The sequence below is a fragment of the Streptomyces sp. SirexAA-E genome, assembly GCF_000177195.2.
Taxonomy (GTDB): domain Bacteria; phylum Actinomycetota; class Actinomycetes; order Streptomycetales; family Streptomycetaceae; genus Streptomyces; species Streptomyces flavovirens.
The window spans coordinates 5,767,097-6,689,842 of record NC_015953.1 but is presented as its reverse complement, the minus strand read 5'-3'; the positions used below and the strand labels follow the sequence as shown (position 1 = coordinate 6,689,842).

Sequence of the window (922,746 nt, the reverse complement as noted above, 5' to 3'; positions counted from 1 at the left end):
GGTGAAGGTCCACTCGGGCACGATCGGGACGAAGACGTGGAGGCCGCGGCCGCCGGAGGTCTTGGGCCAGCCGCGCAGCCCGTGGTCGTCCAGGACGGAGCGCAGTTCATGGGCGGCCCGCACCGCGTCGGCGTAGTCGGTGCCGGGCTGCGGGTCGAGGTCGATGCGCAGCTCGTCGGGGTGGTCGGTGTCGGCGCGGCGGACCGGCCAGGGGTGGAAGGTCAGGGTACCGAGGTTGGCGGCCCACAGGACGGCGCCCAGTTCGGTGGGGCACATCTCGTCGGCGTGCCGCCCGCTGGGGAACTCGATGCGGGCTGTGGGCGTCCAGTCGGGGAGGTTCTTCGGCGCCCGCTTCTGGTAGAAGAACTCGCCCTCCACCCCGTCGACGAACCGCTGGAGGGTGGTCGGCCGGTCGCGCAGGGCGCGCAGGATGCCGGGCCCCACGGCCAGGAAGTAGTCGGCCACGTCCTTCTTGGTGTAGCCCTTGTCCGGGAAATACACCTTGTCCGGGTTGGACAGCCGTACGGCCCGTCCGTCCGCGTCCAGTTCCATCGCTGCTCCTGCTCCCATGTCGGACACCGTAGGCGGGGCCCACATATGCCGCATATCGGGAGACACGCCGGGTGCGGCGGTTCAGAATCGGGCCATGGACCTGCCGGTGATGCCTCCCGTGAAACCGATGCTCGCCACGTCCGTATCCGCGATTCCGCCCGGTATGCAGTACGAGGCGAAGTGGGACGGCTTCCGGGCGATCGTGCACCGGGACGGCGAGGAGGTGGTGCTCGGCAGCCGGACCGGGAAGCCGCTCACCCGCTACTTCCCCGAGGTGGTCGAGGCGGTGCGGGAGAATCTGCCGCCGCGCTGTGTGGTCGACGGGGAGATCGTGGTGGCGCACGACGGCCGGCTGGACTTCGACCGGCTGAGCGAGCGCATCCACCCGGCGGACTCCCGGGTGCGGACCCTCGCAGAGCGCACGCCGGCCTCCCTGGTCGTCTTCGACATCCTGGCGCTGGACGACGCGTCGCTGACCGGCCGTCCGCTGACGGAGCGGCGGGCGGCGCTGGAGCGGGCCATGGGCGGCGCGTCGCCGCCGGTGCATCTGGCGCCCGCCACCACCGACGAGGCCCTGGCCCGGCGGTGGTTCGAGCAGTACGAGGGCGCCGGGCTGGACGGGGTGGTGGCCAAGCCGCTGGACCTGACCTACCGACCCGACGTACGGGCGATGTACAAGGTCAAGCACGAGCGGACGGCGGACTGCGTCGTGGCGGGCTACCGCTTCCACAAGAGCGGCCCGGTGGTCGGCTCGCTGCTGCTGGGGCTGTACGACGCCCAGGGCGCCCTTCAGCACGTCGGGGTGAGCGCGGCGTTCCCGATGAAGCGGCGTGCCGAGCTCGTCCAGGAGCTGGAACCGCTGCGGATCGATCCCGCCGAGCACCCGTGGGCGGCCTGGGCGGACGCGGCGGCCCACGAAGGGGCGCGGCTGCCGGGCGCGCCGAGCCGCTGGTCCGGCAAGAAGGACATGTCGTGGGTGGCGATCGCCCCGGAGCGGGTCTGCGAGGTGGCGTACGACCACATGGAGGGCGACCGCTTCCGCCACACCGCCCGGTTCCGGCGCTGGCGCCCGGACCGTGCCCCCACCAGCTGCACCTACGCACAGCTGGAGGAGGTCGTGCGGTACGACCTGTCCGACGTGCTCGACGGCGGCTGAGCCGTCAGCCGGTGGTGGCCGGGGTGGCGCAGGGGCCGTCGGCCGGGTCGTCCGGGCCGGGGGTGGGCGTGGGGCAGCCGGGGTCCGGGGTGCCGGGGTCCGGATCGGGTGTCGTGGTGGGGTCCGGGGTACCGGGGTCGGTGGTGGTGGGGTCCGGGCCGGGGGTTGTGGTGGGGTCGGGGGTGGTGGTCGGGTCCGGGGTGCCGCTGTCCGTGGGGTCGGGGCTCGGGCCGGGGTCCGTGGGGGTCGCCGAGCCGCCCGGGTGCGGGGTGCCGGACGGGGACGGGGCGGGGGTGGCGGTGGGCGAGGTGGACGGGCGCGGAGTGCCACCGGGCGGGGGCCCGATGACGATGCCGCCGCCGCCCTTGCCGGGGCCGCTCGGGCTGCCGGGGCCGCCGACCGGGGCCTTGGGGGCGTGCGGGCCGCCCGCGCCGGGGCTGCCGGGGGTCACACCCGTGCCGTCGGCGACCGGGTGGGTGCCCTTGCGGTAGAACTCCAGCCAGGAACGGACCGTGGCCAGATACGTGTCCGAGTGGTTGTAGCTGAGGATCGCCCGGTCGAGGTCGCCGCGTGACGACAGGTCGCGCGGCCCGGCGCAGAGGTAGTGGCCGGCGGCGAGGGCGGCGTCGTGGATGTTGTTCGGGTCCTCGCGTCCGTCACCGTTGCCGTCGGCGCCCCAGTGCGCCCAGGTGGAGGGGATGAACTGCATGGGGCCGACGGCCCGGTCGTACACGGCGTCGCCGTCGTAGCGGCCGCCGTCGGTGTCGGCGATGTGGGCGAAACCGGCGCCGTTGAGCACCGGGCCGAGGATGGGGGTGCGGGTGGTGCCCCGGGCGTCCACCCGTCCGCCGGCCGCGTGGCCGGACTCCACCTTGCCGATCGCCGCGAGCAGTTGCCAGGGCAGGCGGCAGCCTGGGTCGGTGCGCGCGAGGGATGCCTCGGCCGAGCGGTAGGCGGCCAGGACGGTGCCGGGGATGCCGGCCTCGGCCCAGGCCCGGCCGGTGGCCGGCAGGGCCGCGCCCGGCTTGCCGCCCTCGCCGGCCTTCCCGGTGGCGGGCTTCGGCGGTTCGGGCGTGACGAGGGGCGGCAGTTCGGTGTGGTAGCTGTCGTCGTTCGGCGCCTCGGTCCACACGACGTCGTCCGCGGCCGCGTTCTTCATGTCGCCGCCCGCCTGGCCGCCGGTGAGCCCCGGGGCCTGGGACGCGGTGAGAGCCGCCATCGCGGCGACCGCGGTGGCCGTGCCGCCGAGTCCGCGGCGCACGGTTCCGTTGAACCTCATGTGTCCTGCCTCTCCCGGGTCATCGGGTGAACGTGTCGATGGCCGCGATCCGCCAGGTGCCTTCGCTGCGGACCGCGTCCACGGCGAACATCGCCGCCGCGTACGTGGTCTCCTCCTCCTTGCCGGTACGGGTGTTGCTCTGGTCGGCGAAGACGAGCAGCCGGGCCCGGTCGCCGTCGAGCAGTTCGACGCCGCTCTCGGTGACGGTCGTGGTGAGCACGAGCTTCTGCTTCGGGGCCTGGGCACGGACCTCGGCGAGCATGTCCTGGTGCTGCTGGACCGCCTTGCCCGTCAGGTATTTCCGCGCGGCCTGGTCGGACTTGCCGGGTGAGGCGTAGGTGTACGAGAAGACCGCGCCCACGGCCTCGGTGATCTGCCCCTTGACCTCGCTGGTCCGGCTGATGTCGGTGAGGGCCGTGTTCTGCCGGGTGGGGTCCTCGCGCAGCGACGCGGCCGAGGTGAACGCCCAGGCGGCGAAGGCGCCGAGGAGGACGGTGGCCGCGCAGAGGGCGGCGGGCAGCCGGAAGCGGAGGCGCGGGAGCCGGGTCGGGAGGCGGGTCGGGGCCGGGGGTTCGCCGGCTTCGCCGGCCTCCGCGGTTCCGGGCTCGGTTCCGGGCTCGGCCGGTGCTTCCGTCACGGCCGCCCGGTCCTCGGCGGGTGCGGGTGCGCCGGTGGCCGGCGTGCGCTCGGACGGCGCCGTCGCGGCGACGGTGGCCAGTCGGCGGCGGCGGTTCACGAGGTGTCGGGTCGTCGACATGTCAGGGGTCCTCTCGGCGGGATGGCGGGGGGTCAGCCGGCGGTGTTGCCGACGGGCGCCTGACCGAGGGCGCTGAGCTTCCACCCCTCGGACGTGCGCGTGAGCTGCCCCAGCATCCGGTTCTCCTTCACCGCGGGCTCGCCCTCGGGAGCCGACACGGTGACCCGGAGCGCCACCATCACCCCCGCCTTGCCGGCCCGGTCGTCCAGCTCGGTCACCGCGCCGGACAGGACCTTGGCGGTGCTGACCGTCTTCGCCGTCTCGATCTGCTTGACGAACGCCTCCCGGCCGTCGACGAGTTGGCGGTGCAGGTCGCCGGTGGTCGATGCCTCCCAGCTGTCGAGGCCCTTCTCCAGGTGCGCGTGGTCGAGGGTGTTCATGTTCTGCACCGCCTGCTCCCCCGCGGCCAGCGCGTCGTCCCGAGCCTCGGCGTAGGCCGCCGCGTCGTCGTGCGCCGCGTCGTAGCGCGACCAGCCGCCCCAGCCGGCCGCGCCGGCCGCCGCGACCGTCAGCACGACCGCCGCCACCACCAGTGGATTCCTCGTCGTCCGTACCCGTGCCATCGGTGCCTCTCCCTACCTGGACGTGATCTCGACGACGACCCAGCGTCCGCCGCTCGGTCGGGCGGTCACGGAGAGCTGGGCAGCCGCCGTGGTGGCCGCCTTCCCCTCGCGCTCGTACACCTGGTCCAGGAAGACCAGGAGGTGGGCGCTGCCGGTGCCGAGCCGGGTGACTCCGGCGCGTACGACCTGCGTGGTGAGCGTCAGTTTCTGGTCGGCCGCCTGCTTCTCGACCTGGCCGTACAGCGCCGCGTACTGCTGGAGCGCCTTGCCGGCCAGTACCTGCTTCGCCGTCTCCTTCGTGGCGGCGGTGGTTCCCGGGCCGTACGAGAAGACCTTGCTGAGCGCGCTGCTGACATCGCCCGTGACCTGGGCGGTCGCCGCGGTGTCGGTCAGCGCGTGGTTGGAGGTGGCCGGGGTGTCGCGGAGCCGCTGCCCCTGGACGAAGAGGGTGATGCCGCCCGCCAGCAGGGCGACGGCCAGGACCGCGGCGAGGATACGGGGCCTGGGGCCGCGCCGGGCCGCGCCCGCCTCCTCGGTGTCCGCGTCGGGTTCGCGCGTCTCCGGGTCGTCGGGGACGTCGGCGAGTGTGGTCGCTCCGGTCCGCCTCATGCGCCGCCCCCGACCGGTAGTGCGTCCAGTGCCGTGACCTTCCAGCCGTCCCCGGTGCGGGCCAGGGACGCCTCGAAGCGTTTGCGTTCCGTGCCGCCCTTGCCGGTGCGCGGGGTGACCTCCACGTCGACCGTGGCGATCAGGGACGCCGTCCCGGCCCGTTCGTCGAGTGCGGTGAGCGCCGCGTCGGTGACCTTGCCGCGTGCCGTGGCGCCCGACTCGGTGAGCGCCTCGGTGTCCTTGGCCCGGGTGCCCTCCAGCCGGTCGTGCAGCGGGCCCGTGGAGGCGTCGAGCCAGGCCGTGAGCCCGGACTTCACGCGCGCGGCGCCGGTGCCGTCCATGCTGGTGAGCCGGGCGAGGTGCCGGGTGCCGTCGGCGAGGGCGGCGTCACGGCTCCTGGCGTACGCCAGGGTCTCGTCACCGCGTGCCTGGGCGTACGACCAGCCGCCGAAGGCGCAGATCAGCACGGCCGCGAGCAGTACGGCCCAGGTGCCGGGGCTCTTGGTCGGGGCGTTCACGCGCCACCTCCCAGGCCCAGCAGTCCGGCCATGCCGTCGGCCGCCGGTGCGGTGCCCCCGGTGGTGCCGGTCCCGGTGAGCAGAGAGCCCGGCTGGGCCGGTTCGGGCACCGGGCCGCCCTTGGGGGCGTTGGCGCTGCCGCGGACGTTGATCCCGCTGCCGGGCGGGGAGGCGCAGCGGGCCTTGGTGTTGACCGCGGGGGCGGTGGAGAGGTCGGTGCCGGGCCGGTAGGTGGTGGAGCCGTATCCGGCGGTGCAGGGCAGTGGTTCGAAGAAGGTGACGGACATCCCGAACCGGGCGGCCCCGTCCTCGTCGATGATGCTCGCGCCGGCGGCGGCGACCGCGGGCACCTTGACCAGGAGTTCCTCCAGGCCGCGCTGCCGGGTGACGGCGACCTCGGAGGTGGTGAGGAGGTTGGCGACGACGACGCCGAAGCCGGGTTCCACGTCCCGCAGCAGCCCGCTGATCTGGGCGGTGGCGTCGGGGGCGGCGGCGATCAGCCGGCGCAGATCGGTGTCGGAGTCCTTAAGTTCGGCGGCGAGCCGCTCGGCGCCGGATGCGAACCCCTTGAGGGCTTCGCCCTGTTCGGCCTGGGTGCGCAGGACGCGTTCGCCGTCCGACATGAGCTTGGTGGTGGTGGGCAGCGCCTCGTCGGCGGCCTCGACGAAGGCGCTGCCGGTGTCGAGCAGCACCTGGAGGTCGTCCCCGCGCCCTTCGAAGGCAGCGCCGAACTCGTCGACGACGGTGCGCAGCGCTTCCGCGTCGACGGAGGCCGTCAGGTCGTTGACGCTGGTCAGGACGTCGGTGACGGGGGCGGGGATGGTGGTGTCGGCCTGGTCGATGACCGAGCCGTTCCCCAGGAAGGGGCCGTCCGCGCGGGTGGGCCGCAGGTCGATGTACTGCTCGCCGACGGCTGAGAGGCCGGCGACGACGGCCCGCAGGCTGTCCGGGATGGGCGGCGCGTCGTTCTCGATGCGCAGCTCGGCCTCGACGCCGTCGTCGGTGAGCTCGATGGGCCCGACCCGGCCGACGGAGACACCCCGGTAGGTGACGTCGGAGTGGGTGAACAGGCCGCCGGTCTGCGGGAGCTGGACCTTGACGGTGTAGTAGTCGCGCAGGCCGACGTAGCGGCCGAGGTCGGCGTACCGGACGCCGAGGTAGCCGAGGACCAGCACCGCGATGACGAGGAAGGCGATGTTCTTGAGCCGGGTGGCGAGGGTGATCATCAGTGGGTGCCCTCCGTGCCGGATGCGGGGACCGCGGGGAGCGGCAGGGGCAGTGCCGTCCCGGACTGCTGCTGGGCCTTGGGGAAGGTGGGGGTGGGGTCGCCCGGGGTGAGCGCGGGGATGATCCGGGTGCCCGGTGCGGCCGTGACGTCCAGGTAGACGTTGAGGTAGTCGCCCTTCACCCCGCGCAGCACCTCGTCCGTGAACGGGTAGGTGAGCAGCACCTGGAGGGAGTCGGGGAGGTCGTTGCCGGAGTCGGCGAGCGCGGTGAGGGTGGGGGCGAGTGCCTTGAGGTCGGCGATCATGTCGGCCTTGCTGCGGTTGACCGTGTCGACGGCGACGGTGGAGAGCGTGTCGAGCGAGCGCAGCATCGTCAGGAGCTGGCCGCGCTGCTTCTCCAGGACCTTCAGACCGGGGCTGAGATCGGTGAGCACGGTGCCGACGGCCTGTTTGCGGGTGGCCAGGGTGGCGGCGAGCCGGTTGACGCCGTCGAGCGCGTCGGTGATGTCCTCCTTGTGGTCGTCCAGGTCGGTGACGAGGGTGTCGACGCGGCTCAGCATGGAGCGGATCTGGGGTTCCTGTCCGGACAGTGCCTTGTTGAGCTCGGTGGTGATGGTCTTCAGCTGGTCGACGCCGCCTCCGTTGAGGAGCATCGACAGGGCGCCGAAGACCTCTTCGACCTCCGGGTTGCGGTTGGTGCGGACGAGCGGGATCCGGTCGCCGTCGGTGAGCGACCCCCGGGCGGTGCCGTCGGCGGGCGGTGAGAGCTGGACGTACTTCTCGCCGAGGAGGCTGGACTGTTCCAGGTGGGCGTAGGCGTTGGCGGGCATCTCGATCTTCCCGTTGACGCGCATGGTGACCTGGGCGGTCCAGCTGCCGGGACTGAGGGAGATCTTGGTGACCCGCCCGACGGCCACGTCGTTGACCTTGACGGAGGACTGCGGGGAGAGGCTGAGGACGTCGGCGAACTCGGCGGTGATCTCGTACGGGTGGTCACCGAGGTCGGCGCCGCCGGGCAGCGGCACCTGGTCGATGCCCGTGAAGGAGGGCAGGTCGACGGTGGTGGCGACGAGCACGAGGGCGGCGCAGGCCGCGACCAGGGCGGCGATTCCCGCGGTGGCGCGGGCTCCGGGTCTGCGCGGGGCGCGGCTCATCGGTGCGCCTCCTTCTTCTTCTCGTCCGTCCCGGCCTTCTCGCTCCCGGTCTTCGCCGGGGTGCCGTAGACGGTGCCGACGGCCGGCAGCGGCAGGGTGGGCAGCGATTTCTGCCGGGTGGCGTCCACGGGGGCCAGTCCGTCCAGGCCGGTGACGCCCTGCTCCGGGTCGAGGAGCGGGCCGCCCATGGAGAGTTCGTTGAGATTCGTGCGTCCGTTCAGGGTGCGGTTCGCCGGGTCGTAGGCGTTGAGCACGTTGCCCGCCGTCAGGGGCAGGGTGTCGAGGGATTCGGCGAGCGAGGCGCGCTGGTCGACCAGGGTCTGGGTGAGCGGCACCAGGAGGTCGACGTTCTTCTTGAGGGCGCCGCGGTTCTTCTGGATGAAGCCCTTGACCTGGCCGAGTGCCGTGCCCAGCTCCTTCAGTGCCGCGCCGAGGTTCTCCTTGTCGTCGGCGAGGAAGCCGGTGACGGAGTTGAGCTGCTGCTCGGCGGCCCGTACGTCGCCGTCGTTCTCCTTCAGCATGGTGGTGAAGGTCTGCAGGTAGGACAGCGTGTCGAAGAGGTTGTCGCTGGACTTGTCGAGGGTCTTCGTCGCCTTGCCGAACTGCTCGATGGAGTCGCCGATGGCCTTGCCGTTGCCCTTGAGGTTCTTCGAGCCGGTCTCCAGGAGTCCCGAGAGGGCCCCGTCGGCGTTGGCGCCCTCGGGGCCCAGTGCCGTGGAGAGTTCGGTGATCGACTCGTACAGCTGGTCGATCTCGACCGGGGTGGCGTTGTGCGCGGCGGGCAGGACGGCGCCGGGCTCCAGCCGCGCTCCCCCGGTGTAGGCGGGGGCGAGCTGGACGTACCGGTCGGCGACGAGGCTGGGGGCGACGACGACGGCGTGCGCGTCCTCGGGGACCTCGACGCCCTCGTCGAGCCGCAGGGTGACGCGGACCTCCTGGCCGCGTGGTTCCACCGAGGCGACGGTGCCGACCTTGACCCCGAGGATCCTCAGGTCGGACCCCGGGTAGACGCCGGTGGCCCGGTCGAAGTAGGCGGTGACGGTCGTCGTGCCCTTCTCCTCCAGGGCGCTCACACCGGAGGCCGCGGCCACGGCCACGACGGCGAGTCCGGCGGCGATGCCGATGACACGGGTGCGTCTCATGTCAGCGGCCCCCTTGCTCGGGCGGCATGCAGTCGTTCGCCGGGGGCGTGCCGGCGGGCAGGTAGTCCTTCGGGACGACGCCGCATACGTAGTTGTCGAACCAGCGCCCGTTGCCGAGGGTGTTGCCGACGAGCCGGTTGTAGGAGCCGGCCAGCGAGAGCACCTTGTCCAGGCTCTTGCGGTTCTTCACCAGGACGCCGGTGACCCGGCTCAGCGAGTCGAGAGTGGGCCGCAGCTGCTTGTTGTTGTCCGTGACCAGGCCGGTGAGCTGGGTGCCGAGGTCGCGGGTGCCGGTGAGCAGCAGGTGGATGGAGTCCCGGCGGGCCTGGATCTCGCCGAGGAGCAGGTTGCCGTCCTCCAGCAGGGTCTCGAAGCTGCTCTTCCTGGTGGCGAGTGTCTTGGTGAGCCGCTTGCTGCCCGCCAGCAGCGTGGCGAGCTGCGCGTCGCGTTCGGAGACGGTCTTCGACAGCGCGGAGAGTCCTTCGGCGGCGCTGCGCACGTCGGGCGGGGAGTCCTTGAAGGTCTCGGAGATGGTCTCGAAGCTCTGGGCGAGCTGCGCGGTGTCGATCTCCTCGATGGTCTCGCCGAGGCCGTCGAACGCCTGGGTGACGTCGTACGGGGAGGTGGTGCGGCCGACCGTGATACGGCTGCCGGGGTCCTGCGGGGCGTCGCCCAGGGGGTCGACGGCGAGGTACTTCTCGCCCAGGAGGGTCTTGATGGCGATGCCGACGGTGGAGGAGTCGCCGATCCAGGCGTCCTTCACCCTGAAGTCGACCTTCACCGTGCCGCCGTCGAGCGAGACCCCGGTGACCTCGCCGACCTTGACGCCGGCGATCCGTACCTCGTCGCCGGTGTCGAGGCCGGCGGACTCGGTGAAGTCCGCGCTGTAGGTGGTGCCGCCGCCGACGAAGGGCAGGGCGTCGGCGCGGTACGCGGCGAGGCCGACGAGGACCAGGACGACCAGTCCCACGATGCCGACGACGACGGGGTTGCGTTCCCGTACGGGCCTGATGCTCATGCCTGGCACCTCGGCTGGGTGATCGTGATGCCGGTGGGCGGGGTGCTGCCGTCCTCGGTGCTCACGCCGCTGACCCGGGCCTCGCAGAGGTAGAGGTTGAGCCACGACCCGTAGGAGGTGAGCCGGGTGATCGCCTCCATCTTGGCCGGGGTGTTGCGCAGGAAGGTCTCGATCGTGGGGGCCTTCTCGTCGAGCTGCCGGGACAGCCGCCCCAGCTGCGCGATGTCCTTCTTGAGGGGCGCGCGGCCGTCCTGGAGGAGGTCGGCGGTGACGGTGGTGAGGGCCCCCATCGCGGTGACGGCCTCTCCGAGCGGCTGCCGGTCGCCGGCGAAGCCGGTGACGAGTTCCTGGAGGGTGACGACGAGGTCGTCGAATCCCTTCTCGCGGTCGTTGACGGTCTTCAGGACCGTGTTGAGGTTCTTGATCACCTCACCGATCACCTTGTCCTTGGCCGCGACGGTGCCGGTCAGCGAGCCGACGTGGGAGAGGATGCTGTCGACGGTGCCGCCCTCGCCCTGGAGGACCTGCACGATGGAGCCGGCGAGCTGGTTGACGTCCGGCGGGGAGAGTCCTTCGAAGAGTGGCTTGAAGCCGTTGAAGAGCTGGGTGAGGTCGAGCGCGGGGGTGGTGCGCGAGTCCGGGATGGTCGCCCCCGGCCGGAAGCTCTCGCCGACGGGCCCGGCGCCCTGGCCGAGGTCGACGTAGCGCTGGCCGACCATGTTGAGGTACTTGATCGACGCGGTCACCGACGCGGGCAGCTCGCGGCCCTTGCGTACGGCGAATCCGACCTCGGCCAGCCGTCTGTCGGCGACCTCGATGGACTCGACCTGGCCGACCTTGACGCCCGCGATGCGGACGCTGTCGCCGACGACGAGCCCGGTGACGTCGGTGAACCGTGCCTTGTACGAGGTGGTGTCGCCGACGCCGGTGTCGGCGATGGACAGCGCCAGGACGGTGGTGGCGAGGGCGGTGACCACGACGAAGACGAGGGACTTCACGACGGGTCCCGCGAGGGAGCGGCGCTTCACTTGAGCTTCACCTCCGCACCGCGGAAGGCCGGACCGATGAGCACGCTGCTCCAGTCGGGCAGGGACTGCGGCTGGACGTTCAGTGAGGGGGCGACGAGTTCGTTGACCAGGACGCTCTCCTGGGGGGAGTTGGGCAGGCCGAGCGCGGTGTCGGTACCGGCGGGTGACTCCGAGGGGGCCGTGCTCCGCGGGGCTGGGGCGGTACGGGCGTCCGCGGTCGGGACCGCCGCGCCGGTGTACGGCACCCCGTAGCAGTGCGGGCCGCCGGCCGCCTGGTAGACCGGGGTGTCCTTTCCGGCCACGTACGCGCCCATGGACTCGACGGTCTTGACGGTGACGTGGAGTCCGGGCCGGTCGGTGCCCTTGCCGAGCGCCTTGTCCATGGCGGGCACGAATCCCGCCATGGTGCGCAGGGTGCAGGGGAAGGCGTCGGAGTACTCGGCGAGGAGTTCGAGCGTCGGCCGGCCGGCGGCGGAGAGGCGGATGAGGTTGTCCTTGTTCTTCCGCAGGAAGGCCGTGACGTCGCGTGCGGAGGCGGTGGTGGAGCCGTAGAGGTCCGCGAGTTCCGCCTGCTGTTCGGCGATCGTGCCGCTGGTGGTGGTGAAGTCGGTGAGCGCGTCCAGCACGTCGGGGGCGGCGTCGGCGTAGAGGTGGCTCACCTTGACGAGTTCCTTGATGTCCTCGTTGAGGGTGGGGAGTTGCGGGTTGAACTCCTTCAGGTGCGCGTCGAGGGTGACCAGCGTGTCGCCGAGCTTGTCGCCGCGTCCTTCGAGGGCCTGGGAGACGGCGCCCAGGGTGGCGGCGAGCTTCTGCGGTTCGACGGCGGTCAGCATCGGCAGCACGTTGTCGAGGACCTCCTCCAGCTCGATGGCGTTGCTGGAACGGTCCTGCGGGATCTCCGCGCCCGCCCGCAGGGTCTGCGCGGAGGGCACGGGCGGCGGGACGAGCGCGACGAACCGCTCCCCGAAGAGGGTGGTGGGCAGCATCTGGGCACTGACGTCCGCCGGGATCTGTCCGAGCCGGTCCGGCTCGATGGCGAGGGTGAGGCGCGCTCCCTCGCCGTCGGTCCGGATGTCGCGGACCTGTCCGACCACGACGCCGCGCAGTTTCACGTCGGCGTTGTCGTGCATCTCGTTGCCGACGCTGCCGGTCCGTACGGTCACGGTGGCGTCGTCGGTGAACTTCTTCTCGTAGACGGAGACCGACAGCCATACGAGCACGGCGGGCACGAGCACGAAGGCCACGCCGGCGAGTCTGCGGCGCACCGTCTGCGCCTGGGAGGTAGGCATCAGCCGGCCACCTTCACCGTTGTCGTCGCGCCCCAGATGGCGAGCGAGAGGAAGAAGTCGGTGACGCTGATGAGCACGATGGCGTTGCGCACCGACCTGCCCACGGCCACCCCCACGCCGGCGGGTCCGCCGGTGGCGTGGAAGCCGTAGTAGCAGTGGGCGAGGATCACCAGCACGCTGAAGATCAGCACCTTGAGCACCGACAGCAGGACGTCGTCCGGGGAGAGGAAGAGATTGAAGTAGTGGTCGTAGGTGCCCGCGGACTGGCCGTTGAACAGGACCGTGATGTACCGGGAGGCGAGGTAGGAGGAGAGCAGCCCGATGGCGTACAGCGGGATGATCGCGACGACGCCGGCGATGATGCGGGTGGTGACGAGGTAGGGCATCGACCGCACGCCCATCGCTTCGAGGGCGTCGACCTCCTCGTTGATCCGCATCGCGCCGAGCTGGGCGGTGAAGCCGGCGCCGACGGTGGCGGAGAGGGCGAGCCCGGCGACGAGCGGGGCGATCTCACGGGTGTTGAAGTAGGCGGAGATGAAGCCGGTGAAGGCGGAGGTGCCGATCTGGTCGAGGGCGGCGTACCCCTGGAGGCCGACGACCGAGCCGGTGGCCAGGGTCATGGCGATCATCACGCCGATGGTCCCGCCGATGACGCCGAGGCCGCCGCTGCCGAACGCCACCTCGGCCAGCAGGCGTTGGACCTCCCTGAGGTAGCGGTGGAGGGTCCTCGGGATCCAGACGAGGGCGCGTACGTAGAAGGTGAGCTGTTCGCCGGAGCGGTCCAGCCAGCCGAGCATCGACATCGCTCAGCCCCCCTTCGGGGGGACGATCTGGAGGTAGATCGCCGTGAGGGCCATGTTGACCGCGAACAGCAGCATGAAGGTGATGACGACGGACTGGTTGACCGCGTCGCCGACGCCCTTCGGCCCGCCGCGCGGGTTCAGGCCCCGGTAGGCGGCGACGATGCCTGCGATGAACCCGAAGATGAGCGCCTTGAGTTCACCGATGTACAGGTCGGGCAGCTGGGCGAGGGCGGAGAAGCTGGCGAGGTAGGCGCCGGGGGTCCCGCCCTGCATGATCACGTTGAAGAAGTAGCCGCCGAGGGTGCCGACGACGGAGACCAGCCCGTTGAGCAGGACGGCGACGCCCATGGTGGCCAGGACCCGCGGGACGACGAGGCGCTGGACGGGCGAGACGCCCATGACCTCCATCGCGTCCAGCTCCTCGCGGATCTTGCGTGAGCCGAGGTCGGCGCAGATGGCGGAGCCCGCCGCCCCGGCGATGAGCAGGGCCACGATGAGCGGGCTGGCCTGCTGGATGACGGCCAGGACGCTGGCGCCGCCGGTGAAGGACTGGGCACCGAGCTGTTCGGTGAGCGAGCCGACCTGGAGGGCGATGACCGCGCCGAACGGGATGGAGACGAGCGCGGCGGGCAGGATGGTGACGCTGGCGACGAACCAGAACTGTTCGACGAATTCCCGGAATTGGAACGGCCGCTTGAAGACGGCGCGGGCGACGGCGAGGGCCAGCGCGAAGAGCTGACCGGTCTGGCGCAGTGGGGCCAGGAGCCGCGACGGGGGTCTTGGCCCCGGGGCCTTGTGGAGGGGGGCGGTCGTGGCGGGCGGCTCCGGCGGCCGCACCGGGAGGGGTGCGGTCACAGACGCCCACCGCCCAGGGTCGGTGTGTAGCTGTTCCTGATGGCCGCGCGGGCGGCCTCGGGCAGCTGGGACATCATGGACTGGACCCGCTCGCGGCGGCGCAGGGCGCCCTGCCGTACGGGCAGTCCGGGCGAGGGCTCCAGCTGCGGTACGACGGTGCGGGGTCCGGGGGGCGCGTAGCCGTTGCCGAGGGTCTGTTCCGCGGCGAGGGTGGCGGCGTCCTTCTCCTCGGACATCCCGATGGGCCCTTCCCGGCGCCCCGAGAGGAACTGGGAGACCACCGGGGTGTCGCTGGTGAGCAGCACCTCACGGGGGCCGAAGGTGACGAGGTTGCGGCAGAACAGCATGCCCATGTTGTCGGGGACGGTGGCCGCGATGTCGAGGTTGTGGGTGACGATGAGCATCGTCGCGTCGATCTGCGCGTTGAGGTCGATGAGCAGCTGCGAGAGGTAGGCGGTCCTGACCGGGTCGAGGCCGGAGTCCGGCTCGTCGCAGAGGATGATCTGCGGGTCCAGGACGAGGGCGCGGGCCAGGCCGGCCCGCTTGCGCATACCGCCGGATATCTCGCCCGGCAGCTTTTCCTCGGCTCCGAGGAGGCCGACGATGTCGATCCGTTCCATGACGATGCGGCGGATCTCGGATTCTTTCTTGCGGGTGTGTTCACGCAAGGGGAAGGCGATGTTGTCGAAGAGCGACATCGAGCCGAAGAGCGCGCCGTCCTGGAACATGAGGCCGAAGAGTTTCCGGGCCTCCATGATGTCCTTCTCGGGGCTGTTGACCATGTCGACGCCATCGACGAGGACGCGTCCCTTTTCCGGCTTCAGCAGTCCGATGATGGATTTCAGGAACACGGTCTTCCCGGTGCCGGAAGGGCCGAGCATGACGCTGACCTCACCGGCCGGCAGCGTAAGGCTGACATCCTGCCAGATGTTCTGCTTGCCGAAGGATTTCGTCAGGCCTTCGACGACTACTTCGATTCCCATCGGCCCTCCTTCGAAGAGGTGGTGAAAGGCGTCATCTGTCGGCGCTCCGGCTCCGGTGAATCCAACGGCGGCTCGTCGTGCATGCACCGGGAGGCGCACGCTATGTCCGCCGAATCAGCCAGGGCAAGCCGTTGAACAGCGATTTCGTCGGACTTCGATCTCGGGGTGGATCACTTGTCACCGGATGACAAACCTGAGGAGCAGGCTTGTCAACGAGTGCGCAAGCGGTCGTGGTGCGGTGCGGCGACCCAAGGCCGGCGGAGGCCGGAACACGAGGTGTCACCGGTTTTCCCGGGATGCCGAACGCGCAGGCGCGGACGCCTTTCCCGCTGTGCTCAACGGGACGCTACGGGCCGGTAACCTGATTGCGCAATAGTCGATGCCCACTTTCCTCGCCGAGGCGTCACGACCGATGCTCTTTTGTGCGCGGATGAGTAATCACGACGCCAAACCTGTAAAAAGGCGAGGAGTGCGGGACGTCCCGTGCGCCGTCCGTGACAAACCAACGGCCGGTACACGAAAGGGCCGAGCCCCCGCGGAAGGACCCGCGAGGGCTCGGAAGTGTCCGGAGAGGGCGGGACAGCCCCTGAGGGCGCGGTCAGCGCTCCGGCCGGGGCTTCTCCGGCGGGCAGGGGGAATCCGGGTTCGACGGGAGGCACAAGGGGGCCTGCGTCATCTTGATGTAATTGCCGCCGCCGGAGATGGAGGCCGTGAGGAGCGGATCGAGGTCCTCACCGACGCCGCATCCCTCGAACGGCGGGATGTAGGTCGTGCCGTCCATGGTGCCGCCCCGTTGGACGGTGTAGCCCTCGGCCGGGTAGGTCGTGCCGTACGCGTGCAGGACCTGCTTGATCGGCTGCGCCGTATGGCAGTCGGGGCCCACGTCGAGGGCCACACCGTTCACCTGGACGTCTTTGACCCGCAGGGCGAACGTGGCGCTGATGGTGGTGTACTCCGGGTAGCTCGGGTACTTCTCCAGGTCGTTGAGGGCGACGGAGTCGATGGCGGCGGTGGGGCCCACCTGCTCCAGGACGATCGTCGCCGTGGTCGGCATGAATCCGAAGGTGAGGAACGTGCCTTGGGCGGGCGGCAGCTGGCGCTTGCCCTCGTGTTCGAACTCCGCCGTGCTGCCGACCTGCACCGTGTTGAGGCAGTTGTCGTTGACGTAGCTCGTCATCATGGTCACGTTGGTGTGCGCGGGGCCCAGGAGGGCCGCGCCGCCGAGCTTCTTCACGTTCGTGTACCCGGTGGCGTAGGTGTCGGCCGGGATGTTGAGCCCGAACGGCGGAGAGGGGCACGGCTCGGCCCCTTCGTCCGCCCGTGTCCGAGCGGGCTCCCGGGGGGCCTCTTCGGCCGGCTCGCTCCGCGGTTCCTCGGGGAAGAGGTCGTCCGGGTCGGGCTCGGCGGAGGGCGGCGGACCGGTCTCGTCCGTGGCGGGGCCGCTGACGGTCAGCGAGGCGAGCACGGCGTCGCGACTCCCCTGCAAGGCGCAGGGGACGTCGATGCCGTCCGGCACGGCCGGGGTCCCGTCCTGCTTCGACGGGTCGAGCCGGAGGGAGAGGTCCGACGCCGTCACGGTGGCCGTGCCGGGCGAGCCGAAGGTCGCCGTCGGGACCGGGCCGCCCGCCACCAGCGAGACGCCCTCCTCGCCGGTGATGTCCTGGGCGGGGGCGGTGAGCCCGGACCAGTCGGCCTCGGCCGAGTCGGTCCCGGCCGCGTACACGACGGAGAGGTCGGCGCGGGCGGAGACCGCGGTGGCACCCGCGTCTTCCAGGGCCTGTGTCACCTCGGGCGGCAGGTCGAGGGCCACCGTCACGTCACCGGTCTCGACCGGCACACCCGGCGTCGCCTCGTCGGCGAAGGTAGCGCCGACCACCACCGTGACGGCTCGGCTCCCGGAGGGGAACTGGCAGAGGTAGTCCAGGACCGCCTCCGACGGCCGAGCCTGGGCGGCGGATTCGGCGCTCGGAAGGATCGAGGCGGCGACCACCAGGAGACCGCCCGCGGTCAGCCGGGCGGACCGGTGTGCGGTCCAGTGCGTGGAGAATGCCATATGACTCCGCCTTCCGGCCGTGGTGGTGAGGGCCCGTCACGCGCCGACGCTCGCGCGGACGCGCTCGGTGTACCGCGGTCTCCTGACGCCGCCGGTGCGCGGCGGGCGGCGGGAGGGGACGCGGGGCGCCTGCGGGCGCGGGTCCACCGCCGCTCACCGGTCGGTACCGTACGCGGCGGCCGACCCCTTGGGAAGCGGTCGGCTCCGTCCTCCACCGGTGCCGGCCGTCCTTTGGCACTGGATGACAAAGGATGCCGTCGCACTGTCGGCCGGTGAGCAGAGGCGGGTGCGCCCGGCCCGGCCGGAGCCGGACCGGGCGCCCGGGAGGACGACGGTCGTACAGCCGGATCAGCTGTACGTGATGACCGGCGAGACCCCGGAGGTGTGCTTGACCGTGTAGGTGCCCTTGAAGGTGGCGGTCGCACCGACGATGCTGCAGCCGGCGCCGGTCTTGCTGCCGATGGTCAGCAGTCTGGGGCTGGTGGCCGCCGGCGCGACGGCCAGGGTGCCGTTGGCCCCGCCCGTGCTCGGGTTGTTGTAGACGGCGTCCACCGTGCCGGTCACCTTGAAGGTGCAGGGGCCGAGGACGCTGGTGCCGGTGACCGTGGCCTGGATGCCGCCGATCCAGCCCGTGGTCTTCCCGGTGCCGTTGGTGCCGGCGCCGGCCGCGTACCCGCCCGGGGTGTTGCCGTTGATCGTCCACGGCGTCACGGCCGAGACGGTCCAGGTGCTGCCGAAGGGGCCCGTGCACGGCGAGTTGAACGAGGCCGCGGTGATGTTGGCCAGCAGCGGCCCGGCGGTGGGCGAGGCGGGTGCGTTGCCGTTGGCCGATGCGGTGGCGCACTGGATCGCGTTGCCGATGTTGTCCGTCAGGGTCGTCACACCGGCCGTACCGGTGAAGTTGCCCGTCGGCGTGACGTTCCACGCGGCGGTCGGCCCCGCGGTGGCGGACGGTGCGGCCAGGGCGACCACGGCGGCGGCTGCGCCGACGGCGGTGAGGAAGCGGGCCTTGTTCGACATGAATTTCTCCTGTTTCCGTTGGGGAATTGACCGGACCGGCGCTGCGCACGCGGCACAACGCCGGTGGTACGGATTCGTGGAGTGCGCACACCGCCTTTTCGGGACGGTGTGCCGGTACGCTCCGAGGCCGCGCCGATCCTCTGCCGTCTGTGCGGTCTGTTCGGCCGCCGTTTCTTTCTGCCGGCCCGTGCCGGTGGAAAGGCGGGTGGAATCAGCGAGCCGCCGAGTGCCAGAACCGGGACAGTTCCCTGCCCTCTTCGGGTGCGTGGGCCGCCGGCGCGTAGGGGCTGGCGAAGTAGGTCGACGTGTCGTCGAGCGCGACGTTGTTGTTGCCCGAGGCCGAGGGCAGACCGGTCTTGAGGTTGACGGCCCAGTCCAGCAGGCCGGCACCGCAGCCACTGGCCCCCGGAACGGCGAACGACGGGTCGGCCTGGTCGGCACCGGCGAAGCTGTAGCGCCCCATGACGCCGTTCTCGTCGTCCGGGTCGCCGTTGCCCGCGAACCGCTGGAGCGAGAGCGAGGGCGCGGTCACGTTCTTCGGCTGGAGCAGAACAGGCTTGGACGTGGTGCCGATGTAGCACTTGTCGCCGAGGAGCGGGTTCTTGAGGTGGATGCGGACCGGGAGGGTGAGGATCGGTACGTCGGTGGTGAAAGCCGCCCCCATGTTGAAGTCGCGCGGTGCGCCCGCCGGTTCGATGGTCGCCGTGATCCGGTTGAGGTCCGCGTCGGTGATCTGCTTGCACACGGCGGAGACGACCGGGATGTTGCTCGGGCACATCAGGCCGATCAGGCCGCCGGGCACGGTGGCCGAGTCTGCGACCAGCGCGCCTTCGGAGGGGGCCACCAGGCTGGTCGTGCCGTCGCTGCGCTGGAGCACCCCGAGCTGGAGATCGGTGCGGCCGGTCGTCACCACGGTGTTGCCCAGCTTGATGGAGCCGCCGGCCGAACCCGAGGAGATGCACGTCGCGACGGTGTCGACGCCGTCCGCCGCCAGCATGGCCGGCGCGTCCACCGGGCAGCGGCCGAAGGGCCCCCAGTGTCCGTTCAGTTGCGTCGCCGCGGTCGCCGTACCGGTGGAGAAGAGCGCGCCGAACGCGGTGACGGCCGCCAGCGTTCCCACACGCGTCCTGGTCGAAACGGATCTCATGTCGTCCCCTCTTGACTTCCGCCGAAAAGGCGGCGCCGGTGCGCGAATGTATGGGTTCATCGACACGTCTCGGCGCGAGGGATCGCGTGCGCTGACGGCCCGATGGGTGCGGTGCATCGTGATGGTGCAGAACGCGAAAACTTCGAGCAACTAATTCGGGGGGATTTCCTGTCCGAATTGGATGAGCCGTGATGTTACTCGCGGGAAACACGGCGACACAATCCCGTCGTTCGAAGATCTTTTCACCTGCCGCATTTTGATCCGCGAATGAGCAGCGGGACCCGCCGCTTTGTCAATCGGTGCGCAGGACGGGGCAAGAAGGCCGCCCGGCATCCCCTCTCGGTGATCGCCCCGCACACACGGACCGCCTCTCGGCCGCACCGGAGACCAGGCCGACTTGTCACGGCACCCATGGTTACCAAGGGTTACCTATGTATCGGCGGGCGAGCAATCGGCCGAAAACATTGTCCGGAAGTGAGCATCCGCGCCCTACCTGCACCAAAGCCCCACAACGAGGCCGAAGTGTGTGCCCCCTGCATTCCGATCTTGTCCAAGTGGTGGGCAGCCGGACCGACTTCGTCTATCTTCGGCGCCGTTGTCGGTATACACCTGTCGGTCCGTGGGAGCGCTTTCCCCCCACTGCCTCACCCACGCCGGGCACCGCAGAGCAAGGGGACGGTCATGCCGAGAGTCGTTCAGCCGCTGGACACCGGGGATCCACTGGGGCCACTGCCCCAGGAATTCGCCGCGATCATGCGGCCGGAACTGCCGAGCCTGATCAAAGAGATAGGCATGGAAGTGACACGCGCCTACCCCGAATACGCGCGCCTCCTGAACGGCCCCAACGGAAAATCCATCCGCATGGGCGTCGAGCAGAGCCTGTCGTCGTTCGTCGATCTGGTCGCCGAACCCACGGCGCCCACGGTCCTACGCGACGACATGTGCCGGAGATTCGGCCGGTTCGAGGCCTACGAGGGCCGGTCCATGGACGCGCTCCAGGGCGCCTACCGGCTGGGCGCGCGGATCGCGCTGCGGCGGGCGAAGAAGGTGGGCCGCAGCCACCACTTCTCGCCGACCCTCATGCTCACCTTTGCCGACGCCCTGTTCGCGTACGTCGACGAGCTCGAAGCCCTGTCCCGCGAGGGCTATCTGGAGGTGCAGGCCCAGTCCGACCAGCAGGGCGAGGCCATGCGCCGACGGCTCCTCCACCTCGTCCTCGCCGGCCGGCCCGTGCCCCGCACCGCCATAGCGGAACTGTGCGAGCAGACCGGCTGGGCCCTGCCCGAGCAGGTCACCCTGGTCGCCGTGCGCACCCCCGTGGGGGTGGACCCGGCCGACCTGCCCCGCGACGCACTGGTGGACCTGGGTGACCCGCAGCCGCACATCCTCCTCCCCGGACCGCTGGACGCGACACGGCGGGAGGCGCTCGACCGGGCACTGACCGGCACGCGGGCGGTGATCGGGCTGACCGTGCCCACCGCGGACGCGGCGGACTCGATCCGCTGGGCGCGGCGCGTGGTCGAGCTCATCGACTCGGGGGTCGTGGAGGACCTGCCCGTCGTCCGGTGCGAGGACCACCTCACGACCCTCTGGCTGCTCACCGACCCGGCCCTCCTCGACCAGCTCGCCGAACGGGAACTCGCTCCCGTCGCCGGCATCAGCGCCACCCGCCGCGAAAGGCTGCTGGAGACCCTGCGGATCTGGCTGGAGACCCGGGGCACCGCCGCGCAGATGGGCGAGCTGCTGGACGTCCACCCGCAGACGGTGCGCTACCGGATGCGCGGCCTGGAGGGAATCTTCGGCGACCAGTTGACCGATCCGGAGGCCCGGTTCGCCACCGAGGCGGTGTTACGCGCCCTGCGACTTCGCACCCGTACCGCCCAGCCTCTGAGCTGACGCCTCATCACAGTTTGCGTAAAGAATCAACTTACCCACCGGTAAGGCGAAATAGACGGTCAGTCCCAAACGGTTGCGACACGGAGACGTATCCGAGGAGAAACCCGGAACTGCGTCCCGTACACAAGGAGGAGGGGTGGCCCACCGGCCACCTCACCGCACCACCTCCTGGCCGACCATCCGAGAGGGAACCATCGATGACCACCGCCCACCTCCTCGTCCCCGTCCCCATCCCGGACCGGGTCGCCGCACTGATCGGCGCCTGCATCCCGCCGCACATCCTGGAGGCGGAGTTCGACGCCGACTGCGCCGCGCGTGAGGTCCTCCGCTTCCGCGGCCCACGGCTCTGCGTGGAGGACCAGGCCGACCGCGAGCAGGCGCTCTCCGAGCTGGCACGGGCCAACAAGGTGCTGGCCGCCCACCACCCCGCACTTCCGGTGCGTCCGGGCGGCGTGCGGTGACGCTTGCGCCGGGAGGGCGCCACCTTTACCTTACTCAAAAGTAAGTTTACTCTTGAGTAAGGAGTTGGCGTGCCCGACGACAGCAACGGCAGCCTCACCGACGAACTGGCCGGGCTCGACTTCGCCGCGGTGTCCCCCGAGGAGTTCGCCCGAATCGTCAAGGGCCTGTCGGGCAGGCAGCTCGGCGAGGTCATGCGGGGCGAGCTGCGCACCCGGGTGCTGGGCGAGGTGTTCGGCCGGATGCGGCAGCAGTTCCGCCCCGAGGCGGCGGGACGGCTGAAGGCCCTGATCCGCTGGAGGATCACGGGCGAGAGCGACGTGTTCTACGAGACCTCCATAGCCGACGGCACCTGCGCGGTGACCCAGGGCCGCTCGGAGGCGGAGCCCCGGACGACGCTGGTGATGGGTGACGCGGACTTCCTCAAGCTGGTCTCCGGCAACGGCAACCCCGTGACGATGTTCATGATGCGCAAGCTCAAGGTGGCCGGCGACGTCGGTCTGGCCTCGGGACTCACCCGCTACTTCGACATCCCGAAGGCCTGAGCCCGTGAGCTACTTCTCCCTCGCCCTGACCGAGGAACAGCAGGACCTGCGCAACTGGGTGCACGGCTTCGCCGCCCAGGTGGTGCGCCCGGCGGCGGCCGAATGGGACGCGCGTGAGGAGACCCCCTGGCCCGTCATCCAGGAGGCGGCCCGGATCGGCCTCTACGGTTTCGAGTCGCTGGCCGACATGTACGGCGACCCCAGCGGCCTCTCCCTGCAGATCGCCAACGAGGAACTGTTCTGGGGCGACGCCGGGATCGGTATGGCCCTCTTCGGCACCTCGCTCGCGGTCGCCGGGATCTTCGCCTCCGGCACCCCCGACCAGCTCGCCGAGTGGGTCCCGCAGTGCTTCGGCGACGAGGACGCCCCGAAGGTCGCCGCGTTCTGCGTCTCCGAACCGCAGGCAGGCTCGGACGTCTCGGCGATGCGCACGAAGGCCCGCTACGACGAGGCCAAGGACGAATGGGTGCTCTCCGGCCAGAAGGCGTGGATCACCAACGGCGGGATCGCCGAGATCCACGTGGTCGTCGCCTCCGTCGACCCCGCCCTCGGCTCCCGCGGCCAGGCCGCGTTCGTCGTGCCGCCCGGCACCCCCGGTCTGGCGGCGAGCCGCACCGTCAAGAAGCTCGGCCTGCGCGCCTCGCACACGGCCGACGTCTTCCTCGACGACGTACGGGTGCCCGGTCACTGCCTGTTGGGCGGCAAGGAGAGGCTGGACGCCCGGCTCGCCCGCGCCCGCGAGGGCACCACGGCCAAGGGCCAGGCCGCGATGGCGACCTTCGAGGTGAGCCGCCCCACGGTGGCCGCCCAGGCCCTCGGCATCGCGCGGGCCGCGTACGAGTACGCGCTGGAGTACGCGGGTGAGCGCGAGGCCTTCGGCCGCCGGATCATCGAGAACCAGTCGATCGCGTTCGCCCTGGCCGACATCCGCACCGAGATCGAGGCCGTGCGCCTGCTGATCTGGCAGGCCGCCTGGATGGCCCGCAACGACCGGACGTTCGACGCCGGACAGGGCTCCATGTCCAAGCTCCGCGCGGGCGAACTCGCCGTGACGGCGACCGAGAAGGCCGTCCAGATCCTCGGCGGCGCCGGATACAGCCGGGAGCACCCGGTGGAACGGATGTACCGCGACGCCAAGATCTACACGATCTTCGAGGGCACCAGCGAGATCCAGCGCCTGGTCATCGCCCGCGCGATCTCGGGCCGCCACATCCGCTGACGGTGCGCGGGCGCAGGCGGGGGTGCACGGCGTCCGGGAATGCCCCCGACGCGGTCGGAACGATGCCCGGCGCGCGCCCGTAGACTCTGAGCATGCCCATATCCCCCACCGAGCCGACGCCTGCTCGCTCGCTCACCGAGCTGAACGCGGCGATCCGCGCGCTCGTGCACGGCGGCCTCGGCACACCGGAGGCCCGCCGGGAGTACGAGCTGCTCCTCGTGGAATGGGCGGCCTCGGTGCGGACGGACGTGAGCGAGGCCGCCTGAGGTCCGTCCCGTCCCACCCGGTCGACACGGTTCGCCCGATCCGGGCCCCGCGGCACCGAGTTGACAGCGCGCCGCCCTGATGGCGCTCGTCCGTGCGCACCGTCCACCGAGGACGACGGGCCGGGTCGGCCGCCTCGTCACGCAAGTGAGGCCGGCGGGCCGGCGGCGCGGTCGACGTCCCGGGGCCGCCGATCCACCACCCCCAGGGAGTACGCCGTGCACGTCCCGGCCCGCACGACCCGCCTGTCCCTCCTGTTCGTCACCGACCTCGCCTACGAGGCACGCGGCCGCCGCTACGGCGACGAGGACGTCTTCCTGACGGCACGACTGCGCGAGGAACACGACGTCGCCCTCTGCCACCCACGGGACGCCGCCGCACTGCTGGACCGCTTCGACCTCGTCGTCCTCCGCAACAGCGGGCCGGTGGTGTATCACCGCGAGGCCTACGACGCGTTCCGCGCCCGTGCCCGGGAACGGGGGACCCGGGTCTACAACAGCCTGGACGGGCGCGGCGACATGACCGGCAAGCAGTACCTGGTCGATCTCAGCCGTGCCGGCCACCCGGTGATCCCGACCGTGGACCGCACGGCCGACCTCGCGCTGCTTCCCGGGGCGGCCGAGTACGTGGTGAAGCCGAAGCTCGGCGCGGACTCGGTCGGGCTGAGGTTCACCGGGGAGCCGTCGCTGCTCGGCGGCGCGGACGGCACGGTGCTCGTCCAGCCGCGCGTCGACTTCCGGTACGAGGTGTCCTTCTTCTTCGTGGACCAGGACTTCCGTTACGCGCTGTACGCACCCCACCCGGAGCGCCGCTGGGTGCTGGAGCCGTACGCGGCCACCGGCGAGGACCTGGAATTCGCCCGGCGCTTCGTGGAGTGGAACACCCTCACGCACGGCATCCAGCGCGTGGACGCGTGCCGCACCCGCGAGGGCGAGCTGCTCCTCGTCGAGCTGGAGGACCTCAATCCGTACCTGTCGCTGGACCGTGTCCCCGAAGAGGTCCGTGAGGCGTTCGTGGACCGCCTGAAGGCCGCGCTGCGGGCCCTTTCGGGCTGACTCGTCCGGACCCTCGCGGCATGCGGGGCCCGGGGTGCGGTGTGAGGGTGCAAGGGTGACCACTGCCAGCGAGACCGCCCCCGCCCCGCAGAGTGCCACCGCGCCCCCCGTGCTCGACCCCCGCCGCCGCAACATCGTCTTCGCGACCATCGTGCTGGGGATCCTGCTGGCCGCCCTCGACCAGACGATCGTGGGGACGGCCCTGCCGACCATCGTGTCGGACCTCGGCGGCGCGGAGCACATGTCCTGGGTGGTCACGGCGTATCTGCTGGCGGAGACCGTGGCGACGGTGCTGGTCGGCAAGTTCGGTGACCTGTTCGGGCGGAAGTTGATCTTCCAGATCTCCGCGGTCATCTTCATCACCGGTTCGTTCCTGTGCGGTCTCGCGTCCGACATGCTGCTGCTGATCATCTGGCGCGGTGTGCAGGGCGTCGGCGCGGGCGGGCTCATGGTGACGGCGATGGCGCTGATCGCCGATGTGATCCCGCTGCGCGACCGGGGCAAGTACCAGGGCGCGATCGGCGCGGTCTTCGGCGTGGCCACCGTGGTCGGCCCGCTGCTGGGCGGGCTGTTCACCGACCATCTGACCTGGCGGTGGGCGTTCTACGTCAACGTGCCGATCGCGATCGTCGTGGTCGTCGCGGCGGCCCGCACCATCCCGTCCGTCCGGGCGGCGGGGCGCCCCGTCATCGACTACCTGGGCATCGCGCTGGTCGCGGTGGGGGCCAGCGCACTGATCCTGGGGACCAGCTGGGGCGGCAACGAGTACGCGTGGGGCTCGCCGATGATCATCGGCCTGTTCATCGGCGGGGTCGTCGCGCTGGCGCTGTTCTGCGTGGTGGAGACGCGGGCGAAGGAACCGATGCTGCCGATGCGGCTCTTCCGCAACCCGGTGTTCGCGGTCTGCTCCATCCTGAGCTTCATCGTGGGCTTCGCGATGCTCGGCGCGATGATCTACCTGCCGACCTATCTGCAGTACGTGGACGGCGACTCGGCGACGCTGTCGGGAGTGCGGACGCTGCCGCTGGTCATCGGTCTGCTGGCCGCGTCGATCTTCAGCGGCAACGTGGTCAGCAAGACCGGTCACTACCGGCTCTTCCCGGTCGTCGGTTCCCTGGTGATGGCGGGCGGACTCTTCCTGCTGTCCCGGATGGGCCCGGACAGCGGAATCTGGCGGGAGTCCCTGTTCATGCTGGTCCTGGGAATCGGGATCGGCCTGTCGATGCAGGTGCTGACGATCGCCGTGCAGAACACGGTCGACTACGCGGACCTGGGGACGGCCACGTCGGGCGTCACGTTCTTCCGCACCCTGGGCAGCTCGTTCGGTACGGCAGTGTTCGGGACGATCTACGCCAACGCGCTGCGGCCGAATCTCGCCCAGGGCATCGAGCAGGCGGCTCGGGCGGGAGGAGACCCCGCGAGGCTCGCGGCGGCGGCGGAGAGCCCGCAGGCGGTGCACGCGCTGCCCGCCGAACAGACCGCTCCACTGGCCCAGGCCTACGCGGACACCCTGCACACCGTCTTCCTGTGGACGGTGCCCGTGGCGCTGATCGGGTTCGTCGTGTCGCTCTTCCTGAAGCAGGTGAAGCTCCGCGACTCCGCGCGGGCGAGCTCGACCGACATGGGTGACGGCTTCGCCCGGCCGACCGCCGGTGACCCGGCGCGGGTGCTCGAATCCTCGGTGGCCCGGATCCTGCACGACGCGGGCCCCGGCACGGCGCGGCGGGTCGTCGCGGATTCCGACACCCGCCTCGACATGGCGGGCGCCTGGGCCGTGATGCAGGTCGACCTGTTCACACGGATGGTCGGCCACGCGGGGCTCGGACTGATCGCCACCCGGCACCGGATCCCGCCCGAGGTGCTGGTGCCCGTCTTCGACCGGATGATCGACGAGGGCTACCTGACCGGGGACGGCCGGCTGTTCACCCTCACGTCGGCGGGCCGGCGTGAGGTGGCGACGATCTCCGCCGCCTGGGGGCGCTGGCTCAACGAACGGCTGGCCGAGGACGGGGCGCAGCCCGACGACCGGCAGCTGCGGGCGGCGGTCGACGTGATCGCGAAGCGGCTGCTCGCCGAGGACCTGGCGCAGGAACTGTCCCCCTCGACCGAGCGGGAGGCGGCCCCGGCCTGACGGGCCCGCTCAGAGCTCCCAGGACCGCGGGCGCTGGAGCGCCTCCCACTCCGGGCGGAGCAGGGAGTGGACCGCGTTGTCGTAGCGGCGTCCCCGGTGCATGCAGGACGAGCGGCGCACACCCTCCCGGACGAAGCCCGCGCCGGTGAGTGTGGAGAGCGCAGCCGTGTTGTCGGTGTGGGTGAACGCCTCGACGCGCTGCATCGGCAGCTCGCCGAAGGCCAGGTCGGTGAGCGCGTCGAGCGCGGCCGGCCCGTGGCCCTTGCCGCGGTGCTCGGGGCCCAGCATCAGTGAGACCTCGGCCACGCCCTCCACCAGGTGCTGGTCGTGCAGGGCGACGAGGCCGATCGGTGTGCCGTCCGGAAGCAGGACCAGGAAGTCGTCGCGTTCGTTGTCGTCGAGATGGCGCTCGACGCGCTCGCGCAGCTCGTACAGCGAACCGGGCCAGACACCGGTCTCATGGGCGGCCACTGGGTCGGAGCGCCAGAGCTGGACCAGCTCGGCGTCACCGGTCTCCAGCGGGGCGAAGGTGATGCCCCGGCCGCACCAGCAGGGTATGCGTTCGATGTCCGGCTCGGCCGTGTCCTCGCTCATGCGCGCAGCGTACGGGCTGGTGGCGGGGGGCGTACACGGCGTTTCAGTCGACGAAGACGGCGGTCGCGTAGACCCAGGCTCCCTGGTGGCGGACGAAGCGGCTCTGCTCGTGGAGCGAGTCGGCGCGGCCGTCGTCGGTGAAGTGGGCGCGGAAGGTGACCGTGCCGGTGGCGTGGAACGCGCTGCCCTCCGTCGTGTCCAGGATGTCCAGGCCCTTCCAGCGCAGGGCGGGGTCGAAGTCGACGGACGGTGGACGGGTCTCCGGGTGCCAGGTGCGCAGCAGGTAGCCGGCGTCCCGGACGACGAAGGCCGTGTACCGCGAGCGCATCAGCGCCTCGCAGGTGGGGGCGGCCGCGGCGCCCGAGTGCAGTCGGCCGCAGCAGGCTCCGTAGGTGGCCGGGAGACCGCACGGGCAGGGCGATTCCTGGGTGCCCCGGCCGGGTGTGCCGGCGGCGGGGGCGGATCCGCGCGGGCGGGAGGTACGTCGTGACATGGATCCATTGTCGCCCGTGGGAAGGGGTGCTCGGCGTGGGACCGGTGGCCTCGTCACGCCTCCGGCCGTCCCGGACCGCGTCCCGTCCGCGCGGCGCACGGCGCGCGCGGCGCGGCCGGAGGGCCTCGGGCCTCGGGCCTCGGGCCTCGGGCCTCGGGCCTCGGACGGAGCATGTGGGCCGCGAGACGCCCGTGTTGCCGGGTGTGACGCCCGGGTTGCTTCACGTCAGTCGTGTGGCGCGAGCATGACAGTGTCCCGCAGACGCTTGCTCCGTCCGAGCGCGCGGCGCCATCGTCGTCGAGCGGCGCACGAAACCTCGTACGCCCACCCCACCCGGCGCGTGGAACCCCGGCGCGCCACCTCTCGAGGAGGACCTCCCGATGGCAGCAACGCGCACCACCCGGCGGAAGATCGCCCTGGCGATCGCCTCCGCCACGACCTTGGCCCTGGCAGTCGGAGCGGGTGCGGCCTTACCCGCACAGGCGGCCCAGCCCGAGGGCAGAGTCCTGCACGCCCAGGCCGCCGAGGCCGTCCCGGGAAGCTACATCGTCACCCTGAAGCCGACGTCCGGGTTCAAGGCGTCCGCCACCGAGGGCAAGCAGCTCATAGCCGGCTACGGCGGCCGGATCACCCGCACCTACACCTCGGCGCTGAACGGCTACGCCGCCGCGCTCAGCAGCGCCGAGGCCAGGCGCCTCGCCGCCGACCCGGCGGTCGAGTCCGTCGAGCAGGACCAGAAGGTCCACGCGACGGCCACCCAGACCAACGCGCCCTGGGGCCTCGACCGGATCGACCAGGCGAACCTGCCGCTGAACGGCACGTACACCTACCCGGACTCGGCGGGCGGCGGCACGACCGTCTACGTCCTGGACACCGGGGTGCGCATCACCCACCAGCAGATCAGTGGCCGCGCCTCCTACGGCTACGACTTCGTCGACAACGACGCCGTCGCCCAGGACGGCGCCGGTCACGGCACCCATGTGGCCACGACCGTCGCCGGGTCCACCTACGGCGTGGCGAAGAAGGCGAAGATCGTCGCGGTGCGCGTCCTCGACAACAACGGCTCCGGCACCACCGCCGGTGTGATCGCGGGCGTCGACTGGATCACGGCCAACCACGTGGCGTCCTCCGTCGCGAACGTGTCCCTGGGCGGCGGCCCCAGCACCGCACTGGACGACGCGGTGCGCCGGTCGATCGCCTCGGGGGTGACCTACTCCATCGCGGCCGGTAACTCGGGTGCGCCCGCGTCCGGGTACTCGCCCGCCCGGGTGGACACCGCGATCACGGTCGGGGCGACGACGAGGACCGACGCCAGGGCCAGTTACTCCAACTACGGTCCGGTGGTGGACATCTTCGCCCCGGGCTCCGACATCACGGCCGGCTGGAACACCTCGGACACCGCGACCTACACCGGGAGCGGCACCTCCTTCGCCGCCCCGCACGTCGCCGGCGCGGCCGCGGTCTACCTGACGAACCACCCGGGCTCCTCTCCCGCGGCGGTGGCCTCGGCCCTCGTGAACGGCGCGACCTCCAACGTCCTCACGGGCATCGGAACCGGTTCCCCGAACAAGCTGCTGAAGCTCGTCCCGTGACCCGTTGACGTGCATGCCTGACGGCCGGGGGCACGTACGGAGGGGGCTACGCGCCCCTTCCTGCGGGCCCCCGGCCCAGGTGTGTTCCGGCCGGGGCGGGGATCAGCGCTTGCGGGCCACGCCCGCGTAGCCCGGGATCGGGTCGTGGCCGGGTACGTCGATGACCTCGCCCAGCTCGGGGTGCCACTCGGCCGAGAGGGCGACGCCCGGCTCGACGAGTTCGAGGCCGTGGAAGAACCGGGTGAACTCGACGCGCGTGCGGGGCCGCAGGGTCATCCCGCGGGCCCGGTAGAGGGCGCGCGCCTGGGCGGCGCCCTCGGGGTCGAAGTCACCGGTGGTGTGCGAGAGCACCAGGTAGCTGCCGGAGCACAGCCGTCCCAGCAGCCGGTCGACGAGTTCGGCCGCGCCGTCCTCGTCGTCCACGAAGTGCAGCAGGGCCAGCAGCGACAGCGCGACGGGCCGGCCGAAGTCGAGGATCTCGCCGGCCGCGTCCAGGATGCTCTCCGAGTCGCGCGCGTCGGCCTGGATGTACTCGGTGGCGCCTTCGGGCGTGGAGCGCAGCAGGGCGGCGGCGTGGGCGAGCACGATCGGGTCGTTGTCGCAGTAGACGACGCGTGCGTCCGGGGCGGCCTGCTGGGCGATCTGGTGGAGATTGGGTTCGGTGGGTATGCCGGTGCCGATGTCGAGGAACTGGCGGACGCCGTTGCCGACGAGCCAGCGGGTGGCACGGTGCATGAAGGCCCGGTTGACCCGGGCCATGTCGCGGCCGCGGGTGTCCAGCGCCAGCAGCTCCTCGGCCATCAGCTCGTCGACCGGGTAGTTGTCCTTACCGCCGAGGAACCAGTCGTACATCCTTGCGGGGTGCGGCTTGCTCGTGTCGATCTCGACTGCGTCGGGGTTCTGCCCGGTCATGGCGCGCTCCGTTGGTCGTCGGTCGTCGGTGTACGGCGAACAGCGTCTGGGGCGTCAGCAGGCGGCGGGGCGTCAGGTGAGCAGGAAGTCGGCCTGTCCTGCCTTGGCACCCTGGATGAAGGCGGCGATCTCGCCGTTGGAGTAGATGAGCGCGGGTCCGTCGGGATCGGCGGACTGACGGACCGCCACCCTGCCGTCGGCCAGCTTCATGGCCTCGATGCAGTTGCCGCCGTTCCCACCGCTCCAGGGCTTGTACCAGCCCTCGGTGCCGAGGTCGGCGGCCGGCATGCCGTTGTATATGTGGTTCATCACAGCTCCTTGCGGAAATCCCGGAGGATCTCCTTCGTGCGTTGTGCAGTGGCGGCCTGAGCCGCCATGCGGTCCATGACCTCGAGGTAGGAAGCCACCTCGGGACGCGCGTCGAAGTAGACGGCGCCGGTCAGGTACTCGCTGTAGACCATGTCCGGCAGTTCGGGGACGGCGAAGCGGAAGAGCACGAACGGGCCGTAGGTCCCGGGGTGGTGCCCCGTGGCGAACTCGGCTATCTGGAGCGTCACATGGGGCATGTCCGTGGCTTCCAGGAGCCGGTCGACCTGAGCGCGCATGGCGTCGGGACTGCCGACGGGGCGACGCAGGACCGTCTCGTCCATGACCACCCACAGCTTCGGCGCCTCGTCCTTGGTGAGCAGCGACTGCCGCTCCATCCGCAGCGCCACGTGGCGCTCGATGTCCTCGGGACGGGTCTGGCCGACCGCGCCTGTACGCAGGACGGAGCGTGCGTAGTCCTCGGTCTGCAGGAGACCGGGGACGAAATGCGGTTCGTACATGCGCAGGAGGGAGGCCGCGCCCTCCAGGCTGACGTACATGCTGAACCAGTCGGGCAGTACGTCGTGGAAGCGCTGCCACCAGCCGGGCTTGTTGGCCTCCTCGGTGAGCTCGACGAACGCCTCCGCCTCGTCGTCGGCGATGCCGTAGGCCTTCAGGAGGAGCTGCACGTAGGGGATCTTCAGGCCGACCTCGGCGGTCTCCATCCTGCGTATCGTCCCGGGGGCGACACGGAGCACCTTCGCGGCCTGGTCGCGACTCAGGCCGACGCGCTCCCGCAGGTCCTGCAGGCGCTTGCCCAGGACGACCTGGCCCACGGTCGGGGCGGACCGCGGTTCGCTCACTTCAGACCTCCCGATGCGCTGTGTTCGAGCAGTGTGCCATGCGCGACCGCCACAAGGACACAGCCACTCTGCATTTTTCAGAGTGCCCCTTGCCAAGTGTTCCGTTCAGGGGGAGAGTTGGCGAGTGAACCAGTTCACGTAGTCGCGCCCGCTCGTGTTCCATGGCGGTGCGCAGCGTGACACAGCCCCCACTGTGAGGAATCGGTCGTGGCACCTGGCAGTGCGCTCATCCCCCGGCTCATGGATCGCGGCCCCGGGACGGAAGCGCTCCGTGACTGCTTCGCGCTGCCGGCGCACCCGGAGTCCGTGGCGGGCGCGCGACGGCTGACCCGGTCCCGGCTGGAGGCGTGGGGGGTGGGCCAGGACACCCACGACGCGGCGGTCCTGATCGTGTCCGAGCTGGTCACCAACGCGGTGGTGCACACCGACAGCGCACTCGTCCTCTGCGAACTCGAGTGCTCCGGAGCCGGTTTGCGTCTGTCCGTGACGGACCAGGGCCGCCAGCCCGGCGGGCCCCGGCTGTCACCCGCGTCCGACGACGAACACGGCCGGGGTCTGCTGCTCGTCGACACGCTGAGCGCGGCCTGGGGCGCGCACGACGCGCCGGACGCCTCCGGGCGCGTGGTGTGGGCACTGGTGCCGAGCGGGCCGGAGCGGACATGCTGAGGCACGCGCTGAACCAGCTGATGGGCTCGCGCCGTTCCCGCCCGGCTCAGGAACCGGGTGCACCGGGCCGTGTCCGGCTGCCGCTGCCGCCCGCGCTCTCGGCGAGCCTGGGCTGCGACGCCGTGGGGGTGCCCGCGCGCTACGGATTCCGGCTGATGTCCCATCTGCCGCGTGCCGGGTGCGTGTTCGCCGACGCGGACCGGTGGTGGTGGATCGTCCCCTCGGGCTCGGACCTCGACCTGGACTGGCCGGAGCAGGCCTCCTACGTCACGGGGGCCTGCGTCCCGGGCGGGCGCCCGCGGCTGATCCACGCGCCGGACAGCCGGACGCCCTACACCCCGCCCATCCCGCTCTACCTGATGGTGTGCCAGGTCACCGGGGTGGCGCCGTCCTGGGCACCCTCCGGGCCGCCGAGGGCCGTGCCGACGCCATGAGGCCCGGCCCTCGGCGGCCCGGAGGGCCCGTGCCGTTCACGGCCGGTCGAGGTAGGCCAGCCCCGGGTGGACCTCCCGGTAGCCCTCGACCAGCCGGCGCGCCACGGTGACGGAGTCGACCAGCGGGTGCAGGGCGAAGGCCCGTACGGCCGCCGACCGGGATCCGCTGCCGGCCGCCTCCAGCACGGCGCGCTCCACCGCCTTCACCGCCGTGACCAACCCCACCGCGTGGTACGGCAGGGGGTCGGCGGCCACCGGGTGGGCGCCGTTGGCGTCGACGAGGCAGGGCACCTCGATGACGGCGTCCGCGTCCAGCACGGAGAGGGTGGCCCGATTGCGGACGTCCAGGATCAGACGGGTGCGCTCGTCCCGGGCGATGGCCCGCATCAGGGCGAGGGCGACCTGTTCGTAACCCCCGGACTCCAGGTCGCTCTCCTCGCGCTCGCCCGCGCCGGCCGCGTCCCTGTTCTCCGCCATGTACGTGGCCTCGCGTTCGGCGCGGGTGCGGTCCCAGGTGGCGAGCGCGGGGGCCGACGGGTCCTTCATCCGTGCGTAGAACCCCTCCTGCTGGTCGCGGAGGAAGGCGCCCCGGGTCTGCTCGGCGTCCTGGTAGGCGCGCACGGCCTCCCGGTTGAAGTAGTAGTAGTGCAGGTACTCGTTGGGGACCGCGCCGAGGGAGCGCAGCCAGTCGGCGCCGAACAGCCGGCCTTCCTCGAAGGAGCCGAGGAGCGCGGGATCGGCCAGCAGCCGGGGGAGTTCGTCGCGTCCGTCGATGTGCAGGGCGCGGACCCAGCCGAGGTGGTTGAGGCCGACGTAGTCGATCCAGGCGCGGTCGGGGTCGGCGCCCAGCGCCCGTGCGATGCGCCGTCCGAGCCCGACCGGGGAGTCGCAGATCCCGATGACCCGGTCCCCGAGGTGCCGGGACATGGCCTCCGTGACGAGGCCTGCCGGGTTGGTGAAGTTGATGACCCAGGCGTGCGGGGCGAGCCGGGCGATGCGCCGGGCGAGGTCCAGGGCGACCGGCACGGTGCGCAGCCCGTACGCGATGCCGCCGGCGCCGACCGTCTCCTGGCCGAGGACGCCTTCGTCGAGGGCGACGCGTTCGTCCGCCGCCCGGCCTTCGAGTCCGCCGACCCGGATCGCGGAGAAGACGAAGTCGGCGCCGCGCAGGGCCTCGTCGAGGTCGGCGGTGGCGACGACCTCGGGGGCGTCGGGGACGCCCCGGGCCTGTTCGGTGAGGACCCGGGCGACGGCGGTGAGCCGGCCCGCGTCCGTGTCGTACAGGGTGACCCGGGAGACGCGGCCCTCGGCGTGATCGCCGAGCAGTGCCCCGTACACGAGAGGCACCCGGAATCCGCCACCGCCAAGAATTGTCAGCTTCACGCTGCTCGATGGTACGGGCCGGGCGTGGTGCCCCGGGTCAGGTCCGGGGCACCACGCGTACGTCAGCGGCGCGCGCCCGCCGTCACTGGCCGCTCCACCAGCGCGCCACGGCCTGCCAGACCTTGGCCGGTCCACCGCGCTGGGCGGGGATCTCGGGCGGGGCGTCCGGCGCGGCGGGAGACGCCGGGGAGGCGATCCGGACCCCCGCCGGGGCGTGACCGGGCTGCGGGCCGGCCGCGGAGGGGCCCCCGCTCCGCGGGACGGCGGGCGACGAGACCTCCCAGTCGGTCCTGGCGCGGGGGCGGGCCGCGATGGAGGTCAGCGGATCGGCGTCGATCTCCTGCTGCGGGCTCGGCGCGAACTTCACCGGCAGGGCGACGAGATGGCGGGACATGATGTTGCCGACCCAGCTCAGCTCGCTCTCGTCGACCGCGAGTTCCAGGTCGGGCAGGCGCATCAGCAGGGCGTCGACGCCCACGTCCGCGATGGCCCGGCCGATGTCCTGGCCGGGGCATTCGTGCGGGCCGCCGCTGAAGGCGAGGTGGGCGCGGTTGCCCTCCATGTTCGCCGTCAGGTCCGGGCGGACGGCCGGGTCGGTGTTGGCCGCCGCGATGCCGACGAGCAGCGCGTCGCCCGCCTTGATCTGCTGGCCGCCGAGCTCGGTGTCGCCGACCGCCCAGCGGCCGAAGACCGCGGTGAACGGCGGCTCGTCCCAGAGGGTCTGCTCCACCGCCTCGGGCACGGTCATGTGGCCGCCGCTGAGCCGGGCGCGGAAGCGGGGGTCGGTCAGCACCATCCGCAGGACGTTGGCGATGAGGTTGGCGGTCGACTCGTAGGCGGCGACGAGGATGAGGCGCAGGTGCTCCGCGACCTCCACGTCGGTCAGCCCGGCGGGGTGGGAGACGAGCCAGCCGGCCAGGTCCTCCTCGGGGTTGGCGCGCCGGCGTTCGACCAGGCGGGTCAGGGCGGCCACGACGTAGGCGTTGCTCTCGACGGCGGTCTCCGTGCCGCGGATCATGTCGCGGGCGGCCTGGACCATCCGGTCGTTGTACTCCTCGGGCATCCCGAAGATCGCGCAGACCACCATCATGGGCAGGTGATCGGCGAACTGGGTGACCAGTTCCGCGTCGCCCTTCTCGCAGAAGTCGTTGACGAGCCGGTTGCTGAAGCGGTTGACGTGCCGGCGTACGCCGCGGGTGTCGATGCGCTCCATGCTGTCGGTGACGGCGCCGCGGAGCCGCTCGTGCGCATCGCCGTCGGCGAAGGCGCAGACCGGCTGCCAGGTGAAGATCGGTGCGAGCGGGTGGTCCGGGGCGACGCTGCCGTCCTGGAGGGCACGCCAGCGCCGGGAGTCGCGGGAGAACTGCGAGGGGGTCCTGGTGAGGTGGAGGTTCTCGCTGTGGCCGAGGACGAGCCAGGCGGGGACGTCGCCGTGCAGCAGGACCGGCGCCACCGCGCCGTGTTCGGCGCGCAGTTTCGCGTACAGGCCGGCGGGGTCCTTCTCGGCCTCGGGGCCGTAGTACCGGCGCAGTCCTCCCGGCCCGAAGCCCATGGAGTGGGCCGGGCACTCGGGGGGCGGCACCGGCTGGGGGACCGATCCGGGTTCGTGGTGGAAGGGGGTCGTCACAGGGGCTCCAGGGATCGGGCTTTCCGGGGAACAGGGGTGGGGTGCGCGCCGCCGGTCGCGGCGGGATCGCGGGCGTACGCGCACCCCGTCAGCCGAGCGGTACGGCCAGGCTGTGCAGGTAGCGCATCAGCGTCAGCAGCACGTCGCGGCTGGAGGCGCGCAGTCGCGCGTCGCAGTCGATGATGGGGACCTCGTCCGGCAGGTCGAGGGCGTTGCGGAGCGCCTCGACCGGGTGGTGGGGGGCGTCGGGGAAGGTGTTGACGGCGACGACGAACGGCACCCCGCGCTCCTCGAGGCGGCCGATCACGTCGAAGCTGACCTGGAGCCGCCGGGTGTCGATGAGGACGACGGCTCCGAGCGCTCCTTCGAACAGCCCGTTCCACAGGAACCAGAAGCGTTCCTGGCCGGGGGTGCCGAAGAGGTAGAGGATCAGCTCGTCGCTGAGGCTGATCCGTCCGAAGTCCATGGCGACGGTGGTGGCGGTCTTGCTCTCCACCCCCACGTTGTCGTCCACGCCGACACCGGCCTGGGTCATGGTCTCTTCGGTCGTCAGGGGCCGGATCTCGCTCACCGAGCCGACCATGGTCGTCTTGCCGACCCCGAACCCGCCGACGATGACGACCTTCACCGCGGCCGTGGCCGTGGTGGGCAGGACGTCCTCGCTGCGGGGGCCCGTGATCGTGTCAGAGCTTCTGAAGTCCATGCATCACCGCTTCGAGGAGGGACCGGTCCGGAAGCGCGGCACGCACGATCGGCGCGCGCGATTCGATGAGTTCGGTCGCCAGGAGTTCTGTCAGGAGTGAGGTGACCACGCTGAAGGGCAGGCTCAGGTAGGCCGAGATCTCGGCCACCGACAGCGGTGCCCTGCACAGCCGCAGGATCGCGGCCTGTTCGGGCTGGACGGTGGGCGACGGGTCGGCCTGGGACACGACCATCGTGACGAGGTCGAGCGCCGCCCTCTCCCCGTCGTTGTCACCGGTGATCACGTAGAGCCGTTCCGGGTCGCTCAGCTCCGGGTCGGCCTTTCGGCGTTCTCGTCGGGGAGCACTCATCCGGCCTGCCCGTCATGTCGCGGGGGGCTCGTCAGGTGCGCGCCGATACGGACGACCATGTCGCGCATACGGGCACCGACCAGGCCGGCGTCCACCGTCTCGCCGGCCAGGACCGCGAGGTAGGCGCCGGTGCCGGCGGCCATCAGGTAGAAGAATCCGCCGGTGACCTCGATGACGACGAGCTTCATCAGGCCGTCGCTGTACGGGATCTCGGTGGCGACGGCCGCGGCCAGGCTCTGCAGCCCGGCGCAGGCGGCGGCGAGGCGGTCGGCGACATCGGGGTCGCCGCCGTGCCGGGCGATGCGCAGGCCGTCGGCGGAGAGCACCACGATCTGGTGGATGCTCGGTACGTCGTCGGCCAGTTCCTTCAGCATCCAGTCCATGTTTCCCCGCTGCTGGATCACTTCTGGTCTCCCTTGTCCCACGCGTCGTCAGAGTCTTCGCCGCTTCGCGGCTCCTTGGGCACACCGTTGACGGCCTGCGTGAACGCCTCCAGCCAGAGGCCGGGTGGTGTGTCCTCACCGCCGGGGCGCGAGCCGCCGTGCCCGTTGTGCCCGCTGCGCGGGGCCGGGGGCTCGGCGGCGGGGGCGGCCTGCTGCGGCAGGTTGTGCGAACCGAGCGGGGCGCGGCCGCGGCTGCGGCGCTGCGGTAGCCCTCCGGCGGTCCATTCCGTCACCACGATCTCGTCGTCGTCCAACGGAGACGCCGCTGCCGCGGGCCGTGCGACGGCGGCGGTCGGCGCGGGCACGGCCGCGGGCGCGGTCACCGACGGCACGGGGCCGGTCGCGGCGGGGCGCGCCTTGCGCTTGCCCCGGGGCGGGACGACGTGCTGCATCTGCGACATGTCGAGCGAGCTCTGCGGCCGCGAGGTGGCGCCGATGCCGTGGGCGATGCCGGGGGCGGGCCCCGTGGTGATCATGTCGCGGGGCACGATGAGGACGGCGCGGACGCCGCCGTACGCGGACTGCCGCAGGGAGACCTGGAGTTGGTACATGCGGGAGAGCCGGCCGACCACGGCCATGCCGAGGCGCGGGGACTCCCCCAGGTCGTTCATGTTGATGCCGGCCTGGGCCTGGGCGAGCATGTTCTCGGCCCGGGCGCGGGCCTCCTCGCTGAGGCTGACGCCGCCGTCCTCGATCTCGATGGCGATGCCGGTCTGCACCTCGACCGCGGTGACGTGCACCCGGGTCTGCGGCGGGGAGTAGCGGGTGGCGTTGTCGAGGAGTTCGGCGCAGGCGTGGATGAGCGGCTCGACCGCGGTGCCGACGATGGCGACCTTGGCGATCGAGTGCAGGTCGACGCGCTGGTATTCGAGGATCCGGGACATGGCGCCGCGCAGCACGCTGAACAGCGGGACCGGCTTGGGCCATTGACGGCTGGGGCGGGCTCCGCCGAGTACGGCGATGGAGTCGGCGAGCCGGCCGATCAGGGCGGTGCCGTGGTCGATGCGCAGGAGGTCGTCGAAGACCTCGGGGTTGCGCCCGTGGTGGTCCTCCATCTCCCGCAGCTCACTGGCCTGTCGGCTGACGATGGCCTGGACGCGGCGGGCGACGCTGACGAAGGCGCGCTGCGCGGAGTCGCGCATGGCCTCCTCGTTGTCGACGATGTCGAGGACCTGGAGCACCAGGGCGCGTTGGGCCTTGGGCAGGTTCCGGTACGACTCGTCGGCGTCGACGATGTCGCGCATCACCTCCTGGGGCGAGTTGCTCGCGCGCAGCCGCCGGATGGCGGTGGGCAGGAGTTCCTTGGTGAGCCGTACGGTCTCCTGGTCGTGCGCGGCGATGCGGTGTTCCAGGAAGGCGATGCGCTGTTCGTACTCGGCGCGCTGGAGGCGCATCGCGCGGCGTCGGCGGTGGAGTGCGACGGCGAGCGTGGCGACCAGGACGGTGGCGACCGCACCGCACCAGACGACCGCCGCCCGGGTGGCCCCGCTGACCGGCACCGCGCCGGCCGCGGTGGCGCCGGCCATCAGTACGACGGGCAGCAGGGCGGCGCGGACGACGGGGATGTCTCTTTTTGTCGGCGGTGATTCTGCACGAACCATCTAAACCCTCTGGCGGTTGATTCGGGAGGTATACGCACTTGTGCGGACAGTCATGAACAAGTGCTCGAATTCATCTCAACTCGACTTCACTGCGCGTGAGCCTAGCCAGATGAGAACAGTGCCTCGGCACATTCGCCCAACCCCCTGCGCGAGCACCGCACCGGTAGTACGCTCGCCAGTTTTCACACTCACCGCCGTCACACGCGTGCGGAGAGTGATGAGCGGGGGAATCGGCAGAAAGCCGACCCTGGAGTCCCGCTGTGCGGGACAATGCGCCGGTGCGCCGACTTTGCCTCCGAGGAGAGGTTTCCAGGCCACGGCAGAAATAAATCCACCATGCATCCGGAATCCGCGCGCGCGTACGGTTTCAGACGCACCGCAGAGCGAGACAAACGCACATGCGAGCGAATCGGATCGAAAGGAGCAGAACCTTGATCGACGGACACATGTACGAGTCGTACGGTCCGCCGTCGGTGGAACCCCGCCCGACGACTCGGAACTACACGATCGAATCGCTGGACACCGGGCTGCGGCTGATGCAGCTGTTCCTCGTCCAGCACACCGTCACCGTCAGCGAGGCCGCCGGACGGCTGGGCGTCGGCCGGTCGACCGCGCACCGCGTCCTCAGCACGCTGGAGGGACGGGACTTCGCCGTGCGGGACCCTTCGGGCCGGGGGTACGAGGCGGGGCCCGAACTGCTGCGCCTGGGCCGCCCGGCGGGCCTCGGCCCGACGGTGCGGGAGCGGGTCGGCGCCGTCCTGGACGACGCCGTGCGGCGGACCGGGGAGACGGTGGAGAGCGCGGCGCTGGTGGAGGACCGGGTTTTGGTCACCGACGGCCGGGCGTCCACGCAGCCGGTGCGGGTGGGCCTGGAGACGGACCGGGTGCGCCCCGCGCACGCGACGGCGGCCGGCAAGGTGCTGCTGTCCCGGCTGACCACCGAGCAGGTGTGCGCGCTGTATCCGCAGGAGCGGCTCCCCGCGGTGACCTCCCGCACCCTGGTGTCCCGGTCCGCGCTGCTGGCCGAGCTGGCGGAGGTCCGTGAGCTGGGCAGGGCCTTCAGCCGGGGGGAGTGGGTCCCGGGCCTCTACGCGGTGGCGGTGCCGCTGACGGGGACCGGCCGCCGCGACCGGCTGGCACTGAGCGCCTCTTCGCCCGCCGACCGGGGCTCCGACGCGTCACTGGCCGAGCGCGCCGGGCAGTTGCGGCAGGCGGCGCTGGTGGCGGGGGCCGCCGGGTGAGCGGCCCGTTCCGACCGTACCGGGGCGGTCGCCGCGCCGGGGTCAGCGGCGGCCTCCGCCGAGGCGGCCCTCCAGCTGGATCAGCAGTTCGCCGAGCTGTCCGCTGAGTCCTTCGCGGCTTCGCTCGTCGAGACCGGAGAGCACCGAGCGCTCGTACGCGAGCTGTTCGGGCAGCAGGCGGTCCACCAGGGCGCGTCCTTCGTCGGTGAGGCCAAGGTAGGCGACGCGGCGGTCCCTGGCGTCGCTGCGGCGGGCGATCAGTCCGCCGTCCTGCAGGGTGCGGAGCCGCTTGGTGACGGCGGCGCCGGAGGAGAAGGTCTCCCGGGCCAGCTCGCCGGGGGTGAGCTCCCGGTCGTTGCGCCGCATCGCCCCGAGGAGGTCGAATTCCCCCCGGGTCAGCCCGGCGGCGCGCAGCGGCGCGTCCTCGGCCTGCTGGAGGAGTGCCGCGCAGCGGTTGATGCGGCCGATGAGCCGCATCGGTTCGGTGTCCAGGTCCGGGTTGACGGCCTGCCACTGCCGTACCACCGCTGCCACGATGTCGTCGGTCACACCGCTCCGTTCGCCGGGGGCAGGGTGATCAGCCCCTGCCGTTGTGCTGTCGCCGCGAGCGTACGGTGTCCGGCCTGCTCGGCGGCGAGCATGTCCTCCTCGGGCAGGGCACGCTGCCACCACTCCCCCGCCGCGACGTCGCTCGCGTCGCGCAGTTCGACCAGGGACGAGGTCAGCCGCCTGCGGGCCGCTTCGAGCGTCAGCGGGTCGACGTCGGGCTCGGCCAGCAGGCGTTCGGCGCGCTCCCGCGCCTCACCCGTCGCGGCGAGGGCCTGCTCGACGCGCCCGCCGGCCCGCCGGTTGGGCACGGCGAACACGGCGAGCAGTCCGGCGGCGGCACCGACCAGGGTGTCCAGGGCGCGGTCGCTGATGAGCTCCCGGGCGGGGTGGCTGCCCGCGAACTCCACGACGAGCAGGGCCATCGGGGTGACCGCGACGGAACCGAGCCAGTAGTTGCGGGTGATGAGTGCCTCGGCGGCGAAGTTGAAGCAGAGCACGCTCAGCACCAGGGCCAGCGGGCCGAGCCGGGCCACCGGGATGACGGCGGCGAAGACGAGCACGCCCACGAGGTTGCCGAAGACGCGCTGGAGCGCCCGGCTCCAGGACTGGGTGGCGTTGGGCTGGTACACGGCGGCCGCGGTGACGATCGCCCAGTACGGGCGGCCCACACCGAGGGCGTACGACAGATAACCGGCCGTCGCGCACCCGACGAGGGTGCGCAGGGCGATCGGCAGCACCGGGGAGCCGGGGGCCAGGGCACGCAGGAATCTCGTCCGGGCCTCGCGCCGTCCGCGCCGGTTGCGCTGCCTGGCCCGTTCCGCGTCGATGCCGAAGAGCTGCTCGACCGTGCCGGGGGCGGGCGGCGGACCGGGCATGGGGCCGCGGCCCCGGGTCTGCGCGGCCCACCGGGCCAGTCGCTCCGCGTCGGCGCCCCGGGACCCCTCGCCGGTGGCCGTGGCGAGGGCCCGCTCGGCGTGGACGACGAGGCGTTCGAGCTCCTGGCGTACGGCGGTGGGGCGGCCGGCGGCGAGGAGGGACTGCCAGGCGGCCTGGACGGCGGCCGCCGCGGCGTGCCGGGTGCGGTGGCCGGGGTCGGCAACGTAGGCCGCCGCGGCGTCGAGGGCACGGGCGGTGGCACGGCGTTCGGGTCCCTCACGGCGGCGCAGCGCGGGCCCGACCGTGATCAGCCAGGCGAAGGCGCCCGTGGCGAGGGCGAGGGCGAGATGGCCGGGGACCTGCCCGAGCTCCTGCGGGGCGAAGAGGGCCGCCGAGGTCACGAAGCTGAAGATCACGTTGCCGGGCGGCCCGATGCGGGTGGCGTCGCAGAAGGTCTTCTGCACGGCCGCCAGGACCGCCCCGACGGCGATCAGGACGGCGGTCGAGTCGGTGGCCGCCGCGGTCAGCAGGGCGACGGCGAGACCCGCGACCATGCCGAGCACGACGCGGGCCACGGTGTGGGCGCGGCGGGCGTACGGCAGGTTGTGCCCGTACAGGGCGCAGAGCGAGCCGGCCATCGTGTACATCACGAGGTCGAGCCGGTCGAGGGAGTACAGCAGCAGATTCGGCACCCCGGAGGCGACGACCACGCTCAGCGCGGGCTTGTACCAGGTCTCCGCCGGACTCCTCAGCCGGAGGGTGCCGGTCACCGGCAGTCTGGGGGTGGACGGTCTCCGGGATCGCATAGATGTATCACTCACCTATTTACGTTAACAGGTATTACACCTATAAAACATCAGTGAAGCAGCTGGGTGCGCTTCCGCCACCCCGGCCGCACGCCCTTCCGGTCGCCGCCGCCTGCGGCCGGTCATAGCGTGCTGCACAACAGCGTAGGAATGTGTCCTGTCGCGCGCTTCGGGAGGAAACAGCATGAAGCTCACCGAACCGGTGATCGGCGGCCCCTGCTGGGTCGAGTTGAGCACCCCGGACGTGGCCGCCGCCAAGACCTTCTACGCAGCACTGTTCGGCTGGCGGTCGGCGACCGACCCGCGTCCCGAGGCGGGCGGTTACACGGTGGCGCACCTCGGCGAGGACCCCGTGGCCGCCCTCAGCCCCGTCCACCGCCCGGACCAGCCGCCGACCTGGACGGTCTCCTTCGCCACCGAGGACGTCGACGGTGCGGTCGAGGACGTGCGGTCGGCGGGCGGCACCCCGCTGACGGAGCCGTTGGACGTGTTCGACCAGGGCAGGTTCGCGGTGGCGGCCGATCCCTCCGGTGCGGCGTTCTCCCTCTGGCAGGCCCGCGCCTTCACGGGTGTGAGGCGGTTCAACGATCCGGGCACCCTGAGCTGGGTGGAGCTGCGCACCGACGGCCCCGGGAGCGCCCTGGCCTTCTATCCGGCGGTGTTCGACTGGACGGTCCACTCCGCGGGGCGGTCCACGCGCTGGGGTGTGGACGGTGCGGAATTCGGCGGTCTCAAGGAGATCCAGGACGACGAGACGTCCGAGGAGCCGGCGACCCCGCCCGGCTGGCTGCCCTACTTCTCGGTCGCCGACGTCGAGGCGGCCGCCGCCACCGCGCTGGGCGCGGGCGGGGAACAGCTCGTGCCGCCCACGCCGGTGCCGGGCGGACCGTGGGTCGCGGTACTCCGTGATCCCCAGGGCGCCCCGTTCGGGATCCACACGCCGTGACGGCCACGCCCGTGGCGGCGAGCGGGGCGCCGGGACTCAGACGGTCCGGCCCCCGTCCCGGACGCGGGCGTGCGGGTGCGTGTCGCACCATCCGTCGGCGTGCCGGAGCTCCCGGCGCCGGGTGCCTTCGAGGGGTATCCGGACGCGGCCCGGGCCGCCGGGGGTTCCGCGGAGGCCGCCCCCTCGGAGTATCAGCCGAGGCCGCGGGCGTCCTGCTTGAGGGCGGTGTCCACGGTCAGGGCCGTCGCCAGGACGAGGCTCAGCAGCGGTTCGGGCAGCTGGTAGTGGATCTGCAGCACGTAGTTGTCCGCCGTGGTGAACATGGTCTTCGCCAGCCCCTCCCAGGTCTTGGTGATCCGGGCGACCTCGGCCTCGTTGTGGTCGACGACGGCGAAGTTCCAGGCACGCCAGTTCTCCGCCCTGATCGCGCCGACCTGCCGGCCGTCGACCAGCATGGCGAAATTGATCTTGCCGATGGCGTTCTGCTGGACGATCTCACCGACGGGCCGACCGTCCGGGCGCTCCACGACGACCCGGGACTTGATGAACTTCGCGGGCCGGGTCAGGAGCAGCTGCGGCTGACCGTGGGCATCGCGGATCTCCAGCCGGTGCGTCAGGTACTGGTCGATGCTGGAGACGAAACGGAGGACCTTGCGCAGGGCGCTCTGGCCGACCTGGACGACCGAACCGACGGTGGCGCCGTGCTGGTCGAAGACGCGGTACTCGTTCGTGACCTCGATCAGCTTGGCCTTCTGGTTCACGACCAGGACCGGCTGGTCGAACAGCGATCCGGAGCTGACCGGACCCTGCTGCGGGGCGTGCTGGGCCGCTGCCCGCTGGGGCGCCGTCGGGTGCTGGTGGGCCGCCTGGTGCTGAGGGACCGCCTGCGGGAAGGATCCCGGCTGCTGGGCGGCGGCCACCTGCGGCTGGGCGGGGGCCGCCGCCTGGACGGGCACGGACTGGCCCTGGGCCGGATGCGTGTGCTCGGTCCACTGCGAGCCGTCCCAGTAGCGCAGCAGCTGGGGTGCGCCGTGGGGGTCCGGATGCCAGCCCGCAGGTACGTTCGATTGCGTCGTCACCGGGGCACACTATCCTGCCCCTCTGTAGGCCACACTCTTTGAAATTTCACATACTACGATGGTGCCGATGACCAGGCCGAGTGAGCGCGCGGACGGGCAGCGGGGCGGGGTGACCGCCCCGCTGCCCGCAGTGCTGGGCTGGATCCTGGCGCTGATCGCCGTGTTCTTCTGCTGCTCCCCGGCCGCCGCCTCGGCGTCGCACCACCGGTCGGCCGCCGCCCCCGCCGTGCACACCCACGTCCCGGCACCCGCCGTCGCGCTCGTCGTGGCCGACGCCCCAGGTGAGCGCGGGAGCGGAAGCTCCTGCCACGGTGCGGCGGACCACTCGGCGCCGGTCGTTCTGCCCGGCCCGACGGCCCCGCTCGCCCTTCCGTGCGCCCGTGCGTCGGCCGCCGTCCCGACCCCGCCGCTCACCGGCTCGGCGGCCATCCGCGGCCCCTCCGACGACGGCGCGGGCTCCGTCGATCATCTCCGTCTCCAGGTTCAGAGGGTCTAGAAGCCGGACCTCCGCTCCGCGGCCCGCGCACAGGCGCGGCCGGGGAACGGCCTCCTCACGCCTTCTCCCCCTGCCCTCGCCGACGCAGCCCCGCTCGCCCCGTCCCGTGGACGGCGCACGGCGGCCCACCCGCGTCGTGCCGAACCCGAGGACCGACATGTCTTCCGCCAAGAACCAGAACAGCAATGCCGCCGCCCGCCGCGCCAAGCTCGAGGAGGCCCGCCGCAAGGAGCGGGCCCGTGAGCGGCGCGGTCGCCTCGTCACCATCACCGCGGCCGTCGTCGTGATCGCCGGCCTCGTCGTCGGCGGCGGCTATCTGATGTCCGCCGCCGACGAACAGGACAAGGCCGAGGAGCAGGCCAAGAGCTCCCCCGTCACCGGGGAGCGGTCCTGGGACGACCTGACCCAGAACCACGTGGAGAAGGCCGTCGACTACCCGATGAACCCTCCCGTCGGCGGTGACCACGACCCGGTCTGGATGAACTGCGACGCCGACGTCTACACGAAGGCGATACCGAACGAGAACGCGGTCCACTCCCTCGAACACGGCGCCGTCTGGGTCACGTACAACGACAAGGCCGACGAAGCCGACGTCAAGGCGCTCGCCGAGCGCGTGGGGAAGACTCCGTACTCCCTGATGAGCCCGGTGGCCGATCAGAAGGACCCGCTGATGCTCAGCGCCTGGGGCAAGCAGGTCACGGTGAAGAGCGCCACCGACGCCCGCGTTGCCCAGTTCTTCACCAAGTACGTACAGGGCCCGCAGACGCCCGAGCCCGGTGCCGCGTGCAGCGGCGGGGTCGCGGGATGACCCCGGCGTCGCGCGCCTCCCGGCCGCTGGTGACGGCGGGAGTCGTGGTGTTCCTGGTGGCCGTGGGACTGGTGCTGCTGATGGTCGTACGGCCCTCGGCGGCGTCCCCGTCCGGCTCCGGGGCCTCCGTCTCCGTCCCCGCGGAGGGCTCGGCCGACGTGGGGTTCGCCCGGGACATGTCGGTCCACCACCAGCAGGCGGTGGAGATGGCGTTCCTGGTGCGGGACCGCACCGACGACGAGGACGTGCGCCGGCTCGCGTACGACATCATCAACACCCAGGCCAACCAGCGGGGCATGATGCTGGGCTGGCTGGAGTCGTGGGACCGGCCGAAGAGTTCGGAGCGGCCGCCCATGGAGTGGATGGGCCACCCCGTCAGCGCGGCCGACGGCTCGCTGATGCCCGGGATGGCGACCGATTCCGAGCTCGACGGACTGCGCGCGGCCGAGGGCCGGGACGCCGAGGTGCGGTTCCTGCGCCTGATGACGGTCCATCACCGGGCGGGCGCGGACATGGCGCGGGCGGCGGCGGATTCGGCCGGGACGGACGAGATCAGGAACCTGGCGGCGGGCATGGCCCGGGCGCAGGAGTCGGAGATCGCTCTCATGGCCGACATGCTGAGGGCCCGGGGCGCCCGGCCGTAGGGCGTTTCCCGAAGGTCCCGCCCGGCCCGGCGACGCCTGGCGCGGGGCCGGGCGTGGTGGCCGTGTGCCGCCGCGCCCGGCCTGCCGTCGGGGCGGACGGCCGGGGCCCGGCGGATGCGGGTGGCAGGCCGCGGTGGTGACCGCATGCTTCGGGCGGCCGGGCATCCCATAGGCTCTTCGACGATATGAAGAGCTACCTCACACCGCTGGGGCCCAAGGCCGACAAGGACACCGTGCGGCGTCACAACCTCAGCCTCGTGCTCCGCGCGGTGCGTGACGAGGGCGAGGCGGCCGAGGCGACCCGCGCCGGGGTCTCGGCCCGGGTCGGCCTCACCCGGGCCGCGGTGTCCTCGCTCGTCGAGCAGCTGCTCGACAGCGGCTTCCTCACCGAGTCCGGCAAGACGTTCAGCGGGCAGGCCGGGCGGCCCGGCACCGCTCTGAAGGTGGCCCGCACCGGCCCCGCGGGGCTCGGCGTGGAGATCAACATCGACTACGTGTCGGTGTGCGTGGTGGACCTGGCGGGCACCGGCCGGGTCCGGCAGACCGAGCACCTGGACAACCGGGGCGCTCCGCCCGGCGAGGTGCTGGGCCGGGCCGCCAGGATCGCGGCCCGCACCCTGGACTCGGCCCGGGAGCAGGACCTGTATCCGGTCGGGGCGGTGCTGGCGCTGCCCGGTCTCGTCTCGGGCGGCGCGGTGCGCCAGGCACCCAACCTGGGCTGGAACCAGGTGCCGGCCGAGGAGCTGTTCGCCGGCGCGCTCGCCGGGCTGCGCCCCCGGGCCGTCCCGCTGCCGGTGCGTTCGGAGAACGAGGCGAACCTCGCGGCGCTGGCCGAGCTGTGGTTCGGCGGGCTCGACGCGGTCCGCAGCTTCCTGTATCTGACCGGCGAGATCGGTGTCGGCGGCGCCCTGGTACTCGACGGCGAACTGCTGCGCGGCGCGCACGGGTTCGCCGGGGAGATCGGGCACGTGGTGGTGGACCCGGACGGTCCTGAGTGCCGGTGCGGCTCGCGCGGGTGTCTGGAGCAGTACGCGGGGCAGACCGCGTTGCTGCGGGCGGCGGGGATCGAGGCGCCCGGTGGCGGAGCGGCCGGGGTGATGGAGCTGGAGCGGCGGGCGCAGGCCGGTGACCCCCGGTCCGTCGCGGCCGTGGCGGAAGCGGGCCGGATGCTGGGCCGGGTGCTGTCGGGTGCGGTCAACCTGTTCGACCCGGACGCGGTGGTGCTGGGCGGGATCTACCGGAACCTGATGCCGTGGCTGTCCGCGCCCGCCGACGCGGAGCTGACGGGCCGCGTGGTGTCGGGCCTCTGGTCCCGGGGCAGCGGCAGGCTGCGCGCCTCGTCCGTGGCGGGTGACGCGGCCCGGGGCGCGGCGGCACTGGTGGTGCAGGACGTGCTGGCGGACCCGGCGGCGTACGCCCGGCCGGAGCCGGTGGGTGCCTGACGGCGCCCCCGGACCGCACGGTGTGCGGCCCGGGGGCGTGGTCCTTCGGTGCCGTCGCTCACGGCAGCCTGTTCAGCGGACGTTGAGGAGGTGGTCCATGGCGAGCTGGTCGAGGGCTTCGAAGGCCATGGAGCGTTCGGCGGCGGCGGTGGCGTCGAAGTCCTCGTAGGCGGTGCGGTCGGCGAGGAGTGCCTTGAGGCCGTCGTCGGCGGTGGGGCGGGCGAGTTCGTCGAGGCGGGAGGCGGTGAGGGCCTCCTGGACGGCGGGGTCGGCGCGGAAGGCGGCGGCGCGCTCCTTGAGGATGAGGTAGTTGCGCATGCAGTTCTTCGCGGACTCCCACACCCCGTCGATGCCGTCGGTGCGTACCGGCTTGAAGTCGAAGTGGCGTGAGCCGTCCCAGCCGGCCGTCTCCAGGAGGTCCACGAGCCAGAACGCCTGGCGCAGGTCACCGGCGCCGAAGCGGAAGTCCTGGTCGTACTTGATCCCGGACTGGCCGTTGAGGTCGATGTGGAAGAGCTTGCCCGCCCACAGGGCCTGCGCGATGCCGTGGGGGAAGTTCAGCCCGGCCATCTGCTCGTGCCCGGTCTCCGGGTTCACCCCGACCAGCTCGGGGCGCTCCAGGCGCTCGATGAAGGCCAGCGCGTGCCCGATCGTGGGCAGCAGGATGTCACCGCGGGGCTCGTTGGGCTTGGGCTCGATCGCGAACCGCAGGTCGTAGCCCTGCTCGGTGACGTAGTCGCCCAGCAGGTCGAAGGCCTCCTTCATCCGGTCCAGGGCCGACCGCACGTCCTTGGCCGCACCGGACTCGGCGCCCTCACGCCCGCCCCAGGCCACATACGTCTGCGCGCCGAGCTCCACCGCGAGATCGATGTTGCGGATCACCTTGCGCAGCGCGAACCGCCGCACGTCACGGTCGTTGGAGGTGAACCCGCCGTCCTTGAACACCGGGTGCGTGAACAGGTTCGTCGTCGCCATCGGCACCTTGAGCCCGGTACGCTCCAGCGCCTCCCTGAACCGCCCGACCAGCCGCGCCCGCTCACGGTCGTCCGACCCGAACGGAATCAGGTCGTCGTCATGGAACGTCACCCCGTGCGCACCGAGCTCCGCCAGCCGCTCGACCGACTCCACCGGGTCCAGCACCGGACGCGTCGGCTCACCGAACGGGTCGTTGCCCCGCCAGCCCACGGTCCACAGACCGAACGTGAACTTGTCCTCAGGAGTGGGAGTGAAACGCTCCGGCATCGTCTGTCCGCCTTCGTGTACGTCGGGTGGGGCGTCGGCCCACCGGGGACCGACTGATTTGTTCAGTGACATTATTAATGTGTCACGAGGCAGCCTGTCGACGTAACCCCCTGATACGACAAAACCCGGCCCGCCTCTGTTGGCGTGGGCGACGATCACGTAATTTGTTCGTCGCACGATCAAAACAAGCGAGCGAGGAAGAGGTGGCCCATGCCGCCGCGTACCGTCGTCATCGGCGTGGACAGCTCCACCCAGTCCACCAAGGCGGCCGTCATCGACACCGTCACCGGCGAGCTGCTGGCCGTCGGCCGCGCCCCGCACGTCGTCACGGGCGAGGGCGGGGCCCGCGAGAGCGACCCCGAGGTCTGGTGGCGGGCGCTGTGCGACGCGGTGGCCGGGGGACTCAAGGAGTCCGGTCTGTCCGCGTCCTCGGTCACCGGGATCGCCGTCGCCGGACAGCAGCACGGCCTCGTGGTGCTCGACCGGTCCGGCCGCCCACTGCGCCCGGCGCTGCTGTGGAACGACACCCGCTCCGCGCCGCAGGCCGCGGCGCTCACCGCCGAGCTGGGCGGGCCCGACGCCTGGACCGCGCGCACCGGCACGGTGCCGGTGGCCTCCATGACGGCCTCGAAGTGGCAGTGGCTGCGGGAGAACGATCCGTCGAACGCGGAGGCCGCCGCAGCCGTACGGCTGCCGCACGACTTCCTGACCGAGCGGCTCGCGGGCACCGCGGCGACCGACCCGGGTGACGCCTCGGGCACCTGCTGGTACTCGACCGGGACCCACGCCTACGACCCCGAGCTGCTGGGACTGCTCGGACTCGACGAGGCGCTGCTGCCTCCGGTAGCCGCGACCGGGGCGGTGCGGATCGGCTCGCTGACCGCCTCGGCGGCCGGGGCGCTGGGGCTGCCCGAGGGCATCGCCGTCGCGGCCGGCACGGGGGACAACATGAGCGCCGCGGTCGGCCTCGGGCTGGGCGGCGCCGGGCTGCTGGACCATCCCGTCCTCAGTCTCGGCACCTCCGGGACGGTCTTCGCCGCCTCCCTCGCCCGGCCTGCCTCCACGGCCCTCTCCGGCTTCGCGGCGGCCGACGGCACGTACCTCCCGCTGGCCTGCACGCTCAACTGCACGCTGGCCGTGGACAAGGTCGCCACTCTGCTCGGACTGCACCGCGACGACGCGGTGCCCGGCGGCGAGGCCGTGCTCCTCCCCTTCCTGGACGGGGAGCGCACCCCGGACCTGCCGACCTCCGCCGGTCTGCTGACCGGCCTGCGACACGACACCACACCGCAGCAGCTGCTGGGCGCGGCCTACGAGGGCGCGGCCTTCACCGTGCTGCGCGCGCTGGACGAACTGTCGAGCGCCTGCGGTCTCGACCCGGCCGACCCCGAGGTGGCCGCCCGGCCGCTGAGGCTGATCGGCGGCGGCGCCCAGGGGCGCACCTGGGTGGAGACGGTGCGCCGGCTCTCCGGACGCCCCCTGATCGTGCCCGGCAGCGGCGAACTCGTCGCCCGGGGCGCGGCGGCCCTCGCCGCGTCCGCGGCCGGCGGCGGCGACCCGGTCGCGGTGGCCACCCGCTGGAACGCGGCGGCCGAGGACGCCGAACTCCCGGCGGTGGAACGGGACACGGAGGCCTGGGACCGGATCGGCTCGGTGCTCGACCGGGCCTCGGTGCCGCTGCTCGGGGGCTGACCCGGGCTGTGCCCCGCGCCCCGAAGTGGCCGGGACCGGACCGGTTTTGGGGATGACCGCGGATCTTCAATAGGATCCGTCGATGATCATAAGAAAACGGCTGACGGCCGGGGTGTGCGTTCTGCTCGCCACCCTGGCCGCCGGGCTCGGCACCGCGCTCCCGGCCGCCGCAGACGAACCCCCCTCCGCCCTGTCGCCCAAGGTCGAACTCGTCCTGGACGTCAGCGGTTCCATGCGCACCCGGGACATCGACGGTCAGTCCCGGATGAGCGCGGCCAAGCAGGCGTTCAACGACGTCCTGGACGCGGTGCCCGAGGAGGTGCAGCTCGGCATCCGGACGCTCGGCGCCAACTACCCGGGCGACGACCGCAAGGTGGGCTGCAAGGACACCAAGCAGCTCTACCCGGTCGGGCCGCTCGACCGCACCGAGGCCAAGACCGCCGTCGCCACGCTCGCGCCGACCGGCTGGACCCCCATCGGCCCGGCCCTGCTCGGCGCGGCCGACGACCTCGACGGCGGCGACGCCACCCGGCGGATCGTGCTGATCACCGACGGCGAGGACACCTGCGGGCCGCTCGACCCGTGCGAGGTCGCGCGTGACATCGCCGCCCGCGGCATCCACCTCGTCATCGACACCCTCGGTCTGGTGCCGAACGCCAAGATCCGGCAGCAGCTGACCTGCATCGCCGAGGCCACCGGCGGCACCTACACCGCCGTCCAGCACGCCGACGAACTCTCCGGCCGTGTCAAGCAGTTGGTCGACCGGGCGGCCGAGCCCACCATCACCCCCGTGGCCACCGAGGGCGCGGGCAGCTGCTCGTCGGCCCCCGAGCTGAAGGCCGGTCTGTACACCGACCGCCAGGAGATCGGCAAGCACCGCTGGTACCGGGTGGACGTCCGGCCCGGCCAGGAGCTGCGCGCCTCGGTGAGCGTCTCGGCGGACCGCGCCGTCGACAACGACTACGGTGTGCTGCTGCGCGCGGTGACCACCCACGGCCGTGAGATCGTCCGGGGCTCGGAGTCCGGCACCGGGCGCACGGACGCGATCTCGGCGGGGCTGCGGTACCCGAAGCCCGAACTGGACGACGTGGACGGCGAGGAGCCCCCGGCCGAGACCGTCTGCCTCGACCTCGGCAACTCCTTCTCGGCTCCCGCGTCCGTGAAGACCACTCCCGGCATGCCCGTCGAGCTGACCATCGATCTCGTGGACGGCCCGGACGACGCGTCCGACGTCGCCGCGTTCGGTCTCGGGCGGGGCTGGTGGCTGCTGGGCGCCCTGGTGCTGACCGGGCTGGTCGCGGGCCTGCTGACCGGCTGGATCTCGCGCTGGCGTATCGCCGTCTGGAGGACCAACTGATGCGTACCACCCGCAGAAACCGTCTCGGGCGCGTGTGCGCCGGGGTCCTGCTCGCCGGGACCGCCCTGCTCACCTCGGCGGGGGCGGCCCTGGCCGACGACCCGTCGGCGAGCGCGAGCCCGGCCGACGACGAGGGCGCCGGGCCGACGGAGGCGGGCACCACCTTCCGTACCGCCACGCCGGTCCAGCAGGAGCAGACGGCCACGGCCGAGGCGTCCACGGGTGACTACCTGTACTGGGTCTTCCCCGCCGACGCCGGCGAACGGGCCACCGTCCGCGCGAAGGTGACGCTCCCCGAGAGCGCCACCCGGCACGGCGCGTCGACCTGGCAGGTCGACGTGTACGACGGGCTGCGCCGCCGTCAGGCGTGCATGTACGGCCACCAGACCCGGAAGGCAGCGCCGGACGCGAACACCGTCGAGCTGTCGTGCGTGCTGCGTACCGTGCGCGCCTGGTCCGAGCCGTGGGCGAACGACCCGCTGCCCGGCAGCTACTACGTACGGCTGACCGTCGTGGACCTGGCGGAGGAGGACCTGGGTCTGCCGGTCCGTGCCGAGGCCCGGGTCACCTCCGTCGACAAGGGCGGCTCCCACGACGTGGACGGCACGCTCTCCGAGCCGCTGGTGCCGGGGGCGTCCTCCGTCGCACAGGCGGTGTCCGGGGACAGCGGTGACGACGAGCGGCCGAAGGCGGCGCCGGGCAGCGAGCCCGAGGACGGCTGGACGTCCGGCTGGTGGACCGACCGCTGGCTGTGGACCGTGGGCGGCGGCGTACTCGCCGCGCTCGCCGCGGTGTTCGGCTACAACCTGACCCGCGGGCGCGGGCGTCCGTCCCACGTCCCGCCGGGCTTCTGACGCGGAGCCACGACGCCGAGGGCCGCCGGCCGGGTTCGGACCCGCTCGGCGGCCCTCGGCGTGTACGGGGCACTCGCCGGAGGCCGGGGTGAGCGCCGCCGGAGGCCTCGGGGAGGATGGGCCCGAGATCCTTTTCCCACCAGGAGGCGATCATGCCGGTCACCATCACCGTAGGGCTGGACGGAACGGGCCATTCCGTCGCCGCCGCCGACTGGGCGGCGCACGAGGCCGTCCGGCGGGGGGCGGCGCTGCGGCTGGTGTACGCCTGGGCGTGGCGCGCCGGCGACACCTCCTACGTCGGGGACCGGGAGGCCGAGGAGCGCATGGTGCGCGCCGTGCTGGGCGACGCCGAGTCCCGGGTCACCGCCGCGCATCCCTCGCTGGACGTCTCTGCCGAGCTGGTCGTCGGCGATCCGGTGCCCACCCTGGTCGACGAGGCCGCCCGGGCGCGGATGCTCGTGCTCGGCTCGCGGGGTTACGGGACGCTCGCCGGCTATCTGATCGGTTCGGTCTCCCTGCACGTGCTGCGCCGTACCACCAGGCCGGTCGTCATGGTGCGCGAGACGCATCCGGACGCTCCCGCGCCGCGGCCCTCCGGGGACGTCGTCGTCGGCGTGCAGGACGCGGAGACGGCCGGAGGCCCGGTGCTCGACTTCGCGTTCGGCGCCGCCGCCGAACGCGGTGTGCCGCTGCGCGCCGTGTACGCGTGGGAGGTCCCCCCGGTCCTCATGTGGAGCCCTGGATCGATGTGGGTGGCCGAGCAGCAGGGCGGGCTGGAGCCGGTGCACCGGCGGATCCTGGCCGACGCCCTGAAGCCGTGGCGTGAGAAGTACCCGCAGGTCGAGGTCGTCGAACAGGTCGGGGCGGGCCCGGCGTCGGAGGTCCTGCTCTCCCGCACCGAGGGCGCCCAGCTCCTGGTCGTCGGCCGCCGCACCCATGAACCGGGTGTACGCCGACTGGGTTCCGTCACCCACGCCGCGCTCCACCACGCGCCGTGCGCGGTCGCCGTGGTGCCGCACGCCTGAGGCCGGACGGGCGGCACCTGGCACCGGCCGGGGGCACGCGTGTTGACCTCAAGGAAACTTGAGGTCCTAGCGTTCCCCGCGTACGGACCCGAGCTTCGGAGGTATCGCCCGCATGGACATGGAAGTCACCGCCTGGACGTCACTGCACAGTGCGATGAACGCGCAGGAGGGCCGCAGACCCTTCTCCCGGGCCACCTTGCGCCGCATCGGGACGTTCGCCCGGCCGCACCGGGCGCGGATCCTCCGCTTCCTGCTGCTGAGTGTGGTCACCGCGCTGCTCGCGGTGGCCACACCGGTGCTGGCGGGGCGGGTCGTCGACGCGATCGTGCGGGGTGACGACAGCGGGACGGTCACCCGTCTCGCCCTGCTGATCGCCCTGATCGCCGTCGCGGAGGCGGCGCTGGCCCTCCTCACCCGGTGGCTGTCGGCGACGCTCGGCGAGGGGCTGATCCTGGACCTGCGCACGGCGGTCTTCGACCACGTCCAGCGGATGCCCGTCGCCTTCTTCACCCGCACCCGGACGGGCGCGCTGGTCAGCCGGCTCAACAACGACGTGATCGGCGCGCAACGGGCCTTCAGCAACACGCTCTCCGGCGTCGTCTCCAACCTCGTCACCCTGGTGCTGACACTGGCCGTGATGCTGACCATCTCCTGGCAGATCACCCTGCTCGCCCTGGTGCTGCTGCCGGTGTTCGTCGTGCCGGCGCGGCGGATGGGCTCCCGGATGGCCGCGCTCCAGCGGGAGGCAGCGGGGCACAACGCGAGCATGGGCACCCGGATGACGGAGCGCTTCTCGGCACCGGGCGCGACCCTGGTCAAGCTGTTCGGGCGCCCCGCCGACGAATCCGCGGCGTTCGCCGCCCGGGCGGGCCGGGTGCGGGACATCGGCGTCCGTACGGCGATGCTCCAGTCCACGTTCATCACGGCGCTCACCCTGGTCTCCGCACTGGCCCTCGCGCTGGTCTACGGGCTCGGCGGCCTCTACGCGCTGCGCGGCAGCCTGGAACCGGGCGCGGTCGTCTCCCTGGCCCTGCTCCTCACCCGGCTCTACGCGCCGCTCACCGCACTGGCGGGCGCCAGGGTCGAGGTGATGAGCGCCCTGGTCAGCTTCGAGCGGGTCTTCGAGGTCCTCGACCTGAAGCCGCTGATCGAGGAGAGGCCCGACGCCCGGCGGGTCCCGGACGGGCCGGTGGCCGTGGAGTTCGACGGCGTCTCCTTCGGCTACCCGTCCGCCGACAAGGTCTCCCTCGCCTCCCTGGAGGAGGTCGCCACGCTCGACCGGCGGGGCGGCGCCCAGGTGCTCCACGACGTCTCCTTCACCGCCGCGCCCGGCCGCATGGTCGCCCTCGTCGGCTCCTCGGGGGCGGGCAAGTCGACCGTCGCCCAACTGCTCCCCCGGCTGTACGACGCCGACGCCGGCAGCGTGCGCCTGAACGGCGTCGACGTACGGGACCTCAGCGCGGAGTCGATCCGCGAGACGCTCGGCATGGTCACCCAGGACGGACACCTCTTCCACGAGTCCGTGCGGGCGAATCTGCTGATCGCCCGGCCCGACGCCACCGAGGACGAGGTCTGGGACGCGCTGCGCCGCTCCCGGCTGGACGGTCTCGTGGCCTCGCTGCCGGACGGCCTGGACACGGTCGTGGGTGAGCGCGGCTACCGGCTGTCCGGCGGCGAACGCCAACGCCTGACCATCGCCCGGCTGCTGCTGGCCCGTCAGCGGGTGGTCATCCTGGACGAGGCGACCGCGCACCTGGACTCCACCTCGGAGGCGGCGGTCCAGGAGGCCCTGGCCGAGGCGCTGGAGGGCCGCACCGCCGTGGTGATCGCCCACCGGCTGTCCACCGTGCGGGCCGCCGACCTGATCCTGGTGGTCGAGGCGGGGCGGATCGTGGAACGGGGCACCCACGACGAGCTGCTGGCCATCGGGGGACGGTACGCGGAGCTGTACCGCACCCAGTTCGACCGGCCGGAGGCCGAGGAGGCCGTCCGGCCCGCCGACCGCCGCGCGCCCGCGTAGGTCACGCGGACAGGGCCCCGGGCCGCGCGGAGGCCCGGGGCCCCGGCTCACCGTTTCAGCTCGGCCATCAGGCCGCGCATTCGGTCTTCTCGTGCAGTTCCACGGTGAACGAGACGGTGTGCTCGACGGACCACCTGCCGGTGGCCCGCTCCTCCGCCGGCCGGGACTCCGGAGGAACGCTGCACCGGACCCGGTCCAAGGCCTCGTGCCTCGACGTCCACGACTCGGCCTCGGCCGTGGCCGGCCGCGGTGCGATCACCGCGCCGATCGACTTCAGGGGGAGGCCGCCGCACAGGCCGTCGGCGGGAAGCGGGCGTCGTGCTGCCGCTTCGGGTCGTAGCCGTGGCGTGGACCGGCGGCGAGCAGGCCCGGAAGGACATGACGGGTGCTCATGCGAGTGACTCCATACGCAGTACATGTACTGAGTGAATAGTCGACAGCCGGAATCCTCGGTCCGGGGCGTCCGTGCCCCCGGAGGTCGGCCTCCGGCGGCGCGGACGCCTGCCACTCTCCCTACCGGTCCTGAGCCGGGGTCAGTCCAGCCACTTCTTCCAGATGTCCGGGTTCCGCGCGATCCAGCGTTCCGCGGCCTCGTCCGGGGTGAGCCGGTCGGAGGCGATCATCCTGGACACCTCGTTCTGGTCGCGCTCCGACCAGGAGAACTTCCTCAGGAAGGCCGCCGCGTCCTTGCCCCGCCGTGAGAAGTCCGCGTTGAGGTACTTCTGCAGCGGGGTCGTCGGGTAGGCGCAGTCGATGTCCGCGGGGGCCTTGGCGCCGCACGCGTCGGTGTACTCGGGAAGCTTCACCTCGACCATCGGGACCTCGTTGAAGAGCCACTGCGGCTGGTACCAGTAGCTCAGGAAGGGCTTCTTCGCCTTGGCGAACTGCTGGATCTGGGTGATCTGGGCGGCCTCGGAGCCGGCGAAGACGACCTTGTAGTCCAGGCCGAGGTTCTTCACCAGCGCCTTGTCGTTGGTGACGTAGGACGGCGAACCGTCCATCAGCTGGCCCTTGTCGCCGCTCTCCGGGGTGCGGAGTTCGTCGGCGTACCTGTCGAGGTTCTTCCAGTCCGTGACGTCGGGGTGCTCGTCGGCCCAGTACTTGGGGACGTACCAGCCGATGTGGCCGGTGACGCCGAGGTCGCCGCCGGGGACGATGGTCTTCTTGTCCTGGACGTACAGCTTCTCCTGGTCGGGGTGGCCCCAGTCCTCCAGGATGGCGTCCACCCGGCCCTGGCTGAGGGCGTCCCAGGCGGGGACCTCGTCCGTCTGGACCAGGTCGACGCGGTAGCCCAGTTCGTCCTGGAGGAGCTTGCTCGCGACGGCGACGTTGGCCTGGGCGCCGACCCAGGACTGCACGGAGAGCGTGACGGTCTTGATGTCGGCCGGGGCGGCGAACGGGGAGGCCTGCTTGGTCATGTCCGCCGCGCCACAGCCGGTGACGGCCAGCAGGGCCGCGGCCGACGCGACGGTCGCGGACGTGCGCGTCCGGGCGCGGGCGGCCGTACGGGGGGTGGTGCGAGCCATGGTCAGCTCTCCTTCCGCGAGCGGCGGGCGGTCGGCTGGGTGACCCGGTCCAGCATCAGTCCCAGGCAGACGATGGCGGCGCCCGCGACGAGGCCGGTGGCCAGGTCGCCCTGGGCGAGGCCGAACACGACGTCGTAGCCGAGCGCGCCGGAGCCCACGAGACCGCCGATGATGACGACCGCGAGGACCAGGACGACGCCCTGGTTGACCGCGAGCAGCAAGGCGGGCCTGGCCAACGGCAGTTGCACCTGGCGCAGTTGCTGCCCGGGGGTGGCGCCGAGCGAGCGGGCGCACTCCATCGCGGCGGGGTCCACGCCCCGCAGCCCCTGGGTGGTGATGCGGACGACGGCGGGCAGCGCGTAGACGACGGCGGCCGCGGCGGCCGGGGCGCGGCCGACGCCGAAGAGGGCGACGACGGGGATCAGGTAGACGAACTGCGGCATGGTCTGGAAGACGTCCAGGACCGGGCGCAGGCCCCGCTCCAGCCGTTCGCTGCGGGCGGCGCCGACGGCGACGGCGAAGCCCAGGACGAGGGTGACCGCGACGGCGGCGACGACCTGGCTGAGGGTGTCCATCGACGGTTCCCAGACGCCGAGGACCCCGATGGCGGCCATGGCGAGCACGGCGGTGAGCGCGGTGCGCCACGTGCCGATGGTCCAGGCGAGGGCGGCGACGATCAGCAGCACGGACCACCAGGGCAGGCCCTGGAGTCCGCCGCGGAGGGGGTTGAGGATCCAGCTGGTGAAGTGGGCGGCCCAGTCGGCGGTTCCGCCGATGACGGGGATGCCGGTGTAGAGGTGGTCGACCATCCAGTCCTTGGCCGTGTTGACCGGGCCCGCGACGGGCACGACACCGCCCTCGGGCCAGACGCGTCCACCGCCCAGCCGTCCGACGACCGCGACGGCGGCGGCGAGGACCGCGGCGAGCGCCCAGCCGCGTGCTCCGCGCAGGGCGGCCCGTCCGGTGGGTTCGGTGCCGGCCTTCCGCCCGGCGGCCTCGGTGGTGCGGTCCAGGACGACGGCCAGCAGCACGATCGGGATCCCGGCGGCCAGCGCGGCACCGACATCGACGGAGGACAGTGCCTGGTAGACGCGGTCGCCGAGACCGCCCGCGCCGATGACGGACGCGATGACCGCCATGGACAGCGCCATCATGATGGTCTGGTTGAGGCCGAGCAGGAGCTCCTTGCGGGCCAGCGGCAGCCGGGCGGTCAGCAGCCGCTGGCGGCCGGTCGCGCCGAGCGAGGTCACGGCCTCCATGACCCCGGCGTCGGCCCCGCGCAGCCCGAGCGCGGTGAGCCGGGCCATCGGCGGGGCCGCGTAGACGACGGTCGCCAGGACCGCGCCGGGCACGCCGATCCCGAAGACCAGCACGACGGGCAGCAGATAGGCGAAGGCGGGCAGCACCTGCATGGTGTCCAGGACGGGCCGCAGGAAGCGGAACGTACGGTCCGAGAGCCCGGCCGCGAGTCCCAGCAGGATCCCGAGGACGACGGAGGCGAGGACCGCGACGACCATCAGGGCGAGGGTCTGCATGGTCGGCACCCACATGCCGAGCAGCCCGCAGACCACGAAACAGGCACCGGCCGTCACGGCGAGCCGTACACCCGCCGTACGCCAGGCGACGAGGGCGGCGACGGCGGTGACACCGGCCCAGCCGAGCGCCAGGAGGGCCAGGTAGACGCCGCGGACGGACAGGACGACGGCGTTGCTGACGTGCCCGAGGAAGTAGACGAACAGCGGGTGGCTGTCGCGGTTGGAGACGATCCAGTCGTTGACCTCGCCGAGTGGTGCGCTCAGGTCGGCGGTCAGCGCACCGGGCCACGCTCCGCCGCCCCAGCGGGCGTGGACGAGGGGCACGGCGACGGCGGCGACGGCCAGCAGCAGGAGCAGCTTGCCGAGCGCGGGACGGCCGCGCAGCGCGGCGAGCGGGCCACCGGTGCCGGGTCCGGCGGCGGAGGCCGGGGCGTGTGCGGTGGCCATCAGACGCTCACCCCGTGGGCCCCCGTACCGGCGACGACGTCGAGCAGGCAGGCGTGGTCGACGACCCCGAGGAGCCGGCCGTCGTCCATGACGCGGGCGGTGGGCTGCTGGGAGCGGACGACCGCCTCGATCGCTTCGGAGACGGTGGCGTCGGGGCGCAGGGCCGGGCCGGTTTCGCCGTCGCCGGCGGTCGGCGGGCGCATGGCGGTGGCGACGGTGAGGACCTGCTCGCGCGGTACGTCGCGGACGAACTCGCGTACGTAGTCGTCGGCGGGTGAGCCGACGATCTCCTCGGGGGTGCCGAGCTGCACGATCCCGCCGTCGCGCATGAGAGCGATGCGGGTGCCCAGGCGCAGCGCCTCGCTCAGGTCGTGGGTGATGAAGACCATCGTCCGGCCCTCCTCCCGGTGCAGCCGGACGACCTCGTCCTGCATCTCACGGCGGATCAGCGGGTCCAGGGCGCTGAACGGTTCGTCGAAGAGGAGGACGGAGGGGTCGACGGCGAGTGCGCGGGCCAGCCCGACGCGCTGCTGCTGTCCGCCGGAGAGCTGGGCGGGGCGGCGGTTCTCGAGACCGGCGAGGCCGACCTTCTCCACCAGTTCGGCGGCCTTGGCGCGGCGTGCGGCCTTGCCCAGGCCCTGGATCTCCAGCCCGTAGGCGACGTTGTCGAGGACGGTGCGGTGCGGCAGCAGTCCGAAGTGCTGGAAGACCATCGCGGCCCGGTGGCGGCGCAGTTCCCGCAGCCGGCCGCGGTCCATGGCCAGGACGTCCTCGCCGTCGATGGTCAGGGTGCCGCTGGTGGGCTCGACGAGCCGGGTCAGACAGCGTACGAGGGTGGACTTGCCGGAGCCGGAGAGGCCCATGACGACGAAGACCTCGCCCTTGGCGACGTCGAAGGAGACGTCCCGCACGGCGGCGGTGCAGCCGGTGGCCTCGCGCAGTTCGGCGGGCGGGAGGCCGGCGTACTCGCTGCCGGGGACGCGTTCGGCGCGGGGGCCGAAGACCTTCCAGAGGCCGCGCACGGAGAAGACGGGTGCCGCGGATCCGGACGTGGTGCGCGCCGGTGCGGGTGCGGTGGATTCGCTCATCGGACGTCGCCTCCGTGGGTCGCGGTCGTGCGGAGCAGTTCGGCGCACTTCTCGCCCACCATCAGGACGCCGATCATCGGGTTCACTGCGGGCATGGCCGGGAAGACGGAGGCGTCGGCGATGCGGATGCCGTCCAGGCCCTGGATCCGCAGCTGCGGATCCACGACGGCGGCCGGGTCGCCGGGGGCGCCGATCCGGCAGGTTCCGGCCGGGTGGTAGACGGTGTGGGCGACCTCGCGGGCGTACGCGCTGATGTCCTCGTCGGAGGTGACCTCGGGGCCGGGGCAGACCTCGCGCCCCAGCCAGTGCGCCAGCGGCTCGGTCTTGGCTATCTCGCGGGCGAGCTTGATGCCGTCGACCAGGGTGCGGCCGTCGTAGTCGTCCTCGTCGGTGAAGTAGCGGAAGTCCAGGGCGGGTTTGGCCTCGGGGTCGGCGCTGGTGAGGTAGAGGCGGCCGCGGCTGCGCGGCTTGGGGATGTTCGGGGTCATCGACACGCCGTGCTCGGGCCGCTCGTAGCCGATGCGCTCCGGGTTGTCGGTGAAGGGGATCTGGTAGAAGTGGAACATCAGGTCGGGGCCCCGGGATCCGGGGTCGCGGCGCACGAAGAGGCCCGCGTCGGAGTCCATCGCGGAGTTCTCGGGGATGGGTCCGTCGGTCTCCCAGACGATGACCGACTCGGGGTGGTCGAGCAGGTTCTCGCCGACGGCGGGGGCGTCGTGGACGACGGGGATGCCGAGCGCGTCGAGGTCCTTGGCCGGTCCGACGCCGGAGTGCAGCAGCAGCCGGGGGGTGTCCACCGCGCCGGCGCAGACGATGACCTCACGGGTGGCGCGCAGCAGGATCTCCTCGCCGTCCTTGGTGCGGACGTGGACCCCGGTGGCGCGGTTGCCGTCGAACTCCAGCTTGTACGCCCAGGTCTCCAGCAGGATCGAGAGGTTGGGGCGGTCCCCCGCCTCGATGTGCGGGTGGAGGTAGGCGACGGACGCCGAGGAGCGCTTGTTGTTCTCCGGGTGGTAGGCCAGGTCGAAGAAGCCGGCGCCCTCGTGGAAGGGCCGGCGGTTGAACCCCTCGACGCGCGGGACCCCGGCGGCGGCCGTGGCGGCTTCGACGAAGTCGCGGGCGATGGCGTTCCGGTCCTTCTCGTCGACGGGCACGATGTGGTTGCGCAGCCGGGCGAAGTACGGGTCCATGGAGGCCGCGTCCCAGCCGTCGGCGCCCGCCTCGGCCCATTCGTCCCAGTCGCCGGGCAGCGGTTTGAAGCTGATCAGCGTGTTGTGCGAGGAGCAGCCGCCGAGGACCCGGGCCCGGCTGTGCCGGATGTGCGAGTTCCCGCGTGGCTGTTCGGTCGTGGGGTAGTCGTAGTCGAGGTCGCCGCCGAGGAGGCCGAGCCAGCGGCGCAGGGTGAGGACGTCCTCGCGGTCGATGTCGGTGGGGCCGCCCTCGATGACCGTGACGGTGACGTCGGGGTCCTCGGTGAGGCGGGAGGCGATGACGGAGCCTGCGGTACCGCCGCCGACGACGACGTAGTCGGCGGGTTCGGGACGTGCGGGGCGGGAGGACGGCGGCATGGTGCTCTACTCCTTCTGCGAGATCCTGTCGAGGTGCTGGCGTGTACGCGTGGTGTGGAACGGCGGGGCGGGAGGCCGGGGTTGACGGGGCGTCAGCGCATGGACCGCCCCGTGCGACGCGCGCGTCGGCGACCGTGCGCGGGCAACGCCGGGATGGCGTCGGGGCGCCCGGGGGCGGGCCTGCGCACGTGCTTCGCGGCGGCGGACACCGGTGGTGGAACCGCCGCCGGGGCGGCGGTTGTCGTCCGTCATGCCCGTGGGCGGGCATCGGAACACCGGGCGTCGCCGGGCGGGAGGTGGCCGGCCGGGGCCCGCCCGGCGGGAGGTGGCCGTACGGCGGGCGGGCCCGGGCCCTGCGGTCAGCCGGCGAACCAGCGCTGGGGGCGCGGGTTGAGGTTCTGGTAGATGTGCTTGGTCTCGCGGTACTCCGCCAGTCCGGAGGGGCCGAGCTCGCGTCCCGTACCGGACTTGCCGAAGCCGCCCCACTCCGCCTGCGGGAGGTACGGGTGGTAGTCGTTGATCCAGACGGTGCCGTGCCGCAGCCGTCCCGCGACGCGCCGGGCGCGGCCCGCGTCGGTGGTCCAGACGGCGCCGGCCAGGCCGTAGTCCGTGTCGTTGGCGAGCCGGACGGCCTCCTCCTCGGTCCGGAAGGTCTCCACGGTGAGGATCGGTCCGAAGGTCTCCTCGCGGACGACGGTCATCTCGCGGTGACAGCCGTCGAGCACGGTCGGCCGGTAGAAGTAGCCGCTCGCGGGCCGTACGTCCGAGGGCTCGGGGCGGGCGCCACCGGAGCGGACGACGGCCCCCTCCGCGCGGGCGGAGGCCACGTACGCCTCGACCTTGGCGAGCTGCTGCGCGGAGACGAGCGGGCCGCACTCGACGCCGTCCACGGTGCCCCGGCCGAGCCGGATGGCGTCGGCGCGGCGGGCGAGTTCGGTGACGAAGCGCTCGCGGACCGACTCCTCGACGATGAGGCGCGCGCCGGCGGAGCAGACCTGGCCGCTGTGGAAGAACGCGGCGTTCAGGGCCTGGTCGACCGCCGTGTCGAAGTCCGCGTCGGTGGCGCAGGCGTCGGCGAAGACGACGTTGGGGTTCTTGCCGCCGAGCTCCAGGGCGACCTTCTTGACCGTGGGCGCGGCCGCCTGCGCCACCTTCGTACCGCTGGCGAGGCCGCCGGTGAAGGAGACCAGGTCCACGTCGGGGTGTGCGGAGAGCCGGGCACCGACGGGGTCGCCCGCCCCGGTGACCAGGTTGGCGGCACCGTCGGGGAGCCCGGCCTCGGCGAGCAGCCGGATCAGGTGGACGGTGGACAGCGGGGTGACCTCGCTGGGCTTGAGCACGAAGGTGTTGCCTGCGGCGAGGGCCGGGGCGATCTTCCAACTCGCTTGCAGCAGGGGGTAGTTCCACGGAGCGATGAGGGCGCAGACACCGACCGGCTCGTGGACGACGATGCTGTGCACATCGGGGTCCCCCGCGTCGACGACCCGGCCGCCGCTCTCGTTCATCACGAGGTCGGCGAAGTAGCGGAAGGCGGCGGTGACGTCGTCGACGTCGACGCGCCCTTCCTCCAGGGTCTTCCCGGTGTCCCGGCTCTCGGTGATCGCGATCTCCTCGCGGTCCCGCTGGAGCAGCTCGGCGACCCGGCGCAGCAGTCCGGCGCGTTCGGCGACCGGCCGGTGCGGCCAGGGGCCGTCGTCGAAGGCCCGGCGGGCGGCGGCCACGGCGGCGTCGGTATCCTCGGTGCCGCCTTCGGCGACGAGCGCCAGGACGGTGGCGTCGGCGGGGTCGAGGACCTCACGCGTCGCCCCGGAGGCGGCGGGCTGCCAGGTGCCGTCGATGTGGATGGTCTCGAGCGCCGCCGTGGCGGGATCCTGCGCTTGAGGGGCCGAGGAGCGGGAAGCCGACGGGTGGGGAGCCGACATGTAGGGGTCTGCCTTCCGTGCCTGAGTTGCTCCGCACCGGTCCGGCCGAGCACTGTCCGGGCCGGTGGGCCACGGGTCGGCGCACACCGGCAGCTGGGAATCCTCTCCGGTCGGACGAGATATATGCCGAAAGTCTCACGCTGAGTGACGCGGCTCACGTCGCTCCCTTCCGTGAGCGGCCTCCGGCATGGCGGAGGCCCGGCGCGTACGGACGCGCCGGGCCTCCCTCGCGCGGGACGAAGCGGTTCAGGCGACGGTCACGGTCCCCGTCCCCTCCCCCGCCGCCCCGCTGTCCTCGGCAGTGACGCGGTACGGGCGGTCGGTGCCCTCGGCCGTGACCCGTACGCCGGCCGCGTCCCGTACGACGTGGAACGACGCGGCCGTGGCCCCGGTGAGGTCCGGCACCGTGACGGTGCGCTCACCCGTGGACGGGCCGAAGACCCGCAAGGTGAGGCCGTCCAGCCAGTCGCCGTCCGGGCGCTGGTCGTCGGCGCCCCAGGGCAGTACGGCCCCGTCCCGCACCAGCAGCGGCAGGCTGCCGAAGCCGTGGGTCTCGTGGCGCCAGGCGGGTCCGGTGACGCTCTCGCCGGTGAGCAGCGAGGTCCAAGTGCCCTCGGGGAGGTAGTACTCGACCTCGCCTTCCTCGGTGAACACCGGGGCGACCAGGAGGTCGGGGCCGAGCATGTACTGCCGGTCCAGGGTGCGGGTGGCGGGGTCGTCGGGGAACTCGGCCAGCATGGGGCGCATCATCGGGACGCCCGTGCGGTGGGCCTCGGCGGCCACCCCGTAGAGGTACGGCATGAGCCGGTGCTTGAGCAGGGTGAACCGCCGGGCCACGTCCACGGCCTCCTCGCCGAACTCCCACGGCACCCGGTAGGAGACGTTGCCGTGCAGCCGGCTGTGCGAGGAGAGCAGGCCGAAGGCGAGCCAGCGCTTGAAGACCGCCGGGTCCGGTGTGCCCTCGAAGCCGCCGATGTCGTGGCTCCAGAAGCCGAAGCCGGACAGCGACAGGGAGAGCCCGCCGCGCAGCGACTCGGCCATCGCGGTGAAGGAGGCGAAGCAGTCGCCGCCCCAGTGCACCGGGTACTGCTGGCCGCCGGCGGTCGCGGAGCGGGCGAAGAGGACGGCCTCCCCGGCGCCGCGCTCCTTCTCCAGGAGTTCGAAGACGGTGCGGTTGTAGATCTGCGCGTAGTAGTTGTGCATGCGCTCCGGGTCGGAGCCGTCGTGCCAGACGACGTCGGTGGGGACGCGCTCGCCGAAGTCGGTCTTGAAGCAGTCGACGCCCTGGTCGAGCAGGAGGCGCAGCTTGTCGTTGTACCAGGCGGCCGCCGCGGGGTTGGTGAAGTCGACCAGGGCCATCCCCGGCTGCCACAGGTCCCACTGCCAGATGTCGCCGTCGGGGCGCCGCACCAGGTAGCCGCGTTCGGCGCCTTCCGCGAACAGGGCCGACTTCTGGGCGATGTACGGGTTGATCCACATACTGACGCGCAGTCCTCGGGCCTTGAGCCGGGCCAGCATGCCCTCCGGGTCCGGGAAGACCTCGGGGTCCCACAGGAAGTCGGACCACTGGTACTCGCGCATCCAGAAGCAGTCGAAGTGGAAGACGCTGAGCGGGATGCCGCGCTCGGCCATGCCGTCGACGAACGAGGTGACGGTGGCCTCGTCGTACGAGGTGCAGAACGAGGTGGTCAGCCAGAGGCCGAACGACCAGGCGGGCGGCAGCGCGGGCCTGCCGGTCAGGGCCGTGTAGCGGGCGAGGACGTCCTTGGGGGTGGGGCCGGCGACGACGTAGTACTCCAGCGACTGGTCCTCGACGCTGAACTGCACCTGCCCGACGGATTCCGATCCGACCTCGAAGGAGACCTTGCCGGGGTGGTTGACGAAGACGCCGTAGCCGCGCGAGGAGAGGTAGAACGGGACGTTCTTGTAGGCCTGTTCGCTGCTGGTGCCGCCGTCGGCCTGCCAGATGTCGACGGTCTGGCCGTTCTTCACGTACGGAGTGAAGCGCTCGCCGAGTCCGTAGATGTTCTCCCCGACGTCCAGGACGAGTTGGGCGATCATGTGGTGGCAGCCGTCGGGGGTGGTGGCGAACGCGGTGCCCTTGGGGCCGACGCCGGTCAGGCGCCGCCCGTCGGGGCCGAGGAAGGTGAGGCCCCAGGGTCCGTCGCCGTCCGTGCGCAGGGTGAGCGGGCCGCTGGTGAGTTCGGTGACGGTGCCGTCCCGGCGGGTGCGGGGCGCGGGTGCGGTGCCGTCCCCGGGGAACAGCGCGAAGTCGGGGCCGCGCCACGCCTTCCCGGCGTGGTGGGTGGCGCGCACGCCGATGACGCCCTCGGCCGGCGAGAAGCACTCGACGGTGAGGAGCGGGGTGTTGAGGGTGTCGCCGCGTGCCGCCACCCGCTTGACGGCGGCGAACGCGGTGAACCGGCTCTCCTCGACGCGCAGATCGCGGATCTCGGTCGCGTAGGACGCGCGGACGCCCTCACGCATGAGCCAGAAGCCGTCGGTGAACTTCATGAGGACTCCTTGCCGGGGGCACGGGGGTTTCGTCGGGGGCCGGGCGGCGGGGGCGTCACTCGGCGCCTCCGGCCGGGGTGAAGCCGATGCGGGCCAGCCGCACGGTGCCCCGCAGGGTGACGCGCAGGTCGTGCACGCCGCGCGGGCCGAAGGCGGCCTCGACGGTGCGGAACGCGTACGGTCCGCCGGTGTCGGGGACGAGCGTCTCCGCCCTCTCGCCGCCCGCCTCGACGACGACCGAGCCCCCGCCCGAGGCGGTCAGCGTCAGGCCACCCACTCCGGCACCGAAGTCGCAGGCACGGTACAGCAGTTCACCGGGACGCCCGTCGTGGGCGGGGGCGACGGCGTCGCCGTCCTCCTTCGTACGGTCGAGGATCTCCGTGTCCTGCTGCGTGTCGTAGCCGGCCGCCTCCAGGCCGTGCCGTACGACGGGGCGTGCCCCGGAGGGCGCACCCGCGATCTCGACCGTCGTGGTGAGGCGGACGTCGGCGCTGGAGGCACCGGCGAGGATCTCGTACGTGCCCGGCTCCACGGTCCAGCGGTCGTGCGCCACGCTCCAGTGGCCCAGCTCCTCGACGGGGACGTCGAAGGTGAGGCGCTCGGCCGCTCCGGGGGCGAGGTGCACCCTGCGGTGGCCGGCCAGCTTGCGGCGCGGCAGGTCGCGGTCCTCGGCCCGCGCCGCCCGCACATAGACCTGGGCCACCTCGTCGGCTGCGACGGCCCCCTCGTTGGTGACGGTCAGTGCCACCCGCACGCGGTCACCGGCCGGTTCGGCGGCCAGGTCCGTGTAGCCGAACCGGGTGTAGGCGAGTCCGTGTCCGAACGGGAAGAGCGGGGTGCCGTCGAAGTACAGGTAGGTCTGACCGGAACCGATGATGTCGTAGTCGAGCAGGCCGGGCAGATCCTCGTCACGGGCGTACCAGGTCTGCGGGAGCCGCCCGGCCGGGGACACGTCACCGGCGAGCACCCGGGCCAGCGCGGTACCGGCCGCCTGACCGCCGTGCGCGGTCCACACCAGCGCGGGCAGGATCGCCGCGGCGTCCGCGACCGCGTAGGGGTAGGACGAGGTGAGGACGAGGGCCGTACGGGGATTGGCGGCGTGGGCGGCGCGCCACAGGCTCTCCTGCTGGGCGGGGAGCGCGAGCGTGGTGCGGTCCTCGGTCTCCCGGCCGTTGATGTGGGGGTCGTTGCCGGCGACGACGATCACGGTGTCGGCGGCCGCGGCGGCGCGCGCCACGGCGTCCACCCCGCGCTCCACCGTCTCGGTCGTGAAGACGGTGGCACCGGCAGCGGGAATCCCCTCCCCCGCGACGGCAACCTTCACGCCGTCGGCGGCGACAGAGACGTATCCACCCGTTCCGATGTGTACAAGGCGGTGTCCGTCCTCGTGCCCCTCCACCGCTTCCCTGCGGAAGGTCTCCTGGACGACCCAGCCGCCCGGCTCGTCCGCCGACGCCCTGACGTACCCGTCGTCGGCGACCGAGAGGTAGCGGCCCTCGCCGGTGCGGAAGGTGAGGACGCCGTCGCCCCAGTCGACCACCGCGAGTTCGGTGGCCGTGTCGTCGCACACCAGCGGCGGCAGGTCGGTGCGGCCGGCCAGCAGTGCGGGGTCCAGGGCGCCTTCCGCGCCGCGGGCCTCACCGTCCGTCGGGGCGGTGCCCTCGGGCACCCGCAGCCAGCCGTCCGCGCATCTGAGCCGGACCCGGTCGGCCCCTTCGGCGAACAGCACGTTCTCGGCGCCGTAGCGCGCGCGGATGCCGTCGAGCGGGGTCGAGCGGTGCAGGAGCGTGCCGCTGTACCAGTCGAGCTTGCAGGCGTCGGCGAGCAGTCCGACGACGGCGACGGTCCGGCCGTCGGCGGGCACGAGGGGCAGCAGCCCGTCGTTCTCGAGCAGCACCACGGCCTGCTCGGCGGCCTCCTGCGCGAGCGCCCGGTGCCCGGGGGTGTCGAAGGCGTCCGTCGACGCGTACGGGTCGAGTCCGGGGTCGAACTCGCCGAGCGCGAAGCGCAGGGCGAGCAGCCGGCGGACGGCGGTGTCGATGTCCTTCTCGGCGAGGAGTCCCTTCTCCAGCGCGCCGCGGATCCGGCCGGTCATCACGGAGGAGTCCTGGCCGTGGTCGGTGAAGCTGTCGACACCCGCCTTCAGGGAGGCGGCGGTGGCCTCCTCGTGGGTGTCGAAGTAGTGCTCGGAGTCGACCAGGTTGGACGGCGCGCCCGCGTCCGAGCAGACGACGAGCGACTGGTCGGTCCAGCTCCGCAGGTGCTGTCCCAGGAGCGGGGAGACGTGGTTGGGGCGGCCGTTGACCAGGTTGTAGGCGGGCATGACACCGGCCACCGCGCCCGCGCGCACCGCGTCGCGGAAGGCCCGCAGGTCGTACTCGTGCAGGACGCGCGGGCGTACGGAGGAGGACGCGGTGTCGCGGTCGGTCTCGTTGTTGTGGGCCAGCCAGTGCTTGAGGACCGGGGCGGTGCGCCAGTAGTGCGGGTGGTCGCCGCGCAGCCCCCGGGTGTAGGCGACGGCGATCGCGGAGGTGAGCGCCGGGTCCTCGGCGTACCCCTCCTCGCCGCGTCCCCACAGCGGGTGGCGCAGCAGGTTCACCGTCGGGGCCCAGACGTTGAGGCCGACGCGGTCGTCCGTGGCGCGCTTGGCGCGGACCTCGTCGCCGACGGCCTCGCCGACCCGGCGGACCAGTTCCTCGTTCCAGGTGGCGCCGAGTCCGACGGCCTGCGGGAAGACGGTGGCGCCTCCCATCCAGGCGACCCCGTGGAGCGCCTCCTGTCCGGTGCGGAAGGGGCCGAGCCCCAGCCGTTCCACCGCGGGTGCGAACTGGTGCAGCATCGCGATCCGTTCGTCGAGCGTGAGCCGCCCGAGCAGGTCGTCGACGCGTGCGGCGAAGGGCAGCCGCGGATCGCGGAAGGGAAGCGGATGGTCCGTCACGTGCGGGTCCCCTTGGAGAGGTGGGAGGTTTTCCGATCGTCGGGCGTCGAAAGAGCCCTCGACACGAGGGGAAGATCTTTCGAAGCGCTTCGATGCTCGGCGGACAACCCCGCAGGTGTCAAGGGTGCGGACCCTCCTGACGGGCACAGGAGGCCCACAGTGCGCCGGGAAACGGTTCGGAAACAGGTCGGAGGAATCTGGAAACGGACTCTTGTGCGACCGGGGTCCGTCACTTAACCTCGCTGCAACATCGAAGCGCTTCGACAGTGTGGGACCCGCTGCCGGACCGCTGTGGAACCTCAGTTGGACCGCTTCATACCGGCCGGTGCCGTGCAGCCGGCCCGGCCAGTAACGCCCCACCTCAGACACAGGAACCGAACGGCGGTCACCCGCCGCGTGTCGTCCTGGTGCGCCTCGAAGGGTTGACGCAATGACGCCGAATTCCGCCCCCTCCTCCTCTGCCCCGAGCCGGAGAAGGTTCCTCGCATCGGGTGCCTTCGCAGCGGTCGTCGTGGCCGGCGGAGCTCCGCTGCTCGCCGCCTGCGGCGGCAGCGGCTCCGGCTCGGCGGCCAAGGAGGGCACGACGACGGGCAAGGCGCTGAAGAAGGTCCTGCCGTCCTACGCGCCGTCGAATCTGGTCCAGCCCGACGTGGCGAGCGTCAACGGTTCGAGCCCCGGGTTCACCGAGCTGCCGGACCCGCTGGTCGCCTCGGTGAAGTCGGCGCCCGGCAAGGGATCGGCGTTCCGCGTGATGACACCGCTGTGGGGCACCGTCCCCAAGAAGAACAACCCGTACTACACGGCGGTGAACAAGGCCGTCGGCGCGACCCTCGACTTCGACCCGCAGGACGGCAACACCTACCAGGACAAGATCGGCGCGGTCCTGGCCGGCTCCGACGTCCCCGACGTCATGACCATCCCCGGCTGGAACATGCAGGGGCAGATCCGCAACGCGATCACCGCCAAGTTCGCCGATCTCAGCCCCTATCTCGCGGGCGACGCCGTCAAGAAGTACCCGAACCTGGCCAACATCCCGACCGGCGCCTGGCAGTACTCCGTCTTCGGCGGCAAGCTGCGCGGCCTGCCCATGCCCAATCCGGTCATCGGCAACGCGATCTTCTACCGCAAGGACCTGATCGGCTCCGGGGCCCTCCCGGCGAGCGCCGACGACCTGCTCGCCTTCGGCAAGGAGTACACCGCGCCGAAGAGCAAGGTCTGGGCCTTCGACGACCTGTGGACCTGCGTCCAGAAGATCTACGGCCTGCTGCCCGACGCACCGCACTACTGGCAGCTCGAAGGCGGCAAGCTGGTCCACAAGATCGAGACCCAGGAGTACCGCGAGGCCCTCGCCTTCGCCCGCAAGCTCCACGACGGCGGATACGTCCACCCGGACGCCGAGGCGAACAAGGACGCCGACTCCAAGATCCGCTTCACCAGCGGCCACATCCTCATGTACAACGACGGCACCGGCGGCTGGAAGGGCATGGTCACCGAACAGGCCGCCGCCAACCCGCAGTTCGACATGCAGGCCCTGGACTTCTTCGCCGCGGAGGGCGGCGAGCCGGTCCTGTGGCAGGACGACCCGGCGGGCATCTTCACCTTCCTCAACAAGAACCTCTCGAAGGAGAGGATCGAGGAGTTCCTCGCGATCGCCGACTTCGCCGCGGCGCCGTACGGCACCGAGGAGTTCATGCTCACCAACTACGGCGTCGAGGGCACCCACTACAAGGTCGAGGGCGGAGTGCCCACCTTCACCCCGCAGGGCATCGAGGAGGCGCAGCCCGCGACGCTCCTGTACGTCGCCTCCCCGCCGCACACCATCGCCTTCCCCGACGAACCGCAGCTGGTCAAGGACTACGCGGGCTGGATGGCCCGGCAGGCCCCGCACCTGAGGAAGCCGCTCTTCTTCGGCATGCAGGTCGTCGAGCCCCAGCGCTACGCCTCCCTTTACACGCCCTTCGACGACCTTCAGAAGGACATCCGGCGCGGCCGCAAGAAGGTCGGCGACGTCGACGCGGCCGTGACGACCTGGAAGAACAGCGGCGGCGACAAGCTCCGCGACTGGTACCAGGAACTGCTCGACAAGAACGGCTCCGGCGTCTGACGCGTACGAGCCACCCGAGCCGTACGGACGACGAAGGAACAGCAGGCCGCCGGGGACAGGACGCCCGGCGGCCGGGGCGGAGAGCACGACATGGGGAGCACAGGGTGAAGCCTCGGGCCACGGTGGCGAGTGACGCGGGCCGGACGGACGGGCCGGATCCGGCCGGGGACGCCGGCGCGGACGTCGACGTCAGGCGGAGCGGAGCGCGGGCGGCCGGACCGCCCGTCCCCCGGCCGAAGGAGAAGAAGGCCGAGGAGCCACCGGCCAGGGGCGGCATCACGCGCCGGCTGCGGCTGCGCCGCGACCGCACGCTCATCCTGATGACCCTGCCGGCGATGGCCCTGCTGCTGGTCTTCAACTACGTCCCGCTGCTCGGGAACGTCGTGGCCTTCCAGGACTACGACGTCTACGACCTCGGCATCACGGGCAGTCCCTTCGTCGGGTTCGACAACTTCACCCGGATCTTCCAGGACTACCGCTTCTGGGAAGTCCTGCTGAACACGCTGGTCATCTTCCTGACCCAGCTGATCCTCTTCTTCCCCATCCCGATCGCCATCGCCCTGCTGCTCAACACGATCATGAGCGCGCGGGTCCGGGCCTGGGTCCAGGCGATCGTCTATCTCCCGCACTTCTTCTCCTGGGTCCTCGTCGTCACCGTCTTCCAGCAGATGTTCGGCGGTGCCGGTCTGGTCGCCCAGTGGCTGCGGGAGCACGGTCACGAGGGCTTCGACCTGATGACCAACCCGGGCTTCTTCAAGTTCCTGGTGACCTCCCAGGCGATCTGGAAGGACGCCGGCTGGGGCGTGATCGTCTTCCTGGCCGCGCTCGCCGCCGTCAACACCGACCTGTACGAGGCCGCGGCCGTCGACGGGGCGGGGCGCTGGCGCCGGATGTGGCACGTCACCCTGCCCGCCCTGCGCCCGGTCATCGCCCTGCTGCTGGTGCTGCGGGTCGGCAGTGCGCTCAACCTCGACTTCGAGCAGATCCTGCTCCAGCGGGACCAGGTGGGGGCGGGAGCCTCCGAGATCCTCGACACCTACATCTGGTGGACGGGCATCAAGACCGGCGGCTTCGGCTACGCGGCCGCCGCCGGCATCTTCAAGGGACTGTTCAGCGTCGCCATGGTGCTGGGAGCCAACAAGGTCGCCCACATGATGGGCGAGCAGGGGGTGTACTCCAAGAAATGACGACGATCCTGGACTCGAGCAGGGATGACACACCCCCGGCTCCGCCCGCGGCCGCGCGGGTGGAGACACGGCTCCAGCGCGTGCTGCGCGCCGAGCCCCGGCCGGTGTGGGAGGAGGAGCCCACCAAGGCGGGGGCGGCCTTCAAGGGCTTCGGGCTCTTCGCCATCTGCGCGGTGATCCTCGTACCCATCTGGGTCGTGGTGGTGACCAGCCTCTCCGACACGAAGGCGATCAACGACGCCGGCGGCCTGGTCGTCTGGCCGAAGAGCGTCACCTTCGTCGCGTACAAGGAGCTGCTCAGCGGCGGCGCCGTCACCCGGGCGGCGCTCGTGAGCATCGGGCTGACCGTCGTCGGCACGGTGTTCAGCATGGTGGTCTCCGTGCTGTGCGCCTACGGGCTGAGCCGCAAGGACTCCTTCGGGCACCGGCCGCTGCTGATGACGATGATGGCGACGATGTTCTTCGGGGCCGGTCTCATACCGACCTATCTGCTGGTCACCGGCATCGGGCTGAGCGACAGCTACTGGTCGATGATCCTGCCGAGTGCCATCAGCGTCTTCAACATCCTGGTCCTGCGCGGCTTCTTCATGGACACGGCGCCCGAGCTCATCGACGCGGCCCGTATCGACGGTGCCGGTGAGTGGCGGATCCTGCTCCAGATCGTCATGCCGCTGTCCCGGGCGGTGATCGCGGTGATCTCGCTGTTCTACGCGGTGGGTTACTGGAGCCAGTGGTTCAACGCGATGCTGTACATCCAGGACAGCGACAAGTACCCGCTGCAGATGATCCTGCGCCAGCTGGTCCTCCAGCACCAGGTGCCCCCGGGTGCGATGGGCGCGGCGGTGAGCAGCGGGCAGATCAACAGCCTGGCCGTGCAGATGGCGGTCATGGTGCTCGCGCTGATCCCGGTGGCCGTGCTGTCGCCGTTCGTCCAGAAGCACTTCCAGAAGGGCATGCTCACCGGCGCGGTCAAGGGCTGAGCCCGCCGCCTCCCGCTCCCCCGGCAGCCCGTACGACATCAGGAACGAGACGTCCATGCCCTCCCTGCACGACGCCACCCGTGGCCGCCTCCTCTTCGGAGGCGACTACAACCCCGAGCAGTGGCCCGAGGAGGTGTGGGCCGACGACGTCCGGCTGATGGAGGAAGCCGGGGTCAACTCAGTCACCGTGGGGGTGTTCTCCTGGGCGACGATCGAACCGCGCCCGGGCGCACGGGAGTTCGGATGGCTGGACCGGCTGATGGACCTGCTGCACGCGCACGGCATCGGGGTGGTCCTCGCCACGCCCACCTCGTCCCCGCCGCCGTGGATGGGCGCGCTGCACCCGGAGACCCTGCCGCGTGCGGAGGACGGCACGGTGGTCTCCTACGGTTCGCGCCAGCACTTCTGTCCGAGCTCTCCGGTCTACCGCCGTTACGCCACCGCGCTCACCGAGGACCTGGCGGCGCGGTACGCGGACCATCCGGCACTCACCGTGTGGCACATCAACAACGAGTACTGCACGCACTGCTGGTGCGACGAGACGGCCGCCCACTTCCGCCGCTGGCTGACCGCGCGGTACGCCACGCCCGACGCGCTCAACGAGGCGTGGGGCACCGCCTTCTGGAGCCAGCGGTACGACACCTGGTCCGAGATCCTGCCGCCCCGCACGGCCCAGTACATGCGCAATCCGGCGCAGGTGCTGGACTTCAAGCGGTTCACCTCCGACGCGCTGATGGAGTGCTTCACCGCCGAACGCGACGTCGTGGCCCGGCACACCCCGCACATCCCGGTGACCACCAACTTCATGCCGCTCTGGGCCGGTCAGGACGGCTGGGCGTGGGCGGAGCAGGAGGACGTGGTCTCCGTGGACGTCTATCCGGACGCGACGGATCCGCTGGGCGGGCAGTACAACGCGATGCTCGCCGACATGACGCGCTCGCAGGCCGGCGGGCCGTGGATGCTGATGGAGCAGGCGGCGGGCGGCGTCAACTGGCGCCCCGTCAACCACCCGAAGCCGGCGGGTCTGAACCGGCTCTGGTCGCTCCAGTCGGTGGCGCGTGGCGCCGACGCGGTCTGCTACTTCCAGTGGCGGCAGTCCCGGCAGGGCGCGGAGAAGTTCCACTCCGCGATGCTGCCGCACGCCGGTGAGCACGGGCGCACCTTCCGGGAGGTCAAGCGGATCGGTGCCGAACTCGCCCTGATCGGCGCCGAGGTGGCCGGTACGGCGGTGCGGGCGGAGGTCGCGGTGCTGCACGACTGGGACGCGTGGTGGGCGAGCGCCCAGGAGGGCCGGCTGTCCTCGCTGGTCGACTACACCTCCCTCGTGCAGGCCTGGCACCGGGGGCTGTGGGAGAACGGCACGGCGGTGGAGTTCGCCCGCCCGGACGCCGCCCTCGGCGCGTACCGCGTGGTCGTCGTGCCGCAGCTCTATCTCCTGCGCGACGCGGCGATCGACAACCTGGTCGCCTTCGTACGGGGCGGCGGCACGCTGGTCTGCGGGTTCTTCACGGGCATCGCGGACGAGGACGACCGGGTCAGGCCCGGTGGCATGGACGCCCGGCTGCGCGGGCTGTTCGGCATCCGCACGGTGCACGAGTGGTGGCCGGTGGACGAGGACCAGGTGGTGGGGTGCGACGGCTTCGAGGGCACCCTGTGGTCGGAGGAGCTGGAGCCGGACGGCAGCGCGGAGACGGTGGCCGCCTACCGGGGCGGCGAGCTGGACGGGCTTCCCGCGGTGCTGCGCAAGGGCTCCGCGTGGTACGTCTCGACGCTGCCGCAGCCCCCGGCGCTGCGTGCGCTGCTCGGCCGGGTGACGGCGAGCGCGGGTGTGCGCCCGGTGCTGGAGGGGCTGCCCGAGGAAGTGGAGGCGGTGCGCCGGGGTGCGCTGCTGTTTCTGCTACACCACGGGCGCTCCCCGGTGACGGTGGAGCTGCCCGGACGGTACACGGACCTGCTCACGGGCGCGGACGCCGACGGCCGGGTGGCGCTGGGCCGGTACGGGGTCGCGGTGCTGAGAGAGCTCCCGGCATGATCGACGGTACGTGGGAGCCGGCCCCCGCCGCCCGCTGGGAGGACGCGTTCCTCAGCGGCAACGGCAGCCACGGGGCGATGGTGTACGGCGATCCGGCGGACGACCGGGTGATCGTCAACCACCACGGCCTGGTGCGGCCCAACGGCAGCGGGTCCGTGCGCCCGCCGGAGCTCGCGGACCGGCTGGGCCGCCTCCAGGACGCGTTGCTGGACGGTGACGTGACGGCCGCCGAGGAGTTCGGGGCGGGCAGGCCGCTGGTCTGGGTGCAGCCCTTCCACCCGGCGTTCCAGACCCGGATCCGCCGCGGCCGGGGTCTGCACGAGGCGGTCGCCGGATACCGGCGCGAGGTCGACTTCACCACGGGTGAGGTCAGCGCGTCGTACGAGGCGTGGCACAGCCGGGTGTTCGTGTCGCGGTCCGACGACGTGGTCGTGCAGCACGTCACGGATCTCGCCCTGAGCGCGGAGGTCTGGCTCGACCCCCGGCTGCCGGGAGCACCGGCCGGACTGGCGGTGGGGCGCTCGACGGTGCTGACCCCGGACGGCGCGCGCCTCGCCCTGCGGGTGGGTTACCCGGACGGCGGGTCGGCGTACACAGGCGTGACGGTGGCCTGGGTGGACGGCGGCACCGTGTCCGTGGCGGGTGACGGCATCCGGGTCGAGGGGGCGCGGAGCCTGACGCTGACGACCCGGGTACGCCGGGGGGCCGGCGGCCTCGACGCCGGCCCCCTGTGGGCGGACCTGCCGGACGGGGGGTACGCGGCGCTGCTCGACCGGCACCGTACGCCGCACCGCGCCGCGTACGGGAGGGCGTCCCTCGCACTGCGGGACGCGGCCGGTGAGCGGGAGCTGCCGGGCAGCGAGCTGCTGCGCCGCCCGAAGAGCCCGGCGCTGCTGGAACGCCTCTTCGCGGCGGGCCGCTACCACCTGCTGTCCGCCTCCGGGACGCTGCCGCCGCGGCTGACCGGGCTGTGGACGGGTGACTGGGACACCGCCTGGTCAGGGGCGTTCACCACGAACGCCAATCTCAACCTCCAGATCTCCTCGGCGGCGGTGGCCGCCCTGCCCGAGGTCGGCGAGGCGCACGCGTCCCTCGTGTACCGGCAGCTGCCGGACTGGCGGGACAACGCTCGGGCGATCTTCGGCGCGCGGGGCATCGTCGCGCCCTCCCACACGGACGGCGAGTCGGGGCACACCAAGCACTTCCAGCGCGCCTATCCGCTGCACCTGTGGACGGCGGGGGCCGACTGGCTGCTCCAGCCGCTCGTGGAGCACGCGGAGGTGGCGACGGGGACGCCGGACGCGCGGTTGACCGGCGCCCTGGTCGAGGCGGCGCTGTTCTACGAGGACTTCCTGACCCGCGAGGACCCGGACGGGCAGCTGGCCGTCGTCCCGTCGTACTCCCCGGAGAACCGGCCGGCCAACGCGAGCTGGGGCACGGTCAACGCCACCATGGACATCGCGGCGGCCCGGCACGCCCTGACCACGGCGGCCGCGCACGCGCCGGACCATCCGTCCGCCGGCCACTGGCGCGCGCTCGCCGGCCGGCTGCCCGGCTACCTGGTGAACGCGGACGGCGCGCTCGCCGAGTGGGCGTGGCCGGGCCTGGAGGAGACGTACGACCACCGCCATCTCAGCCATCTGTACCCGGTGTGGCCGCTGGGCGAGATCAATCCGTACGACACCCCCGAGGAGGCGGCCGCCGCACACCTCGCCCTGGAGCTGCGCGGGTCGGAGAACGACTCCGCGCACGGGCACCTGCACCAGGCGCTGATCGCGGCGCGGCTGCGGGACCCGGCGCGGGTGGCGGGAGCGCTGGACGCGGTGCTGGGCGGCGACTTCTTCCACGACTCACTGATGAGCGCCCATTACCCGGGCCGCGACGTCTACAACGCGGACGCGGCGCACACCCTGCCGTCCGCCGTCGTCGAGTCGCTCGTCCAGTCCACGCCGGGCCGTCTGGTGCTGCTGCCGGCCCCGCTCGCCGCCTACCCGTCCGGCGAACTGCGGGGTCTGCGCACGCGGTTCGGCGCCGGTCTGGACCTGAGCTGGTCCGAGGCGGGTGCCACGGCGGTGCTGCGTCCCAGCCGTGACGTCCGCGTCGATCTGCGCACGGGTGACGCGTTCGCCCTCACCGAGACCCGCACCGGTGGACCTTCGGCCCCTCTGGAGCTGACCGCCGGTGTGGACCGCGTCCTCACCCTGGGGCCGCGGTAGTACATCCTCCATCCCCACATGGAAGGGACACCCCATGGCACGACCGACCCTCACCCGGCTACTGCTCGCCCCCGCGGCGGCGGTGGCCGCCCTGATCGGCTTCGCCGCCGCGCCCGCCCAGGCCGCCGCCTGGTCCTCCTCGGACCAGTGGGGCAACTGGACGACGTCCGACGGCTACGTCCTCTACAACAACATCTGGGGTTCCGGCGCGGGGACACAGACGATCTGGGCGAACTCCGCGAGCGACTGGGGCGTTTCGGCGAACCACCCGGGCACCGGCGGCATCAAGTCCTACCCGAACGCCAAGAAGACCGTGAACAAGCCGATCAGCTCTCTCTCGTCGCTGTCCAGCACGTACGACGTGAGCGTGCCGTCCTCGGGCGCCTACAACACGTCGTACGACATCTGGGACAGCGACTACGACTACGAGGTGATGCTCTGGGTCAACTACAACGGCGCGGTGGGCCCGCTCGGCACCTCACAGGGGACGGTGTCCCTGGGCGGGCACACCTGGGACGTCTACAAGGGTGACAACGGGGCCAACGAGGTCTTCTCGTTCCTGCGGACCTCCGACTCGGCGTCCGGCACCGTGGACATCCTGCCCGTCCTGAAGTGGATCAAGGACACGAAGGGCTGGTGGGGCGACGAGACCATCGGCGACGTGCAGTTCGGTTACGAGATCACCTCGTCGCCGGGCGGCCTGGACTTCGTGACCAAGGGCTTCGGCGTCTCGGCGAGCTGATCCGGGGCCGGCCGGGGGCGCTCACCGGCACCCCGGCCGGCCCTGCCGTGGTGTCATGCGGCCAGCCAGCGGGCCGCCCGCGTCCAGCGGGCCGGTTCCACCGCTTCCAGCAGCGCCGCGAGCCGCTCGGGGCGGGCGAGGAGGCGCCGGTCCGCCGGGTGCAGCGCCGTGTGGGCGAGGAGCCAGCCGGCCATCACGTGCGGATCGGGCGCTCCCGGGCCGCGCAGGCGGGCCGCGTAGGCCGAGCGGGCCGCCTCCGGGTTCCCGGCGACCAGCAGTGCGTCGGCGGTGGACGCGGCCCCGGCGTCCGGCTCCGGGACGCTGAACAGCGCGCCCCGGTCGTCCTGCCAGTAACCGCGGCTCCCCGGGACGACCAGCGGCTCGCCGCCCCGGACCGGGGCGGTCCCCGAACGCCACGCCTCGGCCAGGCGGTCCCGCTCGTCCTCACCGCACCGCAGGTTGCGCAGCCGCCACTCCACCCGGTGGCTGACGGCACAGGCCCGGGCCCTGGCCAGGGCACCGGGCTCGACCGGCTCGCGCAGCCAGCCGTCGACGGTCCCGGTCAGCCGGGTGACGAGCCGCTGCCCGGCGACGGTGAGACGGGCCCGGGTGGCCAGGGTGCGCAGGACCATGCGGGTCTGGAGCCGGCGCAGCGCGAAGAGGAACGCCGCCCGGTCCCGCCGCCCCGTGTCCGCGTCGTGGGTGCGGGCCCGCCAGAATCCGGTGACGCCCACGAAGGCGTAGGCACCGTGCAGGAGTCCGGGCAGGTGGCGGGGGTCGGCACGCCAGGGCGCGTAGTGGAGTTCGGCCCGTTCCTCGTCCTCGACGAGCGGGAAGAGGTGGAGCAGGGCGCCCAGTTTGCTGTGCTGGAACTCGTGGACGAGGGTCTCGGCGAGCGCGACGGGGTCCTGTGGACGGGCGATCACCATGGAGGCGAACGCGTCCCCGGTGGAGGCGCTGAGTCCCGAGGACGGCACCGGCAGTCCGGCGTCCCCGTCCTTCGCCTGCCAGGGGACGATCCGGCTGATCTCCTCGGGCCGCAGCCCGCCGGGGCCCGCACCGCCGTCCTGCCGCAGCAGCTCCACGGCCTCCCGGAACAGGCCGTGCCAGGCACGGAGCTCGTCCGGTCCGAGGCGATGGGGCGCGATGGGCTCGTCCAGGTCGCGGTACGGGTCCAGGTCGTCCAGCTGGACGGCGGGGAGCCCGGGCCCGGTTCCCAGCCGGTGCACCGGCATCCAGTGGGCCGACTCCGGCGCGTCGAGCGGTCGTACGGTGACGCCGGGCCCGTGCGGTCCGTGGACGGTGATCCGGCCGCCGCGGGCCTGGGCCGGCACGGCGTGGAAGTCGTCGCCGTCGGGTCCGGGGAGCCGCACCATGCCGAGCGCGGGCAGGCTGACGGCCGCTCCCCGGGCGGGCAGCAGCAGTTCGGCCTCCGTGCCCGCGTGGACGGCGGCCGCCGCGGCCACTGCGGCGAGCTGGCCGGCGTCCGCCCACAGCGGGGGTCCGGAAGCCGTGCCGTGCAGCCGTCGCAGGGTGTGGGCGAGCCAGCTGCCGACCTGGGGGCTCAGCAGCAGGTCGTCGACCGGCCCGGGGGCGCGGGCGGCGGCCGCCTCCAGCGCGGACCAGACGGCGGTCGCGTCGAGGGGGCCGAGGAGCGCGGGGTCCGCGTCGAGCCGGTCCAGGAGTTCACGCAGCAGCAGGAGGCGCCGGGTGCGCTCGCCCCGCACCAGGAACGCGACGGCCTCGGGCGAGCCACCCCCGGCGGCGATCTCGTCGAACAGCGGGCCGGGCATACGGATCGGGGCGTACATCTCGCTCCCTGTCGTGGACGGATCGTGCTCGGCCGGGGGGCTATTCGGCACGTCCGGGTTCGCTGCCGCCCATCGCGTTGTGCCGGGCGCGCCGGAGTTCCGCGAGCAGGCGTGGCCCCGCGGGGGCGGTCCGGAGGTGCCGCAGGTCGGCGACGCGTACGGAGGCCAGGTCGATGAGGTCGGACTCGAGGTGGTCGGGTGTGCCCTCGGCGGGTACCGGCTGGTGCAAGGCGCGCTCCCCCTTCGCGAGCGGTGGCACGGGATGCCACCGTTTACTCCATCATGACGACTCGGACCCCTTCCCGAAACCCGTGTGATCACGCCGTCCGATCACGCCCCCGGGGCGGCCCCTTCCGCGAAGTCCTGTACGGCTGACTTGAGTTCGGCGGCGCGCACCGGGTCGTCGTCGAGCAGGGTCACGGCGTCGTACAGCTCCCACAACCGCTCCGGCCGTGGGCGGAGGGTGCGCAGGATCCCCACCAGGTCGGTGCGCGGCATGGTGTGCCGTGGCATCCGGGACACGACGGACGCGGGGAGTTCGTTGACCAGTGCCTGCCGTTCGTCACGGTCTCTCATCAGGGGATACGCCAGCAGCGCCTCGACGAGCCGGAGCATCGGGTGGCCCGGCGGGGTGGGCGTCGGCGCGGCCTCGGCGGGCGGGGCGGAGGGGGCCGGCGGCCCGGTCAGGGTCCATCCCGGTCTCTCCAGGACGTAGGCGGGCAGCTGATCGGTGAGGCCGGCCGCCCGCAGCGCGCCCATCCTCGCCTCCACGTCCTGGAGGAGCGGCACGGGGTCGGGCACCGGGTCGGCCGGAAGCGCCTCCAGAACAATGTCCGAGAACAAACCGAGCCGGCGCTCCGGGTCGTTGGCCGCGCGCTGTCCGCGTCCCGCCGCGAGCATCACGGTCTGTTCGTGCGCCTGGACGCGCCGGCCCATGGGCAGGTGCTCACGGGGCAGCGTCTGGGGGAAGTGGTGCTGTTCGTCGAAGGTCCGGCAGGCGTCGGCCATCCACATCTGCCGTGCCAGTCCCGCCACCACGTCGGTCCGGTACAGGGCGCGGGCCGACTCGATGTCGATGTTGCGCCGGTCGGCCACGGTGGCGTCGGCGGTGTAGAGCCGCAGATGTTCGTCCGTGTCGAGGACGCCGTGGCCGCCCCACCAGACCCACAGGGCGTCCTTGCCGAGGGCCGGGATGTCCGTGACCAGGGCCCGGCGCAGGCTGTCGTGGCCGGCCGGCCGGTATGGGGCGGGAGGCGCGGAGTCCGGCAGCGGGGCGAGGTGGAGCAGGACGGCCGAATCCGGCACCCCCAGGCCCAGGAGCCAGTCGCGGAAGCGCAGGGCGTCCCGGCAGGGCCCCGGCAGATCCCAGGCCGCACCGGCCTCGTACCGCTCGATGCCGACGACGAGGGCGACGATCCGGTCGGGCCGGACCGCGGGACGGGTCACGGGAGCCGCTCCCCGAGCGCGCGGTAGACGGCCGGGTCGGTCCAGTAGGCGCTGTGCGCGACGGGGAAGGGCTGGCGGCTGTCGGTGGCGACGTCCTCGGCCCGGCCGGGGAAGAGGGGGCCGGCCGCGTAACCGAGGAGGTCGCGGCGGTCGTAGAGGTTCAGCCACGGCGGGACGTGGCCGGGGAGTGGTTCGGGGTGGACCAGCGAGGGGAGGGCGCCCGTCTCGTACAGGAAGGGGCCCTGCGAGCCGACGGTGACCAGCAGCTCGACTCCGGGCAGCGGGCCGGATATCAGGGTGTCGAGGCAGATGACACCGCCGAGGCTGTGCCCGAGCAGGACCACGGGAGGCCGGAGGCCGGCCACGAGGTCGCGCAGGTCCCGGCGCACGGCGTCGCCGCGCGCGAGGTATTTGAGGATGTCCCCGGCGGCCGGGTGCGCCGCGTCCGTGAGGGCGCGTCGCCGTCGTACGGCGTAGCGCGAGCCGAGGCGCACCAGGGGGCGCGACGCCGCCCGGAGCAGCGGGCCCCGGCCGGTGCCTGCGGGGGGCGCGCCGAGACGGACGGCGAGCGCGGCGGCGGCCGCGTCGCGGGTGTCGCCGTCGGCCTGGACGGGGCGGTCGGCGTCGAGGGCGGCGCGGACGACGGCGGCGGCCAGCGCCCTGCCCAGCACGTGGGCCAGGGCCTCCGGGTCCAGGGCCCGGGCCGCCGGGGTGAGCAGCGGCTCACGGGCCAGCCGTGCCGCCTGCTCGGGGAGCCCGGGGCCGAGCGGGCCGGTGAGCGGCTCCCCGTGTGCGGCGAGGTCGAGCAGGAGTGCCCTGGGGCGTTCGTCGGGGAAGGCGGCACCGGGCGGTACGGCGCCGGGGGCGGTTCCGGCGGCCGCGGCGGCCAGCTCCGCCAGGGGGTCGTCGTAGAGCCGGGCCCACTGTTCCGCCTCGTCGGTCCCGTCGTCGGGGGACGCGGCGCCCCGTCCTGTTCCGGCGCCGGGCGGTCGGGGGATGCTGGCGCCCCCGGCGGCGAGGGCCGCCCCGTGCGTGTCGCCCCACGGGTAGGCGACCAGCCGCGCCTGGGGTGCCACCTCGGCCAGCCCCGAGGCGACGTGGGCGAACAGGGTGGTCAGGTGGGGTTCCCGCACCCCGGTGCCATGGGTGAAGACCACTGTGGTCATGTGTACGCCCCGTCCCCTCGTGGCCGTCGGCCCGGTCCGCTGCGGGCCGGGCCGACGGCTCCTCGTCGACCGCTCCCCCGCCTCACATCGGCAGGGGGGCGATGTCGCATTCGATGCGCTGGTGCAGGCGGGCCGCGGTGTGCCACGGGTGGCTCCGGCCGAGGAGGCGAGCGAGGCCCGCCACGGCGGCCGCGTTGAGCCGGTCGGCCTCCTCGGACTCGCCGAGGCCGCGCCGGTCGAGCGAGAGGTTCGCCGTGCAGGCGAGCGTCAGGGGGTGGTCGGGTCCGGCCGTCTCGGTGAGCCTGGGCAGGACGTCCTCGTCGACGGCCCTGGCGCGGGCGAAGTCCAGCCGCGCGTAGTGGTCGTTGGCCCGGCACATCGACGCGGTCAGCGTGTTGACGTGGGTGTCGCCCAGCGACCTCAGCAGGCTCTCCACCGCCTCGGTGTCCAGCGTGTCGGCCCGGTCGACGTCGCCCTGCGCCCGGAGGGTCGCGGCCAGGTTCACCTTGGCGAACTGGGTGTACGGGTGGTGGTCGCCCAGGACCTTGCGGTAGGCGGTCAGCGTCTGCTCGCCCAGCTCCCGGGAGCCGGCGAGGTCTCCGTTGAGGCGGCGCTCGACCATGGTGTGGATCGCGGCGCCGAGCGCGTCCGTGTTGTTCAGGCCGTAGCGGGTGGTGAACCGCTCCAGCGTCTGCTCGGCGAGCGCGGCCCCGCCCTCGGTCACACCGGCCCTGCGGCGGCACACGGCGAGGTTCAGCGCGGCCCGGATGGTGGCGGCGTTGGTCTCGCCGAAGTGCGTGACGTACGGCTCGTAGGTGGACTCCTGGAGGGCGCGTGCGCCGAGGTAGTCGCCCGCCTCGCGCATGTCGATCGCGAGCCCGTTCAGGGTGTTGAGCGTGAGCCCGTTGACCGGCCCGTACAGGAGTTCCCGCTGCCGCGTCGTCTCCTCGTCGATCTCCCGGGCCCCGGTGAAGTCGCCGTTGAGCCGCAGGGAGACGCAGTAGTCGTGGGCCGCGCTCAGCGTGGTGGGGTCCTCGGGCCCGAAGAGGTCGCTGGCCCGGGTGAACGCCTCCTGGGCCAGTTCGCGTGCCTGGCGGAACTCGCCCCGGTGACGCAGGGCCCCGGCCATCTGCCACATGGAGTCGATGAGTTCCTCGTCCGGGATGTCCGCGCCCCGCGAGATCGTCAGCGCCCGTTCGTTGTGGACGACGGCCTCGTCGGGGCGCCCGAGGAGGCGCAGGTAGAAGCCGAGGAGCTTGGTGATCCTGATGACGTGCAGGTCCTCGTCGCCGGACTGCTCACGCCATGCGGACCAGGCCAGCCGGGCCTGGGCGGCGCCCGATTCGTGCGCCCCCCAGTAGTAGAGGAAGAACACCATGTCGTAGACGAGGTCGCGGACCCAGGCGTCGGAGCTCCCGACCGCCCCGGAGGCGATCACGTGCGGCAGGATCGCCTGGTAGGCGGGCCACTGGTCCGGGGAGGCGGGGGCGCCGGGCTTGGCCGTCGTGAGCAGCAGATGGGCCGCCCTCGTCATGATCTCCCGCTCCTGCGGGTCCATCCTGGCCACGATGACGTTCTGCATGAGGCGGTGCATCTGCAGGGTGCCGGTCTTGTGGTCCAGTCTGACCAGGGACAGCTTGCTGAGGTCCCGGGTGGCGCGGGCGAGCAGCAGGGGGTCGCGCAGGACCGGGTCGAGCTCGGCTGTGATCCGGACGTTGCGCCCGCCCCTGAACAGGTTGAGCGGGATGGGTTCCGGGGCCATGCACGCGCAGATCTCCAGGAGTTGGCGTGCGGCCGGGTTGTCCTGCGAGAGGCGGCCCAGCGAGATGTCCCAGACCGCGGCGACCGGCAGCGGGTAGTCGGGCGACGGGTCGAGTTCGAGGATCTCCGGACGGCGCTCCTCCAGCAGGCCGAGGTACTCGTCCACGGGCATCCCGGTGGCGGCGTGCCAGGCTCCGGCCTGCTCGACGGCGAGCGGCAGGTCGCCCAGGGCGGCGGCCAGCCGGTCCGCGTCGCCGGTGCTCAGGCCGCGGGCGCGGCGCTGGAGGAGGACGATGCTCTCGTCACGGTCGAAGACGTCGACGCTGAGGGGGGTCGCGACGCGTTCCCACTCCCGGTTGCGCGAGGTGACGATGATCTTCCCGGGGCCGCCGTTGGGGAAGTAGGACCGTACGGACTCGATGTCCTCGGCGTTGTCGAAGACCAGCAGCCAGTTGTCGAACGGCTTCCCGGTGCGCAGGGCCTCGCGCACGGCGGGCACCGCGGCGTTGGCCTGCGGCCCCACCTCCAGGCCGAGGCTGCGGGCCAGGTCGGCGAGGGCGCCGAGGATCAGGTTCTCCTGCTCCGCGGGGATCCACCAGATGACGTTGAACTCGCCGCTGTGCCGGTAGACGTACTCCACGGCGATCTGTGACTTGCCGACCCCGCCCATGCCGTGCAGGGCGTGCGGCAGGACGGCGGTCGTCTCGTCCTCGCGCAACTGCCGTTCGACGGCGGCCAGGAGACTCTCCCGCCCGGTGAAGTTGGGGTTCTTGGGCGGCACGTTGCCCATGATCTTCGGCTGGCCGCTGCGGACGAAACGCAGCCCCGATGCGGTGACTTCCATGCGCTCGTCGGACCTCCGGGCATCCTGGTCAACGTCTGCGGGTGTCGTGGGCGACACGGATCCTCCTGGTGGGACGGTCGGATGCGACCGGAGAGAGGGGGCATGGTCATTCACATCAAATGCCTCTTTATCATCTCTGGTCTCCTCCTGTGCCGTGCCCGCGCCGTGCCGGACCACTCCGCTGAGCCGGGCCGCGCGCCGCCGGTAGGGCAGCCCTCCCAGGGCCCGCAGCACGGCCAGCTCGATGCGCAGCCAGGCCGGGCCGCTCTCGGTGTCCGGGAGCGCGGCCCGCGCGGGGTCGCGCAGGGCCGCGCGCAGCCGGACGCCCTGGGCCCGGCCGGCCCGGGACTCCGCCAGCAGCCCCACGGCCCGGGCCAGTTGGGAACGACTGCTGGTGGCCAGCAGCGCCTCGCGTACGCCGTCGGCGAAGTCGGGTCCGCTCTCGCCGTCCCGCTCCCAGTCGATGAGGCCGCCCATCATGATCTCGGCCAGATGGTCGGGGCGCGACTCGGGGAAGGCCCGGTCGCGCAGCTCCTCGACGAGGTCGAAGCGCATGGGCGCCACCGCCAGCAGGACGGCCAACTGCCGTGCCAGGGGGCTCGCGAGGGAGACGAACCGGCGTACGGCGTCCGCCGCCGCGCGCGGCCCGTCCGTCCGGGGGGCCCGCAGCCCCGGGGTGGAGACACCCTTGGCCATGGCCCCGGCGAGCACCACCGGCAACGCCCGGCGTACGCCGCGTTCGCCGGTCACCAGGTCGACCCATGCCCGGAACGACCCCGGGCGCAGACTGAGCACCGGAACGGCCACCGCACCGTCACCCGTATCGGGTAACGCGCGTGCGTCGTCGGGTACCCCGTGCGGGGGATGGCAGTGGAGGTGGCGGTTGAGCGCGCCGAAACCGCCGGCGTCGAGCCGGGCCCGGAAGGGGTAGACCGAGGACCGGTGGCGCAGGTACGGGGGCAGCAGGTGGACCAGCGCGGTGGGCCCGGCGGCGGAGAGCCGGCCCAGCAGTTCGTCGGCCCCGCGCTCCGCCCAGCCGGGGGCGAGCCCGTCGGTGACGACCAGGAACAGCCGTGACCCGCGGCCGTCGAGCAGCTCCGCCGGGTCGGCGTCGCGGTTGCCGGGCCAGCGCAGTACGGGTGACGCCCCGTCGGGCAGTGCGACGTCGACGGTGCGTACGTTGCGGAAGGCGCCGCTGTGTACCGCCTCGTCCGCCAGCCTGCCGACCGTACTGCTCCACACCGGCATGGTGGGCGCGTCGTCGACGAGCAGCATCAGGTCGAAGGCGCGTTCCTGGGCGGGTTCCACGTACGGGATCCACAGCCCGTCGGCCAACCCCCGCTCCGCGGTGCGGGGCTCGTCGAGCCGGTGTTCGTGGCGGGAGGGCACCCGCCGGCCCAGCCCGCGCAGGGCCCTGGCCAGACTCAGCGGCACCATGCGGGGCGCGGGGCGCGGGGTGTGCGGGACGAGGGTCTCGGGACGGCCGGTGGTGGCCGTCTCCACGGTGTGCAGGGCCAAGTCGCGTACGTCTACGTCGGGTTGTGTACTCGCGGCGGGTACGGTCTCGGGCGCGCCCTGCTCCGTGGGGGCCGCCGGGACGTCGGCGGGCAGGTCGGGGCGCCGGCCGGGGGTCCGGTCCGGGCCGGTCTCCGCCTCACCGGTCGAGGTGTGACCCGCCCGGCTCCACGCGGCCGCCAGCCACAGTCCGTCGCCCAGGTCCTGCCAGCTCGCGTCGCCGTCCGCGTCGTGCGTGGCGGTGCCGCCGGAGGCGGCCGTCGGGTCGTCCGGGGCGCGTTCCCGTGGCGAGCCGTTCATCAGCGGCCTTTCGAGAGGTCGCGGAGAAGCATCTCGATGAGCTTACGCCCGTCCGAGTCGGCCCGGAATCCGTGCGCCGTGGTGAGTTGCACCGCGTTCAGCAGCTGGTCGACCGACTGGGTGCCCCCGCCGTCCAGCCGCCGGACGAAGTCGTCCACCAGGTCCTCGGCGCCCTCGGGGTGTTCCCGCAGGTGGCTGACGACGATGGAGACGAGCTGTTCGCGGCTGGGCGGGCGCATCTCCAGGGGCAGGCAGCGGCGCCGGAAGGCGGCCGGGAACTCACGTTCGCCGTTGCTGGTGATCACCACGACGGGGAATTCGGCGCACTCGACGCGGCCTCCCTCGACGACCGCCCGTCCGTGCGGGTCGTCGGTGAGGACCGAGACCTCGCCCGCTCCCGCGCGCACCAGTTCGGGGATCTCGTAGCTGCCGTTCTCCAGGACGTGGAGCAGGTCGTTGGGCAGGTCGATGTCGCTCTTGTCCAGCTCGTCGACGAGCAGGACCCGGGGCCGCCCGTAGGCGAGCAGGGCCGTCCCGAGCGGTCCGAGGGTCAGGAAGTCACCCAGGGCGGGAGGACCGGCAGTGGAGCCCTCCTCCCCCTCGGCACCGGCGCGCCAGGCGGCGATGGCCTGGGCCCGGCCGATGGCGTCGTAGTCGTACAGACCGCCGCCGAGGGTGGTGCGGCTGACGATGCTCCAGGGCAGGACGCGTCCCAGGCCCAGCTCCTGGGCGATCAAATAGGCGAGGGTGGATTTGCCGACCCCGGGCGGCCCCGTGATCAGCAGGGGGCGGCGCAGCAGGAGGGCGGCGTTGACCGCGTCGATCTCCTCGGCGCGTAACTGGGGTCCGTCCTGCACCACGCCGAGCCGGCGGCGCGCCGACGGTGTGTCCTCGGGCGGGGGTTGCTGGAGCGGGCTGCCGGAGAAGACGCGCCAGGGCGGCGGCGGGGGCAGTCGGGGCGGTTCGCCTTCGGGGGGCCGCCCCGTCGCGTGGAAGACCCGCCAGGAAGGCGGCGCGACGGGCTGCGCTGCCGTGTCCTGCTCGGTCATGCCGTCAACTCCTCACAGTCGACCAGGCGGTTGGGATCGTCCCAGAAAAACGCCAAATGTCTACCCACGAACAGTCCGCCGCGATCCCTCCCTTCGGCTTCTTTACGTAACTGACTTACTTTGGCCGGTAGTTGGGAAGGCGGGTGCCCCAGCAGCAACGTCAGCACCTCGCCTGCCAGCTCGGGGCTCTCCGGTCTGCGGTCCCAGGCCGCGAGGCCCACCCCCTCGTCGATGGCGGCCTCGAGCGCTTCCAGACCGCGGCCCGGCAGTGCGGGGACGTCGAGGATGACCGCGGTCAGCTGGGGCTCGGACGCAAGGGTGGCACGCCAGTGGTCCAGTTGTCCGTCCGTTTCGCCGTACCAGCGAAAGGTCTCAGCCGCGCCGGTCTGCCTGAGCCGCCGCCAGCGGGCGCGCCACCGCCTCAGCTGCCCGGGGTCGCGGCTTCTCATCCGATCCAGGCTCCGCAGGTGGATGTGGTAGCGCAGCCCGATCGGTACCGGTTCACGTGAGCGCGTACCCAGCTCGACGCGGGCCATGTCGTGGTTGAGGTACTGGAACGGAAGGACGAACTCGACCTGCACGGGCAGCTCGTCGTCCGTCTCCTCGACGTCGGCCCAGCGTGCCTCGCCGCGGCCGACCGCCCGCTCGATCGCGGCCGCCAGGGTCTCCCGGGTGGTCCGTTCCACGTCGCCGGCCACCGGCTCCCAGTAGCCCGGCGCGGCGTTGACCCAATGCCGTACGTAGATGTCGGCCGAACCGTCGTCGGCGGGCTCCGCCATCACGACGAGGCAACGCGGTACCTCGGGGTCGGCCCTCGGTAAGGCGGCGATGGCATGCCGGCGGAAGTCCAGGGCCGCCACGGCGTCCGGGCCGGCCTCGCGGGCCCAGCGGTCGGACCACTCACGGAGCCTCTCGCGGAGCGCCGGCGGCTGGTCGGGGGCCAGGATCTCCAGGAACACCAGGGCCGGGGGCAGGCCGTCGGCCTGGGTGCTGACCTCGCACAGGAAGTCGAAGCGCTGCGAGGGCGACTGGCCGTGCGGGAGGTCCACGCCGAGTTCGTGGTGGAGGACGGCGTACAGTCTGCCGTCGTCGCGGGCGGGGATCTCGGCGAGCATCCGCCGGGCCTCCTGGACCGCGTCGTCGTCGAATTCCGGCTCCAGCTCCGCCACGGCCTCGCTGGGCCAGCCTCCGCCGGTCAGCCGGGCCAGCCGGGCCGAGTCCTCGGGGCCGGCCACGACCTCCACCGCGAACACCAGGGCGTCGAGCCCTCCGGGGCGCTTCATCACGTCCATGACGAGGGCCGCCATGTCCACCCGCGGATTCCTCCGCATGTAGGTGAGTTCCGCCCCGAGGTGCATGCCGACGAGGGCCACGAGCTGGACACACTGGTCGGGGTCGCGCACACAGGGCAGGGCGCAGAGCTCGTTGACCAGTTTCCCGATCAGATAGGCGTCGCCCTCGCCGGGCCCTTGCGCCACACGTGTCACCACCGACCATCCCCCACCGAGCCGGTTCGCCCCTCGGACAGATCGCGAAGCTATCACGTCGGATCTTCAGCAACCAGGTTCATTCCCGGGCCTGTTGGGCTCTACTCCGCCGCCTTGCCCATGCGCACCACCCGGCGTGACAAGCCGCTCGCTCCCCATGGGCGACCGTCGGCCGCGGCGGGCCGGCCGGGGCGGAGCCGGTGGTCAGGCCGGGGCCGGTCCGGTGCTCTCACGGACCGTCAGCTCCGGCGCGAGGAGTTCGACCTCCTCCGAGGCGCGGCCCGCGAGCTTGGCCACCACCTGCTCCACCGAGCGGCGTCCCATCTCCTGCGCCGGAATGGCGACGGAGGTGAGCCGCACCGAGGCGCCGGTGGCCACCTGTTCGGGGCAGATGGCCACGACGGACACGTCCTCCGGCACCGCGCGGCCCTGCTGCCGGAGCAGGTTGAGCAGGGGTTCGACGGCGGCCTCGTTCTGCACGATGAAGCCGGTGGTGCCCGGGCGTTCGTCGAAGATCCGGGACAGGGTGGTGCCCATCGCGGCGAACCCGCCCTCGCAGGGCCGGTGCAGGATGCGGGTCCCGGTCTCCCGCCCCTTGGCGCGAATGCCGTCCACGGTCCGTTCGGCGAAGCCGGTGTGGCGCTCGTAGACGGCGGGCGCCTCACCGATCACCGCGATCTCGCGGTGCCCGAGCCCGGCGAGGTGCTCCACGCAGAGCGCGCCGGTGGCCTCGAAGTCCAGGTCCACGCAGGTCAGACCCGTCGTGTCGGCGGGCAGTCCGATCAGGACGGCGGTACGGCCCGATTCGCGGAGCAGCGGCAGCCGTTCGTCGTGCAGCTCGACGTCCATCAGGATCATCGCGTCGGCCAACGAGCTCCCGGCGATCCGCCGGACGGCCGCGGGGCCCTCCTCCCCGGTCAGCAGGAGCACGTCGTAGCCGTGTGTACGGGCGGTGGTGGCGACGGCGATGGCGATCTCCATCATCACCGGCACGTACATGTCCGTGCGGAGCGGCACCATCAGCGCGATGATGTTGGTGCGGCTGCTGGCGAGGGCCCTTGCCCCGGCGTTGGGGTGGTAACCGAGCTGCTGGATGCTGTGTTCGACCCTCTTCCGGGTGGAGGCGGAGATCGACCGCTTCCCGCTGAGGACATAGCTCACCGTGCTCGCCGAGACTCCGGCGTGCTGGGCGACCTCGGCAAGCGTGACCATTCGGCTCTCCCTGACGTGGGGGCGGGGAGAGAGCCGGTGAAGCGCTTCGACAGCGCCTGCCTCCGCTCCGTTCTCCACTCTGACATGCACAGACACCGGGGAGCCTAAACTCGCTCACCGGCACTGTCCAGGGTGGAGTCGAAGCGCTTCGACCCGGTGTGCCGGACCGGCCCCGCCGCCCACGGTGGCTCAGGACGCCGTCGGTGTCCAGCCGGCCAGCCAGTCCGCGGTCTCCTGTGCCGCGGCCTGGGAGTCGGTGAGCTGCGGCCGCTCGCTGCTCGCCGGGCCCGAGCCGGGTCCGGTGTTCCTGTACTCGGCGAAGCGGTCGTCCTTCCACGAGAAGCCGCTCATGTCGGTCCACGGGGCGGACTTGACGCCCGCGCCGAGCGTGGTGTCCCGGAAGGTGGCCATGGGGTCCAGGGACGCGTCCCCGCCGGCGTGCCAGGGCCGGCCGAGGTGGAAGGCGGCCGCCGCGACGTCTCCGTTCACGGTCGAGGCGGTGATCAGGAAGCCCTTGCGGCCGGCGGCCGTGCTGGGCGCGGTGACGTACCCGGCCGAGCTGCCGTCCCAGCGCTTCTTCAGGGTGATGACCGACCGGTCGATGACCGCGCTGGCCCTCCCGAAGATGAAGTCGACGTTGCCGACGACATAGGAGTTCACCATGTAGACGCGGCCGAGCGCCGCCTTGGACGCGGTGTCGAGCAGCAGCGTGTCCTGGTCGCCGGTGACGATGACGGAGTCGAGGAACACCTTGTCCGCGGCGGTGCGCAGGGCGACCGCCTGGCGGTCGGCCATGTCCTGGTGCGCGGCCTCGTCGAAGTCGTTGGAGATGGTGAGGTTGCGGGCCTGGAAGCCGTCGGCCTCGGCCGCGACGGTGGCGCTGCCGCTCGTGCCGTAGGTGCCGGAGCCGTCGGGCTTGGGCGTGCCGGAGGCGTTGGCGTGGACGATGACGGTGTCCTTGCGGCTGGAGCCGCTGCCCTGGAGGGTGACGTTCTGCTTGTTCGACGGGATCTTCACCGTCTCCCGGTAGGTGCCGGGCCTGATGGAGACGACGACGCGCGCGGTGTTGCCCGCGGGGATCGCGTTCACCGCCGCCTGCACGGTGGTGTACTGCCCGGTGCCGTCCTTGGCGACCGTCAGGGTGGTCGCCGCCGCCGCGTCGGGTGCCGGTCCGAACGCCTGGAGGGAGGCGACGGCCAGGAAGGCGGTCGCGCCCGCCACCAGGGCCCGGTTCCGGGCGGGGCCGTGCGGGGTGCGTCGTCGTCGGGTCACTGCCATGGCCTGGTCCGTCCGCTCGGGGGAGGTGGGGTTCGGGCGGTAGTCGCCGCGACGGCCGGAAAGGTTGCCGTGCGGGATGCCGCTGCCGGGGCCACGCCTCTCGCGGACGCGTGACGCGTCACCTCCGGCGGAAACGGGCGTCCGGGGCACGGAGGTCGGCCGCCGGGCCCGCCGAGCGGAGGACGAGGTCGAGGGCACGGACGGGGTCGGCGGCGTACACGTTGCTGAACCAGGCCATGTTGGCCTCGACCACCGCCCACACCGCTCGGGCCCGTCACCGTCCGCCACCGCATCAGCCCGACGTCGACGACGACCCCGCTCGGCAGGGTGGCGCCGCACTCCCCCATCAGCCGTCGGGCGAACGCGCGGACGACGCCCTCGTCCGGATGGCCGGCCAGGGGCGCCGCGTCGAGCCGGCCGAAGGTCGCGCACCGGCTGCCGGTGCGGATCTCGCCGTCCAGCAGGAAGAGCCGGAACTCCCGCACCCAGATCACGACTTCACTGATCTGCACCAGAACGTCGTGCGGGTGGCCGGCCGGTGTGGGCAGGGTCTCGCCGGTCTCGTGCACGGCTGCCGGGAAGCTCTTGTCGGTGGGCGGCTTCACGAACTGCGGCCCGCGGGCCCGGCGGGCCTCGTCGAGCGGTACGCGCCGGACCCGGCGGCCGGTGAAGGCACGCGGCAGACCGTCCAGCCAGCCGTCGTCCGGTTCGAGCAGCGCCGCCCCGAGCCGGCCGGCCAGCCGCTGCTCCGGTTCGGCAGGTTGACGCCGGGCTTCGGGGCGCCGTTGTCCTGGCCGTCGTTGGAGTGGTGGACGAGCAGGTCGCCGTCCGCGCCTCATGAGGAGGGCTCTCCTTCGGTCGGGGGCGGTATCGGGCAGTCGCCACCGGCCGGTCAGAAGTTGCCGCACTCCGGCCCGGAAGAGCGCTCCCGGGCACGGAACGGCCGATCTGGCCCCTCTCCCTCACCGGACCCGCCCCTCCCCCACGGGCGAGGAGGGCGTTCCACAGGCGGTCGGTACCGGCCGCGCCCAAGTGTTGCGAACAGTCCGGACACAGTCGGCACGGTACGGATCGGCCGCCCCGCAGTGTGGCGCGGGTCACCGGAACCCCTCGGCTCGGCCGGAGAGGTAGGTGGTGTGAGCTGTGATGAACAGGGAGATCGGGAGCGCATGCGGGCACGGATCAGGGCGGGCGACCGCGAGGCGTTCGCCGCGCTCTACGAGGAGTACGCGCGGGCGGTCTACAACCACGCCTACCGGCTGACCGGCGACTGGTCGACGGCCGAGGAAGTGCTGTCCGACACCTTCCTGGCGGCCTGGCGTACCCGCCGCTCCGTGGAACCGGAGGGCGACTCGCTGCGGCCGTGGTTGCTGGGGATCGCCACGAACAAGGCGCGCAACGCCAACCGCGGCATCGGGCGGCGCCTGGCCTTCCTGGCCCGCCGCCCCGCCCCGGAACCGGTGGCGGACATCGCGGACGCCACGGCGGGGCGTGTCGACGACGTACGGCGGCTCGCCGCGGTCCAGCGTGCGCTGGGCGGGCTCCGCCGCCAGGAACGCGAGGTGCTGGTCCTCTGCGTCTGGTCCGGGCTGGACTACGCCGAGGCCGCCGAGGCGCTGGGCGTCCCGGTCGGCACCGTACGGTCACGGCTGTCCCGTGCCCGTACCCGGCTGCGCCGGCTCACCGACGAGGAGCTCGGCCAGGAGCCGGACGGGGCCGTGCGGGGAGCGCGACCGGGAGAGGTGGTCCGATCCGGCCGGGAACCCCGCTCCGGCCGCGGAGAGGTAGAGAGCAGGGCCGCGTTCGTGGCCCTGCCCATCCAGGAGGAAGCCCGATGAACGACCGTACCTCCGGCCCCGAGCGGGCCGAACACGAGGAACTGGCCCGGCTGCTGCCGGCCCCGGCCGAACGGGACCTGCCCCCGGGCCGTCATCTTCACCACAAGGACACCCTGATGCGTCTGATCGACCAGGACGGCGACCGCGCCACCGCACGCCCCCGCCTCCCGCGCCCCGCCGTCCTGCTGCCCGCCGCGGGGCTGGCCCTGGGCGGAGTGCTGCTCACCACGATCGCCGTGACCGGCCAGGACAGCACTCCGGCACCGTCCCCCGCGGGCACGTCCTCCCAGGCCACGGCCCCGCGCGCGGCCGTACTGCTCGACCGGATCGCCTCGGTCGCCGAGAAGAGCGACGAACAGGCGGTCACAGGCGACCAGTTCGTGTACGTCAAGACACTGCAGGCCGGGAACGAGGGCGAATACGGCGGCCCGGTGAAGCTGTCCGAGCCCGGCGAGCGCGAGGTCTGGATGTCGCAGGAGCCGGGGCCGGTGATCGACGAGGGCCTGATCCATCAGGACGGCTCGTACTTCCCGATCACCGTCGGGGTCCCGGACGGTGAGACCCCTGTCGGCTACCCGGCGGGCCTCAACCGCCCGACGTACGCCTGGCTGGCCTCGCTGCCCACCGACGCCGACGTCCTGCTCCGGCGGCTCGACACCGAGATCACCCGGGACCAGGACGCGCGCGACACCCCGGCCGAGGACCGTGACCGGGCCCAGGACACCTTCGACGCCATCGGTCAGCTGCTGATGGAGACGGTGATGCCGCCGAAGACCGCGGCGGCCCTCTACAAGGCGGCGGCGAAGATCCCCGGCGTGACCGTGGACTCCGACGCGGTGGACGCGGCCGGCCGGCACGGGATCGGTGTGGCCCGCGACAACACCCGGTCCGGCTGGCGCACCGTCTGGATCTTCGACTCGACCACCCTGGAGTACCTGGGCGACCGGAGCTACCTCATCAGGGACAGCACCATGGGCAGGAAGGGCACCCCGCTCAGCGAGTCGGCGGTCCTGGAGCGCGCGGTCGTCGACGCCCTGCGCGAGAGGCCGTCGGACCACAAGTCGTCGGCCCAGAAGTCGTCGGCCGGGAAGCCGTCGACGACCTGACCCCCGACGGAAGCTGCCGGGGCGTGGACACGCGCCCCGGCAGCCGTCCGCTCCCGTCCGTGACCGGCTCCGTTCGGCACGCCGAGCACCACGCACCGAACGCACCGGGATCAGCGGGATCGCCGGGGTCAGCGGGCCAGGAACCCCCGGGCCGCCGCCGCACCCACCGCCACGTCCGTGTCGGACGGGGGTACGACCGCGGCCAGAAGCGCTTCGTCGACCTCTCCGTCCGCGGCGATCAGCGTGTCGAGGGCGGCCCGGGGCGGCTCGTCGCCGTCGGGGGCGTGCCCGGTGGCGGCCCTGATCGCCGCGCGGGTGCGGTCGTCGTCGAGGGCGGGCAGTCCCACGCTGCCGAACCCGTCCTCGGCGTCGTACGGGGCCCGCCACCAGGCCGTGCCGTCGAAGCCGTAGACGAAGGCGAGGAAGAGGTCGGCGTCCGCGTCCCGGACCCGTCGCACGGGCGGCTCCCACCACGCGGGGGCTCCGGCCAGCAGGTCGGTCTCCTTCTCCTCGAAGAAGTCGGCGGCCTCGGCGTAGTACGTCTCCGAGTCGTTCCGGTCCTGCCCGAGCAGCACCGCGCGCCCCTCGTCGAGATGGTGCAGGTCGGCCCAGCTGCCGTGCCCGTCGTCGTAGTGCCAGAGCGGCCAGTGCGCCTGGCACCGCTCGCCGCGCCCCGAGGCTGCCTGGACCGCGGCGAGCGCCGCCCAGCGCCCGCGCATCGCCGTCGGGTGGGGAAGGTCGAGCTGCACCAGGGCCACGGTCGGCTCCTCACGGGGTCGGGGGACGGTCAGCCCTTCTGGTGCCCGGGATCACACGTTCGTCACCCGTCCACACCCCCGTACGGGCGACGGAACCCACACGTCCGTACCCCGGCCGGCGCCTGCGGGAACCGCGCGGAGCGGGTGCGCATCCCCTTCCAGGGGGTCCGGCCTGCGACTCCTCCCCGGTGAACGGCCCCGCTGGTCGACCTTGTTGACCCGCGTGTCGGGACTGACTTCCTGTCAAAGGTGTTGCCCACTCATGCTCGAAGCCGTCTTCAAGGATCAGGGCGCGTTCGTCCTGGTCGCCGCGGGGGCCGTGTCGGCCGCGGCTCTCCTGGCATATCTCGGGGCGCGGAAGCACACCAGGCGCCCCTGGTCCTACGCCGGGCTGGCGGCCGCGCTCACGGCCGAGGTGGGCGTCACGCTGCTTCTGCCCTCGGCAGGCGGCGAATCCCGCCGGTGCGTCGTCGTCCGGGACCTGGGTGAGCCCTTCGCGACGGAGCAAGGGCTGCTCAATCTGGCGATGTTCCTGGTCGTGGGGTTCCTCGGCGTCCTGGCCGTCCGGCGCGTCGTCCCCGTGTTCCTGGGGGCGTCGTCGCTGTCCGTGGTCACCGAACTGTGCCAGGGGCTGCTTCCCTGGATCGGGCGGTCCTGCGACTCCAGCGATGTACAGATGAACGTGCTGGGCGCGGCGCTGGGGGCCCTCGCCGGTGCGGCGTCGGTCCGGGCCTTCCGCGGTGGGCTCCGGCCCCTGACGTCCGCTCTCAGGCCCACGCTGCTCGCCTTCGGCTCGGGGATCCTGGTCTGCGGCGTCGTGGGGAGTTGCTGGATCACTCCGGTGGCCGTCGACCCGACCAGCCTGCGGCTCGCGGGAGGAGCGGAGCGGGAGGCGGCACGGCAGGCGGTCACGGCCGCCTTCGGTGACCACGAGCGCATCGTGAACGTCCAGGTCATGCCCGGCTGGGACGGAGGAGCCGACACACTCCTCATCGCCCTGGAGACAGGATCCGCGGAGCTGAGCGGGCCGGACGGGGAGGTGTTCTCGGCCGACTTCTCGACGCCGCCGGAGCAGCCCGGTCCGGCCGGCTTCCCGGTGGCGGGGGCGGCGGGACCCAGGAACGCCGACGACGCCCTGCGCACGGCCACCTCGTACGCGGAGGAACGATTCCCCTGGGCCCTGTCCGGGACCATCGCCACGTCCACACCCGTCGGGGCTCGGGCGGAGTCCGGCTGGGTGGTCGCGTGGCGGGGGAACACCGACGGTGTGGTGGCGCCGACCCGGCTGGACGTCCGGATCGACCGGGAGGGCCGCGTCGCGGCACTGCTGGCGCGGCACGTGAAGGACGCGCCCACCACGTTCCCGCCGCGCAGAGTGAGCGAGAAGCGGGCTCTGGCCGCCGCGGCCGCGTACTACCCCGGGGCGGTGTCGGGGGCCGTGGAGCTGCTGGCGGTCCGGCGCGACGGGGCGTGGCGTGCGCAGTGGTTCGTTCCCGTGGCGAGCGCCCCGGTGACGGCTGCCGGGGCTCCGGTGACCGTGGACGTGGTGCCGGTGTACGTGGACGCGGAGACGGGACAGGTCGACGACCGGCCCACCCCGCCCCACGGGCTGCCCACCGTTCTCCCGCCGACGGCGGAGGAATCGGTCGAGACGGTCGAGTTGCCGGACTCCTGACGGGCCGTCCGTCGAGCCGCCCGCGACGCCGGGGCAGCGGCCCGCCTCCTCTCACCGGACTCGTACGTCGTGAGTGGTGCCCTCCGCGACCGCCCGGAGCTTGTCGGGGTTGGCCACGTTGTGGACGGCGGTGATGCTGCCCTCCGCGTCGAAGTCGAAGGTGACCGTGGCGACCGGCCGCCCCGGGGCACTGAAGAGCAGCCCCGGGCCACCGTTGATCTCGACGAGCTCCGCGTGCATGTCGGTGGGCTCGACGCCCTGGTAGCTGACGGTGCCGATGGCCGCGAACCAGGCCGCCACCGTCTGTGCGCCCACGACCGGACGCAGGGCCTGGCGGACCTTGCCGCCGCCGTCGGTCCACAGGGTGACGTCCGGGGACAGCAGTTCCATCAGAGCGTTGACGTCGCCTCCGGTGGCGGCGGCGAGGAAGCGCTCGGTGACCTCGCGCTGCCGCGACCGGTCGGCCGGGAAGCGCGGCCGTCCGGCCCGTACGTGCTCACGGGCCCGGTGGGCGGCCTGGCGCACCGCGGCCTCGGAGCGCTCCACGGTCTCCGCGATCTCGGCGTGACTGAACCCGAAGACCTCCTTCAGCACGAACACCGCGCGTTCCAGCGGGCTCAGCGTCTCCAGCACCACCAGCATCGCCATCGACACGGATTCGGCGTTCACGACGGTATCGGCGGCGTCGGCGGTGGCCGTACTCCAGGCGTTCCCCGTGTTCCCCGTGCTCCCGATGCCACCGGCGTTCTCCGCGCCGGTGAGGATGGGTTCGGGGAGCCAGGGGCCCACATAGGTCTCCCGCTTGTTCCGGGTGGACCGCAGGCGTTCCAGGGCGAGGTTCGACACGATCCGCGCCAGATACGCCCTGGGGTCCGCCACCTGCGAGCGGTCGGCGGCCGACCACTTGATCCAGGCGTCCTGGACCGCGTCCTCCGCGTCGGCCGCCGAGCCGAGGATGCGGTAGGCCACCGAGAAGAGCAGGGACCGGTGCCGCTGGAACACCAACGGGTCTGCCTGCTCAGGCTGTTGTGTCATCGCACGCCGCCCCTCACCCGGGTGGAGCGGCCACCGCGCGGCCAGAACGCGCCCGACGCGGGCATCTTCTTCATTCGGCCGTACGTCGGCCAGGGTGAGGCGGTCACCACCTCTTTGTACCGGGCGGCGGCGCGGCCGGTCAGATAGATCCGCCGGGGACTGTCGTCCGGATGCGTGAACTGGACGACGCCGTCGTGCCGTCCGAGGCTCACCGGCGTGTGGTAATAGCCGAAACGGAACGGCTTCGGCTGCTTGCCCCGCAGCGCGCGCACGATCGACACGGCGGCGTGGACCCCCGAGGGCATGCCGCCCTGGCAGGTGCCGTGCATGACGCCGTAACCCTGGCGGATCGCCGCCGCGTCGCCCACCGCGTACACCTGCGGGTGGGACACCGACCGCAGGGTTTCGTCGGTGACGACGCGGCCGCGTGCGTCGACGGCCAGTCCTGCGGCGGCGGCGATCGGTGACACGCGCGTGCCCCCGGCCCACAGGACAACGTCGGCGGCGATGCTCCCGCCGTCCGCCGTCTCCACCGCGCCGGGCCGTATCCCGACCACGGTCGTGCCGCCGCGCACCTGGACGCCCAGCCGGTCCAGCGCGCCGCGCAGGTACGCCCCGGCCCGCGGGTGCAAGGCCGTGCCGGGTTCCCGGCGGCCCAGCAGGACGACGCCCAGCTCCGGGTGCCGTTCGGCGATCTCGGCCGCCGCCTCGATGCCGGTGGGGCCGTTGCCGCAGACCACCACGGTGCCGCCGCCGAGCCGGTCCAGCCGCTCGGCCAGCACCTGGGCGTCCTGGGTGCCGTTCAGGGTGTACGCGTGTTCCCCGGCCCCGGGCACAGCCGCCGTGTCGGCGACGCCGCCCAGCGCGTACACGAGCGTGTCGTAGCACAGGCAGCGTTCGTCGTCGAGGCGGACCGTCCTCGCGTCCGCGTCGACCGAGGTGACCCAGCCGCGTACGAACCGCGCACCCGTGCCCTCCAGCAGCGCGGGGACGCTCAGCTCCGCGAGCTGCTGTCCGGTCGCCGTCATGTGCAGCCGCAGCCGCTCGGTGAACCGCTCCTGCGCGTCGACCACGGTCACCGCCACGTCCGTGCGCCGCGCGGTCCGCGCCGCGAGCTGGACGGCCGCCGCGATCCCGGCGTATCCGGCCCCCAGGACCAGGACGCGGTGGGCGGTTCCCGCCCCCGTACCCGTCTCGTGCTGTGTGTTCATCGCTCGGCCCTCTTCCACTTCCACTCGCGGGGTCTCGACGCGCATGGGATGGGAGCAGCGGCCCGATCCGTGACATGGGACCGGTGTGACTCACGTCACGGCCGGAGCGAGCCTGGGTGGGCACGCACTCACCGGGAAAGTCGACGTCTCATCCGCCGTGGAGGGGGTAAGGAGGTGAGCATGGCTCTCGTGAAGCGTGTTGCTCTTGCTCCTCGTGCGGTGCGGCAGCTGCGGCGCGTCCGCTCGGTGTACGTGGCGGGGATGCTGCTGTCCGCCCTCGGCCTGCTCTCCTACGACGACACGGCGGCGGGCGCCCGGCAGACGGTGATCACGGCCGTCTTCCTCGTCGTGTTCGCCGCGCTGCTCGCCCTGACCACGGTGCAGTTGTGGCGTCACGCGCGGACGAAGCACTGCAGTACGGCGAAGAAGCTGTCCCCGGTCGCCTGACTCCCCGGGGGCCTGCGACGCCCCCCGCGCACGCTCACCAGGTGCCGGAGAGCCAGGCAACGACTGCGGGGAGGGCGAAGAGGGCGGCGTTGAGGCCGGTCTCCTCGGCCTCGCCCCGGGACAGGTGCAGTGGGTCGCCAGGACCGGGAGCGGGCTGGGACCGGCGGGCGGTCCTCACCGAGCCGTTCTGGGCACCGGGCAAACGCGGGATGGAGTGAGGACGGCCGGCACCTGCGGCGAATCTCCCTCCACGCGCCGGACTAGCGCTCGGAGGACACCGGGGCGGCCGGCCGTCGGCTGATCTCCCGGCGCAGCCGCTCCAGGTCCGGCCCCACGGCCAGGGTGTTCGGCCGGTACCGTTCGGACCCGCGCTGCCGCACATCGACGAACAGCTTCAACCGGTCGTAGATCGCCGCGTACCCGTCACTGTCGCCGGAGAGGCCGGGCAGCGTGCGGAAGAGCACGGGCACGTAGGTGAGGATCGCGTTGTACTGGGCTCGTTTCTCGGCCACTTGGCGCTCCACCCGCTCGACGGCCTCCGCGCGGCCGCATCCGGTCTCGTGGCGGATCACCCTGACCAGGTTGTAGGGGATCCCGTCAGCCTCGTCCTGGTCCAGTCCCGCCAGGTCGTTCTCGGCGAAGATGACGAAGAAGGCCAGTTCTTCGAGCCGTCGGACCATCCGGTGGCCGCGCAGCGTCGGGGGGATCTCCCGGTTCTGGAGGACCTCCGAGCACCCCATGCCGATCTCGAACCCGCTGGTCGACCTCCGCAGCGGGAGGTAGTCCCCCGTCGAGGGGATGTGACCGCTGATGCGGTGGTGCGCCTCACGCTCGCAGGCGTGGAAGGTCTGCTCGATGCTGTCGAGGAACGCCTCCTGCCACCGCGCCGTCCTGCCTGCGCGCAGACGCGGCCACAACCGCGCCCACGCCGTCGGGATCGCCCCGTGCGTCCACGGTGCGGCAGGGTCCTGGCGCAAGGTCGCCACCAGGTCCTCCCGCAGCTCGGTGACGGCACGTGGACTCGTCAGCAGCGGGTCCTCGAAGATGTCGTCCCAGACACAGATCAGCGTGCCCATGGCAGCGGTGGCCCGCTTCCTCGCGGAGGAGTCGTCGTCACCGCCCTCCCCGTCGGCAGGCGCACCCGCCGCCTGGGGGAGGATCCGCTCGATCATCCACATGGCCCCGGACAGTCGGTGGTGGTCGGCCTCCGCCGGGGTGGCCGCCAGGCCGGTCTCCACGAGCCAGTTCTTCACCCACCGGGTGACCTGCTCCCCGTGTGCGCCTGCTCGGGCCTGTGACTCCTGCCGGGCCTGGCGGGGGACCACGGCGGCGCGGGCGCCGCGCCCGCGAAGCAGAGTGCGGGCGTACGACTTCAGCTCGTCCAGGGCACGGGGGTGGTCCGTCAGGGTGGAGAGCCGGTCCGCCGCTCTCACCACGTAGGCGTCGGCGACCGCCTGCGTCTCCTCCACCGCGCCCGAGGCGAGTACGAGGCCCCGGGCACGTGCGGCTTCCTCCTGCGTCAGCTCCTTGCCCAGCAGCCGGGCGAGGCCCTGGTCACGGGAGACCGCGCGGATCACGGGGAGGGTGTAGACGCCCTCGGCGAGATCCGTGTTGACCGGCTTGCCCAACTCCTCGGCCGTGGACGTCAGGTCGAGGATGTCATCGCGTAACTGGTAGGCGTGCCCGAGCTGCCACCCGAACCCGGCGAGGGCCTCTTCCCGGCCGTCCTCCTGACGGCCGCCGTTGCCGTTCGCCTGCATCGCCCCCAGTCGGCAGGCCAGGGCGAACAGCTCCGCCGTCTTGCCGCCGACCGCCTGGAGGTAGGACTCCTCACTGCGCGACGCCGCGTGCAGGTCGGCCGATTCCCGCACCATCCCGGCGCACATCCGTTCACTCGCCGCGACCCCCTCGGCGACTTCGCGCCGGCCCAGCTCCGCCAGCATGCCCAGGCCCGAGAGCATCACGCAGTCCCCCGCGAGGATGGCGAGGTGCTGGCCCCACAGTGCGTTGGCGCTGGGGCGGCCCCGGCGCTCGTAGGCGTGGTCCATGACGTCGTCGTGGTAGAGCGCGCCCAGGTGCAGCAGCTCCGCGGCTGCGGCGGCGAGCACGGCGCGGTCGTCGGCCGGCTCCGAAGGATCGGTGAGGACGTAGTACGAGAGGAGAGCGAGGGTGGGACGGACCAGGCCTCGGGAGGCGCCGGTCTCTTCGTGCGTGAGCGCGTCGAGCTCGGGCCGGCCGTGGACGCGCACCGGCCCGAAGGCGTCACGGACCCTGTCCAAGTCGGCCTGGAGACGGGGGAATACAGCGAGATCGATCCCAGAAGATGGCATGGTGCAACTCCTGACGCTGGTCGAGGCTCAGCGAGCGGGAGGGCAGCCGGAACCAGGCACACGGTGCGGCGGCACCGCCCCCGTCATGGCCTCCCCCACGCCTCCTCGTCAGGAAACAGGAGCACGGCCGATGTCCGCATGCGGGCAGCGCCAAACCCCCTGATCGTATGAACGGCCACCGCTTCGGCCCGCGAACGACCCAGTCGGATACGGCCCTCAGGTCTGGTCCCCGCCGGTTCGGCGGCCCACAGCTTCCTGGCAACATCCGGTCACCCGGCCCGGACGGCCTGAATTTCCGGCCTGGTGGCCGCCTTCTGTCTGGAGTACGTGGTCGGTGCGTTCGCACGGCCACCGGCAACAGAAGCGCGTGAGCTCTCCGAGGACACCGCGCCGCCGCGCAGCAGGTTCGACGACCTCTGAACGAACACACCAGGAGGAACCTCGCGTGTCCGACGACCACATAGGCGTCACTTTCTCCGCCCTGCGGGATCTGGCCGACGATCTTGAGGACATAATCAAACAGCTCAACGAGAAGCTCGAAACGCTTTACGCCAGGACCGAGAAGGTCGTCCTCACCTGGGAGGGGGAGGCCCGGGACACGTTCGTGGACGAGCTCGACAAGTGGGACCGGCAGATGCGCCGTCCACTCCACCGCCTCGATCTATCTCTAGAGGCACCCGTGTCCCTCAAGCCGCTCGAACATGACCATGCAGAGGGCGAGTTGGACCAGGTCGACCGCGCCTACCTGGGGCGGACCGCCGATGACGAGGAGGCGATCACCGACTGTCTGCGTCGCACCTGCCGCACACGCCCCTGGTCCATCGCCAACGCCGAGTTCCAGCTCCGTGAATGCGCCCGCAACCCTCCGGGGCGGCTGCGGCCTCGCCTGGGCGAGTTCTGCCCCCTGCCTGATGTGGGGCTGCCGGACGCGCAGATCCAAGCCTGGCTGCTGATGCTCGCGGACCGCCTCAAGGAGAGCGTCGAGACCGGTCAGGCCCCGCCGCCCGCACCGCCGCGGACCGACTGGGAGTGGCGCGCCCGCTTCCCGGAGCTCGCGCAGTTGCTGGGGGGCTGGTACTCGTAGGACCTGCCCGACGAGTACCAGGACCACGAGGCCGCGTTCCAGGGCCATCTGCGCAGCACCGACCCGGGACTGGTGGCTCAGCTCACCGGTGAGCTCCGTGACCTGTTCGCGCCCCCCGGCGATGTCGGAGGAGACGGCGGAGCAGGTCCGCGCACTGGTCGCCAAGGGCGCGATGGGCGGCTCGCTCATCTTCACCACGGCCGACTGCCAAAAGACGTACGAAACGCTGCTGGGCAAGGGCGTCGAGTTCACCGACGAGCCCACCGACCGCCCGTACGGAATCGACTGCGGTCTCCGCGACCCCTTCGGGAACCGCATCCGCTTCACCCAGCCGAAGGGCTGACCCCCCAGGTGGACGGGAGGCGGCGAGGACCGGCCGGGCGACGGGCCGGTCCTCGCCGCCCGCCGATGGGCAGCATCGGAAGGTCCCGGGGGTACCGTGATCGAACCCGAGTCCCACCTGGCCGTCCTCGCGCACGAGGTGATGAACGATGAACGACGACGCGCAGTCCACACCGCATCCGGCGAACGCGCACCCCGCCCGCGTCTACGACGTCTGGCTGGGCGGCAAGGACCACTACCAGGTGGACCAGGAGGCGGCCCAGCTCGCCGCCCGGGCGAACCCGACGATCGTGCCGTCGGTCCGGGCCAACCGGGCCTTCCTCGGCCGCGCCGTACGTCACCTCGCGGCGGCCGGAATCCGCCAGTTCCTCGACGTCGGTACGGGCATTCCCGCCGCGGACAACACCCACGAGGTGGCCCAGCGGGCCGTTCCCGAGGCTCGTGTCGTCTACGTCGACAACGACCCGATCGTGCTCTCCCACGCCCGGGCGCTCCTGGTCAGCGGTCCCGACGGACAGACCGCCTACGTACAGGCCGACGCCCGGGACGTGGACACGATCCTCGAAGCGGCCTCGCGCACCCTGGACCTGGACGAGCCGGTCGGCCTCATGCTGGTGGCGATCCTCCAGTACATCAAGGACTCCGAGGACCCGTGGGACATCACCCGCCGCCTTCTGGACCGCCTCGCACCGGGCAGTTACCTCGTTCTCTCCCACCCGGCCGTCGACGTCACCGCCCCCGAGGTGGCCGCATCCATGCGCATCTACAACGAGCGCGCCGCCGACCACGCCTCCGCCACGCCTCGCACCCGCGAGGAGGTGGAGCGCTTCTGCGAGGGACTGGAGATCCTGGAACCCGGCGTGGTCACCCTGACCCGCTGGCGCCCCGAGCCGACGGACGTCCCGGACGACACCCTGCCGATGTGGTGCGTGGTCGCCCGCAAGGCCTGACGGGCACTCACCGGCTGTTCAGAGCCTTGTCCGAACCAGGTGCGCCCGCCGGGTATTCGGCTACCGGCTCCGGATCACCGGCCGGCGGCGCTCGTGTCCAGTACGTCGGCGTCGGCCGGTGGCCGGACGCCCAGCGGTGCGTCGAAGGCGCTGAAGAAGGTCGTGCTGCGGTAGTCGGCACCCTGGTAGGCGACCTTGAGGAGATACGGCTTGCCCTCGGTGGCGACGTGGAAGGTGTAGACGCCTTCGGCGTCCTCCTTGTCGGTCACCTTCAAGGGGAGCGCGCTGTCGGCGTGGTCGAAGCGTCGATGGTCACTGTCTTCAGCGCGTTCATCGTCTCGTGCGACTCCTCCAGCACCTGGTCGGCGGGGCGTTCCTTCTCCGCGCCCCCGTCGGTGCAGCCGGTCACGGCTGCTCCCGCCACCAGGCAGATCACTGCCGTCACCACACCGCTCGGTATCCTCCGCACACGGACCCCAGGAGATGAGCAGGTCGGACTACGTGACGGCACGCGGTGTGCGTACGGGGACACAGGCAACCACGTGACGCGCTACCCGCGCCGCCGCTGCCCTCCGTAGAAGGTGGCGGCCGCGGTGAGCAGGGCGAGTCCCGTGGTGACCGCGACGGTGATCTCGGTGGTGTTCCGCTGGTCCGGGCTGTCGGGCAGGCGCGGGTCGAACAGCCCGAGCGGGTCCTTGCGGATCTCGACCCGGTCGCCCACCGCTGCCTGGCCGAAGCAGTTCTCCTGTTGCGAGACCTCGTGCCTGGTGCGGTCGCCGCCGGTCTCCTCGACGGTGCAGAACATGTCGGGGCCACGCCGCTGCTGACGATCGGTCACCTCGGTGACCACGGCGGCCACCGGATCGCCCACGGTCTTCATGTAGACCTCGTAGACGGCGGGCCCCGCGAACAGCATCAGGCCGAAACCCGCGACCGAGGCGAGCGTGGCCGCGCCGGCGCGGTGCCAGACACCGCCGATCAGGCAGGCGGCGACCGCGACGGCACCCAGCATGACGACGACGCCGAGCCAGGTCATCCACTGGCCGAGACCGGCGCCCAGGATGATGACCGCAGGCAGCGCCACCGCCCAGACCAGGGAACCGACGGCCTTCCGCGCCGTGGACAGCGGCGGCCGGGGCGGGCCTTCCGGTGCCGTGTCCGGGACGCCGTACGTCGCCGCCGCCCTGTTCCCGCTCATGTCCTGTGCCACCTTCGTTCCGCCACCCCTCCACGCCCCGCTCCACCCCGGGTGTGCGGGCTATTCCTTCATCCCGACCCCGCCGTAGGCGTCCACGTCGGCGGGCACCTGCGCGGAGTCGGCGTCCGGCCACCACTCGCTGAGCCGTACGAAGCCGGGGTCGAGCATACGCAGCCCGTCGAACAGCGTGACGATCTCATCGGGCTCACGGACGTAGTACGGCACGGCCCCGCTCTCGATGTACGCCTCCTCCGCGGCGATCATGCCCGCGCTGGTCCGTGTGCCGTCGTACACGGCCAGGTAGCTGCCGGACGGCAGACCGGCCATCAACTCCCGTACGACGTCGCGGGCACGGCCGAAGTCGTCGGCGTGGCCGAGGATCCCGAGGAGCATGAGCGCCACCGGCCGGTCGAAGTCCAGGGTGTCCCCGGCTGCGGCGAGGATCGCCGCCGGGTCGTAGAGGTCGGCGTCGATGTAGTCGGTTGCCCCTTCGCGCGTACTGCTGAGCAGGGCCCTGGCATGGGTGAGGACCAGCGGATCGTTGTCGACGTAGACGATGCGCGACTCGGGGGCGAGGGACTGGGCGACCTGGTGCGTGTTGTCGGCGCTGGGCAGCCCGGTGCCGATGTCGAGGAACTGCCGCACCCCCCGCTCCTGGACCAGGTGCGTCACCGACCTGCGCAGGAACTGCCGCCCGGCCACGGCGACATCGACGAGTCCGGGGAAGAACGCCTTGATCTGGTCCCCGATCGCACGGTCGACCTCGTAATTGTCCCTGCCACCCACGAAGTAGTTCCAGAACCTGGCGGAGTGGGGCCGCGTGATGTCGACACGGTACGCCGCGGGGACGGTGTCCCGGGTGTCGGCGGATGGGGGCTGCTGGTTGTTCACGCGGGGCCTCCGGATTGCGCGGGAGCGACGAGACGGGCCCCCAACCTACCCAAGGAACGCGCCTGCACGGCGTCCGCGTTCGAAGCGGATCACGGTCCGGCCGGTCAGTCGTCGGCCGCCGGATGTGGAGGGTGAATCACGTGGCGGGCCGCCACGCCGCGGCGCCATGGGTTAGAGTGAAAACACAACGAGACGGACCGTCTCGTATCGCCTGCAACGGCCTTTCGGAGGGCACCATGGAGCGCTTCATCGACGTGACACCCGAAGTCCGCCTGTGGGCGGAGGAGCGTGGCGCCGTCGACGCCCCTCCCCTGCTGCTGATCATGGGCGCGCAGGCGTCCGGTCTCGGCTGGCCGGACGAACTGGTCGACGCACTCGCCGTCCGGCACCGGGTGATCCGCTACGACCACCGGGACACCGGCCGCTCCACGTGGGCGTTCGACGAGGCGCCGTACGCCCTCACCGAGCTGGCCCACGACGCCATCGCCGTGCTGGACGCCTTCGGTGTCGCACGCGCCCACGTCGTGGGGATGTCCATGGGAGGAATGCTCACCCAGCTGCTCATCGCCGACCACCCGGAGCGCATGCTCAGCGCCACCCTGCTCGGAACGAGCGCCCTCAGCACCGCGCCCTACGTCCGTCCGGACGGGACCCGCGTACCGCCCGAGGAACTGCCCGGCATCGCCCCGCACATCCTGGAGCTGTGGGCCCGGCCCGTCGAGGACCACGGCCTGGAAGCCGAGTTGGACCGTCGGGTCGAGCACTGGCGCGCGCTGGGGGGCGACGGGCTCCCCTTCGACGCCGAGGCCACCCGTGACTCGGAACGGAGGGTCATCGAGCACACCGGCCACCACACCGCAGGCACCGCTCACGCCCGCGCCGACGCTGCGGACATGCTGCGCACCGAGCAGCTCGCCGCGACGGACGTACCCACGCTCGTCGTCGCCGCCCCGGCCGATCCTCTCTTTCCGCCTCCGCACCCGCAGCACCTCGCACAGGTGATCCGCGGGGCGCGTCTGACGGAGATCCCCGGGATGGGGCACGCACTGCCTCACGAGGTCCTTGCCCCGCTGACGGCGGCGATCCTCGGCCACACCGCCCGCCACTGACGCCCGGCCCGCCACCACCGGGCCCCGTCAGGTCGGGCCGCACCCGGCGGGCCTGCGGGACGCCAGGGACGGCGTCGCGGTGCGCTTCAAGGGAACCGGTACGGCCCTCGGACCACGGCGCTGCTCATCGCGGTGCAGGTGCTGGTGGACGCCGGGCCGAAAGCGCGGGGCGTCGCGGACGCGGGCAGGGCCCTCGCCGCACGGCTGGAGCCGCTGCTCGACGACGCCGAGGCGGCGTCCGGGTACGCACACATGCTGGGCGCCGATCCGCGCGCCCCGCGGAGTACTACCGCGTGCCCGCGGACGTCACCGGCCGCAGCCTTTCGTCGGCCACCCGAGGTGACCTGGAAGGCTGAACTCGGCTGACGGCTGATCACCCGGCCGGGATCACCTGGGGCCTGAGCCGGCCCGCGCGAAGGACGTGTCTGGGCCACTGCCCGCCCACCAGGGGAAGGGCATCATGCCACTCACTCCGGCCCGCCGGGCCCGCGTTGACCGAGTTCACGACGACTGCCAAGGTTTCCCTGCCGCCGGGACCCATCGCCTCACATCGGCGGTACCCGGCCGGAAAGGAAGCGCATGCGCGCCCAGGAGATCACCTTCCTCAAGCTCGTCCAGGGGGAGAAGCAGTTCCAAGTCCCGCTGTATCAGCGGACGTACAGCTGGGGGGAGGAACAGCTGCGGCGTCTCTGGGAGGACGTCGGCGAGCTGGTGGACCGGCACCTGTCCGGGCAGGACTCGACGCCGCACTTCCTCGGGTCCGTCGTGCTCGATCCCGGCCGGCTCCAGGCGGGCGGTGTGCAGAGGTGGCTCGTCGTGGACGGCCAACAGCGGTTGACCACGCTGATGCTGGCGTTCACCGCGTTACGCGATCACTACAAGGAGTGCGGCGACCCGCGTGCCGCCGACCGTGTGCATCGGCAGATCCTCGTCAACGAGTTCCACGAGGGCCTCGACCACTACCGCCTGCTGCCCACGCAGGCCGACCGGGAGGCGTACACCTCGTGCGTGGGGTCCCGCCCGCAGGCCGGAGGCGGCGACAGCATCGGCGGGGCGTACCGGTACTTCCGCGGTGTGCTCGCCGAGGGCAGGGAGGGCGCCGACGGCCACCAGTGGGTGGCCACGGTCGAAACGGTGCTGAAGGACCTGCTGTCGATCGTCGAGATCACCGCCGAGCACGGCGACAACGTGTACCGCATCTTCGAGTCGATCAACAACACGGGTGTCGGGCTCAGCCAGAGCGACCTGCTCCGCAACTACGTGTTCTCACTCCTGCGGAACCGTGGCGAGCGGGTCTACCAGGAGCTGTGGCTGCCCATGCAGCAGAGCCTCGGCCCCAAGAACCTGGAGCTGCTCGTCTGGCTGGACCTGATCGTGCGGGGTCACCACACCGCGAAGCAGAGCGAGATCTACCGGGAGCAGCAGAAGCGGCTCCAGCCGCTCGCGAGCGACGAGGAGGCGCTGCACCACGAGATCGCCGAACTGGCCGAGCGGGGCACGCGGTTCCTCCGCGTCATCGAGCCGCACCGGGAGCCGTCTCCCGCACTGCGCGGGATGCTGGAACGGCTCACCGCGTGGGGCGGCCAGACCCACTACCCGCTGGCCCTGCATCTCCTCGGCCTGGTGGACACGGGCGACACGACTCCCGAGGACGCCGCCGAGGCGCTGCTCTACGTCGAGTCGTACCTGGTGAGGCGCCTCATCTGCCAGACGCCGACCACGAACCTCAACCGGATCTTCATGGAGGCGCCCAAGGAGCTGGAGACGGACCGCTCCGCGGCCGAGGCCGTGCGCCGGTTCCTGTCCGGCAGGCGCCGCAGGTGGCCGAGCGACGACGAGTTGCGGGACGCGATGCGCGGCAAACCGTTCTACTGGAGTGGCCGCCCGCCCCAGCGGGGCTACATCCTGCGTCGCCTGGAGGAGAGCTACCGGCCGACCGAGCCCGTGGACTTCGCCAAGGCGTCCCTCAGTGTGGAGCACGTCCTACCGCAGCGGCCCACCCAGGCGTGGTTCGACCAGCTCGCCGACGAGACCGAGGACGGCCAGACCCCCCAGGAGCTGCATGATCTCCTGGTGCACACGCTCGGCAACCTCACCCTCACGGGAGACAACTCGAAGCTCTCCAACAGTCCTTTCGAGCGCAAGCAGCAGATCCTCGACTCCAGCGCTCTGCGGATGAATCTGGAGATCGCCGCGTCCGGGCGCTGGGGCAAGGCGGAGATCCTGGCCCGCGCGGACCGGTTGTCGGAACGGGCGGTCGGACTGTGGCCCGGCCCGGTCGGTGGCGCCTCGGTCCGCCCGGCCGGTGAGGAGTGGGCGGGCTGGGCGGAGCTGCGGGCCGCTCTCGTCGCGTTGCCCAGCGGTTCCTGGACGACGTACGGAGACGTGGCGGAACTGATCGGCAGTCATCCGGTGGCCGTCGGCGGCCATCTGGCGGCGAACCCTGCGGTGATCGGCGCCCACCGGGTCCTCACGGCCGACGGCAGGGTCTCGGCGGGCTTCCGTCGGGTCGACGGCAGCGACAGGCGGCCTCCGCAGGAACTGCTGGCGGCGGAGGGGGTACGGTTCGACTCCTTGGGCCGGGCTCACCGCTCGCAGCGCCTGACCGCGGCCGAACTGGCCACGCTCCTCGGCAAGGACGTAGCGAGGCCTGCGCCGGGCGATCCGCTGCCGGACGGCGAGAACACCGAGGCGGCCGAACGCTTCCGGGGGCAGCTGAGGCGGCACTGGCCGGAGGCCTCGGCCGGTCTTCTGTCCTCACTCGATTTCTGGCGCAGGCAGGGCGGTTACGTCACCTACGGCCGGTCCGAGGAGACGAGTTGCTTCCCGATGCTGGACGTGGGCACGTCCGTCGACTCGCGCGTGATGTGGCCGTTCGGTCTCTACCCCGTCTCCGGCACCGTCGAGGTCGTCTTCCAGTACCTCAAGGACCGCAGCCCGTTCGACGACGTGGAGCAGCGGCGCGCGTTGTTGCGGCGCCTCAACGAGATCGACGGGATCACCCTGTCGGAAGCCAAGCTGGAACTGCGCCCGTCCTTCCCGCTCAGCGTCTTCGCCGAGCACGCGGAGGAGATCGACGGCGTACTGGAATGGTTCGTCCACACGGCGGCCCTCGGCCTGCCCGGCGGTCTCTGACGGCTTGGGGCACGCGATTGCCGGTGTGCGCATTCCCGGTGTGCGCTGCCCGGTGTGCACGTTTCGGTGCGTCGTAGCCCAGCCCGTGTGGTCGGCACAGAGCCCTCTGATGTGGTGCGGCGCTGGGCGGTACCGGCGGGCCGGCCGGTGTTCTTCCCGGTGCTCAACATGCAGCACCCCCGCTCCTGTGCGAGGACCCCTCGGTCCCTGGCCGTGGCAGAGGCGACCGCGTCTCTCAACGGCCTGCCACTGCCCCTGCGGGAGCTCACCGCACCCTTCATGAGGGGCGGGACCCAGCGCTACGCGTGGGGCGTCTGGGGCGGCATCGGGCCGCTGATTCCCGGCGCTTACGCGTCGGAGATCAAGGGCAGGGCGACGAGCGGCTTCTGGGTCGACACGACGTACCACCTGGAGTCGAAGCCCTTCTGATCCGGACCGGTGTGGCCCTGCGGACCTGCGGACCTGCGGCGAGCCGGCTGTCCGAGGTCCGCCGCGCGGCTGGTGTCGGTGGCCAGGTCCCGCAGGGCGCCGGGGCGGACACGGTCCGGTGACCCGGTACGCGTCGGCCGCCCAGCCAGTCGTGCCGGTCCCGGGGCAGGAAGCGGTGGGCCATGCCCTTGAGTTCCCCTGACGGCGTCCGGCGGAACGCCCCTCCGGGCATGTGCCCCGCGCCCGTCGACCTGGTTGTCGGGACCTGGCGCATGACCGGAGGTCGGCGGCCGCGCCACCCACCGCCGACCGGCCGCCGACCGGGCCCCGTCCGCTCATACGGGCCCGGTCGGTCACGCGCCGGACCAGGGACACACGGCACCGCGCACCCCGTCCCGCTTCGATGCGATCCAACGTGTCGACTATTGACTGAGTTCACACGTATGCTTCACTGGACAGTGGCACCCTCTCGGACACTCGGCGTCTCCCGAACACCCGCCCGCGGCGGCGCCGTTCGGGGAGGCGGCCCGGACTTCACCGTCCGGCCACCTCCGAGTAAGCGGAGGTAGCTGCTCACACTTCCGTCACAGGCGTGCCATACGATGCGCACACCTGTTCGCCATTTCTCCCGTTGAGGATGCACAACTCATGTCTTTCGGTGCCCAGTCCCGTTCCCTGCGCTCCATAGCTGCCGTCGTCGTCCTCCTGGCAGTCGGAGCGACGGGATGCGCCGACATCGTCGAGGAAGCCAAGTCGGGCGCGAAGAAGGCGGTGCGCCAGCGGTCGGTCTTCTCGCTCGACACCGGCGACTGCTACAACCCGAACAGCGGGGTGACCGACACCGAGGAGTTCAGCGTCGAGATCGTGCCCTGCGACGAGGCCCACCAGGGGCAGGTCGTCGGCGAGTTCAAGATCGAAGGCGAGTCGAAGTACCCCGGTGAGGACGGCGCCACCCAGATCGCGGACGAGCGGTGCCCCGCCGTGGCACAGGCGTTCATCGCTGACACCTGGAGCGTCCCGGAGGGCGTCGACCTCTTCTACTACTTCCCCACCAGCGAGAGCTGGAAGACCGGCGACCGGGCGGTGAGCTGCACATACGCCAAGGACAAGGGCACGTTCTCCGGTTCCCTGAAGTCCGCCGATCTGAACGCCGACCAGCTCGCGTACCTCAAGGGCGCGGACGCCCTCTACGAGACGCTGTGGGCGAACCAGCCCGAGGCGGAGAGCGTCGAGGACGACTTCGACGGCTACAAGAAGCAGGCCAAGGCCGTGGGTACCGCCCTCGACACCCACCTCGCGTCGCTGAAGGGCATCCAGCAGCCGGAGACCGTCAAGCTGCGCACGCAGCTCGAGGAAGCCGCCGAGGCGTGGAAGAAGGCGGCCTCCGCCAAGGACACGGACGCCTTCTACGTCGCCTACGACCTGGCCTTCAACGGCATCGACCCGACGAAGACGGTTCCCGCCCGCAAGGAGTTGAAGCTCGCCACCACCGTCCCGGCCGACGACGCCGAGGTCTGGGCCGGCTGACCCTCAGGCGTACCGGTCACGAGGGTTGTCGACACTCGGCAGGCCCTGCGCATGACGAAGGCCTCCGGTGCGGTGGGAGCCTGTCCGGGAACTCACCGCGCGGAGGTCTTCGCGTCCCACGGCGCCACCCATACCCGGTCGGCCGTCTTCGGTAGGCGCCCGCCGTCGGAACCGTGCTGTGAACCAAGTCAATGGCGTAGTAGCCTCGGCGTCGGAGTGGTCCGAGTGGTCCTCGTTCTCACGTCTGCCAGCCCTTGGAGATCCCGATGACGTCCCCCGGAACCGTGCCGGTCAGCCTGGCCGAGATCGCGCGGATCGCCGGGGTGGGTCGGGCCGCGGTCAGCAATTGGCGCCGCCGGCACGACACCTTCCCGGCACGTATCGGCGGCACCGACGTCAAGCCGCAGTTCGCGCTGACCGAGGTGGAGCAGTGGCTACGCGACAACGACAAGCTGAACGAGGCCGGGGGCCTGGAGCTGCTGTGGCCCAGGTTCGAGACGCTGGCCGGCCGGGACGAGGCGGGTCTGGCCATCGCGTACGCGGGGCACCGTATGCGCGGCAAGCGCTCCCGCGCCCCTTCCCGGCCTCTCTCCGCGGAAGCACGGGCTCTCGTGGCGGAGACAGTCGAGCTCGGCAGGCGTGAGGGGACCACGCACACGTTCGAGTTCCTGCTGCAACGCTGGCTGGACGCGCACGTACGTCAGATCAGCGCGACCCCGGCCCGCCTGGCCACCTTGATGGCCCGCATAGCGCTGCGCACGCGCACCGCGTGGGGACAGAAGACCTCGACCGTGTTCGATCCCGCCTGCGGCTCGGGCCACCTCCTGTCCGCGGCGGCCGGACAGGCCTCGGGCGGTGTGGAGCTGTACGGGTGCGAGATCGACAGCGCGCTGGCCGAGCTGGCCGAGGCACGGCTCGCGTTCGCCGGTGACGAACGGGACGTACGGACCCGGATCACCGCCGTCGACTCTCTCCGCGACGATCCGTACCCGGATCTCAGGGCCGACATCGCCCTCTGCAATCCACCGTTCAACGAGCGGGACTGGGGTTACGAAGAGCTCGCCACCGACCCGCGGTGGGTCCACGGGCTTCCGCCCCGCACCGAACCGGAACTCGCCTGGGTGCAGCACCTGCTGGCCCGTCTGCGGTCGGGCGGAACCGCCGTGGTGGTCCTGCCCCCGGCTGTGGCCTCTCGACGGGCAGGCCGACGCATCCGGGGGTCGCTGCTCAGGCACGGGGTGCTGCGCGCCGTGGTGGCGCTGCCGCCGGGCTGCGCCCAGCCGCACAGCGTGTCGCTCCAGCTGTGGATCCTGCGCGCAGGAGACGAGCGTACGGGCGGCAGCGGCGACGACGCGCTGCTGGTCGACGCGTCCGCGCACACGGGGCCCGGTGGCCGGGGTCCGGACTGGGAGGCTATCGAGTCGCTGGCTCTCACCTCGCTCGACGGCCTGGACGGTGCGTCCGAACTGCCGCACGGGGCGGTCCGGGTTCCGCTGCTCGACCTCCTGGACGACGAGGTCGACGTGACACCCGGCCGGTACGTGGCGGCTCGGCCCGAGGTGCGCGGCAAGGAGTCGGCCGATCGCTGGAGCGAGCTGGGTGACGCCTTGGCCTCGCTGCGGGAGCTGAGTCGGTCCTTCGCCTCCCTGGACACCGCCCGATCGCCCGCAGGGGGCCGACAGTCCTCCACGACGGTAGGCGATCTGGTCAAGGCCGGCGCCCTCTCGCTACGGCCGGGGACGCAGCCCTCCGAGTCGGCGGAGGTCTTCCGCGACCCGCGAGAACGATCGATTCCTCTTCTCACCGTCCCGGACCTTCTGCTGGACGGCGTGCCCAGCGCCTGGCTCGCGGGTGGCGAGCACCAGACGATCGCGGAGGAGGGTGACGTCGTCGTGGCCGGTGTGGTCCGCGCGTTCGACGCGTGGGTGCACGAGGGGCCGCCGGTCGCCCTGGGGTCACAGCTCTTCGCGTTGCGCGTGGACCCGCACAAGCTGGACGCCCACTTCCTCGCCGGGTGCCTGAGGGCCCCGGCCAACGGCCGCCATGCGGGGACCCACGCGTCGGCCTCGTCCCGGGTGGACGTGAGACGTCTGGCGGTCCTCCAGCTCCCGCTGGAGGAGCAGACGCCGTACAGCGAAATCTTTCGCCGGATCACGTCGTTCCAGCGCCTCCTGGCCCGGTCCGGCTCGCTCGGCACGTCGCTCAGCCGTGACCTGAACGACCGGCTGGCGTCGGGCGGCCTCACGACGGCCGGCTGACCGAACCGGCTGCGGTCGGTGTCTCCCCCGTCCGACAGACAGCGCCGAGGGACACCGGCCCCTCGGTCACGGCCGGTGGACCGCCCAGGTCTTCGGCGTTTCCGATGCCTTCACCGCACCGAGTTCAGGGAACTGGCCCGCCCAGGTGTCGAAGATCCACCTGGCGAGGTTCTCGGCCGACGGAGGCAGACCCGCGATGGCCTCGTTGAGGTGCCGGTGGTCGAGGGCTGCGTCCACCCACGCCTTGAACACCGACAGCTCACAGAAGTCCCTCACGAAGCCGCTGTCCGTGCGGTCTTCGTCCTCGGCGGACAGCTCCAGCACCACGATGCAGTCGTGGCCGTGCATCCGGGCGCACGGATCGTGCCCGGAAGCCGGTCCAGCACATGGCCGGCGGAGAAATGGAAGTCCTTGCTGATGGTGAACACCGTGCTCCCGCCTTCCGGCCCCTCCCCCATGGCGTTGTCGTGCCATTGCCCGAGAGGCGGGGATCATGACCTTGGGGTGCGTGTGGCCGGTCCCTGTCAGGGCTTTCGGGCGACTCCCGCGTAGATCGGGACCGGGCCGGTGCCCGCAGGGCAGGCGGATCCTGCTGCTCGGTTCCGGAACGATCACCGTCCATGAGCAGATCGACGCCTACCGTGTGCCAGCCCGGCGGTCCATCTTCCCCGGCGGCCCAAGCGCTGCTGGACTACGCCACGTCGGTGCCCGCGCCCCGGAGACACATCTGACCGTCGTGACCGAAGTGCCCGATGCGGCCCGGCGGATGGACGTGTCCGAGCCGAGGCGGTTCGAACTGCCGCGGCCGCGCTGGAAGCCTGCCGACGGGAGGTGCCGGCCCTCGGCCGGGAGAAGGAGGCCGCGGTCCTGGGCGAGGAGACGATCCGCCCGGCCTGACGGCACGCTCGGGAGCGGTGGGGCGGCCTGCTCCCGGCGGGCCGCCCCGGCTCCCCTACGATCGTCCCCGTGTGCGCAAACGTGATAGTCGCGGAAGACGACGCGAAACAGGCCGAGCTCGTACGCCGCTACCTCGAACGTGAAGGGCACGCGGTCACGGTGGTGGCCGACGGTCTCGCCGCGCTGGAGCAGGCCCGGCAGGGTGAGCCGGACCTGCTCGTCCTCGACGTGATGATGCCGCGGGCCGACGGACTCGACGTGGTCCGGGTACTGCGGTCGGAGGGCCGGGAGTTGGCGGTCCTCATGCTGACCGCCCGGTCGACGGAGGACGATCTGCTGCTCGGGCTCGACCTGGGCGCCGACGACTACATGACCAAGCCGTACAGCCCCCGGGAGCTGATGGCCCGGGTGCGCACCCTTCTGCGGCGCACCCGACGGGACGCGGACCGTCAGGACGACCCGGTGGTGCGGGTGGGGGCGCTCGCCGTCGACCCGCGGCGGCACGAGGTGGCGGTGGACGGCGTACGCATCACCTGCACCCCGGGTGAGTTCCGACTCCTGGCGGCGATGGCGGCCGAGCCCGGACGCGTCTTCACCCGCGAGCAGCTGCTCGCCGAACTGCACGGGTTCGACCGGTACATCAGCAGCCGGACGGTCGACGTGCACATCATGAACCTCCGCAAGAAGATCGAGCAGGCGCCCCGGCGTCCGGACCGGCTGCTCACCGTCTTCGGCGTCGGCTACAAGCTCGTGGACCCGGCGAAGAAGGCTTCGCGTGCGTCGGCGCGCTGAGTACGGAGGCGGCCGGCGGCTGCCCTTGCGCAAGAGCCTGCTGGGGCGGCTGCTGGCCGTGTCGGCGCTGGTGGCATCCTGTTCGGTCGCCGCGACCGCCTGGCTGGCGGTGCAGACGACGTCCGGGGCGATCGAGCAGGAACAGGGCCGCAACCTGGCCGCCGACACCCGGGTCCTCGACACCCTGCTCGGTTACGCGGCGGAGCACGCCACCTGGGACGGTGTCGGGGAGACCGTACGGGAGCTGGCGGACACCTCCGACCGGCGGATCACCCTGACGACGCAGAACCGGCAGATCCTCGCCGACTCCTCCGTGTCCTCCCCGTCCCCGCCCGCCCTGCCTCCCGAGGCGTCGGCGGTCGTCGACCCGCTGTCCGTGACCGCCACCGGGTCCACGTCGGTCGGCGCCGCGCCGGTGACGGTGGGCACCCCCGGGACGGCCGGGGCACCGGTCGACGAAACGCAGCCCTCCTCCGACGCGGCACCGCCCGACGCCACCGCGTCACCTGACGTGCCCGAGGCCGACAGGGCGTCACCCGGCCCGCTCGGGACGTCGTCCGGCGGCCTCGTGGTGACGCGTTCCGAGAACGACCGGATCGACCCCCGGGCCGTCGGACCGTTCCGGCTGCCGGAGGCCGAGCGTACGTCGCTCAGGCGCACCGCCGAGGAGGCCGTCCAGTGTCTCGGCCGGTCCGGGATCGCCTCGGACGTCGTCGAGAGTCCGAGCGGGCGGCCCCGGATCCAGGTCGTGGGCAACGACCCCGAGCGGGTGCGGGAGAGCCTGTGCTCGACGGACGCGCTGAACACCCCCACCGGGACCGAGGCGAAGGCGCTGACCGCGCTCAACGAGCTCGTCAACGCGTGTCTGGACCGGCAGGGCCGCGACGCCGTGCAGCTCGATCTCGACCTCTCCTGGGACGCGGGCGACGGGGCGGTTCAGGCTCCTCGGTACGAGCGGGACCGCGAGTCCACCCCCGCCTCCAGTCACCCCCGGGAGCGCGTGTCCACCCCTGTTCCCACTCCCGTCCCCGCTCCCGCCGCCGTGGGCCGGGACAGCGAGAACGACCGGGACATCGCCTCGTGCGTCGGCATCGCCCGTCAGGAGCAGCTCAGCTCGTACGTCGCCTCGCCGGCGCTGCTGTTCATCAGTGACCCGGGCGGCGGTACCGTCCCCGGCTTCGATCTGTCCCCCGCCAACACGGCGAAGATCATCGGAGTCGCGGCGCTCGTCCTCGCGCTCACCGTCGGCGCCTCGGTCCTCGCGGGGGTCAGGCTCGTACGGCCGCTGCACGCGCTCACGGGTGCCGCCCAGCGCCTGCGGGACGGCCAGGACTCGGCGCCGGTGCTGGTCACCACGGACAACGAGGTCGGCCGACTGGCCACCGCTTTCAACGACATGGCCGAGCACCGGGCCCGCTCTGAGGAGCAGCGCAAGGTGATGGTCAGCGATGTCGCGCACGAGCTGCGCACCCCGCTGAGCAATATCCGGGGCTGGCTGGAAGGGGCGCAGGACGGTATCGCGGAGCCGGACGCGATGTTCATCTCCTCGCTGCTGGAAGAGGCGGTGCAGCTCCAGCACATCATCGACGACCTCCAGGACCTGGCGGCGGCCGACGCGGGTGCCCTGCGCCTGCACCCCGAGCCCGTGCGGATCGACGATCTGCTCGCCCACGTCGCCGCGGCCCACCAGGCGCAGGCCGAGGCGGCGGAGGTCATCCTCACGGTGGCGGCGACGGACACCCGCGAACCGGTCCCGGAGCTCACCGCCGACCCGGTGCGGCTGCGGCAGGCGATCGGGAACCTGGTCTCCAACGCCGTACGGCACACTCCGGCGGGCGGGCGGGTGACTCTGCGCGCGTATCCCGCCGGGCCCGAGGAAGAGAAGAAGTCCGGGGAAGAGAAGAAGTCCGGGGAGGAGAAGGAGCCCGGGGACACGAAGGAGCGGTCCGGCGTGGACGAGGTGGTGGTGGAGGTCGCCGACACCGGGAGCGGGATCGCCGCGGAGGACCTGCCCCAGGTGTTCGACCGGTTCTGGCGTGCCGAGAAGTCCCGTAGCCGGCGTACCGGGGGCAGTGGCCTGGGCCTGGCGATCGTCCGCAAGCTCGTCGAGGCGCACGGAGGGTCGGCGGGTGTCGTCAGCACGGTGGGTGAGGGCTCGGTCTTCACCCTGCGGCTCCCGTCGGCGGGGCCCGGCACGACGGACGACGGCGAGCAGTGACACGAACGGGACCGGTGCGACGGACGACACCGGGCAGTGACACGGCGGGCCGCGGCGGACCTTGATGCGATGAACATGGCTACCTGACAGGTTTCTCACAACTCCGGCCCAGTCTGGGGCCATGCCCGGCATCCGGCGCGCGTCCGCGCGTCGGCTCCACCCACGCCGGGCTGGAATCGGAGTTCTTCATGTCCCTTCGCCCGACCCTGCGCACCGCGGTCCTGGCCGCCACCGCCCTGGGCGCGGTTCTGCTTCCGTCCGCCGTGGCCGTCGCCGACAGCGCTCCCTCTCCGGTGCCCGCCGACAGCGTCAACGCCCCCACGCCCGTGCCCGACTCCCAGCGCGCCGAGTCCACCGAGCCCCCGGCCGCGGCCGAGCCCGTGCCGGCCGGCGCGGTGCCGCGCGGTGGCGTGGACGCCGGTGAGCGTCCGGCCGGGTCGACCGACGCGACCGCGCTGTACGGCTCGGCGGCCGGCGCGATCCTGCTGGCGGGCGCGGGCACCCTCGTGGTGCGCCGCAGGTCCGCCGCGCAGCGCAACGGCTGATCCCCTCCCGATGGCGCCGCCCCACGAGGGGCGGCGCCATCCGCATCCCTGCTCTGCCCACCCTCGCCTGCTCACCGCCCCGGAGTACCCATGTCCTTCACACCGCACGTGCCGTCGCGGATCGCCCTGTTCGCGGCAGCGGCCGGCCTGCTGCTCGTACCGCTCACCGGTTGCGGCGCGGCCGATGCCCCCGAGGCGTCCGCCGGGACTCCCTCCCCCACCCGCCCGGCGCAGACGGCGCACGCACCGGACTCTCCCAAGGCACCGGCCCCGACGCGGGTCACGGTCCCGTCGGTCGGGATCGACAGCACGCTGATGCGGCTGGGGCTCAACCAGGACGGCACGGTGGAGGTCCCGCCCGCCGAGAAGGGCATGACGGCCGGCTGGTACGCGGGCGGGGCCGTCCCGGGCGAGCCGGGGGCGGCGGTGCTCATCGGGCACAACGACACCCGGTTCGGCAGGGCCGTCTTCCACGATCTGCACAAGATCGCCAAGGGCGCGGACATCACGGTGTCCGACGGAGCGGGCGAGGAGTCCCACTTCACGGTCACCGCGAAGGAGACCGTCAAGAAGGACGGCTTCCCCACCGAGAAGGTCTACGGAGCGACCGGGGAGCGCGTGCTCCGTCTGATCACCTGTGACGGCGACTTCGACGCCGAGGGGCACCCCGTGGACAACCTGATCGTGTACGCGACGCTCCGCTGACCGGCAGAGCCGACGGCGGGGCGGGCGACCGGGCGGGCGACGGGGGCGGGCGACGGGCACGGCGGGGTGGAGAATCGGGCACGGCCCGGCCCGCCCCGCCGTGTCCTCCGACTCCGACACAGCCAAGGACCCAAGGACCCGCCGTTGAGCACCGACCCCCGCCCGTACGTACTCCTCCCCGGCGCACCCGCGTCCCCGGTCCTGCTGCACGTGCCCCACTCCTCCCGGGTCGTCCCCGACGCCGTGCGCGACGCCCTGGTGCTGGACGACGCGGCGCTGGCGGAGGAGCTCGACCACATCACGGACGCCCACACCGCCGAACTCGCCGCCCTGGCAGCCACCGCCCGCGCCGACCGTCCCTGGCGGTTCGTCAACCAGTTGTCGCGGCTGGTCGTCGACCCGGAACGCTTCCCGGACGACCGGGAGGAGATGGCGGCCGTGGGCATGGGCGCGGTGTACACGCACACCACGCACCGCGAACGCCTCCGTCCGCCCGGCCATGACGCGGCACCGCTGCTCGACCGCTATTTCCACCCGTACGCGCGGGCGATGACGGCGGCGGTCGACGCACGGCTCGCCGCGACGGGGCGCGCGGTCGTCATCGACGTCCACTCGTATCCGACCGCCGCGCTCCCGTACGAGCTGCACGGCGACGGCCCGCGGCCCGCCGTGTGCCTGGGCACCGACCGCTTCCACACCCCGCCCTGGCTCCTGGCCCGCGCGCGGGAGGCGTTCGCCGGTTTCGGGGACACGGGGCTCGACAGCCCTTTCCCCGGTACGTATGTACCGCTGAAGCACTACGGGACGGACCGCCGGGTCTGCGCCCTGATGATCGAGATCCGCCGCGACGGGTACATGAGCGAGCCGGGCGGCCCGGCGGGCCCCGGCCTGCCCGCTCTGGCGTCGGCCCTGGCCACGCTGGTTGAGAGCGCGACTCATGAGGCAGGGCCGTCACCACTCTGACGGCGGTCCGGCGGGCGTCCCGTGGCCGGCTCCACGAGGTTCGCACGCCGGTCGGGTGACACGGGCCCGCCGCTTGCCCCGCCGTTCAACGGCGGGTGCCGAGGCCCCCGTTCGACGTGGGGGAACCGACCGGCACGGACAGGTACCCGGTGTACGGCCCTGCGCCGCGCGTCCGGGCCAGGAACTCGCGGCGCCAGCCGCGCGCGTACGAAGGCGGCCGGGCGGCGTCGCCCGCCACGAGCACGGCCGTCGGCACCCGTCGCGCGGCAGCCCGGACGGCGGCGGGTGTGGTGCGGGCGTCGTGGCCGGTCGTCTGGCGCGAGGCGCAGCCGGCGTAGTACGCGATCGGCACGGCCTGTTCCCCGCTGATCACGCACGGCGGGCGCACCCCCAGCCGGTGGAGCGCGCCGGCGACGGCCGTGTAGTCGGCGCTGGTGGAGTGGCTGCTCGCGGCCACCCTGCTCAGGACCTGGAGCTGGACGGCGAGATGCCCCGCGAGGGCGAGGGCGAGGGCGACGAGCCCGACGGGCCGTCCGGCGCGCCGCACCCGGGTGGTCAGGTACACCGCGCACTCGGCCACCGGCACGGCCAGCACCGCGTAGGCGGGGAGCAGGAAGCGCGGTGCCGCGTAGGCGATCAGGAACAGGTACGGCACCGCCAGCGACACCGCGGTCGCGCCCGCCACCACCGCCGCGCCTCCCCGGCCCGCCCGGCGCGCGGCGAAGACCCCGCCGACGGTCAGGAACGGCAGCGCGGCCCACCACACCGCGGTGCCCGGCCGCTTCCACGGGATGTCGCAGGGCCGGCACAGGGTGCGACCTTCCAGGGCCTTCGCCTGGTCGTCGACGGCGATGTCCCAGCCCAGTCCGCCCTGGATCTCGCCGGCGCGGTGCAGCCGAGCCACCGGTCCGCCGTGGTGGGCGAACGCCTCGACGATCCAGGGCGCGCACCCGGCGAGCAGCCCGGCAGCCAGGGCCGCGAGCATCGTCGGCCGGCGCACCGCGACGAGGAGCAACGGGAGGGCCAGCCACACCCCGTCGGCGGGTCGCAACAGGGTGACGACCGCGACGGCCGCGCTCGCCCCGAGCAGTTCGGCGCGCCCTGCCCGGCCGACCACGGCGCGGGCGACCCATCCGGCGCCGGCCAGCGCACCGAGCGCGCACCAGAGGTTGGGCATCGCCATCGAGCCGTAGAACAGCGTGGGCCACAGCCCCGCGAAGAACACGCCCGCGCAGACGAGGACGGGGGTGGGGAGCAGGGTGCGCCAGACCCAGAGGGCGCCGACGAGGGCGGTGGCCGAGAGCACGGCGAGGTAGACCCGCAGGAAGGCGGTGGACGCGGTGAGGGCGGTGGCGGGGGCCACCAGGTAGGAGGTGCCGCGGGCCCGGGGGGCGCTGAAGAAGGCGGGCGGGGCGTGGCCGCCGACCTGGCTGACGTAGACCGTCTCGTCCCACGCCAGCCCCGATCCGGGCACGACCACGGCCAGTTGCACGGCGACGAAGACCACGGCGACCGTGATCAGCCACGGCAGCGGTCGGCGCGCCTGCCGGTCGGTTCGGGCGGGCGCGGCCGGTGGTGTCGGACGGGGGGCCGTGACGACGCGCATGACTGTTCCTCATCAGGACAGTTGGGGTGAATCGCAACAAGGACACCTTGCCGGACCTCACCGCACGGCGTGCGCCCAACGCGCCGTCGCGGGGACGGCTGCCGGGGCTCCCGCCCCGCCACCGGCCCGTACCGTTGCGGGCCCACGACCGGGTGAAAGGCCCGTCGGCACCGGTACTTGGGGCGTCGCGCGGGCGGTACGCGGGGGCACGTGAAGGGTCCGAGAGAGGCCGGGGGCGGGCGGACGCGGCGGCGCGCCACGCTGTCCGGCGCCGCCGGAACGGCTGTCCTGGCGGTGGTGGCCGTCGTCGGCCTGGGGATGAAGCCCGTTCCCTGAGGCTCCGGTTCATCTCGGGTGTGTCCTCCCGCCCGCCCCCCGCGCGGCCTCGGGTTGTCCCCACCCCGGATCCGCCTGCAACCGCCATGGTCCGCGACGGCCGTGATCCGTAGCTTCGGGCTATCGGCTCGACGAGATCGCGAGAGGGACGGACATGAGGCTGCGGGGCGGCACACGAGACAAGACGGACGACCGGCCGGAGACCCAGGGCTCATCCGGTCCCGCTGTCGAACTGCGCGGCGTGCGGCGGCAGTACGGCCGCGGCGCCGGTGCCGTGCACGCCCTGGCCGGTATCGATCTCGTCTTGGCGCGCGGCACGTTCACCGCCGTCATGGGCCCGTCCGGATCCGGCAAGTCCACGTTCCTTCAGTGCGCCGCCGGTCTCGACCGGCCGTCCGCGGGCTCCGTGCGGCTCGGCGGCACGGAGATCACCGGGATGGGCGAGAACCAGCTCACCGAGCTGCGCCGCAGCCGCCTCGGCTTCGTCTTCCAGGCCTTCAACCTGCTGCCCTCCCTCACCGTGGAGCAGAACGTGCTGCTCCCCGTGCGACTCGCCGGGCAGCGTCAGGACCGCCGCCGGGCGGAGACGCTGCTCGCGCAGGTCGGCCTGATCGGCAAGGGGAGGCGCCGGCCCGGCGAGCTCTCCGGCGGTCAGCAGCAGCGCGTGGCCATCGCCCGTGCCCTGGTCACGGCCCCGGACGTGGTCTTCGCCGACGAGCCCACCGGCGCCCTCGACACCGGTACCGCCGCCGAGGTGCTCGGGCTGCTCCGGCACGCGGTGAGCGGCCTCGGCGCCACGGTCGTCATGGTCACGCACGACCCGGCGGCGGCGGCCTGGGCCGACCGCGTGCTGTTCCTCGCGGACGGCGTCCTCGCCGGCTCCCTCGACCGTGCCTCGGCGGAGCGGATCACGGCGCGCATGGCCGCCCTCACCTCCCGTACGGGCGCGACGGCCGGGGTCGCGGCGTGAGGAGGCTGGTCCCCAACGGCCTCGCCCGTGCGGCCGTGCGCTTCAGACCCGCTTCGTTCGCGGGCACCTTCGTCGCGCTGATGATGGCGGCGGTCATCGTCTCGGCCTGCGGCATCCTCCTGGAGACGGGCGCCCGCGCGTCGGTGCCGGCGGTGCGTTACGCGAAGGCGCCGGTCGTCGCGGCGGCGGACCAGTACGCCCGTCTCGTCACGGGCAGCGGTGACAGCCGCTCCGAGTCGGCGTACCCGCTGCCGGACACGGCGCGCGTGGACGTCACGTCGGCCGGCAAGGCGGCCCGGGTGCCCGGCGTGAAGGCGGCGGTGCCGGACTTCACGTTCCCGGTGCGCCGGGGCGACGGTGCGCTGACGGGTCACGGCTGGGGGTCGCACGCCTTCACCGGCACCGCGCTGACCTCCGGGTCCGCGCCCGGTGCCGGCGAGGTCGTGCTCGACGCCGTCGCCGCGCGGGCCGCAAAGGCCGGTGTCGGTGACACCGTCACCCTCGAAACGGCCGCCGGGCGCGCCGGGTTCCGCGTCTCCGGGCTGGCGAAGGCCGGGCCCGGAGACGTGGCCGGAGACCTGGCCGGAGACGCGAGCGGGGACGGCACCGGCTGGTTCGCCGATGCCGGCTCTCCCGCACTCGCCGGGCATCCCGGCAAGGCCGACGCCATCGCCGTCCTGGCGGAGGACGGTACGGACACCGGTGCCCTCGCCTCCGGTCTGAGGGGGGCACTCGCCGGGTCCGGCGCCAGGGTGTACACCGGTGACGACCGCGGTGCCGTCGAGGACCGCGGGCTCGGATACGCCCGGGAGACGCTCACCGGGCTCGGAGGCTCCTTCGGCGGGATCGCCGCCTTGGTCGCCGTCTTCACCGTGTCCGGCACGGTCGCGCTGTCCGTCGCTCAGCGCGCCCAGGCGTTCGCGTTGCTGCGCGCCGTCGGCGCCACCCCGCGGCAGATCCGCCGTGCGGTCGCCTCAGAGGGGCTGCTCGTCGCGCCGCTCGCCGGGCTGTTCGGCTGTCTGCCCGGGATCGGGCTCGCGCACTGGTGGTTCGGACAGTTGAAGGACCGGGGGGCCGTCCCTGATCCGGTGGAGCTGCGCGTCTCCTGGATCCCGCTCGTCGTCGCCGTCGGCACGGGGCTGCTGACCGCGCTCACCGCCGGCTGGGCGGCCGGCCGCCGACCCGCCAGGATCAAGCCGGGGCAGGCGCTCACCGAGGCGTCGGTCGAGCGGCTGCGGCCGGGCGTGATCCGTACCCTGCTGGGGCTGAGCGCCCTCGTCGGCGGTGGGTTCTTCACCGTCTTCGCCGCCCGCTCGGCCGGGGAGGACGCGGCCGACGCAGCCCTCGGCGTCGTCATGCTGTTCATGCTCGCCGTCGCGCTGCTCGGGCCGCCGACGGCGTGGCTGTGCGTGACGCTGCTCGGGCTACCGCTGCGCGGGCGGGGTGCCGCGCCGGAGCTCGCCGCCGCCAACTCCCGTACGCACGCCCGCCGGACCGCCTCCGCGATCACTCCCCTCGTGCTCGCCATGGCCTTCGCCTCGACGCTCGCCTTCATGCACACGAGTGAGAGCTACGTCGCCGCCGAGCAGTTGCGCGACGGCGTCACCGCCGACCACGTCGTCACGCATCCCGCCGGGCTGAGCGCCGACGCCGTCGACCGGGCCGCCCGCGCACCCGGTGTCGAGGCGGCCGTGGGCCTGCTGGACACGCAGGTACTCGTGCCCGTCGGGTCGGGCGGGGACCGGTGGCTCCAGCACTCGGCGGCCCAGGGGATCACCGGCTCCGGGACGCGGCTCGCGAAGGTGCAGGACCTCGATGTGCGCAGCGGCAGCCTGGACCGTGTCGGTGAGGGCCGGATCGCCGTCGGCAGCACACTCGCCGCGTCGGCGAAGGTCACGGTCGGCGACAAGCTGCCGATGTACCTCCCGGACGGCACCCGGGCCGCCCCGGAGGTCGTGGCGGTGTACGGCCGCGGGCTCGGCCTCGCGGCCGTGACCATGGACCGCGCGTCCCTGGCCGCCCACGTCACCTCGGGCTTCGACAGCACGCTGCTGGTCCGGGGCGGGGACGCGCAGGCCCTCGCCCCGTTGGGCACGGTCGCCGACGCGTCCGGCTACGCGGTCGAGCGGACGACCGACCGCGAGCTCAACGCCTGGGCCAACTACACGATGGCCGCGGTCCTGGGCGGTTTCGCCGCCGTCGCCGCGGTCAACACCCTCGTGATGGCGGTCTTCGACCGGCGCCGTGAGCTCGGCATGCTCCGCCTCGTCGGCGCCACCAGGCGCCAGGTGATGGACATGCTGCGCTGGGAGGGCCTGCTGGTGGCGGTGGCCGGCGTCGTCCTGGGCACGGCCATCGCCGCGGCCACCCTGTTCCCGATGGTGCGCGGCCTGACCGACGGGACCCCGTACGTGCCGCCGCTCGTGTACGGGTCCTTCGTCGCGGGCGCGGTCGGCCTCGCCCTGCTCGCCGTCGCCTTCCCGGCGCGGGCGGTGCTGCGCGGGCGGGAGCGCTGACGGGAAGCCCGAGGCCGGAGCGCCAACAGGACGGGACGGCGTCGCGGCTCGTCTCCGGCCGACGGCATGGCGCGGGTCGGGACCCGGCAGCGCGGCGGCCCGCCGGTGCGGCCACCGGTCTCCTGGGCGCTTCAGGTGCGGGTGGTACGGCGGCGGTCGGGAGTGAGGAGGTAGGCGACCGCCATGTCGCCCAGTTCGTCCGCGTACCGTCGTCGGGCCGTCTCCCCGGTGGCGGGATCGGGCCGTACGGAGTTGTGGAAGCAGGCGCCGAGGAGGGCGCGGGCCACGGTGTCCAGCGCCGCCTCCGGGTCGGAGCGGCGGATCTGGTGGGCGTAGGGAGCCGCCGCTTCCAGCAGGAGGCGGTGGATTTCGGTGATCGTGCGGGCTCCGCGGTCCAAGGCGCTGCTTCCCCGTGCGCGCATCAGCTCCGGGAAGAGGTTGCCGCTGTCGGCGAAGGACTGCAGCAGCGCGTCGGCATAGGCGTCCACGACGCCGGGGAGTGACGGCTCGGCGGCGCGTAGTCGCTCGGCCACGTACTCCTCGCGCCGTTCCAGCATTCGCTCCGTCAGGGCGGTGACCAGCTGCTCCTTGCCCTCGAAGCGACGGTAGATCGAGCCGACGGCGACACCGGCGTGTTCGGCGACCCCGCTGACCGTCATCTCGTCCAGACCGGAAGAGGAGGCGATCTCCTCGGCCGCCTGAAGTATGCGAGCCAGTGTCGCGGCGCTGCGGGCCTGCCGGGGCTCCCGGTGGTGCGCTGGACGTTTCGGCTCGTCGGTCATGTCCCGCATGGTATCGACAGCCTCGACGGATGCCCTTGACAAGTGGCGCGCTCCCCTGGTTACCCTCGAAATGCGAACGCGAATTCACGTTCGCATTCTATGGAGGATGGACCATGACCGACAACCGGACTTCCCCGCCCGTGACCGTGACGCTCGAGTCAGGACCCACCGGCACCGGGAGCGTCGACGACTTCGAGCTGTTCTACGCCCGCCGCGCCCTGGACCGCTTCAGGACACGCCTGGGCCGCCAGGGGCTGCTCGACCTCCTGGCCGCGGACATCGAGGAGGGCAACGCCTTCCTGCGGGAGAGCGCCCGCGCCTCCGACGGCCGCTTCACCGCGGGCACGACGGTGCTCGCGACACGGGGCCTCACCTCCCAGGCGTTCCTGGCCTGGATGGAGAAGGCCTTCGCGGGCGACGAGCACGCGCTCCTCGCGGCGCACCCCGAGCACTACGTGATGGCCCCCGGAGCCGGCGGAGCGTTCAACGTGGTGGAGAACATCGGCCCTCACGTCTGCTCCTTCTTCATGGGCGGCTGGGGGACGGACGCGATGGCCTGGGCGGCGGACGCGGCCGAGCTCCTCCCGGAGTCCGAGTTTCCGCACAAGATGTCCTCGAACCTCTTCCTGGCCGACGGCACGGTCGTCGGGCGGGCGCTGACCCAGTTCGGCGACACCGCCGACGGCTTCACCGCGCATCTGACGGTCTACGTGCCCAGCTCGTGCCCGCACGAGGTCCTGGACCACCATCTCCGGCACTACGCCGTCGAGTTCAGGAATTGGATCGTGGCCGCGGCGGCTGCTCGCGACTGAGGCGGCGCGGACGCCGCCCGCCGCGCCGGACCGCGTCCTCGCCCGTACGCCGGGCCGTTCCGGCTTCCGTGAGGCCGGCCGGCCCGGCGTCCGCGCCCACCGGCAGCGGTGGCGGGCCGTCCGCGCGGTTCAGGACCCGGCGCGGCCGAAGCACCGCTCCAGCTCGTCGGCGTCGTAGAAGTAACTGCCCTTCGCCACTGGCTTGCAGCCCTGCTTGAAGGCGGTCTGCTTCTCGTTGTAGAGCATCCGCACCAGATAGCTGTTCCCCTTCCGGAACAGGTCCCACTGGATGTTCGTGGCCATGGACGCCACCGAGGCACCGCGCCACGGGTTGCCGCCGTAGGTGTACGGGCGGGACGGGGAGACCTGCTTCGTGCTGCCGGGCAGTTCCATGAGCGCCGCCAGCGGGATGATCTCCTCGGCGTGCGTGAAGCGCAGTTCCGCGCCCACCGTGCTGGTCCCGGCCCGCTTGGCCTCGATCTTCTCGAAGAAGTCGTCGAGGAGCACGTCCGCCATCCTGTACGTGATGTCGCTGCCGGTGAAGCCCGGGCCCTTCTCGTAGAAGTCCTCGGCGTCGCCGAGGTAGGCGAACCACTCCGCGTCACGCGGCGCGATGTACCGCTTCATGTTCCAGGTGCCCTCGTCGGCCATGGCGGGCGCGATGGCGTACAGCGCGTGGACGGCCTGCGCGGCGTCCACCTCGGTGCCGATGCCGTCGAGTTCACCGGCCGACATCCGCTCGACGAAGGCGGGCTCGAAGATCTTCCTCAGGACGTTGCGGGCGGCGGTGTGCGTGGCCGGCTGGTCCATGATCGTGTCGAGGGTGGTGGCGAGCCGCTCGTCGTTGTCGACGTAGTCCCGGTACTCCTCGCCGCCGGCCGACTTGTGGAAGTAGAGCAGGTCGGCATCGGTCCTGGCCGGGGTGATGAGCGGCTTCAGGGACGGGTCGCCTTCGGCCAGGGCCTCGGCGAAGAGGGTGCCGCTGTCGACCGCGCGGTCCTTGCCGGAGTTGACGACGTTGATCTGCTCGGAGTTCCTGACGATCCTCGGGAAGAGCTCCGGGAGCCGCTTCTCCAGCCGGGTGGCGGTCTCCTTGATCTCCCGCTCGCCCCGGCCGCTGAGCTGCCCGTACCCGATCTTGTCCATGGCCGCGAGCAGCGCCTCGGCGTCGCCGCCGAACCGCTCACCGGTGCGGGTGAGCTGCCCTTCGCTGCGGGCCTTCTCCCAGAGAGCGAGGATCAGGTCGCCGTCCTCGCGGTCGGACGCCGCGCGGGAGCCGTGCCGGGAGACGTTCTCGGTGAACACGGGGACGAACCCCTTGGGCGCCTGCTCGTACGCCCGGGCGTTCTGCCCCGGCGCGTACGGAGTCTTCGTGCCGTAGAAACCGGAGTCTCCCGTGTGCGCCCGGGCGGGCAGGGCTGCCGCCAGGGCCACGGACGCGGCGAGCGTCAGAGCGGTGGCGGCGGTTCGTTTCCGCATGGGTTCACCGGTTCGGGTCGAGACGTGCCGTCGGTCGGACGCCTCCGCATCCTGGAGCGCCCGGGTGAACGCGGGACGGCCACGACGTGGCGGGCGCACGCATTCCGGGCATCCGCGGTACGACGGGCCCGGGGCCGGCCCCGGGCGCATGCGTACCGCGGACCGCTTCCTCAGGGCGTGGCGGTCCCCCGCAGCGCCTCCACCAGCCACGGGTACACCGGGACCATGTCGGGAACCACCTGCCAGCCGTTGACGCGCCACACGAGCCGCCAGTAGCGCTCCACCCGCGGATCGGGGACGCCGGGTGCGAACCGCTCGGCCAGCCACGCACGGAATTCCGCGTCCGGGGTCCGGGCGAGCGCCCGGGCGTACCTCCGCACGAGGTCGTCGACGAGTGGAGCGGCCTCCTCGCCGTCCGGGGCGATGCCCGCCTCCCGCGCCCCGGTGACCGTGCGCCGGGTGTACTCCGTCAGTTCGGCCCCGGCCTCGGTCTCGATGCCGAGCGGGATCCCGTCGGCCCGGCGGGCCGCCGTGCGGCCCATGCGGGCGCGGAAGTCCTCGTCGCCGAGCAGCTCGGCGAGCTCCACCCAGGCGGCGATCTGCTCGGCGGTGGGGTCGTCGGGGAGTTCGGGGGCGGCGGCGCGGACCATGTCCCTCGCCACCGGGTCGGCGTCCGCGCCGCCGAACGCGTCGTCGGTGAAGTCGTCGGTGAGGCGGCGGCGTTCCTCGCCGGACAACTGGGTGAGCCTGTGCATGAGTGTGGTCTCCTCGGGGCTGGACCCGCGTGCGGCCACCGCTCGCAGAACGCTCCGGCGCAGCCTCAGTGTCCGGATCTGGACGTCCACGGCCTCCGCGTGCACGGCGGCCGCTTCGGCGACGGAGAGCGTGCTCTCCAGCACGCGCCGCACCGTGGCGAGGTCCATTCCCAGCTCGCGCAGGGTGCGGGCGAGCTCCAGACGGAGGAGGGCGTCGAGGTCGTAGAGCCGGTAGCCGGCGGGACTTCGGCCGGTCGGTGCGACCACCCCCGTGTCGGAGTAGAACCGGATGGTCCTCACCGGCACACCGGTGCGCCGGGCGAGTTCCCCGATCGAGTAGAGGGTCGTACCGTCCATGTCCCTCATCCTGGGGTCTCCAGCGACTGGAGACTCAAGGCCTGGGCGGTCCGGCCCGCGTCGGCCGGTGGGTTCGCGCGTCGGGCGAGGCTGCCGCTCGTCCACGGTCAGGCGCTGTCCGGCGCCGTCTGCGCCAGCCGGGGTGCCGGTGGCAGCGGCAGCGGTCGGGGCTCGGCCGCGAACGCCTGGATCGCCAGCCCCGCGAAGCGTCGGGAGGCCGCGACCTGGGTGGCGGTCGACCGGGTGCGGATCCCCTTGTTGGCCATGAAGACGAGAATGAGGTCGTCCAGGACGAAGTCGGACCGCAGCCGGCCCGCGTCCTTGGCCCGCCGGGCCAGTCCGGCGAGTGCTCCGACCGTGTACGCGCGGCCCGCGGCGTCCGGTTCCCCGGGGAGGGCCGCCAGGAAGGCTTCGGTGAAGCCCCGGTCACGTGCGTGCACCTCGCAGATCCTCTCGATCACCTGGCAGAGACCACGCCACGGGTCCGGGTCGGCGCACCCCTCGTCGACGATGGTCCGGCAGGCGCGCAGCTGGTCCGCGAACGCTTCGGCGACGAGCGCCTGCTTGGTGGGAAAGCGGCGGTACAGGGTGGCGGGTCCGACTCCGGCACGCCGCGCGATCTCCCGCATCGGCACGTCCAGGCCGCCGGTGGAGAACAGCGCCCGGGCCGCGTCGAGGATGCTTTCCCGGTTGTCCAGCGCGTCGGAGCGCAGGGTCTGAGGCAAACGGTCGCTCATGCTCTCACTTTAGCCAAACGGACGGGGGCGTCCGTTAGCGTCCGAGACGTATCAGCTCGGAGAACGGAGACGAGAAGTGAAAGCGTTCGCGATCCAGGCGTACGGCGGTCCCGAAGGTCTGGTCGCCGTGGATCTGCCGGCCCCACGGCCCGCGGCCGGGCAGGTGCTCGTCGCGACCGAGGCGATAGGTGTCGGCGGGGTCGACACCGTGATCCGGAGCGGGGCCCTGGCCGCATACGGCTTCGAGGAGGGTTTCGTTCCCGGCAGCGAAGTGGCGGGCGTCGTGACCGCGGTCGGTGACGGCGTCGACGCGTCCTGGACCGGCCGCCGGGTCTGGGCGTTCACCGGTACCGGCGGAGGCTACGTCGAACAGGCCGTCGCCTCGGTCGCAGATGTCGTTCCGCTGCCCGCGGACCTGTCCTCCGCCGCGGCGGTGACACTCGGCGGTTCCGGCGTCGTGGCGCACTTCGGGCTGCGGCACGCCCGTTTCGCCCCCGGCGAGACGGTCCTGGTGCGCGGTGCGGCCGGAAGCATCGGGATCATGGCCGTGCAGCTCGCCGCTCGCGGCGGTGCCGCCGCCGTGGCGGTCACCACCTCCTCGGCCGAACGCGGTGAGCGGCTGCGCCGTCTCGGCGCGACCCATGTGCTGGACCGCTCCGGCGGCGGAGGGGAGGACGCTCCGGCGGGTTACGACGTCGTCCTCGACGTGGTGGCCGGGAAGGACATGCCGTCGTTCTTCGACCGGCTCAACCCGAACGGCCGCATGGTGGCCGTGGGCGCCGTAGCGGGCCAACCGCCCGCGGACTTCGGGACGAAGATCATGACGGCCTTTCAGAAGTCCTTGTCCTTCGCCGCGTTCAGCTCCGCCACCGTCCCGGGGGCGGAGCGGTCCGTCGTGCGGGGCGAGCAGTTCGCCGCGGCGGCCCGCGGCGAGATCGAGACGGTGGTGCACGAGGTGCTGCCCCTGGACGCGGCCGTGTCGGCGCACCGGAAGATGGACGCGGGCGAGGTCTTCGGCAGGATCGTGCTGGCACCGTGACCGGGGCCCGGTCCACGCCCGGGCGGTGAGCGCAGCGCCGCCGGTCCCGGGCCCGCCCGGCCCGGGACCTCAGGAGTCGCTCGCGGCCCCGGTCAGCAGGCGCCGAGGTCCTGCCGGACGCCCCCGGTCAGCAGGCGCCCAGGTCCTGCCAGACGCCCCACTCACCGGTGGTGCCGGGCTCCTCGCCCGTCGTCCACCACTTGGCCTTCCAGGTGTGGCCCTTGTACGAGACCTGCTGGCCGCCGGTGTAGACCGTCCCGCCCGCCCACGGCCCCGCCGTGCACTGGCTGCCGGTGCCGCCGGTGACGGTCAGCGTGTAGGCCGTCGCGTGGCTGCCCGACGGGCTCGTACCGGTGACGCTGATCCGGTACGTGCCCGAGACGGCGGCCTGGGTCGTGGCGAGGGTGAGCGTTGACCGGCCGCCCGCGGTCACCGAGGAGGGGCTGAGGGAGGCGGTGACACCGGCCGGGACCCCGCTGACCGTGAGGCCGACCTGCTGTGCCGCGCCCTTGGTCACGGCGGTCTTCACCGTGGTGGTGGCCGAACCGCCCGCGGTCACCGTCCCGGAGGCGGGCGTGGCCGTCACCGAGAAGTCGTCGTCCGGCGCCGTGGTGCCGCTGGTGAAGGGCGCGAAGACGCGGGTGAAGTCCCAGGTGTTCTGCTGGATGCCGGAGCAGTCGTCGGCGGCCGGGCCGCCGGGGCAGCCGCCGTTGTCGCGCTGGAGCGCCCAGAAGGACAGGGTGTTGATGCCCTTGGCCACCGCCCAGTCGTACACCCGGGCGGCGTTGGCGAGCGTGAAGGTCTCGGCCGGGCCGAAGTCGTCGACGCCGGGCATCTCGGTGACGCCGACCATGGACCACAGCTGGGTGGCGGTCCTGCCCGGGTACAGCTTCGCGAGCTGGTCGTACAGGCCCTGGGCGGCGGTCTCGGTGTCGGCGGCCATGTCGTGGGACGCGTTGTCGTAGTAGTCGAACGTCATCAGGTTCACGACGTCGACCCGTGCCCCGTTGGTCACGGCGTTGCGCAGCACGGCGAGGCCGCTGGAGGCCAGTCCGCGGGTGGTCGTCGGAAGCGTGTAGGAGATCTCCAGGTCACGGCCGTTCGCGTCCGCCCAGTCCTGGAGCTTCTTGATGGCCTTGTTCCGCCGGTCGATCCCGGCGGTGTCGTCGAGGGAGTCGACCTCGATGTCCATGTCGAGCCGCGAGACGTCGTACGTCGTGACGACCTTCTGGTAGGCCGCGGCGATCTGGTCGACGTCGGTGCAGCTGTCGGCGATCTCCGTGCCGGTGGTGTCCGCGGTGTAGCCGCCGAACGACGGGATGACGTCGCCGCCTCCGGCCTGGATCGTGTCGATGTCGGCGCCGAAGGACGCCTGGGCGATCGGCAGGCCGGTGTCGCCGTTCCAGTACGGCGTGCAGGAGCCCTTGGCCGTCGTCTGGAGGAACGCCATGGTCAGGTGTTTCGCCCCGGACTCGGCCGCCATGGCCGCCGGGCTCTCTCCGGTCCACGACTCGAAGTAGGGGGCGAAGACGTGGTCGGGCAGCGGGGTCGCCGCCTGGGCGGTGCCGGAGCCCAGCACGGCCATGCCTGCCGCGGCCACCGTGGTGACGGCCGCCGTCACCAGCGCGCGGACGGATCGTGAGCGTCTCATGTCTGTCCCAGCTCTAGGGCGCAGGACCGCGAACGGCGGCGCTGCACAGGGGTGTCGGTTACGGAATATCGACCTCACCCAGAGCCGTGTCAATGGTCTGGACCAAGACAGGACTAGACCAATCGTCCGGTCCGTGGAGCGAATCCCTGTACAGCACACCCACCGCCGGGTGAACCACTCAGCGGGGTACCTCAGAAGAAGACCCCGCACCGCAGCAGCACGTTGGCGTACGGCCGCGCCTCCCCGGTCCGCACCACCAGGCGGGCCCGGGCCGTGCGCTCCTTCAGCTCCTCGTGCGACACGTACGCGAGGTCCGGGAGGCGGGCGGCGAGCAGGGCGGCGGTCTCCGGGTTGGCCGCGCGCACCTCCTCGGCCGCCGTCGCCCCCTCGACCACGAGCTCGTCCAGCAGTCCGTCGAGCACCTCGGCGAACGACGGGACGCCCGCCCGGAAGGCCAGGTCGACGAACCTGGGGCCGGGCGGGACGGGCATGCCCACATCGCAGACCAGGACGCCGTCGCCGTGCCCCAGGGCGGCCAGGGCTCCGGCGAGACGGCTGTTGAGGATGCCTGACCTCTTCACAGCGCGGCCACCTCCTGGGCGGTGGGGAAGGACGCCTGCGCGCCCTGCCGGGTGACCGCCGCCGCTCCTACCCGCACGGCGAACGCGGCGGCCTCCGCCAGCTCGTCGCCGAGCCCCAGACGCCAGGCGAGGGCGGCGGTGAAGGCGTCGCCCGCGCCCGTGGTGTCCACCGCGTCGACCTTCGGACTCGGTACGTGCACGGGGCCGCCGCCGCGGCTGTCGGCGATCAGGGCGCCCTCCGCACCCAGGGTGACCACCACCGAGCGCGGGCCGTGGGCGAGCAGGGTGTCCGCCCACTCCTCCGGGGCGCTTCCCGCCTCCTGTCCCAGGATGCCCAGGATGTAGCGGGCCTCGTGCTCGTTGACCACCAGCGGGTCGCAGGCCGCCAGGACGTCGGCGGGCAGTGGTGCGGGCGGGGACGGGTTGAGGACCAGCCGGGTCCCCGGGGCGAGCGCACGGGCCGTCTCGGCGACGGTCTCCAGGGGGATCTCCAGCTGTACGGAGACGACCCGGGCGGCGGCGAACAGGGGGCCCGCCGCCCGGATGTCTCCGGGGGTCAGCCGGGCGTTGGCGCCCGGGGAGACCACGATGCTGTTGTCGCCCGAGGGGTCGACGGTGATGAGGGCGACCCCGGTGGGCGCCCCGCCGACGAGGACCGGGCCGGTGTCGACGCCCGCCGCCCGCTGCGACTCGCGCAGCAGCCGCCCGTGGGCGTCGTCGCCGACCCGGGCCAGCAGCGCCGTACGGGCGCCGAGGCGGGCGGCGGCGACGGCCTGGTTGGCGCCCTTGCCGCCGGGGTGGACGACGAGGTCGGAGCCGAGCACCGTCTCCCCCGGCGCGGGCCGGCGCTCGACGCCGACGACCAGGTCGGCGTTGGCCGAGCCGACGACCAGGAGGTCGTACCGGGAGAACCGGGAGGGCGCGGGGTCCTCGTTGTCGTGCATGGGCTGTACTGCCTTCCGTGATCAGGACGGGGTGGGAAAGGATCAGGAGAAGTCGGCGACGTTCTCCCGGGTGACGACCTTGACCGGCACCTTCACCATGTCCTGGATCTTCTCGTCGTCCGCCGCCTTGACCGCGTTCTGCACGGCGATCCTGCCGAGTTCCTTGGGCTGCTGGGCGACGGAGGCGTACAGGGTGCCCGCCTCGACCGCCTTCAGGCCGTCCGGTGTGCCGTCGAAGCCGACGACCGAGACGGACTTCCCGGCCTTGCTGCCGAGCGCCTTGACCGCGCCGAGCGCCATCTCGTCGTTCTCGGCGAAGACGCCGGTGATGCCGGGGTGGCCCTGGAGCAGGTTGGTCATGACGTCCAGGCCCTTGGTCCGGTCGAAGTCGGCCGGCTGGGTGGCGACGACCTTGATGCCCGGGTAGGCCTTGATGCCCTCGGCGAAGCCGGCGCCGCGCTCACGGCTGGCGGAGGTGCCCGCCGTGCCCTGGAGGACGACGATGCTGCCCTTGCCGCCGAGCTTGTCGGCGAGCGCCTTCGCGGCGAGCTTGCCGCCCGCCACGTTGTCGGAGGCGACCAGTGTGGCGGTGTCCGCCTTGTTGACGCCGCGGTCGGCGGCGATCACCGGGATGTCCGCCTTGTTGGCGCTGCGGACGCCGGGGCCGACGGCGTCGGAGTCCACCGGGTTGACGATCACCGAGTCGACCCCCGAACTGGTGAAGTTCTGGAGCTGGTTGGCCTGCTGGGAGGCGTCGTTCTGGGCGTCGGTGACGGTCAGGTCGATGCCCGCCTTCTTCGCCTCGGCCTGGGCGCCCTCCTTCATCTGCACGAAGAAGGGGTTGTTCAGGGTGGAGAGCGACATGCCCACCTTGGTGGTGGTGCCGGAGGAGCCCGAGTCGAAGAACGACACGGCGGCCACGACGGCGGCCACGACGACCACGGCGAGCCCGGCCTTCACGGCCCCCTTGCGGCCCGATCCCGGCGCCCCCGGTGCCCCGGAGCCGGTCGAGGCGGCCCCTCCCGGACCGGCCTTGCGGCGGAGGGTGTCCAGCAGCACGGCCAGCGCGATGACGACACCGATGACGACCTGCTGCCAGAAGGCGGAGACCGACAGGAGGTTGAGGCCGTTGCGGAGCACGGCGAGGATCAGGGCGCCGATCAGGGTGCCGGACGCCTTGCCGACCCCGCCCGCGAGGCTGGCGCCGCCGATGACGACCGCGGCGATCGCGTCGAGTTCGTACCCCTGCGCGGCCTGCGGCTGCGCGGAGACCAGGCGGGAGGCCAGGACGATGCCCGCGACGGCGGCGAAGAGGCCGGACAGGGCGTAGATGGCCAGCTTCTGCTTGTTGACGCGCAGCCCGGAAAGGCGGGCCGCCTCCTCGTTGCCGCCGATGGCGTACATCGAGCGGCCGATGTAGGTGCGGGCCAGGATGAGCGCGGTCAGCAGCCCCATCGCGATCATGACGAGGACCGGGACGGGCAGCCAGCCGCCGAGCGTGTCGCCGAGCACGGAGACCGAGTCGGGGAAGGCGATCGGGGACCCCTGGGAAATGACCAGGGACAGGCCGCGGGCGACCGAGAGCATGGCCAGCGTCGCGATGAACGACGGCAACTTCCCGTACGCGACGAGCGCCCCGTTCACGAAGCCGCAGGCGATGCCGGTCGCGACGGCGAGGATCACCGCCAGCCAGACGGGCACGCCCGCCGATGTCGCGGACCAGGCGAGGACCGTCGCGGAGAGTGCCGCGACCGAGCCGACCGAGAGGTCGATGCCGGCGGAGACGATGACGAAGGTGACGCCGAACGCGAGGATCGCGGTGACCGCGGCCTGCACACCGACGTTCAGCAGGTTCTGGGTGGTGAGGAAGTCGCCGGAGAGCAGCGACATCGCCACCAGCAGGACGACCAGGGCGCTGAGGGCGCCGTTGTCGAGCAGGAGGCGGCGGATCGTGTGTCCGGCGCCCGCCGCGCCCGTCTTGCCCGTATGCGTGTCAGTGGCCACGGGGGCCCTCCTTGCCGGTCTCTGCGGTGGTGTCGGTGGTGGTGGCGCTGACGGCGAGAGCCATCACGGCGTCCTGGGTGGCCTCGTCGGCGGGGAGCTCCCCGGCGATGCGGCCCTGGGCCATGACGAGGACCCGGTCGCTCATGCCGAGGACTTCCGGCAGGTCACTGGAGATCATCAGGACCGCGTGGCCGGAGGCCGTCAGCTCGTTGACGAGCTGGTAGATCTCGACCTTGGCGCCGACGTCGATGCCCCGGGTGGGTTCGTCGAGGATGAGTACCCGGGTGTCGGCGAGCAGCCACTTGCCGATGACGACCTTCTGCTGGTTGCCGCCGGAGAGGGTACGGACGTGCTGGCCGAGGCCCGCCATCCGTACGCCGAGCTGCTCGGCGATCCGGGCGGCGGCGGCGCGCTGTCCCTTGAGGTCGACGAGCCCGGAACGGCTGGCCGAGCGCAGCGTGACCAGGCCGAGGTTCTCCTGCACGGAGGCGTCGAGCACCAGGCCCTGGCCCTTGCGGTCCTCGGGGACGAGCCCGAGGCCGGCGCCCATCGCGGCCGTCACGTCGTGCTTGCCGAGCCGTTCGCCGCGTACGTCGACGGTGCCCGCGTCGTAGGGGTCCGCGCCGAACACGGCACGGGCCACCTCGGTGCGGCCGGCGCCGACGAGTCCGGCGAGGCCGACGACCTCTCCGGCGTGGACGTCGAAGCTGATGTCGTGGAAGACGCCGTCACGGGTGAGGCCGCGCACGGAGAGCAACGGCTCGCCCGCCCCGGCGCGTTCACGGGGGTACTGCTGGTCGATGCTGCGGCCGACCATCAGCTGCACCAGCTCGGCCTCCGGGGTGGAGGCCGGTACCTGGTCGATGCTGCGGCCGTCGCGCAGGACGGTGACCCGGTCGCCGAGTGCGGCGATCTCGTCGAGGTGGTGGGTGATGAAGACGACCCCGACGCCGTCCTCGCGCAGCTGCCGCACGATGCGGAACAGCTTGTCGACCTCCTCGGAGGTCAGCACGGCGGTCGGCTCGTCCATGATCAGGACACGGGCCTCCAGGCTGAGCGCCTTGGCGATCTCGACCATCTGGAGCCGGGCGATGCCCAGGTCACGCACCCGGGTCCGGGGCGAGACGTGCAGGCCGACGCGGCCGAGCAGCACCTCGGCGTCGGCTTCCATGCGGCGCCGGTCGATCATGCCGAAGCGGCGGGGCTGGCGGCCGAGGAAGATGTTCTCGGCGACCGTCAGATCGGGTACCAGGTTGAACTCCTGGTAGATCGTGGCGATCCCGAGCCGTTCGGCGTCCTCGGCCCCGTCGATGCGGACCTCTTCGCCTCCGGCGAAGATCGTGCCGCTGTCGGGACGGTAGGCGCCGGAGAGCATCTTGATGAGGGTGCTCTTGCCCGCGCCGTTCTCGCCGAGCAGGACGTGCACCTCACCGCTGCGCAGGTCGAAGTCGACGCCGTCCAGGGCGACGACGCCGGGGAAGGTCTTGCGTACGCCTTCGATGCGCAGCAACTCCACTGACTGGCTCACGCGTTGCTCCTCGGGGTGACGGTGTCCTCGCCGCAGGAGCTGCGTACGACGAGGCGGGCGGGCAGGGTGACGGACTGCGGGGCGCGGCCCTCGACGATGTCGACCAGTGCGCGTACGGCGGCGCGGCCGAGCTCACCGGTCGGCTGGGCGACGGCGGTGATCGGCGGGGCGGTGTGCACGAACCACGGGATGTCGTCGAAGGCGGCGATCCCGATGTCCTCGGGGACCCGCAGGCCGCGCGCCCGGATGGCGTCGAGCGCGCCGAGCGCCATCAGGTTGTCGGCGGCGAAGACGATCTCGGGTGGTTCGGGCAGCGACAGGAAGTGCTCGGTGACGCGCCGCCCGCTGTCGGCCTGGAAGTCCCCCTGGCCGATGTAGGCGTCGGGGAGGGCGAGCCCGTGGGTCCGCATCGCGTCCCGGAAGGCCTCGACGCGCTCGTTGCCGGTGGTGGTGGCGGCGGGTCCGGCGATGATGGCGAGCCTGCGGTGGCCGAGGGCGTGGAGGTGGGCGACCAGGTCCTGGACGGCCCGGTGGCCGTCGGCGCGGACGACGGGGACGTCCACGCCGGGCATCCAGCGGTCCACGAAGACCATCGGCGTACCGGCGCGGGCCACCTCCGTCAGCAGCGGGGAGTCGCCGTCGGCGGGCGAGACGAGCAGCCCGTCGATCCTGCGGTCCAGCAGCGTACGTACGTGGTGGTCCTGCTGCTCGGGCCGCTCGTCGGCGTTGCCGATGATCACGCTGTAGCCGAGCCCGCGCGCCTCCTCCTCGACGGAACGGGCCAGCGCGGTGAAGTACGGGTTGAGCACGTCGCTGACGACCAGGCCGAGCGTGCGCGTCTGGTCCGTGCGCAGCGAGCGGGCCACCGCGTTGGGCCGGTAGCCGAGTACCTCGACGGCGGCGAGGACGCGTCTGCGCGCGTCCGGGCTGACGGAGGGATGGCTGTTCAGGACGCGGGAGACCGTGGCGACAGAGACTCCCGCCTGGGCCGCGACATCCTTGATGCCCGCCATTTCCGGACCACCTCCTTGTGGTTTCGGTGCGCCTCGAAACCAGCGGGCGGAGCCATGGAATCGATTACATGGATGATTGGAAACGATTACATGGCCGAAAACAAGACCCGGAGAGGCAGCCGAGACCGGATCGTGACGTTCCACGGACCGGCCCCGCCGGCCGGTCGGTCCGGCTCCGCGCGGCCCGACCGCGAGCCGGAGCCGCTCGCCCCGGCCCGTTCCCGGCGCAACGGCTCCCCCGGAGCCCGTTGGTGCCGTCCGCCCCCGGCCCGTTCCCGGCGCGACGGCTCTTACGGGTCCCGTCGGCCGCCTCTCCGGGACCCGGCAGTGTTGCCAACGGCCTCACCCGGGTTGGAGAGTGGATCAGCGAGCGGCGCCATGTGTGTCTTCGCATCCGAGGCTCGCGGTCGCGCACGAGGCCGTAAGGTCGGGCACGCGTGTGGCGGGACGGGGGGGACGGGGGATCAGTGACTCGTGTGCTGTGTGTCCACGGGATCGGCCAGCAGTTCAGCGGGGAGCACGACCAGCATCTGCGCTGGAGTGCCGCGCTCCGCGACGGTCTGCTGCGCGCCGGCGCCTCCCCGCTCGTACCGGAGGACATCCACTGCCTCTTCTACGGCGACCTGTTCCGGCCGCCCGGACGTGTACTGGCCGCGCAGGAACCGCCGTTGGACGCCTCGGACGTGGACACCCCGTACGAGGCGGAGTTGCTCGTCGCCCTGTGGGAGGAGGCGGCGCGCACCGATCCGGCCGTCGTGCCTCCGCGGGCCGACACCCTGGCCCGGACGCCGCGGTCCGTGCAGAAGGCCCTCGACGCCCTGAGCCGTTCGCGGTTCTTCGCCGGTGTCGCCATGCGCTCGCTGATCGCGGATCTCAAGCAGGTCCGCGCCTACCTCTGCGACCAGGACACCTACGCGCGGGTGCAGCGGCGGACCGCCGACGCCGTCACCGAGCACACCCGGCTCGTCGTCGGCCACTCGCTGGGCAGCGTCGTGGCGTACGAAGCGCTGTCGGCGCACCCCGAATGGCCCGTGCGGTCCCTGCTGACGCTCGGTTCACCGCTCGGGATCCGCAACCTCGTGTTCGACCGGCTCCGCCTCCCCCACGGCGGTACGCCGGGTGACTGGCCCGGGTCGGTCGAGCGCTGGACGAACCTCGCCGACTCCGGGGACGTGGTCGCCCTGGTGAAGGACCTCCGCCCGCTCTTCGGCGAGCGCGTCGAGGGCCACCTGGTGCACAACGGGGCGCGTGCCCATGACGCGGCCCGGTATCTGTCCACGGCCGAGGCGGGCCGGGCGGTGGCCCATGGCTGCGGACTCCTCTGAGCCGCGGCCGATCGGGGCACCGCGAGGGGGCGGTCCGGCGCGCCGCTATCTCCTGGCCACCGCCGTGCCGCACGTGACCGCCCACCCCGAGCTGGACACCCCTCAACTCGCCGAGGACGTGGGGCGGATCGAGGAGCTCTTCCTCGGTGAACTGGGATACGAACGCGCCGTCTCCCTGGGCCTCGACCCCGGCCGCGACCGGCTGACCAGGGCGCTGCGGGGGTTCGCCCGGTCCCCGGACAGGCGCCCCGAGGACTACCTCGTCTGCTACATCGCCGCCCACGGGGTCGTCTCACCTGACAGCGGCGGCCACCATCTCCTGCTCGCCGACAGCGACGCCGACGACCTGCCCGGCACGGCCCTGCGCACGGAGGAGCTGATCACCCAGCTCTGGGAGGGCACGCCCCTGGAGCGGGTCCTGATCCTGCTGGACTCCTGTCACGCGGAGGCCGGCGGCGACGACGCCCTGCACGCCGCCCTTCAGGTCCGCCGCTACCGCGCGCCCGCCACGAAGTCGACGGGGACGGGTCTGGTGCTGATCTCCTCGTCGCGCCGCAAGGAGTACACGAGCCCGGGTGCGCTCTCGTCCGCCTTCGTCCGCGCGGTGCGCAGCAGCGCGACCGCGGGGAACGCTCCCGAGTCGATCAGCGTGGACCACATCATGGCGGCCGTCGGCAACGATCCGCGGGTCCCCGACTGGCAGCAGCCCGTCCTGTCCGCCACCCAGGTCTCGGCGGGCATCCCCGCCTTCCTTCCGAACCCCCGCCACGTGCCCGACACGGCCGATCTCAAGCTCGACGAGATCGACCGGATCATCTCGCTCCGGAGGCGTGAGCTCGTGGCGAGGGAGGCGGAGCTCCTCAGCCACTTCATGCCCAGGGCTCGGGGCACGGACGTACAGACGGACGAGGTCTGGGACTTCACCGGACGCCACCACGTGTTGAGGGATCTCTCCGGATGGCTGGCCTCCGGGCACACCGCCGACCGGTTCTGCGTGGTCACCGGCGATCCCGGTTCCGGGAAGTCCTCGGTGCTCGGCCTCGCCGCCCTCCTGAGCGATCCGGACCGGCGGTCCGCCGTCCCCCTGACCGGTCTGCCCCAGGACGGCGTCCCGGGCCCCGGTGCCGTCGACGCGGCGGTGCACGCGGGACACAAGTCGACACGGCAGGTACTGGACGCCGTCGCCGCGGCGGCCGGGTGCGAGGCGGAGTCGGTCGGCACGCTCATCGCGGCGTTGCAGCGGCGTACCGCGCCTCTGGTGGTGCTCGTCGACTCCGTGGACGAGGCCCTCTCCCCACGCGAGTTGTCGGACGAACTCCTGCGCCCTCTCCTGGACCCGGGGCTCGGCCTGCCGCTGCGCCTGCTGATCGGCTCCCGCCGGCACATCGCCGACCGGTTACCTCCCGCCTCGCTGCGCATCGACCTGGACAGCCCGCGCTACGCGGACCCGGCCGCGGTCCGCGCGTACGTCCGCAAGCTGCTGACGGCCCCCGGCGCCGTGACGGCGGGGAGTGACGACGCCTACGTGGACGCGGTGGCGGGCGCCGTCGCGGCGGCGGCCGGACGCTCCTTCCTGGTGGCCCGCATCACGGCCCGGACGATCGCCGGGGAGAGCCGGCTGCCGGATCCGCACGACCGGAGCTGGCGCGACGCGCTGCCCCGCCTGCCCGGCGAGGCGATGGAACGGGACCTGCAACAACGCCTCGGCGCGGACGCGGAACGCGCACGCGACCTGCTCGTTCCGCTCGCCTACTCGCAGGGCGCCGGGCTGCCCTGGGCGGGGGTCTGGCCGCGGCTCGCGTCGGCGGTCGCAGGCCGCGCCTACGGCGACGAGGACATCGTCTGGCTGCGGGAGGCCGCCGGATCCTACGTGGTGGAGAGCGTGGAGGACGGCGGGTCCGTCTACCGCGTCTACCACCGGGCGCTCATCGAGTACCTGCGGGAGGGCAGGGACGCCACAGCGGTCCAGCGAACCGTCACCGAGGTGCTGCGGCGCGGCGTCGAGGACAGACCCGGGCAGGGCTGGGCGACGGCCCATCCCTATGTGCGCCACCACCTCGTCCTGCACGCGGCCGAGGGCGGGCTGCTGGATCCCCTCGTGCAGGACGCCGAGTTCGTGCTGGCCTGCGATCCGGGAGAACTGATCGCCGCGCTCCCCCGGTTGCGCACCTCCGAAGGCCGCCAGGCGGGCCTGGCGATCCGCGAGCTGGAACAGCTGCTACGGGACCACGACGGCTCCGGCGACTCCCCCGGGGCCCGCGCGAAGCTGCGGCTGGCGGCCCTGTGCCGCGGCGCCGGGGCACTGGCGGACTCCTGCGACCGTTCACCTGACGGTGCGCCACTTCCCTGGCGGGCACGCTGGGCGGTGTGGGATCCGAGCGGAGGCAAGCGCGCCTATCCGGGGCTGGCCGCGCTGTTCGGCGCGGTGGTACGGCTTCCTGGAGGCGGCGGCGGGTTCGTCGGGGAGCGTGCCCGCGGTATCGGCGCAGAGAGCTGGGACCTGGAGACGGGGGAGCCGGCCGCGATGCCGGGCGGGCTGCCCTCCGAGTACCTCCGCTGCTGGACAACGGTACCGCAGCGGGCCGGATGCGCCGCGGCGGTGACGACGGACTTCGCGTCCTTCTGGCGCTGGGTGGACATGGAGCGTCTGCTGTCCGTGTGTGTGCGGGGCGAGGGCGCCACCACCTGGCGGCTGCCGCCCGCGCCCGCCGACGGTGACGTCCTGGTGGGCTGGAGACCGGGCACGACGTCTCCGGAGTACGGCATGTTCTCGCCCACTCGCATCGCGGTCAGCGCGGCGGACGCGGGCGCCACGTCGGCCGCCCTGTGCTTCGCGGGGCCGAAGGTCCTCGTCTACGAGCTCGGCGGGACACCGGCGTTGCGCCGCCTCACCCGGCGCGAGCGCAGGGAGGCCTCCCCGACGGAACTCGAGGAGCACGCGGCACGCTCCCCGCAGCGCCGGGGCCGGCTGCGGGAAGTGTTCGACGCCGGTTCGCCGGTCACGGCGTGCGGGGCCCCCGCCGGACTGCCCGCCGACTCCTTCCTGTTCGGCTGCGCGAACGGCGACGTCGTCCACCGGCGGCCGTCCACGGACGGCACCGCGCGTCTGAGCGCCGTTCATCGCGGGGCGGTCCACGCACTGGACCTGGTCGGCGCGCACCCCCGCGGAAGGCTCCTGGTCAGCGCCGGCGAGGACGGCACGGTGTGCCTCACCTCGCTGGACAGCCAGGAGCGCGTACGCACCCTGCTCGCGGTGCGCGAGCCGGTCGTCTCGATCGCCGCGCACCATGTCGGGCAGCAGTGGCTGGTGGCCGCCGCGACCTCACGAGGGCTGCTGCACCGGATCGACCTGGACAGCGGCCGGCCGATCGGTCCGCCGACCCGGATCGGACCGCCCGACCGCACCGTGGCCGTGGCCGCCTTCCGGCTCGGTGCCCTCCACTGCGTCTCCGTGCAGGGGGGTGAACGCGGGCTCCAGCTGTACGACCTGCTGTCGGGCGACCGCGTCGGCGGCAAGGTGTACCTGCACGAGGCCTCCCAGGTGGCGGAGGTGGCCGCGGGGCTGTGTGTGGGCGGCTCCGACGGCATCGTGCGGATCTGGCCCACCGAGTTCGCCTCCGACACCTACGAGATCGACGCCCATGACGGACCCGTGATCGCTCTGGGCGAGGTCCGGGGGCCGGGCGGCGCACCGGCCGTCGTCACCGTGGGGGAAGACCGCGAGCTGCGGTGCTGGGACCTGGCGCGGCGCCGTGAGCTGTGGCGGCGCGTCCTGCCGTCCGCGCTCCTGTACCGCGACCGGCTGCCGATGTGCGCGGTCGTCGGACAGGGCCGGGACGGCCGCGACCTGGTGGTGACGGGCGACGGAGGCGGGCAGGTCCGCGTGCTGGTGTCACGGGGCGGGGTCGTACTGGCGGAACAGGAGTTCCGTGTCCTGGGCCCCGTGACCGCCCTCTGCACCGGACGTGTACGGGGACGCGACGTCGTGGTGGCCGGAACGGGATCGAGCGGGAGCCACTGCTGGGACGTCACGCACGGCCGCTGGTACGCACGGTGGCCGACCGGCGCGGACGCGCCCTGGACGACGGCGCTCGCCCTCGCACCGGACGGTTCGGGCCGGCTGGCCGTCGCGGGTGGCGACGGCACGTTCCGGATCTGGTCGCTGCCCGCGTACCGGCCGCTCACGGAGCCCGTACGGGCCCACCGGGCGGACATCGCCGCGGTCGCCTTCACCGGCACGCCCGAGACGCTCCGGCTGGTGACCGCCGGCGGCGACCAGCGGCTCGCGGTGTGGGCGGTCGACGGCCGGCCGCAGGGCCCGTGCTGGGAGCGGCACATGCCGGTACCCGTCTGCTCCCTCCGGGCCACGGCGGACGGCGCCGTCTGCGGCGACGATCACGGTGGTGTCTGGCGGCTGCGGACCGGTGACGGGGACTGGCGGGTCGCCGAGGCGGTCCAGGCGGTCCCGCCGGTCGGTGGAGTGGCCCTCGCCACGCATGAGGGCCGGCAGGTGGTGGTCTCGGGCCAGCCCTCACGGCTGGGATCACTGCGGGTGTACGACGCGGCGGACGGGAAGCTGCTGCGCAGGCTCCGGCCGGTGTGCGAGAGCGGGGTCGACTCCCTGACGTCCGTCCGGTGGCGGTCGCCCGGCCGGGAGCCGCGGCAGCTGCTCTTCTCCCTGAGCAGCTGGGGCGTCCTGGAGTACTGGGACCTCGACGACGACGCCTTCCGTCCGCGGGGGCGGCCGCTGGCCGTACCGGTGCCGCACGGGAGACAGGACGCCGGCCGGCTCCGCGTCGTCGCGGACGAAGCGGGGGACGGTGAGACGCTGCTGGTCTGCGGTCCTACGGAGGGGCCGTTCGCCGTGCACGACGTGGCACAGGGCCGGCTGCTGTACCACCGCATCGCCCGTCGGCGCCGGAACCGCGGCTTCCAGGATGTCGACATCGGCGGGGTGTGGGTGGTTCGCCACGGGAGGCGCAGGCTCGCCGTGCTGGAGACGGAACCGGGCCGGCTGTACGTCCTCGACGTCGACAGACGGGAGTGGGCGTCCCGGTGGTTCGCCGCCGACGACGTGGCGGAGGTTCTGGCCGTAGGGCAGGAGGCGGGGCCCGGCATCCTCGTCGCCTCCGCGCACGGCACAGCCGTGTTCGGTCTGCACGCGGCGAGGTACACGCCGGCCGGAGGCCCCGGGTGGCTCGCGCCGACTCCGGTCGTCAACCTGTCGACGGCGCCTTCCAGCCCACCGTCCGGAGCCAGGAAGGCCCGCCCCGTCCACCGTCACGCGGCCCCCGCCGGTATGTCCGTACGCCACGCGGCGCTGCTGCCCGGCGGCATCGAGTACGCCGTGGCGGGCGGCCACGACCTGGCCGTCCTGTCCGTACGGGGCGGCGAGGTGCTCCGCCGGATCGAACTGCCCTCCTCCTGCACGGGGTTGGCGGTGGATCCGGCCGGTGCGCTGGCGGTGGGGAGCCACAACGGCCTCGTCCTCTTCGACTGAGGGCACACGGACCGAAGACGCAACGGCCGAGAGGACGAGCCACCTCCTGGCAGCCCGCACCCGCGCACATATCCGAAAATTTTATTGCGCAACTTCTGCTGCACACCTACCGTGGGCGCATGCGACCGAAGCGTGAGCCCGAGCAGATCACCGACCTCTCCCGGCTGAAGGCGTTGACCAGCCCCCTGCGCATGCAGCTCTACCGCCTGCTGTACGCCGCGGGCTCGGCGACCGCCTCCCAGCTCGCCGAACAGGTCGACCAGGCGCCGTCGCTGGTCAGTTACCACCTGCGGAAGCTGGCCGAGCACGGCTTCGTGACCGAGGCGCGCGACCGGAGCACCGACGGCCGGGAGCGGTGGTGGCAGGTGGCGTACGAGGAGGGGTGGGGGTTCCGTGACTCGGACTTCGCGGGCACCCCCGAAGGAGCCGCCGCCGTCGGCGCGTTGGCCCGAGGCATCCTCGACACCCGCACCGCCCAGTACCGGGCGTACCTGGACCGGACCGCCGCCTGGGGCAAGGCCTGGTCGGACGCGGCGTTCAGCTCCGAGTGGGTGCTCGACCTGACTCCCGCCGAACTGGCCGAGATGAGCGACGAGTTCGCGGAGCTGACCCGGCGCTGGCGGGATCGCGGCAAGACCGCCCAGGCGGACGGCGACACGGAGGACCGCGAGCACGTGTCCGTGCACCTCTACGGCTTTCCCTTCCGGCCCTGACGCAGCCCTCTCCCCCGACCCCTTGGAGCCCGCCATGGCCGCCGCGGAGACAGCCCTGCCCGAGAGCGCCACCACACCGGCCCATCGTGACGGCAACGTGCTGCGCTGGCTCGCCGCGTACACCGCCTCGCTCGTCGGCGACAGCGTGTACTTCGTCGCCCTCGCCTGGTCCGCCCAGAGGACCGCCGGGCCCACCGAGATCGGCCTGATCATGGCCGCCGGGGCCCTGCCGCGGGCCCTGCTGATGCTCGGCGGGGGCGTGCTGGCCGACCGGTTCGATCCGCGCCGCGTCATCCTCGGCAGCGACGCGGTGCGGTGTCTCCTCGTCCTCTCGGTGGCCGCCGCCGTCGCGCTGACGGCACCGGCCCTGTGGTTGCTGGTCGCGGTGGCGGTCGTCTTCGGCGCCGTGGACGCGCTGTTCGTGCCCGCGATCGGGGCCCTGCCCCCGCGTATCACCGGCCCCGGCCAACTCGCGCGCGTCGCCGCTCTGCGGTCCCTGTCCATGCGCCTCAGCCAGATCGCGGGCCCGCCCGTCGGTGGTCTGGCCATGGGCATCGGCGGTGCGGCGGCGGCCTTCACCGTCGCGGGCCTCCTCTTCGCCCTGTCCTTGCCGCTGCTGCTGTCGATACGCCTACGGCCCCTCGGGACGTCCGGCGGGGCGCAACCGGAACCGGGCACGGCCTGGAAGGACCTCCTCGACGGGCTGCGCTACATCCGCCGCCACCGGCTCATCGGCCCGCTCGTGGCCGTCGGCGCCATCTGCGAGCTGGGCCTCGTGAGCACGCTCAACGTCGGCATGGTGCTCCTGAACGCCGAGCGTGGATGGGGGCCGTCCGGCTACGGCTGGATCGTCGGCGGCTTCGGCGCGGGCGCGGCGGCCGGCGCCGTGCTGCTCGCCGCCGTCGGCCGGGTACCACGGGCCGGTCTGACGATGACCGGCGCACTGTTCGTGGGGTGCTCGGGGGCGGCCGCCATCGCGTTGGTTCCGTCCCTCCGGGCCGCCGTGGTGCTGGCAGTGGTCGTCGGTCTGAGCGCGGGCCTCTTCGGCGCTCTGGACAACACCCTGATCCAGGCCGCGGCGGATCCCGCCTATCTCGGCCGGGTCACCTCTGTCGTCATGCTCACCATGGTCGGCCTGGCTCCCCTCGGCTACCCGGTGGTCGGGGCGGCCATCGGCGCCTGGGGTACTGCCCCGGTGTTCGTCGGCTGCGGCGTATTCGCCTGCCTGGGCGTGGCCGTCGCCCTGGCCTCCGGCGCGGTGCGGCGGGCCGAACTGCCCCGGCAACGGCGCGCCTCCGTCTGAGGGGCGCATCCGCCGGCGAGCGCGAACCGGTCGTCGACCGCTCCGTCTTCGGACGTGCCGCCGGTGACGGGGCCGGGGCGGGAGTGCTCCGGGCGGCCGGACGGTGCGGTGCTCACGTCGGCCCGGGCGAGCCGGACCGGGAGCGCGGCGCCCTCCTCCCGACGGGAGACGCTGCCCGGCGGTCTGCTCGCAGGGACGGTGAGGCGAGCTGCTCGTCGTCGAACAGCGGAGGCGTTCCGTACGGGTCCGGCTCCGCCGGCGCGGCCGGGCCGGCCCCTGTCTCCGGAACGGCCGGGGCCTCAGGGTCGAAGTCCTCCGGGGTCATGGCCGTCCAGTCACGGCCCTCGCGTTCACTCATGGGGCCCTCCTGCCCGGTACGGGATCGCACACGCGGATCCGGCCGGGCTCACCCGGGCGTGCGTCACGGCCCGGCGGTCACCGCCGCATGGCCGTGGGCTGGGCGCCCGTGCGCATGGCGGCGTCGGTGCCACCGTCGACGTAGAGGATCGAACCGGTGGTGAAGCGGGCCTCCGGGCGAAGGAACTGCTCCACCCAGAACGCGATGTCCTCGGGCTGCCCGAAGATCCCCAGCGGCATCGGCGTGGGGAAGGAGTCGGGGTCCGGGGTGGCCGTCACATCGGTGGATCCGGTCATCAGCGGGGTGATCACCGCGCCGGGCGCGATGGCGTTGAGGAGGACACCGCGCCGGCCCCACTGAGGGGTCACCGCGGTACGCCGGACCCAGCGGGCGAGGGCGAGCTTCGACGTCGCGTAGGCCGAGATGCTGGGTGCCGACCGCACGAGCGCGGCGGGCAGGGCGCTCTGCGCCTTCGCCGCCCGGTCGCGGGCGGCGTCCTCCTCGCCGTCCAGCAGCAGGTCCAGCAGGTCGTCGTCGATCAGCGGGACGGTCGAGGCCGAGTTGGAGCTGATCACCACGGCCCGTCCGGCGCCCGAACGTTCCAGCGCGGGACGCAGCCCCTCCAGCAGGGCGACGGGGCCGTAGTAATTGATCGACACGACCGCCGACGCGTCCCGCATGCTCGGGCCCACCCCGGCGACGGCGGCCACCCCGTCGAGGGTGCCGTCGGCGAGCCGGAGGACCTCCTCGACGGCGTGCCGACGACCGCCCTCCGTCCCGAGGTCCGCGATCACATCGGCGTCCCGGAGGTCCACCCCGATCACCCGGTGCCCTGCCGCCCGCAGGCGGTCGGCGCTCGCGGCGCCCATGCCCGAGGCGGAACCGGTGACGACGTACGTACTCATAACAGTCTCCTTCGGCGGGCATCGGCGACGACCCGCGTTCATCCGATCAGGTTCCATCGTAATTCAATCAGTGATTGGACAATGATGGCGGCCTCGTGGCCTGTGATGGAATGGACGCATGAGCCAGACCGAGGCCCCCAGCCGAGACCGCCTCCTCGACGCCGCCAAGCAGCTGTTCCTGGAGAAGGGGGCCGACCAGGTCTCCCTCCGCGCGGTCAACACGGCGGCCGGACTGAACCCGGGGGCGGTCCACTACCACTTCGGCTCCCGCGAGGGACTGGTGTCGGCCCTGCTGGAGCGGGAGCTGCGGCCCCTGTGGAGCGGGCGGCTGCACGCCCTGTCGGGCCCGCCCGGCGCCCGCGTCGAGGTGCGCGACCTGGTGACCGCCCTGGTCACGCCGTTCGCCGAGCTCGTCGGCAGCCGGGACGGCCGGGTGCTCTGCCACCTGCTGGCCCGCACGGCCCTGCCCACGGGACAGGTCCTCAACGTCTCACCGCTGTTCGCACCCGCCCCCTTCGAGGTGTTGCTCGGGCGCGCGTTGCCGGAGTTGTCGCCGCAGGAGGTCACGGAGCGCTGCCGGCTCGCCTTCAGCCTGGTGATGGAGTCCTACGGGCGCCCGCTGGTCAAGATGCCCGCGGAGCCCTCACCCTTCCCGCACACGGAGACGGTGATCGCGTTCCTCGTCGCCGGACTGACCGCCCCCTCGCACCACACCCCGGACACCGGCACGGCGTGACCCTTCGGCCGCGGGTCGACGGATGCCCGCACAACGCAGAAGACCCCAGATCGACTGGGGCCTTCGCTGGTGTCCGAGGGGGGACTTGAACCCCCACGCCCGATAAAGGGCACTAGCACCTCAAGCTAGCGCGTCTGCCATTCCGCCACCCGGACAAGGTGTCTGCCGTTCGCGGTGTTCCCGCGGCGACATGGAAAACAATACCAGGGGTTCGAGGTGCCTTTCACCCACGTTTCCCGTGGTCAGTGCGGTGCGGAGCGTACAGGGGGGCCCGCGCCGGGGCCGGGCACCGAACGTCACGCACCGGTCACTCCCGGTGCCCGGAGAGCGGTGGCGTGCCGGCCGCTGCCCGGGCACCGGGGCGTGAGGGGTCAGTGAGGGGTCAGTCGCCGCAGCGGCCCTCGCGGAGCGAGTGCAGGTGCTCGCTGGACTTGCGGGCGAAGGCGAGGGAGTCGACCGGGCTGTCGTGCTCGACCTGCCAGTGGTGGTAGGTGCGGCCCCGGTACGTGCGCTCGGTGACGCGGGTCAGGAAGGTCGTGTAGTCGAGGTCCCCGTCGCCGACGTCCGTCATGTCGTAGCCGTCGCGGGCGCTGTCGTTGCGGGTGCCGTCCTTGACGTGGAAGAGGGGGTAGCGGTCGGGCTGCTTGAGTACGTAGTCGATGGGGTTGAACGGGGCGGGTGTGCCGTCGGCGCGCCTGCCGAAGCGGAACTGGCCGGCGAAGGCCCAGTAGATGTCCATCTCCAGGTAGACCAGGTCCGGGTCGGTCTCGGCGAGCAGGACGTCGTAGAGGCGGACCTTGGGCTTGTCGGTGGCGAAGGAGAACTCCTCCGCGTGGTTGTGCTGGTAGAACTTCATGCCGCGCTTGCGGGCGGCGGCGCCGTAGGTGTTGAAGTCCTCGGCGGCGCGCTTCCAGCCGTCCACGGTGGAGCCGTAGCGGAAGGGCCCCGAGGCCGTGCCGATGTGCTTCAGGCCGAGGGCCTCGGCGTCGTCCAGGACCTGGGTGAGGTTCTGGGCGAAGGAGTAGGCGCCGGGGTTGTTGTCGTCGTAGTAGTTGACGTGGCTGCCGATGGGGTGGAGCCCGTGGTTCTTCGCCAGCCGCTTGAGCTGGGCGAGGGAGATGTCGCCGGCCGATCCCTGGGTGTAGCCGGCGAACTCGATCTCGTCGTAGCCGTACTTCTCCAGCTCGGCGAAGACGGGGGCGAAGCCCAGGGTGGAGACCTTGTCGCGGAGGCTGTAGAGCTGGATGCCGAGGCGGCCGGGCGGGAGGACGGGGCGGCCCTTGCCGTGTCCGTGTCCGTGGTCGTGTCCGTGGCCCTTGCCGGATGTGTGGCTCTGCGCCGTCGCGGCCTGGGCGTTCGCGGCGCCGACGAGGGTGGCCGCCGTGGCGCCGGCGGCGACGCCCAGGACGTTGCGGCGGCTCAGTCGGTGCGCGAGTTCCTCGTCCTTCGGGGTGCGGCTCATGGTCAGGTGTCTCCTGTGTCGGGGTGCGGGCGGAGGGTGGTCAGTGCAGTCCGGCGAGCCGGAGGAGCAGGGACTTCACTTCGGTGGCCCGGACTCGGCCGCCGTCGTACGCGTCGAACACTCGGGGGGTGGAGCAGAGGATGAGCGGGCCCTCGTCGTCGCTCTCGGGGAGGCGGCCGTGGCTGCCGCGGATGGGCGAGGGATCCAGGGGGACGACCGCCATCCGGTAGCGCATGCCGAGCTTCTTGCGGGCGACCGCGCCGGCGGCCTTGACCCGGACGTAGGGGTCCTGGGGGTCCATGAAGAGCTCGACGGGGTCGTAACCGGGCTTGCGGTGGATCTCGACGAGCTGCGCGAAGTCGGGGGCGCGGGCGTCGTCGAGCCAGTAGTAGTAGGTGAACCAGGCGTCCCGCTCGGCGACGGCGACGAGTTCGCCGGAGCGGGGATGGTCCAGGTGGTGGGCCTTCTTCCCCTCGTCGTCCAGGAGTTGCTCGATGCCGGGCAGATCCGCGAGGGCCTCCCGGGTCGCCTCGAGGTCCTCGGGACGGCGTACGTAGACGTGGGCGAGCTGGTGGTCGGCGACGGCGAAGGCGCGCGAGGCCATCGTGTCCAGGTATTCCATGCCGTCCTGGGTGTGCACCTCCAGCAGGCCGGCGCGGCGCAGGGCGCGGTTGATGTCGACGGGCCGGTCCACGCGGGTGATGCCGTACTCGGAGAGCGCCACGACGGTGCGGCCCTCGGCGCGTGCGTCGGCGATCAGGGGTGCCATCGCGCGGTCCAGTTCGGTGGCGGCCCGGTGGGAGCGGGGGTCGTCGGGGCCGTAGCGCTGGAGGTCGTAGTCCAGGTGCGGGAGGTAGCACAGGGCCAGGTCGGGGGCGCGCGTGGCGAGGAGGTGCCGGGTCGCGTCGATGATCCACTGCGAGGAGACGATGTCGGCACCGGGGCCCCAGAAGTGGAAGAGCGGGAACGTGCCGAGTTTCTCGGTCAGTTCGTCGTGCAGGGCGGGCGGCCGGGTGTAGCAGTCGGGTTCCTTGCGGCCGTCGGCGTAGTAGACGGGGCGGGGGGTGACGGTCCAGTCGGTGTCGGCGCCCATCGCGTACCACCAGCACACGTTGGCCACGGTGTAGCCGGGGTGGGCGCGGCGGGCGGCGTCCCAGAGTCGGTCGCCCTGGACCAGCCCGTTGTGCTGGCGCCACAGGAGGACGTCGCCGAGCTCGCGGAAGTACCAGCCGTTGGCGACGATGCCGTGTTCGTCGGGGGTGGTTCCGGTGAGGAAGGTGGACTGGGCGGCGCAGGTGACGGCGGGCAGGACGGTGGAGAGCGGGGCCTGGGCTCCGGTGCCGGCCAGGGACCGCAGGTTCGGCATGTGGGCGAGGAGCTGGGGGGTGAGGCCGACGACGTCCAGGACGAGGAGGGGGGTGGGCCGTGGGTCGTTCCCGGGGGCGGTCATGGCAGCTCCTTGAGTCCGAGGCCGGTCAGGAGGTCGCGGGCGAGGGTGAGTTCGGCGGCGATGCCGTCGGCGAGCTGGGCGCGGGTGCGGGGCCGCAGCGCGGCCGGGAGCGCCTGCCAGGTGTACGTCTCCACCTCGAGGTGCCGGGTGAGCGGCTCGGGCCCGCCGACCAGTCGGGTCAGGGTGCTTTCGAGTACGGACAGGGTGGAGGTGAGCGGGGGTGCGGGAGGGGCGTGCAGGGGGACGTGGAAGTGGGAGCGCCACGGGGTGCCGTCGGGCAGCGAGACACCGGCCAGGGCTTCGTCGAGGTCGTCGGTCCCGCGCAGTCCGGCGGCGGTGAGGGTGCGGGTCTGGTGCAGGAAGCGGGGTTCCGCGAAGGCGGCCAGGGCTTCGCGCACGGCGGGCAGGTGGGGGTGTTCGGCGTGCAGGGCGGCGGACAGCTGGGCCTTGGCCACGTGGACGCCCGCCGTGTGCAGGGCGTCCAGTGCGGTGTCCGGGTCCTCGAAGGAGGTGGCGAGGTGGCAGGTGTCCACGCAGACGCCGATGCGGTCGTGGCCCACGGCGGTGAGCGGGGCGATGGCGTCGGCGGTGGTCTCGACGGTGCAGCCCGGTTCGGGTTCGAGGCCGATGCTGATGGACTTGCCGGTCAGTTCGGCGAGGGCGTCCAGCCGCTGGGCGAGTGTGGTGAGGGCTTTGCGGGCGGTGGCCGCCGCCGTGGGATCGGTGGCGTACGGGGTGCGCCAGGCGATCGGCAGGGTGGAGACGCTGCCTTCGGTGACGTCGTCGGGGAGGAGGGCGGCGAGCAGCCGGGCCAGGTCGGTGGTGTGGGCGAGCCGCTCGGGGTCGGTCCAGTCCGGCTGGTAGACCCGGTACTTGACCTCCTCGGCGCCGAACCCCTCGTACGGGAAGCCGTTGAGGGTGACGACCTCCAGGCCGCGGTGGTCGAGTTCGGCCTTCAGGGCGCGGAGTGCGGAGGGGTCGTTGACCAGGGTCCGGGCGGCTTCCCTGGCGAGCCAGAGACCGATGCCGAGGCGGTCCCGGCCGAGCCGTCTGCGTACGGGCTCGCAGTGGTCGCGGAGCTGGGCGCGGACGCCGTCGAGGGTCTCGGCGGGGTGCACGTTGGTGCAGTAGGCCAGGTGGACGGTGGTGCCGTCGGGGTGGCGGAAGCGCATCGCTCACTCCCCGCCGCGGAGGATGGAGTTGCCCTCGTGGAGCGGGCCGGGGGCGGTGGGGTCGAGCTGGAGGCGGCCGCTCTGGCCGTAGAAGGCGACGGGGTTGCGCCAGAGGACCTGGTCGACGTCGTCCTCGTCGAAGCCCGCCTTCAGCATGGTGTCGGCGACCTTGCGGGTCTTCAGCGGGTCGCTTCTTCCCCAGTCCGCGGCGGAGTTGACGAGGATGCGGTCGGTGCCGTGGTTCCGCAGGACGGTGACCATGCGGTCCTCGTCCATCTTGGTGTCCGGGTAGATGGAGAAGCCGGCCCAGCAGCCGCTGTCGAGGGCGTCCCGCACGGTCGTCTCGTTGAGGTGGTCGAGCAGGACGCGTTCCGGGGCGAGGGACGACTCGCGGACGACGTCGATGGTGCGGCGCAGGCCGGCGAGCTTGTCGCGGTGCGGGGTGTGGACGAGGGCGGGCAGTCCGTGGTCGGCGGCGAGCTGGAGCTGAGTGGCGAGGGCGGTGTCCTCGGCGGGGGTCATGGAGTCGTAGCCGATCTCGCCGACGGCGACGACGGAGTCCTTGACGAGGTAGCGGGGCAGCGCGTCGAGGACGGGGGTGCAGCGGGGGTCGTTCGCCTCCTTGGGGTTGAGGGCGAGTGTGCAGTGGTGGGCGATGCCGTACTGGGAGGCGCGGAAGGGCTCCCAGCCGAGGAGGGCGTCGAAGTAGTCGAAGAAGCTGGCGGGCGAGGTGCGGGGCTGGCCGAGCCAGAAGGAGGGTTCGACCAGCGCGCGGACCCCGGCGTCGTACATCGCCTGGTAGTCGTCCGTGGTGCGGGAGGTCATGTGGATGTGGGGGTCGAAGATGCGCATCAGGACTCCTCCGTGGGGGCGGGGGCCGGGGCGGCCGTGAGGGCGAGGACGGTGCGCAGATCGGCCGGGACGGTGCGGCCGGCGGCGGTGCGTTCGGCGGCGAAGTCCTCCAGCATGCGGGCGAGTTCGGCGTCTCCCCGGGCGCGGTCGGCCAGTCGGTCGACGGCCTCGACGGGCACCTCGGTGAAGAGGCACTTCAGGACGGCGTGCCGCCAGCCGTGGGCGTCCAGGTGGGCGGCGGCGTACGGGCCGACGGCCGCCGCGACGAGCCGGGTGTCGTTGGTGCGCAGGGCGTCCTCGACGAGCCCGAGGGCGGCGGGCCCGAACTCGATCCGGTGCAGGGCGAGCAGGACGGCACGGCGTTCGGCGGCGGTGCCCTGTTCGTAGAGCCGGGTCACGGCGGGCAGCGCCGGCCGGGCCTCCACGAGGAGCAGGACGCGTACGGCGTCGGCGTGCTCCGGCCCGCAGTGGCGTCCGGCCGAGACGAACCGCAGTTCCCAGGGAGGGTTGCCGGTGTCGGCATCCGGTCGGCCGGCGGCGTGGGCGGCTTCGGCGAGCGCCTCGTCGAGCCAGGCCCGTGCCGCTCCGGGGAGCCGGTCGTCGAGTTTCTCGCGGCTGGTCAGCACGGGGCGGTCACCTCGCTCCCGGTGGTGCGGTCCGCCGCGCGCAGGAAGGCGATCGAGGCGCCGGCGAGTTCGGGGCCGGCGTGCGAGTGGCGGGGCAGTTCTACGACGGTGAGGCCGTCGTAGCCGGTGGCGGCCAGGGCTTCGAGGACGGGCGGGAAGTCGATCTCGCCGTCGCCGAAGGGCAGGTGCTCGTGGACGCCGCGCCGCATGTCCTCGATCTGGACGTGGCGCAGCCAGGGCGCGGCGTCCTTGACGCACGCCTCGGGTGAGGCGGGCTCCAGGCACTGGCAGTGGCCGATGTCGAGGGTGAGGCCGAGGGCGGCCGGGTCGTCGAGGAGGGCGCGCAGGTGGTGGAAGTCGGCGAGGGTGGCGAGGAGGTGGCCGGGTTCCGGTTCGACGGCGAGGGGGACGCCGGCACGGGTGGCGGCGTCCAGGACGGGGGTGAGTGCGTCGGTCAGCCGGTGCCAGGCGGTGGTGGCGTCGGCCGCTCGGTCTCCGGCTGGGGCGATGCCACTGAAGCAGTGCACGGCGTGTGCGCCCAGCTCGGCGGCGATGTCGACGGCCCGGACGAGGAGCGCGGTGCGGGCCGCGCGGGCGTCGGGGTCCGGGTCGAGGAGGGACGGGCCGTGCTTGCGGCGCGGGTCGAGGACGTAGCGGGCGCCGGTCTCCACGGTGACGCCGAGGCCGAGCGTGCCGAGCCTGCGGGCCACGTGCCGGGTGCGGGCGGCGAGGTCCGGGGCGAGCGGATCCAGGTGCATGTGGTCGAGCGTCAGCCCGACGCCGTCGTACCCGAGATCGGCGAGGAGCCCGAGGGCGTCGTCGAGGCGGAGGTCGGTCAGGCCGTTGGTGCCGTAGCCGAGGCGGAGGGTCATGTCGGGCTCACCTTCCGTGCGAGGGTGCGGGCGAGAGGGGCGAGTCCCATGACGGCGAGCCCGGTCAGAGGCGCCCCGGCCCTGGCCGCCAGGGCGGCCTGGAGCGGGATCATGGCGCGGATGCCGCCGCCGACGGCGCGCTGGGTGAGGGGTGGGGACGGGTTGAGGGCGGCGTGCAGGAGCGGGAGCCCGGCGGTACGGAGGTAGGCACCGGTGAAGGCCGTGAGCGCGAGGGTCCGCGCACCGGACGTGCTCGGGGCCGGTCGTCCGGGCTCCGGCCGCTCGCGCAGGGTGGCGGCCCCGAGTGCCGCGGTCGCGGCGAGGGCCAGGAGGGGAGCGGTGGTGGAGCCGCCCTGAGCCTCGTGGCGGGAGACGGCGGTGACGGCACAGGTGTGCGCGCCGAGCAGCAGCGCGGCGGGGACGGCGGAGCCGCGCCCCGGGGCACGTGTCCCCAGCCCGGAAGCGGAACCGGAAGCGGAACCTGAACCGGAAGCGGAACCGGAACCCGGGCCGTCGGAGGTGGCGGCGCCTCGTCCGGCACGGGCCGACGGGCCCCCTGGCGTCCGCTCCCCCGTCGCCACGGCCCCCAGCAGCAGGTCCAGCGAGCGGGCCGCGGCCATGGCGGCCGGCCCCGCCGGGGTGTGTTTCAGGCGCAGGTCGTACGCCCAGACCGTGGCCGCCAGCCCGGAGGCCACCGCCAGGGCGGGGCGTCCGGCACGGGACGCGAGGGCCAGACCCGCCACCGTCAGAGCTCCTGCGGCGGCCAGGGCCGCTCCGGGGCTGATACGGCCGGAGGGGATCGGTCGGTGCGGGCGGTCGACGGCGTCCTCGTCGCGGTCCGCCCAGTCGTTGAGCGCCATCCCGGCCTCGTACAGGCAGAGCGAGGCGCCGACGGCGAGCGCGGTGCCCCGGTCGGGGGCCCGGCCGACGGCGGCGGCTCCGGCCAGCGCGTCGCCCGGGACGGTGAACAGGGCGGAGACCCGGAGCAGTTCGGCCCAGGCCCGTGGACCGGCCTTCGGGCGGGGCCCGTCCGGTGCGGGCGCAGTCCCGCCCGTACCGGACGGGCGGACCGGGGGCGCCGCCGCGCGGGCGGCGCGGACGCCGACCAGGCCGGCGGTCGCCGCGCCCGTCAGCGCCGCGAGCAGCCGGGGCGGCCTCACCGGGCCGCCCGGAGCTGCCCGGCGAAGTCCAGCAGGGCGGCGTACTGCTCGCCCAGCGCGGCCGGACCGCCGTCGGGGTCCTTGAAGTAGAAGCCGAGCTCGGGGCGGGGTCCGCTCAGGCCCGCCTCGTGGGCGCGGGCCAGCAGCCGGGCCAGGTCCAGGACCAAGGGGGCCGCCAGTGCGGAGTCGCAGCCCTGCCAGATGGTCTGGAGGATCATGCGCGAGCCGAGGAAGCCGTCGAACGCGATGTGGTCCCAGGCCGTCTTCCAGTCCCCCATCGCCGGTACGTCGTCGATGTGGACCTCGCCCTCGGGGGCGGAGCCGAGGGTGTCGGCGAGCACGCGTTCCTTGCCTGCGTTCTTGGCGGCGGCCGCGGCCGGGTCGGCGAGGGCCGCTCCGTCGCCTCCGCCCAGCAGATTCGTCCCCGACCAGGCGCGGACCGGCAGGGCGCGCTGGACGAACATCGGGGCGAGCACGGAGCGCAGCAGGGTCTGGCCGGTCTTGCCGTCGCGCCCGGCGTGGGGCAGGCCGCAGGCCGCCGCGGCGTCGGCGAGACGCGGGCTGTGCAGGCCGGTGGAGGGGGTGAAGTTGACGTACGGGCAGCCGGCCCGGAGGGCTGCCGCCGCGTAGAGGGAGCTGGCGGGGAGCCGGGTGGCGTCCTCGCCGGGTGGGGGTTCGGTGGAGGCGACGTTGACGACGACGGTGCGGGCGAGGGCGTGGCGCCGGGTGAAGTCGGTGAGGTCGGCGGTGAACGCGGTGATCAGTTCGTCGTCGGTGCGGCTGTCGCCGGGCAGTGGTCCGCCGGGGCGTATCTCCGCGTCGGCGGCGGTGAGTTCGGCGGTGACGGCGGCGGGCAGTCCGTGCGGGAGGACCCCGCCGGCCGCCAGGGCCTCGGCCCGTTTGGGCAGGGGGCAGTCGAGGGTGTCGTGGCCGCCGAAGACGAGGGAGGTCAGGGGCGGCAGCCCGCTGTCGGTGAAGGGCGGGGTCTCGGTGACCATGCCGGTCGCCGGGTGGAGTCCCGCCGCGACGGCGGCGCATCCCGCGGTGGCGGTGGTGGCGACGGAGCCGCGTGCTCCGATGAACCAGATTCCGGTACGAACCGCCTGTGCGGTCACGGCTGCCTCCCAGGAGTGATGGGGGTGGGGGTGGGTGACGGTGGGCGGGGCACGGTGGCCGCCCCGCCCACCGTCGTCGCGGTTGCCCGCGCGGACGGCCGTCCTGGGTCCCTCGACCGGGCCGGCTCGGTCCGGACGTCGGGCCCTGGATGGATGCCTTACGCGGAGGGCAGTTCCTTCAGCTGGATGTCGCGGAAGGACACGTGGTCGTCGGCCCCGTGGTTCTGCAGGCCGATGTAGCCGTCCTTGAGGCTGCGGGCCGGGTCGGTGTTGGTGAAGTCGTTGATCTTCGCTCCGTTGAGGAAGACCTGGAGCCGCTCACCCTGGACCCGGATCTCGTAGCTGTTCCACTGGCCCGGCGGCCTCAGGACCCGGTCACGGGCCTTGATGTCGGCCGACTTGAAGGTGTAGACGGCGCCGGTGGTGCGGTCCGCCGCGTCGGTGGCGTCGATCTGGACCTCGTAGCCGTTGTCCACCGCGGACCACGGGTCGTCGGACTCCGGGAAGCCGACGAAGACGCCGGAGTTGTCGTCGCCCGCCAGCTTCCAGTCGAGCGTCAGCGAGTACGCCTTCAGCTCCTTGGCCTGGTAGGTCAGCAGCCCCATGCCGCCCTCGGAGCGCAGCTCCCCGTCGACGACGTCGAACTTCCCGGGACCGGCCTGCTTCCAGCCCTCCAGCGTCTTGCCGTTGAAGATCGACCGGTAGCCGGTGTCCGGCTTGCAGTTGGCCTTGACCTGTCCGGCGGCGTAGCGCAGCCCGCCCAGCAGGTGTGCGCGGAACTCCGGTTCGGCGTAGGACTCCTTGGTGTGGCCGAGACCGGTGTAGAAGGAGCGGCCGCCCTGGTAGGTCTGGCACCAGGCGATGGGGTGGTCGCCCTTCATGGTGCCGCCCGTGTAGGTGGTCTCGTCCAGGGTGGCGAGGACCTGGGCCTTGTCCCGGGGGTTGGTGCGGTAGTTGTACCACTCGTCGGTGCGGTCCCAGGCGTCGTCCAGGTGGGCGGTCGCCGGGTGGTCGTGGTTCTCCACCCGGACGGTCGCGGGCTGGATCTGCGGGTGGGAGGAGAAGTAGGCGCCGACGAGTCCGCCGTAGAACTCCCAGTCGTACTCGGTGTCGGCGGCCGCGTGGATGCCCATGTAGCCGCCACCGGTGGAGACGAAGTTCTCGAACGCCTTCTTCTGGTCGGCGTTCAGGATGTCACCGGTGGTGGACAGGAAGGCGACGGCGTCGTAGCGGGCCAGGTTGCTGGTGGTGAACTGGCCGGCCTCCTCGGTGGCGTCGACGGTGATGTTGCTGCCCTTGCCGAGTTCCTTGAGCGCGGCGATGCCCTCGGGGATCGAGTCGTGGCGGAAGCCGCCGGTCTTGGAGAAGACGAGGACGCGCTTGGCGGTCTTGTCCACGGGGCTGTTCGACAGTTCGAAGTCGTCCACGTCGTAGAGCGCCCCGTCACCGCCCTTGAAGACGAGGAAGAGCTCGGTGGCCTTCTTCGGCGCGCCGCGCAGCGGCACGTCGATGTCCTGGAAGGTGTCCCAGCTGCCGGTCACGGGGACGGGGGCGGAGCCGAGGATCTTGCCGGTGGGCGATCCGGTCCGTACCTCCAGGAAGCCTCCCGCGCCGGCCGAGGACGTGCGGGCGGTGAGCTTGGTGGCGCCGTCGAGGATGTAGGGGGTGAAGGAGATCCAGTCGTCGTTGTGGATGTCCCCGACGGTCCGGCCGCCGTGGGCGCTGGTCTTGTTCGGGGTGGTGACACCGGACGAGGCGTCGTAGTGCTCGGCCTGCCGGTGGCGCGGCTGGAGCTTGGCCTGGTCACGGCCGGTCAGCGCGGCCTGGCCGCCGCCCCCGCCGTCGGTGTAGGAGGCCGAGATGCCGCCGTAGATGTTGGCGTTGGGGTCGTGGCCGCCCTCCATCGCCGTCTTGATGGTGCCTTCGCAGCCGTGCGCGGTGGTGATGTCGTGCCCGTGGCTGTCGTGGCCCAGGGTGAATTTGACCTCGACCTTCGCGCAGTCGACGGTGCCGTCCTCCGGGTCGGTGACGGTCACCTCGAAGGGCACCTCGTCGCCGAACTCGAAGAGCTGGCCGTCGGACGGGAAGTGCATCTCGACGACGGGCGCGGTGTTGCCGACGGTCACGTGCACGCTGGCCGATCCGGTGCGCCCGGTGGGGTCCTCGGCGGTGACGGTGGCGGTGTACGTGCCGTTCTTCTTGTACGTGTAGGTGGGGTTGGCGGCCGTCGACGTGCCGCCGTCACCGAAGTCCCAGGCGTACGTGAGGGCGTCGCCGTCCCCGTCGGTGGTGCCCTCCGAGGAGAACTTCACCTTGAGGGGCGCGACGCCGGAGGTCTTGTTCGCGGAGGCCTCGGCGATGGGTGAGCGGCCGCCGGTGGCGTTCTCGATGCGGTAGAGCGCGGAGTTCTCGTCGCCGCCGAACCAGGACAGGCCGTAGTCCAGGACGTAGAGCGCCCCGTCGGGGCCGAAGGCCATGTCCATGATCTGGGTGCCGGTCCACGGGACGTCGTTGATCGACCGGACCGTGCCGTCGGCGTCCTGCTCGATGCGCTTGATCCACTGCCGGCCGAACTCCCCGGCGAAGAAGTCCCCGTCGTACTCCTCGGGGAACTTCACCGGCGAGTCCAGGTCCGCGTCGTAGCGGTAGACGGGTCCGCCCATCGGGGACTCGGAACCGCTGCCGAACTCGGGCAGCGAGCCACCGTCGTACGGGATCCAGGCGGCCTCGGCGGGCGGCAGGTCGACCAGGCCGGTGTTGTGGCGCGACTCGTTCTTCGGGGCGGCGCAGTCGAACTTCGCGCCGGAGGTGCCGGTGGCGAAGTCGTAGCGGTTGTACGCGTCGTTGTCGCCGGTGCAGTACGGCCAGCCGAAGTTGCCGGGCTTCGTCACCCGGGCGAACTCGACCTGTCCGGCCGGTCCGCGGTTCGGGTCGGCGGCGCCGGCGTCGGGGCCGTAGTCACCGACGTACAGGATGCCGGTGGCCTGGTCCACGCTGAAGCGGAACGGGTTGCGGAAGCCCATCGCGTAGATCTCGGGACGGGTCTTGTCGGTGCCCGGGGCGAAGAGGTTGCCGTCGGGGACGGTGTACGAGCCGTCGTCGGCGACCTTGATGCGCAGGATCTTGCCACGGAGGTCGTTGGTGTTGCCGGAGGTGCGGCGGGCGTCGAAGGCGGGGTTGCGGTCCGCCCGGTCGTCCAGCGGCGAGTAGCCGTCGGAGGAGAACGGGTTGGAGTCGTCGCCCGTCGAGAGGTACAGGTTGCCCTCGGCGTCGAAGTCGATGTCACCGCCCACGTGGCAGCACATGCCGCGGGTCGTGGGGATGTCGAGGACCTTCTTCTCGCTGCCGCTGTCGAGGGTGCCGTCCTCGTTCAGCGTGAAGCGGGAGAGCCGGTTGACCCCGTCGAACTTCGCGAAGTCCTCGGCGGTGCCGTTCTCCGGGGCGTCACCGTCGGGCGTGTCCAGCGGGGGCGCGTAGTACAGGTAGATCGCCCGGTTCTCGGCGAACCCGGGGTCGATGCCGACGCCCTGGAGCCCTTCCTCGTCGTGCGAGTAGACGGGGATGGTGCCGGATATGCGGGTGTTGCCGGCGCTGTCGGTGATCCGCAGCTCGCCGCTGCGCGAGGTGTGCAGCACGCTGCGGTCGGGGAGCACTGCCAGCGAGATGGGCTCACCGGTCTCGGCGGCGCCCTTGGCCAGGGTGACCTGCTGGAAGTCCTCGGCGGCGTCGGCCGCCCGGCTGGTGGCGCCTTCGGCGGGGGTATCGGCCGCGGCCGGGGAGCCGAGGCTGAGGGTGGCGGCGGCGAGCAGTCCGCCGGTCAGGAGTGCGAGTGTTTTTCGGGCGCGGAGCCGTCTGCTGCTTCTGTGCACGTGCGTCCTCCGGAGAGTGCCGGTTGTACGGGCGGGTGGAGCCGTATCCGTTGCGCGCGGGGACTGCCGCGCTCGTGGCCCGGGGCGCGGTGAGGCCCGGGTTACGCGAGTCATGTCGTGTACACGAAGGGGACGGTAGACCTGTTCGTCCGTGACGGAAAGGGCTTACGCACGAGTTGGGCCGAGCTTTTTCCCTTGCCAGGACAAAGCGGGATGTGGGCAGGGCGAGGCGGCCCGTCGGCTGGTGCCGATGCCCCGGGCCGTGGACACGCAAGCCACCACTCCCCCGCCGCCCGTCGGGGCGCGGCCCCGGGAACCGGACCCGCCGGTCCGGCCCCCGGGCCGCCTCCGGCTGGGTCAGCCGCCCCCGAAGGCCGCGTCGAACGACGCGCTCGGCGGGTCGAAGTCGAACCGCTTCAGGGAGGTCAGCGCCTCCGGCGCGCCCGCCAGCCGGTCCATGCCCGCGTCCTCCCACTCCACCGAGACCGGTCCCGCGTACCCGATGGACCGCAGCATCCGGAACACGTCCTCCCAGGGCACGTCCCCGTGTCCGGCGGAGACGAAGTCCCAGCCGCGCCGCGGGTCGCCCCACGGCAGGTGGGAGCCCAGGCGGCCGTTGCGGCCGTCGAGGCGTTTGCGGGCCTCCTTGCAGTCCACGTGGTAGATCCGCTCCCGGAAGTCGTACAGGAAGGCGACCGGGTCGAGGTCCTGCCACACGAAGTGGCTCGGGTCGAAGTTCAGCCCGAACGCGGGCCGGTGGCCGACCGCCTCCAGGGCGCGGTGCGTGGTCCAGTAGTCGTACGCGATCTCGCTCGGGTGGACCTCGTGGGCGAAGCGGACCCCTTCCTGGTCGAAGACGTCCAGGATCGGGTTCCAGCGATCCGCGAAGTCCTGGTAGCCGCGTTCGATCATGTGCGGCGGCACCGGCGGGAACATGGCGACCAGGTGCCAGATCGAGGACCCGGTGAAGCCGATCACGGTGTCGACGCCGAAGGCGGCGGCGGCCCGTGCGGTGTCCTTGATCTCCTCGGCGGCACGCCGGCGTACGCCTTCCGGCTCCCCGTCCCCCCAGATCCGTGCGGGCAGGATCTGCTGGTGGCGTTCGTCGATGGGGTTGTCGCAGACGGCCTGGCCCACCAGGTGGTTGGAGACGGCCCAGCACTTCAGGCCGTACTTGTCGAGCAGCTGCCGTCGGCCGTCGAGGTAGCCGGGGTCGGCGAGCGCCTTGTCGACCTCGAAGTGGTCTCCCCAGCAGGCGAGTTCGAGACCGTCGTAGCCGAAGTCCCGGGCGAGCCGGCAGACCTCTTCGAGCGGCAGGTCGGCCCACTGGCCGGTGAAGAGCGTGAAGGGGCGGGGCATGCGGGACCTCCTAGGGCGTGTTCCGGAAGTAGCGCCGTCCGCCCGGAGGGCGGGTCCGGCGGCGTCTGGTGTGTGCGGTCGCAAGGCGGAGGGTCGCCCGGGTACCGGATGTACCGGATGTACCGGGGTGGTCCCGACGACGCGGACGGGGCCCGCCGGCCCTCAAGGCCTTGGCGGAATGCGTGCCGGGCGTCGCCGGGCAGCGGGGCTCTCGAAACACGCCCTAGAAGGGGACCGGGGTGTGGACGGAGTTCTTGGCGGCGCTCTCCTCGACGGCGGCCAGCACCCTCTGCACCTGGAGCCCGTCGGCGAACGACGGCACGGGGGCGGTCTTCTCGGTGATCGTCCGCACCACGTCACGCGCCTGGTGCACGAACGTGTGCTCGTAGCCGAGCCCGTGGCCCGGCGGCCACCAGGCCTCCAGGTAAGGGTGCTCGGGTTCGGTGACGAGGATCCGCCGGAATCCCGCGGTCGTGGCGGGCTCGGTGTGGTCGTGGAAGGAGAGCTCGTTGAGCCGTTCCAGGTCGAAGGCGATCGATCCGAGCTGCCCGTTGATCTCCAGCCGGAGGGCGTTCTTCCGGCCGGCCGCCATCCGGGTCGCCTCGAAGGAGGCCAGCGCGCCGGACGCCAGCCGGCCCGTGAACAGTGCCGCGTCGTCGACAGTGACCGCCCCCCGCGCGGCACTGTCCGCGGTACCGGAGAGTCCGGCCCCGCCTCCGGCGAGCAGAGGGCGTTCGCGGACGAACGTCTCGCTCACGGCGGAGACCCCCACGAGCGGCTCCCCGGCCAGGTACTGGGCGAGGTCGACGATGTGCGCCCCGAGGTCTCCCAGCGCGCCCGAACCGGCGTGCTCGCGCTTCAGCCGCCAGGTCAACGGCGACAGGGGGTCCACGAGCCAGTCCTGGAGGTAGGTGGCCCGCACGTGCCGCAGGGTGCCCAGCCTGCCGTCGGCGATCAGCGAACGCGCGTAGGTGAGGGCGGGCACCTTACGGTAGTTGAATCCCGCGATCGCCACCTGGCCGCGGGCCGCCGCGCGTTCGGCGGCCTCGGCCATGGCCTCCGCCTCGGCGACGGTGTTGGCGAGCGGCTTCTCGCACAGCACGTGCTTGCCCGCCTCCAGGGCGGCGATGGCGATCTCCGCGTGGCTGTCGCCGGGGGTGCAGATGTCGACCAGGTCCACGTCGTCCCGGGCGATCAGGGCACGCCAGTCGGTCTCCGCCGCGGCCCACCCGTGGCGGGTGGCCGCGGCCTCGACCGCGGTGCGGTCGCGTCCGCAGATCGCGGCGAGAGCCGGTCTCACCGGCAGGTCGAAGACGTGTCCCGCGGTGCGCCAGCCCTGTGAGTGGGCGGCGCCCATGAACGCGTATCCGACCATGCCGACACCGAGCGTCGGCCGGTGTGCCGGCGGCGACGCCCCGGCCTCCTGCTCCGTCTCTTCCCTACGGGCCATGCGGACTTCCTCCTCGTCGGTGGTTCGGTGGCGGCGGCGGGGCCGGATCAGCTGAAGCCCGTCGGCAGGTACTGGTCGATGTTGTCCTTGCTGACCACGGCCGAGTACAACGTCACGGAGGTGGGGATCTCCATCTCGGCGAGGCCGGCGACGCCCTTGCTCTGGCCGAGCGCGCGGGCCAGGTCGATGGCGGAGGCGGCCATCGTCGGCGGGTAGAGGACCGTGGCCTTCAGGACGGTGTTACCGGCCTTGATGGCGTCCATGGCGGACTTGGCGCCCGCGCCGCCGACCATGATGAACTCGTCGCGGCCGGCCTGCTCGATGGCGCGCAGCGCGCCCACGCCCTGGTCGTCGTCGTGGTTCCACAGGGCGTCGAACTGCTTCTGTGCCTGGAGCAGTTGCGCCATCTTGGCCTGCCCGGACTCCACGGTGAAGTCGGCCGCCTGACGGGCCACCAGCTTGACGTTGGAGTAGTTCTTCAGGGCGTCGGCGAAGCCCTGGCTGCGCTGCTTGGTCAGCTCCAGGTTGTCGATCCCGGCGAGCTCGACGACCTTGGCGTTCGCCTTGTCCTTGAGCTGTTCGCCGATGTAGTGCCCGGCGTTGAGGCCCATGCCGTAGTTGTCGCCGCCGACCCAGCAGCGGTAGGCCTGCGGGGAGGCGAAGACCCGGTCGAGGTTGACGACGGGGATGCCGGCCCTCATGGCTTCCAGGCCGACCTGGGTGAGCGCCTTCCCGTCGGCGGGCAGGACGACCAGGACGTCGACCTTCTTGTTGATGAGGGTCTTGACCTGGCCGATCTGGGCGGCGGTGTCGTTGGAGCCCTCGGTGGTCTCCAAGGTCACCTCGGAGTACTTCTCCGCGCGCGACTTGGCCTGGACGTTGATCGCGTTGAGCCAGCCGTGGTCGGCCTGCGGTCCGGCGAAGCCGATGGTGACGGGCTTGCCCGCGGTGTCGTCGGCGGCCGGCCGGTTGTCCTGCGCGGGCGTCTTCTCCTTGGGCTCGTTGCTGGTGCATGCGGTGAGGAAGGCTCCCGCGGAGACGGCCGCGGTGCCGAAGAGCAGTCCTCTGCGGCTGGTTTCTGGCATGGCTGTCGAACCCTTCATCCGGTGCGTGGCATGCGGAACTGCGGGTGGTGATCAGTGGGGTGAGCGGTGCTCCGTGACGCGAGCGGGGCTCAGGTCTCTCCGCCGCGGAGCGTGCGGCGCTGGACCAGGACGGCCGCGACGATGATCGCGCCCTTGGCTATCTGCTGGACGTCGCTCTGCAGGTTGTTGAGAGCGAAGATGTTGGTGATCGTGGTGAAGACCAGGACGCCGAGGACGGACCCGATGATCGTGCCCCGCCCGCCGCTCAGCAGCGTTCCGCCGATGATCGCGGCGGCGATGGCGTCGAGTTCGTACAGGTTGCCGTTGGTGTTCTGGCCCGATCCGGACAGGATGATCAGCATGAAGGCGGCGATGCCGCAGCACAGCCCGGACAACAGGTAGAGGTAGAGCCGCTGCCGGCGTACGTCGATGCCGGCGAGCCTGGCCGCCTCGGCGTTCCCGCCGACCGCGACCGTACGGCGTCCGAAGGTCGTCCGGTTCAGGATCAGCCAGCCGGCCACGGTGACCGCGGCGAAGACGAGGACCAGCGGGGGGATGCCCAGGACGTAGCTGTCGGGCAGACCGAGGTCCAGGACCGAACGCACCGTCACGATCTGCGTCTTGCCGTCGGTGATCTGCAGCGCCAGGCCGCGTGCCGAGGCGAGCATGGCCAGCGTCGCGATGAAGGGGACCATCCCCCCGTAGGCGATGAGGAGCCCGTTGACCAGCCCGGCCGCGAGTCCGACGACCACGGCGGTGAACAGGATCCCCGCGAAGCCGTACTCCTGGGTGGCCAGTGTCGTCGCCCAGACGGAGGCCAGCGCGACCATCGCCCCGACGGACAGGTCGATGCCGCCGCTGATGATGACGAACGTCACGCCGACGGTGACGACCCCGATGACGGAGGCCTGCGTCAGGATCAACTGGAGGTTGCCGGTGTCCAGGAAGGCGTCCGGCTCGGTGATGCCGCCGACGGCCACCAGGACCGCGAGGACGCCGAGGAGCGACAGGTTGCGTACGTCGACGCGGAGGCCGAGGGCACGCGAGCCGGATCCCTGTTTCGAGGGCGGGGCGGCGGGGGCGCTCGGGTGCCCCTTCCCGGGCCCCTGGTGCTGCGCCGACGGTGCGGGCTGTGTCATGACGTCGGGCTCCCTTCCATGACGAGGTCGAGTACGCGGTGCTCGTCGAGCTCCTGGGCGTCGGCCTGGTGTACGACGCGGCCTTCGCGGAGCACCAGCACCCGGTCGGCGAGGCCCAGCACTTCGGGCACTTCGCTGGAGACGAGCAGGACGGCGAGGCCTTCGTCGGCCAGCCGCCGGATCACGGCGTAGAGCTCGGCGCGTGCGCCGACGTCCACGCCGCGGGTCGGTTCGTCGAGCAGCAGGACCCGGCAGCCGCGCAGCAGCCAGCGGGCCAGGACCGCCTTCTGCTGGTTGCCGCCGGACAGGGTGCGGACGGCGGCGTCCGGGTTGTCGGGGCGCAGGGACAGCTCGCGGGTGGCCCTCCGGGCGGCCGTACGCTCGGCGCCCCGGTCGAGCCAGCCGCCGCGGGCGAACCGGGAGAGTGCGGAGAGGGAGACGTTCCGGGTGACCGACTCGGTCAGCAGGAGTGCCTGCGCCTTGCGTTCCTCGGGGGCGAGGCCGATCCCGGCGGCGACGGCTGCCCGGACGCTGCCGGGGCGCAGCGGGGTGCCGGCGACCTGGACGCGGCCGGCGGTGGGCCGGCGGGCGCCGTAGATCGTCTCCAGGATCTCGGAGCGCCCGGAGCCGACGAGTCCGGCGAGGCCGACGATCTCGCCGGGGCGCAGCTCCAGGTCCACGGGTTCGAACTCGCCCCGCCGGTGCAGCCCTTCGACGGTGAGCACGGGTTGCGTCGTGGCCCGGGGGGCGCCGGGGGCGGGCCGCGGCGGGAAGACGTACTCGACGTCGCGGCCGGTCATCATGGCGACGATGTCGCGGGTGGGGGTGGACGAGGCGGGGAGCCCGACGGCGACGGCCCTGCCGTCCTTGAGCACGGTCACCCGGTCCCCGATGCGGCGGATCTCCTCCAGCCGGTGCGAGATGTAGACGACGGCCACGCCGTCCGAGGTGAGCCCCTCGACGATGCGGAAGAGGTTGTCGACCTCGTCGGGGTCGAGTGCGGCGGACGGTTCGTCCATCACGATGAGGCGTACGTCGTGGGAGAGCGCGCGGGCCATGGAGACGATCTGCTGGTGGGCGGCGGAGAGGTCGCCGACCTCCCGGGCGGGGTCGATCTCCGGGTGGCCAAGCCGCCGCAGGAGCGCGGCGGCCGCGGTCCTGGCCTCACGGGTGCGGACGACGAAGCCCGCGGTGGTGGGTTCATGGCCCAGGAAGACGTTCTCGGCGACCGACAGGCCCTCCACCAGGTCGAGTTCCTGGTAGATGGTCGCGATCCCGAGGCGCATCGCGGTGATCGGCGAGGAGAGCTGGACGGGTGCGCCCTGCCAGGTGATGGACCCGTCGTCGGGCTGGTGGGCTCCGGCGAGCACCTTGATGAGGGTGGACTTGCCGGCGCCGTTCTGCCCGAGGAGGCAGTGGACCTCGCCCGCCTGCACCTCGAGGTCCACGCCGTCGAGGGCGCGTACACCGGGGAACGACTTGGTGATGCCGGACATCGTGAGCAGGGGTGGTGGTTCTGGTGCCATGACGAAATCCCCTCGGCGAACGGGGTCTCCCCTGCTCGGGCGGAGCCGAGAGCCTGGGGACGGCCGGTGAGCGGGCAGGGCGCAGTGCCGGCGGTGCCGTACTGCTGACGGAACTGCTGGTGGAGGTGGCGCGGTGCGGTGACGCGGTGCGGTGACGCGGTGGCGGAGCGGTGCTACGGACGAAGAGCGGTGCTGCGGGTACGGAGCGGTGCTACGGACGAGAAACGGCGCTGCGGGTACGGAGCGGTGCTACGGACGCGGTGCTGTGACACGGGTCGGAACAGCGCCCCGGGGACGGGGCGGTACTGCGCGGGTGACGCGACACGCACCGGCCCCGACATCAGGCCGGCGAGAACAGGTGGTCGCTGATGAGCCGGGCCGCACCGGTCACTCCGGCGACCGGACCCAGCTCCCCCAGGACGATGGGGAGATTGCCCGTGGCCAGCGGCAGGGACTGCCGGTAGACCTGGGTACGGACACTGGCGAGCAGGTTGTGGCCCAGCCCGGTGACCCCGCCGCCGATCACGACGAGGCCCGGGTTGAAGAAGCTGACGAGCCCCGCGATGACCTGGCCGACCCGGTTGCCGCCCTCTCGGATCAGGTCCAGCGCGGTCGCGTCGCCCGCGGCCGCGGCGGCGGCCACGTCGACGGCGGTGAGCTTTCCGGCCGACTCCAGACGGGCGGCGAGCTCCGTCGACTGCCCGGCGCGGGCCGCGTCCTCGGCGTCGCGGGCCAGGGCCGCGCCGCTGAAGTGGGCCTCCAGGCAGCCCCGGTTGCCGCAGGCGCAGGCGCGCCCGTCGGGTTCCACCTGGATGTGGCCGATGTCGCCGGCGCTGCCCGTCGTACCGCGGTAGACCTCGCCGCCGGCGACGATGCCGCAGCCGATGCCCGTACCGATCTTGACGCAGAGGAAGTCGCCCACGGTGCGTGCGACGCCCGCGTGCTGCTCCCCCATGGCCATGAGGTTCACGTCGTTGTCGACCATGACGGGGCAGCCCAGTTCCTGGCTGAGCGCCTCGCGGACGGGGAAGCCGTCCCAGCCGGGCATGATCGGCGGGGCGACCGGCACGCCCTCGGGGAAGCGCACCGGCCCGGGGACCCCGATGCCCGCGCCGTCGAACCCTTCGGCGAGCCCGGAGGCGCGGAGCTTGGCCGCCATGACCAGGACCTGTTCGAAGACCGCGACGGGCCCCTCGCGTACGTCCATGGGGTGGTTGAGGTGACCGAGCACCTCCAGTTCGGCGTTGGTGACGGCGACGTCGACGGAGGTGGCCCCGATGTCGACGCCCAGGAACCGCAGTTGCGGGGCGAGCCGGATGTTGTGGGAACGGCGTCCGCCGCGGGATGCGGCGAGTCCGTCGGCCACCACGAGTCCGGTCTCCAGCAGCCGGTCGACCTCGACGGCGAGCTTCGACCGGGAGAGGTCGATCCGGTCCCCGAGCTGCGCCCGGGAGTTGGGCCCGCCGTCGCGCAGCAGCCTGAGCAGTCGCGCCTGGTGCGTGTTCGCGGGTCGTGCCGTCATACGTCTCACGCGTCCCTCCCCGCCACACGGCCAGTTCCGTCGGGCTTTCGATGGGGAACGTAGCAGCGCTTCACCGGAGTGGGAAGAAGTTGAGCAGGAATCCGCACCAACTTTCTCCACACTCAGGACAAAGATCGGGGCGCTCTGTCCGTTCAGGGGCAGCTGATCACTTGCCCCGCGTACGAAAGGTTGCCGCCGAAGCCGAAGAGCAGGACGGGGGCACCGCTGACGACCTCACCGCGTTCGACCAGCTTGGACAGGGCCATCGGGATCGACGCGGCCGAGGTGTTGCCGGAGTCCACCACGTCCCGCGCCACCACCGCATTGACGGCCCCGATCCTCTTGGCGACCGGTTCGATGATCCGCAGGTTGGCCTGGTGCAGCACCACGGCGGCGAGGTCCTCCGGGGTGATCCCTGCGCGCTCGCAGACCCTGCGGGCGATCGGCGGCAGCTGGGTGGTGGCCCAGCGGTAGACGGCCTGGCCCTCCTGGGCGAACCGCGGGGGCGTGCCCTCGATCCGTACGGCGTTGCCCATCTCCGGCACCGAGCCCCACAGGACGGGGCCGATGCCGGGCCGGTCACCGGCGTCCGGGTCGGCGGTCACGACGGCGGCGCCCGCACCGTCGCCCATCAGGACGCAGGTGGTGCGGTCGGTCCAGTCGACGATGTCGCCCATCTTGTCGGCACCGATGACCAGGGCACGGGTGGCCGACCCGGCCCGGATCGCGTGGTCCGCGGTGGCGAGGGCGTGGGTGAACCCGGAGCAGACCACGTTGATGTCCATGACGGCCGGCGAGCCCATGCCGAGCCGGGCCGCGACACGGGCCGACATGCTGGGCGAGCGGTCGATGGCGGTGGAGGTCGCGACGAGGACCAGGTCGATGTCGCCCGGCTGCATACCGGCGGCGGCCAGCGCCTTGGCCGCCGCGTGCGCCGCCATCTCGTCCACGGGCTCGTCCGGCCCGCCCACGTGCCGGGTCCTGATGCCGACCCGGCTGGTGATCCACTCGTCACTGGTGTCCACCATGCCCGCCAGGTCGTGGTTGGTGAGCACCTTGGCGGGCTGGTAGTGGCCGAGCGCCACGACACGTGAGCCGGTCATGTACGGGTTCCCCTCGCTACGAATGGCAGGAATTCACCAGTCTTGGTTGCTACTGATCGGTACAGAGGCACGTAACCCGACAGGAATATCGTCCGTGGGTTGGAGCGTCCCGAACAGCGACTCGAACATCTCCCCGAACACGCCCCCGAACACCGCCCTCGCCGATCCGGTCGTCCACCCGTGCCACCCCACCGGGCAACCGGAACGCGTGCCTGGGAACGGCACCCGACCGGTCCACCGGCTCCGACCTCGCGTACGGCTTCCGGGCGACCCGTGGCAGGCTCTGTACGAAGGGCTGTTCGGGCCTCCACCACGTACAGGAACGGGTTGATCGGCTATGGGACGGGTCACGGAGCGCCGGCGCACCATCCGCATCCGGGACGGGGTGGTCACCACCCGCCCCGACACGCTCGTCGCCGAGGAACCCCTGGAGATCCGGCTGAACGGCAAGCCGCTCGCCATCACGATGCGCACTCCGGGCGACGACTTCGCCCTGGCGGCGGGCTTCCTGGTGAGCGAGGGCGTGATCGGCGAGGGATCCGAGGTGCAGTCGATCGTGTACTGCGCCGGGGCGACCTCCGACGGCGTGAACACCTACAACGTGGTGGACGTGAAGCTCGCCCCGGGCGTCGTGGTCCCCGACATCACCCTGGAACGGAACGTCTACACCACCTCGTCCTGCGGGCTGTGCGGCAAGGCCAGTCTCGACGCCGTACGGACCACGACGCGGCATCCCGTCGCCGACACTCCCCCGGTCCGGGTCACGCCCGAGCTGCTGGCCGCCCTGCCCGACCGGCTCCGCGAGGCGCAGCGGGTGTTCGACCGGACCGGCGGACTGCACGCGGCGGCGCTGTTCTCGCCCGAGGGCGAGCTCGTGGACATCCGGGAGGACGTGGGCCGGCACAACGCGGTGGACAAGCTCGTGGGCCGGGCCCTGACGGACGGGCGGCTGCCGCTGACGCGGTCGATCCTGCTGGTCTCGGGGCGCGCCTCGTTCGAGCTGGCGCAGAAGGCGGTGATGGCCGGGATCCCCGTGCTCGCGGCGGTCTCGGCGCCGTCGTCGCTGGCCGTGGACCTGGCGGCCGAGAGCGGGCTGACGCTGGTGGGCTTCCTGCGGGGCGCGTCGATGAACGTGTACGCCGGGGACCACCGCGTCGCGCTGGACGCGCCGGTCGGCCGGAGCTGAGACAGACCGGGCCGGGACAGACCGGAGCTGAGACAGACCGGGGCCGGGGCCGAGTCAGGCCGGGGCCGAGTCAGGCCGGGGCCGAGTCCCGGTGGGACGGCGCCTCGGCACCGCCCCGCGCCGGGCCGGTGGCGTCCCGCGCCGCCCCGTTCTCCGGCAGCGGGTCGAGGGAGCGGCGCTTCGCGATGACCGCGCAGACCATCAGCTGCATCTGGTGGAAGAGCATCAGCGGCAGCACCGCGAGGCTCGCGTGCGCGCCGAACAGCACGCTGGCCATCGGCAGCCCGGCGGCCAGGCTCTTCTTCGACCCGGCGAACTGGATGGCGATCCGGTCCGGCCGTGCGAAGCCCAGCCGCTTCGCCCCGTACCAGCTCAGCGCGAGCATCGCGGCCAGCAGCACGGCCTCGGCGGCGAGGAGGCCGCCGAGGCGGAGCGGGGTGACCTGGTGCCAGATGCCGGCGACCATGCCCTCGCTGAACGCCGTGTAGACGACGAGCAGGATCGAGCCCCGGTCGACGTATCCCAGGAGCGTGCGGTGGCGGGTGAGGAAGCCGCCGACCCAGCGGCGCAGCAGCTGCCCGGCGAGGAAGGGCACCAGCAGCTGGAGGACGATCTGGACCAGCGATTCCGCCGAGAAACCGCCCGCGCTGTTGCCGAGCAGGACGGCGGCCAGGAGCGGGGTGAGCAGGATCCCGGCGAGGCTGGAGAAGGATCCCGCGCAGATCGCGGCCGGTACGTTGCCGCGCGCGATCGAGGTGAAGGCGATCGAGGACTGGATGGTCGAGGGGACCAGGCACAGGAAGAGGAAACCCTCCTGGAGCTGCGGGGTCAGTACGTACGGCACCAGCCCCCTGCTCGCCAGCCCCAGCAGCGGGAAGACCGCGAAGGTGCAGGCCAGGACGGTGAGGTGGAGACGCCAGTGCTTGAGCCCGTCCAGCGCCTCGGCGGTCGACAGGCGCGCCCCGTACAGGAAGAAGAGCAGGGCGACCGCACCGGTCGAGGCTCCGCCGGCCACCTCGGCACCGGTGCCCGAGACGGGCAGCAGGACCGCGAGCACCACCGTGCCGATGATCGCCAGGATGTACAGGTCGACCGGCAGCCAGGACGGCAGCCTCAGGGTGGGGCGGTTCATGTGCTCCGTGCTCTCGGGGGTCGGCGGTTCCGGGTGCGCGAGGCCGTGCCTTGGAGGGCGCGGGCGTGCCCGTCCATCCTGCTCCCGGTGATCGCCCTCGCGGAACCCGCCCCCCGCTGCGACGCTCGTCACGGTCCGCCGGGCCGGGCAGGGTCGGCCCGAGGCCGTGTGGGGCCGGGCAGGTGGGCCGGGTGCGGGCGGCGAACCGCGTAAGCACCGCGTACAGATTCGGTGGAGATTCCCGCGCGAGCTACTTACCCTGCGGTCAGAAGTGCGCCCGAGCCTTGCCCATCTGGCCTGATTTCGGTGGCTGACCAGTGCAGATGCCACCTTTTCCGGAGAGTTCGGACCCTCCCCTGGGCGCTTTCGGTGGGGTAGCGTCGCGGCGCCGTGCGGAGCGCCACAAGGAGCAGGTCATTGCGCGAGTTCACTGTCCCACCCATGGCCGCCGCCCCTCAAGTAGGCGGTCTCGCCGACACCGTCTTCGACTTCGCCGAGGAGGATCCGCACCGGATCGCCCTCGCCCGCAAGGACGAGGACGGCCGGTGGCAGGACGTCACCGCCGCCGCCTTCCGCGACGAGGTGCTGGCCCTGGCGAAGGGGCTCATCGCCCATGGGGTGCGGTTCGGCGACCGGGTCGCCCTGATGTCCCGTACGCGCTACGAGTGGACGCTCTTCGACCTGGCGCTCTGGACCGTCGGCGCCCAGTCCGTGCCGATCTACCCGACGTCCTCGGCCGAGCAGGTGCTCTGGATGCTGCACGACGCGGAGGTCGCGGCCGTGATGGTCGAGCACGAGGACCACGCGATGACGATCGGCTCGGTGATCGACCGGCTGCCGAATCTGAAGCGGCTGTGGCAACTGGACGCCGACGTGGTGCGGGAGCTGGTGGAGGCGGGGGCGCAGGTCGACGACGAGGTGGTGCACCGCCACCGGCGGGCGGTGACCCCCGAATCGGTGGCGACGGTGATCTACACCTCCGGCACCACGGGCCGGCCCAAGGGGTGCATGATCACCCACGCCAATTTCATGTTCGAGGCCGACACCATGGTGGCCCGCTGGCACCCGGTGTTCCGTTCGAAGCCGGGGGACGAGGCCGCGACCCTGCTCTTCCTGCCGCTCGCCCATGTCTTCGGCCGCATGGTGGAGATCGCGGCGCTGCGCGGCCGGGTGAAGCTCGGCCATCAGCCGGAGCTGTCGGCGAAGGCGCTGATGCCGGACCTGGTGTCGTTCCGGCCCACGTTCATCCTGGCGGTGCCGTACATCTTCGAGAAGGTCTTCAACGCGGCGCGGCGGAAGGCCGAGGCCGAGGGCCGGGTCGGCCCGTTCGACAAGTCGGTCGAGGTCGCGGTGAAGTACGCGGAGGCGATGGAGGAGCGGGCCTTCGGCAGGGGGCCGGGTCCCTCCGCGGGGCTGCGGATGCAGCACCAGTTCTTCGACAAGGTCGTCTACCGGAAGGTGCGCGAGGCGATGGGCGGCCGGGTGCGGCACGCCATGTCGGGCGGCTCGGGCATGGCCCGGCGCCTGGGCCTCTTCTTCGCCGGCGCCGGCGTCGCAGTCTACGAGGGGTACGGCCTGACCGAGACCACGGCGGCGGCGACGGCCAATCCGCCCGAGCGCACCCGCTACGGCACGGTCGGCCGGCCGATCCCCGGCTCCACCGTGCACATCGCGCAGGACGGCGAGGTGTGGGTGCACGGCGCCAACGTCTTCTCCCGGTACCTGGGCGACCCCAAGGCCACCGGAGCCGTGCTGCACGACGGCTGGCTGGCCACCGGCGATCTGGGCGCCCTGGACGAGGACGGCTACCTCACGATCACCGGGCGCAAGAAGGAGATCCTGGTGACGTCGGGCGGCAAGAGCGTGGCACCCGGCGGCCTGGAGGAGCGGGTGCGGGCCCATCCGCTGGTGGCGCAGTGCATCGTCGTCGGCAACGACCGGCCCTACATCGCGGCGCTGGTGACCGTCGACCAGGAGGCGGTGGAGCACTGGCTCGCCATGCAGGGCAGGGCGCCGATGCGCGCCGCCGAGCTGGTGCGCGATCCCGACCTGGAGATGGAGGTCCGACGGGCCGTGGTGGCCGCGAACACGGCGGTCTCGCAGGCGGAGTCCATCCGTACGTTCCGGATCCTGGCGCACCAGTTCAGCGAGGAACACGGCCTGCTGACCCCGTCGCTCAAGCTGAAGCGCAAGGCGATCGAGACGGCGTACGCGGCCGAGGTCGACGCCCTGTACCGCTGACAGGCACGCGATCTGACGGAGCGTCAGCATATTTGCCCCGGCTCTTCGCCGGATGTCTCCCCCGAGGGAATGCTCGGGCCCTGCCGTTCGTTGGACCTGCGAGAACCAACCGACGACGTAAGGATCGACTGCTCGTGAGCCAGGTCCCCTCCCTCACCCTGAACAACGGCCTCGAGATGCCCCAGCTCGGTTTCGGTGTCTGGCAGGTGCCGGACGACGAGGCCACCGAGGCCGTGACCGTCGCCCTGGAATCCGGGTACCGGAGCATCGACACCGCCGCGATCTACGGGAACGAGACGGGCACCGGCAAGGCCATCGCCGCCTCCGGTGTGCCGCGCGCGGAGCTGTTCGTCACCACCAAGCTGTGGAACACCGACCAGGGGTACGACTCCACGCTGCGCGCGTTCGACACCTCCCTGGACAAGCTGGGCCTCGACTACGTCGATCTGTATCTGATCCACTGGCCGGTCCCGGCCAAGGACGCCTACGTCGACACGTACAAGGCCTTCGAGCGGATCCTCGCCGACGGCCGCGCCAGGTCCATCGGCGTCTCGAACTTCTACCCGGCGCACCTGGAGCGTCTGATGGGTGAGACGTCCGTCGTGCCGGTGATCAACCAGATCGAGCTGCACCCGCAGTTGCAGCAGGCCGAGGCCCGCGCCTTCCACGTGGAGCACGGCATCGCCACCGAGGCCTGGTCGCCGCTCGGTTCGGGCAAGGGCCTGCTGGAGGTCCCGACCGTGGTGGCCGTCGCGCGCAAGCACGGCCGGTCCCCCGCGCAGGTGGTGCTCCGCTGGCACCTCCAGACGGGCAACGTCGTGATCCCCAAGTCCGTGACGCCCGCGCGCATCGCGGAGAACATCGACGTGTTCGACTTCGAGCTGGACTCCGACGACCTGGCGGCCTTCGCCGCACTCGACGAGGGCAGGCGCACCGGCTCCGACCCGGCCGAGTTCAACCTCGGCGCCTGACGCGCACCGGCGGCGCCCCCGCTGCGGCGGGGGCGCCGCCTCCTTCCGCATCGGTGCCCCGGGGCGAGTCCGGCAGCCGTTTCAGCGAGCCCCTTTGCGGCCGCGGTATTCCTGGGGGCTCTGTCCGCGTACCCGCTTGAAGGCGGTACTGAAGGCGAACGAGCCGCCGTAGCCGACCTTGCGGGCGACCGACTCGACCGTGGCGTCGGTCTCCCGGAGCAGGTCGGCGGCCAGGGCGAGCCGCCACCCGGTGAGGTACGCCATCGGCGGCTCCCCGACCAGCTCGGTGAACCGCCGCGCCAGCCCGGCCCGGGAGACCCCGGTCCGCGCGGCCAGGGCAGCGACGGTCCAGGGGTGGGCCGGCTCGTTCTGCAGGAGCCTGAGCGCCCGCCCCACCACCGGGTCGCCCATCGCCCGGTACCAGGCGGGTCCCTCGGCGCCGGGCCGGGCGAACCAGGTACGCAGCACGGCGATCAGCAGCAGGTCCAGAAGGCGGTCCAGGACGACACTCTGGGCGGGCTCGTCCCTGGCGATCTCGGTGTCCAGCAGTGCCAGCAGCGGGCCGCTCCGGTCGTCGGAGCCCAGGGCGAGCAGCGGGGGCAGGGCGTCCAGCAGACGGCGGCTGATCTCGCCGTCGAGGAGATACGTACCCACGAGGACGGCGGTCGCGCCGTCGGAGGCGTTGCCCCAGGTGCGCACGCCCAACCGCATGGATTCGGCCAGGGGTTCCCCGCGCAGGGTGGTGCAGAGGCCGCCCGGCCCGATGCGGGCGTGCGGGTCCGTGCCGGGGGTGCCGGTGACGGTGTACGGGGCGGGACCGCGGGCGACGGCGACGTCCCCGGGGCGCAGCCGGACGGGCTCGGCCCCGTCCGCCGGGAGGACCCACGCCTCTCCCCGAGTCACGGACATCAGGCAGAGCGGGGCGCGGTCCTCGATCCGTACCGACCAGGGCGGGTCCATCACCATCCGCAGCAGGAAGGCGCCTCTGGCGCGTGGTCCGTCGAGGAGGCCGGCGAGTGCGTCCATGCGGGCCAGCGTACGGACCGGGACAAGAGGTCGTGCGCACGGTGGCACCGAGCCAAGGAAGAGGAGCACGGAGTTGCGGCGACCACGGGATCGCGGCGCTCCGTGCTCATGGGTGTGGGCGCCTTCCCCGCATCACGCCGTCGACCGCCGCGCAGCCCTGCCCGCTCGCCGGGGGCCGCTCGGCCGGCGTCACGACGAGTGGGGCCGCCGCAGTCCGTCGAGGAGTACGCCGACCAGCCGGCGGGGGTCATAACGGGGGTCGTTGTCATCTCCGACGCAGAGGTTGCCGATCCCCCGCATCAGTTCGTAGGCCTCGACATCGGGCCTGATCTCGTCGGCGGCCGCCGCCGCGTCGAGGAGTTCGCCGCACACGGGCACCAGCCGGTCGAGGAAGTAGGCGTGCAGGGCGTCGAAGCCGCCGCTGTCCGATCGCAGCGCGTTGGCCAGGCCGTGCTTCGTGACCAGGAAGTCGACGAAGAGGGCGGCCCACCGGCCCAGCGCCTCGGACGCCGAGTCGGCCTCGGCCAGCAGGACCGGACCGGCCTCGGCGCAGGCCTCGACCTGGTGCCGGTAGACGGCGACGACGAGGTCCGCCCGTGTCGGGAAGTGGCGGTAGATCGTCCCCATGCCGACGCCCGCCCTGGCGGCGATCTCGCGGATCGGCGCATCGACACCGGAGGCGACGAACACCTCGGCGGCGGCGGAGAGCAGCGTCTGCCGGTTGCGCTGCGCGTCCGCCCGCTTGCCGCGGGCCGGCACCTCCCCCGAGGGGCTTGAAGCGGGCACCACGTCCTCCTTGCGACGTCCGACGGTCGTTGACAAAGCGGAACACTGCTCCGTATATTAATCGGAACGTCGTTCCGCTTGAAGAATACCCGACGGCGGACGCTCATGGCCGCCTCCCCCCGCCGCCGCTCGCACGGGACCGGCGGCGAGACGGCCCTCGGAAGGGAACACACCTCATGGCCTCATCCGCCGACGCCTTCGGCTCTCCCTCTCCGGTCCTCTCGGCCGGCCCGGTGGTACTGCCGGCTCCCGGCCGGGCCGTGGACCTGGAGGTACGGGTCTCGGCGCCCGTGACCGGCGACGAGCTGCCGGTCATCCTGCTCTCGCACGGGCAGGGCCGCTCGAACCACCTCTCCTCGATGAACGGTTACGCCCCCCTGGCCCACTTCTGGGCGGCGCACGGCTTCGTCGTCGTCCAGCCCACCCATCTCAGCTCGGCGACGCTGCGGCTGGATCCCGCGACCCCCGGGGCACCCCTGTTCTGGCGGTCACGGGCCGAGGACATGACGCGCGTCCTGGACGGACTGGACGCGATCGAGGCGGCCGTCCCGCAGCTGCACGGGCGGCTGGACCGCGACAGGGTCGCCGTGGCCGGGCACTCGATGGGCGGCCACACCGCGAGCCTGCTGCTCGGGGCCAGGCTCACCGATCCGCAGGACGGGACGGAGGTGGACCTGACCGAGCCCCGGATCAAGGCGGGCGTCCTGCTGGCCGCGCCCGGAAGGGGCGGCGACGCCCTGAGCCCGTACGCGGCGGAGCACCTCTCCTTCTTCCTGACCACGGACTTCTCCACGATGTCGACGCCCGCGCTGGTGGTCGCCGGCGACAGGGACGACTCCCCCCATCTGACGGTTCAGGGCCCTGACTGGCACGCCGACCCGTACGTCCTCTCCCCCGGTCCCAAGTCCCTGCTCACCCTGTTCGGCGCGGAGCACGGGCTCGGCGGGGTCTCCGGATACGACGTCGCCGAGACCACCGACGAGAATCCCGAGCGGGTGGCCACGGTCCAGCGGCTCACCTCGGCCTACCTCCGCTCGGAGCTCCATTCCGGGGACACCGCGTGGAAGACGGCGTGCGAGGCGCTGACGACCGCCCCCGTGCCGCTCGGACGCGTCGAGTCCAAGGAGGCCGGGCAGGTTCCCGCGTAGCCATGGACGTACGCGTATGGAGTCGAGCCGCTCGAAGATGTCGGAGGCCCGGCGTACCGGCGAGCCTTGAACCATGACGACGAACACAGGACGACACGAGCGGGACACCGTGCTGGTGACGAGCGGCACCGGCAAGACCGGCCGCCGCGTGGTGGAGCGGCTCACCGCCCTCGGGCTGGAGGTCCGGTCGGGTTCGCGGACCGGAGACGTCCCCTTCGACTGGCAGGACGAATCGGGCTGGGCCCCGGCGTTGCGGGGCGCGGGCGCGGCGTACGTCGCCTACCACCCGGATCTCGCGGCCCCGGGCGCCCCCGAGGCGATGGCGGCCTTCGGCCGGATCGCGGCCGCGAACGGGGTGCGGCGGATCGTGCTGCTCTCCGGACGCGGCGAACCGCGGGCCGTGGTCGCCGAGGAGGCGCTGCGGGACGCGGCGGGGGACGTGGAACTCACCGTCCTCCGCTCGGCCTTCTTCGCGCAGAACTTCAGTGAGGGGGCGCTCCTGGAGGACGTACGCGCCGGTGAGCTGGTCTTCCCCGCGGGCACCACCGCCGAGCCGTTCGTGGACGCGGACGACCTGGCGGACGTGGCGGTGGCCGCCCTCACCGGGGAGGCCGCCACCGGAGTGGTCCATGAGCTGACGGGCCCACGGCCGCTGACGTTCGACGAGGTGGCGGCGGAGCTGACCCGTGCGACGGGCCGCGAGGTGCGGTACACGCCGGTGACCGGTCCGCGGTACGCGGCGGCCCTGGAGGGCCACGGGGTCCCGGCGGGCGAGGCGGCCTTCCTCGCCGGGCTGTTCACGATGCTGCTCGACGGGCACAACGCGGCGCCGGCGGACGGGGTGAAGCGCGCGCTGGGCAGGGACGCCAAGGACTTCACGACGTTCGCGCGGGAGGCCGCCGGGCAGGGCCGCTGGCGGGGGTGAGCCGGGACCGTGCGCGCGCCGGCCCCGCAGCCGGCCGGCGTCCGGATCGTGCCCCCGGAACGGGTGCACGACGTATTGCCGGTGGGTGTCCGCCACCATAACGTGCGCTCATGGAGCTGGAGTTGCGACATCTGCGCACGGTAAGGGCCATTGCCGACACCGGCAGTCTCACCAAGGCCGCCGCAGCCCTCGGGCTCGCTCAGCCCGCGCTCAGCGCCCAGTTGCGCAGGATCGAGAAGTCGCTGGGCGGGCCGCTCTTCGACCGTGACCACACGGGGGCGCGACCCACTCCGCTCGGCGAACTGGTCCTGGAGCGGGCCCGGGTGGTGCTGCCGGCCGTGAGCGAGCTGCAGGAGGAGGCGGTGCGCTTCGCCAACGCCTCGGCGGCCGTGGAGCGGTTCCGGCTGGGGGGCACGCACGGCCCGCTGCTCGGCGGCCTGGTCGACCGGCTGGCCGCCGCGCACCCGACGGCACCGGTGACCACCCACACCTCGTGGTCGGTGGCGGAGATCGCCTCGCTGCTGATCGACGGCCGGCTGGACTTCGCGCTGATCGGCGCCTGCGGGGAGAGCGCCCCGCCCCTGGCCGACCGGCTCCACTGGCAGGTCATCGGCGTCGACCCGGTGTTCGTGATGCTGCCCGAGGACCACCCGCTGGCCGGGCTCCCCGAGCTGGAACTCTCCTCCCTCGCGGGTGAATGCTGGGCCGACGTGCCCGGTGACGGATGCTTCGCGGACTGCTTCACCACGGCGTGCGCCCGGGCCGGCTTCACCCCGGTGTCGGTGTACGAGACGGACACGGTGTCGGTCGTGCACCTGGTTCAGGTGGGGCGGGCGGTCGGACTGTGCCGGGCCACGTTCCCGCCGACGCCCGGCCTGGTGACCCGACCCCTGGTGGGCTCGCCGCTGACGTGGCGTCACCTCCTCGGGAGGCATCCCCGCTCACCCACGGCGCAGGCGACGGCCGGCGCGGTGAGCGGGCACACCCGCTCGGCGTACGCGGAGGCGGTGCGGCGCAGCGACAGCTACGCCGGCTGGCTGGCCGCCCATCCGCGCTTCGGCCCGGCGCCGTGAGGCACCGGTGGACGGATCACTCCGCGCCGTGCCCCGGGGCGGCCGCCTCGATCCGGCCCGCCAGGGTCAGGTCCCTGGCGGTGATCGCCCCGCCGGCGTCATGGGTGTGCACCGCGACGCGCACGGTGCGGTAGCCCAGGGTCAGTTCGGAGTGGTGGTCGAGCTCCTCCTGGATCTGTGCCACGTGGACGGTCAGCGCGGCAGCCGCGAAGTGGGAGGGGAGCCGGTAGGTCCGGGCGATCCGGTCCCCGTCCCGCTCCCAGCCGGGCAGGTCGCGCAGCCCGGTCTCGACGTCGTGCGCGGACAGCGGTTCGGCGGGCATCGTTCGGCGGCTCCTGCCGGGAATCGGTTGCGGACGTCTTCGGCCGTGACGTTACTGTCTGGTTATGACAACTGTCGCGCTCGACACGGGGGTAGGGCCGCTGCTGCGCGGCTGGCGGGAGCAACGGCGGATGAGCCAGCTGGAACTGGCGCTGCGCGCGGACTCCTCGGCCCGGCACATCTCGTTCGTGGAGACGGGCCGCTCGCGTCCCAGCGAGGAGATGGTGCTGCGGCTGGCCGAACACCTCGACGTACCCGTCCGGGAACGCAACGCGCTGCTGGTGATGGCCGGTTACGCGCCTCGGTTCGCGGAGACCCCGCTCCAGGACCCGGCGATGGGGGCCGTGCGGGAGGCGGTGGAGCGGCTGCTCCAGGGCTACGAGCCGTATCCGGCGCTGGTCGTGGACGCCACGTACACCGTTCTCGCCGCGAACCGGGGCATCGGGGTACTGCTCGACGGTGTCCCGGAGCACCTGCTCGTCCCGCCGCTGAACGCCATGCGCCTGACCCTGCACCCGGAGGGCCTGGCCCCGCGCATCCTCAACCTGCCGGAGTGGCGCGCCGATCTGCTGGCCCAGATGGAACGTCAGATCGCCCTGCTCCGCTCCTCGCGGCTGCGTGCCCTGTACGACGAGGTCGCGGCCTACCCCGCGCCCGAACCCCCGCCGGTCGGCCCCGGTGTGACGGAGACGGGCGTCCCGTCGCCGGCGCTGCCGCTCCGGATCATGCACGGCGGCCGGGTGCTGTCGTTCCTCTCCTCCATCGCCACCTTCAACACCCCGATGGACGTGACCGTCGCGGAGCTCGCCATCGAGACGTTCCTGCCGGCGGACCGTGAGACCGCCGCCCATCTGCGCGCGCTCATGCCGTGACGAGGGGCCTTGTCCAGGGGGCGTCGCTGCGGAGCAGGGCGGCCGCGCAGGCGGACGCCACGGCCAGCAGGACCACGGCGCCCAGCAGGGGAAGGGCCGGGTGGCCGTTCAGTACGGCCAGCGCGCCGCAGCAGGCACCGGTCAGCATGGCCGCCGCCGAGAGGAGCCGGCGCCCGGCTCGGCTGCCGGGCCCCCTGGCGAGCCGGCTGTCGGCGGCCAGGCCGGTGATGGTGAGCGTGAGCACGGTGGTCTTGAGGTCGGGCACGGCGAGGGTGCGGGCGGCGGCGTTCTGCACACCGAGGCCGATCCCGAGCAGGGCGACGAGGGTGAAGCGCACACCTCCGGTGTACGGCCCGCCCGATACCGCGGTGACGACCAGGGCCACCGCGACGAACACCGTCTCGGCGAGGAGGGCGTACAGGATCTGCCTGCCCCGGTGGGTGCGGGCCACATGGACGGCGAGCCCGCCGGAGACCGCTCCGACGACGAACGCCACGAGCGCCACCGCCGAGGCGAGCAGCGAGAAGCCGGGGGCGCCCGCGAGCGCGAAGCCGCCGAAGACCACGTTGCCGGTCATGTTGGCGACGAACACATGGCCCAGCAGCAGATAGCTGAACGCGTCGACGAGCCCGGTCACCACGGTCAGCGCGAGCATCATCGGCGGCAGTGGTCCGTGCCGCCCGGTCATGTCCGGTACGAGGGTGTCCCAGGCCTCACGCAGGACGACGGGCATGCGCGGCACACTCCGATCACTGGATGTGCTCCGGATTGTGCCGCAGCCCGGCTGCGGGGCCGGCCGTACGCGCCGGGCGGGGCCCGTTTGCCCCTGCCCGGCGCGTACGGCCGGTCCGACCGTCTCCCGGCCGGTGGGTCCGCTACACGCGCGCCCCGTTGTCCAGCGGGTCGCGCCGCTGCTGCCGGGACACCTTGCGCCCCGGCGCGCGCTTGCGGGCCGGCGGCGGCGCCTTGCTGCTCGTCTCCAGGAGCAGCGCGCCCGGCACGGCGGTCATCACCGAGGAATACGTGCCCACGCAGATGCCGATCAGCAGGGCGAGCGCGAAGTCCGCGAGCGAGTCACCGCCGAGCACGGCCAGGGCGGCCAGGATGAACAGCGCGCCCATGCCGGTGTTGACCGTGCGCGGGACGGTCTGCAGGACGGCGCGGTTGGCGATGTCGGGGAGCGGGGTGCGCCTGCTCTTCGCCCACAGCTCCCGCACCCGGTCGAAGACGACCACCGAGTCGTTGACGGAGTAGCCGATGACGGTGAGGAGAGCGGCCAGGAAGATGCCGTCGACGGTACGGCCCAGCCAGGCGAAGGCGCCGACGAGGATGATGACGTCGTGCACCAGCGCCCCGACCGAGGCGACGGCGAACGTCCAGCGGAACCGGGCGGCGAGGTAGGCGAGCTGGACGAACACGGCGACGCCGAGGGCGATGAGGGCGTTGCGCCGCAGTTCGTCGCCGAGGCTGGGCCCGATCAGCTCGTCCCGGATCTTGGTGGCCTCGCCCCCTTCCTCGGCCAGGGCGGCCCGTACCGCCCGCTCGCCGTCGTCGTCGAGCTTCCCGGTGCGTACGGACAGGTCCCCGTCACCCGCCGTGGTGACCTCCGCGTCGCCGAACCCGGCGGTGGAGAGGGCGTCCCTGGCCTTCTCCACGTCGACGGGGCGGCTGGTGGAGTACTCGACGAGCCGGCCGCCGGTGAATTCGACGCCGAGGTTGACGCCGCGTACGACGATTCCGGCCACGGCGACGGCGACCAGCACGGCGGAGAAGGCCAGCCAGCGGCGTGGAGAACGGAAGAGCTGCGGGTCGCGTGCGTTGAGCCGGGTGCGGACGGCGCCCGGCCGCGCGATGCCGTTGACCCCCCGGTAGCCGCTGACGAACCGGGAGCCGGCCGCGATCTCGGTGAGCGCCCGGGCGATGACGAGCGCGGAGAACATCGAGGCGATGACACCGATGGCGAGCGTGACGCCGAACCCCTTGACCGGTCCGGAGCCGAGGAAGAAGAGGAGGCCCGCCGCGATCAGGGTCGTCACGTTGGAGTCGGCGACCGCACTCCAGGCGCCGCGGAATCCGGCGGTGAGTGCGGAGAGCAGCGTACGGTTCGGCCGGTCCGCGCATTCTTCGCGGGCCCGTTCGAAGACAAGGACGTTGGCGTCCACCGCCATCCCGATCGCGAGGACGAATCCGGCCAGCCCGGGCAGGGTCAGGGTGACTCCGAGGACGACGAGCGCGGCGTAGGAGATGACACCGTAGGCGGCGAGGGCGAGGGCGGCGAGGGCTCCGAAGAGCCGGTACATGACGGTGATGAACAGGGCGGTGGCCGCGGCGCCGATGAGGGCGGCCCGTGCGCTGGCGTCGATGGCGGCGGCACCGAGCGTCGGGCCGACGATGCGCTGCTCGACGATCTCCACGGGGACGGGAAGCGATCCGCCCTTGATGAGGAGGGCGAGGTCCCGGGCCTCGTCCGCGCCGAAGGAGCCGGTGATCTGGGTGGACCCGGAGGGCAGGCCGACGTTGCAGCCGACCGACGGGGAGACCTGGGGGGAGGAGATGACCTTTCCGTCGAGGACGATGGCGACCCTGCGGCGTTCGTCCTGGACCGGGTTGCAGGCGGCCTCGCCGGTCAGGCCGGTCCACTTCTTCCCCGCGTCCTTGTGGAAGTCGAGGGACACGCTCCACCCGGTGCCCTGCTGGGCGTCGAAGCTCGCGGTGGCGTCCTTGACCCCGGCGCCGGAGAGCCGTACGGGGCCGAGGGCGAGCAGATCCCCCTGTTCGTCGGGGAGCGTCGGCCCGGCCTTGCTCCCCTCCCCCTCGTCCTTCTCCTTGTCGTCCGCCGCCGGTTCGGTCCCGGGGCCCTGGACGGGGTGGAAGCTCAGCTGGGCGGTCTTGCCCAGCACCTCGGCGGCCTGGCGCGGGTCCTGGACGTCCGGGAGTTCGACGATGATCCGGTCCTCGCCGGAACGCGTCAGGGTCGGTTCCGCGACGCCGAGCGAGTCGACGCGCTGGCGGAGCACCTCCAGGGTGCGGTCGGTGCTGTCGCGGTCCGCCGTCGCGGTGTCCGAGTCCTTCGCCTGCAGCACCATGCGGGTGCCGCCCTGAAGGTCGAGGCCGAGTCTGGGTGACATGGTCAGCGTGATGTACACGGAGACGAGCAGGACGGCCGCGGCCAGTACCGCTCGCACCGCGGTGGCGCGAGTCATGGGGGATCCTCCGAGGGGGCGCCGGGCCGCCCTCGCTCAGCGGAGGCGGTACGACGGGTCTGTGGAACAGGACCGGTGGTCGGCCGGGTGACCGGCCGTCCCCCCGGGAGGACCTCGCACGCCGGGCAGCGCCGCACGGCTCCGGCCGGACGCGAGGAGGGCGGGCCCGCCCGCCCCGCCCAGGAGGGCGCGCGGCACGGGCAGGGCGAACGGCCTCGGGGCGAGGACGCCCGCGCCGGGCGGCGGGACGGGCTGCGGGGCGTGCGACCGGTCGGCCCCGGCACGCGGCCCGGGCGCGGAGGTGCCGGTCCACCAGCCGGACGGCGCCGACACCGCCTCGGCCCACGCGCCCGCCGGGCCGCCGGGCAGCCGGGCGGTGTCGGCCGCGGAGCCCACGCCCAGGGGCACGGCGGAGGCGGAGGAAGTGGGGACGGGGGAAGCGGAGAGGTGCGGGCGGGGCGGGCACGGGGAGCCGCGTGTCTCCCGAGGGCCCGGCGGGGGCGCCGCGGACAGCCCGGCACAGGCCGGGGAGGCGGGGGAGATCCGGAGGTCCGCCTCCGCCGTCCGGGGCGTCGAGGGCAGAGACGCGGCGGCGGTCCCGGCCGCTTGGGCCTCACCGACCTGACCGGACCGCAGATCGCGCGCTGGGACCAGGACCGGGCCGTGCGGGGCGGGCACCTGCCCGGCCGAGGACGGCCACGTGCCGAAGGGCGACGGAGCGGCGGAGGGTGCCTGAGTGGTGGAGAGCGCCTGAGCGGTCAGGCCCCGCACGGTGGGCACGGCGCCCACGGCGGCGGGCGTGCCGCCGACCAGCGTGAGGACGGCGAGGAGCAGTGCGGCGAGCGCATGGCGTACTCGTTGCGCCGGTGCGGCCGGCCGGCCCCGTGGGGGCGCGTTCCCCCGGGGCGCCCCCGGGAGGGGGCTCACCTCGGTCGGCCCGGGAGGACGGCCACCGTGCCCGCACCGGTGTGCCGCAGCACGGAGTCCAGGATGAGACCGGCGCCCCGTACGACCGAGGTCGAGGGGTCGCCGGCGAGGCGTACGGGCGTGCCGAGGCGCGCGGCGATCCGGTGGGTGACGTCGGTGTGCAGCGCTCCGCCGCCGGTCAGCACGGGGCCCCGGCGCAGCGCACCGCGCACCGCTCCGTGCCTGTCCTGACGCCACATGGACATGATCATATCCAGTACGTTCCCGACGAGTTGGGCCGGCATCGCCCCGGCTTCCCCACCGTCGAGATCGCTGAGCTCACCACTGAGACCACTGAGACCACCGAGATCGCTGAGGCCGGTCTCGGCCTGGCGGGCGTCGGCGATCCGTCCGTCGACGAGCAGGGTGACCTCGGTCAGTTCGGCCCCCATGTCGACCACCAGCAAGGGCCCGCTGTCGGGCCCTTCGGCGCAGGCCGCGACGGCTCTGGCGCTGCTGAGGACGACCGCTCCGGACGAGCCGAGGGCGTCCAGCAGATCCCTCGCCTGGCTGCGGTGCTCCGCGCCGGCCAGCACCGGATGGCTCAGGACGATCACGCTTCCGTGCCGGTCGGTACCGAGCGCCGTGTCCGCGAGGCGGGCGAGCAGCCGTCCGCACGCCTCCGGATCGACGATACGGCCGCGGCGGACCGGTCGGCCGGGTCCGTCGTCCCAGACGGTGCAGGCGACCAGCCCTCGTCCGGGGACCCAGGCGCGGGCGCCGGAGCTGCCGAGGTCGACGGCGAGTCCACGGGCGGCACCGGGACGCCGGGCGGTACCGAGGCGGTGGACGCCGGCGTCGGGCCCGCCGCTCCCCCGGTGTACGGAACGGCCGCGCGGCCGTCCGTCGCGCACAGTACGCATCGTCCCTCACCCCTGGCCCGACACCGCAGCCGTTCACCACTCCGCGACCCGCTGATAGCGAGGCATGACCGAGCCCTCACTATGCAATATCGGGCATAAGAACGCCACTCCCTCCACAATTCCAAGGCACTGCGGCCCATCCTGTCCGGCTCGGCCCGGCTCAGCCCAGGAACGACCCGACCAGCTCCGCGAACTCGTCCGGTGTGGCGATCCTGACCCCCAGCCCCTCCGCCTTGGTCCGCTTGGACCCGGCCTTCTCACCGGCCACGAGCAGGCTCGTGCGCTTGGACACGCTCGACGACGCCTTCCCGCCGGCCCGCTCGATCAGTTCGTTCATCTCGTTGCGCGAGAGCTTCTCCAGGACGCCGGTCATGGCGCCGGTGACCACGACGGTCATCGCGTCGAGCGGCAGTCCTGTCCCACCGGCGCCCTCGCTCACGCCCTCGGCGCCCGCCCTCTCCTCGTCCGCCTCGGTCCCGGGGTCCGGCGGCGGCGTGGCGCCGGGCTCGGTCATGTTGACCCCGGCGGCCACCAGCTTGGCGATCAGCGGAGCCAGTTCCGCCAGCTCCGCGACGACCGCGGCGGCCTTCTCCTTGCCTATGCCGTCGACCCGCTGGAGGGCCTCGGTGTCGGCGGCGGCGATCCGGTCCATGGTCGCGAAATGACGGGCGATCCGGCGGGACATGGAACGCCCCGTGCCGCGGACGCCGAGGGCGCAGAAGACGCGTGACAGCGGGCGGCTGCGCGCGGTCTCCACAGCGGCCAGCAGATTGTCGGTGGACGTCTCACCCATCCGCTCCAGTCCGAGCAACTGCTCCCGCTCCAGGGTGAAGAGGTCGGCGAAGTCGGCGACGAGACCCGCGTCGACGAGCTGGACGACCCGGGTGGCGCCGAGACCCTCGATGTCGAGCTGGTCGCGGCCCGCCGCATACGAGACGGAGGCGACGAGACGGCAGTCACGGCCCCGGACGCAGCGCCAGCGCTGCTCACTGGTGTCGATCTCGGAGCCGCACTGCGGGCAGGACTGCGGGAACTCGATGGGCCGCTCCTCCCCCGTCCGCAGGTGGGCGACGGGCGCCTCGATACGGGGGATGATGTCGCCCGCCTTGTAGACCATCACCTGGTCGCCCAGGCGCAGGTCGCGGCGGGTGATGTCGGCCGGGTTGTGCAGCGTGGCGTAGCCGACGGTGGATCCGTCGATCTCCACGGGCTCCAGCACCGCGCGCGGCGCGATGATGCCGGTCCTGCCGACGTTCCACTCGACGCCGAGCAGCCGGGTGACCTTCTCGACCGCCGGAAGCTTGTAGGCGATGGCCCAGCGCGGTGCCCGCGTGCCGGTGCCGGCGTCGCGCTGGTCGGCGGCCAGGTCGGCCTTGATCACGATGCCGTCGATCCCGAAGGGCAGGGTGGCGCGCTGCCCGGCGATGTCCTCCACCCCCGCCTGCACCTCCTCCACCGTCCCCGCGGTGCGCGGCGCCACCGCCGTGTCCGCGGCGGTGCGCACGCCGAGCCCCGCGACGTGGCGGAGGACCTCACTGTGCGGGAGGCCGGTCAGGGTCTCCGCCGACGTGCCGGAGCCGGGCAGCGGGAGGGCCGCGTAGGCGAAGAAGGTCATCTCGACGCGGTAGGGCCGGTCCTTGGCCCGCAGGGTGCCCGCCGCGCCGTTGCGCGGGTTGGCGAACGGGGCGGCGCCGTGTGCCGTACGTGCGGCGTTGGCGGCGTCGAACTGCTCGTCGGTCATGAGGATCTCGCCGCGCACCTCGAGGGTGGCGGGCTCGTTCAGCCGCTCGGGCAGACCGAGCACCGTGCCGATGGCGTGCGAGACGTCCTCACCGGCCGTGCCGTCCCCCCGGGTGATCAGCCGGTCGAGACGCCCCTGCTGGTAACGGGCCGCGACGGCGAGGCCGTCGAGCTTGGGCTCCACGCTCCAGGCGGCGACGGGCCGGCCGATCCGCCGCTCCACGGACGCGGTCCAGGTGACGAACTGCTCGGCGGAGAACACGTTGTCCAGGGAGAGCATGGGCACCGTGTGCGGCACGTCGCCGACCGCCGCGCCGCCCGCGACCTTCCCCGTCGGCGAGGCGGCCAGCACCTCCTGCGGGTGCTCCGCCTCGTATGCGGCTATGCCCCGCGCCAGGCGGTCGTACGCGTCGTCGTCGAGCAGGCTCTCGCCCGTGGCGTAGTACGCGGCGGCGGCCTGTGTCGCCTCTTCGACCGCGGCGGCGTACGAGGCGGTATCGGCGAGCACAACAGCTGAGTTCGTCGTCATGGGCATCATCCTGCCGTCCATCACTGACAACGCCCTCCGTCCGACCTCCACCCCTCGGGCGAGAGAGCGCTCTCCCATATGACATGGCATCGGATCAACCGAACAGGCAGGTGGCGGAAACGTCTGCGCAACTTATTGACATGCCTTCGACACGCTTCTACGTTCACCCGAGAGAGCGCTCTCTCGCCCATCCCCCGGGCCCGATCAGGAACCCCACTTCCTCAGACAGGAGTGCCGTGCTCTTCCGAAACCGACGCACGACCGAGAACCGCGGCCGCAGGACCCTGCCGCCGTGGCGCTACAGAATCGCGGGGCTCGCCGCCGCGGCCCTCGCCCTCTCCTTCCTCCAGACGAACGTCGGCAGCGCCGCCCCCGATCCGACGGCGAACGCCCCCAAGGCCGCCGCGGACGTGGTGAGGGTCGCCGAGTTCCTCGCCGAATGCCCGTACAACCACCGGGGCCCGAACGACCCGATCGTCTTCCCCGGCCTGCCCGGCGCCTCGCACATGCACAGCTTCTTCGGCAACGACTCCACGGACGCCCACTCCGACCTGACGTCACTGGAGAGGGGCGGCACCACCTGTTCGCCGGTGACCGACCTCTCCTCGTACTGGGTCCCGACCCTGTACGACGGTGACAAGGAGGTGGAGCCCACGGGCACCACCTTCTACTACCTGGGTGAGGGCGTCCGGGACGACGTCATCCGGACGATCCAGCCGCTCCCCCGCGGTCTGCGGATCGTCGCGGGCAACGCCGTGGCGACCGGGCCGAACGACAACACGATCTCGCGCTGGTCGTGCCTGCACCACGGCGAGGTCAACCCGTCCCACGACTTCGTCAACTGCCCCGCCGGCTCGATGCTGGAGTCCTACCTGGACTTCCCCCAGTGCTGGAACGGCAAGGACCTGGACTCGGCCGATCACAAGAGCCACATGGCCTACCCGGTGGGCGGGGCCTGCCCCTCGACCCACCCGGTCGCGGTGCCCAAGCTGCGCCAGGTGCTGCGCTACCCCGTGAACGGCGACCCGGCCCGCTTCAGGCTGGCGTCGGGACCCGGCTACACCATGCACGGTGACTTCTTCAACGTGTGGCCGGAGGCGGAGATGGCGCAGCGGGTGCGCGACTGCATCAATGCCATCGTCAAGTGCGGTGCGGACGGCAAGCCCTGACGGCTCGTCCGCTCACACCGCAGTTCCGAACGGTGTCCGCCCGGGGCTCGCTGCCCCGGGCGGACGCCCCACCCGAGGACACCGATGAACGACGCTCGTCGCACAGGAACCTCGCTCCTGCTCGGCCTTGCCCTGCTGACCGGCACGGCCGCGTGCTCCGCCGAACCGGCTCCCGGCTCCGGAGCCGCCGCACCGCCCCGGCCGACGGCCACAACCGCCGCCCCCACCCCTTCCGGTCACCCGACCGACTCGGCCTGGCTCCAGCTGATGATCCCCATGGACGAAGGGGCCGTGGCCCTGCTGGACCTCGCGGCGGCGAAGTCCTCGGACCCGGCCCTGCGGTCCCTCTCGGCCCGCCTGCGTGCCGCGCACCGGACCGAACTGACGGCGCTGACCGGGCTGCGGGAGCGCATGGGGCTGCCGGACACCGATGTGCACAAGGGGCACGAGATGCCGGGCATGGTGACGGCCACCGATCTCGAACGGGCCGACGCCGCCGAGGGCGCCGCGTTCGACCGGCTGCTGGTGACGGAGATCCGCGACCACCTCCGCCAGTCCGCGCAGGTCTCGCGTTCCGAGACCACGGCGGGTGGTTCGGCCGAGGCGAAGGAGCGGGCGACGGCCCTCGTCGCCGCGCGTGAGGAGCAGCTGGCCGAACTGGAGGAATTCCCGGGAGTGCCCGGCTGACGTGCCGCAACCCTTCGCACGCCCGTCCGACCAGCCGGTATAAAGACTGCATGACTGCCGACGTTTCGCCGCCCGTGCGCCCCACGACCCTGGAGGACGTGGCCGCCGTCGCGGGCGTCTCCCGGGCCACGGTGTCACGGGTGATCAACGGTGCGACCACGGTGGACCCGGCCCTCAGGCGGGTGGTCGAGGAGGCGGTGGCCACCACGGGGTACGTACCGAACCGTGCGGCGCGTTCGCTGGTGACCCGGCGGACCGACTCGATCGCCGTGGTGGTGTCCGAACGCGAACGGCGCCCGGTCTCCGAGCCGTTCATCGGCCGGATGTTCTCCGACCCGTACTTCGGCCGGGTGGTCAGCGGCCTGCTGGAGGTGCTGCGCCCGGCCGGTATCCAGATGGTGCTGATGCTGGCCGACGACGAGGGCTCGCGCAACCAGCTGCTGTCGTACCTGCGCCAGGGCCATGTCGATGGGGTGGTCCTGATCTCCACCCACGCCGAGGACCCGCTGCCCGGGCTCGTCCAGGACACCAGGCTGCCCGCCGTCCTGGCCGGCCGTCCCCTGCGGCCGTCCCCGCTCACCTATGTCGAGGCCGACCAGCGCGCCGGCGCCCAGCTGGCCGCCGACCACCTGGCGTCCCTGGGCCGGCGGAGCATCGGCACGGTGGCCGGGCCGCAGGACATGCCGGCGGGACAGGCACGGCTGACCGGTTTCCTGGACGCGCTGGGCCGGCACGGCATCGAGGACGTGGCGGTCGCCGAGGGCGACTTCACCCACACCGGGGGGGCCGCCGCGATGCGCGGGCTGCTGGCCCGGCGCCCGGACCTGGACGCGGTGTTCATCGCCTCGGACCTGATGGCGCTGGGGTCCTTGCCCGTCCTGCTGAGGGCCGGCAAGGAGGTGCCCTCGGACGTGGCGGTGGTGGGTTTCGACGACAGCAGCGCGGCGGTGGCCTGCGATCCGCCGCTGACCACCGTGCGGGAGCCGGTGGAGGAGATGGCGGCGGAGATGGCCCGGCTCCTCCTCCAGCAGATCGGCAGGCCGGGCGGCCCCGTCCCCTCGGCGGTCTTCCATCCGACGCTGGTGAAACGCGCGTCGGCCTGACGTCCGGCCGGGTCAGCCGCGCGCGCCCGGTACGGCGTCGTCGGCGCCCGGCACCGCGTCGGCCCCGCCCGGTGCGGCACCGTCCGCCCCCGGAACCGGGCCCCGGGTGAAGCTCTGCTCCGCCAGCGGCACCTGGGGGCCGGAGAGCTCCCTGATCCAGTGCGCGAGGACCCGGTGGACCGCTTCGGCCCCCACCACGGCGGTGACCGGGCCCTCGCCCTCGGCGGCGAGGGCGTCCACGGGATCGGTGAGCGTACGCGGCCACAGGAGGAACGGCCTGGACTGCTCGCCGCCCAGCCCGCCGTGCGAGCCGATCTGCTCCTCGAAGGCGTGCACGGCTCCCGTCTCCGGCTCGTACATCGAGTTGACCATGACGTCGGCCACGTGCGGGAAGGAGTCGGTACGCCGCACCGCCTCCGCCGCCCCCGTGCCGTATCCGGCGAGCGGCCCCACCCCGTCCGTCAGCTCCGGCACCGGCACCTCCGCCCCACCGCGTCCGAGCACCACCGAGCCGTGTTCCTCGCTCCGCACGAGCAGGAAGCCGATGCCGGGGTGGTTGGCGAGCGTGCCCAGCAGGGCGGGGTGGCGCCGGTCGATCTCCTCGCGCGAGGCCCGGCCCTCGATGTCCGGGAAGGAGAGCAGGCCGAGGTTGCCAGAGGCGAGCACGACGGGGTCCGACAGGGCGGCCTGGTGCTCCGCCTCCTGCTCGTCGACCGGCCGGTGCAGAGCGATGCGCACGGCGTCCCGCGCCTCGGAGGCGCTGCGGGTGCGCTGCGCGCGCCGGGGCACGGGCAGCCCGCAGCCCGCCCGGACGAGGTCCTTGAGCGTGAGGCCGTACTTCCCGGCGAAGGTCTCCCCGGGGCTCTGGCCGTGGTCGGAGAGCAGCACGATCCGGTAGCTGCGCGGGGCGTGCTCGGCGGCCCTGGCGATGAGGCCGAGGGAGCGGTCGAGGCGGGTCAGGACCTTCTCGGCGTCCCTGCTGTGCGGCCCGGAGTGGTGGGCGACCTCGTCGTACGCGACCAGGTCGGCGTAGACGGTGGTGCGCCCGGCGAACATGTCCCCGATGACGGCGGCGACGACGACATCGCGTTCGACCACCGTCGCGAACGCCCGGATGAAGGGGTACAGCCCGCCCCGTTTGACGCGGGGCGTCTCCTTCCGGATCCGTGCCCGGGTGGACTGCCCGATCTCGCGGCCCACCTCGGCGGTGAAGGACAGGGCGGTGCGCACCGCGTTGGCCGGGTCCGAGAAGTACGCGAAGTAGCCGGCCCTGGAGCGGCGCCCCTTGCCGAGTCTGGCGGCCATGGACAGGACCAGCGCGAGCTGGGTGGCGCCCCCGCTGAAGAGGTTGCCCCGGCTCGCCCCGTCGACGGTGAGCAGCCCGCCGTCGTGGGTCCGGGCGATGGCGCGGCGCTGCATCTCCAGGGCGCTGGCCGGTCTGCTGGAGACCATGACGGTGCCGGTCTCCTTCTCGTACCAGCGGAACGCGGGCACGTCGAAGTTGCTGCCGTGCAGGATGGCGAGCTGGCTGGCGCCTGTCTGGCTGGACCAGTCGGTGAACCACGGGGTGAGCCGGTGACCGGCCTCGTCGGCGATGCGGCCGGCCACGGTCGGCATCAGCCCGTCGGCGGCCGCCTGCCGGAGCACGTCGTGGCCGACGCCGTCGAGCTGGACGAACACGATGCCCGGAGGGCCGCCGCGCCCGTCGGATGTGCTGCTGCGCCGCCGTCGGCGGTCGGCGAGCCGGGAGAGTCTTCGCCAGTGGGCGTCGTCGTCGCGCACGGCGAGAGCGGTGGAGGCGGCGGAGGCGACGGCAGACATCACGGCGGCGACGACGACCGCGGTCTCCGGGTTGGCGTCGCCCCGGCCGTCCGGGATGAGCCGCAGGGCTATCCACAGCAGCGATCCGTTGAGGAAGAAGACCAGGGCGCCCAGCACGAGGGCCGGCACGATGAGCAGTGCCCGCACGAGCACGGGCCACACCAGGGCGGAGAGCAGTCCGAAGGCACCCGCGCCCCAGGCCGCGGTGAACGCGGTCCTGGTGATGCTGTCACCGTCGTCGGACTGGAGCTGGAAGTCGGGGAGGATCCCGGCGAGCACCAGCATGGTCAGGGTGGAGACCGCCCAGACCGCGATCACGCGCATGAGGGCTTTCCCCGCCGTATGCCATCGCCCGTCGTCCACGCCGTCCACCTCACGTCCGGGCCCTGTGCCGTCAAGGGCCCGCTTCCAGCTTTTCACAGCCGCCCGGTGGCCCGGTCGCGGGTCAGCAGCCGTCGTACCCGGCGGTAGGCATGGAGAGCCTGCGATGGACGCGCGCCTTGGTGCCGGACGTGTACACGGGCTCCTCCAGCCCCGCGAACTCCAGACGCACGCCGCGCCGCTCGCACTCCGCGGCGAAGTCCCCCGCCGGGACGAAGGCCCGGGCGAGCACGCGGTCGTTGGGCGCTACGAACAGCTCGACGTCGCCGCCCTCCACGTCCGACCACAGCGCGTGGTGGTCCGGGCGCATTCCGTACAGCCGGAACTGCCGGGTGACGACGTAGCCGTGATCGGCGGCCCATCGGGCGCACATGGCGTGCTGGCCGCGGGTGTCGACGAGGAACGGATCACCGTCGAGCTCTTCGAGCGGAGTCAGACTGGCGATGGCCGCCACCCGCACCTCGCCGATGACGTCCCCCCTGGGCCGGAATCCACGCGTCTCCCCGCACGGAGACACTGCGCTCGATCTTACCCCGGGCATTGCACTGCGTAGCCGCTCGAACGCGTGCAGCAGTGGGCGCGTAGGAGCGCACCGGCGCACAGGGGCGCACCGGCATACGCGTCCCGCCGAACGCCTACGCTCGTACCGGTGCACCGGAGCCCGGTGCGCGCGGAACGGCGGAACGAGGAGGCAGCACGGTGGAGGTCACCTGGTGGGGTCATGCCACGTGCACGATCGAGGACTCCGGTGTCCGTCTGCTGACCGATCCGCTCTTCGCCCGGCGCTTCGCGCATCTGCGCCGCCGCCGCGGCGAGGTGCCGCCGCCCCTGGCCGCGGTGGCCGACGCCGTCCTGATCTCCCACCTGCACTCCGACCACCTGCACCTGCCCTCGCTGACCCGCCTCGCCCCGGGCAGCCTGCTGGTCGTCCCCCGCGGGGCGGTGGCGGCCGTACCGGGGCTGCGCGTGCTGCGGCGGGTACGGGGGCTGCGGATCACCGAGGTCGCCCCGGGTGACGAGGTGAGGATCGGCGAGGTGCTGGTCCGCGCCGTCCCGGCCCTGCACGACGGCCGCCGGCTGCCGGTCGGCCCGCACCGGGCACCCGCGCTGGGCTACGTCGTCGAGGGCGAGGCGCGGACGTACTTCGCCGGGGACACCGGCCTGTTCGACACCATGGCGGAGGCGGTGGGGCCGGTCGACGTGGCACTCCTGCCGGTCGGCGGCTGGGGGCCCTACCTGGGTCACAACCACCTGGACGCCGCCCGGGCCGCTCAGGCGCTGGCCCTGCTGGCGCCGCGTTCCGCGATCCCGGTGCACTACGGGACGTACTGGCCGATCGGGATGGACGGGGTCCGGCCGCACGAGTTCCACGCCCCGGGGGACGAGTTCGTCCGGCAGGCGGCGCGGCTGGCTCCGGAGGTGGCGGTGCACCGGCTGGGTCACGGCGAGCACGTGAGACCGGAGGCGCGCCGGTGATCCAGGAGGTGCTGCGGCAGCTGCCCACGGAGTCCACCCAGCAGGCGGTCGGTTATCCGACCCTGTTCACGCTGGTGGCGCTGGGATCGCTGGTCCCGGTGGTGCCGACGGGGGCCCTGGTGAGCTCGGCGGCCGTGGTGGCGTTCCACCAGACGTCCCCGTTCGCGCTGCTCTACGTCTTCGCCGCGGCGTCCGCCGCCGCGTTCCTCGGGGACATATGCCTGTACTGGCTGGGGCAGCGGGGGGTGCGGTCGAAGAACGGCTCGAAGTGGCTGGCCGCGATCACCCGGCGGGCCGCGCCGGAGCGCCTGGAGCAGGCCCGGCAGAAGCTGGACGAACACGGCGGGGCGGTGCTGGTGCTCTCCCGGCTGGTGCCGGCGGGCCGGATCCCCGTGATGCTGGCCTGCCTGCTCGGCCGGATGCCGCTGCGGCAGTTCGCCCGGGGCGACGTACCCGCGTGTCTGGCGTGGGCGGCGACGTACCAGCTGATCGGGATACTCGGCGGCTCGCTCTTCCGGGAGCCGTGGCAGGGGGTGCTCGCAGCGGTGGTGCTGACGGTGCTGGTCAGCGGGGCGCCCGCGGTGTGGCGCCGGCTGCGGACACGCTGGGCGCACTGAAGGCGCGAGCGGCCGAGGCGCTCAGTGCCCCAGGACCCGGGAGCCGCCGACCGGCAGGTCCCAGAGGTCGGCGCGCGGATGTCCGGACCGCTGCCAGGCGGTCCGGAGCCGGGCGAGCGGTTCGAGCACCGGTTCGGCGGACAGCACGAAGGTGGCCCAGTGCATCGGGGCCATGGCGCGGGCCCCGAGGTCCTCGTACGCCTGCACGGCCTCTTCCGGGTCGGTGTGCACGTCCGAGAGCCACCAGCGCGGTTCGTACGCCCCGATGGGCAGCAGGGCCAGGTCGATCCCCGGGTAGCGGCGGCCGATCTCCTCGAACCAGTGCCCGTAGCCGGTGTCCCCGGCGAAGTAGACGCGTCGGCCCTGCCCGTCGTCGAGCATCCAGCCGCCCCACAGGGACCGGCAGGTGTCGGTGAGGGTGCGCTTGGACCAGTGGTGGGAGGGGACGAAGTCGAAGCGGACCCCGTCCAGTTCGGCTCGTTCCCACCAGTCGAGTTCGGTGACGCAGGTGAACCGGCGCCGCCTGCACCAGCGGCCGAGCCCCGCCGGGACGAACAGCGGGGTGTCCCGGGGCAGCCGGCGGAGGGTGGGGGCGTCCAGGTGGTCGTAGTGGTTGTGGCTGATGACGACCGCGTCCACCTTCGGCAGTTCCTCCCAGCGGACGCCGACCGGGGTGACCCGGGCCGGGGTGCCGAGGATGCGGCGTGACCAGACCGGGTCGGTCAGGACGGTCAGGCCGCCGATGCGCACGACCCAGCTGGCGTGCCCGGCCCAGGTGACGGCGAGCGAACCGTCCGTCACCTCGGGCAGGGGTTCGGGGGCGTAGGGCAGCCGGTGGACGCCCCGGAGCCCTTCGGCATTGGGCCGCATACCGCGCTCCCGGGCCAGTCGAGTCATGCCCCTGACACCCGGGAGGGGGGCGGTGAGCCGGTCGGCGAAACCACGGGGCCAGCTCCGGACCTCGCCGAGGGGCCGCGACCCGAGGACCGGCCCGTCCGCGGACCGGTCCGGTCCGGGCCGGGAGCGCTCCGTCTGTTCCGTCATCGAGAGGCTCCCGTCATCCGAGTTCTTCGAGGGCTGCTGCGAACATGCTCAGCGCTTGTGCCACATGGGGCAATCGCAGGGGCTCCACCGCAGTGAGGGACTCGGTCTGCTCCTCGGGGGTTGAGCCGAGCAGTGCCCCGGTGCCCAGCCGCACCCGCAGGGCGCCCAGTTCGTCGCCGAACCGGTGGCCGCCCGGGGCGGGGGCGCCGAGCCGGTCCGTCAGGTACTCCTCCAGCTCCATGGAGTCCGTGACACCCCGGGCGGCGAGCCGGGGCCGGAGCGGGCCTAGGTCGGCGTAGAGGTGGCGGCCGGCCTGCGGGGGCCTGGCCAGCGCGCCGGAGGTGAGGACGGCGCGGTGCGCGGCGGAGGCCACCCGCGCCTGGATCGCCGCGGCTCGCCGGACGCGGTCGGTGACGGGCGACGGCTCCCGCAGCGCGTGGGCGGCGGCCCGGGCCACGGGCTCGGCCACCAGGGCGCCGAGGGCGGTCAGCACGTCGAGCACCCGGGCGCGGCGGGCGGCGGAGCGCCCGGTGCCGGGGAACCGCGCGACGGCGACCGGCCAGGCGGAGGGGGTCAGGGCGCCGGCCAGGTCGGTGAGGACGGTGACGTCGTCGGGGCACATCTCGGCGGGGCTCAGCAGCACCGTGTCGTGCGGCCGGTGCACGGTGTCGCGCCAGGTCTCGTCGCTGACGACGTGCAGCCCCTCCGCCACCGCCGCCTCGCAGACCTCCCGGACCAGCTCAGGCGGGGCGACGGTGGCGGTCGGGTCGTCCGCCACGGAGATCAGCAGCAGCCGGGGCCTGCCGCCCTCGGCCCGCACCCGGCGCACGGTCTCCAGCAGGGCGTACGGGTCGGGGATGCCGCCGCACTCGGCCGGGGTCGGCACCAGGTAGGCGGGCCTCCCCAGCAGCCGGGCCTGGGGCATCCAGGCGGCCGGGCAGGGACGCGGCATCAGCACGTCGCCCCCGTACGCGGCCATGAGCGCGAACAGCAGGGGCGAGGCGCCCGGGGCGGCCACGACGTCCTCGGACCCGCCGTGCAGTCCCCGGCGCTGCCAGTAGGCGCGGGCGGCCTCGCGGAGGGCGGTTCCGCCGCCGGGCGGTTCGGGCCGGGTCCGGCCTGCCGAGGCCGCCAGGACGCCGACCAGCTCGGGCAGGGCGGGAAGCCCGGGATCCAGGGCCGGGGGCCCGTACCGGACCGGGCCGCGGTCCTGCCGGACGGGGTCGGTCCGCTTCCGCCGGCTCCCGTTCATCCCGGACCTCCTCCGCGCGCGTCGCCCTGTGGCCTTTATACGGAGGTTCCCCGGCCCGCGCCCGCGCACCGGCCGGATCTCCGCGCCGACTGCTTCCTGGGGGGCGGGGCGGTCGACGGTCCGGCCGGGGTGCGTCATCCCGCGAACGGTGTCCCGGGCAGTCCCCGCCCCGCGTCCGGCAGCACCAGCAGCGAACCGGAGAGCGGATGCGGGGACGCGAGACCGGTCCGGGCCGTGGAGATGTACAGGTCACGGAGTCCGGGGCCGCCGAAGGCGCAGGCGGTGGGCCTGCGGACGGGCAGCTCCACGACCCGGTCCTGGCGGCCACCGGGGGTGTAGCGCCGTACCGCCGCGCCCTCCCAGAAGGCGACCCAGACACAGCCCTCGGCGTCCACCGTCAGCCCGTCGGGCCACCCCTGGCCGGGCGGGACGGTGACGAAGGGGCGGCGGCCGTGTATCCGGGCGCCCTCGACGTCGAACACGTCGATCCGCCGGGTCGGGGTGTCGACGTAGTACATGAGGCGGCCGTCCGGGCTCCACCCGGTGCCGTTGCTGACGGTCACCGCGGCGGGCATGCGCGCCACCGTTCCGTCCGGCGCCACACGGGACAGCGTGCCCCCTCCGGCCGCCTCGTCGTAGCGCATGGTGCCCGCCCAGAGCGCCCCGTCCGGCGCCACGGCCGCGTCGTTGCCCCGCCGCCCGGGCACGGGGTCGGTCACCAGCCAGGAGAAGGCTCCGTCGGCGGCGTAGAGGCCGACGCCGTCCCGCAGGTTGACCACCAGGCCGCCTCCCGCCCGGGGTTTCGCCGCGCCGACGTGCTGTCCGGTCGCCATGACCGTACGGCGGCCGGTCGAGGGGTCGTAGGTGTGGACGCGGGCCGAGAGGATGTCGACCCAGATCAGCCTGCCCGTCACCGGGTCCCAGGTGGGGCCCTCGCCGAGCTCCGCCCGCTCCCGGACGGCTATGTCCCAGGACGGGCTCACGCCTGCCCCCGGTGGTGTCCGAGCCGGCCGGACAGGGCGTCGGCGCCGCTCGCGGCGAGCCGGGCCAGCTCCTCCTCGCGCTCCTCGCTCCAGCGGATCATCGGCACCGAGATGGAGAGCGCGGCGACGACCCGCCCGGAGCGGTCGCGCACCGGCGCGGCGACGCAGCTCACGTCCGGGTTGGACTCCCGGTGCTCGACGGCGACGCCCCGCTTGCGTACGGCGGCGAGCGCGGCCCGCAGGTCCGCCGCGTCGGTGATGCTGTTGTCGGTCATCGCGACGAGTTCGCGCCCGTCGAGCCGGGCGTCGAGCTCCGCCTCGGGCAGCGCGGCCAGCAGCAGCTTGCCGACGGATGTGCAGTGGGCGGGCAGCTTGCGCCCGGCGGCGGAGACCATCCGGACGGCGTGGGTGGAGTCGACCTTCGCGATGTAGATGACCTCGGTGTCCTCCAGGATCGCCACATGGACCGTCTCGCCGCAGGTCTCGGCGACCTCACGGGCCACCTGCTGGCCCTCCGCGGCCAGGTCGAGCTGTTCCGCGTACCGGCTGCCGAGCTGGTAGGTGCGCACCCCGAGCCGGTAGCGGCCGGGCTGCCCGGGGACCGTGACCAGGTAGGAACGCGCGGCGAGTGTGGTGAGCAGCTCGTGGACCGTGGTCCGCGGCAGCTGGAGTCTGCGGGTGACCTCGGGGGCGGACAGGGTGCCGTCGCTCTGCAGGAAGAGCTCGAGTACGTCCAGCGCCCTGGTCACCGCGGGGACGAGTCGCCCCATGATCACCCACCCCATTCTGTTCGACCCTCCGGCCAATGACCGGAATCACGAACGCAGGCTAATGGCATGCCACTTGTCCGGGCAACGCTCCTGACCCGGCCCGCGATCAGACATAGGGGCAATCCACCGCATATGCCGTCACTCTTCGGGTTTCCGGCCGATCGGGGTGTGCGCGCCTCCTGGTTCGCGGCCCGTCGGCAGGGTATTCGCTGTGCCATGTCGACTTCGAACCCACTCCCTTCGGCCGGGTCCTGGCAGGCCCGGCTCCACCGGTACGACCTCGCCGCGTTCCAGACCGTGGCGGAACGGCACTGGCCGGGCGCCGAGCGCGTCCTGCCCCGGCTGAGCCGCAGCGCGAACCACGGCGTGCTGTGGTTCGGCGCGGCGGCGGGCATGGCGGCGCTGGGCACCAGCGCCCGGTCCCGGAGGGCCGCGCTGCGGGGAGTGGCCTCGCTGGCGCTGGCGTCGGCGGCGATCAACACCGTGGCCAAGAAGGCGGTGCGCAGGGAGCGCCCGATACTGGATCTGGTGCCGGTGATACGGCGGTTGAAGCGGCAGCCGTTCACCACGTCCTTCCCGTCCGGGCACTCCGCGTCGGCGGCGGCGTTCGCGACCGGGGTCGCCCTGGAGTCGAAGGGCTGGGGCGCGGTCGTCGCGCCGGTGGCGGCGGCCGTGGCCGCGTCACGGGTGTACACCGGGGTCCACTACCCCAGCGACGTCCTGGCCGGTGCGGCGCTCGGCATAGGGGCGGCGTTCGCTCTGCGGGGTGTCGTCCCGACCCGTGGGCAGCTGCCAGCACCGGGCAGACCCCCCGCCCAGGCACCCGCGCTGCCCGCCGGGGAGGGGCTCGTGGTGGTCGTCAACCGGGCGTCCGGGACCGCGACCGCCACCGCGGGACTCGTCCGTGACGCGCTGCCGCTCGCCACGGTCATGGAGTGCGCGCCCTCCGACCTCGCCGGCTGCCTGGCGGAAGCCGCCGAGCGCGGCACGGCACTGGGGATCTGCGGAGGGGACGGCACGGTCAACCTGGCGGCCTCGGTCGCGGCGACGCACGGGGTCCCGCTCGCGGTGTTCCCCGGGGGCACCCTCAACCACTTCGCGTACGACCTGGGCATCGAGGCGGTGCACGACACGGTCATGGCGCTCACCGCGGGCGACGCGGTCCGGGTCGACCTGGGGCGGTTCCGGCCCGGCCCGGACGGGCCGTCGGGGCCGGACGGCTACTTCCTCAACGCGTTCAGCCTGGGGGTGTATCCGGAGCTGGTGCGGACCCGGGAGCGCTGGGCGCCGCGGATCGGCGGCTGGCCGGCCGGCGTCCTGGCGGCGTACGAGGCGCTGCGCGGCGAGCGCCCGCTGACGGCCGAACTCCAGGGCAGGAGGCGGCCGTTGTGGCTGCTCTTCGTGGGCAACGGCATGTTCCAGCGGGTGGGGCCCGCGCCGGGCCGCCGCCACAACCTCGCGGACGGCCTGCTGGACGTACGCGTGGTGCACGGCGGCCGTACACCGGGGCTCCGACTGCTCGCGGCGGCGGTCGCCGGACCGCTGACCCGCTCCCCCGTCCACGCGGCGGTACGGCGGCGCCAGGTCCGCGTCTCCGGCCTCGCGGAAGGGACCCCTTACGCCTACGACGGCGAAGTCGCGCATTCCGGGACGGAGTTGCAGATCGACAAGGTGCCGGAGGCACTGAGCGTCTACTGCCCGAGGCCGGTCTGATGCCGCTCGTATGGTGAGACGCCTATCTCAGAATGCGGAGTGGGCGCGTACGGTGGCCGGACCACCAACCGCTCACACGCACGCGTTCCGAGAGAGGACGTACGGCCATGCCGGAGGAAACCGCCGTCTACACCCACGGTCACCACGAGTCGGTGCTGCGCTCGCACCGCTGGCGCACCGCCGCCAACTCCGCGGCCTACCTCCTGGCCGAACTCCGCCCCGGCCAGAGGGTGCTGGACGTCGGCTGCGGTCCGGGCACCATCACGGCCGACCTCGCCGCGCTGGTCGCACCGGGACGGGTGACCGGCGTCGACAGCAGCGGTGACGTCCTCGGCCAGGCGGCCGAGGTGGCAGAGGAACGGGGCCTGGACAACGTCGAGTTCGCCGTCGCCGATGTCCACGCCCTGGACTTCCCCGACGACACCTTCGACGTGGTCCACGCCCACCAGGTGCTCCAGCACGTGGGCGATCCGGTCCAGGCCCTGCGGGAGATGCGGCGGGTGTGCCGGCCGGGCGGTGTCGTCGCGGCGCGCGACAGCGACTACGCCGCGATGGCCTGGTACCCCGAGGTGCCGGGCATGACCGACTGGCTGGATCTGTACCACCGGGTCGCCCGCGCCAACGGCGGCGAGCCGGACGCCGGCCGCAGGCTGCTTTCCTGGGCGCGGCGGGCGGGCTTCACGGACATCACCCCCGGCGCGGGCTCCTGGTGCTACGCAGGGAAGGACCGGGCCTGGTGGAGCGGCCTGTGGGCGGACCGTACGACGGCTTCGGCGTACGCGGAGCGCGCGGTGGAGGGCGGGCACGCGACGGCCGGGCAGCTGGCGGAGATCGCGGACGCCTGGCGGGCGTGGGGCGGGGAGCCCGACGCGTGGTTCATGGTTCCGCACGGCGAGCTGCTCTGCCGGGCCTGACGGGCGGGGCCCGGCTCCTTCACGCCGGCGAGGACCCGGGGCGCCCGCCCTGTCACGGCTGCTCGGGCCCGGCGAACGCGGCGATCAGGCTGTGCGGCGTGTCGTCGTGGCCGTCCCCGTGTGCGTCGGGCTTCCCGAAGGCCGCGGCCTCGGCGCCGCGGGGGAACATGGTCTCCTCGTACGCGGTGAGCGCGGCCTCGATGTCGTCGGGGTGCGTGGCGATGAGCTCGCCGAGTTCTGCGCCGTCGAGCATGGCCAGGTTGGCGCCTTCGCCGTTCGGTGCCGAGAGGTGGGCGGCGTCGCCGAGCAGGGTCACCCCCGGCACCCGGTCCCACCGATGCCCGGCGGGCAGGGCGTGGAGGGGGCGCAGGACCGGCGCGACATCACTGTCGGTGATCAGCGCGGTGAGTTCGGGGGCCCAGCCGTCGAACTCCTGGGCGATCCGGGCGGTGGCCGCGGCGGCGTCGGCGAAGTCGACGGCGGTGAACCAGTCCTGCGGTTCGGACAGCCCCACGTAGGCGTGCAGGGTGTCGCCCTTCTCCCGGTGGGCGAAGATCTCCCGGCCCGGTGTGTGCACGATCATCGACCCGCCGCCGACCGCCTTCGCGGCGGCCGGGTGCCGGGTGCCGGAGTCGAACAGATAGGTCTCGACGACCGACTTGCCGGTGTATTCGGGTGCGACGGCGGACAGCAGCGGCCGGACCCGTGACCACGCGCCGTCCGCACCGACCAGCAGGCTCACGGCGACGGTGCCGCCGTCGGCGAACGTCACTTCGTGGCGGCCCTCTCCCAGGGCGCGGACGCCGCTGACCTTGTGGCCCCACCGGACGGTGCCCGCCGGGAGCGAGTCGAGCAGGACCTGTCGCAGCTCGCCGCGTTGCACCTCGGGACGCCCGCCCGTGCCGTCGTCCGCCTTGTCGAACAGGACGGTCCCGTCCGGGTCGAGGAGCCGCATCGCCTGGCGCCCTTCGAGCACGAGGCCACGGAACTCGTCCGTCAGTCCGGCCGTCGCGAGAGCGATTTCCCCGTTGTGGTCGTGGATGTCGAGCATGCCGCCCTGCGAGCGTGCGGCCGGTGAGGACTCCGCCTCGTAGACCGTGGCCGGTATGCCGTGGAGGTGCAGGACGCGGGCGAGCGTGAGGCCGCCGAGCCCGGCGCCGATGATCGTGACGTCGGTGGTCATGGGTGCTTCCTTTCCGAGGACGGGCCGCCGGCGCGGTCGAGGGCCGACGCCGGCAGATCCACTGTCCGGGCGGCCGTCGACAGACCACCGACAGATCACCCGCCACCACCGACAACCGCCCGACAGCGGTCGCGGTTCGGGGCGCGGGGCTCACGGGACCTCAGCGAGTTCCCCCGCCCACACCGGTCGAGGCCGGCCCCCTTGACCGGCGCCGGGTGCCGGGCGTTCGGCGCGTCGCGGGTCGCCGCGGAGCCGTCCGGCGGAATCGATCACGCTTCGCCGAAGGGACAACTAACCTCGTGGGCATGGAGATCCTGGGAACCACGCTGCGTATCTGCGTCGACGACCTGGAGGCCTCGGTGGCCTTCTACGAGGGCCTCACCGGCACTCCCGCCCTGCGCTTCGAGCGCGGCGGGGTCTCGGTGGCCGCCATCGGCTGCTTCCTGCTGATGAGCGGGCCGCAGGCGGAGATCGAGGTGCTGCGGAAGGTGTCGGCGACCATCGCGGTGAAGGACGTGGAGGAGGCCCACACGGCGCTGACCCGGGCGGGGGCGAAGGTCATCGCCGGGCCCGTCCCCACCCCGGCCGGCCGCAACCTGATCGCTCTGCATCCGGACGGTTCGGTCTTCGAGTACGTCGACCGCAGCACCTCTGCCTGACGGCCGCTCAGTCGAGGTACTCCAGCACCTCGTCGGCCAGTTCGCCGGTGGGCCGCTCGCCGTCGAGGCGCACGGTTCCCGGCCGCAGGGTCTCGGTGGCGGCCACGCAGCGGGCGATCTGCGCCTTGCACCACCTACGGGCGAGTTCGTCGCGCTCGGGGTCCCCGGGCACGACGACCCGAGCGTCGAGCCGGGCCTCCAGCGTGCGGGCGGGGACGTCCAGGAAGAAGTGGTGGGCCTCGACCCCGGCGGCCTCCAGTGCCCCGAAGACCTCCTCGGCGTAGCCGGGGTCGACCAGCGTCATCGGCGCCAGCACCGGACGCCCGTAGGCGCGCACCAGGTCGACGAGCATGCCGGCGACCTGGCTCCGCCACAGCGGCAGGTCCTGGAAGTCACCGGTGGGCACCTCCACGATGTCCCGCAGGACGAACCCGGTCTGCTCGGGGTCGTAGACCAGGGCGTCCGGCCTGCGCCGGTGGAGCTCGTCCACGAGCCTCGTCTTGCCGCTGCCGAAGGCGCCGTTCACCCAGATGATCACCGGAGCAACGTAGCGGACGCGTCAGTCCTCACGAAGGGCCGCCACCACGAGGTCGGCGAGCAGGGTGCCGGCGGTGCCGTCGGGGTCCAGGTCGGGGTCGTAGATGGTGACGTTGAGCCCGACGCAGCGGGGCGAGCGCAGCAGGGTGCGCAGGATCGGTGCGAGCTCCTCGGGGAACAGGCCGCCGTCGTCGGGGCTGTCCACGGCCGGCATGACGCTCGGATCGAGGACGTCGGCGTCGAAGTGCACCCAGAACCCGTCGAGGCCCGGCACCTCCAGGCTCTGCACCACCTCCCGGGCGAGGTCGGCCGGGCCCCGCTCGCGGATCTCCCCGACCGTGGCGTTGGGGATCTTCAGGGCGGCCATCTCGGCGCGGTCCTCGTCGCCGTCGCGCATCCCGAAGAGCCGGACGTCCTCGTCCCTCAGATAGGGGCCGAGCCCTTCCAGGTCGGTGAGGTCGGTCTGGCCGCGGCCGGTGGCCAGCGCCAGTTCCTCGCCGCCCGCGGCTCCGATCCGGTCGCTGTTGCCCGGGTGGCGGAAGTCGGCGGAACCGTCGACCGCCGCGAGCCCGTACCGCCCGATGCGCCGCAGGGCGAGGGTGCAGCCGAGCTGGATCGAGCAGTCCCCGCCGAGGACGAGCGGGAAGTCGTTGGCCCTGACATGGGTTTCGACGCGGTCGGCGAGCGTACGGGTGTAGCGGGCGATCGCCGCGGCGTTGAACACGCCGTCGCCCTCCCGCCAGTCCCCTAGGTCGTAGCGCGGAGGCACGACGACGCCGCCTTCGGTGGCGCCGAGCCGCTGAACGATCCGCCTCTCGCGCAGCGCCCCGGCGAGTTTGCAGCAGCCGGGGACGGTTCCGGGGGCGGGGGGCCGCAGGCCCAGGTTGGACGGGGCGTCGATGACCACGATATTGCGCATGCGTCCCATCCTCGCCGTCGTACCCTTCGTTCCCCAACGGTGTGAGGGTTTTCGGGAGCGGCCCCCGGGGGCGGCTCCGACGACAGCTCCCCGGCGGTTTCGAGAACGGCCTCCACAACGGCTTCTGAGCAGAAGGACGGACAGGACGATGAGCACGCAGCACACGTACCGGGTGATCGTGCGGGGCACCTGGCAAGGTCTGACCGCCCCGGACCGGGAGCGCCTGCTCGCCGAGGTGGACGCGCACGGGCTCACCGCCATGCAGTTCACCGAGGAGGGCTCCCTCGCGTACGACGCCACCCTGAAGCACTTCAGCTTCCGGTACGTGGTGCGGTCCGACCCCGAGGACGGCGACGAGATGGCCGGCGCACTCGCCGAGGACCGGGCCGAGACGGCGCTCCGGGACCGCGGGCTGCCCCACGGGGAGCTGCGTTCCACCGTGACCGACATGGACACGATGAAGGTCAACTACAAGGGGCGGCGGGGACCGGGGGCGGCGTGACGGCGGGCCGACGGCTGCCGCAGGAGCGTCGACCGGGTGTTTCCGTGCTCTCAGCTCTGTCACGGGCTCACCGTTCCCCGGCCCGCGCTCCCTGACCCGGGAGCGGGTGCCGTACGTCGAAGCACGGCTCGGCGGCACGACGTGATGCGCCCCGGGCACACCCGGCACAGCTGACCGCCTGTCACCACACGGCGGCCGCCTGGGAGTATGGAGAGCCACCGCCGGACCGTTCACCGAACCCCTGACGACCTCCCCTTCCCATGCCCCCGGAGACACCGCCATGCCCCGCGTCCTCCTCGTCGAAGACGACCTCTCCGCACGCGAGGGCGTCGAGCTCGGACTGCGCCGGCGCGGGCACCAGGTCCTCGCCACCGCGACCGGCGAGGCCGGGCTGGAGGCGCTGCCCGCCTTTCGCCCCGATCTCCTGCTGCTGGACCTGATGCTTCCCGCCATGAGCGGAGTCCAGGTGTGCCGCCGGGTACGCGAGAGCAGCCAGATGCCGATCATCATGCTGACCGCGCGCGGCGACGACGTGGACATCGTCGTCGGCCTGGAGGCGGGAGCGGACGACTACATCGTCAAGCCCGCCCGGACGGAGGTCATCGAGGCCCGCATACGCGCCGTGCTGCGCCGTGTCGAAGTGCCGGCCGGCGCGGCGGTGCCCGCCGTCGAGCAGCACGGTGAACTCGGCATCGACCGCGCCGGTTGGACCGTGCTCAGGTCGGGCGCCCCGGTCCCCCTCGCGCCCTCCGAACTGAAACTGCTGCTGTGCCTGTCCGCCGTACCGGAACAGGTCTTCAGCAGGCAGCGGCTCCTGGAGGAGGTCTGGGAGCACAGCTACCACAGTGACGTCCGCCTGGTGGACGCCTGTGTGCGCCGGCTGCGCGCCAAGATCGAGGACGACTGCGCCAGTCCTCGGTACGTCCAGACCCTCCGGGGCCTCGGCTACCGCTTCGGTCCGCTGTGAGGAAGCCGAGAGTGGCCGCCGCGTTCGGGCTGCGCACCCGGCTGGTGATCGCGTTCCTGCTGGTGGCCGCCGTCAGCGCCGTCACCACCGCCGCGTTGACCTATCGGGAGGCGCGCAGCGCGGTCCTCGTCCGGGCTCAGGACACGGCCGTCGCCTCCTTCCGCGAGGAGGTCGAGCAGTTCGTCCCCGAGCTGCCCCTGGACCCGGATGCGCTGCGGTGGTACCTCTACGACATCGCGGCGCGTGCCAAGCCGCATCCGTGGATCGTCTTCGCCGAGTACGGCTCCCTGCGCGCGTCCTCGGGCGACCGGCCCGTCTCCGGTGTCGTGACCGCCGAGCTGCGCCGGGCCGCGCTCACCTCGCCGCACGGCAGCTTCGAGCGGGTCGTCAAGGACGGGAGCGCCTATCTGACGATCGGCATGCCGGTGATGACGCGGATCATCGCCGGCGGCCGCGCCGTACCCAGCGGCCTGGTCCTCTTCGCCGTGATGCCCATGACGAACGAGGAGGTGGACATCGACGGTCTGGTGACCGCCGCCCGCGACGGCGCGCTGCCGGGGCTGGCCGTGGCCCTGGTGCCCGCGCTGCTCGCGGCGCGCAGCGTGCTCCGCCCCGTCCGGGCACTGCGACGTGCCGCGCACTCCATGGGCGGGGGCCGGTTCGACACGCGTATCCCCGTGCACGGCCGTGACGAGATGGCGGACCTCGCGCGGACGTTCAACGAGTCGGCGGCCCGACTCGAGGACTCCGTACAGGAGTTGCGTGACGCCGGGACGCGGGCCCGGCGCTTCGCCTCGGACGTCTCGCACGAGCTGCGCACCCCGCTCGCCGGGATGCTCGCCGTCACGGACGTGGTCGACGAGGACGCCGGGGCCCTCTCCCCCGACACCGCTCGGGCGGTGCGCCTGATCAGCGCCGAGACCGCCAAACTGGCCGTCCTGGTGGAGGATCTGATGGAGATCTCCCGCTTCGACGCCCGCGCGGCGGAGCTCAACACCGACGAGGTGGACGCGGCGGAGGCCGTGCGCGGCACCCTGTCCGGCAGGCAGTGGCTCGGCCGGGTCCACGCAGAGCTGCCCGACGGCCTCCGTATCCGCCTCGATCCTCGCCGCTTCGACGTCGTCGTGGCCAACCTGGTCGGCAACGCCCTGCGCCACGGCGCCGAACCGGTCACCGTGCGGCTGTCGGCGCGCGGAGGCGCGCTGATCACCGAGGTGCACGACAGCGGCCCCGGGATCGCGCCGGACGCGCTGCCGCACATCTTCGACCGGTTCTACAAGGCGGACACCGCACGCTCCCGCTCGTCGGGCAGCGGCCTCGGGCTGGCGATCACCGAGGAGAACGTACATCTGCACGGTGGCAGGGTGCGCGCGGAGAACCCGCCCGGCGGCGGAGCGCTGTTCACCGTGGAGCTGCCGTTCGAGGGGCCCGCGTCCCCAGGCGGGGAGACGGACGGCCGTCCCTCCGCGCAGAGCGGCTCGGGCCCGGCGGACAGCCGCGACCGGACAGGGGCCACGACGTGAGGAGACCCGCCTTCCCCGGGCGCCGGGCCGTCCCGGTCGCCGCGCTTCTGGCGCTCGCCTCCGGCCCGCTCGCGGGCTGCGGTATCCAGGAGACGGACGTGATCGAGGCCGGCGGCCCGGCGGTCGCCGATCTGCTCCCTCCGCGCGAGGGGCGTGTGCTGCTGTTCTTCTTCTCGCCCGACGACGCGCTGCTGCCCGTGCCACGGATCGTCGAGACCCCGTGGCCGAACGGCGGCTCGGGCACGGTCGGGCCGGACGGCTCGGTCCACACGGACGAGCCCTCCGGACAGGACGGCCTCGGCGGTTCGTCCCCGGCGGGTGGGGCCGCGGACGAGTCCCTCTCGCCGCTCGCGGCCGTCACCGCCCTGCTCGCCGGTCCGGACGCGGCCGAACGCCGGGCCGGGTTCCGCAACGCTCCCTCGCTGCCCCGAACGGCATCCGCCGTCGACCGGATCGAGACGGATGGCAGCACCGTCGTGGTCACGCTGCGCCTGCGGGTGGCGGGGCTGACCGGCCCCGCCCGGGACCAGATCGTCTGCACGGCCGCGTACGCGGCGCGTGCGCAGGGCGCCGTGTCCGTGAGCCTGGCCGGGCAGGAAGGGCGCCTCGCCCCGGCCGACTGCCCCGTGCGGGCGGTCCCGGTCCAGGCACGCTGAACCGGGGCGCAGGCGCGGGAGCGTGTGCTCATCCGCGCGGGAAGGCGGCGGCCCGCAGGAACACGCGTTCCGGCGGGCCGCTCTCCTCCACTCACCGGGCCGTGTCCCGGTCACGCGTCGTGCGTGGACCTCGGCCCCGTGTCACGTCACCGGCCGAAGAACGCCTGGTGGATCGTGACCGTCGACTTGTTGTCGGCCTTGTCGGTGACGTCGGCCTTCAGCGAGATCGCCCTGTCCTTCGCCGGGGCGCTCACCGTGATCGCACCGGACCTGACCGGGACGGGCACCCAGGTCGTGTCGTCGTACGACACCAGGACGCGCAGCGTCTTCAGGCCGGCGCCGGCCGCGGCGCCCTGCACCTCGACGGGGACGGTCTGCCTGCTGCCCGCCGGGACGGTGGAGTCCAGGGCGAGCCGCGGCAGGAAGCGGACCGTGGAGGCCGGGAGCGCGGTCGGGCTGTCGGTGCGGGCCGAGTCGAAGGTCCACGAGGCGTCGATCCGGGTCCCGGCGCGGTTGACCGTCGGGTTCCGGTGGATCGTCGTCGACACCGTGTACGTGGCCGGCTCCGACGGCAGCGTGAAGAGCTCCTGGTCGACGGCGGCGTCCTTCTGTACGTACAGCTCGCCGTCACGGTGGATGGTGGTGCTCGCACTCGCGTACTCGGCGAACCCGGAATGGCCCGAACCGTCACTGACCAGCGGGAACGAGCCGTACACGTCGTCCCCGTCGCGCAGGATGCCGTCGTCCGCGTTCATCCGCGGTCCCAGGACACCGGCGTTGTAGGTCTCGGTGTACGTCGCCCCGGCCTCGAATCGCCGCGGCTCGTCGAGCGCGTACGCGGAGTCGAAGCTCCGGTGGCCCGCCTCGTCCGCCTCGCCCAGGACACCCGCGACGACGTTCCAGGCGGCGCCGTCGGCCGTGGACAGGTACACTCGGCGTGTTCCCGGCGCCGGCTGCACGGTGAAGGGCGCGTCGACGCCTCCTCCGTAGTCGAGCATGCCGTGCGCCGCGAGGGCCCCCTCACGGCCGGGTGCGGACGACCCGATCCGCGCCTTCACCAGGGCCATGTCCCCGGCCGTGTACGTCTTGCTGTAACCGGTGGCCAGTTCGCGGACCGGGCCGCCGGTGAGGACGTTGTACTCGCTGGTGCCCCGCATCCAGTGCGCGGACCACTGCTGGGCGAGAACGCCCTCGCCCATCGTGGGGCCCTGGTAGGCGGTACGCAGGTTGTCGAAGCTGCCGAACTCGCCGCCTTCGATGATGAAGGCGTCGGGTGTGTCCAGGGTGTACATCATTCCGGCGCGCGTGGGGCGGGCGGCCGCGTCCGGCACCCGGAAGGTCACGGGCCGGGTGGTCCGGGCGTCGAGGGTGACCGTGGTGGGTCCGGTCACCGAGAACTGGGGGTTGTTGATCAGATCGACGCCCTTGTCCGGGTCCGCGGGGTCGACCAGCATGTCGGCGGAGAGGCTGTAGGTACCGCGCGGCAGCCGGACCGTGGCCGAGCCCGACGACAGGTCCGGGAAGAACCGCCGGCCCGTCGCGGAGTCTCGGTAACCCTTCAGGTCGGCCTGCCAGTTGGTACCGGTCGCGCCGTCCCGTCCGATGGTCCTGAAGGTGACGTCCCAGGACTCGCCCTCGCGCTCCACCGCTGCCGGGGTACGCACGGTCCGACCGTCCTGGGAGGCGACGACGGTGGCCGAGTAGGTTCCGTCGACCGTGCCGCCGAGCCGGGTGTCGGCCGTCAGGCCAACGGCGGCGGTGCCGCCCGCGGGGACGGTGAGCCGCTGCGCGCCGAGGGTGAAGAACCCGGCCGGGGCGGGCTGTCCGTCTCCGCCGGTGGGCGCCTCCAGCGACAGGTCCAGCGTCACGTCGGCGGTGCCGCTGTTGCGGTACGTCACCTGTTCGGTGACGGGCGTGTCGTCGGAGTGCGGCCACCGTTGGGTGTCCAGACCGACCGAGACCGGTTCGGAGACGACCGTCCCGTCGATCGCCCGGTCGACGGCGAGCCGGCCCGCGCCCTGCTGGAAGACCGAGTGGGGGCCGCCCTCGGCCGAGCCCGTCAGGGCGGCCTTGATCCGCGCGCCCGTCCAGGTGGGGTTCTTCTGCTTGAGGACGGCGGCGGCGCCCGCGACGTGCGGGGTCGCCATCGAGGTGCCGCTCTGGGTGAGGTACCCGGGAGGGCTCTGTCCTGAGGCGCCTGCCGCCGCGGCCGCCGTGATGTCCACGCCCGGCGCGGTGATGTCGGGCTTGACGGCGCCGTCCCCGATGCGGGGCCCGGTGCCGGAGAAGTCGGCGATCCGGTCGTCGTCGTCCACGGCGCCGACCGTCAGGGCCGCATCGGCGCTGCCCGGCGACGCGACCGTGCCCCGCCCCGGCCCGCTGTTGCCCGAGGCCACCGCGAACAGGACGCCCTTCTCCGCGGAGACCTGGTTGACCTGGGCCTCCAAGGGGTCGATCCCCTCGGTGTCGGGCCCGCCCAGGCTCATGTTGATGATGTCGGCGCCCTGGGCGACGGCCCAGTCCACCCCCGCGAGGATGCCGGAGTCGTCACCGACGCCCTCGTCGTTCAGCACCTTGGCGCTGATCAACCGGGCTCCGGGCGCCACGCCTTTGAACCGGGGGTCCTTCGTCCCGGAACCGGCCGCGATGGAGGCCACGTGCGTGCCGTGTCCGACGCGGTCCTTGACGTCGGGGGAACCGCTGAAGTTGCGCTCCGCCACCACACGGCCCGTCAGGTCCGGGTGGGTGGCGTCGATGCCGGTGTCCACGACGGCGATCTTCACACCGGTGCCGTCGTAGGAGCGGGCCCAGGCCGCCGGGGCACCGATCTGTCCGGTGCTGTGGTCGAGCGACGCCTTCCGTACACCGTCCAGCCAGATCCGCGCGATGCCGGAGGCCGTGGCCACCGACCCGTCGCCCTGCCGACGGGTCAGGGCGTCCCACAGCGAGTCCGTGCCGTCGGTGGTGGTGACGGCATCGGCGCCGAGGGCCGACAGCGACCGGCGGACGGTGGTGCCGTCGGAGGCCCGCACCTCGGCGCGGGCGGACGTGGCCGCCGATCCCCGGTAGCCGACGATCACCTTGAGTCCGGCCCGGTAGGCCTTGCGGCTCTCCGGTTCGACGAGTCCCGTGATGTCGAACAGCCGCCGGTCCAGCGTGCCGTCGGCGATCAACCGCCGGGCGTCACGTGGCACCACGTAGGTACGGCCGTCGTAGGTCTGGGTGAAGAAGGGTATGTTCTCCCGGCCCTCGGCCCGCTGGACACCGCCGACCCGGCCTCGGGAGTCCACGAGGACCCGGTCGCCGGTGATCAGGGTCACCGTGTGCACGGTGCGGCCGGCCGTCCCCCCGTCCCCGGTGGGGACCGGGAACACCGGGTCCGCGCCGCCGGTCTCCGCCGACGCCGGGCCCGACATTCCGGCGGTCAGGATGACGGCGGCCGCGGCGACGACGGCGTACGCCTTCTTTGATCGTTTTCGCAAGATTGCCCCTGCTCAGGAGTGAATCGGGCGGGCGAAGGCCCGGCCCGCACGGGGCGTTCGCCTGTGCGTTCGGCCCCGGGATCCTGAGTATGCCGGGGCTGTTCGAAGCCACTCAATGATCGTTGTGTAACAGCCGTTCGGCGTGATCCAGGCTTACCTGCCGACGGATCGCGCCCCGCCGAAACCGTGCGAGGCGCCGCTCGACACGCCCCCGAGCGCGTCCGGTTCAGCTCCGGAGAGTGGCGAGCCAGTCGGTCAGCAGGCGGTTGACCTCGGCGGGGCGTTCCTGCTGGATCCAGTGGCCGCAGCCTTCCAGCAGGTGGGAGGCGGACAGGGCGGGGAGCGTGGCGGGGTAGGCGTCCAGGGCGTCGGCCATCCAGGTGGTGGAGGCGTCCAGGGTGCCGCCGATGAACAGGGACGGCTGCTTGATCGGGGCCCCTCGGTGGGGAGCGAGGTCCTCCCAGTCACGGTCCATGGCGCGGTAGCGGTTGAGGGCGCCGGTCAGGCCGGTGCGCTCGAACTCCGCGGCGTAGAAGTCGAGATCGGCCTCGCTCAGCCAGGCGGGGGCCCTGTCTGCGGGGAAGCGGTCGCGGAGTCGGCCGCCGTGGGCGACGAAGTGCGGGTCGGGCTCGCCCTGGGCGGGCATGGTGTCGGCGGACAGCGCCGCGTAGAAGCCGGCCAGCCAGCCCCGGACATCGGGCTCGATCTCCGCCTCGGCGCGGCCGGGCTCCTGGAAGTAGGAGACGTAGAACTCCTGCTCGGGGCCGCCGATCCGGTCGAAGACGTCGGTGGGGCGGGGGCCGCCCGGCGGGGCGTAGGGGACGCTCAGCAGGCCGACGGCGCGAAAGACCTCCGGGTGCAGCAGGGCGGAGGAGGCGGCGATGTTGGAGCCCCAGTCGTGGCCGACGACCACCGCGCTCTCCTCACCGAGGGCGCGCACGACGGCCACGTTGTCCTCCACCAGGTCGAGCATCCGGTAGGCGTCCGTCGCGGCGGGCCTGGAGGAGCGGCCGTAGCCGCGCACGTCGATCGCCACCGCCCGGTGGCCGGCGGCGGCGACGGCCGGGAGCTGGCGGCGCCAGGAGTACCAGGACTCGGGAAAGCCGTGCACGAGCAGGACCAGCGGGCCGGTGCCCTGCTCGACCAGGTGCAGGCGACCGGCCGGGGTCTCGACGGTGCGGTGGCGGAGCTCGGCGGTCGGCTCGGGCTGCATGGGGCTCTCCTCGGTTCGCGGGGTGGACGCGGCTACCCGTCGATCATGCGGCGCGGCGGCGCCCCGACGCCATCGGCGTTGCCCGTCTGGCAAACTCGCAGGACAGAGGGGTTGAGCGGTACGGCGGAAAGGAGCCGGAACGGTGGCGGGCGACGACCTGGACGGCACACCGGCGGCGATGGGGCCCAGGCTGCGCGCGGCCCGCGAGCGGCACGGCGCCACGCTCGCCGGCGTCAGCTGTGCGACCGGTGTCCCGCCGAGCACGCTGTCGAGGATCGAGACCGGCCGACGCAGGCCCACCCTGGAGGTGCTGACGCGGCTGGCGAAGGAGTACGGCGCCTCCCTGGACGAGCTGGCCGGTACCGCTCCCGCCCCGGTGGCCGAGCCGCGCACCTCGGCGCCGCACAGCTTCGGGGACGACAAGGCGGTGCTGCCGCTGACCCGCTACGTCGGCGGCCTGCACGCCCACAAGCACGTCCTGCCCGCCGTCGAGGAGCCGCCCGCGCGGCCCCGGCAGGTGTCCCACGACGGGCACGAATGGCTGTGTGTCCTGTACGGGCGGCTGTGGCTCGCGCTCGGCGACCAGGATCTCGTCCTGGCCGCCGGGGAGGTCGCCGAGTTCGACACCCGCACCCCTCACGGGCTGGCGAACGCCGGCCCCGGTGGGCCGGTCGAGTACCTGGTCCTGTTCGGTCCGCAGGGTGAACGGCTCCGGCCGCGTACGCTGCCGCCCCCCGGGCGCGGGGCCCGGTAGCCCGCGTCCCGCGTGACCGGTCCGGCCCCGGTGGCCGTGCTCCGCGCGGCGGTCGCGGGACCGCTCAGCAGGCCCTCGGCACCGGTGCCGAGGGCTGCCCCCACCTCCGCCGGCACGGCGGCCCCGGAAGAAGGCCAGGTCCTCCCGCCCGTCCGAAGTCGCTCTCGTTGCGGCGGTATTGCAGGTTCGTGGCCGGACCGGCGAGGCGCTGCCCAGGCCGACGCCCTGCCTCTAGCGTCGTCGGGGAGCCGCCGGAAGCGTTCGGTGGCGGTGTTCTCCAGCGAACCGTGCGAGGTCAAGACATGAGCCAGCCCATCGACTCCGTGACCGCGGGACACACGCCCGCCGACGCCACCCCCGGGGACGACGTGGCCGCGTGGTCCTTCGAGACGCGGCAGATCCACGCCGGGGCCGCGCCCGATCCCACGACCGGGGCCAGGGCCACCCCGATCTACCAGACCACCTCGTTCGTCTTCGACGACACCCAGCACGCGGCCGACCTGTTCTCGCTGGCCAGGCCCGGCAACATCTACACCAGGATCCACAACCCGACGCAGGACGTGCTCGAACAGCGGATCGCGGCGCTGGAGGGCGGCGTGGCCGCCGTCGCGCTCGCCTCCGGTCAGGCGGCCGAGACCCTCGCCCTCCTGACCCTGGCCCGGGCCGGGGACCACGTGGTCTCCAGCACCTCGCTCTACGGCGGCACGTACAACCTCTTCCGGCACACCCTGCCGCGGCTGGGGATCGAGGTGTCGTTCGTCGACGACCCGGACGACCAGGAGGCCTGGCGCGCCGCCGTACGCCCGAACACCAAGGCCCTGTTCGCCGAGACGCTGGGCAATCCACGCGGGAACGTCCTGGACGTACGGGCGGTGGCCGACGTGGCGCACGCGGCCGGGGTGCCGCTGGTCGTCGACAACACCGTGCCGACGCCGTATCTGCTGCGGCCCGTCGAGCACGGTGCGGACGTCGTGGTGCACTCGGCGACGAAGTTCCTCGGCGGCCACGGCACGACCGTCGGCGGGGTCGTCGTCGACGCCGGCACCTTCGACTTCGGGGCGCACGCCGACCGCTTCCCCGACTTCAGCGAGCCGGACCCGAGCTACCACGGTCTGCGCTACTGGCCGGACCTGGGCGCCGGCGCCTTCGCGGTGAAGCTCCGGGTGCAGCTGCTGCGCGACCTCGGTCCGGCCCTCTCGCCGCACTCCGCCTTCCTGCTGCTCCAGGGCGTGGAGACGCTCAGTCTGCGCATCGAACGCCACACGTCCAACGCGCTGGCCCTGGCCCAGTGGCTGGAGGGCCGCGACGAGGTCTCGGCCGTCCACTACGCGGGCCTGGAGTCGAACCGCTGGAACGAGGCGGCCCGCCGCTACCTTCCGCGTGGCGCGGGCGCCGTGCTCTCCTTCGAGCTGCGCGACGGCGTCGAGGCGGGCCGGCGGTTCGTCGACGGGGTCACCCTGTTCAGCCATCTGGCCAACATCGGTGACGTGCGCAGCCTCATCATCCATCCCGCGTCGACCACCCACAGCCAGCTCGGCCCGGAGCAGCTCACCGCCACCGGGACCGCCCCCGGCCTCGTCCGCCTGTCGGTCGGCCTGGAGCACATCGACGACCTCAAGGCGGACCTGGAGGCAGGTTTCAGGGCGGCGAAGGGCGCGGCCGCCGCATGACCGTGACGGGCGTCTCCGCCCTCCCGCCGGCCACCGGAGGCTGGCGGGAGGGCGGTCCACCGGGCCGGCGCGCGTGGGTGGGGCAGGCCGAGCCCCTGCCCCTGGAGTCCGGCGAGTCGCTGTCCGGGGTACGGCTCGCGTACGAGACGTGGGGCCGGCTCGCCCCGGACGCCTCGAACGCGGTGCTGGTCCTGCATGCCCTGACCGGGGACAGCCATGTGGCCGGTCCGGCCGGTCCGGGTCATCCCACCGCCGGGTGGTGGGACGCGCTCGTGGGACCGGGCCGGGCGCTCGACACGCGGCGGTGGTTCGTCGTCGCTCCGAACGTACTGGGCGGATGCCAGGGCAGCACCGGCCCGTCCTCCCAGGGGCCCGACGGGCGGCCCTGGGGCCCGTCCTTCCCCCGCCTCACCCAGCGCGACCAGGTCGCCGCCGAGGTGCGGCTCGCCGACGCGCTGGGCATCGACCGGTGGGCCGCCGTCATCGGCGGCTCCATGGGCGGTATGCGCGCCCTGGAGTGGGCGGTCGGCCATCCCGAGCGGACCGGGTCGCTGCTGGCCCTCGCGTGCCCGGCGGCCTCCTCGGCCGAGCAGATCGCCTGGGGCTCCGTACAGATCGCCGCGATCCGGACCGACCCCGGGTGGCGGGCGGGCCGCTACCACGACGCCCCGCCCGGCGCGGGGCCCCACCGCGGGCTCGGGATCGCCCGCCGCATCGCCCACGTGACCTACCGGAGCGAGGCCGAACTGGCCGCGCGCTTCGGCCGCGAGGCCCAGCACGGGGAGAGCCCGGACCGGGGCGGCCGGTTCCAGATCGAGTCCTATCTGGACCACCACGCCGCCAAGCTGGCCCGGCGTTTCGACGCGGGCAGCTACGTCGCCCTCACCGAGACGATGAACGGCCACGACGTGGGGCGGGGGCGGGGCGGGGTGCGGACCGCCCTGCGCCGGGCGGGCATGCCCGCGCTGGTGGCCGGGGTCGACACGGACCGGCTCTTCCCGCTCTCCCAGCAGCGCGAACTGGCCACGGCGCTCCCCGGCGCGGACCACCTGCGGGTGATCGAGTCGCCGAGCGGGCACGACGGCTTCCTGCTGGAGACGGAACAGGTGGGCGAGCTGATCGTGGAGCTGCTGGAATCGGCCGGCTGACGGCCGTCGGTCACCGGAAGTCCGCCCACCGTCCCGGCCGGGCTCAGCGGTGGTCGTCCCAGGGCGAGCCGTACTTCCGGGCGAGCCCGTCCGCCTCCTCGGGGGTGAGCAGCCGGGCGGGCCGCCCGCCCAGGGCGAGGAGCAGGGCCGAGACCTCCTCCAGTTCCACCGCCGCGTCCAGGGCCTGCGCCATCGTGGTGCCGGCGAGGACCGGACCGTGGTTCTGGAGGAGGGCGGCACGGAGCGGGAAGGGGAGCCGGGCGAGCTCCTCGGCCTGTCCCGCGTCGCCGGGCGGGGCGTAGGGGAGCAGCGGGGTCTGGCCGACCCGCATCACGTAGTACGGGGTGAGCGGGGGCACGGCGCTGCGCGGGGACCACGGCGGCAGGCAGGAGACGGCGGTGGCGTGCCGGGCGTGCAGGTGGACGACGGCACGGGTGGCGGCGTCGCGCCGGTAGAAGGCGCTGTGCAGGGGGAATTCCTTGGACGGGCGCGGTCCGGCGAGGTGGACGCCGTCGAGGCCGAGTTCGCTGAGCCCGTCCGGGTCTATCGCGGAGAGGTCGGCCCCGGTGGGGGTGATCAGGACGCGGTCCTCGACCCGGACGCTGAGGTTGCCGGACGAGCCGGGGCTGAGTCCGAGCGCGGCGAGCCGGGCGCCGGCGGCGGCGAGGTCGGTACGGGGGTCGCTCATGCCAGGGCGCTCCAGGCTTCCGTGAAGATGGCGGTGTCGCCGAAGTTGCCGGACTTGAGGGCGAGGTCCACGGTGTGGTCCCGGCCGTGTGCCCGTCCCTCGGCGCGGGCCCAGGTGACGCCCGGGGCGATGGGCGCGCCGATGGACAGGGTGCGGACGCCGAGTGCGGTGACGACGGCTCCGGAGGTCTCGCCGCCGGCCACCAGGAGCCGGCGGGCGCCCGCCGCGACGAGGCCGGTGGCGCAGGCGGCGAGGGCCCGCTCGACCAGTTCGGAGGCGGCGGGGGCGCTGTCGGGTGGGGTCTGCTCCAGGTCGCCGAGGTCGCCGACGGCGTAGATCAGCGGTGGCTTCGCGGGGTCGTCGTCCCAGGCCCGGCGGGCGAAGGCGACGAGGCCGGCGACGGTGCCGGAGAAGTCGGTGCGCAGGGCGGCCACGTCCAGCTTGCGGTGCGGCAGCCGGGTGCGGCCGTGGGCGACCTGGGCGCGGGTGGCCGAGGAGGCGCTGCCGGAGAGGACGACGCCGGGGTCGCCGGGGCCGGAAACGGGGGTGGCGCGGGCGGCTTCGGTGTGCGGGCCGGTGAGGCCGAGGGCGAGGCCCGCCGCCCCGGTGACGAGGGTGAGGTGGGCGGTGGCCGCGCAGACGGTCTCCAGGTCCTGGTCGGTGACGGCGTCCACGACGACGAGCGCGTCGGCGAGGTCCGGGGCGTCCAGGGCGGCCCGCAGGGCATCGCTGCCCGCCCGTACGGTGTCGAGGCCGACGAGCCGGACCGGGTGGCCGGTCTGCGGGGCCAGGAGCCGTCGCAGGTCGGAGTCGCGCATCGGGGTGAGCGGGTGGTGCCGCATGGGGCTGTCCTGGAGGAGTTCCCCGTGGACGTACAGGAGTCCCTGGTCGACGGTGCGTCCGGTCGCGGGGAACGAGGGGACGACGACCGTGCGGTGCTCGTCCAGCTCCGCGAGGAGGGCGTCGGCGACCGGGCCGATGTTGCCGCGCGGGGTGGAGTCGAAGGTGGAGCAGTACTTGAAGTAGTAGCGCGCGCAGCCCGCCTCGCGCAGGGCGCGAAGGGCGGTGAGCGAGGCGCCGACGGCCTCCTCGACGGGGGCGGTGCGCGATTTGAGCGCGACCACGACCGCGTCCGCGTCGCGCAGCGTCCGGTTTCCCGTGCCGTCCGCGAAGGCGTCCGTGCCGACGGTCACCACGGTCCGGTACCCCCGGGCGACGAGCATGGTGGCGAGATCGGTGGCTCCGGTGAAGTCGTCGGCGATGGCCCCGAGGGTCGGCATCGGACCTCCTTGCGTAGGGGATGCGGTGCCGGGTGAGATTCCCCGACCGCTTACGTGTGAAAAAATGTTAACAGACTTTACGCAGGCGGGATCTGCTGATACATCTTGTTAACACGCTCCCCTGTGGTGCTCGTGCCGTTGCCGAGACCGCCTCGTCGGAGCCGTCGAACCGAGCAGTGCGCCCGTCTAGGAGAGCCCATGAACTTGCAACACCTGTTCGCCGGAACCGGCGAGCGGACCGTGCACTACGCACTGTCCGGCGCCGGCGGCGGCTTCGCCCGGACCCTGCTCGCCCAGACCCTGCGCATCGACCGCCTGGCCCCCGCCGTGCTGTGCGACCGGGACGTGGACCGGCTGCGCGGGATGCTCGTCGAGCTCGGCTACGAGGACGGGCGGCTGCGCGTGTGCGCGGACGCCGACGAGGTGGCCCACGCCGTCGAGGAGGGCTCCGTGGCCCTGGTCGCGGACGGCGCCCTGCTGACCGCGGCCCCCTGGGACATCCTGGTCGAGGCCACGGGAAGCCCCGCCGACGGGTACGCCATGGCCCGTGCCGCGCTGACCGGCGGCCGTCACGTGGCCATGGTCAGCAAGGAGGTCGACTCCGTGGCCGGACTGCACCTCGCCGACCTGGCCCGTGACAACGGCGTCGTCTACACCACGGCCGACGGCGACCAGCCGGCCAACCTCATCGCCCTGGTGACCTGGGCCGAGCTGCTCGGCCTGGACATCGTGGCGATCGGCAAGTCCAGCGAGTACGACCTCGTCTTCGACCCCGCGACCGGCGCGGTCACCCAGCTGGACACCACCGTCCCCGCCCCGGAACTGGCCGGGCTGCTCGCCCTCGGCTCCGACGTGCGGGCCACGCTCGCCGCCCGCGCCGCGGCCGTGACCGCCCTGCCCACCGGCGCCACCGCCGACTACTGCGAGATGGCGGTCGTGGCGACGAACACCGGCTTCCGCCCGGACACCGAGCGCCTGCACTACCCGGTCGCCCGGATCGCCGAGCTCGCCGACGTCTACGCCCTGCGCGAGGACGGCGGCCTGCTGCACCGCACCGGTGCCGTCGACGTGTTCAGCGCGCTGCGGCTGCCGGACGAGGCCTCCTTCGCGGGCGGCGTCTTCGTCGTCGTACGGACCGGCGACCCGGTCACCTGGGAGACGCTGCGCGGCAAGGGCCACGTCGTCAGCCGCGACGGCCGGTACGCGGCGATCTACCTCCCGTACCACCTGATGGGCGTCGAGACCCCCGTCTCGCTGCTCTCCGCGGTGCTGCACGGCAGGCCTTCCGGCGGGACGGACCCCCGCGCGCACGCCGTGCTCGCCGGCCGCGCCCGTCGTGACCTGCCCGCCGGCACCGTGCTGGAGATGGGCGGACACCACCACGACGTCACCGGTGTCCAGGCCGTCCTGCTCCGCGACGAGGACACTCCCTCGGACACGGCACCGCTGTACCTCGCCGCCCATGCCACCCTCGGGCGCGACGTCCGGGCCGGCGACCTGATCACGCTCGGCGACCTGGCCGACGCGGACACCGAGCTGCTGCACGCCTGGGCCTCCGGGCGCGCCTCGCGCACCACCCACTCCCCCGTCCCCCACGCGAGCCGATGATGAGCACCGACCTCCAGAACCTCCTGCTGGGCGCCGCCGCGGTCGTCGTCCTGATCCTGCTGATCACCAAGGCCAAGCTCCATCCCTTCCTGGCGCTGGCGCTCTCCGCCCTGGGCCTCGGGCTCGCGGCGGGGCTCGGCCCCGGTGACACGGTCGACCACTTCCAGGACGGCTTCGGCGACGCGCTGAAGAGCACCGGCCCGACCATCGGGCTCGGCACGATCCTCGGTGGCATCCTGCTGGGCTCCGGCGGCGCCGACCGGATCGCGACCGTCTTCATCGGCGCCCGCCCGGTCAAGTGGATCCCGACGGCCATCACGGCCGCCGCCCTGCTCATCGGGATGCCGCACCTCTTCGACGTCAGCTTCGTGATGCTGGTGCCGCTGGTGTACGCCGTCGCCAAGCGCACCGGCACGCACCTGCTGTACGTGGGCCTGCCGCTCGCCGCCGGCCTGTACATCTCGCACGGCCTGCTGCCCCCGCACCCCTCGCCCACGCTCGCCGTCTCGGCGTACGGGGCGAACACCGGCCTGACCATCATGTACGGCCTGATCATCGGCATCCCGATCGCGGTGATCAGCGGACCGCTGCTGACGAAGTTCGCCTCGCGGTGGTTCGGCCCGGCCCCGGACCTCGACAAAGGACCCATCCCGGAGACGAGCCCCGAGCCGGAGAACCGCAAGCGGCCGGCCTCGTTCGTGCTCGCTCTGATCACCGTGCTGCTGCCGCCCGTCCTGATGCTCATCGGGACCGTCGGCACCGCGAACACCGCCGAGGGCTCCCTGCCCTACGCGGTCTTCGAGGCGTGCGACTCCTCGGTCATCTCCCTGCTCGCCGCGGTGATCTTCGCCTTCTTCGCGCTGGGTCTGCGCTCCGGCTTCGGCCTGAACCAGCTCCAGAAGATGGCGGGCAAGGGCCTCGGCCCCGTCGGCGGCATCGTGCTGATCCTCGGCGCCGGCGGCGGCCTCAAGGCGATGCTCACCGCGACCGGCATCGACAAGCTGATCTCCGACTACGCGGTGGACTGGTCGATACCCCCGCTGCTGCTCGCCTGGCTGGTCGCCGCGCTGCTGCGCATCTGCCTCGGCTCGGCGACCGTCGCCACCGCGGCGGCCACCGGGATCGTCGCCCCGCTGATCGGCGCCTACCCGGGTCTCTCGCCCGAACTGCTGGTGCTGGCCACGGCGTCGGGCGCGGTGATGCTGTCCCACGTCAACGACTCCGGGTTCTGGCTGTTCAAGGAGTACTACCAGCTCTCGGTGGCCCAGACCTTCCGTACCTGGACGCTCATGCTCTCCCTCCAGTCGCTGCTCAGCCTCGGCGGCGTACTCCTGCTGAGCACGTTCGTCGGCTCCTGAGCCGTGCCCGGTTGGGAGGCCGCCGGGCAGAACGGCACAATCGAGCAGCGGCCGCGGTGGCCGCGTGAGGAAAGGTGAAGCACCGGTGGCCGAAGAAGAGCAGTTGCCCCTGATCCCCGATCAGCGACGCGAGCTCCTGCTGAAGCATCTGCGGCGCGACGGTGTGCTGAGCGTGCAGCAGATCACCCAGCTCTTCGGCGTGTCCCACATGACCGTCCGCCGCGACATCGCCGAACTGGAGCGTCAGGGGCTGGTGTTCTCCGTGCCCGGCGGGGCCCGGATCGCCAGCCATCTGCAGAGCGAGCCCAGCTTCCAGGCCAAGACCCTGATCGAGCAGCCGGAGAAGCAGGCCATGGCGACGGCCGCGGCGGAGCTGGTGCGGGAGGGGATGACCGTCTACCTGGACGCGGGCACGACACTGCTGGCCATGGTGCCGTTGCTCGCGCGCCACACGTCGCTGACGGTCGTCACCAACGACTTCACGACCGTGGACCGGCTGATGGCCTCGACCCACCTCGACGTCATACACATCGGCGGACAGGTGGACCCGTCCAACCGCTCCAGCGTCGGGCGGCTCGCCGCCACGACGCTGCGTCAGCTCGCCCTGGACATCGCCTTCATCAGCACCAGCTCCTGGGACCTGCTGCGCGGGGTGACCACCCCGTCGGCGGCGAAGGTGGAGGTCAAGCAGGCCGCCATGGAGTGCACGGGCTCCAGCGTGCTCGTCGCCGGATCGTCGAAGTACGGGACGTTCGGCAAGTTCCGGGTGGCTCCGCTCAGCGCCTTCGACACCGTCGTCACCGACCGCTCGCTGGCCGAGGCGGCGGCCGAGGGCATCCGCGCCGGCGGCGCCGACCTGCGGCTGGCCGGCGCCTGAGGCCGGCACCCGCACCCACTCCGTGTGCCCCCTTCCGTCCCGGCGGAAGGGGGCACACGTGTGTGAGGACGGGTGCGGGCAAACCTCTGACCGATCGGTCAGCTACGGTGGCCCCATGCCCCGTCCCCCGTCCACGATGCGGCGTCACATCCTCGACTCCGCCCTGCGTCTCTTCGCCGAGCACGGCTTCAAGGGCGCCTCGCTGCACGACATCGCGGCCGAGGCGCACTGCTCCAAGGCGTCCCTGCTGTACCACTTCGCCAGCAAGGACGCGATGCTCACCGAGCTGCTGACGCCGCCGGCCGAAAGCCTCCGCGCCCTCAGCGAGGAGCTGGCGGCCCTGGACGGCGACCAGGCCGTCGAACCGGCTGTGCGGGGCTACGTCGGCCTCGCGATGCGGTTCCACCTGGAGATAAAGATCATCTTCGCCGAGCTGCCGGACATGCTCGGCCATCCCGTGCTGGCCGTCATCCCCCGGGCGGTCGACCAGCTCGCGGACGCGCTGGCCGGCCGCTCGGACCGGCCTCGGGCCCGGGTCATGGCCCAGATGGTGATCGGCGGCGTCGCCGTCACGGTCGCCGCGGACGTGGACGTCGAACAGGACATGATGCGCGCCGAACTGACCCAGGGGGCGTTGAGGACCCTCGGGCGCTCGACCAGCTGACAGAAGTCTCCGGAACGAAGAGAAAGACTCCTCTCTCGCATGGCTATTCTGCTGTACCGGCTCGGCCGGCTGTCCTTCCGCCACCGAGGGCGGGTCCTGGCCCTGTGGCTGCTGCTGCTCGCCCTTCTCGGGGGCGCGGCGGCGGCCTTCAGCGGGCCCACCACCAGCAAGTTCTCGATCCCCGGCACCGAGTCGCAGAAGGCCATGGACTCGCTCGCCCGGGAGTTCCCGCAGGCGGGCGGTGCGACCGGGACCATAGTCGTGGCCGCGCCCGCGGGCGGGAAGCTCACGCCCGCGGCGGTGGCTCCGGTGACCGAGGACGCCTCGAAGGTGTCCGGGGTCGTCGGGGCGGTCGACCCGTTCGCCTCCGGGGCCGTCTCCCCCGACGGCCGTTACGCCCTGGTCCAGGTGCAGTTCACGTCGCCCGCCGACGACATCACCGACGCACAGCGCGAGGCGTTCACGAAGGCGGGCGCGTCCGCCGACGGTCTCCGTGTCGAACACGGCGGCGAGATCATGCGGGGCGCGCCGGAGATCGGCTCGACCGAGGGCATCGGGGTGGCGGTCGCCGCGCTCGTCCTGGTCCTGACCTTCGGTTCACTGGCGGCGGCGGGGATGACCTTGCTCAACGCCCTGGTCGGTGTGGCGGCCGGCATGGCGGGGCTGTTCGCGCTCAGCAGCACCGTGGAACTGACCAGTACCGCGCCCATCCTCGCGCTGATGCTGGGTCTGGCCGTCGGTATCGACTACGCGCTCTTCATCACCTCCCGCTACCGCCAGTACCTCTTCGAGGGCATGGACCGGGAGGAAGCGGCCGGGCGGGCCACCGGCACCGCCGGTTCGGCCGTCGTCTTCGCGGGCGCCACCGTCGTCATCGCCCTCGTGGGGCTCGCCGTCGCCGGCGTCCCCTTCCTCACCGTCATGGGTGTGGCGGCCGCGGCCACGGTCGCGCTCGCGGTGCTGGTCTCCCTGACGCTGCTGCCCGCGGTACTGAGCTTCGCGGGCCCCCGCGTCCTGCCCCGCAAGCGGCGGGCGCCGGACCGGGCCCCCTCGCCCGCCGAGGCCGACGCGGCCTTCGGCTTCCGCTGGGGCCGGATCGTGGCCCGGCTGCGCGTCCCCGTCCTGGTCCTCGGCGTCATCGGCCTGGGCGCGCTGGCCCTGCCGGTGCAGGACATGCGTCTGGCGCTGCCCGACGCGGGCACGGAGGCCGTCGGCTCCCCGAACCGCGAGGCCTACGACCTGACCACCGAGGGATTCGGGGAGGGCTTCAACGGCCGGCTGGTCGCCGTCGTCTCCGGTGACACCGCCCAGGCGACCGGTGCGGCCGCCAAGGAGGCCGCGGCGCTCATCACCGGCACCGAGGGTGTCCTGGCGGTCGCCCCGCCGCAGCTGAACAAGGAGGGGACGACCGCTCTGCTGGCGGTGATCCCGAAGACGGGTCCGACCGCGGCCGCCACCGAGGACACCGTCCACTCGATCCGTGACCGGGTGAAGGGTGTCGAGGGCGCCACGATCTCGCTGACCGGTGCCACCGCCGTCGGGATCGACGTCTCGGAGAAGCTCGGCGACGCCCTGCCGGTCTATCTCCTGCTGGTGGTCGGGCTGTCCGTCCTGCTGCTGATGCTCGTCTTCCGTTCGGTACTGGTGCCGCTCAAGGCGGCGCTCGGTTTCCTGCTCACCGTGGGCGCGACCTTCGGCATCACCGTCGCGATCTTCCAGGAGGGCCACCTCGCGGACCTGGTCGGACTCGACACACCCGGACCGCTGGTCAGCTTCCTGCCCATCCTGCTGATCGGCATCCTCTTCGGGCTCGCCATGGACTACGAGGTCTTCCTCGTCTCCCGGATGCGGGAGGACTTCGTCCACGGTTCCGACGCCCGGGAGGCCGTCGTCAGCGGGGTCGGCCACAACGCGCGGGTCGTCACCGCCGCCGCGGTGATCATGACGGCTGTCTTCGGCGGGTTCGTCCTCATGGAGGACCCGATCATCAAGTCCATCGGGTTCGCCCTGGCGATCGGCGTGCTCGTCGACGCGTTCGTCGTCCGCATGACCCTCGTGCCGGCGGTCATGCATCTGCTGGGACGGGCGGCCTGGTGGCTGCCCCGCCCGGTCGACCGCGCGCTGCCCGACCTCGACATCGAGGGCGAGCGGCTGCACCGCGAGATCCCGGTGGGTCACACCACGGAGGAAGAGGAACTCGTGAAGGCCTGACCGACCGGGCCCCGGCCGGACCTTCCGGGGCCCCGGCCCTGACCGGCCGGGGCCCGGAAGGTCCGGGGTCGCCGGGCGCTACCCCTGGAAGAAGGCGAGGAGGTCGGGGTCGATCACCTCGGGGTGGGTCCACGGCATGCCGTGCGGGTACCCCTCGTAGCTCTTGAGGGTCGCGTTGCTCAGCAGCTCGGCGGACAGCGGTCCCGAGTCGTCGTACGGCACGATCTGGTCGTCCGTGCCGTGCGCCACGAGGACCGGGACGTCGATCGTCCTGAGGTCCTCGGTGAAGTCGGTCTCGGAGAACGCCTTGATGCACTCGTACTGCGCGTTGGCGGCGCCCATCATGCCCTGCCGCCACCAGTTGTCGATCAGGCCCTGCGACACCTTCGCCCCCGGCCGGTTGAACCCGTAGAACGGGCCGCTCGGCACGTCGATGTAGAACTGGGCCCGGTTGTCCGCCAGTTGGGCACGGAATCCGTCGAAGACGGAGAGGGGAAGGCCGCCCGGGTTCGCGTCCGACCGCACCATGACCGGCGGCACCGCAGCGACGAGGGCCGCCTTCGCCACCCGGCCCGGCTCGGCCCGGGCGACGTAGCGCGCCACCTCGCCGCCTCCGGTGGAATGGCCGACGTGCCAGGCGTCCCGCAGATCGAGCGCCGCGGTCAGTTCCGCCACGTCGGCGGCGTAGGTGTCCATGTCGTGGCCGCCGGACGTCTGGCTCGACCGTCCGTGGCCCCGGCGGTCGTGCGCGATCACCCGGTGGCCCCGGGCGAGGAAGTACAGCATCTGGTGGTCCCAGTCGTCGGCGCTGAGCGGCCAGCCGTGGTGGAACATGACGGGCTGGGCGTCGCGCGGCCCCCAGTCCTTGTAGAAGAGGACGGTCCCGTCCTTCGTCGTCACAGTAGCCATGCTTGCGGTCCTCTCATGTCCTGCACATGCCAGGCGCCACGGGATACGGGCGCCGGTACGTGATTCCCCGGGTCCTCGGCCGCCCGTGGCGCACGGCCGCGCGCCGGCCTCGCCGGGCGCGGGACCCGCGGGCTCGGTCCGCCTCCGGAGTTCCGCCTCTTCGACGCTACGCGTTCCCCCGAAAGGGCGCATGTCGCGCGCCACCTCCACCGGAGGCACCGCCCCACTCGCTTGCGCAACCCTCTGTAAGAAATTGCAGAAATCCTTGACGTGTACACGGACGGGCGGCAGGCTCTGACGCGTTCCCCCCACGGCAGCCAGGCGCGTGGCTGCCTTCGAGGGCACCTCTGTGCCCAGCCGTCGAAGGAGCCGCACCATGCAGTACCGATTCCGCGTCATCGGCGGAACGCTGGCCGGAGTCATGACCGCCGCAGGCGTCATGACGTTCACACCCGGGCAGTCCCAGGCCGCACCTCCCGGTGAGAAGACCGTCACGGTCACCATGTTCGAGCGGCGGTACGCCGATGTGGCCAGGGCCTGCACCGACGAACTGGGCCCCGCCGGTTACGGGTTCGTCCAGGTCTCCCCGGCTTCCGAGCACATCCAGGGCGACCAGTGGTGGACGTCCTACCAGCCCGTGAGTTACCGCATCGCGGGCCGGCTCGGCGACCGCGAGGCGTTCGCCGGCATGGTCGACGCGTGCCACAGCGCCGGTGTCAAGGTCATGGCCGACGCCGTCGTCAACCACATGGCCGCCGGTTCGGGCACCGGCACGGGCGGCACCGCCTACACCAAGTACGACTACCCCGGGTACTTCCAGGACGGGGACTTCCACACCTGCCGGGCCGACATCACCGACTACACCGACCGTGACGACGTGCAGAACTGCGAACTGGTCGGCCTCTCCGACCTCGACACCGGGAAGGAGGAGGTCCGGGCCACCATCGCCGCCTACCTGGACGACCTGCGGTCACTGGGCGTGGACGGCTTCCGCATCGACGCGGCCAAGCACATGGCGGCGGACGACCTCGCCGCCGTCAAGGAGAAGATGAGCGATCCCGGCTTCTGGGTCTCGGAGGTCATCCACGGCGGCGGCGAGGCCGTGCGGCCCGAGGAGTACACGGGCGTCGGCGACGTGGACGAGTTCCGTTACGGCGGCCACCTCAGGAGCGCCTTCCAGGGCGGCGACATCGCCCAGCTGAAATCGGTCGCGGACGGCAAGCTCGGCAGCGACTCGGCCCGTACGTTCGTCGACAACTGGGACACCGAGCGGAACGGCTCGACGCTGACCTACAAGGACGGCGCGGCCTACACCCTCGCCAACGTCTTCATGCTGGCGTCGCCCTACGGGTCGCCGAACGTCTACTCGGGCTACGAGTGGTCCAGCGAGGACGCGGGCCCGCCGAGCGGCGCCGACGGCTGGACGAACGTGCACGCGCGGCGGGCGATCACGGGCATGGTGGGCTTCCGCAACACGGTCGGCTCGGCGGAGCTGACCGACTGGTGGGACAACGGCGGCAGCGCGATCGCCTTCGGACGCGGTGACAAGGGGTTCGTCGCCCTCAACAACGGCGACGGCGACCTCTCCGAGACCCTGACGACGTCACTGCCCGCCGGCACCTACTGTGATGTCGCCGTCGCGTCCCCGGACGACTGCGACGGTGCCACCGTGACCGTCGGGGACGACGGCACGGTCCAGGCGTCGCTTCCGGCGCACGGAGCGCTCGCCCTGCACACGGGGGCACGGACCGACTGACCGGGCCGGAGCACGACCGGGCTCGCCGGACAGGGCGACTCCTCGCCCCTGCCCCGCGAGCCCGGTGCCGTGCCGCGCGAGGACGTCATCCACCGAGAGCCTCGGCCATGCGTTCGAGGTCGGCGAGGAGAGCGGGCAGCCGGGCGGACGGCACGGCTGCGATCATGCGGGTCTCGACGGCGTAGACGGCGGACCGCGCCGCATCGAGGCGCCGCTGCCCCTCGGGAGTGAGGTGCGCGGGGCGCGCCCGGCCGTGGTCGGCGGTGGCGGGGCGGGCGATGAGTCCGTCGTCCTGCAGGCCGCGGAGGACGACGTTCATGGACTGCCGGGTGACGAAGGCACCGCGCGCGAGCTCGGCGTTGGACAGGCCGGGGCGCAGGGCGAGGAGTTCGAGGCACGAGTACTGCGGCACGGTGAGGCCGTGCTCGCGCAGGACCTGGTCCAAGGCCCCGCGCAGGGCCGCGTGGGCGCGCTTGAGGCGGTATCCCACGTGCTCGGTGACGTCCTGGGCGGCGTGCGGCAGATCCACGGGCTCCCGGTTCTCCATGTCAGCATTTTGACATACCTCAGACCCCGGCCTATCGTCGGCAATGTCAGAGTCCTGACATCGACCGACCGAGGAGCACTCATGTCGACCACCGTCCACGGCCCCGATTTCATCGCCCTCCAGGTACGCGACGTCGAGGCCGCGGCCCGCTTCTACGAGGAGCACCTCGGACTGCGCCGGGCACCGGCCGCACCGCCCGGCGCGGTGGTGTTCGACACCAGGCCGATCCCGTTCGCCGTCCGCGGACTCCTGCCGGGTGTGGACCTCGACGGTGTGGCGCAGCCCGGCCTCGGTGTCGCCCTGTGGTTCGCCGCCGACGACGCGCAGGGGCTGCACGACCGGCTCGCCGCCGCTGGGGTGCCCGTCGTCAGGGCGCCCGAGGACGGCCCGTTCGGCCGCACGTTCACCTTCACGGGTCCCGAGGGCTACGCCGTCACCGTGCACGGAGGCTGACCGCGCATGCCGTTACGCGCCGCCCGCCGGCCGGTCAGGTACCGGTCAGCGAGCCACCGGGAGCTCCAGGACACCCGTGTCCTGCGGGGCGCTGACGACGGTGACGGGCCGCAGCCCCCGGTTGCCGAAGTACGCCGTGTCGCTGCCGGCGATCACGAACCGCAGCCGGTGCCCGGTCTCGTACCGGTGTACGATGCCGGGCAGCTCGACCGTGAAGGGGCGGGTGACGTCGGGTACGCGTACGGGCGCCACCAGGCGGTTCACCAGCTGCTGGGTTCCGTCGGGCGCCACGTCGTACACCTTCGCGAAGAGGACCAGCTTGTCCGCCGCGTCCCCGCTGTCCTGGACGCGTTCGGTGGCCGGGGAGCGGACCTTCAGGGTCGCCTTCGGGGCGCCGACGACGTCCACCGGGGTGGTGAGCGGAGCGCTGGTCCAGCCGAGGTGGGTGCCCTTCGTGTCGTACGGGGCGGGGTCGGACAGCCCGATGAGTCCGGCCAGGGAGCTTTCGGAGTGACTGGTGGGCAGGGGCCCGTTGGTGTAGCGACGGCTGCCGGAGGCGACCTGGGAGCGCTCGTCCACCAGGGCGCCGTCGCCGGAGAGGTAGAGGGTCCGCGACGCGTCGGGCAGTGCGTCGGCCGTGCCGTAGCCGCTCGCCCAGTCGCGGTGGTAGGCGAAGGCGGGCCCGGTGTCGGCGCCCGTGTCGAGGTGGAGGTAGCGGTCGAACCAGGCGAGGATCCGCTGCCCGACGTAACTGGTGTCCAGATTGCCGGTGGCGAGGTCCAGCTCCCCGGGGGCGTGGCCGCCGCTGTGGCCCCAGGCCTGCCAGATCATCTTCGTCGTGGTGCCCCGCGCCTGGAGGGCGCGGTAGGTGGCGGTGGCCTCGTTGAGGTTGAACAGGCTGTCGGCCTGCCCCTGGACGAGCAGCGTGGGGGCCTCGACGTCCGCCAGGTAGGAGACCGGCGAGACACTGCGCGCGTACGCCAGCATCTGACGGGTGCTCCCGGCCGGGAAACGGCCGGAGTTCAGCAGGCGGACGGTGTCGCAGGCCGGGGTGGAGAAGTGCGGGCAGGTGAGGTGGTTGAACCGGGACGGGTCCAGGCCCGGCACCAGCAGCGGCTGGCCCTCCCCGATCAGGTAGAAGCCGTTGGTCCACTGCCACTTGAACACGCCGGGGGTGTCGGAGGAGACGCCGCGCCGCGCGCCGGTGGCGTTGGGCGCGAGGGCGTACGCGAGGTCGTTCCAGGTGACCAGCGGGACCAGGGCGTCGACCCGGCGGTCGGCCGATGCGGTGGCCAGCTGGACGGCTCCGCCGTACGAGCCGCCGATCATGCCGACGCGGGGGTCACCGGGGCCGTCGGACACGACGTAGTCGGCCTCGGTGCCGTCGTCGGCCGCCCGCGTCCCGGCGAGGAAGTCGATGAGCCCGGAGGCCGCCTTCCCGTCGACGGCCGGGTCGTCGAGGGTGATCAGGCATCCGGACTTCCCGAAGCCGAGCCCCGAGTAGACCAGGGAGACATAGCCGCGGGAGGCGAACGCCCTGCCGAGGGCGTCGGTCGTGCCGTCGGACTTGCTGCCGCCGAAGCCGTTGGTCGCCAGGACCGCGGGCGCGGGGTGCCGGGCGTCGACACCGGCCGGGCGGTAGAGGTCGGCGTCGAGTGTGCAGGAGCGGTCGCCCGCGGGCACCGTGAACTCCAGTGAGGTGACGCTGAATTCGGCGGCAGCCGCCGGGTCGGCACCGACCAGGGTGAGCGGCGCGACGAGGGCGGCGCCGGCGAGGAAGGCCAGGGAACTGCGCAACCTGGAGACAGCACGCGACATATGGACCTCCGCACCGAGGACACCCGACACCCTACCGACTGGTAGGCGGCAGCCGGACCCATCGTGTGACACGCCTCACGCGGATGTCAACGCACCGTATCGGTGGTTTCACTGACGGTTCGTCGGGTCACACGTCCGGGGGCGTCTCGGGCCAGCGCGGGCACCTCGGCGGTGAGCGTGCACCGCCCGCCGTCCCCGGGCGCGTCCAGCACCGCAGGCACCCCCAGGGGGACCGTCAGCGCCGTGGGGCCGTGCCCGAAGCCCAGCTCCTCGACGACCGGGATCCCGAGCCCGCCCAGCCGGTCGGCGAGCACCGCCCGCACCTCCTCGTACGGGCCGCAGTCCCGCCAGGAGCCGCACGCGATGCCGGTCGTACCGTCCAGCGTGCCGGCGCGCAGCAGCCGGGTGAGGATGCCGTCCAGCCGGTACGGGTCCTCGGCGATGTCCTCGATCACCAGCAGCCCGCCCCGCGCCGGGGCACGGGCGCCCGGGGTTCCGGCGTCGGCGGCGAGCAGGCTCACGCAGCCGCCGTAGGTGACGCCCCGGGCCCGGCCGGGGACCAGCGCCGCCGCCGTGTCCAGGCCGAGCGTCCGCACCGACTCCGGCTCGAAGAGGGTGGAGCGCAGGGCGTCCTGGGTGGCCGCGTCCTCGAGGAACACCTCGGTGGCGATCATCGGTCCGTGCAGGGTGGAGAACCCGGCCCGCAGCGCGAACGCCTCGTGCAGCACGGTGATGTCGCTGTACCCGACGAACGCCTTGGGCCCGGCCGCCCGGATCGCCGGCCAGTCCAGCAGGTCGACCATGCGGTGCGCCCCGTACCCGCCCCGGGCACACAGGACGGCGTCGACGGTCGGGTCGCACCAGGCCTCCTGGAGATCCCGGGCGCGGTCCTCGTCCGTCCCCGCGAGGTAGCCCAGCACGGGGTGCCTGTCCAGGGCGTGGGAGGCGACCACCGGCTCCAGGTCCCAGCCACGCAGCAGGTCGAGGCCCGCCTCCAGCCGGTCGGCGGGGACGGGACCGCTGGGGGCGACGACCGCGACGCGCGCGCCGGGCCGCGGGCGCGCGGGGCGGCGAAGGGGCGCGAGGACCGGGGCCGTGCCGGTCACCGGGTGAGTTCCAGGACCGGGACGTCGCTCCGCTCGATACCGAACGTCTGGATGTACAGGGAGAGTTCGGCCTCCAGGGCGCGGACCAGGGTGTCGGTGCGGCGGAAGCCGTGGCTCTCCCCGGCGAAGGTGAGGTAGGCGTGCGGGATGCCCCGCCCCTCGATCCGCTCCAGGAAGCGCTCGCACTGCACGGGCGGGCAGATCGGGTCGTCGAGTCCCTGGAGCAGCACGAAGGGCGCCGTGAGCCGGTCGGTGTGGTTGATCGGCGAGCGTTCGCGGTAGCGCTCGGGCACCTCGGCGTACGGGCCGACGAGCGATTCGAGGTAGCGGGACTCGAAGTCGTGCGTCTCCCCGGTCGTCCATCCTTCGAGGTCGAGGATGGGGTAACTGATCGCCCCGCAGGCGTACACGTCCGTCCCCGTCAGGGAGGCGGCGGTCGTCCAGCCCCCGGCGCTGCCGCCCCGGATCGCCAGCCGGGCGCGGTCGGCGGTGCCCTCCTCGGCCAGGGCGAGGGCCACGGCCGCGCAGTCCTCCACGTCGACGACGCCCCACTGTCCGGCCAGCCGTTCCCGGTAGGCCCGGCCGTAGCCGGTGGAGCCGCCGTAGTTCACCTCGGCGACGCCGATGCCCCGGGAGGTGAAGTAGGCGATCTCCAGGTCGAGGACGAGCGGCGCGCGTCCGGTGGGTCCGCCGTGGGCCCAGATCACATACGGCGGCAGCTCTCCGTCGGGTCCGGTGCGGTCCGGGTGGCGGGGCGGGTGGACGTGGGCGTGGACCTCGCGGCCGCCCGGTCCGGTGAAGGTACGGGTGCGCGGCTCGGGGTAGTAGGCGGGGTCGACGGCGTCCTCGTGGCGTGACCCCAGGATCCGGGTGTGCCCGGTCGCGGTGTCCAGCTCGACCACCTCGTACGTGCTGACGGGGCTCGCGGCGATGCCGACGACCCGGGTGTCCTGCACGGCGAGCGTCTCGGCCCACTCGGTCCACGGGCCTGCCGCGTCGACCAGTTCGCCGGTCTCCGGGTCGAGCACGCCGAGGCGGGTGGTGCCCCGGCCGTGGACGACGGCGATCAGGCCGTTGTCCAGCAGCCGGAACCAGCTCTGCCCGATCTTCCACAGCGGCCCGCCGAACTCCTCGCCGCGGCCGGAGCAGAGCCGGCTGCTGGGCACGACCGCCCCCGGGACGGCGTCGGGCCGGATCCGCTGGAGCTCCCACCAGCCGGAGACGTCCGAGACGAACAGCAGCGTGCCGTCCCGGTCCCACTCCACCTGGACGACCGATTCGCCGGTGTCGCCGACGAGCGGCCGCACCCCGGTGAAGGCACCCTCGTCGGTGACCTCTGCCGTCATCACGACCGTGCCGTCCCACGGCATCCGCGGGTGGTCCCAGGCGATCCAGGCGGCGCGCCGGCCGTCGTACGAGAGCTTGGGGCCGGTGACGAAGCGGTGCCGGTCGTCGCCGAGTTCGCGCACGGCCGCGCGGTCGTCGGCGGCCGAACCGTCCAGCGGCACGGCGGCGACGACCCTGCGCACGTCGGTGGGGGCCGGTCCGGTGAACTCCTCCAGCACGCACCAGACCTCGCCCCGCTCCCCGCGGTCCAGGTGGAGGTGCGGGTCGACCCAGCGCAGCCCGCCGCCGGTGGCGGACACGGGGGTCAGCGGCCGGGGCGGCTCGTTTCCGTCCGGGGCGTACGCGTACAGCCGCTGGTCGGCGTGGTGGACGAAGACGACGAGCGGACCGCCTGCCTCTCGTGCGGCGCCCGCCCAGGGCACACCGCCGTACTCGACGACCCGGCTGCGCGGGTTCCAGGGCTCGGGCAGCACGGACTCGGTGGTCCCGTCGGCCCGGCGGCGCACGAGGGCACGGCGGCCGCCCTCCGCCGGGCGCGGTTCCGTCCACCACACCTCCTCGCCGACGAATCCGACGAACTCGGGCCTGCCGTCGTGCGTGGCGGCCAGGGCCGCGTCGATCGGTGACGGCCATGTGCCGTACGCCGCTGTGGACACCAAGGTCGGTTCCCCCCTCGTGGTCAGGCGGTGCGCAGGAAGTGGTCCAGGACCCGGACACCGAAGTGCAGGGCGTCGACCGGGACCCGCTCGTCGACGCCGTGGAACAGCGCCTGGTAGTCGAAGCCGACGGGCAGCTTCAGCGGGGAGAAACCGTAGCCGGTGATGCCGAGCCGGGAGAACTGCTTGGCGTCCGTGCCGCCGGACATGCAGTAGGGGACGGCGTGGGAGCCCGGGTCGAACAGCTCGACGGCGGCCCGCATCTTGGCGTACGTCGGTGAGTCGACCGGGGCCTGGAGGGGGACCTCCCGGTGGTCGAACTCCCAGTCGATGCCGGGGCCGGTCAGCCGGTCGAGGGTCTCGCGGAACTCCTCCTCGCCGCCGGGCACCATCCGTCCGTCGATGTGGGCGGTGGCCCGTCCCGGGATGACGTTGACCTTGTAACCGGCTTCCAGCATCGTCGGGTTGCTGCTGTTGCGGACGGTGGGCGCGACGAGGTCGGCGGCCGGGCCGAGCTTGCCGAGCAGTTCGTCCACGTCGAACCCGGGCGCGTCCAGGTCGACCTGTATGTGGTGGAGCGCGGCGATCTCGGTGAGCGCCGCCCGGACCGTGGGGGTGAGCCGCACGGGCCACTCGTACGCCCCGAGGCGGGCGACGGCGGCGGCCAGGGCGCTGACCGCGTTGGCCTTGTTGACCTTGGAGCCGTGGCCCGCCTTGCCCTCGGCGGTCAGCCGCAGCCAGGCGGTGCCCCGCTCGCCGGCCGCGATGGGGTAGAGCGACATCCCGGGGCCCGCGTGGAAGGTGAAGGCCCCGGACTCGCTGATGCCTTCGGTGCAGCCCTCGAAGAGTTCGGGGTGCCGGTCGGCGAGGAAGCCGGAGCCGTCGGCGGCGCTGGCCTCCTCGTCGGCGGTGTAGGCGACGACGATGTCCCGCCGGGGGCGCACCCCGGCACGGGCCCAGGCCCGGACGACGGCGAGGACCATCGCGTCCATGTTCTTCATGTCGACGGCGCCGCGTCCCCACACCACACCGTCGCGGACCTCCCCGGAGAAGGGGTGGACGCTCCAGTCGGCGGGTTCGGCGGGCACCACGTCGAGGTGCCCGTGGACCAGCAGCGCGTCGGCGGACGGGTCGGTGCCCGGGATGCGGGCGACCACGTTGGTCCGGCCCGGGGTGCGCTCCAGCAGGAGCGGTTCGAGCCCGGTGTCGGCCAGCCGCCGGGCGACGTACTCGGCGGCCGGGCGCTCCCGGCAGGTGCCGTCGCCGTTGTTGGTCGTGTCGATCCGGATCAGTTCCGAGGTGAACGTGACCGACTCGTCGAGCGCCCGGTCGTCCACGGATCCGGACGGGGTCGTCGCCTCAGCCATACTGTTCCTCCACGGCGGCCGACACGATCGTCGTCACCGCCTTGAATGTGCGGATACCTTCGTACATCGTCGCGCTGGTGTAGGCGACGCGCCGTTCGCCGCTCGGCGCCACGCCGGGGACCACCGTCGCGGCGGCCGCCAGATGCTCGGCGTCGAACTCCAGTTCCACCGTAAAGGGACCGCCCTCCACCGGGGTCAGGCGCCCCGCCAGTGCGGTGGCCTCCTCGGCGGCGGCCCGGATGTCGGCGGCGGTGCGCGCCGGGGTCCGGCAGACGGCGGCGTACCGCGAGACGTGGTCCTTCACCGCGACCTTGCGGGCGTCCGGGGCGTACTGCCCGGCGTCCACACAGGTCAGGTCGTCGCCGGTGACGAGGACGACCGGGACGCCGTACTCGGCGGCGACATGGGCGTTCAGCAGGCCCTCACTGGCCCGTACGCCGTTCAGCCAGACGCCGGTGATGGAGTTGGCGAGGTAGGTGTGGGCGAGCACGCCCTCGGTGCCGGCGCCGGTGTGGTAGCCGACGAACGCGACGCCGTCGACGTCGCCGTGCTGGATGCCCTCGACCATGGAGAGGGACTTGTGCCTGCCGGTGAGCATCTGGACGCGGTCGTCGAGGCGCTCCAGGAGCAGGTTGCGCATCGTCCAGTGGGCCTCGTTGACGAGCACCTCGTCGGCGCCCCCGTCGAAGAAGCCGAGGACCGCGGCGTTCACGTCCGAGGTGAACAGGGAACGGCACCGCTCCCACTGCGGGGTCCCGGGCAGTACGTCGGCCGGCCAGGTCACTCCGGTCGCGCCCTCCATGTCGGCGCTGACGAGGATCTTCACGGTGAACGGTCCTGTCACTGGTCGGGGCCCTCCTCCCGTCGCGCGGAGGGAAGAGGATCTTCGTGCCGCCTCACCGTACGCGCCGGGACCGCACCGGGCCAGAGCCGTCGGCACCTGTCACTGGTCCAGTCCGGTGGAACCGCGCCCGCCGAACGCCGCGGGGCCTCCGGCCCGGTCCGGCCGGAGGCCCCGCGGCACCCCTCAGGAGCGGCCGGCGCCCTTGACCAGCTCGTCGATCCGGGCGAGCTCCGCGTCGTCGAACTCCAGGTTGCGGACCGCCTCGACGCTGTTCTCGAGCTGCGTGACGCTGCTCGCGCCCACGACCGCGGAGGTGACCCGGCCGCCGCGCAGCACCCAGGCCAGCGCCATCTGCGCCAGGGACTGCCCGCGTTCCCGCGCGATCGCGTCCAGCGACCGGAGGCGCTCCACCAGTTCGGGGGTGACGGCGTCGGCCGACAGGAAGGGGCTGGCGCCCGCCGCCCGCGAACCCTCCGGGATGCCCTGGAGGTAGCGGTCGGACAGGATGCCCTGCTCCAGCGGCGAGTAGGCGATGGAGCCGGTGCCCAGCTCGTCCAGGGCGTCCAGCAGCCCGTCCTCGACCCAGCGGTCCAGCATCGAGTAGCGCGGCTGGTGGATGAGGAGCGGGGTGCCCAGCTCGTTCAGGATCCGGGCGGCCTCGCGGGTCTGCTCGGCCGAGTAGTTGGAGATCCCGGCGTACAGCGCCTTGCCCTGGCGCACCGCGGTGTCCAGCGCGCCCATGGTCTCCTCGAGGGGGGTGTCGGGGTCGGGGCGGTGGGAGTAGAAGATGTCGACGTAGTCGAGGCCGAGCCGCCGCAGGCTCTGGTCCAGCGAGGAGCGCAGGTACTTGCGGGAGCCCCACTCCCCGTACGGGCCCTCCCACATGTGGTAGCCGGCCTTGGTGGAGACGACGATCTCGTCCCGCAGGTGGGCGAAGTCCGTCTTCAGGGCGCGGCCCATGGTGAGCTCGGCCGAGCCGGGCGGCGGGCCGTAGTTGTTGGCGAGGTCGAAGTGGGTGATGCCCAGGTCGAAGGCCCTGCGCAGGATCTGCCCCTGCGTCTCGGGGGTCCGGTCGCCTCCGAAGTTGTGCCACAGCCCGAGGGACAGCGCGGGCAGCAGCAGACCGCTGCGTCCGGTGCGCCGGTAGGGCATGGCGGTGTAGCGGTCGGCGGACGGAAGGTACATACGAGCACTCCACGGGAGGGATCGGGGCCAGGTCTGGCGGTGTTCCCAGCCTGACGGAGAACGATCCAGCGGTCCAACAGGAGATTCCGCTGGGATTCATCGCCTAGATTGCTCAATCATGGAACTGCGTCAGCTGGAACACTTCGTCGCCGTCGCCGAGGAGCGGCACTTCACCCGGGCGGCCGAGCGGCTCGCCGTCTCCCAGTCCGGGCTGTCGGCCTCGGTGCGGGCACTGGAACACGAGCTGCGGACGCCGCTCTTCAGCCGCACCACGCGCACGGTACGGCTGACGGAGGCGGGGCAGGCCCTGCTCGTTGAGGCCGAACGCACCCTGGCGGGGGCGCGGGCGGCACGGGACGCGGTCGACGCCGTCCGGGGCCTGCTGCGCGGCAGGCTGACGCTGGGGGTCGAGCAGTGCGTGGCCGGTGTCAGCCCGGCCCGGCTGCTGGCGGCCTTCCGCCGGGAGCACCCGCACATGGAGATCCGGCTGCGCCAGGAGGGCACGTCCAGCCTGCTGGCGGGCGTGGCCGGCGGGCGGCTGGACCTGGCGTTCGCGGCCGTCAGCCCGCCGGAGTGGCGGGGTGAGCTGGTGCCGCTCGCACGGGAGCGGATGGTGGTGCTGTGTGCGCCGGGGCACCACCTCGCGGGTGGGGCCTCGGTCGAGTGGACGGGGCTGCGCGGCGAGTCCTTCATCGACTTCCACCCGGACTGGGGGCCGCGGCGGGCGGCGGACGAGGCGTTCGCGGCCGCGGGGGTACGGCGCTCGGTGGCGCTCGAGGTCAACGACGTGCACAGCCTGCTGGAGCTGGTGCACGAGGGGCTGGGCGTCGCGGTGGTGCCGCACCACTTCTCCCGTAAACCGGAGGCGCGCGGGCTGGCCGTGGTCGAGTTCACCGGTGCGCACCGGCCGGGGTACGAGAGCGTGGTGGTGCTTCCGCCGGCCCGGAGCCTGAGCCCGGGGGCGAAGGCGCTGATGGGGCTGGTCCGCCAGGACGCGTCGCGCCGAGAGCCTGTCGGCTGACCTCCCGCCCGGCCCAAGGGCGCCCGACGGGCTCCGAGCCGTCCGGTGCTCAGTCCGTCCGCGCCGGGCCGGACAGGGTCTCGGCGAAGGCCCCGTCCTCCTGGTCCACCCCGCTGCACGTGTCGGCGGCCGTGGTGGTGTCCTCGCCGTCGTCGCACGCCCGGTCGCGGAAGGTCGCCCACAGGGAGAGCGCGCCGACCCCCTCGCGGGTGGCGAAGGTACGCAGGGACGCGGCGTCGGCGAGGGTGAACGTCTCCCCCGCGACGTCGTTGACACCGGCCATCACCGTGATGTGCAGCGAGCGCCATGCCGCCTCGTCGGTCAGCCCGAGGACGTCCGCGAGCTGGTCGTGGGCGGCCTCGGCGGCCGCTTCCGCGTAGTCGCCCATGTCACCGTCGTAGGTCGAGCCGTAGTTCATGGCCATGATGTTCACCGCGGACAGCTCGACGCCTTGGTCGTCCGCGTCCTGGAGGACGGCGAGGCCGGTGTCCTCCAGCCCGTCCGGCATGGCGGGCAGGGTGTACGTGACGTCGAGGTCACGCTCCTTCTGGAGGAGGGCGAGGGCTTCGTTGCGGCGGGTGAGGGAGGCGGAGTCGGTGAGCGCGTCCCCCTCGATGTCGAAGTCGGCCTTGGAGGCCCCGACGGCGTCGAGGGCGTCGGCGTAGGCCCCGGCCAGGTCCTCGGCACTGTCGCAGGCGAGGGCCGCCTCGGTGCCCGCGGCCCCGCCGAAGGACACCCTGAGGTCGGCGCCGGTGCCGGTGAGCGCCGCCGCCCGCGCCGCGACCGCCGCGTCGCCGACCGCCGCGGTACCGCCCCAGACGGGCGTGCAGCCGGACCCGCCGGCGGTGACGAAGGCCAGGTTGTACGTGTCGGGGGACGCCGTGCCGTCGGTGTCGGCGGCCGTCGTGGCGCTCACGTAGGGGGTGAACGCGGTCTCGACGGACGCCGGTCGGGCCGGTGGCGCCGAACCCTTGGCCTGGTCGGCCGCCGTTCCCGTCGCGCAGGCGGAAGCGGCCAGGCCGAGCGCGACCAGGCCGGCGACGGCGGAGAACGCCCGTGTGCGCGTTTGCATGGGGATGCACCTGCTCTCGGATCGTCCGCCCCGGGTCGGCGACCGGCGGTGGCGGGAGGTACCACGAACCTCTCATACCGGCCGTCGGCACGAAGACACAGCTCGCTCATGGGAAGGGACCGACAGGAGTGCGTTCGGTCGCCAACGCCCTTGCGGAGACAGGCGTTTGCGTGACGTCAGGGACCGTGGTGGCGGCCCGGGGCTCTCAGCGCCCCGACAGGTTCGCCGCTCTTCCACAGGGCGCTGCCAGCGGGGGTCCAGACTTCGCACATCGCGCTCCGCCAGCATGCGCACATGCAATCCGACCCCGACATCGAGAAAGACCCGGCGCCGCGCGGCCGACGCCGGGCACACCTGGCCCGCCGCCGCCCCGGCGGGCGCCGCCGGGCGGCCGAACGGCCCCAGGACGGGCCCGTGTTCGTGGACTCGTCCGGCCGCCGGGCCCGCCTGCTGCGCCGCGCCGGGGCGCTGGTGGGTCTGGCGTGTGCCGGATACGCCGCCGTCCTCGCGCTCGCCTTCATGGGGGGCATCTCCGTGGCGCCCTCGCAGTTGCTGCCCTTCGGCGCCGGTCCCGTCGCGGAGGCCGGTCCGGGCGGGGCACCCCCCGGTGGCGGCATGCCACCCGGCGGTACCGGCGCGCCGCCGAGCGGAGCGCCGTCTCCGGCGCCTTCCGCCTCCGCCTCCCTCTCCGCCGCCGGCTCCGGTGAGGTGGGTTGATGGCCTCCTCCCGCCGCAGGCACGCGGGCGTCGGCCGGATCGGCCGGATCCGGAACCAGGCCGTCCCCAGGCCCCGTGCGGTCATGGCCCTGCTGTTGCTGCTGGGCCTCGTGTCGATGATGCTGCTCGACGGCTATCTGCGCACCGAGATCGGTGCCGACCAGCGGGTGCGTTCCGGGGCGTCCGCGGACTCGGTGCCCGATGAGGTCCTGGACGGCGGCCCGTTCCTGAGCTTCCCCGGCGGCGAGGCCCGTACGCAGTCCGTCCCGGACAGGACGATCGTGCTCACCTTCGACGACGGCCCGGACCCTGAATGGACCGAGCAGGTGCTCGACGTCCTCGACGAGAACGACGTGCCGGGCACCTTCTTCCTCGTCGGCTCGATGATCTCGCGCCACCCGGACGTGGTCCGCAGGATGGTCGACGAAGGCAACGAAGTCGGGGCGCACACCTTCACCCACGTCGACCTCTCCTATCAGAGCGAGGCCCGCGTCAAGCGTGAGATCGCCCAGACCCAACTGGCCCTGGCGGGCGCGGCGGGCATCACCACGACCCTGTTCCGGGCGCCCTACTCGTCGACCAACGACGCGATCGACGACTACAGCTGGCCCGTCTACCAGCGGCTCGGCGCGATGGGGTACACGAGCGTCTTCATCGACACCGACAGCGAGGACTGGCAGCTGCCGGGCGTCTCGAAGATCATCCAGTGGGCGACGCCGAAGAACGGCAAGGGCGCCTCGGTGCTCTTCCACGACGCGGGCGGCGACCGGTCCGAGACGCTGGCCGCCCTGCCCGCGTACATCGAGAAGATGAAGGCGAAGGGCTACACCTTCACCACCGTCAGCGGCGCCCAGCGGCGGAGCGCCCCCGGCGACGGGGGCGCCGCCGCCCCGTCCGGCACCGTGGCGGGCGACGCCGAGCAGGCCGCGCACCGGCCGGCCGACACCGTCACGCGGTGGGAGGGCCGCGCCCTGCTCGGCGCGGTCGCGGTCGCGGAGTGGACAGTGCCGGGGCTGGCCGTCCTGCTGGCGGTGGTCGGGGTGGCCGTCATCGGCCGGTTCGGCCTGATGCTCCTGCTGGCCCGCCGCCACCACCGGCAGCGCAACCGCCGCAGGTTCAGCTGGGGCCCGGAGGTGACCGAGCCGGTGACGGTCGTCGTGCCGGCGTACAACGAGAAGGAGTGCATCGCGGCCACCCTGAACTCCCTCGCGGCGAGCACCCATCCGATCGAGATCCTGGTCGTCGACGACGGATCGACCGACGGCACCGCGGAGATCGCCGAGTCACTGGGACTGGCGAACGTACGGGTCGTGCGGCAGGAGAACGCCGGCAAGTCCGCGGCGCTCAACCACGGGGTGCGCGAGGCACGTCACGGCATCGTCGTGATGATGGACGGCGACACCGTCTTCGAGCCGGACACGGTCCACCACCTCGTGCAGCCGTTCGCCGACCCCGCCATCGGCGCGGTCGCGGGCAACGCGAAGGTGGGCAACCGCTCGACGGTGATCGGGGCATGGCAGCACATCGAGTACGTCATGGGATTCAACCTGGACCGCCGGATGTACGACCTGCTGCGCTGCATGCCCACCATCCCCGGGGCCATCGGGGCCTTCCGCCGCGAGGCGGTCCTGGAGGTGGGGGGCATGAGCGAGGACACGCTGGCCGAGGACACCGACATCACCATCGCCCTGCACCGGTCCGGATGGCGTGTCGTCTACGCCGAGCACGCGCGTGCCTGGACGGAGGCGCCCGCCTCGCTCGGCCAGCTGTGGCGGCAGCGCTACCGCTGGAGCTACGGCACGATGCAGGCACTGTGGAAACACCGCGGCTCGGTGACCGACCGGGGGCCGTCGGGCCGTTTCGGCCGGGTCGGCATGCCGCTGGTCGTGCTCTTCCAGATCGTCACCCCGGTGTTCGCTCCGCTCATCGACGTCTTCACCCTGTACGCGATGCTCTTCGTGGACTTCCGGGCGTCGCTGCTGGCCTGGCTGGCGGTACTGGGCGTCCAGCTCTTCTGCGCGGCCTACGCCTTCCGCCTCGACCGGGAGAAGTACCGCTACCTGCTGATGCTGCCGCTCCAGCAACTGGCCTACCGGCAGCTGATGTACCTGGTGCTGATCCACTCGTGCGTCACCGCCGCGACCGGTGGCCGGCTGCGCTGGCAGAAGCTGAAGCGCACCGGCGAGGTGGGCGCGCCCGACCCTGCCGCCGCGCGCTCCGAGGCGCGGTGATGGCGGGTGCGCACCGCAGGACGGCACCGGCGCCCGCCTCCCCGGTGGGCGCCGCCGTCCGCGACCGCTGGTTCGACGTGCTCCGGGCGTGCGCGCTGGTGCGGGTCGTGGCCTACCACACCTTCGCGTGGCCCTGGCTGGGCTACGTGTTCCCCGCCATGGGCGTGATGTTCGCCCTCGCCGGATCGCTGATGGCCCGTTCACTGGAGCGGCCCGCGCTCCGGGTCGTCCGGGGGCGGCTGCGCCGGCTGCTGGTCCCGGTGTGGGCGTTCGCCGTGGTCCTCGGGGCGGCGATGCTGGCGCACGGCTGGAGACCGGGGTGGGACGCCCTGTACTGGGTGCTGCCGGTCGGGGATCCGCCGGGGAACGCGTGGGGTGAGCAGGCGTGGGCGGTGCTCTGGTACCTGCGCACCTATCTGTGGTTCGTCCTGCTCTCACCGATGCTGCTGCGGGTCTTCCGCTTCGCCCCGCTGCCGGTGCTCGCCCTGTCCCTGGTGCCGGTCGTGGTGCTGGAGACGGTGACGGGCGTGCCGGAGGGGCGGCCGGGCGCCGCCCTGAGCGATCTGTCGGTGTTCCTGTTCTGCTGGCTGCTGGGCTTCGCGCACCGGGGCGGGATGCTGGACCGGTCGCGTACGGCGGTTGCGGTGGCCGTGGCGCTGCCGCTGATGGCGGCCGGGGCGTGGTGGGCGCTGCGCCACCCGGCGGACGGCTCCGTCGACCTGGACGACGTCCCGCTCGCCCAGGCGCTGTGGTCGGCCGGGTTCGTGCTGCTCCTGCTCCGTCCGCGGCCCCGCCTCGACGTGCTCGCCCGCCACCCGCAGGCCGTCCGCGCCGTCCGGGTGGTCAACGCGCGCGCCGTGACCGTGTACCTGTGGCACGAGGTGGCGTTGATGGCGTCGGTCCCGCTGATCGACCTGTTGTGGCGGGTGGAGGTCCTGGAGCGGTCCGGCGCGCTGGACAGCCTGTGGGCGCAGTTCGCTCTCGTCTGGGTGCTGATCGGTGCGGCGGTGCTGTGCTTCGGCTGGGTCGAGGACGTCGCGGCGAGGCGGAGGCCGCGTCTGCTGCCGTGAGCGGCGGGTGTGCGGGCCCCCGGGACCCGCACACCCGGGCGCCGGTGGCTCAGTCCTCGTGCCCGAGCTGGATGTCGCGCTCGGTGCGGCCGCCTCCGGGTACCTGGAGGACGGTGGCGACCGGCGGGTAGCCGGCGGCGATCACGGTGTACTCACCCGTCGACAGGTCGACGAAGCGGAACGACCCGTCGGGCCCCGTGGTGTGGGTGTCGACCACGTTGCCGGCCGCGTCCAGCAGGGTGACCCGGGCGTCCTCGACGACCCGGCCGCCGGGGGCCCGTACGACACCGCGCAGCACCGCGCCGCCGGCCAGCTCGATGTCCTGCCGGGTCTCCCGGGCTGCCTGCACGCTGACCGGCAGCGCGGCGGGGCGGAAGGCCGGCGCACTGGCCGCCAAGGTGTACTCGCCGGCCACCAACTCGCCGATCACATAGAGCCCTTCACGCCCGGTGCGGGTACTGGCGACGACCTCGCCGCGTACGTCGGTGAGGGTCACGGCGGCGTCGCGCACCGGTGCGCCGTCCGGGGTGACGACCGCCCCGGCGAGCCGTCCCGCGCCGCCGAGCACCACGTCGAGGTCGACCGGCCGTTCGCCGACGGTGACGCTGACGGCCTGCGGCTGATGCCCTCCGGCCGCGGCGATCAGCACGAAGGAACCGGGGCCGGGCACGCTCAGCGCGTACCGCCCGTCGTCACCGCTCGCGCCCCGGCCGACCTGCCGCCCCAGGACGTCGATGAGGGTGAGTGCAGCCCGGCCCACCTTCGTGCCGTCGGAGTGCTGGACGCGGCCGCGGACCGGGACGCCGGGCAGTTGTCCGGACGGGGCCGGCGGCGGGGCCGGGTCGAGGCGGGCGGTGGGGATCGCGGCGGGGGGCGCGGTGGGTTCCGCGGCCGGTGTGGGGGTGTGGTGGGACACCAGCGGTTTCTCCTTGAGGAAGAAGGCGAGGAACAGGCCGAGCAGGAGCACCGGCACGAGGTAGAGGAAGATCCGGGGCATCGCGTCGGCGTACGCCTGGATGTAGGCGTCCCGCAGCGCGGGTTCCATGGCGTGGACGGCCTGCGGGGTGATCGACGCGGGGTCGGGCAGGTCGGCCCCGGACGGCAGCCGTACCCCGAGCGCGTCCGCGAGCCGGCCGGCGAACAGGGTGCCGAAGATGGCGGCCCCGACGCTGCCGCCGATCTGCCGGAAGTAGTTGTGGGCGCTGGTGGCGGTGCCGAGGTCGGCGGGCGGTACGGAGTTCTGGACGGCCAGCACGAGTACGGACATGCCGAGCCCGATGCCGAGCCCGAGGATCGCCTGCCAGAGGCCGTACTCCAGCGGGCTGGTCTCGGTGTCCAGGAAGGAGAGCAGCCACATGCCGACGGCCGAGACGGCACCGCCGACCAGCGGGAAGATCCGGTAGCGGCCGGTGCGGGAGACCAGTTGTCCGGAGACGACGGAGGCGACGACGATGCCGCCCATCATCGGGAGCATGAGCAGTCCCGACTCGGTGGCCGAGACGCCCTCGACCATCTGGAGGTAGGTCGGCAGATAGCTGGCGGCCCCGAAGAGCGCCACGCCGACGACCGCTCCCACCAGCGAGGTCACGTTGAAGACGGAGTCGCGGAACAGCCGTAGCGGGATGACGGGTTCGACGGCCCGGTGCTCGACGACGAGGAAGAGGAGGGTCGTTCCGACGGCCCCGGCGGCCAGCCCCAGGATGGTCCGCGAGCCCCACGCGTACTCGGTGCCGCCCCAGCTGGTGAGCAGCACCAGGCAGGTCGACGCGGCGGCGAGCAGCAGCGCGCCCAGCACGTCGAGGCGGGGCCGGACGGCCGGCTTGGGGAGTTTCAGTACGACGGCGATGACGGCGAGCGTGACCAGCCCGAACGGCACGTTGACGTAGAAGCACCAGCGCCAGGAGACGTGGTCGGTGAAGAACCCGCCGAGCAGCGGTCCGGCGACGGAGGCGATGCCGAAGACGGCCCCGATGAGGCCCATGTAGCGGCCGCGTTCACGGGAGGGGACGATGTCGGCGATGATCGCCTGCACACCGATCATGAGTCCGCCGCCGCCGATGCCCTGGACGGCCCGGAAGGCGATGAGCTCGTCCATCGTGCGGGACCAGCCGGCGAGCGCGGAGCCGATGACGAAGACGACGATCGCGAACTGGAAGACGCCCTTGCGGCCGAAGAGGTCGCCGAGCTTGCCGTAGAGCGGCAGTCCGATGGTGGAGGCGAGCAGGTAGGCGGTGACCGCCCAGGACATCTTGTCCAGCCCGTGCAGCTCGCCGACGATCTTCGGCAGTGCGGTGGCGACGATCATCTGGTCGAGCGCCGCGAGCAGCAGGGTGAGCATCAGACCGAGGAAGACCAGCCGGACCCGTCGCGGGCTGATCTCCTCGGCGGGACCGTCCGCCACGGGGCCGGCCGGCGGCCCGGGCGGGACGGCGACCGGCACGGTCGGTGCGTCAGGGGCGGGGCCGAGGAGCTGGTCCGCCAGGCTGCCCCTGCCGCCGGGCCCGCCGCCTTCCCCGCCGCCCGGTCCCGGGCCTTCGCCCCCGGGCCCGTCCGCATCGTCCTTCAGCAGAGTGATCCCACCCACCACCTGACGCTCCCCTCGTCGCTCCTCGCCGCCCATTTCTCGCATCAGGCGGTAAGGCGGGGCAAACGCGACCAGGGGTGCAGGCGGCGCACGCTGAGGGCGTATGCGCCGGTGGGAGGTACTACGGCGCGCAACCGGCCGTCCCGGAAAACCACTCGTTCCGGTGAGGCCGGTAGCGAACCGGCAGTGTCAGTACAGGACTTACTTCTCGACCTCGGTGGCGAGGTTCTGGAGCAGCTCGTCGTGGATCCGGGCGAGACCCTTGGGCGCGAAGGTCCTCTCGAAGAACCCTCCGATGCCGCCCGCACCGTCCCAGACGGTGGAGACGGCCGCCCTGGCCCTCCCCTCACCGGCCGGGGTGACGGTCCAGGTGGTGACCATCGAGGAGTTCCGGTCCTTCTCGACCAGCTGGCCGTCAGTGGGTTCGGTGACCTCCAGCAGGCAGTCGCGGACCCGCTTGCTGGTGGCCTGGAGCTTCCAGTGGACGAGGGTGCCCTCGCCGTCACCGCCCTCGCGCACCTCGTATTCGCTGTACTGCCCGGGGAGGATCTTGCCCCGGACCTCCGTGTAGTCGGCCAGCGCGTCGAACACCGCCTCCGGGTCCGCCGCGATGATCCGCTCCGTCGTGGCCTCGACCTGCGCCATGCCTTCTCCTCCAGCACTCGGTTGTACGGGACGGTGCCGAGCCAACCACCTTCGGTGCGGCCCTCAAAATCGGGCCCCGGACATGGGTGCGCACGATCAAGGGAACAAGTGTTCTATTCTCTGCCCAGTACCACCTAGGAGGTGTCCATGCGCTGGGACAATCTGGCCGATAACACCACGAAATCAGGGAACGGCGCCCTGTTCGCCGCGGACGCGGTGACGACCCGTACGTTCGACACCCCGGAATTCCGCGGCATCACCTTCCACGAGATCCGTGCCCGTTCGATCGTGAACCGGGTGCCCGGGGCGTCCCGGATGCCGTTCGAATGGACGGTGAACCCGTACCGGGGCTGCACCCACGCCTGCGTGTACTGCTTCGCCCGCAAGACCCACAGCTACCTGGATCTGGACACCGGCCTCGGCTTCGACTCCCAGATCGTCGTGAAGATCAACGCGGGCGAGCTGCTCGCCCGCCATCTCGCCTCCCCGCAGTGGCACGGCGCGCACATCGCGATGGGCACGAACGTCGACTGCTACCAGCGGGCCGAGGGGCGCTACCGGCTGATGCCCGGGATCATCGCCGCCCTGCGCGACCACGCCAACCCCTTCTCGATCCTGACGAAAGGGACGCTGATCCTGCGCGACCTGGAGCTGCTGAAACAGGCCGCGGAGGTCACCGAGGTCGGGATCTCCGTCTCGGTCGGCTTCACCGACCGCGAGCTGTGGCGCACGGTCGAACCGGGCACCCCCTCCCCCGAGCGCCGCCTCGACGTCGTTCGCACCCTGGCCGGTCACGGCATCGGCTGCGGGGTGCTGATGGCACCGGTCATCCCGTTCCTCGGCGACCGTCCCGACCAGCTGCGCGACACGGTCCGCGCCATCGCCGAGGCCGGCGCGCACTCGGTGACCCCGCTCGTCCTGCATCTGCGGCCGGGCGCCCGGGAGTGGTTCATGGCGTGGCTCGGCGAGCACCACCCGCATCTGGTGCGGCGCTACGAACGGCTGTACGCGGACGGGGCGTACGCGCCGACCTGGTACCAGCGGCGCATCACCCGCCGGGTGCACGAGCTGGCGGCCGAGTACGGCATCGGTCCCGCCCGCCGGGGTGGTTCCCGCCGCCTCGCCGCACCCGAGACGCCCGACGCTCCCGTACCCGCACCGCTGCCGGAGGACTCCGGACCCACCCAGCTGACCCTGCTCTGACCGCACCACCGCTCGCTGACCAAACGGGTCAACTCTTGCCGGAATCTGTCCTTCCGCGCCCGGATTCGGGGAGCATGCGGCCGTGGCTGTGCCCCTCACAGCCTCGATTCCCCACCACGGGAGGCCGTATGACGAAACGTGCAGGCATTCTGGTCGCAGTCGGCGCCACGGTCGCCGGGCTGGTCACCGCGGTTCCGTCCGCCGCGTCCACCGCGCCCGGGGCCCCTGGGGCCGCCGCGCCGCTGAAGTGGACCGCTTGCGGGACGAAGGCGTATCCGACCCAGCAGTGCGCAACCGTTCGCGCCCCACTGGACCATGACAGGCCGTCAGGACGGCAGGTCACGCTCGCCCTCGCCCGGATCCCGCACACGGCGAAGACCTCGCAGGGTCCGCTGCTGGTCAACCCCGGCGGCCCCGGCGGCAGCGGGCTCTCGATGGCCGGCTTCGTGGCGTCCTCGCTGCCGGCGAAGCTCGCCGCCCAGTACGACGTGATCGGCTTCGACCCGCGCGGGGTCGGCAGGAGCAGCCCGGCGCTGGACTGCGTACCGAAGCACTTCGACCCGGTACGCCCCGACACCGTGCCCGGCTCCCCGCGGGACGAGCGGACCAACCGGGAACGCGCCGCGTCCTTCGCCGACGCGTGCGGCGAGAAGCACGGGGACCTGCTGCCGTTCATGGACACGGTCAGCACCGCGAAGGACCTGGACGTGATCCGCCGGGCCCTCGGCGCACGGCAGATCAACTACTTCGGCTACTCCTACGGCACCTACCTGGGCGCCGTCTACGCCAAGCTGTTCCCGGAGCGCGTGCGGCGCCTGGTGCTCGACTCGATCGTCGACCCGGACGGCGTCTGGTACGAGGACAACCTCGGCCAGGACTACGCCTTCGACGCCCGTCACAAGGCGTTCGCCGCCTGGGTGGCGAAGAACGACGCCACCTACCGGCTCGGCACCGACCCGGCGAAGGTCGAAGCCGCCTGGTACCGGATGCGGGCCGCGGTGAAGAAGCACCCCGCGGCGGGCAAGGTCGGCCCGAGCGAGCTGGAGGACACCTTCCTGCCCGGCGGCTACTACAACGGCTACTGGCCGCAACTGGCCGAGGCGTTCGCCGCGTACGTGAACGACAAGGACGAGGACGCGCTGGCCACGGCGTACGACGACTTCGCGGCGGTCGACGCGAGCGGGGACAACGGCTACTCCGTCTACACGGCCGTCCAGTGCCGCGACACGGGCTGGCCGAAGTCCTGGACCACCTGGCGCAACGACACCTGGCAGGCGCACCGCAAGGCGCCGTTCATGTCCTGGAACAACACCTGGTACAACGCGCCCTGCGCCACCTGGCCCGTCGCACCGCTGCGGCCGGTGCGGGTCACCAACCGCGAGATCCCGCCGGCGCTCCTCTTCCAGGCCACCGACGACGCGGCGACCCCGTACGAGGGCGGCCTGAGCATGCACCGCAAGCTCAAGGGCTCGCGCCTGGTCGTCGAGGAGGGCGGCGGCAACCACGGCATCAGCCTGAGCGGCAACGACTGCCTCGACGCGCACCTGATCGCCTACCTCACCGACGGCACCCTGCCCCGCTCCGGCGGCAGCGGCGCCGACGCGGTCTGCGACGCGCTCCCCGAGCCGGAGGCGGCGGCGACCGCGAAGGCGAAGGCCGCTACGGGCCAGAAGGGCAGCACCCTGCACAGCCTGCTCGGCTTCCGGGGCTGACGCCCGCATCCCCGTACGGGTTCACGCCAGGGGCGTGCGCGAGGACGGCCGCACGAGCACGCGGCCCACGCCCGCGTACGCCCCTGGCGTGTGACATCGACACTCCAGAACTGCGAGACCTCACGGCGGGCGCGAACGGCACACCGGTACCGAAGGCCCGGTACCCGCGCTCGTTGAGCGTCCCGGCAACCGCCTGAGCGCCTCCTCCGCCGCCGCTCCCAGCCGGGGGTGCGGCAGCGCCGCCTCCAGGACCGGGCGGGCGCGGTCGTCGCCGAGGGCGCCCAGCCCTTCCACGCAGGCCAGCGCGACGCGCCAGTGCGGCTCGGCGGGAGACAGCAGCCGGTCCAGGGTGGCGACCAGGGCGGGTACCGACTCCGGGGCGCGCAGCGCGGTCAGCAGGCGTACCGGGTGCAGGGCGTAGGCGGTGCGCAGGGTGTTGGTGGCGAGTGCGGCGGCGGCCCGGGGCGTCCGGGGGTCCGCTAGCAGCAGCAGGGCGTGGGCGGCCGAGACGCAGCGCTCCGGGTCGCGGTGGTTGAGCAGGAGGACCAGCGCCTCGAAGGCCCGGCGGTCGCCCCGGCAGCCGAGCCGGAACGCGGCGGTCTCGCGGGCCCACAGCGGGCGTTCGCCTTCGGTGAGGACGGCGGCCAGTTCCTCGTCGTCCTCGGTGGCGAGCAGCCGGGCGAAGAGAGGAGACTGCCCCGCCTCTCCCCGGAGCCGGTCCGTCAGCGAGCGCAACTCCTCGTCCATGACGCTCAGTTTAGCGTCGGACACGCACCGTGCGCCCCCGTGGTGTCACCGGGGCGTGACCCGGCAGTCCCCGGGCCGACAGCGCGCCCGCGACGGCGACGGCCGCCAGTACCGACAGGGTGGGCGGGACGGCGTGGATCAGCGCCTCCCGCGATCCGGAGGTGGCGGCGGAGGCGGTGGCGCCGGGCGTACTCACGGTCAGCAGCGCGGTGGCGGCGGCCACGCCCAGGGCCGGCCCGATGTTCATGGCGGTCTGCTGGAGCCCTCCCACGACCCCGGCGTGCCGCTCCGGCGCCTGGCGTACGACGACATCCGTGGCGACCACCATCACGGTTCCGAAACCCGCGCCCACCATGAGGAACGCGTTACAGATCGGCGTCGTCCCGGACTCCGCGCCGAGGCGGGACAGCAGGAGATCACCCAGGGCGAGCAGGAGCATCGCGCCCACGACGGTGCGGCGCGGCCCGTACCGGCGCGCCGGGAGGACGGAGAGGGGCGCGGCCAGCACCATGGCCACCGGCCCCGGCAGGGCCACCAGCGCGCAGTGCAGCGGGTCGAGGCCGAGGACGTCCTGGAGGTGGTAGACGCCGGTGAACAGACTGCCGTACAGCGCCGCCGAGGCGGCCACCAGGACGCCGAGTCCCGGGACGACGGCAGGCGAGGCGAGCACGCCCGGAGGCACGAGCGGGTCCCGCGCGCTCCGTTGGCGCCCGGCGAACAGGAGACCGGTCACCGCGGCAACCGCGAGCCCGGTGGCAGAGGACCCTGCCCCACCATCCCCGGAGACGCCCGCGAGGGAGTACACCAGGCCGCCCACGGTGCACGCGAGGAGTCCCGCTCCCGGCAGGTCGAGCGTGCGGGCGGCCGCTGCCCGGCCGGCGCCGCGACCTGCGGGGCCGGTTCGCGTACGGCGAGGACGAGCAGGCCGATCAGCAGCGCCGGCGGAACGTTGAGGAAGAAGGCCGCCCGCCATCCCTGGTGGACGGCCAGGGCTCCGCCGAGAAGCGGTCCCGTCGCGGCCGCCAGGCCGATGGCGCTGGTCCGCAGCGCGATGGGCATCCCCAGCCGGTCGGGGGGAAAGGCCGCTCGCAGCATGCCGAGGGTGGCCGGTTGCAGGAGCGCGCCGAACGCCCCCTGGGCGACGCGCAGGACGATCACCGTGCCGATCCCCGAGGCCAGTCCGATGCCCGCGGAGGTCGCGCCGAAGCCCAGCATCCCGACGGCGAACAGCCGCCGGTGTCCGTACCGGTCGCCGAGGCGTCCGGCGAGGACGAGCAGGCCGGCCACCGCGATCAGATAGCCGGTGCTGGTCCACCGGACCTGCGCGAAGGAGGCGTGGAGGTCCTTCTGCAGGGTGGGCTGGACCACGGTCAGCACCGTCCCGTCCAGGGCCACGACCGCCGCCCCGATGACACTGCCGGTCAGGGTGATCCGCCGGTGGGCCGCGCTCATCCGGCGTCCGGGCCGAGATGGGCGTCGAGCAGCGCACGCAGCAGCGGTTCGACGTCGTCGGCGCCGGTCGCGAGCGGGAGGCTTCCCCAGCACCACAGCTGGGCGATGCCGTGCAGTCCCGCCCAGAGCACACCCGCGGCGACCCGGGCATCGGCGGGGCGCGGGCGGACGCGGGCGACGGCGTCCACCAGCCGGCCGAAGAGGGGCAGGCTCGTCTCCCGGAGTCCCGGATGGCCGCTCTCCAGCAGGTCGTGGCGGAACATCAGCTCGAACATGCCGCCCTCCGTCCGCGCGAAGTCCAGATAGACGCGGCACAGCCGCTCGATCCGGTCGCGCGGCCCCGGCTCCCCCTCCCCCTCCCCCAGCGCGGCGGAGGCCCGGGCACCGAGGTCGGCGAAACCGGTGCGCGCGACGGCGGAGAGCAGGGAGAGATGAGTGGGGAAGTAACGGCGGGGTGCGCCGTGCGACACCCCCGCGGCGCGGGCGATCTCGCGGAGGGAGAGTGCCTGCGCCCCGCGCTCCGCGACGAGTTGGACCCCTGCCGCCACCAACCGCGCTTCCAGTCCCGCGTCTCCCTGTGCCATAGACACTGTCTACCGACCACCAGTCCTTGCGGACCGAAGTGTGGGCCAGCGCACAACCGTTCAGGGCTGGCGCGCTCGTTACCCGCCGGTTAATCTCATGTGAGCGGGAAACAACCCCCGTCGGCTCCGGTGGCCTGGTGACGCAGCCACCCGGAGCGCTTGTCGGTTCGGCAGTTCTGTGCAGACGGCTCCGGGACAGAGTCCGTCGCCCCTTCCCGGTCCGGGTGTGCCCCGCACGCCCGTGGCCCGTGCACCACGACACGCACCTCCCGCACGCCGCGCGCCGGTTCATCCGCGCCGTCTGCCGTCGTGCCCCTCACAGTCGTCACTCACCCTGGAGTCCCGTGATGGACACCCCGCTCAGCACCATCGCCGTCGTCGGCCTCGGCACCATGGGAACCGGCATCGCCGAGGTCCTGACCCGTGCGGGCCGCGAGGTCATCGGCATCGACATCAGCGAGGCCGCCGCCCGGCAGGCCGTCGCCTCCCTGGAGGCCTCCACCGCGCGCGCCGTGCGGCGCGAGCGGATCACCGAGCAGGAGCGACGGGACGTCCTCGCCCGCTTCCGCACGTTCGGCGATCCGCAGGCCGCCGCCGACGCCGAGCTGGTCATCGAGGTCGTGCCGGAGACGTACGAGATCAAGCAGCAGGTCTTCCGGGAGCTGGACGCGATCGTCTCCCCCACCACGATCCTGGCGACGGGCACCAACGCCCTGTCCGTGACCCGGCTCGCGGCCGAGTCGCAGCACCCCGAGCGGGTGCTGGGCCTGCACTTCTTCAACCCGGCCCCGGCGATGAAGCTGGTCGAGGTGGTCTCCTCGGTCCTCACCGCACCGCCGGCCGTCGCGAGCGTGACGCGGCTCGCCCGCGAGCTGGGCAAGGAGCCGGTCGCGGTCGGCGACCGGCCGGGCTTCGTCGCGGACGGGCTGCTCTTCGGCTATCTGAACCAGGCCGCCGCCATGTACGAGTCGAACTACGCCTCGCGCGAGGACATCGACGCCGCGATGCGGCTCGGCTGCGGGCTGCCGATGGGCCCGCTCGCCCTGCTGGACCTGATCGGCATCGACACCGCGAGGACGGTCCTGGAAGCCATGTACACCTCCTCGCACGACCGGCTGCACGCCCCCGCGCCGGTACTCAGGCAGCTCAGCGAGGCGGGCCTGACCGGCCGGAAGGCAGGCCGCGGCTTCTACACGTACGACGCCCCGGGCGGCCAGGACACGGTGCCGGACGCCCTGACGCCTACGGCGGGCGCGGACACGGTCGCCGGGCGGCCGGTGTCCTCGGTGGGCGTCGCCGGCTCCGGGACGATGGCCTCGGGCATCGCCGAGGTCTTCGCGAAGGCCGGGTACGCCGTGGTCCTCGCCGCCCGCGGCCAGGAGAAGGCGGACACCGCCAAGGCGCGGATCGCCACGTCGCTGGAGCGGTCGGTCGCCAAGGGGCGGCTGACGGCCGGGGCACGCGACGAGACGCTCGCCCGGATCACAGCGGCGCCCTCGACGGACGCCTTCGCCGCCGTGGACCTCGCGGTGGAGGCGGTCGCCGAGGACCTGGAGATCAAGCGGGAGCTCTTCCGGACGCTGGACAAGGTCTGCAAGCCGGGCGCGGTGCTGGCCACCACCACCTCCTCGCTGCCGGTGGTGGCCGTGGCCCGGGTGACCTCGCGCCCCGAGGACGTCATCGGGATGCACTTCTTCAACCCGGCGCCGGCGATGAAGCTGGTCGAGGTGGTCCGCACGGTGCTGACCTCGAACGAGGCGCACGCCACGGTCCGCGAGGTCTGCGCGAAGGTGCGCAAGCACCCGGTGGACTGCGGCGACCGGGCCGGTTTCATCGTGAACGCGCTGCTCTTCCCGTACCTGAACAACGCGGTCAAGATGGTCGAGGAGCACTACGCGAGCCTCGACGACATCGACGCGGCCATGAAGCTCGGCGGCGGCTACCCGATGGGGCCCTTCGAGCTTCTGGACGTCGTCGGGCTCGACGTCTCACTGGCGATCGAGAAGGTCCTGCACGGCGAGTTCCGCGATCCGGGCCTGGCGCCGGCCCCGCTGCTCGAACACCTGGTGGCCGCGGGCTGCCTCGGCCGCAAGACGGGGCGCGGCTTCCGCGAACATGCCCGCCGCTGAGCGGCCTGCGGCAGGCGGGGCGGGGGCCCCGGCGCCCGCCTCCGGCCCCGAGGGGCCGGGGGCCGGGTGGGGCGGGCTGCTGGGGCCCTCGGGCGGTCCGCCCCCATCGGCCCACACCCGTGCGCCGATGGGCTACGTTCACACCATGTCCCAACCCGCCAAGTCTCCCCGCTCCTCCGCCGCAGCCGACGCCCCGGAGAGCGCCGCAGGTACCCGCGCAGCCGCCCAACGGCTCAAGATGCGCCGCGAACTGGCCGCCGCCGCCATGGAACTGTTCGCCACCAAGGGGTACGAGGCGACGACGGTCGACGAGATCGCGGGAGCGGCCGGGGTCGCCCGGCGCACGTTCTTCCGCCACTTCCGGTCGAAGGAAGAGGCCATCTTCCCGGACCACGACGACACGCTCGTGCGGGCCGAGGCCGTCCTGAACGCCGCGCCGGCGCACGAGCACCCGCTCGACACGGTGTGCCGCGGCATCAAGGAAGTCATGAAGATGTACGCGGCGAAGCCGGCGGTCTCCGTGGCCCGCTACAAGCTGACCCGTGAGGTGCCCACCCTCCGGGAGGCCGAGATCGCCTCGGTGGCCCGCTACGAGCGACTGTTCACCCGCTACCTGCTGGGCCACTTCGACGAGCGGGACCACCAGGTGGGCAACGACGACCCGTTGCTGGCCGAGGTCGCCGCGTCCGCCGTCGTGACGGCGCACAACCATGTGCTGCGGCGGTGGCTGCGGGCGGACGGCCAGGGCGACGTGGAGGCCCAGCTCGACCACGCGTTCGCGATCGTGCGGGACACCTTCGGCTCGGGGATCGGCGCGGGCCGGACGGCGGGTGCCGAACCGGCGAGGCCCCCGGCGGCCTCGGTCGCCTCCGAGGGCGAGGTGCTGGTCGCCGTGGCCCGTACCGACGCGCCCCTCGACGAGGTCATGCGGACGATCCAGCAGGCGCTCAAGGAGCGCTGAGCGGACCGTTCAGCCCTCGACGGGCAGCGCGGCCGGCCGGGTGTGCCAGGGCAGCGGCGCACCGTCCTCGCCCCACGCGGTCAGCCCGGCCAGGTCGACGCAGACGATGCCGCACTGCGCGGCGTACTCCAGGGCCGGTTCGGTGAAGGTGCTGGTGGTGACGACGACGGCCGTGCTCGCCCCGTGGACGGCGTAGCAGGTGCCGCCGAAGCGCTGGAGGTCCTGCGAGCCGACCTTGTTCTCGGCCGTGTACCGCTTGCACTGGACGACCAGGCGGCGGCCGTCCGGCGTGGTGGCCACCACGTCCGCCCCCAGGTCGCCCGCGCCGCCGACGACCTCGGCGTCGGGGCAGCCGTCCCGGCGGCAGAGGGCGGCCACGGCCTCCTCGAAGTCGTACGGGTCCATGGCCTCCCAGTCCACCGGCTCCGAAGCTGCCGGTCCGGCGGTGGGCGGGGCCGGCTCATAGGCCGGCGGGGCCGGCTCGTAGGCGGGCGCGGGCTCGGCGGGGGCCGGTTCGGCGAGGGCGGCGTCCACCACCTCGTACGCGGTCTCGACGGCCGCCACCGCGCCCCGGGCCGCCGCCCTGCGGTTGCGGCGGCGGCGCAGGAGGGCCACCGCTCCGGTCACCAGCACCACGAGCACGGCCGCGGCGGGCACCGGGTGCCGCTCGGCGCTCGCCAGGGCGGTGCGGAGTGTCAGCCCGACACCGCAGACCAGTACGGCGAGGAGGACGAACCCCAGCGCCGTGCGACGGACGTCGAATGTGGATCTGCGGCTTCCCCGGACGCGGCCGCGCATCGGTATCGGCATCGGGTGCCCACCCCCTAGCTCCTCGTGACCTGCTCAAGATCACTTCCGTGTGCCCCGCGCGGCCGCGTTGACGCCCCGGGCCCGGAAACTCGATGGCACGGCCACGGGGTCCGTGCTCCGATGCGTGGATGGAACCCCTCGGAACACTGGCCCTCTTCGACCGCGAGATCCGCGAACACGCCCGCCCCGGCGGCCCCGGTGTGCGCGTCGAACGGGTGGGTGCGGTCGTACGGCAGACCGGCGGCGCCGACGACTGGAGCGGGGTCGTCTGGAGCGCCCCCGGCCTCTCCCCCGCCGACGCTCGGGCCGAGATCGCGGCGCAGATCGAGCACTACACGGCGCTGGGGATCGGCGAGTTCGAGTGGAAGCGGTACGCGCACGACGACCCCGCCTCGCTCGGTGAGCTGCTCACGGCGGCCGGTTTCGAGGCCGAACCCACGGAGGCCCTGCTCGTCGCCCCGGTCGCGGACCTCGCCACCGGCGTGCGGCTCCCCGAGGGGGTCCGGCTGGAGCCCGTGACCGACGCGGCCGGGGTGGAGCTGATGGTGCGCGCGCACGAGGAGGCCTTCGGCACCGACGGGTCGCGGCTGCGCCACCAGGCCCTGGCCGGACTCGACGGCCCGCCCGGCACGTTCGTCGCGGTGGTGGCACTGGCGGGCGACGAACCGGTCAGCTCGGCCCGGATGGAACTGCACCCCGGCACCGGTTTCGCCGGCCTCTGGGGCGGCGGGACGGCGAAGCCCTGGCGGGGCAGGGGCATCTACCGGGCCCTGGTCGCCCACCGGGCCCGTCTCGCGGCGGAGCTCGGCTACCGCCACCTCCAGGTCGACGCGACCGACCGGTCGGCGCCGATCCTGGGCAGGCTCGGGTTCAGCACCCTGAGCACCACCACGCCGTACGTGTACCGCACCACGTCGTAGGCCGCCTTCCACAACGGGATCGATCCGGCATTCCCCCCACGATGGCGCTCATGCGTGACGCGGGGATGACAAGTGAGAGAAATTGTTGGCACTCGGTGCCTTGTCAGCTGTCACGCAGTGCCATACGTTGAAGGTGTCCGGGCGGCCGGCGCGCAGAAACTCATTCGTGCGCCGGCTGTCCCCGCAGACCACGGTCCGCGCGCCCGGACGCCTGCGTCACAGGCATCCCTTCCGCTCCACCGAGCACGCCGCAGCACCACCGCCGAACCGACGGCACAACCTCCACACCGCACCGTTCCCTGCCCAAGGGGCCCCTGAGGCGTTCCCTCGACGCCGGGGACCCGATCTGCCGGAGGCACCACCGTGAAGGAAATCCTGGACGCGATCCAGTCGCCGGACAGCACCACCGCCGACTTCGCGGCTCTGTCCGTCCCCGAGTCGTACCGTGCCGTGACCGTGCACAAGGACGAGACCGAGATGTTCGCCGGGCTCGCCACGCGCGACAAGGACCCCCGCACGTCCCTGCACCTGGACGAGGTGCCGGTCCCCGAGCTCGGTCCCGGCGAGGCGCTCGTCGCCGTCATGGCCAGCTCGGTCAACTACAACTCCGTCTGGACCTCGATCTTCGAGCCGCTGTCGACCTTCGGCTTCCTGGAGCGGTACGGCAAGCTGAGCGACCTCACCAGGCGCCACGACCTGCCGTACCACGTCATCGGCTCCGACCTGGCGGGCGTCGTCCTGCGCACCGGCCCCGGCGTCAACGCCTGGAACCCGGGTGACGAGGTCGTCGCGCACTGCCTCTCGGTCGAGCTGGAGTCCTCCGACGGCCACAACGACACGATGCTCGACCCGGAGCAGCGCATCTGGGGCTTCGAGACCAACTTCGGCGGCCTGGCGGAGATCGCCCTGGTGAAGTCGAACCAGCTGATGCCGAAGCCGAAGCACCTCAGCTGGGAGGAGGCCGCCGCCCCGGGCCTGGTCAACTCCACCGCGTACCGCCAGCTCGTCTCGCGCAACGGCGCGGGCATGAAGCAGGGCGACAACGTGCTGATCTGGGGCGCGAGCGGCGGACTCGGCTCGTACGCCACGCAGTTCGCCCTGGCCGGCGGCGCCAACCCGATCTGTGTCGTCTCCAGCGAACAGAAGGCCGAGATCTGCCGGAAGATGGGCGCGAGCGCGATCATCGACCGCACCGCCGAGGACTTCCGGTTCTGGAAGGACGAGCACCACCAGGACCCGCGCGAATGGAAGCGGTTCGGCAAGCGCATCCGCGAACTGACCGGCGGCGAGGACGTGGACATCGTCTTCGAGCACCCGGGCCGCGAGACCTTCGGCGCGAGCGTCTACGTGACCCGCAAGGGCGGCACGATCGTCACCTGCGCCTCGACCTCGGGCTACAACCACGAGTACGACAACCGCTACCTGTGGATGTCGCTGAAGCGGATCATCGGCTCGCACTTCGCCAACTACCGCGAGGCGTGGGAGGCGAACCGGCTGGTCGCCAAGGGGAGGATCCACCCGACGCTCTCCAAGGTGTACTCGCTCGAAGACACCGGCCAGGCCGCGTACGACGTGCACCGCAACCTCCACCAGGGCAAGGTCGGCGTCCTCGCGCTGGCCCCCCGCGAGGGGCTGGGCGTGCGTGACACGGAGCTGCGCGAGCAGCACCTCGACGCCATCAACCGCTTCCGTGACATCTGAGGTCCCGCGATGACCGAACGTCAGAAGGACCGCCCGTGGCTCATGCGGACGTACGCGGGCCATTCGACCGCCGAGGCGTCCAACGAGCTCTACCGGCGCAACCTCGCCAAGGGCCAGACGGGCCTCTCGGTCGCCTTCGACCTGCCCACCCAGACCGGTTACGACCCCGACCACGTCCTCGCCCGCGGCGAGGTGGGCCGGGTCGGGGTCCCCGTCTCGCACCTCGGTGACATGCGCCGGCTGTTCCAGGACATCCCGCTGGAGCAGATGAACACCTCCATGACGATCAACGCCACCGCGATGTGGCTGCTGGCGCTCTACCAGGTCGTCGCCGAGGAGCAGGGCGCCGACGCGGACAAGCTCCAGGGCACCACGCAGAACGACATCGTCAAGGAGTACCTCTCGCGCGGGACGCACGTCTTCCCGCCGGGACCCTCGCTGCGGCTGACCACCGACATGATCACGTACACGGTCAACCGCATCCCCCGGTGGAACCCGATCAACATCTGCAGCTACCACCTCCAGGAGGCGGGGGCCACCCCGGTCCAGGAGATCGCGTACGCCATGTCGACGGCCATCGCGGTGCTGGACGCGGTGCGCGACTCGGGTCAGGTGCCCCAGGAGCGGTTCGGTGACGTCGTCGCCCGCATCTCCTTCTTCGTGAACGCGGGCGTCCGCTTCATCGAGGAGATGTGCAAGATGCGTGCCTTCGGGCGCATCTGGGACCGGGTGACCCGTGAGCGCTACGACGTCGTGAACCCGAAGCAGCGGCGCTTCCGTTACGGCGTGCAGGTCAACTCGCTCGGACTGACCGAGGCGCAGCCGGAGAACAACGTCCAGCGCATCGTCCTGGAGATGCTGGCCGTCACCCTCTCCAAGGACGCCCGCGCCCGCGCGGTGCAGCTGCCCGCCTGGAACGAGGCGCTGGGCCTGCCCCGCCCCTGGGACCAGCAGTGGTCGCTGCGCATCCAGCAGGTGCTGGCGCACGAGAGCGACCTGCTGGAGTACGAGGACATCTTCGCCGGTTCCCATGTGATCGAGGCCAAGGTGGAGGAGCTGGTCACCGAGTCGCTGGCCGAGATCGACCGGATCCAGCAGATGGGCGGCGCGATGGCGGCCGTCGAGTCCGGCTACCTCAAGTCGGAGCTGGTCTCCTCGCACGCGGCCCGGCGGGCCAGGATCGAGGGCGGCGAGGAGAAGATCGTCGGCGTCAACGTCTACGAGAGCACCGAGCCGAACCCGCTGACCGCGGACCTGGACGCCGCGATCATGACGGTGGACCCGGAGAACGAGGCGCGGGTCGTCGCCGCGCTGCACGAGTGGCGCGACAACCGTGACGAGGCGCGCGCCACGGAGGCGCTGGCGGCCCTGAAGAAGGCCGCGGCGGGCACCGAGAACATGATGGAGGCGACCGTCGAGTGTGCGCGGGCGGGCGTCACCACGGGTGAGTGGTCATGGGCCCTGCGCGACGTGTTCGGCGAGTTCCGTGCGCCCACGGGCGTCTCCTCCGCCCCGCTCGCGGTCACCGCGGAGCCGGGCACCCCGCTCGCCCTGGTCCGCGAGAAGGCCGCCCGCACCGCCGGTGACCTGGGCGTGGGGCGCCTGCGGCTCCTGGTGGGCAAGCCCGGCCTGGACGGGCACTCCAACGGCGCCGAGCAGATCGCGGTGCGCGCCAGGGACGCCGGCTTCGAGGTGGTCTACCAGGGGATCAGGCTGACCCCCGAGCAGATCACCGACGCCGCGCTGGCCGAGGACGTGCACTGCGTCGGCCTGTCCGTCCTGTCCGGCTCGCACGCCGAGCTGGTGCCCGACGTACTGACCCGGCTGCGCGAGGCCGGTGCCACCGACATCCCGGTGATCGCCGGCGGCATCATCCCGCCGGCCGACGCGAACGCCCTGATCGCGGCGGGCGTCGCCGCCGTCTTCACCCCGAAGGACTTCGGTATCACGGAGATCATCGGCCGTATCGTCGACGAGATCCGGAAAGCGAACAAGCTCGACCCTCTGGAGGTCCCCGCATGACTACCCCCGCGTCGCCCGTGAACCGGCTGCGTCCGCGCCGCTCCTGCCTGGCGGTACCCGGCTCCAACCCCCGCTTCCTGGAGAAGGCCCAGGGGCTGCCGGCCGACCAGGTCTTCCTGGACCTGGAGGACGCCTGCGCGCCGCTCGCCAAGGAGGGCGCCCGCCACACCATCGTGGACGCGCTCAACAAGGGCGACTGGAGCGGCAAGACCCGGGTGGTGCGGGTCAACGACTGGACGACGCACTGGACCTACCGCGACGTGGTCACGGTCGTCGAGGGCGCGGGCCCGAACCTGGACTGCGTCATGCTGCCCAAGGTCCAGGACGCCCAGCAGGTCGTGGCGCTGGACCTGCTGCTGACCCAGATCGAGAAGACGATGGGCTTCGAGGTGGGGCGTATCGGCATCGAGGCGCAGATCGAGAACGCCAAGGGCCTGGTGAACATCGACGACATCGCCGCCGCCTCGCCCCGGCTGGAGACCCTGATCTTCGGCCCGGCCGACTTCATGGCCTCCATCAACATGAAGACCCTGGTCGTGGGCCAGCAGCCGCCCGGCTACCCGGCGGACGCCTACCACTACATCCTGATGCGGATCCTGATGGCCGCCCGTGCGCACGACCTCCAGGCCATCGACGGCCCGTTCCTCCAGATCCGTGACGTGGACGCGTACCGCGAGGTCGCGGGCCGTGCGGCGGCGCTGGGCTTCGACGGCAAGTGGGTGCTGCACCCCGGTCAGGTCGACGCCGCCAACGAGGTGTTCTCGCCCTCGCAGGACGACTACGACCACGCCGAGCTGATCCTCGACGCGTACGACTGGTGCACCTCGGAGGAGGGCGGCAAGAAGGGGTCGGCGATGCTCGGCGACGAGATGATCGACGAGGCCAGCCGCAAGATGGCCCTGGTCGTGGCGGGCAAGGGCCGGGCAGCCGGCATGCGGCGCACCTCGAAGTTCGAAGCACCGGAGGCCTGACCATGCAATTCGGCCGCACATTCGAGGAATTCGAGATCGGTGCCGTCTACAAGCACTGGCCCGGGAAGACGGTCACGGAATACGACGACCACCTCTTCTGTCTGCTGACCATGAATCACCACCCGCTGCACATGGACAGCAACTACGCCGAGCGGACGACCGACTTCAAGAGGAACGTCGTGGTCGGCAACTACGTCTACTCGCTGCTGCTCGGCATGTCGGTACCGGACGTCTCCGGGAAGGCCATCGCCAATCTGGAGGTGGAGTCGCTGAAGCACGTGGCACCGACCTTCCACGGCGACACGATCTACGGCGAGACGACGGTCCTGGACAAGACCCCGTCGCGGTCCAGGAGCGACCGCGGCGTCGTCCACGTCGAGACGAAGGGCTACAAGCAGGACGGCACGCTCGTCTGCGTGTTCCGCCGCAAGGTGATGGTGCCCACCGAGACGTACATCCAGGAGCGGGGCGGAGAGCAGCCCGGACGCCCCGAACTCGTCGAGCCGCAGAAGAAGAACGGGGACAAGTAGCCATGAGCCGACTCGCGCAGACCGCCGGTCTGACCGATGTCCAGCGGGAAATCCTCTCCACGGTCCGTGATTTCGTCGACAAGGAGATCATTCCTGTCGCCACACAGCTGGAGCACCGCGACGAGTACCCGACGCAGATCGTCGAAGGGCTCAAGGAACTCGGCCTGTTCGGGCTGATGATTCCGGAGGAGTACGGCGGTCTGGGCGAGTCGCTGCTCACCTATGCGCTGTGCGTGGAGGAGATCGCCCGGGGCTGGATGAGTGTGTCGGGCATCATCAACACGCATTTCATCGTGGCGTACATGCTCAAGCAGCACGGGACGCGGGAGCAGAAGGACACGTTCCTGCCGCGGATGGCGCTGGGCGAGGTGCGGGGCGCGTTCTCGATGTCGGAGCCGGCGCTGGGCTCGGACGTGTCGGCGATCACGTCCAAGGGCGTGAAGGAGGGGGACGAGTACGTTCTGAACGGCCAGAAGATGTGGCTGACGAACGGCGGCACGTCCACCCTGGTCGCGGTTCTGTGCCGGAGTGACGAAGGACACCCCGAGGGCACGGCTCCGCACAAGTCGATGACGACCTTCCTGGTGGAGAAGGAGGCGGGCTTCGGCGAGGTCCGCCCCGGTCTGACCATCCCGGGGAAGATCGACAAGATGGGCTACAAGGGCGTCGACACGACCGAGCTCATCATGGACGGACTGCGCATTCCGGCCAATCGCGTCCTGGGCGGCACGACCGGCCGAGGTTTTTACCAAATGATGGACGGCGTCGAAGTGGGCCGCGTGAATGTCGCGGCGCGTGGTTGCGGCGTCGCACAGCGTGCGTTCGAACTGGGCGTCTCGTACGCCCAGCAGCGCCAAACCTTCGGAAAGCCGATCGCCCAGCACCAGGCGATCCAGTTCAAATTGGCCGAAATGGCCACCAAGGTCGAAGCCGCTCATGCGATGATGGTCAATGCAGCGCGCAAAAAGGACTCCGGGGAGCGGAACGACCTGGAGGCAGGGATGGCGAAGTACCTCGCCTCCGAGTACTGCAAGGAAGTCGTCGAGGACGCCTTCCGTATCCACGGCGGTTACGGCTTCTCCAAGGAGTACGAGATCGAGCGCCTCTACCGGGAGGCCCCGATGCTGCTGATCGGTGAAGGTACCGCCGAGATCCAGAAAATGATCATCGGCCGCCGGCTCCTGGAGGAGTACCGGTTCCAGGGCTGATTGTCCCCTTAGAGGTGATTTGGTGGCGAAGAACATCACACCCGGTCGCCCTCGCCGGGAGCCTTTCAGCTGTCCGACTCGGCTGCTGGCTTGCCCAGTTGCCGCTCGTACCCGATAGCATCGCCGGAAAGCCGCCGTCCCCCCGTTGCCAGCGCGGCATCATCCGCTACGAAGGTCATCCATGCCCGACAGCCAAACCCCTGCATCGCGCGGCGGGGTCCGCCTTGCGCGCGGAGCATCGCCGTGGCTCCTCCCGACCGTCGCCACCGCGGCCCTCAGCCTCGCCCGGGCCCGCAAGTCCGGGCGCTGGGCGGCCGTGGCCGTGCCCACCACCGCGCTCGCGGCGGGCATGCTGTGGTTCTTCCGCGACCCCGAGCGCGAGATCACCCAGGGTCGCGTCATCTCGCCGGCCGACGGCGTGGTGCAGAGCATCATGCCGTGGAAGGACGGGCGCACCCGCGTCGCGATCTTCATGAGCCCGCTGAACGTCCACGTCAACCGGGCCCCCCTGTCCGGCACCGTGACGTCGGTCGAGCACATCCCCGGTGGTTTCGTCCCGGCGTTCAACAAGGAGAGCGAGAACAACGAGCGCGTTGTCTGGCACTTCGACACCGAGCTCGGTGACATCGAGATGGTGCAGATCGCGGGTGCGGTCGCCCGCCGGATCGTCCCCTACGTCCCGCAGGGGACGAAGGTGGAGCAGGGCGAGCGCATAGGTCTGATCCGGTTCGGCTCACGCGTCGACATCTACCTTCCGGAGGGTGTCGAGGCCGCGGTCGAGGTCGGCCAGGCCACCACCGCGGGGGTGACTCGCATTGACCGTGATTGATCCTGACACTCAGGCGGGCTGGGTGCCGGAGGCCGAGGAGCAGGACGACGCCGAGGACATGCCGCTCTCGATGCGGCTCTCGATAGCGGACACGCTCACCCTCGGTAACGCCACGTGCGGATTCATGGCGGTGTACTTCACCACCACGGGGATCCTCATCCCGCACCTCACGGGCAGCGACGAGTCGGGCATGGCCCGGCACTCCGCGGCGACCGCGGTGATCCTCATGCTCATGGCCGCGGTGTTCGACCTCTTCGACGGGCTCGTGGCGCGCAAGCTGCGGTCCTCGCCGATGGGTGCGGAGCTGGACAACCTCTCCGACCTGATCAGCTTCGGTCTCGCACCGGCCTATTTCGTCCTGGTGTACGGGATGGTCGCGGACGACGCACACCAGCGGGTGTCGGCGCTCGCGGCGATCGTGGTGCTGCTGGCGGTGGTGCTCAGGCTGGCGAGATTCTCCTGCGTGACGCTGAAGGACGGCATGTTCCAGGGCATGCCGAGCCCCTTCGGGGCGCTCACGGTCGTCTCGATCGTGCTCCTGGAGCTGCCCTTCGTGCCGACGCTCCTCGCGATCATCGGAGTGGCGTGGCTGATGGTCAGCCGGGTCGAGTACCCGAAGCCGCGCGGTGTCCTCGCGGTGGCCATGCTCAGCTGGATCGTGGCCGCCATGGGCCTGCTGGCCGCGTGGGCGTTCGACGCCCCCGGCGGTCAGCTGCTGCTGCAGACCGGTTGCGCGCTCCAGGTGGTGCTGGGCGCGGTGATCCCGCTCTTCGCCACGGCGCGGCGGGTGAACACCTTCCGCGACAACCGCCGCGAGGCACGGGCGGCACAGCTCCCGTAGCCTCGGACGCGGACAGACACGAGGGCCCGGACGCTCCCCAGCGTCCGGGCCCTCCTGCGTGCCGTGGGTGACCTCCCGCGCCTGCCCCGTGCTCGTCAGGCGCGCGGCGCCGTGTCCGCCACGTGGTGGCCCGCCTCGGCGAGGCTTTCCGAGACCGCTGCGGTGAACGCGCCGATCGCCTCGTTGTGCCGGCTCGGCACCCAGACCACCGAGGTCAGCCATGCGAGGGGCGCCCCTTCCAGCGGCCGCCACACCAGGTGGTCGGTGAGCGGCGTCGCCGGTGCCTCGTTGAGGTGGATACCGCGGCCGGCGAGGACCAGCCCGTGCACGAAGTCCGGATTGCGTGCGTGCCTGATCGACCCCGGCAGGAAGCCCTCGTCACGGCAGACGGTGAGCATGTGGTCGTAGAGGCGCGGTGCCATCGCACGCGGGAAGATCACCAGCGGGGCCCCGTCGAGGTCCCGCAGGCGGACCGCGCCGCCGCGCGACGTGAGGGCGTGGTCCGATCGCAGCACCACGCCCAGCTCCCGCCGCGCCAGGGGACCTGACTCCAGGCCCACGGTGTCCGAGGGGTGGCGGACCACCCCGGCGTCGAGCTCGCCCTCCCGAAGCCGCGCCAGCTGCTCGTCCGTGGTGAGTTCGTGGAGGTCGATCAGGACGTCCGGGACCCGGCGCTCGAAACCGGCGGTCAGGGCGCGCAGCACCGGCGGGCCGGTGTCCGGGGGCAGGCCCACCCGCAGCACCCCGGCCTCGCCCGGCCGGATCCTGCGCATCGCCTCGCGTGCCGTGTCCACCCCGGCGAGCACCGGCCGCACGTGCTCCAGGAGCAGTGCCCCGGCCTCGGTCAGCTGGACCCGGTGCCGGGTCCGGTCGAAGAGCCGGACGCCCAGTTCGCGCTCCAGGTCGCGGATGCGCTGCGACAACGGCGGCTGGGCCATGTGCAGCCGTTGTGCCGCCCGGCCGAAGTGCAGCTCCTCGGCGAGGACCGCGAAGTAGCGCAGGTGACGGAGTTCCATGCGCGGACCATATCGCTCCGATATCACCGCCAGTCCCGATTGGTGTTGGCCGGATCACACCCCCGCCTGTTTGCATGACTGCTCACGGGAAGCCCGCTCGCGGACGTCCGCCCGTCACCCACCTCCCCCGCGGCCCCGCCGCCGGCTCCCCCTGCCCGTTCGAGAAAGGCACCGTCATGACCGAGAACAGCACCGTCGTCGTCACCCGCCATCCGGTGGAGGCCGTCTCCGCCGACGCCTACATCGCCGAGGTCACGCTGAACCGCCCCGACAAGCTCAACGCCTGGACCGGCGGGATGCGGAGCGTGCTGGTCGCGGCGCTCGACTCCGCCGGTGACGACGCGCACTGCCGCGGGGTCGTGCTCACCGGCGCCGGACGCGCGTTCTGCGCCGGACAGGACCTCGCCGAGACCGCGGCCATCGACCCGGGCGACCACGCGGCGGCCGAGGCGTGGATCGACGACTTCGGCCGTCTGTTCCGTGCCGTACGGGGGCTGGACAAGCCGGTCGTGGCCGCCGTGAACGGGGTCGCGGCGGGCTCGGGCTTCCAGTTCGCCCTCCTCGCCGACCTCCGCATCGGCCACGCCGGCGTCCGGATGGGACAGCCGGAGGTGCTGTCGGGCATCCCGAGCATCACCGGCATTTGGGCGATGCGGGGCATTCTCGGCCGGGCGAAGACCGCCGAGTTCGCGCTGAGCGGCCGCCTCGTCGACGGTGCCGAGGCCGAGCGGCTGGGGCTGCTCTCCCGCCTCGTCGCGCAGGACGAGGTCAAGGCCGAAGCCCTGGCCGAGGCGGCCCGTCTCGCCGCGCTCCCGCCCGGCGCGGTCGCCCTCACCAAGGGCCGGCTCCGCGAGCTGGACGACGCGGGGCTCGACGACGCGATCGAGGCGGCCAAGAAGGTCCACACCGCCGCCTACGCCACCGGGGAGCCGCAGCGCGAGATGGCCCGCTTCCTCGCCGGCCGCCGCCGCTGACCCCGGTCCCGCCCCTCCACGCAGTCCCCGCCCCTCCCGCAGAAGTGGAGCCCCGATGACCACCAGCCTCACGCCGCACACCGGCGCGGCCTTTGAGGGCGAACGCGCCTACCGCCGTCTCGTCGAAGAGCACCGGTGGACCGTGCCCGACCGGTACAACATGGCCGCCGACGTCGCGGACCGTCACCCGGGCGACCGGCTCGCCCTCGTCTTCGAGGATCACACCGGTCATCGCGAGGAGGTCCTCTGGCAGCAGATCCAGGACCGCTCCCGACAGGTCGCCGCCCACCTCCACGCGCTCGGCGTCCGCAAGGGCGACCGGGTCGCGGTGCTGCTCCCCCAGCGCCCCGACACCCCGGCCACCTACCTCGGCGTCCTGCGCACCGGTGCCGTCCTGGTGACGATGTCGCTGCTGTGGGCCGACGAGCCGATCCGCTACCGGTTGGCCGACTCCGGCGCCGAGGTCCTGGTGACCGAGACCTCCGCCCTCGACCGTGCGGCGGGTTTCGGCGGCACCGTCGTCGACGTCGACGATCCGGCGATCGGGGCGCTGCCCCCGGAGTACGCCACGGCCGACACCTCCCCGGACGACCCGGCGCTCATCTTCTACACCTCGGGCACCACGGGCACCGCCAAGGGCATCGTGCACGCCCACCGCACGCTGCTCGGGCACAACGAGTTCCGGTACTGCCACGACCTGCGTCCGGGCGACGTGTTCTACGGCGCCGGGGACTGGGCCTGGTCCATGGCCAAGCTGATGGGCCCGCTCCGCGCGGGTGCCGTGCATCTCGTGTACCGGCCGGCCGGCGGCTTCGACCCGGCCGGTCTGCTCGCCGCCATGTCCCGTAACAAGGTGACAACGGCCCTGGTCAACCCGACCTTCCTCCGTAAGATGATGCAGGATCTGCCGGACGCGGGCAGCCACCACCCCCAGGCGCTGCGGGTGGTGTGCTCGTCGAACGAGCCGCTCACCCCTGACGTCATCGAGTGGTTCCGTGCCCAGTTCGGCGTCACCCTGCTCGACTACTACGGGTCCACGGAGTCCTATCCTCTGCTCGGCAACTTCCCCGGCGTACCGGTCAAGCCCGGTTCCATGGGCCGGCCGCTCCCCGGGTGGGACGTCGCACTGCTGGACGCCGAGGACCGCGAGGTGCCCGTCGGGCAGCCGGGCGAGATCTGCCTGCGCGCCGGTTCCAATCCGCAGTTCCCGCTGGGCTACTGGAACCGGCCCGAGGCATCGGCGGAGACCTTCGGCACCACCTGGTACCGCACGAAGGACCAGGCGGTCATGGACGAGGAGGGGTACTTCTGGTTCCTCGGCCGCACCGACGACGTCATCAAGACGTCCGGCTACCGTGTGGGGCCGTACGAGGTGGAGGCCGTGCTGCGCGGTCACCCCGCCGTGGCCGACGCCGGGGTCGTGGGCGTCCCCGACGCGGTGCGCGGGCAGGCGGTCAAGGCCTGGATCGAGCTCAGCCCCGGCTACGAGGCGGACGGGTCCCTGGCCGAGGACATCACCCGCTTCGCCCGGGCCGCGCACTCCCGCTTCGCCTACCCCCGGCTGATCGAGTTCGTCGACGAGCTCCCCCGCTCCGCCACCGGAAAGATCCAGCGGGCCGCGCTGCGTGCCCGTGATCTCGGCCCGGCCGGGCCCGGCACCACCACACCACCCCGGAAGGACTGACGGACATGACGACGGACAGCGGTATCCCTCAGTCCCCTCCCCTCTCGCCGCGGCCACCCGCGCCGGACGGCGCCGACGCGCCGGGCGTACGCCGCAAGGTCACCACCGCCACGGCCATCGGCAACTTCGTGGAGTGGTTCGACTCGGGCGCGTACGCGATCATGTCCGCGACCATCGCCGGGCTCTTCTTCCCGCAGTACGACAAGACCGCTGCCCTGCTCGCCACCTGGGCCGTCTTCGCCGGCGGCTTCGTCGCCCGCCCGCTGGGCGCCGCGTTCTTCGGCCGCTACGGCGACCGCATCGGCCGCAACCGGATGCTCGCCCTGAGCGTGCTGTGCATGAGCGGTTCGACCCTGCTCATCGGTCTGCTGCCGAGTTACGCGACGCTCGGCCTGGCGGCACCCGTCCTGCTCTTCCTGCTCAGGGCGATGCAGGGCTTCTCGACGGGGGGCGAATACACCGGGGCGTCGGCGTTCATCACCGAGTACGCCCCCGAGGGGCGCCGGGCCCGGTACGCCAGCGTGGTGCCGCTCACCGTCGGACTGGCCTCCGTCGCCGGTGCGATGACGGGGCTGCTGATCACGTCGTCGCTCGACGAGGCCGCGCTGAACAGCTGGGGCTGGCGCGTGCCCTTCCTGCTGGCCGGTCCGCTCGGACTCATCGGCCTCTACCTGCGCAGCCGCATCCAGGACACCCCGGTCTTCCGGGCGCTGGAGACGCGGGACGCGGTGCAGAAGGCGCCGCTGCGCGAGGCGTGGCGGGTCTGCCGCCGTCAGGTGCTGACCCTGTTCGGCTACAGCATCACCAACGCCGTCGGGTACTACCTGATGAGCAGCTACATGATCGCCTACATGTCCGAGGAGGTCGGGTACACCAAGTCCGCGGCCATGATGACCAGCGTGATCTCGATGCTCGCCTACAGCGTGGCCTGCCCGCTGATGGCCTCCGCCAGTGACCGCTTCGGCCGCAAACCGATGCTCCTCGTGGCGTGCGGCGGCTTCGCGGTGGCCACGCTGCCCGCCTTCTGGCTGATCGGTACGGGGCTGGCGGGCGCGATCGTCGGTACGACGGTCCTGGCCGTGCTGGTCGCGGTGATCGGCACCTCGAACGTGCCGGCCATGGTCGAGATGTTCCCCGGCCAGCTGCGGGCCAGCGGATCGGCCATCGGTTACACCGCCGCGTACGTCCTGTTCGGCGGCACCGCGCCGTTCGTCGCGACCGGTCTGGTCTCCCTCGGCGGCACCCCCCTCGCCCCCGGCTTCTACCTGATGGGGCTGGCCTTCGTCTCCGCGCTGGTGGTCCTCTTCTCCTTCCGGGAGACCCGGCACCTCTCACTGACCCGCACCACCGTGCTGGAGAGGTGACACCGCCCCGGACGCGCGTGGCGGCAGGCCCGTTCCCGTCGGGCCGGCCGCCACGCGCGTCCGGGCGGCCCCGTGCGGCGCCGGTACACCCGGGCGTGCGGGCCGTGTGGCGGTGAACGGGACACCCGAAAGGAGTATTGTCCCTATATGCCGGGTTTATTACGGTCACCCCATCCGCGCGACGGAAAGGGTTGAGAGCGTGCAGGACCAAGCCGCCTCCGTCGCCGCCACGGGTTCGGGAACGGAGTTCCTGGACAGCGCGGTCGAGCACGTCCTTCGCGGGTCCGGGGCGTCGGTGGCCATGCTGTACCTGCTGCCCCGGGGCGAGAACACCCTGCGGCTGACCGTGCTGGCCGGGGCACCGGGGCAGCTGGCCACTCCGTGGAACCGTGTCAACCTGTCCGCCCCCATGCCGGTGGCCGACGCCGTGCGGCACCGCTGCCTGATCTGGCTCGGCAGCCAGGAGGAGCTGGCCCGCCGCTACCCCCGACCCGCTCTGGTGCTGCCCTACCGCTTCTGCCTGGCCGCCGCTCCCATCCGTACCGGCGACCGGGACCGGGGCGGCCTGGTGCTGCTGTGGCCCGGCGCCCATCCACCCGAGCTGTCGGCCCAGGAGCGCGACGCCGTCGTCTCGGGCTGCCGCGGCATGGGAATGCTCCTCCAGCAGGCCGAGAGCAGCGGCTACCCGGTCCTGCCCGGGGCCCTGCCGCGGGTTCTGCCTCCGCCCGCTCCCCCGGTGCCGGAGGCGGCGCGGGCCGCGGCCTCGATGGAATTCGTCCAGCGGCTCCCCGGCGGCAGCTGCGCGCTGGACCTGGACGGGACGATCTGCTTCATGAACGACGCCGCGGCCGAACTCCTGGGAGCCCCGGTGTCCGAGCTGCTGGGCACCCTGCCCTGGGAGTCGCTGCCATGGCTGGACGACCCGGGCGTGGAGGACCACTACCGGGACGCCGTCATCAGTCGCCGGCAGACGTCCTTCACCGCGCTACGGCCCCCTGACGACTGGCTGTCCTTCCACCTCTTCCCGAGCGCCACCGGCATCAGCGTCCGGATCCTGCCCGCCGACCGGCCGCACCCCACGGACGAACCGGCGCCCCGGCGGGCGGGCGGGGCGTCCGGGCCCAGCCGGGCGGCCGCCCTGTACCACCTCATGCACCTGGCGGCGACGCTCACCGAGGCCGTCAGCACCCGGGACGTCATCGAGCTGGCCGGCGACCAGATCATGCCCGCCTTCCGGATCCAGAGCCTCGTCGTGATGACCTCGGCCGAGGGGCGCCTGCGGATCGAAGGGCGCCGCGGCCTGCACCCCACGCTCATGGACCGTCTCGACGGCGCCCCGCTGTCCTCGCACACCCCCGCCGCGCATGTGCTGATGACGGGCGTGCCCGGCTTCTTCTCCGACTTCACGGAGCTGGAACGCGGCTATCCCACGGCGGGCCTCCGCGAGACGGTGGCGGCCTGCGCCTTCCTGCCGCTGATCGTCTCCGGGCACCCGGTCGGCGCCCTCGTCCTCGCCTACGACCGGCCCCGCGCCTTCGATCCGGAGGAGCGCGCCCTGCTCACCTCCATCGCCGGACTGCTGGCCCAGGCCCTGGACCGCGCCCGCCTCTACGACACCAAGGACCGGCTCGCGCACAGCCTCCAGGCCCACCTGCTCCCCCACACGCTGCCCCGGGTCGCCGGTCTGGACATCGCCGCCCGGTATCTCCCGGCGACCCGGGGCATGGGCATCGGCGGGGACTTCTACGACCTGATCCGGCTGGACGCCACCACGGCGGCGGCCGCCATCGGTGACGTGCAGGGCCACAACGTGAACGCCGCCGCGCTCATGGGGCAGGTGCGGACCGCGGTGCACGCCTCCGCGGGCGCGCCGCCCGACGAGGTGCTGGCGCGGACCAACCGGCTGCTCACCGACCTCGACCCGGACCTGTTCACCAGCTGCCTCTACGTCCACCTCGACCTCGCCGGACACCGGGCCCGGCTGGCGACCGCCGGGCACCCGGCGCCGCTGCTGCGACAGCCCGACGGGCGGACCGAGGCCCTCGACCTGCCGGCGGGCCTCCTGCTGGGGATCGACCCGGCGTCCCGCTACCCGACGGCCGAGATCCCGCTGCCCCCGGGTGCGGCCCTCGCCCTGTTCACCGACGGCCTCGTGGAGGCCCCGGGCGTGGACTTCGACCACGCCACCGCGGCGCTGGCCGAACACTTCGCACTGGCCCTGGACCAGCCGATGGAGTCCGTGGCCGACACGCTCGTGCGGTACGCGAAGCGGTGCACGCCCGGCACCGACGACATCGCTTTGCTGCTGATCAACGCCTTGGGGTCACCGGGCTGACGGCCGCCCGGAGCGGGACGCGTGGAGGTGGGCGGCCAGCGTGACGCTCACGGCCAGCCCCATCCCCAGCACGGCGCCCCCGGCACCCAGGCCCGGCGCGCAGAGGCCGAGCACCAGCACGACGAGGGCACCGGCGGTCAGGAGCAGGGCGTGCCCCGCCGCCCCGGTACGGGTGGCCCGGTGCAGGCCCCCCAGGACGAGCAGGACGAGTGCGACGGGAATCGCCACGGCCAGGCCCGCCGCGCGGATCGAGAGGTGGGCGTGGTGTTCGGAGGCGGCCAGGGCCGCCTCCGTGCCCGCGCCGATCGCCGCCAGCGCGGCGAAGACGACATAGTGCCCGTAACCCCAGGTCAGAGCGGTGCGCAGGGTGAGCAGCACGGCGTCGCTCCCGGTGAAGTAGATCCACCACAGACCGAAGACCAGAAGCAGGCCCCCGAGGGCCGTCAGCAGGACTGACGCGGACAGGCCCCGGCCGGTCACCGCGGACTGGATCGCCGTGAACGATGCCAGGATCACCTCGCCGAGGACGATGATGGTGAACAGTCCGTAGCGTTCCGCGATGTGGCCGGGGTGCCACGGGGTGCGTCGGCTCCCGGCCTCCGCCCACGCCGGTACCGCCAGCTCCGCCGCGACGAGCACCAGGAAGGTCGTCCAGGCCCACGCGCCGGGCGGTGCCCACAGCCGGGCGATCCATCCGAGCTGCACCACGGCGACACCCGAGGCGTACCGCAGCGCGCCGGCCCGCCCCTCCCGGTGTGCGGCGGCGGCCCGCAGCCACTGGGTGATCATGGCCAGCCGCATCACGACGTAGCCGACGACCACCACGGCGAAGTCGCCGTCCTCGAACACGGAGCGCACCCCGGCGGCCAGCACCAGGACTCCGGCCATCTGGACCAGCGTCAGCAGCCGGTAGGGCACGTCGTCGGTGTCGTAGGCGGAGGCGAACCAGGTGAAGTTCATCCACGCCCACCAGATCGCGAAGAACACGGCGGCGTACGAGGCGACACCCGAGCCGATGTACCCCTCGGCGAGCGCGTGATGCAGTTGGCGCGCGGCCTGGGAGACGGCCACCACGAACGTCAGGTCGAACAGGAGCTCCAGCGGGGTCGAGGCCCGGTGTTCCTCACCCGGGTCCCGCCCCCGCATGGCACCCCGGAGCACTCCGGTCCGCCCCGCGCCGGTGTCCGTGTCGCCCATCGCCGCCGCTCCCGCCGTCGCCCGTTCCGCCGTCGGTCGCATTCTCGCCGCTCGCGGACCCGGTGGCCGGGAGGGACGCGGCCATGGTGCGGCACGCACGGCCATGGAGCGCGCCGCCGGTTCCGGCGCGAGGGACGCACGTCGATGGACATGTCAATTTTCGCCGCCCGAAGCCGCACGGTAGCTCAAGCGCGCCACGTCGTCCATGGGTTCGGCACCACACGAAGAGAGCAATTCCCGCTCGTGAGTCATTAATTTGAGTTCTCAACGCGAAATCTTGCGCAGCGCCGTGGACTTCCTTGCGCAGATACTTCTAGCCTGTGGGCGTCCGCAGAGCCCCCACGAGCCGCTAGGACGTCCTACACATGACCCCACCGCACAGACACCGCCTGTTCAGGCGCTCGGTGTCCGCTTCCCTCTCGCTGGCCCTCACCGCCGTCGGCACCGCCGCCGCGGTCGTCCTGGCCGGTGCCCCGGCGGCCCAGGCCGCCGCGGTCCCCGCACCCTCCCCGGTCGGCATATCCGGCCGGGGCGCCGCCGTCCCGTTCACGGAGCAGGAGGCCGAGTACGCCGCGACCAACGGCACGCTCATCGGCCCGGACCGGCGCTACGGCTCACTGCCCTCGGAGGCGTCCGGCCGGCAGGCCGTCACGCTCGACGCGGCCGGTGAGTACGTGGAGTTCACCCTCACCGCCCCCGCCAACGCGATGACCTTCCGCTATTCGCTGCCGGACAACGCCGCCGGGACGGGCCGGGACGCCTCTCTCGACCTGCGGGTGAACGGCTCGGTCCTCAAGAGCGTGCCGGTGACCTCGAAGTACGGCTGGTACTACGGGGGTTACCCCTTCAACAACAACCCCGGGGACACCAACCCGCACCATTTCTACGACGAGACCCGGACCATGTTCGGCTCGACCCTGCCCGCCGGTACGAAGGTCCGGCTGCAGGTGGCGTCCACCGCCGGCTCGCCCTCGTTCACCGTCGACCTGGCCGACTTCGAGCAGGTGGCCGCGCCCGTCGGCAAGCCGTCCGGCGCACTGGACGTGGTGAGCGACTTCGGGGCCGACCCGACCGGGGCGGCCGACTCCACCGCGAAGATCCAGGCGGCGGTCGACGCGGGGCGCACCCAGGGCAAGGTCGTCTACATCCCGCAGGGGACCTTCCAGGTGCGTGACCACATCGTCGTGGACCAGGTGACGCTGCGCGGCGCCGGCCCCTGGTACAGCGTGCTGACGGGGCGTCACCCCACGGACCGGAGCAAGGCGGTCGGTGTCTACGGGAAGTACTCGGCGCAGGGCGGCAGCAGGAACGTCACCCTCAAGGACTTCGCCATCATCGGCGACATCCAGGAGCGTGTGGACAACGACCAGGTCAACGCCATCGGCGGGGCCATGTCCGACTCGGTCGTCGACAACGTCTGGATGCAGCACACCAAGTGCGGCGCCTGGATGGACGGCCCGATGGACAATTTCACCATCAAGAACAGTCGCATCCTGGACCAGACCGCGGACGGCGTGAACTTCCACTACGGGGTCACGAACTCGACCGTCACGAACACCTTCGTCCGCAACACCGGTGACGACGGCCTGGCCATGTGGGCGGAGAACGTCCCGAACGTGAAGAACAAGTTCACGTTCAACACGGTGATCCTGCCGATCCTGGCCAACAACATCGTGACGTACGGCGGCAAGGACATCACGATCTCCGACAACGTCATGGCGGACACCATCACCAACGGCGGCGGGCTGCACATCGCCAACCGCTACCCGGGCGTCAACTCGGGGCAGGGGACGGCCGTCGCGGGGACGCACACGGCCGCGCGCAACACCCTGATCCGTACCGGCAACAGCGACTTCAACTGGAACTTCGGCGTCGGGGCGATCTGGTTCAGCGGGCTCAACGAACCGATCAGCAACGCCACCATCAACATCACCGACAGCGAGGTCCTGGACAGCTCCTACGCCGCGATCCACCTGATCGAGGGTGCGAGCAACGGGCTGCACTTCAAGAACGTCAAGATCGACGGGGCGGGTACCTACGCCCTGCAGATCCAGGCACCGGGCACGGCCACCTTCGAGAACGTCGTGGCCACCCACATCGCCCAGTCCAACCCGATCCACAACTGTGTCGGCAGCGGCTTCCAGATCACCCGGGGCAGCGGCAACTCCGGCTGGTACGCCGACCCGCCCGCCTGCACCGGGGTCTGGCCCGACCCGGTGTGGACCAACGGCGGCGTGCCCGGAGGCGGCGGTCCCACCAACCCGACCGACCCCACCGACCCCACCGACCCGACGGACCCCACCGACCCGCCTGAGGAGACGGGCAACCTCGCCCGGGGACGCACCGTCACCGAGACCAGCCACACGGACGTGTACGGCGCGGCCAACACCGTCGACGGCAACGCGGACACGTACTGGGAGAGCCGCAACAACGCCTTCCCGCAGTCCGTCACCGTCGACCTCGGCGCTGCCAAGGCGGTGAAGCGGGTGGTGCTGAAGCTCCCGCCGGCCGCCGCGTGGGCGACCCGCACGCAGACGCTCTCCGTGTCCGGCAGCACCGACAACGGGACGTACAACTCGCTGAAGGCGTCGGCGGGTTACACCTTCAACCCGTCGAGCGGCAACACCGCGACGGTCTCCCTCCCGGGGACGCCGGTCCGGTACCTGCGGCTGACCTTCACCCAGAACACCGGGTGGCCCGCCGCCCAGCTGTCCGAACTGGAGGCCTACACCAGCTGATCCGGCCCACGACGGCGGGCCCGGCCGTGACGGCCGGGCCCGCTGTCGTGGGGGTGATGCCAGGTCAGTGCTTCGCCGTGAAGGACTCGGCGGCCGGGGCCACCTCGGCCCGGCGGACCACCTTCAGGCCGCCGGGGGCCTTGGCATCCGGCTTCATGACGACGGTCTGCCGGGTGGACGGTGCCGCCGGGTCGGTGAAGTCGTGTGCCACACCGAAGTCGGCGCCGAAGTCCTTGATGGTCAGCAGTGCCTTGCCGACGCCGTCACGGGTGAGGTCCCCGGACGCACAGGCCTTCTTCAGCGCCTCGCCGAAGACGGACGCCGCGTTGTATCCGGCGATGACCCCGTTGTCCAGGCCGTCCTTCGGGTACTGGGCCGTGTACGCCTCGGCGAGCGCGGCCGGGCCCTTCGCCGCGTCTCCGATGGGGAGCGTGGAGGCGCCGACGTAGTAGTCCTTCTGCAGGGCCGGGCCCGCCTGGGTGGCCAGCAGCTGCGGGGCGTACGCCGAGTTGTTGCCGACGACCGGGACGTCGAAGCCGGTGGCCGCCGCGACGCCGACCAGTGAGGCCGCCTGGCGGGGCCCGGCGCTGATGACGACCGCCTTGACGCCGGCCTGCTTCAGCGCCGATACCTGGGCGGTCATGTCGTTGTCGGTCGGCTTGATCTTCTGCTCGACGACGGTGAGGCCCGCCTCCTTCGCCGCGTGCCGGGAGCCGGCCAGGGCGTTCTCGCCGTAGTCCCCCTCGAAGTACACATGGCCGATCCGGTCACCCTCGGCGATGCGCTCCTCTTCGAGGAGGTAGTCGATCAGGTTGATCGTCTCGACGTCGTAGGTGGCCCCGATGACCCGGACGTACGGCGAGCTGAGGAGGTTCGCGGACCATGCCTGCGGCAGCACGACGCCCTTGTCCTGGTTGTCGATGCGCTGTTCGACGGCGGAGACGAACGGGGAGCCGATGAACTGGGGGAAGCCGAGGACGTCCGGTTCCAGCTCGGTGTAGGCAGCGACCGCCTTCTGCGGGTCGTAGCCGTGGTCGCGGACGGTCAGCTCGATCTGCCGGTCGCAGATGCCGCCCGCCGCGTTGGTCTGCTGCACCCAGAGCCGCTGGGCCTGGGTGACGCTCTTGCCCAGCGAGGCGTACACACCGGTCATGTCGGTGAGGGCGCCCAGGGTGATCTTCGTGTCGGTGACCCCTTCACCGGTCCTGACCCCGCTCCTGTCCGCGGCGGCGCCGTCCTTCGACGCCGCTTTCCCGCTGCACCCCGCCACGGCGAGGGCGAGGGCCGCGAGGGCCGCTCCGTAGACACGCAGTTTCATCGGTTCTCCCCTGGTTTCTTCGGACGCGTGAGGCCGCCGGGCAGGAACAGGACCACCGCGACCACCGCGGCGCCGTACAGATAGCGGGACGCCTCGCCCGGTGCGACGCCACCCGTGCCGGGGGCGGACACCAGGGGGAGGGAGTCGCTGTAGTGGGTCAGCACCTGCGGGAGCAGCGAGACGAACGCGGCGCCGACCACGGCCCCGGCGACGCTGCCGAGCCCGCCGATGACGATCATGGCGAGGTATTCGAGGGACAGGACCATGCCGAAGTACTCCGGGACGGTCCGCTGGAAGACGAGGGCGAGCAGGACGCCCGCGAGGCCGGCGTACATGGAGGACAGGACGAACACCCCGGCCCGGTACCGCGCCACCGGAACCCCCGTCACGCCGGCGGCGATCCGGTGGTCGCGGATGGCGTTGAGCGCCCGGCCGGGCCGGCCGCGCAGTACACCGCGGGCGAAGTACGCGCTGACGGCGAGGGCGGGCAGGGCCGCGTACCAGAGCTTCTCGAAGGAGTGGAAGGGCACCGCGGCGACGACCGTCTCGGTGTCGTCGAAGGTGAATCCGAACAGCGAGAACGGCGGGACCGGGCGCCCGTTGAAGCCGCCGGTGAGCGAGCCCGCGTTGAAGAGCACGTGCTGGCCGATGAAGATCAGCGCGAGCGTCGCGATGCCGAGGTACGCGCCGCGCAGCCGGCCCGCGATGGGGCTGAAGAGCCCCCCGGCCGCGCCCGCCAGCAGGACGGCGAGGACAGCGGCGAGCCAGGTCGGCAGGCCCAGCCCGCTGAGGGCGTGCCCGTTCTGCGTGCTGCTCTCCCCCGCCAGGACGCAGTAGCCGTACGCACCGACGGCGAGGAAGAAGGCGTGCCCCATGGAGAGCTGCCCGGTACTGCCGGTGAGCAGGTTGAGGCCGATCGCCCCGATCGCGGCGGCCATCGCGAAGAGCCCGGCCTGGAGCCAGAAGCGGTCCAGGTAGAAGGGGAGGGCCAGGAGCAGGAGGGCCCCGGCGAGTCGGAGGTGGGTACGGGGGCGGCGCAGGCCCGCGGTGAGCGGCCGGCCGGGACCGGGGGCCGCGGCGCCGTCGGTGGTGGCCTCAGACACGGGCGAGCTCCTTCGTGCCGAAGAGTCCCGCCGGCCTGACGAGCAGGACGACGAGCATCACGAGGTAGGGCGCCAGGTCGCCGATGCCGCGTCCCAGGAAGGACAGGTCGCCCTGGTAGCCGGTGGCGAGCGACTCGGTGACCCCGACGACGAGTCCGCCGACCAGCGCGCCCGTCGTCGAGTCCAGGCCGCCGAGGATCGCGGCGGGGAACGCCTTGAGCGCGGCGAAGGAGGTGGCCCGTTCCAGCCCCGGGGTGGGGAAGACGGTGAGGAAGAGCGCGGCGACCGCGGCGAGCGCACCGGCGACCGCCCAGGCGGACAGCGAGACGCGGCCGAGCCTGATCCCCATCAGGGCGGCGGTCTGCGGGTTCTCGGCGGCGGCCCGCATCGACACGCCCCAGGACGTGTAGCGGAACGCCAGCAGGAACAGGGTGATGAGCAGCCCGGCGACGACGAACGCGGCGATCCGGGTCTGCGCGAGGGTGATGCCGCCGACGGTGACGACGCCGTCGCCCCACGGGTCGCCGAGGGACAGTACCTCGGTGCCCATCCGTCGGGTGAGTTCGGTGGTGATGAGGATGTCGACGCCGATGGTGACGATGGCCAGGACACTGTGGTCACTGCCCCGGTAGCGGCGCATCACGAGGAATTCCACGGCGGCCCCGACGACGGCGGCCCCCGCGACACCGACGCCGAGGGCGGGCCAGAAGCCGATGTCGTCGTGGAGCACGGCGGTGACGTAGCCGCCCGCCAGCAGGAGCGAGGCGTGGGCGAAGTTGACGACCTCGGTGGCCTTGAAGATGACGACGAAACCGAGCGCGATCAGTGCGTAGACCGATCCGATGGCGAGTCCGCCGAGGAGGAGTTCGATGAAGGTGGTCATGCGTCCGTCCCCAAGTAGGCCTGGACGACGGCCGGATCGTTCTGCACCTCGGCGGGCGTCCCGCCGGCGATCCTGCGCCCGAAGTCGAGTACGGTCACCGCGTCCGCGAGCCGCATCACCACGCCCATGTCGTGTTCGACCAGTACGACGGAGATGCCGAGGCCGTCGCGTACGTCCGCGACGACGGCGGCGACACGGCGCCGTTCGTCGGACGTCATCCCGGCGACGGGTTCGTCCAGGAGCAGCACCTGCGGCTCCATGCAGAGGGCCCTGCCCAGCTCCACGAGCTTCTGCGTCCCGTACGGGAGGGTCCCGGCGGGTTTCTCCAACTCCTCTCCGAGGCCGATGAATCCGGCGATCTCCCGGACCCGGTCGCGGTGCAGGCGCGCCTCGCGGGCCGCCGAGGGCAGGCGGAGTCCCGCGGCCACGAATCCGGCGCGGGTGAGGCGGTGCCGGCCGAGCATCAGGCTCTCGGCGACGGTGGCGTGCGGGGGCAGCGCCAGGTTCTGGAAGGTCCGGGCGACTCCGAGGGCGGCGATCCGGTGCGGGGCGAGGCCGGTGAGTTCGGTGGTGCCGAGGCGCACGCTGCCCGAGGTGGCGCGGTAGACGCCGGAGAGCACGTTGAAGGTGGTGGACTTCCCCGCGCCGTTGGGCCCGATGACGGCGTGCACGCTGCCGGGTTCGACGGTGAAGGAGACCGCGTCCAGGGCGGTGAGCCCGGCGAAGCGCACGGTCACGTCGCGGACGGCGAGCGCCGCGGGGGCGCCGGTCACGCGGACCACCTGCTCAGTGGGCGCGAGGGCCCGTCGACGGCCCGTGTCGCGTCCGCGGCGGCCGTCTCGTCGACCACACCGAGGTAGCGGCGGCGTACCTCGTCGGAGGCGGCGAGTTCACCGGCGGGCCCCGAGAGGGCGACCTCGCCGACGTCCAGGACGTACGCGGTGGTGGCGAGCCGCAGGGCGATGGCCGCGTTCTGCTCGACGAGCATGACGGAGGTGCCGTCCGCGTTGATCTCCTGGACGGTCTCGGCGATCCGGGCCGCCATGAGCGGCGCCAGGCCGAGGGACGGCTCGTCGAGCAGCAGCAGCCGGGGGCCTGCCATCAGGGCCCGGCCCATGGCGAGCATCTGCTGTTCGCCGCCGGACAGCAGCCCGGCGCGCTGGTGTGCCCGCTGGGCGAGCACCGGGAAGAGCGCGTGCACGCGGTCGAGGGCGGCGGCCGTGGTCCGGCGTCCGCCGCGTGCGCCGAGCGCGCCCGCCCGGAGGTTGTCGGCCACGGTCATCCGGGCGAACACCTGTCGCCCTTCCGGGACCTGGATCACTCCCGCCGCCACCACCTGTGCGGGGCGCAGTCCGTCCAGACGGCGCCCGTCGAAGCGGATGGTGCCCGTGCCCGTGCCATGGTGGAAGCCGAGGGTCCGCGACACGGCCCGCAGCAGCGTGGTCTTGCCGGCGCCGTTGCCGCCGAGTACGGCGGTGATCGCGCCGGCCGGCACGTCGACGGAGACGTCGCGCAGTGCCCGTACCGGGCCGTAGCCCACGGACAGGTCGCGGATCGCGAGTGTTGCCATGCGTCCTCCTCCTTCCGGCTGGTCGTCGTGGTGCCACAGACCAGCAGGGGGCGCGGCGGAGGTCCACGGCCCGGGGCGCACTCGCTGCGGTCGACCAGTGGGGGGACGGCGCCGTTGTGCACGCGCACAGAGAGGGCGGGACCGGTCGCGCCCGGAGGCGGCCGGTGGCATCCTCACCGGTCATGACCGGCTCGGCCGCCAATCGGGGTGCGTCCGTGCGAGGGCAGGGCGCGAGGCGGGGAGCCGCGGGTGCGGAGGCCGACGGCGTGGTCGAAGTGCGGCGGGGCGGAGGGACACGCCCGGGGCGTGCGCCGGGCTCCCGGTGGCAGGGGCGGGCGGCGGTCCGCCCCTGCCGTACGTCCTTCGCCGGTGTCAGAGCAGGAGGTCGCCGATGTCAGAGCAGGAAGTCGCGGGCGATCGCCTCGGCCGCGCGTTCCAGGAGGGGGCCGGCCTGGGCCATGCAGAGTGCCGGGTCGCTTTCCAGCTCCGTCAGGGCGTAGGCCCGCCGGATGCCGGCCCTGCCCAGGGCCTCCGGCGGCAGGGCGAGACGTCCGCAGACCGCGACGGCCTCCACGCCCGCCTCCCGTGCGGCGGCGGCCACCCCCGCCGGTGCCTTGCCGTGCAGGGTCTGCTCGTCGAGCGAGCCCTCGCCGGTGATGACCAGGGTGGCCCGGGCGAGCGCCGGGGCGAAGCCCAGGACGTCGAGCATGACCTCGATGCCGGGCCGGAAGCGTGCGCCCAGGGCGACCAGGGCGCCGTATCCGATGCCTCCGGCGGCGCCCGCTCCGGGCAGTTCGGCGTGGTCGGGTCCCAGCAGGGACGCGTAGTGGGAGAGGGCCGCGTCGAGGACCGCGATGTCGTCCTCGGTGGCGCCCTTCTGACGCCCGTACACCTCGGGGGCGCCCTTCGGGCCGGTCAGCGGGTTGTCCACGTCGCTGGCCAGGACCAGGTCGACGTCCGCGAGCCTCTGGTCGAGCCCCGAGAGGTCGGCCTCGGCCAGGCCGGCGAGGGCGGCGCCGCCGGGACCCACGGGCTTGCCGTCCGCGTCCAGGAGGCGGGCTCCGAGCGCGGTGAGCATGCCCGCGCCGCCGTCCGTCGTGGCGCTGCCGCCGACCCCGAACACGATGGTCCGGGCCCCCGCGTCCAGTGCGGCCCGCAGCAGCTCCCCGGAGCCGTACGTGGTGGCCGTCAGCGGGGCGAACTCCCCCGCCGGGAGGTGCTGGAGGCCCGAGGCCTCCGCCATCTCGACCACGGCCGTGGTCGAGCGCACCGCGTAGGCGGCCGTCACCGGGGTCCCGAGCGGCCCGGTCACCCGCGCCTCCCGGCGTTCGAATCCGGCGGCCACCGCCGCCGCGACCGTGCCGTCGCCGCCGTCCGCGACGGGCAGGGTCTCCACCCGTACCCCGGGGACGACGCGCCGCAGCCCGGCCGTCACCCGCTCCGCGACCTGCACGGCCGTGAGCGAGCCCTTGAACTTGTCCGCCGCGACGAGCACGCGGGCGGTATCGATCACTGCTCCGTCCGTCACCTTGTATCCCTTGCTTTCGAACAGGCAGTCGCGCCGCCCCGACCCTATCGGGACCAACCCCGGTCTGCCCATGCCTGTCCGCGAGCGCGCATAGGCTTCCCCCGTGACCACCTCTGACTACGCCACGTACATCGCGGGGCTGCCCCGGATCCTGTCCGCCGCCGCCACCCTCTTCCGGGACGCGCGGGGACGGATCCTGCTCGTCGAACCCAACTACCGGGACGGCTGGGCGCTGCCCGGCGGCACGATCGAGTCCGACACGGGCGAGGGCCCCCGGCAGGGCGCCCGCCGGGAGACGGCGGAGGAGATCGGGCTGGACATCGAACCGGGGCGGCTGCTCGCGGTGGACTGGGCGCGCGGGCCGGGACGCCCGCCGATCGCCGCGTACCTGTACGACGGCGGGGTGCTCTCCGAGGAACAGCTCGGCGCGATCCGGCTCCAGGAGGAGGAGCTCCTGTCCTGGCGCCTGGTGGACCGCGCCGACCTGGCCGGCCATCTGCCCGGTCGGCTGGGGTCGCGGGTCGGGGCGGCGCTGGAGGTGCTGGACTCGGGTGCGGGGGCGGTGGAGTTGGAGGACGGCGTACCCGTCGGTCCGCGCTGACGGCCCTGCGGGCCGGGCCGGGCGGCTGCTCCGGAATGCGATCGCGCCCCGCCGGAACGGTTCGCGGCGAGGGCGTCGCCCTGACGGAGCGGTGCTCAGCCCTTGCCGCCGCCTTCGAGGCCCTCTCTGATCCGCCGCGAGGGGGTGAACACGTACAGCTCCAGGATCGCCGGCGGGTCCGCCAGTCCCGGCCCGCCGTCCCGCGCCCAGGCGGTGATGTCGGCGAGCGCGGCCGGGTCGTTGACCAGTCCCAGCCAGACCGGGCGGCCGCCTGCCCGGCGTCCCTCGGCGGACGGCTGGACGACGATCACGTTGCCGTGCTCGCAGGCGTCCAGGCACTCCACGGCGCGTACGGTGGCGCACTCGTCCAGCGACGCGTGCAGCTGCGCGAGCTGGCCGGCGTGGTCGACACCGGGGATCTTCGGCGTACCGCAGCAGCAGCCCCGGCAGACACTGACGGTGGGCCGGGACGGGCCCGGTGCGGCGGCGGCTGCCCTGCGGGTGCGGCGGCTCATGCGGGGCTGACTCCAAGGACGGCGTGGACGGACACCGTGGACTGTACCGAGCGGTCCCCGCAGGTCGGACGGGCCCTCGGTTGGGGTAATGTGGAGGGCTGCGAAGGGGAGTAGCCCCGCAAACCGGTCGTCGACACACTGGAGCCCCCGGGTTCCCGGTGGCCGGGCCCGCACCTCGTGTGCGGGCGGGCGAGACCTTCGGTCAGGTATGACAGACCCCGCGTCCCGCGGGTGCTGCCGTCATGCCGGGCCGAGTGGTCCTCCGAGGAAGCCTGACGGCACTTCGCGAACGGCCCGGGCCCGGCTCTCACAGAAAGCCACCCGGAATGCATCTCGACCTCCTGGCGATCCTCACCGCCTTCGGGCTGATCTTCCTCGCGGAGCTCCCCGACAAGACGATGTTCGCCTCGTTGGCCATGGGTACGCGCATGCGCCCGCTCTACGTGTGGTTCGGCACGTCCTCCGCGTTCCTCGTGCATGTGGCCATCGCGGTCGGAGCGGGCGGGCTGCTCGGCCTGCTGCCCGACTGGATCGTCAAGCTCGTCTCGGCCGCCCTCTTCGCCTTCGGCGCGTTCATGCTGCTGCGCGGGGACGGGGGCGACGAGGACGAGGACGGCGAGGTCAAGACCGTGACCGGCTTCCTGCCGGTCTACTCGACCGCCTTCATGGCGGTGTTCATCAGCGAGTGGGGCGACCTGACACAGATCACCACCGCGAACCTCGCCGCGAGCAACGGCGCCTGGTCCACCGCGATCGGGTCGGCCGCGGCCCTGATGTCGGTGTCCGCGCTGGCGCTGCTGGCGGGGCGTTTCATCGCCAAGCGGGTGCCGCTGAAGACCGTGCAGCGCATCGGCGGTCTGTGCATGCTCGGGCTGGCGATCTGGACGGTGGCCGAGATCTTCGTCGGCTGACCGCGCCCCGCGCCGTACCGGCCCTCAGAACAGGGCCGGTACGGCGTCGTCCGTTCCCCGCTCGAAGGCGAGCAGCCGCTGCTTGCGCTCCAGCCCGCCGCCGTAGCCGGTGAGGCCGCCGGAGGCTCCGATGACGCGGTGGCAGGGGACGATGATGCCGACCGGGTTCTTGCCGTTGGCGAGGCCGACCGCGCGGGAGGCCCCGGGCTTGCCGAGGCGTTCGGCGAGCTCGCCGTAGGAGCGGGTCTCTCCGTACGGGATGCGTCGGAGCTCGGCCCAGACGCTGCGCTGGAAGGGTGTGCCCTCCAGACGCAGCGGCAGGTCGAAGTCCGTGAGGTCGCCGGCGAAGTAGGCGTCCAGCTGGCGGACGGTTTCGGCGAAGGGCCCCGGGTCCGGGATGCCGAAGGTCTCCTCGGGCGGGCGGTGCCGCTGCTCGGTCATGTAGAGGCCGGCCAGGACGCCGTCGTCGGCGACCAGGGTGAGCGGCCCGTACGGGCTGTCGACGGCCGTGTGGTGCCGGGTGGGTGTGGTGGTGGTCATGGCGTGTCCTCGGGGCTCAGGCGGGCAGGTGGTTGATGGGATGGTCGTCGACGGTCCACAGGTACTGCACGGCGTACGCGCGCCAGGGGCGCCACCGCGTGGCGCGCGCGGTGAGGGCCGCCGGGGTCGACGGGAGGCCGAGGTGCCGGGCCGCCTTGCGGATCCCGAGGTCGGTGGGGAGGAAGGCGTCCGGGTCGCCGAGGGCGCGCATCGCGATGACCTCGACGGTCCAGGGTCCGAATCCGGGCAGGGCGCTCAGCCCGGCCCGGGCCTCGTCCCGGTCGGTGCCCTCGCCCAGCCTCAGGGACCCGTCCGCGAGGGCGGCCACCAGGGTGGTGAGTGTGGCGCGGCGGCTGCGGGGCAGGGCGAGCGCCTCGGGGTCGAGTCCGGCCAGCGCGTCGGGGGCCGGGAAGAGGTGGGTGAGTCCGCCCTCCGGGTCCTCGACCGGCACCCCGTGGGCGGCGACGAGCCGGGCCGCGTGGGTGCGGGCGGCGGCCGTGGACACCTGCTGGCCGAGCACCGCGCGTACGGCGAACTCCGCCGCGTCGACCGTCCTCGGCACCCTCCGTCCGGGGGCCGCCTCGACGAGCGGGGCGAGCAGCGGGTCGGCCCGCAGCTCCTCGTCGACGGCGACCGGATCGGCGTCGAGGTCGAGCAGTCTGCGGCACCGGCTGATGGCCTGGGTGAGGTCGCGGGGGTCGGTGAGGGAGAGCCGGCAGGCGATGTGGCCGGGCTGCGGGGAGAGCGCCACGATGCCGTGTCCGTGCGGCAGGGTGAGCGTCCGGCGGTAGGCGCCGTCACGCCACTCCTCGACGCCGGGGACGGCGGTCGCGGCGAGGTGCCCGAAGAGGTTGCCGGGCCGGAGCGGGGCCCGGTAGGGCAGCCGCAGGGCGATCACGCCCGGGGTGTGCGGCGTACCGGCACCCCGGGCGGCCCTGGTGCGCAGCTCCCCCGGTGTCAGGGCGAACACCTCGCGCACGGTGTCGTTGAACGTGCGGATGGAGGAGAATCCGGCGGCGAGCGCGACCTCGGCCATCGGGAGCGCCGTCGTCTCGATGAGGACGCGGGCCGTCTGGGCACGCTGGGCACGGGCCAGTGCGAGAGGGCCGGCGCCCAGCTCGGCCAGGAGCTGGCGCTCGATCTGCCGGGCCGAGTAGCCGAGCCGCGCGGCGAGGCCGGGCACGCCCTCCCGGTCGACGACGCCGTCCTGGATGAGGCGCATGGCCCGGGCGACGGAGTCGGCGCGGACGTTCCACTCCGGCGATCCGGGGCTCGTGTCGGGGCGGCACCGCTTGCAGGCCCGGAATCCGGCCTGCTGGCAGGCGGCCGCGCTGGGGTAGAAGGCCATGTTGCGGACCTTGGGCGGCACGACGGGGCAGCTGGGCCGGCAGTAGATCCGGGTGGTCAGGACGGCGGTGAAGAACCAGCCGTCGAACCGGGCGTCCTTGGACCGGACGGCCCGCACGCAGCGATCGGTGTCGGTGTGCATGGTTCAAGCATGGGTCACCGCCCGGGCCGGGGGCTGGCGGAAATCCGACATCAGCGTCGCCCTGCCGGGGCCGTTCCGAACTGCCGTACGCGTCCGCTGCCGGCCGGTACGGGCGAGCCGCGCTCACCAGGTGCAGTCGGCCGCCAAGTCGTGGATGGAGTCGGCGAGTTCCGCGGGGCGCTCCGGCCAGCCGGCCGTGTGCCAGTGGGCGATGCGCCAGGCCAGACGTCGCGGCCACAGAGGGGTGGCGGGCAGCCGGTCCACCGGGATCCAGACCGGGGTGCCGCCCTGGTTGTCGAGCTCTTCCGGGGCGCCCGTGTCGCCGTCGGCTGCCAGGAGGAAGTAGTGCTCACGCCGGCCGTCCTTCCAGACCCGGGCCACCTCCCGTACCACCTCTCCCCGGAGCCCGGTCTCCTCGCGCAGCTCCCGGACGGCGGCGGCGGGCGCGCTCTCGCCGTCCTCGACCCCGCCGCCCGGGATCTCGTAGTACGGCTGCCCGTCCTCCTCGAAGCCGATGAGCAGCATCCGGTCCTCGCGCAGGACCACCGCTCCGGCCCGTACCCGCACCGGTGCGACGGCCGCCGGGTCGTCCCAGGGGGCCGTCGCCCCTGTCGGTCCGCCGGTCACCCAGTCGCGCAGCACCTTCTCGGCTGTTCCGGTCGGCCGGAGGCGCGCGTGCAGTGCCTCGGCCGGCGGCAGGGAGCACCAGGAGCCGTCCGGGGCCTGGCCCCGGCGGGGCAGGTGGCAGGTCCCGTCCGGGTCACGGGCCACGACCAGGCCGGTCCGGTCGAACCGTACGTCCACCGCCACGGGTTCCTCACTCATCCGCGAAGGGTATCCGCCGCCGGGACGGGCCGGACCCGGTCCCCACCGGGCCGGTGACCGGGACGCGCCGCCGCCCTCGGTCTCCCGCGGTCGTCCCCCGCGATCGTGCTCATGGCCGGAACGGCACCGCGAACCGCGCGGGCGCCGCAAGCGGTTTCCGCCGCGGGTCAGGCGCCGGGGCCCGGTCACGTGGCGCGCAGCCGCCGCCAGACCGCCTTCGCCGCGTGGTGGCCCGACATGCCGTGGACGCCAGGTCCGGGCGGGGTGGCCGAGGAGCAGAGGAAGACCGCCGGGTGGGCGGTGGCGTACGGCACGCGGGCGAGCTTGGGGCGGATCACCGTCTGGAGTCCGGCGAAGGCGCCGGAGGCGATGTCCCCGCCGACGTAGTTGGCGTTGCGCGCGGCGAGTTGGGGCGGGCCGGCGGTCGCACGGGCCAGGACCAGGTCGCGGAACCCGGGGGCGAAGCGCTCCAGCTGCCGCTCGATGACCTCGGTGGCGTCCCCCTCCCAGCCCGCGGGGACGTGTCCGTACACCCAGAAGACGTGGCGGCCTTCGGGGGCGCGTGAGGGGTCGACGACGCTGGGCTGCGCCGTGATCAGGAAGGGGACGCTCGGGTCGCGCCCCTCCACGGCGGCGTGCAGGGCGCTGTCGATCTCCCCCGCGGTGGGTCCGATGTGGACCGTACCGGCTCTGCGGGCCTCCTCGGCTGTCCAGGGGACCGGCCCGGAGAGGGCGTAATCGATCTTGAAACAGGAGGCGCCGTACCGGTAGCCCCGGTAGGCGCTGCCCAGTCCGGCGATGCGGGCGAGTGCGGTGGGCGAGGTGTCGAAGATGTAGGCGCGGGCGGGCGGGAGCTCGTCCAGGCGTCTGACCTCCGTGCCCGTGCGGATGGTGCCGCCCTGCTCGCGGAGGTAGGAGGCCAGGGCGTCGGAGATGGCCTGGGAGCCGCCGCGCGGCACGGGCCAGCCCTTCTCGTGCGCGGCGAGCGCGAAGAGCAGGGCGATCCCGCTGGTGGCGATCCCGCTGGTGGGTGCGATGGCGTGCGCGGCGAGCCCGGCGATCAGCCCGCGCGCCTTGGCTCCCCGGAAGCGCCGGGCGAGCAGGGTCGCGGGCGGGAGCGCGTCCACCCCGAAGCGCATCCAGCGGTACGGGTCGCGGGGCAGCCCGTCCCACGGGGTGCGCAGGAAGTCCTCCGCCAGGGTGTCCCAGTGCCCGACGTAGGGCGCGACCGTCCGGCGGTAGGCCCCGGCGTCCTGGGCGCCGAGCGACATGGCGCTCTCCCCGACCGAGCGGGTGAGTACGGCCGCGGAGCCGTCCGGGAAGGGGTGGGCCAGCGCCAGCTCGGGCTGGAGCCATGCCAGACCGTGCCGGGCCAGCGGCATGGCGTCGAAGGCCGGTGAGCCGATTCCCAGCGGGTGGACGGCGGAACAGGGGTCGTGGCGGAAGCCGGGAAGGGTGAGCTCCTCCGTACGGGAGCCGCCCCCGACGGTCTCCTTGGCCTCGAACACCTCCACGGCGAAGCCCCGGCGGGCCAGTTCGACAGCGGCGGTCAGCCCGTTGGGACCCGCGCCCACGACGACGGCATCCAGCATCGATGGCACCTTCGGACTCCTTCGTCAGCCGGTGGCCTGAGGCTCCAGGATATTCGGGCGCGCCGGCAGCGGGCCCCCGGGTAGCCTCCACCCCGATGAACAGCCCGTGCGCCCCCTCCCCCGCCGTCGCCCGCATGGCCGCCCGGCTCACCCGGGTCTCCGGCGTCGAAGCCGTCGTCCTGGGCGGCAGCCGTGCCCGCGGTTCCCACCGGCCCGACTCCGACTGGGACGTGGGCCTCTACTACCGGGGTGCCCCCGACCTCGCGGGGCTCACCGCCCTGGCTGCCGAGTTCCACGGGGCTCCCGTGGAGGTGGCGGGTCCGGGCGGCTGGGGTCCGTGGGTGGACGGCGGGGCGTGGCTGACGGTGGACGGGGTCGCCGTCGACTGGATCCTGCGGGACCTGGACCGGGTGCGATCGGTCTGGGCCGACTGCCGTGAGGGCCGCTTCGAGGTGGGCGTACAACCGGGCCATCCGCTGGGCTTCTGGTCGCCCTGCTATGTCGGGGAGGTCGCCCTGGCTCACGTCCTCCAGGATCCGGCAGGGGAGTTGACGGCCCTTCAGAAAGCGACGCGTACCTACCCCGAACCGTTGCGCCGGGCGCTCACGGACGCCGTGTGGGAGGCCGATTTCTCCGTGGCGTCCGCCCGCAAGTCCGCTCCGTCCGGTGACACCCTCCATGTGGCCCTGTGCCTGTCGAGGGCCTTCGGTGTCCTCGTCCAGTCCCTCCACGCCCACCACCGCACCTGGTGCCTGAACGAGAAGGGCGCGCTCGCCGCCACGGCGGCCCTGCCCCGGACGCCCGCGGGTTTCGCGGACCGTGTCACCTCCGCGCTGCGCGGCCTGGACGCGGCCGCGGTGGAGACCGCCGCCGGTGTCGTACGGGACGTACGGGCGGTGCTGGAGGCCGGTCGGGCGGACCGATCCCGCTGAGCCGAAGCCCGGCCCGGCCGACGCCGGGGACCGTCAGCCGTCCGCCGGGCCCTTCTTCCCGGCTCCGGACCGCAGCGCGTCGAGGATCCGCTCGGCCGTCGCCGCGTCCCTGGCCGCGGTGAACGGCAGGTCGTTGGGCCCGGTGATGCGGTACGGGACGCCGGAGAGGGTCGACTGGGCACCGCCCGCCTCGGTGACCAGGAGCAGACCGGCCGCGTGGTCCCAGGCGAACTCCCAGTTGAAGGCCACCGCGTCCTGCGCCCCGGAGGCGACGGCGAGGTATTCCAGGCCCGCCGATCCGCAGGAGCGGGCGTCGATGCCCTCGGTGCGCAGGCCCAGCAGGGCCCGCTTCTGGGCGTCCGACGTGTAGTCGGGGTGCGACATCGCCACCTTGAGGACGGCACCCGCCGCGGGCGAGCCGCTGTGCACCGGGGTCCCGTTGAGCGTGGCGCCACGTCCGCGTACGGCGACGGCCAGTTCGCCGAGCACGGGGGCGTACGTCCAGGAGGCGTACACCTCGCCGTGGTGGGCGAGGGCCACCAGGGTGCAGAAGCCGGGTTCGCCGCGGACGAACTGGCGGGTGCCGTCGACGGGGTCGACGATCCAGACGGGGGCGTCGCCCCGAAGCGCGTCGTAGACCGCCGGGTCGGCGTGGACGGCCTCCTCGCCGACCACGACCGAACCGGGCAGCAGCCGGGTCAGCGACTTCGTCAGGTGCTCCTCGGCGAGCCGGTCCGCGGCGGTGACGAGGTCGTGGGGCCCGCTCTTCTCGACGATCTCGTGCGCGGCGAGCTGCCGGTAGCGGGGGAGGATCTCGGCCGCGGCCGCCGCCCGGACCGCCGCCTCGACCCGTTGCAGGTTCCCGGTGTCCGCGGCGAGGAAGTCATCGATCATGCCTCCAGCTAAGCACGACCGGCGCGGAGCGCCTCGGGCACGGGTCGCTCCGCGCCGCCGGGGCCCGCGTCCGTACCGGGCGGGACCGGTCAGTCGTCCGCGACCGGGCCGGTGGCGGCCGGGTCCGGCGTCAGGGCGTTCAGGGCGTTCAGGACGGAGGTGACCACCAGTTCGGTGGAGGCCGCCATGTCCACCGTGCCGGGGCCGAGGAGCCACTGCGCCTGGAGGCCGTCCATGACCGCGATGACGCTCAGGGCGTGTGCGGAACGTGGCGCCTTCCGCCCGGAGGGCGGGTCCGGAGGGCGGGTCCGGAGGGCGGGTCCGGAGGGCGGGTCCGGAGGGGCTTTCGGAACATGCCCGAGGTCCGCCGTCCGCCGTGCCGCGTGCCCGCCGCCGCTCCCCCTACGCGGGGAGCGGCGGCGGGCCGACGGGGAGGAGGCCGCCCCGGGACGCTCAGCGGCGCCGCAGTGCGGGGTCGAGCAGCGCGGGCGGGGTGTCGAACTTCTCGTGTGCGGCCAGGTCGGTGCCGGGGGCGACGATCGCGTCGATCGCGTCCAGCACGTCGGCGGAGAGCACGGTGTCGGCGGCGGCCAGCTGGGTGTGCAGGTGCTCCTGGGTCCGGGGCCCGATGAGCGCGCTGGTCACGGCGGGGTGCGCGGTGACGAAGCCCAGCGCGAGCTGGATCAGGGTCAGGCCGGCCTCGTCCGCGACCTTCGCCAGCTGCTCGACCGCGTCGAGCCTGGCCCGGTTGGCGGGGAGGGAGAGGTCGAAGCGCTCCGGAAGCATCTTCGAGCGGCTGGTGGTGATCTCCCGGCCCTCGCGGACGGCTCCCGAGAGCCAGCCCGAGGCCAGCGGGCTCCAGGCCAGGACGCCGAGCCCGTACTCCTCGGCCACCGGCAGGACGTCGCGCTCGATCCCGCGCTGGAGGGCGGAGTAGCTGGGCTGTTCGGTGACGTAGCGGCTCAGGTGGTGCTCCCGGGCGGCCCACTGCGCCTGCACCACGCGGTACGCGGGGAAGGTCGAGGAGCCGAAGTAGCGGATCTTTCCCGCGCGTTGCAGGTCGGTGAGGGCGGACAGCGTCTCCTCGTCGCTGGTGCTCGGGTCCCACCGGTGGATCTGGTAGAGGTCGACGTGGTCGACACCGAGGCGGCGCAGGCTGTTGTCCAGCTCGGTGACCAGCCAACGGCGCGAGCCGCCCCGGTGGTTGCGGTCGTCGTCCATGGGCATGGCGGCCTTCGTGGCGAGCACGATGTCGTCGCGGCGGCCGGCGACGGCCCTGCCGACCATCTCCTCCGACTCACCGGCGCCGTACATGTCGGCGGTGTCGATGACGTTGACCCCGCCTTCCAGCGCGGCGTCGACGATCGCGGTCGCCTCGTCCTGGGTGGTGCGTCCGATCGCGCCGAAGTTCATCGCGCCGAGCGCGAGCGTGCTGACCTGCACACCGGTGCGGCCCAAAGTGCGGTACTGCATGGCTGTGTCCCTTCGTGGGGCCGGGTCCCGCTCTGCCTCCCCGGCAAACGGAACCTTGTTCCGTTAAACATACGGAACAGCGTTCCGGTTTGCAAGACCGACCGGCCCGGGTCACCGACCGGCCCGGGTCGCGGCATCCCCGGGCGGGCCCCGTCGCCCTGCCCCGACCCCCGGAACGGGTGCGCCTTGCTGTCGCCGTCTCCCCTGGGAACGCCGCCACGCCCCGAAAGGTCACTCGGAGGCGCCGGCGGCGCCGCGTGCACCACCCCTTCAGGCAGGCGTCCGGGCCCCCCGCGCGCACGACGCGCCGAGGGCCCGGACGCGCCGCCCCACAGGTGCCGGCCGAAGGAGCCGCACCCGTTGCCGTACCGCAGTCCCCCGAAGCCTTCGGACCCGGGCCGCGTACGTCGTCGACACGGCCGCCGACGCCAAGCGCGTCCCGCTCACCGACGGCGGCAGGTACACCCCGCCCGCCGGCGCGGTCGCCACCTTCGTCCGGAACGGCGACGACGCGACGACCGGGGCGCCCACGCCGGGCCGCTGACGCGGCGGATCGCCTCCGGCCGGCCGCACGGGCCGGTCGCGCAGGGCCCGGTTCCGGCGGACCGGGCCCTGACGCACGCCCCCGGGAGGCGAGGGCGTAACAGGGGCCCGCACGCCTGTTTACATCGATGTACATGCGGCTCTACTGTGACGCCGTCAGCGGGTCACACACCCCCGTGAACCCCTGTCGTCCATGGCGCCTGCCCTCTCGCGCCTCCCGAAGAAGCGACAGCCACGAGGCCCGGGCCACGCCCTTCCACCGGAGCGGACGGCGACGGCACATCCTCGGTCGCTGTCGCCCGCCCGTGTCCCCAGGGAAGGAAACCCGTGCCGCACCTCCGCAGACCCCCTCGTCCCGGACGCCGCCTCTCCCCCTCCGCCGGCCGGCGGACGGACCCCGGCCCCACGCCCGCCGACCGCCGTCCCCGGTGGGTGGCGCGTGCCGTGATGCCGGTCCTCACCGCGCTGCTGGGCCTGTCGCTCGCGGCGACCGGCGCCGCACCGTCCATGGCGGCCACCCCTCCCCCGGCCACCACCGCCCCCGCGAACGCGGCGCCGGCCGGCGTCTCGGCCGCGGCCACCGGTACGCCCCTGGGCAGCGGGACCGGTCTCTACCCGCGCGCCGTCCGGCTGGAGCACAGCGGCGCCGCCAACGGCCGGGTGCTGGCGAGCGTCGTCTCCTTCGACGGCGACAACGGCATCGGCGCCATCCACGAGAGCACCGACGCCGGAGCCACCTTCCGGCAGGTCGGCAGGATCGCCGACCCGGAGTCGGCGGCCGGTCAGGGACTGTGCTGCTCCACCCTGTTCGAGCTCCCCCGGCAGGTCGGCGGTCTGCCCGCCGGAACCCTCCTGTGGGCCTCCTCGGCCGGACAGGACGAGCAGAACCGGCGTATGGCCCTGCGCGTCTGGCAGAGCGGCGACGTGGGCCGCACCTGGTCCTACCTGTCCTCCTGTGCCACGGCGGGCGGGACGGGCGGGCTGTGGGAGCCGGAGTTCTCGGTGGCCGCCGACGGCGCGCTCGTCTGCCACTACGCCGACGAGACGGACCCTGCCCACAACCAGAAGCTCGCCGCCGCGCGCAGCTACGACGGCGTCCACTGGCAGGACCGGAAGAACATCGTGGCCAGCACATGGGAGCCGGACCGGCCGGGGATGCCCGTGGTGCGCAAGCTGCCGGACGGCACCTACTTCATGAGCTACGAGATCTGCAACCCGGGCGGCCAGTACCAGTGCGTGGTCCACTACCGGACCTCGCCGGACGGCTGGGACTGGGGCGACCCCGCGGGCCTCGGGTTCCGCCCGGAGACCGTGGACGGGAAGTACTTCCGCGCCGCGCCCACCATCGCCTGGGCCCCCGCGCCGGGCGGCGGACCGAACGGCCGCATCCTGCTGATCGGCCAGCAGCTCCTCAACCGTGACGGCACCCCCGCGGCGGACAGCGGTCGCACGATCCTGGCCAACACGGAGAACGGCACGGGCCCGTGGTACGAGATCGAGGCCCCGGTGCGCGTCCCGGCCCCGACGGCGACGTACTGCCCGAACTACAGCTCCCCGCTGCTGCCCTCCGCCGACGGGAGCACGGTGCTGGAGATCGCGACGGACTGGGACGGCGACGTGTGCCGCCCGTACGTCGCCACCGGTCCGGTCACCGGCAGCGGTGACGCTGCCGGGATCGTGGACGGGGCCCGGTACCGGCTGGTGAACGCCAACAGCGGCCACTGCCTCGACGTGGCCGCCGACTCCCGCGCCCCGGGCGGCAACGTCCAGCAGTGGACCTGCAACGGACTGGGCCCGCAGGCGTGGACCCTGCGCGCCCACGGTGCCGGGACCTTCACGCTCACCGGCGTCAACAGCGGCCACTGCCTGGACGTGGAGAACGGTTCGGCGACCCCGGGCGCCGACGTCCGTCAGTGGTACTGCAACGCTCAGGCCGCACAGGACTGGCGGCCGGAGAACGCCGGGCGCGGGTACTACCGGCTGGTCGTGAGGTCGAGCGGTCAGTGCCTGGACGTCGCCCAGGGCTCCCGCACGGCGGGCGCCGACGTCCGGCAGTGGACCTGCAACGGGCTCCAGCCGCAGCTGTGGCGGCTCGAACGGGTCTGACACACAACGGTGCCCGCTCCCCGGCCGGGGGAGCGGGCACCGGTCGTCCGCGTCTCAGCCGGCGTCGGGCCGTTCGATCGCGGCGGGCCGCAGCTGGGCCTCCCGGACACGGGCGATGTCGAGCTTGGTGCCCCGGTCGAAGCGGTAGACGCCGTTCTGCTCCTGGAAGACGTCGGTCAGCTGCGTGTAGCAGTAGCCGAACATCTCCGGGTCCTCCAGCAGCACGCCGGTGAGGCCGGCGAAGCGCTCGTGGAACTCGTCCTCGGTGCGCACCCGGTCGCCGTAGCCCCAGGAGAGGGTGCGGTCCCGGCCGGACTGCTCGGCGGCGGCCTCGGGGTCCCACCAGATCCCGCCGAACTCACTGACGAAGTAGGGCTGGCCGCGGTACGGCTGGGAGTAGGCGGCGCCGTTCTCGTACGCGTTGACGAAGGGCTCCCCCTTGGCGAGGCCGGAGACGAGCTGCCGGAAGGCGGCGGGGTCCTGCTCGTAGGTGTGCGAGTCGTAGACGTCGGTCTCCAGGACCCGGTGGGAGTAGCCGGAGGCGTCGATCACCGGCCGGCTGGTGTCCATGGCCTTGGTGGCGAGGAACATCGCCCGGGTCACGTCGTCGAGCTGGGTGATGCGGTCGTGGAGCTTCTGGTACGTCTCGTTCAGCGGGCACCAGCCGACGATCGAGGGGTGCGAGTAGTCGCGTTCGACGGCTTCGAGCCACTGGGCGACGAAGGAGGCGTCCGGGCGCTGGTTGTCGCCCGAGGACCCGCCGACCTCACAGCCCCAGTCGCCGAACTCGCCCCAGACCAGGTAGCCGAGGCGGTCCGCGTGGTAGAGGAAGCGCTCCTCGAAGACCTTCTGGTGCAGCCGCGCCCCGTTGAAGCCGGCCTCCATGGCCAGCTCGATGTCGCGGACCAGGGCCTCGTCGGAGGGGGCGGTCATCAGACCGTCCGGGTACCAGCCCTGGTCGAGCACGAGGCGCTGGAAGCGGGGGCGGCCGTTGAGGAGCACGGCCTTGCCCCGGATGCCGACGGCGCGCAGTCCCGCGTAGCTCTCGACGGTGTCGGCCGCCTCGCCGTCGGCGTCGAGGAGTTCGAGCCGCAGGCCGTACAGGAAGGGGTCCTCCGGGCTCCACTCGCGGCGCCGGTCCTCCGGGAGGGCCAGCCGGAGGCGGGGGGCGAGGTCCAGGTCGGCACGCACCTCGGCACGGCAGACCTCGCCCGCGTCGTCGCTGAGGACGGCGCGCACGCGGTGGCCGGGCCGGTTGGACGAGAGGGGGAGCTCGACGTCGAAGGCGGCCCCGGCCAGGTCGGGGGTGATACGGGGGCGGCGGAGGTGGACGTCGGCCACCGGCTCCGCCCACACCGTCTGCCAGATGCCGGTGGTGCGGGTGTAGTTGCAGTCGTGGTTGGCGTACTGGATCGCCTGCTTGCCCCGGGCCTGCGGGCCGGACTTCGGGTCGCGGGCGCGGACGGTGATCTCGACCTCCCGTCCGGCCGGGGCGAGGTCGCCGAGGTCGGCCGTGAAGGGGGTGAAGCCGCCGCGGTGGCGCACCACTTCGGTGCCGTCGACCCACACGGTGGTGTCGTGGTCGACGGCCCCGAAGTGCAGCAGCACCCGGCGGCCCGCCCACGCGGCGGGCGGGGTGAACCGCCGCCGGTACCAGACGGCCTCCAGGAAGTCGGTGTCGCCGACACCCGACAGCTCGGACTCGGGGGCGAAGGGCACGAGGATCTCGCCGGTGAGGTCGCGGTCGAGGAGTCCTCGTTCGAGGCCGCTGTCGCCCTGGTCGGTCTCGAACTGCCAGGTCCCGTTCAGGTTGAGCCAGTCGCGCCGGACGAACTGCGGTCGCGGGTACTCCGGACGGGGGACGGAGGGGGTGTGCACACGAACTCCAGTCAGATGGTGGGGACGGCCGGCGGGTGGCCGGCACGGAAGGGACAACGGGAGGCGGTCAGCTGCCGCCGAGGCCGGTGGTGGCCACGGAGTTGACGATGCGCCGCTGGAAGAGGAGGAACATCACGATCAGCGGGAGCGCCGCCAGCAGGGCGGATGCCATGGCCTGGGCGTACTGGATGCCGTAGGCGTCCTTGACGGTGGCGAGGCCCACCGGGAGCGTCATGAGGTCCGGGTCGTTGGTGACGATGAAGGGCCACATGAAGTTGTTCCACGCCCCGATGAAGACGAAGATCGCGACGGCGGCCACGATCGGGCGGGACAGCGGCAGCACGATCGACCAGAAGACCCTCAGCTCGGAGGCGCCGTCGATGCGGGCGGCGTCCTCCAGCTCGCGGGGGATGCCGTCGAAGAACCGCTTGAGGATGAAGACCATCATGGGCGCCACGACCTGCGGCAGGATGACCGCCGCATAGGTGTCGACCAGGTGGAACATCGTCATCTGCTCGAAGAGCGGGACGATGAGCAGCTGCGGCGGGACCATGATCGCGGCGACCGTGACGGCGAGGAGGACGCGCCGGCCGCGGAAGGTGCCGCGGGAGAACCCGTAGGCGGCGAGCGTCGAGACGGCGACGGTGAGCAGGGTGACCAGGACGGCTATCAGCACGCTGTTGAACGCCCAGGTCGGAACGTTTCCGCGTTCCAGGATCTGCCGGTAGGCGGAGAGCGTGAAGGCGCCCTTGAACGGCGACAGGCCCGACTTCATCACGTCCTGCTCGCTCTGCACCGAGGTCGCCACCGCCCAGAGGAACGGCAGCAGCCAGACGGCGGCGAGGACGGTCAGCGCGGTCCCGGCCAGCACGCGGGGCAGCCGTCCGTGGCCCAGCAGCAACGGGGACCCGGTCTCCTCGCGGCGTGGACGGCGTGGCCGGCGGACGGGGGTGGAGATGGCGGACACGGTCAGCCCTCCTGACGGAAGAAGCGGAGCTGCACGACGGAGATGACGATGACGAGCGCGAAGAAGACGTAGCTGATCGCCGAGGCGTAGCCCAGCCGGTAACCGGTGAACCCGACGTCGTAGACGTACTCGAGGATCGGGCGGGTGGAGCCGTTGGGGCCGCCCTTGGTGAGGATGTAGATCTGGTCGAACACCTTGAGCGAGGCGAGCACCTGGAGCATGGCGACCAGGACGGTGGTGTGCCGCAGCTGGGGCAGGGTGACGGACCACAGCCGCCGCCAGGCACCGGCGCCGTCGAGCGCGGCGGCCTCGTCGTAGGTGACGGGCAGGGACTGGAGGGCCGCGAGGTAGAGCAGGAAGTTGAAGCCGACCGTCCACCAGACGGTGAGGGCCGCGACGGACCACATCGCCACCGACTCGTCGGAGAGCCAGCCGACGGGCTCCAGCCCCAGCGACGTCAGCAGCTGGTTGCCGAGGCCGATGTCGGGCTGGTACAGCCACGTCCAGACGAGCGTGACCACGGTGACGGGCAGCAGGTACGGCGCGAAGTAGGCCAGCCGCCACACCCATTGGCCGGCGAGTCCGCTGTGCACCAGCAGGGCCATGGCGAGGGCCACCAGGACCAGCGGCACGCAGGAGATGACGGTGAAGAAGACGGTGTTGCCGAGGCTGCTCCAGACGTCGGGGTCCCCGAACGCCTCGGCGTAGTTGGCCAGTCCGACGAACTCGGTGTCCCGCAGGGCGAGCGAGGCGTCGGTGAGGCTCATCCAGAGGCCCTGCACGACGGGCCAGACCAGGAAGAGCACGAAGAACGCGAGGAAGGGCAGGACGAACAGTCCTCCGCCACCCGTGAGGGAGCGGCGGCGGCGGGGGGCGGGCGGTGCTGCGGAGGGTTCCGGCTGCGGGGGCGCCGACGCTCCGGCGGGCGCGGTGGTGGTCACGATGCGGCTCCTTCGGCTGTCGTCAGGCGACCGGGTTGGGCTGGCGCAGCAGGCTGTCCGCTTCCCGGACCATCTGCCGTACCGCCTTCTCGGCGGAGGTGTTGCCCAGCAGCGCCGACTGGAGCGGCTGGCACATGCGGTTCTGGAAGTTGCCGCCCGCTCCGGCGAACCAGTTCGGCGGGTCGAGCACGACGATCTCGCCCGCGGCCGCGTAGGAGGACTGGGGGTCGAGCTTCGCGTATTCGGGGAGTGCCTGCACCGGCTGGTAGGCCGGGATGTGTCCGGCACTCGCCCAGGTCAGGCTCTGCTTGATGATCTCGGCGACGTACCGGTGGGCCTCGCGGCGCCGGGCCGGGTCGGGGTCGTCCTGGTGCGGCAGTACGAAGCTGTGCGAGTCGGCGTAGACGGCGGGGCGGCCGAAGACCTGGGGGAAGGGGGCCGCGCCCAACCGCTCGATGCCGGACTTGCGGAACGTCGGAAGCTCCCACTCCCCCGCCATGATCATGCCGCCGCGGCCGTCCATGAAGGCGGCCATCGCGCCGTTGTAGTCGAGGTTGTTGGGGTTCGTCCGGCCGTCGAAGAGCTGCTTCATGAAGGTCACGACCTTCACGGCCGCCTCGACGTCGATCTTCGGCGGACCGCCGTCGGGCAGCGTGAAGGAGGCGCCGGTCTGGGCGTAGAGGGCCGCGAACTGCCGCCAGCTCTGGGCCGTGTCGGTGACGTGTCCGAAGAGGATCCCGGACTTCCCGGTCACCTCGGCGAGTTTCTTGCCGGCGTCGAGGAACGCTTCGGGCGAGCCCATCGGCGCCAGGGCCCCGGACGGGTCGAGCAGCCCCGCCTCGTCGGCGGCGTCCTTGTCGTAGAAGACGATGAACGGGTGTACGTCGAGCGGGATCGCGTAGACCGTGCCCTGGTGCTGGGCGCGCTTCCAGACGGCGGGGGCGAAGTCCTTCTCGCTGACGCCGAACTCGGCGAGCAGATCCAGGTCGAAGGGGTCGAGCAGGCCGCCGGGTGCGTATCCGGCCAGGCGTGACAGATGCAGCACGGCCACGTCCGAGGCCCGGCCGCCCGCCGCCGACATGGCGAGCTTCGTGTAGTACGACGGGCCCCAGTCCAGGATGGTCCGGTCGACGTCGAAGCCGTCGCCGCCCCGGGACACGGCCGCGATCATCTCGTCCATCAGCATGCCGTCGCCGCCCTGGAAGAGGTCCCAGACCTTCAGCGCGGAGGCCTCACCGGCCCGGGCGGGTGAGGCACAGCCGGTCAACGGGCCCGCGGCCAGCAGCGCCGCGGCTCCGGCCGTCCCGTAACGCAGCAGCCGACGGCGGCCGATGCCGGGCGCAGGGTTCGGGTCCCGGGGACCGGACGGCCCGCCGGCAGGGGGTGCAGAGCTCATCACTGACCTTTCATGGCCGGACGACGTGCCCGGCCGACGGCAGGCGCCATCGGCACGGCAGCCGTCGGCCGCCCGCGCACATCAGGGTGATCCGCACCGGGTCTCCCAGTGCGGTGACCTGTTTTTACATCGATGTACATTGGCTGTAAAGAGCTGTGTCATCACGTGTGCGACGGGTATCGCCTTCGACCGGGTCTCCGGGAGCCGTCCCGGACCGCCGGGACGGCACCCCATAGACTCGGCGCGTACCAGGGGGCAGGGAGGTTTCGGTGGCACGGCCGAGGATCAAGGACGTCGCACGGCACGCGGGGGTGTCGGAGAAGACGGTGTCCAACGTGCTCAACGACTACGTCCACGTCTCCGAACGCACCCGGCGCGTGGTCCAGGAGGCGATCGACCATCTCGGCTACCGCGTCAATCTCGCCGGGCGGCACCTGCGCAGCGGCCGGAGCGGAATCATCGCGCTGGTGGTGCCGGAGCTCGACGTCCCGTACTTCGCCGAACTGGCCCGGCACGTCGTCCGGGAGGCCGAAAAGCGCTCCCTTACCGTGCTGATCCACCAGTCCGGCGGGGACCGGGAGCGGGAGAGGGCGGCGGTGGCCGGCTTCGGTTCGGACTTCGTGGACGGCGTCATCCTCAGCCCGCTGGCCCTCGCGCCGGAGGACCTGCGCGCGCACACCGGCCCGCCGCCGACCGTCCTGCTGGGCGAGTTGCTGACGGACGGCGCCGACCATGTGGCCATCGACAACGAACGCGCGGCCCGCGAGGCCACCGAGCACCTGATCGCCCTGGGCCGCCGCCGCATCCTGACCGTCGGCGGACGGGACGACGAGGGCGTCGGCACGGCACAGGCGCGCACCCGAGGCTGCCGGGCGGCGCTGGCGGCGGCGGGCCTCGCGTACGATCCGGCGTCGCTGCTGCCGGTCGAGGCGTTCCACATGGCCGACGGAGCGGCCGCCGTACGCCGGACACTGGCGGAGGGCGTGCGGCCGGACGCCCTGCTGTGCCTCAACGACCAGTTGGCGCTGGGCGCGTTGCGGGCCCTGCGCGAGTACGGGGCGCGGGTGCCCGAGGACGTGGCGGTCATCGGCTTCGACGACGTGGAGGGCGGCCGCTTCAGCGTGCCGACGCTGAGCACGGTCGCCCCGGACAAGGAGGCGGTGGCCCGGGTCGCGGTGGCCCTGCTCCTGCACCGCATCGACGAGGCGGCGCGCCCGGGTCTGCCACCGGACGGCTCGGACCGCCCGGGTTCGGCGTGCCCGCAGGACCGCGTCGTGGCGCACCGGCTCGTCCTGCGCGAGAGCACGGAAGGGGCCGTGGGGCCCGACGGGGTGTGGTGAGCGCCCGCCGGACCCGGCTGCCGGCACGGATCTGACAGCCTGACGGGTCCAGCGGCCACCGCTGCGGCGACGCGCGGCGGCACCGGGGTGATCAGGGTGCCGGACAGCGGACTCGCGTAGAGCCCGAGCAGCAGGCCGTGCAGGCGCCCTTGGCGTCCGAACGGCTCATGCCTCCAGGGCCCGCGTGGGGCGTCCGACGGTCCTCCGTGCGGCCACACGCGCTGTCCCGGCGCCAGGCGGTGTCCAGGGCACAGCCCTGCCCGGGCGCGACGGCCGGCCGGGGCCGATCACCATGGCTCCGGGGCGGGTCCGCCCGTCACCGCGGACCCGGCCGGCGGGACCTGTGGCTCTTCCACGACGCGGTCGGGGCGTGTGATGGTGTAGCGCAACTGCGCCGCGACCTCGTCGCCGACCTTCGGCGGTGGCCCGTCCCCGCGCACCAGCAGGACGGATTCCTGCAGGCGGGGAGGGGCCGCGAACCTGCACCGCACGCCGTCCCAGACGAAGGGCGACAGGTGGTGGTCGAGGCAGGCGTGGCCGATGCCCACGAGGTGGCGGGCACGGTCGCGCAGACCGCTCAGCGTCCTGGGCGCCCGCAGTCCGACCCCGTGCGAGACTCCGCCTGACACGACGACCAGGTGCGGGCCGGAGGCAGGCCGCCGTCGGCCGGCACCGAGACCTCTTCCCCGCTCCGGACGGGTGACGTCCAGCACCCGGCTGGTGTACCGGGTGGCCTTCGGGGCGCCGAGCCACAGCTTCGTCCCCGTCCGCAGCCGGAAACGGGTCCCGGGGAACTCCGCGTGCAGCCCGGCCATCTCCTCGGCCGACAGATGGCTGACGAAGACCTGACGGAGCGGCATCCTTTCCTCGCGCAGCCGCCGCACCCAGGAGGCGACCTCTTCGGCCCCGCCGGCACCGCCCACCCGGTTCAGCGGGAGGTGGATGGAGAAACCCTCGAACTCCCACCCGCTCATCACCGGGCGCAGGGCGGGCAGATCGGCCTCCGTGATGCCGTGCCGCCTCATGGAGGACCTGAGCTCCACCACGACGCGGTGCCCCGCCAGGCCGTCGCAGTGCCCGGGGGAGGAGACGACGCGGATGGTCCTGTCGGACAGCGCCGGGGACGCCTCCCCGTTGCGGTACGGCGTCAGCACCAGGAGGTCTCCGGGATAGAAGTCCTGCGCGCGGGCCGCTTCCTGGACGGTGCCGACGGCGGCGAGTCCTGTGCCGAGCCGGGTCGTCTCCCGCATCAGCCGGTGGTGGCCGAACCCGTAGCCGTTCCCCTTGCAGACCGGCACGAGCCCCGGGTACTGGCCGAGGACGCCGCGGTGGTGTTCCCGCCAGCGCTCGGTGTCGATGGTGAGCGTGAGTGTCATGGTGATTTTCCTCGGTGGAACCTTTCGCGGCCCGCCGACGGCAGCGGCCGTGCCCCGCTCGCGGACGGCGGGCAGGGCCAGGGACACATGGCGCAGGGGTGCGGGTTCCGGGTGGCTCCGTAGTGTTCCTTGCGCGGCACGGCCTCGTCCGGCGGGACCCGTGGGACGGGTTCGCCGGTCCGGGGGGTGTGGATCACCTCGTCGTCCCCGCAGCAGAGACCCACATGGTAGACGCGCGTGCCGTTGTGCCGGAGGACCAGGCCGCCTTCCCGCGACCGTACGTCATGTCCGCACGTCCACCCGTCGCGGCAGAGCATTAAGGTGCCGTAGGAAGTGTGTGCGCATGTATCGGGATTTCGGAGCAGCAGGCTCAGGACACGCCGCGCACCGGAAGGGAACGAAGCCGTGCATGGCGAGTACAAGGTGCCCGGCGGCAAGCTTGTCGTCGTAGACCTGGACGTCGAAGGCGGCGCGCTGCGCGATGTCCGGGTGGCGGGGGACTTCTTCCTCGAACCGGACGAGGCGATCGAGGCCATCGATGCGGCCCTGGAGGGCGCCCCGGCCAACACCGACACCGTGGGCCTGGCCGCCCGGATCGACGCCGCGCTGCCGCAGTCGACCGTGATGCTCGGCCTCACCTCCGAGGGTGTGGCCGTCGCCGTGCGCCGGGCCCTCGCGCACGCCACCGAGTGGAGCGACTACGACTGGCAGCTCATCCACGAGGCACCGCAGCCCCCCGCCCTGCACATGGCGCTGGACGAGGTCATCACCACCGAGGTCGCACAGGGCCGCCGGCCGCCGACGCTGCGGGTCTGGGAGTGGGCCTCCCCCGCCGTGATCATCGGCAGCTTCCAGTCCCTGCGCAACGAGGTCGACCCCGTCGGCGCCGATCGCCACGGGGTGACGGTCGTGCGCCGCGTCTCCGGCGGTGGGGCGATGTTCGTGGAGCCGGGCAACACCATCACGTACTCGCTCTCGGTGCCGGACGCACTGGTCTCCGGCCTCTCCTTCGCCGACAGTTACGCCTACCTGGACGACTGGGTGCTCGGGGCACTGGGCGACATGGGCATCAAGGCCTGGTACCAGCCGCTCAACGACATCGCCACGGACGCCGGCAAGATCGCCGGCGCCGCGCAGAAGCGGATGGTCGGCGGATCGGGTGCCGTGCTGCACCACGTGACCATGTCGTACGACATCGACGCCGACAAGATGCTGGACGTGCTCCGGATCGGCAAGGAGAAGATGTCCGACAAGGGCACCAAGTCCGCCAAGAAGCGTGTCGACCCGCTCCGCCGCCAGACCGGGCTGCCCCGGGAGGTCGTCATCGACAACATGATCGACTCCTTCCGCAACCGCTACGGCCTCACCCGGGGCGTCGTGACCCCCGACGAGATGGCCCGGGCCGAGGAGCTGGTGCGGACGAAGTTCGGCACCGAGGAGTGGACCGCCCGGGTGCCGTGAGCGCGGTGCGGTGGTGCGGGGCGCCGCGGTTCGTACCGCGGTCCGCCGGTGCCTGCCCGTACGACCTGGGCACCCCGTTATGTTTTTCGCGGTCGTGCAAGAGGGCGGCTGGCCTCCGGGCCCGGGAGGTGCCGTCGGAGACGCTGATGAGAGGTCCGGCCACCACCCGGGTCCGGCGCGACACCGGACAGCTCGCGGACGGCAGGTCTGCACAACGTGGATGCGCGCCTACGACACCGATGCCGAGACCGGCCGTCTTCGACAAGCCGACCGCCGCGACGGCACCTCCACGAACCACGCACCCCCGAAGCAGCCGTCGCATGACCAACTCGGGCTTGACGACGGACGCAGAGGCCCTCCCCCGGCCACTACCTCTGGCGTAATCGACCACGCTCCCCTGCTGCGGCAGCGTGGTACATGTCAACGAGAGCCCGACGAGGGTTCCGGCCCCTGAGGCGCGAGGAGCAACCATGCCCGTCAAGTCCGCTGACCTCAGCGCGAGTTCCGTCACCGACACCACCCGCCACGTCGTCCAGGAGTTCCTCGCCGCCCGGATGGCCGGGGACGTCGAGCGGCTCGTCGCGCTCTTCGCGGACGACGTCGACTGGCTGCTCGCCGAGAACCCCGCCGTCCCGTGGATCCGGCCGCGCTCCACCGGAGCCGAATGCGCCGCCCAGTTCACGGAGCTGGCCGAGCACACGGTGGCCGAGGATGCGCGGGCCTCCGTCGACACGTTCCTCGTCGACGGCACCGACGCCGTCCTGATGGGGTACCTCTCGGGGACCGTGCGCGCGACGGGGAAGCCCTTCGAGGGCCCCTTCGCGCTGCGCCTCACCGTCGAGGAGGGCCGGATCACCCGGCATCACCTCTACGAGAACAGCGTATCGATCGCCGAGGCGTGCACCCCTTCCTGAGTCCCGAGCCCCCTTCGCCTGGTCCGCCACCGCACCGGTGTGCTGTCGCGATGGTCCGAGACAGCACCTTCCACGAACCCAAGACGCCGCGCGCCGCTTGACGAAGGACGTAGAGGCCCCCCGCCGGCCCCGAGCGCCGCACCGAGGGCCACCCTGTAACGATGTGTGTGGCCAGGGCGCTGGGGCAGACGAGTCGCGACGTCCGGGGCGGAGGAGGCCTTGAGTGTTCGAGGGTTTTGAGCTGACGCGCTGCGAGGGGAACGGGGCCCGCCTCCGGGTGCGGCACGGCGGCGGCGGGCCCCCGGTGCTGCTCCTGCACGGCCATCCGCGCACGCACGCCACCTGGCACCGCGTCGCCCCGCTGCTGGCCGCGGCCGGCCACACGGTGGTCTGCCCGGACCTGCGGGGCTACGGCGAGTCCGACAAGCCTCCGAGCGACCCCGAGCACCGTCCGTACTCCAAGCGGGCCATGGCCGACGACTGCCTGGCGGTCATGCGCCGCCTGGGTCACGAACGGTTCGCCGTCGTCGGGCACGACCGGGGCGCCTACGTGGCCACCCGTCTCGCCCTGGACCACCCGCACGCGGTGTCCGCCCTCAGCGTCCTGGACGCCGTGCCTCTCGGGGAGGCGCTGCACCGCTGCGACGCGAGGTTCGCCGCGCGCTGGTGGCACTGGTTCTTCCTCGGACAGACCGACAAGCCCGCCGAACGCCTCATCGACGCCGACCCTGACGCCTGGTACGGGGGGACTCCCGGGCAGATGGGCGCGGAGGCGTACGAGGACTACCGCCGTGCCATTCACGATCCGGCCACCGTGCACGCCATGTGCGAGGACTACCGGGCCGGTCTCGGTGTCGACCGGGAGCACGACGACACCGACCGTCGGGCCGGCCGGCGCATCCGCTGCCCGCTCCAGGTGCTGTGGGCCACCCGCGACGACATGGCCGACCTGTACGGGGATGTACTGGACGTCTGGCGTGACTGGGCGGGCGACCGGCTGGACGGCGGCCCGATCGCCTCCGGGCACCACATCGCCGAAGAGGCGCCCGCCGAACTCGTCACCCTGGTGCGCGGGTTCTGGCAGGCGGCCGGAGCTCACGCCTGAGACGCCGGGTCGAAGGCCGCGGGCAGCCTGGGCGGGGCTCCCCCGGCGGGCCCACCGACGCGACCGCCCCGGCGGGCTCCTGGAGCCCGCCGGGGCGGTCGTGGTGCGGGTGCGGCCCGTGCGGGGGCCGCGGGGTGGGTCAGCTCAGCGAGGCGACGGCCGCGTTGAACGTGGCCGACGGGCGCATGACCGCCGCGGCCTTCGCCGGGTCGGGCTGGTAGTAGCCGCCGATGTCGGCCGGCTTGCCCTGGACCGCGACGAGCTCGTCGACGATGGTCTGCTCCTGCTCGGCCAGCGTCTTGGCGAGCGCCGCGAACGCCTCGGCGAGCTTGGCGTCCTCGGTCTGCCGGGCCAGCTCCTGCGCCCAGTACAGGGCCAGGTAGAAGTGGCTGCCGCGGTTGTCGATGCCGCCGAGCCGACGGCTGGGCGACTTGTCCTCGTTGAGGAACGTGGCCGTGGCGCGGTCCAGCGTGTCGGCGAGGACCTGGGCGCGGGCATTGCCCGTGGTCTGCGCGAGGTGCTCGAAACTGACGGCGAGGGCGAGGAACTCACCCAGGCTGTCCCAGCGCAGGTAGTCCTCCTTGACGAGCTGCTGCACGTGCTTCGGCGCGGAGCCGCCGGCGCCCGTCTCGAAGAGGCCGCCGCCGTTCATCAGCGGGACGACGGAGAGCATCTTCGCGCTGGTGCCGAGCTCCAGGATCGGGAACAGGTCCGTGAGGTAGTCACGGAGCACGTTGCCGGTGACGGAGATGGTGTCCTCACCGCGGCGGATGCGCTCCAGGGAGAAGGCGGTGGCCTTCTCCGGGGTCATGATCTCGATCTGCAGACCGTCGGTGTCGTGGTCGGCCAGGTACGTCTTGACCTTCTCGATGAGCTTCGCGTCGTGCGCGCGGTCCTCGTCGAGCCAGAAGACGGCCGGGTTGCCGGTCGCACGGGCGCGGGTGACGGCGAGCTTGACCCAGTCCTGGATCGGCAGGTCCTTGGTCTGGCACATCCGGAAGATGTCACCGGCGCCGACGGCCTGCTCCAGCACGGCGTTGCCGGCGGCGTCGACGACGCGCACCGTGCCCGTGGCGGGGATCTCGAAGGTCTTGTCGTGGCTGCCGTACTCCTCGGCCTTCTGCGCCATGAGACCGACGTTGGGCACCGAGCCCATCGTGGACGGGTCGAAGGCTCCGTTGGCACGGCAGTCGTCGATCACGACCTGGTAGACGCCCGCGTAGCTGCTGTCCGGCAGCACGGCGATGGTGTCCGCCTCGTCGCCGTCCGGGCCCCACATGTGGCCGGAGGTGCGGATCATGGCGGGCATCGAGGCGTCCACGATGACGTCGCTGGGGACGTGCAGGTTGGTGATGCCCTTGTCGGAGTCGACCATCGCCAGGGCCGGGCCCTCGGCGAGCTCGGCCTCGAAGGACTCCTTGATCTTCGCGCCCTCGGGCAGCGACTCCAGGCCCTTGAGGATGCCGCCGAGCCCGTCGTTCGGGGTGAGGCCGGCCGCGGCGAGCACGTCACCGTACGCGGCGAAGGTCTTCGGGAAGAAGGCGCGCACCACGTGGCCGAAGATGATCGGGTCGGAGACCTTCATCATCGTGGCCTTGAGGTGCACCGAGAACAGCACGCCCTCGGCCTTGGCGCGGGCGATCTGGGCGGTGATGAACTCGCGCAGCGCGGCGACGCGCAGCACGGCGGCGTCGACGACCTCGCCGGCCAGGACGGGGACGGACTCGCGCAGGACGGTGGTGGTGCCGTCGTCACCGACGAGCTCGATGCGCAGGTTGCCCGGCTCCGTGACGACGGCGGACTTCTCGGTGGACCGGAAGTCGTCGACGCCCATGGTGGCGACGTTCGTCTTGGAGTCGGCGGTCCAGGCGCCCATGCGGTGCGGGTGCGTCTTGGCGTAGTTCTTGACCGACGCGGGGGCGCGGCGGTCGGAGTTGCCCTCGCGCAGGACCGGGTTGACGGCGCTGCCCTTGACCTTGTCGTAACGCGCGCGGACGTCCTTGTCCTCGTCGGTCTTCGGGTCGTCCGGGTAGTCCGGAAGCGCGTAGCCCTGCTCCTGCAGCTCGGCGATCGCGGCCTTCAGCTGCGGGATGGACGCCGAGATGTTCGGCAGCTTGATGATGTTGGCGCCGGGAGCCTTGGCCAGCTCGCCGAGCTCGGCGAGTGCGTCATCGATACGCTGGTCGGCCTTCAGACGCTCCGGGAAACTGGCGATGATGCGTCCGGCCAGCGAGATGTCACGGCTCTCCACCGTGACCCCCGCGGTCGAGGCGTACGCCTCGACGACGGGCAGGAACGAGTACGTCGCCAGGGCAGGGGCCTCGTCGGTGTGCGTATAGATGATGGTCGAGTCAGTCACCGGGTGCTCCGCTCCACGTCTGCAACATTGCTTGACATCAAGATATCTCGTGGCCGTCCCCCTCTCCACAGGGGCCCGTACTCATCTCGGCCGGACCGGGGCGCCGGGCTCGCTCGTCGCCGCGCGGGGTCAGAGCGCCGGTGCCGGGGGCCGGTGCTCGTACCAGCGCCGGTCGGCCTCCAGCTGCGCGGCGAGGGAGACGAGCCGGGCCTCGCTGCGGGAGGGGCCCAGGAGCTGGGCCCCGACCGGCAGTCCGTCGCGGGTGAATCCCGCCGGGACGTTGACACCGGGCCAGCCCAGTACGTTCCAGGGCCAGGCGTACGGGCAGGCGGCGGTCATCGCGAGGTCGGTGCGCCAGGCGCTCAGGTCGTCGTGGGCCCCGATGCGGGGCGGCGGGGCCGCGGTGGTCGGGGTGAGCAGCACGTCGTACCCGCCGCCGGACCGGGCCGGGCCCTGGTCGAAGAAGGCGCCGATCCGACGGTGCTGGCGTACCTCCCGGGCGCGGGCAGCCCGCACGATCCGGCCGCCGAGCCGGGTCCCGGTGCGCAGGGCGCTGCGGGTGCGCGGGTCCAGCAGGCCGGGTTCGGGGTGCGCCGCGGCCAGTTCGGCGATGCCCGCGGTGGCGCGGGGGACGAAGGCGAGGCCGATCAGCCCGTAGCGGGGACGGGCCTCCTCCACGTGGTGGCCGAGGCGGGCCAGGGCCTCGGCGAGCGCGGTGACGGCACGCGCCACCTCGGGGTGCGGTGCGGTACGGGTGAGGGTGAGCGGTGGCCGCAGGGCGAGGCCGATCCGCAGCCTCCCGGGGTCGCGGCGCGCGGCGGCGAGGGCGTCGACGGCGGGCGGGCGGTGCGGATCGTCGGGGTGGGGCCCGGCCGCGGCGTCCAGCAGCAGGGCGGCGTCGGCGACCGTACGGGCGAGGGGGCCGTTGACGGTGAGGCCCTGGAAGGCGTCGCTGTAGGGGTGGACGGAGATCCGGCCGCGCTGCGGTTTGATGCCGACGAGGTGGGTCCAGGCGGCGGGAATGCGGATGGACCCCGCCCCGTCGGATCCGAGGGCGGCGGGCACCAGTCCGGCGGCGACGGCCGCCGCGGAGCCGCCGGACGAACCGCCGGGCGTGTGGGCGGTGTTCCAGGGGTTGCGGGTGGCGCCGAAGGCGGGCCCCTCGGTGAAGGCCCACTGGCCCAGCTCGCAGGAGTTGGTCTTGCCGACGACGACGGCGCCGGCGGCCCGGAGCCTGCGGACCGCCTCGCTGTCGGCGGTGGCGGGCGGCAGGGTGCCGTCGCAGCCGAAGTAGGTGGGCATTCCGGCGACGTCGGTGTCGTCCTTGACGGCGACCGGCACCCCGAGCAGCGGCAGCCGCTCCCCCGCGGCGAGCCGCCGGTCGGCCTCGGCCGCCTCGGCGAGCGCGGCGTCGGCCCGTAGGTGCCGGAAGGCGTTGAGTCCGTCGCGGTCGGCTTCGCTGCGGCTCAGGGCGGCGCCGACGAGGGCCGACGAGGTGGTGGTGCCGTCGGCCAGCAGCCGCGCGCTGTCCGCGAGTCCGGGCGGGGCGGCCGGGGAGTCCGGCCGCCCGGGGCCGCGCGTTCGGGTCCGCCGGGTGTGCTCTGCTGCTGAGGACATCGCTGCCGCCTCCTCGCGACCGCCGGGACCACCGGCCTGCCGGGGCCGCCCCGGGACCGCCCCGACGGATCTACTGGAGGGTAACGAGGCGTGCCGGCCCGCTCAAGCACGCCCCGCGCTTCCGCGCGGCCGGATCACGGCCGCGGTCTCGGGGACCGGATGCCCTACGGCCGGACATGGATCTCGCCGATGCCGGTGCCGAGGCCCGCGCAGTGGGCGGTCGACTGGCCGGACTGCCCCGGGTTCAGCGTGACGTGCTCACCGTCCACGTCCGGCGACCAGCCGCAGACCAGGTGGACCCAGAACGTCTGTGTCGTGGAGCCGTTGTTCCGGCAGAGCGCGTATCCGGTGTAGTCGTCGACGGCGTGCTTGCCCGTGTCGCAGGCGAGGCCCGGCGGGGTCGCGGCGGCGGGGGTCACGGCGAGCACGGTGGTCATCGGTACGGCGAGGGCCAGCGCCAGGCCCACGAGACCTGCGCCGCGTCGGTGGGTGCGGGCGGCTTTCCCCCACAACAGCTTCTTCATGTCTCCCCTTCGGTTCATGCGGCCGTGCGGTCCTTCGGCCGGGCGGCCGTGGATCCCTCGGCCACGCGGCTCCCGGCTCTTCGACCGGTGGTGTCCGGGGCGAATCTCCCCACGTTCCGTAGCCGAAAACAGCGCCGAGCCTCACCCTCCGTACTCCCGTCCCGCCGGGCACGCGCCCTGGGCCGGGCGTACGCTCGACGCAGGGAATCACCGCTCGGCAAGGCTCTGAGCAGGACTTTTCCGATATCCGGAGGAGGCATCGTGGCCGGACAGCGCATCGCCGCCCGTGCCGCCGCCTGTGCGGCGGTGACCGTGCTCACCGTCACCGCCGGCGCGGCGGCCCGCGCGGACGACTTCGCGTCGCTCCCGGCGCAGCAGATCGCCGACCGCTCCCGTGACGCCCTGCTGGGCGTGCGGTCCCTGCACCTGAGGGCCCAGGGCGATCTCGGCAAGGGCCGGGAGGCGATGACCGTGGACCTCTCGCTGGACCGGGACGGGAACTGCGCGGGCAGCGTGGATCTCGGCGGCGACAAGGGCGCGGTGCGGATCGTCAAGCGGGGCGACGCGGTCTGGGTGAGGCCGGACGCCGACTTCTGGAAGAACCAGGTCCCGGTCGGCGGCACGACCTTCGACTCGGTCCTCGCCGGGCGCTATCTGAAGGGCGAGGCCTCCGACTCCCGGCTGCGCCCGGTGGTGGACGTCTGCGATCTGGACACCTTCCGCGAACTGGTCTCCGCCAACGCCGACCGGGCGGGCGGGACACTGACCAAGGGCACGGTGACGACCGTCGGCGGCGTACGCACCGTCCCGGTCACCAGGGACGCCCGCGGGCAGCGGGTGACGGCGTACGTGGACACCCACGGCGCGCACCACCCGGTACGGCTCACCGTGCGGGGCGACGGGGCCGACGCGGCCGTGGACTTCTCCGGCTTCGACGAGCCGGTGCCCACGGCCACCCCGGCCGCCGACGACACGGTGGACGTCAGCGCCCTGCTCGGCCGGACACCGGCGCCCTCCTGACCGGCCGGCTCAGCAGCGCGTACAGCACTAGCGAGGAGCCCAGTCCGACGGCCCAGCCGTAGTCCGCCAGGGGCCTGAGGAAGGGCAGCAGTCCGTCCGCCGGGAAGGGGCCCTTGCCCGGTGCCGAGTGCGAGCCGCCGACCGCCAGGACACCGCCGACGACGAAGGCGGCCACGGCCCGCCAGTTCCAGCCGCCGGCGTACCAGTAGCGGCCGCCCGGCCGGTACAGGTCGGGCAGGTCCAGGACGGTGCGCCGGACGATCCAGTAGTCGGCGATCAGGATGCCCGCGACCGTACCGAGCAGCCCGCCCACCAGGCCGAGCCAGGTGAAGATGTACAGCTCGGGTGTCTCGGTGAGCTTCCACGGCATGATCAGCACCCCGACGACGCCGGTGACCAGCGCACCGGTGCGGAAGCTGATGAAGCGGGGGGCCAGGTTGGCCAGGTCGTACGCCGGGGAGACGACGTTCGCCGCGATGTTCACGGAGATCGTCGCGATCAGCACGGTGATCAGGCCGAAGAGCAGGCCGAAGACGTTGTCCGTCCGGGCGACGAGCTGGACGGGGTCCCAGATCGCCTCGCCGTACACCGCCTGCGATCCGGAGGTGACGAAGACGGAGAGCAGGGCGAAGAAGGTCATCGTGGTCGGGAGTCCGAGCGACTGGCCCCACACCTGGGCGCGTTGGCCCGCTCCGAAGCGGGTGAAGTCGGGGATGTTCAGCGAGAGCGTGGCCCAGAACGCGATCATGCCCATCAGGGACGGGAAGAAGACCGGCCAGAAGTCGGCGCCCCAGCCCAGCGCGGACGGCTGGTCCAGCAGCGGCCCGAACCCGCCCGCCTTGGCGGCCATCCAGACCAGCAGCACCACGGCGCCGACGAGGACGAACGGCGCCGCCCAGTTCTCGAAGCGCCGCAGGGTGTCCATCCCCCGGTGGATGATGGCGAGTTCGAGGGCCCAGAAGAGCGCGAAGCAGAGCCAGAGCGTCCAGGGCTGCCCGCCGATCTCACCGGCCCGCGCCCAGCCGCCGAAGATCTTGCCGAGCAGGGTGAAGATCCCGACGCCGCCGATCCAGGTCTGGATCCCGAACCAGGCGCAGGCGACTCCGGCCCGGATCAGGGCCGGCAGGTTGGCGCCGCGCAGCCCGAAGGAGGCGCGGGCCAGGACGGGGAACGGAATGCCGTACTTGGGCCCGGCGTGCCCGGTGAGCAGCATCGGGGCGAGCACGACGAGATTGGCCAGCGCGATCGTCAGGACGGCCTGCTTCCAGTCCATGCCGAGCGCGACGAGGCCGGAGGCCAGCAGCCAGGACGGGATGTTGTGCGCCATCCCGATCCAGAGGGCCGCGAAGTTGTAGGTCGTCCAGCGGCGGCGCTCCAGGGGCACGGGCAGCAGGTCGTCGTTGACGAAGCGGCTGTCGTCGGGGACGGCTCCGGGGGCGAGCTCGACTCCGCCGGACGGGTCGGAGGGGTGCCCCGCGGGGCCGGGCCCGATGGGCCGGTCGTCGGGGCCGGTCGGTGGGACGGGTGGGACGGTGGCGGTCATGGCGGCTGGACCCTTCGCTCGGGAGCGGTGCCGTGCGGGGCGCTGGTGGGTGCTGTGCAGCCGGGTGGGCGGACGGGCGGTGGGGCCGGGGTCAGGTGGACAGGGCGGGGATCACGGTGGATCCGTAGGCGTCGATGGTCCTCTCGCGTGCGTCGTGCATGGCGTAGAGGGCGAACTGGTCGACGCCCAGGTCGCGCAGGGCCCGCAGCTTCTCGACGTGCGCATCGGCGGGGCCGAGCAGGCAGAACCGGTCGACGATCTCGTCGGGGACGAAGGCGGTGTCGGGGTTCTGGGTGCGGCCGTGGTGGCTGTAGTCGTAGCCGGACCGGCCGGCGATGTACGCCGTGAGCGCCTCGGGCACGAGGCCCGAGTGCTCGCCGTACCGGGAGACGAGGTCGGCGACGTGGTTGCCGACCATGCCGCCGAACCAGCGGCACTGTTCGCGGGCGTGTTCCAGGTCGTCGCCCACGTAGGCCGGGGCGGCGACGCAGATGGTGACGGAGTCCGGGTCGCGTCCGGCCTCCGCCGCCGCGTCCCGTACGGCCTTGACCATCCATTCGGTGAGGAACGGGTCGGCGAGCTGGAGGATGAAGCCGTCGGCCTTCCGCCCTGCCAGGGCGAGGGCCTTGGGGCCGTAGGCCGCCATCCAGACGGGAAGTCTGCCCTCCTTCACCCAGGGGATCTGGACCCGCTGTCCGTCGACGGTGGCCTCGCGCCCCTCGGCGAGGTCGCGGATGACGTCGATGGCCTCGCCCAGCCGGGCCAGGGTGTGGGGCGTGCGGCCGGCCACCCGCATCGCCGAGTCGCCGCGTCCGATGCCGCAGACGGTGCGGTTGCCGTACATGTCGTTGAGGGTGGCGAAGGTGGAGGCGGTGACCTCCCAGGTGCGGGTGCCTGGGTTGGTGACCATCGGACCGACGATCAGCCGGTCGGTGTGCTCCAGGATGCGGCTGTAAACGACGAAGGGCTCCTGCCAGAGCACCGCCGAATCGAAGGTCCAGCCGTAGCGGAAGCCGTTCCGCTCGGCGCGGCGCATGAGGCCGACCACGGCCGATGCGGGCGGGTCGGTCTGGAGGACGAGTCCAAAATCCATGACGTGCTCCTGGTCCGGATGCTGACAGGTGGCGCGCGGGTCGTGGATTGCGGGAGGAGCGGGGCCGGTGCTGTGCCGCCCTCCCCCGGGTGCCGGTCTTCAGGTGCCCGGGGCACGCGGGTCGGGGCTCTGCGGGCGCGTCCCCTGCCGTGCTTGCGGGAGATCCTTCCACACCGGGCCGTGCCCGACCCCGTACGACCACGCCTTCGGGGCGAGTCGCGAGGGGGACAATCCTGGACCGCTTCCGGGGCCTTGGGAAGAGGCCCCGCCCCGGCTGCCCGCCGGGGCGTGCCGGTCTTCCGGTGACCGGGACGGCACGGCCCGGTTCGCGGTACGGTGCCGGGCGCGGGGATCCGGAGGCCGGACGCCCTGGTCCGGGCGGGCTCATGGGCGAGGACCGGTCACACGGTGTGGGGCGGCCGGGACCTCGTGGATCCCACGGGGCGTCCTGCGGCACACGCGGTGGCGCCCGCCCCACCGGGCACGGCCGGATCGCGCCCTATCCGCCCTGACGGTCTGTCCGGACCCTTACGGATATGGGGGAAACCGAGTACACACCGCCCAGCCCCGACGACGACTCCGTCCGCCTCGACCACGCCTTCCACGCGCTCCTCGAAGGCGCCACCGCCCCGCGTCCGCCGTCACCGCCCGACTGCCCGTTCTGCGAGCTGCCGCAGGACCGGTACCCCACGGGGTACGCGGGACACTGGGTCCTCCTCGAACCCCGCGTACGCGTCCCGGCGCACACCGTGCCCCCGCGACGGCGGTGGATCATCACTCCGGACGGCGTCGCGACGAACCTGTGGGACGCCGAACCGCTCCCCGGCACCGTCTGCCGCATCCCGCACCGCGCCGTCTGCCCCCGTCTGCTGCCCGAGGACCACTGGCCGTGGATGACCGCCCTGCGGGACCACAACGACCTGCGGACGCGGCGCCTGTTCGACCTCCCCGAGGAGGGCCTGCCGGACGCGGGGTAGCGCCGCCGCGGTCGGGTCACACGAGCTTCCGGCGGCCGGTCTCCCCTCTGAGGGTGCCCACGTTGACCGGCTGGAGGACGACGGTGATCGCGCCGGCCGAGAAGTGCTGCACCGGGCCGCCGGTGTTCCGCCCGTGGAAGCTGTGCGGCAGCGCCTGCCCGTCGGTCGGGTCCGTGCCCGCCGTATACATGTCGACGATGCCCTCGTAGCCCTGGCGGGCCCTCGCGTCGTTGCCGTCCGCGGCCTGTTCCACGGTGATGCGGTCGTCGCCGTCCACGGCGACCACGGCCGCCACGTGGTAGGGCCACCCGCTGGTGTTGGCGGGCCGCTCGTAGTCCTCGTCCCACGCGGTCTCCACGATCGCGAACGCCTGGCCGGGGTCCGGCCGCTCCTCGCCGTCCGCCTGCGGGCCCCCGGGCCTGGTGGCCGCGTAGGCCCGGGCGGCCTCCGCGTTCTCCCGATCACCCAGACCGAACCGGCCCGCGTCCAGGGCGAGTTCGCTGGCGTCCTGGCCCAGGGCCAGCCGCCGCTGGTGCATGATCTCCTCGGCGGTGTGGGCGCAGTCCGCGAGGAAGCTCGTCAACGGCTCGTACTCCGCGTACGCGCGCCCCCCGATCTCCCCGCTCTGCCCGGTGGGCTTGCAGTACCGGGGCGGCGGGGCGTCCCGCGCGACCCAGAGGACGGTGGCGTCCGCCCCGGAGACGACGGTCATCAGGTAGAGGCCGTTCGCCGAGACGCGCACGGGACCCAGCTCCGCGGTGGTCACCTCGGTGAAGCGCTGGAGGACCGTCGTGCCGGTGCCGCGCGCCGTGGTGTCGGCGTCCCGCCGCACGGGGGCGCCCTGCCCGGGTGTCCGCCTCATCACCCGGACCGCGTTGGCCTCGGCCTCGCGTTCGAAGCGGTCGCCGGGGTCGGAGACGCTCAGCCCCGACCCGTTGTCCGTACCGGCCACCGGGCCCTGGCGCTGCTGGACGACGTGCGTCAGCTCATGGGCGAGGGTGTGCTTGTCGCCGCCGCCGTCGCCGATGACGACATGGCTGCCCGAGGTGTAGGCGCGGGCCCCCACCTCGGCGGCGGAGTCGCGGGCCGCGGAGCCGGTGTGCAGGCGGACGTCGGAGAAGTCGGCGCCGAGACGGGACTCCATCTCCTGGCGCAGCGGTCCGTCCAGCGGCCTGCCCGGCGCGCGCAGCACGTCGTGCACGGCGGAGCGCTGGACGGGCGTCGCCGCGGGCGGCTGGTGGCCGCGGCCTTCGCCGTGCCGGCGCCGGTCCCGCTGGAGCATACGGACGACGGCCGCGTTGCCGACGGTGCGCTGCAGGTCGACAAGCCCGTCGGTCCCCCGCCCGCGCGGGGCCTCCGCCGGGCGCCCGGCCGGGGGCTTGGTGGCACGCGGCTGCGGCTGCTCTTCGCTCTTCGTCGGCTCGTGCGCGTGCATGGGCGTCCGCTCGTTGGGCTGACAGTTCCTGTGCTCTCCCTGCATACCGGGTGCGGCGGTCACGGGTAAGGGGCGTACCGGACACGACGTGGTGCCCGTGCGGGCAGCGCGTCCGCCGGGCGGGTCCGTGTCCGTCGCCTCAAGGGCCATTCCGGCCGGGGACCACCCGGCAGGCCCTCAGCGCACCGCCTCCTCGGGCTCCGGTGACCCGGTCACGCCGGTCTCCGGCAGCATGTGGTGCCGGCCGATGGGGAGCATCAGGGGCTTGCCGGACACCGGGTCCTCGATGATGCGGCTCTCCAGGCCGAAGACCGCCTCGACGGTCTTCTCGGTCAGCACCTCGGCCGGCGTCCCGGCGGCGTGGATGCGTCCCGCGGCGAGGGCGATGAGGTGGTCGGCGTACCGGGCGGCGAGGTTGAGGTCGTGCAGGACCATCACGACGGTCGTCCCGCGCGTCCGGTTCAGGTCGGTCAGCAGGTCGAGGACCTCGATCTGATGGCTGGCGTCGAGGAAGGTGGTGGGCTCGTCGAGCAGCAGCAGATCGGTCTGCTGCGCCAGCGCCATGGCGATCCAGACCCGCTGGCGCTGTCCGCCGGACAGCTCGTCCACGGCGCGGTCGGCGAGCTCCGCCGTCCCTGTGGTCTCCAGGGCGGACGCCACGGCGGCGTCGTCCTTCTCGCTCCACCGGGTGAAGACGCCCTGGTGGGGGTGGCGCCCGCGACCGACCAGGTCCAGCACGGTGATGCCCTCGGGCGCGATCGGTGACTGCGGCAACAGCCCCAGCGTGCGGGCGAGTTCCTTGGCGGGCATGCGGTGGACCTGCTTGCCGTCCAGGAGTACCCGGCCCTCGCGCGGCGCGAGCAGCCGGGACATCGAGCGCAGCAGCGTCGACTTCCCGCAGGCGTTGGCCCCGACGATGACCGTGACCTCGCCGGGCGGGACGGCCAGGTCGAGGGATTCGACGACGACGCGGTCGCCGTAGCCGAGCGTGAGCTCCTCGGCCGTGAGGGAGTGGGACGTGGTCAAATCGAGCCTCCAGCCCGATGGGTACGGACAATCAGGTAGACGAGGTAGGGCGCGCCGAGCACACCCGTGACGACTCCGACCGGGTAGCGGGTGTCGAAGGCGAACTGGCCGGTGAAGTCGGCGGCGAGCACCAGGAGGGCACCGACCAGTCCGGCGGGCACCAGCAGGGAGCCGCCCGCGCCGACCAGCCGGGCCGCGATCGGGCCGGAGAGGAACGCGACGAACGCGATGGGACCGGCGGCGGCCGTCGCGAACGCGATCAGGCCGACGGCGGCGACGATGACCGTGATCCGGGTGCGTTCGACGCGTACGCCGAGGGCGGAGGCGGTGTCGTCCCCCAGCTGCATCGTGGAGAGGTTCCGCGCCTGGGACAGCAGGACGGGGGCGAGCACGGCGAGGGCGGCCAGGGCGGGTACGGCCTGGTCCCAGCTCGTTCCGTTGAGACTGCCGGTCAGCCAGCGCATGGCCTCCTGGAGGTCCCACTCGGCGGCCCGGGACAGGACGTAGGAGGTGACGCTGTCGAGCATCGCGGCGATCCCGATGCCGATGAGGATGAGGCGGGTTCCGACGACGCCGTCCCGGAACGCGAGGGCGTACACCAGCAGGGCGACGACGAGGGCCGCGATGATCGCGAGGACGGACACCTGGACCTCGTCGAGCGAGAGGGTGACGATCGCGATGGCCGCGGCGGCGCTCGCCCCCGAGCTGATGCCGATGATGTCGGGGCTGGCGAGCGGGTTGCGGAGCATGGTCTGGAAGGTGACGCCGGCCATGCCGAAGCTGGATCCGGCGACCACCGCGAGCACCGCGCGCGGCAGGCGCAGCCGTCCGACGGTGAACGAGGCACCGGGGACCTGTTCGCCGAGGATCACGCGGACCACGTCGCGGGGCGGGTAGAAGGTCTGTCCGGCCATCAGGGTCACGGCGAAACCCGCGACGACGAGTACCGCCAGGACGACGACGACGAGGCGCCGGTGGCGGGCGTTGCGGACCCGCCCGCGGGTGACGCCGTGGAGGACGGACGGCCGGGTGACGGCGGGGGCGCTCACAGGGCACGTACTTTCTGGCGGCGGACGGTGTAGATGAAGAACGGGGCGCCGATCAGCGCCGTCACGATGCCGACGTCGACCTCCGAGGGCCGGGCCACGACGCGTCCGACGACGTCGGCGGCGGTCAGCAGCACGGCGCCGGTGACCGCGGAGAACGGCAGCAGCCAGCGGTGGTCGACGCCCGCCATCAGGCGGCACGCGTGCGGGACGACGAGTCCGACGAAGGCGATCGGCCCGGCGGCCGCCGTGGCCGCTCCGCACAGCACGACCGCGCCGACGGTGGCCGTGGCCCGGGCGACGGCCACCCGTTCGCCGAGTCCGGCGGCGAGTTCGTCGCCCAGGGCGAGCGAGTTCAGCGCCCGGGCCGACAGCAGGCACACGACGAATCCGAAGCCGAGGAAGGGCAGGACGTGCCCGATGCGCTCGTAGGAGGCACCGCCGACACCGCCGATCTGCCAGAGCCGGAAGGCTCCCGAGATGTCGTTGCGGGGCAGGACGACGGCGGTCACCAGGGAGGCGAACGCCGCGGAGGTGGCGGCGCCGGCGAGGGCGAGCTTGAGGGGGTTGGCGCCGCCTCGGCCCAGGGAGCCGACGGTGTAGACGAAGACGGCCGAGAGGGCCGCCCCGGCCATGGCGACCCAGACGTACCCGGTCGGGGAGGTGAGGCCGAAGAACGCGACCGCCGAGACGACGGCGAGCGACGCGCCCATGTTGACGCCGAGGATCCCCGGGTCGGCCAGCGGGTTGCGGGTCACGCCCTGCATGACGCCGCCGGAGAGGCCGAGGGCCGCGCCGACGACCACGGCGAGCAGGGTGCGCGGGATCCGCTTGGTGACCGCCGCCTCCTCCAGCGAGCCGTCCGAGCCGCCGAGCGCGCTGAAGACGTCGGACCAGGCGACCGTGCGGGAGCCGATGGCCACGGAGGCCACCATGACGGCCGCGAGCACGACGAGGGTGAACAGGAGCCACAGAATCCGGACACGCGCCGGACGCCGCACCACGGCGGCGTCCGGCAGGGGTCGGGTGCCGACCGTCGTCACTTGACCTTGTCCGCGGCCTTGGCGAGCGCTGCCACGTAGTCCTCCAGCACCCAGGAGATCGACAGCGGCGTGGGGTTGGCCGCCGTGGCCAACGGGGCGCTGCCGGGCAGGAGGTAGACCGAGCCGCGTTCCACGGCGGGGATCTTCGACAGCAGCGGGTCCTTCCTCAGGGTCGTGAGCAGCTCGCCCTTGTCGTCGCCGTAGCCGGTGATGATGTCCACGTCGTCGAACGCGTCGATCTGCTCCGCGCTCTTGGTCAGCGCGAACTGCTTGGTGTTCTTGGACGCCTCGGCGATGCTGCCCGGGATCTTCAGGCCGAGGTCCTCGAAGAACAGCGTGCGGGTGTCGTGCGCGGTGTAGAAGCCGACCTCGCTCACGTCGTTGGGGTCGACGTGGGTCATGAACATCGCCGACTTCCCCTTGAGCTGGGGGTACTTGGCGACGGTCTCGGCGATGTCGCCCTCGACCTCGTCGATCAGCTTCTCACCCTCGTCGGCGAGGCCGATGGCCTTGCTGTTCATCTGGATGATCTCGCGCCAGGGCGTGGCCCACGCCGCCTCCGGGTACGCCACCACGGGAGCGATGTCGCTGAGCGTCCGGTAGTCCTGCTCGGTCAGACCGGAGTACGAGGCGAGGATGACGTCCGGCTCGGTGTCGGCGACGGCCTCGAAGTCGATGCCGTCGGTCTCGTCGAAGAGGACCGGGGTGTCGGCGTGCAGCTCGGTCAGCTTCTCCTCGACCCAGGGCAGGATGCCGTCGTCGTCGTCATCGCCGAAGTTCGCCGCGGCCATGCCCACCGGGACGACGCCGAGGGCGAGCGGCACCTCGTGGTTGGCCCAGTTCACCGTGGCCACGCGCTTCGGCTTCGACGGGATCGTGGTCGTGCCGAGGGCGTGCTTGATCGTGACCGGGAAGGAGGCGCTGGATCCGGCTGCGGCGGCGCTCTCCTCCTTCTCGGTGTCGGACTCCCCGCCGCAGGCCGTGAGGCCCAGCAGCAGGGCCGCCGCGACGGCGACGGCACGAAGGCGACTGGAACGCATGGGTCGGTACTCCACTTCCGGAGGGTGAGGGTGCCGGACCTCGCACGTATGGGTCGCGGATGCGGTCGTGGAGCGGTGCACCGTACTCGTGCAAGCGGACTTAGGTAAGGCTTGCCTTTGAACCTTATGAAAGTCAGATGATTGTCGCAATCACTCTTTTGCGACACGCGCTGTAGCGATCGGGACATCGAGGGTGCGTCAGGCCCCGGTCGGTGAGGGGGCCGTCCGGCCGGGCGAGGGGGCCGTCGGGCGCTCAGCGGGCCCGGAACACTCCGGGGGTCATCCCCGTCGTCCGCCGGAAGGCCGCCCCGAAGGCACTGGCCGAGCGGTAGCCGACCTCCTCCGCGACGACGTCCACCTCCCACCCCCGGGAGAGGAGCGCGACGGCGTGCTGCGCCCTGACCCCGGCGACCCAGCGCGCGAAGCTGGTGCCCGTCTCCGCGTTGAAGGCACGGGTGATCGTCCGGGGGCTCACCCCCAGCTCGGTGGCCCAGTTGCTGAGCGTCCGGCGGTCGGCGGGGTTCTCGCGCACGGCGTCGGCGATCGGGCGCAGCAGCGGGGAGGTGGGGACCTGGACCAGCAACTCGCGGGGCGACGGGGTGAGTACGTCGAGGATCATCGTCTCCGTCGACGCCCGTGACCCGGGGGTCAGTCCGGAGTCACCGAGCCGCTCCAGCAGCAGACGGAGCAGCGGGGTGATCTCGACGGCGACGGGCACGTCGGAGAGGGAGGGTGTGGTGGCGCGGCCGAAGAAGCCGGCGCGGAACCAGGTGCCGGCGACCGCCGAGCCGGAGTGGACGGTCCCGGCGGGCATCCACAGGCCCAGGGTCGGGGTGATCGTCCAGGCCTTGGCGCCCACCACGGCCATGGAGGCGCCCCGTTCGTTCCAGAGCAGTTCGTCCCAGGGGTGGGCGTGCGCGTTCCAGCTGGTGTCGCGGGCGACGACCTCTTCGTAGCCGTGGATGACGAACGGTGCCCCCGCCGCGCTCGGCGCGGGGTCGGGCACGGTGCGGGTCTCTCGGGTCACGTCGCGGCCCCCGGTACGCGGGCGAGCGGCGCGGGGCCGCGGCCGGCGGGGGCGGGGCGCATGGCCCCACCGTACCGAGGGCCCCGCGAGGAGCGGCCTTCGGCCCCGTCAGTCCGTGTACTGGCAGAGTCCGCGCGGCAGGTAGGTGCCGTGCCCCGCGTGGCCGACGTACGCCCGGTCCGCGATCACCGGGACGCCGCGGGAGAGCACCGTCTCCGCCCGGCCCGTCACCTTCCTGCCCTCGTACGCCGAGTAGTCGACGTTCATGTGGTGGGTCGCGGCGGAGAGGGTCTGCTCCGCGTGCGGGTCGTAGACGACGATGTCCGCGTCGGCGCCCGGGGCGATCGTGCCCTTCCTCGGGTACAGGCCGAACATGCGCGCCGGGGTCGCGCAGGCGATGTCGATCCAGCGGCGCCGGCCGATGTGGCCGTCCACGACGGCCTGGTGCAGCAGGTCCATGCGGTTCTCGACGCCGGGCAGTCCGTTCGGGATCTTCGAGAAGTCCTCCAAACCCATCTCCTTCTGCCCCTTGAAACAGAAGGGACAGTGGTCCGTCGAGACCACCTGGAGGTCGTTGGTCCGCAGTCCGCGCCACAGCGCCTCCTGGTGGTCGGCCGGGCGCAGGGGGGTGGAGCAGACGTACTTGGCCCCCTCGAAGCCGGGTTCCGCCAGGTTGTCGGTCGACAGGAAGAGGTACTGCGGACAGGTCTCGCCGAACACCGGGAGCCCCTCGTCCCGGGCCCTCGCCAGCTCCGCGACGGCTTCCCTGGCCGAGACGTGCACCACGTAGACGGGCGCGCCCGCGACCTGGCTGAGCTTGATGACGCGGTGGGTGGCCTCCGCCTCCAGGAGCGCCTTGCGCACCTCGCCGTGGTGCCGCGGGTCCCGCTCACCGCGGGCCAGCGCCTGTTCGACGAGTACGTCGATGGCCAGGCCGTTCTCCGCGTGCGTCATCACCAGTCCGCCGTTGGAACCGGCGCGCTGCATGGCCCTCAGGATCTGGCCGTCGTCGGAGAGGAAGACCCCGGGATAGGCGGTGAAGAGCTTGAAGGAGGTGACACCGAGCTCGATGAGCCGGTCCATCTCCTTCAGCGAGGAAGCGTCGACGTCCGACATGATCATGTGGAAGGCGTAGTCGATCGCGCACCGGCCCTCGGCCTTCTCGTGCCACGCGTCGAGCCCTTCGCGGAGCGAGCCGCCCTTGGGCTGGATCGCGAAGTCCACCACGGTCGTCGTGCCTCCCCAGGCCGCCGCCCGGGTCCCGGTCTCGAAGGTGTCGGAGGCCGTGGTGCCGCCGAACGGCATCTCCATGTGGGTATGGGCGTCGACGCCGCCGGGGATCACGTACTTCCCGGTGGCGTCGATGACGTGGTCGGCGGTCCATCCGTGGCTGCCGTGGGTGGCGAGGGCCACGACCTTGCCGCCGTCCACGAGCACGTCCACGTGCATCTCGTCGGAAGCGGTGACGACCAGGCCGCCGGTGATCAGAGTGCGTGCCACAGCTCTTCTCCCTTCACATCGGGTAAGCGGGGATCCCGCCTCATCCGGCCGCCCGCAGCGCCTCGCCCAGGACGGACGCGCCCTCCTCGGCCTCGGCGACGGTGAGCGAGAGCGGTGGTGCGATGCGCAGGACGCTGGTGTCGTGGCCGCCGCCCTTCCCGATGAGCAGTCCGCCCGCGCGGGCGGCTTCGAGCACGGCCGCCGCGGCGTCCGGATCCGCCTCGTCGGTGCCGGGCCTGACCAGCTCGATGCCGATCATGAGACCCCGGCCGCGCACCTCCCGTACGGCCGGTGAGCGCGCGCCGACCGCCCTGAGGCGCTCGATGAGCAGCCCGCCGACACGGCGGGCGTTGCCCTGGAGGTCGTGTTCCAGCAGGTAGGAGAGGTTCGCCAGCCCGGCCGCCATGGTGACGGGGGACCCGCCGAAGGTGGAGATGGAGTTGGCGTCCAGGCAGTTCATGACGTCGGCGCGGGCCACGACCCCACCGATGGACATGCCGTTGCCGATGCCCTTGGCGAACGTCAGGATGTCCGGCGGCCCGCTCGCAGCGTGCGCCTGCCATCCCCAGAAGTGGTCGCCCGTGCGGCCCCAGCCGGTCTGCACCTCGTCGGAGATCCACAGGACGCCGTGCCGGTCGAGCACCTCCCGGAACGCGGCGTAGAGCCCGTCGGGCGGTGCGGTGAAGCCGCCGACGCCCTGCACGGGCTCGGCGATCAGTGCGGCCGGCTTCCTGGTGTGCCCGAGCAGGTCCTCCAGATCGGCCACGCAGGCCCGGATGAACTCGGCGTCCCCCAGGTCCGCGTACGGGCCGCGGTGGCGGACCCCGCCGTGGACGTACAGGGTCTGCAGCGGCGACAGCGCGGTGGGCGACCAGGACCGGTTGCCGTTGACGGAGACCGTCGAGAACGACCTCCCGTGGTAGCTGTTGCGCATCGCCAGGATCTGGTTGGACCCCCGGTAGGCGGTGGCGAGCAGCAGGGCGGTGTCGTTGGCCTCGGTGCCCGAGGTGGTGAAGAAGACCCGGGCGTCGGGGATGCCGGAGAGCCCTGCGACGCGCTCGGCGAGGTCCACCATGGGGCGGTTGAGGTAGAGCGTCGAGGAGTGGATGATCCGGCCGGCCTGCTCCGAGACGGCCTTGGTCACCTCCGGCAGGGCGTGCGCCGTCATGGTGGTGAGGATGCCGCCGAAGAAGTCGAGGTACCGGTTGCCGTCCGCGTCCCAGACGTGCCGGCCCGCACCGTGGGTGAGCTCCAGGGGGTGCCGGTAGTAGAGGGCCAGCCATTCGGGGCTGACGGCCAGGTGCCGTTCGTGCAGTCCGGTCACGGTTCCACCAGCCCCTCGTACGCGTCCGGACGGCGGTCCCGGTAGAACGCCCACTGCTGCCGCACCTCATCGATGAGGCCGAAGTCCAGGTCCCTGACGACGAGTTCCTCCGCCTTGTCATCGGCGACCTCACCGACGAACCGGCCGCGCGGGTCGACGAAGTAGCTCGTGCCGTAGAAGTCGTTGTCGCCGTACTCCTCCTGGCCGACGCGGTTGATCGCGGCGACGAAGTACTCGTTGGCGACGGCGGCCGCGGGCTGTTCCAGCTGCCAGAGGTAGCTGGAGAGGCCGCGCGAGGTGGCCGACGGGTTGTACACCAGCTGGGCGCCGTTCAGGCCGAGTTGGCGCCAGCCCTCGGGGAAGTGCCGGTCGTAGCAGATGTACACCCCGACCTTGCCGACAGCGGTGTCGAAGACCGGCCAGCCGGCGTTGCCGGGCTTGAAGTAGTACTTCTCCCAGAAGCCCTTGACCTGCGGGATGTGGTGCTTGCGGTACTTGCCGAGGTACGAGCCGTCGGCGTCGATCACCGCGGCGGTGTTGTAGTAGAAGCCGGACTGTTCGAGCTCGAAGACCGGGACGACGATCACCATGCCCGTCTCGCGGGCCAGCTCCCGCATCCGCCGGACGGTCGGCCCGTCGGGCACGGCCTCGGCCCAGCGGTAGTGCTCGGGCTCCTGGACCTGGCAGAAGTAGGGGGCGTTGAACACCTCCTGGAAGCCGATGATCCTCGCGCCCTGCCGGGCGGCCTCACGGGCGTGTTCCTCGTGCTTGGCGATCATGGATTCGGTGTCGCCGGTCCAGGTCGCCTGGACGAGTGCGGCGCGTACGACATCGGACATGAGCTGCTCCTTCGACGCGGCGTCAGAGAGCCTCTACGCGATCTCTACACCCGTAGACACGGTGCATAGGGGGAGACCGTAAGCCTCGCCCCACAGCGGGGCAAGACCATCGCCGTGAACCGGCGGGGTCGATCGCGTTTCGCACCCGAGCGGTCCACACCCCTGAACGGGCCGGGAACGGTTCGGGCGCGGCCGAACCGTTCCCGGCCTAGCGTCGGGGGTATGACGCCCATGACGCACGGGCCCGCCGGCCCCGACGGCACCACCGGCCCCACCGGACCCGAAGAACCCGAAGGACCCGAAGGACCCGACGCCCACACGCGGCCGGCCGGGGGCCCGCCGTCGCCCTTCGCCCTGCTGCACGAGCGGGACCGCGCCCCTCTGCTGCTGCCCAACGCCTGGGATCACGCCTCGGCGGCCGCGCTGGCCGGGCAGGGTTTCCCCGCGATCGGCACCACCAGCCTGGGCGTGGCCGCCGCCGCGGGGCTGCCGGACGGGGCGGCGGCCACCCGCGACGTGACGCTGGCCCTGGCGCGCCGCCTCGGGCAGGACTCCTTCCTCTTCAGCGTCGACGCCGAAGGCGGCTTCAGCGACGACGTGGAGGCGGTGGCCGCGCTGGCCCGGGAGCTGTACGAGGCGGGCGCGGCGGGGATCAACCTGGAGGACGGGCGCCCGGACGGCACGCTCGCCCCGGTGGAGCTCCACGCGGCGAAGATCGCCGCGGTCAAGGCGGCCACGCCCGGACTGTTCGTGAACGCGCGGACCGACACGCACTGGCTGGGCCAGGAGAAGGGTCGGACCACGACCCGCCTCGCGGCCTACGAACAGGCGGGCGCGGACGGCGTCTTCGTGCCGGGTCTCGCCGAGCCGGACGGCATCGCGGCGCTCACGGCGGCCCTCACCGTGCCGTTGAACATCCTGTACACACCGGCCGGCCCCACCGTCGCGGATCTGGCCGGGCTGGGTGTGCGCAGGGTCAGCCTCGGCTCGCTGCTCTACCGCAGCGCCCTGGCGGCGGCCCTGGCCACCGCGGCCTCGGTCCGGGACGGCGGCCGGCACGCCGATCCGGTCACCCCGTCCTACGCCGCGGTGCAACGGCTCTCGGGCGCTTGCCCCGGAGCGCCCTCCAACTCGTAGCCTCCCGGGGAGCCGAGAGGCATCCGAGCGAGGGGAACCCCGTGCGTCGCACACTGTTCGGCCGGACCGGAGTGCGCGTCAGCGAGCTGGCCCCGGGCGCCATGACACTGGGCGGCCACGAGTCGGAGCCGGAGGGAGCGCACTCCCTGATCGACAACCGGACGGACACGGTCGTCCTCGTGTACGACGCCCCGGGCTGCCCGGGGAACCTCCTGGGCGGGATCAGCCCCGGCAGCCAGGCCACGGCCGCCGGTGGTACGGGCGTCTTCGTCGAGCAGTCCGCGCGGCGGGGCGGGGGTTCACGGGGTGGCGATGCCCGCCACCCGGAGCGCGTGCAACACGTCCCGTTCCCGTGCCGCTGACACCTCCCGGGCCGCCGCGAGGAGTTGGGGGACCAGGTCGTGCGCCCCGGCCTCGGCGAGGCGTGCCGCGTCCTGTGGCGTGCGTACGCGGACGAAGGCGCCCAGCAGCGCCAGGGCCTCCGGCTGCCGGCCGGCCAGGCCGAGGGCGGCCACCGCGTCGGCGATCTCCCGGGCGGGCCGTGCGACGCCCTGACGCAGCACCTGTGCGCAGTCATCGGAGCGCCCGGCGGCGGCCAGCGCACCGGCCGCCGCGGCGAGGGCGGTCGGCGGCAGCGAGGAGAGCTCCCACAGCAGGGTGGCCCAGTCCGCGGCCAGCCCCGCCCGGTGCAGGGCGACCGCGAGCACGGGCAGGTGCCCGGCGGGCCCGTCGGCCGCCTCGCACAGCACGGCGTGCGCCTCGCCGGTGCGGCCCTCCGCGCGCAGCCGCACGAGCATCCCGACGGTCTCATCGGCGGCCCGGAGCACGGCCGGGTCGGCTTCCGGGGCGGGCGGTGCGGCGTCAGCCCGCCGGGCCGGGGCACCGCCGTAGCGGGCGCCCCGGGGCGCGGACGTCGTGGGCGGAGGCGGTGGCGGGACGGGCACGGGCGAGGCGATGGGGGCCGTCTCCGTGCCGTCCTCCGCGTCCAGGCCCGCGAAGCGGGCCCCGCGCGGCCTCTTCCGCTCGCGCCGGGGCGCCGGGACGTGGGGCGCGTGAGGGTCCTCCGGACGGTGCGGATCCGGGGCCGGTGGCGACCGGACGGGCGCGGGCGGGGGCACGGCGTCCGCCGTCCGGAACCAGCCGTCGGGCACGGTGCTCCCCACCGCGGCCAGACGGTGGCTCAGTTCCGCGCAGCGCGCCGTGGCACGGGCGAGGTCGTCCCGGGCCCAGGCGGCCTCCTCCGGCTCGGCGTCGGGGCCGCCCGCCACCGGGCCTGCGGCCCGCAGGCGCTGTGCGGCGGCGGCCTGCTCGCGAAGCATCAGGTCGAGCCGGTCGGCGAGCGCCCGGCGTCCGCCGGGACGCCGGTCGTGCGCGGTGGCGGACTCGGTGTACAACGCGGCGGCCCGGACGGACTCCTGCGCCGCGACACCGGCCCCCCGGACGGCGGCGAGGTCCTGGAGGAGGGACTCGACCACATCCCAGGGCGGCACCTCCGTGCCGTCGAGGCAGGCGCGCATGCCCTCGGGGTCGCGTGCGACGAAGACCCCGTACCAGCCCCTGCCCGGGTCGAGCAGAGCAGCGAGGTCGCGCAGGTAGCGCGCGAACGTCCTTACTTCCACCGCGTGTCGGTCCACTGTCACCGTCGCCCTCGCCGGCCGCCGCCTGGAAGCTTCCAGACCGCTGGCATTCGACCGCAGGGGTGTTACGGAGGGGCTACGCGCTCTTTTCCGGTGTGGTGCGGGCGGGTCGGGGCGCGTGGGATGCGCTCCCCGGCCGGTGGGCGACGCCTCACGCACGGCCGGGCACGGAGGGTCACGGGCGTTCGGTATGCGCCATTGCCTCGGCACCGCCCGCCCGGGGGCGCGGCAGCCGGCGGGTGAGGGGGCGGGCGGGCTCCGGACCCCCGCGTCGTGCGGAAACACGCCTGAGATCATCTCGTGAAGGCGACGTCACATGACCTTCACGCCACGAACACTTCCGGCCGCGTCGCACGGACGGTCCGCCGACCGGCAGACGATCCCGTCGCGGCTCTCATAGCCTCCGGCCATGCGACGCACACAGATGAGACGCCTGGGACTCGCCTCCGTCTTCGCCCTTTTCCTCGCCCTGTTCGGCCTGGCCCCGGCGGCGAACGCGGCCGAGCCGGCCGAGCTGACCTTCACCACCGACACCGCCACCACCGTGCCGGGCGGCACGGTGAACCTGTCGATGACGCTCACCAACAACCGGAGTTACGACATCTGGTTCGTCCACCAGACGATCGACCCGACCTGGCTGACCACCCAGCGCCCCGACCTGAAGTACAGCTTCACCGGGTGCAGCCTGGCCACCGCCACCGGCAGCACCCCCTGTTCGGGCACCGGGCCCGCGAACCTCGGCGGCAACTACGGCACGACCGTGCCCCCCGGTCAGACCCGGACGGTCACCCTGACCCTGAAGATCGCGGAAGACTCCGGCTGCAACGGGGACATCGGCTTCTACTCGTACTACTACGCGGAGTTCAGCGACAGCGCGAACGCCACCGGCGGCCCTGTCCACACCCCCGAGACCCGCGTGCTCTGCGCCTGACCCCGCCCGTCCGACCGGCACATGGGCCGGGTCCCGACCGGACCCGCACCACCAGGTAGGCCGATGGCGGCCGGCCCGCGCACTCCGCCCGGGCCGGCCGCCACCGGCGTTCAGCCGCTGGGGGTGTCTGGAAACAGATCACCGCATGGGGGAAAAAGCAGGTCATCGGACCGCAGTCGCCCAGCTCGCCCCGCACCCGCGCACACCCGCACTCCACCCACGTCCCCGCACGTCACCCGGCCCGAGGTGACTCACGGGCCCGGAGCCGAGACATCAGGGCGGCCGGTTCGCCCCCACTCCCCCACCTCGATACCCCCTGCGGTTTTTCCGTCACGTTTCGCGCTAGTCACACAAAAGCTTCATAGGCCCATCACGATATGGAGGGACTGAAGCGAGTGACCGGTACCTGAGGGGGGCGCCGGCGCCCGCATGGAGTCGGGCGCGCTTCGCCGAGCGCCGCGCGTCTCCGCCCTGGGGAGGGACCAACAGCATGAAGCGCAGGATGTATGCGGCCTTGTGCACGGTGGGCACACTCGTGGCCTCGCTGGCTCTACCGGCGGGACAGGCACTGGCGGCCGACCCGCCGCCCCGCGTCGATCTGCGGGTCCTGGTCGTGAGTGACGGCGGCCCGGCGACCGACGCGATAGCCGCCGAGCTCGACACGGCCGGTACGCCCTACACCGAGGTCGACCTGACCGCCCCCGGCCGCCCGGTGATCGACGCCGGTTTCCTGGCGGACACGGTGGAGGGACGGGACCGCGCGAAGTTCCAGGCCGTGGTCCTGCCCAACGACAACCCGTTCGCGGCCGGGTCCGCCGAGATGGCCGCCCTCGCCTCCTACGAGCGGACGTACGCGATCCCGCAGGTGGACGCCTACACCTACGCACGTCCGGAGGCGGGGCTGAAGACCCCGGACGACGGCGGCTACTCGGGCGGCGCGGACGGCCTGCGGGCCGAGGTGACGCCGGCCGGGCTGGCGGGTCCCTTCGGCTACCTCGACGGTGACGTGCCCTTCGAGGACCTCTCGCCGACCGTCGGCGAGAGCTACGCCTTCCTCTCCACCCCGGCCGACGGCGCGGACTTCACCCCGTACGTCGACGCGTCGATCCCCGGGCGAAGCGCCCGCGGTTCGCTGGTCGGCGAGTACCGGCACGACGGGCGGCGGGAACTCGTCGTCACGTTCGTCTACAACCGGTACCAGCAGCAGTTCCGGCTGCTGGCGCGGGGCATCGTCGAGTGGATGACCGGCGGCACCCACCTCGGGGCCTCCCACAACTACTTCGCCGTCCACGTCGACGACGTCTTCGCCGCGGACGACCGCTGGAACTCCGAGCTCAACTGCACGCCCGGTGACGTCGACTGCGCGGACGGCAGCGTGGAGCCCGATCCGATCCGGATGGACCCGGACGACGTCGCGTACGCCACCGCGTGGCAGGACACGCACGGCCTGACGCTGGACCTGGCGTACAACGGGGTCGGCAGCGTCGACCACCGCGCGGAGAACGGCGGCACCGACGCGCTGGCCGACCGCCTCCTCGCCGACCGTGACGAGTTCCGCTGGATCAACCACACGTACACGCACGCCTTCCTCGGCTGCGTCCAGGACACCACCGTGGTCCCGTGGACGTGCGCCACCGCCCCCGGCGGGGGCACCGCCTGGGTCACCCGCGCCGAGATCTCCGACGAGATCGCCACCAACCGTGTCTGGGGCGAGGCGGCCGGACTTCCGCTGCACCACGGCGAGTTGGTGACCGGCGAGCACTCCGGTACGAAGGTCGACCCGCAGCAGCCCGAGGACAACCCGAACCTGGCGGGCGCCCTCGCCGACAACGGCATCACCTGGATCGGCTCGGACAACTCCCGTGACCCGCGGCAGCGCCAGGTGGGCCCCGCGCTCACGGTGTCGCGCTACCCGATGAACGTCTTCTACAACGCCGGCCGCGCGGCCGAGCAGGTCGACGAGTACAACTGGATCTACACCAGCCGCGCCCAGGGCGGCAGCGGCATCTGCGAGGACAACCCCGCCACCTCCACCTGCCTGCCCGAGCCGCTGGACCCGGCCACCGGCTACACCGACCACATCGTGCCGCTGGAGACGCGGATCGCGCTGGGCCACGTCCTGGCCAACGACCCACGGCCGCACTTCATCCACCAGTCGAACCTGGCCGAGGACCGCATCGCCTACCCGGTGCTGAGCGGAGTCACCGACGGGTACGCGGCACTGTTCGCCGACGACACACCGCTGGTGAACCCGCGCATGAAGGACATCGGCGCCGAGATGCAGCGGCGCCTCCGGTGGCGGCAGGCCCTCGACGCCGGCGACGTCACCGCGTACCGCATCGGCTCCGCGGTGACCGTGCACGCCCCCGCGGGTGTGGCCGTCCCCGCGACGATGCCGACCGGCACGTCGGAGGGGTCCGCCGCGTTCGGCGACGCGTACGCGGGCCAGGTGTCCGGCTGGAAGGTGCCCGGCGCACAGCCGCTGACCCTCGCCCTGCCGACGTCGGCCGACGCCCCGGTCACGGACACGGACCGGATCGCGGGCCCGACGAGCACCGTCCCCGCGCTCCCCGTCCCCGCCGGGGTCACCGAGCCGGCCGCGTTCGCACCGACGAGCTGAGCGACCCCGCACGCGGACGGTGCCGACCGGCACCGGACACCGGCACGCCCCCACAGACCCGATGGTGGAGCCATCCATGCACGTTCTCCACGGTTCGCGACAGCCTCACGCGGCCCGCGTCACCCTGCTCACCGAAGGAACGTATCCGCACAGCCACGGCGGCGTCAGCGTCTGGTGCGACCAGATCGTCCGGGGCATGCCCGACATCGCGTTCGAGGTCGTCGCGGTCACCGGCACCGGCCGGGAACCCGTCGTCTGGGACATCCCCGCCCAGGTCTCCCGCATCCGCTCCGTCCCCATGTGGGGGCCGGCACCGGAAGGGCGTCCGCCCACCGGACGGCAGGAGCGGCGGCTCGTCGGCGCCTACGAGCGGTTCGTCACGGCCCTGCTCGACCCGTGCGCCGAGGACGGCTTCGCCCCGGCCCTGTACACGTTGGCCGGGGCGGCGCGGGACGGGCTGCTCAGCCCCTTCCTGCGAAGCGACCGGGCGGTCTCGGTGCTCACCTCGGTGTGGAACCGGCCGGGGCTGATCGTGCGGGAAGCCCGCCCCACGCTGCACGACGCCCTCACCGCCACCACCCTCCTCGAACACGCGCTGCGCCCCCTGGCCACCGCTCCGCCCCGAAGCGGCGTCGCCCACGCGGTGAGCGGCGGGATCGCCGTGCTGCCGGGCCTCACCGCGCTCGAACGCCACGGTGTGCCGCTGCTGCTGACGGAGCACGGCGTCTATCTGCGCGAGCGGTACCTCGGCTACCGCACCGCCCCCTACCGCTGGCCCGTCAAGGCGGTCGTCCTCGGCTTCTTCCGGCTGCTCGCCGAGGAGACCTACCGGAAGGCCGCCCTGATCACCCCGGGCAACCGCTACAACCGGCTGTGGGAGGAACAGGGCGGGGCCGACCCCGGGCTGATCCGTACGGTCTACAACGGCGTGGACCCGGCGGCCTTCCCGCCGGCCGGTCCGGAGCCCGACGTGCCCACGCTGAGCTGGGCCGGCCGGGTCGACCCGATCAAGGACCTGGAGACCCTGATCCGCGCCTTCGCCCTGGTGCGCGAACGGCTGCCCGCCGCGCGCCTGCGGCTGTTCGGGGGCACACCGCGCGGCGGGGAGGCCTACCGGCAGCGGTGCGAGACGCTGGCCGCCGGGCTCGGGCACGCGGACGCGGTCACGTTCGAAGGCCGGGTGGACGACATCACGGACGCCTACGCGGCCGGCAACGTCGTCATGCTGTCCAGCATCAGCGAGGGGTTCCCGTTCACACTGATCGAGGCGATGTCCTGCGGGCGGGCCACCGTCTCGACGGACGTCGGCGGGGTCCGGGAGGCCGTCGGCGACAGCGGGCTCGTCGTGCCGCCGCGCGACCCGGCCGCGATGGCCGCGGCCGCCCTGGAGCTGCTGGGCGACCGGGAACGCCGGCGGCGGATGGGCGAGGCGGCCCGGCTGAGGGTGATCGAGCAGTTCACCCTGCGGCAGACCGTGGACACGTTCCGCTCGGTCTACCTGGAGCTGTCGCGGGCGCGGACGGCGGTCCACCCGCCCGAATCCGCCCCGGCGGCGTCCGCCACGAAGAGGCGCCACGCGGGCCGGCACCGCGCGGCGTTCGCGGACACCGCCACCGGTCCGGGCCCCTCGGCCGCGTTCGCGTCGACCGCCGTCGGCGCCCCGCCGCCGGGTCCCGGCGCGGCGCCCGGTCCCGTCGTCGGGAGCGTGGCGGGATGAGCGGGCCGCTGGCACTGGAACCCGGCGGCGCGGCGGACGACACGCTGGCGCTGCGGCTGGCCGACGACCGGACCATCGCCCTGCGTCTGCCCGGCCGGAGCGCCCACCAGGACGCGGTCGACGCGCTCGCCGCCGAGCTGACCGACCGCATCGGCCCGGCCGTACACCCGTACGAGGTCGCCGCGCTGCTGGAGTCGGAGGGGCTGGCCGCGGAGGTCGTCCGGGACACCTACGGGCACCCGGACCTGTTCTCACTGGCCGCCGCCCTCCACGAGCGGGTGCCCCGGAGCTTCCCCGAGCCGCCGCGGCCGGCCGACCCGTGGCGGCCCGACCACGTCCGGTGCGCCCTGCGCGGGGCGCTGTTCGCCCTTCCGGGGCTGGCGCACCTGCTCACCGGGCCGTTGTGGGCGACCGGCAGGGGCGTGGCCGCGCTGGTCGTGGCGGGCCTCGTCTCCTGGGCCTGGGGCCAGGCGCTGGGCCACCGGGCCTATCTGCGGCTGGCCTCGGGGCCCCGGGAGTGCGGCCGGACCCTGCTGGTGGGGGCTCCGCTGGGTGCCGTGCTGGCGACGGCCGCCGGGACGGTGGTGGCCGGGTCGGGGCCGACGGCCCTCTTCGTGGCCGGTCAGTCGGTGTATCTGGCGGGGGCCGGTGTGCTGCTGGTGCTGGGGCGGGAGCGGTTGCTGCTGGCCGCGCTCGTCCCGGTCGTCGCGGTGGCGGCGGCGCTGCCGTGGTGGGAGCCGGGGGCGCTGGCGCGGGCCGGGATACCGCTGCTGTCGGTCGTGGGGACGGCCGTCGCGGCCGGCTGGGCCCTCACCGGCCCGCTCGCCACCGCGCCGGCCCCCGGGGCCGCCCGGCCGCGGCCGGTGCTCTCGCTGCCCTACGGCCTGTTCGGTCTGGGCGCCGGGGTGCTGGTGCTGCTGGAGGGGCGGCACCAGCCGTACGCGGTGGTGGTGCTGACCGTGAGCATGGGGCTCGCCGAGTGGCTGCTGTACCGGTTCCGGGGGATGTCCGTGGCGGCCCTGCGGGCGACGGCCACTCCGGCCGGGTTCCGGCTGCGCTCCGCGGGGATCCTCCTGCTCTGTCTGTTCGCCTACCTCTCGCCCCTGGTGCCCGCCGCGCTGCTGACCGGCGCCGAGCCGGTGGGGCTGCTGCTGATCGCGGCGACGCTGTGGACCGCCCTGCTGCTCCAGGCGTTCGGGACGGCGTGGGTACCGGCCGTGGTGTGCCTGGCGGCGGCCGGTGCGGTGGGCGCGTTCACCCTGATCGGCCCGGGGCGGGACCTGCTCGTCCTGTCCCTCTGTCACGGGACGGCCGCTGTGGTGCTGGGGGTGTGTGCCCTGCGCACCCTGGGGCGGCCCTCGGCCCACGCCTGAACCCTGCCACCACCCGCCCGCCAGGCGCGGCGGACGGGTCCCGGGCTCCACGGGGCACGCGCGCCCGCACCCCTCGTGCCGCCGGCACGGCGGCCCCGGTTCTCACCACCACCGAAAGGAACGGTCACGTTGACCTCCACACCGCTCGCCGCCGTCACCGGAGCCGAGGGATTCATCGGCTCCCACCTCGTCGAGACCCTCGTGGCCGCCGGGCACCGGGTGAGGGCCATGGCGCAGTACAACTCCTTCTCCTCGTACGGCTGGCTGGAGACCCTGTCCGAGGAGGTGCTCGCCGAGGTCGAGATCGTCCTGGGCGACGTGCGGGACCCCGGCTCGGTGCGCGGGTTCGCCGAAGGGGCCGACTGCGTCTACCACCTGGCGGCGCTCATCGCGATCCCGTACAGCTACCGGGCACCGCACAGCTACGTGGACACCAATGTCACGGGCACGCTCAACGTCCTGGAGGCGGTACGCGCCCTGGGCACCCCGCGCCTCGTGCACACGTCCACCAGCGAGACGTACGGCACCGCGCAGACCGTGCCGATCACCGAGGACCACCCCATCCACACCCAGTCCCCGTACGCCGCGTCGAAGGCGGGGGCGGACCGGCTGGCCGACAGCTACCACGCCAGCTTCTCCACCCCGGTGGTGACGCTGCGGCCGTTCAACACCTTCGGGCCGAGGCAGTCGATGCGGGCCGTCATCCCGACGGTCATCGGCCAACTGGCCGCCGGGGAGCGCACGATCACCCTCGGCGATCTGCGGCCGACCCGTGACTTCACCTACGTCCGGGACACGGCGCGGGCTTTCCTCGCCGTCGGTACGGCCGACGCCGAGCGGGTGGTGGGCCGGACCTTCAACGCCGGGACGGGCGGCGAGATATCCGTCGGCGACCTGGTCGTCCTGATCGGCAAGGTGACGGGCACCGAGGTGGACGTCCGTGAGGACGCCGAGCGGGTGCGCCCCGCGGCCTCCGAGGTGATGCGGCTCGTCGCGGACGCGACCCGGCTGCGGGAGACCACCGGGTGGGCGCCCGCGCACGACCTGGAGGACGGGCTCGCGCGCACGGCCGCCTTCTTCCAGGACCCGGCCAACCTGGCCCGCTACAAGACCGGCATCTACAACGTCTGACCCGTCCGGCACGACCACGCACCACGTCGACGATGGAGGAACCCATGCACGTAGTGATCCTGGCCGGTGGCAAAGGCGTCCGGCTGCGGCCCTACACCACCGCGCTGCCCAAGCCCCTGGTGCCGATCGGTGACCAGCACGCGATCCTGGAGATCGTGCTGCGGCAGCTCGCCAACGCCGGTTTCACCAGCTGCACCCTCGCGATCGGCCACCTGGGAGAGATCATCCGCGCCTACGTCGGCGACGGCTCCCAGTGGGGCCTGGACATCGACTACGCGACCGAGGAGAGCCCGCTCGGTACGATGGGGCCCCTGCTCACGATGCGCGAGAGACTTCCGGAGTCGTTCCTCGTGATGAACGGTGACGTCCTCACCGATCTCGACTACGCCGACGTCCTGCGCCGGCACCGGGCGTCGGGGGCCCCGCTGACGATCGCCACGTACGCCCGCAAGGTGCACATCGACTTCGGTGTGCTGACCACCGACGAGAGCCGGGTGGTCGCGTTCACCGAGAAGCCCAGCATGGACTACCGCGTCTCCATGGGCGTCTACGGTCTCTCGCGGGCGACCCTGGACTCCTACACCCCGGGCCTCCCGCTGGGCTTCGACGAGCTCGTGCTCGACCTGCTGAAGACTCAGGATCCGCCGCACGCCTACGACTTCGAGGGGTACTGGCTGGACATAGGACGCCCGGACGACTACGACCAGGCGAACGCGGAGTTCACCAGCCGCAAGTCGCTGCTGCTCAAGGGAGCCTGACCTCACCATGCGTGTTCTCGTCCTCGGCCACACCGGCTACCTCGGCGGCCATGTCGCCGGGTCGCCGGCCCTTCCGCCGGACACGGTGCTCCTCCGCTCGGGCCGCTCGTCCGGCGCGGAGCTCCGCGTCGACCTGGCCCGCGTCGGCGTCGACGCGCTGGCGGGGATCCTGGAGTCGGCGGCACCCGACGCGGTGATCAACTGCGCGGGCGCCGTCGGCGGTGACGCGGTGGAGCTGGCCGAGGTCAACGCCCGGGGACCCGCCGTGCTGTGCGCCGCGTTGCGGCGGGCGGCACCGGGCGCGCGGCTCGTCCACCTCGGATCGGCCGCGGAGTACGGGCCTGGCGCCGAGGGCGTCCGCGTCACGGAGTCGGCGGCGGCCCGGCCGGTCTCCCCGTACGGCGCGACCAAGCTGGCCGGGACGGTGGCGGTGGCCTCGTCCGGGCTGGACGCGGTGGTACTGCGCGTGGGCAATCCGGTGGGCCCGGGCGCCCCGTCCGCCGGGCTGCCGGGACGGGTGGCCGGACTGCTGCGCACGGCGGGCCGGGACCCGGCCGCGGTGCTCCGGCTCGGCGACCTGTCGGCGTACCGCGATTTCGTGGACGTACGCGACGTGGCCCGGGCGGCGGTCCTCGCGGCCACCGTGCCGGGTCCGTTGCCCGGCGTCCTGAACATCGGCGGGGGCCGGGCCGTTCCGGTGCGGGAGCTCGTGGCCTCGCTGGTGCGGGCCGCCGGGTTCCGGGGGCGGGTCGAGGAGGCGGCGCACGAGGGCGGCTCCGCCCGGTCCGCGGGGGTGTCGTGGCAGTGCTCCGACAGCGCGGCGGCCGGCGCGGCCCTGGGGTGGCGGCCGTCGTACTCGCTGGACGACTCGGCGGCCGCGCTGTGGGCGGCTCGCGCCGGCGCCGGGACGGCTCGTCCGAAGCCGCTGCCCGCGCCGTCGGAAGGGGTGCGGGCTCCGTGAACTTCCTGGTTCCCCTCTACGTCCATCCGGCCGAGGACCCCGGTGCCTGGCACCGGCTGATCGCGGCCGCGGACCGGATCTACGGGGTGGTGCTGAACCCCGCGAGCGGCCCGGGGCCGGCCCCCGACCCGGCCTTCGTCTCCGCCGCCGGTGCCCTGCGTGCGGCCGGGGTCCACGTCTTCGGCTACGTGGACACCGACTACGGTGAGCGCCCGCCTCTGGACATCGCCCAGGAGGCCGCACGGCACCGGGACTGGTACGGCACGGACGGCTGCTTCCTCGACCGGTCCCCCTCGGGCCCGGCCGAACTGCCCGCCTGCCGAAGGCTGGTGCGGCAGATCAGACGATCGGGAGTCCCACTGGTGGCACTGAATCCAGGCGTCCATCCGGCCCCGGGGTACCTCCGCACCGCCGACCTCGTCGTGACGTTCGAGGGGCACTGGTCGACCTATGTGTCGGCGTTCAGCCGACCCCGGTGGGCCGCCCGGCAGCCGGCCGGGCGGCTCTGCCACCTGGTCTACGGGGTACCGCCCGCGCTGATCCCGCTGGCCGTCCGCACGGCCCGGGAGCGGGGTGCGGGGGTGTCGGGGCCGGTCACCGGTGAACTGCCGAACCCCTGGTCCGAGTTGACGCCGGCACTGAGCGGGTCGGCGTGACGGCCGGGGCGCGCCCGGGCCGGGCGTACACACTGCTGGCCGCCGCTCTCGTGGCGGCGGCCCTGTCCGGGTGCTCGGCCGGGGACGGCGCGGGGCGGAAGGAGGCGGCCGGCAGCCCGGCGGCCCCGCCGTCCGCGCGTCCGGGCCCCGGGGCCCCGCAGGACGGCGGCGGGGACACGGGGGACGGCGGCGAAGGCGGCCCGGCGAGCGGTGCTGCCACCACCGTTCCGGCCACCACCCCGGGCGGCACGCCCGGGGGCCGCTCCCCCCGCCCCTCCCCGCCGGACCGGTGGCGCCCCCGGCCGGGCCTGGCCTGGCAGTGGCAGCTGGACGGCAAGGTCGACCCCTCGGTGGACGTGCCGGTCTACGACATCGACGGCTTCGAGAACTCCGCCGCGGACGTCTCCCGCCTCCACGCCGACGGGCGCAAGGTGATCTGCTACCTCAACGCGGGTGCCTGGGAGGACTTCCGGCCGGACCAGGGCTCCTTCCCCCGGTCCGTGCTGGGCGAGGCCAACGGCTGGGACGGCGAACGCTGGCTCGACATCCGCCGGTTGGACGTGCTGCGCCCCATCATGGAGCGCCGGGTGGAGATGTGCCGCGCCAAGGGCTTCGACGCGGTGGAACCGGATCTGCTGGAGGGGTACGCCAACAGGACCGGTTTCCCGCTCACCGGGGCCGACCAACTGGCGTACAACAGGATGTTCGCGGAGATCACCCGTGAACGCGGGCTGTCCGTCGGCCTGAAGAACGACCTGGCCCAGATCCCGCAGCTGGTCGGGGACTTCGACTTCGCCGTGAACGAGGAGTGCGCCCAGTACGACGAGTGCGAGCGGCTCAAGCCCTTCGTGGCGGCGGGCAAGGCGGTCTTCCACGTCGAGTACGAGGAACGCACCGAGGACTTCTGCGCCGAGTCCCGTGCGCTGCGCCTGTCCTCGATGCGCAAGCGTCTCGACCTGGACGTGTGGCGCGACCCCTGCTGAGGGTTCTGCCAGGGAGGGGGCTCTCGGCGCTCAGAACGTCACGGCGATGCCCGTGTGGGGCCGCTTGCCGAGGCGTACGACCATGGCGGGCACGTCCACCAGCCAGAACTTCCAGCGGTACTTGCGGGCCAGCACCCTGCGTACCGCCGCCGTCCCCGCCGCGTCGAGCAGCCGCGCCGTTCCCCCGGCGCTCGGCGCGTCCTCGGCGGTCCGGCCGCGTACGTCGCAGACGGTGACCCGGACCCGGCTGTCGTTGCGCAGGCGCTTGACCTTCCAGGAGTCGGAGCGGGTCCAGATGTACAGCACGCCACCGTCGGCGGCGGCCCAGACGGGCGTGGCGACGGGAGTGCCGTCCTTCCGGTAGGTGGTCAGGCTGACGTACTCGCTGCGGGCGAAGTCCTGGAGGCTCACAGGCGCCGACCCTACCCGTACTACGCGGTGAGCGGCAGAGCCTCCGGCGACGGCTCCTCCGGCTCCAGGGCGCACCGGGCGAGCACCTCGTCCAGGGACAGCCCGAGGGCGCCCGCCAGTGCGGCGACGGTGAAGAAGGCAGGGGTCGGGGCACGGCCGGTCTCGATCTTGCGCAGCGTCTCCGGGGAGATGCCGGCGCTCGCGGCGACCGCGACCATGCTGCGCGGGCCGCGCGCCCGGCGCAGCAGTTCGCCGAGCCGTTCGCCGCGGGCGCGTTCTTCCGGGGTCAGGGGTGTCCGTACCATGCCGTCATTGTAATACCGCTCAGGCCGGTATAGTAATTGGCTCGGTCCGACTCGATGCCGATGGGTCCGCCCAAGCCGTGCACGAGCCCGGCCGTCGGAGGAGAAAGCACACCGGGGCCGGTACGGACAGCGGCTCACCGTGTCCGTACCGGCCCCGGGGGGCACCGTGGGCGCCGGCCGGTCAGTGCCGCCCGTCCGGCCGCACCACCATCGCCGAGCCGCCGCCCCGCCGTTCGGTCTCCGCGGCCGCGAGCCAGCGCCCGTCCGGCAGGCGCTGCACCCCGGTCGCCGCCCCGATCTCCGGGTTCTGTTTGAAGACGTGGCCCAGTGCCTCCAGTCGCCCGCGCGCCGGGCTGTTCCAGAGGGCCGGTTCGATCTCGGTGGCCGCCGCGTTGCGCTGGCTGGCGCGCGGCGCGGCGATCGCGTCGACCAGCGGCAGACCGCGGTCCAGGTGTCCGGTCAGCGATTGCAGCACCGTGGTGATGATGGTCGCGCCGCCCGGGGATCCCAGGGCCAGGACCGGCTTCCCGTGCTCCAGCACGATGGTCGGCGAGATGGACGAACGGGGGCGCTTGCCCGGTCCGGGCAGGTTCGGGTCGTGGACCGCCGGGTCGGCCGGGGCGAAGGAGAAGTCGGTCAGCTCGTTGTTGAGCAGGAAGCCGCGTCCCGGCACGGTGATGCCGCTGCCGCCCGTCTGCTCGATGGTCAGCGTGTAGGCGACGACGTTGCCCCACTTGTCGGCGGTCGTCAGGTGCGTCGTGTTCTCCCCCTCGTACGTCGTCGGCGCGGCCGTGCCGCCGGTGGCGCAGCGGGTGGGGTGGCGCGGGTCGCCGGGGGCGAGCGGGCTGGTGAGGACGGCGTCGTCCTTGATCAGGCAGGCGCGGGAGTCCGCGAAGCGCTGCCCGAGCAGTTCACGGGTCGGCACGTCCTCGAACTTCGGGTCGCCGACCCAGCGGCCCCGGTCGGCGAACGCGATCCGGCTCGCCTCGATGAGGCGGTGCAGGTACTGCGTCTCGTCCGCCGTCGAGAGGTCCGTGGTCTCCAGGATGTTGAGCGCCTCCCCCACGCTCGTCCCGCCGGAGGAGGAGGGCGCCATGCCGTAGACGTCGAGGCCGCGGTAGCCGACGCGGGTCGGGGCCTGGCGCAGCGCGCGGTAGGACTTCAGGTCCTTGGCCGTGAGGTCGCCCGGCCGCACCACCCGGGTGGACCGCTTGTCGACGGGGGGCTTGCGGACCGTCCTGACGATGTCCTGGGCCAGCTCGCCCCGGTACAGCTCGTCGATGCCCTTGCGGCCCAGCGTCTCGTAGGTGCGCGCGAGATCGGGGTTCCTGAGGACGGAGCCGACCGCGGGCGGCCTGCCGCCGGGAAGGAACAGGGCTGCGGTGGCGGGGAAGTCGGCGAAACGTTTCTGGTTGTCGGCGGTCTGCGAGCGGAAGGTCTCGTCCACCACGAAGCCGTCGCGGGCGAGGCGTTCGGCCGGCTCCAGCACCTGCCGCAGCGGTTTGCTGCCCCAGGTGTCGAGCGCCTTCTGCCAGGTGGCCGGGGTGCCGGGGGTGCCGACGGCGAGGCCGCTGGTGACGGCGTCGTCGAACGGGATCGGCTTCCCGTTCTCCAGGAAGAGCGAGGAGTCGGCGCTGCGCGGCGCGGTCTCCCGGCCGTCGATCGTCTCGACGCGGTGGGTCCGGGCGTCGTAGTGGACGAGATAGCCTCCGCCGCCGACGCCCGCCGAGTAGGGCTCGGTGACGCCGAGCGCCGCCGCGGTGGCGACGGCCGCGTCGACGGCGTTGCCGCCCTTGCGGAGCACCTCGATGCCGGCCGCCGACGCGTCCGCGTCGACGCTCGACACGGCTCCCCCGTATCCCACCGCCACCGGCGACTTGGGGACGGGCGCGGCCGGCCCGGCTGCCGCGGGTCCGGCTGCTCCGAGGGAGCCGACGACGGCGATCACGCTCAAGAACGACACATTCCGGCCTGCGGAACGGCGCATCCGTACCTCCAGTGAAGAATCGTCCGCGCAGGGTAACGCCGTCGCACCCGGATCGTCAGGACCGCCTCGGACACGCGTCCTTCGACGCCCGCCGGACTGTGCGGCCGTCGTCGTCCCGGGGTGCCGGCCCGCGCGCCCCTCGGTCAGGCGGTGGCCGCCGGTACGGCCGCGCAGTCGGCGATCAGGCGGAGGATCTCCCGCTGGTGCGCGGTCAGGTAGAAGTGGCCGCCCCGGAAGACGCGGAGGGCGAAGGCCCCTTCCGTGTGGTGCGACCAGGCCCGGGCCTCCTCGACGGTGACCTTGGGGTCGTCGTCGCCCACGAGGCTCCACACCGGGCAGCGCAGCGCGGGGCCCGGCTCGTACACGTAGGTCTCGGCGGCGCGGTAGTCGGCGCGGATCGCCGGCAGGGCCATGCGGATCACCTCCGGGTCCTCCAGGACGGCCGTGTCCGTACCGCTCAGCAGCCTGATCTCCTCGATGAGGCCGTCGTCGTCGCGCAGGTGGACCGTCTCCGTGCGGGACGCGGAGGGGGCCCGGCGCCCGGAGGCGAACAGGGCGTGCGGCACGACGCCGTGGTCGCGCTCCAGCCGGCGCGCCACCTCGAAGCCGAGGGTCGCGCCCATGCTGTGCCCGAACAGGACGAGAGGGCGGTCCGTCCACTGCAGGAGCACGGAGGTCACCTGGTCGGCCAGTTCGGCGATCGTGGCCACACAGGGCTCGGCCCGCCGGTCCTGACGCCCCGGGTACTGCACGGCGAGTACGTCCGTGCCGGCGGGCAGGCCCGCCGACACCGGCCGGTAGAAGCTCGCCGATCCGCCCGCGTGCGGCAGACACACCACCCTGACCGCAGCGTCCGGGCGGGGGTGGTAGCGGCGTATCCACAGGCGGTTGAGCTCGGCCGACGTGGTCATGGGGTGCGGGTTCCCTTCGTGGCGGCGGCACGGACCTGCCGCACCGGGCGTGCCCGAGCAGTCTCACCGGCCGGGGCGGTCGGGCCACACCCCTACCGCCCCCAGGCTCTCAGGCGTTGAGGTAGGCCAGGACCGCGAGGACGCGGCGGTTGCTGTCGGTGGACGGGGGGAGCATCAGCTTGGAGAAGATGCTCGAGATGTGCTTGGCGGCCGCGCCCTCGGTGACGGTCAGCCGTTGGGCGATGGCGTTGTTGGAGCATCCCTCCGCCATCAGCTCCAGCACCTCGCGCTCCCGGGCGGTGAGCGCGGACAGCGGCTCGTCGCGGGAGTGGGAGGTCATCAGCTGGGCCACCACGGCGGGGTCCATGGCGGTGCCGCCGCCCGCGACCCGGCGGACGGCGTCGATGAACTGCCCGTCGTCGAGGACGCTGTCCTTGAGCAGGTAGCCGATGCCGCCGGTGCCGTCGGCCAAGAGCTCGCGGGCGTACATCTGCTCGACGTGCTGGGACAGGACGAGGATCGGCAGACCGGGCTGCTCGCGGCGGGCGAGCAGGGCCGCCTGGAGGCCCTCGGTGGTGAACGTCGGGGGTAAGCGGACGTCCACCACGGCGACGTCCGGGCGGTGTTCGGCGATGGCCGCCCCCAGGTCCGTCCCGTTGTCGACGGCGGCGACCACCTCGCAGTCGTAGGCCTCCAGCAGCTGGATGATTCCCTGCCTCAGGAGGAAGAGGTCTTCGGCGAGGACAACGCGCACGGCAACTCCATTTTCACGACGGTCGGACCGCCCGGGGGACTGTTGATCTCCAGGACGCCGTCAAAGGATGCCAGCCGCCGCCGGATGCCCTCCAGGCCGCTCCCGGCCGACATCTCGGCGCCTCCTCGGCCGTCGTCGGTGACCTGCCCGCGCAGTGCGCCGTCCGCGTACCGCAGAACGACCTCGACCTGTCGGGCGTCGGCGTGCTTGAGCGCGTTGGTCAGCAGCTCCGACACCGAGAAGTAGACGGCGGACTCCACCGGGTCGGGCAGCTTCCCCGGCAGGTCCGCCGTGACCGTGACGGGCAGTGGACTGGCCAGCCCCAACGCCCTTACGGCATCGGCGAGTCCGCGCTCGGCGAGCACCGGCGGGTGGATGCCCCGGACCAGGCCGCGCAGCTCGCGCAGGGCCTGGACGGAGGAGCTGCGCGCGTCGTGCAGCAGGCGGCGGGCCTCCTCGGCGTCCCGGTCCAGCTGGCGGTCGACGGCTCCGAGGGTGAGGCCGAGACTGACCAGCCGGGCCTGGGCGCCGTCGTGCAGATCGCGTTCGATGCGGCGCAGTTCGGCGGCCTGGATGTCGAGCGCGCCGGAGCGCGTCTCCGCCAGGTGCCGCACCCGGGACGCCAGGCGGGCCCGCTGGGTCGGGCCCAGCAGGAACAGGACGAAGTAGGCGTACCCCTTCAGCAGCCAGGGGCACAGGAGGAGCCAGCCGGCGAACACGGCGCATGCCGCCAGGCCGGCGGCGAGGGCGGCGGGCCAGCTGTCGACAGTGATGAACGCGTACCAGCGCCCCACTCCGTCCGCGGCGACGGGCCGCCACAGCCCGCAGGCCAGCGCCAGCCCCTCCCCCGCGTAGTACAGCAGCGCGGCCGGGGCGCAGCCGAGCAGCAGGCCGACGACGCTGTTGAGGAGCAGCCACAGCAGGTCCCGCCAGCTCGCCGGGTCGGCCAGGATCCACTTGCAGCGGCGTACCCAGCCGACGATGTCCCGTTCGATCTCCTCCGGTTCGGGCCGGTAGGGCCGTTCCACCGGGACTCCGGAGCGGGCGGCGGCGCGCCGGTTCAGGTCGCAGACCCGGCGCACCGCGGTGGTCAGGTGGGGCAGGGCGAGGAAGCCGATCCCGATGAGGCACAGGATGGTGAAGTACGTGGTCGTGACGAACAGGACGACCGAGGCCAGGGCGCCGACGGCGATCAGCGCGCCGACCATGGTGTCACGGGCGGCCCGGCCCAGTCGCGCGCGCACGCCCTCCCAGCCGCGGGGAAGTCCGCGGGGGAGGGCGAGGGAAGGGCCGTCCCCGGACGGGGGTGCCGGGGACGGCCCGGTTCGGATACGGCTCACGCCGCGTTCACCGCGTCGACGGCGGGCGTGCGCATGCCGCGCCACGAGGGCAGGAGGGTGGCGCCGAAGACCAGCACCAGGGACCCGCCGACGACGGCGAGGTAGATCCCGGGGGATCCGGAGGGCAGGTAGGAGTCGGCCTTGACCATGCTGTAGGGCACGATGGTGGCCGCCGAGGCGATCGTGCCGAGGACGGTGGCGATGATCCCGATGAGGACACCCTCGACGGTGAGCATGCCGAGCACCTGGCGGCGCGTCGCCCCCGTCAACTGCTGGAGGCCGAACTCGGCGCGGCGCTTGCGGGTGACCGCCACGAGGGTGTTCACGACGGTGATGGCGGCGTATCCGACGATCATGGCGACGATCGTATAGTTCGCGGCGACCAGGATCTGCTGAATCTGGTTGTTCCGGCCGGCCAGTGAGTCCCCGTCGTCGAGTTCGGTGCCCGGCACGCTCGCCGCCAGCCCGGCCAGCGCCTCGCGGACCTCGGCCCCGCCGCCCGGTTCGGAGCGGGCCAGGATCTGGTGCGGGAGCCCGTCGCTCGTGTGCGGGGCCAGGGTCGCCGCGGGCAGGGTCACGTACTGCTGCTTGGGGTTGTCGGCGTAGAGGGCGACGACGGTGGGGCGTACGGCGGTGCCGTCGCCGAGGCGCAGCGGCAGCCGGTCGCCGATCCCCACGCCGTACTCCTCGGCCTTCTTGTCGGAGAGGGCGACGGTGTCGCCGTGCAGGCCGGACAGCGAGCCGGCGACGGGCCGCAGATCGAGGCTCTGCCGCACGCCCTCCGCCGACACGCCCCGGAATTCGGCGTCGGCCCGCCCGTCGGGGGCGTCCACGAATCCCCGGCTGGTGACGAACTCGGACGCGGCGGCCACACCGGGGATCGCCCGGACCCGGTCGACGACGTCGGGGGCGAAGCCGCCCGCGGTGGAGTCGAGGACGTAGTCGGCCAGGATGTTCCGGTCGTAGGAGCGCTGGGAGACGTCGTCCTCGGTGGCCTGCATGTAGAGGGTGCCGGTGGCGATGCCGATGAGCAGGACGATGGGCGCGACGGCGCCCGCCATACGGACGTTGGCCGTCTTGGCGTTGCGCAGGGCGAGCATGCCGGAGATGCCGGAGAAGGCGCGCACCGGCAGGTGCAGCAGGGCGACCATCGCCTTGGTGATACCGGGGGCGAGCAGCGCCAGGCCGATGCAGAACAGTACGGAGGCCGGTCCGGCGGTGCTGGCGAGGGTGGGGCCGTCCTCCATCACCGTGGCGGTGGCGAAGGCGAGGCCGATGCCGTTGGCGAGGAAGAACAGCGCGATCAGCAGCCGCGGCACGCTGAACCAGCGGGTGCCCACGGCGCTCTCGGCCAGGGCGGCGACCGGTTCGGTGCGGGCGGCGCGACGGCCCGCGAAGCGGGTGGCCCCGGCCGCGGCGAGCACGGTGACGACGGCGCCGACGGCCATCGGCATCCAGCCGGCGTGGTAGACGATCGCCGACGAGACGACACCGCTGGAGGTGAGCACGCGGAAGAGCAGCTTGCCGAGCAGGTACCCCGGGTACAGGGCGAGCAGGACCGACCCCACCGAGAGCACCGCCGTCTCGGTGAGGATCATGCGGCGCAGCTGTCGGGGGGTGGAGCCCACGGCCCGCAGCAGGGCCATCTCCCGGGTGCGCTGCTGGAGCGACAGCCCGAGGGTGGAGGCCACCCCGAACATCACGATCAGCACCACGGACGAGCCGAAGATGGCCGCCAGGATGACGACGGTGCGCTGGCTGGAGAGGGTGCCGGGCAGTTCCGCCAGGCCGCGCCGCTCACCGGTGAGCACCTCGGCGCGGTCGCCGACGGCGGACCGCACCGCGTCGGCGACCGCCGCCGTGTCGGCGCCGTCCTTCGGCAGGACACCGATCGAGTCGATCCGGCCGCCGGCGAGGGTGCGGGCCTGCTCGTCGCTGAAGAACACGGCGGCGTCGGCGTCGTCGCCGCCGCGCGGGCCGGTGACACCGCTGACGGTGAACCGCCGGGTCTCGCCGCCGACGAGGACGTCGACGGCGGAGCCCGGGCGGACACCGGCGCGCTCGGCGAGCCCGGCGTCGAGGACGACCTCGCCACCGGCGGCGGGGGATCCACCGGCGGCGAGGGTATAGGGGGCGAGCCGGGCACTGGCCCAGCCGTGGCCGTAGGAGGCGTCCTCACCGGTCAGCGCCTTGCCGTCCTTGAGGACGGTGGCGGGGAAGGACACGTCGCCGACGGCCTCGCCGACGCCGTCCGCCCGGGCCACCTCACCGACCAGTGCCGGGTCGATGCGGTGACGCTCCGTCAGGGCGGCTCCGTCGTAGGTCTGTTCACCGGTGACGACGACCGGGGCGCCGTCGAGCCGCAGCGGGTCGGCGGCCATCCGGACGCCGGTCTCCATCAGTCCGCCGCAGCCGATGACGATCGCGGCGCCGAGGAACATGGCCAGGAAGGTCGCGACGAAGCTGGTCCGCCGGAACTTCAGGGTGCGCAGGGCGAGCCGCCACATCAGTACATCCCTCCGGACGTCATCGGGGCCGCCTGCTCACGGTTCTCGTCCTCCCAGGCGCCGAGCCGTGTCATCCGGGCCGCGACCGTGTCGGCGGTCGGCCGGTGCAGTTCGCCGGCGAAGGCGCCGTCGGCGAGGAAGACCACGCGGTCGGCGTACGAGGCGGCCACCGGGTCGTGGGTGACCATGACCAGGGTCTGGCCGGCCGTGTCGACGGACTCGCGCAGCAGCGAGAGCACGGCCCCCGCGGTGCGGGTGTCCAGGGCTCCGGTGGGCTCGTCGGCGAAGACCACGGCGGGCCGGGTGACCAGGGCGCGGGCGATGGCGACGCGCTGCTGCTGGCCGCCGGACAGCTCGGACGGCAGGTGGCCGAGGCGTTCGGCCAGGCCGACGCGCTGCACGACGGTGCGGATCAGGTTCTTGTCCGGCCGCTTTCCCGCCAGTTGCAGCGGAAGGGTGATGTTCTGCATCACCGTCAGGGCGGGCAGCAGGTTGAACGACTGGAAGATGAAGCCGATCCGGTCGCGGCGGAGCATGGTCAGCTGGGTGTCGTCCAGGCCGGCGAGGTCGGTGCCGCCGACGGTGACGGTCCCGGAGGTGGGCCGGACCAGGCCCGCGGCGCAGTGCAGGAAGGTGCTCTTGCCGGAACCCGACGGTCCCATCACCGCGGTGAAGGTGGCGTCGGCGAAGCTCATGGAGAGTTCCCGGAGCGCGGCCACCTGGCTGTCCGCTCGCCCATAGATCTTCGACACGGTGTCCAGCCGTACCGCCTCCGCCCGGCGAAGGTCATGTGATGTGTGCATCGGGCTCCCCAATGAGATGTCGCGCTTCCCACGCGGTGTCTGCGGATCAGATTAGGAGGAGCGGGGCCGCCGCACATTGGCCTTATTCCGCCGATTCGAGGTAGAGGTTTCTCTACCTCCCCCTCACATGTTCATGGAGTCGTGCGGCGTTTTATGCCGTCGGGCTTTTCCCCGCACCACGCGGAGGAGCGAAGCACGGGGGTCGAACAACGGACCGACGGACGAGCACAGGTCGGAAATAGCTCTCGGTGCGGCTTATTTCTTCACAAGCATTACCGACGCCCTGTCAAGGGGGTGAAAATGCCCCTAGGACAGTGCATCCGGCGGCACCTTGTCCGAATCTTTTACCCCGCCGTCGAAGTACGGTCACTGCCAGTGCCACAGTGTGGGCGAACGGGTAACGTCGACGTATCCGAAACCGTCGAGGGATGGGATTCTCTGTGTCCAGGACAGCCGGCTTCCCCACGGCCGAGAGGTATGACGGCATCGCACACGTGAGGTCGGTGCGGCATGGGGCGTGACCACGGGCTGATCGCCAGCGTGCAGCCCGACGGGTACCTGGAACTTCTCGTACCGCTCACCGGAAAACGGCACAGATGCGGTCCACGGGGTACGACGATGTGGCTGGCACTCCAGCGCAGTGATTGGCAGACGGAAGCAGCGGCGGAAGAAATCGCCGTGCGATTAGGTGTGGATCCGGACAGTATTCGATGTGATATCGAGGCCTGGATGTCGCATTTCCGTGAGGCCGGTGAGTGACGGAGCCGCGGGATGCGGCGGCCTTGTGGCCACCGCGTCCCGCGGCGGGTTCGGCGGCCGGTCCGCGCTCCGCGACCGCCGGTCTTCCTCCGGTGTTCCCGGCCTCGGAGCCCGTCGGGTGGCCCGCGACCGGAAGGCCACCCGGCAGGCTCTCAGGGGGCCGCGACGCCGGACAGCCACTTCTCCACCGCTCCGGCGGTGGACTCGGCCCGGTCCTCCATGATCGTGAAGTGCGTGCCGGGCACCTCGGCGAGTTCGTGGGTGCCCTCCCAGCGGGCCTGCCAGCCGTCGAGGCCGGGCGCGAACGGGTCCTCGGGCCGGACGAACAGCACCGGAGCGGTCAGCGCGCCCGGCAGGCAGTCCGGGATCAGGTCGCTGTAGCGGCTCATCGCGGCGAGCCGGGCGGTGCCGAAGCCGCCCACGGACGCTTCGCGGTCCAGCATGCCGTTGAACATCTCCCGCCGGAGCTGTTCGGTGCCGTCGTCGGCGAGCAGATACGTGTCCAGCAGGACCACGCCGGACGCCGGGCGGCCGGCCTTCTCCATCGCCTCGGCCGCCGCGTGGGCGAACTGCCCGCCGGAGGAGTAGCCGAGCAGCACGTAGGGCCGTCCGTCCGCGCAGGCCCGCCGGATGCCTTCGACGACGACCTCCACGACCGCAGCGACGGAGCGCGGCAGCGGCTCCCCCGGTACGAAGCCGGGCACGTCGGGTACGAGGACGTCGCGCCGGCCATGGAAGTGCCGGGCGAACCGGGCGTACTGGTGGGCGCCGCCCAGTGCCATCGGGGAGGGCAGGCAGATCAGGCGGGGCCCGTCGTCCCCGGTGGCCAGCCGTACGGGGTCGCTCACGTCACCGAACTCGTCCGCCGAGGAGAAGCCCGGCAGGATGTCCGCCGCGCTGTGCAGCAGCGTCAGGGCTCGTTCCCAGTTGCCGTCGGCCGCCGCGCGCCGCACCAGTCCGCTGACCGATTCGATGTCGTCGTCGGCCGGTTCGGCGGCGCCGCCTCCGGCGAGGTGCTCGCTCAGGTGGGCGGCGAGTGCCGCGGGCGTGCGGTGGTCGAAGACGGCTCCGGCCGCGACGGTGACGCCCAGGGCGTCGCCGAGGGCTGCGCGCAGTTCGGCGGCGGAGACCGAGTCCAGGCCGATCTCCAGGAAGGCGTCCTCGGGTTCGACGGCCTGCCCTCCCTCGTGCCCGAGGATCGCGGCGGTCCGGTCCCGCACCAGCTCGGTCAGCAGGGCCTCCCGCTCGGACTCGAGGGCCGCCGCCAGCCGCTCCCGCAGTCCTCGCGCCTCCTCGGCGGGGGCGGGCCCGGTGGCCGGCCGGTCCATGGTGAGGGGGACGTCGGCGTCCAGCCAGTACCGTTCGCGCTGGAAGGCGTACGTGGGCAGCTCGGCGCGGGCGGTACCGGGGAAGAGCGCGGCCCAGTCCAGGGGCAGGCCGTCGGCGTGCAGCCGGGCGAGCCCGGACAGCAGGGCCGCCGGTTCGGCGCCGTGGCGCCGGCCGAGGGCCACGAAGGCGGCGTCGCCCTCGCCGGCGCACTCCCGTACGAGCCCGGTCAGCACGGCGTCCGGGCCGACCTCCACGTAGCGGGTGACGCCCGACGCCTCCAGGGCGGTGACGGCGTCGAAGAAGCGGACGGTGCCGCGCACGTGCCGCACCCAGTACCGCGGGTCGCGCAGCTGCTCCCCGGTGGCGGGGCGTCCGGTGAGCGCCGAGACCACCTCGACGCGGGGTTCGTGGAAGGTGAGCTGCTCGACGACCGCCTGGAAGTCGTCGAGCATGGCGTCCATCAGCGGGGAGTGGAAGGCGTGCGAGACGCTGAGCCGCTTGGTCTTCCGAAACCCCGAGGCGGCGGCGAGGACGGCCTCGCGCTCCCCGGACAGGACGACCGCCGCCGGTCCGTTGACCGCGGCCAGGCCGACCCGGTCGTCCAGCAGCGGGAGGACCTCGTCCTCACCGGCCCGTACGGCGACCATCGCACCGCCCTCGGGGAGTGCCTGCATGAGCCGGCCCCGTGCGGCGACCAGGGCGCAGGCGTCGGCCAGGTCCAGCACTCCGGCCACATGGGCGGCGGCGATCTCGCCGACGGAGTGGCCGGTCAGCACGTCGGGCCGTACCCCCCAGGACTCCAGCAGCCGGTAGAGGGCCACCTCGTAGGCGAACAGGGCGGTCTGCGCGTACCGCGTGCGGTGCACCGCTTCGGTGTCGTCGCCGCTCAGCACGCCCACCAGGTCCAGGCCGAGGCGGGCGTCGACGGCGTCGAAGGTCTCGGCGAACACCGGATAACGGGCGCGCAGTTCGAGCCCCATGCCGGGGCGCTGGGCTCCTTGGCCGGTGAACAGGAAGGCGGTGCGGCCACCGGTGCGGGCCCGGCCGGTGACGGCGGCGGCCGACGGGCGTCCGGTGGCGAGGGCGTCCAGGCCGGCCAGGAGCTGCTCCCGGTCGGCGCCGACGACGGCGGCCCGGTGGCCGAAGGCGGCGCGCCGGGTCCCCAGGGCCCGCGCGACGGCGGACATCGGCAGGGCGGGGCGGGCGTCGAGGAAGTCGCGCAGCCGCTCGGCCTGTGCGGGGAGGGCGCGCGCGGAGCGGGCGGACAGGGGCAGCAGAACGGCCGGTGCGGGGGGTTCGGCCTCGGTGTGGGAGGGGATGTCCTCGGCGGGTGCCTCCTCCAAAATCACGTGGGCGTTGGTCCCACTGATCCCGAAGGACGACACCCCCGCACGACGCACCCGCTCACCCCGCTCCCAACTCCGCTCCTCCTCCAGCAACCGCACCCGCCCCGCACCCCACTCCACCTTCCGCGACGGCTCACCCACATACAACGTCCGAGGCAACACCCCCTCCCCCAACGCCAACACCATCTTCATCACACCCGCCACACCCGCAGCCGCCTGCGTATGCCCCAGATTCGACTTCACCGACCCCAACCACAACGGCACCTCACGCTCGCCCCCGTACACAGCCAACAACGCCTGCGCCTCGATCGGATCACCCAACTCCGTCCCCGTCCCATGCGCCTCCACCACATCCACCTCAGCCGCCGACACACCCGCCGACACCAACGCCTGACCCAACACCCGCTGCTGAGACGGACCGTTCGGCGCCGTCAGACCATTCGACGCACCATCCTGATTCACCGCACTCCCCCGCACCAACGCCAACACCCGATGCCCCGCCCGCCGCGCATCCGACAACCGCTCCAACACCAGCACACCGAGTCCTTCGGAGAACCCGGTGCCGTTCGCGTCGTCGGAGAAGGACCGGCACCGGCCGTCCGGGGAGAGGGCGCCCTGGCGGCTGAACTCCACATAGGTGCCCGGCGAGGCCATGACGGTCACTCCCCCGGCCAGGGCGAGGGTGCACTCGCCCTGGCGCAGCGACTGGGCGGCCAGGTGCAGGGTGACCAGGGAGGAGGAGCAGGCGGTGTCGACGGTGAGGGCGGGGCCCTCCAGTCCCAGGGTGTAGGCGACCCGGCCGGAGACGACGCTGCCGGAGCCGAAGCTGCCGAAGTAGTCGTGGTACATGACGCCCGCGAAGACCCCGGTCCGGCTGCCGCGCAGCGACGCCGGGTCGATGCCGGCGTGCTCCAGCGCCTCCCAGGACCCCTCCAGCAGGAGCCGCTGCTGCGGGTCCGTCACCAGTGCCTCGTGCGGGGAGATGCCGAAGAACCCGGCGTCGAAGTCCCCGGCGTCGTACAGGAATCCGCCCTCGCCCGTGGAGGAGCGGCCGCTCTTGCCGGGCTCCGGGTCGTGGAGGTCCGGGTCCCAGCCGCGGTCGTCGGGGAACGGGCCGATGCCGTCGCGGCCTTCCGCGACCATGCGCCACAGGTCCTCGGGGGAACGGACTCCGCCCGGGTAACGGCACGCCATGCCCACGATCGCGATCGGTTCCCGGGCCGCGGCCGTCTGGGCGCGGTTGCGCTCCCGCAGCCGCTCGATCTCCTTCAGCGAGGCGCGCAGCGCCTCGACCATCCTGGTGTCCGGCTTCTCGGACTCGGCCATGGTTCCACTTCCTCTCACAGGGAGTCGTCGTCGCCGACGAGGTCGTCGAGCGCCAGGGTGATCAGGCTCTCGGCGTCCATCGCGTCGATCGCCGGGCGGCTGGGCGCGTCGTTCGCGGACTGCTCCCGCTCGGGTCGCAGTCCGGCGAGTTCGAGCAGGCTGTCCAGCAGTCCGGCTTCGCGGAGCCTGGCCACCGGGAGGGCGGCCAGGGCGGCGCGGACGGTGTCCTCCTCGCGGGGGGCGTCGGCGGTGGACGGCGCCAGTTCGGCGGCGAGGTGGTCGGTGAGGGCGGCCGGGCTCGGGTGGTCGAAGACGAGGGTGGCGGACAGCCGCAGCCCGGTCGCCTCGTTGAGCCGGTTGCGGAACTCGACGGCGGTCAGGGAGTCGAAGCCGAGGTCCTTGAAGGGCAGCTCCGCCTCGAACTCCTCGGTCCCCAGCACCTCCCGGGCCTCGTCCCGTACCAGTGCCAGCAGGCGCGCGGTCCGCTCCTCGGGCGTACGGGCGGCCAGGTCGCGGCGGAGCGCCGCCGAGGCGACGGAGGTGGTGGCACCGGTACGGCGGGGCACCCGCACCAGACCGCGCAGCAGCGGGGAGACACGTCCGGCGTCCCGGGGGGCTCCCAGGTCCAGGCGGGCCGGCAGCAGGACCGGTTCCGCACGTCCCACCGCGGTGTCGAACAGCTCCAGGCCCGCCGCCGTGTCGAGGGCGAGGACGCCTCCGGAGGCCATGCGGCGCGCGTCGGTGTCGCCGAGGCGGTCGGCCATGCCGCCGCTGCCCGCCCAGGCGCCCCAGGCGAGCGAGAGTCCCGGCAGCCCCAGGAAGACCCGGTGCGCGGCGAGGGCGTCGAGGAAGGCGTTGCCCGCGGCGTAGGCGGCCTGGCCCGGACTGCCGAAGAGTCCGGCCGCGGACGAGAACAGCACGAACGCGGTCAGCGGGCGGTCCGCGGTGAGTTCGTGCAGATGCCAGGCGGCGTCCAGCTTGGGCCGCAGCACCGTGTCCAGCCGCTCGGGGGTGAGGGAGGTGAGGACGGCGTCGGCGAGGACACCGGCGGTGTGCACCACCGCGGTGACGGGGTGGTCGTCCAGGACGCGGGCGAGGGCGGCGCGGTCGGAGGCGTCGCAGGCGACGAGGGTGGCCTGCGCGCCGAGTGCGGCCAGTTCCTTGCGCAGGTCCCCGGCGCCGGGGGCGTCGGCTCCGCGGCGGCTGAGCAGGACCAGCCGCGTGGCGCCGTGCTCGGTGACCAGGTGGCGGGCCACCTCCCGGCCGAGCGCGCCGGTCCCGCCGGTGATCAGTACGGTGCCCGTCCAGTCGGCCGGGGTGTCCCCGTCCCGGCGCGGGGCGCGGACGAGGCGCGGGGCGCTCACCGTATCTTCGCGAAGGGCCAGTTGGGGCTCCCCGGACGCGACGGCGGAGGGCAGCAGGCGGCGGGAGGCGTCGGTGTCGTCGAGGTCGGCGAGGACGATCCGGTCGGGGTGCTCGGACTGGGCCGAGCGGATCAGGCCCCACACGGCGGCGGCACCCGGGTCGGTGACCGCCGCGGGATCGGGGCCGGTGGCTCCCCGGGTGGTGACGACCAGGCCGGTGCCGGCGAACCGCTCGTCGGCCAGCCAGTCCCGCACCACGGCGAGCATCCGCCGGGCGCCGGCCCGGATCTCCTCGGGGTCCCGTCCGCCGGGGTGCGGGACGACGAGGGTGTCGGGGGCCTGGGCGGCGGCCTCCGGCAGGCCGGTGACGGTCGCGACCTCGGCGACCTCCCCGGCCAGCGCGGCGGCCAGCTCCTCGTGGCCGGAGCCGAGGACGGCCCAGCGGCCGGCCTGGGGGGCGGTCGGCACGGCGACGGGCACCCAGTCCAGGGCGAACAGGTCCTCGTGGCCGCCGGAGGCGGCCGCGGCGATCCGTGCGGGATCGACCTCCCGCAGCGTCAGCGACGCGACCCGGGCCACGGGCCTGCCGCCGGGGTCGGCGGCGTCGATCCGTACGGCGCCGGAGCTCAGCGGCGCGATCCGCACCCGCAGGGCGGTCGCGCCCGCGGCGTACAGCTCGACACCGTTCCAGGCGAACGGCAGCGCCATGCGCTCCGGCGCCCCGGCGCGCAGTCCGACGGCGTGCAGCGCGGAGTCGAGCAGCGCCGGGTGCAGTCCGAAGGGGGCGCCGTCGGTGGTGACGGCGACCTCCGCGTACACCTCGTCGCCGAGGCGCCAGGCGGCGCGCAGTCCCTGGAAGCGGGGTCCGTACTCGGCGCCGAGTGCGGCGAGCCGTTCGTAGACGCCGTCCAGGTCGACGGGTTCGGCGCCGGGCGGCGGCCAGGTCGTCAGGTCGTGGGCGGGCGCCGGGTCGGCGGGGCGCAGTGTGCCGGTGGCGTGGGTGGTCCACGGGTCGTCGTCGGCCGCGGCGGCGTACACGGTGAAGGCCCGGGCGCCGGTGGTGTCCGGTTCGCCGACGGTGCACTGGAGGCGGACGCCGCCGTGCTCGGGCAGCACCAGCGGTTCGGCGACGGTCAGTTCCTCCACCGTGGGGCAGTCCAGCCGGGCCCCGGCGGCGAGGGCCATCTCGACGAACGCCGTGCCCGGCAGCAGCGGTACGCCGCCGACGGCGTGGTCGGCCAGCCATGGCTGGGCCGAGAGCGAGAGCCGCCCGGTGTGCAGGGCCGCGTCGGCGTCGGCGCGTTCGACGGCGGCGCCCAGCAGCGGGTGGCCGACGGCGGGCCCGGAGTGCCCCGGGTCGCCGGCCATCCAGTAGCGGTCGCGCTGGAAGGCGTAGGTGGGCAGGTCCGAGCCGTCGCGGTGGGGCAGCAGGTCCGTCCAGTCGACGGTGACGCCGTGCACGTGCAGCGCGGCGATCCCGGCGACCAGGGCCTCGGTCTCCTCGCGGTCCTTGCGCTGGAGCGCGACGACGGCCGCCGTGTCATCGGGCAGGCAGTCTCCGGCGGCGGCGGTGAGCGCGCCGCCGGGTCCGACCTCCGCGAAGTGCCGGGCGCCCGCGCCGTGCAGGGCGGACACCGCGTCGGCGAAGCGGACCGCCTCACGGGCGTGCCGTACCCAGTACTCGGCGGTGGAGAGTTCGTCGGGGGCGGCCGGGGCGCCGGTGAGGGTGGACACCAGCGGAATGCGCAGCGATCCGTACGAGAGCGACTCGGCGACCTCGCGGAACTCCTGGAGCATCGGTTCCATCAGGGCCGAGTGGAAGGCGTGGCTGACGGCCAGTTCCCTGCTCCGGTCGAAGCGGGCGGCGAGCGCGCGGGCCGGGCCGGCCGGGCCGGAGATCACCACGGAGGCGGGTCCGTTGACGGCGGCCAGGTCGACCCCCTCCCCCAGCAGCGGTGCGACCTCGTCCTCAGCCGCGCGTACGGCGATCATGACGCCGCCGTCGGGGAGCGCCTGCATCAGCCGTCCCCGGGCGGCGACGAGCCGGCAGGCGTCCTCGAGGCCGAGGACGCCCGCCACGTGGGCTGCCGCGAACTCGCCGACGGAGTGCCCGGCGAGCAGGTCCGGCCTGATGCCGAACGATTCGAGCAGCCGGAACAGGGCCACCTCGAAGGCGAACAGGGCGGGCTGGGTGTACTCGGTGCGCTCCAGCAGCTCGGCGGAGCCGAGGACGTCGCCGAGCGGCCGGTCCAGCAGCGGGTCGAGGTGGGCGCGGACCTCGTCGAAGGCGGTGGCGAAGGCGGGGAACGCGGCGCCGAGCCGGGTGCCCATGCCGGGCAGTTGGGAGCCCTGGCCGGAGAAGAGCAGGGCCAGCTTGCCGTCGGTCGCCGGGCCGGCCGTGCCGACGGGGGGCGTGCGTCCCTCGGCCAGCGCCCGCAGCCCGTGGGCCAGCTCCTCGCGGGTGTGCCCGACGACGGCGGCGCGGTGGCCGAGTGCGGTACGGGCGTGCGCGAGGGCGCCGGCGATCCGGTGCGGGTCGGCGTCCGGCCGGCCGGTCAGGTGGTCCAGCAGCCGCCCGGCCTGGGCCCGCAGTGCCTGGGGCGTGTGGCCCGACAGCAGCCACGGCACGGCACCCGCCTCGGGTCCGGCCGGCGGCGCGGCGGCGGGCGGTGCGACGGCGGGCGGCGCCTCCACGATCACATGGGCGTTGGTGCCGGAGATACCGAAGGAGGAGATGCCCGCGCGGCGCGGCCGGCCCGGGTCCGGCCACGGCAGGGACTCGGTCAGCGGACGGACGTTGCCGCCCTCCCACTCCACGTGCCGGGAGGGCCGGTCGATGCCGAGGCTGACGGGCAGGGTCTCGTGGCGGATCGCCTCGACCATCTTGATGACGCCTGCGACACCGGCGGCGGCCTGGGTGTGGCCCAGGTTGGACTTGACCGAGCCGAGCCACAGCGGGCGTTCCTCGGTGTGCTCCGCGCCGTAGGTGGCGATCAGGGCCTGCGCCTCGATGGGGTCGCCGAGGGTGGTGCCGGTGCCGTGGGCCTCGACCACGTCGACGTCGGCCGCGCCGACGCCCGCCGCCGCCAGGGCGCGGCGGATGACGCGCTGCTGGGCGGGACCGTTGGGCGCGGTGATGCCGTTGGAGGCGCCGTCCTGGTTGACGGCGGTGCCGCGGAGCACGGCGAGGATCGTCCGGCCGTTGCGGCGGGCGTCGCTCAGCCGCTCCAGCAGCAGTACGCCGGCGCCCTCGCCGAAGCCGGTGCCGTCGGCGGCGTCGGCGAAGGGGCGGCAGCGGCCGTCGCCGGAGAGGCCGCGGTGCCGGCTGAACTCCACGAAGGTGCCGGGGGTGGCCATGACGGTCACCCCTCCGGCCAGGGCGAGGGAGCAGTCGCCCTCGCGCAGCGCCTGCGCGGCCAGGTGCAGGGCCACCAGCGAGGAGGAGCAGGCGGTGTCGACGGAGAGGGTCGGCCCTTCCAGTCCCAGGGTGTAGGCGACCCGGCCGGAGACGACGCTGCCGGAGCCGAAGCTGCCGAAGTAGTCGTGGTACATGACGCCCGCGAAGACCCCGGTGTCGGAGCCGCGTAGGGTGGCCGGGTCGATGGAGGCCCGTTCCAGGGCCTCCCAGGAGGTCTCCAGCAGCAGCCGCTGCTGGGGGTCGGTGACGAGGGCCTCCTCCTCGTCCATGGCGAAGAAGGCCGGGTCGAAGTCGGCCGCGCCGTAGAGGAAGGAGCCGTGCCGGGTGTAGCTGGTGCCCGGCCGGTCCAGGGTCGGGTCGTGGAGGGTCTCGACGTCCCAGCCCCGGTCGGTGGGGAACTCCCCCACGGCCTCGCGCCCTTCGGCCACGAGGCGCCAGAGTTCCTCGGGGGAGGAGACGTCGCCGGGGAAGCGGCAGCCCATGCCGACGATGGCGATGGGTTCGTCGTCGGCGGCCCGGGCCGTGGCGGCGGGCGCCGCCCGGTCGAGGGCACCGGTCAGTTCGCCCAGCAGGTACCGGGCGAGCTCCGCCGGGGTGGGGTGGTCGAAGACCAGGGTGGCGGGCAGCCGCAGCCCGGTGGTGGCGGCGAGTTGGTTGCGCAGTTCGACGGCGGCCAGCGAGTCGAAGCCCAGCTCCCGGAAGGGCAGGGTGCGGCCGACGTCCTGGGCGGAGCGGTAGCCGAGGATGGTGGCGACCCGGCTCTGTACGAGTTCGGTGAGGAACGGCTCGCGCTCCGGCTCCAGCAGCCCCGCGAGCCGGTCGCGCAGCGAGTCCGCGCCACCCGTGGCCGCCTGGCCGGCGGTGGCACGGCGGACGGGGACCAGGCCGCGGAAGAGCGGGGCCAGGGCGTCCGCCTGGCCGCGCAGCGCCGCGGTGTCCAGCCGGAGCGGGAGGACCACGGGTTCGGTGCCGCGCAGGGCGGCGTCGAACAGGGCGAGTCCCTCCTCGGTCGGCAGCGGGGCGACACCGCCGCGGGCGATGCGTGCCCGGTCGGTCTCGTCGAGGGTGCCGGTCATGCCGCTGGCCTGGGCCCACAGGCCCCAGGCCAGGGAGTGCGCGGGCAGGCCGAGGGTGTGCCGGTGGACGGCGAGGGCGTCGAGGTAGGCGTTGGCGGCGGCGTAGTTGCCCTGGCCCGGGGAGCCGAGGGTGGCGGCGGAGGAGGAGAAGAGCACGAAGGCCGACAGGCCGAGGTCCGCGGTGAGTTCGTGCAGGTTCCAGGCGGCGTCGACCTTGGGCCGCAGGACCGCGTCGACGCGTTCGGGGGTGAGGGAGGCGAGTACGCCGTCGGCGAGTACGCCGGCCGCGTGGATCACGGCGGTCAGCGGACGTTCGGCGGGGAGTTCGGCCAGCACCCGGGCGAGGGCGTCGCGGTCGGCGGCGTCGCAGGCGACGCCGGTGACCTCGGCACCCAGCTCGGTCAGCTCGGCGATCAGGGCGGCGTCGGGGCCGCTCCGGCTGAGCAGCAGCAGGTGGCGCACGCCGTGGTGACCGGCCAGGTGGCGGGCGACGATGCCGCCGAGGGCGCCGGTCGCGCCGGTCAGCAGGACGGTGCCGGTGCCCAGGCCCGGGTCGGCGACGGTGGCGGCGGCCTCGGCGTCCGGTGCGTCGGCTCCGGCTGCCGTGTCCGGGGCGGGGACACGGGCCAGACGCGGCACGTACCAGGTGCCGTCGCGCAGCGCCAGGTGCGGTTCGCCGCCTGCGACGGCCTCGGCGAGGCGGTCCGGGCCGGGGTCCGTCCCGCTCTCCACCAGGACGATGCGGCCGGGGTTCTCGGACTGGGCCGAGCGGACCAGACCGCCGACCGCGGCGCCGGCCGGGTCGGTGCCGGTGACGACGACGAGGGTGCCGTCACCGTCCTGGTCGTCGGCGAGCCGGTCGCGCAGCCCGTCGAGGGCGGCGGCGACGGCAGCGCGCGTCTCGGCGGCGCCGGCGCCCGCGGGTGCGCGCAGCACCTCCCCGTCCCACGGTGCGGGCGCGGTCGTCGCCGGGGCCGGTGCGGGGATCCAGTCGACGCGGTGGAGCGCGCCGGACCCGGTGGACCGGGCGGCCGCGTCCAGCACGTCGGTGCGCAGCGGGCGCAGGGTGAGGGAGTCGACCGTGGCGACGGGGGCGCCGGCCGGGTCGGCGAGCGTGAGGGCGACGGTGCCCTCGCCGGTGGCGCGGACCTTCACGCGCAGTGCGGTGGCCCCGGTGGCGTGCAGCCGGACCCCCGACCAGGCGAACGGCAGCAGCGCCTGGTCTCCTGCGGCGTCGGTGAGTCCGACGGTGTGCAGGACGGCGTCGAAGAGCGCCGGGTGCAGTCCGAAGCCGTCGACGGGGGCGTCGGTGGCGACCTCGGCGTACACGGCGTCCGGGGTGCGCCAGGCGGTGCGCAGGCCCTGGAACAGCGGACCGTAGCCGAGTCCGAGGGCGGCGAGCTCGTCGTACAGGCCGTCGAGGGGAATCGGTTCGGCGTCGCGCGGCGGCCAGGAGGTGAGGGGTTCGACGACGGACGGGAGGCTGCCGGTCGAAGCGAGCAGGCCGTCGGCGTGCCGGGTCCAGGGCAGTTCCTCGTCCGCGCTCTCGGGGCGGGACCACAGGGTCAGCGGGCGGGTCGCGCCGTCGGGCGGGCCGACGACGGCCTGGAGCTGGACGGCGCCGTGGTCGGGCAGGACCAGCGGGGCGTGGAGGGTGAGTTCGGCCAGGTCTCCGTAGCCGACCTGGTCGCCCGCGCGCAGGGCGAGTTCGACGTGGCCGGTGCCGGGGAACAGCAGCCGGTCCCCGATCCGGTGGTCGTTCAGCCAGGGGTGGGTGCCCGCCGAGAGCCGGCCGGTGAGGACGGCCTCCTCGCTGCCGGCCCGTGCCATGGCGGCGCCGAGCAGGGAGTGGTCGGTGGCGGCGAGCCCGGCGGAGGTGACGTCGGCGCCGGTGTTGGTGCTGTCCAGCCAGTACCACTCGCGCTGGAAGGCGTACGCGGGCAGGGGGACGTGGCGGGTGCGGCGGCCCTCGGCGACCGCCGCCCAGTCGACTCCGGCGCCGTGGGTGAAGGCCTCGCCCAGGGCGACGAGCAGCCGGTCCCGGCCGCCCTCGTCGCGGCGGAGCGAGCCGACGGCGGCTACCGCGTCGTCGGTCTCCTGGATCCCGACGGTCAGCACCGGGTGCGGGCTGGACTCCACGAACAGGGTGTGGCCTGCGGCGACGGCACCGCGCACCGCCTGCTCGAACAGGACGGTGCCGCGGAGGTTGGTGTACCAGTACGCGGCGCCGAGTTCGGCGGTGTCGATCGGGGCGCCGGTGACGGTGGAGTAGAACGGCACGTCGGTGCTGCGTGGTTCGATGCCGGCCAGGTCCTCGGCGAGGCGCTCGCGCAGGGTCTCCACATGGGCACTGTGGGAGGCGTAGTCCACCGGCAGCCGTTTGGCCCGGACCTTCTCGGCGCGCAGCTGTTCGAGGAGTTCGTCGAGGGCGTCGGAGTCCCCGGAGACGACGGTGGAGGCGGTGCCGTTGACCGCGGCGACCGACAGCCGGCCGTCCCAGGCGGCGAGCCGGGCGCGGACCGCGTCGGCGCCCTCGCCCACGGACATCATGCCGCCCGATCCGGACAGCAGTTCCGCGATGGCCTGGGAGCGCAGCGCGACCACGCGGGCGCCGTCCGCCAGGGAGAGCGCCCCGACCGCGCAGGCGGCGGCGATCTCGCCCTGGGAGTGGCCGATGACCGCGGCCGGGGTGACGCCGTAGCCGCTCCAGGTGTGCGCCAGGGACACCATGACCGCCCACAGCAATGGCTGGACGACATCGACCCGGTCGAGCTCGCCGCGCAGTTCGGCGGCGAAGTCCCAGTCGGTCCAGGGCTCGAGGGCGGCGGCGCACTCGGCCATGCGGGACGCGAACACCGGTGAGGCGTCCAGGAGTTCCGTGGCCATGCCGGACCACTGCGAGCCCTGGCCGGGGAAGACGAAGACGGGCCTGGCCCGTCCGGTGGCGGTGCCTTCGGCGAGGTTGCGGGCGGTGTCGCCGTCGGCGAGCGCGGTGAGCGCCGCGCGCAGCTCGGCCGGGTCGCTGCCGGTGACCGAGGCTCGGTGCGCGAAGTGGGCGCGGCCGGTCGCCAGCGACCAGCCGACGTCCCGGGGGTCGAGTCCGGGGTGCGCGTCGAGGTGGCCGAGCAGCGCGGCGGCCTGTCCGGCGAGCGCGGCGGGCGTCTTCGCCGTCAGCAGCCACGGGACGGCGGGGCCCGGGGCGGTACCGGCGTCCGGCGTCACGGCGGACTCCGGGGCAGGCGGGGCCTGTTCGAGGATGACGTGGGCGTTCGTACCGCTGATCCCGAAGGACGAGACCCCGGCCCGGCGCGGCCGACCGGCCTGGGGCCACGGCCGCTCCTCGGTCAGCAGGCGCACCTGCCCGGCCTCCCAGTCGACCTTGCCGGACGGCTCGTCGACGTGCAGGGTCCTGGGCAGGCTGTCGTGCCGCATCGCCATGACCATCTTGATCACACCGGCGACGCCGGCGGCGGCCTGGGTGTGCCCGATGTTGGACTTGACCGACCCGAGCCACAGCGGCCGGTCCTCGGGCCGGTTCCGGCCGTAGGTGGCCAGCAGGGCCTGCGCCTCGATCGGGTCGCCGAGGGTCGTACCGGTGCCGTGCGCCTCCACCACGTCGACGTCGGCGGTGGTGAGGCGGGCGTTCTCCAGGGCCTGGAGGATGACGCGTTCCTGGGACGGGCCGTTGGGTGCGGTCAGGCCGTTGGAGGCACCGTCCTGGTTGACGGCGGTGCCTCGGACGACCGCGAGGACGGGGTGGCCGTTGCGGCGGGCGTCCGACAGGCGCTCCACCACCAGGACGCCGACGCCCTCGCCCCACACGGTGCCGCCGGCCGCGTCGGCGAACGCGCGGGTGCGGGCGTCGGGGGCGAGGGCGCCCTGCCGGCTGAACTCGATGAACGTCTCCGGCGTGGCCATGACGGCGACGCCGCCGACCAGCGCGAGGGAGGACTCGCCCTGGCGCAGCGACTGCCCGGCCAGGTGCAGTGCCACCAGCGAGGAGGAGCAGGCGGTGTCGACGGAGAGCGAGGGGCCCTCCAGTCCGAGGGTGTAGGCGACCCGGCCGGAGATGATGCTGCCGGAGCCGAAGCTGCCGAAGTAGTCGTGGTACTGCACGCCCGCGAACACGCCGGTCGGGGTGCCCTTGAGGGAGTGCGGGTCGATGCCGGCGTGTTCCAGCGCCTCCCAGGAGGCCTCCAGCAGCAGCCGCTGCTGCGGGTCGGTGACGAGCGCCTCCTTCGGGCTGATGCCGAAGAACGCGGCGTCGAACTCGCCCGCGTCGTAGAGGAACCCGCCCTCGCCGACGTAGGAGGTGTCGGGGCGCCGGCGGGCCGGGTCGACGACGCGGTCGACGTCCCAGCCGCGGTTGGCGGGGAACGGGGCGATGGCGTCGGTCCCGTCGGCGACCAGCCGCCACAGGTCCTGCGGTGTGCGGACGTCGCCCGGGTAGCGGCAGGCCATGCCGACGATCGCCAGCGGTTCGTCGGCACGGGCCCGTGCGGTGCGCCGGGTACGGGCCACGGTGCCGCCCGCTCCGGCGACCAGCGTGCCGAGGTGGACGGCGAGCGCCTCGGGTGAGGGGTGGTCGAAGACGAGGGTGGCGGGCAGCCGCTGCCCCGTCTCGGCGGACAGGGAGTTGCGGAGTTCGATCGCGGCGAGCGAGTCGAAGCCGAGGTCCTTGAAGGCCCGGTCGGTCTCCACGGTGTCGGGTCCGGCGTGACCGAGGACGGCGGCCACATGGCTGCGGACGGTGTGCAGCAGGGCCTCGGCCCGCTCCGCCTCGCCGAGGGCGGCCAGGCGTTCGGCGAATCCTGCGCCGATGCCCTCGGCGGCGGCCTCCCGGCGTACCGGGCGCCCGGCCAGGGTACGCAGGACGGGGGCGAGTTCGCCGCCCTGGGCGCGCAGCGCGGACAGGTCCAGCCGTACGGGGGCCACCGCGGGGCGGCCGGTGCGCAGTGCCCGGTCGAACAGGGCGGTGCCCTCGTCGGCGGACAGGGGGATCATCCCGCCGCGCGACATGCGGGCGAGGTCCGCCTCGTCCAGGTGGCCGGTCATGCCGCCGGTCGGGGCCCAGGGCCCCCAGGCCAGCGCGAGGCCGGGCAAGCCGTCGGCGACGCGGTGGGCGGCCAGCGCGTCGAGGCAGGCGTTGGCGGCGGCGTAGTTGCCCTGTCCGGGGGCGCCGACGGTGCCGGCGACGGAGGAGAACAGCACGAACGCGGCCAGGTCGTGGTCCCGGGTCAGCTCGTGCAGGTGGAGGGCGCCGAGCGCCTTGGGGGCGAGGACGGCGTCGAGGCGCTCGGGCGTCTGGGACGCCACCACGCCGTCGTCCAGGACTCCCGCGGCGTGCACCACCGCGGTGAGCGGACGGTCCCGTCCGATGCCGTCGAGGAGGGCGGCGAGGGCGTCCCGGTCGGCGACGTCGCAGGCGTGGGCGGTGGCGCTCGCGCCGAGCCCGGCGAGTTCGGCGACCAGGTCGCCGGCCCGGCCGCCGCGGCTGACCAGGGCGAGGTGCCGCACACCGTGGGCGGTGACCAGGTGCCGGGCGATGACGGCTCCGAGGCCGCCGGTCGCGCCGGTCAGCAGCACGGTGCCCTCGGGGTCGAGGACCGGGCCCGCAGCGTCCGTTCCCGGTTCCGCGCGGACCAGCCGTGCCGCACGGGCGGTGCCGGAGCGGACGGCCACCTGCGGCTCGCCGGTGGCGAGGACGGCGGGCAGCAGGGCGTCGGGGTCGGCGCCGGGTTCGAGGTCGAGCAGGACGAACCGGCCGGGGTTCTCCGACTGCGCGGAGCGCGCCAGGCCCCACACCGCCGCGCCGGCCAGGTCGGGCACGTCCTCGCCGGCGGTGGAGACGGCGCCCCGGGTGACGAGGGCCAGCGGCCGGACGTCGTCGTCCTGGAGGGCGGCGAGCGCGGTGTGCAGCGCGTCGCGTACCGTCGCCGCGTCCGCGCCGGACGGGATCTCCAACAGGCGGTGGTCGGCCGCGGGGGCGTCGGTGTCCAGCGCCAGCGGCTGCCAGTCGAGCACGAACAGCGACTCGGCGGCGGCGTCGCGCTGCCCGCTCGGCCGGGTCGGCGGACGGGAGGCCAGGGAGTCGACGGTGGCGACGGGAGCCCCGGTGGCGTCGGCCAGATCGACGGCGAAGGTGTGGTCGCCGACGGGTGTCATACGGGCCCGCAGGACCGAGGCGCCCACGGCGTGCAGGGTGACGCCCGCGAACATGAACGGCAGCCGGGCGGTGTCGTCACCGGAGCCGTCGCCGAGCAGGGCCAGGGAGTGCAGGGCGGCGTCGAAGGCGGCGGGGTGGAGGCCGAAGCGGGGGGCGTCCGCGGCCGGCCGCTCCGGGAGGCGCACCTCGGCGAAGACCGTGTCACCGTCCCGCCAGGCGGCGGTCAGGGCGCGGAAGACGGGTCCGTAGTCCAGGCCGGCGGCGGCGTGCCGCTCGTACAGGCCGGTGAGGTCGAGCTCTTCGGCGTCCTGCGGCGGCCAGACGTCCAGCCGGGTGCCGGGGGTCGCGGTGGTGTCGGTGAGCAGACCGGAGGCGTGCAGGGTCCAGGCGTCGTCGGCGGACGGGTTGTCGGCGCGGGCGTAGATCTGGACCGTGCGGGCCCCGGCCGGGTCGGGGGTGCCGACGGCGACCTGGACACGGACGCCGTCGGCGGGCGGCAGCACCAGCGGTATCTCCAGGGCCAGTTCCTCCAGCCGGCCGCAGCCGACCTGGTCGCCGGCGCGGACCGCGAGTTCCACCAGGGCGGTGCCGGGGACGACGACGGATCCGCCGACGACGTGGTCGGCGAGCCAGGGGTGGGTGCGCACGGACAGCCGGCCGGTCAGGACCGCGCCGTCGGAGTCGGCGAGCACGGTGGCGGCGCCGAGCAGCGGGTGGTCGGCGGGGTCCAGTCCGGCGGAGCCGACGTCGCCGACCGGGTCGGCCGTCTCGGGCCAGAACCGTTCGCGCTGGAAGGCCGTGGTGGGCAGGTCGACGGTACGGGCGCCGGTGAACAGCGTCTCCCATCGCGGCCCCGCGCCGTCGGTGTGCAGCTGGGCCAGGGCGGTGAGCAGGGTCTCGGGCTCGTCCCGGCCGCGGCGGGTGGCGGCGGCCAGGACGGCGTCGGGGCCGGCGGCCGCCTCGTCGGCCGGGGCCAGGCACTCGCGGGCCATGGCGGTCAGTACGGCGTCGGGGCCGATCTCCAGGAACCGGGTGACGCCCTCGGCGGCGAGGGTCCGGATCCCGTCGTGGAAGCGGACGGCCTCGCGCACGTGCCGTACCCAGTACTCGGGGGTGCCGAGGTCCTGGGTGGCGAGCCGGCCCGTGACGTTGGAGACCACGGGGACGGTCGCCCGGTGGAAGGCCAGGGACGACACCACGGACCGGAATTCGGCCAGCATGGGTTCCATCAGCGGGGAGTGGAAGGCGTGCGAGACCTTCAGCCGGCGGCTCTTCTCGAAGTGCGCGGCGACCGCCTCGGCCTCGGCGGCGTCGCCGGAGATCACGACGGAGTCCGGACCGTTGACGGCGGCGAGGCCGACCCGGCCGGTGAGCAGGGGGCGGACGGCGTCCTCGGTGGCGCGCAGGGCGATCATGGCGCCGCCCTCGGGGAGGGCCTGCATGAGCCGGCCGCGGGCGGCCACCAGCCGGGTGGCGTCCGCCAGGTCCAGTACGCCGGCGACGTGGGCGGCGGCGATCTCGCCGACGGAGTGGCCCGCGAGGTAGTCGGGGGTCAGGCCCCAGGACTCCACCAGCCGGTACAGCGCGACCTCGAAGGCGAACAGCGCGGTCTGGGTGCGGGCCGTACGGTTCAGCGGCTCGGGGTCGTCGCCGAGGACCAGCGCACGCAGCTCCCCGTCGCCGGACAGCTCGCAGATCTCGTCGAAGACGCGGGCGAAGACCGGGAAGTGCGCGTGCAGTTGTCGGCCCATGCCGGGGCGCTGGGAGCCCTGGCCGGTGAACAGGAAGGCGGTTCCGCCCTTGCGGACACGGCCGAACCCGGCGGCCCGGCCGCCCTCGGCGAGACGGGTCACGGCGTCGAGCAGCGTGTCCCGGTCGGCTCCGAGAACCACGGCCCGGTACGGGTGGGCGGTGCGGGTGACGGCCAGTGAGTGCGCCACGTCCACGGGGTCGGCGTCGGTGACGGCCGCGGCCAGGCGGGCGGCCTGCTCGCGCAGGGCCCGTTCGCTGCGGCCGGAGAGCACCCACGGCACCAGGGGCGGCGCGGTGCGGGGCGCGGGTTCCTCGGCGGGTTCCTCGGCGGGGGCCTCCTCCAGGATGGTGTGGGCGTTGGTTCCGCTGGCGCCGAAGGAGGAGACCGCGGCCCGGCGCGGGCGCCCGGGGTCGGCCCACGGGCGGTTGGCGGTGAGCAGGCGGACGTTGCCCTGGCTCCAGTCGACCTTGGAGGAGGGCTCCTCGGCGTGCAGGCTCCGCGGCAGCACGCCGTGCCGCATCGCCATGACGACCTTGATGATCCCGGCGACGCCCGCGGCGGCCTGGGTGTGGCCGATGTTGGACTTCACCGATCCCAGCCACAGCGGTGCGTCCTGCGGCCGGTCCTGCCCGTAGGTGGCGAGCAGGGCCTGCGCCTCGATGGGGTCGCCGAGCGTGGTGCCGGTGCCGTGCGCCTCCAGCAGGTCGACGTCGGCCGGGGTGAGCTGAGCGCCGGCCAGCGCGGCGCGCACGACCCGCTGCTGGGAGGGGCCGTTGGGGGCGGTCAGCCCGTTGGAGGCGCCGTCCTGGTTGACGGCCGAGCCCCGGACGACGGCGAGGACCTCGTGGCCGTTGCGCCGGGCGTCGCTCAGCCGCTCCAGCAGCAGCATGCCGGCGCCCTCGCCCCAGCCGGTGCCGTCGGCCGAGTCGGCGAAGGACTTGCAGCGGCCGTCCGGGGCGAGGCCCCGCTGGCGGCTGAAGGCGACGAACGCGTTGGGGGTGGACATGACCGTGGCGCCGCCCGCCAGAGCGAGGGTGCACTCCTTGCCGCGCAGGGCCTGTACGGCGAGGTGCACCGCCACGAGCGCCGACGAGCAGGCCGTGTCGACGGTGACGGCCGGGCCCTCCAGCCCGAGGGTGTAGGAGATCCGTCCGGAGATCACGGCGGCCAGTGCGCCGGTGCCGAGCGCCGCCTCGGAGTCCTGCGGCATCCGCGCCAGCAGGTCCCGGTAGTCCTGGCCGTTGGTGCCCGCGAACACCCCGACCCGGGCGCCGTGCACCGAGTCGGGGGCGATGCGGGCGCGTTCCAGGGCCTCCCACGACACCTCCAGCAGCAGGCGCTGCTGGGGGTCCATCGCGACCGCCTCCCGCGGGCTGATGCCGAAGAAGTCCGGCTCGAACCCCGCCGCGTCGTCCAGGAAGCCGCCGCGTGTGGAGTACGTCCTGCCCGTGGCGTCCGGGTCCGGGTCGTACAGCGCGTCGACGTCCCAGCCGCGGTCCCCGGGGAAGTCCCCGACGGCGTCGGTGCCGTCGTGGACCAGCCGCCAGAACTCCTCCGGGGTGGTGACCCCGCCGGGGAACCGGCAGCTCATTCCGACGACGGCGATGGGTTCCCGGTCCTGGGTCTCCACCTCGCGCAGCCGCTGACGGGTCTGGTGCAGATCGGCGGAGACCCGCTTGAGGTAGGAGAGCAGCTTTTCGTCGTTGGTCATCGGGTGTCGCCACTCCTGTGCGAAGAGGTGGACTGCGGGTGGGCCGGGGTGCCGTGCTGGGTCACGCCGAGCCGAGTTCGTTGTCGATGAACGCGAAGACGTCGTCGGCGGAGGCCTCTTCCAGGCGGCCGGTGACGGCCGCCGTGTCCTGGCCGAGGGTCTTGTCCAGGTCGTTGAGCAGGGTCTGCAGGCGGGTGGTGACCCGGCTCTGCTCCAGGTCCTCGGCGGTGAGGTCGCCCAGCCGGGCGGCGACCCGTTCGAGCTCGGCGACCACGGCGTCCACGGAGGTGTCCGCGCCGGCGAGCTCGGTGCCCAGGTATTTGGCGAGGGCGGCGGGGGTGGCGTAGTCGAAGATGAGCGTGGCCGGCAGCGGTACTCCGGCGGCACCGCTGATCCGGTTGCGCAGGTCGACGGAGGTGAGCGAGTCGAAACCGAGGTCGCGGAAGGCGCTCGCCGCTTCGACGGCTCCGGCGTCGGAGTAGCCGAGGACGGTGGCCGCCTGGCCGCAGACCAGGTCCAGCAGAGCGCGCTCGCGTTCCCCTCCGGTGAGTTGAGCGAGCTTCTCCGCGAAGCCGTCGGCTGCGTTCGCGCCGTCCGGCCCGCTCGTGGTGCGCCGGGCCTCGGGCAGTGCGGACAGCAGGGGGCTGGGGCGGGTCGCGGTGAACGCGGGGGCGAACACCGACCAGTCGACGTCGGCGACGGTGACGGTGGTGTCGCCGCCGTCCAGGGCGCGGCGCAGCGCGGTGAGGGCGGTGTCCGGGTCGAGCAGGGACATGCCCATCGCCCGGGCCGAGGCGCGCACCGTGTCGTGCGCCGCCATGCCGTCGCCGCCCCAGGGGCCCCAGGCCACGGAGGTGGCGGGCAGTCCCGCCGCGCGGCGGTGCTCGGCCAGAGCGTCCAGGTAGGCGTTGGCGGCCGCGTAGTTGGCCTGGCCCGCGCCGCCGACGGTGGCGGTCAGGGAGGAGAACAGCACGAACGCCGACAGGTCCGATCCGGTGGTCAGTTCGTGCAGGTGGCGGGCGGCGTCCGCCTTGGGCCCCAGGACGCGGGCGAACCGGTCGGCGTCCAGGGCGTCCAGGACGCCGTCGTCGAGGGCGCCTGCCAGGTGCACGACGGCCGTCAGGGGGTGCTTCGCCGGTACGGAGTCCAGCAGGTCGGCCACCGCGGACCGGTCGCCGACGTCGCAGGCGGCCAGGGTGACGCCGGTCCCGGTGGCGGTGAGTTCACGGACCAGGTCGGCGGCGCCGGGCGCGTCGGGGCCGCGCCGGGAGACGAGCAGCAGGTGGTCGGCGCCCTCGTCGGCGAGCCGGCGGGCGACGGCCGCGCCGACCGCGCCGGTGGCGCCGGTGACGAGCACGGTGCCGGACGGCTGCCAGGGGGCGCCCGCGCGGGCCGGGGCGTGCTCCAGACGGCGTCCGTAGGCACCGGATTCCCGGATCACGATCTGGTCCTCGCCGCCGGCGTCGCCGAGCAGCGCGGCGAGGCGGGCCACGGTCCGCGGCCCTGCCTCGGCGGGCAGGTCGAGGAGCCCGCCCCACCGGTCGGGGTGTTCCAGGGCGGCGACCCGGCCGAGGCCCCACAGCGCCGCCTGGGCGAAGCCGGTGACGGTGGCGCCGGCTCCGTGCGCGACGGCGTCCCGGGTGACGCACCACAGCGGGGCGTCGGCACCGGCGTCCCCGAGTGCCTGGACGAGGGCGGCGAGGGCGTCCGGCGGGGTCGCCGGGGCGGGCAGGTGGAGGATGCCGTCGGCCGGGGCCCGGTCGGTGAGCGCGGCGGCCAGTGCGGCGCGGTCGGCGGTGTCCGGCACGGTCAGGGTGTCGATGTCCAGCCCGTGGCTCCTCAGGCCCTCGATGACGGCGCGGGTCCACGGGTCGTCGGCGGTGGACTCGGGGACGACGGCCAGCCAGCTCCCGCCGCGTGCCGGGGTGGCGGAGGGAGCCAGCGGTTCCCAGGTGACCCGGTAACGCAGCCCGTCCGCCGCGGCGTGCGCCCGGCGGCGGCCGTGCCAGGTGGCGAGGGCGGGTACGACGGCGGCGACGGAGCGTTCGTCGTCGAGGCCGAGGGTGGCGGCGACGGCGCTGACGTCCTGCTCGCGCACCAGGTCCCAGAAGGGATCGCCGGCGTCGCCGCCGGACCCGGCTCCGGCCTGCCGCTCGGCCTGGAGGATGGGGGCGTCCTCCCAGTGCCGGTCCCGGCGGAAGGGGTAGGTGGGCAGGTCGACGGTGCGTCCGCCGGCGAAGACCGTCCGCCAGTCGGGGCCGGTGCCGGTGAGGTGGAGGCGGCAGAGGGCGTCGACAAGGGCTTCGTCCTCGGGGCGGTCGCGCCGCTGGGTGCCGATGGCGTCGGGGACCACGTCCTGCGCCATGGTGCTGAGCACCGAGTCGGGGCCGATCTCCAGGAAGCGGGTGGCGCCCTCGGCGGCGAGCGTGCCGACCCCGTCGTGGAAGCGGACGGCCTCGCGGACGTGGCGTACCCAGTAGTCGGCCCCGGCCAGGTCGTCGGCGATCCGGCCGGTGACGTTGGAGACGACCGGGAGCGTGGGCTCGTGGAAGGTGAGACCGGCCAGCACCTCGCGGAAGGGTTCGAGCATGGGGTCCATGCGGTGCGAGTGGAAGGCGTGCGACACCTTCAGCCGGGTGCTCTTCTCGGCCTGGGCGGCGACGGCGAGGACGGCCTCCTCGTCGCCGGAGACGACCACGGACCGCGCGCCGTTGACGGCGGCGATGTCGACGCCGTCGGTGAGGAGCGCGGTGACGTCGGCCTCGGTGGCGCGCAGGGACACCATCGCGCCCCCGGCCGGCAGGTCCTGCATGAGGCGGCCGCGGGCGGCGACCAGGGTGACCGCGTCGGCGAGGTCCAGCACTCCGGCGACGTGGGCGGCGACGATCTCACCGATGGAGTGCCCGGCGAGCAGGTCGGGGCGGACGCCCCAGTGCTCCAGCAGCCGGTAGAGGGCGCACTCGAAGGTGAACAGGGCCGCCTGGGTGTACACGGTGCGGTGCAGCGGCGCGTCGGCGCCGTCGGCGTCCTCGTCGAACATCACGTCGCGCAGCGGCCGGTCGAGGTGGGTGTCGAAGGCGGCGCAGATCTCGTCGAAGGCGGCGGCGAACACCGGGAAGGCGGCGTGCAGGGTGCGGCCCATGCCGGGGCGCTGCGAACCCTGTCCGGAGAAGAGCACGGCGAGGCGGCCGGGTTCGGGGGCCACGACGGGCGTACGGGTGCCGTCGGCGACCTCGCGCAGGGCGGCCAGCAGTTCGTCCCGGTCGCGTCCGGTGACGGCGGCACGGTGGGTGAACAGGGAGCGGGTGGTGGCCAGCGAGTGGCCGACGTCGTACGGGTCGAGGTCTCCGGCGGCCGACAGCAGACCCTCCGCCTGCCGCTGTACGGCGTCGGCTCCCTTGCCGGAGAGCAGCCAGGGCACGACGGGCAGTTCGGCGCGGTGGGGGGTGCTCGCGTCGGTCTCGACGGGCGGTGCCTCCTCCACGATGGTGTGCGCGTTGGTGCCGGAGATGCCGAAGGAGGAGATGCCGGCGCGGCGCGGCCGTCCGTCGCCGCCCCAGGGGCGGGGCTCGGTGAGCAGTTCGACGTCGCCCGCGCTCCAGTCGACGGCGGTGGTGGGGGTGCCGACGTGCAGGGTCCTGGGGAGGGTGCCGTGGCGCATCGCCATGACCATCTTGATGACGGCGCCGACTCCGGCGGCGGCCTGGGCGTGGCCCATGTTGGACTTGATGGAGCCCAGCCACAGCGGCCGGCCCTCGGGGCGGTCCTGCCCGTAGGCGGCGATGACGGCCTGGGCCTCGATGGGGTCGCCGAGGGTGGTGCCGGTGCCGTGGGCCTCCACCGCGTCGATGTGGTGCGGGGCCAGCTGGGCGTCGGCGAGCGCCTGCTGGATGACGCGCACCTGGGCCGGACCGCTGGGCGCGGTCAGGCCGTTGGAGGCGCCGTCCTGGTTGACGGCGCTGCCGCGGACGACGGCGAGCACCTTGTGGCCGTTGCGGCGGGCGTCGGACAGCCGCTCGACCAGGAGCATGCCCGCGCCCTCGGCCCAGGCGGCGCCGGCCGCGTCGTCGGAGAAGGAGTGGCAGCGGCCGTCGGGCGACAGGGCGCGGCGCTCGCTGAACTCGACGAACATCTCCGGGCTGGCCATGACGGCGGCCCCGCCCGCCAGCGCGAGGGAGCACTCCCCCCTGCGCAGTGACTGGACCGCCGAGTGGAGGGCGACCAGGGAGGAGGAGCAGGCGGTGTCCATGGTGACCGCCGGGCCCTCCAGTCCGAGGGTGTAGGCGATCCGGCCGGAGACGATGCTGCCGGAGATGGTGCCGCCGAGGTAGTCGTGGTGCATCAGGCCGACGAAGACACCGGTCGGTGTGCCCTTCACGGCCGCGGGGTCGATGCCGGCCCGCTCGAAGGCCTCCCAGGTGACCTCCAGCAGCATGCGCTGCTGGGGGTCGGTGCCGGGCGCGTCCTTGGGGCTGATGCCGAAGAAGGCGGGGTCGCACTCGGCGGCGTCGTACAGGAACCCGCCGTGGCGCACGTACGTCTTGCCGGGGGCCCCGGGCTCGGGGTCGTAGAGGGCGTCGACGTCCCAGCCCCGGTCGGTGGGGAAGTCGGAGACGACGTCGACGCCTTCGTCGACGACGCGCCACAGGTCCTCGGGGGTGCGTATCCCACCGGGGTAGCGGCAGCCCATGCCGATGACGGCGATGGGTTCGTGGTCCTGCTCCTCCAGCTCCCGTACGCGGCGACGGCTGCGCTCCAGCTCGGTCGTGGCCCGCTTCAGGTAGTCACGGAGCTTGTCGGCCGTGGCCGGGTCTTCCATCACAGGGCTCCCAGTTCGTTGTCGATCCTCGCGAAGAGTTCTGCGTCGCTGGCCTCGCCGAAGTCCTGCGGCGACTCGGGCGCGGCGTCGCGGGCGTCCTGCCAGCCGCGGAGCAGCGCTTCGAGGCGGGCGGTGACGCGGGCGTGGCTGCCGTCCTCGTCGGGCAGCGCGAGCAACGCCGCCTCGACGCGGTCCACGTCGGCCAGGGCGGACCGGGTGAGGTCGGCCGGGCCCGGGACCAGTTCGGTCTTGAGGTGGGCGGCGAGTGTGCGGGGCGAGGGCTGGTCGAAGACCAGCGTCGCCGGAAGGGTGAGGCCGGTGGCGCCCGCGAGGAGGTTGCGCAGTTCGACGGCGGCGAGCGAGTCGAAGCCCATCTCCTGGAAGGCGCGCCCGGGGTCCACCGACTGCGGTGAGGGGTGGCCGAGTACACGGGCGACGTGGGTGCGGACCAGGTCCAGCAGGGCGCGGTCGCGTTCGGTGTCGGGCAGGCCGGCCAGCCGTTCGCGCCAGGGTGCGGACGGGGGGCCGTCGGTGGCTCCGGCGCCGGGCGTGCGGGCCGCGGGGCGGACGAGTCCGCGCAGCAGCGCGGGGACGCCGTCCGGCCGGGCCCGTACGGCCGCGCCGTCCAGCCGGACGGGGACCACGAGGGCGTCCTCGGCGCCGAGGGCCGCGTCGAACAGGCGCAGTCCCTGGGCGGGGGCCAGGGGCGGCAGGCCGAGGCGGCGCAGCCGTTCCAGGTCGGCCGCGTCGATGCCGGCGCTCATGCCTCCGTCCGCTTCCCACAGGCCGTAGGCCAGGGAGACGGCGGGCAGGCCGAGGGAGCGGCGGTGGGCGGCGAGGCCGTCGAGGAAGGTGTTGGCGGCCGCGTAGTTGGCCTGGCCACCGCCGACGAGCAGACCCGCCGCGGAGGACAGCAGGACGAACGCGGAGAGGTCCGATTCGCGTGTCAGCTCGTGCAGGTGCCAGGCGGCGTCCACCTTGGGCCGCAGGACCCGCTCGACGCGGTCCGCGTCGAGGGAGGTCAGGACGCCGTTGTCGACGACGCCGGCGGCGTGCACCACGGCGCGGACCGGGTGCCGGTCGAGCAGGTCGGCGAGGTCGGCGCGGTCGGCGACGTCGCAGCGGGCGAGGGTGACCTCGGCGCCGAGCGTGGCGAGCTGGTCGCGGAGTTCGGCCGCGCCGGGGGTGTCCGGGCCGCGCCGGCCGGCCAGCAGCAGGCGGCGTACGCCGTGCTCGGTGACCAGGTGACGGGCGATCAGGGCGCCCAGGCCGCCGGTGCCGCCGGTGATGAGGACCGTGCCGTCCGGGTCCCAGCCGCGGGGGCCGCCCGGCTTGGCGCGGGCCAGTCGCGGCACGCGGACCTCGCCGTCGCGCACCACGGTCTCCGGCTCGCCGGAGGCCAGCGCGGTGGCGAGGGCGGCGTCCGGGGCGGCGCTGCCGTCGGTGCCGATCAGCAGGAAGCGGCCGGGGTTCTCGGCCGCGGCGGCGCGCACCAGGCCGAACAGCGGGGCGTGCGCGAGGTGGTCGTCGCGCAGCAGTACGGCGAGCCGGCGGCCGGTGAAGCGTGCGTCGTCGAGCCAGTGGCGCAGTCTCTCCAGGGTGGTGCCGACCAGCTCCCGGGCCCGCCGGGGCAGGTCGGCTCCGGCGACGGCGTCGGCGGGTACGGCCAGGACGACCGTGTCGGGCACCTCGCCCGCGTCCGCCAGTGCGGCGAGGTCGCGGTACCGGGGCGCGTCGAGTCCGGCGTCGGCTCCGCACACCGCCAGGCCGGACGGTGCCGGGTGCGCCGCACCGGTGACCGGGACGAGGTCGACCCGGTACAGGGGGTCGTCGGCGTCCGCGGTCAGCTGGTCGGCCGTGACGGGCCGGGCCACGAGACCGCGGACGGTGGCGACGGGCGTGCCGTGCTGGTCGGCAAGGTCGAGGCGTACGGCGTCGTTGCCTGCCGGGGACAGGCGCAGGCGCAGGCGGTCGGTGCCCGTCCGGTGCAGGGTGACGCCGCTCCAGGCGAACGGCAGCACGGCCTGCCCGCCGGGCAGGTCCAGCAGGTTGACGTGCAGGGCGGCGTCCAGCAGGGCCGGGTGGAGGCCGAAGGCGCCGGCCGTGGCACGTGCTCCGTCGGGCAGGGCGGCCTCGGCGTACAGCTCCTCGCCCCGGCGCCACATGGCGCGCAGCCCCTGGAAGACCTCGCCGTAGCCGTATCCGGTGCGGGCCAGCTGGGTGTAGAGACCGTCCAGGTCGACGGGTTCCGCACCGGCGGGGGGCCAGGTGCCGGGGTCGGCGGGCGGTGCCTCGTCGGCCGTGGTGGCCAGGAAGCCGCCGGCGTTGCGGGTCCACGGGGTGTCGGTGCGGCGGGACCAGACGGTCAGTTCACGGCGCCCGTCCCGCTCCGCGCCGACGGCGACCTGTACGGCCACGGAGCCGTGTTCGGGCAGGGTGACGGGGGCGTGCAGGGTGAGTTCCCCGACGGTGTCGCAGCCGGTCTGCGCCGCGGCCCGGAGCGCCATCTCGACGAACGCGGTGCCGGGCAGGAGGACGGTGCCGTGGACGGCGTGGTCGCCGAGCCAGGGCTGCGAGGACAGGGAGAGCCGTCCGGTGAGGACCGTGCCCTGGGTGTCGGGGAGTTCGGTCGCGGCGGTCAGCAGCGGGTGGCCGGTGGCCTCCTGTCCGAGTCCCTCGGCGTCGCCGGTGCCGCCCGGGGCGGCTTCGAGCCACAGACGGGTCCGGCGGAAGGCGTAGGTGGGCAGGTCGGTGCGCCGGGCGTGGTGCGGGGCGTGGAACGCCTTCCAGTCGACCCGCCCTCCGGCGGCGTGCAGCCGGGCCACCGAGGTGACGACGTCGTGCGTCTCGTCGCCGTCACGGCGCAGGCCGGGCACGCACACGCTGTCCGGGGGGAGGCATTCCGCGGCGGCCGAGGTGAGCGCCGCGTCCGGGCCGACCTCCAGGAACGCCCGGACGCCCAGGTCGTGCAGGGTGGCGAGGGCGGGGGCGAAGCGGACGGGGCGGCGGACGTGGTCCACCCAGTAGCCGGGGGTGGTGAGCTCGCCCGGGGTGGTGAGGACGCCGGTGAGGGTGGAGACCACCGGGATCCGGGGTTCCCGGTAGTCGCACCGGGAGGCGGCCTCGGCGAAGGCGTCCAGCATCGGGTCCATCAGCGGCGAGTGGAAGGCGTGGGAGACCGTGAGCCGCTTGGCGCGTTCGAAGCGTGCGGCGAGTGCGTCGACGGCCTCCTCGGTGCCCGAGACCACCACGGAGCGGGGGCCGTTGACGGCGGCGAGACCGACCCGCTCGTCGAGGTACGGGGCGACCTCCTCCTCGGTCGCCCGCAGCGCGGCCATGGCCCCGCCGGCCGGGAGCGCGGCCATCAGGCCGCCCCGGGCGAGGACGAGCGAGACCGCGTCCGGCAGGGAGAACACTCCGGCGACGTGGGCGGCGGCCAGTTCGCCGACGGAGTGGCCGGCCAGGTAGTCCGGCACCACACCCCAGGACTCCAGCAGCCGGTACAGGGCCACTTCGGTGGCGAAGATCGCGATCTGCGCGTAGTCGGTGCGGGTCAGCAGCGCCGGGTCGCCGTCGATCACCTCGCCGAGCGGACGCTCCAGGTGGGGGTCGGCGAGGGCGCACACCGCGTCGAACGCCTCGGCGTAGACCGGATGGGCGCGGTGCAGGGCACGGCCCATGCCGGGGCGCTGGGCGCCCTGGCCGGTGAACAGGAACGCCGTCCTGCCGCCGACCGGGGTGAGCGGACTCGCGGTGGCCAGGGCGTCCAGCAGGGCGCCGGTGTCCTGGCCGACGGCGACGGCCCGGTGCTCGAAGTGGGTGCGGGTGGTGGCCAGCGAGAGGGCGATGTCCGCCGGAGCGTCGTCGCGTCCGGTGAGGTGCTCGCGCAGGCGGGCGATCTGGCCGGCGAGTGCCTCGGGGCTGCGGCCGGTGACGATCCAGGGGACGGGTGTGGCGGCGATGGCGCTCGCGCGGGGTTCCGCCCCCGCGGGGGCGGGTGCCGTCCCCGTGCCCGGTTCCTCCTCCAGGGGGGCCTGTTCCAGCACGACGTGGGCGTTGGTGCCGCTGATGCCGAAGGAGGAGACGGCCGCGCGGCGCGGACCGCCGGTCTCGGGCCAGGGGCGTTTCTCCAGGGCGAGTTCGACGGCTCCCGCGTCCCAGTCGACCTGGTCGGTGGGGGTGTCGACGTGGAGGGTGGGCGGCACCTCTCCGTGGCGCATGGCCATGACCATCTTGACGACCCCGGCGACGCCCGCGGCGGCCTGGGTGTGGCCGAGGTTGGACTTGACGGAGCCCAGCAGCAGCGGCCGGTCGGCGGGGTGTTCGCGGCCGTACGTGGCCAGCAGCGCCTGTGCCTCGATCGGGTCGCCGAGCGAGGTCCCGGTGCCGTGCGCCTCGACCACGTCGACGTCGGCGGCGGTGAGGCCGGCACCGGCCAGCGCCTGACGGATGACCCGTTGCTGGGAGGGGCCGTTGGGCGCGGTCAGCCGGCTGCTGGCGCCGTCGGAGTTGACGGCACTGCCGCGGACGACGGCGAGCACCGGGTGGCCGTTGCGCCGGGCGTCGGCCAGACGTTCCACGAGCAGCATGCCGGCGCCCTCGCCCCAGCCGGTGCCGTCGGCGGCGGTGGAGAACGCCTTGCAGCGGCCGTCGGGGGCGAGGCCGCGCTGCCTGCTGAAGTCGACGAACGTCTCGGGGGTGGACATCACGGTGACCCCGCCCGCCAGCGCGAGGGAGCACTCGCCGGCCTGTAGCGCGCGCACCGCCCAGTGCAGGGCGACCAGCGAGGAGGAGCAGGCGGTGTCGACGGTGACGACCGGTCCCTCAAGGCCGAAGGTGTAGGCGACGCGCCCGGAGGCGATGCTCGCGGCGCTGCCGTTGGCGAGGTATCCGTCGAGGTCGTCGGGGACGGTGTCGAGGCGGGTGGCGTAGTCATTGTACATCACGCCGGCGAACACGCCGGTGCGGCTCCCGCGCAGGGAGGCCGGGACGATGCCGGCCCGCTCGAACGCCTCGAACGAGGTCTCCAGCAGCAGCCGTTGCTGCGGGTCCATGGCCAGGGCCTCGCGGGGGCTGATGCCGAAGAAGTCGTAGTCGAAGTCGGGGGCGTCGTACAGGAAGCCCCCGGTGCGTGCGTAGGTCGTGCCGGGCCGGTCCGGGTCGGGGTCGTACAGGGCCTCCACGTCCCAGCCGCGGTCGCCGGGGAACTCCGCCACGGCGTCGGTTCCCGTCGCCACCAGGTTCCACAGGTCCTCGGGCGAGGTGACACCGCCCGGGTAGCGGCAGCCGATGCCGACGACGGCCACCGGGCCGTGTGCGCGTTGTTCGTTCTCGCGCAGCCGGCGCCGTGCCTCCCGCAGATCCGCCGTCGTCCGCCTGAGGTAGTCGAGCAGCTGCTCTTCGTTGTTCACCAGCGCGCCATCCGATCGGGATCGAAAGTGGGCCTCGGTCCTGCGGACTGTCTCCGGACGGGATCCCGGTCCGCTTCCCCCTCCGTTGTCGGAGGCTAGGTACGGGGTGGTGGCGCCTGATACCCCTAGGGCCCCCAGGGGCCCGTGAGCCGGTACGGGGGGGGCCGCCGCCCCGGGCTGCCCGAACGGGCAGCCCGGCACGGAAACGTGACCGGGTCCGTGGGCGACGCGGCCCGATTCCCTTCTCTACTTCCCGGTAAATCAACCGACCGCCGGAAAGTCGCCTCGCACGGGGCACTGTGAACGAGAAGTAACTTCCGGAAGGGCCTGGTTGACAACGTTGGCAACCACCTATAGCCTCGCTATTTGCTTGATCGAGTAGTTCTTTTCCTTCCCTCCGGAAAGACCTGCCGAACCGACCGAATCGCGCCACAAATGACCAGCACTCATTTTTGCTGCGCCCATATTCAGAACCGTCGTAAAGTTGGACCGCGACACATCGACGGACCGTCGCCGCAGCGACGCGGCAGCGGCCCCTGAACAGCAATTTCAGGCCAACCGGCGGCTCGGGTCGACCCTGCTCGACAGCACTTCACCCCAGACGGGCGGGGAATCCACGGGCGTTACTGGACACAGGGGGCACACCATGCGCCTTTTCGACCGCTCCAAAGAATTACAGATACTTAACGAGGCGTTCACCGAAAGCACCCGAAGATCCGGGCGGCTGGTGATAGTCACAGGTGGCCCCGGTTCCGGGAAGACGCAGCTCCTGCATGAATTCCTGGCCGCTCCGGACCGATCAGGCGCGCGCATACTCCAGGCCACGGCACTCCCGGCCGAGCGCGACCGGCCGATGAGTCTGCTGCGGCAATTACTGCGCAACGGTGAGGTGCAGCCCGTTCCGTTGAACCCCGCTCGACCGGCGGGCGGACAGAAGAAGGCATTCTCCCGGCATTCGGAGCTCCGGTCCCGAACGGGCTTCGCCGATCCGGGGCCGGGCACGACGGAGGCACTGCTGCGGCTCGCGGACGGTGACCGCCCCCTCGTGGTGGCCGTGGACGACGCCCACCTCATGGACGAGGCCTCGTTGGGCGCCGTCGTCCACCTGCTGGGCAGGATCCGCTCCCGTCCCGTCCTCGTGGTGTGCGCCACGTCCGCCCCTCCCGGCGCCGGCGGCTCGGCCGCCCACGCCGAGCTGATCCGCCGTCCGCACCGCCGGGCCCGTCTGGGTCCGCTGTCGGAGCGGGCCGTCGGCGAGCTGATCGCCGCCCAGTCGCAAGCCGCCCGGCCCGCCGGGCTCGTCGGCCGCGCCTTCCACCGGGCCACGGCCGGAAACCCCCTGCTGGTACACGCCCTGCTGGACGACAGCTCCCGGTTCGGCCGCGACATCGACCGGCCGATCGCCAGCACCGCCTACCGTCAGGCGGTGCTGTCACTCGTGCACCGCGGTGAGCCGCGCCACATACGGGTGGCCCAGGCACTCGCCGCCTTCGGCGCACCGGCCTCCCCCGGCGTCCTGAGCGATCTCGCCGACACCACGCCCGCCGGTGTCGAGGAGGCCGTCGAGGCCCTCAACTCCGCGGGGCTGCTCGACGGTCACGTCTTCCGGCTGCCGGCGGCGGCGACCGCCGTGCTCGACGACATGGACGCCGCCGCCCGCGCCGCGCTGCACGGACGTATCGCCGACCTGTTGCACCGCTGCGGCGCGCCCGCCGGTGAGGTGGCCCGCCACCTGCACGCCGCGCAACGGGTCCCACGCCCGTGGGGTCCCGCCGTGCTGCGCGCCGCCGCGGAGCAGGCCCTGGCCGCCGACGACGTGGAGTTGTGCGGCAGTTACCTGAACCTGATCCTGCGCGACTGCACCGACACGCAGGAGCGCAACGCCCTGTCCGCCGCCCTCGCCCGCGCCGAGTGGCGCGTCAACCCCGCGGCCGCCGGCGCCCACCTGGAGCCGCTGCGCGGGCCCGCGCTGGACGGCGCGCTGAGCATGCGCGACACCGCCACCGTCCTGCGGCACATGCTGTGGCAGGGCGACACCGAGCTGGCCGCCGAGACCGTGGCCACGCTGGTGCCCGCGCGCTCCCCCGGTGACGCGCAGATCCTCGCCGAGGTCGAGTTCGTACGGCAGTGGTTCTACGGAGTCGCACTGCCCGCCAGGAGTCTGCGCGGTGCCGGTACCGACCCGCGCCGGCCGGCCCCCGCCGACCGCAACGGCGGACTGGCCGAGCAGGTGGCCGTACTGGTCGGAGGCGTCGCCACGGACGACTCGGCGGCGGCCGTGGCCCAGGCCCTGCAAGGCCGCAAACTCGACCACCTCAACCTCGAGCTGGTGGCGATGGCGCTCCTCGCGATCGCCCACGCCGACCGGCCGGGGGTCGCCGCCGAGGCGTGCGACGCCCTGCTGGAGTCCGCGGTCGAGCGCCGCGCGACCACGTGGCAGGCGCTGCTCGGCAGCGTGCGGGCGGAGATCGCACTGCTGCGCGGAGACATGACGAGAGCGGCCGAGGGGGCCGACCGGGCGCTGAGCAGCCTGCACGACGGGAGCTGGGGGGTCCTCGCCGGACTCCCGCTGTCGACGGCGATCTTCGCCCACACCGCCATGGGCGCCTACGACGAGGCCGAGCGGGTGCTCAGGCGCGACGTCCCCGAGCCGATGTTCCATACCGTCTTCGGCATCCAGTACCTCCGGGCCCGGGGGCACCACTACCTCGTCACCGACCGGCCGTTCGCCGCGCTCAACGACTTCGAGACGTGCAGCCGCCTGATGCGGGAGGGGAACTCCAGTCTGCAGAAGGGCATCCCCTGGCGGTCCGATCTGGCGCTGGCCAATCTGCGGATCGGCAAGGCCCACACCGCCCGGGAGTGCGCCGAGGAGCAGTTGCGGCTGCCCGGCGGACACAGTTCCCGGGCGCGGGCGATGGCCTTGCGGATGCTGGCCGCCACCAGCAAGCCGCACCGCCGGGCCTCGCTGCTGCGTGAGGCGATCGACCTGCTCAAACTCTGCGGCGACCAGCACACCCTCGCCCAGGCGTACGCCGACCTGTCCGCGGCCCATTACGAACTGGGCGAGTACGCCCGCGCCCGGCTGGTCGCCCGTCAGGCGGCCCGTGAGGCGAAGGCGTGCAGTGTCGATTCCCCGGTCGACGCGCATCTCCTGGAGGACCCCGGGCAGTCCGAGGGCTCCGAGGCGGAGGGTCCGGCCATCCTGAGCGACGCGGAGTGCCGGGTCGCGGGCCTGGCCGCGCTGGGGTACACCAACCGCGAGATCAGCGGCCGGCTGCACGTCACGATCAGCACGGTCGAACAGCACCTCACCAGGGTCTACCGCAAGCTGAACGTGGCCAGCCGGTCCGAGCTGCCGCCGAAGATGCTGGAGCACCGCATCCCGAAACTGTCCGACCGCTGGGCGGCCACCTACTCCTCGGCGGGCTGACCTCCGGTCCGCGTCCGCCGGCCCCGGACCGCCCGCATCGCACGGCCCTCTCCGCGAGTCCCCCGGCTCGCGAAGGGGGCCGTTCGGCCTCCGCGGACCACCACGCGCGGCTCCCCGCTCCCCGCGGGAGGCGGGGACGGGCGAGCCCGGGGCGCGTCCCGCGCGCCCCGGGCTCGTCCGTCGCTCCGTGCGGCGGTTCAGCCGAAGCTGCCGAGCTCGTCGTCGAGAATGCCGAAGAGCTCGTCGGCCGTGGCCGCCTCCAGCGCCTTGCCCTCGGCGCCGTCGGCCGTTCCGGATTCCCGCCACCGCTCCGAGCCGTCCCAGCGGGCGGTGAGGGCCCGCAGGCGCGCGGCCACCCGGGCGCGTCGCTCGTCGTCGAGCCCGTCGGCGGCCTCCGCGGCGCCCAGCAGCGTCTCCAGGCGTACCACCTCGGCCTCGATGTCGACGGTCTCCTCGTCGGCCCCGCCCAACTCCTCGAACAGGTGCTGGGCGAGGGCCTCGGAGGTGGGGTAGTCGAAGGTGAGCGTGGTGGACAGCCGCAGTCCGGTCTCGGCGCCGAAGCGGTTGCGCAGTTCCAGGGCGGCGAGCGAGTCCACGCCGAGGTCGCCCAGGGGGCGTTCGGGGTCGACGGCACTGCCGGATTCGTGTCCGAGGACATCGGCCACGTGCCCGCACACCAGGTCGACCAGCAGCCGCCTGCCGTCCGCGGCGCCGAGCGCGGCCAGCCGCCGCGACAGCGGCTCCGCCTCCTCCGGGGCGGCCTGGACCGCTCGGGCGGACCGGCGGGCCGGCGCGGCCGTCGGCGCGAGGGCGCGGACCAGGGCCGGGGCATCCTCGGTGACCTGGACGCGCATCGGCAGCAGCAGCGGGCCGTCTCCGCTCAGGGCCCGGTCGAACAGGAGCAGTGCCCGGTCTGCGGGCAGCGGCAGGATGCCGTCGCGGGCCAGCCTGCGCATCTCGGTCGCCCCGAGTCCGGACGCCATGCCGTCGCCGGTGTCCCACAGTCCCCAGCCCAGGGACAGGGCGGGCAGCCCCTCCGCCCGCCGCCGGGCGGCCAGGGCGTCGAGGAAGGCGTTGCCCGCCGCGTAGTTGGCCTGTCCCGCCGCTCCCAGGGTGCCGGCGGCGGAGGAGAAGAGGACGAAGGCGTCCAGATCCAGGTCGCGGGTGAGTTCGTGCAGGTGCCAGGCGGCGTCCGTCTTCGGCCGCATCACCGTCTCGGTGCGGGCGGCGGTGAGGTCGGTGAGCAGACCGTCGTCCAGGACGCCGGCGGCGTGCACGACGGCGGTCAGCGGGTGGGCTTCGGGGACGGAGGCCAGCAGTTCGGCCAGCGCGGCGCGGTCGGTGGTGTCGCAGGCGGCGACCCGGACCCGCGCACCGGGGGCGACGGTCTCCTCGTAACCTTCCGCGTCCGGTGTCCGGCCGCCGCGGCCGACCAGCAGCAGGTGCCGGGCCCCGTGGTGCTCGGCGAGGTGCCGGGCGAGGCGGCGGCCGAGGCTGCCGGTGCCTCCCGTGATGAGGACGGTGCCCTCCGGGTTCAGCGGGCGGGCGGGCGTGGTCCCGGGCTCGTCGGCCGGGGTCAGCTCCGGCGTGTACACCGCGCCGCCGCGCAGGGCGAGTTCGGGCGCTCCGGTGGCGACGGCGGCCGGCAGCACGGCGGCCGATGCGGCGTCGCCGTCGGTGTCGGCCAGCACGAACCGGCCGGGGTGCTCGACGGCGGCGGACCGCACCAGGCCCCAGACGACGGCCTGGGCCGGGTCCGGCAGGGTCCCGTCGACGGCGACGGCGGACCGGGTGACGACGACCAGGGGGGCGCCGTCGGCGGGCGCGACCAGGTGTTCCTGGAGCGCGGCGAGGGTGCGTACGGCGGTCTCGCGGGCCCGGGCCGGCAGGTCGCCGTCCGGGGCTCCGTCCGGGGTCACGGTCAGGACGCGCGGTTCGGCCGCCGCCTCGTCGGCGGTCACCCGCGCCGGGGCCCAGCGCAGGGCGAACAGGTCCCCGGGGTCGGGCGCGGCGGCGTTCAGCTGTTCGGCCGTCACCTGGCGGATGCGCAGCGACGCCGCCTCGGCGACCGGTGCGCCCGAGACGTCGTGGAGGCCCAGGGTCATGTGGTCGGTGCCGTGCGGGGTGAGCCGCAGCCGCAGGGCCGTGGCGCCGGTGGCGTGCAGGGTGACGCCCTCCCATGCGAAGGGCAGCGTCATGACGGCCGGGTCCTGGCCGTCGAGCAGGTCGATGGCGTGGAGCGCCGAGTCGAGGAGCGCGGGGTGCAGTCCGAAGCCGTCGGCCGCGTCGGCGTCGGGGAGGACGAGTTCGGCGCAGACCTCGTCGCCGAGCCGCCAGGCGGCGCGCAGGCAGCGGAACAGCGGGCCGTAGCCGTACCCCTGTTCGGCGAGGTGGTCGTACAGACCGCTCACCTCGACGGGGACGGCTCCCTCGGGCGGCCAGACGGCGACGGGGGCCGGTTCGGGCGTGGTCCGCGGGGCGAGGACGCCGGTGGCGTGCCGTGACCAGTCGCCGTCGGTCCCCTCGGGCCGGGCGTGCACGGCCAGTTGCCTGCGTCCGTCGGCGTCGGGGGCCGCGGCGGTCACCTGGAGGTGCACGGAACCGTGCCCGGCCAGGACCAGCGGCCGTTCCAGGGTGAGTTCCTCCACGTGCGGGCAGCCGGCGCGGTCCCCGGCCTGGAGGGCGAGTTCCACGAAGGCGCTGCCGGGGACCAGGACGACTCCCGCGACGGCGTGGTCGGCCAGCCAGGGGTGGGTGGCCAGGGAGAGGCGGCCGGTCAGCGCGACGGTGCCGTCGGTGGCCAGGGTGAGGGCGGCGCCGAGCATCGGGTGCCCGGCGGGCGACTGGCCGAGCCCGCCGGCGTCGGTGGCCGCCCCGGGCCCGTCCGCCAGCCAGAGCCGCTGCCGCTGGAAGGCGTACGTCGGCAGGTCGACGCGGCGGGCGTCGGTGCCGGCGTGGATCCGCCGCCAGTCGACGGCCAGGCCCCGGACGTGGGCGGTGGCGACGAGTGCGGCGAAGGTCACCTCCTCGTCGCGCTCGCGGCGCAGGGCCGGTACGAGCACCGACCGGTCCGGGTCGGCGAGGGCGTGCGTGCCCATGGCCGACAGGACGGCGTCGGGGCCGAGTTCGAGGAAGGTACGGACGCCGTCGTCCTCCAGCGTGCGGATCACGTCCCCGAAGCGGACGGCCTCACGGACGTGGCGCACCCAGTACTCGGGCGAGCACAGCTCGTCCTCGGTGGCGTACGTGCCGGTGACGTCGGAGACGACGGGGATCGCGGGCGCGGCGTAGCGCAGCTCGCGGGCGGTCTTCTCGAACTCGGCCAGCATCGGGTCCATCAGGGGCGAGTGGAAGGCGTGGCTGACCCGCAGCCGCTTGGTACGGCGGTCGGCGAAGGCGGCGGCGACCGCGTCCACCGCCGCACCCGTTCCCGAGACCACGACCGCGCGGGGGCCGTTGACGGCGGCCAGGGACACCTCGGGGCCGAGGTGCGGCAGCACCTCGTCCTCGGTCGCGTCCACGGCGAGCATGGCGCCACCGGCGGGCAGGGCCTGCATGAGCCGGCCGCGCGCGGTCACCAGCCGGGCCGCGTCCGCGAGGCCCCAGACACCGGCGACGTGGGCGGCGGTCAGTTCACCGATGGAGTGGCCGGCCAGCCGGTCCGGGCGGATGCCGTAGGACTCCAGCAGGCGGTACAGGGCCGTTTCCACCGCGAACAGGGCGCTCTGGGTGTAGAGCGTGTGATCGAGCGACTCGGCCGCCTCGGTTCCCGGTTCGGCCCACATGACCTCGCGCAGCGGCCGGTCCAGGTGGGGGTCCAGGGCCTCGCACGCCTCGTCCAGGGCCTGCCGGAAGGCGGGGTGGGTGTCGTAGAGGCCGCGGCCCATGCCGGTCCGCTGGGCGCCCTGCCCGGTGAACAGGAAGGCGGTGCGGCCGGCGACGGGCCGGCCGCGCACCACGGTGTCGGTGGTGGCGCCGTCGGCCAGCGCGGTCAGGCCGGCCAGCAGTTCGTCCCGGTTCCGGGCGACGACCGCGCCCCGGTGGGTGAGGGCGGCACGGCCCGTGGCCAGCGAGTGGACGAGGTCGGCGATCCGCTCGTCGGCGACGGCGCGCAGCCGGCCGGCCTGGTCGGCCAGTGCCTCGGGGGTGGCGCCGGAGAGGACCACGGGCAGCAGGGGGGCCTGGATCCCGGCCTCGGTGTGGGAGGGGATGTCCTCGGCGGGTGCCTCCTCCAAAATCACGTGGGCGTTGGTCCCACTGATCCCGAAGGACGACACCCCCGCACGACGCACCCGCTCACCCCGCTCCCAACTCCGCTCCTCCTCCAGCAACCGCACCCGCCCCGCACCCCACTCCACCTTCCGCGACGGCTCACCCACATACAACGTCCGAGGCAACACCCCCTCCCCCAACGCCAACACCATCTTCATCACACCCGCCACACCCGCAGCCGCCTGCGTATGCCCCAGATTCGACTTCACCGACCCCAACCACAACGGCACCTCACGCTCGCCCCCGTACACAGCCAACAACGCCTGCGCCTCGATCGGATCACCCAACTCCGTCCCCGTCCCATGCGCCTCCACCACATCCACCTCAGCCGCCGACACACCCGCCGACACCAACGCCTGACCCAACACCCGCTGCTGAGACGGACCGTTCGGCGCCGTCAGACCATTCGACGCACCATCCTGATTCACCGCACTCCCCCGCACCAACGCCAACACCCGATGCCCCGCCCGCCGCGCATCCGACAACCGCTCCAACACCAGCACACCGGCGCCCTCCGACAGGGCCGTGCCGTCCGCCTCCTCGGCGAAGGACTTGACCCGGCCGTCCGCGGCGAGATTGCGCTGCCGGCTGAAGTCGACGAACGTGTCGACGGTCGACATCACGGAGACGCCGCCGGCCATCGCCAGGGTGCACTCGCCCCGCCGCAGCGCCTGCGCGGCCAGGTGCAGCGCCACCAGCGACGAGGAGCAGGCGGTGTCGACGGTGAGGGCGGGGCCCTCCAGGCCGAGGGCGTAGGCGACCCGGCCGGAGACGACGCTGCCGAGGCTCCCGTTGCCGAGGTAGTCGCGGACGGCCTCCGGGACGTCGCGCAGCCGGCTGCCGTAGTCGTGGTACATGACGCCCGCGAACACCCCGGTCCGGCTGCCGCGCACGCTGTGCGGGTCGATGCCGGCGCGCTCCAGGGCCTCCCAGGAGGTCTCCAGCAGCAGCCGCTGCTGCGGGTCCATGGCGAGGGCCTCGCGGGGGCCGATGCCGAAGAAGTCGTGGTCGAAGTCCGCGGCGTCGTACAGGAATCCACCCGAGCGGGTGCTGCAGTGGCCGGGCTTGCCGGGCTCCGGGTCGTAGAGGGTGTCCAGGTCCCATCCCCGGTCGTCCGGGAAGTCGCCCATGCCGTCCGCGCCGTCGGCCAGCAGCCGCCAGAGCTCCTCGGGGGTGGTGACACCGCCCGGGTAGCGGCAGGCCATGCCGACGATCGCCACGGGCTCGTCCGCCGCGAACGCCGCCCGCGGTGCCACGTCCCCGGGGGTGTCCTCGGCGTCGGTGCCGAAAAGTTCCGTCCTCAGGTACCGCACGAGGGCGTCGGCGTCGGGGTGGTCGAAGACGAGGGTGGCGGGCAGCCGCAGTCCGACGGCGCCGCCCAGGCGGTTGCGCAGTTCGACCGCGGTCAGCGAGTCGAACCCGGCCTCGCGGAAGGAGCGGCGCGGGTCGAGCACCATGTCGGCACCGTGGCCGAGGACGGCGGCCACCTGGGTGCGGATCAGCTCCCGCAGCTCCGCGTCCCGTTCGGCGGCGCCCAGGTGGGCCAGCCGGTCGGCGAGCGAGGTCCCGGTGGCCCGGGCGGCGGCGGCCCGGCGGGCGGGGGCGGGCAGCAGACCGCGCAGCAGGGCGGGGACTTCGCCCGCGCCGCGCAGGGCACGCAGGTCCAGGCCGATGGGCAGCAGCAGCGGCTCGTCGGCGGCGAGGGCGGTGTCGAGCAGCCGCAGTCCCTCCTCGGTGGGCAGGGGCCGGACCCCCGCCCGCGCCATCCGCTCGACGTCGGCGTCGCTGAGGTGGGCGGTCATGCCGGTGCGCTGTTCCCAGAAGCCCCAGGCCAGCGAGAGCGCGGGCAGTCCCAGGGAGACGCGGTGCGCGGCGAGGGCGTCGAGGAACGCGTTGGCGGCGGCGTATCCGGACTGCCCGGCCCCGTCGACGGTGCCCGCGGCCGAGGAGAACAGCACGAACGCCGCCAGGTCCGCGTCCCGGGTGAGCTCGTGCAGGTTCCAGGCTGCGTCCGCCTTGGGCCGCAGCACGGCGTCCAGGCGCTCGGGGGTCTGGTCGGTGACCAGCCCGTCGTCGATGACGCCCGCGAGGTGGACCACCGCGGTCAGCGGGTGCGCGTCGGGCACCTCCGCCAGGAGCGCGGCCAGCTCGTCCCGCTCGGCGGCGTCGCAGCGGGCGACGACGATCCGGACGCCCTGCTCGGCGAGGTCGGCGAAGTCGTCCGCGGCGGTGCCGCTGCGCCCGGCCAGGACCAGGCGGCGCACACCGTGTTCGGTGGCCAGGTGCCGGGCGACCACGGCGCCGAGCACGCCGGTGCCGCCGGTGATCAGCACGGTGCCGTCGGGGTCGAGCGTGGCGGCGCTCCCCCGGACGACGGCTCGGGCCAGCCGGGGCACCCTGACGGCGTTCCCGCGCAGCGCCAGTTGCGGCTCGCCGCTCGCCGCGGCGGCGCGTACGGCGGCTGTCCGGGCGTCGTCCGCCGTCCCCCGGGCGCTGTCCACGAGGACGACGCGGTCCGGGTGTTCGCCCTGCGCGGCCCGGACGAGGCCCCACACGGCGGCGCCCGCCAGATCGCGGACGTCCTCCTCGCCGGTGGTGACCGCGCCGTCGGTGAGGACCAGCAGCCGGGCACCGGCCGTACGCTCGTCCGCCAGCCAGTCGTGCAGGGCGGCCAGGACCCGTCCGGTCGTCTCGCGTACCGCCGCCACCGGGTCGTCGCCGCCGGTCACCGGCAGGACCACCCAGTCGGGCACCGAGGCGAGCGCGGCCGTGCCCCTCTCGTCCAGGACGGCATGGGCGGGGACCGCCGCGTCCGGTACGGGCACCGCGGGCCAGTCCAGCCGGTACAGGTCGTCGGCGCGGACCGGGGAGGCCGGCACCCGGCCGTCGACCGGGCGGGAGACCAGGGCCTCGACGGCGGCGACCGGGGCACCGGTGGGGTCGGCTAGTTCCAGGGAGAGCGTGTCGCCGCCGCGGAGGCGCACCCGCAGGGCGGTGGCCCCGGCCGCGTACAGCGACACACCGGTCCAGGCGAAGGGCAGCCGGGCGGCCTCCTGGCCCTGCGCGCCGAGACCGTCGGCGTGCAGGGCGGCGTCGAAGAGGGCCGGGTGGAGGGCGAAGGCACCCGCCTCGCCGGGGAGTTCGACCTCGGCGTACGTCTCGTCGCCGCGCCGCCAGGCCGCACGCAGGCCCTGGAAGGCGGGCCCGTAGTCGTAGCCGAGGGACGCCAGTTCGGCGTAGGCGTCGTCCACCGGAACCGGTTCGGCGCCCGGGGGCGGCCAGGCCGCGAGGTCGAAGGCGGGTGGCGCGGTCTGCGGTGCGAGCAGGCCCGAGGCGTTCAGGGTCCAGGCGGCCTCGTCGTCGGCCTCGGGGCGGGAGTGGACGGTCACCGCGCGGTGGCCGTCTTCGCCGGTGTCGGCCACGTGCAGCTGGAGCTGGACGGCGCCCCGCTCGGGCAGCGTCAGGGGCTCCTGGAGGGTGAGTTCGGTGACGTGTCCGCAGCCGAGGTCGTGACCGGCGCTCAGCGCCAGCTCCACCAGCGCGGTGCCGGGCAGCAGGACGGTGCCGGAGACGGCGTGGTCGGCCAGCCAGGGGGTGGTGGACAGCGAGAGCCGGCCGGTGAGGAGGGTGCCTCCGCCGGCGACCGTGACGGCGGCGCCCAGCAGCGGGTGTCCGGCGCTCCGGAGCCCGGCGGCGGTGACGTCACCGGTGGCCGCGGACCGGCCGAGCCAGTGGCGCTCCCGCTGGAAGGCGTAGGTGGGCAAGTCGGCGACGCGCACCGGCATCCCGGCGAACGCCGGGGACCAGTCGACCGGCACACCGGCCACGAACGCCTCGCCCAGCGAGGTGAGCAGGCGCCGGGCGCCTCCGTCGTCGCGGCGCAGCGAGCCGAGGCCGGTGACGGCCGTGTCCGCGGCGTCGGCCGTCTCCTCGATGCTGTTGAGCAGGACCGGGTGCGGGCTGCACTCGACGAACACCCCGTAGCCGGCCTCCAGCAGGGACCGGGTGGTCGGCTCGAACAGGACGCTGCGGCGCAGGTTGGTGTACCAGTAACCGGCGTCCAGCGTGGTGGTGTCCAGCACGCCGCCGGTGACGGTGGAGTAGAACGGCACGTCGGCGGCGCGCGCCCGCACGTCCGCGAGGTCGGTCAGGAGCCGTTCGCGGATCGACTCGACGTGGGCGCAGTGCGAGGCGTAGTCCACCGGCAGCCGTTTGGCACGTCCGCCGTCGGCGACGACCGTCTCGCGCAGGGCGTCCAGGACGTCGGCGTCCCCGGAGAGCACCACGGAGGAGGCGCCGTTGACCGCGGCCACCGCGACCCGGCCGTCGTGGCCGGCGACGAGTTCGCGGGCCCGGGACTCGGGCAGGGCCACCGACATCATGCCGCCGCGGCCGGAGAGCACCTCGGCGATGGCCTGGCTGCGCAGGGCCACGACGCGGGCCCCGTCGGACAGGCTGAGGGCGCCGGCCACGCAGGCGGCGGCGATCTCGCCCTGGGAGTGGCCGATGACGGCGGCGGGACGCACCCCGTGGGCACGCCACACCTCGGCCAGCGACACCATGATCGCCCACAGCGCGGGCTGTACGACGTCCACCCGTTCCAGCGGGCGGCGTTCGCGTACGGTCTCCAGGAGGTCCCAGTCGGTGAAGGGGCCGAGGGCCTCGGCGCAGTCCGCCATGGTGGCGGCGAACACCGGCGAGTCGTCCAGCAGGTCGGCGGCCATGCCGGCCCACTGGGAGCCCTGCCCGGGGAAGACGAACGCGACGCGGGACTCCCCCGCCGGTGAACCGCGCACCACGCCGGACGCCGGGTCGCCCTCGGCCAGGGCGGTGAGGTCGGCGGTCACGGCGGTCGGGTCCGCGCCGACGACGACGGCCCGCCGGTCCAGGGCGGCGCGGGCGGTGGCCAGGGTGTGGGCGACGTCGGGCACGGGGTCGGTGCCGGTCTCCAGGTGGTCCAGGAGGCGGCGGGCCTGCGCGGCCAGCGCCGCGTCGTCGCGGCCGGACAGCACCAGCGGCAGGGGGCGGTCCCAGACCGGCTCCTCGGCACGTGGCTCGGGCTCGGGGGCCGCCTCCACGATGACGTGGGCGTTGGTGCCGCTGATCCCGAAGGAGGACACGGCGGCTCGGCGGGGCTCGCCGGGGGCGGGCCACTCGCGCGGCTCGCCGAGCAGCTCGACGGCGCCGGCCTCCCAGTCGACCTGGGTGGTGGGCCGTTCGGCGTGCAGGGTCCGGGGCAGCCGGCCGTGGCGCATGGCCATCACCATCTTGATGACGCCGGCGACTCCGGCGGCGGCCTGGGTGTGCCCGATGTTGGACTTCACCGAGCCCAGCCACAGCGGTTCCGCGCGGTCCTGGCCGTAGGTGGCCATGAGCGCCTGGGCCTCGATCGGGTCGCCGAGCGGGGTGCCCGTGCCGTGCGCCTCCACGGCGTGCACCTGGTGGGGTTCCAGGCGGGCGTCGGCGAGGGCCGCGCGGATGACGCGCTGCTGGGAGGGGCCGTTGGGCGCGGTCAGGCCGTTCGACGCGCCGTCCTGGTTGACGGCGGTGCCGCGCACCACGGCGAGCACCCGGTGGCCGTTGCGGCGGGCGTCGCTCAGCCGCTCCAGGAGCAGCATGCCCACGCCCTCGCCCCAGCCGGTGCCGTCCGCGCCCTCGGCGAAGGACTTGCAGCGGCCGTCCTGGGCGAGGCCGCGCTGCCGGGAGAAGTCGATGAAGGTGTCCGGGGTCGACATGACGGTCACCCCGCCGGCCAGCGCGAGGCCGCACTCACCGGTGCGCAGGGCCTGTACGGCCAGGTGGAGGGCGACCAGCGAGGAGGAGCAGGCGGTGTCGACGGTGACGGCAGGGCCCTCCAGTCCGAGGGTGTAGGACACGCGGCCGGAGGCGACGCTGCCGAGGTTGCCGTTGCCCAGGTAGCCCTCGACGCCCTCGGGGACGTCCGTGAGCCAGCTGCCGTAGTCGTGGTACATGACCCCGGCGTAGATGCCGGTGCGGCTGCCGCGCAGGGTGTGCGGGTCGATGCCGGCGCGTTCGAACGCCTCCCAGGCGGTCTCCAGCAGCAGCCGCTGCTGCGGGTCCATGGCGACGGCCTCGCGCGGGCTGATCCCGAAGAAGCCCGGGTCGAACCGCGGTGCGTCGTAGAGGAATCCGCCTTCGCGCACATGGGTGCGGTTCGGCGCGTCGGGGTCGGGGTCGTAGATGGCGTCGACGTCCCAGTCGCGGTCCGCGGGGAAGTCGCCCACGGCGTCCACCCCGGCGTCGACCAGCTGCCACAGCTGTTCGGGGGTGCTGACGCCGCCGGGGTAGCGGCAGCTCATGGCGACGACGGCGACGGGCTCGTGCGCGGCTTCGGCAATCCGGTCGTTGTGCCGGCGCAGCCGCTCGTTCTCGAGCATGGCCTCGCGCAGCGCCTCGACGATCTGCTCGACGGATGTGTCCACGGTCGGTGTCGCTCCCTGCTGACTCGACGGCGCTGATGATGCGATGGGGGTGCGGTGGGGGTGCGCCGGAGGCGGTTCGCCGGTGCCGGACGCGGCGCGTCGTCCGGCACCGGGGCTGGTCACTCGGGGCTGCTGCGGTTCAGGGCCGCCCGCACCAGGTCGGCGACGCCCATCGACTTGATGTCCAGGGGCTGTTCGGCCGCGGCTCGGGCCGGTGCGGGTGCGGAGAGTTCCAGCAGTCCTTCGAGGAGTCCCGCCTCGCGGATCCTCGCGACCGGGATCCGGGCGATGAGGTCGCGCACCTCGTCGTCGGCCCGGGGATCGGCCGGTTCCGGGCCGGAGTCCGGGGCGAGCCGGTCGAGGAGGTGGTCGGCCAGGGCGGTCGGGGTGGCGTAGTCGAAGATGAGGGTGGAGGGCAGGCGCAGCCCGCTGACGGCGTTGAGCCGGTTGCGCAGTTCGACCGCGGCGAGTGAGTCGAAGCCGAGCTCGGTGAAGGCGCGCCGGGGGGCGACGGCCGCGGGCCCGTCGTGGCCGAGGACCGCGGCGACCTCGGTGCGGACCGCTTCGAGCACGGTGTGCGCGTGGTCCGCCTCCGGCAGCCCGGCCAGGCGCTCCCCGAGGGTGCGGGTCCGGTCGTCCTGCGCCGCGCGGGCGGTGACCCCGGCCAGGGTGCGCAGCACGGCCGGTACGTCGTCACCGCGGCGGCGCAGGGCGGCGGTGTCCAGCCGGACCGGCACCAGGGCGGGGAGCCCGGACTCCAGGGCCGCGTCGAAGAGTTCCAGCCCCTCGGCCGGGTCGAGCGCGCCGATGCCGGACCGTTCGACGCGTTGTGCGTCGCCCTGGTCGAGGCCGGCTCCCATGCCGCCGCCGGCCCACAGGCCCCAGGCGAGCGAGGTGGCGGGCAGGCCGTGGGAGGCGCGGTGGGCGGCCAGGGCGTCGAGGAAGACGTTGGCGGCGGCGTAGTTGCCCTGCCCCGAGGCGTCGACGGTGCCGGCGGCCGAGGAGAACAGCACGAAGTGGGACAGGCCCCGGTCGAGGGTGAGCCGGTGCAGGTGCCAGGCGGCGTCCGCCTTGGGCCGGAGCACGGTGTCCAGCCGCTCGGGGGTGAGCGAGGTGACCAGCCCGTCGTCGAGGACGCCTGCGGTGTGCACGACGCTGTCGACGGGGTGGGCCTCCAGCAGCGCGGCGAGCGCCGTCCGGTCGGCGACGTCGCAGGCGACGAGGTCGGTACGGGCGCCCAGGGCGGCCAGTTCCCGGGCCAGTTCGGCGGCTCCGGGGGCGTCCGCCCCACGCCGGCCGACGAGGAGCAGGCGGGTGACGCCGTGCCGGGTGACGAGGTGGCGGGCCACCAGGGCGCCGAGCGCCCCGGTGCCGCCGGTGACGAGGACGGTGCCCCAGGGGAGCTTCGTGCGCGGGGTGTCCGGTTCCGCGGCGCGCGTCAGACGCGGGGCGTGGGCCCGGCCGTCGCGCCACAGCACCTCCGGCTCCCCGGAGTCCAGGACGGCGGCGAGCGCGGCGAGATCGGGTACGGGGCTGTCGGGCCCGGCCCGGCCGACGAGGACGATCCGGCCCGGGTCCTCGGCCTGCGCGGCCCGTACGAGGCCGTGCACGGCGGCGTCGGCGAGGGTGCCGGCGGTGAGCACCAGCAGCACCGAGCCGGCCCACCGCTCGTCGCCCAGCCACTCCTGGACGGTCGCGAGCGTCGCGTCCAGCGTGCCGCGTACGGCCTTCGGCAGCTCCTCCCCTTCGGTGTGCGGGGCGCGCACCGGGAGGACGACGACGTCGGGCACCGGGCCGCCGATCGCGGCCAGGCCCGGGTGGGCGGGCGCGCCGAGCCCGGCGTCGTCCGGGCCGAGCACGGCCCAGGTGCGGCGGTCGGGCCGCCCGGCGGACTCGGGCAGCGGTTCGCCCTCGGTGACGTAGAGGGAACGCACACGTCCGGTGAGCCGGTCGGCGTCGACGGGGCGGGTGACGTAGGACTCGACGGTGGCCAGCGGCCTGCCCTCGGTGTCCGTCAGGTCGAGCCGGGTGCCGTCCTCGCCCCGGGTGACGCGGACGCGCGCGGCGAGCGCCCCTGTGCCGTGCGCGGTGACTCCGGTCCAGGCGAACGGGAGGGCGATCGTGCCGGCGGGCGTGTCGTCGCCGGGGCCCTCGTCGGTGAGGGACGTCGCGTGCAGGGCGGAGTCCAGCAGGGCGGGGTGCAGGGTGTGCCGGGCGGCGTCCTGCCGGGCCTCGTCGGGCAGTTCCAGTTCGGCCAGGACGGTGTCGCCGAGCCGCCAGGCGGTCCGTACGCCGCGGAAGACGGGGCCGTAGTCGTAGCCCTCGCCGTGCAGCCGCGGGTAGAGGCCGGCGGTGTCGAGCGGGACGGCCCCCGGGGGCGGCCAGGCGCCGGCCTGGGCGGTCGTGGCGGGTGCGTCGGTGCCGGTGCCGGTGAGGGTGCCGGTCGCGTGGCGCGTCCAGTCCTCGTCCTCGGGGGCGTTCTCCGGCCGGGAGTGGATCTCCACCGAGCCGTCGGGCCTCGCCGCGACCTGGAGGCGTACGGCCTCGTCGCCGGGCAGCGCCAGCGGGGCCTGGAGGGTGAGTTCCTCCAGCACGGGCCGGCCGGTCAGCCGGCCGGCGTGCAGGGCGAGGTCGACGAGGGCGGCTCCGGGTACCAGCACCGAGCCGAGCACGGCGTGCTGGCTGAGCACGGGGTGGGTGGCGGTGGAGATCCGTCCGGTGAGCAGCGTCCCGGCGTCGCCGGGCAGGTCCAGGCGGGCGCTGACGAGCGGGTGGTCGGCGGTGGCGAGACCGTGCCCGGCGGCGTCGCCCCTGGCGGCGGCCGTCGGCAGCCAGTAGGGGCGGTGCTCGAAGGCGTAGGTGGGCAGCTCGGTGCGGCGTCCCGCGTAACCCTCGTACAGGACCGCCCAGTCGACGTCCGTGCCCCGGGTGTGCACGGCGGCCAGCGCGGCGAGCAGGCCGGGGACCTGGGCGGTGTCCTTGCGGGCCGTGGGGACGAACACGGTCTCCGCCGCGTCGGGGACGCAGTCCGGGCCCAGGGCCGTCAGGACGGGCGCGGCGCCCAGTTCGAGGAAGGTGTCGACGCCCTGCGCCGCCAGCGTCCCGACCGCGTCGGCGAAGCGCACGGTCTGCCGTACGTGCCGCACCCAGTAGTCGGCGGAGCCGAGTTCGGCGGCCGTGGCCTGGACGCCGGTGAGGGTGGAGACGATCGGCAGGACCGGCTCCGCGGCCGGCAGGGCGGCCATGACCTGGCGGAACTCGTCCAGCATGGGCTCCATGAGGGGCGAGTGGAAGGCGTGCGAGACGCGCAGCCGCCGGGTGGTGGCGAAGTGCGCGGCGACGGTGGCGACGGCGTCCTCCTCCCCGGAGACGACCACGGCGCGCGGGCCGTTGACCGCGGCGATGCCGCACCGTTCGTCCAGCAGCGGCGCCACCTCCTCCTCCGAGGCCTGTACGGAGGCCATCGCGCCGCCGGGCGGCAGCGCCTGCATGAGCCGGCCGCGTGCCGCGACGGCGGTCACGGCGTCCTGCAGCGACCAGACCCCCGCGACGTGCGCGGCGGCGAACTCGCCGACGGAGTGCCCGGCCAGCCAGGCGGGCCGTATCCCGAAGGACTCCAGCAGGCGGTGGAGGGCGACCTGGGTGGTGAACAGGGCGGCCTGGGTGTAGGCGGTCTGCTCCAGTACGTCGGGGTGTTCGCCGAAGACCACCTCGGCGAGCGGCCGTTCCAGGTGCTTGGCGAAGAGCTCCGCGATGCGGTCGAAGTGCTCGGCGTAGACCGGGTAGGTGTCGTACCAGTCGCGGCCCATGCCGGGCCGCTGGGCGCCCTGCCCGGAGAAGAGGTGGGCGAGGGTGCCGTCGGTGGCGGTGCCGGTGACGAGCAGGCCGGGGGCCTCGTGTCCGCGGGCCAGGGCCTCCAGCGCTTCGGCGGTGTGCCGCTCGTCGGTGGCCAGGACGACGGCGCGGTGCGGGTGGGTGCCGCGGGTGGTGGCGAGGGCGAGGCCGAGGTCGGCGGGCGCGGTGCCGGTCAGCTCCCGCAGGCGGGCGGCCTGTCCGCGCAGTGCCTCCGGGGAGCGTGCGGAGACCGGGAGGGCGGACACGGGCGGGACGGTGGCCGGGTCGGGCTCCGCGGGCTCGGCCTCGGCGCCGGTGAACTCCTCCAGGATGACGTGGGCGTTGGTGCCGCTGATCCCGAAGGAGGAGATCCCGGCGCGGCGCGGCCGGTCCGGGGTGTGCCAGGGCCGCTCGTCGGTGAGGAGCCGCACCGCGCCCGCCGTCCAGTCCACCTGCGGTGAGGGCGCGTCGACGTGGAGGGTGCGCGGCAGGGTGCCGTGTCCCATGGCCATGACCATCTTGATGATTCCGGCGACCCCGGCGGCGGCCTGGGTGTGGCCCATGTTGGATTTGACGGACCCCAGCCACAGCGGCGCGTCGTCCGGCCGCTCCTGTCCGTAGGTGGCCAGCAGCGCCTGGGCCTCGATCGGGTCGCCGAGCGTGGTGCCGGTGCCGTGCGCCTCGACGGCGTCGACGTCGGCCGGGGTGAGCCCGGCGGCGGCCAGCGCCGCGCGGATCACCCGTTGCTGGGAGGGGCCGTTGGGCGCGGTCAGGCCGTTGGAGGCGCCGTCCTGGTTGACGGCGGAGCCGCGCACCGTGGCCAGCACCCGGTGGCCGTTGCGCAGGGCGTCGGAGAGGCGTTCGACGACGAGTACGCCGACGCCCTCGCCCCAGCCGGTGCCGTCGGCCGCCGCGGCGAACGACTTGCAGCGGCCGTCGGCGGCCAGGCCGCGCTGCCGGGCGAAGTCGACGAAGGTGTCCGGGGTCGACATGACGGTGACGCCGCCGACCAGCGCGAGGTCGCACTCACCCTGCCGCAGCGCCTGCGCGGCCAGGTGCAGGGTGACCAGCGAGGAGGAGCAGGCGGTGTCGACGGTGACGGCCGGACCCTCCAGGCCGAGGGCGTAGGCGACCCGGCCGGAGACGACGCTGCCCAGGCTGCCGTTCCCCAGGTAGGCGGCCAGGTCGTCGGGGACCTCCGTCAGCCAGGTGCCGTAGTCGTGGTACATCACCCCCGCGAACACGCCGGTGCGTGAGCCGCGCAGGACCGCCGGGTCGATGGCGGAGCGCTCCAGGGCCTCCCAGGAGACTTCGAGGAGCAGGCGCTGCTGCGGGTCCATGGCGGTGGCCTCGCGCGGGCCGATGCCGAAGAAGCCCGGGTCGAAGTCGGCCGCGTCGTGGAGGAAGGCACCCTCGCGTGTGTAGGTGCGGCCGGGGGTGCCGGGCTCGGGGTCGTACAGGGTGTCGGTGTCCCAGCCGCGGTCGGCGGGAAAGTCGCCGACCGCGTCGACGCCGTCGGCGACGAGGCGCCAGAGGTCTTCCGGGGAGCGGACGCCGCCGGGGTAGCGGCAGCCCATGCCGACGATGACGACGGGGTCGCTCTCGTCGGCGGGGCGCGGTCCGGCGACGGGCTCGGCGGCCGGCCGCGAGGTGCCGAAGAGCGCGTCCCGGATGTGGTCGGCGAGGGCTCGGGAGGTGGGGTGGTCGAAGACGAGGGTGGCGGGCAGCCGCAGTCCGGTGACGGTGTTGAGCCGGTTGCGCAGTTCGACGGCGGCCAGCGAGTCGAAGCCCAGCTCGGTGAAGGCCCGCCCCGGGTCGACGGCGGACGGGGAGTCGTGCCGCAGGACCGCGGCCACCTCGGTGCGGACCAGCTCCAGCAGAGCCCGTTCCCGGTCGGCGGCGGGCAGCTGCGCCATGCCCCGCTCCGGCTGGGGCGCGGCGTGGGCGGCGGCCCGGCGGGTGACGGGGCGGACGAGGGAGCTCAGCAGCGGCGGCGGGCCGTCGGGCCGTCGGCGTACGGCGGCGGCGTCGATCTCCACGGGGACGAGGTGGGGGCCACCGGAGCGCACGGCCACGTCGAAGAGCCGCAGGGAGTGTTCGGCGGACAGCCCGGGGACGCCGTACGCGGCCACGCGCTCCAGGGCGGCGGCGTCCAGTGCGGCACCCATGCCGGTGCCGGTGGCCCACAGGCTCCAGGCGAGGGCGGTCGCGGGCAGTCCGTGTGCCGCGCGGTGGGCGGCGAGGGCGTCCAGGTAGGCGTTGGCCGCCGCGTAGTTGCCCTGGCCCGGTCCGTCGAGGACGGCGGCCAGCGAGGAGAACAGCACGAAGTGGGAGAGGTCCCGGTCGAGGGTGAGTTCGTGCAGGTGCCAGGCGCCTGCGGCCTTGGCGTGGAAGACCTCGTCGACCATGCCGTCGGTGAGGCTCTCGACGATGCCGTCGCGCACGGTGCCCGCGGCGTGGACGACGGAGTCGACCGGGTGCCGGTCCAGCAGCTCGCGCAGCGCCTCCCGGTCGCCGACGTCACAGGCGGCGACGGTGACCTCGGCTCCCAGCGCGGTGAGTTCGGCGTGCAGTTCGGGGGCGTGTCCCCGGCGGCCGGCGAGGACCAGGCGGCGTACACCGTGGGTGCGGACCAGATGGCGGGCGAGCAGGGCGCCGAGACCGCCGGTGCCGCCGGTGATCAGCACGGTGCCCCAGTCGGCGGCCGGCCGGGGTGCGGCTGCCGGTTCGGCGGCCAGCCGGGCCACGGCGAACCGGCCGCCCGCGAGGGAGAGTTCGGGTTCACCGGTGGCGAGCGCCTGGCGCAGCTCGGCCTCGGAGGGCAGACCGTCGTGTTCGAGGAGGACGTAGCGTCCGGGGTTCTCGGCCTGTGCCGAGCGGACCAGTCCGCGTACCGCCGCGTGGGCGGGGCTGTGGGGACCGGTGACGACGACGAGGCGGGTGGCCGCCGCCCGTTCGTCCGCCTGCCAGATCCGCAGCAGGCGCAGGGTGCCCAGGACGTGGGCGCGCGCCTCGGCCGCGTCGGCGCCCGCCGGCCCGGCCGGGCGGTACACCACGGCGTCCGGCGCGGTGGCGCCGAACAGCGCGTCCACGGCGGCGGCGAGCGCCTCCTCGCCGGGACCGTCGTGCGGCGGACCGGCCGGGTGCGCGGCGCCGTCGAGGACGGTGGTGCGCAGGGGCGCGGTGGTCGCCGGCCGGGGGTGCGGCGACCACCGCACGGTGTACAGGACGTCGGTGTCCGGTACGGGCAGGGAGGTCATGGCCTCGACGTCGGCGACGGGGGCGCCGGTGGTGTCGGCGAGGTGCAGTCCGACGGTGTCGCCGTCGCCCCGGGTGATGCGTACGCGCAGGGCCGTGGCGCCGGTGGCGTGCAGGCGGACACCGGTCCAGGCGAACGGCAGCAGCACCTCGCCGCGTGGCGGGGCGTCGAGGTCGGCGGCGTGCAGCGCGGCGTCCAGCAGCGCGGGGTGGAGTCGGAAGCGGGTGGCGTCGGCGGTGGCGTCCTCGGGCAGGGCGACCTCGGCGAGGATGTGCTCGCCGTGCCGCCAGGCGGCGCGCAGGCCCTGGAAGACGGGCCCGTAGGCGTACCCCTGGTCGGCGAGGTCCGCGTAGACCTCCGTGACGTCCAGCGGCTCGGCGTCCGGCGGCGGCCACGCCTCCGCCTCGGTGCCCACGCCCGCGTCGGTGCCCCCGGCCGGAGGGGCGGCGTCGGTGAGCACACCGGCCGCGTGCCGGGTCCAGGGCGTGTCCTCGCCCGCCCGCGAGTGGACGCTGACCGTGCGGCGTCCGGTGTCGTCGGCCTCGCCGACGGCCACCTGGACGGCGACGTGCTCGTCCGGGGCGAGCACCAGCGGTGCGCCGAGTGTGAGTTCCTCCAGGCCGGTGGCGCCGACGTGGTCACCGGCCCGCAGGGCCAGTTCGACGAAGGCGGTGCCGGGCAGCAGCACGCGGCCGGCGATCACGTGGTCCGCGAGCCACGGGTGGGTGCGGGTGGAGAGGCGTCCGGTCAGGACGACGCCCTCCGCGCCGACCGCGACCACGGCCGCCAGCAGCGGGTGCCCGGCCGTGATCTGCCCCAGGCCGGTCGCATCGGCGGGGGCGCCCGGTTCCAGCCAGAAGCGGCGGCGCTGGAAGGGGTAGCCGGGCAGCTCGACGCGGCGGGCTTCCTGGCCGGCGTAGTGCCGTGCCCAGTCGACGGGGACGCCGCGGGCGTGGGCCGCGGCGAGCGCGGTGACGGCCTCGCGGACCTCGGGCCGCCCGCGCCGCAGCACCGGCAGGAAGGCGGTGCCGGGCGCGTCCGTGCAGTCCGGCCCCATCGCGGTCAGCACGGCGTCGGGGCCGATCTCCAGGAACGTCCGGACGCCCGCGTCGGCGAGCCACCGCACGGCGTCGTGGAAGCGGACCTGGGCACGGACGTGGTCCACCCAGTACTCGGGGTCGCACAGTTCCGCGCCGACGGGGGCACCGGTCACGGTGGACACGACCGGCACGGTGGGTTCGGCGTAGTCCAGTACGCGCGCGACGCGGCGGAACTCGGCCAGCATCGGTTCCATCAGCGGTGAGTGGAAGGCGTGGCTGACGCGCAGGCGTTTGGTGTCGTGGCCGCGGGCGGCGAGTTCGCCCGCGATGCGCTCCACGTCGTCCACGTCGCCGGAGATCACGACGGAGGCGGGGCCGTTCACGGCGGCGATGCCGGTGCGCTCGGTGAGCAGCGGCGCGACGTCGCTCTCGGCGGCGCGGACCGCGGCCATGGCACCGCCCTCGGGCAGCCCCTGCATGAGCCGGCCGCGTGCGGCGACCAGGATGGTGGCGTCCTGCAGGGTGAGGACCCCGGCCACGTGCGCGGCGGCGATCTCGCCGACGGAGTGCCCGGCGAGGTGGTCCGGGCGCACCCCCCAGCTCTCCAGCAGGCGGTACAGGGCGACTTCGACGGCGAAGAGGGCCGGTTGCGCGTACTCGGTGCGGTGCAGCAGCTCCGCGTCGGGTGTGCCCGGCCGGGCGAACAGGACGCTCTTGAGGGGCTGCGGGAGCTGGAGGTCGAAGTGGCCGCAGACCTCGTCGAGGGCGTCGGCGAACGCCGGTAGGGCGGCGGCCAGTTCGCGGCCCATGCCGAGGCGCTGGCTGCCCTGCCCGGTGAACAGGAAGCCGAGTTCGCCGCCCGCCCGCCCGGGGACGGGGGCCGAGCCCGAGGCCACGGCGGAGAGCGCCTCCCGCAGCTCGTCCCGGTCGGCGGCGACGAGGACGGCCCGGTCGGGCAGTGCCGCGCGGGTGGTGGCCAGCGCGTGGGCGAGGTCGGCCGGTTGTGTGGTGTCGGCCAGGGGCAGCAGATCGGCGGCGCGGGCCCGCAGGGCGGCCTCGCCGCGCGCGGACAGCGGGAAGACGAGCGGGACCGGGGCGGTGTGCGCCTCCCCCGTGTCCGAAGGGGCTTCGTCCGGGACCTCGTCGCGGTCGTCGGCCTCCGGCTGCTCCAGGATGACGTGGGCGTTGGTGCCGCTGACGCCGAAGGAGGAGACGCCCGCCCGGCGGGGGCGGCCGGTCTCGGGCCAGGGCCTCGGTTCGGTGACCAGTTCCACGCTGCCGGACTCCCAGGCTGCGTGCGGGGTGGGCGCGTCGACGTGCAGGGTCGCGGGTATCCGGCCGTGCCGCATGGCGAGGACCGTCTTGATCACTCCGGCCACGCCCGCGGCGGCCTGGGTGTGCCCCAGGTTCGACTTGACCGAGCCGAGCAGCAGCGGGGCGTCGGCCGGGCGGTCCTGCCCGTAGGTGGCCAGGAGGGCGGTCGCCTCGATGGGGTCGCCGAGCCGGGTGCCCGTGCCGTGCGCCTCCACCACGTCGACGTCGGCGGGGCCGAGCCCGGCTTCGGCCAGCGCCCGGCGGATCAGCTTCTGCTGCGCGGTGCCGTTGGGGGCGGTGAGCCCGTTGGAGGCACCGTCCTGGTTGACGGCGGAGGACCGGACGACGGCGAGCACCCGGTGGCCGTTGCGGCGGGCGTCGGAGAGCCGCTCCAGGACCAGGACGCCGACCCCTTCGGCGAAGCCCGTCCCGTCCGCGGCGGCGGCGAATGCCTTGCAGCGGCCGTCGGCGGACAGACCGCGCTGTCTGCTGAACGCGGTGAAGACACCCGGCCCGCCCATCACCGCCACCCCGCCGGCCAGCGCCAGCGAGGACTCGCCCTGCTGCAGCGAGCGGCGGGCCAGGTGGACGGCGACCAGCGAGGCGGAGCAGGCGGTGTCGACGGTGACGGCGGGTCCCTCGGTGCCCAGTACGTAGGCGACGCGGCCGGAGATGACGCTGGAGGCGTTGCCGGCCAGCAGATGGGCGTCGAGGCCGTCCGGCGCGTCGTGCAGGCGTGGACCGTACTCCTGCACCTCGGCCCCGAAGAACATGCCGGCGGCGGTGCGGCGGAGCGTGCCGGGGTCGATGCCGGCGTCCTCCAGGGCGAGCCAGGAGGTCTCCAGGACCAGTCGCTGCTGCGGGTCCATGGCCAGCGACTCGCGCGGGCTGATGCCGAAGAAGTCGGCGTCGAACTCGGTGGCCGTGTCGAGGAATCCGCCGGTGCGGGCGTAGGAGCTGCCGGGAGCGTCCGGGTCCTCGTCGAAGAGCTGCTCCAGGTCCCAGCCCCGGTCCCGGGGGAAGTCCGAGAGCACCTCGCCGCCGTCGGCCAGCAGGCGCCACAGGTCGGCCGGTGTCCCGATGCCGCCGGGGAAGCGGCAGCCGATGCCGACGATCGCCACGGGCTCGTCGGAGTGGCCGTCACCGGCCGGTTCCGGCGCTGTGCCGTCCGGGACCCGCTCCCCTGCCAGCAGCCGGTCGGCCAGGTCGCGCACGGTCGGGCAGTCGTAGGCGAGGCCGACCGGCAGGTCGAGGCCGGTCCGCTCGGTCAGCCTCCGGTGCAGGTCGACCGCCGCGAGCGAGTCGAGCCCCTGTTCGGCGAGCGGTACGGCCGGGTCCAGCGTCCGCGAGGTGCCCGGCCGGGCCGCCTCCACCGCCTCGGTCACGGCGGTGCGCACGAGGTCCGTCACCAGCCTGCGGTGCTGCGTCGGTGCGGCCTGGGCGAGCAGTCGCGCCAGGGCTGATTCGGATCCGGGCCCGTTCATCCACGCATCTCCACTTTCGACCGACACGGTTTTCCACCTTTTCCTCACCGTAATGACGACCCCGAAAAGGCCACACCCTTAGGCACCCCTAGGGGCCGGGCCGGGCGAATTCCCCTCTTCCCTGGGGGTGTCGAAGTCGTACGAACGCCGGACGTAGGAGAGGGAATCGAGCAGTTCCGACGAGGTGACGGTGTGGGCGGGGCGCGCGGCGGTGACGCCGGACAGCGGCATCCTCCCCACGTCCGACCAGCGCAGCCTGCCGTCCTCGGCGATGTAACTCCGGCTCAGTCCCGCGTTGTCCGGATGCAGGCAGTAGGGCACGTCCAGCCGGCCCTCGGCGAACGCCCTCAGCAGTGCGGTCCCGAGGTCGTCGTCCAGGTTCAGCACCGCGTCGACCAGCGCGTACGCCTCGGCGTACGTCTCCGTCGCGGTGCCCTCCAGGGGGTCGGGGCCGGTGCGCGCGGCGACCGCGGCCGCGTATTCCAGCGCGGCCACGTTCTCCGCCACGGAGGGGATGCGCCGGGATTCGGCGACGGTTTTCACGATGAGGCGCTCGGAACCGCTCCCGACGGCCAGTTCGGCGGCCTGCGCGAGCAGTCGGCGGGCGCCGTGCTCGGTTTCCGGGAACAATCCCATGTAGGCGTAGACGACCACATGCCATTCGGTGTCCGAAAGGAACCGCGTGCACAGGCTGCGTAACGCGGCGATCGCCTCGGAGTCCTGACGCCCATTCGTCTGCTGGGCGTAACTCACCGAAATGCTCCGGATTCCGTGCCGGCGGAAGAACAGCGCCTCCAGCACGCTGACCGCGACGAGCAGACCGGGTGGGCAGAGCTGGCCGAGCACACACCCCCCGAAGGTCTCCAGGTGCGGTTCGGCACCGGTCTCGCGGAGCGTGGCGAGCAGTTCGCAGGATTCCGTCCAGTGGGCGACGGACTCGCGCAGGGGGACCCTGCCGTAGGGGAGGCAGTAGGAGACGGGCCCGCCCTCCGAGGCGTCGAGTCCCACGGCCGTCAGCGCCCGGAAGATGTGCTGGGGCGCCGCCGAGCCGTGCCGCACCTGGACCGGGAAGTGCGGGCCGTGGACGCGGTCCAGGACCCGGCGGGTGGTGGCCGTCTCGTGGCTCACCAGCGGGTAGCCGTTGAGGTCGACCCCTTCGAGGACGGCGAGTTGCGCCGACTCCAGGTCACCGACCCGGGTGTAGCTGTCCAGGGTGAGGGTGCCGACGGTCGTCGCGTCGGCGTCCCGGGTGGCGAGCAGCCCGGCGCGCATGCGCTCCGGGTTGCTCATGCCCATCCGGGGCTGCACGACCAGCCGCCCGGCGTCGTGGGCCCGGCGCACGAACGCGCCGAATCCGGCACCGGTCACACCAGGGCCCGCTGGGGCAGGGCTTCGAGCATCCGGCGGAAGGCCGCGATGCCGTCGGCGGTGTCCCCGAACACCGCGTCGTAGCCGGCGGCGCGCAGTGCGGCCGCCTCCTCGTCGCCGCAGGGGCCGGCGATGCCGAGCTTGCCTCCGATGACGACGGGCACACCGCCGAGGCCGGGGGTCTCGCGCAGCCGGGTGACGGTGCGCATGCCGTCGTGGTAGCCGTGTCCGTTGACGCTGCTGACCACGACCAGTGCGGGGTCGTGCGCCAGGGCCTCGCCGATCAGCAGGTCCTCGGGGACGCAGGGGCCCAGGTTGACGACCCGGTGGCCGTGCTCCTCGATGAGGAGCTGGAGGTAGACCAGGTTCCAGGTGTGCGAGTCCGAGATGCCTCCCGCCACGAGCACGGGCCGGTCGCCGGGGGTGGGGGTGAGGGGATTGCTCATCACAGGGCCTGTCCGTGTTCGTAGGTTCGGGTGTGCTCGATGCGGGAGACGGAGACGAGGTCGTCGCCGCGGACGACGATCTCCGCCGGGGCGGGCCTGCCGAGGAACATCAGCAGACTGGCGGTGGGTCCGTAGGACCCGGCGTTGGGGACGGTCAGCAGGTCGCCGGGGGCCGGGTCCGAGAGCGGGACCTGCCGTCCGAGCAGGTCGCCGGGGGTGCACAGCGGACCGGCGAGGTGGGCCGGGACGCCGTCGGTGCCGACGGACTCGTGCGGTTCGACGGAGACGGGCAGGATGCGGCCGAGACCGGACATGCCGCCGAAGGTGTTGATGCCGGCGTCGAGGACGACGTAGCGGGTGCCGCGGCTGTCCTTGACGTTGACGACGCTGGTGAGCAGGGTGCCGCTGTCGGCGACCAGGTACCGCCCCGACTCGCAGGCGATGCGCGGGGCGCCCTCGCGCCAGCCGGGGAAGTGCTCGTCGAGCGATGTGGCCAGGGCATCGCGGAGTTCGCCGTAGACGGGCCGGTCTCCCTGTACCGCGTACGGTGCCGCGAAGCCGCCGCCGAGGTCGACGATGCGGAAGTCGACGCCCAGTTCCCGCTGGAGTGCGGAGGCGGTGGCGATGGTGTGCCGGAACTCGGCGATGAGGCTCGCCTCGTCCTTGGCGTTGCTCAGCGGGAAGAAGTGCAGTCCGGCCAGGGTGGTGCCGGGGACGTCGCGCAGTTCGGCGGCGAGGCCGGGCAGGGTCTCGCCGTCGAAGCCGAACTGCGAGGGCACCCCGGTCATGCGGATGCTGGTGGCCGCGGCCCCGGTGGCGTTGTTGACCCGGATGAGGCAGTCGGCGGTGATGCCGAGCCGCACGGCCGTCTCACCCACGTGCCGCAGGTCGCCGGGCGACTCCACGGAGAAGGTGCGCACGCCCCGGGCCATGGCCTCGGCCAGCTCCTCGGTGGTCTTGCCGGGGCCGGTGTAGAGGATCTCGGTGCCTTCGTAGCCGGCCCGCAGGACGGCGTCGAGTTCCCCGACGGAGCTGATCTCCGCGCGGCAGACGCGGGGGCCGCCGGTGCGCATCTCGCGCAGGATCTCGGGGTGCGGGTTGGCCTTGGCCGCGTAGTACACGGCGACCTCGTCGGGCAGCGCGGCGAACAGTTCGTCCCGCGCGGCCGCGACCCGGTCCAGGTCGTAGACGTAGGAGGGTGTGCCGAAGCGCCGGGCGAGGTCGGTGGTACCGGTCACGGCGTGGTTCCTTCCAGAAGGCGGACGAGCTGCTTGCGGTCGTGCTTGCCGTGCGCGGTCAGCGGCAGTTCGTCGACGACGCGGCTGACGCCGGGCACCTTGGCGGGCTCCAGCCGCAGGGACAGCTCCCTCAGGAGCACGTGCGGATCGATGCCGCCCTCGGCGAACACCGCGAGGTCGCGGCCGGGGGCGGGCGGCAGCACGGCGGCGGCGCGGACACCGGGCACGTCCACGGCGGCGGCCTCGATCTCGGTGGTGCTCATCCGGACGCCCTTGTGCTTGAACATGTCGTCCCGGCGGCCCTCGTAGTACAGGTAGCCGTCCTCGTCGACGTGCCCGTAGTCACCGGTGTGCAGCCGCAGTCCACCGCCGGGTGCGGGCCGGAAGGCGCGTGCGGTCTGCTCCGGCGCGCGCCAGTAGCCGGGCATGACGTGGGGGCCCTCGACGACGATCTCCCCGGTCCGCCAGGGCGGCAGCGCGTTGCCGTCGTCGTCGACGGCGAAGGCGCGGGTGCCGGGCAGCGGGCGGCCGACCGACTCGGGCCGGACGTCCTGCTGGTCCGGCGGCAGGACGGAGACGCGCTTGCACTCGGTCTGGCCGAACTGGATGACCACCTCGGATCCGGGGAAGGCCGTGCGGAGCCCGTCGGCGGTGGGCTTCGGCAGCGCGGCCCCGGTGTTGGTGAACATGCGGACGGTGGAGTCCTGCCGCGGTTCGCGTTCGGCCAGCGCGCAGATCATGGTGGCCAGGGACGGCACGATGGGGACGACGGTGGCCCCGGTCTCCCGGATGCGGCGCAGCAGCACCAGGTCGGACTCCCCGTCGGCGAGCACCAGTTCACTGCGGCCGGCCGCGGTGAGCAGCACCTTGTAGAGGCCGTAGTCCCAGGAGATGGGGAAGCGGCAGAAGACGACGTCGTCCGGGCGGTAGCCGAGTTCGAGGTTGATGGCCTCGGTGGCGAAGACCATCCGGCCGTGCGGGCAGACGACGGCCTTGGGGGCCGCGGTGGAGCCGGAGGTGTAGACGAGGACGGCGAGGTCGTCGCTTCGGACCGGAGCGCCGTCGCCCCGGGCCTCCTTGTCCCGCAGGTCGGTGACGGCCCGCCAGACCTCGTCCAGGCCGAGGACGGTGACCGGCCCGGCGAGCGCGGAGACCCGGGCCACGGCGGGGTCGGCGACGATCACGAGCGACGGCTCGGAGTTCTCGGCGACGGCCCGCAGGTGGTAGTCCCTCATGCCGGTGTTGACGGGGACGAGGACGGCGCCGCGGCGGGCGGTGCCGTACAGCAGCGCGACGAGCTCCCGGGTGCTGGCCAGCTGCACCAGGACCCGGTCGCCGTGGCCGATGCCCTGGGCCTGGAGCCAGGCGTCGACGGCGTGGCTCCAGGCGGTGAGTTCCCGGTAGGTCCATCGCCCGGTGGCGTCGGCGACCGCCGCCGCGTCGGGGTACTCGGCGGTGGCCTCGTCGAGCAGGTCGTGCACCCGGGCATCGGTGCGGGCCTGTGCTGTCGGTTGACCGTTCACTGCTACTCCTGCCGTCCTTCGGTCCTGCTCCCGGCACCGGCGGTCTGCTGCCGCAGGGCCGTGGCGCGGGAGACGAGCTGCCTGCGGTCGGTCTTGCGGTTGGGGTTGAGCGGGAGCGCGTTCAGGTGGTGGTAGGCCCGGGGGACGACCGCGGCCGGCAGCAGTCCCCTCAGGTGGCGGGCGAGCCGGGCCGGCGGCACCGGGTCGCCGGTGTGGAAGACGGCGAGTTCGACCGTGCCGTCCACGGGGACGGCGACGGTCGCCGCGTCCTCGACGCCCGGGCAGGCGCGTACCGCGGCGTCGACCTCGGCCAGTTCCGTCCGGATGCCGTGCACCTGGACCTGGGCGTCCTGGCGGCCCAGGTACAGCAGGCCGTCGCCGTCGGTGCGGCGGACCCGGTCGCCGGTGCGGTAGTAGCGCAGGCCGTCGCGCTCCAGGAAGCGTCCGGTGTCGTCGGCCGGGTCGAGGTAGCCGGGGGTCAGCTGCGGTCCGGCGACGCACAGTTCGCCCTCGCCGGTGGTGCTCGGCGCGTCGTCGGCGTCCAGCAGCAGCACCGTGTGGCCCTCGTGGACGGCCCCGATCGGCACATGGTCGTGCAGGTGCCGGCCGCCGGGCCGCCATCGGTGCGCGGTGACGGTGACGGTCAGTTCGGTGGGTCCGTACAGGTTCTCCAGCACCGTGCCGGGGGCCGCGGCCGCCCAGTCGTCGGCGTCCCGGCAGGTGAGCGCCTCCCCCGCGAAGAGGCTCCGGCGCAGCGGGGAGAGCGCACCGGGTGCGAGACCGCCGGTGCGCCGCACCAGGGTGATCGCGCTGGGGGTGGAGAACCACACGGTGATGCCCTGCTCGGCCACGAACTCCGGCAGCCGGGCGTAGGCCCGCGCGGGGACCGGTACGACGGTGGCGCCGGCGCCCCAGGCGCAGAACAGGTCGAACATCGCGCAGTCGAAGTTGAGGTCGAAGGTCTGCGAGAAGACGTCCTCGGGCCCGAAGTCGTACCGCGCGTCGAGCAGCGAGAAGTAGTGCGCGGTGTTGGCGTGGGTGACCGGCACGCCCTTGGGCCGTCCGGTGGAGCCCGAGGTGAACAGGACGTAGGCGATGTCGGACGGCCTGGCCGGCATCGGTGCCTTCAGCGCGCTGTCGGGGTCGACGCCGAGTTCCGGCATCGGCCGGCCACCGGGGGCGAACAGGGTCGGCAGGGTGACGCCGTCCTCGTGCAGCGCGGTCAGCGCGGGCAGCGCGTCGTCGTCGGCGAGCAGCGCCTCCACACCGGCGGCCTCGATCATCTGCCGGGTGCGGGCGGCGGGAAAGGCCGGCTGCAGGGGGACGACGGTGACCCCGCTGTAGAGGCCCGCCAGCAGACTCGTGTACGCGGAGGGGCCCTTGCCGGCCAGCACACCCACGGCGGCCGGCCGGCCGGGGAACCCGGCCAGCAGGGAGCCGGCGAGCACCAGGGCCCGCTCGTGCAGCTCGCGGTAGGTGAGAGAGGCGCCCTCGGCCCGCAGCGCGGGCCGGTCGGGCGCCAGGGCCAGCCCGCGCAGGAAGCGTCCGGACAGGGCTTGGTCCATGGTGGCGTCCAAGGGGTCCGTCCCGTCAGCTCGTGGCGCGCTGGAGCATGCCCTCGACGGTCTCCCACAGCACGCCCGCGCTGCGGAAGGTGTCCATGGTCAGCGCGCTGTCGCGGAAGCGCACCTGGTACGCCTCCTCCAGCAGGCCGAGCAGCTGGACGGTCCCCAGCGAGTCCAGGCCGAGGTCCTTGAGCTCGTGGTCGGCGGTGAGCGGCTCCTGCGGGGGCAGGAACGGCAGGAAGGGGCGGAGTATCTCTTCGAACTGGTCGTCCCACATGGAAAGCCTCCTGCGGATGAGCGGATGGGGGGTCAGGCGGCGCGCGTGAGGCGCCGGGGGGTCATCGCCAGGCGTGGCTGCGCGGCGACGACGTCGAAGGTGCGGACGGTGCCGGGTACCCGGCCGAAGAGGCTGTCGGGGCCGGCGACGCACAGGCGCCGGACTCCGGACTCCCGCAGCGCGGTGGTGACGCTCGGCCAGCTCATGGGGTGGTCGAAGGAGTCGAGCAGCATGGTGCGCAGCTCCTCGCCCGTGTGCAGCAGCCTGCCGTCCTGATCGGCGACGACCGGCAGTGCGGGATCGGCGAAGGTGTAGCGGGAGACCACCTCGCGTTCCGCCTTGGCGCGCAGGGGCGCGAACGCCGACGCGTGCATGGGGGGACGCATGGTGTACAGGGGCAGGCTGCCGATGGCGCGCAGCCGTTCCCGCATCCACTCCACCCGTTGTTCGGCCAGGGAGACCATCCAGAAGCCGTCGTCGATGTGGCAGGAGATCTCGTGCCACTCCCCCGCCTCGTCGAGTTCGGCGAGGATCGCGTCCAGTTCCTCGCGCGGGGCGCGGACGAAGGACAGGGTGACGATGTCGCGGTGGTGGTCGGCGAAGTAGGCCTCCAGGCACCGGGCGATCTCGGCGGTGAGCCGGATGGCGTCGGGCAGGTCGAGGGCGCCGGTGTAGGCGAGGGCCGCCTTCTCCCCGAAGCTGGGGCCGGCGACGATCTCGGGGGCGATGTCCAGGTGCTCGCGGGCCCAGTGGGCGCTGGCCAGGCAGTTCACGAAGAACGCGACCTGAGCGGCCTCCGAGTAGTCGCCCTCGGCGCGGCGGTAGGCGTCCACCAGCGAGTAGCCGAGGGTGTCGTCGGCGACGGCGACCAGCTCACGGGCCTGGGGGCAGGCGACCATGAAGCGGCCCACCTCGGCGAACGGGACGGGTCCCATCCCGGGGAAGACGAGAGCGGTGTGGTACGCCATGGCGGTGTCTCCGCCCCCTTTCACGGTGGTCCGCGGCGGCCGCGCGGCGCGGTGGGTCACAGGCCGGCGAGGAAGTCGGTGAGCACCTCGAAGAACCGGTCGGGTTCCTCCAGGTGCGGCAGGTGGCTGGACTCCTCGAAGATCTCCCAGCGGGCCCCGGGGACCCGGTCCGCGTAGGGCTGGACGACGGCCGGGGTGGCCTCGTCGTGGCGGCCGCTCAGGAGCAGGGTGGGTGTGCGGATGGTGTCCAGTTCGTCGACGATCGACCAGTCCTTCAGGGAACCGATCACATGGAACTCGGTGGGCCCGTTCATGGCGTAGTAGACCGTCGGGTCGTTGTAGATCTCCATGAAGGAGGAGAGGAAGTCCCGGGGCCACGGGGTGAGGCGGCACACGTGGCGGTCGTAGAAGACCCGCATCGCGGCCAGGTACTCCTCCGTGTCGTAGGTGCCGTCCCTCTCGTGCCGCACCAGGGCCTCCTGCACGTCGGACGGCAGGGCGGCCCGCAGCCGGGCCATCTCCTGGAGCCAGACGGGGTACGAGGCGGGCGCGTTGGCGACGACCAGGCCGCGCAGACCGGGCGGGCGGCCCATGGCGTGGCGGGCGCTCAGCGGTCCGCCCCACGACTGCCCGAACAGGACGTAGTCGTCGGCGACGCCCAGTTCCCGTACGAGGTTGGCGAGTTCGTCGAGGAACAGGTCGACGGTCCAGAAGTCCGTCGCCGCATCGGGAAGATGGGTGGAGCCGCCGTTGCCCAGCTGGTCGTAGTGGACGACCGGCCAGCCGTCGTCGGCGAGGCGGGCCAGCGGCAGCAGGTAGTCGTGCGTGCTGCCGGGTCCTCCGTGCACGACGACTACGGCGGGGCGCCCGGCCCCGAGTTCGCCGGTCACCCGGTACCAGGTCCGGTACTCCCCGAAGGGGACGGTGCCCTTGACGCTGGGCACGAGACCCTGCGGACGGGGTTTCACGGACACGCTGATCACCTCTACTCGGCTGCGGAGTGCGGCGGCCGTCCGGTCAGGGGGCCGGCGGGGACCGCGGAGCGTGCGGGGCGGGAGGATCCGAGCTTCCGTCCTGGTCCGCAGCCGACGCTAACCGTCGTCCGGACGTTCGACGGACCCCTAACCGCCCCTAGTGGTACGGGGAGTGACGGGCGCCACGGCCGCCCCCCGCCGGGGCCCGGAGCACTAGGGGCGCGTAGGGGTGGGCCGCCCGGGGCCACGCTCCCTAGCGTGCGGGAAACGGCCGGCCGCACCGCGCCGGCGCCGAGCCCGGACCCCTTCCCCGGGTGCCGGCGCACCCCGATCCCTCCCGCGCGAAGAGGACATCATGACTGCACCTGCCGAAGCGGCCAACGAGGACGCACTCCCTGAGTTCCCGATGCCGCGGGCCTGCCCCTTCAGTCCGCCCGCCGCCTACACCGGGCTGCGCGAGACGGAGCCGGTCTCCCGGGCGCGGCTCAAGGTCGACGGCAAGCCGACCTGGCTGGTCACCCGCCACGACCTGTACAAGAAGGTGCTCGGCGACTCGCGGGTGAGCGCGAACCTGAAGCTGCCGGGCTATCCGCTCCAGGTGCCGGTGCCCCAGGAGACGCTCCAGTCGGTGCCGCTCACCTTCCTGTCCATGGACCCGCCGGACCACACGGTGCAACGCCGCATGCTGGCACCGGAGTTCAGCGTGCGCCGGATGCGCGAGCTGCGCGAGCGGGTGCAGCAGATCGTGGACCAGCAGATCGACGACATGCTCGCCAAGGGCTGCGACGGTCCGGTGGACCTCGTCACGGCCCTCGCGCTGCCGGTGCCGTCCCTGGTGATCTGCGAACTGCTCGGCGTCCCCTACGACGACCACGCCCGGTTCGAGCAGTGGGCGTGGGCCATCATGAACCACGAGGTCAGCGACGAGGACCGGGGCCTCGCCCACTACGAGCTGGACCGTTACGTCGACGGGCTGGTCACCGCGAAGGAGAGCGAGCCCGGCGACGACATGATCAGCCGGCTGATCGCGTTCAACCGGGAGACCCCGGCGGTGGAGCACTCGGACATCGTCAGCATGTCCAAGCTGATGCTGGTCACCGGTCACGAGACCACCGCGAACATGATCGCCCTCGGTGTGCTGGCCCTGCTGGAGCACCCGGACCAGCTCGCCGCCGTACGCGAGGAGCCCGAGCTGATGCCGCGCGCGGTGGAGGAGCTGCTGCGGCTGTTCTCCATCTCGGACGCCGGTACGGCGCGCGTGGCCATGGAGGACATCGAGCTGGGGGGTGTCACCATCCGCGCCGGTGACGGCATCCTGCCGCTGAACAACGCCGCCAACCACGACGAGAGCGTCTTCCCCGACGCGGACCGGCTGGACGTGCGCCGCGAGGCCCGCAGCCACGTGGCCTTCGGCTACGGCGTCCACCAGTGCGTCGGCCAGAACCTGGCCCGCATGGAGCTCGACGTCGTCTACTCCACGCTGCTGCGCCGGATCCCGACGCTGCGCCTGGCCACGCCGGCCGAGGAGCTGCGGTTCAAGGACGACGCCATCGTCTGGGGCCTGTACGAGCTGCCCGTCACCTGGTGACGCCGGACACCTCCGCCGCGCGCCCTTCCCTGACCCTTCCGTTCGAGAGGCAGCCATGACCCAGTCCGCCGACCCGTCGTCCGAGACGGCGTCACCGTATCCGCAGTTCCCGATGCGACGCGGCTGCCCGTTCGGCGAGCCGGACGAGTACGCCGAGCTGCGCGCGAAGGAGCCCGTGTCCCGTGCCTCGCTCAAGGTGAACGGCAAGCCCACCTGGCTGGTCACCCGGCACCAGGACGTCAAGCAGGTGCTCGGTGACCCGCGGGCGAGCTCCAACCTCAAGCGTCCCGGCTACCCGCACCAGTTCCACATCTCCGAGGAGATGCTGGCCCACGTCCGGCTGATGCTGCTGTCCATGGACCCGCCGGACCACACGGCACAACGCCGCATGCTGATACCGGAGTTCACTGCGCGGCGGGTGAAGGAGATGCGCCCCCGGATCCAGGAGATCGTCGACGAGCGCATCGACGCCATGCTGGCCGCCGAGGGGCCGGTGGACCTGGTCACGGCCCTCGCCCTGCCGGTACCGTCCCTCACCATCTGCGAGTTGCTCGGGGTGCCCTACGAGGACCACGCCCGGTTCGAGACGTGGTCGGCGGCCATGATGAACCACGACCTCAGCCCCGAGGAGTACGGGGCAGCGGTGCAGGCCCTGGACACGTACCTCGACGAGCTGGTCACCCTCAAGGAGAGCGAGCCGGGCGACGACCTGATCAGCCGGTTCCTGGAGAAGAACCGCGCCGAGCAGGTCGCCGACCACGTCGACGTGGTGACCATGGCCCGGATGATGCTGGTGGGCGGCCACGAGACGACGGCCAACATGATCGCCCTCGGCGTACTGGCGCTGCTGGAGCACCCGGACCACCTGGCCGAGCTGCGGGCGGACCCCGCCTTGCTGCCGAACGCGATCGAGGAGTTGCTGCGGGTCTTCTCCATCTCCGACTCGGGCACCGCCCGCGTCGCCGTCGAGGACATCGAGGTGGGGGGTGTCACCATCCGCGCCGGTGAGGGCATCCTCGCCCTGAACAACGCCGCCGACCACGACGAGACGGTCTTCCCCGACCCCGGCACCCTCGACTTCCACCGCCGGGAGGCTCGCAGCCACCTCGCGTTCGGCTACGGGATCCACCAGTGCATGGGAGCGAACCTGGCCCGCGCGGAGCTGGAGATCGTGTACGGCACCCTGCTGCGCCGCGTGCCCGGCCTCCGGCTGGCGGTGCCCGCCGAGGAACTGCGTTTCAAGGACGACGCCATGGTCTACGGCGTCTACGAACTGCCCGTCACCTGGTGACGGCCGAGCCGAACGGAATCCCTGCCATGCGTGTCACCACGGACCGCGACCGGTGCGTGGGCTCCGGCCAGTGCGCGATGCTCAGCCCCGACGTCTTCGACCAGGACGACGACGGTCTCGTCCTCGTCCTCCAGGAGAGGCCGGACGCGGAGCTGCTGGAGGACGTCCACCGGGCGGCGGACCTGTGTCCGTCACGGACCATCCAGGTCACCGGCTGATCCGTCCGTCCCCCGGCGCCGCGGGGCGTGCGGTTCGCGGTGCCGCGGGGGCGGGACCGCCCGCCCCCGCACGACGACGACGACCGAGGACGTGAACCCGTGGTGACGTGGACGATGCGGCAGTACGCCGGTTCCGGCGCCGCCACCGAGGCCAACGCCCGTTGCAAGCACCTGTTGTCCGACGGCGCGGCGGGGCTCTCGGTCGCGTTCGACCTGCCGACCCGGATGGGCCACGACTCGGACGCGCCGATCGCCAGGGGCGAGGTCGGCAGGGCCGGGGTCGCGATCGACTCGATCGACGACATGCGCGTCCTGTTCGCCGGGATCCCGCTGGACAAGGTCGCCACCTCGATGACCGTCGACGCGCCCGCCTCCCTCCTGCTGCTGCTCTACCAACTCGTCGGCGAGGAGCAGGGCGTTGCGGCGGACAGGCTGACCGGCACCGTCCAGAACGACGTGCTCAAGGAGTACATCGCCCGCGGCACCCCCATCTTCCCGCCGAAGCCCTCACTGCGGCTGCTCGCCGACACCTTCGCCTACTGCGAGACCGAGATCCCGCAGTGGAACACGCTCTCGGTCTGCGGCCACACCATGGCGCAGGTCGGTGCCTCGCCCGCGCAGGAGATCGCCTTCGCCCTCGCCGACGGCATCGAGTACGTCCGCACCGCCGTCGCCGCGGGCATCGACGTGGACGCCTTCGCGCCCCGGCTCTCCTTCTGCCTCGGCGCCCGTACGACGGTCCTGGAGGAGGTCGCCACGTCCCGGGCCGCGCGCCGGATCTGGGCGAAGGTGATGCGCGAGGAGTTCGGCGCGAGGAACCCCGCGTCCCTGATGCCGCGCTTCCGTACCCGGACGGCCGGGACACGGCCGGCCGCGCGGCGGCCGGAAGCCGTCGTGGTGCGGCGCCCGCACGCGGTACTCGGCGCCACGCCGTCGCCGCACACCGGCTCCCCCGCCGGGTCCTACGCCGTCGAGGCGATGACCGACGCCGTCGAGGCGGCGACGGTCGCGCTGATGCGGAGGGTCGAGGAGCTCGGCGGGGCCGCCGCCGCCATCGAGGTCGGCTTCCAGAGGAGGGAGATCGAGGGCGCCGTCCCCCGCGTCGCCCGGACGACCGGCTCCGGTGAAGGGGTCGGCGCCGGCCAGCTCCCGCTCGGCGGGGCGGAACCCCGTGCGTCCTTCCGCGCCGGGCCCTCCGTCGAGGCCCGGCAGGGCGAACGCCTCGCCAAACTCCGCGCCTGGCGGGACCAGGACCGGGTGGACCGCCACCTCGCCGGCGTACGGAAGGCCGCGGCCGGGGACGACAGTGTGCTCTACCCGATGAAGGACGCCCTGTCCGCCGGCGCGACCGTGGGCGAGGTCTGCGACGCGTTGCGCGAGATCTGGGGCACCTGCACCCCCGGCACACTCGTCTGACCGCTCCCCCGGGCCGGACCGGGCCGGGAGATCAGGCGGTCGAGGCCCCGGGCCCGGAGGGTGCCGTCCTACGCCCCGTCCGCTCCGGGCCGGGGACCGACGAGGGACTGGGCCTGCTGGAGGAAGAGCGGCAGCCACTGCTCGTAGGAGGCGGTGCCCAGATACTGCAGTGCCGTCTCCGCGTCCTTGCCGACGGGTGTGTGCAGCGGTGTCCCGTGGTCGTCGACGGCGCTCAGGACCGCCTCGGCCACCTCGCCGCAGTCACCGGCGCCCTCTTGGACCCGGGCGAGGAACCGCGCGATCCATGCCCGGTCGGCGGCGTACGGGTCGGCCGGGGACGGTTGCGACGGGGCGGCGCCCGCGGTGCCGTCGCGGTTGATGCGGGAGGCGTAGCTGCCGGGCTCCAGGCACACCACGCGGATCCCGAAGGGTGCCACCTCCGCGGACAGGGCTTCGCTGAGCGTACCCAGGGCCGCCTTGCTGGCGGCGTAGAAACCGCCGTGCGGCACGGCGAACGTACGGCCGGCGAGGGAGGACACGTTGACGATGACGCCGCTGCCGCGGGCGCGCATGCCGGGCAGCACCGCGCGCACGGTGCGCAGCGGCCCCCAGAGGTTGGTCTCCAGCACGGCGCGCGCCTCGTCCTGCGGCATGGTCTCGACGGGCCCGGTGCGGTCGATGCCCGCGTTGTTGACCAGTACGTCGATGGCGCCGTGCCGTTCCAGTACCCCGCCGACGGCTGCGGCGACCGAGGCGTCGTCGGTGACGTCGAGCCGGGGCACGTCCAGGGTGAGGCCCTCCGCCGTGGCGCGGCGGAGCAGTTCACCGGCGGATTCGGGATCGCGCACACAGGCGTGGACCCGGTCCCCCCTGCGGGCGAACGCCAGCGCGGTCTCCAGTCCGATACCGCTGCTGCAACCGGTGATGAGGACCGACGTCATGAGGTACCGCCTGCTTTCCGGGCGTCGGCTGAAGGGAGTCGACCGGCAGCCTATGAACGGGCCCTCGCGGCGACAGCCCCTAGGCACCCCTATGGCGGAAGGGTGGGCGGTGCCCGCGCCGCCGTCCTGACGACGCGGGCACCGCCCGTCCCACCCTGTGTCGGGCGCGGCCCGGCCGGCGTGCAGCTGACCTTCCTCTCCTCCCGTGACGTACTCTCGCCGTCCGGGGGGAAGGGTGATCACCGGCTGCCGCCGGGCGGGCCGGGCCGTGGTCCTAGGTCGTGTTCCGCAGGTCCCGACCGCCCGGCAGCACCGGCCCCTGTCGCGCCGTGGAGACGCCCGTCGCCTCGGTCTTCGGGTTGCGCCGCTGCCGTCTGGCCACCCAGGTGGCGAACCAGGAGAGCAACATGCACATGCCGATGTAGATGGGCGAGATCACCATGACCACCGGGATGAACGGCAGGTCGTAGTCGAGGTTCGACGCGATCAGCTTGCCCGCGTGGAGGAACTCCTCGTACGTGATCAGGTAGCCCAGGGACGTGTCCTTCAGGGCCACCACCAGCTGGCTGATGATGGTCGGCAGCATGGCTCGCACCGCCTGCGGGGCCAGGACGTGGGTGGTGACCTGGGTCTTGCGCATGCCCAGCGCGTACGCGGCCTCCCGCTGCCCCCGCTCCACCGAGTTGATGCCGGTGCGGAACACCTCGGCGAGCACGGAGCCGTTGTAGAGGGTCAGGCCGGCCACCAGCGCGGGCAGCGGCTGCACCTTCAGAGCGACGAAGATGAAAAAGATCATCACCAGCACCGGCATGGCCCGGAAGAACTCGACCAGCAGGGTGGAGAGCCAGCGCACCGGCCGGTGGACGGAGAGCCGGCCGACGGCGAGTACGGCGCCGAGCGCCAGGGAGAGCACAGCCGCGTACGCGAAGGCCTTGAGGGTGTTGCCCAGGCCGCGCAGCAGCAGTTCCTGGATGCCCTTGTAGGTGAAGGGCGTCCACTTCTGGCCGGTGAACTGATCGGTGGCGAAGAGCAGGTGGAGGACCCAGGCGATCAGTGCGGCGATCACCAGCACCGAGGCGACCCCGTAGGCGAGGTGCCGTTTGCGGGTTGCGGGCCCCGGGATGTCGTAGAGCGCGGTGGCGTGCGCGGTGGAACGGGTCATCGGGCGACTCCCCAGCGCTTCTCCATGAGGTTGAAGAGCGCACTGATGGCGAGGGTGATGATCAGGTAGCCGACGGCGATCCAGACGAAGGACCAGATGATGCTGTAGCCCAGCTCGTTGAGGGTCTTGTAGGTGCCGAGCAGTTCGGTGACGCTGAAGGCCCCGGCGATGGCGGAGTTCTTGGCCAGCGCGATGAGCGTCGAGCCGACCGGCGGGATCACCGACCGGAAGGCCTGGGGCAGCACGACGTTGCTCAGCGTCTGGCTGAACGACATCCCGAGGCTGCGGGCGGCCTCGCCCTGCCCGGTGGGCACGGTGTTGATGCCGGAACGCAGGGCCTCGCAGATGAACGCGGAGGTGTAGCAGCCGAGCGCCAGGACGGCGAAGAGCTGGAAGGGCAGCACGAGTCCGAAGCGCGGCAGTCCCAGCAGCACGGCGAAGAACAGCAGGGTCAGCGGGGTGTTGCGGAGCACCGCCACCCAGACCGTGCCGATCGCCCGGAGGGAGCTGACGGGTGCGACCCGGAAGGAGGCCATGACGAAGCCGAGCGCCAGCGCCAGGAGGGAGGCGTAGACGGTGAGTTCGACGGTGCCGAGGAAGCCCTTGCCGTAGAGCGAGAAGTTGTCTGTCAGTACGTCCATGGTGGTGGCCGGCCCCTCAGTTCGCCGGGTAGCGGTCGATGGGCGGGGGTTTCGGCGCGGGTACCCCGGACAGGCCCAGGGTCGCCTCGAAGGCCTTCTTCCAGTTCCCGTTCTTCTCGTTCGCCTCCAGGGCGTCGTCGAGGGCGAGGCGCAGCGCGTTGTCACTGCGTGGGACACCGATGCCGTAGGGCTCCTCGGAGAACGGCTTGCCGACGACCTTCATCTCGTCCGGTGCCTTCGCGGCGAAGCCGAGCAGGATCGCGTCGTCGGTGGTGACGGCGTCGACCTGGAAGGTCAGCAGGTTGTCGACGCAGATCGAGTAGGTGTCGTAGGCGACGAGCTTCGCCTTCGGGTAGTCGGCGGCGATGCGCTGGTACGGGGTGGATCCGGCGGCCGAGCAGACGGTCTTGCCGGCCAGGTCCTGCGGGCCGTGGATGTCGTTCTCGTCGGTGCGGACGAGGAGTCCCTGCCCGGCCATGTAGTAGGGCCCGGCGAAGCCGACGATCTTCTTGCGCATGTCGTTGATGGTGTAGGTGCCGACGTAGTAGTCGATCTGCCCGTTCTGGAGTGCCGTCTCGCGGTTGGCGGAGGCGATGGTCCGGAAGCGGATCTTCTTCGGTTCGAAGCCGAGGGAGGCGGCCATCATCCGGGCGATCTCGATGTCGAAACCGGAGTAGACGCCGCTGGCCGGGTCCTTCTCGCCCAGGTAGGGCTGGTCCTCCTTGGCACCGACGACGAGGTAGCCGCGCCGGTGGGCCTTGCGCCAGGTCGGGGACTTCGGCAGCTGGAAGCCGGTGTCGGCCCTGTAGGTGGGCAGCCGGTCGGTGCGGGGGCCCTTGACCGGCGGGCTGCCCTCCCTGCCGCAGCCCGCGGCGAGTGCGGCGAGCAGGAGGCCGGCGAGCACGGCCGCGATGTTCTTCGTACGCAACACGGTGCCTCCTGTCAGTGCTTGAGGATCTTGGACAGGAAGTCCTTGGCGCGGTCGCTCTCCGGGGCCGTGAAGAAGTCCTCGGGAGTCCGGTCCTCGACGATGCGTCCGTCGGCCATGAACACCACGCGGTTGGCGGCGGACCGGGCGAATCCCATCTCGTGGGTGACGACCACCATGGTCATGCCTTCACGGGCGAGCTGGCGCATCACCTCCAGCACCTCGTTGATCATCTCCGGGTCGAGCGCCGAGGTGGGCTCGTCGAAGAGGAGCGCCTTGGGGTCCATGGCGAGGGCCCGGGCGATGGCGACCCGCTGCTGCTGCCCGCCGGAGAGCTGGGCGGGGAACTTGTCGGCCTGCTCGGCCAGTCCGACCCGTTCCAGCAGTTCCCGGGAGCGCCGGTCCGCCTGGTCCTTCTTGCGGCCCCGGACCTTGAGCTGGGCGAGCGAGACGTTGGCCAGCACGGTCTTGTGGGCGAACAGATTGAACGACTGGAAGACCATGCCGACTTCGGCTCTGAGCTGGGCCAGCCCCTTCCCCTCCTCGGGAAGCGGCTCCCCGTCGATGAAGATGTGGCCCGACTCGATCGTCTCGAGCCTGTTGATGGTCCGGCAGAGTGTTGACTTGCCTGACCCGGAAGGGCCGATGACCACCACCACCTCCCCGCGGCCGACGGTGAGATTGATGTCCTGCAGGACGTGCAACTTCCCGAAGTACTTGTTGACGTCCCGCAGCTCGATCAACGGATCGACGGCCATACGCTGCCCTACCCACTTTTCGCTGTGTCGAGGTCAGCGCAAACTATCCACGCCCCACCCGGACTTATGGGCCGACACGCACCAGTGAGGCATAAGGCTGTTTATCGCGATTTCGCCCCGGGGCCGCTCTCGGCCGACTCCGCGTACATCTCGGAGAGCTCGGGGCTGCCCGTCATCGCCCAGTCCAGACCGGCTGTGACGACATCGATCTCGCGGCCCGAGGCCAGGCGCACCACGGGCTGTCCGCTCGCCAGGATGTCCCATGCCGCACCCGGGACGGTACGCACGAGCACGGTGCCGAGGTAGAGCCCTGCGTCGTTGCCCAGCCAGGGCAGTTCGTCGGGGTCGTCGCGCCACCTGGGCGGGATCTGGTCGAGCGCGGACAACGAGGCGGGGGTGTCGTCGAGCCGGAGACCGCTCTGCTTGGCACGGGCCCGCAGCAGCTCGCATTCCGCGAACAGCTCCGCCACGCCCTCCGGGTCGGTCTCGACGGCGGCCGCGAGGGCGCCCCCTCGCGTACCGCCCTGGCGCTTACGCCAGTTGTCCAGAAAAGGGATGTACATACCACCAGGGTCCCATCCCCGCGATGTTCCGCGCCGCAGGGCGCGCGACCGTTCTTCGTCCGATACGTGGTTCCGGGCGGCCGGTTGGGCCTGGACCTCGCGTTCCGGGGGGACTTGTCCCCACACGACGGGTGACGGGCACCTGTCCCCGGGCTGTCGGGACGGGGCACCGCCCCTCGTGGGACGACGCGGACCGGGGGCCGTCTAGGCTGCCGGGATGACCTCGCAGAGCTACCTCTCCGAACTCTTCTCGCTGGACGGCCGCGTCGCCGTGGTGACCGGCGGGAGCTCCGGCATCGGCCGTGCCATCACCGAGGCGCTCGCCCGCGCGGGCGCGAGCGTCGTGGTGGTGGCCCGGCGCGAGGCCGAACTGACCCGGACCGTCGACGAACTCACGGCCCAGGGGTGCCGCGCGGCCTGGGTGAGCGCCGATCTCGCGACGGCCGAGGGCGTACGGACCGCGGGCGAACAGGCCGCGGCCGCCTTCGGGGAGCCGGACATCCTCGTCAACTCCGCGGGGGTCAACCTGCGTCCGCCGATGGGCGAGCTGGACGAGGACGTCTGGGACACCACGATGGCGGTGAACCTCAAGGCCCCCCATCTGCTGGGCCGGCGGTTCGGCCCCGGCATGGCCGAGCGCGGTTTCGGCCGGATCATCCACATCACGTCGCAGCAGGCGCACCGGGCGTTCGTACAGAGCGGGGCGTACGGGGTCTCCAAGGGCGGGCTGGAGTCCCTGGCCCGTTCGCAGGCCGAGGCCTGGTCGCCGTACGGGGTCACCTGCAACACGCTGGTGCCGGGGTTCGTGATGACCCCGCTCAACGCACGGATCTCCGGGGACCCGGAGAAGGTGGCGGCCCTGGCCGCCCGCACGATGACCGGCCGCAACGGCCTCCCCGAGGACTTCGCGGGCGCCGCGGTCTTCCTGGCGAGCCGGGCCTCGGCGTACGTCACCGGGCAGTCGGTGTTCGTGGACGGCGGGTTCTCGGTGCACTGAGCCCCGGCCGGGGCGTCCGGTCAGACGTCGAGGTCCACGACCACCGGCGCGTGGTCGGACGCGCCCTTGCCCTTGCGCTCCTCACGGTCGACGTAGCTGTCCTGGACGGCGGCCGCGAAGGGGGCGTTGCCGTAGACGAGGTCGATCCGCATGCCCCGGTTCTTCGGGAAGCCGAGCTGGCGGTAGTCCCAGTAGGTGTACGGGTGGTCGTACTTGAGCGGGCGCGGCACCACGTCCGAGAGCCCTCCGGCACGCAGCGCGGCGAGCGCGTCACGCTCGGCGGGCGTCACGTGCGTGGCGCCCTCGAAGAGGGAGGGGTCCCAGACGTCGTCGTCCGTCGGCGCGATGTTGAAGTCACCGAGGACCGCGAACGGCACCGGGCCCGCCGCGTCCGCCGCGACGGCCTTCCGCAGCGCCTCCAGCCAGCGCAGCTTGTAGGCGTAGTGGTCGTGGGCGACCTCGCGGCCGTTGGGGACGTAGACCGACCAGACGCGGACCGGACCGCAGGCCGCCGAGACCGCCCGCGGCTCCTGCACGCCCTCGTACTCCGGACCGTCGGGCAGCCCCGTCACGACGTCCGTGAGGCCGACGCGGGACAGCAGCCCGACCCCGTTCCACCGGCCCGTGGCATTGACCGCGGACTCGTAACCCGCCTCGCGCAGTGCTTCGGCGGGGAACTGTTCGAGCGTGCACTTGGTCTCCTGGAGACACAGCACGTCGGTGCCGCTGCTCTCCAGCCAGGCCAGCAGCCTCGGCAGCCGGGCCGTGATCGAGTTGACGTTCCACGTGGCGATGCGCATGCGACCAACCTAACCGCTCGCACCGACAGCCGGACGGGAGGCGGCCCGGCTCAGAGACGGGTCGCGTCCCCGGGGGCCAGCCGGCCGTGGTCCGCTCCCCCGAGAGCACCGATCTGGTTGTCGTAGACGGGGCGCGCCAGATCGGTGAGCAGCGCGTCGTGGACGTCGATCGCACGCCGCGGCTTCACCTCGCGTACGTAGTCGATGACCTCGGAGATCTTGTTCCAGGGCGCCATCACCGGCAGCATCAGCGTGTCCACCGGGTGGTCCGGCACGGTCAGCGCGTCGCCCGGGTGGAAGAGCGAACCGTCCACCAGGAAGCCGATGTTGGTGATCCGCGGGATGTCCGGGTGGATCACCGCGTGCAGTTCCCCGTGCACCTGTACGTCGAACCCGGCCACGGAGAACGTGTCACCGTGGCCGACCGTGTGCACCCGGCCGGGGAACGCGGCGGACAGTTGCTCCGCGACGCTGCGCAGGGTCCAGATCTCCGCGGCGGGGTCGGCCTCCAGGCCGGCGCGCAGCCGGGCCTCGTCGAAGTGGTCCGGGTGTTCGTGCGTGACCAGGATCGCGTCGGCGCCGACCGCGGCGTCGTCCTCCGAGAAGCCGCCGGGGTCGATGACGAGCGTCTGCCCGTCCCGCTCCACGCGGACGCACGAGTGGGTCTTCTTGGTGAGTGTCAGAGGCGATGCGTTCATCCTCCCATCCTGCTACGCGGGCGGGGTCGTTTCCTCGCGGATCACCGACTGCGCGACGGCGAACGCTGAGTCCGCCGCCGGGACGCCGCAGTAGACGGCGGTCTGCAGCAGCACTTCCTTGATCTCGGCCGGGGTCAGGCCGTTGCGCAGCGCCGCCCTGACGTGCCGGCCGAGGCTCTCCAGGTGCCCGGAGCAGACGACCGCGGTGAGGGCCACACAGCTGCGGGACCGGCGGTCGAGTCCCTCACGGCTCCAGATCTCACCCCAGGCGTAGCGGGTGACGAGGTCCTGGAAGTCGTCCGTGAAGTCGTCGGACGCGGCCGTCGCGGCGTCCACATGGGCATCGCCCAGGACTTCCCGCCGCACCTTCATCCCGAGGTCGTACCGCTCGTTCCGCCCGGCGGGCACGCTGTCCGGCAGGGCGGCGGGCGCTATCTCGGCCACCGGTGTCACGGGCGTGAACGGGGCGGCGGGGGCGGGTGGCACCGGGAAGGACGCCAGGGTGTCCTGCCAGGACGAGGAGAAGTGCATGAGGAGCAGGTCCGTCACGGCACCGGGCTGCTCCACGGGCGCGAGGTGGGAGGCGCCCGGGACGAGGGCGAGCCGGGCGTCCGGGATGCCCGCGACGAGGGTCCGCGCCTCGGCCGGACCGGTGACCTTGTCCTCGGCGCCGACGAGGACGAGCGTCGGAACGCCGATCCGGGGCAGCTGGGCACGGATGTCGAAGGCGGCCAGCGCCTCGCAGAAGGAGATGTAGCAGCCGGGATCGGTGGTGCGGACCATCTGGACGGCCCACTCGACGATCGCGGGCTGTGCGGCGGCGAAGCCCGGGGTGAACCAGCGCTCCGGGGAGGTGCGGGCGATCGGCTCCAGGCCGTTGGTACGGACGACGACACCACGCTGGCGGAACTCGTCCGCCGTGCCGAAGCGGGGCGAGGAGGCCACCAGGGCGAGGGAGGCGACCCGGTGCGGGTGGCGCAGCGCGAGGTCGGCACCGACCGCGGCGCCGATGGAGCACCCCGCGTACCCGAAGCGCTGGACGCCCAGGCTGTCCAGGGTGGCGAGCAGGCGGTCGGCGAGGTCGGTGACGGAGGCGGCGGGACGGGCGGGGGCCCCGCCGTGACCGGGCAGGTCGTACCGGAAGACTCTCCAGTGCTTGGAGAGCTCGGGCATCTGCCGGTCCCACATGTGCCATGTGGTACCGAGGGAGGGTCCCAGCACCAGCACGGGTGCGTCCTCTGGCCCGTCTACCTGGTACTTCACCGTCATGTTGTCTGTCTCGCTCACGCTCACACGCTCCCACGTCTCACAGCCATCTCACACACCGCCCTCCTGAGCGCTGTGAAGACCGCCCCATGTCGTAGCGGCTCCACGAAGGTCCTCTACGTCCGGCTTCACGTACCAGCGCTTGGTGGTCTTCACGTTGGTGTGCCCCGCCCATCGTGCCAGTAGGTGATCCGGCACCCCATTGTTGGCCAGGTAGGTAAAGCACGATGCACGCGCGTCGTAGAGACGCACCTGGCGGAGTCCGATGTCTGCCATGAGCTTGTAGGCGCGAGTACGGAGTTGCTTCGTGGTGTGAACTTCTCCGGTCACATTCACGCACATATAGCCGACATCGGCGTAGCCCGTACCGAGAGCCAATTTCTCAGCAGCTTGCAGAGCCTTGAACTTCTTCAAGGCTTCCTTTACCGGAGCGGGCAGAGGGAGAACGCGTTCCCCTGCCATTGACTTGGTGTCCTTCTCGATGACAGTTTTGTTTCCCATCATGGTCCGCGTGTTGGCCACGATGAGAGTGTCATCAGCCAGGTCAATGTCTGCCCAACGAAGTCCGCAGACTTCCGCCGGACGGAGACCCATGAGCGAGAGAAGGAGCGGAGCGTAAAGCCGGTCTCCGGCAATTCCCTGCACGAACGCATGGACTTCCTTGACGTTCCAAGGCTCAAGCTTCCCCTTCGTCTTCCGCTCCACCTTCCTAGCCTTACGCGGGATGCTAATTTCCGATGCCACATTAACTTGCACGAGCCGCTTAGTCACGGCGCGATTCAGAACGTCCTTGAGCCGAGCTAGGCTCATATCCACGCTGGTCACTCCAAGCGGAGTTCCCGCCTTGTCGCCACGAACGCGACCGAACTTGAGAGACCAGAGCATCCACGCTTCTACGTCTTCCTCGGTCAGCTCTTGCAGCTTGATGTTTCCAAGCTTTCCGCGGACCCTATCCAGGGTGGTCCGGTAGTTGTAGACAGTGGTCTCCTCCAGGTCCTCTGCCTTCTTTTCCAACCACTGGTCAATCCACTGATTGACCGTAATCAGGTGAGGCGGAACGAAGGACCCTGTATTCTGTTCGTTCTCGATGCGAGAGATCTCCGCCTTCACCTCTTTCGCAGTATCCTTGGTGATGGTGAGTTGTCTACGCTTACCGTTCTCGTGCTTCCCGATGCCAATTACCGCGCGATAGCGGATTTTACCGGAAGCCAGGACGATCTTCTTCGGTTCGGGCATGAACCCACATCCTCCATTTTTCCACGTGCTGACATCGCAACGCCGCCCCTACCGATTAGGGGTAGAAAGAATTGACGGCACCGTCCTCTCCGGCTCCACCGCCAAGCACGGCCAGGAGGGAACACCGTCAATCCTCTCTACGATCCCCGGTTTCGGTAACCGGGGATCGTGGCCTATATTCCGTCCCGCCTTCTGGAGGGCTACGAGGTGAGTCGGGAAGACCTAAGCGCGGGGTAGGCATCGTCTTCGACCAGGACCATCAGCACGCTGTGGGCTAGGCCGTGTGTCGAAAGTGGATCTTGGGCTGTGAATGATCACGGTTCATGGGTCGGGGAGATCTCACGGACGAGCAGTGGGCGGTGCTGGAGCCGTTGTTGCCGAAGGGCACGAAGGCGGGCCGGCCGCCCGTCTGGCCTCGGCGGCAGTTGATCGACGGCATACGGTTTCGGGTCCGGACCGGTGTGCCGTGGCGGGACATGCCCGTCGAGTACGGGCCGTGGGGCCGGGTCTACGACCTGTTCCGCCGATGGCAGCGGAACGGCACCTGGGCCTTGGCCCCGGATGTTGGACACACGAGACACTGGATCCTGACCCGGCTGCAGTCCCTGGCCGACGCGAAGGTGGCGATCACGTGGGACCTAAGCGTCGACTCCACGGTCTGTCGTGCTCATCAGCATGCGGCCGGGGCCCGCAAGCAGGGCGACCTGCAGAAGGAACCGCCGGGCGGCGTGTTCACCGAGCCCGGTGATCACGGACTGGGCCGCTCACGCGGTGGGTTCACCACCAAGTTGCACCTGGCCGTCGAGCAGGGCCAGAAACCCATGTCGATCGTGATCACGGCCGGGCAGCGCGGCGACTCACCGCAGTTCGAACCAGTGCTGGAGAAGATCCGCGTGCCCCGCATCGGGCCGGGCCGGCCACGCGTCCGCCCCAATCGGGTCCGGGCGGACAAGGCGTACGCCTCCCGCAGGAACCGCGCCTACCTGCGCCGACGCGGGATCCGCTGCACCATCCCGGACAAGGCCGACCAGGCGCGCAACCGCCGGAAGCTCGGCGCCCGCGGCGGCCGGCCGCCGCGCTTCGACCCGGTCGACTATCGCGAACGCCATGCGGTCGAGTGCGGGATCAACCGCCTCAAAAGGCACCGGGCTGTCGCCACCCGATTCGACAAACTCGCCGTCCGTTTCGAAGCCACCGTCCTTGTCGCCGCGATCGGAGAATGGCTGTGACGGACGGAGCTGCCGATGCTGCCTGCTCGCGTCGGCCATACCCTTGCCGACGATCACAGCCAGCCGGCCCAGCCGAAAGACACGAGGTAAGCGCGCTTGACTGCGGCCCACCCGCGGCGACCGCCACCGACAACCGCAAAAAGGGCGACGGTGAACCAGAACGCAACCGCTCCGCCAACGATCAGAGCCCATACGGTGCCGCCAATGGCAGCGAACAAGACCACGATGAAGACCGTTATGACGAGCCCGGCATGGGCACCGCCGACGCTCACACGAAACATCTCGCGCATGACGCGGCGGTCCTCTGCGAGAACCTTCTCGTAAGCGTTCAGCTCTCGCCCTGGACCGTCCTGCTTCCCCATATCCCGCTCCACGAGCCCCCTCAACATGCTGGCCAAGCCGAGTCCGGCAATCCCATGGACGCTCCAGCCCGCCACAACGTTGCCTCTCGGCCACTTTCGACACACGGCCTAGGGCCCGAGCTGTAAACCTGTTCGGAACACCCCCGCGTCGGCGGGGAGGACGCCTCGAACTCCCGGTGGATCGCCCGCACGAACGGAACACCCCCGCGTCGGCGGGGAGGACGGAACCCGCTCTTTTCCGGACTAAGAAACGATCAAGGTTTGTGCGCTCGCGCCAGGACGTTGCAGCTGCCGCATGGGCGGTGTCACCCCGGCACCCGAGGTGCCGACTCGCCCCGTCACCATCCCTGCGATCATTTGGTCGTGAGTTACGACCTTGCTGTGTGGGACGGTGAGCGGCCGCTCAATGACGATGCGGCGGGCTCGGCCTTCGATGAGATGTACGAGCGCTACCTCGAATCGGAGGACGTCGCTGTGCCGCCCTTCCCGCGCATCAAGGCCTATGTGAACGCCTTGATCGAGCGCTATCCGGAGGATGACCGTGACAGTCCATGGGCGTCCCCTCCGGTCATCGACGAAGCGTCGGGACCGATCGTGTACCTACTCATGTCCTACAGCAGGGCCGAAGAAGTCTCCGAGTACGCCGCTTCGCTGGCACGCGAGTATGAGCTGATCTGCTTTGACCCGCAAGGCGAAACTCTGCGGTCATGAGTGGCCCAGAGCAGCAGTCGAGACAGGGACTTGGTCCATCCTCGGAGGCACATGCGCAATCGCCTGCGGGGCAACGAGAGGTGCTTGAGTGTTCACTGGGGGAACCGCACGGCTGCTGGTCAGGAACGACGGTGAAGCAGCATTGGAGCTGACCGTGGAGCCGTGGGCCGATGCCTACCAGCTCCTGCCGGGGCAGACCTGCGTCGTTGTCACTCACTCCCCGACGGAAGACGGCTCTTGGTCCGGAACGCTGCGTCGGGACGAGCCGTTCCAGGTCGACCATCGGCGGGATTCGGTCACGGTGTGGGCCAACGGCAACTGCTTCCACCTCAGTGACATGGCGGGCGGTGCGATCGATGCGGCCGACTGGCAGTGCCCTGCCCAAAGCGGTGTTCCTGAAAAGTAGCCGGCTCGACCTGGCGCCCACGGCAGTAAGGACTGCTAACAGAATGCGTCGTGTGGACGTGGCTGGTTCCTTCGTGGCCCGAAACCGAGGTGCCCTAGAGTCGCCGCATGCGGCGACGGACGGGATTGGCGATAGCTGGAGTTGCAGCCCTGGCCTGGGGTGAGTGGTTGAACTGGCACTGGTCTCGAGCGCTCGTGGGGAGTAGCGAGGGCACCTCCGCGGCCGTGGTGGTGTTGGGGTACCGAAATCCCCAAGGGACGGCGAACTTGATCAACCGATGGCGAGTCCGTGCTGGAATCCGGTCCATCGCCGCTGACGGTGCGCATGAGACCTGCGTGAACTTCAGCGGCGGTGCGACCGGTAGCGGCGCCACTGAGGCCCAGCTGATGGCTGGCTACGCGAAGTCGGTGCTTGCGTTCGACGGCACGGTGCTCCTCGAAGACCAAAGCGCGACGACGTGGGAGAACATCACGAACGTGATCCCACTGCTTGAGGACGTGGATCGCATCAAGATCGCCTCCCAGCCAGCTCATGCGCTCAAGGACCGTGCGTACCTGCGGCGGCAGCGGCCCGATCTTGCAGAGAAGCTGGTGCGCGCGGACGACTACCGCACTGGCGAGTGGATGGTCGTCAAACCGTTGTTGGCTCTGTACGGACTTTGGACACTCCGCGGCCTCAAGGCCGAAGAGCGGAAGATCTCGCTGTAGACAGCCGCTGTCGCCTGGGCTCAAGCCTGGTGGTTCTTGAGCCGGCGCCAGCAGATGATGCTGCACCCCAGAGTGAGGAAGGCTTCGTGGATGTCGTCGCGGATCTCCCAGCGGATCCGCAGGCGGCGGAACCAGTGCAGGTGAGCGAACGCGCGCTCCACCACCCAGCGTTGGGCGCCCAGACCGGAGCCGTGCTCGATGCCGCGGCGGGCGATCAGCGGCTTCACGCCGAGATCCCAGACAAGACGGCGGTACTTGTCGTGGTCGTAGCCGCGGTCGCCCAGCACCACGTCCGGGCGGCGCCGGGGGCGGCCGCGCTTGCCTCGTACCGGCGGCACGGCTTGGAGGAGTGGGATCAGCTGGGTGACGTCGTTGCGGTTGCCGCCGGTCAAGGTGGCGGCGAGCGGTATGCCGGTGGCGTCAGTGATCAGGTGATGCTTACTGCCCGTCCTGCCCCGGTCGACAGGGCTTCGTCCCGTCTTGGGACCCCCTTTTAAAGCCCGGATGTGCGAGCCGTCGACCGCCGCCGGGAGAAGTCCAGGGCGTTCGCGCTGCGGAGCTTGGCGAGGAGAACCTCGTGCAGCCGGGGCCACACCGCCGCCTCAGTCCACTCGGCCAGACGGCGCCAGCAGGTCATACCCGAGCCGAAGCCGAGTTCCTGCGGCAGGTGTTCCCAGGCGATCCCGCTATGCAGCACGAACAGGATGCCCTGGAACACCAGCCGATCCGGATGCCGCTTGCGCCCGGGATGGCGGGCCCGCCGTTCAACCTTCGGCAGCAACGGCTCGATCACCGCCCACAGCTCGTCGTCAACTTCCCAGGGCTTCGACCGCGCCACCCCGCACCCCCAGATCATCAGTCTGGCAGTGATCCAACCACCTCGAAGATCATTTCGTTAGGAGTTCTAAGCACACAAGCCGGACAGGTCCACCTCGACGACCTCACACCCCCGACCCCGCCTGACCTGTCCCATCAAGTAGCAGCTCACTGGAACTGCACCCCGCTCGATCAACCTGCGCACACCCGCGTACTCGCAGATCAGACAGACACCGCCTCACCCCGCCCCCATACTCCAAGTACTCCAGAGACACCATGAATATCACCCAGAAAACTGAGAAGCCCCAGCTCACAACCACAACGTGAACCCAGAAAACCCGAGCGACGACACCGCGGCCCCTTCCCCGTCCTCGGCGAGGCGGAGGAGGCCCGGCGCGGCCGACGCCTGGCCCTGCTGCAGACCGCGCTCCTGGAGCAGGGCGCCGCGCGCAACCTTCGTACCCGTCATGACCTCCCACCAGAAGGTCGAAGAGCCGGGCGTTCGCGGAGAAGCTGCCGGAGAGCACAGCCGAGCTGTACGTCAACGATGCCTCGGACGAGGACCTCGCGGAGGCGGAGGCCCTGCCGGGGTCGTCCATCGACGCCGAGTTCTGGGAGCTGGAGGCCGGCCGCCACGTATCCTCGGGCCGGTCCGGTCGGCATGGCTGTGCGGAGACCACCTCATCGCCGAGCGCCGGGAGGTACTGCACCAGTTCGCCAACGGCATCGACACGGCCGGGCACCGGGTGCAGCGCGCCTTCCTCGTCAGTGTTCGCGTGCTTGGTGAGGGGGTGGGCCTCACGGGCGAGCGGGGAATCGACTCGATCTCCTTCGCGGACACCCGCGGCTCCCAGGTGGAGATCGTGCAGGACATCGGCCGGGCGCTCCGCCGCAACCGCGAGGGGAATACGAAGGTGGTGCGGATCATCGTGCCGATCTTCCCGGAGCTGGGCGAGGATCCCATCGACATGGTTGCCTCTGCCAGTTTTCGCCCCCTTGGTTGCCGTCCTTCAGGGCCTGCGCTCGTATGACGCCCACCTTGTTGAGCAGCTGGCCTCCCGCGCTCTCACCAGCGGACAGCGCACCCTTCACGTCCAGGAAGACGAGAACGGGCAGACCGTCGGCGCCGACCGCGCGGGTGACGGCGGGGACCAAAAGCACGACGACGGCGCCGACACGGCAGCCGAGTCCGCGCTGCTGCACTTCTCCGGCCCCAGCGACGCGACCACCATCATCGCGTTCCTACGGGCCCGGGTCTAACGGCCCGAATCCCAGGTCTGGCCGGAGGGCTACCAAACCCTGACCCGGTGGCGGAAGGAGAACGAGATCATCGGCCTGAGCGGAACAAGCTCACCCAGGAGCAGCTGGACGCGCTGCGAAAGCGAGGCACCGACTGGGCACCTCTCGTCAACCATTGTGCCGGTGTCGGCCTCGGGCACGCCCCGGGAGCTTCGTGGCTGCCTCAGCCGTTGGCGGATGCGTTGCCGTGCCCAGGGCGCCGAGACCGTGGGCACGATCGCGGGGCGTTCATCGCGGCCGGAGGCTCAGGCACCAGCCACGTTTGCGGGCGCGGTCCAGCCGGTAGCCCGGATCCACTCGGCCAGGTCCAGGGTGGCCGGCTCGATCGAGCGCACCACCGCGAGGTCCGAGGGGTTTTCCTCCGCTTTCGCGAACTGGCGGAACATCGCCTTGTCGAGGTCGTTGGGAAGCACGCTCAACGGGAGGGTCTCGTACCGTGCCGGGAGCCCGGCGCGCGCGCCGAATGTCTCGGCGATCTGGGGGCCCGTCAGCTCGTCGCCGATGAGCTCGACGACTCCGCCGGGCGCCTGCGCGATGTCGAGCAGGAGCGCGGCGGCGACCCGGCCGATGTCCCTGACCGAGATCATCTTCAGGGCGACGTCCTGCGGCAGCGGCAGCCTCAGCACGATCTCCCCATGCTCCAGGCTCGGTGCCATCACGCTCGCGAAGTTCTCCATGAAGGCGGTCGCGCGAACCATCGTGGCTCTCAGGCCGGACTTCCTCAGGTGCTCCTCGATCCAGTGCTTCGAGTCGTGGTGCGGCACACCCGACTCCCGGTCCGCTCCGAAGACCGAGTTGAACACGACGTACGGGACGCCCGTCTCGCTCGCCGCGTCGACGAGTGCGGTGCCGACGCGGATCTCTGCCTCGACCTCTTCGAGGCTGTTCGCCTCCGGGGTCATGAAGTAGAACCCCTCGACCGTCGCCAGCGCGGCGGCCAGCGACGCCGGGTCGTCGGCCCGGATGGCCGCCAGCTCGACGCCGCGGGCGGCCAGCGCCTGAGCCCGGTCGGACTGCGGGTTGCGGACCAGAGCCCGCACCCGCGCCTTGTGGTCCAGCAGCGCGTCGACCACCGCCCCGCCCTGTTGTCCCGTCGCGCCGAAGACTGCGATGGTGCCGGTCCTCTGTGTGCTCATCACTGCCACCCCTCACTAGTTCATGCCGTGAACAAAACTAGTTCACGGCATGAACTGTGGCAAGGGGGGTGGAGCGGGCCCTCACGGTGTGATGGGCTGGTTCGAGGTGGGCGAAGAAAGGTCCGAGGTGTCCACGATGGCGGTGGCCACGCGCTCGAAGTCACGCTGGTCGTCGGCGTCGAGGTTCCTCGCGATCTCGGGCAGGCGCTTGGCTACCTCTGCGTAAACGGCCTCGCCGAGCACCTTCCCCGTGGGCGTCGCACTGAGCATGACGATCCGCCGGTCCTGCGCCGAGCTCGCCCGGCCGACCAACTCGCGCCGCGCGGTGCGATCGACCAGCTGACTCAATGAGTTCTTGGTCATACCCAACGACGCGGCGAGATCAGCCATCTGCCGCGGCTCGTTCCTGACTGCGCAGAGCAGCGTGGCCTGCGAAGGGGTCAGATCGAACTCGGCGCAGATCTGCGCGTACTTGCGTTGAATCACAACCGAGAGCCAGAAGAGCTTGTCGCCATAGTCCACGCCGGCCTCCCCTGTCCGATAACGAACGATCAGCCTACTCGTCACGGGCCGGCAGACCACCCCACTCACCAGGAGATGCACACCCCTGCGAGGCCGGCCCGGCACTCCTACCCCAACCACTTTGATCGACTTACCCTGTCCCTTCACCCTCAGGTGGCACCTCTACCGGCGCACGACGGGTCGCGCGCCGGTGCCCCATCACTCCTGTCCCGCATCGAGGCTGCGGCAGTCGGTGTATCGGGGGTGGTCGCCGCCGTAGACGGCGGCCGGGTCGCCCGCGTTCAGCGGAGCGTTCCACCGGTGGAGGCAGGCCGGCGGGTCCGGGCAGACCAGAACAGCCGCAGGAGACCGCGTTCCAGCCAAAACTCGAAACCAGCGACCCGACACACAGCCCTCGTTACCCGCAGCTCAACCTCCAGCGGCACCAGGCCCGCCGCACCCAACTCCAGTGTTGACATCCACGGCTCCCCAGCTCACCGAAGAGCCCGTCATGATCAAGGACAAACCAAGTAAGACACCAAGACTTACCCCAACCACGCGGGCTGCACCCCAGCAGCAGTAAGACGCCCGATTCCTTCAACCACTCGCAACATCGCCGACCACGAACCTGACACCCCGGAAAGCCGACGGCAACCACACTGCGGCAAGACACGCAGGCAACGGGATTCTCCAGGCGTTACTTGTGGGCGTGGTACGTGGAAGGGGCGATCTTGCAGTCGTGCTCGGTGAGCGTCCTGCAGATCGGCTCGACGCCGCCGAAGCGGTCCCGGTGCTCGTCGACGAACGTTACGAGCGCGTGTGTGGCCGGTCGAGCTCGGCCGTGAAGAAACTTGCCTCCGCCTTGAGAATGTCATTCGCCCGCTTCGGCTCGGCGTTCTCCTTCTTCAGCGCCTTGAGCTGGGCGGATTCCTCCGTCGTCGTCCCCGGGCGCGCGCCTGCGTCGATCTCGTGCTGCTTCACCCAGTTCCGCGGCGTCCCGCGGGAGCCGATGTCCAGCTTAAAATCGAGCCTCCACCCGACCCGGGGCGGTTCATTTCACCCCTCAGGCAATTCCATGCTTGAGGCCCAGGCCGCCACGGAACCCCATGTCGTCAGGCCCCTCCGACACCGATGCGTCCGGGCGCCAGCGGTCGACGGTCACTACGCCCGGTTCCAGCAGTTCCAGTCCCGTGAAGAATTCCTCGATCTGCTTTTGTGTGCGCAGCACCACGGGCTTGGAAACCTTGTTTTGCCGGTAGAAGGCCGATGCCTCCGCTGCCCTGACGGGATCTGCGTCACCGCAGGCATGGGACAACGCGACATACGAGCCGACCGGAAGAGCGTCCACGAGAACCCGCAGGACGCCCGCCGGGTCCTCGTCGTCGTCGAGGAAGTGCAGGATCGCGGCCAGGACAAGGCCCACCGGACGTGTCATGTCGAGGGTCTCGGTCACCTCAGGCGATTCCAGTACCGCGCGCGGGTCACGCAGGTCGGCTTGCAGGTAGGTCGATCGACCCTCGGGTGATATCGGGGTGAGCAGCGCCTCGGCGTGGCGCAGTACCACGGGGTCGTTATCCACGTAGACGATCCGAGCCGACGGCACCATGCCTTGAGCGATCTCGTGCAGGTTGGGCCGGGTGGGGATGCCGGTGCCGATGTCCAGGAACTGTGTGACACCCCCCTCTTGCACCATATGCCGTACAGCGCGCGCCATCCATGCCCGGTTCTGCTGCGCACTCCGCTGGATTTCCGGCCAGCGCTGGGCGATGCCCTCCGCGACGGCTTGGTCCACCGGGTAGTTGTCCTTGCCACCGAGGAGGCTGTCGTAGACCCGCGCCGGGTGCGGCTTTCCCTGTTCGAATGACCCGTTGGGGAACACACGATCTCCTTCGCACGATGGCACGTTCGGTTCACACAACAACGCTCTGGCCAGAGCCATTTGAACATACTGTGCAGTGCGAACCTACCCTGGCTCTCGGGCCGCTTCCGCCCGACCCATCACGTCGCAGGAGCGGGCGCCCGCGATCACGGTCGATGCCCAGGGCCATGTCGAGGACGCCGATGGTGCCGACGCATCCGTTGCCAGGGGCTCGCCGAGCCCGAACGCCGACCGCCACCGGGGGCCGGGTGTGTCCAGTAGACGGCTGATCCAGTTTTTTTGTAGGGGCCAGTTGGCGGCCGGAGTAAGTCGGCCTTCGAAGGCGATCTGGAAGGCGTTCAGGGGTGCCTTCCAGCGCATGGTCCACCGCTTGCGGCCCTTGCCGGTGGGCTCCAGGCTCATCAGTGCCATGTAGACGCACTTGAGGGCCGCGGCTTCGTTGGGGAAGTACCCGCGGGCCCGGACGGCCTTGCGGATACGGGCGTTGACGGACTCGATCGCGTTCGTCGAGCAGATCACCTTGCGGATCTCGACGTCGAAGGAGAGGAAGGGAACGAACTCGGCCCAGGCGTTCTCCCAGAGCCGGATAACCGCCGGGTACTTCTTGCCCCAAGCTTCCTGGAACTCGCCGAACCGCTCGGCCGCGGCAACCTCGTTCGGGGCCGTGTAGACAGGCTTCAGCGCCTTGGCGATCTTGTCCCAGTCCTGGCGGGCCGCGTAACGGAAGCTGTTCCGCAGCAGGTGAACGACACAGGTTTGGACAATCGTTCGAGGCCAGACGGCCTCCACCGCCTCGGGCAGGCCCTTCAGTCCGTCGCAGACCAGCATGAGCACGTCGTCGATGCCGCGGTTCTTCAGCTCGGTGAACACGTGCAGCCAGTACTTGGCGCCCTCACCGCCGTCACCGGCCCAGATCCCCAGGATGTCCCGGGTGCCTTCGGTGGTCACGGCCATGACGACGTAGACCGGGCGGTTCGCGACCTGCCCGTCTCTGATCTTGGTTCTGTCGTCGATCTTGTGGTCGAGGTGGTCCCGGTTCATCGTGCGAGCAGGACGCGTTTGCGAAGGAGATCGAGGTTGGCCCGGCCGAACATCTGGCGCTTCAGCATCTTCAGCCGGTTGACGTTGCCTTCAACGGCGCCAGAGCTGTAGGGGCAGGGTCAGGCCGTTGCGGACGGCGTCGAGATCGCGCCGGAGGTTGCGGGCGAAGGATGCCAGTGGCGCCAGGGTGTCCTGCTCGGCGTCGGCGATCCAGTCCTCGAGACGGTCGCCGTGGAGGCCGGTCATCATCGTGGCGAATTTCCTGACGTGGCCGGTGAGCCGGTCCAGCTCAGCATCGCGCTCGCGTAGACGGTGCAGCTTGTCTGCGTCCTCGTCTCGCAGGTGTTCGGGGTTAGTCATGATCCAAGCGGTGGCGTCGCGGACCGACGGAGGCTTGGGACCGACGGCAGGAGCGTGTCCCCGTCCGGTTCGGTAGCGCCGCAGATGACGCTGAACAGCTAACTCGCCACCAGGGTAACCAAGTTGCTGGATCTCTCGGTAGAGCTGGGTGGCGTTTCTGACGCCTTCGTTCCAGCGCCGGTGCAGATGGCCGACGTACGGGTCGACGATGTGCACCCGCTGCAGGCTCTTGGCGACGACGTCATCGGCGGAGCGGGCACTGACCAGCTTGCGGATGGTGGCCTGGTGCAGGCCGAGCTTCCGTCCGATCGCGGCCTTCGACATGCCCTGCTCCCACAGTTCGTGGGCGGCACCATGCTGTTCCCGCAGGCGAGTCACGATCTTCAGCTCGTCCGGCGAATGGACCACCGCGGGCTCCACCTCCAACGACTCGGCGGCCTCGTCCGGAGCTGGTTCGGCCAGGCGGGAGCGATGAGCGTTCACACTCTTCTCGACTGCCTGACCGAGGTTGGCCCACAAGTGATACCGGTCGGCGACCTGCTGGGCCTGTGGTGCCCCGACCCGAGCACCTTCTGCGTAACCGCTGGAGCGGTCACGGCAGATCACCTTCACCTCGGGGTGACCCCGGAGCCAGTCGGCCAGGTCCTCGCCCTCGCGACCGTCGTAAAGGTGAAACGGCCGGTGGGTAGCCATGTCGATCAGCAGCGTGCCGTAATGCCGTCCCTTGCGGAAAGCGAAGTCGTCGACACCCAGCACCTCCACTTCGCTGGCATCCGGTTCAGGCACGGCTCTGACCATGCGCAACAGTGTGTCCCTGCCCACCGAGATACCGACGGCAGCCGCCACGCGGACTCCCGCCCGGCCTGCCAGGGCCAGGCCGATATGCGTCAACACCCGACGCAGCAAGGGGGTGTAGCGACTGTGTGGAGTCGTCAATCCGGCGATCTGCTCGGCGAACGTCACCGCCGGACACCTGGTGTTCTCGCAGCGGAAACGGCGCACACCCAACTCGATGACGACACCGAGACCGCCCGTGGCAACGTCCCGAAGCCTGCGTATGTACCGGCCGTGCACCCGCACCGAGCTCTCACCGCACCGGCAGACCCCGGCTGTCGCCCGCACCCGCCTCCTGAACACCACCCGATCCGGTTGCCTCTCTATCTCCTCAATCAACAACGGGGACAGGTAGGGGAACAATTTGAGGAGTACATCACGAGAGCACACGATTCATGATCGCGAACAGTCGGCACGAACCGCTCAGCCGTCCGGATCACAAGATCGTCGACAGAACCCTGATCTTGACGTTGATGGCGTCCACGAACAGGACCGGATAGACGCGGTCCAGCGGGCGGTTGGACCATTCCGCCATGCCCTCCATCACCTGGTCGGTGATCGTCGAGATGGTCTGCTTGGAGATCTCCGCGCCGTAGACCTCGGCCAGGTGCGCGGAGATCTCCCCGTGCGTGAGCCCCTTCGCGGACAGCGACAGCACCATCTCGTCCACGCCGGTCAGGCGCCGCTGCCGCTTCTTCACGATGGCCGGCTCAAACGTTCCGGCCACGTCCCGGGGGGCCTTGACCTCGACCAGGCCGACATCGGTCAGCACCGTCTTCGCACGCGTTCCGTTGCGGCTGTTGCCGCGGCCCCGGCCCTCGGCATCGTGCTTCTCGTATCCGAGGTGATCGGTGATCTCGCCCTCCAGGGCGGACTCCAGCACCCGCTTCGTCAACTGCTGGAGCAGCCCGCCCTCGCCGGTCAGCTGCAGGCCCTCGCTGCGGGCCCGGTCCACGAGCATCGCGACCAACTGCTCATCCGACGCGGCCGGCACCGGCGTGACCGCCGGCTTCTCCACGGACTCCTGCGCGACAACGGTCTCGGTCATCTCTGGCGTCTCCTTGATCGTCAGATCCGCCGTTGATTAGACACTCCCGCATGAGGAGCGCCCGATCCGGCAAACGCCGGTGTGCACTTGCACGTGGGCACCGGTCAGGCCGACCGAGGCAAGCCGATTTGCGGCGGGCAGAGTGTCCTCGTTGAGGAGGCGTCGTACGTCGGCTCGGCTCGCGGTAGTGATCGTGACCCGCGACGGGCCATCTCACCCGAAGAGGGCGCGCGGGTCCGCTTCGACGCCGCCGAGAGCTCGCGTGAGCGGAGCGGCACCGAGGGTTCGAGCCATCGGACCGCTCCTCCGTCATTCAGATGATGCCGACATCGCCTGCCCTCGTGTGAAAAGCACGTCGAAATCCGGCTCTCCCACATAGAGATCACCGAGCTGATCGCCCCGCACACCGACGCCCCGCCATGAAACTTCGAACAGCGAGCGGCGGAGTGTCGCTGCACCGTGGCAGGCCCATCAGCCACGGCTCGAAGGCCACGCATCCGACCACGAGCTGGTCGGGCGCGCCGGCGCGAGAGCCGGGCAACCTGAGACTGACCCCTCAAGGAGTGACTCAGATCACATCGCGTGAAGTGGCCTCACTCGTCGTTCAGTGTCACGATGTCACTTAGTGACGAACGTCCGAACTGCTGACCCACAAGTTGACCCGGAAGAGCTGATCATCATGCAGAGCACCAGTCCCCAGAAGGCGGCGACTGTCATGCAGGCGGCAGACCAAGGGAAGAAGAAGACGGCGCTGGAACAGGTGGGCGGCACGAAGGGGGTCATCTATTCGGCGCTGCCCGCCCTGGTGTTCGTCGTCGCCAACAACGTCGGTGGACTCAAGGTCGGCATCCTGGCCGCTCTCCTGGTCGCCGGTGGCATCGCGGTGCAGCGACTGGTGCGCAAGGAGTCGATTCAGCCCGCGCTCGGCGGCGTGTTCGGTGTGACCGTCGCCGCCGGCATCTCTTGGTACACGGGATCCGCCAAGGACTTCTTCCTCATCGGCATCTGGGCGAGCCTGGTCGGCGCCGTCGCCTTCGTTCTCTCAGTGGTGCTGCGCTGGCCCCTGGCCGGCCTGATCTGGAACTCGACGACCGGCAAGGGCATCGTCTGGCGGGCGGACAGGCGTTCGCGGATCTACTACGACATCGCCACCCTGGTGCTGGCCGCCATCTTCAGTGCCCGGTTCGCCGTCCAGCAGTACCTCTACCAGGCCGACGAGGTCGGATCTCTGGGCTTCGCCAAGATCGCCATGGGCTACCCGCTCCTCGCTGTCGGGATCCTGGCCGTCGCCTGGGCCGCCCGGGCTTCTGACAAGCGGCTGAAGGCGGTAGGGCTGCTGCCCGCCAAGCGCACCTGACCAACGACCTCTCCGCCCCCGGCCGTGCCGGACGGGCCACCCGGCCCGTCCGGCACACGCGTCCGCGACGCGGAGCGACCACGGCGATGTCGGGCGCCGATTCTTATGAGTTGCCGACGCCCGCACCGTCGCCGCGAGCGCAAGGCCCAGCACATCCTGACCTTCGTCGGCATAGGCGCAGCCCTCGTCGGTTGCCGCCGCCACACCAGCTGAACGACGCCTAACGAGTTGGTGCGTGATTGCATTGGAGACGTGGGGGCGTGAGCTGGGGGTTTGTGTCAGCCGGTGGTGTTGCGGTCGGAGACGAGGCCGGCGATGGCCCGGTAGGTGACGGGCAGGGTCTCCCGGCGGTGAGTCCAGCGGACCAGCTGCTTCCAGCGTTTGTGATCGGCGAGGGCGTGTTCGACGGTAATACGCTTCGAGGAGTGCCGGTGTCGGGCCCGTAGGCGGGCTTCGAGGACCTCGGGCGGGCTGATCTTGTTTCCCTTCCTGGGCGGGGTCACCGCCTGGCCGGGATGGTCGCGGCGGAGCCCGAGGTAGCCGTCGTCCAGGAGGACCTCCACGTCGCGAAAGTGCCGGAAACAGGGACCGATGCCTTCGTTGCGTGCGGCGGTCGCGTCATGCATCCGTCCTGGCCGCAGGGCGTCGGTCCAGAGCGTGCGGCCCTGATGGTCGGCGACGACGGTGGCCTTCATCGTGTTCTGTTCCTTCTTGCCCGAGACGAACGCACGGCGCCCGCCGCGGCCGGCCGGGGGCCGGCGGACCTGGACCTCGGTGGCGTCCAACCGCAGCTCGATTCCCTCGGCCTGGGCGTATGCGAACACATCCGCCAGGGTCCGCAGCCGCAGGCCGGGCCGGTCCGGGACCGCGCATCCCCGCTCGGCCAGCAGCCCTCGTATCTCGCTGATCGCACGGGTGATGGTGGAGCGGTCGACGCCGAACAACAACCCCGACGCCGCATGCGGCAAATCGTGCCGCAGGTGAATCAGCGTGGCCACGAGCCGGTCGACGAACACCAGCCGATGCCGGGCACCAGCTCCTGCCTCGCGCTTCCTGGCCCCGCCGCGAGCCTCGTGACGACGGCCCTCGACCACGGCCTGCCACGGTCCCGCCAACTCCGCAACCAGGGAGGCGAGATGCCCCCGGGAGACCCCTGTGAACACCTGATGCGCGAGAACCGTCCGACTGAGCATGATCGCCACATCCGGATCATGTCATCCACCAGCAAGAACACATCACCCCCAATCACGCACCAACTCGTAAGGCGCCCTGTGGTGCGACACCCGAGTCGATTTCAGCGTGCGATGTCGTCCACGGTTACGACGCGGTTCTGATACGCCCAGACGGCGGCTTGCAGGCGGGACTGCACGCCAAGCTTGGGCAGCAGCCGGGCGAGATGTGACTTGACCGTGGCGACCTCGACGACGAGTGCTCCCGCGATCTGCTCGTTCGACATGCCCTGCGCCAGCAACAGCAGGATCTCCCGCTCGCGGGCGGTGAGGATGTCGATCCCCCGCGCCGCTGTCACGGGGCGCAGCCGCCGTCGCTCCACGTACTCGGCGACGATGCGGCGAGTGAGAGTGCGGTCGAGAGTGCCGTGCCCCGCGGCGATATGACGGATCGCCCGCAGAATCTCCTCAGGGTCGGAGTCCTTGAGCAAGAACCCGGCGACCCCTGCTTCCAGCGCCCGGAAGACGTAGTCGTCGATGTCGAAGGTGGTGAGGATCAGCACCGGGACGGCTGGAGAAGCGTCGGGGCCGCAGATGCGGGCCGCGACGTCGATGCCGTCCATCCTCGGCATCCGGATGTCCAGGCAGGCGACGTCCGGCACCAGTTCGGTCACCAGGTCGAGGGCCTCCGCGCCGTCCGCGGCGACACCGACGACCTCGACGTCCTCCTCCGCGTTCAGCAGTGCGCTGAGGCCGGCGCGGACGAGAGGCTGGTCGTCGGCGACAAGGACTCGGATCATGCGGACCGCTCCGGAAGGTCGTGGCCGCTTTCGCGGGGGATGCTCATACGGGTCTCCCAGCCGTCGTCGCCGGTCGGGCCGGCGACGAAGAACCCGCCGATGAGGGCGGCGCGCTCCCTCATGCCGATGATGCCGTAGCCAGTACCCCGAGAAGCGGGACGGGCCTGCGGGCCGGGCGGTGCGTTGCGCACGGTGATCCGCAGCCTGCGTGGGTCGCGGTCGTCCACGGTGACGGCACAGGGGGCGCCGGGCGCGTGCCGTGAGGCGTTCGTGAGCGATTCCTGCACCATGCGATAGGCGGCCAGCTGACCCAGCGGGCTGACACCTGCGCCCGGATCCCGCTGTTCATCGCTCCGCAGATCGAAGTCGACACGGGCTCCGGTGAGACGGGCCGTCTCGATCAGACCGGGGAGAGTGTCGAGGGTCTTGACGCCCTCGTCTCCGTGACCGGCGTCGCGGAGCAATCCCACCAGACGACGGAGGTCCTCCAGGATCGCGTTGCTCTGCTTGCGGATCAGCAACGCTCCGGAGCGGGCTTCGCCCGGTGCCGAGGCGGTCTGCCGAGCGACGACCGAGGCCATCAGCGAAATGCCGGACAGATGGTGGGCGGCGATGTCGTGCAGTTCGCGCGCCATCGCAGCCCGTTCCAGGGCGATCGCCTCACTGACCTTGGCATCCCGCTCACGGGTGGCCGCCGCCAGCGCCTCCCGCTGCGCGGCCCTCGTCGCGCGCTGCGCGGCGATCAAGGAAGCCGGCAGCAGCGGCAGGCCGACCACCAGGCCCGCCTGGAGCACCGCCTGCATCGTCAGGGCCGGACTCCCGATGTGTCCTGCACCTCTGACGTTGACGACGTACGCGACCGCCACCAGCACACCCGAGGCCAGAGCCCACCAGCGCACATCCCGCCAGAGCCCGGTCAGCCCGGCCAAGAAGGCGGCGACCAGAACCGGCAACGCGGTGACGGTGAACAGTCCGCTGGGAAACACGGCCGCCAGGACGAGGGAGAGCCCGGCCGCGCAGCCCAACGTGACGGTCGCCCGGTGGTGGCTCCACAGGAGAGCCGCCGATTGCAGGGCAAGCGTCACGGCCAACCCCCACCAGGCGGCCATACCGAGTGGGGCTCCGGTGAGTGACGGGTCGTCACGCGCCAGCACGGCAATGATCCACAGGAGAGCCAGCGCGCTCAGCGCGGTCGTGACAGCGGTCGCTGCGGAGCGGGTCATGCCAGGTCGCCGCGCGGTCGTCACGACTCGATCATAGTTCGGTCCCGGTCGTACCCCACGTGGCGGGCGAGCGGTACCGCATCCTCATGGCCCGAGGGGAGGACCGGGTGGTAGCCGAGCCGGCCGCGGGTGGCGACCACGATCGCTGTCGCGGCAACCACGGCACCGGCCCCCATCGCGATGAGGGCGAGCTCCCCGTCCAGGCTGGGGAACATCTCGGTCCACATGACGGACGCGAAGGTGTTGACGCCCACGTGCATGAGCATGGACAGCGGCAGGCTCTGCCCGGTGCGGTTGAACACCCACGACATCACGATGTTGAACGCGACGCAGAACATGAGGAAGGCCAGAGGTCGTGTCCAGGACGCCTCGGGGTAGCCACCCCACTCGGTGAGGAACAGCGGGAAGTGCCACACACCCCACAGCGGGCCCAGAACGAAGGCGGCGCGCAGCGGCGAGAACCGGCTCTGCAAGAGGGGAAGGGCGAAGTCGCGCCACCCGGGCTCCTCGGCCAGACCGGTCGTGATCATCTGGAACAGCAGCATCGGCACGAAGGCGGTGAGCGCGGCGGCGGAAGGGGCGGCGACCTGCCCGCCGGAGAACGCCAAGCCGGTCAGGAGCATCCCGGCGGGGACGCTGAGCAACGTGATCGCGTACCAGCGCCCGCCGACCCGCCACCGCCACAGTCGGCGCGTCCAGGATCGCAGACCAGGCCGGCCGTCCACCAGCGCGGTCATCGCGAAAGCTGCGCCGATCGGCCCCAGATAGGCACCCGGGAGGACACCCAGCACCTGAGTGGTCCCCAGAATCGCGGGAAACCGGTAGTCCCAGAGGCCGAGGCCGTTCTGCGACAGGATGTACGGCACCCATGCCACCCAGCTCAGCCCGTTCGCGAGGAGGAAGAAGTAGGTCAGCGGACGCGCTCGCGCCATCGCGCGGAGCCTTGCCGGGAGGCGGTCGGGGACCCGTATCTCGGAGAGGCCGGTTCGGTTCTGTGTCATGACGGGAACGCTAAGGTTCCCTCGCCGGCGGGCTCTACGGCCCGATGGTTGCATCGAGGCAGTGCATCCAAAGGATGCAAACCCGCTCCACGGAGAGCGCGATCGCGTAGGGCGAACCAGCTTCCCGCACGAGCGTGCGTCAGTGTGCTTCGGTGGTGTGGCGGTGAGCCCTGGGTGTCGTGCCGCGGACCCGTTTGAAGGCCACGCTGAACGCGAACGGGTCGGTGTAGCCGACGGTGCGGGCGACGGAAGCGACCGTGGCGGAGGGCTGCTCGGTCAGTAGGTCCGCGGCAAGCGTCATGCGCCAATGCGTGAGGTAGGTCAGCGGCGGTTCGCCGAGCAGCTCCGTGAACCGTTTGGCCAGTGTCGAGCGGGACACTCCGGTACGCCGGGCCAGTGCGGCCACCGTCCAGGGCGCGGCCGGTTCGGCGTGCAGCAGGCGCAGGGTCTCGCCGGCCACCGGGTCCTTCTGTGCGGACCACCAGGCCGGGGGACGATGGCCGGGCCCATCGAGCCAGGTGCGCAGCGTGCACACCAGCATCCAGTCCAGGAGCCGGTCGAGGACGACCTGCTGGCCCGGTTCGTCGCGGGCGACCTCGGCGGCGAGGTGGTCAAGTACCGGGTCGCCGACGCCGCCGGCGGGTACGCGCAGCACGACGGGCAGGCTGTCCAGTAGCCGCCGGCTGATCTCGCTTCTCAACGGGTAGGCGCCGACGACCAAGGTTGTTGTGCCGCCCACTGCGTCGTCCTCGCCGGGTTCGTGCCAGCCCAGCCGGTGGCGGGTGCCGCCCTGCTCGGGGGTGGAGCACTCCTCGCTGCATATAAGGGGCTCGACGCTGGTTGCGGGGTCGTCGACGAAGGTGAAGGTCGAGGGGCCGCGCACCACGATCGTGTCGTGCGCACCGAGGCGTTCGGGTGGATGGCCGTCCGGAACTACCCAGCCGGCGCCGGTGAGGACGGTGCACAGCGTCAGCGGAGGACCGTCCACGAAGTGCAGGGACCAGGGCGGGGAGAGCGTGGAGCTGCCGAACAGGGAGCCGTGGGCTCGCACGCCGCGGAACAGCTCGCTGGTGATGTCCATCGCGTCAGGGTAGACGATCACAAAGGTATAGCGGCATTTCACCCATGGGAAAGTCCGGGCGGCAGGGCTTGCATGGAGGCATGAACGCACAAACTTTCCTTGTGATCGGCGCGACCGGACGGACCGGGCGCCGGGTCGCCGCCCGGCTGCGACTGCGCGGCGTGCCGGTCCGCGCCGCTTCCCGGTCCAGCGCGGTCCACTTCGACTGGTCCCAGCCGGCTGGCTGGGACCCCGTCCTGCGCGGCGTCGACGCGGCCTACGTGGTGCCCCCGCCGGTGCCGGGCCCGGTGCACGCGTTCGCGGCGCGGGCCGCAGCCGCCGGGGTGCGACGGCTGGTGCTGCTCTCCGGCCGCGGTGCGGACGACTGGGGCGGCTCAAGGTTCGGGAAGAACATGCTCTCCGCCGAGGAGGCCGTCCGCGGCGCGCCCCTGGAATGGACCGTGTTGCGGGCCTCGAACTTCGCCCAGAACTTCAGCGAGGACGTCTTCCACGCACCGCTGCTCGCCGGCGAACTGGCGCTACCGGCCGGGGACGTTCCTGAGCCCTTCGTCGACGTGGAGGACATCGCGGACGCCGCAGTCGCGGCACTGACCGAGCGTGACCGGCACGCCGGGCAGGTGTACGAACTGAGTGGGCCTCGTCCCGTCAGGTTCGCCGAAGCCGTCGAACTGATCGCGCGGGCGTCCGATCGGCCGCTCACCTACCGGCGGATCACGCGTGACGCATACGCAGCGGCACTCGTCGGGCGCGGCGTGGACCGGCACGAGGCCGACGAGGTCGCCGAGATGTTCGCGTTGCTGGCGAGCGGTTCGGTCGCGGGAACGACCGGCGACCTCGCCACCGTGCTGGGGGGCGCGCCGCGCACCTTCGAGGAGTACGTCGTCCGAGCGGCCGCAGCCGGCGTCTGGGATCCGCGGTGATGTCCCGTTCCCGCTTCTCCGACCACAAGCCGCACACCTGCACCTGCGAAGACCTCTGATCGCCGCGCCCCTACCCAAGGACCTACCGTCATGAGCACCGACGACATACCGCGCACTCTCGTGGTCATCGCGCACCCTGATCCCGGCTCCCTCACCCACCACGTCTCGGAACGTCTCGGCGCTGCCCTGCGCCCCGGGGAGGTCGAGGTCGCGGACCTGCACCAGGAGGGGTTCGATCCTCGATTCACCCCGGCAGACCGCCGCGCCTACCACGAGGGCGGCGGCCCACCGCCCGATGTGGTCCGCGAACAGCAGCGCCTGGACCGGGCGACCGACCTCGTTCTGGTCTTCCCGGTGTACTGGTGGTCGGTGCCGGCCCTGCTGAAGGGGTGGATCGACCGGGTCTTCGTGAGCGGCTGGGCCTTCGAGTCCTCCCCCGCAGCAGGGGTGCTGCCCAAGCTCCAGCGGCTCACCACGCACCTGCTACCGATAGCCGGTGCCGACGCCGGTGCGTACGAGCGGCACGGCTACGAGACGGCGTTGCGCACGCAACTCACGCATGGCCTCGTCGACTACGTCGGCAGCCGCCGCGGCGCCACCGCCTTCGTCCACGATTCCGAGCAGCTATCCAGCGAAGCCACGGGAACCACCGTCGACCGTGCGGTCCATACGGTCGCCGCCGCCGTTCGAGCTCCTGCTTCTCGTTCCTGATCCGCTGCCCCGGCTCCGCATACCCCGCATCCTTGAGGCGGGTCGGCGGAGCGCGGGGCGTGGGCCGCGACGGTCTATCCGTCCCGGCCGGGTCCGAGGTGTTCGCCCAAGAACCGCTCCACTGCGCGGTACACGGCGATCAAGTTCTCCGGGTTCTCGATGGAGTGCCCTTCGTCTCCCATGAGGATGTACTCGACGAGGGTCCCACGTGCCCGGAGGGCCTGGACCATGTTGTCGGATTCCGCCTGCCCAACCCTGGCGTCGTTGGCGCCCTGGGCGATGAGCAGAGGTGTGCGGACCTGGTCCACCCGGCTGATCGGTGAGCGGGCCAGCATGTCGGCTTCCTGGTGCGGATCCGCAGGGTCGCCGACCCAGCGGAACCAGTTGGCGGCAAGGGCCGGCCGGACGAACTCCGGTTGGTTGCGCAGGAAGTTCGCGAGGTCGGAGACCCCGAAGATGTCCACCGCTGCGGCGAAGACATCGGGGGTGAAGGTGACGCCGACCAGTGCCGCGTAGCCTCCGTAGGAGCCGCCCAGGATGGCCACCCGGTCCGGGTCCGCGTATCCCTGGCCGACGGCCCAGTCGACCCCGTCGATCAGGTCGTCGTGCATTTTGCCGGCCAGCTCCCCGATGCCGGCCTTCATGAACGATTTGCCGTACCCCGTGGAGCTCCGGAAGTTCACCTGAAGAACCGCGTAGCCCCGGTTGGCCAGTAGCTGGACCAAAGGGTTGAATCCCCAGCTGTCCCGGTCCCAGGGACCGCCGTGCACGAGCAGGGCCAGCGGCAGTCGGTGCGGCTCCGTGCCGAGCGGCAGTGTCAGGTGGGAGGGGAGCGCGAGACCGTCTCGAGAGGTGATCGTCACTGGTTTCATCGGCGCCAGCTGCTCGGGGTCCAGATGGCCGCGGGGACGAAACAGGAGGTGGCTCTCGCCCGAGGAATGGTCGTAGAAGTACGCGGCCCCGGGATCGCGGTCGTGGGTGAAGCTGACGACCCATCGCTGCTCGGTCTCGTCGGACGAGATGTCGGCCAGGTCGCCGTCGGACAGTTTCGTCAGATTCCCCAGGACCTCGGCGAAGTGCGGGTCCAATGCATGGATCACCAGCCGTTCCCCGAGATAGCGAACTCCGATGAGTTGGCCGGTACGCCGACTGAAGATGAGGGGGGAGGGCAGTGCGGGAAAGACGCGGGCCCGAGAGTCCAGGTCGTAGTGCGGGTGGGAGTCGATCTCTGTCTCCTCGCCGGTCGCTGTGTCCAGCCGGACCAGGCGGAGTCTGTCCGAGCCGCGGTACGAACCGAAGAGCACGCCACCGCCGTCGGCGGTGGCCTCCAGCGGATAGACACCCAACGGATAGTCCGCACCCTCGAACTGCGCCAGGTGACACAAGGTGCGCGTGGACTCGTCCCTGCGCGAGAGTCGCAGGTCGCCTTGTTCGGTGACCTCGCTTATGAGGGGGTCTCCGCCGCCACCGTAGAAGAGAGTGGTGGCTGCGCCTCCGGTGTTCTCCGCGAGCATCCGCAGGTCACCAGTGGCAATGTCCAGCTCGAAGAGGTCGAACACAGCGGGATTCCGGCTGTTGGAAGAGAACACCGCCTTCCCCGGACGAGTGGCGGGAAGCCTCAGATCCGTGATGCGTGCCCCGGGAAAGGGAGTCAGGTCGGTGGCCGCCGCGTCCGGGGCCTCCAGATCGACGCGGTACAGTCGACTGTTCTCGTCGCCGCCCTGATCCCGGGTGTAGAGCAGCCACCGCGGATTGCCCGTCCAGTGGTAGCTCAGCAGGTTGCGGTCCTCAGAGGTGACCCGCCGCGCCTCCTCGGGCGCGTCGACACTCCCGACCCACAGGTTCAGATGGGTCCTCCAAGGGGCCAGATAAGCAACCTTTGTGCCATCCGGCGAGATGGAGGCCCTGGAACGCCTGGGAGGCGCGAAGAGATCCTCGACGCTGATGATCTTCGGCAATGCCATATTGGTTCTTCCCGTCGTTTCCCCCGGACAGCGATTGGTGAGGCCTCGAAGGCAAGGGCTCCGCGTGGGGCCAGGGTCTGGAGCCGACCGCACCCGCGGCCGACACTGTCACTTAGTGACAGTGTCATTAAGTGACATTTCTGTCAACCGGATACCGCGCCCTACCTCCCACGCCCCGCACCACCCGCTGAAGATCAGCGTGCCGACAGCCTGCGAGAATTCGGGCACGCATGAACCGGCCGAAAGCCTCGCCGTTCGTTCACGCCGGAGTTCGAAGCCGAGATCGTCGGGCTGTGCCGACGGGGTGCCCGTTCGGTCCGTCAGGTCGCCCAGGACTTCGAGTTGACCGAGACCGCGGTGCGGGACTGGGTGAAGCAGGCCGGGGCCGACGCGGCGGGCGCAACGGGCCGACCAGCAGTGAACTCGCGGAGCTGACCGCGTTGCGGCGGGAGGACCGTCGGCTGCGCGAGGACGTCGGCGTCCTCAAGCGGACCACAGCTTCCTTCGCGAAGAAGACCCGGTGACGGTGCCGGTGCGGGATGTCGAGCTGAACGAACAGATCACCGAGGTCCATGCGCGATCACGCGGGACCTACGGAGTTCCGCGCGGGCATGCCGTGCTCACACGCGAGGGTGCCGGCTGCGGCCGGCGTCGTGTCGTACGACTGACGCGGGCCGCCGGGCTGCAGGGCTGCAGGGCCGGCACCGTAGACGACGGCAAGCGACTACGATCCCCGACCTCAGGACTGCTTTGCGCCCCGACCTCATTGCCCGGGACTTCCAGCTCGACCGCACCGGGCTCGACACCCGCTGGTGCGGCAACATCACATACATCCCGACCGGCAAGGGCCGGCTCTGTCTGGCCACGGTCATCGGCATCGCCTCCCGGCGCGTGGCCGGCTGGGACAACCGCCGATCACCTGCGGACCGATCTGGTGGCCGACGCACTGGCATCTGCTGGCCGGCAGCGTCGCCCCGCCCGTCCCGCGATCTTCCACTCGGATCGCGGCAGCCACTTCGCCGATCTGGCCGCGGCAACGCCCTGCTTCCAGAAGAGACGTGCGACCTGCCGAGAGATTCCCAACTGGATCTGGCGACGCCACTGCTCGCTCGTCCCGGGCTCGGCAAAACCGCTCACCCCCGGACCAGGTAGCCTGCACGCGGTCGATCGGCGAGTTCGCTCTCGTCCTCCTGGCCCGGTTCGCCGCACGGGGCTGCGGGCTGCTCAAATCGGCCGTGCCCTCGGGTGGATGAACCTCGTCGAGCAACCGGGCAGTCGCAGACCCTGAGCCCGGCTCTCTCCAGTCGGCGAACGCGACGGCGCGACGACGTCACAAGGGCCGCCCTTGCCGGATGTCGTTTTGCCGCATTTCGGCGTCCGGTTCATCGGGCGCCCGGCCCGGGGAGCCGAGCCGGCGGTACTGGCCGCGCAGTTGTGTCGGGCACGGTCAGGGCTTATCCCTAGCCGTCGTTGCCTGAACCACTGTCCGCACCCTGACACCTCTGAGGAGAATTGCACGTATGACTACTGTGTTCTCGCGCATCATCACCGGGGAGCTGCCCGGACTCTTCGTCTGGCAGGATCCTGAAATCGTCGCTTTCCTGTCCATAGCTCCGTTGCGGCCTGGCCACACCCTCGTGGTGCCGCGGCGTGAGGTCGACCGGTGGACGGACATCGACGGGGCCCTCCTGGCGCGTTCCTTCGAGGTGGCCCAGGCTGTGGGGCAAGGGGTGCAGCGGGCCTGGAACGCCCCGCGCGCCGGCCTCGTCGTTGCGGGCTTCGAGGTACCGCATCTGCATATACATGTCGCGCCGGTATGGGACATGACCGACTTCGATTTCAGCAAGGCCAAGCAGGAGAAAGACCAGTCGGCTTTGACCGGAGCAGCGGCAAAGCTGCGTGGTGCCCTGCTGGAACTCGGTTATGAACAGGCTCGGGACTCCGCCCCGGAATGTGAACGATCACGGTAGCGCGGACGGCACCGGTGCGGGGCGATGTTCGCGTCCCGGATCGCCAGCAGGAGGTCTCGATGGGAGACGGCCTCGCCACGGACTCCATCAGCTTGTCGAGAACGTCAACCTCCCCAGGCGTGAGAACCACGGTGCCGACCGCAAGTGTCTGCTGGCGTTCGTCCTGGCCGAGGGGCAGGCCGCGGACAGTCCGCAGTTTATCCCCGTGCTGGGGAAGATAAGGGTCCGCGTGCCCCTCGGCCGCCCCCCTGACCCGGCCGGACGCGGTCGCCGAGGACAGGGCCTACTCGTCGCGCGGCAACCGGGCACACCTGCGGCAACGCGGCATCAAGGCGGTCATTCCGGAGAAGAGGGACCAAGCCGCCAACCGTAGGAAGATGGGCTCCAGAGGCGGTCGACCCGTCGGTCACAATGCCAGCCTCTACAAGGAGAGGAACACGGTCGAACGCCTGATCAACAAGCTCAAAGCCTGGCGGGGCGTCGCGATCCGGTATGACAAGACACCCGGCAGCTACCTCGCCGGCCTGCACCTGCGCGTTTCGATGATCTGGATCAAAGACCTCACCCGCACCACCCCGTGAGCACAGCTCGATACACGCGGGTGACCTGACAGTCACGAGCCGCTGGCATCGGAGACTTGCCCGGTCAGAGCGGGCCGACTGTCCTGTAGACGGAGACGTGGGAGCGCGACTCCGCGGTGAATTCCGCGCCGGTCCAGTCCGCGTGCCTGGACTCCAGCGTCATTCCGGCCAGCTCGGCCATCAGGTCGAGCTCAGCCGGCCAGATGTATCGGTGTGGGCTGCGAAACAGGCTGGCCTCGCGGCCACCTTCGGCGTCGAACCCGAAGTGGTGCGAGACGACCTGCTGGCGCAGGACATCGTAGGTGTCGAGCCCGATATAGCCCGGCGCCGACCCGAAGACCACGCCCTGCTGGCCGGGCGGCAACTTGCGAAGCTCGGGGACCCACAGCTCGATGACGAACCGCCCACCCGGCGCGAGGTGGAGTGCGGCGTTTCGGAAACAGGCAACCTGCTCAGCCTGCGTGAGCAGGACCGAGATGCCGTTGTAGACGAGGTAGACGAGCTGGAACTCGCCCGGGACTCGCGCGGCGGCCATGTCGCCGACCACGACTGGAATGGCCGCCTCGTCCGCTTGGGTACGGAGCTGATCGACCATCGGCTTCGACAGCTCGATGCCACTGACCGGGACGCCGCGCTCCGCGAGCGGCAGCGCCACCCGCCCGGTCCCGATGGCGAACTCCAGCGCCCGCCCGCCCTCGGTGAGCTCCGCCAGGCGGTCCACCGTCGGCCCCAGCACCTCCGGTGCGAACATGCCAGTCCCAGGGGTGTCGTAGCTCTGAGCGGCCCGGTCATCCCAAATCTCACTTTGAAGCATGAGCAGCGATGATTGACCACCATCCGAGGCACGTCAACGCACTTTCTCCGCAGCCGGGATGAGGGCGCGCCACTGCGGGTTCCTACTCGGCCCCAACGACGGCAGCTTGCGAAGCACCAGCGATGCTCTACGGGCCGGCCAGGCCCATGACGTGACGTGCCCGTCTTCCACGCTGGCGGACACCTCGGCGCGGACTCAAGCAGGCACATTGATCGCGACTCGATACGCGCCCTAGGACAAGCGCCCTACTCAGAACGCCAGTCGATCGGCGGTGCCCTCGCCCGACTCGGCAGGTACCTCGGCGATGTCGACCGGGTCGCCCACGGCGCCCCCCGTGGCCGTTCGGACAGCATCGGCGATGAAGGCGAAATTCTCGTCACCGAGCTTCCGCGGATCAGTGCCATCCAGAAGCCCTGCTCCCACGTACTCGTTGAGGATTCGCAGGGCGGCAGACGCAGCCGCGGCGTGCAGACGTACCTGCAGGTCGTCGTGCTCAAGTCCGAGCCGGGTCGCGATGACCGCGGCCAATTCATGTTCCACTTGATCGCAGGCCATCAGCCAGGCCGTACGCAGGGCCGGCTCGGTATCGGCCAGTCGCATCATCTTCACGCCCAACCCGGCATCGGCCTGCCCCTGCGTGCCAATCTCGCTGGCCAACCGCTTCGCCTCCGTGGCGAAGTGCTCCTCCAGTGAGCGGTGCGGCGGCCAACTACGCAAAGTGGCCAGTTCCCACTCCACGCTCTGCGCGATGATCGGCTCCGCGCAGCTCTCCTTGCTGCGGAAATGGCGCCAGATGGTGCGAGTCGACAAACCCACCGCCTCCGCGATCTGGTCACCGCTCGTGCCGTCGACGCCCTGCGCCCAGAACAGACGTGCCGCCTCCCGCGAAATCTCCAAGCGCACACGATGGCGCCGCTGCTCACTCATCCCGCCACGTCCTCGCCTGGTCGATGCCTCGTCGTCGGTCATCTCTTCACCACCCGTCTCCACAATTTTCACCTAGTGCCACATTGGCACTAAGTGACGATTTTCGCCAGCCCCCACACGACCCCGCCTCTCGACCCGGCCGACCCTGACCCGCAGGTCGAGTGCACTGATAGGCGGATTCCGCCGCGAAACCGGCGAGAGCGACGGCCGCGCTGCCCGAAAGTACGCCCGAGGGGCTTCACGGCACATCACCTCACGCGCCGAAGTTCACCGCATCCCTCACCGCGGACCGTGCGGCCCGCCCGGGGCGACGAGCCTCACTTGCAACTCTCGTCACTTAGTGACAATGTCACTAAGTGACAGGGCGGCGTTCGGCTCCGCGCAGGGCCGACGTCGGCGTGCGAGTGCCGTCCTCCCGTGTCAGCCCGCACCCGAACTCAGGAGCACTTCATGAGGAAGCGATCAGCCGCCACCGCTACAGCACTGATCACGGCCTGCGCTGTGACCGGCGCCCTCACGGGGGCAGCCGTCGCCACGCCGGGCCGGACGACTGACGGCGACCGCGCAGGAAAGACAGCTGTTGCCACTGCCACCCATTCGGTCACCCACGAGAAGAACGATCGGGTGCCGGAAGGGGCGCGGTGGACCCAACACTACTTCCCCTCCTCGGACGACTCCGGCACCGAGCTGCACGCCGATGTGCTGCTTCCGGAGGGCCTCCCCGAGGGCGCGAAGGTCCCCGTGATCATGTCGGCCGGCGCGTACTTCGGCCACTCCGGGGAGATGGAGGTCGAGGAGGAGCATGCCGGCCCCTCGGGACGCTTCCAGGACCTCCTCGAGGGGACCGACCTGTTCGACAAGGGTTACGCCTTCGTCATGGTGGACACCCGCGGCTTCGGCGGCTCCACCGGATGCCTCGACCTCGGCGGCGCCGGAGACCAGGCCGACGTCAAGGCCGCAATCGACTGGAGCTCGAAACAGCCCTGGTCCACAGGAGCGGTAGGAATGTACGGAAAATCCTTCGACGCCTACACCGGCCTCCTCGGCAACAACGCGAAACACGACGCGCTGAAAGCAGTCGTCGCCCAGGAGCCCATCTGGGATTTGTATCAGCAACTGCACTCCAACGGCGTGCCCCGCCCGAACAGCGTCCAAATGCCCACCAGCTACAACCGCATCGCCGGCCTGGCCCAGTTGCCGGACGAGGACAAGCGGTACCGCACCAACGCCGCGTACGAGACGAAGCACCCCGAGTGCCTGGCCCTCAACTCCTACGGCCCCTCCATCGGTGACCCGGATGACCAGTATTGGAAAGACCGCAGCCCGGCCAGGCACGCCAAAAACACCGACACTCCGCTCCTGTTCACCCAGGGCACCGCCGAGACCAACACTCTCCCCGTGGGGATGGAGGAGTTCCTCGACAACCACCGCGGTCCCCAACGTGCCTGGATCGGCCCCTGGGACCACGTACGCGGCAACGAACGCACATCGGACGGCAAGTTCGCGATGGGACGCGCGACTTGGTTCAAGGAGACGTTGTCCTTCTACGACGAACACCTCAAGGGCATCGCCCCGAAGGTCCGCTTTCCGAACTTCGTCGTCCAGGACAACCTCGGCGACTGGCGCGCGGAGAAGTCCTGGCCCACACCGAACCTCTCCGCGAACCTCCACCTCGGCAACGGCTCGTACGTGGACAGCGGAGCGGGCTCACAGCCGGCACCCCCTGAAGGCGAAGTCGGTCGTGCCGCCGGAAGCTTCTTCGTCTGGTCCGGACCTCTTGAAACGGCCACCCGGGTAACGGGCACGCCCCGGGTCAGCATGACGGCAAGGGGAGAGGGCAACGTAATGGTCAAGCTGTACGACGTGGACGCCGACGGCAACGCTGTGGCATTCGACGAGCGGGTCTCCCGGCTGGACCAGGACCAGCTGGACATCGAGCTGAAGTCGACGGACTGGACCCTCCGGGCCGGTCATCGCCTCGCCGTGGAGATTGGCTCGGTACGATCCGGCGATTGGCTCGACACCCCATCCAAGCACAAGATCCGGATCAACGACACCCGTCTCCAACTGCCCCTTGGCGACCCGGCCGAAGACACGGCCACCGGTGGCGACCAGGCACCGTGGATCGACATCTTCACGCAGATCAACTCAGCGCAGCTGAAGCCCGGCCCCGCCACGTTCACGGTGCCCAACGCCAGCACGCAACGCTGAGGAACGCCACGTCGCTGGGCATCCCGTCACGCGCGGTCGACGGCAAGTCGCTGAGAGGGTCGGCCCGACTGTCCGCCGGCCGCAAGCATCTGCTCTCCGCGGTCACCCACCACAGGGCCCTGACCCTCGCACAGGCGGAGGTCGGAGCGAAGACGAACGAGACCGCGCACTTCCGGCCCCTGCTCGAACCACTGGACCTGGACGGATCTTTGATCACCTTTGACGCCCTGCATTCGGTTAAGGCGAACGTCACCTGGCTGGTCGAGACGAAGAAAGCCACTACATCGCCATGATCAAGCGGAACCAGCCGACCACCTACCGGCAGCTCGCCGCCCTGCCCTGGCCAGACAGCGCCGTTCAGCACACCGCCTCCTCCGCCGGACACGGCCGCCGGGAGTCCCGCTCCATCAAGACCTGCGGCATCGCCGACGAACTCGGCGGGATCGCCTTCCCCCACGGCCGCCTCGCCCTCCGCGTCCACAGACGCCGCAAACAGACCGGTGGGTGCGAGAGCCGCGAGACGGTCTATGCCGTCACCAGTCTCGACGCCCACGAGACCACTCCGGCCGAACTCGCCGCCGCCGTCCGCGGCCACTGGACCGTCGAGGCCCTGCGCCATGTGAGAGACGTGACCTACGCCGAGGAGGCCTCCACCCTCCACACCGGCACCGCACCTCGCGCCATGGCCACCTTCCGTAACCTCGCTGTCGGTCTGCTCAAAACCCTCGGAGCCATCAACATCGCCAAGACCACCCGGGCAATCCGCGACCAGCCCGAACGAGCCCTCCCACTCCTGGGCATCACCAACAACCCGGACACTCAGGGAACCTGATCAAGCCCTGACTCCTCATCCGTCATGTCCGAGGGGTAACGACGAGGCCGCTCACCATGTCCCGTACACGTGGGCGAGAGAGTCACACGACGGTGCATCCGGGCTGGACTCCACCAACACCAGCACGTAAGACTGAGGCACAGGGCCTCCTGACGCTCGAATGGACTTCAACACCCATGAGCTGTTCAGGAGGCCCTGCTGTCATTCCTCTACCACGAGCCGACCACCCGACCGGGCACCCAAGTTCGACCCGCAATCGAATCTCTCGGTACGACAACGGCTTCTCAGCCGACCCGCACCGTTCTGCCACCTGAACTGCGATGAAGCACCCCTGCCGGGACAAAACGCTCTTTGCGGTTGCGGACCTTGCCCCCGGTTCGTCCCGGCCGGAGGCGCACCTCGTTGGTCTGGCGGGTCGGGATGTGCTGTCGGTGGGACGCGTGTGCTGAGGACAGGTCAAACGGGCCCGTGTGCCCTGCTGTCCGGGTGTCATGCGTGTTGCTCAACTCACACCTGACGCCCTGTCTTGTGCTTTGAACATCTATGCATGGCATCAGCCTGAGGAATCGCCAGCGGCGTGAATGGTTTGCCTCGGGTATGCAGGAAAAACGCCTTCTGAATCCATGGTGTCACGGAGCGTCAAGGTGTTGGCTTACTGTAGCGACGGCCCCGGAACACGCCGTTCCGGTGGGGGTTATGGCGATGATGCGAAGGCGCACCGGCTGGTGCGCCTTCATTCGCGTGAATTGCCTGGTGCTCGTGCCGGGTGCCGGGGACACGCTTTCGCACAGGGGGGTTTGCACGTGAGACGTGCGCGTATGACTGTGGCGGCGACGGTCGCGGGGGCAACGTTGTCGCTGCTGGGCACCGGGGTGGCATCGGCGGCGACCGGGCCGGGGGCGACGCCGCAGCAGCAGGCGGCGAACGCCGCGGTGGGGGCGGCGGGTACGGAGGCCGGCAACCCGCTCAGTGCGGTGGCGACGGCGGCGGGGGTGTGTGCGGACGCCGCCCAGATCGGCACGACGGAGTACATCTACCGGGGCACGGAGACGATCGCCTCGGTCAAGCAGTTCTACTCGCCCAGCTGTGACAAGAACTACGGCTATGTGTGGGCGTGGAAGTCCTTCCTGGACCAGAACATCAACTTCAACCTGACCGTCGGCGTGTGGGCCTACGAGCGCAACTCCCTGGTCGGCCAGCGAACGGTCTTCAACACCCACGCGCAGGAGTTCTGGAGCAACGCGGCCGACACGGCCGACGAGTGCACCTCGGCCGACGGAACGATCAACATCCCGGCCGATCCCCATCCGCTCAGCACCCGTACCTCCAAGCGCTGCTGACGGCCCCCTCACCGGGCTGTTCACACACCACTTCCCGCCAGGGACAGGGCGGGGCGGCATCCGTGCAGGGATGCCGCCCCAACAGGTCCTGCTCCTTCGCCATCTCACGCATCGGAGAGACCTTCGTGAATCCTCGCATGCCCGCAATGCGGCGCCACAGACACCGGCTTCCGCTGTCCGTCCTGGCCGTGGCCACCGCGACGGCCACCATGACCGCCGCCCTCCCCGCCAGCGCCCAGCCCCTTACGGCTCCGGGTCCTGCTGCGGCGCCGGCCACCGCGGCGAAGCCGAAACCCTCCCCGCTGGGGGTGACGAAGGCACCGGCCAGCACCCCGCTGAAGACGGCGGAGACCACCGGGCAGCCGCTGGCGAAGTCCACTGCGGCCGACCCAGGTTTTTACGCTCTCGGTGTCGGCCAGGTCCCCTGGTCGGAGTTCTTCTCCGCCCAGCTCTCCGACGGTGTCAGCGCCCAGGTCAACTACGGTAACGGCAACCTGCTCCTGACCGTCGAGGGTTTCGACATCGCCGACGCAGGCCCCGGTCTGTCCTACGGCAACACCTTCAACAGCCTCAACAGCATCGGCTGGAACGCCACCACCGGAGCGGACTACCGCGTCACGGAACCGACTCCCGACGGCGTCTCTGTCCAGGGCCCCTCGGGCACCGCCGCGGTCTTCGCCCGCGACGGCTCGGGCTTCACCCCGGCCAAGGGCTACAAGCAGGACCTGAGCGAAGCCTCGGACAAGAAATCCTTCACCCTCACCAGCCGCCGTACCGGGGAGAAGACCACCTTCACCCGCCCGGGCACCACCGGGCCCGCGAGGGTCTCCAAGGTGGAGGACAAGAACGGCAACGCCACCACGATCAGCTACTCGGGGAACTTCACATCGAAGATCACTTCGGCGTCCGGACGCACCCTGGTGTTCACCAACGACGGCCAGCACATCACCGAGGTCTCCGACAACACCGGCCGCTCGATCGGCTACACCTACACCGGTGACCTGATCAAAACGTTCACCGACACCGACGGCAAGAGCACCACCTTCGACTACGACTCCTCCAACCGCCTGACCAAGGTGACGACCGCGGAGGGGCGGCAGACCAGGTTCACCTGGAACAGCACCAAGGTCGCCTCCCTGAACCGCGTGGTGAACAACGCCACCGGAGCAGGCAACACCACCGTGTTCAACTGGGCGCTGGGCCCGGACAACACCAGCAGCGAGGGCTTCGTCCAGATCACCGATCCGCGAGGGAACAACACCCTCAAAACGGTCGACGGCTACTGGCGCACCAAGAAGACCGAGGACCCCCTCGGCCACAAACGCTCCAAGTCCTGGGGCCCGGACAACGACATCGCCACCGCCACCGACGCGATGGGCACCGCCCCCGACGACGGCAACGTCACCAGCTACACCTACGACGAGGCCTTCAACCCGAAATCCGTCGCCATCCCCACCGGGGCATCAGCGACGGCGACATGGGTGAAGAAGGGCAGCGGCTACTTCCCCGACACAGCCACCTCCGCCAGCGCGGAGAAGACCACCAACGCCTACGACACCTCGGGCAACCTGCTCACCTCCACCGACTCCACCTCCGGCGGCACCGCCGCGAAGTGGACCTACACCTACAACCCCAAGACGGGTGAGATGGACTGCGGCGGCCTGCCCGGCCAACGCTGCACCGCCACCGATCCGCGGGAGAAAAAGACCAGCTACACCTACGACGACAAGGGCAACCTGACCAAGGTCACCCCGCCCAGCCCGCTCAAGCCCATCACCTACACCTACGACGACCTCGGCCGCCAGGAAAGTATGACCGACGGCCGCGGTGTTACCACCACCTACACCTACGACAACCGCGACCGCATCAAGACCCAGAAGGCCGGCTCGGTCACCGCCGCCTTCACCTACGACGCCGACGGCAACCTCAAGACCCGCACCACTCCCGCCGGGACATCGACGTTCACCTACGACGAGCGGAACCGCGAACGCACCCGCGCCCTGCCCGGCACCCCGGCCACCTCGATCACTTACGACGCGACCGGCAACGTGGCCACTGCCACCGACTCCGCCGGCACCGTCACCTACGGCTACGACGACGCCAGCCAGCTCACCTCGGTCACCGAGCCAGGCGGCGCCAAGACCACCTACAGCTACAACAACAACGGCGAGCGCACCAAGACCACCTTCCCCGGCGGCACCACCCAGAACGTCACCCCCGACGACTCCGGCCGCCCCACGAAGATCGAGGTCAAGGCAGGCACGACGACGCTGTCGACGATCTCCTACGACTACGCCAACGCGGGCAAGGACACCGACAAGATCCGCAAGCGCACCGCTGACGGCGCCGCCACCGCCTACACCTACGACACCGCAGGCCGCCTGACCAAGGCGGTGGAGACAAAGAGCGGTGCCACCACCGCCGGCTGGGCCTACTGCTACGACAAGGCCGGCAACCGCACCGGCCGCTCCTCCGGCACCACCCTGCCCGCCACCTGTGACGCCGCCACCCAGAAGGCCACCTACAACGACGCCGGCCAGCTGACCGCCTTCAACGGCAACACCGCCTTCACCTATGACGGCGCCGGCAACGAAACCAGCGCCGCCAGCCCCACCGGCACCCGCACCAACGAAACCTGGACCCCCTTCACCCAGTTCAGCGCCTACACCCAGTCCGGCACCACGACGAACCAGACCTACGCCGGCACCGACACCACCCAACGCCTCAAGGCCGGTTCCACGACCTTCACCAACTCCGCCGTCGGCCTCAGCAACCAGAACGCCTCCGGCACCGCGACCGGTTTCGTCCGCGAACCCTCGGGCACGCTGGTGGCTATGAGGAGCGGGGGAAACAGCCAGTACTACCTCACCGACGCCCAGGGCTCGGTCATCGGCCTGGTCGACACCGCCAGCAAGCGCACCGCCACCTACACCTACGGCCCCTACGGCGAACCGCGCACCAACACCGGCACCAACCAGCCCTACCGCTACACCAGCACCTACCTCGACCCCTCAGGGCTGTACAAGATGGGCCACCGCTACTACGACCCCAACCTCGGCCGCTTCACCCAACCCGACCCCAGCGGCCAGGAAACCAACGCCTACCTCTACGCCGCAGGCGACCCCATCAACCAGACCGACCCCACCGGGCTGCTCAGCTTCGGTGACGTCACCGGCATCGGAGACTGGGCGAGTCTCACTTACGACACTTTGACAGGTAACACGGAGGGTGCGAACGCTACCAAAATGGGCATACTCGTCGGCATTGGAGTCGAAGGGCTGTGCATGGCCGGTGCCGCAGCCGGCGCCTTCGCCACTCTTGGTGTCTCGGTCGGCGCTGGCCTCACCGGGTGCTCCGTCGTAGCTGCCGGAGCCGCCGGGGCGACGACAGCCGCATACAGCTGATCCAGAAGCCGGGGGCGGGATATGGCTCCCGCCCCCTGGGAGGGCAGGAGTTATCAATGCGTATAGCCACAATAATAGGATCAGCGTCCATAGCGCTGATTTGCGGCGTCGCTTTGTTCTACCTCGGCTTGCAGGATGCCGGTGACGGAAGGACTCGGGCGGTGCTGCCGATCGCCTTCGGTGCCGTTCTGACGGTTGGCGGGCTTTACTTCCTGCGCAAGGGGCTCAAGCGATGACAATGTCACTGATTATGCCACCGTCCGCTGCTGGACTGCCGACCTGGGGGATCGCCCTAGTCTTCGGAGTTTTCATCGTGGCGGTTCTGCTCGTTTTGTCTCGTCGTCGGTAACAGTCCAAAATATCTATGCCCGACACCGCTAAGACTCGTCGTAATCTGCAGTGGACGAGCATTGCCACGGCGCCGTGCATCCTGGTACTCCTCTACCTCATCGTAGTGCAGAAGATCAACGAAGCATGGATTGGAATAGGATCCGCGACCAGCGCGAACGAGCCCTCCCACTCCTGGGCATCACCAACAACCCGGACACTCAGGGAACTTGATCAAGCCCTGATATACCGGTGGTTCCCCGGTTACCGAAACCGGGGAACCACCGAATAGTTATAGCTCCACCGCCACTACCTGACCGCCACTTCGAAGGGCCGCATCGCGACAGACGACAACTTGATCAGGCAAACCCACCTGGCCTCGGGGCCCATTACTCGTTCACGCCGCGGCGTAGCTCAGCCGGAACAGGTCCTGAGCACGCTCCAGTTCCCGTTCAGTGCGCAGCTGCACCTCCAGGTCGCCCGCGCCGTGGTGACCGAGCCCCGTCACGTCCCGCGTGAATCCGGGAGTGAGATCGACGCTTTTCGGGTCGGCCTTCCTGCCCAGGTGGGCGCGTTGCGGCGGAACTCGGCTTGGGTGCGGCCGAGCAGGTGGAACCATTCCTCCTCGGTCCAGCCCCAGAAGGTCCGTCCGCTCTGCGCGCACTGCGTCAGCAGCATCGCGACGACGAAACCAGCGAGGGCGAGGTTGCGCAGCCGCGCGATGCCGAGCATGGCGTGGTGGACGCCGTCGCCTTCGAGGCGGCAGTCGCGGAGGATCTTCCAGGTCTTCATGCGGGCGAAAACGTGCTCGACGACCTCGCCGCGCGCATGAAGCGCAAGGTGAAGAAGCGGTGGCAGCCGCAGATCCGGGCCGAGGCCAAGGCGAAAGCGGCATCCACGGGCGGCATCGTCATCGACACCCGCGCCCGCATGGGCTACATCGCCCCGGTCGGGATCGACGGACGAGGCCCGATTCACGGACATCGAGCACCTGGAGCTCGACCTGTGACCGCGTGCTGAGCGCGAGCGGGCCCCGGACCTGTTGTGGCTGAGCGCTGTAGTTGGCCAGTGAGCGCTGCATCTGGCCCCTTGAGCGCTTCAGCCGTCCGTGTCGGCTTCATGGTTGGCCCACGGTGAGAACACCTGGCAGGTCACAGGGGCGCTGCTCGCTGATCTGCCGGATGGGGCTCTTCATAGACTTGCGTCCATGAGCGACGCAGATGGACAAATGCGAGCTGAGCTGGCCGAGTTGGAGGCACTGGAAGCAGCAGAGGCGGCAGGGGATTCGTTGGTGGCCCCCGAGAGCACTACTGCGCCGCCCCCCGGAGGCTGGTTGCCCTGCCCCTGCTGTGGACACCAGATGTTCGGCGAGATGGGGTCGTACGACATCTGCTCCGTCTGCTTCTGGGAAGAAGACCTGGCCCAGCTGCGGTGGCCATGGAGCTTCGGCGCCAACGCGGTGTGCCTGGTGGACGCACAACGCAACTACCAGCGTTTCGGTGCGATGGAAGAACGCTTCCTCAGACACGTGCGACCTCCGGCACAGGATGAGCCGCTGGATCCGGAATGGCGCCCGATCGACCCGTCGCGGGACTCCTTTGAAACGCCCAGCAGTAGTGGAGCATGGCCTGAGGACCTGAGCGCTCTGTACTGGTGGCGTCCGACATTCTGGCGGCGGGACGAGCAACCGACGGCTCCCCCGGCCCCGATACAGGAATGAACGCTCAACTGGCCCACCGAAAGGCTCATTCACATGGGTTCGGACCCGGCCCGCGTTGCTGCTCCTGGCTTCGCCGAGCTGGTGGGACAGAGAGTGTGAGACACCGCTCGGACGTGTGCAGGCAAACCTTCGGCACGAAGGGCCCCGTCGCAGGCAAACCGCGCCTGTGGTTCGCGGCGACCGCAACACACCGTCCTGGAGCGACCGCCAGGAGGTGCCAAGTACCTCGCGGCTGGGTGCCTTCCTCGCCCTGCGGAACGTTGCCGCTCACGCGGATGCGGTGACCTGGGCCGAACAGAAGGCGCTGGAGCCGCTGGCGACCCTGAGTGTCCTGGCTCGCTGGATCGAGCGGTGCATCGTGGAGCGCGGCCTGGGCCGTCTCTTTCGGATCTTGCATGATGACCGGCATGAACACGGAAGCATGTGACCCAGCCGAGTTGGCTGCCCTCCGCGAGATCTTCGCGTCCCGTTCCGAGGCACTGCCGCCCATCGGCTCGGATGCGGTGCGGTCCTTCGAGGCGGAGCACGGCATTCTGCTTCCGGAGCCGTACCGCACGTTTGTGGCGGAGGTCTGCGACGGTCTGCGCGCGGGGCCGCCCTACTACGGTCTGCTGCCCCTCACGCAAACGCCCGACGACTGGGACTCAGGCGGCCCCGAGCGCCTACTCGCCGAACCTTTCCCTCTCACGGCGGCATGGCTGTGGGAGGCGGAGGGCGACGAGGCGGCTCTGTCTGAGCAGGAGTTCGAAGACCGGACAGCCCCCGTGTACGACCACGGCTCACTGCTGTTGGGCACCGATGGCTGCGGCATGTACTGGCATTTGATCGTCACCGGACCGCAGCGCGGTCATGTCTGGCTGATCGACGAGAACTGCGCGATACCCTTCGGCACCCGGCCGGGCACCTGCCTGATGCCGGGCACGCCCGGTTTCTCGGGCTGGGTGACCCGTTGGGCCCAGGGCCGCTCCTGGTTCGCGGATGCCTAGCCAAGGCCGTCCCATCCGAATCGGCGGGCCGACCGGAGGAAGATGCCCACGACATGGACACCGGCCAGGTAGGCGGTAAGCGTCTTCTCGCAGCGGGTGGCGATCTCTCGCCACTGCTTGAGGCGGTTGCTGCACCGCTCGGCGGTGTTGCGCTGCTTGTGACGCCTACGGTCGACGACGGGAAGGCGTCCGCCTCGACTGCCTCGTCGCAGCCGGTGCGAGTTCTGATCCGCCCGGGACGGGGCGACCGCTCGGGTACGACGGCTCCGCAGGTGCTCTCGAATTGTGCGGGACGAGCAGGCCTTGTCCGCCGGGATCACGTCGGGCCGGGTGCGCGGCCTGCCTCAACGGCGGGGAACGCGCAAGCGCGCCATCGCTTGGGTGAAAGCCGGAGCCTCGCTGGCCTGTCCGCCGGTCAGGCCGAACGCCAACCGGCGGCAGCGGCCGTCGGCCGCGAGGTGGATCTTTGCGCTCAGTCCTCCGCGGGACCGGCCGATGGCGTGGTCAGCCGGCTCGCCTGCCGGGTCCCCCTTTTTGCGGGCCCCGGCAGCGTGCCGGTGCACACGGAAGATCGTGGAGTCCACCGACCCGCGCTGATGGTCCAGGCCGACGAGGAGGGGGCTCGGCCGGCCGTCGACGGCCCACCTCCGGAGCCGGTTGTAGACGCCTCTCCAGTTGCCGTACTTCTCCGGCAGGTGGACCCACCGCGTTCCGGTCCGAAACGTGAAGGCACTGGCGGGATCGCCTACCGCTGATCCCGCCAGCGGCCACCCCGCTTCGGCGTCCGGTCCGGAAGCGACGGCTCAATCCGCGCCCACTGCGCGTCAGTCAACGACACAACCGGACCGGTGATCAGATGAAGCGAACGAATCGGCTCAACGGGAGACCTCGGCCGCGCACCAGGTCGTGGTGCTGTCGAGATGGCTCTGTCGCCGATGGCCTATCGGGCTTGCGCGGTGGTGCGCAGTTGTTCGGCCAGTAGGTCCAGTTCGGCGGCCGTCGCAGGAGAGGTGTCACTGAGTCCGCTGCGGGTGGCGGTCCGGCTGCGCAGGAAGCGCCGCAGCAGGGCCACGAGCAGTCCTTGCGGCAGCGTCTGCAGTGCGCCGAACGTGCGCGGTACCGGCGGTGTCGGCATGGCGGCAAGGTTCTGGCGCATGAGGTGGAGCATTCCGCGGACAGCGTCGGGATCCTCGGCCAGAGCTGCCGGGCCGCCTGCCGTGTACGCGGCCCGTCCGAGCGGTTCCGAGAATGCGGCGTGGGTCTTGAGCCAGGCGTCCATCCGCGGCTCGATCCTGGCGTTGACATCGGCAGCGCGGAAGGTGCGGACGATCCGTTCCAACCGTGGGGTGGTGCGCCCGTCGGGTTCGCCGATCGGCATGGGGACTCGGCTGGTCACGAAGTTGCTCGCACGGTAGCGGACCACGTCGCCGTCCGTGGTGCCGCCGACGGGAGGGAAGCCGAGCAGCACGCGCCCACGGCCGATGGCTTCTTCCAGCGGCTGTGCGCCGGCCGCCCAGTTGTGGAGGAACAGCACGTCGCCCTCGAAGTCGGCCAGTGACTTCAGCGCCGCGTCCACCTGATGGGTGCGGACGGTGACGGCGGCCAGGTCGTATCCGCCCGCGGGGTGCTCGACCACCGGGACACGTACCCGTCGCACGGCGGGGCTGTCCTCCTCGGCGAGTTGCACACCGTGCCGGCGCAGGGACGCCAGTCGTCGTCCCCTGGCGAGGAGCGAGACGTCGAGCCCGGCCTCGTGCAGGTGAGCTGCGAGCAGGCTGCCACATATCCCGGCGCCGTAGACGAGCAGTTTCATGCGATCACATCCGTACGAGTCAAACGTTCGTTTTAATCAGTCGTCTGTATAGTACGGCGCATGGCGCTTCCTGACACCCGGACCAAGGTTCTCGACGCCGCCGAACGCCTCTTCGCCGAGAACGGCTACCGCGGGACCTCTGTTCGCGCGATCACCAACCTCGCCGGGGCGAACCTGGCCGCTGTGGCTTATCACTTCGGGTCGAAGGCGGAACTCATGGCCGCGGTGGCCCGACGCGTGATCGAGCCCATCAACAAGGCCCAGCACGCCCGGCTCGACGAGATTCTTTCCAGGACCGCAGATCCGGGCGTCGCCGACCTCGTGGAAGCCTTTGTCGGCCCTCTGTTCGACGAGATGCCCGCCGACGATGCCGGCGGAGCCCGCACCTCCCGACTGATCATGACGATCCTCAGCGATCCGGCCGAAGAGGCCCGCAGCTGGACCGGCCCGGACGAAGCTGCCGTCCGTGAGCGCTTCCTGTCGGCCTTCGCCCGCGCACTGCCTGGCGTTGCCCCGCAAGAGCTGTGGTTCCGGTTGCGGGGAACCCTCGCCGTGACGGCCGTGGATCGCGTCGAGGTCCACAACCAGCCCACACCCAGCTGCTCCGCAGCGACAGGCGGGGAGGCCAAGCGCTGGGCGATCACGTTCCTGACGGCAGCGATGAGCGCCCCGGCGACCGAAACCGTTCGATAGTCCGCCTTCGCCGCATCCGCCGTCCTGGCGCCAGGCTGCGATCGCTCGGAAGTGGCGTATCACCTTGCCGGTCCTCGTGCTCCTCGATCCCGTCGCGGCCGGGATCGGGGTGACGACCCGCGTGCTACGGCCGACGCGGAGCACTCGGCACGGACACCTTCCCTGGCGAACCAGGGCGTCGCCCTTGCCCGTAGGGACCACCCCGCAGGTGCGGGGTGGTCCCGGCACCTGCGGTCACAGGCCTCTCGGGTCTCCGAGAATCGCCATGAGGTCGCAGTGGACGAGCGCGCCGCCATCCAGCCGCGCCGCGACCACCTGGCGGGCGGGCCGGTGGGCGGGATCGGGGGACATCGTGGTCCACTCCCGGTTGAGAGGGCCCCGGTCGCGATACCGGGCGAGCCGGAACGTCATCTTGAGAATGTCGTCCGTCGCGCCGTCCACGGCGGCCATGAGTGCGCGGACATGGGCAAACACGTTCGCGCACTGCGCTCGGAGATCCTCCGGCATCTCACCGGTCGCCGGGTCACGGCCTGTGAGGGCGCCCGAGGCGAGGAACGGGCCGATGCGGCTCGCCGCCGGAACGGGATTGGCGTGCCCGAAGCTGGGGAGGTAGACACTGACCCGGCCCGGCACGCGGTCAGGGTGCGGCGACGACATGGTTCTCGATCACCCCGAGGCCCTCGATCTCGGCCCGCACGACGTCTCCCGTCCTGAGGAACCGTCCGATGGGGGCGCCGATCCCCGCGGGGGTGCCGGTGGCGAGGATGTCGCCCGGCATGAGCGTCATGACCTGTGACAGGTAGGCGATCTGCTCGTAGATGTCGTAGATCATGTCGTTGGTGGACGAGTCCTGTCGTACCTCGCCGTTGACGGACAGCCGCATCCGCAGGGCGTGCGGGTCGGCGATCTCGTCGTCCGTCGTCAGCCATGGGCCGATCGGCCCATGGGTGTCGAAGGACTTGCCCAGCGTGAAGGTGGGCGACCGCTTGGCGAGCCAGTCGCGCACGGACACGTCGTTGGCCACGAGGTAGCCCGCGATCACGGAGCGGGCGTCCTCGGCGGCCACGTGCCGGCAGCGCCGGCCGATGACCACTCCCAGCTCCACCTCGTAGTCGAGCTCGTCCGACACCGTCGGCTCGTGGATCGCGTCGTGCGGACCGACGATGCACGACACCTGCTTGTTGAACCACATCTGGCTGGTCGGGACCGGCACGCCGGCCTGGCGCGCCTCCTCCGCGTGTTCCCTGTAGTTCATGCCGATACCGAGGTACTTCTGCGGGTCGTCGACCGGCGCCTCCAGCACGACGGCGTCGAGCGGAAGGCTCGGGCCCTCAGCTGCGAGGACGGCCTCCCGGAGCGTGCCGAGCACCGGCAGGATCGCGCGCAGCGACGTGCCGACACCCGGGACGCCGGAGATGTCGGTGACCCGGTCACCGTCGACGCGCCCGAGCCGTACGGGGCCCTCGGCTACGCGGAATCGTGCGATCTTCATCGTTGTCCGTCTTTCCCTGTGGTCTCGTCCTGCGCCTCCAGCTCCGAGGGCATCGCAGGCCATACGTGTTCGCCGTCCGGCGTCATCTGGAAGCTGAGGAAGCGCCACTCGCCGTCGTCGCAGCGCCGCAGCACCTGGGTGACGACTCCCCCGAGTACGCGTTCGCCCCCCTCGGGGGAACGGAGCCGGTTGGTCAGCCGGCCCGTCATGACGGCCACGTCGCCGACGAGCCGGATACTCAGCTCGCCCCGCGTCGAGTCGAGGTAGGCCCGCCGTGTCGCGACGTGCTCCAGCAGCTGGGCTTTGCTGTGCGTGAGCCCGGGGGCGTGGACGTGTACGAGCGAGTCGTCGAACATCGCGTCCAGCGCCGGGAGGTCCACCGCGACGAGCGCCGCGCGACGGCGCTCATCGAGGGCGGTGAGCTCGGCCCTGGTCGCGGCGTCCGCGTTCACGACGGTACTCACAGGACCCCCCGGTACGAGCCGCCGTCGAGCTGGAGGTTCTGGCCCGAGATGTACCCGGCCTGCGCACTGCACAGGAACGCGCAGGCGTCGCCGAACTCCTCGGGACGGCCGAGTCGGCGGGCCGCGACGGTCGACGCGATGCGCCTGCGGGCCTCGTCCCGGTCGATGCCCTCGGCCGCCATCATCCGCCGGGCCATGAACTCCTGCCTCGGTGTGTCGATCCGCTCCGGGAGCAGGACTCGTCTTCACCCTGAGCGAGTACTTCGGCCTCGTGCACCACGACTCCACCTTCGACATCGCCATCCGCCTCATCCCCCTCAACGGCTTCACCGTCCTCCTCGGCCCGCTGGTCGGACGCCTCATGGTCCGCACCACCCCCGGCCTCGTCCTGATCGCCGGCCTCGTCACAGGCGGCATCGGCGCCCTCCTCGTCACGACCTTCGACGCGTCCACCGGTGTCGCCTGCTCCGCCGCGGTCATCGGCATACTCGGCATAGGCATCGCCCTGGCCACGGCGGCATCGCCCTGGCCACGGCCCCCATCACCACCATCGCCGTGAACAGCCTGCCGCCCCGCCTCGCCCCCACCGCAGGTGCCGCGAGCAGCGCCCTGCGCCAGATCGGCAGCGCGCTCGGCCCGGCGGTCTTCGGCGTGCTCCTCACCAACCGCACCCTGAGCACCCTGCCAGGCCATCTCGCGGCCTCGGACCTCGGCACTGCCGACCGGGGGCAGGTACTGGGTATGGTCTCCGACGCCGGCATCCAGGCCGGTGCCTTCCTTCGCCTCTCCACCGGCCCGACCACGGCGGAGGCCCAGTCCGTCTACGGCGCGAGCTTCACCGACGCGCTGCGGACCTGCGCACTGGTCGGCGGCATCGGGATGCTGGCCGCCGCCGTGGCTCTGGCCACCATCGGTGTGCGCAAGACCGCGCACAACGCCGCCGCCGGCTCTTGACCGGGGCCGGGGCGTGATCGTCGGAAGAACCCGGTCGACAGCGGGACGAGGGCCATGACCCGCGTCGGCCCCATGGCTGCGACCAGCAGGTACGTCATGGAGAGTCCGGTACCGAAGAGCGCCGCCCGGGCCGTCGGGGCCGGGCTCCACCCGGTCCGCCCGTACACGACGGCACCGAGGAGCGCCGGTCCGCGGATGAGGCCGAGCGTCCGCTCGACGCGTGTCAGCCGGCCAGCATGCCGGGCAGACCCCCGTCCTTCGCCAGCCGCTCCAGCTCGTCGAGTGCGGCTACGGCCTGCCTCCCGGCGTCCGGGTCCCGGTCGGCGAGCCCGCCGGCCACGAACTCGTCCTCGTCCAGACGCAGGACCTCGGAGCCGTCCGCCGAAACCCAGAGGTCGAGTTCGAGGTCCTCGACCTCGATCTCCGTTCCGCCCTCGGCGGTCTCGCGGACCGCTGTGGGCCGGGTGATGTCGCAGTACCAGCCCTTGAGTTGGCCCTCGCCGTCGCGCACTTCCTTGACGGCGTACCAGCGGTCTCGCCAGTAGTGCTCGGTGAACACGTCTCCCGGTTCGAAGCGGACGAAGCCGAAGTCGCGGACGCCCGGCGCCGACCAGGGGGCCAGGACCGAGATCCGGGTGCCGTCGTCGGCCAGCAGCCTGGCCTGGTAGCGGATCTTGACCCGACCGGCCTTCGTCAGGACCACGTCCATCAGCTGTCGCATCCCACTGCTCCGGTTTCTTGGTGAAGCACCTCTCGAGCAAGCAATCAGCCTATCGGACACAGGACTTGCGCCGATCGCTCACGGTCACCGGTCGGCCCGGAGCGGATTCTCGCGATTCCGGGTCATCCGGGGGCGCGGCTGCCGAGGATGCCGACGACGAGCGGGGGCGACTCGGGTCACCGCCGCCGCGTGGACGGACTCGGCCCGACGGGTGCGGCGGTCATGTCGAGCAGCAGCATGGCGTCGTGGTCGGGCGTACCCGGTTCGGCTGTGTAGACGCCCATCCGGTGACCGGGGGTGCCTTCCAGGGCCATGCCCTGGAAGGCAAGGGTGATCTTCCCGACCTGAGGGTGCTGGAAGGTCTTGGTGGCGTTCTTGCGCCCGGTGACCTCGTAGCGCTCCCACAGACCGGCGAAGGCGGGGCTCTTGAGCAGCAGCTCGCCGACGAGCCCGGTCAGGTCGGGGGCGTCGGGATCAGTGCCGGCCAGAGCGCGCAGCCGGGCGACGCAGCCGCGGATCTGGTTCTCCCAGTCGGGGAAGACGTCACGGGCGGACGGGTGGAGGAAGAGGTACCGGGCGAGGTTCTGCTGTCTGACCGGCCAGTCGGCGATGCCGGCGTAGAGGGCGAGGCCGCCGGGGTTGTGAGCGAGCACGTCCATGCTGCGGCTGAGGACGTAGGCCGGGTTGGGGCGCACGCTCTCCAGCAGGAGTTCCACCTGCGGACGCACCGTGCGGGTCGGCGCCGGGGCGGGGCCGGGCGCATAGCGGGCGGCGCGCACGGCCAGGGAGCGCAGGTGCTGGTGTTCGGCGTCGTCGAGCTGGAGGGCACGGGCGATGGCGTCGACGACGGCGGGGCTGGGCCTGGTCTCCTTGGCGCGTTCCAGCCGGGTGTAGTAGTCGATGCTGACCCCGGCGAGGGTGGCCAGCTCCTCCCGCCGCAGACCGGGTGTCCGGCGCACACCGGGGCCGGGAGTGAGGCCCACGCTCCCAGGGCTGGTCCGGGTACGGCGGGCACGCAGGAAACGTCCCAGCTCGTCGCCGCTGCTGTGCTGCTCGGGTGCCATGAGGCAATTCTTACTCCGTCCCCGTCCCGACATGCCCGCCGAGGGGGGCCCTGTCACACCCCCGCCGGCCACTCCCCCGCACGGCTCGCCCTGCCTGTGTCCGGCACACGGGGGCAGGCTGGAACGTGTCGGCGCGACGTGTCCGCCCGGCACGGCGGCTGGGACGCACCGCCGTCCTGCGGGTACCGCCGCTGCACGAGCCCCGCCGCGCGACGGCCCACAGGGGCGGGGAACGACGAGAGGCGGCAAGCAGTGGAGCACACCGAGGTGGATGACATCGCCAACGAGGTCCGGGCCGTCGCCGCCGACGCGGGGCCACTTCGGCGCGGGTCGCGCCGGGCTGGCTGCTGGCGCAAGGTGAAGACATCGCCCCCGTCCCCGGTACCGGGCGCGTCCACCGGGTCGAGGAGGACACCGCCGCGGCCGAGGTCCGGCTCCCCCCGGAACAGCTCGACAGGCTCCCCGGTCCGTCCCCGGCCGTCGGCGAAACCCATCCCGAAGGCGCTCCGGCCATGCTCGAACACTGACGCCGCCTTCGAAACCCAGGAAAACACCGCACGCAAGGAGCCCTCATGCAGACCGTCACCCTGAACAACGGCATCGAGATGCCGGTCGTCGGCTTCGGCGTCTACCAGATCCCGCCCGAGCAGACCGAGCAGGCCGTCACCGACGCCCTCGCCGCCGGTTACCGCTCCCTGGACACCGCCGCCTCCTACGGCAACGAGGAGGCCGTCGGCCGTGCGATCAGCGGCAGCGGCATCCCGCGCGAGGACCTGTTCGTCACGACCAAGCTGTGGGTCTCCGACGCCGGCGAGGACAAGGCGAGGCGCGCCTTCGACACCTCGCTGCGCAAGCTCGGCCTGGACCACCTCGACCTCTACCTGATCCATCAGCCCTACGGCGACGTCTACGGCTCCTGGCGTGCCATGGAGAGCCTCCACGAGGAGGGGCTCGTCCGGGCGATCGGGGTCTCGAACTTCCACCCGGACCGGCTCGTGGACCTCATCGACCACAACGAGATCACCCCCGCGGTGAACCAGGTCGAGACCCACCCGTTCTTCCAGCGCACGGCGGACCAGGAACTGATGCGTGAGCGCGGGGTGCAGATCGAGTCATGGGGTCCCTTCGCCGAGGGCCGCAACCACCTCTTCACCGACCCGCGCCTGAGCAAGATCGCCGACGGGCACGGCAAGTCCGTCGCGCAGGTCGTGCTGCGCTGGCTCGTCCAGCGCGGCGTCGTCGTCATCCCGAAGTCGGTACGCGCCGAGCGCATGGCGGAGAACCTCGACCTCTTCGACTTCGAGCTCACCGACGACCAGATGAGGACCATCGCCGCCATGGACACCGGGGCGTCGCTGTTCTTCGACCACCGCGACCCCGCCATGGTCAGCCGGCTCGGCAACGCCGCCCTCGACTCCTGAGACCCGGAGGGAACGGCCATGATCCGGCCTGGAACGACTCGGACCTCGAGAAGACCGGTGCCGCGAAGGAGCCGGACCTCGAGTCCGGACGCCCCGACGGCACCCCGCGTGACCCGGTGACCACGTGGATGGTGCGCACCGGCGACCACCTGGCACCGCGCTGACGGCCGGACCCGGCGCGGCGACTTCCGCCCCACCCCCTGAGGAGCCCTGCTCATGCGAGCCACCCTGCTGTACGCGGCCGACGACGTACGTGTCGAGGACGTCGCCGATCCCGAGATCCACCATTCCACCGACGCGGTCGTGCGGATCGTGCTGTCCTGCGTCTGCGGCAGCGACCTGTGGCCGTACAGGTCGGCGCCGCCCACCGACAGCCCCCGCCACATGGGCCACGAGTTCCTCGGGGTGGTCGAGGAGACCGGCGCGGACGTACGCACGCTGAAGCCCGGCGACCTGGTCGTCGCCCCCTTCGTCTACTCCGACAACACGTGCGCCTACTGCCGCGAGGGCCTGCAGACCTCCTGCGTGCACGGCGGATCGTGGGGCGTGGACGGTGTGGACGGGGGCCAGGGGCAGGCCGCCCGCGTCCCCTACGCCGACGGCACCCTGGTCGCGCTGCCGGTCGGCGAGGACTCCGGCCTGCTGCCGGACCTGCTGACCCTCTCCGACATCCTGTGCACCGGCTACCACGCCGCCCGTACCGCCGGTGTACGACGCGGTGACAGCGTGGCCGTCGTCGGCGACGGCGCGGTCGGCCTGGCCGCCGTGATCTCCGCCAGGCTGCTGGGCGCCGAGCAGATCGTCCTCATGGGCCGCCACACGGCGCGCACCGACCTCGGCCGTGACTTCGGGGCCACCGACGTGGTCGCCGAGCGCGGCGAGGAGGGCATCGCCCGTGTGAAGGAGCTGACCGGCGGCGAGGGCAGCCACAAGGTCCTCGAATGCGTGGGGCTCGAGGACGCGATCCGGCAGAGCTTCGGCATCGTGCGGGACGGCGGCACGATCAGCCGGGTCGGCGCCCCGCAGTTCACCGACGTACCCTTCGGCTTCGGTGACTTCCTGCGCAACATCACGCTCACCGGCGGCGTGGCGCCCGCCCGTGCCTACATCGAGGAGCTGATGCCGCACATCCTCGACGGTTCGATCCGGCCCGGCCGCGTCTTCGACCGTACGGTCGGCCTGGAGGACATCGCCGACGGCTACCGGGCGATGAACGACCGCGAGGCGCTGAAGGTACTGGTGCGCCCGTGACCGCCCGCATGCCCGGCGCCGCGGCCGCGCGTGCGGGTCCCCGGGTCAGGGGGTCGCCGAGGACACCACGTAGACGACGGGGGCCGCAGGGTCCGTCATGTTGACGGTGATGTCCTGGGTGGGGCGGGGGTTGTCGTTCCGGTGGACCGTGCCCGCCCAGTCGACGCCCGGCCCGAAGACCCAGCCGGTGATCTTGACGTCCCGCTCGCTGATGGTGACCTTGCCCGTCTCCAGAGCCGCCCGGCCGGTGCCGACGCCGCTCAGGAAGCGGTCCAGCCCGGCGGACGTCGTCCGGAACTTCAGGTACATCCGGCTGGCTTTCCAGTTGTTCGTCTCGTAGTACTGGACGCCGACGGCGTTGCCCGGGACCGGCAGCTCGAAGATCCGTCGCTGCATGCCGGACGGCCAGTCCTCCCGCAGCCCCTGGGCCGCGGCCTCGGCCTCCTTGTCCATCCCGGAACGGCGGCTCTGCGACGCCGAGATCACCAGGTAGCCGGCCGGGACGCCGATGAGCAGGACGATGATGGTGAGGGTGATCAGCCGGCGCCGGAACATCCGGCGCCGGTCCTCCGGCGGGGACCCGTCGCCCCCCGAGGGGCCGCCGCCGGGGCCACCGGGGGGACCTCCGCGGGAGCCGTCGGAGGTCCCCCCGGCAGGGCCGTCGAGGGAGGCGCCCTCGTCGCCGCCGGGCCCCGGGGACCCTGAGGACGGGGGCTGGCACGGCGCGACGTGGTGCCCGGCTGCGGCGGTCATGGTCGGTGGTACCCCTCGGAGCTGTGGTGCGGAGTGCTGATGGGCGGACGGGACGGGCCGGCGGCGGCTCAGCCGGCGTCCCGGGTGCCGTTGCGCGTGCTGCGGAGCGTGCTCGCGGCCTGGTCGTAGATCTGGGCGTAGCGCTCGTACCGCTCGACCCGGCGGCGGTTGGTCCGCCGGAACCGCCGCGCGACCAGGCGTGCCAGGTCGGCGGCGCCGACCATACCGGCCTCGGGACCGAGCTGGGCCTTGGCGATCCGGGCCTCGGGGCGGTAGCCGCGTCCGGTGAGCTGGCGCTTGAAGGCGTCCCGGGCCGGCCCGATCAGCAGGTCGTCGGCCGCGCTGACGCCGCCGCCGATGACGAAGCACGAGGGGTCGAGCGCGGCCGCGAGGTTGGCGATGCCGACCCCGAGCCACTGGCCGATGTCCTGGAGGAGTTCGACGCACATCGCGTCGCCCTCGCGGGCCAGCTCGGTGATGAGCGGGCCGGTGATGTCGGGGATGTTCCCCTTGACCCGCTCGATGATGCCGTGGGCGACCGGAGAGTCGGCGGCGGCCAGCTCCTTCGCCTCGCGCACCAGGGCGTTCCCGGAGCTGTACTGCTCCCAGCAGCCGCGGTTCCCGCACGGGCAGCGGTGCCCACCGGGCACGACCTGCATATGGCCGAACTCACCGGCGACGCCGTACTTGCCCCGCTTGACGTGCCCGTCCTCCAGGATCGCGCCGCCGATACCGGTGCCCAGCGTGATCATGACCAGGTGGTCCTCGCCGCGGCCGGCGCCGAAGCGCCACTCCGCCCAGGCGGCCGTGTTGGCGTCGTTGTCCACCATGACGGGGACGACGAGGCGGGAGGCGAGCGCGTCCCTGAGGGGTTCGTCGCGCCAGGCCAGGTGCGGGGCGAAGAGCACCTTGGAACGGTCGGCGTCCACCCAGCCCGCCGCGCCGATGCCGACGGCGTGGACGTCGTGCCGGTCGGAGAGGTCCAGGACGAGCTCGACGATGGTGTCCTCGACGACCTTGGGGCTCTTGGACTTGTCCGGTGTCTCGGTCCGCAGGGTCTCCAGGATGTTGCCGTCGGCGTCGACGACGCCGGCCATCACCTTGGTACCGCCGATGTCGATGCCGACGGTGGGCACTCTGGGTGCCGTGAGGTGCGAACGCCGCTCCCTCGTACCGACGGTCCGCAGGACGGTGGCGCGGGCGGAGCCGCGGTGGGTGAAGTCGCGGTACGTGCTCATCGTCCCTGCGGCAGGTCGGGGGGCCGGGAGGTCGTCATTCCGGCGGCGGACGGCGCCCGCCGCCCTCGATTCTGCCATTCCCGCGCCCCCGGATCCGGTGGACGGTCCCGGGGACGCGGTGACGGGAGTCGCGCTACGGGGTGTCGGCGCCGGTCGGGCCGCCGCCGAGGCGGTCCGGCGCGGGGGCCCGCTCCAGCTCGTGACTGAGCTCCTCCAGCTCGCTGCCGCCCGCCATCTGACGGGTCAGCTCGTCCAAGGTGACGTCGTCCTTGGTGTGGCTGCCGGACATCGCGCCGCGCTTGAGGAGGACGAAACGGTCACCGACGAGGTACGCGTGGTGCGGGTTGTGCGTGATGAGGACCACGCCGAGTCCGGCGTCCCGGGCTGCCGCGACGTACTTGAGCACGACACCGGACTGCTTGACGCCGAGCGCCGCCGTCGGCTCGTCCAGGACCAGGACCTTGGCGCCGAAGTACACGGCGCGGGCGATCGCCACGCACTGGCGCTCGCCGCCGGACAGGGTGCCGATCGGCTGGTCGACGTCGCGCAGGTCGATACCCATGCGCAGCAGCTCCCTGCGGGTGGTCTCCCGCATCAGCGCCACGTCGAGGCGCTTGAAGGGGCCCGTCCCCTTCGTCGGCTCGGAGCCGAGGAAGAAGTTGCGCCAGACCGGCATCAGCGGGACGACCGCCAGGTCCTGGTAGACCGTGGCGATGCCCCGGTCCAGGGCGTCGCGCGGGTTGGCGAGCACGGTGTCCTCGCCGTCGATCCGGAACGTCCCGGCGTCGTGCTGGTGCAGCCCCGAGATGATCTTGATGAGGGTGGACTTGCCGGCCCCGTTGTCGCCGAGGACACAGGAGATCTCGCCGGCGTGCACCTCCAGCGAGACGTCCGTCAGCGCCTTGATGTTGCCGTAGAACTTGCTGACGTGGTCGAGCTCGACGAGTGCCCCGCGGCTCTCCGCGTCCTCGGTGGCCCGAGCCTGGGCGGCCGTCATGTCGTCGCCTCCGCGCGCTTGCGTACCCATGCGTTGAGCAGGGTGGCCAGGAGCAGCATCGCTCCCAGGAAGAACTTGAACCAGTCGGGGTCCCACTCCGCGTAGACGATCCCCTTGCTGGTCATACCGAAGATGATCGCGCCGACCGCGGCCCCGATCGCCGAGCCGTAGCCGCCGGTGATCAGGCAGCCGCCGATAACGGCCGCGATGATGTAGGTCAGCTCGTTGCCGACGCCCTCGCCGGACTGCACCACGTCGTAGGAGAACAGCAGGTGCTGGCCGGAGACCCAGGCGGCGAACGCCACCCCGAGGTAGAGGCCGATCTTGGTGCGGACGACCGGGACACCGACCGCGCGGGCGGCGTCGGCCTCGCCGCCGACGGCGAAGATCCAGTTGCCGAAGCGGGTGCGGATCAGGATCCAGGTGGCGATCGCGACCAGGGCCGCCCACCACAGGATGGTGACCTTCAGCTCGACGTCGCCGAGGGTGAGGTAGGAGGCGAAGACCTTGCGGGCGGACGCGAAGCCCTCCATGTCGCCGATGGCCTTGGTCGACACGGTGCCGCTGATCAGCTTGGTGAAGCCCAGGTTCAGCCCGGTCAGCATGAGGAAGGTGCCGAGCGTGATGATGAAGCTGGGCAGCTTCGTGTGGGTCAGCATGAAGCCGTTGAAGGCCCCGAAACCGAGGGTGACCAGCAGCGACACGAAGACGCCGACCCAGACGTTGGCGGTCATCTGGTAGCTGAACATCGAGGAGACCAGCGCGGAGCTGGTGACCATCACGCCCGCGGACAGGTCGAACTCGCCGCCGATCATCAGCAGCGCCACCGGCGCCGCCATGATGCCGATGGTGGACGCCGCGTAGAGCACGGTGCCGATGCTGGACGTCTGCAGGAAGCTGTCGGCGACCAGCGCGAAGAAGACGAAGACGGCCACGGCGCCGACGACCGAGCCGAGCTCGGGGCGGCCGAGCAGCTTGCGCAGCGGCGAGGTGCGCAGCAGCCGTTCGTCGGCCCCGTCCGGGGCCGCTGTCGAACCGGGCGCCGTCATCGGGTGCCCCGGTTGGTGTACTCGGCCAGCTCGTCGGCGTCGTCGGCGGTGATGACCTGCGGTCCGGTCAGTACGGGGCGGCCGCCGCCGAGCACGTTCCGGTTGAAGCGGTAGAGCCAGAGCAGGTCGACGGCCTCGTACCCCTGGAGGTAGGGCTGCTGGTCGACGGCGAAGCCGAGCGACTTGTTCGCGAGGGCGGTGGCCACGCTCGCGTTGAGGTCGAAGGTGTCGATCTCGGCCTTGCTGCCGGCGGTCTGCTTGGCCTTGACGGCCGCGGCGGCGAACGGGGCGCCGAGGGTGACGACCGCGTCGATGCTCCGGTCGGAGTCGAGCTTGGCCTCGATGGACGCCTGGACGTCGGGCATGTTGGTGCCGTCGACGTAGAGGTTCTGGAGGGTGCCGTCGAAGGTCTTCTTGGCTCCGGCGCAGCGCTGCTCGTGGCCGACGTTGCCCTGTTCGTGCAGGACGCAGAGCACCTTCTTGCGTCCGCGTGCGTTCAGTTCGTCACCCACGGCCTCACCGGCGATCGACTCGTCCTGCCCGATGTGGGTGAGGGCGCCGAACTGCTTGGACTCCGCCGAGCCGGAGTTCACCGTGATCACCGGGATGCCGGCCTTGACCGCCTTGGCGACGACGGCCTTCATCGAGTCGGGCTTGGCCAGCGTGACGATCAGCCCGTCGACCTTCTTGTCGATCGCGGTCTGGACGAGCTCGGCCTGCTGCTGGCCCTCGTCGTTGTGCATGTAGAGGAGGTTGATGTTGTCCTTGTCGGCCGCCTGCTTGGCGCCCTTCTGGACGATGTCCCAGAAGGTGTCGCCGTCGCCCGAGTGGGTGACCACGGCGAACGTCCAGCGGGGTGTGTTCACCGCGGACCGTCCCACGGCGGCCTCCTTGGCCGCGCGCTCCTCCGCCCGCTTGCCGCCGGTGCTGCTGCATCCCATGAGGGAGACTCCCAGCACCGCTGCGAGCACGGCGCCCATCGCGCGTACCCCTGTCCGAACCCTTGCCACGACGCCGTGCCCTTCTTGTGCTGCTCGCTGTGCTGCCTGGTGGAGCCGGGGAGAGTGGACTCCCGGCCCGGCCGCCCAAGTATCCCCGAGCCGGGACCGGGATCGCCCGGCAGGGGCTCGGCGGCGGTTCGGGGCGTGCCGGCGGCCTCCCCTCGTCGGGCCGCCCGCACACGGTCTGCGGGGCCGCCTGTGCAGCGTGGCGAGGCGGCTGAGGGAGTTCTAGCCGCCTCGCGTGACGCCGTCAACACTCGGCGGTGAGGCCGGGCCCGCGAGGGGTGCGGCGGGCGGGCTCAGGGACGCGCCAGCAGCTGGAACTCGAAGGCGTACCGGGAGGCGCGGTAGACGTGGCAGCCGAACTCGACCGCCCGGCCTCCGGCGTCGAAGGTGGTGCGCTCCATCGTGAGAAGCGGCGCCCCGGGCGGCTCGGCGAGCAGGTCGGCCTCATCGCCGCCGGCGGCCCGCGCCCCGACGGACTGGCGGGCGCTGTGCAGGACGATGCCCGAGGAGCGCATCATCCGGTACAGCCCGGTGGCCTCCAGCCGCCCGGTGTCCAGGTCGAGCAGGCCCGTGGGCAGGTGGTTGCGGAGCAGGGCCACGGGCTCGTCGTGCGCGAGGCGCAGCCGTTCGACGAGGTGGACGTCGCTGCCCTCCGCTACCCCGAGCGCGGCGGCGACCTCGGCCGGGGCGGGCTCGACGGTGTTGCGCAGGACACGGGTGGCGGGGCGGCGGTCCGCGGCCTCCAGGTCGTCGTAGAGGCTGCTCAGCTCCAGCGGGCGTTTGACGCGGCTGTGGACGACCTGGGTGCCGACCCCTCGGCGGCGCACCATCAGCCCTCTGTCGACGAGCGACTGGATCGCCTGGCGGACGGTCGGCCGGGACAGCCCGAGCCGTGCGGCGAGCTCCAGTTCGTTGCCGAGAAGGCTGCCGGGCGCGAGGCGGCCCTGCTCGATGGCCGCCTCCAGCTGCTGGGCGAGCTGGTGGTAAAGCGGGACGGGGCTGGTGCGGTCCACACCCAGCCCCAGGGCGGCGGAGTCGGCGGCGGGTTTGGGCACGGACGGGAGCGTACCGCGTGGCAGCCGCGCCGTACCGGCTTTTTGTCAGGACATATAGTTGACAGTGCGCCGGGCGGGCGGCACGTTGAGTCCATGCGTATCGGACTCATCGGCACCGGCCGGATCGGTTCCTTCCACGCGGGCGTCCTGGGCCGCCACCCGGGCGTCGACGCCCTGGTGGTGACGGACCCCGACGCGGCCCGCGCGGCCGGGGTCGCCGAGCGGACCGGCGCCAGGGCCGTCGCCTCGGCCGCCGAGGTCCTGGCCGCCGGGGTGGACGCGGTGGTCATCACCTCGGCGACCGCGGCGCACGCGGACCTCATCGGCCGGGCTGCGCGGGCGGGCCTGCCCGCCTTCTGCGAGAAGCCGATCGCGCTGGACCTGCCCGGGACCCTGGGCGCGCTGGAGGAGGTCGAGCGGGCGGGCAGCGTGCTCCAGCTCGGTTTCATGCGCCGCTTCGACGCGGGGTACGGCGCGGCGCGCGCGGCCGTGCGCGGCGGGGCGCTGGGCAGGCTGCACACCGTACGGACGGTCACCTCCGATCCCGCTCCCCCGCCCGCCGACTATCTCCCGCTCTCCGGCGGCCTGTTCAGGGACTGCCTGGTGCACGACTTCGACATCCTGCGGTGGGTGACGGGCCGTGAGGTGGTGGAGGTGTACGCCACCGGATCGGACGCGGGCCCGCCGGCCTTCCGGGACGCGGGCGACGTGTCGACGGCCGCCGCCCTGCTGACCCTGGACGACGGCACGACGGCGACGTCGACGGCGACCCGGTGCAACGGCGCCGGTTACGACGTACGCATGGAACTGGCGGGCGAGCGCGACCAGTTGGCGGTCGGGCTGGACGGCCGTACCCCGATCACCTCGGCGGAGCCGGAAGGCCCGCCCGCACCCGCCGAGCCCTGGCCCGGCTTCCTGGAGCGCTTCGCCCCGGCGTACGAGGCGGAGCTGGACGCCTTCGTCCGGGTGGTACGCGGCGAGCTGGCGAACCCCTGCGACGGCCGGGAGGCACTGCACGCGCTGCGGGTCGCGGAGGCCTGCGAGCGCTCACGCGCCGAGCGCAGACCGGTCCCGCTGGCCGAGATTCCCGGCGGCTGACCGTGCTCTCCGGCCGCCCGGCCGGGTCAGGCCGGGCGGGCGGAGAGCACGGTCCCCTGGGCGACCGCGCACAGCGTCTCGGTGCCCTCGTCGTCCACGGTGTACAGATCGCAGCGCGCCACGGCCTGCCGGCGCGCGGTGTGGACGACCACCGCACGGGCGCTCAGGGTCCGGCCGGTCGCGGGGCGGATGTACTGGATGGAGAAGCCGCCGGTGAGCACGGCGGCCCCGAGCGTGGTCCCGGCGGCGAAGGTGAGGGCGTTGTCGGCGGCGTACGCCAGGACACCGCCGTGCAGGAAGCCGTTCTGCTGCCGGAGTTCGTCCCGAACGCCGACCTCCAGCGTGGCGGCGCCGTCACCGAACCCGGTGAGCCGCGCCCCGACGAGGGAGCTGAACGGCTGGCTGTCGAGGACCTGTCGTGCCGCCTGGAGGCTGAGTTCCGTCATGCCGGCCTTCCTACCTCACCACCGTACGGGCAGGCGGCGCACCCCGCGGATCAGCAGGCCCGGCAGCCAGTCGGGCTCTTCGCCGTCCGGGTCGGGGGCGAGCCCGGGGCACCTGTCCAGCAGGGCCCGGACGGCGATGCGTCCTTCCATGCGGGCCAGCGGGGCACCCAGGCAGAAGTGCATGCCGTGGCCGAACGCCAGGTGGCCCCGCGGCTCACGCCGGATGTCGAAGGTGTCCGGGTCCGGGTAGCGGTCCGCGTCCCGGTTCCCGGAGCCCAGGGCCACCAGCACGGCGTCGCCCGCCGGGATCACCTGGGAGCCGATCGTGACCGGTTCACGGGCGAAGCGGAAGGTCGCGGTCTCCACCGGCCCCTCGTACCGCAGCATCTCCTCGACGGCCCCGTCGAGCAGCTCCGGCCGGGCCCGCAGCAGGGCGAGCTGGTCGGGGTGGTCCAGCAGGGCGCGCACACCGTTGGAGATGAGGTTGACGGTCGTCTCATGGCCGGCCACCAGCAGCAGGAAGGCCATGCCGACGAGTTCGTCGGACGACAGCCGGTCACCCTGTTCGTCCCGGGCCTGGATCAGTGCGCTCATCAGGTCCTCGCCCGGTGAGCGGCGCTTGTCCGCGATGAGCTCGTCGAGATAGTCGCCCATGGCGTGGACGGCCTTCTCCTCCGCGTCGCGCGCGACGGGCGCGACGATGGCGTTGGACAGGTGCCGGAAGGCGTCCCGGTCCAGGTCCGGTACGCCGATCAGTTCGCAGATCACGGTCATCGGCAGCGGGAAGGCGAAGGCGTCGACGAGGTCGGCGCGTCCTGCGGGCACCATGGCGTCGAGGAGCCGGCCGGTGATCTCCTCGACGCGCGGGCGCAGCGCCTCGATCCGCCGTGCGGTGAACTCACCGGCCACCAGCCTGCGCAGCCGCGTGTGGTGCGGCGCGTCCATCTCCAGCATGTTGGCGTTGATGGGGTTCTCCGACGCCGCCCAGTGCTCGGCCGTACGCCAGTCCTTGCTGAACCGCTGGTCCGCGAGGGCCGCGCGGGCCTCCTCGTAACCGACGATCAGCCAGGCGTGCTCGATGTCGTCGGTACGGATGGCGTGCACCGGGCCCTCGGCGCGCATCTTCGCGTAGAACGGATACGGATTCGCCGTGAAGTCCTGTGCTCCACGCAGATCGACCACGGACATCGGCCTGCCCCCCTCGTTCGGTCCGAATCGGTTTCAGGGTAGGCCCCCGTCCGGCTCCCTGCTCTCGTCGAGCAGCCCCGCGTCGTGGACCAACAACGCGATCTGGACACGGTTGTTGAGGTCGAGCCGGGCGAGGACCCGGGAGACGTGCGCCTTCACGGTGGCCACGCTCAGATGGAGGGCGGCGGCGATCTCCGCGTTGGACGCGCCGCGTCCGACGGCCGTCGCCACGTCCTGTTCGCGCTCCGCGAGCTCGCCGAACCGCTGCCGCGCACGGCGTCTGCGGGCCGAGCGGTCGTCGGGGGCGCGGCCCGCGGCGTGGGCCATGAGGCGGCGGGTGACGGCGGGCGAGAGGACCGGTTCCCCGGCGGCGACCCGGCGGACCGCCTCCACGATCTGGGCGGGTGGCGTGTCTTTCAGGACAAATCCCGCCGCTCCGGCGCGGATGGCCCGCAGCACCTGTTCGTCGGCGTGGAAGGTGGTGAGCACGACGACCTCCGGTGCGCCGGGCCGGCTCCGCAGCGCCTCGGTCGCGGCCAGCCCGTCGACGCCCGGCATGCGGATGTCCATGAGCACGACGTCGGGGCGCAGCCGGGCGGCCAGGCTCTCGGCCTCGGCGCCGTCGGCCCCTTCCCCGACGATGTCGATGTCCGGTGCCCCGCCCAGCATCAGGGCGAGACCCGCCCGCACGAGCGGGTCGTCGTCGACGACGACCAGACGGATGGGCGGATCCGGCGGGGCTTCGGGGCTACTCATGGCGGCCACGCTATCCGGGGCCGGGCGACGGCGGCTGCGCGTCCGCGGGCCACGGCAGGTGCGCCAGGACCGTGAATCCCCCGTCGGGCGCCGGGCCGTGGGTCAGGGTGCCGCCGGCCAGGGAGGCGCGCTCGGTGAGCCCGATGAGGCCCTGACCGGAGCCGGGTACGGGATCGAAGGGTTCGGTGGGGGCCGGGTTGGCGACCTCGATGGTCAGCCCGTCCCCCGGGCCGCCGGTCACGGTGACCGCCACCGGGGCGCCGGGGGCGTGCTTGCGGGCGTTGGTCAGCGCCTCCTGGGCGATGCGGTAGAGCGTGCGCCCGGTGGCCGCGGGCGCGCCCGCCGGGTCGGCGACGCCGTTGTCCAGGGTCACCCGCGCTCCTGCGGCGCGGGACTCCTCGACCAGGGCGGGCAGGGTGGCGAGGGTGGGCTGCGGCCGGTTGCCCTCGTCGCCCTCGCCCGGGCTCCGCAGCACGCCGATGATCTCGCGCAGGTCCTGGAGCGCCTCGTGGGCGCTGTCCCGGATGACTCCGGCCGCCCTGCCGACCTCGGCCGGGGGCGCGTCGGGGCGGAATTCGAGGGCGCCCGCGTGCACGCTGAGCAGGGTCAGCCGGTGGGCGAGCACGTCGTGCATCTCGCGGGCGATGGCCTCCCGGGCCAGGCGCTGTGCGTGCTCGGCCCTGAGCGCGGCCTCGGACTCGGCCCGCACCACCCGGTCGCGCAGGGTGAGCAGGAGGCGGCGCCGTGACCGTACGACCATGCCCCAGCTGATCACCAGCAGGATCAGCAGCATCCCGATGACCGCGGAGGCGATGTAGGAGGACGCGGGGTCGGGGCGCAGCAGCGGCTGCACGGCGGCGGCGGCGAGCGCGGCCGCGCCGACGGAGGCCACCGGCCGGAAGGGGCGGTGCACGGCGAGGGAGAACAGCGCGACCATCAGCGCCCCGAGGGCGGCGGGCTCCACCGCGCTCACCACCGCCAGGGCGACCGCCACCCACACCGGCCGGCGCCGCCGGAGCCACAGGGCGCAGCAGGACGCGGCCGCGATCAGCACGTCGGCGAAGACGACGCCGTCCGGCGTGGCCGGGTCGGCGTCCACGACACCGAGGGCGGGCAGCGCGGCGCCCGCGGCGCAGAGGAAGGCCGCGATGTCGACGGCCCAGTCGCGCGCGGTGCGGCGCGCCCCGGCCCGGTCGCCGGGCAGCTCGTGGTCGGCCGGCGCCGACGGCAGCAGCCAGCGGTGTTCCGTACGCGTCATACCGGCCAACCTAGGCAGGTCAGGGGCGTCGACGGGGCGGCGCGGGCGGATCGGACACCTAAGTCGCCGACGTCAATACTTCGGTCGGCCCCTCGCAGACCGTCGGCCGAAGCGCGGGGACGGCGGTCCGCGCCAGGGTCGGGGCATGAAGAAATGTGTCGAGACCGTCGGGTTTCTCGTGTTCCTCCAGGGTGTCGCCGGGCTGCTGTACGAGTGGACGGGATGGTTCCGGCTGGGCACGCTGGTGGCCAGGCTGGACTTCCTCCAGGGCTACGCGCTCTTCGTGCACATCGTGCTGGTCGTGACCGGCGGGGCGCTGATGGTCGCGGCCGACTCGATCAGGTCCTGAGGTCTGCGTCGCGGCGTCCCCAGGCGGTGCCGGCCAGGACGAGCACCGCACCCAGCACCCCGGGGAGGCCGAGCCGTTCGCCCCCGATCGCGATACCCACGGCGGCGGCCCAGAGCGGTTCCGTACCCAGCAGCAGGCTGACCCGGGAGGGCGAGGTGCGGCGCACCGACCACATCTGCACGAAGAAGGCGAAGAGCGTGCAGAAGACGGAGAGGAAGACGAGCCCGGCCCATTCGGCCGCGCCGAAACCGGCGGCCACCGTCCAGGGGGACGGGCCGGTGCCCGGGGCCGCCGCCAGCACCGCGAAGACGGCGACGGCGGCCCCGAGCTGGACCGTCGTCAGGGAGAGCGAGTCGGCCCGCCGGAGCGCCTTGACGCGGGCCATGGCCAGGACGTGGACCGTGCGCGCGAGGGCGGCGAGGAGCATCAGCAGGTCGCCGGCCGACGGGCTGGTGAAGCCGCCGCCCTGGGTCAGGAGCACCACACCGGCGACCGAGAGCCCGGCCGCGGCGACGAAGGCCCGGGACGGGCGCGTCCGTGTGAGGGCGGCCTCGGCGAGCGGTGTGAAGATCATGGTGAGGCTGATGATGAGCCCGGCGTTGGTCGCGGAGGTGTGGACGACGCCGTACGTCTCCAGCAGGAAGATCCCGCCGAGCACCAGTCCGAGCAACCCGGCGCCCCGCCACTGCGCCGCGCCGAGCGCCCGCAGTCCACGCCGTGCGGTTACCGCCAGGACGGGCAGCACGAGCGCGAAGCGGAGCACGAGGACGGCGACGACGGTGTGGGTGGTGGTGATGCCCTTGGCCGCGAGGTAGCTGGCACCCCAGACGACCGCGACGAGCAGCACGGGCAGATCGGTGACCCAGGCACGGCGGGACGGGGCGAGCGCGGGCAGCGCGGCAGAGGACACGTGGTTCTCCTGCTTCTCCACAGCGGGAACGATGTGGAGACCTCACCGGCTCGCACGGGACGGTCACCGTACCGAACGGACGGCCCAGCCGCGAACCTCTGTCCGGAGGACGGACCGGCCTCGCTTCCCTAAAGGTCCTCCCGTGCGCAAGCGGCTGATCGGGGGTTCCGGCTCCTCCTAGAATGCCGGTCTTGAGATGTTCGTAGACACGGAGTTGGCACATGGGTGAAGCGCGGCCGGACGGACGGGTCGAGCGGGGGAACCAGACCAGGCAGCTGGTCCTGGCGCGCGCGGTCCAGGTCGCCTCGACACAGGGCCTGGACGGCCTGTCGCTCGGGCGGCTGGCCACGGAGCTGAAGCTGAGCAAGAGCGGCGTCTTCGCCCTCTTCGGATCCAAGGAGGAGCTGCAACTGGCCACCGTGCGCACCGCGGTGGCCATCTTCGTGGACCACGTGCTGACGCCGACGAGGGCGGTGGATCCCGGCCTGGGGCGGGTGTGGCGCATGTGCGAGAGCTGGCTCACCTATTCGCGGACCCGGGTCTTCCGGGGCGGCTGCTTCTTCTACGCGACCATCGCGGAGTTCGACTCGCGCAAGGGCAAGGTGCACGACGCGCTGGCGGCCACGCAGACCGGCTGGGTCACCTTCGTGGAGGAGACGCTGGAGGAGGCCCGGGTGCGCGGGGAGCTGGCGGCGGACACGGACGTCTCCCAACTGGCCTTCGAACTCATCGCGTTCATGGAACTGGCGAACGCCGAGTCGGTGCTCCACGACAACGCGCCGGGCTACGCCAAGGCGACGAAGGCGATCCTGGGGCGGCTGCGCGGCGTCGTCACGGATCCCGCGCTGCTCCCCGCCACCGCCTGAACGCCCGTCCGGGCACGGCCGTGGCCGCGCTTCCGGGGGGTACGGACCCGAGGGCGCGGCCGGACTCTCCGGCCCGCCCCGTCCTCTGCTGCTCGGTGTCCGTTTCCCGCCGGTCTTCCCCGCGCCGAGAGACTTTCCTGGTCCTCGTGCCCGCCGCCCGCAGTGTGCGGGGGCCTTCCAGGACGACGGACGGGAATCCGACATGACCAGCAGCAACAGGACCGCTCTCGTGACCGGCGGAAGCCGGGGCATCGGTGCGGCGACCGCTCTCCGGCTCGCGCGGGACGGCGCCGACGTGGCCCTGACGTACGTACGGGACAAGGAGGCCGCCGACGCGGTCGTCCGCCGCGTCGAGGGGTACGGGCGCCGGGGTGTCGCCCTGCGTTCGGACGCCGCCGACGCGGACGCGGCGGGTGCGGCGGTGCACGAGGCGGCGGACGCGCTGGGCCGGCTCGACGTCCTCGTCAACAACGCGGGCATCGGGGTCCTCGGTCCGATCACGCAGCTGGACCCGGCCGACGTGGACCGGGTCCTCGCCGTCAACGTACGCGCGGTGTTCCTGGCCTGCCGGGCCGCGGCGGAGCGGCTGGCGGACGGGGGCCGGATCATCTCGCTCGGCACGGCGCTGAGCCGGTACGCCGGCGGCCCGGGCGCCACGCTCTACGCCCTCGGCAAGTCCGCCCTGGCCGGTCTGACCAAGCCGCTGGCCAGGGAGCTGGGGCCGCGCGGCATCACGGTGAACCTGATCCAGCCGGGCCCGGTGGACACGGACCTCAACCCGGCCGACGGCCCGTTCGCCGCGGCCCAGCGGTCGGCCACCGCACTGGACCGCTTCGGCACCCCGGACGAGGTGGCCTCCCTGGTCGCCTATCTGGTGAGCGCGGAGGCCGCCTACATCACCGGTACGGAGGTGGTGGTGGACGGCGGTCACGCCGCGTAGGCCCTCCCGCCGGATCGGGACGGCTCGTACACCCCGGGCCCGCGCCGCACCGCCGGTCGGCGCGGGCCCGGACCTACGCTGGGCGGGGACGGCACCGCGAACGAAAAGGGAACCCGATGAGCCACACCCCGACCCCGGTCCACACCCTCCACGACGGCCGCACCCTCCCCGCGGTGGGCCTCGGCACCTGGCCGCTCGACGACGACGCGGCGGAACGGGCCGTCGCGGCGGCACTGGACGTGGGCTACCGGCTCGTGGACACCGCGCTGAACTACGGCAACGAGACCGGTACCGGACGCGGCATCACCCGCTGCGGCGTACCCCGCGAGGAGGTCCTCGTCACGACCAAGGTGCCCGGCCGGCACCACGGCTACGAGGAGACGCTGGCCTCGTTCGAGGAGTCGCGGAGCAACCTGGGCCTGGAGTACGTCGACCTCTACCTCATCCACTGGCCGCTGCCACAGGTGGACAAGTACGTGGACACCTGGAAGGCGATGATCAAGCTCCGCGAGGACGGCCTGGTGCGCTCCATCGGTGTCTCCAACTTCACCGCGGAGCACCTGGACCGGCTGGAGCGGGAGACGGGCGTGCTGCCCGTCGTGAACCAGATCGAGATGCACCCGCTGCTTCCGCAGGAGGAGCTGCGGGCCGTGCACGCCGCGAAGGGCATCGTCACGGAGAGCTGGAGCCCGCTGGCCAGGGGGCGTCAGGTCCTCGAGGCCCCGGAGGTCGTGGCGGCCGCCGAGGCGCACGGGGTGACGCCCGGTCAGGTGGTGCTGCGGTGGCACACCCAGCTCGGCGCGGTACCGATCCCGAAGTCCGCCGACCCCGGGCGGCAGCGGCAGAACCTCGACCTGTTCGGGTTCGAACTGACGCCCGAGGAGGTGGCGGCGATCGGTTCGCGGCCGCCGCACCGCTTCGGCGGCGACCCCGAGACGCACGAGGAGTTCTGAGGGCGGCGCGTCCCCGGGCGCGCGGCGGGCGCCGGACGGCCGGTCACCGGTTGCGCGGGGTGACCTCCGCCATCCGCGACCAGTCGTCCCCCGGCACCTCGACGTTGATGATCTCGGGGATCTCGGCGACCAGTTCGGACATGGTGTCGATGGCCGCCTTGAAGTGGTCCGAGTTCACGTGGGCGACGCCCGCCGCCTCGTCGGCGAACGCTTCGAGCAGGACGAACTGGTCCGGGTTCTCCACGCTGTAGGACCACTCGAAGAAGAGGTTCCCCGGCTCCTGGCGGGTGGCGAGGGTGAACGCGTCGACGGCCGGGAGCCAGTTGTCGCGCTCGGCGCTGCGGACGGTGAACTTGACGGCGATGAAGATCATGGCCACTCCAGTGGTGGGGCGGGTGCGGGCGTCGACCAGGCTGCCATATGCCTGCGGAACGGGCAGACCCGGCGCACCCGCGCGCCGCCTGACGGTCGTACCCGTACTCCTGCCCGCCTGGCGCCCGCCGACGAGCCCGGGGCCCGGCCGTTCCCGGCCCCCGGTCAGCGGTCCCGGGCGAGGAGGCGGCCGGTGGGCGCGGACGGCCGGCCGTCGGTGGCGATCCGCCGGCCGCGCAGCCAGGTCGACCTGACGACACCGTGCAGGGTCCGGCCGGCGTAGGCGGTGACCTGGTTGCGGTGGAAGAGTTCGGCGGGGTCGACGGTGAAGGTGGCCTCGGGGTCGAGGACCGCGAAGTCGGCGTCGCGTCCGGCCTCGACGGCTCCCTTGCGGGCGAGTCCGGCGAGGGCGGCGGGGGCGGTGGACATCCAGCGGGCGACGTCGTCGAGCGTGTGTCCGCGCCGGCGGGCCTCGGTCCAGACGGCGGGCAGGCCCAGCTGGAGCGAGGAGATCCCGCCCCACGCGGAGGCGAAGTCGGGGGTCTTGAGGTCGGTGGTGCACGGCGAGTGGTCGGAGACGACGCAGTCGATCGTGCCGTCGGCGAGGCCCGCCCAGAGCGCGTCCTGGTTGGCCGCCTCCCGGATGGGCGGACAGCACTTGAACTCGGTGGCGCCGTCCGGGACCTCCTCGGCGGTGAGGGTGAGGAAGTGCGGGCAGGACTCGACGGTGACGCGGACGCCGTCACGTTTGGCGGCGGCGATCCGCGGCAGGGCGTCGGCGGAGGAGAGGTGCAGCACGTGCACGCGGGCGCCCAGCCGCTCGGCGTGGCCGATGAGGCCCTCGATCGCGGCGTTCTCCGCGTCGCGCGGGCGGGAGGCCAGGAAGTCGGCGTAGGCGGGTCCGCCGCGCTGCGGCGCGGACGCCAGGTGGTGGGGGTCCTCGGCGTGCACGATGAGGAGTCCGCCGAAGCCGGCGATCTCGGCCATGGCGCGGGCCAGTTGCTCCTGGTCGAGCTCGGGGAACTCCTCGACCCCGGACGGCGACAGGAAGCACTTGAACCCGAAGACCCCGGCCTCGTACAGCGGTCGCAGGTCCTCGGTGTTGGAGGGGACAGCACCGCCCCAGAAGCCGGTGTCGATGTGCGCCTTGGGCGCGGCCACCTCCCGCTTGGTGCGCAGGTGGCCGACGGTGGTGGTCGGGGGGAGGGAGTTGAGCGGCATGTCCAGGAGGGTGGTGATGCCGCCGGCCGCGGCGGCGCGGGTGGCCGTCCAGAAGCCCTCCCACTCGGTACGGCCGGGGTCGTTCACATGGACGTGGGTGTCGACGAGGCCCGGCAGGAGCACGTCGTCGCCGAAGTCCTCCACACGTGCGCCCGGCACCTCGGTGCCGTACGGCAGAACGGCCTCGATCACCTCTCCGGCGACCAGGACCGCGGCCGCGCGGGTCCCGTCCGGGGTGACGACGCGCGTCGAGCGCAGCACCAGCTTCGCGTCCGCCTTCGCCTGTGCCTCGGACACGCGTGCTCCTCACTCAAGGTTCCACCAAGAATTCAACGAACTGTTGAAGGAGTCTTCACTCGCCGGGCCACCCCGTCAAGGCCCTGCCCCCCTGACCCGGGACCAGGTGGCCGCGTTTGAGGGTTTCCACAAAGTAAAAGTCCAATTTCGCCAGACGGAACGTAGAATGATCCAGGAGTGATGCCTCCGGACTCCGGCACCACCGGGGACCCGACTGCCGACACCGGGACAAAACAGGTCCTGACCGGCAAGGACGCCGCACCGGGAGCAGTGGGCCGATCGGGAGCCGCCCGGTAGGCTGCTGTCTTGCCTCCGCTTCGAAAGGACCGTTGACGTGCCGCCGTCCCACGCCAGCACATCCGACTCCAAACCCGCCGGTGCCGGCGGTGGGGTGCAGTCGCTCGAGCGCGCCTTCGATCTGCTGGAGCGCATGGCGGACGCCGGGGGCGAGGTCGGGCTCAGCGAACTCTCCGCGAGCAGCGGCCTTCCGCTGCCGACGATCCACCGGCTGATGCGCACGCTGGTGCTGTGCGGCTACGTACGCCAGCAGTCCAACCGCCGTTACGCGCTGGGCCCGCGCCTGATCCGGCTCGGCGAGTCCGCGTCCCGGCTGCTGGGGACCTGGGCGCGGCCGTACCTCCAGCGGCTGGTGGAGGAGACCGGCGAGACGGCGAACATGGCCCTGCTCGACGGCGACGAGATCGTCTACGTCGCCCAGGTGCCGTCGAAGCACTCGATGCGGATGTTCACGGAGGTCGGCCGCCGGGTGCTGCCGCACTCCACCGGGGTGGGCAAGGCCCTGCTGGCCGACACCCCGGCGGACGAGGTGCGCGCGCTGCTCGCCCGTACGGGCATGCCGGCGGCCACCGAGAAGACGATCACCACGCCGGACGGCTTCCTGGACGCGCTGGAGCAGGTGCGCAGGGCGGGCTATGCGGTGGACGACAACGAGCAGGAGATCGGGGTCCGCTGCCTCGCGGTGCCGGTCCCCGACTCCCCCACGTCCGCCGCCATCTCCATCTCGGGCCCGGCGGGCCGGGTGACGGAGGCGGCGACGGAGCGGATCGTGCCGATCCTCCAGCAGATCGCGAAGGAGCTCTCCGAGGCCCTGGCCAGCAGCGGCACCACGAGCTGAGGCGGGGCCTCGCGCCCCGCGTACGGCGGTCAGGTCCGTGCGAGCGCCGTGAGGCGGCCGTCCTCCATCGCCGCCGTCGCGTCCACCCGGTCCAGGTGGGTCCGGTCGTGGGTGACCATGACCGTGGCCGTCGACCGGGTGCGCGTCAGGCCGATGAGCAGGTCGAGGACCGCGGCGCCGCGTTCGTGGTCCAGGGCGCTGGTCGGCTCGTCGACGAGCAGGACCGCGGGCTCGTTCATGAGGGCCCGGGCGATGTTGACCCGCTGACGCTGGCCGCCCGACAGCTGGTGCGGCCTGCGGTCCGCCTTGTCGGCCAGGCCGACCGCGTCCAGCAGCTCCAGCGCCCGGCCCCGGGCCGCCCGGACAGGGCGGCCCGACAGGTGCGCCATCGCCTGGAGCTGCTCCGCCGCCGTCAGCGAGGGCAGCAGGTTCGGCTGCTGGAAGACGATGCCGACGCGTTCCCGGCGCAGGGCGGCCTGCTCGGCGCGGCCGAGCGCCACCGTGTCCGTACCGGCCACGACGACCTGCCCCCGGTCGGGCGTGACCAGGGTCGCGGCGACCGCCAGCAGGCTGGACTTGCCGGAGCCGGACGGTCCGACGACCGCGGTGAGCGAACCGGCCGGGACCTCCAGCGAGACCCGGTCGAGCGCGGTGAGCCGGGCGTCCCCGTCGGGGTAGGTCAGCGTGACGTCGGTGAGGATGAGGGTCATCGGGCACTCCCGAGTGCGGTGAGCGGGTCGACGGCGGTGATCCGCCGGATGGACAGGGCGGCCCCGAGCGCGCCGAGCAGGATCATGACGCCGGCGGGGACGAGCACGGTCGACGCGTCGAGGACGAAGGGCACGGCGCCGCCGTCCCCGCCGACCAGCGCGCCGATGCCCGCCGCCAGCGCGGTGCCCAGCCCGGTCCCGGCCGCCAGCATCACGACGGCTTGGCCGAGGGCGTCCTTGAGGAGGTACGGCGTCGAGGCGCCCAGCGCCTTGAGCACGGCGACGTCGCCGCTGCGCTGGATCGTCCACACCGTGAAGAACGCGCCGATGACCAGCGCGGAGATCGCGAAGAGGAAGGCCCGCATCAGCTGGAGCGACCCGTTCTCCGCCTGGTAGGACCCGATCGCCCCGAGGGAGTCGTCGAGCGTCAGGGTGCTGGTGCCTGCGGCCTTGTCACCGGCCGCGAGGTCGGCCTGCCCGGTGGTCGTCAGAGCGATCACGGTGGCCCGGTCCTCGCTGCCGCCGACGCGCTGCCAGTCGCCGAGGGAGGTCCACACCACCGGCGTGTGGCTGTACGAGGCGTCGCCCGCGACCGTGCCCACGGTCACCTCCGTGCCGGCGAGGGACAGGGTGTCGCCGGGGCCGGCGCCGAGCTCGTCGGCGGCCTGCACCGAGAGCACCACCGTGCCGGGGCCGACCCGGCCGGGGGCCAGTGGACCGTCCGGCTCGACGCCGAACGCCGAGACGGCGGCCGTGCGCTCCCCGTCGCCCGAGGCGGCGTTCAGGGTCCTGACTCCGAGCGGCTCGGCGGCCGTCACTCCGGGCCGGTGCGACCAGGTGCGCCAGGCCTCCTTGGTGACGGCCGAGTCGGCGAACGACTCGGACCGGCCGTCCGGCGGGGCGGCGAACGCGATGTGGTCCGCGTCCAGTCCCGTGACGGCCGAGGTGTTCTCCTTGCCGAGGCCGGCCGTCAGACCGGACAGCATCCCCACGAGCAGGGTGATGAGCACGACGACCGACCCCATGAGGGCGAACCGTCCCTTGGCGAACCGTAGATCTCTCCATGCGACGAACATGGCTCCAGCCTCGGCTTCCGGCGGCGCGAGGACATCGCACGGCGGACGGGGCGGACATCAACCTTTCGGTTGACCGGCTGCGGGCGTCCCGCGTCTACGCTGGAACGACCATGGACACGCGCGCTCCCACCCCCGTCGCCACCGGCCTGCGGCTCTGCCTGCACGCGCTGCTGGCGGGGCTGCTGATGCTGGTGGCCGTCCGGGCGGTGGGCGACGGCGCCCCGCACGGCACGGCCGTGGCGGTCCTGGCGGCGGTGACGGCCGCGCTGTACGGGGCGGGGGTGCTCGCCTCCGCCGTACAGCCGCACACCAGGGCGGCGGCGGTCTGGCTCGCCGGGCTCGGCGCCCTCTGGCTGGCACTGCTGGTCCTGTCGCCGGACGCCCTGTGGGTGGCCTTCCCGCTCTACTTCCTCCAGCTGCACCTGCTCCCGGTGCGCCGGGGCCTGCCCGCCGTCGTGGTCACGGCGGCGGCCGCGATCGTCAGCTTCCTGCTGCACGGCCAGGAGGTCACGCCGGGTACGTTCATCGGGCCGCTGCTCGGGGCGGCGGTGGCCGTCGCGACGGTGCTCGGTTACGAGGCGCTGTTCCGCGAGAGCGACCGGCGCCGCGAGCTGATCGAGGAGCTGGTCTCCACCCGGGCGGAGCTGGCCGCCGCCGAGCGCACCGCGGGCACGCTGGCCGAGCGGGAGCGGCTGGCCCGGGAGATCCACGACACCCTGGCCCAGGGCCTGTCCAGCATCCAGCTGCTGCTGCGGGCCGCCGAGCGCACGCTGCCCGGGGACGCGCCGGCCACCGTCCATGTGCGCCGGGCGCGGGAGGCGGCCCAGGAGAATCTGGCCGAGGCCCGCCGCTTCGTCCGCGCGCTGTCCCCGCCGGACCTGGAACACGGTTCCCTCGCCGGGGCCCTGTCCCGGCTGTCGGCCCGTACCTCGACGCCGGAGCTCACCGTGCAGTGCGCGGTCAGCGGCACGCCGGTGGAGATGCCCCTCCCGTACGAGGTGACGCTCCTGCGGACCGCCCAGTCGGCGCTGGCCAACACGGTGCGGCACGCGGACGCGCGGCGGGCGGAGATCACCCTGAGCTTCATGGAGACGTCGGTGTCGCTGGACGTGGTGGACGACGGCCGGGGGTTCGACCCGTCGGCCCTGCCCCGAGGGGGCGGGAGCCGCTCCGGCGAGGCCGAGCCGGGCGGTGGTTTCGGGCTGCCCGCGATGCGGGCCCGGGCCCGCTCGCTGGGCGGCACGCTGAGCGTGGAGTCCGCGCCGGGGCAGGGCACGGCGGTCGCCGTGACCCTGCCGCTCCCGGCCGCGGCGCGAGGGGAGGAGGTCGCGTGAGTGATCCGATCAGGCTGCTGCTGGCCGACGACCACCCGGTGGTACGGGCGGGGCTGCGGGCCGTCCTGGACACCGAGCCGGACTTCGAGGTCGTCGCGGAGGCCGCCACGGCGGAACGGGCCGTGGCCCTCGCCGCGACGGGCGGGTTCGACGTCGTCCTGATGGATCTTCAGTTCGGCTCGGGGATGCACGGCGTGGAGGCCACCGCGGCGATCACCGCGGCCCCGGACGCTCCCCGGGTCCTGATCCTCACCACGTACGAGTCGGACGCGGACATCCTGACCGCGGTCGAGGCGGGCGCGGGCGGTTATCTCCTCAAGGACGCGCCGCCTCAGGAACTGGCCGCCGCCGTACGCACGGCGGCGGCGGGCCGGTCGGCACTCGCACCGGCGGTCGCCCACCGCCTCATGGACCGGATGCGGACCCCCGCACAGGCCCTGACCAAGCGCGAGCTCGAAGTGCTCCAGCTGGTGGGTGAGGGGCTGTCCAACCAGCAGATCAGCAAGCGGCTCTTCCTGAGCCAGGCCACGGTGAAGTCCCACCTGGTGCACATCTACGCCAAGCTGGGCGTCGACTCACGCACCTCCGCGGTCGCCGCCGCCACCGCGCGCCGGCTGATCCGGCGCTGACCGCGCGGCTGGCCCTCCCGGGCGCGGCGGCTCGCCGAAGAGGTCCACGGCGTTGCGTACGTCCCGGAGCCGAGGCGCCAGCGCGCTGACCGAGCCGATCGCGCCCGCGACCAGCAGCAGTGAGCGCCGCAGCCGCGGGATCTCGGGTGTTCCGCCGACCGCCATGGCGTCCAGCGCGGCCAGTTCGTCCTCGGCGATGCCCCGGTCCGGGAACTCCGCCGGATGACCGGCCAGTTCGCGGCGGAGCCGGGAGACGGCCGTCCGCAGCTCGGCCACCCTCGGGTCGACTGCGCCGGCCGGCCGCTGGTGCCCCGCACTCCTCAGCAAGGTGCTCCCCCTTCGCACGTCCTCGTACCGGTGCGCCGACCTGGTCGAGCCGCCCCCGAGCAGCGGTCAACTGCCCCGGTATGCCCACAAGTTAACGCCATCGCGGGCAGGCCGCGCCACCGCGCGGACACAATTGGCCGGGGCGGGCGGGTGACGCGCCTTGCGCCTGTGCGAACGGAGCGGTGGTATCCAGGGCGGATGGCTCAGACACAACGGATTCCGGTGGTCGCCGGACTGCTGCTCGCCGCGGGCGGCGGGCGCAGACTCGGCGGCCGGCCGAAGGCCCTGCTGGAGCACCGCGGCCGCCCCCTGGTCGAACACGCGGCCCGGGTGCTGCGGGACGGGGGCTGCGGACCCGTCCACGTGGTGCTCGGCGCCGCCGCGCCCCAGGTGCGGATGCGGGCGGACCTGTCGGGGTACGCGGTGACCGTGAACCCCGACTGGGAGCAGGGCATGGGCTCCTCGCTCCGGGCGGGCCTGGACGCGCTCGCCGCCACGGACGCGGACGCGGCGCTGGTCCTGCTGGTGGACCAGCCCGGGATCGGCGCGGCGGCGGTGGCGCGCGTGCGCTCCGCGTACCGCTCGCGGGCGGCCCTGGCGTCCGGGGCGTACGACGGGGAGCGCGGCCACCCGGTGATGTTCGGGGCCGACCGGTGGGCGGACGTCGCGGCGGCGGCCGTCGGGGACCAGGGGGCGCGGGCGTACCTGCGGGCGCACCGCGAGGCGATCACGCTCGTGGAGTGTGCGGACGTGGCACGGGCCTTCGACATCGACACGGTGGAGGATCTGGCGCATTTGGACTGACGTGGCGGAGCGGGGCGACGAACGGACCGTTTACGGACCGGCACGGTGCGCCACGGCGCGGCCGGTTCTGTCGACCCGGAGAATCTCGACATCAACAAACCATTGAACTTCCACCATGAGGAAACTAATATCCACTGATCAGAAGCCCATGGTTCCGCTTCCGGATCCGGACGGCTCCCCCGGCCGTGTCCCGGAGCCCCTGGCACCCCGTGCCGCACGGGTGACCCGGCGGCCGCGGGGTGCCGCCGTTCCTCACCGCTGAAGGAGTGACCGCTCATGTCCGCACCAGCGCCGTCCCCGCTGGCCATCGTCGATGCCGAGCCCCTGCCGAGGCAGGACGAGGTCCTGACCGATGCGGCCCTCGCGTTCGTGGCCGAGCTGCACCGGCGGTTCACACCCCGGCGTGACGAGCTGCTCGCCCGCCGGGCCGAGCGCCGCGCCGAGATCGCGCGCACCTCCACGCTGGACTTCCTGCCCGAGACGCAGGCGATCCGGGTGGACGACACCTGGAAGGTCGCCCCGGCCCCGGCCGCGCTGGACGACCGCCGGGTGGAGATCACCGGTCCGACCGACCGGAAGATGACCGTCAACGCGCTGAACTCCGGCGCCAAGGTCTGGCTCGCCGACTTCGAGGACGCGTCCGCCCCGACGTGGGAGAACGTGGTCACCGGCCAGCTGAACCTGATCGACGCCTACACCCGGAACATCGACTTCACCGACCCGAGGTCCGGCAAGTCCTACGCGCTCAGGCCCGCCGAGGAGCTCGCGACCGTCGTCACCCGCCCGCGCGGCTGGCACCTGGACGAGCGCCACCTCCAGCAGGACGGCACCCCGGTGCCCGGCGCCCTGGTCGACTTCGGCCTCTACTTCTTCCACAACGCCCAGCGGCTGATCGACCTCGGCAAGGGCCCGTACTTCTACCTCCCGAAGACGGAGTCGCACCTGGAGGCGCGCCTCTGGAACGACATCTTCGTCTTCGCCCAGGACTACGTCGGCATCCCGCGGGGCACGGTCCGGGCGACCGTCCTGATCGAGACGATCACCGCCGCGTACGAGATGGAGGAGATCCTCTACGAGCTGCGCGACCACGCCTCGGGGCTGAACGCGGGCCGCTGGGACTACCTCTTCTCCATCGTCAAGAACTTCCGTGACGGCGGCCCGAAGTTCGTCCTGCCGGACCGCAACCTGGTGACGATGACGGCCCCGTTCATGCGGGCGTACACCGAACTCCTGGTCCGTACCTGCCACAAGCGCGGGGCGCACGCCATCGGGGGCATGGCCGCCTTCATCCCCTCGCGGCGCGACGCCGAGGTCAACAAGGTCGCCTTCGAGAAGGTCAAGGCCGACAAGGACCGCGAGGCGAACGACGGCTTCGACGGCTCATGGGTGGCCCACCCGGACCTGGTCCCGATCGCGATGGAGTCCTTCGACGCGGTCCTCGGCGACAAGCCGAACCAGAAGGACCGCCTGCGCGAGGACGTCTCGGTGGCGGCCGGCGACCTGATCGCCGTCGACACCCTGGACGCCAGGCCCTCGTACGACGGCCTGCGCAACGCCGTCGCCGTCGGCATCCGCTACATCGAGGCGTGGCTGCGGGGCATGGGCGCGGTCGCCATCTTCAACCTGATGGAGGACGCGGCCACCGCGGAGATCTCCCGCTCGCAGATCTGGCAGTGGATCAACGCGGACGTGGTCTTCGAGAACGGCGAACACGCCACGGCCGACCTGGCCCGCACGATCGCGGCCGAGGAACTGGCCACGATCCGCGCGGAGGTCGGCCACGAGGCCTTCGCCGCCGGGAAGTGGCAGCAGGCCCACGACCTGCTGCTCACGGTCTCGCTGGACGAGGACTACGCGGACTTCCTGACATTGCCGGCGTACGAGCAGCTGCGCTGACGAGGGCCGCGCGCGGCGCCGTACCCCACCGGTCACCGGGCGGGGGTACGGCGCCGCGGTCCGCGGGGCACGGCGTAGGACCAGCGGCCGACAGACACGGCGCCCCGTCGTCCGTAGGCTCTGTGGCACCCATCCGCAGGGGGTGGGCCACACCATCAGGAGGTTCCGGCATGCCGGCCGACGCCACGGCTCACCTACGCATCGCCCGCCCGTCACGCGATCTGGAAGCGGCGGAAGTGTTCTGGGTGGCGGGGCTCGGCCTCGATGTCCTGTACCGGCACGAGGCGGACGGCACCTCGGGCGAGCACGCGCTCCTCATGGTCGGCTGGCCGGACGCGTCCTGGCATCTGGAACTCGTCCGCGATCCCGCCGCCCCCGTCGATCCGCGGCCGACCCCCGAGGACCTGCTGGTGGTCTATCTCGGCGAGCCGGTCCCCGACTCCCTGACCGAGCGGCTCGAACGCCACGGCGGGAAGCGGGTCCCCGCCCACAACCCGTACTGGGACACGTGGGGCGTGACCTTCCAGGACCCGGACGGCTATCTGCTGGTGCTCTCCACCCGCACCTGGTCCAACTCATAGGCCCGTCACCGCTCCTGTGACCCGCGAGGAACACCCCGCGGGTCACGGCCACGCCCGTAGGGTCACTTCTCCGTGGTCAGCGGCGCGATCATCCCGCGCAGACCGGCCTCGTCCAAGGCGGCCAACGCGCGGGCCGCGACCTTGCCTTCACGGTCGATGACCACGGTGGAGGGGATGGTCTGCGGGTTCAGCGTGCCCTTGGGGAAGCGCAGGAGGAGCCGTCCGGCGGGGTCGTGGAGGCTCGGGTAGGTGACGCCGTAGTCGCGCTCGAAGCTGACCGCGGAGGCCTTCTGGACGTCCCGCGTGTTGATGCCCACGAACTGGACGCCCCGGCCCCGGTACTCCTCGGACACCTTCGCGAAGTGCTCGGCCTCCAGACGGCACGGACCGCAGGTGGACGCCCAGACGTTCAGGACGACGACCTGGCCCCGGTACTCGGCGACGTCGAGCGGCTTGCCGTCCAGGGTCGTCCCGTCGAGCGTCGGCGCGTCCGCGCGGTGGCCCCTGGCGACGGTGGAGACGCCTCCGCCGGTGGTGACGAACTCCGTTCCCTTGTCCGCCGTGCCGCCACCGTCACCGGCGCACGCGGACAGGAGGAGGGCACCGGCGGCCACGAGGCCGGCGAGCGACGCAGGGCGGTGAAGACGTGGGCGACCGGAGGGCATGCGAGGAGTCTCGCACGGCGTCCGGAGCGCGTTCGGGCGGGCCTCGAACGGTCGCGCCGTGGCGCCGGATTCACCGGGCCCGGGTCACGCCGGGCCCTCCGGGAGCGTCCTGCCCGCCATCGGCCCCCGGCCGCGTACCAGCGGCAGGAAGACCTCGTCGACGATCTCGACGAGGACGGCGTCCGGTACGGCGGGGACGCCCCGGGTCACGTACTCGTTGCGCAGCAGCGCCGTCGGCGCGGAGGCGACGCGGGGGTGCAGCGCCTCGGGCCGGGCCTCGCCTCGGGCGACCGCCCGGCCGATGAGGGTCAGCCAGGCCGCGTCGACCGCGTTGCCGTCGGCGTCGGGGCGCAGCTCCGCCAGCAGTTCGGGGGCGCCGCCGGCCGCGGCGAGCAGGCCGCGCAGGATCTCCCCCATCGGCGAGGCCCAGCTGCTGTCGGCACGGCGCAGCAGCGCCAGGGCGTCGCCCCGAAGGGAGCCGGTGTCGGGTGGAGCCGTGCGGTCCGCGGCCAGCCGGCGGTAGGCGGCCACGGCCAGGGCGAGGCGGTTGGGCCAGCGCCGGTAGAGCGTGTTCTTGTTGGTCCCGGCCCGCCGGGCGACCTTCTCCATGGTCAGACCGGCCACACCGTCCTCGGTGAGCACCGCTGCCGCCGCGGTCAGGATCGCCTCCTCCAGCTCGGTCCCGCGCCGCCGCCCCGCCGCGGCCGGCCGCACCCCTTCGGCTGGCGTCACGTGCCGCCCTCCCGTCCTGCTCACCGAAAACTGCACGGTACGCATCGTACTCCGTGAGACAGCACACAACCCAGTCTGCTACAGATATAAGGTACGCCAAGTACCTTGAAACGAGAGGCCGCCGTGCGCATCTTCGGGATCACCTACGACACCGGTTTCACCTCCGCCGGAACCACCACCCGTGAGCCGTTCGACCCGGCCGTCGTCCGCCGCGAGATGCGTGTCATCCGCGACGAACTGCGCTGCGACGCCGTCCGCGTCACCGGCGGCGACCGCGACCGGCTGGAGACGGCGGCCCGTCACGCGGCGGAGGCGGGGCTGGAGGTCTGGTACTGCCCCTTCACCAACGGCCTCACCCCCGACGAACTGCTGGACTTCCTCACCGACGGCGCCGAACGCGCCGAGGGACTGCGCCGCACCGGGGCCGAGGTCGTCTTCCTCACGGGTTCGGAGATCTCCCTGTTCACCTCGGGCTTCCTCCCCGGGGACACCTACGCCGAGCGGCAGACACTGTTCGCCGACCCCCGGCGGGTGCGGGAGGTCCTCCCCCAGGTCCCCGCGAAGATCAACGCCTTCCTGGGCAAGGCGGTCGCCGAGGTACGGGCGCGCTTCAACGGCCCTGTCGGATATGCCTCGTTGCCGTTCGAAGGGGTCGACTGGGCACCCTTCGACCTGGTCGCCACGGACGCCGGTTACCGGGACGCGAGCACCGCCGACCGGCTCGAAGAGGGCCTGCGCGCCCTCGTCTCCCACGGCAAGCCGGCCGCCGTCACCGAGTTCGGCTGCGCCCCGTACCGTGGTGCGGCCGACATCGCGAGCCGGGCCGACCAGGTGGTGGAGTGGGACGAGGAGGCCCGCCCCGCCGGCTTCGTCCGCCCCGTGGTCCGCGACGAGCGGGAGCAGGCGGCGTACCTGCGCGAACTCCTCCGGGTCTACGCGGAGTCGGGCCTCGACGCGGCCTTCGTCTACACCTTCGCCCGCTACGACCTGCCGCACGACGACACCGACGACACCCGCGACTTCGACAAGGCCTCCTACGGCGTCGTCAGGGTCTTCCCCGACGGCCACCCCGGGACCGCCTCCCGCCCCGGCCTGCCCTGGGAGCCCAAGGCCGCGTTCCACACCCTCGCCGCCTACGGCCGCACCAGGTACGGAGCCGAGGGCTGAGGTCCGTCGCGCCCGGTGGGTTCCGGACCCGCCTCCGGACCGCGCTCGTGCCTACGGTCCTACCGCGACTGCGCCCAGTCGTAGAGACGGTGGGCGCTGTCACCGAGGCGCGTGGCGTAGAGCGTGGGGGACTGCCCGCCCGCGAGTTCCTCGTCAGTGGTGGTGACGCCCACGACGGTGCCGGTGCCGGTGCGGGTGTCGAAGCGTGCCAGGTGAGGTCCACCGCTCGAACCGCTCGACATGTCGCAGGTCTCGCCCCACAGCAGGGGGGCCTCGGGCCCGGGACGGCTCGGACCCGCGCAGTGGATCATGCGGGATCCGACGTACGAGTCCCCGGAGCCGTTGAGTCCGGCCTTGGGGTACCCGAAGGTGTGGACGAACTCGCCCTCGACGGGCTGGTCGAACCCGATGCGCTGGCTGCCGGTGACGTCCCCGATCGGGCGGCCCCCGGCGGCGGGGTTCGCCACGAGGAGTCCCGTGTCGTAGCCGGCGACAGCGAGGTCCGACGACGCGGTGGTGTCCGGGTCGGCGTTCCAGCGGGAAGAGGTGGCCATGGTCCTGATGCTGAAGCCGCCGAGCGGTTTCGTTCCGTTGCGATAGCCGGGCACGAAGTAGAGGTTGTGGTTCCAGGTGTCGTCGTCGGAAGGCGCACCCACGCCTCTCAGGCAGTGTGCCGCCGTGATGACCGTACTGCGGTTGGCACTCGTGACGACCGTCGCGGTGCAACTGCCGTCGTAGCCGTCGGAGAAGGTGAAGAACAGGCGGCCGACGTTCTTCTGCACCGCTCCGCCGTGAGTCCACACGGACCCGGGGTCCGGGGTGTTCGCGGGAAGCGGCCGCGGGTCGTCCGGCGTGTTGTCGTCCTCGGGTACGGGGGTGATCTCGGGGATCATGGCGCCCGCCAGCTTCATCCGCTCGGGGCTCCAGTAGGCGTCGACCCGGGCGCGCTCCTGTGCGGTCCCGGCGCCGGCGTGGGTGGTGACGGTGTCCGGTCCTGCCGCGCCGGCGCCGCTGGACGACGGGGTGTGCGGTGCGGTGTCGGCGGCCGCGGCCGGCGTGACCAGCGCGACGACGGCCGCGGACACCGTCACGGTGGCCCCGATCGCGTGGCGGAGGGTCCTGCGGGTGCCCTGCTGACCGCGTGGGCGGTGAGTTGGTGTGCGCATGCGCCGGACAGTAGTCACGTGATGTCAGGAAGCGGTCAGAGAAGTATGCGGGCGGTGTCGGCACGGCGGGTCGAGGGGCGACGGGTCCTGCCGGACGGCGGGATGGTGACTTGCGGTCAGGCACAAGTGCGCCCCCGGGCGGGAACGGTCCTGCGAGGATCACTTTCCGTACGGACAGAGGGTGCACGTGACGTCCGGTACCACCCGCGGCGGGCGTACCCGGGCCCCTTCCGGGCCCGTCGGCCGTCCCGCCCCGGTCACCCCGCCAGCACGACCGTGCGCTGGGCCGAGAAGTCACCCCACGTGCCGTCCGGGAGCTTGGGCCGGATCTTCAGCGAGTAGCGGGTGCCCGGCGGGTCGCTCAGCGTCAGCTCGTAGGACGCGCGGCCGGCCGGCGGGGTGCCGCCCCAGACGATGGTGGTCGTCAACTTCCCGTTCAGGTAGAGCTGGTACGCGGGGATGGTACCGCCGGTGTCCGGCTGGTCCCAGGAGAGGTCGACCACGAACTCCTCGCCCTCGGCCCTCGTCTCGGTCTTCAGTCCGGTCGGCGCCGTGCTCGTGGGGGCGCCCGGGGCGGACGGGGTGGTGAGGTCGAGGGCGTCGCTGTCCGGGGACGAGTGGTCGGCGGCGTCCCGGGCGCGGACGGTGAAGGTGTAGACGGTGCCGGGGCGCAGTCCGGTCAGCCGGGCCGTGGTCCGGGTGCCGGGCACGCTGTGGATCCGGGAGTCCTCCTGGTAGATGTCGTACGAGGTCACGCCCACGTCGTCCGTGGAGCCGCCCCATGACAGGGAGACCGTGCGGCCGCTGTCGGCCGTGCCCCGCAGCTTCACCGGGCGGGTGGGCGGCTCGTTGTCGGCGGGTGCGGGCGCGGGGGTGGTGACGGAGACGGCGGTGCTCCGGGGAGAGAGGTTCCCGGCGGCGTCGCGGGCCCGGACGGTGAAGGTGTACGCGGTGGACGCGGTCAGCCCGTCGATGTCGGTCATCCGCTTGGTGGCCGGGACCGAGGCCGCCTTCTCGCCCTCGCGGTAGATCTCGTAACCGGTGATCGCCTTGTCGTCCGTGGCCTGCTCCCACATGACGTGGACGGAGGTGGCGCTGCTCGCCTGCACCGTCACGCCCGTGGGCACCGTCGGCTTCCGGTTGTCGGCGCCCGCGCCGCCGCCGCAGGCGGTGAGCGTGGTGAGGAGCAGGGCGGCGGAACAGGCCGACACGGCGTGTGCGTGGGGGCGTTGCATGGGGGGCGCCTTCCATCCGGACAGCAATGGTCCAGACCTATATGCCACGCGCGTACGCGCCCCGGCAAGGGGTGCGAGCCGGAACGGGCGCATTGTCCGGCGATGGGCGGCGGCCGAGCGGGGCGGACCCGCCCCCGCCGGACGGATCCGGCGGGGGCTTCCGGGCGCGGGAGGAGCGGCATCCGGCCGGGTGATTTGTCGGCTTTTCCAGCATGCGCAATCGGGGGTTGACCGCATCCGGGACTGCGCCTAAGTTTCTCGCCACCCGCAGGTATATCGATTAACCATCGTGCTGGACGACCTGGTTGGAGACCTTCCGCTGTGTCCTCGCCCCTGAGCAGGCCTGTGCCCTCTTCCCCGAGTCGGCGCGGTTTCATCGCCGCAGGTTCCGGCCTCGCCGCCGCCACCGCCCTGTCCGGCTGCTCCGCACTGGCCTCGGCCGATTCCGGCCCCGACACCCTGATCGTGCACACCCAGCTCGGCACCACGGCACCGGGCTCGGCCACCTACACCGCCGCGGTGAAGGCGTTCCACGAGGAGAACCCGGGGCTCCGGGTCAAGAACCTCGTCAACGGCGACGACCTCCCCCAGGTCTACGAGACCTCCCGACTGGCCCGCAAGGAGCCGGACGTGGTGATGGTCAACCTCTACGACAAGACACTGGCCTGGACGGAGGTCGGCGCCACCGTCGACGTGAAGGGCTACCTCGACGACTGGGGGCTGCGCGAACGCGTCCTGCCCGAGGCGCTCGACGAGTGGACCGACGGCAGGGGCCGGCTGCGCGCCTTCCCCTATTTCGCCACCAACTGGCCGGTCGCCTACAACACCGCCCTGCTCGACCGGGCGGGCGTCGGCTCGGTGCCCACCACCGGCGACCAGCTCATCGGCGCGGCCCGCAGGCTGCGGGCCAAGGGCATCCAGCCCGTGACCGTCGGCGGCAACGACTGGACCGGGCAGAAACTGCTCGCGCAGATCGTCCAGACGTTCCTGACCCGCGAGGAGGCCCGGCAGGTCTACACGGACGGTGACTTCAGCGGCAGCCGGGGCGCCCGCGAGGGCATCGACTACTTCGTCTCGCTCCGTGACGCCGGAGTCTTCGCCGACAAGGCGCAGGGGCTCACCTCCGACACGATGACCACGCAGTACAACACCCAGAAGGCGGCCGTCCAGTCCGCCATGTCGTCCGCGCTGGCGAAGGTTCCGGCGAAGACCGCCGCGCACACCACGGTGGGCGGCTGGCCGCTGGCGCCCGGAGCGGCCCACGACAGGCCGACGATCCTGCGCTCCTACACCCTGATCGGCTTCTGGATCAGCCCCAACGGCGTCAAGAAGCTGCCGACCGTCGAGAAGTTCCTGCGCTTCATGTACCGGCCCGACGTGGTGTCCCGCTTCGTCACGGAGAGCGGCCGGGACATGGCGCTGGTCACCGACACCGTCAGCGGCGACTTCCCGCTGGTGGCCGAGGCGCAGCGACTCGGCGACCGGGTCGGGCAGGCGCTCCTCCCCGACCTCTACGTCCCCCCGACGGCCACCCAGCCGCTGATCACGGCGACCAGCACCGCGTTCACCCGGGGAACCAGCGCGGCCACCGTGCGCTCAGCCCTCGAATCCGCCTACCGCACGGCCTGATCCGCGCGCCCGAGCCCTCTGCGAGTTCACATGACGATGCTCTCGTCCGCCCAGGACGGCGCCTCGGTCCGCCGACCGTCACCGCCCTCACCGCCACCCGTCGCGGGTCCCCGCCGCAAGCAGGGCGGGGTGATCCTCGCCGTCCCCGCCCTGGTCTGGTACCTCGTCTTCATGGTCGGCCCGCTGGTCGCCATCTTCGTCATCGCGGCGCTGCACTGGCCCGGGATGCTCCAGCCGATCTCGTACGCGGGCCTGGACAACGTCCGTGCCGTCGTCGACGACCCGGTCTTCTGGGAGTCGGTGCGCAACACCGCCGTCCAACTCGTCCTGGCCCTCCCGGTGATGATCGTCGGCGCCTACATGCTCGGGTACTACGTCGCGCAGAACCCGCCCGGCCATCGCGTCCTGCGGTACCTGCTGTTCATCCCCGGCCTGGTCTCCACCCCGGCCAAGGCGATGGTGTTCTACGCGGTGCTCTCGCCCGACGGCCTGGTCAACGGCGCCCTGGACACCGTGGGACTGAGCTCGCTGACCGACGCCTGGCTCGCCTCGCCGTCCACCGCGCTGCTCTGCCTGGTGCTGCTCGACGTGTGGAGCGGCATCGGCTTCACCGCGGTGCTGTTCGCCGCCCGGCTCGGCAGCGTCCCGGCCGAGGTCGGCGAGGCCGCGCAGCTGGACGGCGCCGGCCACTGGCGTGCCATGTGGCGCATCCACTTCCCGGTCATCCGCGACTTCGTCGGCGTGGTGACGATGCTTCAGTTCCTGTGGACGCTGTTCGGGTCGGCCCAGAACGTGCTGCTGCTCACCCAGGGCGGCCCCGGAAGTTCGTCGACGACGCTGTCCTTCCTGGTGTACCAGAAGGCGTTCATCGCGGCCGATCTCGGCTACAGCCAGACGGTGGGCGTCGTGCTGTTCCTGGTCGGGCTCGTCGGGCTGCTGACCATCCGTCGCGTCTTCCGCCAGAACTACTGATCGGAGCGGTTTCATGAAGTTCGGACGGTCCTGGCTGCCTGCGCACGTCTTCGCCTGGCTGTACGCGGTCCTGCTCGCCGCACCCCTGTACTACCTGCTGGTCTCGGCGTTCAAGTCCAACGACGAGATCTTCGGGAGCCCGTTCTCCCTGCCGACGTCGTTCTCGTTCGGCAACTTCGGTGAGGCGTTCGGCTCCGCCCATCTGGGGCAGGCCATGGTCAACTCGGGCCTCGTCACGGTGGTCGCGCTCGCCCTCACGCTGGCCCTCGCCATCCCGGCCGCCTTCGCGCTCGCCCGGGCGGAGGGGCGGGCCGGCGCCTGGGTGGAGCGGGTGTTCTCGCTGGGCTTCCTCGTGCCGACGTTCGCGGCGCTCTTCCCCACCTTCCTGCTGGCCGCGGCCACCGGGCTGTTCCACACCCGGGCCTTCATGGTGCTCTTCCTGCCGGCCACGGCGATGCCCCTGTCCGTCGTCATCCTCGTCCAGTTCATGCGGACGATCCCGCGGGAGATGGAGGAGGCCGCGCGGATGGACGGTGCCTCCACCTTCGCCGTCCTGCGGCACGTCTACACGCCCATGTGCCTGCCGGGCATCGCCACCATCCTGCTGCTGAACTTCCTGACCTTCTGGAACGAGTACCTGTACTCGCTCGTGATCATCGGGCCCGACCCCGAACAGCGCACCGTGCAGGTGGCACTGCCCACGCTCAAGGCCCTGACCGGCACCGACTACGGGATTCTGACCGCGGGTACCGTGCTGACACTGATTCCGGTCTGGGTGGTGTACACGGTGCTCCAGAAGCGCATGCAACAGGCTCTCGTCAACGGTGCGGTGAAGATGTGAACCCTCCGCAGCACACGTCGTCCCGGGACGCCGAGGCGTCCCCGCCCGCGGTGCCCGCCGCCCGGCGGCGCCGGCCCCCGGCTCCCGCGCCCCCGGACGGAGGAGCCCCGCGGCCCACGATCAAGGCCGTGGCCGCGGCGGCCGGGGTGTCCACGGCGGCGGTCTCGCAGGCCGTCAACGGCACCGGGCGCCTCGCGGAGGCCACCCGCCGCCGGGTGCTGGAGGCGGCCGCTGAGCTGGGCTGGTCGCCGAGCGCGTCGGCGACGGCGCTGCGGCGGGCGCGCACCCGCACGCTCGCGCTCGTCGTGCGCAGGCCGACGGACGTGCTCGGCACCGACCCGCACTTCGGTGAGCTGATCACGGGCCTGGAAGGCGAACTCGCGCCCCGGGGTTACGGACTGCTGCTCCACCTGGTGGCGGGCATGGACCAGGAGAGCGCCCTGTACGAACGGCTCACCGCCGAGGGCCGCATCGACGGCGCCGTACTGACCGAGGCGCGGGTGGACGACCCGCGTCCGGCCCAGCTGCGGGACCTCCAGCTGCCCGCCGTCCTGCTCGGCGCGCCTGATCCCGGGTCACCGGTGCCCGGGGTGGGGCTGCGCCGACAGGGCAACGGCGTCCGGGAGGCCGTGGACCACCTGATGGCCCTCGGCCACCGGCGGGTGGCGTACGTCGCGGGCCCCCGCGAGCTGGTGCACACCCGGCTGCGCCTCGCCGCGTTCGAGGAGGCGCTCGCCGACAGGGGGCTGCGGCCCGTGGCGGTACGGCACACCGAGTTCACCGAGGCGGCGGCCTTCGCCGTCACCGAGGAACTGCTCGCGCTGCCGGCCCGCCCCACGGCTCTGGTCTTCCCCAACGACTCCATGGCCGTGTGCGGCATCGGCGCTGCCCAGCGTGCCGGGCTGCGGGTGCCCGAGGAGCTGTCCGTGATCGGCTACGACAACCTGCCGCTCGGCCGGTGGCTGCACCCGAGGCTGACCACGGTCGACCAGCAGGTCCAGCGGGTCGGCGCGGCGGCCGCCCGGGTCCTGCTGCGGCAGTGCGGCGAGGACGTGCCGGCGCCGGTGCTCGACGAGGTCCCGCGCCTGGTGGTGCGGGAGTCGACCGGACCGGTACCGGGCGAGGAGTCGCGATGACCCCCTTCCCCCGCCTCCCGCGCGGGCCACCGTGCCCGGAGCGCCTGCCCGCGCACCGCCATGACGGCCACCGCCCCCGCACCCCGAAGAGGTCAGCGAAAGACCATGCGACGCCACAGCGCCCAGCTCACCCACGACCCGGCCGTACTCCCCTGGCTCGGAGCCAACTTCTGGTCCCGTACCGGTGGCCCGCTGATGTGGCGGTCCTACGACCCGAAGACCGTGCGCGAGGAACTGGCCGTCCTGCGGGACCACGGCCTGAACATGACCCGGTCGTTCTTCTACTGGCCGGACTTCCACCCGGAGCCCGACCGGATCGACGAGGAGCTCTGCGACCGCTTCCGCGACTTCCTGGACGCCCACACCGAGGCCGGGATGGGGACGGTCCCCACCTTCATCGTCGGCCACATGTCGGGCGAGAACTGGGACCCCGCCTGGCGCGGTGGCCGGGACCTCTACGAGGACGTGTGGCTCGTCGGCAGGCAGGCGTGGTTCGTCTCGCAGATGACCCGGCGCTTCAAGGACCACCCCGCCGTCACCGGCTGGCTGATCACCAACGAGATGCCGGGATACGGTCGCGTCTACCAGGTCGACCCGCCGTCCAGCGACGTGGTCACCGCCTGGGCCCAGTTCATGTGCGACGCGGTCCGGGCGGCGGGCGGTACCCAGCCGGTGTCGCTGGGTGACGGTGCCTGGGGCATCGAGGTGACGGGCCGGGACAACGGCTTCTCGCTGCGGGAGACGGCCGCGTACGTCGACTTCGTGGGCCCGCACGTCTACCGCTCCGACACGGACCGGGTCCGGCAGCACTACCGGGCGGCCTTCGAGTGCGAGCTCGCCGCCGTCGCCGGAAAGCCGGTCGTGCTGGAGGAGTTCGGGCTCTCCACCGACACCGTGTCCGCCGCCAACGCCGCCGTGTACTACCGCCAGACGCTGCACAACTCGCTGCTCGGCGGCGCCACCGGCTGGATGGCGTGGAACAACACGGACTACGACGACCTGTGGGACCGCTCCCCGTACGACCACCACCCCTTCGAGATGCACTTCGGGATCACCGACGGCACGGGACGCCCGAAGACCCCGCTGCTTGAACTGGACGCCTTCGCACGGGTGCTGGCAGAGGTCGACTTCGCCCGGTGCCGGCGCACCGACGCGGACGCGGCCCTGGTGGTGCCCGCCTTCCTGGAGCGGGGCTACCCCTACAGCCGCCCGGCCGACCGGCCGCTGATCTTCACCTCGCTGCACCAGGGCTACGTGGCGGCGCGCGCCGGCGACGTGCCGGTGGGCCTGGCCCGCGAGGCGGACGGGCTACCGCAGGACGTGTCGCTGTATCTGCTGCCCTCGACGCGGCAGTTGACCACCCGCACCCGCCGTGCGCTGGAGCGGCGGGCCGAGGAGGGCGCCACGGTCTACCTGTCCTTCTGCTCGGGCGAGTACCCGACGACCCGCGGCCCGTGGTTCCACGACCTGGACGGGCTGTTCGGGGTGGAGCACCAGCTGTCCTACGGGGTCGCCGAGCCCATCGAGGACGACGTCCTGGAGATGACGTTCACCGAGGACTTCGGCACCGTCGCGGCGGGCGAGACCCTGTCGTTCCCGGTCGCCGGCAACGAGGACAGCCGCGCCTGGCTGCCGGTCGTCCCGGCCGGCGCCCGGGTCGTCGCCACGGACGCGCACGGCCGTCCCGCGCTGCTGTGCTTCGAGCGGGGTGCGGGGCGCGCGGTGCTGGCCACCTACCCGCTGGAGCACATGGCCGCCCGTACCGCCCGGGTCAACCCGGAGCAGACACACCGGCTGTACGCGGCGCTGGCCGCGGTGGCCGGGGTGGCCCGGCCGGTGAGCGTGGACACCCCGCTGGTCGCCGCCGACACGCTGGTCCGTGAGGACGGGGCCCGCTTCGTGTGGCTGGTGAGCCAGAGCGACGAGGAGATCACGGTCCGGCCGTCGGCCGACGGGGAGCTGTACGAACCGGGCGGCGGCCGGCGGGTGGTGGACGTCGCGCTCGCCCCGTTCGGGGTGCGGGTGCTCGAACTGCGCTGATCCGCCCGCCCCTTCCCCGCTCCGGCCCGCCGCACGAGGAGAGCACACCGATGTCCGAGCCCCGCTTCCGCGACCCGGCCGAGCCCGTCGCCGCCCGGGTGCGCGACCTGCTGTCGCGCATGACGCTCACCGAGAAGGTGGGCCAGGTCAACCAGCGGATGTACGGCTGGCACGCCTACGAGCGGACCCCGACGGGCCACCGGCTGACGGACGCGTTCCGGGAGGAGGTCGCCGCGTTCGGCTCGATGGGCGCGCTGTACGGGCTCCAGCGCGCCGATCCCTGGTCCGGGGTGACGGCCGGCACGGGCATCGGCGAGGCGGACGGCGCCCGGGTGGCGGACAGCGTGCAGCGGCACGTCGTCGAGCACACCCGCCTCGGCATCCCCGTCCTGCTGGTGGAGGAGATGCCGCACGGGCTGCAGGCCCTGGACGGCACGCTCCTTCCGGTCAACCTGTCCGTCGGCGCCACCTGGGACCCCGGGCTGTACGAGGAGGCGGCGGCGCTCGCGGCGGCCCAGCTCCGGTCGCGCGGCGGCCATGTGGCCCTCGTCTCGGCCCTGGATCTGGTGCGGGACCCGCGCTGGGGCCGGGCGGAGGAGTGCTTCGGGGAGGACCCGTACCTCGCGGCGCGGTTCACCGAGGCGCTGGTACGCGGTGTGCAGGGGCCGCCGGGCGGCGCCATCGGCCCCGACCGGGCGGCCGTCGTCCTCAAGCACTTCGCCGGACAGGGCGCCACGGTCGGCGGGCGCAACAGCGCGGCCACCGAGCTGGGCGCCCGCGAGCTCCACGAGATCCACCTGGAAGCGGCCCTGGCGGGGGTGCGGGCCGGGGCCGCGGGTGTCATGGCGGCGTACAACGAGTTCGACGGTGTGCCGTGCGCCGCCGCCCGCCCGCTGCTGACCGGCGTCCTCCGGGAGAGCTGGGGGTTCGACGGGCTGGTGATGGCCGACGGCCTGGCGCTGGACCGTCTGGTGCGGCCGGCCGGCGACCCGGTGCGGGCCGGCGCGGCCGCCCTGCGTGCCGGATGTGACCTGAGTCTGTGGGACGACTGCTTCCCCCGGCTGGAGGAGGCGGTCCGGCGGGGGCTGGTCGAGGAGTCCACGCTCGACGTCGCGGTGGGGCGGGTGCTCGCCCTGAAGTTCCGGCTCGGCCTGTTCGAGCGGCCGTACACCGGACGGAGGACGCCCGCCGCCGGGCCGGTCGAGGTGAGCGAACGCCTCGCCCGCGCCTCGGTCACCCTGCTCCAGCACGACGGGGTGACCCTCCCGCTGTCCGGGAGGGTCCGTGCCCTCGCGGTCATCGGCCCGAACGCCGACTCGCTGCCCCAGCAGATCGGTGACTACACCGCACCGCAGCGTCCCGGTCACGGCGTCACCGTGCTGGAGGGCATCAGGTCGCGGGCGCCCGAGGGCACCGGGGTGGCGTACACGCGGGGCTGCGAGCTCACCGGCGGGGACCGGTCCGCCGTCCCGGCGGCGGTGGCGCTGGCCGCCGCGTCCGACACGGCGGTGCTGGTGCTCGGCGGGTCCAGCGCCCGGGGGTCCGCCACCGCGTTCGACGCCAACGGCGCGGCCGTCGTGGCCTCGGGGAACGCGCCCGGGATGACCTGCGGGGAGGGGGTGGACCTGGCGGACCTCGCCCTGCCCGAGGGGCAGCTCGCCCTGCTGGACGCCGTCGTGGCCACCGGCACCCCGGTGGTCGTGGTGCTGGTCCAGGGCCGCCCGCACGCCCTGGACGACCTCACCGGCCGGGCGGGCGCGGTCCTGAGCGCCTGGTACCCGGGGCCGTGGGGAGGGCGGGCGGTGGCTGACGTGCTGTTCGGTGCGGCCGAACCGCAGGGCAGGCTGCCGGTGTCGGTGCCCCGGTCGGCGGCGCAGCTCCCGGTCTTCTACAACGGCAAGGACCACGGTTACCGCGGCTACGTCGACCAGCCCGCCACCCCGCGACACGCGTTCGGCCACGGCCTGTCGTACACGACGGTGGAGTACGGCGAGCCCCGGCTGTCGCGTACGTCGGTGGCCGCGGAGGAGTTCACCGCCGGCGGCCCGGCCGGCGACGCGGAGCCGGTCCTGTGCACCGTCGAGGTCCGCAACACCGGTGCCCGGCCCGCCGTGGAGACCGTGCAGCTCTACGTACGGCGGCTGACCGGCGGCACCTCGTGGCCCCGGGTGCGCGAACTGCGCGGTTTCGTCCGCGTCGAGCTGGCTCCCGGGGAGCGGGCCGAGGCCGTCTTCCGGGTGGGGCACGGAACCCTGGCCTCGGTCACCCGGAGCCTGGAACGGGCCGTCGAGCCGGGGCGGTTCGCGATCGAGACGGGCCCGTCCTCGGACCGCACCCACGGAGCCGTGCTCGACGTGCCGGGGCCGCGGGACGACGGCTGGTCGCCCTGGTAGCGCCGGCCCGGTCCCCGGTGCGCGTCAGCTGGTGAAGAACTCCGTGATCCGCGTCGCGACCTGGTCCGGGTGCCGCTGGTGCGGGCGGTGGCCGCCGCCCAGGGTGACCAGTTGGCAGTCCGGGATCAGCGACGCCATGTCGGCCAGCCGTGCCTGCGGCATGGTGCTCTCCGGCCCCCCGGCCAGGATCATGGTGGGGGCGACGATCTGGCCCAGCTCCTCCTCCCACCGGGGGTCGGGCGCGTCGATCTGTGCCAGGACGGCGGGGACGGCGTTCTCGTCGTAGTCCACCGGCCCCTCGGGTACGAACACGGCCGGCCGCTCGGCCGGGAACGGCGGCGGGGTCTCCACGAGCACCAGCCGCTCGACCCGGTCCGGGTGCTCGCCGGCGAGCAGCGAGGCGACGGCCCCGCCCATCCCGTGGCCGACGACCCCGGCCCGGTCGATCTCGCAGGCGTCCAGGAACTCCAGGACGTCGTCGCGCATCTGCTCGAACCCGTACTCGTCCGGCCAGTCGCTCTCGCCGTGTCCGCGCAGGTCGACGGCGTACACCCGCCACTCCTCCCCCAGCAGGCTCCCGGCCGCCTCCCAGTCGGCCGACGAGCCGCCCAGGCCGTGCAGCAGGACGACGGGCGAGCCCATCGAGTCCCCCCAGGTCCGGTACGCCAGGCGCACATCGCCGACATCCACAACAGACTGATCTTCCATGGCCCGAACGCTACAGTCGTCCGGTGCCCGGCGGACGCACGCCCCTGACCTGGCAGGCTGGGCGGGTGAAGACCAAGCTCCTCGCCCTCGCCGCCGCCCTGGCCCTGACCGGCTGCTCCGGTCCGGGCCCAGACGCCCCGGAGAAGGGGCTCGCCGATCCCGCGAAGAAGGACATCGCCATGCGCCTGGTCTCCAGCGCGGAGAACTCCACCCTGGACTGGAAGGCGCAGTACGGCTACATCGAGGACATCGGCGACGGACGCGGCTACACCGCCGGCGTCATCGGCTTCTGCTCCGGGACCGGAGACATGCTGAAGGTCGTCGAGCGGTACACCGCCGCGCGCCCCGGCAACGCGCTGGAACGCTTCCTCCCGGCGTTGCGGGCGGTCGTGGGCGGCGACTCGCACGAGGGGCTCGGCGACGCCTTCACCGAGGCGTGGGCGCGGGTCGCGGACGACACGGCCTTCCGGCGGGCGCAGGACGCGGAACGGGACGAGACGTACTTCGACCCGGCGGTCGCCCGCGCCGAGGCGGACGGGCTCAGTGCCCTGGGCCAGTTCGTCTACTACGACGCGTTCGTGATGCACGGTTACGCCGACGCCAAGGGGACCGTCGGCTTCCGCACGATACGGGCCGAGGCCGTGGAGGCCGCCGACCCGCCGTCCCGGGGCGGTGACGAGGAGGCCTACCTCGACGCCTTCCTCGACGCCCGGGTGAGGGCCATCCGCCAGGAGCCCTCGCACAGCGACGCCAGCCGGGTGGAGACGGCCCAGCGGGTCTTCGTCCACGAGGGCAGGCTCCAGCTGGAGACGCCGCTGGTCTGGAAGGTGTACGGGGAGAGCTTCCGCATCGACGGGCCGTAGCCCGCGACGGGCGGCCGTAAAGAGCCGTCCGGTGGGCTCGCGGAGCGTCCGGGGCTAGGTACGCGTACGCCGGTGCACTCTGCCCTGACCTGCGCACTCACTCATCGGGGCCGGGGTCCGCCGAGCCGTGACCGGCCGCGTCCGAGGACCGTTCGCACGGCTGGAGGCACATCGACGCACCCAGGGCTCCTCCCGTGCCGCCTCTCCTGCGCACCGGAGTTATTCCAGCCCGTTCGTCCCGGAGTCTGTACCCGCGACCGTCCAGCTGATAGGAAAGCTTCCTAACAGAACAGCGACACGACGAACTCCCCTGGGAGGACAGGTGCTTCACCCCCACAACCGCACCGCACGTCGCACCACTCGGCTCACCCGCACCGGCGGTCTCGCCGCCGCGGCCCTCGGGCTCGCGCTCATGGCGCTCCCCGTCACCGCTCACGCCGGCGCCCCCACGCAGCCGGCCGCTCATCATCTGGAGGCCGCCGCGACCGGACTGGACGATCCCGCGAAGAAGGACATCGCCATGCAGTTGGTCTCCAGCGCGGAGAACTCCACGCTGGACTGGAAGGCGCAGTACGGCTACATCGAGGACATCGGCGACGGACGCGGCTACACCGCCGGCATCATCGGCTTCTGCTCCGGGACCGGAGACATGCTCGCCCTGGTCGAGCGCTACACGGACCGCTCACCGGGCAACGTACTGGCGTCGTACCTGCCCGCCCTGCGCGAGGTCGACGGGACCGACTCGCACGACGGGCTCGACCCCGGCTTCCCCCGGGACTGGGCCGAGGCCGCGAAGGACCCGGTGTTCCAGCAGGCGCAGAACGACGAGCGGGACCGGGTGTACTTCGACCCGGCGGTGCGCCAGGCCAAGGACGACGGGCTGGGGACGCTCGGCCAGTTCGCGTACTACGACGCCATCGTCATGCACGGAGGCGGCGGGGACAGCACGAGCTTCGGGTCCATCCGGCAGCGCGCGCTCGCGGAGGCGGAACCGCCCTCGCGGGGCGGTGACGAGGTCGCCTACCTCGACGCGTTCCTGGACGCGCGGGTCTGGGCGATGCGGCAGGAGGAGGCCCACTCGGACACCAGCCGGGTCGACACCGCGCAGCGCGTCTTCCTGCGCGACGGGAATCTGAACCTGGATCCGCCGCTGGACTGGCAGGTGTACGGCGACAGCTTCCACATCGGCTGAGCCGGCGGCGCGGTGCGTGTACGGAGTACGGCGAGTGCCTCCGTCCACGCACCGCCCTCACACCGGTCAGTGGGCGACGGGCAGCGTCATCGGGTCCCTGGGCTGCTCGTCCGTGGTCGGTTCCCCCTCCGTCCCGGCCTCGTCGTCCGGCTTGCGGCCCAGGTGGTTGAAGGCCAGGTTGAGCAGGATCGCCACCACGCACCCCGTGGAGATGCCCGAGTCCAGGACGACGAGCATGTCCTCGGGGAAGGCGTGGTAGAAGTCCGGGGCGGCGATCGGTATGAGGCCGACGCCGACGGCCGCCGCGACGATCAGGGCGTTCTCGCCCTTCTCCAGGGCGGCGGTGGCCAGGGTCTGGATGCCGCTCGCCGCGACCGAGCCGAACAGGACGATGCCCGCGCCACCGAGGACCGGCAGCGGGACGAGGGCGATGACCGACGCGGCGACGGGGACGAGACCGAGCACCACGAGGATGACGCCTCCGGCCGCGACGACGAACCGGCTGCGGACCTTGGTCATCGCGACCAGCCCGATGTTCTGGGCGAACGCGCTGCACATGAAGCCGTTGAACAGCGGGCTGAGAGCGCTGCCGAGGGTGTCGGCGCGCAGTCCGCCCTCGATGGTCCGTTCGTCCGCGGGCCGTCCGACGATCTTGCCGAGGGCCAGCATGTCCGCGGTGGACTCGGTCATGCAGACGAGCATCACGATGCACATCGAGACGATCGCGGCGATCTCGAACTGCGGGGCGCCGAAGTGGAACGGGGTCGGGAAGCCGACCAGGTCGGCGTCGCCGAGGGCCCCGAAGTCGGTGATGCCCACGGGTATCGCTATCAGGGTGCCGATGACCAGCCCCAGCAGGATGGCGATCTGCTGGAGGAAGCCGCGCAGCAGTTTGCGCAGGGCGAGCACGATCACGAGGGTGACGGCGGCCATCGCGATGTCGGTCGTCGAGCCGTGGTCGGCGGCGGTCGCGTCGCCGCCCTGGGCCCAGTTGAAGGCGACCGGCAGGAGCGAGACACCGATGAGGGTGATGACGGTGCCGGTCACGACGGGCGGGAAGAACCGTACGAGCTTGCAGAAGTACGGGGCGAGGAGGAAGCCGAGGACGCCGGCGACGATGATCGCGCCGAAGATGACGGCGATGCCGTCGTGCCCCCGGTCCTTGCCGATCGCGATCATCGGGGTGACCCCGGCGAAGGAGACGCCGTTGACGAAGGGCAGCCGGGCGCCGACGCGCCAGAAGCCGAGGGTCTGGAGCAGGGTGGCCAGGCCCGCGGTGAAAAGGCTCGCCCCCATCAGGAAGGCGGTCTCCTTGGCGGTCAGCCCCAGGGCGGGGCCCACGATCATCGGCGGTGCGACGACACCGGCGTACATGGCGGCCACGTGCTGCAGGCCGCTGGTGAACATCTTCAGGGGCGGAAGCGTCTCGTCGACCGGATGCCTGCGGCCGGCTCCCTCGGCCGGGTCCTGCTCTGCGCTGGTGTTCTGTTCTGCGCTGGTGTTCTGCTCTGCGCTGGTGTTCTGTTCTGCGCTGGTGTTCTGCTCTGCGACTGCGTCCTTGCGAAACCTGGGCGTAGCTGCCACGGCGGCTCCTCCGGTCGGGTACACGTCGGCGACGTGGGTGTCAGGGAGGTGGTGCGGGTGGGGCGTTGATGCAGGTCGTGCAGCTGGTGCGGGCAGCTTCGATCGCCGGTCCGCGGGGCGCGCCCCGTGCGGGTGCGCGCGCCGCGGACCGGTTGCCGTGGGCCCTGTCGGGTCCACGGAGGCCGGCCGAGGGCCGTCCCCCTCGGCCGGCCGGTCAGGGGGTTGTGCCGCCTGCGCGGCGGGCCGTCAGGCTCCGGCGGCGATCTGCGCCAGGCGCCTGGCCTCGTCGCGGGTCGCGCGGGCGACGGCGTCCTCGTCCACCGTGGTGAGGCGGTTGTCCTCGACGACGGTCCTGCCGTCGACGAGGGAGAGGGTGACGGGTGCCGCCGCTCCGAAGACGAGCGCGGTCACCGGGTCGGCGATGGAGGCGTGGGCCAGGGTGTCCAGCTTCCACAGGACGAGGTCGGCGAGCTTGCCGGCCTCCAGCGAGCCGATCTGGTCGGCGCGGCCGAGCACCTGGGCGCCGCCGTAGGTGCCCAGCCGCAGTGCCTGACGGGCGTTCAGGGCCTTCTCGCGGTGGGCGCCGAGGCGGTTGATCAGGAGTGCGTTGCGCAGTTCGGTGTGGAGTTCGCCGGACTCGTTGGACGCGGTGCCGTCGACGCCGAGGCCGACCGGGACTCCGGCGGCGAGCATGTCGGGGACGCGGGCGATTCCGGCGGCGAGGCGTGCGTTGGACGAGGGGCAGTGGGCGACGCCGGTGCCGGTGCGGGCGAAGGCGGCGATGTCGGAGTCGTTCATGTGGACGCAGTGCGCCATCCACACGTCGTCGCCGAGCCAGCCGGTCGTCTCGAAGTAGTCGGTGGGGCCCATCCCGAACAGTTCCTTGCAGAACTGCTCCTCCTCGACGGTCTCGGAGCCGTGGGTGTGCAGCCGTACGCCGCGCCGCCGGGCCAGTTCCGCGCCCTGCTTCAGGAGTTCGGTGGAGACGGAGAACGGTGAGCAGGGTGCCACCGCGATCTGCGTCATCGCGTCGAAGGAGGTGTCGTGGTGCGCGTCGATGGTGGCCTCGGTGGCGGCGAGCGCTCCCTCCAGGGATTCGACGGCGAAGTCCGGGGGCAGCCCGCCGTCCTTCTCGCTGCGGTCCATGGACCCCCGGGCGAGCGTGAAGCGTACGCCCATGTCACGGGCGGCGCCGATGATGGCGCCGGAGAGGTCTCCGGACCCCTGCGGGTAGACGTAGTGGTGGTCCATCGCGGTGGTGACCCCGCCGCGGGCCATCATGGCGAGCGATCCCTGGGCGGCGGCGCGGACCATCGGCTCGTCGACGCGGGCCCACGTCGGGTAGAGCGCGGTGAGCCAGTCGAAGAGGTTGTGGTCGGTCGCCAGGCCCCGGGTGATCCACTGGTAGAAGTGGTGGTGGGTGTTGACCAGGCCCGGGGTGGCGAGGTGTCCGGTGGCGTCGACGCGGCGTACGACACCGGTGAGCCCCTCCGGGGCCTTGCCGGCGCCGACGGATTCGATGCGGTTGTCCGCGACGACGATGTGGCCCGAGGCGTACTCGGTGTCGTGGGCGTCGACGGTGGCGATCGAACAGTTCTCGATGACGAGGCGCTGGGGGTCTGCCGAGGCTGCCATGGCGCTTCCTTCTTCTCTCGGTGGCGAGGGCACCCGTGCGTCCGGGGAGCACGGGAGGGCACGGCAGGACCCTAGGAGGATTTGAGTGCCACGGCGTTGCGGCCGTGGGTGCCGAGATGGTGGAAGAACAGGTTGAGCAGGACGGCGGCGAGTGCTCCGGCGCTGATCCCCGAGCCGAGCACGGTCTGTGCCCAGGACGGGAATCCGGCGTAGAAGCCGGGCGCGGCGAGCGGGACGATGCCCGCGCCGAGCGCCACGGCCACCAGGATGATGTTGGAGCTGTCGTCGAGGCCGGCCGCGGAGAGCGTCCGGATGCCGCTGACGGCGATCGAGCCGAACAGGACGATGCCGGCGCCGCCGAGGACGGGCATCGGGACGAGCGAGACGACCGCTCCGAGGACGGGGAAGGCCCCCAGGACCAGCAGGGCGCAGCCGGCCGTGGCGACGACGTAGCGGCTGCGGACCCGGGTCAGGGTGACGACGCCGACGTTCTGGGCGAAGGCACTGGTGGGGAAGCCGCCGAAGACCGGGCCGAGGAGGGTGGCGATGCCGTCGGTGCGCAGGCCCCGGGTGAGGGTGGGGCCGTCGGTGCGCCGGTCGCAGATCTCGCCGAGGGCGAGCATCCCGGCGGACGACTCGGTCATCAGCACCAGCATGACGATGCACAGGGAGAGGATCGCGGCGGGCCGGAACTCGGGCGCTCCGAAGGCGAAGGGGGCGGGCAGCGCGGCCAGCGGCGCGGAGCCGAGCCCGGAGAAGTCGGCGAGTCCGAACGGGATCGCGGCCAGGGTGCCGACGAACATGCCCGCCAGCAGGGCGACCTGTTTGACGAAGCCGCGTCCGAAGCGCTGGATCAGCAGGATCACGACGAGGGTGAAGGCGGCCAGCGCCAGGTACTTCATGGCGCCGAAGTCGGCGGCCGTCTCGTCGCCGCCCTGGGCCCAGCCCACGGGTACGGGCATCAGGGTGACCCCGATGAGGGTGATGACGACACCGGTGACGAGCGGCGGGAAGAAGCGGAGCAACCGGCCGAAGAAGGGGCCGACGGCCAGGCAGAACACTCCGGCGACGAGCACCGCCCCGTAGATGGCGGGGAGTTGGTGGCCGGGGGCGCTGGTCTCGGCGATGGCGAGCATCGGGGCGATCCCGGCGGAGGACGCGGCGTTGACGAACGGCAGCCGGTTGCCGGCGAAACGTCCGGCGCCGAGGGTCTGGAGCAGGGTCGCGCAGCCGGCGATCAGCAGGCCGGCGGCGATCAGCCGGGTCATGCCGGCCGCGTCGAGGCCCACGGCCTGTCCGATGATGAGCGGAGGGGTGACGACGCCCGCGTACATGGCGGCGATGTGCTGGAGCGCGGCGGGCAGGAGCCGCGCGGGAGGGAGTCTCTCGTCCACCGGGTGGACCGCTGTGCCGGCGGCGGACGGTGGTGCGGTGCATGGGCCTTGCGCCGGCCCCGTTGCAGGCTGTGCCATGGTGTGTCCTCCGGGATGGACCGGCCCCGCCCGGGCGTGGGCCGAGGGGAGCCGGTTCAGCGCCGCGTCAGAGGTTGGTCATGTCGACCGGGATCTTGGGCTCGACGCCGTCCCGGAGCACCGTCGCCTCGATGAGGCCGTACGGCCGGTCGGCGGCGAAGTAGACCTCGTTGTCGTTCTTGAGGCCGAAGGGCTCCAGGTCGACGAGGAAGTGGTGGTTGTTGGGCAGCGAGAAGCGGATCTCGTCGATCTCGCTCCGGCTGTTGATGATGCGCGAACCCATCTGGTAAAGGGTCTGCTGGAGCGAGAGGGAGTACGTCTCGGCGAACGCTTCGAGCATGTACTTGCGCGCCTGCCGGTAGGACTTCTCCCAGTTCGGCATGGGCTGTTCGTCGTCGGTCCAGTTGTAGCGCCACCTGGCGGAGACATCGGTCGCCAGGATGCGGTCGTACGCCTCCTTGAGGGTGGTGTACCTGTCCTTGACGTAGCCCCAGAACTCCGAGTTGGTGGAGTTGAGCACGGTGAGGTCCTTGAGGCCGGAGACGATCTCCCACTTCCGGCCGTCGTAGGTGATCTGGGCGGTGCGCAGCTCCTGGCCCTTGCGGACGAAGGAGTGCTGGACCTCATCGGCGCCGATGAAGCGGGAGTTGCCGTCGGAGGTGGCGATGCGCTCCCAGGCGTACTCCTCGATCCGGATCCGGGCCGTCCTGATCGGTTCCTGGGAGGTCACGAAGTGGCGGGCGAGGTGGATGCCGAACTGCTCGGCTGACTCGATGCCGTGTTCCTTGGCGAAGGCGAACACCGTGTTCTTGGTGGTGTCGGTCGGCAGGACGTTGGCGTTGGAACCGGAGTAGTGGACGTCGTCCATGTCGCCGGAGAGGGCGACCGAGACGTTGAGGTCCTTGATGTGGTGGGTGTCGCCGTCCCGCACGATCTTGACGACGCGGTTCTCTGCTTTGCCGTACTGGTTCTGGCCGAGAATCGTGGGCATCTGTAGCTAGCTCCCTCGGTAAACGGAGTAGCCGAACGGGTTGAGCAGCAGCGGTACGTGATAGTGCTCGCCGGGGGTGACGGCGAAAGCGATCGCCACCTCCGGGAAGAACGCGCCGCTGTCCCTTACGCGGGGGGCGTCCTGCTGCGCCTCGGCTTGCTTCTTGGCGGTGAAGTACGACTCGGTGTCGAACACGAGCCGTACGTGGGTGGTTCCTTCCGGCAGGGCCGGCAGGTCTGTGCAGCGCCCGTCCGCGTCGGTCGCGGACGCGCCGAGCGTCACGTACCGCTCGTCGCCGTCGCGGGCGGCCAGGGAGACGGTGACGGCCTCGGCGGGCCGGCCGATGCTGGTGTCCAGGACGTGGGTGGACACCGATGCGGTGGTGTCGGTGCTCAAGACCGTCACGCTCCTTGTTCTCTGTGGTGCCGTACGGGGCTTCAGGAGTCCTGTACGAGGCGGGTCAGCCGGACGCGGTTGATCTTGCCCAGTTCGGCGCGCACGATCTCGCGTTCCCGCTCGGGCGGGTTGGAGATCCGGGCCTTCAGCGCGTCGCGCATCTGCTCACCGGTGGCTCCGGTGGCGCAGATCAGAAAGACGTGTCCGAACCTCTCCTGGTAGGCCAGGTTCAGTGCGAGCATCTCGGCCCTCAGCTCGTCGGACGCGTCCGCCATCCCGCGCTGTTCGCGGGCCGACGTCGGGTCCCCCGGCTCGGGGCGACCGATCGGCGGGTGCCCGGCCATCGCCTCGGCCAGGTCCTTCTCGGAGAGTTCCGCCGTGGCGGCGTCGTTGGCCAGGAGGAGTGCCTCGGGGGTGGCGTAGGGCCGTCGGGAGAGGATGACGCTCCCCCAGTGTCCGCTCGCACAGACCTCGTGCAGCGCGGCGGCGGCCTCGGGTGCCGCCTGGGTGTTGAACCGGGCGAGGCCCGGTGTGGAGCTCGTCGTCACGGGAGCCTCCGTGGCCTTTTTTCGCTGTGCGTTGTCGGGCTGCGGATAGCTAACGCCCTTCGCAACACCACGTCAACAGTTTGTTGAAATTCCACGAACAGCCGATGCCGCCGCCCGGGGACCGGGTCGACGGCATCGAGGGGGACACGGCCGGACTACTCGCCCTTCGCGGCGTGTTCCCGGTTCAGGTAGTTGTACACGGTGAAGCGGCTGACGCCGAGGGCGCCGGCCACGGTCTCCACCCCGTGCCGTACGGAGAAGGCGCCGCGCGCCTCCAGCGTCCGCACGACACCCTGCTTGGTCTTGCGGTCCAGCTCGGCGAGCGGCATCCCGTGCCGCCGCTCCATCGCGGCCAGGATGTGGTCGAGCGAGTCGGAGAGCTGCGGAAGCCGTACGGCCAGCACCGCCTCCCCCTCCCAGGCGAGCACCACGTCGTCGGCCTGCGCCTGGTCGGGGCCGAGCAGTTCGGCACCCATGGCGTCGACGAGCGGCTTCACCGCGATCACGAGGGGATGGTCCACCGGTTCGGTCACGGGGTGTCCTCCCCGATCACGTTCAGCTGGAGCGAGACCCGGGTGGCCCCGGAGGCCAGGGCCTCGCGGAGCAGCGCGTCCACAGCGGCGAGCACCTGGTCGGCACCGCCCTCGGCCGTGTTGCCGAAGGGGCCCACGTCCACGGCGTCGAGGTCGGCCGCCTGCACGACCTCCCTGGCCACCACCGCGTGGGCGGGTGCCTCGTCGAGGTCGAAGGGCTCGGTGGTGAATTCCACCCTCAAACGCACGGTGCCTCCTCATGTCCCGCCGCGGTCGTCGGCTCGCCCGGCTCGATTCCCGACCCTACGCAACGCGGGAGGCCTCTTGACAGCCGCGCCGACCTCGTTGCAATCTTCCGTTGAGCAGAAACTAACTTCCGCAATACGGAAGGAGTGCAGTATGGGTTACGCGGACCAGCGCTTCGATGTGAACCTTTCGATCCTCTTCACGGAACTCCCGCTCCTGGAACGCCCCGCGGCCGCGGCCGCGGCCGGATTCTCGGCGGTCGAGCTGTGGTGGCCCTGGACCGAGACCCCCACGCCGCCGCAGGCGGAGCTCGACGCCCTGCGCAAGGCGCTCGACGACGCCGGCACCCAGCTGGTGGGGCTCAACTTCTACGCCGGCCGGCTGCCCGGGCCGGACCGCGGCGCCCTCTCGCTGCCGGGCGCGGAGTCGGACCGTTTCCGCGCCAACATCGAGGTGGCGACCGCCTTCGCCGCCGCCACCGGCTGCCGGGCGCTCAACGCGCTCTACGGCAACCGCGTGGACGGCGTCGACCCCGCCGTCCAGGACGAACTCGCCCTGGAGAACCTGGTGGCGGCCGCCCGCGCCGCTCACGACGTCGGGGCGGACCTCCTGATCGAGGCGCTCAACGGGCCGGAGTCGCCCCGCTATCCGCTGCTGAGCGCGCCGTCGGCGATCGAGGTCGTCGACCGGGTCGACGAAGCCACCGGACTGGGCAACGCCAAGTTCCTGCTGGACCTCTACCACCTGTCCATGAACGGCGAGGACGTCGGCCAGGTCATCAAGGCGTACGCCGCCAGGACCGGCCACGTCCAGATCGCCGACAACCCGGGGCGCGGCGCGCCGGGCACCGGCTCGCTCCCGCTGGAACGACTCCTCGACGAACTGGCCGACGCCGGTTACACGGGCCGGGTCGGCCTGGAGTACAAGCCGGGCGACCGGCCGAGCGCGGAGTCCTTCGACTGGCTCCCGGCCTGACCCCCGCCCCACACGTTTTCACCGGAAGGCACCCTCATGAGCAGCAACCTCCCCAAGGTCGCCTGGATCGGGCTCGGCATCATGGGATCCCCCATGGCGGAGAACCTGATCAAGGCCGGGTACGACGTCACCGGCCACACCCTGGAGCAGGCCAAGGTCGACCGGCTGGTCGCGGCGGGCGGCAAGGGTGCCGCCTCGGTCGCCGAGGCCGTACGCGACGCCGACGTCGTCGTCACCATGGTCCCGGCCTCCCCGCAGGTCGAGGCGATCGCCTACGGCCCGGACGGCATCCTGGAGAACGTCAGGAGCGGCGCCCTGCTGATCGACATGTCGTCGATCACCCCGCAGACCTCCGTGGACCTGGCCGCGGCCGCGAAGGACAAGGGCGTCCGCGTGCTGGACGCCCCCGTCTCGGGCGGTGAGGCCGGCGCGATCGAGGCCGTGCTCTCCATCATGGTCGGCGGCGAGCAGGCCGACTTCGACGCCGCCCGGCCGCTGCTGGAGGCGCTCGGCAGAACGATCGTGCTGTGCGGCCCGCACGGCTCCGGCCAGACGGTCAAGGCCGCCAACCAGCTGATCGTCGCCGTCAACATCCAGGCGTGCGCCGAGGCCGTGGTCTTCCTGGAGAAGTCCGGGGTCGACCTGGCCGCCGCGCTCGACGTGCTGAACGGCGGACTGGCCGGCTCGACGGTCCTGACCCGCAAGAAGGACAACTTCCTGAAGCGGGACTTCGCCCCCGGCTTCCGGATCGACCTGCACCACAAGGACATGGGGATCGTCACGGACGCCGCCCGCACCGTCGGTGCCGCACTGCCCGTAGGGGCGGTGGTGGCCCAGCTGGTCGCCTCGCTGCGCACCCAGGGCGACGGGGGCCTGGACCACTCGGCGCTGCTGCGCTCGGTCGAGCGCCTCTCCGGTTCCCAGGTCTGACACCTCGCCCCGACAGCGGGGCCCCCGAACTCCGGGCCGTGGCGGCGCTGACACCTGTCCTGTCGCGCCCAGGCGCCGCCGCGGTCCGGAACCACATACTCCGAATTCAACAAACTGTTGACGTGCGGTTCGTGCCGAACCTACGCTCCTCAGGCCGTCAGCAGCCCCGTACGGAAGGTCTTCATGTCCCAGCGTGTGCTCACCACCGAGTCAGGCGCTCCGGTCGCCGACAACCAGAACTCCGCCACGGCCGGTGCCGGCGGGCCGCTCCTGATCCAGGACCAGCACCTGCTGGAGAAGCTGGCCCGCTTCAACCGTGAGCGCATCCCGGAGCGCGTCGTGCACGCCCGCGGTTCCGGCGCGTACGGCTACTTCGAGGTGACGGACGACGTCACCGGCTGGACCCGCGCGGACTTCATGTCCGAGGTCGGCCGGCGCACCGAGACGTTCGTCCGCTTCTCGACGGTCGCCGACTCCCTCGGTGGCGCCGACGCCGTACGCGACCCGCGCGGTTTCGCCGTCAAGTTCTACACGGACGAGGGCAATTACGACCTGGTCGGCAACAACACCCCGGTCTTCTTCGTCAAGGACCCGGTGAAGTTCCCCGACTTCATCCACTCGCAGAAGCGCGACCCCTTCACGGGCCGTCAGGAGCCGGACAACGTCTGGGACTTCTGGGCGCACTCCCCCGAGGCCACCCACCAGGTCACCTGGTTGATGGGCGACCGGGGCATCCCGGCCTCCTACCGCCACATGAACGGCTACAGCTCGCACACCTACCAGTGGACGAACGCCGAGGGCGAGGCCTTCTTCGTCAAGTACCACTTCAAGACCAACCAGGGCGTGCGCTCCCTGGACGCCGGCCGGGCCGCCGAGCTCGTCGGCCAGGACGCCGCCTCGCACCAGACGGACCTGCTCCAGGCCATCGAGCGCGGGGTGAACCCGTCCTGGACCCTGCACGTCCAGGTCATGCCGGCCGCCGAGGCCGCGGAGTACCGCTTCAACCCGTTCGACGTCACCAAGGTGTGGCCGCACGCGGACCATCCGCTGCACCGGGTCGGGCGCCTGGTCCTGGACCGCAACCCGGACAATGTCTTCGCCGAGGTCGAGCAGGCGGCGTTCTCGCCGAACAACTTCGTGCCCGGCATCGGCCCGTCCCCGGACAAGATGCTCCAGGGCCGGCTGTTCGCGTACGCCGACGCGCAGCGCTACCGGCTGGGCATCAACCACACCCAGCTCCCGGTCAACGCGCCGAAGGCGCCCGTCGTCGACAACTACGGGCGCGACGGCCTGCACGCCACCCGGTACGGCGCGCGCCACGACAGGAACTACGAGCCCAACTCGTACGCCGGTCCCGCCCAGACCGGTGACCCGCTCGCCGCCCCGCTCGCCGTGCACGGCTGGACGGGCACGCACGAGGCGCCCGCGCACACGAAGGACGACGACTTCTTCCAGGCGGGCGAGCTCTACCGGCTGATGTCGGCCGACGAGAGGGACCGCCTGATCGCCAACATCGCCTCAGGCCTCTCGCAGGTCACCCGCGACGACGTGATCGGGAAGAACCTCGCCCACTTCCACGCCGCCGACCCCGAGTACGGCAAGCGCGTGGCGGAGGCCGTCCGCGCCCTGCGCGAGGACTGAGCCGCCGCCCCCAGACCCTGCCGGTGCCGCGCACCCTGATGAGGGGTGCCGCGCGGCACCGGCAGGACGGGACCGCGGCGGCGGACGACGCCAGTGCGGTGGCGAAGGGCCCGGCGGTCCGGTTCCAGACCTGAGGGAACCGGGCCGCTCACCGGGCCCCCGTCCGCCGCCGCGGTCGCAGGACCACCGGGCGCAGCCTGTTGTAGCCGCGCACCGACACCGGTCGCAGCGCTCTGAGTTCGTACGCGGCCGTCCCCGCCAGTTCCCCGGCGAACGCCGTGTCCACCAGCACGGTGGCCGGGCGGGCCACGCCGGTGAGTCTGGCCGCGACGTTCACCGCACCCCCGTAGACATCACCGAAGCGAATGAGGACCGCGCCGTGGGCCAGCCCGGTCCGCACCTTCGGCAGCCGCTTCTCCTCCTCGACACGGGCGGTGAGTTCCAGCGCGATGCCGGCGGACGCGGACGCCGAATCGCAGACGAACAGCACCTCGTCCCCGATGGTCTTCACCACCCGGCCACCCCCCTCGGCGACCACGTCGCCGGTCAGGCTCTCGAACCGGTCGAGCACCCTGCCCAGTTCGGCGGTGTCCAGTCCCCGGGTCATCCGGGTGTAACCGACCATGTCCGTGAATCCGACCGCCAGTTCGCGGACGTCGGTCCCTTCCCCGGCCGCCGTCGGACCGTCCGCCGCCGCCCCGACGGGCCGCCCCGGCCCGGCCGGCACGAAGCCCTGCCCCTCGGCGGCCATCCTCCCCGCGTGCGCGGCGAGATGACGGCGCCACACATGCCGCTGCAACCGCTCCATCTCGGGCAGCAGGGCCGCGGCGTGATCGACCGGTTCTCCCCCGTGCCCAGGGACGCCCGGTCCCCGGCTCATCCAGGCCCACAAGGTGGACACCTGCCACTCGGCGAGGCGGGAGAGATGGTGTCCCAGAGCACGCGCCATCATCGTTTCGCTCTCCGCGGTGATGAGCCCCGCCTCGATGAGCCGCTCCCCCGCGCGCAGCGCGTCCACGTCGGCGTCGGTGAACACCCGCGCGTCATCGTCGACCACCGGGAACCCGAGCGCGTGCCAGATCTGCGCGGTGCGCTCGGCCGTGACACCGGTCCGTGCGACGACGTCCCGCCGCGTATGGACGCGGCCGCCGCCGAGCAGGACCTCCTCGACGGTCGGCCGCGGTTCGCCGGCACCGGACCGGGGCTCCTGGTCCGGTGCGTTCATGTGGTGTGCACGATCAGCACGTCGAGACCCGCTCTCCGGGCGACGTCCGCGGGCACGGATCCGAGGATGCGCCCGGCGAGCGAGCGCAGCCCCCGGTTTCCGACGACCAGGAGATCGGCCGAGCACTCCCGGGCGGTCCGTACGAGCGCGGCAACCGGCTCGTCCTCCACGGCCACGGAGCGCACATGCACCGCGCCCTGCGCTCGAGCCCGGTCCCTGGCGATCCGCAGCGTGTCCTCGGCGGGCGCCGACCCCACCACCTGGAACGCCTCCGCTCCCAACTGGTCGGTCGCACGCGATAGTTCGGGCCCGCGCATGGGTGCGTACGCACAGGCGATCACCAACTCGGCTTCGCAGACGGCGGCGAGCCGGGCCGCCCCCTCGACCGCTGCGAACGACGACTCCGAGCCGTCCGTGCCGACCATCACCGTCCGGTAGGCGACCACGACAACCTCCCCTTACCGCGAAGTAAGCTTACTCCGGAGTAAGATAGGGCGCCGGGATCCGCCGGACAAGGGGGCGGCACGCACGGCACGGGGACCGCCCCCCGCGTTCCTGCCGTCAGCCCGTCAGCGCGCGGATCGCGGTCGGGGCGTGGCCGGGCTCCGAGGCCACGTCCTCGAACTCGTTGACCGACGCGATGTCGCTCCCGCTCATCGAGATGTTCGTGACCCGCTCCAGGATCGCCTCGACCACGACCGGCACCCGGTGCTCGGCGGCGAGCTTCTTCGCCTCCTCGAACGCCGGCAGCAGCTGGTCCGGTTCGGTGACCCGGATCGCCTTGCAGCCGAGCCCTTCCACGACCTTGACGTGGTCGACGCCGTAGACGCCCAGCTCCGGGGAGTTGAGGTTCTCGAACTCCAGGTTGACCTGGAAGTCGATGTCGAAGGTGCGCTGCGCCTGCCTGATGAGCCCGAGGTAGGAGTTGTTCACCAGGACGTGGACGTACGGGATGCGGTGCTGCGCGCCGACCGCGAGCTCCTCCAGCATGAACTGGAAGTCGTAGTCACCGGAGAGGGCGACCACGGAGCCGTCCGGGTCGGCCGTGGCGACGCCCAGCGCGGCGGGGATCGTCCAGCCCAGCGGACCGGCCTGGCCGCAGTTGATCCAGTGGCGCGGCCGGTAGACGTGCAGCATCTGGGCGCCCGCGATCTGGGAGAGGCCGATGGTGGTGACGTACCGGGTCTCCGGCCCGAAGGCCCGGTTCATCTCCTCGTAGACGCGCTGCGGCTTCAGGGGCACGTTCTCGAAGTGCGTACGGCGCTGGAGCGTCGCCCGGCGCTCCTGGGTGGACGCCGCCCAGGCCGCGCGGTCCTTCAGCCGGCCCGCGGCCTCGCGCTCACGTGCCACCTCGACGAAAAGCTCCAGCGCGGCCTTGGCGTCGGAGGCGATCCCGAGGTCAGGGGCGAAGATCTTGCCCAGCTGGGTGGGTTCGATGTCGACGTGGACGAAGGTGCGGCCCTCGGTGTACACGTCGAGCCTGCCGGTGTGCCGGTTGGCCCAGCGGTTGCCGATGCCGAGGACGAAGTCGGACTCCAGGAAGTTCGCGTTGCCGTAGCGGTGCGAGGTCTGCAGGCCGACCATCCCGGCGTTGAGCGCGTGGTCGTCCGGGAGGGTGCCCCAGCCCATCAGGGTCGGGATGACCGGGACGCCCGTCAACTCGGCGAATTCCACCAGGAGTTCCGACGCGTCAGCGTTGATGACACCGCCGCCGGCGACGATCAGCGGGCGCGCGGAGGCGTCCATCATGTCCAGAGCGCGCTCGATCTGCCTGCGGCTCGCGGCCGGCTTGTGCACCGGGAGCGGCTCGTACAGCTCGGGATCGAACTCGATCTCGGTCAGCTGCACGTCGATGGGCAGGTCGACCAGGACCGGGCCGGGCCGACCGCTGCGCATCAGGTGGAAGGCCCGCTGGAGGACGCCGGGGACCTGCGCGGCCTCCAGGACGGTGGTGGCGGCCTTGGTCACCGGGGCGGCGATCGACGCGATGTCGACGGCCTGGAAGTCCTCCTTGTGGAGTACGGCCGTCGGGGCCTGACCGGTGATGCAGAGGATCGGGACGGAGTCGGCGATGGCGGAGTACAGGCCGGTGATCATGTCGGTGCCGGCCGGGCCCGACGTGCCGACGCAGACGCCGATGTTCCCGGCGGCGGCGCGGGTGTAGCCCTCGGCCATGTGGGAGGCGCCCTCGACATGGCGGGCGAGGGTGTGGTGCACCCCGCCGGCCGCCTCGAGCGCCGCGTAGAACGGATTGATCGCGGCACCCGGCACACCGAACGCGTTGCTGACGCCTTCGCGCTTGAGGATCTCGACTGCCGCGCGGGCAGCGGTCATACGGGGCATGGAGGACTCCTGCTCGGATGTGGTGGATTCGGGCTCTGTCGCGCCACCTGAGAGCACCATTTCCGCATTGCGGAAGACTTGTTCTGCTATACGGAAGTAATCTAGAGCGGGCCCGGGACGGCCGTCAAGAGACCCGGGACGGCCGTCAAGAGACCCGGGACGGCCGTCAAGAGACCCGGGGCGGCCGTCGAGGGACCGGTCCGGCCGGCGGGAGAAGGCGCCGCCGGACCAAATACGCCAAGTCCCTGCCCAGAACATCGCTCTTGGTGGACGATGGGGACACGGAGAGCAAGGGCCGCGAAGTCGGCGGCGGGAGGGGGCGGTTCGTGGAGTCCGTACCGGTACGCTGCCCGGTCTGCCGCCGGGACCACGCCTACATCACCCCGGTGTACCCGTGCCCGTGCGGAGCGCCGACCGCCCCGCCGCTCCTGCGCGGCGCCCCCGCCGAACCCATCACGCACCGCACCTGGACCGACGACTGGGTGAGCGTCCGCTGCCACAGCTGCGGACGTCGCGACCAGTGGCCCCATCCCGAGCTCTGCTGCCCCTGCGGGGCGGTGCTGCGCATACCGGTACGCGCGGTCGCCACACGCGGTGGAGCGGCCGCCCGCCCGGTCACCCCGGCCCATATCCCCCTCCCCCGCACGGCCGCGCACCCGCGCCCGCCGTTCCGGCCCCTGGTGATCCGTACGTCCCGCGACGCGGTCAGCGCCGCCGCGCTCTATCTGACCTGGCTCGGCTACCGCGACGTCGTCCAGCCGGAGGTGCGCCCGCTGTCCCGGATCGACCTGCGGGCGGACGGACTGATCGCCCAGGTGGACTCGACCACCCGGCCCACAACCCTGCGCGACGTCGAATGCCTCTGGCTGAACGCCCTCAACTCGGAGGTGACCAGCGTCTTCTTCTCCCTGGCCGGGTACGCGGACGACGCCAGGTCGCGCGGTGACGGCCTCGCCATCCCGCTCTTCGTCATGGACCTCACGGGTACCCCGCAGCCGGTCAACAGCCCCGCCGAGGAGCTCGTCAGCACCGGCCCCTGACCGCCCGCCATACTGGCGGCATGCGCATCCGCCCCGTCCGCCGCGCCGAACTCCCGCTGCTCCAGGACATCGAACGCGCCGCCGGCGAGCCCTTCCGGGCGTTCGGCATGGCCGCGGTCGCCGACGACGAGCCCCCGCCGCTCGGCGTGCTGGAGGAGTACGCCCGCGCCGGCCGGTGCTGGGTGGCGGCCGAGGGGCCCGACGACCGCCCGGTCGGCTATCTGCTCGCGGACCGGGTGGACGGCGCGGCCCATGTCGAGCAGGTCTCGGTGACCCCCGCCGCCGCCCGCCGGGGCGTGGGCCGCGCCCTCATCGCCCACCTCGCCGACCGGGCCGTGGCCGAGGGCCTGGACGCCCTCACGCTCACCACCTTCGCCTCGGTCCCCTGGAACGCCCCGTACTACGAGCGCATCGGTTTTCGGACGCTGGCGGCGGACGAAGTCGGCGAAGGGCTCAGGGAGATCAGGGCCCGGGAGGCCGAACACGGCCTGGACCGGTGGCCACGGGTCTGCATGCGCCGTGAACTTCCGGCGCGTCCCGGAGCATGATTTCGGTCACCCCTGCCCCGGGAGCCACATATGTTCGGACTGTTGTCAGTATGGGGACGTAGAGTGAAGGCATGGTCTTAACTCCACGACTTTCCACCCACTTCGCGCCCGTTTTCCCGACACAGCCGACGCACCCGGCCGTCGTCGAGGCGAACGAGGCGATCCGTGCGCTCGTGGACCAGCGGGCCGGCCAGGACTGGTCGTCCGTGGAGTCCGCGCAGTACGAGGTCCTGCTCATCGAATGGGCCGCGGCCACCCGCGGCATGGGCGCCGGCATCATAGAGGCGGCCTGACCGCCGGGGCGGTGCCCACCGCCCCGGCGTGCGCCTCCTCCCCGAAGGCGCGCCCCATCGCGGGCCTTCGGGGAGCCGGCTCTTCTACTCCCCGTACCCCGCCCGTAGGTCGATCTTGCGGACCTTGCCGCTGACCGTCATCGGGAAGGTGTCCAGGATCCGCAGCCGGCGCGGGATCTTGTAGTGGGCCAGCTGCTCACGGCAGTACGCCGTCACCTCCTCCAGCGTCGGCGGGGCCGCCGGGTCGCGGGGGATGACGCAGGCGAGGATCTCCTCGCCGTACTTCTCGTCCGCCACGCCGACCACCTGTACGTCGGCGATCTTCGGGTGGCCGTAGAGGAACTCCTCGATCTCCCGGGGGTACACGTTCTCGCCGCCCCGGATGATCATGTCCTTGATGCGGCCGATGATCCGGACGTAGCCGTCCTCGCGCATCACCGCGAGGTCTCCGGTGTGCATCCAGCGGCCCGCGTCGACGACCTCCGCGGTCCGTTCCGGTTCGTCCCAGTAGCCGAGCATCACGCTGTACCCGCGGGTGCACAGCTCACCGGCCGCACCGCGTGGGAGGGTCACCCCCGTCACCGGGTCGGTCACCTTCACCTCGATGTGCGGCAGCGCCCGCCCCACCGTGCCCGTGCGGCGCTCCAGGTCGTCGTCACGGCGGGTCTGGGTGGAGACCGGGGAGGTCTCCGTCATCCCGTAGCAGATGGACACCTCCTCCATGTGCATCTCGGCGACGACCCGCTTCATCACCTCCACCGGGCACGGCGATCCGGCCATGATCCCGGTCCGCAGCGAGGAGAGGTCGTAGGCGGCGAAGTCCGGCAGGTCGAGCTCCGCGATGAACATGGTGGGGACGCCGTAGAGCGAGGTGCAGCGCTCGCGCTGGACGGCTTCGAGCACGGCGGCGGGCTCGAAGGCGGGGGCGGGGATGACGATGCAGGCGCCGTGCGAGGTGATGCCCAGGTTCCCCATGACCATGCCGAAGCAGTGGTAGAAGGGCACGGGCAGGCAGACGCGGTCGTGTTCGGTGTAGGCCACCATCTCGCCCACGAAGTAACCGTTGTTGAGGATGTTGTGGTGGGAGAGGGTGGCGCCCTTGGGGAAGCCCGTGGTGCCCGAGGTGTACTGGATGTTGATCGGGTCGTCGCAGGACAGCTCGGCCTCGCGCGCGGCGAGCTGCTCGGGTGTGACGGACGCCGAGGCCCGGACCAGGTCGTCCCAGGAGGCGTCACCGATGTAGTGGACCGCCCGGAGCGCGGGGCAGTCGGCGCGGACCTGGTCGACCAGAGCCCGGTAGTCGCTGGAGCGGTGGCTGAGCGAGGCCACCAGCAGGGAGATGCCGGCCTGGTCGAGGACGAACCTCAGCTCGTGCGCGCGGTAGGCCGGATTGATGTTGACCATGACGGCCCCGATCCGGGCCGTGGCGTACTGGACGAGCACCCATTCCGGGCAGTTGACGGCCCAGATGCCGACCCGGTCGCCCTTCGCCACCCCGGAGGCCATCAGGGCCCGTGCCAGCTCCTCGACGGCGGCGCCGAACTCGGCGTACGTCCACCGGCGACCGGAGGCCACGTCGACCAGGGCCTCTCGCTCGGGGAACGCCTCGACGGCCCGGGCGAGGTTGCGGCCGACGGTGTCGCCCAGCAGCGGCGTGGTTCCGGTGCCATGGGCGTAGGACAGCTCGTCGGTCATCGCAGGTCCCCCTCGTCGAACTCGGCACCGGTGCCCCGGGCGGTCGCCTCGCGCAGCTCGATCCGGCGGATCTTCCCGGAGACGGTCTTGGGCAGGTCGGCGAACTCCAGTTTGCGGATGCGCTTGTAGGGGGCGAGGACCGACCGGGAGTGCGCGAACAGCACCTTCGCGGTGTCCGGCCCCGGCTCCCAGCCCTCCGCCAGCACCACGTACGCCTTCGGCACGGCGAGCCGCACCGGGTCCGGGGCGGGCACGACCGCCGCCTCGGCGACCGCCTCGTGCTCCAGCAGGGCGCTCTCCAGCTCGAAGGGCGAGATCTTGTAGTCGGAGGCCTTGAACACGTCGTCGGCCCGGCCGACATAGGTGATGTAGCCGTCCTCGTCCCGGGAGCCGATGTCGCCGGTGCGGTAGTAGCCGCCTGCCATAGCCCGGGCGGTGCGCTCCGGGTCGCCGTGGTAGCCCGTCATCAGGCCGACGGGGGCGTCGGACAGGTCCAGGGAGATCTCGCCCTCCGCCGCGCCCGGCGCACCGGTCACCGGGTCCAGCAGTTCCACCCTGAAGCCGGGGTTGGGGCGGCCCATCGAGCCCGCCTTCAACGGCTGCCCCGGGGTGTTGGCGACCTGGACGGCGGTCTCGGTCTGTCCGAAGCCGTCCCGGATGGTGACGCCCCAGGCCCGCCGGACGGTCTCGATGACCTCGGGGTTGAGGGGTTCACCCGCGGCGACGACCTCACGCGGGGGCGTCCTCAGCTGCGACAGGTCGGCCTGGATGAGCATGCGCCACACGGTCGGAGGGGCGCAGAAGCTGGTGACCGACGAGCGGTCCATCTCCGCCATCAGCCGGGCCGCGTCGAAGCGGGTGTAGTTGAAGACGAAGACGGTGGCCTCGGCGCTCCACGGGGCGAAGAGGTTGGACCAGGCGTGCTTGGCCCAGCCGGGCGAGGAGATGTTCAGGTGGACGTCACCGGGCTTCAGCCCGATCCAGTACATCGTCGACAGGTGACCGACCGGGTAGGACACATGGGTGTGTTCGACGAGCTTGGGGCTGGCGGTCGTCCCGGAGGTGAAGTAGAGCATCAGCGCCTCGTCGGCGTCGGTCTCCCGGGTCGGCGTGAAGGTGTCGGCGGCCTCCTCGGCCCCGCGGTAGGCGAGCCAGCCGTCGACGTCCTCACCGACCGCGATCCGGGTGTAGTCGCCGGGCACCTCGTCGAACTTCGCGGTGTCCTCGGACCGTACGAGGACGTGCCGGATCCGGCCGCGTTCGACGCGGTCGCGCAGGTCGACGGGGCCCAGCAGCGGGGTGGCGGGGATGACGACGGCGCGCAGCTTCATCGCCGCGAGGGCGGTCTCCCACAGTTCGGTCTGGTTGCCGAGCATGACGAGGATCCGGTCGCCGGCCGCGACGCCTTGGGACCGCATCCAGTTCGCCGCCCGGTCGGACCGGGCTGCCATCGCGGCGAAGGACACCTCGGTGCGGCCGCCGTCCTCCTCGACGATGTGCAGGGCGGTGCGGTCGTTGCCCTCGGCGATGACGTCGAACCAGTCGAGCGCCCAGTTGAAATGGGGTGGCCGGGGCCAGCGGAAGCCCGCGTAGGCCGTCGCGTAGTCCTCGCGGTGCTCCAGCAGGAAGTCCCGTGCCTCCCGGAACGTCTGCGTCGCGCTGGTTGCCGGCATGTGCCCTCCTCGTTGCGGACCCGTCAGCGGGACGACGGGCCTTAACATCATGTGAACAGTGACCCAGATCTCACCACCCCCGGACGGGGGTACCAGCGAGAGAGCGGGGATGCATCCCGTGAGCGAACCGGGCGAGGCGACCGAGCTCCAGGCGGCCCTGCTGAGGCTGCGACGTACCAGCGGGCTGCCCGTGGTCTTCGGCGGGCTGCTCTCCGACGCCCGTCACGCGCGCATCGCCGAGCTGAGCGGCGCCCAGACCTCCGCGCTGCGCGGGCTCGTCATCTCGGCGGGCAGTGGACTCGGCGGCAAGGCGATCGCGCTGTGCCGGCCGTGCGCGGTGACCGACTACGCCTCCGCCCGGCACATCAGCCACGAGTACGACACGGCCGTGGCGGCGGAGGGCCTGCGCTCGGTCGTCGCGGTGCCGGTCGTCGTGCGCCGCAGGGTGCGCGGGGTGCTGTACGGCGCCCTGCGCGCCCCGCGCACCCTCGGGGACCGTACGTTCGACGCGGCGGCCTCGGCCGCCCGGGACGTCGAGCAGGCGCTCGCCGTGCGGGACGAGGTGCGGCAGCTGCTCACGTCCACCCGGGAGCAGCTGACCGGTACGGGTCCCGGCGTCTGGGAGGACGTGCGGGAGGCGCACCGCGAGCTGCGGGCGCTGGCGCCCCGGATCGCCGACCCGGACCTGCGCGACGAGTTGCTCTCGGTGTGCGGGCGGCTCGCCTCGGCCGCCGGGAGCGAGCGTCCGGCCGGGGCCGGGTTCGTGCGGCTGGCGCCGCGCGAGGTGGACGTGCTGGCCTGTGTGGCGTCGGGGGCGACGAACGCGGTGGCGGCCGAGCGGCTGGGGCTGCGGCCGGAGACGGTGAAGGCCTATCTGCGCTCGTCGATGCGGAAGCTGGGGGCCCACACCCGGCTGGAGGCGGTGGTGGCGGCCCGGCGGGCGGGTCTGCTGCCCTGAGGCCCGCGGTGCCCCGGGACGGCCGGGGCTCAGTCGCCGAAGTCGACGAACGTGGCGTACCGGACGTCGTACACGGTGGCGTCCGACATCGTCTCCAGCATCCGGACGGCCTCGCCCGTGATCTCCTCACGCGCGCCCGCGCCGGGATCGGCGAACAGCTGGACGGTCACGGTCGCGGTGTCGTCCGCCCGGTCCACCCGCCAGATCGCCGCGAGGAACCCGTCGTACAGGACCGAGCCGTAGACCTGGTTGCCCACGCCGTTGCGGTTGCGGTAGGCGGCCGGAATGATCCGGGTCCGGTCCTCGTGGCCGAGCAGGACGTTGTCGAACTCGGGGAGGAAGCGCGGCGGGGCGGGGGTGTCGGCATCGGGCCGAGGGGCGTCGGGGAGGTCGAAGAGTTCGACGCCGTGCGCGTCACGGAAGGTGGCCAGCCGGGGCCGCAGCCGTTCGAAGACCTCGCGCAGCCGGGTGAGTCCGGCCCACCTCTGCATGTCCTTCACCGAGGCGGGCCCGAAGGCGCCGAGGTAGCGCAGGACCGTGTCGTCGGGGGCGGGCGCCGGCTCGGCGGGGCGGCCGAGCCAGTGCTCGGCGGTGGTGAGCGCGACCGGCCCGCCCTGCCCCCACAGCCCGCGCGGGGTGATCTGGACCAGCGGCAGTGTGCAGCGGGCGGCGGCGGACAGGGCGCGCGGTTCGGCGTCCGGCCAGTGGGTGAGCAGTTCGTCCCGCAGCTCCTTCATGGTGCGCGGGCGCTCCTCGACGAGCGTCCTGCTCAGGGCGGCGAGCCGGTCCAGGTCCACCCCCGCGAGCCCGCCGCGGAAGATCCTCAGCTCCCGGTCGCGGGCCGGCTGGACCAGGGGCCGCAGGGTGAGCGCGTCGTCGGCGGTGTGGGTGTGGATGGTGGAGCGCAGGGTGACGATCCGGACGACCTCCCGCGACTCCATCAGCGCGGAGAGCTCGGCGGGGTCGAAGTGCTCCAGCCGGGCGTGCAGCTGGAAGTAGGGGGGCCGGGTGTTCTGTGCCTGGAGGCCGACGAGCCGGGCGACCGCCTCCCCGGCCGGGAGTGCGGTGCGCCGGAGCAGCAACTGCCGTGCCAGGGTGGCCCGGTTGAGTGCGCGGCTGGACAGCGCGGGAGGGCTCGTCTTCGCGACCATGGCGGAACGCTATCCGGGGGCACCGACAGCGGCCCGCGAATCCGACACTCGGACGGGACCGTGGCGCCACGGCCGACGGGCCTCTCGCCCCCATGATGGTGCGGGTGATCAGTGTCCTGTTCGCCGTTCTGACCGCGCTCAGCAACGGGTCCGCCTCGGTGCTCCAGCGCCGCGCCGCCCTCAACGTCCCCTCCAGCGACGCGATGCGTCTGTCGCTGCTGGGCCATCTGCTGCGTCAGCCGGTGTGGCTGGGCGGCATCGGACTGGTGATCGTCGCCGCCGTCTGCCAGGCGGTGGCGCTGGCCACCGGGCCGATCGCCGTGGTCCAGCCCATCTTCGTGATCGAGCTGCCCGCGACCCTGCTGCTGGCCGGGTTCGTCATGCGGGTCGGGGTGCCGCGCCCGGTGTGGTCCGGGGTGGCCGCCGTGACGCTCGGGCTGGCGCTCGGCATGGCGTCGGCCGCACCGGTGGGCGGTACCGAGGAGGTGCGCGGTGCCGCCTGGATTCCCGCCCTGGTGGCGACCGGGGTCTTCGAGGCCGTGCTGATCGCCGCCGCGCTCTCCACCCGGAGGAACGCCCGGGCCGCGCTGCTGGGACTGGCGGCGGCCTGCGGGTACGCGCTGACGGCGGCGCTGATGAAGGACGCCATGTCACGGCTGGAGAGCCACGGTGGCGTCGGGCTGCTGACGGCGTGGCAGCTGTACGCCACCGCCGCGGCGGGCGTCGGCGCCCTCTTCCTCCTCCAGAACGCGCTGCAGGCCGGCTCGCTGGTGGCGGTGCAGCCGATGCTGACTCTGGGGGACGCGCTGATCAGCATCACCTACGGTGTGACGCTCTTCGGTGAGCACGTGCGCGGCGGTTGGTGGCTGCTGCCGCAGCTGATCGGGGTGGCGCTGATCGCCGTCGGCTGTGTGATCCTGGCGCGCTCCCCGCTGGCGTCCGGCGGCCAGGAACCGGCGCCCCGGGTGAAGTGAGCCCGGCGGGGGCGGCCCCGTACACCGCACAAGTGCAGGGGGCCTGATCCCGCGTCAGGGCTTGCCGCGGGCCGGTACCTCCTCGCCGGGCGGGACCGGCCCGGGCGGGGTCCCGTCGCCGAACGGGCGGCCGCCCAGCTCCTCGCGGTGGTGCGGGGCCAGCCAGCCGGACGGATCGGGGCCGAGCGGCACGATGCCGGTCGGGTTGATGCCGGTGTGCACGCGGTAGTAGTGCTGCTTGATGTGGTCGAAGTCGACGGTGTCGCCGAATCCCGGCGTCTGGTAGAGGTCGCGGACGTACGCCCACAGGACCGGGTCCTCGGTGAGCTTGTTCCGGTTGCACTTGAAGTGGCCGTGGTAGACGGCGTCGAACCGCACCAGGGTGGTGAAGAGCCTGATGTCCGCCTCGGTGAGGGTGTCCCCGACCAGGTAGCGCTGTCCGGCGAGCCGTTCGGAGACCAGGTCCAGGCGGCGGAACACGTCGACGTACGCGGCCTCGTACTCCCCCTGCTCGCCGGCGAATCCGGCCCGGTAGACACCGTTGTTGACGTCCCGGTAGATGCCCTCCATCACCTCGTCGATCTCGTCGCGCAGCCGTTCGGGGTAGAGGTCGGGGGCGCCGGGGCGGTGCAGGCCGGTCCACTCGGTGGCCAGGTCGAGGGTGATCTGCTGGTAGTCGTTGGTCACCAGGGCCTTGCTCGGGATGTCGACGATCGCGGGCACGCTGACCCCGCCGGGGTGGTCGTGCTCCCGGGCCTCGTACGCCTCGCTCAGGTAGCGGATGCCGAGCACCGGGTCCCGGCCGCCCTCGTCGAGGGTGAAGCGCCAGCTGCGGTCGTCCTGGAGCGGGTCGGCGACGGCCAGCGAGAGGGCGCTCTCCAGGCCGAGGAGGCGGCGGGAGACGAGGGCCCGGCTCGCCCAGGGACAGGCCCGGCTGACGACGAGCCGGTAGCGTCCCGCCTCGACGGGCCAGCCGTCCCGCCCGTCGGCGGTGATCCGGTCGGCGAAGTGGCTGCGGGACCGCTTGAAGGGCTTGTGGCCGTACGAGCTGTTCCCGTTCGGGTCCCGGTCGTCGGACTCCTGGGCTGAAGGTGTGCTGCTCACGTCTCGCTCCTCGGCGGATCGGTTGCTTGAGGGGTGTCCCGTACCTCCTGGCGTCTCCTTCCCCGTCGACCGGCTCCGACATCGGCGAGGGCGACGATCAGCCCGGCGAGGACGAACGCGACGGACACGATCAGCCCGTGGTCGTAGGCGTCGGCCCAGGCGTCGCGGCCCAGCTGGGCGAAGAAGACCGAGCCGACCGCCGCGATACCGATGGCCGATCCGACGCGCTGGCTGGTCTGGAGGGTGCCCCCGGCGCTGCCCGCGTTGCGGACCGGCACCTCGGACAGGGTGAGCGTCTGGTTGGGGGCGATGACCAGACCGCTGCCGAGTCCGGCCAGCAGCAGCGGGGCGGCCATCGCGAGGCCCGCGCCCCGGCCGGGCACCAGGTGGACGGCCATCGCGGTCAGCCCCAGCCCCGCCGCGACCATGGTCAGGCCCACCACGATCAGCGGCCGTCCGTAGCGGTGCACGAGCCGCCCGCCGATGCTCGCCGAACCGCCCGCGCCGAGCGCGAACGGGGTGATGGCGAGCCCGGCCTCCAGGGCGCTGTAGTGCAGTCCGGACTGGAGGTAGAGGGTGCTGATGAAGAAGATCGAGGTGAACCCGGCGAAGTACAGCAGGATCATCAGGCAGCCCAGCCAGAACGACCGGAACCGGAAGAGCCCGAGGTCGAGGACGGGTTGTACCCCGCGCCGTGTGCAGCGCGCCTCCCAGCCGACGAACGCGGCGAGCAGCAGGACGGCGACCGGCACGAGCAGCCACTTGCCGTTGCCCGGCCACTGCTGGGCCTGGACGAACGGCAGCAGCAGGACGAGTACCCCGGCGCCGAGCAGCAGCACGCCGAACGGATCCAGGTCGCGCGGCCGTACCCGGCCCGCGTGCGGTGTGTCGGGCAGCAGCCGGTGGGCCAGCAGCAGACAGACGGCGCCGATGGGCAGGTTGACGTAGAAGACCCAGCGCCAGCCCTCGTCGGCCCCGGCGACCTGGATCAGCACCCCGCCCAGCAGCGGGCCGACGGCGGTGGAGATGCCGACCACGGTGCCGAACATGCCGAAGGCACGGCCGCGTTCACGCCCCGAGAACATCTGCTGGATCAGCGCGGAGATCTGCGGGGAGAGCAGTCCGCCCGCCGCGCCCTGGATGAGGCGGGCGACGACGAGCCAGGTACTGGACTGGGCGGCCCCGCAGGCCGCCGAGGCCAGGGTGAACAGGGCGAGCCCCGTCATGAAGACCACGCGCCGGCCCCGTGCGTCACCGAGTCTGCCGCCCGGGATGAGGACCAGCCCGAAGGCGAGGGCGTACCCGGACAGCACCCACTGGAGGTCGGACTCCGGGGTGTCGAGGCCCTCCTTGATGGAGGGCAGTGCCACATTGACGATGGACACGTCGAGCAGCGTCATGAACCCGGCGACCAGACAGACGCCGAGGGCCCGCCAGCGACGGGGGTCGGACGGGCCGGAACCGGTCGAGTCCGTGTCCCGGTGCCCCTTGCTCTCAGCCATGACCCGCACCCTAGGCCGCGGCCGGCCCTTCCCGGTCCCGGGCGCGCCGCCCGGTGTGCCCGCGCTCCCCTGTCAGCCGCGTGTACCCGGCATCCGGGTGGCCCGGGGCCCCGGCCGGCCGGACGGGGCGGAAGTGGCCGGGACCGTCGGCGTGCGGCGCCCCGTCGGGGGTATCGGTGAAGGCATGACTGTGGGGAAAACGAGCGTCCTCGTCCTGGACTGTGCCGAGCCTCTGGAGCTCGCGGACTTCTATGCCGAGCTCCTCGGCGCCGAGACACGGATCGGGAGCGATCCCGACTTCGTCGAGGTCGTCGGGAACGCGGGTGTGCACCTGGCCGTCCGCCGCGACCACGGCTACGCGCCGCCGAGCTGGCCCCGCCCGGAGGACGCCCACCAGGCGCATCTGCGCATCCTGGTGGACCCGGGGGACATGGACGAGGCCGAGCGCGAGGCGATCGGCCTCGGCGCCCGGCCGGTGGACACGGGTGACAGCAACAGCGGCCCGCGCGACGCCCGTGTCTACACCGATCCGGCCGGGCACTCGTTCTCCCTGGCCGTGTACCCGGCCCGGCCGGCAAAGACCGTCTAGGCGGTCCGCCTGCGCAGCGCCGGTTCGGTGAGCGCGGGCGGGACGTAACCCGCGTCGCGCGCCGAGAGGTTGGTGCCGGGCGGCACGATCTCGTCGATGCGGTCCAGGACGTCCCGGCTCAGCCGCACCTTGTCCGCGCCCAGCTGGCTGTCCAGCTGTTCGAAGGTGCGCGGGCCGATGATCGCCGAGGTGACTGCCGGGTGTTCGAGGACGAAGCCCAGGGCGAGCTGCACGAGGGTGAGTCCGGCGTCCTCCGCGAGCCGGGCCAGCGCGTCGGCGGCGGCCAGCTTGGCGGCGTTCTCCGGGGCACCGATGTCGAAACGGGCCGCCTGGCGGGCGGTACGGCTGGACGCGGGCTGCTCGGCGCCCGTGCGGTAGCGGCCGGAGAGCCAGCCGCCGGCCAGCGGGCTCCAGGACAGCACCCCGAGTCCGTACCGCTGCGCGACGGGCAGGACCTCGCGTTCGATGCCCCGGGCCAGCAGGGAGTACGGGGGCTGCTCGGTCACCACGCGTTCGCGGCCCCGGCGCTCGGCCAGCCACTGGCCCTCGACGATCGAGGAGGGCTCGAAGGTCGAGGTGCCGATGTAGCGGATCTTTCCCTGGTGGACGAGGTCGGAGAGCGCTCCGAGGGTCTCGTCGAAGTCGGTGTCCGGCTCGGGGCGGTGCACCTGGTAGAGGTCGATCCAGTCGGTGCCGAGCCGGCGCAGGCTGTTCTCGACCTCGCGGATGATCCAGCGGCGGCTGTTGCCCCGCTCGTTGGGGTCGTCGCCGAGACTTCCGTGGAACTTGGTGGCCAGCACCACGTCGTCACGCCGGCCCCCGGCGAGGGCCTTGCCGACGATGACCTCGGACTCCCCCGCCGAGTAGACGTCGGCGGTGTCGACGAAGTTGATGCCCGAGTCCAGCGCGTGGTGGATGATCCTGATGCTGTCGTCGTGGTCGGGGTTGCCGCGGGGGCCGAACATCATGGTGCCCAGGGCCAGCGGGCTGACCTTCACGCCGGTGCGCCCGAGGGTGCGGTACTCCGTCATCCTGCGTTCTCCTTGACGAGTGCGTCGGTGGTGGGGTGGGTGGTGGGGCCGTCCGCCACGGCGGGGCTCCCGGTCTACCGGAAGGCCTCCCACAGACGGTGGTAGGTGCCTCGCGCGGCCAGCAGTGAGGTGTGCGTGCCCGTCTCGACCACGGTTCCGGCGTCCAGGACGACGACGCGGTCGGCGCGGGCGGCGGTCGTCAGCCGGTGGGCCACGACCACGGTCGTACGCCGCCGGGACAGCGCGTCCGTGGCGGCGGCGACCCGGCGTTCGGTCGCCAGGTCCAGCGAGGCGGTGGCCTCGTCGAGGAGCAGGAGGTCCGGGTCGACGAGCTCGGCGCGGGCCAGGGCGAGGAGCTGGCGCTGCCCGGCGGACAGTCCCCTGCCCCGCTCCCCCACCGGCTGGAGGTAGCCGAGCCGCAGGCCGGCGATCATCTCGTGCGCTCCGACGGCCCGGGCCGCCGCCTCGACCTCGGCGTCGGTGGCGTCGGGGCGCCCGTAGGCGATGGCGTCCCGGACGGTGCCGCTGAAGAGGTGGGCCTCCTGCGGTACGAGTCCCAGCCTGCGGCGGTATCCGGTCAGGTCGAGGTCGCGCAGGTCCTGGCCGTCGACCCGGACCGTACCGGCGGTCGGGTCGTGGAACCGGGCCAGGAGCTTGACGACGGTCGACTTGCCCGCCCCGGTGGCACCGACCAGGGCGACGGTCTCGCCGGGGGCGACGCGCAGCGACAGACCGTGCAGCACCTCCTGTCCGCCGCCGCCCGCGTAGCCGAAGGAGACCTCGTCGAACTCGACCTCTCCGCGCAGTGCGCCGACGGGACGGGGATCGTCGGCGGGCGGGGTGCCGGCCGGGGTCCGCATCAGCGAGCGGAGCCGCCCGAGGCCGATGACGGCCTGCTGGTAGCCGTCGAACACCTGGGAGAGCTGCTGGATCGGTGAGAAGAACAGTTCGACGTAGAGGAGGAAGGCGATGAGGGTGCCCGCGCTCAGCTCGCCCGCCCGGACCTGGCCCGCGCCGACGACGAGCACCGCGGCTCCGGACAGGGTGCCGAGGAATTCCACGAACGGGAAGAAGGTGCCCATGTAGCGCTGGGCGCGCAGCCGTGAGGTGCGGAAGGACCAGGCGAGCTCGGCGAAGTCGCGGGCGTTGCGCTCCTCCCGGCGGAACGCCTGGGTGACGCGGATGGCGGTGACGTTCTCCTGGAGGCAGGCGTTGACGGCGCTGACGCGCTCCCGGGCCTCCCGGTAGGCGGGGACGGAATGGTGCCGGAACAGGGCGGTCGCGCCGATCAGCACCGGCAGTGCCACGAACAGGACGACGGCCAGGTGCGCGTCGATGAGGAGGAGCGCGACGAGGACGCCGAGGACGGTCAGCAGGCTCACCACCGCGGTGATCAGCCCGGTCTGCAGGAAGTTGGACAGGGCGTCCACATCGGTGGTCATGCGGGTCATGATCCGGCCGGCGGGTTCCCGCTCGTAGTAGTCGAGCCCCAGGCGCTGGAGCTGCGCGAAGGTCTTCACCCGCAGGGTGTAGAGGAGCCGTTCGCCGGTGCGTCCGGTCGTCCGCACCTGGGCGACGCCGATCAGCCAGTTCACGGCGACCACGACGGCGGCCGCCGCGGCTGCGGCGAACAGCACCCCGCCCGCCTGCCGGGCCACACCGTGGTCCACTCCGTGCCGTACGAGGACGGGGACCGCGATCTGCGCACCGGCGTCCAGGGCGACCAGCAGCAGGCCCGCCAGCAGGGGCAGCCGCAACGGCCGCAGCAGGCTGCCGAGGTGGAAGTCCGGGTCGGCGGCGACCGCCTGCCCGGTGGAGACCTCCGGGTCCGCCGCGGGCAGGGGCATCCGGGCGAGGCCCGCCATCAGTTCGGCGCTCGCCGGGGCGGAGCCGAGCACCCCGCCGCCGGGCCCGCCCCGGCCCGGGCCGGAGGTGGCCGCCGCCTCGGCGAGGGACTGGGCGGCGCGCACGGCGGTGCCCTCCTCGGTCTCGGTGTCGGCGTTCTCGGCGCGCTTCCACAGATGGGCGGTGACCCCGCCGGCCGGCGCCGCCGCGGGCGGCTCCACCCTGTCCTGCGGACCGTCGGCGGCCGAGAGCAGGGTCCGGAACAGGGGGGAGCGGGAACGGAGTTCGTCCAGGGTGCCGGTGTCGGCGACCCGTCCCCCGTCCAGTACGGCGATCCGGTCGGCGAGCTCCAGCGTGGATCTGCGGTGCGCGACGACCAGGGTGGTGCGGCGGCGGGTGGTGTCGTGCAGCGCGGCGTGGATCTCCGCCTCGACCCGGGCGTCGATGGCCGAGGTGGCGTCGTCCAGGACGAGGACGGCCGGGTCGCCCACCAGGGCGCGGGCCAGGGCGAGGCGCTGGCGCTGCCCTCCGGAGAGGGTGAGCCCCTGCTCGCCCACCACGGTGTCGTAGCCGAGGGGAAGCCGTTCGATGAACTCGTCGGCGCGGGCGGTACGGGCGGCCCGGCGGATCTGCTCGTCGGTGGCGTCCGGGACGCCGTACGCGATGTTGGCGCGCACGGTGTCGGAGAGCAGCAGGCTCTCCTCGAAGACGAAACCGATGCGGGAGCGCAGGGAGGCAGTGGTCAGCGCGCGTACGTCGGTGCCGCCGACCCGTACGGATCCTGACGGTACGTCGTAGAAGCGGGGCAGCAGGGCCGCGGCGGTGGACTTGCCGGATCCGGCCGGACCGACGAGGGCGACGGTCTCGCCCGGTGCCACGTCCAGGCTGAAGCCGTCCAGGAGCGGTTCGCCGTCCCCGTAGCCGAAGGTGACGTCCTGCCAGGAGAGGGCGGGCGGGTGATCGGGGAGATCGCGGGCTCCGGGGGCGTCGGTGATCAACGGCGCCTCGTCGATGACCTCCAGGACGCGTTCGGCGCCCGCGCGTGCCTGCTGCCAGACGGTGAGCAGGGTCGCCACCTGCCGTACGGGGGTGACGAAGGAGCCCAGATAGGTGGTGAAGGCGAGGAAGGTGCCCAGCGAGATCCGCCCGTGCAGCGCCATCCAGCCGCCGAGGGCGAGGACGGCGACCTGGCCGAGGGCGGGCACGGCCTGGAGCGCCGGGTTGTAGCGGCTGGTGAAGCGGACGGCCCGCAGCCGGGAGGCGAACAGGGTGCGGGCCCGGTCCTCGATGCCGCTGAGCTCACGGGTCTCCTGGCCGAAGCCCTTCACCACGCGGACCCCGGTGACGGTCGCCTCCACGGCCGAGGCCACCTCGGCGGCCTCCTGCTGGGCGTGCCAGTTGGCGGGGAAGAGGTCGCGGCGGCTGCGTAGCGCGATGAGGTAGAGCAGCGGTCCGACGACCAGGGCGACCACGGTCAGCAGCGGTGAGAGCACCGCCATGAAGACCAGCGAGACGAGGAACATCAGGGCGTTGCCCGTGAGGTTGGGCAGGAACTGCAGCAGGGTCTGTATCAGGGTGATGTCGGAGATGGACCGGCTGACCACCTGTCCGGTGCGCAGATCGTCCTGCTGGGCGCCGCCGAGCCGCAGCAGGGCCGCGAACGCGTCGTTACGGAGGTCGTACTGCACGCCGAGGGAGAGCCGGCCGGAGCGGTAGCGGCGGGTGAAGCTCGCCCCGAAGCGGACGGCTCCGAGACCGGCGAGGAGGGCGATCCAGGGCAGGAGCGGTCCTGCGGACCCCTCCGCCACCCCGTCCACGACGTGACGGAGGACGAGGGGCAGGGTGGCGGTGGCGACGGCGGCGACCAGGGCGGCTCCGAACGCGCACAGCAGATCGGTACGGTGGCGCAGGCAGTACCCGAGCAGTCGCCGCGCCCAGCCGGGCGGCGGGGGCGCGGCGGCCGGTCCGCCCGGCTCGCCGCTCCCGGTGCCGGAACAGCCGGTCACCGGGCCTCCGCCGGGGCGAGGCCGATGCCGAGGTGCCCCTCGCCGGTGCCGACGGTGTCGAACAGCCGGTTGGCGGGGCGCGGCAGTCCGTAGTGCTCACGCAGGGTGGTGCCGGTGTACTCGGTCCGGAAGAGCCCTCGGGCCTGGAGGATCGGCACGACCCGGTCCACGAAGACCTCCAGTCCGGAGGGGAGCACGGCGGGCATGATGTTGAAGCCGTCGGCCGCGCCGCTGTCGTACCAGTGCTCGATGGTGTCGGCGACCTGCTCGGCGGTGCCCGCGAAGGTGCGGTGACCGCGCCCGCCGCCGAGCCGCCCGATGAGCTGACGTACGGTCAGCTTCTCGCGCCTGGCGAGCTCGACGATCAGGGTGTAGCGGCTCTTGGCCCCCTCGATCTCGTCCTCGTCGGGCAGGTCGTCGGGGAGTTCCTGGTCCAGGTGCAGCTCGGAGGGGTCGCGCTTGAGTGTCCGGGCCAGCTGGCGCTTGGCGTACTCGGGGACGATGAGCCGGTCCAGTTCGGCGTCCAGGGCCAGCGCCTCGGCCTCGGTGTCGCCGATGACCGGGACGATGCCGGGCAGGATCTTGATGCCTTCGGGGTCGCGGCCCAGCGCCTCGGCTCGCTGCTTGACGTCCTTGTGGAAGGCGACGGCCTCCTCCAGGGTCTGCTGCGCGGTGAACACCGCCTCCGCGTAACGGGCCGCGAAGTCCTTGCCGTCCTCGCTGGATCCGGCCTGCACCAACAACGGGTACCCCTGCGGCGACCGTTGGACGTTCAGCGGCCCGTCCACCCGGAAGAACTCCCCGGTATGGCCGATGGCACGCACCCGGTCGGCCCGTGCGTGGACCCCCGCCTCCTTGTCGGCCACGACCGCGTCGTCCGCCCAGCTGTCCCAGAGCTTCGTGGACACCTCGAGGAACTCGGCGGCGCGCCGGTAGCGGTCGTGGTGCAGCGGGGTGTCGTCGAGGCCGAAGTTGCGGGCCGCGTCGGCGCCCGCGGTGGTGACGATGTTCCAGCCGGCCCGGCCGCCGGAGACGTGGTCCAGCGAGGCGAACCGGCGGGCCAGGTTGTAGGGCTCGTTGTAGCTGGTGGACGCGGTGCCGATCAGGCCGATGCGCTCGGTGGCGCCGGCCAGCGCGGTGAGCAGCACGGTGGGTTCCAGCTTGGCGGCGGGGCGCCGGCCGGGGTCGCCCATCAGGACCGGGCTGTCGGCGAGGAAGAGGGAGTCGAGACGGCCGCGTTCGGCGATGCGGGCCAGGTTCTTGTAGTGCTCCAGGTCCGAGTCGGCCCCGGCGTCGCTCTCGGGAAGCCTCCAGGAGGCCTCGTGGTGACCGGTGGACATCAGGAAGGCGTTCAGGTGGAGCTGCTTGCGGGGCATGGGTGTCTTCTCCTCGGAAGAGCTCGGAAGATCAGTGCGAGAGCCGGGGCTGTGCCACGCCGAGGGCGGCGAGCAGGGTGTCGCGGTACTCCTGGAAGCGCGGTTCGCGGCGGGAGCGCGGGGAGGGCAGATCGATCCTCAGGTCCACGGAGATGAGGCCGTCCTCCAGGACGAGCACCCGGTCGGCCAGTTCCACGGCCTCGTCGACGTCGTGGGTGACGAGCAGGACCGCGGGGCGGTGGCGTTCGTAGAGCTCGCGGAGCAGGCCGTGCATCTTGAGCCGGGTCAGCGCGTCCAGTGCGCCGAACGGCTCGTCGGCCAGCAGGAGTTCGGGGTCGCGTACGAGGGCGCGGGCCAGGGCGGCGCGCTGCTGCTCACCGCCGGACAGCTCGTGGGGCCAGGAGCGGTCACGGCCCTCCAGTCCGACCTCGGCCAGTGCGGTCAGGCCCCGCTCACGGGCTCCGGGGCCGCGCAGTCCGAGCACGACGTTGTCGAGCACCCGCAGCCACGGCAGCAGCCGGGAGTCCTGGAAGGAGAGCGAGACCCGGTCGGGTACGGAGAGCTCGCCGGACCCTTCGACCGTGTGGTCCAGGCGGGCGACGGCCCGCAGCAGGGTGGACTTGCCGGACCCGCTGCGGCCGAGCAGCGCGGTGAACTCCCCTTGGGCCACGGTCAGGTCGAGCTTCTTCAGGACGTCCCGGTCGCCGAACCTCCGTACCAGCCCGACGGTGCGGATCGCGGGGCGGGCATCGGTCAGCCGGCCAGTGTGCGTCGCCATGACAGGACCTTCCTCTCGATGGCCCGTACCGCCGCGTCGGAGGCGAAGCCGAAGATCCCGTAGGCCACCAGCCCCACGATGATCACGTCGGACTGGGCGTACTGCTGGGCCTGGAACATCATGTAGCCGATGCCACTGGTGGCGTTGATCTGCTCGACCACGATGAGGCCGAGCCAGGACGAGGTGACACCGAGGCGCAGGCCGACGAAGAAGCCGGGCAGCGAACCGGGGACGACGACCTTGCGGATGAACTGCGCGCGGCCCAGGTCGAGCCCTTCGGCGAGCTCCACGTACCTGCTGTCGATGCCGGTCAGCGAGGCGTACGTGTTGATGTACATGTTCACCGCGACGCCGAGCGCGATCACGGTGACCTTCATCTGCTCGCCTATGCCGAGCCAGAGGATCAGCAGCGGGAGCATGGCCAGGGACGGGATCGCCCGCTTGATCTGGAGCGGACCGTCCAGGAGGTACTCCCCACTGCGGCTCAGCCCGGCGGCGACGGCCAGGACCACCCCGGCCGTCACCCCGAAGAACAGGCCGAGCCCGGCGCGCTGGAGGGAGATCAGGACGTTGTCCTGGAGGCGCCCGGTGGAGAGCAGGTCGGCCGCGGTGGAGAGCACGGTGCCGGGCGAGGACAGGATGCGGGGGTCGAGATGACCGGAGGCGGACGCGGCCCACCACACGGCGACGAGCAGCACGGGGCCGATCAGCCGTCCGAAGGGCAGTGCCCTGCCGGGGCCGAGCCGCCGCCGGGTGCCCCGGGCGACCGGGGCCGAGCCGTCGGGCCGGGTCTTATTGGTGGCGTCCGGTCCGGCCCGGCGCCCCTGTTCCGTCCGTGCTCCGGCCGTGTGCGCTTTCGCCAGCAGATCGGTCATGACCCCTCCCGGTACTCGGCGGCGACGGCCTCGGCCGCCAGCCCTTCAAAGCGGCGGTCGAACAGGTGGGCGACCTTCTGCTCCGGTACGAAGCCGCCCTCGGCCATCAGGTCGGCGGTCTCCTGCTCCCAGGCGACGGCCTCGTCCCAGCTCACCGGGAACTGCGGTTTGTGCAGGGATTCGACGATGCGCCTGCCGTCCTCCTTCGAGACGCCCTGGTCCTTGACGTAGTAGGTGTCGATCCACTCGTCGGGGTTCTCCCAGGCCCACACCTGGCCCCGCGCCCACAGCGGTATGAAGCTGCGGACGGCCGCGGCCTTCGCCGGGTCGTTGAGGACCTCGTTCGGCGCCCAGAGCACGGTCAGCAGATCGACGACCTTCGTCCTCACCCCGCGGGCGCCGTCCTTGGCGTACTGGTCGAGGTACTTGGTCAGGGTCGGCTCACCCAGCGGCGCCACGTCGACCTGTTCGGACTGCAGGGCGGTGAGGAACTGGGTGCTGGGCAGGGCGACCAGCTCGACGTCGGAGTTCTTCAGCCCCGCTTCCTTGAGCGCGCGCAGGACGACGACGCCCTGGGCCTGCCCCTGGGAGAAGCCGATCTTCTTCCCCCGGAAGTCCTCGGCCCTCGTCACGGACGATCCGGGAGCCGTCGCGAACGTGTAGAGCGGGTACCTGCGCACCTGGACCCCGACGATTTTCGCCCGCACCCCGATGGCCTCGGCCTGGATCGGCGGGATGCCCGCATTGGTGGCCAGGTCGATGGATTTCGCACGGAAACCCTGGATGATGTCGGGTCCCGCCGAAAGATTCGGCCATTCAGTGACGGTGAAGGGGAGTTCTTTTTCCAGCCCGGCCGGTTTCAGTTGGAGCCGCGCCGTACGGACGGCGACGGTCAGCCGGGTCCCGGGGGGCGGATCTCCGGTGGGCAAGGCGCCCGCGGGTTCCGGGGCGGCCACGGATTTCGTCTGCGGGGAGCAGGCGGCGAGGCCGAATACAGCGCCTCCCGCGAGGGCGAGGAATGATCTCCGGGCCAGGGCCGGCCGGTCGTCATGGCGTGTCATGGATGAATTCCTGGTCACTGGTCGCGCGCGGGGCGGAGGGAATGATAAGAGCCGTCGTGGAAGAGCAGCGGGCTGCGCCCTTCGTCGAGCCAGGACTCCTCGACCCGGGCGACGACGATGCGGTGGTCGCCCGCCGGGACGATGCTCTGGACGACGAGCCGCAGCCAGCCGGCCACCCCGCCGAGCACGGGCTCGCCGCCCGGCAGCCGGCTCCACCGGGTCGGCGCGGCGAACCGGTCGATGCCGCTGGTGGCGAACGTGGTCGCCAGCGACTGCTGTTCGGCTCCGAGGAAGTTCACCACGGCGGTGCGGGCCCGCTCGATGTGCGGCCAGGACGAGGTGGACGTCCCGATGCCGAAGGAGACCAGCGGCGGGTCCAGGGAGAGCGAGGTGAGCGAGGTGGCGGTGAAGCCCACCGGCCCCGGGCCGGCGTCGGCGGTGACGACGACGACACCCGCCGGATACCTGCGGAAGGCCTGCTTGAATCGTTCCGGGGAAATACCGTGAGCGGTGCGGGTGGGTGATTCCACGGAGGCGTGCGAGGACACGGTGACAGTCAACGTCTCTCCCCGGTCGGTAGGGACGGAAAAGGGCGGGGCGCGCACACGGGAATGGGCGCGCACACTCAGGCGGAAGGTGAACACGCACGAGGTGCGGACCGCCCGAGAAGAAGGGACGAGATTTATCGGTTGCCCGGACAGGGGCGACAACAGGCACGTCGGGCGAGGATGCTCACCTGCGCAGCCGTGCGGCAGGAGCGTGCCGCACGGGGCACCTTCACTGAATTCCGCTGTCGGCCGGTCATGAATCCATTGTCCTGTCCGTCGTCGAGACCGGTCAACAATGCAACGCTCTGAATTAAGTCGGCTTCCGTGCAGGCCCGAAAAGGGTTCAGGACACCGCGGGCAGCGCCGGCCACGGGCCCAGCGGATCGGTGTAGAGCGCGCCCAGCGCGACCGCGCCGCCCGCGGTCGCCAGCACCGACCCGGTGAAGCTGCTGGGGACGACCGCGCGTTCGGGGTCGTCGCAGACGGAGGACCGCATGCCGACCTCCTCCCGGAGGTCGGCGAGGCATTCGGGCAGCCGGCCCGCCCCGGGCTCGACGACCACCAGGCACTCCGGGTCGAACATGTCCAGGAGCAGCGCCGCCGCCCTTCCCACCAGCCGGGCACGGCGGCGGAAGAGGTCCACGGCGCGCGGCTCGCCGGCCAGGGCGTGGTCCAGCAGCTCCTGGAACGTCCCTACGTACAGGCTCTGTTCGGCGGCCCGGCGGATCATCGCCCGCTCCGACACCTCCGACTGCAGGCAGCCGGTCCGCCCGCAGCCGCAGGACTCGGCGTCGCCCGATCCCCCGGCCCCCAGGGGCAGATGGGCCACGCTGCCCGCGCCGGAGCGCGGCCCCCGGTGGAGCTCCCCCGAGGTGGCGAAGGCCGCGTCCACGACCGCGCCGACGAAGAGCAGCACCGTGCTGGCCCGGGTCGACACCTCGCCGAACATCTGCTCCGCCCGTGCCAAGGCCCGGGAGTGGCTGTCGACATGGACGGGAAGGCCGGTGGCGGCGGTGAGGATCTCGCGTACGGGCACGGCACACCAGCCCAGGTGCGGATGGTCCACGACCACCCCGGCGGCGGTGTCCACGCGGTGGCCGGTGGCGACACCGAGGGCCAGCACCTGCCGTCCGGCCGCGTGGGCGGCCGTCAGCCGGGGCAGCCGGGCGGCGAGGTCGTCGAGGACGCGCCGCGGGTCGGTGTCCCGGTGCGGCTTGCGCTCCTCCGCCACGACCCGGCCGCGCAGGTCCATCAGCGATACCGTCGAGTGCGCGACCGCGATGTGGGCGCCGGCCACAAGGAAGCGGGCGGTGTCGATCTCCACGGGGACGTGGGGGCGTCCGAGCCCGCGGGGCCCGGTCGTCTCGGCGCTCTCCCGGACCAGGCCGCGGGAGAGGAGCTGCCCCACATGTCCGGTCACCGAGGCGGGAGAGAGGCCGGTGAGCCGGGCGACGGTGGAGCGGGCCACCGGGCCGTGGTCGAGGATCGCGCCCAGGACGGAACCCGTACCGGAGACACGGCGGCCGGGTCCGGCCGGGGGGATCTCGGAGCGCCGCGGGGGCCGGGAGCGGCGAGCGGGCGCAGGCAGACTTGTCACAGGTGTCTTCCAGGTCCTCGATGGCAGCGGGCGTGGGGGAAGGCCCCTGGGAGGGGTCTTCTGACGGGACCCGGCGGCCATCGGGCCGGCCGGAGTCGCGCGGGCCGTGACGGGTGCCACGCGCGGGGCCGGGGAAGGGGCACTCCGGAAGGGCGCGCGGACTCGGGCGTTCAGTCCCGGTGACACGCCGCGGAGCACACGCGCTTCAGGTCGACGTGACCTCGCGTCGTCAGGTGTGCGGATCGCTGCATGGCGGGCAAGGTAGCCGGGGCGCCGGGAGCCGGTCAAACGTCCGACCGCATGGTGGACGCCCGTCCGGGAGTGACCGTTGCCCTGGTGTTGCGGTGTGTGGAGGGCGTGTTGCCCGGGTGTGGCGCCGCTGTGTCGTCGCCCGCGTACGCCGTCCGGCGAGGGGGCGCGGACCGGGGCCTGTTCACCTCCACCGTGCTCTACTGCCCCTCGATGCCGGGGTGTTGCCAGGATTTAACCTCGTGATGCCTTGTCACCCCAGGTCTACGCGCATAGTTTTTGCCCCCTCACTACCTTCTTGGGGGCTGTTCCCGTGCACATTGCCAGACCTGGCTCCGCCCTGCTGGCGGGTGCCGTCGCCGTGACCCTGTCGGTGACCGCGCTGCCCGCCGCCTTCGCGGCCCCGTCCTCGTCCGCCGTGATCTCCGAGGTGTACGGCGGCGGAGGCAACTCCGGGGCGACGCTCACCCGCGACTTCATCGAGCTGGCCAACGCCTCGTCGGAGCCGTTCGCGCTGTCCGGTCTCAGCGTCCAGTACCTTCCGGGTGCTCCGTCGGCCGGCTCCCTGTGGCAGGTCACGGCGCTGTCCGGCGCCGTCGCGCCCGGTGGCCACTACCTGGTGGCCCAGTCCGCGGGGACCGGCGGAACCGTGGACCTGCCCGCCGCCGACGCCACCGGCACCACGGCGATGGCCGCCGCGAGCGGCACCGTGGCGCTGGTCTCCGGCACCGCTCCGCTGACCTGCAGGACGGCCGCGGACTGCGCTGCCGACACCAGGATCGTCGACCTCGTGGGCTACGGCTCGGCCGTCGTACGGGAGGGCAGCGGTCCCGCGACCGGGGCCTCGGCCGCCGCCTCCGTGGCCCGCGGCACCTCCCTCGCGGACACCGACGACAACGCCGCCGATCTGACGGCGGGCACCCCGACGCCCGTCAACGCGGCCGGCGAGACCTCCGGCGGCTCCGGTCCGGGCGAGCCCGAGGGCCCGACCGAGCCCGGTGCGGTACGGATCCACGACATCCAGGGCACCACCCGCGTCTCCCCCCTCGCCGGGCAGTCGGTGACCGGGGTCCCGGGCGTCGTCACCGGCGTACGCACCACCGGTTCGCGCGGATTCTGGATCCAGGACACCGTGCCGGACGCAGATCCCCGCACCAGCGAGGGCCTGTTCGTCTACACCGGCTCCGCCGTGCCCACCGTGGCCGTCGGGGACGCGGTGCTGGTCAGCGGGAAGGTGGCCGAGTACTACCCGTCCACCACCACCCAGTCGCTCACCCAGCTCACCGCCCCGCTGACCACGGTGCTGTCCTCCGGCAACACCCTGCCCGCGCCGGTCGTCCTGAACGCGCGCTCGGTGCCGGACGCCTATGTGCCGACGGCGGGCGGCGGTTCGATCGACGCGTTGCCGCTGGAGCCGAAGCGGTACGCCCTGGACCTGTACGAGTCGCTGGAGGGCGTCCGGGTCACGATGTCCGACACCCGGGTGACCGGGGCGACGACCGCGTACGACGAGGTCTGGGTCACCGTCAAGCCGAAGGAGAACCCCACCCGGCGCGGCGGCACGCTGTACCGGTCCTACGAGGACCAGAACACCGGCCGCCTCAAGGTGATGTCGCTGGACCCCGCTCAGCCCGTGCCGACGGCGGACGTCGGCGACGAGCTGGCCGGCACCACCACCGGTGTCCTGGACTACGCCTCGTACGGCGGGTACAACGTCCAGGCGACGCGACTCGGCCGCCACGTCGACAACGGGCTGCGGCGCGAGGTGACGCGGAAGCAGAGGCGTGACGAGCTCGCGGTCGCCACGTACAACGTCGAGAACCTGGACGCCCTCGACGACCAGGCCAAGTTCGACACGCTGGCCTCGGGCGTCGCGGTGAACCTCTCCTCCCCCGACGTCGTGTCGCTGGAAGAGATCCAGGACGACAACGGCGCGGTGAACGACGGCACGGTGGGTTCCGAGGCCACGCTGAAGCGGTTCACCGACGCGATCGTCGCGGCCGGCGGCCCCCGGTACTCCTGGCGCTACGTCGCCCCGGAGAACAACAAGGACGGCGGCGAGCCCGGTGGCAACATCCGCAACGTCTTCCTCTTCAACCCCGGGCGGGTCTCCTTCGTGGACCGCGCGGGCGGCGACGCCACCACCGCGGTCGAGGCCGTGAAGACGCGCAAGGGCGCCACGCTCTCCGTCTCGCCCGGCCGGATCAACCCGACGAGCACGGCCTGGGACTCCAGCCGCAAGCCGCTGGTCGGCGAGTTCCGCTTCCGTGGCGAGCCGGTGTTCGTGATCGGCAACCACTTCGCGTCCAAGGGCGGCGACCAGCCCCTGCACGGCCGCTACCAGGAGCCGGAGCGCGGCTCCGAGACCCAGCGGGTGCGGCAGGCGGCCGAGGTCAACACCTTCGTCACCTCGCTGCTCAAGGCGGACAGGTCGGCGCGTGTCGTCACGCTGGGGGATCTGAACGACTTCGCGTTCTCCCCGGCGATGGACGCGCTGACCCGGGGCCGGGTGCTGAAGCCGCTGATCACGACGCTCCCCCGGGGCGAGCAGTACAGCTATGTGTACGACGGCAACTCGCAGACGCTGGACCACATCCTGACGAGCCCCGGCATCCGCAGGCTGGACTACGACGTGGTGCACATCAACGCGGAGTTCGCCGACCAGGCGAGCGACCACGACCCGCAGATCGTGCGGATCAGGTGAGCCGGCGGGGGCGGGCCCGGCCGGGCCCGCCCCCGTACCTCCGTCTCAGACGCGGCCGGAGGGTTCCGGTTCCCCCGCCTGCCTCGGGAGGTGTGCCGGGGCAGGCGGCGGCTCGGTGAAGAAGCGGGTGACGAGGGCGGCGACCTCGTCGGACCGCTCCAGGACGACCCAGTGGTCGGACTCCGGGAGCGTGAGGAAGCGGCTGCCCTCGATCGTCGCGGCGAACTCCCGCTGCCGCTCGGGCGAGGTCACCGTGTCGTGCTCGCCCGTGAAGACCAGCGCCGGTACGCCGGTCAGCCCGCCGGAGAACTCCGGCCGGTCCGCCAGCGCCCGGTGCAGCGAGTCGGTGGCGTGCGCGGAGCCGCTCCGGACCGCGTGCAGGAAGGAGCGGCGCACATAGCGCCGGGCCAGCTCCCTGCGGTGCACGGGCTTGTCCGGGTCCAGGCACATCAGCCCGTCGGCGGCGAGCGCCGCGAACCCTTCCTGGTCCCCCTCGGCGAGCCGCCGCCGCGCCCGTTGCCAGTGCTCGCGCTGGTCCGGGCCGATGTGTACGGGGACGCCTCCCAGCGCGAGGCGGGCGACGCGCCCGGGGGCGTGCCGGGCCCAGCCGAAGGCGATGGCGGCACCGTAGGAGAAGCCGAACAGATTGACCCGGGGGGCGCCGAGGTCGTCGACGATCCCCGTGACCGCGTCGCGCAGGACCTCGGCGGCGGCGCCCGGCGGCAGCGGGTCGGCCGTGCCCATGCCGGGCAGGTCCGCGGTGACCACGTCGGCCACCGGGCCCAGGTGCTCGTCCATCTGCGGCCAGCCGAACATGCCCTGCAACGCACCCCCGAGCACGAGGACGGGGTCGGTCACGGTCCCCGCGGCCCGCTCGTCGCGGGGCAGGACACGGTAGCCGTAGCGCAGTCCGTGGACGGTCAGCGACCGGATGATCTCCTGGGTCATGGGGCTCGTCACCTCCCTCAGGCCCGGGTGAGCACGAGCGCCGCGTTGTGTCCGCCGAAGCCCAGCGACGTCTTGACGGCGCAGTCGAACGCACCGCGCCGGGCCTCCTTGCTCACCACGTCGACGGGGATCGCGGGGTCCGGTGCGTCGAGGTTGCCGGTGGGCGGGACGAGCTGGTGCCGGAGCGCGAGGACCGTCAGGGCGGTCTCGATGCCACCGGCGGCGCCGAGGGTGTGCCCGGTCATCGCCTTGGTGGAGGTGACGAGGGGGTGCTCCCCCAGGACCCGGCGGAGCATGGTCGCCTCGATGAGGTCGTTGGCGACGGTCGAGGTGCCGTGCGCGTTGACGTGGCCGACCTCCGCGGCGCCGACGCCCGCGTCGGCCAGGGCGGTGCGCAGCGCCCGTTCGATGCCCAGACCGCCCGGATCGGGGGCGACGGCCGAGTACGCGTCGCTGGAGGCCCCGTAGCCGGCGACGTGGGCGCGGACGGTGGCGCCTCGGGCGCGGGCGTGCTCCGGGCGTTCCAGCACGAGGAGGCCGGCACCCTCACCGACGACGAAGCCGTCCCGGTGGGTGTCGAAGGGCCGGCAGGCGGCCAGGGGGTCGTCGCGGCGGGTGGAGACGGCCCGCATCTGGCAGGCGCTGGCGATCAGCAGCCGGGAGCGGACCGATTCGGCGCCGCCCGCGACGACGACGTCGCAGGCGCCGGCCCGCAGCATCTGGTGGGCGGTGCCGATCGCGACGGTGCCCGAGGAGCAGGCCGTGGAGACGGCCAGGCTCGGGCCGTGCACGCCCAGGTCCATGGCGACGCTGCTGGCGGCGCCGTTGACGACGGTCAGCGGGGCGAGCTTGGGGGAGACGCGCCGCGCCCCGCGCTCGGCGAGCGTGGTGTGCTGTTCGTCGTAGAAGGGCAGGCCGCCGTGGGCGGAGCCGATGACGACGGCGACCCGGCCGCTGTCCCAGACCGTCGGGTCGAGCCCGGCGTCGGCGACGGCCTCCCGGGCGGCGATCACGGCGAGCTGCGAGAAGCGGTCCATGAGCCGCAGGGCGCCGACCCCGAGGACGCCCCTGGGGTCGGTGTCGGTCACCGTGTACATGAAGTCGCAGGGCAGACCGGCGAGTTCGTCCAGGTGGTGGACCGAGGGGGCGGCACCGGTGCCGCAGGCCCCGCGCCAGGCGGCGTCGGCTCCCGTGCCGGCCGCGGTGACCAGACCGATGCCGGTGACCGCGGCGGCGAACGGCGCGGCTCCCGGACGGTGCGCGCCGGGCCCCGGGGGCGTCACGCGCCGGCCTTGCTGCGGACCGCGGCGACGAGCTGGCCGAGGGTGTCGCGCGAGCTCAGGACCACGTCCTCCAGGTCGACGTCCATCCGGTCCTCGATGAGCAGCCGGAGCTCCTCCAGGGCGAGCGAGTCCAGACGGAGTTGGCGCAGCGGCACTTCGGGCCGGATGGCCCCGGGGTCCGTACCGAACCTGGTGACGAGCAAGGCGTTGATCTCTTCCGAGGTACTCATGCGGACGCTCCTGAGCTCTCGTACGCGGTGACGCCGGCCGCGTGGGGGTGGGGGTGGGGGCGGGGGCCGTCGGGGGCGCCGGCTGCTCCGGAGGCACCCTTTATACGCCTTCACGGCCGGGTTGCCGCCCTCCGTTCCCCCGGGAGGAGGGGCGGCCGACCAGGCGTGCGAATCCGGCGCGTCGGAGCGGCCGGCGGCGCGCCGGAACGCCCGTCCGAGCGGGGTGTACCCCGTGGCCGTCCGGCGACGGACGGCCACGATCGGCATGTGCCCGGGTCATACGCCAATTGGACTCCCCGGGACGGACCTTGGCCCGTACACTCCGCGATCATGACCTTCGAAACGGTTCAGGCCGACGCGTCCGCCCTCGGCGGGCCCGCCCTCTTCCCCACCATGGCCACCATGCGAGCCATGCGCCGCCTCAAGCCGGACGCCGTGCCGGACGAGACCCTCGACCGGCTCATACAGGCCGCCGTGTGGGGTCCCAGTGGCGGCAACATGCAGTGTTACGAGTACGTGGTGGTCACCGACCGCGAGGTGATGGCGCGGCTGGCCCCGCTGTGGAAGCGGTGCGTGGACGCCTATCTGGCGACGACCGGCAGGCACGCCCCGGACGGCATGGACGACGCCGCGTACGGCCGGATGGTGGCGGCGATCGAATACCAGCGCGACCACTTCGCGGACACCCCGGCCCTGGTCATCCCCTGCTACCGGTTCCCGGAGCCCCGGTTCGACGAGGAGGGACTCGGTGTGTACGCCGAGGCGCTCGGTCCGGCGGGCCTGGAGCACATGGCGAACACCGGGACGCGCTTCCAGGCCCTCGCGGAGGGCTCCTGCGTCTATCCGGGAGTCCAGAACCTGCTGCTCGCGGCGCGGGCGCTGGGGCTCGCGGCCAACATCACCATCTGGCACCTGATGCTGGAGCGGGAGTGGAAGGAGGCCCTGGGCATCCCGGCGGACACGCACACCTTCGCGGCCGTTCCGGTGGGGTGGCCGCAGGGGAACTTCGGGCCGGTCCGGCGCCGCCCGGTCGCGGACGTCGTCCACCGGAACCACTGGTAGCCGTACCAGGACGGCGACCCCGGCCGCCCCGCCAACTCCGTTCGGGTGAAGGGGAGTTGGACACGCGGAGACGTCGTTGTCATGCCTGAATCACGTCGATAGCCTGTGCGGGCTCACCGGCCCTCGGCCCACCCCCACCGGGTCCGGGGGCCCTCTCCTCCCCCACGAACCTGGAGCAGGTATGCCCCGACGTCCCGCCGGCCACACCGCAAGACGTTCGGCCGTTCTGGCCGCTTTCACCGTATCGGCCCTGGTCGCCACCGCCTCCCCCGCTCCCGCCGCCCCGGGCGGCACCCCCGATCCGATGAACCGGGCCTTCGCCCGGGCCGCCGCGCGCTACGACGTGCCGCGCGACCTGCTCGCCGCCGTCGGGTACGGCGAGACCCACCTGGACGGACACTCCGGGCGCCCCAGCCAGGCGGGCGGCTACGGCGTGATGCACCTGGTCAGCAACCCCGTGAACCACTCCCTGGAGAAGGCCGCCCAGCTGACCGGCGAGAGCCGGGCCGAGCTGCGGCAGGACACCGAGGCCAACATCCTGGGCGGCGCCGCCGTCCTGCGCAGCCACGCCGACGAGCTCGGGCTGGACGGCGACGAGCGCGACGACATCGACGCCTGGTACCCGGCAGTCGCCCGCTACAGCGGAGCGGAGGGCACCGTCGCCGCGCTCTACGCGGACACCGTGTACACCTTCCTCGCCCAGGGGCTGCGCGCGACGGTGGCGGGCGGCGAGCGGATCGCCGTGGCCTCCCGCCCGGTCGCTCCGGAGAAGGGCGCACTGGCGTCGGCGGAGACCGCCGCACAGAGCCCCGACTACCCTCCGGCCAAGTGGGTCGCCGCCGCCTCGGGCAACTACGCGACGGGCCGCTCCGCGTCGGTGGACAAGGTGATCATCCACGTCATGCAGGGCTCGTACGCCGGCACCATCAGCTGGTTCCAGAACTCGGCGTCCAAGGTCAGCTCGCACTACGTGGTGCGCTCCTCGGACGGTGAGGTCACCCAGATGGTGCGCGACAAGGACACCGCGTACCACGCCAAGAGCGCCAACGCCTCGTCGCTGGGCATCGAGCACGAGGGCTACATCGACGACCCGTCGTGGTTCACCGACCCGATGTACCGGTCGTCGGCCGCCCTGACCGCCCACCTGTGCAACCGGTACGGCATCCCGAAGGACCGGTCGCACATCATCGGGCACAGCGAGGCCCCGGGGAACGACCACACCGACCCGGGGGCCAACTGGAACTGGACCTACTACATGCAGCTCGTCGCAGGCGGCGGATCCGGCAGCGAGACCGACGACCTGAGCTTCGACTCCTACGCGACCCAGAAGACGGGATCGGCGGGCGCCCAGGTCAAGGCGGTGCAGCAGCTGCTCCACGACCAGGGGTACGAGCCGGGGGCCGTGGACGGCCTCTTCGGGACGGCCACGAAGAGCGCCGTCCAGGCCTTCCAGACCACCCGCGGGCTCCCCGCGGACGGCACGGTCGGGGCGAGGACCTGGACGGCCCTGCTCTCCGCCGGGACCACCCCGCAGCTCTCCCAGGGCGCTTCGGGCGACGCGGTGAAGCGGCTCCAGCGCGCCCTGACAGCCGCCCTGGGCGCGACCCTGGCGGTCGACGGCACGTTCGGCCCGGCGACGGACACGGCGGTGCGCGGTTACCAGAAGGCGCGCGGGCTGACGGTGGACGGCCATGTGGGCCCGGACACCTGGGCGGCCCTGCAGTCCGGCCGCTGACACCTCTCCAGGAGCGGCGCGCACCCCCGCCGGGGTGCGCGCCGCTTCGCGCGTTCGGCGGGTGCTGCGGGTAACTCGCCTTACGGAAAAGGGTGTTCGGAGGGCAGGTGCCGCCCACCGCTCGCGTATTCCGGTAGCGCTTGCAGAGTGACACTCTCTAAGCTGGCAATGGATAGCTCCACTATCCGACATGCCACCACCCCGGAAGGAAGGTGAGCCCCGCGATGCCGACTCTGCCGTGGGTGACCCCGCACCCCGCTCCCGCCGAAGGCACCACCGTCGTCATGGCCTCGCGCTTCGAGGTGCGTTCGCTCCGCGACGTCCCCCGCTTCTTCGTGAAGTCCCTGGTGGCGTGGAAGCAGGTGCGGTCCGCCCCGGGCGTCTTCGGCGCCTCGCTCATCGCCCGGCCGCTGAAGCGCGAGTTCTACACGCTCTCCGCGTGGGAGAGCCGGGAAGCGCTCCACGCCTTCGCCCGGACCGAGCCCCACCGGTCCCTCATGACCGGGCTGAAGCCGACGATGCGGACCTCCACGTTCACGTTCTGGGAGGCCCCGGCCGCCGGTCTGCCGATCGACTGGGACGAGGCGAAGCGACGCGTCGAGGAGCGGCGGCGGGCCGAGGAAGCCGCCCCGGGGAAGGCGCCGGCCTGACCGCCCGTGCGCTCCGGAGCGCACCGCCCGGCCCCCGGTACGCCTTCCGGCGGGCGCCGGGGCCGGTCGATCCTTGAGGTCCCGCCGGGCGCTCGGCCGGGCGGCGAGAAGGGGGCGGCAGGTCATGGGGCGTACACAGCCGAAGTGCGGAGCACCGACCCTGAAGGGCACCCGCTGCGCGCGGCTGGCGATGGTGGGGGCCTCCCGGTGCGACCGGCACCGGGGGGACTGGTCGCGGTACACGGTGCGGCGGCGCAAGGAGAAGGAGCGCATGGCCAGGAGGCGACGCGGCCAGGGCTGAGCGGCGGGGGCGAGGCCGTCACGCCCCGTCGGGCCCGAGGGCGGCGCGGTCCGCGGGACTCGTGCCGGTGCGGCGTCCTACGGACCGGTACGCCGCACCGTGCCGTAGGACGCCCGCCAGCTCCGCCAGACCGCCGTCAGTTCCCGGTCCACCGCCGGAGCCCGGGTGTCCAGCAGCCGGATCTGCGCGCCGGGGCCCGCCAGGTCCATGCGCGAGGGGTGGGGCGGGCCGCCGGGATCGGCCCCCAGGGCGGTGACGGCGCCGACGATCCGGTTGGGTCCCAGGATGCCGGGGAGTTCGCGTACGTCCGGGTCGGTGAGGTCGAGGTCCTCGACCAGCAGTTCCCGGCCGCCGTGGACGGCGCGGGTGAGGGCCCGGACGCCGCCGCCGCGTTCTCCGGAGCGGCCGAGGACCAGGGTGTCGCGCCAGAGCATCCGGGCGCCGGGGGCCAGGGCGACCTGCATCGTCCGGGTGACCGCCGCGCCCGAGGACACGACGAACGGCTGGGATTCCCAGGTCAGTTCGCCGCCCTCGGCGACCTCGACCACGGCCCGCCAGGACGAGGTGCCGCCCCGGTGGTCGTACGCGACGAGCCCGGCCGGCTCCCGCAGGCGCAGCCGGGCGCCCGGCCCGACGGTGATCCGGAGCAGCAGGTCGTCGCCGGCGAGCAGACCGGCCGTGGTGCCGACCAGGGCGAGGTGCAGTCCGTCGGCGGCGGGCAGCAGGGGGCGCGGGGCGAGGAAGGTGCCGGGGGCCAGCTCGCTCGCCACGTCCCGCCCCGAGGCGTCGCGGCGGACCGTGACGACGGTCGCCACGTCCGGCCGCGTCACGGGTGCGGGTGGCTGTGCGGTGCCATCGGTCCCGGGTCGGTGGGCACGTGGCTGCCGGCGCGGTGCCGGGCGAGCACCGACCGCACCCAGTCGGCCAGAGCGGCGACGGAGGACGGGTCGTGCTTGGACAGGGCGAGCACCGGCAGGCCGCCCCGGACCGCTTCCGCGTCGGTGACCATGCCCGCCACGTCGACCTCCACGTGCGGGGCGAGGTCGGTCTTGTTGACGACGAGGAGGTCGGCGCCGGTGATGCCGGGGCCGCCCTTGCGCGCCACGTCGCCGCCGCCCGCGACGTCGATGCAGAAGATCTGCGCGTCGGCGAGCGCCGGGCTGAAGGTGGCGGTGAGGTTGTCGCCGCCGCTCTCCACGAGCACCAGGTCGAGCGGCCCGTAGGCCTCCTCCAGATCCTCGACGGCGTCCAGATTGGCGCTGACGTCGTCGCGGATCGCCGTGTGCGGGCAGGCGCCGGTCTCCACGGCGCGGATGCGCTCGGTGGGCAGGACCCCGGCGGAGCGCAGGAAGCGGGCGTCCTCGTCGGTGTAGATGTCGTTGGTGACGACCGCCATGGACAGTTCACCGGCCAGGGTGCGGCAGAGCGTGGCCAGGATGGAGCTCTTGCCGGTGCCGACCGGTCCCGCGACGCCGATGCGCAGGGCCCGGGGCTGGTTGAGGGGTTCGTGGAAGTGCTGGTTGGGGTTCTGGTTCTCAGGCAAGGAAGAGTCTCCGTTCGCTTCGTTCGTGGTCGAGTGCCCACTGCTCGGTGAGCGGGGCGGTCCGGGCGGGAAGGGTGTCCGGGGTGGTCACCGCCAGGGCGGTGGCCACCGCGTCGGCGGCGTCCGGTTCGGCGGCCAGGATCCAGGCGACCGAGTCGAGCGGGTCGCCGGGCAGCAGCTTGAGCGCGGCGGAGGTCACGGTCTGGAGTTCGTCGTAGACCACGGCGTAGGCCAGTTCCTCCTCCCCCGTCCCCAGCGCGGCCCCCAGTGCGCCGAGCGCCACCGGGCGCAGGGGCCGGGGGTGCGCGGTCGCGAGCCCCCGTACGGCGGGGTGGTCCGGGGCCAGCCGCCGGGCGAGCCGGTGCACGCCCCGGCCGAGCGTGGTCGAGGCCGCCCGCAGCGGGGCCGCCGGGGTGCGGGCCTGGAGGGCGTGCTGCACGGGTCCGTAGTCCACCGGGTCCCGGCCGGCCGCGCGCAGGGCGAGGACGGCGGCGGCGGCCTCGGTGACGGCGGTGGTGCGCAGCCGGGCCCGCAGCAGGGCGGGGATCCGCTCGCGGGTGAGTCCCGCCGCGACGGCCGGTTCGAGTCCGGCGCTGTAGGTGTACGCGCCGACCGGGAGCCGGCCGTCCGCGAGCAGCAGGGGTCCGAGCGCGCCCATCAGAACATGCTGTACCGCTGGGCGAGCGGCAGTTCGGTGGCCGGGGAGGGCTCGACGAGGTCGCCGTCGACGCGGATGGCGAAGGTCTCGGGGTCCACGTCGATGGCGGGCAGCGCCGTGTTGTTCGGCAGGTCCGCCTTGGTCAGGTGGCGGGTGGGGCGGACGGCCACCAGTTCGCGTTCCAGGCCGAGGCGTTCGGCGAGGCCGTCCTCCAGGGCCGCCGGGGCGACGAAGCTGACCGACAGGTGCGGGGCGGCCCCGGCGGCGGCGGTGCGGCGCAGCAGGACGGGCTGGGTGGTGGGGATGGCCGCGTTGGCGTCGCCGAGGGGCGCGTGGACGACCATGCCGCCCTTGATGACCGCGGCCGGGCGGATCCCGAAGAACGCCGGGTCCCACAGCACCAGGTCGGCGAGCTTGCCGGGTTCGACGGAACCGACGACGTGGTCGATGCCGTGGGCGACGGCCGGGCAGATCGTGTACTTGGCGACATAGCGACGTGCGCGTTCGTTGTCCGCGGCGAGCAGGGTGCCCCGGTCGCCGAAGCGCCGCTTCATCACGTGGGCCACCTGCCAGGTACGGCTGATGACTTCACCGACGCGCCCCATGGCCTGGGCGTCGGACGAGGTGATGGAGAGTGCGCCGAGGTCGTGCAGCACGTCCTCCGCGGCGATGGTGGTGGCCCGGATGCGGGACTCGGCGAAGGCGAGGTCCTCCGGCACCCGGGGGTTGAGGTGGTGACAGACCATCAGCATGTCGAGGTGTTCGGCGACGGTGTTGACGGTGTGCGGGAGGGTCGGGTTGGTGGACGCCGGGAGGATGTGGGGGTGCGAGGCCACGGTGATGATGTCGGGGGCGTGGCCGCCGCCGGCGCCTTCGGCGTGGAACACGTGGATGCCGCGTCCGCCGATCGCGGCGAGCGTCCGCTCGACGTAGCCGGCCTCGTTGAGGCTGTCGGCGTGCAGGGCGACCTGGAGTCCGTAGGTGTCGGCGGCGCGCAGGGCGGCGTCGATCGCGGCGGGCGTCGCGCCCCAGTCCTCGTGGACCTTGTAGCCGCCGGCCCCGCCGAGCGCGGCCTCGCGCAGCCCGTCCTCGCCGACGGTGGAGCCCTTGCCGAAGAGCATGACGTTGAGCGGGATCCGGTCCAGGGACCGGTGCATCATCGCGAGGTTCCAGGTGCCCGGGGTGACGGTGGTGGCCTTGGATCCCTCGGAGGCGCCGGTGCCGCCGCCGATCACGGTGGTGGTGCCGGTGGCGAGCGCCTCGTGGAGGGTCTCCGGCATCAGGAAGTGCACGTGGGTGTCGACGGCTCCCGCGGTGAGGACGCGGCCCTCACCGGAGACGACGTCGGTGCCGGGGCCGATGACCAGGTCAGGGTGGACGCCGTCGCTGATGTCGGGGTTGCCGGAGCGGCCCAGGGCGACGATCCGTCCGGCGCGGACGCCCACGTCGGCCTTGACGACCCCCCAGTGGTCGAGGACGACCGCGTTGGTGACGACGAGGTCGAGCGCGCCGTCGGCGCCGGAGGTGGTGGCCTGGGCCATCGACTCGCGGATGGACTTGCCTCCGCCGAAGACGGCCTCGTCGCCGCCGAAGCAGCGGTCCTCCTCCACCTCGATCCACAGGTCGGTGTCGGCGAGCCGGACACGGTCGCCGGTGGTGGGGCCGTACAGCGCCGCGTAGGCGGCACGGGTCAGCTGTGCCATCGGGGCTCCTCCTCGGGTGCGGTGGCGGCGGCCGGCTCCGTGCGCGGGACGAGGCCGGGCACCTTCCGCCGGCCGCCCAGCGCGACCAGGGAGACGTCGGCTCCGACTCCGGGTTCGAAACGCAGGGACGTCCCGGAGGGAATGTCGAGACGGAATCCCTCGGCGAGCGCACGGTCGAAGGAAAGGGCCGGATTGGCGTCGGGCATATGGAAGTGGGAGCCGATCTGAATGGGCCGGTCTCCGTCGTTGACCATGGTGACACTTCGAATCTCCCGGCCCGCATTGATCTCCAGAATTCCGGAACCGGTCCGGATCTCGCCGGGGATCACGGGATCGGGGAGGTGATCGTGACGAGCTTGCGCCCGTCGGGGAAGGTCGCTTCGACCTGGACGTCGTGGAGCATCTCCGGGATGCCTTCGAGCACGTCGGAGCGGGTGAGGACGGCGCGCCCGGTCGTCATGAGCTCATGGACGGGGGCACCTTCACGGGCCCGTTCCAGGACCCAGCAGGAGAGCAGGGCGACGGCCTCCGGATAGTTCAGCAGGACACCGCGCTCCCGCCGGTCCCGGGCGACCATTCCGGCAACACTCAGCAGCAATTTCTCCGTGTCGGACGGAGTTAGAAACATGGGAAACCTCCATGGCGGCATTTCCCGGAATTCCCGGAAGCGCCTGAACCACGCTCCTCTTATAAGCCTTTCAGGAGCCTCCTGGCAACTCGCTCCGCACCGCAAAAAGTCCCTTTCTGGGGTTATCGACCGCCATATACGGGCGAAGCAGGCATATTTCGATCCGTCGGGGGCGCACGGGAAGAGGTGGTTCCGCATCCCGCGCGGGATGCGGAACCACCTCCGCCGAACCTTCTCAGCAGGTCACTTCAGACCGAAGGCCCTGATGATCTCCTGGTCGACGGCCAGTCCGCCCGGTCCCTCGGCATGCGCCCTGAGCGAGACCGCTGCCGCGCCCTTGGCGGGCGTGCGCAGCTTGACCGACCACGTGCCCGACGACTTCTTGCGCAGCTTCACCTCGGTCCAGGTGGCGCCGTCGTCGTAACTGACCGAGAGCGAGGCCCGGGTGGCCTTCACGGCTCCCTCCAGCCACGCCTGGGTCCCGGCCTCCAGACCGATCTCCACGGACCCGCCCGCCCTGACGTCGCCCGCCAGGTCGGTGTCCACGTCGTAGCGCGGTTGGAGCATCGGGATGTCGGCCTGCACCGTCCCGTCCGGCAGCGCACCCGAGACGAAGTCCCACGCGGTGTGCGTACGCGTCGAGGTCTTCCAGAGGGCGCCGTCCCGCTCCGAGTCCACGACCAGGCGGTACGGGAGCCTCTCGGGCGAGAGGTCCCAGGCGTATCCGGCCCGGCCCGGTCCCTTCTTGATCAGGGTGTCGCCCTGGTAGAAGGCGTAGGAGGTGGTGTCGTACTCGTCCTCGGGCATCGCGCCCGAGTGGCCCTCGCTCCCGTCGGTCCACGGCGTGATGTTGAACTGCACGTCGTTGTACGAGGTACGGAACGGCCCCCAGTAGCCGGTGCCGAGCCGGGGTCCGACCACCGGGGCGAACCACGCGTCGCGGTAGGTCCGGCCCGCCTCGTAGTCCAGCTCGGCGCTGCGCATCTCGTGCCCGGTGGCCTCGGTCTCCGCGTCGAGCACCGAGTGGTTCTCGTACCAGAAGGAGGCGCCCGGCAGCGGGGTGGCCCACTCGGTGCGGGTGCCGGGGTACTTCTCGTACTCCTCGAAGCCGATGCCCGGTCCGTACTCGGGGATGTCGTAGCGGAAGCCGCCGCCGAGCGTGGCCCGGTGGCCGTAGAAGGTGTTCTGCACCTTCGCCAGTTGCCGGGCCTTCGGCGCGTAGGCCAGCGAGCGGTCCGGGATGGTTCCGTCGTGACGGTCCACCAGGTCGTAGACGTAGGAGGCGAACTTCTTCTGGTCGACGGCGAGCTTCCTGCCGCGCTGCGCCGCCCTGATCAGGTCCCGCCCGGCGCCCGCGCGCACGGAGGCGACCGGGATCGCCGTCTCCTCGCCGTAGGGGGCGTAGCTCTCCATCAGGACTCCTCGGGCGTCGTTGACGACGAAGAGCGCCTGTGCGCCGGCCGCGCGGGCGTTGGCGATCCGCTCCGCGGGGGCGACCGCGTCGCTGCGGGTGACCACGACGGCCTTCCCCTTGACGCTGCGGCCCCGGTAGTCGGCGGCGGCGCCGTCACCGACGAAGACACCGGTGAGCTTGCGCTCGCTGTCCTCGGCGACGACCGAACCGCCCTGGACCGTGACCGGGATGTCGTCGCCGTCGGCCGTCAGGCCGATCAGCTCCTCCCCCTGGCGCCAGCGGGTCAGGAAGCTGAAGCCGCCCTGGGTGACCTTCTTGGTGGGGCTCGCCCACAACTGGTCGTAGATCAGCGGGATCTGGTACGCGTCACGCTGGACGGCCCCCTCGGGGGAGGTGCGCGCCATGTCGTACCGCAGCTGCCGGGTCTCGGTCTCCTCGGGCGTACGAACGCTGATCTTCCGGGCCTTGGACGCGTCGAGGGTGACGGTGGTGGCCTTGTCCAGGATCGTCTCGGGAGCGGCGAGGAAGGCGAGGCCCTTCGAGTCGGCGGCGTCGCCGTCGACGTCCACCGCGGTCCAGGCGGTGTAGTTGCCCGGGGGCAGCCGCAGGGTGGTCTCGCCGGAGACCTGGACGACGCCGAGCTGCGGGTCTCCGAGCGCGCCGAGGACGACCTGCCCGTCCGCGGGTCTGCCCGCGCGGTCGCGGATCCGGAGTGTCAGGTCGTAGAGCTCCTGCTCCTTCTGCAGCGCGAAGCCGGTGTGCGCGAGGACCGCGCCCGAGGCGTCGGTGGCCACGACCTGGCCGGAGAACCGGGTGTCGTTCGCGACCTTCGCCGGGTCCAGCGAGAGGACGGCCTCGGCGGTGGAGCCCGCGGGGACGGTCAGCGTCGGCGTCGACAGCGTGTAGGCGTCGGCGTCCGTGTCGGTGGCCAGGTGGAGCGTGACGTCCTCGTCCCCCGTGTTGCGGTAGGTGAGGGTGCGCTCGGCGACCGGGTCGTCCGCGCTGTGCGGCCAGGCGTACGAGGCGACCTCGACCGAACCGGTGGCCTCGATCGTCGTGTCGATCGCCGCCTTCACGTCCAGCCGTCCGGTGCCCTGCTCGTACGGGGTGCGGCCGGGCAGCCGCGCGGAGGTGCTCATCAGCGCGTCCTTGACGCGCTCGCCCGACCAGTCGGGGTGGCGCTGCTTCAGGATCGCGGCGGCGCCGGCCACGTGCGGGGTCGCCATCGACGTACCGGACATCGACTGGTACATGCCCTGGACGCCGGGGACCGACTGCGAGGCGGCGGCGTCGATGTCGACACCGGGCGCGGACAGGTCCGGCTTCAGGCCGTACGTGCCGACGAGGGGACCCATCGACGAGAAGTCCGCGCGGTCGTCGCTCTTGTCGACGGCGGCGACGGTGAGCGCCGCCTCGGCCGATCCGGGCGATCCGATGGTGCCCGCGCCGTACGCGTTGCCCGCGGCGATCACGAACAGCGGGCCGCCGTCCACGGAGAGCGCGTCCACGGCCAGGGACATGGGGTCGGAGCCGTCGTCGGGCACCGGCGAGCCCAGGCTCATGGAGACGACGTCGGCACCCTCGGCCTTCGCCCACTCCATCGCCTCGATGATGCCCGAGTCGGCACCCGAGCCCTCGTCGCCGAGGACCTTGCCCACGAGCAGTCCGGCGCCGGGCGCGACGCCCTTGTTGGCGCCCTGCGAGGCGGCGCCGGAACCCGCGATGGTGGAGGCGACGTGGGTGCCGTGGCCGTTCTTGTCGTCGACCTCCTCGCCGGGCACGAAGCTCCTGGAGGCGAGGACGCGGTCCTTGACGTCCGGGTGGTCGGCGTCGATACCGGTGTCCAGGACGGCGACCTTGACGCCCTTGCCGTCGAACCCGGCGGCCCAGGCCTCCGGGGCACGGACCTGCGGCACGGAGTCCTTGAGCAGGGCCTCGGAGCGGCCGTCGAGCCACAGCCGGGCTATCCCGTTGTCCAGCGAACGGGCCTTCTCCGTACGGGCGATGTCGCTCCAGAAGGTGCGTGCGGTGTCCTTGCCCGCGTGCAGGGCCGCGCCGTTGACGGACTCCAGGGTGCGGACCCTCGTGGCGCCGCGCGGGGCGGCGGGCAGCGTCCTGGCCTTGCTCGCCGGGTAGGTGGCGATCAGCGGGATGCCGTCGGTGGCCGCGTCGTCGTAGCCCATCTTCACCAGGGCGGTGACGTTGAACAGCCGCCGGTCGAGCTTCCCGGCCGCGAGCAGCGTGGTGGCCTCGTCGGGCAGGACGTACAGCTCGTCGCCCGCCTGCCGCACCCGGACACCGCCCGACGCGCCGTCGGGGCGGTCGACGGTGACGGTGTCCTGGGCGCCCGGCCCGTCCACGTAGTGCACGACGTCCCCGGTGACCAGGGTGATGTCGTGGCTCTCGGTCGGCGGCCGGTGGCGGTCGTCCAGGGTGTGCGGCCGGGGGGCGGCGGGTCCGGCGGCGGTGGCGGATCCGGCGGCGGGGAGCATGACACCGCTCACGAGGGCGACCGCGGTCGCCACGAGCAGAGCCCTGCGCCCGGCGCGAGCGGGTCTCGCCCTGCCGGAGACGGAGGAGGGGGAAAATGTCATGGAGCTGATCTACCGGCAATTGCGGCGCGGCGAACGGTCCATGTCTGGCGTGAAGCCGCCGTGGCGGTAACCCGCCCTGGAATCGGCGCCGTTGCTCAGGCCACCGAGGCGAGCGGTGCCGTGTCCCCGTGATGGATCGGGGTGTGCGCGCCCCGCAACGGCACCCCGCTCCCCCCGCGCCGGCCGGCGACGATCTCGGCCACGATCGACAGGGCGGTCTCCTCGGGGGTACGGGCGCCGAGGTCCAGTCCGATCGGCGAGTGGAGCGCGGCCAGCCGGTGTTCGGCGACCCCCGCCTCGCGCAGCCTCTCGTTGCGTTCCAGATGGGTGCGGCGCGAGCCCATCGCGCCGACGTAGCCGACCGGCAGCCGCAGGGCCAGTTCCAGCAGCGGGATGTCGAACTTGGCGTCGTGGGTGAGGACGCAGAGCGCCGTGCGGGCGTCCACATCGGTGGACGCGAGGTAGCGGTGCGGCCAGTCGACGACGACCTCGTGGGCGTCCGGGAAGCGGGCGGCCGTGGCGAAGACGGGACGGGCGTCGCAGACCGTGACGTGGTAGCCGAGGAACCGGCCGGCCCGGACCAGGGCGGCGGCGAAGTCGATGGCGCCGAAGACGATCATGCGGGGCGGCGGAACGCTCGACTCGACGAGCAGGGTGACCGGGCTGCCGCAGCGCGAGCCCTCGGCACCGATGACGACCGTCGCGGTGCGGCCCGCGTCCAGCAGGGCGCGGGCCTCGGCCGCGGCGGTGCGGTCCAGGTCGGGATGTCCGCCGAGCCCGCCCTCGTGACCGCCGTCGGGGCGGACCAGCAGCGGGCGGCCGAGCAGGGCCTCGGGGCCCTCGGTGACGCGGGCGACCGCCGCCGCCCTGCCGCCGGTCGCGGCGGCGAACGCGGCGGCGTACACCGGGCGCGCGGGGTCGTCCGCGCGCACCGGTGTGACCAGGATGTCGATGACGCCTCCGCAGGTCAGCCCGACCGCGAACGCGTCGTCGTCGCTGTAGCCGAAGCGCTCCCGCACGGGGCTGCCGTCGAGGAGCGCCTGGCGGCACAGCTCGTACACCGCGCCCTCCACACACCCGCCGGAGACCGAGCCGATCGCCGTGCCGTCGCTGTCGACGGCGAGCGCGGCGCCCGGCTGCCGGGGCGCGCTGCCTCCGACCGCCACGACGGTGGCCACGGCGAACGCGCGGCCCTGCCCGACCCACCGGTGGAGCTCTTCGGCGATGTCCAGCATGGCGTGTCTCCTTCTGACGGGGTGCGGAGGGCGGCGGGAGCTCAGCTGACGCCGAGCCAGCTCTCGATCGGGTGCAGGGCGAAGTAGACGAGGAAGACGAACGTCAGGACCCACATGAAGGCGCCGACGTCGCGGGCCCGGCCCTGGGCGGTCTTGATCGCGGTGTACGAGACGACGCCCGCGGCCACCCCGGTGGTGATGGTGTACGTGAACGGCATCAGGACCACGGTGAGGAAGACCGGGACGGCGACGGAGCGGTCGCCCCAGTCCACGTGCCGGGCGTTCTGCATCATCATGGCGCCGATGACGACCAGGGCGGCGGAGGCCACCTCGGCCGGCACGATCGCGGTGAGCGGGGTGAAGAAGAGGCAGGCGGCGAAGAAGAGCCCGGTGACGACGGAGGCGAGTCCGGTGCGGGCGCCCTCGCCGACCCCGGTGGCCGACTCCACGAAGACGGTCTGCCCGGAGCCTCCGGCGACACCGCCGATCGCGCCGCCGGCGCCGTCGATGAACAGCGCCTTCGACAGACCCGGCATCCGGCCCTTGTCGTCGGCGAGGTTCGCCTCCGTGCCCACCCCGATGATGGTGGCCATCGCGTCGAAGAAGCCGGCCAGCACCAGGGTGAAGACGATCAGGCCGACCGTCATCACGCCGACGTCGCCCCAGCCGCCGAACTCGACGTCCCCGAAGAGCGAGAAGTCCGGTGCGGAGACCGCCCCGCCGCTGAGCTCGGGCGGCCCGCTGCTCCAGGACTTCGGGTCGATGTCGACGACGGCGTTGACGACGACGGCCGCGAGGGTCCCGGCGACGATGCCGATCAGGATCGCGCCGGGGACGTTCCGCGCCTGGAGCATGAAGATCAGCAGCAGGGTCACGCCGAAGATCAGGACGGGCCAGCCGGCCAGTTCGCCGGTGGGTCCGAGGGAGAGCGGGGTCGCCGTGCCCTGGTGGACGAAGCCGGCCTTGTAGAGGCCGATGAGCGCGATGAACAGGCCGATGCCGATGGTGATGCCGTGCTTGAGCGCGAGCGGGATCGCGTTCATGATCAGCTCACGCAGCCCGGTGACGACCAGCAGGCAGATCACCACGCCGTAGACCACGCACATGCCCATGGCCTGCGGCCAGCTCATGGCCGGGGCGACCTGCGAGGCGAGCACCCCGGAGACGCTCAGCCCGGCGGCGAGCGCCAGGGGCACCTTGCCGACGAAGCCCATGAGCAGGGTGGTGGCCGCCGCGGCCAGCGCGGTGGCGGTGATCAGCCCGGACCGGCCGAGCAGATGGCCGTCCACGTCCTGGCCGCCCAGGATGAGCGGGTTGAGCAGGAGGATGTACGCCATGGCCATGAAGGTCGTGACGCCGCCGCGCACCTCGCGCGCGACGGTCGATCCTCTGTCGGATATGTGGAAGTACCGGTCGAGCCAGGACCGTCCCGCGGGGACGCGCGAGCCGGGGCCCGCGTCCTCCGCACTCGTCCTGGGTTCCACTGACTGCTGGGTCATGTTGCCTGACTCCCAAGGTTCACAGGGGCACCCGCGTGGAGCTGTCGTGATTGCGGGATTTGGGATGACTGCGAGGCGCACGACCCGGGGGACGGCCCGAGGCGAACTGTTCTTGCAGGTGGAGGCGGGGCGTGTGGACACGCCCCGCCCAGGGCCCTTCTCAGGTACCGGTGATGTGCTCGGGGCGCACCGGTGTCTTGTTCAGCTCCAGCCCGGTCGCGTTCCGGATCGCCGCGAGGACGGCCGGGGTGGACGACAGGGTCGGGGCCTCGCCGATGCCGCGCAGCCCGTACGGGGCGTGGTCGTCGGCGAGTTCGAGCACGTCGACCGGGATGGTCGGCGTGTCGAGGATCGTGGGGATCAGATAGTCCGTGAAGGAGGGGTTGCGCACCTTCGCGGTCTTCGGGTCGACGAGGATCTCCTCCATGACGGCGACGCCCAGCCCCTGGGTGGTGCCGCCCTGGATCTGGCCCTGGACCGAGAGCGGGTTGAGGGCCTTGCCGACGTCCTGGGCGCACGCCAGCTCGATGACCTTGACCAGGCCGAGCTCGGTGTCGACCTCCACCACCGCGCGGTGGGCGGCGAAGGAGTACTGGACGTGGCCGTTGCCCTGTCCGGTGCGCAGGTCGAAGGCTTCGGTGGGCCGGTGGCGCCACTCCTGCTCGATGTCGACCGCCTCGTCCTGGAGGACGTCGGCGATGGAGGCGAGCACCTCGCCGCCGTCGGTGACGACCTTGCCGCCCTCCAGGAGGAGTTCGGCGGTCGCCCAGGCCGGGTGGTAGGTGCCGAGCCTGCGGCGGCCGATCTCCAGGACCCGTTCGCGGACGGCCTCGCAGGAGTTCTTCACGGCGCCGCCGGTGACGTAGGTCTGCCGGGAGGCGGAGGTGGAGCCGGCCGAGCCGACCTGGGTGTCGGCCGGGTGGATGGTGACCTGGCTGACCCCCAGCTCGGTACGCGCGATCTGGGCGTGGACCGTGACGCCGCCCTGTCCGACCTCGGCCATCGCGGTGTGCACGGTGGCGACGGGTTCACCGTTGATGACCTCCATGCGCACCCGGGCCGTGGAGTAGTCGTCGAACCCCTCCGAGAAGCCGACGTTCTTCAGTCCGACGGCGTACCCGACGCCGCGCACGACCCCCTCGCCGTGCGTGGTGTTGGAGAGCCCGCCGGGCAGTGCGCGTACGTCGACGGAGCTGCCCTCCGCGTCCGCCGAGAGCCACTGCTGCTCGGGCGGCAGCGGCCTGGCCTTGACGCGGCGCAGGAGTTCGGCGACCGGGGCCGGCGAGTCGACACGCTGGCCGGTGGGGAGCAGGGTGCCCTGCTCCATGGCGTTGAGCTGACGCAGTTCGACGGGGTCCATGTCCAGCGCGGCGGCGAGCTTGTCCATCTGGGCCTCGTAGGCGAAGCACGCCTGGACCGCGCCGAAGCCGCGCATGGCGCCGCAGGGAGGGTTGTTGGAGTAGAGGGCGATCGCCTCGATGTCGACGTCCTCGACGGCGTACGGTCCCACGGCGAGCGAGGAGGCGTTGCCGACGACGGCCGGGGAGGCGGAGGCGTAGGCGCCGCCGTCCAGGACGATCCGGCACTTCATGTGGGTGAGCTTGCCGTCCTTGGTGGCGCCGTGCTCGTAGTGCAGCTTCGCCGGGTGCCGGTGGACGTGGCCGAAGAAGGACTCGAAGCGGTTGTAGACCATCTTGACCGGCTTGCCGGTGCGCAGCGCCAGCAGACAGGCGTGGATCTGCATCGACAGGTCCTCGCGGCCGCCGAAGGCGCCGCCGACACCGGAGAGCGTCATGCGGACCTTGTCCTCGGGCAGTCCGAGGACGGGCGCGATCTGCCGGAGGTCGGAGTGCAGCCACTGGGTGGCGACGTACAGCTCGACCCCGCCGTCCTCGGACGGCACGGCGAGACCGGACTCGGGGCCGAGGAAGGCCTGGTCCTGCATCCCGAAGACGTAGTCGCCGGTGACGATCACGTCGGCGCGTGCGGCGGCCGCGTCGGCGTCACCCCGGACGACGGGCTGGCGGTGGACGATGTTGGGGTGCGGGACGTGCCCGATGTGGTGGTCGGTGCGGCCCTCGTGGACCAGGACCGCGTCGGGCGCGGTGGCGGACGCCTCGTCCGTGATCACCGGCAGGTCCGTGTAGGCGATACGGATCTTCGCGGCGGCGCGCCGGGCCGTCTCGGGGTGGTCGGCGGCGACGAGGGCCACCGGTTCGCCGTGGTGGCGCACCTTGCCGTGGGCGAGGACGGGGGTGTCCTGGATCTCCAGCCCGTAGTTCTTCGTCTCGGCGGGCAGGTCGTCGTAGGTCAGGACGGCGTAGACGCCCGGGGTGGCCAGTGCCTCGCCGATGTCGATCGAGGTGATCTCGGCGTGCGCGACGGTGGAGCGGAGCGTGTGGCCCCACAGCATGTCCTCGTGCCACATGTCCGAGGAGTACGCGAACTCCCCGGTGACCTTGAGGGTGCCGTCGGGGCGCAGGGTGGACTCGCCGATGCCGCCCGGGCTCTTCGAGCCCTGGGTGATCTTGGTCGGGGTGCCGGCCGGTACGGACGCGGCCCGTGGGTGCTGCGCCATGGTCATCGCACCGTCTCTTCCTGACGGGCGGCCGCGAGGCGGACCGCGTCGAGGATCTTCTCGTAGCCGGTGCAGCGGCAGAGGTTGCCGGAGAGCGCCTCGCGGATGTCCTGGTCGGACGGGGAGGGCCGCGTCTCCAGCAGCTCGTCGGCGGCGACCAGCAGCCCGGGGGTGCAGAAACCGCACTGCACGGCGCCGGCGTCGATGAACGCCTGCTGGATGGGGGAGAGTTCGGCCGCGTCGGCGCTCCGCGCGTCGGTGGGCCCGGCCTGCCACCGCTGGGCGGCGTCGAGGGAGGTGCCGCAGCTCCCGGCGGCGCAGCCGGTGCCGGGGTGGGCGCCGGCCCGGTGCCGGGCGTAGTCGGCGAGGCCCTCGACGGTGACGACCTCGCGGCCCTCGGCCTGGCCGGCGGCGACCAGGCAGGAACAGACCGGCACGCCGTCCAGACGGACCGTACAGGAACCGCATTCGCCCTGCTCACAGGCGTTCTTGGAGCCCGGCAGGCCCATCCGCTCGCGCAGGACGTAGAGGAGGGACTCACCCTCCCAGACGTCGTCGGCCTCCTGCGGGCGGCCGTTGACCGTGAAGTTGACGCGCATGATCAGGCAGCTCCTTCGAGGGGGCGGCGCGTGCCGCGGTACTGCTCCCAGGTCCAGCCCAGCGTGCGGCGGGCCATGATGCCGACGGCGTGCCGGCGGTAGGCGGCGGTCCCCCGTACGTCGTCGATGGGATTGCACGCCCCGGAGGCCAGCTGGGCGAACTGCTTGGCCACGGACGGGGTGATGATCTTGCCGTTCTCCCAGAACCCGCCCTCGTCCAGCGCGGCGTTCAGGAACTCCTCGGCCTCCTTGGCCCGGACCGGGGTCGGGGCGGCGGAGCCGATGCCGGTGCGTACGGTGCGGGTCTCCGGGTGCAGGGCGAGCCCGAAGGCGCAGACGGCGATGACCATGGCGTTGCGGGTGCCGACCTTGGAGAACTGCTGCGGCCCGTCGGCCTTCTTGACGTGGACCGCCCGGATCAGCTCGTCCTCGGCGAGGGCGTTGCGCTTGACCCCGGTGTAGAAGGCGTCGACGGGGATCATCCGGGTGCCGCGCACGGAGACGGCCTCGACCTCGGCACCGGCCGCGAGCAGCGCCGGATGGGCGTCCCCGGCGGGTGAGGCGGTGCCCAGGTTGCCGCCGACGCCGCCGCGGTTGCGGATCTGCGGCGAGGCGACGGTGTGCGAGGCGAGCGCCAGCCCGGGCAGCTCGGCCCGCAGGTGCTCCATGATCGCGCTGTACGGTACGGAGGCGCCGAGGCGTACGGTGTCCTGGCCCACCTCCCACGCGGACAGCTCGCCGACGCGGTTCAGGTCCAGCAGGTACTCGGGCCGTCGGTGGTCGAAGTTGATCTCGACCATCACATCGGTGCCACCCGCGATGGGCACAGCCGTCGGATGCGCGGCCTTGGCGGCGAGCGCCTCCTCCCAGCTGGCGGGGCGAAGGAAGTCCATGGGCTCTCTTCTTCTCGATCGGGTCGTTCGGCTGGGGCGGGGACGGCCGGCCCTGCGGTTCGTTCCTGTGTTGTTGACGCGGTGTGTGGCCCAGTACACAAGCCTTGCTCCACTCGGTGCAGTCACCGAAACCATGAAGGAATTGGCTGGTCCCCGTCCGTGTCTTGTAGATTCGAACGAATGGCGGGTATCGGTAACCTCACCGCAATTCACAGGTATCGGCCGATGCCCCCGCACCCCCTTGCCCCTCCCTTTTCCCTCACCTGCTCCCCCACCTGCCAACCACTCACCGACGAAGAAGAACGGCGGCTTTCGACGATGCGGCTGCGCGCACTGCTGGACAACGAGGCGCTGGGCCTGCGGCTGCTCGGCGGCGAGGACGAGCTGGACCGCACGGTCCGGGGCGTCATGACGACCGACCTGCGCGACCCCAGCCGGTATCTGTCCGGGGGTGAGCTGGTGCTCACGGGACTGGCGTGGCGCCGGGACGCCTCGGACTCCGAGCCGTTCGTGCGGATCATGGCGGGCGCCGGGGTCGCGGGTCTGGCGGCGGGCGAGGCGGAGCTCGGCGCGGTACCCGACGACCTCGTCGAGGCCTGTCTGCGGCACCGGCTGCCGCTCTTCGCCGTGCACGAGACGGTGGCGTTCGCCACGATCACCGAGTACGTCGTCCGCCAGGTCTCCGGCGAGCGGGCCGGCGACCTCGCCGCGGTCGTGGACCGGCACCGCCGGCTGATGACCTCGGGCCCGGCGGGTGGCGGCCCCGAGGTGGTCCTGGACCTGCTCACCTCCGACCTGGACCTGCGGGCGTGGGTGCTGTCCCCGACCGGCCGTCAGATCGCCGGAGCGGGCGAACCGCTGTCCGCCCCCGTCGGCGCGGCCCTGGCCGGGCAGCACCTCGCGGCGACCCGCACCGGCCGCCGGGGCCCCCACCGGGCGCAGGCGGACGGTACGACGTACTCGCTGTTCCCGATCCACAGCGGCCGGGGCCCGGTGCCGGGGGCGTTCCGGGACGTACGCGAGTCGGTGCTCTGCGACTGGCTGCTGGCCGTGGAGGCCGACGCGGGCGACTGGCCGCCGGCCCGCCTCGACCTGCTCCAGGGGGTCACCCAGCTCATCGCGGTGGAGCGCGACCGCCGCGACGCCGCCCGCACGGTACGCCGCAGGCTCGCCCAGGAGATCCTGGAGCTGGTCCAGGCGGGTGCCGCCCCGGCGGAGATCTCGGCACGGCTCCGGGTGGCCGCGCCGGTCCTGCTTCCCGGGCTCGACACGGCTCCGCACTGGCAGGTGGTCGTGGCCCGGGTCGAATGGGACCCGCAGGGCGCGGACGCCGCAGCGGAGGCGGAGGCCGGCCGGGCCGCACAGGCGCTGTTGGAGGAGATCCTGGTCGACCCGGCGGTCACGGGGCCCGACTCCGCCGACCGGATCGCCGTCGCGCACTCGGGCGGGGAGGCCGTCGCCCTCGTCCCGCTGCCAGGCGTCGGCCCGGCCCCGGCGGGCGCCGCGTCCGGCGTACCGGACGGGCCCGGGGAGGGCACGGCGTCCGCGAGATCGAAGGGGCCCGGATCGCGGCAGGACGCGGTCGGCACGTCCGTGGCCTCCGGGTCGGCCGGGCAGGACACGGACGCCTCCCGAGGGCCCGAAGGCGCCGCGGCCACGGCCGCCGGGGCGCGGGACACCGCGCTGCACGCCGACGTCCTCGTCGCGGCCGTCCGCGCCCCGCTCTCCGCCGGACTCGCGGACGACGGCCGCCTGACACTGGGTGTCAGCGCCGCCGTGCACTCGGCGGAGGGGCTGCGCGGCGCCCTGGAGGAGGCCAGGCACGCACGCCGGGTCGCCGCCGCCCGGCCGGGCCGGGTCTGCGCCGCCGGGCACCACGAGCTCGCCTCGCACGTCCTGCTGCTGCCCTTCGTCCCGGACGACGTGCGGCGGGCGTTCACCGCGCGACTCCTGGACCCCTTGCGCGAGTACGACCGGCGCCACCGGGCGGAACTCATCGAGACCCTGGAGGCCTTCCTCGACTGCGACGGCTCCTGGACCCGCTGCGCGGCCCGGCTGCACCTGCACGTCAACACGCTGCGCTATCGCGTCGGACGTATCGAGCAGTTGACGGGACGCGATCTTTCGCGCCTCGAGGACAAGCTCGACTTCTTCCTCGCCCTGCGTATGAGCTGATCCCGGGGGCGCCAGCACCCAGGTCGATTGTGAAATCTTTCACCTGACATGGTCCCCACCCCTTGGCCCGGCGTGCCATTCCGTGCTGAGATGCGCGCAGACTCAGGCCGACCGGCGGGACGAGCCGGCCGACCTCCACAGCTCGATGGCGCGCTCGGGGAGGGCAATGTGGCGCATACCGCCATGTCTGGTTCCGGAACGACAGCCGATGACGATCCGCCGCTCCAGACGGCGGTGTGGCGGCTCCGCTCACGAGCCTGCTGGACCGACGCGGCCGCGCTGCTCGAACCCCAGGCGTCCGCCGATCCCGCCGCCGCCCTCCAGCGGACGTCGCTGCTGACCGAGCGGTGTCTGTACACGGGGGCCGGCTGGACGGACGCCGAGGACGCGCTGCGCACCGCCGAGGCGCTCGCCCACGACGACATCGAGCGCGGCGCGGCAGCCTGTGAGCGCGGCTACCTCGCGTACGCCTCGACCCTGCTGGGCGCCCGGGACAGGGCCGACGAGGCGAGTGTGGCGCTGAGCCGCGCGGCGGCCCTGCTCCCCCCGGCGGCGCCCGGCCGTCCGCTGCTGGACTTCCGGCGGGGGCTGATCGCGCAGAACATCGCCGACGCGCCCCAGTCGGCCCGCGCCGCCTATCGCAGGGCGCACGCCGGGGCCACCGCCCAGGGGGACGAGCTCCTGCTCTCGTTCACCTGGCGGCACCTGGCCTCGCTCGCCCTGCGCGAGGGCGAACTCGCCGAGGCGCGGCACGGCTTCACGGAGTCGCTGCGGATAAGGGAGGAGCTGGGCTACCTGGTGGGCACCGCGCCGGCCCTCATCTCGCTCGCCGACACGGAGACCGGTCCCGAGGCGGCCCGGCTGCGCGCCGAGGCGGGGCGGCTGTTCCGGCTGCTGGGCGGCGTCCCGACCTGGCTGGCCCCCCGTCTGGAACCGCCGGCCCCGGAGACCGTGGAGGCGAACTGAGCCCGACGGGCCCTCAGGTCCGGCCTTCCGCCCGCTCCCAGGCTTCCACTTCGCGTCGGTCCGCTCGGGCACCGGAGAGGGACAGGGCGGGCGGCCGGGGCCGCGGACGGCCGAGGGCACACCCTGCCCCGCGCGGATCACGGCCGTGGGACCGGACCGGTCCCGGCGCCGCTCAGTCCTCCGTCGCGGCGAAGTGCGCACGCACCAGGGACTGCGCGGCGGTCAGGTCGCGGGCGACGAGGGCGTCCAGGAGCGCGATGTGCTCGGCGGCGTCGGCCGACAGGTCCGCCGGGCGGCCGACGGGGCCACCGGCCAGGGGCCACTGGGACCGGCGGTGGAGGTCGTCGGCGACCGCCACCAGTTGCTCGTTGCCGGAGAGCGCGAGGACCGCCCGGTGGAAGGCCCGGTCGCACTCCGCGTAGTTCGCCGGATCGCCGGTCCGGGCCGCCGCGGCCGTGGCCTGGGCCAGTGGGCGCAGCAGGACCCAGCGGCCGGCCGGGACGGCGCGGGCCAGCCGCAGCCACACCGGTACCTCGACGAGCGCGCGGACCTCGGCCAGCTCGGCGAGCTCGCGCGGGCCGCGTTCGCTGACCCGGAAGCCCCGGTTCGGCACGACCTCCACCGCGCCTTCCCGCGCCAGCTGCTGCATCGCCTCACGCACCGGTGTGGCGGAGACACCGAAGCGGGCCCCGAGGGCGGGGGCGGAGTAGACCTGACCGGGGACCAGCTCGCCGCCCACCAGGGCGGCCCGCAGCGCCTCCAGGATCTGGCCGCGCACCGAGTGCCGCTGCACCGCCCGGGGCGCGGAGGGCTCGCCGTGGGTGTGCTCGCCGCGCGCCTGTTCCGGCACCCGGGCGGCTGCCGCCAGGGTCCGGGCCCGGCCTCCGGGAGACCGGCCGGCCACGGACGCGCACGGCACCGGTGGCCGTTCGCCCTCACGCCTGCTGCCCTGCTCCACCGGTCCTCCTCGCGCTGGCGGGCCCGGCTCGCGTGGGCCCGGCCCCTTGTGCACGATAGGCGGAGCAGGCCGCAGTTCAAACACCGATCGCTTCGGGTAAGGTAAGGCTTACCTGTAGACGATCCTGATTCGGTGGTCCTTGCATGGCCGTCTCCACGCTTCTCGCCGCCCCCGCCCCCTCACCCGTGGCGGCGTCCTACGCACGCCTGACCGAGGTCTTCGCCGGACTGCGCGCCGAGGTGCTGGCTGACGACGCGGCGGCACCCTCCGGCGACGGATGGGTGGGCGCGGCCGAGCTCGCGGAGGGCGGCGCGGCCCTGGACACGTTCCTGGCCTTCGACGACGAGCAGGTGCTCCGCGACTACGGCACGCGGGCCCGCCCCGACGTGGTCGCCAGCTTCGGTCTCCACCGCTACGCGTGGCCGGCCTGCCTGCTGGTGACGCTTCCGTGGTTCACGGACCGCCGGGTGCCGCGGATCCCGGCGGAGGGTGTCTCGTTCCACCGGGCGATGGGCCACATGACCGTACGGATCCCGGAGTTCTCCTGCCTGCCGGACGACCCTGCCGCCGGACTGCCCGGCGCCCGGGTGGTGGCCGACGAGGCGGCGCTGCGCGCGGAGGTCCTGGCCGCCGTCGCGGAGCACATCGAGCCGGTGCTCGACGGCTTCCGGCCGCGCATGCGGCGCGGCAAGCGGGCCCTGTGGGGCATGGCGACGGACGAGGTCGTCGAGGGCCTCTGGTACATCGCCCACCTGCTCGGCGAGGAGAGCCGCGCGATGTCGGAGCTGGAGCTGCTGCTGCCCGGCACCACCAAGCCGTACGTGGGCACCGCGGGCTTCCGTGAGCTGACCGGGCCGAACGGCGAGTCGTTGCCGACCCGGGACCGGGCGAGCTGCTGCCTCTTCTACACGCTGCGGCCCGAGGACACCTGTGTGACCTGCCCGCGCACCTGCGACGCCGAGCGCGTCCGGAAGCTGACGCCCGCGCCCTGACCGGCGCGGACCGCGGGGCGGAAGGACTCCGAAGCCCCCGCCGGAAGTGGTGGAACGCTCCAAGATCGTCCCGCGATCCTTGTCCCCGGCAGGGCAGCGGGCCGCGTCCTCGCTGTCGCAGACTTGCGGACGCGGCGACCGTCGGGCCGCCGTGGCTTCGGCCCGGTCGACCCCAAGGACGGCAATCGTGAGCGAGCGCGTTCTCGCCCCCCGCAACAGAGGCTTCCTCTTCCTCGACTCCCACCCGACGGGCTGCGAGCGACAGGTGGCCGACATGTGGCGGGCGTGCCCCGACCCCGCCTCGGTGCCGGAAGGGGCCGGGCCGGTGGCCCTGATCATCGGCTCCTCGTCCGGATACGGCCTGGCGGCCGCTCTCGCCGGACTCAGGCGCGCCGGAATCCGCGGCATCATGGTCTCCTTCGAGAAGGCCCCCACCGGGCGGCGTACCGCCACGGCCGGCTGGTACCGCACCGCCGCCACCGCCCGTATCGCCCGTGACGCCGGGCGGGATCTGGTCTTCCTCAACGGCGACGCGTTCTCCGACGCCATGAAGGACCAGGTGGCCGACCTCGTCGAGCGGCGTTTCGGAGGCAGACTGGACCACCTGATCTACTCGGTGGCCGCGCCCCGGCGCACCGATCCCGACACCGGCACCACGTACGCCTCCGTCCTCAAGCCGGTCGGCCGGGCGAACCGCACCAAGACGCTCCTCTTCGACGACCAGGGCGTCGCCGAGGTACGTGAGGTCGAGACCGGGCCGGCCGAGGGCGACGACGTCGAGCAGACCGTGGCCGTGATGGGCGGTGCGGACTGGGAACGCTGGATCGGCCGTCTGGCCGGCCGGAATCTGCTCGGCGAGGGGTTCACCACGGCCGCGCTGTCGTACATCGGTTCGCCGCTGACGGCGGCGATCTACCGGCAGGGCACCATCGGTGCGGCCAAGGCCCACCTGGAGGCCACCGCCCGCACCCTGGACGAGCGGCTCGGCAGGACGGTGGGCGGGCGGGCCGTGACCTCCGTCAACGGCGCCGCCGTCACCCAGTCCTCCACCGCCATCCCGGGCATCGCCCTGTACACCGGCCTGCTGCGCGGCGTCCTCGCGGAGGGCATGGTCCCGCCGGTGCGCCAACTCGCCGCCCTGTGGGACCAGCTCACCGGGACCGCCCCGCTCTCCCTGGACGAGGAGGGCAGGATCCGCCTGGACACCTGGGAGCTCACCGACGAGGTCCAGGCGGCCGTCGCCGAACGCTGGGACGCCGCCACGACCGACACCATCGACCGTCTCGCCGACCTCGACTGGTTCCGCTCCGAAGTCCGGCGCCTGTACGGATTCTCCGTCCCGGGCGTCGACTACACCGCCCCGGTGGCCACCGACGTCCCCTGGCCCGCCCCCTGACCTCGCGCGGTGACGGCCGTCCTCCCACGATCCCGGAATCATGCCGCCCGTCCGGGCGACTCCGCATCGAACACAACACGGCTGCTTCGCGCGGTCGTTCGAGAAGATTCCGCCCATCGGTGACGCCCCTCTCCCCGATGGCGTTCACTTGCCCCGAAAGCCCCTGAACGGGGTGGCCTTTCCGTCACGATGGCGCCCGAAACGCCCTACGTGACGCAAGGGACCGCGCATGAGACTGACCGATATATCGCTTGACTGGCTGCTTCCGGGCGCCGTGCTGCTCGTGGGGGTCATGGCGGCGGTGACGGTGGTCGCGCGCGGCAAGCGCGCCGCCGGCAAGGCCGCTGCCGACGACAGCTGGGAACGCGGCGAGGAGCGCCGCAGGCGCAAGGAGGCGTTGTACGCCACCGCCTCCTACGTCCTGCTGTTCTGCTGCGCCGCGGTCGCCGCCGCCCTCTCCTTCCACGGGCTCGTCGGCTTCGGCCGGCAGAATCTCAACCTCTCCGGGGGGTGGGAGTACCTCGTCCCGTTCGGGCTCGACGGTGCCGCCATGTTCTGCTCGGTGCTCGCGGTACGCGAGGCCAGCCACGGGGACGCGGCGCTGGGATCCCGGCTGCTGGTGTGGACGTTCGCCGGCGCGGCCGCCTGGTTCAACTGGGTGCACGCGCCGCGCGGGATGGACCACGCGGGTGCCCCGCACTTCTTCGCGGGGATGTCGCTCTCGGCGGCGGTGCTCTTCGACCGCGCGCTGAAGCAGACCCGCCGGGCCGCCCTGCGCGAACAGGGCCTGGTGCCCCGCCCGCTGCCCCAGATCCGGATCGTACGGTGGCTGCGGGCGCCCCGGGAGACCTTCGGCGCCTGGTCGCTGATGCTCCTGGAGGGCGTACGCACCCTGGACGAGGCGGTCGACGAGGTACGCGAGGACCGCCGGACGAGGGAGCAGGACCGGCACCGGCGGAAGGACCAGGTGAAGCTGGACCGCGCCCGGATCAAGGCGCTCAACCGGCAGAACCGGGCCTGGGGGCGCGGCATGCGCGGCGGCCACCAGGTCGACGTGCAGGCCATCGCACCCGCGAGCGGCGGCACACCGGCCGTCTCGGAGCCTGCCATAACAGAGCCGGGACAGCTGCCTCTGCGCCCCCGGCCATCCCTCCAAGCCGTGAACGGCTCGAACTCCAGGAGTACTTCGGCCAAGAACGCCAACGGTGACCCCGTGACCGTCGACCTCACCGCGGAGGACGACACCCAGACGCTGCCCCGGCTCGACTCGCTCGAGCAGAAACTCAAGGATCTGGAGGAGCAGTTCGGCTGAGCCCCCCGTGCCTCACGCGGGCTTCCCGGCCGTCAGCTCGAACCACACCACCTTGCCCAGCGCCTGCGTCATGACTCCCCAGGAGTCCGCCAGGCTCTGCACGAGGAGCAGCCCCCGTCCGTGCGTACCGTCGTCGGCGTTCGGTACGTACGGTGCGGGCTCCTGCCCCGCCACGAAGTCGCGCACTTCCACGCGCAACCGCCCGGGTGCCGATGTCACCGTGATCGCGGCGCCGTTCCGGGTGTGTATCAGCGCGTTCGTCACCAGTTCGCTCAGCAGCAGCTCGGCGGTGTCCGTCTCCTCGGGGTCCGAGCGGTGACGCAGGAACTCCCGCAGCGCACAGCGCGCTTCCCCCACGGCCGGCAGATCGGTGTGCCCCAGTCTTCGGTGCAGTTGCACCGACGGGCCCTTCTGTCGCTTCGTCATGTCCCCCGCCCGCACGTCGATGCACCCTCCTCGATCCCTCGGTGATGCCGTCAGTTCTCGAACGCCTTCACGGGATGCATGCCCCACTCGTGGACGGTCACGCTTTCCACTCCGCCAACAGGTGAACACGCTCCGGCGCAACACCCGGCGCTCGAACGGGAGATGGCGTATGTGTGCACGGATGACTCCCAGAAAATTCACATGAGGCGCCGTTGACGGAGGGGTGTCTACGCGCGTCATCATGGTGGGTATGCGCATCCCCCCACGGATCACCACGCTCGGCGGCGCAGCCGCCCTCCTGTCCGCCCTCTTCGTCGGCGGCCCCGTCACCGCGACGGCCTCGGCCGCTTCGCCCCTCGCCGCGACGGCGGCCGCCGCCCCGTCCGTCGCCTCGGTCGGCAGCGTCTGCTACTCCGCCCTGCCGTCCCAGGCGCACGACACGCTCGACCTCATCGAGGCGGGCGGCCCGTTCCCGTTCGACCAGGACGGCACCGTCTTCCAGAACCGGGAGGGTGTCCTGCCGAGCCAGTCGTCGGGCTACTACCACGAGTACACCGTCATCACCCCGGGCTCCGACACCCGCGGTGCCCGCCGGATCGTGACCGGTGACAAGGCCCAGGAGGACTACTACACCGCCGACCACTACGAGTCCTTCGACCTCGTCGACCACGGCTGCTGAACCCGCCCCTGTCCGGCCCGCGCCGTCGTCCCCCACCTGCGGCGCGGGCCCCTCGTCCGTCCTGCGCCCTCTTGTAGGCTCGCCGTATGACTGTGACCTATGTGATCGAAGGTTCGGAGGTCACCGGCCTGGAGCGCTTCTGGGAGCTGATCGGTGAGGCGGTGAACGGCCCCGGCGGCTATTTCGGCCGCGGTCTCGACTCCTTCGCGGACTGTCTGAGCGGCGGCTTCGGCACCCCGGACGACGGCGCCTTCGTCATCGAGTGGCGCGACCACACCGCGTCGGCCCGGGCGCTGGGCCACGAGGAGACCGCCCGCCGGCTGGAGGCCCTGCTCGGCCGGGCGCACCACACGAACCGCGCCCGCATCGAACGGGAGCTGGCCGAGGCCCGGGCCGGCCGAGGCCCGACGCTCTTCGACCAGCTGGTCGGGATCATCGAGGAGGAGACCGGGCCCGGGACACTGCGTCTGCGCTGAGGCCCCGTCAGGGCCTGGGCACGTTACGGATGTTGGAGCGGGCCATCTGGAGCATCCGTCCCACTCCCCCGTCCAGCACGATCTTGCTGGCGGACAGCGCGAAACCGGTCACCATGTCGGAGCTGATCTTCGGCGGGATGGACAGCGCGTTCGGGTCGGTGACCACGTCCACCAGCGCGGGCCCCTTGTGCTTGAAGGCGTCCCTGAGCGCGCTCTCCAGCTGCTTGGGCTTCTCGACCCGCACGCCGTACGCCCCGGCGGCCCGGGCGACCGCCGCGAAGTCGGGGTTCTTGTTGGTCGTGCCGGAGGACGGGAGGCCGGCGACCAGCATCTCCAGCTCGACCATGCCGAGCGAGGAGTTGTTGAAGAGGACGACCTTCACGGGCAGGTCGTACTGGACCAGGGTGAGGAAGTCGCCCATCAGCATGCTGAACCCGCCGTCACCGGACATCGACACGACCTGCCGGTCCGGGTCGGTGAACTGCGCGCCGATCGCCTGCGGGAGCGCGTTGGCCATCGAGCCGTGACTGAACGATCCGATCACCCGGCGCTTGCCGTTGGGGGTGAGATAGCGGGCCGCCCACACATTGCACATGCCGGTGTCGACCGTGAACACGGCGTCCTCGTCGGCCAGTTCGTCGAGGACCGAGGCCACGTACTCCGGGTGGATCGGAATGTGCTTGTCGACCTTGCGGGTGTAGGCCTTGACCACGCCCTCCAGCGCGTCCGCGTGCTTCTTCAGCATCCGGTCGAGGAACTTGCGGTTCTTCTTGGCCTTCACCCGGGGCGTCAGGCACCGCAGTGTCTCGCGCACGTCCCCCCAGACCGCCAGGTCGAGCTTCGACCTGCGGCCCAGGTGCTCGGGCCGCACGTCGACCTGCACGATCTTCACGTCGTCGGGGAGGAAGGCGTTGTACGGGAAGTCGGTGCCCAGCAGGATGAGCAGGTCGCACTCGTGCGTCGCCTCGTAGGCGGCGCCGTAGCCGAGCAGTCCGCTCATCCCGACGTCGTACGGGTTGTCGTACTGGATCCACTCCTTGCCGCGCAGCGCGTGCCCGACCGGGGCCTTCACACGTTCGGCGAACTCCATCACCTCGGCGTGCGCTCCGGCCGTACCGCTGCCGCAGAACAGCGTCACCCGTTCGGCCTCGTCGACCATCCGGCAGAGCTTGTCGATCTCCTCGTCACCGGGCCGTACGGAGGGCCGCGAGGTCACCAGGGCGTGCTCGACGGACTTCTCCGGCGCCGGCTGCGAGGCGATGTCGCCGGGCATGGTGACGACGCTGACACCGCCCTGGCCGATGGCGTGCTGGATGGCCGTCTGGAGCAGCCTCGGCATCTGCTGCGGGTTGGAGATCATCTCGTTGTAGTGGCTGCACTCCTGGAAGAGCAGCTCGGGGTGGGTCGCCTGGAAGTAGCCGAGCCCGATCTCGCTCGACGGGATGTGCGCGGCGAGGGCGAGGACCGGGGCCATCGAGCGGTGCGCGTCGTAGAGCCCGTTGATGAGGTGCAGGCTGCCCGGGCCGCAGGAGCCGGCGCAGACGGCCAGGTTCCCGGTGATCTGGGCTTCGGCTCCGGCGGCGAAAGCGGCGGTCTCCTCGTGCCGTACCTGGATCCAGTCGATCGCGGCGTTACGCCGAACGGCGTCGACCACCGGGTTGAGACTGTCGCCGACGACGCCGTACATCCGCTTGACGCCCGCCCGCACGAGAATGTCGACGAACTGTTCCGACACGTTCTGCTTGGCCATGGGTGCGCACCCTCTCTGCCTGTGCTCCGTGCACATGCGGCTGTCCCGGCTCCGGAGCCCGAAACGTCGGCCCGAGGGGCCGTCGGGGCGGACTCCGGTGTCCATCAACCCATGGCGTGCGCGGTTACGCCTCCCAGACGGCGGCCGCCGTGCGGTCGTCGGCGTAGCCCTTGACGCGCAGCTGGACGTCGGCGAGATAGGCGGGCAGCCCCGGCGGATCGCCCGCCGCCCAGCGGCGGGCGAGTTCCCCGGCGAGCTCCGGGGCGCCGCGCACGGGTTCGGCCAGTCCGTTGCCGCAGAGCAGCAGGACGTCCCCCGGCCGGGCCACCGAGGCGCGGAACCGGAAGGGCTCGGCGGGCGGTGGGGCCGGGTCCCCGGGGTACGGGGACGGCGGCGTGGTGATCTGGAGGTCCATCGTCAGCCGGTCGCCGCCCGGGCCCTCTTCCTGCTCCCGCCTCTCCGCGGGGGTGGGGACGAGCGGTTCGAGGTCCTGCCAGGAGCCGTCGCGCAGCCGGAAGAGGCCCCCGCCGCCGACGCCGAAGAAGACACGGGTACGGCAGTCCGGGTCCGCGGACAGCAGCAGGCAGCGGAGCCCGGCGGTGTACGCGGACGGCTCCAGGCCGAGTTCGGCGGCCCGGGCGCGCAGCTTGCCGTAGGTACGGTCGGTGAGCCGGTGCAGCCCCGATTTCAGGTCGCCGCGGCGGCCGGCCCTTATGTCGTCGGAGAGCCGGGCGTGGCTTCGGGCGACGGCGCCGCCGATCCAGCGGCAGGCGTCGGCGGCGGCCAGGTGCCCCTGCTCGGCGGCCCGGGCCCCGCCGGCCACCGCGACCAGGACGAGCGCGCCGTCCCCGGTCCCGAACCGCGCGGTGAGCAGGGCGTCCCGGCGCGGTTCGCCCCGGAAGCGCGCCGAATCCCCGCGCACCGAGGCGGCGCGCAGCGTGTACGTGCCGTACCGGGCGCCGTCGAGCACGGTGTCCGGGACGAGACCGTCGAGGTCGTCGACCCCGGACGCGGGCAGGGCGGCCGGTTCGGCGTCATAGGTGGGCGGCCGGTCCCCGAGATGCCCGACGACGGGCCGCGGCCCGCCCCGGGCCACGTCGGCCGGCGCCTCGGACGACTGCGCGGACGCCTCGGGCTCCTGGGGCGGTCTGGGTGCCAGGGGTACGGCGAAGGTGCGGCGCGCCGGAGGGGATTCCGGAGTGCCGGGGGCCTCCCACGGGGGGCGCACGACGATGACCTGCGGCCGCGTCGCCCGGGACGGCGCAGGCTCCGCGCTCCCGGACGTGGAGCGCGGATCGCCGGCCGGGGGCGGCGCGGAGGAGGGGCCGGGGGCGGGCGGGGGCACCCGGGTCGCGGCGGGAGGCCGGGACGGCGGCTCGGGCCGGGACGGCTCCACCGGCGTACGCGGCGGTTCCGTTGTCGGCGGGGCGGCGAACGTCTCGGGCGGTTCCGGCCGTTCGGGCGCGGGCGGGGCGACCGGTCCGGCCGCCCCGGGATGGCGCCCCGGCACGGGCACGCCGGACTCCGGCGGCGCCCCGTCCGGCGCGGGAGTCCCGGGCTGCGCGGGAGTCCCGGGCGGCACGTCCCAGGCGGCCCCGGCGGGCGGCGGTACAGGATCGGCGGACGGAGCCGGTGACGGTCGGTCCGCGGTACCCCGCCACCCGGGCCCGTCCGGAATCGTCCGGTCCTCCGGACCCAGTCGTGCGGGCCCGTCCGGGGCCGCGCGCCGAACCGGCTCGGGCGGCGCCGCCTCTGCGGCGGAAGCGGGCGCTCCGGAGTCGTCCCCTTCTGGAGGCGGCTCCGGCGCGGGCGGCGGTGAGACGGACGGCGGCACGGGGGCGGCCCGCAGGTCAGGGGCTGCTGCCGGCTCATGCGTGCACCGGTCCGGGCCGCCCTGGCGGGCCGCCGGTGCCGGGTTCCGGACGTCGGACGTGGCCGCCGCGCGGTCCGTCGGAGGCGGCACCTGTCGCCCGCCGGTCGCCGGACCCGCCTCCGGCTCCGGCCTGGCCGGAGCTGCCGGTCGGGGCGGCGGCGGCACGTGCGCCGCCGCCGGGGCAGTGCGTGGGTCCGGTACCGGAACCACCGTGCCCGGGTGGTCCGGCGGGTCCGCCCGGACCGCGTCGGGGCCAAGGCCCCGGCCCTGCTCCGCGTCCGCGTCCGGTGTCGGGCCCACCGCGTCGGACGCGGAGTCGAAGCGGTCGTCGAGACTGTCGGGCGCGCCGGCCGGACCGGTGTCCGGCGCCGCCTCGTCGTACAGCCGGCGCCACCAGTCGTCCTCATGGGCGGCGGGCTTCTCCCCCTGCTGGCTCATGCCCCCAGTCTCCACCGCGCGGGGCGCACGAAAGCGGGACATCCCGAAAACACGCCGGGAATTGACACCCTGACAGAGCCCGCCGGGCGTCCACACCCCCCACGGGAAGAACGCCCGGCGGGCCCTCGCAGCACACCCGCGGGCCCCCGTTGACGGTTCCGGCCCCGCGGTGCTGCGGTGGCGCCACAGTGACAGACGGGCAGCCGGTACGGGGCATGATGGGCCCGGCGGGTTTACGCCGTGGCCGGTTTCCGCCACGACGGCACGCCGGACGGGCGCAGCGATGCGCGACCATCACCTGGGGAGGGCCGGAAGATGCTGGCAGCGATAGGTCTCGACGAGAGACAGGAGGCCACCTACCGGGCACTGGTCACCGCGGGTGCGGCGGAGTTGTCCGACCTCGCGCGCCGGCTCGCGCTGCCCGAGGCGGACACCGAACGGGCGCTGCGACGGCTGGAGCAGCAGGGGCTCGCCGCCCAGTCCTCCGCGCGGGCGGGACGCTGGGTGGCCGCGCCGCCCGGGGTCGCGCTGGGGGCCCTGCTGACGCAGCAGCGGCACGAACTGGAACAGGCCGAACTGGCGTCCGTGCTGCTGGCCGAAGAGTACCGGGCCGAGGCGGACGAGCCGGCCGTGCACGACCTGGTCGAGGTGGTGACCGGCGCGAGCGCGGTGGCGCACCGCTTCCACCAGTTGCAGCTCGGGGCCACCTCGGAGGTGTGCGCGCTGGTCACGGGGAAGCCGATCGCGGTCACCGGGATGGAGAACGAGTCGGAGGAACGGGTCGCGATGCGCGGGGTGTCCTACCGTGTGGTCGTGGAGCGCGATGTGCTGTCGCTGCCGTCCGGGATCATCGAGCTGTCGGCCGCGCTGAGCCGGGACGAGCAGTGCCGGGTGGTCGACCGGGTGCCGACGAAGCTGGTGGTGGCCGACGGCTCGCTGGCGATGGTGCCGCTGACCGGCCGGGCCGTGGAGCCCGCCGCGCTGGTCGTCCACGCCAGCGGGCTGCTGGAGTCGCTGATGGGGCTCTTCGAGGCGGTGTGGCGGGACGCCATGCCATTGCGGCTGGGCGAGAGCGGCGTGCGGGAGGAGAACGGCCCGGGGCCGGACGCCACCGATCTGGAGATCCTGTCCCTGCTGCTGGCGGGCCTGACGGACGCGAGCGTGGCGAAGCAGCTGGAGCTGGGCCTGAGGACGGTACAGCGGCGGGTGAAGGGGCTCATGGAGCTGACCGGGGTCTCGACCCGCCTCCAGCTGGGTTGGCACGCGTACGAGCGGGGCTGGGTGGCGCGCGCGCCCCGCTGACCCGCTCCGCACGACGGGCGTGCGGCCCGGTGTCGGCGGGCGGGACCGCGTGGGCTCCGGCACGCTGGTCGAATGAGTGTGTGGCAGCTCGTCGCCGTCGCCGGGGTGATGCTGCTCGGCCTGGTCGGGGTACTGGTGCCGGGTGTGCCCGGGCAGGCGATCGTCTGGGCCGCGGTGCTGTGGTGGGCTCTGACGGACACGACACCGGTCGCCTGGGGTGTGCTGATCGGGACGACCTGCCTGCTCCTGCTGGACCAGGCGCTGAAGGCGCTGCTGCCCGGCCGCCGCACGGCGGCCGCGGGAGTGCCGCGCGGCACGCTCATGCTGGCCGGGGTGTCCGCGATCGCCGGCTTCTTCGTGGTGCCGGTGCTCGGCGGTGTCCTGGGATACGTCGGGACGGTCTACGGCACCGAACGGCTGCGCCTGGGCAGCCACGGGGCGGGCCGGGCTTCCGTCAGGTCGGTGATGCGGGCGACCGGCCGCTCGGTGCTCCTGGACCTCTACTGCTGCCTGCTGCCGGTGGGCGCGTGGCTGGGCGTCCTGATCCGGGCCTGAGACCGGCCGACGCCGCCGGGACCCGGGACGTAGGGCGGTGGTCCGATGTGCGCGGGCACGGTCGCGTGTGACGCTGGCACCATGACCGAATTCAGCGAGGCCGAGCGCGCGTACCTCGGCTCCCAGCGGCTCGGCAGGCTCGCCACCGTCGACCCCGGGGGACAGCCGCAGGCCAACCCGGTCGGCTACTTCCCGCAGCCGGACGGCACGATCCTCGTCGGCGGGTACGCCATGGGGACGACGAAGAAATGGCGCAACCTCCAGGCCAACCCGAAGGTCGCCCTGGTCGTCGACGACATCGTCAGCGTGCGGCCGTGGACGGTCCGGGGCGTCGACATCCGGGGCGAGGCCGAACTGCTCGTCGGCCCGCACGATCTGGGCCCGCAGTTCAGCCAGGAGGTCATCCGCATCCACCCGGGGAGGATCCACAGCTGGGGCCTGGAGGAACAGCGGCCCTGAGGACCGCCCCGGTCATCTCCGCAGATGGCGCACGGCGTACGAACGCCATGGCCGCAGGCGGTCCGCGCCGGGCGTCCCGTACGGGTCGACGTCCGGGTCGCCCAGGGCGCGCATCCGGATCAGCGCCGCCGTGACCGGCCCGGTCCCCGGCAGCCGGAGCAGGGCCTTCTCCGCCTCGTCCCGGTCGGCTCCGGCGTCCAGCGGGACGGCCCCGTCGGCCAGGGCCCCGGCCAGCTCCCGGAGCGCGGGGTCCTGGGCGCCCTCCGCGAGTACGCCGGGCTCCGGGAAGAGGTGGGTGAGCCCGCCGCACGGCACGTCCAGCAGCTTGCCGAACCGCTCCACCAGCGCCCCGGCGGCCGTGGGGCCCACGAGTGCCCGTACCGCGAACTCCTCGGGATCGGCGGACCCCGGTGAGCGCAGCCCGGGACGCGCGGCGACGAGCGGGGCCAGCCGCGGATCGGCGCCCAGCGCCTCGTCGACGGCGTACGGATCGGCGTCCAGGTCGAACAGGCGCCGCAGCCGCTGCACGGCGGTCGTCAGGTCACGCAGGTCGGTCAGCTGGATGCGGGCCTCCAGCCAGGGCCCGGCGGACGCCTCGTCGACACAGGCGATGCCCGCCCCGTACGGCAGACGCAGGGTGCGCCGGTAGGTACGGGCGCCGGGGGCACCGCCGACCTCCTCGACCAGGGGCACCGCCTCGTCGGCCAGGAGGTCGAAGACCTCGCGGGCCGCGTACGGGCCCCGGTGGGCCAGCCGTAGCGGGATGCCGGCCCGGCGGCCCACCGGGGCGCTCGCGCCCAGGCCCGTTCCGGCCTCGGTGCGCAGCGTGCTGGGGGTGCGGGCGTAGATCTGCCGGATCGTGTCGTTGAACTGGCGCACGCTGGCGAAGCCGGACGCGAAGGCGATCTCCGTGACCGGCAGGTCCGTGGTCTGCAGCAGCACCCGGGCGGTGTGAGAGCGCTGGGCGCGGGCCAGCGCGACGGGCCCGGCGCCCAGCTCGGCGGTGAGCTGTCGCTGCACCTGGCGGGTGCTGTAGCCGAGCCGGCCGGCGAGTCCGGGGACGCCCTCCCGGTCGACCACGCCGTCGCCGATCATCCGCATGGCGCGTCCCACGACGTCGGCGCGTACGTTCCATTCGGCGGAACCGGGCACGGCGTCCGGGCGGCAGCGTCTGCATGCCCGGAAGCCGTGTCCCTGCGCCGCGGCGGCCGTCGGGTAGAACCGGACGTTCTCCCGCTTGGGGGTGACGGCGGGGCAGCTCGGCCGGCAGTAGATGCCGGTGGTCGCGACGGCGAAGAAGAACTCTCCGTCGAAGCGCGCGTCGCGGCTGCTCACCGCCTCGTACCTGGTCCGTTCGTCCATCACACGTCCAGTGTGCGCCCCCGCCGCAGGGCGGCACTCGCGGTTTCCGGACGTCGAGCCCGACCGGGTGCCGGACTACCGCAGGTGTCCCCGCTTGGCCTGCATGCCGGCCCTCCCCTCGGCGCTGCGGCGCTTCCACTCGCGCAGGGTCTCGCTGCGCAGCCGGGCGTCGGTCTTGGCCGCGATGCGGTGGTTCTCCCGGAGCAGCTTGCGATAGCTGTCCAGCCGCCGGGCGTGCAGGACGCCGTCCGCGACGGCGGCCAGCACCGCGCAGCCCGGCTCGGTCTCGTGGGCGCAGTCGTGGAAGCGGCACTCCCCGGCCAGCTCCTCGATCTCGGAGAAGACCTGTCCGACGCCCGCCTCGGCGTCCCAGAGACCGACCCCGCGCAGCCCGGGGGTGTCGATGAGGATGCCGCCGCCGGGGAGCACGAGGAGGTTGCGTGTGGTGGTGGTGTGCCGGCCCTTGCCGTCCACGCCGCGCGCCTCCTGTACGTCCATCACCTCCTGGCCGAGCAGGGTGTTGGCGAGGGTCGACTTGCCGGCGCCGGAGATTCCGAGCAGCACGCTGGTGCCGTCGGCGACGACGGCGCGGAACACGTCGACGCCCTCCCCGGTGGTGGAGCTGACGGGCAGCACCTGCACGCCCGGGGCGATGCCCTCGACGTCCTGGACGAGATGGGACAGCGTGGCGGCGTCCGGGACGAGATCGGCCTTGGTCAGCAGGACGAGCGGACGCGCCTCGTGTTCCGGTGCCCGCGCGCCGTCGCCGAGGAGCGCCGCCCCCGCGGTGCTGGACATGGCCAGGGCCAGGAAGCGTTCCAGCCGACCGAGGTCCAGGTCGACGGCGAGCGAGACGCAGATGACGACGTGGTCGACGTTGGTGGCGAGGACCTGGCCCTCGGAGCGCTGCGAGGACGCCGACCGTACGAAGGCGGTGCGCCGGGGCAGCAGGGTGCGGACGAACAGCGGGTCGCCGTCCCGGTCGAGGGCCACCCAGTCACCGGTGCAGACGATCCGCATCGGGTCGCGGGGCACCACGAACGCGGTGTCCGCCCTGAGGGTGCCGTGCGGGGTGACCACGTCGCACTGACCGCGGTCCACCCGCACCACCCGTCCCGGCAGGAGTCCCTGCTCGGCGTACGGGGCGAAGGCTGCGGCCCAGTCCTCGTCCCAGCCGAAGAGGGCCAGCGGGTGCGACGGGGAGGACGACTGAAGCTTGGGGAAAGACAAGGGAAACCCTTCACAAGGGTGGCCCCGGCACCGCGCTCTCGGGCGCGGAGGAAAGGTTCGGGTCAGCCGGTGGCCACAGGGGTGGGAACGATGCTCTTCGGGTCGTGGGCAGCGCCCATCGCGACGACAGTCATCAATGTCCTCACCTCCTGTTTCCTCGCACGCGGCGGATCCGGCGAACTCGGCACACCATAGCGGGACGCCGCCCGACGGCGTCAACCGCTTTTCGTCCGCCCCCTCCCACGACCGTTGATTCACCGGAGAGTTCGGGAGATCTCCCACGATCGGGTGATACGCATGCGGGTCGGACGGTTCCTGGCCATTAGTGTGCCGGACATGACCTCTTCCCAGACCGCCACCAGCACGTTCACACAAGCCCAGTTGGGCACCCAGGTCCTCCTCGCCTGGAGTGGGGAGCGCCCGGACGGGCATGGCGGCACCGCCTTCCTCCTCACCTATTCGCTCGGCGACGGGCAGGACGGACCGGAGACCGGAGAGCGGGCCATGCGCACGGCCCTCGAACGCAGCGGACTGCGGATCGGCGGCGAGACACTGGACGCCACGGAGACGCCGAACCTTCCGGTGAAACTGCTGATCCAGGCCGGGCAGGCGGTGCTGACGCTCCCTCACTTCAAGGCGCAGTACACCGTTCCCCCGGAGTGGCTGGCCGTGGCCCGCGCCGAGGGCGCGGTGCACTGCATGTTCGCGACGCGCCCGTGGCCGGCGGCCACCCCCGGGCAGCCGGTCGACGAGGAGCTGCTGCGTTCCTTCGTCTGTGATCCCGAGGTCATCAGCACGTCGGCCCACTGTCTCCTGCCGGTACGCAGCTTGTAGGCCGTGTCCGCGCACGACGATGCCCACCACCCCCCGTGGAGTGGTGGGCATCGTCGTGAACGGTGCCGCACAGGGGGAATGCGGGCCGACCGGAGCCGGCCGCACTCCCCCGGGACGTCAGCGGTTGGCGACGCCGTTGCCCGAGAGCACCGGGACGTCGTCCACGAGGTGCGACAGCGGCTCGTCGCCCTTGGCCTGGGTGGAGTTGTCGGCGCACTGCTGGTTCTGCGGGTTGGCCAGGACGTTGACGTCCTGGACCGTGATCGGCACCAGGCCGACGAGCGAACCGGCGTTGACCTTCGCCGGGACGCCGAGGCAGAGCTTGTTCAGCGAGCCCTGGACCAGGCTGAGCTGCGGGCTCTGGTGGCCCTTGGTCACGGAGTTGCCGAACTCCGACTCGGCGCCGTTGCCGTTGACCACGGTGGTGCCGTGGTCGTTGCCGATCGCCATGGCCGTGGGGGCCGCGGCTGCGGAGGCACCGATCAGGGACACTGCAACGGCCGCGCCGGCCATCATCTTCTTCATCACGCTTCACCTTTCCACGCGTCCCTTGTGGGACGTACTGATAACCGCAATCGGAAGCGAAGGTTCCGCTCCACCACTCGAACGGATTCGATGCGGCGAAGGGTCGACGTTCCGTTGCGGAAGGGGGATTTACGTCCTGCGGGCCGCCGGAACGAAGACCCGCACGCTCCCGGGCGCCACCGCCGCTTCCCGCTCGGCGGCGTGCCGACCCGCCTCCCGCCACTCGGCGAGCAGCCGGTCGTAGATCGGCGTCGAGGAGTGGTCGGGCGTTCCTTCGTGGCCACGCCGGGGCTGACTGTCGTACTGGTCCATGGGGTGGCACTACCCGAACCGGCGGGAGACGCCGACCGCAGGTGCGGCAACCGGACCAATATCCGCACGATCGGGTTACCCGACCGGGCGGGAAGGCGCGGGGAGGGCCGGTCCGCCAGGGTTCCGGCCCGTCGTTCCGCGCACCGGCACGGCCCGGTCCGCCGGCGGCACCTACGGGAACTGGACGGGTCCCGTGGTGCCACCGGCGTCGGGCCGGGCCGGTCGACGTCAGCTGTTGCCGCCGCCGTTGGCCGAGAGGATCGGGATGTCGTTCAGGATGTGCGACAGTGCCTCGTCACCCTTGGCCTGGGTGGAGTTCTCGGTGCACTGCTGGTTCTGCGGCGAGGACAGGAGGTTGATGTCCTGGACCGAGATCGGGACGAGGCCGATCAGCGAACCGAGGTTGGCCTTCGCGGGCAGCGCGATGCAGGGCTTGTTGAACGAGCCCTGGATCAGGCCGATCTGGGGGCTCATGTTGCCCGAGGTGCTGCTGTTGCCGTAGTACTGCACGGCACCGTTGCCGTTGACCGCGGTGGTGCCCTGGTCGTTGCCGGTGGCCATGGCAGCGGGGGCCGCGACAGCGGAGACGCCTGCGACGGAGGCGGCCATCGCCGCCGACGCCAGAACCTTCTTGATCATGAACTAGCCCTTCTGGATTGCCTGTTGCCCGCTGCCGCGGGCGTGCCGAAGGCACGCGTCGCGGACGGACGTGGTTGTGCCACTTCACTCGAACGGTGCTGTGTTCTCCGGCCGGCCAGGGAAGCGCCGGACCGGGCACCGGAGAAAATGCGCTGAATGGAGAGAACTTCCGCGATGCGGACGGTCAGCCGCCGACCGGCAGGCCACCGAGCAGCGGGGCGGCCTGGGCCGCCGCACCGGTCGCCTGGTCCGCCAGCCTGGCCACGGTTCCGTCCTCGTGGACCTTCTTGGTCGCACCGCCCACCGTGTCGACCACCGGATCGAGGACCTGCGGGGTGCTGGCCATGAGGTGGTTGACGCCGGTGGTGAGACTGAGCGTGGGAGAGGTTGCAGGAGCAGCGAAGGCGGGAGCAGCCGTCCCGAGAGCGACCACGGAACCGGCAACGAACGCGGCAGTCTTCGCGTACTTCACTTTCGAAATCCCTTCTGCAGCGGCGTGGGGTCCGGTCGCGTTCCCGCGCCGCACAAGCCTTCTGCGCCTGTGACGTCCACCGCTTTCACCAGGGATAACGATCGACGGGCGGACCGGAAACTGTGCGATGCGGATTTTTTCCACGGACTTCACCGCACATCGGGACGAACCGAGCACGGGAAAGCCCCGGACCGCGTGTGCGGTCCGGGGCCTCACGTGATGAGCGACCGGCTCGGCCGGTGCGCCGATCAGTCGTTGACGCAGGCGTTGCCGAAGGCCGGGTTCAGCAGGCCGACGACGTTGATGCTGTTGCCGCAGACGTTCACCGGGATGTGGACCGGGACCTGCAGGACGTTGCCCGACAGGACACCCGGGGAACCCACGGCGGCGGCCTCGGCACCCGCGTCGGCCATGGCCGGGGCAGCGGCGCCCAGCGCCATGAGGGTTCCGGCGGCGACGGCGGCAACCTTGGTGTACTTCACTTTCATCCCTTTCTGCTGCGGAGTCCTGGGCGGTCACGTCTTTCGTGCCGCACGAGCGCGCTGTCGTGAAATGCGCTCGTGACTCCGAGCTGTCATGCGTAACGATTGGCGGGCGGCGGCGAAACTCTATGGGGAGGGTTTCTTGTGAATCCGCCCGAATGACACACGGCCGGGCCGCACGATGGAGGAGTGTCGGCGGCCCGGACCGGTCGTGGGGGCCGGATCAGCCGTTGCCGGCACCGTTGCCCGAGAGCACCGGGATGTCCTCCAGGATGTGCGACAGCGGCTCGTCGCCCTTGGCCTGGGTGGAGTTCTCGGTGCACTGCTGGTTCTGCGGGTTCGACAGGACGTTGATGTCCTGGACCGTGATCGGCACGAGGCCGACGAGCGAACCGAGGTTGGCCTTGAGGGGGAGCCCGACGCAGGGCTTGTTCAGCGAGCCCTGCACGAGGCTGAGCTGGGGGCTCATGTCGCCCTTGGTCGCGGAGTTGCCGAACGCCGACTCGGCACCGTTGCCGTTGACGACGGTGGTGCCCGTGTCGTCACCGATGGCCATGGCGCTCGTCGCCGAGAGACCGAGGACGGAGGCGGCGACGGCGCCCGTTGCCAGAACCTTCTTGATCACGATTAACCCTTCTCGTACCGAGTGCCCCGTGGCGGAGCGTCCTGATCAACTCGCCGGGCGCCGTTTGGTTCCCCCCGTTCACCCGAATGCCACGATCTCGGTCCGCGCACGAACGGGTGTGCGTTACCCATTCGAGTGATTACAGAATTTCCACCGTTCTCCAAGTTTCCCCCGCAACCGTCGCGTCGTTAGGGAGTCGTCCGCGTATATGGAATGGCTACGTTCCATCCGGGTCACCGCCCGCGCGAATTTCCCGAAGAAGGGCAAGTAATGCGACAGGTTCTGAACAAAAGCATGATCGTCATGGCGGCGGCGTCGGGCATCCTGACCGCCGCCGGAGGTTATGCGCACGCCGACGCCTCCGCCGACGGCGCCGCCGTGGGCTCGCCCGGTGTCGGTTCGGGCAACGCCGTGCAGGTGCCGGTCCACGTGCCGGTCAACCTGTGCGGGAACACCGTCGACGTGATCGCCCTGCTGAACCCCGCCTTCGGCAACGCCTGCGCGAACGTCAGCTCGGACGAAGGACACGACGGCGGGGGCTCCGGTTCCGGCGCCCAGGCCGATGCCGTGGCCGCCGACTCGCCGGGCGTGCTCTCGGGCAACGCCGTCCAGGCTCCGATCGACATCCCGGTCAACGCCTGCGGCAACTCCGTGAACGTCGTCGGTCTGCTGAACCCCGTCTTCGGCAACGACTGCGTCAACGACAGCGGCCCCGCGCACCACCACCCGCCGGTCCAGCCGCCCACCGAGGAGCCGCCGACCGAGCAGCCGCCCACCGAGGAGCCGCCGACGGTCGTTCCCCCGACCGAGGAGCCCCCCGCCGAGGAGCCCCCGGCGGAGCAGCCGCCGGCCGAGACCCCCGCGCCGAACACCCCCGACACCCAGCTCGCCGAGACCGGTGCCGGCGGCGTCGGCATGGCCGCCGGTGCGAGCGCCGCACTCCTGCTGGGTGGTGCGGTGCTGATGCGCCGCACCCGCGCCACGCGCGGCTGACACCCCGCACGCACGAGGCCCCCCGGCAGTGTCAGTTCACTGCCGGGGGGCCTCGTGCGTGTCCTCACACGCGGGAGAGCCCCGCGCGGTCCAGGTACGCGGCGATCTTCACCGTCTCCGCCGCGTCCAGGCGGCGCATCGGCGGGCTCATCACGTTGGTCGCGATGACGCCCCGCAGCATCAGGGCCGTCTTGAACGCACCGAGGCCGGCCGCCGTCGCGGACGCGGTGCCGGGTGCGGCGGCCGTGACGATGTCGAACAGGCCGACGAGCCGGTCCTGTTCCGCCTTGGCGGCGGCCCAGTCACCGCGCACGGCCGCCTCGTGCAGCCGTACGTATCCGTGCGGGTCCACATTGCCCAGGCCGGGCACGGAACCGTCGGCGCCGCTCAGCATCATCGCGTCGACCACCAGCTCGTGGCCGGTCAGGACGGAGAAGCCCGTCAGGTTCCGCGCCCCGATGGCCAGCCGGCGGAAGGAACCGTCGTCCCCGCTGGAGTCCTTGACGCCCGCGAGCACCCCGTCCGCCGCGAGCGGCAGCAGGAGCTCCGGGTCCAGCTTGCTGTGCACGCAGACCGGCACGTCGTACGCGAGGAGCGGCAGGTCCACGGCGGCCGCGATGTCCCGGAAGTGGCGGTCGATCTCGGTGGCGTGGGTGCGCGTGTAGAAGGGCGCGGTGGCCACGACCGCGTCGGCGCCGAGGGCGGCCGCGGCGCGGGCCCGCTCGATGGCCCGGTTGGTGGTGGTCTCGATGGCCCCGACGAGGACCGGCACCTGGCCCCCGGACGCCGAGGTGATCACCTTGATGACCTCGTCCTGCTGACCGGGCGTCAGGTAGGCGGTCTCGCCGGAGCTGCCGAGGGCGAAGAGGCCGCTGACCCCGCCGTCGAGAAGATGGCCGACGACCCGCTCCAGGGAGACCCGGTCGAGCTCGCCGTCCGTGGTGAGCGGGGTGACGACGGGCGGGATCACTCCGGAGTAGGTGGGGGTGGGGGCGGTCATGCGGTGCTCCTTGCGGGCGGTACGGGGGTCCGGTCCCCGGCGGGGGACGCGGGGGTCTGCGGGTGGACGCAGTGCCAGCGGTGTTCGCCGGGGCCGAAGGTCTCGGCCGGGAAGACCGTGGAGCACTCCGCGTCCGCCTTCCAGCAACGGGTGCTGAACGGACAGCCGGGCGGCGGGTTGGTGGCGGAGGGCACCGGGCCGGTGAGCACGATGCGCTGGGTCGCCTCCAGCAGGCTGGGCGTGGCGGAGAGCAGCGCCTCGGTGTACGGGTGGCTCGGGGCTCCCGCGACGTCGGCGGCCCGGCCCTCCTCGACGATGCGGCCGAGGTAGAGGACGGCGATGCGGTCGGCGAGGTAGCGCACGGTCTGGATGTCGTGCGAGATGAACACCATGCCGAGGCCCAGGCGTTCGCGCAGGTCGACGAGGAGGTTGAGCACCTGGGCGCGTACGGAGACGTCGAGCGCGGAGGTCGGTTCGTCGGCGACGATCAGTTCGGGTTCGAGGGCCAGGGCGCGGGCGATGGCGACGCGCTGGCGCTGGCCGCCGGAGAGCTGGCCGGGCAGGGCGGCGAGGGTGTGGCCGGGCAGCCCGACCAGGTCGAGCAGTTCCTCGACGCGGGCCTCGCGGGCCTCCCGGGTGCCGCGCCGGTGCACGTCCAGCGGGTCGCGCAGGATCTGCCGGACGGTGAGACGCGGGTTGAGCGCGGTCGAGGGGTCCTGGAACACGACGCCGACGGCCGAGCCGAAGTCGTTGCGCCGCTCGGCGCCGGTCATCTCCCACAGGTCGCGCCCGTGGAAGAGGACCTCGCCCTCGGTGGGCCTCTGGAGTCCGGTCAGCACGCGGGCCATCGTCGACTTGCCGCAGCCGGACTCGCCGACCAGGCCCACGATCTCACCGCGCTTGACCTCCAGGGTGGCGTCGGTGAGCGCGTGGACGGCGTCGCGGCTGAAGAGGCCTCCGCTGCGTGCCTTGTGGCGTACGTGGACGCCGTCGAGCCTGATCACAGGGCGCTCCCTTCCAGCTTCTTCGCGGTGGCCTCGGCCGGGTGGTGGCAAGCGAAGCCGTGGTCCTTCGCGGCGCCGCGCACGGTGAGTACGGGGGTGGTGGTGCGGCAGAGGTCGCTCGCGGCACCGCATCGTCCGGCGAAGCGGCACCCGTCGCCGAAGCCCTGGGGCGCGGGGACGACTCCGCGGATCTGGTGGAGCCGTGCGGCGCCGGCTTCCAGGGAGACGACGGAGCCGAGGAGACCGCGGCTGTAGTGGTGGGTGGGGTCGGTGAGGACGGACCGGGTGTCGCCGACCTCGGCGAGCCGGCCCGCGTACATGACGGCGACCCGGTGCGAGAGGTCGCCGACCAGGGCGAGGTCGTGCGAGACCAGCACCATGGCGAAGCCGAGCTCGTCGCGGAGCCTGATGAGGAGTTCGACGACCTGGGCCTGGACGGTGACGTCGAGTGCGGTGGTCGGCTCGTCCGCGATCAGCAGGCGGGGGCTGCGGGAGAGCGCCATGGCGATGAGGACGCGCTGGCGCTGGCCGCCGGAGAGTTCGTGCGGGTAGCTGCGCAGGGTGCGTTCGGGCGAGAGGCCGACCAGTTCGAGGAGTTCGGCCGGGGTCTTGGTGCCGCCGCGTGAGGTCAGCTGCTTGAGCTGGGTGCCGACGAGCACGGAGGGGTTGAGGGAGGAGAGTGCGTCCTGGTAGACCATCGCGATCTCGGGGCCCATCAGGGCGCGGCGTTCCTTGGGCGGGAGCTTCAGCAGGTCCCTGCCGCGGTAGAGGATCTCGCCGCTGACCTCGGCGTTGCGGGCGAGGAGGCCCATCACGGCGAGGCTGGTGATGGACTTGCCGCACCCGGACTCGCCGACCAGGCCGAGGGTCTCGCCCTCGTGGACGGTGAAGTTCAGCTTGTCGACGACGGGTATCTCGCCGTAGCGGTCGGGGAAGCGGATCGCCAGGTCGCGGACGACGAGGAGTTCGTCGGCGTCCTCGCGTACCGGGGTGATCGTGGGCTCGGTGGCGTCGATGTGCCGGGCGAGCTCGGCGAGGGCGGCGTCGATGTCGACGGTGGCGGCGGCTTCGACCGGGTCCGGTGCCGTGGTGGCGGGCTCGGCGTGGGCGCGGGCGCTCTTGGGCGCCGCGGAGGCGTCGGTGAGGCCCTCGGAGAGGATGTTGAGCGCGAGGACGGTGACCAGGAGGGCGAGGCCGGGGAAGAAGGTGGCCCACCAGCCGCCGGCCAGCAGGATCTGCCGGCCGTAGGCGAGGACGCTGCCCCAGCTGGGGTCGGGGTCCTGCACGCCGGCTCCGATGAAGGAGAGGCTGGCCTCGAAGATGATGGCCTCGGCGACCATGACCGTCGCGAACACCATGACCGGGGCCATGCAGTTGACGGCGACGTGGCGGAGCACGATGTGGCCGCGCCGGGCACCGATGACCTTCTCGGCGGCGACGTAGTCCTCTCCGTACTGCGCGAGGACGTTGGCACGTACGACGCGGGCGAGGGAGGGGGTGTAGACGAACGCGACGGTGAAGATGATGACCGGGATGCTGGTGCCGAAGACGGCGACGAGGACGGCCGCCAGCGCGATCGGCGGGAACGACATCACGACGTCGAGGGTGCGCATGACGGACTCGTCGCCGAGCTTGCGCGAGGTGGCGGCGAGCGAGCCGAGGACGGACCCGGCGACCAGGGCGAGGGCGGTCGCGCCGAGGCCGATGACCAGGGAGTAGCGCGATCCGTGGATCACCCGGGCGAAGACGTCGCGTCCGGCCCGGTCGGTGCCGAACCAGTGGTCGCCGCTCGGGGCCTGTACGGGGGTACCGGTGGTCAGCGGGTCCTGGGTGAGCAGGGGTGCGAGTACGGCGCCGAGGAGGACGACGATCAGGACGCCGAGGGCGACGCGGGAGGTGACCGGGAGGGCGCGGAAGGCGATGCCCGGTCGGGAGAGCTTGGTGGCCAGACGGCCCGTGGCGAACATGTCACACCGTCCTGATGCGCGGGTTGACCAGCAGGTAGAGCAGGTCGACGATGACGTTGACCACCAGGAAGGCGATGGCGATGGTCAGTACAGTGCCCTGGACCAGCGCGACGTCGCCGCCGGTGACACCTTCGAGGATGAGCTTGCCCATGCCGGGCAGGTCGAAGATCGCTTCGATGACGACGGCACCGCTGAGCAGGTAGCCGACCTTGACGCCGAGCACGGTGAGCGGGGTGACGAGCGCGTTGCGCAGCACCGAGCGGATCACCAGGAAGACCGGCAGGCCGTTGCCCTGGGCGGTACGGACGTAGTCGCGGTCGAGTTCGGCGACCATCGAGGTGCGGACCAGGCGGGCGAGTGAGGCCGCGACGGGTACCGCGAGGGAGACGGCGGGCAGGGCCATGGTGGTGAGCCAGCCGCTGAACGAGTCGGCGGGGTTGGTGTATCCGCCGGTCGGGAAGATCCTGGTGTTCAGGGCGAACTGCTGGATGAGCAGGACACCGAGCCAGAACGACGGGATGGCGACCCCGGCCATGGACAGGATCCGGAAGAGCTGGTCGGGCCAGCGGTCGCGGTACATGGCGCCGAGGACACCGCCGATGACGGCGAGGACGACGGCGACGACCAGCCCGAGGAAGGTGAGCTGGAGGGTGAGCGGGAAGGCCGCGGTGATCCGGTCGATCACGGGCTGGCTCGGCGGGACGGTCGACCCGAGGTCCAGGTGGAGCAGTTGGCCGATGAAGTCGAAGTAGCGGACGGGCAGCGGGTCGTTGAGCCCGTTGGCCTCGGCGAAGGCCTCCCGGGCCTCCGGGGTGGCGCTCTCCCCGAGCGCGTTGAAGGCCGGGTCGACCGGCGAGAACTGCAGCACCACGAAGACCAGCAGCGCGATACCGAGGATCATCACCGGCGTCATCGCGACGCGGCGCAGCGCGAGCCGGAGAAAAGCAACCATCGTCGGGTTCCTTGCGATTGGGCGGACAGCGGGTCCGGGCCGTCGGGGGGGGCGGCCCGGACCGGTGGGGTCAGGCGCGGCTGACGTCCACGAAGGACAGGCCCGTGGTGGGCAGCGGCTCGAAGCCGGGCAGCGCCTTCTCGTTCCAGGCGGTGGGCAGCTTGCGGTGGAGGATCGGGTAGAGCGCGGCCTCGTCGGCGACGATGTCGGTGATCTGCCCCCACAGCTCCTTGCGGCCGGCCTCGTCGGCCGCCTGGGCGGCCTTGTCGAGGAGCTGCTTGACCTTCTTGTACTCGGCGGTCCCGGCCCAGCCGTAGCGGTTCTCCGGCCAGAAGCCGTAGTAGAACCAGCGCATCAGGAGGTCCACGTCGTTGCCGAAGACGGACGGGTCGCCGGGGGCGACCAGGACCTCGAAGTCGCCGCTGTCGACCTTGGCGTACTGGGCCGCGGACTGGGCGATGTCGAGGGTCGCCTCGATGCCGGCGGCGGCCCAGCTCTCCTTGAGCAGCGGGGCGATGTCCTTGACCCAGCCTGTGTCGGTGGTCAGGACGGTGAACTCGAGCTTGCCCACGCCCGCGTCGGCGAGCAGCTTCCTGGCCTTGGCCACGTCGTGCGTGTAGGTGGTGGCGGCCTTGTGGTAGTCGGGGTGGGTCGAGGGGACGTACCCGGTCGCGGCCGTCGCGTTGCCGACCATGGCGGTCTTGATGATCTTCTCGGTGTCCAGCGCGTAGTGCAGGGCCTGGCGGACCCGCTTGTCGGCGAACCGCTTGTCGGCGGTGTTGAACATCAGGAAGAGGAGGCCGAAGGACTGGACGGACTCGGTCTTCGTGGTGGCCGAGAGCCTCTTGACGTCGATGTACGGGACGTCCTCGATGGCCTGGACGCGGCCGGACTCCATGGCGCTGACGCGGGCCGACTGGTCCGACATCAGGCGCCAGATCATCTTCTTGGCCTTGGCCGGGTGGGGGCCGTTGTACTTGTCGTACTTCTCGAAGACGATCTTGTCCTCGCGGGTGGCCTCGACGAACTTGTAGGGGCCCGAGCCCACGGGCTTGGCGTCGAATCCCTTGACGTCCGCCTCGACGATCTTCTTCGGCACGATGCGCGCGACGGCGATGCGGGAGGGGAAGAGCGCGAAGGCGTACTTGAGCTTGAACTCGACCGTCTTGGTGTCCACGGCGGTGATCGTGTCGATGAAGGGCACGAACTGTGCCATCAGCGACGCGTTCTTCTCGTCCAGGATGCGTTCGAAGCTGAAGACGACGTCCTCGGCGGTGACCGGGGAGCCGTCGTGGAAGGTCGCACCGTCGCGGAGGGTGGCGCGGTAGGTGGTGGCGTTGATCTTCTTCGGCATCTCGGTGGCGAGCGCGGGACGCGCCACGAGTGTTGCCGGATCGAGATCCACGAGGCCCTCGAAGAAGTGCATGTTGGCTGCGTACGGCGTCGCACCCGAGGTGATCATCGGGTCGAATCCGGTCGAGAGCGGGTACGACAGGCCGGCCTCGATGGTGCCGTTGCCGTCGCCCTTGCCCGCCGCGCCGTCGGCGGTCGAGGAGGGTCCACCGCACGCGGAAAGGCCCGCCGTGATGGCGGCTGCCGCGCCGATGACGCCGGTGTAACGCAGGAAGGTGCGGCGCTCGACGCCGGCTGGCCTCAGCTCGGGCACGGGTCCTCCAAGGGACTTGGGGGTGGGAGATGGGCGGAGAAAGGCTGTTTCGACGGCTATCGGGGAAGCCGATGAACCGCTGAGCATCAGACGTCAGATGTCTGATGCCTTGATAGCGTGGGAACGTAGCTTGACAATCGAGAGGGGTCAAGAGGTGGGGAGTTCACATATGTCCGGCACGCGACCCGGTCGCACCCTGTTGCGGCAGGAAGTCGTCGAGGGAATCAAGCGCTACATCCTCGACGAGCGGCTGCGCCCCGGGGACCCGCTTCCGACGGAGCCGGCCCTGTGCGAGGCGCTCGGCGCCAGCCGTTCCAGCGTCCGGGAGGCCGTCAAGATCCTCGACGCCCTGGACATCGTCGAGGTGCGCCACGGCCACGGGACGTACGTCGGCCGACTGAGCCTGTCCGCACTGGTGGAGAGCCTCACCTTCCGCGGCCTGCTCTCCCCCGACGACGACTTCCAGGTGATGGCCGACCTCGTCGACGTGCGCGAGCTCTTCGAGCGGGGCATGGCCGACCGGATCATCTCCTCGCTCAGCGCCGAGCAGCTCGACACGCTGGACGGCCTGGTGGAGACGATGCGCGCGACCGGCGCGGGCGACGGGCACGGCTTCGTCGCGGCGGACCGGGCCTTCCACGCCCTGCTCGTGGCCCCCCTCGGCAACGACCTCATCGGCCAGCTCTCGATGGCTTTCTGGGACGTCTACACGATCGTCGCGCCGCACCTCGACGGATTCACCCACGCCGACGAGACGGCGACGATCGCCGCCCACCAGAACATCGTGGACGCGGCCCGGGCCGGTGACGTCACCGCGTTCCTGAAAGCCCTCGGCGAGCACTACGCGCCGGTCAGGCGGCGGATCGCCGAGGCCAGGGCGCGCGGGGCGGACCAGGTCTGACCCGGGGCACCCTCGCGCCCCGCCCCGCCCCCGGGGGCGGGGCCCTTCCCCCTCCACACCCTTGACGCCCGGCCGCGAAGCTCCCTAGGGTCCGGTTGCCACCAGGACATCTGACGTCTTCTGTCCTGTCGCTTCCCGTACCCCAGGAGGGCACAGCCATGCCGTCGGCCGATCTCCCGCTCGCGGAATGCCTCACCTACCGGCCCGAACTCCCGCTGCCGGACGGCTTCGACGACTTCTGGTCCGCCACCCTCGTCGAGGCGCCCCACGACGGCGCCCCGGACAAGCCCCGGTTCGAGGAGGTCGACTGCGGGCTGAGCCAGGTGCGTACGTACGACGTGAGCGTCCCGGGGTACGGCGGGCGGCCGGTGAGCGGCTGGCTGCGGATGCCCGTCGGGACCACCGAACCGCTGGGCTGCGTCGTGGAGTTCCTCGGGTACGGGCGTGGCCGGGGGCTGGCGCACGAGCAGCTGACGTGGGCCTGCGCCGGCTACGCGCACCTGGTCATGGACACCCGGGGCCAGGGCTGGTCGGCGGCGGGCGGCGACACCGCCGACATCGATCCCGGGGCGTCCGGGACCGTGCCCGGCTTCCTCACCCGGGGCGTCGAGAGCCCCGAGACGTACTACTACCGGCGGGTGGTCACCGACGCGGTCCGCTGCGTGGAGGCGATGCGGGAGCACCCCGAGATCGATCCCGCGCGCATCGTGGTGACCGGGGTGAGCCAGGGCGGCGGCCTCGCACTGGCCGTGTCCGGTCTGGTGGAGGGGCTGGCCGGAGTGATGCCGGACGTGCCCTTCCTGTGCAACATCCCCCGGGCCGCGCGGATCGCCGGACTGCCGCCGTACACCGAGATCGCCGCCTACCTCCAGCTCCACCGCGACCGCACCGCGTCCGTCTTCCACACGCTGTCGTACTTCGACGCGGCGCACCACGCCACCCGGGCCACCGCTCCCGCGCTGTTCTCCGTCGCGATGATGGACGAGGTCTGCCCGCCCTCCACCTGCTTCACGGCCTACAACCGTTACGCGGGCCCCAAGGACGTACGCGTCTACGAGTTCAACGGGCACGAGGGCGGCACCGAACATCACCGGGCGGAGCAACTGGCCTGGGTGCGCGCCCTGTTCGCCGGCCTCCCGACCGGGCAGGCCGTCCGCTCCTGACCGGAGGATGCTCCGTGCGCAGACGTTCCGTGCTCCTTGCCGCAGGTGCGGCAGCCCTGACCGGCCCGATGGCCGGCCGTGCCTTCGCCGCTTCCCGCAGCGGCCCGCTGGTGGACCACGGCACGGCCGTGGACCTGGACGGGAGCGGGCAGGTCGACCTGTCGTCCCAGGTGGGGGCCCTGGCCCCGCTCACGACGGGGACGGTCCTCGTCACGTTCCGCACGACGAGCCACAACCAGGCGATGACGCTGATCAGCGCCTCGGACCCGACCACCCCCTCCTCCAACCTCACGCTGAACCTCAGCGGCGGTGCCCTTCAGTTCTCGGTACGGCGACGGGGCGCCGTCCTGGTCGACGTCATGACCAGGACCCGCTACGACGACGGCCGGCAGCACACCGTCGCCGTCACCGTGGACGCCACCGGTACCCGCCTCCACGCCGGCGGTCAGATGGTGTTCGAGACGGCGGGCCGTCCGTTCTTCGGCAGCGTGTCCGGGCTGACCGCGCTGACGCTCGGAGCCAACCGGGACAGCGACCATCCCTCGGGCGAGTGGTTCTTCACCGGCACCGTCGAGCGGGCGGCGGTCTGGGACCGGGTGCTCGACGCGGGCGAACTGGTCGCCCAGTGCCCGCGACCGGTCGTCGCCGACCACGGCCGGATCTCCACGATCCTCAACAGCGACACCCCCGCCACCTGGGTCTTCACCGGCGACAGCATCACCCACGGGGCCCAGCACACCAACGGCTGGCGCAGCTACCCGGAGCACTGGACCGAACGTGTCCGCTGGGAGCTGGGCAAGCCCAAGAACCGCGACTTCGTGATCGATTCGGGGGTGAGCGGAGCCACCGGCGCCGAGCTCGTCTCGTCCTTCGGCGAGCGGGTCACCGCCTTCTCGCCGAAGGTCGTCTCGATCATGATCGGGACCAACGACATCGCGACGTCAGGCCTCGGCCTGGACGCCTACCGGGCCGATCTCCTCTCCCTGGTCGGCTCGGTGCGCGCGCTGCCCGGATCACCGGTGCCGGTCCTCCAGGCACCGAACCCGGTCGATCCGGCCAAGTGGCCCGGCCGGGTGGCCCTCTCGGGTTACGCGCGGGTCATGGGCGAGGTGGCCGCCCAGCGAGACGTGGTCTTCGTCGACCACTACGACGACTGGCTGACCGGCAACGGCGGCCAGGTCCCCCTGTCCCTGCTCAACGACGGACTGCACCCCAACGAGCGGGGGCACCACCGGATCGCCCTGAAGATGATCAAGGACCTGCAGATCTTCGACTCCGGCAGCCGGGTGTGCACCCTTTCCGTCCCCTGACGCGGCGGCCCGTCCCGCCGCGCGCTCGCTCCATCTCCGCAGCTCTCCCCCTCACGAGAAGAGAGACGTCCATGCAGCGCAGAGTCACCGTCGCCCTGCTGTCCGCCGCCGTCCTGGTGGCCACCGCGGCCGGCACCGCCCACGGCCTCCCCACCGTCGCGGCCGCGGCCGGCGAACTGGCCTCCCAGGACATCGCCACCGCGGGCGTCGGATCCCCCTACTACCGCATCCCCGCGCTGACCACCTCCACCAAGGGCACCCTGCTCGCCGCCTACGACGCGCGCCCCACACTCGGTGACCTGCCGGGCAACCTCGGGGTCGTCCTGCGCCGCAGCACCGACGGCGGGACCACCTGGCAGACCCAGCAGGTCGTCCGCAAGGAGGCCGCTCCCAAGGGCTTCGGCGACCCGAGTCTCCTCACGGACACCACCACGGGCCGGATCTTCGTCTTCTACGCGAGCTCCGTGAACCAGGGCTTCTTCGGGTCGGCCACCGGCAACGACGAGAGCGACCCGAACGTCCTCCAGGCCGACTACAGCTACTCGGACGACGACGGTCTGACCTGGACCCACCGCCGTATCACCCAGCAGATCAAGAACCCGGCCTGGGCCGGGATGTTCGCCGCCTCCGGCCAGGGCATCCAGCTGCGCAACGGCCCGTACAAGGGCCGGCTGGTCCAGCAGTACGCGATCCGGAACAACGGGGCCAACTACGCGGTGAGCGCCTACAGCGACGACCACGGCGACACCTGGAAGATGGGCAACCCCGTGGGACCGGGCGGGGACGAGAACAAGACCGTCGAGCTCGACGACGGACGCATCATGCTCAACAACCGCTCGGCGCCCTACCGGACGATCGCCTACTCCTCGGACGGCGGCGTCAACTACACCCCGTTCACCCAGGACACCAACCTGCCCGACCCGGCGAACAACGGCTCGGTCATCCGGTACGCCCCGGACGCCACCGCGTCCGACCCGCAGTCCTCGTGGCTGCTGTTCAGCAACACGGAGAGCACCTCCTCGCGGAGCAACCTCACGGTCAAGATGTCCTGCGACAACGGGAAGACGTGGCCGATCCGGAAGGTCGTCGAGCCCGGCAGCGCCGCGTACTCGACGCTGACACGGCTGCCCGACGGGCGGGTCGGGCTGCTCTACGAGCGCGGCAACGTCCAGGCCATCACCTACTCCTCCTTCGACCTGAAGTGGCTCGGCGGCACCTGCGCCGACATCACGATCACCCCGCCGGCCACCATGAAGGCCGGCACCAGCACGGAGGTCACGGTCCGGGTCGTCAACCGCATGGACGTGACCCGCGGCGCGGGCACGCTCGACCTGACGGTGCCCGGCGGCTGGACGACGAAGCAGGTGGCGTTCCCGGCGACGCGTCCGGGTGAGGGCGCCAACATCAAGGTCCCGGTCACGATCCCGGCCGGTGCCTCCGGGAACGCCGAACTCACCGTGACCTACAAGGCCGACGGCAAGCAGGCCTCGGGGACCCGGACGGTGACCGTGACCCCGTAACTCCCGTGCCCCAAGGAGGTGTTGTTCCCCCGCGCGCACCCGGTCGGCTGCGACGATGGGGGGACGGCACCTCCCGGACGGCGGACAGGCGGCAGCGGCATGGCGGTAACGGGCTTGCGGATGGGCGTGGTCGGCGGCAGCATCGCCGGATGCGCGATGGCCGTCGCGGGGACCCGGGCGGGGGCGGACGTCACCGTGTACGAGCGCAGCGCGGGCGCGCTCCAGGACCGGGGCCTCGGGATCGCCATCCCGCCCGCCCTGCACGAACGGCTGGTCGCCACCGGATATCTCGGCGCCGCCATGCCGACCGCCCCCGCGGCGACCCGCGTCTGGCTGACCCGTGCGCCGGGGGGTGGGTCGGCGCGGGAGTTCGCGCGCCAGCCCAGTGCGATCACCGCGTGCAACTGGGGCCTGCTGTGGCAGGCGTTGCGCACCGCCGCCGCCGGGGCGCGCCACCACCGCGGGCGCCCCGTCACCTCGGTCGGGAGGGCACCTTCCGGCCGCGCGGCCGTCCGCACGGCACAGGGCGAGGAGACCTACGACGTCGTCGTCGGAGCCGACGGCCACCGCTCGCTCACCCGCCAGGTCCTGGCCCCGGGCCTGCGGCCCACTCCCGCCGGGTACACGGTGTGGCGCGGCACGCTCCCGCTGAGCGCGCTCGCGGACCATCCCCGGCCCTTGGAGCTGCTGCGCGGCGCCTGGGTCACCCTGGGCTTCCCCGGCGGGCACGGCATCTTCTACCTGATCCCCCGGGGTGACGGCTCGGGGCCGGACGACCGTCTGCTCGCCTACGCGATCTACGCGACCCCGCCCGGCCGGACGCCGGACGAGGCCGGATACGTGCGGCACCTCGCCGAGGAGCACTTCCCCGACGCCTGGGCGGACATCGTGGCCCGCGGCGAGTACGCCGCGACGACCTGTCATCCCGTCGCCGATCTGCACGCGCCCCTCGCCGCCGACCCGCCGTTCCTGCTCGCCGGCGACGCGGCCGGGGTCACCCGGCCGCACACGGCGAGCGGGGCCGTCAAGGCGTTGCAGGACGCCCTCTGCCTGGAGGAGGCGCTGCGGTCGTCCCCCTCGGCCGCGGACGCGCTGCGGCACTACGCCCGCGAGCGCACCCCCGAGGCGGCCCGGCTGGTGGAGCTGGGCCGCAGGCTGGGCCGCGCCCAGGTGGAACGGGCCCCCGACTGGGCCGCGATGGACCAGCGCGCGGTGGACGCGTGGTGCCGCGCCACCCTGGCGGGCGCCAGCAGTTACCTCTACACGGAAGCGGGTACGGACTGAGGTTCCAGCCGGCCGCGGATGCCGTCGAAGTGGGTGCGCATGGCGCGCACCGCACGCGCGCCGTCGGCCGCCGCGACCGCCTCGACGATCTCGTGGTGCTGGGCGCAGGTGACGGCGGGGTCCTGGTGGCCGTCGTCCACGTCCTCGCGCACCCGGTCCATCGCCGCCCAGAACGCGTCCAGCACCTCGCTCAGGAGGTGGTTGTCGAGCGAGGAGTAGAGCGCGAGGTGGAAGGCGCGGTCGGTGGTCCGGGCGACCCGGCCGCCCTGGGCGGCCTCGGACTCCATCGTGGCGACGAGGGCCCGCAGCACGGCCAGGTCCTTGGCGGGGACGCCGTCGGTGACCGCGCCGACCAGGCCGGTCTCCAGCGCCTCGCGCACCTTCATCAGCTCCAGCAGGCCGGGCTCGCCCTGCCCGTGCCGTACGGCGGCCCGGAAGGCCAGCCCCTCGGCGAAGGGCGAGAGGGAGAGCGAGCCGACGAAGGTCCCGAAGCCGCGCCGGATCTCGACGACGTTCATGGCCTGGAGCGCCTTGAGCGCCTCGCGCACGGAGACCCGGCCGGCGGTGAAGAGCTCCATCAGCTCGGCCTCGGTGGGCAGCGGGTCGCCCGGTCCGAGCCTGCGTTCGAGGATCAGTTCCTTGATCCTTCGCTCGATGTCCTGAGCCATGGTGGGGCGGGCCACAACGGTCCTCCTGAGGTGTCGCCGGCCCCCGGTGCCTCTTGACCGGTCGCCGGGGCATCTGTTTAAGGTGAGTCCAGACATAGGACATCTTACGTCTCATGTCCCGGTCCCGTCTCCCTTTCCCACGACCTCGCGGCCGACGGGCCGGTGTTCCGAACGAGCTGGAGCCCCTCACCATGTCCTTGACCGCACCGCTGCACGGCGTCGTACCGCCGGTCTGCACCCCGCTCGACGACCGCGGGGAGGTCGACACCGCCTCCCTGACCCGGCTCGTCGGTCACCTCGTCGACGGCGGCGTGCACGGGCTCTTCGCCCTCGGCTCGACCAGCGAGGTCGCCTATCTGACCGACGCCCAGCGCGCCACCGCCCTGGAGACCGTGGTCACCGCGGCCGCCGGACGGGTCCCGGTGCTGGCCGGGGTCATCGACACGACGACCGCCCGGGTCGTGCAGCACGCGCGCACCGCCGCCGAGCTGGGGGCCGACGCCCTCGTCGCGACCGCGCCCTTCTACACCCGTACGCACCCGAAGGAGATCGCCGGGCACTTCCGTCGGCTGCGCGCCGCGGTCGACCTGCCGCTCTTCGCCTACGACATCCCGGTCGCGGTGCACTCCAAGCTCTCGGCCTCCCTGGTGCGCGAGCTCGCCGAGGACGGCACCCTGGCCGGTCTCAAGGACAGCAGCGGGGACGAGGGCGGGCTGCGCCGGCTGATCGTGGAGCTCGGCGGGCGCGAGGGCCGCGCCCGGGGACCGGTGCCGCACTTCAGCGTGCTGACCGGTTCCGAACTGACCGTGGACGCGGCGCTGCTGGCCGGGGCCGACGGTGTCGTGCCCGGCATCGGCAACGTGGACCCGGCCGGCTACGTCCGGCTGTACGACGCCGCGCGGGCCGGTGACTGGGTGCTCGCCGCCCGGGAGCAGGAGCGGCTGATCGAGCTGTTCGCCATGGTCGACGTCGGCCCGGAGCAGGACATGGGTCGCAGCTCGTCGGCGCTCGGCTCCTTCAAGGAGGCGCTGCGACTGCTCGGGATCATCGACAACGGTGCCACCGTCTTCCCGCAGATCCCGCTCTCGGCCGAGTCCGTGGCGCTGGTCGCGGAGGGGCTGCGCGGCGCCGGTCTGCCGCCGGTCCGATGAGCACGGCGGCGACCGGGGCCGTGGTGATCGGCCTCGACCTCGGCGGGACGAAGATCGCGGCCGCGCTCTTCGCCGCCGACGGCACGGTGCTGTCCCGGCACACCCGGCCCACCCCGGCCCGGGACGGCGCCGAGGCGGTGCTCGACGCACTCGCGGCGGCGGCCGCCGCGGTGGACCCGGGCCGGCTGGCCACGGCGCTCGGCATCGCCGCCGCCGGGGTCGTCGACCCCCGCAGCGGCATGGTCACCAGCGCCACCGACTCGATCAGCGGCTGGGCGGGCACCGCGCTCGGCACCGGCCTTGCGGACCGCACGGGCCTGCCTGTGGCCTGCGACAACGACGTACGCGCCACGGCCGGACCGGAGCTCGCCGCACTGCCGGACGGCCACGGCTCGCTGCTGTTCGCGGCCGTCGGCACGGGCGTGGGCGGTGCGCTCGCCGTCGACGGGCGGATGCTGCACGGCGCGGCCGGTATCGCCGGCCACCTCGGCCATCTGCCCAGCGCGGAGGCGGCCGGACTGCCCTGCACCTGCGGGGCCACCGGTCACCTGGAGGTCATCGCCTCCGGGCCGGGCATCGCCGCCCACTACGAGCGGCTCACCGGCACCCCCGTGGACCGGCTCGAAACGGTCGCCGCCCGTGCCGCCGAGGGCGAGCGGGCCGCCGTGCGGGCCGTCACCACCGGTGCGACCGCGGCCGGACGGGTCCTCGGCGGCCTCGCCAACGCGCTCGGCCCCGACCGGGTCGTCGTCGCCGGCGGGGTGCCGCGGATCGGCGCGCTCTACCGCGAGGCCCTGGCCGCCGCCTTCGCGGCCGAGCTGATGCCGCCGCTGCGCGGGCTCGTCCCCGAGCCTCCGCTCTTCGGCCACGACGCCGCCGTGCTGGGCGCCGCGGCCCTGACCACCGCCCTTCCCCTCCACCACCCGGGAGCTCTCCGATGACCGCACAGGACCTGGCCGACACCCTGAAGGGCCGGCTGATCGTCTCCTGCCAGGCGCCTCCCGGCGACCCGATGCGGGAGACCGGCACGCTCGTACGCCTGGCGCTCTCCGCCGTGGCCGGCGGCGGCTCGGCGATCCGCGCCAACGAGCCGGAGGTCGTCGCCGCGATCACCGAGGCCGTGGACCTCCCGGTCATCGGCCTGTGGAAGGACGGCGACACCGGCGTCTACATCACGCCGACCGTCCGGCACGCCCTGGCGATCGTGGAGGCCGGTGCGGCCGTCGTCGCCGCCGACGCCACCGACCGGCCGCGCCCCGACGGCTCCACCTTCGCCGACCTGGTCACCGCCGTGCACAAGGCGGGCGCCCTGGTCATGGCCGACGTGTCCACGCTCGCCGAGGGCGTCGCCGCCGCCGCGCAGGGGGCGGACTTCGTCTCCACGACGCTGTCCGGCTATGTGCCGGGGACCCCGAAGCAGACCGGCCCGGACCTGGACCTTGTGACATCTCTCTCGGCCGCGATCTCTGTACCGGTCGTCGCCGAAGGCCGTATCAATACTCCCGAGGAGGCTGCCGAGGCCCTCGCCCGCGGCGCGCACAGCGTCGTGGTCGGCACGGCCATCACCGCACCCACCGCCCTGACCTCCCGCTTCGTCGCCGGACTCGCCCGGCCCTGAGCAGCCCCTCACCACGCGGGGCGGCCGCCCACCGAGGAGCCGCCCCGCACCATGGAGCGCACCGTGCAGAAAACACCCCCCTCGCTCCCCTGGTACCGCGAGGTGAGCGGTACCCAGTGGAAGTCCTTCTTCGCCGCGTGGATCGGCTACGTCCTCGACGGGTTCGACTTCGTCCTGATCACGCTCGTCCTCACCGAGATCAGTGACGACTTCGGGCTGAGCACGGTGCAGGCGGCCAGCCTGGTCTCCGGTGCCTTCATCACCCGGTGGCTGGGCGGCGCGGTGCTGGGCGCCCTCGGCGACCGGTACGGCCGCAAACTCTCCATGGTGGTGAGCATCCTGCTCTACTCGCTGGGCACCTTCGCCTGCGGGTTCGCCTGGAACTACCACAGCCTCTTCGCCGCCCGCCTCGCCATCGGCATGGGCATGGCCGGGGAGTACAGCGCCAGCGCCACCTACGTCATGGAGAGCTGGCCGTCCCGGCTGCGCAGCCGGGCCAGCGGCTTCCTGATCTCCGGCTTCTCCGTGGGGTCGGTCCTCGCCGCGCAGGTCTACAACTGGGTGGTGCCCTCGCTGGGCTGGCGGTGGATGTTCTATCTGGGCCTGATCCCGATCGCGGTCGCGCTGTGGATGCGGCGGGCGCTGCCGGAGGCCGAGGAGTGGACGGCGGATGTCGCGGACCGGGGCGCCAAGCCCAACCCGTTCCGGCCGCTGTTCCGGACCCCGCGGCTGGCCGTGGCCAACACCGTTCTCGTGGTGGCCGCCACGCTCTCGCTCTTCATGGTCTTCACCCCGAGCGGCGAGGGCCTGGTGCCGGTGCTGTCGGTGGTCGCGGGGCTCTCCCTCCTCGCGTTCGCGGTGCAGCTGGGCGGCAGGCGGAGCTGGCTGCTGTACGTATCGATGATCGTGACGCTGTTCTTCGCGTTCCTGTACTCCTGGCCCATCCAGGCGCTGCTGCCCACCTATCTGAAATCGGACCTGGGCTACAGCACCGACCAGGTCACCGACGTCCTGTACTTCGCGGGCTTCGGCACCATGGTGGGCTGCTGGACGGCGGGCTTCCTGGGGGACCGGATCGGCGCGAAGAAGGCGTACGCGCTGACCCTGCTGGCCTCCCTCGCCTTCGTCTACCCGGTCTTCGCGGTGCACGACAACCTGTTGCTGCTGGGCTGTCTGCTCTTCCTGCTCCAGGCGACGAGCTTCGGGATCTCGGGGCTGCTGCCGCGCTGGATCGGCGGCCACTTCCCCACCGCGAGCCGTGGTGCCGCGCTGGGCTTCACGTACAACGTGGGGGCGCTCGGCGGGGCGGTGGCCCCGGTCCTGGGGGCGCATCTGGCGTCCGGGATGGACCTCGGGCGGGCGCTGGCGGTGCTGACCTTCGCCGGGACGGTGATCGTGGTGGCCCTGGTCGGGTTCGACGTGCCGGCCCGGCTGAACCGGCTGGTCGACCCGGAGGCGGTGGCGGACCACCTGGCCGTACCGGCCCAGGAGCCGGCCCCCGAGCCGAGGACGGAACGCGTGACCCCCTGACCGCAGGCCGGATCCCGCCGGGCCGCGCTCGGCAGACCGGAGCGCGGCCCGGCCGCCGTGTCGGTGGTGGCGCGGAGCCGCACCCGGCCCGGCTCCGGTGACGAACACGTTCGTTACGATCGGGACATGGCTGCCACGAGAGAACCGATCAGTCGCCGCGAGCGCCCCGCGAAGCCCGCCCTGACCCGGCGGGGCATCGTCGACACCGCCGTGCGGATCATGCGCTCCGACGGCCTGGACAAGGTGACCATGCGCCGTCTGGCCCAGGAGCTGGACACCGGGCCGGCCTCGCTGTACGTCTACGTGGCCAACACCGCCGAACTGCACGGGGCCGTCCTGGACGCCCTGCTGGGCGAGGTCGACCTGGCCGCCGAGGAGGCCGGGACGGGCTGGCGCGAACAGCTGGTCCAGGTGCTGACCTCCTACACCTTCGTCCTGTTCGAGCACCCGCGGCTCGCCCGTTCCGCCCTGGTGGCGCACCCCGGCGGCGAGAACTACCTGAACCTCGTCGAACGCGTCCTCGGACTGCTCTCCCGCGGCGGGGTGCCCGTGGGGCAGGCCGCGTGGGGGGTCGACACGCTGCTCCAGTACGCCACGGCCACCGCCGCGGAGCACGGGACGCGGGAGCAGGACCCGGCGGCTCAGGACGACTGGGACGCCCTGACCCGGGCGGTGCACGACGCGGACGAAGCCACCCATCCGGCGATCCGCGCCCACCTGCCCGCCCTGCTCGCCGGTCCCGACGAGTCCCGGCTGACCTGGGGATTCGACGTGCTGATCAACGGCATCATCCACACCCCCGCCCCCTTGGAGGGCTGACCGGCTCAGGCGCGGCGGCCCCAGGCACCGGCGAGCACACCTCTTCACGAACTTGTTCGCAACGAACATGTTCGTTACGGTGGAGGTGTCCATCAGGATGCCCCGTTCCGACCGGGCCGGGCACCCAGGGCGCACCCCGCTGCCGCCCGCTCCCCCGTACGGTCTGGAGACGACGATGACCACCCACCACCCCATCGCGATCATCGGCGGAGGCCTCGGCGGCCTGACCGCCGCCCGGGTCCTGCACGCCAACGGCACAGAGGCGGCCGTCTTCGATCTGGAGGCGTCGGCCGGTGCCCGCACCCAGGGCGGCATGCTCGACATCCACGAGGACAGCGGTCAAATGGCGCTGCACGCCGCCGGTCTCCACGAAGGCTTCCGCGGCATCGTCCACGAGGGCGGTCAGGCGATGCGCCTGCTCGGTCCGGACGGCACCGTCCACGTGGACGAGGACGACGACGGAACCGGCACCCGCCCCGAGGTGGACCGGGGCGCCCTGCGCGATCTGCTCCTGGACTCCCTCCCGGACGGCACCGTCCACTGGGGCCGGAAGGCCACCGGTGTGCGCCCGATCGGCGGCGGCCGGCACGAGGTCGCGTTCGCCGACGGCTCGGCCGTCACCACCGATCTGCTCGTCGGTGCCGACGGCGCGTGGTCCCGCGTCCGGCCGCTGCTGTCCCCCGCCGGGCCCGCCTACACGGGTATCTCGCTCGTCGAGACCGACCTGCTCGACGCCGACACCCGCCACCCGCGTGCCGCCGCGGTCGTCGGCACGGGGTCCTTCATGTGCCTCGGCGACCGGCGCGGTCTCCTCGCCCACCGGGAGACCGACGGCAGCCTGCACATCTACACGGCGCTCAGGGCCGACGAGGACTGGATCGACACGATCGACTTCGGCGACGGCGCCGCCGCCAAGGCCGCGGTCCTCGCCCACTTCGAGGGCTGGCACCAGGATCTGCGCGCACTGGTGGCCGACGCGGACGGGGCGCCGGTACCCCGCCGCATCCACGCGCTGCCGGTCGGACACCGCTGGGACCGCGTGCCGGGCGTGACACTGCTCGGCGACGCCGCCCACCTGATGTCCCCGTTCGCCGGCGAGGGGGCCAACCTCGCCATGCTCGACGGAGCCGAGCTCGGCCTGGCCGTCGCCGCCCACCCCGGCGACCTGGAAGCCGCCCTGGCCGCGTACGAGGAGGGGCTCTTCCCGCGCGGCGAGGCGTCCGCCGCCGAATCCGCCGCCAATCTGGAGATCATGTTCGGCGGGCACGGCCTGGAGCGGATGGCGGAGTTCTTCACCTCCGCACCGGACGCCAGGTGACAGCCCGTCAGGGGGGGGAAGTGCGTCAGCGACTGCGCGACGCAGGCCGGGCTTCACGGATCCTTCGAGCTCGAAGGCGAACGCCCGCGTCATCCGCACCCCGCCCCGGGCGACCTCCTCCACCTCGGCGACCGAGGCGTGCAGCCGGACCCGGCTGCCGACGGGGACGGGCACCGGATACCTGACCCGGTCCACCCCGTAGTTGAGCGCGCGCCCCACACCGGTGACCCTCAGCAGCTCGCCGAACATCGGGATGCCCCAGCTCAGCAGCATGCATCCGTGGGCGATGGTGCGTCCGTACGGGCCGTCGGCGGGCGCGGGCGGTGTCGGTGTGGATCCACCGATGGTCCCCGAGACCTCCGCGTAGGCGTCGATGAGCTCCTGGGTGACCTCCTTCCAGCCGGAGTGCCCGAGGTCGCGCCCGCCGAGGGCGAGGATCTCCGGGATGCCGTGCGCGGTCAGGGACATCGATGCTGCTCCGTTCTGCTCGTACGGGGACGGGGTCACGCGGTGACGACGGCGGTGCGGGGCGCGGCGGCCCGGTCGACGGCGAGCTCGTCGTGGTCGGGGCGCTTGAGCAGCAGGATCATGCGGCCCAGGGTGAGCGCGACCTGGAAGGGGTCTGTACGGTGAAGGGCTCTGTCCCGTAATCGGTGGTAACCAACGGTGATGGCTTTCGTCGGCATGGCGTGCGTGATGTCAACGAGCTTGTGCGTGTGGTTTTTCAGAGCTGTCTGCGCTGGTCGTCGAGGGCGTGACGGACGAGGGCGAGGTCATCCGGCTGTCGGCGCGGACCCGGGACGACCCGGTGCCGTGTCCCGTATGTGGGACGCCGACGGGGAGGGTGCACGGTTTCCACGGGCGGAGGGTCGCGGACGTGCCGGTTGACGGACGGGGGGGGTCGTCGTCTCGGTGAGGTTGCGGCGGATGGTGTGCCCGGTGCTCGGCTGCCGGCGGCAGACCTTCCGTGAGCAAGTTCCCGGCGTCGTGGAGCGCTACCAGCGGCGCACCAATCGCCTGGCCGATCAACTCGGTTCCGTGGTGAGGGAGTTAGCGGGCCGGGCGGGCGCCCGCCTCTCCCGTGTGCTGGCCTGCGCGATCTCCCGCTCGACCGCCCTGCGTGTGCTCATGCGCCAGGCATTGCCACCATCGCGCGTCCCGGGTGTGCTCGGCGTCGACGACTTCGCCCTCAAGCGCCGGCACCGCTACGCGACCGTGCCCATCGACGCCGAGAGCGGCGAGCGCATCGACGTCCTGCCCGACCGCACCACCCAGGCCCTGGTCGCGTGGCTACGCGAGCACCCCGGGGCCGAGTACGTCTGCCGCGACGGCTCCGCCTCCTACGGCGAGGCGATTCGCCAGGCCCTCCCCGAAGCGGTCCAGGTCAGCGACAGGTGGCATCTCTGGTCCAACCTGTGCGGCAAGGTCCTGGCCGAGGTCCGCTCCCACGCCGCCTGCTGGGCCAACGCCGTGAACCCCGCCCGGCCCGGGGGCGTACGCGAGCAGACCACCCGCGAACGCTGGCACAGGTCCACAACCTGCTCGGCCAAGGCGTCGGCCTGTTCGAATGCGCCCGCCGCCTCGACATCGCCCTGAACACCGCCAAGCGGTACGCCCGCATGAAGGAACCCACCGGCGACCGCCGCGCGCCCCGCTACAAACCCACACTCGTCGACCCCTACCGCGACCACCTGCGCCAGCGCCGGGCCGAGAACCCCGCGGTGCCCGTCACCCACCTCCTGCGCGAGATCAAAGAACTGGGCTACACCGGCAGCGCGAACCTCCTGGTCCGCTACCTCACCCAGGGCCGCGCCGAGGGCAACAGACCGGTCACCACCCCACAGCGCTTCGCCCGCCTCCTCCTCACCCACCAGGACACCACCGCCACCACCTGCCCCACCAGCCCGACCTACGCCTACGACGACGCCTCCCAGCTGATATCGAAGAGCGGGTCCACCACCGGCTGGTCCTACGACACGGCCGGCAACGAAACCGCCGCCACCCCCGCCGGGGGCACCGCCCACACCGGTGAATCCTGGTCGGACTACAACCAGCTCACCAGCATCACCACAAGCGGAACCACCTACCAGGCCAAGCACGCCGGAACCACCAACGACGAGCGCACCAAGCTCGGCGACACATGGTTCCACCACACCCAGCTCGGCCTCGCCTCCACCACCACCGGGCCCACGGACACAGGCTTCGTCCGCGAACCCGGGGGCACCCTCAACTCCATGACCAGGAGCGGGAAGAGCTACTACTACCTCACCGACGCCACCAGCAGCATCCTCGGCGCCGTCGACCAGACAGGCACCCGCACCCACGCCTACGCCTACACCCCCACCGGCACCCCCCGCACCACACCCACCGAAACCGCCCCCCAGCCCTACCGGTTCGCCGGCGCCTACAGCGACCCGACCGGTCTCTACAAGATGGGCGCCCGCTACTACGACCCCGCCCTCGGCCGCTTCACCCAGCCCGACCCCTCCGGCCAGGAAACCAACACCTACCTCTACGCCGAAGGCGACCCCATCAACCGCACCGACCCCCAGGGGACCCTGAGCTTTGACAGCATCGGCAACTCTCTGGGGATCGGCACGATTCTCTATGCAGGTTTCACTGGTGGCACCGGAGCGGCTGAGTCAGCCACGGCTTCCATGATCGCGGATGTAGGCATCACTGCTCTGTGTGAAGTAGGAGCAGCAGCCTTTACCGGGCCCGGAGCGGTGCCCGCCCTCCCCTTCTGCATGGCCATAGGCGCGGCCGCTGGCATGTATGTCGGCGCGACATACCAGAACAACCTGAACTAACCGGATAGTCCAGTGGTGGGGCCGACTCCCATCCGGCCCCACCACTGCGGTGAACCCGCACATCGGATTCGCATTGGAACGGAGAGGTTGAATGATTCAGCCTGGAAGAGGCCGCCAAATTTCGCTGCTGGGCTTGGTGCAGCTGCTCTGTGCAGGTTTGCTCCTACTGCTCCCTCACAGCTCCGGCTCCGCGCTAGTCCCCTTGGCTGTCATTCTTTTGGCCACAGGTCTGATCTCTTTGGTCCTTGGACTGGTCAGCCACAGGAAGGATCGAGGGGCATGAGCATCCTTGCAACGGCCCCAGCATTGCAGGACGGGAAATCTGCGGCCATATTTACGTTGGCCTTCCTCGTCATAGTTGTCCTCTTGGTTGCCTTCTTCTGGAGCCGCAAAAAATAATGCAGGAATCCAACCTTCACCTGCGCGCGACACCAGCATCACGGTCACGGCGCGCGACCAGCTCTTCATCCTCGTGGCGATGACCGCGTCGAAGGGCTGGACGACGATCTGGAGATGTTGGCGACGAGGGTGATCGTCAGGAACGAACTGCGGTCGAAGCCGAGCGAGCTGGTCGCCCGGGACAGGGCGAACGTCGACTTGAAGTAGGTGGCCGAGAGGCCGATCGTGCAGGCGCCGATGCCGAGGACGATCAGCATGGGGTGGCTGCGCAGGACCTCGGTCAGCGGAAGCTTGACGACCTCCTTCTTGGTGAGCCCGGCCATGGCGGGCGACTCGGCGACCTTCAGGCGCACGAACCGTCCGACGATCACGAGGGCGGCCGAGGGGAAGGGCACCCGCCAGCCCCAGGCGACGAAGGCCTCGTCGGGCAGCCGGCTGATGGCGAGGAAGCTCAGGGGAAGGGGCGGTCTCAGCCGGTGAGGCGCTCGAAGACCGCGGCGAGGCCTTGGCCGCCGCCGATGCACATGGTCTCCAGGCCGTAGCGGGCCTGGCTGCGGTGCATCTCGTGGGCCAGCGTGGCGAGGATGCGGGCGCCGGTGGCGCCGACCGGATGGCCGAGTGAGACGCCCGAGCCGTTGACGTTGATCCGCTGCTCGTGGTCGGCCTCGCCGAGGCCGAGTTCGCGGGTGCAGGCCAGGACCTGGGCGGCGAACGCCTCGTTGATCTCGATCAGGTCGAGGTCGGCGAGGGTGAGCCCGGCACGGCCGAGGGCGGTGTGGGTGGCCGGTACGGGGCCGAGGCCCATGGTGGCGGCAGGGACCCCGGCGCGGGCGAAGGAGACGAGCCGGACCAGCGGGGTGAGGCCGAGCCGCTCGGCGGTGGCGGCGCTGGTGACCAGGCAGGCGGCGGCCGCGTCGTTCTGACCGCTGGCGTTGCCGGCGGTGACGGTGGCCTCGGGGTCGCTGTTGGCCATGACGGGGCGCAGCGCGGCGAGTTGTTCCGCGGTGGTGTCGGGGCGGGGGTGCTCGTCGGCGGTGACGGTGGTCTCGGCCTTCCGGGTGCGTACGGTGACGGGGACGGTCTCCGCGTCGTAGCGCCCTTCCTTCATGGCGCGGGCCGCGCGGGCCTGGGAGCGCAGGGCGAGGGCGTCCTGGTCGGCACGGCTGATGCCGTAGGCGCGGCGGAGGTTCTCGGCGGTCTCGATCATGCCGCCGGGTACGGGGTGGTGGGCGCCGCCGGCGGTGACCCGGCCGCGGGCGAGCGAGTCGTGGAGCTGGAGGCCGGGGCCCTTGATGCCCCAGCGGCCGTCGTGCGTGTAGTAGGGGGCGGCGCTCATGACGTCGACGCCGCCCGCGACGACGACGTCGCTGAAGCCGGCCCGGATCTGCATCGCGGCGTCCAGGACGGCCTGGAGGCCGGAACCGCAACGGCGGTCGGTCTGGAGGCCGGTGACGCTCTGGGGCAGCCCGGCGTCCAGGGCGGCGACACGGCCGATGGCCGGTGCGTCGGACGTGGGGTAGGCGTGGCCCAGGATCACCTCGTCGATGCGGTCGTGGTCGATGCCTGTACGGGCGACGACCTCGGCGATGACGCGTGCGGCGAGCGCGGCGGGCGTCTGCTGGGCGAAGGCTCCGCCGAACCGCCCGATGGGGGTGCGCAGCGGTTCGCAGATGACGACATCGGTCTGGTCGGGCACGGCGGAACACCTTTCGGCGGCTCGGGTGTGTGGGCCGACCCTCGCACCCGACCACTGAGTCGGTCCAATATCGAGTTGGCCGTCCTTCCAGACGCCGGGCGTCTCAATCGGGGCGGCGGGGCGTCGGCAGGGCCTCCTCGGCGACCGCCAGCACGGCCCGCAGGGCGGCCGAGGGGTTGTCGGTGCGCCAGGCCAGCGCGGCCTGGCGCCGGATGGGCGGGCCGGCCGGCGGCCGGTAGACGAGCCCGCCCTGCTGGATGTGGCGGACCGAGGAGACGGTGAGCGTGACGCCGACACCCGCCGCGACGAGCGCCAGGATCGTGTACGAGTCGGGGGCCTCCTGGACCACGCGCGGGGTGAAGCCGGCCGACTCGCAGACCTGGACCATCGCGTCGCGCACCGAGGAGCCGGCGTTCGCGGGGAAGGAGACGAAGGGCTCCTCGGCGAGGATCGCGATCGGGACGCTGTCGAGACCGGCCAGGTGGTGGTCGGAGGGCAGCGCGCACAGCAGTTCCTCCTCGTCGATGACCCGGTAGGCCACGCCCGGCTGGGTCACCGGGAGGCGGACGAAGCCCAGGTCCAGGGAGCCGTCGGCGACCCGGGACAGCGCGACGTTGGCGTAGGTCTGGCCCTTCATGACCAGCTCCAGCGCGGGGTGGGCGGCCCGCACCGCCCGGGTCAGCCGGGGCAGGGTCTCGTGGCTGGAGGCGCCGGCGAAGCCGACGGTGACACGGCCGTACTCCCCGCGCCCGGCGGCCTTGGCCGCCCGTACCGCCGTGTCGAGGTCCTCCAGGACGGCGCGCACCGGTTCGAGGAACGACTCCCCCGCGCCGGTGAGCCGCACCGAGCGGGTGTTGCGCTCGAAGAGCCGGACACCGAGCTCCTTCTCCAGCTGGCGGATCTGCTGGCTGAGCGGGGGCTGGGCCATCTGGAGCCGCTTGGCGGCCCGGCCGAAGTGCAGCTCCTCGGCCACGGCGGTGAACGCGGCGAGATGACGCAGTTCCATCGGGCACCCACTCATTAATCAACGGTCTTGGTGGGACCCTAATTTGGTATTGGACGGCAATCAATAGCCGCTGACACGGTGGGGGAGCAATCCGCACACACTCGCCGAGGAGCACCGTGGAACGGACGGACACGGCCGACGGGGCCGGCAAAGTCATGTCGATGAGGGAGGCCGTCGCCTCCTTCGTGCACGACGGAGCCACCGTCAGCCTCGAAGGCTTCACCCATCTCGTCCCCACCGCCGCCGGACACGAGATCATCCGCCAGGGCCGCCGGGACCTCACCGTCGTGCGGATGACGGCGGACATCGTGGTGGACCAGATGATCGCCGCGGGCTGCGTCTCGCGGCTGGTCTCCTCCTTCGTGGGCAACTCCTCCGCGGGTTCGCTCGGTGAGCTGAGGCGCAGGATCGAGCGGGCCGACCCGGAGCCGCTGGCCTTCGAGGAGTACAGCCACTACGGGATGGTCTGCCGCTACCTCGCCGGGTCGCAGCGCCTCCCCTTCTACCCGCTGCGCAGCTACGGCGGCAGCGACCTGCCGGGCGTCAACGCCGACCTGCGCAAGGTGACCTCGCCCTACCCGGGGCCGGACGGCGGACCCGAGCAGATCTACGTCGTCCCGCCGGTCAACCCGGACGTGACGATCGTCCACGCCCAGCGGGCGGACCGCCGGGGCAACACCCAGCTGTGGGGCCTGACCGGCATCCAGGCGGAGGCGGTGTACGCGGCGGACAAGGCGGTCGTCGTCGTGGAGGAGGTCGTCGCGGACGAGGTGGTCCGCTCGGACCCCAACCGCACCCTGATCCCCGCGCACGCGGTGGACGCCGTGGTGGTCTGCCCGCGCGGCGCGCACCCGTCCTTCGCGCAGGGCTACTACGACCGCGACAACGCCTTCTACCGGGCCTGGTCGCACATCAGCAAGGACCCGGACCGGCTGCGGGCGTGGCTGGAGGAGTGGGTGTACGGGACGGCCGACCACGCCGCGTACGTCGACAAGCTGGGCGAGGAGTTCTGGGCGGGGCTCGCGGTCGGCGAGGCGCTCAGCGAACCGGTGAACTACGGACGGCGGCTGTGAGCGCGCCGAGGGAGAAGGAACACGACATGCCCTCCACCGCCCCCCTGGACGTCACCTCGTCCGAGCTGCTCTCCGTCGTGGCCTCCCGCGAACTGGCCGGGCGCCGGACGGTGTTCGCGGGCATCGGGCTGCCGACACTCGCCACCGAACTGGCCCACCTGACGGTCGCTCCGGACATCGAGGTGGTGTACGAGTCCGGGGTGTGCGGGGCGCACCCCTCGCACCTGCCGGAGACGATCGCCGACGCGGTGCTGATCTCCGGGGCGGAGGCCGTGCTGTCGATGCCGGCGCTGTTCGGCTGCGTGCTCCAGGGCGGGCACATCGACGTCGGCTTCCTGGGTGCCGCCCAGATCGACCGGTGGGGCAACCTCAACACCTCGGTGATCGGCGACTGGGAGCGCCCGGAGGTGCGGCTGCCGGGCTCCGGGGGCGGCGTCGAGGTGATGGCCAACTCCCGTGAGGTGTTCGTGGTGATGCGCCGTCACCACCCGCGCTCCTTCACCGGCGTGCTGGACTTCTGCACCACGCCCGGCCCGGACCGGGCGCTGGCGGAGGGCATCCGCCCACTGGGCGCCGGGGTCACCCGGGTCATCACCGAACTGGGCATCCTGGCCCGCGAAGGGACCGGCCATGAGCTGCGTCTGGTCGCCGTGCACCCCGGTGTGACGGTCGATCAGGTGCGGGCGGCGACCGGCTGGGACCTGGTGGTGGCCGATTCCGTGGAGACGGTGGAGCCGCCGACCGCGGAGGAACTGCGGCTGCTGCGCGAGGACGTGGACCCCGGCCGCGTCTATCTTCGCTGAGACGACACGGACGACACACCCTTCCGACATCCGTCGGCTTCAACGAGAGGACCGTGACCGCCATGCGTATCAGGATCGTCGGCGCCGGAGCCATGGGCCGCGGCATCGCCCAGTGGGCGGCCGTGGCCGGACACACCGTCGAGCTGGCCGACGTGCGCCGGGAGGCGGTCACGGCGGCCGTCGACTTCGTGCGCTCGATGCTGGACCGGGCGGTGGACAAGGGGCGGATGACGGCAGGGGACCGCGCCTCGGCCCTGGAGCGGCTGGTCCCGCTGGACGACCCGTGGGCCGAGGGACCGGACGTGGAACTGGTCGTCGAGGCCGTGCGGGAGGATCTGGACACCAAGGCGGAGGTGTTCGGCGGACTGGAGCGGGCCCTGCCGGCCTCCGCCGTCTTCGCCACCAACACCTCGTCGCTGTCCGTGACCCGGATCGCGGCCACCCTGAAGGACCCGTCGCGGCTGGCCGGACTGCACTTCTTCAACCCGGTGCCGCTGATGAGGATCGTCGAGGTGGTGCCGGGCGCGGCCACCCGGCCGGAGATCCCGCCGTTCCTCACCGAGCTGGTGACCGGGTGCGGCCACCGCGCGGTCACGGTCGCCGACACTCCGGGCTTCCTGGTCAACCACGCGGGCCGGGGCCTGGTCACGGAGGCGCTGGCGCTGCTGGAGGAGTCGGTGGCCGAACCGGCCGACGTCGACCGTATCGCCCGGGACGTGCTGGGGCTGCGGATGGGCCCCTTCGAGCTGATGGACCTCACGGGGCTGGACGTCACGGCGGCCGTCATCGACTCGATCTGGGAGGGCTTCCGCCACGAGGACCGCCTGCGTCCCTCCTACCTCACCCCGAACCGGGTGGTGGCGGGCCTGCACGGCCGCAAGACCGGCCGGGGCTGGTACGCGTACGGCCCGGACGCCCCCGCCCCGGCCGACGAGCCCCCGGTGACGGGCGACGCGGACCGGCCGGTGTTCGTGGCGGGGGACACGGCGTACGCCGACGCGCTGGCCGCCTCCGGGGCCGTGGTGGAGGCGGGAGCGGAACCGTCGGAGCGCGCCGTGGTCCTGGTGCCGGTCTGGGGCACGACGGTGGCGTCCGCCGTGGCGGCGCTGGGTCTGCCGGCCGAGCGCACCTTCGGCGTGGACCCGCTGCCCGCCGCGGGCCGGCGCCGGGTGCTCGCGGTGACCCCGGCGGCGGAACCCGAGGCCGCCCGGGACGCGCGGGCGGTGCTGGCCCGGGCGGCGTCCGGCGCGGACCCGTACGCGGTATCGGTGGTGCGGGACACCGCGGGCTCGGTGGCACAGCGGCTGCTGGCCTCGGTGGTGTCGGTGGCCTCCTCGATCGCGGAACGCTCGCTGGCCGCCCCGGCGGACATCGACCTGGCGGTGACGGCCGGGCTCGGCTACCCGGTGGGGCCGCTGGCCTGGGGCGACCGGATCGGGGCCGCCCGGATGCTGGAGCTCCAGCGGGCCCTGCACGCCACGACCGGCGACCCGCGCCACCGTCCGACCCGCTGGCTCACCGAACGCGCACAGCTGGGGCTGCCGCTGACGAAACCGGGGACCTCCCCGGCCGCGTGCGCCGGGTGACACCACCCGCCGGGACCGGATGGGGCCCGCGTGGAGCGGCGGCCGGGATGTGCCGGGGCCGCCGGGTGACGGCATCCCGTCGCGACCGGGGCGGCCCCTGCGGCGGCGGCGCCGCACGCGCGCCCGGATGCGCGGCCCAGGGGCCTCCCGGCGCCGGTGCGGCCCCCGGATAGACTCGTCCGCATGGTCCCACCGTTCCATGGCGACGCGGGCCCCGGGATGTGGCGGCGCGAGGCGAACACCGTGGTGCGCCGGGTTCCGCCCCTCCCCGAGCAGACGACAGCCCCCTTCGCCATAGTCGCCGGGCTGCGGATTCCCTCCGTCCCCACCGAGTGGTCGCCCCACGCGCACCCCCTGCACGAGCTCGTCTGGGTGCGCGGGGGGACGCTGACGTCCCGGGTCCGCGACCGCGTCTTCACCGTGTCCACCGGGCACGGGCTGTGGATGCCCGCCGGAACGACGCACGGGGGCAGGGTCACAGCGGGCGCGAGGTTCTACGAGGCCTTCTTCGCCCCCGACCGCGCGCCGTTCGCGTTCGAGGAGCCGAGGGCGATCGAGATGACGCCGCTGCTGGAGTCGCTGCTGAACCATCTGTCCCGCACGGATCTCGACGCGGCGGCCAGGGCGCGGGCGGAGTCGGTCGTGTACGACGTGCTCCAGCCCTCGGAACGCCAGTTCGCGTTGCAGTTGCCCGGCGACGCACGGATCGACGTGATCGCCGAAGCGCTGCTGGACGACCCCGCCGACTGCCGCTCGCTGGAGGAGTGGGCGCGGCTGCTGGGGATCAGCGACCGGACCGTCACCCGGGCGTTCCGGCAGGCGACCGGCCTGTCCTTCGCCCAGTGGCGGCAGGCGCTGCGTGTGCACCGCGCGCTGGCCCTCCTCTCGGAGGGGCTCGACGTGACGACCGTCTCCGAGGTGCTCGGCTACGCGCAGCCCAGCACGTTCATCGCCTCCTTCCGGAAGGTCGTGGGAACCACGCCGGGGGCGTTCTCGGCCTCGGCCGGCAGCGCGCCCGAGAATGTCCGGAATTCCGTATCGCCTGTCCGGGACTCCTGATTGCCGACAAAGCGACCGGAACGTAGTCTTCCCTGAGTTAGGCGACCCTTAGTTGCGCCGCGAACGGGACTTTCCGTACGCGGCAGAGTTTTTGCTGCCCGGTCGGCGCAAGCCGGACGGAGGGTGCCGCAGTCCCTGCCCCTCCGACCGTCCGGACCCCCTGATGTTCACACGCCCCTCCCGGCCCGCAGACGGCCCCGTGGCCGGCCCTGCCACGCCGGCCGCCCTCACCGGACACGACCTGGTCCTGCGGTACGGCGGCACACCGGTCGTCCACGGGGTCTCACTGGCCCTCGAACCCGGCCGGGCGACCGCACTGGTGGGGCCGAACGGCAGCGGGAAGTCCACGCTGCTGCGCGCGCTCTCCCGGCTGCACAAGGTGGACGGCGGCCGGGTGACGCTCGACTCCCCCGACGGGGCACCCGAGCGCGACGCGGCTCTGCTCAGCGCCCGGCAGTTCGCCCGCGAGGTCACCCTGTTCTCCCAGTCCAGGCCCTCACCCCAGGGGCTGACGGTCGCGGAGGTCGTGGCGTTCGGACGTCACCCGTACCGCCGCGGCTTCGCCGGGCCGACCGCCGAGGACCGGAGCGCCGTCGACCGCGCCATGGGCGTCACCGGCGTGCGGGACATGGCCGGCCGGCCGGTCGGGGAGCTCTCCGGCGGGGAGATGCAACGTGTCTGGCTCGCGGCGTGCCTCGCCCAGGACACCGGCGTCGTACTGCTGGACGAACCGACCAACCACCTGGACCTCCGCTACCAGATCGAGACGCTCGACCTGGTGCGCGATCTCGTCGACGACCACGGCATCGCGGTCGGGGTCGTGCTGCACGACCTCGACCAGGCGTCCCGCGTCGCGGACACGCTGGTCCTGATGCGCTCCGGCCGTGTGCACGCGGCGGGCGCACCCGCCGACGTCCTCACCGCGCAGAACATCGGCGAGGTCTACGACATCCGCGTCGAGGTCGGCATCGACCCCCGCACGGGCCGTCTCCGTATCGACCCGATCGGCCGGCACCCCGCCTGAGGCGGCACGTCCCGCCCCGGCGGTCACGCACCGCGGCACTCCGCCGCACCGCGTCACTTCGCAACACTTCGCATCGCACCGCAAGAAAGAGGAACGTTCATGAACCGTGCCCACCGCCTGGCGGCGTCAGCCTCCACAGGGCTCATCGTCCTGGCCGCGACGGCCTGCGGCACGACCACCGTCGACAACGCCGGGGCGAGCAGCAGCGCCTCCGCGTCGCCGGCGTCCAAGAGTTGTGCGCAGGACACCACGACCACCTCGACGAAGCCGGTCTCCTTCAAGGACGGCGTGGGCCGCCAGGTGAAGCTCGACAAGCCCGCCGAGCGGATAGCGGTCCTGGAATGGCAGCAGGTCGAGGACGCGCTGACCCTCTGCGTCACCCCCACCGCGGTCTCCGACGCGAAGGGCTACAGCACCTGGGTCAGCGCGGAGAAGCTGCCCGACGGGGTGACCGACATCGGCACCCGTGAGGAGCCCGACCTCGACACGCTCTACGCGGCCAAGCCCGACCTCATCGTCGTGGAGGCGTTCGACGCCGACGACGAGACCATCGCGAAGCTGGAGAAGCGCGGCGTTCCCGTGATGGCCACGCGGGGGGCGAACCCCAAGGACCCGATCGGGAACATGCGTGAGGTGTTCAGCATGATCGGCAAGGCGACGGGACGCACCGAGCGCGCCGACCAGGTCCTCCAGGAGTTCGACGAGCACCTCGCGACGGCGAAGAAGCAGGTCACCGACGCCGATCTGCCGACGAAGGACTTCCTGTTCTTCGACGGATGGCTGGAGGGGGGCAACCTCACCGTCCGCCCCTACAGTGACGGCGCGCTGTTCACCGAGATCGGCAAAGAGCTCGGTATGACCCCCGCGTGGACCAACGACGTCAACAAGGCGCACGGCGACGGGGGCGTCGATCCCTCCTACGGCCTCGCGCAGACCGACGTCGAGGGCCTCACCTCGGTGGGCAACGCGAACTTCTTCTACGCCAACGACGAAGGCGCCGGCGGGTACGTCGCCGCGCTGGCCAAGAACCCGCTCTGGAAGACCATCCCCGCCGTCAAGGAGGGACGCGCGCACGCGTTCCCGGCGCGGGTGTGGGGCGCCGGCGGTCCGCGCTCCTGCGAGCAGGCGATCGACGCCTACGTCAACGTGCTCAAGAAGTGAGCACGACGCAGATCTCGGCACCCCGGGAGGCGTCGCCGCCGCGCACCGAGCGCGGCGGCGGCCCCACCGGGGTGGGCGTGTTGGCACTCCTTCTCCTCGTGACCGTGCTGGTGGGCATGTGGCACCTGACGCAGGGGACGTCCGGCGTCGGCGTCGGCGACCTCGTGCGGTACCTCACCGGGGGCCGGGAGGACACCGGCGGGGCACCGGTCGGCGAGATCCTCACCGGCTCGCGGCTGCCTCGCCTGTTCGCGGGCGTGGCGGTGGGCGTCGCCCTCGGCTCGGCCGGCGCGCTCCTGCAGTCGGTCACGCACAACGCGCTCGCCTCCCCCGACACCCTCGCGGTCACGGCGGGGGCCTACTTCACGCTCTCCCTCGTCGCGGCCTTCGGTCTCGCGGTACCCCTCTGGGCGTCGGGGGCCGTCGCCTTCGCCGGCGGCCTGACGGCGGCCGCGCTCGTGCTGCTCCTCGCGGGCCGGGCGGCGGGCACCGCGGGCACCCGTCTCATCCTCGCCGGATCGGCGACGGCGATGGCCCTGGACGCGGCGACCGCGATGTTCCTCATCCTGTTCAAGCAGAACACCACCGGTCTCTACGCCTGGGGCAGCGGTTCGCTCGCCCAGCTGAACATCGACGCGTCGATGCGCGCCTTCCCCCTGGTGGCCGTCGTGCTGGGTGTCGCCCTGGCGCTGTCCCGGCGGCTGGACGTGATGAACCTCGGCGACGACGCCGCGTCCACCCTCGGTGTGCCGATCCGGGCCACCCGCGTGACCGCCGTCGTCTGCGCGGTGCTCCTGACCAGCACGGCGGTGACGCTCGCGGGCCCGATCGCCTTCGTCGGCCTCGGCGCCCCCGTCCTGGCCCGTCTGATCGCGGGGCGGGTCCGGGCGCTGCGCCGGCACCTCTTCCTGGTGCCCGCGGCCGGGCTGCTCGGCGCGCTGCTCATCCTGCTCGCGGACGCGACGCTGCGCGCGGTGCAGGGCGCGGACGGGGCCGCTTCCATCCCCACCGGCGTGCCGACCGCGCTGCTCGGCTCCGTCGTGATCGTGGTCCTCGCGCTCCGCCTCCGCGACACGGGACAGCTCCGGCAACCACCGCACGTCCGGGTCGCCGCGCGGTCGCGCCGCGCGTTCCTCCTCGTCGTGCTCGGCGCGGTGGCACTCCTGGCCGGGGCGGCCCTCGTGGCGGTCCTGGCGGGAAGCCTCTGGCTGCGGACGGGGGACCTCGCGCTCTGGGTCCAGGGCACGGCCCCCGACCTGATCGGGCAGGCACTCGACGACCGGGTCCCGCGCGTGGTCGCCGCGGTCCTCGCGGGCGCGGCACTCGGGCTGGCCGGATGCGTCGTGCAGGGCGCGGTGCGCAATCCGCTGGCGGAGCCGGGCGTACTCGGCATCACGGCGGGCGCCGGGCTCGGTGCGGCGGCCGTCGTCACGTCGGGCCTGTCCGGCGGACGGCCGCTGCTCATCGCGGCGGCGGTCGCGACGGGGCTCGCCACGTTCGCGCTGATCGCCCTGCTGTCCTGGCGCGGCGGCTTCCTGCCCGACCGGTTCGTCCTGATCGGCATCGGCTGCGGATACGGCCTCAGCTCCGTCACCACCTTCCTCCTGCTGCGTGCCGACCCGTGGAACACGCCGCGGATCTTCACCTGGCTCTCCGGCACGACCTACGGGCGCACGCTGCCGGACGTCGTACCGGTCGCGGTGGCCCTGGCACTCGCGCTCCCCGTGCTGCTCGCCATGCGCAACCAGCTCGACCTGCTCGCCGTGGACGAGGACACCCCGCGCATCGTCGGCGTCAGGCCGGTGCGCACACGCCTCACCGCGCTGACGATCGCCGCGGTGCTGGCGGCGCTCAGCGTGGTCGCCGTCGGTGCCGTCGGTTTCGTGGGGCTCGTCGCCCCGCACCTCGCCCGGTCGCTGGTGGGCACCCGGCACGGTCGGGCGATCCCGGTCTCGATGGTCCTCGGCGGGCTGCTGGTCTGCGTGGCCGATGCCCTCGGCCGCACGGTCGTCGCCCCCTCTCAGGTGCCGGCGGGCCTCATGATCGCCCTGGTCGGTGCCCCGTACTTCGTCTGGGTGCTCCGGAAGTCCCGCGCATGACCCCGGACCGCCTCTCTTTGTCACCCGTCCGACCCCCAGGAGCGCCGGAATGCCGTCTCAGCAGGAAACGCCCGTGAAGAGCGTCGTCGTCCCGTTCGGACCCGGCACGGAGCCGGCCGGGCTGAAGCGGCTCGGTCACGAGGTGCCGGAGCGCTGGCGCGCGGTCGACCGCTCCGCCCACACCCCCCGTGTCGTGGCCGTCCCGGGTGAGGACGGTGCCGGCTGGATCGGCGCCGCGCTCGTGACGGCACGCCCGCACACGGCCTACCTGAAGATCGTCGACGCCGTCGGTGACGTGCCGGCGGTCGTCCGGGCCGTCGTCGCGCACGCACGCGACCGAGGGCTCGTGCAGGTCAAGTGGGAAGGGTGGACGGCGAGCCCGGAGACCGCCGCGGCCGCCGGCTTCACCCCGCTCGCTCCCCCGCTCGCGCCGGCCGGGGACGGGGCGGGGCCCGACGCCGGGTACGTCCGCTGGCTGTGCGACGGCGCCGGGACCGAACCCCCGTACTACGGGCAGACGACCCACTTCACGTGCGGCGCCGTCACCGCCCTGGTCGCCCAGGCGCACGCGGGGACGCTGTCGCCGGAGGCGCTCGACCGCCGGGCGGAGCTGACCTTCTGGCGCGACGCGACCAACTTCCCCTCGTGCGAGCCCGTCGGACTCGGCGTCGCCGTGCGCCGGGCGTGGCCGTCGTCGCCCGTCACCGTCCACCTCGACACGGACCGGGCCGTCCTGCTCGACCACTTCCCCGAGGACGAGCAGGAGTGGCGTGCCCTGCTCCAGGACGCCTCGCGCACGGAGGCCGGGCGGATCGGCCTCCCGATCGACCCGCGCCCCCTCTCCTCCACCGCGATCCGGGACGCGATCGGCCGTCGGGAGCACGTGCTGCTCCTGGTCTCGCTCGCCGGGATGCTGGGGTTCGACGTGCCGCACTGGGTGCTCTGCCACGGCGCCGTGCCCGGCGCCGTGGTGATCGAGGACCCGTGGGCCCACGCGGTCGCCGGGGACACCTGGGTGGACGCCCACCTCCTGCCCGTCCCCGACCCCTCCCTCGACACCATGTCGGCCGTCTCGGCGGACGGCTTCCACGGTGCCGTGACCATCGGCCGCCCGCCGCACGGCGCGTCCTCTGCGGCACCGGCAGGCGCATGAGCCCCTCCCGGACCTCGGGCGGGCCCCTACCTGCCGTCCCCCGACGGCTGCGCCGTCCCGCTCCTCGCGTCCTCGGCTCCGTGGCCGATCCCCGCGAGGTAGCCGCCGAGCGTCGTCCCGGTCAGCTCCCGCACCTCCCGGGCCAGGTGTGCCTGATCGGTGCAGCCGACGGCGTACGCCGCGTCCGCGTACGCCGTCCCGGTCCGTACGAGGGCGAGGGCGCGCTGCAACCGCAGGATCCTGGCGAGTGTCTTGGGGCCGTAGCCGAACGCGGCCAGTGAGCGGCGGTGCAGCTGCCTGGCGCCCAGGCCGACCGCCCGGGCCACCTCGCCGACGGAGCGGCCCTGTCGCAGCCCCGCGGCGACGGCCGCCGTCAGCGGGTCCGGGGCCTGTGCGCCTGCCGCCCGCCGCAGCGCGGCCTCCTCCAGCGCTGCGACCGGGTCGGCTGCCGCGTCGATCCGTTCGGTGAGCCTGCGGACGCGGGCACCCGGCCAGAGCGCGTCGAGCGGGACCCGACGGTCGCGCAGCTCCCGTGCCGGTACGCCCAGGAGCGCGGGCGCGGTGCCGGGGGCGAAGCGGATGCCGGCGCAGCTCGCGTCCCCCGTACCGTCCGCATCCTGGGGGGTGAACGCGTGGGTGTCGGGGCCCGCCACCACGAGCGTGCCACCCCACAGGAGCAGGTCCATGCAGCCGTCCGGCAGCACGGGCCGGGCCGGGCCGCGTGGGCCGGTCCATGTCCAGACGACCGCACCGCCGAGCCGCGAGGCCCGTTCCTCGTACCGCGCGTCCATGGATTCCACGCTACGGGTTCATCCCTCCCGGCTGTCCCCGGTGTCCTTCTCGTCCTTGCCGGCCCGGGGGCTCTTGCCGGTGTCCCTGGTGTCCTTCGGGTCGCGGCCCGCGTGCAGCCGGGCCTTCACGTCGTCCGGGGGCAGGAAGCGCGACCAGCGCTCGGGGAACTCGGACGGTATGGAGACGTCGTCCTCCTCCTCGTCGTCCGCGTAGGCCTCCCAGTGCGCCGCCTGGGCCCGCGCGACGAGTTCGGCGGCCTGCGCGGCGCGGGCGCGCTCGGTGGCGGCGCGGGCCGCGGCCGTGGCGAGGGACGGCCAGACGCGGTCGATCGCCGCGTTGACCGCGGCGCCCACCAGCACGGCGAATGCGGAGATCCCTATCCAGAGCAGGACGGCGATCGGCGCGGCCAAGGAGCCGTAGATCGTGGGTCCTTCCACCGTGCTCGTGAGGTAGATACGGAGCAGGAAGCTGCCCAGCACCCACATCGCCAGGGCCACGAGCGCGCCCGGTACGTCCTCCATCCAGGGTGAACGCACGGGCACGGACACGTGGTACAGCGTCGTCAGGAACGCGATGGACAGCACGATGACCAGCGGCCAGTACAGGACGGCGAGGAGTTCGGTGCCCCACGGGACGAACTCAACCACCCGGTCCGGCCCGACGACCAGCAGCGGCAGCACCACGGACCCGAGCACCAGAGCGACCACGTACAGCAGGAAGGCGAGCAGCCGGGTCTTGACGATGCCGCGGTGCCCGTCGAGTCCGTACATCACGGTGATGGTCTCGATGAAGACGTTGACCGCGCGGGAGCCCGACCAGAGGGCGATCGCGAACCCGATGGAGATGACGTCGGGGCGCGCCCCGGTGGTGACGTCCTCCAGCAGCGGTTTGGCGATGTCGTTGACGCCGCGCTCGGAGAGCACGGTCTGCACGGCGCTCAGGATGTTGCGCTCGATGGAGGCGACCGTGGTCGTGGACGTCCACTCGTCGACGTAGCCGAGCAGCCCGATCAGGCCGAGCAGCAACGGGGGCAGGGACAGCAGGGTGAAGAACGCGGCCTCGGCGGCGAGACCGAGAATGCGGTACTCCATGCACGAGTTGACGGTGTCCTTGATCAATCGCCATGCCATCTGCCGCTTGGACACGTTGCGGTAGAGGACGCGCGCCCGGTGGAGCCGGCCCGACGGGCGCTCGGGTGTTTCATTTGCTGCCTGCACCTCTTTACCGTATCGGCATGGCAGCAACCACCCACACAGTGACCAACCAGGTACCGCCGCTGGTCGGCTATGACGTCTTCGCCCGCGACCGGGCGCTGACCGAGGCCGTGGAGCGGCATCTGGAGCCCTCGATCCTCCCCGAGGCCCGCGGGGAGCTGGAGGCTCTCGGGCTCTCGGCCGGTTCCGCCCAGGCCCAGACATGGGGTGCGCAGGCGAACGAGAACCCGCCGCGGCTGCGGACGCACGACCGGTACGGGCACCGCCTGGACGAGGTGGAGTTCCACCCGGCCTGGCACCGGCTGCTCGGGCACGCGGTGTCGGCCGGCCTCACCGACGCCTGGGGCAGGCCCGGCGGGCACGTGCGGAGGGCGGCGGGCTTCCTGGTGTGGACGCAGGTCGAGGCCGGTCACGGCTGCCCGCTGTCCATGACGCACGCGGCGGTCCCGGCGCTTCGCACCGACCCGGCGCTGGCCGCCGAGTGGGAGCCGCTGCTGACCTCGCACATCTACGAGGAGGGGCTGCGGCCCGCCCGGCGGAAGGCCGGGGCGCTCTTCGGGATGGGCATGACGGAGAAGCAGGGCGGGACCGACGTACGGTCCAACACCACCCGGGCCGAGCCGCTGGGCGGTGACGGCGAGTACCTGCTGACCGGTCACAAGTGGTTCTGCTCGGCGCCCATGTCCGACGGTTTCCTCGTGCTGGCGCAGGCGCCGGGCGGGCTGAGCTGCTTCCTGGTGCCCCGGGTCCTGCCGGACGGCACCAGGAACGTCTTCGCGATCCAGCGGCTCAAGGACAAGCTGGGCAACCGGTCCAACGCCTCGGCCGAGGTCGAGTTCGACGGGACCTGGGCCCGCCGGGTCGGCGAGGAGGGGCGGGGGGTGCGCACCATCATCGAGATGGTGGCGGCCACCCGGCTGGACTGCGTGGTGGGTTCGGCGGCGCTGATGCGGCAGGCGGTGACGCAGGCGATCCACCACAGCGCGCACCGCAGCGCGTTCGGCGGTCTGCTGGTCGACAAGCCGCTGATGCGCAACGTGCTGGCCGATCTGGCCCTGGAGTCGGAGGCGGCGACGACGCTCGGGCTGCGGCTGGCGGCCGCGTACGACGCGGACACCGAGCAGGAGCGGGCCTTCCTGAGGATCGCGGTGCCGACCGCCAAGTACTGGGTGACCAAGCGGTGCACGGCGGTCGTCGGCGAGGCGCTGGAGTGCCTGGGCGGCAACGGGTACGTCGAGGAGTCGGGGATGCCCCGGCTGCTGCGGGAGGCGCCGCTCAACTCGATCTGGGAGGGCTCGGGCAACGTCCAGGCGCTCGACGTGCTGCGGGCGCTGCGGCGTGAGCCGCAGGCGCTCGACGCCTTCCTCCGGGAGGTGGGCAGGGCGCGGGGTGCCGACCACCGGCTCGACGCGGCGATCAAGGACCTGCTGACGGAGCTGGCGGACCTGGACGCCGTCGAGGCGCGGGCCCGGCGGCTGGTGGAGCGCATGGCGCTGGTGCTCCAGGGGTCGCTGCTGCTGCGCTGGGCGCCGCCGGAGGTCGCGGACGCGTTCTGCGCCTCACGGCTGGGCGGGGACTGGGGCGCGGCCTTCGGGACGCTGCCGCACACCCTGGACCTGGCCTCGGTCGTGGAGCGGGCCCGGGTGGCGTAGGACGCGGGCAAACGAAGGAGGGTGATGCTGCGCCGACACGGCACCACCCTCCACGCTTGTGCGCACCGCACGGTGGCGTCGGTGACCCCGCCGCGTGGTGTCCCGCCACTCTCGTACGGTCGGCGGCCGGTCACCAGAGTTGCAAAGGGTTGCACCCGATGTGCGGAGTGCCAGGTGGAGGGGGTTCCGGGGCGGCAGGATGGGGGCGGGGCCGGGTAGCTCACTTCCGGAGCGGGCCACGCATCGTCTTGGGGGAACCGGTCATGGAAACACGTCCCGTCGTCGGGCCCGCCGCCTCGGACCCGGTCCGTCTGGTCCACCGGGCCCGGGAGGCCCGGCTGGCGGGCGACCGCACCGTGCCGGCGCCGCGGGCCGAGATCGACGCGTCCTGGGAACGGGTGCTGCGCAGCGGTGTCGATCCCGAGCAGTCACCGGAGAGCGAGCTGCTGGAGACGGACGAGATCGAGCACCGGCGCCGCAGCTCCGCGCTCGGTGAGGTGATGCCGTTGCTGCGGGACGGGCTGGCGACCATCGCCGACGCGGCCCAGCAGATCCTCGTCGTCACCGACCCGGAGGGCCGGGTGCTGTGGCGTCAGGGCCACGCGGCGGTGATGCGCCTGGCGAAGGACATCTGTCTGGAGGAGGGGGCCGCCTGGTCGGAGACGACGACCGGGACGAACGCGATCGGGACCGCGCTCGCCACCCGTGTCCCCGTCCAGGTCCACTCGGCTGAGCACTTCATCCGCGCGCTGCACGGCTGGACCTGTGCGGCGGCCCCGGTACGGGACCCGCGGGACGGCCGGCTGATGGGCATCGTGGACATCAGCGGCCCGGCGTCCACCTTCCATCCCACGACGCTCGCCCTGGTCGGTTCGGTGGCGGCGCTCGCGGAGAGCGAGCTGCGGGCCCGGCACCTGGTCGCGATCGAGCGGCTGCGGTCGGTGGCCGCGCCGATCCTGTGCCGGCTGGCCGGCCGGGCGCTGGCGGTGGACTCCCACGGGTGGCTGGCGGCCGTGAGCGGGATGCCGCCGGTGGACCGGCTGCCGCTGCCGAAGTCGTTGCGGCCCGGCCGGGTGTGGCTGGCCTCGCTCGGGATGTGCCGGGTGGAGCCGTTGCCGGGCGGCTGGCTGGTGCAGGTGTCCGAGGGCCACGCCGAGGCGCCGCCGCGCCGGGTGGTGCTCGACCTGAGCCGTGAGCGGGCACTGGTGGCGCACGTGGCGGGGCCGGTGGGCACCTGGACGGTGAAGCTCTCGCCGCGTCACGCGGAGCTGCTGTACGCGCTCGCCCTGCGCCGGGAGGGGCGTACCGCCGCGGAGTTGGCCGAGGACGTCTTCGGCGACGCCACCAGGACGGTGACGGTGCGGGCCGAGATCTCACGGATGCGCCGCCACCTGGCGGAGGTGCTCGCCCACCGCCCGTACCGCTTCGGCGAGGGGGTCGAGGTGGAGGTGGTCCACCCCGCCCACCCGGCGGACCTGCTGCCCCGCTCGACGGCCCCGGTGGTGGTCAGGGCGCGGACGAACGCGGGGCCGGTCTGAGGCATGTCGGGTGGCCCGGTGTGCGGTGCGGGAGGGCGGCGTGGTTTTCTGGCGGCCATGAGCAACGCCACGAGCCCCGTCACCTCCGCCGCGGCCGCCCCCGAGGTGACGGTCTGGTCCCTGGAACAGACCTCCCCCTCCGATCTGCGTCCGGCCGCCGCCGCGGCCGACGACGTTCGGATCGTGCGGTCCGTGACACCGCTGCCGGAGTTCAGCCGGTTCCTGTACACGGCCGTCGGCGGGGACATCCGGTGGACCGACCGGCTCGGGCTGTCGTACGCCCAGTGGCAGGAGATCCTCCGACGGCCGGGCGCCGAGACCTGGGTGGCGTACGAGAGAGGGACGCCCGCCGGATTCATCGAGCTCGACGCCCAGGACGGCGGCGTGGTCGAGATCGCGTACTTCGGGCTGATCCCGGCCTTCCGGGGCCGCCGGATCGGCGGCCACCTCCTGTCGTACGGGGCGGCCCGTGCCTGGGACCTGGCCGAGCGGCACCGGGGCCGGGCGCCGACCACCCGGGTGTGGGTGCACACCTGCTCCGACGACGGCCCGCACGCCATGGACAACTACCTGCGCCGGGGGTTCCGGCTCTTCGACACCCGGACCGAGCACGGGTCCGCCGCGGCGCCGCCCGGTCCCTGGCCCGGTGCGTTCCCGTCCCCCGCTCACGATCCGGCTCCCGGCGCCTGAGCCACACGACCCGGTCGAGTCGCTTTGTCGACCTACCGGAGTGACCGGCACCACATCGTCTCATATAGCGGGACCATGTCGTCCACATGATGGATCGTGGTGGACTGGCCCGAGATGCGCGTGACACGCTTCCGTCATGTCTGGAACTGGAATTGCCTTGGTGAGTCGGCGGCACGTCGACCTCGGCCGCATGTCCAGCGCCATCTGTCCGGCCCGCTGAGAGCTTCCAGCACCGCCGCGAACCCTTCTCCGCACCACCCTCCTGCGCACCGCCGCGCCTCACGCGAGTGTGCAGTTCAAAGCCGCCCTCCTGCAGTCCCGAAGGACGTATTTGCCATGGCCAGCACCGAACAGCCTGCTACCGCCACGCCCCGCCGCAAGGCCGGACGGCACCGTGGCGAGGGCCAGTGGGCCATGGGACACTTCACTCCGCTCAACGGGAACGAGCAGTTCAAGAAGGACGACGACAGTCTCAACGTGCGGACACGCATTGAGACGATCTACTCCAAGCGCGGCTTCGACTCGATCGACCCCAACGACCTGCGCGGGCGCATGCGCTGGTGGGGCCTGTACACCCAGCGCAAGCCCGGCATCGACGGCGGCAAGACCGCGGTGCTGGAGCCGGAGGAGCTGGACGACCGCTACTTCATGATGCGGGTGCGCATCGACGGCGGAAGGCTGACGACCGCTCAGCTCCGGGCGATCGGCGAGGTGTCCGAGCAGTACGCGCGGGGCACCGCCGACATCACCGACCGGCAGAACGTCCAGATGCACTGGGTCCGCATCGAGGACGTCCCGGCGATCTGGGAGAAGCTGGAGGCCGTCGGGCTCTCCACCACCGAGGCCTGCGGCGACTGCCCGCGCGTCATCATCGGCTCACCGGTGGCCGGTATCGCCGCGGACGAGATCATCGACGGCACCCCCGCCGTGGAGGAGATCCACGAGCGGTACATCGGCAGCCCGGAGTTCTCCAACCTGCCGCGCAAGTTCAAGACCGCGATCTCGGGTTCGCCCGTGCAGGACGTGGTGCACGAGATCAACGACATCGCGTTCGTCGGCGTGGAGCACCCCGAGCACGGCCCCGGCTTCGACCTGTGGGTCGGCGGCGGGCTCTCCACCAACCCGCGACTGGCCGAACGCCTGGGCGCCTGGGTGCCGTTGGACGAGGTCGCCGATGTCTGGGCCGGTGTCGTCGGCATCTTCCGGGACTACGGCTACCGCCGGCTGCGCACCCGCGCCCGCCTGAAGTTCCTGATGGCCGACTGGGGTCCGGTCAAGTTCCGCCAGGTGCTGGAGGACGAGTACCTGAAGCGCCCGCTGCTGGACGGTCCCGCCCCCGCCGAGCCCTCCTCCCGCTGGCGCGACCACATCGGCGTCCACCGCCAGCAGGACGGCCGGTACTACGTGGGCTTCGCCCCGCGCGTCGGCCGGGTGGACGGCTCCACCCTGGCCAAGATCGCGGAGCTGGCCGAGGAGCACGGATCGGGCCGGGTGCGGACCACCGTCGAGCAGAAGATGATCATCCTCGACGTGGAGCAGGACCGGGTCGAGTCGCTGACCGCCGGACTGGAGGCGCTGGACTTCCAGGTCCATCCCTCCCCGTTCCGGCGCGGCACGATGGCCTGCACCGGGATCGAGTTCTGCAAGCTGGCGATCGTCGAGACGAAGGCGCGCGGCGCCGCGCTCATCGACGAACTGGAGCGCCGCCTCCCGGACTTCGACGAGCCGCTCACCATCAACATCAACGGCTGCCCCAACGCCTGCGCCCGCATCCAGACCGCGGACATCGGGCTCAAGGGCCAGCTCATGCTGGACGCCGACGGCAACCAGGTCGAGGGCTACCAGGTACACCTGGGCGGAGCGCTGGGCCTGGAGGCCGGCTTCGGCCGCAAGGTCCGCGGCCTGAAGGTCACCTCGGCCGAACTCCCCGACTACGTCGAGCGGGTGCTCGGCAGGTTCCAGGAGGAGCGCGAGGACGGCGAGCGCTTCGCGGCCTGGGCGGCCCGCGCCGGTGCGGAGTCCCTGTCATGAGCGAGCGAGCCGCGCCGTTCCACTGCCCGTACTGCGGCGAGGAGGACCTGCGCCCGCACGAGGCGGGGCACGGCGCCTGGGAATGTGCTTCCTGCAATCGCGCGTTCCAGCTGAAGTTCCTGGGCCTGCTGGCCCGGGGCCTGAAGCGCGACGACGTGGAAGGGGACGGGACATGACGGACACTCCGCAGACCGCGACGCTCGCGGACGAGGAGCTGAGGGAGCTCGCCGAACGGGCCGGGCGCGAGCTGGAGGACGCCTCCGCGCTCGACATCCTGAAGTGGGCCACCGAGACCTTCGGCCCCCGCTTCTGCGTCACCTCCTCCATGGAGGACGCGGTCGTCGCCCACCTCGCCTCCCGGGTGCTGCCCGGTGTGGACGTGGTGTTCCTCGACACCGGCTACCACTTCGAGGAGACCATCGGCACCCGCGACGCGGTCGACGCCGTGATGGACGTCAACGTCATCACGCTGACCCCGCGCCGTTCGGTGGCCGAGCAGGACGCCGAGCACGGACCGAGGCTGCACGACCGCGACCCCGACCTGTGCTGCGCGCTGCGCAAGGTCGAGCCGCTCGAGGAGGGGCTGACCGGGTACACCGCCTGGGCGACCGGTCTGCGCCGCGACGAGTCCCCGACCCGGGCGAACACCCCGGTCGTCGGCTGGGACGGCAGGCGCCGCAAGGTCAAGGTCTCCCCGATCGCCCGCTGGACGCAGGACGACGTGGACGCGTACGTCGCCGAACACGGCGTACTGACCAACCCGCTGCTGATGGACGGCTACGCCTCCGTCGGCTGCGCGCCCTGCACCCGGCGGGTGCTGGAGGGCGAGGACGCCCGGGCCGGCCGATGGGCCGGGCGCGGCAAGACGGAATGCGGGCTGCACGGCTGATGACGACTGATCAGGAGATACCGATGAGCGTGACGGAGACGGGAGCCACCCTGTGGCTCACCGGTCTGCCGAGCGCGGGCAAGACCACCCTCGCCTACGAGCTGGCCGGCCGGCTGCGGAGCGAGGGTCACCGGGTCGAGGTGCTGGACGGCGACGAGATCCGGGAGTTCCTCTCCGCGGGCCTCGGCTTCTCCCGCGAGGACCGGCACACCAACGTCGCGCGGATCGGCTTCGTCGCCGGGCTGCTGGCGGCCCACGGTGTGAAGGTGCTCGTCCCGGTCATCGCCCCGTACGCCGACAGCCGCGACGCGGTCCGCAAGCGCCATCTGGCCGAGGGCACCACGTATCTGGAGGTGCACGTCGCGACGCCCGTCGAGGTGTGCTCGGTCCGTGACGTGAAGGGGCTGTACGCCAAGCAGGCGGCGGGTGAGCTCAGTGGTCTCACCGGGGTCGACGACCCCTACGAGGCACCCGAGTCGCCGGACCTGCGGATCGAATCGCACCGGCAGACCGTGCAGGAGTCCGCGGCGGCGCTGCACGCGCTGCTCACCGAGAGGGGCCTGGCGTGAGCACCGTCACCACCGTGCCGGAAGGCACCGACCACCCGTACGCGCTCAGCCACCTGGACTCGCTGGAGTCGGAGGCCGTGCACATCTTCCGTGAGGTGGCGGGTGAGTTCGAGCGGCCGGTGATCCTCTTCTCCGGCGGCAAGGACTCGATCCTGATGCTGCACCTCGCGCTGAAGGCGTTCGCCCCCGCCGCGATCCCCTTCTCCCTGCTGCACGTCGACACCGGGCACAACTTCCCCGAGGTCCTCGCCTACCGCGACCGCACCGTCGAGAAGCACGGACTGCGCCTGCACGTCGCCTCCGTCCAGGACTACATCGACGCCGGCACCCTGCGTGAACGCCCCGACGGCACCCGCAACCCGCTCCAGACGGTCCCCCTCACCGAGGCCATCCAGCACCACCGCTTCGACGCCGTCTTCGGCGGCGGCCGCCGCGACGAGGAGAAGGCCCGCGCCAAGGAACGCGTCTTCTCCCTGCGCGACGAGTTCTCCCAGTGGGACCCCCGCCGTCAGCGCCCCGAACTCTGGCAGCTCTACAACGGCCGCCACGCCCCCGGCGAACACGTCCGCGTCTTCCCGATCTCGAACTGGACCGAACTCGACGTCTGGCAGTACATCGCCCGGGAGGGCATCGAGCTCCCCGAGATCTACTTCGCGCACGACCGCGAGGTCTTCGACCGCAACGGCATGTGGCTCACCGCCGGCGACTGGGGCGGCCCCAAGGACCACGAGAGCGTCGAGACCCGCCAGGTCCGCTACCGCACCGTCGGCGACATGTCCTGCACCGGCGCCGTCGACTCCGACGCCACCACACTGGACGCCGTGATCACGGAGATCGCCGCCTCCCGGCTCACCGAGCGCGGCGCCACCCGTGCCGACGACAAGATGTCCGAGGCCGCGATGGAGGACCGCAAGCGCGAGGGGTACTTCTGAGGGCACCGCGGGTGGGTCACGCCGGGCCCGCGTGCCCTGGCGCCACCCCCCGCCGCGTCGTCGTTCCCCGCCACGACTCCGTCCCCGAGTTCTCGGCTTCGCTCGAGCAGGGGAGACCCCGACTGCCTCCCTCCTCCGCCTTGCGATCCACGGCGCCGGACCCCGCTCCCTGACCCGGCCTGAGCCACACGAGAGGCCCGCCATGACCCTCAGCACCGCCGAGCAGCTCTCGGCCACCACCCTCCTGCGGTTCGCCACCGCCGGCTCCGTCGACGACGGCAAGTCCACCCTCGTCGGGCGCCTCCTGCACGACTCCAAGTCCGTCCTGACCGACCAGCTCGAAGCCGTCACCCTGGCCTCCACCAACCGCGGCCAGGAGACCCCCGACCTCGCGCTGCTGACCGACGGACTGCGCGCCGAGCGCGAGCAGGGCATCACCATCGACGTGGCCTACCGCTACTTCGCCACGCCCCGCCGCCGCTTCATCCTCGCCGACACCCCCGGCCACGTGCAGTACACCCGCAACATGGTCACCGGCGCCTCCACCGCCGAACTGGCCGTCGTCCTCGTCGACGCCCGCAACGGCGTCGTCGAACAGACCCGCCGCCACGCCGCCGTCGCCGCCCTCCTGCGCGTCCCCCACGTCGTCCTCGCCGTCAACAAGATGGACCTGGTGGACTACGCGGAGCCGGTCTTCGCCGCGGCAGCCGAGGAGTTCACCGCGTACGCCGCCTCTCTGGGCGTCCCGGAGATCACGGCGATCCCGATCTCGGCGCTGGCCGGGGACAACGTGGTGGAGCCCTCCGCCCACATGGACTGGTACGGCGGTCCGACCGTGCTGGAGCACCTGGAGACCGTGCCGGTCAGCCACGACCTGACGGAGTGCCCGGCCCGCTTCCCCGTGCAGTACGTCATCCGCCCGCAGACGGCCGAGCACCCCGACTACCGCGGGTACGCCGGTCAGATCGCCTCCGGTGTGCTCCGGGTCGGCGAGAGCGTCACCGTCCTGCCGTCGGGCCGTACGACGACCGTCGCGGGGATCGACGCGCTCGGGGAGAGCGTCGACGTCGCCTGGGCCCCCCAGTCCGTCACCCTGCGGCTCGCCGACGACCTGGACATCTCGCGCGGCGACCTGATCGCGCCGAGCGCCGACGCGCCGGGCACCACCCAGGACGTCGAGGCGACGGTCTGCCATGTGGCGGACCAGCCGCTCACCGTCGGACGCCGGGTGCTGCTCAAGCACACCACCCGCACGGTCAAGGCGATCGTCAAGGAGATCCCGTCGCGGCTCACCCTGGACGACCTCTCCCAGCACCCGGCCCCCGGGCAGCTGGTCGCCAACGACATCGGCCGGGTCGTGGTGCGTACCGCCGAGCCGCTCGCGCTCGACGCCTACGCGGCCTCCCGGCGCACCGGCTCGTTCCTGCTGATCGATCCCTCGGACGGTACGACGCTGACGGCCGGCATGGCGGGCGCCTCGTTCGCCGCCGTGGACGCCCAGGACACCGAGGACACCTCGGCCGAGGACGCGGGGTGGGACTTCTGATGATGACGGACTTCTTCTCGACCTTCGCGAAGGAGGGCGGCCGCGTCGGCAGCGGCGCCCTCGGCAGCGGCCAGGGCGGGGTCGGGCGATGTGCGGCATGACGTACGCGCACTGCCTGCGCGCCCGCCCGTACCATCCGCACCACCGTGTCAGACGAAGACGACCAGCCGACGACCCGGCCGCACCTCCGCGCCATCGGGGGATGTGAGACCGGGCCGACGAGAGGAAAACCTCCCGTGCCAGCCCCTCGTACCACCCTTCGCCGCGGCATCGCCGTCGCCGCCGCCCTGCCGCTGCTCGCCGTGGCGCTCACCGCCTGCGGCTACGGCTCCGACGCGAAGGAGGAGGACACCAAGAGTGTCTCCACCGGAGGGAAGAAGCTCTCCACCGACACCGTGAAGATCGGTTACTTCCCGAACCTCACGCACGCCACCGCCCTGGTCGGCATCCAGGAAGGCATCATCGCCAAGGAGCTGGGCAGCACCTCGGTGAAGCCCTCGACGTTCAACGCCGGGCCCTCCGAGATCGAGGCGCTCAACGCGGGTTCGATCGACATCGGCTTCATCGGCCCCTCCCCCTCGATCAACGGGTACACCAAGTCCAAGGGCCAGAGCCTGCGCATCATCGGCGGTTCGGCCTCCGGCGGCGTGAAGCTGGTCGTCAACCCGGAGAAGATCAAGACGCCGGACGATCTCAAGGGCAAGAAGATCGCCACCCCGCAGCTCGGCAACACCCAGGACGTGGCCTTCCTGCACTGGATAGCCGAGAAGGGCTGGAAGGTCGACGCGCAGAGCGGCAAGGGCGACGTCTCCGTCGTCCGCTCGGACAACAAGGTGACCCCGGACGCCTACAAGTCCGGTTCCCTGGACGGCGCGTGGGTGCCGGAGCCGACCGCTTCCAAGCTGGTCTCCGAGGGTGCGAAGGTGCTGCTGGACGAGTCGACGCTGTGGCCGGACGACCAGTTCGTGATCACGAACATCATCGTGTCGCAGAAGTTCCTCACCGAGCACCCGGACGTCGTCGAGGCGGTGCTGCGCGGCACGGTCAACACCAACAAGTGGATCAACGCCAATTCCGACAAGGCCAAGGCCTCGGCCAACGCCGCGCTGGAGAAGCTGAGCGGCAAGGCCCTGCCCGCCGAGGTCCTCGACCCGGCCTGGGAATCCATCAAGATCACCGATGACCCGCTGGCCAGCACCCTGGACGCGCAGGCGCAGCACGCCGTGGGCGCCGGGCTGCTGGAGGCTCCGGACCTCAAGGGCATCTACGACCTGAAGCCGCTGAACAAGATCCTCAAGGCCGAGGGCGCCTCCGAGGTCTCCGACGCCGGTCTCGGCGTCAAGTAGCCCACCCTGCCCGCGACCGGATTCCCGAGAATTCCGAGATCCCCAGGAGGTGACGACCATGGCGACCACCACCCTCACCAAGGCCGAGGACCGTGCGTCGGTCGAGCACGCCGCTCGCATCACACATGTCTCCAAGTCCTTCGCAGGACCCGCGGGGCGGCAACTGGTCCTGGACGACATCACGCTCGATGTCGCCCCGGGCGAGTTCGTCACCCTCCTGGGGGCCTCCGGGTGCGGTAAGTCGACCCTGCTCAACCTGGTGGCCGGGCTGGACGACCCGAGCGCGGGGTCCATCGAGACCCCCGGCGGGCGGCCGGCCCTGATGTTCCAGGAGCACGCCCTCTTCCCGTGGCTGACCGCGGGCAAGAACATCGAACTGGCCCTGCGCCTGCGCGGGGTGGCCAAGTCGGACCGCCGTACGGAGGCGGAGCGGCTGCTCGAACTCGTGCGCCTGGGCGGGGCGTACGGGAAGCGGGTGCACGAGCTCTCGGGCGGTATGCGCCAGCGGGTGGCGATGGCCCGCGCACTCGCCCAGGACAGCCAACTGCTGCTGATGGACGAGCCCTTCGCCGCGCTCGACGCCATCACCCGCGATGTGCTGCACGACGAACTGACCCGGATCTGGCGCGAGACGAACGCCTCGGTGCTCTTCGTCACCCACAACGTGCGTGAGGCGGTGCGGCTCGCGCAGCGGGTCGTGCTGCTGTCGTCGCGGCCCGGCCGGATCGCCCACGAGTGGACGGTCGACATCGAGCAGCCGCGCCGCATCGAGGACACCGCCGTGGCGGAGCTGTCCGTCGAGATCACCGAACAACTGCGTGGGGAGATCCGCCGCCATGGCCAGCACTGACACCAAGCCCGACGATCTGGCCGGTCTCGAGGCCGGGCTGGACGCCCTGGACGCCGTCCAGGTGCGGCGGACCCCGCTGCGCGAGGTCCTTCTCGCCAAGGTCCTGCCGCCGGTGGTCGCGGTGGTCCTGGTGGTCCTCGTCTGGCAGCTGCTGGTCTGGGGGAAGGTCACCGACGACTACAAGCTGCCGCCGCCGTCCGCGGTCTGGGACAGCGCGCGGGACATGTGGCTGAAGGGCACGTTGCTCGAAGTCGTCTGGACGAGTGTGTCGCGCGGTCTGCTCGGCTTCCTGCTGGCCGTGGCCATCGGTACGCCGCTGGGCCTGCTGGTGGCCCGGGTGAAGGTCGTCCGGGCCGCGATAGGTCCGATCCTGTCGGGGCTCCAGTCCCTGCCCTCGGTGGCGTGGGTGGCCCCGGCGGTGATCTGGCTCGGCCTCAACGACAAGATGATGTACGCGGTGATCCTGCTCGGCGCGGTGCCGTCGGTGGCCAACGGCCTGGTCTCCGGCGTGGACCAGGTGCCGCCGCTGTTCCTCCGTGCGGGGCGCACGATCGGTGCGACCGGGCTGCGCGGGACCTGGCACATCGTCCTGCCGGCCGCTCTGCCGGGCTATCTGGCGGGCCTCAAGCAGGGCTGGGCCTTCTCCTGGCGCTCGCTGATGGCCGCCGAGATCATCGCGTCCTCGCCCGATCTGGGCCTGGGGCTGGGGCAGTTGCTGGAGAACGGCCGCAACAACTTCGACATGCCGGGCATCTTCCTGGCGATCCTGCTCATCCTGTTCGTCGGCATCGCGATCGATCTGCTGATCTTCAGCCCGCTGGAGCGGCGGGTGCTGCGCGGCCGCGGCCTCCTCGTCAAGAACTGAGACCCCATGACTGCCCCGGTCCTCCTCGTCATCGCCCACGGCAGCCGCGACCCGCGGCACGCGGCGACCGTGCACGCGCTCACCGCGCGGGTACGGGCGCTGCGGCCCGGGCTGCGGGTGGAGACGGGTTTCCTGGAGTTCAACGCGCCGTCGGTGCCCCGGGTGCTGGAGCGCCTGGCCGCGGACGGTGCGGGGGAGGTCGTCGCCCTGCCTCTGCTGCTGACCCGGGCCTTCCACGCCAAGACGGACATCCCCTCGGTGCTGCACGAGGCCAGGACCCGGCTTCCGCAGCTGCGGATCCGGCAGGCCGATGTGCTCGGCCCGTCGCCGCTGCTGAACGCGGCGCTGGAGGAGCGGCTGTACGAGGCGGGGCTCTCCCCCGCCGACAAGAGCTCGACCGGGCTGGTCCTGGCCTCGGCGGGCTCCACGGACCCGGAGGCGATCGCGGTGATCGCTGAAATCGCGCGGGAGCTGCGGCACACCGGTTGGTGCGCCGTGCGGCCCGCGTTCGCCTCCGCATCTCTGCCCCGTACCGAGGAAGCGGTGCGGGACCTGCGGTCCGAGGGGGTGCGGCGGGTGGCGGTGGCCCCGTACGTCATCGCCCCCGGCCGCCTCCCGGACCGCATCGCCGCCGGTGCGGCCGGGGCCGATGTGCTCTCCGGGGTGCTGGGCCCGTCGCCCGCTCTCGCCCGGCTGCTGCTGGCCCGGTACGCCGAGGCGTGCGGGTCGGCGGCCGGGACGCGGTCGCTGAGCGCGTAGGGCGGTTCAGCCGCGGTCGAGGGTGCCGGTGCGGGACCGCTTCAGCTCGACGAAGTCGGGGTGGCCGGGTCGGAGTAGAGGTCGACGGCCGTCCTGCCCGCCGGGGTGTCGGTGTGCGTGGTCATGGCAGGAGCCCAGGGAGACGGTGGCCCGGGACCGTGGGCCATCCCGCCTCCGGTGCGATGGGCCACCGGTGGGGTCAGACCGCCGCCCGGCGCGGGTCGCGTCCGCTGAGCGCCAGCGCCCGCTCGAAGGCGGATCCGCCCGGGGGCGGCGGGACTTCGGCGGCGAAGCCCTCGTACTTCCGGTAGAGCGCGGCGGACGCCTCGACGATCTCCAGGACGTCGGCCGCCGCCGGATCGGAGAGCCGGAACTCCCCGCCCGTGGCCGTGGCGACGTCCCAGCCGTGCAGCGCCGCCTCCACCGTGAGCATCCCGGCGATCTCACGGGCCGGGGAGGAGCCGTGTCCGGTGTCGATGTCCCCCTCCCAGACGGCCGGGTCGGACCAGGCGGCGACGGCGCGGTCGAGCCGGCGGGCGTAGCTCCCGGCCCAGTCGGGGCCGGCCGTGAAGTCGCGGGCCGTCAGCTCGTCGGGGATCGGTGTGCGCAGGGCCCGGTGCTCCAGCCCGTAAGCGGTGTAGAGCACCCAGTGGTTGACCAGTTGCCGCAGGTCCCAGTCTCCGCAGGGGGTGGGCGCGCTGGGCGCGAGCGGGGTACCGGCGGCTCGGGCGACCCGGGCGCACTCGGCAGCGCATTCGGTCATGTGTGCGTACGCGTTCCTCATGGCTCCATGGTGGGCGCGGGCTCCGCCCACGGTCTTGAACAAACGCGACAACGGGCCGCGCTCCGGGAGCGCGGCCCGCCGGGGTGAGCCGGGTCGGTGATGCGTCAGCCTCAGAAGACCTGGACGCCGTAGGCGTTCAGCGCTTCCACGACGGGCTGGAAGAACGTGGTGCCGCCCGAGGAGCAGTTGCCGCTGCCGCCCGAGGTGAGGCCGAGGGCGGTGCTGCCCGCGAAGAGCGAGCCGCCGCTGTCACCGGGCTCGGCGCAGACGTTGGTCTGGATCAGGCCGGAGACGATGTCACCGCCGCCGTAGTTCACGGTCGCGTTGAGGCCCGTGACCGTGCCGCTGTGGACGCCGGTGGTGGAGCCGCTGCGCTTGACCGCCTGGCCGACCGTGGGGTTGGCGGCCGAGGTGATGTCCTGGTAGCTGCCGTTGTAGAGGTAGACCCGGCCGTCCGCGTTGGCGGAGTTGGAGTGCCGGATGAGCCCGTAGTCGTTACCGGGGAAGCTGGAGCCCGCACGCGAACCGAGGCTCGCGGTACCGGCGGAGTTGGTGTACCAGGTGCTGCCGATCTCGGTGCAGTGCCCGGCGGTCAGCGCGTAGTAGGTGCTGCCGCTGCGGACGTTGAAGCCGAGGGAGCAGCGTCCGCCGCCGGCGTAGATCGCCTGGCCGCCCGCGATGAGCTTGTTGAACGTGCCCGGGGTGTGCTTGATGTCGATCTTCGCGCCGGTGTCGGTGACCGACTTCTCGATCGTGGCGACCTCGGTCGCGGAGACCGTGCTGTCGACGGTCACGACGACCTTGCCGGTCTTCGCGTCGGTGTACCAGGCGGTGCCCGCGATGTCCGCACCGCGCACGGCGGTGCTGGCGTCCGCGAGAGCCGCCTTGGTCACGGCGGTGTCCTGGGTGGGCTGGGCGACCGCGGTCGGGGCCGCAAGCGCGACGGCGGTGACCAGGCCGGAGGTGACGGCTATGAGCCGTGCGCGTCTGGAGAGGGAGCCGAGGGGCTTGAAGGTCACGAAATCCTCCATGGATGGGGGGTGTCGCGGACCGCTGGGTGGGCGGCCGCCGGGTGCGGCCGATCACGGACCAGGTGGGTCTGGTCGTGAACCTGCCAACCGCACGGCCTGAATATTTGCCTCCGCTTGACCCGGTGACAAGAGGCCCGCCCGGATCCGTGACGGAAAACGGACGGTGAACGCCGATACGCGGCGAGGTGGCCCGCGGACACCCCCGTCCGCTCATCGGACGGACCGCGGCCGGTCGAGGCGCCGGCGGGCTCGGCAGGGACGCGACGAGGGAGCATGTCCACCGGCACCCCCTCCGCCCGGTCACGCCCGCCGTCCCGGGGCGGGTCCCCGGGACGGCCCGCGGGCCGTGCGTGGGCCGGTGCGCGGGACCGCGCCGCGGACGGTTCGCCGTACGGACGCGATTGGCCGAAATCAGTTCCTGGGGTCCGACGCGGCCCCTCTCCGGCGGCCGGTCCTCCGTCGGGCGCCCGGACGTCAGACCTCGGCGAACGGGTCGTCGATGAAGGGCGTGGCCTGGTGGAAGTAGAGCCGCCAGCCGCTGTCGGTCAGCCGCCACAGCGAACTGCGGTGCGAGCGCAGCCCCCGGGACTCCGTGTCGAAGGTGAGGTGCACCAGGTCCTCGGCGAGCTGTTCGCCGCACATCCGCGACGCCGTCAGCGGGCCGGGACGCGGAGCCTCGGGGTCGGGCGCGGTCAGGGCGGCGATGATGGTCTCCCGGTCCCACAGGCGGCCGCTGGTGCCGATCTCCCGGAAGTCGGGGTGCAGCATCGTCGCCAGCAGTTCCGCCGAGGCCCGTACGACCGGGTCGAGGAGGCGGAGTTCACCCTCGACGGCTGCGGCCACGGCGGGCGAGGGGTCAGTCACGCGTCATCTCCACGAGTCGGGCCACCGTGTTCCAGTTGCGGGAGGTCGCGACGAGGCCCCGGTTGAGGGCGGGGCGCCCGAGTGCGACGGCCAGCTTGGAGCGGCCGAGCCCGTCCGGCGCGTACAGGTAGAGCTCCCGGCCGCCGATCCGGAACTCCTCGGGGAGGAAGGCGGCGGTGTCCAGCGACGCGAAGCGTGCCGCCTCCACGGGCCGGTCGAAGAAGGTGACGTGCAGTTGTCTTCCCTCCAGCCGGTCGGCGGGGAACGGACACGCGTCGGCCACCGCGGCGAGGGAGCGGCCGGTGCGCACGAGGACGTCGACCCGGAATCCGACGTGCTCCTCGACGGCCCGTTCCAGCTCGGCGCCCAGGGTGTCCTCGTCGCCGGACGCGCTGCTGAAGACGGCGTTCCCGCTCTGCAGGTGGGTGGCGACGTCCGTGTGGCCCAGCTCCGTGAGCAGCGCCCGGAGTTCCGCCATCGGGACTCTCCGGTGACCGCTGACGTTGACTCCGCGCAGCAGCGCCGCGTACCTCGTGCTCATGCTCCCCACCATAGGACGGTCTTCTCGGCCGGTGAGAGCCGCCGCGCCCCGTGGGGGAGGGCGCGGCGGCCGCTGTCACCGGTGCTGCCGGACGGTTACTCGACGATCTTCAGGAGCTTGTTCGCGGTGCCCGTGGTCGCGTTGGAGATGGCGTCCGGGGTGGCTCCCTCGGTGAGTGCCGTGGCGACCTCCTCCGGGGTGTCGTCCGGGTGTCCGCCGAGGTAGACGGCGGCGGCGCCGACGACGTGCGGGGTCGCCATCGACGTACCCGAGATGGTGTTGGTGCCGCTGTCGCTGTCGTTCCAGTCGGAGGTGATGTCCGAGCCGGGGGCGTAGATGTCCACGACCGAACCGTAGTTGGAGAACGACGACTGCTCGTCGTCGACCGTGGACGAGGCGACCGTGATGGCCTCGGGCACGCGCGAGGGGGAACCCTGGCCCGCGTCGGAGGACTCGTTGCCCGCGGCCACCGCGAAGGTGACACCGGAGGCGATGGCCTTCTGGACCGCGGCGTCGAGGGCCGGGTCCGCGCTGCCGCCGAGGCTCATGTTGGCGACGGAGGGGCCCTCGTGGTTGGCGGTGACCCAGTCGATGCCGGCGACGACCTGCTCGGTGGTGCCGGAGCCGGAGTCGTCCAGCACGCGGACGGCCACGATGTTCGCCTTCTTGGCCACCCCGTGGGCGGCGCCCGCGATGGTGCCGGCCACGTGGGTGCCGTGTCCGTTGCCGTCGTCGGCGTCGTCGTCCTCGTCCACGGCGTCGAAGCCGGAGGTGGCCCGGCCCTCGAAGTCCTCGTGCGTGACGCGGACCCCGGTGTCGATGACGTACGCCGTGACACCCTCACCGGCGGCGTCCGGGTAGGTGTACGCGTCGTCGCCGGCGGTCTCGGTCTGGTCGATCCGGTCCAGGCCCCAGGACGGGGGGTTCTCCTGGGTGGCGTCGATGTGGAACTTCTTGTTCTGGACGACCTTGGAGACGGCGGGGTCGGCGGCGAGGCGCTTGGCCTCGGTCTCGGTGAGGCCGCTGGCCGAGAAGCCGTTGATGGCGGAGCTGTAGTTCCTCTGGAGCTTCCCGCCGTAGCTCTTGGCGAGTTCGCTCTTGTCCGTCTTCTCGCTCAGCATGACGATGTAGCTGCCGGACACGGCGGTGGCCGCGTCGGCGCCGTAGACGGTACCCATGGCGGGGGCCGGGGCGGCTCCCGCGAACGACGTGCCGAACAGGGTGACGCCGGCGGCCGCCGCCACGGCGGTTATGGCGGCGGTGAGCTTGGTCCGGCGGGCGCGCTGGTGAATGGCCATGAAGAGGGGTTCTCCTCGTCACTCTTTGTGGGGGGATTGGCCCTCGGCCGGAAAATCTCCGGGGGCTGCCTCGAAACCCTGCTCGATTGACGCGCCCAGATCAAGACCTTCATGTAGCCGTCACGCAGTCGCCCGGTTCTCTCCACAGCAAACCGAAGCACTTTCGACCAAGTCGGACAGCTCCCCCGACACCCCTCCCTACGACAGCACTTCGGGCGGACCGGGCCGGGCCCGGCCGCCGCCCCCGCGGTCCGAAGCCCTGCGTTCCGGAGGCGGCCCGGCGGTCTTCCGCCGCCGACGCCGAGCGCGTGACACCGCGTCCCGGCCGCACGTGTGAACGGGTGGTGCCGGCTCAGCGCTGGTAGCGGGCCAGCACCCGGTTGCCGTCCTCGACCAGCCGACGCCCGAGCTCCTCGGTGCCGATCGCCCCGCTGTAGTACTCCTGGAGAGCGGGCGTGGCCACCTTGTCCTTCCACTCCGGGTATCCGCGGACGAACTGCGCGGGGGCCGGGCGCAAGGACCCGGCGAGCGCCGCGCCGGTCGCCCAGCCGTCCTCGGCGGTGTGCAGGGCCGGGTCGGCCAGGGCCTCGGTGCCGGTGGGCAGCATCCAGTCCCCCTTGGCGAGCCGGACCATGTTCGCCGGGCGCAGCAGGTAGTCGACGAAGCGCACGGCCTCCTCCTTGTGCGGGCTGTCCCGCGCGACCGAGAGGGTCTGCGGGCTCACCCCCTGGGCGAGTCCGTCGCTGCCGGCCGGGGCGGGCAGGACGCTCCATTCGAACCCTTCGGGCGCCTGCTCGGCGACCTGCTGACGGTAGGAGAAGCCCAGCGGGACCATGGCGTACTTCCCGCCGAAGAGGCCGGGGAGGGTGTCCGACCCGCTCATGCCGAGCGCCGAACGGGTCGCGCTGCGGTCGGCGTTGACCTGGTCCCGGACGGTCCCCGGCATCACCTGGTCGCCCTCCTCGAAGCGGACCGTGGTCTTTCCGTCGGCGCCGCGGTGGAAGAGCTGCCCGCCGGCGGAGAGCCCCAGGTTGAGGGTGACCGACACCGGCTCCTTGAGCGGCCAGGCGACCCCGTACCGGCCCTCGCCCGACAGCTCCTCGGTGACCCGCCGGAACTCCGGCCAGCTCCACGGCCGCCGCGGGGTCGGGATCCGGACACCGGCGGCCCGCAGGGCCTTCGTGTCGGCGATCAGGACCCGGGGCTCCTGGAGGAAGGGGACGCCGTAGACACCGCCGTCGAAGGTCGTGGTCCGCCACGACCTCTCGGGGATGTCCTCGGTCAGCCGGCCGGGCAGGAGGGTGCGCAGATCGGCGAGGTAGCCGCCGTAGGCGAAGTCCGCGAGGTCGTCGGAGGCGTCGTGGATGACGTCGGGGGCCTCACCGCCCTCGAAGGAGGTGAGCAGCTGGTCGTGGACGTTGTCCCAGCTGCCCTGGACGTAGTCCACCTGGATGTCGGGGTGGGTGGCGTTCCATTCGCTCACCAGCTGCTTGTTGGCGGCGACGGACTCCTTCTGCCAGGCCAGTGACTGGAAGCGGAGATGGACCGTCCCGTCGGCCTCCGCGGGCCCGTCGCCGCCCGCGCAGCCGGTCAGCAGCAGGGCCAGGGCGGCGGCGGTCGCGGTGAGCGCGGTCCGCGGCGTGTGGCGGCGCATCAGTGCTTCACCGCCCCGGACGTGAGCCCCCCGGTGATCCGCCGCTGGATGAGGGCGAACACCACGAGGGAGGGCAGGGTGGCGAGGAACGCGGCGGCGGCGAGCGGCCCGAGGTCGGCCGCGCCCTCCGCGCCGAGGAAGTGGGTGAGGACGACCGGCAAGGTCTGCTTCTCCGGGGTCTTGAGAAGGACGAGCGCGAAGAAGAACTCGTTCCACGCGGTGATGAACGCGAAGAGCGCCGTGGCGACGATCCCGGGGGCCAGCAGGGGCGCGGTGACCGAGAGGAGGATCCGTGCCTTCCCCGCTCCGTCCACCGCCGCCGCCTCCTCCAGCTCGCGCGGCACCGCCCGTACGTACCCGGCCAGCATCCAGAGCGCGAACGGCAGCGACCAGACGACGTAGACGAGGACCAGTCCCCCCAGCGAGTTGATCAGGCGCAGGTTCTTCAGGACCAGGAAGAGCGGGATGATCACCAGCACGAAGGGGAACGCCTGGCTGACGACGACCCAGCCGGTGGCAGCCCTGGAGAGCCGGCCCCGGTGGCGGGCCATCACATAGGCCAGGGGGGTGGCGACGCCGACCGCGATCACGGCGGCGCACAGGGCCGCGGTGAGCGAGTTCGCCGCGGCCCTCAGCAGCGGCTGTTCCTCGAAGGCCTGCCGGAAGTTGTCCGTCGTGGGGTGCTCCGGGAGCCAGGTCGGGTGCAGTGAGCCCAGTTCGCGTGCCGGTTTGAAGGCGGTGGAGAGCAGCCACAGGAACGGGAACGCCAGGAAGACGAGGTAGCACAGCAGTGCGGCGTACTGTCCGGCCCGCGCCGTCCTGCTCGTACGGGTCATCACGTGTCCTCGCCTCCCTTGAGCCGGCCGGCGAGGAAGACGGCGAGGACCACCGAGATCACGGCGACCATCACGCAGCCCATCGCGGCCGCGTACCCGAACTGTCCGTAGCGGAAGGCCTCCTCGTAGGCGAAGAGCATGGGCAGCCGGGTGCGGCCGCCCGGCCCTCCGCCGGTCAGGACGTAGACCAGGGCGAAGGAGTTGAAGTTCCAGATGAAGTTGAGGGCGGTGACGGCCAGCGCCACCGGTACGAGGGCGGGCCAGGTCACCGTACGGAAGCGGCGCCACGCCCCGGCTCCGTCCAGGGCGGCAGCCTCGTGGAGCTCGTGCGGGGTGTTCTGCAGTCCGGCCAGCAGTGCCACGGTGGTCTGCGGCATGCCCGCCCAGACGCCGACCAGGACCACGGCGGGCAGCGCGGTGGCGAGTCCGGTCAGCCAGTCACGTCCGTCGCCGAGTCCGAGGTCGCGCAGGGTCTCGTTGAGGATGCCGGCGTCCGGGTTGTAGACCAGACGCCACATGATGCCGACGACCACCTCGGGCATGGCCCACGGAATGATCGCCAGTGCCCTGGCCAGCCACCGCAGCCGCAAATCCGTGTTCAGCAGCAGGGCCAGGCCGAGCGCGAGCACGAACTGCCAGGCCGTGACACCGACCGCCCACAGCAGACCGATCCGGAAGGACTCCCAGAACAGGCCGTCGTGCAGCAGGTCCTGGAAGTTGAGCGTGCCGGTCCACCGGGTGGAGCGGGTACGGCCCGACTGCGCGTCGGTGAAGGCCAGCGCGATGCCGTACAGCAGGGGTCCGACGCTGAGGACCAGGATCGGGATCAGGGCGGGCAGCACCAGGAACCAGGTGGCTCCGTCCGGTCCGCGGCGCCCGGCCGGCGCTCCGCCGCGCGGGACCTTGCGGCCCGGCGGCGCTGCCCCACCGGTCGTTGTCACGGATTTCGCCCCTTTGTGTCATGAGACCTGGTTCATCCCGGTATGGCCGCGCGCACGGCCCTCGTCATCGTGCTGACGTGCCCTCCGTTCGTCAAGGTGGCCTGCGAGGATGCGAAAATCAGGGCATGGACGAGATGCGTGCCCGCGAGGTACTGACCGCCGCCGGACTGCCCGCCGGCGCCGAGCTGCTCGCGCTCGGCGAGAACGCGGTGTTCGCGGTCGGCGATCTGGTGGCCAAGGTGGGGCGGGCGGCCACCTCCCACCCCGAGCTGCGGGAACGGGCCGAGCGCGAGGTGGCCGTCGCGCGGTGGCTCGCCGACTCGGGGGTGCCCGCCGTCCGCGCCGCCGAACCCGCGCCGCGGCTGGTCGAGGGGCACCCGGTGACGCTGTGGCACCGGCTACCGGAGGCCGTACGGCCGACCGAGCCCCGGGACCTGGCGCCGCTGCTCACCCGCATCCACGCGCTGCCCCCGCCCGCGGACTTCACCCTGCCGCGCCGCGAGCTGCTGGGCGGCGTCGAGCGCTGGCTGCGGCTCGCCGGTGACGCCATCGACCCGGCCGACGCCGACTACCTGCGCGGCCGGCGCGACGGCTTCGCCAAGGCCGCGGCGGCCCTGGCCCCGCATCTGACCCCCGGGCCGATCCACGGTGACGCACTCCCCCGCAACGTCCACATCGGCCCGGACGGACCGGTCCTCGTGGACCTGGAGACCTTCTCGGCCGACTTCCGGGAGCACGACCTGGTGGTCCTCGCCCTCTCCCGTGACCGGTACGGGCTCTCCGCCGAGGCGTACGACGCCTTCACCGCGGCCTACGGCTGGGACGTGCGCGCCTGGGCGGGGTGCGCGGTGCTGCGCGGGGCCCGCGAGACGGCGAGCTGCGCCTGGGTCTCCCAGCACGCCCCGACCAACCCGAAGGCGCTGGCGGAGTTCCGCCGGAGGGTGGCGTCGCTGCGCCAGGACGATCCGGAGGTCCGCTGGTACCCCTTCTGACCCCGCCGTTCAGGAGGCGTGTGCCGGAGCGGGCTCGCGCAGCGGCCAGCGGCCGTCGATCACCGCGTCCGCCGTGCCCTTGCGGCGCAGGAACTTCTGGAAGTCGGCGGCCCAGTCGGCGTACCACCCGATCTGACGCTCGTGCAGCTCGGCGGTGGTCAGGGCGGCCACCGATCCGTGCCGCTCGGCTATCGCGTACGCCACGCGGACCGCGGCCAGCGCGTCGGCCGCCGCGTCGTGGGCCCCGCCGTGCACCACGTCGTACTCGACGCAGACGGCCTCCAGGGTGCGCTTGCCCTTGCGGTAGCGGTCGACGGCCCGGTCGATGGTGTACGGGTCGATGACGGGGCCGATGCCCGCGCCGCCCAGCCGCTCGCTCAGGGAGGGCAGGCCGTGGCGCCGCAACTCCGCCGAGAGCAGCGTCAGATCGAACGCCGCGTTGTACGCGACGACCGGGACGCCGGCGCGCCAGTGCTCCACGAGGATTCCGGCGATCTCGTCCGCCACCTCGCGCACCGGCCGGCCCTCCGCCGCCGCGCGCTCGCTGCTGATGCCGTGGATCGCCGACGCCTGCTCGGGGATCCGCACGCCCGGGTCCGCCAGCCAGGTGCGGCACCCGGCGGCCTCGCCGCCGCTGCTCTCCACCGCGACGACCGCGGCGGTGACGATGCGGGCCTCCAGCGGATCCGTGCCGGTCGTCTCCAGGTCGAACCCGGCCAGACGCTCCCGGTGCCAGCTCATCCCGTACCTCCTTCGGTGGTGCTCTCCCCCATGTGGTGACCACCTTCGCACGGGCCACTGACAACGCAGGAGGGGGCGTCAGAAGGCGGGCCCACTCAGGAGACAGGCCGCGAATCGGTCCAAACCGACTCGAATTCCTCGCGGTAGGTCTCGAAGAGTCCGTGCTCGCTGTCCTGCCCCGCGCGGACCACCGCCCGCCCGCCGCCGCGCAGCACGAAGACGGGCGCCTCCATGCCGCGCGCACGCCGCAGGTAGGGCTGCACGACCCCGACCGCGTCGGGCCCGTCGCCGTCCACCAGATAGGCCGTGAAGCGCGGCGTCTCGTCGAAGACCTGGATCTGGAAGGCGCCCGGGTCGCGGAGCTTGGAGCGGACCCGCCGCATGTGGAGGATGTTCATCTCCACCGAGCGGCTCAGCTCGCCCTTCTTGAGGCCCAGTTCCCGCTCACGGCGCTTGACGGCACTGCTCGCCGGGTTGATGAAGAGCAGCCGCACCCGGCACCCGGACTCGGCGAGCCGGACCAGCCGGCGCCCCGAGAAGTTCTGGGTGAGCAGATTGAGTCCTATGCCGATCGCGTCCAGCCGGCGCGCACCGCCGAACAGGTCCTCGGCGGGCAGCTGGCGCTGGAGCCGCACCCGGTCGGGATGGACGGAGACCACGTCGGCGTACCGGTCGCCGACCAGCTCCTCCACGGCGTCCACCGGGAGCCGGTCGGCGGAGGGGACGGCCGCACCGCTGCCCAGGATCTCCAGCAGGCGCGCCGAGGCCCGCTCGGCCTGCGCGAGGACGGCCTCGTTCAGCGCGCGGTTGCGGGAGACGACGTTGCGTGCCACCTCCAGCTCGTCGAGGGCGAGCTCCACCTCACGGCGGTCGTCGAAGTACGGCTCGAAGCAGGGCCAGTGCTGGACCATCAGCTCCCGCAGCTGAGGCAGGGTCAGGAAGCTGAGGACGTTGTCGTCGGCCGGGTCGAGGAGGTAGCCCTTGCGGCGGGAGACCTCCCGGACGGCCACGGCGCGCTGCACCCACTCCTGTCCGGCGGGTCCGGCGGCGGCCACCACCCAGTCCTCGCCGTGCACGGGCTCGTAGATCGGGCGGATCACCGCGGAGACCACGGCACGCAGCCGCTGTTCGACGAGATTCAGCCAGATATAGGCCCGTCCGGCACGTTGGGCCCGGGTGCGCACCTCGTTCCAGGCGTCGGCCCCCCAGTCCAGCTCCACGCCGATCTCCATGGGCTGCGCGAGGGAAACCGCCCCCGGCGGGGCATCGGTCGGCTCCCCCTCGTGACCTGCGTCACCTGGGGGTAGCTCGAACCCTCCCGAGCTCACCCGCGCACCGCCTTCCGCTCCCCCACCAACGATCAAGGAAGGGTACTCCGGGAGCGGGAGCCGGTGCAGCCGGATGCACAGGCTCCTCACTCAACTCCCCTGCCTCCCTGGCTCCTTCTCCACGGCGAGATCGGGGGGAGTGAGCCGATTCATAGGGATTGCACACCCCGCGCACACGGCATACCGGGCGGCGCGACGGGCTGTCGGCCCGGTGTCACTCTCGGGGCGGTCCCGAGGTGTCCGAAGTTGACCGGCTGGGCAGCATCCGTGACGACGGGACCCGGCCGCACCGGGCGACCTACTAGGTACAGACGCATCTTTCGGGGATTATCGGGTCAAGAACCCCGAAGCACCCGGATCAGAAGTGGAAGAGTCCTATCTATGCAGGTCTGGCCGGGACAGGCGTATCCCCTCGGCGCGACGTACGACGGCGCCGGGACCAACTTCGCGGTCTTCTCGGAGGCCGCCGACCGGATCGAGTTGTGCCTGCTGCACGACGACGGTTCAGAAACGGCGGTGGAGCTCCGCGAGACCGATGCCTTCGTCCGTCATGCCTATCTGCCCGGTGTGATGCCGGGCCAGCGCTACGGCTTCCGGGTGCACGGCCCGTACGAGCCGCAGCGCGGGCAGCGCTGCAACTCGGCGAAGCTGCTCCTCGACCCGTACGCTCGTGCGATCTCCGGGCAGATCCAGTGGGGCGAGGCGGTGTACGGCTACCCGTTCGGCAAGCCGAACGAGCGCAACGACCTCGACTCGGCGCCGCACACCATGAGCTCGGTCGTCGTCAACCCGTACTTCGACTGGGGCGACGACCGCCGTCCCCGTACGGACTACCACCGCACGGTGATCTACGAGGCCCACGTCAAGGGCCTGACGATGCTTCACCCGGGCCTGCCCGAAGAGCTGCGCGGTACGTACGCGGGGCTCGCGCACCCGGAGATCATCGCCCATCTGACGGAGCTGGGCGTCACCGCGATCGAGCTGATGCCGGTGCACCAGTTCGTCCAGGACCACCGCCTCGCCGACGCCGGCCTCGCGAACTACTGGGGCTACAACACCATCGGCTTCTTCGCCCCGCACAACGCGTACGCCTCCTGGGGTGACCGCGGCGAACAGGTGCTGGAGTTCAAGCAGGCGGTGAAGGCGCTGCACCAGGCGGGCATCGAGGTGATCCTCGACGTGGTCTACAACCACACGGCCGAGGGCAACCACCTGGGGCCGACGCTCTCCTTCCGAGGCCTGGACAACGCCTCGTACTACCGGCTCACCGACGACCCGCAGTACTACATGGACACCACGGGCACGGGGAACTCCCTGCTGATGCGGTCCCCGCACGTGCTCCAGCTGATCATGGACTCGCTGCGGTACTGGGTGACCGAGATGCATGTGGACGGGTTCCGCTTCGACCTGGCGGCCACGCTGGCCCGGCAGTTCCACGAGGTGGACCGGCTGTCGTCGTTCTTCGACCTGGTCCAGCAGGATCCGGTGGTCAGCCAGGTGAAGCTGATCGCCGAGCCCTGGGACGTGGGCGAGGGCGGCTACCAGGTGGGCAACTTCCCGCCGCTGTGGACCGAGTGGAACGGCAAGTACCGGGACACGGTCCGCGACCTGTGGCGGGGCGAGCCCCGGACGCTGGCGGAGTTCGCGGGGCGGCTGACCGGCTCCTCGGACCTCTACCAGGACGACGGCAGGCGCCCGCTGGCCTCGATCAACTTCACCACCTGCCACGACGGGTTCACACTGCACGACCTGGTCTCGTACAACGACAAGCACAACGAGGCCAACGGCGAGGGCAACCGGGACGGCGAGAGCCACAACCGCTCGTGGAACTGCGGCGCGGAGGGCGCCACGGAGGACAAGGAGGTGCTGGAGCTGCGCAGCCGCCAGATGCGCAACTTCATCGCCACCCTGATGCTCTCCCAGGGCGTCCCGATGCTGAGCCACGGCGACGAGTTCGCCCGTACGCAGCGCGGCAACAACAACGCCTACTGCCAGGACAACGAGCTCTCCTGGGTGCACTGGCCCGATCCGGCGGCCGCCCAGGCCCAGGGCGACGGCGGCAAGGAGGGCGCGGAGGCCGGAGGGTCGGACACCAGCCTGCTGGAGTTCACCCGGGCCATGGTCTGGCTCCGCCGCGACCACCCGGTCTTCCGGCGCAGGCGGTTCTTCCACGGCCGCCCGGTGGAGGGCACGCACGACGAGTTGTCGGACATCGCCTGGTTCACGCCCCGGGGCGACGAGATGACCCAGCGGGACTGGCAGGCCGCGCACGCGAAGGCCATGACGGTGTTCCTGAACGGGCACGCCATCTCGGAGCCGGGTCCGCGCGGCGAGCGGATCTCGGACGACTCGTTCCTGCTGATGTTCAACGCGAGCGCGGACACCCTGGAGTTCACGGTGCCCACGCACCACGGGAAGCGCTGGCAGGTCGTCGTGGACACGGCGATCCCCGACGGGGTGGCGCCGGGTGCCGGGCCGAAGGTGGCGGCCGGCGAGCGGGTGACCCTGGTCGGGCGCAGTCTGACGGTGCTCAAGCGCCCGGCGTGACGCGGGCGGCGGACCGCCCCCCGTGGGCCGCGGCGTAGGCCGATCGGGTCACGGGGGCGGCCGGCCCGGCGCCCCACGGGCCTCCGGGTGACACAGAACCCGTCAGGCTGGGTACGTACGAGGCCATGACGCCCACCGCCACCTACCGGCTCCAGCTCCAGCCGGACTTCCCGTTCGCCGCCGCGGCCGGCGCCGTGCCCTATCTCGCCGGGCTCGGTGTCTCCCATCTGCATCTGTCCCCGGTCCTGGAAGCCGTGCCCGGCTCCACGCACGGCTACGACGTGGTCGACCACAGCCGGGTCCGGGCCGAGCTCGGTGGCGAGGAGGGCCTGCGGGAGCTGTCCGCGACGGCGCGCGAGCACGGGCTCGGGCTGGTCCTGGACATCGTGCCCAACCACATGGCGGCCTCGGCCCGGTACAACCGGCCGCTGTGGGAGGTGCTGCGGGAGGGCCGCGAGTCCCCGTACGCCCGCTGGTTCGACATCGACTGGGAGGCGGGCGGCGGCAAGGTGCTGCTGCCGGTCCTCGCGGGTCGGATCGGTGAGGAGAGCGACCGCTTCGAGACCGGCACCCGGGACGACGGCACCCCGGTGCTCCGCTACGGGGAGCAGGAGTTCCCGCTGCGGGAGGGCACCGAGGACCTTCCGCTGCCCCGGCTCCTGGACGCCCAGCACTACCGTCTGGGCTGGTGGCGGCTGGCCCGTACGGAGCTGAACTACCGGCGCTTCTTCACCATCTCCGACCTGATCGGTGTCCGGGTCGAGCATCCGGAGGTCTTCGAGGCCACCCACGTCAAGATCCTCGAACTGCTGGCCGACGGCACCGTGGACGGGCTGCGCATCGACCACCCGGACGGGCTGGCCGATCCCGCCGCGTACCTGGAACGGCTCGGTGAGGCCACCGGCGGGCGGTGGACGGTGGTGGAGAAGATCCTCACCGCAGAGGAGGTCCTGCCGGCCGGCTGGGCGGTCGCGGGGACGACCGGGTACGACGCCCTGCACCGGATCGACGGGCTGTTCACGGACCCGGCGGGCGCGGCGGACCTGCTGGGCCGCTACCGGGACTTCGCGGGTCCCCCGGGGGACCGAGGCGGCTACTGGACGGCGACCGTGCGCCGGGCCGCGTACCGGGTGGTCACCCACGAGCTGGCCGCCGAGACCGAGTGGCTGACCCGGCTCGCCGTCCGGGCCTGCGACGAGGATCCAGCGCTGCGGGACCACGCCCCCTGGGCGCTGCGCACGGCGATCCGGGAGCTGCTGGTGCGGGTCCCCGTCTACCGCCCGTACGTCACGGCGGGAGGCCCGCCCACGGAGCTCGCCGAGTCGACGCTGCCGCCCCAGGCGGTACGGGACGCGAAGGCCGCCTTCTCCGTGCCCCAGGAGGCGGCGGCCGTGGACGTGGTCCGGGAGCTGGCGCTGGGGCGGCTGGGCGCGGGGGCCGGGCATGCCGCGTTCTGTGCCCGGTTCGCGCAGACGGCCTCGGCACTGCACGCCAAGTCGGTGGAGGACACGGCGTTCTACCGGTACGTCCCGCTGATCTCGGCGACCGAGGTGGGCGGCGACCCGGGCCGGCCGGCCGTGGGCCCGGAGGAGTTCCACGCGTACTGCGCCCGCCTCTCCCGCGACTGGCCGGCCACCGGCACGGTGCTGACCACGCACGACACCAAGCGCAGCGGTGACCTCCGGGCCCGGATCGCCGTCCTGTCGGAGTGCCCGGAGCGCTGGGCCGCCCTGGTGGCACAGCTGTCCCGGGCGGCCGGGGTGGCGGCGCCGGATCCGCAGCTGGCCTGGCAGGCCTGGCAGTCGGCGTACGGCTGTGCGGGGCTGCCGGCCGGGGAGGCGGCCGGCCGGCTGGAGCCGGCGCTGCTGAAGGCGGTCCGGGAGGCGGGCCTGTTCACCAGCTGGACGGAACCGGACCCGGCGTACGAGCGTGCGGTGACCGACTTCGTGGCGGCGGGTCCGGGCAGCGACTCGGGCGAGGCCCGCTCGGCGCTGACCCGGTTCTCGGCGGCCCTGGAGCCCTCCGTGCGGGCCAATGTGCTGGGGGCGGCGCTGGTGCACCTGACGATGCCGGGGGTGCCCGATCTGTACCAGGGGACGGAGCGTGAGTACATCGCCCTGGTCGACCCGGACAACCGGCGCCCGTTCGCCGAACCGCCCGAGGGCCAGGACGCCAAGGCGGAGGTCACCGCGGCGGCCCTGCGGCTGCGCCGGGAGCGCCCGGAGCTCTTCGACGGGTCGGGAACCTACGCCCCGCTCGCCGCGCGGGGCCCGGCGGCCGCCCACTGCCTGGCGTTCTGCCGGTCCGGTGAGGTGGTCACGGCGGTGACGCGGCTGTCACTGCGGCTCGCGGAGGAGGGCGGCTGGCGCGACACGGCGCTGACGCTGCCCGACGCGGGCCCGTGGCGCGACCTGCTCGCACCGGGGCGGGAGTTCACCGGCCCCGAGGCCGCCGTGGCGGAGCTGTTCGCGGACCGGCCGGTGGCGCTGCTCGTCAGGGTGTGAGGCGTATGTCCCGGGGCCCGGTCAGAGCGGCGGGCCCTGCACGGGTGCGGAGAGCAGGAAGGTCATGCGGCCGAAGCTGACCTGGTCTCCCTCGCGCACCGGGACGGAGCCGATGACCCGCTGGCCGTTGACGCAGGTGCCGTTGGTGGAGCCGAGGTCGCGCAGGATCCACCGGCTGCCGTGGGCGATCAGCTCGGCGTGCCGGCGCGATACCGTCTCGTGGCTGAGCCGCAGTCCGTTGCCGGGGTCGCGGCCGATGTGCAGCGGATGCGGGCCGGGCACCGGCAGCAGGAGTCTGGGCAGCCGCTCGGACTGCCAGGCCCTGCGCAGCCGCGCCGGGAACGCGGACACCCCGCCGACCACGCGGAAGAGACCGGACGCCCATCGCCCGCCGGTGTCCAGGTCTGCGGTGAGCACCGCGAGGTCCTCGGAGCGCCGGGCGGTGAGCGCGAGTTCCATCCGACGCAGGAAGGTGTCCTGGGAGAGCTTGCCCTGGGCCACGCCGTCCCTGAGTGCGTCGAGCGCACGGTCGCGCTGGGCGTCGGACAGCCGCGCGGGGTACGTGGAGTGCTCGAAGGATGACGTCACCATGCGATTGTCGGGCCGACAGGGCTGAGGTGTCCAGAAGAACAACGCTTCTCGCCCTCCTGACCAGGGCACCAGCGGCCCAGGGGGCGGTGATCGCCCGACGGCGGGGCCGCCGGGTCGCTACTGTCACGCCCGCCGTCGCCGACCCGCGCCGGTGAACCGCGTTCCGGAGCGTCTGTGACCCCTCCTCACCCGACCTGGCCTCCGGCCGCGGTGACACCCGCCGGTGCGCCCCGGCCCGAGTACGGCCGGTTCGTCCCGCCCGGCCGGCGCGAGGACCCCGCCGCCCGTGAGGTGGTCGAGGCCCGGCTGCGGGTCATGGAGGCGAGCGGTGCCCGGATCCCGGTGGAGCGGCGCCCGGATTGGCGGGCGGGTACGCCCGTCCCCCAGGGCAGCGGTCGCCTGATCTCCCGTCAGGTCGAGGACCGGGAGGACCTGGTCGCCCTGACGGCTCCGGTGACGGAGGGGGCCCTGGACGCCCACGGCCAGGCGGACCTGGCGTCCGCCGCGACCGACCTGGGCAACGTGCCGATGGCCACCGCGTTCGCCCGGGCCGGGCACCGCATCGTGGAGGAGCGCGTCCATCTGATGTGACGCGGTGTCAGCCGGCGTGCTGGGCCCGGATCACGTCGCGGTACCAGGCGTAGGACTCTTTGGGAGTGCGCCGGAGCGTCTCGTAGTCGATGTGGACGAGCCCGAAGCGCTTGGCGGCGCCCTCGGTCCACTCCACGTTGTCGGTGAGTGACCAGGTGAAGTAGCCGCGTACGTCGATGCCCGCGTCGATGGCCGTCCGCAGTGCCTCCAGGTGTCCTTCCAGGTAGGCGATGCGGCGGCCGTCGGCGACGGGTTCGTCGACGGCGCAGCCGTTCTCGGTGATGTACACGGGTGGCAGCCGGTCGCCGAAGCGGTCGCGGAGCTGCCCGAGCGTCTCGGCGAGCCCTTCGGGGACGACGGGCCAGCCGAAGTCGGTGGTCTCGTACCCCTCTATGGCGCGGATCCCGAACGGGAGTCCTTCCGGCACGCTGTAGCCGGAGAAGGAGTCCAGGGCCTCCGGCTTCGGGGCGCCGACGAGGGTGGGGTTGTAGTAGTTGACCCCGTACCAGTCGAGCGGGGTGGAGATCACCTCGAGGTCGTCCTCGAAGGGGCCCGGCATGAGCGCGGCGAAGCCCTCGTCGGGGTAGCGGCCGGTGAGCACGGGGTCGGCGAACAGCCAGTTGGTGAGGGTGTCGTAGAGCTCCGCGCCCATGCGGTCCTCGTCCGATTCGCCGGCCGTCCAGACGGGGGTGTGGGACAGGGCGACGCCGATGTTCCCGGCGCCGGCCGCGCGCAGCGCCCGTACGGCGAGGCCGTGGGCGAGCAGTTGGTGGTGGGCGGCGGGCAGCGCGTCGAAGAGCAGGGTGCGGCCGGGGGCGTGCTCGCCCAGCGCGTATCCCAGCAGGGTGACCTCGGCCGGTTCGTTGATGGTGATCCACATGGGGACGCGGTCGGCGAGGCGTTCGGCGACGATGCCCGCGTACTCGGCGAAGCGGTAGGCGGTGTCCCGGTTGAGCCAGCCGCCCTCCTCGTCGAGTGCGAGCGGGGTGTCCCAGTGGTAGAGCGTCGGGGCGGGGGTGATGCCGTGGGCGCAGAGTTCGTCGACGAGCCGGTCGTAGAAGTCCAGGCCCGCGGGGTTGAGCGCGCCGCTGCCTGCGGGGACGACCCGGGGCCAGCTGACGGAGAAGCGGAAGGCGTCCGCGCCGAGTCCGGCGAGCAGGGCGACGTCCTCCCGGTAGTGCTCGTGGAAGCCGGTGCCCCGGGTGGTGTCGGTGCCGTCCTTGATCCGGCCCTGCGCGGCGAAGGCGTCCCAGCCGGAGAGGCCCTTGCCGTCGGCGTCGTGGGCGCCTTCGGTCTGGAAGGCGGAGGCGGACGCTCCCCAGAGGAAACCGGGGGGAAAGGTCGGCACGGTCATCTCGGCCTCCAGCAGCCGTCAGAGGGACCTGGTACTCGTTCCGGGTATTCCTGCCCGTGTCCGCCACGTATGAGCACAAGCCGGTAGGGCAATGATCAGGACCAGACCTTAATCGCCAGATACGGACTCGCTCCAGTGTCCCGGGGGCCGTGCGTGCGCATTCCGCCGATCATGGGGCCCGGGGCGGGCCTGTCGGTTCGTGGACGAGGAGTGGTGGATGCAGTTCGAGGTGTGGGCCCCTCAGGCCGCGTCGGTCCTGCTGGCGACGGCCGACGGGCGGCGGCCGATGGAGCGCGATCCGCTGCGTGCGGGCTGGTGGACGGCCGAGGCCGAGGCGGTGGACGGCGACCGCTACGGCTTCGTCCTCGACGACGGCCCCGTCCTGCCCGATCCGCGCTCCCGCCGCCAGCCGGACGGGCCCGACGGCGAGAGCGCGGTGGTCGACCAGGAGGCGTACGACTGGCGCGGCGAGTGGTCCGGACGCGGGCTGCCGGGCGCCGTCCTGTACGAGCTGCACATCGGGACGTTCACCGAGGCCGGCACCTTCGACGCGGCCGCCGAACGGCTCGGGCACCTGGTGGACCTCGGCATCACCCATGTGTCGCTGATGCCGGTCTGCCCCTTCCCGGGCACGCACGGGTGGGGCTACGAGGGCGTGTCGCTGTGGGCGGTGCACGAGCCGTACGGCGGGCCGGAGGGCCTGAAGCGCTTCGTGGACGCGGCGCACGGTCTGGGTCTGGCCGTCGTGCTGGACGTGGTGCACAACCACCTGGGCCCGTCCGGCAACCACCTCCCGGCCTTCGGCCCGTACTTCACCGACACCCACCACACGCCGTGGGGCTCGGCCGTCAACCTCGACGCCCCGGGCTCGGACGAGGTTCGCGCGTACCTGCTGGGCAGTGCGCTGGCCTGGCTGCGGGACTACCGGCTCGACGGGCTGCGGCTGGACGCCGTGCACGCGCTGGCGGACGGCCGGGCGCTGACCTTCCTGGAGGAGTTGTCCGCGGCGGTCGACGCGCTCGCGGCGGAGGTGGGCCGTCCGCTGCCGCTGATCGCCGAGTCCGACCTGTGCGACCCTCGGACGACGGCACCGAGGCCCGAGGGCGGACTCGGCCTGCACGCCCAGTGGAACGACGACTTCCACCACGCCCTGCACAGCGCGCTGACCGGCGAGTCCCAGGGCTACTACGCCGACTTCGCCGCAGCCCCGCTGGCCGCGATCGCCAAGACGGTGACCGCCGCGTTCTTCCACAACGGCACGTACTCCAGCTTCCGGGGCCGCACCCACGGCCGGCCCGTCGACATCACCCGTGCTCCCGCCCACCGTTTCGTCGGCTACTCCCAGACGCACGACCAGATCGGCAACCGCGCGCTCGGCGACCGGCTCTCCTCGTCCCTCTCCCCCGGACTCCAGGCGTGCGCGGCGGCCCTGGTGCTCACGGGGCCGTTCACCCCGATGCTCTTCATGGGCGAGGAGTGGGGCGCCCGCACCCCGTGGCAGTTCTTCACCGATCACACCGATCCGGCGCTCGCACGTGCCGTACGCGAGGGCAGGAGGCGGGAGTTCGCCGAGCACGGGTGGGCGGCCGAGGACGTCCCCGATCCGCAGGACCCGGGCACCCGGGCCCGCTCGTGCCTCGACTGGAGCGAGCCCGAGCGTGAACCGCACGCCCGGATGCGGGCCTGGTACCGCGAGCTGATCGCGCTGCGCCACGCCATGCCCGACCTGTCCGACCCGGACCTGGCCGCGGTCCGGACGGCGTACGACGAGGAGGCGCGCTGGATCGCCTACCGCCGGGGGGATCTGCGGGTCGCGGTCAACCTGGCCGACGCGCCGGCCGCCATCCCGCTGGGCCTGGGGCGGCACCGCACGGGCGGGGGCGGGTGCTGGCCGCCTGGACGCCGGTCGAGGCTCCGGGCGCGGACGGTGTGCTGCGTATGCCGCCGGAGTCCTGCGTGGTGCTGGCCGACGAGTGAGCCGACTCGCCTGACGGCCCGTCAATCCACCGGGCAGCGGCCGCGCGCCGCCCGGTGACGGGGCCCGCACCCCCTACCTCGCCTCCGTGCGCGTGCCCACCGCCGCACCGCGCGACCGGTCGTCCGCGTCCAGCAGGCGGCGGAGCAGCCCGGTCAGCGTGTCGCGTTCGGCCGGGGCGAGGGCCGCCAGGAACACGTCCTGGGATTCCCGGGCCCCCGCGAGCAGCCGGCGCTGGAGCGCCGCGCCCTCCTCGGTCAGCCCGACCACCTGCCTGCGCCGGTCCGCCTTGTCCCGGGCCCGGTGGACCAGGCCGCGCTCCTCCACCACGTCGAGGTACGCCCCGAGGTGGCTGCGCTGGAACCCCAGCCGATCCGCCAGCACGTGCTGGGGCAGCGGGCCGAAATCCGCGAGCGCGGTGAGGGTCGCGAAGTGCGGCAGCCGCAGGCCGTACCGCCCCACCGCACCGACCAGCGCGTCATGGCCGATGCGGGCCGCATGGCCGACGAGGTAGGAGGGCAGCGCCAGCAGGCCCGGCGGGCGGGGCACCGGGTCCTCGCCCCCCGCGGGGGCGGCTCCGTCGGGCCCGCGCTCGGTGGTTTCGCTCATGGTCACATGCTACCCGGGGACAGTAGCCGGACGTAAGGATGACCTCAGGTAATGATTTCCTGGCGCTATTGATTGCGGCGGACGGCTCCGGGCCGCTCACCGTGCGTCCCACACCGTGCAGCGGCGTCCGCCGGTCCACCGTGCGGCCATGGGACGAGTCGGCCCACCGGACCGGCCGTCGGCCCGCACCACCGGTACGGCCGGGACGGACGAGGACCTCCTCCCGTACCTGAGCCGGTCCGACCCGCGGCTGGATCCGGTGCTGGACCGACTGGCCGTGGAACACCGGGCCGTACGGGGCGTGGTCGACCGGCTCGACCGCGCGCCGATGGCGGTCTACTCGACGACCGCGAGCTCGCGCGGGGTGGTGTTCAGCCGCCGTCCGCCGTCCTCGGTGACGGTGACGATGTCCTCGATGCGGACCCCGAAGCGGCCGGGGAGGTAGACGCCCGGCTCCACCGAGAAGCACATCCCGGGCACCAGTGGCTGTTCCTCGCCCTCGATCATGTAGGGCGGTTCGTGCGTGGTGACGCCGATGCCGTGGCCGGTGCGGTGGATGAACCGCTCGCCGAGACCGGCCTCGGTGATCACGGCGCGGGCCGCCCGGTCGACGTCCTGGCAGGCGGCCCCGGGGCGTACGGCACCGAAACCCGCCTCCTGGGCCTCGCGCACCAGGTCGTGGACCGACTGCTCCTCGGCGGTGGGCTCGCCGACGTGCACCGTACGGGAGGTGTCGGAGCCGTAACCGTGCTTGAGGCCACCGAAGTCCAGGACCACCATGTCGCCTCGCTCGATGACGCGTGTCCCGGCCTCGTGGTGCGGGTTGGCTCCGTTCGGGCCGGAACCGACCACGGTGAAGTCGACCTGCTCGTGGCCGTGCTCCCGCAGGAGGGACGCCAGGTCGGCGGCCACATCGGTCTCCCGGCGGCCCGAGAAGCGGACCTTCAGGATCCGCTCGTACGTGGCGTCGGCGGCGGCCCCCGCCGCGGCGAGCCGCTCCAGCTCGGCCTCGTCCTTCACCGCGCGCAGCATCGGCAGGGCCGAGGTCAGGGAGGCGTAGGAGGTTGAGGGCAGGAGGTCCTGCAGGGCCAGCAGATGCAGGGCCCACGTGTTGTCGCTGACCGCGAACCGGCCGTTGGGGCCCAGCAGTCGGGCGGACAGGGCGTACGGGTCGACGGCGTCCGTCCAGTCCCGCAGGGTGAGCGCGGAGGCACCGGCCGCGTGTGCGGCGTCCGCCGCCTCCAGGGCGGGGACGACCAGAACGGGATCGTGGCCGGCCCGCAGGACGAGCAGGGTGAGCCGCTCGGTGGCGGCGGTCGGGCGGTAGCCGGTCAGGTGGACCAGGTCGGGCCCGGGGGCGACGAGGACACCCGCGAGTCCGGCCTCGTCGGCGGCCTCGGCCGCGCGGGCCATCCGCGCCCGGTAGTCGTCGGCGGTGAAGGGGAGAGGCTGGCCGGGGGTGGTGCTGGGGCTGGTCATGGAGCACTCCTGCGGGACGGCGGCACGGCACACAGCATCCTGCCCGCCCGGCCCGGACGATGCGAACGGTATCGGGACGCGCCCCGGGGAGGTCCCGGGCCCCGGCCGGGGTGCGGGCCGGCCGGGGTGCGTGCCCGCCGGGGTACGTGCCCGCTCAGGGCATCCGCACCACGAGGTCGGCCCGGTCGCGGTGCCGTTCCACGAGACGGGCGTTGCGTTCGTCGGACCCGGCGACCCAGCGTTCGGCGTACGGGCGGGGCTTGCCGAACCGCACGTGCCGGTCCACGAGGCGGCGTACCCGCAGCTCCGGGTCGGTGTCCAGGAACCACACCTCGTCGAGCAGCCCCCGTACCGGCGCCCAGGGCCCCTCGTCCAGCAGGAGGTAGTTGCCCTCGGTCACGACGAGCGGTGTGTCCGGGGGCACGGGCACGGATCCGGCGACCGGCTCCTCCAGTTCCCGGTCGAACGCCGGCGCGTACACGGGGTCAGGTCCCTCGGGGTGGCGCAGCCTCCTCAGCAGCGCCGCGTACCCGGCGGCGTCGAAGGTGTCGGGCGCGCCCTTGCGCTCCGCCCGCCCGAGCCGCGCCAGCTCGGCCCCGGCCAGATGGAAACCGTCCATCGGGACGAGGACCGCATGACCGTCGAGCGCGTCGACGAGCCGGGCCGCCAGGGTCGACTTCCCGGAGCCGGGCGCCCCCGTGATCCCGAGGACGCGGCGGCCGCCCGTGGTGGCGAGGCGCCGGGCGCGGGCCGTCAGGCGGGCGAGGTCGGGATGGGGGCCGGGGGCGCTCGTGTCCATGGCGGGCATTGTCCCCGGCCGCCCCGGCACCGCGTTAGTGTTACGTATAACCACTCCGCACGTCCATCCGTGCCGCACTGCCGAGGAATCGGAAGGACCCATGTCCCTCATCGCCCTGGTCACGCTCGTCGTCCACGACTACGACGAAGCCGTCTCCTTCTACACGGACGCGCTCGGCTTCGAGCTGGTCGAGGACACGGACCGGGGCGACGGCTCGCGCTGGGTGGTCGTGCGTCCGCGCGGCACCGGCGGCACGGGGCTGCTGCTCGCCCGCGCCAGGGACGAGGCGCAGCGGGCCGCGGTGGGCGCGCAGACGGGCGGCCGGGTCGGCTTCTTCCTGCACACCGAGGACTTCGCGGGCGACCTGGAACGGATGCGGGCCGCCGGGGTCCGTTTCCTGGAGGAGCCGCGGTACGAGCCGTACGGCACGGTCGCCGTCTTCGAGGACCTGTACGGCAACCGGTGGGACCTGTTGCAGCCGGCCTGAGCCGCCCCGAGCGCCCGGGTGCGCGGGGCGGCCGCCTAAGGCGTGCCCGGCGCCCCCACGGCCGCAGCTTCTCCGGGTTGCGGACGGCCCGGATCCGGGTGACGCGGCCGTCGGCGGCGTCGAACGAGGCGACGGTCATGACGACGCCCGCGCGCCGGGCCACCAGGCCCGAGGCCCGGGCGGGGAGCACACCGGGGGCGGTGCGGGCCGCCTGGGCGGGGCGGGCCGTCGGCGTCAGGTCCGCGCGGCGCCCGCGTCGCTGCGGCGTGGTGCCGCCGCCCAGGACGGGAGCCAGACCGCCTCGGGGAGCGGTACCAGGCTCGCGAAGTGGTCGATGACGGCCTGGAGTCGCGGGTGCGGGTCCGTGCGGGGGAAGAGGAGCGAGAGCGGGTAGACGAGCGTCGGATCCACCACCGGGATGCGGCGCAGGTCGTGGTTGGGCGGCCAGAGGTAGCGGTCCCGTGAGCCGACGAGGGTGGCCACGTCCGCGGAGTCCGCGAGGATGTCGAGGAGCACCTCGTTGCCGAAGTTGGGGCCCGCGGCGTCGATGCGCAGGTCGAACGCGGTGGCGAGCTGATCGTAGAAGTCCGCCCATTCGCTGCGCGGCGCGATGCCCGGTACCCAGATCCGATGCCGGCGCAGCTGGGCCGGGGTCAGGGTCCGTGCGGAGGCGAGCGGGTGCCTCGGGCCGACGAGGAGTTCCAGCGGGGAGCCGAACGCGTGGATCATCCGTACCTCGTGCGGCAGGGTGGCCGGATCGGTGACCGAGCGGAACGAGGCGTCGACGTCGCCCGCCCGGACGGCGGCGACCGCCACGTGCGGGTCGTCGACGCGGAGGGTCACCACGTCGAGGTCGGTCTCCGGGTGCGACCGCCAGTAGTCGTGCAGGACGACCGCCTGCGCGGACCGCAGGCCGAGCACGTCGATCCGAAGGGCGCGTGAGTCCGGTCGTACCGCGGTGACGGCCCGGTCGACACCGGTGACGATGTTCCGGGCGTGCGGGAGGAACGCCTGGCCGTCGAGTGTCAGCTCGACGCCCCGGGCGGTGCGGGTGAACAGCCGGACGCCGAGTACGCGTTCGAGGGCCGCGATCCTCTTCGACACGGCCTGCTGGGTGACGCCGAGCTCGTCGGCCGCGTGGCCCAGCTGTCCGAGCTCGGACGCGCGGACGAAGGTGCGCACCGCTTCGGTATCCATCGAGCCAGCATAGAGGTACTCAACCAACGGTTGTGGCTCGCCCGGAAGTCGGTTGTTTGATCCCGTGCCCCTGCGGACGGTGTGATGCCGGGACCCCAACACCGGTTGTCGCGAGGGAGTCACATGCGGGTGCGGTCGGGGCGTGAGTTCGGCCTGCTGTGGTCGGCCTACGCCGTCAGTACGTACGGCACCTGGATCGCCTTCGGCGCGTTCCCGCTGATCGCGGTCCGGGTGCTGGACTCGTCGGCGTTCGCCGTGTCGCTCCTGGAGGCGGCCGGGCCCGCCGTCGCGGCCGTCGTCGCCGTCTCGCTCGGACCGTGGGTGGAGCACCGGGCCAAGCGTCCGGTGATGATCACGACGGACCTGATCCGGTTCGCCGCGACGGCGAGTGTTCCCGTCGCGTACGTCCTCGGGGTGCTCTCCTACGGCCAGTTGCTGGTCGTCGCGGTCGTCTCCCAGACCGCGGGCATCACGTTCACCGCCGCGTCCGGCGCGTATCTGAAGTATCTGGTCCGCGGCGATCAGCTCCTGGTGGCGAACGGGAGGCTCGAGGGCACCAGCTGGGTGGCGACCGCGGCGGGACCGCCCCTCGGCGGAGCGCTCATGGGACTGCTCGGCCCGGTCGTCACCGTCGTGGCCGACGCCCTCAGCTACCTGCTGTCCGCGCTCGGGGTCCTCCGCATCCGTGGAGGAGACGTCGCGGCACCGCGCGAGGGGGCCACCGGGCTGCGGGGCTCCGACCTCCTCGGCGGCTGGCGCCTCATCATCCGCGACCGCGTCCTGAGGGGTCTGTTCCTCAATTCGGTCCTGGTCGGCGGCCTCATCATGGCCACGCTCCCGCTCCTGTCCGTCCTCCTGCTGGGCCGCTACCACGTCCCCGCCTGGCAGTACGGTCTCGCCTTCGGCGTCCCGGCGCTCGGCGGCTTCGTGGGAGCCCGTCTCTCCGCGCGCCTCGTGGCCCGCTACGGCCGCTACCGGGTCCTGACCGTCTCCGGCCGGCTGCGCTCGTTCTTCCCGCTCGGCCTCGCGTTCGTCCACCCCGGCGTCACCGGACTCCTCGTCGTGATCGTCGTCGAGGCTCTGCTGATCACCTGCATGGGCGTCTTCAATCCGGTCCACGCGACGGAGCGCCTGCGGCGGACCCCCGCGGACCGCACCGCCCGGGTCATCAGCGCGTGGAGTGCGAGCAGCAGACTCCTCCAGGCCGCCCTGATGGTGGTCTGGGGCGCTCTGGCCACACTCATCGGCCCGCTCGGCGCGATCACCGCGTCCGGCGTCCTCCTGCTCGCCACCCCGCTCCTGCTGCCCGGACGGGCGCAGATGTCCGGTCCGGCGGCAGCCGCTCCGGCCCGGGACGTCGGGGTGTCCTACGGCTGAGAGCCTGTCGGGTGGCCCCCGGTCGGCCAGCGGCCACCGACAGGCGCTCAGGCCCGACAGGCCTAAGGGCTGTTCCGGCCCTCCAGATAGGCCAGGACGGCGAGGACCCGCCGGTGCACGGTGCCGTCGTCGGGTTCCAGACCCAGCTTGGCGAAGATCGACCCGATGTGCTTGCTCACCGCCCGCTCCGACACCACGAGTTCGGCCGCGATCGTGCCGTTGGCCTTGCCCTGCGCCATGTGTTCCAGCACTTCGCGCTCCCGGGCCGTGAGGCTCTGCAACGGCCGCGCGGATGCCTTGCGGGTCAGCAGCTGGGAGACCACCTCCGGGTCGAGCGCGGTGCCGCCCGCGGCGACCCGTTCCAGGGCCTGGAGGAACTGGTCGACGCGGCCCACCCGGTCCTTGAGGAGGTAGCCGATGCCCTGCGCGCCCCTGGCCAGCAGTTCGGCGGCGTACGTCTCCTCGACGTACTGGGAGAGCACCAGGATCGGCAGGTCGGGCAGCTCGGCCCGGGCGGCGAGTGCGGCGCGCAGGCCCTCGTCACGGAAGGTCGGGGGCAGGCGTACGTCCAGGACGGCGGCGTCCGGGCGGTGTTCCAGCAGCGCCGGAAGCACCTCGGGGCCGGTGGCCGCGTCGGCGACCACCTCGTGGCCCGAGCTGGTGAGCAGCAGGATGATGCCCTCTCTCAGCAACGCGTTGTCCTCGGCGATCACGATCCGCACGGCAGCTCCACCTCGATGTCCGTAGGCCCCCCGACGGGGCTGCTGATCCGGGTGGTCCCGTCCAGGGCGGCGACCCGCCGCCTGATCCCGACCAGCCCGCTGCCGGCGCGTTCGTCCGCGCCGCCGTGACCATCGTCGCCGATGCGGACGCGCAGCGTGCCCGCGCCCCTGCTGATCCGGACGGTCGCCGCCGTCGCCCCGCTGTGCTTGCTGATGTTCGTGAGCGCCTCGGCCACCACGAAGTAGGCGGCGGCCTCGATCGCGGCGGGGAGCCGCCGGCCGTCCTCCATCCCGTCGAGTCCGGCCTCCACGGGGACGGCCACGTCGGCCGCCAACGCCCTTACCGCACCGGCCAGTCCACGGTCCGTCAGCACCGGCGGATGGATGCCGCGCACCACGTGCCGCAGCTCCGCGAGAGCGGCGTCGGCGCCGTCCTGGGCCTCGTCGAGCCGGTCCCTGGCGGCTGCCGGGTCGCGGTCGAGGAGCTGCTTGGCGAGCCCGATGCGCAGTGACAGGGCGACGATCCGGGCCTGCGCTCCGTCGTGCAGATCGCGTTCGATGCGGCGCAGTTCGGCGCCGTGGGCCTCCACCGCTCCGGCACGGCTCTCCGTCAGCTGGGCGATGCGCTCCTCCAGGCCGGCGGGCACCGGGGGGTTGAGGATCGACCGGTTCCAGCTGGCCGACAGGTCGGCGAGGACGGGGAGCCAGCGCAGCACCCAGCCCCGGCGTACGGGGGGCGGCGTGCCGTACTCGTCGGCCGCCCGCCGGTCCAGCAGATGCGCGGCGGGCAGGGCGATCCCGTCCACGAGCAGCCCGACGGGCCACAGCACCATCGCGAGGTAGGCGGCGGCGCCCCCGACGACGGCCTGGAACGGCAGCCACAGCACATCACGCCAGGTCGCGGGATCGGTGAGGACCCGGCGCACCCGCTCGCTCAACTCCCCTGTGTCCAGAGGCAGGTACCGCGCCGGCCGGTAGGGCACGCCCAGCCTCGCGGCAACCCTGCGCCGCTCCGACTCGGCGAGCCCGCGCAGCAGCTTGGTGGCCTCAGGGAGCGCGGGCAGGCCGATGACCAGGACGGCGAAGATCAGGACGACCACCACGAGGAACGTGAGGACGTAGGTGGCGAGGCCCAGCAGGAGACCGGTGAACAGGAAGCGCGAGGCCTCCCACGACCGCTGGACGGCCGCCTGCAACGGCACGGGAGTGGAGCTCATGGAGGACCACCGTACGGGGGCTGCCTCCCGGGCGGAGTGGGGTGCTCCCCCCGGCCGTGGTGGTGCCTGCTGAACCCCCGGTCCGGGAGTGCGCACCCTCGCCGCGCAGCCTGCGCGCGCCTAGCGTTCTTGCAGGTCACAGACGTACTGGGGAAGAGGGACAGTGAAGTCGACGGTGCATACGGTCACGGCGGTGGGCGCGGCCGCGCTGAGTCTGGAGTCGGTGAGCCGGCGCTACGGCGGCCGGGGGTCGGCGGCGCTGGACGCGGTCAGCTGCGTGGTGCCGGCCGGGAGCTTCACCGCGGTGGTGGGTCCCTCCGGTTCGGGCAAGAGCACCTTCCTCCAGTGCGCGGCGGGGCTGGACCGGCCGACGTCGGGAACCGTGCGGATCGGGGGTACCGACCTCGGCGCGCTGTCGGAGGCGGCGCTGACGCGGCTGCGCAGGGACCGGGTGGGGTTCGTCTTCCAGTCCCACGCCCTGAACCTGGTGCCCTCCCTGAGCATCGAGGAGAACGTCGTCCTGCCGCTCGTGCTGGCGGGCGCCGACCCCGCATCCGACGACGTCCTGGACCGGGGCCGGGAGTTGCTGACCCGGGTGGGGCTCGCGGGACGCGGCCCGGACGGCCCGTCGACGCTGTCCGGAGGACAGCAGCAGCGGGTCGCGGTGGCCCGGGCCCTGGTGACGGAACCCGATGTGGTCTTCGCCGACGAGCCGACGGCGTCGCTGGACCCCGGGTCGGCGGCGCTGGTGCTGGCGCTGCTGCGGGACGCGGTGCGGATCGACGGCCGTACGGTCGTGATGGTCACCCACGACCCGTCGGCGGCCGACTGGGCGGACACCGTGCTGACGATGGACGGCGGGCGGCTGCGATGAGCACCCTCACCCGGAAGGAACAGCTTCCGCTCGTCACCGCGCGGTCGGGCTCGCGGCGGGCGTCGGCGTTCCTCGCGCGGCGCTCACTGGCCGCCCACCGGCGGGCCTGGGCCGCGGTGTTCGCGGCGGCGGGTGCCGCGGCGGCGCTGCTCGGGGCGTTCGCCCTCGTCCTCGGCTCGCTGCTGTCGGCGCGGCCTCCGGTGGAGCGGTACGCGGGCGCCGACGCGGTGGTGGCGGCGGACCAGAAGGTGTCGTACACGGCGAAGCCCTGGGGCAGCGAGCCGAGGACGGTGTCCGCCTACCTGCCGGAGCGGGTGCGGCTGGACCGGGCGCTGGTGGCGAAGACCGCGGCGGTGGACGGGGTGGCGGCGGCCGTCGCGGACGACTCGGTGCCGGTGGCGCTGGGCGACGGGACGGCGGCGACCGGCCGTTCCTGGGAGTCGGCCGCGCTCACCCCGTACCGGCTGACCGGTGGCCGGGCGCCGGACGGGGACGACGAGGTGGTCCTGGACGCGGCGTCGGCCCCGGCCGGCACCGGGCCGGGCGGCACGGTGACGCTCCGGGCCGGCGGTCCCGCCCGGGAGTACACCGTCAGCGGGCTCGCCGAGTCCCGGGGCGGCACCCCAGCCCCGGCCGTCTTCTTCACCGAGGCGCGTCTGACGGCACTGGCCGGGCACCCCCGTACGGTCGACGCGATCGGCGTCGTCGCCGAGCGGGGCGTCTCCCCCGAGGCTCTGCGGGGCGCGCTGCGCGCCGCCCTCCCCGACGCGACGGACCAGGATCGCGCGGTGCGGGTGCTGACCGGCGCGGAGCGCGGCGAGGGCGAGCGGGTGGACGCGCCGGCCGGGCGGAACGATCTGCTGGCGATGCTCGCCTCCGTCGCCGGGACGGTCGTGCTGGTGGCGCTGCTGGTGATCTCCTCGACCATCGCCCAGGCCGTCCACCAGCGTTCCGGGGAGCTGGCGCTGCTGCGTGCGGTGGGCGCCTCCCCGCGTCAGCTGCGGTCGGCCGTCGGCCGGGAGGCCGGGCGGGTGGCGGCGACGGCCGCGGTGCTGGGCGGGATCGGGTCGGTGCCGCTCGGATTCCTGATGCGGTCTCTGCTGGGCACCGAGGCGCTGCCGCTGCCCGTACCGCTGTGGCTGCCGTTCGGCGCCGGTGCGGTGGGGGCGCTGGTGGTCGCCCTGGCCGCACGGCCCGTGGCGATGCTCGCCGCCCGGCGCGTCACGCGGCTGCGGCCGTCCGCCGCGCTGGGGGAGGCCGGCGCCGCCGAGCCGAGCGACCCGGGTCGTTTCCGTACGGTCGCGGGGCTCCTCCTGGCACTGGCCGGGGTCAGCTCGGCCGGGCTGGCGACGACCCAGGGCGGCCAGGCCGCCGCGCTCGCCGCGTCGGGCTCGGCGACCTCGCTGGTCATCGCGGTGGCGCTGCTGGGCCCCCGGATCGCGGAGGTGGCGGTCCGGGTGCTGGGGGCTCCGATGCGCCGGTCCGCCGGGGTCTCCGGCTTCCTGGCGGCCAGGTCCGGTGCCGCGCACACCCGCAGGCTGGGCGCGGCGCTGACTCCGGTGGTGCTGGTGACGGCGTTCGTGTGCGTGCAGCTGGCGGCGGCGTCGACGCTGGAGCGGGCCGCCGACCGGCAGGCCGCCGCGGCGCTGCGGGCCGACCTGATGGTGACCGGCCCGGCGGGCGGGCTGCCGGACGGGGTGGCCGGGGCCGTCCGCGGGACGCCCGGGGTGGCGGCGGCCACGGGGGTCCTGCGCTCGGCGGTGCTCCTGGCGCACCGGGAGGCCGGCGAACCGGTGCTGGACCGGCTGCCCGTGCTGGGGGTGACGGCAGGTCAGCTGGCGAGCACGGTGGACCCCGGGGTGACTGCGGGCGACCTCGCCGACCTCACGGGCACCGGCACGGTGGCGCTCGGCGCCGACCGGGCCGACGGACTCGACGCGGGCGTCGGGGACCGGGTGGAGCTGCGTCTGGGTGACGGTACGAAGGTGGCGCCCCGGGTCGTCGCCGTCTACGAACGTTCCCTGGGTGTCGGAGAGTTTTTGTTCCCCCGGGAGGCGCTCGTGGACCACGTGTCGGCCGCCCGCGACCAGGCGGTCCTGGTCCGCACGGACGGCACCGGGCCGGAGGCGGCCGCCACGGCTCTGCGGGACGCCCTCGCCCCGTACGGCGGGGTCCGGATCGGTCCGGCGACGGACGACGCCGTGCGGTCCGCCCCGGCCACGTCCGGGCAGGACGACGCGCTGGTGGTGATCGGTGTCGGGGTGATCGGCGGGTTCGCGCTGCTGGCCGTGGTCAGCACGCTCACCCTCATCACGGTGGGCCGCCGCCGTGAGCTGCGGCTGCTGCGGCTGGTGGGCGCCGGACGCGGGCAGCTGACGCGGATGCTGGTCCTGGAGACGGCGCTGGTCGCCTTCGCCGGGCTGGCGATCGGCACCCTGGTCGCCGCGGTCCCGCTCACGGCGTTCTCGGTGGCGCTGGCCGGCTCGGCACCGTACATGGTCCCCGCCCGGTACGGGGCGCTGGTGCTGGCCGTCGTCGTGGCGGCCGCGGCCGGGACGCTCCTGCCCGCCCGTACGGGCCGCTGAGGGGAGGCCGCCGGGGGCGGTGGCGGGACCGGGGCTACGCCGGTCCCGCCGCCGCCCCCAGTGCGTCCAGGACCGGCTTGATCAGCGGGTGCCCCTCGGCTCCCCGCCGCACCGCGGCGAAGACCCTCCGGGTCGGGGCGACGCCCTCCACCGGGCGTACGACGACACCGTCCAGCTCCGGGCCGCGCAGCGCCGACCGGGGTACCAGCGCCACTCCGGCGCCCGCCCCGGCCAGCGCCAGCACGGCGTGGAAGTCGTCCGAGGAGTGTTCCAGCCGTGGCGCGAACCCGGCGTACTCGCAGGCCAGGACCACCACGTCGTGGCAGGGGTTGCCGGGGTACGGACCGATCCAGGGGTCCTCGGCGAGGTCGGCGACGGCGATGTGCTCCCGTCCGGCGAGTCGGTGGCCGACCGGCAGCACGGCGTCGAAGGGCTCGGAGTACAGGGGGATACGGGTCAGGCGCCGGTCGTCGTCCCCGGGCGCGCCCCGGTACTCGACGGCGACCGCCACGTCCACCTGCCGGTCCAGCACCATCGGTACGCTCGCGTCGCCCTCGGCGTCCTGCACCCGGACCCGGATGCCGGGCGCCGTACGGGTCAGTTCGGCGATGGCGGGGGCGAGCACGAGGCCGATGCCGGTGGCGAACGCGGCGACGGTGACCGTGCCGGCGACGCCCGCGCCGTAGTCCGCGAGCTCCGCCTCGGCCCGCTCCAGCTGGGCCAGGACCTCGTTGGCGTGGGACAGCAGGATGTCCCCGGCCGCCGTCAGCCTGGCCCCGCGCGCCCCGCGCTCGACCAGCCGGTGGCCGGTCTCCTGCTCCAGGGCGGCGAGCTGCTGGGAGACGGCGGACGGGGTGAGGTAGAGCGCGGCGGCCGCGGCGGTCACCGTACGGTGATCCGCCACCGCACGGAGAATGCGCAGCCGCCGGGCATCGATCATGTCCTCATTGTCCCAGGTCGCGGCGGGCTTCCCGACCCGCCGCCCGCTTCCTCACGCCTCCAGGGCCGCCCGCGCGTCGACGAACGCGTCCACGGCGCGGTCGACGTCCTCGGTGGAGTGCGCGGCGGAGAGCTGGACCCGGATGCGCGCGGCACCCTGCGGGACGACCGGGTAGGAGAACCCGATCACGTACACGCCGCGTTCCAGGAGCAGTTCGGCCATCCGGGCCGCCTTCGCCGCGTCCCCGATCATCACCGGGGCGATGGCGTGGTCGCCGGGCAGGATGTCGAAGCCCTCCGCCGTCATCCGGGAGCGGAAGAGCGCCGTGTTGGCGTCGAGCCGCTCGCGCAGCTCGCCGGCGGACTCCAGCAGGTCGATGACCTTGAGGGAGGCGGCGGCGATGACCGGGGCGAGCGAGTTGGAGAAGAGGTACGGGCGCGAGCGCTGGCGCAGCAGGGCGACGATCTCGGCGCGCGCCGCGACGTAACCGCCGGACGCGCCGCCCAGCGCCTTGCCGAGCGTGCCGGTGATGATGTCGACGCGGTCCATGACGCCGTGCAGCTCCGGGGTGCCGCGGCCGCCGGGGCCGACGAAGCCGACGGCGTGCGAGTCGTCGACCATGACCATGGCGTCGTAGCGGTCGGCGAGGTCGCAGATCTCGGCGAGCGGGGCGACGTAGCCGTCCATGGAGAAGACGCCGTCGGTGACGACGAGGCGCCGGCGGGCCCCGGATGCCTCCTTGAGCTGCTGCTCCAGGTCGGCCATGTCGCGGTTGGCGTAGCGGTACCGCTTCGCCTTGGAGAGGCGGATGCCGTCGATGATGGAGGCGTGGTTGAGGGCGTCGGAGATCACCGCGTCCTCGGGGCCGAGCAGGGTCTCGAACACACCGCCGTTGGCGTCGAAGCAGGAGGAGTAGAGGATCGTGTCCTCCTGGCCGAGGAAGGCCGACAGGCGCTGCTCCAGCTCCTTGTGGACCTCCTGGGTACCGCAGATGAAGCGGACGGAGGCCAGCCCGTAGCCCCAGCGGTCCAGCGCCTCGTGGGCGGCGGCGACGACCTCGGGGTGGTCGGCGAGCCCCAGGTAGTTGTTGGCGCAGAAGTTGAGCACCTCGCCGGCCCGGCCACCGGAGGTGACGGCGACGTTCGCGGACTGCGGGGTGCCGATGACCCGCTCCGGCTTCTGGAGCCCGGCGTCCCGGATCTCGTCGAGGGTGGTGCGCAGGTCGTCGCGTACGGAGTCGAACATGAGGGCTGTCTCCCGGTCAGGTGGTGGGGGTCGGACGGGCGGGCGCGGGCTCGGAGGCCGTCGGCGGCGGCCTCCGGTCGAGGAGTGGCCACCCACGGGCTCTCAGGCGGTCCAGTCCAGCAGGACCTTGCCGCCGAGCCCGCTCGCGGCGTCGTCGAAGGCGGCCTCGAAGTCGCGGTAGCCGTAGCGTCCGGTGATGACCGGGGCGAGGTCGAGTCCGCCCTCCAGCAGCACGGACATGGCGTACCAGGTCTCGTACATCTCGCGGCCGTAGATGCCCTTGATGGTGAGCATCGAGGTGACGACACGGGACCAGTCGACGGGGAACTCACCGGACGGCAGACCGAGCATCGCGATCCGCCCGCCGTGCGTCATGTTCGCGATCATGTCCCGCATGGCCTCGGGGCGGCCGGACATCTCCAGCCCGATGTCGAAGCCCTCGCGCAGGCCCAGACGGCGCTGGCCGTCGGCGATGGTCTCCGCGGCGACGTTCAGGGCGAGGTCCACCCCGACCTTTCCGGCGAGTTCGAGCCGGGCCTCGCTGACGTCGGTGATGACGACGTTGCGGGCGCCCGCGTGGCGGGCGACCGCGGCGGCCATGATGCCGATCGGGCCGGCCCCGGTGATCAGGACGTCCTCGCCGACCAGCGGGAAGGACAGCGCGGTGTGTACGGCGTTGCCGAACGGGTCGAAGATCGCGGCGATGTCGAGGTCGACCTCGTTGCGGTGCACCCAGACGTTGGACGCGGGCAGCGACAGGTACTCGGCGAACGCCCCGTCCCGGCCGACGCCGAGCCCGAGGGTGGAGCGGCACAGGTGGCGGCGTCCGGCCAGGCAGTTGCGGCACTTCCCGCAGACGAGGTGGCCCTCGCCGCTGACCAGGTCCCCGACCTCGATGTCGACGACGTCGGCGCCCAGGGCGGCGACCTCGCCGACGAATTCGTGGCCGAGGACCAGGGGGGTGCGCACGGCCTGCTGCGCCCAGCCGTCGTAGGCGCGGATGTGCAGGTCGGTGCCGCAGATCCCGGTGCGCAGGACCTTGATCAGGACGTCCCCGGGGCCGATCTCCGGCTCCGGTACGTCCGTCAGCCAGAGTCCCGGCTCGGCCTTCTGCTTCACGAGTGCCTTCACGGCTGCGGCTCCCTGTACCTGTCGCCTGGTGGTGCCCCGGGGCGCGGGCATGCGAAGGCAGCCGGCGGCCCGGAGTGACTGAGGGGTCGACGGCCCGGGGCGCGTGGCGCGAAGGTCCGTCCCGTGGACCTGCGGCGTGCGGTGCCTTGTGCCGTCACGGAGCAATCTGCCGTACCGCGGGGCCCCGGGTCCATCGAGGATTTCTTAAGCGCCGCCGCAGCTGTGCTTCACACGGACCGGCTCACAGCCGCGCGTACGGGCCCAGGAAGCGGGCCCGGCCGCCCTCGGCCCGGTAGAGGAACATCCCCGTCTCGCTCCGTACCCGCCGGGTGGTGCGGAAGGAGAGGGGGCGGCTGATGCCCTGGTAGGTGAGGAGGAAGAGCCGCCGGGCGATCCCGCCGCGGTCCCCGGCGGCGGCGCTGGTGGTCTCGGCGGCCCGGGCGATCAGCCCGACCGCGTCGTACGCCTCCGCGGCCCACCGGTCGGGCGGTGCGCCGAAGCGGGCGCGGTGGGCCGCGGTGAATTCCGCGGCGGCCGGGGTGGCGGCGGGGTCGCAGTAGGCCTCGGCGAACACCCAGCCGTCCCCGGCGTCCCCGGCGTCCCGGAGGAAGACCGGGGAGAGCGCGGGGCCGCTGGACACCCTGGTCCCGGCGTATCCGGCCTCCGCCAGGGCCACCGCGCACCGGGCGGCGCGGGCGGGCGACGTGCCCGCGAAGACGACGGCGTCCGCCCGTGCGGTGACGGCCGCGCGGGCGGCGGCACCGAAGCCGTCGCGGACGGTGTCCACGGTGACCCGGGCGAGGCGCAGGTCCCGGAAGGCCTCGGTGATCTCCCAGCCACCCGCGTCCGGCGACCGGTCCTCGACGACGCGGATCCGCTCGGCGGGGCGCACATGCGCCAGGTAGTCGATCAGCGCGGTGGGCAGATCGGCGTCGAACGGCCGGATCACGCACAGGGTCTCGGTGGCCCCTTTCGTGGCGGATCCCGCCGCGACGACGACCGTGGCCAGGCGGCTCCCGGCGTACCGGGTGACGACGGCCTCGGGCGTGACGTCCGTGGTCGGTCCGACGACGGCGATCACCTCCTGGGCGGCCGCCAGCCGTTCGGCGACCCGGAGGGCACCGGCGGCGGTCCCGGTGTCGTCCTCGGCGCGCAGCGCGAGCCGGAAGGGGGCGGCGGCACGCGCGTTGTGGCCGTCCACGGCCAGCTGGGCGCCCCGCAGGTGCGCCACTCCGACGAGCTTGCCCGGGCCGCTCAGATCGGCGTGCAGGCCGATCGTGTACGTGGGCCGGCGCCGGGTGGCCGGGGGCGCTCCGCCGGCGCGGCGGGCGGCGATCCAGGCGGCCGTGCCGCCGCCGGCCAGCAGCACCGCGCCGGCCGCGCCCGCGGCCAGGAAGCGGCGCCGGGAGGGTGGCGCGGGACCGGCCGGCGCGGACGGTGGTGCGGGCGGGGGCCCCGGGTCGGGCAGGGCGAGCGCGGCGGCGGAGCGTTCGGCGAGCTCGGCGGTCAGCCCCGGGATGTGCCACCCCGTGTCGGGGCCGCCCCGGGACAGCAGGGCCCCGGCCTCCCGGGCGGTGGGGCGGTCCCCGGGCGCCTTGGCCAGGCAGGCGGTGACGGCGGCCAGGAGTCCGGGTGGCGTCCCCGCCAGATCCGGGTCCTCGTGGACGGTGCGGAAGAGCACCCCGGCGGCGGAGCCGTCGCCGAAGGGGCGGTGTCCGGTCGCCGCGTACACGAGGACACAGCCCAGGGCGAAGACGTCGCAGGCCGGGCCGGTCTCGCCCGCGGTCGCCTGTTCGGGCGCGAGGTAGCCGGGGGTGCCGAGCAGCGCGCCGGTCGCGGTCAGCGCGGTGGCGCCCGCGTGGCGTGCGATGCCGAAGTCGATGAGCCGGGGCCCGTCTCGGGCGAGGAGCACGTTGCCGGGTTTGACGTCGCGGTGGACGAGGTCCGCCGCGTGGGCGTCGGCGAGCGCCCGGGCCAGCCGGGTGCCGAGAGCGCGCACGGCGTCCTCCGGCAGCGGTCCCCGCTCCCCCACGGCCTCCGCGAGCGACGGGCCGGGGACGAACTCGGTGGCCAGCCACGGCTCGTGGGCCTCGGTGTCCGCACCGGCCACCGGGACCGCCCACGGCCCGTCGAGGCTCCGGGCGGCCTCGGCCTCGCGCCGGAAGCGGGCGCGGAAGCCGGGGTCGGCGGCGTGCTCCGCGTGGATCACCTTGACGGCGGCCAGGTCGCCGCCGGGGCCGCGGGCCAGGTAGACAACGCCCATGCCGCCCGCGCCGAGACGCGCCAGCGGACGGTACGCGCCGATGGCGCGGGGGTCCTGGGAGGTGAGCGGCCGCATCTCAGGCCCCCGTCTTCGGCGCGGCCCCCAGGTAGCGGTAGCGCCCTTGTTCGGCCCGGTACAGATGCGCGTCGTCCGCCACCAGCATCCGGTCGTCGTCGAAGGCGTACGTGCGGGAGATCCCCTTGTACGTGGACGCGGCGATCCGGGCGACGAGGGCCGCCCGGGTGGGCCTCTTCCCGGCCGTACCGGCGGCGGCGGTGAGGGCGGCGGTGACGAGCCCGGCGGCGTCGTGGGCCTCGGCGGCCCAGGGGGCGGGCGCGGACCCGAACCGTTCGCGGTGGGCGGCCGCGAACTCCTCGGCGGCGGGCGCGGCGGCGTCGGTGTACGGCGCGACGAACTCCCAGCCCGACGCGGCGGGGCCCGCGTCCTTCAGGAACCGCGTGTCCATGGAGGTGTACATGGCCATGCGCGGGCCCCCGAAGGAGGCCGCGGCGAGGGCGCGGGCGGTGCGGGCGGCCCCGGCCGCGTCACCGGCGTAGAAGAAGGCGTCGCTGCCGTGCGCGAGCATGTCCTCGACCACCGGGCCCAGTTCCTCGGTCCCGGCGGGCACGACCCTCGGGTAGGTGGTTCCCGTGGTGAGGTCGCCGGTCAGCAGGTTGGTCGCGTACCCGCCCGAGTAGGCGGCCCGGCCGCCCGCCCGGTCCAGGATCACGCCGAGCCGCTCCACGCCGGGCCGCAGCACCTGCCGGACGACGACCGGCACGGACAGGACGGCGTAGGACGGGGCCGCCTGGAAGAAGGACTTCCGGGAGCCGGGCCCGTAGGTGATCGCCAGGGACGACACGGTGACCAGCGGGAGCATCGCCTCGTCGTAGAGGCCGAGGACGGCACCGGCCTCGGCGTCACCGGTCGGGCCGACGACGGCGAGCACGTCACGGTCGCGGGCGAACTCCTCGGCGACCTCTGCGGCCCGCTGCGGTTCGCCCCGGTCGTCGAGCGCCTTGACCCGGAGGGCGAACGCCTGGTCCGTACGGGAGTTGAAGCGCTCGACGGCGAGGCGGACGCCGCGTTCCTGGGCCCGGCCCGCCGCGCTCCGGGCCCCGGAGAGGTCCGCCTGCACCCCGATCGTCCAGGCCCGGGTGCCCGCCTTCCCCTTGCCGTCCGCCCTCCCGCGCCAGGCCGTCAGCCCCGCGTATCCCCCGCCGGCCAGGAGGACGGCGCCGCCGGCGGTCAGGGCGAGGACTCTCCGCCGGGCCGGGGGTGCGGGCTCCTCCGCGACGGTGGGCTCGATGCCGGGCAGGGCGAGCATCGCGGCGGACCGGTCGGCCACCAGCCGTACGACGTCCTCGGGCAGCCATGCGGCCGACCCGTTCGGTATGTCCTCGGCGATGCGCGCGTCGAGCTGCCGGGCGGTGGGCCGGGCGGCCGGGTCCTTGGCGAGGCAGTCGGCGACCAGGGCGCGGAGTTCGGGGTCGTCGATCCCGGTGAGATCCGGTTCGTCGTGCACCGTGCGGTAGAGCACGGCCTCCACCGCGCCGCTGCCGAAGGGCGGCCGGCCGGTCACCGCGTAGGCGAGGAGACAGCCGAGCGAGAAGACGTCGCTCGCGGGGCCGGGGGCCGTGCCGTCGGCGGTGGCCTGTTCCGGCGAGAGGAAGCCGGGGGTGCCCACGACGAGGCCGGTGGCGGTGAGCGCGGTGGCATCGCCCCTCCGGGCGATACCGAAGTCGATCAGGCGCGGGCCGTCGGCGGTGAGCAGGACGTTGCCGGGTTTCACGTCGCGGTGGACGAGCCCGGCGGTGTGTACGGCGGCCAGGGCGCGGGCCAGCAGCCGGCCCAGCACCCGTGTGCCGCGGGCGGGCAGCGGGCCGCAGCGGGCGACGGCCTCGGAGAGGGCCGGCCCCGGCACGAACGTGGTGGCCAGCCACGGCTGTTCGCCCTCGGTGTCCGCGTCGACGACCTCCACGGCCCAGGGGCTGCGCACACTCCGTGCGGCCTGTGCCTCACGGCGGAACCGGGCCCGGAAGCCGGCGTCCCCGGCGTGCTCCGGGAGGATCACCTTGATCGCGACGGGCGCCCCCGTGTCCGTACGTCCGAGGTAGACCACCCCCATGCCGCCCGCGCCGAGGCGTCCGAGCAGCCGGTGGCCGCCGATGCGTGAGGGGTCGGTGGGGCGCAGCTCGTCCATCGGGGGCCTCAGCTCTGCTTCTTGACGGCGGCGTCCAGCCGGGCCAGCATCCCGGCCTGCGCCTGGTCCAGGAGGGCGGAGATCTCCTTCTCCGGCCTGCCCTCGGCGCCCTTGCCCGTCACCGCCACGGTGAACTGGAGGATCTGCGCCTGCTGCCAGACGTAGGCGTGGGGGCCGCCCAGTTCGTCGCTCCGGAACGTCCCGAGCTCGATCAGCAGGTCGTCGTAGTCGGCTGGGCCGTCCTCGCCGCCCAGCAGCCCGGTCGACACCATCGACTCGATCCGCTCACCCTGCCGGAGCTGCTGGGAGGGACAGCGCATCGTCTCCTCCAGCGACTCGGCCGTGTCCCACCGGGCGTCGTCGGCGGTGCGGTGGACGGTGACGGCCGCGGAGAGCCGCACGGGCCCCTTGCCCCCTTCCGCCGGCAGCTCGTAGGAACGGCTGAGCGTGGCGAGCACACTCGCGCGGAGCTTCCCCGCGTGCCAGACGCAGTCGGCGCCGAGCACCGGCCAGGTCTCCGGATCGCTCTCGTACGGGGTGCGGCGCACGACGCCGGGTCCGAAGCCGGCGGGGTCGGCGATGACCTGGGCGACGAGGGCGCGCGCGGCGCCCCGGTCCCGGGGAAGCCTGGCGGGGTCCGCGTCCAGGGCCCCGGCCGGGGAGCCGGTCGCCGAGGGGGAGGGGCCGTTCCTCCCCGGGGGCGGGCTCCCCTCACCGGTGTCCGGGGCGCCGCCGGAGCAGGCCGCCAGGAGCAGCAGCGGGGGCAGGAGTGCCATGGCGTACGGGCGTAAGCCCCCGAGGTGCCTCATGAGTCCCTGTCCCCCGTCTCCGCGACTGTCCACGACGCCGCCCGATCATAGGAGCGCGGGCCCGCGCGGCAGGGGGTTCGGCCGAACTGTTGCGACCGCGGGACACACGCGTGACGGTCGGTCACGGTGCGTGGCGGAGGTCAGGGGCGGGGCCAGGGGCGGCCGTCGAGGTTCTCGATGTCGGTGTTGAAGCGCTTCAGGTAGCCGGCGAAGGCGGCGACCTCCTCGGGGTCCCAGCCGGCCATGACCTTCTCCAGTCCCCGGATGTTCCCGGTCCGCTCGGCGTCGAGGCTGCGCTCGCCCTCCCGGGTGATCCGGAACTTGCGCGCGATGCCGCCGTCGGGGTCGGGGATGCGCTCCACCAGGCCCGCGCGCAGCATGGCGGCGGTCTGCCGGTTGAGGGTGGAGGCGTCCAGCCCGAAGGCGTCGCTGAGCTGCCCGATGGACATCGGACCTTCCATCCGGATGCGGCTGAGCAGGGTGTACGCGCTGCGGTCCAGGTGCGAGCCGTTGCGGGTGCTCAGCTGGACGTGCCGTCCGAGCAGCATGGTCTCGAACTCGATCAGGTGCGTGGGCTTCTCCATGGTCCTTCTCTCGACCGCCTTCACCGTGCGCCGGGGCTCTCACGTGCAGATATACCACCCTCGTCGACTTGACCGGAATTTTAGGTATGTTGACATAGCTATAACTGCGTACCTACACTGCCGGGCATGCCCGACTCCTCCGCGCCTCCTCAGGACATCGACCACGTGGCCTCCGTGCTCGTGGCGTGCCTGCCCGCGCTGCACCGGGGTCTGGAGCGGCAGATCGCGAAGGAGTTCCCGCACCCCCGGCTTCCCGACGGCCAGCTCGCACTGCTGTTCCTCGTCGAGGAACGCGAGGGCATCACCGTGCGGGAGACGGCCGAGGCCCTGCTGATGAAGCCGAACAACGTCAGTGCCCTCGTCTCCCAGCTCACCGAGATCGGGCTGCTCGAACGCCGCCAGGACGCGGCGGACAAGCGGGTCGCCCATCTGCACCCGACCGCCCTCGCGCGGGAGCGGCTCGCCGAGGCGCGACTGCTCAAGGAAGCGCACATGGTGCGCGCGCTGCACACCCTCACCGACGGCGACCTCGACGCCCTCGGCGCTGCCCTGGGCGCGCTGACCTCCCTACCCCGGCCTCTGCACTCCCCCGCCGGCTGACCTCCACCGCGTCCGGCCGGGAGCCCGGGACCACCGTCGGTCCCGGGCTCCCGGCCGGTTCCGGCTGCCGTCCCCGTGGGCCGGCCGTCGCCGCGTGGGCGCAAGCGGTGCCGCCGCCCCGGCTTCCCCGACTTCCCGAAGTACGTACACAGACAAGGCACTTCCATGTCCTCCACCACCGTGGGCACCTCCCCCCTGCCCGCCGGCTCCCCACCGGACCGTCCGAAGCGGGACAGGCGCGGCAACCCGTGGCTGACGCTGATCGCCGTCGCCATCGGCCTGTTCATGGTCAACCTCGACTCCTCCGTCGTCGCGATCGCCAACCCGGAGATCGGCCGGGACCTGAACGCCTCCACCGCGGACCTCCAGTGGGTCACCAACGCCTATCTGATCGCCATGGCCGCCCTGCTGATCCTGGGAGGCAAGCTCGGTGACCGCTTCGGACGGCACACGGTCTACCTGGTGGGCACATTCGGCTTCACGCTGGCGTCGGTGGCCATCGCCCTCTCCGGTTCGATCGAGGGCGTCATCACCTTCCGTGCCGTCCAGGGCCTCTTCGCCGCCCTGCTGATCCCCAACACCCTCGGCCTCCTGCGCGCGGTCTTCCCGCCCCAGAAGTTCGGCATGGCCGTGGGCCTGTGGGCCATGGTGGCGTCCTGCTCCACCGCGCTCGGTCCGATCGTCGGCGGTCTGCTCATCGAGCACGTCAACTGGGAGTCGGTGTTCTACGTCAACGCCCCCATCGGTGTCGTCGCCCTGGTCTTCAGCCTCTTCGTCCTGCCCAGCAGCAAGGACTCCACGGGGCACCACCGCTTCGACGTCCCCGGCGTGGTCCTGCTCGCCGTCGGCCTGGTCGCCCTGATCTTCGGCGTGGTCAAGGGCGAGACCTGGGGCTGGACCTCGGGCGGCACGCTGGGGTCGATCGCCGCGGGTCTGTGCGTGCTGGCCGTCTTCTGCTGGTACGAGACCCGCCTCGCGCACCCGCTGCTGCCGATGCGCCTCTTCCGCAACCGCTCGCTGACCATCGGCGCGCTCGTCACGGCGATCAACTTCTTCGTGATGCTCGGCGTGATCTTCTTCGTGATGCTGTACCTGCAGAACGTGCGTGGCTTCACACCGGTCGAGGCCGGTGTCCGCACCCTGCCGTTCAGCCTGGCCACCGTGGTGGCCGCACCGCTCGGTGCCGCCCTGACCCAGCGCTTCGGCCCGCGGGTCACCATGCCGGCCGGCATGGCGCTCCAGGCGGTGGCCGCCCTCTGGATGCTGACCTGGGAGGCCGGTTCCTCGTACGCCTCCCTGTGGCCGCCGTTCCTCGCCATCGGGCTGGGCGTCGGCATCGTGATGTCCGCGTCGTCCGACGCCATCGTCGGCAACGCGCCGAGGAAGGACGGCGGTGTCGCGGGCGGGCTCCAGGCCACCTCGCTGCAGATCGGCGGTGCGCTGGGCACGTCCGTGCTGGTCTCCCTGATCAGCGGCAAGGTGGGCTCCACGCTCACCGGCGAGCTGACCTCGGCCGGTGCCCCGGCGGATGCGGCGGCCGGCTTCGAGGAGGCCAAGGACGCGGTGTCCATGGGGGTCTCGCCCGTTTCCTCCGGCATGACGGCGCAGTTGAGGGCCGCCGTCGTCGAGGGCAGCGGCAACGCGTTCATGAACGGTCTCCACGCCGCCGTGCTCGTCACCGCGGTCCTCTGCGTCGCCGGTGCGCTGCTGGCCGGGTTCGGCATGCGGAGCAAGCCGGAGGCCGCCGCGAAGCACTGACCGCACACGACGGTGCCGGCCGGGAGCGGGGTTCCAGGACCCCGCCCCGGCCGGCGCCGTGCTCCATCGGGGCGCGGGCGGAAGGGACGGTCACGCCTGCTGCCGCGCCGGCGAGGTTCCCGCACCACTCGCGGGGGCCGCGCCGGTCCGCAGGATCGGCGCGGTGAGGCAGGCGACCGCGCAGAAGGCCACCGGCAGGAGGAACGCCAGGTTCAACGGCATCAGATGGGTCATCGGACCGATCACCGCCGGACCGGCGAGCATCCCGAGGTAGCCGAGCCCCGCCACCCGGGACACGTTGGCTCCGGCGGCGCCCGGGTCGGCGTGGCCCGCCGCGCTGAACAGCTGCGGGACACAGCCGGAGAGGCCGATCCCGAAGACGGTCCAGCCGACCAGGGCGAGCGGCACCACGGGCGCGAGCGTCGCCACGGTCAGGCCGACCGCGGCCACCGCCGAGCCGTACCGCACCACCGCGACGGTGCCGATCCGCGCGGCCACCCGGTCGGTGAGCAGGCGGCCTACGGTCATGGCCGTGGCGAAGGCGCCGTAGGCGAAGGCCGCCGTGGCCTCGGGGGCGTCCAGGACGTCCTTCAGGTGCAGCACGCTCCAGTCGTTGGCGACCCCCTCGCTGAGCATGAGCATGAAGGCCAGCGCCGCCAGGATCCAGATCCGGGACGGCGTCCCGCGCTCGGTGCCCGCGGCCTCCGTGGCCGCCGCCTCCTCGGCCGGCACGGACTCCGGCGGCAGCAGGGCGCGGGACGCCGTCCCGGCGGCGACCAGGCCGAGCAGGGCCATGGCGCCGAGGGTGGTGGCCGCGCTCAGGCCGAGGCTCAGCGTGACGGCGCCCACCAGTGAGGCGAGCACACCGCCGATCGAGAACAGGGCGTGGAAGGCGGACATGATGGGCCGTCCGTAACCGCGTTCGACCTGGACGGCATGGGTGTTCATGCTGACGTCCAGGCAGCCGTTGCCGAAGCCGAACACCAGCAGGGCCGGACCGAGCGTCCAGGCGTTGCCGGCCAGCCCCGGCAGGGCGAGGGCCACACCGCACAGTGCCGCGCTCAGCGGGACGACCTTGCGGGCCCCGTAGCGGTCGGCGAGCGGGCCGGCCAGCCGCATGCCCGCGAAGGCGCCGGCGCCCAGCAACAGCAGCAGCCAGCCCAGCACGGCGTGGCTGATGCCCGTGTGCGCCTCCACGCTGGGGATGTGGACGATCCACATCCCCAGCAGGAAGCCGTTGAGTACGAAGTACGCGAAGGTGGCCAGCCGGCCGGCGCGCAGGGTCTTGTCCATGCCCGAGAACCTATAGAACACCATTCATGTTCGTAAAGTTGCTTTTCGAACATCGTCTGTGTTCAATACGCGCATGGCGAGTACGGACCGGCTGAGACGGATCACCGACGCGGTGCGCGAGCGCGGCAGCGTCGGGGTGGCGGAACTGGCCGGGCTCACCGGCGCCTCGGAGATGACGATCCGGCGCGATCTGGAGACGCTGGCCGGCCAGGGCGTGCTGGAACGATTCCGCGGCGGGGCCAGGAGCCTGGTGCTGCGCGGCGAGGAGCCGCCGTTCGCGCTCCGGGCGGGCGAGGGTGTGGAGACCAAGCGGCGCATCGCGGACGTCGTGGCCTCGCTGCTCACGGACGGCGAATCGGTCGTCCTGGACAGCGGGACCACGTGTCTGGAGGTGGCACACGCGCTGGCCGGCCGCCGGCTGACCGTCATGCCGCTGTCCCTGCACGCCGCCAACGCCCTGACCGGGGCGCCCGGGCCGACCCTGCTGCTGCCCGGCGGCCGGCCCCGCCCCGGCGAGCTCGCGCTGACGGGACCGCTGACGCAGGCGTCCCTGGCCTCCCTCCGCTTCGACACGGCCGTCATCGGCTGCTGCGGCCTGACCGCGGCCGACGGCCTGACCGCGTACGACCTGGAGGACGCCGCCGTCAAGCGTGCCGCGATCGCGTCGTCCCGCCGCGTCGTCGCCGTGGCCGACGGCGCCAAGTTCTCCCGTACCGCGCTGGCCCTCGTGGCACCGGCGAGCGCCTTGCACACGGTCGTGACGGACGCGACGGCCCCGGCCGAGGAGACCGAGGCCCTGGCCGCCGCCGGGGTCGACGTCCGTACGGTCTGAGACGCGGGGGCAGCTCTCAGGAGGGCCGCGGGACGAACGCCCTCAGGGCCTCGCAGAGCCGCTCCGGCCGGTCCTGGGGAATCAGCGTGTAGCTGTCCTCGACCTCCACGAGCTCGCCCCGGGGCAGCAGGCCGGCCAGCCTGCGCCCGTGGGAGGGCGGCATGACCTTGTCCTCGGTGGCCCAGACGACGAGAGCGGGCCGGTCGAACGTACGCAACGCCTCGGCCCACTCCAGGAGTTCCCTCTCGGGCGGTACGCCGAGTGCGTAGGCCCTGAGGTCCCGGCGGATCGCGGCGGAGGTCCACAGGGGCCGGAACCACTCGTCCATCACCTCGGGCGGAACCGGCCGCTTGCTCATCCAGCCCCAGGTGACCGGGAGCCTGCGCAGCGGCTTGAGCTTCAGCAGGGCGAAGGCGAGCCGCAGGCCGCCGGGCACCTTCGCCGCGAGGTACAGATTGCGTCCGGGCAGCCCGGGCGGGAAGTTGCCGAACGCCTCGCAGGAGGTGAGCACCAGCCTGCCGATCCGCCGGTCCCGCCCGTCGGCGACGAGGAACTGGGCGCCGCCCCAGTCGTTCATCACGAGCGTGACGTCCTGGAGTCCGAGCGCGTCCAGGAACTCCGCCACGAGCCGGGCGACCCCCCGGACCGTGAGGTCGGCGTCGGGCAGCATCGGTCTGCGGTGGCCGCCCAGCGGCAGCGTGGGCACGACGCAGCGGAAGTCCGCGCCCAGGCCGGCGACGACGTGCCGCCAGAGCGAACCGTTCATCGCGACCCCGTGCAGCAGCACCACCACGGGCCCGTCGCCACCGGTGTCCTCGTACTCCACCACTCCGGCGGACAGCAGCACCTCGCTCATACCGGCCAACTTAGGGCCTCGCGGCTCCGGGGGACACGGCACGGCGACCTCGTGTCGCACCCGGGAGAGCGCGCCCGTGCGCCGGGCGCCTCCCCCTGGTGCCTCCCCGACGGCGCGGGCCGGGCGCCCGGGCCTTGATAGCGTCTGCCCACGCGACTACGGACCGCTCCCCTCGCGGAGTTGTGACCGCGGTGGGCCCGGACGGACGTGGCACGGAAAAGGACCGACACATGAGCCTCGCGCAGTTGCACTACACCGCCGCCACGGCAGGTGACGGGGGATCAGGCGGCCGGTTCACCGCCGTCGACGCCGCGATACCCGGGCCGGTGCGCGCGGAGGCCGCGCCGCTGCTCGCCTACGCGGCGCCGACGGGCACCCCGGAGCGGCCCACCGACGCCGAACTCCGCGCGCTGCCCGTCGCGTTCGGTTTCAGCTCCCTCTCCGACGGCAGCCACCTGGTCAGCCGCACGGTGGCCTCCGGCACCTCCGGTTTCCACGCCCACGCCGTCCACCTCCCGGCGGACACGCCCCTGCCGGGACGGCTGCTGCCGGTCGCCGCGTGGGGGGCCTCCGGGTGGCTCTCCTCGACACCCGGGCGGACCCGGCCCGATCCGCTGACCTCGCTGGCCCTGGCCGGGCCGTCGGGCGGCCTCTCCCGCGACGGGCTGGGCGACTTCGCCGTGTCCCGCGGCCCGTGGCTGGCCGCCGTCCTCGGCGACATACGACGGGCGAGCGAGGACCCGTCCGCGCCGCAGGTCGTGCTCGTGGAGCGGCACAGCGCGGACGTGGCCCGGTGGATCGCCCTCGCCGTCGCCGTACTGCCGCGGGAGCACGCCGAACGGCTGACCTTCACCACCTACACCCGGCACCCGGGGGCCGCCGCGCACCGGGTCGTCGGGGTGCAGCCGCAGGACGCGCCCGACGTGCGCGATCCCCGCTTCCGCGTGCACGTCACCACCGGGCCGCGCCCCGCCGGCCCGGGGGACGACGCCTGGGCGGCGACCGCCGCCCGCATCTGGCGCCACCGGGCCCCGGAGCTCTTCCGGGACGCGGCCGAACTGCCGGGCGAGCCGTTCTCCGCCGGGCCGCTCGCCGTGACGGCGCTGGGCGCGGGTATCGCGCTGGCGTCCGAGGAGCGCGCCGCCGCCGCCGACTGGGCGGCGGTGCGGCCGTACGCCTTGGACGAGAAGCGGACCCAGCAGCTGACCGCCGCGCTCACCGCGCCCGGCGAGGACCGTACGCCCGCCGAGTGCGCCGCCGCGCTCCGGCTGCTCACGGCGCTCGACGGCCGCTCCCCGGCCGCCGTCACCGCCCCGCTGGCCGCGCTGCTGGTGACCGAGGCGGTCCACGGAGGCGACGTCACCCTGGAACCGCCGGCCCGCTCCGCGTTCGCCGGGGCCGCCGGGCAGCGCGCGGTCGACGCGCTGGTGGCGGAGCTGGGCGAGGACCTGCTGGCCGAACTCACCGCGGGGGCCGCCGGGGGCGTCGCGCGGACCGTGCAGCTGCTGCGCGTGGCGCGGCTGCTCGGCCTGGACCGCACGGAGGTGCTCCCGGGCGTCGTACGCCGTCTGGCGGGCGCGCTCCTGGACGACGCGGAGGCCGGGGCGTGTCCGGCGCTGCCCGATCTGCTGGACGAGCAGTTCGACGTGCGGACGGCGCTGCTCGGCGAGCTGGACCGGCTCGCCCCCGACGACCCGGCGGGCGCGGAGCGGCTGCTGGCGCGGGTGCCCCTGCCGTTCACGGGCACGCAGGCACTGCCGCATCTGCGGATGTGCGCGGCGGCACCCGGGGCGAAGGCACGGGGCGCGGGGCGGGTGGAGGTCCTGCACACGGTGCTGCGGGCCGCCGGCATGTCCCCGTTCTCCGAACCGCTGGTGCTGCGCACGGCGGTGGGCCTGGTCTGGGGCCGGGACGGGCTGACGGCCGCCGAGGGGCTCGCGCTGCTCGGCGAGACCACCTCGGACGCCCACCGGACGGCCGGGACCTGGCGGCACCTGGTGGACGCCGCGCTCGCCGCCCCGGCGGACGACGAGGACGGCCCGGCGCTCGCCCACGACGTGCTGCGCGCCTTCCCGCAGGAGATCGACGCCCGGGTGCGCGCCGGTCTGCTCCTGCTGGACTTCGCCCGGGAGGTGCGCGCCGGCACGGCGGAGCCCGGCTGGGCCGGGCGGGCCCGCTCCCTGCGCGAGGGGGCCGAGCCGGTGGAGCCGTCGGTCCGGGACCACGCCTACGGAGCGGTGGCGCGCCGGCTGCTCGCCCCGGACCGGCCGGAGGCGGAGCTGTTCGCCTGTGTGCACAGCGAGGACGAGGAGCTGATCGCCGCCTACGGCCGGGCGGCCCGCCGTGACGAGGTGGCCGCCCTGCTGCGTACCGACCCCGTGTACGCGGCGGACTGCTTCACCGTCTGGACGTCCCATCCGCACGCGGGCGACGCCTGGACGCGGACCCGTACGGCCCTGCTGGAAGAGGTCCTGCGGCCCGTGGTCCGGGCGCTGTCACCGGAGGAGGTCGCGGCCGTCGAGGCGGGTGTGGAGAGCGCGGGCACCAGCCGCACGCTCGACGCCTTCCGCGCCTGGAACCGCCCCTCGCGCTCGCTGGGGCGTCTCGGCAGACGCATCGCGGGGCGCGTGCGCCGGGGGTGACCCGCGGCGGGGCGCGAGCGGCCGTGCGCGCCAGGTACCGTGGAGTGTTCCGATCTCGTGTGCCTCCGGTGGGCTGCGTGACACCCCAGGAGGAGAGCCATGACGACCAACCGCGGACGCAAGGACGTGATCCGGGACCGGATGGCGGCGACCGGGGAGTCGTACAACGTCGCCGCGCGCCACCTGAAGGCGATGAAGGACACGAGCGCGACCCGTGCGGCCGTGCTCACGCAGCGGTGGACGCCCGCCGGGTCGGCCGACGTGCCCTGTCCGTGCGGCAGCACCTGCGAACCCGGTGAGGACTGCGGGCGCTGCCACGCCCGGCACCTGCACGTGAAGCGGTATCCGGGCAGCGTCACCGACGTGGAGGTCTGGGCGGACCGCTACGAGTGCACGGGCTGCCCGTCCTCGTACACGCTGACGATCCGGCTGGCCGGGCGTCCCTGGGGCGTCGCCGGGACCGTGATCCGGGGCGGGTCGGCCGAGGAGGTCGTCCAGGCGACGGTGTTCCCGGGGGTCGTGCACCCGCTGCTGCGTGCCGCGGCGGCCGCCACGTCCGAAGACGCCTGACGGCCGCCCGGCCCGCACGCCGGGAGCGCCCTCAGGCCTCTTCCGGCTCCAGTCGCAGCGAGATCGAGTTGATGCAGTACCGCTGGTCGGTGGGGGTCGGATACCCCTCACCCTCGAACACGTGACCGAGGTGCGAGCCGCACCGGGCGCAGCGCACCTCGGTGCGGACCATGCCGTGACTGGTGTCCGAGATCAGCTCGACCGCGTCGGTGTCCTTCGGGTCGTAGAAGGACGGCCAGCCGCAGTGCGACTCGAATTTGGTGTCGGAGCGGAAGAGCTCCGCCCCGCAGGCGCGGCAGGAGTAGACGCCCGCCGTCCTGGTGTCGGTGTACTCGCCCACGAACGCCGGCTCGGTGCCGGCCTTGCGCAGCACCGCGTATTCGGCGGGGGTGAGCTCCGCCCGCCATTGCTCGTCCGGTTTCTCGACGTCGTAGGACACGGTGGCTCCCTCAGTTCGACAGGTGGTCCAGGATCCGCGGGCCGAGGTCGGTGACGTCGCCCGCTCCCATGGTGAGAACGAGATCGCCGGGCTTCGCCATTCCCGCCACGGCGGCGGGGATCCGGGCCTTGTCGTGGACGGCCGTGACGTCGGCCCCGGCCGTCTTCGCGGCATCGATGATCAGCTCGCTGGTGATGCCCGGGATCGGGTCCTCACGGGCGGGATAGATGTCCAGGACCAGAGAGGCGTCGGCGAGGGCGAGGGCCTGGCCCATCTCGGTACCGAGCTCCTGCGTACGGGAGAAGAGGTGCGGCTGGAAGACCACCAGCAGCCGGGACCCGGCGGCGGCGCCCCGCATGGCCTCCAGGTCGGCGGCCATCTCCGTGGGGTGGTGCGCGTAGGAGTCGATGACCTGGACGCCGGCCGCCTCGCCCTTGAGCTGGAGACGGCGCTTGACGCCGGTGTAGGTGCCGATCGCGGAGGCCAGGTTGTGCGCCGGGACGCCGAGGGCGACTCCGGCGGCGAGGGCCGCGACGGCGTTGAGCGCGTAGTGCCGGCCGGGCACGGAAACGGTGAAGGTGAGGTACTTGCCGCCCAGCACGACGGTGACCTCGCTGGTCAGCCCGCGCGGGGTGATCTTGTGCACCCGTACGTCGGCGCCCTCGGCCTCGCCGTAGGTGACGACCTGGAGGCCGTCCTGCCCGCGGACCCGCCGGGTCAGCTCGACGGCGCCCTGCTGGTCGGCGGAGACGACGAGCGTGCCACCGGGCACGACCTTGCCGGTGAACGTCTCGAAGGACTCGTAGATCTCGTCCATGGAGGCGTAGTTGGCGTGGTGGTCCAGCTCGACGTTGAGGACGATCGCGACCTGGGGGACGTACTTCTGGAAGCTGCGGTCGCTCTCGTCGGCCTCGGCGACGAAGATGTCGCCCCCGCCGTGCGCGGCGTTCGTGCCGGGGCCCTCCAGGTCGCCGCCGATGGCGTACGAGGGGTCGAGACCCAGACCGGACAGGGCGACGGCGAGCATCGAGGTGGTGGTGGTCTTGCCGTGCGTGCCGGCGACGGCGATCGCCCGCAGGCCCTCCATCAGGGCGGCGAGCGCGTCGGAGCGGTGGACGACCGGCACGGACAGCTCCGCGGCGCGGACCAGCTCGGGGTTGTCCGGGCGGATGGCGCTGGAGACGACCACGCAGGACGCGTCGTCGGCGAGGTGGCCCGCGGCGTGCCCGATGTGGACGGTCGCCCCCAGCGCGCGCAGCGCCTCGGCGGTGGCGGACTCCTTGGCGTCGCTGCCCGCCACCTTGGCGCCCCGCTGGGCGAGGATCTTCGCGATGCCCGACATTCCGGCGCCGCCGATGCCGATGAAGTGCGGCCGTTCCAGGGCGGCAGGAATACCGGGTGCCATGCGTGAGTCTCCCGAGGGTGCGACGGGTGGGTGTGGTCCGGCCCCAGCCTATTCGTTGTGCGCGAAGAGCTTGAGCACCGGTACGCCCACCTTGTGACGGGCCCGTGACGCCCAGTCGCGGTGGAAGAACTCCTCGACGTAGTGGGGCGCGGTCAGCACGATGACCTCGTCGGCCCGGGAATCCTCGACCACGGTCCTCAGCCTGTCCAGGGGGTGGTCCTCGACCACCTGCCCGACCGCCTCGGCGCCGGCCTTGCGCAGCTCCTGGAGCGAGTACTCCAGCGCCACCGCGGCGGGCTCCTGGGCGGCCCTGCCCTCCGGCTCCTCGTTCTCCCGGGCGGCCTCCTTGAGCTCGCCCAGCGCCACGTCGTCGATCGCGCGCAGCAGTACGTCGGCCTGGTCGCCGCGGGGCTGCATGAGGACGACGAACGAGATCCGCTCCTCGCCGTGGAGCGTGGTGACGAACTCCACGTCCACGGGGCTGAGGGGCTTCTCGATCATCAAAACGCTTGTGAACACGACAGGCGCCTTCCGCTTCATCTCTTCGGCCGTGTGCGGCCGCTGCTGCTGAAACCATCCTTCCCCGTCATCGCACGGGGTCGCAGGGTCAAGTCTGCCCATCCGGAGCTAACCGGAACGGGAAATTCCGGTATGTGTCAGATCTTTCCGTACTGGCTGAAGAGGAATCCTGCCTCCTCCAGCAGAGATGTGAGGGAGAAACGTTCCGGCACCGTCACACCGGGCCCGGTCGCGATACGCTGCGCGCCCCCCGCGGTGAGCATCGGGGAGACCGTCAGGCACAGCTCGTCCAGCACATCCGCCGCCACGAACTGCCCGAGGAGCCTCGGGCCGCCCTCCGTGAGCAGCCGGGTGTGGCCCCGGGCGGCCAGTTCCGCCACCGCGCGCGCCGGTTCGACGACCGCCCCCTCCCCGGCGAACAGCACCTCGGCGCCCGCGTCCCGGGCGGCGTGGACGCGGTCGGACGGGGCGCCGGCTCCGGTGATCACCAGGGTCGGGACCAGTGGCGAGACGAACAGCGGCAGCGAGAAGTCCAGGTCGAGGCTCGCGGTGACGACGGCGATCGCGGGCGCGGGCCCCTGCCCGGCCGCCGCCCGCCGCTCCGCGAACGCCTCACGCGCCCGGGCGGGCCGGTAGCCCTCCAGCCGTACCGTCTCGGCGCCCACGAGGACCACGTCGGCCAGTCCCCGCAGGGTGCCGAAGATCCGCATGTCCGTGGCGCAGGAGATGCCCTGGGAGCGGCCGTCGTGCTGGGCCGCGCCGTCCAGTGTGGTCACCATGTTCGCGCGCAGCCAGGGGCGCTCCCCTCCGGGGTAGGCGTAGGCCTCGGCCAGCTCGTCGAGCGTCCACTCGCGGTCGGTGGCCGCCTCCGGGCGGGGGGCGCGGGTTGTCAGATCCGTCACAGGGAGCAGGCGTCGCATGTGAGGCAGTCTGGCATGGCCCGTAAGCTGGGGAGTTGTGTCGTCCTCCACCGCCGTGCCGGGGCAGAGCCCCATAGCTGAAACGGCCCCGCAGTCCCTGTGCGCCCTCGAGCCGCGCGTCCCCGCCGACCGCCTGGTCGCGGAGATGGTGCCGCCGCCGCGCTTCGACTCGGTGCGTTTCGAGACGTACGAGCCCGACCCGGACCAGCCGAGTCAGCGCGAGGCGGTCGAGGTGCTCAGTTCGTTCGCCGCAGGGCTCGGCGGGGCGCACGCCACGGGGACGGGCAGGCGCCGGTGGTTCGGGAAGAGGGCCGCGGGCCCCACGGGACCGCGCGGGGTCTATCTCGACGGCGGGTACGGCGTCGGCAAGACGCACCTGCTGGCCTCCCTCTGGCACGCCACCCCGGCGGACCCGTCGCTCAAGGCGTTCGGCACGTTCGTCGAGCTGACGAACCTGGTCGGGGCGCTCGGCTTCCAGCAGACCGTGCAGACCCTCGGCGGACACCGGCTGCTCTGCATCGACGAGTTCGAACTCGACGACCCGGGTGACACGGTCCTGGTGTCCTCCCTGCTCAGCAGGCTGGTCGAGGCGGGTGTGGCGCTGGCCGCCACCTCGAACACCCTGCCCGGGAAGCTCGGCGAGGGCCGGTTCGCCGCCGCGGACTTCCTGCGGGAGATCCAGGGCCTCTCGGCGCACTTCCGGCCGCTGCGGATCGACGGTGAGGACTACCGCCACCGCGGGCTGCCCGAGGCCCCGCCGCCGTACTCCTCGGACCAGGTCACGAAGGCCGCGTACGCCACGGCGGGCGCCTCCCTGGACGACTTCCCGGCGCTGCTCGGCCATCTCGCCCGGGTCCACCCGAGCCGGTACGGGGCGCTGACCGACGGAATCACGGCGGTCTGCCTCACGGATGTGGAGCCGGTGCCGGACCAGTCGACGGCGCTGCGGCTGGTGGTGCTCGCGGACCGGCTGTACGACCGCGAGGTGCCGGTGCTCGCCTCCGGCCTCCCGTTCGACCGGCTGTTCAGCGACGAGATGCTGAACGGCGGGTACCGGAAGAAGTATTTCCGGGCGATCTCACGGCTGACGGCACTGGCGCGTGACGCGAAGGGTCTGGTGGCGCAGTAGGTTCGGGGGGCGGACCGCGTCCGTGGCCCCGTGCCGCGTACGTGGACCGCGCTACCGCATACACCGTTCGAAGGGACCCCGTATGGCTACCACGCGTCAGGCGCACACCGTCTGGGAAGGCAACCTGCTGGAGGGATCGGGCGTCGTCTCCCTGGATTCCTCAGGGATCGGTGAGTACCCGGTCTCCTGGCCGTCCCGCGCTGAGCAGGCGAACGGCAGGACCAGCCCGGAGGAGCTCATCGCCGCGGCGCACTCCAGCTGCTTCTCGATGGCGCTCTCCAACGGCCTGGCCTCGGCGGGCAACCCGCCGGCCCGGCTGGACACCAAGGCGGAGGTCACCTTCCAGCCCGGTACCGGCATCACCGGCATCCACCTCACGGTGGAGGGCGAGGTACCGGGTCTGGACGAGGCGGGCTTCGTGAAGGCCGCCGAGGACGCCAAGGCGAACTGCCCGGTCAGCCAGGCGCTGTCGGGCACGACGATCACGCTCACCGCGTCACTGGTCGCCTGACCCCTCCCCGACGAGTCCCCGGGACGGCCACCGCTGTCCCGGGGACTCGTGCGTCCGGGACCGGGCTAAGGAGCCGCAGTCGTACGGAAGCTGACGGGGCGTCCGTCAGACGGGACGGGCGGTGCGGGAGCCGCCGGCGGGCGCAGTCCGCGGGCGGCCAGCACGGCGGCGACGGCGGTGACCGTGCCCGCGGCGAGCGCGGTCACCGTCATCGCGTCGGTGAACGCCTCCCGTACGCCGAGGGCCACCGCGGCGCGCAGGGGTTCCGGCACGTCCGCCGGCTCGGGTCCGAGGGTGTCGGTCAGCGGTGGTGAGGCGCTCCCCGGGACCAGGGCGGCGGCGCGGTCGGTGAAGACGGTCGTCAGGAGGGAGCCCTGGACGGCGATGCCGAGAGCGGAGCCGAGTTGGCGGGTGGAGTCGTTGACGGCGGAGCCGAGCGCCGCCGCGTCGGACGGCAGGGACCCCATGACGGACTCCGTGGCGGCGGCGGCCACCAGGCCGGCGCCGAAGCCCGCGACGAGCTGGAAGACCAGGCAGCGGGGATAGCCGGAGGTGGCGTCGGTGGTCGCCAGCACGAGGAAGCCGAGGGTGACGACGACGAGCCCGCCGGACACGGGGAGCCGGACGCCCGGGGGCTGTCCGGGACCCGGGCGGCGGGAGGACAGCAGCGGCAGGGCGCACACGGCGCCCGCCGCCAGCGCGGCGGGGAGCGGCACGGTGCGTACGCCGGCCTCCAACGGACCGTATCCGAGCACCCCTTGCAGGTAGAGGGTGAGGACGAAGAGCGCGCCGAAGAGGGCGAAGGACATCAGGGTGAGGGCCGTCGCGGCCACCCAGACGTGGGGCGCGCGCAGCAGGCCGAGCGGCAGCATCGGGTCCGGGGTACGGGCCTGCCGGAGGACGAACGCGGCGAGCAGCACGGCCGCGACGCCGAACCCGGTGAGCGTGGCGGCACTCGCCCAGCCCCGGTGCGGGCCCTCGATCACCGCCCACACCAGGGCCAGCAGGCCGCCGGCGGACAGCGCCGCCCCAGGGCCGTCGAACCCCTTGCGCCGCGCGGCACGGGACTCGGGCACCAGGAACGCCGCCCCGGCCACGATCACGGCGGCGAGGGGCACGTTGATCCAGAAGGCGGCCCGCCAGGAGAACTGCTCGACCAGCCAGCCGCCGATGAGCGGCCCGCCGAGTCCACCGAGCCCGCCGACGGCCGCCCACGCTGCGATGGCCCGGGCCCGCGCCCCCGGCTCGGGGAACGTGTGGTGGATGACGGCGAGCGTGGCGGGCATCAGCAGGGCCGCGCCCGCCCCCATGAAGCACCGGGCGGCGATCAGCTGCCACGGAGCGGCGGCCTCCGCGCCCGCCCACGACGCGGCGCCGCACAGGGCCACACCGCTCAGGAACGAGCGCCGGCGCCCCCAGCTGTCGGTGAAGGCCCCGACGGACAGGACGGTTCCGCCCAGGACGAGGGCGTAGCCGTCAACGATCCACTGCACCTGGGCGGTGCTCGCCGGGAGACCCTGCCGGAGTTCGGGTACGGCCACGTTGAGGATGGTGACGTCCATGCCCAGCATGAACAGTCCGGCGCACACCACGGCAGCCGTCCACACGCGGGGCGCCGGCCGCCGGTACCTCATCGGGTCGCCCCCGGGTGCGCGTGCGCGCGGAGCGTGTCGGTGAGATCGGTGATCAGCGCCCTGGCACTGAGGTGGGGGTGGCCGTGGTCGCCCGGCATCAGCCGCAGCGGGCCGGGGACGGTCACCAGGTCGTTCCACGCCGTCAGTTCCTCCGGGTCGACGACCGGGTCCCGGTCACCTCCGTACAGGACGAACGGGACGTCGAGCGGGGGCTCCTCGCGGTGGCGGTGGTGCAGGAGCAGCAGGCAGTCGGCGAGCAGCGGGGTGCAGACGAGCGCCATGAGCCGGGGGTCCTCGAGCACGCGCCGGGGCAGCGGACCCAGCAGCTCCCTCAGGCCGTCCAGCCCCGCGGCCAGCCGCGGGACGAGGTTGAGCAGGTAGGTGCCGCGGTGCGGGGCGGGGAGGGAGGAGACGGCGAGGAGCCCGGGGAGTCTGCCCTGGGTACGCCGCAGCTGCCGGACCGCCTCGTAGGCGAGCAGGGCCCCGGCGCTGTGTCCGAAGACGGCGAAGGGCCGTGCGTCGGCGGGGTCGTCGAAGACGGCCGCGAGGAGGGCGCTGACCTCGTCGGGGTCGGTCAGCGACACCTCCCCGGCCCGGGCGCCCCGGCCGGGCAGGGACACGGTGCACGGCTCGATCCAGGCGGGCAGGAGCCGTGCCCAGCGGTGGTAGCACTCGGGCCCCATGCCCGCCGGCGGCACGCAGTACAGGCGCGTCGTCGCGTCGGGGCGGCGGTCGAGGACGACGCGGCGCGGTCCGGCCTGCTCGGGGGCGGTCTGCCGCGGACGGCCCGGGACGGCGGGTGTGCGGGCGCCGGGCGGGTCCGGCTCGGCGGGGGCCGGAGGGCGGCCGTGAGCCGGTCGGACGGTCGACGCCGTGGCCTCGGCCGGCTCGGCGCTGTCGGTCGGTGACGGGTGGTGCGGTGGGGTCAAGGTGGTTTCCGTCAGGGAGTGGTGAGGGCCAGGACGGTGTTCTGGCCGCCGAAGCCGAAGGAGTTGCTCAGTGCGGCGGCCGGTGCCGCGGGCCGGGGGGCGGTGACGACGTCGAGCTCCTGGCCCGGTGTCTGCGCGACGAGGTTCGCGGTCGGCGGGACGGTCCGCCGCTCCAGGGTGAGGACGGTCAGGGCCGCCTCGATGGCGGCACTCGCGCCGAGGGCGTGGCCCAGGCTGCCCTTGGGTGCGGTGACCGGTGGCGGGCTGCCGTCGAACAGACGCAGCAGGGCGCGCGCCTCGGCGGTGTCCCCGGCCGGTGTGGACGTACCGTGCGCGTTGACGTGGCCGATGTCCCGGGGAGTGCACCCGGCGTCGGCGAGGGCGTCGCGCATGGCCTGCTCCGCGCCCGCCCCCTCGGGGTGCGGGGCGACCGGGTGGTGGGCGTCGCAGGTGGAGGCGGCGCCCCGGAGCAGGGCACGGACGTGGGCACCGCGCCGGCGGGCGTGGTCGGGGTGTTCGAGGACGAGGACGGCGGCCCCCTCGGACAGGACGAACCCGTCACGTGCGGCGTCGAAGGGACGTGAGGCCCGCTCCGGGTCGGCGGTCCGGCCGGACAGGGCCTTCAGCTGGGTGAAGCAGGTCGCTCCCATACGGTCCCGCCCCGACTCCCCCGCTCCCGCCAGGACGATGTCGCAGGCGCCCGCGACGATCAGCTGGCGGGCGACCGCCAGGGCCGTGGCTCCGGAGCTGCACGCACTGGCCACGGTGAAGTTGGGGCCCTGCGCGGTGAGGTCCAGGGCGACCTCGGCGGCGATCATGCTGGGGACGCTGCGGGTCAGGGCGGTCGGCGAGACCAGGTGGTGCTGCCCTCGGCCGAGCAGGTCGAACTCCCGCTGGTAGGTCGCCAGGCTGTTGCCGCCGGAGCCCAGGACGACACCGACGCGCGGGGCACGCCACACGGCCGGGTCGAGTTTCGCGTCGGCGACGGCCTGGCGGGCGGCCAGGAGCACCAGATGTGTGGAGCGGTCCAGCCGCCGGGCCAGCCGGCGCCCGAGTGCGGCCTCCGCGTCCAGGTCCTCGATCCGGCAGGAGATGTCGACGGGCAGCCCGGCCAGGACGGGATCCGTACGGGCCAGGCCGCGCCCCCGGCACAGCGTCGTCCAGGTGGCGTCGGCCGTGACGCCCCCGGGTGTGAGCAGACCGATCCCGGTGACGGCGGCCTCGCGGACGTCAGACACGGTGATCTCCCGGACCCGTCGCTGCCCCGGCGCCCGTAAGGGTCTCCTCGGTGCTCCGCATGCGCTGGTAAAGGCGGCGGAACCGCTCGGCGGTGGCGGACATCCGGTCGAGGTGCGCGGCGATGCGTTCCTGGGCCTGCTGCCCGCGCGGTCCCAGCCCGGTGAGGGACATGACGTCCCAGACGCGCAGCAGGGGGCGCAGCACGTGTTCCCGGTGGACGTCGAGGTCGTAGATGCCGGCCGCCGCGACCCGCAGGGCGCGCGTGCGGAAGGCGGGCATCTTGGTGCCCGGCATCTCGAAACCGCAGATGACGTCGGCCAGCGCGTGCACGGCCTCGTCGGGGGCGGCCACGAGTGCCTCGGCGTACAGGTCCCGGTAGAAGAGCATGTGCAGGTTCTCGTCGGCGGCGATCCTGGCCATGAGCTGTTCGCCCACCGGGTCCCCGCAGGACCGCCCGGTGTTGCGGTGGGCCTCGCGGGTGGCCAGTTCCTGGACGGTCACATAGGCCAGCGCGTGCAGCGGGCCCGGCTGTTCGTTGGTGTAGCCCGCCCCGACGTGCAGCATGCGGTCCTCCTCCAGCGCGGCGGGGTCGACCGCCCGCCGCGCGTGGAGGTAGCCGCGCAGGGCGTCCCCGTGCCGGGCCTCCTCCGCGGTCCAGCGGTGGACCCACGCCCCCCAGGCTCCGTCGCGCCCCATCCGGGTGGCCAGTTCGAAGTGGTAGCTGGGCAGGTTGTCCTCGGTGAGCAGATTGATGACCAGGGCGTCCTGGACAGCTCGTGGCAGGGTGGACTGCTCGGGCGACCACGGGGTGCCCCGTAGCGGTCCGTCGAAGTCCTCGGCCCGGCTCCAGGGCACGTAGGTGTGCGGCAGCCAGTCACGGGTGGCGGCCAGGTGCCGGTCCATCAGGCGGACGACCGCCGGTTCCAGCTGCCTGAGCAGGTCCGTACCGGCGGCTTCGGACCCGTGCGCGGCCGTCGGCGCGTTCCCCGTCGTCCCCATCAGGCCGGGATCCCCGCGGCCGGTTCACCCGCCGCGTCGGCGGACGCGGCCGAGAGGGCGGCCGTGAACCGCTCGGCCAGTTCCGCGAGGGTGCTGACCGGCCCGAGGTCGACGTCCTCGACGCGCACTCCGGTCTGCTCCGTGAGGATGACCGACAGCTCGGCGAGGGTCAGCGAATCGAGTTCGAGATCTTGCACCGTCGCGGTGGGGCACACCCGTTCGGCTTCGATGCCGAACTCCTCGATGAGCAACTGTGTGATCGTCTCGTACATCGGATCCCCTCGAAGCGGCACATGCGGAACACATCCGCAACGATCACCCCGTCGGAAAGTGACGGGCCCCGCGCCGGGTGCCGGGGAAGCACCCACCTCGCGTTCACCTTCCGGCCATCTCGGATCCTCCTGCAATACACCCGCGTTTCTCATCGCTTCCTCATGCGCCGTTGGTTGCGTGTCACGGGCCGGCCGGTCCGGCACGGACGACGAAGGAGGCGCGTGGTGGCGCGAAGCGACATGGCTCAGCCCCGGGAGCCCGCACCGGGCTCACCCGAGGACGCCGAACCGCTGCACGTGGCGAGCAGACTGCACGCGTTCAACAGGTTCGAGCTCAAGTACCTGGTGCCCGTGGAGCAGGCCGCCGAGATCCGTGACGAGCTCGCGGAGCGGATGGACCGCGACCGCAACAGCCCTGTCGGCGGGTACGGCGTGTGGAGCCTGTACTACGACTCGCCGCAGCTGCGGTTCTACTGGGAGAAGATCGAGGGCCTGAAGTTCCGGCGCAAGCTGCGCATCAGGCACTACGGCGACCTGGACGGGGTCTCGGACGCGTCGCCGGTCTGCGTGGAGATCAAGCAGCGCGTCAACCGCGTCACCCAGAAGCGCCGCATCACCCTCCCGTACGGCACCGCCCGTCAACTCTGCGACGCGCGGGAGCTGGTGGAGCACTCGCCCCAGGAGCGGCCCTTCGTCCACGAGGTGCTGGACCTGGTCGTACGGCTGGATCTCCGGCCGACCGCGATCACCGGTTACCAGCGCGAGGCGCTGGTCGGCCGCGGTTCGGACACCGGGCTGCGCGTCACCTTCGACCGGCGGATCCGGGGCCGCGACCGGGACTTCGACTTCTCCCTCGCCACCCCGGAGAACCGGTTCACCATCCCGCCCCACATGTCGGTGATGGAGATCAAGGTCAACGAACGAACGCCGTACTGGATCACGGACCTGGCCGCGCGCCGGAATCTCGGCCTCGTCCGGGTCTCCAAGTACGTGCAGTCCATCGAGGCGTTCGGGCTGGCACCCCGGTCCGTCTTCCATGTCAACGAGGCGGACTGCCCGCCGCCCGCCACCCCCCTCGACACACGGCTGCCGGCGCACGAGACGCCGGTGAGAGCAGGAGCACAGTGAACTTCGATCTGCAGGAACTCAGCGGGACGTTCAGCGTCGCCGACGTCGTCGCGGCCATGGCGCTGTCGTTCGTCCTGAGCACGGTGATCGGTTACGTGTACCGGTACACGCACCGCAACGTGTCCTACAGCCAGTCCTACGTCCAGACGCTGGTCATCGTCGGCATGATCGTGGCCCTGATCATGCTCGTCGTCGGGTCCAACCTCGCCCGGGCGTTCTCCCTGGTGGGCGCGTTGTCCGTGGTCCGGTTCCGCAACGCGGTCAAGGAGACACGGGACGTCGGATTCATCTTCCTGGCCATGGCGATCGGCATGGCCTGCGGTGCCCGCTTCTACACGCTGGCCGCGGTCGGCGCCGTCGTCATCTGCGCCGTGATCGTCATCATGCACAAGTTCGACTGGTTCGCCCTGAACGTCCAGCGCCAGGTCGTCAAGGTCCAGGTCCCGGCGGGTGAGGACTACACCCCGGCGATCCGCGACGTCCTGATCAAGTACACCAGCGAGTTCGAGCTGGTGAGCACCGAGACCATCCGTGGCGGGGCGTTGAACGAGGTGTTCTACACGGTCCGCATGAAGAAGGGCACCGAGCCCGGCGACCTGGTGAACGCCCTGCAGGAACGTACCTCCGGTCAGCGGGTCACGGTGCTCACCGGTTACGACACGACCGACCTGTGATGCCGGGCGACAGCACGGCCCGCCGGCGCCGGTCGCGCGACCGGGTGCCGGTGCGGCTGCGGCACCACTGGAAGCCGGCCGCCGCGCTGTGCGCGGGGCTCGCGGTGATGGTGTACGCGTTCGGTGACGCCCGCATCTCCCCGTACGTCACCTCCGCGTCCCGCGTGGAGGCCGACGCCGTCACGGACGACGTCGCGGGCACCGTCGGCCTGTACGACACGTCGGTGCGGCACTCGATCCAACTGGAGTACGACCAGAGCGACTTCGACCGGATGATGAAGGAGTTCAAGGAGGACGGGACCAAGGAGTCGATCCGGGCCGACCTCACCGTCGACGGTGTCTTCCTCCAGGACGTCGGCATCCGGCTGAAGGGGAACTCGACCCTGATGTCCCTGCGGGGAACCGGAGGGATGCAAGGAGGGATGCGCGGAGGCATGCCCGGCGGCGGTGGCCAGGACGCCGGAGAAGCCGGGGGAGCCGGAGAGGGCGGCCCGCAGATGCCGCAGGGCGCCGGAGGCCGGACCGCCGACGGCCCCGACGCGGGCGACGCAGGTGCCGGTGGTGCCGGTGGTGCCGGTGGTGCCGGTGGCGCCGGTGGCGCCGGTGGCGCCGATGGTGCGGGCGACGCACCCGCCGGCGGGGCCGGCGCCGGCCAGGGCGGTGCGGGGGGCCGGCAGGGCGGCGGCATGACCCAGTACAACCTGTCCGCCGACAAGCCCGAGGAGCTGCCCTGGCTCATCAAGATCGACGAGTACGTCGAGGGCCGCGCCTACCAGGGCGAGCGCGAGATCTCGCTCCGTCCGGGCAGCAACGCCCAGGTCCCGTTGAACGAGGCACTGGCGCTGTCGCTGATCGACGCGAGCGGCGAGCCGGCCGAGCGGTACGGCTTCTCGACGCTGAAGGTCAACAACCGGCCCACCGCCACCCGGCTCATGGTGGAGAACCCCGACACGGAGTACGCCGAGGCCGTCGAGGGCGAATCGGTGGTGTACAAGGCGCGGGCGGGCGGCAGCTTCGCCTACCTCGGCGACGACCCCTCCGACTACGAGACGTCCTTCCGTCAGCTGAACAAGGTCGGCAGCCAGGACCTCGCTCCCGTGATGAAGCTGATCAAGTGGGTGGAGGAGGCGTCGGACGAGGAGTTCGCCGAAGACCTCGACCAGCACGTCGACGTCGAGTCGTTCGCCACGTACGTCGCCACGCAGAACCTGCTGATGAACTTCGACGACATGGCCGGCCCGGGCAAGAACTACCTGCTCGGGTACGACCTGGACACCAAGAAGTTCTCGGTGCTCGGCTGGGACTTCAACCTCACCTTCAGCGGGGACGCGACCGCCGGCCCCGACGACGAGATGAGCATGGGCGGCGGAGGCCCCGGAGGCGGCCGGAACGGTCAGGGCACCGAAGGCGCCCAGGGCCAGGACGGGCAGCAGCCCGGACAGATGCCGCAGGGCATGCCTGAGGGGATGCCGGAAGGCGGCCCCGGGGGCGTGCCGGGCGGAGCCGGGGGCGGCGGACAGGGCGGTGGCCCCGGAGGAATGACGGGACACACCCTCAAGGACCGGTTCCTGGAGCTCGACGCCTTCGACGCCGTGTACAAGAAGGCGTACCAGGACCTGTACGAGACGTTCTACGCCTCCGGCAAGGCGACCGAGGCCCTGGCGGACATCTCGGAGCAGGCCGGCCGGGCCGGGGTCCCCTCGAAGGACCTCGACACCGCGGTGAGCACCCTGCGCACCACGGTCACCGAGCGCACCACCGCCCTCGCGAAGAACAAGGAGGTCACCGGCTGACCGGACGGCGCCCCGGGCCCCGGGCCGGCCCGGGGCGCCGTCACACCCGGCCGTCCCGGACACCGTTCCTGTGCGTCCTCATAAGTTCGGCCGTTAGCATCGCCCGCGCACCGCCGCGCCCGGCGTGCGTCCCGCCGTACCTCCGTGAGGTGAAACAGTCCGATGGCCGCCCGGTCCGCCCGGCACACCGTCCTGGTCGTCGAGGACGACCCGAGCATCCGCACCCTGCTCACCTCGGCGCTGCACGCGGCCGGTTATCGTGTCGCGCCGGCGGCGGACGGGCGGGAGGCCCTGGCCGAGACGGATCGCTGCCGGCCTGACCTGATCGTGCTGGATGTGATGCTCCCGGACACCGACGGGTTCGCCGTGACGCGCGAGTTGCGCGCCCGGGGCGTCTACACCCCGGTGCTGTTCCTGACCGCCCGCACCGAGGTCGAGGACAGGATCATCGGGCTCAGCTCGGGGGGCGACGACTACGTCACCAAGCCCTTCCACATCCAGGAGATCCTGCTGCGCGTCCGCGCCATCCTGCGCCGCACCGGCGGCCCGGCGCCCGTACCGGCCGAGCGGCCCCCGCTGCGGTACGCGGACCTCGGCGTGGACCGCGAGCGGCACACGGTGCACCGCGGCGGACGTCCGGTGCGGCTGTCCCCGACCGAGTTCCGCCTGCTGGTGTGCCTGGTCTCCCACCCGGAGAAGGTGCTGGAGAAGCGGGAGATCCTCCAGGAGGTGTGGCAGTACGGCTTCGCCGGGGACACCCGCATCGTCGACACGTACATCAAGAACCTGCGCCGCAAGATCGACCAGGAGGGCCCGCCGCTGATCCACACCGTGCGCGGGGTGGGCTACTGCCTGCGGCTGCCCCGGGAGGGCTCGGCGTGATCCCCCGGCCGCGGCGCCCGTGGCTCCGCTCCCTGCGGCCGCGCTCGCTGCGTACCCGGCTCGTGCTGATCTCCACCGTGCTGGCCACGGTCGCGGTGCTGGTGTCCCAGGCGGCCGGACTGACGGTCATGCGCGCCTGGCTCACCGGGCAGATCGACGACCGCCTCGGCCATTTCCGCCCGCCGCCCCCGGCCTACGGCACCCCGGCCCAGGACACGGCCGGCGGACCCCGTCCGCTCCCCCGCGACGACGCACTGCCGTCCGACTACCGGGTCTTCTTCTACGGGGCGGACGGACGGCTCCTGCCCGACTCGCTGGGCAGCGGCGACAGCACCCCCCGGCTGCCCGCGACCGCGTCCGCGCTCACCCTCGAGAACGGACGGCCCGCCACCGTGCCCGCCGAACGCGGTACGTCCAGCTGGCGGGTGCTCGCCGACGCTGGCCCCGACGGACGGCGCGTGGTCGTGGCCCTCCCCCTGGACACCGTCGAGGGCGCCACGTCCAAGCTGCTGTGGTTCAGCCTGGCCGTCGGCGCCGTCACGGCCGCCGGTGTGATGCTGCTCGGCAGGGCGGCGGTGCGCCTGGGACTGCGCCCCCTGGACCGGATGGAGCGCACCGCCCGGCGCATCACCGGGGGTGAGCTGGCCCTGGCCGTCACCGACACCGACCCCCGGACGGAGGCCGGACGCCTCGGCATCGCCTTCAACACGATGCTCGACCAGGTGCGGGCCGCCCTGTCCCGTAAGGACGCGTCGGAACAGAGGCTGCGCCGGTTCATGGCCGACGCCGGCCACGAACTGCGGACCCCGCTCACCTCCATCCAGGGGTTCGCCGAACTGCTCCTCCAGCAGCCGCGTATGACCGCCGCGCGGCGGCACGAGGCCCATGAGCTGATCGCCCGGAACGCCGACCGGATGAGCCGGCTCGTCGACGACCTCTTCCTGCTGGCCGAGCTCGGTTACGCACCCGTCGCCCACCGGGAGACCGTCGACCTGCTCTCCCTGGCCGCCGACGGCGTCAGCGCGGCCGTCGTCGCGCATCCCCGGCGGGACGTCAGGCTGGTGCCGCTGTCCGGTGGCGGACCGGACCGGTCCCGGGACGAACTCGACGTGGTCGAGGCGCTCGGCGACCCCCATCAGCTGTCCCAGGTGATCGCCAACCTGCTGTCCAACGCCTGCTCCCACACCCCGCCCGGTACCAGGGTCGAGGTGCGGGTCGGGACCGTGCGCACCGGTCCGCGCACCGGCGGCACCGACCGGCCGGGCCGCACGGGCGCCACCCCGCCGCTGCCCCGGGGCGTCGGCGCGTGCGTCGTCGAGATCGCCGACGACGGACCGGGACTGACGGACGACGACGCCCGGCAGGTGTTCGAACGCTTCTACCGGGCGCCCGCCGCCCGCACCGCCCACCCGGGCCCCGGCCCCGGTTCCGGCCTCGGCCTGTCCATCGCGGCCACCATCGCCGCCGCGCACGAGGGGCGGCTCGAACTCGACACCCGTCCCGGTCCCGGGTGCACGTTCCGGCTGCTGCTCCCGGGGAGCACCGGGCCGGGCCCCGGCCCCTGACCACGGCGACGTTCGCCGGGGCGCCCGACCGGGCAGGCCTGACCGCGACGACGTCACGTCACCTGTCCCCACACAGGGAGTTGCCTCATGTCATCCGCACCCCGCATGTCATCCGCACCCCGACGGCTCGCGACCCGGCGGCAGGTCCTGGCCACCAGCGGCGCCGCCGCCGCGTCGATCGCCTTCACCGGGGCCTTCACCGAGCTCTTCGCGGGCACCTCGGCCGCCCGGGGGCACGGCGGCTACGGCCCGCTCGTGCCCGACCCGGACGGCCTGCTCGACCTGCCGAAAGGTTTCCGCTACCGGGTCCTCTCCCGGGAGGGCGACCCGCTGCGCTCCGGCGAGGGACGAGTGCCCAGCAACCACGACGGGATGGCCGCCCTCGCCGGCCGTCGCGGCCGGACCCATCTGGTGCGCAACCACGAGAACCGGGCCGACGCCCGGATCGCCGTCCCCACGGTCGAGGGCCTCACCTACGACCCGATGGGCAAGGGCGGGTGTACGGCCCTGGAGCTCGACGGCCGGGGCCACGTCCTGGGTGAACGGGTGGCGATCGCGGGTACGGCGGTCAACTGCGCGGGCGGCCCCACCCCCTGGAACACCTGGCTGACCTGCGAGGAGACCGAGGACAGGGCCGGCACCAACGGGTACACCAAGGACCACGGGTTCGTCTTCGAGGTGGACGGCGCCGACCCGCACCGCACGGGCGCGGTGCCGCTGACCGCGATGGGCCGCTTCCAGCACGAGGCGATCGCGGTCGATCCGCGGAACGGGATCGTGTACGAGACGGAGGACGCCTTCGAGCGTCCGTTCGGCCTCTTCTACCGCTTCCTTCCCGAGAAGCCGCTCGGCGGGACGGGCTCGCTGCGGGCGGGCGGCACGCTGGAGGCCATGCGGGTGCCCGGGGTGCCCGACCTCTCCACCGTCCAGGAGACCGGCGCGGTCTTCGACCGCGTCGAGTGGGTCCCGGTACCGGACCCACAGGCCTCCGGCACAGCGATCCGGTTCCAGGACTTCGGCCCCAAGGGGATCACGCACGCCCAGAAGCTGGAGGGGTGCTACTGGGGCGGCTCGTCGGTCTACTTCGTCTCCAGTTTCGCGCACAGCGCCGAGGGGGCGGCGGCCGACCACTTCGGCCAGGTGTGGCGGTACGAACCGGGGCGGCGCCGGCTGACCCTGGTCGTCGTCTTCGGTCCGGACACGGACATCGAGCTGCCCGGCGAGTCCCCGGACAACATCACTTTGGCCACCGGCGGCGGGCTGATGGTGTGCGAGGACGGCGGCGGCGCGCAGCACGTGTTCGGGGTGACGCGGCACGGCGAGGTCTATCCGATGGCGCGGGGCCGGCAGGACATCGGGACCGCCGATGAGCCCGAGTGGGGCGAGTTCGCCGGGGTCACGTTCGCGCCGGACGGCGCCACGATGTTCGTGAACTGCTACACCCCGGGGACCACGTTCGCGGTGACGGGGCCCTGGCACTGAGCGGCGTTCACCGCTCCCCCGGAGCACCGCTCCCCCGGAGCGCCGCGACCAGATCCGACGGGCCGTCAGCTAACGTCCTCCAGTGATCAAATCGGTTAGTAGGATGACAGCACTGGTAATTCTGGGCGGGATGGCACTCACGGGCTGCGGCGGCCCAGGGGCCGCCCGTACCGAGACCCTGGTGCCCCCGGCGAGTCCGAGTCCGGTGGCGAAGGCGGCCCCGGAGCGGGTGGAGAAGCCGCCCACGATGGCCCCCGGGCCGGCCGGTCTCACCCCGGTGTTCGAACGCCGGGCGCCGGGCGGCTCCGGCTCGGCCACCGGTTCCCCGGGGCGGGACGAGAAGGTCGTGGCGCTCACCTTCGACGCCGACATGACGGCGGATCAGGGGCCGCGCGCCGAGGCGGGCGAGCACTTCGACAACCCGGAGCTGATCGCGCTGCTGCGCCGGCTGAAGGTGCCGGCGACGGTCTTCATGACCGGCCGGTGGGCCGAGGAGTACCCGTCCCAGGCCCGCTCGATCGGCACCGATCCGCTGTTCGAGATCGCCAACCACTCCTACAGCCACTACGCCTTCTCCTCCCCCTGCTACGGGCTGCCGACCGTCGAGGAGGGCGCCATGCGGGGCGAGGTGGAGCAGGCGTTCGACGCGATCCGGAAGACGGGGGCACGCCAGGTGGTGCCGTACTTCCGCTTCCCGGGCGGCTGCTACGACGACGCCTCGCGCAAGGCCCTGGCGCCGACGGGTGTGACGGCGGTGCAGTGGGACGTCGTCAGCGGCGACGCCTTCGCCACGGACGCGGACGCGGTGGCCCAGCAGGTGCTGGACGGCGTCGGGCCGGGTTCGCTGGTGGTCATGCACTGCACGCGCAGCGCGGCGCCCGTCACCGACGAGGCCGTACGCCAGGTGGTCCCGGCGCTGCGCGAGCGGGGGTACCGCTTCGTGAAGGTCTCCGAGCTGATGCGCGGCTGAGGAAGTGGGCCTCCGTCAGCCGGAGCAGGCCGTGCGGCCCGCCTCCTGCCAGGCGCAGACCGGGCAGAGGGTGGCGCCCTTCGTCGACTCCGGATACTCGGTGGGCTCCCGGCACAGCACGCACTCGGCATACGGCCCGCCCGTGTCCTCGGGTACGGGCGCCGGAGCGGGCGTCTCGCAGTACGCGTCGTCCATGCCGTCGAGCGTACTCACTCCCGCCGCGAGGCGAGCCGGGCGGTGCCGGCGGCCACCGCGGCGGCGGCGAGCACGGCCCTGGCGGACGCCGGGAGCGGCCGACCTGCCCGTGCCGTTGGCGCCCTCGACGCGCACCGGCGTGCCGGGGGCAGCACGAGGCCGACCCCGCGCAGCACCCGCTCCCCGCGAAGGCCGTGACGGCGGCCGGCCCCGTGCGGGTTCAGTTCGCCGACGCCTTCTCCTGCTTGACCTCACTGGGCCGTACGATCACGAACCCCTCGCCCTGGAGCATCAGCTGGACCGCCTCGCCGGACCCGCCTCGCACCATCGAGCCGAAGCTCTGGGACCGGTGCAGCGAGGTGGAGAGCTGGGCGCTCCAGCCGACGACCGCGTCCGTGTCGACGTAGACCGGCTGCCGGGCGCTGACGGGGATCACGATGGGGTGGCCGTCGCACATGAGGCCGAGCTTGCCCTGGCCGGTGAAGACGCTGTTGAAGAGGCCGCCGCCGGTCATCCCTGCGCCCTTCACGGTCTTGATCTCGTAGGCGAGGGTGGCGTCGAAGCACAGCACGTTGCGGCCGTTGATGGTCAGGACGTCACCCTGCTCCATGTCCACGATGAAGCAGTTGGCCGCCTCGTGGGCGAACCAGGCCTCGCCCTGGCCGCGCACCGCCATGAGCGGCAGGCCCTCGCCGGTGACCGCGCGCTTGAGCATGCCGCCGATGCCCTGGCCCTTGCGCTCGAACTGGAGGTTCCCGCGGAAGGCGATCATCGATCCCTGGCGCGCGTGCATCTCGCCGTCGACGGCGTACTTGATGGATTTGGCGTTCTGCAGGGTCATACCGGGGGCGGTGGCCTGCTGGGCCATGTGCTCGCTGGAAAAGAGGTCGCTCTTCATGGCGTGCATCCTCACCCGGAGCCGTGTGTTCCGCCAAGAAGTGCTGTCCGGAGGCCTGGCAGACTGGGTCCGTGAGCAGTGACGACGTTTCCCGGCCCCTTTCCGCCCCGCCCGCGGACAGCCCGTTCCGCGGTGAGCCGACCGCCCGCGACGAGGCACCGCAGTACGTGCTTCCGCTGGTGGTGCACCTGGAGAAGACCGATCCCCCGGGGCGCACCGACGCGGTGCGGACCGCCGCCCGCGCGGTGCTCACGATGCTCTCGGACGAGCGTTCGCTGGGCGACGGGGAGTGGGCCCAGGCCGTACGGGACTGGGAGGACGCCCGGATCCGCAAGGTGGTGCGCCGGGCGCGCGGCGCGGAGTGGCGCAAGGCCTCGGCACTGCCCGGGATCACGGTCACGGGCGAGAGCGCCGAGGTACGGGTCTTCCCGCCGATCCCTCTGGACGGCTGGCCCAAGGAGCTGGCCAAGCTCCAGGTGTCCGGTACGGAGCTGGACGACCCCGTCCCGCCGCCCGCGCCCGACGGGACCGGCCCGGTGCTCTGGCTCAACCCCGGGCCGGACATGTCGGCGGGCAAGACGATGGCGCAGGCCGGACACGGCGCGCAGCTCGCCTGGTGGGAGCTGTCCGACGCGGAGCGCGAGGAGTGGCGCGAGGCCGGCTTCCCGCTCTCGGTCGCCGTCGCGACGCCCGAGAGCTGGCGGGAACTCACCGCGAGCGGGTTGCCGGTGGTGGTCGACGCCGGTTTCACCGAGATCGCCCCCGGGGCGACCGTCGTGACCGAGGGGGGCAGTCGCTTCTGCCCGCTCCCGCGCGGACGGCGGCCCCGGGGCGCCTCCGCCTGACCCGTCAGCCGCGCCCGCCGTCCCGCCGCCGGACGTACAGGCGGTTGCCCTGCGGGCCGGTCCACTCCACCCGTACGACACCGGGCACGGCGGCGTCGGCGACGCGCGACGGGTCGGACCAGTGGCCGAACGCCGGGTTGCGGAAGAAGGTGGCCCACACGGTGCCGTCGGAGTCGGTGAAGAAGTTGTTGTGGCCGGCGCCGACCCCGGCGGTCCATCGCCGTGAGTACGGGCCCTCGAAGCGGTCCGAGACGGCGACCACCGCGTCGTACTGGTACTGCACGCGGCCGGTTCCGGCCGTGTCGTAGGCCTGGCGGGTGCTGCCGTCGGCGTTGATCGACGTACGGTCCCACGCGGCGTGCAGGAGGTAGTACTTGCCGCCGTGCTTGAAGACGTAGGCGCCTTCGAGGTACGGCTCGGGTGCGTAGGGCGTCTGCTTGAACAGCGGGAGGTCCGTCGTCGTGACGATGTCCTCCATGTCGTCGCGGAACCGGGCGTACAGGTTGTTGTGGAGCACGAGCCAGGCGCGGTCGCCCTCGGAGTAGAGGCTCCCGTCGATGTGGTGGTAGGCGCCGGGCTCGATGAAGGCCGGACCCCCGATGAACGAGTCGCCGAAGGGCTTGTCGACGTTCCCCTCGACGAGCCGGTAGGGGCCCTCGACCCCGCCCTCGCTCACGAGCATGAAGGAGCCGACCTTCTTCGAGTGGTCACCCATGCACGCGACCATGTACCACTTGCCCCGGAAGTAGTGCAGCTCCGGGGCCCACGCCTGGCCGCGCTTGCCGAACTGCTCGTCGTACCAGTACTCCTGCCAGGGGGCGACGACCGTGCGGCCGGGCCGGTTCTCGCCGACGAACTCGGGCGACCACACCTTGCCCTTCTCCGCGCCGGGCCGGATGCGGGTCGTGTCGGCCAGCTTCCAGGGGCCCTTGAGGGAGCGGGACAGCCAGACGAAGATGCCGTCGTTCCACGGTCCGGCCGCCTCCAGCCCGGGTACGCGGGTGGTTCCGGTCGCGACGTAGAGCGGACGGCCGTCGACGACGAAGCGGTTGACGTAGGTGTCCCGCATCCACACCAGGCCGCGTTCCTTGTCTCGGGGGCGCAACTCCAGCGGCAGGACGAAGGAGTTGTCCTCGCGTGGCCACAGGTCCGGCCGGATGTCCGCGATGCCGTAGGGCTCGGGGTCGGGCCAGTTGGAGGGGTGACGGCGGGCGGGCGAGGCCGGGGACGCGGGCGAGGCCGACGCCGGGGTCGCCCCGGCGGCGGCCGTGGGCAGTGCCGCCGCCGCTCCCACACCGGCGGCTCGGGTCAGCAGGGACCGCCGGTCGAGGTGCGACCTGTTCTCGGTGCCGGTCATCAGTCAGTTTCTCCTTCGTTCGTCCGGGTTGCCGGTGCGTGGGCAGGACCGCCCGCCCGGGCCCGGGTCGGATCGAGTCGGGCCGGCTCTCCACGGGATGCCCCGCGCCCGGCGGGGCCGTACGTCTGCCCGCGACCGCGTCGCGGCCGGGCCGGGGCGTCGGTCCGCCTGTCAGCGGGGGACAGGGACGGCCGCCGGGGCCGCCTCGGCCCCGCCCGGACACGCCTTCCGCGAGCGGCGGTCGGCGGGCGCGCACGTCTCGCCCCGCGGGGAATGTGCCGTGGAGCCGTCCCTGGTTGACATGTCGATCAGCATGCGAACGCCTGTTGATCTCCGTCAACAGACCGCCGATTTAATCCGGCGCTCCCGGCCCTCCGGGAGGCCGTGTGCGCGGTGTTTTTGCAGGTGGGCGAGGTGATGACCGACCGGCCGGAACATCACGATCAGATAACGCCGAGGTTTTCGTCCAGGTCGCGGACGGTCCTGCGCGCGGAAGGCCCCGGCACCGGGAACCTCAGATCCAGCTCTGAACGTCCCCCTTCTCGGATTCGGCGCCGCGCCGCGGGGCCATGACCCCTGCACGAGGCGGGGAGGGGACACCATGAAGCTGGGAATCGGCATCGGCTGGCGGCCGGAGATCGCGGACGCCCTCGAGGGGCTGCCGGGGATCGACTGGGTCGAGGCCGTCGCGGAGAACATCTGCGAGGACCACCTCCCGGGCCCCCTCGCACGGCTCCGGGAACGCGGGGTCACCGTCGTCCCGCACGGCGTCTCGCTGGGCCTGGGCGGGGCGGACCGGCCCGACCCGGACCGCCTCGCCGGCCTGGCCGCGCGTGCCACACTGCTGGGCGCACCGCTGGTGACCGAGCACGTCGCCTTCGTCCGGGCCGGGGGGCCGCTCACCGCGTCGCCGGGCCTGGAGGCGGGCCATCTGCTGCCCGTCCCGCGGACCTGGGACGCGCTGGACGTGCTGTGCGAGAACGTCCGCATCGCCCAGGACTCGCTGCCCGTGCCGCTCGCCCTGGAGAACATCGCCGCGCTGATCGCCTGGCCGGACGAGGAGATGACCGAGGGGCAGTTCCTGGCGGAGCTGGTCGAGCGCACCGGCGTACGCCTCCTGATCGACGTGGCCAACCTGCACACCAACCACGTCAACCGGGGCGAGGACCCCGCGGCCGCACTGGACGAGCTGCCGGTGGAGGCCATCGCGTACGTCCATGTGGCGGGCGGCATCGAGAAGGACGGCGTCTGGCACGACACCCACGCCCACCCGGTGACGCGCCCCGTGCTGGACGTGCTGACGGAACTGCGTTCGCGGGTGGACCCGCCGGGGGTGCTGCTGGAACGCGACGACGCCTTCCCGCCGGCCGGGGAGCTGGCGGGCGAACTGACCGCGATACGGGCCACCTTGGCCGCGGCGGCGGCCGCCCCGGCCCCTGACCGGACGCCGGCCGGGGCCACCGCCCGTCCGGCACCCGCGCCGGGCGCCCGGGAGCGGGTGGCGATGGCGCAGACCACGCTGCTGTCTGCCCTGGTGGCGGGCTCGCCCGCGCCGGAGGGCTTCGACCACGCGCGGCTGGCGGTGCAGAGTCGCGCCCTGGCCGCGAAGCGGGCCGACGTCGTCGCCGAGGTGGCCCCGGAGCTTCCCCGGATCCTCGGTGACGGCTTCCGGAAGGCGTTCCTCGCGTACGCCAGGACCCGCCCCCTGTCCGGGGGTTACCGCCGCGACGCCCTGGACTTCGCGGAGCACCTGCTCATCGCCGGGCGCCCGGCCGACGAGGCGGCCCGGCGGAGGCTGACCCGGTGGTGGCAGGACCGGGCGGCACCGCGCCCACCGCGCCGCGGCGCACGGGTCGCCCGGGCGGCGCGCACCGTCCTCGCCGGAGCCCGCCCGGGAAGGGGAAGCCGGTGAACGCCCTCGCCCTGCTGCTGACCCTCGCCGTGGCGGTCTCCTCCGTGCTGCTGCTCACCGTGCCGGCGGCCGGAAGGCGCCGTGCCCCCGGCGAACCCGAACCGTCGGTCCACGACCTGTCGGAGGCGGCCTTCCTCGGCGGCGGCCCGGCCAGGGTGGTCGACACCGCGCTCACCGCCCTGTACGAGGACGGCCGCCTGGTGGTCGGCGGCCCCGGCATCGTCGCCGTACGACGGGACGAGGCCCGTGACCCGGTGGAGCGCGCCGTGCTCCAGGAGCTGGCCGCCGCGCCGAGCGGCGCCCTGCACGTCCTGCGGAAGGCCGTGATGCGGCACCCTGCGGTGCAGGAGATCGGTGACGGGCTGGCCGCCCGGGGACTGCTGGTGCCACCGGCCGAGAACCGCACACGCCGCCGGTGGGCGCTCGTCCAGGGCATCGGGTGCGTCGTGGCCGCGCCGTTCGCCGTCGTCCTGACCGTGCTCCAGTACGCCCTTCGGGAGGGGTACGCGGACGTCCCGATCCCGTTCGTCGTCAAGGTGCTGCCGGCGCTCCTCGCCGGTGCCGTCGTCGGTCTGGTGACCGCCAAATCCGCGAAGGCCCGGCTCACCGAGGCGGGACGCCGGGCCGCCACCCGCTACCGGTGGACCCGCACCCATGTGCCCGGTGCCGCCCACCTGGTGGCGACCCAGGGGCTGGGCGCACTGCCGCACACGGAGCTGCGGGACCAGCTGCTCGCCGCCGCCCGGCACCCTTCCCCCGGGCGCTCCGTCCCGGCGGGCGCGGGCGCGACCGCGGACCTGTACGCGGGCGACGCCGCGTGGTGCGCCGGGGCGGGGCCCGGCGGGGGTGGCTGCGGCGGGAGCGGCGACTCGGGAACGGGGTCCTCGTGCGGTTCGGGAGGTGGCGGTTCGAGCTGCGGCGGCGGCTCCAGCTGCAGCAGTGGGTCCAGCTGCGGCGGCGGGTCGAGCTGCGGCGGCGGGTCCAGCTGTGGCAGCAGCTCCTGAACCAAACGATTTCAGCCAGCCGTGACCAGCTGTGACCGACTTCTGTCCGAATCGTGAACAGACCGTGGCGCTCGCGTGCCCGCCTCGCATAGACATCGCCCATGCTCTGGGTCTTCTTCCTCCTGGCCGCGTGGGGCGTGGCGGCCGTCTCCTGTATCCGGCTCTGCCTCCTCACCGCGGGCGCCGCGCTGCTCCCGGCCGACGCCCCTGGTAAGCCGCTGTCGCGCGAACTCAGCCTGTACGAGACGGCGTTCCTGGCAGGCGGTCCGCACCGGGTCGCCGATCTGGCCCTGGTCTCGATGCATCTGCGGCGCCGTCTGCTGCTGGCCCACACAGGCTGGGCCACGGTCGTCGACCCGGAGGGCCGCGACGAGGTCGAGCGCACCGTGATCCGGGCCATCGGCCCGGAGGGGCAGTCCCGGATAGCGCCGATACGGGCGTCCGCTGCCGCCGCCGACACCGTACGCGCTCTCGCCGACCGCCTGGTGGCGGCGGGGCTCGCCGTACCGCACGGCACGCGGACCGCCCTGGAGTCGGCGGTGCGGGGGGTGCGCGGCGCGGCGGTGCTGGTGGTGGTGCTGGCGGCGGTGACCGCGCTGATGCCCGGTCAGGACACGGGCGACGCGGGCCCGGTCCTGGCGTGGTTCGGGCTGCCGCTGGTGCTCACGCTGGGCTGCCTGGCCATCGCGCGGGTGGAGAACCAGCCGTACAGTCCGTGGGCCTCGCCGTCCGGGCAGAGGTGGCTGGACTCGCTGCCGGCCCCGGTCCACGGCCCGGACCGCGACGTGCTGGCGGCGGTGGCCGTGCGGGGGGTGGCGGCGGTGGGTGACCCGCGGCTGCGGGCGGCGCTGCTCGACGGCGGCCGTACGGTCCGCCCGCTCGGCCGGGCGTCCGGCGCCGAGATCTGAGATCTGCGAGGCGCCCCGGGACGTACCCGTCGGTTGTGCGGCCCGGGACACATCGGCCACGTCCGGCACGAGGCGGCGACCCGCGGGGAGGAATGGCTGACTCCCCCGCGGGCCACCGCACTTCGCCGGTCAGGGCCGATGTGCTCCCGGAACCGGACCCGGTGTCGCTGGAACGACGGGCGGCGTCACACGCGCCGTTGCCCGCCAACTGATCTTCCGGGTCGGGGTGGCCGGGAAACGCTGGCTATGCGAGCCCCGCCACCAAGTCTGCGACGGCCTTCCTGCGGCCCGTGTAGAACGGGACCTCTTCGCGCACGTGCATCCGCGCCTCGGAGCCTCGCAGATGACGCATGAGGTCGACGATGCGGTACAGCTCGTCCGCCTCGAAGGCCAGGATCCACTCGTAGTCGCCGAGCGAGAACGAGGGGACCGTGTTGGCGCGCACGTCCGGGAAGCCACGGGCCATCTTGCCGTGGTCCGCGAGCATACGGCGACGGTCCTCGTCCGGCAGCAGGTACCAGTCGTAGCTGCGCACGAAGGGGTACACGCTGACGTAGGCGCGCGGCTCCTCGTCGGCGAGGAACGCCGGCACGTGCGACTTGTTGAACTCGGCGGGCCGGTGCAGGGCCATGTTCGACCAGACCGGATCCAGCGCGCGGCCGAGCGTGGTACGCCGGAAGAGGTTGTACGCCTCCTGGAGCGCGTCGGAGGTCTCGGCGTGCCACCAGATCATCAGATCGGCGTCGGCCCGCAGACCGGAGACGTCGTAGGTGCCGCGGACGGTGACGTCCTTGGCCGCGAGCTGGTCGAACAGCTCCTGGACCTCGTCGGCGTAGCCGGCCCGGTCGGCGGGAAGCACATCTCGCAGCTTGAAGACGGACCACAGCGTGTAGCGGATGACCTCGTTGAGGTCCTTGGCCTTCTTGCCTGCGTTCGGAAGCTTTTCTGGCGCACTCATACGGCTATTGTCCCGCCTCGCTCGGAGTGCCCTGAACCCGGGTCGACGTGGCGATGATCTCTTCCGCGATCTCGTCCGCGGCCCGGTGGGCGCCGGCCACGCAGGCGGGGATGCCCACCCCGTCGTAGACCGCGCCGCACACCCGCAGTCCCGGCAGCTTCGCCACCTCCTCGCGGATCCGGGCGACCCGGCCCAGATGACCGACGGGGTACTGCGGCAGCCCGCCGATCCACCGGGTGACGACGGTGTCCACGGGCCGCGCCGTCAGCCCGGTCGCGTCGGCCAGGTCCTTCAGCGAGACCGCGACGAGCTCGGAGTCCTCTCGGTGCAGGTGGTCCTCCTCGCCGTAGCGCCCGACCGAGGTCCGCAGCACGAAGAGGTCGGGGGCCGCGTCGGCGACCCACCGCCACTTGTTGCTGGAGAAGGTGGACGCCTTGATCGTGCGTCCGTCGACGGGCGGTACGAGAAAGCCGGAGCGCCCCGCCAGCGCCTCGTTGCCCTCGACGTCCGAGCGCCGGAAGGCGAGGGTGACCAGGGCCATCGAGGCGTACTCCACGCCGGCCAGTTCGACGGAGGCCGCCGGGCACTCGGCGGCGAGCAGGGTGGACGCGGACCAGGCCGGCGCGGCCATCACGACACCGTCGGCGGCGATCACCCCGCTGTCGGTGCGCACCTCCCAGCCCTGCCCGGTCCGGGTCAGGCCGAGGACGGGGGTGGCCGTACGGATCTCGGTCCCGCCCGCCCGCACGGCGTCGGCGACGGCGCCCGGCAGCGTACCGAGCCCCCCGGAGATGCCCTGGAAGACGGGTCCGGTCGGCTGCCTGACGGCGGCCCGCTCCTGGATCCGCCGGACGCCGTCGAGGAGCGAGCCTCCCTCCCGGGCGACCTCGAAGAGCTGCGGAACGGCGGCCCGCATCGAGATCCGGTAGGCGTCGCCCGCGTACACCCCGCCGAGCAACGGCTCCACGAGCCGGTCGACGACCTCGCGGCCGAGCCGGTCGGCGACATAGGCACCGACCCCGACGTCCTCACCGACGGCGGTGGGGGTGAGGTCGCGTTCCTCGGCGATCCTGGCGAGCCCCTCGGAGGAGAGCAGCCCGCTGAGCGCCGCCGGATCCCCCGGGACGCCCATGACGTGGCCCTTGGGCATGGGGCGCAGGGCGTTCCCGGTCCAGACCGAGGCGGAGGCGGTGGCGGGCGGCTGGAGCCGGTCGCCGAGACCGGCGGCGGTGGCCAGCTCGACCGCCTCGGGGCGCCGCGCGAGCATCGACTCGGCCCCCAGGTCCACCCGTACGCCGGCGACCTCGCCGGTCATCAGCTTGCCGCCGAGCCGCTCGGTCGCCTCCAGGACGGTGACCCGGAGTCCGGTGGCGAGCAGCCGGTGGGCGGCGGCGAGTCCGGCGATGCCGCCGCCGATGACGACGACATGCCCCGTACGCGCGGGGTCGTGCTGAAGAGAACGCTGCATGGGTCCACTCTCTCAAACCCCGAACGAGTCCCGAACGTGACCGCTTCGACACCGCCGTCCGGCAACCCGCGCACCGGCCCGTACGTCGAACCGGCATCATCGGCGAACGGCCCTTGGGGGGGACGCGACATGCACGACGGACACCGCACGGACACCCATCCACCCGCACGGTCCGGCAGGCGCCTGGCACGCGCCGTGCCGGCCGCCGCCCTGCTCGTGGCGCTGCTCGGCGCCGGCGGGTGCTCGGCCGGGGGCGGAGGCGGCTCCGCCGCCGACAAGGGGGCCACGTCCGCGGACGGGAAGGCGGCGGCACCGGGCGCGGAGGGGGCGGGTGAGCGGTCCGCCGACGGGGCCGCGTCGAAGGCGAAGCAGGCCCCCGCGGTCGCCGCCCACGTCATCCGTACGGCCACGCTCGACGTCGAGGTGGCGAGTGTGCCCAAGGCGGTCGCCGCCGCCCGCAGGGCCGCGGAAGGCGCCGGCGGACTGGTCGCCGAGGAGACCACGGAGCGGCTGGACGACACCCACGAGGTCTCGCACCTGGTGCTGCGCGTGCCGCAGGACCGCTACGAGGGCGTGCTGGAGGAGCTGGCGGGGTCGGGCAGGCTTCTGTCGCGTTCGTCGGACGCCAAGGACGTCACGGGGCAGGTCGTCGACGTCGAGAGCCGGATCGCCACCCAGCGGGCGAGCGTGGACCGGGTCCGCTCGCTGATGGAGAAGGCGGAGCGCCTCTCCGACGTGGTGGCCCTGGAGGGCGAACTGAGCAGCCGTCAGGCCGATCTGGAGTCGCTGCTGGCCCAGCAGGCGTCCCTGAGGGACCGCACCTCCCTGGCGACCATCACGCTGGATCTCGGCGAGCCGGACGAGGAGGCGGCGGCCCCGGACGACGGGGACACCGGGTTCCTGGACGCGCTGGCCGGCGGCTGGGACGCCTTCCTGACGGTCCTGCGGTGGATCACGGTGGCGATCGGCGCGACCGCGCCGTTCCTGGCCGCAGCGGCCGTCCTGGTGGTGCTGTGGCGGCTGGTGCGCCGCCGGGTGCCGCGCCACCAAGTGCCGGAGCGTCCGGCGCCGACCGGGCCGCAGGCGCCGCCGGCGTCCTGAGCGCCGTAGCGTGGCTCCCTGACACTTCGACGAAGGGAGCCGGCATGGCGGCGGAGCGACTGGTGGTCATCGGGGGCGACGCGGCGGGCATGTCCGCCGCGTCGCAGGCCCGCAGGCTCAGGGGACCCGACGAGATGAGCATCGTCGCCTTCGAGCGGGGCCACTTCACCTCCTACTCCGCCTGCGGTGTCCCCTACTGGGTCGGCGGCGACGTCGAGGGGCCGGACGCCCTCGTCGCCCGTACGCCCGAGGAGCACCGGGACCACGCCATCGATCTGCGGATGCGCACCGAGGTGACCGGGATCGACGTCGCCGGGCAGCGGGTGCGGGCCCTGGACCGCGAGAGCGGTGAGAGCTACTGGACGGGCTTCGACAAGCTGGTGATCGCTACGGGGGCCCGCCCGGTCCGCCCGGAGCTCCCGGGGATGGACGCCCCCGGGGTGCACGGGGTGCAGACCCTGGACGACGGCCAGGCGCTCCTGGAGACGCTGGAGCGGACCACGGGCCGGCGGGCGGTCGTGGTCGGCGCGGGCTACATCGGCGTCGAGATGGCCGAGGCCATGCTCAAGCGCGGGTACGAGGTGACGGTCCTGAACCGGGGCGCGCAGCCCATGGCCACCCTCGACCCCGACATGGGGCGCCTGGTCCACGAGGCGATGGACGGCCTGGGCATCACCACGGTCAACGGGGCCTCGGTCACCAGGATCCTCACCGGTGACGACGGCCGGGTCTCCGGGGTGGCCACGGACGACGCCACCTACCCGGCGGACGTGGTGGTGCTCGGCATCGGCGTCGAGCCGGAGACGGGCCTGGCACGCGCCGCCGGCCTGCCGACCGGGCCGAACGGCGGGCTGCTGACGGACCTGACGATGCGGGTGCGGGGCCATCACAACATCTGGGCGGGCGGCGACTGCGTCGAGGTCCTCGACCTGGTGGCGGGCCGCACCCGGCACATCGCGCTGGGCACCCACGCCAACAAGCACGGCCAGGTCATCGGGTCGAACGTCGGCGGCGGCTACGGCACGTTCCCGGGTGTCGTGGGGACGGCGGTGAGCAAGGTCTGCGACCTGGAGATCGGCCGCACCGGGCTGCGTGAGAAGGACGCGGCGGCGGTGGGGCTGCGCTATGTCACGGCGACGATCGAGTCGACCGGGCGGGCCGGCTACTACCCGGGGGCCCGGGCGATGACGGTGAAGATGATCGCCGAGTACCGCACCGGGCGGCTGCTGGGTGTGCAGATCGTGGGCCGGGAGGGGGCGGCCAAGCGGGTCGACGTGGCGGCCGTGGCGCTGACCGCCGGAATGACGGTGGAGGCGATGACGGCACTCGACCTCGGTTACGCCCCGCCGTTCTCCCCGGTCTGGGACCCGGTGCTGGTGGCGGCACGCAAGGCGGTGGCGGTGGTACGGGCGGCCGGCAGCGCCTGACGGACGGCGATTTCCGGCCGAATTCCGGGGGCCCGGGGTGCCTGTCGGCGGCCCGGGCCCCGGTGCGGTCAGTGCGCGGTCTGCTCGTGGACGTACTCCACCAGGCGCGTCAGCGCGTCCGGGTCGGTCGTCGGCATGACGCCGTGCCCCAGGTTGAAGATGTGGCCCTCCAGACCGGCGGCGGCGTCGAGCACCTCCCGGGTCTTCGCCTCCACCGTCGCCGTCGGCGCGAAGAGCACGGCGGGGTCGAGGTTGCCCTGGAGCGCCTTGCCCGGGCCGACACGGCGCGCGCCCTCGTCCAGAGGGACGCGCCAGTCCACCCCGACCACGTCGGCGCCGGCCTCGCCCATCAGGCCCAGCAGCTCGCCGGTGCCCACGCCGAAGTGGATGCGCGGGACGCCGTACCCCGCGACCGCGTCGAACACCTTCGCGGAGGCGGGCAGCACGGAGCGCCGGTAGTCGGCGGGGGCCAGGGCGCCCACCCAGGAGTCGAAGAGCTGGACGGCGGAGGCACCCGCCTCGATCTGCACCTCGAGGAACGCCCCGGTGATCTCCGCGAGGCGGTCCAGCAGATCGGCCCAGAGCTCCGGGTCGCCGTACATCATCGCCTTGGTGCGCTCGTGGTTGCGGGACGGGCCGCCCTCCACGAGGTAGCTCGCGAGGGTGAACGGCGCCCCGGCGAAACCGATCAGCGGGGTGGCGCCGAGCTCGGCGGTGAGCATGCCGATGGCCTCGGTGACGTAGGAGACGTCCTCGGGCGTGAGGTCGCGCAGCCGGGCCAGGTCGGCGCGGGTGCGGACGGGCTCGGCGATCACCGGGCCGATGCCGGGCCTGATGTCGAGGTCGATGCCGATCGCCTTGAGCGGGACGACGATGTCGCTGAAGTAGATCGCGGCGTCGACCTTGTGGCGGCGCACGGGCTGGAGCGTGATCTCGGTGACCAGCTCCGGCATCATGCAGGAGTCGAGCATCGCGATGCCCTCGCGGACCTTGAGGTACTCGGGCAGCGAACGCCCCGCCTGGCGCATGAACCACACCGGGGTGTGCGGCACGGGCTCACGCCTGCACGCCTTCAGGAAGGCCGACTCATGGGTGGCGGATGTCGTCTGCAGGCCCGAGGGGCTGTCGTTGGCACTCACACCTGGAATCTTCGCATGGAGCGGCAAGGAGCCGCCCCGGCCGGGTGTCCTTCCCTGCGCGACGCCCCGGTTCCGCCTACTCTTCCCCGCATGGCTCCGGCTCAGGGACAATTTTCCGATCATTCCGAAGGCGCCGACACCGAGGGGAGCGGGGAGGGCGAGTTGGTCCCGCCCGCGTTCCGGTCGGCGGTCGAAGGGCTGCGCTCCGCGCAGCTGCGCCCCGAACTGGAGGTCGAACCGACACGGCCGCCCCAGCGGCTCGCACCCCACGCCTACGCCGTGGAGGCCGCGGTCGTGGACGGGGACGAGGACCTCGCCGACGGGCGCCTGGTCCTCCTGCACGATCCGTCCGGGCACGACGCCTGGAAGGGCACGTTCCGGCTCGTGACCCTCGTCCGGGCGGAGCTGGAACCGGAGATGGCCGCCGACCCGCTGCTGCCCGAGGTCTGCTGGACCTGGCTGACGGGGGCCCTGGACGCCCGGGGCCTGGCGTACGGGGAGGCCGGAGGCACCGTGACGCGCGCCGGCTCGCACTACTTCGGCGCGCTGTCCGCGCGCCGGCCCGCGACCCAGATCGAGATCCGCGCCTCCTGGACTCCGCGCGAGGGCCGCAGCGGGGTGCCGGACGTGGCGGCACACCTGGCCGCCTGGGGGGATCTCCTCTGCCAGCTGGCCGGCCTGCCGCCGTCGGAGTCGGCCGACGCGGCGGTGGTGACGCTGCCCCAGCGGCGGGGGCCCCAGATTCCGTAACGGTGCGTCACATTCGGGAGAGCCGGTCGCACAGGCACCGGCTCTCTTTTCGTACAATCGATCGCGCGTCCGATTTGCCCGAATTGTTACTCACCAAATCGTGATCTTCCCCTAAAGGAGCACGGCCCCGCTGCCGAAGAGGTCAATGACCCGTCAAGCACGGTTCCCCCGGCTTCACCCCCCGAGCCGGCCCGTCCCGCCACTTCCCAGGAGGCCTGGTGTCCGTTCTCCTCGAGCAGCCCGCAAGCCTGGTCGCCTACCGCCCGAACAAGCCGACGGCCATGGTCGTCGTGGCCGACCCGCGCGTCCGTTCCACCGTCACCCGCCATCTGTGGGCACTCGGAGTTCGTGACGTCATCGAGGCGTCGTCCATCGCGGAGGCCCGCCCCCGCGTCGGCAACCCACGCGACATCTGCGTTGCCGACGTCCACCTGCCCGACGGTTCCGGGCTGACCCTGCTGTCCGAGACCCGAGCCGCCGGCTGGCCGAACGGTCTGGCCCTGTCCGCCGCCGATGACATCGGCGCGGTGCGCAACGCCCTCGCGGGTGGTGTGAAGGGCTATGTCGTCACCGGCACCCGGACCAACATCGGCCACCCCGGCCGTCCCGGTATGGCACCCATCGGTGCCAACGCCGCCCGTATGCACCGCAGGCCGCCCGGGTCCCCGAGCCACCCGGGCGGCTACCGCGAACTGTCCGGACGCGAGGTGGAGGTGCTCCGCCTGGTCGCCGAAGGGCAGTCCAACAAGGCCATCGGCGTCTCGATGGGCCTGTCCGCACTCACCGTCAAGAGCCACCTCGCCCGCATCGCCCGCAAGCTCGGCACCGGGGACCGCGCCGGAATGGTCGCCGTCGCCCTGCGCACGGGCATCATCCACTGACCCCGCGACCCCGCCCGGCACCTGCGCGGACACGCACCCGGCCGGTTCACGTGCACGGCGCACGCCGACGGAACGTTCCGTCGGCGTGCGCCGTGCATACACAGATACCCTTGGCATGTGACCGACGCCCAAGAGACCGCAGCAGACACATCACTGCGAACCACCGGGGGCGCTCCCCCGGACGACGTCGCCCCGGCGCCGATCCCCTTGCTCGAACCTCGCGAGGGCATTCCCCCGGTGGTGGCGACCGACGACGCCCTGGCCGGGGTCGTCGCTGCGTTCGCCGCGGGGACCGGCCCCGTCGCCGTCGACGCCGAGCGGGCCTCCGGCTACCGCTACGGGCAGCGCGCCTACCTCGTGCAGCTGCGCCGGGAAGGCGCCGGGAGCGCGCTGATCGACCCGGTGGGCTGCCCGGACCTGTCCTCGCTGGGCGAGGCCCTGACCGGTACGGAGTGGATCCTGCACGCCGCCACCCAGGACCTGCCGTGCCTGCGCGACATAGGCATGGTCCCCACCTCGCTCTTCGACACGGAGCTCGCCGGACGGCTGGCCGGATTCCCGCGCGTCGGCCTCGGCGCCATCGTGGAGAACCTGCTCGGGTACGCCCTGGAGAAGGGCCACTCCGCCGTCGACTGGTCCACCCGCCCGCTCCCCGATCCCTGGCTGCGCTACGCCGCGCTCGACGTCGAGCTGCTGGTGGACCTGCGGGACGCCCTGGAGGCGGAGCTGGAGCGCCAGGGCAAGCTGGAGTGGGCCCTGGAGGAGTTCGACGCGATCGCCTCGGCGCCGCCCGCTCCCCCGCGCAAGGACCCCTGGCGCCGGACCTCCGGGATGCACAAGGTGCGCCGCCGCCGCCAGATCGCCGTCGTACGCGAGCTGTGGACAGCCCGGGACCAGGTCGCCCAGCGCCGCGACATCTCGCCCGGCAAGGTGCTGGGTGACGCCGCGATCATCGAGGCGGCCCTGGCCATGCCCGTCAACGCGCACGCCCTGACCGCACTGCCCGGTTTCGGCCACCGCATGGGACGCCGCCAGCTGGAACAGTGGCAGGCGGCCGTCGACCGGGCCAGGGCGCTGCCCGAGTCGGAGCTTCCGCAGCCCGGCCAGCAGCCGGCCGGTCCGCCGCCCCCGCGCGCCTGGGCCGACAAGGACCCGGCCGCCGCGGCCCGTCTCTCGGCGGCCCGCGCCGCGGTCTCCGCGCTCGCCGAGCAGCTGCACATGCCGCAGGAGAACCTCATCACCCCGGACACCGTGCGCCGGGTCTGCTGGGAGCCGCCGAGGGAGCTGACGCCCGGAGCGGTGGAGACCGCGCTCGCCGGGTACGGCGCCCGCCGCTGGCAGATCGAGCAGGTCGGCCCGCTGCTGCTCCGTGCGCTGGCGACCGAGGCCTGAGCGTCCCCGGAGGGGCGGGCCGGCGGCCAGGGGCCGGGCCGCACGGCCCGGCCCCTTTCGTGTACATCCGCCTCGGGCGGGTGCACGGCGGGCACCCGCGGGCACACGTCGGCATGTGACCTTCGACGCTCCGGGCACGGGGGGTGGGCAGCTTGGTTACCCGCAAGTAGCATGAGGGGCGTGGCGCGCTCATCGGCGCGCCCCGCAGCAGTGCCATCCCGCACCCTGGAGGAGAGCCACCGTGCCTCGTACCATCCGGGACGTCGTCTTCGTCGACGGCGTCCGCACCCCGTTCGGCAAAGCGGGCCCGAAGGGCATCTACCACGAGACCCGCGCCGACGATCTCGTCGTGAAGGCCATCCGGGAGCTGCTGCGCCGCAACCCGGACCTGGACCCCGCGAAGATCGACGAGGTCGCCGTCGCCGCGACCACCCAGATCGGTGACCAGGGTCTGACGCTGGGCCGTACCGCCGGGATCCTGGCCGGTCTGCCGCAGTCGGTCCCGGGCTACTCCATCGACCGCATGTGCGCCGGTGCGCTGACCGCCGTCACGTCGACGGCCGGTTCCATCGCCTTCGGCGCGTACGACGTCGTCGTCGCCGGTGGCGTCGAGCACATGGGCCGCCACCCGATGGGCGAGGGCGTGGACCCGAACCCGCGCTTCGTCTCGGAGAAGCTGGTCGACGAGTCCGCCCTCTTCATGGGCATGACCGCGGAGAACCTGCACGACCGGTACCCCTCGATCACCAAGCAGCGCGCCGACGAGTACGCGGTCCGCTCGCAGGAGAAGGCCGCCAAGGCGTACGCCGACGGCAAGATCCAGCAGGACCTGGTGCCGGTCGCGGTGCGCCGCACCAACGCCGAGGGCGGCGAGACGGGCTGGGGCCTGGTCACCGCCGACGAGCCGATGCGTCCGGGCACCACGCTGGAGAACCTGGCCGGCCTGAAGACCCCGTTCCGCGCCCACGGCCGGGTCACCGCCGGCAACGCGGCCGGGCTGAACGACGGCGCCACCGCCTCGCTGCTCGCCGCCGAGGACGTCGCCCGCGAGCTGGGCCTCCCGGTCAAGATGCGCCTGGTCTCCTACGCCTTCGCGGGCGTCGAGCCCGAGGTCATGGGCTACGGCCCGATCCCGGCGACGGAGAAGGCGCTGGCCAAGGCCGGCCTCTCCATCGACGACATCGGCCTCTTCGAGATCAACGAGGCGTTCGCCGTCCAGGTGCTCGCCTTCCTGGAGCACTACGGCATCGCCGACGACGACGCGCGCGTCAACCAGTACGGCGGCGCGATCGCGTACGGCCACCCTCTGGCCTCCTCCGGCGTCCGCCTCATGACTCAGCTGGCCCGCCAGTTCGAGGAGCACCCCGAGGTCCACTACGGCCTGACGACCATGTGCGTCGGCTTCGGCATGGGCGCGACGGTCGTCTGGGAGAACCCGAACTTCGACGGAGGCACCAAGTGAGCTCCACCACCGAGCTTCTGAAGGGCGCGGCCGAGCTGTTCCCCGGCGAGGTCGTCACCGAGGCGCACGTACGCCACCTCGACCTTCCGGGCGGCGCGGGCAGGTTCGCCCTGATCACGCTGGACAACGGCCTGGACCACACCAAGCCGACCACCATCGGCCCGCAGTCGCTGGCGAACCTCAACGCCGCCATCGACCAGGTCGAGAAGGAGGCCGCCGAGGGCACCGTCACCGGTGTCGGCGTCACCGGCAAGCCGTTCATCTTCGCGGTCGGCGCGGACCTCAAGGGCGTCGAGCTGCTCAAGAACCACTCGGACGCGCTGGCCATCGGCAAGGGCGGCCACGACGTCTTCCGGCGTCTGTCCTCCCTCGCGGTCCCGACGTTCGCGTACTACAACGGCGCGGCCATGGGCGGCGGTGTGGAGATCGGTCTGCACTGCTCGTACCGCACCGTCTCGCAGGCCATCCCGGCCTTCTCGCTGCCCGAGGTCTTCCTCGGGCTGGTCCCGGGCTGGGGCGGCTGCGCGCTGCTCCCCAACCTGATCGGTGCCGACCGCGCCGTCTCGGTGATCATCGAGAACGCGCTGAACCAGAACCGTCAGCTCAAGGGCAAGCAGGTCTACGAGCTCGGGATCGCCGACGCGATCTTCGAGGGCGCGGACTTCCTGGAGCAGTCGCTGCTGTGGACCGCGTCCGTCCTCAAGGGCGAGATCGCCGTCGAGCGCCCCGAGGTCGACCGCGGGGATGCCTGGGACCAGGCCGTCGCCCGAGGCAAGGCGATCGCCGACTCCAAGGTGCACGGGGCGGCCCCGGCCGCGTACCGCGCGCTGGAGATCATCGGCGCGGCCAGGAGCGGCGACCTGGGGGCCGGCTTCGACGCCGAGGACCAGGCTCTCGCCGACCTGATCATGGGCGGCGAGCTGCGGTCCGGGATCTACTCCTTCAACCTGGTCCAGAAGCGCGCCAAGCGCCCGGCCGGTGCCCCGGACAAGTCCCTGGCCCGCCCGGTCACCAAGGTCGGCGTGGTGGGCGCGGGCCTGATGGCCAGCCAGCTCGCGCTGCTCTTCCTGCGCCGCCTGGAGGTCCCGGTCGTCCTCACGGACATCGACCAGGAGCGGATCGACAAGGGCGTGGGCTACGTCCACGCCGAGATCGACAAGCTGCTCGGCAAGGGCCGCGTCAACCAGGACAAGGCCAACCGCCTCAAGGCCCTGGTGACCGGTGTGCTGGACAAGGCGGAGGGCTTCTCCGACGCCGACTTCGTCATCGAGGCCGTCTTCGAGGAGATCGGCGTCAAGCAGCAGGTGTTCGCGGAGGTCGAGGCGGTCGCCCCGGCGCACGCGATCCTCGCCACGAACACCTCGTCCCTCTCGGTCACCGAGATGGCGTCGAAGCTGAAGAACCCGGAGCGGGTCGTCGGCTTCCACTTCTTCAACCCGGTCGCGGTCCTCCCGCTGCTGGAGATCGTGCGCGGCGAGCAGACCGACGAGGCCTCGCTGGCCACGGCGTTCGGTGTCGCCCGCAAGCTGAAGAAGACCGCGGTGCTGGTGAAGGACGCCCCGGCGTTCGTCGTCAACCGCATCCTCACCCGCTTCATGGGCGAGATCCAGAACATCATCGACGAGGGCACCCCGGTCGAGACGGCGGAGAAGGCCATCGAGCCGCTCGGCCTGCCGATGTCCCCGCTGGTGCTGCTGGAGCTGGTCGGCCCGGCCATCGGCCTGCACGTCTCCGAGACCCTGAACCGCGCGTTCCCCGAGCGCTTCACGGTCTCCGAGAACCTCGCGGCGGTCGTCAAGGCGGGCAAGCGCGGCTTCTACGTCTACGACTCCGGCAACCCGGAGCTGGACCCCGAGGTCGCCGCCCTCCTCGAGCAGGGCGACACCGTCCTGACGGAGGACCAGGTCCGCGACCGCGTCCTGGACGCGGTGGCGCAGGAGATCGGCCTGATGCTGGACGAGGGCGTCGTCGCCGAGGCCCAGGACATCGACCTCTGCCTGATCACCGGCGCGGGCTGGCCCTTCCACCTGGGCGGCATCACGCCGTACCTGGACCGCGAGGGCGTCTCCGAGCGGGTCAACGGGAAGAAGTTCCTGGAGCAGGGCGTGGCGAGCGTTCTGGCGTAGCACGCACACAGTGACGGCGGGCCTGCGACTCTCTTCGCACGGCCCGCCGTTCCTGTCCCCGCGTCGCACGCGGGCTGTGGAACGATGGTCCTTCCGTCTCTCCGACGCAGCGAAGGATCTCCGTGCCCGTACGCACCCGCGCAGCGGCTGCTGTCGTCAGCGTCGTGGCCCTGCTGGCGGCGGGAGCGGTCTTCGCGGGCCTGGCCACGCACGAGGCCCCCGGCCCCCGGGAGGCACGTGGCCCGACGGTCCTGCGTGTCGTCACCTGGAACGTCTGCGGCGAGGCGGGCGGGAAGCGCGGCGAGGCGGGCTACTGCCCCTACCGGAACTCTCCCGCGGAGAAGGTCGAGCAGATCACCGAGCTGGCGCACGAGCGCGACGCGGATGTGATCGCCCTCCAGGAGATCTGCGGGGGCGCTGCGGGCAGCCACCTTTCGCTGCTGCGGACGGCCTTGGGCCCTGAGTGGTCCGTCCGCCGTGCCGAGGGGGCACGCCCCGACGGCCGCACCCGGTGCCGCGGCGGCCTCTCAGGGCACCTCGGCGTGGCCATCGCGGTCCGCGGCAAGGTGGTCGGCGCCCGGTCCCGGAACGTTCTCCCGCCGGACCCCGCGGGCCACAGCCACGAGACCCTGCCGGTGCTGTGCGTCCGCGTGAGCGGCTGGTCGTACACGCCGTGCACCACGCACATACTCCCCGGCGAGGAGCCACGGGTGCTGGAGCAGATCACCGGGGTGCGGGACTTCGTGCGGCAGGAAGACCGTCCCACCGTACTGACCGGGGACTTCAACCGGAACTCGGGTGCCGCCCAGCTGAAACCGCTCGCCTCCGCGTTCACCGAGTGCCCGGGGCTGCTCGGCACCGGACAGGGCACATCCACCTATCACCAGTGGATGCCCGCGGAGGGTACCCACTCCTTCCACACACTCGACCACGTGTTCGTCAGCAAGGCGTCCGAGGTGCGAGCGCCGTTCGCCCGGTGCGGTGTCGACCGGGACCGGATGGACACCACGCCCAACGAAGCCGGCGGTGTGGAGCCCGACGGCTACTCGGACCACGCTCCTGTGTTCGCCGACATCCGGACGGGCGGCTGAGCCGTCCGCAGACGCGGTCCCGCGCGGACGAGCGGGCCCTCGGGTCAGCGACGACGCCCCGGGGGGCGGACCCGCCGGTCTCAGGGGCCGGCGAAGGGGTGGTGCTCACACGCGTCGCCACCGCACGGCAGCCGGGATCCCGCCGACTCCCTGAGCCAGTTTCCGTCCGGGACGCCGAGGACCCTGAAGGTGCGGCGGGCCGGTTCGGAGTGGATGGCGCTGAAGACGGAGACGAACTCAACGGTGTGGAGTCCCGGCCTCCAGTCGTGTGGGTGGGTGACGTTCCACGTGCCGTCGTCGCGAACCGGCGCTTCGGCGATCATCCGTTCACCCTCCAGCACCATCACCTTCCTCACGCCCTTCGGCGCGGTTCCCGAGAAGCGGGGCCGTGGACCGCTCCACGCTCCCTCCGCGGGACCGTTGACCCGCGGGGGCGCGATCCGGTCCAGCACGGTGAAGGGGAGCTCGGCTGCGGGTGAGACGCCGTGTTGCGTCAGACCGACCGCCTGGAGCAGGTGGTCCCCCTCGGGCCACTGCACGGCGCGTCGCCACTTCCACGTGCCGTCCGGCCCGACGCCCGTGCCTCCCGCGTATACGCCGTTCGCGAAGAAGAGGACGTAATCCGTACCGGGGTGGACCGTGCCGCTGAACTTCGGCGATGCGCCGACGAGCGCCGCCCTGTCCGGCTTCGCGATCGCCGGTGCGGCGCCGGTGCGTTCCGTGGCGTAGAGCGCGTAATCCGGATTCTCCACCGTGAATTCCGGCAGCACCGGTGGATAGACGGCGGGGACCAGGGTTTCGGGACGCACGAGGTCCTCGGGGAGGCCCGGCAGTGTGTGAAGGGCGGATGCGAACATCTTCGCGACCTCCCGAGCACCCGCCTCGTTGAAGTGGGAGGCGTCGATGATGCCTTCCGGGTGGTTCGGGTGCTCGCCTGCATCGACCCAGCGGAAGAACTGCTTCGCGCGTGTGGGGCCGAGGCCCCGCAGGAAGTCCGTGGTGAGGGCGTTCAGGTCGACGAGCGGAGACTCCGTCTCCGCCGCGACCTGCCGGACGACGTCCGGATAGCCGTCACGCGTGTCGAGCACATTGCCGTCGACGTCGAACGTACAGCGGGCGGCGGGGGTGACGAGCACGGGAACGGCGTTCTGTGTGCGTATTCCCTCCACGTACAGCCGGAGGTATTCCCTGAACTCCCTGTGGCTGTGGTAACGGATCACCATGTTGATCCGCTGCTCCACACCGCCGAAGTCGACGGCCACGACGTCGCCCGGCTTCAGCATGTTCAGCAGGGCGACGAACCGGCCGGGATAGTAGTCGCGGGCGGTCATCGCGTCCCGCGCGTAGTTCTTCACTTCCCACTGATCCGTGAAGAACTCGGCCAGGTACTGGCCCCAGCCGGCCAGCGGCGACTCCGCGGGTGTCCTGGACGCGGCGACGGAGTTGCCGACGATGCAGATCTTCCTCATGACGTTCTGTTCCTCATTGGCCCTGTTGTCCTGGCATGGATCCGACTCGTACCGGCGTGGTCAGACGGTCGTCCAGTCGGCGAAGCCGCTCTCGGCGAACGGCTCTCCCTGCCGCCGGACACGCAGTCGCCCGTCGATACCGACCACCGCTGTGACCACGCGCCCCTGGCAGTCGGCAGCCAGGGACGGCGCTCCCACGGTCAAGAAGCGCGACTCCTCCCAGAGAGGCACCCCGCGCCGCCGGTCGTTGGCCAGGACGGCGACTCCGACCCCGCCGGCGGCGTTGCGTCGGGCCAGCACGATCGCGTCGTGTCCCTCTCCGAGACGGCGCAGTGCCGCCACGGGACCGGTGCCACCGGCACCCCCCAGGCTTTCCGCCTCTGCGGGCCATCCCCCCGGCCCAGGCTGCTGCCGGTGTTCGCGGATCTCTGCCGACTCTTCCTCGCGGTAGAAGAGGGACATCCGTGAACGCCCGGTTTGGAGCGGGGTGATGCCACCAGCGGGCCGCCAGGTGTCCTGCGTGGGGACGAGCAGCCCGCTGTCATGGCTGAAGGGACCGTAGACGGCATCCTGCTTCCAGCGCGAAACGCCTTGGCGGGTCGGGGCGTAGACCTCGATGCGACCGGTGGACGTCAGAACGGCGGACGGTGCGTCCTGCAGCCCGGCGCCGCCGAGGTCCTCCCAGTCGGACCAGCCCTCGTCGGTCTCCCGGCGGGCACTCAGGCCGAAGCCGAAGTTGCGCACGAACACATGGAGACGACCGGCCGGGTCGGTCACCGCGGCCGGTACTCCGACCTCACGGCACCGCTGCCAGTCCCCCGTGTATCCCTGCGGGTTGCCGACGACTTCCCACGGAGAGGCTTCCTCACCTCTCAGCCAGGCGCGGACCACCTCCACCTCCGCGGTGCCCCCCGGGCCCGACGTACGACGCAGGCCTACGAGGTGGACGGAACCTCGGCGGTCGGGCGCCACAGTGAGCGCCGGCAACAGTCCGGCCCCCTGCAGGAAGAGCGGTCCGACCCATTCCGGTCCGCCGGGGACGGACTCGGTCCAGACGGCGACCCGCCCGCCCATGACCGCGTAGGCGGCCAGCCGCCCATCGGGGCGGAGTCGCAGCCAGCCGGTACCAGGTGCATAGCGCGAGGCCGTGCTCCATCCGTAGCGGCGGATGTCCGCTCCGTCGCCGAGCTGGTGGTCACCGCAGTGACGATGGGTGCACGGATGCCCGTCCGCGCCACCGTAGACGTCGATCAGACGCTTCTTCTCGGCATAGGCGGTCTCGGTGAGGTTGCTCGGCCAGAGCTTGTTGGCATAGCCCCGGTAGTGCTCCACCAGAGGCGGCACACCTCCAGCACGTTGATAGCGGTCCACCGCCTCCAGGGCGAACTGCGCGGTGGCCGTGTGGTCCTGGTGATCGCTGGAGGACGGTCCCTTCGCTTTGTCCCAGGCGGTGTGCTGCGGGTCGGGATCCATCGTCCAGACCACCGTGGGCCGGAAGTACCGCATCATCTCGACCAGACAGAGCAGGACACTCTCGCTGCTCAGTTCCTGCACCTGCCGCAGGGGCGAGTCCTCGGCGACGAGGGTCGGTGCGACCGGCGACCGGCCGCTCCACAGAGTCGCCAGCCGCGAGGGGGGAACGTCCGGGGAGAAGCCGTGCGCGGCGTCCACCATCCGCACGCCGAGGAAGTACAGCTGGATGTGAGGTGCGGCGAGAAGCGTGGACCGTTCGGCCAGTACTCCTGCCGAGAACTCGACGACGTCGCGTGACCACGGGCTGTCCCGCTCCCCTGTGGCCATGACCGCGTACGCCGCGCGCAGTCCGTTCTGCCGGGCAGCCATGTAGCCCGAATAGTCCGGCGGAACCGCGCCGCGCGTCTGGTCCCGGGTGTCGATGTTCCGGCCGTCCGCCTCGGCGGCCGTCAGATAGACGCTGGCGATCGGGTGCCCGGCCTCGACGGCGCGCTGGAGGTCCGGATTGACGAAGTACAGGTCGTCGTCCGGGTGGGCGAGGATCTGGACGACCGATGCCTGACGTGGCGGCTGGGCTGGAGAGTTCATGCGGTGGCCTTCTGTGCGTCTCCGGACGGGTCGACGGGAGGTGTCACGGGGTACGTCACATGGGCCACCCCGGGAGGCTGCCGATGCGGGCGCGCTGATTGCGTGGCGAACCCTTCTCGAACTGGCTCGCGACGGGGAAGTAGCTGGGGAGGAAGGCCGTGAGTATCGAGTCCTGTTCCTCCTCCGAAACGTCCCCGTCATGGAAGTCGTTGAGGCAGAAGACGTCGTGCGGACGGGCCGTCAGGATGCGGTTCAGGCGCGGCTTGTGGTCGCTCAGGCCGACGTTGACGAAGCCGCAGGAGATGCTTCCCGGCACACTGCGCAGCGTGTGATAGCCGTAGTAGTGGTGCAGCGACGAGGCGACGGAGACATCGCTGTGGTTGCGTAGCTGGTTGGCGGCCGTCGTCGCCATGGGCCCCTGGTAGTACTCCTCGATCTCCTCCAGCACGCTGCGGCGCAGCGGGTGGGGGGCGTGCAGGAAGGAATGCGCCAGCACCTGGCCGAAGGTGGCTTCGATGAGCGCCCGGTTGTTCTTGGCCGCGCTGATGTTGAACTCGTCGGCGTAGCTCGCCGGAGCCATCGGCACGGCGGTGGGCGACATGAAGTGCTTCGCCTGGCCGTTGCTGTGGAAGAACATGCCGGGCTGGAGGGTCCGGCCGACGAAGACGTCGTCGTTGAAGTAGAGGAAGTGCTCCGCCAGGCCTTCGATGTGGTGCAGTTGGCTCTCGATCGCATGGGAGTTGTAGGTCGGCAGCATCCCGCGCGGTCCGAAGATCTCCCTGTGGTCGACGACCCGGACACGGGGGTGCTCGGTGTCGAGCCAGGACGGCACCTGCTGGTCGGTGACCAGGTAGATGTTCCGGATCCACGGCGCGTACATGTCGATCGAGCGCAGTGAGTAGCGCAGCTCGTCCCGGTCCCGGAACCTGGCCGCGCTCGTGGCCGCGTCCTCGGTCTCCAGACCCAGCCCGGCCAGGGCTGTGTTCTTGCGTTCCAGCCAGTCCAGGTCGGCTCCGTCGACCCACGTGTACACGGCGTCGACGGGGAACGTCACATCGCCGTGCAGGGGACGGGTGAAGGGCGTGATCGAGGGATAGACGCGCGCCCCCAGGGTGAGAGGGGTGCGCGTCATGGCCTGCTTGGGCACCCGGTCACCGATGAGGGTCCGGGTGGGAGAGGTGAGGAATGCCCCGTCCTCCGGGTCGTCGTCCCAGAACGAGATGGTGCAGCCGTAGACGGCGCCGAGCCTGAGTGTGCGGGACCGGGCCACGGCACTCTGGTAGACGCGTACCCCCGAGCCAGGGGTGCCGAGGTAGTTCTCGAGGAGGCCCGCGAGCACCGTGGCGACCGCGTTCTGGTTCTCGTTGAGCACCGAGGCGTACACCGCCCGGTCCCGGTAGGCGCCGGCGAGTGACTTCAAGGTGGCCTCCCAGTAGGAGGCGTGCACGGCGACGGTGTGCCTCACCAGGGAGTCACGCACCACGAAGTAGGGGATGTCCGCGCCCTCCAGCACATCGGCGGCGAGCGCCAGATTGGCCTGGACGATGTCCCAGGGAGATTCCCACTCGATGACCTTGCACAGCTGTCCGCCGTCGCGGACCAGCCCGCGGTCGCCCTTGAGCAGGCGGTCCTCCGACGCGCGCTGGTTGCCGGTACGCACGGTGCTGGCGGGCGCCGGGGAGGCGGCCGGCACGGTGCCGTCTCCCCCGCTGAGCAGGTCGTGCATGGCCTGTCGCTCGGTCTTGGCCGTGTCCCGGCGGCCGGCGTCCCGGTCAGCGACGAGTTCCGCGAAGATGCGTTCCCACCGGCCGGTGACCACCGCCGGAGCGAAACGCCCGACGACCTCCAGAGCGGCCTCGCCCATGCGGTGTCGTAGCGGTGCGTCCTCGATGAGCCGGAGCAGGCAGGCGGTCAGCGCGTCGATGTCGCCGGTGGGCACCAGCATCCCGGAGTGACCGTCGATGATCACCTCACGGGGCCCGTTGGGCGAGTCGTAGGAGACCACCGGTACACCGGCGGCCTGTGCCTCGGCGAGGACGAGCCCGAAGGCTTCGTTGCGTGAGGTCAGCAGGGCGATGCTGGCCTTGGCCCACTCCTCCGCGAGATGCGGTGAGTTGCCGTTGAGCTGGACGCTGTCGTGCAGGCCGAGCGCGTCGATCTGGCGTCGGAGCGCGCCGCTGAGCGGCCCGTCCCCGAAGATCCGCAAGGTCCACGAAGGGTGCCGCCGCGCCACCGTCGCCCAGGCCGTGACGGCGTGGTCGATCTGCTTCTCGCCCACCAGCCGCCCGGCGATGACGACCGTCCGGGTCTCCAGGGTCGACCTCGGGCGGAATCCACCGGGGAGGGCGTTGGGTACGACTTCCAGCCTCGGCGCGGCCGTCCCCAGGGTCTCCGCGAACCATTCCCGGGTCCGCTCGCTCAGCACGCCGAGCGCGTCGAGCTTGGCGGAATAGCGCAGGAGCGGCTCGCCGCTGGTACCGCGTAGTTCGGACACCCGGTGCTCCTGATGCACCGTGACCACCCATGAGGGTGCCAGGTGAACCGCGAGGGCCATGAGCGCGGGCGTGGTGGTGATCAGTACGTCGGTGTCCGTGTCCTGCAACGCCAGTTCGAGTTCCAGGTCCGAGACCCGGTTGAACGCGGCCTCCCAGGCGCGGTCCACGATGCGACTGGGCTGCGCGGACAGTGCCGCCCAGGCCGCGTCGTCCACCGTCGTGTCGCGCAGGGGGCGCTGAACAGGTCCCGTGAGGTCGACGAGATAGTCGACGCGCACTCGTTCGTCGGGCGAGAAGAACTGGGCCGCCTTGGACTTGAAAACGCTCAGCACGCGCACGTCGTGGCCTGCCGCGAGTTCCGACGCCTGGTTGAAGACGGCGCGTTCGGTTCCTCCCACGGCATCGGCGGTAGTCAGCAGGAAAGTGATCTTCATCTGGTCTTTCAGCCGATTTCTGGCATCGGGGTGCAGGTGATGCGGAGGTTGCCCGCAGGCGTGTAGCGGGGCTGGACGAGCAGGGGGCGCTGCCCCCGCGGGGCGATCGCCGTCGCACGCATCGCGAAGACCCGGAGGGGGTTACGGACGTCGTGCAGACGACGTCCCAGCCGGAAGGTGCGGCCGGACGCCCCGGTCACCGCGACGTCCCAGTGTTCGGGCCGGCTCCGGCGCGGGGCCATGCCCTCCAGCGGGACCTCGACCCTGGCGGTCCCGTCGGCCAGCACGGTGACGGGCTGTCGCAGTCGGCGTCCCGAGGCGATGAACTCCGCCTCGGGCTCGTCGATCCGGATACCGAGAAGCCGGAAGTCGACGGAGATCCCCGCATGGGTGATGTGCACCTTGACGACTTCGGCGCCCGGCTTGGCGACTGCGGTGACCACACGCATGTTCCCGGTGACGGACCGGCCGATCCGGTGGCGTCGGCCGGTCACGCCGGATGCCGTCATCGGCTTGGTCGGGCCCTCGTACGGAGTGGGCAGTTCCACCAGCAGCAACGGTATGCGGCGTGTCCGGCTCCCTGTGCGCAGCCGCAGTCTGACCTGCCAGCGGCCGGGGTCCACCGGGGCGCCACCCACCTCGGCCCCGAGCAGTACGGCCGCGTCCATGAGCAGGGTGCCGTCGCCGCCCTCGTAGACACGGGCAGGACTTTCGTGGTGCCGTCGGCCGCGTGTGAGGACGAGTTCCGCGTGGTCCGGCAGCCGGACCGACCGTGGCAGCTCGGCGTGGAGGTTGACCGTCTGACCGTCGAGCACGGCTGCGTACTTCAGCCGTGCCGTGTGCCTGGAACGGCGCGGCAGGAAGACGCGCAGGATGAGCCACGAGCGCAAGGCGGCGGCACGGGCCTCCAGTCGGCCCCGAGCCGCGCGGAGGTGGGATCGTCGAGGTATCACTGGTGTGTCCGTCCCAGCTCGGCGGTACGCCTGGTCGGCAGTCCTTCGGCCCCGGGCAGCTCGTACGGGCTCGGCACGGGGAAGTAGCTTTCGAGGAAACGTTTCACCATGAGCTCCTGGGCGGCGGGGTCCGCCGGAACCACCGTGTCGTTGATGCAGAACGTGTCGAAGTCCCGCCTGGCGACGAGCCGGTCCAGCCGGCGCTGCGCCAGGGCGTCACCGATGTCGATGTAGACGTACCGCAGACTGCCCAGCGTGGCGCGCGCCAGGTGGTAGGCGAAGTAGTGGTGGAGCGACGACGCGATGGGGATGTCGTTCGGCGAGCGAAACGTCGAATGCTGCGTCACCCAGTGGGCGCGGGAGTACGTCTGCTCGATCTCGTCCAGCACGGAACGGCGCAGAGCGTGCGGCGTGTGCTTCATCTTCTGCGAGATGACCGTGCCGAACTGCTGGGCGATGAGCCCGCGGCTGTTCTTCCCGGCGGCGTCCACCGGGAGGTCCTCGGGCGTCGTGGTGCCCGGGGGGATGAGCGCCTTCGACATGAAGAACTTGGTCAGGCCGTTGGGATGGAAGAAGAGGTCCGGCTGCACCGGACGGCCGAAGAACACGTCGTCATTGAGGTAGAGGAAGTGCTCGGAGAGATCCGGGATGTGGTGCAGCTGGCTCTCGATGGCGTGCGAGTTGAAAGTCGGCAGGGCCGACGGAGCGGAGAATATCTCCTCGTGGTCCACCACTCTGATCCCGGGATGTTCGGTGTTCAGCCAGCCCGGTGTCTGCCCCGCGGTGACGAGGAAGATGTTGCGGACCCAAGGCGCGTACTGGTGGATCGACCGGAGGGAGTACCGGAGTTCGTCACGGCTCGTGTACCGGGCGGCGTTGTCGGCCTGCTCGTGCAGGCGCACCTCGGTGTCCGGCCGCAGGCCACGCCGGACCGCCTCCTTGCCCGCGCGCCAGACCGGATCGTCGGCGTCGACCCAGGTGTACACGACGTCTATGGGGTAGGCGTGGTCCTCCGGCAGCCGAACGGTGAAGTCGGGAAGCGTACGGGCATACCCCGTGTGGTACTGACTCGGAACCGGGCTGAAGAGTTTCTGCTCAGCCATCCGGCCTTCCGCGGCGACGGATACCCGCGCCAGCACGGAGTTGGGCCTGGGGGCGATCAGCGCGCCTTCTTCCTCGGACCAGAATTCCAGATCGCAGCCGGATTCCGGGCCGAAGATCAAATGCCCGGTCGGATCACAGACGTTCCAGGAAAGGCGTATCACCGCGCTGGAGCGGAGCCGCCGCCACGTCTGCGCCGACGAACCGGCCCTCAGCTGTCCACCCGCCCCCTCGGCCGCGTAGCCGGGATTGCGTCCGAAGGCGAGCTGGAGGATTTCCTCGACGTCGTCGCGCAGCCGCGCGGACACGGCGACGCACGGAATGCTCTTCCCGGTCCCCCGCACGGCGAAGTACGCGATCTCGGCCTCTTCCAGGATCTCGACAAGCATGTGGAAGTTCCTGGCCCGCGCGGCCCACTCGGTGGCTCCGCGCACCACCGCCGCGCGGACGTGCCTGCCCTGGACCCGGACCACCCGGAGGGAAGCCTCGGCGCTGTGCCTGGCGGGCTTCCGGCGACCGCCCAGCGCCCGTACGACGACGGCCGAACGGGCGGAGTCGAAGCTCGCGAGCGCGTGCATGACCAGGTTGCGGAGTGGGGCGGGAACGCGTCGTACGAGTCGACGACGGGCTCGAACCGGAACCAAAGACCGATATGTCGACACAAGCGCACTGGTCTCAGGATTGCTGCCGCTCACAGAAGTTCGCCCCACCCATACACAGGGGCCGCAGCCCCGTCTCACTCTTCGGTCCCACCGAAAGCCTCATCGCGCGGGACCTGTCGCTGGAGGCAGACGGGCCGCCACAGGATCTTCACATCTTGGTCGACTTTTGTCCATCCGTGAACAAGTTATATGCGCGTTCGTTACGCCTCTGACCCCCTATGCGAAACCCCCATCACCCCAGGCAGCGCGGACCACATCAAGGGGTGGACCCATCGACCCAGGGAGCGACAGCGCGTCAGACCCTCACCGAGGGCGCCATAGCCAAACCGGCTTCGTCCGTCTGCCGGGCGATGCGCAGCGCTCCGTCGTCGCCGGTCACCGCCAACACGACCCGGCCTTCGGCGTCGCACGCCAACGCCGGCGACCCGCCGGCCTTCTCCCCGGTCGGTGACCACCAAAGGCCCCCGCCTTCGTTCTCCGTCCCACAGGCGGCGATCATGATCCGGCCGTCCAGGCCCCGGTGGGCGAGCACCGTGCAGTCGTAGCCGTCCAGCCACGTCCGGAGAGCCGCGACGCGCCCGTCGACCTGCCCGCCTCCCAACGGAATCACCCAGCTGCCGGGCCGGTGCGCGACAAGAGCGCCCGTCCCGGCGTCCGCCCAGTAGTACGTCACACGGTCCGGCGCGGTCTCCAGCCCCATGGCACTTCCGGGACGCACGGCGATCTGCAGGTCGGGGCACCGGTCCATGGCACCGTCGGGCTCAGCCTGCCGCCAACGCAGGACGGAGCCCGTACCGGGCACGAAGAGTTCGATGCGCCCGGAAGCGAGGGAGGAAGCGACCAACCCTTCCTGCGCACCACTCCCCTGGAGATCACGCCACGGCTCCCACGCACCGTTGGCACCCTCGCGGCGCATCGACACCCCTCCGCCGGCGTTCGCCACGAAGGCGTGGACGCGACCCGATCCGCTCACCGCGACCACCGGGGCGCCCATGCGCCCGGCGCTGTCGGCGTCGTTGTGCGGATTGCCCACGACCTTCCATTCCGTGACCGGACGGCCCGTCTGGAATTGAGTGGCCTGGACCACGGCAGCGGCACCGCCCTCACGGGAGACACGACGCCCGAGGAGGCGGACGAATCCGTCCACGCCCTGCGCCACCGACAGATGCGACAACGCCGGAGCGGAAAAGGAGTCAGGTCCGGTCCACTCCCGCCCGGCAGGGCGGACCTGCGTCCAACGCCGCAGCCCCCCGTCGACACGCGTGAACGCGGTCAGCCGACCGTCCTTACCCATGGAGAGCCACGGCCCTTCCACGACCACGGCGCGGGGCGTCGAAGCGGCCGCCTTCTTCTCCGTGTCGGCCGTGTCGCCTGGGCGGCTCACCCGCGCCGCACGCCCGGACCTCACTCGCATGCCCACGCCCTTCTCGTCACATCTCGTCCGGTTCCCAGGGGCACCCCCGAGCTCCGGCTCACAGGGGCCGTGGTGCGACGGAGCCCGTCGGGAACGGTGTCCCCCGAGGCCCTTGTCGAACAGACCTGCGCATCAGAATTTTGTCACATGCTTCACCTGGCCCACACATCTCCATGACGCGCCGCCCCCGGAGACCGGCTCGCCGCCACCGTGCGGCGATCGCGGGGGGCCTCGGCGCGACCGGTCCGCCTCGTCCCGGCGGGGCACGGAGGCCGCGACGACGCGTCCACGCGGCCGTGGCACGGCCTCCGGTCGCACGGCCGTCGGGCACCGCTTGCGGTCACCTGTTCTATAGTGCTCGGTCAGTCATGCATTCACGGACCGGTCACACCCCCCACCCGAGTCCCACGCACTTCACCGCCCATGCCGGGCCATGAGATTTGAGGACTCGAGCAGGATGAGCCACGACGCCATGACGCCGGATTCACACGACGGCCCGGACGGCCCCCGCTCGCGGCGCGCGGCCAAGCCACGCAAGCGCCGTCGCGGCCTGAAGATCACGCTCGGTGTGCTGGTCGTCCTCCTGCTCGCCGGCGGCGGCACCGCCTACTGGCTGTACAGCAGTCTGGACGGCAACATCAAGGGCGTCGACATCGACAAGGCCCTCGGCCAGGACCGCCCCGAGAAGCTGCCCACCGCCGGACAGAACCTGCTCGTCCTCGGCTCCGACTCGCGCGCCGGGGCGGAGAACAAGGAGCTGGGCGGTGGCGGTGACGTCAGCGGGGCCCGGTCGGACACCGCTCTGGTGGTGCACATCCCCGAGGGCCGGCGGGAAGCCGTCGCGGTCTCCATCCCGCGCGACACGCTGGTGACCCGGCCGGAGTGTGTCAAGGAGGACGGTTCGACGTCGCCGTCCGCCGAGCGGGTCATGTTCAACTCGGTGTACTCGCAGGTCGGTCCGGCCTGCGTGGTGAAGACCGTGGAGAAGATGTCCGGCGTCCGCATCGACCACTACATGGAGATCAACTTCGCCGGCTTCAAGGATCTCGTGGACGCGATAGGCGGTGTCTCCGTCGACGTCGAGGAGCCGATCCACGACAAGTCCTCCGGGCTCGATCTGACCGCCGGCACCCACAAACTGGACGGCACCCAGTCGCTCGCCTACGTCCGGACCCGGCACGGCGTCGGGGACGGCAGCGACCTCGGGCGGATCGGTCTTCAGCAGCAGTTCCTCCTGGCCCTGCTGACGGAAATCAAGTCGCAGGACCTGCTGGGCAGCCCGACGACCACGTACAAGGTCGCCGACTCGGCCACCAAGGCGCTCACCACGGACGAGGGACTCGCGTCGCTGACCTCGCTCAGCGAGTTCGCCCGCTCGATGAACGGCGTGGACCCGTCCACCATGGAGACGATCATGCTCCCGGTGGCGTACGACAAGACCGACCCGAACCGTGTGGTGGCCGCGCAGCCGCAGGCCGACGACCTCTGGAAGGCGATCCGTGAGGACGCCTCGATCCCGGAGTCCGCGAAGAAGTCCCCGGCCACCGGGGGCTGAGCCTGTGTCACCCTTCGGGGGTGACGAACGAACGGGCCCTGGTCGTGGTCGACGCGGCGAACGTGGTCGGGTCGGTGCCGGACGGCTGGTGGCGCGACAGACGCGGTGCCGCCGAGCGGCTGCGGGACTCGCTGGTCCCGTACGCCGCGGCCGGGCTCCCCGGCCTCCCCGGGCCGCTCGATGTGGTGCTGGTCGTGGAGGGCGCCGCCCGGGGCGTGGACTGCGTACCGGGTGTACGCGTGGAGAGCGCCCCGGACGAGGGCGACGACCGGATCGTCGGCCTGGTCGCCGACTGGGCCTCCGGTGCGCCGGACCGTACGTGCCTGGTGGTCACGGCCGACCGGGAACTGCGCCGACGGGTCGAGGCGTACGGGGCCCGGTGCGCGGGCCCGCGCACGGTACGGCCCGGGGCCTGAGCGGGGCGCCCCCTCAGCGGCGGGCGGCCGCCTTGGCCAGACCGCTGTTCCGGCGGCCGTGGACGGCGTAGATGATCACCCCGATCACCATCCAGATCCCGAACCGCAGCCATGTCTCCGCGGGCAGGTTCAGCATGAGCCAGACCGACGCGGCCACCGAGACGACCGGCAGCAGCGGCACCCACGGGGTACGGAAGGCCCGGGGCAGGTCGGGTCGGGTGCGGCGCAGGACGATGACGCCCAGGGCGACGACGACGAACGCGAAGAGCGTGCCGATGTTCACCAGCGTCGCCAGTTCGTTGATGCTGGTGACGCCCGCGACGACCGCGATGATCACGCCGAGCAGGATCGTCGGACGGTACGGGGTGCCGAAGCGCGGGTGGGTCTTGGAGAAGAAGCGCGGGAGCAGCCCGTCGCGGCTCATCGCGAAGAAGACCCGGGTCTGGCCGAGCAGCAGGATCAGGCAGACGGTGGTGAGCCCGACTGCGGCGCCGAAGCTGATGACCCCCGCGTAGAAGGGGTGTCCGAGTGCCTTGAAGGCGTCGGCGAGCGGGGCGCTGACGGAGAGTTCGGTGTAGTGCTGCATCCCGGTGACCACGAGGGACACCGCGACGTAGAGCACCGTGCAGATGAGGAGCGAGGCGAGGATGCCGCGCGGCATGTCGCGCTGCGGGACCTTCGTCTCCTCGGCCGCGGTGGCCACGACGTCGAAGCCGATGAAGGCGAAGAAGACGATGGAGGCCGCGGTGAAGACACCCAGGAGGCCGAAGTTGGTGGGGGCGTAGCCGAACACCAGCTGGACCAGCGGCGCGTCCCAGCCGGAGCCGGAGGGCTGGGGTTCGGCGTCGGGGACGAAAGGCGTGTAGTTGGCCGACTTGACGAAGAACAGGCCGGCGACGATCACGATCCCCACGACGGCCAGTTTGACGGCGACGACGACGGTGGTGACCCGGGCGGAGAGCTTCATGCCGAGCACCAGGATGACCGTCAGGACGAGCACCAGCACGAACGCCAGGATGTCGAAGCCGAAGCCGTCGGCGACGTCGGGCCCGGAGAGCACCTCGGGCATCGACCAGCCGATGTTGTCCAGGAGCGAGCGGACGTAGCCGGACCAGCCGACCGCCACGACCGCCGTGCCCAGGGCGAATTCGAGCACGAGGTCCCAGCCGATGATCCATGCGACGAGTTCACCGAGCGAGGCGTAGGAGAACGTGTACGCGGACCCGGCCACCGGCACCGTCGAGGCGAACTCGGCGTAGCACAGGGCGGCCAGCGCGCAGACGATGCCGGCGACGACGAAGGCGAGTGCCGTGGCGGGCCCGGCCGTCTCCTTGGCGACCTTGCCGGTGAGGACGAAGATGCCGGTCCCGATGATCACTCCGACCCCGAACACCGTGAGGTCGAGCGCGGAGAGGGACTTCTTCAGGGCGTGCTCGGGTTCCTCCGTATCCCTGATCGACTGCTCGACCGATTTCGTCCGGAACAGTGTGCTCATCGGTCAGCCTCCGTGATGTCCGTCGCCGCTTCCTCGCGTTGTCCGCACCACGGTCATGATCGAGAGGGCGCGCGGCCGACGGGCGGCAGGAGAGGGCGATTCACCCGATGGGCCCCGGGAGAGGGAAATCCGCTCGGCCGAACGGGCGTACGGCAGCCGGTGCGGAGCCCGGACACGGCCGCGCCCCCTCCGCCCGGACGGGCGAGGGGGCGCGGCCGTGGAGCGTCGGTCAGTCGCGGACCGGGGCCACGGCGGGGCGGCTCTCGTACCGGCCGTCGAGCTTGGCGACCAGACCGGTCACCTGGCGGGCGATGTCCGGCGCCGTCAGCCCGATCTCGGCCATGACCTCCTTGCGGGAGGCGTGGTCCAGGAAGACCGGCGGGATGCCGAAGTCGCGCAGCGGTACGTCGACGCCCGCGTCGCGCAGCGCCTGGGCGACGGCGGATCCGACACCGCCGGCCCTGCTGTTGTCCTCGACGGTGACGACGACCCGGTGCTGGGCGGCGAGCGGGGCGAGCGCCTCGTCGACGGGCTTGACCCAGCGCGGGTCGACCACGGTGGTGGAGATGCCCTGGGCATCGAGCAGTCCGGCGATCTCCAGGCACATCGGGGCGAGCGCACCGACGGAGACGAGCAGGACGTCCGGGGCGTCCGTGCCCGCCGTACGCAGCACGTCCATGCCTCCGACCGTGCCGACGGCCTTGACCGCGGGGCCGACCGCGCCCTTGGAGAAGCGGACCACGGTCGGGGCGTCGTCGACGTCGACGGCCTCGCGCAGCTGGGCACGGACCTGGTCGGCGTCGCGCGGGGCCGCGATCCTGAGGCCGGGCACGCACTGGAGGATCGACATGTCCCACATGCCGTTGTGCGAGGCACCGTCCGTGCCGGTGACCCCGGCACGGTCCAGGACGAAGGTCACGCCGCACCTGTGCAGCGCGACGTCCATGAGGACCTGGTCGAAGGCGCGGTTGAGGAAGGTCGCGTAGACCGCGAAGACGGGGTGCAGCCCGCCGGTGGCCAGGCCCGCCGCGGAGACCGCGCCGTGCTGCTCGGCGATGCCCACGTCGTAGATGCGGTCCGGGAAGGCCTCCTCGAACTTGCCGAGCCCGACGGGCTGGAGCATGGCCGCCGTGATGGCGACGATGTCCTCGCGGTCGTGGCCGAGCTTGACCATCTCCTCGCCGAAGACGGACGTCCAGTCCAGGCCGGAGGTGGAGATGGGCAGTCCGGTGTCCGGGTGGATCTTGCCGACCGCGTGGAAGCGGTCCGCCTCGTCCTGGAGGGCGGGGGTGTAGCCGCGGCCCTTCTCGGTGATGCAGTGCACGATGACCGGGCCGCCGAAGCGCTTGGCCCGCTGGAGCGCGGACTCCAGGGCCTCGATGTCGTGGCCGTCGATCGGGCCGACGTACTTCAGGCCGAGGTCCTCGAACATGCCCTGCGGGGCGATGAAGTCCTTGAGGCCCTTCTTCGCGCCGTGCAGGGTCTCGTAGAGCGGCCTGCCGACGACCGGCGTGCGCTCCAGGATGTCCTTGCCGCGGGCCAGGAAGCGCTCGTACCCGTCCGTCGTGCGGAGGGTGGCGAGGTGGTTGGCCAGGCCGCCGATGGTCGGGGCGTAGGAGCGCTCGTTGTCGTTGACGACGATCACGAGGGGGCGGTCCTTGGCGGCGGCGATGTTGTTCAGCGCCTCCCAGGCCATGCCGCCGGTGAGCGCGCCGTCACCGATGACGGCGACGACGTGGTCGTCCTTCTTGCGTACCTCGTTGGCCTTGGCGAGGCCGTCGGCCCAGCCGAGCACCGTGGAGGCGTGCGAGTTCTCGATGACGTCGTGCTCGGACTCGGCGCGGGAGGGGTATCCGGAGAGTCCGCCCTTGCTCTTGAGCTTCGAGAAGTCCTGGCGGCCGGTGAGCAGCTTGTGCACATAGCTCTGGTGGCCGGTGTCGAAGAGCACCTTGTCCCGCGGGGACTCGAACACCCGGTGCAGGGCGATGGTCAGCTCGACCACGCCCAGGTTGGGGCCGAGGTGGCCGCCGGTCTTGGAGACCGCGTCGACGAGGAAGGTACGGATCTCCTCGGCGAGCTGGTCCAGCTGCTCGAGGCTGAGCCGGTCCAGGTCACGCGGTCCCCCGATGCGGGTCAGCAGGTCCACCCGTGCCTCCTTGCGTTTGAGCTGATCGAGCTTGCCGATCCGATGAGTCTAATGTTCCCCGGGCGGCCGCGGGCATCGGGCGGGGGTTGTGCCGTCCCCCGGGGGCCCGCCGCGGCCGGCGGCGCGCGTCCTGTGCCAGGTCGCGCCGGTGGCCCCGCCCCGGAACGCGTGTCCGGTCTCACCCGGGGTGTCGCCGGGGGCGGACACACGGCGGTGCCCGGCGCCCGTCCAGGGCGCCGGGCACCGGTGTGCCGGCCGGGGGTCCCGTACGCGGGCCCGGCGGGGCCCGGAGGCCGGGCCGGGCCGCGTAAGGGGCTACGCGCGGCCCGCGGTCTTCTGCGTCTTGCGGCTGACGGAGTCGATGACGACCGTGGCGAGGAGCACGGCGCCGGTCACCATGTACTGGATCGGCGTGGCGATGCCCTCCAGGGCGAGGCCGTACTGGATCGACACGATCACCATGACGCCGAGCAGGGCGTTCCAGGTGCGGCCCCGGCCGCCGAAGAGGCTGGTGCCGCCGATGACGGCCGCGGCGATGACGTTCATCAGGAGGTCACCGGTGCCGGATCCCTGGTTGACTGCGGCGATCTTGGAGGCCCAGAACAGACCGCCGATGGCCGCGAAGGTACCGGCGATGGCGAACACCGAGACACGGATCGCCGTGACGTTGATACCGGCGCGGCGGGACGCCTCGACGCTGCCGCCGAGCGCGAAGATCTTCCGCCCGTACGCGGTGCGGCGCAGGAGGAAGTCCGTACCGACGAGGACGACGAGGAAGAGGACCAGGGCCAGCGGGAGGCCCCGGTGCTGGTTGAACATGAAGGCGGCGGCGAAGGCGAACACCGCGAGCACGACGGTGCGCACCACGATGTCCGTCAGCGGTCGTGCGGGGATGCCCGCGGCCTCGCGGCGGCGGCTGTCCAGGAAGGCGGACAGGAAGAACGCGATCACGGCGAAGGCGGCGAGGCCGTAGGCGGCCGCGACGTCCGTGAAGTAGTACGTGGTCAGATTGCCGACGACCCCGTCGCTGTCCAGGTTGATCGTGCCGGTGTCGCCGAGGAGCTGGAGCATGAAGCCCAGCCAGAACAGCAGGCCGGCCAGGGTGACGGCGAACGCGGGGGCGCCGATCCGGGCGAAGAAGAAGCCGTGGACCGCGCCGATGACGGCACCGCTGACGATCGCGACGAGGATGGCGAGCCACTCGTTCATGCCGTGCGACACGCTGAGCACGGCGACGACCGCGCCGGAGACGCCGCTGACCGAACCGACCGAGAGGTCGATCTCGCCGAGCAGCAGCACGAAGATGACGCCGACGGCCATCATGCCGGTGGCCACCATGGCCACGGCGATGTCGCTGATGTTCTTCGCGGAGAGGAACTCGGAGTTCAGGCTCTGGAAGACCACGCAGATGATGAGCAGGCCGATGATCACGGGGATCGAGCCGAGGTCACCACCGCGCATCTTGCGCTTGAACTCGGTGAGGTATCCGCCCAGGCCCTGCTCGCGTACGAGCAGACGGGGGTCGACCACGGTTTCCGCGCCCTTGGCGGCCTCCGGGTTGACCACGGGGGTGGAGGTCTTGTCGGTCGTCACTTCTGGGCCTCCGCGTTGCGCGCCGCACGACGGGTCACGGCGTTTTCCGTGGCGCCCGTGATGGCGGAGATGATCTCTTCCTGCGAGGTGCTCTTCACGTCGAAGATCCCGTTGTTCCGGCCCAGCCGGAGCACGGCGACCTTGTCGGCGACGGCCTTCACGTCGGCCATGTTGTGGCTGATGAGGATGACCGCGTGGCCGCGCTCGCGCAGCCGCTCCACGAGGTCGAGGACCTGGGCGGTCTGCTCGACGCCGAGGGCGGCGGTGGGCTCGTCGAGGATGACGAGCTTGGGCTCGCCGAGCATCGAACGCGCGATGGCGACGGTCTGGCGCTGACCGCCGGAGAGCGAGGCGATCGGGATGCGGACGCTCGGGATACGGATCGACAGCGTGCTCAGGAGCTCGCGGGAGCGGCGCTCCATCTCGATCTCGTCGAGGACCCCGAACCGGCGGATCTCCCGGCCGAGGTAGAGGTTGCCGACGACATCGATGTTGTCGCACAGCGCGAGGTCCTGGTAGACGGTCGCGATGCCCAGGTTCTGGGCGTCGTGCGGCTTGTTGACCTGGACCGGCCGGCCTTCCCACTCGATGACTCCGTCATCGATGGGGTGGACGCCGGCGATCGTCTTGACCAGCGTCGATTTGCCGGCGCCGTTGTCGCCTACGAGGGCGACGACTTCGCCGGAGTGGACCTCAAGCTCGACATCGGTGAGCGCCTGGACGGCACCGAATCGCTTGGAGACCCCTCGCAACGCCAACACGGGCGTAGCGGACACGTGAACCATCTCCTTCGCCGCCTGACCCGGCGGGGATGCCGTGCCTGGGGGGAGGCACGGTGGTCGAGCAGAAAAATGGGAACGGAGGAAGCGTTCCGTCCGGTGCCCCGCCCGGTAGCGGGACAGTTGGTGGGCGAGACACCGGACAGGCTCTTCACCTGCGGACCGGCCGTACTGCGGGCCGGCCGCGGCAAGGACTACTTCAGGTCGATCGCGTCGCAGGCGGCCTTGTACTTGGCCGTGCAGATCTCCTCGACCTTCCAGATGCCGTCCTTGATGATGGTGTCCTTGATGTTGTCCTTGGTCAGCGAGACGACCGGGACGAGCACGGTGGGCACGCCCTTCTGGCTCGCGTTGTCGACCGTGGACGTGGCGATGGAGTCCAGCTTCTCGCCCTTGGCGAGCGCGACGGCCATCTCCGCGGCGATGATGCCTTCCTGCGGGTAGGACTTGTAGACGCTCATGAACTGCTCACCGGCGACGATGTGCTGCACACCGGCGAGTTCGGCGTCCTGGCCGGTGATCGGCGGGAGCTTGGAGACACCGGCGGACTTGAGGGCCTGGATGATGCCGCCGGCCAGGCCGTCGTTGGCGGAGTAGACGCCGTCGATCTTGTCCTTGCCGAGGGCGGTGATCGCGCCCTCCATGTTGGCGTTGGCGTTCTCCGCCTTCCACTCCTTGGTGTCGTACTCCTTGCCGTAGGTCACCTTGCCGTCGAGCACCGACTTGGCGCCCTTCTTGAAGAGCGCGGCGTTCGGGTCGGTGATCGCGCCGTGCATCATCACGACGGTGGGCTTGGTCTTGCCCTTGAGGGCCTCCAGGAGGGCGGTGCCCTGGACGCGGCCGACCTCTTCGTTGTCGAAGGAGGTGTAGGCGTCGATCGGGCCCTCGGCGAGGCGGTCGAAGGCGACGACGGGGATACCGGCGTCCTTGGCCTTCTTGACGCTGTTCTCGATCGCCTTGGAGTCGACGGCGTCGATGATCAGCGCGTCCACCTTGTTGGTGATCATGGTCTCGACCTGCTGCGCCTGCGTGGTGGCGTCCTGCTTGGCGTTGGCGTAGACGACCTCCGCCTTGCCGCCGGTGAGCTCGCCGACCTTCTTCTCGATGATCGGCTTGTCGAACTTCTCGTAACGGGCCGTGGCGTTCTCCGGAAGGAGCAGAGCGATCTTGAGATCGTCGCCCTTCTTGCCCGACTCCTTCTCGGCCTTGTCGCCCGACTCCTTGGCGCTCCCGCAAGCGGCGAGCGAGACGGCCATCGTGGTGGCGGCGACGGCAACGGCGGCACGACGTATACGCGTGTTCATTTCGAACCTCCCTGACGAGGCCGCGACGTTGCGGCCGAGGTGGCTGGAAGTCAACTCGGCCGCAGGGCTGCCGTCAAGGAGTAAATTCTTAACGAGATGACAACGGTGCCATCCGTTATCTAAGTGAAGACGGGGGACGCCGTGGGGAGGGTGCTCTCCAAAAGGGTCGAATCCCCCATCTCGCTGAGCACCAGGGCCAGCGCGCCCAGCACCTCCGCCCGCCCGCCGAGCGCGCCCGGGAGCACCGAGAGCTGCCGGGCGGCGCTCGGGATGGCGTAGCGCGACACGGAGTCGCGGATGGGGGCCAGCACCAGCTCGCCCGCCTCCGCGAGGGAGCCGCCGAGCACCACCCGGCTGGGGTTGAGGAGGTTGCAGAGGTTGGCCACGCCGCTGCCGATGTACCGGCCGACGTCGCCGATCACCCGGCGGCAGCCGGGATCGCCCTCGCGTGCCAGCTGGACGACCCGGTCCATGGTGAGGTCGGGCCCGTGACTGGGCCTGAGCAGGGGCAGGACGTACCGGGCGGCGGTGAAGGTCTCCAGGCAGCCCCGGTTGCCGCAGCGGCAGACGGGACCCGACTCGTCGAGGGTGATGTGGCCGATCTCGCCGGCCGTGCCGCCGGGCCCGCGGTAGATGTGCCCGTCGATCACCAGACCGGCGCCGACCCCGCTGGCGACCTTGATGTACGCGAGGTCCTTGACCCCCCGGCCCGCGCCCCAGACGAGCTCGCCCAGGGCTCCCAGATTGGCGTCGTTGTCCACGTACACGGGGACGCCGAGGCGGCCCGCGAGCTCCTGGCCCGGATTGATGCCCGTCCAGCCCGGCAGGATCGAGGTGGAGCCCAGCGTGCCGGACTCGACGTCGATGGGACCCGGGACGCCGAGCCCCACGCCGATCACCTTCCCGGGGGCGATGCCGGTGGTCTCGATCAGCCGGTTGACCAGCTGCTCCGCCCGACCGAAGCCCTGCGCCGACGAGGCGTCCACGTCCAGCGGCTCGGACTCCTCGGCGAGGACCTGGTGGGCCAGGTTGCCGATCGCCACGCGCAGATGCGTATGACCGAAATCGACCCCTATGACGATGCCCGCGTCTCCGCTGAGGGAGACGCTCCGGGCACGGCGCCCGCCCGCCGAGGTGGGGGTCACCTCGACCGTGCCGCCTTCCTTCAGTTCCCGGACGATGTTGGAGACGGTGGCCGCGGACAGGCCCGTGCTTCTGGCGATCTCGGCCTGGGTCAGCGACCCCGCCATCCTGACCGCGCGCACGACCCGCTCAAGGTTGGCCCGATGCAGAGACGTCTGCGACCCCGGAGTCTCCATCGACTCTCCCACTCCTGCCATATTCTCCAACATGTGAACTCTAAGCTGAGCGTTTTGGGGTGCCCCCCGTCAAGACCTTGAGCAGTCGGAGCCTCCGATGAGCGTCGGGCACTCCCGTCCGGACACCGGCGAACGCCATGGAAGCACCACGAATCGCCCCCCGGCCGCTGACCGGGGGGCGATTCACGGCCCGCAGGCCCTGTTCGTTCGTGGTGGGTGTTGTGGCCGGGGCGCCAGGTGCGGTCGTTACGTGAACGCACTCCCGAAGCGCCGTCGGCACGCGGCTACTTGAGGGCTCCCGCCGTCAGTCCCGCGACCACCTGGCGCTGGAAGACGATGTAGGCCGCGAGGACCGGCAGCATCGCCATCACCAGACCGGCGAAGAGCCCCGACCAGTCCCCCTTGTAGCCCTGGCTGGTGGCCAGTTCGACCAGCCCCTGGGAGAGGACCTTGCCGTCCGGGTCGGTGTTGAGCACCGTCGGCAGCATGTACTGGTTCCACTGCCCCAGGAAGTTGAAGATCCCGACGCTGATGAGGCCGGGCTTGGCCATCGGCAGCATCACCTGGAAGAAGGTCCGGGTGTGCGAGGCGCCGTCGAGCATGGCCGCCTCCGCGATCGAGGTCGGCAGCGTCCGGAAGAACGAGGTGAGGAAGAAGACGGTGAAGGGCAGCGAGTACGCGATGTACACCAGGATCAGCCCGTGCACCGAGTTCAGCAGGCCCATGTTGTTCATGACGAAGAACAGCGGGACCAGCGCCAGGATGACCGGGAAGCTCATCCCGCCGATGAAGAGGTAGTAGATGAAGCGGTTGCCGGGGAAGTCGAACCGCGCCAGCACGTACGCCGCCATCGAGCCGAGCAGCAGTGTGCCGACGAGCGAACCGCCCACCACCATCAGAGTGTTCAGGAAGTAGTCGCTCATATGGGCCTGGGTCCAGGCCCGCGACCAGTTCTCGAAGTGGAGCGAGTCGGGCAGCGACCACGGGGTCGACAGGATCGCGTCGTCCGTCTTGAAGGACGCCATCACCGCCCACAGCAGCGGCATGACGACGAGCACGGCCCAGATGATCAGCATGCCGTGCGAGAAGACGTTGAGGACCGCGCCCTCGCTCTTCTTCGCCGGTTCGCCGGCCGGGGCGTCGGTCTTCGTCACCGGCGAGCGCGGCGCCGGGACGGCCGGAGGAGTCTCAGTGACCTTCACGTGTGCTCACCTCGTACAACTGTCGAGCCGGCCACCGCGGCCGAGCTTTCGTGCGCGCCGCCGGGGATCCGGTCGCCGTACCTCACGGACGCCGGCATCAGAACTCCAGCCGCTCACGCCGGCCCAGCCGCATCACGATGCCCGCGAAGAGCATGGTGACGATGAGCAGCCCGACGCCGATCGTGGTGGCGTATCCGGCCTGGGCGTCCCGGAAGGCCGTCTGGTAGACGTACAGCGGCAGGATGGTGGTGGAGTAGTCGGGGCCGCCCGGACCCACGGTCATGACCTGGACGGCGGTGAACGCCTCCACACCGAGGGCCAGGATGCCCATGTAGACCCAGCCGGACTGCACGGTGTCCCACAGCAGCGGCAGCGTGATCCTGAAGAACGTCGTGATGCGGTCGGCACCGTCCAGCAGGGCCGCCTCGTAGAAGTCCTTCGGTATGGAGGCCATTCCGGCGGAGAACAGGACGACGAAGAATCCGACGGTGGACCAGATGAGCACGACCATCACGCAGTACAGCGCGAGGTTCGGGTCGCCGAGCCAGTCCGGCTGGAGGCTCTTCAGGCCGACGGCCTTCAGCGTCGAATTCAGCATGCCGGAGGTCGGGTTGAACGCGAACTGGAAGAGCAGGGCCACGATCACGATCGACAGGACCTGCGGGAAGAAATAGGCGATCTTGTAGAACGAGGATCCCCGCACGCCGGCGACCGTGGCGTTCTTGCGCCGCCGGCCGCCGACATTGAGCATGAAGGCGAAGAAGAGTGCGAGTCCCAGCGTCACCAGCGGCAGCAGCAGCACGAGCAGCACGCTGTGCTGCAACGACTTCCAGAAGATGTCGTCGTCGAGCATTCGGCTGTAGTTGTCGAAGCCGACCATCTTGAAGTCCGGGCTGAGCCCGGTCCAGTCCGTGAACGAGTAGTAGATGGACTGGACGAAAGGCCAGATGACGAAGATGGCGTACAACGCCAGTGGGACTACCAGGAATCCCACGATGAAACGGTATTTGCCGTGCTGCATCGTTTTACCGACCCCGATCTCTGAGCGGGTGCCGCCGCTGGTGACGGTTGCTCACTGGTGCTTGTAGTGCTTGATGGACTGGTCCTTGGCCGCCGCGTCGGCGAAGGCCTGGATCTTCTTGATGGTCTCCGCCGGGGTCGCGCGGCCGGCCATCATCTCGCCGATTCCGGCGATGCCGATCTGCTCCTTCTGGAGCTTCACGTACCAGTCCTGCATACGGGGGTTCACCACGTTGTCGCCGGCCTTCTTCAGCACGTCGACACCGGACTGCATGGCGGTGGACAGCTCCAGTCCGTCGGTGCCTCCGTTGAAGGCGCTGAGGGACTTGACCGACTGGGTGAAGTTCTTCGAGGACTCCTCGGAGAGCATGATGCGCAGCTGCTCCATGGCGCCCTCGGGGTTCTTCGACTTCGCCGGGACGATGAACGGCTCGCCGCCGGAGGCCCAGATGGTGCCGAAGGGCAGCTTGTCGGACGAGTCGAGGCTGGAGGGCGCCCCGACCATCATCTTGAAGTCGTCCGGCGTGGTGGGCGCGGCCTCGTTCTCCACCCACGAGCCGTTCGGGATGAAGAGCGCCTTGCCCTTGGTCCACTCGGTCTGCGACTGGATGTGGGTGAGGCCGGGGGTGCCCTTGAGGATGTAGCCCTTCTGGAAGAGCTCGTAGTACGCCTCGAACGCGGCCTTGACGGCCGGGTCCTTCCAGGCGTTCGGCTCCAGGTTGTCGATCTTGTCGAGGACCTCGCGGCCACCGATCTTGCCGATGAAGGGGTACAGCGAGAACGGCAGGTAGTACGGGTACTTGCCCGGGTACGTCCAGCCGGCGATGCCCTTGCTCTTCGCCTTCTTGCAGAGCGCGAGCATGTCGTCCCAGGTCTCCGGGTACGTCGCGTCGAGCTTCTCCAGCGCCGTCTGCGAGTACCAGACGCCGTAGACCGTGTACGCGTAGTACATGATCCACACCGGGTCGCCGTCGAACTGGCCCATCTCCAGGACGCCGGGGCGCAGGGTGTCGCGGACCTTCTTGGCCGGGTCGTCGACGGACGGGGCGTCCATCAGCGGCGTCAGGTCCAGGAGCTGCTTCTTGCCGACCAGGACACCCATGTCCATCTGTTCGGCACCGGAGTTGTCGATCAGGTCCGGCGGGGTGCCGCCGTTGAAGCGCGGCTGCAGCGTCGACTGGATCTTCTCCGTCGCGGCGTGCTTGACCTTCGGGGCCTTGGGGAAGGCCTCGTTGTACTTCTTCTCCGCGTCGATGGCGTACTGCTCGCCGAAGCCACCGTTGAAGATGACGACCTCGAGGGGGGCGGTCTCGTTGACACCGAGCGGGTTCTTCGCGCTCTTGGTGCCCTTCTCTACCTTGTCGTCGCTCCCGCTGTCGCCACTCGCGCAGGACGTCAGGAAGCTCATCGTCGGGACGGCGATCAGGCCGAGTGCGGCCGAACGCTTGATCACATCGCGACGGCCAAGGCCCTCATTCTTGTGGGCGGAGGTGGATCCCATGCTCAAGTCCTCGCCTTCTCCAGGACTCAGGCGGTGTACCGGTCACCCGTCGTGAATTCGCCTCAGGCGAAGGGCCCCGCCACCGCGGTCAGTTGCGCTTGGGTCGTGCAGATTGCCGTATTACCAGGTGCAGTGGGGGAGTTTCCGAGGGACCGTGCGGCAAGTCGCCTGCTGCGGCGCCTCCGACGTAACCCCGTCCCCCGTATCCGCCGACCGCGGGAAACGGCTGGGCAGACGCCGACAGGTATAGTCCACTTGCGGCCGACTGAGCAAGATCGAATGCAGGTTTGAGCGGCAGTCTTTCCCGAGTTGAGACCTCGCGGACGCGTCGGCACCGCACGCCCGGACCGCCGCCCGTGCACCGGAATGCCCATTTCCGCTTTGTCGGTCGATTCGCACGGTCATCCACGTGCAACACCCTTGACACATCCCGCCACTTGGCTCCCTACTGGTACCCGCGCCCTCGATTGACAACGTTGTCCATGCGTGCCCCCAGGAGGATTTGCTTCGTATGCAGTCCCTACGCGCTCTCCGACAGGACTCCCGAAAGAGACACGGCTACGGGGCCGCGGTCACCGCGGCCTCTCTCGTCCTCGCCGTGGCCGCCCCCACCGCGGCCCTCGCACAACCGGCGGGCCCCCCGGGGAAACCCGCCAGGAACACCTCGTTCAGCTCCTCCTTCGAAGCCGACGAAAAGCAGCCGGATTGGCGGAATACCGTCGAAGAAGGCCCCGACGGAAAGAAGAGGGCATCGGGTGTCGATGGCGGATTCTCCTCCGGAATACCGGGCAATGTCACCGATCAGGTGACGGAGGTCCGGGCCAGCGGCGAGAACGTCGCCGGCGGTGAGGTGAAGGAGAACCTCGTCGACGTGGAGCCCGCCACCAAATGGCTGGCCTTCGCGTCCTCGGGGTGGGTGGAGTTCGACCTCGCCGAGCCGGTCCGACTCGCCGCGTACGCGCTGACCTCGGCGAACGACCACGGCGAACGCGATCCGAAGGACTGGACCCTGAAGGGCTCCACCGACGGGAAGACCTGGGAGGACCTGGACACCCGGACCGGCCAGTCCTTCTCCGAGCGGCTCCGCACCACGTCGTACGACATCGCCCCGGACCAGGCCTACCAGCACTTCCGGCTGGAGTTCACGTCCAACAACGGCGCGTCCGACGCGATCCAGCTCGCCGACGTCCAGTTCTCCGACGGTGACAGCTCCTCCCCCGCGCCGGCCGAGATGCGCACCCAGGCCGACCGCGGCCCGTCGGGCTCCCCCACCGCCAAGTCGGGTGTCGGGTTCACGGGCAGGAAGGCCCTGCGCTACGCGGGTACGCACCAGCCGGACGGCCGCGCCTACTCGTACAACAAGGTCTTCGACGTCGACACGGCCGTCACGGAGGACACCCGGCTCTCCTACCTGGTCTACCCGCAGATGGGCGAGACCGACCTGAACTACCCGGCGACGCACGTCGCGGTGGACCTGGCGTTCACCGACGGCACCTATCTGAGCGACCTGAAGGCCACCGACAGCAACGGCGGGCTGCTCACCCCGCAGGGCCAGGCGGACGCCAAGCGCCTGTACGTCAACCAGTGGAACAAGGTCGACGCGGGCATCGGCACGGTCGCGGCGGGCAAGACGGTCGACCGGATCCTGGTGGCGTACGACTCCCCCAAGGGCCCGGCGAAGTTCCAGGGCTGGATCGACGACATCACGATCGCCCCGAAGGCACCGCAGAAGCGCAAGGCGCACCTGTCGGACTACGCCTCGACCATCCGCGGCACCAACTCAAGCGGCAGCTTCTCGCGCGGCAACAACATCCCCGCGACGGCCGTACCGCACGGGTTCAACTTCTGGACCCCGGTGACCAACGCGGGTACCACGAGCTGGCTTTACGACTACGCGAGCGGCAACAACGAGGACAACCTGCCCACGTTGCAGGCGTTCTCGGCCAGCCATGAGCCGAGTCCCTGGATGGGCGACCGCCAGACCTTCCAGCTGATGCCGTCGGCGGCCTCCGGCACCCCGGACGCCTCCCGCAAGGCCCGCGCCCTGCCGTTCCGCCACGAGAACGAGACGGCCACCCCCCACTACTACGGGGTGACGTTCGAGAACGGCCTCAAGGCCGAGATGACGCCCACCGACCACGCGGCGCGGATGCGGTTCGCCTTCCCCGGCGACGACGCGAGCATCGTCTTCGACAACGTCAACAACGACGGCGGCCTCACCCTCGACCCGGCGACCAGTTCCTTCACGGGCTACTCCGACGTGAAGAGCGGCGGCTCCACCGGGGCCACCCGGCTCTTCGTCTACGGCTCCTTCGACTCGAAGGTCACCGACAGCGGCCCGCTGAAGGGCGGTGGCGGCGATGACGTGACCGGGTTCTTCCGCTTCGACGCGGGCAAGGACCGTACGGTCGGCCTGCGTCTGGCCACCTCGCTGATCAGCGTCGACCAGGCGAAGAAGAACCTCGCCGCGGAGCTCCCGGCGAAGCACTCCTTCGAGCGGGTGCGGAAGGACGCGCAGAAGGCCTGGGACAAGATCCTCGGCAAGGTGGAGGTCGAGGGCGCGAACGCCGACCAGCTGACCACGCTCTACTCCAGCCTCTACCGCCTGTACCTCTACCCCAACTCCGGCTTCGAGCAGGTGAAGGGCAAGAGCGTCTACGCGAGCCCGTTCTCCGCGCCCACCGGCACCGACACCCCGACGCAGACGGGGGCGAAGATCGTCGAGGGCGAGGTGTACGTCAACAACGGCTTCTGGGACACCTATCGCACGACCTGGCCGGCGTACTCCTTCCTCAGCCCGAAGCAGGCCGGGAAGATGGTCGACGGCTTCGTCCAGCAGTACAAGGACGGCGGCTGGATCTCGCGCTGGTCCTCCCCCGGCTACGCCGACCTGATGACCGGCACCAGCTCGGACGTGGCCTTCGCCGACGCGTACGTCAAGGGCGTCGACTTCGACGCGGAGGCGGCGTACGACGCGGCGGTCAAGAACGCCACGGTGGCCCCGCCGTCCTCCGGCGTCGGCCGCAAGGGGATGGAGACCTCGGTCTTCACCGGATACGCCGACACCTCGACCCACGAGGGCCTCTCCTGGTCGCTGGAGGGCTACCTCAACGACTACGGCATCGCCCAGATGGGCAAGGCGCTCTACAAGAAGACGAAGAAGGCGCGCTACAAGGAGGAGTCGGAGTACTTCCTCAACCGCGCGCGGAACTACGTCAAGCTCTTCGACGAGAAGGCCGGCTTCTTCCAGGGCCGGAAGGCGAACGGCGACTGGCGGCTCCCGTCCGACCGGTACGACCCGCGGGTCTGGGGCTACGACTACACCGAGACCAACGGCTGGGGTTACGCCTTCACCGCCCCGCAGGACAGCCGCGGTCTGGCCAACCTCTACGGCGGCCGCGACGGCCTCGCGAAGAAGCTGGACACCTACTTCTCGACGCCCGAGACGGCGGGCCCGGAGTTCGTGGGCTCGTACGGCGGGGTCATCCACGAGATGACCGAGGCGCGTGACGTGCGGATGGGCCAGTACGGCCACAGCAACCAGGTCGCCCACCACGCCACGTACATGTACGACGCGGCCTCGCAGCCCTACAAGACGCAGGAGAAGGTCCGCGAGGTCCTCGGCCGGCTGTACACCGGCAGCGAGATCGGCCAGGGCTACCACGGCGACGAGGACAACGGCGAGCAGTCGGCCTGGTTCCTCTTCTCCTCGCTCGGCTTCTACCCGCTGGTGATGGGCAGCGGTGAGTACGCGATCGGCTCGCCGCTCTTCACCAAGGCGACCGTGCACCTGGAGAACGGCCGCGACCTGGTCGTCAAGGCACCGAAGAACAGCACGAAGAACATCTACGTCCAGGGCCTGAAGGTCAACGGCAAGAAGTGGACCTCGACTTCGCTGCCGCACGACCTGCTCGCCAAGGGCGGGGTGCTGGACTTCGACATGGGCTCCCGGCCGTCGGCCTGGGGCACCGGCAAGAACGCCGCCCCGGTCTCCGTCACCCAGGACGACGAGGTCCCCGCTCCCAGGGGCGACGTCCTCGTCGGTGACGGCGCGCTCTTCGACGACACCTCGGCCACCTCGGCGGGCGTCGAGTCGGTGGACCTGCCCGTCCCGGCGAGGACGAAGGCGCTCCAGTACACGCTGACGTCGGCGACGGCGGACGCGGCTCCCACGGACTGGGTGCTCCAGGGCTCCTCGGACGGGGCCACCTGGAAGGACCTGGACAAGCGGTCCGGACAGACGTTCGCCTGGGACAAGCAGACCCGGGCGTTCTCGGTGGCCGCGCCGGGCTCGTACGCGAAATACAGGCTGGTCAGCACGGAGAAGGCGACGCTGGCGGAGATCGAACTGATCTCCTGACCCGCTCGTTACCTCAGAAGGACGGGCCGCCCCGGAATGGGGCGGCCCGTCCGCGTGTCCGGGACCTCCACCTATGGCGCCTATCGGCTAGTCAGGGTACTTCTGGCCGTTTTTACGGTGTCCCGACCTACTTTTTTGACGATCCATGGCATCACTTAGGCGATCAGGTGATCAGTACGACAATCATCTCGGCTTGAAGGAGCCCAGCATGCGCATTTCCGCTTCCGTCCGCTCCCGCAGCGTCCGTGCGGGCACCACGGTGGCCGCCGCGGTCGCCGTCGCCGGAGCCACCCTGGCCGGGGCACCCGCCGCCTACGCTGCCCCCGGCGACAGCGGTGACATCGACGTCCGTTCGGTCGGCTGGCACTCGCGCGGCGACCGCGACGGGGTCGAGGTCTGCAAGTTCGTCCTCGTCGCCAGCAACTTCGAGTCGTTCCCGTCGGTCCCGTGGACGATCACCGCGCAGCCCCCGACCGTTCCCCCGGGCGACACCCTGCAGAGCACGCTGCCGCTGGTGAACGGCTCGGCGCGCAGCCAGGAGTACCTGCTCCCGGAGGGCACGTACCAGCTGGTGTGGACCGTCCCGGCGGGCCCGAAGCAGAAGAGCTTCGAGGTCGACTGCTCCCGTCCCGCCGAGAACGGCAACCGTTCCGAGGGCCACGGCCGGGGTTCGGACACCGGCGCCGAGAAGGGCCACGACAAGGGGTACGACAAGCCGTCAGGCGCCGTGCCCGCGGGCGGCGGCGGCGTCCCGGACATGGAGAGCGTCAGCTCCGAGAGCGACTCGAACGCCGTGACCACGACCGCGCTGGCCGCCGGAGCGGTCGGTATCGCGGGGCTGGTCATGGTCCGCCGATCCGCACGCCGCCGTGCCCGCAACGAGGCATAACGCCCGCAGCCGACGGCGACGACGGGGACCGAGTCGCGCGTGCCGTCTCACGATGACGCTGTGCGTGACCTTCTCGCTGGTGACCGGCATCGTCTGGGCGAGTGGAGACTCGTCCGACGACCCGGTCACCGCCGCCCGCGGCGGTGACGCCGCGGGCGGCGGGGCGGCGCCGTTCCAGCGGGCGCCGCACAAGCCGCCGGACAAGGTTCCGGCCTCGCACGCGCCGCTGGTGCACTCCCGGCCGGTGAAGGTCGCGGTGCCCGCCATCTACATCGAGGCCCCGGTCACCGGCCTCGGCCTCGACAAGAAGGGCCGGCTCGGCGCCCCGCCGCTGAGCAAGCCGAAACTGGTGGGCTGGTACCAGGACGGCCCGTCCCCCGGGGAGGCGGGAACCTCTCTGATCGTCGGTCACCGCGACACCGAGACGGGCCCGGCCATCTTCCTCAACCTCAACGCCCTGCGCCGGGGCGACACGGTGACGGTCACCCGGGCGGACAGGAAGACGGCGGTCTTCTCCGTCGACGAGGTGGAGACGTACACGAAGGACAAGTTCCCGGACGACAAGGTGTACGGGCCCACCGGCCGCCCGGAACTCAGACTCATGACGTGCGGCGGACGCTTCGACAAGAAGAACGGCTACTCGGCCAACGTCGTCGTCTTCGCCCACCTCACCTCACTCAAGAAGCAGGCGGCCTGAGAGCCTGCGGCACGGAACAGGCCGGTACCTCGGGGGCGAGGTACCGGCCGTCCGCGTGTCCGGGCCCGGGCTCGCTCAGCACCCCGCCGCGTCGAAGAGGCTCTTCGGGATGGCGACGTTCCAGGCCGTGATGACCGGCTTGCCGTGCTCCCGGCCGAGGCGGGAGACCGCGCCCGTGGCCAGCTGGAACAGTTCGCCGCCGGTGGCCGGCAGGCCCAGGTAGCGGGCCGTGAGGACGCGCAGGAAGTGGGAGTGCGCGACCAGGGCGATGTCGTCGTCGCCGATGCGGGACATCGCCGCCCGGACCTCGGCCAGGACCCGGTCCGCCCGGGCCGCGACGTCGGCCGGTGACTCGCCGGGGTGGTCCTCGGGGCCGGGGGCGACGCCGTCGGTCCAGAGGTTCCAGTCGGGCCGGGTGCGGCGGATGTCCACCGTGGTGACGCCCTCGTACGCCCCGTAGTCCCACTCGTGCAGGTCCGGCGTCACCCGGGGCGCGGCCAGGCCCGCCAGCTCGGCGGTGCGGCGGGCACGCAGGAGCGGGCTGACCAGGGTGAGGCCGATGCGGCGCTCGGCGAGGACGGGGACGAGCGCGCGGGCCTGGCGTTCGCCGAGGTCGGTCAGGGGCAGGTCCGTGTGGCTCGTGTGCTGCCCGGAGCGGGACCATTCCGTCTCGCCGTGCCGGATCAGAAGCAGCTCACCCATGGACTCCACCTTCGCGACTCTCGTGCCGGTGGGCCGGCCCCGGGCGGGGCCGGCCCGAAGGATCAGCCTACGACCGTGACGGTGTACGGCCGGTCCGTGTCGGTCGTGACGCGGACATCGCCGCCCTCACGGACCACCTCGTAGGTCGCGGCGACCGCGCCCGTGCGGTCCGGGACCGTCACCGTGCGGGTGAAGTCGCCGGTCCCGGCCGGGGCGTACACGCGGAGTTCGAGGTCGTCGAGCCATGCGCCGTCCGGGCGGGACTCGTCCGCCCCGAGGGCCAGGACCGCGCCCTGGCGGACCAGCAGCGGCAGGCTGTCGTAGCCGTGGGTCTCCCGGTGCCAGGCGGGGCCGGTGACGGTCTCCCCGGTGAGGAACCGCGTCCAGGTGCCCTCGGGGACGTAGTACTCGACCTCGCCGTCCTCGGCGAAGACCGGCGCGACCAGGAGGTCCGGGCCCAGCAGGTACTGGCGGTCCACCGTGCGGGCGGTCGGGTCGTCCGGGAACTCCAGCAGCAGCGGGCGCATGGTCGGGACGCCGGTGCGGTGGGCCTCGACCGCGGCGCCGTACAGGTACGGCATCAGCCGGTGCTTGAGCCGGGTGAACCGCCGGGCCACGTCCACCGCTTCGTCGCCGAACTCCCACGGCACGCGGTACGAGGACGAGCCGTGCAGCCGGCTGTGCGAGGAGAGCAGGCCGAAGGCGAGCCAGCGCTTGAAGACCGCCGGGTCCGGTGTGCCCTCGAAGCCGCCGATGTCGTGGCTCCAGAAGCCGAAGCCCGACAGCGACAAGGAGAGCCCGCCGCGCAGCGACTCGGCCATGGCCTCGAAGGAGGACCAGCAGTCGCCGCCCCAGTGCACCGGGTACTGCTGGCCGCCGGCGGTCGCGGAGCGGGCGAAGAGGACGGCCTCTCCGGCGCCGCGCTCCTGCTCCAGGAGTTCGAAGACCGCCTTGTTGTAGAGGTGCGTGTAGTAGTTGTGCATGCGCTCCGGGTCGGAGCCGTCGTGCCAGACGACGTCGGTGGGGATGCGCTCGCCGAAGTCGGTCTTGAAGCCGTCGACACCCTGGTCGAGGAGGCCCTTGAGCTTGCCCTGGAACCAGGCGGTGGCCTCCGGGTCGGTGAAGTCGACCAGCGCCATTCCGGCCTGCCACTTGTCCCACTGCCAGATGTCACCGTCGGCGGTCTCGACGAAGTAGCCCTTGCGGGCGCCCTCCTCGTACAGGGCGCCCTTCTGCGCGATGTACGGGTTGATCCAGACGCAGATCTTCAGGCCCTTGCCCTTGAGCCGGGCGATCATGCCCTCCGGGTCGGGGAAGACCGCCGGGTCCCACTCGAAGTCGGACCACTGGTACTCGCGCATCCAGAAGCAGTCGAAGTGGAAGACGCTGAGCGGGATGCCGCGCTCGGCCATGCCGTCGACGAACGAGGTGACGGTGGCCTCGTCGTAGGAGGTGGTGAAGGAGGTGGTCAGCCAGAGCCCGAAGGACCAGGCCGGCGGGAGGGCCGGGCGGCCGGTGAGCGCGGTGTAGCGGGTGAGGACGTCCTTCGGCGTGGGGCCGGCGACGACGAAGTATTCGAGGGTCTGGTCCTCGACGCTGAACTGCACCTGCCCGACGGCCTCGGAGCCGACCTCGAAGGAGACCTTGCCGGGGTGGTTGACGAAGACGCCGTAGCCGCGCGAGGAGAGGTAGAACGGGACGTTCTTGTAGGCCTGTTCGCTGCTGGTGCCGCCGTCGGCCTGCCACATGTCGACGACCTGGCCGTTCTTGACGTACGGCGTGAAGCGTTCGCCGAGCCCGTGGACGGTCTCGCCGACGCCCAGGGCGAGCTGGGCGACCATGTGGTGGCTTCCGTCGGGGGTGGTGGCGAACGCGCTGCCCTTGGGCCCGGCGGAGGTCAGGAGCCGGCCGTCCTGGTCGAGGAACTCCAGGCCGAAGGCCCCCTCGGTGGGCAGCCTCAGGGTGAGCGGGCCGCTGGTCAGCTCGGCGGTGGTGCCCTCGGTACGGGTGGTCGCGGCGGACCCGGGTGCGGAGCCCCCGGCGGACGGGGCCACGGCTCCCGGCAGCTCGAAGTCGGGGCCCTTGCGGCGCTTGCCCGCGTGGTGGGTGAGGCGGACCGCGATGACGCCCTCGGCCGGTGCGTGGGCCTCCACGGTGATCAGCGGGGCGTTCAGCGTGTCGCCGCGGCGCTGGACGCGCTTGACGGCGGCGTAGGCGGCGAGACGGTCGTCGTCGAGTCGGACGTCGCGGACTTCGGTGGCGTACGAGGCGTGCACACCGCTGCGCAACTGCCAGAAGCCGTCGGTGAACTTCATGGGGGGTCCTTAGCCGGATCAGAAGTGCTGGACTGCGGGACGTCAGGGCGCCTGCGGCAAGCGCGGCTGCGGGTCCTCTTCATTTTGATCGTACACAAAACAAATATGACCGACAGGGCGGTCCGCAGCGGGAATTCCCGGATTGCCCGGGTGGGCACCCCCGAGGTGAAGCGCTTCCGAGCAGCCATGTTTGCGCCATGTGACCGAAACATCACGGAAACGGTCTAGAAACCCTTGACGGGATGGCGTATTAGTACTCCAAGCAAACAAATTGGTGCCGGCCGGCAGTGCAGCCGACCGGCTCTCGTGGACAAGAGGCTGACCGATGCCGGAGCGTTTCACTCCCACTCCTGAGGACAAGTTCACGTTCGGTCTGTGGACCGTGGGCTGGCGGGGCAACGACCCGTTCGGTGAGCCGACGCGTCCGGTGCTGGACCCGGTGGAGTCGGTCGAGCGGCTGGCGGAGCTCGGTGCGCACGGGGTGACGTTCCATGACGACGACCTGATTCCGTTCGGGTCGGACGACCGTGAGCGGGCGCGGCTGGTCGGGCGGTTCAGGGAGGCGCTGGAGCGTACCGGGCTCAAGGTGCCGATGGCGACGACGAACCTGTTCACGCACCCGGTGTTCAAGGACGGCGGGTTCACCTCCAACGACCGTGACGTGCGGCGGTTCGCGCTGCGCAAGGTGATCCGCAACATCGATCTCGCGGTGGAGCTCGGCGCGCAGACGTATGTGGCCTGGGGCGGGCGTGAGGGCGCCGAGTCCGGTGCGGCCAAGGACGTGCGGTCGGCCCTGGACCGGATGAAGGAGGCCTTCGACCTGCTGGGCGACTACGTCACCGAGCAGGGCTACGACCTGCGGTTCGCGATCGAGCCCAAGCCCAACGAGCCCCGCGGTGACATCCTGCTGCCCACGATCGGGCACGCGCTGGCCTTCATCGAGCGCCTGGAGCGCCCCGAGCTGGTCGGGGTGAACCCGGAGACCGGGCACGAGCAGATGGCCGGGCTGAACTTCCCCCACGGCATCGCGCAGGCCCTGTGGGCGGGCAAGCTCTTCCACATCGACCTCAACGGCCAGTCCGGGATCAAGTACGACCAGGACTTCCGCTTCGGCGCCGGTGACCTGCGCCAGGCGTTCTGGCTCGTGGACCTCCTGGAGACGGCCGGCTGGGACGGCTCACGCCACTTCGACTTCAAGCCGGTACGCACCGACGGCATCGACGGGGTGTGGGAGTCCGCGAAGAACTGCATGCGCAACTACCTCATCCTCAAGGAGCGCGCCGCCGCCTTCCGCGCCGACCCCGCCGTCCAGGAGGCCCTCACCGCCTCCCGCCTCGACGAACTCGCCCGCCCCACCGCCGACGACGGCCTCAAGGCACTCCTCGCCGACCGCACCGCCTACGAGGACTTCGACGCCACCGCCGCCGCCGAACGCTCCATGGCCTTCGAAGCCCTCGACCAGCTCGCCATGGACCACCTCCTCAACGTCCGCTGATTCCCCGGTGCCCCGGCGGCGTTCCGGCCGCCGGGCACCCCGCAGTCGTCCCCCCGCCGTGACACAGCCGAATCCGCGCAGGGGCTTGACGAACATCCCGTGGGAGCGTTCCCATGGGCCCGGCCACCCTCTCACCGCAAGGGCACCACCGTGACAGAACCTTCCCCGGACGGGCGGACCGGACGCCGCAGCCGTCGCACCAGGCGGATCGTCGTCCCTCTCACCGTCGTCTCCGCCATCGTCGCCGGCACCGTTCTGTCGGGGTGCGGGCAGCAGCGGGACGAGGACGTCTACACCGTCATGAACTCCTCGACCGACGAGTCGTACCACCGCTGGGACGGTGACACACTCGAGCGCTGCAGCAAGGAGCTCGGGGTCACCATCGAGCAGCAGAGCGTGCCGGCCTCGCAGCTGATGACGAAGGCGCTGCGCATGGCCTCCTCGAAGTCGCTGCCGGACGTCCTCCAGCTGGACGCCTCCGAGATGCCGACCTTCGCCGAGGCCGGCGGGCTGATCCCACTGAAGGACCTCGGGCTGACCACGACGGACATCCCCGACGGGATCGTCGACTTCGGCTCGTTCGACGGGACGTACTACGGGGCGGCGCGCACGGTGAACACCCTGGCGCTGTTCTACAACAAGGACACCCTCGACAAGGCCGGTCTGGAGGTGCCCACCACCTGGGCCGAGATGCAGTCGACGGCGAAGAAGCTGACCCAGGGCAAGCGGTACGGCCTGGCGCTGAGCGCGGGCGGCGCGGAGGACGGCGTCTTCCAGTTCACCCCGTTCATGTGGTCCAACGGCGGCGACGAGACGAAGCTCGACTCCCCCGAGGTCGCCGGGGCCCTGGACTACTGGAAGGCGCTGCTGAAGGACGGTTCGCTCTCCAAGTCCACGGTCAACTGGACCCAGGCCGACGTGAACGACCAGTTCATGGCCGGCAACGCGGCCATGATGATCAACGGCCCGTGGCAGGTCGAGACCCTGAACTCCAAGAAGGGCCTCAACTGGGGCATCGCCGAGATCCCGGTCCCGAAGGCGGGCGACGACTCGGTCGGTCCGCTGGGCGGCGGTGTGCTGACCGTGCCCAACACCGGTGACACCGAGCGCGAGAAGATGTCCGCGAAGATCATCGGCTGTATGTCGGGTGAGCAGGAGGAGATCTCCTACGCCATCAACAGCTGGATGGTCCCCGCCAACACCAAGGCGGCCGACATCTGGCGGAAGAAGACCCCCGAGCTGGCGGCGCTGGCCGACCAGGTCGCCACGGCCCGTTCCCGTACCGCGAAGGTCGGCGCGCGGTGGTCGTCCGTGTCGCTGGCCCTGCAGAGCGCCTTCCAGTCCGCGCTCACCGGTGAGTCCAGCGAGGCCGCTCTGAAGCGTGCCCAGCAGCAGGTCACGAGCGGGAACTGAGGTAACGCACCATGTCATCCACCACAGCCTCAGCCGCCGCGCCGGCCACCGGCACGAAGGCCCCCGCGGCCGGTGCGGTCGGCAAGCCGGTGAACCCGCGGAGCGCCAAGCGGCGCAAGTCGCTCGCCCAGTGGGGGTTCATCGCCCCCGCCGTGATCTTCATGGCGCTGTTCTTCGGCTACCCGCTCGTCCGCAACATCGTGATGAGCTTCCAGGACTACTCACCGTCCACCTTCTTCACCGGTGAGGCGCCGTTCAACGGCTTCGACAACTGGAGCAACGTCTTCGGCGACGGACTGTTCGGCAAGGCCCTCTGGCAGACGATCCTCTTCACCGTCGGCTCGCTCGTCGGCCAGTTCTGCATCGGTCTGGCCCTCGCCGTCTTCTTCACCCGCCGCTTCCCGCTGAACGGGATCCTGCGCTCGCTGATCCTGCTGCCGTGGCTCGTCCCGATGGTCGTCTCCGGCATCGTGTGGCGGCGCATCTTCGACCAGGACACCGGGGTCCTCAACTCCTTCCTGGGCACCGTCGGCCTCCCCGGTGACACGCCGTGGCTGACGAGCACGAGCATGGCGCTGATCTCGGTGATCCTGGTGAACATCTGGATCGGCATCCCGTTCAACATGGTGATCCTCTACGGCGGCCTCCAGGAGGTCCCCAAGGAGCTGAGCGAGGCCGCCGCGCTCGACGGCGCGTCCGCCTGGCGTACGTTCCGCTCGGTCACCCTGCCCATGCTCAAGCCCGTCATCACCGTGGTGCTGGTGCTCGGCTTCATGTCGACGGTCAAGATCCTCGACCTGGTCCTCGCCCTCACCGACGGCGGGCCCGCCGACTCCACGCAGACGCTCGGCACGCTCACGTACCAGAACTCCTTCGTCCAGATGGACTTCGGAGCCGGTGCCGTGGTCGGCAACATCCTGATCCTGATCTCCGCCGTCTTCGCGGTGTTCTACCTGCGGGTCAACCGCAACGAGGGGAAGTGACCGGCATGGCGACCACCACCCAGATCCCCGCCGCCCCGGCTCCCGCCGCCGTCCACCGGCCCAGGCGCCGCTGGGGTGCGACCGTGTTCGGCCTCGTCGTCCTCGCGGTCATGCTGTTCCCGCTGTACTGGATGATCAACACCGCCCTCCAGCCGGACGCGAGCCTGGTCGACGTGGGCCCGGTGCCCACGGGCATCGACTTCTCCGGCTTCACCTCGGCCCTCACCGACCAGGGCACCAACCTGCTGACCTCGCTGGCGGTGGCGCTCGGCGCCGTGGCGATCTGTCTGGCGATCTCCGCGCCGGCGGCGTACGGGCTGGCGCAGTTCAACCTGCGCGGCGGCAGGACGATCGTCTTCGGCACGCTCATCACCCAGATGGTGCCGGGCATCGTCATCGCCAACGCCCTGTACAGCGCGTACGTGGACCTCGGCCTGGTCAACTCCTACTTCGGCCTGATGCTGGCGGACGCCTCGCTGGGCATCCCCTTCGCGATCGTGCTGATGCGCTCGTTCATGGTGTCCATCCCGCGCGAGGTCATCGAGGCCGCCGAGGTCGACGGCGCGGGCCGCATCCGTACGTTCGTCCGGGTCGTCCTGCCGATGAGCCGCAACTCGCTGATCACCGCCGGGCTGTTCTCCTTCCTGTACGCGTGGAGCGACTTCATGTTCGCGCTCACGCTGAACACGACGGACGACGTCAAGCCGATCACGCTGGGCATCTACCAGTACATCGGCGCGCACGTCGGTGACTGGGGTTCGGTCATGGCCGCGTCCGTGCTCTCGGCCGTGCCCGCCGCGGTCCTCCTCGTCCTGTCCCAGAAGTACATCGCCGCCGGGATCACCGGCGGCTCGGTCAAGTGAGGGTTTCCATGAGTGACTTCCCGGTCTTCCCGCCCGGATTCGTCTTCGGCGCGGCCACGGCCTCGTACCAGATCGAGGGCGCCGTGGAGGAAGACGGCCGCGGCCCGTCCATCTGGGACACCTACAGCCATACGCCCGGACGCACGGACGGCGGCGACACCGGCGACGTCGCCTGCGACCACTACCACCGCTACCCGGAGGACGTGGCGCTCCTGCGCGACCTGGGCGTGGAGTCGTACCGCTTCTCGATCGCCTGGTCCCGGATCCAGCCGACGGGCAGCGGGGCGGTGAACCCCAAGGGGCTGGACTTCTACTCCCGGCTGGTGGACTCGCTCCTGGAGGCGGGCATCGAGCCGGCCGCCACCCTGTACCACTGGGACCTGCCGCAGGCCCTGGAGGACAAGGGCGGCTGGCGGGTACGGGAGACGGCGGAGCGCTTCGGCGAGTACACAGCGGTCGTCGCGGAGCACCTCGGCGACCGGGTGCCGCGCTGGATCACCCTCAACGAGCCGTGGTGCAGCGCGTTCCTCGGCTACTCGGTGGGCCGGCACGCGCCGGGCGCCCAGGAGGGGCGCGGGGCGCTGGCCGCCGCACACCACCTGCTGGTCGGCCACGGCCACGCGATGAACGCGCTGCGCGCGGCGGGCGTCCGCGAGGCGGGCATCACGCTGAACCTGGACCGCAACGTCCCGGCCACCGAGTCGGACGCGGACCTCGCGGCCGTCGTACGGGCCGACACGCAGCACAACCTGGTGTGGACCGAGCCGCTGCTCGCGGGGCGTTACCCGGCCACCGAGGAGGAGACCTGGGGCGAGCTGATCACCGGCCAGGACTTCCGCCGCGAGGGCGACCTGGAGCTGATCTCCCAGCCGATGGACTTCCTCGGCATCAACTACTACCGGCCGATCGTCATCGCCGCGGCTCCGCACCGCGAGGCCGACCCCGCGCTGCGGGTGGCCACGGACAACCGGTACGCGGAGGGCAGCTACCCGGACGTCCGCAGGACGGCGATGGGCTGGCCGGTCGTCCCGCACACCTTCACCGACCTGCTGACCGCGCTGAAGCAGACGTACGGCCAGGCGCTTCCGCCGGTGCACATCACGGAGAACGGCTCGGCGGAGTTCGACGCCGTCGAGGCCGACGGCGCGATCCACGACGCGGACCGGGTGGAGTACCTGCGCGACCACCTCACCGCGCTGCGGGCGGCCATGGAAGCGGGCGTCGACGTCCGGGGCTACTACGTGTGGTCGCTGCTGGACAACTTCGAGTGGGCGCTCGGGTACGCGAAGAGGTTCGGGATCATCCGGGTCGACTACGACACCCTGGAGCGCACCCCGAAGGACAGCTACCGCTGGTACCAGCAGCTGATCGCGGCGCACCGGGCCTGACCCCGGCACACGGAAAGGGGCTCGGTCCGGCCGGTCAGCCGGGCCGAGCCCCTTTTGCGCCGTCCGCGCCTGGAGCCGCCCTACCGGTCGCATCGCTACGGCGGGCAGGGCGGCAGTGCGGTGTCAGGTCCGTCGCCGGACCCACATGGGGGTGACGAAGGCGATGAGGACGGCGGCGACACCGATCTGGAAGATGTGCCGGATCCAGTCGATGCCCCCGGTGTCGCGTACGCCGACCGCGCCGGCGAGCGCGTTGCCGGCGAGGGCGCCGACGATACCGAGGAGGGTGGTCAGCCACAGGGGAATGGGCTGCCGGCCGGGTACGACGAGCTTGGCCAGCAGGCCGATGATGAGTCCCGCGATGATGGCCCACAGGAACGACACGTCACGTCCTCCTCTTCCTCTGCCCTGAACGTTTCGGGAAGTTACAGCCCGCGTGCCCGGCACACCGTGACCTATGCCCCGGGACACGCGGTCGCGGAAATTCCGTTTCCGTCGGCCCGGGGCGGTTACCGGACTCGCATGGCACGGACACCGGAACCACAGCAACCCCCGACCGCACCCGGCGGCCACGACCCCTACCCGGAGCGCGCGGACGGCGTGGGTGGCACCGCGCGGGATCCGGACCACGTCGGGCCGGGACCGGAGGTGGAGCGCGAGGCACCGGACGAGCCGACCGCCATGCCCAAGCGGTCGTGGTGGGCGGTACTCAGGCGCACGGTGCGGGAGTTCGCGGACGACGAGCTCGCCGACCGGGCCGCGGCCCTGACCTACTACGGTGTGCTCTCCCTCTTCCCGGCCCTGCTCGTACTCGTGTCCCTGCTGGGCATCGCGGGCGAGTCCGCCACCCAGCAGGTGATGGACAACCTGCGCAAACTCGCCCCCGGCCCGGTCCGGGACATCCTGTCCGACGCCGTGGAGCAGTTGCAGGGCAACGGCGGCACGGGATCCCTGATGGCCGTCCTCGGTCTGGTACTGGCCCTCTGGTCGGCCTCCGGTTACATCGCGGCGTTCATCCGCTCCTCCAATGCCGTCTACGACATACCCGAGGGGCGGCCGGTGTGGAAGGTGCTGCCCCTGCGCCTGGCCCTGACCGTGACCCTGATGGTGCTGGCGGTCGTCAGCGCGCTGATCGTGGTGTTCACCGGGCCCCTCGCCCAGCGGGCCGGCTCCGCCCTGGGGGTCGGCGACACCGCCCTGACGGCGTGGTCGATCGCCAAGTGGCCGGTCCTGGTCCTGCTCGTCACCGTCATGATCGCGCTCCTGTACTGGGCCGCGCCCAACGCCCGGGGCCGCGGCTTCAAGTGGGTGACGCCCGGCAGCTTCCTCGCCCTGCTGCTCTGGATGATCGCCTCGGCCGGCTTCGCGCTGTACGTGGCGTACTTCTCCTCCTACAACAAGACCTACGGCGCCCTGGCGGGCGTGATCGTCTTCCTGGTCTGGCTGTGGATCACCAACCTCGCGATCCTGCTCGGTCTCGAGTTCGACGCGGAGATGGCCCGTCAGCGTGCCATCGAAGGCGGCCATCCGGCGACCGAGGAGCCGTACGTCGAACCGCGCGACACCGCCAAGTGGTCCGAGGAGGACCGGCGCCATCTCGACTGAATCCGGTGCGCGCCGGATGGAGGGTTCCCCTCGGGGTACCCGCTGCGACGGCCCCACCGGCAGGCCTCGCGCAGAGGCGACACTCCAAGGAAAGGCGGGTACGTGGCCATGAGCACCGTCGAACACCCCACCGGGACGCGCGGCAAGGACGACACGGTCGGGGCACTGGTGACCCAGGCCTCGCAGCAGCTGTCGCAGCTGGTGCGTGACGAAATGCGCCTGGCCCAGGCGGAGATGACCGAGAAGGGCAAGCGGTTCGGCCTCGGCGGCGGCCTGTTCGGGGGCGCGGGCACGGTGGCCTTCCTCGCACTGCAGGCGCTGGTGGTCGCCGGGATCGCCGCGCTGGCCCTGGCGGTGCCGGTGTGGGCGTCGGCACTGATCGTGTGCGGCGTGCTGCTGGCGATCGCCGCGGTCCTGGCCCTGATGGGCAAGAAGCAGGTCGCCCGGGCCACCCCGCCCACCCCCACGCGGACCATGGACAGCGTCAAGGCCGACGTGGCCGAGATCAAGGAGAAGGCACACCGATGAGCGACACGGCGCAGTCCCACGGCGAGACCCCGGCACCCGACGACGTGAAGGCACAGATGCAACAGAAGGCGGTACAGGTCAAGGACAAGGCGGCCCAGGTCGTCAGGGAGGCGCAGGACAGGCTTCCGGACGCGGTCACGGACAACGCCGGCCAGGCCCGTGAGCAGATCGCCCAGGCCGCTGCCACGGTGGCGGGCAGGATCCAGGAGAAGACCCCGGACGCGGTCGCCGACACGGCGGGCCGCCTCGCGCGGACCGCGAACCGGCGCCGCGGGCCCTTGCTGGTGGCGGCGGCCGTCGTCCTGCTGGTGCTGATCGGGAAGCGCCGCGGACGCCGGTGAACGAGACGGCCGGGCCGCCCGCCGCGTCCCCGGCCGGCACAGCCGTACGACGGAACCCGGCGGCGTACGCGGTCACCGCACCGCGTACGCAGCCGGGTTCTCCATCACCTCGTACACCACCCGGGCCGCCGCGCCCCGGGCCGCGTCCCCGGAGAGGGACGAGGCCCGCAGCCGGCTGCCGCCCGCGTGCCAGCGGCCCGAGACGACCCGGGCGGTGAGCTGGGCGTCGGCGGACTCCTCCAGCCATGGCATGAGGGTGCGGTAGATCCCGCCCAGCACGACCGCCTCGGGGTCGAAGAGGTTGACCGCCCCGGCCAGGACCACCCCCAGCCGGTCCCCCGCCGTGGTCAGGGCCTCGACGGCCCGCGTCTGCCCCGCGGCGGCGCGCTGTTCCAGCTCCGCCACGCCTCGTACGCCCTGGTCCGGGTCGATGCCGGCGGCCGCGAGCAGCGCCCCACGGCCCGCGTACTGCTCCAGGCAGCCGTGTGCCCCGCACCGGCACAGGGGGCCCTGCGGGTCGACGACCACATGGCCGATCTCGCCCGCGAAGCCGTGGGCGCCCCGCAGCATCTGACCGTTCACCACGAGGGCGCCGCCCACCCCGATCTCACCCGTGAGATAGAGGAAGGTGCGTACGCCGCCGAGTCCGCCGAACCAGTACTCGGCCAGGGCCGCCAGATTGGCCTCGTTGTCGGAGCCGACGGCCAGCGCGCGCCCGGCCGGGCGCAGTGTCCCGAGTGCCTGCCCGAAGATGCCCTCGGCGGCGACCCGGCTCCAGCCGAGGTTCGGCGCCTGCCGGACGACACCGCCGGAGACGAGGCCGGGCAGGGCCAGTTCGACGCCGACGACGCGCAGGTCCTGTTCGCGGGTGGAGCCGATGACCCGGTTGGTGAGCCGGGCGGCGTGGGCGAGGACCTCGGCGGGCGGGACGCCTCGGTGGTCGGTGTGCTCGGTGACCCGGACCCGGTCGGTTCCGGTGAGGTCGACGGCGCACACCGACACGTAGTCGATGTTGATCTCCACCCCGAGCCCCGCCGGGCCGGTGCGGGCCAGGGTGAGTACGGTGCCGGGGCGTCCCGCGGATCCGCTGGAGGTCTTGCCGGACTCGCTCAGGCAGCCGAGTGCGAGGAGTTCCTCCACGAGGGAGGAGACGGCGGCGCGGGTGAGCCCGACGAGGCTCGCCACCCGGGCCCGGGTGGCCTCACCCTCCTCGCGCACGGTGCGCAGCACGAGGCTGAGGTTGTGGCGTCGCACGGATTCGTGCCCGGCCTTGGCCGCGGGTGAGGTGAGGGACTTGTTCATGGCGTGTCGAGCCTACGGGCCGGCGCGTGGGCCTTTCGGGAACGGGGACGGGCGGCACGGCGAAGGGCCGCACCCACCGGGGTGCGGCCCTCGACTGCTTCCTGCGCCCTTACTTGCGGATCAGGCTGCGGAGCACGTACTGCAGGATGCCGCCGTTGCGGTAGTAGTCCGCCTCACCGGGGGTGTCGATGCGGACGACGCCGTCGAACTCCACACCGGTGTCGGTGGTGACCTTGACCGTGCGCGGCGTGGTGCCGTCGTTCAGCTGGGTCACACCGGTGAAGGAGAAGGTCTCCTCACCGGTCAGGCCGAGGGTCTCGGCCGTGTGGCCCTCCGGGAACTGGAGCGGGAGGACGCCCATGCCGATGAGGTTCGAGCGGTGGATGCGCTCGTAGGACTCGGCGATGACGGCCTTGACGCCGAGGAGCGCGGTGCCCTTGGCGGCCCAGTCGCGGGACGAGCCGGAGCCGTACTCCTTGCCCGCCAGGATGACCAGCGGGGTGCCGGCGGCCTGGTAGTTCTGGGAGGCGTCGTAGATGAACGACACGGGCGCGTCGGCCTGGGTGAAGTCGCGGGTGAAACCGCCCTCGGTGCCCGGCGCGATCTGGTTGCGCAGACGGATGTTGGCGAAGGTGCCCCGGATCATGACCTCGTGGTTACCACGGCGCGAGCCGTAGGAGTTGAAGTCGCGGCGCTCGATGCCGTGCTCCGTGAGGTACTGGCCGGCCGGGGTGTCGGCCTTGATCGCACCGGCCGGGGAGATGTGGTCGGTGGTGACCGAGTCGCCCAGCTTGGCCAGGACACGGGCGCCGGCGATGTCCTCGACCGGGCTCGTCTCCATGGTCATGCCCTCGAAGTACGGAGGCTTGCGCACGTAGGTGGACTCGGAGTCCCACTCGAAGGTGTTGCCGGTGGGGATCGACAGCGCCTGCCACTGGGCGTCGCCCGCGAAGACGTCCTGGTAGGACTTGTTGAACATGTCCTCGCCGATGGCGTTCGCCACGACGTCGTTGACCTCGGCCTCGGTGGGCCAGATGTCCACGAGGTGGACGGGCTTGCCGTCCTGGTCGACGCCGAGGGCGTCCTTGGTGATGTCGACCTTCATCGAACCGGCGATGGCGTACGCGACGACCAGCGGCGGGGACGCCAGGTAGTTCATCTTGACGTCGGGGTTGATCCGGCCCTCGAAGTTGCGGTTGCCGGAGAGCACCGAGGTCACGGCCAGGTCGTGCTCGTTGACCGCCTTGGAGACCTCGTCCGGCAGCGGGCCGGAGTTGCCGATGCAGGTGGTGCAGCCGTAGCCGACGAGGTTGAAGCCGACCTTGTCGAGGTAGGGGGTCAGGCCCGCCTTGTCGAAGTAGTCGGTGACGACCTTGGAGCCCGGCGCGAGGGTGGTCTTGACCCACGGCTTGCGGGTCAGGCCCTTCTCGACCGCCTTCTTCGCCACGAGGGCGGCGGCGACCATGACGTACGGGTTCGAGGTGTTGGTGCAGGAGGTGATCGCGGCGACGGTGACGGCGCCGTGGTCCAGCTCGTACGTGGTGCCGTCGGGGGCGGTGACCGGGACCGGCCTGGAGGGGGCACCGTTCGGCGTGTTGGCCGGGGCGTCGGAGGCCGGGAAGGACTCCTTGCTCGCCTCCATGTCGTCCGTGACGTAGTTGCGCACGTCCTGGGCGAACTGCTGGGAGGCGTTGGCCAGGACGATGCGGTCCTGCGGGCGCTTCGGGCCGGCGATGGAGGGCACGACCGTGGAGAGGTCGAGCTCCAGCTTCTCGGAGAAGTCCGGCTCGGCGGCCGGGTCCAGCCAGAGGCCCTGCTCCTTGGCGTACGCCTCGACGAGCGCGACCTGCTGGGCGTCGCGGCCGGTCAGGCGCAGGTAGTTCAGCGTCTCGTCGTCGATCGGGAAGATCGCGGCGGTGGAGCCGAACTCGGGCGACATGTTGCCGATGGTGGCGCGGTTCGCGAGGGAGGTGGCGGCGACGCCCTCACCGTAGAACTCGACGAACTTGCCGACGACGCCGTGCTTGCGGAGCATCTCGGTGATGGTCAGCACGAGGTCGGTGGCGGTGGTGCCGGCCGGGAGCTCGCCGGTCAGCTTGAAGCCGACGACGCGCGGGATGAGCATGGAGACCGGCTGGCCGAGCATCGCGGCCTCGGCCTCGATGCCGCCGACGCCCCAGCCCAGCACGCCCAGGCCGTTGACCATGGTGGTGTGCGAGTCGGTGCCGACGAGCGTGTCGGGGTACGCCTGGCCACCCCGGACCATGACCGTGCGGGCCAGGTGCTCGATGTTGACCTGGTGGACGATGCCGGTGCCCGGGGGGACGACCTTGAACTCGTCGAAGGCGGTCTGGCCCCAGCGCAGGAACTGGTAGCGCTCCTTGTTGCGGCCGTACTCCAGCTCGACGTTCTGCGCGAACGCCTCGTTGGTGCCGAACTTGTCGGCGATGACGGAGTGGTCGATGACCAGCTCGGCCGGGGCCAGCGGGTTGATCTTCGCCGGGTCGCCGCCGAGCTCCTTCACGGCCTCACGCATGGTGGCGAGGTCCACGACACACGGGACGCCCGTGAAGTCCTGCATGATCACGCGGGCCGGCGTGAACTGGATCTCCTGGCTGGGCTGGGCCTGGGAGTCCCATCCGCCCAGCGCCCGGATGTGGTCGGCGGTGATGTTCGCGCCGTCCTCGGTGCGGAGCAGGTTCTCCAGCAGCACCTTCAGGCTGTATGGGAGGCGCGCGGAGCCCTCGACCTTGTCCAGCCTGAAGATCTCGTACGACTCGTCGCCCACGCGCAGCGTGCTGCGGGCGTCGAAGCTGTTCGCCGACACGACAGTCTCCTTCTTCAATGTGCGCGTTCAACCGCGCCGCGCCTCATAGGCGGCCGGCGCCGCTCGGTGCCGCCTGCGGCCCCCACCATCCGCTAAGGTAAGGATTAGTTAGGTAACCCTTACCGAGCGGCGGCTGCGGTGCGCCTCGGCAGATATCTCGATGTCGAGATAACTCTAGTACATCACCGCCGCGCGGTCATGCCCGGGCACCGGTCACGACCGCGTCTTCGACCCCTCACCCTCCCTTCCGTTTCCTTCCCCACCCTCCCCCGCCTCCTTGCCCTCTCCCCTCCCACCCCCTCACCCTCCCTCCTTCCCGCTCCCTTCCCGCGCATGGATCGGCGGTACCGGGAAACCCGCACTGCGACGAAGGAGGCGCAGATGCCGCTCACATTCCGCAAGAGCTTCCGGATCCTTCCGGGTGTCCGGCTGAACCTGAACCGCCGCTCCTGGTCCGTCACCACCGGCGGACGGCACGGCCCGAAGCGCACCACCAGCAGCACCGGCCGCCGCACCACCTCGATGGACCTGCCGGGCCCGTTCGGCTGGCGCAGGACGACCCGGCGCCGCAGCGGCTGACCACCGCACCGGGCGCCACCCGTTCGGCCGATCCCCGCGCGCCGGATCCCGCGCGGGGAACGACCGTCGAAGGGGCGCCCGTACGCGGCGCGGGCACCCGGTTCCCACCCGAACCGCACACCCCCGCACGATCTTCATCTCATATCTGAGATAGCGTTGAGTCATGGAAGACGACTACCTCGTACGTATCGGCAAGCTCATCCGTGACGCCCGTCAGCACCGAGGCTGGACACAGACGCAGCTCGCCGAGGCGCTCGCCACCAGCCAGAGCGCCGTCAACCGCATCGAGCGCGGCAACCAGAACATCAGCCTTGAGATGATCGCTCGCATCGGTGAAGCCCTCGACAGTGAGATCGTGTCGCTCGGTTACGCCGGGCCGATGCACCTGCGAGTCGTCGGCGGCCGCCGCCTCTCCGGCGCCATCGACGTCAAGACCAGCAAGAACGCCTGTGTCGCCCTGCTCTGCGGGTCCCTGCTCAACAAGGGCCGCACCGTGCTGCGCCGGGTCGCCCGGATCGAAGAGGTCTTCCGCCTCCTGGAGGTCCTCAACTCCATCGGCGTGCGCACCCGCTGGATCAACGACGGCGTCGACCTGGAGATCCTTCCGCCCGCGCAGCTGGAGCTGGAGTCGATCGACGCGGACGCCGCCCGCCGGACCCGCTCGATCATCATGTTCCTGGGCCCGCTGCTGCACCGTACGGACCGCTTTACTCTGCCGTACGCCGGCGGCTGCGACCTCGGCACGCGGACCATCGAGCCGCACATGATCGCGCTGCGGCGCTTCGGCCTGGACATCGCGGCCACGGACGGGCTGTACCACGCACAGGTCGACCCCACGGTCAGGCCGGAGCGCCCGATCGTGCTCACCGAACGCGGCGACACGGTGACCGAGAACGCGCTGCTGGCCGCCGCCCGGCACGACGGCACGACCGTCATCCGCAACGCCTCCTCCAACTACATGGTCCAGGACCTGTGCTTCTTCCTGGAGACGCTCGGCGTACGCGTGGAGGGCGTCGGTACGACGACGCTGACCGTGCACGGCGTGCCGGAGATCGACGTGGACGTCGACTACTCCCCCTCAGAGGACCCGGTCGAGGCGATGAGCCTGCTGGCCGCCGCGGTCGTGACGGAGTCCGAGCTGACGATCCGCCGGGTCCCGATCGAGTTTCTGGAGATCGAGCTCGCGGTGCTGGAGGAGATGGGCGTCGACTGCGACCGCACCGCGGAGTACGCGGCCGACAACGGCCGTACGCGGCTGGTGGACCTGACGGTCCGGCCCTCCAAGCTGGAGGCGCCCATCGACAAGATCCACCCGATGCCGTTCCCGGGCCTGAACATCGACAACGTCCCGTTCTTCGCGGCCATCGCCGCCGCGGCCCACGGCAAGACCCTGATCCACGACTGGGTCTACGACAACCGCGCCATCTACCTCACCGACCTCAACCGCCTCGGCGGCAGGCTCCAGCTCCTGGACCCCCATCGCGTCCTGGTCGAGGGACCGACCCGCTGGCGCGCGGCAGAGATGATGTGCCCGCCGGCCCTGCGCCCGGCAGTGGTGGTCCTGCTGGCGATGATGGCGGCCGAGGGCACGTCGGTGCTGCGGAACGTGTACGTGATCAACCGCGGCTACGAGGAACTGGCGGAGCGGCTGAACTCGGTGGGGGCGCAGATCGAGATCTTCCGGGACATCTGAAAGCCTGCCAGAAGAAGCACCGTCGCGCCCTTCCTGACCTGCCAAATTCGAGGTGAGGTGGGGCGTGACGAAGTTTCTGGAACTGATCTGGGACTTTGCACCAGGAGCGACGGCTTCCGAGCGCCGCGCTCTTCACATGCTGAGTCATCGGAATCACGTCATCGGAAGCGGCATGCAGAGAACTAGCAGGTCAGACGCCATTTCACGCTCACGAGGAGCAGCTTCCATGCGCCCGGAGCGTCAAACGAGCGTCACGGCCGTGACGGGTCGGCCCTGCTCGACGGGTGTCGACGGCAGTCCCGCACACTGCCGGAAACAAGGACGTCAGATGTGCAGAATCACCGGTCGGTGCTCACCCCCGGCGCCGACCACCATCGAAGCGTGCGGCTGATGACGCGGCACACCGACACTGCGATCGACCTACCCGACGCCCACCGCCTTCGGCATCAAACGTCGGCAGCGTCCCCACCGACCGACGGCTCCGCGGAAAAACACCCACGGGATGTGGTGAGTCCCTCGCGCCACAGGCCCCCTCGTCCGGCACAGACTCGTGCACAACGCGCGCATCCAACGCTCCCAGCAGAGCGGACAGCTCTGCTGGGACCTCGTCGGTCAGTGCGCCCATGGCGATCGGCAACTGATCACCGCATCCAGATCATTGATGTAAGCGCTGATCGGGTACTGCCTCGGTAGTTGCCAGTCGGACCCCATCCTGCGCACAAGATGCTCCCAGGACGAGATCACATTCTTGAAAGAATACACCGGATCTGTAATTTTCTCACAAATGCTGGGTGCAGCCCGAGATCGCTCGATGTGCTTTGATTTTATCCCCCCAGCTCCCTGCATAGAGGCGGCTTGTCGTGCCGGATTTCACGAGCGGATCACGAGAAGAGCAATGTTTCAGTGATAGACACTTCTGGAAATACCTTCACTCTGAGCTCTCCTGCGGTGTCTCTGGTTTCGAATTCCACGACAAGTTGGGTCTCGCCGTCTCCCTCTTGGACGCGGAGTAGAATCGCTCCTTCTCTGAACAGATTCAACATGGCCTTGCCGGATGGCGCGCACCAGCGTACAGTTACCGACTGCCCGACCGCGTCGTACGACAGTGTCAAGTCTTCACCTGTGACATCGACGAGATTTACGGTCCTTTGAGTCTCACCAGTGATCTCTGGCTCGACTCCCAGTGCGTTGACGATTTCCTGTGGGTCAGGTGTGACAAATTCAACTGGCAAGGAATTTCTCCTGGATTTCGCATGCGATTACCTGCTCGAACTGCAAGCGACCGGCGGATCTCTCAACTGCGGAATATTACCGTCGATAGCCTGTATCCACCGTCGGGCATGATCTGCCGGGTGCTATCCACACCGAGCATTCCATGTGGGCCGTATAGTACGGATTTCGTTTTCCCGAAATTCCCCCATTCGTTGGTGAAATGTTCCGAGAATCCATTGCCGGTCGCCTCCTTCAAGTGTTCGGTCACGAACTGACGAGAGGCCGGAGTGTCATAGAACCCTATACTCTTGAGTTGATTGGCATTTTGTATCGCCCTCGGCGTGTTGTGAGGATCCGACTTCACATCCTTATTGAACAGGTAATCCAATTTTCTCGGGTTGACTTCGGGGCAGGGGGAAAGCCCAAAAGGATCTGCCCATGTGTGAGGATTTGCGACGTAGGCATCCGAGTTGGGTGACGGCGCAATGCCCAGAGGGTCGACAGAGAGGTATCGGGCGGTTTCCGGATCGTAGTGGCGGTGAAAGTTGTAGTGGAGTCCGGCTCCAACGCCGCTGCCGCGTCCTCGAACGCGGCAGCCGCACGCACCCAGTCGGTAGGCAGGGTCTGGAACTTCTCCCGGAACGTATCGGCGGCCATACCCTTCCAGTGACCGAGTCGAGCTTCTTCATCCCGCTGCCGACGAGGTCGAAGGCCCTCTGGAAGTCGCGCAGGTTCTTCACCGCCGCGGCGATCTTCTCCGGCCTGCCGTGAATCAGCTCGTTCGCTTCCTCACTCTGCCCGAGCTGCTGCTCACCGACCCCCGCGCCCAGTGACGACGCGGTCTCGTCCCCCCCAGTCCTCGACCTTGTCCGCCCACTCGTCGGCGCCGACCTTCTCCAGGCCGGAGCCGAGCACATCGGTGCCCTTGTCGATCCCCTCGCCGACGATCTCCTTGCCCTTGTCGACAAGGTTCCCCGCTCCGTCGTACAGGTCCCCGGCGAACTTCCCTCAGTCCGGCATCAGTCGCCCTGCCCCCATCGCGGCTGTTCAGCCTGGTCGATCGTCTCCTGCGACGGATCGAGCTGTTCTCTCAGCCGTTCATCCGCCGCCGCTCGCACCGCCGGGTCCACCAGCCCGTTACGCTCCATGGAGTCGAGCGCGGCGTCCTCCACGTCGTAGGTGGTGTCCTGCCAGGTCTGCTTCACCTCGCCGTGAGCCTCACTCATCGACTCCCGGCTCCAGTCCGCCCCGTCGTACGGGGACTGACCGCTAACCGCGTCCCAGCTCATGGCCTTGACCTCGTCCTCGGACGCGTGCGGATTGCCGTTCAGAGAGTTCACGCCGATCTTGAACGAGTCCTTGATGTACTGCTCCTGCTCGGCGAACGAGCCTGCCGACAACCCGACCCCGAGCGCGAACCCGTTCCCCTTCTGCGTCAACGCCCGCACACCCCACTCCCACCGGTCGCAGAACGTCTCGAACTCTGACGTCAGCCCGCCGTGCCCCAACTCAAGTCCCGACAGAGCCAGTTCTGAAAAGCCACGGCCTGTTGACGCCTGACCGATGAACCCGAGCTCCTTCAACTCGGCGTGCGCCAGGTCGATCCCCTTCGCGATCTCCGCCAACGCCTCCGGCGGCACATGAAGATCAGGGCTCTCCCCGCTCATCGTGTCCCCCCGAGATCCACCGCGACCGCGTCCGGCACGATGCCCGCCACCGGCGGGAACAACACCCCGCCGTCCTCACTGCCCGCATCCAGCGCCACCCCCGCCGGACCCGGCAACAACGGCACCATCACATCCAGCAACCGCGCCCCCAGCACCGTCCGGTACGCCCACTCCCGCCCGGCATCCCCCCGAGCCCACGCGAACCGAGCCAGCGCCTCCTCGTCCGAGAACACGCAGATCCAGCGCACCCCGTTCTGATCGGCCGACCACAGATCCCCATTGCCATCCAGCGGCACCAGCACCGCCGTACGCCGGAACTCACCCAGCAACACAGCAAACTCCCCGCGAGCCGTCGCCATCGGATCATCCTCCGGCGGCGCGGCAGGGGCCGGCACCAGCGCCTCATACGGTGCGAGTGACGCTCGCGGAGCAGGCCAGTTGACCAAGTCGGCAATCTTCGAGCGCTGGGCAGGCGGCTCCGCTACGTCATCCCCGTTATCAAACACTCACCGAATGCTGTCACAGCACGCTTCCCAAGAGCAACGAACAAAAGTAGCCAGACAATCACGGTGCCGCCTCGGCACAGCTCCGAGCCACTCAGTAACGGCCCGCAAACGAACACCGGAGATGCTTCACTTCCTCTCAGTCCCCCTTTGCTTCGAGACCGGGCAGAGAGCGAGGCGCCGGAGGCCAGCCACGTTCCACTCCCAGACCGATCCCGGTGGCCTCATCGCGCAGGGCCCTGGGAGCGGTTCTGAGAGGACTTCGGCATCCACTTCGGGCAAAGGTCGAGAATGCCCTCTGAGTCCCAGGGGGAGGACGTCTGCGCCGCCATCACCGCCCCCACCGACTTCCCAACCCGAGGCACATAGAGGGCTCTGGGACCTGAACCTGCCCTGCAGGAGCAATGCGACTGGCCCCAGGCCCCTGAGGCAAGCGTCATCCGAGCGTCAAGAAGCCCCGAACGCGCCCCTGAAGGCGCCGCCGATGCGGGCGTCTTCCTCACGAATGCGCAGGTCAGGCAGCCTGCGAGGATCGATCCGTCCACTCGACCCCCCGTACGGAGGGAAACAGGTCGAGCAACCCACCCAAACCGTAAAAACGCAGGATAGGCTCCCTTTTCGGCAGGCTTCAGAATCGCCACACAATCAACGCGCGACGTCATCGTAAAGGCGTGCATCGGCGCAGCACCTGATACGCCAGAACGTACGCGATCAGTGGCGCACGCAACGAGACTCGTCCGGCGGACGACAGCCGATGCTCTGCCCTGCCGAGGCAGGGCAGAGCATCGGGGCCCGGACGCTCGCGGCCCGCTCCGCGGCCGGGAGCGGGGTTCGCGAGGTTCTCAGTGGGCTTCGGCGGCCTGGCTGGTCCAGGTGGCGTACATCTGGGTGTACTTGCCGTCGGCGGCGAGGAGTTGGTCGTGCGTGCCGACTTCGACGATCCGGCCCTCGTCGACCACGACGATGCGGTCGGCCTTCATGGCGGTGGAAAGCCGGTGCGCGATGAGGATCGCGGTGCGGCCCTCCAGCAGCACGTCCAGGGCCTCCTCGATCTTGGTCTCGGACTGGAGATCCAGGTTGGACGTGGCTTCGTCCAGGACCAGTACACGGGGCTGGGCCAGGAAGGCCCGTGCCAGGGCGACGAGTTGACGTTCGCCGGAGGAGAGGGACTGGCCCCGCTCCTGGACGACGGTGTCGAGGCCGGACGGCAGCCGCTCGACCACGTCGACCAGGCCGACCACCCGCAGCGCCTCCCGGACCCGGTCGTCGGAGGTGTCCGGGGCAGCGAAACAGATGTTGTCCCGGAGCGACCCGGCGAACAGGAAGGGTTCCTGCGGCACGACGCCGATCTGCCGCCGGAGGGACTCTATCCGCACGTCCCGCAGGTCGCGCCCGTCGATGAGAATCCTGCCGGAGGCCGGGTCGTAGAACCGGGTGACCAGTTTGGCGAGGGTGGACTTGCCGGCACCGGTCGGGCCGACGAACGCCACGGTCTCGCCGGCCCGGATGTGCAGCGACACGTCGGTGATCACCGGCCGGCCGGGAACATAGCCGAACGTGACGTCCTCGAAGACGATCTCGCCCTCGACCTGCGGCAGGTCGACGGCCCCGGGGGCCTCCTCGACCTCCGCCCGGGTACCCAGGAGCTGCCTCAGCTTCACGATCGACGACTGCCCCTGCTGGTACGTGTTGTACAGCTGCACCAGTTGCTGGATGGGCTGGAAGAAGGCGCCCAGGGAGAGCAGGAACGCCACCAGCTCGCCGATGGTCAGCTCCCCGTCGGCCACCATGCCGGCACCGATGGCCAGCAGCACGAGCTGTCCCGCGACACCGATGACCTGGGTGCTCGGGGTGTAGATCGAGTTGATCCGTCCGGTGCGGACGTTGGCGTCGTAGTACGTGCCGGTGACCTGCCGGTGGTGCTCGGTGTTGTGCCGCTGCCGGTTGTGCGCCGCGACGATGCGAACACCCTGCAGGCTCTCGGAGAGATCGGCGATCACGGCGGCGATGGTGTCCCGCACCCGCACGTAGCCCTTGCCGGACGCCCGGTGGAACCAGACGGACAGCGCGGTCAGGACGGGCACGACCAGTACCACGGTGATGAGCGCCAGCCTCACGTCGAAGGTGAAAAGCACCACCGTGACGACGACCATGGTCAGGCCCTGGACGGCGAACTGTGCCAGACCGTCCTGCAGCAACGCCTGGAGGTTCTCGATGTCGCTGGTCATCCGGGTCATGATCACGCCGGCCTTCTCGCCGGTGTAGAAGTTCAGCGACAGCCGCTGCAACTGGGTGAAGACCCGTACCCGCAGGTCGTTCATCACCCACCCGGCGATCCGCCCCGTCACCTTGACCCGCGCGGCCTGCGCGACGCCCGTGATCACCACACTGGCCAGGTACGCGACCGCGACCAGCACCAGCGTGACGGAGTCCCGCGCCGTGATGCCGTCGTCGATGCCGATCTGGGTCAGCTTCGGACCGGCCTGCAGCGTCAGTGCTTCCAGGGCCACGAACACACCGGCCAGCAGCACCATCGCCCCGTACGGGCGGATCAGCCGCCGCAGACTCAGCTTGGCGCCGTCGGGATCGGGCCGGCCGTGCTCGAAGGTGACCTCGGGCTCGGGATGCTCCGGCTCGGTCGCGAGCAGCTTGTCGACGCTCGCCCGCATCTCCGGCGGCACACCCGCGAACGGCAGACCTGGCGCGGTGGCCCTGCCGCCGCCGTTGAACGCCGCACCACCACCTCCTGTCGGAGACGTCATCCGCCCACCCTCCCCAGTTCCTCGTTGCTCTCGTCCGCCTGCGCGAGTACTTCCGCGTACAGCGGCGTACTCACGAGCAGATCCTGGTGCGTGCCGTCCGCGACGATCCGCCCGCCGTCCAGCAGCACGACGCGGTCGGCCAGGCTGATCGTGGACAGCCGGTGCGCGATGATCAAAGTCGTCCGGCCGGCGAGCAGGGTGCGCAGGCCGGCGTGGATCTCCTGCTCCACCTGGACGTCGATGGCGCTGGTCGCGTCGTCGAGTACCAGCACCGGCGGATTCACCAGCAGTGTCCGGGCGATCGCGATGCGCTGCCGCTGCCCGCCGGACAGCGTGTAGCCGCGCTCGCCGATGACGGTGTCGTAACCCTCGGAGAGTTCTGTGATGAACCCGTGGGCCCCGGCAAGCCGGGCCGCCCGTTCGATGTCGGTGATGTCCGCGTCCGGCCGCCCGTAGGCGATGTTGTCGCGGACCGACGCCGAGAACAGGAACGGCTCGTCCAGTACGACTCCGACGGTGTCGCGCAGGCTGCGCAGGGTCAGCTCACGCACATCGTGCCCGTCCACGGTGACGGAGCCGGTGCGCACGTCGTAGAAGCGCGGCAGCAGTCTGGCAGCGGTGGACTTCCCGGTGCCGGTCCGGCCGACCAGCGCGACCGTCTCGCCGGCGCGGAGCCGCAGCGAGAATCCCTTCAGCACGTCAGGGCCGTCGCCGTAGCCGAAGCTGACGTCGTCGAACCGGACGTCACCGTGTGCCCCGGTGATCTCCAGCGCCCCGGGGGCATCCGCGATCTCCGGCTTCTCGTCCAGCACCTCGTACAGCCTCTTGGCCGCGGCCGACGAACGCTGACCCAGCATGATCAGGTTGCCGATCACCTGGAACGGCACCTGGAGCATCAGGAGATAGGCGTTGAAGGCCAGGATCGCACCGATGCCCAACTCGCCGTGGATGACGAGGTATCCGCCGTAGAGCAGCACGATCGCCATGCCGACGCGGGGCAGGTTCTGCACCAGAGGTGTCCACCGTGCGCGCAGATCGGCGTCCTTCACGCTCGCCCAGCGGACGCTCGTCGCGGCCTTCTGCAGCAAGGCGAGCTGACTCCGTTCGGCCGCGAACGACTTGACCACGCGCACGCCGTTGACGTTCTCGTCCACCACGGTCGCGACGTCGGCCAGCCGGGCCTGGATCAGCCAGGAAACCGGGAAGAGGGAACGCTGCATGCGCCGAGTGGCCACGAACAGCAGCGGCATCGGAAGCATGGCCAGGATGGCCAGCGGCACGTCGATCGCCAGCATGTACCCGAACGACACCAGCGAGATGCCGGACTGCACCAGCAGGTACGGCGCGAACGCCAGATACATCTGCACCGCGCGGATGTCGGAGTTGGCGCGGGAGATGAGCTGCCCGCTCTGCATCCGGTCGTAGAACGGGAACGACAGGCTGGTCAGGTGCTCGTACACGATGTTGCGCAGGTCGTACTCGATCCTGGCCGCGGCGCGGAAGAGCAGTTGCTTGGACAGGTAGCCGACGACCAGCATGACCACCGTCATCGCGACCAGCCACCACATGTAGTGCGACAGGGGCACCTTGTCCGACACGATCGAGTTGTTCACCGCGTCCTGGATCAGTGTCGGCACCTGTACGGCCACCAGCAGGCTGGCCCCCGACATCACCAGCGCCGTGCCGAACATCCACCGGTGCGCCCGGACCAGCGGCCACGCCCGCAGTAACCAGGAACGGCTCGGATCGGGGTCGATCGCCGCGCTGGGCGGCGGATACGTCTTGCTCACCTGAATTCCCCTCTGTGCACGCCCTCGCGGGCGACCCACCCGGCTTACTCCCGGCAGCGTCAACTGCCCACGGAGCAAGGCGTGTTCGACGGTCTTCGTGGGCCCTACGGATCCAGGATAGCAAAAGAAGGTACGGCGTACGCAGTTTTGGTATGGTCGGTGCATGCTCCACCCGCACCATCAATCAAGCGGAGGTCGGATCATTGGTTACCGTTGTCTTCGGCGCACGCGGGAACGTCGGCCGTAATGTCGCTGCCGGCCTGCTGGCCGCCGGCGAGAAGGTCAGGGGGACCAGCAGAACCCCGGCGGCGGGCGGCTTCCCGTCCACGCTGGATGTCGTCCCGGCCGACCTGGAGCGTCCCGAAACCCTGCCCCCGGTGCTGGCCGGTGCCGACAAGGTGTTCCTGTACGCCAAACCGGAAGAGATCGATGCCTTCGTGGCGGCGGCGCGGACCGCCGGCGTCCGGCAGGTGGTCCTGCTGTCGTCGGTGTCGGTCGTGATGGGCACCGCCGAACAGAACCCGATCGCCCGGATGCACCGGACGGTCGAGCTGGCCATAGAGCGGTCGGGGCTGGACTGGACATTCGTCAGGCCGGGCATGTTCGCCACCAACGCCCTTTGGTGGTGGGGGGAATCGATCCGGTCGGAGGGCGTCGTGCGCCTTCCGTACCCGGATGCGCAGAACGCACCGGTCCATGAGAAGGACATGGCCGCGCTCGCAGTGACCGCTCTGACCGAGCCGGGCCACTCCCAGCAGGCGTACACCGTCCACGGGGCCGAGTCGCTGACGCTACGGCGCCAGGTGGAGCACATCGGCGAGGCCCTCGGGCGCCCGGTCCGGGTGGAGACGGTCTCCGTCGAGCAGGCGCGGGAGGAATTCGCCAAGAAGGCGCCCGCGAGCGTGGCCGAGGCGCTTCTGGGCATGTGGGCCGCCGCCGACGGCGTTCCGGCGCCGGTCTCGGTCATCGTCGAAAGGATCACCGGCAGGCCCGCGCACACGTTCGCTCAGTGGGTGGCCGACCACGCCGACGACTTCCGCTGAGCGTCCTCCTCGGCTGACCGCCGTACGGTGGTCAGCCGAGGAGAGGTGAGCTGCCCATGGGCGGACCTGCTCGGTGGGCCGTTTCGGGACACCCGGCGGCGGGTTCACGGAGTCGACGGGTCCGGCCAGGGCAGGTCGGTCTCGACCGGGGCGGCGTAGTCGACGCCGGGGACGTCGAAGCCGAACAGGGCACGGTACTGCGCTCGGAACCACGCGGTGTCGGCCAGCGCGGTGACGGTCTCGGGGGTGATCGACCGCCAGCGTTCGGCCACCGCGGCCTGGACCGGCTCGGCCAGCTCCCAGCGGTCGAGGCGGATGCGGCCGGAGCCGTCCACGTCGGGCCGGTGCGCGGTGAGCTGGCGCCACAGCTCCAGCGACTGCTCGACGGGGGACGGGAAGCGGTCGCCGAGGACACCACGGAGCAGACCGACGTAGAGCGGGATGCCCGGGATGGCGGTCAACGCCTGGCTGACCAAGGCTCCGTTCACCGAGGTGAACGCGCGGCCGTCCACGGCGGCCAGCCGTCCGGTCAGGACGCCCGCAGTGGACTCCAAGTCGGCCTTGGCGGCGCCGATCGTGCCCCCGCGGTAGATCGCCGAGGTCAGCGGCGAACCGATGTAGCTGAGGGCGACCGTGCGGAAACCGCTGCGCAGCAGGCCGCGTTCTGCCAGCCCGGTGACCCAGCGGGACCAGTCCTCGCCGCCCATGACCTTTACCGTCGCCTCGGTCTCGGCTTCGGTCGCCGAGGCGACGGTGACCTCCCGCACATACGCGGTTCCGTCGTCGGCGAACTCCAGGTTCCGGGTGACGTGCGGCGCGCCGAGCGGCTTGAGCACCGACCGGTATGCGGCACCGCTGCGTGGGTCGGTGCGCCGGGGCGCGGCCACGCTGTAGATCAGGTAGTCCACGCCGCCGAACCGCTCGGCCAGCAGATCCAGCGTCTCGGCCTTGGTGGTGTCGGCGAAGGCGTCGGCGTTGAGGAACGAGAAATCCGCCCCGAGACCGCGGGCGATCGCGTGGGTGGCGATGGTGCGGTACCAACCGGCACTCGCGCTGCGGTGCCCGGCCGGCCGCTCCAGGCCTATGCCCACGCCGTCGATGCCGTACCGCACCAGTCCGGCGATCGTGCTCGCCAGGCCATAGCCCGCGCTCGACCCGATGACCAGCGCCGTCGGCCGCCGCGCCGGTGGCTTCTCCGGCGCCGGCACCTCGGCCCGCATCAGTTCCACGCTGCGGAAGCATCCGGCCGGATGCGCGTCGAGCAGCAGATAGCCACGTCCCGTCGGATTCACGACGCGTTCGGACCGTGTCATCGGTGAATGCATCATCGTCTCCTCTGTCGCATCAGTTCTCGAGCAGTGCCTGCTTGAGGTGCTGGACCAGCTCGTCCGGTGTCGACCGGTGGAACATCGACGTGGTCTCCAGACGGACACCGGTTGCCGAGTTCAGGCGGTTGCGCAGGGTCAGGATGGACAGCGAGTCGAAGCCGATGTCGAGGAGTACCTGGTTCGGCCGCACCACATCGGCCGACCGGAGCCCGAGCACCGCCGATATCTGCGTGGAGATCAAGTCGGACAGTGTCCGATCGCGGTCGGCTTCCGCCATCGACGCGAGCTGTTGCCGTAGCGATGTCGTCGAGAACACGCCCTTGCCCGCAGTGCGTTTGCCGGTGGCCCTGACCAGCGACCGGAACGCCGGCGGCAGCGTCTTCCCGGTTTCGGCCTGCCTGGCCAGCTCGGCAAGGTCCAGCCGGGCCGGGATCCACACGGGTTCGCTCCCGCGGAAGGCGGTGTCGAACAGCGCGACTGCCTCACGCGCCCCCAGCACACCCACTCCCGCGATCCCGCCGCGGGCCGGTGCGCCATCCGGCGCCCAGGGCCCCCAGGCCAGCGACACGGCGGGGGCGCCGCTCGCCCGACGCCGCCGGGCCAGTGCGTCCAGTGCGGCTGCCGACGCGGCCGGGGCCGCGGTTCCGGCGCCACCGACGGTTCCGGCGTACGACGAGCACAGTACGAGGGTGGCGGCGGCCCCGATCTCCTGGTCGAGGATTTCCGCCGCACCGACCGTCGCGCGCACCAGCTCGGCGAGCGTGTCCGGAGTCGGGGACGGTTCCTCGTCCTGCGGCGCCGCCTGCGGTATGTGCACGACCATGGTCAGCGGATGTTCCGCGGGCAGGCGGCCGATCAGCTCCCGCAGCGCCGTGCGGTCGGCCGGGTCACATGCCGCGGTGGTGACGGTGGCGCCCAGCGCGCTGAGTTCCTCGGTCGGCTCGGGGGCTATCGTGCCGGTGAGTACGAGATGCCGCACTCCGTGCATGGCGACCAGGTGCCGTGCCAGCCGTTCGCCCATGCGCGTGGTCCCGCCGGTGATCAGCACGGTGCCCCCGTGGCCGACGAACGGCTCTGCCGTGCCCGCCGGTCCGGCCGGTACGAGCCGTGGCACCCTGGCCCGGCCCTCGCGCAGGGCCACCTGCGGCTCGCCGGACACGACGGCTCTTGGCAGCGCGCGCCAGGAGGCATCGTCGGAGTCCACGTCGGCGAGCACGAACCGTCCGGGGTTCTCCTCCTGCGCGGACCGAATCAGCCCCCACACCGAGGCGCCGGCGAGGTCGACGCCGGCCTGGTCGAAAGCCGGGGCCGCGGAGGTGGTCAGGAACACCACGGTCACCGTGGCCAGCGCTTCGATCGCCGAGAGAGCGTTCAGCCGGCGCAGTGTCTCCCGTACGGTGGCGGCGACCTCCGCGCCCGCCGGCACGGTGAGCACCAGGTAGTCCGGCGCGTCCCCGTCGGCCTCGGCCACGGCGTCCAGTGCCGGGTAGGCCCGTGCCTCCACGCCCGCGGCCGTCAGTCCCGCCTCGGCGCGGAGCGGATCCGCGCCCACGACCGCCCAGCGTGCCGTGGAGGGTGACGACGTCGCGAGATGGTCGACCCACTCCTCCCGGTACAGCGCACCGAGTTGCACGACCCTGGCCGTCTGCAGCTCCCACGGGTCGACGGGCGTGGTGGTGACGGTGAATTCGGCGACCGGATCGCCCAGGGTGTCGGCCAGCATCATCGACACCGCGCCGGCGCGGTCCGGGCCGATCCGCACCCGCAGGGAGGAGGCGCCGACCGCGTGCAGGGCGACTTGGCGCCACGACGTCGCCAGCCGGGGCCCCTCGGTGGACGCGGCGTGGAGGGCGGCGTCGAGGAGGGCGGGGTGGATGGTGAAGCTGTCGGGGTCGGTGGGAAGGGAGACCTCGGCGTAGACGTGGTCGTTGTGGCGCCACATCCGGTGCAGCCCCTGGAAGGTCGGCCCGTAGTCGTATCCGCGTGCGGCGAGGGTGTCGTAGGAGACGTCCACGGGCTGGGCGCCGGTGGGCGGCCAGGCGGTGAGGTCCCAGTCCGGGGACGCCGTCCCGGGGTCCATGACACCGGTGGCGTGACAGGTCCAGGACGTGGCCGTGCCGGTGTCCGGCCGCGCGTCGATCCGCACCGCTCGTCCACCCTCACCGGTGACCTGTTCGCTCACCTCCACCCGCAGCCGTACGGCACCGTGCTCGGGCAGGACCAGCGGGGTCTGCACGGTCAGCTCGCGCACGGAGCCGCAGCCCACCAGGTCGGCGGCGTACACGGCAAGCTCCACGAACGCCGCTCCGGGGAACACGACGGTACCGGCCACCTCGTGATCAGCCAGCCAGGGGTGGGTGGCCAGGGACACCCGCCCGGTGAGGACCGTACCGGCCGGCCCCTCGACGACGGCGCCCAGCAGTGGATGGCCGGCCGCCGTCAACCCGACCGCACCGACATCACGACGGCCGCCGTCCGGCATCAGCCAGTACCGCGTCCGCTGGAAGGGGTAGGTGGGCAGGGTGACATGACGGCCACGCCCCTGGTCCGGCGGACTCCAGCGGGCGGTGGCGCCGGCGGTGAAGGCCTCCCCCACCGACCGCAGGAAGCTCTCCGGGCCACCGTGGTGACGGCGCAGCGTCCTGAAGCTGCGGGCGGACACGTCCGTGCTGTCGATGGTCTCCTGCACACCGGCGACCAGAACCGGGTGCGGACTGCACTCGACGAAGGTGTCGTAGCCGTCCGTCAGAAGCAGCCGGACGACGGTCTCGAACTCGACCGTTTCCCGGAGGTTACGGAACCAGTACTCCGCGTCGAGTTCGGTGGTGTCGGTCTGTTGTGCGGTGACGGTGGAGTAGAAGCGGACGTCACCGGCTTGGGGTTCGATCGGCGCCAGCAGGTCCACGACGCGGTCGCGCAGTCGATCGACGTGCCGGGAGTGTGAGGCGTAGTCGACCGGGATGCGCCAGGTACGCACACCCTCGGCCTCGAGTACGGCTTGCAGCTCGTCGAGATGCCGCGTACTGCCCGACACCACGGTGGAACCAGGGCCGTTGACCGCCGCGACCCCGATATCACCGTCCCACCGCTCCAGACGAGGACGCACCAGATCGGCCGGCAGCGCAACGGAGACCATCCCTCCTTCCCCGGCCAAGGCCCCGATCGCCTGACTGCGCAACGCCACCACCCGCGCCGCGTCCTCCAAGGACAACGCACCCGCCACACACGCCGCGGCAATCTCCCCCTGCGAATGCCCCACCACCGCATCCGGCTCCAGCCCGTACGAGCGCCACAAGGCAGCCAACGACACCATCACCGCGAACAACGCCGGCTGCACCACATCCACCCGCGACAACAACCCCGCACCCTCATCGGTCAGCAACACCTCCAACAGATCCCACTCCACGAACACGGACAGAGCACGCGCACACGCATCCAGACGCTCCCGGAACACCGGAGCACTCACATACAGATCACGAGCCATCGCATCCCACTGCGAACCCTGCCCCGGAAACACCAACACCGTCTTACCGGCCCCAACCGCCCCCACCACCACATTCTCCGCGGGAACACCCTCCGCCAACGACCTCAACCCCGCCAGCAACTCCCCACGACCACCACCGACCACCACACCACGATGCTCGAACACCGCACGCCCCGCCAACGTCGCCGCCACATCCCCCACCGGCGCCACCGACTCACCGACAACAGCCGCAACCCGCCCCGCATACGCCCGCAACGCCTCCTCACTCCGAGCCGACACCACCCACCCCACCGGCCCCGCCGACTCCACCGGTTCCTCCTGCTCCACCGCCGGCGGCTGTTCCAGGATCACGTGGGTGTTGGTCCCGCTGATGCCGAACGACGACACACCGGCACGACGAGGCCGCCCCGTCACAGGCCACTCACGCGACTCCACGAGCAACCGCACACCCCCGACCTCCCAATCCACATGCGGCGTCGGCTCATCCACATGCAACGTGGCGGGCAGCACCCCACGACGCAGCGCCTCCACCATCTTGATCACACCACCGACCCCCGCCGCCGCCATGGTGTGACCCACATTCGACTTCAACGAACCCAGCCACAACGGCCGATCCGAGGAGCGCCCCCGCCCATACGTGGCCAGCAAAGCCTGCGCCTCGATCGGATCACCCAGCTCCGTTCCCGTGCCATGGGCCTCCACCACATCGACATCCGCCCCGGTAAGCCCCGCGACCGCCAACGCCGCACGAATCACCCGCTGCTGCGACGGACCGTTCGGCGCCGTCAGCCCATTCGACGCACCGTCCTGATTCACCGCCGAACCCCGCACCACCGCCAACACCCGATGCCCACGAGCACGCGCGTCCGACAAACGCTCCAGCACCACCACACCCGCACCCTCACCCCACCCCGTACCATCCGCCGACGCCGCGAACGCCTTGCACCGCCCGTCCACCGACAACCCACGCTGCCGGGAGAACTCCACCAGCACCCCGGGCGAGGACATCACCGTCACACCGCCGGCCAGGGCCAGAGCGCACTCACCGTTCCGCACCGCCTGAGCAGCCTGATGCAACGCCACCAACGACGACGAACACGCCGTGTCCACCGTCACCGCCGGCCCCTCCAGACCAAGGAAATACGCCAACCGCCCCGACGTGACACTGCCACTGCTACCGGTCAGCAGCAGCCCGTCAGCCTCCGCCGAGCCCTCGTGCATCGGTGGCCCGTACTCCTGGAGCATGGCCCCGATGAACACGCCCGTGTCGCTGCCGCGCAGCGAACCGGGCTCGATGCCCGCGTCCTCCAACGTCTGCCACGCGGTCTCCAGCAGCACCCGCTGCTGCGGATGCATGGCGAGCGCCTCACGCGGCGAGATCCCGAAGAACCCGGCGTCGAACTCGCCCGCGTCGTCGAGGAAGTAGCCCTTGTCGACGTAGCTCTTGCCCGTCCGTCCCGCGTCCGTGTCGAAGAGGTCGTCCAGGTCCCAGCCGCGGTCGCGCGGCAGCCCGGAAACAGCGTCCCGACCGGACCGCACCAGCTCCCACAGTTCGTCCGGCGACGACACACCACCGGGGAACCGGCACCCCATCCCGACGATGACGATCGGGTCGTCGTCCGCTGCCGAAGAGGGTGCCGTAGCGGTCGGAGTGACGACCTGGGTGCTTTCGCCCAGCAGTTCCCCGCGCAGGAGCGCGGCCAGTGCGGACGGGGTCGGATGGTCGAACACCACGGTGGCCGACAGCCGCAGTCCGGTGACGTCGTTGAGCCGCTTGCGCAGCTCCACCGCGGACAGCGAGTCGAGGCCGAGCTCCCTGAACGCGACGGCAGGCTGTACGGAGCCGCCGTCGGCATGGCCGAGCACGGTGGCGGTGAGGGAGCGCACCAGGTCGAGCAACTCGCGGTCGACGTCCTCCGCCGGGCGGCCGGCCAGCCTGTCGGTCAGCGTCGAGCCGGTCGCCGTGACCGCGGTCGCCGCGCGCCGCGCCCGGACCAGCCCGCGCAGTACCTCCGGCACGCTCGCGTGCCCGGCCTGCGCGCGTACCCGGTCCAGGTCGAGCGCGGCCAGTGTCGCGGTGACCTCGCCGTCGGCGAGCGCCGCGTCGAACAGCGTGACGCCTTCGTCCGACGACAGTGGTTTCAGCCCGGAGCGTGCCATGCGCGCGATGTCCGCGTCGCCCAGGTCACGGGTCAGTTCGCTGCGCTCGCTCCAGAAGCCCCATGCGAACGAGGCCGCCGGCAGCCCGGCGGTACGGCGGTGCTGGGCCAGCGCGTCGAGGAATACGTTCGCGGCGGCGTAGTTCCCCTGGCCCGCGTTGCCGATCGTGCCCATGACCGAGGAGAACAGCACGAAGGCGGACAGCCCGAGGTCCCGGGTCAGGTCGTGCAGGTTCCACGCCGCGTCCAGCTTCGGTGCCAGCACGGCGTCAAGCCTTTCCGGCGTCATCCCGGAGACCAGTCCGTCGTCCAGGACCCCTGCGGCGTGCACGACGCCGGTGAGCGGATGGTCCGGCGGTATCTTCGCGAGCAGTGCGGCGACCGCGGTCCGGTCGGCCACGTCGCACGCGGCGACCGTCGCCTCGGCGCCCAGCCCGGACAGTTCGTTGACCAGGTCCGCGGCTCCGGGAGTGCCCGGCCCACGCCGAGAGACCAGCAACAGGTTCCGCACACCGTGCTTCGTGACCAGGTGCCGGGCGAACAGCCTGCCGAGTGTTCCGGTACCGCCGGTGATCAGCACGGTGCCTTCGGTGTCCCACCCCGGAAGCGCCCCCGGCCCGCTCCGGCCCTCGGAGTCCGCCCGCCGCTGCCCGCTCTCCGGTTCCCTTGACCGGTCCGTGGAGCTCGTTCTGGCCAGCCTGGGCACCCTGACCTGTCCGTCACGCAGCGCGAACTGGGCGGCGTCACCGGCCAGCGCGGAGGGCAGGGCGGCCAACGAGCGAGCGTCCTCGTCCACGTCGACCAGGACCAGCCGACCCGGATTTTCGCTCTGTGCGGAGCGGAGCAGCCCCCAGAGGGGCGCGACGGAAAGGTCCGGTCCGGGCTCGCCGTGCCCGGTCATCACCGCCCGCCGGGTCACCACGACCAGCCGTGCGTCCGCGAACCGGTCGTCGGACACCCATGCCCGGACCAGTTCGAGGGCACCGTACAGCGCCGCGCGGGCGGCTTCCGGGACGTCCGGCCTGTCGTCGCCCTGGACGCACACGACCACATCGGACGAGTCGCCGGGTATCGCGGACAGCTCGGTGTACTCCTGCCAGTCGACGTCGGCTCCCGTCGCCGGGCGCAGGCCGAACGGGTCGTGGCCGAGCTGCGAGAGCTCGGTGGGCGGTACCGCGTCCGCCGACGGCGCGGGTGGCCATTCCAGGCGCAGCAGGAAGTCTCGGTTCACGGCCGGAGAGCCGAGGCCCGCCGGGTCGGCCGGAAGCATGGCCAGTGACGCGACCCCGGCCACCGGCATGCCGGCACCGTCCGCCGCGCGCAGCCGCAGCGTGTCGTCCCCCACGGTCGTCACGGAGACCCGCAGGGCGGAGGCGCCGGACGCGTGCAGCGTCGCGCCCTCCCAGGCGTACGGCAGTCGTATCCGGCCGTCGTCCGGCAGGACCTGGCCCAGCAGCGCGGCGTGGAGGGCGGCGTCGAGGAGGGCGGGGTGGATGGTGAAGCTGTCGGGGTCGGTGGGGAGGGAGACCTCGGCGTAGACGTGGTCGTTGTGGCGCCACATCCGGTGCAGCCCCTGGAAGGTCGGCCCGTAGTCGTATCCGCGTGCGGCGAGGGTGTCGTAGGAGACGTCCACGGGCTGGGCGCCGGTGGGCGGCCAGGCGGTGAGGTCCCAGTCCGGGGAAGGCGCGTCGACGTCCAGGGCACCCGTGGCGTGACTGGTCCAGAGGGTGCCCGTGCCGGTGTCCGGGCGTGCGTCGATACGAATCGGACGCGCGCCGTCGCCGGTGGTGGATTCGCTCACCTCCACCCGCAGCCGTACGGCACCGTGCTCGGGCAGGACCAGCGGGGTCTGCACGGTCAGCTCGCGCACGGAGCCGCAGCCCACCAGGTCGGCGGCGTGTACCGCCAACTCGACGAAGGCGGCGCCGGGCAGGACGACGGTGCCGGCAACCCCGTGATCGGCGAGCCAGGGGTGGGTGGCCAGGGAGATCCGGCCGGTGAAGACCGTGCTGGCCGCACCCTCGGTGACGGCACCGAGCAGCGGATGGCCGGCTGCCGTCAGTCCGACGGCGGCGACGTCGCGACGGCCGGTGTCCGGGGTGAGCCAGTACCGCGTCCGCTGGAAGGGGTAGGTGGGCAGGGTGACATGACGGCCACGCCCCTGGTCCGGCGGACTCCAGCGGGCGACGGCGCCGGCGGTGAAGGCATCTGCGGCGGAACGCAGGAAGCGGGCCAAGTCACCGCTGTCCCGACGCAACGTCCCGAGACTGCGGGCAGACGCGTGGGTGCCGTCGATGGTCTCCTGCACGCCAGGAACCAGGACGGGATGGGCACTGGACTCGACGAAGGTGTCGTAGCCGTCCGTCAGAAGCAGCCGGACGACGGTCTCGAACTCGACCGTCCCACGGAGATTGCGGAACCAGTACTCCGCGTCGAGTTCGGTGGTATCGATCTGTTGTGCGGTGACGGTGGAGTAAAAGCGGACGTCACCGGCTCGCGGGCGGATCGGCGCCAGCAGCTCCAGCACCTGCTCACGGATCTCGTCGACGTGCCGGGAGTGTGAGGCGTAGTCGACCGGGATGCGCCAGGTACGCACACCCTCGGCCTCGAGTACGGCTTGCAGCTCGTCGAGATGCCGCGTACTGCCCGACACCACGGTGGAACCAGGGCCGTTGACCGCCGCGACCCCGATATCACCGTCCCACCGCTCCAGACGAGGACGCACCAGATCGGCCGGCAGCGCAACGGAGACCATCCCTCCTTCCCCGGCCAAGGCCCCGATCGCCTGACTGCGCAACGCCACCACCCGCGCCGCGTCCTCCAAGGACAACGCACCCGCCACACACGCCGCGGCAATCTCCCCCTGCGAATGCCCCACCACCGCATCCGGCTCCAGCCCGTACGAGCGCCACAAGGCAGCCAACGACACCATCACCGCGAACAACGCCGGCTGCACCACATCCACCCGCGACAACAACCCCGCACCCTCATCGGTCAGCAACACCTCCAACAGATCCCACTCCACGAACACGGACAGAGCACGCGCACACGCATCCAGACGCTCCCGGAACACCGGAGCACTCACATACAGATCACGAGCCATCGCATCCCACTGCGAACCCTGCCCCGGAAACACCAACACCGTCTTACCGGCCCCAACCGCCCCCACCACCACATTCTCCGCGGGAACACCCTCCGCCAACGACCTCAACCCCGCCAGCAACTCCCCACGACCACCACCGACCACCACACCACGATGCTCGAACACCGCACGCCCCGCCAACGTCGCCGCCACATCCCCCACCGGCGCCACCGACTCACCGACAACAGCCGCAACCCGCCCCGCATACGCCCGCAACGCCTCCTCACTCCGAGCCGACACCACCCACCCCACCGGGGCACCGGGCACACCGTCCACGGACAGCTCAGACGACTCGGACGACTCAGACGACTCAGACGACTCGGACGGCTCGGACGGCTCGGCCTGTGGCGGCTGTTCCAGGATCACGTGGGTGTTGGTCCCGCTGATGCCGAACGACGACACACCGGCACGACGAGGCCGCCCCGTCACAGGCCACTCACGCGACTCCACGAGCAACCGCACACCCCCGACCTCCCAATCCACATGCGGCGTCGGCTCATCCACATGCAACGTGGCGGGCAGCACCCCACGACGCAGCGCCTCCACCATCTTGATCACACCACCGACCCCCGCCGCCGCCATGGTGTGACCCACGTTCGACTTCAACGAACCCAGCCACAACGGCCGATCCGAGGAGCGCCCCCGCCCATACGTGGCCAGCAAAGCCTGCGCCTCGATCGGATCACCCAGCTCCGTTCCCGTGCCATGAGCCTCCACCACATCGACATCCGCCCCGCTGAGCCCCGCGACCGCCAACGCCGCACGAATCACCCGCTGCTGCGACGGACCGTTCGGCGCCGTCAGCCCATTCGACGCACCGTCCTGATTCACCGCCGAACCCCGCACCACCGCCAACACCCGATGCCCACGAGCACGCGCGTGCGACAAACGCTCCAGCACCACCACACCCGCACCCTCACCCCACCCCGTACCATCCGCCGACGCCGCGAACGCCTTGCACCGCCCATCGGCGGACAGCCCCCGCTGTCGCGCGAACTCCACCAGCATTCCCGGTGAGGACATCACGGTCACGCCCCCGGCCAGGGCCAGAGCGCACTCACCGTTCCGCACCGCCTGAGCAGCCTGATGCAACGCCACCAACGACGACGAACACGCCGTGTCCACCGTCACCGCCGGCCCCTCCAGACCAAGGAAATACGCCAACCGGCCGGACGTGACACTGCCGCTGCTACCGGTCAGCACGTATCCATCGACCCCGCCGTACGGAGCGTCGAGCCGTGGGCCGTAGTCGCCGGCCATGGCCCCGATGAACACGCCCGTGTCGCTGCCGCGCAGCGAACCGGGCTCGATGCCCGCGTCCTCCAACGTCTGCCACGCGGTCTCCAGCAGCACCCGCTGCTGCGGATCCATCGCAAGCGCCTCACGCGGCGAAACCCCGAAGAACCCGGCGTCGAAGCCGGCGATGTCGTCGAGGAAACCACCGTGCCGGACATAGGTCCGCCCAGAGGCCGATCGGTCCGGGTCGAACAGGTTGTCCAGGTCCCAGCCGCGGTCGCGCGGCAGCCCGGAAACAGCGTCCCGACCGGACCGCACCAGCTCCCACAGATCGTCCGGCGACGACACACCACCGGGGAACCGGCACCCCATCCCGACGATGACGATCGGGTCGTCGGCGTTGCTGTCGTCAGGCGCCTGGAGGCGCACCGCTTCACGCACATCGCCGTGTCCGGTGAGTTCCGCATGCAGGTACGCCGCGAACCGGTCAGGGGTGGGATGGTCGAACACCAGCGATCCGGACAAGGGCAGCCTCAGCTCTCCGGCCAGCCCGGCACACAGTTCGGCCGCGGTGAGTGAGGTCAGCCCGAGGTCCTTGAACGACGTCAGCGGTGTCATGTCGACCGCGTCGTACCCCAGGACGGCCGCGAGGTGCGTGCGCACCAGATCGAGAAGGCCGTCGCGGTCGCGGACGGGTACCGGCTCGGCGGCGGGTGCGGCCTCGCGCGCTTCGCCGATCCAGTACCGGCGGCGCTGGAAGGCGTAGGTGGGCAACGCGGTCCTGCGGCCGCCGTTCAACAGCGGCGTCCAGTCCACTGCCGCCCCCGTGACGTGCAGGGTGCCGAGTGCCCTCAGCAGCGTACGGGCCTCCGGCCGCCCCTCGTGCAGCGTGGACACCGCCGTCGGCGCCTGCGCGGCGAGCGTCTCGCGGGCCATGCCGGCGAGTACGGGGGCGGGGCCGAGTTCGAGGTACCGGGAGACGCCCGCGTCGTGCAGGGTACGGATGCCGTCGGCGAAGCGGACGGTGCCACGGATCTGGCGGGCCCAGTAATCCGGGTCGGCCAACTCGTCCGAGGTGGCGGGACGCCCGGTGAGGTTCGAGACGACCTGGATCCGAGGCGCGTGAAAGGTCAGCCCGCGGACGGCGTCGGCGAACGCGTCCAGGATCCCGTCGAGATGGTGGGAGTGGAATGCGTGGCTGACGTCCAGCTGCCTGGTCTTCGCTCCCCCGGCACGGAAGGATTCCGCGATCTCGAGTACCGCGTCGGTGTCGCCGGAGATCACCACCGACCCGGGCCCGTTGACTGCGGCGATGCTCACCCCGGTCTCGGGCAGCAGTGCTCGCACATCGTCCTCGCCGGCGTTGACGGCCACCATCGCCCCACCGGGCGGCGCCGACTGCATCAATCGTCCGCGTGCCGCGACGAGCGTGCAGGCGTCGGACAGCGACAGCACCCCACCGACGTGCGCGGCGGTGACCTCGCCGATCGAATGGCCGATCAGGTGCGTCGGGCGTACTCCGAACGACTCCACCAGCCGGAACAACGCCGTCTCCAGTGCGAACAGCGCCGCCTGCGTGTACCGGGTCCGGCCGAGCAGATCCGGGTCGGACCACACGATCTCCCGCAGGCCGCGGCCCAGCAACGGGTCCAGCTCCGCGCACACCGCGTCGAAGGACTCGGCGAACACCGGGAACTCCGCATACAACTCCCTTCCCATGCCGGTGCGTTGTGCGCCCTGCCCGGTGAACATGAATGCCGTGCCACCTTCCGAGACCGCACCGGTGACGACATCGGGCGCCGGCTCGTTCGCTGCGAGCGCGGTCAGACCGGCGCCGAACTCGGCCGTGTCGGCGCCGATCACGACGGCGCGGTGCGCGAGCGCGGCGCGGGTGGTCGCCAGCGAGAATCCGGTGCCGAGCAGATCGGGATCGTCCTGTGCGGAGACATGACCGGCCAGCCGCTCGGCCTGGGCGCGGAGTGCCGGCACGGTGCCGCCCGACACCAGCCACGGGATCGTGCCCGTCCCGCCGGTACGGCGCTCCTGAGCCGGCGACGGATCCGGCGCCTGCGCGAGCACCAGATGGCAGTTGGTCCCGCCCATCCCGAACGACGACACTCCGGCCACGCGCGGTCCGTCACCCGGCCAGTCGCACAGTTCGGCAGCGACCTCGATGCCCGGCCCGGTGAGCGGGATGCCGTCCGCCGGAGCGGCGAAGTTCAGACTCGCCGGGACCTGACCGCGCTGGACGGACAGCGCCGCCTTGATGAGGCCGACGATCCCCGCCGCTCCCTCCGCGTGCCCCACGTTCGTCTTCGCCGACCCCACCACCAGCGGCCGGTCCCGGCCGGCGAAGACCGCGGCCAGCGCCGCCGACTCCACGCGGTCCCCCACCGGTGTGCCGGTGCCGTGCAGCTCCACGTAGCCGACCTCGGCGGGGTCGGTTCCCGCGTCGGTCAGGGCAGCCCGCAGCACGTCCTCCTGCCCCGCCCGGCTCGGTGTGGTCAGCTGCTCGCCACCCCCGTCGTTGTTCACCGCACCGCCACGGATCACGCAGACGACGTCGTGGCCGTCCGCCTGGGCGTCCGCCAGGGGCATGAGCACCACCAGGCCGGCGCCCTCGCCGCGCACGTAGCCGTTGGCGCGCGCGTCGAACGTGTAGCAACGGCCGTCCGGCGACAACGCGCCGAACTCGCTCGCGGTCGCCGTCGACTCCGGCGAGAGGATCAGGTTGACCCCACCCGCCAGCGCCCACGCCGACTGACCTCGCCGCACGCTCTCGTACGCCTGGTGCACGGCGACCAGGGCGGAGGACTGGGCCGAGTCCACGACCACACTGGGGCCGGAGAGTCCCAGGAAGAAGGAGATCCGGTTCGCGAGGACACCCCGCTGGAGCGAGGACAGGGTGAAGCTGTCGATCGCTTCCTGGCCCTGGTCGCGCACCAGCCCGGCGTAGTCGTCCCCCATCGCCCCGAGGAAGACCCCGGCCCTGCTGCCGCGGGCCGCCGACGGGTCGACTCCCGCGTGTTCGAGCGCTTCCCAGGCCAGTTCCAGCATCAGTCGCTGCCGTGGGTCCATCGCCGCGGCTTCGCGGGGCGACACCCCGAAGAAGCCCGCGTCGAAGTCCGCGACGCCGTCGATCAGCCCGGCCCTGCCCACCCGCGTGCCGACGTGGAGGGTGCGGTCGGCAGGAACCTCACCGACGGTCTCCCGGCCGGCCGCGAGCAGGTCCCAGTACGCCTCGGGGGAGTTCGCGCCCGGTAGGCGGCACGACAGACCGACCACCGCGACGATGTCCTGACCACTCGTTTTCACGAAGTTCTCTGCCATGACAGCGGAATCTCACTCTGCTCTCGGAGGGCGGGCTCGGCCGGTGCGGCCGCTCGCAAACCTCTCGGCCGCTGCAATGCGACGAAGGTTGTAGAGAGCACGATCCGACTCGGTCACCGGGGCGGGACCTTCGCCCCGCAGCATTGCCTGTCACACAAAGGGATCGGCAGAGTCTGGTTCGAGGCCCGATCCGACGTTCACCGTGTGGAGGCATTCGTCCGTGTTGCAATTCCAGGTACTCGGCCGCCTAACCGTCACCAACGATCTGGGCGACTGCACGCCGACCGCGCCGATGGCGCGGCGGGTGCTGGCGCAACTGCTCCTGTGTTCGAACAACATCGTCATGCTCGACACGATCATCGACGAGCTGTGGGGGGACAAACCGCCGAAGAGTGCCGTCCCCACCGCGCAGACGTACATCTACCAGCTGCGGCGTCAGTTCGAACCGTGGGTGCCGGCGGGGACGGTCGAGCAGGTGCTCGCCACGTGCGGCACCGGCTACATGCTCCGGGTGGACCCGGACCAGCTCGACCTGGGAGCGTTTCTGCGGCTGGCGAAGCAGGGGCGCACCGCACTCGCCGCCGGTGATCCGGCCGCGGCGGCGCGGCTGCTGCGACAGGCGCTCGACCTCTGGTCGGGGCCGGCGCTCGCCGATGTGACCGCCGGCCCGTCGATCCAGGCGCACGTCGTCCATCTCACGGAGCAGCGGGCGCACACCGTCGAACTGCGCATCCAGGCCGACGCGATGCTGGGACGGCACCGGGAGCTGGTCGGGGAGCTGAAGGCCACGCTGCTGACCGACCCGCTCAACGAGTGGTACCACGCGCAGCTGATCAAGGCGCTGGCCTCCAGCGGCAGACGGAGTGAATCCCTGGTCGCCTACCAGCACCTGCGCAGGACACTGTCGACCGAACTCGGCCTCGAACCCTCGGGGATGCTGCGGGAACTGCATCAGGAGGTGCTGGCCGGACGCGACTCCTGGTCGGACTGGGAGGTCTCGGGGAAGCCCCGCGCGGAGCAGCTCACTCGGTAGTCACCGCCACGCGCAACGACCGCGGCGGCGGAGCGAGGATCGTCGCGAGGGCGTGTCCGGCCATGCGCGTCGGATCAGCGGGTACCGCCCGCCCGGCGGAAATCGTCGGACACGGCCCAGACGATCCTCGATCGGGCGGGTACCGCTCTACCTGTTGTGAAGGAGCCGGCCGCCGTCGACGACGAGGGTGTGCCCGGTGATCCAGGACGCCTCGTCCGACAGCAGGAAGGCCACGGCCGCCCCCACGTCGGCGGCTTCGCCGAGTCGCCCCAGCGGGATGGAACCGATCACCTTGTCCTCCCTTCCTTCGAGATTCGCCCTGGTGAAGTCGGTGAGCACCGTGCCGGACGCGACACCGTTCACCCGGACCGCGGGCGCGAGTTCGTTCGCCATCTGCCGGGTGAAGTGGTTCAGCGCCGCCTTGGCCGTCCCGTAGGCCGTGCCGTCGGGAACGGCGAGTTCGGCGGCGATCGAGGAGACGTTGACGATGGAGCCGCCGTGCTCGCCGAGCCAGCCGTGCCAGGCCGCTTGGACCCAGGTCAGCGCGGAGATCAGGTTGATCTCGACCGTACGCCGGTACGCCGCCACATCCGCGTCGACCAGCCGGCGGGCCGTTCGCTCCGTACCGCCGACATTGTTGACCAGCAGATCGAGCGATCCGAACCGGTCGACTGCGGTCGCCACCGCGATCCGCTGATGCTCGGGGTCGTTGGCGTCACCGGCGACCGCGACGGCCCGTTCCTCGCCGAGTTCGGCGGCAGCCTTGCGCAGTGCGTCCTCGTTGCGTGAGGTGATCACGACTTTCGCACCGCGCTCGACCAACGCGGTGGCGGTGCCGAAGCCGAGCCCGGTCCGACCACCGGTCACCAGCGCGGTTTTGCCTTTCAAGCTTGCCACGATCTGTGTACCTTCCCTCGATCTGCACCTGCGGTTTCTGGACCTTGTCGCTCGGCGGCATTTCTCCGGACGGTTTCACCCTGCGCGAGCGATGAGCCCGATGGAAACAGCCTTGTTGACCGCTTCGAGTCGGGAGCGGGCGCCCAACTTCGTGAAGATGGTGCCCAGATGGCGCTTCACCGTGCCTTCGGCGATCGTCAGCCGCCGCGAGATCTGCCGGTTGCTCATGGCCTTGCTCACCAGGGTCAGGATTTCCATCTCGCGTCTGGTGAGCACGTCCGGGCAGTCCGCCGTCGAGGCGATGTGCGTCAACGCCTCGACGGATACGTGGAGCACGATACGGATGTTGTCGGCACACACCGCGCGAATACTGGACACCAAGTCGGTCCGGCTCGCCGACTTGTTCAGACAGCCCCGGACACCGCAGTCGAGCAATTGGCGCACCAGAGCCGGATCGTCGGGCATGCTGACGATCAGGACTCTCGCGTGCGGCGATGCGGAGCGGATGGCGCGCACCGTTTCGGTCAACGACTCGTCAGGAATGTTCCCGTCGAGCAGCACGACGTCGGGTTGTTTGATGTCGCAGTGCAGGATGCCTGTCGAACTACTGGCGGCGACGCCGACGACGACCATGTCCGGTTCTACGTTGAGCGCCTCGCACACCACCTCGCGCAGCAGCGCATGGTCGTCGATCAGCACTATTCGCAATTGGCCGGCACAGTCAGGCTGCATGCCGCGCCCCCGGACCGGGCGGCGGTTCCCATGACCGTTCCGGAACCCCCCGGGAGTGGTGCACGTAAAACCTTGCGGGCTCCGTCAGGATGCCAAGGCCGACGACATCTGCCGTTTTCCATTTCAGCACCCACTCGAGATTATGGACCGAAATATCGGCATGTCGCTTTACCGTTAAATCTTTTGCCGCCACAGCCGCCATCACTCCCCCGTATTCGCTGGCGCACGACATACCGTAGCCCGGCCCTCCACTTCCCAACAAGATCATATCGAGCCGTTTTAGCATTTCTTGGGGAAAGAGTCGGCGGCGGTAACCGGGAGTGCAACCCGATCGCCGCGCCGCTGCCACGGCGAACGGCTGTTCGAGAGGCAGGAACCACCGTGCGACACCCGGAGGGGAGATGTTGAAGCGCGACCCCGGAGGCGCACGGTTGTCTGTGCCGATGTGTACCGCTATGACCGTTGAAGCCGGTACGCGCAGCGGCGGCCACCCCTGCCGGGACTCCCGGACGCCCGCCTCCCGGCCCGCCCGCGCCCTATGCCTCACCTTTACTTCGGCCGGCCCGCCTTCAATTCCGCCGGTTCGCCTTTACTTCGGCACCCGGACGACGGTGGTGTACGTATGGTTGGTCACCATCTCGAATTCCGGGTCCAGGAGTTTCTCACGGATTACCGAAAGGTCGGCTTCGGTCAGCCCGGTCCGACTCAACAGGAAGGGTTCCAGCATTCTGCTGTGCAGCCGGGCGAGCCGTGCGGTCGGTGTCCCGCCCTCCCCCTGCGCCCGGAAGTCCCGCACCACGAAGTCCCGGTAACCGGCGGCGGCCAGCACGTCCGGCGTACGCACCGCCCAGCCGAAGTCCATACCGGTCTCTCCGGCGAGCTTGTGCACACCGTCGTGGTATTCCTGGAAAATGCGCTCCGTGTATGCGTCGACCGGGGATTTGATGATGCCCTCTTCGGCGCAACCGCAATACCAGTCGGTGAGCACCAGCGCACCGCCCGGCCGGAGGCGCGCGGCCAGCCGTGCGGCGACCGCGTCCTTGTCGGCCACGTGCATCAGCACCAGCCGGGCGTGAATGAGGTCGAACTCCGTTTCCGGCCACGGGTCCTCGGTGAGATCGTGGCGGATCGCCTCGATCCGCGGGTGGTCGGGGACGTGCTGGGGCTTGAGGTCGCTGGCCACCACATGTCCGGATGTCCCCACTCTGGCGGCCAGCCATCGGGCGACGGAGCCGTCCCCGGCGCCCACCTCCCAGCAGCGCCAGCCGTGGCCGACACGCACTTCCTCCCCCAGGGTCCGGAACGTCTCCCGGTTGAGGATCTCGGAGAGCAGACCGAGCTGCTCGGGTGCTTCCGGTGCGCCGTTGTCGAAGCGTTGCTCGTGCTCTGTGCTGTACATGGTCATCTCCTTGATGAGCCGTCCGCGCCACCGGGCCGCGGCCAAGGCCTCTCGTTCGGATCGTGCCGGGCTCGATCCGAACGAGAGACCCCCTAGATCGACGTGGGCAGCAGCTCGTTGACCAGTTCGACGAACTGCTTCGGCGTCGCGTTCTTGCCCGTCCTGTCGTCCTCCGGCAGGCCGATGCCGAGCTCTCGCTCGACCAGGAGCGTCACCTCCACCATCGCGACCGAGTCGTAGCCCATGTCGGAGAAGGTGGTGTCGCCGATATCGCCGTCCAGGTCGAATCCTTCGTCCTCGCCGGCAGCCTCGCGTATGTGGCCCACCAGATCCGCCTGAGTGAAAGTCGCCATCGTCGATCCCTTCGTCTCGTGACGTCGAGACCAACATCGCCGGGGCGCTTCGACACCCGATCGAGTACCGCTCGACGGCGGCGCCCGGTATGCGCGCCCGACAGGTACGACGGGACAGCCCTCAGGGGCTTGTCGGCGTCCGTTCACCGCGGCAAGGCCTCGCCTGGGCCTCGACCGAGCCTTGGCCGGACATCACGACCATGACCGGATAGGGGAAACCCGGGGCAATCCGATCCGTGGGAGGAAGAAGATGAGCGACGGAATCTACATCGCCGCCGCGAGCGCGTGGCTGCCCGAGCGGCTGACGCTCGACGAGGCGGAGCGCACCGGCCTCGCCGATCGGGCGCGGGTCTGGAACACCGGCATCGAGTCGGTGTGCGTCTCGGCGGACAAGTCGGCCCCGGAGATGGCGGTGCTGGCCGCACAGGACGCGCTCACACGCGCCGAGGTCGGGCCGGAGGACCTGCATCTGCTGCTGCACGCCTGTGCCTACCACCAAGGTCACGACATGTGGCCGGCGGCGTCGTACGTCCAGCGCTTCTGCGGCGGTGGCTCCTGTCCGGCCGTCGAGGTCCGCCAGATGTCCAACGGCGGCATGATCGCCCTGGAACTCGCCGCCGGCTACCTGCGCGCGTACGACCGCCCGACCGCCCTGGTCACCACGGCCGACCGTTTCAGCCTGCCCGGCTTCGACCGCTGGCGCAGCGACCCGAGCACCGTCTGCGGCGACGGCGGCACCGCCGTGGTGGTGTCCACCCGCACCGGGTTCGCCCGGCTCCGCGGACTCGTCACGGTGTCCGATTCCGGGCTGGAGCACGGTAGCCGGAGCGAGCGGTTCAGTGACGCCCCGTTGGCCGCGGGAGCGCCGATCGACCTGAACAGCGACTCCTTGGTGCGCGAGCTCGGGGTGGAATTGCTGATCAACCGCATCGAGGCGGGCCAACGGGAGGCATTCGACCGGGCCTGCGCCCAGGCGGACGTCAAACTCAGCGACATCGACTGGTACGTGCTGCCGAACCTGGGCCGGACCCGGATGCGGGCACAGTACTTCGACCCGTTCGGCATCGATCCGCAGCGCTCGACCTGGTCCTGGGGCCGGCAGGTCGGGCACCTCGGTGCGGGCGACCAGTTCGCCGGGCTGGCCCAGCTCGTCACCGAGGGCGCCCTGGAGCCGGGGCAGACGTGTCTGCTGGCAGGCGTCGGCGCCGGCTTCACCTGGACGGCCGGCATCCTGGAGATCATCGCCACGCCGTGAACCGGGCGATGCCGGGTCGGGGGTGCCGGCGTCACCGGCAGATGCCTCGTCCGGGAAGGACGCCGGTGGCAGCCGTCGCGGACGGCTGCCACCGGCGTCCTTCTTCACACCGCCTTCAACACCATCGCGGAGTTGATGCCGTCACTGCGGGCCAGCACCAGAGCGGTGGACACGGTCGTTTCCCTCGGCCGTCCGAGTACCAGGTCGAGCTGGTCGGACCGAACGGGGTCGGTCACATTGATCATGGGCGGGATGACACCGTGCCGCATGCTCAACGACGCCGTGGCCACGTCGAGCGCCGGGCCACCGGAGTACAGCCGGCCGGTCATCGTCTTCGGCGCGGTCACCGGAACACCCCGTGGACCGAACACGGCGGTGACGGCGGTGGCTTCCGCGCGGTCGAGTGTGCCGACCCCGGCCGCGTCCGCGAACACGACGTCGACCTCGGCCGGCGTCACACCGGCGTCCGACAGCGCGGACTCGATCGCCCGCCGCAGCCCGGGCTCGCGTGCCGAGCCGGGCCGGGGGTCGAAAGTGGTGGCATACCCGGCGATTTCGCAGTACGGCTGAACACCCCGACCGTTCGCGTGTCCGACCTCCTCGACCACGACCATGGCTCCGCCTTCTCCAGGCACGTAGCCGGACGCGGCGGTGTCGAACGGCAGGTAGGCCCGGGTCCGGTCGTCGACCGTGCTCATGTGGCCGGTGGTCAGCTCGATCGTCAACCCGAGCGGGCACATCGCGCTCTCCACCGCACCGCACATCACCACCGGCAAGCCGTCGGCCACGTAACGGCGGGCCTGCGCCATGGCGTCCAGGCCGCTGGTGTTCCCGGTCAGGACGCCACCGGGGCCGTGCCACCCATGCCTGATGGAGATCTGCCCGGTGTTCACCGCGTAGAACCAGGAGAACGAGAGATAGGCGCTCACATGATCACTGCCGAGGCTCCAGAGCTTCTCCAGCTCGCGCTGGCTGTACTCGAGCCCGCCTGCGGAGAGGCCGGTGACGATGCCGACCTGGTCGTCCGGGAGGGCGGTCGGATCCAGGGCGGAGTCCCGAACCGCCGCGTCCGCAGCGATCAGCACCAGTCGGGTGGTCTGATCGGTCTGCGGCACCAGACGGCTGGGGATGTACGCGCGTACGTCGTAGTCGGGCACCTCACCCGCCAACGTGGCGGGGTACTGCGCCGGGTCGAACCGGGTGATCCGGTCTATGCCTCCGCGCCCGTGGAGGACGGCGTCCCAGTACTCGTCGGCGTCGAACCCGTTCGGCGCGACCACCCCGATACCGGTGATCACTGCGCGAGGGGGCGCCGGCGTCGTGCCGTCGTCGCTCCCCGGAACTGCCCTACTCATCGGATCCCCCCTTGGTCAGCACCATGGCGCTCTGGAAACCACCGAAGCCGCTGCCCACTTTGAGCACCGTCCGCAGATCCGCCTGCCGCGCCGTCAGCGGCACGTAGTCGAGACCCAGCTCCGGGTCGGGCTCGTGGAGGTTGGCCGTCGGCGGAACCAGTCCGGCTTCGATGGCCATCGCGCACGCCGCGATCTCGATCGAGCCGATCGCGCCCAGCGAGTGGCCGATCATCGACTTGATCGAACTGACCGGTGTCCGGTAGGCGTGGTCGCCGAGACTGCGCTTGAACGCGTCGGTCTCGTGGCTGTCGTTCTGTTTCGTGCCGGAGCCGTGCGCGTTCACGTAGTCGACCTGGTCGGGCACGCGCCCGGCCATCCGCAGCGCCACCTCGATGGCCTTGGCCAGTTCGGCGCCTTCTGTCCTGAGTCCGGTCATGTGGTAGGCGTTGGCACGCACGTCCCATCCGCCGATCTCCGCGTAGATGTGCGCGCCACGTGCCCTGGCGTGGTTCAGCTCCTCCAGCACCAGCATCGCGCTGCCCTCGGCGAGCACGAAGCCGTTCCGGCTGCGGTCGAAGGGACGGGACGCGGTCGCCGGTTCGTCGTTACGAGGCGTCGTCGCCTTGATCGCGTCGAAGCAGGCGACGCAGATCGGTGAGACGGACGCGTCCGAGCCACCGGCCAGCATCACGTCGGCGGAGCCTTCACGAATCAGCCGTGCCGCGTGGGACACCGACTCGATGCCCGCGGTGCATCCCGTGGACACCAGCGACACGGGACCTTCAGCCCCGGCCGTCCAGGCCACGTCCGCGGCGATCGACGTCGGGACGAGATAGTTGTACAGGTGCGGCACCGCGTACTCGTGGTCGAGGAGCCACTTGCGTCCGCCGTCGGACAGCACGTTGTACTCCCGGTCCAGGCTCATCGTGCCGCCGATGGCGCTGCCGACACTGACCCCGCAGCGGTGGGGGTCGGTCTCGGCCAGGTCGAGGCCGGCGTCCGCGACCGCTTCCCTCGTCGCGGCCACGGCGAGCTGCGCGCTGCGGTCCATGCGCCGGATCTCCTGCGCGGACAGTCCCTCCGCGACCGGGTCGAAGTCGCACTCACCCGCGATACGGGAGCGGTGACCGGACGCGTCGAAGAGCGAGATGGTGCGTATGGCCGAGGTGCCCGACGAGATCAGTTTCCAGAACTCCTTGGCGTTTCCACCGCCCGGGGCGCGTACTCCGATCCCCGTGATCGCGATCCGGCGGTTCATCGCGCCCTCACCGTTCGCGCGCTGACTGCTGCATTCGGCATGTGGGTCTCTTTCCTGACAACGGTCCATGGTGGGTAAACGGACTCTTCGATGCCGAGGTCAGGCATCGAAGGTGACCGGCAGCGCTTCCAGGCCGCGGATCGTGAGGCTGCGCTGCCATCGCAACCGCTCCGGCGGTACGGACAGCGCGAGGCCGGGCAGCCGGCGCAGCAGCCCGTCGAACGCGATCCGGCCCTCCAGCCGGGCCAGGGGGGCGCCGAGGCAGAAATGGGCGCCCCGTCCGAAGGCCACGTGCGCGTTGTCCGCACGGGTGACGTCGAACTGGTCCGGTGCCGAGAACTTCGCCCCGTCCCGGTTGGCCGACGCCAGTGACAGAAGCACCGGGTGCCCCTTCTCGACGCGCGTGCCCGCTATCTCGACGGGTTCGAGCGGGAACCGCCACGTCGACGTCTCGAACGACCCGTCGTACCGGAGCATCTCCTCCAGCGCCGAATCCACCAGATCGGGTCGCTCGCGCAGCCGGGCGAGCTGGTCGGGGTGGCGCAGCAGGGCCAGGGTGCCGTTCCCGATCAGGTTGACCGTCGTCTCGAAGCCTCCGACCAGCAGCAGCGAGAGCATGGACAGCAATTCGGCCTCGTTCAGCCGGTCGTCGGCGTCCCGGGCCGCGATCAACGCGTCGACCAGTCCGTCGGCCGGCTCACGTCGGCGCTTCTCGACCAGCCGGGTCAGGTACTCGAGGAGATCGCGCAGTCCGACCGGCCGCGCGTCACCGCGGTCGGCCTGGGCGGAGTCCGTGTTCGTCCACCGCCGGAAGTCCTTCGTCCACTGGCGGAACACGTCCTGGTCCGCTTTGGGGACTCCCAGCAGCTCGCAGATCACCGTGATCGCCAGCGGGAACGCGAACTCGGTGACCAGTTCGGCCCGTCCCCGCGGCACGATCGCGTCGAGGAGCCCGTCCGTGATGTCCTGCACCTGAACGCGCAGGCCCTCGACCCGGCGGGCGGTGAAGGCCGTCGACACCAGCCGACGCAGCCGCGTGTGTTCGGGCGGGTCCGTGGTCAGCAGGTGCGTCCCGAGTCCGGTCCGGTCCTCCAGCGGCCTCCCCTTGCCCGCCTCCTGCCAGTCGAGCGGTGCGTTGCGCGGGTCCTTGCTCATCCTGGGATCGGACAGCAGTTTGCGCACGTCCTCGTACCGGGTCACCAGCAGCCCGTAAAGACCCCGGCCCTCCAAGACCTGTCGGACCGGCTCCTCCGCACGTAACCACGCGTACTCGGGATAGGGATCAGCGCCGAAATCCATCCTCCGCCTCCTCTGCCTCGGTGTTCGGTTCCTGACCGGCCTCGCGTTCCACTCGAACCTGATCCCTTCCGGCCCGGCCTTCGCCCTCGTGCTGGGAACGTCCGCGAACAGCGCGCGGTGAGCGCGCGTCTGCCCGGGATCGGTGGTCGAGGCATCACATCGCGCCGATGCTCGCGTCAGCGGATCGAGGCGAGTTCGTGTGTGGTTCGACTCGAAGGGGTGGGGCGTGCGGAGACGGCCCGGATGTCGGGGCCCGGGCCCGGGCAGCGTGCGGCCGGCACCGACTGCGCCGGTGCCGGCCGCATGCCACGGCTACGGATCCGCGTCACTCTCCCTGTCGGCACAGGATCCGGTCGAGCGCGTCCCGCAGGTGTTGGGTGCTGGTTGCCGCGGCATGACGCGTGGTGGCGGTACGCCAGCCGACGAACCCGTCCGGGCGGACGAGCACGGCGCCGTCCTCCTTGATGCCGGCGGCCTCCGCCCACCCTTCGACCGCGTGCGCCGTGATGCCCAGGGTCCGTGCCGCGTCCAGCCAGTGGCCGGCGTCGGTCCCGGTGATCAGCGTGAACCCGTCGACGAGGTCGACCGTGGACCGTCCGTCCGGAAGCCACCGGTGCGGCAGGCGACTGCCCGGTGCCCCGTCCAGTACGAGGTTCTCCATGTCGGAGAGAGGTTCCGGGTCGATCACCGCGCGGGAGTCGTACCGGTAGCCGATCACGGGGATCATGATGCCGGCCATGCCCACGGCTGCCCGGTCGGCGGCCCGGCCCGCGTCGTTGTCCCAGTGCAGGTCCCGGTTTTCGGCTCGGAGCACGGTCTGTCGCATGGTGAACAGTGCGACCGGCCGGCGCTCGGCCTCATAGGTGTCGAGCAGGGCGTCACCGCCGGCAGCCAGTTTCCACGCCAGGTTGTGGCCGTCGGCGATACCCACGTTGAGCCCGAGGCCGCCGACCGGCGGCACCACATGCGCAGCGTCACCCACGAGGAAGACGTCGCCCTGCCTGAACCTGTCGGCCACCCGCGCCGTCGACGACCAGGGCAGCAGGCTGATGATCTCCGGCTCGACGTCGGTGACGCCGGTGGCGTCCCGGATCTGCTGCTGTATCCGCTCGACGGGGGTGTCCGGGTCGCCGTTCGGGATGTGGAAGACCCAGCGGCCGGTGTCGTCGACCTTCAGCAGGATCCCGGACGCCCGCTCGTTGCGCAGGAACGTCATGGACAGCGGCGGGGTCGGCAGTTCCGCGCGGAACAGCACGTTGAGCATGTGTGAGCTGCTCAGTGGCCCCGGGCCGGTCACGCCGATGCCGAGCAGTTCCCGGATCCCGCTGCGGACTCCGTCGGCGGCGATCACGTAGTCTCCCGTGACCGTCCTGCCGTCCGCCGTGGTGACACTGCTTCCCGCCACCGCGACCACCTCGCTGCCGAAGTCGACCTGCCCGCCGAGCTCCCGCAGCCGTGCCAGCGCGGCCCGGTCCACCCGGTCCTGCGGGCAGCTTCCCAGCTTCGCCGGGCCGATCTCCGGCGGTTCGAACTTGGCCGTGACGGTGGTCAGGTCGGCCAGGCTCGACCCCGTCATGAGGCCCCGGACGAGATGGTCCGTCTCGATCTCGATGCCGGCCTCCCGCAGGATCTCCGCCGACCGGTCGGTGATACCGAAGGCCCGCGGGTGGTCGTTGACCTGTGACCGGCGCTCCAGCACATGGACCGAGACACCTTGACGGGCGAGGAAGACGGCCGTGCACAACCCCACCGTGCCGCCCCCGACGATCACTACACGCATGTTTGTCCCTCCGAGAATGAGAACAGCGGTTTCCTCACGGGCGCGTCGCACCCGTGCGGGTTCTGGATGTGCTGCCGCGCGTCCGCCGCACCCTCGGGCGGCGGACCACGCGGACGGATCCGCAGTCCGGCGCGGGCGAAGCGACCGGGCCGACAGCGGCACGAGGACCAGCAGCGGCAGACCGGCCCCCAGCAGGCTCGCGGTCGCGGGGTGGGTCAGCGGCCACGCGGCCTCGGGCCCGGGAAGTGACCGGGACGCCGAACAGTTCACGCAGGGCCGTCGCCCATGGGTTCAGCGGGTTCCACTCGCACAACGCGCGAAGCCGCACCGGCGTCCGGTCGGCGGGCGCGAGGACATCGGACACCCCCGCGAGGGGCGGGGCCGACGCTGCCAGGCCGACCGCGGCCCGTGCCGAACGCACCACCCGCCCCAGGTGTGTACCGTCAGCGTCCAACCGCCGGCCAAGAGGTCCATCACGCCGTCCCCGGCGCCTCGGCCGGTTTCACCGGTTCGATGCTCCTGCCGGTCAGTGCCAGGAAGACGTCGTCCAGGCCGGGTTCACGGATCCCGACGTTCCGGATCACCGCACCGGCCGCGTCCAGTTCGCTCACGATCAGTGGCAGGGTGGGCATCGGGTCCACCGCGGCGACGACGATGCGCGCTCCGTCCGCCTCCGGGCACCGGCCTGTGAGCCTCTCCAGCCGCGCCATGGCACTGGGCAGATGGTCCGTCGACTCCACGACGACGTCGATACGACTGCCGATGTGGGACTTGAGTTGGGCCGGGCTGCCTTCGGCGATCAGTTGGCCTTGGTCGATCACGCCGACCGCGGAGGCGAGCCGGTCCGCCTCCTCCAGATGCTGGGTGGTGAGCAGGACCGTGGTGCCGTCGGCCACCAGGCGGCGAACGCTTTCCCAGATCTCGACGCGGCTGCGGTCGTCGAGCCCCCTGGTCGGCTCGTCGAGGACGAGCAGGGCGGGAGTTCGTAACAGACCGGCGATCAGGTCGATCCGGCGGCGCATGCCACAGCAATAGGTGCCGACGAGCCGGTCACCGGCGTGGGCGAGCCCGAACCGTTCCAGCAGCTCGTCGGCGCGCCTGCGGGCGCCGCGCGAGCCGAGCCGTGAGAGGCGGCCGAAGATCCGCAAATTCTCCCGGCCGGTCAGTTCGTCGTCGAGCGAGGCGTCCTGACCGGCCAGGCCGATCACCTTCCGCACGTCCGCCGGGTTGCGGGCCACGTCGAAGCCGGCGACGACGGCCCGTCCGCTGCCGGGCCTGGTGAGAGTGGTCAGGATCCGCACGGTGGTGCTCTTGCCCGCGCCCTCGGGGCCGAGCAGGCCGTAGACGGTGTGCGTCGGCACCACCAGGTCCAAGCCGTCCAGCGCGACGACGCCCCCGAACCGCTTCCGCAGATTCTCGGTGTACACGATCGCGTCTTCCATGCATCAACCCCTGACCGAGTACGGTGTACGCAATTTTAGCGTAGCCAACTGAGTACACCGCACGCAAGTATGCGGCGGGCCGCGTAGGATGGCTGCTGTGTCGGACTCGAAACCAATCATCTGGATGCGACCGGAGAAGCCGGCGCGAGGCCCCGCGCCGACGCACAGCCGTGGGCAGATCGCCGCGGTGGCGATCGACATCGCGGACTCCGAAGGCATCGAAGCCGCGTCGGTGCGCGCCATCGCCAAGAGACTCGGCACCGGTGCGATGACCCTCTACCGCTACCTCCCGGCCAAGGAGGATCTCTACACGGTGATGATCGACGAGGCGACGGGCTTCGAGCCGCAGGAGCCGACCGGCGATCTCCGCGCGGACCTGACGACCCTGGCTCACCGTCGTCGGCAGATCTTCCTGCGGCACCCCTGGCTCGCCCCACTCCTCGCCACCCGCCCGATCATGGGCCCCAACTTCATGCGCGGCATGGAACGCGATCTCGCCGTTCTCGCCGGCTGCGGTCTGGGCATGGACGAAACGGTCGACGTACTCAATCTGATCCATTCCTGGGTCGGCGGAGCCGTACAGGCCGAGTTGACCGAGCGGGCGAACGCGGACCGGTCCGGCGTCGATCGTCATGCCTGGCGGCTGCGGATGGAGCCGTACCTCAAGTCCCTTCTGGCTACGGGTGAGTTCCCCCACCTGAGCCGGATGGTCCAGGTGTCCGAGATCGGGGAGGCCGACGAGCGGTTCGAGAACGGCCTGGCGATCATCCTGGACGGAATCGAAGCCCGGTTCTCGACGGCCACCGGGACGAACGGAGCGCGCCGGCCGGTCGGCGACACCGACGGTGGTCCGCCTGCGACGCGGCGCGCGACCGTTCAGCGCGCCGCGCGCAGTTCGACGACGGAGTAACGGCCGGCCGGCGTGACCGAGGTGGTGTGCAGGCCGACGGCTCCCGCCAGTTCGGCCAGTTGCTCAAGGGTGTGCTGCCGACCGCCGAAGTAGCCGAGCATGCGCAGGTCACCCTCCGTCTGCACGGTCCGGTCACCGAAGTAGTCCACGACGAGCACGCGCCCCGTCGTCCGCGCCGCGTCGGCGCAGCGGCGCAGGATGCGGGCGGCCGCCGCGTCGTCCCAGTTGTGCAGGATGCTCGACAACAGGTATCCGTCCGCTCCGGCCGGAAGAGCGTCGAAGAAGCTGCCTGCCACGGTGTCGGCCCGATGGTCGAGACCGGCCGCGGCGATGGCCTTCCCGGCCCGGCGCACAGGACCGGACAGGTCGACGACCGTCCCTCGCAGATCGGGGTGGGACTGCAGAACGGCAATCAGCATGCTGCCGTCGCCACCACCGACGTCGACGACGTGCCGAAGTGTCCCCCACGGGTACGCCCCGGCCACGGCGGGCGCGTGCGCCGTCAGCCTGGCTCCCATCAGCGCATCGAAGGACTCGGCGCGCCCGTCGTCGGACGACAGGTCGTCCCAGAACGTCACGCCGTACTGCCGAGGGAACGCCGCCTCACCCGAACGTACCGTGTGCAGCAGGTGAACGAGGCTCAACTCGGCGTGGCCCAGCGCTCCTTCGATGTCGAGTATGGCCCGCATCCCCTCGGGTTCACTCTCGCACAGGTGGCGGCCCATGGCCGTCAGGCCGTATGCGCCGGGGCCGGTACCCGACAGCACGCCTGCGGTCACCAAGTGGTCCAGCAACCGCCCCAGCGCGTCCTGGTCGGCGTCCACGGCCTCGGCCAGCGCCTCGGTCGTCCGGATGCCCGCGGCAATGTGGTCGGCCAGCCGCAGCGTCGCCGCCACCCGGACGGCCATCGGGGTCAGCAGATCAGCGGCTGCCCACACTCCCCCGCCTCTGGCGGTCGTCTCCTCGGCCATGACTCCTCCTGACTCGACGGTTCTCTGTTCGTTGGACCCGGCCCGGACGGGTGTCGTTGCCGGTACGGCAGCGCGCCGTCCGGCCGGGTGGTTCCTCGCCACTCGCGCTGCGGCGAGAGCGCCCGGAGGCTGGTGCGTGCCCGGTTCAGAAACCGGCGCGCTCCTCCGCGTACGCCTTGGCGAGGCGCAGGTTGCTCATGCTGTTGCCGCTCAGCAGACGCCGCAGGTACCGGCGGGCCTCACCGACCGTCGTCGCGCCGCCCAGCTGGGACAGCGCCGACCGCTTGATCGTGCTGGTGTGCCGCGCCTCGGCGACGACGCCTTCCGGCGTCTCGGTGAACCGCCAGTGGCCGGTGTGCGCGTCCAGCATCGCGGGCAGTGAGATCTGCTTGTACACGATCAGTCGGGACGGGAGGCAGATCCGCACCGAACGGACGGTGTGCGTGCTGCCGTCCGGGCCCTTGGTGTCCATGTCGAAGAACTGGACGTTCGGCTCGTCCTCGGTCATGGCGAGTCCCACCACGTGCGGAATGCGCTCCGGCCACAGGTCCGCCCGGTAGAGGTAGTCGTAGGCGTCTTCGACGGAGCCGGCGATGAACAACGGGTCGGTGAAGGACACGACGAGTTCGTCCAGGTCGGCATGGCGCTCCGCCGTGTCGCGCAGCGTGGTCAGGCAGTCCTCGCTGTCCTGGGCGAGCCCGTCCAGCAACGGTCCGAGATCGGCGTCGGCCGGCGCGCCGACCTGGTGGGACAGCTCGACCCGGGTCCGGTCCGGAGCCAGTTCGGTGAAGACCCACTCGCCGCGGAGTTCGGTGGCGGGCGGTCGGGCCTCCATGTGGGCGAAGGTGATACGGCGTCCCGGCCGGTCCGTGCGGCGCACGGTCTGCCAGGTGCGGACGGCGGCGTCTCCGTCCAGAGCCCAGTACTTGACCAGTTCCCCCTTCTCGTTGGCGTGGACCGTCTCCGCGTGCACCGCGGACAGGTGGAACTGCGGCCATCGTGCTACGTCCGCGACCAGGTCGAACACCGTCTCGACATCGGCGTCGATGGTGATGCCGTGCTCGACTCGCCGCTGTGTACTCGACACAACAAGACACCTCACAAGCGTCGTAACGTCCGGATCCGTCGCGCTCGACGATGTCCGTCCTCGATCGACCTCGCTTCGAGGACCCTTCGAGTTCGCCGTCGGCGGTCCGCCCCAGGCCGTCGACCGGGCGTCGATCCGGCGTCGAAGGCCGGGCCACAGGCTGGGCACGCCCTCGAAACCCACCCCCGCCTATCGTGAGGAGACGCCTATGCCGAGCATCGTCACTGTCGGCGCGTTCGACAGCGGTGACGTCGCCGACGTCACCAAGATCCTTCGGGAGTTCGACGGCGAGGTCGCCTCCGAACTGCCCCAGCTGCGCCGCAGACAGGTTTTCAGCTACAGCGACCTGTACGTGCACATGCAGGACTGGGACGTCGACGACCCCGACGAGGCGTACCGGATCATCACCACCGACCCCCGGTGCACGCAGCTGGACGAACACCTGTCGACCTATTTCGGCGATCACGCCGCGACGGACGACTGGGACGGCCCGGTCGACCGGCCGACGGCCGAACGTTTCTACCTGTGGCCGACCGAGCGACTGGGCGACCTGGAGCAGACGTACAGCGCGGTGATCGTCAACACCCAGCGGCAGGAGCACATCGCCGAGGTGTCACGGCTGTTCGCCGAATCCGACGCGACCGATATCCCGCAGAAGATGGGCACGCTGCGCCGCCAGATCTATCTGTGGCGCGGCATCTACCTGCACGTCCAGGACTTCGCCGTGGCCGACAGCATGGAGGCGATCAGCGAGGTGTGGACGGAGGGCGATCCCCGCTTCCTCCAGCTCGTCGACGACCTCACGGAGATCATTCCGCCGTACGACCCGCAAGACAATTCACTGGCCACCCGCTTCTACCACTGGGCTGCAGAGGTGTCAGCATGAGCACACTACCGGCCCACCCCATTCGTCGGCAGCTCCCCGGCGTACTGCCGGCCGAGTACGAAACGTTGCGGGAACGAGGCATCGGCCAGGTCCAACTGCCCACGGGCAAACTGGTCTGGATGGTGGTGAGGCCGGAATACGCCCGCATCGTCCTCTCCGACCCGCGGTTCAGCTCGGACAAGACGGACGACCGCTTCCCGAAGCTGACACCCAACTCGTTGATGAAGCTGCGGTACTGCGCACCGTTCATGATCAACCTGGACGGTCCGGAGCACCTGCTGAAGAAGAAGTCCATCATGGACGAGTTCTCCCCGGAAGGGCTCGCCCGGCTGCTGCCGCGCCTGCGGGTCGCCGTGGAGGAGAGGATCGACGACATGCTGGGCCGGCGGACGAAGCCGGTCGACATGGTGAAGGAGCTGTCGTTCCCCGTCGCGTGGCAGTTGCAGGAGATGTTCCTCGGCATCCCCGCGGCCGAGCTGAGGACGATGCGGGACAACGTCTGGAAGCTGCTGCTCGGCACCTCCACCGAGGCCGAGGAGAGGGCAGCGGCCGACCGTCTGAACGGGCACGCGGAAGAGGTCCTGAAGGAGAAGGCCAAGCATCTCGGCGACGACATGATGAGCCGTCTGATCGTGCAGGAACGCGAGAAGCACGGCGAGGTCGACTGGTACGAGCTCGCGCCTCTGATGCTGTCGAACGCCCAGGGCATCCACAACTCGGTGTCCACGATGATCTCGCTGGGCGTGCTCACCCTGCTGAACCACCCTGAGCAGCGGCCGGCGCTGCTCGCCCGGCCGGACCGGATGGCGATCGCGGTGGACGAGATGCTGCGTTACTTCTCGGTCAACGACGGAACCCCCATGCGGCTCGCCACCGAGGACGTGCTCATCGGCGACACGCTGGTCAAGGACGGTGACGGCCTGGCGGTGCCGACGCTGCCCGTCAACCGCGACCCGTCGGTGTGCCCGTATCCCCATCAGCTCGATCTCATGCGGGAGGAGCCCGCCCGGCACCTGGCGTTCGGTCACGGACCGCACAAGTGCCCGGCGGACCGCCTGGTGCCGAGCCTGCTCGAGATCGTCTACACGACGCTGTTCGAGCGGATCCCGACGCTCGCGCTCGCCGTGCCCGAGGCGGAGCTGACGTACAAGTACCACTCGATCCAGGCGTTCGGCCCGGCCGAGATGCCGGTCACCTGGTAGGCGCGCGGTCCGCCGCGCGCTCATCGGCAGGGCGCGTGGCCGCCGCGGAGCGCGGTGGCCACGCGCCCAGGGCCGGAGAAGAGAGGTGACAACCCCGGGTTGACACTCCTCGACTGACAACCTAAGGTTGACATCATGACTCAGATCACTCCGCCGGTGAAGCTCGACGAGCTCATCACGGCGATCACCGAGAACCACACCACCGCCCTCGACCAGCTCAGCGGCGCCATCGTGCTGGCCGACCACATCGGCGAGGTCGCCGACCACCTCATCGGCCACTTCGTCGACCAGGCCCGTCGTTCCGGCGCCTCCTGGACCGACATCGGCCGCAGCATGGGCGTCACCCGGCAGGCCGCCCAGAAGCGGTTCGTCGGCAAGCCCGACTCCAAGCCGTCGAACGCCTTCGAGAGGTTCTCCCAGACCGCCCGCAGTGCCATCATCGCGGGCATGAACGAGGCCAAGGTGGCCGGCAACGCCGAGATCGTCCCCGCGCACGTCCTCCTCGGCCTGCTCGGCACCGAGGGCAGCGCGGTCGGCGCACTGCGGGCGCAGGGTATCGACCTCGACCAGGCGCGGGGCACGGCCGTGGCCGCCCTGCCGGCGCGCAGCGACGCCGATCCGGTCCTGACTCCGTACGACGCCCGCGCGAAGAAGGCGCTGGAACTGGCATCCCGGATCGCCCTGCGACTCGAGCGGGACAGCGTCAGCACCGGCCACATCCTGCTGGGGCTGCTGGAGGAGGACGGCGCCGGGGTCCTGTCCTCGCTGGGCGTCGACGCGACGGCGGCCGAGCGTTTCGTGGCCGAGGCCGCCGACGAATCGTCCGTCGCCTCGTAGCACGACCGGCCGCGCCCGATCGCGACCGACCGCGTTCGACCGCGTTCCCCGCGTTCGTCCGCGGATGCCGGCCGGCGCAGCGGCGGAGTCCCCGGAACGGGAACGGCGCGGGAGCTCCGGGCGAGGTGGAGCCTGTCGAAGGCGACACCCGCCCGGATGCCCTCGCGCGCCGTGCGCTGCCCCTGCGACCTGTCGCGCCTCATGCGCCGTGGACCGCCTGCCCGGGAGCTACGGCGGCCGGACCTCCCGCGGAGGTCCGGCCCCCGCTCCCCTTCCCCGTCCCCGTACGTACGGAGTGGTGTGATGGCTTTCGACCGGACGCGGATATCCGGCCTTCGGCGCGCACGAAAGGCACGTCGACGCGAGAACGCGAGGAGAGGTCTCGCAGCGGCGCTCTCCGACCGCTCGGCGCAGGCCGGCGCGTGCACAGGAGCGCCGGTCTGATGGCGGTGGGTGCCGACGGCCGTGTCGCTCTCATCACAGGCGCTTCGGGGGCGCTCGGCGCCGCCGTGGCACGGGTCCTCGACCACCGTGGCTATCGGCTGGCGTTGCACTACGCCAGCGGTGAGGACCGGGCCCGCGAGGTGGCGGACGGGCTCAGCGGGCCGAGCGCCCTCGTGCGGGCGGATGTCGCCGACTGGGCTGCCACCCGGGACATGGTCGAGCGGGTACGCGCCGAGCTGGGAGGCATCAGCGTCCTCGTCAACGCGGGTGCGATCCGCCGGGACGGCCTCATGGTCACCCAGTCCGTCGACGACTGGACCCGGACCGTCGCCGTCAACCTGAGCGGCACCTTCCACACCTGCCGGGCGGCGCTCCCGGACATGATGCGAAACCGCTGGGGACGCATCATCAACGTCATCTCCCCCGCCGGCCTCCACGGCAGCCCGGGCCAGACCGCGTACTCGGCGTCCAAGGCCGGAGTGCTGGGAATGACCCGGAGCCTGGCCCTGGAGTGCGGGCGGTTCAATGTGACGGTCAACGCGCTGTCACCCGGCCTCATGGCCACCGCGCTCACCGAGGAACTGCCGGCCGAGGTCGGCGCCGCGCTCGTGGCTCGGACCGCGTTCGGCCGCACGGGCACGCCCGACGAGGTGGCCCGCGGCGTCGAACTGCTGCTGGACGCCGACTACATGACCGGCCAGGTGCTGTCCATCGACGGGGGCATGTCGATCTCGTGACCGCCGGGCCGGGACGGTCACGCCCCTCCCGGCCCGGCATGCGCTCAGGCCGGAAGGGGCGTGACGGCAGGGTCCCGTCAGGCGGGCGTCCCCGTGCCGACCTCGCGCCGCTCCGCGTTGCCGGGCGCCCGCGCGGCCGGTTCGCCGACGACGTTCACCGAGCGGTTGCGTCCGAGGCGGGGGTGCAGGAGGACGAAGGCGAGGACCGCCGCCAGGAACGTGAGGCCCGCCGACACGACCAGGCACAGGCGCATGCCGTCGAGGAAGGCGTCGCCGACCGCGCCCCAGACCTGACCGGACTTCGGGCCGAGGGCCATCGAACCCACCGCGCCGAGACCGGCGTCCCGCGTCGCGGTGGTGACCTGGTCGGCCAGCGCGCCGTCCACCCCCGCGTCGGCGAGGTGGCCGGGAAGGGAGGAGACGGCACGACTGGTGAGCAGGGCGCCGAGTACGGCCGGACCGAGCGCTCCGCCGACCTGGCGGAAGGCGTTGTTACCGGCGGCCGCCATCCCGGCGAGCGGATGCGGTACGGAGGCGACGGCGGTGGCCGTCATCGGCGTCGTCACCAGTCCCATGCCCAGACCCAGCAGCAGGAGCCGCCAGGAGAGCGAGCCGAAGGAGGTGTCGGCACCGGCGCCGAGCAGGGTGAGCAGGGCCGCCGTCACCATCAGCAGGCCCGTGGTGATCATGAGGCGCGGTGAGAGCCGGTGCATGACGCGCCCGGCGATACCGCTGACGATCAGCGCGGCCCCGGTGATCACCAGCAGCCGCCAGGCGGTGCCGAGGGTGTCGAGCCGCTGGACCATGCCGAAGTAGAGGCTCAGCACGAAGAAGAAGCCGATCATGCCCAGGAACATGATCATGGCGACGAGGGTCGTGGCGGTGAAGCCCGGGCTGCGGAAGAGCGCGAGGTCGAGCATCGGGTGGGCGGAGCGCCGCTCGGTCACGACGAAGAGAACCCCGCTGACGACGGCGACGGCGAGCGCGACGACGACCTGCGTGTCGCCGAAGGAGCCGGCGCCTCCCTCGATGACGCCGTAGACGAGCGCGGTGATGGCGAGCGCGGCCGTGATCTGCCCGGGCCAGTCGAGCCGCCCGGAGCGCGGCGCACGGGACTCGGGCAGGGCCCGCAGCGAGATGACGACGGCGACGAGGGCGACGGGGAGGGGTACGAGGAAGATCCAGCGCCAGCTGACGTGGCTGAGGATCGACCCGGCCAGCACACCACCGACGGCGAGCGCGCCCAGCAGGCACATCGCCCATATACCGATGAACTTCCCACGTTCGCGGTGGTCGGGTACGGCGTGGCTGATGAGGGCCAGCGTCGTGGGCAGCAGGGCGGCGGCGCCGAGCCCGGACAGCGCCTGCCCGGTCCACAGTTGGCCGATCGAGTGCGCGGTGAGCGACGTGGCCGCGCCGACGGCGGACAGCAGCAGCCCGGCGATGAAGACCTTGCGCCGGCCGTGTACGTCGCCGAAGACACCGGCGGTGAGGATGAAGGCCGCCATCGGCAGCACGAAGGCGTCCGACACCCAGGCCAGCTGCGAGGTCGTCGTGGACAGCGCCGACTGGATGGCGGTCAGACTCACCGAGACGCTGGTCACCGGCAGGTAGGCGACGAAGACCCCGAGGCAGGCCATGACGATGGTCGCCCCGCGACGGGGCACGGTTGAGGGCGGTGACTGGGACAACACAACTCCTTCGGGGCGCCAGGGGTCCGGCGCGGGGAACAGATGAGAGACATGGGGCCTCGGGGGCGTGTCCGGCCGCGCGGGCGTGAACCGCGCACGTCGGATCCGCACGGGTATGCGCCGCACGAGTCGGAGCCGCACGGGCCGGGCCGCACCGGTCGCCGTCGGCCGGGAGCGAGAAACGTCCGTCGAGCTTGCCCGAGTCTCCACCGAAAGGGGGCTTTCCATCAAATCGAACCCCCGGCAATGAAGGAAACCGCCACTCGCAGGCACTCCCCCCTACACTTGCTCCATGCTCGACACCCTGGACAGCCATATCCTCCACGCCCTGCACGTCGCACCTCGGGCGCCGTTCCGGCTGGTCGGGGAGGTGGTGGGGGCTTCGGAGCAGACCGTCGCGCGCCGCTACCGGACGATGCGCCGCGCGGGGACGGTACGGGTGGTGGGGCTCGTCAACCCGGCGGTTCAGGGCCTGGTGGCGAGCGTGGTCCGGATCTCACTGCGCCCCGACCGGATCGACGCGTGCGCCGAGGCGCTGACGCGGCTTCCCGAGGTCTCCTTCGCCAACATCTCCTTCGGCGGCTCGGAGATCGTGTGCTCGATGGCGACACCCCACGAGGGGCGGATGCCGGAGGTGCTGCGCCAGCTCTCCCGTACCCCGGGGGTGCTGGAGATCGACACCCGTATGACCCTGCACACCTACTCCCCGCCGGGCGCCGACTGGGGGCGGCTCGGCCCGTCGCTGCCCGAGGAGGCGGTGGAGTCCCTCCGCGAGCACCACCCGCGCACGACACCGCAGGGCCTGCCGGTCGAACCGCACGAGGAGGACGCCGCCCTGCTCGCCGCACTCGCCGAGGACGGCCGGGCGAGTCAGGCGACGCTCGCCGACCGCACCGGCTGGACCACGGGGCGGGTCGCGCGGCGCCTGGAGGCGCTGGAGCGCTCGGGCACCCTCTTCTACGACGTGGACCTGGCCCTGGAGAAGCTGGGTTACCCCTTCAGCGCCGCGCTCTGGCTGAACACCTCCCCCGCGCGGCTGCACGAGACCGGCTCGGCCCTCGCCGCGCTCCCCCGGGTCGTCTTCGCCTCCGCCACGTCCGGCGCCCAGAACCTGATGGCGATCGTCATGTGCACGGACGCCGCCGACTTCTACGACTGGCTCAGCCGCCGGCTCGCGACGGTGCCCGAGGTCACCGGCTACACGGTCAGCGTCCGGCTGCGCACCCTCAAACAGGCCGCCTCACTCGTCTACCAGGGACGGCTGGTCGCACCGCCCCGGTGAGGGCGCCGCGCCTCGCGCCGGCCGGCGCACGCCTCCCGCGATGTGTGGCGCAATCAGTCGTGGTCTGCGCGGGGCGCCTTCCGGGCGTACACCCGGCGGCCCGGCGGCCGGAGAAAATCACCGGCCGGGAGTGCGCTTGCCCTCCCTGCGTGGCGGCGCCTCCTCTAGCATCTGACAGGGCGACAGTTGCAGGGGGTGGCATGAGTCCCGGGGACCCGGACGTCGAGATCGCTGTCCCGTTCGCAGGGGAGTTCAGCCGCGAGCGGGGGCCGGTGTCGCGCCTCTCGGCGCGGGAGCCGCCGTCTCACCGGACGCCCCGGCCGTCACCGTGGTCCGCAGCGCCTCGCGTCCCCCACCCGCCAGGCGGCTCGTGCGGCGTGCGCCCCGCGAAAGGGCGCGCGGCCAGAGGTCCCCGCCCACGCGCCGCCCCCGAGAACCGGTCCCGTGGAACCGGCCGAACGTGCGGGGCCGTGCGGCGGGGTCAGGAGATCGATGCGGATGTCCGGAGACATACCGCGCCAGTCACGCCGTCTCGGCCGAGCAGAACGGTTACTCCGTGATCAAAGCATTCTTCTCCTACTCCACCCAGGACGCCGCCTTCGTGAGAGAGGTGGCTTCCGAGATCGGCCGCGCCTTCGCGAAGATCGACTACCGGGCGTTCAGCGCGGGCGAGCACCTTCTCGAGACCATGGACGAGACGATCAGGGAGTCCGCCGCCTTCGTCCTGTTCCTCAGCAAGTCGGCTCTGGCGTCCTCCTGGGTGCGGCACGAGATACGGGAGGCACGGTTCCAGCATGCGATGGGCCGCATCAAGAACGTCCTCGTGGTCCGCATGGACCACACCATCTCGCCCGAGGACCTGCCCGACTGGCTGAACCGCACCAAGCACATCACCACGATCTCGGCGAAGCCCGCCGCGCGGAAGATCAGAACGCTCATCGACGATCTGGTGCGCCAGGGACAGAGCCCGCGGTTCGTCGGGCGCGCGGCCGAGATCGCGGCCTTGCAGGACGTCTACTCCGCGCCCGTGCCCGGCGCGGAGAGCCAGGTCGCCTGTGTGGTCGGGCTGTCGGGCATCGGCAGGCGCGCGACACTGACCAAGATGGTGCGTGAGTCGCTGGACCTGGAGTCCCTGCTGGTCGTCAACGTGGAGCCCGGGGACAGCGTGCAGGCCCTCGCCGCCAAACTCTCCGCGCTGGTCGATCCGTCGGAGACCCCGGACGAGTCGCTGCAACGGACCCGGGAGATCACCGCTCTCGGCGACGAGGAGGCGCTGCGCCACGCCTTGAGCAAGTTGCAGGCGATCTGCCAGTACCACCAGATGCCCGTACTCAACGACGAGGGCGGTCTGTTGGACAACGACGGTGACATCGCGCCGTACATCCTCGACCTCGTCGAGGCGCTCGGCCAGTACCCGGACGTCGTCACCGCCCTGCTGACCAACAGGCGGCCCGCGCCGGAGCGCTTCATCGCCCGCAGCATGCGCCCCACCGCCGTGGTCCACCTCCAGCCGCTCGGGGACTCGGACATCAACCGCCTCGTCGGGCTGATGGCGAAGGCCCGGCAGATCGCCCTGGATCCCTCGACCGTCAAGAAGATCACCTCCGCGGTCCGGGGCTATCCCCCGTCCGTCACCTATGCGCTCGAACTGGTCACGGCCTACGGTCCCGACCTCGCGATCGGCGGCCGTATGCTCTCCGACTTCGGGGCCTCACCGTTCACCCGTTACCTGAAGAACAACAAGTTCAGCTCGCTGGAACAGAAGATCCTGCGTGTCATGGCCGCCAACAGCCCTTTACCGCTGGCCGTCCTCCAGGACGCGGTCGGCGCGTCCAACACGCACATAGAGCAGGCCCTGATCCACCTCATCGACGTCTCCCTGATCATCCCCACCGCAGGCGGCTGGTACGAGGTGTCCGGGCCCGCCACCCACGCCATTCGCCGCGAGTTCGGCGCCTGCCGCAAGGAGGAGTACGGGGCGGTCGCGAACAGGCTGGACAAATTCCTGGCACGGTCCGAGGACGGGACGGATTTCCTGGCTCTCCAGCGCACCTTGTTCCGCGCCATCGACATGGCCGGGAAACAGTCCACACCCAGGGCCTACGCCCTGCTCACCGACCGGGTGAGACTGGCGGAGGAGTATTACCACGAGCAGGAGTACCAGCGTGCCGTCGAAATGGCGAACGACGCGCTCCGGGCCGATCCGGGAATCCACCAGGCCCGCACGACGCTCATCCGCGCCCATGTGAAACTCGGCGAGTACCCGGAAGCCGGGGAGCACATCGCGCAGTTGAAGAAGCGGGGCCAGATCCGGGACGCGTTCTTCCTGCTCGGCTTCCTGGAACGGCACCGGGGGGAGCACCAGGACGCCCTGAACTACTACCAGAAGGCGCTGGACAGCGGGCGCGGCGGCATGGCCATCCATCGCGACATGGCCGAGTGCTGTCTACGCCTCGGCGATCTGTCCCGTGCCGACGAGCACATCTCCCGCGCGGAGGAGAAGCAGCCCGACAACCGCTACGTCGTGGACCTGAAGATCCAGATCGCCTGCCGGCTGCGGGACAAGGAAACGGCACTGGCGCTGCTTCTGCGCCTGGCGGATATCGACCGTGTCGAAATGGTGAGCCATCGCACGTCGCGCGTGGAGTACCTGTTCGGTGACCTGGAGGTGGCCTACGAGTTCGCCGAGAAGGCCGTGGAGAAATCCGACAACGTGCGCTTCGAGGTGCTGGCGAATTACGTTCTCTGCGCGCTGCGCACCTCACGTGTACGCGAGGCGGGCGCGGCGCTGGAACAGCTGGACCGCAAGTTCAGCAGGCAGCGCCGCGACATCAGGACGGGGCTGAGGGCCCGTCTCTGTATCGCCGAACACGACTACCAGACGGCTTTCGAGCACACGGAGCGGTTCGTCAGCCCGGAGCGCCTCGTGCATCTCCTGATCCGCCGGGACGCGTTGCGCGGCCTGCTCGAAACCGCTCTCGCACCGCAACGGCGCGCCGACCTCAAGGCGGAGCTGCACCGCTGTGAGGACCGTCTCGCGGGCCGGGAGGAGGACTTCGACCTGGATTCGCGGGGCAACACGGACTGACGGCGACCGGCTGATTGCGGTGTGGCGGCCCGGGGCGCGGGGCAGGTGTCCGGGTCGTGGCAGGCTCCCCGCATGGACCGCACGATCGACGTTCCGCTCCCCCGTCAGGTCTTCCTGAGGGCGTCGACGGGCTGCGTCATGGCGGCCCGGGCCGGCACGGCCGTGATCTCCCCGCCGGGGACGACAGCTCGGCTACGGCCGCACCTACCTGATCATGTCGGCGCCGGTGGCCTCGTGTACCTTCGTCTCGCTCCTCACCCTGCGGGCCGACGCCAAGGGCGCGCACGGTCCGCCTCCTGCGGCCGGTACCGAACCGGACCGTTCGCCCGCAGCCGTCCGACCGACCCGACGGCCCGGCCGGTCCGCGCCGGGTCCCGACCCCCTCGAAGGGAACTTCCTGTGATCGTCGTCGCCGGTGAGGCTCTGATCGATCTGGTGCCGCACGACCGGGGCGACGCCCTGACGCCGCTGCGGCCGGTGCGCGGAGGCGGCCCGTACAACACGGCCGTGGCGCTGGGCCGGCTCGGCTCGGAGACGGCCTTCTGCTCGCGCCTGTCCACGGACGCCTTCGGTACGTCGCTCGTCGAGCGGCTGGTGTCCGAGGGGGTCTCCACACAGCTCGTCCAGCGCGGGCCCGAGCCCACCACCCTCGCGGTGGCGTCGGTCGCGGCGGACGGCTCGGCCTCGTACACCTTCTACACGGGCGGCACCGCGGACCGCCTCTTCACGCTGCCCGACGCCCTGCCGGACCGGACGCGCGCGGCGTCGTTCGGGACCTGCTCGCTGGTGCTGGAGCCCGGGGCGAGCGCCTACGAGGAGCTGATGCGGCGGGAGTCGGCCCGCGGCGTGTTCGTCGCCCTCGATCCGAACGTCCGGGCCGAGCTGGTCGCGGACCCGGACGCCTACCGGGCACGGTTCCGCGGCTGGCTGCCGCACGTGTCCTTGCTGAAGCTGAGCGAGGAGGACGCGGACTGGCTCGGTGCCGGGCTGCCGGAACTGGCGGCCGCGGGCCCCGCGGCCGTCGTGCTCACCCGGGGCGGGGACGGGCTCACCGTCCTGACCCGGGGCGGCGCGCGGTACTCGGTGCCCGCCGCGCCGGTCGAGGTCGTCGACACGATCGGCGCCGGGGACACGGTCAACGCCGCACTGCTGCACGCCCTCGCGCGCCGGGACCTGCTCACCCGGGATGCCCTGGCCGCGCTGGGAGCCGACGGCTGGGGCGAGGTCCTCGCGTTCGCCTCCCGGGCGGCGGCCGTCACGTGCTCCCGGGCGGGGGCGGAGCCGCCGTACGCCCGGGAGGTGGGCGGGGCCTCCGTCTGAGACCGAGGGCCCGCCCGATGCCGAGCCGGAGGACCATCGGCTCGGCCAGCCGTACCGGACAACGGCCGGACCGGGCCCGCCTCCCCCGCGGGGGAGGCGGGTCCGGGAGGCCGGGTCAGCGGGCGAGGGAGACGGCGAAGGGCTCGAAGCCGTGTCGGCGCAGGACGTGGGGCACGACCAGGACCATGGCCTCGGTGGCGCGGGCCGTACTGATGTCGCCGAGATCCTCGATCCACGCGGGCTGCCAGCCCAGGTCGCCGAGCAGGCCGGTGACGGACTTCTTCGCTTTCTCGTCGTCGCCCGACACGTAGACGGTCGGCGGGGTGCCCAGGGTTTCGGGAGCGGTCATGACCATGAACAGCATGGTGTTGAGGGTCTTGACCACATGGGTGCCGGGGAGCGCGGCCTGGAGCTTCTCGGCGAGGCTGCTGCCGGGGTGACACAGCTCGCCGGGCAGGCCGTCGTCCGCGTCGCGGGTGGCGTTGGAGACGTCGACGAGGATCTTGCCGGAGAGCTCGGTGCGCAGGTCGGTGAGGCGGTCCAGTGAGCTGTCGCCGGGCGTCGCGTTGATCACGATGTCCGCGGTGCGTGCGGTGGTGCGCTGGTCGGCGAAGGTGATCCGCGAAGCGGCCCCGGCGGCGCGGTCGGTGGGGTCCTTCGGGCTCCGGCCGCCGAGGGTGACGTGGTGTCCGGCTGAGGAGAGCTTGCCGGCGAGGTTGGTCCCGACGCGGCCGGTGCCCAGGATGCCGATGCTGGTCATGAGGTGATGCTCCTTGCGGTATGCGGGTGGGAGGACGGAGGTGCCCGGTCAGACGATCGGCGCGAGGACTTCGAGGGCGGCGGCGTGGATGCCGGGGGCGGCGGCCAGGAAGTCGCGGCTGCCCGTGTTCCAGGCCTGGCCCGCCAGGTCGGTGACGGTGCCTCCGGCTTCGGCGACCAGCAGGGCGCCGGCGACGAGGCCGGAGCGGACGTCGGAGAACTGCCAGAACGCGTCCGTACGTCCGGCGGCGACGTGGATGAGCTGCATCGTGGCGGGAACGGACACCCGCACGACCAGGCCGTTGACGAGCATGGCGGTGACGGAGTCACCGATCCGCCGGAAGGTGCGCTCGTCCTCGCCGGGCCTGGCCTGACCGGTGCCGACGAGCGCGGCGCCGACATCGGTCTTGGCGGACACCTTCAGGGGCCGGTCGTTGAGGCGGGCACCTCCGCCCGCGACGGCGGTGTAGGTGTCGCCGGTCAGCGGCAGGTGGACGACGGTGAGCACCGGTCGGTTGTCGCGGACCAGGGTGGCGGTGACGGCCCAGTCCTCCATGCCGTGGACGTGGTTGATGTTGCCCTCGGCGGGGTCGACGACCCACCACTCCCCGGGCGGGAGCGCGCCGCCGGCCAGCTCGTCCTCGGCCCACCGGGACCCTTGCCGGGCCCGCAGCAGGGGTTCGCGCAGCACGTCCAGCACCGCGTCGTCGTTGGCGTGGATCTCGTCGACGATCTCGTCCAGGCTCACGCCTCGGGCGTGCGGGGTGTGACGGTCGCGCAGCGTGAGGCCGGCGGCCTTCACGGCGGCTGTCACATCGGACAGGAGTGTCGTGTCGGCGTCGAAAGGCATGGCTGTGCTCATGAGGGGCTCCCTGGTGGCGGTCGGTGCGGGCGGTTCGTCTCGCACCCGCACTGCGAAGGTAGGCGGCCTGACTGTTAACAACAAGTGCACGCTTGTCACTTGTAGAGTTACTGTCATGCAACTGGATCTGAACCTGCTCACAGCCCTGGACGCGCTGCTGGAAGAGGGCAGTGTCGCCGGGGCCGCAGCCCGCCTCCACGTCACCGCCCCGGCGATGAGCCGCTCCCTGGGCCGCATCCGCAAGGCCACCGGCGACCAGATCCTGGTCCGCACCGGCCGCAGCATGGTCCCCACCACTCGCGCGCTGGCCATGCGTGCCGAGGTTCACGCCCTCGTGCAGCAGGCCCACCACCTGCTGTCACCGGAACAGAGCCTCGACCTGGAAGCCCTGGACCGGGTGTTCACCGTGCGCTGGCACGACGCCCTGACCGCGGCCTGCGGCACCGCGCTGACCGCGGCCGTCCACCGCCGGGCGCCCGGTGTCCGGCTGCGCCTGTCCGCGGAGCCCTGCACGGACGACCCCGAGCTGCGCCGGGGAGAGGTCGACCTCGAATCCAGCTCCAGCCCCCCGGCGCTCGCCGACATCCGCCACCGCCTCGTCGGAAGGGACCGGCTGGTCGTCGCCGTCCGACCGGGCCACCCGCTCACCGAGGGCTCGCTGAGCCCCGAGCGGTACGCGGCCGCCGAACACCTCACCGTGTCGAGGCGCGGCAGCCTGCGCGACCCGATCGACGACGCCCTGACCACGCTCGGCCTCGAACGTCGCGTCGTCGCCGCAGGGCCGACCAGCACCTTCGCGCTGCAACTCGCCCTGGAGACCGACCTGGTGGTCACCCTCCCCGACACGGTGACCCGAGCGGCCCGGGACCGGCTCGGCCTGATCACGCTGCCGGCCCCGCTCCGGTTGCCCGATGTCCCGCTGTACCTGCTGTGGCACCAGCGCTACGACGACGACTGCGCCCACACCTGGCTGCGGGACCTGGCCACCGAAACCGTCCAGGCCCTGTTCGCGTCACGAAACGCTTGAGCATCGCCCGGTCGACCGGCCGAAGGCGGCGACGCGGGCCCCACGCGGCCTCCCCCGGCTGCGAGCGGGAAAGAGAACGTCCCCGTTCCCGAGAGGCGGTCGAGTGCGCCTCGGGAACGGGGACGTCGGTCCGCCGGAGCGGATCCTCAGACGATCCAGCGGTCGCCGTAACCGCAGTTGGCGATTTCGAGCCGGGCGTCGTTGCCCGCGGCCGCGCCGCCGGTGGGGCGCAGGCACAGGTCGTTGCTGGCTGCGTTACGGATCCAGTTGGTCCCGTCCCCGCGGGGGTCGAGCCACCAGAGCTGGTTGTCGCCGGCCGCGTTGCAGTGGAACTCGCCGACCTTCGTACCCACCGGCTTCGCCGTGTAGTAGGGCAGGTCCAGGCAGAACCCGTCCTTGCTGTTGCGGATCAGGAAGAGGGGGGCGTTCTGCGGCCCGCCGTCCTTGTCCACGATGTCCAGGTTCCACAGCTGGTTGTCGGCGGTCGTGTTGTTGCACGGGTACTGGTTGACGGGCGCGTTGATCTTGCCCTTGCCGAAGCCCCCGATGTCCACGCACTGGCCGGTCGCCGCGTTCTTGAGCACGGTGTTCTGCACACCGGAGCGTCCGTTGGCCCACTGGCGGAGCTTCTCGGCCGCGGTCAGCTCCTTGACCGCGGCCTTCTTCTCGGTCTTGGGCTTCTTCTCGGACGCGCTCGGCGACGGGGCGGTGGTCTGCTTCTGGACCACCGGCGCGGGCGGCGGCTCCTCCTTCTTCTTCTCCTCCTTCTTGCTCGGTGTGGCGGAGGGAACCGGTGACGCGCTGGTGTAGGTGTCCGGAACGGCGGAGCGTTCGGTGTCCAGGACCGTACCGGCCGCGTTCTCCGTCCGGGGCCGTTCCGGCTTGCGGTCGTCCTGTCCCGCCACGAGGAACGGGACCGCGATCAGTACCGCGCCGACGATCGCCGCCGCCGCCAGCATCGGCTTCTTGGGGCGACTGCCGGGCGGTTCGTCACCCGCGTGCGAACCGCTCGCGCCCGCGCCGCCGCTGCCGGCCGCTGACGCCGCCATGGCGGCGTCCGGGGGCGTGCCCGTCGTGCTGACGGCCGCCGGGGGCGAGGGAGGCGCGGCGCCCGTCGCCTCGGAGGACGCCGCGGCTGCGGAATCCGCCGAAGCGGGCGCGGAGTTGAGCGCTGGCGCATCCGGTTCGGACGTGCCCTCGGACGACGGGTGCGGGGCGCCGATGCCTCTCACCGTGCCGGTGGCCTCGTCGGCGGTCGAACGCTCCGCGGTCTTCTTCCGGGCGTCCGTGTTCTCCGGGGCGGTGGTCTCCGGTTCCGTGCCCTTCGGGGCGGCGTTCTCCGGGCCCTTCTCCGGCTGCTTGCTCGCCGGGCTCGGCTCGGGGGCAGCCGTGTCCGGGACGGCGGCGGCAGGTGACGCGTTCGTACGGCCACGCTGTGCGCCGCCCGGTGCGAGGGCGCCGCCGGGGTCCCCGGCCGCTCCTCGCATCGTCACCGCCCGGCGGACCGACACGGGTGAACTCCCGGCTGTCCCGGAGTCGCCCGCGCCGGCGGATGTGCCCGGCCTCGGTGGTATGCGACGGGAAGGATCATGCTCACGTGCCATGCAATTTCCTTACTCATGTCTGGGTTCGGTGTCGCGTCACGGCCCGGCGCCCACGGCACCCACGCAGCGCTCCGGCCAGTGGCCGGTGCCCGCAGGTGTCGTCGAGCGCCCGCGCACGACATCGTCCAACCGGGCGAGTACGGCTCGATCCACGTCGGGATCGGGCTTGGTCGCCGTGGCAGGACCGGTCAGTTCACGCAGATAGATCTGTACGGCCGGGCCGTCGCGACGGACGTCCAGCACGCGGAAGAGGGTTCCCGGAGCGAACACCACCTCGTCGGGCCCACGGCCGTGGTCGGACAACTGCCGTACACGACGGCCCGCCACCGACCAGATGACGTAGGTCCCGCCCGGCATCGCCGGCGTCCGGGCGGGATCGAGCGGTGTGGTGCTGAGCAGCGCCGCGTCGCGCAGCAGTGTGCCGGGGCGGGGAAGAGCCGGGGCGCCGGAGCCCTCGGCGGTGGGATCGCTGCCCGTGCCGCGCAGCACCGCGCCCCGATAGGACGGCAGCCGGTTCAGCGCCGAGGCGACGCAGGCGCCGTACGGCAGCATGTCGGGCTCGTACTCACGCAGGGCCCGGGTCACGGCGCCATGGCTCAACGGGCCCTCGGAAACGTGCAGATACATCCGCAGCGCGATCAGATCGGCGCGGGCGGCCTCCTGCTCCTTGCCGCGCAGCGCGGGCATCCGGGCGAGTGAGCGGGCGACGGCCGCGCCGTGCCTGTCCCACATCCCGTCCGCGAGCGCGCGGAAGGCGGCCCGCTCCACTTCGCTGCTGCGGTGTCCGGGGTCGAACGGGACGGGCGGCAGCGGGGCTTGGGGGACATCAGCGGCATCGCCAGCGTCGGCGGCGTCGCCCGCGTCGGCGGCCGAGTCCGGGGCTGCCTCACGCGTGTCCGGGGTGTCGGGCGTCGCGGTGGTGTGCGGCGCGTCCGGAGCCGTCGAGGCACCGGGGCTCCCCTGCGCCTCGCCCGCCCCGTCGGATTCGTCCGCCCCGTCCCTGGCCGTCCCCGTACCGCCCGGCTCCGTCGGTGCGTCCGGCACGTCGGGCGTCACGTCCCGGGACGCCATGGCCCCCGGTGACGTGGGAGGTGTGGCGGGCGCCGGATCCGCGGGCGCGCCGGACGCCACGCGCACCGGCCTCGGCGGGGACACGATGTCGGGCTCCGGCGGGAGCACGGTGGCGGGCTCCGGCGGGAGCACGGTGGCGTCGGGGCTCTCGGGCGCCTCGGTCTCGCCCGGGCGGGGGCCGCCCGCGGGCTCGGCGGCCGGGCCTCGCGCGGCGGACGGTCCTGAGCCGTCGGCCGAGACGGGGCGCCCTTGGTCCTCGGGGCCCTCGGCCGCGTCGGAACGGTCACCGCCCACGGAAGCATCGGCACGCGCGGGGTCGTCAGCCCGTTCCGGACCGCCGGTACCCATCGGAACGTTGTCCGTTCCGGCGCCCTCGGCCGTTCTCACGCCCTCGGCCGGGTCCTCGCCGTCGGGCCGTACGGGCGGCCCGTCTGCCGCCGCGGGACCGCCGACCCCGTCGGGAGCACCGGCGCGCCCCGGGACCGCGGCGGGCGCGCCGGACGCCCCGGACGCCCGAGGGCCGTCGGGCTCTTCGGCCGCGCCCGAGCCGGGGGGCCGTCCGGGCGTCCCGGCGCGTGCCGGGGCGCTCGCGTCCGCCGCCGTCTCCAGACCCATGGCTTCCCGCAGCTGCCGAGCGCGCTCGGCCCGCGCGGCCCGTGCACCGCCTTCCGCCGGCCGGCCGGGGCCGTACCCGGATCCGGCGGGGCGGTCCGCCTGCGACGGCTGGGAAGGTCGCGGCAGCCGCAGCGGCAGGCTCGGCCGTTCCGACCGCCCCGACTGCGCCGGCTGCCCCTGCTGTCCCGGTCGTGACGGCCCCGGCTGCGCGGGTCGGCCCGGCAGCCTCGGTTGCGCGGACTGTGTCCGGGGTCCCGGCACCGACTCCGGCCGCCCCGTGGCGGTGGCACCGTTCGGACCGGCGCCTGCCGATGCGGCGGGCGGGGACGGGGCCGAGGCCGCCGTCCGGGCGGGCGGACCAGCGGGCCGGACCTGGGCCCGCGCCGGGGCCTGGGCCGTCGGCCTGGCACGGGCCGGAGCCGGGGCGGGGGCGGCGTAGCGGAGGGTGCGCAGGCCGTGTTGGGCAGCCAGTCGTCGCAGGCCGTGGCCGCCGTCGTGGGACACGCCGTGCACATGGAGCGTCGCGCGCTCGCGCAGGGCCGGTGTCAGGGATCCCAGCAGGCTCGACAGGGCCGGCAGCAGCGACGCGTCCATGAGCTCGCCCGGCATGCCCAGCTCGATCACGGGGCCGTTGGCGTCCACCTGACGTGCCGTGGGGGACAGCCGGGGGCCGCCGCGCGGGCCGACCCAAAGGCCCGCCCTGGTCACCGTGACCTGCCAGCGGTCCGTCAGCCCGATCACGCCCTCCTCCGGGCGCGCGGGCCCCGGCAGCGGGGGCGTCCAGCGCAGCAGCTGGGGCGGCCGGGCGTGGCCTTCCTCGTCGGGCGGCCGGCATACGACGGCGTCCACGAACGGCAGCCACTTCGGCGTTCCGTCCGGCGCGGCCAGGACCGACCGTACGGAGTACGACCCGAGCGGACCGGCCGCCGCCACGAGCGGCAGCCCGGTCATCACCTCGACGTCGGTGTCCAGCCGGTCGCACACCGCCTGCGCCAGCCGCAGCACGTCACGCCTGCCGCCGGGCGCGAGCCGTACACCGGACCTGACCTCCTCCGGCAGGGCCGTCAGCACCTCGGCGACCTCCTCGGCCGAGACGTCCTCGCCGTAGGGCACGCCGACCACCACGGCCGGGCGCCGGGGGTCGACCGGCACGGCGTGGTAGAGGTCGCCGGGCTGGGTCGCGGTGGCCTCGGCGGGGCGTACCAGCAGCCCGGCCGGGATCTGTTCCACCACGCTCCCGCCGGACGTACCCGACGGCACGTGGCGCAGCGCGGGCTGCCAGGACGGCTCCGGGCTGCGCGGGCCCAGCGGTTCGGGAGCCGAGCCAGGGGCGAACCGCCACCAGCCGCCCGCCGGCGGTCTCCCGTCGGCGGAGGGACCGGGAGGGACGAAGAGCGAACCGCCGGGTACGACGAGGGGCGCCCCGTCCGGGGCCTTGACCTCGACCCCCCAGGCGTCGGAGATCCGGCGCGCGGTGGCGGGCCGGTCCTTGACGTCCTGCCCGGCACCGGCCATGACCAGCCGTACGGTGTCGGCGCCCGACTCGCTGAGCGAGTCCAGCAGTTCGCTCAGCCTCGGCCAGAAGGCGGAGGTCTCCATCCCGTCGGCGCCCGCGATGACGGTCACGGTGCCGTCGTCCGTGCGCATGCCCCGGGCCAGGTCGGCGACGTCCGCGGGGGTGAGCGCGTTGTCCGAGGGGGTCCGGAGCAGCAGCAGGCCGTCGTGGTCCTCGACCAGGAGCCCTTCCGCCGCCGTGGCGTCCGGGCGGTCGTCGGCGGGCCGGACGTCGGCAGGCCCGCGCCCGGCCGGGGCCGACGACCGGGCGGCGCGGCGCCGTGCGAAGGGACCACTCCAGCGTGTCACTGCCGGGGCCCCTTGCCCGCCGGGGACTCCGCCGCCGACGCGGCGGCGGGTGCGTCGCCGGCCGCCACCGGGTCGTCCACTCGTACCGCGTGGATGCGCGGGGTCGTCCCCTCCGGCGCGTCGACGCCCGCCGCCCGTGCTTCGCCGCGTTCCTGGGCCGCGGTCTCCTCGGCCGGCGCCTCGGTCTCCATGACGTTCCCGGCCGGTCCGGTCGGGTTGACGTGGAGGGAGTGCCCGTCGGGGAGTCCTTCGACCACGTCGGCCACCGGGAGCAGCCGGGCGGCGAGCGTCCCGACGACGCGCTGGTAGGCGGGGCTGGTGGAGACGGGGACCACCGGCTCGCCCTCTGCCGACCGCAGGGCGGCCGGCTCGCGCGGGTTCCGGGCGGCCTCGACCACTTCGGGGGGCGGTTCGGGCAGCGCCGCGGCCGGGTCCTTCGCTTCGTCGTCGTCCTCGGTCTCCGGCTCGACGGCGGTCGGGGCGGTTCCCGAGGTTCCGGTCACGGTGCGCCCGTACACCGCTACGGCCTCGGTGTCCTCGGCGGCGGGCAGCGGCTCGGGCCGAGGCGCGGGGGGCGCCTGGGGGGCGGACCTGTCGTCGTACTCACTCACCGGCGGGCACTCCAGAAGCAGAAGACACGGTCCATCCTTTCGAACTCACCCTGCTCAGTTAACAGTCCGATGGTGCGGACCTCTGAGTCGGGGTCCCTTCCACGAGGTACCGGGGGTGCGGAACGTAACGGCGTGTGCCACGGCGGGACCGTCGTCCGGCCCGAGGACCACGAGAGTGCCGTTACTACGTTGTAGACGCTGTGCGCCGCCCCCTCGTTCCCTCTCGCGGCCGGCAAACGGAATCTCCGGTCGCGCGAGACCGGCATCCACCGCGGACGGGGAGGCCGCCCGGGACGACGGCCCGAGAATACCGTTCAAGCGTCAACCGTACACGTCCGTCCTCCAGTTCAGTGGCCCGCGCGGACCCGTCGCCCGGCGCGGGCCGCCCGCGGATCAGCTCTCCTCCGCCGCCCCGCGCCCCTCCCGGTCCCCGGCGGCTTCCGGGCCGGTACCGGAACCCTCCACCGCCCCCTCGGGCTCCGGCAGTTGTCCGGCGGTCATGAAGTCGGGACGGCCGTCGGCCGGTCCGGTGCCCCAGGGATCCGCGCCGCCCTCGGGGGCGCCGTCGGCCGGTGCGGAGCCGGGCGGCCAGGCGTCGGAGTCCTCCAGTGCCGCGTACCTCTCCAGCTCGGCCTTGCCCGCCCGCAGTGCGTCCGCCGTGACGAGTTGGCCCACCGGGGCGGAGGAGCTGAGGAAGAGCACCTCCTTCCCTTCCGGCAGCCGGTCCAGGAGATCGGGTACGAACATCACCTCGTGCGGGGGCAGTTTGTCCTGCTCCAGTTCCGGTGAGGTCGAGAAGACGGGGACGGCCTTCGTCCCGTCCTCCGCGTCGGTCACCGCCAGGCCGCCGTCGCCGTCGACGCATACGGCCACCTCGGCGTCGGCGAGCATCAGGGCGAACAGGTCCTGCGAGGCGTATCCGGTGGCGACGAGTTGCACGGCGGCGTCCACGGGGCCGACCGGCGGCGCCCAGCCGTGCGCGTCGGGTGAGGGGCGGTACTCGGCGTTCGCCTCCCACTCGACGATCTCCCCGTGTTCGTCGCTGCGCCAGCGGCCGAGGCTCGCCCAGGAGGGCGGGGGCTCGCCCTCGTCACCGCTCCAGTGCCGGTCGATCACGGACAGCCAGTGGTCGGGCGCCACCTTGGCGGCCTTGACGTAGTCCTCGGGCGGCTCCCTGAAGCCGGGCCGGCCCTTCAGTACGGCGGACGGGCCGCCCTGCGCGACGGAAGGGGCCGGCCCCCCGCCGACGGGCCCGTCCGCGGTGGCGTCCTCGGCGGTGGTCTCGGGCTCGTGGTCCGGAGTACCGGAAGGGCTCGTCATGGGGGGCAACTCCATCGGTGTGCGATGTCGGATCGGTGGGGTGAGGGGCGCGGTGCGGCTGGGGTCAGTCGCCGGGGCCTGGGGCGGCGGCCGCCTCCGGGCCGGTCCCGCCCCCGGTCCGGGCGCCGGCGGGCGTCGCGGTGACCGGACGCGTCGGCAGGTCCGCGCCACCGGCCACCGGGGAAGCCGACGCCTCTCCGGCCTCCGGGGAGGCCGACGCCCCACCAACCGCCTCCCCGTCCCCCGTCTCCGCCGCGCTTCGGGCCGCCGCCTCGACCGCCCGGCGCAGGGCGTCGGTCTCCACGGCCATGCCGACCGGTCCGGAGGGGTTCAGGTAGAGCACATGGCCCTCCGGTATCCGGTCCACCACCTCGTGCACCGGCGCCAGTTCGTAGCCGAAGCGCCCGGCCGCGTGCAGGTACGTGGGCGAGGTGAAGACGGGCACCACCGCCGCCCCGTCGGGCGAGGTGGCCGACAGCGGGCCGCCACCGGGGGCGAGCAGGACGGCGACCTCCGCCACGGCCAGTGTCCGGGAGACCGCTTCACCGGGGCCGTAACCCGTGGCGGCGAGCTGGACGGCCTCGTCCACCGGGTCGGTCGGAGCGGGCCAGCCGAGCGCCTGGGGCGAGGGGCGGTACTCCTCGTTGGGGCGCCACTCCTCGATCTCGCCGTCCTGACCGGACCGCCACCGCCCCACCACCGCCCAGTCGGGCGGTTCGCCCTCCCCCGGCCACGCGGGGTCGACCATGCCCAGCCAGTGGTCGGGAGCGAGCCGGGCGGCTTCCGCGATCTCCTCGGGGACCGGTGGCGCGGTGTCCTCGGCGGCCCCGGCCCCGGCGGTGTTGTCGTTCATGAGCTCCTCGCTGGGGTGTTATGCACGGTAGTCGTTCAGTATGAACCGGAGTCTGTCGGCCAGGGAGCCGGCCTGGGTCAGGTTCCGGGCCCGGAACCACGCGTCGACCAGGCGCTCCAGACGATCAGTGGTCAGAACACCGCCGTCGGAGCCGGGAAGGATACCGGGGGCGGACGGACCCAGTGCCGCCAGGACGTCCAGGGCGTCGTCCAGGACGTCCCGGTGCTCCGCCGACCAGTCGGCCACCGCCGGGTCGGCCGGGTCGGCCGGACCGGCCGGTCCCTCGTCCGCGGGCAGGCCGGCCGTGTCCAGCACGTGCTCGTCGGGGAACCTGCCGTCGACGGCCACGTGTTGCCGGAGCTCCGCCTCGGTCAAGGGGGCGAGACGGTGGTAACGGCCCCAGTTGTCCACGTAGTCGAGGTCGGCCGGCTCCGGGGTGCCGTCCCGCCTCAGGCGGTCGAGGACCAGTTGGCTGCCCCGCATGATCTCGTCCAGGGTGTGGTGCCCCGCCTGCAGCATCTCGGCCATCAGCGCGATCCGCACGAGGCCCAGGTCGACGTCCAGGCCCCATTCCTCACGCATCTTCACCGCCTGCGCCATCAGCCGGTGGGCCGATCCGGAGGTGCCGGCCCGCACCAGGGCGCCCTTCGTCTCCGCCGCGGACTGCGGAAGGCTGCTCATGGCGATGTCGTAGCGGTGCGCCCCCGGGACCCACGGCATGCTGTCGTCCGGCATCAGGGCCCGCTCGGCCTCGCTCAGCGGGGGCGACAGGTCCTCGGGGCGCAGCGGTGTCCGGAGCGCCTCTTCGGCCCGGACCGTCAGCGCCTGCTCCTCGGGCGTCCTGTCCGGCCGTCCGCTCAGCTCCTGATAGGCCGTCATCGCCTGCGACGGCGGCCGGGAGGACCGGTACTCCGCGGTGATCACGTCGGGATTCGGGTCGGGGCTGCCGAGCAGGTCGGAGATCAGTCCCCCGTTCCCGTCCGCCGACTGGGCGCCGATCCACAGCATGCCCATGCGCTCGCGCAGGTTGCCCGACTCCGCCACGGCCTGGAGCCGGTCCCGGCCGGTGCCCACCGCGCCGTCGACCGCGGGGTCGTCCGAGCCGAGTTCCGCCCAGCGGTCCGCCGCCACGGCCCGGGTCCAGAGCTCCGCCGTCATCACTCCGAGCTGGGCGTTCGCCGCTTCGTGGCCACCGAGATACCGGCCCAGCCGTTCCTCGAAGCGCGCCGCCTCCGCCGTGTAGCGGATGCGGGCCCGGACCCACTCCGGCGCCTGCCGGGCCGCGGCCGGACGCAGCACGGACACCGGGGCCGAGGACAGGGCGTCCACCACCCGGTCGAGCCGTGCCCCGCTCTCGGCGGTGGTGTCGCCCGGCCCGTCGGGGAGTCCGGCGAGGTGGCGGTCCCCGTCGCGGACCAGCAGGGCGGGCGGCGCGTCGCCGGTGCGCTCCCCGTGGAGCGTCGGCTCGCCGTCCGGACCCGCCACGGCCACGCTCACCCCGAGCCCGCGGACCGCCGCCGCCACGAGCGGTCCCATCGGCACGGCCGCGCCTTCGCCCCCGTAGGAGGCGTCCGTCATCAGCACCCGCAGACGCCGTGCGGGGCTCAGCGGGATCCGCGAGGCCGGGAGCTTGTCGCCCAGGAGCATGCCCTCCGTGCGCAGGGAGATGTCGAGGGGCTCCCCGATCCGGTCCAGGAGGCTCAGCGGGAGGTTCCGGTTCCCGTCGAGCGGCGGCACCTCCGTCTCGGACACGTCGTCGTCGGCGATGCGGCCGTCCAGCCAGGTGCGGAAGTCGTCGGCCGTCTCGATGCCCGCCTCCCGGAGCGTGCCGGCCGCCACGTGACGGAGGGCGAACAGCAGGGTGGCGACGGTCCGGTCGCCCTCTCCGGGCGACTCGTGGAGGGCGAAGACGGTGCCGTCCAGTTCTGCGGCGTACGGTCCGGTGCGCCGGTAGCCGTCAGGGGGTGCGGGGGCGTCGGCCTCCACGGCGGTGGCCTCGTCGTCGGTGAGTTCCACGATCCGCGGCGACGCCCCGTCCCCGGCGTTGTGATAGGCCGGGTGCGGGTAGGCGGGCGCCTCCACGAACTCGTAGTCGGCGAAGTCCAGCCCCGTTTCGGGCTCCGTCACGATGTCGCGGCCGACGATGCTCACCGCCATGCCCGGTGGGTAGAGCACCTCCTCCTCGCCGACCCATGCCGAGAACGGCGCGACGGGGCGAGCGGTGGAGTTCGCCACGTACCCCCGCATCGCGTGCCGGTCCTGGGCGTCGTCCATCTCCATGAGGTCGCCCCGTGTGTACTTCTCCGCCGTCTCCCGGCTCTCGGTGGTGCTGCGGAACCGCGGCATGTACAGCGTGGTCGCGGTGACGAGCGGCCCGTCCTGGGGGACCGCGTTCAGGTGTCCCGGGAGCCAGCCGCCCCAGTACACCGGCCCGTTGATCGGCGGCAGGATCTCCAGCGCCTCGACCGCCATGTCGACGTGCATGGCCAGGTCGTCGTACAGCTTGTCGGCGATCCGGTTCACCCGGCGGCGGATGTCCTGGACGTCCGGCCCGGTCGCGTCCGGACCCAGGTCCTGCAGATCGGCGGTCGCGTCGCTCAGGTCCTCGTCGTCGGTCAGCAGTTCCGGCAGGCCCTGGCCGTTGTTCACGGCGTCCTCCCGCGCGTACTGCCACACCCTCTGCCTGATCATCCAGCGGCCGACGGCCTCGCCGAAGCGGCCCGCGGTGACGTAGGTCTTGAAGAGCTCGTGGTCCTGGCTGGTGTAGAGGAACAGCGCGGTCAGGTGGCCGGGGGTCAGGGAGCGCAGGGACGCGCGGCCCCGCTCCCCGAACCGCTCGAGCCACTGGGCGGCCACCTCGGAGCGTCGCACCAGTTCCGCCGCGACGGGCGCCCCGGTCAGCGCCGCGCTCAGCGCCCGGGAGATGTCCCCGGGTACGGCGACGTCGTACCGGGAGACGAAGGACGTCCTGATGTCGTAGAGGTGGTGGTGCGGCAGCACCGGGCCGACACCGAAGGCACTCCCCGCCACCTGGTGCAGCCTGGCGCCGTCGCGGGTGAGCGCGACGCGTTCCGCCTCGGTGCCCACGCCGGCCATGTGGGAGGCGCGCAGCACCTCGTGCAGGGACTGGGTGTCGGTCAGGATCGACCAGGCCAGCAGCGCCTTGCGGAAGGCCATCAGCTCGGGCCCGCTCGCCCCGATCGCCCGGTAGGCCTGCAGCAGCCACAGGGCCGGGCCGACCACCCCGCCGACGTAGCGGAATCCGCGCGGGTCGTGCGCGGTCCGGTACGCCCCCTGCCGGGGGCCCCACGGCCGGGGTGCCCACGGTGAGCGGAGCCAGCCGGGCAGGGTGTGCTGCAGGGTGACGGGCCCGGCGTCGCCGTACGCCGCGTGACCGAACGCCTGGATCAGGTGGGGTACGGACGGCCCGGCCGCCAGGAATCGGCGCACCGCGTCCGGCTCCCCGAGCCACCGCTGCGCCTCCGGCCCCTGGAAGAAGGCACCGTCCGCGGCGAGCGCGCCGTGCCGCTGCGCCAGGACGTGATGGAGCCGGGTGAGGGCGCGCACGGCACCCTGGGCGGCCTCGGGGTCGGCGACCAGCTTCTGCGCCAGGCCGAACTCGAAGCGGTAGCTGAAGTTCCGCCACTCGCGGTCCCGGTAGAGCCCGGCGAAGCGCACGCTCTCGGGTGATCCGGCGACACGCCATCCGGGCACGGACCAGGGCGCTCCGGTGGACGCGTCCGGCTCCCCGGCGAGGGTCGAGGGCAGAGGGAGGCCGAGGTCCGTGCCGGTCCGGGAGCGCGGGGTGACGCGCAGCATGGTCGTGGGGCTGCCGTCGGCGGCCTCCAGGAGGTGGATGTCGGCCGTCGGCCGCCCGTCCTCGTCCCGGCCGGGGGTGATCGCGGTGCGGCCGGTGTTGAGGTACACGTCCAGGCCGGTGAGGTCGGCGATCCCCTGGGCCCGTCGAACGGCGCGCCGCAGGCTGTCGCCCCCGGGTGCGGCGCCGGTGGGCACGCCGGTGCCGGTGGCGATGTCGCACGAGAGAACCGTGATGGTGGTGAAGCCCCCCGCGGCCAGATCCTGGCCGAGCAGGCGCCCCACCATCGCGCCGTCCGCACCGACGGGCATGTCGTTCCCACCGGCGACGGCATAGCCGTCCTCCCCGCCGTGGGACGTCCAGAAGAACGTGCCGGACCGTGCCGTGGCGGGCAGGGGACGCCGCCGGGCCACGCGTTCCCGGGCCGGGCCGCGACTCCACTCGGTGTAGTGGGTGGCCTCGTGCAGGCGGCCGTAGAAGGGCTCGCGCAGCGCCCAGTCGCGCCGGGTGAAGGACGCCTTGCCGACCGTCGTGCCGTTCTCGCGGATCTCCTGGACGACGATCCCTTCCGGGGCGGGCGCGGTCTCGTGACCCGCCCACGGGGTGTTCCAGTAATCACGCCGCGGATAGGCGTCGACCCGCGCGCCGAAGGCGCCGTCGTCACCGAGGTCGGAGCGGGCGTCGACGTCGGAGTGCTCGGCGGCGTCGGACACGTCGGAGTCGGAGTCGGCGGGACCGAGGTCGAACAGGTCGTCCACCGACTCCTCGAACGCGGCCGGGGCGTACGGAAGCGGGTCGGCCTGCGTCGTTCCGGCGAGGCCGTCGGGCAGCGCGGTCGCCTCCTCCGCCAGCTCGTGCAGCATCGGGGGCCGCCTGTGGGTCTCGACGAGCCGTCGGCCGACGACGTCGAACCTCATGCCCGGCGGGTACAGCGCCTCCCCTTCCGAGAGGTGCTTGAGGAAGGGGGTGCCGTCGCGTGCCGTCGAGTTCCTGACCTCGACCAGCTTGCGGTGCGAACCGGCGGGGACCGCCTTGTCGCCCAGGGCGAATTCGGTCGCCTCCTCGACCTTCAGCGAGGTGCTGCGGAAGAACGCCACGTCGATGGTCCCGGCACCGTACATGGGGCCGTCCACGGCGGGCCGGTCGATGGGGCCGGGCGCTCCCCGCTCGCCCCACCAGGCGGTCCGTCCGACGGACGGCAGGATCTCCAGCGCCTCGACGGCCATGTCGATGTGCAGCTTCAGCTCGCCGTGGAGCCGGTCGGCCATCATGTCCGCGCGGCGCCTCAGCCGGGCCAGCTCCGGGCTCGGCGTGTCCAGGTCGGGCAGGTCGGACAGGTCCTCGTACAGATCGGCGAAGTCGGGTTGGCCGACCAGGGTGAGCGGCGGCATCTCCAGCTCCTCCTCGCGCGCCGACTCCAGGAGGTAGCGCCAGGTGTGGAAGCGCACCAGGTGACGGCTGAGGCCCTGGCCGAGTCGCTCGCCGTTGAGCACGGCCTTCATCAACCGGTAGTCGTACGAGCTGTAGAGGTACAGGGCCGTGATGTGGGCCGGGGTGAGTCGCCTGAGCGACTCGGCGCCCCGGTCGCCGTACCGCTCCAGCCACTCGGCCATGACCTGGAGCCTGCGGGACGGTCGGGGCGGCAGTGTGCCGTCGAGCGCCGCCCCGGCCATGGTGACGAGGGCGTCCGGTACGTCCATCGTCCCGGTGAGCTCGAACGGGAACGTCATGCGCTCCTGGTAGAAGGCCTGGTGCGGCGGGGTCAGGGCGGCGGGTGCGCCGCCGTCGTCGTCGAGCGGAAGCAGGCCGCTCTCCGTGAACCGGCGCACCGTCCAGGTGTGCAGCGCGGCACCGTCACGGGTGGCGGCGGCCCGCTCGTCCTCGGTGCCCATGCCGATCAGGTGGGAGGCGCGCAGCACCTCGTGCAGCGACTGGAGGTCGTACGGGATCGTCCAGGCGACCACGGCGGCACGGAACTCCGGCAGCAGGGTCGCCGGCAGGCCGAGCGCGGCGAACATCCGCAGCAGGCGCAGCGCGGGGCCGCGCTCACCGCCCACCCGGCGGAAGCCCCGGCTGTCGTGCACGGCGCGGTAGGCGCTGTCGGCCGCGAACCGCGCGCCGCCCTCGGCGAGGGCCTCCTCGACCGGGCGGGGCAGCCCCGGGCCTGCGTAGGCGGCGTACACGAGGGCTCGCATCAGCCCGTCCAGCGCTTCCGGTCCCGGCGGCTCGTCGAGCAGCCGTTCCAGCTCGGCGACCGGGTCCCCGGGCGTCGTGTCCGGGGCGAAGAACGCACGCGCCGCACGCTCGTCGCCGTTGCGCTCGGCGAGCCGCTCGTACACCCCGCGCACCGCCAGCCCGGCCGTCTCGGCGAGTTCGGGGGCGTCGCTCAGCGCCTCGGCGAGGGAGTCCTCCCAGTCGACGCTCGCCTGCCGCCATGCCCGCTCCCGGTAGAAGCCCGTGAAGCGCGGGGTGTCCGGGGCACCGGCCGGCCGCCAGGACGACACCGCCCAGGTCGCTCCCTCGGCCGCGTCGGCGGCTTCGGTCCGTTCCGGGGTGGCGTCCGGCGTACCGCCCGTGACGTTGAACCGGCCGGGCGCCGGATAGGCGAACGCGGTACGCCCGCCGGCCGCCGGGGCGGGTGCGCGGGGGCCCGTCCAGCCGTCCGGATACTCCGTCACCCATTCCGTGGGCTGCCCGTCGGCGTCCTCCAGCAGGTGCGGCAGCCCGTCGGACACCGCCGCGCGCCCCACCGGCAGATGCGTCGGCAGCCGCGACCCGTTCGCGATCCGCCTGGCCCGTGCCCGGGCCTCGGCCTCGCTCCGGGGCACGTCGCCGGGCCCGCACGCGAGCACCGTCACGCTGCGGAAGCCACGGTCCGAGGCCGACCGCAGCAACCGCCCGGCGTACGAACCGTCGTCCTGCCGCACGCCACCGTCCTCGGTGACCAGCGCGAACCCTCGGGCGCCGCCGTGCGACGCGAAGTAGAACGTCCCGTCGGCCGTGCCACCGCCCGGCAGCGCCTGGTGGGTCGCCACCGGCCGGCCCTCGCCGTCGCGCTCCCACGACACGAAGCCCGTCGCACGGTCCAGCCGGCCGTACTCCTCCTGCCGCTCCGCCCAGTCGGCGTCGTCGAACGAGGCCACCCCGATCAGCTCGCCGTCCTGCCCGTGGACGGGGCGCAGCACCGGTGCGGGCCGCGGTCCGCCCTCGGTGGCGGAGGCGAGGGGAGGGACGCCGAACAGTTCGTCCGGGGAGCCGGGTTCCGTGGTCCGGCCCGTGGCGCCCGGTACGTCCTGACGTGGTGTCACCTCGCGGACCTCGACGGACTCGTAGGGCTGCGTCCGCGAGTCGCCCGGGACGATCGTCCGGGTGGAGACGTCGAAGGAGGCGCCCGGCGGGTACAAAGCCTCCGTCTCCAGCGGCCGGACCGCGAACGGGTTGACCTCCCGCGCCGTCGAGCGCGCCACGTGCACCAGCCCGCGATGCGCGTCGCCGGGAACGCCCTTGCTCCGGTGCATGAAGCCCAGCGCTTCCCCCCTCGCCAGCGCCGTGCTGCGGAAGAACGGCATCGTGATCGTGTCCCTGCCGTACACCGGGCCGTCCGACGGCGGCTCGCCCAGCGCGCCGGGCATCCCGCGGTCGCCCCACCAGACGTCGGCGTTCAGCGGGGGCAGGATCTCCAGCGCCTCGATCGTCATGTCGACGTGCAGCGACAGCTCGTCGTACACCGCGTCCGCCATCGCGTCGAGGCGGCGCCTGAGGCGGGCCACCTCGGGGGTCGCCTCCTGGAGGTCGTCCACCTCCCACATCGCGTCGAACAGGGCGGAGAAGCCCTCCTGCTTGCGCAGCGTCGCCGGAAGGAGGTCGGCGGCGCCGACCTCGGCCATCTTCCGGGTCATCGTCCAGGCGTTGAGGCGCACCAGGCGCCGTCCCATCCCCGCTCCGAAACGCTCACCGTTGAGGAACGCCTTCATCAGCCGGTAGTCGGCACCGCTGTAGAGGTGTACGGCCGTCAGATGGGCCGGGTCCAGTCGCTCCAGGGCCTTTCTGCCCACGTCGCCGTAGCGGTTCAGCCACGCGTGGAGCGCCCGGCTGCGGTCGGTGTCGGACGGCAGGGTTCCGGCCAGTGCGGCGTCGACCAGTTCCACGAGGCCACCGGGGAGGTCCAGCTTGCTGCCCGTGATGTCCCGGCCGAACGTCATCCGGGCGGCGTACCGCGCGCGGTGCGGCGGGACGAGCCGCGGGTCGGTCCCGTCCCGGCCGGTCCGGTGGGCCTCGGACGCCCTGACCGAGTCCGCCACCCAGGTGTGGAGTCCGGCACCGTCGCGCAGGGCGAGGTCGCGCTCCTCGGCGGTACCCAGGCCGAGCCGGTGGGAGGCGCGCAGGATCTCGTGGAGCGACTGGAGGTCGGCCGGGACCGCCCAGGCGACGAGCGCGTCGCGCAGCGCGAGGAGCCGGTCGGGCGACGCGCCGAGCGCGGCGTAGGCGCGCAGCAGCCGGAGTGCGGGGCCGTGCTCACCGCCCACCCGGCGCATGCCCCGGCTGTCGTGCACGTCGCGGTAGGCACTGCCCGGTGCGTACCGCGCGCGGTTCCCGGCCGGGCGGGACAGGGCCTCGGCGACCTCACGCGGCAGTCCGGGGCCCGCGTACGACGCGTACACGAGCGCGGTCATCAGCGCGTCGAGGGCGAGCGGCCCCGGGGGCAGCGCGAGCAGCCGTTCCAGCTCCGCGGCCGGGTCCCCGGGGGCCGCGTCCGGCGCGAAGAAGGCGCGCCGGGCCGCGTCCTCGCCGTGGCGGGCGGCGAGTTCGCCGTACGTGCGGGCGACGGCGTCGCGTGCGGACTCGGTGGGTCCGGCGGCCCGGCCCAGGTGCTCCGCGTACGCGAGCTCCAGGGCCGTGCCGAGGCGCCGCCACGCGCGGTCCCGGTACATGGCCGCGAACCGCACGGCGCCGGGCGATCCGGCGGGACGCCAGGACGGCACCGCCCAGCCCGGACCGCCGTCGGAGGCGTTGGGTGTGTCGGCGGTGTCCGCCTCCGGGGCGTTCCCTCGGCCGGCCGGGGTCACGGGGGTGGCGTTGATCCGGGCGGCGGACGGATGGGCGAGGCCGGACCGTGCGCCCGGCTCACCGGTACCGGGACCCGCGAAGTGGAACGTCCCGACGCCGGAGTCGTGCCGGGCCGCGGGTGTCGGCCAGAGGGGGGCCGCCCCGTCGGAGGCACCGGGACCGGTGACCGGGGCCGTGGTGACACCCCCCGAGGACGAGGTCTGGGCCGGCCGGGCCTTCCAGACGGTATGGCGCCACTCCCCCAGCTTCTTCTCGCGGAGGGCGGTGATGCGCAGCGGGTCGAACGGGTCGTCCTCGAGGACGTCGAGCGGTCCCGAGTAACCGAAGGCGTTCCGGCCGGTGCGGTCGGAGAACGCCTGCGTCCGCTCCGGTCCCCCGGCGGTGAAGCCGGACATCGGGAAGACGACGGGGACGTCGACGCCCGCCTCGGTCACCAGCGGGGCCAGGTCCAGAAGTGCCCAGAGCTCTTCGTCGGAGACGGGCAGCGGAGGGTGCCCGGGCAGGTGGATGACGATGCCGCCGTCGTCCTGGCGGATGCCGGTCCAGATCACCAGGGACGCCCCGGACGGCTCCTTGGACCTCCAATCCGCCGGGTGGGGGATGTCGAGGATGTCGCCGCCGCTCTTCAGCCGCGCGTACCAGCGGCTGCCGTCCACGCCGTTCGGGGCCGGGCGTCCGCTCCAGTTGTAGCCGGTCGGCTCCGTGCCGTCGGTGAGGATCTGCTTGAAGGCGCCCAGCTCACGGAGGTGGTGGGCGGCCAGCAGATGCGGGTCGGAGATGTCCACGCCGCGCGCGTGGGCCCGGGTGGCCAGGAGCGTCAGCTCCATGACCGCGTCATCGCTCCACGCGTCCGTGGGCGCCAGGTGCAGGACACCGCGGCCCAGGCTCTCCTGCTCCGCCGGGTTCAACCGGAACAGGATCCGGTCGGCCGCGGCCACCGTCGCCCAGAAGGCCCGTGCGGTGTCCTTCGGACGCACCGTCACGGAACCGGGCAGCCCCAGCGCGTCCCGGACGAGAACCGGTCCCTCGCTGCCCGAGAGCTCCTCGACGGTGTACGTCAGCGCGGTGTCCGGGAGCATCTCGCCGAGCGTGGCGTCCGGCCGCAGGGCCACCTGGTCCCGGGCCGCGTCCAGGACGCGCAGGTAGGCCGCCTGGTCCGGGGTGTCCCCGCCGATCCGCCGGGCGAGGAAGGTCCACAGGTCCGTCCGGAACGGTGTGAGCAGCCGCATCCCGGGGTCGTTGGCGCGCAGGGTCTCCAGTGCGGCGGCGCCCCTCAGCGCCCGCTCGTACCGGCCGCCCGGCACACCGAGGTCGTCCTCGACGCCGTGGCCGAACACGAGGCGCAGCGCACGGACCAGCCGCAGTGCGGCCGCGCGGGTCTCCGGCGGCACGGCGCCGGGGTCGCGGTGCAGGCCGGCGGTCCACGCCAGCTGGTCCAGCCCGCCGTCCAACGGCTCCGGCCGGACGCGCTCCGTACGCCCGATCACACCGCCGGGGGTGTCCTCCAGCACGCGGGAGTCATCGTCCAACGCCCTGACCAGGGTCGAGGCCTCGACCTCCCGCCGGCTGACATTGGCCGTGTGCTGGGCGAGAGACACCTCCTCCAGGGGGTCCTCCACGCGAGGTACCGGGCGGCCCTCCTCCTGACGGTTGCGGTGGTCGCCCGCCGACCCGGCGTAGCAGACCTCCAGCCCCATCCGGTGGCCGGCGGGCAGCTCGCCGACCTCGCGCAGTCCGCCGATGTACCGCCCGCCGTCGGCCGCGTCCAGCAGCACCGTCCGGCCGTCGCGCAGGACGATCGCCAGCGCGCCCGGGAGCCCGTGGCCGTAGTACGTGTAGACCGCGCGGTCCGGGGTGAACGGCTCGGTGCCGACCTGCTTGTCGCCTTCGCCGGTGGCCACGTAGTGCATCAGCCGCCGCTTGTCGAAGAAGGCCCGCAGCAGTTCCTCGCGCCTGGCCATGTTGTCGTTCACCGACATGCGGCCGAACCGCTCGCGGCGGTCGAAGACCAGGGGGCGGGTGGCCACGTCGCTGTCGCGGAACGTCGTGCCGTCGACCGACGTCCACGTGCGGTCCTCGAACGGCGCCGGTACCGCGGGCGGGTCGAAGGGCACCCAGTCGCCGTGCCAGTCCGCGGTGTTCCGGACGGTCATCGTCGGCACGTGGGCGTTCAGGGCGGGGTCGTGCCGCAGACGCCCGTCACCGCTGGGCGCCCACACCCGCCGGCCCAGTCTGACGGCGACGGCGCGCATCAGCTCCAGGTACTGCGAGCCCGCGTGCGGGATCGCCAGTACCACCGGCACGTGAGGCGGGAGTTTCGCCAGTTCCGGATCGTTCGCCAGCTTCTCGGCGAACGCCTCGTGGCTCAGTTGCCGTGCGTCCAGGGCGCGGTCCCCGACCACGTACGCTTCGGCACCCCACGGCGCGGGCCGGTCGGGCCCCGGTACCTCCGGGCTGCCCTGACCGCCCGTGACCTCCCGCACCCGGTCGATCCGTACCCGGTCGATCCACGCCCCCGCCAGGTCGCGTCCGCGCACCGCGCCGGAGCCGTCCCGCAGCACGGTGCCCGGGTCCTGGAACGGGTCCGCCGCCTGCCCGGCCGGGGACGCCGGACCGAAGAGGGCCAGTTGGTCCTGGGTGGTGGTGGGCCCGGTGGTGGGCTGCTGCCGGGTGGTGGCGGTCCAGCGGCCCGGGGCCCCGGTGTCCGGGTCCGGCAGGACGACGATGCCGAGCGGGACGGCGGGGCTGCCGGAGGTGAGCGTCATCGGTGCGCTGTGGCCGTAGGCGGGGCGTCCGGTCAGCTGGGAGAACCGCTGCACCAGCCGCGGGCTCAGTGCCCCCGGCCCGGTGGTCAGGAACAGCACCGGGATGCCGAGCGGGACCGTACGCAGCGCCGGGGCCATGCCCAGCAGGGCCAGGAACTCGTTCTCGGGTACGCGGACGGGGGAGCGGCCGGGCAGGTGGAGGACGGGTGTGCCGGTCCGGTCGGCCTCGACCAGGTTCAGGACGGGCATGGGCTTGCCCGGGCCGGTCCATTCCGGCGTGAGCGGGTGTGCGGTCGTCCCGCCGGGCCCTTGCGTCGCCCGGCGCACGGTGCTCCAGTCGACGCCGGCGGGTGCGGGGGTGCCGGACCAGTTGACGCCCTGGACGTTGGGGCCCTGCTTCAGCAGGGAAGCCGGGCCGAATGCACCGGTCTCCGCCAGGTGGTACGCGGCGAGCAGGTCGTGGTCGGAGACGTCCAGGCCCTCCGCGATCGCCTTGGCCGACAGCGCCCACACGGCTTCCTGATGCGACCGGCCCCAGGCCGTGGAGCTGTCGAGGTGCAGGACCTTGCGGCCCATGGCCTCCCGGTCCGCGGGTGGCATCGGGCGGAACATCTGGGCGGCCCGGGCCGTGGCCCACAGGGTGGACGCCACGTGCCGCGGGGTGAGCGCCGCCGAGGCGGGCAGCGACTGCACATGGCGGATCATCCGCTCACCCGCGTCCGTCAGCTGTTTCACGGTGATCTGGAGTGCCGGCGACGGCACCGCGTCCGTGAGCCGGGCGGTGGGATCGGCCTCGATCCACCGCGCGGCGTGGTCGAGCAGGGCGAGGTACCCGGCCGGGTCGGGGGCACGGCCGGTGTGCTCCTGGACGAAGAAGTCGAGGAAGTCCTTGCGGAACGGGGTGAATTGGCTGATCAGGGGGTCGTTGGCGCGCAGCCGCTCCAGCGCGCCGACGCCCTTGAGCGCCCGCTCGTAGCGACCGCCGGGTATGCCGCGGTGGTCCTCGATCTCGTTGCCGAACACCGTCCGCAGCGCACGCACCAGCCGCAGTGCCGTCGCCCGCGTCCCGGACGGCACCGCGCCCGGGGTGCGGTGCAGTCCCGCCTCCCGCGCCAGCTGGTCCAGCTCGTGGTCCAGCGGCTCGGGCCGGCGCAGGACCCGGCGGCCCCGCTCACCGTCGGCCGCGCTCATGGTGGACCGCCGGGTGCCGTCCAGGCCGGTCTGCCGGGTGGACCCGTCCGTCTCCCGACGGCTCAGGTTGGCGACGTACTGGTCGAGGGAGACGTCGCCCAGCGGATCGTCGATGTGCGGGGCCGGACCGTACGACGGCTGCGGGCGCGCGGGGTCACCGTCCGACGCGCTCCAGCAGACCTCCAGGTGGATCCGGTGCCCCTGCGGCAGCTCCCGCACCTCACGCAGACCCGCGATGTACGCGGCCGCGTCCTGCTTGCCCAGCCACACCGTCCGGCCGTCACGGAGCGGCAGCTGCATCCGGCCGGGTTCGCCGTGGCCGGCGTAGACGTACACCGCCGAGTCCATGGAGACCGGCTCGGAGGCCGCCACCTGGGCCTGGGTACCGGCGGGCGTCCAGTGCACGAGCTGCCGGATCTTGCGGAGGGTCCGGAAGTCCCGCTCGCGGCGCCGCAGCCCGTCCTGCCGGTGGACGGCCAGCCGGCCGAACCGCTCGTGGTTCTCGTCGGCCAGCGGGCGCGTGACCACGTCGCTGTCGTGGAACACCGTCCCGTCCAGCGCCGTCCACGCGCGGTCCGCGTACGGTCCGGTCGCGGCCGACGGAGAGACGGCCACCCACTCCCCGACCGGCGCCTGGGGGTCCGGGTCCGTCATCGCCAGGACGTGCGCGTCCCCGGTGCCGTCGGGAACCGGGCGTCCCATCCCGCTCGGCCCCCACACGGTGCGCCCCAGCCGGTCGGCCACCACCCGCAGCATCTGCTGGTACCCGTCCCCCGCGAACGGGACGGCCAGGACGACGGGGACGTCCTCCGGCAGCCTGCCGAGTTCCGGGTCGGCGGCCAGCGCGTCGGCGATCCCCTCGCCGTCCAGCACGCGGCCGTCCGGCAGCCGCACCCGCCCGTCCTCGCCGTCGGCCGCCACCACGTACGCCGAATCGGGCCACGGAGCGGGTCCGCTGGAAACCAGCTCGGGCGCCGCACCCGGCCGGGTCTCGACGACCCGCAGCGTCCCCGGCAGGACCCGGCTCATCGGCCGGGCCGTCCAGTTGCGGCCCTGCGGACTCCCCGACGGGCCGGTGACCAGGGACTCCGGCGCCAGCAGCGGGTCGGTCGGGCCGGTGAACGCCCCGGACACCGCCCGAGGCACGGTGGCGGGGGCCACCGCGGAGGCGGGCCCGGTGTCCGACGGCCCGAAGAAGGACGCCTCGACCGGCTGCTCCGCCACGCCGCCGACCGCGCCTCCCGGGGCAGCCCTGTCCCAGGCCCGCACGCTGTGGTGCCGCGGGACGATCGACAGCCCCGAGAGCTCCAGGTGGACGCCGGTCGAGCCCGCGGCGGAGAGCAGCAGGAACTGCAGGGCCACCGGCAGCGGGGGCTCGGCCTGGCCGTTGGCGGTGAAGTACGAGCTGACGGCGGAGCGGAGGTCGCTCCAGGTGAGGGACGTCCGGACGCCGGCGGCCGCACGGGTCCGGTCCAGGGCCCAGAAGCCGCGCAGCAGCGCTTCGAGTGCGTCCGCGTCGTTCTCCAGCATGGGGCCGTAGACCAGCCGGACGGCTCGGAACCACCGCTGTACGTCGGGTGACCTGCCGCGGTCGCCGGTGATCCGCTCGGCCCACCGGCCCAGTTCGGCGGTCGAGGGCTCGGGGCGGAAACCCGCCCACCAGTCGCCCTCGGCCAGCTGCCAGTGCGGTGGGGAGGTTCCGTCGGAGGGTGCCAGGAACGCTTCGACGCCGCTGCCGGGGGCCCAGACCCAGCGGTCCAGGCCGTTGGCCAGGATCTGGCCGGCCACCGGCCTCTCCAGCGGGTCGGCGGGCGGAGGACCCGCCAGGTCGGCCCCCGTCACCACGACGGGGACCTCCGGTGCCAGTGCGGTCAGGTCTCCGTCGACCGCGAACAGGAAGTCCACGACCCTGTCGTAGTCGACCACCGCCTCGGCACCGTCGGCCAGCGCGAGGACCGCGGCCTCGGGGCCGCCTCGGAGCCCGACCATGTACGCGTCCTCGAACGGGAGCGTCTGGGGCGGGCTCTCCAGCGGCACCGGGCCCGGCCGCAGGAAGGTGAACGTGGACACCTCGGGCAGCAGGCCGTAGGTCTGCCGCAGTCCGTCCTGCCAGTCCCGCAGCGGCCGGGAGGACGTCCCCACCGGCTTGTCGTCCGCGTCGCGGTGCCTGATCACCAGCACCCGGTCCAGGAGGACGCGGGACCCGTCCAGCGCGACCAGTTCCGAGAACCACCGCAGGAACGGAGGGGTCTGCCCGGGGTCGGCCAGGATGCCCAGGGCGGTGCGCGCCGCGTCGAAGATCTCCTGGGCCCTCGTCCGGCCTCCCGGGGGTATGTGGGGCAGCAGCTCGTACGCCTCCACGAGCGCCGCCCGCAGGCCCTGGTAGGCGGGGTGGCCGGCGTGCAGCGGCCTGCCCAGGGCGTATCCGCCCAGTGCGAGCGCGATGTTCCTGCTCTCCCACTCGGTCATCAGCTTCCTGGTGGGGGCGCCGACCTGCGGGACGCCCGCTCGCGCGGCCACCACGAGGAAGCCCGAGACACCCTGCACCACCGGGTTGCCCACGATCCGCAGGACGGACTCGCGCAGGACGTCCTCGGGCAGCGGGGCCCGGTGCCTCAGCGCGCGCTCGTAGGCGCTGAGGCCGTAGGCGGACATCTCCGCGACGGCGCGCCGGACCTCCTCGGGCGTCATGAACTGGCCCGTGTAGCCGAAGTGCCGCAGCTCCGCGAGGACCAGCGGGACGGCCAGCCGGCCGTCGTCGGTGTCCAGGGTCGGGTAGTCGCCGTCGTCCATCCCGACGGCGTAGCGCTGGCTGATGAGGGCGCCCTGGGACGTCCGGCCGGTGAGGACGGCCGTCCAGTGCTCGCGGGGCGTCGGCACGTCCGTGCCGGCGGTGTCGAAGAAACCGGTCTCGGGGGGCAGGTTCGGCGTCAGCCGCTGCCGGTAGAACTCCAGCAGCCTGCCCAGGTGCTGGACGACGTCCTCGGTGAGCTGGTCGTGGCGCTCGTCGAGGAAGGCGCGGGTACGGGGCCGCAGCGCCCGCAGGACACGGTCCAGGGCATGCCGCGAGGCAGCGGGCAGGAGGTTCTTGATGAGCTCCGGATCGATCCCCGGCGGCCGGGAGTTGTCGAAGACGTTGCCGATCGGCGCGGCCGCGACGTTCTGGAAGCCCAGCCATCCGTAGCCCCACACCTCGTCGATGTCCGGGACGGCCGCGAGGAAGGGGACGATGTGGTTCTCCACCGCGTTCGCGCCGAGGACGTGGTTCGCGAACGTCGTGGTGACCATCTGGCCGAAGCTCCGGGCACCGGCTGTCGCGGTCTCGAACTGTTCGGCGGTCGACCGCTCGTAGGCGATGTCCTGGAGCTCCCGGAGGCCGACAGCGGGGTAACCGACGGTGAGCTGGCCGTAGGCGGACCAGTCGAAGCCCTCGGGAGCGGGGTTGACCTTCGTCGCCAGGCCGACCTCGGTGAACGTCCAGCCGCCGAGCGGCCCCAACACCTCGGTGAGCGGCACGGCGGCCTGCCGCTCGTCCGCGATCCTCCCGGCGGCACGCGCCCGCTGCAACTGGGCCATGCCCTCTTCCTGGGACTGCCTCCGCTCTCCCGGGATCACCGCCATCGGATCGAGGACGAACTCACCGATGGTGTACTTCCCCCGGACGGGCTGCGGTTCTCCCGGTGCCACCTGCGGCCTGTCGACGTGGAGCAGGCCGTCGGCCGTCATCCAGAAGGCCCGGCCGTCGGTGACGAGCGTGATGCCGGGGCCGTGGGCCAGGACGAGTGTCGTGGTGATGCGTCCCGGCACCGCGATGAAGAGGTCCCGGCGCTCCTCCAGCTCCAGCCCGATGGCGCCGTACGAGGGTTCGACCGCCGCGTCCAGCTCCGCGTGCACCGTGGAGGAGGACTGCGAGAACTCCGGCAGCGCGTGTTCCAGGGCCTGCCCGGCGGGGCCGACGACCACGGCACGCGCGTCGGACGCCGCGACGGCCGGCGGGAGGGCCGACACCTGACGGCCGTGACCGGCCGACAGGTCCACCCACAGCACACCGTCACGCCCGCTCACGTGGTACGCCGCCCACGCGTGCCCCGCCAGCGGACCCTGACGGCGCGCCAGGACGAACGCCACCGCGCCGGGCCCCTGGGCCGCGACCGCCCCGGCCACCGACGCCCACGACCGCACCCGGCGCCACCCGGGGCCCATCACCAGGGACGATTCCGCGGCATTCCCGAGGGTCACGGAATCGTCCGCCGTCAGCGCCGGCCGCACCCCCCGCCGGAACAGTTCGGCGCGCAGCGCCCCCAGCAGCACCAGGCACCGCTCGACCGTCATGCCGCGCACCGGCTCGCGACCCGCCACCCGGCGCGCCGTCGCCGTCAGCTCCGCGCGGCTGAGCGGCGGCGGCACCGTGACCGGGGCCCCGGTCAGGCTCCGCGGCACCGCGGACGGCTTCGGCGAGGAGAACAGGGCGTCGCCGTAGGGAGCCGGCGCCAGGACACTGGAGTTGAGCCCCTGGAGCCACGCCTTGCGCCACACGCCCGGCTTCCCGCTCTTCGTCTCCGGCAGGCCGATCAGACGCATCGGGGCGGCCGTGGTGCCCGGCGCCGGGGTGGTCGGTGCCACCGTGAGCGCCCCGCTGTACGCCCAGCCGTTGCGGGCGGTGCGGTTGGAGAACGCCTCCGACAGCACCATCGGGCGCCCCGCGCCGCTGCCCGCACCGGACAGCACGAACAGCACCGGAACCCCGAGCGCCGTCATGCGCAGCACGGGCGCCAGGTCCAGCAGGGCCAGGAACTCCCCGTCGGCCACCCGGAACGGCGGCGTACCGGGCAGGTGGAGGACGACGAAGCCTTCGGCGTCGGTGTCCGTCCACACCACCATGACGTCCTGGTGCTCCCCCTCGGCCGTCCAGGGCGCGCGGAAGTGCTCGAGGGAGCTTCCGTCCCCCTCCTTGTCCTGCCTGCCGACGCCCCGGAGGTCGACACCGCCGGGGGCGGGCCTGCCGCTCCAGTTGAAGCCCTGGAACTTCTCGCCGTCCCTGAGGTGGTGGGCCGGTCCGAACGCTCCCTTGGACGCGAGGTGGAAGGCGGACAGGGTGAAGAAGTCCGCCGGGTCGAGACCGGCCGAGATCGCCTGGGCCGTCAGCATCCACAGCTGCTGCTTCCTCGCCGGGGCCCACTGCTCGTCGGGGAACATGTGGAGGACCCTGCGGCCCAGCTTCTCCGTGAACGCGTCGTCCCGGCCGGCCATCTGCCGGGCGGCGCCGGCCATCGCCCAGAAGGCGTGCGTCACGGCGCGCTTCGTGACCGGGACGCTCTCGGGCTGCCTCAGCACGTTCCGCACGACGGCCGCGCCGAGCTGCGTCATCTGCCGCATGGCGTGGAGAATCGCCGGGTCCGCGACGGCCTCGCTCAGCGGGGCCGCCGGCTTCTGCGCCACCAGCCGTGCGGCGAGGTCCAGGACCTTGCGGTAGTCGTCGGGGCTCGGCGACCTGCCCCCCAGCCGCTGGGCGACGAAGGTCCACAGCTCCATGCGGAACGGCGTGAACCGGCTCAGCGCCGCGTCGTTGGCGCGCAGGGTCTCCATCGCGCCGATGCCCTTGAGCAGTTGCTCGTGCAGTGGGCCGTCCGTCTCGGCCTCGGGGCCGAACACGATCCGCAGGGCCCGCACCAGCCGGAGGGTGGTCGCGCGCACCTCGGGCGGCACCTCGCCCTCACCGGTGTGCAGTCCCGCGGCCCGTGCCATCCGGTCCAGCTCGTGCGGCAGGGGCTCGGGAACCACGTCCCTGCGCCGCCCGGCCACCCCGCCGGGGGTGTCGTGCAGGATGTGGGCATCGGTGTGGAAGCCACTGCTCATCAGCGACCCGTCGGTCACCCGACGGCTCGCGTTCGCCGTGTGCTGGGCGAGGGACACCTCCTCCAGCGGATCGTGCACCTGGGGCGCCGGCCGGTTGTCCAGCTGCGGCAGCGCCGGGTTCCCCGCGGAGTCGCTCCAGCACACCTCCAGCTTCACGCGGTGGCCCTTCGGCAGCTCCGCCACCTCGGGGAGCCCGCCGACGTACCGTCCGCCGTCCGCCGCGCCCAGCCACACCGTCCGGCCGTCGCGCAGGGCCAGGAGCAGACCGCCCGGCAGCCCGTGGGCGACGTACACGTACACCGCCGGATCAGGGGTCCGTGTCTCCTCGCTGATCAGGGCGGTCCTGCTGCCGGACGCCATCAGGTGGACCTGCTTTTTCGCGCGCAGGTACGTCCGCATCAGCCGCTCACGGTCCCGTACGTCGTCCACGTGCGACATCCGGCCGAACCGCTCGTTCCGGTCGGAGACCAGGGGCCGGGACGCGACGTCGCTGTCGCGGAACGTCGTGCCGTCCAGCGCCGTCCACGTACGGTCCGGGAGCGGTGCGACCGCCTTCGTCGGGTGGAACGGCACCCACGAGCCGAGCGGCTGGTCCGGGCCGTGGTCGATGAGCGCCGGGACGTGCTCGCGCTTCTTGTTGCGCACCAGACGGGCGTCGCCGCTGGGCGCCCACACCGGCCGCTCCAGCAGGTTGGCGACGGCCCGCAGGTACTCCAGATACCGCTCGTTCGCCAGATTCGGCACCATCAGGACGACCGGGACGTCCTTGGGCAGCTTCGCCAGCTCGGGGTCCGCCGCCAGCTCCGCCGCCAGCTTCTCGGCGTCCAGCACCCGCCCGTCGGGGAAACGCACACCGTCCGGGTGGCTCTCGCCCCACACGACGTACGCCGAGTCCCCCCACGGTGCGGCCTCGTCCGCGCCCGGCACCTCCTTCAACGGCTGGTCCGGCTGCTCCTCGAAGACCCGCACCCGCCCGATCCGCAGCTGACGCACCTTCTCGCCCGTCAGGTTGCGGCCGCGCGGCGCGCCCGACGCGTTCGTCATCAGCGTCTGGGGCGACAGCAGGGAGCCCGCCGACGGCTGTGCGCCCTCACCGATGCTCAGCGCCCCGACGTCCGGCAGCGGCGCCGGGGCCGTGTCCTCCGGGCCGAAGACGAACAGGCCGGCCCGGCCGGTGGTCTGCTGCCGGGTGGCGGCGGTCCAGCGGGCCGGGGCCGTGCCCGCCGGGGCCGGCAGCGTGAGGATGCTGAGCGCCGCGGAGGGGTCGGCGGCCGGCGCGAGGATCATCGGCGCGCTGTGACCGAAGGCCGGGCGTCCGGTGTTCTGGGAGAACCGCTGCACCAGCTGCGGGCTCAGCGCACCCGAACCGGTGGTCAGGAAGAGCACCGGGGTGCCCAGGGGGACGGTGCTCAGCTCCGGGTCGAGTCCCAGCAGCGCCAGGAACTCGCTCTCCGGGACGGTGACGGGGGCGCGGCCGGGGACGTGGACGACGATCGTGCCGCCCGGGCCCGCCTCGACCACACGCAGGGTGGGCATGGGCCTGCCCGGAAGGGTCCAGGCCGGCCGGACCGGGCGCACGGTGGCCCCGCCGGGCCCGGGTACCACCTGGTTCACGGCGCCCCAGTCGATACCGCCGGGTGCGGCGGTGCCGGACCAGTTGACGCCCTGGACGTGGGATCCCTGCCTGAGGTGGGCCGCCGGGCCGAAGGCGCCGGCCTCCCGCAGGTGGTAGGCGGCCAGCAGGTCGTGGTCGGAGACGTCCACGCCCTCCGCGATCGCCTTCGACAGAAGGGCCCACAGGGCCTCGTGGTGCGACCGCTGCCACTCGGTCGCCGCGTCCAGGTGGAGGACTCTGCGGCCCATGGCCTCCCGGTCGGCCCGGGTGGTCAGGCTGAAGATCTGGGCGGCGCGGGCCGTGGCCCACAGCGTGGACGCGACGTGCGCCGGGGTGTACGGCGCCGAGGCGGACAGTGACTGCACGTGGCGGGTCATCCGCTCACCCGTGGACGCCAGTTGCCCGAAGGTGACCTGAAGGGCCGGCACCTCCACCACCGAGGTCAGCTGGGCCTCGGGGTCGGCCGCCAGGCGGGCCGCGGCGAAGTCGAACAGGGCGAGGTAGCCGGCCGCGTCCGGGGCGCGGTCGGTGTGTTCCCGGACGTAGAAGTCCAACATGTCCATGCGGAACGGGGTGAACTGGCTGAGCAGCGGATCGTTGGCGCGCATGCGTTCCAGCGCGCCGATGCCCTTGAGTGCCTGCTCGTACCGTCCGCCGGGAGTGCCGCGGTCGTCCTCGATCCCGACGCCGAAGGCGATGCGCAGCGCCCGTACCAGCCGCAGTGTCGTCGCCCGCGTCTCCGGCGGCACGTCGCCCGGAACTCGGTGCAGCCCCGCGTCCCGTGCCAGCTGGTCCAGCTCGTGGTCCAGCGGCTCGGGGCGCCGCACGACCCGGCGGCCCCGCTCGCCGTTCGCCGCGTCCACCGTCGCGCGCCCGGCCTTGTCGAAGCCGGTCATCCGGGTGGCCCCGTCCGTGTCCCGACGGGTCAGGTTCGCCACGTGCTGGGCGAGCGGGACCTCGCCCAGCGGGTCGTCGACATGGGGTGCCGGAGCGTGCGAGGGCTGTGGCCGCGAGGGGTCGCCGTCCGACGCGCTCCAGCAGACCTCCAGGTGGATCCGGTGCCCGGGGGGCAGTTCCCGCACCTCGCGCAGACCCGCGATGTACGCGGCCGCGTCCTGCTTGCCCAGCCGCACCGTCCGGCCGTCGCGCAGCGGGAGCACCAGCCGCCCGGGGGACCCGTGGCCGGCGTACACGTAGACCGCCGAGTCCATGGAGACCGGTTCGGAGCCGGTCTCCTGGTATCCCGCGCCGGCGGGCGTCCGGTGCATCAGCCGCCGCATCTGGCGGAAGACGCGGAAGCCCTCCTCCCGCTTCCGGACTCCGTCCTCCCGCTGTATGGCCAGCCGGCCGTACCGCTCCTGCCTCCCGTCCGCCAACGGCTGTGTGTACACGTCGCTGTCGCGGAACGTGGTCCCGTCCAGCGCCGTCCACGCGCGGTCCGGGTACGGGTCGGTCGTGGCCGAGGGGGATGCCTGTACCCAGGAGCCGATCGGCGCGTCCGGGTCGCTGTCCACCAACGCCAGGACATGCGCGTTCCCGGTGCCGTCGGGGACCAGTCCGCCGTCGGCGCTGGGACCCCGCACCGCGCGGCCCAGCCGGTCGGCGACCCGTTGCAGCGTCTCCTGGTACTGCTGTCCCGCGAACGGGACGGCCAGGACGACGGGGACGTCCTTCGGCAGCCCGGCGAGTTCCGGGTCGGCGGCCAGCACGTCGGCGATCCCCTCGCCGTCGAGGAGCCGGCCGTCCGGCAGCCGTATCCGGCCGTTCTCGCCGGCCGCCGCCACCACGTAGGCGCTTCCGGACCACGAAGCGGGGAAGTTCGACACGGTCTTCGGCTCGGCGCCCGGCCGGGTCTCGATGACCCGTACCGACCCCGTCACGACCCGGCTGACCGGCCCGCCGGTCCAGTTACGGCCCTGCGGGCGGCCGGACGGCCCCGGGATCAGCGTTTCCGCCGACAGCAGGGGGTCGTTCGGCCCGGTGGCCGTGCCCTGCGCCGCCGGGGACACGGGGTCGCCCTCCTCGGCGGAGGGCGCGGACGGCAGCGAGGCCGGTGGCGCGGTAGCTCCCGGCGGCGGTGCGAAGAGCGTCATCTCCTCGTCCTGCGCGCTCTCGCCGCCGATCGCGGCCATGTCCCAGGCCCGCACGCTGTGGTGCTGCGGAGCGATCGAGAATCTGGACAGTTCCAGGTCGACACCGGTCGAACCGGCGGCGGAGAGCAGCAGGAACTGAAGGGCCACCGGCAGCGGGGGCTCCGGCTGGCCGTTGGCCGCGAAGTAGGAGCTGACGGCGAACCGCAGGTCGCTCCAGGTGAGTGAGGTCTGGAAGCCCTGGGCGGCGCGGGTCTGTTCCAGCGCCTGGAAGCCCTGGAGGAGCGCTTCGAACGCGGCCGTGTCGTTCTCCAGCGCGGGGCCGTAGACCAGCCGGATCGCCCGCACCCATCGCAGGACGTCCGGGGCCCGCCCCCGGTCGCCGGTGATCTGCTCGGCCCACCGGGCCAGTTCGGGGGTCGAGGGCTCGGGGCGGAAACCGGCCCACCAGTCGCCTTCGGCCAGCTGCCAGCGCGGTCCGGTCGGACCCTCCGCGGGGGCCAGCACGGGTTCGATGCCGCTGCCGGTGGTCCAGACCCAGCGGTCCAGCCCGTTGGCCAGGGTCTGGCCGGCGAGCGGCGTCTCCAGCGGGTCGGCGGGCGGAGGGCCGGCCAGGTCGGCTCCCGTGACCACGACGGGGCGTTCGGGGGCCAGTGCGGTCAGGTCTCCGTCGAACGCGAAGAGGAAGTCCACGATCCGCTCGTAGTCGACCACCGCGTGGGTGCCGTCCGACAGCGCCAGCGCGGCGGCTCCCGGGCCGCCGCGGAGCCCCACCATGTACGCGTCGGCGAACGGCAGCGTCTGGACCGGGCTTTCCAGCGGCACCGGGCCCGGACGCACGAAGCTGTACCCGACCACGTCGGCCAGCAGGCCGTACGTCTGGCGGTGGGCGTCCTGCCAGTCCTCGACCGGACGGGACGACGTCCCCAGCGGCCGACCGTGCGCGTCGCGGTGCCTGATCGCCAGCACCCGGTCCAGGAGGACCCGGGAGCCGTCCACCGCGACCAGCTCCGACACCCACACCATCGGCGGCGGCGTCCGCTCGGGGTCGGCCAGGATCTCCAGAGCGCCCCGCGCGGCGTCGACCAGCGAGCGGAGCTTCGGCCGGTGCGGCGGGGGGAGCGTGTCGATGGCATCGGACGCCTCGTCGACGGCCGTACGCAGCGCCTGGTGCACGGGGTGGCCGACGGGCAGCGGGGTGCCCAGGGCGTACTCGCCCAGCGCTCGGGAGATCGCCTGGCTCTCCCCCACCGACACCAGTCGCCGGGAACTGCCGCCCGGCTGCGGCAGACCCGCCATCAACACCATCTGCACGAAGTGCGCGAGGCCCCGGATCACCTCGTTGTCCAGGATCCGGGTGATGGACTCGGCGAGGACGTCCTCGGGCAGCGGGGCCCGGTGGGTGAGTGCCCGCCGGTAGGCCTCGCGGCTGAGCGTGGACAGCTCGGCCACGGCCCGCCGGATGTCCTCGGGCGTCATCAGCTGCGCACCGTCGTACGCGAAGTGCCGCAGCTCCGTGAGGACCAGCGGGATCTCCAGCCGGCCGTCGTCGGTGTCCAGGGTCGGGAACTGGTCGTCGTCCATGTCGACCATCTGCTTCTGGGTGACGACCTTGCCCCGGGAGGTGCGCCCCGTCAGCACGGAGGTCGTGTGCTCGCGGGCCGACGGCACCTCGCCGATGGTGGCGTCGAAGTAGCCCGGGAAGAACGGCTTGTCCGGCGTGATGGTCTTCCGGTAGAGCTCCAGCAGTCTGCCGAGCGTGGCGGCGAGGTTCGCGCTGATGTCGTCGTGCTGCCGGTCGAGGAACTTCCGGGTGCGGGGCCGCAGGGCCCGCAGGACGCGGTCCAGCGCGGGGCGCGACGCCACCGCGAGGCCGTTCTTGACCATGAACGCGGTCGGGCCCTGGTTGAGGATGACGCCGGTCGGCCTGGCGACGGTGTGGGCGTAGGCGAACCTCAGGTAGCCCCACATGTCGTCGATGTCCGGGATCGGCGAGAGGAAGGGGACGACCACGTCGGGCACGTCGGTCCGGCCGGTGAAGACGCGGACGAAGTGCGCGGTGGCCTTCATCCCGAATTCCCTGCCCGACGCCTCCACGGCCCCGACGGCGCCCTTCGGCAGCCGGTCCACCGCCCGGTCCTGGAGCGCGCTCAGCCCCAGGGCGGGGAATCCCGTGGTGGGCTGCACGTAGGCGAGGTTCGTCCGGACCGGGGTCTGGCCCACCAGGGCCTTGTCGCCCAGGTCCGTGGTCTCCCAGTCGTCCTGGGCGGGCAGGAGAGCGGCGAGGCCGATCTGCGGGGCGGTGCCCGGCTCGTCCCTGCCGTCCAGAGCTCGCTCCACCCGCCCCAGCCGTGCCAGCCCCTCCTCCTGGGACTGCCGCCGCTCACCCGGGAGTACCGCCATCGGGTCGACGACGATCTCGCCGATGAGATAACTGGCCTGCTGGGGCTTCGGCTCGCCCGGTGCCAGGTCGGGGTAGGTGAGGTGCATGCGGCCGTCGGCGGTCCGCATGACGCTGGCGTGGTCCGTGACGATCTTGAAGCCGGGTGCCCGGGCCAGTACCTGCTTGGCCGGAACGTCCCCGATGCCGCTGATCACGAAGACCTGGCGCTTCTCGACCTCCAGGCCGAGCGCCCCGTAACGGCGCCCGGTCGCCGCGTCCACCACGGAGTGCGGGGTGGACGACGACGGTGCGAACTTGGGCAGCGCACGTTCCACGACCTGCCCGGCGGGGTCCACGACCACCACCTGCGCCTCGGACGCCGCGATCGCGGGGGGAAGCGCCGACACCTGTCGGCCGTCACCGGCCGACAGGTCCACCCACACCACGCCGTCACGGCCGCCCAGGTGGTACGCCGCCCAGGCGTGCCCGAGCGCACCGCCCTGACGCCGCGCCAGGACGAACGCCACCGCACCCGGCCCCTGGACGGCGACCGCCCCGACGACCGACAGCCACGACCGCACCCTGCTCCACCCGGGGCCCACCACCAGCGACGAGGGCGCCGTCTTCACACCGACCACCGCGTCGTCCACCGTCAGCGCCGGACGCACACCGCGCGGGAACAGCTCGCCGCGCAGCGCCCGCAGCAGCACCAGGCACCGCTCGACGGACAGCCCCGTCACCGGTCCGCGGCCCGCCACCCGGCGTGCCATCGCCGTCAACTCCGCACGGCTGTACGGCCGGAGAGAACCACGGCTGCCGGAGCCGCGGGTGCCCGGGGACGCGGGAGCCGTCACGGGGAGGGGCGCGTGGGGCTGCGGCTCGTACGCGTTCCCCGGCTCGTCCCACAGCGCCCGGAAGGCCGCCCAGACGTCGTCCTCCGCCCGGGGGTTGGCGCCCCAGGGGTGGGCGCCCTTCGGGTCGGTGCCGTACAGCTCCCGCAGCAGCGGCAGCAGCTTCGGCTCGTGGAGCCGGACCCACCTCGCCCCGTTGTTGCGGGGCAGGCCGGTGTACGGGTCGGTGCCGGTGTTCGTGCCGAGGTAGGCGTTGGTGAGCTGGGCGAAGAACTCGAACTCGTCACGGGCGGAGTAGTTCCGGTGCGTGCCGGAGGGGTCGTACAGCGGCCCGTCGGGCCAGGACGCGAGTTCGCCCGCCAGCACCTTGTCGTGGAACGCCTCCGTGACGAGCCGCCGCTGGTCGTCGGTCAGCCCGTGGCGGTGGACGGCGTGCGCGAACTCGTGCGTCGCGGCGGAGTAGCCGTCGGCGTACAGCCCCGCGCCCGGCACGCTCGTGGTGCCCCCCAGCAGGTTCTCCTCGCCGACCGCGACCTGTCCGTCGGTCTCGACACCGCGCACGGTCTCGAAGGGGCGGGCGTCCTGTGCCGACTCCCCCCGCAGGACACCGAACGCGTCCAGCGAGGTCGTGGCGGCGTCCTTGGGGACCACGGTCATCCGGGCGCCCTCGTTCAGCATCCGCTCCGCCACGGCGGGGGAACGCAGCATCCGTGCCACCTGGGCCCGCGCCTCGATGCCGGCCGAGACGGGCAGGTCCGCACCGGCCGGGACGTCCACCATCAGCAGCGCGGCGGTACGCGCGAACTCGTCGGCGGGCAGGGCCCGGCGCAGCGCCGCCGCCAGCGTCCGGTCGGAGGCCAGGGCCTCGCGGTCCCGCGACGCCAGGGGCAGCAGCCGGGAGGTCCGTTCCCCCTCGGTCATGCCGGGCAGCAGTGCGGCCAGCTCCGCCCGTTCGGCCGGCGGGAGCACGGGCCGTGGCGCCGGGGCCGGTACGGCAGTGGCGGGGGTCCCGGCCGTGCCCTGCTCCTCGGGCGGTGGTGCGGGCAGGGGCTGCCCGCCGAACCGGCCGGAACGGGTCGCGCGGGCCGGGACCGAGGACATGGAGCTGCGCAGGGACGGCCCCGCGCCGATGCTCTCCGCGCGGCGGCCGGTCTCCAGCGTGCTCGTGAGGCCCGGCAGCCCTGCCCACGCCTGGGTGTGGCGGCGCGCCTGTGTGCTCAGTTCCCGCCGGACCCCGCCGAGGTCCCGCCTGATCTCGTGGACCTGGGCCCGGATCGCGTCGCGGGCCCTGGTCCCGCGCCTCAGGTCGGTGTCCGCCTGCCGCACGGTACGGTCCGCGCGGGCCACGGCCTCCTCGGCCCGCCCGAGGTCCCCGACGAGGGTGGTCTCCCGCGCGCGGGCCCCGTCGAGGCCGGTCCGGAGCCCGTCGGCCGTCTCGCGGGCGGTGTTCGCCTCGTCGAGGTCCAGCTGACGCTGCCGGTGGACGGCCCGGCCCTGCTCCTGGAGGGTGCCGGCGCGTTCCCCGGCCGCGTCCAGGGCGTTCTGCCGTTCCGTGGCGGCCGGGTCGGTCTCCGGGGTGGCGGCGACGAGCTGTTCGAGACGCTCCACCTCGGCCAGCGCCTGCTGCCACCGCGTGTGCAGCCGCCGCTCCTCCTGTGCGGCGGCGTCGTAACGGGTCCGCGCGTCCCGGGCGGCCGCGTCCAGCCGCGCGATCTCCGTCTGCGCCTCGGCGATCCGCCCCCGCACCGAGGTGAGCTCCGCCCGTACGGTCGCCGCGGTGTGCAGGGCGGCCGTGTGGACCTGTTCGGCGTTCCGGTGTGCGGTGGTGGCGGTGTCCACGGCACGTCCGGCGTCCCCCAGGGCCCGCAGGGCGCCGGGCTGCCGCCGCGCGAGCACTTCCTCCCGGTGACGCGCCGTCGCCTCGGCCCGCACCGCGTCGAGGTAGGTGCCGATGGCGTCGTGCACGCCCTGCCAGGAGTCGCGGGTGGCGTCGGTCGAATCGGCGAGGGAGCCGTCGGCGTCGAACGGCCAGTACCGCAGCCCCTCGTCGGTGCGCACCACCAGTTCGACGGGCTTCCCGGCCAGCGCCGCCGTACGGGAGCCGACCAGCAGGGCGCGGGCCAGGCGGGTGCCGTCCGGGTCGGGTCCGAGCGCGAGCCACATCTCCGCCGACGCGTCCTGCTCGTCGATGCCCTCCGCCAGCACGCTCGGCAGGTCGGTGACCGGGTGCCGCGCCCAGTCCCGCAATTCGTCCGCGTCCTGGTCGGCGAGCATCGCGGGCAGGTCGTAGATCCGGGGACCCGGACGCGGCGGGGTGACACCGAAGCCGAGGACGTCTCGTTCCCACAGCCGGGTGGTGGAGCTTCCGGTGACGTAGCGGACGCCCTGGGGGCCGGTCACCGTGATGACCGTGTCGACCAGCGTCTCGTAGCTGCGCGTGCCGTGCCGGTCCTGGGGCTGGCTGGTGGCGCCGATCCGCAGGCGGGAGAACGAGGAGGCGGACACGTTGCCGCCGGTGGAGTTGGCGTGCGGCTGCTGCGCGGCCAGGGGGAACGTCAGTCCCAGCATGTGGGAGTTGCCGCCGGTCAGGCTGTAGGTGCCCTGCTGGTTCAGGACGAAGGAACTCGCGGCCGAGGAGGCGGTCGAGGAGGTGCGGACCTGCCTGCGCACCCGGTCCACGGCGACGTCGCCGGTCTCCGTGACCGGCCGGGGACGGTGCAGGGAAATCTGCAGGGACGGCGCGGCGTCGGGCCGCTGGACCGGCCAGCTCCCGGGCATCGTGGTGGTCAGGCCCGCCGCCGTGCGGCTCGGGTCGAGGCTGATCGCACCGGCCTGGATCAACTCGCCCAGCCGGACGGCCGCGGCTTCCACCGAGGCGTTCGCGGGCAGGCCCCAGGACGTGGCCATGCGCGGATCGACCTCGCGCAGCGCCTGCACGAGCTGCGGGACGGCGTTGGAGTCGTACGCCGGGGTCGGGCCGGTCGGCTCCAGGCGCGCGCCGTCCGGGAAGGGCAGGATGCCCCGGGCCGCGGCGTCGCGCGGTGACAGCAGCAGCGGGTCGGCCGTGTGCATCGCGGGAGGGCGCGGCCCCGCGTGCGGCCGTGGTTGGGCGGACTCGGAGCCCATGAACCGCAGTGCCAGCGCGGCGGGTACGGAGATCCGGCTGACCGGCCGGCCCCGCAGCAGACGCCCGATCCAGGTGCGCACCCTCTGCGCCATGGCCCCTTCGAGACCGGACAGGTTCAGCAGCCCGTTCTGGAAGACCGCGCCGGGGATGTTGGGCGGCCACTGCCACACGGCCTCGGAGCGGACCGACGCGGTGTAGCGGTAGTCGACGTCGAAGTCGGCGGTGCTCCCCGAACGCGTCCAGAAGCGGTCCTCCGTCGTCACCTCGGACCGCGCGGTACGGGCGCGGGTACTGGCCAGCGCGATGGAGGGGCCTTCGCGGTCCGTGTGTCCGCCGTCGGCGGTGCGCGGATAGCGGGAGATGATGTTGGCCGTCCCCTGCCGGGTCGTGGTGACGCCCGAGGACGTCACCCTCCCCTGCGGGATGTGCGTGTCGACCTGCTCCATGGCGGTTCCCGCGTCCGCCGGACGGCCGCGTACGCCGCGCAGGGCGGGCGTCTGCATCATCGGCTCGGCGCTCAGGGTCACCTCGACCAGTCGCGCGCCGCCGTACGCGACGTGGACGAAGTGGAAGCGCACGTGGCCGCCGGGGCCGCGCCGGGGCAGGGCGCGCAGCGCCGCGGGTTCGGTGGTGCGGGTGATCTCGGTCGCCACACCGGAGGCGTAGGAGGCGTGTGCGGGCCGGGTGACGCCCGGGGCCTCGTTCTCCACCAGGGTGGTGAGCTCCTGGTGCATCCGGTCCCGGCGCTCCCGGCGGTTCGTCGTGTCGTCGAGCTGGGTGACCGTCAGGACGCTGGCCTTGCCGAGCTGGCGGGTGCGGACGAACCGGCCGGGAAGGGGCACGGTGGGCTGGGGCTGCGTCAGGACGGGGACCCCCGGCATGCCCTGGAACCAGGCGGCCAGGCGGGCCAGGGACTGGGCGGGAGCCAGGTAGGTCACGGCGCGGGGCAGGTCGACGGCGACCGTGACCGGGGCGTAGGCGCCCAGGCCGACGGTGTTCCCTGCGACGTTGCGCACACCCCACTTGACGGTCACCAGCAGGGTCAGGTCGCTGCCGATCCACAGCTTGCCGCCCGAATGCTCCGTGGCGTGGGTGGCCTTGGTCACGGTGTTGACCGTGCTGATGTCGTCGGAGCGGCGGGACTGGGAGTAGCGGCCCCCGGGGTTGGCCTGGTGGATCAGGAGGTCGGGCGGGGTGGGAGCCGCCTGCAACGCGGTGATCTGGAAGTTGCCCTGGTGGGTGACGCCGACGCCGCGCTGTCGGCCCGCGGTGTCGCCGGACAGTACGTCCTGCTCCGAGTAGAGCGACTCGGAACCCAGGTTGCGGGGGTTGGTCAGGTAGCCGCTGACCTCCAGCATCATGACCTGGTCCGCCACCATGCCCGGCAGCGTCAGCCCCTCCACCACGTACACGCCGCCCAGGATCTGCGCGGCCCGGGAGATGAGCTGGGCGGGGCGGATCGCGTCGTGCCGCGCCTCTGTGGCGAGGGTGCCCTGGTCGTTGAGGGACGCGCCCGCCACGGCGACCGACGTCCACTTGTAGGTCGCCGCCACTCCGCCGGCGGATGTCTTGGCCGCCCAGGTCACCGGGGTCGCGGCCCAGTTGACGGCCGACCCGACGCGGTTGACCGCACCGGTCAGGCCTTCGGGAAGCGACTCCTTCACCGCGGATCCGCGCCTGGCGGTCTCCGTGGCCAGCCCGGTCAGCGTCACGGACGCGCGCCGTACCGCCCGGCCGACCGGGCCCTGCTCCGGGTGGCCCGGGTAGGTCCCCGCGACGATCTGGCCCAGTGCCTGCGTCAGTGCCGCGGTGCCGCGGAAGGTGTCCACGAGCGCGCCTTCGGGCAGCCTGGTCAGGCCCGGCAGCGGATTGCCTTGGGCGTCGACCAGGTTCAGGCGCCGCTGGTCGTCCGTCGGCCCGCCGTCGGTGACCGGTTCACGGATCACGTGTCCGGGCCGGGGCACGGCGGGGGCGGGGTTCCTGACGGGCTCGTGGGTGCGGTAGTGCGGCACCAGCAGCGTGACGTCGCCGGGCACGGTGTGCGGTGTGGCGCCCAGAGGCAGCAGCGCCGTCCCGTCCGTGGCGCCGTCGCCGTCCGTTCCCGCGCCGTCGGCGAAGTGGATGCGCGGGTCGTCCCCGGGCCCCTCGTACAGGTCCAGGCCGAGCCTGGCGGGCACCTCGAAGAGTTCGCTGCCGTTCTGGGTCGTCATGGTGAACTGGTCGAAGCCGACCGAGTCACCGGTGTTCCCGGCGTCCGTCATCTGCCGGGTGGCCAGGTAGTCCGGGCTCATGTTCAGTCCCCAGGCGCCGTCCGCGAGGGGGGCGTTGAAGCCTCCGCCACCGCCCAGGGAGCCGCTCAGCGCCGTCCCCGACCGCCGCCCGCCGCCGGCCTCGTACGAGCTGAAGCCGACCTGGAGGATGTCGGGCAGCCTGCGCGTGTGGACCGAGGGGCGCGCGGTGTCCCGCGTGACGGAGAAGCGCAGCTGCACCCGGCGGGTGCCCGAGACGGCGTTCGGCCGGTCGAACCAGACCGGCTCGCCGCCGTCCACTCCGTCCGCCGCCGACGCGGCGAGACCGAACGTCGAACGCATCTGCCGCAGCCGCCGCAGGTTCTCCAGCTGGGCCACGACCAGCGGCTCGTCCAGGCGGAACGGCAGCGACCGCCGCCGGGGGTTGTCGGGCGGCAGGAACCCCTCCCGGCGCAGCCACGCCTCCGCCCGCGTGAACAGCGGGTCCGCTCCGTCGATCTTGAGGGGCGTCTCGGTGTACCCGATGCTCTCCAGGTTCTCCAGGTGCTCGGGGAGCTCGCGCACCTCCTCGGGGCCGGGCCGGTGCCCCGCCATCGCCGCGCGCCGGGCGATGCGCAGCCGCAGACCGTCCTCCCACGGCCCGAACGTACTGCTGACCTGGCCGCCGCCGGCCCGGTGCAGCGTCACGGTGTAGGTGACCCGGCCGGAGGTGAGCAGGTGGCTGGTCTTGGTACGCAGTCCGTGCATCAGCGTCGCGCTGCTGACGCCGTTCAGCTGGTCGTTCAACTGCCAGTTGGCGCCTACCTTGCCCATGAGGTTGCCGCCGAACGACGACGCGGCGCTCGGATGTCCCTCCGCGTGGTCGGTGGTGAACGACGGCCCGCCCGAGGCCTCGATCCCCAGGCCGCTGGTCAGCTTCGCCGACCGGTCCACGCTCGACGTGTGCGAGAACCACGTCTCCAGGGTGGACTTGCCGTCGGCGCTCTTGCGCATCGGCCGTCCCGGCTCGATCACGGCGGTGAGTTCGAGCATGCCGATCGCGTTGCCGTCCTCGTCCAGCAGCGTCGGCGAGAAGACCCCGCCGGAGCGTTGCAGGTGCGGGGTGCCCTGGAGCATCCGCTGGGACAGGAAGTTCTCCAGCGCCGTCTCCGAGTTCTCGTCGAGACCACGTAGGGAGGCGAAGTTCTGGTCCTGGAGGACTTCGGTCAGCAGTCGGCGCGGTTCGGCGACGCTGTCGCCGCCCCACAACGGGAGATCGTCGACGTCTCCGGGTTCCGGGAGGTCGGTGGCGTCGGCGCCGTCGAAGGCGAGGTGCTCGTGGAACCAGATCGTGAGGGCGCCGTGCGACTGCTCGGGCTGCCAGTTGGTCGTCGCGGCCTCGCGGGGGGTGTCCACCTGGACCTGCCACCGCCCGTCGACGTCCATCGGGTGCGCGGGTTCCTCGGCCTGCTGCTTGCTGGTGACCTGGAACGTCTCGCCGACGGTGATGGACTGGGCCAGCTGGTTGTGCGTCGCGGACAGGCTGACGGTGGCGTCGCCCCAGCGCAGCACCCCGGCGCCGTAGTCCGGGAAGATCGCGCTCCACGGCACCGAGCCGGTGCGCAGGTTTCCCGAGCTCTCCGCGTGCGAGGACGACTGGCCGCCCGCGGCCCGGAGCTCCACCTGCATGTCGGGCAGCGTCGGAGGGCGCTCGCCGGTGTTCCGGCCGTACTTCGGGGACTTCCGGGGATCGGCGTAGGCGAGCCGTACGTCCACCGACCGGTCGCGGCCGCCGTGCCGGAGGGTGATCCGGTGCCCCTGCCGGCTGCGCAGGTACGGCCGGTTCAGCTCGACCTCCTCCGCGCTCAGCACGTCGCGGAGCCGGGTCCGCAGCTCCTGGCCCTCCACGCCGGCCGGGTCGACCCCGAGGGCGCGGATGATCTGCCGGTGCAGCCCCTCCAGGACGGGGTCAGGCGTCGGCTCGTGGATGACGAGGCCGATGTGTCCGTCGTGCTGGGCGCCGTGGGAACGCATGTACTCCGACAGCTCGCCGGGCGCGGCCACCTCGGTCTGCGGTGCCACCGGCGGCGCGGCGGGGGCGGCGGGGGCCGCGGCGATCACGGACTGCGGCGACAGGCCGCCCACCTGCGCCTGGTACAGCACGTGCTCCAGCGCGTTCGCGGTCAGCGAGCGGTCCCAGCCGCGCCCCTGGGCGTAGGTGCCGACGATGTGCTCCAGCGACCGCCAGGTCAGCGGCCCGGTGTCCGGGTTCTGCGGGGTGTCGGTCCGGAGCCGTTCCAGCGCGCCGAAGCCGCGGATCAGGTTGTGGAACTCAGCGGTCCGGCCGGGGTCGGTGTCGATGTCCACGCCGTGGGTCTCGCGCACCGCCCGCACCCACCGCAGCACCCGGGTCGTCCTGCGCTCCGCGTCCGCGGGCAGGCCCGCCAGGTCGGCGAGGGAGGTGAGGGTGGTGGCGCCGGGCTCCGGGCGGAACTCCCGGTACCGGAAGACGGGCCGGTCCGGGTCGTCGAACTTGATGAGCCGCGGCGGCCAGTTGCCCTCCGCCGCGCTCCATCCCTGGGTCGCCTCCGCGGTGAACACCGTACGGTCGGACATGTTCGCCGCCGACTGGGCCGGGGGCGGGGACTCCAGCCGGTCCTTCCCGGTCCGCACCTGGCCGAGCTCGCACCACAGCGCCCAGACCGGCTTGTCCGGTCGCATCCGCTGCAGGCTCTTGCGCCGGGCGAGGAGCCTGCCGAACTCCTTGTCGCCCAGCATGTGTCCGCGGCCCGTGCTGCGCACCGGGACGGCCTTCATCCCCGTGCGGCCGTGCCCCACGAAGATGTACGAGTCCGCCAGCGGCCTGGGCAGCGGCCGCAGTCCGCTCTCCCGGTCGCTGTCGACCCCGGGCAGCCCCTCGTACAGGTCGGTGTAGTACTGGACCGCGGATATCGGGCGCAGGCCCTGCTCCCGCATCGCCATGTCCTGCGGGTCCAGGAAGGCCCGCCCGGTCAGCTCCTGTCCGTCGGCGGTCGTCAGGGCGTACGACTCCAGGTCGTCCTCGGCGACCCGCGTCCCGTCGGCGAGGGTCACGAAGGCGTCGGGGTCGTCCGGCACCAGTCCGGGGTCGGCGGGAAGCCAGGTCCCCACGGGCACCCGCCCCGGCTCGGGGTTCTCCAGGGCGGCGTACCGCCAGCTGCTCCCCTGCGCCGCCGGCTGCAACCGGAAGGTGCCGTCGGTGTACCACACCCGCCCGTCGATCCGGTCCGCGAGCCGCCGCGCCAGCGACTCGCCGGCGTCCTCCACCAGCAGCACCACCGGGACCCCCGCGGGCCGGCCGGGGTCGTGCGCCACCAGCTCGACGAATTCCTGCTCGTCGACCTCCACCGGGGTCCCGCGGCCGTCGTCCACGAGGATCCGGCCCGAGGGGGCGCGCTGCGCCACCACCGCGTGGGCCTGGTCTCCCCACGGCAGCGGCCCCGGCCTGACCACGCCCTGCTCGTCCTGGACGCCCGTCCTGTCCAGCAGCAGCCCCAGCCCCTGACGCCCCGTCAGGTTACGCCCCTGGGCGTGGCCGCCGGGACCGGTCAGGACCGTGGAGGCCGCCAGCGCTCCCGATCGCTCCAGCTGGTAGGCGGCCACGGCCGCCAGGCTCCGGGCGCGGTGACGACGCGCCGCGCTGCCGGCGACCGACAGGGCCTGGTAGACGAGATCGGGAGTCACCGGAACCGAGGGGCCCAGATGCAGTACGCGCCCGGTGATGCCCCACAGATCGATCGGCCCGGCGCCGAAGCGCCGGTCGCCCCTGCGCGCCGCGTCCAGCGCCGCGAGCGAGTTCACCGTCTGCGTGAAGGCGGGGTTCGCGGCGGCGTCCGGACCGAAGACCTGGGTGAGGGCGGCGGACAGCTCGTACCACTTCGCCGGCGTCATACCGTCCGTGCCGGGCGGCGGCGCGGGGGCGTCCGTGCTGCCCTCGGCCGGGAGGACCGGGTCGGCCGGACGGATTCCGGGCGCGGGCGTGGGGGCCGGGGCGTGGGGCTGCGCCACGTGCACGCCCTCCGCCTGGTCCCACAGCGCCCGGAAGCCCTCGTAGATCTCGTTCTGCTGCTGGGTGGCCGCGACCGGGTTGACCGGCACCCGGTCCGTGTCCGGGGCGTCGCCGTACAGCCGCCGCATCAGCGGGAAGAGCGCCGGGTAGTGTCTCCGGACCCAGTCGGGGCCGCCGTTCTGGCGCCTCAGCCCGGTGTACGCGTCCGTGCCCCGGTTCGCCCGGAAGTAGACGTTGGTGAGCTGGGCGAAGAACTCCAGCTCGTCCCGGCTGGAGTAGTTGGCTCCCGTGCGGCGGCCTTCGCCGTCCATGCCGTGCAGCCATCCGTCGGGCCACAGCGCCCCGTACTCCTCCTTGGTCTCCTGGAACACGTCGTGGACGAGCTGCTGCTGCTCCTCGCTCAGCCCGTACTGGTGGATCGTGTGGGCGAACTCGTGCAGGGTCGTGGAGTACCCGTCCGCGTAGGAGGGTTCGGCGCCCGGGACGGAGGTGGACTCGCCGAGGAGGTTCTCCTCCGTCACCCCCGCCGTACGCCGGCCGACGCCGCGCACCGTGTCCCACGACCGGCCGTCCTGGCTGCTCCGGCCGGCCAGGTCGCGGAACGGGTCCAGGGAGGTCATCGCCTCGCTCCGGGGCACCACGATCACGCGCGCGCCGTCCCGGAGCAGCTTGGCCGTGACGTCCGGATCGCGCAGCATGCGCGCGATCTGTCCGCGCACCTCCCGCCGTGCCGACACGGGCTGGTCCACCCCGGGCGGCACCTGCACCATCAGCTGCGCCGCCGTGTGTGCGAAGTCCGGCGCGGACAGCGTGGTCCGCAGCGCGTCGACGAGGTCCGGATCAGAGGCCAGCCGCTCGCGTTCGCCGGGTGACAGCGCGGCCAGCTCCTGGTCACGGCTGTCCTTCGGCAGATCCGCCAGCCGTGCCGCCAGCCGCCGGACCGGGTCCGAGGCCACCGCGTCGGTGGCACGCAACGCGTCCGCGAACGTGGTGAGTTCGTCGTTCAGCCACCGCACGTCGGCCGCTACCGCGCCCAGGGACAGCCACGTCCGCTCCATCGCCGAGCGGGCCTCGGGGTTCCGGGCCACCCCGTCCAGCAGTTCGCTGAGCCGGACGGTCAGGTCGGGCGCGAGCCCGGCCGCTCGCGCGGCACGGTAGGCGTCGCCGCGCAGGGTCCGGGGGGCGGTGGCCGGGAGCGCGTCGTCGGCCGGGGCGTACGACAGCGCCCACAGCAGGTCGAAGAGGTCCCGGGCGCGCTGCCGCTCGTCGGTGGCCAGGGCCAGCGTGTAGGCGGTGTCGGCCAGCGACTCGGTGACGTCGGGGACCAGGAAACCGTCGGTCTCGGTGGTGGGGGCGGTGGAGGCGTGCGGGGCGGCGGTGACGACGATCTCCGCGCCGCGCACCACACCGGACAGTGTGCGTCCGTCCGCGCTCACGCGGAGGGCGTGCCGGTGCACTCCGGGGAACTGCTGGGCGATGGCCTCGTTGACGGCGTCGGCGTACCGGGCGACGTCGCCGGGGAGGGTGAACTCCAGGCTGCCGAGGGGGCGCGGGTTCTCGAACAGCACCCTGCCCCGGGTCCCGCCGGCGAGGACCACTTGATGGCCCAGGCCCCGCATGAGCGCGCTGAACCGGCGGCCCACGGCCAGCTTCGCGTCGTCGGAGACCGGTGCGACGGGCGGCGTCCCGACGGTCTGGGCGGTCCGGGACGCGGGGGCCTCCGCGTCGCCCCGGACGGTGCCGTCCGCCGGCGGGGCGGCGGGCGGCTCGGTGTCGGGTGCTCGGCCGGGGAAGGTGTGGATGGTGCCCTGTTCGGCGGAGGTGCCGGCCGGGGCGCCGGAGGCCTGGTCCGTCGCGAGCGCGAAGTCCTCGTAGGCGGTGCGCCAGGTACGGCGGGCGGCGCGTGCCGCGATGCCGTCGAGCGCCTCGGTCCAGGGTCCGGGCCGGTGCATCAGCAGCCGGACGTGGTCGACGGGGTCGAGTCCGCTGTCGGCGACCCGCACGGAGCCGTTGAGGGCGGCCTGGAGTGCGGGGCCTTCACCCAGGGTGATGCCTGCGGCGGTCAGCTCGGCCGAGGCGACGGTCTCGTCGGGCGCGAGCCGCGGCGGGTCGCCGGGCAGGTCGTCGGCGGTGACCAGGGCGGCGGTGCGCCGCCGTTCGTCGTCCGTACGGCGGACACGCGGGACGACGGACGCCACCCGGGCGTCGACGGCCGCGTCCGCGCCGAGGTCGCGCAGTCGGTCCACGGCCTCGTCGAGTCGCCGCTGCGTCCGCTCGACGTCCCGCCACGCGTCGCCGAGCCTCGCGGCGTCGTCGGTGCCTCCCCGGCCGCTCTCGACCCGCTGGGTGAGCGTGTTCGCCGTCCGGACGGCCTGGTCGAAGGCGAGGAGGGCGTCGTCGCGCTCTGTGCGGGCCTCGTCGACGGCGCGGCTCGCGAAGGCGTCGTCGATGTCGACCGGGACCGTGTCGACGAGGGGCCCCTTGCCCTTCCCCCGGTCCGTGCGGAGACCGTCGCCGGGGGGCGTGGTGAGCCCGTCGACGGCCGGCGCCGTGGCCGTGGCGGGTGTGACCGGCGGCGCGTCGGTGTCCGACCGCCCTTCGTCCGCGCCCGTCACGGACGCGGTGGCGGTGGTCGAGGTGGTCCGGACAGGGGCTGCCGGTGCGATCGGGGCGGTGTCGGTGTGGTCCGTCGGGCCGGTCGTCGGCATCCGCAGCGCGCGGGCCGGGTCGTCGACACCGCTCGGGGGCCGCGTGCCACGCGCGGTCAGCGGGTGGTCGAGGACGACGGCATTGGTGGCGATGACGTCCTCGACGGTCCCCAGGTAGCTCAGTGGCACGGCGGGCGACGGGTCGGCCGTCGTGCCGTCGCCGTCGTTCGGCCGCACCAGCCGGCGGAACAGCGCGTCGGCGGCCGGGCCCCGGTCGGGCACGCCCGCGTAGTTCAGCAGCGTGTGGAGCACCGCGGCGTCGTCCCGCACCTGCCGCGTCGCCGTCTCCTCCGGGGAGGCGGCGGGGTCGGCCGTGTGGAGCCGCCAGTTCAGCTGGTCGACGTCGCCCGGCCGGGAGGCCCTGCTCAGCTCGACGGCCTCGGAGTGACCGGGGGCCGGCGTGAGCGTGAGGTCCACATGAAGCTGGTCACCCGAACGCGGCAGCAGCAGACCGTTGTTCAGGCGGGTGTCGAGGAGCGTTTGAATCCGCTTCTCGAACACGGCGAGGTCGCCTGCGGCGAAGCCCTCCCCGGCCCGGACCGGCAGGTGGAGGGAGAGATTGCTGATCCAGCGGCCGTCGTCGGCCTGGATCCGCTGCACCCACGCGCGCACGAGAGTCTCGCCGGGGTGCGGGCCGGGTTCCGGGGCCGGGTCGAGCTGCTCGGTCCGCACGGGCACCGCCGGTGCGTCGTGGCGCCCGGTCCGCCACTGCTCGGGCCGCACCGGGTCGGCGACGGGCACGGCGGGCTCGGACGCCTGCCCGGTGCGCACGTCCACAGCGGTGTCGGTGCCCGCGTCGGTGCCGGTGCCCGCGTCGGTGGCGTCGCCGGTGCGGTCGCCGGTGGCGTCACCGGTGGACGAGATGTCGCCGCCCACCGTGGCCGGGCCGCCGGCCGGGTCCGCGCGGGACGGCTGCGGGGGCGCGGGCGTCGCGTCCAGGTGCGGGGCGTCCACGGACGTACGCGGCCCCGCCGACGGAGCCGCCGGCGCCGGTACGCCGTCGGGCCCGGCCGGGTCCGTGACGGGCGGCGGGGCGAGCGACGGGTCCGCGTCGTCGGACAGCTCCTCCTGACCGTCCTGGTCCGTCTGCTGATCCGGCCGGTCGGTCGTGCCGTTCCCGTCGGTCAGGTCGGTCCGGGACGAGGACGGGGACTGGTTCCCGGTAGGGGACGTGCCCTGCGGGGAACCGGGCGGCGTGCCCTGCGTCCCGGGTGCGGGCGCCGTCGCGTTCGGGCCGGCCGACGTACTCACGGGGGTCGGCGGAGCGACGGTGCCGGATTCGGCGTCGGGATCCGGCAGGGCTTCGTTCCCCCGCTGGTGTGTGCCGTCCTCCGTGCTCTGCTGAACGCCCGTGTTCCGGGCGGGCGTTCCGCCTCCGGGCAGATCCTGTCCGGAGGTGCCGTCAACGACGTCCCGGGTCCCGTCCTGGCCGGTCCACGCGTCGTCCAGGTCGGCGGCCAGGTCCGAACCGTTCGTACCGACCGTGGTGCTCGGGCCCGGTGCGGCGGGGGAACCCTTCGGCGTCGTGAGTCCTTGCGGGAGGTCACTCGTCGACCCCGGCACGTCCGAGGTGGCGCCGGGCGTGAGGTCCGGCGTCGGATCGGGCACGAGGTCCGGCGTCGGATCGGGCACGAGGTCCGGCGACAGCTCGGGCAGTGTGAGGTCGGCGTCGGGTCCGGACGACGGCACCGACGTGCGCCCCGAGGTACGCCCGGAAGGCAGCGGCGTCGTGTCGGACGAGGACGAGGACGGGAGCGTGGAGGGCGAGGAGGTGGATCCGGAGACCGGCGACGACGTGGGCGGCGGCAGATACGGCACCTGCGACCCGCTCGTGGCGTCGAAGCCGTTCGTGCCGTTGACGATCCCCGTGCCGCTGACACCGCCCGTGCCGCCCGCTGTCCTCGACGAGAGGTCGAACGGCCCGGACAGCGCGTCGGAGCCGCCGGTCGGCAGCGTGTTCAGCGTGGACGGGGGCGTGCTCGACGGCGGGGGCGTGTACAGCGGCGGAGGCAGGACGTCGATACCGCTGCCCGTCCCGCTCGGGAGATCGGTCGAGACGGTGTTCGGGAGCGGGGTCGCGGGTCCGGGGGTGAACGGATTGCTCTTGACCGTCGACGGGCCCTTGGCGTCCGGGCCGCCCGCGGAGCCCACGCCGGACTTCTCGGAGCCCGAGGACCCCGAGTCGCCGCCGCCCAGCGGGCTGTCAGGGCCGGGCAGGTCGTTGAGGTCCGTGAACTGGTTCTTGTTGTTGAAGTAGTTGTTGTAGATCGTGAAGGCCCCGGCGCCGATGGCCATTCCCGCACCCACGTCGAACAGGGTGCTGGTGCCGGACCCGACGAAGGTCTCCCACTTGAACTCCCACTTGTCGTAGAAGGCCCCGTTGATGATGACCTCGGCGGTGCTCTCGGCGGCGCCCCCGACGACGAAGGTGGTGACAACGGTCGGCGGACCGTTCACCAGCCCCTTGAACAGCAGGCTGTTCGGGTTGATGCGGAACTTGTCGAAGACGTCCCCGAGGACGTTCTTGAAGTAGTTGCTGATCGGTTTCAGGAACTTGTCGAAGATCTCCATGAAACCGGCGGTGAGCGCGCCGAACGCCGCGGCGACCCCGACGTCCTTCCAGTCGACGCCGCCGGGCTTGCGGCCGCCGGTGTTCAGACCGATCTGCGCCAGCCGGACCGCCAGGGTCTGGATGGCCTCCTCGATCGCCTCCCCGAGGGTCGGCGCGATGTGCGACATCCGCAGCAGCCGGTCGATGATCATCAGGATCGCCAGCTTGCTCCGGGCCCTCGCCAGGAACATCTGCGACACCGAAGCGCCGCCGGTGAACGCCATCAGCGCTGCCAGCAGCGCCAGTTCGGCGAGCAGCATGATGATCTCGGCGATGATCTCCCACTTGGATCCCTGGATCTTCTGGGAGTAGTCGACCTGGCCGTTGGCGAGTTCGTCGAGTTGGTACAGCAGTTGCTGGATGGGGTCGGTGCCGCCGGGCATGTCGGTGAGCATCCGTACGCTGTCGATGTACGGCTTGGCCACCTCCGGCGGCAACGCGTCCTCCACCATCTGGATCGTCTCCCGCGAGGCGGCGCGGAGGTCGATCAGACCCTTCTGGAGAGCGAGGTAGAGCTGACGACTTTCCCATGCCAGATTCTCCCTGGCCTGCAGGGGCATTTCGCCCAGCAGGATCCAGAGCATCGTCCGGACGTCCGGCGGAAAGTCGATCTCCTCCACTTAGTGCCTGCCGCCCCCGGCGGAGTCCCCGCCCGGCCCGTCGAGGCTCGACATCTGGCGCCCGATCTGCTCGTTGGCGTAGGCCGACACACCCTCGATGTGCTGCCCGTTGGCCCAGACCGCCTGCCGGAGGTCCGCGAGCGCGGTGCCCACGGTCCTGATCAACTCCAGGCAGGACTCGTTGGTCGCGTCGTACTTGGGCAGCACCTCAAGGGCGAAGTCGTCGTTGTAACCGGCCCAGCCCCGGTAGTTCTGCATGTCGGAGATGAAGTCGTCGGCGATCTTCTTCGTCCTCTCCGGCAGCGCCTCCATCATCTCGCCGCCGCGGCGTATACGGCCGGGATCCGCGATGAATTTGCCCGTGCTCATGTGTACCTCCCTCGTCGTCCTCTGCTGGAAGTCAGTCCTCGTGGATCTCGTCGTGCAGGCGGGCCGCCGAACGCCTCCTCCCGCCGTCCGTGCCGTCGAGCGCCGAGCCGAAGGCCCGGTCCCAGTCGATGTCCACGCCCCGCAGGCCCGTCGGGCCGCCGCTCGTCCGGGTCAGCGGCTCGAAGACGTCCATCACTCTGCGAGCCATCTGCGCGCGGCCTTCCTGCACGGCTTCCAGTACGGAGGCGGCGAGCTGAGGGCCCGTCATGTTCTGGTGCCTGTTGTCCGGGAACTTGAGCGCCGTCAACTCGCCCTGCGGGCCCACGGTGACCTCCACCGCGCGATCCCGCGACCGGATCGTGGCCGAGGCCTGGCTGAGCTCACTCTCGGCCTGCGCCACCGCCTCCTGCACGGCCGTCAGTTCGGCCATGGCCTGAGACAGCTTCTTCTCCATCGACTCGCTCAACGGTCACCCTTTCACCTGCTCGTACGGGATTCTGCCGTACACGTGTGCATGATGCGAACTCCCCCTCGATCACCGGGCGCTCAAGGCCCGTCGGAGGCTGCCGCCGTGACGGTCAGCGTCCGATCACCGCCGGCGCGCCGCCCTCGTCCGTGCCCCATACGTCGTCGTCCTCCGGCACCCACGAGTCCCGGGCGCGGTCACCGCTCTGGGTCTGGGTCTGCTGGCCGGGCGCACCGGCGCCACCGCCGCCCGCCATCGGCGGGAGGAAGGGCGTGCCACCGGTGGTCGGGGCGCCGGTGGCCACGCGTACCTCGTCGTCCGCGTACCGGCCGTTCCTGACGGGAGCGCCCGCGCCGGGCCGTGGGCGGCGGTTCGGGATCACCTCGCCGTCGATGACGTTGCGGACACGTTCGCCGGAGTCGGACTGGCCGCCCTTGCCGCCGCCCATACCGCCACCCATGCCTCCACCCATACCGCCGCCCATACCGCCGCCCATCGGCGTGCCGGTGCCGGTGCCGGTTCCCGTGCCCGTGCCCGTGCCCGTGTCGCCGCTCGTGCCGAGGCCGACGTCGCCCCCGCTGGTCGGGCCGGGGAACGCCCCGCTGTTCAGGAACGGCCGGTTGTGCGTGGGAGCGCTCGTCCCGCTGGACGACCCGCTGCCGGCCAGGGGCGATTCGTAGGGCTGGTCGTCGAACAGCTCCTCCTCGTAGGAGGAGTAGTCGTAGGACGGCGGGGTGTAGTCGAGCGAGCCGTTGTTCAGGTGTCCGGAGCTGAGGGACGGGCTGGAGTCGTCCAGGTAGCCCGAGACGGTGGTGCCGTCCGGACGGGTGACGGTGGTGGTGCCGGTGTCCGGGTTGATCGTCTGGACGGAACCGTCCGGGAGTTCCGTGACCACGTTGCCACCGGAGTCCAGGTGCGTGGTGCCGCCGCCGGGGAGGGACAGCAGATCGCCGGTGTTGAGCGGGCCGGAGACGGTGGAGCCGTCGGGCCGGGTCACGGTGGAGGAGTGGGTGGCGGGGTCGATCGTGACGGTGGAGCCGTCCGGGAGGTCGGTGACCACCCGGCCGCTGGAGTCGATGCGCGACTCGCCGGCACCGGGGATGTCCAGCACGCCGTCGTTGACGGGGCCGGAGATGGTGGTGGAGGACAGGTCGGGCAGGTCACCGCCGCCGAAGAGGCTCTGCCGGGAGCTGTCGAACTTGGCCTCGGCCTCCGCCTGCTTCTTCTCCTGCTCCTGGCGGACCTCTTCCTGCTTGGCCTCCGCCTCGGCCTGCTTCTTCTCCTGCTCCTGGCGGATCTCCTCCTGCTTGGCCTCGGCCTCCGCCTGCTTCTTCTCCTGCTCCTGGCGGACCTCTTCCTGCTTGGCCTCCGCCTCCGCCTGCTTCTGTTCCTGCTTGGCCTGCTGCTCGGCCGCCTTCTGCTCGGCCTCCTGCTCCTTCGCCTCCTGCTTGGCCTCCTGCTCCGCCTGCTTGGCCTCCGCCTTGGCCTCGGCCTCGGCCTGCTTCTTCTCCTGCTCGGCCTGCTGCTGCTCCTGGCGCTCTTCCTGCTCGGTACGGATGCGGTCCTGCTTGGCCTCCTGTTCGGCCTGCTTCTGCTCGGCCTCCTTCTCCTTGGCCTCCTGCTCGGCCTTGGCCTCGGCCTCCTTGGCCTCCTGCTTCGCCTCCTGCTCGGCCGCCTTCTGCTCGGCCTCCTTCTCCTTCTGCTCCTGCTCGGCCTTGGCCGCCGCCTCCTTGGCCTCCTGCTCCTTCTTCGCCTCCTCCTGCTGGGTCCTGGCCTGGGTCATCTGCATCATCTGCATGTTCTCTGCACGGGCCTGGGCCTCAGCCTGCTTGGCCTCCTGCTCCTTGCGGAGCTGTTCCTGCTTGGCCTCCTGCTCGGCCTGTTTGGCTTCCTGCTTGGCCTCCTGTTCGGCCTGCTTCTGCTCGGCCTCCTTCTCCTTGGCCTCCTGCTCGGCCTTGGCCTCGGCCTCCTTGGCCTCCTGCTTCGCCTCCTGCTCGGCCGCCTTCTGCTCGGCCTCCTTCTCCTTCTGCTCCTGCTCGGCCTTGGCCGCCGCCTCCTTGGCCTCCTGCTCCTTCTTCGCCTCCTCGGCCTTGGCCTCCGCCTCGGCCTCCTTGGCCGCCGCCTTGGCCTCGGCCGCCGCCTCCTTCTCCTCCTGCTCCTCCTTGGCCTTGCGCTCCTTCTCCTCCTGCTCCGCCTTGGCCTTGCGCTCCTTCTCCTCCTGCTCGGCCTTGGCCGCCGCGGCCGCCGCCTCCGCCTTGGCAGCCTGGTCCTTCTGCCACTGGATGAAGTCTTCCTGCTTCTTGGCAGCGGCAGCCGCGGCCGCGGCGGCGTCGTCCTCCTTCTTCTTCGCCTCCTCCTCGGCGACCTCGGCCTTGTCCTCCTTGTAATCCGACTCGAGGGTTCCGCTGGTGCCCCGGGACTTCACGGATCCCAGATCGAAAGTGCTGTTGCTCCAGCTGTCCCGCACCTTCGTCATGGCCGTCACCGCGGCCGCGTCGAGCTGGTCCTCGACGGTCTGCTGCCACATCAGGAGAGCCTTGTTGCCGATGTGCTCCCAGGTACTGAGTTCCTTGAGCTCGCCGAACTCCTGGGCGTCGACGCTCAGCCCCGTCTCGCCCGTACCCGTGATCTTGTCGATGGCGGCCTTGTTGCTGAAGCCGCTCTCCGAGATGTAGTTCGTGGAGGAGCTGTAGCCCCCGTTACCCGTCGGGTAGGTCTCGATCTCGTAGGTGATCTTCGTGATGTTGTGGTCCCACACGTACTCCATCACCGCGGACAGCAGCTTGTGGAGCACGGTCAGCGGATTGCCGTACTGCCACTCCCATTTCGCCCAGGCGCTGTGGAGATCCGAGACGGCGGCCCTGAAGTCCTTCTTCGCCTGCCGGATCTCGTTGCCCTGTTTCGAGTAGCCCTTACCCGAGCTCATGTCCTCCGCGTAGTCGGTGTACTGCTTGTTGATCTTGTTGACGAGGTCCCAGAAGACACCTGCGGCCTTCCCACGCCATGCCTCGTTCTTCTCCGTGCCGACCCTGCTCTGCCACTCCTCCACCAGCTTCTGCTGGTTGATGAAGAACTGGGCGACCCGGTCGAAGGCACCGGCCACCACGTCGAAGTTGCCGAGCGTGACGGAATTGGCGTCGTCCACGGGCAGGCCGTTCCAGCTGAAACCGTGGGTGCCCTCCTTCTCGTTGTTGAGGAGCTCCTCCAGGGCCAGTCCCGTGCCGTAGGCGTACCGGGCGGTGGGCGTGGTGTCCCAGGTGGGCTTGCCGTCCATCCCCAGGTGACCGTCGATGCTGCTGGAGAACTTCCCGCCCTCCTGGTACCCCTGGCTCGGCACCCTGCCGTCGCCCTTGCTGCCGAGCAGCGTGATGCGCGCTTTGTACATCGACACGTCGGAGCCCGCCCCCTCACCCTTCGAGTGGTAGAAGGGGATGACGAAGTCGGTGTTCGAGATGTCGGAACCGGCGTTCTCGTAGAGCCAGTTCAGGTCTTCCGTGTCGACGTAGTCGACATAGCCCACGTCGGAGATCTCCACCTTCATCAGCGGGATCCCCTCGTTGCCGACAAGGGCGTCGAACAGTTCGCTCCTGTCCGGCGCCTTGTATCCCGTGAAGAAGTTGACGGCCTCGGACCACTTGTCGTTGGTACCGGTGAGGTCGTCGGTGATCTTGCTGGAGTCGAGCGCCATGCCAGGAAGCCTTTTCGGTCAGGGCGGAAGGGGGAGCGGGCGGCAGGGGTACCGTCTACGGAGTCGTGCGGGGACGGGCGGGAGGGCGCCGGCCGGGGCGGGCCGACAGCGGTGCCGGCTCAGTCGTCGTCATCGTTCTTGCTGTTCGAGCCGCCGCCGCTCTCGGAGAGCACCTCGTCCACGCCTTCGAAGAAGTCGACGAGCTTCTTCCCGTCGATCTTCTCCAAGTTGTCGTCCTGGGTCTTGAACATCTTCTCGATGGTGTCCTCGAGGTTGTCCTCGATCTCCTCGAAGAGCTCGACCTGGAGCTTGAGGATCTCGTCGAGTTGATCGACCATCCCGTTCAGGCTCTTGACCAGGTAGCCGCCGTTGGTCCGCCCCTCCGCGTCACTCGCCATCAGGCCGATCGCGAGCGGCACCTTCTGCCCGTCGAGGAAGCCGGGTGCCGTCTTCGCCCCGTCCTCCCCGCCCTGCAGCGTGGGCATCCCGGGTACGAGCACCTTGTCCGGCGAGTCCCCGTTCTCCCTGATCTTCTTGACCGCGGCGAGGAACGGGACGACGTCGTCGTCGAGAAAGCTCTGCAGCCATTCCTTGTTGAGATTGACCGTGGGCGATTCTTCCGCCATGACGCACTTCTCCTGTCTTCTACGGGGCCGTCGGCTGCGAGGGGTGCAACACACGTGCCCGGTGCCGACGGTTCACGGGGACGCGAGCGACGACGACGCCGCCCTCACGGCAGCGGGCGGCCGCTCGCGTGACACACACGCGGACGGCCGCCCGAAGAGAGCCAAGGGCGTGTCGCCCCGGGTCAGCCGCCGATGCGCACGCTCTCCCACAGCGACGTCAGCGACTTCTCGCTGTACTGGTAGCTGTCGGAGACGTCGTTCAGCAGGGCCGAGTTCTCGGCGAGGATGCGCTTCATCTCCTCGACGGCGTGGTTCCAGGACGCCTGCTTCTCGGCGTACACCGCCTTGTCGTCACCTTCCCAGGTCTTCTGGAGCTCCTGGAGCTCCGCTTCCAGGTTGGTGAGGATGCTGTCGATCGCCTTGGTCTGCTGGACCATGTCGTCGGCGGCGTTCTGCATGTGGGAGTAGTCGACGTAGATCTGGCCGTCGGTGAAGTCAAGCGGGGGGGTCATGGTCGTCCTCGTCTCGCGGCAGGTACTTCAGGAGGGAAGGGGTGTCGTGCCGTGCCCGGGCGCCGGTCGGCGCCGTCAGGGCGGCTCGGGTCGTCAGCGGCCGGCGGTGGAGCCCGCCAGCGCGTTGAAGATCTCCTCGGAGCGGTTGTACGCCTGCTGGATGGATTCGTTGGCCGTGGACTGCTGGATGCCCTGCGCGCGCATCGTCTCCTCCAGCGTGGTGATCATGTCGCGGAGGTTGCCGGAGATGATCTCCGCCTGCGCGTCCCATCGGTCGAGCAGCTTCTGGAAGGCGCCACCGTCGCTACCGGCGTAGCCGGAGGACAGGTTGTGCTTCATGTTCTCGACGTCCTGACGGCTGTTCTGGACGCCGGAGAACGCCATCTCCAGGGCCGTGACACCGTTCTGTGTCGCCGATGCCAGTGACTGCTGTGCGCCTGTACCCGCCATGTTCCTGTGCCTCCTGGAATGTCGCGCCGCCGGTCGTGGGACCCGGGCAGCGCGGTGCGTGGCCGGACGCGGCCGGAGGACCGGCGTCCGGTTGGTTCGGACGAATGGAGCCTAAAGAGAAAGGAGTTGACGATTCAATGGCTTGAGTCACCTTCTCGGCTCCGACCGGGTGTTTCAGGCCTTCCGCGGCGGGATCCAGGGCGGAAATCCGCCCTGCCCGTCAGCCGAGCCCGTGCACTTCCCGTTCTAGGACGCTTGATCGTCGCGTCCCGTTGCGGTGACACGACCACTTTCACTCGTGTCACACGATGTTCACCTTCCTTCCCGCCGTGGTGGGTCCTTCCGGTCCTTCCGGCGTCACCGCTCGGCTTGTCCGCCGTCGCGCGTCACTTCGGCTCGCAGCGCGGAGTCGTGTTGGCGCTCCGGCCCACGGCCGCGGCCTCCTTCGTCAGGTCCGGCCCCGTCGGAAGCATCGCCAGCAGCGGCGCCGGCAGTCCGCGCGCCTGGTCCTGCGTGTAGCCGAGCGCGCCGAGCGCGTCGGCCGTCCCCACCCGGTACTTCATCCCGGTGTCCGTCACCAGGTAGACGGTGGTGCCCACCTTGCTCCCACTCGCCCCGAGCGCGCGCACCAGGGACCCGCCGCCCGGCCGTACGGTGATCGTGCCGACCGGCATGCAGGCGGGGGTGAGCCCCTCGGGCGGGGCCTGGGAGACCGGGCCCAGGGCGCTCGTCCCGGTCAGGGCCACGCTGATCCGGGGTCCGCGCTCGCCCGGCTCGATCCGTACGCAGACGGTACGGTCCTCGCCCAGGGCCACCGCTTCCGGCGGCGCCGAGGGAAGGTCGGGGTCCTCGGCCGTCTCGCCCGCGCCCGGGGCCAGATGGCTGCTCAGCACGTCCGCGCCCAGGGTGGTCAGCTTCGCCGCGCCGTCCCGGTACACCTTCTCGCGGGTCTCCGGGTCACCGAGCACCAGGGCGGCACCGGTCGCCGTGAGGGGGGCCAGGCCCTCCTTGCGCAGCAAGTAGTAGCGGTCGGCGGAACCGGGCACCGTGACCCGGAAGACCTCGCCGATCCGGGTCTCCCGGCCACCCAGCGACGGGCCGTCCTGGCCCTTGCCCGGCACGTCCGGCGGGCGCAGGTCGGGCCCCGAGGGGAGGGCGTTCAGGAAGGCCGCCGAGACGGGGAGCCTCGGTGTGGAGCCGTAGCCGAGGGCCTCGCGGGCGCGGCTGTCCTCGTCGAGCCGGAGCTTGCTGCCCCGCCACACGAGGTAGCCGGTCTTGTCCGGTCCGGTCACCAGCATCCCCTGGCCGGTGGGCAGCCCGGCGGCGTCGGCCGGCGCGCCCACGGCCACGACGGTGCCGGTCGAGCCCGTCACGCCGCCCGAACAGACCTGCCAGGGGCCGGTGTCCAGGTCGCCGCTGCCGGGCAGCGCGTCCGGGGCGCCGGTGATGCCGACGGGCGACCCGTGCGGCGTCCCCTTCAGGGAGGCGGAGCCGACGGTCACCGCCTTCATGTCGGCGCCCGCGAGCAGCCGTGCCGATGCGTAGTTGCGCACCGGCCGCAGCCGCCCGTCCAGGTAGAGGTAGCGGGAGCCGGTGTCCTTGTTCACGACGAGGGTCCCGGCCGCCCGCCAGGAGTCCTTGGTGCCGGGTTTGAGCAGCCCGAGGACGAAGGACCCCGCCGACAGCAGGACGGCGATCACGATGCCGATCACCACGCCCCGGTTGGTCCGGCCCTGGGGGCTCTCCGGGGCGTCCGGATCCGCTCGCAGCATGCCCGAGGTCAGCCGGCCCATGACGAACATGTGGGCGTGTACCTGGTCGCGTTTGGACTGCATGGCAGCGTGTCTCCCTTCCGGTCAGCCGTTGATGGACCGCAGAGTGCTGTACACACCGAGCACCCACAGGGCGAGCGGCAGCACACTGACCGCCAGGGCCGAGTGCAGCAGTTCCCCCGCGCGGCCCCAGTACGGCACGAGCCGGCGTCCGGGGACGGTCCAGGCGGCGATGGCGAGCGCCGCCGTGGCCGCGAGCAGGCCCGCGGCCGTCACCAGCCGGTAGCCGGGCGAGGCGGCCGGGGCGGCGACCAGCACCAGCAGGAGCAGCCCCGCCACGCCCGGGACCACCAGCGACATGCGCTGCCAGATGTTGCCCAGTCCCCGCGCGTGCAGGATGAGCAGCAGGGACAACGCCACCGTCATGATGATCTCGGCCAGTTCGCGCTCGCGGGCCAGGGTGACGAGGCATCCGGCGCCGACCACGCCCACCGCCCCGTACAGCGAGGTCATCCAACCGTCGGCAAGGATGGCGCGGGCCGCGACCACGGACGTGGCGTGGGGCTCGATGCCCTCCTGCAGCTGCTGGGCGTTGGTCGGCAGAGGGGGCATGCGCATCCCGGACATCCGGAACGCCAGCGAGGGCACGAAGGCGCCCAGGACGACGGCCAGTACGGCGAGGATCCCGGCGGCGTGCACGGGTGCCAGGTCCGTCGTGATGAGCAGGACGGCGGCCAGCGCCGCGAACACCGAGACGACGGCGACGCCCAGGAAGAGCGCGGCGAACGCTGCCACGACGGCGAGCGCGAGCACAGCCCCGCCGGCCGCCGCCGCGCCGGCGGCGAGCAGCCGCGCGCCCAGCGTCTCGTACGCGTGCGGTCCGCTGAGCGCGCCGCCCGGCAGCAGCCAGCCGGCCAGCGCCAGGTAGGGCCCCACCATGAAGCCCAGCGCGGCTCCGGCTCCGGCGTCCCCGACCGCCCGGCTCGCCGCACCCGCGCCGGCGAGCAGGAGCAGGCCGGTCGCGGTGGCGAACACGGCCCGGGACGGCGCCGAGCCGCCGGGCCACGCGAGCACCACCATGCCGCCGATGAGCACCGCGACCGCGATGCCGAGCAGCACCCACCGGCTGACCTTGGGGGTCCAGCCGAAGGGGTGGTCCCGCATCGTGGTGGATATGCCGTCGACCAGATCGTCGAGGTGCACCTCGGGCAGGGCCTCGGTGCGCGGTCTGAGGTAGAGGGTGTCACCGTCGCGCAGGCCGTAGGAGTCGAGGGTGCGTTCCTCGTCCAGCGGTTCGCCGCCGAGCCGCTGGAGTACCCAGCCGCCGTGGTCGATACCGGCTTCCTCGAGGTTGTCGCCGGCGTATCCGAGCACCGCCGGCAGCAGGTCCGCCACGGGGACGTCGGCGGGCACGGCGAGGTCGATGCTCTTGGCTGGGGCTCGTACCGTCAGACGGCACAGCTCGGCCACCTGAGTGTCAGTCATCGGGATGGCTCACGCTTCTCCGGTTACTGCTGAGTACGGTCAGGGGAACGCGGTCTGACGCACCGCCGGACATCGCTCTTGGCTGGACGCGTTCCACAACCTCGGGGGACAGGGCCGGTTGTCGGCGGTCGGCGCGATGATCGTAGTATCAGCTGCCTGTTGTGGGCGACCCTGGCCCATGAGGCGGAACGCGACATGAACATCGGCGCACCACGCGGTGTGCCGCGCGAGACGCCGCGGCACAGACGGTGACGCGGCGCGCGCCGTCGCGCACCGATGACCCCGCCGCGTGGCGGACGTGTGACCTGGCGATGTAGCAGGATTGTGACACGGCGGCACGCTCGAAGGGCCCGCCCCCGACCCGGGTCCGGGCGGGCGGTCGTCGTCGGCCGACGCGCGGCGTAGGGTGCGTGCGACAGCGAGGCCCCGTCCGGTGTTCCGGCACCGTATCGGCGACGACGTCGATGTCGTTCCGCCCGCTCTCCCCCCTTGCCCCGTAAGGAGACGGTTCCTTGAGTGTGGTCCTGTTCCGCCGCCCGGCCCGACGACGGGGCCCGGAGATGCCCGACGGGGAGCTGAATCTCCAGGAACCTCCGATCCTTCCGGAGACGGTGCCCGACACCTCCGCCGTGTGGACGTACCTGCCCATGGCGCTGATGTCCGTCTCCATGATGTTCATGTTCATGCGGCCCGGTATGACCCGGGGCTCGGGCGGCTTCATCTACATCGCCCTGGGCCTGATGGTGCTCGGCGCCGCCGCGATGTTCATCGGCCAGTTCATGCGCAAGGCGGCCGAGCGCAAGCAGAAGCTCAAGGGCGAGCGCCGGGACTACCTGCGCTACCTCACCCAGATCCGGCGCAAGGTCCGCGGGGCCGTGGTGGACCAGCAGCTGGCCCTGGCCTGGCGCCACCCCGAACCCGCCGCCCTGTGGTCGATGACGGGCACCACCCGGCTGTGGGAGCGCCGCCCGCGCGACGAGGACTTCGGCGAGGTCCGGATGGCCGTCGGCGAGCAGAAGCTGAGCCTGAAGCTGAACCCGAGCTCCACCAACCCGGTCGAGGACCTGGAACCGCTGAGCGCGCACGCCCTGCGCAGCTTCATCCGCGCCTACTCGACGGTGCCCGAGCAGCCCATCGCGATCTACCTGCGGGCCTGGGCCCGGGTGCTGTTCCGGGGCGACGAGGAGCGGATACGGTCCGTGACCCGGGCGCTGATCGCCCAGTTGGCCACCTTCCACTCGCCGGACGACGTGTGGATCGCGCTGTGCGTCTCCGACGAGCGGCGCGCGGACTGGGAGTGGACGAAGTGGCTCCCGCACAGCCTCCACCCGCACGACACGGACGGCGCCGGCCCGACCCGGATGACCGTCTCGGCCCTGGGTGAGCTGGAGAACCTGCTGGGCGCCGAGTTCATGGAGCGGCCCCCCTTCGACCCGGAGGCCGTACCGGGGCGCGAGGAGCCGTTCACGGTGATCGTGGTGGACGGCGGGACCGTCCCGGCAGGCCACCGCCTGGACGGTCCCGGCTTCCGCAACACGGTCGTTCTGGACCTGAGCGGCGCCCTCTCCTGGCGGCCCGGCCGGATCACGCTGCGCTTCGAGGTCGGCGAGGACGGCCTCGGGCTGGTGCGCACGGACCGCGAGCGCAAGGAGCAGACCACCCGGCTCGGCCGGCCCGACAGCTTCGGTCCGACGGGCGCCGCGTCGCTGGCGCGACGGCTCGCCCCGTACCGCATGGGCCTGGGCACGGCCTCCGACTCGGCCGAGCCGCTGTCGGCGAACGTCGAACTGACCACGCTGCTGGGCATTCCCGACCTGCACCGCCACGACCCGGAGACGCTGTGGCGGCAGCACACCGGCCCCACCCGGCTCAAGGTGCCGATCGCGGTCGGCGCGGACGGTGAGCCGGTCGAGCTTGACATCAAGGAGTCCGCCCAGGGCGGCACCGGGCCGCACGGCATGCTGATCGGCGCCACCGGCTCCGGCAAGAGCGAGCTGCTGCGCACCCTCGTCCTGTCGCTGGCCCTGACGAACTCCTCCGAGACGCTCAACTTCGTCCTCGTGGACTTCAAGGGTGGCGCCACCTTCCTGGGCCTGGACGAACTCCCGCACACCTCCGCCGTCATCACCAACCTGGCCGGGGAGGCGGCACTCGTCTCCCGGATGCAGGACGCCCTGCACGGTGAGCTGATGCGCCGCCAGGAGCTGCTGCGGTCGGCGGGCAACTACACCTCCGCGCTGGACTACGAGAAGGCCCGCGCCTCGGGCGTGCCGCTGGAACCGCTGCCCAGCCTGTTCGTCGTCGTCGACGAGTTCAGTGAGCTGCTCGCCGCGCACCGCGAGTTCATGGAGCTGTTCGTGATGATCGGCCGCCTCGGCCGGTCACTCGGAGTGCATCTGCTGCTCGCCTCGCAGCGCCTGGACGAGGGCCGGATGCACCAGTTGGAGAGCCATCTGTCCTACCGGATCGGCCTGCGCACGTTCTCCGCGATGGAGAGCCGCGGCGTCCTCGGCGTGCCGGACGCCTACCAGCTGCCGTCGGCGCCCGGCAGCGGCTTCCTCAAGTCGGGCGTGGAGGCGCTGACCCGCTTCCGCGCGGCGTACGTCTCCGGCCCGTACCAGCAGCGGCGGGGCAGCGCCAACCAGGCGCGGGTGGCCAGCCAGACCGTCCCGTGGACCAACGGTTACGTGGTGCCGCGCCGGCTTCCGGACGCCCCCGCCCCCGAGCCGGCCCCGGAGCAGGAGGAGACCGGCGACACCCTGCTCTCGGTGGCCGTGGAGCGGCTGCTGACCGCCGGGCCGCCGGCCCACCAGGTGTGGCTGCCGCCGCTGGACCTCCCGGCCACCCTCGACCAGGTGCTGCCGCCGCTCACCGAGGACCCCGAGCTCGGCCTGACGACCGTCGGCTCCTCGAACCGGGGTCGGCTCACCATCCCCCTCGGCATCATCGACCGCCCCTTCGACCAGCTCCGCGACCTGCTGTCCGTCGACCTCTCGGGCGCGGGCGGGCACATCGCCATCGCGGGCGGCCCGCAGAGCGGCAAGAGCACGATGGTGCGCACGATCATGACGGCGCTGGCGCTCACCCACACCCCCCGCGAGATCCAGTTCTACTGCCTGGACTTCGGCGGTGGCACGCTCGCCGGTCTGGCCGGCCTGCCGCACGTCAGCGGGGTCGCGGCGCGTCTGGACACCGAGCGGGTCGGCCGTACGATCTCCGAGGTCACCACGCTGCTGGCGGAGCGGGAGCGGTTCTTCCTGGACAACGGCATCGACTCCATGGCGACCTTCCGGCGGCGCCTGGCCGCCGGGGAGTTCCCCGAGCACCGGCACGGCGACGTGTTCCTGGTCATCGACGGCTGGTCGACGGTGCGCCAGGACTTCGACCGGCACATCCAGACCTTCGGCGCGATCGCCGCCCGCGGTCTCAACTACGGCATCCACCTGATCGTCACCACCGCCCGCTGGGTGGAGCTGACGTCCTCGATCCGGGACCAGGCCGCGACGCACCTGGAGCTGCGGATGGGTGACCCCATGGACTCCGAGATCGACATGCGGCGCGCCGCGACCGTACCGCGGCTGCCGGGCCGCGGCCTGACCCGGGACGCCAAGCTGCACTACCTCACCGCGCTGCCGCGGATCGACGGCGTGGAGTCCGCGGACGACCTGTCCGAGGGCGTGGCGGCTCTGGTGGCGGCGGTCCGGGAGAGCTGGCAGGGCCCGCCGGCCCCGCCGGTCCGGATGCTGCCGACCCGGCTGCCGCTGTCCGCGCTGCCGGCTCCGAAGGGCGACTTCAAGATGCCCATCGGCCTGGAGGAGGAGCGCCTCTCCACGGTGTGGCACGACTTCTCCGAGACCCCCCACATGATCGTGGTCGGCGACGCGGAGAGCGGCAAGACCAACATGCTGCGGCTGACGGCCAAGGCCATCATGGACCGCTACACCCCGGCCGAGGCGCGCATCATGGTCGTGGACTACCGCCGCGCGCTGGTGGAGGCGATCCCCGACGAGTACCGCCTCGGCCACGCGGTGTCGATGGACGCCCTGAAGGAGCTGATCGCGGGCGCCGCCCGGGCGGTCGCGGCCCGTGTGCCCGGACCGGAGATCACCCCGGCCCGGATGCGCACGTGCGACTGGTGGGACGGCCCGCGGCTGTTCATCCTCGTGGACGACTACGACATGCTGGGCACCAGCCCGATGAACGCGCCCTTCGACCCGCTGCTGAACCACCTCGCCCTCGGCTACGAGGTCGGTCTGCACATGGTGGTCTCCCGCTCCGCCGCCGGCGCGGGCCGGGGCCTGGGCGAACCCATGCTGCGCCGCATGCAGGAGGTCAACACCCCGACGCTGCTGCTGTCGTGCCCGCCGTCGGAGGGCTTCATCCTGGGCAGCGTCAAGGGCCGCAACCTGCCGCCGGGCCGGGGCACGCGGGTGACGCGCCGCAAGCAGACCCAGGTGCAGACGGCGGTGCTGGAGGACCAGGAGGCGTGAGGGGCGACGGCCGGGTCGGGGCGCCCCAGGCGTCCCGGCCCGGCCGTCGCCCCCGGCCCGTCAGCTGCCCGCCGGGCGCCAGTTCCGTGCCCGGCCGCGCGGGATCACCACCGCGCCCGCCGCCACCAGCAGCACCAGCCCGCCGCCCACGCCGGCCACCACCAGCGCACGGGTGCGCGGCTGCGTCGCGGGCGGGGGCGGGACCACCGCCCGCTCCGGCCTCGGCGCCGTGCCCTCGGCGTCCGTCGGTACGGCCGTCAGCGCGGCGTACGGGTCGAGCCGTGGCGGCACCGCCGGGTACGCCGCCTCCGTCAGGCGGCGCGAGACCTGCGCGGCCTTCAGCTCCGGGTAGCGCGCCCGTACCAGCGCCGCCGCCCCCGCGACGTGCGCGGCGGCGAACGAGGCGCCCGAGCCGATGAAGTGGCCCGAGCCCTTCGGGCCGATGCTCACCACCGCGTCGCCGGGAGCGGCCAGGTCCGCCCCGCTCACCAGGGGCGCGTCGGTCGGTCGCGCGCCGTCCGGGCCGTAGTCCGTCACCGCCAGCACGCCCGGGGCCGCCGCGGGCCAGTACCAGGGCGCCGGCTCGGTGTTCCTCGGCAGCGCGTCCGGCGCCACCGGGGCCACCACCAGCGCGTCTTTGCCGCCCGCGTAGGCGACCGCGTCCGTCAGCTGCGACTTGCCGCTGTCCAGGGCCACGGCGACGTAGATGACCTGGGCGCCCTCGTCGGCCGCCCGGCGTATTCCGTCGGCGACCTGGGCCACCGTGGGCTCGCCGCGCTCGCCCGTGCCGCGTACGGCCAGGATCCGGGCCTGCGGCGCCAGTCCCGCCGGCCCCCCGTCGTCGCCGGGGGTCGCCGCGATCAGGCCGGCCGCGAACGTGCCGTGGCCGACGCAGTCCTCGCCGGCCGCCCCGAGCGCGGTCACCCGCCCCGACAGCGCGGGCGCCCCCTCGGCGACTCCGGTGTCCACGACCGCGACCGTCGTCCCGGCGCCCTGGGAGAGCGGCCGGGCGCGGGCCATGCCCAAAGACCCCAGCGTCCAGGGTTCGGCCTTGGCCTTCTCGCCGGAGACCGAGGCGCAGGTGTCGTCCTCCGCCAGGACGGAGCGTACGACCGGCAGCCCCACGGAGTCGGCCGCGGCGGGCACGGCCCCGACGGCGCCCAGCGCGGTCGCGGTGGTCAGCAGGGTGGCGGTCACGGCCGAGGCCCGGGGGCGGCGGCGGGGACGGATTCGGGCACGGGGCATGGCGCGCATGATAGGCGGCGCGTCCGACGGCGCGTCGAGCGGGACGTGACAGGCGGAAGACGAGCGGGGCATCACGGGACATACGCACGGTCTCGTCCCAACTCGTCGGTCCCTCCTGGAACATCGCCGCACCGGTCCCGTAGCCTTCGTCGCGTGCGCACAGCCGTACGTACCCGGACGCGGAACAGTCCCCTGTCGGCCCCCTCGGCGGGAGAGGCACGCGGCGGCGGCACCACAAGGAGGAGGATCGAGCGTGTCACGGCAGTTGCTCAGGGTCGGGTCGGAACAACCGGACAGCTTCCGGACGATCGGTGATGCCCTGGACATGGCACGCACGGGTGCGGTGATCCGGGTCCACCCCGGCCGCTACCCGGAGAACCTCACGGTCAGGACCCGGGTCACCATCGTCGCCGACGGCGAGCCGGGCAGCGTCGACATCTGCCCGCGCAGGGGCACCGCCGTCGTCCTCGTCGCCGACGCCGTCATGCTCACCGACCTGACCCTGCGCGGCGGGAGCGAGGACCTGCCGGTGGTCGACGCGCCGCGCGGCCAGGTCGCCATGGACGGCTGTACGGTCATCGGCTCGGGCTGGACGGCCGTCCTGGCCCGCGAGTCGGGCTCGGTGGCCATGCGCGACTGCCGGGTCAGCAACCCGAAGGGCGCCGGTGTCGTGGACTCCGCGCCCACGGGCAGCATCATCGCCGGCTGCCTCATCGAGAACCTGGGCACCTCCGGCGTCGTCATCGGCGCGGAGGCCCGTGCGACCGTACGGGACTGCCGGATCCGCGACGCCCGCGCCAACGGCGTGCTGACCTCCGACGAGGCGCAGGGCCTGGTGGAGGACTGCGACATCTCCGGCACGGACAAGCCGTCCATCGCCCTGGAGGGCCGCAGCGGCACCCGGGTCGTGCGCACCTCGGTGCACGACACCTCCGTCGGCGTCTACATCACCAGTTCCGCCCGCCCGGTCCTGGAACACGTCACCGTCTCCGACACCTCGGGTCCCGGCATCATGCTGGCCGCGAGCGCCGACCCCGAGTTCCTGAACTGCCGCACCTCACGCACCAAGGGCAGTGGCCTGGCCGTCACCGAGCGCTCCCGGGGCACCTTCCAGGACTGCGAGTTCGACACCGCCGCCGCGCCCGCGATCCGGGTGGTCAACTCCAGCGCGCCCTTCCTGACCGGCTGCGCGGTGCGTGACTGCGCGGACGCGAGCGGCGCCGTGCTGCTGGAGGAGGAGTCGTCGGCGGAGTTCGACGACCTGCTGATCACGGACGCGGCAGGCACCGGCATCCGGATACGCACGGGCGCCGACCCGCTGCTGCGCCGCGCACGGATCACCTCACCGGGCGGCCACGGCGTAGAGGTGGCCGAGGACGGGCGCGGCCGGCTGGAGCACTGCGAGATCGACCGGGCGGGCGGCGCGGCGGTACGGATCGTCTCCGGGGGCAACCCCGACATCCGCGACACGGTCATGCGGGCGGCGACCGACGCGACCGTCTCCGTCGGCGGCGAGGGCCGGGCCACCCTCCGGGACTGCCGCATCGAGTCCGCCACGGCCGGCGGCATCACGGTGGACAAGGGCGGCGAACTCTCCGCCCTGCGCGCCCACATCACCGACTGCGGCGCCCACGGCGTCCTCCTCGCCAACGGCGCCCGCGCCACCCTCACCTCCTCCCAGGTCATCGGCAGCGTCGGCGACGGCATCCGGATCGACACCGCCGAGCCCGTCACCGTCACCGGCTGCGCCGTCCGCGACAACCGCGGCGCGGGCCTCAGGCAGACGAGGGTGAACGAACGGCTCACGGTCGAGAACCTGAACAGCTCCGGCAACGTGGCCCCCGACGCGTGGGGCGACACCCTCCCGCCGGACGTCGCGACCGGCGGGGCCGGTGACTCGGCCAAGGAGCCCGAGGGCCCGCTGGAGGAGCTGGAGTCGCTGGTCGGCCTGACCGAGGTCAAGAGCCAGGTGCGGACGCTCGTCAACCTCAACCAGCTCAACCAGCGCCGCGCCCAGCTGGGCATGCCCGTCCCCCAGATGAGCCGCCACCTGGTCTTCTCCGGCCCGCCCGGCACCGGCAAGACCACGGTCGCCCGGCTGTACGGCGGCATCCTGGCGGACCTGGGCGTGCTGCGCTCCGGGCACCTGGTGGAGGTCTCCCGTGCCGACCTGGTCGCCCAGGTCATCGGTGGCACGGCCATCAAGACGACCGAGGCGTTCAACGAGGCGCTCGGCGGTGTGCTGTTCATCGACGAGGCGTACACACTGCTCTCCGACAGCAAGGGCTCCGGTGCCGACTTCGGCCGGGAGGCGGTCGACACCCTGCTGAAGCTGATGGAGGACCACCGCGACGACGTGGCCGTCATCGCCGCCGGCTACACCGGCGAGATGGACAGCTTCCTCTCCTCCAACCCGGGCCTGGCCTCCCGCTTCACCCGCACCATCGAGTTCGCCAACTACTCGGTCGACGAGCTGGTGACGATCACCGAGAACATGTGCGCGGGGCACCGCTACGCACTCGACCCCCGGACCCTGGACGCCCTCGCCCTGCACTACGGGCGTATGCCGCGCGACGCCACGTTCGGCAACGGCCGCGCCGCGCGCCGGGTGTTCGAGGAGATGGTGGACCGGCAGGCGTCCCGGCTCGCCTCCATGACGAACCCGGCGGAGAGCGACCTCACCCTCCTGCTGCCCGAGGACGTGGCGCCGGACAGCGCTCCGGCCGACGACGGCCCCGGCTCCGACGAACTGCTCGCCGAGCTGCACGCCATGATCGGCCTCACGGCGGTCAAGAACGAGGTCGCCGCCCTGGTCAACCTGCTCACCGCGGCGAAGCAGCGCAAGGCCGCCGGGCTGCCCACCCCGAGGATCAGCAACCACCTGATCTTCTCCGGGCCCCCCGGTACGGGCAAGACCACCGTCGCGCGCCTGTACGCCGACCTGCTGCGCTCCCTCGGCGTCCTGCCCAAGGGCCAGCTGGTCGAGGTCGCCCGCGCCGATCTGGTGGGCCGCTACGTGGGTCACACCGCGCAGCTCACCAAGGAGGCGTTCGAACGCGCTCTGGGAGGGGTGCTGTTCGTCGACGAGGCGTACACGCTCACGCCGGAGGGCGCGACCTCGGACTTCGGCCGGGAGGCCGTCGACACGCTGCTGAAGCTGATGGAGGACCACCGCGACGAGGTCGTCGTCATCGCCGCCGGCTACACACGCGAGATGCGCCGCTTCCTCGACTCCAACCCGGGCCTGGCCTCCCGGTTCTCGCGGACGGTGGAGTTCGAGAACTACTCCACGGACGACCTGCTGGAGATCCTGTCCAAGCAGGCCACCGACTACGGCTACGACTGCTCCCCCGAGGCGATGACCGCGCTGCGCGGCTACATGGACGCCCTGCCGCGCGACCATGCCTTCGGCAACGCGCGTACGGCCCGCCAGATCCTGGAGGGGATGATGACCCGTCAGGCCGGCCGGATCGGTGCGATGTCCGCGCCCGGCCTGGACGACCTGCGCCTGCTGCTGCCGGAGGACCTGCCCCCGGAGGCGGCGGCGATAGGCCGGTGAGGTGCGGAGGCGGGCCCGGGGCCCGGACCCGCCCCCGCGGGGGACCTCAGTTCGTGTAGACCTCCGCGCGGTCCACGCTGACGAAGGAGGCGCCCGACTGGGCGCTGTGCTCGCCGGTGACCCGGACGCGCAGGGTGTGCCGGCCGTTGGCGAGCCGGGGGCTGAGGTACTGGAGCGTCTCGCCCGTGCGGATGGCCCCGTAGAGGTCGACGCGCTGTTCCGGCCCGCCGTCGATGCTCAGGGCCGCGATGCCGTTGCCCGTGTCGCGTACGGAGAGCAGGGCGATGCGGGTACCGGTGAAGGTGAAGGTCGCGGTGGCGCCCGCGCGGTCGCTCCAGTGGTCGTCGCCCCAGAAGCACTGGGTACCGCAGCCGGTGCCGGAGTTCCAGGCGCCGGTGTAGGCGACGGTCCCGCCACCGCTGGAGCGGCCGTCGTCGTTGATCCAGTGGTTGCCGGATCCGGGGTCGCCGGAGGGCAGGTCCTGGGTGGCGCCGAGTGCGAGCGGGCGGCCGAAGTCGGGGCTGCCGTCGGCCTTCCACGTGAAGCGCTGGGCGCGGGTGGTGCGGTTGGAGTAGGTGAGGGAGGACGTCGTCTTGGCGTGGTAGACGATCCAGTCCTCGGTGCCGTCGGGCGAGCGGAAGAAGGCGTGGTGGCCGGGGCCGAACACCCCGCGGTCGTCGGCGCGTGAGAAGACCGCGCCGGGGTGCTGGGTCCAGTTGCCGGGCACCAGCGGGTCGGCGGTGGCGGGCAGGGACATCATGCGGACCTGGTAGTCGGGTTTCCCGGTGTCGCAGGCCGAATAGGTCATCCAGGTGCGGCCGTTGCGGTAGAGGAATTCGGGCCCCTCCCGCACCTCCGGGCACCCACCGTCCCCGTTGAGGGCGACCGCGTCGCCGGAGACCGTGTACGGGTTCGACATCGGTGCGATGTTCAGCCCGTTGTGCTGGTACTGGTTGATGCCGCTGTAGGCGAGGTAGAGACGGCCGTTGTGCTGGAGGATGCCGGCGTCGATGGCGAAGTCGTTCGCGTGGTTGGGCGGGGCGAGCTTGGCCTTGTAGTGGTACGGGCCGGTCGGGTCGTCGCGCTCCGACTCCAGGACGTACAGGCGGTGATGGTCGTCGACGCCGTCGTCGGCGGTGTAGTAGAGGTACCAGCGGTCACCGAAGCGGTAGAACTCCGGGGCCCAGATGTTGCGGTTGCGGGACGGGTCGGAGTCGGTCCACACGGTCACCGGGTCGGCGGCGAGCAGGGTGCCCAGCGAGGACGAACGCCACATGCGGATGCTGTCGCCCTGCGTGGTGGTCAGGTAGTAGGAGCCGTTCCAGTGGGTCATGAACGGGTCGGGGCCGGCGTTCAGAGGATTACGGAACGTGCCCGCGGCAGCGGCCCTCGGCGCCGGTGCCGTGGTGTCCGCCACCGCGGCCGGTGTGGCGGTCAACAGGCCCGCCAGGACGGCGACGAGCGCGGCCAGCGCCGCGGCCACGCGGCGCAGGGCACGACCGCGGCTCGGAGCGCGGGCCCCGGCGGAGGCGGGGGGTGGGGTCGGTACAGCGCGCATGGGCGGCTCCTCGCAGCTGTGGGTGCTCGTTGCGTGAGTGGGGGGGAACACTGGGTCATTACATCGATGTAATGACGGGGTGACACGCTAGGGACACCGTCTGCTCAAGTCAACGGATTCGCACCGACCGGGAGTTGCGGACCGGCGTGCCTCACCCGGTGCTCCGGAGGTGGCGGGCGGCCCGTCTCGCGCTCCAACGCCGAAGGGTCCGGCCCCACCGCCTGAGCGGTGGGGCCGGACCCTTCGGCGTTACAGGTCTAGGACTGCGGCCGTCGGCCGTGGTTCGCGCCGTTCTTGCGGCGCGCCCTCTTCTTGCGGCGTCGTTTCGAGGACATGGCCACCTCTCACAGGTCCGGGGCGGTCAGGAAGCATCCTGATGTCTGACCGCTCCATGCTCGCAGCCCCGTGCGCGAAACGCGAAGCGACACGGGGCCGCCGCCCGGCGTATCGGGTCCGATGCGGTGAGGACGATTGGAAGGGGCCGTGAGTGAGCAGGCGAGAGGTATGGACTCACAGCCGCGCACCCCGATGGCCCCGACCGCACCCTCTCCCCGGCAGCCCGAGCGCCGGACGAGCGGGCGCGGGCGCAGACTCCGCCGGTACGCGCTCGTCCCGGCCGCCGCCCTGTCGGTGGCGGTCGTCCTGGCCGGGTGCGACGACACCTCCACGTCGAGCAGTCCGGCGGGTGCCGGCAGCACCATGCCGGACAGCAGCACGTCACAGGCGCCCGACAGCGGCGCCCCCGACGAGCCGTCGCCGTCCGGTACCACCGCGTCCGAGGGATCGTCCGCGCCCTCCGATGCCGCCGACCCCTCCGAACCGGCCACCCAGGCCGGTCCGCAGCGCTGCGCCGCCAAGGCGCTGACTCCGGCCCTGAACCGTTCGGACGGTGGCGCCGGGCAGATCTACTACCGGTTGACCCTGTCCAACACGTCCGACGCCCCGTGCACCCTCCAGGGCTTCCCGGGTGTCTCACTGATCAAGCGGGACGGCGGTGTGATCGGTGAGCCGGCGGAGCGTGAGGGCGCGGCGGGGCAGAAGACCGTGCTCAAGCCCGGCGGCCACGTGGAGATCACTCTGCACACCGTGAACCAGGGCCTGACCGACGCGCCCTGCTGGGACCGGCCCGACTACCTCAAGGTCTATCCGCCGGGGTCCAAGGAGGCGGTCACCCTGCGCACCACCGACCCTCTCGTCTGCGGTGACCGCTTCACGACCACGGCGGTCGGCAGCTGATCCCCCGACGGGCGACGTGTGCTTCCCACCCCTTGTAAGGATCTGCCTCGCGCATGACGTATAGGGGGTGTGGAGAGCAAATTGAGCCGTGAGCGAGCCGGGCCGTAGCGCGCGGTTCACCGCGTTGGACACACGGCAGTACGCACGCGTGCACGCCTTCGGGCACCGCAGGACGGGCAACGGGACGCATTCGAGCACCGGCTCTCGCCCAGCGTTCGAAGGGTCCGGCGGAGGTGCGACGGGGAACGCGTCAGACGCGGAGGGCACCGGCCTTCAGCGCGTCCACGAACGAGGCCCAGCCGCCCGCCGCGACGACGAGCACGGGTCCGTGCGGGTCCTTGCTGTCCCGCACGGGCACGACCGCGGGGAAACCGTCACAGACCTCGACGCACTGGCCACCGTCCTGATTGCTGTAGCTGCTTGCGCGCCAAGTCACGGCGGTCAGGTCGAGGGATCGCACGGCACTTCCTCCAGAAGGCACAGGATGAACTTGCGCGACTCGGCAGGTGACAAGGCGAGGTCGCGGACCGAATCATATGCACGTTGCAGGCGCTCAACCGGTGCGGCTTCCTCGATGAGTTCACCTCGGTAGCCGTTCTCGGTATAGGCCACGGTACGCCCCTCCACGAGGCGAAGAAACATCACGTCAGCATTGGTCAGACCATGGAGTCCCGCGCTGAACGGCGACACCTGCACGGTCACTCCGTCCCTCTCGCCCATCTCCTGCAAGTACTCCAACTGCTGGCGCCACTGCATGGGATCGCGCAGGGATGTACGCAACACCGCCTCGGAAAGAATGGTGCGGAAGTGTGGCGGGTCCTGTCCCGTCAACAGCTCCCGCCGCCCCATCCTCGCCTCGATCTGCTGAGTCAGCTCCGGTTCCCGGAGCCCACCAGCCGCAAGTACCTCACGCGCGTAGCCCGGCGTCTGCAACAAGCCCGGCAGCACGCTCACCGCGAAGTGCCACAAGCTCGTCGCTTCCGACTCCAGCGTCATGTACCGCCGGTACCGCTCCTTGAACTGGCTCTTGTCGCCGGCCGCGAGCTCCCACAGCGCCAGCAGCAGCCCCGGCGTCCCGTAGTACTGGTCCAAGGCCTGGACGACCTCCGGGCCGCCGATCGTCTCGCCCTTCTCCATCTTGCCGAAGAGCGACCAGTCCCAGCCCAGCCGTTCGCCGAGCTGGCGCAGACTGTCGCCGCGCGCGGTGCGCAGGAGGCGCAGCTCCTCCGCGAACCGGGCGCGGGGTTCCCTGCTGCGGCCCGTGACCGCCCGCCTCGTCGGCATCGCACCCTCCGTGGCACGTGTGGAAGTTGACCGGAACACCGGGGAAGCACGTCCCGCCCTCGGTGTGTCGCGGGGGCGGCCTGGGCCATTCTCGTCACAGCCCCTCACGCACCGTAATCCAGGTCGCGTGCCCGGCCCGGCGAAATCCGGGAAAGAGCATCCGAAGGAGAGAGCGCGCCCATGACCACACCGTCGCACCCCGTCCTTACTCCCGCCCCCACCCCCACCGGCGCCGGGACGCCGTCGCCCGGTCGGGCCGCCACCGCACCGGGCGGCGTCCGGGACCGCGTCCCGGAGGCCCTGGAAGCGCGGGATGCCCTCGCGGCCGCCCTGACCGCCGCCGGTATCCAGTTGCCGGCGATGGACGTCCGTACGCCGTGGCAGGACGGTGGCCCGGAAGCGGCGGAGGACGAAGACGGACGGCCGCCCCGTTACGCCCTCGTCCACCTCGGCGTCTGCTCCGCCCCCGTCGCCCTGGAGCTGGCGGACGTGATCAGGAAGGGGGCGGCCCGGTGACGGACGGGGACTCCCCCGCCGTGGGAGCCGCCGTCGTCGACGGCGGGAGCGGACGGGTGGGCATCGTGACGGGGCGTCAGGGCCCCCTCGTCCGGCTCCGTCCGCTCGGCGGGGGCCGTGAGTGGGACGCGAACCCGGCCCGCGTGCGGCCCGCCGGCCGGGACGAGCTGCTGAGCGCTCAGCTCGCCGAGGTGAACGCACGGAGCCGGAAGCCGCTGTGACCGGCTCAGCCGATCCCGAGGACGCTCATGGTGTGTTCGGCCATGCGCCGCTCCCCCAGCGCGTTGGGGTGGACGGGCACGATGTTGGTACCGAACACGAGCGGCTCGATCCACCGGGCGCCGGAGGCCTTGCACGCGTCGTGCCCCTCGGACACCTGCGAGAAGTCCACGTAGGTGACCCCGGTCTCGGCCGCGGCGCGCGCGACGGCGGCGTTCAGGTGGGTCTGGATGCCGCGCAGGTACGGCACGTCGCCGGAGGCCACCGGAAGTTTCAGGAAGCAGGACGGGTCGGCGGTGGCCGGGGTGATCCACGGGTACCCCAGCGCCGCCACACGCGCGCTCGGCGCCTTCGCGCGGACGCTCCGCAGAGCGGCCACCAGCGCGGGATAGGTGTTCGCCT

698 protein-coding genes, 1 tRNA gene and 19 pseudogenes (2 of these 718 only partly in view) are annotated in these 922,746 nt (G+C 72.3%); 303 read left to right on the top strand and 415 right to left on the bottom strand.

Annotated elements, in window-relative coordinates:
- Positions 1–552, bottom strand: the 5' portion of a protein-coding gene (ligD, locus tag SACTE_RS29185) for a non-homologous end-joining DNA ligase (RefSeq protein WP_014049611.1). Its footprint begins 462 nt before the window's first position; the window shows 552 of its 1,014 coding nt (coding positions 1–552); it begins with the start codon at positions 550–552; its stop codon lies off the left edge, out of view.
- A 94-nt stretch (positions 553–646) separates the two neighbouring features.
- On the opposite strand from ligD, the gene SACTE_RS29180 reads away from it, so the two are divergent.
- On the top strand, positions 647–1,708 hold the full coding sequence (locus SACTE_RS29180; protein WP_019993164.1) for an ATP-dependent DNA ligase: 1,062 nt from the start codon (positions 647–649) through the stop codon (positions 1,706–1,708).
- A gap of 4 nt (positions 1,709–1,712) precedes the next feature.
- Here the strand turns inward: SACTE_RS29180 and SACTE_RS29175 are convergent, their stop codons facing one another.
- From SACTE_RS29175 to SACTE_RS29095, 17 genes are all read right to left on the bottom strand, one after another.
- The gene (locus SACTE_RS29175) at positions 1,713–2,987 is read right to left on the bottom strand and encodes a lytic transglycosylase domain-containing protein (protein ID WP_014049609.1); all 1,275 of its coding nucleotides are present in this window, start codon (positions 2,985–2,987) and stop codon (positions 1,713–1,715) included.
- A 19-nt stretch (positions 2,988–3,006) separates the two neighbouring features.
- Positions 3,007–3,744: a hypothetical protein gene (locus SACTE_RS29170; RefSeq protein ID WP_014049608.1), complete on the bottom strand. Its 738-nt coding sequence runs from the start codon at positions 3,742–3,744 to the stop codon at positions 3,007–3,009.
- Between the two features lie 32 nt (positions 3,745–3,776).
- Positions 3,777–4,307 (bottom strand): hypothetical protein, encoded by a 531-nt coding sequence (locus SACTE_RS29165; RefSeq protein ID WP_014049607.1) that lies wholly within the window; start codon positions 4,305–4,307, stop codon positions 3,777–3,779.
- A gap of 12 nt (positions 4,308–4,319) precedes the next feature.
- Complete coding sequence (locus tag SACTE_RS29160; RefSeq protein ID WP_014049606.1) at positions 4,320–4,916, bottom strand: hypothetical protein; 597 nt, start codon at positions 4,914–4,916, stop codon at positions 4,320–4,322.
- Positions 4,913–5,434: a hypothetical protein gene (locus SACTE_RS29155; protein ID WP_014049605.1), complete on the bottom strand. Its 522-nt coding sequence runs from the start codon at positions 5,432–5,434 to the stop codon at positions 4,913–4,915. The genes SACTE_RS29160 and SACTE_RS29155 overlap by 4 nt, the downstream gene beginning before the upstream one ends.
- Complete coding sequence (locus SACTE_RS29150; RefSeq protein WP_014049604.1) at positions 5,431–6,660, bottom strand: MlaD family protein; 1,230 nt, start codon at positions 6,658–6,660, stop codon at positions 5,431–5,433. Before SACTE_RS29150 ends, SACTE_RS29155 begins: the two co-directional genes overlap by 4 nt.
- Positions 6,660–7,814, bottom strand: coding sequence for an MCE family protein (locus tag SACTE_RS29145; protein ID WP_014049603.1), 1,155 nt, complete (start codon positions 7,812–7,814; stop codon positions 6,660–6,662). Before SACTE_RS29145 ends, SACTE_RS29150 begins: the two co-directional genes overlap by 1 nt.
- Positions 7,811–8,956 carry an MCE family protein gene (locus tag SACTE_RS29140; protein ID WP_014049602.1) on the bottom strand — a complete coding sequence of 382 codons (1,146 nt, stop codon included), beginning with the start codon at positions 8,954–8,956 and terminating at the stop codon, positions 7,811–7,813. Before SACTE_RS29140 ends, SACTE_RS29145 begins: the two co-directional genes overlap by 4 nt.
- A gap of 1 nt (position 8,957) precedes the next feature.
- On the bottom strand, positions 8,958–9,974 hold the full coding sequence (locus tag SACTE_RS29135) for an MCE family protein (RefSeq protein ID WP_014049601.1): 1,017 nt from the start codon (positions 9,972–9,974) through the stop codon (positions 8,958–8,960).
- Positions 9,971–11,002, bottom strand: a complete 1,032-nt coding sequence (locus SACTE_RS29130) for an MCE family protein (RefSeq protein WP_014049600.1) — start codon at positions 11,000–11,002, stop codon at positions 9,971–9,973. The genes SACTE_RS29135 and SACTE_RS29130 overlap by 4 nt, the downstream gene beginning before the upstream one ends.
- The gene (locus tag SACTE_RS29125; RefSeq protein WP_014049599.1) at positions 10,999–12,291 is read right to left on the bottom strand and encodes an MCE family protein; all 1,293 of its coding nucleotides are present in this window, start codon (positions 12,289–12,291) and stop codon (positions 10,999–11,001) included. Before SACTE_RS29125 ends, SACTE_RS29130 begins: the two co-directional genes overlap by 4 nt.
- On the bottom strand, positions 12,291–13,094 hold the full coding sequence (locus SACTE_RS29120) for an ABC transporter permease (protein WP_014049598.1): 804 nt from the start codon (positions 13,092–13,094) through the stop codon (positions 12,291–12,293). The genes SACTE_RS29125 and SACTE_RS29120 overlap by 1 nt, the downstream gene beginning before the upstream one ends.
- A gap of 3 nt (positions 13,095–13,097) precedes the next feature.
- Complete coding sequence (locus SACTE_RS29115) at positions 13,098–13,949, bottom strand: ABC transporter permease (RefSeq protein WP_014049597.1); 852 nt, start codon at positions 13,947–13,949, stop codon at positions 13,098–13,100.
- Positions 13,946–14,932: an ATP-binding cassette domain-containing protein gene (locus tag SACTE_RS29110; protein ID WP_014049596.1), complete on the bottom strand. Its 987-nt coding sequence runs from the start codon at positions 14,930–14,932 to the stop codon at positions 13,946–13,948. The genes SACTE_RS29115 and SACTE_RS29110 overlap by 4 nt, the downstream gene beginning before the upstream one ends.
- Positions 14,933–15,530: 598 nt before the next feature.
- Positions 15,531–16,985 (bottom strand): DUF6801 domain-containing protein, encoded by a 1,455-nt coding sequence (locus SACTE_RS29105; protein ID WP_014049595.1) that lies wholly within the window; start codon positions 16,983–16,985, stop codon positions 15,531–15,533.
- Between the two features lie 348 nt (positions 16,986–17,333).
- A complete protein-coding gene (locus tag SACTE_RS29100) occupies positions 17,334–18,005 on the bottom strand; it encodes a hypothetical protein (RefSeq protein WP_014049594.1) in 672 nt (223 codons plus the stop codon).
- Between the two features lie 211 nt (positions 18,006–18,216).
- Positions 18,217–19,152, bottom strand: a complete 936-nt coding sequence (locus SACTE_RS29095; protein ID WP_014049593.1) for a hypothetical protein — start codon at positions 19,150–19,152, stop codon at positions 18,217–18,219.
- Positions 19,153–19,833: 681 nt separating this feature from the next.
- Here SACTE_RS29095 and SACTE_RS29090 point away from each other — a divergent pair.
- From SACTE_RS29090 to SACTE_RS29065, 7 genes are all read left to right on the top strand, one after another.
- Positions 19,834–21,048 (top strand): helix-turn-helix domain-containing protein, encoded by a 1,215-nt coding sequence (locus tag SACTE_RS29090; RefSeq protein ID WP_014049592.1) that lies wholly within the window; start codon positions 19,834–19,836, stop codon positions 21,046–21,048.
- Positions 21,049–21,245: 197 nt separating this feature from the next.
- On the top strand, positions 21,246–21,509 hold the full coding sequence (locus SACTE_RS29085) for a hypothetical protein (RefSeq protein ID WP_014049591.1): 264 nt from the start codon (positions 21,246–21,248) through the stop codon (positions 21,507–21,509).
- A 69-nt stretch (positions 21,510–21,578) separates the two neighbouring features.
- Positions 21,579–22,052: an SCP2 sterol-binding domain-containing protein gene (locus SACTE_RS29080; protein ID WP_014049590.1), complete on the top strand. Its 474-nt coding sequence runs from the start codon at positions 21,579–21,581 to the stop codon at positions 22,050–22,052.
- 4 nt (positions 22,053–22,056) lie between these two features.
- The gene (locus SACTE_RS29075) at positions 22,057–23,271 is read left to right on the top strand and encodes an acyl-CoA dehydrogenase family protein (RefSeq protein WP_014049589.1); all 1,215 of its coding nucleotides are present in this window, start codon (positions 22,057–22,059) and stop codon (positions 23,269–23,271) included.
- A gap of 92 nt (positions 23,272–23,363) precedes the next feature.
- Positions 23,364–23,537 (top strand): hypothetical protein, encoded by a 174-nt coding sequence (locus SACTE_RS34690; RefSeq protein ID WP_014049588.1) that lies wholly within the window; start codon positions 23,364–23,366, stop codon positions 23,535–23,537.
- A 216-nt stretch (positions 23,538–23,753) separates the two neighbouring features.
- On the top strand, positions 23,754–24,590 hold the full coding sequence (locus tag SACTE_RS29070) for a hypothetical protein (protein WP_014049587.1): 837 nt from the start codon (positions 23,754–23,756) through the stop codon (positions 24,588–24,590).
- Between the two features lie 55 nt (positions 24,591–24,645).
- Entirely contained in the window at positions 24,646–26,721 is a 2,076-nt protein-coding gene (locus tag SACTE_RS29065; protein ID WP_014049586.1) for an MDR family MFS transporter, read from the top strand.
- Between the two features lie 9 nt (positions 26,722–26,730).
- On the opposite strand, the gene SACTE_RS29060 is transcribed toward SACTE_RS29065, so the two are convergent.
- A complete protein-coding gene (locus tag SACTE_RS29060; protein ID WP_014049585.1) occupies positions 26,731–27,315 on the bottom strand; it encodes a GNAT family protein in 585 nt (194 codons plus the stop codon).
- 43 nt (positions 27,316–27,358) lie between these two features.
- Positions 27,359–27,808, bottom strand: a complete 450-nt coding sequence (locus tag SACTE_RS29055; RefSeq protein WP_014049584.1) for a YchJ family metal-binding protein — start codon at positions 27,806–27,808, stop codon at positions 27,359–27,361.
- 380 nt (positions 27,809–28,188) lie between these two features.
- Between SACTE_RS29055 and SACTE_RS29050 the strand changes: the two genes are divergently transcribed.
- Entirely contained in the window at positions 28,189–29,400 is a 1,212-nt protein-coding gene (locus SACTE_RS29050; RefSeq protein ID WP_014049583.1) for a S8 family peptidase, read from the top strand.
- A gap of 102 nt (positions 29,401–29,502) precedes the next feature.
- Here the strand turns inward: SACTE_RS29050 and SACTE_RS29045 are convergent, their stop codons facing one another.
- The 3 genes from SACTE_RS29045 to SACTE_RS29035 all read right to left on the bottom strand — a co-directional run bounded on the left by SACTE_RS29045 (position 29,503) and on the right by SACTE_RS29035 (position 31,481).
- On the bottom strand, positions 29,503–30,312 hold the full coding sequence (locus SACTE_RS29045) for an SAM-dependent methyltransferase (RefSeq protein WP_014049582.1): 810 nt from the start codon (positions 30,310–30,312) through the stop codon (positions 29,503–29,505).
- A gap of 72 nt (positions 30,313–30,384) precedes the next feature.
- Positions 30,385–30,621: a DUF397 domain-containing protein gene (locus SACTE_RS29040; RefSeq protein ID WP_014049581.1), complete on the bottom strand. Its 237-nt coding sequence runs from the start codon at positions 30,619–30,621 to the stop codon at positions 30,385–30,387.
- The gene (locus tag SACTE_RS29035; RefSeq protein WP_014049580.1) at positions 30,621–31,481 is read right to left on the bottom strand and encodes a helix-turn-helix transcriptional regulator; all 861 of its coding nucleotides are present in this window, start codon (positions 31,479–31,481) and stop codon (positions 30,621–30,623) included. The genes SACTE_RS29040 and SACTE_RS29035 overlap by 1 nt, the downstream gene beginning before the upstream one ends.
- 207 nt (positions 31,482–31,688) lie before the next feature.
- Between SACTE_RS29035 and SACTE_RS29030 the strand changes: the two genes are divergently transcribed.
- On the top strand, positions 31,689–32,147 hold the full coding sequence (locus SACTE_RS29030) for an ATP-binding protein (protein WP_014049579.1): 459 nt from the start codon (positions 31,689–31,691) through the stop codon (positions 32,145–32,147).
- Positions 32,141–32,581 carry a hypothetical protein gene (locus SACTE_RS29025; protein WP_014049578.1) on the top strand — a complete coding sequence of 147 codons (441 nt, stop codon included), beginning with the start codon at positions 32,141–32,143 and terminating at the stop codon, positions 32,579–32,581. The genes SACTE_RS29030 and SACTE_RS29025 overlap by 7 nt, the downstream gene beginning before the upstream one ends.
- A 36-nt stretch (positions 32,582–32,617) precedes the next feature.
- Here SACTE_RS29025 and SACTE_RS29020 read toward each other — a convergent pair whose 3' ends face one another.
- The 6 genes from SACTE_RS29020 to SACTE_RS28995 all read right to left on the bottom strand — a co-directional run bounded on the left by SACTE_RS29020 (position 32,618) and on the right by SACTE_RS28995 (position 38,687).
- Positions 32,618–33,964 (bottom strand): 6-phospho-beta-glucosidase, encoded by a 1,347-nt coding sequence (locus tag SACTE_RS29020; protein WP_014049577.1) that lies wholly within the window; start codon positions 33,962–33,964, stop codon positions 32,618–32,620.
- Between the two features lie 82 nt (positions 33,965–34,046).
- Entirely contained in the window at positions 34,047–35,591 is a 1,545-nt protein-coding gene (locus SACTE_RS29015; protein ID WP_014049576.1) for a cytochrome P450, read from the bottom strand.
- A gap of 88 nt (positions 35,592–35,679) precedes the next feature.
- Positions 35,680–36,294, bottom strand: coding sequence for an ATP/GTP-binding protein (locus SACTE_RS29010; protein WP_014049575.1), 615 nt, complete (start codon positions 36,292–36,294; stop codon positions 35,680–35,682).
- The gene (locus SACTE_RS29005) at positions 36,275–36,643 is read right to left on the bottom strand and encodes a DUF742 domain-containing protein (protein ID WP_014049574.1); all 369 of its coding nucleotides are present in this window, start codon (positions 36,641–36,643) and stop codon (positions 36,275–36,277) included. The genes SACTE_RS29010 and SACTE_RS29005 overlap by 20 nt, the downstream gene beginning before the upstream one ends.
- Positions 36,640–37,047, bottom strand: a complete 408-nt coding sequence (locus SACTE_RS29000; protein ID WP_014049573.1) for a roadblock/LC7 domain-containing protein — start codon at positions 37,045–37,047, stop codon at positions 36,640–36,642. Before SACTE_RS29000 ends, SACTE_RS29005 begins: the two co-directional genes overlap by 4 nt.
- Positions 37,044–38,687: an ATP-binding protein gene (locus tag SACTE_RS28995; protein ID WP_014049572.1), complete on the bottom strand. Its 1,644-nt coding sequence runs from the start codon at positions 38,685–38,687 to the stop codon at positions 37,044–37,046. The genes SACTE_RS29000 and SACTE_RS28995 overlap by 4 nt, the downstream gene beginning before the upstream one ends.
- 431 nt (positions 38,688–39,118) lie before the next feature.
- Here SACTE_RS28995 and SACTE_RS28990 point away from each other — a divergent pair, with 431 nt between their 5' ends.
- Positions 39,119–39,928, top strand: coding sequence for an IclR family transcriptional regulator (locus tag SACTE_RS28990; protein WP_014049571.1), 810 nt, complete (start codon positions 39,119–39,121; stop codon positions 39,926–39,928).
- Between the two features lie 42 nt (positions 39,929–39,970).
- Here the strand turns inward: SACTE_RS28990 and SACTE_RS28985 are convergent, their stop codons facing one another.
- Both SACTE_RS28985 and SACTE_RS28980 read right to left on the bottom strand, forming a co-directional pair.
- Complete coding sequence (locus tag SACTE_RS28985) at positions 39,971–40,477, bottom strand: MarR family transcriptional regulator (protein WP_014049570.1); 507 nt, start codon at positions 40,475–40,477, stop codon at positions 39,971–39,973.
- Positions 40,474–42,159 carry an FUSC family protein gene (locus tag SACTE_RS28980; RefSeq protein ID WP_014049569.1) on the bottom strand — a complete coding sequence of 562 codons (1,686 nt, stop codon included), beginning with the start codon at positions 42,157–42,159 and terminating at the stop codon, positions 40,474–40,476. The genes SACTE_RS28985 and SACTE_RS28980 overlap by 4 nt, the downstream gene beginning before the upstream one ends.
- A 184-nt stretch (positions 42,160–42,343) precedes the next feature.
- On the opposite strand from SACTE_RS28980, the gene SACTE_RS28975 reads away from it, so the two are divergent.
- Positions 42,344–43,105, top strand: coding sequence for a VOC family protein (locus SACTE_RS28975; RefSeq protein WP_014049568.1), 762 nt, complete (start codon positions 42,344–42,346; stop codon positions 43,103–43,105).
- Between the two features lie 191 nt (positions 43,106–43,296).
- Here the strand turns inward: SACTE_RS28975 and SACTE_RS28970 are convergent, their stop codons facing one another.
- Entirely contained in the window at positions 43,297–44,184 is an 888-nt protein-coding gene (locus tag SACTE_RS28970; RefSeq protein WP_014049567.1) for a phospholipid scramblase-related protein, read from the bottom strand.
- A 58-nt stretch (positions 44,185–44,242) separates the two neighbouring features.
- Here SACTE_RS28970 and SACTE_RS28965 point away from each other — a divergent pair, with 58 nt between their 5' ends.
- The 4 genes from SACTE_RS28965 (at position 44,243) to SACTE_RS28950 (ending at position 47,574) form a co-directional block, all read left to right on the top strand.
- On the top strand, positions 44,243–44,680 hold the full coding sequence (locus SACTE_RS28965; RefSeq protein WP_014049566.1) for a hypothetical protein: 438 nt from the start codon (positions 44,243–44,245) through the stop codon (positions 44,678–44,680).
- A gap of 157 nt (positions 44,681–44,837) precedes the next feature.
- Entirely contained in the window at positions 44,838–45,488 is a 651-nt protein-coding gene (locus tag SACTE_RS28960) for a DUF3105 domain-containing protein (protein WP_014049565.1), read from the top strand.
- The gene (locus SACTE_RS28955) at positions 45,485–46,132 is read left to right on the top strand and encodes a DUF305 domain-containing protein (protein ID WP_014049564.1); all 648 of its coding nucleotides are present in this window, start codon (positions 45,485–45,487) and stop codon (positions 46,130–46,132) included. The genes SACTE_RS28960 and SACTE_RS28955 overlap by 4 nt, the downstream gene beginning before the upstream one ends.
- A gap of 185 nt (positions 46,133–46,317) precedes the next feature.
- Complete coding sequence (locus tag SACTE_RS28950) at positions 46,318–47,574, top strand: ROK family protein (RefSeq protein WP_014049563.1); 1,257 nt, start codon at positions 46,318–46,320, stop codon at positions 47,572–47,574.
- A gap of 72 nt (positions 47,575–47,646) precedes the next feature.
- Here the strand turns inward: SACTE_RS28950 and xylA (SACTE_RS28945) are convergent, their stop codons facing one another.
- Entirely contained in the window at positions 47,647–48,816 is a 1,170-nt protein-coding gene (xylA, locus tag SACTE_RS28945) for a xylose isomerase (protein ID WP_014048996.1), read from the bottom strand.
- A gap of 210 nt (positions 48,817–49,026) precedes the next feature.
- On the opposite strand from xylA (SACTE_RS28945), the gene xylB reads away from it, so the two are divergent.
- The 5 genes from xylB (at position 49,027) to SACTE_RS28920 (ending at position 55,764) form a co-directional block, all read left to right on the top strand.
- Positions 49,027–50,508 carry a xylulokinase gene (xylB, locus tag SACTE_RS28940; protein WP_014049562.1) on the top strand — a complete coding sequence of 494 codons (1,482 nt, stop codon included), beginning with the start codon at positions 49,027–49,029 and terminating at the stop codon, positions 50,506–50,508.
- A gap of 82 nt (positions 50,509–50,590) precedes the next feature.
- Positions 50,591–51,865, top strand: a complete 1,275-nt coding sequence (locus SACTE_RS28935) for a VWA domain-containing protein (RefSeq protein ID WP_014049561.1) — start codon at positions 50,591–50,593, stop codon at positions 51,863–51,865.
- The gene (locus SACTE_RS28930; protein WP_014049560.1) at positions 51,865–52,719 is read left to right on the top strand and encodes a hypothetical protein; all 855 of its coding nucleotides are present in this window, start codon (positions 51,865–51,867) and stop codon (positions 52,717–52,719) included. The genes SACTE_RS28935 and SACTE_RS28930 overlap by 1 nt, the downstream gene beginning before the upstream one ends.
- Positions 52,720–52,871: 152 nt before the next feature.
- The gene (locus tag SACTE_RS28925) at positions 52,872–53,744 is read left to right on the top strand and encodes a universal stress protein (protein WP_014049559.1); all 873 of its coding nucleotides are present in this window, start codon (positions 52,872–52,874) and stop codon (positions 53,742–53,744) included.
- Positions 53,745–53,856: 112 nt separating this feature from the next.
- Positions 53,857–55,764, top strand: a complete 1,908-nt coding sequence (locus SACTE_RS28920; RefSeq protein WP_014049558.1) for an ABC transporter ATP-binding protein — start codon at positions 53,857–53,859, stop codon at positions 55,762–55,764.
- Between the two features lie 67 nt (positions 55,765–55,831).
- Here SACTE_RS28920 and SACTE_RS28915 read toward each other — a convergent pair whose 3' ends face one another.
- The 9 genes and pseudogenes from SACTE_RS28915 to SACTE_RS28880 all read right to left on the bottom strand — a co-directional run bounded on the left by SACTE_RS28915 (position 55,832) and on the right by SACTE_RS28880 (position 69,302).
- The gene (locus SACTE_RS28915) at positions 55,832–56,023 is read right to left on the bottom strand and encodes a hypothetical protein (protein ID WP_019992992.1); all 192 of its coding nucleotides are present in this window, start codon (positions 56,021–56,023) and stop codon (positions 55,832–55,834) included.
- A 44-nt stretch (positions 56,024–56,067) separates the two neighbouring features.
- Positions 56,068–56,157 (bottom strand): annotated as a pseudogene (locus SACTE_RS34120) (PadR family transcriptional regulator); the annotation flags it as partial.
- A 140-nt stretch (positions 56,158–56,297) separates the two neighbouring features.
- Positions 56,298–57,290, bottom strand: a complete 993-nt coding sequence (locus SACTE_RS28910; RefSeq protein WP_014049557.1) for an ABC transporter substrate-binding protein — start codon at positions 57,288–57,290, stop codon at positions 56,298–56,300.
- A gap of 2 nt (positions 57,291–57,292) precedes the next feature.
- On the bottom strand, positions 57,293–59,272 hold the full coding sequence (locus SACTE_RS28905) for an ABC transporter permease subunit (protein WP_014049556.1): 1,980 nt from the start codon (positions 59,270–59,272) through the stop codon (positions 57,293–57,295).
- Entirely contained in the window at positions 59,272–60,360 is a 1,089-nt protein-coding gene (locus SACTE_RS28900; protein ID WP_014049555.1) for a glycine betaine/L-proline ABC transporter ATP-binding protein, read from the bottom strand. Before SACTE_RS28900 ends, SACTE_RS28905 begins: the two co-directional genes overlap by 1 nt.
- Entirely contained in the window at positions 60,357–61,928 is a 1,572-nt protein-coding gene (locus SACTE_RS28895; RefSeq protein ID WP_014049554.1) for a GMC oxidoreductase, read from the bottom strand. Before SACTE_RS28895 ends, SACTE_RS28900 begins: the two co-directional genes overlap by 4 nt.
- Positions 61,929–62,287: 359 nt before the next feature.
- Positions 62,288–63,850: an aldehyde dehydrogenase family protein gene (locus SACTE_RS28890; RefSeq protein WP_014049553.1), complete on the bottom strand. Its 1,563-nt coding sequence runs from the start codon at positions 63,848–63,850 to the stop codon at positions 62,288–62,290.
- 246 nt (positions 63,851–64,096) lie between these two features.
- Positions 64,097–66,364, bottom strand: coding sequence for an alpha-xylosidase (gene yicI, locus SACTE_RS28885; RefSeq protein ID WP_014049552.1), 2,268 nt, complete (start codon positions 66,362–66,364; stop codon positions 64,097–64,099).
- A gap of 55 nt (positions 66,365–66,419) precedes the next feature.
- Positions 66,420–69,302, bottom strand: coding sequence for a glycoside hydrolase family 3 C-terminal domain-containing protein (locus tag SACTE_RS28880; protein WP_014049551.1), 2,883 nt, complete (start codon positions 69,300–69,302; stop codon positions 66,420–66,422).
- Positions 69,303–69,732: 430 nt separating this feature from the next.
- Here SACTE_RS28880 and SACTE_RS28875 point away from each other — a divergent pair, with 430 nt between their 5' ends.
- From SACTE_RS28875 to SACTE_RS28850, 6 genes are all read left to right on the top strand, one after another.
- Positions 69,733–71,406 carry an extracellular solute-binding protein gene (locus tag SACTE_RS28875; RefSeq protein ID WP_014049550.1) on the top strand — a complete coding sequence of 558 codons (1,674 nt, stop codon included), beginning with the start codon at positions 69,733–69,735 and terminating at the stop codon, positions 71,404–71,406.
- A gap of 104 nt (positions 71,407–71,510) precedes the next feature.
- On the top strand, positions 71,511–72,593 hold the full coding sequence (locus tag SACTE_RS28870; protein ID WP_014049549.1) for an ABC transporter permease subunit: 1,083 nt from the start codon (positions 71,511–71,513) through the stop codon (positions 72,591–72,593).
- Positions 72,590–73,573: a carbohydrate ABC transporter permease gene (locus SACTE_RS28865; RefSeq protein WP_014049548.1), complete on the top strand. Its 984-nt coding sequence runs from the start codon at positions 72,590–72,592 to the stop codon at positions 73,571–73,573. Before SACTE_RS28870 ends, SACTE_RS28865 begins: the two co-directional genes overlap by 4 nt.
- 55 nt (positions 73,574–73,628) lie before the next feature.
- Complete coding sequence (locus SACTE_RS28860; protein ID WP_014049547.1) at positions 73,629–75,605, top strand: beta-galactosidase; 1,977 nt, start codon at positions 73,629–73,631, stop codon at positions 75,603–75,605.
- The gene (locus SACTE_RS28855; RefSeq protein WP_014049546.1) at positions 75,602–77,821 is read left to right on the top strand and encodes a glycoside hydrolase N-terminal domain-containing protein; all 2,220 of its coding nucleotides are present in this window, start codon (positions 75,602–75,604) and stop codon (positions 77,819–77,821) included. Before SACTE_RS28860 ends, SACTE_RS28855 begins: the two co-directional genes overlap by 4 nt.
- 34 nt (positions 77,822–77,855) lie before the next feature.
- Entirely contained in the window at positions 77,856–78,563 is a 708-nt protein-coding gene (locus tag SACTE_RS28850) for a hypothetical protein (protein WP_014049545.1), read from the top strand.
- 53 nt (positions 78,564–78,616) lie between these two features.
- On the opposite strand, the gene SACTE_RS28845 is transcribed toward SACTE_RS28850, so the two are convergent.
- The 12 genes and pseudogenes from SACTE_RS28845 to SACTE_RS35265 form a co-directional block, all read right to left on the bottom strand.
- Positions 78,617–80,374 carry an HEXXH motif-containing putative peptide modification protein gene (locus tag SACTE_RS28845; RefSeq protein WP_014049544.1) on the bottom strand — a complete coding sequence of 586 codons (1,758 nt, stop codon included), beginning with the start codon at positions 80,372–80,374 and terminating at the stop codon, positions 78,617–78,619.
- 40 nt (positions 80,375–80,414) lie between these two features.
- The gene (locus SACTE_RS28840) at positions 80,415–80,603 is read right to left on the bottom strand and encodes a hypothetical protein (RefSeq protein WP_019992996.1); all 189 of its coding nucleotides are present in this window, start codon (positions 80,601–80,603) and stop codon (positions 80,415–80,417) included.
- 101 nt (positions 80,604–80,704) lie between these two features.
- Positions 80,705–81,820: a caspase family protein gene (locus tag SACTE_RS28835; protein ID WP_014049542.1), complete on the bottom strand. Its 1,116-nt coding sequence runs from the start codon at positions 81,818–81,820 to the stop codon at positions 80,705–80,707.
- The gene (locus SACTE_RS28830) at positions 81,817–82,986 is read right to left on the bottom strand and encodes an alpha/beta fold hydrolase (protein ID WP_014049541.1); all 1,170 of its coding nucleotides are present in this window, start codon (positions 82,984–82,986) and stop codon (positions 81,817–81,819) included. Before SACTE_RS28830 ends, SACTE_RS28835 begins: the two co-directional genes overlap by 4 nt.
- Positions 82,987–83,068: 82 nt before the next feature.
- Positions 83,069–87,406, bottom strand: a complete 4,338-nt coding sequence (gene fxsT, locus SACTE_RS28825) for an FxSxx-COOH system tetratricopeptide repeat protein (RefSeq protein ID WP_014049540.1) — start codon at positions 87,404–87,406, stop codon at positions 83,069–83,071.
- The gene (locus SACTE_RS28820; protein WP_014049539.1) at positions 87,406–88,455 is read right to left on the bottom strand and encodes an AAA family ATPase; all 1,050 of its coding nucleotides are present in this window, start codon (positions 88,453–88,455) and stop codon (positions 87,406–87,408) included. Before SACTE_RS28820 ends, fxsT begins: the two co-directional genes overlap by 1 nt.
- Entirely contained in the window at positions 88,452–89,945 is a 1,494-nt protein-coding gene (locus SACTE_RS28815) for a hypothetical protein (RefSeq protein WP_014049538.1), read from the bottom strand. Before SACTE_RS28815 ends, SACTE_RS28820 begins: the two co-directional genes overlap by 4 nt.
- Positions 89,946–90,146: 201 nt before the next feature.
- Positions 90,147–91,154, bottom strand: a complete 1,008-nt coding sequence (locus tag SACTE_RS28810; RefSeq protein ID WP_014049537.1) for a LacI family DNA-binding transcriptional regulator — start codon at positions 91,152–91,154, stop codon at positions 90,147–90,149.
- A 189-nt stretch (positions 91,155–91,343) separates the two neighbouring features.
- Positions 91,344–92,312, bottom strand: a pseudogene (locus tag SACTE_RS28805) (pectinesterase family protein); the annotation flags it as partial.
- A 238-nt stretch (positions 92,313–92,550) separates the two neighbouring features.
- Positions 92,551–92,685, bottom strand: a complete 135-nt coding sequence (locus SACTE_RS35475; protein ID WP_256059209.1) for a hypothetical protein — start codon at positions 92,683–92,685, stop codon at positions 92,551–92,553.
- A 94-nt stretch (positions 92,686–92,779) separates the two neighbouring features.
- Positions 92,780–93,115, bottom strand: a pseudogene (locus tag SACTE_RS35270) (ATP-grasp domain-containing protein); the annotation flags it as partial.
- A gap of 50 nt (positions 93,116–93,165) precedes the next feature.
- Positions 93,166–93,261: pseudogene (locus SACTE_RS35265) on the bottom strand (arabinan endo-1,5-alpha-L-arabinosidase); the annotation flags it as partial.
- Between the two features lie 340 nt (positions 93,262–93,601).
- On the opposite strand from SACTE_RS35265, the gene SACTE_RS28795 reads away from it, so the two are divergent.
- Positions 93,602–94,270, top strand: a complete 669-nt coding sequence (locus SACTE_RS28795) for an RNA polymerase sigma factor (protein WP_014049534.1) — start codon at positions 93,602–93,604, stop codon at positions 94,268–94,270.
- Complete coding sequence (locus tag SACTE_RS28790) at positions 94,267–95,376, top strand: CU044_5270 family protein (protein WP_014049533.1); 1,110 nt, start codon at positions 94,267–94,269, stop codon at positions 95,374–95,376. The genes SACTE_RS28795 and SACTE_RS28790 overlap by 4 nt, the downstream gene beginning before the upstream one ends.
- Positions 95,377–95,504: 128 nt before the next feature.
- Here the strand turns inward: SACTE_RS28790 and SACTE_RS28785 are convergent, their stop codons facing one another.
- Positions 95,505–96,134: a hypothetical protein gene (locus SACTE_RS28785; RefSeq protein ID WP_014049532.1), complete on the bottom strand. Its 630-nt coding sequence runs from the start codon at positions 96,132–96,134 to the stop codon at positions 95,505–95,507.
- Between the two features lie 262 nt (positions 96,135–96,396).
- Between SACTE_RS28785 and SACTE_RS28780 the strand changes: the two genes are divergently transcribed.
- The gene (locus SACTE_RS28780; protein ID WP_014049531.1) at positions 96,397–97,809 is read left to right on the top strand and encodes a VanZ family protein; all 1,413 of its coding nucleotides are present in this window, start codon (positions 96,397–96,399) and stop codon (positions 97,807–97,809) included.
- Positions 97,810–97,860: 51 nt separating this feature from the next.
- On the opposite strand, the gene sigJ is transcribed toward SACTE_RS28780, so the two are convergent.
- Positions 97,861–98,844 (bottom strand): RNA polymerase sigma factor SigJ, encoded by a 984-nt coding sequence (sigJ, locus tag SACTE_RS28775; protein WP_026359070.1) that lies wholly within the window; start codon positions 98,842–98,844, stop codon positions 97,861–97,863.
- Positions 98,841–100,055 (bottom strand): FAD-dependent oxidoreductase, encoded by a 1,215-nt coding sequence (locus tag SACTE_RS28770; protein ID WP_014049529.1) that lies wholly within the window; start codon positions 100,053–100,055, stop codon positions 98,841–98,843. The genes sigJ and SACTE_RS28770 overlap by 4 nt, the downstream gene beginning before the upstream one ends.
- Before the next feature lie 180 nt (positions 100,056–100,235).
- On the opposite strand from SACTE_RS28770, the gene SACTE_RS28765 reads away from it, so the two are divergent.
- A complete protein-coding gene (locus tag SACTE_RS28765) occupies positions 100,236–100,502 on the top strand; it encodes a hypothetical protein (protein ID WP_014049528.1) in 267 nt (88 codons plus the stop codon).
- 34 nt (positions 100,503–100,536) lie between these two features.
- On the opposite strand, the gene SACTE_RS34420 is transcribed toward SACTE_RS28765, so the two are convergent.
- Both SACTE_RS34420 and SACTE_RS28760 read right to left on the bottom strand, forming a co-directional pair.
- The gene (locus SACTE_RS34420; protein WP_157839233.1) at positions 100,537–100,680 is read right to left on the bottom strand and encodes a hypothetical protein; all 144 of its coding nucleotides are present in this window, start codon (positions 100,678–100,680) and stop codon (positions 100,537–100,539) included.
- Between the two features lie 82 nt (positions 100,681–100,762).
- Positions 100,763–102,832 carry a polyprenyl synthetase family protein gene (locus SACTE_RS28760; protein WP_014049527.1) on the bottom strand — a complete coding sequence of 690 codons (2,070 nt, stop codon included), beginning with the start codon at positions 102,830–102,832 and terminating at the stop codon, positions 100,763–100,765.
- A gap of 445 nt (positions 102,833–103,277) precedes the next feature.
- On the opposite strand from SACTE_RS28760, the gene SACTE_RS35625 reads away from it, so the two are divergent.
- The 3 genes and pseudogenes from SACTE_RS35625 (at position 103,278) to SACTE_RS28745 (ending at position 105,208) form a co-directional block, all read left to right on the top strand.
- A complete protein-coding gene (locus SACTE_RS35625; RefSeq protein WP_014049526.1) occupies positions 103,278–103,916 on the top strand; it encodes a WXG100 family type VII secretion target in 639 nt (212 codons plus the stop codon).
- A 115-nt stretch (positions 103,917–104,031) separates the two neighbouring features.
- Positions 104,032–104,259 (top strand): annotated as a pseudogene (locus tag SACTE_RS28750) (VOC family protein); the annotation flags it as partial.
- Between the two features lie 148 nt (positions 104,260–104,407).
- Positions 104,408–105,208: an SAM-dependent methyltransferase gene (locus SACTE_RS28745; RefSeq protein WP_014049525.1), complete on the top strand. Its 801-nt coding sequence runs from the start codon at positions 104,408–104,410 to the stop codon at positions 105,206–105,208.
- A 74-nt stretch (positions 105,209–105,282) separates the two neighbouring features.
- Here SACTE_RS28745 and SACTE_RS35620 read toward each other — a convergent pair whose 3' ends face one another.
- The 4 genes from SACTE_RS35620 to SACTE_RS28730 all read right to left on the bottom strand — a co-directional run bounded on the left by SACTE_RS35620 (position 105,283) and on the right by SACTE_RS28730 (position 107,297).
- Positions 105,283–105,483, bottom strand: coding sequence for a hypothetical protein (locus tag SACTE_RS35620; RefSeq protein WP_019993005.1), 201 nt, complete (start codon positions 105,481–105,483; stop codon positions 105,283–105,285).
- The gene (locus SACTE_RS35615) at positions 105,480–105,656 is read right to left on the bottom strand and encodes a hypothetical protein (RefSeq protein WP_019993006.1); all 177 of its coding nucleotides are present in this window, start codon (positions 105,654–105,656) and stop codon (positions 105,480–105,482) included. The genes SACTE_RS35620 and SACTE_RS35615 overlap by 4 nt, the downstream gene beginning before the upstream one ends.
- 102 nt (positions 105,657–105,758) lie before the next feature.
- Positions 105,759–106,406 carry a MerC domain-containing protein gene (locus SACTE_RS28735; protein ID WP_014049524.1) on the bottom strand — a complete coding sequence of 216 codons (648 nt, stop codon included), beginning with the start codon at positions 106,404–106,406 and terminating at the stop codon, positions 105,759–105,761.
- A gap of 60 nt (positions 106,407–106,466) precedes the next feature.
- Entirely contained in the window at positions 106,467–107,297 is an 831-nt protein-coding gene (locus tag SACTE_RS28730) for an SAM-dependent methyltransferase (protein WP_014049523.1), read from the bottom strand.
- 236 nt (positions 107,298–107,533) lie between these two features.
- On the opposite strand from SACTE_RS28730, the gene SACTE_RS28725 reads away from it, so the two are divergent.
- The 6 genes from SACTE_RS28725 to SACTE_RS28705 all read left to right on the top strand — a co-directional run bounded on the left by SACTE_RS28725 (position 107,534) and on the right by SACTE_RS28705 (position 115,755).
- A complete protein-coding gene (locus SACTE_RS28725; protein WP_014049522.1) occupies positions 107,534–108,406 on the top strand; it encodes an alpha/beta hydrolase in 873 nt (290 codons plus the stop codon).
- A 132-nt stretch (positions 108,407–108,538) separates the two neighbouring features.
- Positions 108,539–108,772 carry a hypothetical protein gene (locus SACTE_RS34315; RefSeq protein WP_141708009.1) on the top strand — a complete coding sequence of 78 codons (234 nt, stop codon included), beginning with the start codon at positions 108,539–108,541 and terminating at the stop codon, positions 108,770–108,772.
- A gap of 213 nt (positions 108,773–108,985) precedes the next feature.
- Complete coding sequence (locus tag SACTE_RS28720; protein WP_014049521.1) at positions 108,986–111,541, top strand: DUF262 domain-containing protein; 2,556 nt, start codon at positions 108,986–108,988, stop codon at positions 111,539–111,541.
- An 87-nt stretch (positions 111,542–111,628) separates the two neighbouring features.
- Positions 111,629–111,970 carry a hypothetical protein gene (locus tag SACTE_RS28715; RefSeq protein ID WP_141708008.1) on the top strand — a complete coding sequence of 114 codons (342 nt, stop codon included), beginning with the start codon at positions 111,629–111,631 and terminating at the stop codon, positions 111,968–111,970.
- Between the two features lie 648 nt (positions 111,971–112,618).
- The gene (locus SACTE_RS28710; protein WP_014049519.1) at positions 112,619–113,497 is read left to right on the top strand and encodes a septum formation family protein; all 879 of its coding nucleotides are present in this window, start codon (positions 112,619–112,621) and stop codon (positions 113,495–113,497) included.
- A 266-nt stretch (positions 113,498–113,763) separates the two neighbouring features.
- A complete protein-coding gene (locus SACTE_RS28705; RefSeq protein ID WP_014049518.1) occupies positions 113,764–115,755 on the top strand; it encodes an N-6 DNA methylase in 1,992 nt (663 codons plus the stop codon).
- Between the two features lie 66 nt (positions 115,756–115,821).
- Here the strand turns inward: SACTE_RS28705 and SACTE_RS28700 are convergent, their stop codons facing one another.
- Entirely contained in the window at positions 115,822–116,103 is a 282-nt protein-coding gene (locus SACTE_RS28700) for a 6-carboxytetrahydropterin synthase (RefSeq protein ID WP_019993008.1), read from the bottom strand.
- A 618-nt stretch (positions 116,104–116,721) separates the two neighbouring features.
- Here SACTE_RS28700 and SACTE_RS28695 point away from each other — a divergent pair.
- The 5 genes from SACTE_RS28695 (at position 116,722) to SACTE_RS28675 (ending at position 121,875) form a co-directional block, all read left to right on the top strand.
- Positions 116,722–117,444 carry a response regulator transcription factor gene (locus tag SACTE_RS28695; protein ID WP_176724293.1) on the top strand — a complete coding sequence of 241 codons (723 nt, stop codon included), beginning with the start codon at positions 116,722–116,724 and terminating at the stop codon, positions 117,442–117,444.
- Positions 117,428–119,662: a HAMP domain-containing sensor histidine kinase gene (locus tag SACTE_RS28690; protein WP_014049516.1), complete on the top strand. Its 2,235-nt coding sequence runs from the start codon at positions 117,428–117,430 to the stop codon at positions 119,660–119,662. The genes SACTE_RS28695 and SACTE_RS28690 overlap by 17 nt, the downstream gene beginning before the upstream one ends.
- A 188-nt stretch (positions 119,663–119,850) precedes the next feature.
- On the top strand, positions 119,851–120,207 hold the full coding sequence (locus tag SACTE_RS28685; protein WP_014049515.1) for a hypothetical protein: 357 nt from the start codon (positions 119,851–119,853) through the stop codon (positions 120,205–120,207).
- Between the two features lie 90 nt (positions 120,208–120,297).
- The gene (locus SACTE_RS28680) at positions 120,298–120,912 is read left to right on the top strand and encodes a class F sortase (protein ID WP_014049514.1); all 615 of its coding nucleotides are present in this window, start codon (positions 120,298–120,300) and stop codon (positions 120,910–120,912) included.
- Between the two features lie 144 nt (positions 120,913–121,056).
- Positions 121,057–121,875 (top strand): N-formylglutamate amidohydrolase, encoded by an 819-nt coding sequence (locus SACTE_RS28675; RefSeq protein WP_014049513.1) that lies wholly within the window; start codon positions 121,057–121,059, stop codon positions 121,873–121,875.
- 85 nt (positions 121,876–121,960) lie between these two features.
- On the opposite strand, the gene SACTE_RS28670 is transcribed toward SACTE_RS28675, so the two are convergent.
- Positions 121,961–123,481, bottom strand: a complete 1,521-nt coding sequence (locus SACTE_RS28670) for a hypothetical protein (protein WP_014049512.1) — start codon at positions 123,479–123,481, stop codon at positions 121,961–121,963.
- A gap of 210 nt (positions 123,482–123,691) precedes the next feature.
- Here SACTE_RS28670 and SACTE_RS35470 point away from each other — a divergent pair, with 210 nt between their 5' ends.
- The 3 genes from SACTE_RS35470 (at position 123,692) to SACTE_RS28660 (ending at position 127,303) form a co-directional block, all read left to right on the top strand.
- Positions 123,692–123,817 carry a hypothetical protein gene (locus SACTE_RS35470; protein WP_264371071.1) on the top strand — a complete coding sequence of 42 codons (126 nt, stop codon included), beginning with the start codon at positions 123,692–123,694 and terminating at the stop codon, positions 123,815–123,817.
- Between the two features lie 154 nt (positions 123,818–123,971).
- The gene (locus tag SACTE_RS28665) at positions 123,972–124,787 is read left to right on the top strand and encodes an ABC transporter ATP-binding protein (protein WP_014049511.1); all 816 of its coding nucleotides are present in this window, start codon (positions 123,972–123,974) and stop codon (positions 124,785–124,787) included.
- The gene (locus tag SACTE_RS28660) at positions 124,784–127,303 is read left to right on the top strand and encodes an ABC transporter permease (RefSeq protein ID WP_014049510.1); all 2,520 of its coding nucleotides are present in this window, start codon (positions 124,784–124,786) and stop codon (positions 127,301–127,303) included. Before SACTE_RS28665 ends, SACTE_RS28660 begins: the two co-directional genes overlap by 4 nt.
- Positions 127,304–127,434: 131 nt before the next feature.
- Here the strand turns inward: SACTE_RS28660 and SACTE_RS28655 are convergent, their stop codons facing one another.
- The gene (locus SACTE_RS28655) at positions 127,435–128,085 is read right to left on the bottom strand and encodes a TetR/AcrR family transcriptional regulator (protein WP_226995192.1); all 651 of its coding nucleotides are present in this window, start codon (positions 128,083–128,085) and stop codon (positions 127,435–127,437) included.
- A 113-nt stretch (positions 128,086–128,198) separates the two neighbouring features.
- Here SACTE_RS28655 and SACTE_RS28650 point away from each other — a divergent pair, with 113 nt between their 5' ends.
- Positions 128,199–128,897 carry a hypothetical protein gene (locus SACTE_RS28650; RefSeq protein ID WP_014049508.1) on the top strand — a complete coding sequence of 233 codons (699 nt, stop codon included), beginning with the start codon at positions 128,199–128,201 and terminating at the stop codon, positions 128,895–128,897.
- Positions 128,898–129,026: 129 nt separating this feature from the next.
- Here the strand turns inward: SACTE_RS28650 and SACTE_RS28645 are convergent, their stop codons facing one another.
- The 3 genes from SACTE_RS28645 to SACTE_RS28635 all read right to left on the bottom strand — a co-directional run bounded on the left by SACTE_RS28645 (position 129,027) and on the right by SACTE_RS28635 (position 132,225).
- Positions 129,027–130,376: a histidine-type phosphatase gene (locus SACTE_RS28645; RefSeq protein ID WP_014049507.1), complete on the bottom strand. Its 1,350-nt coding sequence runs from the start codon at positions 130,374–130,376 to the stop codon at positions 129,027–129,029.
- 170 nt (positions 130,377–130,546) lie between these two features.
- Positions 130,547–131,488, bottom strand: coding sequence for a MerR family transcriptional regulator (locus tag SACTE_RS28640; RefSeq protein WP_014049506.1), 942 nt, complete (start codon positions 131,486–131,488; stop codon positions 130,547–130,549).
- 107 nt (positions 131,489–131,595) lie between these two features.
- Positions 131,596–132,225 (bottom strand): TetR/AcrR family transcriptional regulator, encoded by a 630-nt coding sequence (locus tag SACTE_RS28635; RefSeq protein ID WP_014049505.1) that lies wholly within the window; start codon positions 132,223–132,225, stop codon positions 131,596–131,598.
- 76 nt (positions 132,226–132,301) lie between these two features.
- On the opposite strand from SACTE_RS28635, the gene SACTE_RS28630 reads away from it, so the two are divergent.
- Positions 132,302–133,264, top strand: coding sequence for a zinc-binding dehydrogenase (locus SACTE_RS28630; RefSeq protein WP_014049504.1), 963 nt, complete (start codon positions 132,302–132,304; stop codon positions 133,262–133,264).
- A 127-nt stretch (positions 133,265–133,391) separates the two neighbouring features.
- On the opposite strand, the gene SACTE_RS28625 is transcribed toward SACTE_RS28630, so the two are convergent.
- From SACTE_RS28625 to SACTE_RS28600, 6 genes are all read right to left on the bottom strand, one after another.
- A complete protein-coding gene (locus SACTE_RS28625; RefSeq protein ID WP_014049503.1) occupies positions 133,392–134,915 on the bottom strand; it encodes a glycosyl hydrolase family 18 protein in 1,524 nt (507 codons plus the stop codon).
- 191 nt (positions 134,916–135,106) lie between these two features.
- The gene (gene rbsD / locus SACTE_RS28620; RefSeq protein WP_014049502.1) at positions 135,107–135,496 is read right to left on the bottom strand and encodes a D-ribose pyranase; all 390 of its coding nucleotides are present in this window, start codon (positions 135,494–135,496) and stop codon (positions 135,107–135,109) included.
- Positions 135,493–136,440, bottom strand: coding sequence for a ribokinase (locus SACTE_RS28615; protein WP_014049501.1), 948 nt, complete (start codon positions 136,438–136,440; stop codon positions 135,493–135,495). Before SACTE_RS28615 ends, rbsD begins: the two co-directional genes overlap by 4 nt.
- Before the next feature lie 42 nt (positions 136,441–136,482).
- On the bottom strand, positions 136,483–138,444 hold the full coding sequence (locus SACTE_RS28610; RefSeq protein WP_014049500.1) for a substrate-binding domain-containing protein: 1,962 nt from the start codon (positions 138,442–138,444) through the stop codon (positions 136,483–136,485).
- Complete coding sequence (locus tag SACTE_RS28605; protein WP_014049499.1) at positions 138,434–139,972, bottom strand: sugar ABC transporter ATP-binding protein; 1,539 nt, start codon at positions 139,970–139,972, stop codon at positions 138,434–138,436. The genes SACTE_RS28610 and SACTE_RS28605 overlap by 11 nt, the downstream gene beginning before the upstream one ends.
- Positions 139,969–140,985, bottom strand: coding sequence for a LacI family DNA-binding transcriptional regulator (locus SACTE_RS28600; protein WP_014049498.1), 1,017 nt, complete (start codon positions 140,983–140,985; stop codon positions 139,969–139,971). The genes SACTE_RS28605 and SACTE_RS28600 overlap by 4 nt, the downstream gene beginning before the upstream one ends.
- 467 nt (positions 140,986–141,452) lie before the next feature.
- Here SACTE_RS28600 and SACTE_RS28595 point away from each other — a divergent pair, with 467 nt between their 5' ends.
- The 4 genes from SACTE_RS28595 (at position 141,453) to SACTE_RS28580 (ending at position 149,826) form a co-directional block, all read left to right on the top strand.
- The gene (locus tag SACTE_RS28595) at positions 141,453–142,310 is read left to right on the top strand and encodes a hypothetical protein (RefSeq protein ID WP_014049497.1); all 858 of its coding nucleotides are present in this window, start codon (positions 141,453–141,455) and stop codon (positions 142,308–142,310) included.
- Positions 142,291–147,810, top strand: coding sequence for a caspase family protein (locus SACTE_RS28590; protein ID WP_014049496.1), 5,520 nt, complete (start codon positions 142,291–142,293; stop codon positions 147,808–147,810). The genes SACTE_RS28595 and SACTE_RS28590 overlap by 20 nt, the downstream gene beginning before the upstream one ends.
- 119 nt (positions 147,811–147,929) lie before the next feature.
- Complete coding sequence (locus SACTE_RS28585) at positions 147,930–148,523, top strand: metalloregulator ArsR/SmtB family transcription factor (RefSeq protein ID WP_014049495.1); 594 nt, start codon at positions 147,930–147,932, stop codon at positions 148,521–148,523.
- Between the two features lie 34 nt (positions 148,524–148,557).
- On the top strand, positions 148,558–149,826 hold the full coding sequence (locus SACTE_RS28580) for an MFS transporter (protein WP_014049494.1): 1,269 nt from the start codon (positions 148,558–148,560) through the stop codon (positions 149,824–149,826).
- Between the two features lie 112 nt (positions 149,827–149,938).
- Here SACTE_RS28580 and SACTE_RS28575 read toward each other — a convergent pair whose 3' ends face one another.
- Complete coding sequence (locus tag SACTE_RS28575) at positions 149,939–150,184, bottom strand: hypothetical protein (RefSeq protein ID WP_014049493.1); 246 nt, start codon at positions 150,182–150,184, stop codon at positions 149,939–149,941.
- Between the two features lie 77 nt (positions 150,185–150,261).
- Positions 150,262–151,089, bottom strand: a complete 828-nt coding sequence (locus SACTE_RS28570) for an SDR family oxidoreductase (protein WP_014049492.1) — start codon at positions 151,087–151,089, stop codon at positions 150,262–150,264.
- 118 nt (positions 151,090–151,207) lie between these two features.
- On the opposite strand from SACTE_RS28570, the gene SACTE_RS28565 reads away from it, so the two are divergent.
- On the top strand, positions 151,208–151,825 hold the full coding sequence (locus SACTE_RS28565) for a TetR/AcrR family transcriptional regulator (protein ID WP_014049491.1): 618 nt from the start codon (positions 151,208–151,210) through the stop codon (positions 151,823–151,825).
- A 67-nt stretch (positions 151,826–151,892) separates the two neighbouring features.
- Here the strand turns inward: SACTE_RS28565 and SACTE_RS28560 are convergent.
- The 17 genes from SACTE_RS28560 to SACTE_RS28480 form a co-directional block, all read right to left on the bottom strand.
- A tRNA-Leu gene (locus SACTE_RS28560) sits at positions 151,893–151,980 on the bottom strand.
- Between the two features lie 227 nt (positions 151,981–152,207).
- On the bottom strand, positions 152,208–153,287 hold the full coding sequence (locus SACTE_RS28555; protein WP_014049490.1) for a sugar phosphate isomerase/epimerase: 1,080 nt from the start codon (positions 153,285–153,287) through the stop codon (positions 152,208–152,210).
- Positions 153,288–153,327: 40 nt separating this feature from the next.
- Complete coding sequence (locus SACTE_RS28550) at positions 153,328–154,737, bottom strand: alkaline phosphatase family protein (RefSeq protein WP_014049489.1); 1,410 nt, start codon at positions 154,735–154,737, stop codon at positions 153,328–153,330.
- On the bottom strand, positions 154,734–155,909 hold the full coding sequence (gene eboE / locus SACTE_RS28545; protein WP_014049488.1) for a metabolite traffic protein EboE: 1,176 nt from the start codon (positions 155,907–155,909) through the stop codon (positions 154,734–154,736). Before eboE ends, SACTE_RS28550 begins: the two co-directional genes overlap by 4 nt.
- Positions 155,910–155,912: 3 nt before the next feature.
- Positions 155,913–156,761, bottom strand: a complete 849-nt coding sequence (locus SACTE_RS28540; protein ID WP_014049487.1) for a TatD family hydrolase — start codon at positions 156,759–156,761, stop codon at positions 155,913–155,915.
- Positions 156,761–157,387 (bottom strand): EboA domain-containing protein, encoded by a 627-nt coding sequence (locus SACTE_RS28535; RefSeq protein WP_014049486.1) that lies wholly within the window; start codon positions 157,385–157,387, stop codon positions 156,761–156,763. The genes SACTE_RS28540 and SACTE_RS28535 overlap by 1 nt, the downstream gene beginning before the upstream one ends.
- Complete coding sequence (locus SACTE_RS28530) at positions 157,381–158,259, bottom strand: sugar phosphate isomerase/epimerase family protein (RefSeq protein WP_014049485.1); 879 nt, start codon at positions 158,257–158,259, stop codon at positions 157,381–157,383. The genes SACTE_RS28535 and SACTE_RS28530 overlap by 7 nt, the downstream gene beginning before the upstream one ends.
- Positions 158,256–159,419, bottom strand: a complete 1,164-nt coding sequence (locus SACTE_RS28525; protein WP_014049484.1) for an SCO3242 family prenyltransferase — start codon at positions 159,417–159,419, stop codon at positions 158,256–158,258. Before SACTE_RS28525 ends, SACTE_RS28530 begins: the two co-directional genes overlap by 4 nt.
- A complete protein-coding gene (locus SACTE_RS28520; RefSeq protein WP_014049483.1) occupies positions 159,416–160,534 on the bottom strand; it encodes an inositol-3-phosphate synthase in 1,119 nt (372 codons plus the stop codon). Before SACTE_RS28520 ends, SACTE_RS28525 begins: the two co-directional genes overlap by 4 nt.
- Positions 160,535–160,692: 158 nt before the next feature.
- The gene (locus SACTE_RS28515; RefSeq protein ID WP_014049482.1) at positions 160,693–164,403 is read right to left on the bottom strand and encodes a ThuA domain-containing protein; all 3,711 of its coding nucleotides are present in this window, start codon (positions 164,401–164,403) and stop codon (positions 160,693–160,695) included.
- A gap of 357 nt (positions 164,404–164,760) precedes the next feature.
- Positions 164,761–165,762: a sugar phosphate isomerase/epimerase family protein gene (locus tag SACTE_RS28510; protein WP_014049481.1), complete on the bottom strand. Its 1,002-nt coding sequence runs from the start codon at positions 165,760–165,762 to the stop codon at positions 164,761–164,763.
- Positions 165,763–165,985: 223 nt separating this feature from the next.
- On the bottom strand, positions 165,986–167,212 hold the full coding sequence (locus SACTE_RS28505; protein WP_014049480.1) for a Gfo/Idh/MocA family oxidoreductase: 1,227 nt from the start codon (positions 167,210–167,212) through the stop codon (positions 165,986–165,988).
- 47 nt (positions 167,213–167,259) lie between these two features.
- On the bottom strand, positions 167,260–168,297 hold the full coding sequence (locus SACTE_RS28500) for a substrate-binding domain-containing protein (protein ID WP_014049479.1): 1,038 nt from the start codon (positions 168,295–168,297) through the stop codon (positions 167,260–167,262).
- A gap of 89 nt (positions 168,298–168,386) precedes the next feature.
- Positions 168,387–169,436 carry an ABC transporter permease gene (locus tag SACTE_RS28495; RefSeq protein WP_014049478.1) on the bottom strand — a complete coding sequence of 350 codons (1,050 nt, stop codon included), beginning with the start codon at positions 169,434–169,436 and terminating at the stop codon, positions 168,387–168,389.
- A complete protein-coding gene (locus tag SACTE_RS28490) occupies positions 169,433–170,962 on the bottom strand; it encodes a sugar ABC transporter ATP-binding protein (protein ID WP_014049477.1) in 1,530 nt (509 codons plus the stop codon). Before SACTE_RS28490 ends, SACTE_RS28495 begins: the two co-directional genes overlap by 4 nt.
- 340 nt (positions 170,963–171,302) lie before the next feature.
- Positions 171,303–172,484, bottom strand: a complete 1,182-nt coding sequence (locus SACTE_RS28485; RefSeq protein WP_019993017.1) for an ROK family transcriptional regulator — start codon at positions 172,482–172,484, stop codon at positions 171,303–171,305.
- Positions 172,485–172,636: 152 nt separating this feature from the next.
- The gene (locus SACTE_RS28480) at positions 172,637–173,587 is read right to left on the bottom strand and encodes a beta-ketoacyl-ACP synthase III (RefSeq protein WP_014049475.1); all 951 of its coding nucleotides are present in this window, start codon (positions 173,585–173,587) and stop codon (positions 172,637–172,639) included.
- 337 nt (positions 173,588–173,924) lie between these two features.
- Between SACTE_RS28480 and fdhD the strand changes: the two genes are divergently transcribed.
- Positions 173,925–174,773, top strand: coding sequence for a formate dehydrogenase accessory sulfurtransferase FdhD (fdhD, locus tag SACTE_RS28475; protein WP_014049474.1), 849 nt, complete (start codon positions 173,925–173,927; stop codon positions 174,771–174,773).
- Positions 174,774–174,843: 70 nt separating this feature from the next.
- On the opposite strand, the gene SACTE_RS28470 is transcribed toward fdhD, so the two are convergent.
- Positions 174,844–175,905 (bottom strand): bile acid:sodium symporter family protein, encoded by a 1,062-nt coding sequence (locus SACTE_RS28470; protein WP_014049473.1) that lies wholly within the window; start codon positions 175,903–175,905, stop codon positions 174,844–174,846.
- Between the two features lie 441 nt (positions 175,906–176,346).
- On the opposite strand from SACTE_RS28470, the gene SACTE_RS28465 reads away from it, so the two are divergent.
- Positions 176,347–178,146: an AMP-dependent synthetase/ligase gene (locus SACTE_RS28465; protein WP_019993018.1), complete on the top strand. Its 1,800-nt coding sequence runs from the start codon at positions 176,347–176,349 to the stop codon at positions 178,144–178,146.
- 134 nt (positions 178,147–178,280) lie between these two features.
- Positions 178,281–179,117, top strand: a complete 837-nt coding sequence (locus tag SACTE_RS28460) for an aldo/keto reductase (RefSeq protein WP_014049471.1) — start codon at positions 178,281–178,283, stop codon at positions 179,115–179,117.
- 81 nt (positions 179,118–179,198) lie between these two features.
- Here the strand turns inward: SACTE_RS28460 and SACTE_RS28455 are convergent, their stop codons facing one another.
- A complete protein-coding gene (locus tag SACTE_RS28455) occupies positions 179,199–180,143 on the bottom strand; it encodes an AraC family transcriptional regulator (protein WP_014049470.1) in 945 nt (314 codons plus the stop codon).
- Positions 180,144–180,332: 189 nt separating this feature from the next.
- Positions 180,333–180,929, bottom strand: coding sequence for a TetR/AcrR family transcriptional regulator (locus SACTE_RS28450; protein ID WP_014049469.1), 597 nt, complete (start codon positions 180,927–180,929; stop codon positions 180,333–180,335).
- 176 nt (positions 180,930–181,105) lie between these two features.
- Between SACTE_RS28450 and SACTE_RS28445 the strand changes: the two genes are divergently transcribed.
- The 3 genes from SACTE_RS28445 to SACTE_RS28435 all read left to right on the top strand — a co-directional run bounded on the left by SACTE_RS28445 (position 181,106) and on the right by SACTE_RS28435 (position 184,075).
- The gene (locus SACTE_RS28445; RefSeq protein ID WP_014049468.1) at positions 181,106–182,077 is read left to right on the top strand and encodes a hypothetical protein; all 972 of its coding nucleotides are present in this window, start codon (positions 181,106–181,108) and stop codon (positions 182,075–182,077) included.
- A gap of 73 nt (positions 182,078–182,150) precedes the next feature.
- On the top strand, positions 182,151–183,002 hold the full coding sequence (locus SACTE_RS28440; RefSeq protein ID WP_014049467.1) for an NmrA family transcriptional regulator: 852 nt from the start codon (positions 182,151–182,153) through the stop codon (positions 183,000–183,002).
- 110 nt (positions 183,003–183,112) lie between these two features.
- Entirely contained in the window at positions 183,113–184,075 is a 963-nt protein-coding gene (locus SACTE_RS28435) for a LysR family transcriptional regulator (protein ID WP_014049466.1), read from the top strand.
- Between the two features lie 16 nt (positions 184,076–184,091).
- Here the strand turns inward: SACTE_RS28435 and SACTE_RS28430 are convergent, their stop codons facing one another.
- A complete protein-coding gene (locus tag SACTE_RS28430; RefSeq protein WP_014049465.1) occupies positions 184,092–184,397 on the bottom strand; it encodes a 4a-hydroxytetrahydrobiopterin dehydratase in 306 nt (101 codons plus the stop codon).
- A gap of 64 nt (positions 184,398–184,461) precedes the next feature.
- Between SACTE_RS28430 and SACTE_RS28425 the strand changes: the two genes are divergently transcribed.
- Positions 184,462–185,268: a helix-turn-helix transcriptional regulator gene (locus SACTE_RS28425; RefSeq protein ID WP_014049464.1), complete on the top strand. Its 807-nt coding sequence runs from the start codon at positions 184,462–184,464 to the stop codon at positions 185,266–185,268.
- Here SACTE_RS28425 and SACTE_RS28420 read toward each other — a convergent pair.
- The 5 genes from SACTE_RS28420 to ligA form a co-directional block, all read right to left on the bottom strand.
- On the bottom strand, positions 185,258–186,001 hold the full coding sequence (locus tag SACTE_RS28420) for a YoaK family protein (RefSeq protein ID WP_014049463.1): 744 nt from the start codon (positions 185,999–186,001) through the stop codon (positions 185,258–185,260). The genes SACTE_RS28425 and SACTE_RS28420 overlap by 11 nt on opposite strands.
- 142 nt (positions 186,002–186,143) lie before the next feature.
- Positions 186,144–188,471: a protein translocase subunit SecD gene (gene secD / locus SACTE_RS28415; protein WP_014049462.1), complete on the bottom strand. Its 2,328-nt coding sequence runs from the start codon at positions 188,469–188,471 to the stop codon at positions 186,144–186,146.
- A 36-nt stretch (positions 188,472–188,507) separates the two neighbouring features.
- A complete protein-coding gene (locus tag SACTE_RS33810) occupies positions 188,508–189,398 on the bottom strand; it encodes a hypothetical protein (RefSeq protein WP_014049461.1) in 891 nt (296 codons plus the stop codon).
- A complete protein-coding gene (locus SACTE_RS28405) occupies positions 189,395–190,300 on the bottom strand; it encodes a rod shape-determining protein (RefSeq protein ID WP_014049460.1) in 906 nt (301 codons plus the stop codon). The genes SACTE_RS33810 and SACTE_RS28405 overlap by 4 nt, the downstream gene beginning before the upstream one ends.
- A gap of 160 nt (positions 190,301–190,460) precedes the next feature.
- On the bottom strand, positions 190,461–192,575 hold the full coding sequence (ligA, locus tag SACTE_RS28400; protein WP_026359072.1) for an NAD-dependent DNA ligase LigA: 2,115 nt from the start codon (positions 192,573–192,575) through the stop codon (positions 190,461–190,463).
- Positions 192,576–192,805: 230 nt separating this feature from the next.
- On the opposite strand from ligA, the gene SACTE_RS28395 reads away from it, so the two are divergent.
- From SACTE_RS28395 to SACTE_RS28385, 3 genes are all read left to right on the top strand, one after another.
- Positions 192,806–193,738: a DUF1996 domain-containing protein gene (locus SACTE_RS28395; protein WP_014049458.1), complete on the top strand. Its 933-nt coding sequence runs from the start codon at positions 192,806–192,808 to the stop codon at positions 193,736–193,738.
- A gap of 84 nt (positions 193,739–193,822) precedes the next feature.
- Positions 193,823–194,425, top strand: coding sequence for a DUF305 domain-containing protein (locus tag SACTE_RS28390; RefSeq protein ID WP_014049457.1), 603 nt, complete (start codon positions 193,823–193,825; stop codon positions 194,423–194,425).
- A 50-nt stretch (positions 194,426–194,475) separates the two neighbouring features.
- Positions 194,476–195,528 (top strand): LacI family DNA-binding transcriptional regulator, encoded by a 1,053-nt coding sequence (locus SACTE_RS28385; RefSeq protein ID WP_014049456.1) that lies wholly within the window; start codon positions 194,476–194,478, stop codon positions 195,526–195,528.
- 12 nt (positions 195,529–195,540) lie between these two features.
- On the opposite strand, the gene SACTE_RS28380 is transcribed toward SACTE_RS28385, so the two are convergent.
- On the bottom strand, positions 195,541–197,673 hold the full coding sequence (locus tag SACTE_RS28380) for a phage holin family protein (protein ID WP_014049455.1): 2,133 nt from the start codon (positions 197,671–197,673) through the stop codon (positions 195,541–195,543).
- Between the two features lie 121 nt (positions 197,674–197,794).
- The gene (locus tag SACTE_RS28375; RefSeq protein WP_026359073.1) at positions 197,795–198,199 is read right to left on the bottom strand and encodes a hypothetical protein; all 405 of its coding nucleotides are present in this window, start codon (positions 198,197–198,199) and stop codon (positions 197,795–197,797) included.
- Between the two features lie 230 nt (positions 198,200–198,429).
- Here SACTE_RS28375 and SACTE_RS28370 point away from each other — a divergent pair, with 230 nt between their 5' ends.
- Positions 198,430–199,206 carry an MBL fold metallo-hydrolase gene (locus tag SACTE_RS28370; RefSeq protein WP_014049453.1) on the top strand — a complete coding sequence of 259 codons (777 nt, stop codon included), beginning with the start codon at positions 198,430–198,432 and terminating at the stop codon, positions 199,204–199,206.
- Positions 199,203–199,823, top strand: coding sequence for a VTT domain-containing protein (locus SACTE_RS28365; RefSeq protein ID WP_014049452.1), 621 nt, complete (start codon positions 199,203–199,205; stop codon positions 199,821–199,823). The genes SACTE_RS28370 and SACTE_RS28365 overlap by 4 nt, the downstream gene beginning before the upstream one ends.
- A gap of 21 nt (positions 199,824–199,844) precedes the next feature.
- Here SACTE_RS28365 and SACTE_RS28360 read toward each other — a convergent pair whose 3' ends face one another.
- The 4 genes from SACTE_RS28360 to SACTE_RS28345 all read right to left on the bottom strand — a co-directional run bounded on the left by SACTE_RS28360 (position 199,845) and on the right by SACTE_RS28345 (position 203,872).
- Complete coding sequence (locus SACTE_RS28360; protein WP_014049451.1) at positions 199,845–200,867, bottom strand: MBL fold metallo-hydrolase; 1,023 nt, start codon at positions 200,865–200,867, stop codon at positions 199,845–199,847.
- A 13-nt stretch (positions 200,868–200,880) separates the two neighbouring features.
- Positions 200,881–202,119: a pyridoxal phosphate-dependent aminotransferase gene (locus SACTE_RS28355; RefSeq protein WP_014049450.1), complete on the bottom strand. Its 1,239-nt coding sequence runs from the start codon at positions 202,117–202,119 to the stop codon at positions 200,881–200,883.
- A 134-nt stretch (positions 202,120–202,253) separates the two neighbouring features.
- Positions 202,254–203,102 carry an SMP-30/gluconolactonase/LRE family protein gene (locus SACTE_RS28350; RefSeq protein WP_014049449.1) on the bottom strand — a complete coding sequence of 283 codons (849 nt, stop codon included), beginning with the start codon at positions 203,100–203,102 and terminating at the stop codon, positions 202,254–202,256.
- Positions 203,099–203,872, bottom strand: a complete 774-nt coding sequence (locus tag SACTE_RS28345) for an IclR family transcriptional regulator (protein ID WP_026359074.1) — start codon at positions 203,870–203,872, stop codon at positions 203,099–203,101. The genes SACTE_RS28350 and SACTE_RS28345 overlap by 4 nt, the downstream gene beginning before the upstream one ends.
- Positions 203,873–204,088: 216 nt before the next feature.
- On the opposite strand from SACTE_RS28345, the gene SACTE_RS28340 reads away from it, so the two are divergent.
- Together SACTE_RS28340 and SACTE_RS28335 are read left to right on the top strand one after the other, a co-directional pair.
- The gene (locus tag SACTE_RS28340; protein WP_019993025.1) at positions 204,089–205,585 is read left to right on the top strand and encodes a bifunctional phosphatase PAP2/diacylglycerol kinase family protein; all 1,497 of its coding nucleotides are present in this window, start codon (positions 204,089–204,091) and stop codon (positions 205,583–205,585) included.
- Between the two features lie 107 nt (positions 205,586–205,692).
- Positions 205,693–206,499: a methyltransferase domain-containing protein gene (locus SACTE_RS28335; RefSeq protein ID WP_014049446.1), complete on the top strand. Its 807-nt coding sequence runs from the start codon at positions 205,693–205,695 to the stop codon at positions 206,497–206,499.
- Between the two features lie 52 nt (positions 206,500–206,551).
- On the opposite strand, the gene SACTE_RS28330 is transcribed toward SACTE_RS28335, so the two are convergent.
- A complete protein-coding gene (locus tag SACTE_RS28330) occupies positions 206,552–207,682 on the bottom strand; it encodes an NAD(P)/FAD-dependent oxidoreductase (RefSeq protein ID WP_014049445.1) in 1,131 nt (376 codons plus the stop codon).
- Positions 207,683–207,987: 305 nt separating this feature from the next.
- Here SACTE_RS28330 and SACTE_RS28325 point away from each other — a divergent pair, with 305 nt between their 5' ends.
- Positions 207,988–208,341: a VOC family protein gene (locus tag SACTE_RS28325; RefSeq protein ID WP_014049444.1), complete on the top strand. Its 354-nt coding sequence runs from the start codon at positions 207,988–207,990 to the stop codon at positions 208,339–208,341.
- 7 nt (positions 208,342–208,348) lie between these two features.
- Here SACTE_RS28325 and SACTE_RS28320 read toward each other — a convergent pair whose 3' ends face one another.
- Both SACTE_RS28320 and SACTE_RS28315 read right to left on the bottom strand, forming a co-directional pair.
- Entirely contained in the window at positions 208,349–208,879 is a 531-nt protein-coding gene (locus SACTE_RS28320) for an AAA family ATPase (RefSeq protein ID WP_014049443.1), read from the bottom strand.
- Positions 208,880–208,900: 21 nt separating this feature from the next.
- The gene (locus SACTE_RS28315; protein ID WP_014049442.1) at positions 208,901–209,797 is read right to left on the bottom strand and encodes an arginase family protein; all 897 of its coding nucleotides are present in this window, start codon (positions 209,795–209,797) and stop codon (positions 208,901–208,903) included.
- Positions 209,798–209,945: 148 nt separating this feature from the next.
- On the opposite strand from SACTE_RS28315, the gene SACTE_RS28310 reads away from it, so the two are divergent.
- The 4 genes from SACTE_RS28310 (at position 209,946) to SACTE_RS28295 (ending at position 213,445) form a co-directional block, all read left to right on the top strand.
- The gene (locus tag SACTE_RS28310) at positions 209,946–210,299 is read left to right on the top strand and encodes a DUF6204 family protein (protein WP_014049441.1); all 354 of its coding nucleotides are present in this window, start codon (positions 209,946–209,948) and stop codon (positions 210,297–210,299) included.
- Between the two features lie 280 nt (positions 210,300–210,579).
- Positions 210,580–211,266, top strand: coding sequence for a response regulator transcription factor (locus SACTE_RS28305; RefSeq protein ID WP_014049440.1), 687 nt, complete (start codon positions 210,580–210,582; stop codon positions 211,264–211,266).
- A complete protein-coding gene (locus SACTE_RS28300) occupies positions 211,263–212,789 on the top strand; it encodes a HAMP domain-containing sensor histidine kinase (RefSeq protein WP_026359075.1) in 1,527 nt (508 codons plus the stop codon). Before SACTE_RS28305 ends, SACTE_RS28300 begins: the two co-directional genes overlap by 4 nt.
- Positions 212,786–213,445, top strand: coding sequence for a hypothetical protein (locus SACTE_RS28295; protein ID WP_014049438.1), 660 nt, complete (start codon positions 212,786–212,788; stop codon positions 213,443–213,445). The genes SACTE_RS28300 and SACTE_RS28295 overlap by 4 nt, the downstream gene beginning before the upstream one ends.
- Before the next feature lie 146 nt (positions 213,446–213,591).
- Here the strand turns inward: SACTE_RS28295 and SACTE_RS28290 are convergent, their stop codons facing one another.
- Both SACTE_RS28290 and SACTE_RS28285 read right to left on the bottom strand, forming a co-directional pair.
- Positions 213,592–216,927, bottom strand: a complete 3,336-nt coding sequence (locus SACTE_RS28290; RefSeq protein ID WP_014049437.1) for a S8 family serine peptidase — start codon at positions 216,925–216,927, stop codon at positions 213,592–213,594.
- A 226-nt stretch (positions 216,928–217,153) separates the two neighbouring features.
- Entirely contained in the window at positions 217,154–218,140 is a 987-nt protein-coding gene (locus tag SACTE_RS28285; protein WP_014049436.1) for an alpha/beta hydrolase, read from the bottom strand.
- A gap of 142 nt (positions 218,141–218,282) precedes the next feature.
- Between SACTE_RS28285 and SACTE_RS28280 the strand changes: the two genes are divergently transcribed.
- From SACTE_RS28280 to SACTE_RS28270, 3 genes are all read left to right on the top strand, one after another.
- Positions 218,283–218,894: an XRE family transcriptional regulator gene (locus SACTE_RS28280; protein ID WP_014049435.1), complete on the top strand. Its 612-nt coding sequence runs from the start codon at positions 218,283–218,285 to the stop codon at positions 218,892–218,894.
- Between the two features lie 302 nt (positions 218,895–219,196).
- Positions 219,197–220,564, top strand: a complete 1,368-nt coding sequence (locus tag SACTE_RS28275) for a bifunctional o-acetylhomoserine/o-acetylserine sulfhydrylase (protein WP_014049434.1) — start codon at positions 219,197–219,199, stop codon at positions 220,562–220,564.
- The gene (locus SACTE_RS28270; RefSeq protein WP_014049433.1) at positions 220,561–221,712 is read left to right on the top strand and encodes a homoserine O-acetyltransferase; all 1,152 of its coding nucleotides are present in this window, start codon (positions 220,561–220,563) and stop codon (positions 221,710–221,712) included. Before SACTE_RS28275 ends, SACTE_RS28270 begins: the two co-directional genes overlap by 4 nt.
- A gap of 43 nt (positions 221,713–221,755) precedes the next feature.
- Here SACTE_RS28270 and SACTE_RS28265 read toward each other — a convergent pair whose 3' ends face one another.
- The gene (locus SACTE_RS28265; RefSeq protein ID WP_014049432.1) at positions 221,756–222,400 is read right to left on the bottom strand and encodes a class II aldolase/adducin family protein; all 645 of its coding nucleotides are present in this window, start codon (positions 222,398–222,400) and stop codon (positions 221,756–221,758) included.
- The gene (gene otnK / locus SACTE_RS28260) at positions 222,397–223,680 is read right to left on the bottom strand and encodes a 3-oxo-tetronate kinase (RefSeq protein WP_014049431.1); all 1,284 of its coding nucleotides are present in this window, start codon (positions 223,678–223,680) and stop codon (positions 222,397–222,399) included. The genes SACTE_RS28265 and otnK overlap by 4 nt, the downstream gene beginning before the upstream one ends.
- Before the next feature lie 198 nt (positions 223,681–223,878).
- Here otnK and SACTE_RS28255 point away from each other — a divergent pair, with 198 nt between their 5' ends.
- The 5 genes from SACTE_RS28255 (at position 223,879) to SACTE_RS28235 (ending at position 230,398) form a co-directional block, all read left to right on the top strand.
- Positions 223,879–225,288, top strand: coding sequence for a homoserine dehydrogenase NAD-binding protein (locus tag SACTE_RS28255; protein ID WP_014049430.1), 1,410 nt, complete (start codon positions 223,879–223,881; stop codon positions 225,286–225,288).
- Positions 225,288–226,646: a gluconate:H+ symporter gene (locus SACTE_RS28250; RefSeq protein ID WP_014049429.1), complete on the top strand. Its 1,359-nt coding sequence runs from the start codon at positions 225,288–225,290 to the stop codon at positions 226,644–226,646. The genes SACTE_RS28255 and SACTE_RS28250 overlap by 1 nt, the downstream gene beginning before the upstream one ends.
- Before the next feature lie 85 nt (positions 226,647–226,731).
- On the top strand, positions 226,732–227,523 hold the full coding sequence (locus SACTE_RS28245) for a DeoR/GlpR family DNA-binding transcription regulator (RefSeq protein WP_014049428.1): 792 nt from the start codon (positions 226,732–226,734) through the stop codon (positions 227,521–227,523).
- A 115-nt stretch (positions 227,524–227,638) separates the two neighbouring features.
- A complete protein-coding gene (locus SACTE_RS28240) occupies positions 227,639–228,187 on the top strand; it encodes a TetR/AcrR family transcriptional regulator (RefSeq protein ID WP_014049427.1) in 549 nt (182 codons plus the stop codon).
- 39 nt (positions 228,188–228,226) lie between these two features.
- Positions 228,227–230,398 (top strand): MMPL family transporter, encoded by a 2,172-nt coding sequence (locus SACTE_RS28235; protein ID WP_014049426.1) that lies wholly within the window; start codon positions 228,227–228,229, stop codon positions 230,396–230,398.
- Between the two features lie 78 nt (positions 230,399–230,476).
- Here SACTE_RS28235 and SACTE_RS28230 read toward each other — a convergent pair whose 3' ends face one another.
- Positions 230,477–231,307, bottom strand: a complete 831-nt coding sequence (locus tag SACTE_RS28230; RefSeq protein ID WP_014049425.1) for an alpha/beta hydrolase — start codon at positions 231,305–231,307, stop codon at positions 230,477–230,479.
- 376 nt (positions 231,308–231,683) lie between these two features.
- Here SACTE_RS28230 and SACTE_RS28225 point away from each other — a divergent pair, with 376 nt between their 5' ends.
- Positions 231,684–233,063 carry an alpha-amylase family protein gene (locus tag SACTE_RS28225; protein ID WP_014049424.1) on the top strand — a complete coding sequence of 460 codons (1,380 nt, stop codon included), beginning with the start codon at positions 231,684–231,686 and terminating at the stop codon, positions 233,061–233,063.
- A gap of 85 nt (positions 233,064–233,148) precedes the next feature.
- On the opposite strand, the gene SACTE_RS28220 is transcribed toward SACTE_RS28225, so the two are convergent.
- The gene (locus tag SACTE_RS28220) at positions 233,149–233,610 is read right to left on the bottom strand and encodes a MarR family transcriptional regulator (protein ID WP_014049423.1); all 462 of its coding nucleotides are present in this window, start codon (positions 233,608–233,610) and stop codon (positions 233,149–233,151) included.
- 81 nt (positions 233,611–233,691) lie between these two features.
- On the opposite strand from SACTE_RS28220, the gene SACTE_RS28215 reads away from it, so the two are divergent.
- The gene (locus tag SACTE_RS28215; protein ID WP_014049422.1) at positions 233,692–234,063 is read left to right on the top strand and encodes a VOC family protein; all 372 of its coding nucleotides are present in this window, start codon (positions 233,692–233,694) and stop codon (positions 234,061–234,063) included.
- Between the two features lie 45 nt (positions 234,064–234,108).
- Here the strand turns inward: SACTE_RS28215 and SACTE_RS28210 are convergent, their stop codons facing one another.
- From SACTE_RS28210 to SACTE_RS28185, 6 genes are all read right to left on the bottom strand, one after another.
- A complete protein-coding gene (locus tag SACTE_RS28210) occupies positions 234,109–235,881 on the bottom strand; it encodes a CocE/NonD family hydrolase (RefSeq protein ID WP_014049421.1) in 1,773 nt (590 codons plus the stop codon).
- Positions 235,882–235,967: 86 nt separating this feature from the next.
- Positions 235,968–236,987 carry an LD-carboxypeptidase gene (locus SACTE_RS28205; protein ID WP_014049420.1) on the bottom strand — a complete coding sequence of 340 codons (1,020 nt, stop codon included), beginning with the start codon at positions 236,985–236,987 and terminating at the stop codon, positions 235,968–235,970.
- Positions 236,984–238,993, bottom strand: a complete 2,010-nt coding sequence (locus SACTE_RS28200; RefSeq protein ID WP_014049419.1) for a prolyl oligopeptidase family serine peptidase — start codon at positions 238,991–238,993, stop codon at positions 236,984–236,986. The genes SACTE_RS28205 and SACTE_RS28200 overlap by 4 nt, the downstream gene beginning before the upstream one ends.
- Before the next feature lie 20 nt (positions 238,994–239,013).
- Positions 239,014–240,357, bottom strand: coding sequence for a M20/M25/M40 family metallo-hydrolase (locus tag SACTE_RS28195; RefSeq protein WP_014049418.1), 1,344 nt, complete (start codon positions 240,355–240,357; stop codon positions 239,014–239,016).
- The gene (locus SACTE_RS28190) at positions 240,350–241,183 is read right to left on the bottom strand and encodes a M55 family metallopeptidase (RefSeq protein ID WP_026359077.1); all 834 of its coding nucleotides are present in this window, start codon (positions 241,181–241,183) and stop codon (positions 240,350–240,352) included. The genes SACTE_RS28195 and SACTE_RS28190 overlap by 8 nt, the downstream gene beginning before the upstream one ends.
- Before the next feature lie 201 nt (positions 241,184–241,384).
- Entirely contained in the window at positions 241,385–242,386 is a 1,002-nt protein-coding gene (locus SACTE_RS28185) for an aldo/keto reductase (RefSeq protein WP_014049416.1), read from the bottom strand.
- A gap of 118 nt (positions 242,387–242,504) precedes the next feature.
- Here SACTE_RS28185 and SACTE_RS28180 point away from each other — a divergent pair, with 118 nt between their 5' ends.
- Positions 242,505–243,407, top strand: a complete 903-nt coding sequence (locus SACTE_RS28180) for a LysR family transcriptional regulator (protein WP_014049415.1) — start codon at positions 242,505–242,507, stop codon at positions 243,405–243,407.
- A gap of 49 nt (positions 243,408–243,456) precedes the next feature.
- On the opposite strand, the gene SACTE_RS28175 is transcribed toward SACTE_RS28180, so the two are convergent.
- Positions 243,457–244,479, bottom strand: a complete 1,023-nt coding sequence (locus SACTE_RS28175) for a chitinase (RefSeq protein ID WP_014049414.1) — start codon at positions 244,477–244,479, stop codon at positions 243,457–243,459.
- Between the two features lie 294 nt (positions 244,480–244,773).
- Here SACTE_RS28175 and SACTE_RS33805 point away from each other — a divergent pair, with 294 nt between their 5' ends.
- From SACTE_RS33805 to SACTE_RS28160, 3 genes are read left to right on the top strand one after another with little or no spacing between them, the layout of a single operon-like run.
- The gene (locus tag SACTE_RS33805) at positions 244,774–245,196 is read left to right on the top strand and encodes a hypothetical protein (protein ID WP_014049413.1); all 423 of its coding nucleotides are present in this window, start codon (positions 244,774–244,776) and stop codon (positions 245,194–245,196) included.
- On the top strand, positions 245,196–247,427 hold the full coding sequence (locus tag SACTE_RS28165; protein WP_014049412.1) for a bifunctional polysaccharide deacetylase/glycosyltransferase family 2 protein: 2,232 nt from the start codon (positions 245,196–245,198) through the stop codon (positions 247,425–247,427). Before SACTE_RS33805 ends, SACTE_RS28165 begins: the two co-directional genes overlap by 1 nt.
- On the top strand, positions 247,427–248,497 hold the full coding sequence (locus SACTE_RS28160) for an acyltransferase (RefSeq protein ID WP_014049411.1): 1,071 nt from the start codon (positions 247,427–247,429) through the stop codon (positions 248,495–248,497). The genes SACTE_RS28165 and SACTE_RS28160 overlap by 1 nt, the downstream gene beginning before the upstream one ends.
- A gap of 49 nt (positions 248,498–248,546) precedes the next feature.
- Here SACTE_RS28160 and SACTE_RS28155 read toward each other — a convergent pair whose 3' ends face one another.
- A complete protein-coding gene (locus SACTE_RS28155) occupies positions 248,547–251,084 on the bottom strand; it encodes an MFS transporter (protein ID WP_014049410.1) in 2,538 nt (845 codons plus the stop codon).
- 198 nt (positions 251,085–251,282) lie between these two features.
- Positions 251,283–251,726 carry an SRPBCC family protein gene (locus SACTE_RS28150; protein ID WP_014049409.1) on the bottom strand — a complete coding sequence of 148 codons (444 nt, stop codon included), beginning with the start codon at positions 251,724–251,726 and terminating at the stop codon, positions 251,283–251,285.
- Positions 251,727–251,873: 147 nt separating this feature from the next.
- On the opposite strand from SACTE_RS28150, the gene SACTE_RS28145 reads away from it, so the two are divergent.
- Together SACTE_RS28145 and SACTE_RS28140 are read left to right on the top strand one after the other, a co-directional pair.
- The gene (locus tag SACTE_RS28145) at positions 251,874–252,929 is read left to right on the top strand and encodes an Rv2578c family radical SAM protein (RefSeq protein WP_014049408.1); all 1,056 of its coding nucleotides are present in this window, start codon (positions 251,874–251,876) and stop codon (positions 252,927–252,929) included.
- Between the two features lie 128 nt (positions 252,930–253,057).
- Complete coding sequence (locus SACTE_RS28140; protein ID WP_014049407.1) at positions 253,058–254,641, top strand: alpha/beta hydrolase; 1,584 nt, start codon at positions 253,058–253,060, stop codon at positions 254,639–254,641.
- A 120-nt stretch (positions 254,642–254,761) separates the two neighbouring features.
- On the opposite strand, the gene SACTE_RS28135 is transcribed toward SACTE_RS28140, so the two are convergent.
- The 4 genes from SACTE_RS28135 to SACTE_RS33795 are packed head-to-tail and all read right to left on the bottom strand — an operon-like array spanning position 254,762 to position 257,424.
- Positions 254,762–255,388 carry an adenylosuccinate lyase gene (locus SACTE_RS28135; protein ID WP_019993032.1) on the bottom strand — a complete coding sequence of 209 codons (627 nt, stop codon included), beginning with the start codon at positions 255,386–255,388 and terminating at the stop codon, positions 254,762–254,764.
- 10 nt (positions 255,389–255,398) lie between these two features.
- A complete protein-coding gene (locus SACTE_RS35610; protein WP_343236537.1) occupies positions 255,399–256,193 on the bottom strand; it encodes an MFS transporter in 795 nt (264 codons plus the stop codon).
- Positions 256,118–256,840: an MFS transporter gene (locus SACTE_RS35605; RefSeq protein ID WP_226995190.1), complete on the bottom strand. Its 723-nt coding sequence runs from the start codon at positions 256,838–256,840 to the stop codon at positions 256,118–256,120. The genes SACTE_RS35610 and SACTE_RS35605 overlap by 76 nt, the downstream gene beginning before the upstream one ends.
- Entirely contained in the window at positions 256,837–257,424 is a 588-nt protein-coding gene (locus SACTE_RS33795; RefSeq protein WP_014049405.1) for a TetR/AcrR family transcriptional regulator, read from the bottom strand. The genes SACTE_RS35605 and SACTE_RS33795 overlap by 4 nt, the downstream gene beginning before the upstream one ends.
- A gap of 347 nt (positions 257,425–257,771) precedes the next feature.
- Here SACTE_RS33795 and SACTE_RS28120 point away from each other — a divergent pair, with 347 nt between their 5' ends.
- A complete protein-coding gene (locus SACTE_RS28120; RefSeq protein WP_014049404.1) occupies positions 257,772–259,553 on the top strand; it encodes a 3-hydroxyacyl-CoA dehydrogenase in 1,782 nt (593 codons plus the stop codon).
- Positions 259,554–259,698: 145 nt separating this feature from the next.
- Positions 259,699–260,514, top strand: a complete 816-nt coding sequence (locus tag SACTE_RS28115) for a TetR family transcriptional regulator (RefSeq protein ID WP_026359079.1) — start codon at positions 259,699–259,701, stop codon at positions 260,512–260,514.
- A gap of 9 nt (positions 260,515–260,523) precedes the next feature.
- On the opposite strand, the gene SACTE_RS28110 is transcribed toward SACTE_RS28115, so the two are convergent.
- Positions 260,524–261,324: a restriction endonuclease gene (locus SACTE_RS28110; protein WP_014049402.1), complete on the bottom strand. Its 801-nt coding sequence runs from the start codon at positions 261,322–261,324 to the stop codon at positions 260,524–260,526.
- A 128-nt stretch (positions 261,325–261,452) separates the two neighbouring features.
- Here SACTE_RS28110 and SACTE_RS28105 point away from each other — a divergent pair, with 128 nt between their 5' ends.
- From SACTE_RS28105 to pssA, 8 genes are all read left to right on the top strand, one after another.
- On the top strand, positions 261,453–262,244 hold the full coding sequence (locus tag SACTE_RS28105) for a GNAT family N-acetyltransferase (RefSeq protein ID WP_014049401.1): 792 nt from the start codon (positions 261,453–261,455) through the stop codon (positions 262,242–262,244).
- Between the two features lie 363 nt (positions 262,245–262,607).
- Positions 262,608–263,945, top strand: coding sequence for a crotonyl-CoA carboxylase/reductase (ccrA, locus tag SACTE_RS28100; RefSeq protein WP_014049400.1), 1,338 nt, complete (start codon positions 262,608–262,610; stop codon positions 263,943–263,945).
- Between the two features lie 9 nt (positions 263,946–263,954).
- Entirely contained in the window at positions 263,955–265,967 is a 2,013-nt protein-coding gene (locus tag SACTE_RS28095; RefSeq protein WP_014049399.1) for a protein meaA, read from the top strand.
- Entirely contained in the window at positions 265,964–266,938 is a 975-nt protein-coding gene (locus SACTE_RS28090) for a CoA ester lyase (RefSeq protein WP_014049398.1), read from the top strand. The genes SACTE_RS28095 and SACTE_RS28090 overlap by 4 nt, the downstream gene beginning before the upstream one ends.
- Positions 266,939–266,940: 2 nt before the next feature.
- Positions 266,941–267,468: a MaoC family dehydratase gene (locus tag SACTE_RS28085; RefSeq protein WP_014049397.1), complete on the top strand. Its 528-nt coding sequence runs from the start codon at positions 266,941–266,943 to the stop codon at positions 267,466–267,468.
- A 2-nt stretch (positions 267,469–267,470) separates the two neighbouring features.
- Positions 267,471–268,676, top strand: a complete 1,206-nt coding sequence (locus SACTE_RS28080; RefSeq protein WP_014049396.1) for an acyl-CoA dehydrogenase family protein — start codon at positions 267,471–267,473, stop codon at positions 268,674–268,676.
- Positions 268,677–268,857: 181 nt separating this feature from the next.
- Positions 268,858–269,505 carry a phosphatidylserine decarboxylase gene (locus tag SACTE_RS28075; RefSeq protein WP_014049395.1) on the top strand — a complete coding sequence of 216 codons (648 nt, stop codon included), beginning with the start codon at positions 268,858–268,860 and terminating at the stop codon, positions 269,503–269,505.
- 22 nt (positions 269,506–269,527) lie between these two features.
- On the top strand, positions 269,528–270,346 hold the full coding sequence (gene pssA / locus SACTE_RS28070; RefSeq protein WP_014049394.1) for a CDP-diacylglycerol--serine O-phosphatidyltransferase: 819 nt from the start codon (positions 269,528–269,530) through the stop codon (positions 270,344–270,346).
- A 95-nt stretch (positions 270,347–270,441) separates the two neighbouring features.
- Here the strand turns inward: pssA and SACTE_RS28065 are convergent, their stop codons facing one another.
- The gene (locus SACTE_RS28065) at positions 270,442–271,362 is read right to left on the bottom strand and encodes a LysR substrate-binding domain-containing protein (RefSeq protein ID WP_014049393.1); all 921 of its coding nucleotides are present in this window, start codon (positions 271,360–271,362) and stop codon (positions 270,442–270,444) included.
- 176 nt (positions 271,363–271,538) lie between these two features.
- On the opposite strand from SACTE_RS28065, the gene SACTE_RS28060 reads away from it, so the two are divergent.
- The 4 genes from SACTE_RS28060 to SACTE_RS28045 all read left to right on the top strand — a co-directional run bounded on the left by SACTE_RS28060 (position 271,539) and on the right by SACTE_RS28045 (position 277,719).
- Positions 271,539–272,336 carry an enoyl-CoA hydratase/isomerase family protein gene (locus SACTE_RS28060; protein ID WP_014049392.1) on the top strand — a complete coding sequence of 266 codons (798 nt, stop codon included), beginning with the start codon at positions 271,539–271,541 and terminating at the stop codon, positions 272,334–272,336.
- Positions 272,337–272,391: 55 nt separating this feature from the next.
- Complete coding sequence (locus SACTE_RS28055; protein ID WP_014049391.1) at positions 272,392–274,020, top strand: AMP-binding protein; 1,629 nt, start codon at positions 272,392–272,394, stop codon at positions 274,018–274,020.
- A gap of 5 nt (positions 274,021–274,025) precedes the next feature.
- Positions 274,026–275,384: an MFS transporter gene (locus SACTE_RS28050; protein WP_014049390.1), complete on the top strand. Its 1,359-nt coding sequence runs from the start codon at positions 274,026–274,028 to the stop codon at positions 275,382–275,384.
- 199 nt (positions 275,385–275,583) lie between these two features.
- Positions 275,584–277,719 (top strand): SpoIIE family protein phosphatase, encoded by a 2,136-nt coding sequence (locus tag SACTE_RS28045; RefSeq protein WP_014049389.1) that lies wholly within the window; start codon positions 275,584–275,586, stop codon positions 277,717–277,719.
- On the opposite strand, the gene SACTE_RS28040 is transcribed toward SACTE_RS28045, so the two are convergent.
- The gene (locus tag SACTE_RS28040) at positions 277,708–278,916 is read right to left on the bottom strand and encodes a low temperature requirement protein A (RefSeq protein ID WP_014049388.1); all 1,209 of its coding nucleotides are present in this window, start codon (positions 278,914–278,916) and stop codon (positions 277,708–277,710) included. The two genes, SACTE_RS28045 and SACTE_RS28040, sit on opposite strands and share 12 nt — an antisense overlap.
- A gap of 365 nt (positions 278,917–279,281) precedes the next feature.
- On the opposite strand from SACTE_RS28040, the gene SACTE_RS28035 reads away from it, so the two are divergent.
- Positions 279,282–281,654 (top strand): discoidin domain-containing protein, encoded by a 2,373-nt coding sequence (locus SACTE_RS28035; protein WP_014049387.1) that lies wholly within the window; start codon positions 279,282–279,284, stop codon positions 281,652–281,654.
- A gap of 64 nt (positions 281,655–281,718) precedes the next feature.
- On the opposite strand, the gene SACTE_RS28030 is transcribed toward SACTE_RS28035, so the two are convergent.
- From SACTE_RS28030 to SACTE_RS28005, 6 genes are all read right to left on the bottom strand, one after another.
- Entirely contained in the window at positions 281,719–282,972 is a 1,254-nt protein-coding gene (locus SACTE_RS28030; RefSeq protein ID WP_014049386.1) for an ABC transporter substrate-binding protein, read from the bottom strand.
- On the bottom strand, positions 282,969–284,012 hold the full coding sequence (locus tag SACTE_RS28025; protein WP_202435221.1) for a branched-chain amino acid ABC transporter permease: 1,044 nt from the start codon (positions 284,010–284,012) through the stop codon (positions 282,969–282,971). The genes SACTE_RS28030 and SACTE_RS28025 overlap by 4 nt, the downstream gene beginning before the upstream one ends.
- A gap of 55 nt (positions 284,013–284,067) precedes the next feature.
- Positions 284,068–284,958: a branched-chain amino acid ABC transporter permease gene (locus SACTE_RS28020; RefSeq protein WP_014049384.1), complete on the bottom strand. Its 891-nt coding sequence runs from the start codon at positions 284,956–284,958 to the stop codon at positions 284,068–284,070.
- On the bottom strand, positions 284,955–285,740 hold the full coding sequence (locus tag SACTE_RS28015; protein ID WP_019993036.1) for an ABC transporter ATP-binding protein: 786 nt from the start codon (positions 285,738–285,740) through the stop codon (positions 284,955–284,957). Before SACTE_RS28015 ends, SACTE_RS28020 begins: the two co-directional genes overlap by 4 nt.
- Positions 285,728–286,528 (bottom strand): ABC transporter ATP-binding protein, encoded by an 801-nt coding sequence (locus tag SACTE_RS28010; protein WP_014049382.1) that lies wholly within the window; start codon positions 286,526–286,528, stop codon positions 285,728–285,730. The genes SACTE_RS28015 and SACTE_RS28010 overlap by 13 nt, the downstream gene beginning before the upstream one ends.
- 394 nt (positions 286,529–286,922) lie before the next feature.
- Positions 286,923–288,038 (bottom strand): glycerate kinase, encoded by a 1,116-nt coding sequence (locus SACTE_RS28005; RefSeq protein ID WP_026359081.1) that lies wholly within the window; start codon positions 288,036–288,038, stop codon positions 286,923–286,925.
- Positions 288,039–288,159: 121 nt separating this feature from the next.
- On the opposite strand from SACTE_RS28005, the gene SACTE_RS28000 reads away from it, so the two are divergent.
- Positions 288,160–288,657, top strand: a complete 498-nt coding sequence (locus SACTE_RS28000) for an NUDIX hydrolase (protein ID WP_014049380.1) — start codon at positions 288,160–288,162, stop codon at positions 288,655–288,657.
- Between the two features lie 95 nt (positions 288,658–288,752).
- Here SACTE_RS28000 and SACTE_RS27995 read toward each other — a convergent pair whose 3' ends face one another.
- On the bottom strand, positions 288,753–289,172 hold the full coding sequence (locus SACTE_RS27995) for a hypothetical protein (protein WP_014049379.1): 420 nt from the start codon (positions 289,170–289,172) through the stop codon (positions 288,753–288,755).
- A 326-nt stretch (positions 289,173–289,498) separates the two neighbouring features.
- On the opposite strand from SACTE_RS27995, the gene SACTE_RS27990 reads away from it, so the two are divergent.
- Entirely contained in the window at positions 289,499–290,083 is a 585-nt protein-coding gene (locus SACTE_RS27990) for a TMEM165/GDT1 family protein (protein WP_014049378.1), read from the top strand.
- A 24-nt stretch (positions 290,084–290,107) separates the two neighbouring features.
- Here SACTE_RS27990 and SACTE_RS27985 read toward each other — a convergent pair whose 3' ends face one another.
- The 4 genes from SACTE_RS27985 to SACTE_RS27970 form a co-directional block, all read right to left on the bottom strand.
- Positions 290,108–290,623 (bottom strand): methylated-DNA--[protein]-cysteine S-methyltransferase, encoded by a 516-nt coding sequence (locus SACTE_RS27985; RefSeq protein ID WP_014049377.1) that lies wholly within the window; start codon positions 290,621–290,623, stop codon positions 290,108–290,110.
- Between the two features lie 16 nt (positions 290,624–290,639).
- Positions 290,640–292,112 (bottom strand): AlkA N-terminal domain-containing protein, encoded by a 1,473-nt coding sequence (locus SACTE_RS27980; protein ID WP_014049376.1) that lies wholly within the window; start codon positions 292,110–292,112, stop codon positions 290,640–290,642.
- Positions 292,113–292,235: 123 nt separating this feature from the next.
- Positions 292,236–292,937, bottom strand: a complete 702-nt coding sequence (locus tag SACTE_RS27975) for an NUDIX domain-containing protein (RefSeq protein WP_014049375.1) — start codon at positions 292,935–292,937, stop codon at positions 292,236–292,238.
- A 185-nt stretch (positions 292,938–293,122) separates the two neighbouring features.
- Positions 293,123–294,538, bottom strand: coding sequence for an NAD(P)/FAD-dependent oxidoreductase (locus SACTE_RS27970; protein ID WP_014049374.1), 1,416 nt, complete (start codon positions 294,536–294,538; stop codon positions 293,123–293,125).
- 86 nt (positions 294,539–294,624) lie between these two features.
- On the opposite strand from SACTE_RS27970, the gene SACTE_RS27965 reads away from it, so the two are divergent.
- Complete coding sequence (locus SACTE_RS27965; protein ID WP_014049373.1) at positions 294,625–295,461, top strand: nucleotidyltransferase domain-containing protein; 837 nt, start codon at positions 294,625–294,627, stop codon at positions 295,459–295,461.
- A gap of 33 nt (positions 295,462–295,494) precedes the next feature.
- On the opposite strand, the gene SACTE_RS27960 is transcribed toward SACTE_RS27965, so the two are convergent.
- From SACTE_RS27960 to SACTE_RS27955, 3 genes and pseudogenes are all read right to left on the bottom strand, one after another.
- Positions 295,495–296,355 (bottom strand): inositol monophosphatase family protein, encoded by an 861-nt coding sequence (locus SACTE_RS27960; RefSeq protein WP_014049372.1) that lies wholly within the window; start codon positions 296,353–296,355, stop codon positions 295,495–295,497.
- An 89-nt stretch (positions 296,356–296,444) separates the two neighbouring features.
- Positions 296,445–296,612 (bottom strand): annotated as a pseudogene (locus tag SACTE_RS33790) (TetR family transcriptional regulator); the annotation flags it as partial.
- A gap of 196 nt (positions 296,613–296,808) precedes the next feature.
- A complete protein-coding gene (locus SACTE_RS27955; protein WP_014049371.1) occupies positions 296,809–297,828 on the bottom strand; it encodes an aldo/keto reductase in 1,020 nt (339 codons plus the stop codon).
- Between the two features lie 990 nt (positions 297,829–298,818).
- On the opposite strand from SACTE_RS27955, the gene SACTE_RS27950 reads away from it, so the two are divergent.
- Positions 298,819–300,477 (top strand): RICIN domain-containing protein, encoded by a 1,659-nt coding sequence (locus SACTE_RS27950; RefSeq protein WP_019993041.1) that lies wholly within the window; start codon positions 298,819–298,821, stop codon positions 300,475–300,477.
- 54 nt (positions 300,478–300,531) lie between these two features.
- On the opposite strand, the gene SACTE_RS27945 is transcribed toward SACTE_RS27950, so the two are convergent.
- The 4 genes from SACTE_RS27945 to SACTE_RS27930 all read right to left on the bottom strand — a co-directional run bounded on the left by SACTE_RS27945 (position 300,532) and on the right by SACTE_RS27930 (position 305,659).
- Positions 300,532–302,355, bottom strand: a complete 1,824-nt coding sequence (locus SACTE_RS27945) for a sugar-binding domain-containing protein (RefSeq protein WP_014049369.1) — start codon at positions 302,353–302,355, stop codon at positions 300,532–300,534.
- 67 nt (positions 302,356–302,422) lie between these two features.
- A complete protein-coding gene (locus SACTE_RS27940) occupies positions 302,423–303,322 on the bottom strand; it encodes a carbohydrate ABC transporter permease (RefSeq protein WP_014049368.1) in 900 nt (299 codons plus the stop codon).
- A 2-nt stretch (positions 303,323–303,324) separates the two neighbouring features.
- Positions 303,325–304,263 carry a sugar ABC transporter permease gene (locus SACTE_RS27935; protein WP_014049367.1) on the bottom strand — a complete coding sequence of 313 codons (939 nt, stop codon included), beginning with the start codon at positions 304,261–304,263 and terminating at the stop codon, positions 303,325–303,327.
- A gap of 22 nt (positions 304,264–304,285) precedes the next feature.
- Complete coding sequence (locus SACTE_RS27930) at positions 304,286–305,659, bottom strand: extracellular solute-binding protein (RefSeq protein WP_014049366.1); 1,374 nt, start codon at positions 305,657–305,659, stop codon at positions 304,286–304,288.
- Positions 305,660–305,928: 269 nt separating this feature from the next.
- On the opposite strand from SACTE_RS27930, the gene SACTE_RS27925 reads away from it, so the two are divergent.
- On the top strand, positions 305,929–306,999 hold the full coding sequence (locus tag SACTE_RS27925) for a LacI family DNA-binding transcriptional regulator (RefSeq protein ID WP_014049365.1): 1,071 nt from the start codon (positions 305,929–305,931) through the stop codon (positions 306,997–306,999).
- 287 nt (positions 307,000–307,286) lie between these two features.
- Here SACTE_RS27925 and SACTE_RS27920 read toward each other — a convergent pair whose 3' ends face one another.
- Positions 307,287–308,375: an alanine racemase gene (locus tag SACTE_RS27920; protein ID WP_014049364.1), complete on the bottom strand. Its 1,089-nt coding sequence runs from the start codon at positions 308,373–308,375 to the stop codon at positions 307,287–307,289.
- Between the two features lie 405 nt (positions 308,376–308,780).
- Here SACTE_RS27920 and SACTE_RS27915 point away from each other — a divergent pair, with 405 nt between their 5' ends.
- The 3 genes from SACTE_RS27915 (at position 308,781) to SACTE_RS27905 (ending at position 311,855) form a co-directional block, all read left to right on the top strand.
- Entirely contained in the window at positions 308,781–309,836 is a 1,056-nt protein-coding gene (locus tag SACTE_RS27915) for a lipoate--protein ligase family protein (RefSeq protein ID WP_014049363.1), read from the top strand.
- 470 nt (positions 309,837–310,306) lie between these two features.
- A complete protein-coding gene (locus tag SACTE_RS27910; protein ID WP_014049362.1) occupies positions 310,307–310,750 on the top strand; it encodes a nuclear transport factor 2 family protein in 444 nt (147 codons plus the stop codon).
- Between the two features lie 223 nt (positions 310,751–310,973).
- Positions 310,974–311,855, top strand: coding sequence for an alpha/beta hydrolase (locus SACTE_RS27905; RefSeq protein ID WP_014049361.1), 882 nt, complete (start codon positions 310,974–310,976; stop codon positions 311,853–311,855).
- Positions 311,856–311,994: 139 nt separating this feature from the next.
- On the opposite strand, the gene SACTE_RS27900 is transcribed toward SACTE_RS27905, so the two are convergent.
- From SACTE_RS27900 to SACTE_RS27890, 3 genes are all read right to left on the bottom strand, one after another.
- Positions 311,995–314,214: an NADP-dependent isocitrate dehydrogenase gene (locus SACTE_RS27900; RefSeq protein ID WP_014049360.1), complete on the bottom strand. Its 2,220-nt coding sequence runs from the start codon at positions 314,212–314,214 to the stop codon at positions 311,995–311,997.
- 129 nt (positions 314,215–314,343) lie between these two features.
- Positions 314,344–315,831, bottom strand: a complete 1,488-nt coding sequence (locus SACTE_RS27895; RefSeq protein ID WP_014049359.1) for an amidase — start codon at positions 315,829–315,831, stop codon at positions 314,344–314,346.
- 164 nt (positions 315,832–315,995) lie between these two features.
- On the bottom strand, positions 315,996–316,355 hold the full coding sequence (locus SACTE_RS27890) for a hypothetical protein (RefSeq protein WP_014049358.1): 360 nt from the start codon (positions 316,353–316,355) through the stop codon (positions 315,996–315,998).
- A 261-nt stretch (positions 316,356–316,616) separates the two neighbouring features.
- Between SACTE_RS27890 and SACTE_RS27885 the strand changes: the two genes are divergently transcribed.
- Positions 316,617–317,375 (top strand): hypothetical protein, encoded by a 759-nt coding sequence (locus SACTE_RS27885; RefSeq protein WP_014049357.1) that lies wholly within the window; start codon positions 316,617–316,619, stop codon positions 317,373–317,375.
- On the opposite strand, the gene SACTE_RS27880 is transcribed toward SACTE_RS27885, so the two are convergent.
- Together SACTE_RS27880 and SACTE_RS27875 are read right to left on the bottom strand one after the other, a co-directional pair.
- On the bottom strand, positions 317,338–318,918 hold the full coding sequence (locus SACTE_RS27880) for an NCS1 family nucleobase:cation symporter-1 (protein ID WP_014049356.1): 1,581 nt from the start codon (positions 318,916–318,918) through the stop codon (positions 317,338–317,340). The genes SACTE_RS27885 and SACTE_RS27880 overlap by 38 nt on opposite strands.
- Positions 318,919–319,009: 91 nt before the next feature.
- Positions 319,010–320,011 (bottom strand): TIGR03842 family LLM class F420-dependent oxidoreductase, encoded by a 1,002-nt coding sequence (locus SACTE_RS27875; protein ID WP_014049355.1) that lies wholly within the window; start codon positions 320,009–320,011, stop codon positions 319,010–319,012.
- 536 nt (positions 320,012–320,547) lie between these two features.
- Between SACTE_RS27875 and SACTE_RS27870 the strand changes: the two genes are divergently transcribed.
- Entirely contained in the window at positions 320,548–320,988 is a 441-nt protein-coding gene (locus SACTE_RS27870; RefSeq protein WP_014049354.1) for a DUF6083 domain-containing protein, read from the top strand.
- A gap of 16 nt (positions 320,989–321,004) precedes the next feature.
- Here the strand turns inward: SACTE_RS27870 and SACTE_RS27865 are convergent, their stop codons facing one another.
- The 9 genes from SACTE_RS27865 to SACTE_RS27825 form a co-directional block, all read right to left on the bottom strand.
- Positions 321,005–322,423 (bottom strand): DUF4157 domain-containing protein, encoded by a 1,419-nt coding sequence (locus SACTE_RS27865; RefSeq protein WP_014049353.1) that lies wholly within the window; start codon positions 322,421–322,423, stop codon positions 321,005–321,007.
- A 177-nt stretch (positions 322,424–322,600) separates the two neighbouring features.
- On the bottom strand, positions 322,601–323,449 hold the full coding sequence (locus SACTE_RS27860; protein WP_014049352.1) for an ABC transporter ATP-binding protein: 849 nt from the start codon (positions 323,447–323,449) through the stop codon (positions 322,601–322,603).
- Positions 323,446–324,498: an iron ABC transporter permease gene (locus tag SACTE_RS27855; RefSeq protein ID WP_014049351.1), complete on the bottom strand. Its 1,053-nt coding sequence runs from the start codon at positions 324,496–324,498 to the stop codon at positions 323,446–323,448. The genes SACTE_RS27860 and SACTE_RS27855 overlap by 4 nt, the downstream gene beginning before the upstream one ends.
- Positions 324,495–325,538 carry an iron ABC transporter permease gene (locus tag SACTE_RS27850; RefSeq protein ID WP_014049350.1) on the bottom strand — a complete coding sequence of 348 codons (1,044 nt, stop codon included), beginning with the start codon at positions 325,536–325,538 and terminating at the stop codon, positions 324,495–324,497. The genes SACTE_RS27855 and SACTE_RS27850 overlap by 4 nt, the downstream gene beginning before the upstream one ends.
- On the bottom strand, positions 325,535–326,578 hold the full coding sequence (locus SACTE_RS27845) for an iron-siderophore ABC transporter substrate-binding protein (protein WP_014049349.1): 1,044 nt from the start codon (positions 326,576–326,578) through the stop codon (positions 325,535–325,537). Before SACTE_RS27845 ends, SACTE_RS27850 begins: the two co-directional genes overlap by 4 nt.
- Positions 326,579–326,831: 253 nt before the next feature.
- The gene (locus SACTE_RS27840) at positions 326,832–327,605 is read right to left on the bottom strand and encodes an AraC family transcriptional regulator (RefSeq protein ID WP_014049348.1); all 774 of its coding nucleotides are present in this window, start codon (positions 327,603–327,605) and stop codon (positions 326,832–326,834) included.
- A gap of 108 nt (positions 327,606–327,713) precedes the next feature.
- A complete protein-coding gene (gene hydA / locus SACTE_RS27835; protein WP_014049347.1) occupies positions 327,714–329,105 on the bottom strand; it encodes a dihydropyrimidinase in 1,392 nt (463 codons plus the stop codon).
- A gap of 40 nt (positions 329,106–329,145) precedes the next feature.
- Positions 329,146–330,429, bottom strand: coding sequence for an aspartate aminotransferase family protein (locus SACTE_RS27830; RefSeq protein ID WP_014049346.1), 1,284 nt, complete (start codon positions 330,427–330,429; stop codon positions 329,146–329,148).
- Positions 330,426–331,268, bottom strand: coding sequence for a nitrilase-related carbon-nitrogen hydrolase (locus SACTE_RS27825; protein WP_014049345.1), 843 nt, complete (start codon positions 331,266–331,268; stop codon positions 330,426–330,428). The genes SACTE_RS27830 and SACTE_RS27825 overlap by 4 nt, the downstream gene beginning before the upstream one ends.
- A gap of 222 nt (positions 331,269–331,490) precedes the next feature.
- Between SACTE_RS27825 and SACTE_RS27820 the strand changes: the two genes are divergently transcribed.
- Both SACTE_RS27820 and SACTE_RS27815 read left to right on the top strand, forming a co-directional pair.
- On the top strand, positions 331,491–332,405 hold the full coding sequence (locus SACTE_RS27820; RefSeq protein WP_226995189.1) for an isocitrate lyase/phosphoenolpyruvate mutase family protein: 915 nt from the start codon (positions 331,491–331,493) through the stop codon (positions 332,403–332,405).
- A 41-nt stretch (positions 332,406–332,446) separates the two neighbouring features.
- Entirely contained in the window at positions 332,447–332,767 is a 321-nt protein-coding gene (locus SACTE_RS27815; RefSeq protein ID WP_014049343.1) for a hypothetical protein, read from the top strand.
- Here the strand turns inward: SACTE_RS27815 and SACTE_RS27810 are convergent.
- Entirely contained in the window at positions 332,705–334,045 is a 1,341-nt protein-coding gene (locus SACTE_RS27810; RefSeq protein WP_014049342.1) for a hypothetical protein, read from the bottom strand. The two genes, SACTE_RS27815 and SACTE_RS27810, sit on opposite strands and share 63 nt — an antisense overlap.
- A gap of 406 nt (positions 334,046–334,451) precedes the next feature.
- On the opposite strand from SACTE_RS27810, the gene SACTE_RS27805 reads away from it, so the two are divergent.
- The 9 genes from SACTE_RS27805 (at position 334,452) to SACTE_RS27765 (ending at position 345,172) form a co-directional block, all read left to right on the top strand.
- The gene (locus SACTE_RS27805; protein ID WP_019993046.1) at positions 334,452–334,973 is read left to right on the top strand and encodes a hypothetical protein; all 522 of its coding nucleotides are present in this window, start codon (positions 334,452–334,454) and stop codon (positions 334,971–334,973) included.
- Positions 334,974–335,463: 490 nt separating this feature from the next.
- Complete coding sequence (locus SACTE_RS27800) at positions 335,464–337,593, top strand: hypothetical protein (RefSeq protein ID WP_014049340.1); 2,130 nt, start codon at positions 335,464–335,466, stop codon at positions 337,591–337,593.
- 76 nt (positions 337,594–337,669) lie between these two features.
- Entirely contained in the window at positions 337,670–339,310 is a 1,641-nt protein-coding gene (gene pelF, locus SACTE_RS27795) for a GT4 family glycosyltransferase PelF (RefSeq protein ID WP_014049339.1), read from the top strand.
- A complete protein-coding gene (locus tag SACTE_RS27790) occupies positions 339,307–340,683 on the top strand; it encodes a hypothetical protein (protein WP_014049338.1) in 1,377 nt (458 codons plus the stop codon). The genes pelF and SACTE_RS27790 overlap by 4 nt, the downstream gene beginning before the upstream one ends.
- Before the next feature lie 129 nt (positions 340,684–340,812).
- Positions 340,813–341,814, top strand: coding sequence for an SDR family NAD(P)-dependent oxidoreductase (locus SACTE_RS27785; protein WP_014049337.1), 1,002 nt, complete (start codon positions 340,813–340,815; stop codon positions 341,812–341,814).
- 44 nt (positions 341,815–341,858) lie between these two features.
- Complete coding sequence (locus SACTE_RS27780) at positions 341,859–342,572, top strand: sugar phosphate nucleotidyltransferase (protein ID WP_014049336.1); 714 nt, start codon at positions 341,859–341,861, stop codon at positions 342,570–342,572.
- Positions 342,573–342,579: 7 nt separating this feature from the next.
- Positions 342,580–343,533, top strand: coding sequence for an NAD-dependent epimerase/dehydratase family protein (locus SACTE_RS27775; RefSeq protein ID WP_014049335.1), 954 nt, complete (start codon positions 342,580–342,582; stop codon positions 343,531–343,533).
- Positions 343,530–344,189 carry a spherulation-specific family 4 protein gene (locus SACTE_RS27770; protein WP_014049334.1) on the top strand — a complete coding sequence of 220 codons (660 nt, stop codon included), beginning with the start codon at positions 343,530–343,532 and terminating at the stop codon, positions 344,187–344,189. The genes SACTE_RS27775 and SACTE_RS27770 overlap by 4 nt, the downstream gene beginning before the upstream one ends.
- Entirely contained in the window at positions 344,186–345,172 is a 987-nt protein-coding gene (locus SACTE_RS27765) for an endo alpha-1,4 polygalactosaminidase (protein WP_014049333.1), read from the top strand. The genes SACTE_RS27770 and SACTE_RS27765 overlap by 4 nt, the downstream gene beginning before the upstream one ends.
- Before the next feature lie 30 nt (positions 345,173–345,202).
- Here SACTE_RS27765 and SACTE_RS27760 read toward each other — a convergent pair whose 3' ends face one another.
- The 12 genes from SACTE_RS27760 to SACTE_RS27705 form a co-directional block, all read right to left on the bottom strand.
- On the bottom strand, positions 345,203–345,583 hold the full coding sequence (locus tag SACTE_RS27760) for a PPOX class F420-dependent oxidoreductase (protein ID WP_014049332.1): 381 nt from the start codon (positions 345,581–345,583) through the stop codon (positions 345,203–345,205).
- Between the two features lie 20 nt (positions 345,584–345,603).
- The gene (locus tag SACTE_RS27755; protein WP_014049331.1) at positions 345,604–345,888 is read right to left on the bottom strand and encodes a helix-turn-helix transcriptional regulator; all 285 of its coding nucleotides are present in this window, start codon (positions 345,886–345,888) and stop codon (positions 345,604–345,606) included.
- A 181-nt stretch (positions 345,889–346,069) separates the two neighbouring features.
- Complete coding sequence (gene ggt, locus SACTE_RS27750) at positions 346,070–347,875, bottom strand: gamma-glutamyltransferase (RefSeq protein ID WP_014049330.1); 1,806 nt, start codon at positions 347,873–347,875, stop codon at positions 346,070–346,072.
- A gap of 143 nt (positions 347,876–348,018) precedes the next feature.
- Positions 348,019–348,786: an alpha/beta fold hydrolase gene (locus SACTE_RS27745; RefSeq protein WP_014049329.1), complete on the bottom strand. Its 768-nt coding sequence runs from the start codon at positions 348,784–348,786 to the stop codon at positions 348,019–348,021.
- Between the two features lie 109 nt (positions 348,787–348,895).
- Positions 348,896–349,540, bottom strand: a complete 645-nt coding sequence (locus tag SACTE_RS27740; protein WP_014049328.1) for a response regulator transcription factor — start codon at positions 349,538–349,540, stop codon at positions 348,896–348,898.
- The gene (locus tag SACTE_RS27735) at positions 349,504–350,784 is read right to left on the bottom strand and encodes a sensor histidine kinase (protein ID WP_019993051.1); all 1,281 of its coding nucleotides are present in this window, start codon (positions 350,782–350,784) and stop codon (positions 349,504–349,506) included. Before SACTE_RS27735 ends, SACTE_RS27740 begins: the two co-directional genes overlap by 37 nt.
- A 92-nt stretch (positions 350,785–350,876) precedes the next feature.
- The gene (locus tag SACTE_RS27730; RefSeq protein WP_014049326.1) at positions 350,877–353,387 is read right to left on the bottom strand and encodes an ABC transporter permease; all 2,511 of its coding nucleotides are present in this window, start codon (positions 353,385–353,387) and stop codon (positions 350,877–350,879) included.
- A complete protein-coding gene (locus tag SACTE_RS27725) occupies positions 353,387–354,190 on the bottom strand; it encodes an ABC transporter ATP-binding protein (protein ID WP_014049325.1) in 804 nt (267 codons plus the stop codon). The genes SACTE_RS27730 and SACTE_RS27725 overlap by 1 nt, the downstream gene beginning before the upstream one ends.
- 911 nt (positions 354,191–355,101) lie before the next feature.
- Positions 355,102–358,950: a type I polyketide synthase gene (locus tag SACTE_RS27720; RefSeq protein WP_014049323.1), complete on the bottom strand. Its 3,849-nt coding sequence runs from the start codon at positions 358,948–358,950 to the stop codon at positions 355,102–355,104.
- A gap of 14 nt (positions 358,951–358,964) precedes the next feature.
- Entirely contained in the window at positions 358,965–374,438 is a 15,474-nt protein-coding gene (locus SACTE_RS27715; protein ID WP_014049322.1) for a type I polyketide synthase, read from the bottom strand.
- 61 nt (positions 374,439–374,499) lie between these two features.
- Positions 374,500–379,257, bottom strand: coding sequence for a type I polyketide synthase (locus SACTE_RS27710; protein WP_014049321.1), 4,758 nt, complete (start codon positions 379,255–379,257; stop codon positions 374,500–374,502).
- Entirely contained in the window at positions 379,257–384,668 is a 5,412-nt protein-coding gene (locus SACTE_RS27705; RefSeq protein ID WP_014049320.1) for a type I polyketide synthase, read from the bottom strand. Before SACTE_RS27705 ends, SACTE_RS27710 begins: the two co-directional genes overlap by 1 nt.
- Positions 384,669–385,314: 646 nt before the next feature.
- Between SACTE_RS27705 and SACTE_RS27700 the strand changes: the two genes are divergently transcribed.
- The gene (locus tag SACTE_RS27700) at positions 385,315–388,101 is read left to right on the top strand and encodes a LuxR family transcriptional regulator (RefSeq protein WP_014049319.1); all 2,787 of its coding nucleotides are present in this window, start codon (positions 385,315–385,317) and stop codon (positions 388,099–388,101) included.
- A gap of 197 nt (positions 388,102–388,298) precedes the next feature.
- Here the strand turns inward: SACTE_RS27700 and SACTE_RS27695 are convergent, their stop codons facing one another.
- The 10 genes from SACTE_RS27695 to SACTE_RS27650 all read right to left on the bottom strand — a co-directional run bounded on the left by SACTE_RS27695 (position 388,299) and on the right by SACTE_RS27650 (position 418,106).
- Positions 388,299–398,816 carry a type I polyketide synthase gene (locus SACTE_RS27695; RefSeq protein ID WP_014049318.1) on the bottom strand — a complete coding sequence of 3,506 codons (10,518 nt, stop codon included), beginning with the start codon at positions 398,814–398,816 and terminating at the stop codon, positions 388,299–388,301.
- Positions 398,817–398,935: 119 nt separating this feature from the next.
- Positions 398,936–409,747, bottom strand: coding sequence for a type I polyketide synthase (locus SACTE_RS27690; protein WP_014049317.1), 10,812 nt, complete (start codon positions 409,745–409,747; stop codon positions 398,936–398,938).
- A gap of 78 nt (positions 409,748–409,825) precedes the next feature.
- On the bottom strand, positions 409,826–411,115 hold the full coding sequence (locus SACTE_RS27685; RefSeq protein WP_014049316.1) for a methylaspartate mutase: 1,290 nt from the start codon (positions 411,113–411,115) through the stop codon (positions 409,826–409,828).
- A complete protein-coding gene (locus tag SACTE_RS27680) occupies positions 411,112–411,561 on the bottom strand; it encodes a cobalamin-dependent protein (protein ID WP_014049315.1) in 450 nt (149 codons plus the stop codon). The genes SACTE_RS27685 and SACTE_RS27680 overlap by 4 nt, the downstream gene beginning before the upstream one ends.
- Entirely contained in the window at positions 411,561–412,799 is a 1,239-nt protein-coding gene (locus SACTE_RS27675; protein WP_014049314.1) for a decarboxylase, read from the bottom strand. Before SACTE_RS27675 ends, SACTE_RS27680 begins: the two co-directional genes overlap by 1 nt.
- Complete coding sequence (locus SACTE_RS27670; RefSeq protein ID WP_014049313.1) at positions 412,796–414,322, bottom strand: AMP-binding protein; 1,527 nt, start codon at positions 414,320–414,322, stop codon at positions 412,796–412,798. Before SACTE_RS27670 ends, SACTE_RS27675 begins: the two co-directional genes overlap by 4 nt.
- A gap of 2 nt (positions 414,323–414,324) precedes the next feature.
- On the bottom strand, positions 414,325–415,887 hold the full coding sequence (locus SACTE_RS27665; RefSeq protein ID WP_014049312.1) for an AMP-binding protein: 1,563 nt from the start codon (positions 415,885–415,887) through the stop codon (positions 414,325–414,327).
- 25 nt (positions 415,888–415,912) lie between these two features.
- Complete coding sequence (locus SACTE_RS27660; protein WP_014049311.1) at positions 415,913–416,164, bottom strand: phosphopantetheine-binding protein; 252 nt, start codon at positions 416,162–416,164, stop codon at positions 415,913–415,915.
- Positions 416,165–416,196: 32 nt separating this feature from the next.
- Positions 416,197–417,132: an ACP S-malonyltransferase gene (locus SACTE_RS27655; protein WP_014049310.1), complete on the bottom strand. Its 936-nt coding sequence runs from the start codon at positions 417,130–417,132 to the stop codon at positions 416,197–416,199.
- Between the two features lie 56 nt (positions 417,133–417,188).
- On the bottom strand, positions 417,189–418,106 hold the full coding sequence (locus SACTE_RS27650; protein WP_014049309.1) for a proline iminopeptidase-family hydrolase: 918 nt from the start codon (positions 418,104–418,106) through the stop codon (positions 417,189–417,191).
- Between the two features lie 355 nt (positions 418,107–418,461).
- Between SACTE_RS27650 and SACTE_RS27645 the strand changes: the two genes are divergently transcribed.
- The 4 genes from SACTE_RS27645 (at position 418,462) to SACTE_RS27630 (ending at position 422,619) form a co-directional block, all read left to right on the top strand.
- Positions 418,462–419,694, top strand: coding sequence for a cytochrome P450 (locus tag SACTE_RS27645; RefSeq protein WP_014049308.1), 1,233 nt, complete (start codon positions 418,462–418,464; stop codon positions 419,692–419,694).
- 55 nt (positions 419,695–419,749) lie between these two features.
- Positions 419,750–420,985 carry a cytochrome P450 gene (locus tag SACTE_RS27640; protein ID WP_014049307.1) on the top strand — a complete coding sequence of 412 codons (1,236 nt, stop codon included), beginning with the start codon at positions 419,750–419,752 and terminating at the stop codon, positions 420,983–420,985.
- Positions 420,986–421,011: 26 nt separating this feature from the next.
- Positions 421,012–421,203, top strand: coding sequence for a ferredoxin (locus SACTE_RS27635; RefSeq protein ID WP_014049306.1), 192 nt, complete (start codon positions 421,012–421,014; stop codon positions 421,201–421,203).
- A gap of 114 nt (positions 421,204–421,317) precedes the next feature.
- Positions 421,318–422,619 (top strand): methylmalonyl-CoA mutase family protein, encoded by a 1,302-nt coding sequence (locus SACTE_RS27630; protein WP_202435242.1) that lies wholly within the window; start codon positions 421,318–421,320, stop codon positions 422,617–422,619.
- Between the two features lie 68 nt (positions 422,620–422,687).
- Here SACTE_RS27630 and SACTE_RS27625 read toward each other — a convergent pair whose 3' ends face one another.
- The 6 genes from SACTE_RS27625 to SACTE_RS27600 form a co-directional block, all read right to left on the bottom strand.
- Positions 422,688–423,560, bottom strand: a complete 873-nt coding sequence (locus tag SACTE_RS27625; protein ID WP_014049304.1) for an SDR family oxidoreductase — start codon at positions 423,558–423,560, stop codon at positions 422,688–422,690.
- Positions 423,561–423,834: 274 nt separating this feature from the next.
- Positions 423,835–424,722, bottom strand: coding sequence for an amino acid ABC transporter permease (locus SACTE_RS27620; protein ID WP_014049303.1), 888 nt, complete (start codon positions 424,720–424,722; stop codon positions 423,835–423,837).
- Positions 424,719–425,363, bottom strand: coding sequence for an amino acid ABC transporter permease (locus SACTE_RS27615; protein ID WP_014049302.1), 645 nt, complete (start codon positions 425,361–425,363; stop codon positions 424,719–424,721). The genes SACTE_RS27620 and SACTE_RS27615 overlap by 4 nt, the downstream gene beginning before the upstream one ends.
- Positions 425,364–425,379: 16 nt before the next feature.
- On the bottom strand, positions 425,380–426,291 hold the full coding sequence (locus SACTE_RS27610) for a glutamate ABC transporter substrate-binding protein (RefSeq protein ID WP_019993057.1): 912 nt from the start codon (positions 426,289–426,291) through the stop codon (positions 425,380–425,382).
- 14 nt (positions 426,292–426,305) lie between these two features.
- Complete coding sequence (locus SACTE_RS27605) at positions 426,306–427,049, bottom strand: amino acid ABC transporter ATP-binding protein (protein ID WP_014049300.1); 744 nt, start codon at positions 427,047–427,049, stop codon at positions 426,306–426,308.
- Between the two features lie 101 nt (positions 427,050–427,150).
- Complete coding sequence (locus SACTE_RS27600) at positions 427,151–427,612, bottom strand: DUF6278 family protein (protein WP_014049299.1); 462 nt, start codon at positions 427,610–427,612, stop codon at positions 427,151–427,153.
- A gap of 217 nt (positions 427,613–427,829) precedes the next feature.
- On the opposite strand from SACTE_RS27600, the gene SACTE_RS27595 reads away from it, so the two are divergent.
- Positions 427,830–428,609, top strand: a complete 780-nt coding sequence (locus tag SACTE_RS27595; RefSeq protein WP_014049298.1) for an SDR family oxidoreductase — start codon at positions 427,830–427,832, stop codon at positions 428,607–428,609.
- Between the two features lie 20 nt (positions 428,610–428,629).
- Here SACTE_RS27595 and SACTE_RS27590 read toward each other — a convergent pair whose 3' ends face one another.
- Genes SACTE_RS27590 through SACTE_RS27575 form a run of 4 tightly spaced genes read right to left on the bottom strand, consistent with a single transcriptional unit; the run spans position 428,630 to position 432,609 of the window.
- Complete coding sequence (locus SACTE_RS27590; protein ID WP_014049297.1) at positions 428,630–429,409, bottom strand: exodeoxyribonuclease III; 780 nt, start codon at positions 429,407–429,409, stop codon at positions 428,630–428,632.
- 50 nt (positions 429,410–429,459) lie between these two features.
- Positions 429,460–430,107 (bottom strand): MBL fold metallo-hydrolase, encoded by a 648-nt coding sequence (locus tag SACTE_RS27585; RefSeq protein ID WP_014049296.1) that lies wholly within the window; start codon positions 430,105–430,107, stop codon positions 429,460–429,462.
- 12 nt (positions 430,108–430,119) lie between these two features.
- Positions 430,120–431,394 (bottom strand): alpha/beta fold hydrolase, encoded by a 1,275-nt coding sequence (locus SACTE_RS27580; protein WP_014049295.1) that lies wholly within the window; start codon positions 431,392–431,394, stop codon positions 430,120–430,122.
- A 30-nt stretch (positions 431,395–431,424) separates the two neighbouring features.
- Positions 431,425–432,609, bottom strand: coding sequence for a site-specific integrase (locus SACTE_RS27575; RefSeq protein ID WP_014049294.1), 1,185 nt, complete (start codon positions 432,607–432,609; stop codon positions 431,425–431,427).
- Positions 432,610–432,932: 323 nt separating this feature from the next.
- On the opposite strand from SACTE_RS27575, the gene SACTE_RS27570 reads away from it, so the two are divergent.
- A complete protein-coding gene (locus SACTE_RS27570; RefSeq protein WP_014049293.1) occupies positions 432,933–433,838 on the top strand; it encodes an IS5 family transposase in 906 nt (301 codons plus the stop codon).
- Between the two features lie 53 nt (positions 433,839–433,891).
- On the opposite strand, the gene SACTE_RS27565 is transcribed toward SACTE_RS27570, so the two are convergent.
- Complete coding sequence (locus tag SACTE_RS27565; protein ID WP_014049292.1) at positions 433,892–434,200, bottom strand: hypothetical protein; 309 nt, start codon at positions 434,198–434,200, stop codon at positions 433,892–433,894.
- Between the two features lie 363 nt (positions 434,201–434,563).
- Here SACTE_RS27565 and SACTE_RS27560 point away from each other — a divergent pair, with 363 nt between their 5' ends.
- The 3 genes from SACTE_RS27560 (at position 434,564) to SACTE_RS27550 (ending at position 436,024) form a co-directional block, all read left to right on the top strand.
- Positions 434,564–434,911 (top strand): hypothetical protein, encoded by a 348-nt coding sequence (locus tag SACTE_RS27560; RefSeq protein WP_014049291.1) that lies wholly within the window; start codon positions 434,564–434,566, stop codon positions 434,909–434,911.
- An 88-nt stretch (positions 434,912–434,999) separates the two neighbouring features.
- On the top strand, positions 435,000–435,317 hold the full coding sequence (locus tag SACTE_RS27555; RefSeq protein ID WP_014049290.1) for a hypothetical protein: 318 nt from the start codon (positions 435,000–435,002) through the stop codon (positions 435,315–435,317).
- A gap of 107 nt (positions 435,318–435,424) precedes the next feature.
- Complete coding sequence (locus SACTE_RS27550; RefSeq protein ID WP_014049289.1) at positions 435,425–436,024, top strand: YdcF family protein; 600 nt, start codon at positions 435,425–435,427, stop codon at positions 436,022–436,024.
- A gap of 20 nt (positions 436,025–436,044) precedes the next feature.
- Here SACTE_RS27550 and SACTE_RS33515 read toward each other — a convergent pair.
- A protein-coding gene (locus SACTE_RS33515; protein ID WP_226995188.1) for an IS5 family transposase occupies positions 436,045–436,880 on the bottom strand; the annotation gives its coding sequence in 2 pieces (ribosomal slippage) (positions 436,045–436,548 and positions 436,551–436,880; 834 coding nt in all).
- A gap of 312 nt (positions 436,881–437,192) precedes the next feature.
- On the opposite strand from SACTE_RS33515, the pseudogene SACTE_RS27535 reads away from it, so the two are divergent.
- Positions 437,193–438,178 (top strand): annotated as a pseudogene (locus SACTE_RS27535) (helicase); the annotation flags it as partial.
- Between the two features lie 206 nt (positions 438,179–438,384).
- On the opposite strand, the gene SACTE_RS27530 reads toward SACTE_RS27535, so the two are convergent.
- From SACTE_RS27530 to SACTE_RS27500, 7 genes and pseudogenes are all read right to left on the bottom strand, one after another.
- Positions 438,385–439,275 carry an NmrA/HSCARG family protein gene (locus tag SACTE_RS27530; RefSeq protein WP_014049288.1) on the bottom strand — a complete coding sequence of 297 codons (891 nt, stop codon included), beginning with the start codon at positions 439,273–439,275 and terminating at the stop codon, positions 438,385–438,387.
- 81 nt (positions 439,276–439,356) lie between these two features.
- Entirely contained in the window at positions 439,357–439,797 is a 441-nt protein-coding gene (locus SACTE_RS27525; protein WP_014049287.1) for a MarR family transcriptional regulator, read from the bottom strand.
- A gap of 786 nt (positions 439,798–440,583) precedes the next feature.
- A complete protein-coding gene (locus SACTE_RS27520; RefSeq protein WP_019993067.1) occupies positions 440,584–440,757 on the bottom strand; it encodes an IS3 family transposase in 174 nt (57 codons plus the stop codon).
- Between the two features lie 82 nt (positions 440,758–440,839).
- The gene (locus SACTE_RS27515) at positions 440,840–441,655 is read right to left on the bottom strand and encodes an SAM-dependent methyltransferase (RefSeq protein WP_014049286.1); all 816 of its coding nucleotides are present in this window, start codon (positions 441,653–441,655) and stop codon (positions 440,840–440,842) included.
- Between the two features lie 318 nt (positions 441,656–441,973).
- Positions 441,974–442,654: pseudogene (locus SACTE_RS27510) on the bottom strand (IS256 family transposase); the annotation flags it as partial.
- A gap of 132 nt (positions 442,655–442,786) precedes the next feature.
- On the bottom strand, positions 442,787–444,178 hold the full coding sequence (locus SACTE_RS27505) for an ISL3 family transposase (RefSeq protein WP_226995246.1): 1,392 nt from the start codon (positions 444,176–444,178) through the stop codon (positions 442,787–442,789).
- Between the two features lie 169 nt (positions 444,179–444,347).
- A pseudogene (locus SACTE_RS27500) lies at positions 444,348–444,851 on the bottom strand (transposase); the annotation flags it as partial.
- A gap of 766 nt (positions 444,852–445,617) precedes the next feature.
- Here SACTE_RS27500 and SACTE_RS27495 point away from each other — a divergent pair.
- The gene (locus SACTE_RS27495) at positions 445,618–446,295 is read left to right on the top strand and encodes a DUF3159 domain-containing protein (protein ID WP_014049285.1); all 678 of its coding nucleotides are present in this window, start codon (positions 445,618–445,620) and stop codon (positions 446,293–446,295) included.
- Between the two features lie 278 nt (positions 446,296–446,573).
- Here the strand turns inward: SACTE_RS27495 and SACTE_RS27490 are convergent, their stop codons facing one another.
- The 5 genes from SACTE_RS27490 to SACTE_RS27470 all read right to left on the bottom strand — a co-directional run bounded on the left by SACTE_RS27490 (position 446,574) and on the right by SACTE_RS27470 (position 451,569).
- Positions 446,574–447,488 carry a transposase family protein gene (locus SACTE_RS27490; protein ID WP_014049284.1) on the bottom strand — a complete coding sequence of 305 codons (915 nt, stop codon included), beginning with the start codon at positions 447,486–447,488 and terminating at the stop codon, positions 446,574–446,576.
- A gap of 101 nt (positions 447,489–447,589) precedes the next feature.
- Positions 447,590–448,264: a response regulator transcription factor gene (locus SACTE_RS27485; RefSeq protein ID WP_014049283.1), complete on the bottom strand. Its 675-nt coding sequence runs from the start codon at positions 448,262–448,264 to the stop codon at positions 447,590–447,592.
- Positions 448,261–449,487 carry a histidine kinase gene (locus tag SACTE_RS27480; RefSeq protein ID WP_014049282.1) on the bottom strand — a complete coding sequence of 409 codons (1,227 nt, stop codon included), beginning with the start codon at positions 449,485–449,487 and terminating at the stop codon, positions 448,261–448,263. The genes SACTE_RS27485 and SACTE_RS27480 overlap by 4 nt, the downstream gene beginning before the upstream one ends.
- 20 nt (positions 449,488–449,507) lie before the next feature.
- Entirely contained in the window at positions 449,508–450,488 is a 981-nt protein-coding gene (locus tag SACTE_RS27475) for a CPBP family glutamic-type intramembrane protease (protein ID WP_014049281.1), read from the bottom strand.
- Between the two features lie 139 nt (positions 450,489–450,627).
- Positions 450,628–451,569, bottom strand: a complete 942-nt coding sequence (locus SACTE_RS27470; RefSeq protein WP_037758885.1) for an AraC family transcriptional regulator — start codon at positions 451,567–451,569, stop codon at positions 450,628–450,630.
- 80 nt (positions 451,570–451,649) lie between these two features.
- Between SACTE_RS27470 and SACTE_RS27465 the strand changes: the two genes are divergently transcribed.
- Together SACTE_RS27465 and SACTE_RS27460 are read left to right on the top strand one after the other, a co-directional pair.
- A complete protein-coding gene (locus SACTE_RS27465; protein ID WP_026359084.1) occupies positions 451,650–452,489 on the top strand; it encodes an NAD(P)H-binding protein in 840 nt (279 codons plus the stop codon).
- Between the two features lie 90 nt (positions 452,490–452,579).
- Positions 452,580–453,200 carry an NAD(P)H-dependent oxidoreductase gene (locus SACTE_RS27460; protein WP_014049278.1) on the top strand — a complete coding sequence of 207 codons (621 nt, stop codon included), beginning with the start codon at positions 452,580–452,582 and terminating at the stop codon, positions 453,198–453,200.
- Between the two features lie 74 nt (positions 453,201–453,274).
- Here the strand turns inward: SACTE_RS27460 and SACTE_RS27455 are convergent, their stop codons facing one another.
- Positions 453,275–455,164 (bottom strand): S9 family peptidase, encoded by a 1,890-nt coding sequence (locus SACTE_RS27455; protein ID WP_014049277.1) that lies wholly within the window; start codon positions 455,162–455,164, stop codon positions 453,275–453,277.
- A 1,520-nt stretch (positions 455,165–456,684) separates the two neighbouring features.
- Between SACTE_RS27455 and SACTE_RS27445 the strand changes: the two genes are divergently transcribed.
- Together SACTE_RS27445 and SACTE_RS27440 are read left to right on the top strand one after the other, a co-directional pair.
- Positions 456,685–457,134, top strand: a complete 450-nt coding sequence (locus SACTE_RS27445) for an HIT family protein (protein ID WP_014049275.1) — start codon at positions 456,685–456,687, stop codon at positions 457,132–457,134.
- A gap of 133 nt (positions 457,135–457,267) precedes the next feature.
- A pseudogene (locus SACTE_RS27440) lies at positions 457,268–457,715 on the top strand (transposase); the annotation flags it as partial.
- Between the two features lie 64 nt (positions 457,716–457,779).
- Here the strand turns inward: SACTE_RS27440 and SACTE_RS27435 are convergent.
- Together SACTE_RS27435 and SACTE_RS27430 are read right to left on the bottom strand one after the other, a co-directional pair.
- Positions 457,780–458,529, bottom strand: a complete 750-nt coding sequence (locus tag SACTE_RS27435) for a class I SAM-dependent methyltransferase (RefSeq protein WP_014049274.1) — start codon at positions 458,527–458,529, stop codon at positions 457,780–457,782.
- Between the two features lie 249 nt (positions 458,530–458,778).
- Entirely contained in the window at positions 458,779–459,498 is a 720-nt protein-coding gene (locus SACTE_RS27430) for a TetR/AcrR family transcriptional regulator (RefSeq protein ID WP_014049273.1), read from the bottom strand.
- A 408-nt stretch (positions 459,499–459,906) separates the two neighbouring features.
- Here SACTE_RS27430 and SACTE_RS27425 point away from each other — a divergent pair, with 408 nt between their 5' ends.
- The 4 genes from SACTE_RS27425 (at position 459,907) to SACTE_RS27405 (ending at position 467,243) form a co-directional block, all read left to right on the top strand.
- Positions 459,907–461,667: a CocE/NonD family hydrolase gene (locus SACTE_RS27425; protein WP_014049272.1), complete on the top strand. Its 1,761-nt coding sequence runs from the start codon at positions 459,907–459,909 to the stop codon at positions 461,665–461,667.
- Positions 461,668–461,956: 289 nt separating this feature from the next.
- Positions 461,957–462,499, top strand: coding sequence for a transposase (locus SACTE_RS27415; protein ID WP_019993076.1), 543 nt, complete (start codon positions 461,957–461,959; stop codon positions 462,497–462,499).
- Positions 462,500–463,317: 818 nt separating this feature from the next.
- Positions 463,318–463,839, top strand: a complete 522-nt coding sequence (locus tag SACTE_RS34415) for a hypothetical protein (protein ID WP_014049271.1) — start codon at positions 463,318–463,320, stop codon at positions 463,837–463,839.
- Positions 463,840–463,985: 146 nt separating this feature from the next.
- Positions 463,986–467,243, top strand: a complete 3,258-nt coding sequence (locus tag SACTE_RS27405; protein WP_019993078.1) for an RHS repeat-associated core domain-containing protein — start codon at positions 463,986–463,988, stop codon at positions 467,241–467,243.
- A 724-nt stretch (positions 467,244–467,967) separates the two neighbouring features.
- On the opposite strand, the pseudogene SACTE_RS33495 reads toward SACTE_RS27405, so the two are convergent.
- Together SACTE_RS33495 and SACTE_RS34100 are read right to left on the bottom strand one after the other, a co-directional pair.
- Positions 467,968–468,153: pseudogene (locus SACTE_RS33495) on the bottom strand (transporter); the annotation flags it as partial.
- Between the two features lie 107 nt (positions 468,154–468,260).
- Positions 468,261–468,383 (bottom strand): annotated as a pseudogene (locus SACTE_RS34100) (IS5/IS1182 family transposase); the annotation flags it as partial.
- Between SACTE_RS34100 and SACTE_RS35235 the strand changes: the two are divergent.
- The 4 genes and pseudogenes from SACTE_RS35235 to SACTE_RS27390 all read left to right on the top strand — a co-directional run.
- Positions 468,384–468,576: pseudogene (locus SACTE_RS35235) on the top strand (XRE family transcriptional regulator); the annotation flags it as partial. It lies immediately after the preceding pseudogene.
- Positions 468,577–468,777: 201 nt separating this feature from the next.
- Entirely contained in the window at positions 468,778–469,290 is a 513-nt protein-coding gene (locus tag SACTE_RS33485) for a CPCC family cysteine-rich protein (RefSeq protein WP_078492665.1), read from the top strand.
- Between the two features lie 115 nt (positions 469,291–469,405).
- Complete coding sequence (locus SACTE_RS35230) at positions 469,406–469,717, top strand: TIGR02391 family protein (RefSeq protein WP_309251272.1); 312 nt, start codon at positions 469,406–469,408, stop codon at positions 469,715–469,717.
- Positions 469,686–470,276 (top strand): SMI1/KNR4 family protein, encoded by a 591-nt coding sequence (locus SACTE_RS27390; protein ID WP_014049267.1) that lies wholly within the window; start codon positions 469,686–469,688, stop codon positions 470,274–470,276. The genes SACTE_RS35230 and SACTE_RS27390 overlap by 32 nt, the downstream gene beginning before the upstream one ends.
- Before the next feature lie 940 nt (positions 470,277–471,216).
- On the opposite strand, the gene SACTE_RS27385 is transcribed toward SACTE_RS27390, so the two are convergent.
- Positions 471,217–472,089 (bottom strand): 2-dehydropantoate 2-reductase N-terminal domain-containing protein, encoded by an 873-nt coding sequence (locus tag SACTE_RS27385; RefSeq protein ID WP_014049266.1) that lies wholly within the window; start codon positions 472,087–472,089, stop codon positions 471,217–471,219.
- Positions 472,090–472,149: 60 nt separating this feature from the next.
- On the opposite strand from SACTE_RS27385, the gene SACTE_RS27380 reads away from it, so the two are divergent.
- Positions 472,150–472,782 (top strand): TetR family transcriptional regulator, encoded by a 633-nt coding sequence (locus SACTE_RS27380; protein ID WP_014049265.1) that lies wholly within the window; start codon positions 472,150–472,152, stop codon positions 472,780–472,782.
- Positions 472,783–473,016: 234 nt separating this feature from the next.
- On the opposite strand, the gene SACTE_RS27375 is transcribed toward SACTE_RS27380, so the two are convergent.
- Genes SACTE_RS27375 through SACTE_RS27360 form a run of 4 tightly spaced genes read right to left on the bottom strand, consistent with a single transcriptional unit; the run spans position 473,017 to position 474,935 of the window.
- Entirely contained in the window at positions 473,017–473,415 is a 399-nt protein-coding gene (locus SACTE_RS27375; protein ID WP_226995187.1) for a Rid family hydrolase, read from the bottom strand.
- 4 nt (positions 473,416–473,419) lie between these two features.
- Positions 473,420–474,274 carry a fumarylacetoacetate hydrolase family protein gene (locus SACTE_RS27370; RefSeq protein ID WP_014049263.1) on the bottom strand — a complete coding sequence of 285 codons (855 nt, stop codon included), beginning with the start codon at positions 474,272–474,274 and terminating at the stop codon, positions 473,420–473,422.
- Positions 474,271–474,738, bottom strand: coding sequence for a nuclear transport factor 2 family protein (locus SACTE_RS27365; RefSeq protein WP_014049262.1), 468 nt, complete (start codon positions 474,736–474,738; stop codon positions 474,271–474,273). The genes SACTE_RS27370 and SACTE_RS27365 overlap by 4 nt, the downstream gene beginning before the upstream one ends.
- Complete coding sequence (locus tag SACTE_RS27360) at positions 474,735–474,935, bottom strand: SDR family oxidoreductase (protein ID WP_019993084.1); 201 nt, start codon at positions 474,933–474,935, stop codon at positions 474,735–474,737. The genes SACTE_RS27365 and SACTE_RS27360 overlap by 4 nt, the downstream gene beginning before the upstream one ends.
- Before the next feature lie 14 nt (positions 474,936–474,949).
- Between SACTE_RS27360 and SACTE_RS27355 the strand changes: the two genes are divergently transcribed.
- Together SACTE_RS27355 and SACTE_RS27350 are read left to right on the top strand one after the other, a co-directional pair.
- On the top strand, positions 474,950–475,297 hold the full coding sequence (locus SACTE_RS27355) for a hypothetical protein (protein WP_041676625.1): 348 nt from the start codon (positions 474,950–474,952) through the stop codon (positions 475,295–475,297).
- Complete coding sequence (locus tag SACTE_RS27350; protein WP_014049261.1) at positions 475,294–475,692, top strand: hypothetical protein; 399 nt, start codon at positions 475,294–475,296, stop codon at positions 475,690–475,692. The genes SACTE_RS27355 and SACTE_RS27350 overlap by 4 nt, the downstream gene beginning before the upstream one ends.
- Before the next feature lie 223 nt (positions 475,693–475,915).
- Here the strand turns inward: SACTE_RS27350 and SACTE_RS27345 are convergent, their stop codons facing one another.
- Both SACTE_RS27345 and SACTE_RS27340 read right to left on the bottom strand, forming a co-directional pair.
- Positions 475,916–476,413 (bottom strand): DUF402 domain-containing protein, encoded by a 498-nt coding sequence (locus tag SACTE_RS27345; protein WP_014049260.1) that lies wholly within the window; start codon positions 476,411–476,413, stop codon positions 475,916–475,918.
- A gap of 176 nt (positions 476,414–476,589) precedes the next feature.
- Entirely contained in the window at positions 476,590–477,477 is an 888-nt protein-coding gene (locus tag SACTE_RS27340; RefSeq protein WP_014049259.1) for a helix-turn-helix transcriptional regulator, read from the bottom strand.
- A gap of 572 nt (positions 477,478–478,049) precedes the next feature.
- On the opposite strand from SACTE_RS27340, the gene SACTE_RS27330 reads away from it, so the two are divergent.
- Together SACTE_RS27330 and SACTE_RS27325 are read left to right on the top strand one after the other, a co-directional pair.
- Positions 478,050–478,898, top strand: a complete 849-nt coding sequence (locus SACTE_RS27330) for an aldo/keto reductase (RefSeq protein ID WP_014049258.1) — start codon at positions 478,050–478,052, stop codon at positions 478,896–478,898.
- A gap of 216 nt (positions 478,899–479,114) precedes the next feature.
- Positions 479,115–480,149 carry an alcohol dehydrogenase catalytic domain-containing protein gene (locus tag SACTE_RS27325; RefSeq protein ID WP_014049257.1) on the top strand — a complete coding sequence of 345 codons (1,035 nt, stop codon included), beginning with the start codon at positions 479,115–479,117 and terminating at the stop codon, positions 480,147–480,149.
- A 45-nt stretch (positions 480,150–480,194) separates the two neighbouring features.
- On the opposite strand, the gene SACTE_RS27320 is transcribed toward SACTE_RS27325, so the two are convergent.
- The 6 genes from SACTE_RS27320 to SACTE_RS27295 form a co-directional block, all read right to left on the bottom strand.
- On the bottom strand, positions 480,195–480,704 hold the full coding sequence (locus tag SACTE_RS27320) for a hypothetical protein (protein ID WP_014049256.1): 510 nt from the start codon (positions 480,702–480,704) through the stop codon (positions 480,195–480,197).
- 266 nt (positions 480,705–480,970) lie between these two features.
- Positions 480,971–482,140, bottom strand: coding sequence for an ROK family glucokinase (locus SACTE_RS27315; RefSeq protein ID WP_014049255.1), 1,170 nt, complete (start codon positions 482,138–482,140; stop codon positions 480,971–480,973).
- Between the two features lie 133 nt (positions 482,141–482,273).
- A complete protein-coding gene (locus SACTE_RS27310) occupies positions 482,274–483,137 on the bottom strand; it encodes an ATP-binding cassette domain-containing protein (protein WP_014049254.1) in 864 nt (287 codons plus the stop codon).
- Positions 483,134–484,186 carry an ABC transporter permease gene (locus SACTE_RS27305; RefSeq protein WP_014049253.1) on the bottom strand — a complete coding sequence of 351 codons (1,053 nt, stop codon included), beginning with the start codon at positions 484,184–484,186 and terminating at the stop codon, positions 483,134–483,136. Before SACTE_RS27305 ends, SACTE_RS27310 begins: the two co-directional genes overlap by 4 nt.
- Positions 484,183–485,166 carry a substrate-binding domain-containing protein gene (locus SACTE_RS27300; protein ID WP_014049252.1) on the bottom strand — a complete coding sequence of 328 codons (984 nt, stop codon included), beginning with the start codon at positions 485,164–485,166 and terminating at the stop codon, positions 484,183–484,185. The genes SACTE_RS27305 and SACTE_RS27300 overlap by 4 nt, the downstream gene beginning before the upstream one ends.
- 320 nt (positions 485,167–485,486) lie before the next feature.
- Positions 485,487–486,206, bottom strand: coding sequence for a GntR family transcriptional regulator (locus tag SACTE_RS27295; protein WP_037758888.1), 720 nt, complete (start codon positions 486,204–486,206; stop codon positions 485,487–485,489).
- A 135-nt stretch (positions 486,207–486,341) separates the two neighbouring features.
- Between SACTE_RS27295 and SACTE_RS27290 the strand changes: the two genes are divergently transcribed.
- Positions 486,342–487,346 carry a Gfo/Idh/MocA family oxidoreductase gene (locus tag SACTE_RS27290; RefSeq protein ID WP_014049250.1) on the top strand — a complete coding sequence of 335 codons (1,005 nt, stop codon included), beginning with the start codon at positions 486,342–486,344 and terminating at the stop codon, positions 487,344–487,346.
- A 26-nt stretch (positions 487,347–487,372) separates the two neighbouring features.
- Here the strand turns inward: SACTE_RS27290 and SACTE_RS27285 are convergent, their stop codons facing one another.
- From SACTE_RS27285 to SACTE_RS27270, 4 genes are read right to left on the bottom strand one after another with little or no spacing between them, the layout of a single operon-like run.
- The gene (locus SACTE_RS27285) at positions 487,373–487,792 is read right to left on the bottom strand and encodes a PaaI family thioesterase (RefSeq protein WP_014049249.1); all 420 of its coding nucleotides are present in this window, start codon (positions 487,790–487,792) and stop codon (positions 487,373–487,375) included.
- 15 nt (positions 487,793–487,807) lie between these two features.
- Positions 487,808–488,980: a cytochrome P450 gene (locus SACTE_RS27280; protein ID WP_014049248.1), complete on the bottom strand. Its 1,173-nt coding sequence runs from the start codon at positions 488,978–488,980 to the stop codon at positions 487,808–487,810.
- Between the two features lie 33 nt (positions 488,981–489,013).
- Complete coding sequence (locus tag SACTE_RS27275; protein WP_014049247.1) at positions 489,014–489,736, bottom strand: response regulator transcription factor; 723 nt, start codon at positions 489,734–489,736, stop codon at positions 489,014–489,016.
- Positions 489,737–489,746: 10 nt separating this feature from the next.
- Positions 489,747–490,994: a histidine kinase gene (locus SACTE_RS27270; RefSeq protein ID WP_014049246.1), complete on the bottom strand. Its 1,248-nt coding sequence runs from the start codon at positions 490,992–490,994 to the stop codon at positions 489,747–489,749.
- A 145-nt stretch (positions 490,995–491,139) separates the two neighbouring features.
- Between SACTE_RS27270 and SACTE_RS27265 the strand changes: the two genes are divergently transcribed.
- Positions 491,140–491,343, top strand: a complete 204-nt coding sequence (locus SACTE_RS27265; RefSeq protein ID WP_014049245.1) for a hypothetical protein — start codon at positions 491,140–491,142, stop codon at positions 491,341–491,343.
- Here SACTE_RS27265 and SACTE_RS27260 read toward each other — a convergent pair.
- On the bottom strand, positions 491,333–492,253 hold the full coding sequence (locus SACTE_RS27260) for a DMT family transporter (RefSeq protein ID WP_014049244.1): 921 nt from the start codon (positions 492,251–492,253) through the stop codon (positions 491,333–491,335). The two genes, SACTE_RS27265 and SACTE_RS27260, sit on opposite strands and share 11 nt — an antisense overlap.
- A 221-nt stretch (positions 492,254–492,474) precedes the next feature.
- Here SACTE_RS27260 and SACTE_RS27255 point away from each other — a divergent pair, with 221 nt between their 5' ends.
- From SACTE_RS27255 to SACTE_RS27245, 3 genes are all read left to right on the top strand, one after another.
- Positions 492,475–493,119, top strand: coding sequence for a TetR/AcrR family transcriptional regulator (locus SACTE_RS27255; RefSeq protein ID WP_014049243.1), 645 nt, complete (start codon positions 492,475–492,477; stop codon positions 493,117–493,119).
- A gap of 202 nt (positions 493,120–493,321) precedes the next feature.
- Entirely contained in the window at positions 493,322–494,059 is a 738-nt protein-coding gene (locus SACTE_RS27250; RefSeq protein ID WP_014049242.1) for an SDR family oxidoreductase, read from the top strand.
- 116 nt (positions 494,060–494,175) lie between these two features.
- A complete protein-coding gene (locus tag SACTE_RS27245) occupies positions 494,176–495,012 on the top strand; it encodes an aldo/keto reductase (protein ID WP_014049241.1) in 837 nt (278 codons plus the stop codon).
- Between the two features lie 43 nt (positions 495,013–495,055).
- Here SACTE_RS27245 and SACTE_RS27240 read toward each other — a convergent pair whose 3' ends face one another.
- Both SACTE_RS27240 and allB read right to left on the bottom strand, forming a co-directional pair.
- The gene (locus SACTE_RS27240) at positions 495,056–495,385 is read right to left on the bottom strand and encodes a putative quinol monooxygenase (RefSeq protein WP_014049240.1); all 330 of its coding nucleotides are present in this window, start codon (positions 495,383–495,385) and stop codon (positions 495,056–495,058) included.
- A gap of 164 nt (positions 495,386–495,549) precedes the next feature.
- The gene (gene allB / locus SACTE_RS27235) at positions 495,550–496,902 is read right to left on the bottom strand and encodes an allantoinase AllB (protein ID WP_014049239.1); all 1,353 of its coding nucleotides are present in this window, start codon (positions 496,900–496,902) and stop codon (positions 495,550–495,552) included.
- Positions 496,903–497,236: 334 nt separating this feature from the next.
- Between allB and SACTE_RS27230 the strand changes: the two genes are divergently transcribed.
- Positions 497,237–498,037, top strand: a complete 801-nt coding sequence (locus SACTE_RS27230) for an IclR family transcriptional regulator (RefSeq protein ID WP_014049238.1) — start codon at positions 497,237–497,239, stop codon at positions 498,035–498,037.
- Between the two features lie 29 nt (positions 498,038–498,066).
- Here SACTE_RS27230 and SACTE_RS27225 read toward each other — a convergent pair whose 3' ends face one another.
- Together SACTE_RS27225 and SACTE_RS27220 are read right to left on the bottom strand one after the other, a co-directional pair.
- Positions 498,067–498,747 (bottom strand): ABC transporter ATP-binding protein, encoded by a 681-nt coding sequence (locus SACTE_RS27225; protein WP_014049237.1) that lies wholly within the window; start codon positions 498,745–498,747, stop codon positions 498,067–498,069.
- Entirely contained in the window at positions 498,744–499,823 is a 1,080-nt protein-coding gene (locus tag SACTE_RS27220) for an FtsX-like permease family protein (protein WP_014049236.1), read from the bottom strand. Before SACTE_RS27220 ends, SACTE_RS27225 begins: the two co-directional genes overlap by 4 nt.
- A gap of 110 nt (positions 499,824–499,933) precedes the next feature.
- Between SACTE_RS27220 and SACTE_RS27215 the strand changes: the two genes are divergently transcribed.
- Both SACTE_RS27215 and SACTE_RS27210 read left to right on the top strand, forming a co-directional pair.
- Positions 499,934–501,157 (top strand): sensor histidine kinase, encoded by a 1,224-nt coding sequence (locus SACTE_RS27215; protein WP_014049235.1) that lies wholly within the window; start codon positions 499,934–499,936, stop codon positions 501,155–501,157.
- Positions 501,154–501,786 (top strand): response regulator transcription factor, encoded by a 633-nt coding sequence (locus SACTE_RS27210; RefSeq protein ID WP_014049234.1) that lies wholly within the window; start codon positions 501,154–501,156, stop codon positions 501,784–501,786. The genes SACTE_RS27215 and SACTE_RS27210 overlap by 4 nt, the downstream gene beginning before the upstream one ends.
- On the opposite strand, the gene SACTE_RS27205 is transcribed toward SACTE_RS27210, so the two are convergent.
- On the bottom strand, positions 501,733–502,113 hold the full coding sequence (locus SACTE_RS27205; protein WP_014049233.1) for a DUF5955 family protein: 381 nt from the start codon (positions 502,111–502,113) through the stop codon (positions 501,733–501,735). The two genes, SACTE_RS27210 and SACTE_RS27205, sit on opposite strands and share 54 nt — an antisense overlap.
- A gap of 198 nt (positions 502,114–502,311) precedes the next feature.
- On the opposite strand from SACTE_RS27205, the gene SACTE_RS27200 reads away from it, so the two are divergent.
- From SACTE_RS27200 to SACTE_RS27190, 3 genes are all read left to right on the top strand, one after another.
- Entirely contained in the window at positions 502,312–502,917 is a 606-nt protein-coding gene (locus SACTE_RS27200) for an NTP transferase domain-containing protein (RefSeq protein ID WP_026359085.1), read from the top strand.
- A 276-nt stretch (positions 502,918–503,193) separates the two neighbouring features.
- Entirely contained in the window at positions 503,194–504,813 is a 1,620-nt protein-coding gene (gene aceB / locus SACTE_RS27195; RefSeq protein ID WP_014049231.1) for a malate synthase A, read from the top strand.
- A 170-nt stretch (positions 504,814–504,983) separates the two neighbouring features.
- On the top strand, positions 504,984–505,394 hold the full coding sequence (locus SACTE_RS27190; RefSeq protein ID WP_014049230.1) for a VOC family protein: 411 nt from the start codon (positions 504,984–504,986) through the stop codon (positions 505,392–505,394).
- 62 nt (positions 505,395–505,456) lie between these two features.
- Here SACTE_RS27190 and SACTE_RS27185 read toward each other — a convergent pair whose 3' ends face one another.
- Together SACTE_RS27185 and SACTE_RS27180 are read right to left on the bottom strand one after the other, a co-directional pair.
- On the bottom strand, positions 505,457–506,059 hold the full coding sequence (locus SACTE_RS27185; RefSeq protein WP_014049229.1) for a TlpA disulfide reductase family protein: 603 nt from the start codon (positions 506,057–506,059) through the stop codon (positions 505,457–505,459).
- An 84-nt stretch (positions 506,060–506,143) separates the two neighbouring features.
- The gene (locus SACTE_RS27180; protein WP_014049228.1) at positions 506,144–506,791 is read right to left on the bottom strand and encodes a TetR/AcrR family transcriptional regulator; all 648 of its coding nucleotides are present in this window, start codon (positions 506,789–506,791) and stop codon (positions 506,144–506,146) included.
- Positions 506,792–506,914: 123 nt separating this feature from the next.
- Here SACTE_RS27180 and SACTE_RS27175 point away from each other — a divergent pair, with 123 nt between their 5' ends.
- Entirely contained in the window at positions 506,915–507,958 is a 1,044-nt protein-coding gene (locus tag SACTE_RS27175) for a hypothetical protein (RefSeq protein WP_014049227.1), read from the top strand.
- Positions 507,959–508,017: 59 nt separating this feature from the next.
- On the opposite strand, the gene SACTE_RS27170 is transcribed toward SACTE_RS27175, so the two are convergent.
- Both SACTE_RS27170 and SACTE_RS27165 read right to left on the bottom strand, forming a co-directional pair.
- The gene (locus tag SACTE_RS27170; protein ID WP_014049226.1) at positions 508,018–509,124 is read right to left on the bottom strand and encodes a hypothetical protein; all 1,107 of its coding nucleotides are present in this window, start codon (positions 509,122–509,124) and stop codon (positions 508,018–508,020) included.
- Between the two features lie 257 nt (positions 509,125–509,381).
- On the bottom strand, positions 509,382–510,359 hold the full coding sequence (locus tag SACTE_RS27165) for a fibronectin type III domain-containing protein (protein ID WP_014049225.1): 978 nt from the start codon (positions 510,357–510,359) through the stop codon (positions 509,382–509,384).
- 345 nt (positions 510,360–510,704) lie between these two features.
- Here SACTE_RS27165 and SACTE_RS27160 point away from each other — a divergent pair, with 345 nt between their 5' ends.
- From SACTE_RS27160 to SACTE_RS27135, 6 genes are all read left to right on the top strand, one after another.
- Positions 510,705–511,988: an ABC transporter substrate-binding protein gene (locus SACTE_RS27160; RefSeq protein ID WP_019993094.1), complete on the top strand. Its 1,284-nt coding sequence runs from the start codon at positions 510,705–510,707 to the stop codon at positions 511,986–511,988.
- 30 nt (positions 511,989–512,018) lie between these two features.
- Complete coding sequence (locus SACTE_RS27155; RefSeq protein ID WP_014049223.1) at positions 512,019–512,960, top strand: sugar ABC transporter permease; 942 nt, start codon at positions 512,019–512,021, stop codon at positions 512,958–512,960.
- A gap of 13 nt (positions 512,961–512,973) precedes the next feature.
- Positions 512,974–513,801 (top strand): carbohydrate ABC transporter permease, encoded by an 828-nt coding sequence (locus SACTE_RS27150; RefSeq protein WP_014049222.1) that lies wholly within the window; start codon positions 512,974–512,976, stop codon positions 513,799–513,801.
- Between the two features lie 128 nt (positions 513,802–513,929).
- A complete protein-coding gene (locus SACTE_RS27145; protein WP_026359086.1) occupies positions 513,930–514,937 on the top strand; it encodes a LacI family DNA-binding transcriptional regulator in 1,008 nt (335 codons plus the stop codon).
- A gap of 105 nt (positions 514,938–515,042) precedes the next feature.
- The gene (locus SACTE_RS27140; RefSeq protein ID WP_014049220.1) at positions 515,043–516,977 is read left to right on the top strand and encodes a cellulase family glycosylhydrolase; all 1,935 of its coding nucleotides are present in this window, start codon (positions 515,043–515,045) and stop codon (positions 516,975–516,977) included.
- 50 nt (positions 516,978–517,027) lie between these two features.
- Positions 517,028–519,370 carry a glycoside hydrolase family 3 N-terminal domain-containing protein gene (locus SACTE_RS27135; RefSeq protein WP_014049219.1) on the top strand — a complete coding sequence of 781 codons (2,343 nt, stop codon included), beginning with the start codon at positions 517,028–517,030 and terminating at the stop codon, positions 519,368–519,370.
- A gap of 24 nt (positions 519,371–519,394) precedes the next feature.
- Here SACTE_RS27135 and SACTE_RS27130 read toward each other — a convergent pair whose 3' ends face one another.
- On the bottom strand, positions 519,395–520,078 hold the full coding sequence (locus tag SACTE_RS27130) for an alpha/beta hydrolase (protein WP_014049218.1): 684 nt from the start codon (positions 520,076–520,078) through the stop codon (positions 519,395–519,397).
- A 65-nt stretch (positions 520,079–520,143) separates the two neighbouring features.
- Here SACTE_RS27130 and SACTE_RS27125 point away from each other — a divergent pair, with 65 nt between their 5' ends.
- Together SACTE_RS27125 and SACTE_RS27120 are read left to right on the top strand one after the other, a co-directional pair.
- The gene (locus SACTE_RS27125) at positions 520,144–520,941 is read left to right on the top strand and encodes a chitosanase (RefSeq protein WP_014049217.1); all 798 of its coding nucleotides are present in this window, start codon (positions 520,144–520,146) and stop codon (positions 520,939–520,941) included.
- Positions 520,942–521,263: 322 nt separating this feature from the next.
- Positions 521,264–522,133, top strand: a complete 870-nt coding sequence (locus SACTE_RS27120) for a chitosanase (RefSeq protein WP_014049216.1) — start codon at positions 521,264–521,266, stop codon at positions 522,131–522,133.
- Between the two features lie 66 nt (positions 522,134–522,199).
- On the opposite strand, the gene SACTE_RS27115 is transcribed toward SACTE_RS27120, so the two are convergent.
- The 8 genes from SACTE_RS27115 to SACTE_RS27080 form a co-directional block, all read right to left on the bottom strand.
- Positions 522,200–523,717 carry a nucleobase:cation symporter-2 family protein gene (locus tag SACTE_RS27115; protein ID WP_014049215.1) on the bottom strand — a complete coding sequence of 506 codons (1,518 nt, stop codon included), beginning with the start codon at positions 523,715–523,717 and terminating at the stop codon, positions 522,200–522,202.
- Positions 523,718–523,963: 246 nt separating this feature from the next.
- Complete coding sequence (locus SACTE_RS27110) at positions 523,964–525,352, bottom strand: 8-oxoguanine deaminase (protein ID WP_014049214.1); 1,389 nt, start codon at positions 525,350–525,352, stop codon at positions 523,964–523,966.
- Between the two features lie 71 nt (positions 525,353–525,423).
- A complete protein-coding gene (locus SACTE_RS27105; RefSeq protein WP_014049213.1) occupies positions 525,424–526,824 on the bottom strand; it encodes a nucleobase:cation symporter-2 family protein in 1,401 nt (466 codons plus the stop codon).
- Between the two features lie 67 nt (positions 526,825–526,891).
- Positions 526,892–527,815, bottom strand: a complete 924-nt coding sequence (gene pucL, locus SACTE_RS27100) for a factor-independent urate hydroxylase (protein WP_014049212.1) — start codon at positions 527,813–527,815, stop codon at positions 526,892–526,894.
- A gap of 6 nt (positions 527,816–527,821) precedes the next feature.
- Positions 527,822–528,211: a hydroxyisourate hydrolase gene (uraH, locus tag SACTE_RS27095; protein ID WP_014049211.1), complete on the bottom strand. Its 390-nt coding sequence runs from the start codon at positions 528,209–528,211 to the stop codon at positions 527,822–527,824.
- Positions 528,212–528,252: 41 nt separating this feature from the next.
- Positions 528,253–528,759 carry a 2-oxo-4-hydroxy-4-carboxy-5-ureidoimidazoline decarboxylase gene (gene uraD / locus SACTE_RS27090; RefSeq protein ID WP_014049210.1) on the bottom strand — a complete coding sequence of 169 codons (507 nt, stop codon included), beginning with the start codon at positions 528,757–528,759 and terminating at the stop codon, positions 528,253–528,255.
- A 155-nt stretch (positions 528,760–528,914) separates the two neighbouring features.
- Complete coding sequence (locus SACTE_RS27085; RefSeq protein WP_014049209.1) at positions 528,915–529,292, bottom strand: helix-turn-helix domain-containing protein; 378 nt, start codon at positions 529,290–529,292, stop codon at positions 528,915–528,917.
- Positions 529,289–529,540 carry a hypothetical protein gene (locus SACTE_RS27080; RefSeq protein WP_014049208.1) on the bottom strand — a complete coding sequence of 84 codons (252 nt, stop codon included), beginning with the start codon at positions 529,538–529,540 and terminating at the stop codon, positions 529,289–529,291. Before SACTE_RS27080 ends, SACTE_RS27085 begins: the two co-directional genes overlap by 4 nt.
- 151 nt (positions 529,541–529,691) lie before the next feature.
- On the opposite strand from SACTE_RS27080, the gene SACTE_RS27075 reads away from it, so the two are divergent.
- The 3 genes from SACTE_RS27075 (at position 529,692) to SACTE_RS27065 (ending at position 533,084) form a co-directional block, all read left to right on the top strand.
- Positions 529,692–530,513, top strand: a complete 822-nt coding sequence (locus tag SACTE_RS27075; RefSeq protein WP_014049207.1) for a TIM barrel protein — start codon at positions 529,692–529,694, stop codon at positions 530,511–530,513.
- A gap of 36 nt (positions 530,514–530,549) precedes the next feature.
- Positions 530,550–531,443: a 2-hydroxy-3-oxopropionate reductase gene (locus SACTE_RS27070; protein WP_014049206.1), complete on the top strand. Its 894-nt coding sequence runs from the start codon at positions 530,550–530,552 to the stop codon at positions 531,441–531,443.
- A gap of 183 nt (positions 531,444–531,626) precedes the next feature.
- Positions 531,627–533,084 carry a catalase gene (locus SACTE_RS27065; protein ID WP_014049205.1) on the top strand — a complete coding sequence of 486 codons (1,458 nt, stop codon included), beginning with the start codon at positions 531,627–531,629 and terminating at the stop codon, positions 533,082–533,084.
- 148 nt (positions 533,085–533,232) lie between these two features.
- On the opposite strand, the gene SACTE_RS27060 is transcribed toward SACTE_RS27065, so the two are convergent.
- The 3 genes from SACTE_RS27060 to gcl all read right to left on the bottom strand — a co-directional run bounded on the left by SACTE_RS27060 (position 533,233) and on the right by gcl (position 536,643).
- Positions 533,233–534,309 (bottom strand): adenylate/guanylate cyclase domain-containing protein, encoded by a 1,077-nt coding sequence (locus tag SACTE_RS27060; RefSeq protein ID WP_014049204.1) that lies wholly within the window; start codon positions 534,307–534,309, stop codon positions 533,233–533,235.
- Positions 534,306–534,755, bottom strand: a complete 450-nt coding sequence (locus SACTE_RS27055; protein WP_014049203.1) for a universal stress protein — start codon at positions 534,753–534,755, stop codon at positions 534,306–534,308. The genes SACTE_RS27060 and SACTE_RS27055 overlap by 4 nt, the downstream gene beginning before the upstream one ends.
- Positions 534,756–534,870: 115 nt before the next feature.
- Positions 534,871–536,643 (bottom strand): glyoxylate carboligase, encoded by a 1,773-nt coding sequence (gcl, locus tag SACTE_RS27050; protein WP_019993100.1) that lies wholly within the window; start codon positions 536,641–536,643, stop codon positions 534,871–534,873.
- Between the two features lie 335 nt (positions 536,644–536,978).
- Here gcl and SACTE_RS27045 point away from each other — a divergent pair, with 335 nt between their 5' ends.
- From SACTE_RS27045 to SACTE_RS27035, 3 genes are all read left to right on the top strand, one after another.
- Positions 536,979–537,692, top strand: coding sequence for a hypothetical protein (locus SACTE_RS27045; RefSeq protein WP_014049201.1), 714 nt, complete (start codon positions 536,979–536,981; stop codon positions 537,690–537,692).
- 20 nt (positions 537,693–537,712) lie between these two features.
- Positions 537,713–538,240, top strand: coding sequence for a GNAT family N-acetyltransferase (locus SACTE_RS27040; RefSeq protein ID WP_014049200.1), 528 nt, complete (start codon positions 537,713–537,715; stop codon positions 538,238–538,240).
- Between the two features lie 71 nt (positions 538,241–538,311).
- Positions 538,312–538,533: a hypothetical protein gene (locus SACTE_RS27035; protein ID WP_014049199.1), complete on the top strand. Its 222-nt coding sequence runs from the start codon at positions 538,312–538,314 to the stop codon at positions 538,531–538,533.
- A gap of 84 nt (positions 538,534–538,617) precedes the next feature.
- Here SACTE_RS27035 and SACTE_RS27030 read toward each other — a convergent pair whose 3' ends face one another.
- Together SACTE_RS27030 and SACTE_RS27025 are read right to left on the bottom strand one after the other, a co-directional pair.
- Positions 538,618–540,228 (bottom strand): AMP-binding protein, encoded by a 1,611-nt coding sequence (locus SACTE_RS27030; protein WP_014049198.1) that lies wholly within the window; start codon positions 540,226–540,228, stop codon positions 538,618–538,620.
- On the bottom strand, positions 540,225–541,901 hold the full coding sequence (locus SACTE_RS27025) for an AMP-binding protein (RefSeq protein ID WP_014049197.1): 1,677 nt from the start codon (positions 541,899–541,901) through the stop codon (positions 540,225–540,227). Before SACTE_RS27025 ends, SACTE_RS27030 begins: the two co-directional genes overlap by 4 nt.
- A 118-nt stretch (positions 541,902–542,019) precedes the next feature.
- On the opposite strand from SACTE_RS27025, the gene SACTE_RS27020 reads away from it, so the two are divergent.
- Positions 542,020–542,859, top strand: a complete 840-nt coding sequence (locus tag SACTE_RS27020; RefSeq protein ID WP_026359087.1) for a helix-turn-helix transcriptional regulator — start codon at positions 542,020–542,022, stop codon at positions 542,857–542,859.
- Positions 542,860–542,888: 29 nt separating this feature from the next.
- Here the strand turns inward: SACTE_RS27020 and SACTE_RS27015 are convergent, their stop codons facing one another.
- Positions 542,889–544,010, bottom strand: a complete 1,122-nt coding sequence (locus tag SACTE_RS27015) for a winged helix DNA-binding domain-containing protein (RefSeq protein WP_014049195.1) — start codon at positions 544,008–544,010, stop codon at positions 542,889–542,891.
- A 104-nt stretch (positions 544,011–544,114) separates the two neighbouring features.
- Between SACTE_RS27015 and SACTE_RS27010 the strand changes: the two genes are divergently transcribed.
- On the top strand, positions 544,115–544,984 hold the full coding sequence (locus SACTE_RS27010) for a DMT family transporter (protein WP_026359088.1): 870 nt from the start codon (positions 544,115–544,117) through the stop codon (positions 544,982–544,984).
- A 54-nt stretch (positions 544,985–545,038) separates the two neighbouring features.
- On the opposite strand, the gene SACTE_RS27005 is transcribed toward SACTE_RS27010, so the two are convergent.
- Together SACTE_RS27005 and SACTE_RS27000 are read right to left on the bottom strand one after the other, a co-directional pair.
- Positions 545,039–546,088 carry a glutathione S-transferase C-terminal domain-containing protein gene (locus SACTE_RS27005; RefSeq protein ID WP_014049193.1) on the bottom strand — a complete coding sequence of 350 codons (1,050 nt, stop codon included), beginning with the start codon at positions 546,086–546,088 and terminating at the stop codon, positions 545,039–545,041.
- Positions 546,085–547,590 carry an MFS transporter gene (locus SACTE_RS27000; protein ID WP_014049192.1) on the bottom strand — a complete coding sequence of 502 codons (1,506 nt, stop codon included), beginning with the start codon at positions 547,588–547,590 and terminating at the stop codon, positions 546,085–546,087. Before SACTE_RS27000 ends, SACTE_RS27005 begins: the two co-directional genes overlap by 4 nt.
- A 184-nt stretch (positions 547,591–547,774) precedes the next feature.
- Between SACTE_RS27000 and SACTE_RS26995 the strand changes: the two genes are divergently transcribed.
- On the top strand, positions 547,775–548,179 hold the full coding sequence (locus SACTE_RS26995) for a VOC family protein (protein ID WP_026359089.1): 405 nt from the start codon (positions 547,775–547,777) through the stop codon (positions 548,177–548,179).
- On the opposite strand, the gene SACTE_RS26990 is transcribed toward SACTE_RS26995, so the two are convergent.
- The 8 genes from SACTE_RS26990 to SACTE_RS26955 form a co-directional block, all read right to left on the bottom strand.
- A complete protein-coding gene (locus SACTE_RS26990; RefSeq protein ID WP_014049190.1) occupies positions 548,176–549,210 on the bottom strand; it encodes an aldo/keto reductase in 1,035 nt (344 codons plus the stop codon). The genes SACTE_RS26995 and SACTE_RS26990 overlap by 4 nt on opposite strands.
- 74 nt (positions 549,211–549,284) lie before the next feature.
- A complete protein-coding gene (locus SACTE_RS26985; protein WP_014049189.1) occupies positions 549,285–553,061 on the bottom strand; it encodes an ABC transporter ATP-binding protein in 3,777 nt (1,258 codons plus the stop codon).
- Complete coding sequence (locus SACTE_RS26980; RefSeq protein ID WP_014049188.1) at positions 553,058–554,437, bottom strand: LLM class flavin-dependent oxidoreductase; 1,380 nt, start codon at positions 554,435–554,437, stop codon at positions 553,058–553,060. The genes SACTE_RS26985 and SACTE_RS26980 overlap by 4 nt, the downstream gene beginning before the upstream one ends.
- Positions 554,438–554,468: 31 nt before the next feature.
- The gene (locus tag SACTE_RS26975) at positions 554,469–555,215 is read right to left on the bottom strand and encodes an ABC transporter ATP-binding protein (protein WP_014049187.1); all 747 of its coding nucleotides are present in this window, start codon (positions 555,213–555,215) and stop codon (positions 554,469–554,471) included.
- Positions 555,191–556,090, bottom strand: coding sequence for an ABC transporter permease (locus SACTE_RS26970; protein WP_014049186.1), 900 nt, complete (start codon positions 556,088–556,090; stop codon positions 555,191–555,193). Before SACTE_RS26970 ends, SACTE_RS26975 begins: the two co-directional genes overlap by 25 nt.
- Positions 556,087–557,151: an ABC transporter substrate-binding protein gene (locus tag SACTE_RS26965; protein WP_014049185.1), complete on the bottom strand. Its 1,065-nt coding sequence runs from the start codon at positions 557,149–557,151 to the stop codon at positions 556,087–556,089. Before SACTE_RS26965 ends, SACTE_RS26970 begins: the two co-directional genes overlap by 4 nt.
- Before the next feature lie 14 nt (positions 557,152–557,165).
- Complete coding sequence (locus SACTE_RS26960; RefSeq protein WP_026359090.1) at positions 557,166–557,711, bottom strand: flavin reductase family protein; 546 nt, start codon at positions 557,709–557,711, stop codon at positions 557,166–557,168.
- A 331-nt stretch (positions 557,712–558,042) separates the two neighbouring features.
- Positions 558,043–559,296, bottom strand: a complete 1,254-nt coding sequence (locus SACTE_RS26955; RefSeq protein WP_014049183.1) for an ROK family transcriptional regulator — start codon at positions 559,294–559,296, stop codon at positions 558,043–558,045.
- Positions 559,297–559,858: 562 nt separating this feature from the next.
- Here SACTE_RS26955 and SACTE_RS26950 point away from each other — a divergent pair.
- Positions 559,859–562,249: an endonuclease/exonuclease/phosphatase family protein gene (locus SACTE_RS26950; RefSeq protein WP_014049182.1), complete on the top strand. Its 2,391-nt coding sequence runs from the start codon at positions 559,859–559,861 to the stop codon at positions 562,247–562,249.
- Between the two features lie 45 nt (positions 562,250–562,294).
- Here the strand turns inward: SACTE_RS26950 and SACTE_RS26945 are convergent, their stop codons facing one another.
- The 3 genes from SACTE_RS26945 to SACTE_RS26935 are packed head-to-tail and all read right to left on the bottom strand — an operon-like array spanning position 562,295 to position 564,710.
- Positions 562,295–563,197, bottom strand: a complete 903-nt coding sequence (locus SACTE_RS26945; protein WP_014049181.1) for an alpha/beta hydrolase — start codon at positions 563,195–563,197, stop codon at positions 562,295–562,297.
- A gap of 17 nt (positions 563,198–563,214) precedes the next feature.
- On the bottom strand, positions 563,215–564,480 hold the full coding sequence (locus tag SACTE_RS26940) for a beta-ketoacyl-[acyl-carrier-protein] synthase family protein (RefSeq protein WP_014049180.1): 1,266 nt from the start codon (positions 564,478–564,480) through the stop codon (positions 563,215–563,217).
- On the bottom strand, positions 564,477–564,710 hold the full coding sequence (locus tag SACTE_RS26935; RefSeq protein ID WP_014049179.1) for an acyl carrier protein: 234 nt from the start codon (positions 564,708–564,710) through the stop codon (positions 564,477–564,479). The genes SACTE_RS26940 and SACTE_RS26935 overlap by 4 nt, the downstream gene beginning before the upstream one ends.
- A gap of 330 nt (positions 564,711–565,040) precedes the next feature.
- Here SACTE_RS26935 and SACTE_RS26930 point away from each other — a divergent pair, with 330 nt between their 5' ends.
- The 4 genes from SACTE_RS26930 to SACTE_RS34685 all read left to right on the top strand — a co-directional run bounded on the left by SACTE_RS26930 (position 565,041) and on the right by SACTE_RS34685 (position 568,458).
- Positions 565,041–565,772, top strand: a complete 732-nt coding sequence (locus tag SACTE_RS26930) for a nitroreductase family protein (protein WP_014049178.1) — start codon at positions 565,041–565,043, stop codon at positions 565,770–565,772.
- A gap of 181 nt (positions 565,773–565,953) precedes the next feature.
- Entirely contained in the window at positions 565,954–567,507 is a 1,554-nt protein-coding gene (locus tag SACTE_RS26925) for a peptidoglycan-binding protein (protein WP_014049177.1), read from the top strand.
- A gap of 224 nt (positions 567,508–567,731) precedes the next feature.
- On the top strand, positions 567,732–568,157 hold the full coding sequence (locus tag SACTE_RS26920; RefSeq protein ID WP_014049176.1) for a DUF3291 domain-containing protein: 426 nt from the start codon (positions 567,732–567,734) through the stop codon (positions 568,155–568,157).
- A 124-nt stretch (positions 568,158–568,281) separates the two neighbouring features.
- Complete coding sequence (locus SACTE_RS34685; protein ID WP_014049175.1) at positions 568,282–568,458, top strand: hypothetical protein; 177 nt, start codon at positions 568,282–568,284, stop codon at positions 568,456–568,458.
- Between the two features lie 77 nt (positions 568,459–568,535).
- Here the strand turns inward: SACTE_RS34685 and SACTE_RS26915 are convergent, their stop codons facing one another.
- From SACTE_RS26915 to SACTE_RS26855, 12 genes are all read right to left on the bottom strand, one after another.
- Positions 568,536–569,288, bottom strand: a complete 753-nt coding sequence (locus SACTE_RS26915; protein WP_014049174.1) for an urease accessory protein UreD — start codon at positions 569,286–569,288, stop codon at positions 568,536–568,538.
- Entirely contained in the window at positions 569,285–570,001 is a 717-nt protein-coding gene (gene ureG, locus SACTE_RS26910; protein ID WP_014049173.1) for an urease accessory protein UreG, read from the bottom strand. Before ureG ends, SACTE_RS26915 begins: the two co-directional genes overlap by 4 nt.
- Positions 569,994–570,659, bottom strand: a complete 666-nt coding sequence (locus SACTE_RS26905; protein ID WP_014049172.1) for an urease accessory UreF family protein — start codon at positions 570,657–570,659, stop codon at positions 569,994–569,996. Before SACTE_RS26905 ends, ureG begins: the two co-directional genes overlap by 8 nt.
- Positions 570,659–572,362: an urease subunit alpha gene (locus SACTE_RS26900; RefSeq protein WP_014049171.1), complete on the bottom strand. Its 1,704-nt coding sequence runs from the start codon at positions 572,360–572,362 to the stop codon at positions 570,659–570,661. Before SACTE_RS26900 ends, SACTE_RS26905 begins: the two co-directional genes overlap by 1 nt.
- Complete coding sequence (locus SACTE_RS26895; protein WP_014049170.1) at positions 572,350–572,691, bottom strand: urease subunit beta; 342 nt, start codon at positions 572,689–572,691, stop codon at positions 572,350–572,352. The genes SACTE_RS26900 and SACTE_RS26895 overlap by 13 nt, the downstream gene beginning before the upstream one ends.
- Positions 572,688–572,990, bottom strand: coding sequence for an urease subunit gamma (locus SACTE_RS26890; RefSeq protein ID WP_014049169.1), 303 nt, complete (start codon positions 572,988–572,990; stop codon positions 572,688–572,690). The genes SACTE_RS26895 and SACTE_RS26890 overlap by 4 nt, the downstream gene beginning before the upstream one ends.
- Positions 572,991–573,233: 243 nt before the next feature.
- Complete coding sequence (locus tag SACTE_RS26885; RefSeq protein ID WP_078492663.1) at positions 573,234–576,998, bottom strand: S8 family serine peptidase; 3,765 nt, start codon at positions 576,996–576,998, stop codon at positions 573,234–573,236.
- A gap of 95 nt (positions 576,999–577,093) precedes the next feature.
- Complete coding sequence (locus SACTE_RS26875; RefSeq protein WP_014049167.1) at positions 577,094–578,233, bottom strand: XdhC/CoxI family protein; 1,140 nt, start codon at positions 578,231–578,233, stop codon at positions 577,094–577,096.
- 41 nt (positions 578,234–578,274) lie between these two features.
- On the bottom strand, positions 578,275–579,732 hold the full coding sequence (locus tag SACTE_RS26870) for an NCS2 family permease (protein WP_014049166.1): 1,458 nt from the start codon (positions 579,730–579,732) through the stop codon (positions 578,275–578,277).
- Between the two features lie 160 nt (positions 579,733–579,892).
- Positions 579,893–582,310, bottom strand: a complete 2,418-nt coding sequence (locus tag SACTE_RS26865) for a molybdopterin cofactor-binding domain-containing protein (protein ID WP_026359091.1) — start codon at positions 582,308–582,310, stop codon at positions 579,893–579,895.
- A 2-nt stretch (positions 582,311–582,312) separates the two neighbouring features.
- Entirely contained in the window at positions 582,313–582,909 is a 597-nt protein-coding gene (locus SACTE_RS26860) for a (2Fe-2S)-binding protein (protein WP_014049164.1), read from the bottom strand.
- 2 nt (positions 582,910–582,911) lie between these two features.
- Positions 582,912–583,802, bottom strand: coding sequence for an FAD binding domain-containing protein (locus SACTE_RS26855; RefSeq protein WP_014049163.1), 891 nt, complete (start codon positions 583,800–583,802; stop codon positions 582,912–582,914).
- Positions 583,803–584,120: 318 nt separating this feature from the next.
- Between SACTE_RS26855 and SACTE_RS26850 the strand changes: the two genes are divergently transcribed.
- Together SACTE_RS26850 and SACTE_RS26845 are read left to right on the top strand one after the other, a co-directional pair.
- Positions 584,121–585,977 carry a PucR family transcriptional regulator ligand-binding domain-containing protein gene (locus SACTE_RS26850; RefSeq protein ID WP_014049162.1) on the top strand — a complete coding sequence of 619 codons (1,857 nt, stop codon included), beginning with the start codon at positions 584,121–584,123 and terminating at the stop codon, positions 585,975–585,977.
- A gap of 183 nt (positions 585,978–586,160) precedes the next feature.
- On the top strand, positions 586,161–586,943 hold the full coding sequence (locus SACTE_RS26845; protein ID WP_026359092.1) for a hypothetical protein: 783 nt from the start codon (positions 586,161–586,163) through the stop codon (positions 586,941–586,943).
- Between the two features lie 172 nt (positions 586,944–587,115).
- Here the strand turns inward: SACTE_RS26845 and SACTE_RS26840 are convergent, their stop codons facing one another.
- Complete coding sequence (locus SACTE_RS26840; protein WP_014049160.1) at positions 587,116–587,901, bottom strand: GntR family transcriptional regulator; 786 nt, start codon at positions 587,899–587,901, stop codon at positions 587,116–587,118.
- Positions 587,902–588,044: 143 nt separating this feature from the next.
- Here SACTE_RS26840 and SACTE_RS26835 point away from each other — a divergent pair, with 143 nt between their 5' ends.
- From SACTE_RS26835 to SACTE_RS26825, 3 genes are all read left to right on the top strand, one after another.
- Positions 588,045–588,893 carry a (2Fe-2S)-binding protein gene (locus SACTE_RS26835; protein ID WP_014049159.1) on the top strand — a complete coding sequence of 283 codons (849 nt, stop codon included), beginning with the start codon at positions 588,045–588,047 and terminating at the stop codon, positions 588,891–588,893.
- A 187-nt stretch (positions 588,894–589,080) separates the two neighbouring features.
- Positions 589,081–590,289, top strand: coding sequence for an enoyl-[acyl-carrier-protein] reductase FabV (gene fabV, locus SACTE_RS26830; protein ID WP_014049158.1), 1,209 nt, complete (start codon positions 589,081–589,083; stop codon positions 590,287–590,289).
- A 229-nt stretch (positions 590,290–590,518) separates the two neighbouring features.
- Complete coding sequence (locus SACTE_RS26825; RefSeq protein ID WP_014049157.1) at positions 590,519–591,601, top strand: DUF2637 domain-containing protein; 1,083 nt, start codon at positions 590,519–590,521, stop codon at positions 591,599–591,601.
- 12 nt (positions 591,602–591,613) lie between these two features.
- Here the strand turns inward: SACTE_RS26825 and SACTE_RS26820 are convergent, their stop codons facing one another.
- Positions 591,614–592,027 (bottom strand): ATP-binding protein, encoded by a 414-nt coding sequence (locus SACTE_RS26820; protein WP_019993109.1) that lies wholly within the window; start codon positions 592,025–592,027, stop codon positions 591,614–591,616.
- A gap of 250 nt (positions 592,028–592,277) precedes the next feature.
- Here SACTE_RS26820 and SACTE_RS26815 point away from each other — a divergent pair, with 250 nt between their 5' ends.
- Together SACTE_RS26815 and SACTE_RS26810 are read left to right on the top strand one after the other, a co-directional pair.
- A complete protein-coding gene (locus SACTE_RS26815; protein WP_019993110.1) occupies positions 592,278–592,706 on the top strand; it encodes a ribonuclease in 429 nt (142 codons plus the stop codon).
- Between the two features lie 86 nt (positions 592,707–592,792).
- Positions 592,793–593,182, top strand: a complete 390-nt coding sequence (locus SACTE_RS26810) for a barstar family protein (RefSeq protein ID WP_014049154.1) — start codon at positions 592,793–592,795, stop codon at positions 593,180–593,182.
- Positions 593,183–593,189: 7 nt separating this feature from the next.
- On the opposite strand, the gene SACTE_RS26805 is transcribed toward SACTE_RS26810, so the two are convergent.
- Positions 593,190–594,932: a pyruvate dehydrogenase gene (locus tag SACTE_RS26805; RefSeq protein ID WP_014049153.1), complete on the bottom strand. Its 1,743-nt coding sequence runs from the start codon at positions 594,930–594,932 to the stop codon at positions 593,190–593,192.
- A gap of 124 nt (positions 594,933–595,056) precedes the next feature.
- Positions 595,057–597,243, bottom strand: coding sequence for a protein phosphatase 2C domain-containing protein (locus SACTE_RS26800; protein ID WP_014049152.1), 2,187 nt, complete (start codon positions 597,241–597,243; stop codon positions 595,057–595,059).
- Positions 597,244–597,558: 315 nt separating this feature from the next.
- Between SACTE_RS26800 and SACTE_RS26795 the strand changes: the two genes are divergently transcribed.
- The 3 genes from SACTE_RS26795 (at position 597,559) to SACTE_RS26785 (ending at position 599,559) form a co-directional block, all read left to right on the top strand.
- A complete protein-coding gene (locus tag SACTE_RS26795; protein ID WP_014049151.1) occupies positions 597,559–598,545 on the top strand; it encodes a helix-turn-helix domain-containing protein in 987 nt (328 codons plus the stop codon).
- Between the two features lie 72 nt (positions 598,546–598,617).
- A complete protein-coding gene (locus tag SACTE_RS26790; RefSeq protein WP_014049150.1) occupies positions 598,618–599,100 on the top strand; it encodes a DUF456 domain-containing protein in 483 nt (160 codons plus the stop codon).
- Positions 599,101–599,181: 81 nt separating this feature from the next.
- Entirely contained in the window at positions 599,182–599,559 is a 378-nt protein-coding gene (locus SACTE_RS26785) for a PPOX class F420-dependent oxidoreductase (protein WP_026359094.1), read from the top strand.
- Between the two features lie 12 nt (positions 599,560–599,571).
- On the opposite strand, the gene SACTE_RS26780 is transcribed toward SACTE_RS26785, so the two are convergent.
- Both SACTE_RS26780 and rsgA read right to left on the bottom strand, forming a co-directional pair.
- Positions 599,572–600,921, bottom strand: coding sequence for a DNA-3-methyladenine glycosylase 2 family protein (locus SACTE_RS26780; protein ID WP_014049148.1), 1,350 nt, complete (start codon positions 600,919–600,921; stop codon positions 599,572–599,574).
- Between the two features lie 75 nt (positions 600,922–600,996).
- Complete coding sequence (gene rsgA / locus SACTE_RS26775; protein WP_014049147.1) at positions 600,997–602,151, bottom strand: ribosome small subunit-dependent GTPase A; 1,155 nt, start codon at positions 602,149–602,151, stop codon at positions 600,997–600,999.
- Positions 602,152–602,487: 336 nt separating this feature from the next.
- Between rsgA and SACTE_RS26770 the strand changes: the two genes are divergently transcribed.
- The gene (locus SACTE_RS26770; RefSeq protein ID WP_019993113.1) at positions 602,488–602,985 is read left to right on the top strand and encodes a DUF5949 family protein; all 498 of its coding nucleotides are present in this window, start codon (positions 602,488–602,490) and stop codon (positions 602,983–602,985) included.
- Between the two features lie 117 nt (positions 602,986–603,102).
- Here the strand turns inward: SACTE_RS26770 and SACTE_RS26765 are convergent, their stop codons facing one another.
- The 6 genes from SACTE_RS26765 to SACTE_RS26740 form a co-directional block, all read right to left on the bottom strand.
- Entirely contained in the window at positions 603,103–603,510 is a 408-nt protein-coding gene (locus SACTE_RS26765) for a rodlin (RefSeq protein ID WP_014049145.1), read from the bottom strand.
- 129 nt (positions 603,511–603,639) lie between these two features.
- Positions 603,640–603,822 carry a hypothetical protein gene (locus tag SACTE_RS26760; RefSeq protein ID WP_014049144.1) on the bottom strand — a complete coding sequence of 61 codons (183 nt, stop codon included), beginning with the start codon at positions 603,820–603,822 and terminating at the stop codon, positions 603,640–603,642.
- Between the two features lie 228 nt (positions 603,823–604,050).
- A complete protein-coding gene (locus tag SACTE_RS26755) occupies positions 604,051–604,461 on the bottom strand; it encodes a rodlin (RefSeq protein WP_014049143.1) in 411 nt (136 codons plus the stop codon).
- A 184-nt stretch (positions 604,462–604,645) separates the two neighbouring features.
- On the bottom strand, positions 604,646–604,933 hold the full coding sequence (locus tag SACTE_RS26750) for a hypothetical protein (RefSeq protein ID WP_014049142.1): 288 nt from the start codon (positions 604,931–604,933) through the stop codon (positions 604,646–604,648).
- A 248-nt stretch (positions 604,934–605,181) separates the two neighbouring features.
- A complete protein-coding gene (locus SACTE_RS26745) occupies positions 605,182–605,373 on the bottom strand; it encodes a chaplin (RefSeq protein ID WP_256059263.1) in 192 nt (63 codons plus the stop codon).
- Between the two features lie 265 nt (positions 605,374–605,638).
- Positions 605,639–606,040, bottom strand: coding sequence for a rodlin (locus tag SACTE_RS26740; RefSeq protein WP_014049140.1), 402 nt, complete (start codon positions 606,038–606,040; stop codon positions 605,639–605,641).
- Positions 606,041–606,310: 270 nt separating this feature from the next.
- Here SACTE_RS26740 and SACTE_RS35525 point away from each other — a divergent pair, with 270 nt between their 5' ends.
- Complete coding sequence (locus SACTE_RS35525) at positions 606,311–607,033, top strand: chaplin (protein WP_014049139.1); 723 nt, start codon at positions 606,311–606,313, stop codon at positions 607,031–607,033.
- A 64-nt stretch (positions 607,034–607,097) separates the two neighbouring features.
- On the opposite strand, the gene SACTE_RS26730 is transcribed toward SACTE_RS35525, so the two are convergent.
- The 5 genes from SACTE_RS26730 to SACTE_RS26710 form a co-directional block, all read right to left on the bottom strand.
- A complete protein-coding gene (locus SACTE_RS26730; RefSeq protein ID WP_014049138.1) occupies positions 607,098–608,033 on the bottom strand; it encodes a dihydrodipicolinate synthase family protein in 936 nt (311 codons plus the stop codon).
- Complete coding sequence (locus SACTE_RS26725; protein ID WP_014049137.1) at positions 608,030–609,037, bottom strand: ABC transporter ATP-binding protein; 1,008 nt, start codon at positions 609,035–609,037, stop codon at positions 608,030–608,032. Before SACTE_RS26725 ends, SACTE_RS26730 begins: the two co-directional genes overlap by 4 nt.
- Positions 609,034–611,004: a dipeptide/oligopeptide/nickel ABC transporter permease/ATP-binding protein gene (locus SACTE_RS26720; RefSeq protein WP_014049136.1), complete on the bottom strand. Its 1,971-nt coding sequence runs from the start codon at positions 611,002–611,004 to the stop codon at positions 609,034–609,036. The genes SACTE_RS26725 and SACTE_RS26720 overlap by 4 nt, the downstream gene beginning before the upstream one ends.
- Before the next feature lies 1 nt (position 611,005).
- Positions 611,006–611,956, bottom strand: coding sequence for an ABC transporter permease (locus SACTE_RS26715; RefSeq protein ID WP_014049135.1), 951 nt, complete (start codon positions 611,954–611,956; stop codon positions 611,006–611,008).
- A 70-nt stretch (positions 611,957–612,026) separates the two neighbouring features.
- Complete coding sequence (locus SACTE_RS26710; protein WP_014049134.1) at positions 612,027–613,622, bottom strand: ABC transporter substrate-binding protein; 1,596 nt, start codon at positions 613,620–613,622, stop codon at positions 612,027–612,029.
- Positions 613,623–613,791: 169 nt separating this feature from the next.
- Here SACTE_RS26710 and SACTE_RS26705 point away from each other — a divergent pair, with 169 nt between their 5' ends.
- From SACTE_RS26705 to SACTE_RS26685, 5 genes are all read left to right on the top strand, one after another.
- Positions 613,792–614,523 (top strand): FadR/GntR family transcriptional regulator, encoded by a 732-nt coding sequence (locus SACTE_RS26705; protein ID WP_014049133.1) that lies wholly within the window; start codon positions 613,792–613,794, stop codon positions 614,521–614,523.
- Positions 614,524–614,681: 158 nt separating this feature from the next.
- Complete coding sequence (locus tag SACTE_RS26700; protein ID WP_014049132.1) at positions 614,682–615,686, top strand: acetylxylan esterase; 1,005 nt, start codon at positions 614,682–614,684, stop codon at positions 615,684–615,686.
- Between the two features lie 14 nt (positions 615,687–615,700).
- On the top strand, positions 615,701–616,996 hold the full coding sequence (locus SACTE_RS33475; protein WP_014049131.1) for a GDSL-type esterase/lipase family protein: 1,296 nt from the start codon (positions 615,701–615,703) through the stop codon (positions 616,994–616,996).
- Between the two features lie 71 nt (positions 616,997–617,067).
- Positions 617,068–618,516 carry a sialidase family protein gene (locus SACTE_RS26690; RefSeq protein WP_014049130.1) on the top strand — a complete coding sequence of 483 codons (1,449 nt, stop codon included), beginning with the start codon at positions 617,068–617,070 and terminating at the stop codon, positions 618,514–618,516.
- Between the two features lie 99 nt (positions 618,517–618,615).
- Positions 618,616–619,800 carry an FAD-dependent monooxygenase gene (locus SACTE_RS26685; protein WP_014049129.1) on the top strand — a complete coding sequence of 395 codons (1,185 nt, stop codon included), beginning with the start codon at positions 618,616–618,618 and terminating at the stop codon, positions 619,798–619,800.
- Here the strand turns inward: SACTE_RS26685 and SACTE_RS26680 are convergent.
- Positions 619,776–620,483: an FCD domain-containing protein gene (locus SACTE_RS26680; RefSeq protein WP_014049128.1), complete on the bottom strand. Its 708-nt coding sequence runs from the start codon at positions 620,481–620,483 to the stop codon at positions 619,776–619,778. The genes SACTE_RS26685 and SACTE_RS26680 overlap by 25 nt on opposite strands.
- 176 nt (positions 620,484–620,659) lie before the next feature.
- Here SACTE_RS26680 and SACTE_RS26675 point away from each other — a divergent pair, with 176 nt between their 5' ends.
- From SACTE_RS26675 to SACTE_RS26650, 6 genes are all read left to right on the top strand, one after another.
- Positions 620,660–621,619 carry a dihydrodipicolinate synthase family protein gene (locus SACTE_RS26675; protein WP_014049127.1) on the top strand — a complete coding sequence of 320 codons (960 nt, stop codon included), beginning with the start codon at positions 620,660–620,662 and terminating at the stop codon, positions 621,617–621,619.
- The gene (locus SACTE_RS26670) at positions 621,616–622,560 is read left to right on the top strand and encodes an ROK family protein (protein WP_014049126.1); all 945 of its coding nucleotides are present in this window, start codon (positions 621,616–621,618) and stop codon (positions 622,558–622,560) included. The genes SACTE_RS26675 and SACTE_RS26670 overlap by 4 nt, the downstream gene beginning before the upstream one ends.
- Positions 622,557–623,237, top strand: coding sequence for an N-acetylmannosamine-6-phosphate 2-epimerase (locus SACTE_RS26665; protein WP_014049125.1), 681 nt, complete (start codon positions 622,557–622,559; stop codon positions 623,235–623,237). The genes SACTE_RS26670 and SACTE_RS26665 overlap by 4 nt, the downstream gene beginning before the upstream one ends.
- A gap of 51 nt (positions 623,238–623,288) precedes the next feature.
- Positions 623,289–624,767, top strand: coding sequence for a sialate:H+ symport family MFS transporter (locus SACTE_RS26660; RefSeq protein ID WP_014049124.1), 1,479 nt, complete (start codon positions 623,289–623,291; stop codon positions 624,765–624,767).
- A 126-nt stretch (positions 624,768–624,893) separates the two neighbouring features.
- On the top strand, positions 624,894–625,586 hold the full coding sequence (locus tag SACTE_RS26655) for a TetR/AcrR family transcriptional regulator (protein WP_014049123.1): 693 nt from the start codon (positions 624,894–624,896) through the stop codon (positions 625,584–625,586).
- A gap of 175 nt (positions 625,587–625,761) precedes the next feature.
- Complete coding sequence (locus tag SACTE_RS26650; RefSeq protein ID WP_014049122.1) at positions 625,762–626,904, top strand: FAD-dependent monooxygenase; 1,143 nt, start codon at positions 625,762–625,764, stop codon at positions 626,902–626,904.
- Between the two features lie 11 nt (positions 626,905–626,915).
- On the opposite strand, the pseudogene SACTE_RS35600 reads toward SACTE_RS26650, so the two are convergent.
- Positions 626,916–627,372 (bottom strand): annotated as a pseudogene (locus SACTE_RS35600) (MaoC family dehydratase); the annotation flags it as partial.
- Positions 627,373–627,407: 35 nt separating this feature from the next.
- Entirely contained in the window at positions 627,408–627,590 is a 183-nt protein-coding gene (locus SACTE_RS34090; RefSeq protein WP_014049121.1) for a hypothetical protein, read from the bottom strand.
- Positions 627,591–627,593: 3 nt separating this feature from the next.
- Between SACTE_RS34090 and SACTE_RS35595 the strand changes: the two are divergent.
- Positions 627,594–629,714 (top strand): annotated as a pseudogene (locus tag SACTE_RS35595) (ISL3 family transposase).
- 429 nt (positions 629,715–630,143) lie between these two features.
- Here the strand turns inward: SACTE_RS35595 and SACTE_RS26630 are convergent.
- From SACTE_RS26630 to SACTE_RS26620, 3 genes and pseudogenes are all read right to left on the bottom strand, one after another.
- Positions 630,144–630,568 (bottom strand): annotated as a pseudogene (locus SACTE_RS26630) (MFS transporter); the annotation flags it as partial.
- A 14-nt stretch (positions 630,569–630,582) separates the two neighbouring features.
- The gene (locus SACTE_RS26625) at positions 630,583–631,809 is read right to left on the bottom strand and encodes an acetyl-CoA C-acetyltransferase (protein WP_014049120.1); all 1,227 of its coding nucleotides are present in this window, start codon (positions 631,807–631,809) and stop codon (positions 630,583–630,585) included.
- Positions 631,810–631,912: 103 nt separating this feature from the next.
- Complete coding sequence (locus SACTE_RS26620) at positions 631,913–632,815, bottom strand: LysR family transcriptional regulator (RefSeq protein ID WP_014049119.1); 903 nt, start codon at positions 632,813–632,815, stop codon at positions 631,913–631,915.
- Positions 632,816–632,970: 155 nt separating this feature from the next.
- Here SACTE_RS26620 and SACTE_RS26615 point away from each other — a divergent pair, with 155 nt between their 5' ends.
- The 8 genes from SACTE_RS26615 to SACTE_RS26580 all read left to right on the top strand — a co-directional run bounded on the left by SACTE_RS26615 (position 632,971) and on the right by SACTE_RS26580 (position 642,773).
- The gene (locus SACTE_RS26615) at positions 632,971–633,888 is read left to right on the top strand and encodes a CoA transferase subunit A (protein ID WP_176724329.1); all 918 of its coding nucleotides are present in this window, start codon (positions 632,971–632,973) and stop codon (positions 633,886–633,888) included.
- A gap of 26 nt (positions 633,889–633,914) precedes the next feature.
- Complete coding sequence (locus SACTE_RS26610) at positions 633,915–634,691, top strand: 3-oxoadipate--succinyl-CoA transferase subunit B (protein ID WP_014049117.1); 777 nt, start codon at positions 633,915–633,917, stop codon at positions 634,689–634,691.
- Between the two features lie 62 nt (positions 634,692–634,753).
- Positions 634,754–636,277 carry a 3-hydroxyacyl-CoA dehydrogenase gene (locus SACTE_RS26605; protein WP_014049116.1) on the top strand — a complete coding sequence of 508 codons (1,524 nt, stop codon included), beginning with the start codon at positions 634,754–634,756 and terminating at the stop codon, positions 636,275–636,277.
- Between the two features lie 219 nt (positions 636,278–636,496).
- Positions 636,497–637,336 (top strand): AraC family transcriptional regulator, encoded by an 840-nt coding sequence (locus tag SACTE_RS26600; protein WP_014049115.1) that lies wholly within the window; start codon positions 636,497–636,499, stop codon positions 637,334–637,336.
- A gap of 163 nt (positions 637,337–637,499) precedes the next feature.
- Positions 637,500–638,360 carry an ABC transporter ATP-binding protein gene (locus SACTE_RS26595; RefSeq protein WP_014049114.1) on the top strand — a complete coding sequence of 287 codons (861 nt, stop codon included), beginning with the start codon at positions 637,500–637,502 and terminating at the stop codon, positions 638,358–638,360.
- Between the two features lie 99 nt (positions 638,361–638,459).
- Positions 638,460–639,521, top strand: a complete 1,062-nt coding sequence (locus SACTE_RS26590) for an iron-siderophore ABC transporter substrate-binding protein (RefSeq protein ID WP_014049113.1) — start codon at positions 638,460–638,462, stop codon at positions 639,519–639,521.
- The gene (locus SACTE_RS26585) at positions 639,518–641,620 is read left to right on the top strand and encodes an iron ABC transporter permease (protein WP_014049112.1); all 2,103 of its coding nucleotides are present in this window, start codon (positions 639,518–639,520) and stop codon (positions 641,618–641,620) included. Before SACTE_RS26590 ends, SACTE_RS26585 begins: the two co-directional genes overlap by 4 nt.
- A gap of 49 nt (positions 641,621–641,669) precedes the next feature.
- Complete coding sequence (locus SACTE_RS26580) at positions 641,670–642,773, top strand: peptidase C39 family protein (protein ID WP_014049111.1); 1,104 nt, start codon at positions 641,670–641,672, stop codon at positions 642,771–642,773.
- Positions 642,774–642,799: 26 nt separating this feature from the next.
- Here the strand turns inward: SACTE_RS26580 and SACTE_RS26575 are convergent, their stop codons facing one another.
- Positions 642,800–643,564 (bottom strand): helix-turn-helix transcriptional regulator, encoded by a 765-nt coding sequence (locus SACTE_RS26575; RefSeq protein ID WP_014049110.1) that lies wholly within the window; start codon positions 643,562–643,564, stop codon positions 642,800–642,802.
- An 18-nt stretch (positions 643,565–643,582) separates the two neighbouring features.
- Positions 643,583–644,782, bottom strand: coding sequence for a YihY/virulence factor BrkB family protein (locus tag SACTE_RS26570; RefSeq protein WP_014049109.1), 1,200 nt, complete (start codon positions 644,780–644,782; stop codon positions 643,583–643,585).
- A 17-nt stretch (positions 644,783–644,799) separates the two neighbouring features.
- On the opposite strand from SACTE_RS26570, the gene SACTE_RS26565 reads away from it, so the two are divergent.
- The 14 genes from SACTE_RS26565 (at position 644,800) to SACTE_RS26500 (ending at position 658,446) form a co-directional block, all read left to right on the top strand.
- Complete coding sequence (locus tag SACTE_RS26565) at positions 644,800–646,431, top strand: acyl-CoA dehydrogenase family protein (protein WP_014049108.1); 1,632 nt, start codon at positions 644,800–644,802, stop codon at positions 646,429–646,431.
- 263 nt (positions 646,432–646,694) lie between these two features.
- Positions 646,695–647,969, top strand: coding sequence for a GAF domain-containing protein (locus tag SACTE_RS26560; RefSeq protein WP_014049107.1), 1,275 nt, complete (start codon positions 646,695–646,697; stop codon positions 647,967–647,969).
- Between the two features lie 57 nt (positions 647,970–648,026).
- On the top strand, positions 648,027–648,659 hold the full coding sequence (locus SACTE_RS26555; RefSeq protein ID WP_014049106.1) for a GNAT family N-acetyltransferase: 633 nt from the start codon (positions 648,027–648,029) through the stop codon (positions 648,657–648,659).
- A 136-nt stretch (positions 648,660–648,795) separates the two neighbouring features.
- Positions 648,796–648,879, top strand: a complete 84-nt coding sequence (locus SACTE_RS35590; protein WP_310591794.1) for a putative leader peptide — start codon at positions 648,796–648,798, stop codon at positions 648,877–648,879.
- Between the two features lie 116 nt (positions 648,880–648,995).
- Positions 648,996–650,690 carry a nitrite/sulfite reductase gene (locus tag SACTE_RS26550; RefSeq protein ID WP_014049105.1) on the top strand — a complete coding sequence of 565 codons (1,695 nt, stop codon included), beginning with the start codon at positions 648,996–648,998 and terminating at the stop codon, positions 650,688–650,690.
- Positions 650,687–650,866 (top strand): hypothetical protein, encoded by a 180-nt coding sequence (locus SACTE_RS26545; RefSeq protein ID WP_014049104.1) that lies wholly within the window; start codon positions 650,687–650,689, stop codon positions 650,864–650,866. Before SACTE_RS26550 ends, SACTE_RS26545 begins: the two co-directional genes overlap by 4 nt.
- On the top strand, positions 650,863–651,579 hold the full coding sequence (locus SACTE_RS26540; protein ID WP_014049103.1) for a phosphoadenylyl-sulfate reductase: 717 nt from the start codon (positions 650,863–650,865) through the stop codon (positions 651,577–651,579). The genes SACTE_RS26545 and SACTE_RS26540 overlap by 4 nt, the downstream gene beginning before the upstream one ends.
- 23 nt (positions 651,580–651,602) lie before the next feature.
- Positions 651,603–652,148, top strand: a complete 546-nt coding sequence (cysC, locus tag SACTE_RS26535) for an adenylyl-sulfate kinase (protein ID WP_014049102.1) — start codon at positions 651,603–651,605, stop codon at positions 652,146–652,148.
- Positions 652,145–653,080, top strand: coding sequence for a sulfate adenylyltransferase subunit CysD (cysD, locus tag SACTE_RS26530; RefSeq protein WP_014049101.1), 936 nt, complete (start codon positions 652,145–652,147; stop codon positions 653,078–653,080). The genes cysC and cysD overlap by 4 nt, the downstream gene beginning before the upstream one ends.
- A 202-nt stretch (positions 653,081–653,282) precedes the next feature.
- A complete protein-coding gene (locus SACTE_RS26525; RefSeq protein ID WP_014049100.1) occupies positions 653,283–654,626 on the top strand; it encodes a GTP-binding protein in 1,344 nt (447 codons plus the stop codon).
- Positions 654,627–654,862: 236 nt separating this feature from the next.
- Positions 654,863–655,972, top strand: a complete 1,110-nt coding sequence (locus tag SACTE_RS26515; protein WP_014049098.1) for an aliphatic sulfonate ABC transporter substrate-binding protein — start codon at positions 654,863–654,865, stop codon at positions 655,970–655,972.
- A gap of 58 nt (positions 655,973–656,030) precedes the next feature.
- Positions 656,031–656,822 (top strand): ABC transporter ATP-binding protein, encoded by a 792-nt coding sequence (locus SACTE_RS26510; protein ID WP_014049097.1) that lies wholly within the window; start codon positions 656,031–656,033, stop codon positions 656,820–656,822.
- Complete coding sequence (locus SACTE_RS26505; protein WP_014049096.1) at positions 656,809–657,687, top strand: ABC transporter permease; 879 nt, start codon at positions 656,809–656,811, stop codon at positions 657,685–657,687. Before SACTE_RS26510 ends, SACTE_RS26505 begins: the two co-directional genes overlap by 14 nt.
- A 6-nt stretch (positions 657,688–657,693) precedes the next feature.
- Positions 657,694–658,446, top strand: coding sequence for a sirohydrochlorin chelatase (locus SACTE_RS26500; RefSeq protein WP_014049095.1), 753 nt, complete (start codon positions 657,694–657,696; stop codon positions 658,444–658,446).
- A gap of 199 nt (positions 658,447–658,645) precedes the next feature.
- Here the strand turns inward: SACTE_RS26500 and SACTE_RS26495 are convergent, their stop codons facing one another.
- The 8 genes from SACTE_RS26495 to SACTE_RS26460 all read right to left on the bottom strand — a co-directional run bounded on the left by SACTE_RS26495 (position 658,646) and on the right by SACTE_RS26460 (position 666,395).
- The gene (locus SACTE_RS26495) at positions 658,646–659,230 is read right to left on the bottom strand and encodes a TIGR03086 family metal-binding protein (protein WP_026359098.1); all 585 of its coding nucleotides are present in this window, start codon (positions 659,228–659,230) and stop codon (positions 658,646–658,648) included.
- A 110-nt stretch (positions 659,231–659,340) separates the two neighbouring features.
- Positions 659,341–660,261: a S1 family peptidase gene (locus tag SACTE_RS26490; RefSeq protein ID WP_037758847.1), complete on the bottom strand. Its 921-nt coding sequence runs from the start codon at positions 660,259–660,261 to the stop codon at positions 659,341–659,343.
- 474 nt (positions 660,262–660,735) lie between these two features.
- The gene (locus SACTE_RS26485) at positions 660,736–661,125 is read right to left on the bottom strand and encodes a nuclear transport factor 2 family protein (RefSeq protein WP_014049092.1); all 390 of its coding nucleotides are present in this window, start codon (positions 661,123–661,125) and stop codon (positions 660,736–660,738) included.
- The gene (locus SACTE_RS26480) at positions 661,118–661,666 is read right to left on the bottom strand and encodes a DUF1697 domain-containing protein (RefSeq protein ID WP_026359099.1); all 549 of its coding nucleotides are present in this window, start codon (positions 661,664–661,666) and stop codon (positions 661,118–661,120) included. The genes SACTE_RS26485 and SACTE_RS26480 overlap by 8 nt, the downstream gene beginning before the upstream one ends.
- Positions 661,667–661,761: 95 nt before the next feature.
- The gene (locus SACTE_RS26475) at positions 661,762–662,964 is read right to left on the bottom strand and encodes a S8 family peptidase (protein WP_014049090.1); all 1,203 of its coding nucleotides are present in this window, start codon (positions 662,962–662,964) and stop codon (positions 661,762–661,764) included.
- A 352-nt stretch (positions 662,965–663,316) separates the two neighbouring features.
- Positions 663,317–664,618, bottom strand: a complete 1,302-nt coding sequence (locus SACTE_RS26470) for an extracellular solute-binding protein (RefSeq protein ID WP_014049089.1) — start codon at positions 664,616–664,618, stop codon at positions 663,317–663,319.
- Positions 664,618–665,457 carry a carbohydrate ABC transporter permease gene (locus SACTE_RS26465; RefSeq protein WP_176724327.1) on the bottom strand — a complete coding sequence of 280 codons (840 nt, stop codon included), beginning with the start codon at positions 665,455–665,457 and terminating at the stop codon, positions 664,618–664,620. The genes SACTE_RS26470 and SACTE_RS26465 overlap by 1 nt, the downstream gene beginning before the upstream one ends.
- Positions 665,454–666,395, bottom strand: a complete 942-nt coding sequence (locus SACTE_RS26460) for a sugar ABC transporter permease (RefSeq protein ID WP_014049087.1) — start codon at positions 666,393–666,395, stop codon at positions 665,454–665,456. The genes SACTE_RS26465 and SACTE_RS26460 overlap by 4 nt, the downstream gene beginning before the upstream one ends.
- Before the next feature lie 125 nt (positions 666,396–666,520).
- Here SACTE_RS26460 and SACTE_RS26455 point away from each other — a divergent pair, with 125 nt between their 5' ends.
- A complete protein-coding gene (locus tag SACTE_RS26455; protein WP_019993132.1) occupies positions 666,521–667,387 on the top strand; it encodes an aminoglycoside phosphotransferase family protein in 867 nt (288 codons plus the stop codon).
- Positions 667,388–667,396: 9 nt separating this feature from the next.
- Here the strand turns inward: SACTE_RS26455 and SACTE_RS26450 are convergent, their stop codons facing one another.
- On the bottom strand, positions 667,397–668,128 hold the full coding sequence (locus SACTE_RS26450) for a 3'-5' exonuclease (protein ID WP_014049085.1): 732 nt from the start codon (positions 668,126–668,128) through the stop codon (positions 667,397–667,399).
- A 95-nt stretch (positions 668,129–668,223) separates the two neighbouring features.
- Positions 668,224–669,456, bottom strand: coding sequence for an SAV2148 family HEPN domain-containing protein (locus tag SACTE_RS26445; RefSeq protein WP_014049084.1), 1,233 nt, complete (start codon positions 669,454–669,456; stop codon positions 668,224–668,226).
- Between the two features lie 381 nt (positions 669,457–669,837).
- Between SACTE_RS26445 and glgX the strand changes: the two genes are divergently transcribed.
- Positions 669,838–672,003, top strand: coding sequence for a glycogen debranching protein GlgX (glgX, locus tag SACTE_RS26440; RefSeq protein ID WP_014049083.1), 2,166 nt, complete (start codon positions 669,838–669,840; stop codon positions 672,001–672,003).
- Between the two features lie 125 nt (positions 672,004–672,128).
- Entirely contained in the window at positions 672,129–674,507 is a 2,379-nt protein-coding gene (treY, locus tag SACTE_RS26435; protein ID WP_014049082.1) for a malto-oligosyltrehalose synthase, read from the top strand.
- Between the two features lie 21 nt (positions 674,508–674,528).
- Here the strand turns inward: treY and SACTE_RS26430 are convergent, their stop codons facing one another.
- Positions 674,529–675,095 (bottom strand): DUF1707 and FHA domain-containing protein, encoded by a 567-nt coding sequence (locus SACTE_RS26430; RefSeq protein WP_026359100.1) that lies wholly within the window; start codon positions 675,093–675,095, stop codon positions 674,529–674,531.
- Between the two features lie 207 nt (positions 675,096–675,302).
- Here SACTE_RS26430 and SACTE_RS26425 point away from each other — a divergent pair.
- Positions 675,303–675,689 (top strand): annotated as a pseudogene (locus SACTE_RS26425) (hypothetical protein); the annotation flags it as partial.
- A 7-nt stretch (positions 675,690–675,696) separates the two neighbouring features.
- On the opposite strand, the gene SACTE_RS26420 reads toward SACTE_RS26425, so the two are convergent.
- Complete coding sequence (locus tag SACTE_RS26420) at positions 675,697–677,043, bottom strand: GH1 family beta-glucosidase (protein WP_014049080.1); 1,347 nt, start codon at positions 677,041–677,043, stop codon at positions 675,697–675,699.
- 217 nt (positions 677,044–677,260) lie between these two features.
- On the opposite strand from SACTE_RS26420, the pseudogene treZ reads away from it, so the two are divergent.
- Positions 677,261–679,020 (top strand): annotated as a pseudogene (gene treZ, locus SACTE_RS26415) (malto-oligosyltrehalose trehalohydrolase).
- A gap of 73 nt (positions 679,021–679,093) precedes the next feature.
- Here treZ and SACTE_RS26410 read toward each other — a convergent pair.
- The 3 genes from SACTE_RS26410 to SACTE_RS26400 all read right to left on the bottom strand — a co-directional run bounded on the left by SACTE_RS26410 (position 679,094) and on the right by SACTE_RS26400 (position 681,905).
- Entirely contained in the window at positions 679,094–679,627 is a 534-nt protein-coding gene (locus tag SACTE_RS26410; RefSeq protein ID WP_014049078.1) for a MarR family winged helix-turn-helix transcriptional regulator, read from the bottom strand.
- A 336-nt stretch (positions 679,628–679,963) separates the two neighbouring features.
- On the bottom strand, positions 679,964–681,106 hold the full coding sequence (locus SACTE_RS26405; RefSeq protein WP_014049077.1) for a M24 family metallopeptidase: 1,143 nt from the start codon (positions 681,104–681,106) through the stop codon (positions 679,964–679,966).
- A gap of 154 nt (positions 681,107–681,260) precedes the next feature.
- Entirely contained in the window at positions 681,261–681,905 is a 645-nt protein-coding gene (locus SACTE_RS26400; RefSeq protein WP_014049076.1) for a nucleoside/nucleotide kinase family protein, read from the bottom strand.
- A gap of 100 nt (positions 681,906–682,005) precedes the next feature.
- On the opposite strand from SACTE_RS26400, the gene SACTE_RS26395 reads away from it, so the two are divergent.
- Entirely contained in the window at positions 682,006–682,392 is a 387-nt protein-coding gene (locus tag SACTE_RS26395) for a VOC family protein (protein WP_014049075.1), read from the top strand.
- A gap of 234 nt (positions 682,393–682,626) precedes the next feature.
- On the opposite strand, the gene SACTE_RS26390 is transcribed toward SACTE_RS26395, so the two are convergent.
- Positions 682,627–683,589: a LysR family transcriptional regulator gene (locus SACTE_RS26390; RefSeq protein ID WP_037758854.1), complete on the bottom strand. Its 963-nt coding sequence runs from the start codon at positions 683,587–683,589 to the stop codon at positions 682,627–682,629.
- Positions 683,590–683,712: 123 nt separating this feature from the next.
- Between SACTE_RS26390 and SACTE_RS26385 the strand changes: the two genes are divergently transcribed.
- Positions 683,713–684,966, top strand: a complete 1,254-nt coding sequence (locus SACTE_RS26385; RefSeq protein ID WP_014049073.1) for an MFS transporter — start codon at positions 683,713–683,715, stop codon at positions 684,964–684,966.
- 62 nt (positions 684,967–685,028) lie between these two features.
- On the opposite strand, the gene SACTE_RS26380 is transcribed toward SACTE_RS26385, so the two are convergent.
- Positions 685,029–685,688, bottom strand: coding sequence for a response regulator transcription factor (locus tag SACTE_RS26380; protein ID WP_014049072.1), 660 nt, complete (start codon positions 685,686–685,688; stop codon positions 685,029–685,031).
- Positions 685,676–686,905, bottom strand: coding sequence for a sensor histidine kinase (locus SACTE_RS26375; protein WP_014049071.1), 1,230 nt, complete (start codon positions 686,903–686,905; stop codon positions 685,676–685,678). Before SACTE_RS26375 ends, SACTE_RS26380 begins: the two co-directional genes overlap by 13 nt.
- A 163-nt stretch (positions 686,906–687,068) precedes the next feature.
- Here SACTE_RS26375 and SACTE_RS26370 point away from each other — a divergent pair, with 163 nt between their 5' ends.
- Both SACTE_RS26370 and SACTE_RS26365 read left to right on the top strand, forming a co-directional pair.
- The gene (locus SACTE_RS26370) at positions 687,069–687,779 is read left to right on the top strand and encodes an ABC transporter ATP-binding protein (protein ID WP_014049070.1); all 711 of its coding nucleotides are present in this window, start codon (positions 687,069–687,071) and stop codon (positions 687,777–687,779) included.
- Positions 687,776–690,364, top strand: coding sequence for an ABC transporter permease (locus tag SACTE_RS26365; RefSeq protein ID WP_014049069.1), 2,589 nt, complete (start codon positions 687,776–687,778; stop codon positions 690,362–690,364). The genes SACTE_RS26370 and SACTE_RS26365 overlap by 4 nt, the downstream gene beginning before the upstream one ends.
- A gap of 34 nt (positions 690,365–690,398) precedes the next feature.
- Here the strand turns inward: SACTE_RS26365 and SACTE_RS26360 are convergent, their stop codons facing one another.
- From SACTE_RS26360 to SACTE_RS26330, 7 genes are all read right to left on the bottom strand, one after another.
- Positions 690,399–691,304, bottom strand: coding sequence for a LysR family transcriptional regulator (locus SACTE_RS26360; RefSeq protein ID WP_014049068.1), 906 nt, complete (start codon positions 691,302–691,304; stop codon positions 690,399–690,401).
- 51 nt (positions 691,305–691,355) lie between these two features.
- Entirely contained in the window at positions 691,356–692,549 is a 1,194-nt protein-coding gene (locus tag SACTE_RS26355) for a glycine C-acetyltransferase (RefSeq protein ID WP_014049067.1), read from the bottom strand.
- A 102-nt stretch (positions 692,550–692,651) separates the two neighbouring features.
- Positions 692,652–693,680, bottom strand: coding sequence for an L-threonine 3-dehydrogenase (tdh, locus tag SACTE_RS26350; RefSeq protein ID WP_014049066.1), 1,029 nt, complete (start codon positions 693,678–693,680; stop codon positions 692,652–692,654).
- 241 nt (positions 693,681–693,921) lie between these two features.
- Positions 693,922–696,018, bottom strand: coding sequence for a bifunctional serine/threonine-protein kinase/ABC transporter substrate-binding protein (locus tag SACTE_RS26345; protein ID WP_014049065.1), 2,097 nt, complete (start codon positions 696,016–696,018; stop codon positions 693,922–693,924).
- 1 nt (position 696,019) lies between these two features.
- A complete protein-coding gene (locus tag SACTE_RS26340) occupies positions 696,020–698,146 on the bottom strand; it encodes a bifunctional serine/threonine-protein kinase/ABC transporter substrate-binding protein (protein WP_014049064.1) in 2,127 nt (708 codons plus the stop codon).
- 8 nt (positions 698,147–698,154) lie between these two features.
- Entirely contained in the window at positions 698,155–698,922 is a 768-nt protein-coding gene (locus SACTE_RS26335; protein ID WP_019993139.1) for a hypothetical protein, read from the bottom strand.
- Between the two features lie 173 nt (positions 698,923–699,095).
- Positions 699,096–699,539: a MarR family transcriptional regulator gene (locus SACTE_RS26330; protein ID WP_014049062.1), complete on the bottom strand. Its 444-nt coding sequence runs from the start codon at positions 699,537–699,539 to the stop codon at positions 699,096–699,098.
- A 126-nt stretch (positions 699,540–699,665) separates the two neighbouring features.
- Between SACTE_RS26330 and SACTE_RS26325 the strand changes: the two genes are divergently transcribed.
- Complete coding sequence (locus SACTE_RS26325) at positions 699,666–700,139, top strand: MarR family winged helix-turn-helix transcriptional regulator (RefSeq protein WP_014049061.1); 474 nt, start codon at positions 699,666–699,668, stop codon at positions 700,137–700,139.
- Positions 700,140–700,304: 165 nt separating this feature from the next.
- Positions 700,305–701,897 carry an MFS transporter gene (locus SACTE_RS26320; protein WP_014049060.1) on the top strand — a complete coding sequence of 531 codons (1,593 nt, stop codon included), beginning with the start codon at positions 700,305–700,307 and terminating at the stop codon, positions 701,895–701,897.
- 90 nt (positions 701,898–701,987) lie between these two features.
- Here SACTE_RS26320 and SACTE_RS26315 read toward each other — a convergent pair whose 3' ends face one another.
- Positions 701,988–703,190, bottom strand: coding sequence for an MFS transporter (locus SACTE_RS26315; protein ID WP_019993140.1), 1,203 nt, complete (start codon positions 703,188–703,190; stop codon positions 701,988–701,990).
- A gap of 73 nt (positions 703,191–703,263) precedes the next feature.
- On the opposite strand from SACTE_RS26315, the gene SACTE_RS26310 reads away from it, so the two are divergent.
- Positions 703,264–704,022 (top strand): DeoR/GlpR family DNA-binding transcription regulator, encoded by a 759-nt coding sequence (locus SACTE_RS26310; protein ID WP_014049058.1) that lies wholly within the window; start codon positions 703,264–703,266, stop codon positions 704,020–704,022.
- Positions 704,023–704,038: 16 nt separating this feature from the next.
- Here SACTE_RS26310 and SACTE_RS26305 read toward each other — a convergent pair whose 3' ends face one another.
- Complete coding sequence (locus tag SACTE_RS26305) at positions 704,039–704,878, bottom strand: alpha/beta fold hydrolase (RefSeq protein ID WP_014049057.1); 840 nt, start codon at positions 704,876–704,878, stop codon at positions 704,039–704,041.
- A gap of 230 nt (positions 704,879–705,108) precedes the next feature.
- Here SACTE_RS26305 and SACTE_RS26300 point away from each other — a divergent pair, with 230 nt between their 5' ends.
- Together SACTE_RS26300 and SACTE_RS26295 are read left to right on the top strand one after the other, a co-directional pair.
- Complete coding sequence (locus tag SACTE_RS26300) at positions 705,109–707,520, top strand: GTPase-associated protein 1-related protein (RefSeq protein WP_014049056.1); 2,412 nt, start codon at positions 705,109–705,111, stop codon at positions 707,518–707,520.
- Between the two features lie 99 nt (positions 707,521–707,619).
- Entirely contained in the window at positions 707,620–708,090 is a 471-nt protein-coding gene (locus SACTE_RS26295; protein WP_014049055.1) for a hypothetical protein, read from the top strand.
- Positions 708,091–708,121: 31 nt separating this feature from the next.
- Here the strand turns inward: SACTE_RS26295 and msrB are convergent, their stop codons facing one another.
- The 4 genes from msrB to SACTE_RS26275 all read right to left on the bottom strand — a co-directional run bounded on the left by msrB (position 708,122) and on the right by SACTE_RS26275 (position 711,373).
- On the bottom strand, positions 708,122–708,529 hold the full coding sequence (msrB, locus tag SACTE_RS26290; protein ID WP_014049054.1) for a peptide-methionine (R)-S-oxide reductase MsrB: 408 nt from the start codon (positions 708,527–708,529) through the stop codon (positions 708,122–708,124).
- Between the two features lie 10 nt (positions 708,530–708,539).
- Complete coding sequence (gene murC / locus SACTE_RS26285) at positions 708,540–709,934, bottom strand: UDP-N-acetylmuramate--L-alanine ligase (protein ID WP_014049053.1); 1,395 nt, start codon at positions 709,932–709,934, stop codon at positions 708,540–708,542.
- Positions 709,935–709,982: 48 nt separating this feature from the next.
- Positions 709,983–710,435, bottom strand: a complete 453-nt coding sequence (locus SACTE_RS26280; RefSeq protein WP_019993141.1) for a hypothetical protein — start codon at positions 710,433–710,435, stop codon at positions 709,983–709,985.
- A 155-nt stretch (positions 710,436–710,590) separates the two neighbouring features.
- Positions 710,591–711,373, bottom strand: a complete 783-nt coding sequence (locus SACTE_RS26275) for a pyrimidine reductase family protein (protein ID WP_014049051.1) — start codon at positions 711,371–711,373, stop codon at positions 710,591–710,593.
- A 37-nt stretch (positions 711,374–711,410) separates the two neighbouring features.
- Here SACTE_RS26275 and zapE point away from each other — a divergent pair, with 37 nt between their 5' ends.
- Both zapE and SACTE_RS26265 read left to right on the top strand, forming a co-directional pair.
- A complete protein-coding gene (gene zapE, locus SACTE_RS26270) occupies positions 711,411–712,502 on the top strand; it encodes a cell division protein ZapE (RefSeq protein ID WP_014049050.1) in 1,092 nt (363 codons plus the stop codon).
- Positions 712,503–712,584: 82 nt separating this feature from the next.
- Positions 712,585–713,013: an OsmC family protein gene (locus SACTE_RS26265; RefSeq protein ID WP_014049049.1), complete on the top strand. Its 429-nt coding sequence runs from the start codon at positions 712,585–712,587 to the stop codon at positions 713,011–713,013.
- Between the two features lie 65 nt (positions 713,014–713,078).
- Here the strand turns inward: SACTE_RS26265 and SACTE_RS26260 are convergent, their stop codons facing one another.
- Genes SACTE_RS26260 through SACTE_RS26240 form a run of 5 tightly spaced genes read right to left on the bottom strand, consistent with a single transcriptional unit; the run spans position 713,079 to position 718,086 of the window.
- Positions 713,079–714,620 carry an MFS transporter gene (locus SACTE_RS26260; RefSeq protein WP_226995185.1) on the bottom strand — a complete coding sequence of 514 codons (1,542 nt, stop codon included), beginning with the start codon at positions 714,618–714,620 and terminating at the stop codon, positions 713,079–713,081.
- A gap of 23 nt (positions 714,621–714,643) precedes the next feature.
- On the bottom strand, positions 714,644–715,576 hold the full coding sequence (locus SACTE_RS26255) for an alpha/beta fold hydrolase (RefSeq protein ID WP_014049047.1): 933 nt from the start codon (positions 715,574–715,576) through the stop codon (positions 714,644–714,646).
- An 11-nt stretch (positions 715,577–715,587) separates the two neighbouring features.
- Positions 715,588–716,814, bottom strand: coding sequence for a beta-ketoacyl-[acyl-carrier-protein] synthase family protein (locus SACTE_RS26250; protein ID WP_014049046.1), 1,227 nt, complete (start codon positions 716,812–716,814; stop codon positions 715,588–715,590).
- Positions 716,807–717,814, bottom strand: coding sequence for an acyl-ACP desaturase (locus SACTE_RS26245; protein ID WP_014049045.1), 1,008 nt, complete (start codon positions 717,812–717,814; stop codon positions 716,807–716,809). Before SACTE_RS26245 ends, SACTE_RS26250 begins: the two co-directional genes overlap by 8 nt.
- Positions 717,814–718,086 carry a phosphopantetheine-binding protein gene (locus SACTE_RS26240; protein WP_014049044.1) on the bottom strand — a complete coding sequence of 91 codons (273 nt, stop codon included), beginning with the start codon at positions 718,084–718,086 and terminating at the stop codon, positions 717,814–717,816. The genes SACTE_RS26245 and SACTE_RS26240 overlap by 1 nt, the downstream gene beginning before the upstream one ends.
- A 240-nt stretch (positions 718,087–718,326) precedes the next feature.
- Between SACTE_RS26240 and SACTE_RS26235 the strand changes: the two genes are divergently transcribed.
- The 7 genes from SACTE_RS26235 to SACTE_RS26205 all read left to right on the top strand — a co-directional run bounded on the left by SACTE_RS26235 (position 718,327) and on the right by SACTE_RS26205 (position 726,580).
- On the top strand, positions 718,327–719,214 hold the full coding sequence (locus tag SACTE_RS26235) for a polyphosphate polymerase domain-containing protein (protein WP_019993144.1): 888 nt from the start codon (positions 718,327–718,329) through the stop codon (positions 719,212–719,214).
- On the top strand, positions 719,211–719,888 hold the full coding sequence (locus tag SACTE_RS26230; protein WP_014049042.1) for a DUF4956 domain-containing protein: 678 nt from the start codon (positions 719,211–719,213) through the stop codon (positions 719,886–719,888). The genes SACTE_RS26235 and SACTE_RS26230 overlap by 4 nt, the downstream gene beginning before the upstream one ends.
- Positions 719,888–721,681: a CotH kinase family protein gene (locus tag SACTE_RS26225; protein ID WP_014049041.1), complete on the top strand. Its 1,794-nt coding sequence runs from the start codon at positions 719,888–719,890 to the stop codon at positions 721,679–721,681. Before SACTE_RS26230 ends, SACTE_RS26225 begins: the two co-directional genes overlap by 1 nt.
- Before the next feature lie 162 nt (positions 721,682–721,843).
- Positions 721,844–722,563, top strand: coding sequence for a response regulator transcription factor (locus SACTE_RS26220; RefSeq protein ID WP_014049040.1), 720 nt, complete (start codon positions 721,844–721,846; stop codon positions 722,561–722,563).
- Complete coding sequence (locus tag SACTE_RS26215; RefSeq protein ID WP_014049039.1) at positions 722,560–724,128, top strand: HAMP domain-containing sensor histidine kinase; 1,569 nt, start codon at positions 722,560–722,562, stop codon at positions 724,126–724,128. Before SACTE_RS26220 ends, SACTE_RS26215 begins: the two co-directional genes overlap by 4 nt.
- A gap of 105 nt (positions 724,129–724,233) precedes the next feature.
- Positions 724,234–725,610 carry an alkaline phosphatase PhoX gene (locus tag SACTE_RS26210; protein WP_019993145.1) on the top strand — a complete coding sequence of 459 codons (1,377 nt, stop codon included), beginning with the start codon at positions 724,234–724,236 and terminating at the stop codon, positions 725,608–725,610.
- A 103-nt stretch (positions 725,611–725,713) separates the two neighbouring features.
- Entirely contained in the window at positions 725,714–726,580 is an 867-nt protein-coding gene (locus SACTE_RS26205) for a polysaccharide deacetylase family protein (protein WP_014049037.1), read from the top strand.
- Between the two features lie 15 nt (positions 726,581–726,595).
- Here SACTE_RS26205 and SACTE_RS26200 read toward each other — a convergent pair whose 3' ends face one another.
- Both SACTE_RS26200 and SACTE_RS26195 read right to left on the bottom strand, forming a co-directional pair.
- Positions 726,596–726,775 (bottom strand): hypothetical protein, encoded by a 180-nt coding sequence (locus SACTE_RS26200; RefSeq protein WP_014049036.1) that lies wholly within the window; start codon positions 726,773–726,775, stop codon positions 726,596–726,598.
- A 220-nt stretch (positions 726,776–726,995) separates the two neighbouring features.
- Positions 726,996–727,673 (bottom strand): AIM24 family protein, encoded by a 678-nt coding sequence (locus tag SACTE_RS26195; protein WP_014049035.1) that lies wholly within the window; start codon positions 727,671–727,673, stop codon positions 726,996–726,998.
- A 71-nt stretch (positions 727,674–727,744) separates the two neighbouring features.
- Here SACTE_RS26195 and SACTE_RS26190 point away from each other — a divergent pair, with 71 nt between their 5' ends.
- Positions 727,745–728,518 carry a peptidyl-tRNA hydrolase gene (locus tag SACTE_RS26190; RefSeq protein ID WP_019993147.1) on the top strand — a complete coding sequence of 258 codons (774 nt, stop codon included), beginning with the start codon at positions 727,745–727,747 and terminating at the stop codon, positions 728,516–728,518.
- 4 nt (positions 728,519–728,522) lie between these two features.
- On the opposite strand, the gene SACTE_RS26185 is transcribed toward SACTE_RS26190, so the two are convergent.
- Complete coding sequence (locus tag SACTE_RS26185; RefSeq protein ID WP_014049033.1) at positions 728,523–729,875, bottom strand: family 43 glycosylhydrolase; 1,353 nt, start codon at positions 729,873–729,875, stop codon at positions 728,523–728,525.
- Positions 729,876–730,476: 601 nt separating this feature from the next.
- Here SACTE_RS26185 and SACTE_RS26180 point away from each other — a divergent pair.
- From SACTE_RS26180 to SACTE_RS26170, 3 genes are all read left to right on the top strand, one after another.
- Complete coding sequence (locus SACTE_RS26180; RefSeq protein WP_014049032.1) at positions 730,477–731,787, top strand: DUF692 domain-containing protein; 1,311 nt, start codon at positions 730,477–730,479, stop codon at positions 731,785–731,787.
- Complete coding sequence (locus SACTE_RS26175) at positions 731,784–732,791, top strand: TIGR04222 domain-containing membrane protein (RefSeq protein WP_014049031.1); 1,008 nt, start codon at positions 731,784–731,786, stop codon at positions 732,789–732,791. The genes SACTE_RS26180 and SACTE_RS26175 overlap by 4 nt, the downstream gene beginning before the upstream one ends.
- A gap of 101 nt (positions 732,792–732,892) precedes the next feature.
- The gene (locus SACTE_RS26170) at positions 732,893–733,699 is read left to right on the top strand and encodes a TIGR04222 domain-containing membrane protein (RefSeq protein ID WP_014049030.1); all 807 of its coding nucleotides are present in this window, start codon (positions 732,893–732,895) and stop codon (positions 733,697–733,699) included.
- Between the two features lie 244 nt (positions 733,700–733,943).
- Here the strand turns inward: SACTE_RS26170 and hemQ are convergent, their stop codons facing one another.
- Positions 733,944–734,657 (bottom strand): hydrogen peroxide-dependent heme synthase, encoded by a 714-nt coding sequence (gene hemQ, locus SACTE_RS26165; RefSeq protein ID WP_014049029.1) that lies wholly within the window; start codon positions 734,655–734,657, stop codon positions 733,944–733,946.
- A gap of 4 nt (positions 734,658–734,661) precedes the next feature.
- Positions 734,662–736,125 (bottom strand): protoporphyrinogen oxidase, encoded by a 1,464-nt coding sequence (gene hemG, locus SACTE_RS26160; protein WP_014049028.1) that lies wholly within the window; start codon positions 736,123–736,125, stop codon positions 734,662–734,664.
- A 129-nt stretch (positions 736,126–736,254) separates the two neighbouring features.
- Between hemG and SACTE_RS26155 the strand changes: the two genes are divergently transcribed.
- The gene (locus SACTE_RS26155; RefSeq protein ID WP_014049027.1) at positions 736,255–737,226 is read left to right on the top strand and encodes a DUF4349 domain-containing protein; all 972 of its coding nucleotides are present in this window, start codon (positions 736,255–736,257) and stop codon (positions 737,224–737,226) included.
- Positions 737,227–737,270: 44 nt separating this feature from the next.
- A complete protein-coding gene (locus tag SACTE_RS26150) occupies positions 737,271–738,653 on the top strand; it encodes an FAD-dependent oxidoreductase (RefSeq protein ID WP_014049026.1) in 1,383 nt (460 codons plus the stop codon).
- Positions 738,654–738,721: 68 nt separating this feature from the next.
- Here the strand turns inward: SACTE_RS26150 and hemE are convergent, their stop codons facing one another.
- Positions 738,722–739,792: a uroporphyrinogen decarboxylase gene (hemE, locus tag SACTE_RS26145; RefSeq protein ID WP_014049025.1), complete on the bottom strand. Its 1,071-nt coding sequence runs from the start codon at positions 739,790–739,792 to the stop codon at positions 738,722–738,724.
- Between the two features lie 90 nt (positions 739,793–739,882).
- Between hemE and SACTE_RS26140 the strand changes: the two genes are divergently transcribed.
- The 6 genes from SACTE_RS26140 to SACTE_RS26115 all read left to right on the top strand — a co-directional run bounded on the left by SACTE_RS26140 (position 739,883) and on the right by SACTE_RS26115 (position 747,494).
- Complete coding sequence (locus SACTE_RS26140; RefSeq protein ID WP_026359103.1) at positions 739,883–740,542, top strand: DUF3000 domain-containing protein; 660 nt, start codon at positions 739,883–739,885, stop codon at positions 740,540–740,542.
- 218 nt (positions 740,543–740,760) lie between these two features.
- The gene (locus tag SACTE_RS26135; RefSeq protein ID WP_014049023.1) at positions 740,761–741,423 is read left to right on the top strand and encodes a response regulator transcription factor; all 663 of its coding nucleotides are present in this window, start codon (positions 740,761–740,763) and stop codon (positions 741,421–741,423) included.
- Positions 741,424–741,540: 117 nt separating this feature from the next.
- Entirely contained in the window at positions 741,541–742,815 is a 1,275-nt protein-coding gene (locus SACTE_RS26130; RefSeq protein ID WP_014049022.1) for a ribonuclease D, read from the top strand.
- Positions 742,816–743,056: 241 nt separating this feature from the next.
- Entirely contained in the window at positions 743,057–744,277 is a 1,221-nt protein-coding gene (locus SACTE_RS26125; RefSeq protein ID WP_014049021.1) for an acetyl-CoA C-acyltransferase, read from the top strand.
- Positions 744,274–746,403, top strand: coding sequence for a 3-hydroxyacyl-CoA dehydrogenase NAD-binding domain-containing protein (locus SACTE_RS26120; protein WP_014049020.1), 2,130 nt, complete (start codon positions 744,274–744,276; stop codon positions 746,401–746,403). The genes SACTE_RS26125 and SACTE_RS26120 overlap by 4 nt, the downstream gene beginning before the upstream one ends.
- Before the next feature lie 122 nt (positions 746,404–746,525).
- Entirely contained in the window at positions 746,526–747,494 is a 969-nt protein-coding gene (locus tag SACTE_RS26115; RefSeq protein ID WP_014049019.1) for an endonuclease/exonuclease/phosphatase family protein, read from the top strand.
- Positions 747,495–747,574: 80 nt separating this feature from the next.
- Here the strand turns inward: SACTE_RS26115 and SACTE_RS26110 are convergent, their stop codons facing one another.
- From SACTE_RS26110 to SACTE_RS26085, 6 genes are all read right to left on the bottom strand, one after another.
- Positions 747,575–748,963 carry a hypothetical protein gene (locus tag SACTE_RS26110; RefSeq protein WP_014049018.1) on the bottom strand — a complete coding sequence of 463 codons (1,389 nt, stop codon included), beginning with the start codon at positions 748,961–748,963 and terminating at the stop codon, positions 747,575–747,577.
- 60 nt (positions 748,964–749,023) lie between these two features.
- Positions 749,024–751,024 carry a PIG-L family deacetylase gene (locus SACTE_RS26105; protein WP_014049017.1) on the bottom strand — a complete coding sequence of 667 codons (2,001 nt, stop codon included), beginning with the start codon at positions 751,022–751,024 and terminating at the stop codon, positions 749,024–749,026.
- Positions 751,025–751,079: 55 nt separating this feature from the next.
- Complete coding sequence (locus SACTE_RS26100; RefSeq protein ID WP_014049016.1) at positions 751,080–753,953, bottom strand: stealth conserved region 3 domain-containing protein; 2,874 nt, start codon at positions 753,951–753,953, stop codon at positions 751,080–751,082.
- Positions 753,954–753,961: 8 nt separating this feature from the next.
- Positions 753,962–754,906: a hypothetical protein gene (locus SACTE_RS26095; protein ID WP_014049015.1), complete on the bottom strand. Its 945-nt coding sequence runs from the start codon at positions 754,904–754,906 to the stop codon at positions 753,962–753,964.
- On the bottom strand, positions 754,903–756,585 hold the full coding sequence (locus SACTE_RS26090; protein ID WP_014049014.1) for a stealth family protein: 1,683 nt from the start codon (positions 756,583–756,585) through the stop codon (positions 754,903–754,905). Before SACTE_RS26090 ends, SACTE_RS26095 begins: the two co-directional genes overlap by 4 nt.
- A 379-nt stretch (positions 756,586–756,964) precedes the next feature.
- Positions 756,965–757,843, bottom strand: coding sequence for a hypothetical protein (locus SACTE_RS26085; protein WP_309251017.1), 879 nt, complete (start codon positions 757,841–757,843; stop codon positions 756,965–756,967).
- Between the two features lie 697 nt (positions 757,844–758,540).
- On the opposite strand from SACTE_RS26085, the gene SACTE_RS26080 reads away from it, so the two are divergent.
- On the top strand, positions 758,541–759,638 hold the full coding sequence (locus SACTE_RS26080) for an LCP family protein (RefSeq protein WP_014049012.1): 1,098 nt from the start codon (positions 758,541–758,543) through the stop codon (positions 759,636–759,638).
- A 20-nt stretch (positions 759,639–759,658) separates the two neighbouring features.
- Positions 759,659–760,054 carry a hypothetical protein gene (locus SACTE_RS26075; protein WP_014049011.1) on the top strand — a complete coding sequence of 132 codons (396 nt, stop codon included), beginning with the start codon at positions 759,659–759,661 and terminating at the stop codon, positions 760,052–760,054.
- A gap of 13 nt (positions 760,055–760,067) precedes the next feature.
- Here the strand turns inward: SACTE_RS26075 and SACTE_RS26070 are convergent, their stop codons facing one another.
- The 9 genes from SACTE_RS26070 to ngcE form a co-directional block, all read right to left on the bottom strand.
- The gene (locus tag SACTE_RS26070) at positions 760,068–761,549 is read right to left on the bottom strand and encodes an amino acid permease (RefSeq protein WP_014049010.1); all 1,482 of its coding nucleotides are present in this window, start codon (positions 761,547–761,549) and stop codon (positions 760,068–760,070) included.
- A gap of 229 nt (positions 761,550–761,778) precedes the next feature.
- On the bottom strand, positions 761,779–763,695 hold the full coding sequence (gene dxs / locus SACTE_RS26065) for a 1-deoxy-D-xylulose-5-phosphate synthase (RefSeq protein ID WP_014049009.1): 1,917 nt from the start codon (positions 763,693–763,695) through the stop codon (positions 761,779–761,781).
- Positions 763,696–764,010: 315 nt separating this feature from the next.
- Entirely contained in the window at positions 764,011–765,288 is a 1,278-nt protein-coding gene (locus tag SACTE_RS26060) for an ABC transporter permease (protein WP_014049008.1), read from the bottom strand.
- Positions 765,285–766,073, bottom strand: a complete 789-nt coding sequence (locus SACTE_RS26055; protein ID WP_014049007.1) for an ATP-binding cassette domain-containing protein — start codon at positions 766,071–766,073, stop codon at positions 765,285–765,287. Before SACTE_RS26055 ends, SACTE_RS26060 begins: the two co-directional genes overlap by 4 nt.
- Before the next feature lie 188 nt (positions 766,074–766,261).
- Complete coding sequence (locus tag SACTE_RS26050) at positions 766,262–767,371, bottom strand: sugar ABC transporter substrate-binding protein (RefSeq protein WP_014049006.1); 1,110 nt, start codon at positions 767,369–767,371, stop codon at positions 766,262–766,264.
- 119 nt (positions 767,372–767,490) lie between these two features.
- Positions 767,491–768,690 (bottom strand): ROK family transcriptional regulator, encoded by a 1,200-nt coding sequence (locus SACTE_RS26045; RefSeq protein ID WP_014049005.1) that lies wholly within the window; start codon positions 768,688–768,690, stop codon positions 767,491–767,493.
- Positions 768,691–768,974: 284 nt separating this feature from the next.
- Complete coding sequence (locus SACTE_RS26040) at positions 768,975–769,892, bottom strand: carbohydrate ABC transporter permease (RefSeq protein WP_014049004.1); 918 nt, start codon at positions 769,890–769,892, stop codon at positions 768,975–768,977.
- A 97-nt stretch (positions 769,893–769,989) separates the two neighbouring features.
- On the bottom strand, positions 769,990–770,913 hold the full coding sequence (locus SACTE_RS26035; protein WP_014049003.1) for a sugar ABC transporter permease: 924 nt from the start codon (positions 770,911–770,913) through the stop codon (positions 769,990–769,992).
- Positions 770,914–770,964: 51 nt separating this feature from the next.
- Positions 770,965–772,413 carry an N-acetylglucosamine/diacetylchitobiose ABC transporter substrate-binding protein gene (gene ngcE / locus SACTE_RS26030; protein WP_014049002.1) on the bottom strand — a complete coding sequence of 483 codons (1,449 nt, stop codon included), beginning with the start codon at positions 772,411–772,413 and terminating at the stop codon, positions 770,965–770,967.
- Positions 772,414–772,924: 511 nt separating this feature from the next.
- On the opposite strand from ngcE, the gene SACTE_RS26025 reads away from it, so the two are divergent.
- From SACTE_RS26025 to SACTE_RS26015, 3 genes are all read left to right on the top strand, one after another.
- Entirely contained in the window at positions 772,925–776,773 is a 3,849-nt protein-coding gene (locus SACTE_RS26025) for a GH92 family glycosyl hydrolase (RefSeq protein WP_014049001.1), read from the top strand.
- A gap of 208 nt (positions 776,774–776,981) precedes the next feature.
- Complete coding sequence (locus SACTE_RS26020) at positions 776,982–777,662, top strand: hypothetical protein (protein WP_014049000.1); 681 nt, start codon at positions 776,982–776,984, stop codon at positions 777,660–777,662.
- Between the two features lie 52 nt (positions 777,663–777,714).
- On the top strand, positions 777,715–778,359 hold the full coding sequence (locus SACTE_RS26015; protein ID WP_014048999.1) for a class F sortase: 645 nt from the start codon (positions 777,715–777,717) through the stop codon (positions 778,357–778,359).
- Positions 778,360–778,434: 75 nt separating this feature from the next.
- On the opposite strand, the gene SACTE_RS26010 is transcribed toward SACTE_RS26015, so the two are convergent.
- Positions 778,435–779,061 (bottom strand): histidine phosphatase family protein, encoded by a 627-nt coding sequence (locus tag SACTE_RS26010; RefSeq protein ID WP_014048998.1) that lies wholly within the window; start codon positions 779,059–779,061, stop codon positions 778,435–778,437.
- Between the two features lie 62 nt (positions 779,062–779,123).
- Positions 779,124–781,376, bottom strand: a complete 2,253-nt coding sequence (gene yicI / locus SACTE_RS26005) for an alpha-xylosidase (protein WP_014048997.1) — start codon at positions 781,374–781,376, stop codon at positions 779,124–779,126.
- Between the two features lie 325 nt (positions 781,377–781,701).
- On the opposite strand from yicI (SACTE_RS26005), the gene xylA (SACTE_RS26000) reads away from it, so the two are divergent.
- The 5 genes from xylA (SACTE_RS26000) (at position 781,702) to SACTE_RS25980 (ending at position 787,518) form a co-directional block, all read left to right on the top strand.
- Positions 781,702–782,871, top strand: coding sequence for a xylose isomerase (gene xylA, locus SACTE_RS26000; RefSeq protein ID WP_014048996.1), 1,170 nt, complete (start codon positions 781,702–781,704; stop codon positions 782,869–782,871).
- A gap of 150 nt (positions 782,872–783,021) precedes the next feature.
- Positions 783,022–784,284: a sugar ABC transporter substrate-binding protein gene (locus SACTE_RS25995; RefSeq protein WP_014048995.1), complete on the top strand. Its 1,263-nt coding sequence runs from the start codon at positions 783,022–783,024 to the stop codon at positions 784,282–784,284.
- A gap of 11 nt (positions 784,285–784,295) precedes the next feature.
- Positions 784,296–785,267, top strand: coding sequence for a sugar ABC transporter permease (locus SACTE_RS25990; RefSeq protein WP_014048994.1), 972 nt, complete (start codon positions 784,296–784,298; stop codon positions 785,265–785,267).
- 5 nt (positions 785,268–785,272) lie between these two features.
- A complete protein-coding gene (locus SACTE_RS25985) occupies positions 785,273–786,130 on the top strand; it encodes a carbohydrate ABC transporter permease (RefSeq protein ID WP_014048993.1) in 858 nt (285 codons plus the stop codon).
- 8 nt (positions 786,131–786,138) lie between these two features.
- Positions 786,139–787,518, top strand: a complete 1,380-nt coding sequence (locus SACTE_RS25980; RefSeq protein ID WP_014048992.1) for a GH1 family beta-glucosidase — start codon at positions 786,139–786,141, stop codon at positions 787,516–787,518.
- A 123-nt stretch (positions 787,519–787,641) separates the two neighbouring features.
- Here SACTE_RS25980 and SACTE_RS25975 read toward each other — a convergent pair whose 3' ends face one another.
- Entirely contained in the window at positions 787,642–787,902 is a 261-nt protein-coding gene (locus tag SACTE_RS25975) for a GlsB/YeaQ/YmgE family stress response membrane protein (protein WP_014048991.1), read from the bottom strand.
- Positions 787,903–788,040: 138 nt separating this feature from the next.
- Here SACTE_RS25975 and SACTE_RS25970 point away from each other — a divergent pair, with 138 nt between their 5' ends.
- From SACTE_RS25970 to SACTE_RS25960, 3 genes are all read left to right on the top strand, one after another.
- The gene (locus tag SACTE_RS25970; RefSeq protein WP_014048990.1) at positions 788,041–789,123 is read left to right on the top strand and encodes a YihY/virulence factor BrkB family protein; all 1,083 of its coding nucleotides are present in this window, start codon (positions 788,041–788,043) and stop codon (positions 789,121–789,123) included.
- A gap of 108 nt (positions 789,124–789,231) precedes the next feature.
- Complete coding sequence (locus SACTE_RS25965) at positions 789,232–789,651, top strand: phage holin family protein (RefSeq protein WP_014048989.1); 420 nt, start codon at positions 789,232–789,234, stop codon at positions 789,649–789,651.
- On the top strand, positions 789,648–789,992 hold the full coding sequence (locus SACTE_RS25960) for a hypothetical protein (protein WP_014048988.1): 345 nt from the start codon (positions 789,648–789,650) through the stop codon (positions 789,990–789,992). Before SACTE_RS25965 ends, SACTE_RS25960 begins: the two co-directional genes overlap by 4 nt.
- Positions 789,993–790,064: 72 nt before the next feature.
- Here the strand turns inward: SACTE_RS25960 and SACTE_RS25955 are convergent, their stop codons facing one another.
- Both SACTE_RS25955 and acnA read right to left on the bottom strand, forming a co-directional pair.
- On the bottom strand, positions 790,065–791,294 hold the full coding sequence (locus SACTE_RS25955; protein WP_014048987.1) for an ROK family protein: 1,230 nt from the start codon (positions 791,292–791,294) through the stop codon (positions 790,065–790,067).
- A 109-nt stretch (positions 791,295–791,403) separates the two neighbouring features.
- Positions 791,404–794,121: an aconitate hydratase AcnA gene (acnA, locus tag SACTE_RS25950; RefSeq protein WP_014048986.1), complete on the bottom strand. Its 2,718-nt coding sequence runs from the start codon at positions 794,119–794,121 to the stop codon at positions 791,404–791,406.
- A gap of 381 nt (positions 794,122–794,502) precedes the next feature.
- On the opposite strand from acnA, the gene SACTE_RS25945 reads away from it, so the two are divergent.
- Both SACTE_RS25945 and SACTE_RS25940 read left to right on the top strand, forming a co-directional pair.
- Positions 794,503–794,700 carry a DUF4236 domain-containing protein gene (locus SACTE_RS25945; RefSeq protein WP_014048985.1) on the top strand — a complete coding sequence of 66 codons (198 nt, stop codon included), beginning with the start codon at positions 794,503–794,505 and terminating at the stop codon, positions 794,698–794,700.
- Between the two features lie 163 nt (positions 794,701–794,863).
- Positions 794,864–796,393, top strand: a complete 1,530-nt coding sequence (locus SACTE_RS25940) for a UDP-N-acetylglucosamine 1-carboxyvinyltransferase (protein ID WP_014048984.1) — start codon at positions 794,864–794,866, stop codon at positions 796,391–796,393.
- Between the two features lie 881 nt (positions 796,394–797,274).
- Here the strand turns inward: SACTE_RS25940 and SACTE_RS34300 are convergent.
- From SACTE_RS34300 to SACTE_RS25920, 7 genes and pseudogenes are all read right to left on the bottom strand, one after another.
- Positions 797,275–797,625: a hypothetical protein gene (locus SACTE_RS34300; protein ID WP_141708010.1), complete on the bottom strand. Its 351-nt coding sequence runs from the start codon at positions 797,623–797,625 to the stop codon at positions 797,275–797,277.
- Positions 797,626–797,687: 62 nt separating this feature from the next.
- Positions 797,688–798,215, bottom strand: a complete 528-nt coding sequence (locus tag SACTE_RS33460; protein WP_258395856.1) for an RHS repeat-associated core domain-containing protein — start codon at positions 798,213–798,215, stop codon at positions 797,688–797,690.
- Positions 798,167–798,595: pseudogene (locus SACTE_RS35205) on the bottom strand (putative T7SS-secreted protein); the annotation flags it as partial. The pseudogene SACTE_RS35205 and the gene SACTE_RS33460, both read right to left, overlap by 49 nt.
- A gap of 29 nt (positions 798,596–798,624) precedes the next feature.
- Positions 798,625–799,272 (bottom strand): hypothetical protein, encoded by a 648-nt coding sequence (locus tag SACTE_RS25935; protein WP_014048983.1) that lies wholly within the window; start codon positions 799,270–799,272, stop codon positions 798,625–798,627.
- Entirely contained in the window at positions 799,269–799,778 is a 510-nt protein-coding gene (locus SACTE_RS25930; protein ID WP_026359279.1) for an SseB family protein, read from the bottom strand. Before SACTE_RS25930 ends, SACTE_RS25935 begins: the two co-directional genes overlap by 4 nt.
- Before the next feature lie 839 nt (positions 799,779–800,617).
- A complete protein-coding gene (locus tag SACTE_RS25925; protein WP_014048981.1) occupies positions 800,618–802,537 on the bottom strand; it encodes an ABC transporter ATP-binding protein in 1,920 nt (639 codons plus the stop codon).
- Positions 802,534–804,327, bottom strand: a complete 1,794-nt coding sequence (locus SACTE_RS25920; protein WP_014048980.1) for an ABC transporter ATP-binding protein — start codon at positions 804,325–804,327, stop codon at positions 802,534–802,536. Before SACTE_RS25920 ends, SACTE_RS25925 begins: the two co-directional genes overlap by 4 nt.
- Before the next feature lie 203 nt (positions 804,328–804,530).
- Between SACTE_RS25920 and SACTE_RS25915 the strand changes: the two genes are divergently transcribed.
- On the top strand, positions 804,531–805,370 hold the full coding sequence (locus tag SACTE_RS25915) for an NAD(P)H-binding protein (RefSeq protein ID WP_014048979.1): 840 nt from the start codon (positions 804,531–804,533) through the stop codon (positions 805,368–805,370).
- A 104-nt stretch (positions 805,371–805,474) separates the two neighbouring features.
- On the opposite strand, the gene fabV (SACTE_RS25910) is transcribed toward SACTE_RS25915, so the two are convergent.
- Positions 805,475–806,683 carry an enoyl-[acyl-carrier-protein] reductase FabV gene (gene fabV / locus SACTE_RS25910; RefSeq protein WP_019993973.1) on the bottom strand — a complete coding sequence of 403 codons (1,209 nt, stop codon included), beginning with the start codon at positions 806,681–806,683 and terminating at the stop codon, positions 805,475–805,477.
- 31 nt (positions 806,684–806,714) lie between these two features.
- Positions 806,715–820,049 carry a type I polyketide synthase gene (locus SACTE_RS25905; RefSeq protein WP_014048977.1) on the bottom strand — a complete coding sequence of 4,445 codons (13,335 nt, stop codon included), beginning with the start codon at positions 820,047–820,049 and terminating at the stop codon, positions 806,715–806,717.
- Positions 820,050–820,269: 220 nt separating this feature from the next.
- On the opposite strand from SACTE_RS25905, the gene SACTE_RS25900 reads away from it, so the two are divergent.
- Entirely contained in the window at positions 820,270–821,082 is an 813-nt protein-coding gene (locus tag SACTE_RS25900; RefSeq protein WP_014048976.1) for an AfsR/SARP family transcriptional regulator, read from the top strand.
- Positions 821,083–821,229: 147 nt separating this feature from the next.
- On the opposite strand, the gene SACTE_RS25895 is transcribed toward SACTE_RS25900, so the two are convergent.
- From SACTE_RS25895 to SACTE_RS25880, 4 genes are all read right to left on the bottom strand, one after another.
- On the bottom strand, positions 821,230–821,979 hold the full coding sequence (locus tag SACTE_RS25895) for an SDR family oxidoreductase (protein WP_014048975.1): 750 nt from the start codon (positions 821,977–821,979) through the stop codon (positions 821,230–821,232).
- 75 nt (positions 821,980–822,054) lie between these two features.
- Positions 822,055–822,678 (bottom strand): response regulator transcription factor, encoded by a 624-nt coding sequence (locus tag SACTE_RS25890; RefSeq protein ID WP_232793474.1) that lies wholly within the window; start codon positions 822,676–822,678, stop codon positions 822,055–822,057.
- 622 nt (positions 822,679–823,300) lie between these two features.
- A complete protein-coding gene (locus SACTE_RS25885) occupies positions 823,301–824,110 on the bottom strand; it encodes a class I SAM-dependent methyltransferase (RefSeq protein ID WP_014048973.1) in 810 nt (269 codons plus the stop codon).
- Positions 824,111–824,202: 92 nt separating this feature from the next.
- On the bottom strand, positions 824,203–824,463 hold the full coding sequence (locus tag SACTE_RS25880) for an acyl carrier protein (protein ID WP_014048972.1): 261 nt from the start codon (positions 824,461–824,463) through the stop codon (positions 824,203–824,205).
- A gap of 250 nt (positions 824,464–824,713) precedes the next feature.
- Here SACTE_RS25880 and SACTE_RS25875 point away from each other — a divergent pair, with 250 nt between their 5' ends.
- A complete protein-coding gene (locus SACTE_RS25875; RefSeq protein ID WP_014048971.1) occupies positions 824,714–825,718 on the top strand; it encodes a ketoacyl-ACP synthase III family protein in 1,005 nt (334 codons plus the stop codon).
- A gap of 104 nt (positions 825,719–825,822) precedes the next feature.
- Here the strand turns inward: SACTE_RS25875 and SACTE_RS25870 are convergent, their stop codons facing one another.
- The 5 genes from SACTE_RS25870 to SACTE_RS25850 all read right to left on the bottom strand — a co-directional run bounded on the left by SACTE_RS25870 (position 825,823) and on the right by SACTE_RS25850 (position 832,852).
- On the bottom strand, positions 825,823–827,073 hold the full coding sequence (locus SACTE_RS25870; RefSeq protein ID WP_014048970.1) for a ketosynthase chain-length factor: 1,251 nt from the start codon (positions 827,071–827,073) through the stop codon (positions 825,823–825,825).
- On the bottom strand, positions 827,066–828,331 hold the full coding sequence (locus SACTE_RS25865) for a beta-ketoacyl-[acyl-carrier-protein] synthase family protein (protein ID WP_014048969.1): 1,266 nt from the start codon (positions 828,329–828,331) through the stop codon (positions 827,066–827,068). The genes SACTE_RS25870 and SACTE_RS25865 overlap by 8 nt, the downstream gene beginning before the upstream one ends.
- A 99-nt stretch (positions 828,332–828,430) precedes the next feature.
- On the bottom strand, positions 828,431–829,630 hold the full coding sequence (locus SACTE_RS25860; RefSeq protein ID WP_014048968.1) for a cytochrome P450: 1,200 nt from the start codon (positions 829,628–829,630) through the stop codon (positions 828,431–828,433).
- Between the two features lie 325 nt (positions 829,631–829,955).
- Positions 829,956–831,461 (bottom strand): FAD-dependent oxidoreductase, encoded by a 1,506-nt coding sequence (locus SACTE_RS25855; protein ID WP_157839235.1) that lies wholly within the window; start codon positions 831,459–831,461, stop codon positions 829,956–829,958.
- 422 nt (positions 831,462–831,883) lie between these two features.
- Positions 831,884–832,852: an ATP-binding cassette domain-containing protein gene (locus tag SACTE_RS25850; protein ID WP_014048966.1), complete on the bottom strand. Its 969-nt coding sequence runs from the start codon at positions 832,850–832,852 to the stop codon at positions 831,884–831,886.
- Between the two features lie 97 nt (positions 832,853–832,949).
- Between SACTE_RS25850 and SACTE_RS25845 the strand changes: the two genes are divergently transcribed.
- Positions 832,950–833,762: a TetR/AcrR family transcriptional regulator gene (locus SACTE_RS25845; RefSeq protein WP_226995184.1), complete on the top strand. Its 813-nt coding sequence runs from the start codon at positions 832,950–832,952 to the stop codon at positions 833,760–833,762.
- On the opposite strand, the gene SACTE_RS25840 is transcribed toward SACTE_RS25845, so the two are convergent.
- Both SACTE_RS25840 and SACTE_RS25835 read right to left on the bottom strand, forming a co-directional pair.
- Positions 833,729–834,733, bottom strand: a complete 1,005-nt coding sequence (locus SACTE_RS25840) for a methyltransferase (protein ID WP_014048964.1) — start codon at positions 834,731–834,733, stop codon at positions 833,729–833,731. The two genes, SACTE_RS25845 and SACTE_RS25840, sit on opposite strands and share 34 nt — an antisense overlap.
- Positions 834,734–834,878: 145 nt before the next feature.
- Positions 834,879–835,820 (bottom strand): aromatase/cyclase, encoded by a 942-nt coding sequence (locus SACTE_RS25835; protein ID WP_014048963.1) that lies wholly within the window; start codon positions 835,818–835,820, stop codon positions 834,879–834,881.
- 208 nt (positions 835,821–836,028) lie between these two features.
- On the opposite strand from SACTE_RS25835, the gene SACTE_RS25830 reads away from it, so the two are divergent.
- The 4 genes from SACTE_RS25830 (at position 836,029) to SACTE_RS25815 (ending at position 839,926) form a co-directional block, all read left to right on the top strand.
- The gene (locus SACTE_RS25830) at positions 836,029–836,706 is read left to right on the top strand and encodes a TcmI family type II polyketide cyclase (RefSeq protein ID WP_014048962.1); all 678 of its coding nucleotides are present in this window, start codon (positions 836,029–836,031) and stop codon (positions 836,704–836,706) included.
- Positions 836,703–837,908, top strand: a complete 1,206-nt coding sequence (locus tag SACTE_RS25825) for a cytochrome P450 (RefSeq protein ID WP_014048961.1) — start codon at positions 836,703–836,705, stop codon at positions 837,906–837,908. Before SACTE_RS25830 ends, SACTE_RS25825 begins: the two co-directional genes overlap by 4 nt.
- Positions 837,909–838,043: 135 nt before the next feature.
- Entirely contained in the window at positions 838,044–838,745 is a 702-nt protein-coding gene (locus SACTE_RS25820; protein ID WP_014048960.1) for a Clp protease N-terminal domain-containing protein, read from the top strand.
- Positions 838,746–839,188: 443 nt separating this feature from the next.
- The gene (locus SACTE_RS25815; protein WP_014048959.1) at positions 839,189–839,926 is read left to right on the top strand and encodes a 3-oxoacyl-ACP reductase family protein; all 738 of its coding nucleotides are present in this window, start codon (positions 839,189–839,191) and stop codon (positions 839,924–839,926) included.
- 77 nt (positions 839,927–840,003) lie between these two features.
- Here the strand turns inward: SACTE_RS25815 and SACTE_RS25810 are convergent, their stop codons facing one another.
- Positions 840,004–841,566, bottom strand: a complete 1,563-nt coding sequence (locus SACTE_RS25810) for an MFS transporter (protein WP_037759088.1) — start codon at positions 841,564–841,566, stop codon at positions 840,004–840,006.
- 343 nt (positions 841,567–841,909) lie between these two features.
- Between SACTE_RS25810 and SACTE_RS25805 the strand changes: the two genes are divergently transcribed.
- The 3 genes from SACTE_RS25805 (at position 841,910) to SACTE_RS25790 (ending at position 847,307) form a co-directional block, all read left to right on the top strand.
- Positions 841,910–842,899 (top strand): Lrp/AsnC family transcriptional regulator, encoded by a 990-nt coding sequence (locus SACTE_RS25805; protein ID WP_014048957.1) that lies wholly within the window; start codon positions 841,910–841,912, stop codon positions 842,897–842,899.
- Positions 842,900–843,455: 556 nt separating this feature from the next.
- Positions 843,456–845,987 carry a tetratricopeptide repeat protein gene (locus SACTE_RS25800; RefSeq protein ID WP_014048956.1) on the top strand — a complete coding sequence of 844 codons (2,532 nt, stop codon included), beginning with the start codon at positions 843,456–843,458 and terminating at the stop codon, positions 845,985–845,987.
- A gap of 399 nt (positions 845,988–846,386) precedes the next feature.
- Complete coding sequence (locus SACTE_RS25790; RefSeq protein ID WP_014048955.1) at positions 846,387–847,307, top strand: carbohydrate kinase; 921 nt, start codon at positions 846,387–846,389, stop codon at positions 847,305–847,307.
- Positions 847,308–847,422: 115 nt separating this feature from the next.
- Here the strand turns inward: SACTE_RS25790 and SACTE_RS25785 are convergent, their stop codons facing one another.
- Together SACTE_RS25785 and SACTE_RS25780 are read right to left on the bottom strand one after the other, a co-directional pair.
- Positions 847,423–848,067, bottom strand: coding sequence for an NAD(P)-binding domain-containing protein (locus SACTE_RS25785; protein ID WP_014048954.1), 645 nt, complete (start codon positions 848,065–848,067; stop codon positions 847,423–847,425).
- A gap of 48 nt (positions 848,068–848,115) precedes the next feature.
- Positions 848,116–848,928, bottom strand: a complete 813-nt coding sequence (locus tag SACTE_RS25780) for an inositol monophosphatase family protein (RefSeq protein WP_014048953.1) — start codon at positions 848,926–848,928, stop codon at positions 848,116–848,118.
- Positions 848,929–849,043: 115 nt separating this feature from the next.
- On the opposite strand from SACTE_RS25780, the gene SACTE_RS25775 reads away from it, so the two are divergent.
- Positions 849,044–849,955: a LysR family transcriptional regulator gene (locus SACTE_RS25775; RefSeq protein WP_014048952.1), complete on the top strand. Its 912-nt coding sequence runs from the start codon at positions 849,044–849,046 to the stop codon at positions 849,953–849,955.
- Positions 849,956–850,101: 146 nt separating this feature from the next.
- Here SACTE_RS25775 and SACTE_RS25770 read toward each other — a convergent pair whose 3' ends face one another.
- The 14 genes from SACTE_RS25770 to eccD all read right to left on the bottom strand — a co-directional run bounded on the left by SACTE_RS25770 (position 850,102) and on the right by eccD (position 908,237).
- Positions 850,102–851,466, bottom strand: coding sequence for an RICIN domain-containing protein (locus tag SACTE_RS25770; protein WP_014048951.1), 1,365 nt, complete (start codon positions 851,464–851,466; stop codon positions 850,102–850,104).
- A 129-nt stretch (positions 851,467–851,595) separates the two neighbouring features.
- Positions 851,596–855,108 (bottom strand): hypothetical protein, encoded by a 3,513-nt coding sequence (locus SACTE_RS25765; RefSeq protein WP_014048950.1) that lies wholly within the window; start codon positions 855,106–855,108, stop codon positions 851,596–851,598.
- Positions 855,105–855,719: a hypothetical protein gene (locus SACTE_RS25760; RefSeq protein WP_014048949.1), complete on the bottom strand. Its 615-nt coding sequence runs from the start codon at positions 855,717–855,719 to the stop codon at positions 855,105–855,107. The genes SACTE_RS25765 and SACTE_RS25760 overlap by 4 nt, the downstream gene beginning before the upstream one ends.
- Before the next feature lie 393 nt (positions 855,720–856,112).
- Positions 856,113–857,039, bottom strand: a complete 927-nt coding sequence (locus tag SACTE_RS25755; RefSeq protein WP_014048948.1) for a type VII secretion system-associated protein — start codon at positions 857,037–857,039, stop codon at positions 856,113–856,115.
- A gap of 64 nt (positions 857,040–857,103) precedes the next feature.
- Positions 857,104–857,892 carry a type VII secretion system-associated protein gene (locus tag SACTE_RS25750; RefSeq protein WP_014048947.1) on the bottom strand — a complete coding sequence of 263 codons (789 nt, stop codon included), beginning with the start codon at positions 857,890–857,892 and terminating at the stop codon, positions 857,104–857,106.
- 18 nt (positions 857,893–857,910) lie between these two features.
- Entirely contained in the window at positions 857,911–898,869 is a 40,959-nt protein-coding gene (locus tag SACTE_RS25745) for a lonely Cys domain-containing protein (protein WP_014048946.1), read from the bottom strand.
- Positions 898,870–899,238 (bottom strand): hypothetical protein, encoded by a 369-nt coding sequence (locus SACTE_RS25740; protein ID WP_014048945.1) that lies wholly within the window; start codon positions 899,236–899,238, stop codon positions 898,870–898,872.
- Positions 899,239–899,269: 31 nt separating this feature from the next.
- Positions 899,270–899,704, bottom strand: coding sequence for a YbaB/EbfC family nucleoid-associated protein (locus SACTE_RS25735; protein WP_019993333.1), 435 nt, complete (start codon positions 899,702–899,704; stop codon positions 899,270–899,272).
- Between the two features lie 112 nt (positions 899,705–899,816).
- Positions 899,817–903,392 (bottom strand): AAWKG family protein, encoded by a 3,576-nt coding sequence (locus tag SACTE_RS35445; protein ID WP_014048943.1) that lies wholly within the window; start codon positions 903,390–903,392, stop codon positions 899,817–899,819.
- 119 nt (positions 903,393–903,511) lie between these two features.
- On the bottom strand, positions 903,512–904,018 hold the full coding sequence (locus SACTE_RS25725; protein WP_014048942.1) for a type VII secretion system-associated protein: 507 nt from the start codon (positions 904,016–904,018) through the stop codon (positions 903,512–903,514).
- Positions 904,019–904,200: 182 nt separating this feature from the next.
- A complete protein-coding gene (locus SACTE_RS25720; protein WP_014048941.1) occupies positions 904,201–904,530 on the bottom strand; it encodes a WXG100 family type VII secretion target in 330 nt (109 codons plus the stop codon).
- A gap of 93 nt (positions 904,531–904,623) precedes the next feature.
- Entirely contained in the window at positions 904,624–904,980 is a 357-nt protein-coding gene (locus SACTE_RS25715; protein ID WP_014048940.1) for a hypothetical protein, read from the bottom strand.
- A gap of 386 nt (positions 904,981–905,366) precedes the next feature.
- Positions 905,367–906,815 (bottom strand): type VII secretion protein EccB, encoded by a 1,449-nt coding sequence (eccB, locus tag SACTE_RS25710; protein ID WP_014048939.1) that lies wholly within the window; start codon positions 906,813–906,815, stop codon positions 905,367–905,369.
- A gap of 21 nt (positions 906,816–906,836) precedes the next feature.
- Entirely contained in the window at positions 906,837–908,237 is a 1,401-nt protein-coding gene (gene eccD, locus SACTE_RS25705) for a type VII secretion integral membrane protein EccD (RefSeq protein ID WP_014048938.1), read from the bottom strand.
- A 518-nt stretch (positions 908,238–908,755) separates the two neighbouring features.
- Here eccD and SACTE_RS25700 point away from each other — a divergent pair.
- Positions 908,756–912,727 (top strand): type VII secretion protein EccC, encoded by a 3,972-nt coding sequence (locus SACTE_RS25700; RefSeq protein WP_019993331.1) that lies wholly within the window; start codon positions 908,756–908,758, stop codon positions 912,725–912,727.
- Between the two features lie 60 nt (positions 912,728–912,787).
- Here the strand turns inward: SACTE_RS25700 and SACTE_RS25695 are convergent, their stop codons facing one another.
- The gene (locus SACTE_RS25695; protein WP_106708076.1) at positions 912,788–913,972 is read right to left on the bottom strand and encodes a S8 family serine peptidase; all 1,185 of its coding nucleotides are present in this window, start codon (positions 913,970–913,972) and stop codon (positions 912,788–912,790) included.
- 253 nt (positions 913,973–914,225) lie between these two features.
- On the opposite strand from SACTE_RS25695, the gene SACTE_RS25690 reads away from it, so the two are divergent.
- A complete protein-coding gene (locus SACTE_RS25690; protein WP_014048935.1) occupies positions 914,226–917,531 on the top strand; it encodes a right-handed parallel beta-helix repeat-containing protein in 3,306 nt (1,101 codons plus the stop codon).
- A gap of 46 nt (positions 917,532–917,577) precedes the next feature.
- Here the strand turns inward: SACTE_RS25690 and SACTE_RS25685 are convergent, their stop codons facing one another.
- Positions 917,578–919,089 carry a glycoside hydrolase family 43 protein gene (locus tag SACTE_RS25685; protein ID WP_014048934.1) on the bottom strand — a complete coding sequence of 504 codons (1,512 nt, stop codon included), beginning with the start codon at positions 919,087–919,089 and terminating at the stop codon, positions 917,578–917,580.
- A gap of 504 nt (positions 919,090–919,593) precedes the next feature.
- Here SACTE_RS25685 and SACTE_RS25680 point away from each other — a divergent pair.
- Positions 919,594–920,325, top strand: coding sequence for a DUF4232 domain-containing protein (locus tag SACTE_RS25680; protein ID WP_014048933.1), 732 nt, complete (start codon positions 919,594–919,596; stop codon positions 920,323–920,325).
- A 250-nt stretch (positions 920,326–920,575) separates the two neighbouring features.
- Here SACTE_RS25680 and SACTE_RS25675 read toward each other — a convergent pair whose 3' ends face one another.
- Together SACTE_RS25675 and SACTE_RS25670 are read right to left on the bottom strand one after the other, a co-directional pair.
- Positions 920,576–920,785, bottom strand: coding sequence for a DUF397 domain-containing protein (locus tag SACTE_RS25675; protein WP_014048932.1), 210 nt, complete (start codon positions 920,783–920,785; stop codon positions 920,576–920,578).
- Positions 920,767–921,609: a helix-turn-helix transcriptional regulator gene (locus SACTE_RS25670; RefSeq protein ID WP_014048931.1), complete on the bottom strand. Its 843-nt coding sequence runs from the start codon at positions 921,607–921,609 to the stop codon at positions 920,767–920,769. The genes SACTE_RS25675 and SACTE_RS25670 overlap by 19 nt, the downstream gene beginning before the upstream one ends.
- 180 nt (positions 921,610–921,789) lie before the next feature.
- Between SACTE_RS25670 and SACTE_RS25665 the strand changes: the two genes are divergently transcribed.
- Entirely contained in the window at positions 921,790–922,125 is a 336-nt protein-coding gene (locus tag SACTE_RS25665) for a hypothetical protein (RefSeq protein WP_014048930.1), read from the top strand.
- Positions 922,122–922,346 carry a hypothetical protein gene (locus SACTE_RS25660; RefSeq protein WP_014048929.1) on the top strand — a complete coding sequence of 75 codons (225 nt, stop codon included), beginning with the start codon at positions 922,122–922,124 and terminating at the stop codon, positions 922,344–922,346. Before SACTE_RS25665 ends, SACTE_RS25660 begins: the two co-directional genes overlap by 4 nt.
- Positions 922,347–922,351: 5 nt before the next feature.
- Here the strand turns inward: SACTE_RS25660 and SACTE_RS25655 are convergent, their stop codons facing one another.
- Positions 922,352–922,746: the final stretch of an SGNH/GDSL hydrolase family protein gene (locus tag SACTE_RS25655; RefSeq protein ID WP_014048928.1), read on the bottom strand. 478 nt of this gene lie beyond the right edge of the window; only the last 395 of its 873 coding nucleotides appear in the window; its start codon lies beyond the right edge, outside the window — the gene reads right to left on this strand; it ends in the stop codon at positions 922,352–922,354.

Bases quoted from the DNA above. Each gene is read 5' to 3' on its own strand.
- SACTE_RS28930 (WP_014049560.1), top strand. From the start codon at position 51,865: ATGCGTACCACCCGCAGAAACCGTCTCGGGCGCGTGTGCGCCGGGGTC.
- SACTE_RS27025 (WP_014049197.1), bottom strand. From the start codon at position 541,901: ATGCCGGCAACCAGCGCGACGCAGACGTTCCGGGAGGCACGGGACTTC.
- SACTE_RS27825 (WP_014049345.1), bottom strand. From the start codon at position 331,268: ATGTCCGATGTCGTACGCGCCGCACTCGTCCAGGCGACCTGGACCGGC.
- SACTE_RS25785 (WP_014048954.1), bottom strand. From the start codon at position 848,067: ATGACCAGCATCGGCATCCTGGGCACCGGCCGCGTCGGGACCAACCTC.
- SACTE_RS25815 (WP_014048959.1), top strand. From the start codon at position 839,189: ATGGCGGTGGGTGCCGACGGCCGTGTCGCTCTCATCACAGGCGCTTCG.
- SACTE_RS29055 (WP_014049584.1), bottom strand. From the start codon at position 27,808: ATGTCACGACGTACCTCCCGCCCGCGCGGATCCGCCCCCGCCGCCGGC.
- SACTE_RS28570 (WP_014049492.1), bottom strand. From the start codon at position 151,089: ATGAGTACGTACGTCGTCACCGGTTCCGCCTCGGGCATGGGCGCCGCG.
- SACTE_RS27200 (WP_026359085.1), top strand. From the start codon at position 502,312: ATGGCTCAGACACAACGGATTCCGGTGGTCGCCGGACTGCTGCTCGCC.
- SACTE_RS26035 (WP_014049003.1), bottom strand. From the start codon at position 770,913: ATGCAGCACGGCAAATACCGTTTCATCGTGGGATTCCTGGTAGTCCCA.
- cysC (WP_014049102.1), top strand. From the start codon at position 651,603: ATGAGCGTGACGGAGACGGGAGCCACCCTGTGGCTCACCGGTCTGCCG.
- SACTE_RS26475 (WP_014049090.1), bottom strand. From the start codon at position 662,964: ATGGCCATTCACCAGCGCGCCCGCCGGACCAAGCTCACCGCCGCCATA.
- SACTE_RS26400 (WP_014049076.1), bottom strand. From the start codon at position 681,905: ATGGACACGAGCGCCCCCGGCCCCCATCCCGACCTCGCCCGCCTGACG.
- SACTE_RS27270 (WP_014049246.1), bottom strand. From the start codon at position 490,994: ATGACGCGTACGGAACACCGCTGGCTGCTGCCGTCGGCGCCGGCCGAC.
- SACTE_RS26225 (WP_014049041.1), top strand. From the start codon at position 719,888: ATGCCGGGCGACAGCACGGCCCGCCGGCGCCGGTCGCGCGACCGGGTG.
- SACTE_RS25935 (WP_014048983.1), bottom strand. From the start codon at position 799,272: ATGAGCGGGGAGAGCCCTGATCTTCATGTGCCGCCGGAGGCGTTGGCG.
- SACTE_RS28230 (WP_014049425.1), bottom strand. From the start codon at position 231,307: ATGGCTACTGTGACGACGAAGGACGGGACCGTCCTCTTCTACAAGGAC.
- SACTE_RS33805 (WP_014049413.1), top strand. From the start codon at position 244,774: ATGCAATCCGACCCCGACATCGAGAAAGACCCGGCGCCGCGCGGCCGA.
- SACTE_RS26375 (WP_014049071.1), bottom strand. From the start codon at position 686,905: ATGAGCTCCACTCCCGTGCCGTTGCAGGCGGCCGTCCAGCGGTCGTGG.
- SACTE_RS25865 (WP_014048969.1), bottom strand. From the start codon at position 828,331: ATGAACCGCCGGATCGCGATCACGGGGATCGGAGTACGCGCCCCGGGC.
- SACTE_RS26780 (WP_014049148.1), bottom strand. From the start codon at position 600,921: ATGGACGAACGGACCAGGTACGAGGCGGTGAGCAGCCGCGACGCGCGC.
- SACTE_RS25970 (WP_014048990.1), top strand. From the start codon at position 788,041: ATGGCACGGACACCGGAACCACAGCAACCCCCGACCGCACCCGGCGGC.
- SACTE_RS28095 (WP_014049399.1), top strand. From the start codon at position 263,955: ATGACCGAACGTCAGAAGGACCGCCCGTGGCTCATGCGGACGTACGCG.
- SACTE_RS27645 (WP_014049308.1), top strand. From the start codon at position 418,462: ATGACTGCACCTGCCGAAGCGGCCAACGAGGACGCACTCCCTGAGTTC.
- SACTE_RS28510 (WP_014049481.1), bottom strand. From the start codon at position 165,762: ATGCCCCGCCCCTTCACGCTCTTCACCGGCCAGTGGGCCGACCTGCCG.
- SACTE_RS26575 (WP_014049110.1), bottom strand. From the start codon at position 643,564: ATGGACGCGCGGTACGAGGAACGGGCCTCGCGGCTCGGCGGTGCGGTC.
- SACTE_RS35445 (WP_014048943.1), bottom strand. From the start codon at position 903,392: ATGGCGCTCGACTCCAGCAAGATCACCGACGACCTCACCGGTACCAAC.
- SACTE_RS28910 (WP_014049557.1), bottom strand. From the start codon at position 57,290: ATGGCTCGCACCACCCCCCGTACGGCCGCCCGCGCCCGGACGCGCACG.
- SACTE_RS26965 (WP_014049185.1), bottom strand. From the start codon at position 557,151: ATGACACGCCATGACGACCGGCCGGCCCTGGCCCGGAGATCATTCCTC.
- SACTE_RS34090 (WP_014049121.1), bottom strand. From the start codon at position 627,590: ATGCCGACGAAAGCCATCACCGTTGGTTACCACCGATTACGGGACAGA.
- SACTE_RS28590 (WP_014049496.1), top strand. From the start codon at position 142,291: ATGGCTGCGGACTCCTCTGAGCCGCGGCCGATCGGGGCACCGCGAGGG.
- SACTE_RS27455 (WP_014049277.1), bottom strand. From the start codon at position 455,164: ATGGCATTGCCGAAGATCATCAGCGTCGAGGATCTCTTCGCGCCTCCC.
- SACTE_RS28955 (WP_014049564.1), top strand. From the start codon at position 45,485: ATGACCCCGGCGTCGCGCGCCTCCCGGCCGCTGGTGACGGCGGGAGTC.
- SACTE_RS27845 (WP_014049349.1), bottom strand. From the start codon at position 326,578: ATGCGTTCCAGTCGCCTTCGTGCCGTCGCCGTCGCGGCGGCCCTGCTG.
- SACTE_RS27255 (WP_014049243.1), top strand. From the start codon at position 492,475: ATGGGTGAAGCGCGGCCGGACGGACGGGTCGAGCGGGGGAACCAGACC.
- SACTE_RS27315 (WP_014049255.1), bottom strand. From the start codon at position 482,140: ATGAGCACGTACCGCGACTTCACCCACCGCGGCTCCGCCCGCGCCACC.
- SACTE_RS28440 (WP_014049467.1), top strand. From the start codon at position 182,151: ATGACGACGAACACAGGACGACACGAGCGGGACACCGTGCTGGTGACG.
- xylA (WP_014048996.1), top strand. From the start codon at position 781,702: ATGCCGGAGCGTTTCACTCCCACTCCTGAGGACAAGTTCACGTTCGGT.
- SACTE_RS28770 (WP_014049529.1), bottom strand. From the start codon at position 100,055: ATGAACACACAGCACGAGACGGGTACGGGGGCGGGAACCGCCCACCGC.
- yicI (WP_014049552.1), bottom strand. From the start codon at position 66,364: ATGAAGTTCACCGACGGCTTCTGGCTCATGCGTGAGGGCGTCCGCGCG.
- SACTE_RS27345 (WP_014049260.1), bottom strand. From the start codon at position 476,413: ATGCGACAGCTGATGGACGTGGTCCTGACGAAGGCCGGTCGGGTCAAG.
- SACTE_RS29125 (WP_014049599.1), bottom strand. From the start codon at position 12,291: ATGCCTACCTCCCAGGCGCAGACGGTGCGCCGCAGACTCGCCGGCGTG.
- SACTE_RS26855 (WP_014049163.1), bottom strand. From the start codon at position 583,802: ATGGACTTCCTTCGCCCCGCCAGCTGGGAGGAGGCGCTCGCCGCCAAG.
- SACTE_RS26875 (WP_014049167.1), bottom strand. From the start codon at position 578,233: ATGCTGGACATCGCCGAAGAGCTCCACCGGTGGGTCGGGCAGGGCCGC.
- SACTE_RS26205 (WP_014049037.1), top strand. From the start codon at position 725,714: ATGACAGCACTGGTAATTCTGGGCGGGATGGCACTCACGGGCTGCGGC.
- SACTE_RS27590 (WP_014049297.1), bottom strand. From the start codon at position 429,409: ATGCGCATCGCCACGTGGAACGTCAACTCGATCACGGCCCGGCTGCCG.
- SACTE_RS26825 (WP_014049157.1), top strand. From the start codon at position 590,519: ATGAGACTGACCGATATATCGCTTGACTGGCTGCTTCCGGGCGCCGTG.
- hemQ (WP_014049029.1), bottom strand. From the start codon at position 734,657: ATGAGTGCGCCAGAAAAGCTTCCGAACGCAGGCAAGAAGGCCAAGGAC.
- SACTE_RS26045 (WP_014049005.1), bottom strand. From the start codon at position 768,690: ATGGAGACTCCGGGGTCGCAGACGTCTCTGCATCGGGCCAACCTTGAG.
- SACTE_RS26510 (WP_014049097.1), top strand. From the start codon at position 656,031: ATGGCGACCACCACCCTCACCAAGGCCGAGGACCGTGCGTCGGTCGAG.
- pucL (WP_014049212.1), bottom strand. From the start codon at position 527,815: ATGCCCACGATTCTCGGCCAGAACCAGTACGGCAAAGCAGAGAACCGC.
- SACTE_RS27475 (WP_014049281.1), bottom strand. From the start codon at position 450,488: ATGACACAGAACCGAACCGGCCTCTCCGAGATACGGGTCCCCGACCGC.
- SACTE_RS27130 (WP_014049218.1), bottom strand. From the start codon at position 520,078: ATGGAAGATCAGTCTGTTGTGGATGTCGGCGATGTGCGCCTGGCGTAC.
- SACTE_RS27140 (WP_014049220.1), top strand. From the start codon at position 515,043: ATGCGACGCCACAGCGCCCAGCTCACCCACGACCCGGCCGTACTCCCC.
- SACTE_RS26595 (WP_014049114.1), top strand. From the start codon at position 637,500: ATGTTCACACGCCCCTCCCGGCCCGCAGACGGCCCCGTGGCCGGCCCT.
- SACTE_RS26545 (WP_014049104.1), top strand. From the start codon at position 650,687: ATGAGCGAGCGAGCCGCGCCGTTCCACTGCCCGTACTGCGGCGAGGAG.
- SACTE_RS27565 (WP_014049292.1), bottom strand. From the start codon at position 434,200: ATGGGGAAGCAGGACGGTCCAGGGCGAGAGCTGAACGCTTACGAGAAG.
- SACTE_RS28085 (WP_014049397.1), top strand. From the start codon at position 266,941: ATGCAATTCGGCCGCACATTCGAGGAATTCGAGATCGGTGCCGTCTAC.
- SACTE_RS26665 (WP_014049125.1), top strand. From the start codon at position 622,557: ATGACCGCACAGGACCTGGCCGACACCCTGAAGGGCCGGCTGATCGTC.
- SACTE_RS26905 (WP_014049172.1), bottom strand. From the start codon at position 570,659: ATGGGCGCGCTCGGACCCCTGCTGCTCGCGGACGGCCGGCTCCCGGTC.
- SACTE_RS28495 (WP_014049478.1), bottom strand. From the start codon at position 169,436: ATGACACAGCCCGCACCGTCGGCGCAGCACCAGGGGCCCGGGAAGGGG.
- SACTE_RS27060 (WP_014049204.1), bottom strand. From the start codon at position 534,309: ATGAACGCACCGGACCAGGAGCCCCGGTCCGGTGCCGGCGAACCGCGG.
- SACTE_RS26220 (WP_014049040.1), top strand. From the start codon at position 721,844: ATGGCCGCCCGGTCCGCCCGGCACACCGTCCTGGTCGTCGAGGACGAC.
- SACTE_RS28490 (WP_014049477.1), bottom strand. From the start codon at position 170,962: ATGGCACCAGAACCACCACCCCTGCTCACGATGTCCGGCATCACCAAG.
- SACTE_RS29060 (WP_014049585.1), bottom strand. From the start codon at position 27,315: ATGAGCGAGGACACGGCCGAGCCGGACATCGAACGCATACCCTGCTGG.
- SACTE_RS27370 (WP_014049263.1), bottom strand. From the start codon at position 474,274: ATGAAGATCGCACGATTCCGCGTAGCCGAGGGCCCCGTACGGCTCGGG.
- SACTE_RS28275 (WP_014049434.1), top strand. From the start codon at position 219,197: ATGAGCCAGCCCATCGACTCCGTGACCGCGGGACACACGCCCGCCGAC.
- SACTE_RS27305 (WP_014049253.1), bottom strand. From the start codon at position 484,186: ATGACGGCGCCCGGTTCGACAGCGGCCCCGGACGGGGCCGACGAACGG.
- xylA (WP_014048996.1), bottom strand. From the start codon at position 48,816: ATGCCGGAGCGTTTCACTCCCACTCCTGAGGACAAGTTCACGTTCGGT.
- SACTE_RS26615 (WP_176724329.1), top strand. From the start codon at position 632,971: ATGTCGATGAGGGAGGCCGTCGCCTCCTTCGTGCACGACGGAGCCACC.
- SACTE_RS27800 (WP_014049340.1), top strand. From the start codon at position 335,464: ATGAAGCGCAGGATGTATGCGGCCTTGTGCACGGTGGGCACACTCGTG.
- SACTE_RS27530 (WP_014049288.1), bottom strand. From the start codon at position 439,275: ATGAGCACACAGAGGACCGGCACCATCGCAGTCTTCGGCGCGACGGGA.
- SACTE_RS28050 (WP_014049390.1), top strand. From the start codon at position 274,026: ATGACGACGGACAGCGGTATCCCTCAGTCCCCTCCCCTCTCGCCGCGG.
- SACTE_RS26600 (WP_014049115.1), top strand. From the start codon at position 636,497: ATGTGGCGGCGCGAGGCGAACACCGTGGTGCGCCGGGTTCCGCCCCTC.
- SACTE_RS26210 (WP_019993145.1), top strand. From the start codon at position 724,234: ATGTCATCCGCACCCCGACGGCTCGCGACCCGGCGGCAGGTCCTGGCC.
- SACTE_RS27805 (WP_019993046.1), top strand. From the start codon at position 334,452: ATGCGACGCACACAGATGAGACGCCTGGGACTCGCCTCCGTCTTCGCC.
- SACTE_RS25945 (WP_014048985.1), top strand. From the start codon at position 794,503: ATGCCGCTCACATTCCGCAAGAGCTTCCGGATCCTTCCGGGTGTCCGG.
- SACTE_RS27385 (WP_014049266.1), bottom strand. From the start codon at position 472,089: ATGAAACTGCTCGTCTACGGCGCCGGGATATGTGGCAGCCTGCTCGCA.
- SACTE_RS28165 (WP_014049412.1), top strand. From the start codon at position 245,196: ATGGCCTCCTCCCGCCGCAGGCACGCGGGCGTCGGCCGGATCGGCCGG.
- SACTE_RS27665 (WP_014049312.1), bottom strand. From the start codon at position 415,887: ATGGACCAAGCCCTGTCCGGACGCTTCCTGCGCGGGCTGGCCCTGGCG.
- SACTE_RS27955 (WP_014049371.1), bottom strand. From the start codon at position 297,828: ATGCAGTACCGCACTTTGGGCCGCACCGGTGTGCAGGTCAGCACGCTC.
- SACTE_RS29085 (WP_014049591.1), top strand. From the start codon at position 21,246: ATGACCACCGCCCACCTCCTCGTCCCCGTCCCCATCCCGGACCGGGTC.
- SACTE_RS28850 (WP_014049545.1), top strand. From the start codon at position 77,856: ATGGCACGACCGACCCTCACCCGGCTACTGCTCGCCCCCGCGGCGGCG.
- SACTE_RS27415 (WP_019993076.1), top strand. From the start codon at position 461,957: ATGATCAAGCGGAACCAGCCGACCACCTACCGGCAGCTCGCCGCCCTG.
- SACTE_RS26385 (WP_014049073.1), top strand. From the start codon at position 683,713: ATGCGGGTGCGGTCGGGGCGTGAGTTCGGCCTGCTGTGGTCGGCCTAC.
- SACTE_RS26490 (WP_037758847.1), bottom strand. From the start codon at position 660,261: ATGGAGGATTTCGTGACCTTCAAGCCCCTCGGCTCCCTCTCCAGACGC.
- SACTE_RS27170 (WP_014049226.1), bottom strand. From the start codon at position 509,124: ATGCGCACACCAACTCACCGCCCACGCGGTCAGCAGGGCACCCGCAGG.
- SACTE_RS26235 (WP_019993144.1), top strand. From the start codon at position 718,327: ATGGCTCAGCCCCGGGAGCCCGCACCGGGCTCACCCGAGGACGCCGAA.
- SACTE_RS27775 (WP_014049335.1), top strand. From the start codon at position 342,580: ATGCGTGTTCTCGTCCTCGGCCACACCGGCTACCTCGGCGGCCATGTC.
- ligA (WP_026359072.1), bottom strand. From the start codon at position 192,575: ATGCCCATGACGACGAACTCAGCTGTTGTGCTCGCCGATACCGCCTCG.
- SACTE_RS29180 (WP_019993164.1), top strand. From the start codon at position 647: ATGGACCTGCCGGTGATGCCTCCCGTGAAACCGATGCTCGCCACGTCC.
- SACTE_RS28565 (WP_014049491.1), top strand. From the start codon at position 151,208: ATGAGCCAGACCGAGGCCCCCAGCCGAGACCGCCTCCTCGACGCCGCC.
- SACTE_RS26245 (WP_014049045.1), bottom strand. From the start codon at position 717,814: ATGGGGACGACGGGGAACGCGCCGACGGCCGCGCACGGGTCCGAAGCC.
- SACTE_RS26315 (WP_019993140.1), bottom strand. From the start codon at position 703,190: ATGGACAAGACCCTGCGCGCCGGCCGGCTGGCCACCTTCGCGTACTTC.
- SACTE_RS28615 (WP_014049501.1), bottom strand. From the start codon at position 136,440: ATGCACGACAACGAGGACCCCGCGCCCTCCCGGTTCTCCCGGTACGAC.
- SACTE_RS28310 (WP_014049441.1), top strand. From the start codon at position 209,946: ATGAGCACGCAGCACACGTACCGGGTGATCGTGCGGGGCACCTGGCAA.
- gcl (WP_019993100.1), bottom strand. From the start codon at position 536,643: ATGACCGCTGCCCGCGCGGCAGTCGAGATCCTCAAGCGCGAAGGCGTC.
- SACTE_RS26835 (WP_014049159.1), top strand. From the start codon at position 588,045: ATGGCCGTCTCCACGCTTCTCGCCGCCCCCGCCCCCTCACCCGTGGCG.
- SACTE_RS26760 (WP_014049144.1), bottom strand. From the start codon at position 603,822: ATGGACCAGTACGACAGTCAGCCCCGGCGTGGCCACGAAGGAACGCCC.
- SACTE_RS26890 (WP_014049169.1), bottom strand. From the start codon at position 572,990: ATGTTTCTAACTCCGTCCGACACGGAGAAATTGCTGCTGAGTGTTGCC.
- SACTE_RS25905 (WP_014048977.1), bottom strand. From the start codon at position 820,049: ATGGCAGAGAACTTCGTGAAAACGAGTGGTCAGGACATCGTCGCGGTG.
- SACTE_RS28725 (WP_014049522.1), top strand. From the start codon at position 107,534: ATGGAGCGCTTCATCGACGTGACACCCGAAGTCCGCCTGTGGGCGGAG.
- SACTE_RS28250 (WP_014049429.1), top strand. From the start codon at position 225,288: ATGAGCACCGACCTCCAGAACCTCCTGCTGGGCGCCGCCGCGGTCGTC.
- SACTE_RS26845 (WP_026359092.1), top strand. From the start codon at position 586,161: ATGTCTGGTTCCGGAACGACAGCCGATGACGATCCGCCGCTCCAGACG.
- SACTE_RS26705 (WP_014049133.1), top strand. From the start codon at position 613,792: ATGTCCGGCACGCGACCCGGTCGCACCCTGTTGCGGCAGGAAGTCGTC.
- SACTE_RS26105 (WP_014049017.1), bottom strand. From the start codon at position 751,024: ATGAACTCTCCAGCCCAGCCGCCACGTCAGGCATCGGTCGTCCAGATC.
- SACTE_RS28330 (WP_014049445.1), bottom strand. From the start codon at position 207,682: ATGACCACCGACGTCACGATCATCGGCGCCGGGCTCGGCGGCCTCACG.
- treY (WP_014049082.1), top strand. From the start codon at position 672,129: ATGACGCCCACCGCCACCTACCGGCTCCAGCTCCAGCCGGACTTCCCG.
- SACTE_RS28010 (WP_014049382.1), bottom strand. From the start codon at position 286,528: ATGGCAACACTCGCGATCCGCGACCTGTCCGTGGGCTACGGCCCGGTA.
- SACTE_RS26745 (WP_256059263.1), bottom strand. From the start codon at position 605,373: ATGGCGCTGGGCGCCGCTGCCCCGGCCATGGCCGACGCGGGTGCCGAG.
- SACTE_RS27890 (WP_014049358.1), bottom strand. From the start codon at position 316,355: ATGAAGAAGCTGTTGTGGGGGAAAGCCGCCCGCACCCACCGACGCGGC.
- SACTE_RS28540 (WP_014049487.1), bottom strand. From the start codon at position 156,761: ATGCGCATCTTCGACCCCCACATCCACATGACCTCCCGCACCACGGAC.
- SACTE_RS26200 (WP_014049036.1), bottom strand. From the start codon at position 726,775: ATGGACGACGCGTACTGCGAGACGCCCGCTCCGGCGCCCGTACCCGAG.
- SACTE_RS28315 (WP_014049442.1), bottom strand. From the start codon at position 209,797: ATGCGCAATATCGTGGTCATCGACGCCCCGTCCAACCTGGGCCTGCGG.
- SACTE_RS25825 (WP_014048961.1), top strand. From the start codon at position 836,703: ATGAGCACACTACCGGCCCACCCCATTCGTCGGCAGCTCCCCGGCGTA.
- SACTE_RS28225 (WP_014049424.1), top strand. From the start codon at position 231,684: ATGCAGTACCGATTCCGCGTCATCGGCGGAACGCTGGCCGGAGTCATG.
- SACTE_RS28305 (WP_014049440.1), top strand. From the start codon at position 210,580: ATGCCCCGCGTCCTCCTCGTCGAAGACGACCTCTCCGCACGCGAGGGC.
- SACTE_RS28240 (WP_014049427.1), top strand. From the start codon at position 227,639: ATGCCCCGTCCCCCGTCCACGATGCGGCGTCACATCCTCGACTCCGCC.
- SACTE_RS25985 (WP_014048993.1), top strand. From the start codon at position 785,273: ATGGCGACCACCACCCAGATCCCCGCCGCCCCGGCTCCCGCCGCCGTC.
- SACTE_RS27470 (WP_037758885.1), bottom strand. From the start codon at position 451,569: ATGGACATCACCAGCGAGCTGTTCCGCGGCGTGCGAGCCCACGGCTCC.
- SACTE_RS26565 (WP_014049108.1), top strand. From the start codon at position 644,800: ATGGCAGCAACCACCCACACAGTGACCAACCAGGTACCGCCGCTGGTC.
- SACTE_RS29140 (WP_014049602.1), bottom strand. From the start codon at position 8,956: ATGAGACGCACCCGTGTCATCGGCATCGCCGCCGGACTCGCCGTCGTG.
- SACTE_RS28215 (WP_014049422.1), top strand. From the start codon at position 233,692: ATGTCGACCACCGTCCACGGCCCCGATTTCATCGCCCTCCAGGTACGC.
- SACTE_RS26355 (WP_014049067.1), bottom strand. From the start codon at position 692,549: ATGTTCGACTCCGTACGCGACGACCTGCGCACCACCCTCGACGAGATC.
- SACTE_RS29160 (WP_014049606.1), bottom strand. From the start codon at position 4,916: ATGAGGCGGACCGGAGCGACCACACTCGCCGACGTCCCCGACGACCCG.
- SACTE_RS26240 (WP_014049044.1), bottom strand. From the start codon at position 718,086: ATGTACGAGACGATCACACAGTTGCTCATCGAGGAGTTCGGCATCGAA.
- SACTE_RS27150 (WP_014049222.1), top strand. From the start codon at position 512,974: ATGAAGTTCGGACGGTCCTGGCTGCCTGCGCACGTCTTCGCCTGGCTG.
- SACTE_RS28600 (WP_014049498.1), bottom strand. From the start codon at position 140,985: ATGGCGGGCATCAAGGATGTCGCGGCCCAGGCGGGAGTCTCTGTCGCC.
- SACTE_RS28820 (WP_014049539.1), bottom strand. From the start codon at position 88,455: ATGACCGAGCAGGACACGGCAGCGCAGCCCGTCGCGCCGCCTTCCTGG.
- SACTE_RS28345 (WP_026359074.1), bottom strand. From the start codon at position 203,872: ATGGGGCGACTCGTCCCCGCGGTGACCAGGGCGCTGGACGTACTCGAG.
- SACTE_RS25925 (WP_014048981.1), bottom strand. From the start codon at position 802,537: ATGACGTCTCCGACAGGAGGTGGTGGTGCGGCGTTCAACGGCGGCGGC.
- SACTE_RS27575 (WP_014049294.1), bottom strand. From the start codon at position 432,609: ATGCCCGAACCGAAGAAGATCGTCCTGGCTTCCGGTAAAATCCGCTAT.
- SACTE_RS27570 (WP_014049293.1), top strand. From the start codon at position 432,933: ATGGGTCGGGGAGATCTCACGGACGAGCAGTGGGCGGTGCTGGAGCCG.
- SACTE_RS26505 (WP_014049096.1), top strand. From the start codon at position 656,809: ATGGCCAGCACTGACACCAAGCCCGACGATCTGGCCGGTCTCGAGGCC.
- SACTE_RS27465 (WP_026359084.1), top strand. From the start codon at position 451,650: ATGAACGCACAAACTTTCCTTGTGATCGGCGCGACCGGACGGACCGGG.
- SACTE_RS27790 (WP_014049338.1), top strand. From the start codon at position 339,307: ATGAGCGGGCCGCTGGCACTGGAACCCGGCGGCGCGGCGGACGACACG.
- SACTE_RS28325 (WP_014049444.1), top strand. From the start codon at position 207,988: ATGGAGATCCTGGGAACCACGCTGCGTATCTGCGTCGACGACCTGGAG.
- SACTE_RS28470 (WP_014049473.1), bottom strand. From the start codon at position 175,905: ATGAACCGCCCCACCCTGAGGCTGCCGTCCTGGCTGCCGGTCGACCTG.
- SACTE_RS29175 (WP_014049609.1), bottom strand. From the start codon at position 2,987: ATGAGGTTCAACGGAACCGTGCGCCGCGGACTCGGCGGCACGGCCACC.
- SACTE_RS29110 (WP_014049596.1), bottom strand. From the start codon at position 14,932: ATGGGAATCGAAGTAGTCGTCGAAGGCCTGACGAAATCCTTCGGCAAG.
- SACTE_RS26765 (WP_014049145.1), bottom strand. From the start codon at position 603,510: ATGAAGAAGATGATGGCCGGCGCGGCCGTTGCAGTGTCCCTGATCGGT.
- SACTE_RS26140 (WP_026359103.1), top strand. From the start codon at position 739,883: ATGGCTCCGGCTCAGGGACAATTTTCCGATCATTCCGAAGGCGCCGAC.
- SACTE_RS26605 (WP_014049116.1), top strand. From the start codon at position 634,754: ATGCGTATCAGGATCGTCGGCGCCGGAGCCATGGGCCGCGGCATCGCC.
- SACTE_RS26795 (WP_014049151.1), top strand. From the start codon at position 597,559: ATGCTGGCAGCGATAGGTCTCGACGAGAGACAGGAGGCCACCTACCGG.
- SACTE_RS28055 (WP_014049391.1), top strand. From the start codon at position 272,392: ATGACCACCAGCCTCACGCCGCACACCGGCGCGGCCTTTGAGGGCGAA.
- SACTE_RS28925 (WP_014049559.1), top strand. From the start codon at position 52,872: ATGCCGGTCACCATCACCGTAGGGCTGGACGGAACGGGCCATTCCGTC.
- SACTE_RS27220 (WP_014049236.1), bottom strand. From the start codon at position 499,823: ATGTTCGTCGCATGGAGAGATCTACGGTTCGCCAAGGGACGGTTCGCC.
- SACTE_RS27730 (WP_014049326.1), bottom strand. From the start codon at position 353,387: ATGTGGCGGCTCGCCCTGCGCACCCTGAAGTTCCGGCGGACCAGCTTC.
- SACTE_RS28425 (WP_014049464.1), top strand. From the start codon at position 184,462: ATGACAACTGTCGCGCTCGACACGGGGGTAGGGCCGCTGCTGCGCGGC.
- SACTE_RS26675 (WP_014049127.1), top strand. From the start codon at position 620,660: ATGTCCTTGACCGCACCGCTGCACGGCGTCGTACCGCCGGTCTGCACC.
- SACTE_RS28380 (WP_014049455.1), bottom strand. From the start codon at position 197,673: ATGCGCGTGATCGCGGTCTGGGCGGTCTCCACCCTGACCATGCTGGTG.
- SACTE_RS28430 (WP_014049465.1), bottom strand. From the start codon at position 184,397: ATGCCCGCCGAACCGCTGTCCGCGCACGACGTCGAGACCGGGCTGCGC.
- SACTE_RS27875 (WP_014049355.1), bottom strand. From the start codon at position 320,011: ATGGATTTTGGACTCGTCCTCCAGACCGACCCGCCCGCATCGGCCGTG.
- SACTE_RS29025 (WP_014049578.1), top strand. From the start codon at position 32,141: ATGCTGAGGCACGCGCTGAACCAGCTGATGGGCTCGCGCCGTTCCCGC.
- SACTE_RS25695 (WP_106708076.1), bottom strand. From the start codon at position 913,972: ATGCCCCGTGCCCGAATCCGTCCCCGCCGCCGCCCCCGGGCCTCGGCC.
- SACTE_RS26810 (WP_014049154.1), top strand. From the start codon at position 592,793: ATGACTGTGACCTATGTGATCGAAGGTTCGGAGGTCACCGGCCTGGAG.
- SACTE_RS28640 (WP_014049506.1), bottom strand. From the start codon at position 131,488: ATGGACGGTACGACCCTCTACTCGATCGGGGAACTCGCCCGGCGCACC.
- SACTE_RS29170 (WP_014049608.1), bottom strand. From the start codon at position 3,744: ATGTCGACGACCCGACACCTCGTGAACCGCCGCCGCCGACTGGCCACC.
- SACTE_RS28445 (WP_014049468.1), top strand. From the start codon at position 181,106: ATGGCCTCATCCGCCGACGCCTTCGGCTCTCCCTCTCCGGTCCTCTCG.
- SACTE_RS26100 (WP_014049016.1), bottom strand. From the start codon at position 753,953: ATGAAGATCACTTTCCTGCTGACTACCGCCGATGCCGTGGGAGGAACC.
- SACTE_RS28700 (WP_019993008.1), bottom strand. From the start codon at position 116,103: ATGCACGGCCACGACTGCATCGTGGTGCTGGAGCTGTCCGCCGAGGAC.
- SACTE_RS28530 (WP_014049485.1), bottom strand. From the start codon at position 158,259: ATGACCCTCCGCCTCGGCTACGGCACCAACGGCCTGACCGACCTCCGC.
- SACTE_RS28105 (WP_014049401.1), top strand. From the start codon at position 261,453: ATGGAACCCCTCGGAACACTGGCCCTCTTCGACCGCGAGATCCGCGAA.
- SACTE_RS26935 (WP_014049179.1), bottom strand. From the start codon at position 564,710: ATGAGTACCTCGGAAGAGATCAACGCCTTGCTCGTCACCAGGTTCGGT.
- SACTE_RS28550 (WP_014049489.1), bottom strand. From the start codon at position 154,737: ATGACCGCCCCCGGGAACGACCCACGGCCCACCCCCCTCCTCGTCCTG.
- SACTE_RS28670 (WP_014049512.1), bottom strand. From the start codon at position 123,481: ATGCGCGTCGTCACGGCCCCCCGTCCGACACCACCGGCCGCGCCCGCC.
- SACTE_RS28505 (WP_014049480.1), bottom strand. From the start codon at position 167,212: ATGGCCCGTAGGGAAGAGACGGAGCAGGAGGCCGGGGCGTCGCCGCCG.
- SACTE_RS25955 (WP_014048987.1), bottom strand. From the start codon at position 791,294: ATGAACAAGTCCCTCACCTCACCCGCGGCCAAGGCCGGGCACGAATCC.
- SACTE_RS27660 (WP_014049311.1), bottom strand. From the start codon at position 416,164: ATGTGGGACGACCAGTTCGAAGAGATACTCCGCCCCTTCCTGCCGTTC.
- SACTE_RS26860 (WP_014049164.1), bottom strand. From the start codon at position 582,909: ATGCGCGTCAACTTCACGGTCAACGGCCGCCCGCAGGAGGCCGACGAC.
- SACTE_RS28435 (WP_014049466.1), top strand. From the start codon at position 183,113: ATGGAGCTGGAGTTGCGACATCTGCGCACGGTAAGGGCCATTGCCGAC.
- SACTE_RS28655 (WP_226995192.1), bottom strand. From the start codon at position 128,085: ATGACCGACGAGCCGAAACGTCCAGCGCACCACCGGGAGCCCCGGCAG.
- SACTE_RS25775 (WP_014048952.1), top strand. From the start codon at position 849,044: ATGCAACTGGATCTGAACCTGCTCACAGCCCTGGACGCGCTGCTGGAA.
- SACTE_RS26405 (WP_014049077.1), bottom strand. From the start codon at position 681,106: ATGACCAGCCCCAGCACCACCCCCGGCCAGCCTCTCCCCTTCACCGCC.
- SACTE_RS28115 (WP_026359079.1), top strand. From the start codon at position 259,699: ATGTCCCAACCCGCCAAGTCTCCCCGCTCCTCCGCCGCAGCCGACGCC.
- SACTE_RS25665 (WP_014048930.1), top strand. From the start codon at position 921,790: ATGACCACACCGTCGCACCCCGTCCTTACTCCCGCCCCCACCCCCACC.
- ngcE (WP_014049002.1), bottom strand. From the start codon at position 772,413: ATGGGATCCACCTCCGCCCACAAGAATGAGGGCCTTGGCCGTCGCGAT.
- SACTE_RS26015 (WP_014048999.1), top strand. From the start codon at position 777,715: ATGACGCTGTGCGTGACCTTCTCGCTGGTGACCGGCATCGTCTGGGCG.
- SACTE_RS27985 (WP_014049377.1), bottom strand. From the start codon at position 290,623: ATGACCACCACCACACCCACCCGGCACCACACGGCCGTCGACAGCCCG.
- yicI (WP_014048997.1), bottom strand. From the start codon at position 781,376: ATGAAGTTCACCGACGGCTTCTGGCAGTTGCGCAGCGGTGTGCACGCC.
- SACTE_RS28845 (WP_014049544.1), bottom strand. From the start codon at position 80,374: ATGTACGCCCCGATCCGTATGCCCGGCCCGCTGTTCGACGAGATCGCC.
- SACTE_RS26025 (WP_014049001.1), top strand. From the start codon at position 772,925: ATGCAGTCCCTACGCGCTCTCCGACAGGACTCCCGAAAGAGACACGGC.
- SACTE_RS28875 (WP_014049550.1), top strand. From the start codon at position 69,733: ATGACGCCGAATTCCGCCCCCTCCTCCTCTGCCCCGAGCCGGAGAAGG.
- eccD (WP_014048938.1), bottom strand. From the start codon at position 908,237: ATGACTGACACTCAGGTGGCCGAGCTGTGCCGTCTGACGGTACGAGCC.
- SACTE_RS28855 (WP_014049546.1), top strand. From the start codon at position 75,602: ATGATCGACGGTACGTGGGAGCCGGCCCCCGCCGCCCGCTGGGAGGAC.
- SACTE_RS34685 (WP_014049175.1), top strand. From the start codon at position 568,282: ATGGGGCGTACACAGCCGAAGTGCGGAGCACCGACCCTGAAGGGCACC.
- SACTE_RS28975 (WP_014049568.1), top strand. From the start codon at position 42,344: ATGAAGCTCACCGAACCGGTGATCGGCGGCCCCTGCTGGGTCGAGTTG.
- SACTE_RS27625 (WP_014049304.1), bottom strand. From the start codon at position 423,560: ATGACGTCGGTCCTCATCACCGGTTGCAGCAGCGGTATCGGACTGGAG.
- SACTE_RS26150 (WP_014049026.1), top strand. From the start codon at position 737,271: ATGGCGGCGGAGCGACTGGTGGTCATCGGGGGCGACGCGGCGGGCATG.
- SACTE_RS27595 (WP_014049298.1), top strand. From the start codon at position 427,830: ATGACCTCGCAGAGCTACCTCTCCGAACTCTTCTCGCTGGACGGCCGC.
- SACTE_RS28665 (WP_014049511.1), top strand. From the start codon at position 123,972: ATGAGGCTGCGGGGCGGCACACGAGACAAGACGGACGACCGGCCGGAG.
- SACTE_RS25840 (WP_014048964.1), bottom strand. From the start codon at position 834,733: ATGGCCGAGGAGACGACCGCCAGAGGCGGGGGAGTGTGGGCAGCCGCT.
- SACTE_RS28735 (WP_014049524.1), bottom strand. From the start codon at position 106,406: ATGAGCGGGAACAGGGCGGCGGCGACGTACGGCGTCCCGGACACGGCA.
- SACTE_RS26720 (WP_014049136.1), bottom strand. From the start codon at position 611,004: ATGTTCGCCACGGGCCGTCTGGCCACCAAGCTCTCCCGACCGGGCATC.
- SACTE_RS26450 (WP_014049085.1), bottom strand. From the start codon at position 668,128: ATGAGCTGGCACCGGGAGCGTCTGGCCGGGTTCGACCTGGAGACGACC.
- SACTE_RS26020 (WP_014049000.1), top strand. From the start codon at position 776,982: ATGCGCATTTCCGCTTCCGTCCGCTCCCGCAGCGTCCGTGCGGGCACC.
- SACTE_RS26610 (WP_014049117.1), top strand. From the start codon at position 633,915: ATGCCCTCCACCGCCCCCCTGGACGTCACCTCGTCCGAGCTGCTCTCC.
- SACTE_RS33795 (WP_014049405.1), bottom strand. From the start codon at position 257,424: ATGGCACAGGGAGACGCGGGACTGGAAGCGCGGTTGGTGGCGGCAGGG.
- SACTE_RS25940 (WP_014048984.1), top strand. From the start codon at position 794,864: ATGGAAGACGACTACCTCGTACGTATCGGCAAGCTCATCCGTGACGCC.
- ggt (WP_014049330.1), bottom strand. From the start codon at position 347,875: ATGCGCCGTTCCGCAGGCCGGAATGTGTCGTTCTTGAGCGTGATCGCC.
- SACTE_RS28355 (WP_014049450.1), bottom strand. From the start codon at position 202,119: ATGAACGGGAGCCGGCGGAAGCGGACCGACCCCGTCCGGCAGGACCGC.
- SACTE_RS27015 (WP_014049195.1), bottom strand. From the start codon at position 544,010: ATGGTCGCGAAGACGAGCCCTCCCGCGCTGTCCAGCCGCGCACTCAAC.
- SACTE_RS25715 (WP_014048940.1), bottom strand. From the start codon at position 904,980: ATGGCGGGTACAGGCGCACAGCAGTCACTGGCATCGGCGACACAGAAC.
- SACTE_RS26155 (WP_014049027.1), top strand. From the start codon at position 736,255: ATGCACGACGGACACCGCACGGACACCCATCCACCCGCACGGTCCGGC.
- SACTE_RS26990 (WP_014049190.1), bottom strand. From the start codon at position 549,210: ATGACGGAGTACCGCACCCTCGGGCGCACCGGCGTGAAGGTCAGCCCG.
- SACTE_RS27430 (WP_014049273.1), bottom strand. From the start codon at position 459,498: ATGACCGACGACGAGGCATCGACCAGGCGAGGACGTGGCGGGATGAGT.
- SACTE_RS27930 (WP_014049366.1), bottom strand. From the start codon at position 305,659: ATGAGCTCTGCACCCCCTGCCGGCGGGCCGTCCGGTCCCCGGGACCCG.
- SACTE_RS28135 (WP_019993032.1), bottom strand. From the start codon at position 255,388: ATGGACGAGGAGTTGCGCTCGCTGACGGACCGGCTCCGGGGAGAGGCG.
- SACTE_RS28185 (WP_014049416.1), bottom strand. From the start codon at position 242,386: ATGTACCTTCCGTCCGCCGACCGCTACACCGCCATGCCCTACCGGCGC.
- SACTE_RS25755 (WP_014048948.1), bottom strand. From the start codon at position 857,039: ATGACGAGCCCTTCCGGTACTCCGGACCACGAGCCCGAGACCACCGCC.
- SACTE_RS26480 (WP_026359099.1), bottom strand. From the start codon at position 661,666: ATGAGCACGAGGTACGCGGCGCTGCTGCGCGGAGTCAACGTCAGCGGT.
- SACTE_RS26010 (WP_014048998.1), bottom strand. From the start codon at position 779,061: ATGGGTGAGCTGCTTCTGATCCGGCACGGCGAGACGGAATGGTCCCGC.
- SACTE_RS27065 (WP_014049205.1), top strand. From the start codon at position 531,627: ATGTCCCAGCGTGTGCTCACCACCGAGTCAGGCGCTCCGGTCGCCGAC.
- SACTE_RS28895 (WP_014049554.1), bottom strand. From the start codon at position 61,928: ATGCCGCCGTCCTCCCGCCCCGCACGTCCCGAACCCGCCGACTACGTC.
- SACTE_RS28920 (WP_014049558.1), top strand. From the start codon at position 53,857: ATGGACATGGAAGTCACCGCCTGGACGTCACTGCACAGTGCGATGAAC.
- SACTE_RS28455 (WP_014049470.1), bottom strand. From the start codon at position 180,143: ATGGACGCACTCGCCGGCCTCCTCGACGGACCACGCGCCAGAGGCGCC.
- SACTE_RS27435 (WP_014049274.1), bottom strand. From the start codon at position 458,529: ATGCTTCAAAGTGAGATTTGGGATGACCGGGCCGCTCAGAGCTACGAC.
- SACTE_RS28575 (WP_014049493.1), bottom strand. From the start codon at position 150,184: ATGAGTGAACGCGAGGGCCGTGACTGGACGGCCATGACCCCGGAGGAC.
- SACTE_RS29045 (WP_014049582.1), bottom strand. From the start codon at position 30,312: ATGACCGGGCAGAACCCCGACGCAGTCGAGATCGACACGAGCAAGCCG.
- SACTE_RS25990 (WP_014048994.1), top strand. From the start codon at position 784,296: ATGTCATCCACCACAGCCTCAGCCGCCGCGCCGGCCACCGGCACGAAG.
- SACTE_RS26800 (WP_014049152.1), bottom strand. From the start codon at position 597,243: ATGAGCCAGCAGGGGGAGAAGCCCGCCGCCCATGAGGACGACTGGTGG.
- SACTE_RS27265 (WP_014049245.1), top strand. From the start codon at position 491,140: ATGAAGAAATGTGTCGAGACCGTCGGGTTTCTCGTGTTCCTCCAGGGT.
- SACTE_RS26925 (WP_014049177.1), top strand. From the start codon at position 565,954: ATGCCCCGACGTCCCGCCGGCCACACCGCAAGACGTTCGGCCGTTCTG.
- SACTE_RS26690 (WP_014049130.1), top strand. From the start codon at position 617,068: ATGCAGCGCAGAGTCACCGTCGCCCTGCTGTCCGCCGCCGTCCTGGTG.
- SACTE_RS27285 (WP_014049249.1), bottom strand. From the start codon at position 487,792: ATGACGGAACTCAGCCTCCAGGCGGCACGACAGGTCCTCGACAGCCAG.
- SACTE_RS27105 (WP_014049213.1), bottom strand. From the start codon at position 526,824: ATGGCACAGCCTGCAACGGGGCCGGCGCAAGGCCCATGCACCGCACCA.
- SACTE_RS27030 (WP_014049198.1), bottom strand. From the start codon at position 540,228: ATGACCGACGAGCTGTCCTACGCCCATGGCACCGGAACCACGCCGCTG.
- SACTE_RS27640 (WP_014049307.1), top strand. From the start codon at position 419,750: ATGACCCAGTCCGCCGACCCGTCGTCCGAGACGGCGTCACCGTATCCG.
- SACTE_RS28555 (WP_014049490.1), bottom strand. From the start codon at position 153,287: ATGAGCCGCACCCCGAAGGACGAGGAACTCGCGCACCGACTGAGCCGC.
- SACTE_RS26670 (WP_014049126.1), top strand. From the start codon at position 621,616: ATGAGCACGGCGGCGACCGGGGCCGTGGTGATCGGCCTCGACCTCGGC.
- hemG (WP_014049028.1), bottom strand. From the start codon at position 736,125: ATGCAGCGTTCTCTTCAGCACGACCCCGCGCGTACGGGGCATGTCGTC.
- SACTE_RS26455 (WP_019993132.1), top strand. From the start codon at position 666,521: ATGGACGAGATGCGTGCCCGCGAGGTACTGACCGCCGCCGGACTGCCC.
- SACTE_RS26820 (WP_019993109.1), bottom strand. From the start codon at position 592,027: ATGACGAAGCGACAGAAGGGCCCGTCGGTGCAACTGCACCGAAGACTG.
- SACTE_RS26470 (WP_014049089.1), bottom strand. From the start codon at position 664,618: ATGCGCCGCCACACGCCGCGGACCGCGCTCACCGCGACCGCCGCCGCC.
- SACTE_RS28075 (WP_014049395.1), top strand. From the start codon at position 268,858: ATGCCCGACAGCCAAACCCCTGCATCGCGCGGCGGGGTCCGCCTTGCG.
- SACTE_RS28140 (WP_014049407.1), top strand. From the start codon at position 253,058: ATGACGAAACGTGCAGGCATTCTGGTCGCAGTCGGCGCCACGGTCGCC.
- SACTE_RS28030 (WP_014049386.1), bottom strand. From the start codon at position 282,972: ATGAAACTGCGTGTCTACGGAGCGGCCCTCGCGGCCCTCGCCCTCGCC.
- SACTE_RS25880 (WP_014048972.1), bottom strand. From the start codon at position 824,463: ATGGCGACTTTCACTCAGGCGGATCTGGTGGGCCACATACGCGAGGCT.
- SACTE_RS26360 (WP_014049068.1), bottom strand. From the start codon at position 691,304: ATGATCGATGCCCGGCGGCTGCGCATTCTCCGTGCGGTGGCGGATCAC.
- SACTE_RS27480 (WP_014049282.1), bottom strand. From the start codon at position 449,487: ATGACCCGCTCCGCAGCGACCGCTGTCACGACCGCGCTGAGCGCGCTG.
- SACTE_RS28680 (WP_014049514.1), top strand. From the start codon at position 120,298: ATGTCCTTCACACCGCACGTGCCGTCGCGGATCGCCCTGTTCGCGGCA.
- SACTE_RS27320 (WP_014049256.1), bottom strand. From the start codon at position 480,704: ATGTTCCGGCGCCGGCTGATCACCCTCACCATCATCGTCCTGCTCATC.
- SACTE_RS28180 (WP_014049415.1), top strand. From the start codon at position 242,505: ATGGAACTGCGTCAGCTGGAACACTTCGTCGCCGTCGCCGAGGAGCGG.
- SACTE_RS28390 (WP_014049457.1), top strand. From the start codon at position 193,823: ATGAACGACGCTCGTCGCACAGGAACCTCGCTCCTGCTCGGCCTTGCC.
- fabV (WP_019993973.1), bottom strand. From the start codon at position 806,683: ATGACACGGTCCGAACGCGTCGTGAATCCGACGGGACGTGGCTATCTG.
- SACTE_RS26620 (WP_014049119.1), bottom strand. From the start codon at position 632,815: ATGGAACTGCGTCATCTCGCCGCGTTCACCGCCGTGGCCGAGGAGCTG.
- SACTE_RS25875 (WP_014048971.1), top strand. From the start codon at position 824,714: ATGAGCGACGGAATCTACATCGCCGCCGCGAGCGCGTGGCTGCCCGAG.
- SACTE_RS28935 (WP_014049561.1), top strand. From the start codon at position 50,591: ATGATCATAAGAAAACGGCTGACGGCCGGGGTGTGCGTTCTGCTCGCC.
- SACTE_RS25725 (WP_014048942.1), bottom strand. From the start codon at position 904,018: ATGGCGGAAGAATCGCCCACGGTCAATCTCAACAAGGAATGGCTGCAG.
- SACTE_RS26550 (WP_014049105.1), top strand. From the start codon at position 648,996: ATGGCCAGCACCGAACAGCCTGCTACCGCCACGCCCCGCCGCAAGGCC.
- SACTE_RS26090 (WP_014049014.1), bottom strand. From the start codon at position 756,585: ATGCACGCGCTCGCGAGCTTCGACTCCGCCCGTTCGGCCGTCGTCGTA.
- SACTE_RS27960 (WP_014049372.1), bottom strand. From the start codon at position 296,355: ATGATCGATGACTTCCTCGCCGCGGACACCGGGAACCTGCAACGGGTC.
- SACTE_RS26295 (WP_014049055.1), top strand. From the start codon at position 707,620: ATGACGACCAACCGCGGACGCAAGGACGTGATCCGGGACCGGATGGCG.
- SACTE_RS29040 (WP_014049581.1), bottom strand. From the start codon at position 30,621: ATGAACCACATATACAACGGCATGCCGGCCGCCGACCTCGGCACCGAG.
- SACTE_RS28210 (WP_014049421.1), bottom strand. From the start codon at position 235,881: ATGTCGCGTGCTGTCTCCAGGTTGCGCAGTTCCCTGGCCTTCCTCGCC.
- SACTE_RS26920 (WP_014049176.1), top strand. From the start codon at position 567,732: ATGCCGACTCTGCCGTGGGTGACCCCGCACCCCGCTCCCGCCGAAGGC.
- SACTE_RS28195 (WP_014049418.1), bottom strand. From the start codon at position 240,357: ATGGCTGAGGCGACGACCCCGTCCGGATCCGTGGACGACCGGGCGCTC.
- SACTE_RS26345 (WP_014049065.1), bottom strand. From the start codon at position 696,018: ATGCGGCCGCTCACCTCCCAGGACCCCCGCGCCATCGGCGCGTACCGT.
- SACTE_RS27330 (WP_014049258.1), top strand. From the start codon at position 478,050: ATGCAGACCGTCACCCTGAACAACGGCATCGAGATGCCGGTCGTCGGC.
- SACTE_RS28220 (WP_014049423.1), bottom strand. From the start codon at position 233,610: ATGGAGAACCGGGAGCCCGTGGATCTGCCGCACGCCGCCCAGGACGTC.
- SACTE_RS28265 (WP_014049432.1), bottom strand. From the start codon at position 222,400: ATGAGCGACCCCCGTACCGACCTCGCCGCCGCCGGCGCCCGGCTCGCC.
- SACTE_RS27980 (WP_014049376.1), bottom strand. From the start codon at position 292,112: ATGCACACCGACACCGATCGCTGCGTGCGGGCCGTCCGGTCCAAGGAC.
- SACTE_RS26770 (WP_019993113.1), top strand. From the start codon at position 602,488: ATGACCTCTTCCCAGACCGCCACCAGCACGTTCACACAAGCCCAGTTG.
- SACTE_RS29005 (WP_014049574.1), bottom strand. From the start codon at position 36,643: ATGAGTGCTCCCCGACGAGAACGCCGAAAGGCCGACCCGGAGCTGAGC.
- SACTE_RS28860 (WP_014049547.1), top strand. From the start codon at position 73,629: ATGCCCTCCCTGCACGACGCCACCCGTGGCCGCCTCCTCTTCGGAGGC.
- SACTE_RS26865 (WP_026359091.1), bottom strand. From the start codon at position 582,310: ATGGCGCAGCACCCACGGGCCGCGTCCGTACCGGCCGGCACCCCGACC.
- SACTE_RS28480 (WP_014049475.1), bottom strand. From the start codon at position 173,587: ATGACCGGCTCACGTGTCGTGGCGCTCGGCCACTACCAGCCCGCCAAG.
- SACTE_RS28235 (WP_014049426.1), top strand. From the start codon at position 228,227: ATGGCTATTCTGCTGTACCGGCTCGGCCGGCTGTCCTTCCGCCACCGA.
- SACTE_RS25740 (WP_014048945.1), bottom strand. From the start codon at position 899,238: ATGAGCACGGGCAAATTCATCGCGGATCCCGGCCGTATACGCCGCGGC.
- SACTE_RS28745 (WP_014049525.1), top strand. From the start codon at position 104,408: ATGAACGACGACGCGCAGTCCACACCGCATCCGGCGAACGCGCACCCC.
- SACTE_RS26975 (WP_014049187.1), bottom strand. From the start codon at position 555,215: ATGGCGACGCACACTGGCCGGCTGACCGATGCCCGCCCCGCGATCCGC.
- SACTE_RS26900 (WP_014049171.1), bottom strand. From the start codon at position 572,362: ATGGCACAGCTGACCCGTGCCGCCTACGCGGCGCTGTACGGCCCCACC.
- SACTE_RS28980 (WP_014049569.1), bottom strand. From the start codon at position 42,159: ATGCGATCCCGGAGACCGTCCACCCCCAGACTGCCGGTGACCGGCACC.
- SACTE_RS29165 (WP_014049607.1), bottom strand. From the start codon at position 4,307: ATGGCACGGGTACGGACGACGAGGAATCCACTGGTGGTGGCGGCGGTC.
- SACTE_RS27035 (WP_014049199.1), top strand. From the start codon at position 538,312: ATGGTCTTAACTCCACGACTTTCCACCCACTTCGCGCCCGTTTTCCCG.
- SACTE_RS28160 (WP_014049411.1), top strand. From the start codon at position 247,427: ATGGCGGGTGCGCACCGCAGGACGGCACCGGCGCCCGCCTCCCCGGTG.
- SACTE_RS27495 (WP_014049285.1), top strand. From the start codon at position 445,618: ATGCAGAGCACCAGTCCCCAGAAGGCGGCGACTGTCATGCAGGCGGCA.
- murC (WP_014049053.1), bottom strand. From the start codon at position 709,934: ATGGCACCCGGTATTCCTGCCGCCCTGGAACGGCCGCACTTCATCGGC.
- SACTE_RS28485 (WP_019993017.1), bottom strand. From the start codon at position 172,484: ATGACGGCACGACCCGCGAACACGCACCAGGCGCGACTGCTCAGGCTG.
- SACTE_RS26340 (WP_014049064.1), bottom strand. From the start codon at position 698,146: ATGGACGAGCTGCGCCCCACCGACCCCTCACGCATCGGCGGCCACCGG.
- SACTE_RS27445 (WP_014049275.1), top strand. From the start codon at position 456,685: ATGACTACTGTGTTCTCGCGCATCATCACCGGGGAGCTGCCCGGACTC.
- SACTE_RS33485 (WP_078492665.1), top strand. From the start codon at position 468,778: ATGAGCGACGCAGATGGACAAATGCGAGCTGAGCTGGCCGAGTTGGAG.
- SACTE_RS27620 (WP_014049303.1), bottom strand. From the start codon at position 424,722: ATGACCCGTTCCACCGCGCACGCCACCGCGCTCTACGACATCCCGGGG.
- SACTE_RS25685 (WP_014048934.1), bottom strand. From the start codon at position 919,089: ATGCGCGCTGTACCGACCCCACCCCCCGCCTCCGCCGGGGCCCGCGCT.
- SACTE_RS26420 (WP_014049080.1), bottom strand. From the start codon at position 677,043: ATGACCGTGCCGACCTTTCCCCCCGGTTTCCTCTGGGGAGCGTCCGCC.
- SACTE_RS26320 (WP_014049060.1), top strand. From the start codon at position 700,305: ATGTCCTCCACCACCGTGGGCACCTCCCCCCTGCCCGCCGGCTCCCCA.
- SACTE_RS29120 (WP_014049598.1), bottom strand. From the start codon at position 13,094: ATGTCGATGCTCGGCTGGCTGGACCGCTCCGGCGAACAGCTCACCTTC.
- SACTE_RS26650 (WP_014049122.1), top strand. From the start codon at position 625,762: ATGACCACCCACCACCCCATCGCGATCATCGGCGGAGGCCTCGGCGGC.
- SACTE_RS27155 (WP_014049223.1), top strand. From the start codon at position 512,019: ATGACGATGCTCTCGTCCGCCCAGGACGGCGCCTCGGTCCGCCGACCG.
- SACTE_RS25680 (WP_014048933.1), top strand. From the start codon at position 919,594: ATGGACTCACAGCCGCGCACCCCGATGGCCCCGACCGCACCCTCTCCC.
- SACTE_RS27725 (WP_014049325.1), bottom strand. From the start codon at position 354,190: ATGCACACATCACATGACCTTCGCCGGGCGGAGGCGGTACGGCTGGAC.
- SACTE_RS27405 (WP_019993078.1), top strand. From the start codon at position 463,986: ATGCGGCGCCACAGACACCGGCTTCCGCTGTCCGTCCTGGCCGTGGCC.
- SACTE_RS27630 (WP_202435242.1), top strand. From the start codon at position 421,318: ATGCGGCAGTACGCCGGTTCCGGCGCCGCCACCGAGGCCAACGCCCGT.
- SACTE_RS26325 (WP_014049061.1), top strand. From the start codon at position 699,666: ATGCCCGACTCCTCCGCGCCTCCTCAGGACATCGACCACGTGGCCTCC.
- SACTE_RS26555 (WP_014049106.1), top strand. From the start codon at position 648,027: ATGAGCAACGCCACGAGCCCCGTCACCTCCGCCGCGGCCGCCCCCGAG.
- SACTE_RS26070 (WP_014049010.1), bottom strand. From the start codon at position 761,549: ATGAGCACACTGTTCCGGACGAAATCGGTCGAGCAGTCGATCAGGGAT.
- SACTE_RS26170 (WP_014049030.1), top strand. From the start codon at position 732,893: ATGCTCTGGGTCTTCTTCCTCCTGGCCGCGTGGGGCGTGGCGGCCGTC.
- SACTE_RS27780 (WP_014049336.1), top strand. From the start codon at position 341,859: ATGCACGTAGTGATCCTGGCCGGTGGCAAAGGCGTCCGGCTGCGGCCC.
- SACTE_RS26495 (WP_026359098.1), bottom strand. From the start codon at position 659,230: ATGAGGAACGCGTACGCACACATGACCGAATGCGCTGCCGAGTGCGCC.
- SACTE_RS26685 (WP_014049129.1), top strand. From the start codon at position 618,616: ATGGCGGTAACGGGCTTGCGGATGGGCGTGGTCGGCGGCAGCATCGCC.
- SACTE_RS26180 (WP_014049032.1), top strand. From the start codon at position 730,477: ATGAAGCTGGGAATCGGCATCGGCTGGCGGCCGGAGATCGCGGACGCC.
- SACTE_RS26195 (WP_014049035.1), bottom strand. From the start codon at position 727,673: ATGAAGAGCGACCTCTTTTCCAGCGAGCACATGGCCCAGCAGGCCACC.
- SACTE_RS35605 (WP_226995190.1), bottom strand. From the start codon at position 256,840: ATGAGCGCGGCCCACCGGCGGATCACCCTGACCGGCAGTGTCATCGGG.
- SACTE_RS27165 (WP_014049225.1), bottom strand. From the start codon at position 510,359: ATGCAACGCCCCCACGCACACGCCGTGTCGGCCTGTTCCGCCGCCCTG.
- SACTE_RS28705 (WP_014049518.1), top strand. From the start codon at position 113,764: ATGACGTCCCCCGGAACCGTGCCGGTCAGCCTGGCCGAGATCGCGCGG.
- SACTE_RS28500 (WP_014049479.1), bottom strand. From the start codon at position 168,297: ATGCCAGAAACCAGCCGCAGAGGACTGCTCTTCGGCACCGCGGCCGTC.
- SACTE_RS27755 (WP_014049331.1), bottom strand. From the start codon at position 345,888: ATGGTACGGACACCCCTGACCCCGGAAGAACGCGCCCGCGGCGAACGG.
- SACTE_RS26540 (WP_014049103.1), top strand. From the start codon at position 650,863: ATGACGGACACTCCGCAGACCGCGACGCTCGCGGACGAGGAGCTGAGG.
- SACTE_RS34415 (WP_014049271.1), top strand. From the start codon at position 463,318: ATGACTGTGGCGGCGACGGTCGCGGGGGCAACGTTGTCGCTGCTGGGC.
- fxsT (WP_014049540.1), bottom strand. From the start codon at position 87,406: ATGAACGGCTCGCCACGGGAACGCGCCCCGGACGACCCGACGGCCGCC.
- SACTE_RS28635 (WP_014049505.1), bottom strand. From the start codon at position 132,225: ATGAGCGACCGTTTGCCTCAGACCCTGCGCTCCGACGCGCTGGACAAC.
- SACTE_RS29090 (WP_014049592.1), top strand. From the start codon at position 19,834: ATGCCGAGAGTCGTTCAGCCGCTGGACACCGGGGATCCACTGGGGCCA.
- SACTE_RS26275 (WP_014049051.1), bottom strand. From the start codon at position 711,373: ATGCGACGCCTGCTCCCTGTGACGGATCTGACAACCCGCGCCCCCCGC.
- SACTE_RS28040 (WP_014049388.1), bottom strand. From the start codon at position 278,916: ATGGGCGACACGGACACCGGCGCGGGGCGGACCGGAGTGCTCCGGGGT.
- SACTE_RS28065 (WP_014049393.1), bottom strand. From the start codon at position 271,362: ATGGAACTCCGTCACCTGCGCTACTTCGCGGTCCTCGCCGAGGAGCTG.
- SACTE_RS26580 (WP_014049111.1), top strand. From the start codon at position 641,670: ATGCCGTCTCAGCAGGAAACGCCCGTGAAGAGCGTCGTCGTCCCGTTC.
- SACTE_RS28360 (WP_014049451.1), bottom strand. From the start codon at position 200,867: ATGACGGAACAGACGGAGCGCTCCCGGCCCGGACCGGACCGGTCCGCG.
- SACTE_RS26930 (WP_014049178.1), top strand. From the start codon at position 565,041: ATGACCTTCGAAACGGTTCAGGCCGACGCGTCCGCCCTCGGCGGGCCC.
- SACTE_RS28035 (WP_014049387.1), top strand. From the start codon at position 279,282: ATGACCCCACCGCACAGACACCGCCTGTTCAGGCGCTCGGTGTCCGCT.
- SACTE_RS27690 (WP_014049317.1), bottom strand. From the start codon at position 409,747: ATGAACGGGCCCGGATCCGAATCAGCCCTGGCGCGACTGCTCGCCCAG.
- SACTE_RS27865 (WP_014049353.1), bottom strand. From the start codon at position 322,423: ATGCACGCGCACGAGCCGACGAAGAGCGAAGAGCAGCCGCAGCCGCGT.
- SACTE_RS29100 (WP_014049594.1), bottom strand. From the start codon at position 18,005: ATGTCGAACAAGGCCCGCTTCCTCACCGCCGTCGGCGCAGCCGCCGCC.
- SACTE_RS28960 (WP_014049565.1), top strand. From the start codon at position 44,838: ATGTCTTCCGCCAAGAACCAGAACAGCAATGCCGCCGCCCGCCGCGCC.
- SACTE_RS26730 (WP_014049138.1), bottom strand. From the start codon at position 608,033: ATGACCGCCCCCACCCCCACCTACTCCGGAGTGATCCCGCCCGTCGTC.
- SACTE_RS28645 (WP_014049507.1), bottom strand. From the start codon at position 130,376: ATGCGGAAACGAACCGCCGCCACCGCTCTGACGCTCGCCGCGTCCGTG.
- SACTE_RS27910 (WP_014049362.1), top strand. From the start codon at position 310,307: ATGCCCGTCAAGTCCGCTGACCTCAGCGCGAGTTCCGTCACCGACACC.
- SACTE_RS27225 (WP_014049237.1), bottom strand. From the start codon at position 498,747: ATGACCCTCATCCTCACCGACGTCACGCTGACCTACCCCGACGGGGAC.
- SACTE_RS27585 (WP_014049296.1), bottom strand. From the start codon at position 430,107: ATGAACGCATCGCCTCTGACACTCACCAAGAAGACCCACTCGTGCGTC.
- SACTE_RS27240 (WP_014049240.1), bottom strand. From the start codon at position 495,385: ATGATCTTCATCGCCGTCAAGTTCACCGTCCGCAGCGCCGAGCGCGAC.
- SACTE_RS28685 (WP_014049515.1), top strand. From the start codon at position 119,851: ATGTCCCTTCGCCCGACCCTGCGCACCGCGGTCCTGGCCGCCACCGCC.
- SACTE_RS28995 (WP_014049572.1), bottom strand. From the start codon at position 38,687: ATGGTTCGTGCAGAATCACCGCCGACAAAAAGAGACATCCCCGTCGTC.
- sigJ (WP_026359070.1), bottom strand. From the start codon at position 98,844: ATGACACAACAGCCTGAGCAGGCAGACCCGTTGGTGTTCCAGCGGCAC.
- SACTE_RS28585 (WP_014049495.1), top strand. From the start codon at position 147,930: ATGCGACCGAAGCGTGAGCCCGAGCAGATCACCGACCTCTCCCGGCTG.
- SACTE_RS28790 (WP_014049533.1), top strand. From the start codon at position 94,267: ATGAACGACCGTACCTCCGGCCCCGAGCGGGCCGAACACGAGGAACTG.
- SACTE_RS27075 (WP_014049207.1), top strand. From the start codon at position 529,692: ATGGGTTACGCGGACCAGCGCTTCGATGTGAACCTTTCGATCCTCTTC.
- SACTE_RS28810 (WP_014049537.1), bottom strand. From the start codon at position 91,154: ATGGTCACGCTTGCCGAGGTCGCCCAGCACGCCGGAGTCTCGGCGAGC.
- SACTE_RS27490 (WP_014049284.1), bottom strand. From the start codon at position 447,488: ATGCTCAGTCGGACGGTTCTCGCGCATCAGGTGTTCACAGGGGTCTCC.
- SACTE_RS26785 (WP_026359094.1), top strand. From the start codon at position 599,182: ATGACCGAATTCAGCGAGGCCGAGCGCGCGTACCTCGGCTCCCAGCGG.
- SACTE_RS25720 (WP_014048941.1), bottom strand. From the start codon at position 904,530: ATGACCCCCCCGCTTGACTTCACCGACGGCCAGATCTACGTCGACTAC.
- eccB (WP_014048939.1), bottom strand. From the start codon at position 906,815: ATGCAGTCCAAACGCGACCAGGTACACGCCCACATGTTCGTCATGGGC.
- SACTE_RS25960 (WP_014048988.1), top strand. From the start codon at position 789,648: ATGAGCGACACGGCGCAGTCCCACGGCGAGACCCCGGCACCCGACGAC.
- SACTE_RS26790 (WP_014049150.1), top strand. From the start codon at position 598,618: ATGAGTGTGTGGCAGCTCGTCGCCGTCGCCGGGGTGATGCTGCTCGGC.
- SACTE_RS28270 (WP_014049433.1), top strand. From the start codon at position 220,561: ATGACCGTGACGGGCGTCTCCGCCCTCCCGCCGGCCACCGGAGGCTGG.
- SACTE_RS26945 (WP_014049181.1), bottom strand. From the start codon at position 563,197: ATGACCCAGGAGATCATCCGGTCGCTGACCGTCCACGGACTGCGCTAC.
- SACTE_RS26850 (WP_014049162.1), top strand. From the start codon at position 584,121: ATGCGGCTGCGCGCACTGCTGGACAACGAGGCGCTGGGCCTGCGGCTG.
- SACTE_RS27280 (WP_014049248.1), bottom strand. From the start codon at position 488,980: ATGTCCGTGGTCGATCTGCGTGGAGCACAGGACTTCACGGCGAATCCG.
- SACTE_RS25670 (WP_014048931.1), bottom strand. From the start codon at position 921,609: ATGCCGACGAGGCGGGCGGTCACGGGCCGCAGCAGGGAACCCCGCGCC.
- SACTE_RS27965 (WP_014049373.1), top strand. From the start codon at position 294,625: ATGAACAGCCCGTGCGCCCCCTCCCCCGCCGTCGCCCGCATGGCCGCC.
- SACTE_RS27710 (WP_014049321.1), bottom strand. From the start codon at position 379,257: ATGGAAGACCCGGCCACGGCCGACAAGCTCCGTGACTACCTGAAGCGG.
- SACTE_RS28900 (WP_014049555.1), bottom strand. From the start codon at position 60,360: ATGAGCGAATCCACCGCACCCGCACCGGCGCGCACCACGTCCGGATCC.
- SACTE_RS27950 (WP_019993041.1), top strand. From the start codon at position 298,819: ATGCCGGTCCTCACCGCGCTGCTGGGCCTGTCGCTCGCGGCGACCGGC.
- SACTE_RS27485 (WP_014049283.1), bottom strand. From the start codon at position 448,264: ATGATCCGAGTCCTTGTCGCCGACGACCAGCCTCTCGTCCGCGCCGGC.
- SACTE_RS27700 (WP_014049319.1), top strand. From the start codon at position 385,315: ATGCGCCTTTTCGACCGCTCCAAAGAATTACAGATACTTAACGAGGCG.
- SACTE_RS27460 (WP_014049278.1), top strand. From the start codon at position 452,580: ATGAGCACCGACGACATACCGCGCACTCTCGTGGTCATCGCGCACCCT.
- SACTE_RS28080 (WP_014049396.1), top strand. From the start codon at position 267,471: ATGAGCCGACTCGCGCAGACCGCCGGTCTGACCGATGTCCAGCGGGAA.
- SACTE_RS27000 (WP_014049192.1), bottom strand. From the start codon at position 547,590: ATGGCTGAGAGCAAGGGGCACCGGGACACGGACTCGACCGGTTCCGGC.
- SACTE_RS28625 (WP_014049503.1), bottom strand. From the start codon at position 134,915: ATGAGACGCTCACGATCCGTCCGCGCGCTGGTGACGGCGGCCGTCACC.
- SACTE_RS28780 (WP_014049531.1), top strand. From the start codon at position 96,397: ATGCTCGAAGCCGTCTTCAAGGATCAGGGCGCGTTCGTCCTGGTCGCC.
- SACTE_RS29010 (WP_014049575.1), bottom strand. From the start codon at position 36,294: ATGGACTTCAGAAGCTCTGACACGATCACGGGCCCCCGCAGCGAGGAC.
- SACTE_RS26390 (WP_037758854.1), bottom strand. From the start codon at position 683,589: ATGGATACCGAAGCGGTGCGCACCTTCGTCCGCGCGTCCGAGCTCGGA.
- SACTE_RS27995 (WP_014049379.1), bottom strand. From the start codon at position 289,172: ATGAGCCGCCGCACCCGCAGGGCAGCCGCCGCCGCACCGGGCCCGTCC.
- SACTE_RS27895 (WP_014049359.1), bottom strand. From the start codon at position 315,831: ATGTCCTCAGCAGCAGAGCACACCCGGCGGACCCGAACGCGCGGCCCC.
- aceB (WP_014049231.1), top strand. From the start codon at position 503,194: ATGTCCGCACCAGCGCCGTCCCCGCTGGCCATCGTCGATGCCGAGCCC.
- SACTE_RS26365 (WP_014049069.1), top strand. From the start codon at position 687,776: ATGAGCACCCTCACCCGGAAGGAACAGCTTCCGCTCGTCACCGCGCGG.
- SACTE_RS26755 (WP_014049143.1), bottom strand. From the start codon at position 604,461: ATGATCAAGAAGGTTCTGGCGTCGGCGGCGATGGCCGCCTCCGTCGCA.
- SACTE_RS28060 (WP_014049392.1), top strand. From the start codon at position 271,539: ATGACCGAGAACAGCACCGTCGTCGTCACCCGCCATCCGGTGGAGGCC.
- SACTE_RS25870 (WP_014048970.1), bottom strand. From the start codon at position 827,073: ATGAGTAGGGCAGTTCCGGGGAGCGACGACGGCACGACGCCGGCGCCC.
- SACTE_RS27990 (WP_014049378.1), top strand. From the start codon at position 289,499: ATGCATCTCGACCTCCTGGCGATCCTCACCGCCTTCGGGCTGATCTTC.
- SACTE_RS25850 (WP_014048966.1), bottom strand. From the start codon at position 832,852: ATGGAAGACGCGATCGTGTACACCGAGAATCTGCGGAAGCGGTTCGGG.
- SACTE_RS25810 (WP_037759088.1), bottom strand. From the start codon at position 841,566: ATGGCCTGCCTCGGGGTCTTCGTCGCCTACCTGCCGGTGACCAGCGTC.
- SACTE_RS27390 (WP_014049267.1), top strand. From the start codon at position 469,686: ATGATGACCGGCATGAACACGGAAGCATGTGACCCAGCCGAGTTGGCT.
- SACTE_RS26395 (WP_014049075.1), top strand. From the start codon at position 682,006: ATGTCCCTCATCGCCCTGGTCACGCTCGTCGTCCACGACTACGACGAA.
- SACTE_RS28090 (WP_014049398.1), top strand. From the start codon at position 265,964: ATGACTACCCCCGCGTCGCCCGTGAACCGGCTGCGTCCGCGCCGCTCC.
- SACTE_RS27380 (WP_014049265.1), top strand. From the start codon at position 472,150: ATGGCGCTTCCTGACACCCGGACCAAGGTTCTCGACGCCGCCGAACGC.
- SACTE_RS26970 (WP_014049186.1), bottom strand. From the start codon at position 556,090: ATGACCGATCTGCTGGCGAAAGCGCACACGGCCGGAGCACGGACGGAA.
- SACTE_RS27190 (WP_014049230.1), top strand. From the start codon at position 504,984: ATGCCGGCCGACGCCACGGCTCACCTACGCATCGCCCGCCCGTCACGC.
- SACTE_RS26280 (WP_019993141.1), bottom strand. From the start codon at position 710,435: ATGATCGAGAAGCCCCTCAGCCCCGTGGACGTGGAGTTCGTCACCACG.
- SACTE_RS28710 (WP_014049519.1), top strand. From the start codon at position 112,619: ATGTCTTTCGGTGCCCAGTCCCGTTCCCTGCGCTCCATAGCTGCCGTC.
- SACTE_RS26815 (WP_019993110.1), top strand. From the start codon at position 592,278: ATGCGCATCCCCCCACGGATCACCACGCTCGGCGGCGCAGCCGCCCTC.
- SACTE_RS25965 (WP_014048989.1), top strand. From the start codon at position 789,232: ATGAGCACCGTCGAACACCCCACCGGGACGCGCGGCAAGGACGACACG.
- SACTE_RS27655 (WP_014049310.1), bottom strand. From the start codon at position 417,132: ATGGCGTACCACACCGCTCTCGTCTTCCCCGGGATGGGACCCGTCCCG.
- SACTE_RS27715 (WP_014049322.1), bottom strand. From the start codon at position 374,438: ATGACCAACGACGAAAAGCTGCTCTCCTACCTCAAGCGGGTCTCCGCC.
- SACTE_RS26185 (WP_014049033.1), bottom strand. From the start codon at position 729,875: ATGACCGGCACCGAGAACAGGTCGCACCTCGACCGGCGGTCCCTGCTG.
- SACTE_RS28465 (WP_019993018.1), top strand. From the start codon at position 176,347: ATGGCCGCCGCCCCTCAAGTAGGCGGTCTCGCCGACACCGTCTTCGAC.
- SACTE_RS26080 (WP_014049012.1), top strand. From the start codon at position 758,541: ATGAGCCACGACGCCATGACGCCGGATTCACACGACGGCCCGGACGGC.
- SACTE_RS27920 (WP_014049364.1), bottom strand. From the start codon at position 308,375: ATGACACTCACGCTCACCATCGACACCGAGCGCTGGCGGGAACACCAC.
- SACTE_RS26715 (WP_014049135.1), bottom strand. From the start codon at position 611,956: ATGGTTGCTTTTCTCCGGCTCGCGCTGCGCCGCGTCGCGATGACGCCG.
- SACTE_RS28340 (WP_019993025.1), top strand. From the start codon at position 204,089: ATGTCGACTTCGAACCCACTCCCTTCGGCCGGGTCCTGGCAGGCCCGG.
- SACTE_RS25780 (WP_014048953.1), bottom strand. From the start codon at position 848,928: ATGAGCACAGCCATGCCTTTCGACGCCGACACGACACTCCTGTCCGAT.
- SACTE_RS27310 (WP_014049254.1), bottom strand. From the start codon at position 483,137: ATGACGGCCGCCCAGGCTCGGGCCACCGAGGACGCGGAGAGCCGCGGG.
- SACTE_RS28020 (WP_014049384.1), bottom strand. From the start codon at position 284,958: ATGACCACCTTCATCGAACTCCTCCTCGGCGGACTCGCCATCGGATCG.
- SACTE_RS27550 (WP_014049289.1), top strand. From the start codon at position 435,425: ATGCGGCGACGGACGGGATTGGCGATAGCTGGAGTTGCAGCCCTGGCC.
- SACTE_RS28405 (WP_014049460.1), bottom strand. From the start codon at position 190,300: ATGCGTACTGTGCGCGACGGACGGCCGCGCGGCCGTTCCGTACACCGG.
- SACTE_RS27340 (WP_014049259.1), bottom strand. From the start codon at position 477,477: ATGGCACCCGAGCAGCACAGCAGCGGCGACGAGCTGGGACGTTTCCTG.
- SACTE_RS26300 (WP_014049056.1), top strand. From the start codon at position 705,109: ATGAGCCTCGCGCAGTTGCACTACACCGCCGCCACGGCAGGTGACGGG.
- glgX (WP_014049083.1), top strand. From the start codon at position 669,838: ATGCAGGTCTGGCCGGGACAGGCGTATCCCCTCGGCGCGACGTACGAC.
- SACTE_RS26050 (WP_014049006.1), bottom strand. From the start codon at position 767,371: ATGAACACGCGTATACGTCGTGCCGCCGTTGCCGTCGCCGCCACCACG.
- SACTE_RS27290 (WP_014049250.1), top strand. From the start codon at position 486,342: ATGCGTATCGGACTCATCGGCACCGGCCGGATCGGTTCCTTCCACGCG.
- SACTE_RS34690 (WP_014049588.1), top strand. From the start codon at position 23,364: ATGCCCATATCCCCCACCGAGCCGACGCCTGCTCGCTCGCTCACCGAG.
- SACTE_RS26655 (WP_014049123.1), top strand. From the start codon at position 624,894: ATGGCTGCCACGAGAGAACCGATCAGTCGCCGCGAGCGCCCCGCGAAG.
- SACTE_RS28150 (WP_014049409.1), bottom strand. From the start codon at position 251,726: ATGGCGCAGGTCGAGGCCACGACGGAGCGGATCATCGCGGCGGACCCG.
- SACTE_RS26870 (WP_014049166.1), bottom strand. From the start codon at position 579,732: ATGACCCAGCAGTCAGTGGAACCCAGGACGAGTGCGGAGGACGCGGGC.
- SACTE_RS26660 (WP_014049124.1), top strand. From the start codon at position 623,289: ATGGAGCGCACCGTGCAGAAAACACCCCCCTCGCTCCCCTGGTACCGC.
- SACTE_RS26995 (WP_026359089.1), top strand. From the start codon at position 547,775: ATGACTGTGGGGAAAACGAGCGTCCTCGTCCTGGACTGTGCCGAGCCT.
- SACTE_RS26590 (WP_014049113.1), top strand. From the start codon at position 638,460: ATGAACCGTGCCCACCGCCTGGCGGCGTCAGCCTCCACAGGGCTCATC.
- SACTE_RS28420 (WP_014049463.1), bottom strand. From the start codon at position 186,001: ATGCCCGTCGTCCTGCGTGAGGCCTGGGACACCCTCGTACCGGACATG.
- SACTE_RS27245 (WP_014049241.1), top strand. From the start codon at position 494,176: ATGAGCCACACCCCGACCCCGGTCCACACCCTCCACGACGGCCGCACC.
- SACTE_RS25980 (WP_014048992.1), top strand. From the start codon at position 786,139: ATGAGTGACTTCCCGGTCTTCCCGCCCGGATTCGTCTTCGGCGCGGCC.
- SACTE_RS26410 (WP_014049078.1), bottom strand. From the start codon at position 679,627: ATGAGCGAAACCACCGAGCGCGGGCCCGACGGAGCCGCCCCCGCGGGG.
- SACTE_RS26265 (WP_014049049.1), top strand. From the start codon at position 712,585: ATGGCTACCACGCGTCAGGCGCACACCGTCTGGGAAGGCAACCTGCTG.
- SACTE_RS28865 (WP_014049548.1), top strand. From the start codon at position 72,590: ATGACGACGATCCTGGACTCGAGCAGGGATGACACACCCCCGGCTCCG.
- SACTE_RS25830 (WP_014048962.1), top strand. From the start codon at position 836,029: ATGCCGAGCATCGTCACTGTCGGCGCGTTCGACAGCGGTGACGTCGCC.
- SACTE_RS26885 (WP_078492663.1), bottom strand. From the start codon at position 576,998: ATGACATTTTCCCCCTCCTCCGTCTCCGGCAGGGCGAGACCCGCTCGC.
- SACTE_RS28120 (WP_014049404.1), top strand. From the start codon at position 257,772: ATGGACACCCCGCTCAGCACCATCGCCGTCGTCGGCCTCGGCACCATG.
- SACTE_RS29095 (WP_014049593.1), bottom strand. From the start codon at position 19,152: ATGAGATCCGTTTCGACCAGGACGCGTGTGGGAACGCTGGCGGCCGTC.
- SACTE_RS25750 (WP_014048947.1), bottom strand. From the start codon at position 857,892: ATGAACGACAACACCGCCGGGGCCGGGGCCGCCGAGGACACCGCGCCA.
- SACTE_RS28760 (WP_014049527.1), bottom strand. From the start codon at position 102,832: ATGCCATCTTCTGGGATCGATCTCGCTGTATTCCCCCGTCTCCAGGCC.
- SACTE_RS27720 (WP_014049323.1), bottom strand. From the start codon at position 358,950: ATGGCCGAGTCCGAGAAGCCGGACACCAGGATGGTCGAGGCGCTGCGC.
- SACTE_RS27635 (WP_014049306.1), top strand. From the start codon at position 421,012: ATGCGTGTCACCACGGACCGCGACCGGTGCGTGGGCTCCGGCCAGTGC.
- SACTE_RS27605 (WP_014049300.1), bottom strand. From the start codon at position 427,049: ATGGCCGTCGATCCGTTGATCGAGCTGCGGGACGTCAACAAGTACTTC.
- SACTE_RS28335 (WP_014049446.1), top strand. From the start codon at position 205,693: ATGCCGGAGGAAACCGCCGTCTACACCCACGGTCACCACGAGTCGGTG.
- SACTE_RS26525 (WP_014049100.1), top strand. From the start codon at position 653,283: ATGACCCTCAGCACCGCCGAGCAGCTCTCGGCCACCACCCTCCTGCGG.
- SACTE_RS27870 (WP_014049354.1), top strand. From the start codon at position 320,548: ATGGGGGAAACCGAGTACACACCGCCCAGCCCCGACGACGACTCCGTC.
- SACTE_RS27425 (WP_014049272.1), top strand. From the start codon at position 459,907: ATGAGGAAGCGATCAGCCGCCACCGCTACAGCACTGATCACGGCCTGC.
- SACTE_RS27110 (WP_014049214.1), bottom strand. From the start codon at position 525,352: ATGGCAGCCTCGGCAGACCCCCAGCGCCTCGTCATCGAGAACTGTTCG.
- SACTE_RS27880 (WP_014049356.1), bottom strand. From the start codon at position 318,918: ATGACCGCCACCGTCCCACCCGTCCCACCGACCGGCCCCGACGACCGG.
- SACTE_RS25805 (WP_014048957.1), top strand. From the start codon at position 841,910: ATGCTCGACACCCTGGACAGCCATATCCTCCACGCCCTGCACGTCGCA.
- SACTE_RS28890 (WP_014049553.1), bottom strand. From the start codon at position 63,850: ATGTCGGCTCCCCACCCGTCGGCTTCCCGCTCCTCGGCCCCTCAAGCG.
- SACTE_RS26560 (WP_014049107.1), top strand. From the start codon at position 646,695: ATGGAAACACGTCCCGTCGTCGGGCCCGCCGCCTCGGACCCGGTCCGT.
- eboE (WP_014049488.1), bottom strand. From the start codon at position 155,909: ATGCGCTTCCGCCACCCCGACGGCACCACCGTCCACCTGGCCTACTGC.
- SACTE_RS27040 (WP_014049200.1), top strand. From the start codon at position 537,713: ATGCGCATCCGCCCCGTCCGCCGCGCCGAACTCCCGCTGCTCCAGGAC.
- SACTE_RS29145 (WP_014049603.1), bottom strand. From the start codon at position 7,814: ATGAGCCGCGCCCCGCGCAGACCCGGAGCCCGCGCCACCGCGGGAATC.
- SACTE_RS27300 (WP_014049252.1), bottom strand. From the start codon at position 485,166: ATGGGCGCCGTGCTCGCAGCGGTGCTGGGAGTCTCCCTCATGGGATGC.
- SACTE_RS28965 (WP_014049566.1), top strand. From the start codon at position 44,243: ATGGTGCCGATGACCAGGCCGAGTGAGCGCGCGGACGGGCAGCGGGGC.
- SACTE_RS27360 (WP_019993084.1), bottom strand. From the start codon at position 474,935: ATGGCCCGGCGGATGATGGCGGCCGAGGGCATCGACCGGGACGAGGCC.
- SACTE_RS27275 (WP_014049247.1), bottom strand. From the start codon at position 489,736: ATGAGTAGCCCCGAAGCCCCGCCGGATCCGCCCATCCGTCTGGTCGTC.
- SACTE_RS27820 (WP_226995189.1), top strand. From the start codon at position 331,491: ATGACGCCCATGACGCACGGGCCCGCCGGCCCCGACGGCACCACCGGC.
- SACTE_RS28830 (WP_014049541.1), bottom strand. From the start codon at position 82,986: ATGACCACAGTGGTCTTCACCCATGGCACCGGGGTGCGGGAACCCCAC.
- SACTE_RS25860 (WP_014048968.1), bottom strand. From the start codon at position 829,630: ATGGATTTCGGCGCTGATCCCTATCCCGAGTACGCGTGGTTACGTGCG.
- SACTE_RS26110 (WP_014049018.1), bottom strand. From the start codon at position 748,963: ATGAGGAAGATCTGCATCGTCGGCAACTCCGTCGCCGCGTCCAGGACA.
- SACTE_RS28795 (WP_014049534.1), top strand. From the start codon at position 93,602: ATGCGGGCACGGATCAGGGCGGGCGACCGCGAGGCGTTCGCCGCGCTC.
- secD (WP_014049462.1), bottom strand. From the start codon at position 188,471: ATGACTCGCGCCACCGCGGTGCGAGCGGTACTGGCCGCGGCCGTCCTG.
- SACTE_RS27250 (WP_014049242.1), top strand. From the start codon at position 493,322: ATGACCAGCAGCAACAGGACCGCTCTCGTGACCGGCGGAAGCCGGGGC.
- SACTE_RS28145 (WP_014049408.1), top strand. From the start codon at position 251,874: ATGCGCTGGGACAATCTGGCCGATAACACCACGAAATCAGGGAACGGC.
- fdhD (WP_014049474.1), top strand. From the start codon at position 173,925: ATGGGACGGGTCACGGAGCGCCGGCGCACCATCCGCATCCGGGACGGG.
- SACTE_RS25885 (WP_014048973.1), bottom strand. From the start codon at position 824,110: ATGTACAGCACAGAGCACGAGCAACGCTTCGACAACGGCGCACCGGAA.
- SACTE_RS28905 (WP_014049556.1), bottom strand. From the start codon at position 59,272: ATGGCCACCGCACACGCCCCGGCCTCCGCCGCCGGACCCGGCACCGGT.
- SACTE_RS26305 (WP_014049057.1), bottom strand. From the start codon at position 704,878: ATGAGCGAGGTGCTGCTGTCCGCCGGAGTGGTGGAGTACGAGGACACC.
- SACTE_RS35525 (WP_014049139.1), top strand. From the start codon at position 606,311: ATGCGACAGGTTCTGAACAAAAGCATGATCGTCATGGCGGCGGCGTCG.
- SACTE_RS27975 (WP_014049375.1), bottom strand. From the start codon at position 292,937: ATGAGTGAGGAACCCGTGGCGGTGGACGTACGGTTCGACCGGACCGGC.
- SACTE_RS28285 (WP_014049436.1), bottom strand. From the start codon at position 218,140: ATGCAGCCCGAGCCGACCGCCGAGCTCCGCCACCGCACCGTCGAGACC.
- pelF (WP_014049339.1), top strand. From the start codon at position 337,670: ATGCACGTTCTCCACGGTTCGCGACAGCCTCACGCGGCCCGCGTCACC.
- SACTE_RS26500 (WP_014049095.1), top strand. From the start codon at position 657,694: ATGACTGCCCCGGTCCTCCTCGTCATCGCCCACGGCAGCCGCGACCCG.
- SACTE_RS28650 (WP_014049508.1), top strand. From the start codon at position 128,199: ATGACCGACAACCGGACTTCCCCGCCCGTGACCGTGACGCTCGAGTCA.
- SACTE_RS29105 (WP_014049595.1), bottom strand. From the start codon at position 16,985: ATGGCATTCTCCACGCACTGGACCGCACACCGGTCCGCCCGGCTGACC.
- SACTE_RS26980 (WP_014049188.1), bottom strand. From the start codon at position 554,437: ATGCCCCGCAAGCAGCTCCACCTGAACGCCTTCCTGATGTCCACCGGT.
- SACTE_RS28950 (WP_014049563.1), top strand. From the start codon at position 46,318: ATGAAGAGCTACCTCACACCGCTGGGGCCCAAGGCCGACAAGGACACC.
- SACTE_RS28175 (WP_014049414.1), bottom strand. From the start codon at position 244,479: ATGCAAACGCGCACACGGGCGTTCTCCGCCGTCGCCGGCCTGGTCGCG.
- SACTE_RS27215 (WP_014049235.1), top strand. From the start codon at position 499,934: ATGGACACGCGCGCTCCCACCCCCGTCGCCACCGGCCTGCGGCTCTGC.
- SACTE_RS28720 (WP_014049521.1), top strand. From the start codon at position 108,986: ATGCGCGCCCAGGAGATCACCTTCCTCAAGCTCGTCCAGGGGGAGAAG.
- SACTE_RS26055 (WP_014049007.1), bottom strand. From the start codon at position 766,073: ATGGTTCACGTGTCCGCTACGCCCGTGTTGGCGTTGCGAGGGGTCTCC.
- SACTE_RS27185 (WP_014049229.1), bottom strand. From the start codon at position 506,059: ATGCCCTCCGGTCGCCCACGTCTTCACCGCCCTGCGTCGCTCGCCGGC.
- SACTE_RS29150 (WP_014049604.1), bottom strand. From the start codon at position 6,660: ATGATCACCCTCGCCACCCGGCTCAAGAACATCGCCTTCCTCGTCATC.
- xylB (WP_014049562.1), top strand. From the start codon at position 49,027: ATGCCGCCGCGTACCGTCGTCATCGGCGTGGACAGCTCCACCCAGTCC.
- otnK (WP_014049431.1), bottom strand. From the start codon at position 223,680: ATGCCGACCCTCGGGGCCATCGCCGACGACTTCACCGGAGCCACCGAT.
- SACTE_RS28110 (WP_014049402.1), bottom strand. From the start codon at position 261,324: ATGCCGATACCGATGCGCGGCCGCGTCCGGGGAAGCCGCAGATCCACA.
- SACTE_RS29050 (WP_014049583.1), top strand. From the start codon at position 28,189: ATGGCAGCAACGCGCACCACCCGGCGGAAGATCGCCCTGGCGATCGCC.
- SACTE_RS28385 (WP_014049456.1), top strand. From the start codon at position 194,476: ATGACTGCCGACGTTTCGCCGCCCGTGCGCCCCACGACCCTGGAGGAC.
- SACTE_RS26700 (WP_014049132.1), top strand. From the start codon at position 614,682: ATGCCGTCGGCCGATCTCCCGCTCGCGGAATGCCTCACCTACCGGCCC.
- SACTE_RS28765 (WP_014049528.1), top strand. From the start codon at position 100,236: ATGGCTCTCGTGAAGCGTGTTGCTCTTGCTCCTCGTGCGGTGCGGCAG.
- SACTE_RS27135 (WP_014049219.1), top strand. From the start codon at position 517,028: ATGTCCGAGCCCCGCTTCCGCGACCCGGCCGAGCCCGTCGCCGCCCGG.
- SACTE_RS29135 (WP_014049601.1), bottom strand. From the start codon at position 9,974: ATGAGCATCAGGCCCGTACGGGAACGCAACCCCGTCGTCGTCGGCATC.
- SACTE_RS27615 (WP_014049302.1), bottom strand. From the start codon at position 425,363: ATGGACGTACTGACAGACAACTTCTCGCTCTACGGCAAGGGCTTCCTC.
- SACTE_RS27745 (WP_014049329.1), bottom strand. From the start codon at position 348,786: ATGACCACGTCGGCCGAGCTCAACCGCCTGTGGATACGCCGCTACCAC.
- SACTE_RS27600 (WP_014049299.1), bottom strand. From the start codon at position 427,612: ATGTACATCCCTTTTCTGGACAACTGGCGTAAGCGCCAGGGCGGTACG.
- SACTE_RS26335 (WP_019993139.1), bottom strand. From the start codon at position 698,922: ATGGCACTCCTGCCCCCGCTGCTGCTCCTGGCGGCCTGCTCCGGCGGC.
- SACTE_RS28255 (WP_014049430.1), top strand. From the start codon at position 223,879: ATGAACTTGCAACACCTGTTCGCCGGAACCGGCGAGCGGACCGTGCAC.
- SACTE_RS27070 (WP_014049206.1), top strand. From the start codon at position 530,550: ATGAGCAGCAACCTCCCCAAGGTCGCCTGGATCGGGCTCGGCATCATG.
- SACTE_RS26310 (WP_014049058.1), top strand. From the start codon at position 703,264: ATGGCGAGTACGGACCGGCTGAGACGGATCACCGACGCGGTGCGCGAG.
- SACTE_RS35590 (WP_310591794.1), top strand. From the start codon at position 648,796: ATGTCTGGAACTGGAATTGCCTTGGTGAGTCGGCGGCACGTCGACCTC.
- SACTE_RS26330 (WP_014049062.1), bottom strand. From the start codon at position 699,539: ATGGAGAAGCCCACGCACCTGATCGAGTTCGAGACCATGCTGCTCGGA.
- SACTE_RS27325 (WP_014049257.1), top strand. From the start codon at position 479,115: ATGCGAGCCACCCTGCTGTACGCGGCCGACGACGTACGTGTCGAGGAC.
- SACTE_RS27680 (WP_014049315.1), bottom strand. From the start codon at position 411,561: ATGAGCAATCCCCTCACCCCCACCCCCGGCGACCGGCCCGTGCTCGTG.
- SACTE_RS28580 (WP_014049494.1), top strand. From the start codon at position 148,558: ATGGCCGCCGCGGAGACAGCCCTGCCCGAGAGCGCCACCACACCGGCC.
- SACTE_RS25820 (WP_014048960.1), top strand. From the start codon at position 838,044: ATGACTCAGATCACTCCGCCGGTGAAGCTCGACGAGCTCATCACGGCG.
- SACTE_RS26805 (WP_014049153.1), bottom strand. From the start codon at position 594,932: ATGGCCAAGCAGAACGTGTCGGAACAGTTCGTCGACATTCTCGTGCGG.